The organism is Kitasatospora gansuensis, assembly GCF_014203705.1.
GTDB classification, from domain to species: Bacteria; Actinomycetota; Actinomycetes; order Streptomycetales; family Streptomycetaceae; genus Kitasatospora; species Kitasatospora gansuensis.
Genome location: NZ_JACHJR010000001.1, coordinates 737,223 through 1,648,386 on the forward strand (window position 1 = coordinate 737,223; position 911,164 = coordinate 1,648,386).

Annotated in this window: 805 protein-coding genes, 9 tRNA genes, 12 pseudogenes and 2 riboswitches (1 of these 828 running past the window's edge); of the genes and pseudogenes, 334 read left to right on the forward strand and 492 right to left on the reverse strand. The window is 72.2% G+C overall.

All coding sequences use genetic code 11. The features are described from left to right. The 6 genes from F4556_RS03430 to F4556_RS03455 form a co-directional block, all read left to right on the forward strand. Positions 1 to 909, forward strand: the end of a protein-coding gene (locus tag F4556_RS03430; protein ID WP_184911500.1) for an ABC transporter permease. Its footprint begins 1,509 nt before the window's first position; the window shows 909 of its 2,418 coding nt (coding positions 1,510–2,418); its start codon lies beyond the left edge, outside the window; its stop codon occupies positions 907 to 909. A gap of 223 nt (positions 910 to 1,132) precedes the next feature. After that, positions 1,133 to 2,095 carry a hypothetical protein gene (locus F4556_RS03435; RefSeq protein ID WP_246510959.1) on the forward strand — a complete coding sequence of 321 codons (963 nt, stop codon included), beginning with the start codon at positions 1,133 to 1,135 and terminating at the stop codon, positions 2,093 to 2,095. Positions 2,096 to 2,143: 48 nt separating this feature from the next. Further along, positions 2,144 to 4,015 (forward strand): HSP90 family protein, encoded by a 1,872-nt coding sequence (locus F4556_RS03440; protein ID WP_184911501.1) that lies wholly within the window; start codon positions 2,144 to 2,146, stop codon positions 4,013 to 4,015. Next, positions 4,015 to 6,912, forward strand: coding sequence for a hypothetical protein (locus F4556_RS03445; RefSeq protein WP_184911503.1), 2,898 nt, complete (start codon positions 4,015 to 4,017; stop codon positions 6,910 to 6,912). Before F4556_RS03440 ends, F4556_RS03445 begins: the two co-directional genes overlap by 1 nt. A gap of 177 nt (positions 6,913 to 7,089) precedes the next feature. Continuing rightward, positions 7,090 to 7,674, forward strand: coding sequence for a hypothetical protein (locus F4556_RS03450; protein ID WP_184911504.1), 585 nt, complete (start codon positions 7,090 to 7,092; stop codon positions 7,672 to 7,674). Between the two features lie 38 nt (positions 7,675 to 7,712). After that, on the forward strand, positions 7,713 to 8,249 hold the full coding sequence (locus F4556_RS03455; protein ID WP_184911506.1) for a copper resistance CopC family protein: 537 nt from the start codon (positions 7,713 to 7,715) through the stop codon (positions 8,247 to 8,249). Positions 8,250 to 8,320: 71 nt separating this feature from the next. On the opposite strand, the gene F4556_RS03460 is transcribed toward F4556_RS03455, so the two are convergent. Both F4556_RS03460 and F4556_RS03465 read right to left on the reverse strand, forming a co-directional pair. Beyond that, positions 8,321 to 10,627 (reverse strand): FtsX-like permease family protein, encoded by a 2,307-nt coding sequence (locus F4556_RS03460; RefSeq protein ID WP_184911507.1) that lies wholly within the window; start codon positions 10,625 to 10,627, stop codon positions 8,321 to 8,323. Next, a complete protein-coding gene (locus tag F4556_RS03465; protein WP_184911509.1) occupies positions 10,624 to 11,334 on the reverse strand; it encodes an ABC transporter ATP-binding protein in 711 nt (236 codons plus the stop codon). Before F4556_RS03465 ends, F4556_RS03460 begins: the two co-directional genes overlap by 4 nt. A gap of 162 nt (positions 11,335 to 11,496) precedes the next feature. Here F4556_RS03465 and F4556_RS03470 point away from each other — a divergent pair, with 162 nt between their 5' ends. The 3 genes from F4556_RS03470 (at position 11,497) to F4556_RS37835 (ending at position 13,598) form a co-directional block, all read left to right on the forward strand. After that, the gene (locus tag F4556_RS03470; protein ID WP_184911510.1) at positions 11,497 to 12,288 is read left to right on the forward strand and encodes a sensor histidine kinase; all 792 of its coding nucleotides are present in this window, start codon (positions 11,497 to 11,499) and stop codon (positions 12,286 to 12,288) included. Then, entirely contained in the window at positions 12,285 to 12,971 is a 687-nt protein-coding gene (locus F4556_RS03475) for a response regulator (RefSeq protein ID WP_184911512.1), read from the forward strand. The genes F4556_RS03470 and F4556_RS03475 overlap by 4 nt, the downstream gene beginning before the upstream one ends. A gap of 132 nt (positions 12,972 to 13,103) precedes the next feature. Beyond that, positions 13,104 to 13,598 carry a hypothetical protein gene (locus F4556_RS37835; RefSeq protein ID WP_184925799.1) on the forward strand — a complete coding sequence of 165 codons (495 nt, stop codon included), beginning with the start codon at positions 13,104 to 13,106 and terminating at the stop codon, positions 13,596 to 13,598. Positions 13,599 to 13,636: 38 nt separating this feature from the next. On the opposite strand, the gene F4556_RS03485 is transcribed toward F4556_RS37835, so the two are convergent. From F4556_RS03485 to F4556_RS03495, 3 genes are read right to left on the reverse strand one after another with little or no spacing between them, the layout of a single operon-like run. Next, positions 13,637 to 14,530 carry an IS982 family transposase gene (locus F4556_RS03485; protein ID WP_184910699.1) on the reverse strand — a complete coding sequence of 298 codons (894 nt, stop codon included), beginning with the start codon at positions 14,528 to 14,530 and terminating at the stop codon, positions 13,637 to 13,639. Between the two features lie 49 nt (positions 14,531 to 14,579). Then, on the reverse strand, positions 14,580 to 14,939 hold the full coding sequence (locus F4556_RS03490; RefSeq protein ID WP_184911513.1) for a tail fiber domain-containing protein: 360 nt from the start codon (positions 14,937 to 14,939) through the stop codon (positions 14,580 to 14,582). 2 nt (positions 14,940 to 14,941) lie between these two features. Beyond that, positions 14,942 to 15,424: a hypothetical protein gene (locus F4556_RS03495; RefSeq protein ID WP_246510960.1), complete on the reverse strand. Its 483-nt coding sequence runs from the start codon at positions 15,422 to 15,424 to the stop codon at positions 14,942 to 14,944. Between the two features lie 405 nt (positions 15,425 to 15,829). Here F4556_RS03495 and F4556_RS03500 point away from each other — a divergent pair, with 405 nt between their 5' ends. After that, positions 15,830 to 16,417: a hypothetical protein gene (locus F4556_RS03500; protein WP_184911516.1), complete on the forward strand. Its 588-nt coding sequence runs from the start codon at positions 15,830 to 15,832 to the stop codon at positions 16,415 to 16,417. A 61-nt stretch (positions 16,418 to 16,478) separates the two neighbouring features. On the opposite strand, the gene F4556_RS03505 is transcribed toward F4556_RS03500, so the two are convergent. The 4 genes from F4556_RS03505 to F4556_RS03520 form a co-directional block, all read right to left on the reverse strand. Beyond that, positions 16,479 to 17,027 carry a hypothetical protein gene (locus F4556_RS03505; RefSeq protein WP_184911518.1) on the reverse strand — a complete coding sequence of 183 codons (549 nt, stop codon included), beginning with the start codon at positions 17,025 to 17,027 and terminating at the stop codon, positions 16,479 to 16,481. A gap of 168 nt (positions 17,028 to 17,195) precedes the next feature. Next, positions 17,196 to 18,131: an NADP-dependent oxidoreductase gene (locus F4556_RS03510; protein ID WP_184911519.1), complete on the reverse strand. Its 936-nt coding sequence runs from the start codon at positions 18,129 to 18,131 to the stop codon at positions 17,196 to 17,198. A gap of 25 nt (positions 18,132 to 18,156) precedes the next feature. After that, on the reverse strand, positions 18,157 to 18,876 hold the full coding sequence (locus tag F4556_RS03515; protein WP_313068130.1) for an MIP/aquaporin family protein: 720 nt from the start codon (positions 18,874 to 18,876) through the stop codon (positions 18,157 to 18,159). 74 nt (positions 18,877 to 18,950) lie between these two features. Further along, positions 18,951 to 19,760 carry an MBL fold metallo-hydrolase gene (locus tag F4556_RS03520; RefSeq protein WP_184911521.1) on the reverse strand — a complete coding sequence of 270 codons (810 nt, stop codon included), beginning with the start codon at positions 19,758 to 19,760 and terminating at the stop codon, positions 18,951 to 18,953. Between the two features lie 256 nt (positions 19,761 to 20,016). On the opposite strand from F4556_RS03520, the gene F4556_RS03525 reads away from it, so the two are divergent. Then, complete coding sequence (locus F4556_RS03525) at positions 20,017 to 20,901, forward strand: S1 family peptidase (protein WP_184911522.1); 885 nt, start codon at positions 20,017 to 20,019, stop codon at positions 20,899 to 20,901. Positions 20,902 to 21,021: 120 nt separating this feature from the next. Further along, positions 21,022 to 21,912 (forward strand): trypsin-like serine protease, encoded by an 891-nt coding sequence (locus F4556_RS03530; protein WP_184911523.1) that lies wholly within the window; start codon positions 21,022 to 21,024, stop codon positions 21,910 to 21,912. A gap of 97 nt (positions 21,913 to 22,009) precedes the next feature. On the opposite strand, the gene F4556_RS03535 is transcribed toward F4556_RS03530, so the two are convergent. Together F4556_RS03535 and F4556_RS03540 are read right to left on the reverse strand one after the other, a co-directional pair. Then, entirely contained in the window at positions 22,010 to 22,471 is a 462-nt protein-coding gene (locus F4556_RS03535) for a BP74-related protein (RefSeq protein ID WP_184911525.1), read from the reverse strand. A 385-nt stretch (positions 22,472 to 22,856) separates the two neighbouring features. Then, complete coding sequence (locus F4556_RS03540; protein WP_313068131.1) at positions 22,857 to 23,246, reverse strand: winged helix-turn-helix transcriptional regulator; 390 nt, start codon at positions 23,244 to 23,246, stop codon at positions 22,857 to 22,859. 116 nt (positions 23,247 to 23,362) lie between these two features. Between F4556_RS03540 and F4556_RS03545 the strand changes: the two genes are divergently transcribed. Together F4556_RS03545 and F4556_RS03550 are read left to right on the forward strand one after the other, a co-directional pair. Continuing rightward, on the forward strand, positions 23,363 to 23,989 hold the full coding sequence (locus F4556_RS03545) for an NAD(P)-dependent oxidoreductase (RefSeq protein ID WP_184911526.1): 627 nt from the start codon (positions 23,363 to 23,365) through the stop codon (positions 23,987 to 23,989). Positions 23,990 to 24,077: 88 nt separating this feature from the next. Beyond that, positions 24,078 to 24,911: a sulfurtransferase gene (locus tag F4556_RS03550; RefSeq protein WP_184911528.1), complete on the forward strand. Its 834-nt coding sequence runs from the start codon at positions 24,078 to 24,080 to the stop codon at positions 24,909 to 24,911. 19 nt (positions 24,912 to 24,930) lie between these two features. Here F4556_RS03550 and F4556_RS03555 read toward each other — a convergent pair whose 3' ends face one another. Beyond that, a complete protein-coding gene (locus F4556_RS03555) occupies positions 24,931 to 25,797 on the reverse strand; it encodes a GNAT family N-acetyltransferase (protein WP_184911529.1) in 867 nt (288 codons plus the stop codon). Between the two features lie 260 nt (positions 25,798 to 26,057). On the opposite strand from F4556_RS03555, the gene F4556_RS03560 reads away from it, so the two are divergent. Further along, positions 26,058 to 28,076, forward strand: a complete 2,019-nt coding sequence (locus F4556_RS03560) for a glycosyl hydrolase family 28-related protein (RefSeq protein ID WP_184911531.1) — start codon at positions 26,058 to 26,060, stop codon at positions 28,074 to 28,076. 56 nt (positions 28,077 to 28,132) lie between these two features. Here F4556_RS03560 and F4556_RS03565 read toward each other — a convergent pair whose 3' ends face one another. Further along, positions 28,133 to 28,783 carry a response regulator gene (locus F4556_RS03565; RefSeq protein WP_184911532.1) on the reverse strand — a complete coding sequence of 217 codons (651 nt, stop codon included), beginning with the start codon at positions 28,781 to 28,783 and terminating at the stop codon, positions 28,133 to 28,135. Continuing rightward, entirely contained in the window at positions 28,780 to 29,940 is a 1,161-nt protein-coding gene (locus F4556_RS03570) for a sensor histidine kinase (protein ID WP_184911533.1), read from the reverse strand. The genes F4556_RS03565 and F4556_RS03570 overlap by 4 nt, the downstream gene beginning before the upstream one ends. Positions 29,941 to 30,063: 123 nt before the next feature. Here F4556_RS03570 and F4556_RS03575 point away from each other — a divergent pair, with 123 nt between their 5' ends. Genes F4556_RS03575 through F4556_RS03585 form a run of 3 tightly spaced genes read left to right on the forward strand, consistent with a single transcriptional unit; the run spans position 30,064 to position 32,562 of the window. Next, positions 30,064 to 30,789, forward strand: coding sequence for a class I SAM-dependent methyltransferase (locus F4556_RS03575; RefSeq protein WP_184911535.1), 726 nt, complete (start codon positions 30,064 to 30,066; stop codon positions 30,787 to 30,789). Next, positions 30,786 to 31,592: a DedA family protein gene (locus tag F4556_RS03580; RefSeq protein ID WP_184911536.1), complete on the forward strand. Its 807-nt coding sequence runs from the start codon at positions 30,786 to 30,788 to the stop codon at positions 31,590 to 31,592. Before F4556_RS03575 ends, F4556_RS03580 begins: the two co-directional genes overlap by 4 nt. After that, entirely contained in the window at positions 31,561 to 32,562 is a 1,002-nt protein-coding gene (locus tag F4556_RS03585; RefSeq protein ID WP_184911537.1) for a phosphotransferase family protein, read from the forward strand. The genes F4556_RS03580 and F4556_RS03585 overlap by 32 nt, the downstream gene beginning before the upstream one ends. Before the next feature lie 482 nt (positions 32,563 to 33,044). On the opposite strand, the gene F4556_RS39340 is transcribed toward F4556_RS03585, so the two are convergent. Then, positions 33,045 to 35,099, reverse strand: coding sequence for an InlB B-repeat-containing protein (locus F4556_RS39340; RefSeq protein ID WP_184911539.1), 2,055 nt, complete (start codon positions 35,097 to 35,099; stop codon positions 33,045 to 33,047). Positions 35,100 to 35,471: 372 nt separating this feature from the next. On the opposite strand from F4556_RS39340, the gene F4556_RS03595 reads away from it, so the two are divergent. Together F4556_RS03595 and F4556_RS03600 are read left to right on the forward strand one after the other, a co-directional pair. Next, entirely contained in the window at positions 35,472 to 36,278 is an 807-nt protein-coding gene (locus tag F4556_RS03595; RefSeq protein ID WP_184911540.1) for a hypothetical protein, read from the forward strand. Positions 36,279 to 36,324: 46 nt separating this feature from the next. After that, the gene (locus F4556_RS03600) at positions 36,325 to 37,158 is read left to right on the forward strand and encodes a hypothetical protein (protein ID WP_184911542.1); all 834 of its coding nucleotides are present in this window, start codon (positions 36,325 to 36,327) and stop codon (positions 37,156 to 37,158) included. Positions 37,159 to 37,168: 10 nt separating this feature from the next. Here the strand turns inward: F4556_RS03600 and F4556_RS03605 are convergent, their stop codons facing one another. The 3 genes from F4556_RS03605 to F4556_RS03615 form a co-directional block, all read right to left on the reverse strand. Beyond that, positions 37,169 to 38,230 carry an S-adenosylmethionine:tRNA ribosyltransferase-isomerase gene (locus tag F4556_RS03605; protein WP_184911543.1) on the reverse strand — a complete coding sequence of 354 codons (1,062 nt, stop codon included), beginning with the start codon at positions 38,228 to 38,230 and terminating at the stop codon, positions 37,169 to 37,171. Position 38,231: 1 nt separating this feature from the next. Next, positions 38,232 to 38,972 carry an SDR family NAD(P)-dependent oxidoreductase gene (locus F4556_RS03610; RefSeq protein ID WP_184911545.1) on the reverse strand — a complete coding sequence of 247 codons (741 nt, stop codon included), beginning with the start codon at positions 38,970 to 38,972 and terminating at the stop codon, positions 38,232 to 38,234. Positions 38,973 to 39,085: 113 nt separating this feature from the next. Continuing rightward, positions 39,086 to 40,444 (reverse strand): tannase/feruloyl esterase family alpha/beta hydrolase, encoded by a 1,359-nt coding sequence (locus F4556_RS03615; protein WP_184911546.1) that lies wholly within the window; start codon positions 40,442 to 40,444, stop codon positions 39,086 to 39,088. 196 nt (positions 40,445 to 40,640) lie between these two features. Between F4556_RS03615 and F4556_RS03620 the strand changes: the two genes are divergently transcribed. From F4556_RS03620 to F4556_RS03635, 4 genes are all read left to right on the forward strand, one after another. Continuing rightward, positions 40,641 to 41,831, forward strand: a complete 1,191-nt coding sequence (locus tag F4556_RS03620) for a sensor histidine kinase (protein WP_184911548.1) — start codon at positions 40,641 to 40,643, stop codon at positions 41,829 to 41,831. Then, positions 41,828 to 42,487: a response regulator transcription factor gene (locus tag F4556_RS03625; protein ID WP_184911550.1), complete on the forward strand. Its 660-nt coding sequence runs from the start codon at positions 41,828 to 41,830 to the stop codon at positions 42,485 to 42,487. The genes F4556_RS03620 and F4556_RS03625 overlap by 4 nt, the downstream gene beginning before the upstream one ends. Positions 42,488 to 42,527: 40 nt before the next feature. Then, the gene (locus tag F4556_RS03630) at positions 42,528 to 43,259 is read left to right on the forward strand and encodes a DUF7873 family protein (RefSeq protein ID WP_184911551.1); all 732 of its coding nucleotides are present in this window, start codon (positions 42,528 to 42,530) and stop codon (positions 43,257 to 43,259) included. A 575-nt stretch (positions 43,260 to 43,834) separates the two neighbouring features. Next, positions 43,835 to 44,281, forward strand: coding sequence for a DoxX family protein (locus tag F4556_RS03635; RefSeq protein ID WP_184911553.1), 447 nt, complete (start codon positions 43,835 to 43,837; stop codon positions 44,279 to 44,281). A gap of 145 nt (positions 44,282 to 44,426) precedes the next feature. Here F4556_RS03635 and F4556_RS03640 read toward each other — a convergent pair whose 3' ends face one another. Both F4556_RS03640 and F4556_RS03645 read right to left on the reverse strand, forming a co-directional pair. Further along, positions 44,427 to 45,413: an XRE family transcriptional regulator gene (locus F4556_RS03640; protein WP_184911554.1), complete on the reverse strand. Its 987-nt coding sequence runs from the start codon at positions 45,411 to 45,413 to the stop codon at positions 44,427 to 44,429. A gap of 256 nt (positions 45,414 to 45,669) precedes the next feature. Further along, positions 45,670 to 48,087 (reverse strand): protease pro-enzyme activation domain-containing protein, encoded by a 2,418-nt coding sequence (locus tag F4556_RS03645; protein ID WP_221503520.1) that lies wholly within the window; start codon positions 48,085 to 48,087, stop codon positions 45,670 to 45,672. A gap of 439 nt (positions 48,088 to 48,526) precedes the next feature. Between F4556_RS03645 and F4556_RS03650 the strand changes: the two genes are divergently transcribed. Continuing rightward, the gene (locus tag F4556_RS03650) at positions 48,527 to 49,225 is read left to right on the forward strand and encodes a DUF5995 family protein (protein ID WP_184911556.1); all 699 of its coding nucleotides are present in this window, start codon (positions 48,527 to 48,529) and stop codon (positions 49,223 to 49,225) included. A gap of 56 nt (positions 49,226 to 49,281) precedes the next feature. Here the strand turns inward: F4556_RS03650 and F4556_RS03655 are convergent, their stop codons facing one another. The 6 genes from F4556_RS03655 to F4556_RS03680 form a co-directional block, all read right to left on the reverse strand. Beyond that, positions 49,282 to 50,721 (reverse strand): GuaB1 family IMP dehydrogenase-related protein, encoded by a 1,440-nt coding sequence (locus tag F4556_RS03655; RefSeq protein WP_184911558.1) that lies wholly within the window; start codon positions 50,719 to 50,721, stop codon positions 49,282 to 49,284. 204 nt (positions 50,722 to 50,925) lie between these two features. Beyond that, entirely contained in the window at positions 50,926 to 51,546 is a 621-nt protein-coding gene (locus F4556_RS03660; RefSeq protein ID WP_184911560.1) for a transglycosylase SLT domain-containing protein, read from the reverse strand. 229 nt (positions 51,547 to 51,775) lie between these two features. Beyond that, positions 51,776 to 52,879 (reverse strand): terpene synthase family protein, encoded by a 1,104-nt coding sequence (locus F4556_RS03665; protein WP_184911562.1) that lies wholly within the window; start codon positions 52,877 to 52,879, stop codon positions 51,776 to 51,778. A gap of 302 nt (positions 52,880 to 53,181) precedes the next feature. Beyond that, on the reverse strand, positions 53,182 to 54,930 hold the full coding sequence (locus F4556_RS03670; RefSeq protein WP_184911563.1) for a glycosyl hydrolase family 18 protein: 1,749 nt from the start codon (positions 54,928 to 54,930) through the stop codon (positions 53,182 to 53,184). Between the two features lie 362 nt (positions 54,931 to 55,292). Then, positions 55,293 to 61,028, reverse strand: a complete 5,736-nt coding sequence (locus tag F4556_RS39345) for a DUF5979 domain-containing protein (RefSeq protein ID WP_184911565.1) — start codon at positions 61,026 to 61,028, stop codon at positions 55,293 to 55,295. 109 nt (positions 61,029 to 61,137) lie between these two features. Continuing rightward, positions 61,138 to 61,881 carry a class I SAM-dependent methyltransferase gene (locus F4556_RS03680; RefSeq protein ID WP_184911567.1) on the reverse strand — a complete coding sequence of 248 codons (744 nt, stop codon included), beginning with the start codon at positions 61,879 to 61,881 and terminating at the stop codon, positions 61,138 to 61,140. A 179-nt stretch (positions 61,882 to 62,060) separates the two neighbouring features. On the opposite strand from F4556_RS03680, the gene F4556_RS03685 reads away from it, so the two are divergent. Both F4556_RS03685 and F4556_RS03690 read left to right on the forward strand, forming a co-directional pair. After that, positions 62,061 to 63,542: an SDR family NAD(P)-dependent oxidoreductase gene (locus tag F4556_RS03685; protein ID WP_184911569.1), complete on the forward strand. Its 1,482-nt coding sequence runs from the start codon at positions 62,061 to 62,063 to the stop codon at positions 63,540 to 63,542. A gap of 22 nt (positions 63,543 to 63,564) precedes the next feature. Continuing rightward, positions 63,565 to 63,996, forward strand: a complete 432-nt coding sequence (locus F4556_RS03690) for a nucleotide triphosphate diphosphatase NUDT15 (protein ID WP_184911571.1) — start codon at positions 63,565 to 63,567, stop codon at positions 63,994 to 63,996. On the opposite strand, the gene F4556_RS03695 is transcribed toward F4556_RS03690, so the two are convergent. The 5 genes from F4556_RS03695 to F4556_RS03715 form a co-directional block, all read right to left on the reverse strand. Continuing rightward, entirely contained in the window at positions 63,981 to 65,000 is a 1,020-nt protein-coding gene (locus tag F4556_RS03695) for a serine hydrolase domain-containing protein (RefSeq protein WP_184911572.1), read from the reverse strand. The genes F4556_RS03690 and F4556_RS03695 overlap by 16 nt on opposite strands. Positions 65,001 to 65,010: 10 nt before the next feature. Further along, positions 65,011 to 65,946 (reverse strand): acyl-CoA desaturase, encoded by a 936-nt coding sequence (locus tag F4556_RS03700; RefSeq protein ID WP_184911574.1) that lies wholly within the window; start codon positions 65,944 to 65,946, stop codon positions 65,011 to 65,013. 11 nt (positions 65,947 to 65,957) lie between these two features. Beyond that, complete coding sequence (locus tag F4556_RS03705) at positions 65,958 to 67,184, reverse strand: beta-ketoacyl-[acyl-carrier-protein] synthase family protein (RefSeq protein ID WP_246510961.1); 1,227 nt, start codon at positions 67,182 to 67,184, stop codon at positions 65,958 to 65,960. A gap of 176 nt (positions 67,185 to 67,360) precedes the next feature. Then, on the reverse strand, positions 67,361 to 67,624 hold the full coding sequence (locus F4556_RS03710) for a hypothetical protein (protein ID WP_184911577.1): 264 nt from the start codon (positions 67,622 to 67,624) through the stop codon (positions 67,361 to 67,363). A gap of 22 nt (positions 67,625 to 67,646) precedes the next feature. After that, the gene (locus tag F4556_RS03715; protein ID WP_184911578.1) at positions 67,647 to 69,836 is read right to left on the reverse strand and encodes an acetoacetate decarboxylase family protein; all 2,190 of its coding nucleotides are present in this window, start codon (positions 69,834 to 69,836) and stop codon (positions 67,647 to 67,649) included. Between the two features lie 174 nt (positions 69,837 to 70,010). Between F4556_RS03715 and F4556_RS39350 the strand changes: the two genes are divergently transcribed. The 3 genes from F4556_RS39350 to F4556_RS03730 are packed head-to-tail and all read left to right on the forward strand — an operon-like array spanning position 70,011 to position 73,225. Next, entirely contained in the window at positions 70,011 to 71,294 is a 1,284-nt protein-coding gene (locus tag F4556_RS39350; protein ID WP_184911580.1) for a cytochrome P450, read from the forward strand. Between the two features lie 5 nt (positions 71,295 to 71,299). After that, a complete protein-coding gene (locus F4556_RS03725; RefSeq protein WP_184911581.1) occupies positions 71,300 to 72,928 on the forward strand; it encodes a peroxidase family protein in 1,629 nt (542 codons plus the stop codon). A gap of 33 nt (positions 72,929 to 72,961) precedes the next feature. Further along, the gene (locus F4556_RS03730) at positions 72,962 to 73,225 is read left to right on the forward strand and encodes a hypothetical protein (RefSeq protein WP_184911583.1); all 264 of its coding nucleotides are present in this window, start codon (positions 72,962 to 72,964) and stop codon (positions 73,223 to 73,225) included. Between the two features lie 63 nt (positions 73,226 to 73,288). On the opposite strand, the gene F4556_RS03735 is transcribed toward F4556_RS03730, so the two are convergent. Continuing rightward, a complete protein-coding gene (locus F4556_RS03735) occupies positions 73,289 to 76,474 on the reverse strand; it encodes a M28 family peptidase (protein ID WP_184911584.1) in 3,186 nt (1,061 codons plus the stop codon). A gap of 312 nt (positions 76,475 to 76,786) precedes the next feature. On the opposite strand from F4556_RS03735, the gene F4556_RS03740 reads away from it, so the two are divergent. Beyond that, positions 76,787 to 78,229, forward strand: a complete 1,443-nt coding sequence (locus tag F4556_RS03740; protein WP_313068134.1) for an NsdA family TPR-like regulatory protein — start codon at positions 76,787 to 76,789, stop codon at positions 78,227 to 78,229. 9 nt (positions 78,230 to 78,238) lie between these two features. Here the strand turns inward: F4556_RS03740 and F4556_RS03745 are convergent, their stop codons facing one another. The 8 genes from F4556_RS03745 to F4556_RS03780 form a co-directional block, all read right to left on the reverse strand. Further along, positions 78,239 to 78,490 (reverse strand): hypothetical protein, encoded by a 252-nt coding sequence (locus tag F4556_RS03745; RefSeq protein WP_184911587.1) that lies wholly within the window; start codon positions 78,488 to 78,490, stop codon positions 78,239 to 78,241. 60 nt (positions 78,491 to 78,550) lie between these two features. Then, on the reverse strand, positions 78,551 to 79,840 hold the full coding sequence (locus tag F4556_RS03750) for a DUF3533 domain-containing protein (RefSeq protein WP_184911588.1): 1,290 nt from the start codon (positions 79,838 to 79,840) through the stop codon (positions 78,551 to 78,553). 119 nt (positions 79,841 to 79,959) lie between these two features. Next, complete coding sequence (locus tag F4556_RS03755; RefSeq protein ID WP_184911590.1) at positions 79,960 to 80,784, reverse strand: SGNH/GDSL hydrolase family protein; 825 nt, start codon at positions 80,782 to 80,784, stop codon at positions 79,960 to 79,962. Between the two features lie 34 nt (positions 80,785 to 80,818). Beyond that, the gene (locus F4556_RS03760) at positions 80,819 to 82,042 is read right to left on the reverse strand and encodes a beta-ketoacyl-[acyl-carrier-protein] synthase family protein (RefSeq protein ID WP_184911592.1); all 1,224 of its coding nucleotides are present in this window, start codon (positions 82,040 to 82,042) and stop codon (positions 80,819 to 80,821) included. Further along, entirely contained in the window at positions 82,039 to 82,278 is a 240-nt protein-coding gene (locus F4556_RS03765) for an acyl carrier protein (protein ID WP_184911593.1), read from the reverse strand. The genes F4556_RS03760 and F4556_RS03765 overlap by 4 nt, the downstream gene beginning before the upstream one ends. Positions 82,279 to 82,289: 11 nt before the next feature. Next, a complete protein-coding gene (locus tag F4556_RS03770; protein ID WP_313068135.1) occupies positions 82,290 to 83,723 on the reverse strand; it encodes an MFS transporter in 1,434 nt (477 codons plus the stop codon). Positions 83,724 to 83,751: 28 nt separating this feature from the next. After that, a complete protein-coding gene (locus F4556_RS03775; RefSeq protein WP_184911597.1) occupies positions 83,752 to 84,660 on the reverse strand; it encodes a class I SAM-dependent methyltransferase in 909 nt (302 codons plus the stop codon). Continuing rightward, positions 84,657 to 85,631, reverse strand: a complete 975-nt coding sequence (locus F4556_RS03780; protein ID WP_313068136.1) for an acyl-ACP desaturase — start codon at positions 85,629 to 85,631, stop codon at positions 84,657 to 84,659. The genes F4556_RS03775 and F4556_RS03780 overlap by 4 nt, the downstream gene beginning before the upstream one ends. Before the next feature lie 163 nt (positions 85,632 to 85,794). Between F4556_RS03780 and F4556_RS03785 the strand changes: the two genes are divergently transcribed. Together F4556_RS03785 and F4556_RS03790 are read left to right on the forward strand one after the other, a co-directional pair. Further along, positions 85,795 to 86,181 (forward strand): hypothetical protein, encoded by a 387-nt coding sequence (locus tag F4556_RS03785; protein ID WP_184911599.1) that lies wholly within the window; start codon positions 85,795 to 85,797, stop codon positions 86,179 to 86,181. Between the two features lies 1 nt (position 86,182). Next, positions 86,183 to 87,163, forward strand: a complete 981-nt coding sequence (locus F4556_RS03790; protein ID WP_184924248.1) for a tyrosinase family protein — start codon at positions 86,183 to 86,185, stop codon at positions 87,161 to 87,163. 7 nt (positions 87,164 to 87,170) lie between these two features. Here F4556_RS03790 and F4556_RS03795 read toward each other — a convergent pair whose 3' ends face one another. The 6 genes from F4556_RS03795 to pqqA form a co-directional block, all read right to left on the reverse strand. Then, positions 87,171 to 87,803 carry a dihydrofolate reductase family protein gene (locus F4556_RS03795; protein WP_184911600.1) on the reverse strand — a complete coding sequence of 211 codons (633 nt, stop codon included), beginning with the start codon at positions 87,801 to 87,803 and terminating at the stop codon, positions 87,171 to 87,173. A gap of 124 nt (positions 87,804 to 87,927) precedes the next feature. Further along, the gene (pqqE, locus tag F4556_RS03800; protein ID WP_184911602.1) at positions 87,928 to 89,019 is read right to left on the reverse strand and encodes a pyrroloquinoline quinone biosynthesis protein PqqE; all 1,092 of its coding nucleotides are present in this window, start codon (positions 89,017 to 89,019) and stop codon (positions 87,928 to 87,930) included. After that, the gene (gene pqqD, locus F4556_RS37855; RefSeq protein WP_313068137.1) at positions 89,016 to 89,270 is read right to left on the reverse strand and encodes a pyrroloquinoline quinone biosynthesis peptide chaperone PqqD; all 255 of its coding nucleotides are present in this window, start codon (positions 89,268 to 89,270) and stop codon (positions 89,016 to 89,018) included. Before pqqD ends, pqqE begins: the two co-directional genes overlap by 4 nt. Beyond that, complete coding sequence (gene pqqC / locus F4556_RS03810; RefSeq protein WP_184911605.1) at positions 89,267 to 89,953, reverse strand: pyrroloquinoline-quinone synthase PqqC; 687 nt, start codon at positions 89,951 to 89,953, stop codon at positions 89,267 to 89,269. Before pqqC ends, pqqD begins: the two co-directional genes overlap by 4 nt. Beyond that, positions 89,950 to 90,849 carry a pyrroloquinoline quinone biosynthesis protein PqqB gene (gene pqqB, locus F4556_RS03815; RefSeq protein ID WP_184911607.1) on the reverse strand — a complete coding sequence of 300 codons (900 nt, stop codon included), beginning with the start codon at positions 90,847 to 90,849 and terminating at the stop codon, positions 89,950 to 89,952. Before pqqB ends, pqqC begins: the two co-directional genes overlap by 4 nt. Before the next feature lie 10 nt (positions 90,850 to 90,859). Next, entirely contained in the window at positions 90,860 to 90,985 is a 126-nt protein-coding gene (pqqA, locus tag F4556_RS03820; RefSeq protein WP_184911608.1) for a pyrroloquinoline quinone precursor peptide PqqA, read from the reverse strand. Positions 90,986 to 91,256: 271 nt separating this feature from the next. Between pqqA and F4556_RS03825 the strand changes: the two genes are divergently transcribed. After that, a complete protein-coding gene (locus F4556_RS03825) occupies positions 91,257 to 92,648 on the forward strand; it encodes an APC family permease (protein WP_184924249.1) in 1,392 nt (463 codons plus the stop codon). On the opposite strand, the gene F4556_RS03830 is transcribed toward F4556_RS03825, so the two are convergent. Both F4556_RS03830 and F4556_RS03835 read right to left on the reverse strand, forming a co-directional pair. Beyond that, positions 92,627 to 93,787, reverse strand: coding sequence for a PP2C family protein-serine/threonine phosphatase (locus tag F4556_RS03830; RefSeq protein ID WP_184911610.1), 1,161 nt, complete (start codon positions 93,785 to 93,787; stop codon positions 92,627 to 92,629). The two genes, F4556_RS03825 and F4556_RS03830, sit on opposite strands and share 22 nt — an antisense overlap. An 86-nt stretch (positions 93,788 to 93,873) precedes the next feature. Beyond that, positions 93,874 to 94,677 (reverse strand): YhjD/YihY/BrkB family envelope integrity protein, encoded by an 804-nt coding sequence (locus tag F4556_RS03835; RefSeq protein ID WP_313068138.1) that lies wholly within the window; start codon positions 94,675 to 94,677, stop codon positions 93,874 to 93,876. A gap of 324 nt (positions 94,678 to 95,001) precedes the next feature. Between F4556_RS03835 and F4556_RS03840 the strand changes: the two genes are divergently transcribed. The 4 genes from F4556_RS03840 (at position 95,002) to F4556_RS03855 (ending at position 103,434) form a co-directional block, all read left to right on the forward strand. Continuing rightward, positions 95,002 to 96,591 carry a M4 family metallopeptidase gene (locus F4556_RS03840; protein ID WP_184911611.1) on the forward strand — a complete coding sequence of 530 codons (1,590 nt, stop codon included), beginning with the start codon at positions 95,002 to 95,004 and terminating at the stop codon, positions 96,589 to 96,591. Between the two features lie 317 nt (positions 96,592 to 96,908). Beyond that, the gene (locus F4556_RS03845; protein ID WP_184911613.1) at positions 96,909 to 98,891 is read left to right on the forward strand and encodes an FG-GAP-like repeat-containing protein; all 1,983 of its coding nucleotides are present in this window, start codon (positions 96,909 to 96,911) and stop codon (positions 98,889 to 98,891) included. 179 nt (positions 98,892 to 99,070) lie between these two features. Continuing rightward, positions 99,071 to 103,168 carry a glycohydrolase toxin TNT-related protein gene (locus F4556_RS38930; protein WP_184911615.1) on the forward strand — a complete coding sequence of 1,366 codons (4,098 nt, stop codon included), beginning with the start codon at positions 99,071 to 99,073 and terminating at the stop codon, positions 103,166 to 103,168. Then, the gene (locus F4556_RS03855) at positions 103,150 to 103,434 is read left to right on the forward strand and encodes a hypothetical protein (protein WP_184911617.1); all 285 of its coding nucleotides are present in this window, start codon (positions 103,150 to 103,152) and stop codon (positions 103,432 to 103,434) included. The genes F4556_RS38930 and F4556_RS03855 overlap by 19 nt, the downstream gene beginning before the upstream one ends. A 76-nt stretch (positions 103,435 to 103,510) precedes the next feature. Here the strand turns inward: F4556_RS03855 and F4556_RS03860 are convergent, their stop codons facing one another. From F4556_RS03860 to F4556_RS38935, 3 genes are all read right to left on the reverse strand, one after another. Further along, positions 103,511 to 104,230, reverse strand: coding sequence for a peptidoglycan-binding domain-containing protein (locus F4556_RS03860; RefSeq protein ID WP_184911618.1), 720 nt, complete (start codon positions 104,228 to 104,230; stop codon positions 103,511 to 103,513). A 38-nt stretch (positions 104,231 to 104,268) separates the two neighbouring features. Continuing rightward, positions 104,269 to 105,165: a CAP domain-containing protein gene (locus tag F4556_RS03865; RefSeq protein WP_184911620.1), complete on the reverse strand. Its 897-nt coding sequence runs from the start codon at positions 105,163 to 105,165 to the stop codon at positions 104,269 to 104,271. Positions 105,166 to 105,342: 177 nt separating this feature from the next. Next, positions 105,343 to 105,468 carry a hypothetical protein gene (locus F4556_RS38935; RefSeq protein WP_281403630.1) on the reverse strand — a complete coding sequence of 42 codons (126 nt, stop codon included), beginning with the start codon at positions 105,466 to 105,468 and terminating at the stop codon, positions 105,343 to 105,345. Between the two features lie 149 nt (positions 105,469 to 105,617). On the opposite strand from F4556_RS38935, the gene F4556_RS03870 reads away from it, so the two are divergent. The 7 genes from F4556_RS03870 (at position 105,618) to F4556_RS03900 (ending at position 112,988) form a co-directional block, all read left to right on the forward strand. Continuing rightward, positions 105,618 to 108,578 carry an AfsR/SARP family transcriptional regulator gene (locus F4556_RS03870; RefSeq protein ID WP_184911621.1) on the forward strand — a complete coding sequence of 987 codons (2,961 nt, stop codon included), beginning with the start codon at positions 105,618 to 105,620 and terminating at the stop codon, positions 108,576 to 108,578. 31 nt (positions 108,579 to 108,609) lie between these two features. Next, the gene (locus F4556_RS03875) at positions 108,610 to 109,140 is read left to right on the forward strand and encodes a SigE family RNA polymerase sigma factor (RefSeq protein WP_184911623.1); all 531 of its coding nucleotides are present in this window, start codon (positions 108,610 to 108,612) and stop codon (positions 109,138 to 109,140) included. A gap of 41 nt (positions 109,141 to 109,181) precedes the next feature. Next, entirely contained in the window at positions 109,182 to 110,372 is a 1,191-nt protein-coding gene (locus tag F4556_RS03880) for a hypothetical protein (protein WP_184911624.1), read from the forward strand. Between the two features lie 106 nt (positions 110,373 to 110,478). Beyond that, positions 110,479 to 110,925 (forward strand): SRPBCC domain-containing protein, encoded by a 447-nt coding sequence (locus tag F4556_RS03885; protein ID WP_184911626.1) that lies wholly within the window; start codon positions 110,479 to 110,481, stop codon positions 110,923 to 110,925. Beyond that, the gene (locus tag F4556_RS03890) at positions 110,922 to 111,275 is read left to right on the forward strand and encodes an ArsR/SmtB family transcription factor (RefSeq protein ID WP_313068139.1); all 354 of its coding nucleotides are present in this window, start codon (positions 110,922 to 110,924) and stop codon (positions 111,273 to 111,275) included. The genes F4556_RS03885 and F4556_RS03890 overlap by 4 nt, the downstream gene beginning before the upstream one ends. An 82-nt stretch (positions 111,276 to 111,357) precedes the next feature. Next, complete coding sequence (locus tag F4556_RS03895) at positions 111,358 to 111,699, forward strand: VOC family protein (protein WP_184911627.1); 342 nt, start codon at positions 111,358 to 111,360, stop codon at positions 111,697 to 111,699. A 56-nt stretch (positions 111,700 to 111,755) separates the two neighbouring features. After that, on the forward strand, positions 111,756 to 112,988 hold the full coding sequence (locus tag F4556_RS03900; protein WP_221503523.1) for an MFS transporter: 1,233 nt from the start codon (positions 111,756 to 111,758) through the stop codon (positions 112,986 to 112,988). A gap of 117 nt (positions 112,989 to 113,105) precedes the next feature. Here F4556_RS03900 and F4556_RS03905 read toward each other — a convergent pair whose 3' ends face one another. Next, positions 113,106 to 114,020 (reverse strand): ROK family protein, encoded by a 915-nt coding sequence (locus F4556_RS03905; protein WP_184911630.1) that lies wholly within the window; start codon positions 114,018 to 114,020, stop codon positions 113,106 to 113,108. A gap of 185 nt (positions 114,021 to 114,205) precedes the next feature. Here F4556_RS03905 and glpX point away from each other — a divergent pair, with 185 nt between their 5' ends. Then, entirely contained in the window at positions 114,206 to 115,216 is a 1,011-nt protein-coding gene (glpX, locus tag F4556_RS03910; RefSeq protein WP_184911632.1) for a class II fructose-bisphosphatase, read from the forward strand. 120 nt (positions 115,217 to 115,336) lie between these two features. Here the strand turns inward: glpX and F4556_RS03915 are convergent, their stop codons facing one another. Together F4556_RS03915 and rpe are read right to left on the reverse strand one after the other, a co-directional pair. Then, positions 115,337 to 116,296, reverse strand: a complete 960-nt coding sequence (locus F4556_RS03915) for a pirin family protein (protein WP_184911634.1) — start codon at positions 116,294 to 116,296, stop codon at positions 115,337 to 115,339. A gap of 129 nt (positions 116,297 to 116,425) precedes the next feature. After that, positions 116,426 to 117,109, reverse strand: a complete 684-nt coding sequence (rpe, locus tag F4556_RS03920) for a ribulose-phosphate 3-epimerase (protein ID WP_184911635.1) — start codon at positions 117,107 to 117,109, stop codon at positions 116,426 to 116,428. 168 nt (positions 117,110 to 117,277) lie between these two features. On the opposite strand from rpe, the gene F4556_RS03925 reads away from it, so the two are divergent. Further along, positions 117,278 to 118,132: an SCO6745 family protein gene (locus tag F4556_RS03925; protein WP_184911637.1), complete on the forward strand. Its 855-nt coding sequence runs from the start codon at positions 117,278 to 117,280 to the stop codon at positions 118,130 to 118,132. 310 nt (positions 118,133 to 118,442) lie between these two features. After that, a complete protein-coding gene (locus F4556_RS03930) occupies positions 118,443 to 119,600 on the forward strand; it encodes an alpha/beta hydrolase (protein WP_184911638.1) in 1,158 nt (385 codons plus the stop codon). 2 nt (positions 119,601 to 119,602) lie between these two features. Here F4556_RS03930 and F4556_RS03935 read toward each other — a convergent pair whose 3' ends face one another. After that, on the reverse strand, positions 119,603 to 121,129 hold the full coding sequence (locus tag F4556_RS03935; protein ID WP_184911640.1) for an ATP-dependent DNA ligase: 1,527 nt from the start codon (positions 121,127 to 121,129) through the stop codon (positions 119,603 to 119,605). A gap of 170 nt (positions 121,130 to 121,299) precedes the next feature. Between F4556_RS03935 and F4556_RS03940 the strand changes: the two genes are divergently transcribed. Further along, a complete protein-coding gene (locus tag F4556_RS03940; RefSeq protein WP_246510962.1) occupies positions 121,300 to 121,812 on the forward strand; it encodes a GNAT family N-acetyltransferase in 513 nt (170 codons plus the stop codon). 10 nt (positions 121,813 to 121,822) lie between these two features. Here F4556_RS03940 and F4556_RS03945 read toward each other — a convergent pair whose 3' ends face one another. Then, positions 121,823 to 122,296 carry a cupredoxin domain-containing protein gene (locus F4556_RS03945; RefSeq protein ID WP_184911643.1) on the reverse strand — a complete coding sequence of 158 codons (474 nt, stop codon included), beginning with the start codon at positions 122,294 to 122,296 and terminating at the stop codon, positions 121,823 to 121,825. A gap of 214 nt (positions 122,297 to 122,510) precedes the next feature. Here F4556_RS03945 and F4556_RS03950 point away from each other — a divergent pair, with 214 nt between their 5' ends. Then, the gene (locus F4556_RS03950; RefSeq protein ID WP_184911645.1) at positions 122,511 to 124,046 is read left to right on the forward strand and encodes a high frequency lysogenization protein HflD; all 1,536 of its coding nucleotides are present in this window, start codon (positions 122,511 to 122,513) and stop codon (positions 124,044 to 124,046) included. A 3-nt stretch (positions 124,047 to 124,049) separates the two neighbouring features. Here F4556_RS03950 and F4556_RS03955 read toward each other — a convergent pair whose 3' ends face one another. Then, the gene (locus F4556_RS03955) at positions 124,050 to 124,679 is read right to left on the reverse strand and encodes a C39 family peptidase (RefSeq protein WP_184911646.1); all 630 of its coding nucleotides are present in this window, start codon (positions 124,677 to 124,679) and stop codon (positions 124,050 to 124,052) included. A 215-nt stretch (positions 124,680 to 124,894) separates the two neighbouring features. Here F4556_RS03955 and F4556_RS03960 point away from each other — a divergent pair, with 215 nt between their 5' ends. Next, positions 124,895 to 126,928, forward strand: a complete 2,034-nt coding sequence (locus tag F4556_RS03960) for a sensor histidine kinase (protein ID WP_184911648.1) — start codon at positions 124,895 to 124,897, stop codon at positions 126,926 to 126,928. Between the two features lie 352 nt (positions 126,929 to 127,280). Here the strand turns inward: F4556_RS03960 and F4556_RS03965 are convergent, their stop codons facing one another. The 4 genes from F4556_RS03965 to def all read right to left on the reverse strand — a co-directional run bounded on the left by F4556_RS03965 (position 127,281) and on the right by def (position 131,357). Beyond that, positions 127,281 to 128,252 (reverse strand): aldo/keto reductase, encoded by a 972-nt coding sequence (locus F4556_RS03965; RefSeq protein WP_184911650.1) that lies wholly within the window; start codon positions 128,250 to 128,252, stop codon positions 127,281 to 127,283. Between the two features lie 64 nt (positions 128,253 to 128,316). Continuing rightward, positions 128,317 to 129,765 (reverse strand): RsmB/NOP family class I SAM-dependent RNA methyltransferase, encoded by a 1,449-nt coding sequence (locus F4556_RS03970; protein WP_184911651.1) that lies wholly within the window; start codon positions 129,763 to 129,765, stop codon positions 128,317 to 128,319. Positions 129,766 to 129,838: 73 nt separating this feature from the next. Further along, positions 129,839 to 130,777, reverse strand: a complete 939-nt coding sequence (gene fmt, locus F4556_RS03975) for a methionyl-tRNA formyltransferase (protein WP_184911652.1) — start codon at positions 130,775 to 130,777, stop codon at positions 129,839 to 129,841. 40 nt (positions 130,778 to 130,817) lie between these two features. Beyond that, the gene (gene def, locus F4556_RS03980) at positions 130,818 to 131,357 is read right to left on the reverse strand and encodes a peptide deformylase (protein ID WP_184911654.1); all 540 of its coding nucleotides are present in this window, start codon (positions 131,355 to 131,357) and stop codon (positions 130,818 to 130,820) included. A gap of 202 nt (positions 131,358 to 131,559) precedes the next feature. Here def and F4556_RS03985 point away from each other — a divergent pair, with 202 nt between their 5' ends. Continuing rightward, positions 131,560 to 132,039, forward strand: a complete 480-nt coding sequence (locus F4556_RS03985; RefSeq protein WP_184911655.1) for a hypothetical protein — start codon at positions 131,560 to 131,562, stop codon at positions 132,037 to 132,039. Positions 132,040 to 132,235: 196 nt separating this feature from the next. On the opposite strand, the gene F4556_RS03990 is transcribed toward F4556_RS03985, so the two are convergent. The 15 genes from F4556_RS03990 to pyrR form a co-directional block, all read right to left on the reverse strand. After that, positions 132,236 to 134,299, reverse strand: coding sequence for a primosomal protein N' (locus F4556_RS03990; protein WP_184911656.1), 2,064 nt, complete (start codon positions 134,297 to 134,299; stop codon positions 132,236 to 132,238). Between the two features lie 86 nt (positions 134,300 to 134,385). Further along, positions 134,386 to 135,594 (reverse strand): methionine adenosyltransferase, encoded by a 1,209-nt coding sequence (metK, locus tag F4556_RS03995; RefSeq protein WP_184911657.1) that lies wholly within the window; start codon positions 135,592 to 135,594, stop codon positions 134,386 to 134,388. A gap of 132 nt (positions 135,595 to 135,726) precedes the next feature. After that, positions 135,727 to 136,944 (reverse strand): bifunctional phosphopantothenoylcysteine decarboxylase/phosphopantothenate--cysteine ligase CoaBC, encoded by a 1,218-nt coding sequence (coaBC, locus tag F4556_RS04000; protein ID WP_184911658.1) that lies wholly within the window; start codon positions 136,942 to 136,944, stop codon positions 135,727 to 135,729. A 136-nt stretch (positions 136,945 to 137,080) separates the two neighbouring features. Then, positions 137,081 to 137,347: a DNA-directed RNA polymerase subunit omega gene (gene rpoZ, locus F4556_RS04005; RefSeq protein ID WP_057228106.1), complete on the reverse strand. Its 267-nt coding sequence runs from the start codon at positions 137,345 to 137,347 to the stop codon at positions 137,081 to 137,083. A 59-nt stretch (positions 137,348 to 137,406) separates the two neighbouring features. After that, positions 137,407 to 137,964: a guanylate kinase gene (gmk, locus tag F4556_RS04010; protein WP_184911659.1), complete on the reverse strand. Its 558-nt coding sequence runs from the start codon at positions 137,962 to 137,964 to the stop codon at positions 137,407 to 137,409. 72 nt (positions 137,965 to 138,036) lie between these two features. Next, positions 138,037 to 138,363, reverse strand: a complete 327-nt coding sequence (gene mihF, locus F4556_RS04015; protein WP_184911660.1) for an integration host factor, actinobacterial type — start codon at positions 138,361 to 138,363, stop codon at positions 138,037 to 138,039. Positions 138,364 to 138,646: 283 nt separating this feature from the next. Beyond that, positions 138,647 to 139,480, reverse strand: a complete 834-nt coding sequence (pyrF, locus tag F4556_RS04020) for an orotidine-5'-phosphate decarboxylase (RefSeq protein ID WP_184911661.1) — start codon at positions 139,478 to 139,480, stop codon at positions 138,647 to 138,649. Between the two features lie 10 nt (positions 139,481 to 139,490). Further along, the gene (locus tag F4556_RS04025; protein ID WP_184911663.1) at positions 139,491 to 140,447 is read right to left on the reverse strand and encodes a dihydroorotate dehydrogenase; all 957 of its coding nucleotides are present in this window, start codon (positions 140,445 to 140,447) and stop codon (positions 139,491 to 139,493) included. Continuing rightward, positions 140,447 to 141,301: a dihydroorotate dehydrogenase electron transfer subunit gene (locus tag F4556_RS04030; protein ID WP_184911664.1), complete on the reverse strand. Its 855-nt coding sequence runs from the start codon at positions 141,299 to 141,301 to the stop codon at positions 140,447 to 140,449. Before F4556_RS04030 ends, F4556_RS04025 begins: the two co-directional genes overlap by 1 nt. Before the next feature lie 188 nt (positions 141,302 to 141,489). Continuing rightward, on the reverse strand, positions 141,490 to 142,587 hold the full coding sequence (locus F4556_RS04035) for a quinone-dependent dihydroorotate dehydrogenase (protein WP_184911665.1): 1,098 nt from the start codon (positions 142,585 to 142,587) through the stop codon (positions 141,490 to 141,492). A 69-nt stretch (positions 142,588 to 142,656) separates the two neighbouring features. Next, on the reverse strand, positions 142,657 to 145,965 hold the full coding sequence (carB, locus tag F4556_RS04040) for a carbamoyl-phosphate synthase large subunit (protein WP_184911667.1): 3,309 nt from the start codon (positions 145,963 to 145,965) through the stop codon (positions 142,657 to 142,659). Between the two features lie 2 nt (positions 145,966 to 145,967). Then, the gene (gene carA, locus F4556_RS04045; RefSeq protein ID WP_184911669.1) at positions 145,968 to 147,170 is read right to left on the reverse strand and encodes a glutamine-hydrolyzing carbamoyl-phosphate synthase small subunit; all 1,203 of its coding nucleotides are present in this window, start codon (positions 147,168 to 147,170) and stop codon (positions 145,968 to 145,970) included. Continuing rightward, positions 147,167 to 147,673 (reverse strand): PH-like domain-containing protein, encoded by a 507-nt coding sequence (locus tag F4556_RS04050; protein WP_221503899.1) that lies wholly within the window; start codon positions 147,671 to 147,673, stop codon positions 147,167 to 147,169. Before F4556_RS04050 ends, carA begins: the two co-directional genes overlap by 4 nt. A gap of 50 nt (positions 147,674 to 147,723) precedes the next feature. Further along, positions 147,724 to 149,028, reverse strand: coding sequence for a dihydroorotase (locus tag F4556_RS04055; protein ID WP_184911672.1), 1,305 nt, complete (start codon positions 149,026 to 149,028; stop codon positions 147,724 to 147,726). A 70-nt stretch (positions 149,029 to 149,098) separates the two neighbouring features. After that, positions 149,099 to 149,707, reverse strand: a complete 609-nt coding sequence (pyrR, locus tag F4556_RS04060; RefSeq protein ID WP_184911674.1) for a bifunctional pyr operon transcriptional regulator/uracil phosphoribosyltransferase PyrR — start codon at positions 149,705 to 149,707, stop codon at positions 149,099 to 149,101. Between the two features lie 307 nt (positions 149,708 to 150,014). Between pyrR and bldD the strand changes: the two genes are divergently transcribed. Beyond that, positions 150,015 to 150,518 (forward strand): transcriptional regulator BldD, encoded by a 504-nt coding sequence (gene bldD, locus F4556_RS04065; protein ID WP_057228131.1) that lies wholly within the window; start codon positions 150,015 to 150,017, stop codon positions 150,516 to 150,518. A gap of 75 nt (positions 150,519 to 150,593) precedes the next feature. On the opposite strand, the gene F4556_RS04070 is transcribed toward bldD, so the two are convergent. Beyond that, the gene (locus F4556_RS04070) at positions 150,594 to 151,460 is read right to left on the reverse strand and encodes a DUF8829 domain-containing protein (RefSeq protein WP_184911675.1); all 867 of its coding nucleotides are present in this window, start codon (positions 151,458 to 151,460) and stop codon (positions 150,594 to 150,596) included. Positions 151,461 to 151,682: 222 nt separating this feature from the next. Between F4556_RS04070 and F4556_RS04075 the strand changes: the two genes are divergently transcribed. Next, positions 151,683 to 152,537: a hypothetical protein gene (locus tag F4556_RS04075; protein WP_184911677.1), complete on the forward strand. Its 855-nt coding sequence runs from the start codon at positions 151,683 to 151,685 to the stop codon at positions 152,535 to 152,537. A 3-nt stretch (positions 152,538 to 152,540) separates the two neighbouring features. On the opposite strand, the gene F4556_RS04080 is transcribed toward F4556_RS04075, so the two are convergent. From F4556_RS04080 to F4556_RS04105, 6 genes are all read right to left on the reverse strand, one after another. Continuing rightward, on the reverse strand, positions 152,541 to 153,359 hold the full coding sequence (locus F4556_RS04080) for a thioesterase family protein (protein ID WP_184911678.1): 819 nt from the start codon (positions 153,357 to 153,359) through the stop codon (positions 152,541 to 152,543). Between the two features lie 129 nt (positions 153,360 to 153,488). Next, a complete protein-coding gene (nusB, locus tag F4556_RS04085) occupies positions 153,489 to 153,929 on the reverse strand; it encodes a transcription antitermination factor NusB (RefSeq protein WP_057228136.1) in 441 nt (146 codons plus the stop codon). A gap of 2 nt (positions 153,930 to 153,931) precedes the next feature. Continuing rightward, positions 153,932 to 154,495 carry an elongation factor P gene (efp, locus tag F4556_RS04090; protein WP_184911680.1) on the reverse strand — a complete coding sequence of 188 codons (564 nt, stop codon included), beginning with the start codon at positions 154,493 to 154,495 and terminating at the stop codon, positions 153,932 to 153,934. A gap of 73 nt (positions 154,496 to 154,568) precedes the next feature. Further along, entirely contained in the window at positions 154,569 to 155,681 is a 1,113-nt protein-coding gene (locus tag F4556_RS04095; RefSeq protein ID WP_184911682.1) for a M24 family metallopeptidase, read from the reverse strand. A gap of 116 nt (positions 155,682 to 155,797) precedes the next feature. Beyond that, complete coding sequence (locus tag F4556_RS04100) at positions 155,798 to 158,032, reverse strand: phosphatidylinositol-specific phospholipase C domain-containing protein (RefSeq protein WP_184911684.1); 2,235 nt, start codon at positions 158,030 to 158,032, stop codon at positions 155,798 to 155,800. Between the two features lie 115 nt (positions 158,033 to 158,147). Continuing rightward, positions 158,148 to 159,020 carry a winged helix-turn-helix transcriptional regulator gene (locus F4556_RS04105; protein WP_184911686.1) on the reverse strand — a complete coding sequence of 291 codons (873 nt, stop codon included), beginning with the start codon at positions 159,018 to 159,020 and terminating at the stop codon, positions 158,148 to 158,150. Positions 159,021 to 159,156: 136 nt separating this feature from the next. Between F4556_RS04105 and F4556_RS04110 the strand changes: the two are divergent. Then, positions 159,157 to 160,266 (forward strand): annotated as a pseudogene (locus F4556_RS04110) (MFS transporter); the annotation flags it as partial. On the opposite strand, the gene rpmF reads toward F4556_RS04110, so the two are convergent. From rpmF to rpmB, 5 genes are all read right to left on the reverse strand, one after another. Next, a complete protein-coding gene (gene rpmF / locus F4556_RS04115; RefSeq protein WP_184924255.1) occupies positions 160,261 to 160,425 on the reverse strand; it encodes a 50S ribosomal protein L32 in 165 nt (54 codons plus the stop codon). The pseudogene F4556_RS04110 and the gene rpmF sit on opposite strands and share 6 nt — an antisense overlap. 62 nt (positions 160,426 to 160,487) lie before the next feature. Then, on the reverse strand, positions 160,488 to 160,712 hold the full coding sequence (rpsR, locus tag F4556_RS04120) for a 30S ribosomal protein S18 (RefSeq protein WP_246510963.1): 225 nt from the start codon (positions 160,710 to 160,712) through the stop codon (positions 160,488 to 160,490). A gap of 8 nt (positions 160,713 to 160,720) precedes the next feature. Then, positions 160,721 to 161,863 carry a CobW family GTP-binding protein gene (locus tag F4556_RS04125; RefSeq protein WP_184911689.1) on the reverse strand — a complete coding sequence of 381 codons (1,143 nt, stop codon included), beginning with the start codon at positions 161,861 to 161,863 and terminating at the stop codon, positions 160,721 to 160,723. A 5-nt stretch (positions 161,864 to 161,868) separates the two neighbouring features. Continuing rightward, on the reverse strand, positions 161,869 to 162,174 hold the full coding sequence (gene rpsN, locus F4556_RS04130) for a 30S ribosomal protein S14 (RefSeq protein ID WP_184911691.1): 306 nt from the start codon (positions 162,172 to 162,174) through the stop codon (positions 161,869 to 161,871). Next, positions 162,174 to 162,410, reverse strand: a complete 237-nt coding sequence (gene rpmB / locus F4556_RS04135) for a 50S ribosomal protein L28 (RefSeq protein ID WP_184911693.1) — start codon at positions 162,408 to 162,410, stop codon at positions 162,174 to 162,176. The genes rpsN and rpmB overlap by 1 nt, the downstream gene beginning before the upstream one ends. Before the next feature lie 111 nt (positions 162,411 to 162,521). Here rpmB and rpmG point away from each other — a divergent pair, with 111 nt between their 5' ends. Together rpmG and F4556_RS04145 are read left to right on the forward strand one after the other, a co-directional pair. Further along, a complete protein-coding gene (rpmG, locus tag F4556_RS04140) occupies positions 162,522 to 162,686 on the forward strand; it encodes a 50S ribosomal protein L33 (RefSeq protein ID WP_184911694.1) in 165 nt (54 codons plus the stop codon). A 139-nt stretch (positions 162,687 to 162,825) separates the two neighbouring features. Continuing rightward, on the forward strand, positions 162,826 to 163,839 hold the full coding sequence (locus tag F4556_RS04145; protein WP_184911696.1) for a helix-turn-helix domain-containing protein: 1,014 nt from the start codon (positions 162,826 to 162,828) through the stop codon (positions 163,837 to 163,839). Between the two features lie 9 nt (positions 163,840 to 163,848). Here the strand turns inward: F4556_RS04145 and F4556_RS04150 are convergent, their stop codons facing one another. After that, on the reverse strand, positions 163,849 to 165,492 hold the full coding sequence (locus tag F4556_RS04150; protein WP_184911697.1) for a peptide-N4-asparagine amidase: 1,644 nt from the start codon (positions 165,490 to 165,492) through the stop codon (positions 163,849 to 163,851). 179 nt (positions 165,493 to 165,671) lie between these two features. On the opposite strand from F4556_RS04150, the gene F4556_RS04155 reads away from it, so the two are divergent. Beyond that, on the forward strand, positions 165,672 to 166,790 hold the full coding sequence (locus tag F4556_RS04155) for an NADH:flavin oxidoreductase (RefSeq protein WP_184911699.1): 1,119 nt from the start codon (positions 165,672 to 165,674) through the stop codon (positions 166,788 to 166,790). Positions 166,791 to 166,797: 7 nt separating this feature from the next. Here F4556_RS04155 and F4556_RS04160 read toward each other — a convergent pair whose 3' ends face one another. The 14 genes from F4556_RS04160 to F4556_RS04225 form a co-directional block, all read right to left on the reverse strand. Continuing rightward, the gene (locus F4556_RS04160; RefSeq protein WP_184911701.1) at positions 166,798 to 167,607 is read right to left on the reverse strand and encodes an Fpg/Nei family DNA glycosylase; all 810 of its coding nucleotides are present in this window, start codon (positions 167,605 to 167,607) and stop codon (positions 166,798 to 166,800) included. 71 nt (positions 167,608 to 167,678) lie between these two features. Continuing rightward, a complete protein-coding gene (locus tag F4556_RS04165) occupies positions 167,679 to 168,050 on the reverse strand; it encodes a hypothetical protein (protein WP_184911702.1) in 372 nt (123 codons plus the stop codon). Between the two features lie 56 nt (positions 168,051 to 168,106). Then, positions 168,107 to 168,844: an AAA family ATPase gene (locus tag F4556_RS04170; RefSeq protein WP_376775652.1), complete on the reverse strand. Its 738-nt coding sequence runs from the start codon at positions 168,842 to 168,844 to the stop codon at positions 168,107 to 168,109. A 41-nt stretch (positions 168,845 to 168,885) separates the two neighbouring features. Continuing rightward, on the reverse strand, positions 168,886 to 169,326 hold the full coding sequence (gene aroQ, locus F4556_RS04175) for a type II 3-dehydroquinate dehydratase (RefSeq protein WP_184911705.1): 441 nt from the start codon (positions 169,324 to 169,326) through the stop codon (positions 168,886 to 168,888). Beyond that, positions 169,323 to 170,411, reverse strand: coding sequence for a 3-dehydroquinate synthase (gene aroB, locus F4556_RS04180; protein WP_184911707.1), 1,089 nt, complete (start codon positions 170,409 to 170,411; stop codon positions 169,323 to 169,325). Before aroB ends, aroQ begins: the two co-directional genes overlap by 4 nt. After that, the gene (locus tag F4556_RS04185) at positions 170,408 to 170,923 is read right to left on the reverse strand and encodes a shikimate kinase (protein WP_184911708.1); all 516 of its coding nucleotides are present in this window, start codon (positions 170,921 to 170,923) and stop codon (positions 170,408 to 170,410) included. Before F4556_RS04185 ends, aroB begins: the two co-directional genes overlap by 4 nt. After that, positions 170,920 to 172,104 carry a chorismate synthase gene (aroC, locus tag F4556_RS04190; protein WP_184911710.1) on the reverse strand — a complete coding sequence of 395 codons (1,185 nt, stop codon included), beginning with the start codon at positions 172,102 to 172,104 and terminating at the stop codon, positions 170,920 to 170,922. The genes F4556_RS04185 and aroC overlap by 4 nt, the downstream gene beginning before the upstream one ends. Before the next feature lie 117 nt (positions 172,105 to 172,221). After that, positions 172,222 to 173,061 carry a shikimate dehydrogenase gene (locus tag F4556_RS04195; protein ID WP_184911712.1) on the reverse strand — a complete coding sequence of 280 codons (840 nt, stop codon included), beginning with the start codon at positions 173,059 to 173,061 and terminating at the stop codon, positions 172,222 to 172,224. A gap of 23 nt (positions 173,062 to 173,084) precedes the next feature. Continuing rightward, positions 173,085 to 174,797: an endolytic transglycosylase MltG gene (mltG, locus tag F4556_RS04200; RefSeq protein WP_184911713.1), complete on the reverse strand. Its 1,713-nt coding sequence runs from the start codon at positions 174,795 to 174,797 to the stop codon at positions 173,085 to 173,087. A gap of 112 nt (positions 174,798 to 174,909) precedes the next feature. Next, positions 174,910 to 176,103: an endolytic transglycosylase MltG gene (gene mltG, locus F4556_RS04205; RefSeq protein WP_184911715.1), complete on the reverse strand. Its 1,194-nt coding sequence runs from the start codon at positions 176,101 to 176,103 to the stop codon at positions 174,910 to 174,912. Between the two features lie 80 nt (positions 176,104 to 176,183). Further along, positions 176,184 to 176,666: a Holliday junction resolvase RuvX gene (ruvX, locus tag F4556_RS04210; RefSeq protein WP_184911716.1), complete on the reverse strand. Its 483-nt coding sequence runs from the start codon at positions 176,664 to 176,666 to the stop codon at positions 176,184 to 176,186. Next, a complete protein-coding gene (gene alaS, locus F4556_RS04215; protein ID WP_184911717.1) occupies positions 176,666 to 179,335 on the reverse strand; it encodes an alanine--tRNA ligase in 2,670 nt (889 codons plus the stop codon). Before alaS ends, ruvX begins: the two co-directional genes overlap by 1 nt. Next, the gene (locus F4556_RS04220; protein ID WP_184911718.1) at positions 179,335 to 179,754 is read right to left on the reverse strand and encodes a DUF6167 family protein; all 420 of its coding nucleotides are present in this window, start codon (positions 179,752 to 179,754) and stop codon (positions 179,335 to 179,337) included. Before F4556_RS04220 ends, alaS begins: the two co-directional genes overlap by 1 nt. A 2-nt stretch (positions 179,755 to 179,756) precedes the next feature. Next, positions 179,757 to 180,236, reverse strand: a complete 480-nt coding sequence (locus tag F4556_RS04225) for a DUF948 domain-containing protein (RefSeq protein ID WP_057228183.1) — start codon at positions 180,234 to 180,236, stop codon at positions 179,757 to 179,759. Between the two features lie 288 nt (positions 180,237 to 180,524). On the opposite strand from F4556_RS04225, the gene F4556_RS04230 reads away from it, so the two are divergent. Further along, positions 180,525 to 182,675: an ATP-binding protein gene (locus F4556_RS04230; RefSeq protein ID WP_184911719.1), complete on the forward strand. Its 2,151-nt coding sequence runs from the start codon at positions 180,525 to 180,527 to the stop codon at positions 182,673 to 182,675. On the opposite strand, the gene rpsD is transcribed toward F4556_RS04230, so the two are convergent. From rpsD to ppk2, 3 genes are all read right to left on the reverse strand, one after another. Further along, positions 182,663 to 183,277 carry a 30S ribosomal protein S4 gene (gene rpsD, locus F4556_RS04235; protein WP_184911720.1) on the reverse strand — a complete coding sequence of 205 codons (615 nt, stop codon included), beginning with the start codon at positions 183,275 to 183,277 and terminating at the stop codon, positions 182,663 to 182,665. The two genes, F4556_RS04230 and rpsD, sit on opposite strands and share 13 nt — an antisense overlap. A gap of 311 nt (positions 183,278 to 183,588) precedes the next feature. Further along, positions 183,589 to 184,938, reverse strand: a complete 1,350-nt coding sequence (locus F4556_RS04240; protein ID WP_184911721.1) for a replication-associated recombination protein A — start codon at positions 184,936 to 184,938, stop codon at positions 183,589 to 183,591. A gap of 33 nt (positions 184,939 to 184,971) precedes the next feature. After that, the gene (gene ppk2, locus F4556_RS04245) at positions 184,972 to 185,781 is read right to left on the reverse strand and encodes a polyphosphate kinase 2 (RefSeq protein ID WP_184911723.1); all 810 of its coding nucleotides are present in this window, start codon (positions 185,779 to 185,781) and stop codon (positions 184,972 to 184,974) included. 189 nt (positions 185,782 to 185,970) lie between these two features. Here ppk2 and F4556_RS04250 point away from each other — a divergent pair, with 189 nt between their 5' ends. Further along, entirely contained in the window at positions 185,971 to 186,867 is an 897-nt protein-coding gene (locus F4556_RS04250; RefSeq protein WP_184911725.1) for a LysR family transcriptional regulator, read from the forward strand. A 132-nt stretch (positions 186,868 to 186,999) separates the two neighbouring features. Here the strand turns inward: F4556_RS04250 and F4556_RS04255 are convergent, their stop codons facing one another. The 4 genes from F4556_RS04255 to F4556_RS04270 all read right to left on the reverse strand — a co-directional run bounded on the left by F4556_RS04255 (position 187,000) and on the right by F4556_RS04270 (position 191,373). After that, positions 187,000 to 187,506, reverse strand: coding sequence for a GNAT family N-acetyltransferase (locus F4556_RS04255; protein WP_184911727.1), 507 nt, complete (start codon positions 187,504 to 187,506; stop codon positions 187,000 to 187,002). Positions 187,507 to 187,603: 97 nt separating this feature from the next. Then, complete coding sequence (gene aspS / locus F4556_RS04260; protein WP_184911728.1) at positions 187,604 to 189,394, reverse strand: aspartate--tRNA ligase; 1,791 nt, start codon at positions 189,392 to 189,394, stop codon at positions 187,604 to 187,606. Continuing rightward, on the reverse strand, positions 189,391 to 190,653 hold the full coding sequence (gene hisS, locus F4556_RS04265; RefSeq protein ID WP_184911730.1) for a histidine--tRNA ligase: 1,263 nt from the start codon (positions 190,651 to 190,653) through the stop codon (positions 189,391 to 189,393). The genes aspS and hisS overlap by 4 nt, the downstream gene beginning before the upstream one ends. A gap of 12 nt (positions 190,654 to 190,665) precedes the next feature. After that, positions 190,666 to 191,373, reverse strand: coding sequence for an MBL fold metallo-hydrolase (locus F4556_RS04270; protein ID WP_184911731.1), 708 nt, complete (start codon positions 191,371 to 191,373; stop codon positions 190,666 to 190,668). Between the two features lie 252 nt (positions 191,374 to 191,625). Here F4556_RS04270 and F4556_RS04275 point away from each other — a divergent pair, with 252 nt between their 5' ends. Beyond that, positions 191,626 to 192,423 (forward strand): peptidylprolyl isomerase, encoded by a 798-nt coding sequence (locus tag F4556_RS04275; protein WP_184911733.1) that lies wholly within the window; start codon positions 191,626 to 191,628, stop codon positions 192,421 to 192,423. A 251-nt stretch (positions 192,424 to 192,674) separates the two neighbouring features. Then, the gene (locus F4556_RS04280) at positions 192,675 to 193,904 is read left to right on the forward strand and encodes a DUF349 domain-containing protein (protein WP_184911734.1); all 1,230 of its coding nucleotides are present in this window, start codon (positions 192,675 to 192,677) and stop codon (positions 193,902 to 193,904) included. A gap of 60 nt (positions 193,905 to 193,964) precedes the next feature. Here F4556_RS04280 and F4556_RS04285 read toward each other — a convergent pair whose 3' ends face one another. The 16 genes from F4556_RS04285 to pgsA form a co-directional block, all read right to left on the reverse strand. Further along, complete coding sequence (locus tag F4556_RS04285) at positions 193,965 to 196,328, reverse strand: RelA/SpoT family protein (protein ID WP_184924257.1); 2,364 nt, start codon at positions 196,326 to 196,328, stop codon at positions 193,965 to 193,967. 187 nt (positions 196,329 to 196,515) lie between these two features. Further along, positions 196,516 to 197,067 carry an adenine phosphoribosyltransferase gene (locus F4556_RS04290; protein WP_184911735.1) on the reverse strand — a complete coding sequence of 184 codons (552 nt, stop codon included), beginning with the start codon at positions 197,065 to 197,067 and terminating at the stop codon, positions 196,516 to 196,518. Between the two features lie 22 nt (positions 197,068 to 197,089). Then, positions 197,090 to 198,205, reverse strand: coding sequence for a protein translocase subunit SecF (secF, locus tag F4556_RS04295; protein WP_184911737.1), 1,116 nt, complete (start codon positions 198,203 to 198,205; stop codon positions 197,090 to 197,092). 4 nt (positions 198,206 to 198,209) lie between these two features. Next, the gene (gene secD, locus F4556_RS04300; RefSeq protein ID WP_376775653.1) at positions 198,210 to 199,961 is read right to left on the reverse strand and encodes a protein translocase subunit SecD; all 1,752 of its coding nucleotides are present in this window, start codon (positions 199,959 to 199,961) and stop codon (positions 198,210 to 198,212) included. 144 nt (positions 199,962 to 200,105) lie between these two features. Beyond that, on the reverse strand, positions 200,106 to 200,501 hold the full coding sequence (gene yajC / locus F4556_RS04305) for a preprotein translocase subunit YajC (protein WP_313068143.1): 396 nt from the start codon (positions 200,499 to 200,501) through the stop codon (positions 200,106 to 200,108). Positions 200,502 to 200,711: 210 nt separating this feature from the next. Beyond that, complete coding sequence (ruvB, locus tag F4556_RS04310) at positions 200,712 to 201,803, reverse strand: Holliday junction branch migration DNA helicase RuvB (protein WP_184911740.1); 1,092 nt, start codon at positions 201,801 to 201,803, stop codon at positions 200,712 to 200,714. A gap of 22 nt (positions 201,804 to 201,825) precedes the next feature. Further along, positions 201,826 to 202,437, reverse strand: a complete 612-nt coding sequence (gene ruvA, locus F4556_RS04315) for a Holliday junction branch migration protein RuvA (protein ID WP_184911742.1) — start codon at positions 202,435 to 202,437, stop codon at positions 201,826 to 201,828. After that, on the reverse strand, positions 202,434 to 202,967 hold the full coding sequence (gene ruvC, locus F4556_RS04320) for a crossover junction endodeoxyribonuclease RuvC (RefSeq protein WP_184924263.1): 534 nt from the start codon (positions 202,965 to 202,967) through the stop codon (positions 202,434 to 202,436). Before ruvC ends, ruvA begins: the two co-directional genes overlap by 4 nt. A 117-nt stretch (positions 202,968 to 203,084) precedes the next feature. Next, a complete protein-coding gene (locus F4556_RS04325; protein WP_184911745.1) occupies positions 203,085 to 203,843 on the reverse strand; it encodes a YebC/PmpR family DNA-binding transcriptional regulator in 759 nt (252 codons plus the stop codon). A 66-nt stretch (positions 203,844 to 203,909) separates the two neighbouring features. Further along, positions 203,910 to 204,521 (reverse strand): pyridoxal 5'-phosphate synthase glutaminase subunit PdxT, encoded by a 612-nt coding sequence (gene pdxT, locus F4556_RS04330; protein WP_184911747.1) that lies wholly within the window; start codon positions 204,519 to 204,521, stop codon positions 203,910 to 203,912. Between the two features lie 84 nt (positions 204,522 to 204,605). Beyond that, positions 204,606 to 205,517, reverse strand: coding sequence for a pyridoxal 5'-phosphate synthase lyase subunit PdxS (pdxS, locus tag F4556_RS04335; protein WP_184911749.1), 912 nt, complete (start codon positions 205,515 to 205,517; stop codon positions 204,606 to 204,608). Between the two features lie 153 nt (positions 205,518 to 205,670). Next, entirely contained in the window at positions 205,671 to 206,216 is a 546-nt protein-coding gene (locus F4556_RS04340) for a hypothetical protein (RefSeq protein WP_184911752.1), read from the reverse strand. An 11-nt stretch (positions 206,217 to 206,227) separates the two neighbouring features. Next, on the reverse strand, positions 206,228 to 206,578 hold the full coding sequence (locus F4556_RS04345; protein WP_184911753.1) for a 5-carboxymethyl-2-hydroxymuconate Delta-isomerase: 351 nt from the start codon (positions 206,576 to 206,578) through the stop codon (positions 206,228 to 206,230). Between the two features lie 127 nt (positions 206,579 to 206,705). Further along, positions 206,706 to 207,887 (reverse strand): glycosyltransferase family 4 protein, encoded by a 1,182-nt coding sequence (locus F4556_RS04350; protein WP_184911756.1) that lies wholly within the window; start codon positions 207,885 to 207,887, stop codon positions 206,706 to 206,708. Further along, positions 207,884 to 208,768 (reverse strand): phosphatidylinositol mannoside acyltransferase, encoded by an 885-nt coding sequence (locus tag F4556_RS04355; RefSeq protein ID WP_184924265.1) that lies wholly within the window; start codon positions 208,766 to 208,768, stop codon positions 207,884 to 207,886. Before F4556_RS04355 ends, F4556_RS04350 begins: the two co-directional genes overlap by 4 nt. A gap of 8 nt (positions 208,769 to 208,776) precedes the next feature. Next, positions 208,777 to 209,415: a phosphatidylinositol phosphate synthase gene (gene pgsA, locus F4556_RS04360; RefSeq protein WP_184924267.1), complete on the reverse strand. Its 639-nt coding sequence runs from the start codon at positions 209,413 to 209,415 to the stop codon at positions 208,777 to 208,779. A gap of 203 nt (positions 209,416 to 209,618) precedes the next feature. Here pgsA and F4556_RS04365 point away from each other — a divergent pair, with 203 nt between their 5' ends. Further along, a complete protein-coding gene (locus F4556_RS04365; RefSeq protein ID WP_184911759.1) occupies positions 209,619 to 211,589 on the forward strand; it encodes an elongation factor G in 1,971 nt (656 codons plus the stop codon). A gap of 124 nt (positions 211,590 to 211,713) precedes the next feature. Here F4556_RS04365 and F4556_RS04370 read toward each other — a convergent pair whose 3' ends face one another. Further along, entirely contained in the window at positions 211,714 to 212,139 is a 426-nt protein-coding gene (locus F4556_RS04370) for a thiol-disulfide oxidoreductase DCC family protein (protein WP_184911761.1), read from the reverse strand. 194 nt (positions 212,140 to 212,333) lie between these two features. Between F4556_RS04370 and F4556_RS04375 the strand changes: the two genes are divergently transcribed. Continuing rightward, positions 212,334 to 213,977 carry an AbeC-like domain-containing protein gene (locus F4556_RS04375; RefSeq protein WP_184911763.1) on the forward strand — a complete coding sequence of 548 codons (1,644 nt, stop codon included), beginning with the start codon at positions 212,334 to 212,336 and terminating at the stop codon, positions 213,975 to 213,977. Between the two features lie 67 nt (positions 213,978 to 214,044). Here F4556_RS04375 and F4556_RS04380 read toward each other — a convergent pair whose 3' ends face one another. Together F4556_RS04380 and thrS are read right to left on the reverse strand one after the other, a co-directional pair. Continuing rightward, positions 214,045 to 214,605 (reverse strand): HIT family protein, encoded by a 561-nt coding sequence (locus tag F4556_RS04380; protein WP_184911764.1) that lies wholly within the window; start codon positions 214,603 to 214,605, stop codon positions 214,045 to 214,047. A gap of 73 nt (positions 214,606 to 214,678) precedes the next feature. Then, on the reverse strand, positions 214,679 to 216,658 hold the full coding sequence (gene thrS, locus F4556_RS04385; RefSeq protein ID WP_184911766.1) for a threonine--tRNA ligase: 1,980 nt from the start codon (positions 216,656 to 216,658) through the stop codon (positions 214,679 to 214,681). 234 nt (positions 216,659 to 216,892) lie between these two features. Between thrS and F4556_RS04390 the strand changes: the two genes are divergently transcribed. Beyond that, positions 216,893 to 217,666, forward strand: a complete 774-nt coding sequence (locus tag F4556_RS04390) for an exonuclease domain-containing protein (protein ID WP_184911768.1) — start codon at positions 216,893 to 216,895, stop codon at positions 217,664 to 217,666. A 61-nt stretch (positions 217,667 to 217,727) separates the two neighbouring features. Here the strand turns inward: F4556_RS04390 and F4556_RS04395 are convergent. The 3 genes from F4556_RS04395 to F4556_RS04405 all read right to left on the reverse strand — a co-directional run bounded on the left by F4556_RS04395 (position 217,728) and on the right by F4556_RS04405 (position 218,535). Continuing rightward, positions 217,728 to 217,799, reverse strand: a tRNA-Val gene (locus F4556_RS04395). Positions 217,800 to 217,973: 174 nt separating this feature from the next. After that, positions 217,974 to 218,045, reverse strand: a tRNA-Val gene (locus F4556_RS04400). A gap of 55 nt (positions 218,046 to 218,100) precedes the next feature. Further along, a complete protein-coding gene (locus tag F4556_RS04405; RefSeq protein ID WP_184911769.1) occupies positions 218,101 to 218,535 on the reverse strand; it encodes a TIGR02611 family protein in 435 nt (144 codons plus the stop codon). 195 nt (positions 218,536 to 218,730) lie between these two features. Between F4556_RS04405 and F4556_RS04410 the strand changes: the two genes are divergently transcribed. From F4556_RS04410 to F4556_RS04420, 3 genes are all read left to right on the forward strand, one after another. Next, positions 218,731 to 219,144 (forward strand): SsgA family sporulation/cell division regulator, encoded by a 414-nt coding sequence (locus tag F4556_RS04410; protein ID WP_030056266.1) that lies wholly within the window; start codon positions 218,731 to 218,733, stop codon positions 219,142 to 219,144. A gap of 253 nt (positions 219,145 to 219,397) precedes the next feature. Then, positions 219,398 to 219,964, forward strand: a complete 567-nt coding sequence (locus F4556_RS04415; protein WP_184911771.1) for a CGNR zinc finger domain-containing protein — start codon at positions 219,398 to 219,400, stop codon at positions 219,962 to 219,964. A gap of 50 nt (positions 219,965 to 220,014) precedes the next feature. Next, positions 220,015 to 220,518, forward strand: a complete 504-nt coding sequence (locus tag F4556_RS04420) for a DsbA family protein (protein ID WP_184911772.1) — start codon at positions 220,015 to 220,017, stop codon at positions 220,516 to 220,518. Between the two features lie 14 nt (positions 220,519 to 220,532). On the opposite strand, the gene F4556_RS04425 is transcribed toward F4556_RS04420, so the two are convergent. The 3 genes from F4556_RS04425 to F4556_RS04435 form a co-directional block, all read right to left on the reverse strand. Continuing rightward, on the reverse strand, positions 220,533 to 221,375 hold the full coding sequence (locus tag F4556_RS04425; RefSeq protein ID WP_184911773.1) for a GNAT family N-acetyltransferase: 843 nt from the start codon (positions 221,373 to 221,375) through the stop codon (positions 220,533 to 220,535). A 183-nt stretch (positions 221,376 to 221,558) separates the two neighbouring features. Further along, complete coding sequence (locus F4556_RS04430; RefSeq protein ID WP_376775654.1) at positions 221,559 to 222,374, reverse strand: aminotransferase class IV; 816 nt, start codon at positions 222,372 to 222,374, stop codon at positions 221,559 to 221,561. After that, the gene (locus tag F4556_RS04435) at positions 222,374 to 223,423 is read right to left on the reverse strand and encodes a chorismate-binding protein (protein ID WP_184924271.1); all 1,050 of its coding nucleotides are present in this window, start codon (positions 223,421 to 223,423) and stop codon (positions 222,374 to 222,376) included. The genes F4556_RS04430 and F4556_RS04435 overlap by 1 nt, the downstream gene beginning before the upstream one ends. 301 nt (positions 223,424 to 223,724) lie before the next feature. On the opposite strand from F4556_RS04435, the gene F4556_RS04440 reads away from it, so the two are divergent. The 5 genes from F4556_RS04440 to F4556_RS04460 all read left to right on the forward strand — a co-directional run bounded on the left by F4556_RS04440 (position 223,725) and on the right by F4556_RS04460 (position 224,249). After that, positions 223,725 to 223,797: transfer RNA gene (locus F4556_RS04440), tRNA-Gly, on the forward strand. A 43-nt stretch (positions 223,798 to 223,840) separates the two neighbouring features. Beyond that, positions 223,841 to 223,914: transfer RNA gene (locus F4556_RS04445), tRNA-Cys, on the forward strand. A gap of 33 nt (positions 223,915 to 223,947) precedes the next feature. Further along, positions 223,948 to 224,019: transfer RNA gene (locus F4556_RS04450), tRNA-Val, on the forward strand. Positions 224,020 to 224,062: 43 nt separating this feature from the next. Beyond that, positions 224,063 to 224,134 (forward strand) — tRNA-Val (locus tag F4556_RS04455). A gap of 43 nt (positions 224,135 to 224,177) precedes the next feature. Further along, positions 224,178 to 224,249, forward strand: a tRNA-Val gene (locus F4556_RS04460). A 213-nt stretch (positions 224,250 to 224,462) separates the two neighbouring features. On the opposite strand, the gene F4556_RS04465 is transcribed toward F4556_RS04460, so the two are convergent. Further along, positions 224,463 to 224,666 carry a hypothetical protein gene (locus F4556_RS04465; protein ID WP_246510964.1) on the reverse strand — a complete coding sequence of 68 codons (204 nt, stop codon included), beginning with the start codon at positions 224,664 to 224,666 and terminating at the stop codon, positions 224,463 to 224,465. Positions 224,667 to 225,097: 431 nt separating this feature from the next. Here F4556_RS04465 and F4556_RS04470 point away from each other — a divergent pair. Continuing rightward, positions 225,098 to 226,255 (forward strand): annotated as a pseudogene (locus F4556_RS04470) (serine/threonine-protein kinase); the annotation flags it as partial. Between the two features lie 624 nt (positions 226,256 to 226,879). On the opposite strand, the gene F4556_RS04475 reads toward F4556_RS04470, so the two are convergent. From F4556_RS04475 to argC, 21 genes are all read right to left on the reverse strand, one after another. Next, entirely contained in the window at positions 226,880 to 227,260 is a 381-nt protein-coding gene (locus tag F4556_RS04475; protein WP_184911775.1) for a VOC family protein, read from the reverse strand. Between the two features lie 147 nt (positions 227,261 to 227,407). Continuing rightward, positions 227,408 to 228,532: an FAD-dependent oxidoreductase gene (locus tag F4556_RS04480; protein ID WP_184911777.1), complete on the reverse strand. Its 1,125-nt coding sequence runs from the start codon at positions 228,530 to 228,532 to the stop codon at positions 227,408 to 227,410. Continuing rightward, positions 228,529 to 229,227 (reverse strand): TetR/AcrR family transcriptional regulator, encoded by a 699-nt coding sequence (locus F4556_RS04485; protein ID WP_184911778.1) that lies wholly within the window; start codon positions 229,225 to 229,227, stop codon positions 228,529 to 228,531. Before F4556_RS04485 ends, F4556_RS04480 begins: the two co-directional genes overlap by 4 nt. A 94-nt stretch (positions 229,228 to 229,321) precedes the next feature. Continuing rightward, entirely contained in the window at positions 229,322 to 230,128 is an 807-nt protein-coding gene (locus F4556_RS04490) for a TrmH family RNA methyltransferase (protein WP_184911779.1), read from the reverse strand. Positions 230,129 to 230,159: 31 nt separating this feature from the next. Beyond that, positions 230,160 to 230,987, reverse strand: coding sequence for an alpha/beta fold hydrolase (locus F4556_RS04495; RefSeq protein WP_184911788.1), 828 nt, complete (start codon positions 230,985 to 230,987; stop codon positions 230,160 to 230,162). A gap of 79 nt (positions 230,988 to 231,066) precedes the next feature. Next, on the reverse strand, positions 231,067 to 232,311 hold the full coding sequence (gene cobA / locus F4556_RS04500; RefSeq protein ID WP_184911789.1) for a uroporphyrinogen-III C-methyltransferase: 1,245 nt from the start codon (positions 232,309 to 232,311) through the stop codon (positions 231,067 to 231,069). A gap of 103 nt (positions 232,312 to 232,414) precedes the next feature. Continuing rightward, positions 232,415 to 235,648, reverse strand: coding sequence for a nicotinate-nucleotide--dimethylbenzimidazole phosphoribosyltransferase (cobT, locus tag F4556_RS04505; protein WP_184911791.1), 3,234 nt, complete (start codon positions 235,646 to 235,648; stop codon positions 232,415 to 232,417). 432 nt (positions 235,649 to 236,080) lie between these two features. Then, a complete protein-coding gene (cbiE, locus tag F4556_RS04510; RefSeq protein ID WP_184911793.1) occupies positions 236,081 to 237,340 on the reverse strand; it encodes a precorrin-6y C5,15-methyltransferase (decarboxylating) subunit CbiE in 1,260 nt (419 codons plus the stop codon). A gap of 225 nt (positions 237,341 to 237,565) precedes the next feature. Then, positions 237,566 to 238,168, reverse strand: a complete 603-nt coding sequence (locus F4556_RS04515; protein WP_184911794.1) for a GNAT family N-acetyltransferase — start codon at positions 238,166 to 238,168, stop codon at positions 237,566 to 237,568. A gap of 134 nt (positions 238,169 to 238,302) precedes the next feature. Beyond that, entirely contained in the window at positions 238,303 to 239,133 is an 831-nt protein-coding gene (locus F4556_RS04520; RefSeq protein ID WP_184911796.1) for a MetQ/NlpA family ABC transporter substrate-binding protein, read from the reverse strand. A 107-nt stretch (positions 239,134 to 239,240) separates the two neighbouring features. Beyond that, complete coding sequence (locus F4556_RS04525) at positions 239,241 to 239,978, reverse strand: methionine ABC transporter permease (RefSeq protein WP_184911798.1); 738 nt, start codon at positions 239,976 to 239,978, stop codon at positions 239,241 to 239,243. Next, positions 239,975 to 241,000 (reverse strand): methionine ABC transporter ATP-binding protein, encoded by a 1,026-nt coding sequence (locus F4556_RS04530; RefSeq protein WP_184911804.1) that lies wholly within the window; start codon positions 240,998 to 241,000, stop codon positions 239,975 to 239,977. Before F4556_RS04530 ends, F4556_RS04525 begins: the two co-directional genes overlap by 4 nt. A 387-nt stretch (positions 241,001 to 241,387) precedes the next feature. Beyond that, positions 241,388 to 241,882 (reverse strand): GNAT family N-acetyltransferase, encoded by a 495-nt coding sequence (locus F4556_RS04535; RefSeq protein ID WP_184911806.1) that lies wholly within the window; start codon positions 241,880 to 241,882, stop codon positions 241,388 to 241,390. Positions 241,883 to 242,135: 253 nt separating this feature from the next. Beyond that, the gene (locus tag F4556_RS04540) at positions 242,136 to 242,423 is read right to left on the reverse strand and encodes an RNA polymerase sigma factor (RefSeq protein ID WP_184911807.1); all 288 of its coding nucleotides are present in this window, start codon (positions 242,421 to 242,423) and stop codon (positions 242,136 to 242,138) included. 55 nt (positions 242,424 to 242,478) lie between these two features. After that, positions 242,479 to 243,903, reverse strand: coding sequence for an argininosuccinate lyase (gene argH / locus F4556_RS04545; protein ID WP_184911809.1), 1,425 nt, complete (start codon positions 243,901 to 243,903; stop codon positions 242,479 to 242,481). Positions 243,904 to 243,983: 80 nt separating this feature from the next. Then, entirely contained in the window at positions 243,984 to 245,177 is a 1,194-nt protein-coding gene (locus F4556_RS04550; protein WP_184911810.1) for an argininosuccinate synthase, read from the reverse strand. Between the two features lie 158 nt (positions 245,178 to 245,335). After that, positions 245,336 to 245,884 carry an arginine repressor gene (locus tag F4556_RS04555; protein ID WP_184911812.1) on the reverse strand — a complete coding sequence of 183 codons (549 nt, stop codon included), beginning with the start codon at positions 245,882 to 245,884 and terminating at the stop codon, positions 245,336 to 245,338. Positions 245,885 to 245,908: 24 nt separating this feature from the next. Beyond that, entirely contained in the window at positions 245,909 to 247,102 is a 1,194-nt protein-coding gene (locus F4556_RS04560; protein ID WP_184911814.1) for an acetylornithine transaminase, read from the reverse strand. Continuing rightward, a complete protein-coding gene (gene argB / locus F4556_RS04565) occupies positions 247,099 to 248,031 on the reverse strand; it encodes an acetylglutamate kinase (protein WP_184911816.1) in 933 nt (310 codons plus the stop codon). The genes F4556_RS04560 and argB overlap by 4 nt, the downstream gene beginning before the upstream one ends. A 13-nt stretch (positions 248,032 to 248,044) precedes the next feature. Next, entirely contained in the window at positions 248,045 to 249,196 is a 1,152-nt protein-coding gene (argJ, locus tag F4556_RS04570) for a bifunctional glutamate N-acetyltransferase/amino-acid acetyltransferase ArgJ (RefSeq protein WP_184924275.1), read from the reverse strand. 29 nt (positions 249,197 to 249,225) lie between these two features. Next, on the reverse strand, positions 249,226 to 250,254 hold the full coding sequence (gene argC / locus F4556_RS04575; protein ID WP_184911818.1) for an N-acetyl-gamma-glutamyl-phosphate reductase: 1,029 nt from the start codon (positions 250,252 to 250,254) through the stop codon (positions 249,226 to 249,228). 208 nt (positions 250,255 to 250,462) lie between these two features. Between argC and F4556_RS04580 the strand changes: the two genes are divergently transcribed. The 5 genes from F4556_RS04580 to F4556_RS04600 all read left to right on the forward strand — a co-directional run bounded on the left by F4556_RS04580 (position 250,463) and on the right by F4556_RS04600 (position 255,161). Then, positions 250,463 to 251,155, forward strand: coding sequence for a Clp protease N-terminal domain-containing protein (locus F4556_RS04580; protein ID WP_184911819.1), 693 nt, complete (start codon positions 250,463 to 250,465; stop codon positions 251,153 to 251,155). Between the two features lie 99 nt (positions 251,156 to 251,254). Beyond that, positions 251,255 to 253,114 (forward strand): M6 family metalloprotease domain-containing protein, encoded by a 1,860-nt coding sequence (locus F4556_RS38940; protein WP_184911821.1) that lies wholly within the window; start codon positions 251,255 to 251,257, stop codon positions 253,112 to 253,114. Beyond that, entirely contained in the window at positions 253,111 to 253,911 is an 801-nt protein-coding gene (locus tag F4556_RS04590) for a hypothetical protein (RefSeq protein ID WP_184911823.1), read from the forward strand. Before F4556_RS38940 ends, F4556_RS04590 begins: the two co-directional genes overlap by 4 nt. 28 nt (positions 253,912 to 253,939) lie before the next feature. Continuing rightward, complete coding sequence (locus tag F4556_RS04595; protein ID WP_184911824.1) at positions 253,940 to 254,851, forward strand: ATP-grasp domain-containing protein; 912 nt, start codon at positions 253,940 to 253,942, stop codon at positions 254,849 to 254,851. Between the two features lie 16 nt (positions 254,852 to 254,867). Further along, on the forward strand, positions 254,868 to 255,161 hold the full coding sequence (locus tag F4556_RS04600; RefSeq protein WP_313068146.1) for a hypothetical protein: 294 nt from the start codon (positions 254,868 to 254,870) through the stop codon (positions 255,159 to 255,161). Here F4556_RS04600 and F4556_RS04605 read toward each other — a convergent pair. Together F4556_RS04605 and F4556_RS04610 are read right to left on the reverse strand one after the other, a co-directional pair. Beyond that, a complete protein-coding gene (locus F4556_RS04605) occupies positions 255,158 to 256,315 on the reverse strand; it encodes a methyltransferase (RefSeq protein ID WP_184911827.1) in 1,158 nt (385 codons plus the stop codon). The two genes, F4556_RS04600 and F4556_RS04605, sit on opposite strands and share 4 nt — an antisense overlap. A gap of 12 nt (positions 256,316 to 256,327) precedes the next feature. Next, positions 256,328 to 257,245: an endonuclease/exonuclease/phosphatase family protein gene (locus tag F4556_RS04610; RefSeq protein ID WP_221503531.1), complete on the reverse strand. Its 918-nt coding sequence runs from the start codon at positions 257,243 to 257,245 to the stop codon at positions 256,328 to 256,330. A 73-nt stretch (positions 257,246 to 257,318) separates the two neighbouring features. Between F4556_RS04610 and F4556_RS04615 the strand changes: the two genes are divergently transcribed. Together F4556_RS04615 and F4556_RS04620 are read left to right on the forward strand one after the other, a co-directional pair. Continuing rightward, positions 257,319 to 257,831, forward strand: a complete 513-nt coding sequence (locus F4556_RS04615; protein WP_184911831.1) for a GNAT family N-acetyltransferase — start codon at positions 257,319 to 257,321, stop codon at positions 257,829 to 257,831. Positions 257,832 to 257,875: 44 nt separating this feature from the next. After that, positions 257,876 to 258,613, forward strand: a complete 738-nt coding sequence (locus F4556_RS04620) for a nucleotidyltransferase domain-containing protein (RefSeq protein ID WP_184911832.1) — start codon at positions 257,876 to 257,878, stop codon at positions 258,611 to 258,613. Here the strand turns inward: F4556_RS04620 and F4556_RS04625 are convergent. Continuing rightward, the gene (locus F4556_RS04625; protein WP_184911834.1) at positions 258,562 to 259,158 is read right to left on the reverse strand and encodes an HD domain-containing protein; all 597 of its coding nucleotides are present in this window, start codon (positions 259,156 to 259,158) and stop codon (positions 258,562 to 258,564) included. The genes F4556_RS04620 and F4556_RS04625 overlap by 52 nt on opposite strands. An 18-nt stretch (positions 259,159 to 259,176) precedes the next feature. Between F4556_RS04625 and F4556_RS04630 the strand changes: the two genes are divergently transcribed. After that, positions 259,177 to 260,058, forward strand: coding sequence for an arylamine N-acetyltransferase family protein (locus tag F4556_RS04630; protein ID WP_184911835.1), 882 nt, complete (start codon positions 259,177 to 259,179; stop codon positions 260,056 to 260,058). Here F4556_RS04630 and F4556_RS04635 read toward each other — a convergent pair. The 3 genes from F4556_RS04635 to F4556_RS04645 form a co-directional block, all read right to left on the reverse strand. Further along, positions 260,036 to 260,782, reverse strand: a complete 747-nt coding sequence (locus tag F4556_RS04635; RefSeq protein WP_184911837.1) for a nucleotidyltransferase domain-containing protein — start codon at positions 260,780 to 260,782, stop codon at positions 260,036 to 260,038. The genes F4556_RS04630 and F4556_RS04635 overlap by 23 nt on opposite strands. A gap of 17 nt (positions 260,783 to 260,799) precedes the next feature. Then, positions 260,800 to 261,165 (reverse strand): type II toxin-antitoxin system PemK/MazF family toxin, encoded by a 366-nt coding sequence (locus tag F4556_RS04640; protein ID WP_313068147.1) that lies wholly within the window; start codon positions 261,163 to 261,165, stop codon positions 260,800 to 260,802. A gap of 90 nt (positions 261,166 to 261,255) precedes the next feature. Further along, entirely contained in the window at positions 261,256 to 262,578 is a 1,323-nt protein-coding gene (locus F4556_RS04645) for a M64 family metallopeptidase (RefSeq protein WP_184911838.1), read from the reverse strand. Positions 262,579 to 262,716: 138 nt separating this feature from the next. Here F4556_RS04645 and F4556_RS04650 point away from each other — a divergent pair, with 138 nt between their 5' ends. Then, positions 262,717 to 264,072 (forward strand): helix-turn-helix domain-containing protein, encoded by a 1,356-nt coding sequence (locus tag F4556_RS04650; RefSeq protein WP_184911840.1) that lies wholly within the window; start codon positions 262,717 to 262,719, stop codon positions 264,070 to 264,072. 4 nt (positions 264,073 to 264,076) lie between these two features. On the opposite strand, the gene F4556_RS04655 is transcribed toward F4556_RS04650, so the two are convergent. From F4556_RS04655 to F4556_RS04665, 3 genes are all read right to left on the reverse strand, one after another. After that, positions 264,077 to 264,976: an NAD(+)/NADH kinase gene (locus F4556_RS04655; RefSeq protein WP_184911841.1), complete on the reverse strand. Its 900-nt coding sequence runs from the start codon at positions 264,974 to 264,976 to the stop codon at positions 264,077 to 264,079. Then, on the reverse strand, positions 264,973 to 266,016 hold the full coding sequence (locus F4556_RS04660; RefSeq protein ID WP_184911843.1) for an SPFH domain-containing protein: 1,044 nt from the start codon (positions 266,014 to 266,016) through the stop codon (positions 264,973 to 264,975). The genes F4556_RS04655 and F4556_RS04660 overlap by 4 nt, the downstream gene beginning before the upstream one ends. Positions 266,017 to 266,097: 81 nt before the next feature. Beyond that, a complete protein-coding gene (locus tag F4556_RS04665; protein ID WP_184911844.1) occupies positions 266,098 to 266,916 on the reverse strand; it encodes an SDR family NAD(P)-dependent oxidoreductase in 819 nt (272 codons plus the stop codon). 272 nt (positions 266,917 to 267,188) lie between these two features. On the opposite strand from F4556_RS04665, the gene F4556_RS04670 reads away from it, so the two are divergent. Then, a complete protein-coding gene (locus F4556_RS04670; RefSeq protein ID WP_184911845.1) occupies positions 267,189 to 268,055 on the forward strand; it encodes a 3-hydroxybutyryl-CoA dehydrogenase in 867 nt (288 codons plus the stop codon). A 61-nt stretch (positions 268,056 to 268,116) separates the two neighbouring features. Here F4556_RS04670 and F4556_RS04675 read toward each other — a convergent pair whose 3' ends face one another. Further along, the gene (locus F4556_RS04675; RefSeq protein ID WP_313068148.1) at positions 268,117 to 268,296 is read right to left on the reverse strand and encodes an antitoxin; all 180 of its coding nucleotides are present in this window, start codon (positions 268,294 to 268,296) and stop codon (positions 268,117 to 268,119) included. 210 nt (positions 268,297 to 268,506) lie between these two features. On the opposite strand from F4556_RS04675, the gene F4556_RS04680 reads away from it, so the two are divergent. After that, entirely contained in the window at positions 268,507 to 269,142 is a 636-nt protein-coding gene (locus F4556_RS04680; RefSeq protein WP_184911846.1) for an HNH endonuclease family protein, read from the forward strand. Positions 269,143 to 269,205: 63 nt separating this feature from the next. Here the strand turns inward: F4556_RS04680 and F4556_RS04685 are convergent, their stop codons facing one another. From F4556_RS04685 to infC, 9 genes are all read right to left on the reverse strand, one after another. Then, positions 269,206 to 269,418: a hypothetical protein gene (locus F4556_RS04685; RefSeq protein ID WP_184911847.1), complete on the reverse strand. Its 213-nt coding sequence runs from the start codon at positions 269,416 to 269,418 to the stop codon at positions 269,206 to 269,208. A 171-nt stretch (positions 269,419 to 269,589) separates the two neighbouring features. After that, positions 269,590 to 270,393, reverse strand: a complete 804-nt coding sequence (locus F4556_RS04690; RefSeq protein WP_184911848.1) for a chitosanase — start codon at positions 270,391 to 270,393, stop codon at positions 269,590 to 269,592. A 192-nt stretch (positions 270,394 to 270,585) separates the two neighbouring features. Continuing rightward, positions 270,586 to 273,099, reverse strand: coding sequence for a phenylalanine--tRNA ligase subunit beta (gene pheT / locus F4556_RS04695; protein ID WP_184911849.1), 2,514 nt, complete (start codon positions 273,097 to 273,099; stop codon positions 270,586 to 270,588). Further along, a complete protein-coding gene (pheS, locus tag F4556_RS04700; RefSeq protein WP_184911851.1) occupies positions 273,099 to 274,220 on the reverse strand; it encodes a phenylalanine--tRNA ligase subunit alpha in 1,122 nt (373 codons plus the stop codon). Before pheS ends, pheT begins: the two co-directional genes overlap by 1 nt. A 192-nt stretch (positions 274,221 to 274,412) precedes the next feature. Then, positions 274,413 to 275,498, reverse strand: a complete 1,086-nt coding sequence (locus F4556_RS04705) for a sensor histidine kinase (protein WP_184911853.1) — start codon at positions 275,496 to 275,498, stop codon at positions 274,413 to 274,415. A 58-nt stretch (positions 275,499 to 275,556) separates the two neighbouring features. Continuing rightward, on the reverse strand, positions 275,557 to 276,423 hold the full coding sequence (locus F4556_RS04710; RefSeq protein ID WP_184911854.1) for a TrmH family RNA methyltransferase: 867 nt from the start codon (positions 276,421 to 276,423) through the stop codon (positions 275,557 to 275,559). 128 nt (positions 276,424 to 276,551) lie between these two features. Next, entirely contained in the window at positions 276,552 to 276,938 is a 387-nt protein-coding gene (rplT, locus tag F4556_RS04715; RefSeq protein WP_184911856.1) for a 50S ribosomal protein L20, read from the reverse strand. Between the two features lie 105 nt (positions 276,939 to 277,043). Beyond that, positions 277,044 to 277,238: a 50S ribosomal protein L35 gene (gene rpmI, locus F4556_RS04720; RefSeq protein WP_184911858.1), complete on the reverse strand. Its 195-nt coding sequence runs from the start codon at positions 277,236 to 277,238 to the stop codon at positions 277,044 to 277,046. 113 nt (positions 277,239 to 277,351) lie between these two features. Next, on the reverse strand, positions 277,352 to 278,113 hold the full coding sequence (gene infC, locus F4556_RS04725) for a translation initiation factor IF-3 (protein WP_313069167.1): 762 nt from the start codon (positions 278,111 to 278,113) through the stop codon (positions 277,352 to 277,354). 493 nt (positions 278,114 to 278,606) lie between these two features. Here infC and F4556_RS04730 point away from each other — a divergent pair, with 493 nt between their 5' ends. Next, positions 278,607 to 278,966 carry a DUF1844 domain-containing protein gene (locus F4556_RS04730; RefSeq protein ID WP_184911859.1) on the forward strand — a complete coding sequence of 120 codons (360 nt, stop codon included), beginning with the start codon at positions 278,607 to 278,609 and terminating at the stop codon, positions 278,964 to 278,966. 190 nt (positions 278,967 to 279,156) lie between these two features. Here F4556_RS04730 and F4556_RS04735 read toward each other — a convergent pair whose 3' ends face one another. Further along, positions 279,157 to 279,858, reverse strand: a complete 702-nt coding sequence (locus F4556_RS04735; RefSeq protein ID WP_184911861.1) for an SseB family protein — start codon at positions 279,856 to 279,858, stop codon at positions 279,157 to 279,159. A gap of 94 nt (positions 279,859 to 279,952) precedes the next feature. On the opposite strand from F4556_RS04735, the gene F4556_RS04740 reads away from it, so the two are divergent. The 3 genes from F4556_RS04740 (at position 279,953) to F4556_RS04750 (ending at position 282,526) form a co-directional block, all read left to right on the forward strand. Beyond that, positions 279,953 to 280,855, forward strand: coding sequence for a serine hydrolase (locus F4556_RS04740; RefSeq protein ID WP_184911863.1), 903 nt, complete (start codon positions 279,953 to 279,955; stop codon positions 280,853 to 280,855). Positions 280,856 to 280,896: 41 nt separating this feature from the next. Beyond that, a complete protein-coding gene (locus F4556_RS04745; RefSeq protein ID WP_184911864.1) occupies positions 280,897 to 282,108 on the forward strand; it encodes an amino acid deaminase/aldolase in 1,212 nt (403 codons plus the stop codon). Positions 282,109 to 282,169: 61 nt separating this feature from the next. After that, entirely contained in the window at positions 282,170 to 282,526 is a 357-nt protein-coding gene (locus F4556_RS04750; RefSeq protein WP_184911866.1) for a hypothetical protein, read from the forward strand. Positions 282,527 to 282,577: 51 nt separating this feature from the next. Here F4556_RS04750 and F4556_RS04755 read toward each other — a convergent pair whose 3' ends face one another. Then, complete coding sequence (locus F4556_RS04755; RefSeq protein ID WP_184911868.1) at positions 282,578 to 283,537, reverse strand: DUF2510 domain-containing protein; 960 nt, start codon at positions 283,535 to 283,537, stop codon at positions 282,578 to 282,580. A gap of 189 nt (positions 283,538 to 283,726) precedes the next feature. Here F4556_RS04755 and F4556_RS04760 point away from each other — a divergent pair, with 189 nt between their 5' ends. Beyond that, positions 283,727 to 284,431 (forward strand): gamma-glutamyl-gamma-aminobutyrate hydrolase family protein, encoded by a 705-nt coding sequence (locus tag F4556_RS04760; RefSeq protein WP_184911870.1) that lies wholly within the window; start codon positions 283,727 to 283,729, stop codon positions 284,429 to 284,431. A gap of 143 nt (positions 284,432 to 284,574) precedes the next feature. Here F4556_RS04760 and chrA read toward each other — a convergent pair whose 3' ends face one another. Then, positions 284,575 to 285,693 (reverse strand): chromate efflux transporter, encoded by a 1,119-nt coding sequence (chrA, locus tag F4556_RS04765; protein WP_184911871.1) that lies wholly within the window; start codon positions 285,691 to 285,693, stop codon positions 284,575 to 284,577. Positions 285,694 to 285,903: 210 nt separating this feature from the next. Here chrA and F4556_RS04770 point away from each other — a divergent pair, with 210 nt between their 5' ends. Next, on the forward strand, positions 285,904 to 286,938 hold the full coding sequence (locus F4556_RS04770; RefSeq protein ID WP_184911873.1) for a cation diffusion facilitator family transporter: 1,035 nt from the start codon (positions 285,904 to 285,906) through the stop codon (positions 286,936 to 286,938). A gap of 69 nt (positions 286,939 to 287,007) precedes the next feature. Then, on the forward strand, positions 287,008 to 287,916 hold the full coding sequence (locus F4556_RS04775; protein WP_184924281.1) for a 5'-3' exonuclease: 909 nt from the start codon (positions 287,008 to 287,010) through the stop codon (positions 287,914 to 287,916). An 18-nt stretch (positions 287,917 to 287,934) separates the two neighbouring features. On the opposite strand, the gene F4556_RS04780 is transcribed toward F4556_RS04775, so the two are convergent. The 4 genes from F4556_RS04780 to F4556_RS04795 form a co-directional block, all read right to left on the reverse strand. Next, positions 287,935 to 289,194 (reverse strand): hypothetical protein, encoded by a 1,260-nt coding sequence (locus F4556_RS04780; protein WP_184911874.1) that lies wholly within the window; start codon positions 289,192 to 289,194, stop codon positions 287,935 to 287,937. 66 nt (positions 289,195 to 289,260) lie between these two features. After that, on the reverse strand, positions 289,261 to 290,259 hold the full coding sequence (locus tag F4556_RS04785) for an aminotransferase class I/II-fold pyridoxal phosphate-dependent enzyme (protein WP_184911876.1): 999 nt from the start codon (positions 290,257 to 290,259) through the stop codon (positions 289,261 to 289,263). Beyond that, positions 290,256 to 291,593 (reverse strand): radical SAM protein, encoded by a 1,338-nt coding sequence (locus tag F4556_RS04790; protein WP_246510967.1) that lies wholly within the window; start codon positions 291,591 to 291,593, stop codon positions 290,256 to 290,258. Before F4556_RS04790 ends, F4556_RS04785 begins: the two co-directional genes overlap by 4 nt. 95 nt (positions 291,594 to 291,688) lie before the next feature. Further along, the gene (locus F4556_RS04795; protein ID WP_184924283.1) at positions 291,689 to 294,571 is read right to left on the reverse strand and encodes a DEAD/DEAH box helicase; all 2,883 of its coding nucleotides are present in this window, start codon (positions 294,569 to 294,571) and stop codon (positions 291,689 to 291,691) included. Positions 294,572 to 295,093: 522 nt separating this feature from the next. Between F4556_RS04795 and F4556_RS04800 the strand changes: the two genes are divergently transcribed. After that, the gene (locus F4556_RS04800; protein ID WP_184911880.1) at positions 295,094 to 295,468 is read left to right on the forward strand and encodes a hypothetical protein; all 375 of its coding nucleotides are present in this window, start codon (positions 295,094 to 295,096) and stop codon (positions 295,466 to 295,468) included. 56 nt (positions 295,469 to 295,524) lie between these two features. Further along, positions 295,525 to 295,851 (forward strand): ArsR/SmtB family transcription factor, encoded by a 327-nt coding sequence (locus tag F4556_RS04805; RefSeq protein ID WP_313068149.1) that lies wholly within the window; start codon positions 295,525 to 295,527, stop codon positions 295,849 to 295,851. A 23-nt stretch (positions 295,852 to 295,874) separates the two neighbouring features. Here the strand turns inward: F4556_RS04805 and F4556_RS04810 are convergent, their stop codons facing one another. Then, entirely contained in the window at positions 295,875 to 297,044 is a 1,170-nt protein-coding gene (locus F4556_RS04810; RefSeq protein ID WP_184911882.1) for an aminotransferase class V-fold PLP-dependent enzyme, read from the reverse strand. A 95-nt stretch (positions 297,045 to 297,139) separates the two neighbouring features. On the opposite strand from F4556_RS04810, the gene F4556_RS04815 reads away from it, so the two are divergent. From F4556_RS04815 to F4556_RS04825, 3 genes are all read left to right on the forward strand, one after another. Continuing rightward, entirely contained in the window at positions 297,140 to 299,212 is a 2,073-nt protein-coding gene (locus F4556_RS04815; protein WP_184911884.1) for a S9 family peptidase, read from the forward strand. Between the two features lie 174 nt (positions 299,213 to 299,386). Continuing rightward, the gene (locus tag F4556_RS04820) at positions 299,387 to 301,768 is read left to right on the forward strand and encodes an immune inhibitor A domain-containing protein (protein ID WP_184911885.1); all 2,382 of its coding nucleotides are present in this window, start codon (positions 299,387 to 299,389) and stop codon (positions 301,766 to 301,768) included. Positions 301,769 to 301,899: 131 nt separating this feature from the next. Then, the gene (locus F4556_RS04825; protein ID WP_184911886.1) at positions 301,900 to 303,324 is read left to right on the forward strand and encodes a helix-turn-helix domain-containing protein; all 1,425 of its coding nucleotides are present in this window, start codon (positions 301,900 to 301,902) and stop codon (positions 303,322 to 303,324) included. A gap of 222 nt (positions 303,325 to 303,546) precedes the next feature. Here F4556_RS04825 and F4556_RS38945 read toward each other — a convergent pair whose 3' ends face one another. The 7 genes from F4556_RS38945 to F4556_RS04860 all read right to left on the reverse strand — a co-directional run bounded on the left by F4556_RS38945 (position 303,547) and on the right by F4556_RS04860 (position 313,687). Then, a complete protein-coding gene (locus tag F4556_RS38945) occupies positions 303,547 to 305,352 on the reverse strand; it encodes a glycoside hydrolase family 36 protein (RefSeq protein ID WP_184911887.1) in 1,806 nt (601 codons plus the stop codon). Positions 305,353 to 305,528: 176 nt separating this feature from the next. Beyond that, a complete protein-coding gene (locus F4556_RS04835) occupies positions 305,529 to 307,880 on the reverse strand; it encodes a collagenase (protein ID WP_184911888.1) in 2,352 nt (783 codons plus the stop codon). Between the two features lie 121 nt (positions 307,881 to 308,001). Next, positions 308,002 to 308,982: an ABC transporter ATP-binding protein gene (locus F4556_RS04840; protein WP_184911889.1), complete on the reverse strand. Its 981-nt coding sequence runs from the start codon at positions 308,980 to 308,982 to the stop codon at positions 308,002 to 308,004. Further along, positions 308,979 to 309,965 (reverse strand): ABC transporter ATP-binding protein, encoded by a 987-nt coding sequence (locus F4556_RS04845; protein ID WP_313068150.1) that lies wholly within the window; start codon positions 309,963 to 309,965, stop codon positions 308,979 to 308,981. Before F4556_RS04845 ends, F4556_RS04840 begins: the two co-directional genes overlap by 4 nt. Beyond that, complete coding sequence (locus tag F4556_RS04850; RefSeq protein WP_184911890.1) at positions 309,962 to 310,951, reverse strand: ABC transporter permease; 990 nt, start codon at positions 310,949 to 310,951, stop codon at positions 309,962 to 309,964. Before F4556_RS04850 ends, F4556_RS04845 begins: the two co-directional genes overlap by 4 nt. Next, the gene (locus F4556_RS04855) at positions 310,948 to 311,937 is read right to left on the reverse strand and encodes an ABC transporter permease (RefSeq protein ID WP_184911891.1); all 990 of its coding nucleotides are present in this window, start codon (positions 311,935 to 311,937) and stop codon (positions 310,948 to 310,950) included. Before F4556_RS04855 ends, F4556_RS04850 begins: the two co-directional genes overlap by 4 nt. Positions 311,938 to 311,950: 13 nt before the next feature. Further along, on the reverse strand, positions 311,951 to 313,687 hold the full coding sequence (locus F4556_RS04860; protein ID WP_184911893.1) for an ABC transporter substrate-binding protein: 1,737 nt from the start codon (positions 313,685 to 313,687) through the stop codon (positions 311,951 to 311,953). A gap of 258 nt (positions 313,688 to 313,945) precedes the next feature. Between F4556_RS04860 and F4556_RS04865 the strand changes: the two genes are divergently transcribed. Both F4556_RS04865 and F4556_RS04870 read left to right on the forward strand, forming a co-directional pair. After that, complete coding sequence (locus tag F4556_RS04865) at positions 313,946 to 315,385, forward strand: aminopeptidase P family protein (protein WP_313068151.1); 1,440 nt, start codon at positions 313,946 to 313,948, stop codon at positions 315,383 to 315,385. A gap of 59 nt (positions 315,386 to 315,444) precedes the next feature. Then, complete coding sequence (locus F4556_RS04870; protein ID WP_184911894.1) at positions 315,445 to 315,816, forward strand: MerR family transcriptional regulator; 372 nt, start codon at positions 315,445 to 315,447, stop codon at positions 315,814 to 315,816. On the opposite strand, the gene F4556_RS04875 is transcribed toward F4556_RS04870, so the two are convergent. The 4 genes from F4556_RS04875 to F4556_RS04890 all read right to left on the reverse strand — a co-directional run bounded on the left by F4556_RS04875 (position 315,795) and on the right by F4556_RS04890 (position 319,396). Further along, positions 315,795 to 316,808 carry a nitronate monooxygenase gene (locus tag F4556_RS04875; RefSeq protein ID WP_313068153.1) on the reverse strand — a complete coding sequence of 338 codons (1,014 nt, stop codon included), beginning with the start codon at positions 316,806 to 316,808 and terminating at the stop codon, positions 315,795 to 315,797. The two genes, F4556_RS04870 and F4556_RS04875, sit on opposite strands and share 22 nt — an antisense overlap. Continuing rightward, positions 316,805 to 317,488 carry a TetR/AcrR family transcriptional regulator gene (locus F4556_RS04880; protein WP_313068154.1) on the reverse strand — a complete coding sequence of 228 codons (684 nt, stop codon included), beginning with the start codon at positions 317,486 to 317,488 and terminating at the stop codon, positions 316,805 to 316,807. The genes F4556_RS04875 and F4556_RS04880 overlap by 4 nt, the downstream gene beginning before the upstream one ends. A 61-nt stretch (positions 317,489 to 317,549) precedes the next feature. Continuing rightward, positions 317,550 to 318,182 (reverse strand): response regulator, encoded by a 633-nt coding sequence (locus F4556_RS04885; protein ID WP_184911898.1) that lies wholly within the window; start codon positions 318,180 to 318,182, stop codon positions 317,550 to 317,552. Continuing rightward, entirely contained in the window at positions 318,179 to 319,396 is a 1,218-nt protein-coding gene (locus tag F4556_RS04890) for a sensor histidine kinase (protein WP_313068155.1), read from the reverse strand. The genes F4556_RS04885 and F4556_RS04890 overlap by 4 nt, the downstream gene beginning before the upstream one ends. 179 nt (positions 319,397 to 319,575) lie before the next feature. Between F4556_RS04890 and F4556_RS04895 the strand changes: the two genes are divergently transcribed. Both F4556_RS04895 and F4556_RS04900 read left to right on the forward strand, forming a co-directional pair. Then, the gene (locus F4556_RS04895) at positions 319,576 to 320,646 is read left to right on the forward strand and encodes an FtsX-like permease family protein (protein ID WP_184911899.1); all 1,071 of its coding nucleotides are present in this window, start codon (positions 319,576 to 319,578) and stop codon (positions 320,644 to 320,646) included. After that, a complete protein-coding gene (locus tag F4556_RS04900; RefSeq protein ID WP_184911900.1) occupies positions 320,643 to 321,341 on the forward strand; it encodes an ABC transporter ATP-binding protein in 699 nt (232 codons plus the stop codon). The genes F4556_RS04895 and F4556_RS04900 overlap by 4 nt, the downstream gene beginning before the upstream one ends. Here the strand turns inward: F4556_RS04900 and F4556_RS04905 are convergent. From F4556_RS04905 to arc, 26 genes are all read right to left on the reverse strand, one after another. Further along, entirely contained in the window at positions 321,338 to 321,985 is a 648-nt protein-coding gene (locus F4556_RS04905) for a Uma2 family endonuclease (protein WP_313068157.1), read from the reverse strand. The two genes, F4556_RS04900 and F4556_RS04905, sit on opposite strands and share 4 nt — an antisense overlap. A 48-nt stretch (positions 321,986 to 322,033) precedes the next feature. After that, a complete protein-coding gene (locus tag F4556_RS04910; protein WP_184911901.1) occupies positions 322,034 to 322,696 on the reverse strand; it encodes a hypothetical protein in 663 nt (220 codons plus the stop codon). Positions 322,697 to 322,787: 91 nt separating this feature from the next. Continuing rightward, complete coding sequence (locus F4556_RS04915; protein ID WP_184911902.1) at positions 322,788 to 323,498, reverse strand: GntR family transcriptional regulator; 711 nt, start codon at positions 323,496 to 323,498, stop codon at positions 322,788 to 322,790. Positions 323,499 to 323,567: 69 nt separating this feature from the next. After that, the gene (locus tag F4556_RS04920) at positions 323,568 to 324,467 is read right to left on the reverse strand and encodes an ornithine cyclodeaminase family protein (protein WP_184911903.1); all 900 of its coding nucleotides are present in this window, start codon (positions 324,465 to 324,467) and stop codon (positions 323,568 to 323,570) included. Next, the gene (locus F4556_RS04925) at positions 324,467 to 325,498 is read right to left on the reverse strand and encodes a proline racemase family protein (protein ID WP_184911904.1); all 1,032 of its coding nucleotides are present in this window, start codon (positions 325,496 to 325,498) and stop codon (positions 324,467 to 324,469) included. The genes F4556_RS04920 and F4556_RS04925 overlap by 1 nt, the downstream gene beginning before the upstream one ends. Continuing rightward, on the reverse strand, positions 325,495 to 326,868 hold the full coding sequence (locus tag F4556_RS04930) for an aldehyde dehydrogenase family protein (RefSeq protein ID WP_313068158.1): 1,374 nt from the start codon (positions 326,866 to 326,868) through the stop codon (positions 325,495 to 325,497). Before F4556_RS04930 ends, F4556_RS04925 begins: the two co-directional genes overlap by 4 nt. A 157-nt stretch (positions 326,869 to 327,025) precedes the next feature. Then, a complete protein-coding gene (locus F4556_RS04935; RefSeq protein ID WP_184911906.1) occupies positions 327,026 to 328,027 on the reverse strand; it encodes a proline racemase family protein in 1,002 nt (333 codons plus the stop codon). 75 nt (positions 328,028 to 328,102) lie between these two features. Further along, complete coding sequence (locus F4556_RS04940; RefSeq protein ID WP_376775776.1) at positions 328,103 to 328,966, reverse strand: dihydrodipicolinate synthase family protein; 864 nt, start codon at positions 328,964 to 328,966, stop codon at positions 328,103 to 328,105. Between the two features lie 134 nt (positions 328,967 to 329,100). Beyond that, positions 329,101 to 330,483, reverse strand: a complete 1,383-nt coding sequence (locus tag F4556_RS38950) for an FAD/NAD(P)-dependent oxidoreductase (protein WP_184911909.1) — start codon at positions 330,481 to 330,483, stop codon at positions 329,101 to 329,103. Beyond that, the gene (locus tag F4556_RS04950; RefSeq protein ID WP_184911910.1) at positions 330,464 to 330,778 is read right to left on the reverse strand and encodes a (2Fe-2S)-binding protein; all 315 of its coding nucleotides are present in this window, start codon (positions 330,776 to 330,778) and stop codon (positions 330,464 to 330,466) included. The genes F4556_RS38950 and F4556_RS04950 overlap by 20 nt, the downstream gene beginning before the upstream one ends. Positions 330,779 to 330,804: 26 nt before the next feature. Beyond that, positions 330,805 to 331,956, reverse strand: coding sequence for an NAD(P)/FAD-dependent oxidoreductase (locus F4556_RS04955; RefSeq protein WP_184911912.1), 1,152 nt, complete (start codon positions 331,954 to 331,956; stop codon positions 330,805 to 330,807). 113 nt (positions 331,957 to 332,069) lie between these two features. Then, positions 332,070 to 332,963 (reverse strand): twin-arginine translocase subunit TatC, encoded by an 894-nt coding sequence (gene tatC, locus F4556_RS04960; protein ID WP_184924297.1) that lies wholly within the window; start codon positions 332,961 to 332,963, stop codon positions 332,070 to 332,072. A 47-nt stretch (positions 332,964 to 333,010) separates the two neighbouring features. Beyond that, positions 333,011 to 333,250, reverse strand: coding sequence for a Sec-independent protein translocase subunit TatA (gene tatA / locus F4556_RS04965; protein ID WP_184911914.1), 240 nt, complete (start codon positions 333,248 to 333,250; stop codon positions 333,011 to 333,013). Between the two features lie 85 nt (positions 333,251 to 333,335). Beyond that, positions 333,336 to 333,500, reverse strand: coding sequence for a hypothetical protein (locus F4556_RS04970; protein ID WP_184911915.1), 165 nt, complete (start codon positions 333,498 to 333,500; stop codon positions 333,336 to 333,338). Positions 333,501 to 333,511: 11 nt separating this feature from the next. Further along, positions 333,512 to 333,742 carry a hypothetical protein gene (locus tag F4556_RS04975; protein WP_184911917.1) on the reverse strand — a complete coding sequence of 77 codons (231 nt, stop codon included), beginning with the start codon at positions 333,740 to 333,742 and terminating at the stop codon, positions 333,512 to 333,514. A 3-nt stretch (positions 333,743 to 333,745) separates the two neighbouring features. Further along, the gene (locus F4556_RS04980; protein WP_184924299.1) at positions 333,746 to 334,663 is read right to left on the reverse strand and encodes a helix-turn-helix transcriptional regulator; all 918 of its coding nucleotides are present in this window, start codon (positions 334,661 to 334,663) and stop codon (positions 333,746 to 333,748) included. Between the two features lie 26 nt (positions 334,664 to 334,689). After that, positions 334,690 to 335,667: a helix-turn-helix transcriptional regulator gene (locus tag F4556_RS04985; RefSeq protein ID WP_184911918.1), complete on the reverse strand. Its 978-nt coding sequence runs from the start codon at positions 335,665 to 335,667 to the stop codon at positions 334,690 to 334,692. Between the two features lie 126 nt (positions 335,668 to 335,793). After that, positions 335,794 to 336,165 (reverse strand): FKBP-type peptidyl-prolyl cis-trans isomerase, encoded by a 372-nt coding sequence (locus F4556_RS04990; protein ID WP_184911920.1) that lies wholly within the window; start codon positions 336,163 to 336,165, stop codon positions 335,794 to 335,796. Between the two features lie 58 nt (positions 336,166 to 336,223). Then, positions 336,224 to 337,522 (reverse strand): FKBP-type peptidyl-prolyl cis-trans isomerase, encoded by a 1,299-nt coding sequence (locus F4556_RS04995; RefSeq protein ID WP_184911922.1) that lies wholly within the window; start codon positions 337,520 to 337,522, stop codon positions 336,224 to 336,226. Between the two features lie 121 nt (positions 337,523 to 337,643). Beyond that, positions 337,644 to 338,630 (reverse strand): FKBP-type peptidyl-prolyl cis-trans isomerase, encoded by a 987-nt coding sequence (locus tag F4556_RS05000; protein ID WP_184911924.1) that lies wholly within the window; start codon positions 338,628 to 338,630, stop codon positions 337,644 to 337,646. Positions 338,631 to 338,716: 86 nt separating this feature from the next. Continuing rightward, complete coding sequence (gene pafA, locus F4556_RS05005; RefSeq protein ID WP_184911925.1) at positions 338,717 to 340,078, reverse strand: Pup--protein ligase; 1,362 nt, start codon at positions 340,076 to 340,078, stop codon at positions 338,717 to 338,719. A 110-nt stretch (positions 340,079 to 340,188) separates the two neighbouring features. After that, on the reverse strand, positions 340,189 to 340,929 hold the full coding sequence (gene prcA, locus F4556_RS05010; protein ID WP_184911927.1) for a proteasome subunit alpha: 741 nt from the start codon (positions 340,927 to 340,929) through the stop codon (positions 340,189 to 340,191). Positions 340,930 to 340,965: 36 nt separating this feature from the next. Then, positions 340,966 to 341,808 carry a proteasome subunit beta gene (gene prcB / locus F4556_RS05015; protein WP_184911928.1) on the reverse strand — a complete coding sequence of 281 codons (843 nt, stop codon included), beginning with the start codon at positions 341,806 to 341,808 and terminating at the stop codon, positions 340,966 to 340,968. A gap of 154 nt (positions 341,809 to 341,962) precedes the next feature. After that, positions 341,963 to 342,181, reverse strand: a complete 219-nt coding sequence (locus F4556_RS05020; RefSeq protein ID WP_184911930.1) for a ubiquitin-like protein Pup — start codon at positions 342,179 to 342,181, stop codon at positions 341,963 to 341,965. 135 nt (positions 342,182 to 342,316) lie between these two features. After that, the gene (gene dop / locus F4556_RS05025) at positions 342,317 to 343,828 is read right to left on the reverse strand and encodes a depupylase/deamidase Dop (RefSeq protein WP_184911932.1); all 1,512 of its coding nucleotides are present in this window, start codon (positions 343,826 to 343,828) and stop codon (positions 342,317 to 342,319) included. Positions 343,829 to 343,930: 102 nt separating this feature from the next. Continuing rightward, positions 343,931 to 345,697, reverse strand: coding sequence for a proteasome ATPase (gene arc, locus F4556_RS05030; RefSeq protein WP_184911934.1), 1,767 nt, complete (start codon positions 345,695 to 345,697; stop codon positions 343,931 to 343,933). 287 nt (positions 345,698 to 345,984) lie between these two features. Here arc and F4556_RS05035 point away from each other — a divergent pair, with 287 nt between their 5' ends. Further along, positions 345,985 to 346,287 carry a ferredoxin gene (locus F4556_RS05035; protein ID WP_184911935.1) on the forward strand — a complete coding sequence of 101 codons (303 nt, stop codon included), beginning with the start codon at positions 345,985 to 345,987 and terminating at the stop codon, positions 346,285 to 346,287. A 34-nt stretch (positions 346,288 to 346,321) separates the two neighbouring features. Here the strand turns inward: F4556_RS05035 and F4556_RS05040 are convergent, their stop codons facing one another. The 3 genes from F4556_RS05040 to F4556_RS38955 all read right to left on the reverse strand — a co-directional run bounded on the left by F4556_RS05040 (position 346,322) and on the right by F4556_RS38955 (position 349,243). Continuing rightward, the gene (locus tag F4556_RS05040) at positions 346,322 to 346,852 is read right to left on the reverse strand and encodes a hypothetical protein (protein WP_184911937.1); all 531 of its coding nucleotides are present in this window, start codon (positions 346,850 to 346,852) and stop codon (positions 346,322 to 346,324) included. Between the two features lie 197 nt (positions 346,853 to 347,049). Next, entirely contained in the window at positions 347,050 to 348,012 is a 963-nt protein-coding gene (locus F4556_RS05045; RefSeq protein ID WP_184911938.1) for a tRNA (adenine-N1)-methyltransferase, read from the reverse strand. A 70-nt stretch (positions 348,013 to 348,082) separates the two neighbouring features. Further along, positions 348,083 to 349,243 (reverse strand): site-2 protease family protein, encoded by a 1,161-nt coding sequence (locus F4556_RS38955; RefSeq protein ID WP_313068159.1) that lies wholly within the window; start codon positions 349,241 to 349,243, stop codon positions 348,083 to 348,085. Positions 349,244 to 349,444: 201 nt separating this feature from the next. On the opposite strand from F4556_RS38955, the gene F4556_RS05055 reads away from it, so the two are divergent. Both F4556_RS05055 and F4556_RS05060 read left to right on the forward strand, forming a co-directional pair. Beyond that, complete coding sequence (locus F4556_RS05055) at positions 349,445 to 350,410, forward strand: RecB family exonuclease (protein ID WP_184911940.1); 966 nt, start codon at positions 349,445 to 349,447, stop codon at positions 350,408 to 350,410. Then, complete coding sequence (locus F4556_RS05060) at positions 350,407 to 351,078, forward strand: response regulator (RefSeq protein WP_184911941.1); 672 nt, start codon at positions 350,407 to 350,409, stop codon at positions 351,076 to 351,078. The genes F4556_RS05055 and F4556_RS05060 overlap by 4 nt, the downstream gene beginning before the upstream one ends. A gap of 66 nt (positions 351,079 to 351,144) precedes the next feature. Here F4556_RS05060 and F4556_RS05065 read toward each other — a convergent pair whose 3' ends face one another. The 3 genes from F4556_RS05065 to metH form a co-directional block, all read right to left on the reverse strand. After that, positions 351,145 to 352,743 carry an ABC transporter substrate-binding protein gene (locus tag F4556_RS05065; RefSeq protein ID WP_184911943.1) on the reverse strand — a complete coding sequence of 533 codons (1,599 nt, stop codon included), beginning with the start codon at positions 352,741 to 352,743 and terminating at the stop codon, positions 351,145 to 351,147. Positions 352,744 to 353,126: 383 nt separating this feature from the next. Then, positions 353,127 to 353,834 carry an HAD family hydrolase gene (locus F4556_RS05070; RefSeq protein WP_184911944.1) on the reverse strand — a complete coding sequence of 236 codons (708 nt, stop codon included), beginning with the start codon at positions 353,832 to 353,834 and terminating at the stop codon, positions 353,127 to 353,129. 204 nt (positions 353,835 to 354,038) lie between these two features. Continuing rightward, a complete protein-coding gene (metH, locus tag F4556_RS05075; RefSeq protein ID WP_184911946.1) occupies positions 354,039 to 357,575 on the reverse strand; it encodes a methionine synthase in 3,537 nt (1,178 codons plus the stop codon). A gap of 141 nt (positions 357,576 to 357,716) precedes the next feature. Between metH and F4556_RS05080 the strand changes: the two genes are divergently transcribed. From F4556_RS05080 to F4556_RS05090, 3 genes are all read left to right on the forward strand, one after another. Next, a complete protein-coding gene (locus F4556_RS05080; protein WP_184911948.1) occupies positions 357,717 to 358,751 on the forward strand; it encodes a glycoside hydrolase family 18 protein in 1,035 nt (344 codons plus the stop codon). Positions 358,752 to 358,886: 135 nt separating this feature from the next. After that, positions 358,887 to 359,720, forward strand: a complete 834-nt coding sequence (locus F4556_RS05085) for a serine/threonine protein kinase (protein WP_184911949.1) — start codon at positions 358,887 to 358,889, stop codon at positions 359,718 to 359,720. Between the two features lie 12 nt (positions 359,721 to 359,732). After that, complete coding sequence (locus tag F4556_RS05090; RefSeq protein WP_184911951.1) at positions 359,733 to 361,205, forward strand: serine/threonine-protein kinase; 1,473 nt, start codon at positions 359,733 to 359,735, stop codon at positions 361,203 to 361,205. 52 nt (positions 361,206 to 361,257) lie between these two features. On the opposite strand, the gene F4556_RS05095 is transcribed toward F4556_RS05090, so the two are convergent. The 3 genes from F4556_RS05095 to F4556_RS05105 form a co-directional block, all read right to left on the reverse strand. Beyond that, on the reverse strand, positions 361,258 to 361,629 hold the full coding sequence (locus F4556_RS05095) for a hypothetical protein (RefSeq protein WP_184911952.1): 372 nt from the start codon (positions 361,627 to 361,629) through the stop codon (positions 361,258 to 361,260). A 108-nt stretch (positions 361,630 to 361,737) separates the two neighbouring features. Beyond that, entirely contained in the window at positions 361,738 to 362,307 is a 570-nt protein-coding gene (locus F4556_RS05100; RefSeq protein WP_184911954.1) for a TetR/AcrR family transcriptional regulator, read from the reverse strand. Beyond that, complete coding sequence (locus tag F4556_RS05105; RefSeq protein ID WP_184911956.1) at positions 362,304 to 362,666, reverse strand: DUF1304 domain-containing protein; 363 nt, start codon at positions 362,664 to 362,666, stop codon at positions 362,304 to 362,306. The genes F4556_RS05100 and F4556_RS05105 overlap by 4 nt, the downstream gene beginning before the upstream one ends. 227 nt (positions 362,667 to 362,893) lie before the next feature. Between F4556_RS05105 and F4556_RS05110 the strand changes: the two genes are divergently transcribed. Continuing rightward, entirely contained in the window at positions 362,894 to 363,859 is a 966-nt protein-coding gene (locus F4556_RS05110; RefSeq protein ID WP_313068160.1) for a PAC2 family protein, read from the forward strand. Positions 363,860 to 363,924: 65 nt separating this feature from the next. Here F4556_RS05110 and mshC read toward each other — a convergent pair whose 3' ends face one another. From mshC to F4556_RS05130, 4 genes are all read right to left on the reverse strand, one after another. Beyond that, positions 363,925 to 365,154: a cysteine--1-D-myo-inosityl 2-amino-2-deoxy-alpha-D-glucopyranoside ligase gene (gene mshC / locus F4556_RS05115; protein ID WP_184911957.1), complete on the reverse strand. Its 1,230-nt coding sequence runs from the start codon at positions 365,152 to 365,154 to the stop codon at positions 363,925 to 363,927. 105 nt (positions 365,155 to 365,259) lie between these two features. Beyond that, positions 365,260 to 366,084 carry an Rv2133c family protein gene (locus tag F4556_RS05120; protein WP_313068161.1) on the reverse strand — a complete coding sequence of 275 codons (825 nt, stop codon included), beginning with the start codon at positions 366,082 to 366,084 and terminating at the stop codon, positions 365,260 to 365,262. Between the two features lie 17 nt (positions 366,085 to 366,101). Next, on the reverse strand, positions 366,102 to 366,671 hold the full coding sequence (locus F4556_RS05125) for an Rv2134c family protein (RefSeq protein ID WP_184911959.1): 570 nt from the start codon (positions 366,669 to 366,671) through the stop codon (positions 366,102 to 366,104). 123 nt (positions 366,672 to 366,794) lie between these two features. Beyond that, on the reverse strand, positions 366,795 to 367,496 hold the full coding sequence (locus F4556_RS05130) for a histidine phosphatase family protein (RefSeq protein WP_184911960.1): 702 nt from the start codon (positions 367,494 to 367,496) through the stop codon (positions 366,795 to 366,797). 71 nt (positions 367,497 to 367,567) lie between these two features. Between F4556_RS05130 and F4556_RS05135 the strand changes: the two genes are divergently transcribed. Next, entirely contained in the window at positions 367,568 to 368,557 is a 990-nt protein-coding gene (locus F4556_RS05135; RefSeq protein WP_184911962.1) for a magnesium and cobalt transport protein CorA, read from the forward strand. A gap of 25 nt (positions 368,558 to 368,582) precedes the next feature. On the opposite strand, the gene F4556_RS05140 is transcribed toward F4556_RS05135, so the two are convergent. Continuing rightward, entirely contained in the window at positions 368,583 to 369,629 is a 1,047-nt protein-coding gene (locus tag F4556_RS05140) for an LLM class F420-dependent oxidoreductase (RefSeq protein ID WP_184911964.1), read from the reverse strand. Positions 369,630 to 369,897: 268 nt separating this feature from the next. Between F4556_RS05140 and F4556_RS05145 the strand changes: the two genes are divergently transcribed. After that, a complete protein-coding gene (locus tag F4556_RS05145; protein ID WP_184911965.1) occupies positions 369,898 to 370,878 on the forward strand; it encodes an aldo/keto reductase in 981 nt (326 codons plus the stop codon). A gap of 10 nt (positions 370,879 to 370,888) precedes the next feature. Beyond that, on the forward strand, positions 370,889 to 372,892 hold the full coding sequence (locus F4556_RS05150) for a helix-hairpin-helix domain-containing protein (protein ID WP_246510969.1): 2,004 nt from the start codon (positions 370,889 to 370,891) through the stop codon (positions 372,890 to 372,892). A gap of 67 nt (positions 372,893 to 372,959) precedes the next feature. Here the strand turns inward: F4556_RS05150 and F4556_RS05155 are convergent, their stop codons facing one another. After that, positions 372,960 to 373,577: a hypothetical protein gene (locus F4556_RS05155; protein WP_184911969.1), complete on the reverse strand. Its 618-nt coding sequence runs from the start codon at positions 373,575 to 373,577 to the stop codon at positions 372,960 to 372,962. A gap of 320 nt (positions 373,578 to 373,897) precedes the next feature. Between F4556_RS05155 and F4556_RS05160 the strand changes: the two genes are divergently transcribed. Beyond that, positions 373,898 to 374,107: a DUF5703 family protein gene (locus F4556_RS05160; RefSeq protein ID WP_376775655.1), complete on the forward strand. Its 210-nt coding sequence runs from the start codon at positions 373,898 to 373,900 to the stop codon at positions 374,105 to 374,107. Positions 374,108 to 374,149: 42 nt separating this feature from the next. Here the strand turns inward: F4556_RS05160 and F4556_RS05165 are convergent, their stop codons facing one another. From F4556_RS05165 to F4556_RS05175, 3 genes are all read right to left on the reverse strand, one after another. After that, the gene (locus tag F4556_RS05165; protein WP_184911971.1) at positions 374,150 to 374,941 is read right to left on the reverse strand and encodes a chaplin family protein; all 792 of its coding nucleotides are present in this window, start codon (positions 374,939 to 374,941) and stop codon (positions 374,150 to 374,152) included. Positions 374,942 to 375,171: 230 nt separating this feature from the next. Continuing rightward, positions 375,172 to 375,414: a chaplin gene (locus tag F4556_RS05170; protein WP_057234560.1), complete on the reverse strand. Its 243-nt coding sequence runs from the start codon at positions 375,412 to 375,414 to the stop codon at positions 375,172 to 375,174. Positions 375,415 to 375,693: 279 nt separating this feature from the next. Further along, positions 375,694 to 377,013, reverse strand: a complete 1,320-nt coding sequence (locus F4556_RS05175) for a M20/M25/M40 family metallo-hydrolase (protein ID WP_376775656.1) — start codon at positions 377,011 to 377,013, stop codon at positions 375,694 to 375,696. A gap of 230 nt (positions 377,014 to 377,243) precedes the next feature. Here F4556_RS05175 and F4556_RS05180 point away from each other — a divergent pair. The 8 genes from F4556_RS05180 to F4556_RS05215 all read left to right on the forward strand — a co-directional run bounded on the left by F4556_RS05180 (position 377,244) and on the right by F4556_RS05215 (position 386,067). Beyond that, positions 377,244 to 377,328 (forward strand) — tRNA-Leu (locus F4556_RS05180). A gap of 275 nt (positions 377,329 to 377,603) precedes the next feature. Next, entirely contained in the window at positions 377,604 to 378,623 is a 1,020-nt protein-coding gene (locus F4556_RS05185) for a LacI family DNA-binding transcriptional regulator (RefSeq protein ID WP_246511318.1), read from the forward strand. A 213-nt stretch (positions 378,624 to 378,836) separates the two neighbouring features. Next, positions 378,837 to 380,009 (forward strand): sugar ABC transporter substrate-binding protein, encoded by a 1,173-nt coding sequence (locus tag F4556_RS05190; RefSeq protein ID WP_246510970.1) that lies wholly within the window; start codon positions 378,837 to 378,839, stop codon positions 380,007 to 380,009. 63 nt (positions 380,010 to 380,072) lie between these two features. Next, entirely contained in the window at positions 380,073 to 381,059 is a 987-nt protein-coding gene (locus F4556_RS05195) for a carbohydrate ABC transporter permease (protein WP_184911978.1), read from the forward strand. Between the two features lie 21 nt (positions 381,060 to 381,080). Continuing rightward, on the forward strand, positions 381,081 to 381,974 hold the full coding sequence (locus tag F4556_RS05200) for a carbohydrate ABC transporter permease (RefSeq protein ID WP_313068162.1): 894 nt from the start codon (positions 381,081 to 381,083) through the stop codon (positions 381,972 to 381,974). Positions 381,975 to 382,060: 86 nt separating this feature from the next. Next, on the forward strand, positions 382,061 to 383,062 hold the full coding sequence (locus tag F4556_RS05205; protein ID WP_184911981.1) for a glycoside hydrolase family protein: 1,002 nt from the start codon (positions 382,061 to 382,063) through the stop codon (positions 383,060 to 383,062). Between the two features lie 46 nt (positions 383,063 to 383,108). Then, positions 383,109 to 385,100 (forward strand): glycoside hydrolase family 32 protein, encoded by a 1,992-nt coding sequence (locus F4556_RS05210; protein ID WP_184911983.1) that lies wholly within the window; start codon positions 383,109 to 383,111, stop codon positions 385,098 to 385,100. A 76-nt stretch (positions 385,101 to 385,176) separates the two neighbouring features. Further along, positions 385,177 to 386,067, forward strand: a complete 891-nt coding sequence (locus tag F4556_RS05215; RefSeq protein WP_184911985.1) for a carbohydrate kinase family protein — start codon at positions 385,177 to 385,179, stop codon at positions 386,065 to 386,067. Positions 386,068 to 386,100: 33 nt separating this feature from the next. Here the strand turns inward: F4556_RS05215 and F4556_RS05220 are convergent, their stop codons facing one another. Both F4556_RS05220 and F4556_RS05225 read right to left on the reverse strand, forming a co-directional pair. Beyond that, positions 386,101 to 387,543: a ricin-type beta-trefoil lectin domain protein gene (locus F4556_RS05220; protein WP_184911989.1), complete on the reverse strand. Its 1,443-nt coding sequence runs from the start codon at positions 387,541 to 387,543 to the stop codon at positions 386,101 to 386,103. 23 nt (positions 387,544 to 387,566) lie between these two features. Continuing rightward, on the reverse strand, positions 387,567 to 388,910 hold the full coding sequence (locus F4556_RS05225) for an ABC transporter substrate-binding protein (RefSeq protein ID WP_184911990.1): 1,344 nt from the start codon (positions 388,908 to 388,910) through the stop codon (positions 387,567 to 387,569). A gap of 214 nt (positions 388,911 to 389,124) precedes the next feature. Between F4556_RS05225 and F4556_RS05230 the strand changes: the two genes are divergently transcribed. The 4 genes from F4556_RS05230 to F4556_RS05245 all read left to right on the forward strand — a co-directional run bounded on the left by F4556_RS05230 (position 389,125) and on the right by F4556_RS05245 (position 394,310). Beyond that, positions 389,125 to 390,207, forward strand: coding sequence for a LacI family DNA-binding transcriptional regulator (locus tag F4556_RS05230; protein WP_376775657.1), 1,083 nt, complete (start codon positions 389,125 to 389,127; stop codon positions 390,205 to 390,207). A gap of 161 nt (positions 390,208 to 390,368) precedes the next feature. Continuing rightward, on the forward strand, positions 390,369 to 391,280 hold the full coding sequence (locus tag F4556_RS05235; RefSeq protein ID WP_184911991.1) for a carbohydrate ABC transporter permease: 912 nt from the start codon (positions 390,369 to 390,371) through the stop codon (positions 391,278 to 391,280). A 3-nt stretch (positions 391,281 to 391,283) separates the two neighbouring features. After that, positions 391,284 to 392,216, forward strand: a complete 933-nt coding sequence (locus tag F4556_RS05240) for a carbohydrate ABC transporter permease (RefSeq protein ID WP_184911992.1) — start codon at positions 391,284 to 391,286, stop codon at positions 392,214 to 392,216. A gap of 48 nt (positions 392,217 to 392,264) precedes the next feature. Then, the gene (locus tag F4556_RS05245; RefSeq protein ID WP_184911993.1) at positions 392,265 to 394,310 is read left to right on the forward strand and encodes a beta-galactosidase; all 2,046 of its coding nucleotides are present in this window, start codon (positions 392,265 to 392,267) and stop codon (positions 394,308 to 394,310) included. A gap of 35 nt (positions 394,311 to 394,345) precedes the next feature. Here the strand turns inward: F4556_RS05245 and F4556_RS05250 are convergent, their stop codons facing one another. The 3 genes from F4556_RS05250 to F4556_RS05260 all read right to left on the reverse strand — a co-directional run bounded on the left by F4556_RS05250 (position 394,346) and on the right by F4556_RS05260 (position 396,311). Then, positions 394,346 to 394,876, reverse strand: a complete 531-nt coding sequence (locus tag F4556_RS05250; RefSeq protein ID WP_184911994.1) for a GNAT family N-acetyltransferase — start codon at positions 394,874 to 394,876, stop codon at positions 394,346 to 394,348. 47 nt (positions 394,877 to 394,923) lie between these two features. Then, positions 394,924 to 395,481 carry a CchlQ gene (locus tag F4556_RS05255; RefSeq protein WP_184911995.1) on the reverse strand — a complete coding sequence of 186 codons (558 nt, stop codon included), beginning with the start codon at positions 395,479 to 395,481 and terminating at the stop codon, positions 394,924 to 394,926. 65 nt (positions 395,482 to 395,546) lie between these two features. Further along, positions 395,547 to 396,311, reverse strand: coding sequence for a bestrophin-like domain (locus F4556_RS05260; protein ID WP_184911996.1), 765 nt, complete (start codon positions 396,309 to 396,311; stop codon positions 395,547 to 395,549). A 293-nt stretch (positions 396,312 to 396,604) separates the two neighbouring features. Between F4556_RS05260 and F4556_RS05265 the strand changes: the two genes are divergently transcribed. Then, entirely contained in the window at positions 396,605 to 398,863 is a 2,259-nt protein-coding gene (locus F4556_RS05265) for a M9 family metallopeptidase (protein ID WP_313068164.1), read from the forward strand. A gap of 62 nt (positions 398,864 to 398,925) precedes the next feature. On the opposite strand, the gene F4556_RS05270 is transcribed toward F4556_RS05265, so the two are convergent. Next, positions 398,926 to 399,972 (reverse strand): helix-turn-helix transcriptional regulator, encoded by a 1,047-nt coding sequence (locus F4556_RS05270; RefSeq protein ID WP_221503535.1) that lies wholly within the window; start codon positions 399,970 to 399,972, stop codon positions 398,926 to 398,928. Between the two features lie 273 nt (positions 399,973 to 400,245). On the opposite strand from F4556_RS05270, the gene F4556_RS38960 reads away from it, so the two are divergent. From F4556_RS38960 to F4556_RS05355, 17 genes are all read left to right on the forward strand, one after another. Further along, positions 400,246 to 400,428 carry a hypothetical protein gene (locus F4556_RS38960; protein WP_184912000.1) on the forward strand — a complete coding sequence of 61 codons (183 nt, stop codon included), beginning with the start codon at positions 400,246 to 400,248 and terminating at the stop codon, positions 400,426 to 400,428. A 194-nt stretch (positions 400,429 to 400,622) separates the two neighbouring features. Next, on the forward strand, positions 400,623 to 401,789 hold the full coding sequence (locus F4556_RS05280; RefSeq protein WP_184912001.1) for an AAA family ATPase: 1,167 nt from the start codon (positions 400,623 to 400,625) through the stop codon (positions 401,787 to 401,789). A 203-nt stretch (positions 401,790 to 401,992) separates the two neighbouring features. Then, positions 401,993 to 402,481, forward strand: a complete 489-nt coding sequence (locus F4556_RS05285) for a cobalamin B12-binding domain-containing protein (RefSeq protein WP_184912003.1) — start codon at positions 401,993 to 401,995, stop codon at positions 402,479 to 402,481. Further along, the gene (locus tag F4556_RS05290; RefSeq protein WP_184912005.1) at positions 402,478 to 403,788 is read left to right on the forward strand and encodes a methylaspartate mutase; all 1,311 of its coding nucleotides are present in this window, start codon (positions 402,478 to 402,480) and stop codon (positions 403,786 to 403,788) included. The genes F4556_RS05285 and F4556_RS05290 overlap by 4 nt, the downstream gene beginning before the upstream one ends. Further along, positions 403,785 to 404,801, forward strand: a complete 1,017-nt coding sequence (locus F4556_RS05295; protein WP_184912007.1) for an asparagine synthetase A — start codon at positions 403,785 to 403,787, stop codon at positions 404,799 to 404,801. The genes F4556_RS05290 and F4556_RS05295 overlap by 4 nt, the downstream gene beginning before the upstream one ends. Then, entirely contained in the window at positions 404,798 to 406,084 is a 1,287-nt protein-coding gene (locus tag F4556_RS05300) for a glutamate synthase-related protein (RefSeq protein ID WP_184912009.1), read from the forward strand. The genes F4556_RS05295 and F4556_RS05300 overlap by 4 nt, the downstream gene beginning before the upstream one ends. Continuing rightward, entirely contained in the window at positions 406,077 to 407,336 is a 1,260-nt protein-coding gene (locus F4556_RS05305) for an MFS transporter (RefSeq protein WP_184912011.1), read from the forward strand. Before F4556_RS05300 ends, F4556_RS05305 begins: the two co-directional genes overlap by 8 nt. Next, the gene (locus tag F4556_RS05310) at positions 407,329 to 408,762 is read left to right on the forward strand and encodes an amidase family protein (RefSeq protein ID WP_246510971.1); all 1,434 of its coding nucleotides are present in this window, start codon (positions 407,329 to 407,331) and stop codon (positions 408,760 to 408,762) included. The genes F4556_RS05305 and F4556_RS05310 overlap by 8 nt, the downstream gene beginning before the upstream one ends. A 139-nt stretch (positions 408,763 to 408,901) precedes the next feature. Next, positions 408,902 to 409,123, forward strand: a complete 222-nt coding sequence (locus tag F4556_RS05315) for an MbtH family protein (RefSeq protein ID WP_184912013.1) — start codon at positions 408,902 to 408,904, stop codon at positions 409,121 to 409,123. A 64-nt stretch (positions 409,124 to 409,187) separates the two neighbouring features. Beyond that, positions 409,188 to 418,649 carry a non-ribosomal peptide synthetase gene (locus tag F4556_RS05320; RefSeq protein ID WP_184912014.1) on the forward strand — a complete coding sequence of 3,154 codons (9,462 nt, stop codon included), beginning with the start codon at positions 409,188 to 409,190 and terminating at the stop codon, positions 418,647 to 418,649. Further along, on the forward strand, positions 418,646 to 428,857 hold the full coding sequence (locus F4556_RS05325; RefSeq protein WP_184912016.1) for a non-ribosomal peptide synthetase: 10,212 nt from the start codon (positions 418,646 to 418,648) through the stop codon (positions 428,855 to 428,857). The genes F4556_RS05320 and F4556_RS05325 overlap by 4 nt, the downstream gene beginning before the upstream one ends. Beyond that, positions 428,854 to 429,237: a nuclear transport factor 2 family protein gene (locus tag F4556_RS05330; protein WP_057239954.1), complete on the forward strand. Its 384-nt coding sequence runs from the start codon at positions 428,854 to 428,856 to the stop codon at positions 429,235 to 429,237. The genes F4556_RS05325 and F4556_RS05330 overlap by 4 nt, the downstream gene beginning before the upstream one ends. A 32-nt stretch (positions 429,238 to 429,269) precedes the next feature. Next, positions 429,270 to 430,331, forward strand: coding sequence for a branched-chain amino acid aminotransferase (locus F4556_RS05335; RefSeq protein ID WP_184912017.1), 1,062 nt, complete (start codon positions 429,270 to 429,272; stop codon positions 430,329 to 430,331). A 293-nt stretch (positions 430,332 to 430,624) separates the two neighbouring features. Further along, positions 430,625 to 432,037, forward strand: a complete 1,413-nt coding sequence (locus F4556_RS05340) for a family 2B encapsulin nanocompartment shell protein (RefSeq protein ID WP_184912019.1) — start codon at positions 430,625 to 430,627, stop codon at positions 432,035 to 432,037. A 92-nt stretch (positions 432,038 to 432,129) separates the two neighbouring features. After that, positions 432,130 to 434,373: a terpene synthase family protein gene (locus F4556_RS05345; RefSeq protein WP_184912021.1), complete on the forward strand. Its 2,244-nt coding sequence runs from the start codon at positions 432,130 to 432,132 to the stop codon at positions 434,371 to 434,373. A 404-nt stretch (positions 434,374 to 434,777) separates the two neighbouring features. Beyond that, a complete protein-coding gene (locus F4556_RS05350; protein WP_184912023.1) occupies positions 434,778 to 435,257 on the forward strand; it encodes a hypothetical protein in 480 nt (159 codons plus the stop codon). Positions 435,258 to 435,299: 42 nt separating this feature from the next. Next, complete coding sequence (locus tag F4556_RS05355) at positions 435,300 to 436,061, forward strand: bestrophin-like domain (RefSeq protein WP_184912025.1); 762 nt, start codon at positions 435,300 to 435,302, stop codon at positions 436,059 to 436,061. Between the two features lie 52 nt (positions 436,062 to 436,113). Here the strand turns inward: F4556_RS05355 and F4556_RS05360 are convergent, their stop codons facing one another. Further along, entirely contained in the window at positions 436,114 to 436,536 is a 423-nt protein-coding gene (locus F4556_RS05360) for a hypothetical protein (RefSeq protein WP_184912026.1), read from the reverse strand. A gap of 102 nt (positions 436,537 to 436,638) precedes the next feature. Here F4556_RS05360 and F4556_RS05365 point away from each other — a divergent pair, with 102 nt between their 5' ends. After that, positions 436,639 to 436,980 (forward strand): DUF5713 family protein, encoded by a 342-nt coding sequence (locus F4556_RS05365; protein WP_184912028.1) that lies wholly within the window; start codon positions 436,639 to 436,641, stop codon positions 436,978 to 436,980. Positions 436,981 to 437,107: 127 nt separating this feature from the next. Here F4556_RS05365 and F4556_RS05370 read toward each other — a convergent pair whose 3' ends face one another. Continuing rightward, entirely contained in the window at positions 437,108 to 438,328 is a 1,221-nt protein-coding gene (locus F4556_RS05370) for an RNA-guided endonuclease InsQ/TnpB family protein (protein ID WP_184912030.1), read from the reverse strand. Between the two features lie 159 nt (positions 438,329 to 438,487). Between F4556_RS05370 and F4556_RS05375 the strand changes: the two genes are divergently transcribed. The 3 genes from F4556_RS05375 (at position 438,488) to cobM (ending at position 441,210) form a co-directional block, all read left to right on the forward strand. Further along, positions 438,488 to 439,099 carry an SAM-dependent methyltransferase gene (locus tag F4556_RS05375; RefSeq protein WP_184912032.1) on the forward strand — a complete coding sequence of 204 codons (612 nt, stop codon included), beginning with the start codon at positions 438,488 to 438,490 and terminating at the stop codon, positions 439,097 to 439,099. 105 nt (positions 439,100 to 439,204) lie between these two features. Continuing rightward, positions 439,205 to 440,458, forward strand: coding sequence for a precorrin-6y C5,15-methyltransferase (decarboxylating) subunit CbiE (gene cbiE / locus F4556_RS05380; protein ID WP_184912034.1), 1,254 nt, complete (start codon positions 439,205 to 439,207; stop codon positions 440,456 to 440,458). Continuing rightward, the gene (gene cobM / locus F4556_RS05385; RefSeq protein ID WP_184912036.1) at positions 440,455 to 441,210 is read left to right on the forward strand and encodes a precorrin-4 C(11)-methyltransferase; all 756 of its coding nucleotides are present in this window, start codon (positions 440,455 to 440,457) and stop codon (positions 441,208 to 441,210) included. The genes cbiE (F4556_RS05380) and cobM overlap by 4 nt, the downstream gene beginning before the upstream one ends. A gap of 173 nt (positions 441,211 to 441,383) precedes the next feature. Here cobM and F4556_RS05390 read toward each other — a convergent pair whose 3' ends face one another. Beyond that, the gene (locus tag F4556_RS05390; RefSeq protein ID WP_246510972.1) at positions 441,384 to 441,980 is read right to left on the reverse strand and encodes a cytochrome b/b6 domain-containing protein; all 597 of its coding nucleotides are present in this window, start codon (positions 441,978 to 441,980) and stop codon (positions 441,384 to 441,386) included. Continuing rightward, entirely contained in the window at positions 441,964 to 442,710 is a 747-nt protein-coding gene (locus F4556_RS05395) for a molybdopterin-dependent oxidoreductase (protein ID WP_376775777.1), read from the reverse strand. Before F4556_RS05395 ends, F4556_RS05390 begins: the two co-directional genes overlap by 17 nt. 166 nt (positions 442,711 to 442,876) lie before the next feature. Here F4556_RS05395 and F4556_RS05400 point away from each other — a divergent pair, with 166 nt between their 5' ends. Then, complete coding sequence (locus tag F4556_RS05400; RefSeq protein WP_184924316.1) at positions 442,877 to 444,163, forward strand: cytochrome P450; 1,287 nt, start codon at positions 442,877 to 442,879, stop codon at positions 444,161 to 444,163. Here the strand turns inward: F4556_RS05400 and F4556_RS05405 are convergent. Beyond that, complete coding sequence (locus F4556_RS05405) at positions 444,144 to 444,563, reverse strand: VOC family protein (RefSeq protein ID WP_184912040.1); 420 nt, start codon at positions 444,561 to 444,563, stop codon at positions 444,144 to 444,146. The two genes, F4556_RS05400 and F4556_RS05405, sit on opposite strands and share 20 nt — an antisense overlap. A gap of 24 nt (positions 444,564 to 444,587) precedes the next feature. Further along, positions 444,588 to 445,724 carry a cobalt-precorrin-5B (C(1))-methyltransferase gene (locus F4556_RS05410; RefSeq protein WP_184912042.1) on the reverse strand — a complete coding sequence of 379 codons (1,137 nt, stop codon included), beginning with the start codon at positions 445,722 to 445,724 and terminating at the stop codon, positions 444,588 to 444,590. 20 nt (positions 445,725 to 445,744) lie between these two features. Here F4556_RS05410 and F4556_RS05415 point away from each other — a divergent pair, with 20 nt between their 5' ends. Beyond that, entirely contained in the window at positions 445,745 to 446,494 is a 750-nt protein-coding gene (locus tag F4556_RS05415) for a cobalt-precorrin-6A reductase (RefSeq protein WP_184912044.1), read from the forward strand. On the opposite strand, the gene F4556_RS05420 is transcribed toward F4556_RS05415, so the two are convergent. The 4 genes from F4556_RS05420 to F4556_RS05435 form a co-directional block, all read right to left on the reverse strand. After that, positions 446,465 to 447,361 (reverse strand): S41 family peptidase, encoded by an 897-nt coding sequence (locus F4556_RS05420; protein ID WP_184912045.1) that lies wholly within the window; start codon positions 447,359 to 447,361, stop codon positions 446,465 to 446,467. The genes F4556_RS05415 and F4556_RS05420 overlap by 30 nt on opposite strands. Before the next feature lie 111 nt (positions 447,362 to 447,472). After that, the gene (locus F4556_RS05425) at positions 447,473 to 448,981 is read right to left on the reverse strand and encodes a precorrin-2 C(20)-methyltransferase (protein ID WP_184912047.1); all 1,509 of its coding nucleotides are present in this window, start codon (positions 448,979 to 448,981) and stop codon (positions 447,473 to 447,475) included. After that, positions 448,978 to 449,604, reverse strand: a complete 627-nt coding sequence (locus F4556_RS05430) for a precorrin-8X methylmutase (protein ID WP_184912048.1) — start codon at positions 449,602 to 449,604, stop codon at positions 448,978 to 448,980. Before F4556_RS05430 ends, F4556_RS05425 begins: the two co-directional genes overlap by 4 nt. Then, positions 449,601 to 450,803 (reverse strand): ferredoxin-like domain-containing protein, encoded by a 1,203-nt coding sequence (locus F4556_RS05435; protein ID WP_246510973.1) that lies wholly within the window; start codon positions 450,801 to 450,803, stop codon positions 449,601 to 449,603. The genes F4556_RS05430 and F4556_RS05435 overlap by 4 nt, the downstream gene beginning before the upstream one ends. Before the next feature lie 300 nt (positions 450,804 to 451,103). Then, positions 451,104 to 451,174, forward strand: a riboswitch (cobalamin riboswitch). 114 nt (positions 451,175 to 451,288) lie between these two features. Between F4556_RS05435 and cobN the strand changes: the two genes are divergently transcribed. Beyond that, positions 451,289 to 454,900 (forward strand): cobaltochelatase subunit CobN, encoded by a 3,612-nt coding sequence (gene cobN, locus F4556_RS05440; protein WP_184912051.1) that lies wholly within the window; start codon positions 451,289 to 451,291, stop codon positions 454,898 to 454,900. A 251-nt stretch (positions 454,901 to 455,151) separates the two neighbouring features. Then, positions 455,152 to 457,344, forward strand: coding sequence for a hypothetical protein (locus F4556_RS05445; protein WP_184912053.1), 2,193 nt, complete (start codon positions 455,152 to 455,154; stop codon positions 457,342 to 457,344). Between the two features lie 70 nt (positions 457,345 to 457,414). Here F4556_RS05445 and F4556_RS05450 read toward each other — a convergent pair whose 3' ends face one another. Further along, positions 457,415 to 458,749: a glycoside hydrolase family 18 protein gene (locus F4556_RS05450; protein ID WP_184912055.1), complete on the reverse strand. Its 1,335-nt coding sequence runs from the start codon at positions 458,747 to 458,749 to the stop codon at positions 457,415 to 457,417. A 210-nt stretch (positions 458,750 to 458,959) separates the two neighbouring features. On the opposite strand from F4556_RS05450, the gene lnt reads away from it, so the two are divergent. Next, on the forward strand, positions 458,960 to 460,501 hold the full coding sequence (gene lnt / locus F4556_RS05455) for an apolipoprotein N-acyltransferase (protein ID WP_184912057.1): 1,542 nt from the start codon (positions 458,960 to 458,962) through the stop codon (positions 460,499 to 460,501). On the opposite strand, the gene F4556_RS05460 is transcribed toward lnt, so the two are convergent. Together F4556_RS05460 and F4556_RS05465 are read right to left on the reverse strand one after the other, a co-directional pair. Continuing rightward, entirely contained in the window at positions 460,477 to 461,241 is a 765-nt protein-coding gene (locus tag F4556_RS05460) for a VOC family protein (protein ID WP_184912059.1), read from the reverse strand. The two genes, lnt and F4556_RS05460, sit on opposite strands and share 25 nt — an antisense overlap. A 13-nt stretch (positions 461,242 to 461,254) precedes the next feature. Continuing rightward, entirely contained in the window at positions 461,255 to 462,163 is a 909-nt protein-coding gene (locus F4556_RS05465) for an NADP-dependent oxidoreductase (protein WP_184912061.1), read from the reverse strand. A 159-nt stretch (positions 462,164 to 462,322) separates the two neighbouring features. Between F4556_RS05465 and F4556_RS05470 the strand changes: the two genes are divergently transcribed. Next, positions 462,323 to 462,952 (forward strand): GTP cyclohydrolase II, encoded by a 630-nt coding sequence (locus F4556_RS05470; protein WP_184912062.1) that lies wholly within the window; start codon positions 462,323 to 462,325, stop codon positions 462,950 to 462,952. On the opposite strand, the gene F4556_RS05475 is transcribed toward F4556_RS05470, so the two are convergent. Beyond that, on the reverse strand, positions 462,949 to 464,163 hold the full coding sequence (locus F4556_RS05475; protein ID WP_184912064.1) for a carboxylate--amine ligase: 1,215 nt from the start codon (positions 464,161 to 464,163) through the stop codon (positions 462,949 to 462,951). The genes F4556_RS05470 and F4556_RS05475 overlap by 4 nt on opposite strands. Before the next feature lie 247 nt (positions 464,164 to 464,410). Here F4556_RS05475 and F4556_RS05480 point away from each other — a divergent pair, with 247 nt between their 5' ends. The 3 genes from F4556_RS05480 to F4556_RS05490 are packed head-to-tail and all read left to right on the forward strand — an operon-like array spanning position 464,411 to position 468,651. Continuing rightward, positions 464,411 to 465,628, forward strand: a complete 1,218-nt coding sequence (locus tag F4556_RS05480) for an NAD(P)-binding domain-containing protein (protein WP_313068169.1) — start codon at positions 464,411 to 464,413, stop codon at positions 465,626 to 465,628. Positions 465,629 to 465,653: 25 nt separating this feature from the next. Then, entirely contained in the window at positions 465,654 to 467,447 is a 1,794-nt protein-coding gene (locus F4556_RS05485; RefSeq protein ID WP_184912066.1) for a glycosyltransferase, read from the forward strand. A gap of 13 nt (positions 467,448 to 467,460) precedes the next feature. Continuing rightward, on the forward strand, positions 467,461 to 468,651 hold the full coding sequence (locus F4556_RS05490; RefSeq protein ID WP_184912068.1) for a glycoside hydrolase family 16 protein: 1,191 nt from the start codon (positions 467,461 to 467,463) through the stop codon (positions 468,649 to 468,651). A gap of 22 nt (positions 468,652 to 468,673) precedes the next feature. Here the strand turns inward: F4556_RS05490 and F4556_RS05495 are convergent, their stop codons facing one another. The 7 genes from F4556_RS05495 to F4556_RS05525 form a co-directional block, all read right to left on the reverse strand. Next, on the reverse strand, positions 468,674 to 469,486 hold the full coding sequence (locus F4556_RS05495; protein WP_184912070.1) for a polysaccharide deacetylase family protein: 813 nt from the start codon (positions 469,484 to 469,486) through the stop codon (positions 468,674 to 468,676). Beyond that, on the reverse strand, positions 469,483 to 470,505 hold the full coding sequence (locus F4556_RS05500; RefSeq protein ID WP_184912072.1) for a glycosyltransferase family 2 protein: 1,023 nt from the start codon (positions 470,503 to 470,505) through the stop codon (positions 469,483 to 469,485). Before F4556_RS05500 ends, F4556_RS05495 begins: the two co-directional genes overlap by 4 nt. Continuing rightward, on the reverse strand, positions 470,505 to 471,908 hold the full coding sequence (locus tag F4556_RS05505; protein WP_184912074.1) for a lipopolysaccharide biosynthesis protein: 1,404 nt from the start codon (positions 471,906 to 471,908) through the stop codon (positions 470,505 to 470,507). The genes F4556_RS05500 and F4556_RS05505 overlap by 1 nt, the downstream gene beginning before the upstream one ends. Before the next feature lie 5 nt (positions 471,909 to 471,913). Further along, a complete protein-coding gene (locus F4556_RS05510) occupies positions 471,914 to 473,212 on the reverse strand; it encodes a glycosyltransferase family 2 protein (protein ID WP_184912076.1) in 1,299 nt (432 codons plus the stop codon). After that, a complete protein-coding gene (locus F4556_RS05515) occupies positions 473,212 to 474,045 on the reverse strand; it encodes a glycosyltransferase family 2 protein (protein WP_184912078.1) in 834 nt (277 codons plus the stop codon). The genes F4556_RS05510 and F4556_RS05515 overlap by 1 nt, the downstream gene beginning before the upstream one ends. Positions 474,046 to 474,346: 301 nt before the next feature. Beyond that, positions 474,347 to 476,464, reverse strand: coding sequence for a putative bifunctional diguanylate cyclase/phosphodiesterase (locus tag F4556_RS05520; RefSeq protein ID WP_313068170.1), 2,118 nt, complete (start codon positions 476,462 to 476,464; stop codon positions 474,347 to 474,349). After that, positions 476,461 to 477,267: an SAM-dependent methyltransferase gene (locus tag F4556_RS05525; RefSeq protein ID WP_184912080.1), complete on the reverse strand. Its 807-nt coding sequence runs from the start codon at positions 477,265 to 477,267 to the stop codon at positions 476,461 to 476,463. Before F4556_RS05525 ends, F4556_RS05520 begins: the two co-directional genes overlap by 4 nt. 162 nt (positions 477,268 to 477,429) lie before the next feature. Here F4556_RS05525 and F4556_RS05530 point away from each other — a divergent pair, with 162 nt between their 5' ends. Further along, a complete protein-coding gene (locus F4556_RS05530) occupies positions 477,430 to 479,238 on the forward strand; it encodes a glycoside hydrolase family 15 protein (RefSeq protein ID WP_184912081.1) in 1,809 nt (602 codons plus the stop codon). Positions 479,239 to 479,245: 7 nt separating this feature from the next. Here F4556_RS05530 and F4556_RS05535 read toward each other — a convergent pair whose 3' ends face one another. Further along, positions 479,246 to 481,456 carry a glycoside hydrolase family 6 protein gene (locus tag F4556_RS05535; RefSeq protein WP_281403709.1) on the reverse strand — a complete coding sequence of 737 codons (2,211 nt, stop codon included), beginning with the start codon at positions 481,454 to 481,456 and terminating at the stop codon, positions 479,246 to 479,248. A 378-nt stretch (positions 481,457 to 481,834) separates the two neighbouring features. Between F4556_RS05535 and F4556_RS05540 the strand changes: the two genes are divergently transcribed. The 4 genes and pseudogenes from F4556_RS05540 (at position 481,835) to F4556_RS37920 (ending at position 484,626) form a co-directional block, all read left to right on the forward strand. Then, a complete protein-coding gene (locus tag F4556_RS05540) occupies positions 481,835 to 482,998 on the forward strand; it encodes a winged helix DNA-binding domain-containing protein (protein WP_184912085.1) in 1,164 nt (387 codons plus the stop codon). Between the two features lie 125 nt (positions 482,999 to 483,123). After that, positions 483,124 to 483,669, forward strand: coding sequence for a hypothetical protein (locus F4556_RS05545; RefSeq protein WP_184912087.1), 546 nt, complete (start codon positions 483,124 to 483,126; stop codon positions 483,667 to 483,669). 66 nt (positions 483,670 to 483,735) lie between these two features. After that, positions 483,736 to 484,089, forward strand: a pseudogene (locus tag F4556_RS37915) (GNAT family N-acetyltransferase); the annotation flags it as partial. Between the two features lie 27 nt (positions 484,090 to 484,116). After that, complete coding sequence (locus F4556_RS37920; RefSeq protein ID WP_512699293.1) at positions 484,117 to 484,626, forward strand: GNAT family N-acetyltransferase; 510 nt, start codon at positions 484,117 to 484,119, stop codon at positions 484,624 to 484,626. Between the two features lie 4 nt (positions 484,627 to 484,630). On the opposite strand, the gene F4556_RS05555 is transcribed toward F4556_RS37920, so the two are convergent. Continuing rightward, positions 484,631 to 485,188: an antibiotic biosynthesis monooxygenase gene (locus F4556_RS05555; RefSeq protein WP_184912091.1), complete on the reverse strand. Its 558-nt coding sequence runs from the start codon at positions 485,186 to 485,188 to the stop codon at positions 484,631 to 484,633. 346 nt (positions 485,189 to 485,534) lie between these two features. On the opposite strand from F4556_RS05555, the gene egtA reads away from it, so the two are divergent. The 10 genes from egtA (at position 485,535) to F4556_RS05605 (ending at position 496,860) form a co-directional block, all read left to right on the forward strand. Next, entirely contained in the window at positions 485,535 to 486,767 is a 1,233-nt protein-coding gene (gene egtA / locus F4556_RS05560) for an ergothioneine biosynthesis glutamate--cysteine ligase EgtA (RefSeq protein WP_376775779.1), read from the forward strand. Next, the gene (gene egtB, locus F4556_RS05565; RefSeq protein WP_184912095.1) at positions 486,761 to 488,146 is read left to right on the forward strand and encodes an ergothioneine biosynthesis protein EgtB; all 1,386 of its coding nucleotides are present in this window, start codon (positions 486,761 to 486,763) and stop codon (positions 488,144 to 488,146) included. Before egtA ends, egtB begins: the two co-directional genes overlap by 7 nt. Continuing rightward, the gene (gene egtC, locus F4556_RS05570) at positions 488,146 to 488,883 is read left to right on the forward strand and encodes an ergothioneine biosynthesis protein EgtC (protein WP_184912096.1); all 738 of its coding nucleotides are present in this window, start codon (positions 488,146 to 488,148) and stop codon (positions 488,881 to 488,883) included. The genes egtB and egtC overlap by 1 nt, the downstream gene beginning before the upstream one ends. 24 nt (positions 488,884 to 488,907) lie before the next feature. Beyond that, on the forward strand, positions 488,908 to 489,876 hold the full coding sequence (gene egtD / locus F4556_RS05575; RefSeq protein ID WP_184912098.1) for an L-histidine N(alpha)-methyltransferase: 969 nt from the start codon (positions 488,908 to 488,910) through the stop codon (positions 489,874 to 489,876). Between the two features lie 291 nt (positions 489,877 to 490,167). Continuing rightward, positions 490,168 to 491,256 (forward strand): nitric oxide synthase oxygenase, encoded by a 1,089-nt coding sequence (locus tag F4556_RS05580; RefSeq protein ID WP_246511327.1) that lies wholly within the window; start codon positions 490,168 to 490,170, stop codon positions 491,254 to 491,256. Positions 491,257 to 491,324: 68 nt separating this feature from the next. Continuing rightward, positions 491,325 to 492,131, forward strand: coding sequence for an alpha/beta fold hydrolase (locus F4556_RS05585; protein ID WP_184912100.1), 807 nt, complete (start codon positions 491,325 to 491,327; stop codon positions 492,129 to 492,131). A 123-nt stretch (positions 492,132 to 492,254) separates the two neighbouring features. Beyond that, a complete protein-coding gene (locus F4556_RS05590; protein ID WP_184912101.1) occupies positions 492,255 to 493,352 on the forward strand; it encodes a sugar ABC transporter substrate-binding protein in 1,098 nt (365 codons plus the stop codon). Between the two features lie 60 nt (positions 493,353 to 493,412). After that, a complete protein-coding gene (locus F4556_RS05595) occupies positions 493,413 to 494,192 on the forward strand; it encodes an ATP-binding cassette domain-containing protein (RefSeq protein WP_376775659.1) in 780 nt (259 codons plus the stop codon). A 68-nt stretch (positions 494,193 to 494,260) separates the two neighbouring features. Next, positions 494,261 to 495,529: a sugar ABC transporter permease gene (locus F4556_RS05600; protein WP_184924324.1), complete on the forward strand. Its 1,269-nt coding sequence runs from the start codon at positions 494,261 to 494,263 to the stop codon at positions 495,527 to 495,529. 38 nt (positions 495,530 to 495,567) lie between these two features. Further along, positions 495,568 to 496,860, forward strand: coding sequence for a DUF2254 domain-containing protein (locus F4556_RS05605; RefSeq protein WP_184912105.1), 1,293 nt, complete (start codon positions 495,568 to 495,570; stop codon positions 496,858 to 496,860). A 121-nt stretch (positions 496,861 to 496,981) separates the two neighbouring features. Here F4556_RS05605 and F4556_RS05610 read toward each other — a convergent pair whose 3' ends face one another. After that, positions 496,982 to 497,350 carry a DUF4259 domain-containing protein gene (locus tag F4556_RS05610; protein WP_184912107.1) on the reverse strand — a complete coding sequence of 123 codons (369 nt, stop codon included), beginning with the start codon at positions 497,348 to 497,350 and terminating at the stop codon, positions 496,982 to 496,984. A 71-nt stretch (positions 497,351 to 497,421) separates the two neighbouring features. Next, a complete protein-coding gene (locus F4556_RS05615) occupies positions 497,422 to 498,327 on the reverse strand; it encodes a DMT family transporter (protein WP_184912109.1) in 906 nt (301 codons plus the stop codon). Positions 498,328 to 498,619: 292 nt separating this feature from the next. Here F4556_RS05615 and F4556_RS05620 point away from each other — a divergent pair, with 292 nt between their 5' ends. Together F4556_RS05620 and F4556_RS05625 are read left to right on the forward strand one after the other, a co-directional pair. Further along, the gene (locus tag F4556_RS05620) at positions 498,620 to 499,687 is read left to right on the forward strand and encodes an RNA ligase (ATP) (protein ID WP_184912110.1); all 1,068 of its coding nucleotides are present in this window, start codon (positions 498,620 to 498,622) and stop codon (positions 499,685 to 499,687) included. Between the two features lie 47 nt (positions 499,688 to 499,734). After that, positions 499,735 to 500,892, forward strand: coding sequence for a phosphotransferase (locus F4556_RS05625; protein WP_313068171.1), 1,158 nt, complete (start codon positions 499,735 to 499,737; stop codon positions 500,890 to 500,892). 5 nt (positions 500,893 to 500,897) lie between these two features. Here the strand turns inward: F4556_RS05625 and F4556_RS05630 are convergent, their stop codons facing one another. Beyond that, on the reverse strand, positions 500,898 to 501,167 hold the full coding sequence (locus F4556_RS05630; RefSeq protein ID WP_184912112.1) for a glutaredoxin domain-containing protein: 270 nt from the start codon (positions 501,165 to 501,167) through the stop codon (positions 500,898 to 500,900). Continuing rightward, complete coding sequence (locus F4556_RS05635) at positions 501,164 to 501,817, reverse strand: TetR/AcrR family transcriptional regulator (protein WP_184912114.1); 654 nt, start codon at positions 501,815 to 501,817, stop codon at positions 501,164 to 501,166. The genes F4556_RS05630 and F4556_RS05635 overlap by 4 nt, the downstream gene beginning before the upstream one ends. A 120-nt stretch (positions 501,818 to 501,937) precedes the next feature. On the opposite strand from F4556_RS05635, the gene F4556_RS05640 reads away from it, so the two are divergent. The 4 genes from F4556_RS05640 to F4556_RS05655 are packed head-to-tail and all read left to right on the forward strand — an operon-like array spanning position 501,938 to position 505,839. Beyond that, positions 501,938 to 503,086 carry an acyl-CoA dehydrogenase family protein gene (locus tag F4556_RS05640; RefSeq protein ID WP_184912116.1) on the forward strand — a complete coding sequence of 383 codons (1,149 nt, stop codon included), beginning with the start codon at positions 501,938 to 501,940 and terminating at the stop codon, positions 503,084 to 503,086. Between the two features lie 28 nt (positions 503,087 to 503,114). Further along, positions 503,115 to 504,302, forward strand: coding sequence for a thiolase family protein (locus F4556_RS05645; protein ID WP_184912118.1), 1,188 nt, complete (start codon positions 503,115 to 503,117; stop codon positions 504,300 to 504,302). A gap of 11 nt (positions 504,303 to 504,313) precedes the next feature. Then, positions 504,314 to 505,072, forward strand: a complete 759-nt coding sequence (fabG, locus tag F4556_RS05650; RefSeq protein ID WP_184912120.1) for a 3-oxoacyl-ACP reductase FabG — start codon at positions 504,314 to 504,316, stop codon at positions 505,070 to 505,072. Positions 505,073 to 505,107: 35 nt separating this feature from the next. Beyond that, positions 505,108 to 505,839, forward strand: coding sequence for a hypothetical protein (locus F4556_RS05655; RefSeq protein WP_184912122.1), 732 nt, complete (start codon positions 505,108 to 505,110; stop codon positions 505,837 to 505,839). Here F4556_RS05655 and F4556_RS05660 read toward each other — a convergent pair. The 4 genes and pseudogenes from F4556_RS05660 to F4556_RS05675 all read right to left on the reverse strand — a co-directional run bounded on the left by F4556_RS05660 (position 505,830) and on the right by F4556_RS05675 (position 509,119). Then, the gene (locus F4556_RS05660; protein WP_184912124.1) at positions 505,830 to 507,419 is read right to left on the reverse strand and encodes a hypothetical protein; all 1,590 of its coding nucleotides are present in this window, start codon (positions 507,417 to 507,419) and stop codon (positions 505,830 to 505,832) included. The genes F4556_RS05655 and F4556_RS05660 overlap by 10 nt on opposite strands. Positions 507,420 to 507,552: 133 nt before the next feature. Beyond that, positions 507,553 to 507,720 (reverse strand): annotated as a pseudogene (locus F4556_RS05665) (LD-carboxypeptidase); the annotation flags it as partial. Between the two features lie 75 nt (positions 507,721 to 507,795). Further along, a complete protein-coding gene (locus tag F4556_RS05670; RefSeq protein WP_184912127.1) occupies positions 507,796 to 508,584 on the reverse strand; it encodes an MBL fold metallo-hydrolase in 789 nt (262 codons plus the stop codon). Positions 508,585 to 508,588: 4 nt separating this feature from the next. Then, complete coding sequence (locus F4556_RS05675) at positions 508,589 to 509,119, reverse strand: GNAT family N-acetyltransferase (RefSeq protein ID WP_184912129.1); 531 nt, start codon at positions 509,117 to 509,119, stop codon at positions 508,589 to 508,591. Positions 509,120 to 509,207: 88 nt separating this feature from the next. Between F4556_RS05675 and F4556_RS05680 the strand changes: the two genes are divergently transcribed. The 4 genes from F4556_RS05680 to F4556_RS05695 all read left to right on the forward strand — a co-directional run bounded on the left by F4556_RS05680 (position 509,208) and on the right by F4556_RS05695 (position 511,914). After that, the gene (locus tag F4556_RS05680; RefSeq protein ID WP_184912130.1) at positions 509,208 to 509,900 is read left to right on the forward strand and encodes an aspartate/glutamate racemase family protein; all 693 of its coding nucleotides are present in this window, start codon (positions 509,208 to 509,210) and stop codon (positions 509,898 to 509,900) included. An 81-nt stretch (positions 509,901 to 509,981) separates the two neighbouring features. Continuing rightward, positions 509,982 to 510,476 carry a MarR family winged helix-turn-helix transcriptional regulator gene (locus tag F4556_RS05685; RefSeq protein WP_184912132.1) on the forward strand — a complete coding sequence of 165 codons (495 nt, stop codon included), beginning with the start codon at positions 509,982 to 509,984 and terminating at the stop codon, positions 510,474 to 510,476. A 209-nt stretch (positions 510,477 to 510,685) separates the two neighbouring features. Continuing rightward, complete coding sequence (locus F4556_RS05690; RefSeq protein ID WP_184912134.1) at positions 510,686 to 511,492, forward strand: MBL fold metallo-hydrolase; 807 nt, start codon at positions 510,686 to 510,688, stop codon at positions 511,490 to 511,492. After that, positions 511,483 to 511,914 (forward strand): nuclear transport factor 2 family protein, encoded by a 432-nt coding sequence (locus F4556_RS05695; protein ID WP_376775660.1) that lies wholly within the window; start codon positions 511,483 to 511,485, stop codon positions 511,912 to 511,914. The genes F4556_RS05690 and F4556_RS05695 overlap by 10 nt, the downstream gene beginning before the upstream one ends. 30 nt (positions 511,915 to 511,944) lie before the next feature. On the opposite strand, the gene F4556_RS05700 is transcribed toward F4556_RS05695, so the two are convergent. The 13 genes from F4556_RS05700 to F4556_RS05760 form a co-directional block, all read right to left on the reverse strand. Further along, positions 511,945 to 515,535, reverse strand: coding sequence for a LysM peptidoglycan-binding domain-containing protein (locus tag F4556_RS05700; protein WP_184912138.1), 3,591 nt, complete (start codon positions 515,533 to 515,535; stop codon positions 511,945 to 511,947). Between the two features lie 83 nt (positions 515,536 to 515,618). After that, positions 515,619 to 516,059, reverse strand: coding sequence for a hypothetical protein (locus F4556_RS05705; RefSeq protein ID WP_184912140.1), 441 nt, complete (start codon positions 516,057 to 516,059; stop codon positions 515,619 to 515,621). Beyond that, positions 516,056 to 516,511: a TadE/TadG family type IV pilus assembly protein gene (locus F4556_RS05710; RefSeq protein ID WP_184912142.1), complete on the reverse strand. Its 456-nt coding sequence runs from the start codon at positions 516,509 to 516,511 to the stop codon at positions 516,056 to 516,058. Before F4556_RS05710 ends, F4556_RS05705 begins: the two co-directional genes overlap by 4 nt. Then, positions 516,508 to 516,942 (reverse strand): TadE/TadG family type IV pilus assembly protein, encoded by a 435-nt coding sequence (locus tag F4556_RS05715; protein ID WP_184912143.1) that lies wholly within the window; start codon positions 516,940 to 516,942, stop codon positions 516,508 to 516,510. The genes F4556_RS05710 and F4556_RS05715 overlap by 4 nt, the downstream gene beginning before the upstream one ends. Then, complete coding sequence (locus F4556_RS05720) at positions 516,939 to 517,190, reverse strand: hypothetical protein (RefSeq protein ID WP_184912145.1); 252 nt, start codon at positions 517,188 to 517,190, stop codon at positions 516,939 to 516,941. Before F4556_RS05720 ends, F4556_RS05715 begins: the two co-directional genes overlap by 4 nt. 49 nt (positions 517,191 to 517,239) lie before the next feature. Continuing rightward, positions 517,240 to 518,124 (reverse strand): type II secretion system F family protein, encoded by an 885-nt coding sequence (locus F4556_RS05725; protein WP_184912147.1) that lies wholly within the window; start codon positions 518,122 to 518,124, stop codon positions 517,240 to 517,242. Beyond that, entirely contained in the window at positions 518,121 to 519,110 is a 990-nt protein-coding gene (locus F4556_RS05730) for a type II secretion system F family protein (protein ID WP_221503540.1), read from the reverse strand. Before F4556_RS05730 ends, F4556_RS05725 begins: the two co-directional genes overlap by 4 nt. Continuing rightward, a complete protein-coding gene (locus F4556_RS05735) occupies positions 519,110 to 520,681 on the reverse strand; it encodes a TadA family conjugal transfer-associated ATPase (protein ID WP_313068172.1) in 1,572 nt (523 codons plus the stop codon). Before F4556_RS05735 ends, F4556_RS05730 begins: the two co-directional genes overlap by 1 nt. Further along, positions 520,671 to 521,747, reverse strand: coding sequence for a CpaE-like family protein (locus F4556_RS05740; RefSeq protein ID WP_184912148.1), 1,077 nt, complete (start codon positions 521,745 to 521,747; stop codon positions 520,671 to 520,673). The genes F4556_RS05735 and F4556_RS05740 overlap by 11 nt, the downstream gene beginning before the upstream one ends. Then, a complete protein-coding gene (locus F4556_RS05745) occupies positions 521,747 to 522,499 on the reverse strand; it encodes an SAF domain-containing protein (RefSeq protein WP_313068174.1) in 753 nt (250 codons plus the stop codon). The genes F4556_RS05740 and F4556_RS05745 overlap by 1 nt, the downstream gene beginning before the upstream one ends. A gap of 53 nt (positions 522,500 to 522,552) precedes the next feature. After that, entirely contained in the window at positions 522,553 to 523,434 is an 882-nt protein-coding gene (locus F4556_RS05750) for a hypothetical protein (RefSeq protein WP_184912150.1), read from the reverse strand. Between the two features lie 35 nt (positions 523,435 to 523,469). Then, on the reverse strand, positions 523,470 to 524,084 hold the full coding sequence (locus F4556_RS05755; RefSeq protein WP_184912152.1) for a hypothetical protein: 615 nt from the start codon (positions 524,082 to 524,084) through the stop codon (positions 523,470 to 523,472). Between the two features lie 136 nt (positions 524,085 to 524,220). After that, the gene (locus F4556_RS05760; protein WP_184912154.1) at positions 524,221 to 525,063 is read right to left on the reverse strand and encodes a hypothetical protein; all 843 of its coding nucleotides are present in this window, start codon (positions 525,061 to 525,063) and stop codon (positions 524,221 to 524,223) included. Positions 525,064 to 525,212: 149 nt separating this feature from the next. Here F4556_RS05760 and F4556_RS05765 point away from each other — a divergent pair, with 149 nt between their 5' ends. The 3 genes from F4556_RS05765 (at position 525,213) to F4556_RS05775 (ending at position 527,590) form a co-directional block, all read left to right on the forward strand. Next, a complete protein-coding gene (locus F4556_RS05765) occupies positions 525,213 to 525,647 on the forward strand; it encodes a pyridoxamine 5'-phosphate oxidase family protein (protein WP_184912156.1) in 435 nt (144 codons plus the stop codon). A gap of 86 nt (positions 525,648 to 525,733) precedes the next feature. After that, entirely contained in the window at positions 525,734 to 526,189 is a 456-nt protein-coding gene (locus tag F4556_RS05770) for a MaoC family dehydratase (RefSeq protein ID WP_184912158.1), read from the forward strand. A gap of 189 nt (positions 526,190 to 526,378) precedes the next feature. Beyond that, entirely contained in the window at positions 526,379 to 527,590 is a 1,212-nt protein-coding gene (locus tag F4556_RS05775; protein WP_313069170.1) for an MBL fold metallo-hydrolase, read from the forward strand. Positions 527,591 to 527,666: 76 nt separating this feature from the next. Here F4556_RS05775 and F4556_RS05780 read toward each other — a convergent pair whose 3' ends face one another. Both F4556_RS05780 and F4556_RS05785 read right to left on the reverse strand, forming a co-directional pair. After that, the gene (locus F4556_RS05780; RefSeq protein WP_184912162.1) at positions 527,667 to 527,849 is read right to left on the reverse strand and encodes a hypothetical protein; all 183 of its coding nucleotides are present in this window, start codon (positions 527,847 to 527,849) and stop codon (positions 527,667 to 527,669) included. Positions 527,850 to 528,004: 155 nt separating this feature from the next. Continuing rightward, positions 528,005 to 529,657 carry a BCCT family transporter gene (locus F4556_RS05785; RefSeq protein WP_184912164.1) on the reverse strand — a complete coding sequence of 551 codons (1,653 nt, stop codon included), beginning with the start codon at positions 529,655 to 529,657 and terminating at the stop codon, positions 528,005 to 528,007. A gap of 284 nt (positions 529,658 to 529,941) precedes the next feature. Here F4556_RS05785 and F4556_RS05790 point away from each other — a divergent pair, with 284 nt between their 5' ends. Beyond that, the gene (locus tag F4556_RS05790) at positions 529,942 to 531,210 is read left to right on the forward strand and encodes a sulfite oxidase (protein ID WP_184912165.1); all 1,269 of its coding nucleotides are present in this window, start codon (positions 529,942 to 529,944) and stop codon (positions 531,208 to 531,210) included. Here the strand turns inward: F4556_RS05790 and F4556_RS05795 are convergent. From F4556_RS05795 to F4556_RS05815, 5 genes and pseudogenes are all read right to left on the reverse strand, one after another. Next, a complete protein-coding gene (locus F4556_RS05795) occupies positions 531,195 to 531,812 on the reverse strand; it encodes a TetR/AcrR family transcriptional regulator (protein ID WP_184912167.1) in 618 nt (205 codons plus the stop codon). The genes F4556_RS05790 and F4556_RS05795 overlap by 16 nt on opposite strands. 124 nt (positions 531,813 to 531,936) lie before the next feature. Next, positions 531,937 to 533,005: pseudogene (locus F4556_RS05800) on the reverse strand (RNA-guided endonuclease InsQ/TnpB family protein). Positions 533,006 to 533,063: 58 nt separating this feature from the next. Next, entirely contained in the window at positions 533,064 to 533,960 is an 897-nt protein-coding gene (locus tag F4556_RS05805; protein WP_184912168.1) for an acyl-CoA thioesterase, read from the reverse strand. 87 nt (positions 533,961 to 534,047) lie between these two features. After that, positions 534,048 to 534,623 (reverse strand): DUF3558 family protein, encoded by a 576-nt coding sequence (locus F4556_RS05810; protein ID WP_221503541.1) that lies wholly within the window; start codon positions 534,621 to 534,623, stop codon positions 534,048 to 534,050. A gap of 183 nt (positions 534,624 to 534,806) precedes the next feature. Next, complete coding sequence (locus tag F4556_RS05815; RefSeq protein WP_184912172.1) at positions 534,807 to 536,240, reverse strand: DUF2398 family protein; 1,434 nt, start codon at positions 536,238 to 536,240, stop codon at positions 534,807 to 534,809. A 139-nt stretch (positions 536,241 to 536,379) separates the two neighbouring features. Between F4556_RS05815 and F4556_RS05820 the strand changes: the two genes are divergently transcribed. Together F4556_RS05820 and F4556_RS05825 are read left to right on the forward strand one after the other, a co-directional pair. Next, a complete protein-coding gene (locus F4556_RS05820) occupies positions 536,380 to 537,240 on the forward strand; it encodes a sterol desaturase family protein (protein WP_184912174.1) in 861 nt (286 codons plus the stop codon). Further along, positions 537,237 to 537,929 (forward strand): lysoplasmalogenase, encoded by a 693-nt coding sequence (locus F4556_RS05825; protein ID WP_184912176.1) that lies wholly within the window; start codon positions 537,237 to 537,239, stop codon positions 537,927 to 537,929. The genes F4556_RS05820 and F4556_RS05825 overlap by 4 nt, the downstream gene beginning before the upstream one ends. Before the next feature lie 7 nt (positions 537,930 to 537,936). Here the strand turns inward: F4556_RS05825 and F4556_RS05830 are convergent, their stop codons facing one another. From F4556_RS05830 to ggt, 3 genes are all read right to left on the reverse strand, one after another. Next, entirely contained in the window at positions 537,937 to 538,464 is a 528-nt protein-coding gene (locus F4556_RS05830; protein ID WP_184912178.1) for a hypothetical protein, read from the reverse strand. 135 nt (positions 538,465 to 538,599) lie between these two features. Beyond that, positions 538,600 to 539,403, reverse strand: coding sequence for an exodeoxyribonuclease III (locus F4556_RS05835; protein WP_184912181.1), 804 nt, complete (start codon positions 539,401 to 539,403; stop codon positions 538,600 to 538,602). A gap of 91 nt (positions 539,404 to 539,494) precedes the next feature. Further along, positions 539,495 to 541,279 carry a gamma-glutamyltransferase gene (gene ggt, locus F4556_RS05840; protein ID WP_184912183.1) on the reverse strand — a complete coding sequence of 595 codons (1,785 nt, stop codon included), beginning with the start codon at positions 541,277 to 541,279 and terminating at the stop codon, positions 539,495 to 539,497. 198 nt (positions 541,280 to 541,477) lie between these two features. Here ggt and F4556_RS05845 point away from each other — a divergent pair, with 198 nt between their 5' ends. After that, the gene (locus F4556_RS05845) at positions 541,478 to 543,106 is read left to right on the forward strand and encodes a CocE/NonD family hydrolase (RefSeq protein WP_184912184.1); all 1,629 of its coding nucleotides are present in this window, start codon (positions 541,478 to 541,480) and stop codon (positions 543,104 to 543,106) included. Between the two features lie 4 nt (positions 543,107 to 543,110). Here F4556_RS05845 and F4556_RS05850 read toward each other — a convergent pair whose 3' ends face one another. Next, positions 543,111 to 543,521, reverse strand: a complete 411-nt coding sequence (locus tag F4556_RS05850; protein ID WP_184912186.1) for a YybH family protein — start codon at positions 543,519 to 543,521, stop codon at positions 543,111 to 543,113. Positions 543,522 to 543,545: 24 nt separating this feature from the next. On the opposite strand from F4556_RS05850, the gene F4556_RS05855 reads away from it, so the two are divergent. After that, on the forward strand, positions 543,546 to 543,926 hold the full coding sequence (locus F4556_RS05855) for a winged helix-turn-helix transcriptional regulator (RefSeq protein WP_313068175.1): 381 nt from the start codon (positions 543,546 to 543,548) through the stop codon (positions 543,924 to 543,926). A 7-nt stretch (positions 543,927 to 543,933) separates the two neighbouring features. Here the strand turns inward: F4556_RS05855 and F4556_RS05860 are convergent, their stop codons facing one another. Genes F4556_RS05860 through F4556_RS05880 form a run of 5 tightly spaced genes read right to left on the reverse strand, consistent with a single transcriptional unit; the run spans position 543,934 to position 548,372 of the window. Continuing rightward, a complete protein-coding gene (locus F4556_RS05860) occupies positions 543,934 to 544,356 on the reverse strand; it encodes a hypothetical protein (RefSeq protein WP_184912190.1) in 423 nt (140 codons plus the stop codon). A gap of 53 nt (positions 544,357 to 544,409) precedes the next feature. After that, a complete protein-coding gene (locus tag F4556_RS05865) occupies positions 544,410 to 545,558 on the reverse strand; it encodes an ROK family glucokinase (protein WP_184912192.1) in 1,149 nt (382 codons plus the stop codon). 14 nt (positions 545,559 to 545,572) lie between these two features. Beyond that, positions 545,573 to 546,379: an ATP-binding cassette domain-containing protein gene (locus F4556_RS05870; RefSeq protein WP_184924331.1), complete on the reverse strand. Its 807-nt coding sequence runs from the start codon at positions 546,377 to 546,379 to the stop codon at positions 545,573 to 545,575. Beyond that, a complete protein-coding gene (locus F4556_RS05875; protein WP_184912194.1) occupies positions 546,346 to 547,365 on the reverse strand; it encodes an ABC transporter permease in 1,020 nt (339 codons plus the stop codon). The genes F4556_RS05870 and F4556_RS05875 overlap by 34 nt, the downstream gene beginning before the upstream one ends. After that, entirely contained in the window at positions 547,362 to 548,372 is a 1,011-nt protein-coding gene (locus F4556_RS05880; RefSeq protein ID WP_446684970.1) for a substrate-binding domain-containing protein, read from the reverse strand. The genes F4556_RS05875 and F4556_RS05880 overlap by 4 nt, the downstream gene beginning before the upstream one ends. Positions 548,373 to 548,677: 305 nt before the next feature. Between F4556_RS05880 and F4556_RS05885 the strand changes: the two genes are divergently transcribed. Continuing rightward, complete coding sequence (locus F4556_RS05885; protein ID WP_313068178.1) at positions 548,678 to 549,757, forward strand: alpha/beta hydrolase; 1,080 nt, start codon at positions 548,678 to 548,680, stop codon at positions 549,755 to 549,757. 63 nt (positions 549,758 to 549,820) lie between these two features. Here the strand turns inward: F4556_RS05885 and F4556_RS05890 are convergent, their stop codons facing one another. Further along, on the reverse strand, positions 549,821 to 550,573 hold the full coding sequence (locus F4556_RS05890; protein ID WP_184912200.1) for a hypothetical protein: 753 nt from the start codon (positions 550,571 to 550,573) through the stop codon (positions 549,821 to 549,823). 180 nt (positions 550,574 to 550,753) lie between these two features. Further along, complete coding sequence (locus F4556_RS05895) at positions 550,754 to 552,346, reverse strand: PucR family transcriptional regulator (protein ID WP_184912201.1); 1,593 nt, start codon at positions 552,344 to 552,346, stop codon at positions 550,754 to 550,756. 400 nt (positions 552,347 to 552,746) lie between these two features. On the opposite strand from F4556_RS05895, the gene F4556_RS05900 reads away from it, so the two are divergent. The 6 genes from F4556_RS05900 to F4556_RS05925 all read left to right on the forward strand — a co-directional run bounded on the left by F4556_RS05900 (position 552,747) and on the right by F4556_RS05925 (position 559,881). Continuing rightward, entirely contained in the window at positions 552,747 to 553,634 is an 888-nt protein-coding gene (locus F4556_RS05900; RefSeq protein WP_184912203.1) for an FAD binding domain-containing protein, read from the forward strand. Beyond that, complete coding sequence (locus F4556_RS05905) at positions 553,631 to 554,116, forward strand: (2Fe-2S)-binding protein (protein WP_184912204.1); 486 nt, start codon at positions 553,631 to 553,633, stop codon at positions 554,114 to 554,116. The genes F4556_RS05900 and F4556_RS05905 overlap by 4 nt, the downstream gene beginning before the upstream one ends. Beyond that, positions 554,113 to 556,473 carry a xanthine dehydrogenase subunit D gene (gene pucD, locus F4556_RS05910; RefSeq protein WP_184912206.1) on the forward strand — a complete coding sequence of 787 codons (2,361 nt, stop codon included), beginning with the start codon at positions 554,113 to 554,115 and terminating at the stop codon, positions 556,471 to 556,473. The genes F4556_RS05905 and pucD overlap by 4 nt, the downstream gene beginning before the upstream one ends. 251 nt (positions 556,474 to 556,724) lie before the next feature. Further along, positions 556,725 to 558,209, forward strand: coding sequence for an NCS2 family permease (locus F4556_RS05915; protein ID WP_184912208.1), 1,485 nt, complete (start codon positions 556,725 to 556,727; stop codon positions 558,207 to 558,209). Between the two features lie 86 nt (positions 558,210 to 558,295). Then, complete coding sequence (locus F4556_RS05920) at positions 558,296 to 559,492, forward strand: XdhC family protein (protein WP_184912210.1); 1,197 nt, start codon at positions 558,296 to 558,298, stop codon at positions 559,490 to 559,492. Positions 559,493 to 559,587: 95 nt separating this feature from the next. After that, a complete protein-coding gene (locus F4556_RS05925) occupies positions 559,588 to 559,881 on the forward strand; it encodes a hypothetical protein (RefSeq protein ID WP_184912211.1) in 294 nt (97 codons plus the stop codon). A gap of 26 nt (positions 559,882 to 559,907) precedes the next feature. Here the strand turns inward: F4556_RS05925 and ptsP are convergent, their stop codons facing one another. Next, entirely contained in the window at positions 559,908 to 561,578 is a 1,671-nt protein-coding gene (gene ptsP / locus F4556_RS05930; protein ID WP_184912213.1) for a phosphoenolpyruvate--protein phosphotransferase, read from the reverse strand. Next, complete coding sequence (locus F4556_RS05935; protein ID WP_184912214.1) at positions 561,575 to 561,853, reverse strand: HPr family phosphocarrier protein; 279 nt, start codon at positions 561,851 to 561,853, stop codon at positions 561,575 to 561,577. Before F4556_RS05935 ends, ptsP begins: the two co-directional genes overlap by 4 nt. Positions 561,854 to 562,064: 211 nt before the next feature. Here F4556_RS05935 and F4556_RS05940 point away from each other — a divergent pair, with 211 nt between their 5' ends. From F4556_RS05940 to F4556_RS05950, 3 genes are read left to right on the forward strand one after another with little or no spacing between them, the layout of a single operon-like run. Further along, entirely contained in the window at positions 562,065 to 562,826 is a 762-nt protein-coding gene (locus tag F4556_RS05940) for a DeoR/GlpR family DNA-binding transcription regulator (RefSeq protein WP_184912216.1), read from the forward strand. Beyond that, entirely contained in the window at positions 562,823 to 563,764 is a 942-nt protein-coding gene (gene pfkB, locus F4556_RS05945) for a 1-phosphofructokinase (protein WP_184912218.1), read from the forward strand. The genes F4556_RS05940 and pfkB overlap by 4 nt, the downstream gene beginning before the upstream one ends. Positions 563,765 to 563,800: 36 nt before the next feature. Then, on the forward strand, positions 563,801 to 565,729 hold the full coding sequence (locus F4556_RS05950) for a PTS fructose transporter subunit IIABC (protein WP_184912220.1): 1,929 nt from the start codon (positions 563,801 to 563,803) through the stop codon (positions 565,727 to 565,729). Positions 565,730 to 565,812: 83 nt separating this feature from the next. Here the strand turns inward: F4556_RS05950 and F4556_RS05955 are convergent, their stop codons facing one another. Together F4556_RS05955 and F4556_RS05960 are read right to left on the reverse strand one after the other, a co-directional pair. After that, a complete protein-coding gene (locus F4556_RS05955; protein ID WP_184912221.1) occupies positions 565,813 to 566,268 on the reverse strand; it encodes a winged helix DNA-binding protein in 456 nt (151 codons plus the stop codon). Continuing rightward, a complete protein-coding gene (locus F4556_RS05960) occupies positions 566,265 to 566,756 on the reverse strand; it encodes a MarR family winged helix-turn-helix transcriptional regulator (protein ID WP_184912223.1) in 492 nt (163 codons plus the stop codon). The genes F4556_RS05955 and F4556_RS05960 overlap by 4 nt, the downstream gene beginning before the upstream one ends. Before the next feature lie 64 nt (positions 566,757 to 566,820). On the opposite strand from F4556_RS05960, the gene F4556_RS05965 reads away from it, so the two are divergent. Continuing rightward, on the forward strand, positions 566,821 to 567,270 hold the full coding sequence (locus tag F4556_RS05965) for a protein-tyrosine phosphatase family protein (RefSeq protein ID WP_184912225.1): 450 nt from the start codon (positions 566,821 to 566,823) through the stop codon (positions 567,268 to 567,270). 147 nt (positions 567,271 to 567,417) lie between these two features. Here the strand turns inward: F4556_RS05965 and F4556_RS05970 are convergent, their stop codons facing one another. The 15 genes from F4556_RS05970 to F4556_RS06040 all read right to left on the reverse strand — a co-directional run bounded on the left by F4556_RS05970 (position 567,418) and on the right by F4556_RS06040 (position 583,110). Continuing rightward, positions 567,418 to 568,164: a GNAT family N-acetyltransferase gene (locus tag F4556_RS05970; protein ID WP_184912226.1), complete on the reverse strand. Its 747-nt coding sequence runs from the start codon at positions 568,162 to 568,164 to the stop codon at positions 567,418 to 567,420. Positions 568,165 to 568,220: 56 nt separating this feature from the next. Next, positions 568,221 to 568,694, reverse strand: coding sequence for a DUF1203 domain-containing protein (locus F4556_RS05975; protein ID WP_184912228.1), 474 nt, complete (start codon positions 568,692 to 568,694; stop codon positions 568,221 to 568,223). 70 nt (positions 568,695 to 568,764) lie between these two features. Beyond that, entirely contained in the window at positions 568,765 to 569,403 is a 639-nt protein-coding gene (locus F4556_RS05980; protein ID WP_184912230.1) for a LysE family translocator, read from the reverse strand. A 6-nt stretch (positions 569,404 to 569,409) separates the two neighbouring features. Next, the gene (locus F4556_RS05985; protein WP_184912231.1) at positions 569,410 to 569,619 is read right to left on the reverse strand and encodes a cold-shock protein; all 210 of its coding nucleotides are present in this window, start codon (positions 569,617 to 569,619) and stop codon (positions 569,410 to 569,412) included. An 81-nt stretch (positions 569,620 to 569,700) separates the two neighbouring features. Continuing rightward, the gene (locus tag F4556_RS05990) at positions 569,701 to 571,410 is read right to left on the reverse strand and encodes an SDR family oxidoreductase (RefSeq protein ID WP_184912233.1); all 1,710 of its coding nucleotides are present in this window, start codon (positions 571,408 to 571,410) and stop codon (positions 569,701 to 569,703) included. Then, positions 571,407 to 572,240 carry a M24 family metallopeptidase gene (locus tag F4556_RS05995; RefSeq protein ID WP_184912235.1) on the reverse strand — a complete coding sequence of 278 codons (834 nt, stop codon included), beginning with the start codon at positions 572,238 to 572,240 and terminating at the stop codon, positions 571,407 to 571,409. The genes F4556_RS05990 and F4556_RS05995 overlap by 4 nt, the downstream gene beginning before the upstream one ends. Before the next feature lie 3 nt (positions 572,241 to 572,243). Then, on the reverse strand, positions 572,244 to 573,317 hold the full coding sequence (locus F4556_RS06000) for a PDR/VanB family oxidoreductase (protein WP_184912237.1): 1,074 nt from the start codon (positions 573,315 to 573,317) through the stop codon (positions 572,244 to 572,246). A gap of 165 nt (positions 573,318 to 573,482) precedes the next feature. Next, positions 573,483 to 574,379, reverse strand: a complete 897-nt coding sequence (locus F4556_RS06005; RefSeq protein WP_184912238.1) for a metal-dependent hydrolase — start codon at positions 574,377 to 574,379, stop codon at positions 573,483 to 573,485. Positions 574,380 to 574,500: 121 nt separating this feature from the next. Beyond that, the gene (locus F4556_RS06010) at positions 574,501 to 575,265 is read right to left on the reverse strand and encodes an IclR family transcriptional regulator (protein ID WP_184912240.1); all 765 of its coding nucleotides are present in this window, start codon (positions 575,263 to 575,265) and stop codon (positions 574,501 to 574,503) included. A gap of 193 nt (positions 575,266 to 575,458) precedes the next feature. Then, complete coding sequence (locus F4556_RS06015) at positions 575,459 to 576,919, reverse strand: catalase (protein ID WP_184912241.1); 1,461 nt, start codon at positions 576,917 to 576,919, stop codon at positions 575,459 to 575,461. 192 nt (positions 576,920 to 577,111) lie between these two features. Then, positions 577,112 to 578,377: an allantoicase gene (gene alc / locus F4556_RS06020; RefSeq protein ID WP_313068179.1), complete on the reverse strand. Its 1,266-nt coding sequence runs from the start codon at positions 578,375 to 578,377 to the stop codon at positions 577,112 to 577,114. Positions 578,378 to 578,388: 11 nt separating this feature from the next. Continuing rightward, entirely contained in the window at positions 578,389 to 579,753 is a 1,365-nt protein-coding gene (gene allB, locus F4556_RS06025) for an allantoinase AllB (RefSeq protein WP_184912243.1), read from the reverse strand. Between the two features lie 124 nt (positions 579,754 to 579,877). After that, positions 579,878 to 581,020 (reverse strand): glycerate kinase, encoded by a 1,143-nt coding sequence (locus F4556_RS06030; RefSeq protein WP_184912245.1) that lies wholly within the window; start codon positions 581,018 to 581,020, stop codon positions 579,878 to 579,880. Between the two features lie 300 nt (positions 581,021 to 581,320). Next, positions 581,321 to 582,214, reverse strand: coding sequence for a 2-hydroxy-3-oxopropionate reductase (locus F4556_RS06035; RefSeq protein ID WP_184912247.1), 894 nt, complete (start codon positions 582,212 to 582,214; stop codon positions 581,321 to 581,323). Positions 582,215 to 582,267: 53 nt separating this feature from the next. Further along, positions 582,268 to 583,110, reverse strand: a complete 843-nt coding sequence (locus tag F4556_RS06040) for a TIM barrel protein (protein ID WP_184912248.1) — start codon at positions 583,108 to 583,110, stop codon at positions 582,268 to 582,270. A 171-nt stretch (positions 583,111 to 583,281) separates the two neighbouring features. On the opposite strand from F4556_RS06040, the gene F4556_RS06045 reads away from it, so the two are divergent. The 8 genes from F4556_RS06045 to F4556_RS39355 all read left to right on the forward strand — a co-directional run bounded on the left by F4556_RS06045 (position 583,282) and on the right by F4556_RS39355 (position 591,612). Further along, complete coding sequence (locus F4556_RS06045) at positions 583,282 to 583,551, forward strand: thiamine-binding protein (RefSeq protein WP_184912250.1); 270 nt, start codon at positions 583,282 to 583,284, stop codon at positions 583,549 to 583,551. Then, positions 583,548 to 583,928, forward strand: a complete 381-nt coding sequence (locus F4556_RS06050) for a helix-turn-helix domain-containing protein (protein ID WP_184912252.1) — start codon at positions 583,548 to 583,550, stop codon at positions 583,926 to 583,928. The genes F4556_RS06045 and F4556_RS06050 overlap by 4 nt, the downstream gene beginning before the upstream one ends. A 172-nt stretch (positions 583,929 to 584,100) precedes the next feature. Next, positions 584,101 to 584,604, forward strand: a complete 504-nt coding sequence (gene uraD, locus F4556_RS06055; protein ID WP_184912254.1) for a 2-oxo-4-hydroxy-4-carboxy-5-ureidoimidazoline decarboxylase — start codon at positions 584,101 to 584,103, stop codon at positions 584,602 to 584,604. A gap of 48 nt (positions 584,605 to 584,652) precedes the next feature. Then, entirely contained in the window at positions 584,653 to 584,988 is a 336-nt protein-coding gene (uraH, locus tag F4556_RS06060) for a hydroxyisourate hydrolase (RefSeq protein WP_184912256.1), read from the forward strand. A 30-nt stretch (positions 584,989 to 585,018) separates the two neighbouring features. Then, the gene (gene pucL / locus F4556_RS06065; protein ID WP_184912258.1) at positions 585,019 to 585,939 is read left to right on the forward strand and encodes a factor-independent urate hydroxylase; all 921 of its coding nucleotides are present in this window, start codon (positions 585,019 to 585,021) and stop codon (positions 585,937 to 585,939) included. A 251-nt stretch (positions 585,940 to 586,190) separates the two neighbouring features. Next, a complete protein-coding gene (locus tag F4556_RS06070) occupies positions 586,191 to 587,654 on the forward strand; it encodes a nucleobase:cation symporter-2 family protein (RefSeq protein WP_184912259.1) in 1,464 nt (487 codons plus the stop codon). 62 nt (positions 587,655 to 587,716) lie between these two features. Continuing rightward, entirely contained in the window at positions 587,717 to 589,099 is a 1,383-nt protein-coding gene (locus F4556_RS06075) for an 8-oxoguanine deaminase (protein WP_184912261.1), read from the forward strand. A 194-nt stretch (positions 589,100 to 589,293) separates the two neighbouring features. Beyond that, entirely contained in the window at positions 589,294 to 591,612 is a 2,319-nt protein-coding gene (locus tag F4556_RS39355) for a PE-PPE domain-containing protein (RefSeq protein WP_184912262.1), read from the forward strand. A gap of 61 nt (positions 591,613 to 591,673) precedes the next feature. Here F4556_RS39355 and F4556_RS06085 read toward each other — a convergent pair whose 3' ends face one another. Then, positions 591,674 to 592,060, reverse strand: a complete 387-nt coding sequence (locus F4556_RS06085) for an allophanate hydrolase-related protein (RefSeq protein WP_184912264.1) — start codon at positions 592,058 to 592,060, stop codon at positions 591,674 to 591,676. A 127-nt stretch (positions 592,061 to 592,187) separates the two neighbouring features. Then, positions 592,188 to 593,840 carry a malate synthase A gene (gene aceB / locus F4556_RS06090; RefSeq protein WP_184912266.1) on the reverse strand — a complete coding sequence of 551 codons (1,653 nt, stop codon included), beginning with the start codon at positions 593,838 to 593,840 and terminating at the stop codon, positions 592,188 to 592,190. Between the two features lie 188 nt (positions 593,841 to 594,028). On the opposite strand from aceB, the gene F4556_RS06095 reads away from it, so the two are divergent. Further along, on the forward strand, positions 594,029 to 594,823 hold the full coding sequence (locus F4556_RS06095) for an IclR family transcriptional regulator (RefSeq protein WP_184912268.1): 795 nt from the start codon (positions 594,029 to 594,031) through the stop codon (positions 594,821 to 594,823). A 33-nt stretch (positions 594,824 to 594,856) separates the two neighbouring features. Here the strand turns inward: F4556_RS06095 and F4556_RS06100 are convergent, their stop codons facing one another. Beyond that, positions 594,857 to 595,168, reverse strand: coding sequence for an antibiotic biosynthesis monooxygenase (locus F4556_RS06100; protein WP_184912270.1), 312 nt, complete (start codon positions 595,166 to 595,168; stop codon positions 594,857 to 594,859). An 81-nt stretch (positions 595,169 to 595,249) separates the two neighbouring features. On the opposite strand from F4556_RS06100, the gene F4556_RS06105 reads away from it, so the two are divergent. Next, entirely contained in the window at positions 595,250 to 595,708 is a 459-nt protein-coding gene (locus F4556_RS06105) for a hypothetical protein (RefSeq protein WP_184912271.1), read from the forward strand. A gap of 9 nt (positions 595,709 to 595,717) precedes the next feature. Here F4556_RS06105 and F4556_RS06110 read toward each other — a convergent pair whose 3' ends face one another. Continuing rightward, the gene (locus F4556_RS06110) at positions 595,718 to 596,899 is read right to left on the reverse strand and encodes a glycoside hydrolase family 16 protein (protein ID WP_184912273.1); all 1,182 of its coding nucleotides are present in this window, start codon (positions 596,897 to 596,899) and stop codon (positions 595,718 to 595,720) included. 2 nt (positions 596,900 to 596,901) lie between these two features. After that, positions 596,902 to 597,066: riboswitch (cyclic di-AMP (ydaO/yuaA leader) on the reverse strand. A 125-nt stretch (positions 597,067 to 597,191) separates the two neighbouring features. Then, positions 597,192 to 598,430, reverse strand: a complete 1,239-nt coding sequence (locus F4556_RS06115; protein WP_184912275.1) for an esterase/lipase family protein — start codon at positions 598,428 to 598,430, stop codon at positions 597,192 to 597,194. A 203-nt stretch (positions 598,431 to 598,633) separates the two neighbouring features. On the opposite strand from F4556_RS06115, the gene F4556_RS06120 reads away from it, so the two are divergent. Beyond that, positions 598,634 to 599,029 (forward strand): guanyl-specific ribonuclease, encoded by a 396-nt coding sequence (locus tag F4556_RS06120; RefSeq protein ID WP_184912276.1) that lies wholly within the window; start codon positions 598,634 to 598,636, stop codon positions 599,027 to 599,029. A gap of 54 nt (positions 599,030 to 599,083) precedes the next feature. Here F4556_RS06120 and F4556_RS06125 read toward each other — a convergent pair whose 3' ends face one another. Both F4556_RS06125 and F4556_RS39360 read right to left on the reverse strand, forming a co-directional pair. Next, positions 599,084 to 599,734, reverse strand: coding sequence for a response regulator (locus F4556_RS06125; protein WP_184912278.1), 651 nt, complete (start codon positions 599,732 to 599,734; stop codon positions 599,084 to 599,086). Continuing rightward, positions 599,731 to 600,945 (reverse strand): sensor histidine kinase, encoded by a 1,215-nt coding sequence (locus tag F4556_RS39360; protein ID WP_184912280.1) that lies wholly within the window; start codon positions 600,943 to 600,945, stop codon positions 599,731 to 599,733. Before F4556_RS39360 ends, F4556_RS06125 begins: the two co-directional genes overlap by 4 nt. 183 nt (positions 600,946 to 601,128) lie before the next feature. Here F4556_RS39360 and F4556_RS06135 point away from each other — a divergent pair, with 183 nt between their 5' ends. From F4556_RS06135 to F4556_RS06145, 3 genes are all read left to right on the forward strand, one after another. Next, a complete protein-coding gene (locus F4556_RS06135; protein WP_184912282.1) occupies positions 601,129 to 603,264 on the forward strand; it encodes an MMPL family transporter in 2,136 nt (711 codons plus the stop codon). A 184-nt stretch (positions 603,265 to 603,448) separates the two neighbouring features. Further along, positions 603,449 to 606,748: a carbohydrate binding domain-containing protein gene (locus F4556_RS06140; protein ID WP_313068180.1), complete on the forward strand. Its 3,300-nt coding sequence runs from the start codon at positions 603,449 to 603,451 to the stop codon at positions 606,746 to 606,748. Positions 606,749 to 606,835: 87 nt separating this feature from the next. After that, positions 606,836 to 607,165 (forward strand): phenolic acid decarboxylase, encoded by a 330-nt coding sequence (locus F4556_RS06145; RefSeq protein WP_184912284.1) that lies wholly within the window; start codon positions 606,836 to 606,838, stop codon positions 607,163 to 607,165. Positions 607,166 to 607,190: 25 nt separating this feature from the next. Here the strand turns inward: F4556_RS06145 and F4556_RS06150 are convergent, their stop codons facing one another. From F4556_RS06150 to F4556_RS06170, 6 genes are read right to left on the reverse strand one after another with little or no spacing between them, the layout of a single operon-like run. Beyond that, the gene (locus F4556_RS06150) at positions 607,191 to 609,509 is read right to left on the reverse strand and encodes an arylsulfatase (RefSeq protein WP_184912286.1); all 2,319 of its coding nucleotides are present in this window, start codon (positions 609,507 to 609,509) and stop codon (positions 607,191 to 607,193) included. After that, positions 609,506 to 611,128: an ABC transporter ATP-binding protein gene (locus tag F4556_RS06155; protein ID WP_184912288.1), complete on the reverse strand. Its 1,623-nt coding sequence runs from the start codon at positions 611,126 to 611,128 to the stop codon at positions 609,506 to 609,508. Before F4556_RS06155 ends, F4556_RS06150 begins: the two co-directional genes overlap by 4 nt. Then, entirely contained in the window at positions 611,125 to 611,247 is a 123-nt protein-coding gene (locus F4556_RS38965; protein WP_281403633.1) for a hypothetical protein, read from the reverse strand. The genes F4556_RS06155 and F4556_RS38965 overlap by 4 nt, the downstream gene beginning before the upstream one ends. After that, on the reverse strand, positions 611,244 to 612,083 hold the full coding sequence (locus F4556_RS06160; RefSeq protein ID WP_184912290.1) for an ABC transporter permease: 840 nt from the start codon (positions 612,081 to 612,083) through the stop codon (positions 611,244 to 611,246). The genes F4556_RS38965 and F4556_RS06160 overlap by 4 nt, the downstream gene beginning before the upstream one ends. A 2-nt stretch (positions 612,084 to 612,085) precedes the next feature. Continuing rightward, positions 612,086 to 613,030 (reverse strand): ABC transporter permease, encoded by a 945-nt coding sequence (locus F4556_RS06165; RefSeq protein WP_184912292.1) that lies wholly within the window; start codon positions 613,028 to 613,030, stop codon positions 612,086 to 612,088. Positions 613,031 to 613,033: 3 nt separating this feature from the next. Beyond that, positions 613,034 to 614,593, reverse strand: coding sequence for an ABC transporter substrate-binding protein (locus F4556_RS06170; RefSeq protein ID WP_184912294.1), 1,560 nt, complete (start codon positions 614,591 to 614,593; stop codon positions 613,034 to 613,036). A 394-nt stretch (positions 614,594 to 614,987) separates the two neighbouring features. Between F4556_RS06170 and F4556_RS06175 the strand changes: the two genes are divergently transcribed. The 4 genes from F4556_RS06175 to F4556_RS39365 are packed head-to-tail and all read left to right on the forward strand — an operon-like array spanning position 614,988 to position 620,193. Next, positions 614,988 to 616,190 carry an ROK family protein gene (locus F4556_RS06175; RefSeq protein WP_184912296.1) on the forward strand — a complete coding sequence of 401 codons (1,203 nt, stop codon included), beginning with the start codon at positions 614,988 to 614,990 and terminating at the stop codon, positions 616,188 to 616,190. Continuing rightward, positions 616,187 to 617,260, forward strand: a complete 1,074-nt coding sequence (locus F4556_RS06180; protein WP_184912297.1) for an enolase C-terminal domain-like protein — start codon at positions 616,187 to 616,189, stop codon at positions 617,258 to 617,260. Before F4556_RS06175 ends, F4556_RS06180 begins: the two co-directional genes overlap by 4 nt. A gap of 19 nt (positions 617,261 to 617,279) precedes the next feature. Next, the gene (locus F4556_RS06185) at positions 617,280 to 618,029 is read left to right on the forward strand and encodes an SDR family NAD(P)-dependent oxidoreductase (protein WP_184912299.1); all 750 of its coding nucleotides are present in this window, start codon (positions 617,280 to 617,282) and stop codon (positions 618,027 to 618,029) included. A gap of 52 nt (positions 618,030 to 618,081) precedes the next feature. Further along, the gene (locus tag F4556_RS39365; RefSeq protein WP_184912301.1) at positions 618,082 to 620,193 is read left to right on the forward strand and encodes a right-handed parallel beta-helix repeat-containing protein; all 2,112 of its coding nucleotides are present in this window, start codon (positions 618,082 to 618,084) and stop codon (positions 620,191 to 620,193) included. Between the two features lie 31 nt (positions 620,194 to 620,224). Here F4556_RS39365 and F4556_RS06195 read toward each other — a convergent pair whose 3' ends face one another. From F4556_RS06195 to F4556_RS06220, 6 genes are all read right to left on the reverse strand, one after another. Next, positions 620,225 to 621,415, reverse strand: coding sequence for an alpha/beta hydrolase (locus F4556_RS06195; protein WP_184912303.1), 1,191 nt, complete (start codon positions 621,413 to 621,415; stop codon positions 620,225 to 620,227). A gap of 116 nt (positions 621,416 to 621,531) precedes the next feature. Then, complete coding sequence (locus F4556_RS06200) at positions 621,532 to 622,656, reverse strand: baeRF3 domain-containing protein (RefSeq protein WP_184912306.1); 1,125 nt, start codon at positions 622,654 to 622,656, stop codon at positions 621,532 to 621,534. A gap of 177 nt (positions 622,657 to 622,833) precedes the next feature. Next, positions 622,834 to 623,442, reverse strand: coding sequence for a hypothetical protein (locus F4556_RS06205; RefSeq protein ID WP_184912307.1), 609 nt, complete (start codon positions 623,440 to 623,442; stop codon positions 622,834 to 622,836). Positions 623,443 to 623,558: 116 nt separating this feature from the next. After that, positions 623,559 to 625,226, reverse strand: a complete 1,668-nt coding sequence (locus F4556_RS06210) for an alpha/beta hydrolase (RefSeq protein ID WP_221503542.1) — start codon at positions 625,224 to 625,226, stop codon at positions 623,559 to 623,561. 58 nt (positions 625,227 to 625,284) lie between these two features. Continuing rightward, entirely contained in the window at positions 625,285 to 625,908 is a 624-nt protein-coding gene (locus F4556_RS06215) for a Pr6Pr family membrane protein (RefSeq protein WP_221503543.1), read from the reverse strand. 87 nt (positions 625,909 to 625,995) lie between these two features. Then, entirely contained in the window at positions 625,996 to 626,799 is an 804-nt protein-coding gene (locus F4556_RS06220) for an SDR family NAD(P)-dependent oxidoreductase (protein ID WP_184912309.1), read from the reverse strand. 106 nt (positions 626,800 to 626,905) lie between these two features. Here F4556_RS06220 and F4556_RS06225 point away from each other — a divergent pair, with 106 nt between their 5' ends. Continuing rightward, positions 626,906 to 627,523: a TetR family transcriptional regulator gene (locus tag F4556_RS06225; protein ID WP_184912311.1), complete on the forward strand. Its 618-nt coding sequence runs from the start codon at positions 626,906 to 626,908 to the stop codon at positions 627,521 to 627,523. A 7-nt stretch (positions 627,524 to 627,530) separates the two neighbouring features. On the opposite strand, the gene F4556_RS06230 is transcribed toward F4556_RS06225, so the two are convergent. From F4556_RS06230 to F4556_RS06260, 7 genes are all read right to left on the reverse strand, one after another. Then, positions 627,531 to 628,409: a universal stress protein gene (locus F4556_RS06230; RefSeq protein WP_184912313.1), complete on the reverse strand. Its 879-nt coding sequence runs from the start codon at positions 628,407 to 628,409 to the stop codon at positions 627,531 to 627,533. A gap of 89 nt (positions 628,410 to 628,498) precedes the next feature. After that, positions 628,499 to 630,148, reverse strand: coding sequence for a bifunctional aspartate transaminase/aspartate 4-decarboxylase (locus F4556_RS06235; RefSeq protein ID WP_184912315.1), 1,650 nt, complete (start codon positions 630,146 to 630,148; stop codon positions 628,499 to 628,501). A 20-nt stretch (positions 630,149 to 630,168) separates the two neighbouring features. After that, positions 630,169 to 631,869, reverse strand: a complete 1,701-nt coding sequence (aspT, locus tag F4556_RS06240; protein WP_184912317.1) for an aspartate-alanine antiporter — start codon at positions 631,867 to 631,869, stop codon at positions 630,169 to 630,171. A gap of 148 nt (positions 631,870 to 632,017) precedes the next feature. Further along, positions 632,018 to 634,141 (reverse strand): MMPL family transporter, encoded by a 2,124-nt coding sequence (locus tag F4556_RS06245; protein WP_184912319.1) that lies wholly within the window; start codon positions 634,139 to 634,141, stop codon positions 632,018 to 632,020. A gap of 282 nt (positions 634,142 to 634,423) precedes the next feature. Continuing rightward, positions 634,424 to 637,750: an ATP-binding protein gene (locus F4556_RS06250; RefSeq protein WP_313068182.1), complete on the reverse strand. Its 3,327-nt coding sequence runs from the start codon at positions 637,748 to 637,750 to the stop codon at positions 634,424 to 634,426. Between the two features lie 98 nt (positions 637,751 to 637,848). After that, positions 637,849 to 639,015 (reverse strand): serine hydrolase domain-containing protein, encoded by a 1,167-nt coding sequence (locus F4556_RS06255; RefSeq protein ID WP_376775661.1) that lies wholly within the window; start codon positions 639,013 to 639,015, stop codon positions 637,849 to 637,851. A gap of 122 nt (positions 639,016 to 639,137) precedes the next feature. Beyond that, positions 639,138 to 639,569 carry a group III truncated hemoglobin gene (locus tag F4556_RS06260; protein WP_184912321.1) on the reverse strand — a complete coding sequence of 144 codons (432 nt, stop codon included), beginning with the start codon at positions 639,567 to 639,569 and terminating at the stop codon, positions 639,138 to 639,140. 93 nt (positions 639,570 to 639,662) lie between these two features. Here F4556_RS06260 and F4556_RS06265 point away from each other — a divergent pair, with 93 nt between their 5' ends. Then, the gene (locus tag F4556_RS06265) at positions 639,663 to 640,652 is read left to right on the forward strand and encodes an aldo/keto reductase (RefSeq protein WP_184912323.1); all 990 of its coding nucleotides are present in this window, start codon (positions 639,663 to 639,665) and stop codon (positions 640,650 to 640,652) included. A 160-nt stretch (positions 640,653 to 640,812) separates the two neighbouring features. Here the strand turns inward: F4556_RS06265 and F4556_RS06270 are convergent, their stop codons facing one another. The 6 genes from F4556_RS06270 to F4556_RS06290 form a co-directional block, all read right to left on the reverse strand. After that, a complete protein-coding gene (locus F4556_RS06270) occupies positions 640,813 to 641,460 on the reverse strand; it encodes a winged helix-turn-helix domain-containing protein (protein WP_184912325.1) in 648 nt (215 codons plus the stop codon). A gap of 235 nt (positions 641,461 to 641,695) precedes the next feature. Next, entirely contained in the window at positions 641,696 to 641,818 is a 123-nt protein-coding gene (locus F4556_RS38970) for a hypothetical protein (protein WP_281403635.1), read from the reverse strand. A gap of 114 nt (positions 641,819 to 641,932) precedes the next feature. After that, positions 641,933 to 642,532 (reverse strand): GTP-binding protein, encoded by a 600-nt coding sequence (locus F4556_RS06275; protein ID WP_184912327.1) that lies wholly within the window; start codon positions 642,530 to 642,532, stop codon positions 641,933 to 641,935. Next, positions 642,513 to 642,962, reverse strand: coding sequence for a DUF742 domain-containing protein (locus F4556_RS06280; protein WP_184912329.1), 450 nt, complete (start codon positions 642,960 to 642,962; stop codon positions 642,513 to 642,515). The genes F4556_RS06275 and F4556_RS06280 overlap by 20 nt, the downstream gene beginning before the upstream one ends. Before the next feature lie 7 nt (positions 642,963 to 642,969). Continuing rightward, on the reverse strand, positions 642,970 to 643,389 hold the full coding sequence (locus tag F4556_RS06285) for a roadblock/LC7 domain-containing protein (protein ID WP_057239636.1): 420 nt from the start codon (positions 643,387 to 643,389) through the stop codon (positions 642,970 to 642,972). Then, positions 643,386 to 646,106, reverse strand: coding sequence for a sensor histidine kinase (locus F4556_RS06290; protein WP_184912331.1), 2,721 nt, complete (start codon positions 646,104 to 646,106; stop codon positions 643,386 to 643,388). The genes F4556_RS06285 and F4556_RS06290 overlap by 4 nt, the downstream gene beginning before the upstream one ends. Before the next feature lie 302 nt (positions 646,107 to 646,408). Between F4556_RS06290 and F4556_RS06295 the strand changes: the two genes are divergently transcribed. Together F4556_RS06295 and F4556_RS06300 are read left to right on the forward strand one after the other, a co-directional pair. Then, positions 646,409 to 648,220: an AMP-dependent synthetase/ligase gene (locus F4556_RS06295; RefSeq protein ID WP_184912333.1), complete on the forward strand. Its 1,812-nt coding sequence runs from the start codon at positions 646,409 to 646,411 to the stop codon at positions 648,218 to 648,220. 177 nt (positions 648,221 to 648,397) lie between these two features. Continuing rightward, positions 648,398 to 649,507 carry a polysaccharide deacetylase family protein gene (locus F4556_RS06300; protein ID WP_184912334.1) on the forward strand — a complete coding sequence of 370 codons (1,110 nt, stop codon included), beginning with the start codon at positions 648,398 to 648,400 and terminating at the stop codon, positions 649,505 to 649,507. 68 nt (positions 649,508 to 649,575) lie between these two features. Here the strand turns inward: F4556_RS06300 and F4556_RS06305 are convergent, their stop codons facing one another. The 3 genes from F4556_RS06305 to F4556_RS06315 all read right to left on the reverse strand — a co-directional run bounded on the left by F4556_RS06305 (position 649,576) and on the right by F4556_RS06315 (position 652,243). Further along, a complete protein-coding gene (locus F4556_RS06305) occupies positions 649,576 to 650,373 on the reverse strand; it encodes an SGNH/GDSL hydrolase family protein (protein ID WP_313068183.1) in 798 nt (265 codons plus the stop codon). Between the two features lie 225 nt (positions 650,374 to 650,598). Next, positions 650,599 to 651,195 (reverse strand): NUDIX hydrolase, encoded by a 597-nt coding sequence (locus F4556_RS06310; protein ID WP_184912338.1) that lies wholly within the window; start codon positions 651,193 to 651,195, stop codon positions 650,599 to 650,601. Positions 651,196 to 651,367: 172 nt separating this feature from the next. Continuing rightward, positions 651,368 to 652,243 carry a DUF8829 domain-containing protein gene (locus tag F4556_RS06315; RefSeq protein WP_184912340.1) on the reverse strand — a complete coding sequence of 292 codons (876 nt, stop codon included), beginning with the start codon at positions 652,241 to 652,243 and terminating at the stop codon, positions 651,368 to 651,370. A 173-nt stretch (positions 652,244 to 652,416) separates the two neighbouring features. Here F4556_RS06315 and F4556_RS06320 point away from each other — a divergent pair, with 173 nt between their 5' ends. Continuing rightward, positions 652,417 to 653,586 carry an exonuclease SbcCD subunit D gene (locus F4556_RS06320; RefSeq protein WP_184924338.1) on the forward strand — a complete coding sequence of 390 codons (1,170 nt, stop codon included), beginning with the start codon at positions 652,417 to 652,419 and terminating at the stop codon, positions 653,584 to 653,586. Next, positions 653,583 to 656,588 carry an AAA family ATPase gene (locus F4556_RS06325; RefSeq protein ID WP_184912342.1) on the forward strand — a complete coding sequence of 1,002 codons (3,006 nt, stop codon included), beginning with the start codon at positions 653,583 to 653,585 and terminating at the stop codon, positions 656,586 to 656,588. The genes F4556_RS06320 and F4556_RS06325 overlap by 4 nt, the downstream gene beginning before the upstream one ends. Before the next feature lie 23 nt (positions 656,589 to 656,611). Here the strand turns inward: F4556_RS06325 and F4556_RS06330 are convergent, their stop codons facing one another. The 3 genes from F4556_RS06330 to F4556_RS06340 form a co-directional block, all read right to left on the reverse strand. After that, entirely contained in the window at positions 656,612 to 656,812 is a 201-nt protein-coding gene (locus tag F4556_RS06330) for a hypothetical protein (RefSeq protein WP_184925804.1), read from the reverse strand. A 35-nt stretch (positions 656,813 to 656,847) separates the two neighbouring features. Continuing rightward, the gene (locus F4556_RS06335; RefSeq protein ID WP_184912344.1) at positions 656,848 to 657,273 is read right to left on the reverse strand and encodes a YjbQ family protein; all 426 of its coding nucleotides are present in this window, start codon (positions 657,271 to 657,273) and stop codon (positions 656,848 to 656,850) included. An 82-nt stretch (positions 657,274 to 657,355) separates the two neighbouring features. Then, positions 657,356 to 657,622, reverse strand: a complete 267-nt coding sequence (locus F4556_RS06340; protein WP_184912346.1) for a hypothetical protein — start codon at positions 657,620 to 657,622, stop codon at positions 657,356 to 657,358. Positions 657,623 to 658,275: 653 nt separating this feature from the next. Between F4556_RS06340 and F4556_RS06345 the strand changes: the two genes are divergently transcribed. Both F4556_RS06345 and F4556_RS38975 read left to right on the forward strand, forming a co-directional pair. Further along, positions 658,276 to 660,450, forward strand: a complete 2,175-nt coding sequence (locus tag F4556_RS06345) for a bifunctional glycosyltransferase/CDP-glycerol:glycerophosphate glycerophosphotransferase (protein WP_184912347.1) — start codon at positions 658,276 to 658,278, stop codon at positions 660,448 to 660,450. A 170-nt stretch (positions 660,451 to 660,620) separates the two neighbouring features. Next, complete coding sequence (locus F4556_RS38975; protein WP_184912349.1) at positions 660,621 to 661,289, forward strand: lysophospholipid acyltransferase family protein; 669 nt, start codon at positions 660,621 to 660,623, stop codon at positions 661,287 to 661,289. Here the strand turns inward: F4556_RS38975 and F4556_RS06355 are convergent. Then, the gene (locus F4556_RS06355) at positions 661,262 to 663,097 is read right to left on the reverse strand and encodes an ABC transporter ATP-binding protein (RefSeq protein WP_313068184.1); all 1,836 of its coding nucleotides are present in this window, start codon (positions 663,095 to 663,097) and stop codon (positions 661,262 to 661,264) included. The two genes, F4556_RS38975 and F4556_RS06355, sit on opposite strands and share 28 nt — an antisense overlap. Before the next feature lie 104 nt (positions 663,098 to 663,201). After that, on the reverse strand, positions 663,202 to 663,969 hold the full coding sequence (locus F4556_RS06360) for an SDR family NAD(P)-dependent oxidoreductase (protein WP_184912353.1): 768 nt from the start codon (positions 663,967 to 663,969) through the stop codon (positions 663,202 to 663,204). A gap of 161 nt (positions 663,970 to 664,130) precedes the next feature. Between F4556_RS06360 and F4556_RS06365 the strand changes: the two genes are divergently transcribed. The 5 genes from F4556_RS06365 to F4556_RS06385 all read left to right on the forward strand — a co-directional run bounded on the left by F4556_RS06365 (position 664,131) and on the right by F4556_RS06385 (position 669,273). Next, entirely contained in the window at positions 664,131 to 664,316 is a 186-nt protein-coding gene (locus F4556_RS06365; protein ID WP_184912355.1) for a hypothetical protein, read from the forward strand. Between the two features lie 139 nt (positions 664,317 to 664,455). Beyond that, the gene (locus tag F4556_RS06370) at positions 664,456 to 665,127 is read left to right on the forward strand and encodes a hypothetical protein (protein WP_184912357.1); all 672 of its coding nucleotides are present in this window, start codon (positions 664,456 to 664,458) and stop codon (positions 665,125 to 665,127) included. Further along, on the forward strand, positions 665,124 to 666,059 hold the full coding sequence (locus F4556_RS06375; protein WP_184912359.1) for a DUF6895 family protein: 936 nt from the start codon (positions 665,124 to 665,126) through the stop codon (positions 666,057 to 666,059). Before F4556_RS06370 ends, F4556_RS06375 begins: the two co-directional genes overlap by 4 nt. Next, positions 666,056 to 667,018 (forward strand): serine hydrolase domain-containing protein, encoded by a 963-nt coding sequence (locus F4556_RS06380; protein ID WP_184912361.1) that lies wholly within the window; start codon positions 666,056 to 666,058, stop codon positions 667,016 to 667,018. Before F4556_RS06375 ends, F4556_RS06380 begins: the two co-directional genes overlap by 4 nt. Before the next feature lie 35 nt (positions 667,019 to 667,053). Continuing rightward, positions 667,054 to 669,273, forward strand: coding sequence for an NADP-dependent isocitrate dehydrogenase (locus F4556_RS06385; RefSeq protein WP_184912363.1), 2,220 nt, complete (start codon positions 667,054 to 667,056; stop codon positions 669,271 to 669,273). A 76-nt stretch (positions 669,274 to 669,349) separates the two neighbouring features. On the opposite strand, the gene F4556_RS06390 is transcribed toward F4556_RS06385, so the two are convergent. From F4556_RS06390 to F4556_RS06400, 3 genes are read right to left on the reverse strand one after another with little or no spacing between them, the layout of a single operon-like run. Then, on the reverse strand, positions 669,350 to 670,234 hold the full coding sequence (locus F4556_RS06390) for an SDR family oxidoreductase (RefSeq protein WP_184912365.1): 885 nt from the start codon (positions 670,232 to 670,234) through the stop codon (positions 669,350 to 669,352). Further along, positions 670,231 to 671,160, reverse strand: coding sequence for an alpha/beta fold hydrolase (locus F4556_RS06395; RefSeq protein ID WP_184912367.1), 930 nt, complete (start codon positions 671,158 to 671,160; stop codon positions 670,231 to 670,233). Before F4556_RS06395 ends, F4556_RS06390 begins: the two co-directional genes overlap by 4 nt. Further along, on the reverse strand, positions 671,157 to 672,689 hold the full coding sequence (locus F4556_RS06400; RefSeq protein WP_184912369.1) for a flavin-containing monooxygenase: 1,533 nt from the start codon (positions 672,687 to 672,689) through the stop codon (positions 671,157 to 671,159). The genes F4556_RS06395 and F4556_RS06400 overlap by 4 nt, the downstream gene beginning before the upstream one ends. A 144-nt stretch (positions 672,690 to 672,833) precedes the next feature. On the opposite strand from F4556_RS06400, the gene F4556_RS06405 reads away from it, so the two are divergent. Both F4556_RS06405 and F4556_RS06410 read left to right on the forward strand, forming a co-directional pair. Beyond that, entirely contained in the window at positions 672,834 to 673,574 is a 741-nt protein-coding gene (locus F4556_RS06405) for a MerR family transcriptional regulator (RefSeq protein WP_313068185.1), read from the forward strand. A gap of 297 nt (positions 673,575 to 673,871) precedes the next feature. Further along, entirely contained in the window at positions 673,872 to 675,089 is a 1,218-nt protein-coding gene (locus F4556_RS06410) for an MFS transporter (RefSeq protein WP_184912372.1), read from the forward strand. A 7-nt stretch (positions 675,090 to 675,096) separates the two neighbouring features. On the opposite strand, the gene F4556_RS06415 is transcribed toward F4556_RS06410, so the two are convergent. Continuing rightward, a complete protein-coding gene (locus tag F4556_RS06415) occupies positions 675,097 to 675,867 on the reverse strand; it encodes a (2Fe-2S)-binding protein (protein ID WP_184912374.1) in 771 nt (256 codons plus the stop codon). A gap of 139 nt (positions 675,868 to 676,006) precedes the next feature. Here F4556_RS06415 and F4556_RS06420 point away from each other — a divergent pair, with 139 nt between their 5' ends. The 10 genes from F4556_RS06420 (at position 676,007) to F4556_RS06465 (ending at position 687,949) form a co-directional block, all read left to right on the forward strand. Beyond that, positions 676,007 to 677,026, forward strand: a complete 1,020-nt coding sequence (locus tag F4556_RS06420) for a FecCD family ABC transporter permease (protein ID WP_221503964.1) — start codon at positions 676,007 to 676,009, stop codon at positions 677,024 to 677,026. Next, positions 677,023 to 678,078 carry a FecCD family ABC transporter permease gene (locus F4556_RS06425; protein ID WP_313068186.1) on the forward strand — a complete coding sequence of 352 codons (1,056 nt, stop codon included), beginning with the start codon at positions 677,023 to 677,025 and terminating at the stop codon, positions 678,076 to 678,078. Before F4556_RS06420 ends, F4556_RS06425 begins: the two co-directional genes overlap by 4 nt. Next, positions 678,075 to 678,911, forward strand: a complete 837-nt coding sequence (locus F4556_RS06430) for an ABC transporter ATP-binding protein (protein ID WP_376775663.1) — start codon at positions 678,075 to 678,077, stop codon at positions 678,909 to 678,911. Before F4556_RS06425 ends, F4556_RS06430 begins: the two co-directional genes overlap by 4 nt. A gap of 113 nt (positions 678,912 to 679,024) precedes the next feature. Beyond that, entirely contained in the window at positions 679,025 to 680,026 is a 1,002-nt protein-coding gene (locus tag F4556_RS06435; protein ID WP_184912376.1) for an ABC transporter substrate-binding protein, read from the forward strand. Positions 680,027 to 680,098: 72 nt separating this feature from the next. Next, positions 680,099 to 681,295 (forward strand): ATP-grasp domain-containing protein, encoded by a 1,197-nt coding sequence (locus F4556_RS06440; protein ID WP_184912378.1) that lies wholly within the window; start codon positions 680,099 to 680,101, stop codon positions 681,293 to 681,295. Next, entirely contained in the window at positions 681,292 to 682,980 is a 1,689-nt protein-coding gene (locus tag F4556_RS06445) for an IucA/IucC family protein (protein ID WP_184912380.1), read from the forward strand. The genes F4556_RS06440 and F4556_RS06445 overlap by 4 nt, the downstream gene beginning before the upstream one ends. After that, positions 682,980 to 684,170, forward strand: coding sequence for an MFS transporter (locus F4556_RS06450; RefSeq protein WP_184912382.1), 1,191 nt, complete (start codon positions 682,980 to 682,982; stop codon positions 684,168 to 684,170). Before F4556_RS06445 ends, F4556_RS06450 begins: the two co-directional genes overlap by 1 nt. Continuing rightward, a complete protein-coding gene (locus F4556_RS06455; protein ID WP_184912384.1) occupies positions 684,170 to 685,882 on the forward strand; it encodes an IucA/IucC family protein in 1,713 nt (570 codons plus the stop codon). The genes F4556_RS06450 and F4556_RS06455 overlap by 1 nt, the downstream gene beginning before the upstream one ends. After that, a complete protein-coding gene (locus F4556_RS06460) occupies positions 685,882 to 687,063 on the forward strand; it encodes a type III PLP-dependent enzyme (RefSeq protein WP_184912386.1) in 1,182 nt (393 codons plus the stop codon). The genes F4556_RS06455 and F4556_RS06460 overlap by 1 nt, the downstream gene beginning before the upstream one ends. Before the next feature lie 91 nt (positions 687,064 to 687,154). Continuing rightward, positions 687,155 to 687,949: an inositol monophosphatase family protein gene (locus tag F4556_RS06465; RefSeq protein WP_184924346.1), complete on the forward strand. Its 795-nt coding sequence runs from the start codon at positions 687,155 to 687,157 to the stop codon at positions 687,947 to 687,949. A gap of 15 nt (positions 687,950 to 687,964) precedes the next feature. On the opposite strand, the gene F4556_RS06470 is transcribed toward F4556_RS06465, so the two are convergent. The 6 genes from F4556_RS06470 to F4556_RS06495 all read right to left on the reverse strand — a co-directional run bounded on the left by F4556_RS06470 (position 687,965) and on the right by F4556_RS06495 (position 696,645). Next, positions 687,965 to 689,161 carry a cytochrome P450 gene (locus F4556_RS06470; protein ID WP_184912388.1) on the reverse strand — a complete coding sequence of 399 codons (1,197 nt, stop codon included), beginning with the start codon at positions 689,159 to 689,161 and terminating at the stop codon, positions 687,965 to 687,967. 31 nt (positions 689,162 to 689,192) lie between these two features. After that, a complete protein-coding gene (locus tag F4556_RS06475) occupies positions 689,193 to 689,924 on the reverse strand; it encodes a tRNA-dependent cyclodipeptide synthase (RefSeq protein ID WP_184912390.1) in 732 nt (243 codons plus the stop codon). A gap of 405 nt (positions 689,925 to 690,329) precedes the next feature. Beyond that, the gene (locus F4556_RS06480; protein WP_184912392.1) at positions 690,330 to 690,788 is read right to left on the reverse strand and encodes a peptidylprolyl isomerase; all 459 of its coding nucleotides are present in this window, start codon (positions 690,786 to 690,788) and stop codon (positions 690,330 to 690,332) included. 50 nt (positions 690,789 to 690,838) lie between these two features. Next, positions 690,839 to 692,305, reverse strand: a complete 1,467-nt coding sequence (locus tag F4556_RS06485) for a pyridoxal-dependent decarboxylase (protein WP_313068187.1) — start codon at positions 692,303 to 692,305, stop codon at positions 690,839 to 690,841. Beyond that, a complete protein-coding gene (locus tag F4556_RS06490) occupies positions 692,302 to 693,645 on the reverse strand; it encodes a diaminobutyrate--2-oxoglutarate transaminase family protein (protein ID WP_184912393.1) in 1,344 nt (447 codons plus the stop codon). The genes F4556_RS06485 and F4556_RS06490 overlap by 4 nt, the downstream gene beginning before the upstream one ends. A gap of 168 nt (positions 693,646 to 693,813) precedes the next feature. Then, positions 693,814 to 696,645 (reverse strand): hypothetical protein, encoded by a 2,832-nt coding sequence (locus F4556_RS06495; protein ID WP_184912395.1) that lies wholly within the window; start codon positions 696,643 to 696,645, stop codon positions 693,814 to 693,816. Between the two features lie 147 nt (positions 696,646 to 696,792). Here F4556_RS06495 and F4556_RS06500 point away from each other — a divergent pair, with 147 nt between their 5' ends. Genes F4556_RS06500 through F4556_RS06510 form a run of 3 tightly spaced genes read left to right on the forward strand, consistent with a single transcriptional unit; the run spans position 696,793 to position 698,104 of the window. Further along, positions 696,793 to 697,392, forward strand: coding sequence for a class I SAM-dependent methyltransferase (locus F4556_RS06500; protein WP_184912397.1), 600 nt, complete (start codon positions 696,793 to 696,795; stop codon positions 697,390 to 697,392). A gap of 32 nt (positions 697,393 to 697,424) precedes the next feature. After that, entirely contained in the window at positions 697,425 to 697,712 is a 288-nt protein-coding gene (locus F4556_RS06505; RefSeq protein ID WP_184912399.1) for a hypothetical protein, read from the forward strand. A 14-nt stretch (positions 697,713 to 697,726) separates the two neighbouring features. Beyond that, positions 697,727 to 698,104, forward strand: coding sequence for a DNA-binding protein (locus tag F4556_RS06510; protein WP_313068188.1), 378 nt, complete (start codon positions 697,727 to 697,729; stop codon positions 698,102 to 698,104). A 3-nt stretch (positions 698,105 to 698,107) separates the two neighbouring features. On the opposite strand, the gene F4556_RS06515 is transcribed toward F4556_RS06510, so the two are convergent. Together F4556_RS06515 and F4556_RS06520 are read right to left on the reverse strand one after the other, a co-directional pair. After that, complete coding sequence (locus F4556_RS06515; protein WP_184912401.1) at positions 698,108 to 698,803, reverse strand: response regulator; 696 nt, start codon at positions 698,801 to 698,803, stop codon at positions 698,108 to 698,110. Then, positions 698,800 to 700,431, reverse strand: a complete 1,632-nt coding sequence (locus tag F4556_RS06520) for a sensor histidine kinase (protein WP_184912403.1) — start codon at positions 700,429 to 700,431, stop codon at positions 698,800 to 698,802. The genes F4556_RS06515 and F4556_RS06520 overlap by 4 nt, the downstream gene beginning before the upstream one ends. A gap of 173 nt (positions 700,432 to 700,604) precedes the next feature. On the opposite strand from F4556_RS06520, the gene F4556_RS06525 reads away from it, so the two are divergent. Next, positions 700,605 to 701,963: a cation:dicarboxylate symporter family transporter gene (locus F4556_RS06525; protein WP_184912405.1), complete on the forward strand. Its 1,359-nt coding sequence runs from the start codon at positions 700,605 to 700,607 to the stop codon at positions 701,961 to 701,963. A 60-nt stretch (positions 701,964 to 702,023) separates the two neighbouring features. Here F4556_RS06525 and F4556_RS06530 read toward each other — a convergent pair whose 3' ends face one another. The 8 genes from F4556_RS06530 to F4556_RS06565 form a co-directional block, all read right to left on the reverse strand. Next, positions 702,024 to 702,941, reverse strand: a complete 918-nt coding sequence (locus tag F4556_RS06530; RefSeq protein ID WP_184912407.1) for a DUF3592 domain-containing protein — start codon at positions 702,939 to 702,941, stop codon at positions 702,024 to 702,026. Between the two features lie 51 nt (positions 702,942 to 702,992). Continuing rightward, positions 702,993 to 703,946, reverse strand: coding sequence for a DUF6183 family protein (locus F4556_RS06535; RefSeq protein ID WP_184912408.1), 954 nt, complete (start codon positions 703,944 to 703,946; stop codon positions 702,993 to 702,995). Positions 703,947 to 704,033: 87 nt separating this feature from the next. Next, a complete protein-coding gene (locus F4556_RS06540) occupies positions 704,034 to 704,648 on the reverse strand; it encodes a GTP-binding protein (protein ID WP_184912410.1) in 615 nt (204 codons plus the stop codon). Then, complete coding sequence (locus F4556_RS06545; protein ID WP_376775781.1) at positions 704,629 to 705,033, reverse strand: DUF742 domain-containing protein; 405 nt, start codon at positions 705,031 to 705,033, stop codon at positions 704,629 to 704,631. The genes F4556_RS06540 and F4556_RS06545 overlap by 20 nt, the downstream gene beginning before the upstream one ends. A 29-nt stretch (positions 705,034 to 705,062) precedes the next feature. After that, positions 705,063 to 705,473: a roadblock/LC7 domain-containing protein gene (locus F4556_RS06550; protein WP_184912412.1), complete on the reverse strand. Its 411-nt coding sequence runs from the start codon at positions 705,471 to 705,473 to the stop codon at positions 705,063 to 705,065. Further along, positions 705,470 to 707,839 (reverse strand): sensor histidine kinase, encoded by a 2,370-nt coding sequence (locus F4556_RS06555; protein WP_184912414.1) that lies wholly within the window; start codon positions 707,837 to 707,839, stop codon positions 705,470 to 705,472. Before F4556_RS06555 ends, F4556_RS06550 begins: the two co-directional genes overlap by 4 nt. Before the next feature lie 40 nt (positions 707,840 to 707,879). Further along, entirely contained in the window at positions 707,880 to 708,662 is a 783-nt protein-coding gene (locus F4556_RS06560; RefSeq protein ID WP_184924353.1) for an MHYT domain-containing protein, read from the reverse strand. Between the two features lie 236 nt (positions 708,663 to 708,898). Continuing rightward, a complete protein-coding gene (locus F4556_RS06565; protein ID WP_281403636.1) occupies positions 708,899 to 710,254 on the reverse strand; it encodes a cytochrome P450 in 1,356 nt (451 codons plus the stop codon). A 211-nt stretch (positions 710,255 to 710,465) separates the two neighbouring features. On the opposite strand from F4556_RS06565, the gene modA reads away from it, so the two are divergent. From modA to F4556_RS06580, 3 genes are all read left to right on the forward strand, one after another. Then, entirely contained in the window at positions 710,466 to 711,263 is a 798-nt protein-coding gene (gene modA / locus F4556_RS06570) for a molybdate ABC transporter substrate-binding protein (RefSeq protein WP_184912417.1), read from the forward strand. Next, on the forward strand, positions 711,260 to 712,060 hold the full coding sequence (locus F4556_RS06575; RefSeq protein WP_184912419.1) for an ABC transporter permease: 801 nt from the start codon (positions 711,260 to 711,262) through the stop codon (positions 712,058 to 712,060). The genes modA and F4556_RS06575 overlap by 4 nt, the downstream gene beginning before the upstream one ends. A 67-nt stretch (positions 712,061 to 712,127) precedes the next feature. Beyond that, positions 712,128 to 713,207, forward strand: a complete 1,080-nt coding sequence (locus F4556_RS06580) for an ABC transporter ATP-binding protein (RefSeq protein WP_184912421.1) — start codon at positions 712,128 to 712,130, stop codon at positions 713,205 to 713,207. A gap of 7 nt (positions 713,208 to 713,214) precedes the next feature. Here F4556_RS06580 and F4556_RS06585 read toward each other — a convergent pair whose 3' ends face one another. Genes F4556_RS06585 through F4556_RS06595 form a run of 3 tightly spaced genes read right to left on the reverse strand, consistent with a single transcriptional unit; the run spans position 713,215 to position 716,171 of the window. Next, positions 713,215 to 714,270: a hypothetical protein gene (locus F4556_RS06585; protein ID WP_184912423.1), complete on the reverse strand. Its 1,056-nt coding sequence runs from the start codon at positions 714,268 to 714,270 to the stop codon at positions 713,215 to 713,217. A gap of 51 nt (positions 714,271 to 714,321) precedes the next feature. Then, the gene (locus tag F4556_RS06590) at positions 714,322 to 714,966 is read right to left on the reverse strand and encodes a response regulator (RefSeq protein WP_184912425.1); all 645 of its coding nucleotides are present in this window, start codon (positions 714,964 to 714,966) and stop codon (positions 714,322 to 714,324) included. Then, positions 714,963 to 716,171, reverse strand: coding sequence for a sensor histidine kinase (locus tag F4556_RS06595; RefSeq protein WP_184912427.1), 1,209 nt, complete (start codon positions 716,169 to 716,171; stop codon positions 714,963 to 714,965). The genes F4556_RS06590 and F4556_RS06595 overlap by 4 nt, the downstream gene beginning before the upstream one ends. Positions 716,172 to 716,304: 133 nt before the next feature. Between F4556_RS06595 and F4556_RS06600 the strand changes: the two genes are divergently transcribed. Beyond that, positions 716,305 to 717,213 (forward strand): ABC transporter ATP-binding protein, encoded by a 909-nt coding sequence (locus F4556_RS06600; RefSeq protein ID WP_184912429.1) that lies wholly within the window; start codon positions 716,305 to 716,307, stop codon positions 717,211 to 717,213. Beyond that, positions 717,210 to 717,944: an ABC-2 transporter permease family protein gene (locus F4556_RS06605; protein WP_184912431.1), complete on the forward strand. Its 735-nt coding sequence runs from the start codon at positions 717,210 to 717,212 to the stop codon at positions 717,942 to 717,944. The genes F4556_RS06600 and F4556_RS06605 overlap by 4 nt, the downstream gene beginning before the upstream one ends. A gap of 8 nt (positions 717,945 to 717,952) precedes the next feature. Here F4556_RS06605 and F4556_RS06610 read toward each other — a convergent pair whose 3' ends face one another. Continuing rightward, positions 717,953 to 719,092, reverse strand: coding sequence for a PucR family transcriptional regulator (locus F4556_RS06610; protein WP_184912433.1), 1,140 nt, complete (start codon positions 719,090 to 719,092; stop codon positions 717,953 to 717,955). A gap of 87 nt (positions 719,093 to 719,179) precedes the next feature. Here F4556_RS06610 and F4556_RS06615 point away from each other — a divergent pair, with 87 nt between their 5' ends. Both F4556_RS06615 and F4556_RS06620 read left to right on the forward strand, forming a co-directional pair. After that, complete coding sequence (locus F4556_RS06615; protein WP_184912435.1) at positions 719,180 to 720,235, forward strand: ferredoxin reductase; 1,056 nt, start codon at positions 719,180 to 719,182, stop codon at positions 720,233 to 720,235. 8 nt (positions 720,236 to 720,243) lie between these two features. Continuing rightward, a complete protein-coding gene (locus F4556_RS06620) occupies positions 720,244 to 721,362 on the forward strand; it encodes a fatty acid desaturase family protein (RefSeq protein ID WP_184912437.1) in 1,119 nt (372 codons plus the stop codon). Positions 721,363 to 721,367: 5 nt separating this feature from the next. Here F4556_RS06620 and F4556_RS06625 read toward each other — a convergent pair whose 3' ends face one another. After that, on the reverse strand, positions 721,368 to 722,081 hold the full coding sequence (locus F4556_RS06625; RefSeq protein WP_184912439.1) for an aminoacyl-tRNA hydrolase: 714 nt from the start codon (positions 722,079 to 722,081) through the stop codon (positions 721,368 to 721,370). 42 nt (positions 722,082 to 722,123) lie between these two features. Further along, positions 722,124 to 723,062 carry a hypothetical protein gene (locus F4556_RS06630; protein WP_184912440.1) on the reverse strand — a complete coding sequence of 313 codons (939 nt, stop codon included), beginning with the start codon at positions 723,060 to 723,062 and terminating at the stop codon, positions 722,124 to 722,126. A gap of 72 nt (positions 723,063 to 723,134) precedes the next feature. Here F4556_RS06630 and F4556_RS06635 point away from each other — a divergent pair, with 72 nt between their 5' ends. Both F4556_RS06635 and F4556_RS06640 read left to right on the forward strand, forming a co-directional pair. After that, the gene (locus F4556_RS06635; protein WP_184912442.1) at positions 723,135 to 723,506 is read left to right on the forward strand and encodes a YbjQ family protein; all 372 of its coding nucleotides are present in this window, start codon (positions 723,135 to 723,137) and stop codon (positions 723,504 to 723,506) included. Between the two features lie 61 nt (positions 723,507 to 723,567). Then, positions 723,568 to 724,656, forward strand: a complete 1,089-nt coding sequence (locus F4556_RS06640; protein ID WP_313068189.1) for an FAD-dependent oxidoreductase — start codon at positions 723,568 to 723,570, stop codon at positions 724,654 to 724,656. On the opposite strand, the gene paaE is transcribed toward F4556_RS06640, so the two are convergent. The 6 genes from paaE to F4556_RS06670 form a co-directional block, all read right to left on the reverse strand. Beyond that, a complete protein-coding gene (gene paaE, locus F4556_RS06645) occupies positions 724,608 to 725,678 on the reverse strand; it encodes a 1,2-phenylacetyl-CoA epoxidase subunit PaaE (protein WP_184912446.1) in 1,071 nt (356 codons plus the stop codon). The two genes, F4556_RS06640 and paaE, sit on opposite strands and share 49 nt — an antisense overlap. Beyond that, on the reverse strand, positions 725,678 to 726,160 hold the full coding sequence (gene paaD, locus F4556_RS06650; RefSeq protein ID WP_184912448.1) for a 1,2-phenylacetyl-CoA epoxidase subunit PaaD: 483 nt from the start codon (positions 726,158 to 726,160) through the stop codon (positions 725,678 to 725,680). Before paaD ends, paaE begins: the two co-directional genes overlap by 1 nt. Next, complete coding sequence (gene paaC, locus F4556_RS06655) at positions 726,154 to 727,035, reverse strand: 1,2-phenylacetyl-CoA epoxidase subunit PaaC (RefSeq protein WP_184912450.1); 882 nt, start codon at positions 727,033 to 727,035, stop codon at positions 726,154 to 726,156. Before paaC ends, paaD begins: the two co-directional genes overlap by 7 nt. Positions 727,036 to 727,051: 16 nt before the next feature. Continuing rightward, entirely contained in the window at positions 727,052 to 727,339 is a 288-nt protein-coding gene (gene paaB / locus F4556_RS06660) for a 1,2-phenylacetyl-CoA epoxidase subunit PaaB (RefSeq protein WP_057239508.1), read from the reverse strand. Next, entirely contained in the window at positions 727,336 to 728,283 is a 948-nt protein-coding gene (gene paaA, locus F4556_RS06665) for a 1,2-phenylacetyl-CoA epoxidase subunit PaaA (RefSeq protein ID WP_184912452.1), read from the reverse strand. The genes paaB and paaA overlap by 4 nt, the downstream gene beginning before the upstream one ends. A gap of 101 nt (positions 728,284 to 728,384) precedes the next feature. Continuing rightward, positions 728,385 to 728,879 carry an SRPBCC family protein gene (locus tag F4556_RS06670; RefSeq protein ID WP_184912454.1) on the reverse strand — a complete coding sequence of 165 codons (495 nt, stop codon included), beginning with the start codon at positions 728,877 to 728,879 and terminating at the stop codon, positions 728,385 to 728,387. A 71-nt stretch (positions 728,880 to 728,950) separates the two neighbouring features. Between F4556_RS06670 and F4556_RS06675 the strand changes: the two genes are divergently transcribed. Then, positions 728,951 to 729,538: a TetR/AcrR family transcriptional regulator gene (locus F4556_RS06675; protein ID WP_184912455.1), complete on the forward strand. Its 588-nt coding sequence runs from the start codon at positions 728,951 to 728,953 to the stop codon at positions 729,536 to 729,538. Between the two features lie 53 nt (positions 729,539 to 729,591). Here F4556_RS06675 and F4556_RS06680 read toward each other — a convergent pair whose 3' ends face one another. Then, positions 729,592 to 730,914: a M20 family metallopeptidase gene (locus F4556_RS06680; RefSeq protein ID WP_221503546.1), complete on the reverse strand. Its 1,323-nt coding sequence runs from the start codon at positions 730,912 to 730,914 to the stop codon at positions 729,592 to 729,594. A gap of 606 nt (positions 730,915 to 731,520) precedes the next feature. On the opposite strand from F4556_RS06680, the gene F4556_RS06685 reads away from it, so the two are divergent. From F4556_RS06685 to F4556_RS06700, 4 genes are all read left to right on the forward strand, one after another. Continuing rightward, the gene (locus tag F4556_RS06685; RefSeq protein WP_184912457.1) at positions 731,521 to 731,844 is read left to right on the forward strand and encodes a GNAT family N-acetyltransferase; all 324 of its coding nucleotides are present in this window, start codon (positions 731,521 to 731,523) and stop codon (positions 731,842 to 731,844) included. A 97-nt stretch (positions 731,845 to 731,941) separates the two neighbouring features. Then, a complete protein-coding gene (locus F4556_RS06690; protein WP_184912459.1) occupies positions 731,942 to 732,949 on the forward strand; it encodes an aldo/keto reductase in 1,008 nt (335 codons plus the stop codon). Between the two features lie 31 nt (positions 732,950 to 732,980). Continuing rightward, positions 732,981 to 733,574 (forward strand): TetR/AcrR family transcriptional regulator, encoded by a 594-nt coding sequence (locus F4556_RS06695; protein ID WP_184912461.1) that lies wholly within the window; start codon positions 732,981 to 732,983, stop codon positions 733,572 to 733,574. A 74-nt stretch (positions 733,575 to 733,648) separates the two neighbouring features. Continuing rightward, positions 733,649 to 734,560, forward strand: a complete 912-nt coding sequence (locus F4556_RS06700) for an ADP-ribosylglycohydrolase family protein (RefSeq protein ID WP_184912463.1) — start codon at positions 733,649 to 733,651, stop codon at positions 734,558 to 734,560. Here F4556_RS06700 and F4556_RS06705 read toward each other — a convergent pair. Further along, positions 734,527 to 734,793 (reverse strand): GlsB/YeaQ/YmgE family stress response membrane protein, encoded by a 267-nt coding sequence (locus F4556_RS06705; RefSeq protein WP_184912465.1) that lies wholly within the window; start codon positions 734,791 to 734,793, stop codon positions 734,527 to 734,529. The two genes, F4556_RS06700 and F4556_RS06705, sit on opposite strands and share 34 nt — an antisense overlap. A gap of 392 nt (positions 734,794 to 735,185) precedes the next feature. On the opposite strand from F4556_RS06705, the gene F4556_RS06710 reads away from it, so the two are divergent. The 7 genes from F4556_RS06710 (at position 735,186) to F4556_RS06740 (ending at position 741,348) form a co-directional block, all read left to right on the forward strand. Then, positions 735,186 to 735,671: a cysteine dioxygenase gene (locus F4556_RS06710; protein ID WP_313068190.1), complete on the forward strand. Its 486-nt coding sequence runs from the start codon at positions 735,186 to 735,188 to the stop codon at positions 735,669 to 735,671. After that, the gene (locus tag F4556_RS06715) at positions 735,662 to 736,117 is read left to right on the forward strand and encodes a rhodanese-like domain-containing protein (RefSeq protein ID WP_184912469.1); all 456 of its coding nucleotides are present in this window, start codon (positions 735,662 to 735,664) and stop codon (positions 736,115 to 736,117) included. Before F4556_RS06710 ends, F4556_RS06715 begins: the two co-directional genes overlap by 10 nt. A gap of 129 nt (positions 736,118 to 736,246) precedes the next feature. Beyond that, positions 736,247 to 737,305 (forward strand): ABC transporter ATP-binding protein, encoded by a 1,059-nt coding sequence (locus F4556_RS06720; RefSeq protein ID WP_184912470.1) that lies wholly within the window; start codon positions 736,247 to 736,249, stop codon positions 737,303 to 737,305. Continuing rightward, a complete protein-coding gene (locus tag F4556_RS06725; RefSeq protein WP_184912473.1) occupies positions 737,298 to 737,969 on the forward strand; it encodes an ABC transporter permease in 672 nt (223 codons plus the stop codon). Before F4556_RS06720 ends, F4556_RS06725 begins: the two co-directional genes overlap by 8 nt. Beyond that, on the forward strand, positions 737,966 to 738,643 hold the full coding sequence (locus F4556_RS06730) for an ABC transporter permease (protein ID WP_184912474.1): 678 nt from the start codon (positions 737,966 to 737,968) through the stop codon (positions 738,641 to 738,643). The genes F4556_RS06725 and F4556_RS06730 overlap by 4 nt, the downstream gene beginning before the upstream one ends. Positions 738,644 to 738,791: 148 nt before the next feature. Then, the gene (locus tag F4556_RS06735; RefSeq protein ID WP_184912476.1) at positions 738,792 to 739,706 is read left to right on the forward strand and encodes an ABC transporter substrate-binding protein; all 915 of its coding nucleotides are present in this window, start codon (positions 738,792 to 738,794) and stop codon (positions 739,704 to 739,706) included. A gap of 151 nt (positions 739,707 to 739,857) precedes the next feature. Further along, positions 739,858 to 741,348: a peptide ABC transporter substrate-binding protein gene (locus tag F4556_RS06740; protein WP_184912478.1), complete on the forward strand. Its 1,491-nt coding sequence runs from the start codon at positions 739,858 to 739,860 to the stop codon at positions 741,346 to 741,348. A 78-nt stretch (positions 741,349 to 741,426) separates the two neighbouring features. Here F4556_RS06740 and F4556_RS06745 read toward each other — a convergent pair whose 3' ends face one another. Then, positions 741,427 to 742,041, reverse strand: coding sequence for an aggregation-promoting factor C-terminal-like domain-containing protein (locus F4556_RS06745; protein ID WP_184912480.1), 615 nt, complete (start codon positions 742,039 to 742,041; stop codon positions 741,427 to 741,429). 419 nt (positions 742,042 to 742,460) lie between these two features. Between F4556_RS06745 and F4556_RS06750 the strand changes: the two genes are divergently transcribed. Together F4556_RS06750 and yidD are read left to right on the forward strand one after the other, a co-directional pair. Further along, entirely contained in the window at positions 742,461 to 743,405 is a 945-nt protein-coding gene (locus F4556_RS06750) for a hypothetical protein (protein WP_184912482.1), read from the forward strand. Positions 743,406 to 743,489: 84 nt separating this feature from the next. Then, positions 743,490 to 744,014 carry a membrane protein insertion efficiency factor YidD gene (yidD, locus tag F4556_RS06755; protein ID WP_184912484.1) on the forward strand — a complete coding sequence of 175 codons (525 nt, stop codon included), beginning with the start codon at positions 743,490 to 743,492 and terminating at the stop codon, positions 744,012 to 744,014. On the opposite strand, the gene F4556_RS06760 is transcribed toward yidD, so the two are convergent. The 4 genes from F4556_RS06760 to F4556_RS39370 form a co-directional block, all read right to left on the reverse strand. Beyond that, positions 744,011 to 745,261, reverse strand: a complete 1,251-nt coding sequence (locus F4556_RS06760) for a multidrug effflux MFS transporter (RefSeq protein WP_184912486.1) — start codon at positions 745,259 to 745,261, stop codon at positions 744,011 to 744,013. The genes yidD and F4556_RS06760 overlap by 4 nt on opposite strands. A gap of 74 nt (positions 745,262 to 745,335) precedes the next feature. Further along, a complete protein-coding gene (locus F4556_RS06765; RefSeq protein WP_313068191.1) occupies positions 745,336 to 745,800 on the reverse strand; it encodes a hypothetical protein in 465 nt (154 codons plus the stop codon). A 117-nt stretch (positions 745,801 to 745,917) separates the two neighbouring features. After that, positions 745,918 to 746,274, reverse strand: coding sequence for a hypothetical protein (locus F4556_RS06770; protein ID WP_376775664.1), 357 nt, complete (start codon positions 746,272 to 746,274; stop codon positions 745,918 to 745,920). A 180-nt stretch (positions 746,275 to 746,454) separates the two neighbouring features. Beyond that, positions 746,455 to 751,254: a LamG-like jellyroll fold domain-containing protein gene (locus tag F4556_RS39370; protein WP_184912490.1), complete on the reverse strand. Its 4,800-nt coding sequence runs from the start codon at positions 751,252 to 751,254 to the stop codon at positions 746,455 to 746,457. A 581-nt stretch (positions 751,255 to 751,835) separates the two neighbouring features. Between F4556_RS39370 and F4556_RS06780 the strand changes: the two genes are divergently transcribed. Further along, the gene (locus F4556_RS06780; protein WP_184912492.1) at positions 751,836 to 758,678 is read left to right on the forward strand and encodes an RHS repeat-associated core domain-containing protein; all 6,843 of its coding nucleotides are present in this window, start codon (positions 751,836 to 751,838) and stop codon (positions 758,676 to 758,678) included. Positions 758,679 to 759,435: 757 nt separating this feature from the next. On the opposite strand, the gene F4556_RS06785 is transcribed toward F4556_RS06780, so the two are convergent. Next, positions 759,436 to 760,611: an acyl-CoA dehydrogenase family protein gene (locus F4556_RS06785; RefSeq protein ID WP_184912494.1), complete on the reverse strand. Its 1,176-nt coding sequence runs from the start codon at positions 760,609 to 760,611 to the stop codon at positions 759,436 to 759,438. 123 nt (positions 760,612 to 760,734) lie between these two features. Here F4556_RS06785 and F4556_RS06790 point away from each other — a divergent pair, with 123 nt between their 5' ends. From F4556_RS06790 to F4556_RS06815, 6 genes are all read left to right on the forward strand, one after another. Next, a complete protein-coding gene (locus F4556_RS06790; RefSeq protein ID WP_313068192.1) occupies positions 760,735 to 761,268 on the forward strand; it encodes a GNAT family N-acetyltransferase in 534 nt (177 codons plus the stop codon). A gap of 65 nt (positions 761,269 to 761,333) precedes the next feature. After that, a complete protein-coding gene (locus tag F4556_RS06795; RefSeq protein ID WP_184912496.1) occupies positions 761,334 to 761,687 on the forward strand; it encodes a DUF2809 domain-containing protein in 354 nt (117 codons plus the stop codon). Between the two features lie 130 nt (positions 761,688 to 761,817). Further along, positions 761,818 to 762,681: a hypothetical protein gene (locus tag F4556_RS06800; RefSeq protein WP_184912498.1), complete on the forward strand. Its 864-nt coding sequence runs from the start codon at positions 761,818 to 761,820 to the stop codon at positions 762,679 to 762,681. Between the two features lie 73 nt (positions 762,682 to 762,754). After that, positions 762,755 to 763,255: a SigE family RNA polymerase sigma factor gene (locus F4556_RS06805; RefSeq protein WP_184912500.1), complete on the forward strand. Its 501-nt coding sequence runs from the start codon at positions 762,755 to 762,757 to the stop codon at positions 763,253 to 763,255. A 51-nt stretch (positions 763,256 to 763,306) separates the two neighbouring features. After that, the gene (locus F4556_RS06810) at positions 763,307 to 763,495 is read left to right on the forward strand and encodes a hypothetical protein (RefSeq protein ID WP_184912502.1); all 189 of its coding nucleotides are present in this window, start codon (positions 763,307 to 763,309) and stop codon (positions 763,493 to 763,495) included. 54 nt (positions 763,496 to 763,549) lie between these two features. Continuing rightward, positions 763,550 to 764,935, forward strand: coding sequence for a class II fumarate hydratase (locus F4556_RS06815; RefSeq protein ID WP_184912503.1), 1,386 nt, complete (start codon positions 763,550 to 763,552; stop codon positions 764,933 to 764,935). Between the two features lie 75 nt (positions 764,936 to 765,010). Here F4556_RS06815 and F4556_RS06820 read toward each other — a convergent pair whose 3' ends face one another. Both F4556_RS06820 and F4556_RS06825 read right to left on the reverse strand, forming a co-directional pair. Continuing rightward, entirely contained in the window at positions 765,011 to 765,484 is a 474-nt protein-coding gene (locus F4556_RS06820) for an SPW repeat protein (RefSeq protein ID WP_313068193.1), read from the reverse strand. Positions 765,485 to 765,580: 96 nt separating this feature from the next. Next, positions 765,581 to 766,570 carry a winged helix DNA-binding domain-containing protein gene (locus tag F4556_RS06825; RefSeq protein ID WP_184912505.1) on the reverse strand — a complete coding sequence of 330 codons (990 nt, stop codon included), beginning with the start codon at positions 766,568 to 766,570 and terminating at the stop codon, positions 765,581 to 765,583. Positions 766,571 to 766,617: 47 nt separating this feature from the next. Here F4556_RS06825 and F4556_RS06830 point away from each other — a divergent pair, with 47 nt between their 5' ends. From F4556_RS06830 to F4556_RS06845, 4 genes are all read left to right on the forward strand, one after another. Beyond that, positions 766,618 to 767,877 (forward strand): outer membrane protein assembly factor BamB family protein, encoded by a 1,260-nt coding sequence (locus F4556_RS06830; protein ID WP_184912507.1) that lies wholly within the window; start codon positions 766,618 to 766,620, stop codon positions 767,875 to 767,877. A 114-nt stretch (positions 767,878 to 767,991) separates the two neighbouring features. After that, positions 767,992 to 769,293, forward strand: coding sequence for an outer membrane protein assembly factor BamB family protein (locus F4556_RS06835; RefSeq protein WP_184912509.1), 1,302 nt, complete (start codon positions 767,992 to 767,994; stop codon positions 769,291 to 769,293). A 64-nt stretch (positions 769,294 to 769,357) separates the two neighbouring features. Further along, on the forward strand, positions 769,358 to 769,900 hold the full coding sequence (locus F4556_RS06840) for a PadR family transcriptional regulator (protein ID WP_184912511.1): 543 nt from the start codon (positions 769,358 to 769,360) through the stop codon (positions 769,898 to 769,900). A gap of 25 nt (positions 769,901 to 769,925) precedes the next feature. Next, entirely contained in the window at positions 769,926 to 771,626 is a 1,701-nt protein-coding gene (locus F4556_RS06845) for an acyl-CoA dehydrogenase family protein (RefSeq protein WP_184912513.1), read from the forward strand. A gap of 63 nt (positions 771,627 to 771,689) precedes the next feature. Here the strand turns inward: F4556_RS06845 and F4556_RS06850 are convergent, their stop codons facing one another. Further along, entirely contained in the window at positions 771,690 to 772,991 is a 1,302-nt protein-coding gene (locus F4556_RS06850; protein ID WP_246511367.1) for a M28 family metallopeptidase, read from the reverse strand. A 317-nt stretch (positions 772,992 to 773,308) separates the two neighbouring features. Between F4556_RS06850 and F4556_RS06855 the strand changes: the two genes are divergently transcribed. After that, positions 773,309 to 775,087 (forward strand): multicopper oxidase family protein, encoded by a 1,779-nt coding sequence (locus F4556_RS06855; protein WP_313068194.1) that lies wholly within the window; start codon positions 773,309 to 773,311, stop codon positions 775,085 to 775,087. Positions 775,088 to 775,152: 65 nt separating this feature from the next. Here F4556_RS06855 and F4556_RS06860 read toward each other — a convergent pair whose 3' ends face one another. The 10 genes from F4556_RS06860 to F4556_RS06905 all read right to left on the reverse strand — a co-directional run bounded on the left by F4556_RS06860 (position 775,153) and on the right by F4556_RS06905 (position 783,018). Beyond that, the gene (locus tag F4556_RS06860) at positions 775,153 to 775,290 is read right to left on the reverse strand and encodes a hypothetical protein (protein WP_184912516.1); all 138 of its coding nucleotides are present in this window, start codon (positions 775,288 to 775,290) and stop codon (positions 775,153 to 775,155) included. Positions 775,291 to 775,402: 112 nt separating this feature from the next. Further along, positions 775,403 to 777,418: a sensor histidine kinase gene (locus F4556_RS06865; RefSeq protein ID WP_184912518.1), complete on the reverse strand. Its 2,016-nt coding sequence runs from the start codon at positions 777,416 to 777,418 to the stop codon at positions 775,403 to 775,405. 105 nt (positions 777,419 to 777,523) lie between these two features. Next, entirely contained in the window at positions 777,524 to 778,195 is a 672-nt protein-coding gene (locus F4556_RS06870; RefSeq protein WP_313068195.1) for a response regulator, read from the reverse strand. 64 nt (positions 778,196 to 778,259) lie between these two features. Continuing rightward, positions 778,260 to 779,372, reverse strand: a complete 1,113-nt coding sequence (locus F4556_RS06875; protein ID WP_184912519.1) for an NAD(P)-dependent alcohol dehydrogenase — start codon at positions 779,370 to 779,372, stop codon at positions 778,260 to 778,262. Between the two features lie 5 nt (positions 779,373 to 779,377). Further along, complete coding sequence (locus F4556_RS06880; RefSeq protein ID WP_184912521.1) at positions 779,378 to 779,914, reverse strand: VOC family protein; 537 nt, start codon at positions 779,912 to 779,914, stop codon at positions 779,378 to 779,380. Positions 779,915 to 779,924: 10 nt separating this feature from the next. Further along, a complete protein-coding gene (locus F4556_RS06885; RefSeq protein ID WP_184912523.1) occupies positions 779,925 to 780,317 on the reverse strand; it encodes a hypothetical protein in 393 nt (130 codons plus the stop codon). Continuing rightward, a complete protein-coding gene (locus tag F4556_RS06890; RefSeq protein WP_184912525.1) occupies positions 780,314 to 780,634 on the reverse strand; it encodes a hypothetical protein in 321 nt (106 codons plus the stop codon). The genes F4556_RS06885 and F4556_RS06890 overlap by 4 nt, the downstream gene beginning before the upstream one ends. A 79-nt stretch (positions 780,635 to 780,713) precedes the next feature. Then, positions 780,714 to 781,157: a pirin family protein gene (locus tag F4556_RS06895; protein WP_184912526.1), complete on the reverse strand. Its 444-nt coding sequence runs from the start codon at positions 781,155 to 781,157 to the stop codon at positions 780,714 to 780,716. Continuing rightward, positions 781,154 to 781,867 (reverse strand): cupin domain-containing protein, encoded by a 714-nt coding sequence (locus tag F4556_RS06900; protein WP_184912527.1) that lies wholly within the window; start codon positions 781,865 to 781,867, stop codon positions 781,154 to 781,156. The genes F4556_RS06895 and F4556_RS06900 overlap by 4 nt, the downstream gene beginning before the upstream one ends. Then, positions 781,852 to 783,018 (reverse strand): sedoheptulose 7-phosphate cyclase, encoded by a 1,167-nt coding sequence (locus F4556_RS06905; protein WP_184912528.1) that lies wholly within the window; start codon positions 783,016 to 783,018, stop codon positions 781,852 to 781,854. The genes F4556_RS06900 and F4556_RS06905 overlap by 16 nt, the downstream gene beginning before the upstream one ends. Positions 783,019 to 783,173: 155 nt before the next feature. On the opposite strand from F4556_RS06905, the pseudogene F4556_RS06910 reads away from it, so the two are divergent. From F4556_RS06910 to fahA, 5 genes and pseudogenes are all read left to right on the forward strand, one after another. Beyond that, positions 783,174 to 783,785, forward strand: a pseudogene (locus F4556_RS06910) (phosphoribosyltransferase); the annotation flags it as partial. Between the two features lie 247 nt (positions 783,786 to 784,032). Beyond that, positions 784,033 to 785,169: a 4-hydroxyphenylpyruvate dioxygenase gene (hppD, locus tag F4556_RS06915; RefSeq protein WP_376775782.1), complete on the forward strand. Its 1,137-nt coding sequence runs from the start codon at positions 784,033 to 784,035 to the stop codon at positions 785,167 to 785,169. Between the two features lie 24 nt (positions 785,170 to 785,193). Then, positions 785,194 to 786,387 (forward strand): homogentisate 1,2-dioxygenase, encoded by a 1,194-nt coding sequence (locus F4556_RS06920; protein ID WP_184912531.1) that lies wholly within the window; start codon positions 785,194 to 785,196, stop codon positions 786,385 to 786,387. Continuing rightward, complete coding sequence (locus F4556_RS06925) at positions 786,384 to 787,145, forward strand: hypothetical protein (RefSeq protein WP_184912532.1); 762 nt, start codon at positions 786,384 to 786,386, stop codon at positions 787,143 to 787,145. Before F4556_RS06920 ends, F4556_RS06925 begins: the two co-directional genes overlap by 4 nt. Further along, positions 787,142 to 788,356 carry a fumarylacetoacetase gene (gene fahA, locus F4556_RS06930; protein ID WP_184912534.1) on the forward strand — a complete coding sequence of 405 codons (1,215 nt, stop codon included), beginning with the start codon at positions 787,142 to 787,144 and terminating at the stop codon, positions 788,354 to 788,356. The genes F4556_RS06925 and fahA overlap by 4 nt, the downstream gene beginning before the upstream one ends. A 67-nt stretch (positions 788,357 to 788,423) precedes the next feature. Here fahA and F4556_RS06935 read toward each other — a convergent pair whose 3' ends face one another. Then, the gene (locus tag F4556_RS06935) at positions 788,424 to 790,160 is read right to left on the reverse strand and encodes a P-loop NTPase fold protein (RefSeq protein WP_184912536.1); all 1,737 of its coding nucleotides are present in this window, start codon (positions 790,158 to 790,160) and stop codon (positions 788,424 to 788,426) included. Between the two features lie 109 nt (positions 790,161 to 790,269). On the opposite strand from F4556_RS06935, the gene F4556_RS06940 reads away from it, so the two are divergent. Continuing rightward, positions 790,270 to 791,307, forward strand: a complete 1,038-nt coding sequence (locus F4556_RS06940) for an enoyl-CoA hydratase/isomerase family protein (RefSeq protein WP_184912538.1) — start codon at positions 790,270 to 790,272, stop codon at positions 791,305 to 791,307. 7 nt (positions 791,308 to 791,314) lie between these two features. Here F4556_RS06940 and F4556_RS06945 read toward each other — a convergent pair whose 3' ends face one another. Next, positions 791,315 to 791,806, reverse strand: a complete 492-nt coding sequence (locus tag F4556_RS06945; protein ID WP_184912540.1) for an FBP domain-containing protein — start codon at positions 791,804 to 791,806, stop codon at positions 791,315 to 791,317. Positions 791,807 to 791,877: 71 nt separating this feature from the next. Here F4556_RS06945 and F4556_RS06950 point away from each other — a divergent pair, with 71 nt between their 5' ends. From F4556_RS06950 to F4556_RS06960, 3 genes are all read left to right on the forward strand, one after another. After that, on the forward strand, positions 791,878 to 792,447 hold the full coding sequence (locus tag F4556_RS06950; RefSeq protein WP_184912541.1) for a TetR/AcrR family transcriptional regulator: 570 nt from the start codon (positions 791,878 to 791,880) through the stop codon (positions 792,445 to 792,447). Between the two features lie 77 nt (positions 792,448 to 792,524). Continuing rightward, positions 792,525 to 793,364, forward strand: a complete 840-nt coding sequence (locus F4556_RS06955) for a hypothetical protein (protein ID WP_184912543.1) — start codon at positions 792,525 to 792,527, stop codon at positions 793,362 to 793,364. Between the two features lie 94 nt (positions 793,365 to 793,458). Beyond that, a complete protein-coding gene (locus F4556_RS06960; protein WP_184912545.1) occupies positions 793,459 to 794,235 on the forward strand; it encodes an enoyl-CoA hydratase in 777 nt (258 codons plus the stop codon). Positions 794,236 to 794,259: 24 nt separating this feature from the next. On the opposite strand, the gene F4556_RS06965 is transcribed toward F4556_RS06960, so the two are convergent. Next, positions 794,260 to 794,616 (reverse strand): winged helix-turn-helix transcriptional regulator, encoded by a 357-nt coding sequence (locus tag F4556_RS06965; RefSeq protein WP_184912547.1) that lies wholly within the window; start codon positions 794,614 to 794,616, stop codon positions 794,260 to 794,262. Positions 794,617 to 794,714: 98 nt separating this feature from the next. On the opposite strand from F4556_RS06965, the gene F4556_RS06970 reads away from it, so the two are divergent. Further along, positions 794,715 to 795,608 carry an NAD(P)-dependent oxidoreductase gene (locus tag F4556_RS06970; protein ID WP_184912549.1) on the forward strand — a complete coding sequence of 298 codons (894 nt, stop codon included), beginning with the start codon at positions 794,715 to 794,717 and terminating at the stop codon, positions 795,606 to 795,608. Between the two features lie 12 nt (positions 795,609 to 795,620). Here the strand turns inward: F4556_RS06970 and F4556_RS06975 are convergent, their stop codons facing one another. Together F4556_RS06975 and F4556_RS39375 are read right to left on the reverse strand one after the other, a co-directional pair. Next, positions 795,621 to 797,030, reverse strand: coding sequence for an amidase (locus tag F4556_RS06975; RefSeq protein WP_184912550.1), 1,410 nt, complete (start codon positions 797,028 to 797,030; stop codon positions 795,621 to 795,623). A 70-nt stretch (positions 797,031 to 797,100) separates the two neighbouring features. Continuing rightward, positions 797,101 to 798,837 (reverse strand): NAD-binding protein, encoded by a 1,737-nt coding sequence (locus tag F4556_RS39375; RefSeq protein WP_184912552.1) that lies wholly within the window; start codon positions 798,835 to 798,837, stop codon positions 797,101 to 797,103. A 159-nt stretch (positions 798,838 to 798,996) separates the two neighbouring features. Between F4556_RS39375 and F4556_RS06985 the strand changes: the two genes are divergently transcribed. Then, positions 798,997 to 799,644 carry an HdeD family acid-resistance protein gene (locus tag F4556_RS06985; protein ID WP_184912554.1) on the forward strand — a complete coding sequence of 216 codons (648 nt, stop codon included), beginning with the start codon at positions 798,997 to 798,999 and terminating at the stop codon, positions 799,642 to 799,644. Positions 799,645 to 799,649: 5 nt separating this feature from the next. Here F4556_RS06985 and F4556_RS06990 read toward each other — a convergent pair whose 3' ends face one another. Next, positions 799,650 to 800,615, reverse strand: a complete 966-nt coding sequence (locus F4556_RS06990) for a hypothetical protein (RefSeq protein WP_184912556.1) — start codon at positions 800,613 to 800,615, stop codon at positions 799,650 to 799,652. A 130-nt stretch (positions 800,616 to 800,745) separates the two neighbouring features. Further along, positions 800,746 to 801,369, reverse strand: a complete 624-nt coding sequence (locus F4556_RS06995) for a LysE family translocator (RefSeq protein ID WP_184912558.1) — start codon at positions 801,367 to 801,369, stop codon at positions 800,746 to 800,748. Between the two features lie 119 nt (positions 801,370 to 801,488). On the opposite strand from F4556_RS06995, the gene F4556_RS07000 reads away from it, so the two are divergent. After that, positions 801,489 to 801,959, forward strand: coding sequence for an Lrp/AsnC family transcriptional regulator (locus F4556_RS07000; protein WP_184912559.1), 471 nt, complete (start codon positions 801,489 to 801,491; stop codon positions 801,957 to 801,959). On the opposite strand, the gene F4556_RS07005 is transcribed toward F4556_RS07000, so the two are convergent. Then, positions 801,923 to 802,258, reverse strand: coding sequence for an antibiotic biosynthesis monooxygenase family protein (locus tag F4556_RS07005; protein ID WP_184912561.1), 336 nt, complete (start codon positions 802,256 to 802,258; stop codon positions 801,923 to 801,925). The genes F4556_RS07000 and F4556_RS07005 overlap by 37 nt on opposite strands. 137 nt (positions 802,259 to 802,395) lie before the next feature. On the opposite strand from F4556_RS07005, the gene F4556_RS07010 reads away from it, so the two are divergent. Continuing rightward, on the forward strand, positions 802,396 to 802,674 hold the full coding sequence (locus F4556_RS07010) for a metallothionein (protein WP_184912563.1): 279 nt from the start codon (positions 802,396 to 802,398) through the stop codon (positions 802,672 to 802,674). On the opposite strand, the gene F4556_RS07015 is transcribed toward F4556_RS07010, so the two are convergent. The 4 genes from F4556_RS07015 to F4556_RS07030 form a co-directional block, all read right to left on the reverse strand. Beyond that, positions 802,652 to 803,917, reverse strand: a complete 1,266-nt coding sequence (locus F4556_RS07015; RefSeq protein ID WP_184912565.1) for an ATP-binding protein — start codon at positions 803,915 to 803,917, stop codon at positions 802,652 to 802,654. The two genes, F4556_RS07010 and F4556_RS07015, sit on opposite strands and share 23 nt — an antisense overlap. Before the next feature lie 96 nt (positions 803,918 to 804,013). Continuing rightward, positions 804,014 to 804,478 carry a GNAT family N-acetyltransferase gene (locus F4556_RS07020; protein ID WP_184912567.1) on the reverse strand — a complete coding sequence of 155 codons (465 nt, stop codon included), beginning with the start codon at positions 804,476 to 804,478 and terminating at the stop codon, positions 804,014 to 804,016. Positions 804,479 to 804,501: 23 nt separating this feature from the next. Next, a complete protein-coding gene (locus F4556_RS07025) occupies positions 804,502 to 805,773 on the reverse strand; it encodes a cytochrome P450 (RefSeq protein WP_184912569.1) in 1,272 nt (423 codons plus the stop codon). Between the two features lie 62 nt (positions 805,774 to 805,835). Then, positions 805,836 to 806,615 (reverse strand): EI24 domain-containing protein, encoded by a 780-nt coding sequence (locus F4556_RS07030; protein WP_184912571.1) that lies wholly within the window; start codon positions 806,613 to 806,615, stop codon positions 805,836 to 805,838. 60 nt (positions 806,616 to 806,675) lie between these two features. Between F4556_RS07030 and F4556_RS07035 the strand changes: the two genes are divergently transcribed. Continuing rightward, positions 806,676 to 807,392 (forward strand): maleylpyruvate isomerase family mycothiol-dependent enzyme, encoded by a 717-nt coding sequence (locus F4556_RS07035; protein WP_184912573.1) that lies wholly within the window; start codon positions 806,676 to 806,678, stop codon positions 807,390 to 807,392. A 17-nt stretch (positions 807,393 to 807,409) separates the two neighbouring features. Here the strand turns inward: F4556_RS07035 and F4556_RS07040 are convergent, their stop codons facing one another. The 3 genes from F4556_RS07040 to F4556_RS07050 form a co-directional block, all read right to left on the reverse strand. Further along, on the reverse strand, positions 807,410 to 807,922 hold the full coding sequence (locus tag F4556_RS07040) for a hypothetical protein (protein ID WP_184912575.1): 513 nt from the start codon (positions 807,920 to 807,922) through the stop codon (positions 807,410 to 807,412). Positions 807,923 to 808,000: 78 nt separating this feature from the next. Further along, complete coding sequence (locus tag F4556_RS07045; protein WP_184912577.1) at positions 808,001 to 809,533, reverse strand: alkaline phosphatase; 1,533 nt, start codon at positions 809,531 to 809,533, stop codon at positions 808,001 to 808,003. Positions 809,534 to 809,686: 153 nt separating this feature from the next. Further along, positions 809,687 to 810,088 carry a PPOX class F420-dependent oxidoreductase gene (locus F4556_RS07050; protein WP_184912579.1) on the reverse strand — a complete coding sequence of 134 codons (402 nt, stop codon included), beginning with the start codon at positions 810,086 to 810,088 and terminating at the stop codon, positions 809,687 to 809,689. A 137-nt stretch (positions 810,089 to 810,225) separates the two neighbouring features. Here F4556_RS07050 and F4556_RS07055 point away from each other — a divergent pair, with 137 nt between their 5' ends. Then, on the forward strand, positions 810,226 to 810,714 hold the full coding sequence (locus tag F4556_RS07055; RefSeq protein WP_184912581.1) for a cupin domain-containing protein: 489 nt from the start codon (positions 810,226 to 810,228) through the stop codon (positions 810,712 to 810,714). 68 nt (positions 810,715 to 810,782) lie between these two features. Here F4556_RS07055 and F4556_RS07060 read toward each other — a convergent pair whose 3' ends face one another. Then, complete coding sequence (locus tag F4556_RS07060) at positions 810,783 to 812,330, reverse strand: serine/threonine-protein kinase (protein WP_184912583.1); 1,548 nt, start codon at positions 812,328 to 812,330, stop codon at positions 810,783 to 810,785. 170 nt (positions 812,331 to 812,500) lie between these two features. Next, entirely contained in the window at positions 812,501 to 813,928 is a 1,428-nt protein-coding gene (locus F4556_RS07065) for a lipase maturation factor family protein (protein ID WP_184912585.1), read from the reverse strand. 202 nt (positions 813,929 to 814,130) lie between these two features. On the opposite strand from F4556_RS07065, the gene F4556_RS07070 reads away from it, so the two are divergent. Both F4556_RS07070 and F4556_RS07075 read left to right on the forward strand, forming a co-directional pair. Beyond that, complete coding sequence (locus F4556_RS07070) at positions 814,131 to 815,093, forward strand: EamA family transporter (protein ID WP_184912588.1); 963 nt, start codon at positions 814,131 to 814,133, stop codon at positions 815,091 to 815,093. Positions 815,094 to 815,301: 208 nt separating this feature from the next. Next, positions 815,302 to 816,384: a sugar ABC transporter substrate-binding protein gene (locus F4556_RS07075; RefSeq protein ID WP_184912589.1), complete on the forward strand. Its 1,083-nt coding sequence runs from the start codon at positions 815,302 to 815,304 to the stop codon at positions 816,382 to 816,384. Between the two features lie 10 nt (positions 816,385 to 816,394). On the opposite strand, the gene F4556_RS07080 is transcribed toward F4556_RS07075, so the two are convergent. Further along, positions 816,395 to 817,291, reverse strand: a complete 897-nt coding sequence (locus F4556_RS07080; protein WP_184912594.1) for a DMT family transporter — start codon at positions 817,289 to 817,291, stop codon at positions 816,395 to 816,397. Between F4556_RS07080 and F4556_RS07085 the strand changes: the two genes are divergently transcribed. Together F4556_RS07085 and F4556_RS07090 are read left to right on the forward strand one after the other, a co-directional pair. Beyond that, positions 817,290 to 818,723, forward strand: coding sequence for an aminotransferase-like domain-containing protein (locus F4556_RS07085; protein WP_184912596.1), 1,434 nt, complete (start codon positions 817,290 to 817,292; stop codon positions 818,721 to 818,723). The genes F4556_RS07080 and F4556_RS07085 overlap by 2 nt on opposite strands. 159 nt (positions 818,724 to 818,882) lie before the next feature. Continuing rightward, the gene (locus F4556_RS07090; RefSeq protein WP_184912598.1) at positions 818,883 to 819,752 is read left to right on the forward strand and encodes an Fpg/Nei family DNA glycosylase; all 870 of its coding nucleotides are present in this window, start codon (positions 818,883 to 818,885) and stop codon (positions 819,750 to 819,752) included. On the opposite strand, the gene F4556_RS07095 is transcribed toward F4556_RS07090, so the two are convergent. Both F4556_RS07095 and F4556_RS07100 read right to left on the reverse strand, forming a co-directional pair. Next, positions 819,745 to 820,014, reverse strand: a complete 270-nt coding sequence (locus F4556_RS07095) for a putative quinol monooxygenase (protein ID WP_313068196.1) — start codon at positions 820,012 to 820,014, stop codon at positions 819,745 to 819,747. The two genes, F4556_RS07090 and F4556_RS07095, sit on opposite strands and share 8 nt — an antisense overlap. A gap of 10 nt (positions 820,015 to 820,024) precedes the next feature. Next, on the reverse strand, positions 820,025 to 821,062 hold the full coding sequence (locus F4556_RS07100; protein WP_313069175.1) for an NAD(P)-dependent alcohol dehydrogenase: 1,038 nt from the start codon (positions 821,060 to 821,062) through the stop codon (positions 820,025 to 820,027). Between the two features lie 137 nt (positions 821,063 to 821,199). On the opposite strand from F4556_RS07100, the gene F4556_RS07105 reads away from it, so the two are divergent. Continuing rightward, complete coding sequence (locus tag F4556_RS07105; protein ID WP_184912601.1) at positions 821,200 to 822,036, forward strand: helix-turn-helix transcriptional regulator; 837 nt, start codon at positions 821,200 to 821,202, stop codon at positions 822,034 to 822,036. Between the two features lie 47 nt (positions 822,037 to 822,083). Here F4556_RS07105 and F4556_RS07110 read toward each other — a convergent pair whose 3' ends face one another. Beyond that, a complete protein-coding gene (locus F4556_RS07110) occupies positions 822,084 to 823,424 on the reverse strand; it encodes a M14 family metallopeptidase (RefSeq protein ID WP_184912603.1) in 1,341 nt (446 codons plus the stop codon). 207 nt (positions 823,425 to 823,631) lie between these two features. Here F4556_RS07110 and F4556_RS07115 point away from each other — a divergent pair, with 207 nt between their 5' ends. Further along, positions 823,632 to 824,672 carry a phosphatidylinositol-specific phospholipase C domain-containing protein gene (locus F4556_RS07115; protein WP_246510978.1) on the forward strand — a complete coding sequence of 347 codons (1,041 nt, stop codon included), beginning with the start codon at positions 823,632 to 823,634 and terminating at the stop codon, positions 824,670 to 824,672. A gap of 29 nt (positions 824,673 to 824,701) precedes the next feature. Here F4556_RS07115 and F4556_RS07120 read toward each other — a convergent pair whose 3' ends face one another. Then, positions 824,702 to 824,929, reverse strand: coding sequence for a hypothetical protein (locus F4556_RS07120; protein WP_184912607.1), 228 nt, complete (start codon positions 824,927 to 824,929; stop codon positions 824,702 to 824,704). Between the two features lie 156 nt (positions 824,930 to 825,085). Between F4556_RS07120 and F4556_RS07125 the strand changes: the two genes are divergently transcribed. From F4556_RS07125 to F4556_RS07140, 4 genes are all read left to right on the forward strand, one after another. Then, positions 825,086 to 827,461, forward strand: coding sequence for a helix-turn-helix domain-containing protein (locus F4556_RS07125; protein ID WP_184912608.1), 2,376 nt, complete (start codon positions 825,086 to 825,088; stop codon positions 827,459 to 827,461). 120 nt (positions 827,462 to 827,581) lie between these two features. Further along, positions 827,582 to 828,679, forward strand: a complete 1,098-nt coding sequence (locus F4556_RS07130) for an alpha/beta hydrolase (RefSeq protein ID WP_184912610.1) — start codon at positions 827,582 to 827,584, stop codon at positions 828,677 to 828,679. A 42-nt stretch (positions 828,680 to 828,721) separates the two neighbouring features. Next, positions 828,722 to 829,855 carry a serine hydrolase domain-containing protein gene (locus F4556_RS07135; RefSeq protein ID WP_184912612.1) on the forward strand — a complete coding sequence of 378 codons (1,134 nt, stop codon included), beginning with the start codon at positions 828,722 to 828,724 and terminating at the stop codon, positions 829,853 to 829,855. Between the two features lie 76 nt (positions 829,856 to 829,931). Next, the gene (locus F4556_RS07140; protein WP_184912614.1) at positions 829,932 to 831,122 is read left to right on the forward strand and encodes an aminotransferase-like domain-containing protein; all 1,191 of its coding nucleotides are present in this window, start codon (positions 829,932 to 829,934) and stop codon (positions 831,120 to 831,122) included. 54 nt (positions 831,123 to 831,176) lie between these two features. Here the strand turns inward: F4556_RS07140 and F4556_RS07145 are convergent, their stop codons facing one another. Beyond that, entirely contained in the window at positions 831,177 to 831,761 is a 585-nt protein-coding gene (locus F4556_RS07145) for an RICIN domain-containing protein (protein WP_184912616.1), read from the reverse strand. A 202-nt stretch (positions 831,762 to 831,963) separates the two neighbouring features. Further along, positions 831,964 to 834,516: a collagenase gene (locus F4556_RS07150; protein WP_184912618.1), complete on the reverse strand. Its 2,553-nt coding sequence runs from the start codon at positions 834,514 to 834,516 to the stop codon at positions 831,964 to 831,966. Between the two features lie 314 nt (positions 834,517 to 834,830). Here F4556_RS07150 and F4556_RS07155 point away from each other — a divergent pair, with 314 nt between their 5' ends. Continuing rightward, complete coding sequence (locus F4556_RS07155; RefSeq protein ID WP_184912620.1) at positions 834,831 to 835,304, forward strand: hypothetical protein; 474 nt, start codon at positions 834,831 to 834,833, stop codon at positions 835,302 to 835,304. A 7-nt stretch (positions 835,305 to 835,311) separates the two neighbouring features. On the opposite strand, the gene F4556_RS07160 is transcribed toward F4556_RS07155, so the two are convergent. Further along, entirely contained in the window at positions 835,312 to 836,055 is a 744-nt protein-coding gene (locus F4556_RS07160; protein WP_184912622.1) for a metallophosphoesterase, read from the reverse strand. A gap of 181 nt (positions 836,056 to 836,236) precedes the next feature. Here F4556_RS07160 and F4556_RS07165 point away from each other — a divergent pair, with 181 nt between their 5' ends. Beyond that, positions 836,237 to 837,721 (forward strand): M1 family metallopeptidase, encoded by a 1,485-nt coding sequence (locus F4556_RS07165; protein ID WP_184912624.1) that lies wholly within the window; start codon positions 836,237 to 836,239, stop codon positions 837,719 to 837,721. Positions 837,722 to 837,771: 50 nt separating this feature from the next. Here the strand turns inward: F4556_RS07165 and F4556_RS07170 are convergent, their stop codons facing one another. The 3 genes from F4556_RS07170 to F4556_RS07180 form a co-directional block, all read right to left on the reverse strand. Next, positions 837,772 to 839,268 (reverse strand): alkaline phosphatase family protein, encoded by a 1,497-nt coding sequence (locus F4556_RS07170; RefSeq protein WP_313068197.1) that lies wholly within the window; start codon positions 839,266 to 839,268, stop codon positions 837,772 to 837,774. Positions 839,269 to 839,436: 168 nt separating this feature from the next. Beyond that, on the reverse strand, positions 839,437 to 840,834 hold the full coding sequence (locus F4556_RS07175; protein ID WP_184912626.1) for a hypothetical protein: 1,398 nt from the start codon (positions 840,832 to 840,834) through the stop codon (positions 839,437 to 839,439). Positions 840,835 to 840,853: 19 nt separating this feature from the next. Further along, complete coding sequence (locus tag F4556_RS07180; protein WP_184912628.1) at positions 840,854 to 841,606, reverse strand: GntR family transcriptional regulator; 753 nt, start codon at positions 841,604 to 841,606, stop codon at positions 840,854 to 840,856. 121 nt (positions 841,607 to 841,727) lie between these two features. Between F4556_RS07180 and F4556_RS07185 the strand changes: the two genes are divergently transcribed. After that, positions 841,728 to 842,222 (forward strand): anthrone oxygenase family protein, encoded by a 495-nt coding sequence (locus F4556_RS07185; RefSeq protein WP_184912630.1) that lies wholly within the window; start codon positions 841,728 to 841,730, stop codon positions 842,220 to 842,222. Here F4556_RS07185 and F4556_RS07190 read toward each other — a convergent pair. The 4 genes from F4556_RS07190 to efeO form a co-directional block, all read right to left on the reverse strand. After that, entirely contained in the window at positions 842,189 to 843,349 is a 1,161-nt protein-coding gene (locus tag F4556_RS07190) for a magnesium and cobalt transport protein CorA (protein WP_184912632.1), read from the reverse strand. The genes F4556_RS07185 and F4556_RS07190 overlap by 34 nt on opposite strands. Before the next feature lie 78 nt (positions 843,350 to 843,427). Beyond that, positions 843,428 to 844,261: an iron uptake transporter permease EfeU gene (gene efeU, locus F4556_RS07195; RefSeq protein ID WP_184912634.1), complete on the reverse strand. Its 834-nt coding sequence runs from the start codon at positions 844,259 to 844,261 to the stop codon at positions 843,428 to 843,430. A 36-nt stretch (positions 844,262 to 844,297) separates the two neighbouring features. After that, positions 844,298 to 845,593, reverse strand: a complete 1,296-nt coding sequence (efeB, locus tag F4556_RS07200; RefSeq protein ID WP_184912636.1) for an iron uptake transporter deferrochelatase/peroxidase subunit — start codon at positions 845,591 to 845,593, stop codon at positions 844,298 to 844,300. A 16-nt stretch (positions 845,594 to 845,609) separates the two neighbouring features. After that, the gene (gene efeO, locus F4556_RS07205) at positions 845,610 to 846,746 is read right to left on the reverse strand and encodes an iron uptake system protein EfeO (protein WP_184912638.1); all 1,137 of its coding nucleotides are present in this window, start codon (positions 846,744 to 846,746) and stop codon (positions 845,610 to 845,612) included. Positions 846,747 to 847,005: 259 nt separating this feature from the next. On the opposite strand from efeO, the gene F4556_RS07210 reads away from it, so the two are divergent. Beyond that, positions 847,006 to 847,611 carry a hypothetical protein gene (locus F4556_RS07210; protein ID WP_184912640.1) on the forward strand — a complete coding sequence of 202 codons (606 nt, stop codon included), beginning with the start codon at positions 847,006 to 847,008 and terminating at the stop codon, positions 847,609 to 847,611. A gap of 161 nt (positions 847,612 to 847,772) precedes the next feature. Then, positions 847,773 to 849,128 carry a PepSY-associated TM helix domain-containing protein gene (locus F4556_RS07215; protein ID WP_184912642.1) on the forward strand — a complete coding sequence of 452 codons (1,356 nt, stop codon included), beginning with the start codon at positions 847,773 to 847,775 and terminating at the stop codon, positions 849,126 to 849,128. Between the two features lie 129 nt (positions 849,129 to 849,257). Here the strand turns inward: F4556_RS07215 and F4556_RS07220 are convergent, their stop codons facing one another. Together F4556_RS07220 and F4556_RS07225 are read right to left on the reverse strand one after the other, a co-directional pair. Further along, positions 849,258 to 850,067 carry a CbtA family protein gene (locus F4556_RS07220; protein ID WP_184912643.1) on the reverse strand — a complete coding sequence of 270 codons (810 nt, stop codon included), beginning with the start codon at positions 850,065 to 850,067 and terminating at the stop codon, positions 849,258 to 849,260. A 14-nt stretch (positions 850,068 to 850,081) separates the two neighbouring features. Then, positions 850,082 to 850,294 (reverse strand): CbtB domain-containing protein, encoded by a 213-nt coding sequence (locus F4556_RS07225; protein ID WP_184912645.1) that lies wholly within the window; start codon positions 850,292 to 850,294, stop codon positions 850,082 to 850,084. A gap of 296 nt (positions 850,295 to 850,590) precedes the next feature. Between F4556_RS07225 and F4556_RS07230 the strand changes: the two genes are divergently transcribed. Next, on the forward strand, positions 850,591 to 851,151 hold the full coding sequence (locus tag F4556_RS07230; RefSeq protein ID WP_184912647.1) for a histidine phosphatase family protein: 561 nt from the start codon (positions 850,591 to 850,593) through the stop codon (positions 851,149 to 851,151). A 19-nt stretch (positions 851,152 to 851,170) separates the two neighbouring features. Here the strand turns inward: F4556_RS07230 and F4556_RS07235 are convergent, their stop codons facing one another. From F4556_RS07235 to F4556_RS07260, 6 genes are all read right to left on the reverse strand, one after another. Next, positions 851,171 to 851,788 (reverse strand): DUF305 domain-containing protein, encoded by a 618-nt coding sequence (locus F4556_RS07235; protein ID WP_184912649.1) that lies wholly within the window; start codon positions 851,786 to 851,788, stop codon positions 851,171 to 851,173. A gap of 55 nt (positions 851,789 to 851,843) precedes the next feature. Continuing rightward, a complete protein-coding gene (locus tag F4556_RS07240) occupies positions 851,844 to 852,212 on the reverse strand; it encodes a DUF6153 family protein (protein WP_184912651.1) in 369 nt (122 codons plus the stop codon). A gap of 28 nt (positions 852,213 to 852,240) precedes the next feature. Next, a complete protein-coding gene (locus F4556_RS07245) occupies positions 852,241 to 852,741 on the reverse strand; it encodes a DUF4396 domain-containing protein (protein WP_184912653.1) in 501 nt (166 codons plus the stop codon). A 63-nt stretch (positions 852,742 to 852,804) separates the two neighbouring features. After that, positions 852,805 to 853,521 (reverse strand): hypothetical protein, encoded by a 717-nt coding sequence (locus F4556_RS07250; RefSeq protein ID WP_184912655.1) that lies wholly within the window; start codon positions 853,519 to 853,521, stop codon positions 852,805 to 852,807. Between the two features lie 112 nt (positions 853,522 to 853,633). Then, positions 853,634 to 854,071: a hypothetical protein gene (locus F4556_RS07255; RefSeq protein ID WP_184912657.1), complete on the reverse strand. Its 438-nt coding sequence runs from the start codon at positions 854,069 to 854,071 to the stop codon at positions 853,634 to 853,636. 39 nt (positions 854,072 to 854,110) lie between these two features. After that, positions 854,111 to 857,245, reverse strand: a complete 3,135-nt coding sequence (locus F4556_RS07260) for an EAL domain-containing protein (protein WP_184912658.1) — start codon at positions 857,243 to 857,245, stop codon at positions 854,111 to 854,113. A 138-nt stretch (positions 857,246 to 857,383) separates the two neighbouring features. Between F4556_RS07260 and F4556_RS07265 the strand changes: the two genes are divergently transcribed. Together F4556_RS07265 and F4556_RS07270 are read left to right on the forward strand one after the other, a co-directional pair. Continuing rightward, the gene (locus F4556_RS07265; protein WP_376775783.1) at positions 857,384 to 860,548 is read left to right on the forward strand and encodes an amino acid adenylation domain-containing protein; all 3,165 of its coding nucleotides are present in this window, start codon (positions 857,384 to 857,386) and stop codon (positions 860,546 to 860,548) included. Between the two features lie 22 nt (positions 860,549 to 860,570). Further along, entirely contained in the window at positions 860,571 to 861,230 is a 660-nt protein-coding gene (locus F4556_RS07270; RefSeq protein WP_184912662.1) for a leucyl/phenylalanyl-tRNA--protein transferase, read from the forward strand. Here the strand turns inward: F4556_RS07270 and F4556_RS07275 are convergent. Genes F4556_RS07275 through F4556_RS07320 form a run of 10 tightly spaced genes read right to left on the reverse strand, consistent with a single transcriptional unit; the run spans position 861,185 to position 871,990 of the window. Then, the gene (locus F4556_RS07275; protein ID WP_184912664.1) at positions 861,185 to 862,540 is read right to left on the reverse strand and encodes an ABC transporter ATP-binding protein; all 1,356 of its coding nucleotides are present in this window, start codon (positions 862,538 to 862,540) and stop codon (positions 861,185 to 861,187) included. The genes F4556_RS07270 and F4556_RS07275 overlap by 46 nt on opposite strands. Beyond that, on the reverse strand, positions 862,537 to 863,337 hold the full coding sequence (locus F4556_RS07280; RefSeq protein ID WP_184912666.1) for an ABC transporter permease subunit: 801 nt from the start codon (positions 863,335 to 863,337) through the stop codon (positions 862,537 to 862,539). Before F4556_RS07280 ends, F4556_RS07275 begins: the two co-directional genes overlap by 4 nt. After that, positions 863,334 to 864,272: an ABC transporter permease gene (locus tag F4556_RS07285; protein WP_184912668.1), complete on the reverse strand. Its 939-nt coding sequence runs from the start codon at positions 864,270 to 864,272 to the stop codon at positions 863,334 to 863,336. The genes F4556_RS07280 and F4556_RS07285 overlap by 4 nt, the downstream gene beginning before the upstream one ends. After that, positions 864,269 to 865,795, reverse strand: a complete 1,527-nt coding sequence (locus F4556_RS07290) for an ABC transporter substrate-binding protein (protein ID WP_184912670.1) — start codon at positions 865,793 to 865,795, stop codon at positions 864,269 to 864,271. Before F4556_RS07290 ends, F4556_RS07285 begins: the two co-directional genes overlap by 4 nt. Next, positions 865,792 to 866,604 (reverse strand): class I SAM-dependent methyltransferase, encoded by an 813-nt coding sequence (locus tag F4556_RS07295; protein WP_184912672.1) that lies wholly within the window; start codon positions 866,602 to 866,604, stop codon positions 865,792 to 865,794. The genes F4556_RS07290 and F4556_RS07295 overlap by 4 nt, the downstream gene beginning before the upstream one ends. After that, a complete protein-coding gene (locus F4556_RS07300; RefSeq protein ID WP_184912674.1) occupies positions 866,601 to 867,803 on the reverse strand; it encodes an MFS transporter in 1,203 nt (400 codons plus the stop codon). The genes F4556_RS07295 and F4556_RS07300 overlap by 4 nt, the downstream gene beginning before the upstream one ends. Further along, positions 867,800 to 868,843 carry a mandelate racemase/muconate lactonizing enzyme family protein gene (locus F4556_RS07305; protein WP_184912676.1) on the reverse strand — a complete coding sequence of 348 codons (1,044 nt, stop codon included), beginning with the start codon at positions 868,841 to 868,843 and terminating at the stop codon, positions 867,800 to 867,802. Before F4556_RS07305 ends, F4556_RS07300 begins: the two co-directional genes overlap by 4 nt. Next, on the reverse strand, positions 868,840 to 869,919 hold the full coding sequence (locus tag F4556_RS07310) for a PLP-dependent cysteine synthase family protein (RefSeq protein ID WP_184912677.1): 1,080 nt from the start codon (positions 869,917 to 869,919) through the stop codon (positions 868,840 to 868,842). Before F4556_RS07310 ends, F4556_RS07305 begins: the two co-directional genes overlap by 4 nt. Next, the gene (locus F4556_RS07315) at positions 869,916 to 870,725 is read right to left on the reverse strand and encodes a Rossmann-like domain-containing protein (RefSeq protein WP_184912678.1); all 810 of its coding nucleotides are present in this window, start codon (positions 870,723 to 870,725) and stop codon (positions 869,916 to 869,918) included. Before F4556_RS07315 ends, F4556_RS07310 begins: the two co-directional genes overlap by 4 nt. Further along, the gene (locus tag F4556_RS07320) at positions 870,722 to 871,990 is read right to left on the reverse strand and encodes an ATP-grasp domain-containing protein (RefSeq protein WP_184912679.1); all 1,269 of its coding nucleotides are present in this window, start codon (positions 871,988 to 871,990) and stop codon (positions 870,722 to 870,724) included. The genes F4556_RS07315 and F4556_RS07320 overlap by 4 nt, the downstream gene beginning before the upstream one ends. 146 nt (positions 871,991 to 872,136) lie before the next feature. Between F4556_RS07320 and F4556_RS07325 the strand changes: the two genes are divergently transcribed. The 3 genes from F4556_RS07325 to F4556_RS07335 all read left to right on the forward strand — a co-directional run bounded on the left by F4556_RS07325 (position 872,137) and on the right by F4556_RS07335 (position 874,654). Beyond that, positions 872,137 to 872,733: a GNAT family N-acetyltransferase gene (locus F4556_RS07325; protein WP_184912680.1), complete on the forward strand. Its 597-nt coding sequence runs from the start codon at positions 872,137 to 872,139 to the stop codon at positions 872,731 to 872,733. Positions 872,734 to 872,843: 110 nt separating this feature from the next. Then, complete coding sequence (locus tag F4556_RS07330) at positions 872,844 to 873,857, forward strand: permease (RefSeq protein ID WP_184912681.1); 1,014 nt, start codon at positions 872,844 to 872,846, stop codon at positions 873,855 to 873,857. After that, the gene (locus F4556_RS07335) at positions 873,854 to 874,654 is read left to right on the forward strand and encodes a TIGR03943 family putative permease subunit (protein WP_184912682.1); all 801 of its coding nucleotides are present in this window, start codon (positions 873,854 to 873,856) and stop codon (positions 874,652 to 874,654) included. Before F4556_RS07330 ends, F4556_RS07335 begins: the two co-directional genes overlap by 4 nt. Before the next feature lie 9 nt (positions 874,655 to 874,663). Here the strand turns inward: F4556_RS07335 and F4556_RS07340 are convergent, their stop codons facing one another. The 3 genes from F4556_RS07340 to F4556_RS07350 are packed head-to-tail and all read right to left on the reverse strand — an operon-like array spanning position 874,664 to position 876,572. After that, positions 874,664 to 875,380 (reverse strand): zf-HC2 domain-containing protein, encoded by a 717-nt coding sequence (locus F4556_RS07340; protein ID WP_184912683.1) that lies wholly within the window; start codon positions 875,378 to 875,380, stop codon positions 874,664 to 874,666. Continuing rightward, complete coding sequence (locus F4556_RS07345) at positions 875,377 to 875,955, reverse strand: sigma-70 family RNA polymerase sigma factor (protein WP_184912685.1); 579 nt, start codon at positions 875,953 to 875,955, stop codon at positions 875,377 to 875,379. Before F4556_RS07345 ends, F4556_RS07340 begins: the two co-directional genes overlap by 4 nt. A 41-nt stretch (positions 875,956 to 875,996) precedes the next feature. Continuing rightward, positions 875,997 to 876,572 carry a hypothetical protein gene (locus F4556_RS07350; protein ID WP_184912687.1) on the reverse strand — a complete coding sequence of 192 codons (576 nt, stop codon included), beginning with the start codon at positions 876,570 to 876,572 and terminating at the stop codon, positions 875,997 to 875,999. A 256-nt stretch (positions 876,573 to 876,828) separates the two neighbouring features. Here F4556_RS07350 and F4556_RS39380 point away from each other — a divergent pair, with 256 nt between their 5' ends. Continuing rightward, on the forward strand, positions 876,829 to 876,963 hold the full coding sequence (locus F4556_RS39380; protein ID WP_313068198.1) for a hypothetical protein: 135 nt from the start codon (positions 876,829 to 876,831) through the stop codon (positions 876,961 to 876,963). 7 nt (positions 876,964 to 876,970) lie between these two features. On the opposite strand, the gene F4556_RS07360 is transcribed toward F4556_RS39380, so the two are convergent. Together F4556_RS07360 and F4556_RS07365 are read right to left on the reverse strand one after the other, a co-directional pair. Then, positions 876,971 to 877,498 (reverse strand): GNAT family N-acetyltransferase, encoded by a 528-nt coding sequence (locus F4556_RS07360; RefSeq protein WP_184912688.1) that lies wholly within the window; start codon positions 877,496 to 877,498, stop codon positions 876,971 to 876,973. 25 nt (positions 877,499 to 877,523) lie between these two features. Beyond that, a pseudogene (locus F4556_RS07365) lies at positions 877,524 to 878,078 on the reverse strand (YbaK/EbsC family protein); the annotation flags it as partial. Between the two features lie 78 nt (positions 878,079 to 878,156). Between F4556_RS07365 and F4556_RS07370 the strand changes: the two are divergent. After that, entirely contained in the window at positions 878,157 to 879,680 is a 1,524-nt protein-coding gene (locus tag F4556_RS07370; protein ID WP_184912692.1) for a hypothetical protein, read from the forward strand. A 7-nt stretch (positions 879,681 to 879,687) separates the two neighbouring features. Here the strand turns inward: F4556_RS07370 and kilB are convergent, their stop codons facing one another. Together kilB and F4556_RS07380 are read right to left on the reverse strand one after the other, a co-directional pair. Then, positions 879,688 to 880,158 (reverse strand): plasmid transfer protein KilB, encoded by a 471-nt coding sequence (gene kilB / locus F4556_RS07375; RefSeq protein ID WP_184912694.1) that lies wholly within the window; start codon positions 880,156 to 880,158, stop codon positions 879,688 to 879,690. A gap of 33 nt (positions 880,159 to 880,191) precedes the next feature. Beyond that, entirely contained in the window at positions 880,192 to 880,782 is a 591-nt protein-coding gene (locus F4556_RS07380) for a DinB family protein (RefSeq protein WP_184912695.1), read from the reverse strand. Positions 880,783 to 880,926: 144 nt separating this feature from the next. Here F4556_RS07380 and pip point away from each other — a divergent pair, with 144 nt between their 5' ends. From pip to F4556_RS38990, 4 genes are all read left to right on the forward strand, one after another. Then, entirely contained in the window at positions 880,927 to 881,886 is a 960-nt protein-coding gene (gene pip, locus F4556_RS07385) for a prolyl aminopeptidase (protein ID WP_184912697.1), read from the forward strand. A 56-nt stretch (positions 881,887 to 881,942) separates the two neighbouring features. Further along, positions 881,943 to 882,563, forward strand: coding sequence for an alpha-ketoglutarate-dependent dioxygenase AlkB (locus F4556_RS07390; RefSeq protein ID WP_184912699.1), 621 nt, complete (start codon positions 881,943 to 881,945; stop codon positions 882,561 to 882,563). A gap of 263 nt (positions 882,564 to 882,826) precedes the next feature. After that, positions 882,827 to 884,557 carry an ABC transporter permease gene (locus tag F4556_RS07395; RefSeq protein WP_313068199.1) on the forward strand — a complete coding sequence of 577 codons (1,731 nt, stop codon included), beginning with the start codon at positions 882,827 to 882,829 and terminating at the stop codon, positions 884,555 to 884,557. An 18-nt stretch (positions 884,558 to 884,575) separates the two neighbouring features. Then, positions 884,576 to 885,985 (forward strand): ABC transporter ATP-binding protein, encoded by a 1,410-nt coding sequence (locus F4556_RS38990; protein ID WP_184912701.1) that lies wholly within the window; start codon positions 884,576 to 884,578, stop codon positions 885,983 to 885,985. Between the two features lie 24 nt (positions 885,986 to 886,009). Here the strand turns inward: F4556_RS38990 and F4556_RS07405 are convergent, their stop codons facing one another. Next, entirely contained in the window at positions 886,010 to 886,429 is a 420-nt protein-coding gene (locus F4556_RS07405; protein WP_184912703.1) for an ArsR/SmtB family transcription factor, read from the reverse strand. An 80-nt stretch (positions 886,430 to 886,509) separates the two neighbouring features. On the opposite strand from F4556_RS07405, the gene F4556_RS07410 reads away from it, so the two are divergent. The 5 genes from F4556_RS07410 to F4556_RS07430 all read left to right on the forward strand — a co-directional run bounded on the left by F4556_RS07410 (position 886,510) and on the right by F4556_RS07430 (position 890,309). Then, positions 886,510 to 886,857 carry a hypothetical protein gene (locus F4556_RS07410; RefSeq protein ID WP_184912705.1) on the forward strand — a complete coding sequence of 116 codons (348 nt, stop codon included), beginning with the start codon at positions 886,510 to 886,512 and terminating at the stop codon, positions 886,855 to 886,857. 150 nt (positions 886,858 to 887,007) lie between these two features. Then, positions 887,008 to 887,877, forward strand: coding sequence for an acyl-CoA thioesterase (locus F4556_RS07415; protein ID WP_184912707.1), 870 nt, complete (start codon positions 887,008 to 887,010; stop codon positions 887,875 to 887,877). A 28-nt stretch (positions 887,878 to 887,905) separates the two neighbouring features. Next, a complete protein-coding gene (locus tag F4556_RS07420; RefSeq protein WP_184912709.1) occupies positions 887,906 to 888,691 on the forward strand; it encodes a DUF1684 domain-containing protein in 786 nt (261 codons plus the stop codon). A gap of 60 nt (positions 888,692 to 888,751) precedes the next feature. Then, positions 888,752 to 890,101 carry an MFS transporter gene (locus F4556_RS07425; protein ID WP_184912711.1) on the forward strand — a complete coding sequence of 450 codons (1,350 nt, stop codon included), beginning with the start codon at positions 888,752 to 888,754 and terminating at the stop codon, positions 890,099 to 890,101. 134 nt (positions 890,102 to 890,235) lie between these two features. Continuing rightward, positions 890,236 to 890,309, forward strand: a tRNA-Pro gene (locus tag F4556_RS07430). A 124-nt stretch (positions 890,310 to 890,433) separates the two neighbouring features. Here F4556_RS07430 and F4556_RS39855 read toward each other — a convergent pair. The 3 pseudogenes from F4556_RS39855 to F4556_RS37985 form a co-directional block, all read right to left on the reverse strand. After that, positions 890,434 to 890,964, reverse strand: a pseudogene (locus F4556_RS39855) (transposase); the annotation flags it as partial. A gap of 66 nt (positions 890,965 to 891,030) precedes the next feature. Then, positions 891,031 to 891,333 (reverse strand): annotated as a pseudogene (locus F4556_RS07440) (MMPL family transporter); the annotation flags it as partial. A 285-nt stretch (positions 891,334 to 891,618) separates the two neighbouring features. Then, positions 891,619 to 891,801 (reverse strand): annotated as a pseudogene (locus F4556_RS37985) (LacI family DNA-binding transcriptional regulator); the annotation flags it as partial. Between the two features lie 300 nt (positions 891,802 to 892,101). Between F4556_RS37985 and F4556_RS07450 the strand changes: the two are divergent. Then, positions 892,102 to 893,904: an RICIN domain-containing protein gene (locus tag F4556_RS07450; RefSeq protein WP_184912714.1), complete on the forward strand. Its 1,803-nt coding sequence runs from the start codon at positions 892,102 to 892,104 to the stop codon at positions 893,902 to 893,904. Between the two features lie 203 nt (positions 893,905 to 894,107). Here the strand turns inward: F4556_RS07450 and F4556_RS07455 are convergent, their stop codons facing one another. Further along, a complete protein-coding gene (locus F4556_RS07455; protein ID WP_184912716.1) occupies positions 894,108 to 894,425 on the reverse strand; it encodes a hypothetical protein in 318 nt (105 codons plus the stop codon). Between the two features lie 230 nt (positions 894,426 to 894,655). On the opposite strand from F4556_RS07455, the pseudogene F4556_RS39385 reads away from it, so the two are divergent. Then, positions 894,656 to 896,201, forward strand: a pseudogene (locus F4556_RS39385) (ISL3 family transposase). 81 nt (positions 896,202 to 896,282) lie between these two features. Here the strand turns inward: F4556_RS39385 and F4556_RS07465 are convergent. The 5 genes from F4556_RS07465 to F4556_RS07485 all read right to left on the reverse strand — a co-directional run bounded on the left by F4556_RS07465 (position 896,283) and on the right by F4556_RS07485 (position 902,457). Then, positions 896,283 to 898,001 carry an amylo-alpha-1,6-glucosidase gene (locus F4556_RS07465; RefSeq protein ID WP_184912718.1) on the reverse strand — a complete coding sequence of 573 codons (1,719 nt, stop codon included), beginning with the start codon at positions 897,999 to 898,001 and terminating at the stop codon, positions 896,283 to 896,285. Between the two features lie 75 nt (positions 898,002 to 898,076). Then, a complete protein-coding gene (locus F4556_RS07470; protein WP_184912720.1) occupies positions 898,077 to 898,895 on the reverse strand; it encodes a carbohydrate ABC transporter permease in 819 nt (272 codons plus the stop codon). Further along, a complete protein-coding gene (locus tag F4556_RS07475) occupies positions 898,895 to 899,875 on the reverse strand; it encodes a carbohydrate ABC transporter permease (protein WP_376775667.1) in 981 nt (326 codons plus the stop codon). Before F4556_RS07475 ends, F4556_RS07470 begins: the two co-directional genes overlap by 1 nt. Before the next feature lie 21 nt (positions 899,876 to 899,896). Beyond that, positions 899,897 to 901,150 (reverse strand): sugar ABC transporter substrate-binding protein, encoded by a 1,254-nt coding sequence (locus tag F4556_RS07480; RefSeq protein ID WP_184912723.1) that lies wholly within the window; start codon positions 901,148 to 901,150, stop codon positions 899,897 to 899,899. A gap of 281 nt (positions 901,151 to 901,431) precedes the next feature. Further along, positions 901,432 to 902,457 (reverse strand): LacI family DNA-binding transcriptional regulator, encoded by a 1,026-nt coding sequence (locus tag F4556_RS07485; RefSeq protein WP_313068200.1) that lies wholly within the window; start codon positions 902,455 to 902,457, stop codon positions 901,432 to 901,434. Between the two features lie 311 nt (positions 902,458 to 902,768). Between F4556_RS07485 and F4556_RS07495 the strand changes: the two are divergent. Both F4556_RS07495 and F4556_RS38995 read left to right on the forward strand, forming a co-directional pair. Beyond that, positions 902,769 to 903,565: pseudogene (locus tag F4556_RS07495) on the forward strand (IS630 family transposase); the annotation flags it as partial. A gap of 191 nt (positions 903,566 to 903,756) precedes the next feature. Then, positions 903,757 to 903,888 (forward strand): hypothetical protein, encoded by a 132-nt coding sequence (locus F4556_RS38995; RefSeq protein ID WP_281403639.1) that lies wholly within the window; start codon positions 903,757 to 903,759, stop codon positions 903,886 to 903,888. A gap of 327 nt (positions 903,889 to 904,215) precedes the next feature. Here F4556_RS38995 and F4556_RS07505 read toward each other — a convergent pair whose 3' ends face one another. Beyond that, complete coding sequence (locus tag F4556_RS07505; protein WP_184912726.1) at positions 904,216 to 905,829, reverse strand: peptide chain release factor 3; 1,614 nt, start codon at positions 905,827 to 905,829, stop codon at positions 904,216 to 904,218. A gap of 277 nt (positions 905,830 to 906,106) precedes the next feature. On the opposite strand from F4556_RS07505, the gene F4556_RS07510 reads away from it, so the two are divergent. Together F4556_RS07510 and F4556_RS07515 are read left to right on the forward strand one after the other, a co-directional pair. Beyond that, complete coding sequence (locus F4556_RS07510; protein WP_184912728.1) at positions 906,107 to 906,703, forward strand: hypothetical protein; 597 nt, start codon at positions 906,107 to 906,109, stop codon at positions 906,701 to 906,703. Between the two features lie 142 nt (positions 906,704 to 906,845). Next, positions 906,846 to 907,127 carry a hypothetical protein gene (locus tag F4556_RS07515; protein WP_184912730.1) on the forward strand — a complete coding sequence of 94 codons (282 nt, stop codon included), beginning with the start codon at positions 906,846 to 906,848 and terminating at the stop codon, positions 907,125 to 907,127. 475 nt (positions 907,128 to 907,602) lie between these two features. Here the strand turns inward: F4556_RS07515 and F4556_RS07520 are convergent, their stop codons facing one another. From F4556_RS07520 to F4556_RS07540, 5 genes are all read right to left on the reverse strand, one after another. Beyond that, on the reverse strand, positions 907,603 to 907,935 hold the full coding sequence (locus F4556_RS07520; protein WP_184912732.1) for a hypothetical protein: 333 nt from the start codon (positions 907,933 to 907,935) through the stop codon (positions 907,603 to 907,605). A gap of 73 nt (positions 907,936 to 908,008) precedes the next feature. Then, positions 908,009 to 908,878 (reverse strand): IS5 family transposase, encoded by an 870-nt coding sequence (locus F4556_RS07525; protein WP_184912734.1) that lies wholly within the window; start codon positions 908,876 to 908,878, stop codon positions 908,009 to 908,011. Positions 908,879 to 908,922: 44 nt separating this feature from the next. Further along, positions 908,923 to 909,294: a hypothetical protein gene (locus F4556_RS07530; RefSeq protein WP_184912735.1), complete on the reverse strand. Its 372-nt coding sequence runs from the start codon at positions 909,292 to 909,294 to the stop codon at positions 908,923 to 908,925. A 175-nt stretch (positions 909,295 to 909,469) separates the two neighbouring features. Then, positions 909,470 to 909,991 (reverse strand): SCO4225 family membrane protein, encoded by a 522-nt coding sequence (locus F4556_RS07535; RefSeq protein WP_184912737.1) that lies wholly within the window; start codon positions 909,989 to 909,991, stop codon positions 909,470 to 909,472. A 310-nt stretch (positions 909,992 to 910,301) separates the two neighbouring features. Continuing rightward, on the reverse strand, positions 910,302 to 911,117 hold the full coding sequence (locus F4556_RS07540; RefSeq protein WP_184912739.1) for a CHAP domain-containing protein: 816 nt from the start codon (positions 911,115 to 911,117) through the stop codon (positions 910,302 to 910,304). Positions 911,118 to 911,164: the final 47 nt, after the last annotated feature.

The following is a 911,164-nucleotide window of genomic DNA, read 5'->3' on the forward strand; positions in this document are numbered from 1 at the left end:
GACCAGGTGCTGGTCTCGGACGGACCCGGCATCCCGCACCGGGCGTACCAGGCCGCCCAACAGACGGTCGGTCAGGCCCCGGTGACGGCGGTGAAGCGGACCACCGTGGTCAAGGTGGTGGGCAGTCAGCTCCAGTCGCTGGCCGCCCAGGGCATCGAGGGCAGCACCGCGACCCTCGACCCCGACGTGACGTCGGGTTCACTGGCCGGGCTGGCGCGGCCGAACACCGTCGCGCTCGGCGCCGACGTCGCGGGCGGTACCGAGGTCGGCACGACCACCTCGCTCCGGCTCGGCGACGGCACCGAGATCCACCCCGAGGTGGTCGCGGTCTACGGCAGCAGCCTGGGCTTCGGCAGCGTGCTGCTGCCCCGCGCCGAGGTCGCCGCGCACAGCACCGACGCCGCCCTGGACGACTACCTGCTGGTCGGCGGCCACGCCGACCTCAAGGCGGTCACCGACACCTTCCGGGGCGTGCACACCACCTCCGCCCCGGCGTACGGCGAGGCGCTGACCGAACGGGCCAGGCAGAGCGGGCTGGTCGGGCTGCTCGCCTCGGCCGCGATCGCCGGGTTCATCATGATCGGCGTGGTCACCACGCTGGCCGTCTCCACCGCCTCCCGGCGCCGCGAGCTCTCGCTGCTCCGGCTGGTCGGGGCGACCCGCCGTCAACTGCTGCGGATGCTCCGGATGGAGACCGCCGTGGTGGTCGGCACCGGCACCGTGGTGGGCGCGCTGGTCGCGGCGGCCACCCTGCTGACCTTCGGCGGCGCGGTCACCGGGCTGGCCACCCTGGCGATCAGCCCGGCGCTCTGCGCGGGCATCGTGGGCGCGGTGGCGGTCGCGGGTGCGGCGGCCGTCCTGCTGCCGGCCCGGGGGCTGCTGCGCGGGGGGTCGCCGAAGATCGACTGAGGTCCCGTCACCCGTGGGCACCGTGCCGGTACGTCCGATCCCCGGACGTACCGGCACCAATCGTTCCACTTGCGCCCGGCGGCCCGGCTCCCGCAGGACGGGCCGTCAGTTCGACCAGTGATAATCCGTTGAACACACAGCACTCGGGGCGATAGGCACTCCCTTCGGGACGGTCATCGGGCTGCCCGGCGGAGTCCGCGAACACAGGTGAGAGGGCCGTACCATGACGTTTTTCCGGTGGAGATCGCGCGACCGGAGCGTGCCGCCCGCGGTCGATCCCGCCTACGGCAACGAGACCCTGGCCCTGATGCTCCGCCAGGCCGAGGCAGGCGACTGGCTCGCCCTGCGCGCGAGCCTCACCGCGATCCAGGACCCGGCCGAGTTCACCTGGATGGTGGCAGGGGTGTCGGAGGTCGGCGGGATCGAGGAGTGGATCCCCGAGGCGGCGAGCGGTGAGCCCGACTCGGCGCTGCCGCTGCTGCTCTCCGGCGCCCGGCAGGTGGCCTGGGCCTGGGAGGCCAGGACCAGGGCATCCTCGCAGCACGTCTCCGAGGACCAGTGGAAGGTGTTCCGGCAGCGCCTGGAACTCGCCGAGCAGCAGCTGTTCGAGGTGGCCGAGCGGGAGCCGGAGTGGCTCGCCCCCTGGTACTTCCTGCAGATCAGCGGCCGGGGCGCATCGGTGGACAAGGAGGCCGGCCGGATCCGCTTCGAGGCTGCCGTCCGCCGGTGCCCCGGGCACCTGGGCTCACACCGGGAGCGGCTCCAGCAGCTGTGCGCCAAGTGGGGCGGATCGCACCAGGAGATGCACGCGTTCGCCCGCAGCTCGATGCTGGCGGCGCCGCCCGGCAGCCCGCTCGGTGAGCTGGTCGCGCTCGGTCATCTGGAGCACTGGCTCGACCTGCCCTCCGGCGCCGACCGCTCCTACCTGACCAGCCACGACGTGCTCTCGGACCTGCGCGAAGCGCTCCGCCGCTCGATCCTGCACCCCGACTACGTCCGCCCGGTCGGCTGGCAGTCCGCGTACAACACCTTCGCCATGGCATTCGCCCTGGCGGGCGAGACCTGGACCGCCCGGCAGCTCTTCGAGGCCGTCGGCAGTACCGTCACCAGCTCCCCCTGGCGGTACCTGAACGGCGACGACCCCGCCAAGGCGTTCACCGCACTCCGGGACCACTGCGCGAAGTAGGTCCGTCCCACCCTGATCCGCCCGCACCGACCGAAAGAGCCAGCACCGGTGTCCCCTTCCGAAAGCCCCACGGCCGCCCACACCTTCCAGGTGGACCTGCGCGGCCTGGTGGACCTGCTCTCGCACCACCTCTACTCCAGCCCGCGGGTCTACCTGCGTGAGCTCCTGCAGAACGCGGTGGACGCGATCTCCGCCCGCCAGGCGCTCGACCCGGCCTCGCCCGCCACCATCACCGTGGTGGCCGACGGCCGGCTGTCGGTCACCGACACCGGGGTCGGCCTGACCGAGGCTGACGTGCACACCTTCCTGGCCACCATCGGCCGCAGCTCCAAGCGGGACGCCGACGGGCGGCTGGACGGGGCCGGACTGGCCTCCGCGCGCGGGGACTTCATCGGTCAGTTCGGCATCGGCCTGCTGGCCTGCTTCGTGGTGGCCGACGAGATCACCGTGGTCACCCGCTCCGCCGCCGCCCCGGACGCCCCGGTGATCGAGTGGCGCGGCAGCTCGGACGGCCGGTACACCATCACCACCCTGCCGTCCGCCGCCAAGCCCGAGCCCGGCACCACGGTCACCCTGGTCCCGCGCGCGGACGCCGCCGAGTGGACCGCGGCCGGCCAGGTGGTCGAACTCGCCCGCCACTACGGCAGTCTGCTGCGCCGTCAGGTCACCGTGGTCGACGGCCGCGGCACCGCCACCACGGTCAACGTCACCGCACCCTGGGCCGCACACCACGGCTCTCCGCTGGCCCGCCGGGACGCGCTGACCGCGTACTGCCGCTCGACCTTCGACTTCACCCCGCTGGACAGCATCGAGCTCGACCTGCCGCTGGTCGGCCTGCGCGGGGTGGCGTACGTGCTGCCCGACGCCGTGCCGCCGTCCCGCCGGGCCGGGCACCGGGTGCACCTCAAGGGCATGCTGGTCTCCGACCAGGCGGACGAACTGCTGCCGGACTGGGCCTTCTTCGTCCGCTGCGTGGTGGACGCCGACAGCCTGCGGCCGACCGCCTCCCGCGAGGGGCTGTACGCGGACGAGACGCTGGCCGCCGTCCGGGACGCGCTCGGCGCCCGGATCAGGGACTGGCTGACCGGCCTGTCCGCCAGCGACCCGGCGCTGCTGCACCGCTTCATCAGCGTGCACCACCTGGCCGTCAAGTCCCTTGCCAGGCACGACGACGAGCTGCTGAAGATGCTGTTGCCGTGGCTCCCATTCGAGACCACCGACGGCAATGTCACGCTGGACGAGTTCGCCCGCTCGCACCCGGTGATCCTAGTGGCCCGTACCGTCGAGGAGTTCCGTCAGGTCGCCCCGATCGCGGGTGCGGCCGGGCTCGGCGTGGTCAACGGCGGGTACACCTACGACCGCGACCTGGTGCACCGGCTGCCGGAGATCCGGCCCGGCAGCTCGGTGGCCGACCTCGACCCGGGCACGGTGACCGCGCACCTGGACACCGTCGCCCCGGAGGCCGAGCTCGCCGCGGCCGGCTTCCTGGCGATCGCCCGCGAGGTGGTCGGCCGGTTCGACTGCGACGTCGCGCTGCGCTCCTTCCACCCGGCCAGCGCCCCGGCCCTGCTGCTGGACAACCGGGAGGCCAGGCACGAGCGCACCCGGGCCCAACTGGCGGACGACGCCGACGGGTTGTGGGCCGACATCCTCGGCTCGCTGCGGGCCGAGGTGCCGCGCGCCCAGCTGGTGCTGAACCACCTCAACCCGCTGGTCCGCCGGGCTGCCTCGATTGGCCACCGGGAACTGGTGGTGACGGCCGTCGAGGCGCTGTACGGGCAGGCCGTGCTGCTGACCCGCCGTCCGCTGCGGGCCAGCGAGAGCGCGCTGCTCAACCGCTCGTTCATCAGCCTGCTCGACCACGCCATGCTCGGCCACGAGGCGATCGCGCCGCAGATCACGCCGCAGGAGGAGTCGTAATGCTGGACACCCAGGACGCCGTACTGGAGGCCCTGCGGGCCAACGACGGCCTGCCGTACGGGCGGCCCCGCACGGTCACCGCCGAGGAACTCGTCGCGGCGGCCGAGCAGTTCGACGACCCCGCGCTGCTGGTCGCCGCGCTGCTCGACCTGATGGAGGCGTACGAGTACGACGGCGAGCAGCGCAAGTCCCCGGTGGTCTTCGCCCGGGTCCTGCAGCTCTGGGACAAGAACCCGGAGGACTTCGACGAGTGGGCCGCGCGGCAGGTGTTCTGGCGCTTCAAGTGGGTGGCCTCCGCCCTGCTGAGCGTTCCTGACGTGCCGTTGACCGCCGTGCGGCGCTGGCACACCGAGATGCGCGACCGCTACCTGGCCGCCGGGCACGGGCTCCAGCCGTACTACGCCCAGCGGTTCCACCTCGCCGCGCACCTCGGGGACGACCGCCCCGAGACCTTCGAGCTGTGGGCCGGACGGGGCCGGACCGAGTACAGCGACTGCTTCGCCTGCGAGATCCGGGCCCAGGCGATCCACCACGCGCGCGGCGGGGACGACGCCCGGGCACTGGAGGTGTGGCAGCCGGTCTTCGACGGGCACCGCACCTGCGCCGAGGAGCCGTACACCAGCCACGCGCACGCGCTGCTGCCACTGCTGCGGCAGGGCCGGACCGAGGAGGCGGTCTCCAGCCACCTGGTCGGCTACCGGTTCGCCCGGGGCAAGTCCAGCACCGCCGAACAGATCGGCCTGCACCTGGAGTTCTGCGCGCTCTCCGGCAACGAGGCGCGCGGTCTTGAGATCCTGGCGGAGAACCGCGACCTGTTCGGCGGGCACGGCGACCCGCTGGCCCGGCTGGAGTTCCTGGTCGGGGTCGAGCTGCTGTGCGCCGGGCTGGCCGAGCGCGGGCACCGGGAGCTGACGGTCAGTGGGCCGCCCGGGACGAACTGGACGGTGGACACGCTGCTGGCCCAGGTCCGTTCCGAGGCAAAGGAGTTGGCGGACCGGTTCGACGTCCGCAACGGCACCGGCGCGGTCGGCGCCCGGCGCCGGCAGCGGCTGGCCCAGCGCCCGCTGCTGACCGAGCCGCTCGCCCTCGGCGTGCGGGCCGCGGCCGTACAGGCGTCGGCACCGACCGCCCCGGCCGACCGCCCGCCGGTCGAGCCGGTCCCCGAGGACCTGCGGGGTCTGGTGCTGCGGGCCCGCACGCTGCGCACCACCGGGCACCCCGACAGCGATCTGCTCTGGCACCGGGTCGGCGAGCTGATCGGCGCCGACGACTACGTCCACCCCGAGGACCCCGAGCTCGGCACCCTGGACCGGCTGGCGGCCGAGGTCGCCATGCAGCGGGCCTTCGACGCCGCGGAGGTGGACGACCTGGAGCTGTCCCGGGCCGAACTCACCGCCGCGCAGGCCGGGTTCGAGGCCGCCGGACTGCCCGCCCAGGTGCTGGCGGTGCGCTCCAGGCTGCTGGTCCTCGGCCTGGACCAGGACGGCTGGGCCGCCGACTGGGCGGCGCTGGAGGGCGTGCTCACCGAGAGCGAAGCGCTGTACGCCACCGACCCGGCCGGACCGGCCGACGGTCATCTGACCGTCCTCCAGTGCCACGCGCTGGCGGCGCACCGGGAGTTGATCGCCGCACTGCCGGAGCCGCCCCAGGAGCAGGCCGAGCGGTTCGACACCGTCGTGGCCCGCTACCGGCGGGAGAGCGAGGCGCACGGCAACAGCCGCCGGGTGGCCACCTCGCACCAGTACGTCGCCGACGCGCACGCCCGGCAGGGGCTGACCGACTCCGCCGAGGCCGAGCTGCGGCAGGCCAGGGAGCTGCTCGAACAGGCCGAACTCCCGTGGCTGGAGCCCCGGGTGCTGGTCCAGCTGGCCCAGCTCGGCTTCCTGCGCGGCGAGCCGGGCGATGGCGTCCCGCTGCTGCACCGGGCGCTGTCCGAGGCGGCCCGCTGGGGCGAGACCTCCTTCCCCTTCGGGCCGACGTACGCGCTGCTCGGGCACGCCTGCAAGCACCTCGGGGACACCGGCGGCGCGATCCGGGCGCTCTCCGAGGCCGCGGCCAGGTTCGACCGGGCCGGTGACGGCGCCGAGGCCGCCCAGGTCCGGCTGCAGCTCGCGGAGGCGCTGCGGGAGAGCGGCCGGCTGCCCGACGCGGTCGCCGTCCTGGAGTCGGTGCTGCTCGCGCCGGACGCCGCCGAGCTGGACGAGCGGCTGCGGGCGCAGGTCCGACTCGACCTGGCCCGTGGGCTGTTCACGCTGGGCGAGCACCGCGCGGCGGCCGAGGAGTACCTCGGCCTGGCCGACGCGGTGGCCGGCTGGGAGGACCAGGACACCCACACCATGGTGGCCGGCGAGGCGACCGTCGCGCTGGCCGAGGCCGGTCTCTGGGAGGCCGCCGGCACCGCCCTGGAGCGGACCCTCGCCTCGCACCGGACGGCGCCCAGGACCGAGCAGGTGCTCGCGGTCCTGCGCGAGTTCGCCCGGCTCACGGTGGCGGCCCAGGGCCCGGACGGGCTGCCCGTCGCGCTGGAGCGGCTGGCCGAGGCCGAGCGGGTGCGCGAGCAGGCCGGGCAGGACGGCGAGGAGCTGCCCTTCTGGCAGCTGGACGCCGCGCTGCACTACGAGCGAGCCCGGGTGAACGCGATGGCCGACCAGGGCGAACCGGCACTGGCGGCCGCCGAGTTGGCGATTGCCGGCTACCAGGCGGGCGGACCTGACGGTGAGCCACCCCGGGCCGAGGCGGTCCGGCTGGCCGCCCTGGTCGAGGGGCGCACGCTCGGGCGCACGGATGCGGCCCGGGCGCGCCTGGCGGCCGGCATCCAGCGCTGCCAACAGGCCGGACTGACCGAGGAGGCCCGCGAGTTGACGGCCGTTCGGGACCGGATGGCCGAGAACAGCTGATCCTCTGTCTGCGCAGCACCGAAGGTCCGTGCCCCTCCGGGCACGGACCTTCGGGCTGTCAAGACCCGGGCCGGGTGGACGTTTGCGCACTCTGGAAGAAGTTTCGGGCGGTCCGACCTGGGCAGTCTGGTGCCCCCGACGCGAGTGCAACCCTCGCATCGCTCCCCCGGAGGTCCCATGACCGAGCTGCTCAAGCCAGCCACCACCGCACAACCCAGAGGACTTCTGGACCAGTTGAACGGGCCACATCACCGGGCCGCCCTCAACGTCTTTCTGTTCATCGTCATCGCCCACTGGGCCGAACACCTCACCCAGGCGTACCAGATCTGGGTGCTCGACTGGCCGCTGCCCAAGTCCAAGGGCATGCTCGGCCTGGCCTACCCCTGGCTGGTCACCTCCGAGTGGATGCACTACGGCTACGCGCTGATCATGCTGATCGGCCTGTTCACGCTGCGCCGGGGCTTCGTCGGCCGGAACCGGGCCTGGTGGACAGCAGCGTTGGTGATCCAGTTCTGGCACCACATCGAGCACCTGCTGCTCTTCGTCCAGGCGCAGAGCGGGCACTTCCTGTTCGGCAAGCCGGTGGCCACCAGCCTGCTCCAACTGGTGTTCCCCCGGGTCGAGTTGCACCTGTTCTACAACACCGTGGTGTTCCTGCCGATGGTGATCGCGATGTACCTGCACCTGCGGCCGAACGCCGCCGAGCTGGCCGAGTCCAGCTGCAGCTGCCATCCCGCCGAGCGCCAACTGGCCGACGCGTGACGGTCGTTCCGGAAGGCCCGCACCGGTCCGGTGGACCGGTGCGGGCCTTCCGCTTCCAGATGGCGGCCGGGCTCGGCCTGCTGGTCGTCCTGCTGCTCTCGCTGGCCTGGGTGAGCTCGGCGGAGCCCGTCCGGCTGTCCGCCGCCGCCCCCGCCGACGGCAGCGCGGTCCAGACGGCGCCCGGCGAGGTCGTGCTGACCTTCGGCGGCGACCAGGGCATCGAGGCGGTCTTCCTGCGGGTGGCCGCCGAGGGCGGCCAGGAGGTCAACCGGGGCCCGGCCCGGGTGGACGGCCGCCGGGTGCTGGCGCCGGTCAGGATCACCGGCCCCGGCACCTATCTGACCACCTACCGCCTCACCCTGACCGGCGGCGGCGAGGTGTCCGGCGTGACCGCCTTCAGCGTCGGGCCGCCCGGCAGTGCCCCGGCCGCCGCCCAGGAGGAGTCGTCGCCGGGCCACGAGCACGGCTTCGAGGGTCCGATGAACGTGGCGCTGCTCGCCCTGGACGCCGTCCTCGTGGTCGGCTCCCTGCTGCTGGTGCTCCGCCGGCCCCGCCGCCGGACCCCCGGACGCTGAGCGCACAGCGCCCCGGCGGGGCGCGCGATATGCCGTGCGCGCCCCGCCGAGACCCCACCGAGACCCCGGTGCTACTCCGTGTGCAGCACCCTCGCGATGGTCAGCCGCGCCGCCGACCGGGCCGGGACGTACGCGCCGAGCACCGCGATCACCACCCCCGCCAGGGCCAGCAGCAGGAGCTCCGGCAGGTGCCAGACGTCCTTCATCGCGGCCGGGAAGTCCACCGACCCGACGTTGTCCACCAGCACCCGGTGCGCGACCATCCCGAGCGGAATGCCGACCAGCCCGGCCAGCAGGCCCAGCACGGCCATCGAGGTCACGAACATCACCGTGACCTGACGCGGCGTCATCCCGATCGACTTCAGCATGCCCAGGTCGCGACGGCGTTCCCTGGTGTTCAGCAGCACGGTGTTGAAGACACCGAGCGCGGCCACCACGGTGAGCAGCACGGTGAAGACCGAGGAGAAGCTCACCACGGTGTCGGCGGCCAGGTTCCCGTCGTCCACCACCCCGGGGTAGAGGCCGGGTTCGGCCGCCCGGACCGCGTCGAGGTACGCCTGCACATCCGTCCCGGGCTTCAGCCGGACGTCGTAGAAGGCCGCGTGGGCCGCCGGATCGAGCTCCTGCAGGGTGGCCCAGGTCGAGGACAGGAAGCGGGGGTCGCCGTCGATGGTCTTCCCGACCACGGTCGCGGACGTCTGCCGCCCGTCCAGCCCCAGGGTGACCCGGTCGCCGACCGCGAGACCGCGCTGGCTCAGGAAGGACGGCGAGGCCGCCAGCTCCCCCGCCCCGGTGGCCGGCCGGCCCTCGGCGATCTGCCGGACGGCACCCGGGTCCTGGTCGCCCCGGACGAAGAACCCGGCACTCGGCTGCTGGTACCCGGCCAGCGTGACCTGGCTGATCGCCTGCGCGTCCACCCGCTCCGCGCCGGGCAACGAGCGCAGCAGCGCCTCCATCTGAGTATCAGTCAGCTTCGGTTCGGTCTGCTCGAACGCGGCCCGCCCCACCCGGATGTCCAGCCGGACCCCGCCGTCGCTCCGGCCGGCCTCCGCGTACTGCACCATGGTGCTGGTCAGCCCCGTGGTCAGGGTCACCGTGGTGACGCCGAGCAGGATCGCCGCCACCGTGAGCGCGGTCCTGGCGGGCCGGGCGAACGGCTGGCCGAGCCCCAGGCTGACCGCTCGCGGCAGCCGGGTGCCGCCGAGCGCCCGCTGCACCCGCAGCCCGCGGCCGGAGCGCGGCGCGCTCCCCGCGCTGATCGCCTGCGCCGCCGAGAGCCGGTGCGCCCGCAGCGCCGGGAGCAGCGCGGCCACCGCCACCAGCGCGGGCAGGCCGAGCAGGCAGACCAGGTACACCCAGGGGCTGACCTCGATCACCGCCGTCCCGCGCATCACCCCCTGGAACGCCACCCGCAGCACCGGCTGCGCCAGCGCCGCGCCGAGCAGCGTCCCCAGCACCGCGCCGATCACCGCGGGCAGCGAGACCATCGCCAGGTACACCGCCACCACCTGGTTCGGGGTGAACCCGAGCGCCTTGAGCACCCCGATGTGCCGGAAGCCGGAGACCACCGCCCCGCTCACCACGTTGGCCACGATCAGCGCCGAGACCAGCAGGCCGAGCACCCCGAACAGCGCCATGAACGGCAGGTACGCCTTGGCCGTACCGGAGAACGCCTCCTCCAGCGAGGCCGAGGACCGCGCCGCCGTCCTGGCCTCGGCGGGCAGCCCGGCCGTGGCACTCGCCAGGCCGCCGGCCAACTGATCCGCCGACCCGGCCGCGTCGAAGCGGTAGAGCATCTGACGGGAGGTCGGGTGCAGCGCGGCCATCTGCTCGGGGGTCACCCAGGCGTCGGCGGAGCTGCTCATGCTCGAGTAGACGCCGACCACGGTCAGTTCCGGGCCGTCCACCAGCTGGACCTTCGACCCCATCAGCTCGGGGTGGACCAGGTCGCCGTCCGTGTTCAGCACGATCTCGCCGGGCGCGGTCGCCCAGCGGCCGTCCCGCAGCTCCGGCCGGTCCACCGGACCGCCCGGGTCGGCCCGGCCCACCACCCGGAACGCGCCACCGCCCACGCCGGGCAGGGTCTTCACCAGCCGGGTCGTGACCTGGTCGAACGGGCCCGCCGCCGCCTCGACCCCGGGTCGGCCCGCGGTCTCGGCGAGCTGACCGGCCGTCACCTTGCCGGCGTCGAAGAGCACCGCCTGATGGGCACCGTGCTGTTTCTCGAACGCCCGGTCGAAGGGGTTGGAGACCGCGTCCAGCAGCCCGAGGGCCAGCAGCACGGTCGCGGTGGAGCAGAACACCACCAGTCCGATCACCAGCGTCTGCAGCCGGCGCCGCTGCACCGCCGCCCGCGCGGCCCGCCACACCGCGCTCATGCCTGCCGCCCCAGCGCGCGCTCGCGGGCCACCCGGCCGTCGGCGAACTCCACCAGCCGGCTCGCGCAGCGGTCCGCCAGCTTCGGGTCGTGGGTGACGATCAGCAGGGTCTGGCCGATCTGGTTGAGGTCGATCAGCAGGTCCATCACCTGCTCGCCGGAGCGGCTGTCCAGCGCGCCGGTCGGCTCGTCGGCCAGCAGCAGCGCCGGACGGTTCATCAGCGCCCGGGCCACCGCGACCCGCTGGCGCTCGCCGCCGCTGAGCGCGGCCGGGTAGGTGTTGCGGCGGTCGGCGATGCCGAGCTCGTCGAGCAGTTCGAGGGCGCGGTGCCTGGCCTGCTTGGCCGAGGTGCCGGTGAGCTGGGCGGCCAGCGCGACGTTGTCCAGCGCCGGCAGGTCGTCCAGCAGGTTGAAGAACTGGAAGATCATCCCGATCTGCCGCCGCCGGAACAGCGCCAGGCCGGTCTCGTTCAGCCCGCCCAGGTCGTGGCCGTTCACCCGCACCGTGCCCGCGCTCGGCCGGTCCAGGCCCGCCACCATGTTGAGCAGGGTGGACTTGCCGCAGCCCGAGGGCCCCATCACCGCGACCGCCTCGCCCGCCCGGATCTCCAGCGACACCCCGTCCAGGGCCTTCAGGTCGCCGTACTCCTTGTGCACGCCGTCGAGGTGCACGACGACCTGCCGGTCGCTGTCGTGATCAGTAGTCATGACCGGAAACCTACGAGCCGCAGCGGGGCGGGAGCGTCCCTCCCCGGGTGTAATCCCGACGGCCCGTCATCCCACGGATGTACGGCGCTGCACCGGCCGGTTGATGCCGATCATGACCGGACCTGCGAGGATGCTCGGGTGTGGGGACCGGGAACTGCTTGGTTGACGGCCGCGCTGGTGGCCACGGGGGGCACCGCCGGCTGGCTCGGCCTTGCCCTGGTACGGGCCCGTCGACGGTACCGGACGGCGCTGGAGCAGCGCGGCTGGCTGCTGGAGCGCGAGCGGGCCAGCGCGGCCGACGCCGCCGTGGACGCGGAACGGACCCGGATCGCCGGGGAGCTGCACGACATCGTCAGCCACAACGTGAGCCTGATGGTGGTTCAGGCCGGGGCCGCCCGCGAGGTGCTGGCCACCCTGCCGGACCAGGCCGCCACCGCGATGGCCGCCGTGGAGGCGGCCGGGCGGGACACCATGACCGAACTGCGCCACCTGCTGGGCCTGCTGGCCCCCGCCGCCGACGGCTCGGACTCCGCTCCGGCGGGCCCGCTCACCCCGCAGCCCGGCCTGGCCGGACTGAACCGGCTGGTGGACCGGATCGCCTTCGCGGGCCTGCCGGTCGAGGTCCGGATCTCCGGCGAGCCCCGGCCGCTGCCCGCCGGGATCGACGTGACGGCCTACCGGATCGTCCAGGAGGCCCTGACCAATGCGCTCAAACACGGGGACGGAGTGAAAGCCGAGGTGACGGTGCGTTATGCCGACCACAGTCTGCGGGTCGAGGTGCTGAGCACCGGGTCCGGAACGCCCGCCACCACCCGCGCCTCGGCCGACGGGGCCGGGCGCGGGCTGCTCGGCCTGCGCGAGCGGGTCGCCGTCTACGGCGGTGACCTGGACGCCCGCCGCCGCCTCGGCGGTGGCTTCCGGGTCCGCGCCCGGATACCGCTGGACCGGCCGTGACCGGGCCCCTCGCCGGCCCCCGGGTGGTGATCGCGGACGACCAGGAACTGGTCCGCACCGGCTTCCGGATGATCCTCACCGCCCGCGGCATCGACGTGGTCGGCGAGGCCGCCGACGGTGCCGAGGCGGTCGCGGCGGTGCGGCAACTGCGGCCGGACGTCGTCCTGCTGGACATCCGGATGCCGGTGATGGACGGTCTGGAGGCGGCCCGCCGGATCCTCGCCGACGCCCCCGACTGCCGGGTGATCATGCTGACCACCTTCGACCTGGACCACTACGTCTACACGGCGCTGGCCCTGGGCGCGAGCGGCTTCCTGCTCAAGGACGTCACCTCCGAACACCTCGCCAACGCCGTCCGCCTGGTCGGCACCGGCGACGCCCTGCTCGCCCCCTCCATCACCCGCCGCCTGGTGGAACGCTTCGCCGCCGCGACCCCCGCCCCGGCCACCCCGGCCGTCCACCGCGACCTGGCCCAGCTGACGGCCCGTGAGCTCGAGGTGCTCACCCTGATGGGCGGCGGCCTCTCCAACGCCGAACTGGCCAGGACCCTGACCCTGAGCGAGGCCACCGTGAAGACCCACGTGGCCCGGATCTTCGCCAAGCTCTCACTCCGCGACCGCGCCCAGGCCGTGGTCGTCGCGTACGAGACCGGCCTGGTCGCCCCGGGCGGCAACGACCTCTAGACGAGTAGATCCGATGTGACGGTGGCCGAAGTCTCATGATCGCGCGGTTGAAGGGCCGGCCAGACCGATCAGGCCAATCACCTCGCGGTTATGGTTTGGTGGGTCCACCGAGGTCATGAAATGGAGGGGCTCATGACGGTCGAGCAACAGTGGCTGCTGGACGAGACTCCCTGGCCAGAGCAGGCCACCCTGGCTTACGGCGAGTTGGTGGAACTGACGACGCCGCATCCGCCAGTTCCGAGTCTGGGTTGGCTCGGGCCGGAGATCGTGGGCAGCCGTGGTGTGGTCGTTGGGTGTGTCATCAAGCAGGACGAGCGCGACGGCCACGTCGGGCCGATCTACTCGGTGGAGACCGAGGACGGCAGTCCCTGGGGGCTACGGCCGGAGTTCCTGATCCCCAGGGGACGACTCCATCCCGACATGCCGCCCCGCTATCGCAGCGACCTGCCCGACGGAACCCGCGTCCGAATCCGCACTGAGTCGGACTCACCGAGCGAGACGACGGAAGCTGTCGGGGAGGTCGCCGGGGTCTGGTGGACGACGTCCTTGGAGCCACCGAAGGGCTACATCGTGCAGGTTGGCGACCACGAATACTGCGTGACCCCAGAGCAGGCCGAGGTCCTCTGACTCGGCGAGAGCCTGCCTGCGGTCACTGCCGGATGCCGTCAGTGGTCGAACGCGATCAGCGAGCGCGTGACGGGTGCGCCGGTCCGGTTGTTGTGCCAGATGGCGGTGGCCATCGCCAGGACTCGCTGGGCCACCCGGATCGCGACGCCCTCGAAGGTCCGCCCGCCGTGTTGTTCCAGGTCGAGCTGCCCTTTGAGGGTGTCGTTGACCGACTCGATCAGCTGGCGGACCTTCTTGAGCATCGGCTCGCCGAACCGCTTCTTCTCGCGTTTGAACGAGGGCCGCAGCAACTCGACGCCGAGCTCGGCGAGTTCACGCTCGAATGTCTTCGAGGCGAAGCCCTTGTCCGAGATGAGCACCATGCCCTCGCGGCGGGCGACCAGCTCCGCATCGACTTCGAGCATCGCGGCCAGCACCTCCCGCTCATCCAGCTTCGGGTTCGCCAGCGCCCACAGGATTGGCATGCCGGCCGGCGTGCACACGAGATACAGACGAAGGCCCCAGAAAAAGCGGGAGTGAGAGGCGCAGTAGCCGTAGCCGGCCCAGCCCGCCATGTTCGAACGCTGGACGGTCGGGCGCGACATGCCGCACGGCACCGGCGTGGAGTCGGTGATCCACACCGTGTCCGTCCAGAAGTCGCTATCCCGGGCCAGTTCCCGGATCACGCGCTTTACCAGCGGCAGTGCCGAACGGAGTCGCTTGTTGTAGCCCGCGCGCTGGGGAAGGTACGGGAACATGCCGGACAGGCGCTTGTGCGCGTAGCGCAGCCAGCGGGCCTCGGAGTGGTACCCGAGCAGGGCCTGGGCCACCGCGAGGCAGACGAGTTCAGAGTCGCTGAGCAGGGGCGGGCGGCCCAGCCATCGCGTTCCTCCGATCTCGTCGTCGATCTTCACGTAAAGTGCGGTCAAGAGGGTGTTCAGGTCGGTCGTCACAAACTGATCTTGGACGCCCTCGACCCTTTGGCGGGACCGAACTTCGGATCTACTCGTCTAGGTCCCGCGGCGAACCTTCGACGCTCTCACGGAGGCGGCTGACTTCGGCGGTCAGTTCGTCCACGCGGCGGTTGAGGGCCTGAATGCAGACCAGGGATACGCCGAGACCGTCGACGACGGGGATGGTGGTGTCGTCCCGGTTGAGGCCGAAGGCGGCGTGCCAGTCCTGGGCCATCGGCCCGAGGTGGCGCACGTCTTCGGGTTCCCACAGGTAGCGCCAGGTGCTGACGGGCAGCGCGGCCACGGTCTCCAGGACCGCATATCCGTTGACCGCGCTGCCCGGGGCCGCAACGCCACGCTCCCGGGCGCTGCGGTCAGCCGTCCGGGAGCGGCGGCGGAAGACGCGCACCGCTACCGGCTCCAGTCGACCGGGACGACGTCCTTCTTGAGCCCACGGTCGCTGAAGAGAAGGCTGCCGTCGTCCCCGACGGTGATCGCCCCGTGCGCGCTGGCCGGCGTGTGGACGCCGTCACCGAGCAGCACGGCGTCGTAGCCGGCCAGCAACTCCTGGGCGGTGCCGGGGCCGAGGTTCTCCGGCGCGGAGATCGCGGCGATCCCGCTGTAGTTCGTGTAGGCCGCCCCCAGCAGTCGACCTCCGGTGGTGTGGAACTGAACCTGCACGCCCCGGATCGGCTCCCCGGAGACGGCGTCGACGACGGTCGCGCTGATGTTCTCCAGCTGCATCTGCGTGAGGTTCAACGACCCCTGGCTGGCCGAAATGTTGACCGGCTGCAGGCGGTGGCACTCCGCACTGCTACAAGGCGAGTCCGCCGGGGTCACCGCCGACGCGAGGGCGCCGCTCCCAACGCCCAGCGACACCAGCGTCGCTGCCATCACGGTGACGGTCTTACGAGCCAAAGAGGCCATGTCCACTCCAAGTTGAATAATTCCACGCGTTCCCACAGCGCACCGCGGCCTGGATGAGCGGGGCACGCGTGCGGCACGCGACGAGGGCCGCCCTCGCTCGGGCGACGCAAAAAAGCGTATGAGCAGCGGCCCGATCCAGCCGTACACCAACCAGGAGTTCCCACAATCTGATGAGCAGTCAACAATGCGGTGACGAATCTGACACAGTGCCAGCCATCCACGCCGAGGGATGGACCTGATGCTGAGCCCACCGTACGTTTGAACATGTTCAAACTAGGAGGCATTATGAGCTCACCTGCTCAGAGCGAGCCAACCGTCAGCCCATCCGCGTCCCTGACCAGCCTGACCAGGCGCGTGACCACAAACCGGACCTTGCTGAACGTCGCCACGACGATCGCCGCCGCACCGCCCGTGCTCATCACCATGGCGTTCCTCGTCTCCGCCCCCGACTACGTCCACGAGATGAGTACCGCCCTTCAGGGGGCCGGCGTCGCGGTGCTGGTACTCCTCGTCGCCCGCGGCGCGAATCCCCGCCGCGCGGCCGCCTTCAGGATGGAAATGCGCTGGCTCGCACGGGCGGCAACGCGCTACCTCGCCATGTGTGCGACACCGCTGCTACTGCTGCTGTCCGCAGCGCTCCTTGTTCCCGGCTCTCCAGACCAGATGGGCTTCGTGGAGCTCACCGCCATCACCACGCTCTGGACCGCCGGCCCCGCGCTCATCGTCCTCCTCTGGATCTCCCGCCGAGCAGCCAGCGGCAAACACGCACGCACGACCGTGGCCGTACTGATCAACGCCCTCCCAGCGCTGCTCCTGCTCGCCGGATTCCTGCCGATCATTCTCTTCGTCACCCTCCAAGCGGTCTACGCCGTGCTCTGTATGCCAGGCGCTGACGCTTCCGGGCATCGCCTTGAACCTGTCCCCGGATTCGGCAACGACACGGGCGCCGCGCCGCAATAGACCGTCCACCACGCCAGCCCCAGGGCAACGGCCGTGCCGGACGCTCGTGAGCTGCTGGTGCCTATGCTCTCCGTGGCTTGCGCCGCTTGCCTCGGCTGCCGTTGGGCCTGTTCCGGTCCTGCTCCAGCATCACCGCGTCGAACTGGGCCTTGCTGGTCACGGCGCGTACCTCAGGTACGAGCGTGGTGGCGGTCGAGCGCCACGGGACGGCCGAGGCCCAGCCGACCAGGGGCAAGGTCTCGTTGTAGTGCGGAGCGAACTGCGCGACGGTGATGGTGGGCATCCGGTAGTCCAGGCTGCGGACGTGTGCGGTGAACGCCTCGGGCAGCGACACGTGGTGGGTTTCCAGGTAGTGCGGGAAGTCCTGGCGCCACAGCCATGCCCCGTCGGTCACCAGGGAGGAGCATCCCGGGGAGTTCCGGTGGACAGCGCCGGTGATGACATCGCGCCCGGCTTCCGTGACGTCGATCAGGACGTGGCCGGCATCCAGGTAGGCCACCAGGCCCGCCTCATCCGGCTCACCGGCGGGCCGCACGGCATAGCGTATCGATCCGTTCGGCTGGCCGGGGCGGCTGTCCAGTTCGTCGTAGAAGCCCAGCAAGCCCAGCACTGCTTCTCCTCCGAGCTTTTCCATCCCTGCCAACACGGGCCACCGCTGATCATCAGCGAGTGAAGACAAACGATCATGCGGTGGCCGCAGAGCACAGCGTAGACGCTGCCCGTTGGCAGGAAACGTTCGAGGGCCTGATGCAAAGCTTCGCGAGCAGCTTCGCCCGGGTCAGAGCGTCAGGACCAACCGGCCGGGCAGGCCGCCGGCTTCGGCTCGACGGTGGGCATCCACGGCCTGTTCCAAGGGCAGGACACCCGCGACGCGGGTGGTGAGTTCGCCGGTGGCCAGTCGCTTCAGGATCTCCTTCAGCTGGGCGCCGTCGGGTGTGCCGTGGACGGCCGATACCTGGATGCCGCGGGCCGGGGCTGGGACGCGGGCCTGGGTGGCGGAGACGAAGCTGCCGTTGTCCCGCAGGGCGGGCAGCAGTGGGTCGCCGAGCAGCGCGGTGTCGAGGATGCCGTCGACACCGCCCGGGGCCAGGCGCAGGACGTGGGCGGTGATGCCGTCCGGGGCGCCGCGTGGGACGGTGTGTCCGGCACCGAGTTCGCGCAGGTCGTGCTCCTCCGCGGTGCCGGTGAGGGCGATGACGTGCAGGCCGCGGGCGGCGGCGTGCTGGACGGCGAAGCGGCCCACGACTCCGCCCGCGCCTGTGACGAACACCGTTGAATTGTCCGGGAGTTGGAGCAGGTCGAGGGCTTGTTGGGCGGTCTGCGCACTCAGCGGTACCGACGCGGCTCGGACCAGGTCGACGCCCTCGGGCACGGGGGCGAGCCAGTTGGGGTCGACGCGCACGATCTCCGCGTAGGTGCCCTGGCCGGTACCGAGCTCGAACCAGGGCAGGAAGCCCGCGACCACCGTGCCCGCGGGCAGGTGGGGTGCGTCGTCGATGAGGGTGCCGGCGAAGTCGAAGCCGAGCACGAAGGGCGGGGCCAGCTCACCGAGCCGGCCGGCGGCGGCCCCGGAGCGGATCTTCAGGTCGGCCTGGTTGACGGTGGTCGCGGCCACCCGCACCCGCACGAGACCGGCCTGCGGCTGCGGGGTCGGTCGCTCGGAAAGCCGTAGGACTTCCGGGCCACCGTAGGCGGGGACTTCGACGACACGCATGGGGACTTCCTCTCCGACGTGCTGGTCAGCTGGGTGCGGGGCGGCCGCTGAGGCAGTAGGTCTGCGGGGGTGCGCACTTGGGGATCAGGTAGTGGTGGGCGAGGGCGCCGAGTGCGGCGCCCAGCAGCGGCGCGGTGAGGTACGCCCACAGCGCCACCGTGTTCCCGGAGACCAGGGCCGGTGCGAACTGGCGGGCCGGGTTGGCCGCCCCACCGCTGACCGGGCCGAGCAGCGCGATGATCACGCCGACCGCTCCTGCCACCGCGTACGGCATCGGCCGGACGAACTCGGGATGGACCAGGAAGAACCCGGTCAGCAGGGTCATCGCGGCGAAGCTCACCGCTTCCAGGGCGAAGACCGCCAGAGGGGCCAGACCCGGGGAAGGCTGGGCCAATCCGTCGCTGAGGGCTGCGGCATCCAGCACCGGCCCCCAGGCCAGCCGGGCCAGCACGGTACCGGCGAGCGCGCCGAGCAGCTGCGCCACGGCGTACGGGAGCACGGCGCGGCCCGGGAAGGCGCGCATCAGCCACAGCGCGACGCTGACCGCCGGATTGAGATGGGCACCCGACCGTCGGCCCGGCGGGCTGAGGATCAACCCGAGCAGGAGAACGGCGACCACAGCCCCGATCACGGCCAGCGCCAGGTTCAGGTCGGCAACGTACGCCGGGGAGGCCGGGTCGAGCAGCCAGCGCACCGCCGTCACCACGACGAACATCAGGACCGCCGTCAGCGCGAACTCCACCACGGCGTACCGCCACGGCGACCCCGCCGGCCCCGGCACCCGACCTGGGCGCCGGTGGACTGCAGCCGATGGCTGGTTCAGCCCCACGTCATCTCGCCGGTGGCGACCTGGCTGCCGAGCTCCAGCGCGACCCCCAGTCCCAGGCCCCGATAGCGCCGCCGCATCGCCTCCTGCAACGCCGCCGCGTCGGCGGCGCCGGCCAGCTCCTCCTCGAACGCCGCCAGGTAGGCGCGGGTGGCGGAGACGACCGAGGCATCGGTGGGAGCACCCGGCGCCGCATGGCCGGCGACCACCAGGCGCGGCCCGAGCGCCTCCACCTGCGCCAGGACCTCGTCCCACGCCGCCCGCTCCCCGGCCGTGGGCGAGTCCGCGGTCCACGCGTGCAACCCCGCCCACAGCAGCGCGCCGCCCAGAACCGCCCGCTCCTGGCCCTGCCACACGTACTCGGTGCGCCACACCAGGTCCCGATGGCCGCCGCGGACCTCGAAGACGTGCCCCTCCAACTCGAAGCGGTCCGACCCCAGCAGCTCGGGGATCACCACCTCCGTCGCCAGGTTCGCCCCCAGGAGGGCCCAGGTCTCGAGCTTCGCCTTCCAGGTCGCCTCGATCTTGGCCAGCGTGGCGGGGGTGCACACCACCCGCACATCCGGGAACGCCTGCCGGATGACCTGCAGTCCGAAGTAGTAGTCCGGGTCGGCCGCGCTGACGAACACCGTTGTCAACCGCTTCCCCGAGTCGATGACATCGGCCAGCACCCGATGCTGCTCGGCAAGCGTGAACTGACCGTCGATCAGAAGAGCCTCACGCTCCCCGGTCACCAGCACCGACGTCTTGTACATCCCCGGCTCCCCGGCGGTATGCACGCTGTAGACCAGCTCGGACGGCATCCAGGCCCTCATCTCCACACCGACCCACACACGGCGAACACCGCGCAATGACCCCAAATCATCCCATCTGTCCATGCGCCGGACCCGCCCGCCGCGCTGACACCCGGCGCCCGCGACAAAAGTCTTGTGCCGCCCCGCCGGGGTGCCCAATACTCCCTGTCAGCGCGCCTGTCAGGGGCAGATCACCCCAAACTGCCGCCTTTCTGACTGCGCCTCACGGCCCCACCCCGACATGGGCACTCCCAGGAGGAGATCAGTGAGGATCAAGCGCACCACCCCCATCAGAAAGACCGCGAGGCACACCCGAGTCCTCGCCGCCACCATCGGCCTGCTGTCCGCCACCGCGGTCGCCGCGCCGAGCGCCATCGCCGCTCCGGCCCCGTCCTTCAGCCCGGATCGGCTCGCCGCGGTGAGCGAGACCGTGCTGGGCGCGGACGTCGGCGGCACCGCGTGGTACGTGGACCACCGCTCCGGTCGCGTCGTCGTGACCGCCGACAGCACCGTCTCCCCCGCCGCACTCGCCAAGATCAAGAAGGCGGCCGGGGCGGACGCCGGGGCACTCAGGATCCAGCGGGCTCCCGGTACGTTCGCCCCGCTGCTGGCCGCCGGCAGCGCCATCTACGGTGGTGGCTACCGCTGTTCGCTCGGCTTCAACGTGGTCAGCGGGAGCACCTACTACTTCGTCACCGCCGGGCACTGCGGCAACGTCGCCGGCGCCTGGTACACGACGTCCGGCCAGAGCACGCCGATCGGTGCGACCGTCAACTCCAGCTTCCCGGGCAACGACTACGCGCTGGTCCGGTACGACAACGCCTCACTGAGCCACACCGGCGGCTTCTCCTCCGCGCCCGACGCGTACGTCGGCGAGTCGGTCAAGCGCACCGGGTCGACCACCGGCACCCACGGCGGCACCGTGACGGGCCTCAACGCCACCGTCCACTACTCCGGCGGCGGCACCGTCAAGGGCATGATCCAGACCAACGTCTGCGCCGAGCCCGGCGATTCCGGCGGCCCGCTCTACGACGGCACCAAGGCGCTTGGCATCACCTCGGGCGGCAGCGGCGACTGCCGTACGGGCGGCACGACCTTCTTCCAGCCCGTCAACGAGGCGCTCGCCAAGTACAACGTGAGCGTCTTCTGACCCACCGGGGCCCGGCCGTACCCGCGCGCACGGCGGGTACGGCCGGGCCCCGGCACTCGTCGACGGACCACATCAGGTGAGGCTGCCGGGGACCCGGCGGCCCGGAAGGAGATCCGAATCATGCCCAACACGACACTGAGACGGTTCGGCCTCGCCGTCGGTACGGCCACGGCCGGCGCGGGCCTGCTCGCCGCGCTGGCGGGGCCCGCCGCCGCGATCAACTCGTACAACTCCCAGCCCGCGCCGGAGCGCACCGAGGTCGGGGCGCTGGTGGTGCAGTGGGACGACGACGGGAGCCCCGCCACTCCGGACCGGGTGGACTGGATGTGCTCCGGCACCATGGTGGACCGCGACACCTTCCTCACCGCCGCGCACTGCACCAGCGACTGGCCGGCCGGTGCCCGCTACTACGTCTCCCTCGGGCAGGACGTGCAGTCCGCGCTCGACGCCGCCGCGGCCGCGCACCCCGGTGACCCGGCCGCCGTCGCCTCGGCGGTCGCCGTCGAGGGGGTCGCGCACCAGGACCCCGCGTACCCGGGCCCGGCTGCCGACCCGCACGACATCGCGGTGATCCAGCTGCCGGCGCGGGCGGTCGCCGCGCGCTGGACGTTCACTCCGGCCGCCCTGCCCACGGCGGGCCAGCTGGACGGGCTCGGTCCACAGGGCCTGAACGTGACGTCCTTCCAGGTGGTCGGCTACGGCACCCAGGAGGCGCAGCGTGGACCCGGCGGGCAGACCCACCCGGGCGGCGGCGTCCGACTCAAGGCCCCCGTGACGTTCAACGCGCTGAACGCACCGTGGGTGCGGCTGGCGATGACCGCACCGCAGGGCAACGGCGGCGCCTGCTACGGGGATTCCGGCGGGCCGAACTTCGCCGAGATCGGCGGGCGGTCCCTGCTGGTCGCGACGACCATCACCGGGGACGGGCCCTGCTACGCGACCAACGTGTCGTACCGGCTCGACTCTCCGGCCGCACGGGCGTTCCTCGCACCGTTCGTCGCGCTCCCCTGACGGGGGTTCACCAAGCTCATGAGGACAGCTCCGACCGCCGGAGAATCCGGTGGCCGGAGCTGTCCCCGCACCCGTTCGGCGCCCTGGAGCGGGAGCCTTACGGCGCGGTGACCTCGCGCGTCAGCTTCGACTGCCACGGACACCAGGTCGAGCCGGGGAGCAGCGCGCCGCCGACCTCGTTGAGGTGGGTGTCGACGTAGGAGATGCTCGCGTCGCAGACCTCCATCGCCATGCCGAAGAAGGACACCGAGTTCGGGGCGATCTGGTACTTCCAGGGGCTGTTGTACCAGGCCGGGGTCTTGACGACCTTCCCCATGACGCCGACGTTCTCGGTCTCCACGCCGCTCAGGATGTTCCGGGCCTGCTGGATCTTCGCCGAGTCGGTGAGCTTGAACACGAAGGTGTCCGTGCCGTCGGTGAACTCGAAGAAGGCCGAGGACGAGGCCGCCGTCGTACCCGTCGCACCCGCGGCCTGCACCGCCTGGGCGGGCTGCGCCAACGCCAGGGCGAACATCGAAACCGCCGCGAGACTACCGAACTTGGTGATGGTACGTCGCATTACTGAGACCTCCGGTATCGGTCGGGCCGTGATCACGACCCGTCTGCACCGAACCGTAAGCAGCAGTTGCCCGAAAATTGCCGGATGTCTCCGAGGAGTGCCCGGGAGGACACTTCGTGGCCGCCCCATCGGGAAGATACCGGTTCGTCCGACGGTCCGTCAGATGAGCCTCCGACCTGGCCATATCCGTGGACCGGCGGTCGAGTTGGCGACCTTCAGGATTGCCCGCAAGGGCACCCGGGGGCCTTCGAATGCTGCCTGATCGGGCCGATTCCCGCTGGACGGCACGGCACCCGACGGATGGTCAGGAAGATGTTCCAGGAGGCCAGCACACCGAACACTCCGCCGACGAACTTCAAACGTGTCGTTCGTGACCCGACGGGTCTCAACCTGCCTCGGAGAGCTGCCCGGTGGCCCCGACAGCCGCCTCGCGAGCGTCGAGCAACTCGTCCCAGTGCACCCGGGTCCACTCACAGGCGACGTCCATCGGGCCCAGCAGACTGCGCCCGACCTGGGTCAACTCGTACTCCACCCAGCGAAGTTGCCCGGGACGCTCGGTCCGGACGATCAGCCCGTCGCGCTCCAGCACGCGCAGCGAACTGGTCAGCACCTTGGCGGTGATCCCGCGCAGCGGCACCCGCAGCTCGGAGAACCGCCGCGGGCCGTCCTCCAGACAACGGATGATCATCCCGCCCCACTTGTCACCGAACCGGATCGGCGACAGGTCGGACGGGCAGACCGGGTCGAACATCTCGGGGTCCAGTGGTTCTCGCACCGGCCCAGCCTAGACCGGGCGCTCACCCCGGCTGGTATCCCGGAGGTAACCAGGCCCGGGGCTAGCTTTCCTGACGGGTCGCCGACCGGGCGGCCCACCGACGGAAGGACTCCCCCATGAGCAGCATCATCGTCTTCGGCGCGGCCGGCCGGGCCGGGCGCGCGATCACCGCCGAGGCCCGCCTGCGCGGCCACCGGGTCACCGCCGTGGTCCGCGACCCCGGCGCCCACCCGGAGTTGGCCGCCGAGGGCGGCCTGACCGCCGGTGACGTGACCGACCCGGCCGTGGTGGCGCGGCTGGCCGCCGGTCACGACGTGGCGGTGGTCGCGGCGTACGCCCCGGTGCCCGACTTCTTCGCCACCGCTTCGGCCGCCCTGGTCGAGGGGCTGACCACGGCCCGGGTGCCCCGGCTGCTCTCGGTCGGCCTGGCCTCCGTGCTGCCCACCGCCTCGGGCGGCCTGCTGATGGACACCCCGGGCTACCCACAGGAGTACCGCGACTTCTACCTCTCGCACGCCGCCGGCACGGAGGTGCTGCGCACCGCCCCCGACACCCTCGACTGGCTGGTGGTCAGCCCCTCCGGCGACTTCGACCACCAGGGCACCCGCACGGGCGGCTACGCCCTGGCCCCGGCCGACGCCGAGGACCGGATCTCCTACCCCGACCTGGCGGTGGCACTGCTGGACGAGATCGACCGGCCGACCCACCACCGCACCCACCTCGGCGTCCGGAGCGAAGGCTGACTCCGGCTCCCCGTCGGGCGTGATCCAATCGGAGGAGCGGGGCATCCACCGACCGACCGACGCCCCGCCGACTCCGAAGGAGTACGAAATGAGCCCGCTGGCCCTGCCCGGCCCCCTCGTCGACGTCCACTGGCTGGCCGAACACCTCGACCACCCGGACCTGCTGGTGCTGGACGCCGGGGTGGGCGACCACCGGGGCGAGCCGCTGCCGATCAGCGGGGCCCGGGTCTTCGACCTCGACGGCGCGCTCTCCGACCACGCCGACCCCCGCCCGCACACCATGCCGAACGCTGCGCAGTTCACCGCGGAGGTGCGTGCGCTCGGTGTCAACGACCGAAGCACCGTGGTGGTCTACGACGGCGCGGGCGTCTACTCCAGCGCCCGGGCCTTGTGGATGTTCCGGGCCATGGGCTTCGACCGGGTCGCCGTGCTGAACGGCGGGCTCCCCGCCTGGGCGGCCGCCGGACTGCCCCGGGCCGCCGTCACTTCGGTCCCGGTGGCGGTCGGCGACTTCACCGCCGCACCCCGCCCGGGGCTGTTCGTGGACAGCGCCACCGTGCTGGCCGCGCTCGCTGACGACTCCTCAGCGGTACTCGACGCCCGGACCCGGGAACGCTTCGCGGGCACCGCCCCGGAACCCCGGGCAGGGCTGCGCGGTGGCCACATGCCCGGTGCGTTCAACCTGCCCTTCGGCGAGCTCCAGTCCGCCGGGCACATGCTGCCGCCCACCGAACTGCGCGCTCGCATCCACGAGTTGACGGGCGAGCGAGAGCGACTGCTGTTCAGCTGCGGCTCCGGCGTCACCGCCTGCATCCTGACCCTCGGCGCCGAACTCGCGGGCTACCGCGACCTCGCGGTGTACGACGGCTCGTGGAGCGAGTGGGGTCTGCCGTCCGAGCTGCCCGTGGTCACGGGTTCCTAGACGCCGGCTCTGAACAGCGTCAGGCCTTGCGGATCCGGTCGCCGATCTCCGGCCTCGCCTCGAACCCGGCCGCCCTGTACGTGGCGACACCACCGACGTTGGAGCTCGGTGTGCACACGCGAACGCTCGACGAGCCCAGCTCCCGCAGCGCGGCCGCCCCGGCGACGGTGATCGCCCGGCCGTATCCACGACCGCGGTGGTCCGCGTGGACGCCCATCGGCTCGACCAGTCCCGGCTTCCCCGGGCCGGCCGACCAGACCGTCACCACCGCCGCCGGGTTGCCTTGGTCGTCGTAGGCGCCCAGGCAGCGGGCGTCGGCATGGAACGGCCCCGCCGACATCGCGTGCCAGTACGCGCGCGTGGGCCGCGAGGTGTCGAACGCCGACCGCAGGACGTCGGCGAAGTCCTGCGCCTGCTCCGGACCGATCGCCTCGATCCGTACGCCGGGGTCCTCCACCTCGTCCGCGAGGTCGCGGAAGAGCGGCGTCCACGGCTCGTCGACGCCCCAGTCGTCCTTGGTCAGCAGGTCGTGAAGCAGCAGTCCCAGCGGCGCCTCGACGGACACCGCTCCGGCCGGCAGCACGCCGCGCTCAGGCAGCGAAAGGTCCTCGACGAGCCGCCGCGCCAACTCCTCGTCCCGGAAGGCGTCGGGAGCGACCGTCATCCGCAACACCGTCGGCGAGTCCTGCATCCCGACGGCGAGGATCCGTCCGCCCCGGCTCCAGGTCCGAACCACCGCGGCCGTCTCAGCCGTTCCGAACCGGTAGTTCCAGCCGATGTCCCCCGGATGCAGCTGCATCGGCGCTCCGTCGTACTGCCACTCCCGCAGCGCGCCCATCGCCTCGCGTACCCCGCCTGCGGTCGGCGTTCCCAGCACAATCGTCATAGCCGGGATCTGACACCCCCGTCCCGGAAACCTGCAACCCATTAACCGGCTCACAGACAGCTCTCCCGGTGCGGCCCAACCGATCCCCGCCGGCTGCGGGGCGTCGGCCTCCCTCCACTGCGGCAGCGGTCCGCAAATCTCTGACTTGGCTGCGCATATTTCCATCATTGCATAGCAAGAACCTTGCTATCGGCGGCGCGAGAGCTCTACTGTCGCCTCACCCTCCCGACGCGCAACCTCCCACCAGAGACGGGCACCTGATGTCACGGAACATCACCAGAGCAGTCGCCGCACTGACCGCCACCGTCATCGGCCTGAGCCCCGTGCTCGGCGGCACCGCCTTCGCCGCCGAGCCACACGCCCCCGCGCCCGTGCTGACCCGCGCCGGCCTCGACCCGGCGCTGGTCGCGGGCCGGGGAGCCAGGGTCGACTTCGCCGAGCAGGAGGCGGAGCGTGCCCTCACCGACGGCACCGTCCTCGGCCCCGACCGGACCGCGTACACCCTGCCCGCCGAGGCGTCCGGACGGCAGGCGGTCAGGCTGACGCCGGGTCAGTACGTGGAGTTCGTCCTGCCGAGCGCGGCGAACGCGATCACCGTCCGCTACAGCATCCCGGACGCGCCGAGCGGCGGCGGCCTCACCGCGCCGCTCGACGTGACGGTGAACAGCCGTGACCGCAGCACCATGACGCTGACCTCGCAGTACTCCTGGCTCTACAACCAGTACCCGTTCTCCAACGACCCCAACTCCGGTCTGCTGCACCCGGACTGGTGGATCACCGAGTGCTCCTGCGTGCCCGCCGCCACCACCCCCGCCCCGGTGATCGGCACACCCTTCCGCCCGAACCACTTCTACGACGAGCAGCGCCTGCTGCTCGGCAGGAAGTACCGCGCCGGCGACCGAATCCGGCTGACCGTACCGGCCGGGAGCACCGCCGCGTGGACGGTGATCGACCTGCTCGACTCCCAGCTGGTCGCCGCACCCAAGGTCGAACTCGCCGCCGCCAACGTGCTGTTGTTCGGTGCCGACCCGACCGGCCGCCGGGACTCCGCCGACGCGATCGACCGGGCGATCGCCTTCGCCCGCCGTACCGGCCTCAAGGTCTATCTCCCGCCGGGCAGTTACCAGGTGAACCGGCACATCCTGGTCGACGACGTGACGATCGTCGGCGCGGGCAGCTGGTACACTGTGGTGAAGGGCCGTCAGGTCGACCTGGCCACGCCCGCGCCGGACGGCTCGGTGCACACCGGGGTCGGCTTCTACGGCAAGGACGCCTCGGCCGGCGGCAGCCGCAACGTCCACCTCGCCGACTTCGCGATCGAGGGCGACGTCCGCGAGCGGGTCGACACCGACCAGGTGAACGCGATCGGCGGGGCGATGAGCGACTCCACGATCTCCGGGCTGTACCTGCACCACACCAAGGTCGGCCTCTGGTTCGACGGCCCGATGACCAACCTCAGGGTCACCGGCAACGTGATCACCGACCAGATCGCCGACGGCCTCAACTTCCATACCGGCGTGACCGGTTCGGTGGTGTCCGACAACTTCGTCCGGAACACCGGCGACGACGGCCTGGCCATGTGGTCGGAGCGGGTCGGCAACGCGGGCAACACCTTCGACCACAACACCGTGCAGTCCCCCGTGCTGGCCAACGGCATCGCGCTGTACGGCGGCACCGACAACACGGTCTCGAACAACCTGATCGCCGACCCGGTCCGGGAGGGCAGCGCGATCCAGGTCGGCTCCCGGTTCGGCGCCGAGCCGTTCACCGGACAGCTCCGGATCAGCGACAACACCACGGTACGGTCCGGGACTTACGAGCTGAACTGGAAGATCGGCCTCGGTGCGCTCTGGTTCTACGCCCTGGAGCGCGACATCGCCGCCGACACCCGGGTCACCGGCAACGCCTTCCTCGACAACACCTACAACGCCGTCATGCTGGTCGCCGACTGGCCGGTGAAGGACCGTTACTCGATCACCAACCTGCACTTCAAGGACCTCCGGATCGACGGCACCGGCACCTCCGTCCTCAGCGCCCGGGCGGCGGGCTCGGCGACCTTCGAGAACGTGGACGCCCGCAACGTCGGCGCGGTCGGGGTGAACAACTGCGGCACCTTCCACTTCACCCCCGCCGGCTCCGAGTTCGCCCTCACCGACCTGGGCGGCAACGACGGCGGCGGCACCACCGGCGCCTGGCTGGCGCCCTGGGAACTCCCCAACACGATCACCTGCGACGACCGGCCACCCGTGGTCGCACCCCCTGCGCCGTCCCCCTGGTGAACGGGCAGCGCACGGCGCCCCTGTGGAGGCCGTCGTGCTGGACGGTCTCCGGTTGGTCAGGAGTTGAGTCCGGCGTCTCGGGCCAGGAGAGCGGCTTGGACGCGGTTGGTGACTTCGAGGGTGGTGAGGATGCGGCTGACGTGGGCTTTGACGGTGCTTTCGCGCATGGTGAGGCGGGTGGCGATGTCGGCGTTGGTGGCGCCTTCGGCGAGGAGGACGAGGACGTCGCGTTCGCGGGGGGTGAGCTTGTCGAGGCGGGCTTGGGCTGCGGTGGCGTGGGGCTGGTTGGTGGCGTGGTAACGGTCGATCAGGCGCCGGGCCGCGCTCGGATGGAGCATGGCCGACCCGGCAGCGACCAGGTGGACGGCGCGCAGGATCTCGGCGGGGTCGGTGTCCTTGAGGAGGAAGCCGTCGGCGCCCGCGGCGAGGGCGTTGTAGACGTACTCGTCGAGGTCGAAGGTGGTCAGGGTGATCACCCTCGGCGGGTGGGGCAGGGCGCGCAGGCGGGCGGTGGCGGTGATGCCGTCCATCCGGGGCATGCGGACGTCGACGAGGGCGACGTCGACCCGGTGGGCGCCGGCCAGTTCGATAGCCTGGAGGCCGTCGGCTGCCTGGGCGACCACGTCGATGTCCGGGTCGGTTTCGAGGAGGTCGGCCAAGCCGAGGCGGACCAGGGCGTCGTCGTCGACGATCATGGCGCGGATCATGTGGTGGTGCCGTTCTGTGCGGTGCTGCCGGTGGGGTGGGGAACGCGCGCGGTCAGCCGCCAGGCACCTGCTCCGGCGGGGCCCGCGGCGAGCCGGCCGCCGAGGGCGGTGATCCGTTCGCGCAGGCCGACCAGGCCGTATCCGGAGGCGGGGGTGTCCGGGCTGGGGGCGCCGGGGGTGTTGGTGACCTCGACGAAGGTGGCGGGCGGGCGGTAGTCGATCCGCACCGTCACCCGGGACCCGGCAGCGTGCTTTCGGGCGTTGGTCAGTGCCTCCTGCACGACCCGGTAGACGGCCAGCCGGTGGGTGGTGGGCGCCTGCTCGGGGGCGCCGTCGCAGGCCAGCTCGACGTCCTGGCCGGCAGCCCGGGCCTCGTCGACGAGCTCGCGCACCTCGCGCAGGGCCGGTGCGAGCGAGGAGTTGTCCCTGGCTGCCGCAGGGTCGTGCAGCGCGCCCAGGACATCGCGCAGGTCGGCCAGAGCCTCGACGGAAGCGGTGCGCAGGAGGGTGAGCCGTTCGGCGACGGGCGCGGGCAGGGTGTCGCTCTTGGTGGCCAGGACGCCGGTGTGCAGGGCGATCAGGCTGAGGCGGTGGGCAAGGACGTCGTGCATCTCGGTGGCGATCCGGGAGCGTTCAGCGGCCTGGGCGGCCTCCTCGCGCAACTGGGCCTCGACGCGCAGGTGCTCGACGTCCGCCGACAGCGCCGCGACCAGGCGTCGGCGGTTGCCCAGCCACAGGCCGGTGGCCACCGCCAGCGGCTGCAGCAGCAGGACGGAGGTGTAGCTCTGCGCCGACCACAGGGAGGTGGCCCGGACCCCGAGCAGATTGGCACCCAGCGCGCCGACCGCACACCCCAGAGCCACCCTGGCCCGGGCGTCGACGGCGAGGTCGAAGAGGGCGAGCAGCATCAGCGGCAGTATCGGCCAGCCCCACCAGGCGGTCGCCACCGTCACCACCACGGGCGCGACGGGCCACCGGAGCCGGGGCACGAGCAGAGCCGCCGCACACACCAGCGCCGCGATGGCGACCGGAACCAGGTAGCGGTCACGGTCGATCGAGACGGCGTTCAGCACTGCTGCCAGCGCGCACACGGCCACCAGAACCGTCCGCCCGACAACCGCCCACCTGCGCCTTCCACTGCTGCTCACCCTGGCCATGCTAGGCAGACCGGTCAGCCGTTACTGCCGACGATCCGCCATGGCCATCCCCTACTTTCGTCGGTGAACGACGTCGCACAACGACTGGTCCGAAGCCTGGCGCCGCTTCCTAGCGTCGAATGCATGAACAACTGGACGCACCTCAGTGACCGAGCCCCGGCCGAGCGCCACGCCGGGACGTGGACGTTCCTCCTCGAAGCGGCCCGCGACCTGCGCACCACCGGCGCTGTCGCCCCCAGCGGCAGAGCCCTCGCCCGGGCCCTGGCAGAACCGGTACGGGCGCAGGCGCCCCGGCCGCTGGCCGTCCTTGAGGCGGGCGCCGGGACCGGTGCCGTCACCCGCGCCCTGATCCCCCAGCTGACCCGCGGCAGCCGGCTGGACATCGTCGAGGCCAACCCCCGCTTCACCGACAGGTTGCGCCACCTCGTCGCCTCGCACCCAGCTCTGGTGACCCGGCCCGCGCGAGTGGACGTCCACCAGACGCTCGTCGAGGACCTGGACACCGACGTGCGCTACGACGTGATCGTCTCCGGGCTGCCGCTGACCAACTTCGCCCCCGAGCAGGTCGAACGCATCATGGCCCGCTACCTGGAACTGCTGCACCCCGGCGGCACCCTCACCTACTTCGCCTACCTCGGCACCCGCCGGGCCCGCGCTCTGACCGCCTCCCGGACCGAAGCCCGCCGCCACGCCGCCGTCGACGAGGTCATGGCCGGCTACCGGCGCACGCTCGCGACCGGACGGTGGAGCGTGTGGGCCAACCTCCCGCCCGCCCACGTCTGGCAGCTGCGCAAGCCCTCCGTCACCGCCGACGACGTACCGGATCTCGCTGTCGGGGCGCGGCGGTGAACCTGCTGTCCGGCCTCTTCGGCCATCTCTCCCCGGCGGTCGCGTACACGGTGGTGGCCGGGGTCGTCCTGGCCGAGTCCGTCCTGCTGACCGCGGTATTCGTCCCCACCCTCACCCTGCTGTTGACCGCCGGCGCACTGGCTCGCACCGGCCAGCTGAGTCTGCCCCTGGTCGTCGCCTCCGCGGCCGGCGCCGCAATCGCCGGTGACTTCCTCGCTCACCGCACCGGATGGCACCTCGGCAAGCGCCTCAGAACCGCCAGGATGGCCCGGCGTATCCCGGCGGCTGCGTGGCAGCGGGCTGAGACGCTGATGACCCGTCATGGCGGACGGGCCGTCTTCCTGGCCCGTCTGCTGCCGATGGTCCGCACTCTCGCCCCGCACTTCGCCGGCGCCACCCGCCTGCCCTACCGCCGCATCGCCCCCTACAGCGTCACCGCCGCCTGCCTGTGGGCCACGCTCGAAGCCGGCATCGGCTACAGCGCCGCGACCTCCCTCCAGCGGATTCTCACCGTGGGCGGCCCCGCCCTGGCCGTGGTCGTCCTGACCGCTCTCGCCACCACGCTCTGGTGGCGGCGCTCCCGGCACTCCGCACGACGTGCCGACGCCTCCCGACACGGTCACTCCGGCCGCCGGGGACGAGGCCCCGGTGCGCTGACCACGCCTGCCGGGAGTCCCACATTCGGCGGCGGGAAGACCGGTCGGTCTAGGATCGGCCGCTCATGCGGTGGCGCTCCATGGCTGCGCCGCCGATACACGGGGGAGGCAGGTCGTGGACGTGGCACGCAGGATTGTCGGACGTGATCATCTGGCAGGCGTCGCGCGAGCGGCGCTGGGAGCCGAGCACCGCCTCGTCGGCGTGTCACGGCTCCGAGGCGGCAGCAAGAAGGGCGTCTACCGCCTCACCTTCGACGACGACTCCACCGCGATCGTCTACATCTGGGACGACGCCGAGAACTACTGGCCGACGACGAACGCCCCCGACGCCGAGGACCATGCCGACCCGTTTTCGCACGCCTCCGGGATCGAGCTGTTCCAGGCCGCTCACCAGCACCTGACCACCCTGGGCATCCGTACGCCCCGGATCCATCTGGCCGACCGGAGCAGGACCCACTACCCGGCGGACATCGCGGTGGTCGAGGACGTCTCCGGAGAAAACCTGGAGACACTGCTCGAACAGAACCCGCGCAGCGTGGAGACCACCCTGTCGCGACTCGCCGAGGCACTCGACCTGATGCGGCGGCACACCGCACCGGGCTTCGGCAAAGTCGCCCTGATCGACAACGGCGGCGTCTCCCACGGCCGCTCCTGCGAGCAGGTGGCCCTCGACCGCGCGCTCGGAGACCTGGCCGAAGCCTCCTCGCGCGACCTGCGGATCGCGAGTGTCCGTGACCACGTCGAGTACGCGTTGCGCAGCCTGGCCGACCCGGTGCGTCCGCGCTCGGAGTACGGACTCATCCACGGAGAGCTCGGACCGGACCACGTACTGGTGGACCGGCACGGGCAGCCGGTTCTCATCGACATCGAGGGCCTGATGTTCTTCGACGTCGAGTGGGAGCACGCCTTCCTGCGCATCCGCTTCGGCGAGCACTACCAGCGGCTGAACAGGGGCGGACTCGACGAGCAGCGCCTGGCCTTCTACACACTGGCGATGCGCCTGTCACTCGTCGCCGGACCGCTACGACTTCTCGACGGCGACTTCCCCGACCGCGACTTCATGACGGGGATCGTCGAGTACAACCTCCAGCAGGTGCTTGCCACTCTGTCCGGCTGACGGGTCGCGCCAATCTCCACGAGCTCATCTCCTACCGGATCGCCAAGCACCTGGGCCACCAACTGGCGCTCTCCGAAACGGGGTTGATCGCCCACGGCGGAGCCGACCTCGAGGGCCCGGCGTCAGGAGTCAAGCGACGCCCCGACGTGATGATCTTCCCCGAGGGCCCCCGGTACAGCACCCGCCGCGAGTTCCGCTTCGGCGAGACCGTCCAGCTCAGCACGTACGAGATCGAGAACCGATGGCGCGACACGTCCGGCCAAAGCGAAACACCCTCAGCACACGTGCGCTCTACGGCAACGAGAAGCTCCGTCCGCCCTTCCCTCCGGCCGCACCCTGACTAGCGACGCCGCGCGAACGACGGGGCACCGACGTCCGCACCCCACCCTCGGGTGGCCCCGGAATGTGCAGCCTCGCGCCGACTACGCCTGAGCCTCCGTCACCGACCACGCGCCGACCCGGGTTCGCGAAGCCCGGCGAGCCTAGGCACGTCCCTTGCGGCGCAGGCGGGCCAGGAGGATGCCGCCGACCGTCATGGCCAGGCCCGCGGTCAGGGCGATCCCGACGAGGGGGACGGGCGTGCCGGTGGACGCCAGCTCAGGTTTCGTGCTCGGAAGTGCGGACTTCAGGGCCGCGGGCTGAGGCGGGGCCGGCTGATCCGGGGTCGGCGGTGCGGGCGGGTTCGGAACGGGCGGGTTCGGGACGGGCGGGTTCGGGACGGGCGGGTTCGGGACGGGCGGTGCGGGCGGGACGACGGAGGTCCGCGTGAAGGTCGCGGACATCGTCGTGTCCCGGTCGAGCGTGAACTGGTGCACCGGCGTCGTCGCGACGACGTCGCGCGTCGTGGGGCTGTTCCCGCTGTTCCAGCCCGCGAACTGCCAGCCCGGGGCCGGGGTGGCCGTCAGGGTCACGGTGGAGCCGCACCGGTACGGCGCCGAGCGGTCAACCGTGACCTTCCCTCCGTCGGTCGGCTGCGCCTGCAGGGTCAGTGCGCAGTCGATCTGTGCGTACCGGGCTTCCAGAGTGGAGTCGGCGTCGACGGTGACGCTCACCGAGGTGTCCGTGTCCGCGAGCGGAGTGCCGTTGAGTGACCAGCCGACCAGCCGGAAGTTCGGGTTCGCGGTGGCGCTGGCATGGACCAGGGAGCCCTTGGTGAACGGGCCGGGCACGTCCACCGTCGCGCTGCCGCCGGCGTCCGGCGTGGACTTCGCGGTCAGGCGGCAGTAGACGGCCGGGGTCTTCTCCGGCTGCATCGCTGCCACGACCGCCGCGTTCTTGCGGATCATCCGCACCGCGTCGGAGGGCTGCGGCGCGGAGTCCGGTGCGCCCAGGGGCTCGCCTTCGTAGCTCGCTTCAGCGTCGGAGTAGTGGTTGATCCGCTCGCAGCCGGCGCAGCCGCCGGGGTACGCCATGATGGTGCGCCACTTCTTGCTCGGCGGGATCCAGCCGTGGGCGTACGGGTACTTCCCCGGCTCGGGCTCGGTCACCCAGTCGTGGTCCAGGCCGAGGTTGTGGCCCAGTTCATGACCGAGCGTGAGGTTGGGGACGTAGGAGATGTTCATCAACAGGATCATGCGCTTGGCGCTGGACGGCTTCGGGTCCTGGACGAAGGATCCGACGCCCGTCCCGATGCTCTGGAACACTGCGACGTCGTCCGCCGCGTACTTCGTCCACAGGTCGTTGTCCGACGCCCACTGCCGGTACACCCCGAGGTCGTCCTGCTCGGCCGGCAGCCCTGGCTCGTCGGCAGCCGGGCCGGCGTACACCAGACGGGCGCGCACTGGCAGCTTGCTGTTGACGAAGCCCCGGTTGGTCAGGTCCACGCCGAGCTTGGCCTGCGCCTTGACCTTGTCCTCGCCACCGGCCTTGTCCGCGGCCTCCTTGGTGTAGAAGACGGCCATGTCGATGGTGTTCACGTCCTTGGCGCCCTGGCAGTCGGCCGACGCGTCGTCGCGTACGGACGGGCTTGCCGTGGTGCCCTCGGGTCGGGGCGCCGCGACGGCTGGATCGTCCGGCGGCTCCACCGCGTCGTCCGGTCGGCCGGAAGTGCCCTCGCTCGCTGCCGGGTTGAGTTCCTGCACGCGCACGGTGCCGGGCGACGTCGAGGCCAGTGCGTAGGTGTGGCCGCCGGTGGAGATCTGCGCGGCCACCTGGGCCGAGGACCCGTCCGGGCCCGAGCACAGGGTGTCGAAGTGGAAGTCGGCTGACCCGTCCGGGTCCCCCTTGACCTGCGCGGCCCAGTCGACCTCGCCCGTACGCCCCCGTCGCACCTGACCGCCCGTCACCTCGACCGTCACGTCGGGGAACAGCCTCAGCGTGGTCTCCGGGTCGTGCTCTGCGGTCTGTGCCGGGCCGCAGAGCAGAGCGCGGACCTCGGCGAAATTCCAGGAGATGTCCGCCGACCGCAGCGTCAGGCCCGGTCCGTCGGCATGGCGGCCCGCCGGAGCCCCGGCCGACGCCTTCGGGGAGGCCATCGACGGCGCGGTGGCAGTCGCCAGGGCCATGACCGCCAGAGCCAGCAGGCCGGGCACTGCCACCGGTCGCCTCACACCACCACGTGATCGCATGTCACGAAGCTCTAACACACAGTCAGGACCACGCTGGTCATTGATGTCACCGATTCCTCACACTGGCCTACTCCCGACACCCGGCCGGATGCCGACGGGCCGAGTCGCTCTCCCGAGGGAGCGCTCGGAAGTGCCCGCAGAAATACTTCGAACCCACCTGCAACCTGCGGCTGCCCTACGCGTCTGTAGGGATGAGAGCACAAGAGCGGAACGCGGCCGGGGGCCGGGGCTCGGTGCATGCTCGCCAACTCGCCGACCGTTTCAGCTCCTTGGGGGAGTCACGCCATGCGTGCGTCCGTTAACACTCGTTTTGCGAAGTTTGCTGCACTTTCCGCGACCGCCGTGCTGACCGCCGGCCTCTCCGTCCTGCCCGCCGACTCGGCCTGGGCCTGCGGTGACGAGACGTCCGCCCCGCCGATCGCCGACTCCCTCGATGCCCGGCACGCGACGGACCCGACCCTCACCTTCCTGGCGCCGCTTCCCACCACCATCACCCGGGGCGGCCCTCCCGTCGAGATCGACATCGAGCTGTACAACGGCACCGGCTCCGCGTACCGGCATTTCGCCCCCAGCTTCGCGCTCTTCAACCGGTACGCCGGCGAGTTCAACCCGGAGGCGAACCTGCGGCCCGAGTACCTCGTGGTCGAGGTCATGGACAAGGGGCAGTGGCGGAACCTGACCCTCGCGCGGGGCTGCGACCCGACCGTCTGGGCCAACACCGCCGTCGTGGGCGCTCCCTTCGGCGACAGCCTGAAGCGACGTATGCAGTTCCGAGTGACTCTGAAGGCCGATGCCTCCAAGTACCTGGAGCAACTGCAGGTCTTCTCCGTCGAGAAGCTGCACTACCTGAAGGTGATCCACCCGGACGCGCCGGTCACGTCCACCCCGGGCGCCACCGCCTCGCCTTCGCCCTCCCCCAGCACCGCCCCGGCCGCGCTGAAGCAGGGCACACCCACCGCCACACCCAGCCCGGTGGCCACCCCGACCCCTGCCGCCGTCACCGTCACCGAACGGCCCACCGCCGCCGTCACCGAACTCGCCGAGACCGGCAGCAGCACCCCGAACACCTTCCTGCTCGTCTCCGCAGCCGGCTTCGTCGCCTTCGGCACCATCGTGCTCCTCGCCGTCCGCCGCAGCTCGCGCCGCTGAACTCGCCTACCGTCCACCGTCATTCGTCTTCTCGGGGAACCCCATCATGCGCATCACCCGCTCCGCCGCCACCGTCCTCGCCGCCCTCACCCTCGCCGTCGGAGTACCGGTCGCCTCCGGCGGTAACACCGCCTGGGCCGTCTGCGGCCTCGACCTGAAGAGCCCCTGGCCGGGCCAGCCGCGCCCGCCCAAGCACCAGGGCGAACTGCAGGTCACCGAACTCAAGACGTCGCCCACCCAGATCACGGCCGGCGGGCCCGCTGTGGAGATCCCGGTGCGAATCACCAACCGCACGGACGCGGCGTACCAGGAGGTGGAGCCCTCGATCGGGCTCGGCCACTTCTATGACAACAGCATCGACCTGAAGCTCGAGGACGTCCGGGTCTCCTGGAAGAACGGCACCGGCGGCTGGCACAACCTGGAGCTCCAGCCGGGCTGCACCCGAGGGATCGTCAACGAGGACGAGGCGCTGCCAATGCTCGCCCTCGACAAGGGTCAGTCGGCCGACCTGACCTTCCGGATCGCCCTGGTGTCCGGCGTCCCGAAGGCCCTCGACACCCTCAACTACTCCATCGGCGCTGCCACCCAGGACCGCAACGACGGCGGAATCGGCGGCAAGCTGACCGTCAACTTCCCGAAGCCCACCCCCGCTCCGCCCACCGCCGCTCCGACCACTCCGCCGGTGGCCCCCGCAGCCGCCCCGGCCACTCCCACCGCCGCAGCCACCCCCACGCCCACATCCACATCCACCACACTCGCCGAGACCGGCAGCCGGACCCCCAACACCCTGCTGATCACCGCCGGCATCGCACTGATCGCGATCGGCACCGCCGCCCTCCTGCTGATCCGGCTCACCCGCCGCACCCGAACCCGGGGCTGAGCCAACACACCTACGGCAGAAGGAGGTTGACGTCCCCGAACTCGTGCCACAAGTACCGCCCCCGGACTGCCTCCGCGTAACACCGCTCCAACAGCGCCCGCCCCGCCACCGCCTCCAGCAGGTGCAGGTGCGAGGCACGGGGTTCGTGCCAGCCGGTGAGCAGGCCGTCGACCGTCCGGACGCCGCGGGACGGGGTGATCACCAGGTCGGTCCAGCCCTCGGCCGGGCCCAGCCGGCCGTCGGCACGGACCGCCGACTCGAGGGCCCGAACAGCCGTGGTGCCGACGGCGATCACCCGGCCGCCGCTGCCGCGAACATGGTTCACCAGGGCGGCAGTTGGGCCTGGCACGCGGAACCACTCCGGGTACGGCGCCTCGTGCGCCTCCGGCGAGGCGACGCCGGTGTGCAGGGTGATCGGGGCCAGCAGGACTCCCCCGGCCACCAGCCGGGCCACCACCTCGGGGGTGAACGGCCGGGCGGCGCTGGGCATTTCGCTGCTGCCCGGCTGGTCGGCGAAGACCGTCTGGTACGCGGCGATCGGCCACTCGCGGTCCACGTAGCCGTACCGGATCGGCTTGCCGTACGAGGCGAGGTACTCGGCCGGCGGGGTGGGCAGGGCAAGCCGGGCGTACCACAGGCGCGGCGTGTGCGGTGCTGTCAACTCGGCTCTCCCACCTGCCGGGAGGGTGATCGGCAGCCCGGCCCGGGCGGGTGAGAGTTCGAGCGGGAAGTACTCGGCCGCGCCCGTGGTCGGGCGGCGCAGCTCGACCAGGTGGTGGCCGCGCCGGTCCGGTCGGGCGGAGGAGAGGTGGAGGATGACCGGGGTGCCGTCGGGGAGGCGGCCCGGCAGGGCGGCGGGCAGGGTGGCCGAGTTGTTGACCACCAGGAGGTCGCCCGGTTCGAGGGCGGTCGGCAGGTCGGTGAAGAGCCGGTGCTCGGTGGTGAGCGCGCTCCGGCGGCCGACCAGCATCCGGACGCCGTCGCGGACCAGGCCGCGGGCCTCCGCCGGTGCCCGGGCGGAGAGTTCGGCCGGGACGGTGAAGTCGAATCCGCTCTCCAGCGCGGTGGCCATCTCAGTGACTCCCCGTCAGGGTCTCGGCCAGGTAGCGCCCCGAGGCGGGGTGCCGGGCGATCAGGGCCAGGATGCCGGGCACGGCGGTGTCGGCGGGCAGCGGACGGTCGGAGATGTCCTCGCCGGGGAACGCCTCCTGGTACATGTCGGTCCGCATGTCGCCGGGCTCGACCACCCAGACCCGCACCTCGGGCTCCTCCAGGGCCAGTACGGCGGAGGCGTGGTCGAGTGCGGCCTTGCTGGCGCCGTAGCCGCTCCAGCCGACATACGCCTCGCGGGCCGCGTCCGAGCTCAGGTTGACGATCGAGCCGCCGTGGTGCCGCAGTTGGGGCAGCAGCAGCTGGGTGAGCGCGATCGGCCCGAGCACGTTCACCTCGAAGGTCTCCAGCAGGCCCGGCAGCGGGAAGTCCGCCAGCGCGGGCATCGGCGCCCCCGCGAGGTCGTACCCGGTCAGCGTGCCCGCGTTGTTCACCAGCAGCGCGGCGCCGCCGAGCTTCTCGGCGGCCGCGGCGAGCCGCTCCCGGTGGTCGTCGTCGACCACCGATCCCGCCAGTGCGGCGACCTCCGTGACGGCCGCCAACTCGGCTTCGACTACGGCCAGATCGGCAGCGCTACGGGCAGTGATGACCAGCCGCCAGCCGTCCCGGGCGAGTGCCCTGGCCAGCTCGAGACCGAGCCCCCGGGAGGCTCCGGTGATCACGGCGACGGGAGCGGAAGCGGTTCCTGCGGTGGTGATGTCCATGCCTTCACTCTCCGCCCGCCCCGCCCCCGCCGAATCGGCCGTCGGCCGGTCCCGCACCCGGCCGTTCGACCTAGTGCGCCGGTCCTAGCCCTCAGCTACAACGCCGGGTCGGCCTACTGCCCGGCCGAGCAGCTCTCCCCGACCGGCTCCGGCGAGGTGTGGCTCGGGGCCGGGGCCACGCCGTTCCTGGTCCAGCTCACCAGGGCGTCGAAGGCCGTCACGAAGCAGGACTGCATCGGGCGGAGCCGGTACGTGTCGGCGGCGACCAGGGCGTCGACGTGGGTGCCACCGGTGATCCGGTAGTAGCGGTGCAGGTCGGCCCGGCCCGCCTCACCGACCATCCGGTCGTAGACGTCGCCGCTCTTGGTGATCGGCAGCAGAGCGTCGAGGGTGCCCTGGATGGAGATCAGCGGCTTCCCGATCCGGCCGCTCAGCGAGACCCGGCCGACCGCGTCGTGCACCTGCTGCGGACGGGCGGCGTAGTCGTAGTCGGTGTCGCAGCCGGCGCCCGTGCCCTCCGGGCAGAACGGGGTGCCGGCCTCGGTCGCGCCGTCGTACTCCGGGTCCAGCTCCTCCCGGATCACCCGCTGCAGGGAGTCCCACTGGGTCTGGTAGTTGATGGGCCACAGCTTCTCGGAGCCCTCCGGGTACCCGGCGGCGTACATCGCCTCCAGCGCGCCGGGCTCCTTCCGGTCCAGCCGGGGGTAGGCCCGCAGCGCGGGCGGCAGGTTGCTCAGCAGGTTGGGCTCCTCCTTGTTGATCATCAGCCCGTTCCAGTCCACGCCGCCGGAGTAGAGCTGCGGGAAGTGCTCGATCTGCCAGCGCACCAGGTACCCGGCCGCCGAGAGACCGGCGGCGTAGGTGTGGCTGGGCGCCCGCCCGTAGTGCCTGGCCGCCGCCAGCTTGGCCGCGACGGTCAGTTGAGCCACCCTCAGGTGCCACTCCATGATCGCGTCGCCCGGCCGGTCGCCGTCCCGGTAGAGCTGCGGCCCGGTGTTGCCCTTGTCGGTGGCGGCGTAGGCGAAGCCCTTCGCCAGCACCTGGTCGCTGATGATCTGGTCGTTGGCGTACTGCCGCCGGATGCCGGGCGGCCCGGCGACCACCAGGCCGCCGTTCCAGTGCTCGGGCAGCCGGATCACGAACTGGCTGTCGTGGTTCCAGCCGTGGTTGGTGTTGGTGGTCGAGGTGTCCGGGAAGTAGCCGTCGAGCTGGACGCCCGGGACGCCCGAGGGGTTGGCCACGCCGGCCGCCTGGAGGCCCTTGTAGTCCCTCGGGTCGGTGTGACCGCTGAGCTCGGTACCGGCCGTGGTCAGGTCGGCCAGGCAACTGGCCACCAGGCGCTCGGCGCCGGGCACCCACGGCCGGTCGGTCTGGCAGCCGCGGCCGACGGCACCCGCGTGGACGGCCGGCACCAGGGCCACCGTCAGCAGGGCAGGTACGAGGGCGACGAGACTGCGCCAACGTCGGGACATCGAGAGCTCCTTGGAGTCGTGCTGCTGGGGATGCCCCTGACGCTAGGCGGCGGGCCCGGGCACCGAGGAGTGCCGAACGGCCACAGCTCGGGACGGAGGGCACATGACCTCCGGCCAACATCCCGGCCGGTCCGCCCTCTCCGTCCACCAGGTCGCATAGGGTGCCGGTCGGACCACCACAGTGAGGGGCACTCAGATGACAACCGACAGCACCGCCCGCCCCGTGCCGTGGATCCCACCCGTGCTGTACGCGGCCGTGCTGGCCGGTGGGCTCTACCACGCCGCCGTCGCCGAGGAGGCGGCCCACCCGGGCCGGGTCGCGGGCTTCGTGGCCGGACTGGCCCTGCTGCTCACACTGGAACTGCTGGAACGAGGTCGCCAACTCGCCTCAGCAGCCGTACTTCTGACGGTCCGCCTGCTCCTGTTCTCGGCCGTGGCCGCACTCGACGGCTCGGGCGTCTCCCGGGCCCTGTTCGTGCTGGTGCCGTTCAGCGCGTACTTCGCCTTCGGCCGCCGGGTCGCACTGCTCACCGGCGCGGGCTGTGTCGCACTGCTGCTCACCGGGTACGGGCTCTGGGTGCCGCACTGGTGGCTGCGGTCGGCGTACGTCTCCGACCTGCTGATGTTCGCGCTGGCGCTGGCCCTCGCACTGTCGATGGCCGCCGTCGCGGTCGGCGAACAGCAGGGCCGGGCCCGGCTGGAGCGAGCGCTGGCCGAGCTGGAGCGGTACGCGGCGCAGGTGGCCGAGCTGTCGACGGCGGAGGAACGCAACCGGGTGGCCCGGGAGATCCACGACAGCCTGGGGCACCATCTCACCGCCGTGGCCGTCCAGTTGGAGAAGGCCGAGGTGTTCCGCGAGCTCGACCCGGCGGCCGCCGCCCGGGCGGTCTCGGACGCCCGCTGGTCGGCCGGGCGGGCGCTCACCGAGGTACGGGAGTCGGTCAGCGCGCTGCGCGAGGTCCGGCCGTTCTCGCTCTCCCGCGCTCTCACCGACCTGGTCCGCCATCTCGGGGACGACCGGCTGACCGTCTCGCTCGACCTCACCGGCGACGAACTCACCTATGAATCGCGGACGTTGACCGCGCTCTACCGGGCCGCACAGGAGGCGCTCACCAACGCCAGGCGGCACGGCCGGGCCACCCGGGTCCAGGTCGCGGCGGAGTACGGCGAGAACTCCGCCCGGCTGGTGGTCACCGACAACGGGGCGGGCTTCACCGTCGCCTCGGCCGACCCGGGCTCCGGGTCGGGGCTGCGCGGCATGCGGGAACGGGTGGCGGCGCTCGGCGGCCTGGTCGAGGTCCGCGACCGCCCCGCCGACGGGCCCACCGGCGTGGTGGTCACGGTGACCGTGCCGCGCGTGCGCCGCGCGGCGGAGCTGGTCCGATGAGCGCCGACCCGCAGGTCCGGGTCCTGGTGGTGGACGACCAGGACCTGGTCCGGGAGGGGATCGCCTCGCTGCTGGACATCCAGCCGGGCATCAGCGTGGTCGGCACCGCCGCCGACGGCCACCAGGCCGTCGACGCCGCGGTGGCCCACCGGCCGGACGTCGCGCTGGTGGACATCCGGATGCCGGGCCTGGACGGTATCGGGACCGTCGAGGCGATCACCGCGAGAGTGCCCGGCTGCCGGGTGGTCATGCTCACCACCTTCGACGACCAGGAGTACGTCGCCCGGGCGCTCCGGGCGGGCGCGGTCGGCTACCTGCTGAAGAACCTGCCCTCGGCCGAACTCGCCCGCGCGGTGGGCCTGGTGCACGCCGGGGTGGCCCAGTTCGACGCCTCGGTGATCAGCCGGCTGGCCACTGCTCTGGCCGCTCCGCCACCGCCGGCACCAATGCCGCCGGCGCAACAGGCACTGACCGCACGAGAGTTGGAGGTGCTCCGGCTGATCGCCACCGGCGCCGCCAACCGCGAGATCGCCACCCGCCTCTACGTCAGCGAAGGCACCGTCAAGAACCACATCTCCCGCATCCTCGGCCGTCTCAACCTCCGCGACCGCACCCAGGCCGCCCTCTACGCCCGCGACCACGGCCTGCTCGAATAATGGACGGCGCATCCGGAGCATCGCTGATAGCTTCCGTCATGTGCCGAAGCTGAATCAGATCATCGCCGTCGAAAAAGGCGTCAAGTCCAAGTCCTTCCAGGAGCTGACCCAGGCTCACCAGGACCTCCAGAAGCCCGCGCTGCTGGCCGGGATCGCCCGGACCTACCAGCCGAAGGACGAGGAGGGCGAGCAGCTGCCGCCCGAGTCCACCCGGGTGCAGGTGAAGGCCGAGGACGTCCTGCGCAGCACGGCCGCGACGCTGACCCGGCTGTTCGACGTGACCGCCACCAAGGACCGGGCGAACCGGACGGCCGCCGCGGACGTGGTGGTGGACGGCGCCGTCCTGCTGGCCGATGTCCCGGTGCCCTACCTGCTCTTCCTGGAGAAGCAGCTCACCGACCTCTACACCTTCGTCCGGAAGCTGCCGGTGCTGGACGCCGCCGAGTCGTGGAACCTCGACCCGTCGACGGACTCCTGGAAGACCGACGCGGTGCGCACCATCCGCACCAAGAAGGTGCCGCGCAACCACGTGAAGGCCGAGGCCACCGAGAAGCACCCGGCGCAGGTCGAGGTGTACTACGAGGACATCCCGGTCGGCTACTGGACGACCGTGAAGTTCTCCGGTGCGCTGCCGGCCCGGCGGGTCAACGAGCTGACGGAGCGTCTGGAGAAGCTCCAGCAGGCCGTCAAGTTCGCCCGCGAGGAGGCCAACAACACCGAGGTCACCGACGAGCGGGTCGGCGACGCGGTGTTCGGCTACCTGTTCAGGTAGCCCCATGATCGCCCCCCGTTCGAGCGGGGGGTGCGCTGAAGAGCGCAAGCTGAAACTGATGTTGAAGCTGACCACGGGATGACAGTGGGGGTTCGAATCCCTCCCCCGGCACCACAACGGGCCGGGGTAGCCCAAGCGGCAGAGGCAGTCCCATGAATCTCAGACTCTCGCTCCAGTCTCAGTATTCGCCGCCGATCACCGGATCGACCGGGCGCGGACGATCATCGACGGATGCGGGTTCAAGTCCCGCCTGTGCCTCTGACCGTGGCACGGTAGTTCAACGGGAGAACACGTCGATCTCAGAATGATCCGCACCCTTCAACGTGCCGGTGTGTGCAATTGGGTGGCATCTCAGGGGCCCGGGGGCTGGATACGTCCCCGGGTCCCGTCACGTCCGGGGCCGATGTTAACGCTCACAATCGTACGTAAGGAAACCATAAGCAAACGGTCACGGACTGGTGAAGGCTCGATGAATAACGCTGCGACTTGACCTGTACAAGGCGAGCCTTGCCTTGCCCGCCACCGTTGTGGTCCCCGCCACAGCGGTTCCCCCGTTGCCCCCATGGAGTCCGTCGATGTCCGTCATCCCCAGCAGCACAGTCGACTCTGCCCGGCCCTACCTGGTGGGCCTGTCCCGGATCGCGATCGGCCTGCTCTTCTCCTGCCACGGCGCCGCTTCCCTGTTCGGCGTCCTCGGCGGCACCAAGGGCGGCGGCACCGTGGAGGCGCTGTCCTGGCCCGGCTGGTACGCGGCCGTGATCCAACTGGTCGGCGGCGTCCTGGTGTTGGTCGGCCTGGGCACCCGGACGGCTGCGATCGTCTGCTCCGGCTCCATGGCGTACGCGTACTTCAGCGTGCACCAGGAGGTCGCCCTGTGGCCGATCCAGAACGGCGGCGTCGCCTCGGCGGTGTACAGCTGGTCCTTCCTGCTGATCGCCGCCACCGGCCCGGGCGCCCTGGCCCTTGACGGCCTGCTGGCCCGCCGCTCGGCCGTCGTCAGCACCGAGTCGGTCACCGCCTGATCTGCCCTGCCCGCCGGTCCGTTCGACCGGGCACGACGGTGCGCTGCGAGCCGGTGGTCATGCCCCGGCTCCAGCCGCCGCACCGAAGAAAGCCGCCGCACCGAAAGCCGCCGCACCGATCCCGCCGGGCACATCGCAGTCGGTGCTACTCCCACTCCCAGCGGATGCCGACCTGGCCGGGCTGCTGGTCGGGCGAGAGTACGTGGGCGCTGGCCGAGGCGCCGATCCAGAGCTGTTCCCGCCGCCGGTCGATGTCCTCGCCGGGCGCGCGGTCGTAGCGTTCGCAGTGTGCGGGCACGGCCGCCGGGTCGAAGTGCACCTGGAGCACGTACTCGCGTACCGGCACGGCGAAGCGCCGCCCGTAGACGGTGGTCGGGCCACCCGGCGGGATCTCGACCTCGTACTCGAAGACCGTGCTGTCGCCCAGGCCCAGCGGGCGGTCGAGCATCAGCTCGGCCACGACCAGGCCGATCTCCGGGCGGCGGCGGATCCGGCCGAGCCGGGCGTGCCGGACGGCGGTGATCTCCGGGCAGCCCGTCGCTCCGTCGTCCGCCTTGTGCACGACCAGGCACCGGGCGACGCCGCTGACGGTGGCCCGGACGACCTGACGCATCCTCAGCAGGTTGCCGCGCCGCCGGGCGTCCACGTAGTAGGCGTCATGGATGCTGAGCCGTTCCAGCTCGCCGATCGGCGGCGCGTCCAACTCGCTGAAGACGTCCGAGATCTGCTGTTCACCGGGCCAGACGTCCTCCAGCTGCAGGTTGCCGACGGCCGGGGCGGCGGCCCAGCGGCCGCGCGGGCGGGGTGGGCCGAGCAGGGTGGAGAGGCCGGTGTGCGGCAGGCCGAGCAGTTCCTCCAGCAGGTGGACGGCGTGCAGCGAGGTGGCCCGTTCGGGTTGGCTGCGGCCGCGCCGCCAGTAGCTGAGTGTGGTGACGCTGACCCGAACACCACCGATGGCGAGGGCGGCCCGGATCCGGTCGAGGCTGAGGCCGCTCGCCTCGACGGCAGCGTTCAGGGCCTCGGCGAAGCTGCCGGCCGAACCGGTCCTGGCCGGCGGCACGGCGCCCGGGAGGGTTGCCCGCTGCTCGACCAGGCGGAGCCTGCCGGCCTTCTGGGGGTGTTCTGAGCCCATCCGGATACCTTCCCCACCAAGCGAGTTCGGCGGGACCGGCCCGCCGCCGGCATGCGCTGGGAGTTGCGTGACCGAGCTGGGGGAACCCCACCCACGACGTGAGGCTACGTCATCGATCGCGGGCATGACAGTGACCGCGACAAAAGTGGTCAAAGCTTGTAGATCTTGAAACACTGCGGAAACATCGCCGCCGGGGCGGGCCTGTAAGGCCCGCCCCGGCGGTGCTGCCGCGTCAGGCGCGCGAGAGCGAGGGGAGTCAGGAGGTGGCGACGGAGGCGTCGTCGATGACGAAGCTGGTCCGCAGCGAGGAGTCCTCCACGCCGGTGAACTTCAGGGTCACCGTCTGCCCGGCGAAGGACGAGAGGTCGAAGGACTTCTGCACGTAGCCGGACGCCGCGTTGGCGTTGGAGTAGGTGGCCAGGGTGGTGGAGCCCGCCTGGACGGTCAGCTTGTCGAAGGCGGTGGTGCCGGTCTCGGCGGTGTCGATGTGGACCCAGAAGGAGAAGGTCGCCTTGCAGCCGGCCGGGATGGTGACGGCCTGCGAAAGGCTGTCGGTGTGGGCGGAGCCGTAGCCGTCCAGCCAGGCCTTCCACGAGCCGGAGTGGGCGGCCTGGGAGGTGCCGTTGTCGACGATGCCGGTGGAGGCGGTCCACGGCGTGGCGGTGCCGGTCTCGAAGCCGGCGTTCCCGAGCAGCTGGGCCGGGGTGCAGGTGCTGCTGCCGACCGTCCAGGTGAAGGAGGCGGAGCCGGTGGCGTTGGTGGTGTCCTTCGCCGTCACGGTGACGTCGAAGCTGCCGGCGGTCGTCGCGGTGCCGGTGATCAGGCCGGTCGAGCTGACCGACAGGCCGGTAGGCAGGCCGGTAGCGCTGTAGGTCAGGGTCTGGCCGCCGGCGCTGTCCGAGGCGCTGATCTGAAGGCTGACGGCGCCGCCGGTGGCGGTGGTCCGGTTGCCCGGGTTGGTCACCGTCACGACGTTGCCGGTCGAGGTGCCGCCGAGCAGCGCGGTGCTCAGCGTGTCGGCTATCGGGCTGCCCCAGCCGGTCACCTGGTCGTAGCCGGTCTTGGTGGAGAAGTCCTGGTTCTTGCCGGTGACGGTGTCGTGGAAGGTGGTGCCGTAGCTCGCGCTGTTGGCCACCGTGTACAGCTTGGGGCTGGCCTCGCCGAGCACCGGCTTGCCGGCCGCCTTGGCCTTCTGGTTGACCAGTGCGGCGTAGCCGGACCACAGCGGCGCGGCGGCGCTGGTGCCGCCGTAGACCTGCCAGCCACCGGTGGTGAAGATCGCGAATCCGCTGGCCGGGTCGGCGTTGGACGCCACGTCGGGGACGGTGCGCATGGTTCCGGTGACGCCGGTGCCGGTCTGCCAGGACGGCTTGGCGAAGACCGTGGAGACGCCGCCGCCGGCGGTGCTCCAGGCGCTCTCGGAGGAGTAACTGGTGCCGGAGACCTTGAGGTTGGTGCCGCCGACGCCGGTCTGGTGCGGGCTGGACGCCGGGAAGTCGACGGCCTTCACGGTGGAGCCGCTGGTGGAGCGGGTGCAGTCACGCGAGCCGTCGTCGCCTGAGGCCGAGAAGATCGAGATGCCCTGCGCGGCGGCCTGCTTGAAGGAGTTGTCGACCGCGGTCATCGAGGAGGCGGTGGTGTCCGGCTCGCAGGAGCCCCAGGAGATCGAGATGACCGAGACCCGGTTGTCCGCGACGATCTTGGCGGCCATGTCGATCTCGCCCTGGTCGCTGTTCGGGGCCTCGTAGACCAGCTGGGTCGCCTTGGGGGCGACGCCGCGCACGATCTCGCTGTCCAGCTCGACCTCACCCTGGCCGCCGCCGGGCGCCGAGTCGTAGTTGGCCCCGTCAACCGAGACGGTGGAGACCGCCGGCCCGGAGAGGCCGTACTGGGTGTCGTAGGTCGTGAGGTTGGCCGACTTGTAGCCGTCGAACTCCCAGAGGGCGACGGTCGTTCCGGTACCGTCCGCCCCCATGCCGTTGAGCTTGTAGGCGCCGTCGTACTGGCTCGGGCCGAAGCCGCTGGGCGTGGCGTTCGGCGTCGCGTTCGGCGCCGTCTGCGACTGGGGCCGCGCCAGGCGGGTGGTGCGCACGGTGTGGTTGTTCAGGCCGGAGACGCCCTGGACGACATCGGCGAGGTCGGCCGGCACCGAGGCGGCCGCGTCGTTCGCGAAGAACGTCCGCTGTTGCTGCGGGTCGACGTAGGCGCTCTCGTGGGTGCCGAAGGCCTTGGCGATCTGCTCGGCGGTGCCCTGGGCGTTCACCACCTGGCGGTTGTCGCTGACGTTCGCGACGGTCAGGCCCTGGCCCTTCAGGAAGGTCTTCACCTGCTCGACGGCGGCCTGGGTCGGGCCGTACAGCGCGGTGAACTGAGTCGGCGTCAGGTACTTGCCGTACTCGGCCGTGCCCGGCGTTGCCACGGCCGCGAGGAAGCGGTCCAGCTCGGCGGTGTTGCGCAGCTTGAGACTGACGGCCACCGAGAGCTGCTGGTCGGCGGGCACGTCGCCCTTCTTCTCGGAACGGGCGACCGCCGGGGTGACGGTGTTCGGCAGCGCGACTCGGGGGGTGGCTGCGTTCGGGGTGGGAGCGGCCTGGGCGGCGGTGACTCCGAGCGAGATCGCGGTCAGCGGCAGGACGGCAAAGGCTGCCGCCAGGGCGAGCGGGCGGGGGCGCACGGGATCCTCCTCTGGCCGGCATGTGGGGGCCGGCAGGGACTACACGTTCCGGGATCGAAAACGCTTGCTAGAACATCCCAGAACCCGTGCGCCGATTGACCAATGGTCAAGCAATTCATTACTAAAGAACAGTCAAGTGTGGACGGGGAATTCAGAAACAGAATGGATGCCGATTCATACAGTTAAAGGCTTCCTTCACGCCGTTCCCACAGGTGGCGGGGTTGATGGGATGCGCCCTGGGCCCAGCACGCCGGCCACCCCGACAGCCCACCGAATTCCCGCCCTGAGCCCGGGAAAACCCGCCCGCCCGGCAAGCCCGCCGCGCGGAGCTGCTGCCGGAAATGCACCCCGGGCGGCCGCGCGCCCCCTCGGCAACTCCACCGCGCCGGGCTACCATCGGACGATCCGACCGGCTCGCCCGCGAGAGGCTGCACCCGCCATGACGATCAGTGAGACTGTGACGGTCGACCAGGTGATCGATCGGATGCGGCAGTTGCAGGCCTCCCTACCGCCCGGTGACGGTGTGGCGGTCTTCAACGGCATGTACCTCACCGTCACCGAGCTGGTCCAACAGCGCCTGGGGGCGTCCTACTTCGACGATCCGGCGGCGATGGCCCGACTGGACGCGGTGTTCGCCGGGCGCTGGCTGGCGGCGGTGGACGCGGTCGCCCGGGGTGCCCGACCGACGGCCTGCTGGCGGCCACTGTTCGAACTGCGCGGCCACCGGGGCATCCACCCGCTGCAGTTCGCCCTGGCCGGGATGAACGCGCACATCGAGCACGACCTGCCGCTGTCGGTGGTCGACCTGTGCCGGGAGCTCGGCCGCGAACCGGCCGAGGTCGAGGCGGACTACCTGCGGATCAACGCGCTGCTGGCCCAGGTGGAGGACCAGGTCAGGGACGAGCTGCTGCCCGGGCCCGAACAGCTCGACCTGGCCGACCCGCTGCTGCACGTGATCGGGGTCTGGAGCATCGACCGGGCCAGGGACGCGGCCTGGGCCAGTGCCCTGGCGCTCTGGGAGCTGCGCGAACTGCCGTTCGTCGGACCGGCGTTCAGGACCGCACTGGACGGCTCGGTCGGCATGGTCAGCCGGGCGCTGCTCACCCCGCTGAACGGCCGTGGCCGGCTCCCCGCCTGAGCGGTGAGCCGGCCACAGCCGGACGGGACCCGGACGGGACCCGGACGGGACGGGGATCAGGCCCAGCTGGAGTGCAGCGGCTTGCCCTCGGCGTACCCCGCGGCGCTCTGCACGCCGACGATCGCCTTCTCGTGGAACTCCTCCAGGCTGCGCGCACCCGCGTAGGTGCAGGAGCTGCGGACGCCCGCGATGATCGAGTCGATCAGGTCCTCGACGCCCGGACGGGCCGGGTCGATGAACATCCGCGAGGTGGAGATGCCCTCCTCGAACAGCGCCTTGCGGGCGCGGTCGTAGGCCGACTCCTCGGAGGTCCGGTTGCGCACGGCGCGAGCCGAGGCCATGCCGAAGCTCTCCTTGTACTGGCGGCCGTTCGCGTCGGTGTGCAGGTCACCGGGCGACTCGTAGGTGCCGGCGAACCAGGAACCGATCATCACGTTCGAGGCACCGGCGGCCAGCGCCATCGCGACGTCGCGCGGGTGGCGGACGCCACCGTCCGCCCAGACGTGCTTGCCGAGCCGGCGGGCCTCGGCGGCGCACTCCAGCACGGCGGAGAACTGCGGGCGGCCGACGCCGGTCATCATCCGGGTGGTGCACATCGCGCCGGGGCCGACACCGACCTTGAGGATGTCCGCACCGGCCTCGACCAGGTCGCGGACGCCGACGGCGGAGACCACGTTGCCCGCCACGATCGGGATCTGCGGGTCGAGCCCGCGGACCGCGCGCAGCGCGCTGATCATCGACTCCTGGTGGCCGTGCGCGGTGTCCACCACGAGCACGTCCGCACCGGCCTCGATCAGCGCCTTGGCCTTGCCGGCCACGTCGCCGTTGATGCCGACGGTGGCTGCGATCCGGAGCTTGCCGGCCGCATCGGTGGCCGGGGTGTAGAGGGTGGCGCGCAGCGCGTTCTTGCGGGTCAGCAGGCCGACCAGCTTGCCCTCGGCGTCGACCACGGGGGCAAGCTTGCGGTGCGCCTCGTTGAGCTTCTCGAACGCCGCGTGCGGGTCGATGCCCTCCTCCAGCAGCACCAGGTCGCGCGACATCACCTCGGAGAGGCTGGTGAACCGGTCCACGCCCTGGCAGTCGGACTCGGTGACCACGCCGACCGGCTTGCCGCCCTCGACCACCACGACCGCGTTGTGCGCGCGCTTGGGGAGCAGCGACAGGGCGTCCGCGACGGTGTCGCCGGGAGCCAGCGTGACGGCGGTGTCGTGCACCAGGTGGCGCTGCTTGACCCAGCCGATGACGTCGGAGATGACCTCGGTGGGGATGTCCTGCGGGATGGCCACCAGGCCGCCGCGACGGGCCACGGTCTCGGCCATCCGTCGGCCGGCGATGGCGGTCATGTTCGCCACCACGAGCGGGATGGTGGTGCCGCTGCCGTCGTTCGAGGAGAGGTCGACGCCCTGCCGGGAGCCCACGGCGGAGCGGCTGGGGACCATGAAGACGTCGTCGTACGTAAGGTCGTAGGCGGGCGACATGTCGTTCAGGAAGCGCATGAAAAGGGCTCTCTGGCTGGGAGAAGGTAGACCTCGGGTGCGGTTGCGGTCTGACCGCCGGGCGCACTCGGGCGCCCCGCACCCAACCGTCAATACTCATCGATACCCCGGTCGAAAGCCAGTTCACGCGGAATCCTTGATGATCCGCACAAGCTCGCCCGGGTGGCGTAGTCGTCTTGCTGTAGGAACCTACAGACGGAGGGCCTAGTAGCCCTTCCAGTGCGAGCCGTAGCCACGGGCCGAGGCCATCTTGTCCATGCCGCCGTAGACCGCGTCGCAGTAGCGCGAGCTGGCGATCAGGTTGTCGACCGGGTTCCGGATGTCGGTGTGACCGGACAGCGCGTACGTCTTGAAGGTCGGCTGGATCATCTGGGTCAGCCCGATCGAGGGGGTGCCGGCCTTGGCGTTGGAGTCCCAGCCGTTGACGGCGTTCGGGTTGCCGGTGGACTCGGACATCGCGGTCGCGCGCATCGCCTTCGCGGACGGGACGGGCTTCCCGGCGGCACCGAGCACGTCGCGGGCCTGCTGGATCCAGCCGTCCAGGTTGTCGGCGTAGACGGGGGCCGCGGGCGCGGCCGGGGCGGGCGCGGCGGCCGGTGCGGCAGCCGGTTCGGCGGCCGGGGCAGCGGCGGCGGGCGCGGCCACCGGCTCGGTGGCGGGGGCGGCGACCGGGGTGACCGGCTGCGCGGCGGCGGGCTCGGCCATGGCCTGGCTGATCGGGAGGATCGCGGTGACCGCGATCGCCCCGGCGACGCCGATGCCGAGCACCTGGTTGGGCAGCCGGTCGTACCGTATTCGGACCTTCGAGATGGTGAACGCACGCATGCCGCAGTACCTCCGTGGTGGGGGGAAAGTGGGCGCCGCACTCGGGGCGCGCTTTCGAGACTGCGGGACGGAACGGGACCGGGCAAGCACCGGCAGCGGCATGACGCACGCCACATTTGACAGCAACTCGCGCTGGCAGCAGCCGAACTGACGGTCCGTCGGCAGTGGTGACGGCCCCACGGTGAAGAAGGTCACGTCCGCCGACGGTCCCCACTCCTGGTGCCGAAGGTCACTTGCCGGAGCCGCTGTCGGTCGGTGTTCCGTGGTAGCGGCCGCTGCTGCGGTGCCACTCGCGGTTGCCGGCCAGCCAGGCCTCAAGCCCGGTCAGGAACAGCCCCAGCTGCGGCGTCGCGAACCTCGTCAGGTCACGGCACTGGGCGTCGAACCCGGCCATCAGCTCGTTGTGCAGGTTCACTCCCCGTACATGCGCCTCCTCGAACGAGCAGCCCTCCTCCGCGGCGATCGCCTCGCGTACCCCGAACTGGAAGACCCCCGCGCCGGACTCCTTGCGCGCCGAGTGCAGGTCGTTGACCAGGACCGTGATCAGCCCGGCCAGCTTCACCGCGCGGCGCACCGGCGGGTGGGAGTAGAGGTCGTGGGAGAGTTCGTAGCCGTCGACGATGTCGATGAGGGTGGTGCACGGGGTGAAGCTGTTGGCCTGGCGCGATCCGAGGTACTCCCAGACCGGCGCGACCTCCTTGCGCATGTGCCAGTTGGACTCCTGGGCCATCGCGACGAACAGCGCCAGGTCCTCGTGCCGGACCCGGGCGACCTGCTGGGGTGTCGCGTACCGCGCGGTGTGGTCGATGTAGTCGCGCAGCGCGACCAGGACCGGGTCGGCCTTCATCGCCTGCTCGGTGTGCCGGTCGTAACGGTCCGTCAGGAACGGCCGGTCCACCGCCGACATGGCCACGGACAGCCGCCGGGCGACCTGGTCGAGGGTGGCGCCGGCCCGGACGTCGTCCACGTAGTAGTCGTCGAGCGCGAACAGCGCCGCCATCGACTTGCCGGCCAGGAACAGCCGGTCGCGGTCGTCGGTGTTCGGGTGCGTCAGCATGGCGTACCGGCCGAAGTCGCACTGCTCCAGGTAGTCGAGGTGGCCTTCGTACAGGCCGATCCGCTCGGCCCAGGCCAGCAGCATCGCGTTGATCTCCCGGCCCAGCGGCTCGTCGACGCGGAACGGGGCGCAGCCGTCCAGCCCGTCGCCGTCGCGCGTCACCGCTCGGCGCGGGCCGACCAGCCGCGCGGCGGCGGTCCCGAGACCCGACGGCCCCGGCAGGCCCGTCCCCCGCCACCAGCCGGCCCGCACGTCGCCCCGCAGGTCCACGCCCATCAGCTGCCCCCTCGAAAAATAGTTCGCCGCGGCGACACGGTCAGCCGGCGGGCCGCCCGGCTTCGGCAAGTCCGGACAGCAAGACCGTACGGATACACACCACTTCGTACTCGTCACCCTCCGGCAAACCCCCCGTACGAGCGGAACCGAAGCTCTCCGGCACGACCCGCGCGCCCACGGGCGCAGTCCGGCGGCATCGGCCGAGGGCCGCACCTGACGCAGCGTGGGCCCGGCCGTCGGCGCGGTGCCGACGGTCGGGCCCAGCTGTGGTCACCGGCGGACGAGACCCGCCGGAGGGCCGGTCAGGCGATCGAGAAGTCGTCGCCGTAGACGCTGCCCTGGCCGTACCAGCCGTGCAGGTAGACGGTGACGGTGCCCGAGGCGCCGGTGGTGAACGGGACGGTGAGCTTGGTCCACGTGGTGGCGTTCGGCGTCCAGGTGCTGGCCGTCGCACCGCCGCTCACGCCGACGTAGGCGTAGCTGCCCTGGACCCAGGCGGTCAGCGTGTAGCTGGTGTTGGGCGCCAGCGTGACGCTCTGCCCGCACTGGCCGGTCTGCGAGCCGGTCACCGCCGCCTGCAGCGACTTGGTGCCGCTGTGCGCCGGGGTGGAGACCACCGCGCCGCCGGGCTGGCAGGTCCACGGGGCCGGACTGCCGGTCTCCAGGCCGCCGTTGACCAGGCCGGTCGGGTTGCCGGTGCCGGTCACCGTCAGGGTGTAGGTGGCGGTGTGACTGCCGGAGGCGCCGGTGGCCTTGACCGTCAGCGGGTAGCTGCCTGGCACGGTCGCCGCCGTGGTCGAGACCGACAGCGTCGCCCCCGAACCCGCCGTCACCGTACCGGGGTTGACCGAAGCCGTGACACCGGCCGGAGCACCGGTGACGGTCAGCGCCAGGCTCTGCGCCGCACCCGAAGTGACGGCGGTCGAGATGGCGGCCGTGGCGGAGGAGCCCGCGACCACCGAACCGGCGGTCGGCGCGGCGGTCACCGAGAAGTCGTTGGCCGGGGTGGTGGTCCCGCTGGTGTAAGGCGCGAAGATCCGGGAGAAGTCCCAGGTGCCCTGGCTGATGCCGGAGCAGTTGTCGGAGCCCTTCGTGCCGACGCAGCCGCCGTTGTCGCGTTGGAGCGCCCAGAACGAGAGCGTGTTGACGCCCTTGGAGAGCGCCCAGTTGTAGACCGTGGTGGCGTTCGCCAGAGTGAAGGTCTCGGCCGGACCGAAGTCGTCGATGCCGATCATCTCGATGATGCCGATCGAGCCCCACAGCTGCGCCGGGGTCCGGCTCGGGTAGAGCTGCGCCAGCTGGTTGTACAGGCCGGTGGTGGCAGTCTGGGTGTCGGTCGCCATGTTGTGCGCGGCGTTGTCGTAGTAGTCGAACGTCATCTGGTTGACGACGTCGATCCGCGCGTTGTTGGCGATCGCGTTCCGCAGTACGGCGAGCCCGTTGTCGGCCAGCCCCTGGGTGGTGGTCGGCAGGGTGTAGGAGAACTGGATCGACCGGCCGTTGGCCGCCGCCCAGTCCTGCACCAGCTTGATCGCCTTGTTCCGGCGGTCGATGCCGCCGCTGTTGGTCAGCGAGTTGTCCTCGATGTCCAGGTCGATCCGGCTGATCTCGTACGTCGTGATGACCTTCTCGAAGGCCGCCGCGATCTGGTTCACGTCGGTGCAGCTGTCGGCGAGTTCGGTGCCGGTGTTGTCCGCCGTGTAGCCGCCGAAGGACGGGATGACGTCCCCGCCGTTGGCCCGGATGGTGGCGATGTCGGCGCCGAATATCGACGAGGAGACCGGCATCGCGGTGTCGCCGTTCCAGAGCGGCGTGCAGGAGCCCTTGGTGGCGGTCTGCAGGAAGGCCATGGTGAGGTTCTTGGCGCCGGACTGGGCGGCCAGCGCGGCCGGGCTCTCGCCGGTCCAGGCTTCGAAGTACGGGGCGAAGATCCGGGTCGGCAGCGGGGTCGCGGCCTGGGCGGCGGCGGTGCCCGCCGTCAGCAGGCCGGCCGAGGCGGCCACGGTGGCAAAGGCGGCCACCACGGCCCGGACAGATCTACGGAGGCGCATGGGTTCTCCAACGGGCGTGTCGGTGTTGGTGGTTGGTGACACTTGAGCAGCCCGGCCGAAGCCGTGGCGAAGTGCCCGCGCCAGAGTGGTACCGGGGCGGGAACGGCGGTGCAGGGGGCACGGTCGCCGTACGGGACGGGGGTGGTCGGGAGTTGGGCAGGGCAAGCCCCGCCGGCCGGATTCACACCCCCACAGCGCATCCCGGTCGGATGGACAACGCTTATCGTTGGACTAGACCACCTGTCTGTCAAGAGTCCTAATAGTTCGTCACCAAAGCCTTTACCGGCGCTTGCCCTGCCCACTACCTTCGGGCAGCGAACGGCCGACGGACCGTCAGAAACGGTCCGTCGGCCGCGTCCTGCTCAGCGTCGGCGGCTCACCACCCGGGCCCCGAGGCCGAGCAGCAGCAGAGCGAGCGAGCCGAGGGCCCAGCGCCGGGGGTCACTGCCGGTCACCGGCAGTGGCGGCACGGGCGGCACCGGCGGCTGCGGCGGCTTGCCGAAGGTATTGGTGACGGTGATCCGGTCCTCGGCGCTGCCGCCGAGCAGCAGGGCGTGGGCCGGGTCCCCGTGGTCGACGGTGACGGATTCGGCGCCCGCGCCGTCGGGTTCGGCCAGCCAGCACGCGGCGCCGGCCGGCAGCGGCTCGGGCAGGTCGTCCACCGTCCTGGCCTGACCGGGCCGGAGCCGGTACGGCCGACGGTCCACCAGCACGATCGGGTCGGCCCCGGGGCCGGTGACCAGTCGGCAGCTGAGCTCGACCGCGAACTCCCGGTCCGCGACCAGCCCGGCACCGGGCCCGGCGGCCTGCTTGAGCAGGACCAGCGAGGCCGGACGGTACTCGTTGACCGCCGTGACGGTGAGGTCGACGGCTTCGGCGGTGACCTCGGCGGCGTGCTGCTCGTCCGGGTGCGAGACCGTCACCGAGCTTGCCCCGCTGGCCAGTTCACCGGCCCAGCAGCGGGTGCCGGTGAGCAGCAGCTCGGGCAGCACGACGGTGCGTCCGGACTGGACGGTCACGGTGCGGTTAAGCGTGTCCTTGCCATCCCGGCGGCAGATCACGTGGAGCTGGAAGGCGGCGTCCCGCAGGTACCCGGTCTCGGCCAGCGGACCGGTCAGCTTCTTGGCCAGGGTGATCCGCCCGGCGTGGAAGGTGTTGACCAGTTCGGCGGTGGCCAGGTCGGTCGTCCCCTCCTTGATCACCACGCTGCGGACCGGTTCGGCCGGCACGTCGGCGCCGCCGTTCGCGGTCTCGGTGACCGTGCAGAGCGCGCCCACCGGCAGGCCGTCCAGCTGCCCGGACAGCCGGTCGGGACCGGTGAGTTCGAGCTCCCGGGTGACCACGGCGGTCCGCCCGTTGAAGTCGCAGGAGACCGCGAACCTGAACGGCCCGTGCGCCAGTGCGGCGCCCGCGCCGGTGACCTTCTTGCCGACGACCAGGGAGCCGACCGCGAACTCGTTGGTGATGATGACGGTGGCCGTCCCGCCGCTCGGCGCGGGGCTCAACTGCACGGCCGCGCCGACCGGGACCTCCGGGTCGACCCGGTCGGACCGGGTGAGTTCGTAGCGGACCCGGGTGGCCCCGCCGGTACCGGTCTCGTCGACATCGCACCGGCTGCCCTGCGGCAGCCCGCTGACGGCCTGGGAGCCGTCGCCGGTGAAGATCAGCTCCTGCGGGAAGCCGGGCAGCCTGGTCCCGTTGAAGCCGCAGTCCACGGTCACCTTGAACGGCCCCTGACCGACCGTCACCGCCGCCTCGCCGGTGACCCGCTTGGCGACCAGCAGGTCCTTGCGCGGGTACTGGTTGCCGATCTCCTCCTGCTGCCAGACGGTGGCGTCGGCGGCCCGGGTGACGGTGACCACGACGGCGTTGGCCTCGCCCTGGTGGTCGCTCTGCGCGCCGGCCGAGTCGGTCTCCCAGAACCGGCAGACCGCACCGACCGGGACACCGCCCAGCTCGAACGGCTTGTCCGGGCTGAACTTCACGCTGCCGGCCCGGACTTCGACGTTCTCCCCAGCAGCGGTGGTGAGCAGGCAGGAGTACGCCAGACCGAACGGCCCGATGGCGACCCCGGCCGGCGGGTCGAGCACTCGCTTCAGGAGCCGGACGTTGCCGAAGACCAGCCCGATCCCGGCCTTCGGCGGCTCGGTCACCGGCAGCACGGTGGTGGTCCCGCCCACCTTGACGGTCTCGGTGTGGGCGAAGGAGTTCCAGGCGACCGAGGGGAAGCCGGGCACGGTCAGGTCGGCGGGAGCCCGGAACGGCACCGTGAAGGTGACCGCGGCCCCCGGCGCCAGCCCGGACGGGAACGCGACGTCGGTCTCGAAGGCGGTGGCCCGGTTGGTGTCGGTACCCCAGGAGGCGTCCTTGCAGGCGCGCTTGGGGGTACCGACCTTCCGCCCGCACGGGTTTCCGGTGCGGGTGTACGTGAGGTCGGCCGAGCCCGGGCCGGTGAACACCACCGGCCCCGCCAGAGTCGGGACGCTGTCCCACTCGGTGCCCCGGGGCTCGTCGCCGAGCAGGACGCCGGTGTCCTTGGGCGCCGGGAAGACGTCCAGCAGTTGCAGCGAACGGGCCGGTTCGGTACCGGTGTTCTCGACCCGGATCAGAAAGGAGAAGTTCTGGCCGGGCCGGGTCAGCGCCACGCACGGGTAGCGGGTGAACACCGTTCCGCTGACGGTGAGTTCGGGGCAGCGCGGGTCGCCGGCCGGGACCGGGGCACCGGTGTTGGCGTCCTGGTAGCCGAGCGAACGGTCCCCGGTGACCCACTTGGCGGCGTCGAAGGAGACACCGGAGCGCGAGGTGACCTGGGCCGAGGAGGTGCAGAAGGTGCCGGTGCCGTAGCGCGGGTCGTCCACCACGGTCCCCAGCCGGGGCGAGCTCGGGTCGCAGTTCACCTTGGGCACGGTGTCCGAGCCCGCGCCGAAGACGTTGGTGATGGTGGTCCCGGCCGCCACACCGCCGTTCAGCTTGACCTGGTAGCCGACGGTGACCTTGCTGTTGGGGAAGAGTGTCCAACCGGGGAACCGCCAGACCAGTTTGACGATCCGTCCGTCCGCGTCCCGGACCGGTTCGAAGGTCACCTTGGCCGGCTGGGACGCGCCCGGCCGCTGGACGTACCGCAGGGTGTACGGAAGCCCGTTGTCGCCCTGGAAGGTGTCGTCGAAGCGCAGCCCGGCCGGGATCTCGTCGACCACCACCGGGTCCGGCACGGGTGCGGTACCGGTGTTCTCGACGTGCAGGTTGAACGGCGCGACCGAGCCCGGGCTGAGCACCGTACTGGCCGGCTCCTTCTCCACCCGGATCCGGTTGGTGCCCTCCTGCACGGCCAGCGAGGCCGTGCTGTCCGGGATCGGGAAGGTTCCGCCCGGCGGCTGCAGGGTGCTCTCCCCGGCCGCGCTCGCGGTGTTCGCCAGCACGTCCGGGATCGGGGTCCCCGGGGCGGAGCGCAGCCCGCTGCGCGGCTTGACCACCAGACAGACGCTGCTGCCCGGGCAGTCGCCCCAGGTCGGCGGTGCGGTGGCGGGCAGGATGCCGTACCCGCCGGCCGAGTTGGTGAAGGTGACCCGGACGCCCTGGATGTCGGCCGGGTCCACCCCGGCCGGGAAGCCGGGCTTGGTGTCGCCGGTCGGGGTGCCGTTGACGAAGACCGGTGGGTTGGCCCGGCAGCCGGTGGTGCAGACGTCCACCTGCACCCGGTCGGCGCCGTTGGGGAAGGTGATCCCGGCGAGTGCGGTCACCGTGACCGCGTCGAAGAAGTCCGGGTCCGTGTCGGTGACGATCAGTCGCTTCAGGCCGACGTTCCCGCTGTTGAGGGTGGTCAGCCGGAGCGTGACGTCCTGCGGGGTGATGCCGGTGACCGGGCGCAGCACGGTGCCGGGGGCCAGCGTCTTCTGCAGCGAGGCGGCGGCCTTGGCCGGCTTCACCTCGACGGCGGGCGAGCAGCTCGGGCTGCCCGTGGCCGCCCCGTTGACGGTGACGGCGGCGCAGTTGGTCAGCGTGCCGGAGGTGACGCCGGGCCGGAGCCGGACGGTGACGGTGGCCCGCATGAAGCCGCCCGGCGGGATGCCGTCCGGCTCGGTCAGCCGCACGCCCTTCGCCCGGGCGAGCAGGGCGCTGTCCGGCGGCACGTACGCCACCCACGCCTTGACGCTCGGGTCGTAGAGCTCCAGGCCGAGGTGCAGGGTGCGCGGGTTGCCGTCGGTGGAGACCGCGACGATCTCCAGCTGGTCGAACGGGTTGCCGGCGGCGAGTGGATCGGCCGGGTCGGTGACCCGGACGTTCGGCTGGGTGACGTTGCCGGTGTTGCTGTAGCCGAGGCTGAAGGTGAGGTCCTGGCCGGGCGGGATCTCGGTCCAGGACGAGGACTTGAAGCCGTTGCCCTCCGGGTTGCGCTCCTGCACCTTGAGCGCGGCACAGTCGGTCACGGCGGCCGAACCCGAGCCGTTCGACGGGTTGGCGGCGGAGGCGTCCGCGCAGTCCAGCACGCCGTCGGTGGCGTCCTGGGCGGTGACCTTGTCGTTGAGGGTGCCGTGCACCGAGAGCCTGCCGACCGCTCCGGGCTGGATGCTGCCGGCGCCGCCCTGCTCACCCCGGTAGGTGACCGAGATCCGCTTCGGCGGACTGCCGGCCGGGCAGCCGGTGGCCGAAAGGGTCTGCGAGGCGGGCGGGTTGACGAGGTTCACCGGGGCCGGGGTGGAGCCGTCCCGGCAGGTGACGGTGAGTTGGGCGGTGGTGGCACCGGGCGGGAAGTCGACCTTCAGCTTGTCGGCGTCGAACTTGTCGAACTCGGTGGCGGCCGAGTCGGACGGTTCGGTGACGGTCAGCGAGGAGACCGGGAACGGCGAGCTGTTCTTCGCGTTCAACTGCGCGGTGGCGCCGGACTTCTCGCCCCGGACCACGGTCCCGTTCTGGGTGAAGTCCCCCCGGTTGTCCGGGAAGAACAGCTTGTCCAGGTCGACGGTGGCGAGGTTGGGCAGGATGTCGTGGTCGGTGCAGGCGGGGATGCCGACGATGGTGTACTTGCTGGCCGCGTCCTTGACCGCCGAGTCGGCGCAGTTGCGCACCGTCTTGCGGGTGGCCGGGCTGATCTGGGCCCCGCTGGTGCGCTCGGTGCGGCGCAGCTTCACCTGCATCGGCACGGTGCCGCCGACGGGGTCGTACGGCAGGGTGCTGCCGGTGGAGTTGGTGAACTCGAAGCGTACGCCGGTGACCTGACCGGCCGTCACCCCGGCGGGCAGCGTGAGGCCGGGGCCGGCGGTCGCGGTGCCGCGCACCCACTCGCTCTCCGCGCACTTGCTGCCGGGCGGCTTGGTGCACACCAGCACGGTGACCCGGTCCGCCCCTTCGGGCATCCGGGAGACCGGGCCGAGCGAGACCAGGTCGAAGTTCTCGTACAGGGCGGCGGTCTCGTCCTGCACGTCCAGCCTGCTCACGCCGTCGACGGTGGCCGAGGTGTTGGCGGCGCCGAGGGTGATGGTGGAGACGCCGTCGCTCTGCGCCACGTCCGAGCCCGGCTGCCAGCTCTTGGTGGCCTTGGCGTCCAGCAGCTTCGGGACGGTGACGGTCTGGGTGACGGTGCCGATCACCTGACTGGCGTTGTCGGCGCCGGCCGTCGCGGTGTTGGTGACCGAGTCGCCGTCCTCCAGCGGCCCGGTGGCGGGGACCCGCATGCCGATCGAGACGTCCGCCGTGGTCCCGGCGGGCAGGCCGACCGATCCGGCCGGGTTGGGCGGGGAGGCCAGCGGGCTGCGGAACTCGATCCGCAGCTTGCGGGTGGCCGGGTCGTAGGTCACCAGCTGGGTCGGCGTGGACGGCGGCAGCGAGGTCATCTCGAACTCGGGCGGCAGCACGTCCTCGATGTGGGCGTTCACGCAGGAGACGCTGAGCGAGGAGCAGGACAGGGTCAGCTTGTACGAGAAGGCCGACCCGGGCACCAGGGGGTTCGGTGCCCCCTCCACCGCCTTGCCCAGCGACATCACCGGCCCGGCGGCCACCGCGGGCGGCACCCCGAGCAGGGTGGCCGCCAGGCTCAGGACGGCCGCGACCGCCACCGCCCACGGCAGCCGACGACGTCCCGTACCGGTGAGAGACCCCACGACCGCTCCGTTGTTCGACCGACCCGACACTCAGTCACACTAAGTGGAGATACGATCACTCTCGGCCAGGCGCCGCCGAATGCCGCTCCGACGGAGCAGTGACAGCCCGTCAGCGCACCGCGGCCACCAGGGAGTCGCTGACGGAGCGCCAGGCGACCCCGGCCTCGCGGAACCCGGCGTCGAGCAGGCGGGCGGTGTGCCAGTCGGCCGGGTGCACCGCGCCGTCCTTGTGGTCGCGGTAGACGGCCGAGCGGGCGGCCACCGGCTCGGCGAGCAGCGGGTCGGCGGCCGCGGCAGCCCACCAGCCCTGCCAGTCCTGGACGCCCTCGGCCAGCTCACGCTCGCGGCGGCGCTGCTGGAACGCCTCGTCGGCGGCGCGCAGCAGCGGGATGTCGGTCTCGGGGGTGTGGTCGGCGTTCAGGAACAGGCCGCCGGGGCGGACCAGCCCGGCCAGGTCGCCGTACAGCCGGAGCAGGTCGGGGGTGTCCAGCCAGTGCAGGGCGGTGGCGGTCAGCACGGCGTCGTACGGGCCCTCGGGCAGCGCGGCCGCCCACTGCGGGTCGCGCAGGTCGGCGGTGACCAGCGTGATCCTGCTCTCCTCGGCGAAGTGGCCGTGCGCGATGGTCAGCAGCGCCGGGTCCAGGTCCACCCCGACACTGACCGCCGCGGGGAGCCGGGTGAACAGCCGCTCGCTGATGCTGCCGGTGCCGCAGGCCAGGTCCAGCACCCGGGGCGCGGGCCCTGCGACCGCCTCGACCAGGTCGAGCATCGCCCGGAACCGCTCCTCGCGGTCGGGCATGTACCACTCCTGCTGGCGGTCCCAGCTGCGCTGCCAGGCGTTCCAGTCGTTCATGTCCGCTCCCTCGGTAATGACTGCACTGGCTCTTCGTCCGTTACTCAGCTTAGGGAGCGTCGGGTAACCGGCGCAAGCACCTTCAGGCCATTACTTTTCGGCCGAGGTTTGGCCGCCCGCTCCGCACTCCGTAGAGTTCGACCGTTAACCAGGTAGGTCGGCAAGGAAGCAGTGCGGTAATGGCGGGCGAGACCCAAGGCACCGAAGAGCAGATCGAGTACGGCCCGGGCATCGATCCCGAGCGGCTGGAGCTCTGCCTCAGCGTGCTCGCCGAACTGGACGAGCTGGACGTCGACCACCCGGACGCGATCACCGTCCGGCAGGCCGTCGGCGGGGTGTTCCGCACCCTCAAGCAGCGCCGCCGCCAGGAGACCCGGGCCCGGAAGACCGCGCACGACCGCGCCGTGACGGCCGCCACCGCGACCGGCGCGCCGGGCCGGATCGACGACGAGACGGCCGGGGCCTTCGGCCTCACCACCGTCACCACGACCGAGATCGCCGGAATACTCGAGCGCCCGCGCTCCTGCTACACCTGCAAGCAGCGCTACAGCGAGGTGGACGCGTTCTACCACCAGCTCTGCCCGTCCTGCGCGAAGACCAACCGGGCCCGCCGGGACGCCCACGCCGACCTGACGGGCCGTCGGGCACTGCTCACCGGCGGCCGGGCCAAGATCGGGATGTACATCGCGCTGCGGCTGCTCCGGGACGGCGCGCACACCACGATCACCACCCGGTTCCCCAACGACGCGATCCGCCGCTTCAAGGCGATGCCGGACAGCGCCGACTGGCTGCACCGGCTGAAGATCGTCGGCATCGACCTGCGCGACCCTGCCCAGGTGGTCGCGCTCGCCGACGAGGTGGCCGCCGACGGGCCGCTGGACATCCTGATCAACAACGCCGCGCAGACCGTACGCCGCTCCCCCGCCGCCTACCGCGAGCTGGTGCTGGCCGAGAACGCCCCGCTGCCCGCCGGTGAGCTGCCCAGCTCCACCGTGATCGGCAGCTTCGGCAGCGGCAGCGTGGACCGCCCCGCGCTGCCCGGCCAGGGTGGCCACCGCGAGCTGATCAGCGCCGAGGACGTCACCGCGCTGGCCCTGGTCAGCGGCTCCGCCTCGGTCGAGCGGATCGCGGCCGGCACCGCGATCGACGCGGGCGGCCTGGTGCCCGACCTGCACGACTCCAACAGCTGGGTGCAGACCGTCAGCGAGGTCGACCCGATCGAGCTGCTGGAAGTCCAGCTCTGCAACTCCACCGCCCCGTTCATCCTGGTCAGCAAGCTCCGCCCGGCGATGGCGGCGGCCAAGGCGCGGCGCAAGTACGTGGTGAACGTCTCCGCCATGGAGGGCCAGTTCAGCCGCGGCTACAAGGGCGCGGGCCACCCGCACACCAACATGGCCAAGGCCGCGCTCAACATGCTGACCCGCACCAGCGCCAAGGAGATGCTGGAGACCGACGGCATCCTGATGACCGCCGTGGACACCGGCTGGATCACCGACGAGCGCCCGCACCCGGACAAGATGCGACTGGCCGAGGAGGGCTTCCACGCCCCGCTCGACCTGGTCGACGGCGCGGCCCGGGTCTACGACCCGATCGTCCGCGGCGAGCTGGGCGAGGACCTGTACGGCTGCTTCCTCAAGGACTACGCCCCCTCCCCCTGGTAGGAGTTGACGCATCGTGGGCCCCATGCTGGGAGCGGGCGTGATCGTGCCGAGCACCGACGGCCGGGTGCTGATCGGCCGTCGGATCACGCCCGGCGAGTCGCCCACCTGGAGCCTGCCCGGCGGCAAGGTGGACCACCCGGGCGAGTCCTTCGAGCAGGCCGCCGCCCGGGAGTTGGCCGAGGAGACCGGCCTCGTACTGCCGGCCGAGCAGATGCGGGTGCTGGCCGTGCTGCTCGACCACGGGCTCGGCCGGCCCCGGCTGACCGCCGCCGTGCTGGCCCCGCCGTGCGACCTGCCCGCGCTGGTCACCGAGCCGCACGCCTGCGCGGGCTGGGAGCGGGTGCCGGTGGACGCGCTGCCGGAGCCGATGTTCTACCCCTCGGCCCAGGTACTGGCCAGCTGGCTGCCCGACTACCAGGCCCCGCCCGGCACTTGGGCCTACCGGACGGCCTGATCCGACACCGCGGTCGCGAGGTCCGTCAGCAGCGCCCCGCCCGAACCGTCCACCGAGCGCTGGGTGTTGGTGAGCACCGCCACCCCGACGCCGGCACCCGGGTCGAAGCCGACGAAGGACGAGAAGCCCCCGGTGGCGCCGTTGTGCCAGAGCTGGAGGTGCCCGCCCTGACGCGGGTGCAGCCGCTGGCCCATCCACCCGAGATGGATCCAGGAGAACGGGTTCAGCCGGTGCTCCGGGGTCCGGCTGAGCGCGATCGCCTCGGCCAATGGTCCCTGCTCCGGGGCCAGTTGGGCCCGCAGGAAGGTGACCAGATCGGCCGCCGTACCGCGCAGCCCGCCCGCGCCCGCCAGCGCCGCGAGGTCCCAGCCCGGCACCGGACGGGCCCGGCGGTCGTGCCCCTGCGCCAGTTGGCCCGGATCGGCCGGAGTGACGGCGGTGTCGGTCAGACCGAGCGGTGCGCTGATCCGGCCGGCGATCAGCCCCTCGTAGTCGGTACCCGCCCGACGGGCCAGCGCCAGGCCGAGCAGCCCGGCCCCGAGGTTCGAGTAGCGGAACCGGCTGCCCGGCACGGCGCCCAGCTTGGTCCGCCGCAGGGTGCCGAGCAGCACCGGCTCGGCGAGCTTCGCGTACGGGTCGGGGCGGCCGGGGTTGAGCAGGGCGGGGAGCAGCATGCCGTGCGGCAGCCGGGGCAGTCCCGAGGTGTGCTGGGCGAGTTGACGCAGCGTCACCGGTACGCCGCGCCGCTGCAGACCGGCGGCCTCGGGGAGCAGTTCGGCGAGCGGCTGGTCCAGTTCGACCAGGCCCTCGGTGACCAGGGCGGCCAGCGCCAGCGAGGTGAACACCTTGCTGACCGAGCCCAGTTCGAAGACGGTGTCGGCCGTCACCGCACCCGCCGCGCGGACCTCGGCCTCGCCGTCGGCCAGCGCGGCCACCACCACCCCGGCCCGCCCCTCGGCCAGTTGGTCCGCCGTCCGCTGCGCTGCCCCGCCCAGATCCACCATGGGGACCAGGCTAACGCCGCTGCGCACCGCCACCGCGCCGGTCCGGCCACCGCACGTCGTACACCCAGCCCAGCCGCTCCCACCAGGCGATCAGCCGGGCGGTCGGGTCGGGCTGGCCCGCCAGCGCGCCGTGCCGGGCGCTGACCGGGTCGGCGTGGTGCAGGTTGTGCCAGCCCTCGCCGAAGGTGATCAGGGCGACCCAGCGGATGTCCCTGGACTGGTCCCTGGTTTGGTAGTTGCGGTCGCCGAAGGCGTGCGCGACCGAGTTCACCGACCAGGTCACGTGGTGCACCACGGCGTATCGGACCAGCCCTGCCCAGAAGAAGGTGGCAGCGGTCGCGGACCAGTCCCGGGTCCAGGCCAGCGTGACCAGCGCGGGCAGCAGCAGCGAGAGCGCCATGGTGGCCGGGTACCAGCGGTCCAGCCGCCGGACGTCCGGGTCGGCGAGCAGATCCGGCGCGTAGCGCGGGCAGTTGGAGCGGACCGGCGAGGAGGCGAACCAGCCGACCTGGGCGTGCCACATGCCCTTCAGCAGCGCGCGCCGGTCCGTCCCGTACCGCCACGGCGAGTGCGGGTCGCCGGGCTGGTCGGAGTGCTGGTGGTGGCGCCGGTGCTCGGCCACCCACATGGTGACCGGGCCCTCCATCGCCAGCCCGCCCGCGATGCCGAGCGCGATCCGCAGCGGGCGGCCGGTCTTGAACGAGAGGTGGGTGAAGTGCCGGTGGTAGCCCGCGGTGATGCCCATGATGGAGACCACGTACATCACCGCCCCGAGCAGTACGTCCCGCCAGTGCAGGCCCCAGCCCCAGGCGGCCGGGACCGCGACGGCCAGCACCAGCAGCGGCAGCAGGACCAGGGTGACCAGGTAGCCGGCCCGCAGCGGGGTGCTCACGGGCACGGTGTCCGGGAGCGGTTCACGGCGCAGCGGCCCGATGGTCGACGTCATGTCAGCTCTCCTCAGGGACAGCGGGTGAAGGCGAGCACCGCGTTCTGCCCGCCGAAACCGAACGAGTTGCTGACGGCGGCCGTCATCCGGTGCGGGCGCGGCACCTTGGTGACCACGTCCAGGTCGCAGGCCGGGTCGGGGGTGTCCAGGTTCGCGGTGGGCGGGATCAGCTGGTGCTCCAGGGCCAGTACGGTGCAGACCGCCTCGATCGCCCCGGCCCCGCCGATCGCGTGGCCGATCGCGCCCTTGAGCGCGGTGACCGGGGGCGGGCTGCCGAAGACGGTGTGCAGCGCCCGGGCCTCGGCCGCGTCGCCGTGCGGGGTGCCCGTGCCGTGCGCGTTGACGTGGCCGATGTCGGCCGGGTCGAGACCGGCGTCGGCGAGCGCGCCGCGCAGCGCTCGGGCCGCGCCGTCGCCCTCCGGGTGCGGGGCGGTGACATGGTGTCCGTCGCAGGAGGAGCCGAAGCCCGCCAGCTGGGCGCGGATCCGGGCTCCCCGGGCCCGGGCGTGCTGCTGACGCTCCAGCACCAGGACGGCCGCTCCCTCGCCGAGCACGAAACCGTCCCGGTCCCGGTCGAACGGCCGGGAGGCGCCCGCCGGATCGGCCGACCGGCGGGAGAGCGCCCGCATCTGGGCGAAGCAGGCCGAGGTCATCGGCATCCGGGCCGACTCGGCGCCGCCCGCCAGCACCAGGTCGCAGGTACCGGCGAGCAGCAGTTCACGGGCCACCCCGATCGCGCTGCTGCCGGAGGCGCAGGCGGTGCTGACCACCAGGTTGGGGCCGAGGGCGCCGAGGTCGAGGGCGATCTCGGCGGCCGCCATGTTCGGCAGGCTGCGGGACAGGGCCAGCGGCGAGACCTTCTCCGGCGCACCCGCCGCCAGCCGGTCGAACTCGGGCTGCCAGCTCTGCATGCTGCCGATCCCCACCCCCATCACCACGCCGACCCGGGCGCCGTCCCAACTCCCGCTGTCCAGACCGGCGTTCGCGGTCGCCTCACGGGCGGCCAGCAGGGCCAGCACGGTGAACAGGTCGAGCCGCCGGGCCAGTCGGTACCCCAACAGCTCCTTGGCGTCCAGCTCGGGGACCCGGCAGGAGAAGTCCACCGGCAGCCCGGCCAGCTCCGGATCGGCGGCCGCGAACGACGTCCCGGCGCAGAGGCCGTCCCAGGCCGCCTGTACCCCGACGCCGCTGGGTGCGAGCAGCCCGAGCCCGGTGACCGCGACCGCCTCCCGCCTCAACAGAGGGCTCCACCCGGGGAGGTGACGGACCGACAGGACAGAACAGCCACAAAGAAGCACATGAAACGTCATTATTGGTCACATTCGGACGCATCCGAACGGAGCACACCCCGCGCCGCTCCGAGCTACACCCATCCGGGTGCACCGCTCAGCCGAGCCCGGGGCAGCATCCCGGGTCACCCCGCCACGACGGCCACGGCGGCGGCGTGCCGGGCCAGCGCCGCGGCGGCGACCCGCAAGGACGCCGCCGCGGCCGCGCAGTTCCCGGCCTGCTGGTCGAGCGCCGCGGTGCAGGAGGGCGGGGCACCGGGCAGTACGGCCAGTGCCGCGGCCTGCACCGTCAGCTCCTTCCCTCGGGTCTCGAGCCGCTCGGCGTCGGCCTCCAGGGTGGCGATCAGCCCCTGCAGGCGGTCGCTCTCGGTTCCGAGGACAGTACTCATGCCAGGTTCTCCTGATCGGTGGTCAGCGGGGCAGGATCGTCCCGCCGCTGCGGCGGGCCAGGTAGCTGGGGGCGGTCATCACGAACAGCGGCCGGGCGCCCTGCAGCCTGAGCTCGCGCAGGTGCCGGGTGAGCGGGTGGTCGGCCTCGCCGACCCGCAGCCTGGCCCGGGGCGCCGGGTGCAGCCGCATGCCGCGCTGGACCCGGACCATGGTGCGGACGGTGTTGTCGTCCGGCCGCCCGTACAGCACCGAGTCCACCTGCGGCACCCGGCCGGACGGGCCGATCGCCCCGGTCAGCTCGACCAGCGGCCCGCCGTGTTCGGGGTCGCGTGCCAGCACCTGGATCCGGCGGTCCGCCACCGTCACCTCGACCTGCGCGGCCACTCCCGGCTGACCCCAGATCTCCCGGCCGACCGCCAGCGCCTCGGGCGTGGTGACCAGCAGGTCCACCACGTGCCGCCCGGTCCGGCGGACGTCGGCGCGGCGCAGCAGGTCGCGCAGCACGTCGTACGGACGGGGCCGCCAGAGGTCGTTGACCAGCACCGCCAGGCTCAGTTCGGAGTACGGCCCGAGGCTCACCACGCGGTGCTCGTACCCGGTGAGCGCGACCAGTGCCTTGTGCCCGGCCCGGGTCGGCCGGAGCCAGGAGAGCTCGGGCAGCACCCGGGCGGCGGCCTCGGCGTCCACCGCGAAGATGGCCACGGCGACGCTGGAGTCGTAGTAGCGGACCGGGAGTTCGGCCGGCCCGGCCGAGGTGACCACCGGCGTGGTCGGCACCGTCATGAAGGGGTAGCCCTGCGGCGGGTGGGCCCGGTCCTTCAGCTGGTACGCCTGCGAGCGGACCACCGGGTGGCGGTAGTCGGCCAGTTGACGGTCGATGTGCTCCCTGGCCTCCGGCAGGTCCTGCTCCAGGTTGGCGATGTACCGGGCGATGGTGTGGCACTCCGGGAAGCCGTGCGAGGCGTCGGTGTAGTCCACCTCGTACCACTCCGGATGCGGGTTGAACACCGAGCCGGTGCCCCGGCCGTCCAGGATCGGCACCAGGTCGTGCTGGTTGGTCACGGTGGCGACCCAGGTGTCCGGGTCGGCCGGGGTCTTGTTGTCGATCGGGGAGCCGACGCAGACGATGTGGGTGACCTGGTAGCGGGTGCTGAACTCGACGTCCTGGGCGAGGTTGATCAGGCAGATGCCGCCCTCGCTGTGGCCGATCAGCGCCAGCTCCGCGCCGTCCGGGATGCCGTGCCGCTCCATCGCCTGCCGGAAGCCCCTGGTGTACGGCGACTCGGTGCTGAACAGGTTGTTCCAGGCGCCGACGAAGTCCTGCGGGGAGTCGTTGCGCGGCTGGCCCGGGGCCATCCCAGGGGCGTGCAGCACGTACCGCACGGTGCCGTCGGGGGCTCGGACGTCCTGGATCAGGATCCGGCCGTCGTTGACCAGCACCGCGATGTTGCGCAGGAAGCCCATCAGGGTGCCCGACTTGGCGATCTGCGGCTCCTCCAGCGGCGAGAGCTCGACCGGGTCGGCCGCGCCCTCGCCGACGTCCAGCGCCGAGAGGTGCCGGACGTCGATGCCCTTGAGCGGGTCGGTGGCCAGATCCCGGCCGGTGGCCAGCGCCCAGCCGGCCGCGTCGTTGCCCGGGTCCTCGTCCAACAGGGCCCGGATCGCGAAGAGTTCGGGCATGATCGGGGTGAGCGAGGAGAGCGCCTGCTGACTCCCCCGGTCCTTGACCAGCGCCCGCAGGGCGCGCAGCGAGGCCAGGTCGCGGTCGGCCACCACCGCCTCGGTCAGCCGCCGCATCCCCGGGTCGGCCAGCAGCTCCGGGTGCTCCAGGGTGGTGGCCGCGATCCGCAGCCGCAGCGAGGAGACCGCGATCAGCGCCGCCAGGCTCTCCTGGCCGAACACCTCACCCGCCTGGCCGATCCTGCGCATCACCCCGTCGGGGGCCTTGACCGCGAAACCCAGACCCTGACGGCTGGTCAGCGCCCGCACCAGCGCCCACTGGACCGGCAGGCCGGTCCCCGGATGGCGCAGCGCGGTGGAGGTCAGCGCGGGATGGGCGAGCGCGGCGGTGGTCCTGGCCGAGATCTCCAGCACCTCCTCCGCCGCCCGGACGATCTCGCGGGCCCGGTCGCGCAGCTCCAGTTGCGCCGCGCGTATGGAGTCGGGCTGCGGTCCGTGGTCCGGGTGTCCGTGAGCCAGGTGCTCGTGCATCGGGGAAGTCCTCACCGTCGGGGCCTGTGGTGAGTCTCTGTCAGCTCCGGTGCGGCCGCACCCCGGCCGGGCACGCTGCGTGACCGCCCGTTTCCCCCGGATGCGCCACGCCCGGGACCGCACTCGAATGTGTCGAGTGTCCCCTCGCCCCTCGATCACCAGGCGGTCCCTCCCGTGAGTTTCCTCGCCGTGTACGACGCGGTCCCGCCCACCGAACCGGCCCGGCAGCTCGCCGTGTTGCGGCAGCAGCTGGCCACCGACCGGCCCGGGCTGTTCCGTGAACTGCGTTCCGAGCGGCCGGTGTTCAGCACCCCGGCCGGGGTCTTCGTGACCCGCTATCCGGATGTGATGGAGGTGCTCTCGGTGCCGGAGGTGTTCACCGTCGGCGCCTACGGGCCGACCCTGGAGGCCGTGCTCGGCGCCCCGCACATCCTGTCCAGGGAGGGCGCGGACGTGCACTGGCTCGAACGCGGATACGCCCAGGTGGTGCTGGCCGCCGAGGACGCGCCCCGGGTGCGCGAGCTCACCGCCCGGATCACCGGCGAGGTGCTGGACCGGGCGCAGGCCGGGGCCGAGGAGCGCGGCGACAAGACCTTCGACCTGATCCAGGACTGCACCGCCCTGGTGGCCGCCCGGCTGGCGGTCGAGTACCTGGGGTTCACCGGGATCGACCCGCGCGAGCTGCACGACCTCTCCCGCCAAGCCCAGTGGGCCGCCTTCGCCAACCCGTTCCAGGATCCGGAGGTGCACGCGGCCGGTGTTGCGGCGGGCCGTGCACTGCACGACCTGGTGGCGGGCGTGATCGAGCGCCGCCGGGCCGCGCCCGAGGGCCCGGACGACGTGCTCGGCCGGATGCTGCGGACCGCCCCGGCCGAGCTCGGCTACGACGACGAGCGGATCAACGCCAACCTGGTCGGCTTCCTGATCGGCTATCAGCAGAACACCGCCCAGTGCGGGGCCACCGCGCTCAAGGAGCTGGCGCTGCGCCCGGAGGTGCTGGCCGCCGCCGAGCGGGCCGCCGCCGATCCCGACCCGGCCGCCTTCGACGAGTACGTCTGGGAGGCGCTGCGGTTCCACCCGTTCGTCCCGTACACCCCCCGGCTGACCGTCCGCGAGCACGTACTGGCGGCGGGCACCCCGCGCGAGACGGTGCTGCCGGCCGGCAGCGTGGTGCACGCCTGCCTGGCCTCGGCGATGTTCGACGAGGAGGTGGTCCCGGAGCCTGACACCTTCCGCCCCGGCCGCCCGGCCCAGCACAACCTGGTGCTCGGCCGGGGCGCGCACGACTGCGTGGGCAAGTACGCCGCCCGGGTGATCCTGCCCGAGCTGGTCCGGCAGGTGCTGCTGCGGCCCGAGGTCCGGCCGCTGCCCGGCGAGGAGAACGCGCTCGACTACGCCGGGACGCCCTACCCCCAGCACTACCGGGTGACGGTCGGTCAGACCGTCGGAAAGGACTGACCGCCGTGACCACCACGCACCCCGCCTCCCGCCCCGAGGCCCCCGCCACCGCCCACCCGTCGGCCCCTGGGCAGCCGGGCCCGCGCGACCGGTCCAGGGACGGGCTGCGCAACCGCTTCGAGGGCCATCTGCTCTCGCACTACGGCCCGCTCTGGCGCCGGGTCGAACGGCACCACCGGCTGCACCGGGTGCTCAACGCGGCCCTCACCGACCAGGCCGTGCTGAAGGCGCCGACCCGGCCCAACCCGCTCAGCACCCGCTCCCCGTACACCTCCTGGGTCTCGCTGACCGACCGCTCGTACGTCGGCCGCCAGCTGCCCCCGGTCCAGCCGCGGCTGGACCGGCCGGGCCCGGAGCAGGCCGCCGAGCTGTTCCGCCGGACCGGGCCGACCCGGCCCTGCGAGCGCTCCAGCGCGCTGCTGCCCGCTTTCGCCCAGTGGTTCACCGACGGGTTCCTGCGCGGCCACGGCGCCACCGGCGACCCGCGCCGGACGGACTCGCCGCACACCCTGGACATGGCCCAGCTGTACGGCGCGAACGAGGAGATGACGGCCTGTCTGCGCAGTTTCGAGGGCGGGCGGCTGAAGTCCCGGCTGATCGGCGGCGCCGAGTTCCCGCCCGCGCTCTGCTCGGGCGGGAAGATCAAGGAGGAGTTCGGCGCGCTCCGGCCGGTCCGGTTCCAGGAGGTGCCGCCCGAACGCCGGGACAGCCTGTTCGCCTGCGGCGGGGACCGGGTGCACGCCCACATCGGGCCGATGGCGATGAACGTGCTCTTCCTCCGCGAGCACAACCGGGTGGCCGACGTGATCGCCAAGGAGCATGCGGGCGAGCTCGGTTGGGACGACGAGCGGATCTTCCAGACCACCCGGAACATCCTGGTGGTGATGATGATCCGGCTGATGCTGGAGGAGTACGTCAACCACCTCACGCCGTACCGGTTCAGGTTCATCCTCGACCCGGTCCGCACCGACCGGGGCGTCTGGCACCGGGAGAACTGGGCCACCATCGAGTTCAGCCTGGTCTACCGCTGGCACAGCCTGATCCCGTCCGGCTACACCATCGGCGGCCGCGAGGTCCCGCTGATGGACACCATCGCCGACGGGCAACTGGTCGTGGACCGGGGCCTCGGCCCGCTGCTGGACGACCTCTCCACCCAGCCCGCCGGCCGCTCGGGCCTGTTCAACACGGACCCGCTGCTGCTGCCGATCGAGGCCGCCAGCATCCGGGTCGGCCGCGAGCTCCAGCTCGCCTCCTACAACGAGTACCGGGGTTTCTACGGCTTCCCCCCGGTCACCGACGTCCGCCAGATCTCCGGCGAACCCGAGGTCCAGCAGGCCCTGCGGGACACCTACCGCAGCATCGACGACCTCGACCTCTACGTCGGCCTGTTCGCCGAACAGCCGGGCCCCGGAGCCCTGTTCGGCCGCCTGCTGGAGCGGATCATCTCGGTCGACGCCTTCTCCGAGGCCCTCAACAACCCCCTGCTCGCCCCCCGCCTCTTCACCCCCGCCACCTTCACCACCACCGGCCTGCGGATCATCGGCGGCACCCGCTCCTTCTCCCAGCTGGTCCACCGCAACCTCCCGGAGACCGAGGGGCAGCACTACACCGTCTCCCTGGGACGCAAGGCCTGAGGACTGTCAGTGGTGGGCGGGAAACTGGAACACATGGACGACGAACTGCTCCGGGGCCGGGTCTACGGCAGCGACCACGAGGATGCCGGGCCGCGGGTCGGCCGGGTCTACCGCGAGCTGGTGGCCGGGCCGTTGGACGGGCTGCTGCTCGATGTGACCGGGTGGAGCGGCGAGCAGCTGGCGGTGGGGGCCGCGCTGCCGACCGAGATCGGTGCGTACGGGGCGGGCGGCCGGGCCCGCTACCGCCCCCGCCCGGGTGACCCGCTGCGGTGGGACTGGGGCGGGGACACCCGCTGACCCGGGCACGGCGGTGCCGCGGCTCGTCCCCCTCGACGAGCCGCGGCACGTTCTAAGGGGCCGTCACAGGCGCTGCCAGAGGGCCGGCACGATGGGCGGCTCCCAGCCGGTCTGGGCCGTGTGACCCTGGATGCAGCGGTAGCTGACGCCGTTGTAGGTCACGACGTCACCCGCCTGGTAGGTGGTGCCGGCCGCCCAGGTCCCGGTGCCGGGACCGCTGCCGACCACCAGCGAGTAGGTGGTGCTGTGGGTGGCCGAGCCGGTGCCGGTCAGCGTGATGCTGTAGGTACCGGCGGCCGTGGAGGCGCCCACCTGGAAGGTCGCCGTCGAGGACGAACCTGCCTGCACCGAGGACGGGTTGAAGGTGACGGTGACCCCGGCGGGCACACCGGAGGCGGTCAGGCCGACCGTCTGCGCGCTGCCCGAGGTGACGCCGGTGGACACGGTCGCGCTGACCGAGTTGCCCGGAGTCGCGTTGCCGGTGGCCGGGTTGACCGCGATGGAGAAGTCGTTGGTCGGGACGGTGCCGCCGACCGAGGTCTTCCACAGGGTGTACGCGACGCCGTCCGCACTGCGGTTCAGCACGGTGGCACTGACGTTGGAGGTGGTGTCGCAGGACTGGTGGTAGCAGGAGTCGTACGCCCGGCCGGAGGTACCGCCCCACTTGGCGGCCTGGTTCGCGGTCTTGGTGGCGCTGGCGCCGGCTGCGTAGCCGGAGGTCGGGATGCCGGCCTGCTGGAAGGAGTAGTCGTCCGACCGGCCCTGGCCCTCGACGTTCTCCTCGGGCTGGAGGCTCAGCGAGTCCCAGTACGCCTTCATCGGCGCCGAGGTCGTGGAGTTGAGGTTGTTGATGAAGTAGCCGGCGTTGGGCGAGCCGACCATGTCGAAGTTGTAGTAGCCCTTGATCGCGCTGCGCTGGGCGGAGCTCAGCTGGCCGACGTAGTGGGCGGAGCCCTGCAGGCCCTGCTCCTCGCCGGTCCACCAGGCGAACCGGACGTGCCGGGTCAGGGTCGGGTTGGCCTGGGCGAGCGCCAGCGCGTTCTCCAGCAGCACCGCCGAGCCGGAGCCGTTGTCGTTGATGCCGGGCCCGGCCGCCACGCTGTCCAGGTGGGCGCCGAACATGGTCACCTGGTCGGTCGGGCCGCCCGGCCAGTCGGCGATCAGGTTGTTGGAGACGTAGCTGCAGGAGGTGCAGCTCTGCTCGGAGACGGTGTAACCGGCCGCCTGCAGCTTGGCCTTGACGTACGCGACGGACTGCGAGTGCCCGGCCGAGCCGGCCCGCCGGTTGCCGCCGTTCTGCGAGGCGATGGTGTTCAGCTGGGTCAGATGCGCCTGCACCTGGGCCACGTCGATGTCCGGCGCGTTGCCGCCGGGGTTGCCGCCACCGCCCACCGTCAGGGTGTACTGCGCGGTGTGGGTGACCGTACCGGTGCCGGTCACCGTGATGGTGTAGCTGCCCGCCACCGCCGTGGCGGCGGCCGCGAAGGTCACCGTCGAGGCCGAACCGGCCTGCACCGACGAGGGGTTGAAGGACACCGTGACACCGGCCGGCGCACCGGAGGCGGTCAGGTTGACCGTCTGCGCGCTGCCCGAGGTGACCGAGGTGTTGACCGTCGCGGTGGTGGAGGCGCCGGGCTGGACCGAACCCGCGGTCTGATTGAGCGTCAGCCCGAAGTCGTTGTTGCCGGTGGGCGTGCAGGTCGGGTCACCGGCCTGGGCCGGCACGCTGACCGCGTCCCAGGCCGCCTTGGCCCGGGTGAAGTAGCCGCAGCTGGGGTCGAGGTTCTTGGCCGCGGTCAGGGTCGCGGTCCGGTACTTCTTGTAGGTCATCCCGCTGGTCTTCAGCAGCATGCCGCCGTAGAAGATCTTCCCGGCGTTCTGGATGCCCAGACCGGTCACCGAACTGCTGTTGCAGGTCGGGCTGGTGGGCTTGCCGCCACCCGGGTTGGAGCCCTCGGCGAGCAGGTAGAACCAGTGGTTCAGCGGGCCCGCCGCGGCGTGCTCCTCGGTGTTCGGGATCGAGGAGGAGTAGCAGTTCGGGTTCCCGCCGACCTGCGAGGGGTTGTACATCACCCGGATCGGGCCGTTGCCCACCAGGTTGATCATCTCGCCGACGGTGTAGTCCGGCGCGTCGTACGGGGCGCTCTCGTTGGCGTACGCCTCGGTCAGCGCGCCCATGATGTCACCGGTCGCCTCGCCCAGCCCGGCCTCGTTGCTGGCCGCCCCGCCCGGGGTGTACTGGTCGATACCGTGGCCGAACTCGTGGCCCACCACGTCGATCGCGGCGATCCACTCGTTGGCGTTGTTGTGGCCGATGGATATCGAGGAGCCGTCCCAGTACGCGTTCACGTCGTTCAGACCGACCTTGACCGGCCAGCTGCCGCCGTTGCCGTTGTGGCCGTTGCGGCCCAGCCAGTCGCGGAGCATGTCCCACTCCTTCTGCGCCGCGAACATCACGTCGGCGCAGCCGGTCTCCTTGCTGGTCGCGCTCCCGTTGCCCCAGCTGTCGCTGGACTTGGAGAACACCGAGCCGCTGGAGTAGTCGGCACAGCTCAGCCCGGGACGGCCGGGGTCGCGCAGCGAGTAAGTGCTGCCGGACGCAGTGGTGTTGATGGTCTGCGTGCCGTTCCACTTGCTGTTGATGGTGCCGGCATGGACGTCGTCGTAGCTGTCCAGCACCTCGCCCGAGCGGGCGTCCACGAAGACGTGCAGGGTGCTGGGCGCGCTGGCGGTCCGGCCGGTCAGCACGGTCTCCCAGGCCAGCTTGGAGCGGCCGCCCTTCACCCGGACCACCAGGCGGGCGGCCTGCACCCCGTCCACGGTGGGGAGTTGGGCCCGGGCGGTCTGCTCGGCGGCGGCAGCGGTCACCTTCGGCGTGGTCGGCACGCCGACCGCCCCGGTGGACGCCGACTGCACGCTGCGGATCCGGCCCTGCCCGTCGGCGAGCACCACGGCGTCACCACCGACCACCGGGAGCCCCCGGTAGGTCCGCTCGTACGCGACGGAGTAGAGCCCGCCCAGCCACGGGGTCACCGCGTGCCGCTCGTAGCTCTCGCCCGGGCCCTTGGCCAGGGCGTCCAGGCCCGCCGCGGCCGCCTGGTCGGCGGCGGAGACGGCGGCGGCCAGCGCGCTCGGCGGAGCGACGGTGGTCGGGGCCGGGTTGGGCGCGGCCCGCGCGGCCGTGGTGGCGGCGAGCAGGCCGGCCAGGACGGTCAGGGTGGTTCCTGCCGTCAGGATTTTTCGTCTCATTGCGAGGCTCCTCGGACGTGGGGGTCCTCGAACGCGGACGGCATGCCGACGGCACGCTCCACGGGCCGCAGCGGGGGGCGGCTGAGCGGTTGTCAGCGTTCGGGTGCCGGAACCCTCACACGCCGTCATGCCACGGTCAACGGGTCCCGTCGGCCGTCCGTGCAGTTGGCAAGTTCTGTCAAGCTGCGGTTTTCGCAAAGAGGTTGAGACCACGTCATGTACGGACGGGGCCCTCGTCGAGTACCGTCCAGATACGCGGAGGGATCGCGGAGAGATCACGGAGAGCGCGCGAAGGACCCGGGGAGGCTGACCGTGCACCGGACCGACACCGGCGCCACCCTGGTCGAGGACGCCCCCGCCGCGGGTACGCCGGCCGCCGACTCCTGGCGGGCGTTCGGCGAGCGCCTGCGGCACTGGCGGCGGCGGGCGGGGTTCACCCAGGCGCAGCTCGCCACCGAGATCGGCTACGACCACACCGCGGTCAGCCGGCTCGAACACGGCACCCGCCGGGCCACCTCCCGGGTCGCCGACCACCTCGACCGGCTGCTGGCCGCCGGCGGCGATCTGAGCGCCGCCTGCCGCCGGGCGGAGCAGGGGGAACGGAGCGGACCGCCCGTCCCGGCCGAGCTCACCCGCCCGCCGCTGCCCGGCGCCGCCGCCGACCAACCCCCGCTCCCGCTACCGCTGTTGGTCGGCCGGCCACCGACCCGGCTGCCCGACTACGGGATGCTCTGCCCACTGCACGGCGCGGTCGGCTGCGAGGTGCCCGCGCCCGCCGACCTGGCCGCGCTGCACCTGGCGTTCTGCGCCGCCGACCCGCTGACCGCACCGCCGCTGGACACCGACACCGCGCACGCGCTGGCCGGGCTGCTCGCCGCCCACCTGCGGGCCGGCGAGGCGCGCTCCCACCCGGACACCGCCGTCGCCGTCGAACGCACCCTGCGGGCCGTCCTGGCCCGGCTGCCCGGCACCCCCGCCGGGCGGCGGCGCCCGCTGGTCCGGCTGGCCGCCGAGTACGCCCACGCGGCGGGCGTGCTGCGGATGCAGCAGGGCCGCAACGCGACCGCGATGGCCTGCTTCGACCGCGCCCTCAGCTGGTCCGAACTGGCCGACGACCCCGCCACCCAGGTGGCCGCGCTCAGCGACATGAGCACGCTGGCCCGGCTGGACGGCGACCCGGCCTCCGCGCTCGGCTACGCCCGCGAGATCGGCCGGGCCGCCCCGGGGCGGCACTGGGCCGCCGCGATGTCCCAGGTCGGCCAGGCGCGGGCGCACGCGCTGGCGGGCGACGTCCGGCAGACCCTCCGGCACATCGGCCGGGCCCGGCTGCACCTGGACCACATCGGCGCCCGGGACGAGTCCGACGCGCCGTGGCTCTCGATCGCCTCGATGCAGCTACGGGTCGAGTCCGGCGCCGCCGCCGCACTGCGCGACGCCGCGGCCGCCGTGGACAACCCCCGGCTCGCGCTGCGCGCGGTGAGCGCCGCCCGGACCGCGCTGCACCTGCTCGGGCCACACCAACTTCCGTCCGCCCGGCTGCTGTTCACCGTCCGGATCGCCGACTGCCACGTCTGCGCGCACGACCCGGGCACCGCACTCTCGCTGCTCGGCCCCGCCCTGGAGCACACCGCCCCCGGGCTGCCCGCGCTGGTCGGCCACGAACTGCGCGGCCTGCGCGACCGGTTGGCCGCACACCCCGGGCGACGCCCCGAACTCACGGACACCGCCCGGCGGTTGACCGAACTGGCGCCCTGACACTCGCCGTCAGCCGGCCGCGGGCTGGGCCATCGCCTGCCGGACGGAGGTCATGCAGGGCCCGCAGAAGCTCTCCGCCTGCACCAGGTCGCTGCCGGACACCGACGGTGCCCCCAGCAGCCGGCCGCACAGGGACTTCGCGTTGTCGTCCTTGGTGATGACGTGCCACAGCAGCGAGGGCTGCTCGACAGCCGGGTCGTGTTCGGCCCACATCTGGTACATGGTGGCTCCCGGATCGTCGGGGACTCGGTCACTCTCCATGCAACTGCCGATACCGCGCCGGGGCCACCACGCCAGGGCCGACCGGGTGGCCCCGGCCGCTCAGCTCACCTCCGGGTGCACCCGGTGCAGCCCCCGCCGGTCGTAGTAGGTCGTCATCCCGAAGCCGAACAGCAGCGCGGCGACCGTGGCGATCGCGATCATCACCCAGGCCCGGGTCAGCCCGGCGCCGGCCTGCGCGTCGAAGTACAGGATCGACCTGACCCCGTCGCCGAGCTGGCGCATCGGCTCGAACACCGCCAGCGCCCGGTAGAAGTCGGGCAGCGCCTGCAGCGGGACGGTCGCCCCCGAGGACGGCAGCGAGAGCGCGATGAAGATGAACATGCTGATCAGCTGGCCGATCCCGCCGAACGCCGCGACCAGCGCCTGCACCCCGAGCCCGACCGCCGCGCTGGCGCAGACCGAGAACACCCAGAGCAGCGGGAGGTGCGAGGCGTCCATGTCCAGGATCACCACCGTGGCCAGCATCACCAGACTGGACGTCAGCACCGCCAGCACCACCGACATCACGCTGGTGACGGCCAGCGTCCGGGTACGGCTGATCTGCACCAGCGGCAGCTGGGTCCGCAGCGGCCCCAGCTCGCTGGCCGCGTAGCCGAGCGAGACGTCGACCCCGTTGCTGATGATGTTGGCGCCCAGGAAGCCGCAGAGCACCAGCAGTAGCGAGTAGTAGAAGGCCGTCAGCCCCAGCCCGCTGTGCGTGCCGATCGGGTGGCCGACCTCGACCGCCACCGCCAGCGGGTCGGCCAGCAGCAGGCGGGCCGCGTTGCTCGCCGCCCCGCCCTGGGCCGCCGGGAGCGCGGTGAGCGTGCCGCCGAGCTGGCGGGAGGCCTGGTGGGCGGCCGCCTGGGAGATGGAGGAGGCGAGCGAGGAGGCCAGACTGCCCACCCCGGGGTTGGTGAGCACCAGCATGGTCGGCCGCGCCGGGTCCGCCTGGGCGCTCGCGCCGAGCGCGGCGACGGCCGAGGTCAGACCGGCGGGTGCCTCCAGCACCCCGTACAGCTTGCCGGAGGACAGCTCCTTCATCGCGTCGGCCCGGCTCAGCACCCGCCAGGAGACCTCCTCGGCCGGGTCGGGCGCGGCGGCGATCCCGGCGGTGATCCGCTGGCCGAGGTTCTCCGGCTTACCGCCGAGCTCGGCGCCCGTGTCGGAGTTGACCAGGCCGATCGGCAGGCGGTGCAGGTCGCCCCGCGGGTTGATGATGCCGCCCAGGTAGAGCAGCGACAGCAGCAGCGCCACCGATCCGACGATCACCGTCGGGAAGGCCCAGACCTTCGGGTTGCGCAGCACCTGACGGGCGGTCACCTGTGGCGGGGGCTGGTCCGTGGTCATGACACTCCGTCAACGTCGGTCGGTCGGCCCCCACTGCACGCTAACCGCGAGCGGCCCGAACGCGGCGGAGCCCCGCCCGGCCGGGCCGCGCCCTGACCCGTCCGGCGGTGCGGCGAGGGTCACCCGGCGGGGACGTACGCGGGGGTGAGCCGCCCGGCCACGGTCAGCAGGCTCGGCAGCATCCGCTCGGCGTGCTCCGCGTAGCCGCGCGGCGAGGGGTGGACGCCGTCGGGGCCGAGCAGCTCGGCGGCCCGGTCCCGGAACTCGACGCCCGAGGACGGCGCGAGCACGGCCCCCACCCGTTCGGCGGTACGGATCTGCAGCCGGGCCAGCCGCTGCGAGCGCCGACCCGCCACCCACCGCACCGGCGCCCGCATGCCGGGGGCGTACCCGGGGTTGGGGCACGGCACGACGACCGTCTGCCAGCCGGCCTCGTGCAGGCCCCGCACCAGTTGGGCGAAGCAACGGGCCGAACGGCCGAGCGGCACCGGGAGCAGCGCGTCGTTGCCGCCGACGATCAGCACCGCGACGCCGGGACGCAGCTTCCCGGCCCGCAGCGCCTGGAGCTGGACGCCCCGGGTGGTGGCACCGACCCGGGCGAACACCCGGAGGTCCACCGGCAGTTCGAGGGTGTCGGCCAGCGCCTGGGACAGCCTGGCGCCCAGGGTCTCCTCCCGACGGCCGGCCCCGAGGCTCTGCGCGAGCGAGTCACCGAGCATCAGCAGGCTGACCGGCTGCGCCGGGCCTGCGAGCTCGGGTCCGTACCGGCCGTCAGCCGGCGGGACGGACCAGTCGGTGGGCGGACGGTGCATCAGCAGGTGGCTGTAGCACCGGGCGACGGCGAGCCTGGCCCGCCCGAACGGGCCGGCGCTCCGCCGGCCGGTCCGCGCGGGCCGGGGCCCGAGCGACGAGGCAGGCGCGGCCGGGACAGGGGTGGCGGGCATGGCGGGGCTCCGATTCGCGCGTACGGGATGGGGGTCAGGCGGCGGTGAGGACCACGGCCGCGTTCTGGCCGCCGAAGCCGCTCGACACCGAGACGGCGGCGGTGACGGCCACCCGGCGCGGCACCTTGGTGACCACGTCCAGGTCGATCGCCTCGTCCGGCCGGTCCAGGTTGGCGGTGGGCGGGATCAGCTGGTGTTGGAGCGTCAGGACGGTGAGCGCCGCCTCGATCGCCCCGGCCGCGCCCATGCTGTGGCCGATGATGCTCTTGTTGGCGGTCACCGGCGGCGGGCGGTGGAAGACCCGGTGCAAGGCCGCCGCCTCCGCCGAGTCGTTCAGCACGGTGCCGGTGCCGTGCGCGTTGACGTGCCCGATCTCGTGCGGCGCCAGCCCCGCGTCGTCCAGGGCCGCCAGGACGGCCCGGGCCAGGCCCTCGCCGTCCGGGCAGGGCTTGGTGAAGTGGTACGCGTCGCAGGAGGAGCCGCGCCCGGCCAGGTAGGCGCGTGGGCGGACGCCGCGCGCCCGGGCGTGTTCGACGCGTTCCAGCACCAGCACGCCCGCGCCCTCGCCGAGCACGAAGCCGTCCCGGTCGGCGTCGAACGGCCGGGAGGCGCCGGCCGGGTCGTGGCGGCGCCGGGAGAGCGCGCGCAGCTGGTCGAAGGCGGTGGCCACCATGGTGGCCCTGGCACTGTCCGTGCCTCCGGCCAGCACCAGGTCGCAGGCGTCGGCCCGGAGCAGGTCGCAGGCGAGGCCGAGCGCGGTCGTGCCGGAGGCGCAGGCGGTGCTGGTGACCAGGCTCGGCCCCCGGGCGCCGAGGTCCAGACTCACCTCGCCGGCCGCCATGTTGGGGATGCTGCGCGGGAGCATCATCGGCGAGACCCGGTCGGGGCGGCCCTCGTTCAGCCGGGCGTACTCCACCGGGTGGGTGGCCGCACTGGTGGCGCTGACACCGAGCACCACGCCGACCCGGGTGCCGTCCCAGCGCGCCGGATCGAGCCGGGCGTCCGCGACCGCCTCGCGGGCCGCCAGGACGGCCAGTTGGGAGAACCGGTCGAGCCGGCGGCTGAGCCGTCCGCCGAGCAGGCCGACGGCGTCGAACTCCTCGACCCGGCAGGAGAAGTCCACCGGCAGGCCCGCCAGCCCGGGGTCGGTCCTGGCGGTCGGCGTGCCGTGGCAGAACCGCTCCCAGCTCGCCGCCGCGCCGAACCCGGCCGGGGTGATCATCCCGAGCCCGGTCACGGCCACCGCGCGGGTGTTCACCTGGCGGCGCCGACGACGGCGGCGTCGGCGAACGCGGCCAGCTCGCCGAGGGTGCACTCGGGCCTGATGTCGGTGACGGTGACGCCGAGCCGCTCCTCCACCATCAGGGAGAGCTCGACCAGCGCCAGGCTGTCGAGCGCGAGGGAAGCCAACGCGGCGTCGGGGCGGACGAGTTCGGGCGAAACCTCGAACTCGCTGACCAGGCAGTCGCGGATGATGCCGTAGGACTCGGACATGCGGGGGCCTTTCACTTGACGGAGGGTCGAACAGCGAGCGAGGGACGGTCGGCCGGGGAGCGGGCATCGGCCGGACCCCGTCCGGGCAGCCGGTACCAGGCGAGTGCGGCGGCGAGCAGGGCGACCGTGCCGCCCACCACGGCGGCGTCGGCGAGCCCGGCCACGAACGCGGTGCGCGGGTCGGGCCCTTCGGCCACGGCGGTGGCCAGCACCGAACCGAGCACCGCCACCCCCAGCGTCGAACCCACCTGCCGCGTCGCGTCGTTGAGCGCCGAGCCGACGCCCGCCGAGCCGGCCGGGACCGCACTCATCACCAGTTCGGTGGCCACCGGCGCCAGCAGGCCCGCGCCGAGCCCGGAGACGGCCTCGAAGAGCAGCACCGGCGGGTCCCCCGAATCGGCGCCGAGACCGGCCAGTTGGACGAATCCGGCGGTGATCAGCAGCAGGCCGTCGGCCACCGGCACCCGGGCGCCCAGCCGACGGGCCAGCACCGGCCCGAGCACCGCGCCGATCGCCAGCCCGAGCGACAGCGGGACCATCCGCAGTCCGGCCGACCACGCCGACAGCCCGCGCACCTGCTGGAGATACAGCGTCAGCAGGAACATCGCACCGAACATCGCGAAGGACATCAGCGCGAGCACCAGCGTGGCCGGCCAGACCGGGTCCCGGCGCAGCAGGCCCACCGGCAGCATCGGCGCCGCGCAGCGGATCTGCCGGACGGCGAAGCCGGTGATCAGCAGCGCCGCCGCGCCGAACGCGCCGAGCACCTGAGCGCTCGTCCAGCCCCGGCCGGGCGCCTCGATCACGGCCCAGACCAGCGCCAGCAGCCCGGTGCTGGAGAGCAGCGCACCCGGCCAGTCCAGCGGTTCCCGGTGCGGTGCCCGCGACTCCGGTACGGCCGGCAGGGCGGCCAGCAGCACGACCGCGGCCACCGGAACGTTCATCCAGAACGCGGCCCGCCAGTCGTAGTGGTGCACCAGCCAGCCGCCGACCACCGGGCCGAACAGCGCGCCGACGCCCGCCACCGCGGCCCAGATCCCGATCGCCCGGCGGCGGTCCACCGGGTCGGGCAGCACGTACACGATGGTGGAGAGCGTGGCGGGCATGAATAGCGCCGCGCCCACGCCCATCCCGCAACGGGCGGCGACCAGTTGGGCCGGGCTGTCGCCGGTGCAGCCCAGCACCGAGGCGAGCGCGCAGACGGCCAGCCCGGTGACGAACGCCCGCCGTCTGCCGTAGCGGTCGCCGAGCGCACCGGCGGCCAGCACGCAGCCGCCGAGCGCCAGCGCGTAGCCGTCCACGATCCACTGGGTCTCGGCCAGGGTCGGCCCGAGATCGGCCCGCAGGTCGGGGATCGCCACGTTGAGGACGGTGAAGTCCAGGCCGATCAGGAACAGGGCGGCGCAGACGACGGCGACCGCCGCCCAGGCCCGACGCCGGGTCACCGGCGCGTCTCCGTAGGGCACGCGGGCCTCAGACCGACAGCTTCAGCGGCTGGTCGCGCCGCTCGAAGCCGATCCGGTAGAGCGTCGTGGCGCCGCGCAGGAACGTCACCTCTGAGGCGCGCAGATAACGCCGGTAGCGCCGGTAGCCGTCCTCACCGATCAGCCGGACCGCCTCCTCGCGGGCCCGCAGCAGCCGACCGGACCAGGAGGCGAGCGTACGGGCGTAGTCCTCGGCCGAGGCGCTGAGCACGGTGAGCGAGAAGTACGGGTCACAGGCGGCGGCGATCTCGGCGAGCCGGGGCAGCTGAGCCCCCGGGAAGATGTCCGTGCCGACGAACTCGCCCACCGGACCGCTGCCGTCGGCGACCCCGTCGTACGCGATGGTCTGCAACGACATCCGCCCGCCGGGGCGCAGCCAGCCGTGGCAGCGCTCGAAGTAGTGGGCGTAGACGGCGAGCCGCTCGGCCCGGCTCATCCCGGCGGTGGCGAAGTGCTCGAAAGCGCCCACGCTGACGATCGCGTCGTACGGCCGCTCGGTGCGGTACTCCTCCCAGCTCTCCAGCCGGCCCTCGACGCCGGGCAGGCCGAGCCGCCCGAGGTAGTCGTGCTGGGCGCGCGAGATGGTCAGGCCGACGGCCTCGGCCGCCCGGCCGGTGGCGACGGCGCGGACCAGCAGGGACCCCCAGCCGCAGCCGACGTCGAGCAGCCGCGCGCCGCCGCCCGGCTCGGCTCCGACCAGGTCCAAGTGGTGGTCCAGTTTGGCCAGTTGGGCCCGGTGCAGGGCGGTGGCGTCGGGCTCGCCGGGGGCGATGCCGTCCCAGCGCGCCGCCGTGTAGGCGAGCGTCTGGTCGAGCCAGAGCGCGTAGAAGTCGTTGCCGAGGTCGTAGTGGAACTCGATGTCGGTGGCGCTGGTACCGACGGTGGCGACGGTGGTCATGCCTCTCCCGTTCGACAGGTGGGGGTTGCGGTCGGAGTGCGCCGGGCCCGGACGGCGAGCGCCTGGGCGCGCCGTTCGACGAAGCGGGCGGCACGGGTGTCGGTCCGTCCGAGGTGTTCGGCGAGCCGGTCGCGGGCCTGCTCGCCGGCCGGTCCGAGACCGGTCAGGTCGAAGATCCGCAGCGAGCGGAGCAGCGGTACCAGCACCTCGTCGTGATGCACCCTCAGGTCGTAGACGCCCGCGACGGCGACCTCGGCGGCCATCCGGTCGAAGCCCGGCATGCCCTGGCCGGGCATGGCGAACTCGTGCACGGTGCGGTCCAGGACCGCCAGCACCGGGTCGGGGTCGATCTCCAGTGCGGCCCGCAGCAGTTCGCGGTAGAAGACCATGTGCAGGTTCTCGTCCTGGGCGATCCGGGCGAGCAGCCGCTCGCAGACCGGATCACCGCTTAGCCGCCCGGTGTTGCGGTGGCTGACCCGGGTGGCCAGCTCCTGGACGGCCGCGTAGGCGACCACCCCCAGCACACCGGCCGGCTCCGGCAGGCTCCCGGCGCCGACCTGGGCCATCCGGGCCCGCTCCAGGGCGATCGGGTCGACGGCGCGGGCGGCGTGCAGATAAGCCCGGATGGCGGCGGCGTGCCGGTCCTCCTCGGCGGTCCACTGATGCAGCCAGGCGCCCCAGACACCGTCCCGGCCGGTCTGCGCCCCGATGATCCAGTGGTAGCCGGGCAGGTTGTCCTCGGTCAGCAGGTTGACCACCAGCGCGGAGCGGACGGCCGGAGCCAGCGCCGACTGCTCCGGCCGCCACGGTTCACCGCCGAGCGGGCCGTCGAAGTCGCGCCCCTGCCCCCACGGGATGTACTGATGCGGAAACCACTCCCGGGCCGAACCGAGGTGACGATTCATCAACTCTTCGGCGACGGTCTCCAGTTCGACGAGCCAGGGGACCTCCGGCTCCGCAGTGATCTTCACGGGCAGTGATCGTCTCCGAACTCACCGCGATCACGCAAACCGACGTCACCCGTTCGGGGTCGGCCGCCGGTACCGAATCCGCTCCGCGCGCGCGAGCCGGAGGGGCGGCGGGACACTGGAATTCCCGTCCCACCTCGCTCGACACCGTCGCCCTGGAGGTCCCATGGACCCGCAAGCGCTGACCACGGCCGCCGAACCGGCCGCCCTCGCCGGCTACCTCGCCGGGCTGCCGCAGCCGGCATCGGCCCACGAGCACGGGCCCGCCCGGAGCGTCCGGGAGGACGAGTACCAGGGGCACCGGATCGTCATCACGACCAGCTACGAGATCACCGTGGACGGCCGGCCGCTGACCGCGCACATCGGTGTGTCGAACGACGGCGAGGTGCACTGCCACGCGCTCCCCGCGTACCAGGTGCTGTCGGCCGTCGACATCGTCCGGGCCCTGATCGACAACTTCCCCGACGACTTCCCCGCGGCCGGCGGCGGGGGCGGGGACGACCACGGGAGCCACGGCGGCCATCCCGGTCACGGAGAGCACGGGGGTGGCTGAGATGGCCGTCGTCCGCACCAACATCGTCACCGACACCGCCGCCCGCGACGCCTACGTCCACGGCGTGAACCTCCTCAAACGGGAACGGACCACGCTGAGCACCACCGCGTTCGGCATCCCGGGCGGGCCCGCGCCGGTCCGCACCTACGACCTGTTCGTCATCTGGCACCACCTGGCGATGACCTCGCCGGTCCCGCCCGGCGGCGACTGGATGGTGCGCAACGGCGCCCACCGGGGCCCGGTGTTCCTGCCGTGGCACCGCGTCATGCTCGGGCTCCTCGAGGCCAACCTCCAACGCGTGCTGGCGGAGCCCGACTTCGGACTCCCGTACTGGGACTGGTCGGCCGACGGCTCGCTCGCGGCCCCGCAGTCCGCGCCGATCTGGAAGCCGGCCTGGATGGGCGGCCAGGGGCAGCCGGTCACCACCGGTCCGTTCGTCTTCGACGCCGCCGATCCGGACAGCTTCCGGGTCCGAATCGAGACCACCCCGAACGTCACGCTGCGGCAGGTCGAACGGGGCCTGCGCCGGGCGTTCGGACGGCCCACCGGCTCGCCCACCCTGCCCACCGCCGCCGACCTGGGCCGCGCCTTCGACACCAGGCAGCCCCCGGCCGGCGACCCGGATCTCGCGACCTATGACTTCACGCCCTGGAACGCCGGTTCACGCGGCTTCCGCAACCAGCTCGAAGGCTTCCGGGGACCGGGCCTGCACAACCAGGTGCACCGCTGGGTGGGCGGCGACATGGGCCCGGCCTCCTCCCCCAACGACCCGGTGTTCTTCCTGCACCACTGCAACGTGGACCGGATCTGGGAGGGCTGGATGCACCGCCACGGCCGCAGCTACCTCCCCGGCATGAACGCCTCCCCCACCCTCAGGGGCCACCGGATCGACGATCCGATCGTCTCCCCGCTCGGCCCGGCCGCCACCCCCCGCAGCACGCTGGACCCGACCGCCGTCTACAGCTACGACGTCCTCCCCTGACCGGTCGTCACTCCTCGTCGTCCAGCAGGAAGGTGCCGTACTCGGGCTTGCCGGCCCGCTGGTAGACGCCGTACTGCACGCCCACGCCGGTGCTGCGGGATTCCGTGAGCGTCCAGGCGGTGGGGGCGGCGCCCTCGGCGAAGAGCCGCTTTCCGGTGCCGAGGATCACGGGGTTGACGAGCAGCCGGTACTCGTCGACCAGGTCGTGCCGTTGCAGGGTGTGGATGAGGTCACTGCTGCCCTGCGTCATGATCACGCCGTCCAGTCGCTCCTTCAGCCGGGCGACGGCCTCGGCGGCCTCGCCCTCCAGCAGGTGGGAGTTCTGCCACTCCAGGGGGCTGCGCAGGGTGCGCGAGGCGACGTACTTCGGCATCGTGTTGAGCTTCACGCCGATCGGGTTGTCCGGGTCGGTCACGCGGGGCCAGTAGCCGGCGAAGATGTCGTAGGTCTTCCGGCCGAGCAGCAGGTGGTCGGCGGTCCGCTCGAAGATGTCCGTCATGAGGGTCATGAACTCCTCGTCGACGTACGGGACTTGCCAGCCGCCGTGCTCGAAGCCATGGTCGTCGTCCTCGCCCGGGCCGCCGGGGGCCTGGATGACCCCGTCCATGGTGACGAACACGGTGACGATCAGTCTGGCCATGATGGGCTGCCTCTCCGGTGCGGACTGCGTGGTCGGTGACCCATCTCCCGCTGCCCGCCGCCTTCAAACGTGTCCGGACGAAGGCCGACCGGTTCGGCCCAACCGGCCCGACGTGAGAGCCCGCCTACCCGTCTCCGCCCGGTCTGCGGGGGACGAACGGGACCGGATCCACCGTCCGGCCCCGCGCGGTGAGTTCGCGCACCAGGCCGTGGTCGGGCGAGAGCCCGCAGGCCGGGTCGGTCCTGGCCGCGTCACCCGTGAGGGCGTACGCCTGACAGCGGCAGCCGCCGAAGTCCTCGTCCCGGCGTACGCAGCTGCGGCAGGGCTCGCCCATCCAGTCGGTGCCCCGGTAGCGGTTGAACGCCTTGGACTGCTCCCAGATCCAGCGCAGCGGGTGGTCGCGGATGCTGGGCGGATCGAGGTCCGGAAGCGTGGCGGCAGCCGGGCAGGGCAGGACCGTCCCGTCCGGCGTCACGGTGAGCGAGACCGCTCCCCAACCGCCCATGCAGGGCTTGGCGTTGCCGTCGAAGTGGTCGGGCACCACCCACACCAGCTCGGGACCGCCGGCCGGTCCCGACCGTCGGCGCTGCACCGTCTCGGCGGCCCGGGCCAGCTGGCCCGGTGTGGGCAACAGGGCCTCGCGGTTGCGCAGCGCCCAGCCGTAGTACTGGGTGTTGGCGAGTTCGATCCGTTCGGCTCCCCAGGCGGTCCCGAGGTCGATCAGGGCGTCGACCGAGTCCAGGTTGGCGCGGTGGAGCACGACGTTGAGCCCGAGCGGCAGGCCGGCGTCACGGACGAGTGCGGCGGCCCGTTCCTTGTCGGCGAAGGAGCGCCGGCCCGCGATCCGGTCCGAGGCGGCCGGCTCGGCGTGCTGCACGGAGAGTTGGACGCTGCGCAGCCCGGCGTCGGCCAGCTCGGCCAGCCTGGCCCGGTCGAGGCCGCTGCCGCTGGTGACCAGCTGGGTGTAGATCCCGGCGGCCGTGGCGGCGGCGGTGATCTCGGCCAGATCCGGCCGGAGCAGCGGTTCACCGCCGGAGAGGTGGGTCTGCACCACGCCGAGGTCGGCGGCTTGCGCCATCACCTCGCACCATTGACCGGTCGTCAACTCCCTCGATCTACTTGCCAGTTCGATCGGATTGGAACAGTAGGGGCAGTGCAGCGGACAGGCGTGGGTCAGCTCGGCGAGCATCGCCCACGGGGGTTCGGCGAAGGTCACCGTAACCACCCACGCTCTCTCAACTCCTCCAGAAACGCGGGCACTTCGGCAGCGACCGGCGCGCCCGGGAAGGCGTTCGCCAGCGCGTCGACGATCTCCGGCACCGCCCGGCTGCCGTCGCACAGACGCAGCACGCGCCCGGCGGACCCGCGCAGCACGACCACCCGCTCCGGCAACAGCAGCAGGTCGGTCCCGCGCACCCGGTCGTGGCGCAGCACGGCGGAGCCGGGGAGCGCGGGGCGCCAGGTCACCGGGTGCCACCCGGGCCGGCGTGCTGCACGGCGTCGAGCAGCGCCCACAGGACGTCGCACTTGAAGGCGAGCGCGGCGACTGCCCGGTCCTGGTCCTCCTCGGAGCGCGCCCAAGCCAGGACCAGCCCGAGGGCCTCCTGCCCGTCGTCGGCACCCTGGGTGACCCGGGTGCGGAAGTAGTCGAGCCCGTCGGCCTCGATCCACGGGTAGTGGCGCTCGAAGGCGTCGATCCTGGTGAGCATGAGGTCGGGGGCGGACAGTTCGGTGAGCGAGGCGGCGACGGCCTCCAGCGGGGAGCCCAGGCGGCAGAAGTTGACGTAGCCGTCGACGGCCAGCCGGACGCCGGGCAGCACCTCGCGGCCGGAGGTCAGGGTGGCCCGGTCGAGACCGGCGGCCTCGCCGAGGCGGAGCCACTTCTCCAGGCCGCCCTCGCCCTCCCGGACGCCGTCGTGGTCCTGGATCCGGCGCAGCCACGACCTGCGCAGCGCCGGGTGGTCGAACTTGGCGGTGATCAGGGCGTCCTTGACGGGGATGTTCCGCTGGTAGTGGAAGCGGTTGGCGATCCAGCGGCGCAGCTCGTCCGGGGTCAGCGTGCCCTCGTGCATCCGCCGGTTGAAGGGGTGGCGGTCGTGGTAGCGGTCGCGCGACACGGCCCGCAGCCGGTCTTCGAGTGTGCCCGTCACAGTTCGATCACCATCCCGTCGGTGGCCACCTCGATGCCCTGGTCGGCGAGCAGTCGGTGCTGCGGTGCCGCCGGGTCGACGAGGGGGTTGGTGTTGTTGAGGTGGGTGTAGAGCCGACGGGCCGTCAGCGGGGCCAGCCGCTCGGCCGTCCCGCCGGGCCCGGCGATCGGCAGGTGGCCCATGCCGGTCGAGCCGCGCGCGGAGATGCCAGCCCGGATCGGTTCCCGGTCGTCCCAGAAGGTGCCGTCGACGATGACCAGGTCGGCCTGTTCGACGGCCCGCTGCAGGGCGTCGGGCCAGGCCGCGAGCGCCGGTGCGTAGACGGCGCGGGTGCCGTTCGAGCGGTCCTCGATCAGCAGGGCGGTGACCCAGCCGTCGGTGTCCGGGCCGGTGCCCGCGGCGTAGCGCGGGCGTTTGGCGGACACCGGGAGGGCGGTGATCCACAGGTCCTCGGAGCCGGGGTCGAGCGGCGCCGGGTCCGGCCCCAACTCCCGCCACTCCACCGAGGTGTACGGCTCCAGTACGGCGCCGAGGCGCAGCCCGTCGAGCAGCGCCCCGCGCACCGGGGCGGTGGCGAGCACCCGCAGGGAGCGGGCTTCGCGGAGCCGGGCGAGTCCCAGGGTGTGGTCGAGTTCGGCGTCGGTGAGGACGACTCCGGCGATCGGCGTCCGCCGGACGGCGGGGCCGGGGTGCAGCTGGGGGACGGCTTCGATCTGCTCACCGAGGTCGGGCGTGGCGTTGACCAGGTACCAGCGGCCCTCCGCCGCCCGGACGGCGAGTGCGGCGTGCCGACGGCGGCGCTCCGGGTGGGCGCGGGCCCCGGCGCAGCCAGGGCACGCGCAGTTCCACTGGGGAGTCCCGCCGCCCGCCGCCGTGCCCAGCACGTGCAGCAGCATCGCGGCGGGGCTAGCGGGTGCTCAGCGCGTACGCGGTGACCTCGAGGGCCGTCTCGACGACGCTGAACTCGGGGGTCCGCCAGACCGTCTCCTCGGTGTCGAGGGTGGACTCCTGGCGTTCGGCCGTCTCGTTCATGGGCGCTATCTTGCCTTCCTGCGGGGGGAGTTCAGGTAACGAGAAGGATCGAGGCCCCGGGGACGCACGGTCAATACATACGTTAGGAAAGTTTCCGAATGATTGCTCTCATCTCGACCCGCACTGCTCCGCCGCACGAACCATGGGTCTTGACGAAGATAGTAAAACTCCCTAACTTGAACCCCCGCATCCCCCACGCCGCGCTCGGAGGCTCCCGGTGTCCCCAGGTCTCACCCGCAGAATCGGCCTGTTCCAGGCCACCGCCATCAACATGAGTCAGATGTGCGGCATCGGCCCGTTCGTCACCATCCCGCTGATGGTCGCCGCCTTCGGCGGGCCGCAGGCCATCATCGGCTTCATCGGCGGAGCCGTCCTCGCCCTGGCCGACGGCCTGGTCTGGGCCGAGCTCGGCGCCGCACTGCCCGGCGCGGGCGGCAGCTACGTGTACCTGCGGGAGTCGTTCCAGTACCGCACCGGCAAGTTGATGCCGTTCCTCTTCGTCTGGACGGCGATGCTGTTCATCCCGCTGATCATGTCCACCGGCGTGGTCGGCTTCGTCCAGTACCTCGGCTACCTCTGGCCCGACATGACCAAGGGTCAGGGCGATCTGGTGGGCGTCGCGTTCTGCGCCCTGGTCGTCCTGCTGCTGTGGCGCAGGGTGGAGAACATCGCCAAGCTCACCACCGTGATGTGGGGCGTCATGATCACCTCGGTGGTCGTGGTGATCCTCGCCTGCTTCACCCACTTCAGCCCTGCCCGCGCCTTCAGCTGGCCCGCCCACGCCGTCGAGTTGACGCACGGTCAGTTCTGGATCGGCTTCGCCGCCGGACTCACCATCGGCATCTACGACTACCTCGGCTACAACACCGCCGCCTATCTCGGCGGCGAGATCAAGCAGCCCGGGCGGGTGCTGCCGCGCGCCATCGTCCTCTCGATCGTCGGCATCATGGGCATCTACCTGCTGCTCCAGATCGGCGTGCTGGGCGCGATGGACTGGCGCGAGATGCTCGACCCCGACTCGATCGCCTCCAAGTCGGTCGCCTCCGCCGTGCTGGAACGGACCTGGGGCGAGGGTGCGGCCGACGTGGTCACCGTGCTGATCCTGATCACCGCCTTCGCCTCGGTCCTCGCCGGACTGCTCGGCGGCTCCCGGGTGCCGTACGACGCCGCCCGCGACGGCGTGTTCTTCCGGTCCTTCGGCAAGCTGCACCCCAAGCACCGGTTCCCGGTCCTCGGACTCGTCAGCATGGGCATCGTCACCGCGGCCGGCTTCCTGCTCAGCCGGCACATCGGCACCACCGCGGCGCACCCGCCGCTGAGCATCCTGATCAACCTGCTCACCACCGTGATGGTCATCGTCCAGGCGCTCGCCCAGATCGTCGCGGTCTCGGTGCTGCGCCGCCGTCAGCCGAACCTCGCGCGGCCGTACCGGATGTGGCTCTACCCCGCGCCCAGCGTCGTCGCCGCCGTCGGGTGGCTCGTCATCTACGGGTACGCCGACCGCAACGCTCCCGGCTTCCACCCCATCGAGTGGTCGCTGGCCTGGGTCGCGGCAGGCTGCGCCGCGTTCGTGCTCTGGGCCCGGAAGGAAGGCACCTGGCCCTTCGGGCCGCGCGAGATCCGCGAGGAGTTCCTGACCGATCAGGAGCGGGTCGCGGCCTGACGCTCCGGCTCCGCCGGAAGACGCTCGACGGCCACCATCGCCGCGTCGTCGCCCAGCCGCCCGCCGGCGTGGGCGACGAGGTCGCCGCACAGGCGCCGCAGCAGGGTCTGCGGGTCGGAGGGCGGCCAGGAGGCGATCCGCTCCGCCAGCGGATAGAACGCCCCCGACCGGTCCCGGGCCTCGATCACCCCGTCCGTGTAGAGCAGTGCGATGTCGCCCGGCTCGAAGGCGAAGGTCTCGACCACGGGATCGGCGCCGAGCAGTCCGCTGAGCCCGAGCGGCGGGGCGGGCTGGCCGACGTCGAGGGAGAGGACGCGGCCGGCCCGCAGCACCAGCGGCGGCGGATGCCCGCAGTCGACCAGCTGGATCGTCGGCTCGCGGTCGGGGATGTCGAGCAGGACCGCCGTGATGAACGACTCCCGCGTCTCCTCCTCCGACGGGTCGTCCTCCGCCGACGGGGCGCCGGGATCCTGGCCGTCCCGGAACACCGCCTCCTCCAGGTGGGTGACCAACGCGGGCAGGTCGGGCTGCCGGTAGGCCGCCGCCCGGAAGGCTCCGAGCAGCAGGGAGGCGTCACTGATCGCGGCAAGTCCCTTGCCCCGTACGTCACCGACCAGGAAACGGGTGCCCTTGGCGGTGCGCACGGCCGCGTACAGGTCGCCGCCGATCTGCGCCTCGGCCTCCGCCGCGAGGTAGACGGAGGCGATCCGCAGCGGGCCCATCCGGTGCGGCAGCGGGCGCAGAACCACCGTCTGCGCGGCCTCGGCCACCGAGCGCAGCTGGGTCATCTTCTTCTCGTGCTGCTCCCTGAGGTGGGCGCCCAGGGTCACCAGCGCGGAGATCACCGCCAGCGAGGCGATCTGGACCGAGTGGTTGAGGTCCAGCAGGGTGGTCCGGGTGGCCGCGACGATGCTCTGGGCCAGGACGGCGAGCGCTCCGACGGCGGCGGTCGTCCTCGGTCCTGCGAACGAGGCCGTGATCGCGGGGGCGGCGACCAGCAGCGGCCCGAGGTGGACCTCGGACGGCGCCAGCACGTCCACGACGGAGATCACGACGATCAGCGCGAGCGGGATGACCACCAGCGCGCGGCTCTGCTGCCGAGGCCACCGGAGCTCCGCGAGGCGTCGCCGAACGTCCATGACTCCTGCATACTCCCAGCCGGACCCGGGCGCCCCCGGGCCACGCCGTCATCGCGGTCACCCGGCCCGGATCAGCCCGGTACGGATCAGTGCGGCCCGTTCCGGTGCCGCAGTGGGTGCGCGTGCTGCAGTGCCTCACCGGTGAGTGCGCCCGCGTAGACGCAGTACCCGACGCCGATCAGCCAGGACTGCACCACGAAGACGGTGCCGATCACGCCGTAGGTGATGGCGTTGGAGGCGATCAGCGGCGCGAAGACCAGCCGGGAGAAGACCCGCAGGCCGCCCAGCGCGGCGACCGTGGCGACCGCACCGGGCAGCAGCGTGCGCCACCCGACCCGGGACCCGAGCAGCAGCCACTGCAGCCACCAGAAGAACAGCACACCGCCGATCAGGGTGGCCGTGGCCCGCAGCGCGGGCTGGGCGGCGGTGCCGTCCCAGGGCACTCCGCTCCAGGCGGCGACGAGCACGTAGCCGATCAGGCCCGCCAGCGCGAGCACCTGCCGCCACACCGCGTGCCAGGCGGCCGACTCCACCCGCCAGATCCGCTCGTACGCGTTCTGGACGGCGGTCATCAGCGAGATCCCGAAGACCGAGAGCGAGGCGAGGCCGAAGGCGGTGGTGGTGCTCAGGACGTCCCGCCGAGAGGAGAACAGCTCGTCCACGGCCTGCGCCGAGCGGCCGGACAGGCCCAGGCCGTCGATGATCCAGTCGGCGATGCCGATGCCCCGGGTCGGCGAGGCCGCCGCGATCACGATCAGCAGCGGGACCAGGGTGACGAAGCACAGCGCGGCGAAGGCCATCGAGCGGTGCAGCAGCTCGATCTCCCGGCCGCGGTGCCACACCGCCTTGGCGACGTGCTCGACGCGCTGCCGGACCGATGTCAGCGTCACGACCTCCGACCTCCTGCCCACGTTCCTGACTGAATGATCGCAGGTCAGCGCGGCCGCCCGCGCGGCCTGGGACGCGGCCCGGCCGCGCGTGTCCGGACCGGCGCCGAGCGCCGCTTTCTGAAAGCCCCTCAGCCCGCGCACAAGGTGGTACCCGCACGGTCGGTGACTGCCAAGACCCCTGCCAGGTCGGTGACTTGGCCACTTTTGATCACCTTTGGACACAGATTCATCAAGATCCGACCCGATGTATGGCTTTCTTGACGGCTCACCATCAAGCTCTGCCGGAGCAATTCAGCTGCAGTTACCCCTCGAACTGGAGTCAGAGTGAGCCCCATCTCCTCTCCCCGCCGTCACCTCGCGGCCGGAGCAATAGCGGTCACCGCCGCCCTCGTTGCCGTCACTGTCCAGACCGGCTCGGCCACCGCCGTCCCCGGCCGCGACGCGGCGATCGCCCAGGCCAAGGCCAACGTCGCCCGCTACGCCGGGACCTTCGGCTTCGGCGCGGGCCAGGACCTGCAGGTCAAGGACGTCATCCTCGACGCCGACGGCACCCAGCACGTCCGCTTCGACCGCACCTACCAGGGCCTGCCGGTCGTCGGTGGCGACCTGGTGGTGCATCAGGACGCCCACGGCCGGCTCAAGGACTCGTCCCACGGCAAGGCCCACGACCCCAAGGTGAAGTCCACCGTCCCGGCCGTCCCCGCCCAGGCCAGCGCGAGCAGCGCCCTGCGCGACGCCGAGGGCATCAGCTCCGCGACCAGCACCCCCGAGCTGATCGTCTGGGCCGCCGACGGCACCCCCCGCCTCGCCTGGCGGACCACCGTCGCCGGGCTCGGTGACCACGGCCAGCCGGCCGGCAAGGTCGTCGTCACCGACGCCTCCACCGGCGAGCAGATCGAGGCGTACGACGCCGAGCACCAGGCCGTCGGCACCGGCCACTCGGAGTACACCGGCGACGTCGCCATCGACACCACCCCGCAGAACGGTGGTTATGCCCTGATCGACCCCACCCGGGGCCACATCACCAAGGACGCGAACAACGTCTCGTCCAGCTCTCTCAACGCGAGCTCCGGCACCCTGTTCACCGACGCGGACAACGTCTGGGGCGACGGCAAGAAGTTCACCGGCGTCCGCGCCACCGCCGCCGTCGACGCCCACGCCAACACGGCCTGGACGTACGACTACTACAAGAACACCTTCGGCCGCAGCGGCATCAAGAACGACGGCAAGGGCGCCACCGTCTTCGTGCACGTCGGCACCAAGTGGGACAACGCCCAGTGGTCCGACACCTGCTTCTGCATGATGACCGGTGACGGCGACGGCGTGACCGACCCCGAGCAGGTCGACCTCGACACCATGGGCCACGAGATGACCCACGGCGTCACCAGCGCCACCGCCAACCTGCGCTACAGCGGCGAGTCGGGCGGTCTCAACGAGGCCACCAGCGACATCTTCGGGACCATGGTCGAGTGGTACGCCAACAACGGCGTCGACACCCCCGACTACCTGTTCAGCGACCAGTCCACCCCGCCGTGGCTGCGCCGGATGGACAAGCCGTCGCTGGACGGCCGGTCCGCCGACTGCTGGACCCGCAAGGTCGGCCAGCTCGACGTCCACAACTCCTCGGGCGTGGGCAACCACTGGTTCTACCTCGCCAGCGAGGGCAGCGGCACCAAGACCATCAACGGTGTCACCTACAACAGCCCCACCTGCAACAGCTCGACCGTGACCGGCATCGGCAACCAGAAGGCCGCCAAGATCTGGTACCGCGCGCTGACCGTCTACATGACGTCCACCACGGACTACAAGGGCGCCCGCGCCGCGTCCCTGAAGGCCGCCACGGACCTCTACGGCAGCACCAGCGCCGAGTACAAGGCCGTCGCCGCCGCGTGGAGCGCCGTCAGCGTCAACTGACTCGCACAGTGAGCTCGTTGCCGTCCGGAGCCCCGGACGGCAACGGGCTCGCCATTCCACCCGATCCGAACAGGCCGACCCAAGGCCGGAACAGACGGGGAATCAGAAATCCTCCGTGGCGGGCGAGGTGATTATGTATCGCTTTTCTGCCCCGCGATTCCGCTCCGTTCGCACTGCTCCGCTGCTGGTCAGAGACTTGACGAGCAGTTTTTTTGTTTTTGACGCGTCAGATCGCAGCCGATAGCGTCCGCCTTGTCTTTTCTGCCGGCCTGGGGGGTGCAGAGGTCTCTCAGGCATGTCTTTTTCTGGGAGAGCTTGTGCGTACGGTTCGAAGACTGGCGTGGCCGCTCGGCGCGGTGCTGGCGATACCCGTGATGGCCGGGTCGGTGCCGGCCGCGGCCGCGGAGACCGCGCCGCCGTCCGCGGTGGAGGATTTCGCGTACCCCGGGGCCGCGCAGATCCTGGCGGAGAGTCACGTCGCCCTGAAGTACGGCGACGGGAACATCCGCCTCGCGGACTGCACCTCGACCGACAACCTGATCGAGGTGTTCAGCCGGACCTTCGACACCGGCTCCGTCAAGGTCTGCTTCAAGGTCACCGGGCCCACCGGCTTCCTGGCCCTGGAGCTCCCGAAGGTCTACAGCGTCAAGGGCGACGACCACGCCGTCAAGGCCACGCTGAACACCGGCGGTTCGGTCAGCAGCGTCGACATCAAGAAGAACCTCTACACCCCCGTCGGCGAGGGCACCTCCACCGACGGCACCACCCTGCTCGAGCTCAACGCCACCGACGGACCCGCCGCACCGGCCGGGACCGCGAGCGCGTACCCGGCGATCGGTGCCGTCCAGGTCGGGCAGCCCGGCCACGAGGGCTCCCGCTCCTGCAGCGCCACGCTGGTCGCCCCGCAGTGGGTGCTCACCGCCGCCAACTGCTTCGCCACCGGGACGACCCCGGCCGCCGACGGCGCCCCCAAGGCCAAGACCACGGTCACCCTCGGGCGTGCCGACCTCGCGGCCAACGGCGGCTTCGTCACCGAGGGCGTCGAGCTGGTCTCCCGGACCGACCGTGACCTGGTCATGGTCCGGCTCGCCCAGCCCGCCACCGGCATCACCCCGATGCCGATCGCGACCAGCGCCCCCGCCGCCGGCCAGGACCTCACGGTCACCGGTTTCGGCCGCACCAAGGCCGACTGGCTGCCGGGCAAGCTCCACACCGCCACCTTCACCGTCGGCGCCGTCGCCGCCACCGGCCTCGACCTCGCGGCCAAGGCCGCGGCCGACACGTTCTGCAAGGGCGACGCCGGTGGCCCGGCGATCCGCCAGACCGCCGGCGGCTTCGAGCTGGCCGCGGTCAACAGCCGTTCCTGGCAGGGCGGTTGCTTCGGCACCGCGGCCACCGAGACCCGTACCGGCGCGTACGACACCCGCACCGACGACCTCGCCGGGTGGATCCAGGGCGTCGGCAGCCGGATCTCCGCGGCGGCGAACGAGGCCGGCGGCAGCGGGCGGGTCCGCTGGGCCGACTTCGACGGCGACCGCAAGCCCGACTACATCGTGGTCGCGGACAACGGCGAGGTGTTCGTCTACCTCAACCGGGGCGGCGACCCGGCCGGCGCGAACGGCTGGCAGGGCATCGGCCGGGTTGCCACCGGTGTCACCAACGACCGCAGCCGGGTCCGGTTCGCCGACTTCGACGGTGACCTCAAGGCCGACTACATCGTGGTCAACCCGGACGGCAAGGTCGACGTGTACCTCAACCGGGGTGGCGACGTCGGCAACGGCTGGCAGAAGATCACCGTCGCGACCGGGGTGACCACCAACCAGAACCAGGTCCGCTTCACCGACTTCGACGGCGACGGCCGGACCGACTACATGGTCATCGCCGACAGCGGCGAGATCAACGTCTGGCTGAACCGCGGCGGCGACCCGGCGGGCGGCGCCGGCTGGCAGGGCATCGGCCGGGTGGCCACCGGCCTCACCAACGACCGCAGCCGGGTCCGCTTCGCGGACCTCGACGGTGACGGCAAGGCCGACTACTACCTGATCAACCCGGACGGCAAGGTCGTCGTCTACCTCAACAAGGGCGGCGACGTCGGCGGCGGCTGGACCAGCCTCGGCCAGATCGCCACCGGTCTGACCACCGACCAGAACCGCGTCCAGTTCGTCGACTTCAACGGCGACAAGCACGCCGACTACGTCCTCGGCGGCGCCTCCGACAGCAGCGCGACCGTGTTCGCCTGGAACGGCGGCGACAGCGGCAACGGCTGGAACAACCTCGGCAAGGTCGCCAGCGGCGCCTGACGAACGACCGGCCGGACGGCCTGCCGCCTCACCTGTACGGGCGAAGCGGCAGGCCCGTCCGGCGAGACCGGGCTCCCGCCGCCGATGCTCTTCCGGAGCCGCCGGGCGGATGCCAGTGAACATGACGGTGCGTCAGAACGCCCGTCAGCGACGATGTTTGCGAGTCGATAAGGGTGAAAGTGACATCAACAAGGATACGGTCGCGGGTCGCCGCCGCCGGAATCGTGGTCGGCAGCCTGGTGACCGGGCTGCTGGCAGTACCGGCGGCCGCCGACACCGCGCCGCCGGTGGGCCCGGTCGCCGACCGGGTGAAGGCAGTGGCGGCCTGGCAGGCCGGCGGACCGGCCGTACGCCGGGCCGCGGAGATCGCGCTCGCGGGCTCGGACACGGATGTGACGGCGTTCGTGACCTCCGGGCGGCAGGCCGCGGCCGACCAGGACCTGCGGACCAAGGTCGAGGAACTGGTCGCGACCTCGGGCCCGGGCGTCCGGGAGGCGGCGACCGCCGCCCTCACCGCGGGGACCCCGGCCGTGTGGCAGAACTTCCTCGACAAGGGCTACAAGAGCCCGTACGAGCATGACCAGCGGGTGCTGCTCTCGCAGATCCAGTACGCCGGCGGCCCCGGTGTGCAGGAAGCCGCCAACAAGGCGATGGCCGGCACGCTGGCCGACGTCACCGCCTTCCTCAACGTCGGCCAGTACACGCCGCGGGAGCACGACGACCGGGTCAAGCTGACCCAGTTGATGTCCTCGGGCGGCCCGGAGGTCAAGAAGGCCGCCAACGTCGCGATGGCCGGCACGGTCGAGGACGTCCGCGACTTCCTCCGGTACGGCTACCAGACGGCGGCCGCGCACGACCAGGAAACCCTGACGGTCGCTCAGCTCGCCGACCTGACCCGCAACGCCTCCGCGCAGGCCGGTGAGCAGGCCACCGTCGCCAGGGACGCGGCCGCCAAGGCGATCGAGGCGACCGCGCTGGCCAAGCAGGCCTCCGAGCGTGCCGCCAACGAGACCAAGCTCGCCCAGGGCGAGGCCTCGAAGGCCTCCAACGCGGCCGGGCGTGCGGCGGATGCCGCAGGACGGGCGGCCAAGGCCGCGCAGACCGCCTCCAACGCGGCCGCCACCGCCAACGAGGCGGCCCGGCAGGCCGCGAACGCCGCCGCCGACGCCGCAGCCGCCGCCACCCTCGCGGGTGAGGCGGCGGGCAAGGCACGCGCCGCCGCAGCCGCAGCGGCCGGTGACGCGAGCAAGGCCGCCGGTGCGCGGGACGCGGCCGTGGCCGCCCGCAAGGCCGCAGCCGATGCCCGCGGCGCGGGTGAATCCGCCGCCTGGGCGGGCCGGGCCGCGACCCAGGCCGGCTACGCCGCGCAGGCGGCGAAGTCCGCCGGTGACAACGCCGACGCCGCCGCCACCGCCGCACTTGAGGCCGCCAACCAGTCCGGTGTGGCCGGCGACGCCGCCGACCGCGCCCGGGTGGAAGCCGCCCGCGCCAGGTCCGCCGCAGCCGAGGCCCGCCGCGCGGCCGCCGCCACGGTGAAGATCGCCAACGACGCGGCCGCAGCCGCGGCCGAGGCCCAGCGCGCCGCCAACGCGGCCGCCGCCCACGCCGAAGCCGCCGCCGCAGCCGCCGACACGGCCGCCCAGTACGCCGGCCAGGCCGCGAGTGCGGCAAGCACCGCCCAGGTCGCCGCCACCGAAGCACAGGCCACCGCCGACTCGGCGGCGAACTCCGCCACCCAGGCCCACAAGATCACCGAGATCGCCCGGGCCTCCGACCAGGAGCGCCTGGACGCCCAGCTGGCCGCGCAGTTCGCCGCCGCCCAGCAGGCCGCCCGGGACGAGGACCGCAAGGCCAAGCGGGCCGAGTGGGAGGCCGGGAAGGGCGCCGCGCTGGCGGCCGACACCGAGCGTCTGCTCACCGAGGCCACCGCCGCCGGGGTTGATCCGAAGGTCGCGGTCACCAAGGGCCGCCAGGCCGCAGCCCGACTGCTGGACGCGGGTGGCCCGTGGGCCAAGGCCGCCGCCCAGAGCGCGCTGGAGGGCACCGAGGCCGACGTCCGCGCCTTCCTCGGCACCGCACTGCCGCAGGCCCGCGAGCGGGACGACCGGGTCAGCGTGACGGCCATCGCGAAGGGGTCCACCAACCCCGAGCAGCGTCTGGCCGCCGAGACCGCCTCGGTCGGCACCGTCGCGCAGGTCCGTGAGTTCCTGGTCAACGGCGCCTACCCCGGCCAGGAGCACGACGACCGGGTACTGCTCTCGCAGATCCAGTCCGCCGGCGGCCCCGGCGTCCAGGAAGCCGCGAACAAGGCGATGGGCGGCACCCACGCCGACGTCCGCGCCTTCCTGACGACCGGTCAGTACACCGCCCGCGTCCACGACAACCTCGTCCTGGTCAACCAGGCCCTGGCGGCCGGCGGACCCGAGGTCCAGGCCGCCGCCCAGGCAGCCCTCGCCGGACCCACCTCCGGCCTGGTGCCGTTCCTGCAGACCGGCCTGCCCAAGGCCCAGCAGCGCGACACCTTCACCGCCGCCCACAAGGCGACGATCGACTCCTACCTCGCCACCATCGACGGCAACGTCGCCCAAGCGCGCAAGTACGCCGCCGACGCCGCCCAGTCCTACGCCACCGCCCGCGGCGCCGCCAACGAGGCCGCCACCTACGCCAACCAGGCGCAGACCTCCGCCGAGCAGGCCATCGTCTGGGCCAACAAGGCGCAGGCCTCCGCCGACCAGGCCCAGGCCTCCGCCAACCAGGCGGCCGCCTACGCCAAGCAGGCCCGTACCGCGGCCGCCTCCGCCGACGCCGCAGCCCGCAGCGCCGACGCCTCGGCCAATGCGGCCGCGGACTACGCGAAGCAGGCCAAGCAGTCCGCCGCGGACGCGAAGACCGCGTCCGAGCAGGCGTACGCCTCAAAGATCGCCGCCAACAAGAGCTCCGAGGAGGCCGCCAAGGCCGCCGAGGAGGCCAAGGCGGAAGCGTTCAAGAAGCAGCAGGCCAACGCCGTCGACGACTCCTACATCAAGGACACCGTCTACATCGACGAGGCCGGCAACGTCTCCGCCGTCTTCGCCCACCCGCAGGGTGAGCTGAAGCAGGAGCTGGTCAAGCAGGACCTGTCGAAGTGCATGGCCGACGACCCCGGCCAGCCGTTCGCCTGGCTCACCGGCACCGGTGCCTGGTACAAGAACGCGAACGGCGACCTGGTCTGTGACGTCCCGGTCACGGTCAAGGTCTCCGGCACCATCGACTACGAGATCCGGTCCTGCCCGCAGGCGAACACCACGCTCGCCAACTGCGAGGGCAAGTACGGCTCCGGCGACGCCCTGACGATCACCAGCACGACGCTGAACGGCGAGCCGTACAGCACCGTCATGCAGCTGACCTACACCGAGTTCGCCAAGCACTACAAGGTCACCTGCACCGAGGGCTTCTGCAGCACCCCGGACAGCTCCCGGCTGCTCCTGCACATGCTGACGGACGACATCGTCAAGTGCTGGAACCACCCGGGTATCAACGCGGCCTGCGGCTGGGCCGTCGCCACCGTGGTGCCCGGCAGCACCCTGATCAAGGGCGCGAAGGCGGTCGCCGCCGTCAAGATCGCGATGGTCACCGGCATCGCCATCGACGACGCCCTGCTCGCGCTGAAGACCTCCGGCGTCGTGACCAAGACGGTCGCGATGGCGAAGATCGAGGCCCAGGTCGCCGACTGGAGCCTCTTCTGGAAGCTCTACCGGCAGGACAAGTTCGGGCCGAACCTGGCCAGCCTGCCGGAGGCCGTGCGGAAGCTCACGACCGGCTACAGCCCGTACGGCAACCTCGGCCGCATCGAGTTCATGAAGAAGTTCTGGAGCGAAACGGCATGGACCGACAAGGTGACCGGCGAGGTCCATGCCGGGTGGATCTACCCCGGGGAGGAGTATTTCATCCCGGGCACCAAGGAGATGCTGGCCGACGGCAAGGTCACGGCCGGCACGATCTGGGACCGGTTCGGCGACAACGGCGGCAAGTGGCTCTCACCCGCCGCCGAGAACGCTGACTTCGCCTCCCGGGCGCTGCCGCCCACCAACCTCAACAACAACCAGTACCGGCGCTTCAAGTGGATCAAGGACTACGACGTCGCCGGCGCAGGTACGATCGAGGAGAGCAAGGTGGCGGCGTGGTTCGGGCAGCGCGGAGGCGCGACCCAGTTCAAGACCGAGAAGTCGGTCGAGGAGCTCTGCATCGCGGGGTACCTGGTCTACGAGGACGGAACGTCATGCAAGCCGAAGCCATGAACCGGCACCAACTCCTGGCGGCGCTGCGTGAGTTCGGGGTGAGTGACACCGTCTACGGCATCAACACCCGGGATCTGAAGTCCTTCGTCTACGTGCCGGAGGCGGCGCCCGTCCTCGCTGAAGGACTCGACGGCCGCTGGTACATCAGCGTGTACGAGAGAGGTGAGCAGTGGATCGAAGCGAGCTTCGACACCGAGGCGGAAGCCTGCGCCTATCTGTACGAGACGGTGACCCGTCGATGGGCCAACCGCCCGTCGCAGGGGTAGCGGTCGAGCCTCAGCACTGAGGCACTGAGGCACGGGTGCGGCCTGGCGGGAACGCCAGGCCGCACCTTTTTGTGCGTCAGACCATCAGCCGTCCCCAGGTGACCGGGCCGACGATGCCGTCCGCCTCAAGCTCGCGGTCCTGCTGGAAGGTCAGCACCGCGTCCTCGGTGGCGTCACCGAAGTCCCCGTCGGCACCCCAGGGTTCGAGCCGGTCGCCGTACTCGTGCCGGATCAGCGCCTGCTGGACGGCGGTCACCGGCCCGCCCTGCGAGCCGTGCCGGATCAGCTGCCCGGGGTAGCCGTCGGAAGAGGCCGGGGCGGCGGACGGGCCCGATCCGTACGCGGGGCGGCCGAAGCCGAGCACGCTGCCCCGTGGGCGGCTGCGGCGGTAGCAGCCGTCCCCGTTGCTCTGCGAACCCCCGTCGCCGGGGCTGGTGTTGCCCTCGATGGTGGCGAGGTGGTCGCCGGGTGCACTGTCCTCGACCACCAGTCCGACGTGGTCGGCCACGCCGTCCTCGTCCCAGTCGTAGAAGACGATGTCACCGCGCCGGGCCCCGTCCTCGGCGTCCACCCAGTGGCCGCGGTCGCGGAAGAACTCCACGTGGTCCGGGCAGTAGGCGAACCGGCCGACGGCCTCGGCGTTGCCGCTCCGGTCGGCCCAGTACGACACCGCCATGTCGCACCAGGGGTTGTGGTTGAGGCCGTACCAGGCCCCGTGCTTGCTGTCGTTGCCCGAGCCTTCCTGGTAGCCCAGGTCGGCGGCGGCCGCCTCGATCATCGCGCCGGCGGTACCCATGGTTGCTCCGTTCCTGAAGAAGAGTTGCTGACGGCAGGTCACATCGGGCGGGCGAAGACCATCGACCAGTACGGGGTGCCGTCGCCCGCGTAGGCCCGGGCCGCGCCGGCGGCGCGGAAGTCGCCACGCAGGATCTCGTCGTGGGGCGGGTGGTCGATCCAGGCCTGGACCATCTCCGGCGGGTTCTTCCAGATCGGCGCGCCACCGGCCACCTCACCGAATCCGCCCCACCGGTAGCCGGCCCGGCTGAATTCGTCACCGATCGCCACCCAGTGACCCTGCTCGTGCCGCCGGGCCTGCTCCCGGCTGCTGGCCGTCGCGGCGGGGGTGAGCCGGCCGTCGTACTGCAGCTGGGCGAGACCCCGGCGCTGCCGGTAGGCGTTCACCAGCGCGATCACCTGGCCCTCGATGTCACCGCCGCCCGAGGGCTGCGGCTGCGGCTGGGGCTGCGGCTGGGGTCGCTGCCCGCCGCCGGAGTTGCCGGTGCCGCCGGCGACCGGGAGCAGCTTCCAGCGCTGCCCGCTGCCGTTCGGGTCAAGCTGCCAGACGCCGAGCGCGCTGCCGACCCGATCCGCCGTCAGGTAGCCGTCGCCCCGGGCGGTCTTCAGCCGGACCCAGCCGTCCCCGGCGTCCTCGACGTACCAGCGCTGGTTGTCGTTGCCGTGCTCCTGGAAGAGGTGGGTGTTGAAGGCGTTGTAGTTGAAGTCCATCACCATGGCCTGGCCCGGGCCGTGGGTGCCCTTGGTGAGGCCGGTCTCCAGCAGCCAGGTGCCGTTCTCCTTCGCCCAGAAGACCCAGGTCTGGGCCTTGCTGCCGTTGGGCTGCCAGGCCTGGATCCGGTTGCAGGACGCGGTGCTGGAGGAACTGACGTCCGCCACCGTGCCGCTCTGGGACTGCAAGGTGTACACCTGGCCGTTCTGCGGGAACTCCGTCATGGTTCGTGCCTTTCGTGCGGGCTTTCCTGCTGACAGGACAGAGCCTCGCCCGGGCCGATCTACGCGCGTTCTCCACGGCATACACAAGTCATTGACGCCGGTTCGGCCGCTTGGGAGGGCATGAAAAAGGACCGGCCGCGCACAGGGCGCGGCCGGTCCGGGACAGCTGAGGAGGGATCAGCGCTCCGGGCGCTTCTCCTCCTCCGGGACGAGGGTGTGCAGCGGCCGGACCCCGGAGTGGAACTGCTGCTGCTCCTCGTCCTGCTCGGCGGGCTTCGGCTGGTGCTGCGGGTGCGCGTTCATGGTGGATTCCCTGGTCTGATCTTGGACGGACACGTCATTGTGCGGGCCGCGAATCAACAAACGATGAACGCCGAATGCTGGGGTACCTTGTGTGCCGCCGCCCGGATATCGGGGACCGGACGCGGCACAGCGAACACGGGGGAACCACCATGACCATGACCACCGGCACCGGCATGCCCGGACACCGGCTCGACTTCCGACTGCTCGGCCCGCTGCACGGCCGGCTCGACGGCCGCGAACTCGACCTGGGCTCACCGCAGCAGCGGGCGATGCTCGCCGTCCTGCTGCTCCGGCCCGGCCGCCCGGTCGGCACCGACGAACTGACCGAGGCGCTCTGGGGCGAGGCCGCACCGGACCGCGCGGTCGCCATGCTCCGGCAGTACGCCTGGCGGCTGCGCACCGCACTGGAACCGGACCGGCCGGCCCGCGGCACCGCCACCGTCCTGGTCTCGGTCGCCGACGGGTACGCCCTGCGGGTCGCACCCGAGACGGTGGACGCGCACCGCTTCGCCCGGGACCTGGCGGACGCGGCCCGGGCGGCGGCCACCGGCGAACCCGCCGAGGCCGAGGCCCGGCTGACCGCCGCGCTCGCCCACTGGACCGGCAGCGCGCTGGCCGGTCTGCCCGGCCCGTACGCCGAACGGCAGCGCGACCGGCTGACCGAACTGCGGCTCGGCGCCCAGGAGGACCTGCTCGACTGCCTGCTCGCCACCGGGCGCCCGGGCCAGGCGGTGGCCGAGCTCCAGTCCCTCACCGCCCGGCACCCGCTGCGCGAACGGCCGCGCGCCCAGCTGATGCTGGCGCTCTACCGCACGGGCCGGCAGGCCGAGGCGCTGGGCCTCTACGCCGACACCCGGCGGCTGCTCAGCGCGGAGCTCGGCGTCGAACCCGGCGCCGAGCTGGCCGAGTTGCAGTCCCGCATCCTGGCGGCCGACCCCGGCCTCGACGGGCCGGTGCCGGACCGCCCGGCACCGCTCCGACCGGCCGCGGTCCCGGTCCCGGTCCCGGCTGACCGTACGCCGCGTCAACTCACCGCCGACGTAGCCGACTTCACCGGCCGGACGGCGATCGTCCGGCAGCTGGCCGACGGGCTCAGGTCCGGCCCGGGCCGGGCGCTGGCGATCTGCACCGTCTCCGGCCCCGGCGGGGTGGGCAAGACCGCGCTGGCCACGCATGTCGCCCACCTGGTCAGGGACGGCTTCCCCGACGGGCAGCTCTACGTCGACCTGCGCGGCGCGGGCCGGGCCCCGGCCGACACCGGCACCGTACTGGCCCGCTTCCTGCAGACCCTCGGCGTGCGGGAGAGCGCAGTGCCCGAGGACCTGGAGCAGCGCGCCGCGCACTACCGCTCGCTGCTGGCCGAACGGCGCGTACTGGTGGTGCTCGACAACGCCCACGACACCGCCCAGATCCGCCCGTTGCTGCCCGGGGGCGGCGGCTGCGCCGTGCTGGTCACCAGCCGGGCCCGGACCATCCTGCTGCCCGGCGCCCGGCAGTTCGAGCTGGACGTGCTCACCGAGGCGGAGGCGGTCGACCTGCTCGCTGCGGCCGCCGGCCGGGAACGGGTGGCCGCCGAACCGCAGGCCGCCCGCGAACTGGCCGCCCTCTGCGGCCGGTTGCCGCTCGCGGTGCGGATCGCCGGTGCCCGGCTGGCGGCCCGGCCGGGACGGCCGCTGGCGGATCTGCTCACCCGGCTGCGCGACCAGCGCCGCCGGCTGGACGAGCTGCGGATCGGCGACCTCGCCGTCGAGGCCACCCTGGAGCTCGGCTACTGCGCCCTGCCGCCCGAACCGGCCCGCGCCTTCCGCCTGCTGGCCTTCGGCGATCTGCCCGACCTGCCGCTGGACGCGGCTTCCGCCCTGCTCGGCACCGACCCGGCCGCAGCCGAGACACTCGCCGAAACCCTGGTGGACGCGGGCCTGTTGGAGCCGCACGGCCCCGACCGCTACCGGTACCACGACCTGCTCCGGCTGTACGCGCAGCACCGGCACGAACGCACCGACCCGGTGACGGACCGTCAGGCCGCGCTCCGGCGGCTCCTCGACCACCTGCTCGCCAGCACCGCCAACGCCTCCCGGCTGATCGAGCCCGACCACGCACTGCACCAGAGCCTGCACCCGGTCGAGGCCCCGGGCCTGGCACCGGCCGACGAGAGCACCGCCCGGGAGTGGCTGCGCGACCGGCACGCCCTGCTCGCCACCACCGTCGAGCGCGCCCTGCGGGACCTGCCCGGGGCGGCCCGGCCCGCCGTCGACCTGCTGCTGCTCTGGTTCGGCCTGGTCGAAGGCCCGGCCCACCGCCGGGAGTTCCAGCAGCTGATCGAGCTGGCCACCGACACCGCCCGGGCACAGGACGACCCGAGCGCGACGGCCCGCGCGCACTACCTGGCCGGGGTGCTGCACTACCAGACCAACGCCTACGGCTCGGCCGAGCAGCGGCTCACGGACAGCCTCGAACTCGCCGAACAGGCCCGGGACTCCGTCTTCCGGCACCTGGCGGCCAGTGCCCTCGGCGTCCTGCACTTCGCCACCGGACGCCCCGAAAAGGCTCTCGAACTCTTCGACCTGGCACGGGAGTTGTCGGACCTCTTCGGCGACCGCGCGAGCACCGCCCGGGTGCTGTCCGCGCTCTCCCGGGTGCACCTGGCACTCGGCTCCCCGGAGCAGGCGGTCGGGGCGGCCGAGCAGGCCGTCCAGGCCGCCCGGGCGGTGGCCAACAGCTCGGGCGTCGCCCGGGTGCTCTACCAGTACGGCTGCGTGCTGCGCCGGACCGGGCGGGCCGGGTCGGGCGCCGATGCGCTCACCGAGGCGCTGGAGCACTTCAGGGCCCACCGGCACCGCGACTGGGAGGGCCTGACGCTGGTCCGGCTCGCCGAGTGCCTGCTCGACCAGGGCCGCTGCCCGGACGCCGCCCGGCTGGCCGGACAGGCCCTGCTGATCGCCGAGGATCTCGACAAGTCCTACGCCCAGGCCCTCTGCCACACCGTCCTCGGCCAGGCCCTGCCCTCCCCGCACCATCTGCGCACCGCCCTGGCCCTGTTCGAGCGGCTCGGCGCCCCCGAGGCGGCGGCGGTGCGCGAACTGCTCGCCGCTACTGCCCAGGGCCTGTGACATGACCGCTCCCCCATCGCGTTGGAAGGACATGAGGCACACGACGGAGCACGATCCGGGCCCCGACCGGCCCACGGACTTCCTGGAGTTCGCCGCCGGGCGCGGGCCGCACCTGGTGCGGACGGCATTCCTGCTCACCGGCGGCGACGGCCATCTGGCGGAGGACCTGGCCCAGGAGACGCTGGGCCGGATGTTCGTCAAGTGGCGCACCGTCTCGCGGATGACGAACCCGGCGGGCTACGCGCAGGCCACCCTGGTCAACACCTTCCTGACGTACAAGCGGCGTCGGAGCAGCGGTGAGCACGTCACCGACACCTTCTCCGAGACGCCGGTCAGCGACACCGACCCGGCCCTGCGGCTCACCCTGCTCCGCGCGCTCGCCCAACTCCCGCCGCAGGACCGGGCGGTGCTGGTGCTCCGGTTCTGGGAGGACCGCAGCGTGGAGGAGACGGCGGCGGTCCTGAAGCTGCGGCCGGGCGCGACCCGCACCCGCTGCGGGCGGGCGCTGGAGCGCCTGCGGTCCGTGCTCGGCACCGAACTCGCAGAACTGGCCACGAAGTGACGCCGCATCCGTCCGGACCCGAGCCCGAGGAGAGCCACCCCATGCCGTACGAGGACGACCTCACCGACGCCCTGCGCGGAGCGGCCGAACTGGCCCCGCAGCTGCAGCTGTCCGCGTTCGCCGCCGGCGCCGCCGCCCGCGGCCGGGCGATCCGCCGCCGCCGGCGCACCACCGGGCTGGCCGTGACCACGGCGGTGGCGCTGCTCTCGCTGACCGCCGTCGCGGTGCTCCCGGGTGACGGGGACACCCTCGTCCCGGTCGCCGAGCAGCCGGTCTCCGGTGCCTTCATGGAGCGGACCGTCCGCACCCTGCTGCCGCCCGGGACGGTCTCCAAGGTGCAGACCACCGGCCTGGCCGAGGCCCGGCCGCCGGGGACCGGCCCCGGGCTCGCCCTCACCTTCGACGACGGCCACGGCCCCACCAGGATCCAGCTGAGCACCGAGCGGATGGCCCTGCCGATCGACGGGAACACCCAGGGCACCGAATGCGTGATCGGGGATCAGCCGGGCACCTGCGAGCGCCTGGTCCTCGCCGACCGGACGATCGTCCTGACCAGGCAGCTGACCGAGCGTCAGGGTCCGGTGACCGGTGGCCGGACCGTCCTGGCCACCGGACCGGACGGGCGCCAGGTCCGGCTGGACGCCTTCGACGACGGCCCCGGACAGCCGGACACCGGTGCGGAAGGCTCCCTCAGCGTGCCGCAGCTGGTCGGCATCGCCATCAGCGAGGCGTGGGACCCGGTGTTCCGGGCGCTGGACACCCCGAGGTATCCCAAGGACGCCTTCAGCGGGCTCCCGGCCGCCCGGATCGCCGCGATCGCCGTCCCGCTGCTGCCCGCGGGCACGACCGCCAAGATCCCCGAGGGCCGGTTCGCCGACGGCCGGTCGGAGCTGACCCTGACCGGCCAGGGCCGTCAGGTCGTCCTCGACATCTCCGCGCAGCACGTCGGCGTCATCACCCGTGAGGCGTTCGAGGCCGGCGCCGCCCCGGGCACGGTGACCCACACCGCCGACGGCACCTCGGTGGTCCGCCGCGAGGTGCAGCCGGATTCGGACCTGAACGGCCCGGTGGTCTCCTGGGCCGTCGAGGCACTGCACCCGGACGGCACCCGGGTGAGCGCCGTCCAGAGCGTCCCCGGAACTTGGCCGGACGTCCCGCCGCTGCCCGGACGTGAGGTGCTGACCATGGATCAGCTGGTGGCCCTGGTGGCCGCGCCGGTCTGGCGGGGGTGATCCCTCGGTAGTACCGACCTGTCGTGCAACGTTTCGGTTGCACGACGGTCGACGGACGTGCAACACTTTGGTTGCACTCAATGCTGGCACTTCAAGGAGTTTCCTCATGAGCGACGACATGATCGAGCGCGACACCCTGATCGACGCCTCGGTGGAGCGGGTCTGGTCGCTGGTTTCCGCTCCCGGCTTCTGGGTGGCCGACCCGGAGAGCATCAAGGGCACCACCGCCGTCGAGGGTGAGTCCACGGTGGCCAAGCACCCCGAGCACGGGGAGTTCCCGGTGACCGTGGTGAAGGTCGAGCCGACGAACTACGTCGCTTACCGCTGGGCTCCCGCCAATCCCGGTCAGGAACTGACCGAGAGCAACAGCACCCTGGTGGAGTTCACGCTCTCCGCCGAGGGTGACAAGACCCGCCTCACCGTGGTCGAGAGCGGTTTCGCCGCGCTGGCCGTGTCCGAGGAGGTGCGCGCCAACACGATCCACAACCTCACCGCCGGTTGGCCGCAGGTCCTCGACATGGCGAAGAAGCGCGTCGAAGAGTCGACTGTGTGAGGGCGGACCCCGACGGTTCGGTGGAGGAGGTCGGCACCGTTCTCGGCGCACTCGCCGACCCCACCCGCCGTCAACTGCTCGACCTCCTCGCCCCGATGGGCGCGGCCACCGCGACGACCCTGGCCGAGCGGCTCCCCGTCTCCCGGCAGGCGATCGTCAAGCACCTCGCCGTCCTGGACGCCGCCGGACTCGTCGTCTGCAGCCGGGTCGGACGTGAGGTGAGGTACTCGCTGCGGCCCGCCGGCCTGGACGCCACCACCCGGTGGATGGCCTCGCTCGCGGCCGACTGGGACCGCCGACTGGCGGCCGTCAAGTTCGCCGCCGAATCGGCGGAACGCGATTCCACGTAGGCCGGTCGGCCTGTGCACCGGTACGCCCGGCGCGGCTCCCGCCGTCGCCGCGACCTGAGATCACCAGACAAGGGGCATTGACATGACCACGCTGACTCCTGGCAGCATCCTGCTCGGTACGACCCGTCCCGCCGAGATGCGGGCCTGGTACATCAAGGTGCTGGCACCGGACTTCACCGGTGAGGGCGCGATCGACCTGGGCGGCTTCCTGCTGGCCATCGACGGCCGCGACGACATCGAGGCGAAGAACAACCAGCCCGGCCGCAACATCCTCAACTTCCACGTGGACGACTTCGACGCCGTCGAGGCCCGGCTGAGCGCGGCCGGCGTGGAGTGGTTCTCGGTCAACGACAACGAGAAGGGCAAGTTCGGCACCTTCGCCGACCCCGACGGGAACTTCCTCCAGATCATCCAGTGGAAGTAGGGCCCAGCTGAGACCGGCCGTCCCCGGTAACCCCAAACAAGAAGGAAGTGTGCCCCATGAGTACCCAGCAGACGGCGTTGAGCCCAGGCCGGGCGAACCTGGCCCTCGCCACGCTCTTCTTAGGAATGTTCGTACTGGGCAGCGGTGAACTGCTCGTGGTCGGCGTGCTCGACCGGATCGCCGCCGACCTCCACGTGACCATCCCCGAGGCCGGCACCCTGGTCACCGTGTACGCGCTGGGCCTCGCCATCGGCGGTCCGATCCTGACCGCACTGACGATCAAGCTCGAGAAGAAGAGCGTCCTGATCGGCTCGGTGGCACTCTTCATCGCGTGCAACCTGGTCGCCGTGCTGACCTCCAACTACGGGCTGTTCCTGGTGCTGCGCTTCCTCATCGGAGCGTCGCAGGGCCTGTTCATCGCGGGTGCGTTCATGGCCGCCATGGTGGTCGTCCCGCCGGAGCGCATCGGCCAGGCCATCGGGATCGTCATCTCCGGTGTCGCGATGTCCGGGGCGCTCGGTGTACCGCTGGGCACGCTGGTGGGTCAGACCCTCGGCTGGCGCGGCTCGTTCACCGCGATCGTGGTGGGCGCCGTGATCACCCTGATCGGTACGGCGACGCTGATCCCGACCGTGCCGCCGGCCGGGGCCGGGGCCGCCCACCAGGCCAAGTACGCGTTCGCCCCCAGGGTGCTCGCCGTACTGTTCCTGAACTTCATCGTGTTCTCGACCGTGTTCGCGACGCTGACCTACCTGGTGCCGTTCCTGCAGCGCGTCACCGGCATCTCCGGCGGTCTGCTGAGCGTGTTCCTGCTGGCCTACGGCGCGGCCACGGCGATCGGTTCGTTCGGCGGCGGCAAGTTCGCCGACCGCAACGCCAGCCTCACCCTGATCATCGGGTCCGTCGGCATCGCGGTCTCCCTGCTGGTGCTCTACTTCGTCGGCTCGATCGCCTGGCTCGTGGTGCTCGCACTGCTCGCCTGGGGCCTCTCCTTCTACAGCATCGTGCCCTCGCTGCAGGTCCGGGTGATCAGCCTGGCCGGCCCCGGCGGCCAGCTCGCGCAGTCACTCCCGGTCTCCGCGGCCAACATCGGCATCGCACTCGGCGCCTTCGCCGGCGGCGTCGCGATCGACAACTACAGCGCCTCCGCCCCCGTGATCATGGGTCTGATCTTCTCCGTGGTCACCATCGCGGTCGCCTGGGGCAGCAGCTACCTCAAGCCGCCGGTGGTCGACGAGGAGTCGTCACCGGCCGCCGCCGCCCCGGCCGCCCTGGCCGAGCCCGCGTAACAACCCGTCAGACCACTCCACGGTGGTCAGGCACCTCGCCGCCCCCGCGAGGTGCCTGACCACCGTTTTGCGTGTCGGCGGACCTCGGGATTGCGGTGTTGAGGGTGACGGTGAGGATCATCGGCAGTCCAACAGGTCCTGGGCCAGCAGGGCCGCACCCAGGCTTCCCGCGCGGTGGCCCAGTCCGGCCGGGACCACCTGGGGAACCCCACGGAAGGTGAGACGCTCGGCAAGGGCGGTCCGCAGCGGACGGAGGAAGGGCTCACCGGCTCCGGCCAGGCCGCCGCCGATCACGATGCGCTCGAAGTCGAGCATCACCGTCAGTGCCACCAGGCCATCGGCCAGGGCGTCCACCGCGTCGGTCCAGATCCGGACCGCCTGGTGGTCACCGGCGTCCGCCCGCTGCTGGACGCCCTTGGCGCTGACGCCCGTCTCACCGCTTGCCTCCGCGTAGCGACGGGTGATGGCGGAGGCGGAGGCCAGCGTCTCCAGGCAGCCCCGGTTGCCGCAGGCACACGGGTCACCGCCGGGGCGGACCACCAGGTGGCCGAACTCACCGGCGAAGCCGTGGTCGCCGCCGAACGGACGCCCGTCGATCATCAGCGCGGCGGCAATGCCCGTCCCGACCGGGACGAAGGCGAAGTTGGGACAGCCGCGGCCCGCCCCGAGGCGGCCCTCGGCGATCCCGCCGGCTCGCACGTCGTGGCCGAACGCCACCGGGAGATCCAGGTGTTCGGCGACCCAGCGCTGGACCGGGGTGCCGCGCCAGCCGAGGTTGGCGGCGAGGACGGCGGTGCCCGCCCGCTCGTCCACCAGCCCGGGCACCACGATCCCGGCAGCGGCGGCCGGTCGGCCGCCGTACCGGACGGCGCGAGCCACGAGTTCGTCGGCGCAGCCGAGGACGGTCTCGACGAGGGCGTCGGAACCGCGCTCGGAGCGTGTGTGCCACCGCTCGGAGTCGAGAAGCCTGCCGTTCTCGACGATCGCTCCCTTGATGTGGGTGCCGCCGACGTCCAGCGCGATGACGCTCATCGGGCCACAGCCCGGTGGTAGCTCTGCTGGGCGGGGCACACGGACCCCGATGCCCTGCGCAGAATTGAGCGATGATACTCAAACATGCTTGGTTTATAGCTTCTTCTTCCACAAACGTGCAAGCATGAGCAGAATTGAGCAGCCGGCCTTTGCTCAACGCGAGGTCCGTCCAATCGAGGAGAGCCATGACCACCGACGCGCGCCACGCCTCCTCCCCGCCCGGCACGGCACCCGCGCCCCACCCCGACCGGAACCTCGCCCTCGAGCTCGTCCGGGTCACCGAGGCCGCCGCCATGGCGGCCGGCCGATGGGTCGGCCGGGGCGACAAGAACGGCGCCGACGGCGCGGCCGTCAAGGCCATGCGCACCCTCGTCTCCACCGTGTCGATGAACGGCGTGGTCGTCATCGGTGAGGGCGAGAAGGACGAAGCCCCGATGCTCTACAACGGCGAACGCGTCGGCGACGGCACCGGCGCCGAGTGCGACGTCGCGGTCGACCCCGTGGACGGCACCACCCTCACCGCCAAGGGCATGGCCAACGCCGTCGCCGTCCTCGCCGTCGCCGACCGCGGCACCATGTTCGACCCCAGCGCCGTCTTCTACATGGACAAGCTGGTCTGCGGCCCCGAAGCCGCCGACTACGTCGACATCACCGCCCCCGCCGCCGTCAACATCCGCCGCGTCGCCAAGGCCAAGGGCAGCTCCGTCGAGGACGTCACCGTCATGGTGCTCGACCGCCCCCGCCACGAGGGCCTGGTCAAGGAGATCCGCGAGGCCGGCGCCCGGATCAAGTTCATCACCGACGGCGACGTCGCCGGCGCCATCATGACCGCCCGCGCCGGCACCGGCGTCGACCTGCTCATGGGCATCGGCGGCACCCCCGAAGGCATCATCGCGGCCTGCGCCATGAAGTGCATGGGCGGCGTGATCCAGGGCCGCCTGTGGCCCAAGGACGACGCCGAACGCCAGAAGGCACTGGACGCCGGCCACGACCTCGACCGCGTCCTCACCACCGACGACCTCGTCAGCGGCGAAAACGTCTTCTTCGTCGCCACCGGCATCACCGACGGCGAACTCCTCCGCGGCGTCCACTACCGCCAGGCCACCGCCACCACCAGCTCCCTGGTCATGCGCTCCAAGAGCGGCACCATCCGGGAGATCCACTCCGTCTACCGCCACCCCTCCCTCGCCCAATGAGGCGCACGCCGTCCGGCGGAGGAACAGTCCCGCCGTCAACCAGCCGCTCAGCGCTCCAAGTTGGGCTGGTGGATCAGGACGGCGGCGGAGTGGTGCGCCAAGCGATCAAGCGGTCTCAGGTCAGCGCACTCGCCCGCGCGGCTTCAGCGGGGTGGCAGGCAGCGTGGGAGCGGCCAGCCGGGCGCCGTCGTAGCCGTGTACCTCGCCGAATCGGGTGCCGGCGGCCCAGTCCGCCCTGGCCTGGGCGATCTCCTCGCCGGAGCGGCCGATGAAGTTCCACCACATCACCAGGTGCTCCTCGAACGGCACCCCGCCGATCAGCAGCACGGAGCTGTCCGTCCGGGCCAGCAACGGGAGTTCGCGGCGCCCGCAGCCCAGGTAGAGCAGCGAGCCCGGCTCGACCCGGACGCCGTCCACGTCGACGCTGCCGGTCATCGCGAGGACGGCGTACTCGAAGCCGGGCTCCAGCGGCAGCCGGTGTGCGGCGCCCTCACGGAGCGTCAGGTCGGCGCCGACCAGCGGGGTGTACGTGGTGCCCGGGGAGGTGGCGCCGTCCAGGGTGCCGAGGATGACGGTGGCATGCAGGCCGGGGGCGTCCACGGTGGGCAGGGTGGCGTGGTGTTCGAAGGCCGGGGCGGTGTGCCGGTGGCTGTCGGGGAGGGCTACCCAGAGCTGGGCGCCGTGCAGCAGCCGGGCGTGGTCGCGCGGGGACTCCTCGGAGTGCGAGATGGCCCGGCCGGAGGTCATCAGGCCGAGTTCGCGGGGCCGGACGGTCTGCAGGCTGCCCAGGCTGTCGCGGTGCAGGACCGAGCCCTCGTGCAACCAGCTGACCGTCTGCAGGCCCATGTGCGGGTGCGGCGGGACCTGCATGCCGGGCTCGTCGGCGATGTCGTCGGGCCCGTAGTGGTCGACGAAGCACCAGGCGCCGACCATCCGGCGGCCGAGGCTGGGCAGCAGCCGGCGGACCTCGGTGGATTCGCCCAGCTGGACCTGACGGCCGGTCAGCAGCTCCTTGACCGGGCCGGAGTCGGCCTCCCCGCCGCAGGTGGTGGGGGTGGGCTTGAGGTCGAGGTTGCTCATGGCTGACGCGCTCCGTCCGGACGACACCGCTGACGCCTCCGATCATGCGTCAGTTCGGTCGCGTCGCAAAGCCTGGCGCAGACCCGGTCGCACAGCGGGGGCGGGACCACCGCCCCCGCCGACAGACCGTCAGTGCGCGCAGGCCCACGGCGCGCCCGCCGTGGCCGCCTCCGCCCGGGCCCGCAGCGAGCGGACCGCCTCCGCCGGGTCGGCCGCGCCGTACACCGCGGAGCCCGCCACGAAGACGTCCGCGCCCGCCTCGGCGCAGCGCTCGATGGTGTCGGCCGAGACGCCGCCGTCCACCTGGAGCCAGAGGTCGAGGCCGTGCTTGGAGATCAGCTCCCGGGTGCGGCGGATCTTGGGAAGCATGATGTCCAGGAAGGCCTGCCCGCCGAAGCCGGGCTCGACCGTCATGATCAGGATCATGTCGAGCTCGGGCAGCAGGTCCTCGTACTGCTCGATCGGGGTGGCCGGGCGCAGCGCCATCGAAGCGCGCGCGCCCTTGGCCCGGATCTCCCGGGCGAGCCGGACCGGGGCGGCGGCGGCCTCGGCGTGGAAGGTCACCGAACCGGCGCCCGCCTCGACGTACTGCGGGGCCCAGCGGTCCGGCTGCTCGATCATCAGGTGGCAGTCCAGCGGCGTGCCGGTGGCCCGGGCCAGCGACTCGACCACCGGGATGCCGAGCGTGAGGTTGGGGACGAAGTGGTTGTCCATCACATCCACGTGCAGCCAGTCCGCGCCTCGGACGGCCTCCGCCTCGTCGGCCAGGCGGGCGAAGTCCGCCGACAGGATGCTGGGGTTGATCTGCGCCATTTGAGGGAACCTTCACACTCGGTGCGGGCGGCTGGAGCTGCCGCTCGGCTCCATCATCTCTCCTGCCCGTGGCGGGAAGTGAGTGCTGAGATCTGCTCGTGACCCGCGTCACAGCCGTTGCGCGCTAGGGTCGCGAGCGCTGTTCGCCCGTGACCGGAAAGGTTCCAGATGGCCGAGATGGTGCATCCCGCCCGTGCGTTGTGGTGGCTCTTCGAGCCGGTGCACGCGCTCACCTACTTCGCGCCGGAGGGCCGGGCCGCGTATGAGGCGGCCGGGCTGCGCGGGAGCTGGCGGGGGTACTTCGCCGGTCGGTCGGCCCCGCTCGGGCCGGTGGACGCCGCGCCGGTGATCGCCGCGTTCTTCAACTTCGCGCCGCAGATGGTCGAACGGGCACTGCCGGACGTCTGGTCCAGGGCCACCCCGGAGGCCGCACTCGAAGCCCGCCTGGCCGGCGCGGTGAGCACCCTGGAACGCGTACTGGAGACCGTCAAGCCCGATCTGATCGACCGTTCGGTGACGCTGCTGGAGCGCGCCGTGGACGGACTCGACTGTTGCGGGCGGGTGCTGGCCGCCGCGAACCTCGCGCTGCCCCGCCCCGAGGGTGCGCTGGCCCGGCTCTGGCACGCCACCACCGTGCTGCGCGAGCACCGGGGCGACGGGCATGTCGCGGCGCTGGTCGCCGAGGACCTGGACGGCTGCGAGGCCCTGGTGCTGCGCTGCGCCCTGGACACCCGGCGCGAGCAGCTCCAGCCGTTCCGCGGCTGGACCGACCAGGAGTGGGAGGCCGCGGCCGACCGCCTCACCACCCGGGGCTGGCTCACGAAGACCGGCACCATCTCCGCCGACGGCCGACACCGCCACCAGGCCCTGGAGGCCGCCACCGACCTGGCCGCCGCCCGGGTCTGGTCCGGCTTCCGCCGTACCGAGCTGGACGAGCTGGCCGCCGCCCTGACCCCGATCGCCACCGCCTGCCGGGCCGAACTCCCGCAGCTCAACCCGATCGGCCTGCCGGTCAGCAGCTGATCCACCGTCACCGGGCCGCTCCCCGTCAGAGGAAGCCACCGCCGATCAGCGTCACCAATCCGATCGCCGCGCACACCAGGGTGACCAGTACCTGCCTGAAGAAGACCATGCCCCAACCCTGGCCCGCGCCTGACCCTCTGTCATCGGGGGCACACCCCGACCCGTCCCTGACCGCACCCCGAGCCACACCCGCCCCGGCGGACTCCCAGCTTTCTCCCAGGAACGGGCAACCGAACTGACGTTTTGGACAGTCCCTCATCTCGCACGGGCACTCCGCCCGAACGGCACAGGAGCTGGGTACCAGAACGCGATGAACCTGACAGACACGCCCGTCCTCATCCTCACGATCGTCCTGTTCGTGGCCTCCCTCGCGCTGGCGATGGCGCAGTGGGGCGGCAGAGGAATCCTCCGCGGACGGGTCAGAACCGCCGAACAGCGACGCGGCCCGCTGCGGGCCCTGTCGTACCTCGGTACCGTCCTGCTCTGCCAGGTCACCGCCGTGGCGATGGTCTTCGTGGTGGTCAACAACGAGAACCTGATCTACGACAGCTGGGGCGACCTGCTCGGCACCTCCAATCACGTCCGGGCCGTCCCCGTGCCCCCGAAGGACGGCGGTCTCAGCGGGGACCAGGCCGCCGCCTCGGGCAGCCCGGTGCCCAAGGTGGTCCAGTCCTTCCACGCCCCCGACTCGGACGCGGTGCCCCGGAGCGTGAAGCAGACCGATCTCAAGGGCCGGCTCTCCGGCGTCGACGGCGAGGTGCTGGTCTGGACGCCCCCGCAGTACGACGACCCCGCCCACAAGGACCGGACCTTCCCGGTCGTCGAACTGCTCGCGGGCTACCCCGGCGCGTCCAGCACCTGGTTCGGCACCATGGACGTGATCGCCCAGCTCGAACCGCTGATGAAGTCCGGTCAGGTCGCGCCCTTCATCCTGGTCTCGCCCCGGGTCACCCTGCTCGGCGGCACCGACACCGGCTGCGCCGACATCCCCGGCAAGGTCAACGCCGAGACCTGGCTGTCGCGCGACGTGCCGCAGATGATCCTGGACAACTTCCGGGCCGACCGCACCGCCGACCGCTGGGCCCTGGCCGGCTACTCGGCGGGCGCGCACTGCGCCACCCGCCTCGCGCTCGCCCACCCCGACCGCTACCGCGCCGCGATCAGCATGTCCGGCTACAACGACCCGATCGGCGAGCCGAGTTCGCTGACCGCCAAGGACCCCAAGCTCCGCGAGACCTCCAACCCCCTCTACCTGCTCACCCACGCCGCCACCCCGCCGAACGTCGCGCTCTACCAGACCGGCAAGAAGGGTGACGGCCTGGAGGACGCGACCGCCCTCCAGCGGGCGGCGAAGAGCCCGACCACCGTCACCCCGGTGGAGACCACCGGGGCGCACCTGACCTCGACCTGGAAGCCGCTGGTCGGCCCGTCCTTCAAGTGGCTGACCGGGATCATTCCTGCCCGGTAGCCCTAGCGGCCCGCCAGCGCCCGGACGGTGGCGATGGTGTCCGCCTCCCCGGCAGGCTTGTCCTCGCGGTAGCGCAGCACCCGGGCGAACCGCAGGGCCAGGCCGGCCGGGTAGCGCGGGCTGCGCTGGAGGCCGTCGAAGGCGATCTCCACCACCAACTCGGGCCGCACATGGACCGTGTACGCGTCGCGGTGGGTCTCCCGGGCCAGCAGCTGTTCGGTCTGCCAGGCCAGCAGCTGGTCGGTCAGCCCCTTGAAGGTCTTGCCCAGCATCACCCAGGCGTCGAGCCCGGGCTCCCCCGGGTTCCGGGCGGCCAGGTGCAGGTTGCTCAGGTAGCCCCGGCGGCGGCCGCTGCCCCACTCGGCGGCGGTGACCACCAGGTCCAGGGTGTGCCGGGGTTTGACCTTGATCCAGCCCGCGCCCCGGCGCCCGGCCGCGTACGGGGCGTCCGGGTCCTTGACCACCACCCCCTCGTGGCCGTGGGCGAGCGCGTCCGCGAAGAACCGCTCCGCCTCGGGCAGCTGACCGGTGGTCAGCCGGGGCACCCGGAGCTCCTCCGGCGCCAGCTCGGTCAGCGCGGCCCAGCGCTCGGCGGCCGGACGGTCGATCAGGTCGGTGCCGTCCCGGTGCAGCAGGTCGAAGAAGAACACGCTCAGCGGGGTCTCCGCCCGCAACCGCTCCGGGTCCTGCCGGGAGGCGGTCCGCGCGGCGGTGACCTGGAACGGGCGCGGCCGCCCGTCCGGGCCGAGCGCGATCGCCTCGCCGTCCAGCACCGCCCGCTCGACCGGCAGCGCCCGGGCCGCCGCCACCACTTCGGGCACCCGGGCGGTGATCTCGTCCAGGCTGCGGGTGAAGACCGAGACCCGCTCGCCGTCCCGGTGCACCTGGACCCGGATGCCGTCGAGCTTCCACTCCAGCGCGGCCGGGCTCACCTTCTCCAGCGCGGCCGCCACCTCCGGCGCCGAGGCCGCCAGCATCGGCCGTACGGGGCGGCCCAGTTCCAGCCCGAACGCGCGCAGCGCCGGCGCCCCGCCGGTCAGCGCCGCCTCCGCCACCCCCCGGGCCGAGCCCCGCAGCATCAGCGCCCGCCGCACCACCGTCACCGGTACGCCCGCCGCCTTCGCGACCGCGTCACCCATCAGCGCGTCCAGCGCCCCCTGGCGCAACTCGCCCACCAGGACCGCCCGCAGGAACTCCTGCTCCGCCGCCGTGGCCCGCCCGAACAGCTCGCCCAGCCGCCGCTTCCGCTCCGCCTGCGCGCCCTTGCCGTGCACCTCGCCCAGCCGGGTCAGCAGCTCCTCCGTCTCGGCCACCCCGAGCGTCGCGGTCCCGGCCGGCTCCGGCAGCTCCCGTACCCCGGCCCAGCCGACCCCGGCCCGGCGGCCCTCGCCCGAGAGCAGCGCGACGGCCGCCGGGATCTCGGCCGGGCCGAGCTCGGTGAGGCACTCCGCGATCAGGGCCACCTTGGCGTTCCTGGCCGGCTCGGCCGCCACCGCCCCGGAGGTCCTGGCCAGACGTTCCAGCAGCACGGGCGGGCTCCTTCCGGGGGTACGGATCCTCCATCATGCGGCGGCCTGAGGCTCCGTCAGCTCCGACGCGCGGGCCGCGTCCCGGGCTCGGTTCCGTACCGACTCGGGCGCGCACCCCCGTGCTAGCGTCGCAATCGTTCGTACCTGAACCCGACCGTGAGGTGCCGCCGTTGTCCACGCTCCGCTGGGCCACCCGCCCCGAGACCGCCGCCGACGTCCCGGCGATCCGCGCGGTCGTGCTGGCCGCCTTCGAGACCGCGCTGGAAGCCGACCTGGTCGAGGCCCTGCGCGCCGACCGCAGCTGGCTCCCCGGTCTCTCCGTGGTCGCCGAGACGCCGGACGGCACCGTGGTGGGCCACGCCCTGCTGACCCGCTGTCACATCGACGACACCCCGGCGCTCTGCCTGGCCCCGGTCGCGGTCCGGCCCGACCACCAGCGGACCGGCGCGGGCGCCGCCGCCGTCCGGGCCGCGCTGGCCGCCGCCCGGGCGCAGGGCGAACACACCGTCACGGTGCTGGGCCACCCGGAGTACTACCCCCGGTTCGGCTTCCGGCGCGCCTCGCTGCACGGCATCAAGACCACCTTCGACGTCCCGGACGAGGCGCTGATGGCCCTCGACCTCGACTCGGACAGCCCGCTGCCCGGCGGCATCCTGCGCTACGCCACTCCGTTCGGCGTCTGACCGATGACCGTCAGGCGACCGTGAGGGTCCCCTTCATGAACTGGTGCAGGGAGCAGATGAAGGGGTAACTGCCTGGCGCGGTCGGGGCGGTGAAGGTCGCGGTCTTGCCCCCGCCGATCGTGCCGCTGTCGAAGCCGCCCTTGCCGGTGGCGGTCAGGGTGTGCGCGGTGGAGTCCTCGTTCACGACGGTGACCTTCGCGCCCGGGCTCACTGTGAACTTGTCCGGGCCGAAGGTGAACTCCTTGATGGTGACCTGCACCGCGGCCGCCGGTGAGCTGACGGCGGCGGACGGCGAGGCCGACGACGAGACCGCCGAGGGGGATGGGCTCGCGGCGGACGGACTCACGGCGGCGGACGAGCTCACCGCGGGCGTCGGCGTACTGGAGGCCGACCCGCCGCCGGAGCCACTGGAGCAGGCGGTGGCGGCCAGGAGCAGCAGCAGGCCGAGGGCCGGGCGAAGACGGGAAGTGTTCACAGGCCACATTTGATCCGCCACCGGACGGCCGTCACCCCGCCGCCGAGCGGATCGGTCACCCGCACGGTCGATCGGGCTCACCCGTCCGGCCCAGGCGGCGGCCCTCCGAGGACGGATCCGGCCGGAGGGGTGCGGCAGAGTACCGGTGCGGCCCCGACGGAGCGTCAAGTCGCTTGAGCGGAACGCCCGTCGCCCCACCCTCTCCCGCCCTCGGAGGCAGTGCGTGACACCTTCCCGATTCCTCGCACGGGCCGGCGGCACCCTCGGCGCCGCGCTCTGGCTGCTGGCGGGGACGGCTCCGGCCGCCGCCGCCCATCCGCTGGGCAACTTCTCGGTCAACCACTACCTCGGCCTCACCGTCCACCCGGACCGGATCGAGGTGCTGGCGGTCACCGACCAGGCCGAGATCCCCACCCTCCAGGAGCAGGCCCGGGTGGACCGGAACGCCGACGGCACGGTGGACGACGCCGAACGCGGCGACTGGGCCGCCGGGCAGTGCACCGCGACCGCCACCCGGCTCCAGGTCCGCGCCGGTCCGGCCGACACAGCGCTGAACTGGCGGGTCCGCTCGGCGAGTTACGCCTACGCCGACGGTGCCGCCGGTCTGCGCACCGCCCGGCTGGAGTGCACGCTCGACGCCCCGCTCACCGTGGCCGCCGACGGTACGGTGCTCCGGGTGCGCAGCGGTGCCGACCGGGCCCGGGTGGGGTGGAACGAGATCACCGCCCGCGGGGTCGGCGTCCGGCTGGACCCGACGGACGTGCCCGAGGTCTCCGCCTCACACGAACTCCGGGACTACCCACAGGAGTTGCTCGACGCACCCAGCGGCGTCTTCGACGCCCGGTTCACCGCGACCCCCGGCGGCGGCTCGGCCGCGGCCGATCTGCTGGACACCGCCCCCACCGGCGGCCCGGCCGGGTGGCTGGCCCAACTCGACCGCAGGCTGGCCGAACTGGGCGCGGCACACCGCCTCACCGTCACGGTCGGCCTGCTGGCCGTCCTGCTGGCCACCGTCCTCGGCGCGGGCCACGCGCTGCTCCCCGGGCACGGCAAGGCGGCGATGGGCGTCTACCTCGCCGGCCGGCGCAGTCGGGTCAGGGACGCCGTCACGGTCGGGGCCACCGTCACCGTCACCCACACGGCGGGCGTGCTCGTGCTCGGACTGCTGCTGACCGGGTTCTCCGCGCTGGCGGGCGAGGTGCTGCTCGGGCGGCTCGGCGTGCTCAGCGGCCTGCTGGTGACGGCGGTCGGGGTCCTGCTGCTGCGCGACGTACGCCGCCGGACCAGACCCGCCGCCCCGGTGACGCACGATCACCCGCACCACCACGCTCACCCCCACCCGCACCCGCACGACGGCACCGTCGCCGTACTGGAGGCTCCCGTCCATCACCACCACGGCCTGTTCGGCCATCACCACCACGGCGAGCCGCTCGGCCGGACCGGCCTGATCGGCCTGGGTGTCGCCGGCGGCCTGGTGCCGAGCCCGTCCGCGCTGGTGGTGCTACTGGGCGCCGTAGCGCTTGGCCGGACGATGTTCGGGGTCGCCCTCGTGCTGGCCTACGGTCTGGGCATGGCCGCGACCCTGACGGCGGCGGGCCTGCTCTTCCTCCGGGTCGGCAAGCGGATCGCCGCAGCGGCGGACGGCACCCTGCCGGCCCTGCTCCGCCGCCTCGCGCCGTGGAGCGGACTGCTCACCGCCCTGCTGGTGCTCACCGTCGGACTCGGCATGGTCCTCCGCAGTCTCCCCGCCGCCCTCTGACGCTCAGGACCCACTCGGCCCGCCGAGCACGATCCCCCGGTCCGCGTAGTAGCGCGGCAGCGCGGCCCACGGCACCGGGGCGAAGCTCTGCGAACCACCCGGGAAACCGGAGGGATTGTGGATCAGCAGCTCGCCGTCGGTCGCGCCGACCGCCAGCACCAGGTGCCCGCCCGGGCGCGGCGGGTCGGGGTCCAGGGTGCGGATGGACGGGTGGACGGAGAGCATCACCAGCCGCCCGTCCGCCAGCTCGGCCCTGATCCGCTCGGTCGGCAGCGGGGAGACCGCCTCGGCGGACAGCCCCCAGCGGCGTTCCACGTAGGCGGCGAACGGTGCGTGGATCAGACCGTCCAGGCGGCCGTCCGGGTGACGGACGTACGCGCCCGCCTCCAGGCACTCCTCGGCCAGCCGGACGGCGGGCGGGCTGACGCCCCACCAGTAGTCCAGCGCCATCCGCAGGCAGGCCACCCCGCACAGCCGCCAGGACCAGTACTCGTACTCCTCCTGGTCCGCCGCACCGGACAGCGCCCAGAGCGGGTCGTCCACCGCCAGCGCCGTCCCGGCCAGGATCCCGGGCACCAGCTCGGGCGACTCCCACTGCGCGTGGTAGGGGACCTGATGCGTGATCGGCTTCATCCGATCATCCTCACTCACTCCCGCCGCCCGCGCCGCCCATCGGAAGACCGGATACCGGCCTGACGCCGCGCCAGCCTGCCTTCCGCCCACGAAGCACCACCCACGCTAGCGTGACCGGAACGGCCGGGACCGGCCAGGGGCCGGTGCCCCTTTCCATCGGGACAACGGGACCGGAAGCATGGGGCGTCATCGCCGTCCGGGGGCAGGAGGTCCGCATGACCGCACGTGAGCCCGCCCCCGTCGGCCGCCGCAGCCTGCTGCCCGCCTACACGGTGTGCGCGCTCACCCTGGCCGCCGCGCTCGCCTGGGTCATGGTGGTGCTCGCCAGCGAGAACGAGGAACTCCGCACCTTCGCCGCCACCTTCGGCGGCGTCTACGTCCTGGCCGGTACCGGCCTGGTGCTCGCCGGGGCGCTGTTCGCCACCCAGCACCCCGGCAGCGGGCCGGCCCGGCTGCTGCTGGCGGGCGGCTGCGGAGCGGTGCTGGGCCAGGCGCTGCCCGCCACCGCCTCCGGGCTGGGCGCCGCGCCGGGACCGTTCGCGGTCGCGGGGTGGATCGCGCTGGCCGGCAGCGGCGTGTTCCAACTGGCGCTCTACGCCCTGCCGCTCTTCCTCCCGACCGGCTCGCTCCCCCGCTACTGGGGCCGGGTCTACTTCGTCCTGCTGGCCGTCCTGAGCCTGGATCAGGCCGCCGTCAACGCCTCCGCCTACGACCCCTGGTACGGCAGCCCCCAGCCGTTCCCGGTCGACCTGCTGGACCGGGCGTACGAGCAGGGTCCGTTCGCGCTGCCGGACCACCTCTGGCTGCCGTTCGCGGTGACCGCGCTCAACCTGCTGATCATGGCGGCCCGCTGGTACCGCACCCCGGGCCCGCAGCACCTGTCCCGGGTGGCGATCCTGGTGCCGTACCTGCTCTGGTCGGTGGTCAGCACGCTCAGCGACCTGGCGCAGCTGTCCACCACGGTCAACCACCTGCTCTGGTACCTGGGCGCGGCGGGCTGGCCCGCCGGCACGGCGTACGCCTGCATCCGTGACCGCTCGACCCACCTGGACCGCTCCGCCCTGCGCGCCCTCACCGGGCTGCTGCTGGCCACCGGGCTGATCGGGGCCTACAGCGCGGCGGCGCTGCTGTTCTACGGCCTGCTCCCGGCCGACTCGCCCGGCGCGGGGCTGGCGCTCGCCGCGCTCACCCTGGTGATCGGCGTGCTGCTGCGCCCCACCGCCCGCTGGGCGGTCCGGGCGGTGGACCGGTACTACTACGGCGAGCGGGCCGAGCCGTACCAGGTGGTCCGCACCCTCACCGAGCAGCTCGGACGCGCCGTCACCCCGGGCGAGACGCCCCGGCTGCTCTGCGCCACCGTGGTCGACACCCTCCGGCTGCCCGGCGCCCGGGTGGTCACCCACACCAGGGAGGGGCTGCTGGAGCTGGCGGCGCTCGGGGCGAGCGGGGCGGACGTCGCCTTCCCGATGACCTATCAGAACGAGGTGATCGGACACCTGCTGGTACCGCCGCGCGCCGGCGGGAGCACGCTCGACCAGCAGGACCTGGACATCCTCGGCACGCTGGCCGAGCACGCCGCCCCGGCGATCGCCTCACTGCGCCTGTACGAGGAGCTGCAGGCCAGCCGGGAGCGGATCGTGCTGGCCCGGGAGGAGGCCCGCCGCCGGCTGCGGCACGACCTGCACGACGGGCTCGGCCCGGTGCTCTCCGGCCTGCGGCTGCGGGTCGACTCGATCCGGGCGGTGGACGCGGCGGGCGGTCCGGCCGAACAGCCGCTGGCCGAGGTCTCGACCGGGATCGGACAGGCCATCACCGAGCTCCGCCACATCACCGACGGGCTGGCCCCGGCGGCCCTCGACCAGTGCGGGCTTTCGCACGCGCTGCTCAACCTGGTCCGTCAGCTGACCGGCCCGCCCCGGGTCAGCGCGGTGCTCAGCCCTGACCCGCTGCCCCCGCTGCCCGCCGCCGTCGAGGTGGCCGCCTACCGGATCTGCGCGGAGTCGCTGAACAACGCCGTCCGACACGCCCGGGCCGGGCAGGTACGGCTGGCCGTCACGGTGAGCGACGGCCGGGTGGTGGCCGAGGTCAGCGACGACGGGCGCGGCTTCACCCGGCGCCTGGGCGCCGACGGCATCGGGCTGCGGTCGATGACCGAGCGGGCGGAGGAGCTCGGCGGCCGGTTCTCGCTGGCCAGCGGCCCCGGCGGCACGGTGGCCAGAGCGGTCCTGCCGCTGCCGAACACCGCGTGACGGTCCCGGATCGGACCGGGACCCATTTGGGGTCACTGCCCCATGTGCCGGTCGCCGACAGCGCGTAGCGTGAAGATCACGCCGCGCTCCCCAGCGGCGTACCAGCGGAAGGACCCGATCATGAATCCCACCGTGTCCCAGCCGTCCGAGAACAGTCGGACCCCCGACGACACGGCGTCCGACCCGGATGCCCGCCCGAAGCCCCCGGACGCGGGGGCCCGCTGCAAGAGGGAGAACCAGGACCACATCAACCGGGGGTGGAGCTGCACCATCGGCGGGCCCTGCCCGCACGACAGGTGACCGCTCCCCCGTGGCAGGGCCGGGCCTCCGTGGCCCGGCCCTTCGTCGCGTGCTACCAGGCGTAGTCCTCCGGGGCGGTCCGGTGGCCCGGGAAGATCTCGTCCAGCCGGTCCAGGGTCTTCTGATCCAGCGTCACGTCCAGCGCCCGGACCGCCGCGTGCAGCTGGTCCAGGGTGCGCGGGCCGACGATCGGGGCGGTCACCGCCGGGCGGGAGAGCAGCCAGGCGAGCGCGATGTCGCCCGGCTCCTGGCCGAGTTCGGCCGCCAGGTCCTCGTACGCCTGGATCTGCTCGCGCTTGGCCGCCACCGCCTCGGCGGCCCGGCCCTCCAGCCGGCGCAGGCCCTCGCGCTCCTTGCGCAGCACGCCGCCGAGGAGGCCACCGTGCAGCGGGGACCACGGGATCAGGCCGAGGCCGTAGTGCTGCGCGGCCGGGGCGACCTCCAGCTCGACGGTGCGCTCCAGCAGGTTGTAGATCGACTGCTCGCTGACCAGACCGAGGAAGTTCCGTGCCCTGGCGCTCTCCTGAGCCTGCGCCAGGTGCCAGCCGGCGAAGTTGCTGGACCCGACGTAGATGATCTTGCCCTGGGCGACCAGCACCTCCATCGCCTGCCAGATCTCCTCCCACGGCGTCGCCCGGTCGACGTGGTGCATCTGGTACAGGTCGATGTAGTCGGTGTTCAGCCGCTTGAGGCTGGCCTCCACCGCCCGGCGGATGTTGAGCGCGGAGAGCTTGCCCTCGTTGGGCCACTCCCCCATGTCGCCGTACAGCTTGGTGGCCAGCACGGTCTTCTCCCGGCGGCCACCGCCCTGGGCGAACCAGCTGCCGAGGATCTCCTCGGTCCGGCCCTTGTTCTCACCCCAGCCGTAGACGTTGGCGGTGTCGAAGAAGTTGACGCCCACCTCATGGGCGGCGTCCATGATCACGTGGGCGTCCGGCTCCGTGGTGTGCGGGCCGAAGTTCATGGTGCCGAGGCAGAGGCGGGACACGGACAGGCCGGTGCGGCCGAGGTGGGTGAACTCCATACGGATCACCCTCACCCGGCCGCCGCCGGTCTGTCCAGCGATTCCCGACGGAACGTCAGGTCGCTCAGGCGGTACGGCGGAACAGCGCCAGGTACATCGCGTCGGTGCCGTGCAGGTGCGGCCAGAGCTGGACGTCCGGGCCCTCGCCGAGACCGGGCAGGCCGGGCAGCAGCGGGCGAGCGTCGATCCACTCCAGGCCGGGGGTGTCGCGCAGCACGTCGTCCACCACCGCGCGGGTCTCGGCCAGGTGCGGCGAGCAGGTCGCGTAGCCGACCACGCCGCCGATCCGGGTGGCCCGGACCGCACCGCGCAGCAGGTCGCGCTGGAGCGGGCCGAAGCCGGCCAGGTCGTCGGGACGGCGGCGCCAGCGGGCCTCCGGGCGGCGGCGCAGCGCACCGAGACCGGAGCAGGGCACGTCCACCAGGGTCCGGTCGAAGGTGCCGTCGGCCCAGGCCGGCTTGGTGCCGTCGGCGGCGATCACCGTGTACGGACCTGGGTTGCCGTCCAGCGCGCGGGCCACCAGGCGGGCCCGGTGCGGCTGCTTCTCCGAGGCGACCAGCGCGGCGCCCCGCTCGGCGGCCAGCGCGGCCAGCAGCGCAGCCTTGCCGCCGGGCCCGGCGCAGCCGTCCAGCCAGAGCCGGTCCCGGCCCTCGACCTTTGCTGCGGCCAGCGCGAGCGCGACCAGCTGGCTGCCCTCGTCCTGCACGCCGGCCCGGTTCTCCTTGACCGCCTCGATCCCGCCGGGCTCGCCGCCCTCGGCGAGCCGGACGGCGTACGGAGACCACCGGCCGGGCTCCGACTCCGGCCTGGCGTCCAGCAGTTCGGCCGCCGTCGAGCGGCCGGGACGGGCCACCAGGGTGACCTCGGGGCGCTCGTTGTCGGCCCGCAGCAGGTCCTCCAGCGCGGCCCGCCCGGAGGCGTCCGGCTGCCAGCGGCCGAGCGAGTCCCAGAGCGCGGAGACCACCCAGCGCGGGTGCGAGTGCACCACCGCGAGGTGGTCCTCGGCGTCCTGCTCGTACGGCGGCGCGACCTGGGCCAGCCAGGTGTCCAGGTCCTGCGCGCTGATCTTGCGCAGCACCGCGTTGACGAACTTCGCCCGGCCGTCGCCGAGCACCACCCGGGCCAGCTCCACCGTGGCGGAGACCGCCGCGTGGCTCGGGATCCGGGTGGTCAGCAGCTGGTGCGCGCCGAGCGCGAGCACGTCCAGCACCGGCGGGTCCACCTCGCGCAGCGGCCGGTCGATGCAGGCCTCGATGATCGCGTCGTAGCTGCCCTGGAGCCGGAGCGTGCCGTACACCAGCTCGGTGGCCAGCGCCGCGTCCCGGCGGTCCATCCCCTTCTGCTCCGCCTCCCGCAGCAGCGAGGGCAGGATCAGGTTGGCGTACGCGTCGCGCTCGTCGACGGCCCGCAGCGCGCGGAACGCGACGATCCGGGCCGGGTCCTTCTTCGGGCGGCGGTGCGGACGCGGGGCGCGCTTGCTGTCGGACGCGGGCTTGCTGCCGGGAGTGCTCATGCGGTGCCTCTGGTGCCTCGGAATGTGCTGCGGAGTCAGACCGTCAGTGTAGGACCGGTCGGGCCGGCCCCGGTCACCGGCCGAGCAGCTCGCCGGGCTCGATCCGGACGCCCCGGGCCCAGTCTGCCGCCCGCATCGGCTTCTTGCCCTGCGGCTGCACCTCGCCCAGCTCGATCTCGTGGCTGCCGGTGCCGACCCGGACGCTGTTCTTGCCGACCACGGCCAGCTCGCCCGGCGGCAGCTCGGCACTGTCGGTCAGCAGCTTGACCGGGCCCGACAGCTTGAGCCGCTCACCCCGGAAGGTGGTCCAGGCACCCGGCGCGGGCGCGCAGCCGCGCACCAGCCGGTCGATCCGCAGCGCCGGGTGGGCCCACTCGACCCGGGCGTCCTCGACGTTGATCTTCGGCGCCAGGGTGATGCCGTCGGTGGGCTGCGGGACGGCCTGCAGCGCGCCGTCCTCGATCCCGTCCATGGTCGCCACCAGCAGCCGCGAACCCGCCTGCGCGAGCCGCCCGAGCAGCTCGCCGCTGGTGTCGGTCGGCCGGATCTCCTCGGTCAGGATGCCGAACACCGGCCCTGAGTCCAGGCCCTGCTCGATCCGGAACGTCGAGGCACCCGTCACCTCGTCCCCGGCCAGCACCGCGTGCTGCACCGGCGCCGCACCGCGCCAGGCGGGCAGCAGCGAGAAGTGCAGGTTCACCCAGCCGTGCTTCGGGATCTCCAGCGCGCCCGGGCGGATCAGCGCGCCGTACGCCACCACCGGGCAGCAGTCCGGGGCGAGTTCGGTCAGCCGCGCCATGAAGTCCGGGTCGCTCGGCTTGACCGGCTTGAGCACCTCGATGCCGGCCGCCTCGGCGCGCTGCGCGACCGGGCTGGCCACCAGCTTCCGGCCCCGGCCGGAGATCGCGTCGGGGCGGGTGACCACCGCCACCACCTCGTGCCGGTCCGAGGCGAGCAGGGCGTCCAGGGCGGGAACGGCGACCTCGGGGGTGCCGGCGAAGACGAGGCGCATGGGGGCCTTTCGAGGATCTGAACGGGTGTCAGGGGTGGGGTCAGCGGGCGGAGCCGAAGGTGGAGTGCGGGGAGAGCCTCACCACCGGCGGCTCGCCCCACTCCGCCTCCCGGATCGCCTTCAGCGCGGCCTTGCGCTGCTCGCGGTCCAGTCGGTCGATGAAGATGATGCCGTCCAGGTGGTCGGTCTCGTGCTGGATGCAGCGGGCCAGCAGCTGGGTGCCCTCGACGGTCACCGGCTCCCCGTACATGTCGAACCCCTTGGCCACCACGCCGAACGCCCGCTTGGTGTCGTACCGCAGCCCGGGGAGCGAGAGGCAGCCCTCGGGGCCGTCCTGCTCCTCCTCGCTGAGCGACAGGTCCGGGTTGATCAGATGACCGACCACCCCGTCCACGTGGTACGTGAACACCCGGAGCGAGACGCCGAGTTGAGGCGCCGCCAGGCCCGCGCCGGGCGCGTCCAGCATGGTCTCGGTGAGGTCCTTCACCAGGCGCCGCAGCTCCTTGTCGAAGGTGGTCACCGGCCGGGCCGTGGCCCGCAGCACCGGGTCACCGAATATCCGGATCGGCTGGATCGCCATACCGCGGGTCTCCTGAGGGTCGATCGACAACGGCCGGACCCAGTCTATGCAATCCCACCTGCCCGTTCGGCCGTGGTTCTGGCATATCCCGTCTGCTCCTTGCGCGTGACCACCCGCTCGTTCGGGCGTTGGTCAAGTGGGATTGACCGGGCCGTACGAAGGCCCGGGCCGGAAAGACGTAGGGAAAGGTGGCACCACGGCCATGGCCGAGCAGATCAACCACGACGCCCGGGCGCGGGCCAGCCTGCACCTGCTGGTGCGGGACATCGAACGGGTGCGGCGCCAGGTCGACGCCCTCCGCACCCTCACCGCCCAACTGGGCAACGTCTACCGCCCACGACGGCCCAGCACCTCGGCCGGCTTCGTGGTCTACGGCCGGGCCCCCGCCCCCACCGTCCGGCTCGCCCAGGAACTCCGGGAGAGCGTCGAGACCCTGGTCGCGGCGGCCGTCGAGTTCGACCGCGCCCTCGGCTTCTCCTGGGACTCGGTCGGCTCCGCCCTCGGCGTCACCAAGCAGGCCGTCCACCGCCGCTACGGCATGCGCCGCCCCAGCGGCGAACTCCTCACCACCACCCTCCCCGCCCAACCCCGCCCCGAACCCGAGGACGAACTCCCACCCCTCACCCGCGCCATCCCCCCAGCACGCCAACCCGAACGCCCCAGCCTCCCCCTCCGGGGCTGAGGCACACAGGCTGGCGGCAGCCGCTAGGGGCTCGGGGAACTGCGACGCCGGCCTCAGGAGCGTGATCGCCGCGTAAAAGGTCAGGCACTTTCGCCTGAACGTCAGCCACGCCCGGGGTCTGCCACTCCCGCACTTTGACCCCGCCCCGTGGCCGGCGTCGCAGTTCCCCGAGCCCCTGCCTTCCGAACCACGTGCCTCAGCCGATGTCCGGCGGGTCGATCCGGATCCGGACCTGGTCCGGCGACCGCAGGGCGACCCGGGCGATCTGAGCCGCCTTCAGGGCAGCGGCCAGCACGGCCCCCTGACCGGGCGCCACCCGCAGCAGCGCCCGCTCCCACTCCTGCCCCCGCCCACCGGGGGCGGGTACCGGACCGAGCACGTCCGCCCCCTCGGGCAGCCGGATCAGCGACAGCAGATCCTCCACCGCCTGCGGAGCACCCGTCACCGAGGCCATCCGCGACACCGGCGGGAAGTGCAGCTGCGCCCGCTCCTCCAGCTCGACCGCCGCATGCCCGGCCGGATCCCACCGCACCAGCGCCTGCACCGGCCGTGCGGTGGGCTCCGCGACCACCACCACCGTCCCGCCCTCAGCAGCCGGCCGGACCAGGCCCGCAGCCGTCATCCACAGCCGCAGCGCCTCCTCGCCGGCCCGCAGGTCGGGCCGGCCGAGCAGCGCCCAGCCGTCCAGCAGCAGTGCGGCCGCGTACCCGCCTTCGGCCACCGGCTCGGCCCCGGGCGTCGAGATCACCAGCGCGGGCTCCCCCGACACCTCCGAGAGCACCGAGTCCCGCCCGGAGGTCCGGACCGGTACCCGGGGGAAGGCCTTGCCCAGCTCCTCCGCCGTCCGCTTGGCACCCACCACCTGCGCCCGCAGCCGGAACGACCCGCACTCCACGCAGTGCCACTCCGGCTCCGCCGTCCCGCACCACGCGCACTCCAGCACCGCCCCGGCGGCACCCGCCGCCAACGGCCCCTCGCAGTGCCGGCACCGCGCGGGAGTCCGGCACTGCGCGCAGGCCAGCCGGGGCGCGTACCCGCGCCGGGGCACCTGGATCAGCACCGGCCCCCGGGTGAGCGCGTCCCGCGCCGCCTCCCAGGCCGGCCGGGGCAGCCGGGCGTACTGGGCCGCGGCGTCCCGCCCCTGGTCCAGGTCGGTCACCGTACGCACCCTGGGGGCCACGGCCCGGACCGTCTCCCGGGCAGCGGCCAGCGGCCGCGCCCAGCCGGTACGCAGCAGCTGTGCGCCCTCCACCGTCACCGACAGCCCGCCGAGCAGGACGCCCGCGCCCTCCTCGGCCGCGCGCAGCAGCGCCACCTCGCGGACGTGCGGGTGCGGCGCTCGCTGGTCGCTGTGGCTGCCGTCGCCGTCGTTCCAGACCACCACCAGGCCCAGGTCCCGCACCGGCGCGAACATCGCGGCCCGGGTGCCGATCGCGGCCCGGACCGAGCCCCGGCTGACGGACAGCCAGCGGCGGTAGCGCTCCTTGGGCCCGAGGTCGGCCGCCAGCGCCGCGTGCCGCCCCTCGCCCAGCAGCTCGGTCAGCGCCGCGTCCACCCGCGCCACCGAGCGGCCCTCGGGCAGCACCACCAGCGCGCCCCGGCCACCGGCCAGGGTGGCGGCCACCGCGCGGGCGATCTCCTCGGGCCAGGTCGGCCCGGGCAGCGCGGTCCAGACCGCACGGGGCGCGCGGCCGTCCGCGAGCGCCGTCAAGTACTCCGCTCCGTCGACGTAGCGGTCCCAGCTGCCCACCGCCGGAAACCCGGGCGGCGGCAGCGGCTCGGGCGAGGGCTCGGCCTCCGCCTTGGCGTGCCTGGGCGGCACCGCCAGCTGCAGCACGTCGGCCAGCGACCCGGCATACCGGTCGGCGACCGTCCGGCAGAGCGTCAGCAGAGCGGGCGTCAGCACCCGCTCCGGGGACAGCACCTGGGCCAGCGGGGCCAGCACCCCGGGAAAGTCCGACGTGGCCAGCCGGGCGACCACGAAGCCGTCGTACAGCTCCCCGCCCTCGCGCCGCCCGCCGGCCCCGACCCGGGCGCCGAACCTGACCCGGACCCGGACGCCCGGCTGGGCCTCCTCGGCGAGGTTGGCGGGCACGGCGTAGTCGAAGAACTTGTCCAGGCTGAGCAGCCCCTTGTCGACCACCACCCTGGCCACCGGCAGCTCGTCGGCCAGCAGCGCGCCACGCCACGTCCGGGGCTTGGCCCGGCGGACCGTGTCCCGGATGAAGGCCAACTGCTCATCGGCGTCGTCTGTGCTCATCGCTCCAACATCTACCAAACCCGACCGACAGAGACGCGAAAGGCGGCGGCCACCCCGTACCGGGATGACCGCCGCCTCACGGTGGATCAGGCGTTGACGGCCTTCTTCAGCTGCTCGACGCGGTCGGTGCGCTCCCAGGTGAAGTCGGCGTCCTCCCGGCCGAAGTGGCCGTACGCGGCGGTCTTCGCGTAGATCGGCCGCAGCAGGTCCAGGTCACGGATGATCGCGGCCGGACGCAGGTCGAAGACCTCGGAGACGGCGGCCTGGATCTTCAGGACCGGAACGGTCTCGGTGCCGAAGGTCTCGACGAACAGACCCACCGGCTCGGCCTTGCCGATCGCGTACGCGACCTGGACCTCGGCCCGCGAGGCCAGACCCGCGGCGACGATGTTCTTCGCCACCCAGCGCATCGCGTACGCGGCCGAGCGGTCCACCTTGGACGGGTCCTTGCCCGAGAACGCGCCACCACCGTGACGGGCCATGCCGCCGTACGTGTCAATGATGATCTTGCGGCCGGTCAGACCCGCGTCACCCATCGGGCCGCCGATCTCGAAACGACCGGTCGGGTTCACCAGCAGCCGGTACCCCTCGGTCACCAGCTTGATGCCGTCGTCCGCCAGCCGCTTCAGCTCCGGCTCCACCACGAACTCACGGATGTCCGGCGTCAGCAGCGACTCCAGGTCGATGTCACTCGCGTGCTGCGAGGACACGACCACCGTGTCGAGGCGGACGGCCTTGTCACCGTCGTACTCGATGGTGACCTGGGTCTTGCCGTCGGGACGCAGGTACGGGATCTGCCCGTTCTTGCGCACCTCCGACAGCCGCTTGGAGAGCCGGTGCGCCAGCGTGATCGGCAGCGGCATCAGCTCCGGCGTCTCATCGCTCGCGTAGCCGAACATCAGGCCCTGGTCGCCCGCGCCCTGCTTGTCCAGGTCGTCCTCATCGCCCTCCACCCGGGCCTCGTGCGAAGTGTCGACACCCTGCGCGATGTCGGGCGACTGCGCACCGATGGACACCGACACGCCGCACGAGGCACCGTCGAAGCCCTTCTTCGACGAGTCGTAACCGATCTCCAGGATCTTGTCCCGGACGAGCTGCGCGATCGGCGCGTACGCCTTGGTGGTGACCTCACCGGCGATGTGCACCTGACCGGTGGTGATCAGCGTCTCCACGGCGACCCGAGACTTCGGGTCCTCCCGCAGAAGGGCGTCCAGGATGGTGTCGCTGATCTGGTCAGCGATCTTGTCGGGGTGTCCCTCGGTGACGGACTCCGAGGTGAACAGGCGGCGAGACACAGCGCTCCCTGGGGTTGCAGCGGCTGCTGACTGAATGCCCAGCTTGGTCCGGGCATCCGGAAAGACTTTGATTCCTGGAGTCTAACGGTCGGCAATCGGCCCAAGGCAATCCCCCTCAACAAGTGAGATGCATCAGACCCTTTTGTCGAACCGGGCCACCACGGCGTCCCAGACCGCGTCGGCCAGTGATTCCTTGGGCCCGTCGGCGATCTCGGCCTCCGCGCCGTCCGCGCTGAGCAGAACTGCGGAGTTGGTATCCCGCCCGAAGGCCTTACCCCCGCCCACTTCGTTGACGACCAGCAGATCGCAGCCCTTCCGGGCCAGCTTGGCCCGGCCGTTGGCCAGCACGTCGTCGGTCTCGGCCGCGAATCCGACCACCAGTTGGCCGGAACGGGCGCGGTGCGCGGAGAGCTCGGCCAGGATGTCGGGATTGCGGACCAGCGCGACCGGCGCGGGCTCCACGCCGTCCTTCTTCTTGATCTTGCCGGTGGCGTACTCGGCCGGCCGGAAGTCGGCCACCGCCGCGGCCATCACCACCGCGTCAGCGTCGGCCACCGCCTTCAGCGCCGCCTCGCGCAGCTCGAGGGCGGTGGAGACGTGCACCACGTCCACCCCGGCCGGGTCGGGCAGCGTCGCGTTGGCGGAGAGCAGGGTGACCCTGGCGCCCCGGGCGGCGGCCGTGACGGCCAGCGCGTAGCCCTGCTTGCCGGAGGACAGGTTGCCCAGGTAGCGGACCGGGTCGAGCGGCTCCCGGGTGCCGCCGGCCGAGACCACCACATGACGGCCGGTCAGGTCGGCGGTCAGCTCGCCGCGGGCCAGCACCCGGCGACAGGACTCGAAGATCGCGGCGGGCTCGGGCAGCCGGCCCTTGCCGGTGTCGACGCCGGTGAGCCGGCCGACGGCGGGCTCCAGCACGATCACGCCCCGGCGGCGCAGCGTGGCGACGTTCTCCTGGGTGGCGGGGTGCTCCCACATCTCGGTGTGCATGGCGGGGGCCAACACCACCGGACAGCGCGCGGTCAGCAGCGTGTTGGTGAGCAGGTCGTCGGCCAGCCCGTGGGCGGCCTTGGCCATCAGGTCGGCGGTGGCCGGGGCCACCACCACCAGATCGGCCTGCTGGCCGATCCGCACGTGCGGGACCTCGTGCACCCGCTCCCAGGTCTCGGTGGCCGCCGGACGGCCGGACAGCGCCGCCCAGGTGGCCTCGCCGACGAAGTGCAGCGCGGCGGCGGTCGGCACCACGGTGACCTGGTGCCCCGACTCGGTGAACCGGCGCAGCAGCTCGCAGGCCTTGTACGCGGCGATGCCGCCGCTCACGCCGAGGACGACCTTGGGCGGGCTGGCATTCATCGCGGGCTCTCTCTGCCGAAGGGCGGGACGTGGCCAACCCTACGGCGCATCAGATCCGCGCCGCACCATGGCCCTGGACACACGGAAGGGCCCGCCGGAGCGAACTCCGGCGGGCCCTTCCACTGAGCGACGTGGCTCAGGCGGCGTCGATGGCCTCAGCGGTGAGCATGCCCGCGTTGATCTCGCGCAGCGCGATCGACAGCGGCTTCTCGTGCACGTGGGTGTCCACCAGCGGGCCGACGTACTCGAGGAGACCCTCACCCAGCTGGGAGTAGTACGCGTTGATCTGACGGGCGCGCTTGGCGGCGTAGATCACCAGGCTGTACTTCGAGTCCGTGGCCTCGAGCAGCTCGTCGATCGGCGGGTTGATGATGCCCTCGGGCGCGGTCATGGAAGAGGACACGCGAAAACCTTCCGCAAAGAATGAGAAAGACAGAATGCTGATCAGATCACAAGATCCGATCAGGCCACACCGAGCAAGGCTAGCAGTTCGGTCGCTACCTGCTCGACCGACCTGTTGACAAGGGTCGTGTCGAACTCGCTCTCGGCGGCCAGCTCCACCTTCGCGGCCTCGAGCCGACGGTCGATCACGTCCTGCGGCTCGGTGCCCCGGCCGGTGAGCCGGCGGACCAGCTCGTCCCAGCTCGGCGGGCCCAGGAAGACCAGGCGCGCCTCGGGCATCGACTCGCGGACCTGCCGGGCCCCCTGGAGGTCGATCTCCAGCAGCACCGGGACGCCGTTCTCCAGCTTCTCCAGCACCGCCGCACGCGGGGTGCCGTACCGGTTCCCGGCGAAGACGGCCCACTCCAGCAGCTCGCCGTTGGCGATCAGCTTCTCGAACTCGTCGTTGTCGACGAAGTAGTAGTGGACCCCGTTCTTCTCGCCGGGCCTCGGGTGCCGGGTGGTCACCGACACCGAGAGCCAGAGCTCGGGGTGCTGCTTCCTCAGATGAGCGACGACCGTGCTCTTGCCGACCCCCGAAGGGCCGGAGAGCACGGTCAGCCGCGGACGTTCACTCATGCACCGATTATCCCGGATCGCGGACGGTCCGGGGACCACCGGGTCGCGACCCGGTGTCGGCGCAGGAGGCGATCAGGAGGCGGTGCTGCCGAACTCCCGCTCCAGGGAGGCGATCTGGTTCGTCCCGAGGCCGCGGACCCGACGGCTCTCGGAGATACCCAGACGCTCCATGATCTGCTTGGCGCGGACCTTGCCGACGCCCGGCATGCTCTCCAGGAGAGCGGAGACCTTCATCTTGCCGATGACCTCGTCATCGGCCTTGCCCGCCTTGATCACGTCGTGCAGCGAAGCGCCGGCGTGCTTCAGCTTGTTCTTCACATCGGCGCGCTTCCGACGGGCTTCGGCAGCCTTGGCGAGCGCAGCGGTGCGCTGTTCAGGGGTAAGGGGCGGAAGAGCCACGCCGTTCACCTCAGGGTGTGGAAGGAAGGGATGAGCTATGACTGGTTGGTGCCTGAAGTACACCGATCGCAGGGTGAACCCAAGGGCTCTGACCTGCAAAAGCGACGATTCCCGCCGCCCCTCGGTGACCTCCCGCCGGACACTACCCAACTTGAGGCCGCACGTCAGGAGAAGAACACGAAAAGTCCTGGTCAGCCGAGGTCGACCAGGACTTTTCCGGGCAAATCAACCGGCCTGACGGCCCGTCCGACCGGCCAGTGTGACGCTCCTCACGTGGGGCCGGCTACTTCACCGCCGCCGCGATCTCCTCGACGAAGCGCGCCGAGGCCGCCCGCAGGGCCGCCACCGAGGGGCCGTGCTTGAGGATGTCGCGGCTCACGCTGGGCACCACGTTGCGCACCGAGTCGCCGAACACCCGGGGCAGGTCGGCCGCGGTGGCCCCCTGGGCGCCGACGCCCGGAGCCAGCAGCGGGCCGTTGATGGCGAGGTCCGCACCGGCCTCGGCGAGGGTCGCGCCGACCACCGCGCCGAACGACCCGAGCGGCTCGGCGCCCTTGTTCTCCGCCGCCAGCCGGTTCAGCACGCCCTGCGCCACGCTCACGCCGTCGGCGCCGACCGCGCGCTGCACCTCGTGCCCCTCCGGGTTGGAGGTGAGCGCCAGCGCGAACAGGCCGCAGCCGTTCGCCCGGGCCAGGTCGACGGCCGGCTGCAGCGAGCCGAAGCCCAGGTACGGACTGACCGTCAGGGCGTCCGAGAACAGCGCGCGGTCCGGAGAGAGGAAGGTCTCCGCGTACGCGGCCATGGTGGAGCCGATGTCGCCGCGCTTGGCGTCCATCAGCACCAGCGCCCCGGCCTCCCTGGCCTCGGTGACCGAGCGCTCCAGCACCGCGATGCCCCGGGAGCCGAACCGCTCGAAGAACGCGGCCTGCGGCTTGAGCACCGCGACCTCCCCGGCCAGCGCCTCCACCACGGTGCGGCTGAACGTCTCCAGACCGGCGAGGTCGTCGTTCAGGCCCCAGGCGGTGAGCAGCGAGGCGTGCGGGTCGATGCCGACGCAGAGCCGGCCGCGGGTCTCCAGGGCGGCGTGCAGACGGGCACCGAAGGGAGCGAGGGTCATGGATGGCCTTTCAGCTGACGGGTCGGTGGGCGTACCCCACCGCATCGGTGAAACTCGTGAAGTCCCGGGCCGCCAGCTCGGTGCGCAGCTCGTCGAGGATGCGCAGCGGGGCGGCCGGGTCGTTGAACAGGGTGGTGCCGACGGCGACGCCGGAGGCCCCGGCGAGGGCGAACTCCAGCGCGTCCAGGCCGGTGCGCAGGCCGCCCATCGCGAGGATCGGGACCCGCGGGATGCGTCCGGCCAGCATCTCGGCGTGCACCTGGTGGACGCAGCGGACCGCGATCGGCCGGATCGCCGGGCCCGACACGCCGCCGGTGGTCCCGGCCAGGGCCGGGCGCATGGTGACCGGGTCGATCGCCATGCCGAGGGTGGTGTTGATCATCGAGAGCCCGTCCGCCCCGGCCTGGACGCAGGCGGCGGCGATCTCGGTGATCGAGGTGACGTCGGGCGAGAGCTTGGCGTAGACCGGCAGCTCGGCGTCGGCCACCCGGCGCACCGCCCGCACCACGTCGTAGGAGGTGGCCGGATTGCAGGCGAAGACCAGGCCCCGGTCGGCGACGTTCGGACAGGAGATGTTGAGCTCAAGGCCGATCACCCCGGGCTGCCCGTTGAGCTGCTCGGCGACCTCGGCGAACTCCTCCAGCCGCTCCCCCGCGATCGACACCAGCACCCGGGCGCCGCGCTCGGCCAGCCAGGGCAGTTCGTGCTTGACGAAGTGGGCGATCCCGGCGCCCTGCAGGCCGATCGAGTTGAGCATCCCGGACGGCGTCTCGGCCATCCGGGGCGTGGCCCGGCCCGACCGGGCGTACGGCATGATCGTCTTGGTGGTGACCGAGCCCAGTGCGTCCAGCGGGACGAACTTGGCCAGCTCCCGGCCGTACCCGGCGCAGCCGGAGGCGGTGGTCAGCGGGTTGGGCAGGGTACGGCCGCCGAAGGGCGCGGTCAGGTCGACCTGCTGAGGCTCCATCAGCCCCGCACCCCCATCGCGGCGGCGCCTTCCAGGTCGGCGGGGACGGTCCCGAGGTCCGCCCAGCGCACCTTGGCGCCGTCGAAGACCGGGCCGTCGGTGCAGGAGCGGACGAACCGGCTCACCCCGTCCTCGCCGACCACCGGCAGCACGCAGGTCATGCAGATGCCGACGCCGCAGGCCATCGACTCCTCCACGGCGGTCCAGCAGCGGGTGCCGAGCTCCTCGGCGATGCCGGTCACCGCGCGCAGCATCGGCATCGGGCCGCAGGCGTGTACGACGGTGGCGTCGATCGCCTTGATCGCCTGCGCCAGCGGTTCGGTGACCAGACCGGTCAGCCCGGCCGAGCCGTCCTCGGTGACCACCAGCACGTCCTGGGTGAGGGCCCGGGCGGCCTCCACCCCGAACAGCCGCGCCTCGGTGGCCGCGCCGAGGATGAAGCCGACCTGGCCGCCGCGCCGCTTGATCTCCTCGGCGAGTGGGAAGAGCGGTGCGCTGCCGTAGCCGCCGGCCACCAGCAGCGCGCTGACCGGGCCCTCGGGCAGCGGGAAGGGGGTGCCCAGCGGGGCGATCAGGCTCAGCCGGTCGCCGACCCGGCTGCGCACCAACTCCCGTGTCCCCGGCCCGTGTTCGGCGACCACCAGTTCGATGGTGCCCGCCTCGACATCGGCCCGGTGGATCGAGAAGGCCCGCCGCAGCAGCATCGAGGAGGTGCCACCGCCGACCGCCAGGGTGGCGAAGTGCCCGGGCCTGACCCGGCGAGCCGCCTCGGGCGCCCGCAGCACCAGCCGCCGGTACGCCCCGGCCGGGGCGGACTCGACCACCTCGGCCTCGGTCTGAACTGGATGGGCCATCAGAACTCACCTTTCCGGCAGACTCGCGCTGCACTCTGCCAAACCGGACGGCCCCCTGTCACTTCCTCCGGCACACCCGTCCGGCCTGTCGGTACGACTCCTACGGTCGGACCCACCAGGGGCGCGAGGAACTGCGCGAATCGGAAGACCTCTCCCCGCAGCCAAGCGCCTCCAGCCAGTTGCACGCGCTACGCCTTGGCGCTGCCGACCGCCTCGCTGATCGACGCGAAGCCGCTCGCCCGAAGCCGGGCCGACAGGCCCTTGTGCATCCGCCGCATCCAGAACGGCCCCTCGTAGACGAACGCGCTGTACCCCTGCACCAGGTCGGCCCCGTGCGTGATCCGCTCCCAGGCGTCGTCCGCCGTCTCGATGCCGCCCACGGCGACCAGCACCAGCCGGCCCTCGGTCCGCGCCCGCAGCCGCTGCAGCACCTCCAGCGAGCGGGCCTTGAGCGGGGCGCCCGAAAGACCGCCCATGCCGATCTCCTCGATCCGCGCGGCGGACTCCTTCAGCCCGTCCCGCCCGATCGTGGTGTTGGTGGCGATGATGCCGTCCAGGCCGATCTGGAGCGCCATGTCGGCGATCTCGTCGATGTCCTCGTCGGCCAGGTCGGGGGCGATCTTCACCAGCAGCGGCACGTGGTGCGGGGTGGCCCGGTCGGCTGCCCGGCGGACGTCCACCAGCAACGGTCCGAGCGTGGAGACGGTCTGCAGGTTGCGCAGGCCGGGGGTGTTCGGCGAGCTGACGTTGACCACCAGGTAGTCGGCGTACTCGGCCAGCCGCTCGGTGCTCTTCACGTAGTCCTCGGTGGCGTCGACCTCCTCGACCACCTTGGTCTTGCCGATGTTGACGCCGATCACCGGGGTGGAGCTGGTGTGCGGACGGGCCTTGAGCCGGGCCGCGACCCGGGCCGAGCCCTGGTTGTTGAAGCCCATCCGGTTGATCAGCGCCCGGTCCTCGACCAGCCGGAACAGCCGCGGCGCCGGGTTGCCCGGCTGCGGCTCACCGGTGACGGTGCCGATCTCGACGAAGTCGAAGCCGAGCATCGACAGGCCGTCGATGCCGATCCCGTTCTTGTCGAAGCCCGCGCCGAGGCCGAACGGGCCCGGCAGGTCGAGCCCGAGCGCGGCGGTGCGCAGCGCCGGGTCCCGGGGGGCCAGCACCGCCTTCACCAGCTGGCGCAGACCGGGCACCGAGGCGGCCAGCCTGATCCAGAAGAAAGCGAGGTGGTGGGCCTTCTCCGGGTCCATCTTCTTGAAGACCAGGTCGAACAGGAGCTTGTACAAGGCTGAGCCTTCCTCAACTGGCATGGAAGTGGGGGGCACCGGCCTGCGGTGCCCCCCACCAGAGTCCTGCTACTTACGACCCGCGTTGATCAGCGCCGCGTGCTCCTGGAGCGACATCACCCCGATGTCGCCGCGCACCAGCGCCGCGCTGCCCTGGACGGCCGCACCCATCGCCTGAACGGTCGTCAGGCACGGCACGCCGCGCGACACCGCCGCGGTACGGATCTCGTAGCCGTCGAGCCGGCCACCCGTCCCGTACGGGGTGTTGATGATCAGGTCGACCTCGCCGTCGTGGATCAGCTGCACGATGGTCCGCTCGCCGTCCGGGCCCGGACCCTCGCTGTGCTTGCGCACCACGGTGGACGGGATGCCGCCGCGCTGCAGCACCTCGGCGGTGCCGGAGGTGGCGAGCACCTCGAAGCCCATCTCGACGAACGCCCGGGCCGGGAAGACCAGGTTGCGCTTGTCGCGGTTGGCGACCGAGACGAAGACCTTGCCGGAGGTCGGCAGCGCGCCGTACGCGCCGGCCTGCGCCTTGGCGTACGCGGTGCCGAACACCTTGTCGATGCCCATCACCTCGCCGGTGGAGCGCATCTCCGGGCCGAGCACGGTGTCCACGCCCCGGCCGTGGATGTCGCGGAAGCGGCTCCACGGCATCACGGCCTCCTTGACCGAGATCGGGCAGTCGGCGGGCAGTGTGCCGCCGTCGCCCTCGGCCGGGAGCAGGCCCTCCTTGCGCAGCTCGGCGATGGTGGCGCCGAGCGAGATCCGGGCGGCGGCCTTGGCCAGCGGCACGGCGGTCGCCTTGGAGGTGAACGGCACGGTGCGCGAGGCACGCGGGTTGGCCTCCAGCACGTAGAGGATGTCGCCGGCCAGCGCGAACTGGATGTTGATCAGGCCGCGCACCCCGACGCCCTTGGCGATCGCCTCGGTGGAGACCCGCAGCCGCTTGATGTCGTAGCCGCCGAGGGTGATCGGGGGCAGCGCACAGGCCGAGTCGCCGGAGTGGATGCCGGCCTCCTCGATGTGCTCCATCACGCCGCCGAGGTAGAGCTCCTCGCCGTCGTAGAGCGCGTCCACGTCGATCTCGACCGCGTCGTCCAGGAAGCGGTCGATCAGCACCGGGTGCTCGGAGATCAGACCCGCGTGCCGCTCCAGGTAGGAGGCGAGTGACGGCTCGTCATAGACGATCTCCATGCCACGGCCGCCGAGCACGTACGACGGGCGGGCCAGCACCGGGTAGCCGATCTCGTCCGCGATCGCCTTGGCGTCCTCGAACGAGAAGGCGGTGCCGTGCTTGGGCGCGGGCAGGCCCGCGTCGCGCAGCACCCGGCCGAACGCGCCGCGCTCCTCGGCCAGGTCGATCGCCTCGGGCTGGGTGCCGACGATCGGCACGCCGTTGTCCTTGAGCGCCTGGGCCAGGCCGAGCGGGGTCTGGCCGCCGAGCTGGACGATGACACCGGCCAGCGGACCGGCCAGCGTCTCCGCGTGCACGATCTCCAGCACGTCCTCCAGGGTGAGCGGCTCGAAGTAGAGCCGGTCGGAGGTGTCGTAGTCGGTGGAGACCGTCTCCGGGTTGCAGTTGACCATCACGGTCTCGTACCCGGCCTCGCTGAGCGCGAAGGAGGCGTGCACGCAGGAGTAGTCGAACTCGATGCCCTGGCCGATCCGGTTCGGGCCGGAGCCCAGGATGATCACGGCGGGCTTGGTGCGGGAGGCGACCTCGCTCTCCTCGTCGTAGGACGAGTAGAAGTACGGGGTCTTGGCGGCGAACTCGGCGGCGCAGGTGTCCACGGTCTTGAAGACCGGACGGATGCCCAGCGCGTGCCGCACCTCGCGGACCACGTCGGCCTTCAGGCCGCGGATCTCACCGATCTGCTGGTCGGAGAAACCGTGCCGCTTGGCGTGCCGCAGCAGCTCCGGGTCGAGGCGCTCGGCCTCGGCCAGCTCGACGGCGATCTCGTCGATCAGGAACAGCTGGTCGACGAACCACGGGTCGATCTTCGTGGCGTCGAAGACCTCCTGCTGGGTGGCACCGGCCCGGATCGCGTCCATCACGGTGTTGATCCGGCCGTCGGTCGGGACCTGAGCCTTGGTCAGCAGCTCGTCCTTGTCGCCGAGCTCGCCGATCCAGGAGAACTGCGAGCCCTTCTTCTCCAGCGAGCGCAGCGCCTTGTTCAGCGCCTCGGGGAAGTTCCGGCCCATCGCCATCGCCTCGCCGACCGACTTCATGGTGGTCGTGAGGGTGGCGTCCGCCGAAGGGAACTTCTCGAACGCGAACCGGGGCACCTTGACCACGACGTAGTCGAGCGAGGGCTCGAACGAGGCCGGGGTCTTCTCGGTGATGTCGTTCGGGATCTCGTCCAGCGTGTAGCCGACCGCCAGCTTGGCCGCGATCTTGGCGATCGGGAAGCCGGTGGCCTTGGAGGCCAGCGCGGAGGAGCGGGAGACCCGGGGGTTCATCTCGATCACGATGATCCGGCCGTCCACCGGGTTGATCGCGAACTGGATGTTGCAGCCGCCGGTGTCGACGCCGACCTCGCGGATGATCGCGATGCCGATGTCACGGAGCGTCTGGTACTCACGGTCCGTCAGGGTCATCGCCGGGGCGACGGTGATCGAGTCACCGGTGTGCACGCCCATCGGGTCGAAGTTCTCGATCGAGCAGACCACCACGACGTTGTCGTTCTTGTCGCGCATCAGCTCGAGCTCGTACTCCTTCCAGCCGAGGATGGACTCCTCCAGGAGCACCTCGGTGGTCGGCGACAGGGCCAGGCCCTGGCCGGCGATCCGGCGCAGCTCGCCCTCGTCGTGCGCGAAGCCGGAACCGGCGCCGCCCATGGTGAAGGAGGGGCGGACCACGACCGGGTAGCCGCCGAGCGTCTCCACGCCGTTGATGATGTCGTCCATCGAGTGGCAGATCACCGAACGGGCCGACTCGCCGTGGCCGATCTTGGCGTTGACCGCCTCGACCACGCCCTTGAACAGCTGGCGGTCCTCGCCCTTGTGGATCGCCTCGACGTTGGCGCCGATCAGCTCGACGCCGTACTTGGCGAGCACGCCGTTCTCGTGCAGCGAGATCGCGGTGTTCAGCGCGGTCTGCCCACCGAGGGTCGGCAGGAGCACGTCGGGGCGCTCCTTGGCGATGATCTTCTCGACGAACTCGGGGGTGATCGGCTCGACGTAGGTCGCGTCGGCGATCTCCGGGTCGGTCATGATGGTGGCCGGGTTGGAGTTCACCAGCACGACCCGCAGGCCCTCGGCCCGCAGAACGCGGCAGGCCTGGGTGCCGGAGTAGTCGAACTCCGCCGCCTGGCCGATGACGATCGGGCCGGAGCCGATCACCAGGACGGACTTGATGTCAGTGCGCTTCGGCACGGTCAGCTCCCTGCGGTGGTGCGGGCCGGGGCGCCGGCCATCAGGTCGACAAAGCGATCGAACAGGTAGGCGGCGTCGTGCGGACCGGCCGCCGCCTCCGGGTGGTACTGGACCGAGAACGCGGGGGTGTCCAGGCACTGCAGGCCCTCGACCACGTCGTCGTTCAGGCAGACGTGGGAGACCTCGGCGCGGCCGAACGGGGTGTCACTCACCTTGTCCAGCGGCGCCTCCACGGCGAAGCCGTGGTTGTGCGCGGTGACCTCGACCTTGCCGGTGGTGCGGTCCTGCACCGGCTGGTTGATGCCGCGGTGGCCGTACTTGAGCTTGTAGGTGCCGAAGCCCAGCGCGCGGCCGAGGATCTGGTTGCCGAAGCAGATGCCGAAGAACGGCGTCTTCTTCGCCAGCACCTCACGGGCGACCGACACCTGGTGGTCGGCGGTGGCCGGGTCACCGGGACCGTTCGAGAAGAACACCCCGTCCGGGTTCACCGAGTAGAGCTCCTCGACCGTGGAGTTGGCCGGGAAGACGTGCACCTCGATGCCGCGCTCAGCCATCCGGTGCGGGGTCATGCCCTTGATGCCCAGGTCCAGCGCGGCGACGGTGTACTTCGCAGTACCGATGGGCAGGGCTTCGCCGCCAGGGCCGATCGCCGGGACGACGTAGGTCTCCTTGGTGGCGACCTCGGCGCACAGGTCGGCGCCCTTCATCTCGGGCGCCTGGTTGACCCGGGCCAGCAGCTCGGCCTCGTCCGCCAGCGCGGGGCCGGAGAAGATGCCGACCCGCATCGCCCCGCGCTCGCGCAGGTGCCGGGTGAGCGCCCGGGTGTCGATGCCGCTGATGCCGACGACGCCCTGGTTGACCAGCTCCTCGTCCAGCGAGCGCTCCGAGCGCCAGTTCGACGCCACCCGGGCGGGGTCGCGCACGACGTACCCGGCCACCCAGATCTGCTTCGACTCGTCGTCCTCGTCGTTCCAGCCCGTGTTGCCGATCTGAGGCGCCGTCATGACGACCACCTGACGGTGGTACGAGGGGTCGGTCAGGGTCTCCTGGTAGCCGGACATGCCGGTGTTGAAGACCGCCTCGCCGAAGGTCTCGCCGACCGCGCCGTAGGCCTGCCCACGGAAGGTGCGGCCGTCCTCCAGGACGAGCACGGCGGGCACTCGCTCCCGCCTGTGGCGCTTGGTGGTGGGGGCAGGTGCGGTCATGAGATGGCCTCTTCCGTCTTCTTCGTCTTCGTCGTACGTCGTGTCACCAGAGCTTCGACCGCCTCGACCCAGGCGGTGTGCTGCTCGGCGTGGTCGGCCCGGAAGCCGGAGTCCAGCGCGGTGCCTTCGTTCGTCCAGGTGATGACCAGCAGCCCGCCGGGGACGACCTTGCCCGCGATCCCGGAGTCGGTCCGGGCCGCCGTCAGGCTCCCGGCCGGGATCCAGAAGTCCACGTCACCGGGGCGACGGACCAGCAGGCCCCGCTCGGTCAGGGTCAGTTCGGCCAGGCTGCGGGTCCCCAGGCCGTGCGCGACGACCCGGTCCAGCCAGTTCCCGGCGGTGGTGGAGCCGTGGTAGCGCCCGGTGGTCTCCAGCAGCGCGGCGCCCGGGTCTGCGGGCAGCTCCGGCAGCGGCGGCAGGTCGGACTGCAGGGTGCGGCGCCAGTTCCAGCCCTGCCGCATCAGCCAGTAGACGAGCCCGACCAGGATGGCCAGCCCGACCATCCACCCGATGTAGCTGGACCAGTCGGTGACCTGGGCCTTCTCCTGCGCGATCACTTCGCCCCGCCCAGCTCGGCGAGCTCGCCCGCCAGCACGGTGGCCTCGCCGCGCAGGAAGGTGGCGTGCACCCTCCCGGGCAGCTCGAGGCCCTTGAACGGGGTGTTACGGCTACGGGTGGCGAAGGTGTCGGCAGTCACGGTCCCACGGTAGCCGGGATCGAAGAGCACCAGGTTGGCAGGCTCGCCGACCGAGACGGGACGCCCCTGGCCGGTCAGCCGGCCGATCCGGGCCGGGCGGTGCGACATCCGGTCCGCGACGCCCTCCCAGTTCAGCAGGCCGGTCTCGACCATGCTCTGCTGCACCACCGAGAGCGCGGTCTCCAGACCGACCATGCCCATCGCGGCGACCGCCCAGGCGCAGTCCTTGTCGGCGTCCGGGTGCGGCGCGTGGTCGGTGGCCACCGCGTCGATGGTGCCGTCGGCCAGCGCGGCGCGCAGCGCGTGCACGTCGGCCTCGGTGCGCAGCGGCGGGTTGACCTTGAAGACGGCGTCCTCGGTGCGCACCAGCTCGTCGGTGAGCAGCAGGTGGTGCGGCGTCACCTCGGCGGTGACGTCCCAGCCCTGGGCCTTGGCCCAGCGGACGATCTCCACCGAGCCCTTGGTCGACAGGTGGCAGACGTGCAGCCGGGCCCCGAGGTGCGAGGCGAGCAGCACGTCCCGGGCGATGATCGCCTCCTCCGCCACCGCGGGCCAGCCGGGCAGGCCGAGCTCGGCGGAGACGGTGCCCTCGTTCATCTGGGCGCCCTCGGTCAGCCGGGGCTCCTGGGCGTGCTGGGCCACCACGCCGTCGACGGTCTTCACGTACTCCAGCGCGGCGCGCATCAGCGCCGCGTCGTCCACGCACTTGCCGTCGTCCGAGAAGACCTTCACGCCGGCCGCCGAGCGGTGCATGCCGTCCAGCTCGGCCAGCTCCTTGCCCTCCAGGCCGACCGTGACGGCACCGACCGGGTGCACGTCGCAGTAGCCGGAGTCCTTGCCGAGCTGGTGGACCAGCTCGACCACGGCGGGGTTGTCGGCGGTCGGGGTGGTGTTGGCCATCGCGTGCACGGCGGTGTAGCCGCCCTTGGCGGCGGCCTGAGTGCCCGTCAGGACGGTCTCGGCGTCCTCCTTGCCGGGCTGGCGCAGGTGGGTGTGCAGGTCCACCAGGCCGGGCAGCACGATCAGGCCGCGGGCGTCGATGTCGACGTCGGCCTCGACGGTCAGGCCGGTGCCGATGTCGGCGATCACGCCGTCGGCGAGGTACAGGTCCTGCGGGGTGCCGCCGAGGATCTGGGCGTTGCGGATCAGATAGCTGGTCACAGCTGTACTCCGGGGGTCGGTGCGAGGGTACGGGGCAGCACGGACGGGCGCTCGGTGGCGCCGACGCCCGCTACTCCCCGGAGCGCTGGGTGGCGAGGGCCTGCGAGGACCGGGCCGCGTAGTCGCGGTCCCCGACCAGGACGGCGTCCCGGCCGTCCACGTCGGAGAGCTGCACCTGGACCGCCTCGCGCAGCGAGGTCGGCAGGTTCTTGCCCACGTAGTCGGCCCGGATCGGCAGTTCGCGGTGGCCGCGGTCGACCAGCACGGCCAGCTGCACGGCGCGCGGGCGGCCGATGTCGCTGAGCGCGTCGAGCGCGGCCCGGATGGTGCGGCCGGAGAACAGCACGTCGTCGACCAGGATCACCAGCTTGCCCTCGATCCCGCCGGGCGGGATCTCGGTGTGTTCGGCCGCGCGGGCCGGCTTCAGCTGGAGGTCGTCCCGGTACATCGTGATGTCCAGGGTGCCGAGGGGTATGTCGCGACCGGTGATCTGCGCCAGCTTGGCGTGCAGACGGCGGGCGAGGTGCACTCCACGGGTGTGGATGCCGAGCAGCACGACGTCCTCCGCGCCCTTGGCGCGCTCGACGATCTCGTGTGCGATCCGGGTGATCACCCGGGCCACGTCGGTGGCGTCCAGCACCTGGTGCGGTGGACGCGCGGTATCGATGCGTGTGGTCATGCCGAAGCCGACCTCCTTCCCCGCCTCACTGGACGGGCTTTAAAGGATGTCTGTGGACGGCGCCCGGTCGCGCCGGAAGCCACCGTCATCCTAACAGCGCGATCACCGCCGCTCGCCGCCCCGACCTGCGGGTGTCGTTCGCACGACTGCCCCATTCGGCTTGACGCAACTACTCACTCTACGTAACCTCACAGTGAGTTACGAGACGGCCGCCGAACCCATCGGTAACGCGGGCGGAAACCGCGGCTGAACCACTCGCTGCTCGTGACGCACACTCAACGCGAAGCAATCTCGTCCGGGGAGACCAATGTCCAGCGACTACGCGAAGCAGCTCGGGGCCAAGCTCCGGGCGATCCGCACTCAGCAGGGGCTCTCCCTGCACGGCGTCGAGGAGAAGTCCCAGGGGCGCTGGAAGGCCGTGGTGGTCGGCTCGTACGAGCGTGGGGACCGCGCGGTCACGGTGCAGCGCCTCGCCGAGCTGGCCGAGTTCTACGGCGTGCCGGTGCAGGAGCTGCTGCCCGGCGGTACGCCCGGTGGTGCGGCCGAGCCGCCGCCGCGCCTGGTGCTCGACCTGGAGAGACTGACCCAGGTGCCGTCCGAGAAGGCCGGTCCGCTCCAGCGTTACGCCGCCACCATCCAGAGCCAGCGCGGGGACTACAACGGCAAGGTGCTGTCGATCCGTCAGGACGACCTGCGCACCCTGGCCGTGATCTACGACCAGTCCCCCTCGATCCTCACCGAGCAGCTGATCAGCTGGGGCGTGCTGAACCCGGACGCGCGCCGCGCGGTGCGGGACGAGGACGCCGGCTGACCTGACGCCGGATGCAGAAACGTCACGGCGGGGCGGGAGACCGAGGTCACCCACCCCGCCGTCGGCCGTTCCCCATCAGCAGACCGAGCCGAGGCTGAACCCCGGCTCCGCCCGAACCCCCTCCAGCTGCGCCGTGGCCGGCCGGTACCCCGTCCCGCCGCTCTGCCACGCCCAGGACACCTGCCGGTACTCGCCGCAGGCCCCCGCCGAACCCTGCGTCCCGTGCAGCAGTGCCGCCCCCGGCAGCTCGCGGTAGAGCCCGGCACAGAGCACCGCGACCACCAGGTCCAGGTCCTCGTCGTTGATCCGCACCACCCCGTCCTCCCAGTGCAGGATCCTGGCCTCGGCGGTCAGCCTGCCCCCGGGGCCCTCCACCGCACAGCGGAACTGGTACGTCCCCGCCCCGGCCCCCACCAGCATCCGCCGGAACAGCTCCGCCGCCGACTGGTACGCCCGCTTCACCGCCGGATCGGTCTCCTCGTCCGGCTCGAACAGCCCGCCGTCCACCAGCAGATCCGCGTGGCGCAGCGTCAGACCGCTCTCCCTGGCCCGGATCAGACGCGGAATGAAGTCACCCGTCAGCTCCTCCCCCTGGTACGGCAGCAGCTGGGTCTGCAACGGCGGGTTGACCAGGTACCGGTCCCGCGACCCCGGCTCCGCCGGGTCGAGCCCGTGCAGCAGGCAGAAGTCCGCGAAGTCCTCCGGGTGGAACATCCGCGCCTGCACCAGCCCGAAGGTCCGCCGCGCCTCGTCCAGCAGCACCGCGGTGTCCAACAGGTAGCTGTCGTAGTCGGCCGCCTCCGCCAACTGCCACTCCCGCGCCCGCTCGAAGTCGGCCCGACTGGTCAGGATGCCCGTCACGAACGCCTGCCCCTCCAGCCGGGCCGGACGCCCGGCGGCGGTGCAGCGGGAGGAACGGGGGGTGCGACCGTTGCGGCTCATCGGAGGCTCCTGGGGGTGGAGGGGGTGCTTGCCCCTCTACCTCCCCGCCCACCGGGGTCGCACACGCACCAGGTGTCACAGCTCTGTAACTGACGGTGAGATTCGGGCAACGGTGCCATCACCGTTCTGACTCGATCCGCCGACGGACCGGTCCCGGATCCGCACCGCAGCCGCACGATGAGGACAACGGCTCACGGGGGTGGCGGGATGGAACTACGGACCATGATCCGGAGGGTGACCGCCGGGGTCGCCGTGGTGGGCGCGCCGGCCGTCGGGCTGTTCTGGTGGGCGCTGCTGTCCCTCCCCGGGGACGCCGACCCACCGGACGTCACGGCGATGGCGAACGCACCGGCGACCCGCGCCGCCGACCGGTCGGCCACGGAGCTGACGGACAGCCAACTCGGCCTCCTGCACGCACGGACGCCCTGGGCCGAGCAGCTCGGCACCTCCGCCGCCGACGTGTGCTTCTCCCGATCCCGGTCGGGGTCGTTCGGCAGCGGCGGGGCACGCTGGGACCCGGTGTCCTGCCGCCGGGCCGGCACCACCTACCTCGCCTTCGACGGTGAGATCCGGCAGCGCCTGGACGAACTCGACCGCACGGTGGCGGCCCTGGGCTGGTTACCCGACGGCGGCACGTGGTTGACCGATGCGGACCGGCACCTGCAAGCACCGGACAGCCCGGTCCACCCGACCGCCACGGAGTCGGCCCACCCCCGGCAGGTACCGGTCCGGCTCCACCTGTCCTACACCCGTCAGCACGTCGGCCCCCTCACCCTGAGCATCGACGTCCTGGAGGTTCCGGCCGTCCCGGCAGCCGCAGGCAGTTGGGGCAGCTGGGTCGACGCCCGCTCCCCGGGCGGCATGCCGTACCGGAACGACACTTCCGCCCGGGCCGTCTACTTCACCTGGCGGCCCGTCGACTCGACCGCCCTGCTCGGGTCGACGGCGCACCGCTACGTCGCCGCCTTCAGCTTCGACGCCGAGTACTACGTCGAGCCGTCTGCCCACTCCTCCGCACCTTCGGCTCCACCGGCAGGTGCACCGGCGTGCCGCAGCGGGAGCGGGCGCTGCAACTAGCCCCTATCCGCGCGGCGCCCGGGCCAGCTGCCGCGACTGGGCGACCAGGCGCCCGGTGGAGTCCCACACCTCGGCGTCCTCCTCGAAGTAGCCGCCGGCCAGGTTCCGGGTGGCGTGCCTGACCCGGAGCCAGCCCGCCGCGGGGCGGGCCCGCAGGTGGACCGTCAGTTCGATGGTCGGCGCCCATCCCGGCAGGCCGAGGTCGAAGGTCACCGGCGGCAGCGCGTCCGCGACCAGCAGCAGCTGCAACGGGTCGGGCTCCCGCCCATCCGCCAGCCGGAACCAGCCCTGGATGCACCCGTTCCCGGACGGTGCGCCGACCGCCCAGCCGACCGTCGCCGGGTCCAGCCGCAGGTCGAACCGCTCCAGCAGCGCGGCCTGCTCGATCAGCTGCTTCGGCGCGTGCTCGACGCCGATGCACTCCTCCGGCGGCGGCATCTCGAACGGCACGGCGCTGGTCCGCACCTCCCCCGCCTGCGCGTCCAGGTCTCCGTACGTGGCGAGCACCCGCAGCCGCTCCTCGCCGTCCTGATGGAGCGAAGCAGTCCCGGTCGACAGCGAACGCCCGCGCCGCACCGTCTCGGTCCGCACCTCCACCGGCCCTGGCACCGAGGCCGAGAGGTAGTAGCCGCTGATCGAGACCGGGTCCGGGTGCTCGGGGTGCTCCAGTGACAGGGCGTGGCCCGCGACCGCGAGCAGCAGGCCGCCGTTGACCCCGCCGCCGATCTGCCAGCCCTCGCCGAGCTCTCCGGCGTACCGGCCCGGCCCGGCGGGGCTGAGGGCGATGCCCTGGTCGAACTCGCTGCGTGTCGCGGTGGTCATGGGTGGAGCCGCCCTCTCGCCAAAAAGAGTTACCCGTCGGTAGCCAAACATACGTCAGCTCCCCCATCCGGCGGAACACGAAAATGCCGCCGCCCCCACGAAGGGGGCGGCGGCATCTGCGACGGAGCGTCAGTCGCGACGGATGGTCGGCTTGAGCTCCAGGAAGCGGGCGAGCAGACCGTTCACGAAGGCCGGGGAGTCGTCCGTGGAGTACTCCTTGGCGATCTCGACGGCCTCGTCCAGGACGACCGCGTCCGGGACGCCGTCCTCCCAGATCAGCTCGTAGGTGCCGAGGCGCAGGACGTTGCGGTCCGCGATCGGCATCCGGTCCAGGGTCCAGCCCACCGCGTAGGTGGAGATCAGGTCGTCGATCTTCCTGGCGTGCTGGACGTATCCCTCGATCAACTGCATGGTGTACTCGGCCACCTGCGGGATGCCCTCGTCCGGCTTGGGCTCGCGCGAGCGCGCGATCCAGTCGGCGAGCACCCGCTGCGGGTCGACACCACGGTGGTCGGCCTCGAAGAGGATCTGGAAGGCCCGCGTACGGGCCTTGGTGCGCGCAGCTGACACTTTTACTTGACCCGGCCCAGGTAGCTGCCGTCACGGGTGTCGACCTTGATCTTCTCGCCGGTGACGATGAAGAGCGGGACGGCGATCTCGGCGCCGGTCTCCAGGGTGGCCGGCTTGGAGCCACCGGTGGAGCGGTCGCCCTGCACGCCGGGCTCGGTGTGCGAGATGACCAGCTCGACCGAGGCCGGGAGCTCGATGTAGATGGCGGCGCCCTCGTACATCGCGACCAGGGCCTCGAAGCCCTCCAGCAGGTAGTTGGCGGCGTCGCCGACGACCTTCGGGTCGACCATGATCTGGTCGTAGGTGTCCGTGTCCATGAACACGAACTGCTCGCCGTCCTTGTACGAGAACTGCATGCCGCGCTTGTCGACGCTGGCGGTCTCGACCTTGGTGCCGGCGTTGAAGGTCTTGTCGACGACCTTGCCGGTCAGGACCTCCTTGAGCTTCGTGCGCACGAAGGCCGGGCCCTTACCGGGCTTGACGTGCTGGAACTCGACGACGGACCACAGCTTGCCGCCGTCCAGCTTGAGAACCATGCCGTTCTTGAGATCGTTCGTGGAAGCCACGGGCGCACTTACTCCTGGATATAGCTGTCAAGGAACCAAGGGATTGCGCAGAACCGCAACCACCCGGGGGCGGCTACAGCGCGAGGAGCTCCTTGGTAGTGATGGTGAGCAGCTCGGGACCACCCTCTTCGAGGGGACGGACCACGAGCGTGTCCTCGATCCGGACCCCACCCTTACCCGGGATGTGTACCCCGGGACCGACGGTGACCGGCACGCGATTGTCCAGTTTACCCATGTCCGCGGGCCCGAGACGCGGCGCCTCCCGGATCTCCAGGCCGATGCCGTGACCGAGCGGGTGCAGAGAGCTCTCCGCGTACCCCCCGGACTGGAGGATCTCGCGGGCCGCCTGGTCCGGTGCGTGCTGCGGAACGCCCGGGCCGAGCGCCTCCCGGGCGGCCCGTTGGGCCCGGAACACCAGCCGGTGCAGCTCCACCTGCCAGGGCGCCGGGGCCGCCCCGATCACGAAGGTCCTGGCGGTGGAGACGCCGTAGCCCCGGTACTGGGCGCCGAGCACCACGGTCAGGAAGTCGCCCTCCTCCACCCGGCGGTCGGTGGGCAGGTGGAACTCCAGGCCGGAGTGGCTGCCGGTGCCGACCGAGACCGGGAAGGCCGCCTGGTCCGCGCCGTGGTCGATCATGCGGCGCTCCAGCTCCATCGCGAGATGGCGCTCGGTGCGGCCGACCAGGATCGACTCGAGCAGCTCGCCGAGCGCCTGGTCGGCGATCTCGGCGGCGATCCGCAGGTCGGCGATCTCGTGCTCGTCCTTGACGACGCGCAGCTGTTCGACCGCCCGGGCCAGGTCGGTCAGCTCGACGCCCTCGGCCAGCCCGGCGATCCTGCGGTGCCGGCTGACCGTCAGGTCGTGCTCCTCGACCGCGAGGTCCCGGACCCGCAGCCGGGCCGCCGCCTCGGCGGCGGCCAGCGCGGTGTCGGTGCCCTCGGGCACCGGCAGCCGGGCCACCTCGGGGTCGTCCGGCAGCCGGTGTTCGCCGGTGTCGTCCGGCGGCAGGTCCTCGGGGAGCGCCAGGACGGCGCGCTCCCTGGTGAGCAACAGGGTGGCCCCGCAGGGGGCGCAGCCGGTGAGGTAGCGGACGTTCGCAGCTCGGGTGATCAGCGCGGCGTCGGCCCCGGAGGCACTGCAGTGTGCCCTCAGCCGCTCGCGCCGTGCCGCGTATGCCTCAACCATGCCCTGAGCCTAAGAACCCGCCGCCGAAGCCGCCTCCCGAGCGCACCCGATCGGAAGCCAACCCCCAGGCCCTCTCTTTCGGATCACGCCGGGCGACGTGACCCGAACGAGAGGGCCTAGAGGACGAACGGGTTCCCGCCCTGCGCGGCGATCAGGTACCACGCGGTGGCGCCGGTGTGCAGGGCCGCGTAGTAGATGTCGCCCTCCCCGGTGTTCAGGCCGTCGCTGGAGGCGGCGACGATGCCGCGGCCGTCGTTGTTGGGGGCGTTGGTCTGGGCCGCCGCGATGGTGGCCAGCAGGGTGGTCGCCTTGTCGGCGTCGCCCGGGGCGTTGCGGGCCCGGTAGGCGGCGGCCAGGTGCGCGGTGCCCTCGAACCAGACCTTGCTGGTGTCCGCCCCGCTGAAGCTGACGCCGGAGAAGCCGCCGTCGGTGGCGGCCATCCGCCCCGCCGTCCAGTCGATGGCGGGCGCGTACGCCGGGTCCTTGGTGGCCAGGTAGCTCCAGGTCTGGACGTCCTCGGGCTCGACGTCCTCGTTGATCGTGACGCCGTCCAGGCCGGTGCCCGTCCACAGGTGGCCGTTGGCGGCCTGCATGGTACGGACGAAGGCGAAGGCGTTGTCGGAGCGGCTCTGCCAGACGCCGTCCCCGGTGACCTGGGCGAGCATCCGGAAGAACGCGCCGGTGTCGATGTTGTGTTCGGTGGCCTTCCAGCGGAGCGGGATCATCTCCGCCCCGGTCTCGTCATCGTTGCGCAGGCCCCCGGTGTAGCCGCCCGCGCCCCGGCTGTCCGCCGCGTTGGCCTGGATCCAGTTGGCGGCCTTCAACGCGCCGTCCAGGAACCGCTGTTGGCCGGTGACGTGGTAGAGCCTGGTGAAGGTCAGGCCGGCCCAGGCCATGTTGCCGGTGTAGACCGAGAAGCCGCCGACGTACGGTGCGCCGGAGGCGGTGACGAAGGGGTTGGGCTCGTACGAGGCGCGCAGCCGGCCGTCGGGCACGATGTCGTGGGCCTGGGCGTAGAGCAGGCTGTCGCCGAGGGCCGTGGCGCGGCCGATGTCCTCGGAGTTGCCGCGCTGCAAGAAGGCCGCGACCACCAGCGCGTTGTCGTAGGTGAAGCTGGCCTGGAAGCCGTCCGGGCCGAAGCGGGGGTCGTCGAAGTAGCCGCCCCGGTAGCTCTGCGGGACCCGCAGGGCACTGCCGCTGCCGTACCGGTCGAGGTCACCGGCCAGGTAGGAGTACGCGTTCTCCAGCGAGTACCGGGACGGCGGTGTGGCGTGGAAGACCGGCTTGTTCGGGCCCGCGAGGGAGAGGTTGCGGCTGATCAGCGGGTCGATGACGCTCCCGGTGGGGAAGTCCATCATGACGACGCCGAGGTGCTTGGTGACGTCCGGGCTGCCGAGGTAGCCGCTCAGCTTGCTGTTGACGCCCTCGATCTTCACGCGCTCGCGCGGGCCGATCATGCGGGACTCGCCGTTGGCGAAGCCGTCCGGCGTGTGCGCGACCGTGGAAGCGGAGGTGTAGGTGACGTACATGCCACTGTTCGACAGCGCGGCCTCGTCCAGATGGGTCCGGACGGCGTCCCACTTCTGCTCGATGCTCGCGGGCTGGTCCAGGTCGCCGAGGTGGCTCTTGTAGTCCTTGATCCCGTAGCCGTAGTCGCCCCCGCCGGGCCCTTCGAAGTTGGTGAGCACGATCTTGCCGCGCACCTCGGAGAGCTTGGGGATCTCCGCCTGGTGGTAGTAGTAGAGACCGCCCTCGGCCGGGGTGGGCTTGACGACCGACTTGTCGTAGAAGAGGTCCTTGTTCTGCTCGACGTACCGGTCGAGGATCGCCATCCGCTCGGCCTGGGTCGCCTTCCACGGCTGGTCCACGCAGCTGGTCGGCGAGGCCAGGGTGTCGCCCCCGCACTCCGCGTGGAGGCGCAGCAGGATCGTCTCGCTGCTGTGGGCCGCCAGGAAGTTCCGCGCCTGGCCGAGCACGTCGTCGAAGACCGCGTTCTGGTAGTACGCGCCGTGGTGGATGGTGAACCCGCCGTCGACCACCCGGACCCGGATGTCGATGGCCCGGATGCCGCTGTCCAGCTGGTGCCCGAGGGTCGCCCCGCTGTCGCCGTAGTCGTACTGGGTCTGGACGAACATGCCGCCGTGGATCGCCATCGTCTCGTGCGTGCCCGGGACGGTCATGGCGCTGAGCGGGGTCTCGCCCCCGACGCCGGACATCCAGTTCTGCGGGTTCACCGCGGTCGGGACGGTGTCCGCCGAGGCGGGGTGCGTCACGGCCACGGGTGCCGCCAGGACGGCGAGGACCAGGGCGGCGCGGGCCGCCCGGGGAGAGCGGGACTTCGGTGGAGCCACGGCGGGGCGTCCTTTTCGGTGGGAGGCTGGTCCACCGATCCAATCCGGGCCGCTCCGGGCCGGTCAACGGCCGTCGGGGCAGCGAATCAGGGCCGCGCGTACCTCCGCGATTCTGCTACCGCGTGAGCTCACGGGCCGTCAGCAGGGCGTCGTCGACGCTCTCCAGGATGTCCGGGATCGGGTAGCGCACCGAGCGGATCACCCGGTCGGGGCCGATCACCAGGGTGAGGCGCTTGAGCCGGGTGGTGCCGCCGGCCCGGATGGTGGGCAGGCGCAGGGCGGCGGTGAGTTCCAGGCCGGCGTCGGAGAGCAGCGGGAAGTCCAGGCCCTCCGCCTCGGCGAAGGCGCGCTGCTCGTCGGTGCGCTGGGTGGAGACCCCGTGCACGGTGGCGCCCACGGCGGCGAACTCGGCCAGCCGCGCCTGGTAGGTCCGGGACTCCAGCGTGCAGCCCGCCGCGCCGGGCACGGCGCCCCAGCCGGGCGGGTAGGACTCCGGGCGGACGAAGGCGCCGGGGAAGCAGTAGAGGACGGTGGGGCCGGCGACCGGGTCGCGCGGCTGCCCGGTGGTGTCGGTGAGCAGCAGCTCGGGCACCCGGGTGCCGGTCAGGGCGTGCACCCGCTCGGCCTCCCGGGAGGTCTCGGCGGTGGTGGCGGTCACCTCGCCGGGGCCGAGCAGCCAGGTGTCGCCCCAGTCCTGCAGGGCGACCAGCACCGGCAGCAGGGCCCGGCCGCGCGGGGTGAGCCGGTACTCGTACCGGGGCGGCCGGTCCTGGTAGGGCTCGCGGGCCAGTACCTCGGCGTCCACCAGCAGGTGCAGACGCTCCGTCAGGACCTTGCGGGACAGGCCGAGTTCGTGTTGCAGCTGGTCGAAGCGGTGCAGTCCGCGCGCCACGTCGCGCAGCACCAGCAGCGTCCAGGCGTCGCCGACCACGTCCAAGGACTGGGCGATCGCGCAGTTGTCGTCGCCCGGGCCACCCCGTCTGGGCATCCGTCCTCCCACTCTCGCATTGACCCTCAGCCTCCCATGCTGACATAGTCAGTTCCCCAAAGGAACTTACTAGGGGGCAAGCGTGCGTCAGGTACCGAGAACCGTCTGGCTGCTGTCGGCGGGGATCTTCGCCAACATGGTGGTGTCCTTCACGTTCGTCTACCTGTTCGTCTATCTGACCGGCGAACGCGGCCTGAGCGTCGCCTCGGCCGGTCTGATCGCCGGCGTCGGCGGGGTCGGGCTGATCGCCGGGAACTTCACCGGCGGCTGGTTCGGCGACCACTTCGGCCACCGCCGCACCCTGCTGGCCGCCTCGGTGGTGTCCGGCCTCGGGCTGCTCACCCTGACCGCTCTGCCGACGCCCGCCCTGTTGGTGGTCCTGCCGCTCTGCCAGTACGCCGCCGGGGCGGTCCGGGCCGCCAACTCCACCCTGGTCGCGGCCGCCGTCCCGCCCGGGGCGCGCCGGCAGGGCATCGCGGTGATGCGCTTCGCCGGGAACGCCGGCTTCACCGTCGGGCCGCCGCTCGGCGCGCTGATCGCCACTCAGTTCTCGTACGGCTGGCTCTTCGTGGCCGACGGCGTCGGCACCCTGCTGTTCGCGGCGTACGCGGCCAAGGTGCTCAAGGCCGACCCGAGCCCGGCCAAGCGGGCCGCGGCGGCGGCCGGCGGGCCCGGTGTGTGGCAGTCGCTGCGGGCCAGGCCCGCGCTGCTGGTGCTGCTGCCCGCCATCGTGGTGATCGACACCGTCTACCGGCAGCAGTACTCCACCCTGCCGGTCTTCCTCGGCGACCACGGCATCGGCACCGGCGTGTACGGCGCGCTGATGGCGATCAACGGCGGCGTGATCCTCTGCCTGGAACTGCCCGCCGCCGTGGCCCTGCGCAACCAGGCCCCGCTGCGGATCATCGGCGCCGGGCTGGTGCTGGTCGGCCTCGGGTACGCGGCCCTGCTGCCGGGCGCCTTCGTCTGGGCGGCCGTGGCGATGATGGTGCTGCTCACGGCGGGCGAGATCCTCTACAAGACCCCCGCCACCGCGTACGTGGCGGACTGCGCGCCGGAGCACCTGCAGGGCCGGTTCCAGAGCCTGTACGCGGGGGCCTCGGTCAGCGGCACCGTGCTCGCCCCGGCCGTGGGCGGTGCGGTGTACCAGGCCGCGCCGGGGCTGCTCTGGCCGCTCTGCGCCGGGCTCGGCCTGCTCGCGGGTGCGGCCGTCCTGCTGGCGGCCGCACCCGGGCGGGTGTCACGGGGTCAGCAGTCCCCGCTGGTAGGCGCGGACCAGGTGGCGCGGGACCAGCAGCTCGCGCCCGTCGACGGTGACCGGGGTCAGCTGCGGGGCGACGGCCTTCCAGTTGGCCCGGCGGTGGCGGGTGTTGCTGCGGGAGAGCTTGCGCTTGGGGACGGCCATGTCTGAGGTGCTCCTCGGTGGTCGGCGGGTACCGGTCGGTGGCTGGCGGGGGTCGGACGTACCTACCGGCCGCCGGAGGCGTACGGCAGCAGCGCCATCTCACGGGCGTTCTTGATCGCGCGGGCCATCGCGCGCTGCTGCTGGACCGTCAGCCGGGTCACCCGGCGACTGCGGATTTTGCCCCGGTCGGAGATGAACTTCCGGAGCAGATCGGTGTCCTTGTAGTCGATGTAGCTGATCTTCGCCGCGAACAGCGGGTTCGGGCGGGGCTTGGCGGGCGTTCGCATCGGTTTCCTCATGAGACGGGGTCCAGCAGGTCCTCGAAGGCATCGGGCAGGGCCTTCCAGCCCGCCTCGCCTGCGGCGAGCTCGGTGTCGGTGAGCAGGCAGGCGTCGAGCAGCTCGACGATCCCGTCGGCATCCAACCCCTCGGCGGTGAAGCTGAGTTGCTGGACCCGGTCGCCGTGCACGGGATGCCAGTCGAGTGCGGCGGCGGCCCGTCGGGTGGGCGGGTAGAGCTCCCAGGCGGCGTCCGGCAGTGCGGTCAGCCAGGGTCCGCACTCCTCCACCGCGAGGTTGGCTCCGGCGGCGTCCCAGGCGAGCATCAGCTCGGGGCGGTTGGCCAGCCAGAACCGGCCCCGGCTGCGCTGCGCGGCCGGTACCAGCTGCTCCAGCGCCTCGTGCAGCCGGGCGGGGTGCAGCGGCCGACGGCGCTCCCAGACCAGGGTGGCCACCCCCGCCTCATCGTGCTCCTGTGGCAGCAGCGCGATCGCGGGGTTGACCCGGTCCCGGGCGGCCGGCACGTCGAAGCCGCCGAGCGCGGCCCGGGTCAGCTCACCGGTCCCGAGCGTCACCAGCCTTGCCGTCGGGTGCAGTTGGCGGAGCATCGCGACTCCGGCGCCATCGCTCCCCCGGGGTACGGCCAGCGTGCCGGCGTACTCGATCTGGTGCGCCAGCGCCTCGGCCCTGGTCCGGCCGTCCTGGGCCGCGGTGTGCTCGCCGTGGTCGACCAGGTCGTCGGAGACCGAGAGGTCGCCGACCAGCTCCTCCGGGTCCACCGCCGTGACCACACCGGCGAGTTCGATGCCCTCGGCCCCGGCGATCACCTCCACCGCCGGGTGCGGGTCGCTGCCGCCCCACAGCTCCACGATCGCCAGCCCGTACTGCCCGGCCTCGGCGATCCGGACCAGCTCGGGCACCAGGTCCTCGCGCAGCGCGCAGCACGGGCAGTCGTTGGTGAGCGGCACCTCGGCCCGGCGGTGACTGCCGTGGGCGTCCCGCAGTTCGCGGTGGACGATCCCGAAGGAGGCGTCCCGCAGGTCGTGGCGGAGCACCACGGCGTCGATCCCGGCGGCCGTCAACTCCTGGACCGCACACCATCGTTCGGCCCGGTGCAGGCCCGCGACGACCACCACCGGGAGCTTGATCTGATCGGACATCGTTCCTACCAGCTCGACTTGCGGACGCCGGGCAGGTGGCCGGCATGGGCATGCTTGCGCAGGTTGATCCGGGACAGGCCGAAGGCCCGCAGGTAGCCGCGCGGGCGGCCGTCGATGCCGTCCCGGTTGCGCAGCCGGGTGGCGCTGGCGTCCCGTGGCTGGCGGGCCAGCTCCTGCTGGGCGGCGGCCCGTTCGACCGGGTCGGTGCCGGGCCGGGCGATCAGGCGCTTGAGTTCGGCGCGGCGCTCGGCGTACCTGGCGACCACCTCGCGGCGGTGCAGGTCCCTGGCGATCTTGCTCTGCTTGGCCATCAGACCTTCTCCCCCCGAGCGCGGATGCGGGCCACGGCGGCCTCGATGCCGATGCTGTCGACGGTCTTGATCCCGGCCGCGCTGAGCGTCAGCCGGACGTTGCGCCCCTCACTGGGAAGCCAGTAGCGCTTGCGCTGGATGTTCGGGTCGAAGCGTCGTTTGGTGCGGCGGTGCGAGTGCGAGATGGCGTTGCCGAAGCCGGGCTTGCGGCCGGTCAGCTGGCAGTGCGCGGACATGGATGTGCTCCGAGGGGTCTGCGGAATGGGCAGGACCCGGCTGACGTTACACCACTTGAAAATGGTTTCCATTTCGCTATAGTCGGCCCGAGCCCACCAGAAGGAGCCCCCATGGCCCGCAACGAACTCCGCCCGATCGTCAAGCTGCGGTCGACCGCCGGCACCGGCCACACGTACGTGACCAGGAAGAACCGCCGCAACGACCCCGACCGGCTGACCCTGCGCAAGTACGACCCGGTCGCCCGGCAGCACGTGCCGTTCCGCGAAGAGCGCTGACCCAACGCATCTCTCCCCTGCCGCCGGTGCCGTACTCGACCTGGTGCGGTCCGGCGGCTCACCCGACGCGGGCCTCGCAACGGCCGGGCCGCCGCTGCCGGCGGCGGGCTGACCTGCCCGGTGTCCCTATAGTTGCGGGATGGCACGCACCGTACGCACCGTATCCAAGACCACCTCGTTCGACCTGACCGCCGCCGAGCGCTCCGCCCTGGAGGGGCTGGCGCAGCGGCCCACCGCGATGGGGATGCGGGCCAAGATCGTGCTCGCCTCCGCCGGGCAGGGCAAGGCGGCGAAGCCGGTACCGGTGGACACCGTGCTCGCCGAGCTGAACGCCTCGCGGGATTCCGTGAACAAGTGGCGCAAGCGCTTCCTGACCGAGCGCCTGGCCGGGCTCTCCGAGGAGCTCAGGGCCGGCGGCCCGCGCACCGTGACGGACGAGCAGATCGCCAAGGTGATCGCCGAGACGCTCGGCCGCAAGCCCCGGCTCGGCACCCAGTGGTCGGCCCGTGAGCTGGCCGAGCGGGCCGGGGTCTCGCAGCAGACCGTCAGCAAGGTCTGGCGCGCCTTCGACCTGGCCCCGCAGCGCACCGAGGCCGTCACGCTGGCCACCGACCCGCTCGCCATGGACCGGGCCCACGACGTGGTCGGCCTCTACCTCGCCCCGCCGGAGCGGGCCCTGGTGGTCTGCGTGGACGAGAACCGGCACAGCGCCACCGGCTACGCGGGCAACCCCGACCGGGGCCTGGCCGAAGCCCTGGAGACCACCAACGGCCAGGTGGTCGGCTCGCTGCACCGGCGGCACCGGGCGGTGGAGTTCCGCAAGTTCCTGGAGGGGCTGGAGGCCACCGTGCCGGCCGGCCTCCAGGTCCACCTGATCTGCGACAGCTACGCCACCCACAAGGCGCCGACGGTGAAGAACTGGCTGCTCGCCCACCCGCGCTTCCAGCTGCACTTCACCGGCACCGGCCCGGCCTGGACGGAGCTGGCGGCCCGCTGGCTCGCCGCGCTGCGCACCACCGACACGGCGCTGGCGCAGCAGGTCCGGGACTGGACCGGCACGCTCGGCGCGACGGAGACGGAAACGGAGGAGGAGCCGGCATCCTTCGCCTGGACCAAGGACACCGCGGCGATCCAGCAGGCTCTGGGCGGCTGAGGTCGTCCACTACACCGGCCAGCCGTCCCGGGTGGTGATGGTGCGCGCGTACGGGCCGTCCGGGCCGGTGCTGCGGTAGGTCTCGACCGAGCTGCCGGTGCGGACGGTCGCGTCGCCGTTGTGCCGGTGGGCGGTCGGGGCGTAGGTGTGGTCGACCGTGCTGCGCAGGCCGTCCTCGGTCGCGGTGCGGTGGTGGCCGAGCACCATCTCGGTGCGCTGGTCGGTGCTGCCCGCGGCGTCGGCCGTGTACCGGTAGCGGACGTCCAGCGGTGCGCTCTCCTGGACGGTGCTGCCGGCCGGCGGGCCGCCGCCCCGGCGGGTGCTGGTCGTGGTCTGGTCGGTGCGGTTGTGCAGCGTCAGGTCGTTGCCGCCGTCGCGGAGTTGCTGGCCGGAGCGGAAGGTCCGGTCGGTCCTGACCTCGGTGGTGACCCGGCCGTGCGAGGTCTGCACCCAGCCCTGGGCGGAGTCGTGGCGGGCCGCGGTGACCGTCCAGTCGCCGCTGCCCTCGCCGAGGTCGGTGAGCTCCGTGCGGACGGTGGCCTCGGACGCGACCTGGTGCCGGGTCAGCGCGCCGGAGGTCCGGGCGCTGCCGTGGTCGACGGTGGCGAACAGGTTGAGCTGACCGGTCCAGGCGTCGTTGCTCTGCTTCTCGGCCTGGTTGACGGTGAGTGAGACGGAGTGCGGGCGGCCGTCGAGCAGCAGGCCGACGTACGGGGTCAGATCCACCTGGTAGGCGGGCAGGTCGAAGGCGAAGATGCCCGGGGTGGGCCGCCAGAGCAGCGGGTCCCAGCCGCCGGTGTAGATCACCGGGTAGGGCCAGACCGCACCGGCCGTCCGGCCGTCCACGGCGAGCCGCAGCTCCCGGAACGGGCCCTGGCCGCAGTACCCCCGCCCGGGGTTGGCCCGGACGAACTCCTCCGGCGCGGAGGCGTACGCGAACTCCTCGCAGGCGCCACCGCCGCGCGCGTACACCTCGGCGGTCAGCCGCTCCAGGTTCCGCGGGAAGGTGAACTCCCTGGTGCTGCCCGGGTGCGCCTGGTCGAGCGTGAACCCGCCGCCGGTGAGCACCCGGTCGGCGGTGCGGGCGGCGGGCCAGGCAGCCGAGGCGGTGTAGAAGGTGAAGGTGGCGGAGATCACGAAGACGCCGGTGTAGGTGGCGTCGGTGACGTTGGGCAGGTCGAACTCGAAGGGCTGAGTGCCCGTCAGCACCGGCGCGTACCGGGTGACATCGCGCTCGACCCGCCACTCGATGCCGTCCTGCGAGGGCTCGGGCGTGGAGGACATCAGCACCTCGACCCCGCCCACCCGGACGGTGAACAGCCGGTCGAACTGCCGCCCCGCGACGCTGCCGTGCAGGTCGAGGACCACCTTGGACCAGGGCCCGGCGCAGTCGGCGGGCGGGGTCAGCGAGCCGTTGTACGGGGTGTCGGCCGGGCTGCCGTAGCCGTTCTTGAAGGCCCGCTCGTGCATCACCTCGACCGTGCAGGACCGGGTGTCCGGCCTGGTCAGCGGCTGTACGGCGGAGATCGGGTCGTGGTAGTCGGAGCCGAAGTCGGCGTACGCGGTGCCGCCTTGGGTCAGGACGGCTGCGAGGGCCAGGACGGCGGCGCCGAAGGCGCGGGCCGCTCGGCGCAGTACGGGACGAGCGGGCAACGCGGCCTCCGGGGCTGGGGTTGCGGCAGGGGTACCCGTATCTTTCCGACGGTGACCAGGACCTGTCAATGAACCGGCGATAGTTGGGAATCGATCGATCGGGTACTGAGTTGTCGCCAGGTGGCCGCCTGCCACCGGGACTTGGTCCCCCGCACCACAAGCGCCGAAAGTGGAGTCACATGCTCAGCACCACAACGTCCCGTGCCACCGAAGTCCTCGACCGCCCGTTCACCCTGGGTAGCCTGACCCTGCGGAACCGGATCGTGATGGCCCCGATGACCCGGGAACACTCCCCCGGTGGTGTGCCGGGCCCCGACGTCGCGGAGTACTACGCCCGCCGGGCGGCCGGCGGGGTCGGCCTGATCATCACCGAGGGCACCTACGTGGACCACCCCTCGGCGGGCACCAGGCCCGCCGTCCCGCAGTTCCACGGCGAGCGGGCGCTGGCCGGCTGGGCCGACGTGGCGGCGGCGGTGCACCACGCGGGCGGGAAGATCGTGCCGCAGCTCTGGCACGTCGGGATGGCCCGGGTGGCCGGTGCGCCGCCCGTCCCGCAGGCTCCCCGGATCGGCCCGTCCGGCATCCCACTGGAGGGCCATGAGCCCGGGCACCCGATGACCCGACAGGACCTGGACGACGTGATCGCGGCGTTCGCCGCCGGGGCCGCCGCCGCCGAGGCCCGCGGCTTCGACGGCATCGAGATCCACGGCGCCCACGGCTACCTGGTCGACCAGTTCCTCTGGGAGCACACCAACCGGCGCACCGACGGCTACGGCGGCGACCCGGCCTCCCGGACCCGCTTCGCCGCCGAGCTGGTGGCGGCCTGCCGCGCGGTGGTGGCGCCCGACTTCCCGATCCTGTTCCGGATGTCCCAGTGGAAGGTCGGCAACTACGACGCCCGGCTCGGCAGCACGCCGCAGGAGCTCGAAGCGGTGCTCGCCCCGCTCGTCGAGGCGGGCGTGGACGCCTTCCACGCCTCCACCCGCCGCTACTGGCAGCCCGAGTTCGACGGCTCGGAGCTCAACCTCGCGGGCTGGGTGAAGAAGCTCTCGGGCCGGCCCGCCGTCAGCGTCGGCTCGGTCGGCCTGGACACCGAGTTCACCAAGGCGTTCGTCGGCCAGGGCAGCGGCCTCGCCGACATCAACGGGCTGCTGGACCGGCTGGAGCGGGACGAGTTCGACCTGATCGCGGTCGGCCGGGCGCTGCTCGCCGACCCCCGGTGGGCCGAGAAGGTCCTCGACGGCCGGACCGAGGAGCTGACCGCCTTCTCCGTGCGGGCGCTCAAGACGCTGTCCTGACGACTCGTCAGCGCTGCTGGCAGCTCGGGCACCAGAACAGGTTGCGGGCCGCGTGGCTCTCGGTCCGGACCTCGGTGCCGCAGACCAGGCAGGGCATCGCGGCCCGCCGGTAGACGTAGACCTCACCCCCGTGGTCGTCCACCCGGGGCGGCCGGCCCATCGCCTCGGGCGTGTGCTCGGGGCGGACGGTGTCGATCCGGCCGATGCCCGCGCCGTCGTGCATCAGCTCCACCAGGTCGGCCCAGATCGCGTCCCACTCGGCCCGGGTGACGTCCCGGCCGGGGCGGTGCGGGTCGATGCCGAGCCGGAACAGCACCTCGGCCCGGTAGACGTTGCCGACGCCCGCCAGCACCTTCTGGTCCATCAGCAGGGCGGCGACCGTGGTCCGGCTCCGGGAGATCCGCTCCCAGGCCGGGCCCGGGTCGCTGCCGGGGCGCAGCGGGTCGGGCCCGAGCCGGGCGTGGATCGCCGACTTCTCGGCGCCGGTGAGCAGTTCACAGGTGTTCGGGCCGCGCAGGTCGGCGTACGACTCCGTGCTCTCCAGCCGGAGCCGGATCAGGCCGACCGGCGCGGGAGCCGGGCCCGCGCCGAAGGTGAAACCGCCGTACAGGCCGAGGTGGATGTGCAGCCAGGCACCGGCCTCGAAGCCGAGGAACAGGTGCTTGCCGTGCGCCTCCGCCTCGCTGAGCCGCTGACCGTCGATCAGCGCGGCGCCCTCCGCGAACCGGCCCTGCGGGCTGGAGACCCGGAGCGGGCGGTGCGCGAACGCCTTGGCGTTCTCGGTCGCGAGACGGTGGATGATGTGGCCCTCGGGCACGGGCGCTCCCCTTCGGACGGGTGTGTGACGACCATCCGATTCTCGCAGGCGGGGCCGACAGTCCCGGCTGGTCAGTACGGCCGGGGCGGGGTGCCGGGCTGCGCGGGCGGGTAGCCGACCGGAGCCGCGGGGGCAGCCGGGTAGGGAGCCGGGGCGGCCGGGAAGGAGACCGGGACCGCCGGGCGCGGGGCCCGGTCGGTGCGCCGGGCACCGACCGCGACGGAGACGCCGGCGATCTCCAGCGCGATACCGGCCATGCCGAGGATGATCGGGGTCTGGACGCCGTCCTCGGTGTCGCAGACCTGGGTCTGCTGCTGGCGGATCTCCATCACCTGGCACTTCCAGCCGGTGGCGTCGTCCATGTCCCAGAGGGCGGCGTAGCCGATGGCGGCGAAACCGGCGGCCATCAGGACGAGTTGCAGGATGCGGGCGATGGGAGACATGGCCCGCACCTTATCGCTCGGACGTACGACCGCGCAGCAGCTGCCCTGATACGGCGTCAGCGACCGGCCAGCCGGGCCGCTATCACCTGGTCCAGGGCGGCCGCGGTGGCCGCGACGTCGAGGTGCGAGTTGTCGATGATCGGCAGTCCGGAGTTGTACCAGCCGGCCATCCGCCCGTGGATCCGGGCCACCTCCTCGTCGCTGAGCCGGCGGGTGCCGGCCCGGCGGGCGTTCCTGGCCAGCACCGAGTCGAGGCCGGGCAGCAGCACCACGGGGATCATGCCGGGGCCGATGTGGCGCTTCCAGCCGCCCAGGCCGACGGCGGGCAGGTCGGGGAAGACCGCGTCGTCGATGATGCAGGAGATGCCGTTGGCCAGGTAGTTCCGGCAGGCGAAGCCGCAGGTGCGCCGGGCCAGCCGGTACTGCGCCTCGGAGGCGTTGTTCCAGCCGGACTGCGGGTTGGCGAACCCGGCCTGCACCCACTCCCGGACGTCGTCCAGGCTGATGTGCGCGGTCGCGGTCGGGCGGCGCTCGGCCCAGTGCCTGGCCACCGTGGTCTTGCCCGCCCCGGCGGGGCCGATCAGCAGCACCGCGAGGGTGAGCGCGGGCGCCTGCGGCGGCGGCAACTGGACCGGTGCGCCGGTCGGCAGGGCGAAATGCCCGGTGGCGGCCTGCGGCGGGTACGGCGGCCGGATTGGCTGGGCCGGGTAGCCCGGCGGCACCTGACCTCCCCCTGCGTGCGTCACTGAGCACCTCCCGACGGGGACACTACACGTCGGTCCGGTGGCGGGCACAGCCCGCCACCGGCCAATGATCAATAACGGCTGATCATGCGTCAGCGCGTGGTGAGCTGCTCGGCCAGCGCACGAAGCGCCAGCTCATAGCTACCGATGCCGAATCCGGCGATGGTGCCGGAGGCGACCGCGGCGATCACCGAGTTGTGCCGGAAGGTCTCCCGCGCGTACGGGTTGGAGATGTGCACCTCGATCAGCGGAGCGGTCCGCTGCGCGGCGGCGTCCCGCATCCCGTACGAGTAGTGCGTGAAGGCACCCGGGTTGATCACCACGGGGGTCTTCTCGTCGGCGGCCCAGTGCAGCCACTCGATCATCTGCTGCTCGGAGTTGGTCTCCTTGACCTCCACCTCGAAGCCGAGCTCCTTGCCGAGCGCGGTGCAGCGCTCGACCAGCCCGGCGTACGAGGTGGCGCCGTAGACGTCCGGCTCCCGGCTGCCCAGCCGGCCCAGGTTGGGGCCGTTGAGCACCAGCACCCGGCTCACGCCGAGACCTCCGCGTAGGCCGCCACCAGCACCTGCGGGTCGGGGCCCTCCAGGACGGAGGTCTTGGCCAGACCGTCCAGCACCACGAAGCGCAGCAGGTCGCCGCGCGACTTCTTGTCGATCTTCATGGCGTCCAGCAGCTTCGGCCAGGCGTCCGCCCGGTAGGTCAGCGGCAGGCCGACCGAGCCGAGCACCGAGCGGTGCCGGTCGGCCGTCTCGTCGTCCAACCGCCCGGCCAGGCGGCCGAGTTCGGCGGCGAAGACCATGCCGATGGAGATCGCGGCGCCGTGCCGCCACTTGTACCGCTCGTTGCGCTCGATCGCGTGGCCGAGGGTGTGGCCGTAGTTCAGGATCTCCCGGAGACCGGTCTCCTTGAGGTCGCCCGAGACCACGTCGGCCTTGACCTGGATCGCCCGGCGGATCAGCTCCACCGTGTGCGGCCCGGCCGGCGTCTTGGCGCCCTCCGGGTCGGCCTCGATCAGGTCGAGGATCACCGGGTCGGCGATGAAGCCGCACTTGATCACCTCGGCCAGACCGGAGACGTAGTCGTGCTTGGGCACGGTCTCCAGGGTGGCCAGGTCGGCCAGCACGCCCACCGGCGGGTGGAAGGCGCCGACCATGTTCTTGCCCTCGGCGATGTTGATGCCGGTCTTGCCGCCGACCGCCGCGTCCACCATGCCGAGCAGCGTGGTGGGCATCGACACCCAGCGCACCCCGCGCAGCCAGGTGGCCGCCACGAAGCCGGCCAGGTCGGTGGTCGCGCCGCCGCCCAGGCCGACGATCACGTCGCTGCGGGTGAAGCCGGTCTGCCCGAGCACCGACCAGCAGTACGCGGCCACCTCGGCGCTCTTCGCCTCCTCGGCGTTCGGCACCTGCAGCAGGATCGCGTCGTAGCCCTCGGCGGCCAGGTCCTCGCGGATCGCCTCGCCGGTGGCCTCCAGCGCCTCGGGGTGGATGATCGCCACCCGCTTGGCCCGGGTGCCGATCAGCCGGCCGAGCTCGCCGAGCAGCTGACGGCCGATCAGCACGTCGTACGGGTCGTGTCCGGCACTGCCGCCGACGTGGATGGTGACGGTGTCACTCATGGGGTCTTCAACTCCAGTGCTTCCAGTACTGCGTCCGCGACCTGCTCCGGCGAACGGCCCTCGGTGTCGACCACCGCGGTGGCCACCTCCAGGTACAGCGGGCGGCGGGCTTCCATCAGCTCGCGCCAGGCCGCCCGCGGGTTCACCGCGAGCAGCGGGCGCGGGGCGTCCAGGCCGACCCGCTTGACCGCGTCGCCGAGCGCCACCTCCAGGTACACCACCGGGAGGTCGCGCAACAGCTCACGGGTCCGCTCGGCCATCACCGCGCCACCGCCGAGCGCGAGCACACCGTCGTACGCGGTGGTGGCCGCCTCGACGGCACGCCCCTCCAGCGCCCGGAAGTGCGGCTCGCCCTCGTCGATGAAGATCTCCGGGATCGGCTTGCCCGCGAGCTGCTCGATGTCCTGGTCGGTGTCCCGGAAGGTGACGTCGAGCCGCTCGGCGAGCAGCCTGCCGACCGTGCTCTTGCCGGCCCCGGGCGGGCCGACCAGCACGACGACCGGTGCGGTCATCGGACGATCAGGTTGTCGAGGTAGCCCTGCACGTTGCGGCGGGTCTCGGAGACGTTGTCGCCACCGAACTTCTCCGCCACCGCGTCGGCCAGCACCAGGGCCACCATCGCCTCGGCGACGATGCCCGCGGCCGGCACGGCGCAGACGTCCGAGCGCTGGTGGTGCGCCTTGGCGACCTCACCGGTACGGACGTCCACGGTCTGCAGCGCGCGCGGCACGGTCGCGATCGGCTTCATCGCGGCGCGCACCCGGAGCAGCTCACCGGTGGACAGGCCGCCCTCGGTGCCGCCGGAGCGACCGGAGGTCCGCTTGATGCCGTCGGCGCTCGGCACGATCTCGTCGTGCGCCTGCGATCCCGGCACCCGGGCCAGCTCGAAGCCGTCGCCGACCTCGACGCCCTTGATCGCCTGAATGCCCATCAGGGCGGCGGCGAGGCGGGCGTCCAGCCGGCGGTCCCAGTGCACGTGCGAGCCGAGGCCCACCGGCACGCCGTACGCCAGCACCTCGACCACGCCGCCGAGGGTGTCGCCGTCCTTGTGGGCCTGGTCGATCTCGGCGACCATCGCCTTCGACGCGTCCGGGTCCAGGCAGCGCACCGGGTCCTCGTCGAGGCGGGCCTCGTCCGAGGGCAGCGGCAGCACGCCGGCCGGGGCCTTGGCGGCGGCCAGCTCGACCACGTGCGAGACGATCTCGATGCCGCAGGTCGCCTTGAGGTAGGAGCGGGCCACCGCGCCGAGCGCGACCCGGGCCGCGGTCTCCCGGGCGGAGGCGCGCTCCAGGATCGGGCGGGCCTCGTCGATCGAGTACTTCTGCATGCCGGCCAGGTCGGCGTGGCCGGGGCGCGGGCGGGTCAGCGCCTCGTTGCGGGCCAGGCCCGCGAGGATCTCCGGGTCGACCGGGTCGGCCGACATGACCTGCTCCCACTTGGGCCACTCGGTGTTGCCGACCATCACGGCGACCGGGGAACCCATGGTCTCGCCGTGCCGGACGCCGCCGAGGAAGGTGACCTCGTCCTGCTCGAACTTCATCCGGGCGCCGCGGCCGTAACCGAGCCGCCGTCGGGCCAGCGCGTCGGCGACCAGCTCGGTGGTCACCGGCACTCCGGCCGGCAGGCCCTCCAGCGTCGCGACCAGTGCGGGGCCGTGCGACTCCCCCGCCGTCAGCCAGCGCAACGTACCCAACGGGAGCTCCTTCGTCAGCGGCCGGACGGCCGGGCCTTCGTTCCCCACGATCCTTTCACGTCCCGGGAGCCATCGGGCGCATGGTCCGCGTTGCGGACATGATCGGTCCGAACCTTGTCAGCTTGCCCCGGCCAGCGCGGCCTCGCCCGCCGCCCGCATCGCGGCCAGCGGGCCCTCGGGCACACCGGTGAAGTACTCGAACTGGAGCACCGCCTGATGCACCAGCAGATCGAGGCCGCCCAGCACGGTGCCGCCCTGCCCTTCGACGGCCGCCACCAGCGCGGTCGGCCACGGGTGGTAGAGCACGTCGAACAGCGCGCCGGGCGCGCCGGGGATCGCCGGGGCGAACGCGTCGGTGGCCCCGGCCGGGGTGGTGGAGATGGTCAGCGGGGCGGCCAGCGCCGCGGCTCCGTCCGCCCAGTCGGCCGTCCTGAGCTTCAGGCCGAGCCGCTCGCCCAGCTCGCGCATCTCGGCGGCCCGCTCGGCACTGCGGACGTAGACGGTGACCTCGCCGGTGCAGACCTGTGCCAGCGCGGCCAGCGCCGAGGAGGCGGTCGCCCCCGCGCCGAGCACCGAGGCCGTCTCGACCGTGTCGATGCCGCGCTCGCGCAGCGCGTTCACCAGCCCGGGGACGTCGGTGTTGTCCCCGCGCCGTCGGCCGTCCGGGCCGAACACCACCGTGTTCACCGCGTCCACGCTCAGCGCGGTCGGGCTGACCTCGTCCAGCAGCGGGATGATCGCCCGCTTCAGCGGCATGGTCAGCGACAGCCCGGCCCACTCCGCCGCGTCGAGCCCGGCCACGAAGCCGGACAGCCCGGCCTCGTCCACCTCGTGCCGCCCGTACTGCCACTCCGTCAGCCCGAGCGCGGCGTACCCCGCCCGGTGCAGCACCGGCGAGAGCGAGTGCGCGATCGGCGAGCCGAGCACGGCCGCCCGGTGGCGCCTGGTCACAGTCATGCCGTTCTCCCTGTCGGCCCGGACTACTTGCAGTGCCCGCGGCCCTTGTCGAAGCCCTGGCCGTGCGCGGTGCAGTTCTCCTCGACGCTCTTCAGGTGCTCCGCGTAGGAGTCCGAGAAGCGGGTCTCCGTCGGCGACATCGCGATGAAGTACGCCCAGTTGCCCGGGGTCGGGTTGAGCATCGCCTTGAGCGCGTCCTCACCCGGGTTGGAGATCGGGGTGGGCGGCAGGCCCGTGTTCACGTAGGTGTTGAACTTGGTCGACCCGTCGTCGATCTCCTTCGACGTCAGCTTGGTGCGACCCAGGAAGTACTGCAGCGTGGTGTCCATGCCCAGCTTGTGCTGGGTGGTGTCGGTGTTCAGCCGGTTGCTGATGACCCGGGCCATCTTGCCGAAGTCCGTCGAGTTGTTGCCCTCGGCCTGCAGGATGCTGGCCGCGATCAGCACGTCGTAGCCGCTCTTCACACCGGCCTTCTGCGCCCCCGCGTCCAGGTTGAGCGCCTGGAAGTGCTGGGTGGCGGTGGCGACCATCTGCTTGAGCAGGTCCTCCGGCTTCATGCCCTGGCTGATCGAGTACTTGGTCGGGTACAGGAAACCCTCGATGTTGCCGCCGGCGTACGGCGGCAGGCCGAGGGTGGCGACCTGGGCCTTCGCCACACCGGCGGTGGTGCCCTTGGCGAGTTTGAGCTTGTCGTCGATCATCCCGTAGGTGACCGCGGCGGTCTTGCCCTCGGGCACGATCAGCGCGTCGCCGCCGGCCGAGTCGACCAGCAGCTTCACGGCCTCGTCGCCGGACATCTGGTGGTGCATGGTGAAGTAGCCCGGCTGGATCGTGCCGGCCTTGGGGTTCCTGGTGAAGGCCGAGGTGAAGGCTTCGACGCTCTTCACCACGCCGGCCGCCAGCAGCGTCCGGCCCATCTGCTCGCCGGGGCCCGGCTTGATCTCGACCTGCACCGTGCCCGTACCCGCGCCCGAGAAGTCCGGCGGCGGGCCGAAGTGCTCCTGGTAGAAGCCGTAACCCCACCAGCCGGCCCCGGCCACGCCGCCGAGCAGCACCAGCGCGACCACCAGGCAGGCGCCGCGGTTCTTGCGGCCGGACTTCTTGCCCTTCTCCTTGCGGTTGCGCTCGGCCGAGCGGGAGTCGTCCTGCTCTCCGAAGAAGGACTCCTGCTCCGGCTCGTGGAGCGCCTCGACCTCGTCGTCCGCCCACCGCTCGGGCTCGGGCTCGACGACCACCGGCCGGGCCTGCGGCGCGTCCAGCGCGGCGGCCTCGGCCTCCCAGTCGATGCCGTCCGGGCCCGGACCCGCGGGCTGCGGCGCGGCCGGCTGCGGGGGCTGCTGCTGGTAGCCCTGCTGCTGGGGCGGCATCGGGCGGCGCGGCTGCTGGGGCTGCTGCTGCTGCGGCTGCTGCACGTACTGCGGCTGCTGCTGCGGCTGGCCGTACTGCGGCTGCTGGGGCTGCTGCGGGTAGCCCTGCTGCTGCGGCTGCCCGTAACCGTACTGGTCCTGCTGCGGGTAGCCCTGCTGGGGCTGCGGCTGGCCGCCGTACGGGCCCGGCTGCTGCGGCCACGACTGCTGCGGCTGCTGCTGCGGGTAGCCCTGCTGGCCGCCGCCGTACTGGTCCTGGGCGTACTGCGGCTGCTGCCACTGGTTGCCCGGAGCTCCGCCCGGCCCGGGATCGCCCGGGTGCCAAGGCTGCGTGCCCTGGGGCTGGTAGCCCCCGCCCAGATCAGTCATCGATCCCCTTAAGCCGATCCGGCAAGACATCTCGAACCGGCGTGCTAGCGCAACGCCTGGAGGGAGACGTTACCGTACCGCGGCATTCACCCCGGCGGCCCCGGACGGACAGTCAGCGGCTGCCCGCGCTCGGTGAGGACGACCGCGCGGCCTGCCGGGCGTTGAACTCGGCCACGTTCCGCTGGTGCTGCTCGTAGCTGTCGGTGAAGCGCGTGTCGCCGGGGCCGACGGTGACGAAGTACAGCCAGTCCCCCTCCGCCGGGTGCGCCGCCGCCTGGATCGCATCCCGCCCCGGGTTGGTGATCGGGGTCGGCGGCAGGCCCGGGTGCAGATAGGTGTTGTACGGCGAGTCGAGCTTGGTGTCCCCGGCGGTGGTGGTCAGGGTCGACCGGTTGAGCGCGTAGTTGATGGTCGAGTCGAACTGCAGCGGCATCGACTTCTCCAGCCGGTTGTAGACCACCCTGGCCACCTTGGTCATGTCCTCGGGGTTGTCCGCCTCGCCCTGCACCAGGCTGGCCAGCGTGAGGATCTCGTACGGGCTCCGGGCGTACGCCTCGGCCGCCTCCGTCACGCCGTCCGCGCCCTGCCGCTTGGCCGCCTGAGCCACCATCAGCTGCAACAGCGTCAGCGGGGTGGTCTCCCCGGTGACCGGGTAGGTGGAGGGGAAGAGGTACCCCTCCGGGTTTCCCCGCGCCGCGTCCGGCAGGCCCAGGGCCGCGGCCTGCTGCCCGGCCACCCCCTTGGTGGTGCCCTCCGCCAGCCTGAGCTTCTGGTCGACGGCCGCGTAGATCTGCTCGGCCCGGCGGCCCTCGGGGATGGTGAGCGCGTTCGCGTTGGCCGGGTCCAGCAGGACGTTCAGCGCGGAGCCGGCCGCCATCCTCAGGCGCAGCGTGTACGTGCCCGGCTGGATCCGGGTGCCCGCCGGGCTCTTGGCCGCCGCCTCGGTGAAGGCCCGGACGCTGGCCACCACGCCCTCCTTCTCCAGCGCCTGGCCGATCTGGGTGAGCGTCGCGCCCTGGACCACCGAGACCTGCGCGGTGCCGGCGCCGGAACCGGCGAAGTCCGCGGCCTTCTCCTGGCCGGACGGCCAGAGCAGCAGGGTCGCCAGCACGGCCAGACCGACCACGCCCGCCAGCGCCAGCACGCTCAGGCAGCAGGCCAGCCCGGTACGCAGCCGGCGCGGGTCGGGCGGCTCGATCCCCGGCGCGCGCCCCGGCGGCAGCCCCTCGGGCTCGGCCACCGGCGCGCCGAGGTGACCGGGCGTCAGACCGGATGCCAGGCCGGGTGCGGTGTACGGATCGGTCATGGCCTCGTCCCCTCCGAATGCGGAACGGGGCACCCGCGGAGTTCCGCAGGTGCCCCGTTCGGGACGCTAGACCAGAATGATCAGCTGACCGGCTCGACGCTCTCGCCGGGGGCGCGACCACTCACCCGTTCGGTCTCAAGGGCGCTCTGCAGGATCACCACGGCGGCAGCCTGGTCGATCACCGAACGGCCCTTCTTCGAGTTCCGGCCGGAGGCCCGCATGGCCTGGGCGGCGGTGACCGTGGTCATCCGCTCGTCCACCAGACGGACCGTCACCGGGTAGAGCAGCATGGCCAGCCGGCCCGCGTACTCGCGGACCTTGGCGGCGGCCGGACCCTCCTTGCCGCTCAGCGAGCGCGGGAGGCCGACCACCACCTCGATGGCGTCGTACTCCTCGACGATCGCCTTGATCCTGGCCTGCGAGCGGCCGCCCGCCGGGACCGTCTCCACCGGGGTGGCGATCAGCCCGTCGGGGTCGCAGGAGGCGACCCCGATCCGGGCGTCGCCCACGTCCACGGCGATCCGGCGGCCCCGGCGGAAGACCTTCTCCTCCTGAGCCTCCATCAGTTGGCGCGCTCCGCGACCAGGCCGCGGACGGCGGCGATCGCCTCGTCCACGGCGGCCGGGTTGGTGCCACCGCCCTGGGCGACGTCGTCCTTGCCACCGCCGCCGCCGCCGAGGGTCTTGGCGGCGACCTTGACCAGCTCACCGGCCTTGACGCCGCGGGCGCGGGCGTCCTCGTTGGTGGCGATCACGGTCACCGGGCGGTCGTTGGCCACCGTGAAGACGGCGACCACGGACGGGCGCGAGCCCAGCCGGGCCCGGACGTCCAGGACCAGCTTGCGCAGGTCGTCGGCGCCGGTGCCGTCGGCCACCCGGGCGGCCACCACCGAGACGCCGCTGACGTCCTCGGCGCTCTCGGTGAGACCGGCGGCGAGCGCGAGCACCTTCTCGGCGCGGAAGCGCTCGATCTCCTTCTCGGCGTCCTTGAGCTTGGCGAGCATGCCCGAGATCTTCTCCGGCAGCTCCTCCGGACGGCCCTTGACCAGCTCGGTGAGCTGGGCCACGACCGTGTGCTCCTTGGCCAGGAACTTGTACGCGTCGGCGCCGACCAGCGCCTCGACCCGGCGCACACCGGCACCGATCGACGCCTCGCCGAGCAGCTTCACCAGGCCCAGCTGGGCGGTGTTGCCGACGTGGGTGCCACCGCAGAGCTCCTTGGAGAAGTCGCCGATGGTCACCACCCGGACGGCGTCGCCGTACTTCTCGCCGAACATCGCGATGGCGCCGGCCTTGCGGGCCTGATCCATCGTCATGACCTCGGCGGTGACCTCCAGCTCACGGGTCAGCACGTCGTTGATCTTCTGCTCGACGTCCACCAGCACCGAACCCGGCACCGCGGCGGGCGAGCCGAAGTCGAACCGGAACCGGCCCGGGGCGTTCTCGGACCCGGCCTGGGCGGCGGTGGGGCCGAGCGCGTCCCGCAGCGCCTGGTGGGTCAGGTGGGTGGCGGAGTGCGCGCGGGCGATCGCCCGGCGGCGGTCCAGGTCGATCTGGGCGTACGCGTGCGCGCCCAGCACGACCTCACCGACCACCACGCGGCCCTTGTGCACGACCACGCCGGGCACCGGCGCCTGCACGTCGCGGACCTCGACCACGGCGCCGGAGTCCAGCCGGATCCGGCCCTGGTCGGCGAGCTGGCCGCCGCCCTCGGCGTAGAACGGGGTGCGGTCGAGCACCAGCTCGATGTCGTCGCCCTCGTGCGCGGCCGGGGCCGACACACCGTCGACCAGCAGGCCGACCACGGTGGCCTCGCCGTGCGACTCGGTGTAGCCGGTGAAGACCGTGGCACCCGAACGGTCCGCCACCTCGCGGTAGGCGGAGACGTCGGCGTGGCCGTGCTTCTTGGCCTTGGCGTCGGCCTTGGCCCGGTCCCGCTGCTCCTTCATCAGGGTGCGGAAGCCGTCCTCGTCCACGCTCAGGCCCTGCTCGGCGGCCATCTCGAGGGTGAGGTCGATCGGGAAGCCGTAGGTGTCGTGCAGCTGGAACGCCTTGGCACCGGCGATCACGGCCGAACCGGAGGACTTGGTCTCGGCGACGGCCGAGTCCAGCAGCAGGGTGCCGCTGCGCAGCGTCTCGAGGAAGGAGGCCTCCTCGCCGACGATGACGGCCTCGATCCGGTTCTTCTCGGCGAACAGCTCCGGGTACTGCGGACCCATCGCGTCGATGGTGATGTCCGAGAGCACCTTGGCGACCGGCTCGGTGGCACCCAGCAGGCGCATGTTGCGGATCGCGCGGCGCAGGATGCGGCGCAGCACGTAGCCGCGGCCCTCGTTGCCGGGGGTCACGCCGTCGGAGACCAGCATCACCGAGGTGCGGATGTGGTCGGCGACCACCCGCAGCGAGACGTCGGACTTCACGTCCGCGCCGTAGGTGTGGCCGGTCAGCTTGGCCGCCCGGTCCAGGATCATCCGGCTGGTGTCGATCTCGAAGAGGTTGTCGACGCCCTGCAGGATGGTGGCCAGGCGCTCCAGGCCGAGGCCCGTGTCGATGTTCTGGTTCGGCAGGTCGCCCAGGATCGGGAAGTCGTCCTTGCCGGAGCCGGCGCCACGCTCGTACTGCATGAAGACCAGGTTCCAGATCTCCATGTAGCGCTCGCCGTTGACGGCCGGGCCGCCCTCCTCGCCGTACTCGGGGCCGCGGTCGTAGTTGATCTCCGAGCACGGACCGCACGGACCGGGGACGCCCATCGACCAGAAGTTGTCGGCCTTGCCCAGGCGCTGGATGCGCTCGGCCGGGACGCCGATCTTGTCGCGCCAGATGGCCTCGGCCTCGTCGTCGTCCTGGTAGACGGTGATCCAGAGCTTCTCGGGCTCCAGGCCGTAGCCGCCCTCCGCGACGGGGGTGGTCAGCAGCTCCCACGCATAGCTGATCGCCCCCTCCTTGAAGTAGTCGCCGAAGGAGAAGTTGCCGCACATCTGGAAGAAGGTGCCGTGCCGGGTGGTCTTCCCGACCTCCTCGATGTCCGGGGTCCGGACACACTTCTGCACGCTGGTCGCGCGGCTGAAGGGCGGCTTGACCTCGCTGAGGAAGTACGGCTTGAAGGGCACCATGCCGGCCGGGACCAGCAGCAGGGTGGGGTCGTCGGCGACCAGGGACGCCGACGGAACAACGGTGTGGCCGCGCTCCTCGAAGAAGCGCAGCCAACGGCGGCGGATCTCTGCCGACTCCATCATTGGTCCTTCCGGTTGGTGGTTCCGCCGGGCAGCTCGTCGAGCTGACGCGGCGTCGAATCAATGGCTTGGGGGGTCTTGCTCGTACGAAGGCTGGGGCGCAGGGCGGCAGCGGGGGAACCCGGTGCCGCCGAGATAGCTCGGTACTGGGGCTCACGACGCAGCGCTCGCCGGCTCGGCTCGACCACGGCGGTGCCGTCCAGCCCGAGGTCGCCGCGCAGCTGCTCCTCGCGCTCGGCCATCCCGGCCCGGACGTCGGCGGCGAACTGCTTGGCCGCGTCGCCCAGGTGCAGGGCGCCGCGCGCGGCGGTACCTGACAGGCTGTCGGGCGTGAGCCGGTGCACGGCCTCGTTGGCCTTGTTCATGGCCCAGACGGTGGCTCCGGCACCGACCGCCATCCAGAAGATGCGTCGCACCATGGTCAGCCCCTCACCGCTCGCCGTACCCGGCCCAGCAGACCGCCGCCGCGCGGGGCGGTGGCCGCCCGGACCTCGGCCCGGATCAGCCGCGCCAGTTCCTCGCGCTCGCCCGCCTGCTGGGGCACCGTCAGACCGGCCTGCTGGCGGCTGACCGCCTTGCGGACGCCGTAGCTGAAGGCGGCCACCTTCACCAGCGGGCCGCCGATGGTGGCGGCGACGGTGGAGGAGAGCGCGTTGGCGTTGGCGGCGGCGTCCTGCACGTTGGCGGTGATCTCGTCGACCCGCTCCAGCTGCTCGTTCGCGCTCCGGACGGCGGCGCCCGCGTCGGTCAGCAGCGGCACGGCCTGCTCGGTCACGGCGGCGACCAGCACGGTGGCCTCACGCAACACCTTCGACAGCCGCACCAGCACCACGGCGAGCAGAGTGACCAGGACCGCCCAGAACACGGCCACCAACAGGCCGGCCAGCTCTCCCACGGACACCTTGCGCGCTCCCTACTTGCCACGTAGCTCAGGTTTGAACCCTATCGCGCCCAGCAGCCGTCTACGGTCCAGGGGCTCGGGGAACTGCGACGCCGACCGCCGGAGCGTTGCACCTGCGTAGATGGTCAGGCACTTTGCGTTTTGACCCGCACGCCAGATCTCCTCGCCGTTCCCCGAGCCCCTGGACAGTGCAACTTCCGCAGTCAGTAACCTACCGGCCGGTCACGTCGTTGGGCGGAATGGCTCGCAGGTCGCGGGCCCTGGGTCCCAGCCACGGGGGCGACCGAAGTGTTCAGTGCGACAGACCGGCTGCCCGCCGAGTTGACCAGCTTCGTCGGCCGCGAAGCCGAACTCGCCGGCTTGGCCGGGCTGTTGCGGGCCGGACGGCTGGTCACCGTGACCGGCCCGGGCGGCGTCGGCAAGACCCGCCTCGCGCTGCGCGCGGCCGCCGCCGCAGCGCACCGCTTCGCGGACGGCGTCCGGCTGGTCGAGGTGGGCGCCGTCCAGGACCCGCTGCTGCTGGGGCACGCCGTGCTGGAGGCGCTCCGGCTGACCGACTCGACCGCCCGGCCGCCCGAGGACGTGCTGGTCGAGCAGCTGGCCGACCGCGAGCTGCTGATCGTGCTGGACAGCTGCGAGCACCTGGTCGCGCCGTGTGCCGAGCTGGTGGCGACGCTGCTGCGGGCTGCCCCCGGCCTGCGGGTGCTGGCCACCAGCCGGGAGACCCTGCGGGTGCCGGGCGAGCACCGGATGCCGGTCTCCCCGCTGCCGGTGAGCACCCCGGACGGGGCTCCGGCCGAGGCGGTCCGGCTGTTCGCCGACCGGGCCGCCGCCGTCCTGCCGGGCTTCGAGCTGACCGACCGCAACCTGGCCGAGGTCACCCAGCTCTGCCGTCGGCTGGACGGCATCCCGCTGGCCGTCGAGCTGGCCGCCGGACGTCTGCGGGCGCTCTCGGTGGAGCAGATCGCCCTCCGGCTGAACGACCGCTTCCGGCTGCTCACCGGCGGCGACCGGAGCACCCCCGAACGGCACCAGACCCTGCGCACCACGATCGGCTGGAGTCACGAGCTCTGCACACCGCAGGAACGTTTAACCTGGGCCCGCCTCTCGGTCTTCTCCGGCAGCTTCGACCTGGAGTCCGCCGAGTACGTCTGCGTCGGCGACGGCCTGGCCGCCGAGGAACTCCTCGATCTGATCGGCGAGTTGATCGGCAAGTCGGTGCTGCTCCGGGAGGAGGGCGAGCTCGGCGTCCGGTACCGGCTGCTGGACACCCTGCGCGAGTACGGCGCCCAGTGGCTGCGCGCCACCGGCGAGGAGTACCGGCTGCGCTGCCGGCACCGCGACTGGTACCTCGGGATGGCCGGCTGGGGCGAGGTCGAGTGGTTCGGCCCGCGCCAGCAGGAGACCGCCGAACGGACCAGGCTGGCCCACCCCAACCTGCGCACCGCGCTGGAGTTCTGCCTGGCCGAGCCCGGCGAGGAGCAGCTCGCGCTGCTGCTGGCCGGCACGCTCTGGTTCTACTGGGTCGGCTCCGGCCACCTGGGCGAGGGCCGGCACTGGCTGGACCGGGCGCTGGCGCTGGCCCCCGAGCCGACCGAGGCCCGGGCCAAGGCGCTCTGGGTCACCGGGTACATGGCCACCCTGCAGGGCGACCTGGTCCGGGCCAGGCCCGCGCTGGCGGAGTGTCACCGGCAGGCGCTGGAGACCGGCGACGACCGGGCGCTGGCCTACGCCGTGCACCGGCAGGGCTGCGCCGCCCTGATCGGGGACGAACTCGGCCGCGCCACCGAGCTGTTCGAGGACGCGCTGTGGCACTACGACGCGATCGGCGAGCTGAACAGCAACGTGCTGATGGCGATGTTCGAACTGGGCGTCGCCTACCTGTTCCAGGGCGAGACCGAGAGCGGTCTGCACTGGTTGGAGAGGGTCCGGGAGACCTGCGAGGAGCACGGCGAGCAGTGGGCGTACGCCTACGGGCTCTACGCGATGGCGTACTCGAACTGGACGGCGGGCGAGCTGCGCACGGCCCGGGCGCACGCCCGCGAGTGCGTACGGCTGAACCACCTGTTCCGGGACCTGCTCGGGGTGGTGCTGGCGCTGGACATGCTGGCGGTGCTGGAGACCGAGGGCCCCGCGCCCGACCTGTACGAGGCCCGGGTGCTGCAGGGCGCGGCGCACCGGATCTGGCGGGCCGTCGGGAAGCCGTTCTTCGGATCCAGCTCGTTCACCGGTCCGTACCGGACCTGTGAGGAGCGGACCCGCGAGGGCCTGACCGAGCAGGAGTTCGGCGAGGCGTTCGGGCTGGGCGCGGCGCTGGACCTGGACCAGGTGGCCGCCCGGGTGCTCGGCCGGGAGCCGGTGGAGCCCCCCAGAAACGGGCCGAGCCCCGCAGCCGAAAGGCTGCGGGGCTCGGTACCGACCGCGGGTCAGCGCGAGTAGTACTCGACGACCAGCTGCTCGTCGCAGATCACGGGGACCTCACGACGCTGCGGGGCACGGTCCAGGCGGAACGCCAGGGCGCGGAGGTTGACCTCGAGGTACTTCGGGGTCTGACCCTCGCCCGCGTAGCCACCCTCACGGGCGACCTGGAACGGGACCTTCTCCTTGCTACGCTCACGCACGGTGACGACGTAGCCCGGCTTCAGCTGGAACGACGGCTTGTTGACCTTGCCACCGTTGACCTCGATGTGGCCGTGAACGACCATCTGGCGGGCCTGGTAGATGGTGCGGGCGATGCCCGAACGCAGCACCAGCGAGTCGAGGCGGACCTCGAGCTCGGCGATCAGCGCGTCACCGGTCTTGCCCTCGGCCTTCTTCGCGCGGTCGAACGCGCGGGCCATCTGCTTCTCGCTGAGGTCGTACTGCGCGCGCAGACGCTGCTTCTCGGTCAGACGGACCTTGTAGTCAGAGTTCTGCTTGCGGCCACGGCCGTGCTGGCCGGGCGGGTACGGGCGGGCCTCGAAGTACTTGACGGACTTCGGGGTCAGCGGAATGCCCAGGGCACGGGCAATCTTGACCTTGGGGCGCTTCTGGTTCGCCATGAACCAAACCTTCCTTGCGAATGAATACGGCTGCACCAGGTGTTGATGGAGGTCGCTCCTCGCGACCAGGAGAAAAACCACCCCAAGGGGTGATCAGCCGCTCTCCGGGCCGGGCACATCTGTGCTTGCACACGTGCGGCCCATCGCCGGGAAGGTGATGGGCTGCCCGCGACACCGAAAACGGTGCGCAACGCTCCAGGAGACTCCCTGCGAGAGGGAGGCTCGGGCCACTGCCCCGCTGGTGCGGACGGTCGATGGGCTCTCGCTCACCGCCGTACCCGGGACAAGGCACTTCGAGACAGCATACAGGTTTACTGATCTCCCCTGAGCCGGGCCCTGGTCCACTCCACGGTGTCCGCGTACCGGGCCTCGCCGCCGCGCCTGGTCGGCCGGTAGTACTCCTTGCCGTGCACCGCGTCCGGCGCGTACTGCTGGCCGGCGATGCCCTCCGGCAGGTCGTGCGGGTACTGGTAGCCCTGGGCGTGACCGAGCTTGGCCGCGCCCTTGTAGTGCCCGTCCCGCAGGTGCGGCGGCACCGCCCCGGCCAGGCCCTGCCGGACGTCGGCCAGCGCCGCGTCGATCGCCAGGTAGGCCGCGTTCGACTTGGGGGCCAGGGCCAGCGCGATGGCGGCCTGGGACAGGATGATCCGGGCCTCCGGGAAGCCGATCAGGGCCACCGCCTGGGCGGCCGCGACGGCCGTCTGCAGCGCGGTCGGATCGGCCAGGCCGACGTCCTCGCTGGCTGAGATCATCAGCCGCCGGGCGATGAAGCGCGGGTCCTCCCCCGCCTCGATCATCCGGGCCAGGTAGTGCAGCGTGGCGTCCACGTCGCTGCCCCGGATCGACTTGATCAGGGCGCTGGCCACGTCGTAGTGCTGGTCACCGTCCTTGTCGTAACGGACCGCCGCCTGGTTCACCGCCGTCTCGGTGGTGGCCAGCGAGATGGACTCCTCGCCCTTCTCCAGCGCAGCCCCGGCCGCCGCCTCCAGCGTGGTGAGCGAGCGCCGGGCGTCGCCGCCGGCCAGCCGGACCAGGTGGTCCTCCGCCTCCTGGCTGAGCGTCAACTGCCCGCCGAGCCCCCGCTCGTCGGTCACCGCGCGGCGCAGCAGCAGCCGGATGTCCTCGTCGGTCAGGGACTCCAGCGTGAGCAGCAGCGAGCGGGACAGCAGCGGGGAGATCACCGAGAAGTACGGGTTCTCCGTGGTGGCGGCGATCAGGGTGACCCAGCGGTTCTCCACGGCGGGCAGCAGCGAATCCTGCTGGGCCTTGGAGAAGCGGTGGATCTCGTCCAGGAACAGCACCGTCTCGCGGCCCGACATGCCGACCGCGCGCCGGGCGCCCTCGATCACCGCCCGGACCTCCTTGACCCCCGCCGTGATCGCGGACAGCTCCACGAACCGGCCCTCGACGGCCTGGCTGATCACGTGCGCCAGCGTGGTCTTGCCCGTCCCGGGTGGCCCCCAGAGGATCACCGAGCTGGTCGCGGCCGGGCCCCGGGTACTGGCCACCAGCCGCCGCAGCGGCGAACCGTCCTTCAACAGCTGCCGCTGCCCGGCCACCTCGTCCAGGGTGCGCGGGCGCATCCGTACGGCCAGCGGGGCCCGCCCGGGCTCCTGGCTCTGGCGTTCCTCGGCGGCTGCGGTGAAGAGGTCCGGTTCCACGCCTTGAAGGGTATGCCAGCGCGCCGACAGCCCTTACTTCTTCAGCTTCGCCGCATGGTCCGGTACGTACTTCTGCAGATCGCGCGGCGGCCGCTGGTAGCCCCTGGCCTTCGGCCGGGGCGGCAGCTCCACCGGGGGCATGGTGACCTCGTGGTACGGCAGCGTGGAGAGCAGGTGGGCGATCATGTTGATCCTGGCCCGCCGCTTGTCGTCGCTCTCCACCACGTGCCAGGGCGACCCCGGGACGTCGGTGTAGACGAACATCTCGTCCTTGGCCCGGGAGTACTCCTCCCAGCGCGAGATCGACTCGGTGTCCATCGGCGAGAGCTTCCAGCGCCGCATCGGGTCCTCCAGCCGGTCCTGGAACCGCCGCTCCTGCTCAGTGTCGCTGACCGAGAACCAGTACTTGCGCAGCTCGATGCCCGCCTCGATCAGCATCCGCTCGAAGGTCGGAGCCTGGTGCAGGAACTGCCAGTACTCCTCCGGGGTGCAGAACCCCATCACCTTCTCGACCCCGGCCCGGTTGTACCAGCTCCGGTCGAACAGCACGATCTCCCCGGCGGCGGGCAGCTGCTCCACGTACCGCTGGAAGTACCACTGGCCGCGCTGACGCTCCGTCGGGACGGGCAGGGCGGCGATCCGGGCGACCCGGGGGTTGAGGTACTCGGTCACCCGTTTGATGGCGCCGCCCTTGCCGGCCGCGTCCCGGCCCTCGAAGAGCACCACCAGGCGGACGCCCTCGGCCCTGACCCACTCCTGGACCTTCACCAACTCGCTCTGCAGGCGGAGCAGTTCCTTCTCGTACAGCTTCTTCGGAAGCCGCTTCCCGCCGTCCGCCGCCATCGGGCCCTCCGCTCACGGGTGCTGATGAGCACTCACGTTACGGCCGATCAACGACGCCCGCAGGTCGGCTCGGGGCGGCCCGGTACCGGAAGACCCCTGTACTGCCGGTACCGGAACCCGCCGGCGAGGGCCCAACCCTGCCGCAGACCCGACCCACCGGTCCAATTCCCCGTTCCATAACCTGTGGGCATGGATATCGACACCCGGTTGCTGCGCTCCTTCGCCGTGGTCTGCGAGGAGGGTCAGCTCACCGCGGCGGCGGCCCGGTTGTCCCTCTCCCAGCCCACCCTGACCAAGCAGATCCGGCAGCTGGAGACCCAGCTCGGGGTCCAGCTCTTCGAACGCACCCGGGCCGGCGTCACCCCCACCCCGGCCGCCGAGGCGCTGTCCGGCCACACGGCGGCCGTCCTGGACGGCTGGGACGGCGCGGTCCGGGCCACCCGGCAGGCCGCCACCGAGGCCGAGCACCTGCTCCGGGTCGGCTTCGAGGGCAGCACCATCAACCTGGTCGGCCTGGCCACCATGGCGGAGTTCGGTAGACGGATGCCGGGCTGGCAGGTCCGGATGCGGCAGAACAACTGGTTCGACGTCACCTCCGGCCTCGGCACCGGCGAGATCGACCTCGCCCTCTGGCACGCCCCCGCCGACCTCGGCCCCGAGTACGCGGCCGCCCGCCTCGCCGTCGTCGACCGGATCGCCGTGCTCTCCTCCGAACACCCGCTGGCCGCCCAGGAGGTCCTCGACGTCCGGGACGTGCTGGCCGAACCCTTCGTCGCCATCCCCGCCGAGGCCGGCTTCTGGCGCGACTACTGGCTCGGCGCCGCCGAACGCGAGGGCCGCCCGGCCCGGATCGGCGCGGTCGCCCACAACGCCGACGAATGGCTCGCGGCAGTCGCCTGCGGCCAGGGCATCGGCTTCGCCCCCGAAGCCATGCGCCGCCTCGCCTCCCGCCCCGACGTCGCCTACCGCGACGTCACCGGCCTGAGCCCCAGCCACGTCGGCCTCTACTGGCTCCGCGAACGCCCGATGACCCCGGCCATGACCGCCTTCATCGACGCCTGCCGCGCCACGGTGAAACTCACCTGAAGTGGCACACGCCAGGGGCTCGGGGAACTGCGACGGTTCGTGGCTGGCGGGTCAAAATGCGAAAGTGCCTGACCACATATGTACGTTGAACGCTCCTGAGGTCGGCGTCGCAGTTCCCCGAGCCCCTGGTGCTTAAGCTGCGTTGAAAGGCTCCGGGTAACAGCAGTGCCCCTTCGGGCTTCCGTCGTACGCCGGGAGCGTGAGCGCCTGGAAGTACTCCCCCGGCACGTCGAACGGCCCGGTCACCTCGTGCTCCGCCGCCGGCCCGAAGCCGAAGCGGCCGTAGTAGTCGGGGTCCCCCAGGACCACCACGAGCTTCTCCCCCGCCTCAGCGGCAGCGTGCAGCGCTGCGCGCACCAGCAGCACCCCCACCCCCTTGCGCTGCCACTCCGGCGCGACCGCCACCGGCGCGAGCGCCAGCCCGGTCGCCTCGCCGACCTCCAGGCGGGTCAACAGGACGTGTCCGACGATGAGTTCGCGTTCGTCCACGGCGACCAGCGAAAGCGCCGGCAGCCAACTGCCGTCCCGGCGAAGGGCGTCCACCAGGTCGGCCTCGTCCGGTCCGGGAAAGGCGGCCATGTGCACCCGACGGGTCGCCGGAGCATCCGAGGGGTGCTCAACTCTGGTGCTGACGTTCATGGTTGATCCTTCCACGCCTTTGTGGACGAGATGATACGAGAGCCCCGGCCGGTGCGAACCGCACACCGACCGGGGCCCTGATCGTACAGATCCTGCGTCAGGCCTCGTTGGCCGTCTCGGACTTCGCCTCGTCGCGCTGCTTCGGCTTGGCGTCGACACCGGCCTCCCGGCGCTGCGCCGGGGTGATCGGGGTCGGTGCACCGGTCAGCGGGTCACCACCGGTGGAGGTCTTCGGGAACGCGATGACGTCCCGGATGGTGTCGTACCCGCCGAGCAGGGTGACGATGCGGTCCAGGCCGAACGCGACCCCGCCGTGCGGCGGCGGGCCGTAGTTGAAGGCGTCGAGCAGGAAGCCGAACTGCGACTGCGCCTCCTCCTCCGACAGGCCGATCGCGTCGAACGCCCGCTTCTGCACGTCGCGCTGGTGGATACGGATCGAACCGCCGCCCAGCTCCGAGCCGTTCAGCACCAGGTCGTACGCGTTCGAGAGCGCGCTGCCCGGGTCGGTGTCGAAGGTCGCGAGCGACTCGGCGGTGGGCGCGGTGAACGGGTGGTGCACCGCGTGCCAGCCCTGGAACTCGCCCTTGTCGTCCTCGATCGGCTCGAACATCGGGAAGTCGACCACCCAGAGGAAGGCCCACTGCGACTCGTCGATCAGGTTGCAGCGACGGCCGATCTCCAGCCGGGCCGCGCCGAGCAGCTCCTGCGAGGCGGTCTTCTTGCCGGCCGCGAAGAACACCGCGTCGCCCGGCTTGGCACCGGCGGCGGCCGCGAGACCGGCCAGGTGCTCCTCGGAGAGGTTCTTGGCGACCGGGCCGCGCAGCTCGCCGGTCTCGGCGTCCACCAGCACGTACGCCAGACCGCGGGCGCCGCGCGCCTTGGCCCAGTCCTGCCAGGCGTCCAGCTGCTTGCGCGGCTGGGAGGCGCCACCGGGCATCACCACGGCGCCGACGTACGGGGCCTGGAAGACCCGGAACTCGGTGCCCTTGAAGTACTCGGTGAGGTCGGTGAGTTCCTGGCCGAAGCGGACGTCCGGCTTGTCGGAGCCGTAGCGGTTCATCGCGTCCGCGTAGGTCATCCGGGGCAGCGGGCTCGGGAGCTCGTAGCCGTGCACCTCGGACCAGATCCGGGAGACGACCTTCTCGCCGAGCGCCAGGATGTCCTCCTGGTCGACGAACGAGGCCTCGATGTCGAGCTGGGTGAACTCCGGCTGCCGGTCGGCGCGGAAGTCCTCGTCCCGGAAGCAGCGGGCGATCTGGTAGTACCGCTCCATACCGGCCACCATCAGCAGCTGCTTGAACAGCTGCGGCGACTGCGGCAGGGCGTACCAGTGACCCGGCTGGAGCCGGACCGGCACCAGGAAGTCGCGGGCGCCCTCGGGGGTGGAGCGGGTGAGGTACGGCGTCTCGATGTCGAGGTAGTCGTTCTCCTCCATCACCGTACGGATGATGTGGTTCACCTTGGAGCGCAGGCGCAGCGCGCGGGCCGGGCCCTCGCGGCGGAGGTCCAGGTAGCGGTAGCGGAGCCGGACCTCCTCGTTGACCGTGCCGGGCTCGTACTCGGCGACCTGGAACGGCAGCGCGGCGGACTCGGAGAGCACCTCCAGGGCGCCGACCACGACCTCGACCTTGCCGGTCGGGATCTCCGGGTTCTCGTTGCCCTCCGGGCGGACCCGGACCTCGCCGACGACCTTGACGCAGTACTCGGAGCGCAGGTCCCCGATCGCCTCCAGGTCGCGGGCCACGATCTGCACGGTGCCGGAGGCGTCGCGCAGGTCGATGAAGGCCACCCCGCCGTGGTCGCGGCGGCGGGCGACCCAGCCGGCCAGGGTGACGGTCGTTCCGGCGTGCTCCGCGCGGAGCGTGCCCGCGTCGTGCGTGCGGATCACAGCTGCTTCTCCTTCAGGGTGGTGACGAGTGCTTCGAGTTCGACGGGGATCTGCTCGCCGGTGGTCATGTCCTTGAGCTGGACCACACCGGCGGCGAGATCTCGGTCCCCGGCGACCAGGGCGAAGCGGGCGCCGGAACGGTCGGCGGACTTCATGGCGTTCTTGATGGTCTTCACACCGAAGGCGAGGTCGGTGGCGATCCCGGCCCGGCGCAGCTCGGTGACCTTGCCGAACAGCACGTTCTTGGCCTCCTCGCCGAGCGCCACGGCGTACACCGAGGTGGTGGCGGGCAGGTCGAGGACGATGCCCTCGGCCTCCATCGCGAGGAAGGTGCGGTCCACGCCGAGGCCCCAGCCGACGGACGGCAGCGCGGGGCCGCCGAGCATCTCGGAGAGACCGTCGTAGCGGCCGCCACCGCCGATCGCGGACTGGGCGCCGAGACCGCCGTGCACGAACTCGAAGGTGGTGCGGGTGTAGTAGTCCAGGCCGCGGACCAGCTTCGGGTCGTCGACGAAGGCCACCCCGGCGGCGGTCAGCAGCGCGCGGACCTGCTCGTCGTAGGCCTTGCACTCCTCGCACAGGAAGTCGCGCAGCATCGGCGCGTCCACCAGCTGGTCCTGCACCGACTGCCGCTTGTCGTCGAGCACCCGGAGCGGGTTGATCTCGGCCCGGCGGCGGGTGTCCTCGTCCAGGTCGAGACCGGCCAGGAAGTCGACCAGCGCGGTGCGGTAGACCGGGCGGCACTGCTTGTCGCCCAGGCTGTTGAGCAGCAGCTGATAGTTGCTCAGCCCGAGCGAGCGGAACGCGTCGTCGGCCAGGATGATCACCTCGGCGTCCAGCGCCGGGTCCTCGGCCCCGATCGCCTCGGCCCCGATCTGGGCGAACTGGCGGTAACGGCCCTTCTGCGCCCGCTCGTAGCGGTAGAAGGAGCCCGAGTACCAGAGCTTGACCGGCAGGTTGCCGAGCTTGTGCAGGTTGGCCTGCAGGGTGGCGCGGACCACCGAGGCGGTGCCCTCGGGGCGCAGCCCGAGCTCGTCGCCGCCCTTGGTGGTCAGGCTGTACATCTCCTTGGAGACGATGTCGGTGGACTCACCGACGCCCCGGGAGAAGAGCTTGATGTCCTCGAAGACGGGTGTCTCGATGTAGCCGTAGCCGGACCGGCGCAGCGGGGCACTCAGCCGCTCGCGGATCGCCAGGAAGGTGGCGGAGCTCGGCGGCAGCAGGTCGTAGGTGCCCTTGGGGGCGGTGAAGGTGCTCAACTTCTCTATCCGTCACATTCCTCGTCGCGGGAAGGCCGGGGCGCCGAGCGCTCCCGCCGCCTGCTGGAGGTAGGGGTTGGTGGCGCGCTCACGGCCGATGGTGGTCTGGCCGCCGTGACCGGAGAGGACCACGGTGGCGTCGTCGAGGGGCAGGCAGACCCGGGCCAGCGAGCGCATGATCGCCTCGCTGTCTCCCCCCGGGAGGTCCGTACGCCCTACCGAGCCGGCGAACAGCAGGTCGCCCGAGAACAACACCGGTGGGATGTCGTCCTGCGAAGGCGTCCGGAAGGTCACCGACCCCTTGGTATGGCCCGGCGCATGATCGACCGTCAGATTCAGCCCGGCCAGCTCCAGCACGGCACCGTCGGTCAGCTCCCGTACGTCGTCCGGCTCGCCGACCGTGATCGAGCCCATGATCTGCTGCCCGAGCGCACGGCCCAGGCCACGGGCCGGGTCGGCCATCATGTAGCGGTCCTCGGGGTGGATCCAGGCCGGGACGCCGCGCGCGCCGCAGACCGGCACCACCGAGGCGATGTGGTCGATGTGCCCGTGCGTCAGCAGGACGGCGACCGGCTTGAGCCGGTGCTCCCTGATCAGGTCCTCGACACCCTGCGTCGCCTCGTGCCCGGGGTCGACGATCACGCACTCCTCACCGGCTGCCGGCGCGACCAGGTAGCAGTTGGTGCCCCAGGCCCCGGCGGGAAATCCGGCGACGAACAACGTGATTCCTCTCAATCGGGTATCGATCAGCTGCGAAAGCTCTATGACTTCCGCCAGCCTACCGGCGGCGGGGCACCGGTTCCTAACCGATTGGCAGCGAGCCCACTCCGCCTCCACCGGCCCAATCGTGATCTCGGACCTGCACAGTTGATCTCGTACTTACACACGAGGTCCCTACACTTGGCCGCCTGCGGATGCGATGATCCGCATCAGCATCCCCAAGAACTCCCCATCTTTCAGGAGACACGGCCGGTGGTCACCAGCGAACAGCGTCGACGTCAGCTCGCCCGCGAGAAGTACGAGCGGCAGATGGAGCGTCGGGTCGAGGCCCAGAAGAAGGCCAAGCGGCGCAACGTGATCGTCGGCGGCGCCCTCGCCGTCGTGCTGGTCTCGGTGGGCAGCGCCTTCGCCACCGGGGCCTTCGACTCCGACCCCAAGACCAAGGACACCGCGCAGGCCACCCCGACGCCGCCCGCCGCCGTCACGCCGGTCAAGGGCTGCGAGACCCCGGCCGCCGGTGCGCCGAACGGCAAGCAGTGGAAGACCGAGCCCGCACTGACGGTCGACACCAAGGCCACCTACACCGCGAAGCTGGCCACCAGCTGCGGCGAGGTGACCCTCACGCTGGACGCCGCCAAGGCGCCGCACACGGTGAACTCCTTCACCTACCTGGCCGGTGAGCAGTACTTCGATCACGTGAAGTGCCACCGCCTCACCACCCAGGGCATCTACGTGCTCCAGTGCGGTGACCCGACCGGCACCGGTTCGGGCGGCCCCGGCTACCAGTTCGCCGACGAGAACCTGACCGGCGCGACCTACCCGGCGGGCACCGTGGCGATGGCCAACGCCGGCCCCGGCACCAACGGCAGCCAGTTCTTCCTGGTCTACAAGGACACCCAGCTGCCGCCGAACTACACCCCGTTCGGGAAGATCACCGGTGGGCTCGACGTGCTCACCAACATCGCCGGTGGCGGCGTCAAGGGCGGTGGCGGCGACGGTGCCCCGAACGCCGATGTGGTCCTCAACTCGGTGACCGCAACCAAGAGTTGACCGGTCACGTGGCCGGGCCCCGGGCGACCGGGGCCCGGCCACGCCGGAACCCGACCGGGCCGGATACGGACAACGCCGGTGCTGGTCGCCTATCTTGCTTGTTGTATAGGGTGCCCTGACCGTCGGCCGTCACCCTCGGCGCACGACAACTCGACGGCTCGGACGGCGGACTCCATCGGTCCGCCGCACATCAACTGTGGACGACGTACGTGCCCCGTGCGGGCCGTGACGTCATGTGGAGGAGGCGCGCTGTGAGCAGCGAACCGTGGGGCCGTGTCGACGAGCAGGGGACCGTCTACGTCAGGACCGCCGACGGCGAGCGCGTCGTCGGCTCCTGGCAGGCGGGCTCCCCCGAGGAGGCCCTCGCCTACTTCGAGCGGAAGTACCAGGGCCTGGCGGCCGAGATCGCCCTGCTGGAGCACCGGGTCCGGAAGACCGACCTGGCCACCAAGGACGCCCAGACCGCCCTCGACCACCTGCGCGCGCAGGTCGTCGAGGCCCACGCCGTCGGCGACCTGGAGTCGCTGGCCAAGCGCCTGGACACCCTGACCGGCGAGATCGAGACCCGGCAGAACGAGCGCAAGATCGCCAAGGCCAAGGCCCAGGACGAGACCCGGGCGGCCAAGGACAAGCTGGTCGCCGAGGCCGAGCAGCTCGCCGAGTCCACCCAGTGGCGGGAGGCCGGGGACCGGCTGCGCGCGCTGGTGGACATCTGGAAGGGTCTGCCCCGGCTGGACCGGAAGAGCGACGACGAGCTGTGGCACCGCTTCTCGCACGCCCGCTCGGTCTTCTCCAAGCACCGCAAGGCGCACTTCGCCACCCTGGACTCCGAGCGCGAGCAGGCCCGGGCGGTCAAGGAGAAGCTGGTCGCCCAGGCCGAGGCGCTCTCCAGCTCCACCGAGTGGGGTGACACCGCCGCCGCCTACCGGGATCTGATGACCAGTTGGAAGGCCGCGGGCCGCGCCCAGCGGGACGCGGAGGAGGAGCTGTGGGCCCGGTTCCGGGGCGCGCAGGACGTCTTCTTCCAGGCCAGGTCGGCCACCTTCAGCGAGCGGGACGCCGAGCAGGGCGAGAACCAGAAGCTCAAGGAGGCCCTGCTGGTCGAGGCCGAGGCGATCCTCCCGATCACCGACCTGAAGGCCGCCAAGGCCGCGCTGCGCGGCGTCAGCGAGCGCTGGGAGGCCATCGGCCACGTCCCGCGCGACGCCAAGCCGAAGCTGGACGCCCGGCTCAACACGGTCGAGCGGGCGATCCGCGAGGCCGAGGAGGCCGAGTGGCAGCGCTCCAACCCGGAGGCCCGGGCCCGTGCCACCGGCATGACCAGCCTGCTGCAGTCCGCCGTGGACAAGCTCCAGGGCGAGCTGGACAAGGCCAGGGCGGCCGGCAACGCGAGCAAGGTCGCCAAGCTGGAGAACGAGCTGGCGGGCCGTCAGCTCCTGCTCGACCAGGCCCTGAAGAGCCTGGAGGAGTTCAGCGGCTGATCCGCTGACAGCACGCGAAAGGGCCCCCACCGAGGTGGGGGCCCTTTCGCGTGGCCGGGGTTACTTCCGGGCCGAGGTGACCCGGTAGACGTCGTACACGCCCTCGACGCCGCGGACCGCCTTGAGCACGTGCCCGAGGTGCTTCGGGTCGCCCATCTCGAAGGTGAAGCGGCTCATCGCCACCCGGTCCCGGGAGGTCTGCACCGCCGCCGACAGGATGTTGACGTGCTGGTCGGAGAGCACCCGGGTGACGTCCGAGAGCAGTCGGGACCGGTCCAGCGCCTCGACCTGGATCGCCACCAGGAAGACCGAGGACTGGGTGGCGGCCCACTCGACCTCGATCATCCGCTCCGGCTGCTGGGTCAGCGCCTCGACGTTGACGCAGTCCGAGCGGTGCACCGAGACGCCGTTGCCGCGGGTCACGAAGCCGACGATCGGGTCGCCCGGCACCGGGGTGCAGCAGCGGGAGAGCTTGACCCAGACGTCGTCCACGCCCTTGACGATGATGCCCGGGTCGCCCTTGGCCCGGCGCCTGGTGGCCCGGTTCTGATGGGTCGTCGGGGTCGCCGTCTCGGCCAGGTCGTCGGTCGCGCCGTCCTCGCCGCCGAGCGCCTGGACCAGCTTCTGGACGATGTTCTGCGCCGCGACGTGGCCCTCGCCGATCGCCGCGTACAGGGACGAGATGTCCGGGTAGCGCATCTCGTGCGCGAGGGTGACCAGCGAGTCGCCGGTGAGGATGCGCTGGATCGGCAGACCCTGCTTGCGCATCGCCCGGGCGATCGCCTCCTTGCCCTGCTCGATCGCCTCCTCGCGGCGCTCCTTGGAGAACCAGGCCTTGATCTTGTTCCGGGCCCGGGGCGACTTGACGAAGCCCAGCCAGTCCCGGGACGGACCGGCGTTCTCCGCCTTGGAGGTGAAGACCTCCACCGCGTCGCCGTTCTCCAGCGTCGACTCCAGCGGCACCAGCCGGCCGTTGACCCGTGCTCCTATGCACCGGTACCCGACCTCGGTGTGCACCGCGAAGGCGAAGTCCACCGGGGTGGCCCCGGCCGGCAGCGCTATCACGTCACCCTTGGGGGTGAAGACGAAGACCTCGTTGTTGGAGAGGTCGAAGCGCAGCGACTCCAGGAACTCGCTCGGGTCCTCGGTCTCCTTCTGCCAGTCCAGCAGCTGCCGCAGCCAGGCCATCTCGTTGACCGCGCCGGCCTTGTCGTCCTTGCGCACCTGGGACGGCGTGTCGGTACGGACCTTGGAGGCGCCCGCCACCGCGCGCTGCTTGTACTTCCAGTGCGCGGCGATGCCGTACTCCGCGCGGCGGTGCATGTCGAAGGTGCGGATCTGCAGCTCGACCGGCTTGCCGCCGGGACCGATCACCGTGGTGTGCAGCGACTGGTACATGTTGAACTTGGGCATCGCGATGTAGTCCTTGAACCGCCCCGGCACCGGGTTCCACCGCGCGTGGATGGTGCCCAGCGCCGCGTAGCAGTCGCGGACGGTGTCGACCAGCACCCGGATGCCCACCAGGTCGTAGATCTCGGCGAAGTCGCGGCCTCGCACGATCATCTTCTGGTAGACCGAGTAGTAGTGCTTCGGCCGGCCGGTCACCGAGGCGGTGATCCGGGCGCCCCGCAGGTCGCCCTGGACCTGGTCGATCACGGTGGCCAGGTACTCGTCCCGCTTGGGCGCCCGCTCGGCCACCAGACGCACGATCTCGTCGTACATCTTGGGGTAGAGGATCGCGAAGGCGAGGTCCTCCAGCTCCCACTTGATGGTGTTCATGCCCAGCCGGTGCGCCAGCGGGGCGTAGATCTCCAGCGTCTCGCGGGCCTTCTGCTCCTGCTTCTCCCGCTTGAGGTACCGCATGGTGCGCATGTTGTGCAGCCGGTCGGCCAGCTTGATCACCAGGACCCGCGGGTCCTTGGCCATCGCGACGACCATCTTGCGCACCGTCTCGGCCTGCGCGGCCTCGCCGAACTTGACCTTGTCCAGCTTGGTGACGCCGTCGACCAGCAGGGCCACCGCGTCGCCGAAGTCCTTGCGCAGGGTCTCCAGGCCGTACTCGGTGTCCTCGACGGTGTCGTGCAGCAGACCGGCCATCAGGGTCGCGGCGTCCATGCCGAGTTCGGCCAGGATGGTCGCGACCGCCAGCGGGTGCGTGATGTACGGGTCGCCGCTCTTGCGCTTCTGGCCCCGGTGCCACCGCTCGGCCACCTCGTAGGCCCGCTCGATGTCGCGCAGCAGGGCCGGGTCGGCCTTCGGGTCCTGGGCCCTGATGGTCCGGAACAGCGGTTCGAGCACCGGGTTGAGCACGGTGCTGCGCTGGCCGCCGAGGCGGGCCAGCCGGGCCCGCATGCTGCCGCTGGCGGAGGGCCGGGGCGCCGAGGGGGGCGGTGTCGGCCGTACCGGGGTGGCCCCCGAGGGCATGGGCCGACTGTCGGGGGCGGCGGCCTTGGCCGTGGGCACAACCTCGTCGGGCAAGGACACTCCTCGTGGCGCGGTGCCTTCCCCTCGCACGAGAAGGGGAACGGATGATTCTTCATGGTACCGAGCCCGGGTAAACGCCGAGGCACGGGCATCCTCAGGATGCCCGTGCCTCATGCGTCACGCAGGTTCAGACCGTGATCAGGGTCTCCAGCGGCGCGTCGCCCAGGTGCGGGGCGAGCCGCTCGCGGCCGTCCAGGAAGCCGAGCTCCATCAGCACGACCACCCCGGCCAGCTCGGCGCCGGCCCGGCGGACCAGGTCCAGCGAGGCCCCGATGGTGCCGCCGGTGGCCAGCACGTCGTCGACCACCAGCACCCGCTCACCCGGGGTGAAGGCGTCGCACTGCACCTCGAGGGTGGCCGAGCCGTACTCCAGGTCGTAGGACTGCTCGTGCACCTCGCCGGGCAGCTTGCCCTGCTTGCGAATCGGCACGAAGCCGAGCCCGGCCGCGAAGGCCGCCGGGGCGGCCAGCACGAACCCCCGTGCCTCCAGACCGACCACCTTGGTCGCACCGAGTGCCCTGGCCCGGTCGGCCAGCGCCCGGGTGAGGGCCGCGAAGGCCTCGGCGTCGGCGAGCAGCGGCGCGATGTCCTTGAACAGCACGCCCGGCTTCGGGTAGTCCGGTACGTCCCTGATCCGGCTGTTGAGCAGCTCGGCCAGGACGGGGTCGGGAGAGGTCACGGGGGTCCTTCGGTCAGTCCGGTCAGTGCTTGCCGGACGGACGGCCCTTGGTACGGGACCGACTGACCGGCTGGTTGCGGGTACCGACGATACCCGTCTCGTCGTCGTCGGCCTCCTCGCCCTCGGCCGGCTCCGCCTCGCCCGAGGCGGCGCGCTCGGCCTCGGCCTTGGCGTCCGCCGCCCGGCGGGCCGCGACCTTCTTGGCCAGCGTCTTCATCTCCGGCTGCATCTCCTTGAGCTGCGCGTACAGCGGGGTGGCCACGCAGATCGAGGAGTACGCACCGGCCGCGAGGCCGATGAACAGGGCGAGCGAGATGTCGTTCAGGGTGCCCGCGCCGAGCAGACCGCCACCGATGAAGAGCAGGGCGGCGACCGGCAGCAGCGCCACCACGGTGGTGTTGATCGAGCGCACCAGGGTCTGGTTGAGGCCCGCGTTCGCGGCCTCGCTGAAGGTGCGCTTGTTCTGCCGGGTGATGCCCTTGGCGTTCTCCTTCACGGTGTCGAAGACGACCACCGTGTCGTAGAGCGAGTAGCCGAGGATGGTCAGGAAGCCGATCACGGTACCCGGGGTGACCTCGAAGCCGACCAGGGCGTAGACGCCGATGGTGATCAGGAGGTCGTGGATCAGCGCCACCAGGGCGGCGATCGCCATCCGCCACTCGAAGGCGATGGCCAGGTAGATGGTGACCAGCACCATGAAGATCACCAGGCCGAGCAGCGCCTTCTTGGAGATCTCCTCACCCCAGCTGGGGCCGACCACCTGGGCGTTGATCTCGTTCGCCGTGACGTTCAGGTCCTTGGAGAGCTCGGCGATGAAGGTGGCCGCCGGGAGCTGCTCCTCGGCGCTCACCTGGATCTTGATCGCGCCCTTGTCGGTGGACTGCACCAGCGCGCTGGTGTCCTTGAGGATGGTGTCCGCCGCGCCCTTGGCCTGGGAGACCGTCAGGCCGGGCTTGTTGATGGTGTAGACCGAGCCGCCCTCGAACTCGATACCGAGCTTGAGGCCGAGCGCCAGACCGAGCGCGGCGACCAGCACGATGACGGCGGAGAGGCTGTACCAGAGCTTGCGCCGGCCGACGAAGTCGAAGCTGACCTCGCCCTGGTAGAGACGGTGGCCGAGGTTGCTGAAGCGTGACATCGCGTCAGACCTCCTTCGCGGCGGAGGCGGAGGTGCGGCGACGACCGCGCACCGGAGGACGGGCACCGAGGCGCTTCGGGTCCAGGCCGGACCACTTGTGGCCGTCGGCGAAGAACTTCGTGCGCGCCAGCAGGGTGATCAGCGGCTTGGTGAAGAGGAAGATCACCACGACGTCGAGCGCGGTGGTCAGGCCGAGGGTGAAGGCGAAGCCCTGCACCTTGCCGACCGAGACCAGGTAGAGCACGGCGGCGCAGAGGAACGAGACGAAGTCCGAGACCAGGATGGTGCGCCGGGCCCGGGGCCAGGCGCGCTGGACGGCCGGGCGCAGCGGGGCGCCCTCGCGGACTTCGTCGCGGATCCGCTCGAAGTACACGATGAAGGAGTCCGCGGTGATACCGATCGCGACGATCGCACCGCAGACGGCCGGCAGGTTCAGCGCGAAGCCGATGCCGGCGCCGAGCAGCGACATGATCGCGTAGGTCAGCGCGGCGGAGACCACCAGACCCGCGATCGACACCAGGCCGAGGCCGCGGTAGTAGACCAGCGAGTAGAGCACCACCAGGATCATGCCGATCCCACCGGCCACCAGGCCGGCCTTCAGCTGGTCGCCACCGAGCTGCGGGGAGACCGTGGTGACGTCGCTCATCTCGAAGGTGAGCGGCAGCGCGCCGAAGCTCAGCACGTTGGCCAGGGCCTTGGCCTCGGTCTGGGTGAAGCTGCCGGAGATGACCGCGTTGCCACCGGTGATCGACTGGCTGACGTACGGGTGGGAGACCACCTTGCCGTCGAGCACGATGGCGAACTGGTTGGCCGGGCTGGCCTGGGTGGCGAGCTGACCGGTGGTGGCGGCGAACGCCTTGGAGCCGGTGTCGTCGAACTTCAGCTGGACCTGCCAGCCGGCACCCTGCTGGGTGTCGAACGAGGCGATCGCCTTGTCGATGTCCTTGCCCTCTACGGCGACCGGGCCGAGCGCGAACTTGTACCAGACCTTCTGGTCGGCGTCGAAGCTGCAGGCGACCGTGTTCTTGGCCGGGTCGGTCTGGTAGTCGAGCCGCTGCGCCTGGACCGAGCAGTCCAGCTTGGCGAAGTCCGCCTGCAGCTCCGGCGGCACGGTGCCCTGGGTGAGCGCGGCCGACATGTCGGCGGCGCTCGGGGCGGACGGCGCGGTGGAGGGGGTGGCGGCCGCGCTGGGCGAGGCGGTCGGGTCCGCCTTCAGCCCGTCGGTGACGGCCCGGCCGGCCTTGGTCGCGCTGGGCGAGCTGCTCGGCGGGACCGGAGCGGCCGAGGAACCGGCGCTCGGGCTGGCCGAGGGGGTCGCGCCGGCGCTCGGCGAGGCCGTCGGCGCGGTGGGCAGGGCACCGGTGGGCGCGAGCGCCAGCACCGGGCGGAAGTAGAGCTTCGCGGTCTGACCGATGTCCTTGATCGCCTGCTCATTGTCGCCATCCTTGTTGGGGATGTTGACGATGATGGTGTTGGACCCCTGCGTCTGGACCTCGGCCTCGGAGACGCCGAACGCGTTCACTCGCTTGGTCAGGATGTTGACCGCGGTGTCCATGTTGGTCTTGTTGATCGCGGAGGGGTTGTCCGACTTGGCGGTCAGCGTGATGCTGGTGCCGCCCGCGAGGTCGATCCCGAGACGCGGCGTCTTGTGGCCCGTCCCGAACATGAGGGCGACCAGACCGACGGTGATCACCAGGATGAAGGCCAGTGCCCGCCCCGGGTAACCGTCGCGCGGGCGCGACTTGGGTGATGCCACCTTGCTCGTTTCTCCCTGTCCATGGCGCCGGTCACCGGACCCCTGTCCGGTAGGTGGCGGATAGGGGGAAGGTGGCCTGACGGCCCGTGAGGTCCTTTGAACGCGCGGACGGTTGCCGCGCGGCCGAGGGTGTGCCCGACCGTACTACTTGCTCTTCGGAGCCTCGTCGTCGGTACCGTCGATGTCCGACTCGTCCTTCTTGTCGAGGCTGAGCGGCTTCTCGTCGGCCTCGTCGACGCTCTCCGTCGGCTCGTCCTCGATCGGACGGCCGTTGATGATCGCGTCGTACTCCTCCCGCTCCAGCACCGCGGCGATCGCACCCTTGGTGAAGTGCACGACGGTGCCCGGGGCCACCTCCAGCTCGACGGTCTCCTCGTTCACCGACTTCACCAGGGCGTACATGCCGCCGATGGTGCGGACGCCCGCACCGGGCTCGAGCGCGGAGCGCATCTCCTTGGCCTGGTCCTGACGCTTCTTGTTGGACCGGAACATCATGAAGAGCAGGAGCAGCGGCACCAGAAGGATGATGAGGTTAGACACAGCAGCCAGAGTCCTTACGGGCCACCGAACGGGCGGCCTGTGGTAAACGGTCGGCCCCATCAGGTCGAGAGGGGCGGTCCGGCGGAGTCTAAGCGACCCGCTCTGATCGGACAACGCCAAGCATGTCATCCTGCCGCCGTTGGTGGCGACCTTCGGGCCTGCACAGTTTTCTCACCACCCGTGGCCGAAACCGGTCCGGCCGACGGAGAGTCAGCTGCTCGCGCCGCCGAACAGATCCGGCTGGCCGGGCACCGCGCCCCGCGGCGACTGCGGCGGCGGCACCATCCCGAGGTGCTGCCAGGCGGCCGCGGTCGCGATCCGGCCGCGCGGCGTCCGGGCCAGCAGACCCTCCCGGACCAGGAAGGGCTCGGCCACCTCCTCCACCGTCTCGGCCTCCTCGCCCACCGCCACGGCCAGCGTGGACAGGCCGACCGGGCCGCCGCCGAACAGCCGGAGCAGCGCGTCCAGCACCGCCCGGTCGAGGCGGTCCAGACCACGGGCGTCCACCTCGTAGACGGCCAGCGCCTGGGCGGCGATCTCCCGGTCCACCACGCCGTCGTGCCTGACCTGGGCGTAGTCCCTGACCCGGCGCAGCAGCCGGTTGGCGATCCGGGGCGTGCCGCGCGAGCGACCGGCGATCTCGGCGGCGCCGGCCGGGTCGATCTGGACGTCCAGCAGAGCGGCCGAGCGGTGCACCACCCGCTCCAGCTCGCTGGGCGCGTAGAACTCCATGTGGCCGGTGAAGCCGAAGCGGTCACGCAGCGGGGGCGGCAGCAGCCCGGCCCTGGTGGTCGCGCCGACCAGGGTGAACGGGGGCAGCTCGAGCGGGATCGCGGTGGCGCCGGGTCCCTTGCCGACGATCACGTCGACCCGGAAGTCCTCCATCGCCAGGTAGAGCATCTCCTCGGCCGGGCGGGACATCCGGTGGATCTCGTCCAGGAACAGCACCTCGCCCTCGGTCAGCGAGGAGAGGATCGCCGCCAGGTCACCGGCGTGCTGGATCGCCGGGCCCGAGGTGATCCGGAGCGGGGCGCCCAGCTCGGCCGCGATGATCATCGACAGGGTGGTCTTGCCCAACCCGGGCGGGCCGCTGAGCAGCACGTGGTCCGGGGTGGCGCCGCGCTTGCGGGCGGCCTGCAGCACCAGCGAGAGCTGCTCGCGGACCCGCTCCTGCCCGATGAACTCGTCCAGCAGCTTGGGCCGCAGGGCCGCCTCGACCGCCTGGTCCTCGCCGTCGGCCGCCGCAGCCAGCACCTGATCGGCACGCAGGCGGTCGGCGGGGTCGGAGTCGTACGGGCTCATCGGGCGGGCTCCTGAAAGTCCATCAGCGGGTGCGGTTGAGGGTGCGCAGCGCGGCCTTCAGAAGGGCGCCGACGTCGGTGCGGCTCTGCGCCTCGGCCTCGGGCGTGACGGCGGTGACCGCCTCGTCGGCCTCGCGCGGAGCGTAGCCGAGACCGACCAGGGCGGCGTGCAGCTGCTCGCTCCAGGGGGCCGGACCTGCGGCGATCGGCTTCTGGGCGGGGACGCTGCCGTGCGGGGCGCCGAGCTTGTCCTTGTACTCGAGCAGCAGCTTCTGCGCGAGCTTGGGGCCGATCCGGGGGACGGCGGTGAGCGACTTGGCGTCGCCCTGGGCGACGATCCGGCGCAGCTCGTCGGGGGTGAAGGTGGCCAGCATGCCGAGCGCCATGGTGGCGGCCACCCCGCTGGCGGTGAGCAGCACGTCGAAGGTGGCCCGCTCGTCCTCGTCGGCGAAGCCGTACAGGGTGAGCGAATCCTCCTTGACGATCAGCGCGGTGGTGAGGCGGGTGGGCTCGCCGATCCGCAGTGCAGCCAGCGTGCGCGGGGTGCACTTCACCAGCATGCCGACGCCGCCGACCTCGACCACGGCACTGCCGGGGGTGATGGCGGCGACCGGGCCCTGGACGAAGGCGATCATCGGCGGTACTCCCTGGTCCGTGGATTGCTCGCGACGGCGGCGGCGATCCGGTTGTGCGCCGCGCCGCGCCAGATGTGACAGATCGCCAGCGCCAGCGCGTCGGCGGCGTCGGCGGGCTTGGGCGGCTCGGCCAGCCGCAGCAGCCTGGTCACCATCGCGGTGACCTGGGCCTTGTCGGCCCGGCCTGAGCCGGTGACGGCGGCCTTGACCTCGCTCGGGGTGTGCAGGGTGACCGGGATGCCGCGCCGGGTGGCGCAGAGCATCGCGACCGCGCTGGCCTGCGCGGTGCCCATCACGGTGCTGACGTTGTGCTGGGCGAACACCCGCTCCACCGCGACGAGTTCGGGCCGGTGGGTGTCGAGCCACTGCTCCAGGCCCTGCTCGATCAGCAGCAGCCGCTGCCCGATCTCCGCCTCGGCCGGCGTCCGGATCACGCCGACCCCGAGCATGGTGAGCGGCCGGCCGGGCGAACCCTCCACCACGCCGACACCGCACCTGGTCAGCCCAGGGTCAACTCCCAGCACCCGCACCTGTGAACCCATCTCTGTCGTCCGACCTGCGAAGGCTACCGCCCGGGTCGGACAACCGGACGAACGACACCGGCCCGGCGGTCCGCGGAGGACCACCGGGCCGGGGAGGCACCGGACTTACTCGGCGTCGAGCTGCGCACCGACCTCGTCGCTGATGTCGAAGTTGGCGAAGACGTTCTGCACGTCGTCGCTGTCCTCCAGCGCGTCGATCAGCTTGAAGATCTTGCGGGCGCCGTCGACGTCCAGCGGGACCTGCAGGTCCGCCACGAAGTTGGCGTCGGCCGAGTCGTAGTCGATCCCGGCGTCCACCAGCGCGGTGCGGACGGCGACCATGTCGGTGGCCGCGCTGATCACCTCGAAGGAGTCACCGAGGTCGTTGACCTCCTCGGCGCCGACCTCCAGGACGACCTCGAAGACCTTGTCCTCGTCGACCCCGTCCGCCTTCGGGACGATGATGACGCCCTTCCGGTTGAAGAGGTACGAGACCGAACCCGGGTCGGCCATGTTGCCGCCGTTGCGGGTCATCGCGACCCGGACGTCGGAGGCCGCGCGGTTGCGGTTGTCGGTGAGGCACTCGATCAGGACCGCCACGCCGTTGGGGCCGTAGCCCTCGTACATGATGGTCGAGTAGTCGGCCCCGCCCGCCTCGGCACCGTCGCCGCGCTTGACGGCGCGGTTGATGTTGTCGATCGGCACCGAGCTCTTCTTCGCCTTCTGGATGGCGTCGTAGAGCGTCGGGTTGCCGGCCGGGTCGGAGCCGCCGGTGCGGGCCGCCACCTCGATGTTCTTGATCATCTTGGCGAAGAGCTTGCCGCGCTTGGCGTCGATCGCGGCCTTCTTGTGCTTGGTGGTAGCCCATTTAGAGTGGCCGGACATCACCAGCTCCTTTTCGTCGCCAAAGGGAAATGAACAGAAGGGATCTTACCGGTGCCGTGGGCCGCCTCAGCGACCGGCACTCTCGACCATGCGTACGAAGTACTCGTGCACCCGGTGGTCACCGGTCAGCTCGGGGTGGAACGAGGTGGCCAGCAGGTTGCCCTGACGGACCGCCACGATCCGGCTGTCCGGGCCGTCGGCCGCGGGCAGCTCGGCCAGCACCTGGACACCGGCGCCGACCTCCTCGACCCAGGGGGCCCGGATGAAGACGCCGTGCACCGGCTCCTCGCCGAGGCCGTCGAAGGCGATGCCGGACTCGAAGGACTCGTTCTGCCGGCCGAACGCGTTCCGACGGACCGTCATGTCGATGCCGCCGACCGTCTCCTGGTCGTCCCGGCCGTCCAGGATCTTGTCCGCCAACATGATCATGCCCGCGCAGGTGCCGTAGACCGGCATACCGGCCCTGACCCGCGCACGGATCGGGTCCATCAGGCCGAACAGCAGCGCCAGCTTCGACATCGTGGTGGACTCCCCGCCGGGGATCACCAGCGCGTCGACGTCGGCCAGCTCCTCGGGCCGCCGCACCTCGCGGGCGATCGCGTCGGCCGCGGCCAGCGCGATCAGGTGCTCACGGACGTCGCCCTGCAGGGCCAGGACGCCGATGACGGGGGTGCTCACGGTCACTACCTCTTCACGTTGTTACGTCGGACGTGCGGCGGCCCGCCGCGCGATCAAGGCTGCGCGGCGGGCCGACCGGAAGAACTACCAGCCGCGGTTGGCGTACCGCTCGCTCTCGGGGAGGGTGTCGCAGTTGATGCCGACCATGGCCTCGCCCAGGTTGCGGGACGCGTCCGCGATGATCTTCGGGTCGTCGTAGAAGGTGGTGGCCTTCACGATGGCGGCGGCGCGCTTGGCCGGGTCGCCCGACTTGAAGATGCCGGAGCCGACGAAGACACCCTCGGCACCGAGCTGACGCATCAGCGCGGCGTCGGCCGGGGTGGCCACACCACCGGCGGAGAACAGCACCACCGGGAGCTTGCCGAGCTCGGCGACCTCCTTGACCAGCTCGTACGGAGCGCGCAGCTCCTTCGCCGCCGCGTACAGCTCGTTGTTGTCGTAGCCGCGCAGGCGGGCGATCTCGTTCTTGATCTGGCGCAGGTGGCGGACGGCCTCGACCACGTTGCCGGTGCCGGCCTCGCCCTTGGAGCGGATCATGGCCGCACCCTCGGCGATCCGGCGCAGCGCCTCACCGAGGTTGGTGGCGCCGCAGACGAACGGGGTGGTGAAGGCGAACTTGTCCGAGTGGTTGACCTCGTCGGCCGGGGTCAGCACCTCGGACTCGTCGATGTAGTCGACGCCGAGCGACTGCAGGACCTGGGCCTCGACGAAGTGGCCGATCCGGGACTTGGCCATGACCGGGATGGAGACCGCGGCGATGATCTCCTCGATCATGTTCGGGTCGGACATCCGGGCCACGCCGCCGTCCTTGCGGATGTCGGCGGGCACCCGCTCCAGGGCCATGACGGCCACGGCACCGGCGTCCTCGGCGATCTTCGCCTGCTCGGCGTTGACCACGTCCATGATCACACCGCCCTTGAGCTGCTCGGCCATTCCGCGCTTCACGCGGGCGGTGCCGATCTGCGGCTGGTCAGCGGTGATGGGGGTGGTGGACACGTGAGACCTCACTCGAAGATGAACCAGTGCTATCGCCCTATCGTAGGCCCGAACCCGACGCGGACCACGCACCATCCGGGCCAGAAGGGCCTGCGGGTTACGACAAAGAGGCTGAACAACCACCGATTTCACTCGAAATGGGGTTTCGCCCCCTCAGGCGGGAGAACCCTGCGGGGTGAGCGCGAGCGGCGGCTCGTCGTCCATCTCGAACGCCAGCGGGAACGGCGCCCGCCCGGCCAGCCGGAAGTACCGCACCAGCCGGTGCTCCCGCACCGCCCGGGCCGCCCGCACCGCGTCGTTGTGGAACCGCCGCGCCATCGGCACCCGCCGGACCGCGGCGGTCAGCTCCTTCAGCATCTCCTCGCCGCCCGGCACCGCGGCCAGCGCCGCCACCTGCTCCGGCGGCGCGAACACCGCGCGCAGCGCCAGGCTCAGCTCGCTCTCCGCCACCTCCCGGTGGTCGTCCTCCGCCTCACGGGCGGCATGTGACGCCTCGTAGAGCAGGATCGAGGTGGCCGGGTCCAGCTGCGAGGAGGTGGCCAGCTCCAGCGCCACGGCCGAGCGCCGCACCAACTGCGCGTCCAGCGACGCCTTCGCCGCGTCGATCCGGGCGTGCAGCCGGTCGAGCCGTCCCGCCGTCCAGCTGAGGTACACGGCGAACAGCGCGACCGCTGCCGCGGCCCAGATCCAGGTAGTCACGGAGCGGTACGCTACCGCGCCGCGAGGTGCCCGAAGCGATACGTGGCCCGGTCCAGCTCGGTGACCTCGACCCCGTACGCCAGCGGCACCGTCACATACCGCTCCAGCAGCGCCAGCGTCCGCCGGGTCAGCTCGGCCCGCTGCTCGGGGCTCCGCCCCGCCAGGATCTTGATCTCCACCAGCACGAACACCTCACCCGACGCCCCGTCACCGAGCACGTACTCCCCGGCCGGCCGGAACACCGACTTGCAGGCCGCCACCTCGGTGTCGATCACCTCGGCGATCACCGGATGCAGCTCCTTGGCGAAGCCCTCCCGATCGAAGTCGAGCTCAGCCGAATAGTCGACAAGTATCTGCGGCATGCCATCCTCCAGTAAGCAACTACGGACCCAGGGGCTCGGGGCTCTGCTGATGTGCGGCTCCGCCGCGTGGGCGACGCCGACCTCCTGCAAGGTGATCCGTGCGTAGGTGGTCAGGCACTTTGCATTTCTAGTCCCGGGCGAGACCGAGCCGCTCCCGCCAGCCGCCCCGGACGTCCTCGGCGACCGGCGGCATGCCGTCCGTCACCGTCTCGTACACCGACAGGATCTCCGCCCCCACGGTGGACCAGTCGAACCTGCGGACGTGCCGCGACGCGGCCTCCCGCAGCTCGGTCAGCCGCTTGGGGTCGGCCAGCAGCCGGACCGCCGCCTCGGCCAGCGCCCCGGCGTCCTCGACCGGGAACAGTTCCCCCGCGTCGCCGCCGTCCAGCACCTGCTTGAACGCGTCCAGGTCGCTGGCCAGCACCGGTGCGCCCGCCGACATCGCCTCGACCAGGATGATGCCGAAGCTCTCGCCGCCGGTGTTCGGCGCCACGTACAGGTCGACGCTGCGCAGCAGCCGGGCCTTCTCCTGGTCGGTCACCATGCCGAGGAACTCGATCTGCGCCCGCACCTCGGGAGCGAGGTCGGCCACCGCCTCCTCCTCGTCGCCCTTGCCCGCGACCAGCAGCCGCACACCGGGCCGGGCGGCCAGGATCTTGGGCAGCGCCGCGAGCAGCGTGGGCAGCCCCTTGCGCGGCTCGTTGATCCGGCCGATGAAGCCGATCGTGCCGGGCCCGCCGTCGGCCGCGCCGCCCTGCCAGCGCTCGTCCGGCTCGGCGTCCGCGAAGAACCGGACGTCCACCCCGTTCGGGATCACCACCGCGTCGCCGCCCAGGTGCTCGACCAGGGTGCGGCGGGCGTACTCGCTGACCGCGATCCGGGCGCTTATCTTCTCCAGGCCCGGCTGCAGGATCGGCGAGGCCGCGATCATCGCCCGCGAGCGCGGGTTGGAGGTGTGGAAGGTGGCGACCATCGGCCCGGAGGCCGACCAGGCGGCCAGTATCGACAGGCTCGGCGAGGACGGCTCGTGCACGTGCAGGATGTCGAACTGACCGTCACTCAGCCAGCGCCTGACCCGGGCCGCCGACAGGATGCCGAAGCTCAGCCGGGCCACCGAGCCGTTGTACGGCACGGCCACCGCGCGCCCCGCCGAGACCACGTACGGCGGCAGCGCCGACTCGTCCTCGGCCGGGGCCAGCACCGAGACCTGGTGCCCGAGGGCGATCAGGTGCTCGGCCAGGTCGCGGATGTGGAACTGCACCCCACCGGGCACGTCCCAGTCGTACGGGCAGACGATGCCGATCTTCATCGGGTCCCCTCCAGGTCGGCCAGCCAGAACCGCTGCAGCATGTGCCAGTCCTCGGGGTGCTCGCGAATGCCCTCGGCCCAGATGTCGGCCATCGCCTGGGTCATCGCGGAGGTCTGTTCCTTCTGGTCGCCCTCGGCCGGCGGCAGCACCTCGGGGTGGATCAGCGCGCGCATCACCGGGCCGTCGTACCAGAGGGTGACCGGGAGCAGCGCGGCCCCGGTGCGCAGCGCGAGCGCGGCCGGACCGGCCGGCATCCTGGTCCGCTCGCCGAAGAAGTCCACCGGCAGACCGGCCTCGGAGAGGTCGCGGTCCCCCACCAGGCAGACCAGCCCGCCCGCCCGCAGCCGGCGGGCCAGCGTGCCGATCACCGACCCCTGCCCCCCCGTCAGCGGCAGCACCTCCATGCCCAGGCTCTCCCGGTACGCCACGAACCGGTCGAACAGCGACTCCGGCTTCAGCCGCTCGGCGACCGTGGTGAACCGGTGCCCCTTCGCCCCGGCCACCCAGGCCCCGGCCAGGTCCCAGTTGCCCATGTGCGGCAGCGCTATGACGACGCCCCGGCCGTTGCCGAGCGCCTCCTCCAGCGGCTCGATGCCCTTGACCTGGCACTGCTCGGCCAGCTGGGCGGTGCTCAGGGTCTGCAGCCGGAAGGACTCCTTCCAGTACCGCAGGTAGGACCGCATCCCGGCCCTGGACAGCTCGCGCAGCCCGGCCTCGTCCAGCTCGGGGCGGACCCGGCGCAGATTGGCCTCCAGCCGGAGCACGCCCTTGCCCCGACGGCGCCAGGTGTGGTCCGCGAGCTGGTTGAACAGGCCGCGCGCCACCGGCTCGGGCAGGTGCTTGAGCGCCGCCCAGCCCAGCGCGTACGCGCCGTCGATCATCCGGTCCTTCACGCCGCCGCCTCGGCTTCCCGGGACTCCCGGCGCACCGTCAGCATCCGCTGCCCGACCGTCACCAGACTCCCCACCGCGACCAGCCAGAGCGCCACCGGCAGCAGCCACTCCACGTACGGCACCCCGAACCCGTGCAGCCCGGCCACCCCGGCCGCGACCAGCGTCAGCACCAGCCGCTCGGCCCGCTCGACCAGCCCGGAGACGTCCACCGGGAAGCCCAGGCTCTCGCCCCGCGCCTTGGTGTACGAGACCACCTGGCCGCTGGCCAGGCAGCAGATCGCCACCGCGCAGAGCAGCTCGTTGTCGCCCTGACCCGCGTACCAGAGCGCCAGGCCACCGAAGATCGCCGCGTCGGCGACCCGGTCCAGCGTCGAGTCCAGGAAGGCACCCCACCGGCTGGACGTACCGGCCTGGCGGGCCATGTTGCCGTCCACCAGGTCGGAGAAGATGAACAGGGTGATCGTGATGGTGCCCCAGAAGAACTCCCCGCGGGGGAAGAACACCAGCGCACCCGCGACCGACCCGGCCGTCCCGATCAGCGTCACCGCGTCCGGACTCACACCCCAGCGAAGGAGCAGCGCGGCGAACGGCGTCAGGACACGTGTGAAGAAGGCACGTGCGTACTTGTTGAGCATGGCCTTCCGGACCGCCCCGATCTCACGGAACCCGCCCCCACCCAGCGGGCGGCGGGCGGCCGAGCGGATCGGCCCGCCCGGCTGGACAATGGTATCCACGCCGCTCGCACGCTCCGCCGCCCCACGCCCGCGAGCCGGATTCCGGCCCAACGGGCCACTACCCAGGGCAGTTGAGGGCACACCCACCGTCACGGAGGTGCGCCATGTCGGACCGGACCACCCCACCCCCGCCGCCCTTCGCGGAGCCCGGACGGCTCCGCAACGTGGTCCTGATCGGCGCCGCGGGCTCCGGCAAGACCACGCTGGCCGAGGCCCTCGCCCACGCCGCCGGGGCGATCAGCCGGGCCGGCACCGTCCCGGACGGCAGCACCGTCTCCGACCACGAGGCGATCGAGCACCAGCAGCAGCGCTCCGTCCAGCTCGCGCTGCTCCCGTTGGCCTGGCGCGACTGCAAGATCAACCTGCTGGACACCCCCGGCTACGCCGACTTCGCGGGCGAACGCCGGGCCGGCATGCGCGCCGCCGAGGCCGCCGTCCTGGTCGTCTCCGCCGCCGAACCGGTCGGCCCCACCGTGCTCGCCCTCTGGCGCGAGTGCCGCGCGGCCGGCCTGCCCACCGCCATCGCCCTCACCCACGTGCACAGCGCCGAAGCCGTGACGGCCTGTCAGGAAGCCTTCGGCGAGGGCCACCCCGACACCGTCCTGCCGCTCTGCCTGCCCGCCTTCCGGGACGGCCACCTCACCGGCTCCCTCGAACTGCTCACCGGCCGCAGCTACGGCGACGCCCCGGCCCCCGACCCCGCCGCCCGCGGCGCCCTGGTGGAGGCCATCGCGGGCGAGGACGACACCCTGCTGGAACGCTGGGTGGCCGGCGAGGACCTCGACCCGGCCTCGCTGACCGCCGCCCTCCGCCGCGAACTCGGGCAGAACACCGTCCACCCGCTGATCTGCACCGCCGCCCCGCTCGGCGCCGCCGAACTCCTCGACCTGATCGTGGACGCCTTCCCCAGCCCGCTGGAGCGCACCGACGAACTCCCGCCCTGCGACCCCGACGGCCCCGTGGTCGCCCAGGTCGTGCACACCGCCGAGGACCAGTACGTCGGACGGCTCAGCCTGGTCCGGGTCTTCTCCGGCACCCTCCGGCCCGACACCGTCCTCGGCGAGGAACGGGTCACCGCGATCACCAGCCCGTTCGGACACCACCAGCGCCCCGTCCCGGCCGCCACGGCGGGCGACCTGGCCTGCCTGGCCAAACTCGCCCACGCCCGCACCGGCGACACCATCGCCGCCGACGGCGTCGAACTCGACCGCTGGCCGCAGCCCGAACCCCTGCTGCCCACCGCCGTCGAAGCCCACAGCAAGGCCGACGAGGACCGGCTCGCCCAGAGCCTGGCCCGGCTCACCGCCCAGGACCCGGCCCTGCGGGTCGAACAGAACCCCGACACCCACCAGCTGGTCCTCTGGAGCACCGGCGAGGCCCACCAGGCGGTCGTCCTGGACCGGCTGCGCACCCGCTACGGCGTGCACGTGGACACCGTCCCGTACCGGGTCGCCCTGCGCGAGACCTTCGCCGGCACCGGGAGCGGGCACGGCCGGCACGTCAAACAGTCGGGCGGGCACGGCCAGTTCGCGATCTGCGACCTGACGGTCGAGCCGCTGCCCGGCGGCGGCTTCGAGTTCGTCGACAAGGTGGTGGGCGGCGCGGTGCCCCGGAACTTCGTCCCGTCCGTCGAGAAGGGCGTCCGCAGCCAGCTCGCCAAGGGCGTCCTGGCCGGCTACCCCGTGGTCGACGTCCGGGTCACCCTCACCGACGGCAAGGCCCACTCCGTCGACTCCTCGGACGCCGCCTTCCAGACCGCCGCCGCACTCGCCCTGCGGGAAGCCGCCGCCGACGGCACCGTCCGGCTGCTGGAGCCGGTCGACGAAGTCCAGGTGCTGCTGCCCGACGAGTACCAGGGCGCCGTACTCAACGACCTGTCCGCCCGCCGCGGCCACGTCCTCGGCACCGAACCCGGCGGCCCCGGCCTCAGCCTGCTCCGTGCCGAAGTCCCCGAACTGGAACTGGCCCACTACCCGGTCGACCTACGCTCCCTCTCCCACGGCACGGGCACCTTCTCGCGCAGCTACGTACGCCACGCACCGATGCCACCCGCTCTGGCCGCGCAGTACCAGTAGGCACACGCTGCGGCAGCCAGGGGCTCGGGGAACTGCGACGCCGACCTCGAAAAAGGTGATCCGTGCGTAGGCGGTCAGGCACTTTCGCAGTGACCCGCAGTGCAACCGAGCGCCCTGCAGAAAACTAACGCCGCGGCAGCGAGCAGGCCGGCGTGCCGCCGGGCAGGCGGTGGCGGTTTCGGGCGACCCAGTCGTACACGAGGGCCGCGAGTGGGCGGACCGGTGCGAGGGTCAGCAGGGCGCCGAGGTAGGCCCAGGCGCCGCCGCTCCGCATCAGGAGCCGGGCCGCCGCCTGCGCCCCGCCGTAGACGTCCCCACGGGGCGTCAGCCAGAGCACCTCCTGCTCGGCCCGCTCCCAGGTGATCAGCCCGACGCCGCCCGCGCGGGCGTCCAGCTCCGCCAGGTCGGCGAACTGGAACGGCACCGCCTCCCAGTTCGCCGAGGAGAGGCTCGCCCGCAGGTAGCGCTCGGAGAACTGCACGCAGCTGCTGCAGAACGCGCAGTCCCCGTCGAAGATCAGCACCGGATCGATCGATCGTTCCTCGCTCATACCCCGATCCTGCACCATCGGCGCCGCCGGTACCGGCACGGCCCCACCGACAGGATCGAAGCCGTCCGAAACTGGGCACGATCCCTCCGGGACCATCGCGTACCGGAAGTGACGGCTGTTCAGACGATCATCCGCGCGGCATACCGGTCGCACGATAACCTGCCGCTGACACAAGGGGAGGAGGGGACGCCGCCGTGACCAAGCTCGACATGACCCCGGGCGCGCAGATACCCCGTACGGACGTCGGGCCGCAGACCGCGGTCACGCAGTTGCTCTCCTCGGCGGCCTACCGGGACACCGAGGTCGAGGCGATCGCCGCGCTCGAGGGCGTCAAGCTCAAAGAGGGCAAGTTCTTCAAGCTGTTCCGGCCCAGCACCGGTGAGGCGTTCACCCGTGCCGTGCTGGACCGCACCCTCGGCAAGGGCCGCCTCCCGCTGGTGCCCTCGTTCGGCACCGACACCCGGATGGTGGTCGAGCACTGCCTCGCCGCCCAGGAGCTGCGGGACGCCCGCGACCGCGAGCTGATGGTGGTCACCATGCTCACCGGCGTGCTCTTCCTGCCCGGCACGCTGATCTGGCTCGCGGTGTTCTACGGCCGCGCCTACTTCAAGAAGACCTCCCCCGGCCGGGAGGGCTTCTACAGCACCGCGCTGGTGCTGCTCGCGGTCGGGCTGGCAGCTCTGCTCGCGCTCCGGCCGCCGGTGGCCGGGCCGTTCGGGCTGTACTTCCGGGTGATGACGCTGGCGCCGGTGATCGGCTGGTTCGTCGCCAAGCGGATCTGCCTGCGCTTCACGATCGAGCTGCGCGAGCGCTGGGGCGGCCTGGTGGCCGGCAGCGCGATGGCGGCCACCGTGCCCAAGGCGGTGCCCCGGGACGACCTGGACAAGAAGGCGGCCGAGCTGCGCGCCTCGCTGGAGCGGCTGACGGTCGAGCAGGAGACCAACGTCCAGCACTACGCGGGCGCAAAGGGTCTGCTCGGTGCGGGGCTGCGCTGGGGTGACTGGCAGGTGGTGGAGGAGCTGCGGCCGGCCGAGGGCCAGGTGGACTTCCGGGCCTTCCACCCGTGGGACCTGGCCCGCTCCATCACCACCAGGCTGGGCACGCTCAGCCAGAGCGAGGTGGCGGGCGGCGGGATGCCGCACGTCTCGGTCCAGCAGTGGCTGGTGGTGGACATCCCGGAGGGCGCGGACGAGATCGGCCGGCCGTCCGGGCCGGACATGGACAACTACCGGATGCGTGACTTCGCGCTCCAGGCGATCGCCAACCGGCAGACCCTGGGCACCGACAGCCGGCACCGGACGTCCGCTCAACTGGTGCTCCACAAGGGCCAGTTGGTGTCCACCGTGCTGATCGGCGTGACCGTGATGAACAACACCCTGCGGGTCTCGGTCTCCGGCCACGCGCTCGGTCCGCTGCACGGGCTGTTCGGCGCCAAGCCGAAGCCCAAGGAGCTCAAGGTCCCGAAGACCGGCAAGTTCTGGGAGGAGCGCACCGTCATCCTCCCGCTGGTGAACAACGACGACGTGGTCCGGCAGGCCCTCCGCGCGCCGTTCCACAAGTTCCCCACCCTGCTCAGCTGGCTGGGCGGCGGGGTCTCGCTGCCGGAGCCGTTCTCGCTCCGCGGCGCCTGGGCCGACCGCACCTGGACCAGCCGGTTCAAGTCGGACGACGTGCTGTTCAGCGCCACCCCGGTGGTCAACGCCGTGATGGCCGCCACGGTGGAGTTCCTGGCCGAGCACGACGTCAACGTCGACCGGTTCAACAGCCGGATCGGCATCCTCAGGTCCGAGATGCAGGGCAGCCGCCCGTTCAAGGCCGACAACTACGACGCGGGCTGACCGGTACGACAGTGGGGCCGCACCGGTCGGTGCGGCCCCACTGTCATGTCGTCAGCCGGTCGAACCGTCAGCTCTGCGGCCACGCCTCGGCGAGCATCTTCCGGGTGTCGGCCAGCAGTTGGGGCAGCACCTTGGTGTGGCCCACCACCGGCATGAAGTTGGTGTCCCCGCCCCAGCGCGGCACCACGTGCTGGTGCAGGTGCGCGGCGATCCCGGCCCCGGCGGCGGCGCCCTGGTTCATCCCGATGTTGAACCCGTGCGCACCGGAAGCGGCCCGCAGCGCCGTCATGGCCCGCTTGGTGTAGTCGCCGAGCTCGGCGGTCTCGGCCGCGTCCAGCTCGGTGTAGTCCGCCACGTGCCGGTACGGGACCACCATCAAGTGCCCACCGTTGTACGGGTAGAGGTTGAGCACCGCGAAGACCGAACCGCCCCGGGCGACGATCAGCCCGTCCTCGTCGCTGAGCGCGGGGATCGAGCAGAACGGGCAACCATCGTCCGGTGCGGGCCCGGTGGGCTTGTTCTCGCCCTGGATGTACGCCATCCGATGAGGCGTCCACAGGCGCCGGAAGCCATCCGGCTCCCCCACGCCCCGCTGCAGTTCCGGCTCACTCGTCATGCTGATCAGCATATTCGCCGGACCGGCTCTGCATAGCAGTGCGGGGCAGACTCGTTGAAGAGCCTGCCCCGCACCAGCCGTTGGATCAGACCTGGACCCGGCGCTGGACCGCGTCGACGATCTCCGCAACCGCCTCGGCGAGCGGCACGCCGTTCTTCTGCTCGCCGTTGCGGTAGCGGAAGGACACCGCACCCGCCTCGACGTCGTCGTTGCCGGCGATCAGCATGAACGGGATCTTCGACTTCTGTGCGGTCCGAATCTTCTTCTGCATCCGGTCGTCCGAGGAGTCGACCTCGATCCGCACGCCCTGCTTCTTCAGCTCGGCCGCGACCTCCTGGAGGTACGGGATGTGCTCGTCGGTGATCGGGATGCCGACCACCGTGACCGGGGCGAGCCACGGCGGCATGGCGCCGGCGTAGTGCTCGAGGAGCACCGCGAAGAACCGCTCGATCGAGCCGAACAGGGCCCGGTGGATCATGACCGGACGCTGCCGGTTGCCGTCCGAGCCCTGGAACTCCAGCTCGAAGCGCTGCGGCAGCTGGAAGTCGACCTGGATGGTCGACATCTGCCAGGTACGGCCGATCGCGTCCCGCGCCTGCACCGAGATCTTCGGACCGTAGAACGCGGCACCGGCCGGGTCGAGGACCAGCTCGAGCCCCTGCTTCTCGGCCGCGGCCCGCAGGGTCTCGGTGGCTTCCTCCCACTCGTCCAGGTCGCCGATGAACTTCTCCGGGTCCCGGGTCGAGAGCTCCAGGTAGAAGTCGTTCAGCCCGTAGTCGCGCAGCAGGTCCAGCACGAAGGTGAGCAGCGAGTCGAGCTCGTCCGCCATCTGCTCACGGGTGCAGTAGATGTGCGCGTCGTCCTGGGTGAAGCCGCGGGCCCGGGTCAGGCCGTGCACCACGCCGGACTTCTCGTACCGGTACACGGTGCCGAACTCGAAGAGCCGGAGCGGCAGTTCGCGGTACGAGCGGCCGCGCGAGCGGTAGATCAGGTTGTGCATCGGGCAGTTCATCGGCTTGAGGTAGTAGTCGATGTCGCCGTCGAGCTTCATGGGCGGGTACATGCCGTCGGCGTACCAGTCCAGGTGGCCGGAGAGCTCGAACAGGCTGCCCTTGGTGGCGTGCGGGGTGTAGACGAACTCGTAGCCCGACTCCTCGTGCCGCTTGCGCGAGTAGTCCTCCATCACCCGGCGCATGATGCCGCCCTTGGGGTGGAACACCGCCAGGCCGGAGCCGATCTCCTCCGGGATGGAGAACAGGTCGAGCTCGGAGCCCAGCTTGCGGTGGTCGCGCTTGGCGGCCTCCTCCAGGAACTCCAGGTGCGCCTTGAGCTCGTCCTTGGTCGGCCACGCGGTGCCGTAGATGCGCTGCAGCATCGGGTTCTTCTCGCTGCCGCGCCAGTAGGCGGCCGCGTTACGCATCAGCTTGAACGCCGGGATGTGCCGGGTCGACGGCAGGTGCGGGCCGCGGCAGAGGTCGCCCCAGCAGTGCTCGCCGGACTTGGCGTCCAGGTTGTCGTAGATGGTCAGCTCGGCGCCGCCCACCTCGACGTCGGCACCCTCGCCGGCGGTGGCGGCGGAGCCCTTGAGGCCGATCAGTTCGAGCTTGTACGGCTCGGCGGCCAGCTCGGCGGTGGCGGCCTCGTCGGTGACCACCCGGCGGGAGAACTTCTGGCCGCGCTTGATGATCTCCTGCATCTTCTTCTCGATGGCCTTGAGGTCATCGGGGTGGAACGGCTTCTCGACGTCGAAGTCGTAGTAGAAGCCGTCCTTGACCGGCGGGCCGATGCCGAGCTTGGCCTCCGGGAAGAGCTGCTGCACGGCCTGCGCCATCACGTGCGCGGTCGAGTGCCGCAGGATGTCCAGGCCGTCCTTGCTGGAGATCACGACGGGCTCGACCTCGTCGCCGTCCTGCACCTGGTACGCCAGGTCCTTCAGCGCGCCCGCGACCCGGGCGGCGATGATCGAGCGGTCGTCGGCGAAGAGCTCGGCGGCGGTAGTGCCCGTGGTCACCACGCGCTCTTCCCGATCGGGTTCGCGGTTGATGATGATCCGGACGTCGGTCACCGGTCTCTCCTGACATCTGTGCGCCACAGCACCATGCTGCGCGTGTCCGATGGTACCGAGAGCGGAGGCCGGACCGCGCACCCATATACCCCCGGCGGCCCCGATGCCCGCTCGAACGGGATTGAGGGGGCGTCAACTGCGGTATCACCAAGGCAGAACGCCGCTGTGCCCGGCGCGCCACTGGTCCTCGGTGGCGCGCCGGGCACCGCCAGGTGGTGATCGGGGGCCGCAGCCGTGCCGCACACTCAGCCCTGGTACCAGGGTCCACTCGCCTCTTTCGACACCGAGACCACCGGCGTGGACGTCGAGACCGACCGGATCGTCTCGGCCGCGCTGGTGGTGCAGGCCACACCCACCGCACCCGCCCGTACCCTCAGCTGGCTGGCCGATCCCGGGGTGCCGATCCCCGACGCCGCCCGCGAGGTGCACGGCATCACCGACCAGCGGGCCAGGGACTTCGGCCGGCCGCCCCGGGTGGTGGTCGCCGAGATCGCCCGCGCGCTGGCCGAACAGGCCCTCGCGCACGTGCCGTTGGTGGTGATGAACGCCCCGTTCGACCTCACCCTGCTGGACCGCGAGCTGCGCCGGCACCGCGGCCTCTCGCTCGCCGACAGCCTGGGCCGGGCCGAACTGCTGGTGCTGGACCCCCGGGTGATGGACAAGTACGTCGACCGCTACCGCAAGGGCCGGCGCACCCTGACCGACCTGTGCGCGCACTACGGCGTGACACTGGACGGCGCGCACGACGCCACCGCCGACGCGACCGCCACCCTGCACCTGGTCCGCGCCCTGGGCCGCCGGTACGCGGGCCCGCTCGGCGCGCTGACCCCGGCCGAACTGCACCTGCGTCAGGCGGTCTGGCACGCCGCCCAGGCCCGGGGGTTGCAGAACTGGTTCGACCGCGAGGGCACCCGGGAACAGGTGGACTTCGCCTGGCCGCTTCGCCCGGCCCGCTGCGCCTGCGGTCGGCGGCTCGCACTGGACCACCGCTGCGAGGCGGCGGCCTGAGGACGAGAACGACTCAGGCCCCGACCGAACTTCCGGTCAGGGCCTGAATGTTGACTCCGGGTGGGCGATACTGGGATCGAACCAGTGACCCCTTCGGTGTGAACGAAGTGCTCTCCCGCTGAGCTAATCGCCCGGGCAACGAGAAGAAGACTAGCACCACTTGGGGGTGACTCCGCAAACCGGATCCCCAGCTCCCGTACCGGCCGCGGAGACTGAGGGGGAATCAGCCCGGCTCGCGGAACGGAACACGGAAACACCAGAAGACCCCGGCCAATTGAATTGGCCGGGGTCTTCTGTGCATTCCGGGTGGGCGATACTGGGATCGAACCAGTGACCCCTTCGGTGTGAACGAAGTGCTCTCCCGCTGAGCTAATCGCCCGGGTGCAGGGAAAACATTACCGCATGCCGTGGGGTGCTCCGAACACCCCCGGCGGTCAGCGCAGCTTCCAGGGCATGGTGAGCCCGTACTTCCACAGGTACCAGCCGCCCAGGCCCGCGATGATCACCACGCCGATGCCGGTGATGATGATGTTGCGGCGGCGCACCTTGGGGTCGAGCGCCCGCTGTGCCGCCTCCGTCACCTTGCGCTTGGTCCACCGCAGCACCAGCTGGGCCCAGACGAACTCGGTCGCCCAGATGCCCATGCCCAGGAAGATGACCACCCAGCCGGGCCCCGGCAGCGGCAGCATCACCACGCCGAGCGCGACCACCGCGAGGCCGACCAGGAAGATCGCCACCTGCCAGCTGAGGTGCAGCGGCCGGGACCGTCGGATGAAGTGCGGAGCCTTGGATCCGAGGCCGGCGTCCGGGGTCTCGGCCGGCGCCTGGTCCGAGCCCTCGGGCTCGGGATTGTCGTTTCGTACAGCCATACGGCGAAAACTACCGGAGTCCCCAGTCCTGGTGCGGCCGTTCCGGCTGCCGTAGCGATTCTGCAATGCGCCGGAAGGGGTACGACTCGCACCTGAATCGGGACAGACGGGTTTACACCGGGCTTTCAGGTGGGATGGTCCGTTCGCCGACGTGCGATTCCCCGAGCGCACACTGAGCGAAAGGCCCTGGCGCTTATGAACACCACGGTCAGCTGCGAGCTGCACCTGCGCCTCATCGTGTCCAGCGAGTCGTCACTGCCCGTCCCCGCGGGCCTGCGCTACGACACTGCCGACCCCTATGCCGTGCACGCCACCTTCCATACGGGTGCCGACGAGACCGTCGAGTGGGTGTTCGCCCGCGACCTCCTCGCGGAGGGGCTGCACCGACCCACCGGTACCGGCGACGTCCGGGTGTGGCCCTCGCGCAGCCACGGTCAGGGGGTGGTCTGCATCGCCCTGAGTTCTCCGGAAGGAGAAGCCCTGCTGGAAGCCCCGGCTCGCGCGCTCGAGTCTTTCCTCAAGCGCACCGATGCCGCCGTGCCACCCGGCACCGAACACCGTCACTTCGACCTCGACCGGGAACTGTCCCACATCCTCGCCGAGAGCTGACCGCCTCGACGTCCGGGTCCTCCCGCCACCGCGTCCGTCCTACTCGGGGGCACGGTCGCACTCACAGCCGCCCAGCAAGCGGCCTCGGGGCCAGGCCCCGGTTCGCCCCCACCAAGGGCGAGCCGGGGCCTTCGCCCGTTTCCGCTCCCCGCCCGTCGGGGCCGGCAAGCCGCGCCGGCCCCGGGTCTCCCGGTAGAGTCCACCGAGACGATTGACGCGGGGCCGTGGGCCCCCGCCGCGCGAGGAGCCCCACGTGCTGATCACCCATGACACCGAGTGCGCGCTGGGCATTCTGGTCGAGCTGCTCAACACCTCGCCCGATGCCTGTGGCAGCGAGCGGTTCCCGGACCTGCCCGCGCTCGGCGCCTTCGTCGCCCGGCACGAGATCAGCGAGGTCGACTCGCTCACCGCGGCCGACCTGGCGGCCGTCCACCGGCTCCGGGCCCGGCTGCGCGAGGTGTTCTCGGCGGCCTCCACCGAGGAGGCGGCCGAACTGGTCAACGCGGTGGTCGCGGCGGCTGGCACCACGCCCCGGCTGACCAACCACGACCACCACGACTGGCACATCCACTACTTCGCCCCGCACGCCGCCCTGGGCGACCACCTGGCGGCCGAACTGGGCATGGCGCTGGCCTTCATCGTGATGGCCGGCGAACGCGAGCGGCTGCGCCGCTGTGAGGCGCCGGACTGCGCCCGGGTCTTCGTCGACCTCTCCCGCAACCGCTCCCGCCGCTACTGCGACAGCCGGACCTGTGGCAACCGCCTGCACGTCGCCGCGTACCGGGCCCGCCAGCGCGCGGAGACCGTCGCCACCGGCTGACCCCGGCAGCCTGCGGCGGACGGCGGGCCGGCGGATGGAAGACTGGGGGCATGACCGACGCCCCCCTCCCCCGCCTCGAGTTCTGGTGCGACCTCCAGTGCCCGGACTGCCGCACCGCCCTGGACGACGTACGGGCGCTGCGCGCGCAGTACGGCGACGCCCTGACGATCGAGCTGCGGCACTTCCCGCTCGAGAAGAACAAGCACGCCTACGCCGCCGCCGAAGCCGCCGAGGAGGCCTTCGCCCAGGGGCAGGGCTGGGCGTACGCCGAGGCCCTGCTGGCCCGCTGCGACGAGCTGGCCAGGACCGGGCAGCCGGTGCTCACCGCGCTGGCCGGCGAGCTCGGGCTGGACGCCGAGGAGGTCGAGGTGGCCCTGATCGACGGGCGGCACATGCTGGTGGTCGACGCCGACCAGGCCGAGGGCAAGGCGATCGGCATCACCGGCACCCCGACGTACGTCATCGCCGGGCAGCGGCTGGACGGTGGCAAGAGCCAGGACGGGCTGCGCGAGCGGATCGTCGCGATCATCGAGGCGGCCCGCGCGGGGCAGTGATTCAGGCGAGTCCGTCAGGCGAGTGACTTGCCCATGACCCGCCGGGTGGGCCGGTAGCCGAGCGACTCGTACAGCCGGACCGCCACGGTGTTGCTGCTGAAGACGTTCAGGCCGAGCCTGCGTACTCCGGCCGCCAGGCACTCGCGTTCGGCCAGCAGCATCAGGGTGCGGCCGTGGCCGTGGCCCCGGTGCTCCGGTTCGACCGCGACGCTCATCACCCAGGCCAGCGGTTCTCCGTCGGGCTGGATCTCCTGACGGAGCGTCAGCCACAGGGTGCCGAGCAACGTGCCCTGCGCGTCCGTGAGTTCGCGCAGGGCCGTGCCCGGGGTGGCATGACCCTCGCGCAGCAGTCGCCTGTGGTCCGCGTCCGCCTTGGCCCTGGCGGCCTGCTCGCCGAGACCGGAGCCGACCAACTCCCGTTGGTAGCCCGCCTTGACCTGCTCCAGCCAGCCGCCGTACTGCTCGGGGCCGATCGGACGGACCGTCACTTCCGTTGGCAGCGTGGGGAGTTGGGAGAGGTCCTTGGCCAGGTTCAGCATCCGCTCGGTGTAGCCGAGGGTCACGGCGAGGCCGAGCGCGGCGTCGTTCCCCGCCGGGACGGTGACGTCCACCCGGCTGCATCCCCAGCCCCGGAGCACCTCCTCGGCCGCCAGCGCCCCGACGGTGCCCCGGCCCCGGCGGCGCCCCCCGGTGACCTCCAGCTCGGAGATCTCGCCCCAGCTCTGCTCCCCGTACGGCCGCGACGTGGTCCGCAACCCGCCCACCGGACGGCCGTTGACACAGATCAGCCACCGCCGGGTCCGGCCCTCACCGGGCAGCGGCTCCTCGGGACTCTCCGGACGCAGCGTGGTGGTCATGCGGGGACCTTTCCCCGAACAGCACTGAGCAACCACCTCAGGGGCTCGGGGAACGGCGACGGTTCGTGGCTGGCGGGTCAAAAAAGCGAAAGTGCCTGACCATCTACGCAGGTGCAACGTTTCCGAGGTCGGCGTCGCAGTTCCCCGAGCCCCTGACCGTAGAACCGGAGCACCTGCACAGGATCAGGGGTCGAGGTCGTCCGCGGCGCGCTCGGTGAACTGGGCCATCGCCTTGAGGGTGACCGGCCCCGGGGCGGGGAGCTCGCGGGCGTCGATCCGGGCGATCGCCTGGACGTCGCGCAGGGTGGAGGTGAGGAACGCCTCCTCCGCCTCGGCGAGTGCCTCGAACGGGAGGTCGGTCTCCTCCGCGCCGGTCCACTCGATCACCAGCTGCCGGGTGATGCCGGCCAGGCAGCCGGAGGCGAGGGTCGGGGTGAGCAGTCGGCCGCCGAGCACCACGAAGATGTTGGAGCCGGTCCCCTCGCAGAGCTGCCCGGCGGTGTTGGCGAAGATCGCCTCCGAGGCGCCGGCCCGGTGGGCGGCGGCCAGGGCGACCACGTTCTCCGCGTACGAGGTGGTCTTCAGGCCGGCCACCGCGCTGTGCTCGTTGCGGCGCCAGGGCACGGTGTGGACGGCCGTGGTGTCCGGCCGACGGGCGGCACTGCCGAGCGCGATCACCAGGGTGGTCGGGTCGGTGCCGCGCTCGGAGCCGAGCGGGGAGATGCCGCCGGTGCAGGTGATCCGGAGCCGGCCGAGCGGCATCGGGTTGGCGGCCAGCACCTGGGCCACGCCCTCACGGACCAGCTCGTGGTCGGGGGCGGTCAGGCCGAGGCCATGGGCGGAGCGGCTGAGCCGGTCCAGGTGGCGGGTGAGCGCGAAGGGCTGCCCGTCCACCGCCTTCACGGTCTCGAAGACGCCGTCGCCGACGGTGAGTCCGTGGTCGAGTACGGAGACGGCGGCGCTGCCGTCGTCGACCAGGGAGTCGTTGACCCAGATCATCAGTTGTTGCTCCTCGGGTGCTGCCTGCCGGGCACGGCACTGTCGCCCGACGCTATCGCGACCAGGCGGGCGGCCTTGAGTTCGGTCTCGTCCCACTCGCGTTCGGGGTCCGAGCCCCAGGTGATGCCGGCGCCGGTGCCGAACCGCAGTACGGGGGCTTCGGCCGAGGTCCGGTCGATCCAGAACGTCCGGATGCCGACCGCGAGTTCGGCCTCGCCCCGGTCGGCGTCGACCCAGCCGATCGCGCCGCAGTAGGGGCCGCGCGGGGCGGTCTCCAGGGCGTCGATGATCCGCAGTGCGCTGGACTTCGGGGCGCCGGTGACCGAGCCGGGCGGGAAGGTGGCGTCGAACAGCGCGCCCCAGCCCGCGCCGCCGTGCAGCCGGCCCGCGACGGTGGAGACCAGGTGGACCAGGCCGGGGTGCTTCTCCACCACGCAGAGGTCGGGGACGGTGACGCTGCCGGTCTCGCAGACCCGGCCGAGGTCGTTGCGGACCAGGTCCACGATCATCACGTTCTCGGCGTGGTCCTTCTCCAGCAGGTCGTGCTCGGTCCGGCCGGTGCCCTTGATCGGGCCGGAGGAGATGGTGCGGCCATCCTGGCGCAGATAGAGCTCGGGCGAGGCGGTGGCGATCTCGACCCCGTGGTCGGGCAGCCGGATGGTGCCCGCGTACGGCGCGGGGTTGCCGTGCGCGAGCAGGCCGGTGAGCGCGTCGATGTCGGTGCGGTCCGGGTCGGGCAGCGGCGCGGAGAGCACCCGGCAGAGGTTGGCCTGGTAGACCTCGCCCGCCGCGATGTGTTCGCGGATCCGGCGCACGCCCGCCGTGTAGGCGTCCCGGTCGAGCGAGCTGTGCCAGCTGTCGGAGTGCGGGCCGAGCCAGCCGTCGGTCCGCGGCGGGGCCGGGTCGGGCCGGACCTCGTCGAAGCGGGCGCAGGTCAGCCGGCCCTCGAAGTCGTACGCGACGGCCCAGAAGCCGGAGCCGTCCAGCACCTCCGGGTCCGAGCTGACCTCCCGCAGGCCGGTCGCCAGGCGCCCGCCGAAGCGGGCCATCGGGGCGGCGGTGGCGTGGGGTGCGGTGCGGCCGGACACGGTTCTCCTGCGCGGTTTCGGTGCTGCTCGGCCCGGTGCGGGGCGCGGAGCGGGGAGGGACTGCGGTGGCTTGAAGTGTAGGTCGGAGGGGCTGTCCGGCGTCGGCGCCGGAGCCTCCGGGGAGCTGACGGGGTGCCACTTCGGGGGCACCCCGGCGGCACGCTGCGGGAACGGAATTTGAGCTGGCCCAGGAATCCGCTAAAGTTCAACACGTCGCCGGGAAACGGAGCCGCAAACAAGCGGTGAAGTGACCGGGAGACAGGCGGACGTGGCTCAGTTGGTAGAGCATCACCTTGCCAAGGTGAGGGTCGCGAGTTCGAATCTCGTCGTCCGCTCGACGGAGAACAGTGTAAGATCGTTCTTCTGTGTGTGTTGCCTGGTGGAGTGGCCGAGAGGCGAGGCAACGGCCTGCAAAGCCGTGTACACGGGTTCAAATCCCGTCTCCACCTCCAAGAGGTGTCCCTGGTTCGCCAGGGCCCCTCCCCGCGCGATTAGCTCAGCGGGAGAGCACTTCCCTGACACGGAAGGGGTCACTGGTTCAATCCCAGTATCGCGCACTCGGACCTCTCGGGGCCCGACCGCAGTACCGCACCACCACCCGCGCGATTAGCTCAGCGGGAGAGCACTTCCCTGACACGGAAGGGGTCACTGGTTCAATCCCAGTATCGCGCACTCGGTCCCCTCGGGGCCCGACCGCAGTACCGCACCACCACCCGCGCGATTAGCTCAGCGGGAGAGCACTTCCCTGACACGGAAGGGGTCACTGGTTCAATCCCAGTATCGCGCACCGCAGTTCGAGGGCCGTGATCCGACATCGGATCATGGCCCTTGCTGCGTCCAGGAGTCGGGGGCACAGCAGCAGGGGCCGGGTAGGGACCGCCCTCACCGACGGTCCCTACCCGACCCCTGCTCTTGCTGCCGGAGTGCCGTGCACCCTCACGCCCGTCCGCGTTGTCCCTGACGGTGCACGCCCGGCCGGCGCCGACCTCTCCCCAGAGGATCAGCGCCCGATCAGATCGGCGACGGCCCTGGTCTGGGTCGCCAGGTGCTCCCAGCCGCCGAAGAACATCAGCAGGGCGACGGCGAAGGGGAGCACCATGGCCACGGCCACCGCGGGGTGCCGGGTGCCCTGCTCGCCGGAGCGGGCGGGCGCCTGGCGGATACCGATGCGGCGTCGGCCGGCTTCGGTGAGCTGGGTGGCCATGGTCGGTGCTCCTGCCTTCTCTGTCTTGAGCCCTGAGCTGGTGTCGGTCGATGCGGTGGGCGGTTCACCTCGGGGGACGAGTAGGCCGCCCACCGCTATGAACAAAGGTATGCGGGGCCACCGACGGGGTCGTCATGCCCGCGTACCGTTCGGTGGGCATCCCCGAGGATGACGCCGGGGCATCCTGCCTACTACCGGAGGGGGAGACCGGGTGGCGGCGATCCCCGAGGCAACCCTGAGAGCTACCCCGAGGGGGTGCTCCGGCGCTGGTCAGTGCGGCCGTCCGGGCAGATCCGACAATCCGACCGGCCCGGCGGGTGTTGCGTATCAGCACACCGCAGCACGGAGTCCGTAAGCTGTGCCGGAACAGGATTCTGACGGTGGCCCAACCGACGGGGTCTCACCCTTCAGGCTGACAGGAAGAACTGACTATGGCGATGATGCGGCTGAGGCGTGAGGACCCCCGCATCGTCGGCCCCTACCGGCTGCACCGTCGGCTCGGCGCCGGCGGGATGGGCGTGGTCTACCTCGGCTCGGACCGCAAGGGGCAGCGGGTCGCGCTCAAGCTGATCCGGGCCGAACTGGCCGAGGACGCCGAGTTCCGCACCCGGTTCGCCCGCGAGATCGCAGCCGCCTCGAAGATCCGGGGCGGCTGTACCGCGCGGGTGGTCGCCTCCGACATCGAGACCGAGCGGCCCTGGCTGGCCACCGCGTACGTCCCCGGGCCCTCGCTGTACAAGCGGGTCGGCGAGGAGGGCCCGCTGCCCTGGCCGGAGGCGGCCCGGATCGGCGCCGCGCTGGCCGACGGGCTGGTCAAGGTGCACGAGGCCGGGGTGGTGCACCGCGACCTCAAGCCGTCCAACATCCTGCTCTCCCCCAAGGGCCCGCGGATCATCGACTTCGGCATCGCCTGGTCGCGCGGCGCCAGCACGCTCACCCACGTCGGCACCGCCGTCGGCTCCCCCGGCTTCCTGGCGCCCGAGCAGGTCAGGGGGGCGGCCGTGACGCCCGCCACCGACGTGTTCGCCTTCGGCGCCACCCTGGCGTACGCGCTCACCGGGGACTCGCCGTTCGGCTCCGGCGCCTCCTCCGAGGTGATGCTGTACCGGGTGGTGCACGAGGAGCCCGATCTCGCCGCCGTGCCGCCCTCGCTGGCGCCGCTGGTCCGGGCCTGCCTGGCCAAGGAGCCCGCCGAGCGGCCCGGGGCGGCGGCGCTGCACGAGCGGCTGACCGAACTCGCCTCCCGGGGCGCCCTGCTGACTCCGGCCGCCCGCCGGGCCGCACCGCCACCCACCGTCGCCGCCAGGCCACAGCCGGCCCGCCGCCCGGCCGGTCCGGGACGGCAGTCCGCCACCGCACCGATGCCGCAGGCACTGGCCGCCGAACCGGTGAGGGAGCGTCAGGACGGCCGTCCCGTACCGCCGCCACCGCGCCAGGGCGGCTCCCCACGGGAGCGTCAGCACACCCTGCCCGGCCGCCCCGCCGAGGCCAGGCGCCGGCTGCTCCGGCAACGGCTGGTGGTCTTCGTGACCGTCACCGTCGGGGTGGCGCTGGCCATCGCGGCGGCCCAGGGCTGCGAGAGCCGCAGCAACCAGGGCATGCACCCGGCGCCGAGGGCGAGCGCGACCGGCTCGCCGGTCTCGGTCTCGATCGACGGCGCCCAGCCGCCCGCCGCGCCGTTCGCGGCGGTGGCCAAGGGCTCCGCCGACGCCGGGCTCGGCCCCGCCGTCGGGGTCACCCTGCCGGCCGTGGACTGGCCCAACCGCAGCTACGCCGACCTGTCCGGCGGCCCGGCGATCCGGCTGCGGGACGGGCGTTCGGCGGTGGAGGGCGTGCAGGTCGGCCTCTCCACCGTGCTGCCCGCCCGCTACCACGGCGCCCCGGCGGCGCTGGTGGTGCTGCGCCGGGCCGAGGGTTCGGCGCCGGTGGACCTGGTGCAGCTGTACGGCTTCAGTGCCGACACCCCCGTCCTGCTGGCCTCCCGCTCCTCGGTGGCCGATCCGCAGGCCACCGCGGCCTGGCGGATCGAGAGCGGCGCGCTGGTCAGGGAGGAGCGGGTCTCGCACACCGGTGCCGGTTCGACGACGCGTTACACCGTGCGCGGGGACGGGCAGTTGGAGGAGTCCTGGCCGGGCGCCGGGGTCTCCGGCGGGACGGGCGGCAACGGCGGGACGGGCGGCAGCTGAGCCACCGCCCGCCCCTGGTGGTGTCGGTCAGCCGCCGTACGGGCGGGTGATGATCTCCATGCCGTGGCCCGCCGGGTCCAGGAAGTAGACCCCGCGCCCGCCGTCGTTGTGGTTGATCTCGCCCGGCTGCTTGAAGTGCGGGTCCGCGTAGTAGCTGATCCCCGCCTGCTCGATGCGCTCGAAGGCGGCGGTGAACTCCTCCTCCGAGACCAGGAACGCGTAGTGCTGCATCACGATCGACTCGGCCGGGATGGCCGCGAAGTCGAGGGTGACGCCGTTCGCGGTGTCGACCGGGACGAACGGGCCCCAGGGGGTGCCGATCTCCAACCCGAGGATGCGCGCGAGGAATTCGGCGGACTCCCGGGCGTCCCGGGCGTGGATGATGGTGTGGTTGAGCTGGACTGCCATGGGTGGAATGCCTCCGTTGGGCACTCACGACACCTCCATGCCTCACCCGGTCGGTGACCGGCACGCGATGTCGTCTGTGGACGATCCTAGATCGCCGCCCGCCTGAGGTCGAGCCTGACCGTCAATTCCACGGCCCGGTCGGCGAGTTCAGCCACCGAACAGCTTCAGCAAGCCCAGCGGCGCATCGTCCTGGAAGCACACCACCAGGCTCTCGGCCGACGCCGCGGCCGCTGCCTCGGCGCGCGGGAACATCGCCTGCTCGTACGCCGCGAGGGCCGCCTCGTGGTCCTCCGGCCGGGCCGCCAGCGCGAGGCCGAGCTCGGCGCCGTCGAGCATCGCGAGGTTGGCCCCCTCCCCCGCGAACGGGGACATCAGGTGGGCCGCGTCCCCGAGCAGGGTGACACCGGGGACCCGGTCCCAGTGGTGGCCGACCGGCAGGGCGTGGATGGCCCGGGGCGTCAGCGCGCCGTCCGCGTCGGTGATCAGCGCGCGCAGGCTCTCGTCCCAGTCGGCGAACTCCGCCAGGACCGCCGCCTTGGCCGCGTCGGTGTCGGCGAAGTCGACGGCGTCCGGCCAGGTCACCGGGGCCTTGAGGCTCGCGTAGACGTGCAGGCTGCCGTCGGCCTCCCGGTGGGCCAGGAAGCCCCGGCCCGCGCCGAGCGCGAACAGCATGCCGCCACCGACCACGGCGGCGGCCGCCGGGTGCCGGGCGTCCGCGTCCAGCAGGTCGAGCTCGACCATCGTGACGCCGGTGTACGCGGGGCGGGCAGCGGAGAGCAGCGGGCGGACCTTCGACCACGCGCCGTCGGCGCCGATCAGCAGGTCGGTGGTGAAGCCGCTCCCGTCGGCGAGGGTCACCTCGTGCCGGCCGTCGCCCGCGCGGACCTCGGTGACCTTGGCGCCCCAGCGCACGGTGCCCTCGGGCAGCGAGCCGAGCAGCAGGTCGCGCAGTTGGCCGCGGTCCACCTCGGGGCGGCCGTGGGTGCCGTCGTCCTGCTCGGCCAGGTGGACCACGGCCTGACGGTCCAGCACTCGCATCGCCTCACCGCCGGGCAGCACCAGCGCGCGGAACTCCTCGTGCAGTCCGGCAGCGCGCAGCGCGGCCTGGCCGGACTCCTCGTGGATGTCCAGCATGCCGCCCTGGCCCCGGGCCGCCGGGGAGGACTCCAGGTCGTGGACCGCGGCGGGGATGCCGTGCACGTGCAGGACGCGGGCCAGGGTCAGGCCGCCGAGGCCGGCTCCGACGATCGCGATCGGGTGATGGGTGGTCATGAGGTCGCTCCTTCGGTGGATTGGGGCGCCGGGGTGTGCAGCACCCCGGCGATCTGGACCCGGAGGCCCCAGGAGAGCCGCTGCTGTGGCGTGCCGGAGAGCAGCTCGGCGGCGAGGGCGGCGGTCCGCGGGTGGGTCCGTTCCTCGGCGCCGTGCAGGGCGCGGGTCAGCGCGTCCCACTCGTCCCGAGTGTCGGCCGTCTCGCCCCGGGTGGCGTGCTCGGCCGCCGTGGCGGTGGCGTACTGGAGCAGCACGTCCACGCCCCAGGCGGCCTGACGGTCCGGCACCCCGCCCTGCGCCAGCAGGGTCAGCAGGGTCTCGATCAGCCCCAGGTAGTGCGGGCCGCTCGGGCGGGCCACCAGCGCCGAACGGGCCAGCGCCGGGTGGGCGAACAGCACGGTGGTGTACTCGGTGAGCAGCGCTTCGAGGCGCTCGTGCCAGCCGCCCTCGGCCGGGGCGGCGAGGGTGCCGAGCAGTTCGTCCAGGATGGCCGCGTGCAGCTCGGCGGTGTTGGCGACGTAGACGTAGAGCGAGGCCGGGCCGGTGTCGAGTTCCTGGGCGAGGCGGCGCATGGTGACCTTGGGCAGGCCCTCGGCCCGCATGATCTCCATGGCGGCGGCCAGGATGCCGGCCCGGCTGAGGGCCGGCTTGGCGGGGCGCTCCCGGCGGCTGCGGGGTTCGGTGTGCGGGGTCATGCCTCCACGGTAACGAACATGTTCGCTCCGAACAAGGACGTGACGAACATGTTCGTCGATGAGTGCACGGAACGCCGGGCGCCCGGCGTTCCGGTCAGACCCCGGCGTTCACGGCGTAGAAGGTGACGGCAGCGGCCGCGCCGACGTTCAGCGAGTCGATCCCGTGCGCCATCGGGATCCGGACCCGGCGGTCGGCGGCGGCGAGGGCCTTGTCGGTCAGGCCGTCGCCCTCGGCGCCGAGCATGACGGCGGCCTTCGGGATCAGGTGCGGGGCGGCGGCGGGCAGGTCGTCGGCGCCGGAGGGGGTGAGCGCGAGCAGCTCGAAGCCCGCCTCGCGGACGGTCCCCAGTGCGGCGGGCCACAGGTCGAGCCGGGCGTACGGGACCGCGAAGACCGCGCCCATCGAGACCTTGACGGCCCGTCGGTACAGCGGGTCGGCGCAGTCCGGGGAGAGCAGTACCGCGTCCATCCCGAGGGCAGCGGCGCTGCGGAAGATCGCCCCGAGGTTGGTGTGGTCGACCAGGCCCTCCAGGATCGCCACCCGGCGGGCGGTGGCGAGGAGTTCGGGGGCGGTCGGCAGCGGCTTGCGCTCCATCGAGGCGAGCGCGCCCCGGTGCACGTGGTAGCCGGTGACGGCCTCGGCCAGGCCCGGTTCGACCACGTGGACGGGGGCCGGGGTGTCGGTGATCACGTCGGCCATCACGTCGAGCCACTTCGGGGTGAGCAGCATCGAACGCATCCGGAACCCGGCCGCCACCGCCCGGCGGATCACCTTCTCCCCCTCGGCGATGAACAGCCCCTCGGCCGGCTCGCGGCGTCGCCGCAGCTCGACGTCGGTCAGCCCGGTGTAGTCGGCGAGCCGGGGGTCGGCGGGATCGGTGATGGTTTCTGGTTCGGCCACGACGTCGATCTTGGCACATCGGCCGGGCGGCTCACCGCGCGGCGAACGCGCGCAGGTCATCGGTGAGCCGGGCCGCGTGGGTGGCGAACAGGCCGTGAGCGGCGTCCTGGTAGACCGTCAGGGTGCTGTCGGGGATCAGCTCGGCCGAGCGCCGGCCGGTCAGCTCGACCGGGTTCCAGACGTCGTGGGTGCCGTGCACGACCAGGACCGGGACGTCGATCTTCGGCAGCTCGGCGGTCAGGTCCAGGGTGACCAACAGGTCGGAGACCTCCCGGACGGCCTTCGGGGTCGCGGTCAGGGCCGCGCCGATCAGGTACTCCATGTGCTCGGGCGAGATCTCCACGCCGGGCAGGCCGACCCCGAAGAACGGGTCCCTGATGGCGTGGAAGAACTTCGCCCGGTCGGCGCTCATGGTCGCGTTGGCGGCCTCGATCACGGCCGGGTCCATCCCCTCCGGGAGGTCCGCCGACCGCACGATGCCCGGCACCGGGCCGGCCACCAGGACGGCCCCGGCCACCCGGTCACTGCCGTACCTGGTCAGGCAGCGGACGACCTCGGCAGTGCCGACCGAGTGGCCCACCAGGGTGACCTCGGTCAGGTCCAGGTGGTCCAGCAGTGCGGCCAGGTCCTCGGCCAGGGTGTCCAGGTCGTAGCCGGTCCAGCAGTTCTCCGACCGGCCGTGGCCGCGCCGTTCCAGGGCCACGCAGCGGAAGCCCTCGGTGGCCAGCGGGAGCATCTGGTGCTCCCACATCTCGGCGCCGAAGTAGGCGCCGCTGGTGAACACCAGGGTCCGGCCGTCGGCCGGGCCCCAGTCGGCGAAGTGCAGGCGGGTTCCGTCGGCGGTCTCGAAGTACGGCATGGTGGGTGCCCTCCCTGCTGGGGTGTCCTGCGGTGTGATCACCATGCTGGCGGACGGCACCCACCCGGTCGATTACCCGTCAGGTCATGCTCTGGCCGAGGACGTTGACCACGTCGCCGATCACGATCACGGCCGGGGGCTTGATCTGTTCGACCGTCACCACCTCGCCGACCGTGGCGAGGGTGGCGTCCACCCGGCGCTGGGCGGCGGTGGTGCCCTCCTGGACCACGGCGACGGGGGTGTCGGCGGAGCGGCCGGCCTCGATCAGGCGGGCGGCGATGGCGCCGATCTTGTCGACCGCCATCAGCAGCACCAGGGTGCCGGTCATCCGGGCGGCGGCGTCCCAGTTGGTCAGCGAGCGCTCGTCCGGGCCGACGTGGCCGGAGATCACGGTGAACTCGTGCGTCATGCCCCGGTGGGTGACCGGGATGCCGACCGCCGCCGGGACGCTGATCGAGCTGGAGATGCCGGGCACCACGGTGACCGGGATGCCCGCCTCGACGCAGGCCAGCAGTTCCTCGCCGCCCCGGCCGAAGACGTACGGGTCGCCGCCCTTGAGGCGGACCACGAAGCGACCGGCCTTGGCGTGGTCGATCAGGGTCTGGTTGATCGCCTCCTGGGCCATGTAGCGGCCGTACGGGATCTTGGAGGCGTCGATCACCTCGACGTGCGGCGGGAGCTCGGCGAGCAGCTCGCGCGGGGCGAGCCGGTCGGCGACCACCACGTCCGCGTCGGCCAGCAGCCGGCGGCCGCGCACGGTGATCAGGTCGGGGTCGCCGGGGCCGCCGCCGACCAGGGCGACGCCCGCCGGGTGGGCGCGGAACTGACGGGCCGCCAGCGAGCCGTCGCGCAGGCCCTCGACGATGGAGTTGCGCAGCGCGGCCGAGTGCCGGGGGTCGCCGGTGAGCACCGAGACGGTGGCGCCGCCGTCCCGGCCGGAGGCGGGGGTCCAAGCGGTGGCGGCGGAGGCGTCGTCGCTGCGGGCGCAGAACACCCGCAGGCGCTCGGCCTCGGCGGAGACGGCGGCGTTGACGGCCGGGTCGTCGGTGGCGACCAGCGCGTACCAGGTGTCGGCGAGGTCACCCTCGGCGTAGCCCCGCCGGTGCCAGGTGAGCTCGCCCGCGTCGGCCATCGCCTGCACGGCGGGGGTGGTGGCGGGCGATATCAGCTGGATGTCCGCACCGGCCGCGATCAGGGCGGGCAGCCGGCGCTGGGCGACCTGGCCGCCGCCGACCACGACGACCCGGCGGCCGGTGAGCAGCAGGCCGACGGGGTAGGGGGTGCGGCCCTCGGTGCTGGGGTGGGGGTTGGGCGCGGTGGTCATCGGCGGTGCTCCTGGGGGCGGGGAGGAGAGGGTTTTACGGTGATACGGCGGCACGACCCCGCACCGGCGCGCCCTCGGGCCGGTACGGGGTACTGCTGGAGTGTCAGTTCTTCTCGGTGACGCCGGCGGAGTCGAAGGTGGCTACATCGTGCATCGCCCGGGCCGCACTCTGCACCAGCGGGAGGGCCAGCAGTGCGCCGGTGCCCTCGCCGAGCCGCAGGTCCAGCTCGATCAGCGGGCGCAGGCCGAGCTTGGCCAGCGCGGCCTGGTGGCCGGGCTCGGCCGAGCGGTGCCCGGCGATGCAGGCGGCCAGCACCTCGGGGGCGATGGCCTTGGCGACCAGTGCGGCCGAACCGGCGATCACGCCGTCCAGGATCACCGGGGTGCGCAGCGAGGCGGCGCCGAGCAGGAAGCCCGCGATCGCCGCGTGCTCCAGACCGCCGACCGCGGCCAGTACGCCGATCGGGTCGGACGGGTCCGGCTGGTGCAGCGTCAGGGCGCGGCGGATGACCTCGATCTTCCGGGCGTGCGTCTCGTCGTCGATACCGGTGCCGCGACCGGTCACCTCGGCCGGGTCCACGCCCGCGAAGACCGCGATCAGGGCGGAGGAGGCGGTGGTGTTGGCGATGCCCATGTCGCCGGTGATCAGCACCTTGTTGCCGGCCGCGACCAGGTCGCGGGCGGTCTCGATGCCGACCTCGATCGCCTTCAGCGCCTCGTCCCGGCTCATCGCCGGACCCTGCGTCATGTCGTCGGTGCCGGGCTTGACCTTGCGCGGCAGCAGGCCGGTGGTCCGGCCCTGCTGGATCGGCTCGGGCAGCTCGGCGGCGACGCCGACGTCGACCACGCAGACCTCGGCGCCGACCTGGGCGGCGAAGGCGTTGACCACCGCTCCCCCGGCCAGGAAGTTCGCCACCATCTGGGCGGTGACCTCCTGCGGCCACGGGGTGACGCCCTGGGCGTGCACGCCGTGGTCACCCGCGAAGATCGCCACGCAGCCGGGCTCCGGGATCGGCGGCGGGCACTTCCGGGACAGGCCGCTCAGCTGGGCGGCGATGATCTCCAGCATGCCGAGCGAACCGGCCGGCTTGGTCATCCGCTTCAGCCGGTCCCACGCCTCGCCGAGCGCCTTGGCGTCCAACGGGCGGATCCCGCGCAGGGTGTCGGCGAGCAGGCTGGACGGCTCCTCGCCGGGCAGCGCGCGGTTGCCGTACTGCTCCTCGTGCACCACCCAGGACAGCGGCCGCTTCTTGGCCCAGCCCTGCTGCTGGAGCTCGGGCTCCTCGGGGAACGAGTCCACGTACCCGACGCAGAGGTACGCGACCACGTCCAGGTGGTCGGGCAGGCCCAGCTCGCGGACCATCTCCTCCTCGTCGAAGAAGCTCACCCAGCCGACGCCCAGGCCCTCGGCGCGGGCGGCCAGCCAGAGGTTCTCGACCGCCAGGGCGGCCGAGTACGGGGCCATCTGCGGCTGGGTGTGGCGGCCCAGGGTGTGCCGGCCGCCCCGGGTGCGGTCGGCGGTGACCACGATGTTCACCGGGGTGTCGAGGATGGCCTCGATCTTGATTTCCTTGAACTGCTTGGCCCGCGCCTTGGGCAGCGAGTCGGCGTACGCCTCGCGCTGACGCTCCGCCAGTTCGTGCATCCTGCGGCGGGTCTTGGCCGAGCGGATCACCACGAAGTCCCACGGCTGCGAGTAGCCGACGCTGGGCGCGGTGTGGGCGGCCTCCAGGACCCGGATCAGCACCTCGTGCGGGATCGGGTCGGAGCGGAAGCCGTTGCGGATGTCGCGGCGCTCGCGGATCACCTGGTGGACGGCGTCGCGGCCGGCCTCGTCGTAGCCGGGGGCGGCGGGCGGGCGCTCGGTGTCGATCTCGGGCTCGCTCTCGGCTTCGGGCTCGGCTTCGACCTGTGCCACGACCGGTTCGGGCTCGGGCTGTGCCTCGGGGGCGACCGGCTCGGGCTGGAGATCGGGCTGGGGCTGGGGGTCGGGCTGCGGTGCGGGGGTCTCGGCCACCGGCTCGGGCTGAACGGCCGTCAGCTCGGGCAGCTCGGGCTCGGGCTGCTCCTGGAGCTGGACCGGGAAGGAAGCGGGCGTCAGTTCGCCGCTGACGGTCTCGGCGGACGGGACGGCCTCCGGCCGGGGCTCGGCCTCGACGGTCGGCAGACCGTGCGGGGCCGGGGCGGCCAGGAACGCGGAGATCCGGCCGGGCTGGCGCACGGGCGCGGCGGCCTGGGCGGGGATCGCGACGGGCTCGGCCGGGACCTCCACCGCCACGGGCTCGACGGCGATCGGCTCGGCGGCGATGAGCTCGACCGCGATGGGCTCGGTGACCACGGGCTCGACGGCGATGGCTTCGACCACGGCGGGCTCGGCCGGGACCTCGACGGCGATCGGCTCGACGACCGGCAGCTCGGCGGGCACCTCGACGGCCAACGGCTCGACCGCGATCGGCTCGGCGACCGGGGCCTCGACGACCACGGGCTCGGCCGGGATCTCGACGGCGACCGGCTCCGCGATCACGGGCTCGATCACCACCGGTTCGACGGGCTGCTCGACCGGGACCTCGACGGCGACCGGCTCGACCGCGACCGGCTCGACGACCGGGACCTCGACCGCGATCGGCTCCGCGACCACGGGCTCGACGGCCACGACCGGCTCGGGCTGGACCGGAGCCGCCACCGGAGCGGGCACGGGCATCGGCGGGACCATCACCGGCGCGGGCACGATCGGCACGCCGTACGCGGGAGTGCTCCCCGAGGGGCCCCGGTCGGCGAGCGAGCGGACCGGCACGTGGCCGGTCATCAGCGAGGGGTCCGGGATCGGCGGGCCGGCGTGCAGCGGGCGGCGCGGCGGCTGAGGGGCCGTCACCTGCGCCTGCGCGGCGGGCTGGGCCACGGGCTGGCCGAGCGGCTGGCCGAGGGTTTCGGGAGCGGGCTGAGCAACCGGTTCTGCAACCGTCGCGGGCACGCCCACGGCGGGCGGGGTGAGCGGCGGCCAGGAGGGCTCGACCGGCTGGCCGACCGGGGCGGCCGGGGGCTCCTCGATCGTGCGCAGGGTCATGGTGTCGCCCAGCGGGGAGGCGGCGGCGGGCTCGTTCACCACGACCGTCTCGACCGCACCGTGGACGGCCGCGTCGCCCCAGGACACCTGCGGGCCCGGCATCAGCAGGACGTCCTCGTCCTCGTCCAGCCCGTCGGGCTGGTCCAGGAAGGTGTAGGCGGGGTGGGGTTCGGCACCCGGCGTCGGGACGCCCTCCGGGCGGCCGAGCGGGTCGGCGCCGCCGAGCAGGTGCTCGGGCAGGCCCTCGCTGAGGACGTGGCCGCCATCGGTCATCTCAAAGCTCCTTCCGGGCGCTGCCGCACCCTTGGCGCGGTGATCGCCGACCGCCGCGCCCAATTCTCCGCTCGGGGCGGGCCGTGCTCCCGCCCGTTCATCCGTCCGTCCTCAGGACCGGCGTCCGCCGTGCCGTGCTCCGGACCGGTGCGCTGCCCGTGGGAGGGGTGGCGCACCATCAGAAACAACGACAGCCCGGGACAACCGGCACGACCGCACCGGACCCGATGGCATTCTTCCGGGCCGACCTGCTCCACGTCGAATGTCCGGGACCGCTCCGGCCTGTGGGTTCCGCCACGTCAGAAAGGTGGCAGACAGGACGAACTGGACACGAACCGCCGATCGCATGCGCGCTCGAACGGCTCACCCTACCGGCCATCCCCGATCGACTCCCGAACCGGTGTCCGATTCGGGTCGATTGTCGAAGGCCCGTCAGGAGCCCTGCTCGCCCCAGAGGACCAGGCTCTGCTCCCCCGGCCCGAGCCCCAGCCCGGCCGCGCTGCCGTGCCCGGGACCGAGCGGCGCGGACTGCAGCAGCGCGCCGTCCACCCGGTACCCCGCGCCCGCGATGGCGGCCCGGATCTCCTCGGCGTCGCCCAGCGAGTGCGCGACCGCGACCAGCCGCTCCGGTCTGCGGTCCAGCACCGCCCGGACGACCTCGGCGCCGCCGGACTCGACCACCACCGCGTCCGGTTCGGGCAGCCCGCCGAGCACCTCGGGACCGATCCCGTGCACCACCTCGACCTCGACGCCGTACCGGCGGGCGTTCACGGTGATCTGCGCGCAGGCCGACCGGGACGCCTCGACCGCGACCACCGCCGCGCCGAAACGTCCGATCTCCACCGCCAGCGCGCCGCTGCCCGCGCCGACCGCCCAGAGCAGCTCGCCGGGCACCGGACCGAGTCGGGCCAACGCCAGCGCGCGGACGTGCGGGGGCAGCGCGGAGCCGATGCCGCCCGCCGCTCCCGTACTCCGCTCCGCACCCGCGTACGCCTCGGCGTCCAACGCCCAGCCCCGGTCGGGCCCCGGGAAGCCGAGCGGGCGTCCGGCCAGCCAGCCGGAGGTCTCGGTGGGCGCGTGGTTGGGGCCCGCGCCGCCGATCACCAGCACCACCGCCGGGTCGCGCCAGTCGTGGTCGGGCACCCGGTCCGAGGTGAGCACCGTGACGTCCTCGTCGGCGGTGCCGAGCGCCTCGCACACCACGAAGGTGCGGTGCACCCCACGGAGCATCAGCGCGAGTTCGCTCGGCCCGGCGCCGGCCGTGGTGAGCACCGCGACCTTCGGGTACGCCCGGCAGACGTTGGCCGCCCGGCGCAGCCGTCCGCCGTGCGCGCTGACCACCTGGGCGTCCTCCCACGGCATGCCCGCCCGGGCGAAGGCGGCGGCCACCGAGGAGACGCCAGGCAGCACTTCGAGTTCGAGGCCGTACTCGGGACGGCGCAGCTCGCGGACCACCCCGAAGTACCCCGGATCGCCCTCGGCCACCACCACGGCGGCGCCCCGGTGTTCGGTGATCCGGCGGGCGGCCTGCTGCACGCTCCCGAGCGTCAGCCGCTCGGCGCCGGCCGGGACCGGCAGCGCGGCCAGTTGGTAGGGCGCCCCCGCGACCAGGGTCGCGCCCGCGAGCGCCGAGGCGGCCGCCTCGGTCAGTGGTGTGCCGTCCCACCCGATGACCGTGATCCGGTCCGCCATCTGCCGGTGCTCCCTCGGTACCCTGACGGCCGGTCGGCCCCCGATCCCGAGGCTACCCGCTCGCACTGCCGTACGGCCGCAGGGCGCAAGGTTGCACCACCAGGGGCTCGAGGAACGGCGACGCCGACCTCAGGAGCGTTCAACGTACGTATCTGGTCAGGCACTTTCGCAGTGACCCAGGCGCCAGATCTCCTCGCAGTTCCCCGAGCCCCTGGATAGTGCAACTCAGCGGCCGGCTGCGAAGTGCGGCTCGCGGGGTGCCACCGGCTCCAGGTCTTCCGGGAGGAGGCTCCACAGGATCAGGTCGCTGCGGCTCTCCTCGCCGTCCCGCACTATCCAGGCGCTGCGCAGCACCCCTTCGCTGATGCAGCCGAGCTTCTGGGCGACCTGCTGGCCGGCGGTGTTGCCTGCGGCGGTGCGGAGTTCGAGCCGGAGGAAGTCGCGGTCCTCGAACAGCCACTGTGCGACGCCGTTCACGGCCTCGGGGGCGTAGCCCTCGCCGCGGGCCCAGGCGGCGGTCACGTACGTCGCCTCGGTGGAGCGCAACCGCCAGTCGGTGCAGCGCAGTTCGACCACGCCGACCACGCGCTGGGTCAGGTGTTCGGTGACGGCGAAAACGATTCCTCGCCCGTCCGCCCGGCGGGCGGGGGCCAACTCCCGGATCCACTCCAGGGCGTGGCCGTCGGTGAAGGGCTGCGGGATGGCGGTCCAGGCGTGCACCTGCTCGTCGGCCATCATGGCCACCAGGCTGGGCGCGTCCGTCTCCGCGAGGGGGCGCAGCAGCAGCCGCTCGGTGCTGATCGCGGTCTCGGGGAAGCTCGCTGCCATCCGTCTCTCTCCTCGCCGGGTCGTGGACTTACGGTACGCCCCGCCCTGTCCGGGCCGTGACACGGTACCCGCAAACAGCGTGACGGCACCCCCTCGCCAGGAAGGGATGCCGTCACGGACCGTCAGAAGGCCGCTCAGAAGGCCGGGATGACCGAGCCGTTGAAGGTGGTGTTGATGTAGTCCTTGACCTTGTCGGAGTGCAGCAGCTCGGCGAGCTTCTTCACCCGGGGGTCGTTCTCCTTGCCCTTCTTGACGGCCAGGATGTTGGCGTACGGGTTGCCCGCGGCCTTCTCCAGCAGGATCGCGTCGGCGGCGGGCTTGAGGTTGGCCTCGAGCGCGTAGTTGCCGTTGATCACGGCGGCGTCCAGGTCGGGCAGCGACCGCGGGAGCTGGGCGGCCTCCAGCTCCTTCCACTTCAGGTTCTTCGGGTTGCTGACCACGTCGGCCGGGGTGGCGGCGGTGCCCACGCCGTCCTTGAGCTTGATCACGTTGTTGTCGGCGAGCAGCTTGAGCGCCCGGCCCTCGTTGGTGACGTCGTTGGGCAGGCCGACCGTGGCGCCGTTGGGCAGCTCGGCGGCCGACTTCACCTTCTTGGAGTAGAGGCCGAGGGGCTCCAGGTGCACCGGCTCGACCGAGACGATGCTGGTGCCCTGCTTCTTGTTGAAGTCCTCGAGGTACGGCACGTGCTGGAAGTAGTTGGCGTCGGCCGAGCCGTCCTGGACGGCGGTGTTCGGGGTCACGTAGTCGGTGACCACCTTGACCTCGAGCTTGAGCCCGGCCGCGTCGGCCAGGTTCTTCTTGACGAAGTCCAGGATCTGCGCGTGCGGGGTCGGGCTCGCGACCACCGTGAGCGCCGCGTCCGGGCTGGAGCCGGACGAGGAGGAGCTGTCGCTGCTGCAGGCGGTGAGCGACAGGGCGAGCCCGGCGGTGGCGAGGACGCTGGTGAACTTCAGGACGTTACGCACGAAAAGTGCCTTTCTCCATGGAACGGTGGAACGGACGGCCGGTCGGACGGTTTCTGACGGTCCGGCGGCCAGGTCTCGCGGCGGGCCCGGGTCGGGCCGCCACGTGGTCAGTGCGGAAGGACGAGTTCCTCGTCCTTCTCGGACGGGGTGTCGCGCGAGCGCAGCAGGCGGACGGTTCCGCCGGACCCGCCGCGGTTGGTGAGCCGACGGACGATCAGGTCGCCGGCCAGCTGAATGACCGTCACGATGACGGCGAGCTCGGCGACGATCACCCACATGAAGCCGGTCTCGAAGCGCAGGTAGCCGTAGTTGATGGCGAGGAAGCCCAGGCCGCCGCCGCCGACCGTGCCGGCCATCGCGGAGAACCCGATCAGCGCGATGATCGTGGTGACCACGGAGGAGACCAGCGAGGGCAGCGACTCGGGGAGCAGCACCTTTCGGACGGTGGTCCAGGTCCCGCCGCCCATCGCGTGGACGGCCTCCACCAGGCCCCCGTCGACCTCGCGGACCGAGGTCTCCACCAGCCGGGCGAAGAACGGGATGGCACCGACCGTCAGCGGCACCGTGGCCGCCTCCCAGCCGATGGTGGTGCCCGCCACGGCTCGGGTGAAGGTCTGCAGCGCGACCATGATGATGATGAACGGCATCGAGCGGCCGAGGTTGACGACGGCTCCGATCACCCGGTTCACCGGGGCGTTCTGCAGCGCGCCACCCTTGTCGGTGAGCACCAGCAGCAGGCCGAGCGGCAGCCCGAGCAGCACGGTGACCACGGTGGCGACGCCGACCATCTGGAAGGTCTCCCAGGTGGCGGGCCACATCAGGTCCTGCATCTGGTCCCAGGTCATGCCGCGGCCCCGTCCGTCTCGTTCAGCACGTCCACCTGCAGGCCCTGCTCGCGCAGGAAGCCGATCGGCACCACGTTGTCCCGGTGCCCGCCGGGCAGTTCGACCCGCATCCGGCCGACCATCCGGCCGGCGATGGTCTCGACGGCGGCGCCGAGGATGTTGATGTCGATCTGGTAGGTGCGGGCCAGCTGGGAGACGAACGGCCGGGCCGAGGTGTCGCCCTGGAAGGTGATCTCCAGCACCGTGTTGGCGGGGTGGCCGTGGCCGAACTCGCCGAGCGGGAAGAGCTCGCGGGCCAGTTCGGAGTTCTCGGTGGCGAGCAGCTCGGTCAGCTTCCCGGCCTCGACCACCCTGCCGCCGCGCATCAGGGCGGCGGAGTCGCAGACGGACTTGATGACGTCCATCTCATGGGTGATCAGCAGCACGGTCAGGCCGAGCTGTTGGTTGAGGTCGCGCAGCAGGGCCAGGATCGACCGGGTGGTCTCCGGGTCGAGCGCCGAGGTGGCCTCGTCGGAGAGCAGCACCTTGGGGTCGCCGGCCAGCGCCCGGGCGATGCCGACCCGCTGCTTCTGGCCGCCGGAGAGCTGGCCGGGGTAGGCGCGGGCCTTGTCGGCCAGGCCGACCAGTTCGAGCAGTTCACCGGCCTTGCGGCGGCGTTGGGTGCGGTCCAGGCCGATGATCTCCAGCGGGAGTTCGACGTTCTGCTGCACGGTGCGGGAGGCGAGCAGGTTGAAGTGCTGGAAGACCATGCCGATCCGGCGGCGGGCGGCCCGCAGGTCGGCGCCCGCGCGCTGCTCGGTGCCGGGCAGCGCGGTGAGCTCGACGCCGTCCACGGTGACCGTGCCGGAGCTGGGGCGCTCCAGCATGTTGACGCAGCGGATCAGGGTGGACTTGCCGGCGCCGCTGGTGCCGACGACTCCGTAGACCTCACCCTCGCGCACGTGCAGGTCCACCCCGGCCAGGGCGGTGACCTCGCGGCCTCGGGTTCGGTAGACCTTGGTCAGGTCCTTGGTGGTGATCACGGCTGCTTCCGTTGTTCGGGGGCGGACGACGGCATGCGGAGGCACACCTCTGAAGGAGGATCAGGTCCGGCCATGCTTCGATCGTGGCCGCTGGGCGGCGGGGGCGCGCGTGGGCGTGACCCTTACGAGTCACGGCACGGGGTGCGCGGAAAGAGGGGCGGAAGCCCTCAGAAGCGACACATTCGACAACAACACATGCCGCGCTCTCCGGCCGGCGTGCTGCCGGTGGGGGTGCAGGTCGTCGTCGTGGTCATGGGTCAAAGTAAATCAGACATATGGACACGGTCTCAATTATCAGGAACACCGGTCCGAAATGCGGACACGACACAGGTATGACAACGCAAAGAGCACCCGACCGGTCATCAGGTCGGGTGCTCTTCGAAGGCCCTAGGCCGCGGCCGCGACCGCCACCCGCTTCGTCAGGGTGACGATGCTCAGGCTCCGGCTGATCTCGCGGACCTCGGTCTGCCGGTAGCCGTGCCGGGCGTACAGCCGCAGGTTGCCCAGGCTGCGGTGGCCGGTGAACAGCTCGAAGGAGCTGACCGGGGCCTCCGCGCTCAGCTGCCGCTCCACCGCGTCCAGCAGCCGGCCGCCGAGGCCGTGCCGCTGCATCCGGGGGTGCACCACCAGGCGGTGGACGTGCGCGGTGCCGTCCTGGTCCACCGAACCGCGGACGGTGCCGACGATCTCCTCGCCGAGCCGGGCCACCAGGACGTGGCGCTCGGTCAGCTCGGTGCGCAGGTTCTCCAGGGTCTGGGTCAGGGGCTCGATCGCCCAGTCGCCGTACAGTTCGGCCTCGGACTGGTAGCCGAGGTACTGGAGCTTGAGGATCTGCTCCGCGTCCTCTTCGTTCGCCACCGAGATGTTCACGCTCATGCCCATGTGCTGGGGCCTCCCCATCGTTAGTTCCCGGTGCGCTAGGTGAGGGTGGCGCACCGGTTGCCCTGCGAAGGATTCCCGGCCGGGGATCGGCCCTGACCGGGGGTGGCGCAGTCGTGCCCTGGTTGTCTCCGGGGTCGGATCTGCGCGCCTGCCCAGTATCCGGCCGCCCGAGAGACCGTCAAGGGCCCGTTCGCCACCGCTCTACCCACCGTCCGGCCTCCGGCAACCTTCCGGCCGCCGGACGTGGCGAGCGTCACTCCGGCCGTTCGTTGTGCAGGAGGGCGCGCAGGCAGGCGAGGCAGCGTGAGCGGGTGGGTCCGATACTGCCGCGCGGGAGGCCCAGCCGCTCGGCGAGTTGGCGGTACGTCAGTTCGGGGGCCTCGGCGAGGGCGGTCATCAGTTCGGGGCAGCGGCCGGGCAGGCGGGCCAGCGCGCGGCGCACCGCGCGCTCCCGCGCGGCGGTCAGCACCTGCTCCTCGGCGGACGGGACCACCCACTCCGTTCGGGTGAGGACGGGGCGCAGTTCGGCGTAACGGATCACGTACCGGCAAACGACGAGGGGACGCCCGGAGGCGTCCCCTCGTTCAGGCGAACCTTCAGCCCTGGGCCCACTCCTGCTGGACCGCCAGGTCGGCCTTGAGCTCGGCCAGCTGGGCGGCGACGGCGGACGGGGCAGTGCCGCCCCGGCCGTTCCGGGAGGCGATCGAGCCGTGCACGGTGAGCACCGAGCGGACCTCGGGGGTCAGGTGCGCGGAGATCTCGGCGAACTGCTGGTCGGTCAGATCGGAGAGCTCGATGCCCAGGCCCTCGCAGACCTTGACGCAGGCGCCCGCCACCTCGTGCGCGACCCGGAACGGGACGTTCTGCCTGACCAGCCACTCGGCGATGTCGGTGGCCAGCGAGAAGCCGGCCGGGGCCAGCTCCTCCAGCCGCTCCCGATGGACCGTCAGGGTGGCCATCATGCCGGTGAAGGCGGGCAGCAGGACCTCGAGCGTGTCGCAGGAGTCGAAGACCGGCTCCTTGTCCTCCTGGAGGTCCCGGTTGTAGGCCAGCGGGAGCGCCTTGAGGGTGGCCAGCAGACCCGTCAGGTTGCCGATCAGGCGGCCGGACTTGCCCCGGGCCAGCTCGGCGATGTCCGGGTTCTTCTTCTGCGGCATGATCGAGGATCCGGTGGAGAACGCGTCGTGCAGCGTGATGAAGCCGAACTCCTTGGTGTTCCAGATGATCACCTCCTCGGCGATCCGGGACAGGTTGATCCCGATCATCGAGGTGACGAAGGCGAACTCGGCCACGAAGTCCCGCGAGGCGGTGCCGTCGATCGAGTTGCCCACCGAGCCGCGCTCGAAGCCCAGCTCGGCGGCGACCGCCTCCGGGTCCAGGCCGAGCGAGGAGCCGGCCAGCGCGCCGGAGCCGTACGGGGAGACGGCCGTCCGGGTGTCCCACTGGCGCAGCCGCTCGGCGTCCCGGCCGAGGGCCTGGACGTGGGCGAGGACGTGGTGGGCGAACAGCACCGGCTGGGCGTGCTGGAGGTGGGTGCGGCCCGGCATCGCGGTGTCGGGGTGCGCCTCGGCCAGGCCGACCAGCGCGTGCTGGAGGTCCAGCAGCAGGCCGCCGATGATCTTCGCGTGGTCCCGCAGGTACATCCGGAACAGGGTGGCGATCTGGTCGTTCCGCGACCGGCCGGCCCGCAGCTTGCCGCCCAGGTCCGGGCCGAGCCGCTCCAGCAGGCCGCGCTCCAGCGCGGTGTGCACGTCCTCGTCGGCGACCGTGCCGGTGAAGGCACCTGACGCCACGTCGGCCAGCAGCGCGTCCAGCCCGCCGAGCATCCCGGTCAGCTCGTCCGCGCTGAGCAGCCCGGCCTTGTGCAGCACCCGGGCGTGCGCCTTGGAGCCCGCGATGTCGTACGGGGCCAGCCGCCAGTCGAAGTGCACCGAGGCGGAGAGCTTGGCCAGCGCCTCGGAGGGGCCGTCGGCGAAGCGCGCGCCCCAGAGGCGGACGTCGGCGTTCTGATCGGCGGTCATCGCGTGGGCTCCTTCATACGGGTTCGGGTAGTACGGTGCCCCGGCCGCCCAGGGCGGCCGGGGCTCGTTCACAGCGTGGCTCAGGCCAGGTCGCGGCGGGCGGCGATCTTCGACGACATGCCGAAGATCTCGATGAAGCCCTTGGACATCGACTGGTCGAAGGTGTCGCCGGTGTCGTAGGTGGCGAGGTTGAAGTCGTACAGCGACTGGTCCGACTTGCGGCCGTTCACCACGGCGCGACCGCCGTGCAGGACCATCCGGATCTCGCCGGAGACGACCTGGTTGGCCTCGTTCAGGAAGCCGTCCAGCGCGCGCTTGAGCGGGGAGAACCACAGGCCGTCGTAGACCAGCTCGGCCCAGCGCTGCTCGACCTGCCGCTTGTAGCGGGCCAGCTCGCGCTCGACGGTGACGTTCTCCAGCGCCTGGTGCGCGGTGATCAGCGCGATCGCGCCGGGGGCCTCGTAGATCTCCCGGGACTTGATGCCGACCAGGCGGTCCTCGACCATGTCGAGCCGGCCGACGCCCTGGGCGCCCGCGCGCTTGTTGAGCTCCTCGATCGCCTGAAGCACCGTCACCTTGCGGCCGTCGATGGCCACCGGGACACCGGCCTCGAAGGTGATGACGACCTCGTCCGCCTCGCGCGGGGTGGCCGGGTTCTGGGTGTACTCGTAGACGTCCTCGATCGGGGCGTTCCAGATGTCCTCGAGGAAGCCGGTCTCGACGGCCCGACCGAAGACGTTCTGGTCGATCGAGTACGGGTTCTTCTTGGTGGTGACGATCGGGAGGTTCTTCGCCTCGGCGAAAGCGATCGCCTTGTCCCGGGTCATCGCGTAGTCGCGGACCGGGGCGATGCACTTCAGCTCGGGGGCCAGCGACTGGATGCCGACCTCGAACCGGACCTGGTCGTTGCCCTTGCCGGTGCAGCCGTGGGCGACCGTGGTGGCGCCGTGCTTCTTGGCGGCGGCGACCAGGTGCTTGACGATGGCCGGCCGGGACAGCGCCGAGACCAGCGGGTACTGGCCCTGGTAGAGGGCGTTGGCCTTGAGGGCCGGCAGGCAGTACTCGTTGGCGAACTCGTCACGGGCGTCGGCGACCTCGGCCGCGACGGCGCCGCAGTCCAGCGCGCGCTGACGGATCGCGTCCAGGTCCTCGCCGCCCTGGCCGACGTCGACGGCGACGGCGATGACCTCGGCGCCCGTCTCCTCGGCGATCCAGCCGATGCAGACGGACGTGTCCAGACCGCCCGAGTAGGCGAGTACGACGCGCTCGGTCACGGCTTTCTCCTTCACAACAGTGCGAACAGGGTTACGACGACAGGCATAAGTATGCACTACGCCGTATGAAACTCAAAACAGGGGGTCGCCTGCGGCGGGCCTCGGGAGGCTTGGGGGCCGGAGTGGGGTGGCCTGTGGCGGGCTTTCGAGGGTTAGGGCTACTGCGCCTTGGCCTGGGCCAGCTGCATCAGATGGTCGGCCAGGGCCTGACCGCCGAAGGGGTCGCGGCTGATCAGCAGGACGGTGTCGTCGCCGGCGATGGTGCCGATGATCTCGAAGACCTCGGCCTGGTCGATCGCCGAGGCGAGGAACTGCGCCGCGCCCGGCGGCGTGCGGAGCACCACCAGGTTGCCGGAGGCGGTGGCGGACACCATCAGCTCGCCCGCCAGCCGGGCCATCCGGCCCTCGGTGGCGGACTCCCCCATCGGGGCGCGCGGGGTGCGGTCCCCGCCCTCGGCCGGGACGGCGTAGATGAGCGCGCCGTCCCGGTTCCGGATCTTCACCGCACCCAGTTCGTCCAGGTCCCGGGAGAGGGTGGCCTGGGTGACCACGAGTCCGTCGTCGGCGAGCAGCTTGGCCAGCTGGCTCTGTGAGCGGACGGGCTGACGGGTCAACAGGTCCACGATCCGCCGGTGCCGTGCGGTGCGGGTCTGCGGGACCTGCGAGGTCGGCCCGGCGGCGGGCTGGTCGGGGTTGGGTACGGTCATGACGAGGATTCTCCCGGAGTTCGCTCAGACGTTCGCGTCGGGGGCGACGCTGCTCAGGATCTCCGGCAGAGCGGCCAGGAAGCGGTCCGCCTCCTGCTCGGTCAGGACCAGCGGGGGGATCAGCCGGACGGCGTCCGGCACGGCGGCGTTGACCAGGAATCCGGCCTGCTGGGCGGCCGCCTGCACCTTCCCCGCGACCGGTGCGGTGAGCACGATGCCCAGCAGCAGGCCCGCGCCCCGGACATGGTCGACCAGCGGGGAGCCGATCGCCTCGATACCGGTGCGCAGCTGCTCGCCGACCTTCTGCACGTGCGCCAGCAGCCCGTCGGCGACGATCGTGTCGAGCACCGCCAGACCCGCCGCAGCGACCACCGGGTTGCCGCCGAAGGTGGTGCCGTGGTGACCCGCGTGGAACAGCTCGGCGGCCTCCCCGAACGCCACCGTGGCGCCGATCGGCAGACCGCCGCCGAGGCCCTTGGCCAGCGTGATGATGTCCGGCTCGACGCCCTCGTACGCCTGGTGGGCGAACCAGTGGCCGGTCCGGCCGATGCCGGTCTGCACCTCGTCCAGCACCAGCAGGGTGCCGGTGGCCCGGGTGATCTCCCGAGCCGCCGTCAGATAGCCCTCGGGCAGCGGGACCGCGCCGTTCTCGCCCTGGATCGGCTCCAGGAAGACGGCGGCGGTCTCGGTGGTGACGGCCGCCCGGAGCGCCTCGATGTCGCCGAACGGGACGTACGTGACGTCACCGGGCAGCGGTACGAACGGGGTCTGCTTGGCGGGCTGGGCGGTGAGCGACAGGGCGCCCATGGTCCGGCCGTGGAAGCTGCCCTCGAGGGAGACCAGGTGCGTCCGGCCGGTCAGCCGGCTGATCTTGAAGGCGGCCTCGTTGGCCTCGGCGCCGGAGTTGCAGAAGAACACCCGGCCGCCCGCGCGGCCGAACAGCTCCAGCAGCCGCTCGGCCAGCCGGACGGTCGGCTCGGCGATGAACAGGTTGGAGACGTGGCCGAGTTGGCCGATCTGCGCGGTGACCGCCTCGACGACGGCCGGGTGGGCGGTGCCGAGCGAGTTCACCGCGATCCCGCCGACCAGGTCCAGGTACTCGTTGCCGTCCGCGTCCCAGAAGGTCGAGCCCGCGCCCCGCACCAGCGGGATCCGGGGGGTGCCGTAGTTGTCCATCAGCGAGTGCTGCCACCGCTGGGTGAGCTGAGTGTTCGTCATGCCAGGCCCCCCAGGACCGTCGTATCGTCGTCCGGCACGACCATGGTGCCGATGCCCTCGTCGGTGAAGATCTCCAGCAGCAGGCTGTGCTGCACCCGGCCGTCCAGCACGCGCGCGGTGCCGACCCCGGAGCGGACCGCGTTCAGACAGCCCTCCATCTTCGGCAGCATGCCGCTGGCCAGGGTCGGCAGCAGCTCCTCCAGCTCGGTGGTGCCGAGCTGGCTGATCACGTCGTCGGAGTTCGGCCAGTCCGCGTACAGGCCCTCGACGTCGGTGAGCACCACCAGCATCTCGGCGCCCAGCGCGACCGCCAGGGCGGAGGCGGCGGTGTCCGCGTTGATGTTGTAGACGTGGCCGTCGGTGCCGCGCGCGATCGAGGAGATGACCGGGATCCGGCCGTCGCCGATCAGCGCCTTCACCGCGCCCGCCTCGATGTTGACGATGTCTCCGACCAGGCCGATGTCGACCTGCTCGCCGTCCACCACGGCGTACCGCTTGACCGCGGTCATGGTGTGCGCGTCCTCGCCGGTCATGCCGACCGCGAACGGGCCGTGCTCGTTCAGCAGCCCGACCAGCTCGCGCTGGACCTGGCCGGCCAGCACCATCCGGACCACGTCCATGGTCTCGGGGGTGGTGACCCGCAGGCCGTTGGTGAAGGAGGACTCCAGACCGAGCTTGCCCAGCTGGGTGTTGATCTGCGGGCCGCCGCCGTGCACCACCACGGGGTGCAGACCGGCGTAGCGGAGGAAGACCACGTCCTGGGCGAAGGCCGCCTTGAGCGACTCGTCGACCATGGCGTTGCCACCGAACTTGATCACCACGGTCTTGCCGTGGAAGCGCTCCAGCCAGGGCAGCGCCTCGATCAGGGTCAGTGCCTTGGGCAACGCGGTGTTGTTACGGGCCTGTTCGCCCTTGGGTGCGATCTTCACGGGGTCCCCCGGCTCAGGTGGAGTAGGCGCTGTTCTCGTGCACGTAGTCGGCGGTGAGGTCGTTGGTCCACACCGTGGCCGCCGACTCACCGGCCCGCAGGTCGGCGGTGATGACGATCTCGCGGCCGGTCATGTCGACCAGGTCGCGGGACTCACCGACGCTGCCGTCCTGGCAGACCCAGACGCCGTTGATCGCCACGTTCAGCTGGTCCGGGTCGAAGGCGGCGTCGGTGGTGCCGATCGCGGCCAGCACCCGGCCCCAGTTCGGGTCCTCGCCGTGCAGGGCGCACTTGAGCAGGTTGTTCCGGGAGATCACCCGGGCGACCTGGACGGCCTCCTGCTCGGTGGCGGCGCCGGTCACGTCGATCCGGATGTCCTTGCTGGCACCCTCGGCGTCGCCGATCAGCTGGCGGGCCAGGTCGGCGCAGACGGTGGCCACGGCGGCGGCGAACTCGTCCTGCTGCGGCACGACTTCGGACGCGCCCGAGGCCAGCAGCAGCACCGTGTCGTTGGTGGACATGCAGCCGTCCGAGTCGATCCGGTCGAAGGTGGTGTTCGTCGCGCCGCGCAGCGCGGCGTCCAGGCCCTCGGCGGTGACGTCGGCGTCGGTGGTCAGCACCACCAGCATGGTGGCCAGACCGGGTGCGAGCATGCCCGCGCCCTTGGCCATCCCGCCAACCGTCCAGCCGTTCTTCGTCACCTGGGCGGTCTTGTGCACGGTGTCGGTGGTCTTGATGGCGATCGCGGCGGCCTCACCGCCGTCGGCGGCGAGTGCCTTGGCGGCCTGCTCGACGCCGGGCAGCAGGATGTCCATCGGCAGCCGGACACCGATCAGGCCGGTGGAGGCGACCGCCACCTCGCCCGCGTTCAGCGCCAGCTCGGCGGCCACCTTCTCGGCGGTGGCGTGGGTGTCCTGGAAGCCCAGCGGGCCGGTACAGGCGTTGGCGCCACCGGAGTTGAGGACGACGGCGGAGATCCGGCCGCCCTTCACCACCTGCTCGGACCAGAGCACGGGGGCGGCCTTGACCCGGTTGGAGGTGAAGACACCGGCCGCGGCGTTGGACGGGCCTTCGTTGACCACCAGAGCCAGGTCGGGGGTGCCGCTGGCCTTGATGCCCGCGGTGACGCCGGCGGCGCGGAAGCCCTTCGCCGCCGTCACGCCAATGCCTTCGATGTTCACAGCCTGATTGTTCGTCACGGTGCGACTCCGTTCAGCGGGAGGCCCAGCTCTTCCGGCAGGCCGAGGGCGATGTTCATGCTCTGCACCGCGCCACCGGCGGTGCCCTTCACCAGGTTGTCGATCGCGCTGATCGCGATGATCCGGCCCGCGTGCTCGTCCAGCGCGACCTGGATCAGCGCGGCGTTCGAACCGTAGACCGAACTGGTCTGCGGCCACTGACCCTCCGGCAGCAGCCGGACGAACGGCTCGCCCGCGAAGGCCCGCTCGTACGCGGCGCGCAGGCTCGCGGCGGTCACGCCCGGCTTCGCCTTGGCGCTGCAGGTGGCCAGGATGCCGCGCGGCATCGGCGCCAGGGTGGGGGTGAACGAGACGGTGATCTCCTCGCCCGCGACCGGGCCGAGGTTCTGCGCCATCTCGGGCGTGTGGCGGTGCCCGCCACCGACGCCGTACGGGCTCATCGAACCCATCACCTCGCTGCCGAGCAGGTGCGCCTTGACCGCCTTGCCCGCACCGGAGGTGCCGGACGCGGCCACGATCACGGCCTCCGGCTCGGCCAGCTTCGCGGCGTACGCCGGGAACAGCGCGAGCGAGACGGCGGTCGGGTAGCAGCCGGGGACGGCGATCCGCTTGGTCCCCTTGAGCGCGGCCCGGTGGCCGGGCAGCTCGGGCAGGCCGTACGGCCAGGTGCCGGCGTGCGGGGAGCCGTAGAACTTCTCCCAGACCGCCGCGTCCTTGAGCCGGAAGTCCGCCCCACAGTCCACCACCAGCACGTCGTCGCCGAGTGCCTCGGCGACGGCGGCCGACTGCCCGTGCGGCAGCCCGAGGAAGACGATGTCGTGCCCGGCCAGCACCTCGGGAGTGGTCGGCTCCAGCACCCGGTCGGCCAACGGCAGCAGGTGCGGCTGGAGTTCGCCGAATCTCGTCCCGGCATTCGACCCGCCGGTCAGCGCCCCGATCTCGATCTCCGGGTGCCCGAGCAACAGACGCAGCACCTCCCCGCCCGCATACCCACTGGCGCCGGCGACGGCGACTCGCAATGCCATGATGATCCCTCCTAGGACTCGGCATGAATATACGCATCACGGAACATTCATGCAAGGAGTCCCCGCGGCCCGCCCCTCGCGGCGGATCCGGTCGGCAGCGTGACACGGCCCACCGTCCGACACCCCACAAGTGCACGCGTCTCCGTCAGGTCGGACGAGTGTCAACCGATGGTTGACATCAGGGCGTACGTCAACCCATAGTTGACACATGACGATTCCCGTACGGCTCGACGACCTGATCGACGCCATCAAGAAGGTGCACCCCGACGCCCTGGACCAGCTCTCCGGTGCCGTCATCGCCGCCGACCACCTCGGCGACCTCGCCGACCACCTGATCGGCCACTTCGTGGACCAGGCCCGGCGCTCCGGCGCCTCCTGGACCGACATCGGCAAGAGCATGGGCGTGACCCGGCAGGCCGCCCAGAAGCGCTTCGTCACCAAGGATCCGGGCGAGCCCGGCGACCTCGACCCGAGCCAGGGTTTCGGCCGCTTCACCGACCGGGCCCGCCAGGCGGTGATGGCCTCGCAGGAGGAGGCCCGCGCCGCCGGGAACCACGAGATCCGCACCGAGCACCTGGCCCTCGGCCTGCTCGCCACCCCCGAGTCGACCGGCACCCGGGCGCTGACCGCCCAGGGCGTCACGCCCGAGGCGCTCCGGGCGGCCGTCGGCGCCGTGCTGCCCGCCCCGGTGGCGGACGTGCCCGGGCTGATCCCGTACGACGCCGGCGGCAAGAAGGCGCTGGAGCTGACGTTCCGTGAGGCGCTCCGGCTCGGCCACAACCACGTGGGCACCGAGCACATCCTGCTCGCCCTGCTGGAGCAGGAGGGGGCCGACGGCGTGCTCGGCCGACTCGGCGTCAGCAAGGCGGCCACCGAGAGCTTCGTCATCGAACAGAGCTGACCCACCACGGCATCTCCCTCGAACGGCCGTATCCAACGCGCAGTCCCGTGACTACCATGTGTAGTCACGAGATCGCAGTCCGCTGCCGAGGGAGTTGCCATGCCCGAAACCCGCGCTGTCTGGTCCGACTTCTGCGCGGTCGCCCCCAGTCCGGAGCTGCGCCAACGCCTGCAGGAGGAGCTGGCCCGGGTCCGTTCCGGCCCCGACGAACTCACCGGCCAGCTGGCCGTCGGGCGCACCCCCAAGCGGCTCGGCTTCGACGACGGCGCCATCTTCCCGCCCGACGAGTTCCCGCTCGGCACGCCGTACGACACCATCCAGTCCGCCGCCGCGGACCGCGCCCCGCTGCGCGGTGCGGTCCGGGTCGCGGTGGTGCTGGCCGACTTCTCCGACAAGGCGATGACGGCCTCCGAGGCCCACTTCGAGCAGCTGTTCTTCTCGCTCGGCGAGCTCCCGCACGGCAGCGTGCGGGAGTACTACCGCGAGGTGACGCACGGTCTGATCGACATCGTGGGCGAGGTGGTCGGCCCGATCCGGCTGCCGCAGACGCTGGCCTGGTACGCCAACGGCAACTTCGGCATCGGTCGCCCCAGCGGCGAGCCGCGCGCCCACCTGATGGCCCGTGACACCGCGCTGGCCGCCGACCCGCTGATCGACTTCGCCCCGTACGACAACGACGGCAACGGCTTCGTGGACGCGTTCATCGTGGTGCACGCCGGTTCCGGCGGCGAGGCCAGCGGCCGGCCCGGCGACATCTGGTCGCACAAGTGGACGCTGCCCGCCGCGCTGAACGCCGACGGCACGAAGATCTTCGCCTACCTGACCATCCCGGAGGACGCCAAGATCGGGGTCTGCGCCCACGAGCTCGGCCACCTGCTGTTCGGCTTCCCCGACCTGTACGACACCGACGGCAGCTCCGAGGGCGTCGGCAACTGGTGCCTGATGGGCGGCGGTTCCTGGGGCGGCGGTGGCGACATCCCGGTGCACCCCTCCGCCTGGTGCAAGGTCAACCAGGGCTGGGCCAGTGCCACCGTGGTCACCACCGGCGGCCCCGTCGCGTTCGAGGACGTGAAGTCCAGCCACACCGTGCACCGGCTCTGGAAGGACGGCGCGGGCGGCAGCGAGTACTTCCTCGCGGAGAACCGCCAGCAGAGCGGCTACGACGTCTCGCTGCCCGGCGAGGGCCTGCTGGTCTGGCACATCGACGAGAACAAGCCCGGCAACACCGACGAGAACCACTACAAGGTCGGCCTGCTCCAGGCCGACAACCAGCGCGACCTCGAGCTCGCCCACAACCGTGGCGACGCCGGCGACCCGTTCCCGGGCAGCGCCGGCAACGCCACCCTCAACGGCTCCACCTCGCCGAGCACCAAGTCCTACGCGGGCGCGGACACCTGTGTGTCCATCAGCTCGATCCCGGCCCCCGCCGTCACCATGACCGCCACCGTCTCGGTCTCCTGCGGGAAGCCGCTGACCAAGGAGCTCAAGGACGGCGGCAAGGAGCTGAAGGACGGCCGCAAGGAGCTCAAGGACGGGCTGAAGGACCTCAAGGAGCCGCTCAAGGACCGCAAGGACGGGCGAAAGGAACTGAAGGAGCCGTTCAAGGAGCTCCGCAAGGAGGTCAAGGAGCCCTTCAAGGAGCGCAAGGACATCAAGGACCGGGTGGAGAAGGGCCAGTTCGAGCGGCCCGACCGGCCCGGCGACCCGCTCGGCGCCGACCAGGGCGGTGACCCGGTGCTGGCCGCCGTCCTCGACCTGCAGAGCCGGCTGGAGGCGGTCGAGCAGGCCCTCGGTACCGGCTCCCAGGATCAGGCCGCCGAGCCGTTCATCGGCTCCGCGCTCCGGCCCGACCTGCAGGGCGGCCCGGTCTACGGCACCGAGGCCGACACCCTGCGGCAGGCGATGTCCGACGGCGACCCGCAGGCCAAGCGGGCCTTCGACACCCTCCCGCCGCAGTGACGGCAGCGGTCGTCGTGCTGGCCGCCCGGGCCGACCTCGGCGCGGCCGCGGTGGCCCGCGCGCTGGCCGGCCGACTGGGCGGCGACCGCGTCCTCCCGCTCTCCCCCACCGAGCTGGCCCGGGCCCGGTGGAGCCACCGGGTCAGCGCGGCCGGGCTCACCACCACCCGGCTGACGCTCCCCGACGGCCGGGTGCTCACCGACACCGACACGGCCGCGGTACTGCACCGCCTGCCGCCACTGCCGGTGCTCGGCCTGGGCCGGGCCAGCGCGAAGGACCTCGACTACGCCCGGGCCGAGCTGCACGCGCTGGTCGCCAGCTGGCTGCTCGGCCTCGGCCCCCGGGTGCTCGGCCAGGTCAGCTCGTACGGGACGGCGCACGGTCCGTTCTCCCCCACCGCCGCCCTGGTGCACGCCGAGCGCTGCGGCCTGCCGGTCGCCCGCAGCGGCGGGGCCACCAGGGGCGGACTGCTCCCCGCCGCCGTCGGCGGGGAGCTCCGGCTGCCCCGGCTGGCCTGGCCCGGCGGGGCGGGCGCCCCCGTCCCGGTCGAGATCCGGCCCGAGCCGGGGGCCGAGCGGCTGCTGTTCTGCGGCACCCGCCCGGTCGGCCGGCTGGCGGAGCGGTACGGGGAGCGGCTGCACCGGCTCGCGGGGCTGCTCGGCACCAGGCTGTTCGAGCTGCGCCTCCGGCCCGACGGGGCGGTCACCGACGTGGACCCGTGCCCGCCGCTGGCCACCGCGGAGCAGCGGGCCGCGGTCACCGACGAGCTGGTCGCACTGACCCGGAGCGGCTCTTGATCCACCACCGTCCGGAACGGAGCCGCGCATGATCGTCCTCTACGGCTGCCCCGACGACCCGCCGCTCACCCTGGCCGCCGACGCCGCCCGGGCGGCGGGCCTGCCCCATCTGGTGGTCGATCAGACCCGGCTGGCCCGTTACGACTTCGTCGGCGGCGCCGGGCTGTCCGGCCTGCTGCTGGCCGAGGGCCACCGGCTCGCGCTGGACGACATCACCGCCGTCTACGCCCGCCCGCTCGAACCCCCGGTCACCGGGGGTGACGCCGCCGCCCGGGCCAGGACGGCCGCGTTCCACCAGTGGTTCACCGACTGGCTGGACGTGGCACGGGCGTTCGTGGTGAACCGCCCCCGGGCGATGGAGTCCAACGGGTCCAAGCCGTACCAGGCCCAGCTGATCGCCCGGGCCGGTTTCCCGGTGCCGGAGACCCTGGTCACCGACGACCCGGCGGAGGTGCGCGCGTTCCGCGCCGAGCACGGCCGGGTGGTCTACAAGTCGGTCAGCGGCATCCGGTCGATCGTCCGCGAGCTCACCGCTGACGACGAGTCACGGCTGCACCTGGTGCGCGGCCTGCCCACCCAGTTCCAGGCGTACGTGCCGGGCCGCGACGTCCGGGTGCACGTGGTCGGCGAGCGGGCCTTCGCCGCCGCCGTGGACTGCCCCGCGGTCGACTACCGCTACGCCGAGCGGGACGGGCAGCGCGCAGAGCTGACCGCGTACGGGCTGCCCGCGGAGGTCGAGCGGCGCTCGGTCGCGTTGGCCGCCGGGCTCGGGCTGCCGCTGGCCGGGATCGACCTGCGCGAGCGGCCGGACGGCGCCTGGGTCTGCTTCGAGGTGAACCCGATGCCCGCGTACAGCTACTACGAATCGCACACCGGTCTGCCGATCGCTGCGGCTATCGTCGACCTGTTGGCCGGTGCCCCGGCCGCCCTGGAGGTCTGAACGAATGGTCGCCCCGGTGGAGAACCTCACCACCCTGCGGGTCCGCCTGCTCGCGGTCGCCCCGCACCCCCGGCTGACCGGGTGGGTGTCGGCGACCGTGGAGGTGCTGTCGGCCACCCCCGTCGAGGGCCGGGCCGACCTGCTGTCGCAGCGGGTCGGCGAGTCCCTCGACCTGGCGGTCCGTCAGGAGCAGCTGGCGGGAGTGCTGGTCGGTTCGGTGCTCCGGCTCCGGGCCCGGCTGGCCGTCGGCGAGGTACTGGCCGAACAGGCCCCGGCCCCGGCCGACTTCGGTGTCGAACCCAACCTCTAGTTCTTGACGGCCCGGAGCAGGACGAACTTGGGGTCGCTGCTGACCACCTGTGAGTTGCCGAACAGGCGGCGCAGCTTGACGTGGTAGCCGAGGTGCCGGTTGCCGATCACCCAGAGCTCGCCGCCGGGGCGCAGCGCGTCCTTCGCGGTGGTGAACATCCGCCAGGCGGTGGCGTCGGTGGTGGCCTGGTGGGTGTGGAACGGCGGGTTGTTGAGCACCAGATCGAGCGATCCGAGCTCGGCGCCGTCCAGCGCGTCGCCGACCGCGAACTCGGCCTTGGCGGCCGGGCCGAGCGCGGCCCGGAAGGTGGCCTCGGCGGAGGCCACCGCCTGGTGCGACTCGTCCACGAAGAGCAGTTCGGCCTCCGGGTTCGCCAGCGCGGCAGCGGTGCCGACCACGCCGTTGCCGCAGCCGAGGTCGGCGATCCGCTTCGGCCCGGTGGTGGCCGGGAGGTGGGTGAGCAGGAAGCGGGTGCCGATGTCGAGGCGTTCGGCGCAGAAGATGCCCGCGTGGTTGGTGACGGTCCGTCCGGAGACCGGGCCGATGCCGTCGGGGAGGGTGTAGCTGATCGGCCAGGGGCTGACGGTCCTGGGCAGCGCCGGGTCGGGCGTGCAGTGGATCAGCCGGGCCTTCCTGACGGCCAGTGAGGTCTTGGTCGGGCCGAGGATCCGCTCGAACAGGTGCAGGGTGGAGGTGTGGATCTCGGCCACCATGCCGGCCCCGATCACCACCGTGCCCGCGTGCACGGCGGGAGCCAGCCGGTGCAGCTGGTCCTCCAGCAGCGCCAGGCTCTTCGGCACCCGGACCAGCAGCACGTCGATCCGCTCCGGCGGCGGGTCCTGGGTGGTGAGCAGCTCGACCGTGCCCGGCTCGACACCGTTGCGCGCCAGGTTCTCGGCGGTGGCCCGGCCGCCGAGCCAGGAGTCGGAGATCTGGGTCGGCCGGTGCGCGGCGAGCGCCGTGACCAGCGCACCCCAGCGGTCGCCGAGCACCACCACCCGCCCGCTCAGGTCCACCGGCGGAGCCCCGTCGATCCCGTGCACCTGCCGGAGCAGGTACTCGTCGGCGGCGTCCCAGGCCCGGAGGCGGTCGCGCGGGTCCTCGGGGAAGCGGCTCAGCTCGAACTCGCCCCACGGCGTCGTGAAACTTTCCATCGTTCGCCCAGGCTATCCGAGCCGGGCCAGGTCTATCCGCGCCGCCACCGGCAGATGGTCGCTGGGTGTGGGCGGCAGGGTCCAGCCGGCGGTGACGGTCGCGTCCCGGGTCAGGACGTGGTCGATCCGGGCCAGCGGGAAGGTCCGGGGCCAGCTGAACTCCCGGCGGCCCCCTTCCCCGAGCAGGCCGGTGAGCGGGGCCAGGCCCCGGTCGTCCAGGGTCCCGTTGAGGTCGCCGAGCAGGATCACCCGGGGCAGCGGTTCGGCCGCGAGCGCGGTGGCCAGCAGCCGGGCGCTCTCGTCCCGGCGGTCGGTGCCGTAGCCGCTCGGGCCGAGCCGGACCGAGGGCAGGTGGACCACGTAGACCGCCGTCTCACCCTCCCCGGTGTGCAGGGTCGCGCGCAGGGCCCGGCGCCAGTCGGCGGCGAGGCCACGGGGCTTGAGGTCGACCGGCCGGACGTCGGTGAGCGGGTACCTGGACCAGAGACCGACGCTGCCTTCGACCGCGCGGTACGGGCGGTCCGCGCCGAGGACGGCCTGGTAGTCGGCCAGCCGCTCCGGGAGCAGCTCCTCCAGCCCGATCAGGTCCGCGCCGCTGTCGGCCAGGGTCCGGGCGGTGGCGGCCGGGTCGGGGTTGGCGTCGTCCACGTTGTGCTGAACCACGGTCAGCCCGCCGCCCCCATCGGCGCCGGACGGGAGGAACAGGGCCGTCCAGACCAGCGCCGCGACCGTGACCGTCACGCCCGCCGCGGCGGACCGGCGGAGCAGCGCGAGCAGCAGCAGGACGGGCAGGGCGAGGCCGAGCCAGGGCAGGAAGGTCTCCAGCAGGCTGCCCAGCCGCCCCACCCGATTGGGTATCAGCGCGGGCCGCACCAGCAGCACCGTCACCAGGACGGCCGCCCCGGCCACCAGCTGTCCTCGTCGCCACATCCCCGTGTTCACAGCTGACAGGAGGTCAGGAACGGGCGGGCCGGTTCCGGCCGGGGCGGGTAACGTCCGGTTCATGTCGACCACGCTGTACGGCACCGCCGTCACGCTGCGCCCCGCCACCGCCGAGGACGTCGCCCCGCTGGCGGCGATCCGGGCCACCCCGGAGGTGTTCGCCCGCTGGCGAGGGGCGGACGACCTGCCCGCCGAGGTGGCCGATGACCTGGCCGACCCGGGGACCGAGGTGTTCGCGATCGTGCACGCGGGCCGGGTGGTCGGCGCCGTCCAGTGGTACGCGGAGAGCGACCCGGACTACCGGCACGCGGGCATCGACATCTTCCTCGACCCCGCCGTCCACGGCCAGGGCCTCGGCACCGACGCCGTCCGCGTGCTGGCGAGGCACCTCACCACGACGCTCGGCTTCCACCGCCTGGTGATCGACCCGGCCGCCGACAACGCCGCCGCGATCCGCTGCTACGCCAAGGTCGGCTTCCGTCCGGTCGGCGTGATGCGGGCCTACGAGCGCGGCGCGGACGGCAGCTGGCACGACAGCCTGCTGATGGACCTGCTGGCGGCCGAGCTGACCTGAATCGGAGGTGCGGGCGGCCGGGGCCATGGGTGATCATCGTCGGCATGAGTGATCCGATCGTGGCGGCGCGGCAGGTGGTCCAGGACCGGTTTCCCGAGGCGGTGGCGGCCTTCCTCGGCGGTTCGACCGCGCGCGGCGAGGGCACGGCCACCTCGGACCTGGACATCGTGGTGATCCGGCCGGAGCCGGGCGAGGTGTACCGGGAGACCGTCCGGCACGCTGGGTGGCCGGTCGAGTTCTTCGTCCAGACCCCCGCCTCGCTCCGCACCATGTTGGCCTGGGACCGGGCCAACGGCGTCCCGACCATCGCGTCGATGTGCGCCCACGGCCTCACCCTGCTGGACCGCGACGGCACCGCCGGGCAGTTCCGCGCCCTGGCCGAGCAGACCCTCGCGGCCGGGCCCGCGCCGGTCGCCGCCGACACCCTGGAGACCCGGCGGTACCTGGTCACCGACCTCCACGACGACCTGCTCGGCGCCGCCGACCAGGACGAACTGCTGGTCATCGCCGCCCTGTTGCTCGACCGCACCGCCGAACTCCTGCTGTCCACCGGCGGCCACTGGCAGGGCGTCGGCAAGTGGCTCCCCCGCCGACTCCGCGCCGCCCACCCCGACCTCGCCGACCAACTCCTCACCGGCCACCGCACGTTGGCCCGCGGCGGCTCCCGCACCCCCTTCGCCGAAGCGGTCACCGCCGCCCTCGCCCACTGCGGCGGCCCTCTCCAGGCGGGCTACCGCCGCGCCGCCTCCCCCGAGTTGCTGGCGGGGCCGACCACCGGGTGAGCCGCCTGGTAAGCGAGCCGTTCGTCGGCCGCCGCGCCGAGCGCGCCGAGCAGGTCGTCCAACTGCAGGAAGACCTCCCACGGCGCCCGGCCGGTGGCTTCGGCGATCCGGACGCCGACCAGGTCCTCCAGCCCGGCGATCCGGCTGTTCTTCCAGACCTTGTCGGCCAGACTGACCATCAGCTCCTCGGTGCTGATGCCGGGGCGGTCCCAGGAGCCGTGCGAGCCCGCGAACCGGGCCGACTCCGGCGGGAAACCCAGCTCCGTCAACAGCCGCTCCCCGGCGGCTTCGTGCAGCGAGCCGGGCCGGCTGAGCTCCTCCGGGTGACGGACCTTGCCCAGGTCGTGGCTGGCCGCGCCGAACCGCACGGCCCCGGCGTCCACCGTCAGCTCCGGCCAGGCCTCGGCGAAGCCGGCGAGCAGCCGGACCGCGACGTCGTGCACCAGCCGGAGGTGGGCCACCAGCCGGGGCGGGGCGGCCAGTTCGACGTACAGGTCCTCCAGGCCGGCCGGGAGCTCGTGCAGCGTGGCTCGACTGATCGTCATACCGGCTAGTGTGCCTGCATGCTGACGGACGCGGTGGTCGACCAGTACCTGCGGCGGCTCGGGGTGGCCCGGCCGGGGCGGCCCACGGTGGAGGGGCTGTTCGCGCTGCACCGGGCGCAGGTCGAGCGGGTCCCGTACGAGACGCTGGAGATCCAGCTGGGCCGGCCGACCTCGATCGATCCGGCCGACTCGGTGCGGCGGATCCTGGCCGGGCGGGGCGGGTACTGCTTCCACCTCAACGGGGCGTTCGCCGCGCTGCTGACGGCGCTCGGTTACCGGGTGACGTGGCACGTCGGCGGGGTCCAGGCCGACCCGTCCGTCCCGGCCGGGGCGAACGCCAACCACCTGGCGCTGACGGTGGAGTGCGAGGGGCGGCGCTGGTTCGCGGACACCGGGCTCGGCGACGCGCTGCACGAGCCGCTGCCGCTGGATCAGGGGACGTACCGTCAGGGGCCGTTCACCTTCGGCCTGGCGCCCTCGGCGGCCGAACCGGGCGGCTGGCGCTTCAGCCACGACCCGCAGGGTTCGTTCCCCGGTATGGACTTCCGCGCCGAACCCGCCGGCCAGGCCGACTTCCTGGCTCGGCACGAGTGGCTCTCGACCTCGCCCGACTCCCCGTTCGCGGGCCCGTCCTGCGTGCTGCGCCGGGACGCCGAGGGGACGGACGCGCTGCGCGGCGTGGTGCTGGTCCGTACCGACACCACCGGCCGTACCGAGTCCGAACTCCTGGAGCCCACCGACTGGTTCACCGCTCTCGCGGACGTCTTCGGCCTCACCCTCGCCGACCTCGGCCGGGCCGACCGCGACCGCCTCTGGCGCAAGGTGCACACGGCTCACCTGAGCTGGGTCGCGGCCCGGAGCCGCGAAGCTGCGCAGGTCACTGCGCCAGAGCGCGCCTGATCCCGCGGCGCACGAAGGCGCGGGCACGCATCGCTCGGCGGACACGTCGCAGACGGCCGATCGGCTCGGGATCTGCATAGCGGCGGTCGCGGATGTCACGGACCACGTCCGCGGGCGCACCGAGTTCCAGCAGTTCCGCCAGGGCCTCGCCCTTCGTGATCAGCCGCCCGTCGCGCAGCGTGACGGTGGCGCGGGCCAGGACCAGCAGGCCCAGGTCCACCCAGATGTCCCGCATCCAGAGCCAGGGTTTGCCCGTGGCCGGAAGCCAGAACTCCGCCAAGTCGCGCCGGATGAACTCCTCCAGCTGCCCGCGGGCGAGCGGCGGAAGCAGTTCCGTCGGCGTCGGACCGTGAAGGGTGAGCCCACCGTCGAGCAGCTCCCGGCGGGTGACCGGTGTCACCGGGCGTTCCATGAGCATGCCTTGAGCCCAGGTGAAATGACGGGTCTCTGCCTCGGAGAGCGCTGTTCCGACCATGTATGAGCAGTGCAGCTTGGCCGCGGCGGGCTCTTCGTCCTGCAGTCGCCGGTGAATGCCCGTCAGCCGATCCTGCTGCCCGCCGTCCAACGGGCTTTCGACGATCGCGATGAGGTCAAGATCGCTGCGCCCGGGCTGGAAGTCGCCCAGCGCGAGTGAACCGTGTGCCCACACTGCCGCCGTCGGCACCGCAAGCCGTATCTCGGAGACGAACCGCTTGAGCACGAGATCCGTTTCAGTCGCCGCCACGCCCGCTCCTTCTCCGTCTACCCGAGTCCGCCGAGACGGAGAGCCTCCTCGATCTCGCTGAGCTTCGTGGCGGACAGGGCCCCCGCCCGCTCGATCAGGTCGTCTCCGGACACGGTGGTCAGCCAGGTACAAGGGGTGAAACCCGGACGCGGGAACGCGAACCGCAGCACACCTTCGAAGGGCAGCCCTGCCACGACGCCAACCGCCACTTCGACACCCAGAGCGCTGATGTCGACGCCGGCCGGAGCGACCACCTGCATCGCCTGGAACCCGGAGGCGTCGTCTCCTGAGAGCAGGACGACCGGCCGCCGCTCGTCGAACTCGGTCCACCAGACTTCGCCGCGTTGCACATGTCCTCCTGGCACGTGGTGGCCGCCGGTCACAGCGTAGACCCTGCCCACCGACAGGAGACGTGAAGCGCCGACACCGGCCGTGCGCACACGCGCAGCACGCACGGCCGGCTTCCCCACGGCTCAGCGCGGGGAGGAGGTCAACTCCCAGCTGAGCGAGTCGGTGAGGCCGGCCCGCAGTTCGGGGTCGCGGACGGCGGTGGTCGGGTCGGTGGCCACGGCGGTGAGGCGGTGCGAGCGGTCCTTCGGACCGGTCAGCTTCAGCTCGGTGAGGGCGAGCTCGGTGCGGTCGCGCAGCGCGGTCAGCTCGCGGCCGTCCAGGTACCAGCGCAACCGGGTACCGGGCGCCGGGAGTTCGACGCTCAGCCGGTCGGCCGGGGTGAGCTTGGCCGTGGTGGGGGTGGCGCTGGCCAGCGTGCTCGCGTAGCGGTAGAACCCGGCGATCATCGCCTCCCGGCCGGGGAGGTTGAACTCCCGGCCGAGCGACCGCATGATCGAGTTGTCGGTCGGCCGGTACAGCCCCTGCGGGTAGTAGCCGCCGCCCAGGTAGGCGCCGACGGTGCCACCGTCCGGCGAGGTCTGGCCGAGCCAGCGGTACCACTTGGTGTGACTGCGGCGCAGCTGAGCCGCCGTCTGCTTGGTGATGTTGGCCTCGCCGGGCTCCTTGCCCTGGTACGTCCCCTGGCCTGCGTAGAAGTACTCGTCGGCGAGCAGGCCGAGCGAGTGCCCGGTCTCGTGCACGGCTATCTGTCCGGACAGCGCGTTGCCGCCCGCCACGGTGGCGATGCCCGAGTAACCGAGCGAGGAGACCACGTCGTTGTAGCCCGCGCCGCCGTACTTGGTGCTGTTGGCGACCACGACCACCAGGTCGGCCTGCGGGGCCTTGGCGGCGTACCGCTCCACCGCGTCGGTATCCACGCAGAGCAGCCGCTCGACGCCGTCGCACCAGAAGTACGAGCCGAGCGCGGTCTGCCGCACGGTGGCCTGGTCCGGGTCGCCGGTCACCCCGGACTGGGCCGAAACGGCCTCGACGGCCCAGACGTTGAACAGGCCGCGGTACGTCTTGTACGGCTCGACGGCCGAGATCTCCTGCCACTTGGCGGTGGCGTCGGCGCGGAACTTCGCCTGCTGGTCGGCGGTGTAGCCGTCGCCGATCATCACGATGTCGAGCTTGGCGGCGGTGGCACCGCTCTGCACGATCGGGGTCACCGTGCCGTCCCCCGCCACGCCCGCCACGCCCGCCGCTGCCGAGAGCGCGGGCGCGGTGGCGAACGGGGAGTTCGCCGGGGCCTCGGCGCGGGAGATGGTGCCGTCCTCGGCGAAGCTCTCCACCTGGTGCCCGGGGCGGGTCACCGGGGCGGGGGCCGCCGAGGCGGGGGTGCTGCCGAGCGCGGCCAGGGCGAGCGCGCCGGCCAGGGCGAGGGTGCTGATTCTGCTGCGGTGCACGAGGGTCCTCCCGGGGAGGTAAGTTGACGATTAATCAGACTTAAGTGGTGAGTTAATGTAGGCCACCCGCCGGTGCCCCGACAATGGGGCGGACGCCACTGGCAGACGGCACGGCGGGCGACCTGGGAGGACGTGGGCATGACGGTGCGGACCGACGCCGCCGCGATCGGGCAGCGACTGCAACAGCTGCGCCGGGAACGCGGGTTGACCCAGCGGGCGCTGGCCGGCGACGGGTACACCGCCGCCTACGTCTCCACCCTGGAGGCCGGCCGGGTCCGCCCCTCCGAGACCGCCCTGCGCTACCTGGCCGAGCGGCTCGGCGTCACCCAGGACGAGCTGGCCACCGGCCGTCCCGCCCAGCTGGCCACCGAGCTGCGGCTCGCCCTGACCGAGGCCCAGGCCCTGCTCGCGGCCGGACGGCCGGGGCCGGCGGGCGACGGCTTCGCCGCCGTGCTGGAGCGGGCCGAACGCGAGGAGGTGGCGGCCGTCCGCCCCGCCGCCCTGCTCGGGCTCGGCGAGTGCGCACTGGAGAGCGGGCGGCTGGAGCAGGCCAGGGAGCACTTCGAGGCGGCCGAGCAGCTGCTCGCCGACCAGCCGCTGCCGCAGCGCGCGGCCGCCGTCCGGGGCCGCGCGGTGGCGTACCTTCTCTCCGGCGAACTCCGGTACTCCTGCTACCTGCTGGAGACCGCGATCGACCAGCTGAACGCCGCCGGACTGCCCGACCCGGACGCCCTGCTGCTGCTCTACGCCGCCGTGATCGGCCCGTACATGGACATGGGCGCGCACACCCGCGCCGCCCAGGCCGCCGAACTGGCCCTCGCGCTGGCCCCCACCGCCACCGACCCGGCGCTGGTCGCCGGGCTGCACCGCAGCGTCGCCCGCACCCTGATCGCCGCCGGGCGGATCGCCGAGGCGGACGCCTCACTGGCCCGCGCCCAGCAGCTCTACCAGCGGCTACGGCTGAGCTCCGACCTGGCCAAGTGCCACTGGATGCGCGGCTACGTGCACTCCCAGGCCGGACAGTTGGCGGAGGCCGAGCGCGAACTGCGCACCGCCCGCGAGATGCTGGCCGTCCAGCAGGCCGAACTCTTCACCCACCAGGTGGACGTGGAGCTCGCCGACGTGCTCCGCCGCCGGGGCCGGCACCAGGAGGCCGGCCGGCTGCTGCACGCCCTGCTCGACCGGCTCGGCCCGCACCGGGGCGCCGTGCACGCCGCCGGGGCGCACCGCCTGCTCGGCCTGATCGCCGACGAGCAGGGCGCCCCCGAGGACGCCGAGGAACACTACGTCCGCGCCCTCTCCCTGCTCGAACAGACCGGCGCGGCAGGCGACTTGGCCGACCTCTGCCGCCTGCTCGGCGACCTGTACCGCCGCACCGGCCGGACCGACCTCGCCCTCGACGTCTACCGCACCGGCCTCGGCCACCGCGCCGCCCCCGGCACCACCACCCTCGGCCCCGGCCCGGCCCAGCCCCCGGGCGGCCTCACCGACTAGACGCTCAGGCGAACAGCCGCAGGCGCTGCGCCGCCACCCCCACCCGGACGGTCTGACCCCAGCTCAGCTGGAGCGCGTCCGACTCGACGCCGTCCCCGAAGGCGATCAGCCGGTCCGACTCGACGGTCAGGGTCAGCCCTTCGCCGTCGCCCAGTACGCCCTCGACCTGCGAAGTGCCGGTGGCGGGCGAGGGCCAGGCCTCCCGGACGAACCAGGCCACCGCGGCGGCGGTCGGCCCGGGCAGCGGCAGCGCGCTGCGCCGCTCCAGTGCGGCCGAGCGGCACCAGCCGGTCGCCCCCGTCCCGGTGCCGACCAGGACGCCCGAGGAGGCCTGCGCCTCCTCCGGTCCGTCCCCGGCGGCCAGCCGGTAGCGGGAGGTCTGGTGGCCGCTCTGGCCGAGGTAGATCTCGTTCAGGGCGAGCAGCCGCTGGGTGTCGTCGGCGACCGCCTCCACCATGGTGCGGTCCTCCAACTGCCCTTCCCCGCCCGGGCCGACGGCGGCCCGCAGCAGCCGCCCGGCCTGCTCGGCCCGGTGCCGGACCAGCACGCCGGGGTTGCGGCCCGGCTCGGTGTCGATGCCGATCACCGGCTGACCGGAGAGGTACTTGGCGGCGTTGGCCACCAGCCCGTCCTGGCCGACCACGACCACCAGGTCCTCGGGAGAGAAGAGGAAGCGGTCCAGGTCGGCCCGCTCGACCCGGCTGCGCCGCCAGTCCAGCGGCACCGCGGCCGTCACCTCGGCGAGCGCGGCCAGCGCACGGTGGTGGCGTTCCTCCACCTCCGCGAGCGAGCGGCCGCGCGAGCCGGTGAAGAAGGACGCCTGCCCGCGCGAGCCGTGCCGGGCGAGCAGTTCCTCGTACTCGGTGCGGCGGTGCACCAGCACCACCCGGGGTGCCAGGCTCACCGCTCGGCGCCCAGCCTGGTCAGCAGGCCGGTCAGCAGGCCGGTCAGCACGTCGGGGGTGAGCGTGATGCTGTCGATGTTCGGCAGGTGCTCGGCCAGCCTGATCAGCGCGAGCGCCCGCAGCACCTCGGGACCGGCCTGCTGATGCGCCGTCAGCCAGGCGGCCTCGGCCTCGGCCTTCGCCGCGCCGAGGTCCCGGTCGGAGTCGGCCTGGGCACTGGCCAGGATCCGGGCGGCCTCCGCCTCGGCGGCGGCGAGCCGGGTGCGGCGGACCGCCTCGGCCTCGGCCCTGATGCCATCGGCGGCCGCGTTCTGCTCGGCCAGCCGGCGGGCGTTCGCGCCCTGCTGCTCGACCAACTGCTCCTCGCGGCGGGCGAGCTCGATCTGACTGGCGAGCTCGTTCTCGGCGATCGCGCGCTCCCGCTCGACCGCCACGGCCCGCCGCTCGTAGGTGGCCCGGTCGGCGTCCTGCTGGACCTGCTCGCGGGTCGGGGTGCGCAGCGCCCGCTCCATCTCCGCCTCGGGCCGCAGCGCGGTGATCCGCACCGCGACCACCGCGAGCCCGGTCTCGGAGAGCCGCTGCTCGTCGGCCAGGCCCTCGGAGATCCGGTGCCGCAGCGCGGTGATGCCGTCGGCCAGCGCCTCGGCGAGCGAGGTGCGGGCGATCAGCTCCAGAGCGTACTGCTGGGCGATGTCGGTCAGCAGCGTGCCGAGCTGGTCCAGCGGTTCGGCCCGCCAGCGTCCGGTGTCGGGGTCGATGCCGAAGTCCACCCGGGTCGCGGCCACCGCGGCGTCCACGATCCGGTAGGTCACGGCGGCCTGGACGGTGAGGTCCTGGAAGTCGGCCGTGCTGGCGTGGAACAGCATCGCCAACTCGCGGTCGTCGGCGGGCACTTCGGAGATCGCGGCGGTGCGCGGCCGGAACCAGAACGCCAGCCCGGTGCCGTCGTGCACGAGCTTCCCCCCGCTCAGGTGCCGCACGTGCGAGGTCGGCGCGGCCCGCAGATGCCGGAAGCCGAAACGCCTGGTGATGTCGGCCATGGAGTCCCCCTCTGGACAGCTTTAATCGTCCCCATGACGATAACGGCTCGAGCCATTTATCGTCAATAGGACGAAAACGGCTCAGCCCATCGGATCGTCCTCGCCGTAGGCCCGCAGCCGCAGCGTCCTGGCATCGGACTCCCGGATCGCCTCGGCCCGGGCCACCAGCTGCTCCAGATTGTCCCGGCCCGCGTGGATGAACCGGCCGTGCAGCGCGTCGAACCGGCCCCGGGCCGCGTCCACGGTGACCGCCACCATGTACGGGATGCTGCCCCAGGCCTTCATGTCCTTGAACATCGGCATACCGGCCGTCATGTCGGTCTGCACCGCCCCCGGGCTGATGTCGAGCACCACCACGTGGTGCGCGGCCAGCGAGTCGGCAATGTTGTCGGAGAGCTGGAGCAGCGCCCCCTTGGAGGTGGCGTACGCGGTGTAGTGGCCGTCCGGCCGCAGCGCGAACCCGGAGTTGAGGTTCACCACCCGCCCCCGGCCCCGCTCCACCATCCCCGGCAGCACGCTGCGCAGCAGGTTGTACGGGCCGCGCAGGTTGGTCTCCACCACCTGCCACCACTGGGCCGGGTCGGTCTCCCAGAGCGGCACCTCGTCCCGGTCCACCTGACCGGCGTTGTTGACCAGGAAGTCGACCGGCCCGAGATCGCGCTCGACCGCTCGGACCGCCTCCCGCACCGCGCCCGGCCTGGTCACGTCGGCGGTCACCGCGACCCCGCGCGCGCCGTGCCGCACGCACTGTCTGAGGGTCTCCACCAGCACCCCGTGATTGCGGCCGACCAGCCCCACCGCCATCCCCTCGGCGGCCAGCCCGATGGCGATCTCCCGCCCGATCCCGCGGCCCGCCCCGGTGACCAGCGCGACCTGCCCTGCGAGTGATCCCGTAGGCATGCGTACGTGCTCCCTCCTCGACTGCTCCGTATTCTTCGGGCCGTCCGGCCGTCCGAGTTGGATCACCAGGGCCGACCGGGCCGCTTGTCATCCGATCGGCTCAGCATTCGTACCCGCACCGTCCGACGAAGATCACATCCCGGACCGGAGATGAACTCGCCGGTAGCCGGGTAGTACCGTCGTCCGGGCGGCACGTACGGCCACGACACCGGCGCGCCCCCGCCGTAACGCATGCTGGGCACCCCCAGCTCCACCGTGAAGAGGGCAACTGAGTGAGTGACATCGCGCGCGTCGGAGTAGTCGGCTGCGGCCTCATGGGGTCGGGCATCGCTGAGGTCTTCGCCCGCTCGGGCCTGGACGTGCTGGTCTCGGAGGCCAGCGGGGAGGCCCTGGAGCTCGGCCGGACCCGGCTCGGCAACTCGCTCGCCACCGCCGTCCAGCGCGGAAAGCTGACGGACGAGCAGCGCGCCGAGACCCTGTCCCGAATCGCCTTCACCACCGACCTGGGCGACTTCGCCGACCGCGACCTGGTGGTCGAGGCGGTGGCGGAGCAGGAGGAGATCAAGAACAAGATCTTCCAGACCCTGGACCAGGTGATCGAGCGCCGGGACGCCATCCTGGCCTCCAACACCTCCTCGATCCCGATCGTGAAGCTGGCCGCCGCCACCTCCCGCCCGGAGCAGGTGATCGGCCTGCACTTCTTCAACCCGGCCCCGGTCCAGCGCCTGGTCGAGGTCATCCCGACCCTCACCACCTCCGCCGAGACCACCGCCAGGACCGAGAACTTCGCCGTCCAGGTGCTCGGCAAGGAGCCGATCCGGGCCCGCGACCGGGCCGGCTTCGTGGTCAACGCCCTGCTCGTCCCGTACCTGCTCTCGGCGGTCCGGATGTTCGAGTCGGGCGTCGCCACCGCCGCCGACATCGACAAGGGCATGGAGGCCGGCTGCGCCCACCCGATGGGCCCGCTCCGCCTCTGCGACCTGATCGGCCTGGACACCATCCTGTCGATCGCCGACAGCATGTACGACGAGTACAAGGAGCAGCTGTACGCCGCTCCCCCGCTGCTCTCCCGGATGGTCGACGCCCGCCTGCTCGGCCGCAAGTCCGGCCGCGGCTTCTACGACTACACCGCGAGCTGACCCAGGCAGCGCACGACAGGGCCCCGTACCGCGATCGGTACGGGGCCCTGTCGTGTGCGCGTTACTGCGGCGCGGGCGGCTCCTGGGTGCCGAGCTGTTCGTTGAGCTTCTGCTGGGCGGTGTCGACCTGGCCGCTGTACTTGCCGCCGGTCTTGTCGTCGACCATGTCCCCCGCCTTGTCGACGCCCGTCCGCACGGTGTCCTCGTGGCCCTTGATCATGCTCTTCAGCTTGTCGAACACGGCTCGGTCCTTCCTGTGCAGCGATCGGATCCTCCAAGGATCACCGCTGCTCCTCCCGGCCGCATCCGCAGGCGGTTCCGGTGAAGACCCACCGTCAGAAATTTACCTCCCGGGTCTACCCGCGTAAACCAGTGGCCCTCCATGATGGCGGAGCGCATCCACCCGAGCGCTCGGGTGCCCCAACTCCCCCGTCGAGTACTGGAGTTCGCCATGTCCCGAGTTCGTCGCGCCGCCGCCGCGGCCGGTGCCGCCGTCCTGGCCTCGGCCGCCCTGATCGGCCTCGCCGCTCCCGCTCAGGCCGCCCTGCCGACGCCGGTGTCGGCCGCCACCGCCCGGACCTACCTGGCCGCGCTGACCGTCGCCGCCGACTCGCACGCCTCGACCTACGACCGCGCCCTCTTCCCGCACTGGAGCACCGTCTCCGGCACCTGCAACACCCGCGAGACGGTGCTCAAGCGGGACGGCGTCAACGTGGTGGTCAACTCCTCCTGTGCCGCCACCTCGGGCTCCTGGTACAGCCCGTACGACGACATCACCGAGACCGCCTCCAGCGACATCGACATCGACCACATGGTCCCGCTCGCCGAGGCCTGGCGCTCCGGCGCCTGGGCCTGGACCACCGCCCAGCGGCAGGCCTTCGCCAACGACCTGACCCGGCCTCAGCTGATCGCGGTCACCGACAACAGCAACCAGACCAAGAGCGACCAGGACCCCTCCACCTGGCTGCCGCGCGCCGCCTACCAGTGCACCTACGTGCGGGCCTGGGTGCAGGTGAAGTACTACTACAACCTCACCGTGGACACCGCCGAGAAGTCCGCCCTCACCTCGGTCCTGAACGGCTGCTGACAGACGTCGGGCGGGGTGCGGGCCCCCACAAGCCCACACCCCGCCCCTCGGACCGGCCCAGCGTCAGCCCTGCGGTGCCCCCACCGGCACCGCCCACACCTGGGCCGCCCTGCTCTCCTGCAGCGCGCTGATCCGTTCCACCACCTGGACCGCCAGCAACGCGGCCACCAGGCCCAGCACGTCCGCCGCCACCATCCAGTCGCCTGCGGCGTTCAACTCGGATGCACTGTCGGCAAGTTCGTAGCGGGCATCGGCGATCCCGCCGAGTACCAGCATCCGGCGCACCGCCCGCGCAATCCGCGCAGCGGCCGTTCTGACCGACAGCAGGACTCGTCCCGCAGGATGTGCACACGTCGGCCATGACGGCCCCTCGTTCGCAAGTGAAACGTCCCCCGTGGGACGCACCGCGACATTATGGCGGCGGCAGCCCTTACCAAGCCATCGGCGTCAGCTGTTGATGCTGAAGCTGTCGCCGTAGACCTTCCACTTGAGCGGCGGGTTGAGGTCGAAGTTCTTCGCCTTCAGGAAGACCCGCTGCGCGGTGTCCACCCGGCTGGTGTCACTGTGCGCCTCCTCCTGCTGCATGGCCCACTTCCGGGCGTCCAGGAAGGCGTTCAGGTAGGTGGTCTCGTCGCCGCCCTGGGCGGGGGTCTTGGCCTTGGCGAGGGCGCGCTTGCGGATCGAGCCGAAGCTGGTGGGGTCGCCGCCGTTGCCGTGCATCACGATGGCGTCGTAGTACGCGAACTGGCCCAGCGCGCGCAGGCCGTCGGCCTTGCCCTGGCTGACCGCCGGGTTGAAGTAGACCCGGTCGCGCTCGTGGTTCTGGGCCTGCTGGAAGGTCGAGTCCTTGGCGGCGGTGGCCCAGTCGCGCTCGAAGGCGGAGCCGAGGCCGGTGTGCGAGTCGGTGCCGTCCACCTTGCGCAGTGCGGGCAGGTACTTGGCCAGGATGTTGCCGGGCTTGACCTGGGTGTAGTACTCGACCAGGTCGAGCATGTCGCCGGTGCCGGAACAGAAGCCGATGATGCCGGCGGTGTAGCCGCGGCCGTCGCCGATGTCCTCGATGTACTTGTACTGGGCCTTCCAGTCCAGCGAGGAGTTCTCCGCGCTGGAGACCAGCTTCATCGCGATCTCCTTCTTCGCGGGGTCGTCCAGCCCGACGGCGGCGGCCTGCGAGGTGCCGCCGAGCAGGGTGACGGAGAGGGTGGCGGCCAGCAGGCCGGTGATGGCGGTACGACGGTTCAGCGCGTGCATGGGGGGCGCTCCGTAAGGCCAGGGGATTAGGAAACTTTCCTAACTGGACAGGATTGAAGCGCGCCCACCACCCGTACCGCAAGAGCCCGGCCACAACTTGCACCAAAAATCCGGCAGTTGAGCCCAAAACAAAACAGGGCCCCGCCCCCGGCGAACCGGGGACGGGGCCCTGCTGACCTGCGAGGACGGGCGTCAGGCGCCGCGCAGCACCGCGCCCGTACGGGCGGCGGCGGTCGCCACCGCCGACTCGCGGGCGGCCGTGGCCTCCTCCGCGGTCAGCGTCCGGTCGACGGCGCGGAACCGCAGCGTGTACGCCAGCGACTTCTTGCCCTCGCCCGCCTGCTCGCCGGTGAAGACGTCGAACAGCCGCAGCGACTCCAGCAGTTCGCCCGCCCCGTCGCGCAGCGCGGTCTCCACCTCGGCGGCGGGGACGGCGGTGTCGACGATCAGCGCCACGTCCTGGGTGGCCACCGGGTAGCCGGAGACCGGCGGTCCTGAGACCCGGCCGGACAGGTCGGCGCCCAGCAGGTCCAGGTCGAGCTCCATCGCGCAGGTGCGCTCCGGCAGGTGCAGCGCCTTGATGACCCGCGGGTGCAGCTCACCGGCGTGGCCGACCACGGTGCCGGCCACCGAGAGCTCGGCGCACCGGCCCGGGTGCCACGGCGCGTACTGCGCCTGGCGGACCGTCAGCTCGACCCCGGCGGCGCGGGCCACCGTACGGGCCGCCTCGACGGCGTCCGCCCAGGAGGCCCCGGCGCCCTTGCCCCACCAGCCGGACGGCAGCCGCTCGCCGGCCAGCGCGACGGCGACCCGGCGCGGCTGGTGCGGCAGGGCCGCGTCCAGCTCGGCCAGCTGCTCGGCGCTCGGGCGGCGGTCGACGGGCAGTCGCGGCGCCACCTTGAGCTCCGGCTTGGGCAGGAAGACCGTACCCATCTCGAAGATCGCCAGATCGGTGTTGCCGCGGCCGATGTTCCGCCGCAGCGCGCCGAGCAGGCCCGGCAGCAGCGAGGTGCGGAGCGAGGGCTCCTCGTCGTTCAGCGGGTTGACCAGCTTGACGGTCCGTCGGCGGGCGTCGCCCGCGTCCAGGCCGAGCGCGTCCAGCGCGGCCTCGCCGATGAACGGGTAGTTGTTCACCTCGACGAAGCCCGCCCCGGCCAGCGCCACGCCGGTCCGGCGGTGGAAGCGCTGGGCCTCGGTCAGACCGCGGCCCGGCGGCACCATCGGCATCCGGGCGGGGACGTTGTCGTAGCCCTCCAGCCGGATGACCTCCTCCGCGAGGTCGTACGGGTCGGTCAGGTCGGGCCGCCAGCTCGGCGGGGTGACCTCCAGGATGTCGGCGCCCGCGACGGTGGCACCGATCTCCTGCAGGCGCCGGGTGACGGTCTCGCGGCCGTACTCGGTGCCCGCGACCCGGTCCGGCAGGTCCGCGTCGATCGCGATGGTGCGCACCGGGTGCGGCGCGGCGATGTCGGTGACGCCCGCCTCGGCGGTGCCGCCAGCGATCAGCACCAGCAGGTCCACCGCGCGCTGCGCGGCGGCCCGGGCGGCCTCCGGGTCGACGCCGCGCTCGAAGCGCTTGGACGCCTCGGAGGGCAGCTTGTGCCGCTTCGCCGAACGGGCGATGGAGACCGGCTCGAAGTGCGCCGCCTCGATGATGATCTCGGTCGAGCCGGTGGTGACACCGGTCTCCGGGTCGGTCACCGGGTCGACGATCTCGGTCGAGGCGCCGCCCATCACACCCGCGAGCCCGATCGGGCCCGAGTTGTCACAGATCAGCAGGTCCTCGGTGGACAGCTTCCGCTCGGTGCCGTCCAGCGTGGTGAGGGTCTCGCCCTCGGCCGCGCGGCGGACCTGGATCGGGCCGTCCACCCGGTCGCGGTCGTAGGCGTGCAGCGGCTGACCGACCTCGAGCATCACGTAGTTGGTGATGTCGACGGTCAGCGAGATCGGGCGGATGCCCGACTTCTGCAGCCGGCGCTGGAGCCAGATCGGCGACTGCGCGGCCGGGTCCACGCCGGTGACGGTGCGGGCCACGAAGCGGTCGCAGCCGACCGGGTCGGCCACCTTGACCAGGTAGCCGTAGGAGTTGGCCGGCGGCACGTCGAGCAGCGCCGGGTCGGCCAGCGGCAGCCCGTACGCGGCGGCGGCCTCACGGGCCACACCCCGCATCGAGAGGCAGTAGCCGCGGTCGGGGGTGACCGCGATGTCCAGCACCTCGTCGACCAGCTGGAGCAGCTCGATCGCGTCGGTGCCGGGCTCGTACTCCGGCGGGAGCACGATGATGCCGTTGTGGTCGTCGCCCATGCCCAGCTCGCGGGCCGAGCAGATCATGCCGGCCGAGGTGTGGCCGTAGGTCTGCCGGGCGGCGATCGGGAACGGGCCGGGCAGCACGGCGCCCGGGAGCACCACGACCACCTTGTCGCCGACGGCGAAGTTGGTCGCGCCGCAGACGATCTCCTGCGGCTCGCCGGTGCCGTTGGCGTCGCCGACGTTCACGAAACAGTGCCGGATCGGCTTCTTGAAACCGGCCAGCTCCTCGATCGAGAGCACCTGACCGACCACCAGCGGGCCCTTGAGGTCGGCGCCGAGCTGCTCGACGGTCTCCACCTCGAGACCGGCGCGGACCAGTCGGGCGGCGACGTCGCGGCCGGTCTCACCCGCCGGAATTTCGACGTACTCGCGCAGCCAGGAAAGCGGGACGCGCATCAGATCTCCATCCCGAACGGGAGGGTGAAGCGGACGTCACCCTCGACCATGTCGCGCATGTCGGCGACGTTGTGGCGGTTCATCAGAATGCGCTCCAGGCCCAGGCCGAACGCGAAGCCGCTGTAGCGCTGCGGGTCCACCCCGCAGGCGACCAGCACGCGCGGGTTGACCACGCCGCAGCCGCCGAGCTCGATCCAGCCCTCGGAGGAGCAGGTCCGGCAGGGGCGGTCCGGGTTGCCGACGCTCTCGCCCCGGCAGACGAAGCACTGCAGGTCGATCTCGGCGCTCGGCTCGGTGAACGGGAAGTACGAGGGCCGCCAGCGCAGCTCCAGGCCGCCGCCGATCAGCTTCTCGACCAGCAGCTCGATGGTGCCCTTGAGGTCGGCGAAGGTGATGCCCTCGTCCACCGCGATGGCCTCGACCTGGCGGAACACCGGGGTGTGGGTGGCGTCCAGCTCGTCCGTCCGGTACACCCGGCCGGGGCTCACCGCGTACAGCGGCGGCTCGCGGTCGAGCATGGTGCGGATCTGCACCGGCGAGGTCTGGGTGCGCAGCACCACACCGGAGTCGGCGGAGCCGTCCGGGGCCTGCACGAAGAAGGTGTCCTGCATCGACCGGGCCGGGTGGTCCTCGTGCAGGTTGAGCGCGTCGAAGTTGAGCCACTCGGCCTCGACCTCGGGGCCCGAGGCGACCTCGTAGCCCATGGCCACGAAGGTGTCCTCGATCCGCTCGGCCAGCGTGGTGAGCGGGTGCCGGGCGCCGCGCGGGGTGCGGTCGTACGGCAGCGTGACGTCCACCGCCTCCTCGACCAGCACGCGGGCGTCCCGCTCCGCCTCCAGCTCGACCTGACGCTTCGCCAGCGCCTGGTTGACCGCGCCGCGGGCCTGGCCGATCAGCTTGCCGGCCGCCGCCTTGGCCTGCGGGGGCAGCGCGCCGATCTCGCGGTTGGCGAGCGACAGGGCCGAGCGGTCGCCGGTGTGCGCGACCTTGGCCTGCTTGAGCTCCTCGAGGGTGCCGGCCGCGGCGAAGGCCGCGAGGGCCTCGTCCCGGGCGCGCTCGACCTCTTCGGGCTTGAGTGCCTCGACCTCTACCGGGTCGTAAGACTTATTGGGTGCCGACATCTCTATCTTTCCCGTGCTCCTGCTCGTGAAGGGGTGCCTCGCCCTTGCGCTACGCACTGCGTGGCCGGGGCACGGGCAGCCGCTCCCGTATCGCTCAGGAAGGGTGTCCGCGGCACAGCCGCGCAGGGCGTCACACAACGCAAAGGTCGAGTGTAGTCGCAGCCTGCGAACCGCCCGCCGGGCCGGACTTCCTCAGAGCATGAAGTCGGGCACTCCGGCGGGCAGGATAAATCGGAAGCAGGCGCCGCCGGAGGGCGCCCGGCTGATCCGGATGGTGCCGCCGTGGGCCTCCACGATGCCCTTGACGATGTAGAGGCCGAGGCCGGTGCCGCCGCGCTTGGAGCCGCGCCAGAAGCGGGTGAAGACGCGCGGCATGGACTCCTCCGGAATCCCGCTGCCCTCGTCGCTCACCGTCACCGCCGTCCCTTCCAGGACCCGTTCCCGACCGGCGCTCTCCACCACTTCCTTGGCGGGCGCCACCTCGATCGTGACAGTTCCCTCACCGTGCCGCACGGCATTTTCGAGCAGGTTGGCCAGCACCTGGTCGAGTTTGTCCGGGTCGGCCCAGAGCTGGGTGAGCGGCTGCTCGATCCGGATGTCGAAGCGGTCGGGCGCGATGCCCGCCGCGAGCTTGCCCTCGACGTGCCGGCGGACCGCGGCCGGCAGGTCGACCACCTGCTTGTACAGCTCCAGCCGCCCGGCGTCGATCCGGGAGATGTCCAGCAGCTCGGCAATCAGGCGGGTGACCCGGTCGGCGTCCGCGTCCACGGTCTCCAGCATCACCCGCTTCTGGCCGTCGGTGAAGCGCTCCCACTTGGCCAGCAGCGTCTTGGTGAAGCCCTTCACACTGGTCAGCGGGGAGCGCAGCTCGTGCGCGACGGTGGCGATCAGCTCGGCGTGGCTGCGCTCCGTCCGGCGGCGCGCCTCGGTGCCGCGCAGCGCCACCACCACCTGCCGGACCGGCCCGCGCGGCCCCTCCCGGACGTACCGGGCGGAGACCAGCACCTCCCGGCTGCCGGGCAGTAACAGGTTCCGCTCGGGCTGCCCGGTCCGGATCGGCAGCCCGCCGTACGGATCGGTCAGCGGCCACCAGCGGCGGCCGTCCAGATCCTCCAGCGGCAGCGCCTGCTCCAGCGGCACGCCGAGCACCGCCTCCGGCCGGACGCCGGTCAGCCGGGCGGCGGCCCGGTTGAAACGGACCACCGCACCGGACGCGTCGGCGACCACAAGGCCGTCCGGCAGGTCGTCCAAGTCCAGTTCGGTGCCGCTACCGGCCATGGGTGCCCTCCCCGCTTACCCACCGTGTCTGTGCCCCCACCGTCCGACCCTAGCGCTCCTACCCCTTCGCGCGACACCCTCCGGGCGACCGCTGGGCGCGCGCGGAGGCGTACAGGCACACGGCGGCGGCCGTGGCGAGATTCAGGCTCTCGGCGTGTCCGTGGATGGGTACGCGCACCACCTCGTCCGCGAGTGCGCGGGTCTCCTCCGGCAGACCCCAGGCCTCGTTGCCGAAGACCCAGGCCCCGGGCGCGCCGAGGGTGCCCTCGTCCAGCTCCTGGTCGAGGTCCCGGTCCCCCGCCCCGTCGGCGGCCAGCACCCGGACGCCGGCCTCGCGCAGCCGGGCGACCGCCTGCTCGACCGGCACCCCGACTGCGAACGGCAGGTGGAACAGGCTGCCCACCGAGGCCCGGACCGCCTTCGGGTTGTACGGGTCCACCGAGGCGTCGGTGAGGATCACCGCGTCCGCCCCGGCCGCGTCGGCGGTGCGCAGCACGGTGCCCGCGTTGCCGGGGTCGCGCACGTGCGCCAGCACGGCGACCAGCTGCGGCTCCATCGCGAGCACCTGCTCGAAGGGGGTGTCCAGGAACCGGCAGAGCGCCACGATGCCCTGCGGGGTGACGGTGTCACAGATCTCACCGATCACCTCGTCGGTCGCGGTGAGCACCGGCAGGCCCTCGGCCAGCGCCGCGTCCACGATCTCGGCGTGCCGCTCGGCCGCCTCCAGCGTGAGGTAGATCTCCACCACCGCGTGCTCCCCCGAGCCCGCCAGCCGCCCGTACGCGACCGCCTCGCGCACCGCCTGCGGGCCCTCGGCCAGGAAGCGCCGCTCCTTGCTCCGCTGGTTGCGCTTGGCCAGCTTGCGGGCGGCGATCACGCGGGGCGAACGCAGGGAGGTGAGCAGGGGAGGTTCGGTGCTCTGCATGGTCTCGTCTCTGGGTGACGCGGTGACGGTGTGACGGTGTGTCAGCGGGCCGGAAGCACACAGACCCGCAGGCGAACCTGCGGGTCTGGGTGGGTCAGCTGTGCTGCCGATCCTCGGAAGGATCAGATTCAGGCGGCGACGCGCGGGGCGTTGACGTCCTCGGGCAGCGCCTTCTGGGCGACCTCGACGAGCGTGGCGAACGCGCCCGGGTCGTTGACGGCCAGCTCGGCCAGCATCTTGCGGTCGATCTCGACGTTCGCGATCTTCAGACCCTGCACGAAGCGGTTGTACGTGATGCCGTTGGCACGGGCCGCAGCGTTGATGCGCTGGATCCAGAGCTGACGGAAGTCACCCTTGCGCTTCTTGCGGTCGTTGTAGTTGTAAACGAGCGAGTGGGTGACCTGCTCCTTGGCCTTGCGGTACAGGCGCGACCGCTGGCCGCGGTAACCGCTGGCCCGCTCGAGGATGACCCGGCGCTTCTTGTGGGCGTTTACTGCCCGCTTGACGCGTGCCACTTCATTACTCCTTGGGTTGGACCACGGACTACTTCACGCGGTCCGTAAACGAATGGGTCGGAAAGGATCAGCCGGGGTCCTGCGGCCATCGGCCGCAGGAGGCGATCACTTGCCGAGAAGCTTCTTGATCTTCTTCGCGTCGGCGGGGGAAACCACGACGGTGCCGGCCAGCTTGCGGGTCAGCGTCGACGGCTTGTGCTCGAGCAGGTGGCGACGGCCGGCACGCTCGCGCAGCACCTTGCCGGAGCCGCTGATCTTGAAGCGCTTGCTGGCGCCGCTGTGGGTCTTTTGCTTCGGCATGTCGCCGTATCTCCTCGTCGGTCCGCCCCCGCCCGCGCGTTGCCGCCCGGGCGGGGACTGGATGGATCTGGTGGGTGGGGCGGGACGCCCCACTACCTCGTTGACCGAACCGCTCAGGCGTCCTGAGTGGTCTCGGCCGGCTTCTCGACCTCGGCGGTCTCGGTCTCGACCTCGGCGGTCTCGTCGACGTCCACCTCATCGGTGTCGTCGTCCTCGTCCGCCTCCGCCTCGAGCGCCGCGTTCTCGGCCTCGAGAGCGGCGTCGTCGGCCTCGTCCAGAGCGTCGTCCGGGCTACCGGTGCGACCCTGACGCTCCGCCTTGCGGGCGTCGGCGATCGCACGGGCCTCGGCCATCGCCTCGGTCTTCTTCTTGTGCGGGCCAAGAACCATGATCATGTTTCGGCCGTCCTGCTTGGCCGAGGACTCCACGAAGCCCAGGTCCTGGACGTCGTTCGCCAGCCGCTGCAGCAGTCGGAAGCCCAGCTCGGGGCGGGACTGCTCACGACCGCGGAACATGATCGTGATCTTGACCTTGTCACCCTGCTTGAGGAACCGGACGACGTGACCCTTCTTGGTGTCATAGTCGTGCGGGTCAATCTTCGGCCGGAGCTTCATCTCCTTGATGACCGTGTGCGCCTGGTTCTTGCGCGCCTCACGGGCCTTCATGGCCGACTCGTACTTGAACTTGCCGTAGTCCATGAGCTTGCACACCGGCGGCCGGGCGGTCGCCGCGACCTCGACCAGGTCGAGGTCGTACTCCTGCGCGAGCTCCAGCGCCTTGGCAAGCGGCACAATGCCGACCTGCTCGCCGCTGGGACCGACGAGTCGCACCTCGGGGACGCGAATCCGGTCGTTGATGCGGGGCTCGGTGCTGATGGGGCCTCCTTGGTTGCACCTTCTGCGCTGCGACCGTCGGACGGCGGTCGCACGTAGTGGACTCGACCACTGGGCGGGGCTTCATTCGTGCTGCGCTGCCCACTGGCGTACGCACCGCGACACGAAAAAAGCCCCGCTCGGTACACAAGCGGGGCTCCACACAACCGGGGGCGGCTCCTTCTTTCGAAGGGCGCTGCTCGGCGACTCGCTGGAACCTTGCGGCTCAGGTGTCGCGGACCGGACCCGTCGACCGCGAGGACGATGCGGGTGGGAGACTTTCGCGGTTGCCCTCTCGGGCCTCCTGTGAGTGGAGCCTCCACTTGCTGGCCGGGTCACCTTGCGGTGTCCTGGCCGGTCAGTCTCGAAGCATACAGCGTTTCCGCCGAGGGTGGTATTCCGGGCCCCGGGCGGGCCCCCGGGCCGGTGGCCGGACGGCGGGCCGCTCCTCTGTACGCTCCCAGGTGTACCCGTTTCCACTGAGAAGTGAGCCCCCGTGAGCGACAGCACCCCCAACGACGAGATCGGCTTCGACGACCTCACCCGCGACATCGCCGAGGTCCCCGCGGTCGAGGTGATCACCACCGTAGCGGTGCACCTGATGAGCGCGGCCGCCGTCAAGTGCGGGCTCGCCGAGGGCGGCGAGAAGGACAAGGACCTCGACGAGGCCCGCAAGCTGATCACCGCCCTGGCCGGCCTGGTCACCGCCGGAGCCCCCGAGATCAGCAACTTCCACGCCGCCCCGCTCCGCGACGGCCTCCGCTCCCTGCAGCTCGCCTTCCGCGAGGCCTCCCTCATCCCGGACACCCCGGGCACCGGCCCGGGCGAGAAGTTCACGGGGCCCGTCTACAGCTGAGGCACACGCCAGGGGCTCGGGCACTGCGATCAGCCAGAGCAGACCAGGGGCTCGGGGAACTGCGACGCCGACCTCGTACAAGGTGATCCGTGCGTAGCTGGTCAGGCACTTTCGCAGTGACCCACACGCCAGATCTCCTCGCAGTTCCCCGAGCCCCTGGGTAGTCAACCGCTGAGCATCTGCAAAAAGCTCAGCCCTGCGGAAGCAGAGCCAGGTCCAACCCCCGGTTGAGCCGCACCCGGAGGACCGGGTCGGCCGCGAGGGCCGAGGCCAGCCGCTGGGCGAGCTCCTGGACCGGGGTGCCGTCAGCGAGGGCGATGGCGAGGACGGCGTCGGTCTCGGTGCCGGGCCGGAGCTCGGAGCGGAGCACGGCCGGTTCGGCCGCCAGCAGCGCCGCGACCGCCGCCCGGACCTCCGGGTCCTCGACCGGCGGCAGGTAGGGCCGGTTCTCGGCGAGCGCCCGCAGCCGTGCGCCGGCCACCGGGTACGACACCGGCCCGGCCGGGTCGATCAGCAGGGTGTCGGCCCGCTCGGAGTAGGCCACCATCGCGGCCTGCGGCCCGGCCACCGGCGCCGGCCGGGCGTCGGCGCGCCAGCGGATCAGGCTCTCCAGTGAGGTGAAGGCGGGCAGCGCCCGGCGCCCGTCGGCGGCCTCGATCAGCGGGACGGCCATGTCGCTGGTCTTCTCGTGCTTGAGCCCGTTGGCATCGGTCTCCACCTCGCCGAGCAGGGCCACGATCGGGACCATCAGCCGACTGGCCGTCAGCGCGGCCAGCAGCTCCGGCTCCCCGCTGCGGTCGGCCGCCCAGGCGGTGAGCGCCGCGCTCAGGCGGGGGTCGGCGGTGCCGTCGTCGTCGGCGAATCCGGGGTTCGGGATGTTCTTCTGGTCCACCCGGTGAGCGTATGCCAACCGGTCCCGCGGATTCTCAGCCGGCACTCACCCCCGGCTCAGCCGGGACCCATCGGCGGCGCCGAACCTCGACCGCATGGCAGGTACTCACCGGAAGCAACGTCCCCTCCGCACCCTGGCGGCAGCCCTGGTGCTGGCCCTGGCCGCAGTGGCGCTCTACCTGCTCCAGGCCCCGCCGAGCCGGTCGACCCCAGTGGCGAACGTCCAGCCCGTGACCGCCTCCGCCTCTCCCACTCCCACCGACCCCGACCCCACCCCCGCCGTCCAGGCCGCCGCCGCGGCGGTGGCCGCGCAGGGTGCGGTGTCCGTCGCGGTGCTGGACACCGAGAGCGGGGTGAGCGCCTCGTACGGGACCGGGTCGTTCGTCACCGCGAGCATCGCCAAGGCGGACATCCTGGCCGCGCTGCTCTGGCAACGGCAGCAGGCGGGGCGGGAGTTGACGGCTGCCGAGCGGGCGGCCGCGACGCTGATGATCGAGCAGAGCGACAACACCGCCGCCGACACGCTCTACACGGCGGTCGGTGAGGCGGCCGGGCTCGATGCCGCGAACCGGGCCTTCGGGCTGACCGCCACCACGGCCGGGGCGGACGGCCACTGGGGGCTGACCGAGACCACCGCCGCCGATCAACTGCGGCTGCTCCAGGTGGTGTTCGGCACCGAGTCGCCGCTGACGGCCGACCGGCAGGCGTACCTGCAGGGCCTGATGGGCCAGGTCGCCACCGATCAGGACTGGGGCGTCTCGGCCGCCGACCAGGACGGCGCGTACACCCTGAAGAACGGCTGGCTGCCCAGAACGGCCACCGGGCTCTGGGTGGTGAACAGCATCGGCCGGGTCACCCACGACGGGCGGGAACTCCTGGTGGCGGTGCTCAGTGAGGGCTCGGCGGACCAGCAGCGCGGGATCGACACCGTGGAGTCGCTGGCCGAGGCGGCCACCGGGGCGCTGACGGCCCAGCTGACGACCGAGCTGACGGGCTGATACCCCTACCCATCAGTACAGGCGTGTGGCAGTCTGCGGCCATGGTCAACCACGCCGTTCCCGGCCTCGCCGCCGACCGAGCCCGCTATGACCGGGCCACCGCGCACCTCGACGCGCCACTGGCGGTCGTGGACCTGGACGCCTTCGACGCCAATGCCGCCGATCTGGCCCGCCGGGCGAACGGCAAGCCGGTCCGGGTGGCCAGCAAGTCGGTGCGCTGCCGGGCGCTGCTGGAGCGGGTGTTGGCGACGGACGGGTTCGCCGGGGTGATGAGCTTCACGCTGGCCGAGTCGATCTGGCTGGCCCGGGAGGGCTTCGAGGACATCCTGCTCGCCTACCCGTCGGCCGATCGGTCCGGCTTCGCCGAGCTGACCGGTGACCCCAAGCTGGCCGCCACCGTCACGGTGCTGCTGGACGACCCCGCGCAGCTCGACCTGATCGACGCGGCCCGCACCGGCAGCGAGGAGGTCCGGGTCTGCCTGGAGCTGGACACCTCGCTCCAGCTGCTCGGCGGCAAGCTCCGGGTCGGGGCCCGCCGGGCGCCGCTGCGGACGCCCGAGGCGCTCGGCGCGTTCGCCGAACTGGTGCAGCGGCGCCCGGGGTTCCGGGTGGTCGGCCTGATGGCGTACGAGGGGCACATCGCGGGCGTCGGCGACCTGATCGCGGGCCGGCCGGTGCGCTCCCGGGTGATCCAGGCGATGCAGGCCAAGGCCCGGCGGGAGCTGGCCGTACGGCGGGCCGCCGTGGTGCGGCGGCTGCGCGAGGTGGCCGAGCTGGAGTTCGTGAACGGTGGCGGCACCGGCAGCGTGGAGAGCACGGTGGCCGAGCGCGCGGTGACCGAGGTGGCCGCCGGGTCCGGTCTGTACGTGCCCCGGCTGTTCGACAACTACCGTTCGTTCCAAGGACGTCCGGCCGCGCTGTTCGCCCAGCCGGTGGTCCGCCGGCCCGGGCTCGGTGTGGTCACCGTGCTCGGCGGCGGCTACCCCGCCTCGGGCGCGGCCGGGCCCGACCGCTCGCCGGTGCCCTACCTGCCGCCGGGTCTGAAGTACGACCCCCAGGAAGGCGCGGGCGAGGTGCAGACCCCGCTGCTCGGCTCGGCGGCGGACGACCTGCGGATCGGTGACCGGGTCTGGTTCCGGCACGCCAAGGCGGGTGAGCTGTGCGAGCGCTTCGCGGAGCTGCACCTGATCCAGGGCGACCGGGTGGTGGACACCGTGCCGACGTACCGGGGTGAGGGGCGGACGTTCCTCTGACGGTCGTCCGCGCGCTGCCCTACGCTGACAGTGACTCAAATACCGTTAGGGGGCAGGGTTCATGGATGCTGAGCTGGTGACGGCGGCGACCACGTCGCTGGTCGGGGCGATGACGACGAGCGCCTGGCAGACGCTGCGGGGCCGGGTGGCCGCGCTGTTCGGGCGGGACCGGGAAGCGGACGTGACGGCCGAGCTGGAGACCATCCGCGAGGAGGTCGAGGCGGACGGCGACGACGCGGCGGCCAGGGTCTGGGTGCGGCGGGCGCTGCGCGAGAACCCGGAGCTCGAGGCCATGCTGCGGCAGCTGCTCACCGAGGGGCAGCCGCAGCAGATCAACGTGAGGATCAACACCATCTCGGGCGGGCAGCACGGCACTACCATCATGGCCGGCACGATCAACGGAAACATCACGAAGTGACGGCACATGTGGCCCCCACCTGAGGGTGGGGGCCACATCGCTGACGGTGCGTCAGGCTCGGGTGCCGCCGCCCTCGCCGAGCTGGCCGGTGAAGGCCTTGATGCTCTCCACGATCTTGTCCATCTGGGTCAGCTTGGGCGCCTTGTCGTCGATGTCGAAGCCCAGGTGCACCGAGGCCAGCGCCTTGCCGTCGGCGGTCGGGAAGACCACCGTCTGCACGTAGCCGTCGTTGCCCTCGGGCGCGTCCACCTTCCAGCGGATCAGGTAGCCGTCCCGGCCGTCGATCGCAATCGGCTCGGACTTCAGCTGCTCGTGCGACTTGATCTTGCCGTACGACTCCTCGGCCGCCGTGGTGATGTCCTGCTCGGCGGCCTGCTTGACGTCGGTCCCCTTGAGCTGACCGGTCGACACACCACCCAGCGAGCACTCGCCGCTGCCGGAGGCGCAGGTGTACGAGCCGATGCTCAGCCCGGCGTACCCGGCCTTGGTGGTGCCGCCGGTCCAGCCGGTCGGGATCGACAGGCTGATCCGGTTGACCGCGTCGACCGCGAGGCCGGAGTTCCGGCCCTTGCCGCCGGGGGCCTCGGGCGCCTTCGAGGCACCACCGCCGCCGCCTTCGGCGCTGTCACCGCCGGGTCGTGCCTCCGGACGGACCTTCTGCACCGTGTGCCGGTCGGACCGGCCGTCCATCGCCAGGTAGGTGACGCCGGAACCGACCAGCAGGCCCGCCAGCGCGGCCACGGCAGCGGCCGCCAGCACCGGCTTGGGGAGCTTCCGGCGGACGGGCGCGGCGTCGGCCGGCGGCGCGAGCGGGGGCGGCTCCGGGTAGCGGACCGTCGGCCCGCTCTCCAGCACCTCGCCCTCCAGCACCTTCGGCCCCTCGGGGCTGTCCGCCGGGGCAGGCCGGGTGCTGGCCGTCCAGCCCTGGCCGTCCCACCAGCGCTGCGGCCGGGGGTCGGTCGTGGTGTCCTGCGGGTCCGGGTACCACCCGGCGGGAATCTGCTCGCTCACGTCACCGAATCTAAGCGCCCGAAGATAAACGCGGTATCAGTTCGACCCCTGTTCCGGCCGTTTCCCGATGAGATTCCGGTAAGAAACCTGCCGGACCCGCTCGGACGACCTGACGGAACCTCGGGCGACCGGGCGACCTGACGGCGAATCGGCCACGGCCACCGGTTCCGACGGTGCAGAATCCGGGCCATGACCAACAGACCCTTGATCGGAGTCAGCACCTACGTCAACGACGCGACGTGGGGGCCCTGGGACGCCCAACGGGCCGTGCTGCTCCCCGAGCGGTACCCACAACTGGTGCAGCGCGCCGGTGGCACCGCCGTCCTGCTGCCGCCGGACTCCCCCGAGACCGCGCCCGGCCTGCTGGCCCGGCTGGACGGCCTGGTGATCTCCGGCGGCCCCGACGTGAACCCCGCCCTGTACGGCGCCCGGCCGCACCCTAAGACCCGGGCCACCGCACCCGAGCGGGACCTCTGGGAGGCCGCGCTGCTCCGGGCCGCCCTGGCCTCCGGCCTGCCGCTGCTCGGCATCTGCCGAGGGATGCAGCTGCTCAACGTGGTCTGCGGGGGCACCCTCGTCCAGCACCTGGAGGGTGGCGAGTGCCACCTGCCCGCCGCCAACCGCTACGGCTCCCACCCGGTCCGGCCACTGGCCGGCACCAGGCTCGCGGAGCTGCTCCCCGAGCTGGAGATCGAGGTTCCGACCGCGCACCACCAGGCGGTCGACCGGCTCGGCGAGGGGCTGGTGGTCAGCGCCCTGGCCGAGGACGGCACCGTCGAGGCGGTCGAGGGTGCCGGCTTCGTCCTGGGCGTCCAGTGGCACCCGGAGCAGGGGGCGGACCTTCGGGTGATGCAGGCTCTGGTCGAGGCCGCGCGGGTGCCGGCTGTCGTCTGAGCTGAGCCATCTACGGTCAGGGGCTCGGGGAACTGCGAGGAGATCCGGCGTGCGGGTCACTGCGAAAGTGCCTGGCCATTTACGCACGGATCACCTTTTCCGAGGTCGGCGTCGCAGTTCCCCGAGCCCCTGCCTTCCGAAGGTCACATGAATGCTCCGGCCACTGCGGCGAGCAGCAGGCAGGTGACCACGGAGCGGCGGGCGGCCAGCAGCCAGAGCAGGGCGAGGGCCAGCAGCACGTACTGCCAAGGGAGTTGCAGGCCGAGCGCGAGGGGTACGGCCGAGCCGGCGATGGCTCCGGTGACGGCCGGGCCTGCGCCGGTCAGGAAGTCCTGGACGCGGCGGTCGGCCCGCAGGCGGTCGAAGTGGGAGGCGCCGAAGAGCACGAACAGGAACGACGGCGCGAAGGCCACCAGCGCCGCCAGCAGACCGCCCGTCAGTCCGGCGGCCGCGTAGCCGACCACCGCGATGGTCTGGACGACCGGTCCGGGGGTGATCTGGCCGAGGGCGACGGCGTTCAGGAACTGACCGTCCGTCATCCAGTGGTAGCGCTCGACCGCGTCGTACCGCATCAGCGGGATGATCACGAAGCCACCGCCGTACGAGAGCGCCCCCACCTTGAGGGCGACCCAGGCCAGGGCGCCGAGGCCGCCGGTGGCGGGCAGTGCGCCGAGCAGCAGGGGCAGCGTCAACCGGCGGCCCCGGACGGTGACTTCGGTCAGACCGGCGGCCAGCAGGACCAGGACCAGCCAGGGGCCGGTGAGCATCGCGGCGGCCGCGCCGCAAAGTGCGTACCCGGCCCAGCGGGCCCGGCCCGCGCGGGTGGTACCGGCCCGGGCCAGGCTGCCGGGTACCAGGGCGGCGGCGGCCTGGACCGCCACGGCGGGCACCGCCGCGCCCGCTCCGGCGGCCGCGCCGAGCACCCAGGACGGTGGGTCGCCCGCCAGGAAGAGGGCGGCCAGCGCCAGGATCAGGGCGAGGCCGGGGAGGATGAAGCAGGCGCCGCCGACCAGGGCCCCGGGGGTGCCGCGCAGCCGCCAGGCGGTGAAGATCGCCAGCTGGGTGGAGGCCGGGCCCGGCAGCAGGTTGGTGGCGGCGATGCCGTCCTCGAACTCGTCCGGGCGCAGCCAGCCGCGTCGCTCCACGCAGAGCCGGCGGAGCAGCAGGATGTGGGCGGGCGGGCCGCCGAAGCCGGTGCAGCCGATCCGGCCCCACTCCTTGGCAATGGTGAGCAGCGGTACCCGCTCCTGATGATCCGACACGTCCGCTCCCCTGTTTCACCCGGTGGCGGGCGTGACCCTAGCGGAGGCGGCCGACCGGTTGATGAACGCCCGGGGAGGCGTAGCGGAGGGTGTCCGACGGGAACGACAACGGTCACCAGTGCAGCCTTTGGATCTTCTTCCGATCTGCGGTTCACTTCCGGTGCGGGGCGGCTGCGCCCTGGTTCCTGCGCGTTCGGGGAGAGGATCTCGATGTCGAACCACGAGCACGACCACGACCACGGCGGATCAGGCGGCCACGCCGGCCACTCGCACAGCATCTCCGCCGACGCGGACCGCAAGTGGCTGCTCAGCGCGCTGACCCTGATCGTGGTCTTCATGGCCGGCGAGGTGGTGGTCGGTTTCGCCGCCGAGTCGCTCGCGCTGATCTCGGACGCCGCGCACATGCTGACCGACGCGGCCTCGATCGTGCTGGCGCTGATCGCGATGCGGCTCTCCCGGCGTCCGGCGCGCGGCGGTTACACGTACGGGCTGAAGCGGGCCGAGATCCTCTCCGCGCAGGCGAACGGGATCACCCTGCTGCTGCTCGCCGCCTGGCTCGGGTACGAGGCGGTCACCCGGCTGTTCGACCCGCCGGAGGTGACCGGTTCGCTGGTGCTGGTGACCGCGCTGGTCGGGGTCGTGGTGAACATCGGGGCGGCCTGGTGCATGTCGAAGGCCAACCGCAGTTCGCTGAACGTCGAAGGTGCCTTCCAGCACGTGCTGACCGACCTGTACGCGTTCATCGCCACCGCGGTGGCCGGTCTGATCATCGTGACCACCGGTTTCGGCCGGGCGGACGCGATCGCCTCGCTGATCGTGGTCGCGCTGATGCTGAAGGCGGGGACCGGGCTGGTCCGGGACTCCGGGCGGATCTTCCTGGAGGCCGCGCCGGCCGGGATCGACCCGGACTCGGTGGCCGACCGGCTGATCGACTCCTCCGAGGTCGAGGAGATCCACGACCTGCACATCTGGGAGATCACCTCCGGTCAGCCCGCGCTCTCCGCGCACATCCTGGTGGCCCCCGGCGGCGACTGCCACGCCGTCAGGCGCAACCTCCAGCGCACCCTGCGGGACGAGTACCGGATCACCCACGCCACCCTCCAGGTCGACCACGTCGGCGAGGAGCTCGGGCAGGAGCTGCTGGCGATAGGGCGTTCGGCGGTGGAGGCGGGCGAGGCGAGCGGGGCGGAGCACTGCGGCGACTCGCACGGCCCGGTGCACCGGAGCGGCCCGCACCCGCACTGAACCTGCCGTGCCGCTGAGGATCCGTCAGCCGGGTGCGGCATGATCGGGGTCATGACCGCACCCAGGCTGATGCTGCTCGACTCGGCGAGCCTCTACTTCCGTGCCTACTTCGGCGTGCCGGATTCGTTGAAGTCCCCCGACGGGCAGCCGGTGAACGCCGTGCGCGGCCTGCTGGACTTCATCACCCGGCTGGTCCAGGACCACCGCCCCGACCAGCTGGTCGCCTGCATGGACGCCGACTGGCGCCCGCAGTGGCGGGTGGACCTGATCCCCACCTACAAGACCCACCGGCTGGCCGCGGAGCCCTCGTTCGAGGGCGAGGAGGAGATCCCGGACACGCTGTCGCCGCAGGTGCCGGTGATCGAGCAGGTGCTGGACGCACTCGGCCTGGCCCGGATCGGCTCGCCCGGCTACGAGGCGGACGACGTGATCGGCACCCTGACCACCCGGGCCACCGGCCCGGTGCAGATCGTCACCGGGGACCGGGACCTGTTCCAACTGGTCGACGACGCCCGGCGGATCACCGTGCTCTACCCGGTCAAGGGCGTCGGCCAGGCCCAGGTCATCGACGAGGCCGCCCTGCGCGAGAAGTACGGCGTCACCGGCTCCCAGTACGCCGACATGGCCGCCCTCCGCGGCGACCCGAGCGACGGCCTGCCCGGCGTCAAGGGCATCGGCGAGAAGACCGCCGCCCAGCTCATCCACGAGTACGGCGACCTGGCCGGCATCCGCGCCGCGGCCGCCGACCCGCTCTCCAAGCTCACCCCGGCCCGCCGCAAGAACCTCCTCGAAGGCGCCGCCTACCTCGACGTCGCCCCCACCGTGGTCCGGGTCGCCACCGACGTCCCGGTCCCCGAGCTCGACCTGACGCTGCCCCGCGAACCCCTCGACCCCATGACGCTCGAAGCGCTGTCGGAACGCTGGGGCCTCGGCACCTCCCTCACCCGCCTCCTCGACACCCTCGCCGCAGCCCACTGAGAGCGCAGCCTCATGGCGTCAACGCCACTCGAGGACGACGTCGCCGTAGCCGAGTGCGGTGGCGGCGTCCTGACCGCTGATCTGCTCGGGCTGGGCCCCGGGGGTGAGGGTGGTGACGTACGGCTGCTCGACCTTGGCCTGGACGGATCGGAAGAGCAGGCGCTTGCCGTCCGGTGAGACGGCGAGGGGGAGGTTCACCCGGTCGGTCACCGGGAGCAGGTCGGGGCCCGCGCCGTCCGTGGTCTTGCGCGAGCTGTCGGAGCGCAGCCGGTCGATGTCGACGGTCCAGAAGTTGTTGAGGTGCCGGGGAGGCGGGCCGGCCTGGCTGTACGCGCAGAGCAGGGTGTGGTTGTCGACCCAGCCGGACGGCCGGCATTCGGAGTCGGGGATGGGGAGGGCGCCCGTGGTCGCCAACGGCCCGCTCGCGGTGACGGGCGTGACGCTGTCGCCGTGCCCGTGGACGAAGCCGGCGACCCGCTTGCCGTCGGGGCTGAACCGCGGATTCGGGCCGACCAGGCCGCGCAGCGGCGAGCCGCCGAGCACCAGGATGTTGTCGAGGGTGGCGGGCGGCTCGCCGGCCCACTGCTCGGTGATCTCGTGGCTGCCGGAGGTCGAGCGGCTGGCGATGTGCTGCTGGCGGGCGGCGTCGAGGTGGGTGAACCAGACGCTCCCGCCGTCGGGGGCGAACAGGGCGTCCTGTTCCTTCGGGGTGGTGGCGAAGCCGTTGCCGTCCCCGGTGAGGTCGGTGAACTTGCCCGCGCGGTCGACGTATCCGACGTGGCGCGCGCCGGTCCGGTCGTCGGCGGTGACGACCGCGAGCTTGGTGAAGTCGCGGTCGAAGAGTTGCCGGACCCGCGGGCCGAACGCCGCGTCCGAGGTGGCGGTTCCGCCGGCCGGTTCCTCGTGCGGCAGGTCGTTCGCGCACAGCGAGTAGAGGGCGCTCAGCTCCTCGTGGTCCCGCTTGTCGATCACCACCTGCGCGGGCAGGGTGAACTCCACCGAGGCCACCTTCTTCCAGGTGGACGGGTCGAACCCCTGGATCCACACCGTGGCGGGCCGGGAGGCGGGCACGGTGCAGCCGGCGCTGATCACCAGGTCCTTGCCACGGAACGTCGAGTCGCCGGTGCTCACGTCGGCCGCGTTCCGGCCCACCGGTGTCCCGCTGCTCGGCGGCACGGCCCCGGCCGTCCCGGCTGTGTCGCCGCCGGCGCAGCCCGCCAGCAGCGGCAGCGCGAGCACTGCCGCTGCGAAGGCCGACGCCCGATGCGTGAACTGCATGACAATCCCCCGTCAGATGCTTCGTCAGAAGATCGTGATTGTAATGCTGTTCGACGATGGCCTTGCTCAGGTGCCGAAAGCCTCGGCAAGGCTGGTCAGGACGGAGCCGGACCAGTTGCTCTCCCCGAACACGCCCGCCGGTATGGCGAGTACGCCGTACTCGCATCGGAGCGTCTCCGCCGGGATGTCCACCGGGAAGAAGTAGTTGCCGGGGCAGGTCCGGCTCGCCGTCGGAACTGCCCCGAGCACCTCGTCCGACAACCGTTCGAACAACTGCTCAGCCCGGGCGGCCAGTTGGTCGGCGACCTGCCGGGGCAGGTCAGCATGCTCGGTCAGCAGGCGGTCGGCGAGCCTCAGTTGGGCCTGCGTCGGCGGATCCGCGCGGAACGCTTCGGCCAGGTCGGCCTGCGCCGGGCCCAGCAGGACCACGCCGAACGTGCGTGGCCACAGCCAGCCCTTGGTGACCGAGTGCAGCAGGACCGCGCGCCCGGTGTCCAGCAGTCGCCGGGTGCCGGCGGCGAACGGGGCTCCCAGGTCGTAGACGCAGTCGATCAGCAGGTGACGGTGCGGTGATTCCTGCAGCCACGCGATCAGCGCGGCGCACTCGGCATCGGAGAGGTATCGGCCGAGCGGCTTGCTGGGGTTGGCCAGCAGCAGGTACTCGGGCCGGTCGTCCGCCGGTGAGCTCGGCAGGGCCGGCGTCGGCAGCGTCGGGTAGGACGCGGGCGCCAGGCCGGCCGCGCGGGCCAGGTCGAAGTAGACCGGGTACACGTCGCTGGGCAGCCACAACCGCGCCTGCACGGAGTGCAGCCAGTGGAACACCACCCCGAGCCCGTGCCGGACCCCTCGGCTGACCATGGCCCGGCGGGACCACTCCTCCGGCAGCTCGAACCGCCGCAGCCAGGCACGCGCGAGATCGCACCGGTACACCGTGCCCGTGTCGGCCGGCTGCTCCGGCCGCAGCGGGGCGAGCGCCCGGTACACGTTGGTCTCGGCAGCATCCAGAAGGGACGGGGAAGTACTGAGTTGCCGCTGCCGGAATTCCTGGAACTCGTCGAACCTCATACCGCTGCACCTGCCGGCACGATCTCGCTGGCCCGGTCTTCCAGGGAGGCGTAGCAGCGTCCGTCGGCCAGGACGTTCCAGCTGCGGGCGATCCCGTTGGTGCGTTCCCAGAGCAGGCTGGGCTCGGTGTAGGCGGCGATCCGGATCGGGCGGCCGTTCCAGCTGCCGTGGTAGACCGGCGCGCCCCAGGGCAGGCGGCTCGCCAGTTCGAAGCCGTGCTGCTCGGCGAACCGGGTGACGACGGACAGCGAGACCTGGTGGTCCCGGCTCCACACGTTGGCGGCGCGGTCGAAGTAGAGCGACTCGGTGCTGGTGGAGACGTAGAGCTCCTTGAAGCAGACTTCCTCGACGCCGAGAGCGGCGGCCCATGACAGGTAGTCGGCGACGCCGGCCGCGTCGGCCACACCGCCGTGCTGGAGTACGCAGATCAGCCTCATCCGCAGCTCCGGCCAGCGGTCACGTTCCACGCGCCAGGTGTCGATCACGGAGCTCACCGGCGTGCGCAGCATCATCAGCCGCTCGCTGGCGTCGTCGTCCTGGTGGTGCCGGGAGACTGCCAGCACGCTCAGGCCGGCGGCGCTCAGAGCGGCCAGTCGGTCGGCCCGGTCGGCGTGCTGACCCTTCGCCAGGGTGTGCCCGTTGGTGATCAGGACGACCTTCGGGAAGGCCGCCGAGCAGGCGGACACCAGGCGCAGCTGCTGGTCGAACGGTATGAGCGTGGGCTCCCCGCCACCGGTGATCACCGCCCGCTCGGCACCCGCCGTACGGGCGCGCTCCAGCCAGTGGGCGACCGTGTCCCACGGGACCCGGGCCGGCGCCTGGTCGGTGGAGATCGAAGCCGCGGAGAAGCAGAACGAACACCGGGCCTGGCAGGCGGAGGCGACCGGCAGGATCGAAACCGAGCGCGGCCGGATGTCGGCGTAGCGCTGTGCCGATCCGTGCAGGTGCAGGGAGGCGGCCATCGCGTCCTCGACGGTGGTCGGGCGCAGCGTGAACTCGTCGCCTGCCTGGTCGAGTTCGTGGACGGCTGCCAGCCGGATGCGCGCCTCGTGCAGTTCCGTGCCGAGGCCGGTCGACAGGTTGGGCACCAGCTTGTCGAGGTCCACCGTGGTTTCCAGGACCAGCAGTCGATCGCCCGGAACGGCCAGCCGCTCCAGCAGCCGTCGCGCCTTGCCGACGCCGATGCCCAACTCCTGACGGGTCAGCAGGTGGAACCGGTCGGGAAAGGTGCTCTCCGGAATCCCCGCCTTGCCGTAGGCGAAGGCGTACTTGTCGAACCCCTTCGCGAAGTTCGACAGCACGATGACGTGGAAGCGCTGGTCGGTACCGTTCATCCCGTCATCATGCATGAACGGGCTTCCGGCCGATCGTGATTATCCAGGGGCTCGGGACGGCAGAGCCCCGAGCCCCTGGTGGTGCACCGGCTGCCTCAGCCGACCGAGCTGTACGCGATGATGCCGCGCCGGAGCGAGTCCACGGCCTTCCGGGCGGTGGACCGGAGCTTGGCGTCCTCGCCCGCCGCGTCCTGGATCTGGCCGAGCACGTCGATCAGCTGCTTGGTCCAGCGGACGAAGTCGCCGGCCGGGAGGTCGGCGTCGCGGAGCACCTGGTCGAGGTTGTGGCCGAGGGCCCAGCGGTAGGCGACCCAGGCGAAGCCGAGGTCGGGCTCGCGCTGGCCGACGCCCTCGGCGGTGTTGATCTTGTGCTGCTCCTCCAGGGCGTCCAGGTGGCCCCAGATCCGGATCATCCGGCCGAACGCCTCCTTGCTCGCGCCCTCCGGCACCCGGGGGGCGGCCGCGTCGTCGGACTGCCGCGACTCGTAGACCAACGCCGAGGCACAGGCGGCGAGTTCGGGCGGGCTGAGCTCGGCCCAGACGCCCTCGCGGATGCACTCCGAGGCCAGCAGGTCGAGCTCGCCGTACAGCCGGCCGAGGCGCTTGCCGTCCTCGGTAACGGTGTCGCCGCTGAGGTAGCCGAGGTCGGTGAGCAGGCCGCAGACCCGGTCGAAGGTGCGGGCGATGGTGTGGGTGCGGGAGCGCATCCGGCGCTCCAGCAGCTCGGTGTCCCGGTGCAGGCGGTGGTAGCGCTCGGACCAGCGGGCGTGGTCCTCGCGCTCGTCGCAACCGTGGCAGGGGTGCTGGCGCAGCTCGGCGCGCAGCCGGGCGATCTCCGGGTCGTCGGCGGCGGCCGCCCGGCCCTTGCGGAACCGCTCGGGCTCCAGGTGGCCCGCCTTGGTGCGCAGGGCTGACGCCAGGTCACGGCGGGACTGCGGGCTGCGCGGGTTGAAGGACTTGGGGATCTTCATCCGGTCGACCGCCGTCACCGGGTACGGGAAGTCGATCATCGCGAGCCGCTTGACCTGCCGCTCGGAGGTGAGCACCACCGGGCGCGGGCCGTCCTGGTAGTCGGGGTGACGGACTGTCCGGGGCGAGCGGCTGACCGGCGGCAGGCCGGGGTCGAGCACCAGCGCGAGCCCGGCGAACTTGCCGGTCGGCACGTGGATCACGTCGCCCGGCTTGAGCGCCTCGATCGCCTCGATCGCGGCGGCCCGGCGCTGGCCGGTGCCTTCGCGGGCGAGCTCGTTCTCCCGGTCCTTGAGCGTCCGACGGAGGTTCATGTACTCGTCGAAGTCGCCGAGGTGACAGGTCATCGACTCGCGGTAGCCCTCGAGGCCGTCCTCGTTCTTCTGGACCTGACGGGCGATGCCGACCACCGCGCGGTCCGCCTGGAACTGGGCGAACGAGGTCTCCAGCAGCTCGCGCGAGCGGTGCCGCCCGAACTGGCCGACCAGGTTGACCGCCATGTTGTACGAGGGGCGGAACGAGGAGCGCAGCGGGTACGTCCGGGTGCCGGCCAGGCCGGCCAGCGCCTCCGGGTCGATGCCGCGCTGCCAGAGCACCACGGCGTGGCCCTCGATGTCGATGCCGCGGCGGCCGGCCCGGCCGGTGAGCTGGGTGTACTCGCCGGGGGTGATGTCGGCGTGGGTCTCGCCGTTCCACTTGACCAGCTTCTCCATCACCACCGAGCGGGCGGGCATGTTGATGCCGAGCGCCAGGGTCTCGGTCGCGAAGACGGCCTTGACCAGCCCCTTCACGAAGAGCTCCTCGACCACCTCCTTGAACCGGGGCAGCATCCCGGCGTGGTGGGCGGCGATGCCGCGCTCGAGGCCGTCCAGCCACTCGAAGTAGCCGAGGACGTGCAGGTCCTCGTCGGGGATGTCGGCGCAGCGCTCCTCGACGATCGCGCGGACCGTCGCCCGGTCGCTGTCGCGGTTCAGCCGCAGCCCGGAGCTGAGGCACTGCTGGACGGCGGCCTCGCAGCCGGCCCGGCTGAAGATGAACGTGATCGCGGGCAGCAGGCCCTCGGCGTCGAGGCGTTCGATCACGTCGACCCGGCCGGGCGTCCAGACCCGGTTCGGGCGGCCGGTCGGCATCGAACGGCCCCGGCCGCGGCCGAACCGGTCGTCGCGCGAGCCGCGGTCGCCCTCGGAGCGGGCGAGCCGGACCAGTTCGGGGTTGACCGCCTTGGCCGGGTTGCGCGGGGCGTTCTTGGGACGGCCGTCCACGTCCGGGTTGGCGAACAGGTCGTACATCCGGTTGCCCGCCATCACGTGCTGCCAGAGCGGCACGGGGCGGTGCTCGGAGACGATCACCTTGGTGCCGCCGCGCACGGTGTCCAGCCAGTCGCCGAACTCCTCGGCGTTGGAGACGGTGGCCGACAGCGAGGCCAGCACCACCGACTCCGGCAGGTGGATGATCACCTCTTCCCAGACCGCGCCGCGGAACCGGTCGGCCAGGTAGTGCACCTCGTCCATCACCACGTAGCCGAGGCCGTTCAGCGCGGAGGAGCCCGCGTAGAGCATGTTGCGCAGCACCTCGGTGGTCATCACGACCACCGGGGCGTCGCCGTTGACGCTGTTGTCCCCGGTGAGCAGGCCGACCTTGTCGGCGCCGTAGCGCTTCACCAGGTCGCCGAACTTCTGGTTGGAGAGCGCCTTGATCGGCGTGGTGTAGAAGCACTTGCGGCCGGACTGCAGGGCCAGGTGGACGGCGAACTCGCCGACGATGGTCTTGCCGGAGCCGGTCGGGGCGGCGACCAGCACACCCTCGCCGTCCTCCAGGGCGCGGCAGGCCTCCAGCTGGAACTCGTCCAGCTCGAAGTCGTACAGCTGCTGGAAGCCGTAGAGGATGGTGGCCTGCTCCTTGGCCCGGCGGCGGAACGCCGCGTAGGCCTCGGAGGGGCTGAGCTCCTCGGCGCCGGAGGGGCCGGAGGAGGGGCCGGGGGTGCCGGGGGTCTCCGGGTGTTCGGGCATGGCGCTGTTCATCGGCGTCACCTCTTCTTCCCGTGGGACTGCTGGCTGCCGTGCCGGGGACCGGCCGGGCGGGACGGGGGCGCAGACGGCGACGCCTGCGGCTGCGGGGCCCGGGCGGCGGTGGCCGTCCCAGGGGCGCAGCGGCTGTGGTTGGTGTGGTGATCGAGCATCTCAGCCAGACATTACCCGTCTGGACCGACATCAACAGCACCGTTTTCGCCCCGATTGCGGGCCGGGCGGGTCGCCCGGTTGTCGACCTGTCGCCATGACGATCCGTCGACCTCGGGCCCGGGGGTCGCGGCGACGACCCGACGCGCCCGGGCCAGTGTGGGGAGTAATCGAGGAGTGGCGTTTCGGGTCAGATCCTCAGTTGCAGAAGTCTTCATTTCGCTGACGGACGGTCACTTCCCGCCCCGCTTCGATCGATTCCGGGCAGATCGCCTGCGGGCACCGCCGTGCTTCCTACAGTCGTCCCCACCGAGCCCGCCCTCCGACGCGGGCCTCGTCGACTGGAGGATCCCGATGGCCAATCTGGAGAGCTCGCTCAAGGAAGCCATGACCATCGACGGCGCGATCGGCGTCGCCCTGGTCGACTACGACAGCGGAATGGCGCTCGGCACCCTCGGCGACAACGCCGAGCTCGACCTCAACGTGGCGGCGGCGGGCAACACGGACCTGGTGCGGGCCAAGATGCGCACCATGCAGATGCTCAACCTGCACGACAACGAGATCGAGGACATGCTGATCACCCTCACCACCCAGTACCACCTGATCCGGCCGCTCACCATGCCGAACGGGCGCGGGCTCTTCCTCTACCTCGCGCTCAACCGGGCCCGGGCCAACATGGCGATGGCCCGCCACCAGCTCCGCCGACTGGAGGCGACCCTTGAGCTCTGACCGGCGGTCGGCCGCCGGCGGAGGATCACGGGCATCCGGAAGAGGGGAGGGCCGCGGTGCCCCAGCTGTACCAGGCCAAGGCGGAGCTGTTCCGGATGCTCGGGCACCCGGTGCGGATCCGGGTGCTGGAGCTGCTCCAGGCCGGGCCCACGCCGGTCCGTGACCTGGTGGTCGCGCTGGACATCGAGCCGTCCAGCCTGTCCCAGCAGCTCGCCCAGCTCCGCCGGGCCGGTCTGGTCACCGCCTCCCGGGAGGGCTCGACCGTGGTCTACGCCCTGGCCGGCGGAGACGTGGCCGACCTGATGCGGGCCGCCCGGCGGATCCTCACCGAGCTGATCGCCGACCGGGGCGAGCTGCTCGCCGAGCTGCGCGCCGCCGACTGACGGTCCGTCCGCCCGACGCCCCGTCAGCGCCCTTCCAGCAGCTCACCGATCCCGGCGGCCAGCGCCCGGTACTCCTCCGGCCGGTTGTAGATCTGCGCGCTGATCCGCAGCACCCCGCCGCCGGACCACGGCCGGATCGCCACCCGGGTGGCCAGCCGCCGCCGGATGCCCACCATCAGGGCCTTCGCGGTGTGCTCGCTCTCCGCGCACCCCGGCGGCAGCCGGACCGCCCGCATCGCCAGCCCCGGCATCGCAGGCAGCGCCCGCAGCCCGGCCCGCTCCACCAACTGCTGCTGCCCGTACGCCGCCAGGGTCTCGTTGTGCGCCCTGACCCGCTCGACCCCGAGCTGCTCCAGCAGCCCGAACCCGGCCGGGGCCGCCAGCCAGGGCGTGTAGTCGCAGGTGCCGCGCCACTCGACCCGGCCGGGGAAGCCCCGGTCGTGCTCCCAGGAGAACATCAGCGGCCGGATCCGGGAGCGCCAGGCACTGTCCACCGCGAGCACCGCCGTGGCCCTCGGCGCGAAGGCCCACTTGTGCAGGTTGCCGATCCAGAAGTCGGCGCCGCCGGCCTGCTCGGCCAGGTCCACCGGCAGCATGCCGGGGGCGTGCGCGGCGTCCACCACGGTGGTCACGCCGCGCTCGGCCAGCGCGGCCAGCAGCACCGGGTCGGCGATCTGCCGGGCGGTCGGCGAGCTGACCAGGTCGAGCACGGCGACCTTGGTCCGCTCGTCCACCGCCGCCAGGATCCGGGCCCGGACCGCCTCCTGATCGGGCGTGTGCACCGAGAGCCGGACGGTCCGCACCCGGGCGCCGCACTCCGCCGCCCGCCGCTCGGCCGCCCTGGTCACCACGCCGTAGCCGTGGTCGGTCACCAGGATCTCCTCGCCCGCCGCGAGCGGCAGCGAGTCCAGCACCACCGCGATCCCCTCGGTGACGTTGGTGACCAGGGCGAGCCGGTCCGGCCGGGCACCGAGGGCGGTGGCCACCCTGGCCCTGGCCCGGGCGATCCGGTCCGGCAGCTCCAGGAAGAAGCCGTCCGGGTCCTGTTCCTGCTCGGCCCGCAGCCGGGCCTGGACGCGCTGGACCGGCAGCGGCACCGCGCCGTAGCTGCCGTGGTTGAGGTGCGTCACGGCCGGATCCAGCGTGAACAGGGCACCCGCACCCGGCAGTTGGCGTGGTGGTTCGATGCTCATGCAGATCTCCCGCTCCCCGGCAAAGCAAATGGTGTGTGACATTTCACACTGCATACTTCTAGCCGAAATCCCCTGCTCACGGCAACCATCGGCCCGTGACCCACACCGACCCCTTCCTCGCCCTGAGTGCCCGGACCGGCCGCTTCAGCTACGGCGCGCCGCGCGCCGTGACGCTCGCCGCCGACGGTTCCCGGCTGCTCTTCCTGCGCTCCACCGGTTCCGAGGACCCGGTCGAGCGGCTCTGGCTGCTCGACCTGACCACCCGGCAGGAGCACCTGGTCGCCGACCCCGCCGTGCTGGCACCGCACCGCACCGGCGACCCCGCCGACCTGCCCACCCTGGAGCGCCGCCTGCGCGAGCGGCTCCGGCTCTGGGCCCCCGGCATCGGCTCCTTCGCCGCCACCGCCGACCTCGCGGTCGCCGTCTTCGCACTCGACGGCCGGCTGTTCCGGACCACCGTGGCCACCGGCTCCAGCACCGAACTCCCGGTCGCCGGACCGGCCTTCGACCCCCGGCCGAACGCCGACGGCAGCCTGGTCGCGTACGTCACCGGCGGCGCGCTGCACCTGACCGACCGGGCCGAGCCGCTCAGCCCGGCCGACGGCGCGGTCTGGGGTGTCGCCGAGTTCGCCGCCGCCGAGGAGCTCGGCCGCACCCGGGGCCACTGGTGGTCCCCGGACGGCCGGGCGCTGCTGGCCGCCCGGATCGACGAATCCGCCCTGCCGCTGCGCTACTTCGCCGACCCGGCCCGCCCCGAACTGGCCGCCGAGAGCTTCGCCTACCCGCAGGCGGGCGGCCCCAACGTGGACCTCCAGCTCTGGGTGCTCGGCCTGGACGGCAGCCGGGTCCGGCTGGCCTGGGACACCGCCGCGTTCCCGTACGTCTGCGCGGCCGGCTGGGAGGGCGACGGCGAGCTGCTGCTCACCGTCGCCGACCGGCTCCAGCAGACCGTCCTGCTGCTCAGCGCCGACCCGGCCACCGGCCGGACCCGCGAACTCTCCCGCACCGTGGACGAGTTCTGGGTGGACGACCTGCCCGGCACGCCGGCCCGGCTGGACGACGGCCGGCTGCTCACCGCCGCCGACACGCCGGGCGGCGACGCCCGGGGAGTCGCGCTGGACGGCAAGATCCTCACCGACGAGCGGACCCAGGTCCGCCGGGTGGTCGGCCGGCTGCGCGGCCGGCTGCTGATCGAGGCGGGCCAGGACGACCCGGCCGACCAGCACGTCTTCCTGCTCGACCCGGACAGCGGCGCGCTCACCCGGCTCAGCGAGGGCCCCGGCGTGCACTCCGCGGTGGCGGCCGGCGAGACCCTGCTGCTCACCTCGGCCACTCCGGCCGGCATCGAGCGCCGACTGCACTTCCAGGGCGCCGAGTTCGCCCTGCCGGACCACGCGGCCGCGCTCCCCCACCAGGTCACTCCGCAGCTCGCCCGGGTCACCGAACTGGGCCTGCCGACCGCCGTGGTCTACCCGCGCGGCCACGTCACGGGCCGTCAGCTCCCGGTGCTCCTGGACGTCTACGGCGGCCCCGGCTACCAGGCCGTCGCCAACGAGCCGCGCCGCTGGCAGGCCCGCCAGTGGTGGGCCGACCAGGGCTTCGCCGTGGTCACCACCGACAACCGGGGCACCCCGTTCGTCTCGCCGTCCTTCAGCCGGGCGATCTTCCGCCGGTTCTCCACCGTCGCGCTGGACGACCAGATCGCCGCCCTGCACGCGCTGGCCGACACCCACCCCGACCTCGACCTGACCCGGGTCGGCGTCCGGGGCTGGTCCTACGGCGGCTACTTCGCCGCCCTCGCGGTGCTCCGCCGCCCGGACGTCTTCCACGCCGCCTGCGCGGGCGCCCCGCCCACCGACTTCCGGCTCTACGACACCGCGTACACCGAGCGCTACCTCGGCCTCCCGCAGGACAACCCGGAGGGCTACGCCGCCGACTGCCTGATCCCCGACGCACCGTCACTGACCCGGCCGCTGCTGCTCATCCACGGGCTGGCCGACGACAACGTGCACCCCTCGCACACCCTGCTGCTCTCCCAGGCCCTCACCAGGGCGGGCCGCCCGCACTCGGTGCTCCCGCTGCCCGCGGTCAGCCACATGACCCCGAACGGCGTCAACGAGCTGGTCACCGAGGCCGAACTCGCCTTCCTGCGCGGCTCGCTGGGCTGACCTTCGAGATACCCCACGGCCCGGTGTCCGCCCCCGACGCCGGGCCGTGGTCGTTCGGCTGCCCGGCGTCGGACGGGTGGGATCCGGTTGTCCGCAGGTCTTCCATGTGATGGATGACATGTGAAATATTACCCTCGCTCACCCGACCACCCCCGTCCGGAAAGGACCGGTCAGTTGCGCAGACTGTCCGCAGCCGTCACGGCTGCGCTGACCACCAGTGCGATAGCCGCCACCCTGCTGAGCGGCAACGCTTACGCCGCCCCCACGCCGTCGCCGGCCCTCCAGTCCCAGGACGCCCCGGCCGAGGCCCTGGTGGGCCCGGAGGGCAAGGAGGCCCCCGAGGGTCCGCTGGCGCCGCAGGAGAAGACCCGGCAGGCGCTCCGCACCAAGGCGCTGGAGCAGCTCAACCAGGGTGCCCTGGCCAAGACTTCGGCCGGCACCGCGCCGAAGAAGGTCAAGATCGGCAACGAGTACGTCCAGCTCGCCCAGGAGCGCAAGGACAAGGTCTTCGTGATCCTGGCGCAGTTCGGCGACCAGGTCGACAACTCGACGCTGCACAACGGCGTTCCGCGCTACGCGGGCACGCCGGGGCCGAAGCACAACCTGATACCGCAGCCCGACGGCAGCGACACGCACACCTTCTGGAAGAACGACTTCAGTCGTGCCTACTACCAGCAGATGTTCTTCGACGACCGGGCCGGCGCCAACTCGATGCGGAACTTCTACCGCACCCAGTCCTCCGGCCGGTACGACCTCGACGGCACCGTCACCGACTGGGTGACCCTGCCGTACAACGAGGCGCGCTACGGCAGCAACAAGGGCCCGCAGGGCAACGGTGCCTGGACCCAGGCGCAGGAGTTCATCCGGGACGCCACCAAGGCCTGGTACGACGGCGAGCTGGCCAAGGGCCGGACCGCCGCCGAGGTCAAGGCGGAGATCCAGCAGTACGACGTGCACGACCGCTACGACTACGACAAGGACGGGAACTTCGACGAGCCGGACGGCTACATCGACAACCTGGTCGTGGTGCACGCGGGCGTCGACGAGACCTGGGGCGGCGGCGCCCAGGGCGCCGACGCGCTGTGGGCGCACCGGAGTTGGGCCCTCCCGGACCCGACCGGCCAGGTCGGTCCGCAGGGCAACAAGATCGGCGGTGCGCCGCTCGGCGACACCGGCGTCTTCGCCTACGACTACGTGCAGGGCGGCGAGAACAGCGGCGTCGGCCTGTTCTCCCACGAGTTCGGGCACAACCTCGGGCTGCCGGACCTCTACCCGACCTCGGGCGGCGACAACAGCGTCAGCTTCTGGTCGCTGATGTCCTCCGCCTCGTACCTGGGCCGGGGCAAGAACACCACCGGTGAGTACCCGGGCGACCTGGACGCCTGGAGCAAGCTGCAGTTCGGCTGGCTCAACTACGACGAGGCGCAGGCCGCGACCCGGTCCAGCCACGCGCTCGGCGTCAGCGGCTACAACACCGACCAGGCCCAGGCCGTGCTGGTGCACCTGCCGCCGACCAAGAAGACCACCACGCTCGCCGACCCCTTCGAGGGCGGCTCGCAGTGGTACAGCGGCACCGGTGACTCCATCGACAACTCGCTGACCCGGACGGTGGACCTGACCGGTCGCACCTCCTCGGCGGCGATCTCGGCGGCCACCTGGTACGACATCGAGCAGGACTACGACTTCCTCTCGGTCGAGGCCAGCACCGACAATGGCAAGACCTGGAAGTCGCTGGGCGGCACGGTGGACGGTGCGCCGATCGGCAACACCACCGCCAACACCCCCGGTCTGAGCGGCACTTCGAACGCCTGGCGGCAGCTGAACATCCCGCTGGACGCCTACCTCGGCAAGAGCGTGCAGCTGCGCTTCCACGTCACCTCGGACAACAACACGCACGGCAAGGGCGTGCTGGTCGACGCCGTCAAGGTCACCGCCGACGGCGCCACCCTGCTCGAGGACGGCGCGGAGAACGGCGACCAGGGCTGGGTGCTGAACGGCTTCGCCCCGCTCAAGGGCAAGGACTCGGTCAAGGAGCACCCGCGGGCGTACCTGGTGGAGAACCGCCGCTACGTCGGCTACGGCGCGTACCTGAAGACCGGCCCGTACAACTTCGGCTACAGCGGTGTCGAGGGCAAGGCCGGCGTGATCGACAACTACCCGTACCAGGAGGGTGTGTTGATCTGGCTCTGGGACACCAGCTTCCTGGACAACAACACCAAGGACCACCTGGGCGGCGGCATGATCCTGCCGATCGACTCCCGTCCGCAGGCGATGAAGTTCAAGGGCGGCGTGCTGGTCAACGGCCGCGCGCAGAGCCACGACGCGACCTTCTCGCTCAGCCCCACCTCCGCCTTCACCCTGCACAGCGCGGGTGTGGCGACCAAGTACCCGGCGAAGCCCGGCATCCCGGTCTTCAACGACCGCACCGGGGTCTACTCGGACCCGGCCATCCCGCAGCTGGGCGTGGCCGTCCCGAACACCAACACCAAGATCGAGGTCGTTCGGGAGACCCAGGGCGGCAAGCTGACCACCATCAAGGTCGGCCCCGCCTCCTGATCCACCGTCATGATCCGGAGCCCCGGCCCGCGCACCCCTGCGGGCCGGGGCTCCGGCGTTCCCCGTACGATCGACGCAGGTCAGCGAGGGAGGTCAGGGTCTTGCTCACGGCGCAGGAGGTCACTCGGCTGTTGAGCCACCTGAGGGATTCCGGGCCACCGGACCGGCGGCTGGAACGGCTGCTGAAGTGGCTGGCGGGCGAGGTCGGCGGGACGGCGCAGCTGACCGGCACACCGGCCGGGGAAGCCGACCGACTGCCGCCGGAGGCCGCGGAGGTGGCCGGCCGGCTCGCGGCCGGGCGACTGCGTTCGGCCGCGCTGCAGGACGGCCCGCTGCACCTGCGGCTGACCGCGATCGGGGCCGAACTCCCGTACCCCGTACTGACCGTGGCCCGGGCGGAGCCGTTCGACGGGCGGGCCGGCGCGCTGGTCGCCGCCGCGGCGGAGCTGATCGCGCCGCTGGTCGAGCTCCGGGTGGCCGCCGCCGACCGGGAGCGGCTGCGGACGGTGGCGGCGGCGCTGCGGGTCGCGGTCTTCCAGCTGCTGATGGGCGGTGAGGTGACGCTGGCCCAGCGCACCGCCGAGGGCCTGGCGGCCGGGCTGCTGGACGCCGAGCACCAGCGGGTCTACGTCCTGGAGGGCCCGGCGGCCGAGCGGGACGCGCTGGCGCTGCGGTGCACCGAGGCCACCGGGGGCCGGGCCCTGGTGGTGCGCTGCCCGGCGTACGACCAGCACCTGATCGTGGTCGCGCCGCTGCGCGGCCCGGTGACCGAGGACGGCTGGGACGGCGTGGGTCTGACGCTGCGTGACCTGCTGGCCGACCGGCCCGACCGGTACCTCGGCGGCAGCGGCCGGCTGCCGCTCGCGCAGACCGCGGGCTGCTACGGGGACGCCACCAGGGCGCTGGCCGTGGCCCGGCTCCAGCCCGGCCGGGCCGCCCTGTACGCGGCGGAGAGCCGCCTCGGCGAGGTGCTCGACCCGCGGGCGGCGGCGGCCTGGGCGGACGCCCTGCTCCGGCCGTTGCACACGCTGCCGCTGAGCGGCCGCGACCAGTTGCTCGGCACCCTGCACCTCGGTCTGGAGTTCCCGGCCACCAGCGCCGCGAAGATCATCGGCATCAGCCGCAACACCGTCCGGGCCAGACTGGACCGCGCGGGCGAGCTGCTCGGCCTGGACCTGACCGAGGTACGCGGGCGGGCCCTGCTGCACCTGGCGCTGCGGATGGCCGGTCAGGCCGACGCCGCCGCCCCGGTCCGGCTGGCCGAGGTGCTGGCCGCACCGCCCGCGGTCGAGTGGGCCGGGACCCTGCTCGACCGGCTGGCGGCGGACGGCCGGGAGCTCCGGCGGACCCTGCTCGGCTGGCTCCGGGCGAACTGCGGCGTCGACCGCACCGCCGCCGCCCTGGAGCTGCACCCGCAGACCGTCCGCGACCACCTGCGCGCGGCCGAGCGCCTGTTGCAGCGTCAGCTGCTCTCTGGCGGCGGTGGCGTGTACGAGGTCGCCCTCGCCTTCGCCGCCCTCGGCGCACTGCCGCTGGAGCAGCCCGTGCACGGTTGAGCCCGGGCAGCGTGGCGTCCTGTGCACCGTTGAGCCCCGGGCGGCCCCGGACCGTGCAGTCGTGCGGTACCGCGCACCGGTGGGTGCTGCCTAGAGTCGGGACCGAGCTCACCGGGCGGGGCCCGCTGCTACGGATCACTCCGTCGGCCCCGCCCGGTGGACAGGGTGCTCACCGGGCGGGGATCCCCCATGCACGCCCCGCCCGGTGAGCGACGGGGCCGGTCAGCGACGCAGCGTCAGCAGGCCGCCGAACGGGACGTGCAGGCCGAGTTCGAGCCCGTCGACCGTCAGGTTCACCTCGGCCACCGTGCCCCCCATCGCGTCCTGGACCAGGACCGCCACCGGGCCCGGGGCCCGGTCGAAGACCAGCCGGACCAGGGTGTCCGGGTCGCCGTTGCCGAGCAGCAGCAGCTCCCACTCCCCCGGCACCGCCACCGGCAGCGGGGCGTAGCGGCCGAACGCCCGGCCGCCGCCCCGGCGGGACTCGATCAGCGGGTAGCCGAGCTCGGGCCGGTGCGGGCGGAACTCGGAGCGCTGCAGCAGGTCCCGGTGCTCGGCCATGACGGACAGCCAGAACCGCAGCGCGGCCAGCTGGCCCGGGCCCTGGGCGGCCAGGTCGACCGAGACCTGCGGGGTGGCGAACAGCACCGAGAGCAGCAGCACCGCGATCTGCTCGGGCGCCTCCCCGGGGTGCCAGGTGAGCGGGTCGGCGTGCACGGCCAGCGGGCCCGCGGTGAGCCGCAGGTCGGCGGTCCGGGTGCGGTTCTCGGTGGCGTTGTGCGGGCAGTCGGTGGCCCGGACCATCGTCGCGTACGGCCAGAGGCCCGGGCCCATGTACTGCTGCCGGTGCTCGATCAGCACCTCGGGCCGCACCGCCCGCAGCCGGGCGTCGAGTTCGGCCAGCAGCCGGCGGACGCCCTCGGCCACCTCGGTGCAGTCCGGGTCCGGCGAGGCGGTGGTGGGCTCGCGCAGGAAGGTGTCGATGAAGTCGATCTTCAGGCCGTCGACCCCGTACCGCTCCACCGCCGCCGCGAGCCGCTCGACCTGGTGCGCCCGGACCACCGGGCTGCGCGGGTCGAGGACGTACGTCTCCAGGGTCGGCAGGTGGGCGAGCGCGTGCTCGGCGAGGGTGCCGATCGCCGCGCTGCGGTCGCCCGCGAACGGGAGGGCGTGCCAGAGCAGGTAGTTGAGGCCCAGCGCGCGGACCCGGGCGACGTGCCCGGCGAAGTCGGGGAAGCCGACCGGGGCGGGCTGCCAGTCGCCGGTGGTGGCGTAGGAGCGGCCGTTCTCGTCGGTCTGCCAGCCGTCGTCGACGATCAGCGCGCCGAAGCCCAGTGGGGCGGCCAGCGCGGCCAGCTTCTCCACGTCGGCCGAGGTCATCGCCAGGTGCAGGGCGTACCAGGTGCAGAAGACCGGCTCGAAGGCGGCGTCCGGCACCACGGCGGCCGGCAGCGAGGCGCCCCACCAGGCGGCCGCGCCCCGGACGGTGTCGGCGAAGTGACGCCCGCTCAGGTCGAGCAGCAGCCGCAGCGTGCCGCCCTCGTGCTCGACCCACCAGCTGAACTCGCCGGTCTCCTCGACCGCGCCCTCGCCGATCGAGACCGGCAGCACCGTCTCGCCGACCGCGAAGGTGCAGAGCGCGGCGTCGCCGGTGCCCACCAGGCTGCCGACCGGCGCGCCCTTGGGCAGCGCGGCGATCCGGGGCAGCGCCCAGGACGGCGGGAGCCAGCGGGTGCCGGTGCCCGGCGTCCAGTAGCCGGTGGCGCCGGTGCACGGCAGCCGCCACTCCACCCGGGCCCGGACCGGCTCTGCGTCGGTCGGCCGCGCGGCGGTGACCTCGATCAGCAGCACCCCGGGAACGCTCTGCGGGGTGACCCGCACCGCGAGCTCCGCGGCGCCGACGGCGGTGGCTCTGACCCGCAGGCCCGGGAGGTCGAGGCCGGTCTCCACCGGGCAGGCGGTCTCGGTCCGGCCGGACGGGTGGGCACTGCCGTCCCAGCTGAGCGGGGGTGGTGTCTGCGTGGTCACGAGGGTGTGGCCTTTCACGTGAAAGTGCCCGGCCGCGGGGAGGCGGCCGGGTAGTGGTCCCCGTGCGGGACAGCCGCGGAAGCGGTTGGGACGGCTGCCCCGCACGGGAGTTGTGGAGCCTGGTCGGGCGCGGCCCGCCGTTACGGTTCCCCGCCGCGCCCGACCAGGGGTTCGGGTCACCTGCGGAGCGGGCCCTCGCAGGTGTAGTCGGCGGTGCCGGCCTTGCCGCCGGGCCAGACGTTGACCGCACCGAAGTAGCAGTTCATGTCGTCCAGGTTGTTGGCGACGCCCTTGGTCCGGGTCAGCAGGAAGTAGTCGACCGTGTAGGACATGTCGTTGAAGACCCGGTCGGGGTTGTTCGCGTCCGCCAGGTTGGCGGTGATCGCGCCGGTGCAGACGAAGCGCATCGGCTTGTTCGTCCAGTCCCCGTTGTCCTTGCAGGACGGGGTGATCCCGGTGGCGCCGGCGATCGCGGACTGCACCTCGGAGGCGTAGGCGTACTTCAGCCAACCGTTGGGCGTGTACGAGGTGTTGGGCACGTACAGGCTGGGCGCGATGGCGATCTGGGCGTCCAGGAAGGCGTCGTACTCGGCCTGCAGGCCCTGGTCGGCGCCGGTCCGGGTGCGCCAGGCGTCGAAGCCGGCCGGGTCGTCGGCGCGCAGGTAGCCGTACATCTCGCGGAGCTTGGCGGGGTGCTTGGCCCAGAGGAACTCGTAGAACGTCCCGGCGTAGTTGTAGAAGTGGAAGGCCGGGGTGTCGTCGTAGCTCGCGTGCAGCAGCTTCGCGACGGTGAGCCGCGGGACGCCCGCCGCCTCGTCGGAGGCCAGCTTGGCCACCAGCGACTTGCGGACCTTGACGCCCTGGTCCCGGGTCGAGCCGTCGAAGAACTCGGCGGTGCCCTCGTCCATCGCGGTGGTCAGGTCCTTGGCGTACCAGCGCGCCTCGCCGAAGTAACCCGGGGTCGCCCAACGGCCGTTGAGGTAGTGGGTGTACTCGTGCCGGAACAGCTCCTCCAGCGTCAGGTACGACTCCGCCGTGGTGCGCTGGTAGGTGTAGAAGGTGGCGCCGCGCTCGATGTAGATGCCGCCGTTGTTGGTCGCCATCCCGGTCAGCAGCGGGTGGTACAGCTCGTAGTCCGAACGCGTCGCGTACAGCTGGATGTTGAGGGTGGAGTTCGGGTCACCGGCGAGCGGGACGTCGGTGCCGAGCACCCGGAAGAACTGGGTCTTCACCTGCTTGCTGGCGTAGTACATCTGGTCCACGGTGGCCCGGTCCAGCGCGGTGCGGACGGAGACCGCGCCGTTGTCGTACGTGTAGGTGTACGGGAACAACTTCGCCGCGACCGTGCTGACGCAGACCCCGAACTCGGCGCAGTTCCCATAGGTGTTGGCCCAGCCGGCCACCTTCACCCAAGGGTCGGACCACTCGCCGAAGGCGGCCTTGGTGGCGGCCAGCAGACTGCCGATCTCGGCGGTGATCCCGGCCTTCAGCGCGGTGATCTGGCCGAACCGGCCGTACTCGCCGACCCCGTCCCGGGCCAGCCAGGCGTTCTGCGTGCCCTTGAGGTGGCCGTACCCGGCGAAGACCCGGAAGGCGGCCCGGTAGGAGGCGTCGGCGGCGACCACCGGCAGGAAGGCCGGGTCCTGGTTGGAGATGCCGAGCCAGTTCAGGTTGAGCGCGGCCAGCCCGGCGGTGCCCCAGGCCCAGCTGTCGGCGACCTTGGTGCCGGGGGCGAACTTCGCCAGCACCTTCTTCGCCAGGCCGAGGTTGTTCTGACGCACCCCCACCGATCCGGCGGTGGTGGTCATCTCCCGGACCGTCATACCGGCCAGCTCGGTGTCGTCGAAGGCGTGCGCGCTGTTCCCGTACGCCGTGACCGCCTGCTGGATCGCGGCCAGCGTGGTGGCGTCGGTGACGTCGATGCCGTCGTGGTTGAAGTCGTAGTAAACGGTGGCGTGCAGGAAGGTCCACAGCTCGTACAGGTGGGCCTTGCCGGTGCCGTCGTCGGTGGCGGCGAGCTTGGTGATCCGCTGGGCGACGGCCTGGACGTGGGCGTCGTCCATGGTGGTGTTGTACCTGGCGTCCCAGGTCCACAGGAAGCTCTTCAGGCAGCCGTCCACGGTGACGGCCGGGTCGGTCAGGAAGTCCGCGAGCCCGCTCGGGCTCAGCCCGGTCATCCCGTCCACGGTGCACGGCACGCCGGCCGCGGTGGTCGCGGCGCTGCCGCTGGCGGCGAGTTCGCCGGCGGTCGGGGCCGGGGCGCCGACCCGGTCCGGCAGCATGCCGGGGACCGCGCCGGTGCCGAGCGAGCCGCCGCCGGGGGCGGGCGCGGCGGTGCCGGTCCTGGCGGTGGCGTCGCCGAGCCGGTCGACCTCGTCGTAGCCGGTGGGCGCTGGGGTGGTGGCGGTCGCCGAGGCGGCGGCCGGGGTCTGCGCGAGCGCCTGGCCGGTCTGGATCGCGGGCAGCGCCAGGGTGGCGGTCAGCACGGCGGCGAGCAGAACTCGGCGCTTGGTGAAGGAAGTTGCCATGGTTCAGCTCCAAGTGGGGTGGAGACGTGGGGGCGCACCGAGTGGGGGTGGTGCGTGGAGCTCGCGCCGCCGCCGCGGAAGAGGGTGTGCGGCGGCGACGCGGTGGAGGACCGACGGAGCGTCAGGCCTCGGGGAAGTGGCAGGCGGCCTGGCGGCTGCCACCCACCGGGGTGATCTGGAGCAGCGGCCGCTCGGTGCGGCAGATCGGCTGCGCCTTCGGGCAGCGCGGGTGGAAGGTGCAGCCGCTCGGCGGGTTGGCCGGGCTCGGCGGGTCGCCGAGCAGCACGATCCGCTCCCGGGCGCGTTCGGCGGCCGGGTCGGGCAGCGGGACGGCCGAGAGCAGCGCCTTGGTGTACGGGTGCGCCGGGTTGGCGTACACCTCGTGCTTGTCGCCGATCTCGACGATCCGACCCAGGTACATCACCGCGACCCGGTGGCTGATGTGCTTCACCACGGCCAGGTCGTGGGCGATGAAGACGTAGGCCACGCCGAGTTCGCGCTGCAGCCGCTCCATCAGGCCGACGATCTGGGCCTGGATGGAGACGTCGAGGGCGGAGACCGGTTCGTCCGCGACCACCAGTTCGGGGCGGGTGGCCAGCGCGCGGGCGATGCCGATCCGCTGGGCCTGGCCGCCGGAGAACTGGTGCGGGTAGCGGTCCAGGTGCTCCGGCGCGAGGCCGACCAGCCGGACCAGGTCGCGGACCTCGCGGTTGATCTCGGCGGCGGGGGTGTCCTGGGCGCGCAGCGGGGCGGCGATGATCTGCTGGACCGTCTGCCGCGGGTTCAGCGAGGCGAACGGGTCCTGGAAGATCATCTGGAACTTGCGGCGGAGCGGCCGCAGTTCACGCTGCGTGGTCCGGGTGATGTCCTTGCCCTGAAAGGCGACCTGACCGGCCGTCGGGTCGAGCAGCCGGACCAGCATCCGCCCGGTGGTGGACTTGCCGCAGCCGGACTCGCCGACCAGCCCGAGGGTCTCCCCCGGGCGGACCTCGAAGCTGACGCCGTCCACCGCCTTGATCCCGGCCCGGCGGCCGAGGCCGGCCCGCGGACCGGGGAAGGTCATCCCCAAGTCCTCGACGGTGAGCAGCGGTTCGGTGGTCATGACGTCGCTCCGTCGGGGTCGAGTGCGCAGGCGTTGCGGTGCCCCTCCGCCACCAGGCGGAGCAACGGGCGCTCCCCGGTGCAGAGTTCACTGGGCTTCGCGGCGTAGACCGGGCAGCGCGGGTGGAAGGCGCAGCCGGCCGGCGGGGCGAGCAGCGAGGGCGGGCTGCCGGGGATCGAGCGCAGGCTCTCCCCCTCGACGGCGTCCACCCGGGGCAGCGAGTCCAGCAGCCCCTGGGTGTACGGGTGCCTGGGGGTGGTGAACAGCGCGTCGGCGGAGGCCTGTTCGGCGGCGGCGCCGCCGTACATCACCAGCACCTCGTCGGCCACCCGGGCGATCACCCCGAGGTCATGGGTGATCATCACGATGCCGAGGCCACGGTCCTGCTGAAGCTTCATCAGCAGCTCCAGCACCTGGGCCTGGACGGTGACGTCCAGCGCGGTGGTGGGCTCGTCCGCGATGATCAGATCCGGCTCGCAGGAGAGGGCCAGCGCGATCATCGCCCGCTGGCGCATACCGCCGGAGAACTGGTGCGGGTGCTCCCCCGCCCGGCGGGCGGGCTCGGGGATGCCGACGTCGCCGAGCACCTCGACCGCCCGCGCCAGCGCGGCCTTGCGGGTGCCGCCGTGGTGCTCCCGGTACGCCTCGGCGATCTGGTCGCCGATGGTGAAGTACGGGTGCAGCGAGGTCAGCGCGTCCTGGAAGACCATCGCCATCCGGCGCCCGCGCAGCTTGCGGACGGTCTCGTCCGGAGCACCGAGCAGCTCGGTGCCGTCGAACTTGACCGACCCGGTCACCTTGGCACCCCGGTGCAGGCCCATCACGGCCAGCGAGGTGACGGACTTCCCGGAGCCGGACTCGCCGACGATGCCCAGCGTCCGGCCGCGCTCGACGCTGAAGTCGACGCCCTTGACGGCCTTGACGACGCCTTCGGCGGTGTTGAACTCGACCTGGAGATCGGAGACTTCAAGCAGCGTACTCACGACAGCCTCGCCCTCGGGTCGATCCAGGCGTAGACCAGGTCCACCACCAGGTTGGAGGTCACGATGAAGAAGGAGGCCAGCAGCGTGACGCCCATGATCACCGGTTGGTCGGACTTGTTCAGCGAGTCCGCGAAGAGCTTGCCGACGCCCGGCAGGCTGAACAGCGACTCGGTGATCAGCGCGCCCGCGAGCAGCCCGCCGAGGTCCATCCCGAGCATGGTGGCGACCGGGGTGAGCGCGGGCCGCAGCCCGTGCTTGGCGACCACCCGGCGCTCGCGCAGGCCCTTGGCCCTGGCGGTCCGGACGAACGGCTCCTCCATGGTCTCGATCACCGAGTTGCGGGTCATCCGGGCGTACAGCGCGGCGAACAGCAGCGACAGCGTGATCCACGGCAGGATCAGGTTGCGCACCCAGCCGACCGGGTCCTCGCCGAAGGCGATGTACCGGGGCAGCGGCATCAGGCCGAGCACCGTGACCACCAGGTAGAGCAGGATCATCGCGGTGAAGTAGACCGGCAGCGCGGCGATCCCGATGGTGCCGATCATCACGGTGCGGTCCACCCAGGTGTTCCGCTTCAGCGCGGAGACCACGCCGGCCGAGAGGCCGAGGGCCAGCCAGCAGACCGCCGCGCCGAGCGCGAGCGAGGCACTGACCGGGAACCGGTCCATCATCAGGTCCCAGACCGGCTGGGCGCTCTGGAACGAGTAGCCGAAGCAGGGGAAGCCGCACTCGACCGCGTACTGGCCGCTGCCGAGCGTCTGGCCGGCGAAGATGCCGACCAGATAGCGGCCGAACTGGACCACGATCGAGTCGTCCAGGCCGAGCTGCTGACGGACCATCTCGATCCGCTCGGTCGAGCAGTCCTTGCCGCAGAACTGGGCCGCCGGGTCGGCGGGGAAGAGGTAGAACACCGCGAAGGTCAGCGCGCAGACCACCACCAGGGTGGCCGCGATGCCGAGCAGACGGCGGATCAGGAATCCGATCACGACCTGCCGCCCTTCGGGTCCAGGGCGTCGCGCAGCGCGTCACCGAGCAGGGTGAACCCCAGCACCACCAGGAACAGGCAGGCGCTCGGCAGGATGAAGAACATCGGATCGACCTTGTAGTAGAGCACCGAGTCGGCGATCATCTGGCCCCAGGACGGCGTCGGGGGCCGGACGCCCACGCCCAGGAAGGTCAGCGCGGCCTCGGTGCCGATCAGGCCCGGGATCGCCAGCGTGATGTAGACGATGATCGTGCCGGACAGGTTGGGCAGGATCTCGGTGAGCAGGATGCGGCTGCTCCGGGTGCCGCTGGCGCGGGCCGCCTCGACGTACTCGCGGTGTTTGAGCGAGAGCGTCTGGGCCCGGATCACCCGGGCGATGTACGGCCAGCTGAAGACGCCCATCACGACGATCAGCAGCAGCACGCGGTTGACGTCCCGGGCCACCGAGAGCAGCGCGATCATGAAGATCAGGCTGGGGAAGGACATCATGACATCCATGAACCGGGAGATCGCGGCGTCGATCCGGCCGCCGAAGTAGCCGGCCAGGACGCCCAGGGTCACCCCGATCAGAGTGATCATGATCGCGGAGGCGAAGGCGACCAGCAGACTGATCTGGGCGCCGTAGAGCAGCCGGGCGAAGATGTCCCGGCCGAGCATCGGCTCGACGCCGAGCCAGTGCTCGGGGCTCATCCCGCCGAAGCTGCCCTTGGGCAGGCCGCCGAGGTAGGAGTTGATGGCCTTCTTGTCGGTGTCCGCCGGGCCCTTGCCGCTGATCGCGGTGAGCACCGGGGCCAGCAGGGCGGCCAGGACGAAGAAGACGATGATGCCGAGGCCGGTGAGTGCGGCCTTCTGGCGGCGCAGCCGGTGCCAGGCCAACCGCCAAGGGGAGGCGGGCTGTTGCGGGCGGTCGGCGGTGGAGGCGGGGGCAGCGGGACTGGCCGCCGCCCCCGCTCCCCCGGCCTCGGCCGGAGAGAGCGGGGCGGTCATGGGGAACTCCCGACTACTTCGCGGTCTTCAGGCCGATGACGGCGAAGTCGAGCTGACCGGCCCACACCGGGTGGGCGAAGGCGCCGGCGATGTTGGAACCGACCAGCAGCGGCTTCTTGGCCCAGGCCAGCGGCACGGCCGGGGACTTGTCCATGATCTTGGCGTCCAGCTCCAGCCACGCCTTGTTGGCCTGCTGGACATCGCTCATCGCGGCGATCCGGTCCAGGTCGGCGATGGTCTCCGGGTCGTTGAACCGGGTGACGTTGCCCTGGTTGCCCTTGTCCTTGATGGTGCGGCCGTCGAAGATCATCGGCAGGAAGGTGGCGGCCGACGGGTAGTCGGGGCACCAGCCACCGATCGAGAGACCGGGCTGCTTGGCCTTGTCACCGGTGATCGAGCTGACCGCGGTCGGGTCGACCGTGGTGATGGTGATCTCGACGCCGACCTTCTTCAGCGCGGCCTGGATGGCCTCCGCCTGCTGCTTGCCACCGGTGGAGGTGACCAGCTCGGTGGCGAAGCCGTTCGCGAAACCGGCCTCGGCCAGCAGCGCCTTGGCCTTCGTCGGGTCGCCGCCCGGCTTGATCAGGAAGTGGTCGACCGGCGCGCCCTGGGTGAGCACCGGCGGCAGGTAGGTGGTGGCCACGTCGGTGAACGCCGGGCCGCCCTGCGCGGCCGCGAAGGCCTCCTTGTCCACCGCGTACTGCATCGCGAGGCGGACCTTGGCGTTGTCGAACGGCGCCTTGGTGTTGTTCATGTCGAGCTTGGTGGTGCAGCCCGCGTTCTCGGAGATCAGCCGCTTCTTGACCTCCGGGTTGGTGAGCACCTCGCTGATCTTGGAGGGCACCAGGTCGACGTAGGAGATCGCGCTCTGGTCGTCGCCCTGGTCGGTGATCAGCCGCTCGGCCACACCGGTGCCCTTGAGGGTCTGGTCCACCACGATCTTGTCCGGGTACGCCTTCCGGACCGTGTCGCTCTTCGGGTCCCAGTTGGTGTTGCGGACCAGCACCATGCGCTTGCCGCGGTCGTACGACTCGATCTTGTACGGGCCGGAGGAGACCGGGTGGTTGCTGTAGTTGGCACCGGCCTCCTTCGCCTTCGGCACCGGCGAGAAGGTCGGCAGCGTGACGGTGTAGCCGAACTCCGCGACCGGGCGCTGGAGGTGGAAGACGATGGTCTTCTCGTCCGGGGTCTCGATCGACTCCTTGCCCAGGCGCTGACCGCCCAGCGGGCCCTTGTAGTCGGCCGGGGCGACCAGGTAGGTCCGGGCGTAGTCCGGGCCACCGGGCAGCTCGGGCGAGTAGGACCGCTCGACGTTGTACTTGATGTCGTCGGCGACGATCGGCGTGCCGTCCTCGTACTTCAGACCGTCCTTCAACTTGAAGGTCCAGGTCTTGCCGCCGTCGCTCGACTGGCCGAGGTCGGTGGCCAGGTCGGGCTCGATCTTCAGACCCTCGGCACCCGGGGCCGCCTTGAAGGTGGTCAGGGTGCGGTAGAGGGTGCGGACACCGAAGTCCATCACCGGCATGGTCCAGTTACGGGTCGGGTCCAGCTGGTCGAAGTCGACGTTCGACAGGATGTTCAGGGTGCCGCCCTTGACGGGCGTCCCGCCGATGATGCCGTTGCCCTCGGTGGTGACACCGCCCTGGTTGGCGTCGTCCTTGCTTCCGCCGGTGCTGGTACAGGCCCCGAGGCCGAGGGTGAGTGCTGCCGCGATCGCCGCCGCGAGGGCGGCATGAGTACGCCTGGTCATAGTGCAACTCCGCAGTGGGAGGCCACAGTTGCGGCCTTGGTTCGCCCCGGGGCTGATCCGGGGCCACCGAGAGGGCGACCGCTGGGGTCTAGCCGCTCCAAGGTGTGACCCGTAACATAGTAATGTGAAATTGCACTGGCAAGGGATCGGGCGGCCCGTTACCGAGCTGTGTCCGGTAGCACCCTCAACTCCCGCCCCACGCAACGACATCAACACCACTGAACCCGGACAGACCGCCCCGCCGAAGGAGTCGCAGCCGTGACCACCCCCCGCCCGCTCAACACCGGCAGCCACGACCTGCCCGTCTCCGCCGCCCTGGACGCCTTCATGGGCACCGGCTGGGCCCCCACCCAGCTGCCGGCCGAGGACCGGGTGCCCGGCTACGCCGCGATGCCCTCCCGCCGGGCCCGGCTCGCCGCCGCCTACCCCGGCGAGCGGCTGATCGTCCCGGCCGGGCAGCTGAAGGTGCGCAGCTACGACTGCGACTACCGGTTCCGCCCGCACAGCGCGTACGCCTGGCTCACCGGCCTGACCGGCGAGGAGCAGGTCGGCCACGTGCTGGTGATCGAGCCGAACGGCGAGCCGGTGCTCTACCTGCGCCCGCGCTCCCCGCGCGGTGGCGGCAGCCCGTACGGGTCCGAGTTCTACCGGGACCGCCGCTACGGCGAGTTCTGGGTCGGCCGCCGCCCCGACCTGGCCGAGGCCGAGCAGCTCACCGGCATCCGCACCGCCCACCTGGACGACCTGGAGAAGCTGCTGACGGGTGCTCAGCCCGTCACCCGGCTGCTCGGCGGGGCCGACCCGGTGCTGGAGGCGCTGCTGCCCACCGCCGTCGACACCGCGCTCGCCGGCACCCTCTCCGAGCTGCGGCTGGTCAAGGACGCCTGGGAGGTCGAGCAGCTCCAGCTCTCCGTCGACGCCACCACGGCCGGCTTCGAGGACGTGATCCGCGCCCTGCCGGCCGCCTTCCGGCACGGCCGGGGCGAGCGCTGGCTGGAGGGCACCTTCAACCTGCGGGCCCGCGCCGAGGGCAACGGCACCGGCTACGAGACCATCGTCGCCTCCGGCGCGCACGCCTGCGTGCTGCACTGGATCCGCAACGACGGCGCCCTCGACCCCTCGAAGCTGCTGCTGCTGGACGCGGGCGTGGAGGTCGACTCGCTCTACACCGCCGACATCACCCGCACCATCCCACTCAGCGGCACCTTCTCCCCCGTCCAGCGCCAGGTCTACGAACTCGTGCTGGCCGCCCAGGAGGCGGGCATCGCCACCCTGCGCCCCGGCGCCAGCTTCCGGGACTTCCACCGGGCCGGCATGCGGGTGATCGCCGAGGGCCTGGCCGACTGGGGCGTGCTGAAGATCTCCGCCGAGGAGGCGCTCCAGGAGGACAGCGGCCTGTTCCGCCGCTACACCCTCTGCTCCAGCGGCCACATGCTCGGCCTGGACGTGCACGACTGCGCCAAGGCCCGCGCCGAGACCTACCTGGACGGCGTCCTGGAGGAGGGCCAGGTGCTCACCGTCGAGCCCGGCCTCTACCTCCAGCCCGACGACGAGACCCTCCCCGCCGAACTCCGCGGCATCGGCGCCCGGGTCGAGGACGACCTGGTCATCACCGCCGACGGCGCCCGCCTGATGTCCGGCGCCCTCCCCCGCACGGTCGCGGGCATCGAGGAGTGGATGGGCACCCTGCTCGGCTGACCGCCCGTCAGGCGGGACGGGTCTGTCCGGCCCGTCCCGCCCCGGGTGATGATGACGCCATGACCACAGCGACATTTCTGACGCCCGCTCAGGCGGTCGAGGAGTCCGGCTTCAGCCTGGACACCCTGCGGTACTACGAGAAGATCGGGCTGCTGGGGGACGTCCAGCGGTCGGCCAGCGGGCACCGGCGGTTCAGCGCGGAGGACCTGGCCTGGCTCGGGGTGCTGCGGTGTCTGCGGGACACCGGGATGCCGATCTCGGAGATGCTGCACTTCGCCGAGCTGGTGCGGTCCGGGGACGGCACCTTCGCCGACCGGCTGGCGCTGCTGGCCGCGCACGACGGCCAGGTGGAGGAGCAGATCGCCACCCTGCGGAAGCGGCAGCAGGTGATCCGGGACAAGATCGCGTACTACCGCGCGGCGCTGGCCTGAGCGAGCAGCTCGGCGGTCAGGTCGGCGGCCGGACCGATCCTGGCCCGCAGGTGGCCGGTGCCCGCCCAGAGGTGCATCGCCGTCAGGTCGCCCTGGCGGGTGGCGGCGGCCCGCAGCGGCCGGGTCAGGTGGTGCACCTCGGGGTAGCCGACCGGGGCGTACGGCCCGTACCGGTCGATGAAGGCGTTGCGCAGCCCCCGGGCCGGGCGGCCGGTGAAGGCCCGGGTCACGACGGTGCCGCCCCGGTGGGTGACCAGCGCGGCCTGGTGGTTCGGGTCGGCCCCGGACTCGTCGGTGCGCAGGTACGCGGTGCCGAGCTGGACCGCGCTCGCGCCCGCGCCCAGCGCGGCGGCGATCCCGGCACCGTCCGTCAGCCCGCCGGCCGCGATCAGCGGCAGCGCGGTCACCGCCCGTACGGCGGCGAGCAGTTCGGGCAGCGGCCGCCCGTCGGGCACCGCCGCCTGCCGGTGGGTGCCCCGGTGGCCGCCCGCCTCCGGGCCCTGCACGCAGAGCGCGTCCAGCCCGAGCAGCGTGGCGGCCACGGCCTCCGCCGGGGTGGTGACGGTGCCGACCTGGTAGCTGCCCACCGCGCGCAGGGCGGCGGCCTCGGCGGCCGAGGGCAGCCCGAAGGTGTACGAGAGGACCGGCACCGGGTCGGCGAGCAGCAGCTCCAGCTTGGCCTCCCAGTCGTCCCGGTCCGGGCCGATCCGCTCGGGCAGTTCGACCCCGTACCGGGCCGCCTCGGGCCGCAGCCGCTCCCGGTAGGCGGCGACCGCCGCCGGATCGGCGGGCGCGTCCGGGACGAACAGGTTCACCCCGAACGGACGGTCCGTCAGCTCCCTGGTCGCGCCGATCCCGGCGGCCAGCGCGGCCGCGTCCAGGTAGCCCGCGGGCAGGAAGCCGAGCCCGCCGCCCTCGTTCACCGCCGCGACCAGCGCGGGCGTCGAGCCGCCGCCGGCCATCGGCGCGGCCATGATCAGCGGCAGCTTCACCGGGACGCTCCGGCGAGGTCGGCGGTACGGGCCAGGGCGATCCGCCCGGCGCCGCAGCCCGCCAGCCGCAGGGCCGCGTCGGCCACCGCGGGGGCCACCTCGGCGCCGGTGCGGGCCGGATCCTCCCGGGCCGCGGCCACCCCGCCCTCGACCAGGCCGAGCAGCAGGTCGGTCCGCAGCTCCAGGTCCGACGCCGGGTCAGGTGCCGGTGCCAGCCGGCCCAGCAGCTCGCCGTAGACGCCCCGCAGCTCCGCCCTGGTCCGGCGGAAGTCGGTGAACCGCTCGCCCCGCACCTCCGGCAGCTGGTAGAGCGCGCCGAGGTTGTACAGCCCGCCGAACAGCAGCTCCGCGTCGTACCTGGCCAGCAGCCACAGCGCGGCGGCCGGGTCGAGCCCGGGGTCGGCGAGCAGCCGCCGGCCGAACGCCAGCGAAGGTGCGACGGTGCCCTCCAGCAGGGTGGCGAGCAGGTCCTCCTTGTGGGCGAAGTAGTGGTACATCGACGCCTGCCGCAGCCCCGCCAGCTCGGCCACCGCCCGGGTGGTGGTCGCGGCGTACCCGTTCCGGGTGAACAGCGCGGCGGCGGCCGCCAACAGCTGCTCCCGGGCCGACAGTTCGCTGCTCGACGGCCCGGCGGCACGCGGCCGCCCCACCCGGGGCCTCGGGAACGCGGTACCTGACACCTCGTGATGATCGCACAGCGCGGCCCCGCCGGGGCCGTCCTTGGTCGAACCGCCCATCAGGTCAGGCCGGCCGGATCAGACCGCTCGTCAGGCCCGAGGCGATCGCGGCCGTCCGGCTGTCCACGCCGAGCTTGTCGTAGATGTGCACCAGGTGGGTCTTGACCGTCGCTTCGCTGATGAACAGCCGCTTGGAGATCTGCTTGTTGGCCAGCCCGAGCGCCAGCAGCTGGAGGATCTCCGCCTCGCGCGGCGACAGCGTCGGCCGCCCGGCCCGCACCCGCCCCAGCAGCCGGGCCGCGACCGGCGGCGCCAGCACCGTCTCGCCCCGCGCGGCGGCCCGGACCGCCGCCGCCACCTCCTCCGCCGGGGCGTCCTTGAGCAGGTAGCCCGTCGCGCCCGCCTCGACCGCCGCCAGGATGTCGGCGTCGGTGCTGTAGGTGGTCAGGATCAGCACGGCGGGCGGGTCGGGCAGCGCGGTGATCCGGCGGGTGGCCTCGACCCCGTGCATCCCGGCGCCCATCTGAAGGTCCATCAGCACCACGTCGGGACGCTGCTCAAGACCCTCCAGCACCCGCAGCGCCTCGGCCCCGTCGGCCGCCTCGCCCACCGCCGTCAGCTCCGGCAGGTCGTCCACCATCGCCCGCAGCCCCCGTCGCACCACCGGATGGTCGTCCACCAACAGCACCCGGATCACTGCGCACCAGCCTCCGTCAGCACGGCCTCGGCCGTCTCGATCGTCCGCAGCGGCAGCGAGACCGCCACCACCGTCCCCTCGCCCGGCGCCGACTCCACCGTCAGCCGGCCGCCCAGCGCCGCGATCCGCTCCCGCATCCCGTGCAGGCCGAACCGCCGTCCCGCACCCGAGGGCAGCGCGAGCGGGTCGAAGCCCACCCCGTCGTCGAAGACGTCCAGGGTCACCTCGTCGTCCAGATAGGTCAGCGTCACAGCCACCGCCTGCGCCTCCGCGTGCCGGGCCGCGTTGGCCAGCGCCTCCTGGGTCAGCCTCAGCAGCGCGACCTCCGCCTCCACCGGCAGCGGGTACGGCTCGCCGTCCAGGTGGAACGCCACGCCCTGCCCGTCCGCCAGCCGCCGCAGCGCCTCGGTCAGGGTCACCCCGTCCAGCGCGGGCGGCGTGAGCGCCTGGACGAACCGGCGGGCCTCCGCCAGGTTGGCCGAGGCCGTCCGCCCCACCTCGGCGATCCGCTCCCGGGCCGCACCAGGGTCGGCCGGCAGCGCGGACTCCGCCGAGCGGGCCAGCAGCACGATGCTGGACAGCCCCTGCGCCAGGGTGTCGTGGATCTCCCGGGCCAGCCGCTGACGCTCCGCCAGCCGGCCCGCCTCGCGCTGGGTCGCGGCCAGCTCGTCCCTGGCCCGGACCAGGTCGTCGATCAGCCGCTGCCGCTCCCGGCTCTCCCGGTACAGCGCGGCGTACCCGTACGCGGTGAGCAGCGCGACCACCGCGCCCGCCACCGGACCGAGCACCTTCGCGGTGGTCAGCCCGCCCTCGGTGCCCGCCTGCGCGGCCACCACCACCGCGGTCAGCGCGCCCACCGCCGGGACGGCCCAGCGCACCGGCATCAGGTGCAGGCAGACGAAGTACAGCGGGAAGGCGAGATAGCAGAACTCGGGGTGCAGCAGCGTCAGGCCGATCCACAGCGAGAGCACCGCGCCGAGCCAGAGCCCGGCCCACAGCCGGGTGGTGCGCACCGGCGCGAAGGCGCCGCCGCTCAGGTAGACCGCCGCGAGCAGTATCGCGGTCAGCAGCGCGCCGGGCCCGAGCCCGCCGTCGGCCACGCCCCGGGCGACCAGCACCGCCAGCAGCGCCAGGAACAGCCCGTGCAGGGCGAGGTTCATCAGCCGCAGCGCTGGCGTGTTCCCGGCGTGGCCGGGCGGTTCGGTACTGGTCACGCCTTCCGAGAGTACGGGGTGCGGGGCCCGCCGCCGTCCGGCACGGCATCAACCGTTCGATGGATTCCGAGCTGCATCGCCCGCACGAGTGGTGTCCCCCTCCTCTCCCTGATGGCACGGGGCCGCCGCGCCGACAGGGTGGAGGAGTCGTCAGAAACTCTTTCACCGGGAAGGCCACCGTGTTCGTCGCACTCCGTGACATCCGCTTCGCCAAGGGGCGGTTCGCCCTGATGGGGGCGGTGGTCACCTTGATAACCACACTGGTCGTCTTCCTCTACGGCCTGACCGGCGGGCTGGCCTCGGCCGCCTCCTCCACCATCGCCGAGCTGCCCGCCGACCACATCGTCTTCGGCGCCCCCGCCGGGGCCACCCCGACCGTCTCGTTCAGCAGCAGTACGGTCTCGCCCGCCCAGGCCGCCGCGATCAAAGCTGCACCGGGCGTCTCCGCCGTGCAGCCGCTGGGCATCTCGATGACCCGGCTGACCGCCAGCGACTCGGCCGCCTCGGTCAGCGTGGTCGGGGCCCCGGCCGGGCTGCTGCCCCCGCTGGAGTCCGGCGCCGCCCCGACGGACGGTCAGATCGCGGTCGGTGCCGACACCGCCGCCGAGTACCACCTGACGGTGGGTGAGCAGGTCAAGGTCGGCCCGCGCACGGTCACCGTCTCCGGCCTGACCGCCGAGCGTTCGTACGGCCACGCCCCGACGGTGTGGACCACGGTCGCCACCTGGGAGCAGGTCAGCAGCCAGAGCCAGCCGACCGCGCTCGCTCTCACCACCTCCGGGGCCGACCTGTCCGCCCTCGACGCGGCACAGGGCACCGAGACCGTCTCGCTCGGCGACTCGCTGGCCGGCATCAACGGGTACTCCGCCGAGCAGGGCAGCCTGCAGATGATCCAGGGCTTCCTGTTCGCGGTCAGCGCGCTGGTGGTCGGGGCCTTCTTCACGGTCTGGACGGTCCAGCGCAAGCCCGACATCGCGGTGCTCAAGGCGGTCGGCGCGAGCAGCGGCTACCTGGTGCGGGACGCGCTGGCGCAGGCCGCCGCCGTGCTGCTCGGCGGGGCACTGCTGGGCGGCACGATCGGCGGGGTGGGCGGGCTGCTGGCCGCCGCCACCGTCCCGTTCGACGTCAGCCCGGCGAGTGTGGGCGTCCCGGTCGCGGTGATGGTCCTGCTCGGCCTGCTGGGCGCCGCGCTCGCCGTCCGCCGCATCACCTCCGTCGACCCGCTGGCCGCGCTTGGAGCCAACCGATGACCACCACCACCGTCCAGTGCACCCGGACCGGCCTCGCCCTGCGCGACGTCACCCTCACCTACCCCGACGGCGAGGCCCGGCTGACCGCCCTCGACCGGGTCTCCCTCACCGTCGCGCCCGGCGAGTTCACCGCCGTGGCCGGGCCCTCCGGCTCCGGCAAGTCCTCCCTGCTGGCAGTGGCCGCCACCCTGCTCCGACCGGACAGCGGCTCGGTGCTGATCGACGGTCAGGAGGTCGGCGCGCTCAGCGAGAAGGCCCGCTCGGCCCTGCGCCGGGAGCGGCTCGGCATCGTCTTCCAGCAGTCCAACCTGCTCGCCTCGCTGACAGCGGTGGAGCAGCTCCTGGTGCTCGAGTCCGTCCGCGGCGGCAAGCCCCGCGCCGCCCGCGAGCGGGCCGAGGCCCTGCTCGCCTCAGTCGGCCTGGACGCCTCCAAGCAACGCCGCCGCCCCCACCAGCTCTCCGGCGGCGAACGCCAGCGGGTCAACATCGCCCGCGCTCTCTTCGGCGAACCGTCCGTCCTCCTGGTCGACGAACCCACCTCGGCCCTGGACCACGAACGCGGCGCCCAGATCGTCGACCTCCTCGCCACCATCACCCGCGACCACGGCACCGCCACCGTCATGGTCACCCACGACCGCGACCTCCTGGACCGCGTCGACCGGGTCCTGGCGATGCACGACGGCCGGCTGGTCTAGTCCTTCTCCCCGAGCACGCCGTCCACCGACAGCGTCACGGCTGCCCCGATCGACTCGGGCAACGTGAAGCTCTGGCCCCGGTGGTGGACGGCGTGCACGCGGTACTCCCCGTCGGACGGGTCGGTGAGCACCATGACCTTCTCGTTCTTGCGGTCGACGATGACGTAGACGGGGATGCCCGCCCCGGCGTAGGCGGCGGGCTTCTTCTTCAGGTCGTCGCTGAGGTTGCTGGAGGTCACCTCGAGCACCATGCGGAAGATCGCGGGGTCGTAACAGCCGAACGCGACGTAGTCGTCCTCGTCGTCACCGGGACCGACGTCAAGGACCGCGAGATCGGGGATGGCGTAGTCCGACGGCCCCTCCGGCAGCCATACGCCGACAGCCTGCAGCACTTCGGTCTGATCACTTTGCAGCCCGGCCGCCACCATTGCGTCGTTCATCCTGGCGAGCACTCGACTGTGCGGCCTGTTGGCAGGTGGCGTCACGGTGATCTGGCCCCCGATGATCTCGACCCGGTGACCGATCAGCTGGTCGGACATCCTGTCGGCGACCTCGAGCAACGTCGGATGGTGCTGCTCAACCGCTGCTGCGGACATGGTTTCCTCCGGCTGGCCGGTGTCGAGAGCATCATCGTAGAACGCCATCGCCCGGCGCGACCCTGCGCCGGGCGATTCACCCGAACGGGAAACGCCTCAGGACACCGGGTGCTGGGCGGCGAGTTCGCCGTAGCCGCCGGCCTGCCAGATGCGGCGGCGGAAGTCCTGGAGGGTGAGGGCCTGCGCGGGTTCGTCCGGGGTGGCCGGGAAGTGGGCCGTGCCGCAGCGGGCGCAGTACCAGGCCCGGGTCCAGAGCTCCTCGGCAGCGGGGCGGCCGGCCAGCCGGTTGCGGAAGGCCGCCTTCTGGCGCCAGGCCAGACCCAGCAGCACCACCGCCGCGAGCAGGGCGAACCCGGAGATCCAGCCGAGGAAGGCCAGGTCGGAGTCGGGCGTCGGAGCCGACTGGTTGGTGTAGCCGAAGCCGGTGGCCGGGGTGGGGTCGTCGGAGAACCAGTGCCCGCCGGCGGCTCCGCCGATGAACGTACCGATGGCCACCAGCAGGGCCAGCGCACCGAGGCAGCCGGGCCCGGTGGCCTTCGGCTCCGGGGTCTCCGGCGCGGGTGCCAGCGCATCCGACACGGCCGTGGTGACCGTCCGGGTCACCGTGGTCGAGCGGCCCTCGCTGTCCCGGGACGGGACCAGGATGCGGTCGCGTCCGGCCAGGTACACGGCCGGGACGCCCTTGACCTCGTCCGTCAGGCCGCAGCTCGGGCAGGGCACCAGGGTGTGCCCGGGTCTGCCGTCCTGGATCTCGCTCATGTGTCCCCCCGAAGGTCCGGCCGGGGAATCCGGCCGGTGATCACCTGCGCAGACGCTACAGGGGGGTGGCCGGTTGCGGCCCGACGGTCCGTCAGCGGGCGCCGAGGCGCAGGGCCGGCTGCTCGGCCGCCGCGGCCTCCGCGCCGGCCGCCCAGAGCGAGCGGACGTGGCCGAGGTGTTCGGCCATGCAGGTCTCGGCGGCTTCGGCGTCGCCCGCGATCATCAGGTCGAGCAGGGTGAGGTGTTCCTCGGCGGAGGAGACCAGCTCGCCGCGCTGGTCCAGCCGGTTGAGGCCGTAGAGGCGGGAGCGCTTGCGGAGGTCGCCGACCACCTCGACCAGCCGGGCGTTGCCGGCCAGGCCGAGCAGCGAGAGGTGGAACTGACGGTCCGCCTCCAGGTAGCCGATCAGGTCGTGCTTGCGGGCGGCCGCGACGATGGCGTGCGCCTCGGGGCGGAGCGCCTCGAGCTGGTCCCGGTCGGCGGTGCGGGTGACCCGGCCGACGGTGGGGACCTCGATCAGGGCGCGGATCTCGGTGTAGTCGTCGAGGTCGCGCTCGGTCAGCTCGGTGACCCGGAAACCCTTGTTGCGGACCGCCTCGACCAGACCCTCCCGGGCCAGGTCGAGCATCGCCTCCCGGACCGGGGTGGCGGAGACGCCGAAGTCAGCGGCCAGCGCGGGCGCCGAGTAGACGACGCCGGGGCGGAGCTCGCCGGAGATCAGGGCGGCCCGCAGGGCGTGGGCGACCTGGTCGCGCAGGCGCTCCTGGACGGAGATGAGGGCGCGGGGCTTGAGGTCCGCCATGGTGTTCCTCCGGGTGGCTTAGCAGGACACCATTGTACAATGTCACGTTACGTTGATTTGTAAAACAATTCAGGCAGATGTGTCCGACTCGTACTGTGCCGCCGCCACCGCGAGGTCCTGCCAGGCCATCCCGACGCTCTTGAAGAAGCGCGGGCGATCCGTGGGCACAACTGCCTTGCCGTTGACCAGTTCTGACAGGTTAGCAAGCCTGGATCCAGCCACACCAGGAATCAGCAGGTCGCCCGCCTCCCGAAGCGCGACCGAACGCGCCTCCACATACAGTGCCGCCCGGTCCACCAGCAGCGTGTCGACCTCGCGGGCGGTCGGCTCGTGCGAGCCCACCGCCGCCACCGCCGCGTGGTCCGGCACCAGTGCGCCGTCGAACAACGGCTCCCGCGCCGTGGTGCAGCAGACCACCAGATCGGCCTCGGCCACCGCCCCGGCGTCACCCGCCACCGCGTCGAGGCCGAGCCCCTGGGCGTACGTCACCAGGGCGACCACCGGCTCGGCCGACCGGCCGACCACGGTGACCCGGGTCAGCGGCCGGATCGCCAGCAGCGCGTCCAGGTGCGCGTACGCCTGCGGCCCGGAGCCGAACAGCACCAGGTGCGAAGCGTCCGGCGCGGCCAGCTGGCGCAGCGCCAGCGCGGTGACCGCCGGGGTGCGCAGCGAGGTGAGCGCGATGCCGTCGAGCAGCGCGAGCGGCTGCAGGGTGGGACCGTCCAGCAGCAGGTAGCTGCCGGTGATCCGGGGCAGGCCGCGGGCCGCGTTGGCCGGGACCACGCCCGCGATCTTCACCCCCGCGTAGGCGCTGTCGGCGGCCGGCATCAGCAGCAGCTCGCCCGCCGGGACCGGGATGTTGCTGCGGGCCGGGCACTCCTCCGGGTCGAGACCCTTGAGCAGCACGGCGGCCAGCGCGTCGACGGCCTGGCCGGGGGTGAGGGTGAGCGGCAGCTGAGTGATCGTCATCAGAGCAGGAACCCCGTCCCGAGAGAGTCATCCGGGTCGAGCAGGAAACGGTGCTCGCCCGTGCGGTGGGCGGTGCCGGTGACCTCGGTGATCCAGCCGTCGCGGTGCTGCCCGGCGAGCCGTCCGGTGAACACGCTACCGATGATCGACTCGTGCCGCAGTTCCTCACCCGCCGTCAGGCGGCCGTCGGCGGCCAGCAGGGCCAGCCGGGCGGAGCTGCCGGAGCCGCACGGGGAGCGGTCGATCTGGCCGTCGGCGAAGACGGTGACGTTGCGCTGGCTGGGGCCTGACGGGGTGTCCGGCAGCTCCTCGTACAGGATCACGCCGTAGACGCCGGAGAGCAGCGGGTCCGAGGGGTGCCGGGTGGCGGGCTCGTCGGCCAGTGCGGCCCTGATCTCCCGGCCCAGGGCGGTGAGTTCGGGCAGCGCGGCGGTGTCGACGGTGAGCCCTAGGTCGGCGGCCCGGACGGAGGCGTAGCAGGCGCCGGAGTGCGCCAGGTCGACCGCGACCGTGCCGCGCGAGGTCGGCACGGCGAGCTTGCGGGCGGTGACGGCGGTGGGCACGTTCCGGAAGGTGACGGCGGTGGTCCGGCCGCCGCTGCGGTGCACGGCGGCGCTCACCCGGCCTGACGGTACGTCGATCCGGACCCGGGCGGTGCCGTCGGCCGGGGCGGCCACCAGGCCGGAGTCGACCGCCCAGGCGCCGAGCGCGATGGTGCCGTGGCCGCAGGCGGTGGAGTAGCCGTCCTTGTGCCAGAACAGCACCCCGAAGTGCGCCTCGCTGTCGTCGGCCGGGACCACGAAGCCGCCGTACATCCCGGCATGGCCGCGCGGCTCGCGGGTGAGCAGCCGGCGGATGTCGTCCAGCGCGCTGGGGCGCGGGTCGGTCGCGGTGCCGCCCGCGCCGAGCGCGATGGCGCGGCGCTCGGCGACGGTGTCGCCGGGGATCGGCGGCAGCCCGGCGGTGACGATCCGGAACGGCTCACCGGCGGTGTGGTAGTCGACCGTGTGGACCGGCGTCAGCGCGCTCATCGCGGCGACCCGGCGGGCAGCAGGGTGACGGTGCGCTCGGCGGTGTAGAAGTCGAGCACGGCCTGCCCCTGCTCGCGCGGCCCGTAGCCGGCGCCCTTGGCGCCGCTGAACGGGACGTGGAAGTCCACGCCGCTGGACGGCGCGTTGACCCGGACCATGCCCGCGTCGAGGCGGTCGGCGGCGGCCAGCGCGGTGTCCAGGTCCCGGGTGTGCACCGAGGTGGAGAGGCTGTGCGGGGTGTCGTTGGCGACCGCGATCGCCTCGTCCAGGTCGGCGGCCCGCAGCAGCACGGCCACCGGGCCGAAGAACTCCTCGGTGCGCAGCGGGTGTTCGGCCGGGACCTGCTCCAGCAGGGTCGGCTCGATGAACCAGCCGTCCCGCTCGATCCGGTGGCCGCCCGCGAGGGCGTTGGCCCCGGCGGCCACGGCGCTGTCCACGGCTCCGGTCAGGCGCTCCAGCGCGGCCTGGTTGATCACCGGGCCGCAGACCCCGGTCAGCGCGGTCGGCTCGGCGATCGAGGTCAGCGCCTTGGCGAGCGCCTCGGCCAGCGGCTCGTACGCGTCGCCGACGGCGATCACCCGGCTGGTGGCGGTGCACTTCTGCCCCGCGTACCCGGCGATCGCGGCGGCCAGGTGGCCGGCGGCCTGGGCGATGTCGGCGTCCGGCAGCACGATCGCGGCGTTCAGCCCGCCCATCTCGGCCTGCACCGGGATGCCGCGCTCGGTGGTCGCGGCGACCACGGCCCGGCCGACGGCGGTGGAGCCGGTGAACGAGACCACGTCGGAGGCCGCGACCAGCGCCGCCCCCTCCTCGGCGCCGCCCGGCACGACGGTCAGCACGCCCTCGGGCAGGCCCGCGAGTTCGGCCAGCCGCAGGGCGCAGGCGGTGCCCTCGGGGGCGGGCTTGAGGACGACCGTGTTGCCCACCGCGAGGGCCGGGGCGGCCTTCCAGGTCGGGATGGCCAGCGGGAAGTTCCACGGGGTGATCAGCCCGGCCACGCCGTACGGGCGACGGCGGGTCAGCAGCAGGCCCTCACCGGCGGCGGGCTCGTGCACGGCACCTGACGGGGCGTAGGGCGCCTGCGCGTAGTAGCGCCAGATCGCCACCGTACGGGCCACCTCACCGCGGGCCTCCGCGTGCGGCTTGCCGACCTCGCGGACGATCAGCGCGGCGAGCTCGTCGGCGTTCGCCTCGACGGCGTCGGCGGCGCGGCCCAGGGCGGCGGAGCGCCCGCCCGCACCGAGGGCCAGCCAGGCGGTCTGGGCGGCGCGGGCGTCGGCGACGGCCTGGGTCGTGCCCGGGCCTCCGGCGGCTGCGACCTCGATCACGAGGTCGCTCGGGTCGGCGGGGTTGTACGAGCTGACGCTCACTTGACAGCCTTTCATGCAGTTGCACCACCAGGGGCCCGGGGAACGGCGGCGCCGACCTCAGGAGCGTTCAACGTGCGTACAAGGTCAGGCACTTTCGCAGTGACCCGAACGCCAGATCTCGTCGCCGTTCCCCGAGCCCCTGGATAGTGCAACTAACTCAGAGCAGGAAGCCTGCGGGGAACGGGTCGGTCGGGTCGAGGAAGTACTGGGCCGTGCCGGTGATCCAGGCGCGGCCGGTGACGGTGGGGACGACCGCCGGGTGGCCCGCGACGGTGGTCTCCTCGACCAGGCGGCCGGTGAACGAGGTGCCGATGAAGGAGTCGTTCAGGAAGTCCTGGTGGAGCGGGAGTTCGCCCCGGGCGTGCAGCTGGGCCATCCGCGCGGAGGTGCCGGTGCCGCACGGGGAGCGGTCGAACCAGCCGGGGTGGATGGCCATCGCGTGCCGGGAGTGGGCGGCGGTCGAGCCGGGGGCGAGCAGCTGCACGTGGTGGCAGCTGTGGATGGACGGGTTCTCCGGGTGGACCGGGCGGTCGGCCGCGTTGATGGCGTCCATCAGGGCAAGCCCGGCGTCCAGGATCTCCTGCTTGCGCTCCCGCTCGAACGGGATCCCGAACTCGGCCAGCGGCAGGATCGCGTAGAAGTTGCCGCCGTACGCCAGGTCGTAGCTCACCGTGCCGAAGCCCGGCACCTCGATCTTCTGGTCCAGCGCCACCGAGTAGGAGGGCACGTTGCGGATCGTCACGGCCTTGGCCGCGCCGTCCTGGACGTGCACGTCCGCGATCACCAGACCGGCGGGGGTGTCGAGCCGGACCGTGGTGACCGGCTCCACCACGTCGACCATGCCGGTCTCCACCAGCACGGTGGCGACCCCGATGGTGCCGTGGCCGCACATCGGCAGCAGGCCGGAGACCTCGATGTAGAGCACGCCGAAGTCGGCGTCGGGACGGGTGGGCGGCTGGAGGATCGCGCCGCTCATCGCCGCGTGGCCGCGCGGCTCGTACATCAGCAGGGTGCGGAAGTGGTCCAGGTGCTCCTGGAAGTGCACCCGGCGCTCGGCCATGGTGGCACCGGGGATGACACCGAACCCGCCGGTGATCACCCGGGTCGGCATGCCCTCGGTGTGCGAGTCGACGGCGTGGAAGACGTGACGGCTGCGCATGGATTCGGTCCCCTCGGTGGGAGGGCCGGCTGCCCCCGCAGCCGGCCACTGGCAATTCCTCGGTGTGACGGACGGTCAGACCAGACCGTCGGCGAGGGCCTTCTCGGTCGCGGCGCGGACGGCCGCCTCGATCTCCGGGGTGAGCGGGAAGCGCGGCGGACGGACCGGACCGCCGGGGCGGCCGGCGATGTCCATCGAGAGCTTGATGGCCTGGACGAACTCGGTCTTGGAGTCCCAGCGCAGCAGCGAGTGCAGCGAGCGGTACAGCGGCACCGCGGTCTCCAGGTCACCGGCCACGGCGGCCCGGAACAGCTTGGCGCTGGCCTGCGGCAGCGCGTTCGGGTACCCGGCGATCCAGCCCACCGCGCCACCGACGGCCAGCTCGAGCAGCACGTCATCGGCGCCGATCAGCAGGTCGAGGTCGGGAGCCAGCTCGGCGATCTGGTAGGCCCGGCGGACGTCGCCGCTGAACTCCTTGACGGCCACGATCGAGCCGTCGGCGTGCAGCTGCGCGAGCAGCTCGGGGACCAGGTCGACCTTGGTGTCGATCGGGTTGTTGTAGGCGACGATCGGCAGACCGGCCTGGGCGACGTCCGCGTAGTGCGCGCGGACGGCGGCGTGGTCGGCGCGGTAGGCGTTCGGCGGGAGCAGCAGGACGGAGCCGGCCCCGGCCTCGGCGGCCTGCTCGGCCCAGCGGCGGGACTCGGCGCTGCCGTAGGCGGCGACACCGGGCATCACCCGGGAACCGTCACCGGCGGCCTCGACCGCGGTGGTGACGACCCGGGCCCGCTCCTCGGCGGTGAGGGTCTGATACTCGCCGAGCGAGCCGTTCGGGACGACGCCGTCGCAGCCGTTGGCGATCAGCCACTGGACGTGCTCGCCGTACGCGTCGTAGTCGACGGAGAGGTCGGCACGCAGGGGGAGCGTGGTGGCGACCATGATGCCGCGCCAGGGACGGGTGGGCTCGTGCGTTGCGGACACGTGGACTACTCCTTGGAAGGTGAGGTGTGACATTTTATTAGATGGGATGAGCGGACACAAGGGGGCACAGCGGACGGGCTGTCCCCCTTGTGTCAGGAACCGTCGGCCAGGTGGGCCAGCGGCACGGGGCAGGAGAGCGGGCGGGAGTCCGGACGCAGTTCGGTGCTGCCGGAGAGACAGGCTACGGCGGGGCCGCACATCCGGCCCTGGCACCAGCCCATCCCGGCTCGGGTGAGGAGTTTGACGGTCCGTGGGTCGGTCGCGCCGAGCTCCTCGACGGCCTCCCGGACGGCGGCGACCGGGACCTCCTCGCAGCGGCAGACGTCGGTGTCGGGGCGGAGCCAGTCCGTCCAACCGGGGCCCGGGCGGTGCGCGGCTGCCATCAGCGCGGCGAAGGCCCGGCGGCGGTCCCGGCGGCGGCGCAGCGCGGCCGGCACCGGGGCGCCGGCGATCACCCGGGCCGCCAGCTCGCCCTCGGCGATCGCCAGGTCGGCCCCGCCGACACCGCAGGTCTCCCCCGCCGCCCAGAGCCCGGACAGGCTGGTGCGCAGCCCCTCGTCGACCTTGAGCGCGACGGTCTGATCCGCCGTCAGCACGGTCTCCGCGCCCAGCTCGGTGGCCAGCTCGATCTGCGGCAGCAGGCCGTGGCCGACCGCCACCGCGTCGCAGTCGATCCGCCGCTCGGTGCCGGGCACCGGGCGCCACTCGGCGTCCAGCCGGGCCACCGTCACCCCGGTCACCCGGTCGGTGCCGTGCGCCTCCACCACCGCGCTGGAACGCCGCAGCCGGACCTTGCCGCGCAGCAGCGTGGCACCGTGCCCGACGCCCTCGACCAGCTTGGCGGGGTTGGCCGCGAGCGTACCGAGCCCCCGGGCGTAGCCGAGGTAGTTGCCCGCCTCGACCACCGCCGGGACGCTCGCCCCGGCGGAGACCAGCGAGGAGGCGGCGGCCAGCAGCAGCGGGCCCGAGCCCGCGACCACGATCCGGCGGCCGGGCAGCACCAGGCCCGCCTTGAGCATCGCCTGCGCGCCACCCGCGGTGACCACCCCGGGCAGCGTCCAGCCGGGGAAGGGCAGCTGGCGCTCGTACGCGCCGGTGGCCAGCAGCACGGCCTTCGCCTCGACCACCGCGCTGCCGGTGGCCCCGGCCCCGACGGTGGCGTGCAGACGCCAGACCTCACCGCGCTCGGCGGTCCAGACGTGGTGCTCCGTCAGGTGGGTGACCGTACTGGCGGCCAGCCGGCCGGTCAGGCCGGTGAAGGCGGACCAGCCGTGGTGCAGCCGCTCCGGGTGGGCGGCGCCCAGACCGGGCGCGGGGTGGCGGTAGTACTGGCCGCCGGGGCGCGGGCCCGCGTCCAGCAGGACGCAGCGCAGGCCGAGTTCGGCGGCGGTGACGGCGGCGGCCAGACCGGCGGGACCGGCCCCGATCACGGCCAGGTCGTACGGGGCAGAGGTGTCAGACGGCGAGGTCGGCACGGCCGTGGCCCTCCTGGGTGGTGACGGTGGTGCCGGGCTCGGCGGGCAGCAGGCAGGTGCGCTGACTGGCGATCCCGTTGACGGTGGCCAGGCAGTCGTAGCAGGCGCCGATCCCGCAGAAGGCGCCGCGCGGGCGGCCGTTCACCCGGGTGGTGCGCCAGGCCAGGATGCCCTCCGCCCACAGCGCGGCGGCGATGCTCTGGCCCGGCAGGGCGGGGACCGGACGGCCGTCGAAGTCGATGGTGTGCCCGGGCTCGGGCCGTGCGCCGACCAGTTCGGCGGGGGTTCGGCGCATGGTGCGTCCTCTCCGGGGTTCGGCGTTCACGCGGCGGCGCCGTCGAAGCGGTCGGCGCGGAACGGGGTGAGGTCGAGCTCGGGCCGTTCGCCGGTGAGCTGACGGGCGATCAGCAGGCCGGTGGCGGGGGCCAGGCCGATGCCCGCGCCCTCGTGGCCGCAGGCGTGGAACAGGCCGGGCACCCGAGGGTCGGCGCCGATCGCGGGCAGGTGGTCCGGCAGGTAGGGGCGGAAGCCCCGGTAGGCGCGCTGGACCGCGACGGTGCGCAGCACCGGGAAGAGCGCGGCGGCGTTGGCGGCCAGCCGCTGGAGCACCTCGACCGAGAGGGTCCGGTCGAAGCCGACCCGCTCCCGGCTGGCGCCGATCAGCACCGGCCCGGCGGGGGTGCCCTCGACCACGGCGGAGGTCTGCAGGGCGGCCGAGCCGCTGGCCACGTCGGCCACGTAGTCGGCGGCGTAGACCTTGTGCCGGACGATCCTCGGCAGCGGTTCGGTGACCAGCACGAAGCCCCGGCGGGGCAGCACCGGCAGGGTCACCCCGGCCAGCGCGGCGAGTTCACCGCCCCAGGTGCCGGCCGCGTTGATCACGGCGGGGGCGTCGATCCGGCCCCGGTCGGTGGTGACACCGAGCACCTCACCGGACGGACCGGTGCGGATCGCGGTGACGGTCTCACCGAGCCGGATCGACGCTCCGGAGGCCCGCAGCAGGTGAGCGGCTGCCAGTGCGGGCTGAACCTGGGCGTCCTGGGGATAGTGGAAGCCGCCGGCCAGGCCGGGTGCCAGGTGCGGCTCCAGCTCGGCCAGCCGGTCGCCGGGGATCTCGGCGGAGACCACCCCGGCCTTGGTCTGCTCGGCCGCGAAGGCCCGCAGCGCGGTCATCCCGGCCTCGGCGGCGGCGACCACCAGGCCGCCCTTGGGCTCGTACTCGACCCGCTCGCCCAGCTGCTCGGCGATGGTCCGCCAGAGGCCGGTGGAGAACAGCGCGAGGTCGAGCTCGGGCCCCGGCTCCTTGTCGGAGACCAGCAGGTTCCCCTCCCCCGCACCGGTGGTGCCGCCGGCCACCGGGCCGCGGTCGACCACGGTGACGGCCAGGCCGGCCTGGGCGGCGTAGTAGGCGCAGGCGGCGCCGACCACACCGGCGCCGACCACCACGACATCATGCGGGGATCTCTTGGACACGTCAGTAATATGTCACATGGCGTTGGTGTTGCCAAGGCCGTGGACACGACAGAGAGGCCCCGGCCCGCTGGAAGACCAGCAGGCCGGGGCCTCAATGATTACTTGACGGAGCGTCAGGTGATGTCGTCCAGCTGCTCACGGCGCGCCGCCGGGACGGCCGTCGGCAGCTCGGGGGCGGCGGAGGCCTCGATGCCCTCGGCCGCGTCGACGGCGCCCACCGAGAGGTCCAGGTGCGAGGCTTCGTCCTCGTCCAGCCCGGCGTCCGGGTTGCGCCGGGCCCGGCGGCGGTCGTTCAGCAGCGCCACGCCGACCGCGACGAAGTACAGCAGGATGATCGGCGCGGCCAGGCCCAGCATCGAGAGCGGGTCCGCGCTCGGGGTGGCGAAGGCGGCGAAGACGGTGATCGCCATGATCATCCCGCGCCACCAGCCGAGCAGCCGCTTGCCGCTGACCACCCCGACCAGGTTGAGCATCACCAGCAGCAGCGGGAACTCGAAGCCGAAACCGAAGACCAGCACCATCCTGGTGATGATGTCGAGGTAGTTCTCCACCGGCAGGATCGAGGTGACCCCGCTGGCGGTCAGTGAGATCAGCATCTGCGCCGTCACCGGCATGATCACGTACGCCAGCGCGGCGCCCGCCAGGAACAGCGGGGTGCCAAGGCCGAGGAACGAGAGCGTGTAGCGGCGCTCGTTCTGGTGCAGGCCCGGCGCGACGAACTTCCACAGCTGGTAGAGCCAGATCGGGGTGGAGAGCACCACACCGGTCGTCAGGGCGACCTTGAGCAGCACCGTGAAGGGGCTCAGCAGACCGATGTTGGACACCAGCGCGCAGTTGACGTCGCCCGGCAGCGGCTTACCGTCCGGACCGCAGACCGGCAGCGGCGCGATCAGGAAGTCGGTGATCTGCCGGTGGTAGAAGAACGCGACGATCGTGATCGCGATGATCGCCAGCAGCGACTTGACCAGCCGGTTGCGCAGTTCGCGCAGGTGCTCGGCGAGCGCCATCCGGCCTTCGGGGTCCTTGGCCGACTTCACGGCCTTCTCGGACTTGCTCAACCTCGGTCCTCAACTCGTGCGGTCTGGCCGGGGGCGTTCTTGATGACCCGCGGGGCCTCGATCGGTTCGGTGGCCCCCTCCTTGGCGGCGGCCACCGTCTCGTCCTTCAGCGCCTTGGTCTCGGCCTTGAGAATGCGCGCCGACTTCCCGAGCGAACGGGCCAGGTCGGGCAGTCGCTTCGCGCCGAACAGCAGCAGGGCCAGGACGACGATGATCAGAATCGTTCCGATCCTCATGTGCGACCACCTTTTCTCCCAGGGGCAGCACTCCCCCACTTCGGGCGATGGTAGCCCCTGCGGGTGACCGAACGGGAACGAGGGCCTAGGAAGGTTTGAGCTGGCCCGCGGCCTCGGCCAGCGCGCGGGAGGCAGCGTCCACCTCGCGGGCCAGCGATCTGACGTCCAGCCAGAGCCGGCCGGCCAGCGCGCCGAGGACCAGCAGCCCGGCGGTGGCCAGCAGGACGGCGGCGGTCATGGTCCACGGCACGGTGCCCTCCCCTATCCCTCGACCGGCAGCAGGCGCATGGTGCTGACCCCGGCCCTGGTCAACGCCGCCACGATGTTCTCACCCGCGGGCTTGCGCACCGAGGCGCCGCACTCCGGGCAGGTGAAGCTGTAGAAGGTCCGCTCCCGGGTGGCGCCGAGCGCCAGCCGGAAGCCGTCCGCCGCCAGCTCCACCTTCGCCCGGCAGTCCGAGCAGTAGACCTTGAATCTGGTGCCCTCGGCCACGGATCAGTCCCGGTACCCCTCGAGCGCGGCCAGGGCGGCGGCCCGGGCCGAATCGGCCAGCTCGGCCGGCGAGACGATCCGGCCGTCCCGGCCCAGCCGCAGGGCCAGCGGGCGCAGCCCGGCCGGGTCGGCGCTGCGCAGGGTGATCCGCAGCCCGCCGTCCGGGAGTTCCTCGGCCGCGTCGTGGGTGTAGTACTCGGCCACCCAGCGACCGCCGGCGCCGACCTCGACCACCACCTCGGGGTCGTCGGCGGCCGGCGAGACCAGCCCGGCGGACAGGTCGCGCGGCTCCAGCCGCGGCGGGGCCGCGGGCTCGTCCAGCACCTTGATCTCGGCCACCCGGTCCAGCCGGAAGACCCGCCGGTCCTCGGAGGTCCGGCACCAGCCCTCGAGGTAGGTGTGCCCCTCGGTGACCAGGCGGATCGGGTCCACCAGACGCTCCGTCATACCGCCTCGCCCGTGCGACCAGTAGCGCAGCCAGATCAGCCGGCCCTCGCTCAGCGCGCGGTCGATGTCGGCGAAGACCTGGCCCTCGGCCTCGAAGGTCACCCCGACCCGGGCGCTGGACTCGGCGCTCTCGCCGGCCGCGTCCTCGATCTTGGCGACCGCCCGGGTGAGCGCCTGCCGGTCCCGCTCACGCAGGCCGGGCAGCCCGGCCACCGCACGGGCGGCCACCAGCAGCGCGGTCGCCTCGTCGGCGGCCAGCCGCAGCGGCTGGGCCACGTCGTCGACGTTGTGCCACCAGATCCGCTCGCCGTCGGTGTCGATGTCCAGCAGGTCGCCGCCGCGGAAGCTGGTGCCGCACATCGGCAGCACGTTCAGGTCGTTGATCAGCTCCCGCTCGGTGATCCCGAACGCCCGGGCCACCTCGGCCACCTCGGCCCCCGGGCGCTCGCGCAGGTAGGTGACCAGCGAGAGCATCCGCCGGGTCTGGTCGATCGCGTTGCTCACAGCTGCCCCTCCGGTGCGAGACCGGCCACCGCGCGCAGCCGGTCGATGACGTCTGCCCGCAGCTCCTCGGGCCCCAGCACCACCAGGTCCGGGCCGAACTCGGCCAGGTCGGCGGCCAGGCCGTTGCCGTACGGGATCTCCAGCTCGTCCCAGCCGCCGGTCAGCTCGGTGACCTTGAGCGCCTTGGTACGGAGCGGGAAGCCCGCGCCCTGGCGCAGCCGGACGGTGGCGCTGGCGGTCGCGCCCTCACCGGCGAACCTGGCCACCACCGCGCGCACGTCCACGTGCTCGGGGACGGCGCCGGTGAACTGCCCGGCCCGGGAGCGCACCTTGCCGGTGATCCGGCTGAGCCGGAACACCCGGGCGGCCTCCCGGTCGCGGTCCCAGCCGGCCAGGTACCAGTGGCCGCGCCAGCACTCCAGCGCCCACGGCTCCACCGCGCGCTGCTCGGCGGCGGACGCCCCGGCCTTGCGGTACTCGAAGGTGACGGGCCGTCGGTCCCGGGCGGCGGTCAGCAGCGGCTCGAAGGCCGCCTCGCGGGCCGGGATGCGCGGCTCCAGCGCGCTGTTCGCGCTCTCCTCGGTGATCGGCATCCCGCCGGCCCGCAGCTTCTGCAGCGCGCCGCTGGCGGCGCCGGACATCTTGGCCTGCTGCCAGACCCGGGCGGCCAGCGTCAGCGCGGCGGCCTCCTCGGCGTCCAGCGCGATCTCCGGCAGCCGGTTGCGGTCCCGGCGGGCCAGGTAGCCGACCTCGCCGTCCAGCGCGTTCTCGTCGACGTCGATGACCAGGCCGAGTTCGCGCAGGTCGTCCTTGTCGCGCTCGAACATCCGGTTGAAGGCCTCTTCGCTGCCCTGCTGCCAGGCCTCGCGGTAGGCCTCGACGGACTCCCGGAGCTCCTTCTTGGAGAGCGGACGTCTGGTGTTCATCAGGCACAGGGCGAGGTTCATCAGCCGCTCTGCCTTGGCGATCGCCATCGCGGACCTTTCCGGTAACTGGGGGTACATCTTGATCCGCCGATGACCGTACCGGTAGCGACCCGGCCGGGGAAAGCCGAGGGCCGCACCCCGCGAGTGCGGGGTACGGCCCAGGGTGACAATCCGTCAGACGCCGAGCAGGTCGACCACGAAGATCAGGGTCGAACCGGCCGGGATCAGCGGGCTCGGCGACTGGTTCCCGTACGCCAGGTGCGGCGGGATGACCAGCTCGCGGCGGCCGCCGACCTTCATGCCCTGGACACCCTGGTCCCAGCCCTTGATGACCCGGCCGCCGCCCAGCGGGAAGCTGAAGGTCTGGCCGCGGTTCCAGGAGGCGTCGAACTCCTCGCCGGTGGCGAACGTCACGCCCACGTAGTGGACCTGGACGTTGGCGCCGGCCTTGGCCTCGGCACCGTCACCGACGACGATGTCACGGATCTGCAGCTCGGTCGGCGCGTCGCCGACCGGGAAGTCGATCTCCGGCTTGGTAAGGCTCACAACAAAGCTCTTCTCGTTCGGTGATGTAACAGGAACACGTTACGCGACGGGGCCGGTACTAGTCGGCCGCGCCGACACCCGCGTCCAGAATGTCGATCACGAAGACCAGCGTCGAGTTGGCCGGGATCTTCTCCGAGGCCTTGTCGCCGTAGCCGAGGGCGGGCGGGATGACGACCTCGATCCGGCTGCCGACGGTCTGGCCGGTGACCGCCTTGTCCCAGCCCTCGATGACGCCGCCACCGCCGGTGGCGAAGCTGAACGCCTGGCCGCGCTCCAGCGAGGAGTCGAACTGCTTTCCGTCGGCGTACAGCGCGCCGGTGTACTGGACGACGACCTTCTCGCCGGACTCGATCTTGCGGCCCTTGCCCGCGATCAGCACCGAGGTCTTCAGCTCGGTCGGCGCCGCGACACCCGGCACGGGGGTGATGGTGGCCGGCTTCTTGCCGTTGTCCTTCACCTTGGGCATGCCCTCGGCGGGCTCGGCCACGTCACCGCTGACGGTGGCGTCCGGCGCGGTGGCCTGCTTGATGTCGATCACGAAGACCAGGTTGTCCTTGGCCCCGACACCCATCTGCGGGTTGCCCTGGTCGCCGAAGGCGGCGGCCGGCGGAGCGATCACCAGCACCCGGCTGCCGGCCGCGTGACCGGTCACCGCGTCGTCCAGGGCGGGGATCAGCTTGCCGCCGCCGGCCTGGAACAGCTGCGGCTTCTTCTGGTCGAAGGAGCTGGCCAGGTCCTTGCCGGTGGTCCAGTCCTTGCTGGTGAAGTCGGCGGTGACCCAGTTGCCCTTGCCGACCTTCGGCCCGGTGCCCTCGATCAGCGTCTTGACCACGAAGTTGCCGTCGGCCGCCTCCGCGGGCAGCTCGATGACGGCCTTCGTGCCCAGCTCACCGGTGACCTTCGGCAGCACCTTGGCGTCCGTCTTGATCGGCGGCACCGGGGCCTGGCTCGGGGCGGCCGGGGAGGCCGGGCTGCTCGGGGCCGCGTCGGCGGCCGGCTTCTTGCTGTCCGACTTGTTCGCCACGATCAGCGTCACGCCGCTGCCGACCAGCAGCACCGCGAGCACGGTGCCGAGGATCACGCCGAGCCGGCCCACCGAGCCGGGGTTCTCGTCGTAGCCGGCCTCCGAGAGGTCCTTCTTGCGCACGTTGGACGCGAAGACCTGCGGGGTCTCGTCCTTCTCGCCGGCGCTCTCGGCCCGCCTGGCCTCGGCCTGACCCCAGCCGGCCTGCTGCTTCAGAATGGCGGGCGGGACGACGATCGACTCGCCGTCGCCGGGCAGTGGCCCACCGGGCCGTGCGGCCGCCGGGTCGGCCACTGCTCCGTCGTTCGCGCCACCGGCACTCTTGTCAGTCATGACTCCCCATCCATCTCGCCGCGCCGCGCCCTCACCGGGTCCTGACGGACACCTGCCACAGTGCGCGACAGTATGTCAGGTGTAGGTGAGAGCGCGGTAAGAGGCAGGACGCCGGAATACCTCAGACGGCCTCGAGGATGTCGATCACGAAGACCAGGGTCGAGTTCGCCGGGACGGAGGACTGCGCCTTGTCCCCGTAGCCGAGCGTCGGCGGCACCACCAGCTCCACCCGGCTGCCCACGGTCTGACCGACCAGGCCCTGGTCCCAGCCCTTGATCAGGCTGCCGGTGCCGACCTGCAGCGCCTGCGCCCCGCCGTGGCTCCAGGAGGAGTCGAACTGCTTCCCGTCGGCCCACAGCACGCCGGTGTACTGGACCACCAGGGTCTGCCCCGACTGCACCGGCTTGCCGTCGCCCTTCACCAGCACGAAGGTCTTCAGGTCGGCCGGCGGCGCGGGCGGGCCGGCCGGGATGGTGATGGTCGGCGCGGCCTTGCCGTTGTCCTTGACCTGCGGCATGTCGGCCGGCGGCTGGGTGATCGCGCCGCCGATGGTGGAGTCCGGCGGCAGGCTCTCCATGACGTCCAGTACGAAGACCACGGTGTCGCCCGCCCCGACCCCGAGGTCGGCCTTGCCCTGAGTACCGAAGGCGGCGGCCGGCGGGGCCACCACCAGCAGCCGGCTGCCGACCTTCTTCCCGAGCACGCTCTGGTCGAAGGCGGGCACCAGCTGCCCGCTGGCCGCCTGGTAGAGCTGCGGCTTGCTGCCGGAGTCGTAGGAGCTGGTGACGTCCTTGCCGGTGGTCCAGTCCTTGGCGGTGTAGTTGACGGTCACCCAGTCGTTCTTGGCGACCGTGGCGCCGTCCCCCTCGCTCACCGTGTTCACCACGAACTGGCCGCTCGGCTGCCCGGCCGGGATGGTGATGGTGGCCTTGCTGCCGAAGTTCCCCGCCACGGTGGGCATCGGCGAGGCCGAGGCCACCGGGCTCGGCACCGCGGTGGCGGAGGCCGTGGACGTCGCGGACGCCCCCGAGGAGGGAGACCCGTCACTGCTGCACGCGGTGAGCAGGACGAGCGGCAGGACGGCGAGCAGACCGGCGATACGACGCACGGTGTTCCTAACTGTCGGTCAAGTACGAGGCGCTACAACGCCCGACAGCGTACGGCCCGATCCACTCGCCACCTCGGAGGCACCACTCACATACCCGCGATCAGCTTCTCCACCCGCTCGTCCACCGAACGGAACGGGTCCTTGCACAGCACGGTGCGCTGCGCCTGGTCGTTCAGCTTGAGGTGCACCCAGTCGACGGTGAAGTCCCGGCGCTGCTCCTGCGCCCGCCGGATGAAGTCGCCGCGCAGCCGGGCCCGAGTGGTCTGCGGGGGCACCGACTTGGCCTCGAAGGTCTTCAGGTCGGTGGTCACCCGCTCCGCCTGGCCCTTGTTCTGCAGCAGGTAGAACAGCCCGCGCCGGCGGTGGATGTCGTGGTACGCCAGGTCGATCTGGGCCACCCGGGGGTTGGACATGCTCATCTGGTGCTTCTCGCGGTACCGCTCGATCAGCTGGTGCTTCATGATCCAGTCGATCTCGGTGGCGACCGAGCCGAAGTTCTCGGTGCGGACCGCCTCCAGGGTGCGGCCCCAGAGGTCCAGCACCCGGGCGATGGTGCCGGTGTTGATGCCCTTGCGGTCGGCGAACTCCAGCGCCTTGGAGTAGTACTCCTCCTGGATGTCCAGCGCGCTGGCCTCCCGCCCGTTGGCGAGCCGGACCTGGTGGGTGCCGGTGAGGTCGTGGCTGACCTCGCGGATCGCCCGGATCGGGTTCTCCAGCGTCAGGTCGCGCAGCACCACCCCGGCCTCGATCAGCCGCAGCACCAGGTCGGTCGCGCCGACCTTGAGCAGGGTGGTGGTCTCCGACATGTTGGAGTCGCCGACGATCACGTGCAGCCGGCGGTACCGCTCGGCGTCCGCGTGCGGCTCGTCCCTGGTGTTGATGATCGGACGGGACCGGGTGGTCGCCGAGCTGACGCCCTCCCAGATGTGCTCGGCCCGCTGGCTGACGCAGTAGACCGCGCCGCGCGGGGTCTGCAGCACCTTGCCCGCGCCGCAGATCAGCTGACGGGTCACCAGGAACGGGATCAGCACGTCGGCCAGCCGGGAGAACTCGCCGTGCCGGGCCACCAGGTAGTTCTCGTGGCAGCCGTACGAGTTGCCGGCCGAGTCGGTGTTGTTCTTGAACAGGTAGACGTCGCCCGCGATGCCCTCCTCGTGCAGCCGCCGCTCGGCGTCCACCAGCAGCCCCTCGAGGATCCGCTCGCCCGCCTTGTCGTGCGTCACCAGCTCGGTGACGTCGTCGCACTCGGGGGTGGCGTACTCGGGGTGCGAGCCCACGTCCAGGTACAGCCGGGCCCCGTTGCGCAGGAAGACGTTGCTGCTGCGGCCCCAGGAGACCACGCGGCGGAAGAGGTACCTGGCCACCTCGTCCGGGGACAGCCGACGCTGCCCGCGGAACGTACAGGTGACGCCGTACTCGTTCTCGATCCCGAAAATTCGGCGGTCCATAGGGCTCCTCTTCTCTGCGCGAGGCCTTGCGAAACCCTTGGTGAGCCCGACGGTGCAGCAGCTCACCGCGGTCGGAGCGGGAGCCCGGCCCGGGCTCCCGCTGCTACCGGTTACTCGGAGGCGTCCGGCTCCTCCGCGGCGGCGGAGTCGTCGCCGCTCAGCAGGCGGCCGAGCTGGCCGCCCAGGATGCGCTTGAACTTCCGCTGCTGGAAGCGGGTGCGGTCGAGCACCGCGACCTCCAGCTGATCCGGCGTCATGGTCCGCGGGGAGCCGCCGTTCGGGTCCCTGGCGAGGCCGTCCACGGCGAGCTTCAGTGCCCCGGCCAGGGTCAGGCCGGCGCGGTGCTTCTCGCCCAGGTAGTTGCCGATCGAGTCGGCGTTGCCGCCGACCACGACCGCGTTCTTCTCGTCCACCACCGAGCCGTCGGGGGTGAGCCGGTAGATCTGGTCGTCCGCGGTGGTGGCGCCGACCTCGGCCACGATCAGCTCCACCTCGTACGGCTTCTCGCCGACCGAGGAGAAGATCGTGCCGAGGGTCTGGGCGTACACGTTGGCCAGCCCACGGGCCGTCACATCGGCCCGGTCGTAGGAGTACCCGCGCAGGTCGGCGTAGCGCACGCCGCCGATCCGCAGGTTCTCGAACTCGTTGTAGCGGCCGACCGCGGCGAAGGCGATCTGGTCGTAGATCTCGGACACCTTGTGCAGCGCCCGGGAGGTGTTCTCGGCGACGAAGAGGATGCCGTCGTCGTAGGTGAGCACGACCACGCTGCGGCCGCGCGCGATGCCCTTGCGGGCGTACTCCGCGCGGTCCGCCATGGCCTGCTGGGGCGAGACGTAGAACGGTGTGGACACCGGCGATCGTCCCCTTCCTGGTTGGGAGCCGGCGGGCTAGAGGAGTGGGGCCTGCGGGCCGTTGGGGTGTTCGAGGCGCCCGTCGGTGATCGAGTGCGCGATCGTGGAGACCTCGTCGTCGGTGAGCCGGCGGAAGCCGTCCTCGGTGATCAGCGAGACGATCGGGAAGATCTTCCGGGCCATGTCGGGGCCACCGGTGGCGGAGTCGTCGTCGGCGGCGTCGTACAGCGCCTGCACCACCACGGTGGCGGCCTGATCGGCCGTCAGGTCGGCGCGGTAGAGCTTCTTCAGCGAGCCCCGGGCGAACACCGAGCCGGAGCCGGTGGCCGCGAAGCCGCGCTCCTCGGACCGGCCGCCGGTGACGTCGTAGGTGAAGATCCGGCCGCGGCCGAGCCGGAGGTCGTACCCGGCGAACATCGGCACCACGGCGAGGCCCTGCATGGCCATCCCGAGGTTGCCCCGGATCATCGTGGTCAGCCGGTTGGCCTTGCCCTCCAGCGAGAGCACGGCGCCCTCGATCTTCTCGTAGTGCTCCAGCTCCAGCTGGAACAGCCGGACCATCTCGACCGCCAGGCCGGCCGTGCCGGCGATGCCGACGGCGCTGTACTCGTCCGCCGGGAACACCTTCTCGATGTCCCGCTGGGCGATCACGTTCCCCATCGTGGCGCGGCGGTCGCCGGCGATCACCACGCCGCCGCCGAAGACCGCGGCGACGATGGTGGTGCCGTGCGGCGCCTCGATCGTCAGACCCTCGGGCAGCTTGCGGCCGCCGGGCAGCAGCTCCGGCGAGTGCTGGCCGAGGAAGTCGTAGAACGACGAGGACCCCGGAGTCAGGAAGGCAGCCGGTAGACGCCCGGTGCCACCAGTGTTGGCTTCCACACGATTCCTTCCAGGTAGATCAACTAGACGCTTGCCCCGGACCCTACCCGTTTGCGGGCCGTGATCCACCTGACAGGTCGTCCGAAGTTTGCGCGCGGCAACCCCGTGCATTTCTGACGGGATTGCCGCGCGCGACGGAAGAACTGGCGAGCGGCTACTGGCCGCCCTTCTGGACGAACTGCCGGACGAAATCCTCCGCATTCGACTCGAGCACGTCGTCGATTTCGTCCAGGACCGCGTCCACGTCGTCGTTGAGCTTTTCCTGGCGCTCCTTGAGGTCGTCCGAGGCCTGTGCCTCCGCGGCCTGCTCCTCGACCTCCTCGGAGGAACGGTTCGCCCGCTGCTGACCACCGCCGGTGTCCTTGCTGGCCATTTCCCTCACCCCGCTCGCTCGGTTGGTCCGACCCTATCGACCGGCTACGACATCCGCTTCCGGTTCCTGTACAACGTTCGTCGTTCGTCTGGATGATTCCCCGCCACGGGATGTTCACCCGTGGTGATCGAAAAGTTACCCACCGGAGAGTACGCGGACCAGGTCCTCGGCCGTCCGGCAGCGGTCCAGCAACGCCTCGACGTGCTCCCTGGTGCCGCGCAGCGGCTCCAGGGTCGGCACCCGCTGGAGCGAGTCCCGCCCCGGCAGGTCGAAGATGACGGAGTCCCAGGAGGCCGCCGCCACGTGCTCGGCGTACTGCTCCAGACAGCGGCCCCGGAAGTACGCCCTGGTGTCCTCCGGGGGCTTGGAGACCGCCCGGGAGACCTCGTCCTCGGTGAGCAGCCGCTCGAACCGGCCGCGCGCCACCAGGCGGTTGTAGAGGCCCTTGTCGGGGCGGACGTCGCTGTACTGGAGGTCGACCAGCTGGAGCCGGGAGCTGTCCCAGTCCAGGCCGTCACGCTGCCGGTAGCCCTCCAGGATCTCCTTCTTGGCGATCCAGTCCAGTTGCCTGGACAGGCTCATCGGGTCGTTCTCCAGCCGGTTCAGCACGTCCTCCCAGCGCAGCAGCACGTCGACGGTCTGCTCGTCGGCGTCCTGGCCGTACCGGTCCTCGACGTACTTGCGGGCCAGCTCGAAGTACTCCAGCTGGAGCTGGACAGCGGTCAGCCGGCGGCCGTTGCGCAGCTGCAGCTGGTACTTCAGCGAGGGGTCGTGGGAGACCCGGTGCAAGGTCCTGACCGGCTGGTCGACGGCCAGGTCGGCGGTGATGAAGCCGTCCTCGATCATCGTCAGGACCAGCGCGGTGGTGCCCAGCTTGAGGTAGGTGGAGATCTCCGAGAGGTTGGCGTCCCCGATGATCACGTGCAGCCGGCGGTACTTCTCGGCGTCGGCGTGCGGTTCGTCCCGGGTGTTGATGATGGGCCGTTTGAGGGTGGTCTCGAGCCCGACCTCGACCTCGAAGTAGTCGGCCCGCTGGCTGATCTGGAAGCCGTCCGCGTTGCCCTCCTGGCCGAGACCGACCCGGCCCGCGCCGGTGATCACCTGCCGGGAGACGAAGAACGGGGTGAGGTGGCGGACGATGTCGGCGAACGGGGTGGCCCGCTGCATCAGGTAGTTCTCGTGGGTGCCGTAGGAAGCGCCCTTGTTGTCGGTGTTGTTCTTGTAGAGGTTGATCCGCTGCCCGTTCGGCAGCTCCAGGGCGCGGGCGGCCGCGGCGGCCATGATCCGCTCCCCCGCCTTGTCCCAGAGCACCGCGTCGCGCGGGTTGGTGACCTCCGGCGAGCTGTACTCCGGGTGCGCGTGGTCGACGTAGAACCGGGCGCCGTTGGTGAGGATGATGTTGGCCAGGCCGATGTCCTCGTCGGTCAGCTGGCTGGAGTCGGCCACGTCGCGCGCCAGGTCGAAGCCGCGCGCGTCCCGCAGCGGGTTCTCCTCCTCGAAGTCCCAGCGAGCCCGCCGCGCCCGGTGCATCGCGGCCGCGTAGGCGTTGACGATCTGGGACGAGGTGAGCATGGCGTTGGCGTTCGGGTGGCCCGGCACGGAGATCCCGTACTCGGTCTCGATCCCCATCACGCGCCGTACGGTCATGCGGCCCTCCTCTGGAATATCCCGAGACGCGCCGTCCGGCTGCGGGGCGGGTGGGCGCCGCAGCCGGACGGTGAGTTGAGCGGTCCTTCAGGTGGAGCGGTGTTACAGGTACTGCCCCGTGTTCGCCACGGTGTCGATCGACCGGCCGGACTCGGCGCCCTGCTTGCCGGTGACCAGGGTGCGGATGAAGACGATCCGCTCGCCCTTCTTGCCCGAGATCCGGGCCCAGTCGTCCGGGTTGGTGGTGTTCGGCAGGTCCTCGTTCTCCTTGAACTCGTCCACGCAGGCGGCGAGCAGGTGGGCCACCCGCAGACCGTGCTGGCCGGTGTCGAGGAAGGCCTTGATGGCCATCTTCTTCGCCCGGTCGACGATGTTCTGGATCATCGCGCCGGAGTTGAAGTCCTTGAAGTACAGGACCTCCTTGTCACCGTTGGCGTAGGTGACCTCCAGGAAGCGGTTCTCCTCGGTCTCGGTGTACATCCGCTCAACCACGGCCTGGATCATCCCGAGCACGGTCGCCTCGACCGAGCCCTCGTGCTCCTTGAGGTCGTCCGGGTGGAACGGCAGCGAGTCCTTGAGGTACTTGGAGAAGATGTCCTTCGCGGCCTCGGCGTCGGGGCGCTCGATCTTGATCTTGACGTCCAGGCGGCCGGGCCGCAGGATCGCCGGGTCGATCATGTCCTCGCGGTTCGAGGCGCCGATCACGATGACGTTCTCCAGGCCCTCCACACCGTCGATCTCGGCGAGCAGCTGGGGGACGATGGTGTTCTCCACGTCCGAGCTGACGCCCGACCCACGGGTGCGGAACAGCGACTCCATCTCGTCGAAGAAGACGATGACCGGAGTACCCTCGCTGGCCTTCTCCCTGGCCCGCTGGAAGACCAGGCGGATCTGCCGCTCGGTCTCGCCGACGTACTTGTTCAGCAGCTCCGGGCCCTTGATGTTCAGGAAGTAGCTCTTGCCCTGCGGGCGCCCGGTCACCTCGGCGACCTTCTTGGCCAGCGAGTTCGCCACCGCCTTGGCGATGAGCGTCTTGCCGCAGCCGGGCGGGCCGTAGAGCAGCACGCCCTTGGGCGGGCGCAGCTCGTACTCCTTGAACAGGTCGGCGTGCAGGTACGGGAGTTCGACCGCGTCGCGGATCTGCTCGATCTGGTTGCCCAGACCGCCGATCTGCCGGTAGTCGATGTCCGGCACCTCCTCGAGGACCAGGTCCTCGACCTCCGACTTGGGGACGACTTCGTAGACGTAGCCGGAGCGGGGCTCCAGCAGGAGGGCGTCACCGGAGCGCAGCGTGACGCCGTGCAGCGGCTCGGCGAGCCGGACCACCCGCTCCTCGTCGGTGTGACCGGTGACCAGGGCGCGTTCGCCGTCCTCCAGCACCTCCTTGAGGGTCACGATGTCGCCGATGCTCTCGAAGGCCATCGCTTCCACGACGTTGAGCGCCTCGTTGAGCATCACCTCCTGACCACGGCGGAGTTCGTCGAGGTCGATGCTCGGGCTGACGTTCACCCGCAGCTTGCGGCCACCGGTGAAGATGTCGGCGGTACCGTCCTCGTTCTGCGTGAGGAAGGTGCCGAATCCGGCCGGGGGCTGGGCGAGCCGGTCGACTTCCTCCTTGAGGGCCACGATCTGGTCGCGGGCCTCGCGGAGCGTGGAGGCGAGCCGTTCGTTCTGGGCGGTGACACCGGCCAGGTTGGTCTGGAGCTCGACGATGCGGTCCTCGAGAATCCGAGAACTGCGCGGTGAGTCGGCGAGCTTGCGGCGCAGGGCGGCGACCTCCTGCTCAAGGTACGAGACCTGAGCAGCCTCGTCGGAACCCCGAACGGGCCGGCCGGCGCTGCGGTTGTAGTCGTCATCGTGGGATGCCACGGTCCTCACCTCCTCCTGGGGGAGCTGGACGACCCAAACCTACCTGGGACCAGGGGGGTGTAAACCCCTAGATCAGAAAGTTGGAACGGGCGTGTCCGATCTTCGCCCTCGGATGCTTCCCCTCTGCAGAGGAGATACCCACCGCGCACCGGTCAAAGCAGACCAGATGTATCGTCGGTCGGGTCAATATCCGATCGTGACCCGGGGGAGCCGGTCGGATCAGTGTACGAATGGCAGGAATGCCCCAGGACGGGATAGACCGGACCGGGCAGGAAACGGCAGGGGACATGTCGGTGACCGGCGAAGCCACCACGGGCGAAGCGCTTGAGGTCTGGATCGACCAGGACCTCTGCACGGGGGACGGCATCTGTGTGCAGTACGCCCCCGAGGTCTTCGAGTTGGACATCGATGGCCTGGCCTACGTCAAGGGCGACGACGACGAGCTGCGCCAGCAGCCCGGCGACTCCGCGCCGGTGCCGCTGACGCTGCTTCAGGACGTGGTGGATTCGGCCAAGGAGTGCCCCGGGGACTGCATCCACGTCCGCCGGGTGAGCGACCGGGTCGAGGTGTACGGCCCGGACGCCGACTGACCCGGCGTCGACTGACCCGGCGTCACACCCGGGCTCACACCTTGGTGGCCGGCTCCGTGGTCCTGCTGCGGAGCCAGCCGCCGCCGGCCTGGTGGTGCCAGGACAGCAGCACCGTCAGATCCGGGGCGTAGCGCGGGATCTCGTCACTGGAGTAGCCGCGGGCCCGGGCCGTGATGGTCCCGTCGCTGCGCAGCTTGAGCTCGGTGACGGTCAGGCCCTCGGTCGGCTTCACCAGCGTCGCGGAGATCTGCGGGCGGCCGTCCTGACCGGGGGTCAGCAGGTACACGCCGTCCGGCGGGGTGCCGTTCTCGGCCGCGCAGTGCGCCGCCACCACCGTGCTCGGCCGGCCGTCCAGCACCGCGCCGAAGCTCAGCGCCACGGCGGTGGGGAACGGGCCGCAGTCGAGCGGCAGCGTGGCCTTGGCGGGGTCGGGGGCCGCGGCGCTCGGCAGGGCGCTCGGCGCGGCCGGCCTGCTCGCTCTGACGGTGCCCTGCGCCGGGTTCACCGCCAGCGCGCCGGCGATCACCGCGGCGGTCGCCGCCGCCACCAGCACCCAGTGCCGCACTCTCGTCCTCGCCCTGCCTACCGGGGGCCCGACCTGCTGCTCTGTCATCTGCACCGTCTCGACCGCGAGTTCCACCAGGCAGTCCCCTCCCAGGGTGGGGTGGCAATGAGCTGCATCATTTCACGCCCGGCTCCCGGGAGAGCACACAGGGGCGCGGAACTTTGCAGCTCCGCGCCCCTGTTGTGCAGTCGGTGGTGTTACTCGGCTTCCTTGGCGGCCGTGTGCGCAGCCGCGGCGGCCCGCTCGGCCGCGCGCTCGGCGAGCGACTTCTCCGCCGCGCCGGGGCCGCTCTCGTAGTCCTCGCCGTACGAGCCCTTGGCCGGGCGGCGACGGCGCAGCGGCGGCTCGACCCCGTCGGCCAGCCGACGGCTGGTCAGCAGGAAGCCGGTGTGGCCGATCATGCGGTGGTCCGGGCGGACGGCGAGACCCTCGACGTGCCAGGTGCGGACCATGGTCTCCCAGGACGCCGGCTCGGTGAAGGTGCCGTGCTCGCGGAGCGCCTCGACGGTGCGCGAGAGCTGCGTGGTGGTGGCCACGTAGCAGCAGAGCAGACCGCCGGGGACGAGCGCCTTGGACGCCACGTCCAGGCACTCCCAGGGGGCCAGCATGTCGAGGATCATCCGGTCGACCTCGGTCTCCACCAGGTTGTCCTGGAGGTCACCGACCGTCAGCTTCCAAGCCGGGTGCGGGCTGCCGAAGTAACGCTCGACGTTGGCCTTGGCGATGTCGGCGAAGTCCTGGCGGCGCTCGTACGAGGCGAGCAGGCCGGTGTCACCGACGGCGCGCAGCAGGTACGTGGAGAGCGCGCCGGAGCCGACACCCGCCTCGACCACGCGGGCGCCCGCGAAGATGTCGGCCATCGCCAGGATCTGCCCCGCGTCCTTGGGGTAGATCACGGCGGCGCCGCGGGGCATGGACAGGACGTAGTCGGGGAGCAGGGGGCGCAGCGCGAGATACGGGACGTTCCCCGTGGTGCGCACGACAGTGCCCTCGGGGGCGCCGATCAGCTCGTCATGGGGGAACGCACCCTTGTGGGTGTGGAACTGGTTCCCGGCCTGGAGCGTGAACGTGTAGTGGCGGCCCTTGGGGTCGGTCAGCTGGACCTGGTCCCCGACCTGGAAGGGCCCGCGTCGGCGGGTGGCACCGGTCGGTTCGGACATGCGGACAATCCTAAGGGAAGCGGAACGCTCCGCCGACCAAGTGATCGTTCGGTGCCGGCTCAGCCCGCTTTCAGCGCCTGCGGACCGCCGCGTTCAGCCGCCGCTCCAGGTCGGACAGGGTCAGCACGCCGTACACCGTGCCGTCCGGCCGGAGCACCAGGTACTCGGTCGCCGGGGTGCCGCGCATCGCGGTCAGCAGCTGCTCCCCGGTCAGCTCGACGCCGAGCCGCAGGCCCGGCTCCAGGTCCCGGGCCAGGCCGCCGACCGCGACCCAGGGGCGGCGCTGCTCCGGGACGGCGTTCACCGCCGCCTCCTTCACCAGGCCGGTCGGCTCGCCGTTCCCGTCCACCACGACGACAGCGCCGGCCTGGGCCTCCCGGGCCCGCCGGAGCGCCTCGCCGAGGGGGGTGTCGGCGGTCACCGAGACGCTGCGCCTGGCCAGTTCGGCCAGCCGCAGGGCGGGCAGCGCCTCCTTGAGCCGGGCGTTGCGCAGGGCGCCGCCGGCCCCGTTCCAGATGATCACGGCAAGCACGGCGGCCAGCACGCTGTCGATCAGGCCGTCCGTGGTGGAGCGCTCCAGGCCGCTGCGCGAGGCGGTGTACAGCGGCAGGCCGATCAGCACCACCAGGGCCAGCGCCCGGCCGGTCCAGACGGCGGCCACGGTGCCCGTCATCGGGCGCCCGGTGACGCCCCAGACCAGCGCGCGCAGGATCCGGCCGCCGTCCAGCGGCAGGCCGGGCAGCAGGTTGAAGGCGGCCACCACCAGGTTGCTGACGAAGAGTCCGGCCAGCAGCACCCCGGGCACACTGGCCGAGTGCACGCCCTGGAAGGCCAGGTAGAAGACACCGCCGAGGACCAGCGAGAGCAGCGGGCCGACGAAGGCCAGCCAGAACTCCCGGGCCGGGGTGTCGGCCTCCTTCTCGATCTCGGAGACGCCGCCGAAGAACTGCAGCTGGATCCGGCGCGGGTTGAGCTTGAGCCGGAGCGCCACCACGGTGTGCGCCAGCTCGTGCACCAGCACCGAGGCGTAGAACGCCACCGCGAAGGAGAACGAGACCAGGTAGCGGGTGCCGCCGAGCTCGGGCAGCACCTCGGCGAGCTGGCCGCCGAAGACGTAGGTGATCAGCGCCGCGATGACGAACCAGGACGGCGTGACGTAGACGGGCACGCCGAACGGACGCCCCATCAGGATCCCGCCGGGCCGTTCCCGCTGCCCGCTGGTCTCACTCACCGTGGCCCCTTGTCTGTTGCCGCACGTCCGCTGTAGCCGGTCCCGCCACGCTACGTGATCTCCCGGTGGATCGGCCGACCGCCCCGTCCATGTGTTCTCTACCCGTCCAACGCACGGCCGAGCACCGTCGTTGCACAGCTGTGTCTGGCGTGACAGTGACCTGACCGCGAGATGACCGCCGGGGGCAATAAGGTCGGAGGCATGCACCAGACCGACAGCGCCCCCGCCGAGGCGGCCCCTGCCTCGGCGGAGATCCCCGCCCCCAGAACGCCGCGGCCGCCGACCGGGCTGTCACCGAGCCGGGCGGGCGACTTCATGACCTGCCCGCTGCTCTACCGCCTGCGGGTGATCGACCGGCTGCCGGAGCCGCCCAGCGCGGCCGCCACCCGGGGCACCGTGGTGCACGCGGTCCTGGAGCGGCTGTTCGACAGCCCGGCCGCCGAGCGCACCCCGGAGCAGGCCCTCGGGCTGCTCCGGCCGCAGTGGGAGCGGCTGCTCGGCGAGCGGCCCGAGCTCTCCGGGCTGTTCCCCGACGACCCGGACGGCGCGGCGCTGACCCGCTGGCTGGGCGACGCGGAGAAGCTGATCGACCGTTGGTTCCGGCTGGAGGACCCGACCAGGCTGCACCCGGTGGAGCGCGAGCTCTACGTGGAGACGGTGCTCGGCTCGGGCCTGCTGCTGCGCGGCTACATCGACCGGGTCGACGTCGCGCCGAGCGGTGAGGTCCGGCTGGTCGACTACAAGACCGGCCGGGCGCCCTCGCGCGACTTCGAGGGCAAGGCGATGTTCCAGATGAAGTTCTACGCCCTGGTGGTCTGGCGGTGGAAGGGCGTGCTGCCCAAGCGCCTCCAGCTGGTCTACCTGGGCGGCGGCGGGGACGTGGTCACGTACGACCCGGACGAGGCCGACCTGCTCGCGGTGGAGCGGAAGCTGACCGCCCTCTGGGAGGCCATCGGCCAGGCGGTCGCCACCGGCGACTTCCCGGCCACCCGCAACCGGCTGTGCGACTGGTGCGACCATCAGAACAGCTGCCCGGAGTTCGGGGGAACTCCCCCGCCGTACCCGCTGCCGGTGCGGCGGCACGACGACGGGCAGGAAGACGAGCGCGGCGACGTACGCGCAGACGACGGTCCCGTGACGGGACAGACGGGCAAGGAGTCCGAGTGACGATCCGAGTGCTGCTGGTCGACGACCAGCCGCTGCTGCGTACCGGTTTCCGGATGATCCTGGAGGCCGAGGCCGACCTGGTGGTGGTGGGCGAGGCCGGGGACGGGCAGCAGGCGCTTGAGCAGGTCCGGGCGCTCCAGCCGGACGTGGTGCTGATGGACATCCGGATGCCCCGGATGGACGGCGTCGAGGCCACCCGGCGGATCGCCGGCCCCGGCCGGGACGGCCCGGCCAAGGTGCTGGTGCTCACCACCTTCGACCTGGACGAGTACGTGGTCGAGGCGCTCCGGGCGGGGGCCAGCGGCTTCCTGCTCAAGGACGTGCCGGCCGAGGAACTGGTGCAGGCGATCCGGGTGGTCGCGGACGGCGCGGCGATGCTGGCCCCGTCCATCACCCGCCGGCTGCTGGACATGTACGCCACCAAGCTGCCCTCCGGCGACGAGGCGCCGCCGCAGGCGCTCACCGCGCTGACGGAGCGTGAGCTCGAGGTGCTCAAGCTGGTGGCCCGGGGGCTCTCCAACGCGGAGATCGCCGGCGAACTGTACGTCAGCGAGACGACGGTGAAGACGCACGTCGGGCACGTGCTGACCAAGCTCCAGCTGCGGGACCGGGTGCAGGCCGCGGTCTACGCGTACGAGAGCGGCCTGGTCCGGCCGGGCGCGCAGTAGGGCCATGCGGTGCGCAGAGGGCCCCACTCCCGGACGGGAGTGGGGCCCTCTGTTGCTGACGGAACGTTACTTCTTGGCGGCGCGGCCGATCTCCCAGAACCGGAACACGCCGGTGGTGTCCACCGTGCCGTCCACGCCGGTGATGTCGGTGCCCGAGGCGTAGAACGCCTTGTTCTGGAACAGCGGCACCAGCGGCGCGGCCTCGGCCACCATGTTCTGCATCTGCGCGTACGCGCCACCGGCGGTGCGGTCGGTCTGCTTGATGCTCTCGGGCACCAGCTTCTGGCTGATCCGCGGGTCGTCCCAGCCGTTGTGGAAGGCGCCGCCCTCCACCACCAGCGGGGTGACGAAGTTGTCGGCGTCCGCGTAGTCCGGCGTCCAGGCGACCACGTACGCCTGGTACTTGCCCTCGCTCCAGTTCTTGATGTACGTCTTCCAGTCCGGCTCCTGCTGGACCGTCACCTGGAACAGGCCGCTGGCGTCCAGCTGCTTCTTCAGCTCGTTGGCCTCCGCCTCGCCGGCCCGGGCCCGGGACCAGGTCAGGCTGAGCTTGACCGGGGTGGCCACCTTGCCGGCGGCGAGCAGCTTCTTGGCCTTGGCCACGTCCGGCTCGCCGTAGCGGTCGAAGTACGCGGTGGTGTGCCCGTTGATCCCGGCCGGGACGATCGAGTAGAGCGGCTGCACGGAGCGCTCGTACACGTCGCGGGCCAGCGCCTTGCGGTCCACCAGCTGCGCCACGGCCTGCCGGACGGCCGGGTTGCCGGTCAGCGCGTCCTTGGTGTTGAAGACCATGAAGCGGGCCTCCGCACTCTCGCCCTCGGCCACCTTGAGCTTGCCGGTGCCGGCCAGCTGGTCTTCCTTGAGCTTGGCGGCGGTGGCCGGGTCCAGGCCGTTGTCGGCCAGGTCGATGTCGCCCTGCTCCAGCGCGTTCTTGAGGCCGGCCGGGTCCTCGAAGTAGCGCAGCACGAACTTGTTGTTCTGCAGCTTGGCCTCGCCGTGGTACTCGCTGTTGGCGGAGAGCGAGATCTTCTGGGGCGCACCCTTGGCGTTCGCCTCGATCGAGTCGAACTTGTACGGGCCCGAGCCGACCAGCTTGTCGTTGGCGAGCAGCTTGTCGGCCGGGAAGACCTGGTGGTCCACGATCGAGCCCGCCGCCGAGGCGAGCTTGGCCGGGAGCACCGCGTCCGGGGTGTTCAGCTGGACGGTCACCTCGCTGCCGTTGGCCTCGACCGACTTGATGGTCGACAGCAGGCCGGCCGGACCGTTCTCGTCGTTGATCTTCTGCATCCGCTGGATCGAGAAGACCACGTCCTCGGCGGTCAGCGGGTGCCCGTTGGAGAACTTCAGGCCACCGCGCATCACGCACTTGTAGACCAGCGCGTCAGCCCCGGTGAAGGCACAGGACTCGGCGGCGTCGGGCAGCGGGCTGGTGGCCCCGGCGGGGAACTTCAGCAGCGACTGGAAGGTGTTGTTGAGCACCAGCCAGGAACCGGCGTCGTACGCGCCGGCCGGATCCAGCACCGAGGTGCCGCTGGACGTCCCCATCGTGATGGCGCCCTTGTCGTCACCGCCGGTGACGACCTTCTTGGCCGAGGCGCAGCCCGCGGCCGTGGTGGCGACCAGGGTGGCGCATGCCAGCACGGCCAGTCGGTTGGCTGAAGTCATGCGCAACGCAAACACGTTCCTTCTGCGGGCTGACCGGCTGGTGGGCCGGTGGCTGCCGTCGGGCGCCCGCGCGGGTGTGGCGGGCGTCTGTGGTCGGATCTGATCGGATGTAGCGTGCCATATCGATCACGCACGGATATCACCCGTCGAGACGACCGGAGCCGTGATGACGGAGCGTCAGCTGCCCCGTCGATGACGAGTTGTCAGCCAATGCCCGATTTCTCCCGAACCGACCGCTGCCCGCCGTCTCCGACCGGTGACGGCGGGCAGCGACCGCGCGAGCAATTTCACACCCGAATCGTGACCTGCGACCTCAGGCCCGAACCGGCTCTCATCCAGGCTCTGACATGCACAGATCCAGTAAGCCCCGGGCCCCGGTGTCCTCAGACCCGGGCGGCCACCACCGCGCGCAGCAGCTCCAGATCCAGCTGCTCCAGCGAGCGCAGCACGGTGCGGCCGGGGCCGGGCTCGATCGGCGCCACCGAGGGCACCGCGATCACCGGGCAGCCGGCCGCCAGACCGGCCTGCACGCCGGTCGGGGCGTCCTCGACCACCACGCAGCGGCCGGGCTCGGCGCCGAACCGGGCGACGGCGGCCAGGTACGGGTCGGGATGCGGCTTGGTGCGGGCCACCTCGTCCCCCGCGACCGAGAAGGCGAAGTGGTGCCGGCCCAGGCTGTCCAGCACGATGTCGATGATGTGCCGGTGCGAGGCGGACACCAGGGCGGCCGGGATGCCGTGCGCGGCAAGGGTGTTGAGCAGTCGCTCGGCCCCGGGCATCAGCGGGACGCCACCGGCCAGCAGGTCGACGAAGCGCTGGTTGATCAGCACCGTCAGCTCGGCCTGGCCGAGCCCGACGCCGGTGGTCGCGATCAGGTAGTCCAGCACCCGGCTCATCGGGCCGCCGACCACGTGCGCCCGGTCCGCCTCGTTCAGCTCGTAGCCCAGCTCGGCGAAGAGCGAGACCTCCGACTGCCACCAGAAGTCCTCGGTGTCGACCAGGGTGCCGTCCATGTCCAGCAGCACGGCCTGGAGGCCGTCGCCGTCCCCGTGGTCGAGCCTCTGGGTGGTGGCGGTGGAGATGGTGGTCATGGTGGGCGTCCTTCCGTCCGGCCGTCCCCGGGGATGGCACAGGCCGGCCCGCTTTTGAGCGGACCGGCCCGTTCAGGGTGATCCAGGATACGCCTCGTCCCTCGGTTGGGAGCGAACGGAGCGCGGCCAGTCGGTTACCCGGTGCTGAAGTGGCGTGGCCGGCGGCGCCGATGTCGGCGCCGCCGAGCCAGGCGGGCTGTCGGACTAGCGGGCGTTGAAGTACTTCGCCTCCGGGTGGTGGATCACGATGGCGTCGGTGGACTGCTCCGGGTGCAGCTGGAACTCCTCCGACAGCACCACGCCGATCCGCTCCGGCTGCAGCAGCTCGGCGATCTTTGCCCGGTCCTCCAGCTCGGGGCAGGCCCCGTAGCCGAGCGAGAAGCGGGCGCCGCGGTACTTCAGCGCGAACATGTCCTTGACGTCCTGCGGGTCCTCGTCGCCGAAGCCCAGCTCGAACCGGACCCGGGCGTGCCAGAACTCGGCCAGCGCCTCGGCGAGTTGGACCGAGAGGCCGTGCAGCTCGAGGTAGTCCCGGTACGCGTCGGCGGCGAACAGCTCGTTGGCCGCCTCCGAGATCCGGTTGCCCATGGTGACCACCTGCAGGCCCAGCACGTCCTTCTGACCGCTCTCCTCGGGGCGGAAGAAGTCGGCCAGGCAGAGCCGGCGGCCACGCCGCTGACGCGGGAACGTGAAGCGCGTGCGCTCGCTGCCGTCCTCGTTGAAGACCAGCAGGTCGTCGCCCTTGGACGCGGCCGGGTAGTAGCCGTAGACCACGGCGGCCTCCAGCCAGCCCTCGGTCTGCAGGCGGTCCAGCCACATCCGCAGCCGGGGACGGCCCTCGGTCTCCACCAGCTCCTCGTACGACGGGCCACCGGCGCGCGCCGCCTTCAGGCCCCACTGGCCCTTGAACAGCGCGTCCTCGTCCAGCCAGGAGGAGTAGTCGGCGAACGGGATGCCCTTGACGATCCGGTCGCCCCAGAACGGCGGGGCGGGCACCCGGTTGTCCACCGAGACGTCGGAGCGGATCTGACCGAGGTTGACCTCCTCGACCTCCTCCACCTCGACCTTGGCGTGCCGACGCTTCTTCAGCTCCGGCAGCGTCGCACCGGGCACCCCGCGCTTGACCGCGATCAGGGCGTCCATGAGGCGGAGGCCCTCGAAGGCGTCGCGGGCGTAGCGGACTTCGCCTTCGTAGATTTCGTGGAGGTCTTGTTCGACGTAGGCGCGGGTGAGGGCGGCGCCGCCGAGGATGACGGGGAAGTCGGCGGCGAGCTGACGCTGGTTCAGCTCCTGCAGGTTCTCCTTCATGATGACGGTGGACTTGACGAGGAGGCCGGACATGCCGATGACGTCGGCGCGGTGTTCCTGGGCGGCGTCGAGGATGGCGGAGACGGGCTGCTTGATGCCGAGGTTGACCACCGTGTAGCCGTTGTTGGAGAGGATGATGTCGACGAGGTTCTTGCCGATGTCGTGGACGTCGCCCTTGACGGTGGCCAGCACGATGGTGCCCTTGCCCTCGTCGTCGGACTTCTCCATGTGCGGTTCGAGGTGGGCGACGGCGGTCTTCATCACCTCGGCGGACTGCAGGACGAACGGCAGCTGCATCTGGCCTGAGCCGAACAGTTCACCGACGACCTTCATCCCGGCCAGGAGTGTGCCGTTGACGATCTCCAGTGCGGGGCGCTCGGTGAGGGCCTCGTCCAGGTCGGCTTCCAGGCCCTTGCGCTCACCGTCGATGATGCGGCGCTGCAGGCGCTCCTCCAGCGGCAGAGCAGCCAGCTCCTCCGCCTTCGACGCCGCCGAGCTGGCCATGCTGACGCCCTCGAACAGCTGCAGCAGCCGCTGCAGCGGGTCATAGCCCTCTTCGGTGTCGGTGGCCTCGCGGCGGCGGTCGTACACCAGGTCGAGAGCGACCTCGCGCTGCTCCTCCGGGATCCGGGCGATCGGGAGGATCTTGGAGGCGTGCACGATCGCCGAATCCAGACCGGCCTCGACGCACTCGTGCAGGAACACGGAGTTGATGACCTGACGGGCCGCCGGGCTCAGCCCGAACGAGATGTTGGAAAGACCGAGCGTGGTCTGCACGTCGGGGTGACGCCGCTTGAGCTCGCGGATCGCTTCGATCGTCTCGATGCCGTCACGCCTCGACTCCTCCTGACCCGTGCCCAGGGTGAAGGCCAGGCAGTCCACCAGGATCGAACCCTCGTCGACGCCGTACTCATCTGTGAGCTGCGTGATCAGGCGCTCGGCGATCGCCACCTTCGCGTCCGCGGTGCGGGCCTGGCCCTCCTCGTCGATGGTCAGCGCGATCAGCCCCGCGCCGTGCTCACGCGCCAGGGACGCGATCCGCCCGAACCTCGTGTCCGGGCCGTCCCCGTCCTCGTAGTTCACCGAGTTCAGCACCGCCCGCCCACCCAGGGCCTCCAGGCCGGCCCGCAGCACGTCCGGTTCGGTGGAGTCCAGGACGATCGGCAGGGTGGAGGCGGTGGCCAGGCGGCCGGCGATCTCCTTCATGTCGGCGACACCGTCACGGCCGACGTAGTCGACGCACAGGTCCAGCAGGTGCGAGCCGTCACGGATCTGGTCGCGGGCGATCTCCACACACGCCTGCCAGTCACCGGCCAGCATCGAGTCGCGGAACTTCTTCGACCCGTTGGCGTTGGTCCGCTCGCCGATCGCCAGGTACGAGGTGTCCTGACGGAACGGCACCGGCTGATACAGCGAGGCGGCCGCCGGCTCGGGTCGCGGGTCGCGGGCGGCGACCGGGCGGCCCTGGACCTTCTCGACCACGGCGCGCAGGTGCTCGGGGGTGGTGCCGCAGCAGCCGCCGACCAGCGACAGGCCGTACTCGCGGGTGAAGGTGTCATGCGCCTCGGCCAGCTCCGCCGGGCTGAGCGGGTAGTGCGCGCCGTCCTTGCCCAGCACCGGCAGACCCGCGTTCGGCATGCAGGACAGGCCGATCCTGGCGTTCTTCGCCAGATACCGCAGATGCTCGCTCATCTCGGCGGGGCCGGTGGCGCAGTTCAGCCCGATGTAGTCCACCCCGAGTGGCTCCAGCGCGGTCAGCGCCGCGCCGATCTCCGAGCCCAGCAACATCGTGCCGGTGGTCTCCACCGTCACCTGCACCAACACCGGCAGATCCAGCCCCGCCTCCGCCAGCGCCCGCTTGGAGCCGAGGATGGCCGCCTTGGTCTGCAGCAGATCCTGACTCGTCTCCACCAGCAGCGCATCCGCACCACCCGCGATCAGACCGGCGGCGTTCTTCTGGAAGCCGTCCCGGAGCAGCTCGTACGGGGCATGGCCCAGCGTGGGGAGCTTGGTGCCGGGGCCGATCGAGCCAAGCACCCAGCGGGGGCGGCCGTCCTGAGCGGTGAAGGTGTCGGCGGCCTCGCGGGCGACCCGGGCACCGGCCTCGGACAGCTCGAACACCCGCTCCGGGATGTCGTACTCCGCCAGCGCCGCGTGGTTGGCACCGAAGGTGTTCGTCTCCACACAGTCCACACCCACACCGAAGTACGCGTCGTGCACCGAGCGCACGATGTCGGGGCGGGTCAGGTTCAGGACCTCGTTGCAGCCCTCAAGCTGCTGGAAATCCTCCATCGAAGGATCCTGCGCCTGCAGCATGGTGCCCATCGCACCATCGGCCACCACCACCCGAGTGGCAAGCGCTTCACGCAACGCATCCGCACGATGCTGCGCAGCGGAGGCGGTCGGTGCGGACGAGGGGACGGCTGTGGCCATGGGGCTACTCCCTGGGTGCGACGGCTGTCGGCTATGCGGCCTGTCCGTGTACGGGACGCACGCGGTCAGGGTATCGGGCCGCGGGCTCGGGGCGAGAACCTGTTTCGCATCCTGAGCGTCTTCCTCCCACAAGGAGGACGGATGATCAAGAAGATCGGGCGGCGTTGGCGGGGCTGGTCGCGGTGGCGGCGGACCGGGGTGAGTGGCCTGCTGGCCCTGGCGCTGCTGCTCCTTCCGGCGGCCGGGGCGGCGGCCGCGCTGCGCTGGCAGTACGCCGGCGACCCGTCCGACCAGGCCAGAACCCGGGGCCGGGACGCGCTCTGGCTGGGGCACGCGTGGGTGGACGGACGGAAGGGGGAAGCGGACGTCGCCGCATTGACGCGGCTGCTGGCCGGGACGGGCATGCGCGACCTGTACGTGCACACCGGGCCGCTGGAGCACGACGGCTCGCTGCGTGCGGACCGCTACCCGAGGGCCCGTCAGTTCCTCGCCGAGGTGCACCGGGAGCTGCCCGGGCTGCGGGTGCAGTCCTGGCTGGGCGATGTGGTGCGGCCGGAGAAGGACGGCCTGGAGCTGACCGACCCCGCCGTCCGCGACCGGATCACCGCCGCGAGCGGGCAGGTGCTGGACCTCGACTTCGACGGGGTGCACTACGACCTGGAACCGATCCGCTCCGGCTCGGCCGGCTTCCTGGCACTGCTCGACCAGGCACACGCGCTGACCGCCGCCCGGGGTGTGCCGCTCTCGGTGGCGACCCCGCAGATCGATCCGCTGCCGGGCCTGCACGCGCTCTCCACCACCGTCTTCGACCACGGCAAGTGGTGGTCGCAGGCGTACTTCGCCGAGGTGGCCCGGCGGGTCGAGCAGGTCGCGGTGATGTCGTACGACACCGGGATGCCCGTGCAGTCCCTGTACGGCGGCTACGTGGCCCAGCAGACCACGCTGGCCCTCGAGGTGACGCCTTCTCAGGTGGACCTGCTGATGGGGCTGCCCGCCTACCAGGACGACACCTTCGGCCACCGGGGCTCGGCCGAGACGGTGGCCGCCGCCGTCCGGGGCGCCCGGCTCTCGCTCGGCCGGACGGCGCCGGGACGGCAGGGCTTCGGCCTGGCGCTGTACGTCGACTTCACCGCCACCTCGGCGGACTGGGCCGCGTACCGGGCCGGCTGGAGCTGAGGGCGGGACGGCTCCGGTGAGCGGCGGCCCGGCCTGATTGGCCCGAACGGCCGCCACCCGTACGGATGGTGACTGCCCGACAGCGGAGCGTCTAGCATGGTTCGCGCACGACCGCCGCCGGCAGGAGGAGCCTCGATGGACACCGTCATCGTCCAACTCCCGCCGCGCCGGGGTGAGGTGCCCTCGGACCGGCCCCGGCTGCTGCGGATGGGGCCCGGTGAGCAGGCGGACTTCGGGCGGGGTGCGCCGGACTGTCCGGTCGCCATCGAGCTGGCCGACCAGGGGGTCTCCCGGCGGGCGGGCGAGGTGACGGCGGCCGAGGACTACTGGCGGCTGTCCAACTTCAGCTCCACCGCGACGTACGTGGTGGAGAACCTGGAGGGCGCGGGCGAGCACGTCAAGGTGGCGCCCGGGCGGCTGGGCGCACCGGTGCCGTTCGAGTTCGCCCGGGTGGTGCTGCCGTCGGTCGACGGGCCGAGCGACTTCAAGGTCTTCGCTCCGCAGCACGCCTACCTGGACGGGCAGCCGGACCGCAAGGGCGGCGACCTCACCGTCAGCCCGTTCGCCCTGGACCCGACCGCCAAGTACTTCCTCGTCCTGCTGGCGCTCTGCGAACCGCGGCTGCGCGAGCCCTCCGCGGCAGCCGTCCCCGGGGTGAACGACGTGCTGCAACGGCTGCACCAGCACCCGGACTGCCGCACGCTGACCCGATCCGCCGTCAACTACCACATCGACTATCTGGCCGACACCAAGCTCCGGCTCCGGGAGTGCGAGGACGGCGGGCGGACGGGCCGCAAGCGGGAGGAGCTGGTGTCGCTGGCACTGCGCTTCGACCTGGTCCGCGAGGAGCACCTCGCGCTGCTGACCGCACCGAGGGCGGCGGCAGTGGTGAGCCAGGCAGTGATGGGCCAGGCAGCGGTGGGCCAGGCGGCGGGCGCTGGGCCCGTCGCCGCCCGGCGCGGCTGCTGAGACCCGGCGCCGATGGAGCCGACCGACGTCCCGACCGGCTACCTGGTGGCCGGGTACCGGATCACCGGCCCGATCGGGGCCGGGGCCTGGGGCCGGGTGTACGCGGGACGCAGCGAGGCCGACGGGAGCCCGGTGGCGGTGAAGTTCCTGCCGCCGGGGCGCCTCGCGCCCGGGCAGCGGCGGACGCTGGCGGAGCTGACCCGGCGTGAGATCCGGTTCAGCCGTCGGGCCGACCACCCGCAGCTGATCCGGACCCTGGCGGTGGTCACCGTGCGGGACCCGGACCGGCAGGCGCTGGACGGCGCCGTCGCGCTGGTGATGGAGCGGGCCGAGCGCAGCCTCCAGCAGCTGCTCCAGGACGCGGAGCCCGGCCGCCCGCTCCCCGGGGCCGGGCCGCTGCTGACCGAACTGTGCACCGGGCTGGCCCATATGCACGGCAAGGGCTGGGTGCACGGTGACCTGAAACCGGGCAACGTGCTGCTGATGGCGGACGGCAGTGTCCGCCTCGCGGACTTCGGGCTGACCACCGAGCTGGAGGGCACGCACGCCTACATCCCTCCGCTGGGCTCGCTGGATCACGTGCCACCGGAGTGGTGGTCGCAGCGCTCGGGGCCCCGGGGCGTCCAACTCCGGCCCGGGGCCGACGTCTGGGCCTTCGGGGTGCTGGCCCATCAGGTGCTCACCGGTGGGCTGCACCCCTTCCTCGGCGCGACCGCACGGGCCCGGGGCCTGGCCGCGCAGGCGTACGCCCGGGGCGTGACACCACTGCGGCTGGACGAACGGCTGCCGGCCGGGTGGCGGGCGCTGATCGCCGACTGCCTGGCGGTGGACCAGGCCGTCCGGCCGGACGCCCGCCGGCTGACGGCTCGACTGCGGGCTCTGCACACTCCACCCCCTCGACGACGGAACCGGATCGGCCGGCTGACGGTCCTGGCGGCGGCCCTACTGGCAGCCGTCCCGGCGGCCGGCTGGGCGCGCCTCCCCGGGCAGGCGCCCCTGCCCCCTCCTCCCCCGGCGGCCGGTGCCGGTGCCCTGCCGGCGGACGCCGACGTACCGGCTGCTCTGCGCGAGCCGATCGAGCGGGCCGCCCGGGCCTGCCCCGAGCCGGAGATCAGCCCGGCCCTGATCGCCGCCATGCTCAAGGCGGAGAGCGGCTTCGACCCGGCCGCCGCCCGCCCGGCGACCCAGGAGTACGGCATCGCGATGTGGACGCCCTCGGTCTTCAAGGCCTGGGCACAGGACGGCGACGGTGACGGCCGGAAGGACTACATGTCGGCCCCGGACGCCATCATCACCATGGGCAACTACGTCTGCTGGCTGGACCAGCAGCTCAAGCGCCGGGGCACCGGCGGCGACCTGCGTGAGCTGGTCGCCGCCGGGTACCGGACCAGTGACAAGACGGTGGCCGATGCCGGGGGCGTCCCGGAGCGCGTCCGCTCCCATGTCGACCTGGTGCTGCGCTACCTGGCGCAGTACGGCGGTTGACGGGACGTCACCGGACGGAGCCTCAACAGACGGGGCCTCAACAGACGGGGCCTCAGCAGGTGGGCAGGCCGGGCACGGGCTCGTCGTTGCCGCCGCCGGAGAGGTAGATGACGTTGACCCAGACGCCCTTGTTGCCGCTGTCGTCGTCGGTCTTGGCGTACCACTTGTTGTAGTACTGACCGTCGGACATCCGGGTGCCGACCGCCTGGCAGTAGAAGTAGTTGGTGCCGGCATGCAGGGTGCCGACCCGGACGTTGCCCTCCCGGAAGGACGGGGCGTCCTTCCAGACGTGGCAGTTGTACTTGCCGCCGCCGATCCCGTAGCAACCGCTCGCCGCATCCGCACTGACGGCGGTAGCCCCGAGGGAGGCGACACCGAGCGCGATCGCGGCACCGGCCATGGCCAGCCTGCGCACACCGAACATGAGGGTTCTCCTTGCTGGTCTCGGCGCGGACTCTCCCGCGCCGAGACCCAGCGAACCACCGGGCCGAACCCACCGGTACCTGACACCTGTCAGGGTCACCCGTACCGCTCAGCCCAGGTCAAGTGGCGTGCGGTGCAGGGCGATCAGCAGCCGCCAGCTCCGGGCGGCCAGCTCCTCCGGGGTCCCGGTGAAGCCGCCGTGCAACCAGTCCGCGAGCAGTGCGGTGAAGGTCGCGGCCACCGCCGTGGCCACCAGCGCGGCGTGCGGCGCACCGGCCAGCTCGCGTTCCCGTCGGCTGTACTCGCGCAACTCACGGTGCATCAGCTCGCCCAGCGGACCACCGCCTTCGGGGGTGAGCAGCGCCCGGTAGAGCGCACCGTGCCTGCCGAGCACGGTCAGGAACTCGGCCAGCGCGGGCGGCGGCACGGCCGGGTCGGGCACCCCGCGCCAGGCGTGCAGCGCCGTCACGCCGTCCCGGACCACCTCGGCGCAGGCGTCCACCGCGAGCGCCTGCAGGTCGGGGTAGTGCACGTAGAAGGTGGCCCGGCCGACCTCGGCCCGCCGGGTCAGGGCCGCTACCCCGAGCTCGGCCAGCGGCCGTTCGGCGCACTCGGCCAGCAGTGCGGCGCGCAGCCGTGCCCTGGTCCGCTCGGCCCTCGGGTCCTGGTCCGGACTCATCCGGCCACCAGCACCGCGGCCAGCGCCAGCGCCCCGGGCAGCGCCTGGGCGAACAGGATCCGCCGGTTGGCGGTGGCCGCCCCGTACAGCCCGGCGACCACCACGCAGCTCAGGAAGAACACCTGGACCCGGTACCCGGTCGGGTCACCCGCGATCAGGCCCCAGACCAGACCGGCGGCCAGGAAGCCGTTGTACAGGCCCTGGTTGGCCGCGAGCGGGGCGGTCGCCTTGGCCATCGCGGAGTCGAAGCCGGAGAGCTTGCGCCCCGGCGCGCGCTCCCAGAGGAACATCTCCAGCACCAGGATCCAGGCGTGCAACGCGGCCACCAGGCCGACCAGGACGTTCGCGACGATCTGCATGGTCTCTCCACTCTCCCAAGCCCCGACAACTTCCTGGACAAGTGTCCATTATTCATGGACACCTGTCCAGCAGTGCCGATAACCGGCTGTGATCCGACCCCTGCGCCGGGATAGGCTCGACGCTTCCCGACCCTCCCCGGCCGAGGCATCAAAGCTCGTAGGCTGGGCAGGTAGGGACCATGGAACGGACCGTTCCATGCGGAGTCAGGTCCGGAGGGAGACGCTGGGTGATCGAGCTGGAAGATGTTCCCGAGTTGATCGACCCGGTGATGGTCTGCGCGTTCGAGGGCTGGAACGACGCGGGGGACGCCGCCTCGGCGGCTGTGGGGCATCTGGACGAGACCTGGGGCGGCAAGGTGTTCGCCGCCCTCGACGCCGAGGACTACTACGACTTCCAGGTCAACCGGCCCACGGTCTGGCTGGACGGCGGGGTGCGCCGGATCACCTGGCCGACCACCCGGCTGTCGGTGGTCCGGGTGACCGAGCCGAAGCCGCGTGACCTGGTGCTGGTCCGGGGCATCGAGCCGAGCATGCGCTGGCGCTCGTACTGCAACGAACTGCTCGGCTTCGCCCATGAGTTGGGCGTCGAGCTGGTGGTCATCCTGGGCGCCCTGCTGGGCGACGCCCCGCACAGCAGGCCGGTGCCGGTCAGCGGGGTCACCTCGGACGCCGACCTGGCCAGAACGCTCGACCTGGAGGAGAGCCGGTACGAGGGCCCGACCGGGATCGTCGGGGTGCTCCAGGAGGCGTGCGCGCACGCCGGGGTGCCGGCCGTGACGCTCTGGGCGGCCGTGCCGCATTACGTGGCCCAGCCGCCGAACCCGAAGGCCTCACTGGCGCTGATCAACAAGCTGGAGGACCTGCTCGACCTGCGCATCCCGCCGGGCGAGCTGACCGAGGACGCCCGGGCCTGGCAGATCGGGGTGGACCAGCTGGCCGCCGAGGACAGCGAGGTCGCCGAGTACGTCCAGCAGCTGGAGGAGGCGCAGGACACCGCCGAGCTGCCGGAGGCGTCCGGCGACGCGATCGCCCGCGAGTTCGAGCGCTACCTCCGCCGTCGGGACAACCTGGGGCCGACGGGCGAGAAGCCGGTCTCCGGCCACGCCACCGCCGAACGGCCCGCCGACACCGCCGAACGGCCGGCCGACCCGGAACCGCGGACCGACAACCCGCCGGACGAACCGGAGAGCTAGCAGGGGCACGAAAGGGTGAAGGGGCGTCAGCGAGTGCTGACGCCCCTTCACCCTTTCGCAGCTGCTTACAGCGCGACACCCAGCAGGGCGTCGACCGTGCGCGAGACCAGGCCGGGCGCACCGATGTCGGTGCCGCCCTCGGCCGCCTGCCGCTCGGCCCAGCGGTCCACCGCGGCGAGCGCGGCGGGGGCGTCCAGGTCGTTCGCCAGCGCGGCCCGGACCTCGGTCAGCACGGCGTCCGCCGACGGACCGTCAGGGCGGGAGACGGCCGCGCGCCAGCGGTCCAGCCGCTCCAGCGCCCGGTCCAGGTCGACCTTGGTCCACTCCCAGTCGCTGCGGTAGTGGTGGTCGAGCAGGGCCAGCCGGATCGCGGCCGGGTCCACGCCGTCCCGGCGCAGCGCCGAGACGAAGACCAGGTTGCCGCGCGACTTGGACATCTTCTGACCGTCCAGCGCGACCATCCCGGCGTGCACGTAGGTCCGTGCGTACGGGTGGCTGCCGCTGGCCACCTGGGCGTGCGCGGCGCCCATCTCGTGGTGCGGGAAGGACAGGTCGCTGCCGCCGCCCTGGATGTCGAACTCCATGCCCAGGTACTCCAGCGCGATCGCCACGCACTCGATGTGCCAGCCGGGCCGGCCATGGCCGAGCTCGGTGTCCCAGGCGGGCTCGTTCGGGCGGGCGGAGAGCCAGAGCAGGGCGTCCAGCGGGTGCTTCTTGCCGGGCCGGTCGGGGTCGCCGCCGCGCTCGCCGAAGACCGGCAGCATCTCCTCCCGGGTCAGCCCGGAGACCTCGCCGAAGTGCGGGTCGGACTCGACCGAGAAGTAGATGTCGCCATCCAGCTCGTAGGCGGCACCGCTGGCCAGCAGCTTCTTCACCAGCGGGACGATCCACGGGATCGACTCGACGGCGCCGATGTAGTGCGCCGGGGGCAGCATCCGCAGCGCGGTCATGTCCTCCCGGAACAGCGCGGTCTCGCGCTCGGCCAGCACCGTCCAGTCCTGACCGGTGGCCACCGCGCGCTCGAGCAGCGGGTCGTCCACGTCGGTCACGTTCTGCACGTACAGGACGTCGTGACCGGCGTCCTTCCAGACCCGCTGCACCAGGTCGAAGGCGTTGTAGGTGGCGGCGTGACCCAGGTGGGTGGCGTCGTAGGGGGTGATCCCGCAGACGTACAGGCGGGCGGTCGGGCCCTGCGGCACGACCTCCCGGACGCTGCCCGTGGCGGTGTCGTGGATTCGGAGGGGAAGCCCCTGACCAGGCAGGGCGGGTACCTCGGAGGCGGGCCAGGAATGCATGGCTCCGACTCTAACCTTGCGATCATTTGAAAGGCTAACCAGTAGCCGAGATCGGCTGGAATGAGTTTCCGACCACTCCCGATCACATCGGCCCCGGACCGATGCTCAGACCGGTGGCCAGGGAATCGACGGCCAGTCAGGAGCGGGCAGCGGGTGCCGGCCCGTCCGGTGGAGCTCGCCGACCCGGGCCCGGACGGCGGCCAGCTCGGCGGGGGTGAGATGGGGGCGCAGGGTCTCCCCCAGCACGCCCCCGAGGTCCTCGGCCAGTGCGGCGAGCACTTCGAGTGCCTCGGCCGGCAGCGGTTCACCGGCCCAACCCCAGAGCAGCGTACGGAGCTTGGCGGGCTCCGCGAAGGTGACGCCGTGGTCGATCCCGTAGAGCCGGCCGTCCGCGGCGGCGATCCAGTGGCCGCCCTTGCGGTCCGAGTTGTTCAGCACCGCGTCGAGTACCGCCAGCCGGCGCAGCCGGTCGTCGTCCCGGTGCACCAGCAGCGCGGTGCGGCCACCGCCGACGTCGGCTTGGACGATCGGCAGCCAGCCCGGCTCGGGACCGGCCGGGTCCTGCAGGTCGATCAGGGCCTCGGCGCCCTCGTCCGGCTCCACCCAGAGCTGCACCATGCCGGGGCCGTGCGGGCCGTCCCGGAGCACGGTGGGCGGGATCAGCGCCCAGCCGGTGGCGGCCGACACCAGGTACGAGGCGACCTCGCGGCCGGCCAGCGTGCCGTCGGGGTAGTCCCAGAGCGGGCGCTCGCCGGCCACCGGCTTGTAGACGCACGGCGCCGTCCGGCCGTCCAGCGTGACGGTGCAGTAGAGCACGCCGTTGGAGGCGGTGGTGATCCGGCCGTGCACGGCCAGTTCGCCGCCGCGCAGCAGCTCCAGCGCGGTCGCCGGATCGGCGGCCAGCGCGGCGCTCGCCGCCGGGTCCGCCACCGGTACGGTCTCCGCGTTCAGCGCCGGTACCCGTTCGCGCGGGGGCAGAGGTGGCCCTCCGGGTCGAGCGGCAGGTTGCAGAACGGGCAGGGCTTGCGGCCGGCCGCGACCAGGTCGAGGGCCCGCTTGGCGAAGACCCGGGCCATCGCGCCGCTGAGCCGTACCCGGAGCAGGTCGGGCCCGTTCTCGTCGTCCTCGAAGGCGGCGGTGTCCTCCTCGCCCTCCTCCTCGGCCTCGGTCACCGCCTGGGCCTCGACCACCAGGCACTCGTCGGTGCCGTCCCAGGCCAGGGCCATCGTGCCGACCCGGAACTCCTCCTCCAGCGGGAGGTCGAGAGGCGCGGTGTCGATCAGCTCGGCCGGCGCCACGGCCGGGATGTCCGCCTCGCCGTCGCTGCGCCGGATCGCCTCGTCCAGCACCTGTTCGACCCGCTCGGCGAGGGCCGCCACCTGGGCCTTCTCCAGCAGTACCGAGGTGATCCGGCCACGCGCGCTGGCCTGCAGGAAGAACGCCCGGGCACCGGGCTGGCCGACGGTGCCGGCGACGAACCGCTCGGGCTGGTCATAGAAGTGGACCTGACGGGGCACTCTCTCGCTCCGGGTTCTGATCGATCGTGGTCTCACCGGCCACCCTACGGCCTGTGCGGCCCAGTTGGGGCATGGTCCTGGTGCTCGGGCAACCACCGAGAAGGCGGCTGCTGCCCGTGGCCGTCAGTGGGCGCCGGTGTCGCCGCCGACCACCGCGTCGCCCTCGGCCGTCGCCGTCGCCGGGGACGGCCGGGGCGCCAGCGAGGCCAGGCTGCCGGTGTCGCCGACCCGCAGCACGAACGGCCGGTGCGGGGTGTAGCGGATCGCGGTCACCGAGCAGGGCTCGACCGAGATCCGCTGGAAGTGGTCCAGGTGCAGGCCGAGCGCGTCGGCCACCACCGCCTTGATCACGTCTCCGTGCGAGCAGGCCACCCAGACCGCGTCCGAGCCGTGCTCGACGGCGATCTTCTCGTTCCACTCCCGGACGGCGGTGACCGTCCGGTGGCTCAGCTCCCGCAGCGACTCGCCGCCCGGGAAGGCGGCGGCCGCAGCGTGGTCCTGCACGGTCCGCCAGAGCGGCTCGGTGGCCAGCTCGGCCAGCGGCCGGCCGGTCCAGTCCCCGTAGTGGCACTCGCCGAGCCGCTCGTCGCTCGCCGCCGGACCGAGCTCCGGCCGGGCCGCCAGCAGCGGCGCCAGCGTCTCGGCGCAGCGCTCCAGCGGGCTGCTCACCGCCTGCACCAGCGGGATGCCCGCCAGCCGTTCGGCCAGACCGGCCGCCTGGGCCCGGCCGGTGTCGTCGAGGTGGACGTCCGGTGTCCAACCGGCGAGCACCCCGGCCGTGTTGGCGGTGGAACGGCCATGGCGGACGAGCAACAGGGTCGGCATGGGGCCAGCGTACGACCTTCACCCGATCCAGCCGCCCGATATGGTGCCCTTTCAGGTCGTCGAGCAGCAGAATGGACCGCATGATCGTCGACAGCGCCATATACCGCGGCGGCCATCGCACCGAGGGCCCCGAGGACTACTCGGACGCCCTGGCGGTTGCCCGCCAGGAGGGCGACGCCTTCGTCTGGCTCGGTGCGGTCGAGCCGACCACCGCGGAACTCAACCTGGTCAGCGAGGAGTTCGGGCTGCACCCGCTGGCCGTCGAGGGTGCCGTGTCGGCGCACCAGCGGCCCAAGGTGGAGCGCTACCCCGACTCGCTGTTCGTGGTGCTCAAGACCCTCGACTACCGGGCCGATGGGCACGTGGTCAGCACCGGCGAGCTGATGCTGTTCCTCGGCGATAGCTACGTGATGACGGTCCGGCACGGTACCGAGCGCCCGCTGGCCGGGCTGCGGGCCTCCATGGAGAAGCAGCCGGAACTGCTCGCCCAGGGCCCGGCCGCGGTGCTGTACGCGGTCGCCGACCTGGTGGTGGACCAGTACCTGGAGGTGGCCGCGGCGCTCCAGGCCGACCTGGACGACCTGGAGGCGGAGGTGTTCGCCCCGGGGCGCCCGGCGCGCGGACTGGCGGAGCGGATCTACGCCTTCAAGCGCCAGGTGACGGCGGTCCGCAAGTGCACCGGGCCGCTGCAGGAACCGCTGTTCCGGATGGCCACCAGCTCCGTCCCGGAGCTGCCGGAGAAGCTCCGCCCCTACCTGCGTGACGTGGCCGACCACCTGACCCGGGTGAACGAGCAGGTGGAGGCGCTGGACCGGCTGCTCTCGGACATCCTGAACGCCAACCTCGCCCAGGTGAGCGTGCAGCAGAACAACGACATGCGGAAGATCTCGGCCTGGGCGGCGCTGGCCGCCGTACCGACGATGATCGCGGGCGTGTACGGGATGAACTTCGAGGACATGCCGGAGCTGCGCCAGCCCTGGGGCTATCCGGCGGCGGTCGGCCTGATGGTGACGCTCTGTCTGATCCTGCACCGGGTCTTCAAGCGCAGCGGCTGGCTCTGACCCACCTGCCGCTGCACCCGAGAACTTAGGCCAGCCCGGCCCGCTCCAGCGCCGCGACGCCGGTGCGCAGCGCGGTGATCCGCTCGTCCAGGGTGAAGCCGGCCGGGGCGAGCGTCAGCGTGGTGACGCCCGCGTCGGCGTAGGCCTGCATCCGGTCGGCGATCCGCTCGGTGGTGCCGAGCAGCGCGGTGGAGTCGATCAGGTCGTGCGGGACGGCGGCGGCGGCGCCCGCGTAGTCCCTGGCGAGGTACTTCTCCTGGATCTCGTCGGCGGCCTGCTCGTAGCCCATCCGGCGGGCGAGCTGGTTGTAGAAGTTCTTGTCCTTGCTGCCCATCCCGCCGATGTACAGCGCGGCGTACGACCGCTGGGTGTCGGCGGCGGCCTTGACGTCCTCGCCGACCGAGATGGTGACGGTCGGGCAGAGGTCGAAGCCGTCCAGGGTCTGCCCGGTCTTGGCCCGGCCGGCCCGGAGCGGGTCGATGGAGAGCGCGGCGTGCTCGGGCGCGAAGAAGATGCCGAGCCAGCCGTCGGCGATCTCGCCGGTCTGCTCCAGGTTCTTCGGGCCGATCGCGGCGATGTAGAGCGGGATGTGCTCACGGACCGGATGCACCGTCAGCTTGATCGGCTTGCCCGGGCCGCCCGGCAGCGGCAGCGTCCAGTGCGCGCCCTCGTGCACCAGGCGCTCGCGGGACATCGCCTTGCGGATGATCTCCACGTACTCGCGGGTGCGGGCCAGCGGCTTGTCGAACTTGACGCCGTACCAGCCCTCGGAGACCTGCGGCCCGGAGACGCCGAGGCCGAGCCGGAACCGGCCGCCGGAGAGGGTGTCCAGGGTGGCGGCGGTCATCGCGGTCATCGCCGGGGTGCGGGCCGGGATCTGGAAGATGGCCGAACCGACGTCGATCCGCTCGGTCTTGGCGGCGACGTACGCGAGCACGGTCGCGGCGTCGGAGCCGTACGCCTCGGCTGCCCAGCAGACCGAGTAGCCGAGCCGGTCGGCCTCCTGCGCGACGGCGACGTTGTCGGCGTCCATGCCGAGTCCCCAGTAGCCGAGGTTGATGCCGAGTCGCATGTGAAGCCTTCCGGGTCGTGGTCACCGTACGGGTGGTCCCCGCACGGGGGTCACCGCACGCATGGTCGCCGCTCGTTCGGGAGCGTATCGGTGGCTGCGCGGCCATGCTACCGGCCGGTAGGTGTGTGCCGCGTCACACCCTCGGGGCGGCCCGGGCGAGCGCCCTGCGGGTCGGCGTGGCGCGCCGGGCCCGGGCCGCTACGCTCTGCCGACAAGGGGAGGGACCTCCCTCACCTGCGTGTCTGCCGGCCGACGGAGGTTCTGCCCGATGGAGAAGCGTCACCTGGGACGGACCGGGCTGCGGGTCTCCAGACTCGGCCTCGGCACCATGACCTGGGGACGGGACACCGACGAGCACGACGCCGCCGAACAGCTCAAGACCTTCGTCGACGCGGGCGGCACCCTGCTGGACACCGCCGACGTCTACGCCGACGGTGGCGCGGAGTACCTGATCTCCCGGCTGACGGACAGTCTGATCCCCCGCTCCGAACTGGTCATCGCCACCAAGGCGGGCAGCGTCCCGGACTCCGACCGCCGCTTCGACACCTCGCGTGGCAGCCTGCTCTCCGCCCTGGACGCCTCGCTGCGTCGGCTCGGCACCGACTACGTGGACCTCTGGCAGGTGCACGCCTTCGACCCGGCCACCCCCGACGAGGAGACCCTGTACGCGCTCGACCTGGCGGTGGCCAGCGGCCGGGCCCGGTACGTCGGCGTCTCCAACTACTCGGGCTGGCAGCTCGCCAAGGCCGCCGCCTGGCAGCGCGCCCACCCCGGGCGGGTGCCGCTGGCCGGGACGCAGATGGAGTACTCGCTGCTCCAGCGCGGCATCGAACGCGAGGTGGTGCCCGCCGCCCTCGACGCCGGGGTCGGCCTGATCGCCTCCTCGCCGCTCGGCCGGGGCGTGCTCACCGGCAAGTACCGGCACGCCGTACCGCCCGAGTCGCGCGGCGCCTCGCCGTACCTCTCCGGCTTCGTGCAGCCGTACCTCGGCGACCGGTCCCGGCGGATCGTGGACGCCCTCGCCACCGCCGCCGACGGACTGGCCAGCAGCCCGCTCGCGGTCGCGCTGTCCTGGGTACGGGACCGGCCCGGGGTGGCGAGCGCGCTGATCGGGGCCCGGACGGCCGGTCAGCTGCGGTCGGCGCTGTCGGTGGAGACGCTTACGCTTCCGGATGAGATCCGCGGTGCGCTGGACGACGTTTCGGCCCCGGTGCACCGCTACCCGGACCAAGGCTGGACGGAGCTGTAGGAGCGAAGTGATGGGCGACGTGGAGGAAGTACAGAACGTGGCCGAGGGCGCTCCGGAGGTCGTGACTCCGGCTCAGGACGCGGCGGAGCAGGCCCCCGAGGTCGTGACTCCGACTCAACAGCCGGACGCGGTGGCCGCGTTGGCCGAGGCGATCCGTACGGCCGGTGCCGCCGCCCCCGCCGCGGCCGCCGTGGACGGGCAGCGCGAGCAGGCGCTGCGCGACACCGCCGAGGTGCTCACCGCCGGTGGTGCGCCGGCCGAGTTCGCCGGTGCCGCGGTGGCCCTGCTCGGTGACGGCGCCGCCGCCGCCCTCCGCGAGGACCCGTGGGCCGTGCTGGCGCTGCCCGGTGTCCGGCCCGACCAGGCGGACGGCTTCGCCCGGGGCCTGCTCGGCGCCGAGGCCGGGCCCGGCGACCCGCGGCGGGCGCAGGCCCTGGTGCCGTGGGTGCTGGAGCAGGCCGCGCTGCGCGGGCACTCCGCGATGGAGATCGGCGAGGTGGCGGCCGGGCTGGAGAAGCTCGGGCTGCCGGACGCCGCCGCCGCGCTCCAGGAGGTCGTGGTGGACGGCCGGGTGATGGCCTTTCAGGAGGAGCTCCCCGGCCACCGCCCCTCGGACGACGAGGAGGACGAGCCCCCGATGCGGACGCTGCTCGCCCTCGAACGGCTGGCGCTGGCGGAGGAGAGCCTCGCCGACGGCCTGGTCCGGGTGATGTCCACCTTCGTCCCGGGCACGGACGACGAGGCCGAGACCTCAGAGGCTGAGGCTTCTGAAGGCGAGGCTTCCGAGGCTGGGGCTTCCGAAAGCGACGAGAGCGGCCACCCCGCCCAGCCCGGCCCGGCCGCCTGGGAGGCGGCCGCCGTCGCTGCGCCGTCCTCCTCCGCGACCGCGCTGGTCCGGGCGGTGGCCGAGAGTGCCGTGGTGCTGCACACCGGCGGCGAGGCCGCCCGCGCGGAGCCCGCCGCGCTGCTCAGCGCCGCCCGGGGGCTCGGGCTGCGCGCCTGGGCCGTGACCTGGACGGCGGAGGGCCGGGACAGCCTCCGGGCCGCCACCGACGCCTCCGAAGTGGCCGTCCTGGCCGAGCTGTTGGCCGGTGCGGCCGGTCCAGGCCGGGCCCCCGACGGCTCGCTCGCGCTCGACCTGCTGATCGTGCTGGACGCCCCGCTGCTCGACGTCGAGCTCGCCGCCACCCTGCTGGAGGCGCTCGCCGACGGCACCCGGCTGGTGCTCAGCGGCGACCCGGGGCAGCTCTGGTCCGCCGGGGCGGGCCGGTTCTTCGCCGACCTGCTGGCGGCCAAGGTCTGCCCCGCCGTGGCGTCCCGGACGCCCGACTTCGGCCCGATCGGCGAGCTGGTCTCCGGCATCGGGGTCGGCGAGCTGCAGCCGGTCGAGGCGCCGGACAAGGAGGTGGTGATCCTCACCGCCAAGGACGGCGCCGAGGCGGTGCACCGCGCGGTGCAGCTGCTCACCGACTCCATCCCGCGCGCGCTCGGCATCCCCGCCGAGCAGGTGGTCCTGCTGACGCCCGGGCACGGCGGTGGTGCGGGCACCAGGGCGCTGAACGCGGCGGCCAAGGCCCGGCTCAACCCCGGCCCCGGCCGGTTCGGCGGCTTCGACCCGGGCGACCGGGTGGTGCACTCCCCCGCCCCCGGCGTGGTCCGGCTCGGCCGGGTGCTGGACGGCGACGCCGCCGGGCTGCACCTGGAGCTGACCGACGGCTCCCGGCTCACCCTCTCCCCCGCCCAGGCCGCCGGGCTGCGGCACGGCTGGGCGCTGACCGGCCATCAGGCGGTCGGCCGGCGCTGGCCCGGCGTGGTCGCCGTGCTGCCGGAGGACGCGGCCGCCGGGCTGACCAGGCAGTGGGTGTACACCGCCTTCGGCCGGGCCGAGCGTCACCTGTCGGTGGTGCACGCGGCAGGTCAGGCGCTGCCGCAGGCGGTCGCCGAGCGCACCGCACAGCCGCGCACCACCCGACTCCGGGCCATCCTGGCGGAGCAGGCCGAGCAGGCGTACTGACCGCTCGACCCGGACGACAGCGAGAGGGGCGGGGCCGCGACGGCCCCGCCCCTCTCTGCCGTACCGGCTACTCCTCGTCGAGCGCGTCCAGGTCGTCGTCGTAGACCTCACTGACGTCGAACCGGCAGATCAGCAGCTGCGGGTCGGCCCCGTCGAACGGCTCCGGCAGCCACTCCCCCGGGTCGGACGGCTCGGTGGCGGCCACCCAGATCGTCGAGTCGCCCTCCTCCAGGCCGAACTCCTCGCAGCGGGCCGCGATCTCGTCCGGCTCGTACTCGCCGAACAGCACGCCGATCGCGGCGTTCACCGCGCCGCCCGCCGGATCGCCGCCCGGGGTCAGCGAGCCGTCCACCCGCTCGGCCTGCTCGCGCAGCCGCTTCGGGTCCGCCACCAGGTAGTCGCGGCGGATCAGCACGCTGATCGCCTCGGGCTGGTCCGGGCCCGAGTAGCCACCCGAGCCCTCGTCGCCGGGCACCTCGAACGGGGTGACCTCGTCGTAGACCTCGTACAGGATCTGGTCGTAGGCGATGGCCGCCGCAGCGAGCTCCTCGTAGGCGCCGGCCACGGCGGGATCGTCCGCTGTGGTGGGGCCGGAGACCGCTGCCAGGTGGCGGTCGATGGCGGACTTGACCGCCTCGGCGGCGGCCCGTACGTCGATGATGGAGTGCTGCGCGGCATCAGACATGGTGCTGACGCTATCTCCCCCCGGGCACAACACGCACAGGGGTTGTCGTCTACGTCCGGGAATTCACCGCAACTTCCGCCCGGATGTCCGGTCCGGACGGATCTGTACCGCGCCCGGACCGCTCCGTCCGCCTCCCCGACCGGGCGCGTCGCGACCGCCGAGCCGGGGTATCTCGTCAGTGGTACGAAAACTGATTGACTGTCAGCCGCGCTCGGCCCAGGCTCGGCGGACGCGGCAGGCGGCCCCGGTGGGCCGAGCCGGCCCTGGTTGTCGCAGGCAGGTCGTACCCTTGCCTGCAAGCGTCCCGCAGGAGGAAAGTCTTGACCCCACCCAAGCTGGTTCGGCAGCCGGAGTACGAGTACCAGTCGCTCAGCATCCCGCGCGGCACCAGCCGCAACGCGGCCCGGCAGCTGCTCACCGAGCACGCCGAGTACGGGCACTGGGAGCTGGACAGGCTCAAGCTCTTCCCGGACGGCCGTCGGACGGTCCTGCTGCGCCGCCGCATCATCCGGCAGGTCCGCAGCTGGTGACCCGTGGGGGTGGGCCCGGCCGGGCCCACCCCTCGCCGAGTCTCAGACGCCGACCCGGGAGCGGCGGTACAGCACGCCGCCGCCGATCAGCAGGGCCGCGCCGGCCGCGGTGATCAGCTGCAGCCCCTCCGAGCCGGTCTGCGCCAGCTGGGCCCGGCTCGCCGCGGCGGGTGCCACCGGGGCCGGGGCGGGCGGCGGGGTCTCGGTGTACGAGGCGGGGGCCACGGCCGCCGCCGGGGTGCCGATCTCGTCCGCACCGGGCAGGCCGCCTCGGCCCGCGCCGTGACCGGAGCCGGTGCCCTCGCTCGCCGGCGGGGTGGTGCCGGGCGGCTGGGTGCTCGCGGGCGGCGGCGGGTTGTGCGTGCCGGGGTGGCAGTCCTCGTCCTGGGCGGGCGGCGGCGGGGTGGCGACGTTGCCGCAGTCGTTCCCGAAGGCGGGGTTGCCGACGCCGACCACGTTGACCGAGTTGCCGCAGGCGTTGATCGGCACCGAGACCGGGGCGTGGATGTTGTTGCCGGACGCCACGCCCGGCGAGTTGCCGGCACTGCCGTGGGCCTCGGCACCCCGGGTCTCGGCGCCCTTCCCCGGGCCCGAACTGTTGGCGCAGTCGTTGCCCATCGCGGGGTTGAGCAGGCCGACCACACTCACCGTGTTGCCGCAGGCGTTGACGGGGATGTCCACCGGCGCCTGGATGTTGTTGCCGGACCCGACGCCGGGCGAGTTGGCGACCGCACCCTGCGCGTCCGAGCTCGCGTAGGCGTAGCCCGACGCCGAGGCCAGCACGCTGCCGGTGGCGACTGCGGTGAGGATGCCCCTCTTTGCGACCTGACGCATGTACTCCCCTGATGATGAGTTGTGATTGTCGGAATTCCTGACGCGGTCTTCCCCGGTACACCGAACAACGAGTCCGGGCGTTCTACGGTTGAGCCGAACGAGCGCTTTCACCCCATCGAGTGACGGGCGCCACTCCCCGGAAAGACCGATGGACCCCTGCGCGTTTTTGCCAGGGGTCCATCGGTCTCACTCTCTCAGCGGTCAGCCCGGCCCGAACGGCCGGTGACTGCTCAGAAGTTGGCGCAGTTGTTGCCGAACGCCGGGTTCAGCAGGCCGATCACGCTGACGGTGTTGCCGCAGAGGTTCACCGGCACGTGCACCGGAACCTGCACGTTGTTACCGGACAGCACGCCGGGCGAGTTGGTCGCGAAACCGTTCGCGGCCGCGCCACCGTGGGCGGCCGCGGCACCCGCACCCGCGAGCACCAGACCACCGGTGGCGGCGGCGACAGCGACGATCTTCTTGACCTTCATGGGTATTCCTCCTGGTCGATTCCTGTGTCCCACAGGCCGTTGTTCCGGCCTGCATATGGGTGAACGACGCTGGGCCGAACGGGGTACGGAGTGGATCACCCATTCACTCTCAGCGGTGACAACTCGTACACACAGTCGGCCAGTTGACTACGGGAGGAATCCTTTCTGCACTCGGCGTTTCACCGTTCCGCTCGTCATTAGCTCCGACAAGCGGACGGCCCACCTCCGGGGAACCCCGGGGTGGGCCGTCCTCCTGACTGCGGATCAGCAGGCGTCGACTCAGCAGGCGTCGATGAACCGGTCCAGCACGCGCACGCCGAACTTCAGGCCGTCCACCGGCACCCGCTCGTCCACGCCGTGGAACATCCCGGCGAAGTCCAGCTCCGGCGGGAGCTGCAGCGGCGCGAAGCCGAAGCACCGGATGCCCAGGTCCTGGAAGGACTTCGCGTCCGTGCCGCCGGACAGGCAGTACGGCACCGCCCGGGCGATCGGGTCCTCGGCCTGCAGGGCCGACTGCATCGCCTCCACCAGCGCACCGTCGAAGTCGGTCTCCAGCGCCTTGTCGTAGTGCAGGCTCTCCCGCTTCACCCGGGGCCCGAGCACACTGTCCAGCTCGGCCAGGAACTCCTCCTCGTGGCCGGGCAGGAAGCGGCCGTCCACGTGCGCGGTGGCCTGGCCGGGGATCACGTTCACCTTGTAGCCGGCGCCGAGCATGGTCGGCTGGGCGGTGTTGCGCAGCGTGGTGCCGATCATCTTGGCGATGCCGCCGAGCACCCGGAGCGTCTCGTCCATGTCGTTCGGGTCGAGCTTCACGCCCAGCGCGTCCGACAGCTCATTCAGGAACGCCTGCACCGTCTTGGTGATCCGGAGCGGGAAGGTGTGCTTCCCCAGCCGGGCCACCGCCTCGCACAGCTCGGTGATCGCGTTGTCGTCGTTCGCCATCGAGCCGTGGCCGGCCCGGCCCTCGACGGTGAGCCGCATCCAGTGCATGCCCTTCTGTGCCGTCTCCACCAGGTACAGCCGCACCTGGTCGTTGACGGTGAAGGAGAAGCCGCCGACCTCGCCGATCCCCTCGGTGACGCCCTCGAACAGCTCCGGGTGCTTGTCCACCAGGTAGCGGGCACCGTACGTGCCGCCCGCCTCCTCGTCCGCGACGAAGGCCAGCACCAGGTCACGCGGGGGCTTCCGCCCGGTCCGCAGCCGGTCGCGGACGACGGCCAGCGTCATCGCGTCCATGTCCTTCATGTCCACCGCGCCGCGGCCCCAGACACAACCGTCCGCGATCTCGCCGCCGAACGGGTCGTACGTCCAGTCCGCCGCGTTGGCCGGCACCACATCGGTGTGGCCGTGGATCAGCAGCCCGGGCCGCGAACGGTCCTCGCCCTCGATCCGCACCACGGTCGAGGCCCGGCCCTTGGCCGACTCGTAGATCTTCGGCTCCAGCCCGAACTCCGCCAGCTGCTCCGCGACGTACTCCGCCGCCTTGCGCTCCCCCGGACCCGACCCGTCACCGTAGTTACTGGTGTCGATCCGGATCAGGTCCCGACAGATCTCGGCGACCTCCGACTCAGCCGTCACCTTCGCCTCGCTCACGGTCACTCCTCGTCGTCTCGCCCACCCGGCGCACCTCCACGCCACCCCGGCACCCAACGGCCGGAGCCCTGCGGGCACGGTCCCGCCATCCTCCCCCAGGACCCGCCCCACCCCAAGGGCATTCCCCCGGATCCAAGCCGCACGGCCCCCGCCAGGGACGGTTTTGGGTCCTGGTGCCGTTCCTTGCTACAGTTACACATGTCGACGCGGGCAACAGACCGCGAAGACAACACCCGGTCCGGGTGGCGGAATGGCAGACGCGCTAGCTTGAGGTGCTAGTGCCCTTTATCGGGCGTGGGGGTTCAAGTCCCCCCTCGGACACATTGTTTGTACAGGCTTCCGGTTCGCCGGGAAGCTTGAATCGTCGCCCGCATCAGACTTCGGTCTGGTGCGGGCGTTCGGCGTTTCCGGGCCCGTTCGCATCGTTGGGGCCCGGTGCGGCGTCGGCACGCTCCGGTCACACCCGGGTTGCAGCGGGGTTACGGCGCATCCGTTGTCTTGACGGCCCAACCGAGGGAACTGCATACTCACATCCCGATGGGTTAAACGATTAAACACAGCGGAAACGAGGTCGACTCACCATGGCCCGGGTGCGTATGTCCGATGTCGCGGCCGCCGCCGGCGTCTCGACCGCCACCGTCTCCATGGTGCTCAGCGGTGCGGGCAGCGACCGCATCTCGCCGCAGACGCAGGCCCGGGTCCGCGAGGCGGCCAAGGCGGCCGGGTACGCGCCGAACTCCGTGGCGCGCAGCCTGCGGACTCAGCGGACCCGGACGATCGGGCTGATCTCCGACACCATCGCCACCACCCCCTTCGCCGGGCGGATGCTGGCGGGCGCCAACGACGTCGCCCGGGATCACGGGCACCTGGTCATCCTGGTGAACACCGACGACGACGCGGAGCAGGAGCGGAAGGCGATCCTCGCCCTGGTCGGCCAGCAGGTCGACGCCATGCTCTATGCCCGGATGTGGCACCGCGCGGTGGACGCGCCGGCCGGCCTCCCGGCGGGCACCGTCTTCCTGGACTGCCGTCCGACGGAAGGCGGTTGGCCGGCGGTGGTACCGGACGACCGGCAAGGCGGGGCGTCGGCGACACGTGAGCTGGTGGCCGCGGGTCACCGCCGGATCGCCTACGTCGATGCTCCCAACCCTGACGAGGTCGTCGCCTCGGAGCTTCGCCACCAGGGCTATCTGGAGGTGCTCGCCGAGTCGGGCATCACCCCCGATCCGGCCCTGCACGTGCGCGCGGCAACCGACGCCGCGGGCGGGCGCGCGGCCGTCGAGGAACTGCTGGACCTGCCGACGTCGCGGCGTCCGACCGCGATCTTCTGCTTCAACGACCGTATGGCGATGGGCGCTTACACCGCTGCCCACCGTCGCGGCCTGGCGATCCCCGACGACCTGTCGATCGTCGGCTACGACGACCAGCAGCTGATCGCCTCGGAACTGGATCCGCCGCTCACCACGGTCGCACTACCCCACTACGAGATGGGCCGCTGGGCCATGGAGGTCGCCCTGGGGCTGCGGGAGTCCGACCGGGACAACCCGCTTCTCATGAACTGCCCGATCATCCGTCGGGACTCCGTGGGACCGCCGCCGATCACAGCCGGAAACTGAGAACGGCGGCGGACTCACCGAAATCACATGGCAGTTGACGCTGCCATCACACTCGGGGCCGACCTGGCAGTCGACCCCTTGAAGGGATCACCTGTGCGCAAACCCCTCGCAATCGTAACAGCGGCGGGCCTTCTGGGAACGGTCGTGCTGAGCGGCTGTGCCAAGGCGAGCCACGACGGCACGCCGTCCGGAAACGGTCCTACGCCGATCACCATGTGGACGCACTCCGCGGGAAACCCCGGGGAGCTGGCCGTCTACAAGAAGATCATTGACGATTTCAACGCCTCGCAGCCGAAGTACCGGGTCGTCCAGCAGAACTTCCCGCAGGGCTCGTACAACGACGCGATCACCGCAGCGGCGGCGGCCCGCAACCTGCCGTGCCTCCTGGACATGGACGGCCCGGTCATGCCCAACTGGGCCTGGGCCGGCTACCTGCAGCCACTGGAGCTGCCGACCACGCTGACCGATTCGCTCCTGCCCACCGCGGTCGGCCGCTACCAGGGCAAGGTCTACTCCGCGGGCTACTGGGACGCCGCCCTGTCGATCTTCGCCCGCAAGTCGGTGCTGGAGAAGAACGGCATCCGCATCCCGACCGTGGACAAGCCCTGGACCCTGGCGGAGTTCGACGCCGTCGCGGCCAAGCTCAAGGACTCCGGCTACGCGACCCCGCTCGACCTCGGCGCGGCCGACAAGGGTGAGTGGTGGCCGTACGCGTACTCCCCGATGCTGCAGAGCGCGGGTGGCGACCTGTTCGACCGGACCGCCATGAAGTCCGCCGACGGTGTCCTCAACGGCCCCGACTCCGTCAAGTTCTTCACCTGGTTCCAGAAGGTGTTCAAGAGCGGCTGGGCGAACAACAGCGGCCCGGTGGGGAACCAGAAGTTCATCGACGACAAGGTGGCGCTGAGCTACACCGGCGTGTGGAACGCCCAGGACGCGCTGCAGAAGGTCGGTGCCGACCTGCTGATCCTGCCGCCCGTCGACTTCGGCAAGGGCCCCAGGATCGGCGGCGGCTCCTGGCAGTGGGGCATCTCCGCGGGCTGCGGCAGCGCCCAGAGCGAAGGCGCCCGCGAGTACCTGAAGTTCAGCTACCAGGACAAGTACCTCACCGACTTCGCCGACAGCCAGGTCGTCATCCCGGCCACCCAGGCCGCGGCCAGCGCCTCGAAGTACTTCAGCGCGGACGGCCCGCTGCACCAATTCGCCGTCCTGTCACAGAAGTTCGCCCTGGCCCGCCCCGCCACACCCGGCTACCCGGTGATCTCCACCACCTTCGAGAAGGCCGCGAAGGACATCATGAACGGCGCCGACGTCAAGTCCGCCCTCGACGCCGCCGTGAAGGCGATCGACAGCGACATCAAGTCGAACAACAACTACGGCAACTGACGAGGCGGCAAGCGCAGGCGGGGCGGCTGCCATACCGCCCGGCCTGCGGAAAGGCGTGACACCATGACAGCGACCTTCCGTCTCGACTCCCCGGCCGACCCGGCCACCCCCGAACCCGCCCGAACACCCACCGCCCCCGCGGCGGACGGGAAGAGGCGGCGCGCGAAGAACGCGGCCCGCCGCGGCGAAGCCCGCGCGGGGCTCGCCATGGCCTCACCCGCGATCGTCCTGCTGCTGACCTTCCTGATCGTGCCGGTGCTGCTCGGCTTCGCCCTGTCCTTCACCAACGCGCGGCTCATCTCCCCCGAACCGTTGCGCTTCGTCGGCTTCGACAACTTCGTCCGGGCGTTCACCATCGACCCGACGTTCTTCCGCTCGGCCCTCAACACCTTCGCCTTCGCGGCCGTGGTCGTCCCCGTCCAGGCCGGCTTCGGACTGTTCCTCGCCCTGATGGTCAATCAGAAGATCCGCGGCGTGACCGCGTTCCGGGTCATCTTCTTCATCCCGGTCGTGACCTCGATCGTCGTGGTCTCGATCCTGTGGAAGTTCATGTACCAGCCGGACGGGCTGGTCAACTCCTTCATCAACTCGATCACCTTCGGCGCCTGGCAGGGCACCGCCTGGCTCGACAACCCCAGCACCGCCCTGTTCGCGATCATCGTGCTGTCCGTCTGGCAGGCCGTCGGATTCCACATGCTGATCTGGCTGTCGGGTCTGCAGACCATCCCCGAGGAGCTCTACGAGGCGGCTCGCATCGACGGCGCCGGGACCTGGCGCCAGTTCAGGGACGTCACTTGGCCGTGCCTGCGCCCGACCAGGATCTTCGTCCTCATCACCATCACCATCGCGGCACTCGGCCTGTTCGTGCAGATCGACGTGATGACCCAGGGCGGCCCGATCGACTCGACCTCGACCCTGGTCTACCACGCGGTGCTCACCGGCTACCGCCAGCAGCAGATCGGGTACGGCTCCGCGCTGTCCCTGGTGTTCTTCGTGATCGTGCTCGTCATCGCGCTGATCCAGCGCCACCTCACCCGCGACAAGGACTGACCCATGGCCGCAACTCCGCGCGTGCGAGGCACGCGTCCCGAGGCGAGCGAACAGCGCCGACGCGTCTGGTCGTACCTGGTCCTGGTCGGCCTCGCCGTGTTCTTCCTCTTCCCGCTGGTCTTCATGTTCGTCTCCAGCCTGAAGCCGGACAGCCAGATCCTCTCCGACATCAGCGGCTGGCGCGCGTTCCTGCCGGTCGGCGACGTCAACCTGGACAACTACGGCGCGGTCTTCGACCGGGTGCCGGTCGGACGCTTCCTGCTCAACTCGCTGCTGGTCACCGTGGCGATCGTCGGCCTCGGACTGGTCGTCAACTCCATGGCGGGCTTCGCCCTTTCACGCCTGCGCTGGCGTGGCCGCGGGCTGGTCCTCGGCGTTGTCATCGCCACCCTCATCGTCCCCTTCGAGACGATCGCCGTGCCGCTGGTCTACTGGGTCGCCCACCTGCCGACCCTGCTCTTCCAGGACGGCGCCCTGGTCTACGACATCGGCTGGCTCAACAGCTACCAGGTGCAGATCATCCCGTTCGTCGCGAACGCCTTCTCCGTCTTCCTGTTCAGCCAGTACTTCTCCACCATCCCCACCTCGCTCGACGAGGCCGCCCGCATCGACGGCGCCGGCTGGTTCACCATCTACCGCCGCATCGTGGTCCCGCTGTCAGGACCGGCTTTCGCGACCGTCGCGATCCTCACCTTCCTGCCCGCCTGGAACCAGTACCTGTGGCCGACGATGGTCGTCCAGGACGAGACGCTGCGCCCCGTCATGGTCGGCATGCAGTACTTCTTCCAGGACAACCCCGCCTGGGGCGAGATCATGGCCTACACCTCCATGATCACGCTGCCCGTGCTGGTCGTGTTCCTCGCCTTCCAGCGGGCCTTCGTCAGCAGTGTCGCCGCCAGCGGCGTCAAGGGCTGACCAGCACCACCGCGCACTCCCCACCCGCCGCCGCGCCCGGCGGCCCGAGGCCGCCGGGTTCCCCACGCCTGCCCTGAAAGGCCCTCATGTTCACGCTGCCCGACTCCTGGGTCTGGGACTTCTGGTTCGCCGACGACGGCGAGCAGCACCACCTGTTCTTCCTGTACGCCTCCCGCGCCCTGCACGACCCCGAGGCCCGCCACTACCGGGCCGCCATCGGCCACGCCGTCTCCGCCGACCTGCGCAACTGGACCCGGGTCCCCGACGCCCTGGTCCGCGCCGACGCGCCCGCCTTCGACGACCTCGCCACCTGGACCGGCTCGGTCGCCCGCCACCCGGACGGCACCTGGTTCCTCTTCTACACCGGCTCCACCCGTGCCCCCGGGGGCAAGAACATCCAGCGCATCGGCTACGCCACCTCCACCGACCTGACCACCTGGCACAAGGCCGGCGCCAACCCCGTACTCAGCGCCGACCCCACCTGGTACGAGACCCTCGACTCCGGCCGGTGGCACGACGAGGCGTTCCGCGACCCCTGGGTCTTCCCCGACCCCGACGGCGACGGCTGGCACATGCTGATCACCGCCCGGGCCACCGAAGGACCGGCCTTCGAACGCGGAGTCGTCGGCCACGCCGTCTCCGCCGACCTGCGCGAGTGGCACCTGCGGCCGCCGCTGACCGCTCCCGCCGTACGCGGCTTCGGGCAGCTCGAGGTCATCCAGACCGAGATCGTCGACGGCCGGCCGGTACTGATCTTCTCCTGCCTCGCCGAGCACGCCTCCGAGCTGCGCCGAGCCGGCGGCACCCGTGGCGGCATCTGGGCCGCCCCCGCCGAGAGCCTGCTCGGACCGTTCGACATCGACGCGGCCGAGCAGGTGACCGACGACCGCTACTACAGCGGCAAGCTCGTGCGCCGCCGGGACGGCCGCTGGGTGCTCATGGGCTTCCACCACACCGGCCCCGACGGCACCTTCACCGGCGGAGTCAGCGACCCCGTGCCGATCCGCTGGGACGGCCGCCGGATGACGTTCGAGGCGGAACCGGCCGGTACCGGCGCCGGGTCCGCGCAGGTCCCCCTGCCTCGCTGACGGTACGACAGCTCCTCCCCCACCCACAGAAGTCCAGGAGCCGACCATGACCTCCCGACTGCGATTCTCCCTCACCATCCTGCTCGGTCTCGCGCTGACTGCGCTCGGCGTCGCCGCCCCCGGCCCGGCCGGCCCCCAGCCGGCCCGGGCGGCGGACAGCTACCGCAGCGTGTACCACTTCACCGTGCCCGACCACTGGAAGAACGACCCGCAGCGGCCGGTCTACGTCGACGGCGCCTTCCACTACTACTACCTCTACAACGCCGACTACGACCAGGCCGTCGGCACCGCCTGGCGCCTCGCCACCACCACCGACAACGTCGCCTTCCACGACCAGGGTGTCGCCGCCCCGAAGAAGAGCAACGCCAACTACGACCTGTGGTCCGGCTCCGCGGTCGTCGACACGGACAACACCGCCGGGTTCGGCGCCGGCGCGATCGTCGTCCTGACCACCCAGATGGACCACCCCACCCCCGCCCAGATCGTCGACGCGTCCGGCCCGCAGGCGCAGTTCCTGTGGTACTCCACCGACGGCGGCCGCAACTTCCGCCCCTACGGCGACACCCCGGTGATGGCCAACGGCGGCCGCAAGGACTTCCGCGACCCCAAGGTGGTTTGGGACGCACCCCGCAACCGCTGGGTCGCGCTGCTCGCCGAGGGCGACCGCATCGGGTTCTACACCTCTCCCGATCTCAAGAACTGGACCTGGGCCTCCAGTTACGTCAACAGCACGCTGGGCACCCTCGAGTGCCCCGACCTGTTCCAGCTCAAGGCCGACGACGGAACCACCCGCTGGGTCATGGGTGCCAGCGCCAACGGTTACCTCACCGGCGCCCCCAACACCTACGCCTACTGGGTCGGCACCTTCGACGGCACCGCCTTCACGCCCGACACCACGATCCCGCAGTGGCTCGACCACGGCCTCGACTGGTACGGCGGCGTCACCTGGGAGGACCCCACCGCTCCGCTCGACCGCCGCTACGCCATCGCCTGGATGAACAACTGGTCCTACCCGTACACCACCCCCACCTGGGCTGCCGACGGTTTCAACGGCACCGACTCCATCACCCGTCAGATCACCCTCAAGCACCACGCCGACGGCTACGCCCTGGCGTCCCGGCCCGTACCCGCGCTCGACAACCACGCCACCGGGGTCACCTCGCTCGGCACGATCCAGGTCAACGGCCGGGTCCCGCTCGACTACCACGGCACCGCCTACCAGCTGGAAGCCGACGTCAGCTGGAGCACTCTCGACAACCTCGGCATCCAACTGCGGGTCTCCGCCGACGGCACCCGCCACGTCGACGCCGGAATCAACCACGACTACAGCTACCTGAACCGGCGTCAGACCGGGAACCCCGACCCGTCCGGGCAGCGTGAGGAGACCCACGCACCGTACGATCCGGCGAAGACCCAGGCGCACCTGCGGATCCTCGTCGACCGCAGCACCGTCGAGTACTTCCTCGACGACGGCCGCTACGTCCACTCCAGCCTGGCGTTCCCCGACCCCGCCGACAACGGCATCAGCCTGTTCACCAGCGGCGGCAGCGCCACCTTCGCCAACGTCACCGTCACCGAGTTCGCCAACCTCGCCCAGCGCCCGGCCAGGACCCTCGCCGACTTCGAAGGCACCACGTACGGAAGCGGCTGGACCACCACCGGCGGCCTCACCGGCACCGCACCGACCCCGGCGAGCCTCCCCGGCCAGGTGGGTGCCGCCGTCCTCGACACCTACGCCGGCACCGACTCCGCCACCGGCACCATCACCTCACCCGCCTTCACCATCGACCGCGACACCCTGCACCTCCTCGTCGCGGGCGGCCGCCATCCGCTCGGTCAACCCGGCGCCACCGCCGTCAACCTCCTCGTCGACGGGCTGCCCGTCCGCACCGCCACCGGTGACGACACCGGCACCCTGAAGCCCGTCACCTGGGACCTCAGCCAGTGGCAGGGCCGGAGCGCGCAGCTGCAGATCCTCGACGACGCGACCGGCGGCTGGGGCCACCTGATGCTCGATCAGGTGACCCTGAGCGACTGACGCCCGATGGCGGCACGCAGGCCCGAACAAGCCTGACGGACAGACGAGTTCACGATGTAAGGAGCAGCCCGGCACCATGACAGAACCCGAATTCCTCGTGATCGGCGAGTGCGTCGCGGATGTGGTCCGTTCCCCCGGCCGACCCGACCGCGCCCACCCGGGCGGCAGCCCCGCCAACGTCGCCTACGGCCTGGCCAGGCTGGGGCACCGGACCACGCTCCTCACCCAGCTCGGGCAGGATCCGCTGGGCGACCTGATCCGGGCTCACCTCGGTTCGGCAGGCGTGTCGGTCCTGACGGACGACCAGCAGCCACCCACCCCGACCGCGATCGTCTCCCTGGACGAACGGGGCAGCGCCGCCTACGAGTTCGCCATCGGCTGGAGCCTCCGAACGACCGCCGTCCCCTCGGCACGGTACGTTCACCTGGGCTCGATCGCCTCGGTACTGGAGCCGGGCGCCGGCACCGCCCGCCGCCTGCTGCGCTCGCTGCGCGGCTCGGGGGCCACGGTCTCGTACGACCCCAACATCCGGCCGGCGCTGTTCGGCGAACGGGCGCGCGGCATCGCCGCGGTGGAGGAGTGCGTGGCGCTCAGCCACGTCGTCAAGGCCAGCGACGAGGACCTGGAGTGGCTGTACCCCGGGGTTCCGGTCCGCGAGAGCGCCCGCCGCTGGCTGGCCCTCGGCCCGCGCGCGGTGTTCGTCACCTGCGGCGGCCGGGGCGCCTTCGCGCTCACTCCCGACGGCGAATTCCGCACGGCGGCCGCACCGGCCGAGGTCGTCGACACGGTGGGCGCCGGCGACTCGTTCATGTCCGCCCTGCTGTCCGCCCTGGTGGGACGCGAACCTGACGCCCGAGCGGTACCCGCCGCCCTGCGGGCCGCGGCAGCCGCAGCGGCCGTCACCGTCTCCCGCGCCGGCGCCAGCCCTCCGACGGCCGCCGAACTGGCCGCCGCCCTCCGCTCCTGAGGCCCGAACTCCCCTGCAGGAAGCGCTACTTCGCTAGACGGTCTGCCACTTCTGGTTGGTGCCGGTGTGGCAGGTGTAGAGGATCACCTTGGACGTGGTCAGGTCGAGGTCCAGGCACTTGCCGGACTGGATGCCTCGGATCGTGCCGTCGGAGTAGAAGGCCCACTTCTGGTTGCTGCCGGTGTTGCAGTCGTAGATGTCGACCACGGTGCCGTCGGCGGTTCCCTGGCCGACGGCGTCCAGGCACTTCGCCCCGTTGTAGGCGGTGATCTGCCCGGTGGCGGTCCGGGTCCACTGCTGGTTGGCGCCGGTGTGGCAGGTGTAGCCCTCCACCTGGGTGAGGTTGGCGTGGGTGGCGCCGGGGATGTCGAGGCAGCGCTGGGCGCCGGTGTTCCTGAGGGTGCTGGTGGGCGAGCCGGCGCCGAGGCCCCAGGCGTACCTGAGGCGGTCGGTCATGGTGGTGTTGCGGGTCCGCAGCAGCAGGTTGGTGCCGCTGCCCTCCAGGTGGAAGAGGGAGTAGTAGTCGTAGGTGGGCCGCTCCTGGTGCTTGCCACCGATGGCGGGCCAGTAGACCGAGCCCAGGCCGAGGTTGTGGATGCTGTCGGTCATCGCGCGGACGTACCGGACGAAGTCGTTGGTGCTGTTGGCGTCGTGGTAGTTGAGGCCGTCGTCCTGCGGGGCGCCCCATTCGTCCAGGATGGTGCGGGTGGCGCAGCTGCCGATTCGGCCCGTCAGTTCGTCGATCCACCCCTGGTAGTCGTGGTCGAGACTGCCGAAGGCGTACAGATGGGCCGAGAGGTAGGTGCCGTCGAAGCGGCTGTCGGTGCACAGCGGCGCGGTGTAGTCGTTGTAGCCGACGCCGCTCACGACGATCCGCTCGCGCGGGACGGACGGGCGTTCGGCGATCCAGCCGGCGGCGAAGTTGGCCCAGTCGGTGGCGTTGTACCCGATGGGCTCGTTCATGATCTCGTAGTGGACGTTGCCGTTGGACGCGTACTTGGCGGTGTAGGCGTTCCACATCGTGTCGAAGGCGGCCTTGTTGGTGACCCTTCCGCCGCTGGTGGCCGCGCCGTCCTCCCAGAAGGAGAGGATCACCTTGAGTCCCTTGGCGGTGGCGGAGTCGACGACTCCGGCGTAGGCGTTGCCCCAGGAGGTGCCGGGGTAGGTGAAGGTGTTGATCGGCAGCCGCACGGTGTTGGGGCCGACGGCGTTGCGCAGCTGGTCGAAGACGACGTCCGCCTTGGCCTTGACGGTCGCGTAGCCGTCGGTCGCGGTCAGGCCCTCGGGGACGACCGGGCCGTTGACGAAGTTGTCGCCCGGGCGGGCCCAGTTGACGCCCTTGAACTGGGCTGCGTTCAGCTGGGAGTTGTCGGCGGCCTCGGCCGGTGCCGCGGCGGTGAGTACGGCCAGCGGTAAGGCCAGCACCGCCGCCGACAGGCAGGCCGGCAGGCTACGGCGGGCGGGGGTTCGGGTCACTGCTTCTCCTCTGTCGGACCTGGCTACTTGGTGCTGAACCCCTGCTCCCGGCCGTACTTGAGGGAGGCTTCCTGCCAGGCCTTCAGCCCGTCCTGGAGCGTGGTGCCGCTGACGTAGGCCTGGCCGACGGTGTCCTTGTAGATGCTGTTGGCGTAAGCCTGGTAGGGCAGGTAGGACCAGCCGTTCACGACCTCGGTGGCCGACGCGGCGAGCACCTCGTTGATCTTCTGGCCGCCGAAGTAGGGGAACTCGCGGTTCTTGAACTCCGGGGAGTTGAGGTGCTTGGTGGTGGCCGGGAACGCGCCGCCGTCGATCCGGATCTGCGCGCCCTCGTCGACCGCCGCGTACTTGAGGAAGGCGTAGGCCAGGGTCTTGTTGGCGCTGGCCTTGGTGATGGCCATCGAGCTGCCGCCGTTCTCGGAGGTCCTGGGGACCCCGCCGTTCTCCCACTGCGGCATGGGCGCCACCCGCCACTTGCCCGCGGCGGCCTTGACCCCCGACTCGAGGTTGGAGGGCATCCAGGCGCCGATCACCAGGGTGGCGATGGTGCCGTCACCGAGGCCCTTGTACCACTCGTCGCTCCACGAGGTGACCGGCGCGAGGAGCTTGTCGCTGATCAGCGGCTGCCAGGTGGAGGCGAACCTCTTGCTGCCCGGCTCGGCGAAGTCCACGCCCACCTTGGTGCCGTCGACCGTGTAGGGCTTGCCGCCGGCCTGCCAGATCATGCTGGTGGTGAAGCCCGCGTCGCCGGTGTCGTTGGCGATGTACGCCTTCGGGTCGGCCGCGTGCAGCTTCCTGGCCGCTGCGGCGTACTCCTCCCAGGTGGTCGGCACCTTGATCTGGTGCTGGTCGAAGACGTCCTTGTTGTAGAACAGGGCCATCGGTCCGGAGTCCAGCGGCATGCCGAACACCTTGTCCGTACCGGCCTTCACGGCGTTCGCGGGCCCGGGGGTGAAACTGCCGTCCAGCTTGTCCACGCCCAGCTCGCGCAGGTCGGTGAGGGACTTGCCGAGGGCGAACTGCGGCAGTGCGTAGTACTCGAGCTGGGCGACGTCCGGGACGCCCTTCCCCGCCTTGACCGCGTTCTGCAGCGCGGTGTACTCCTCGTTGTTGGTCCCCGCGTTGACGACGTTGACCTTGACCTTGGGGTACTTGGCCTCGAAGCCGGCGGCGGCCTTCTTCACCAGCCCGTCCCAGGACCAGACGGTGATGCTGCCGCCGGCGTTCAGGGCGGCCTCGAGGTCGGCCTCGGACAGGACCTTGGCGTCGCCGGAGTCGGCCGTGCCGGAGGACCCGCAGGCGCCGACGGTGAGCGACAGCGACAGGGCGACGCCGCAGAGGAGGGCTTGACGCCGGGATATCGCCATGGAGGGTTCCCTTTCTCGGGGATGGTTACGTGAACATCGGGCCGAGCAGTCGGGGTACGGAGGCTGGGCCGAGGCCCCCAGAGTGGTTTCGTCCCCGTGATGTTTACGTAAACTTACGTTGCGATACCGTGGCACCCGCTCCGGCGGCCAGTCAAGGCGTCCGGCGCGGAAACTTCCGCGCCGCGGAGTTGCGAAGTGGGACCGAAGGGTGGTGATGGGGTTGAGCGACCAGGGGGTTCCGCCCGTCGGAGGCGCGCAGCGGGGCGGCTCGGGGATACCGGGCGGCCGCCGTAAGCAGCGCGTCTCGATGGCCGACGTGGCCAAGCTGGCCGGGGTGTCCTCCCAGACGGTCTCCAGGGTGGCCAACGGCCACTCCGGCGTGATCGGCAGTACCCGCGAACAGGTGCTCGCGGCCATGGACGAGCTGGGCTACCGCCCGAACAGCGCCGCGCGCGCCCTGCGTTACGGGCGGTTCAACACCATCGGCGTCATCCTGCTCACGCTGAACACCGTCGGCCACAGTGCGACGGTCGACGCGATCGCCACCCAGGCCGCCACCGAGGGGTACGCGGTCACGGTGATGCCGATCGACGTCCCGACCCAGGACAACGTGCTCGGCGCCTTCACCAGGATGGGCGAGCTCGCCGTGGACGCGGTGATCGTCTTCATAGAGGTCCACCTGCTCGACGCGGGCACCGTCACGCTGCCGCGCGGCGTCCCCGTCGTGGTGGTGGACTCCGACGCCGGCGATCGCTACCAGGTGGTGGACAACGACCAGGCCGGTGGCGCCCGGCTGGCCGTGCGCCACCTGCTCGACCTCGGCCACCAGACCGTATGGCACCTGGCCGGCCCTGACCGGTCGTACGCCAGCCAGAGCCGGGCCCGGTCCTGGCGGGCCACGCTGGAGGAGTCCGGGCGGCCGGTGCCGGAGCCGCTCCGGGGCGACTGGTCGGCCACCTCGGGGTACCAGGCGGGCCTGGTGCTCGCCGAACAGCCGGGCTGCACCGCCGTGTTCGCGGCCAACGACCAGATGGCGCTGGGCCTGTTGCACGCCTTCCACGACCGGGGCAGGTCCGTGCCCGGCGACATCAGCGTGGTCGGCTTCGACGGCGTACCGGAGGCCGCGCACTTCCAGCCGCCGCTGACCACCGTGTACCAGGACTTCCGCGAGGTGGGCCGCCGGAGCGTCCTGGAAGCCCTGCGGCAGATCCGCGAGGGCGCGGCCGCACAGCCCGGAACCGATCTGGTGCCCACCGAGCTGGTGGTCCGCGGCAGTACCGCGCCACCCCCGCGCTGACCGGATCGCTCCCGGCTCTTGACCGGATTCGCCACGCGGGGGTAAACATCTCGCACACCGTGTTTACGTAAACATCCGAGGCGCCGCGACCAGCCGGGACGGCCGCGTCACGATCTCCACCCGAGAGCCGCCCGCGAGACGGGCACGAGCGAGGGAACGCCATGGCAGCACAGCAATCGACGGCCTCGGGCCCGGCACCGGTCCGACGGGCCCGGCGTTCCTGGGCGGGCTGGGGGTTCATCGGCCCGTTCGCCCTGGTCTTCGCCCTGGTCTTCCTCGCCCCGATCGGCTACTCGATCCAGCTGAGCCTCTTTCAGGACCGGCTGATCGGCGGCACCACCTTCGTGGGCCTGGACAACTACCAACGGGCGCTCCAGGACCCGCAGTTCTGGGAGGGCCTGGGACGGGTGACACTCTTCCTGGCCGTCCAGGTCCCGGTCATGCTGGGCATCGCGCTCCTGGTCGCCCTGGCTCTGGACAGCGGCCGGCTGTACGGCACGAGCTTCCTGCGGGTGTCGGTCTTCCTGCCCTACGCCGTGCCCGCCGTGGTCGCCGCCCTGATGTGGGGCTTCCTGTACGGCACCCGATTCGGCCTGGTCGGCGACGTCAACGAGGCCCTGGGCGTCACGCTGCCCGACCCGCTCTCACCGCAGCTCGTGCTGGCCGCCATCGGCAACGTGGTGACCTGGGAGTTCGTCGGCTACAACATGCTCATCTTCTACTCGGCGCTGCGGGTGATCCCGCACTCGCTGTACGAGGCCGCCGAGATCGACGGTGCAGGGCAGTGGCGGATCGTCGCCGCCATCAAGCTCCCGGCGATCCGGGGCGCCCTGGTCATCGCCACCATCTTCTCGATCATCGGCAGCTTCCAGCTCTTCAACGAGCCGAGCATCCTGCAGGGGCTGGCGCCCAACGCGATCACCACCTCGTACACCCCCAACCTCTACACGTACTCGCTGTCGTTCGCCGGGCAGCAGCACGACTACGCCGCGACCGTCGCCATCGTCATGGGACTGATCACCATGGTGATCGCCTACGTCGTCCAGCTGCGCGGCATGCGAAAGGCAGCGTGACGCATGAGCAGCCCCACGACCGCCCCGGCCCGGAACCGACGGACCACCTCGCCCGCCGGCCTGCGCCCGCCCCGGCGGCGGCACAGCCCGGCCCGGCCCCGCCGCAGTGTCCTGCTGACCGTGCTCACCTGGCTGGTGGTGCTGTACGCGCTGCTGCCGTTGCTCTGGCTGGCCATCAGCGCCACCAAGACCCAGGAGGGGCTGGCCGGTTCGTTCGGCCTCTGGTTCGGTGACGACTTCGCGCTCTGGGACAACATCGTCCAGACCTTCAGCTACGACGACGGGGTCTTCGGCCGCTGGCTGCTGAACACCCTGCTGTACGTCGTGCTCGGCGCGGGCGGCGCCACCCTGCTCGCCGTCCTCGGCGGTTACGCCCTGGCGAAGTTCGACTTCCCCGGCCGGCGCGCGGTCTTCGCCGTCGTCATCGGCGCGGTCGCCGTGCCCGGCACCGCCCTCGCGGTCCCGACCTTCCTGATGTTCAGTTCGATGGGACTGACCGACACCCCCTGGGCCGTGATCATCCCCTCGCTGGTCTCACCCTTCGGCCTGTACCTGATGTGGGTCTTCGCCACCGAGGCCATCCCCGCCGAGCTGATGGAGGCCGCCCGCGTCGACGGTGCCGGTGAGCTGCGCACCTTCGTCCAGGTCTGCCTGCCGCTGCTGGCCCCCGGCATGGTGACCGTCCTGCTGTTCACGGTGGTGCAGACCTGGAACAACTACTTCCTGCCGCTCATCATGATCAAGAACGCCGACTGGTACCCGCTGACCCTGGGCCTCAACCACTGGAACGCCCAGGCCCGCACGGCCGGCGGCGAGCCCGTCTTCCACCTGGTGGTCACCGGCTCGCTGCTCACCGTCGTGCCGCTGGTCGCCGCGTTCCTGCTGCTCCAGAAGCACTGGCAGTCCGGCCTGGCGGCGGGCAGCGTCAAGGAGTAGCCGCGCACCCGTTCGTGACCTCACGCTCCCACCGAGACAAGGTAGTTGATGACCCGCACGCCCCTGTTCCAGCTGCCCACGACGGCCGACGGCGCGCTCCCCCGGCTCGGCTTCGGCGCCGACTACAACCCCGAGCAGTGGCCCAGAGAGGTCTGGGCGGAGGACGTCCGCCTGATGCGGCTCGCGGGGGTCAACCTCGTCTCGCTCGCGATCTTCTCCTGGGCCCGCATCCAACCCGGGCCCGAGACCTGGGACTTCGGCTGGCTCGACGAGGTCATGGACCTGCTGCACGCCCATGGGATCGCCGTCGACCTCGCCACCGCCACCGCCTCGCCGCCACCGTGGCTCACCACCGCGCATCCGGAGATCCTGCCGGTCACCGCCTCGGGGGAGACCGTGTGGCCGGGGGCCAGGCAGCACTGGCGGCCCACCTCGCCGGTCTTCCGCGAGCACGCCCTACGGCTGGTGGCCGCACTGGCCGAGCGGTACGCGAGCCACCCCGCCCTGGTGGCCTGGCACGTCAGCAACGAACTGGGCTGCCACAACATCTACGACTACTCCGACGACGCCGCGCGCGCCTTCCGGAACTGGCTGCGTACCCGCTACGGCGACCTGGACACGCTCAACCACGCCTGGGGCACGGCCTTCTGGTCCCAGCGCTACGGCGACTGGGAGCAGATCCTGCCGCCCCGGCTGGCCGCCTCCCACCCGAACCCCACCCAGCAGCTGGACTTCAAGCGGTTCTCCTCCGACGCGCTCAAGGAGCACCTGCGGGCGGAGCGGGCGATCCTGCGCGCGGCCACCCCGGACGTGCCCGTCACCACCAACTTCATGGTGATGGGCGGCACCAAGGGCATGAACTACGCCGACTGGGCGGCGGAGGTCGACTTCGTCTCCAACGACCACTACGTCCTCCCCGGACCGCAGAGCCGCGACGAGCTCTCCTTCTCGGCCAACCTCACCGGCAACCTCGCCGGCGGCCGGCCCTGGTACCTGATGGAACACTCCACCAGCGCCGTCAACTGGCAGCCGGTCAACCTGGCCAAGCGCCAGGGCGAACTGGCCCGCGACTCACTGCTGCACGTCGCCCACGGCGCCGACGCGGTCTGCTTCTTCCAGTGGCGCCAGTCGGTGGCCGGAGCCGAGAAGTACCACTCGGCGATGGTCCCGCATGCCGGCGCCGACAGCGAGACCTTCCGGGCCGTCGCCGAACTCGGCCGGGTCCTGGGAGAGTTGGCACCCCTGGCCGGCACCCGTCGGGAGCCCGCGCAGGTGGCGATCCTCTTCGACTGGGAGTCCTGGTGGGCGAGCGAGCTGGACTCCCACCCCACCTCACTGCTGGACTACCGCCGCGAAGCCCTCGACTGGTACTCCGCCCTCCTCGCCCTCGGCATCCGCGCCGACGTCGTCACCCAGCACGGCGACCTGGAGCGCTACCGGCTGCTGATCGCACCCGTCCTGCACGTCGTGCCGGCGGAGCTGGCCACCCGCCTGACCCGGTACGCCCATCAGGGGGGCCACCTGATCACCACCTACTTCTCCGGCATCGTGGACCAGCACGACCACATCTGGCTGGGCGGCTACCCCGGCGCGCTGCGCGACCTGCTCGGCATCCGGATCGAGGAGTTCGGACCGCTGCTCGAGGAGGACAGCGTGCTCCTGGACGACGGACTGACCGGCACCCTGTGGACCGACCGGATCACCGTGACCGACCCCGCCACCGAGATCCTGGCCCGCTACCGCTCCGGCGAGTACACCGGCCGGGCGGCCCTCACCCGCCGGGCGGCCGGTGCGGGATCGGCCGCCTACGTCTCCACCCGGCTCGGGCCCGACGGGCTCGCCCGGGTGCTGCCCGGCCTGCTCGACCACGCCGACGTACGCAGCGAGCTCCCCGAACCCGCGCGCGGCCGCGTCGAGTTGGCCGTCCGGACCGACGGCGGACAGCGCTACCTGTTCCTGGTCAACCGCACCGACCAGGCGGTGCCCGTCCCCGGACTCACCGGCGACCCGCTCATCGGCGGCGCCCTCCTCGGCGCGGACGGGCTGCTGCTCGGTCCACGCGACGTGGCCGTGCTGCGGGCGCCGTCGGGCTGAGCCGGCCCGCGGCCCGGCCCCGCCGTGCCTACCCGTCAGACGTACTGGGTCAGGTCGATCGCGTGGATGCTCAGCCGGTGGCCGGTGGCCGGGTCGGTGGTCTCGTGGTCGAGTTCCATGCCGAGCTTGCGCATGACGTTCTCGGAGGCTTCGTTGCCGACCCGGGCGATGCTGATCACGCGGTCGAGGGCGCGGTCCTCGTGGGCGAACTCCAGGGCGGCGTGGGCAGCTTCGGAGGCGTAGCCCTGGCCCCAGAACTGGCGGCCGAGGCGCCAGCCGATCTCGACGGCGGGCAGGACCTCGGGGAGGAACCACGGGACCGAGAGGCCGGCGAAGCCCGCCAGTTCGCCCGAGCCGAGCAGCTCGACGGCGAACAGGCCGAAGCCCTCGTCGTCCCAGCCGTCCTCCCAGCGCTCGATCGCCTCGGCGGTCTGCTCCAGGTCGAGCACGGAGCCGTCGCCGATCCACTCCATGACCACCGGGTCGGCGTTGATCTCGGCCATCGGGGCGAGGTCGTACTCGGTCCAGCGGCGGAGCAGGAGTCGGGGCGTGCGAATCTCGGTCATGCCCCCATCCTTGTCGAACCCGGGGCCGATGCGGTAATCGGTGGTGGTCAGCCGGCCGGCGCGGGGACGGTGCGGCAGACCGGGCAGCGTTCGCGGCCGTCCCAGGCTGCCCAGCCGAAGACCGCCGGGGTGAGCGACCGGCCCTCCAACTCGGCGCGGACCGCGACTCGGTAGGCCCAGACCGCCTCGATGTAGGGGTGGTACGCCTCGTGGAAGGCGGTCGAGGACTGCGGCGCGCCGGAGCCCACCACCCGGCGCAGCTCGCGCAGAAGCTCGAACATCCGCTGGCCCGCACCGGCGACCGGTTCGCTGGCGTCGATGTAGAGCCGCTCGCGGACGTCGTAGAGCCCGGAGTCCACCAGCGCGGCCCGGCTGGCCGGATCGGCCTCGTCGGCCCGGGCGGGGTCGGCCGAGGTCTGGGCGATCTTGACCAGCTGGGTGTGGGTGGTGCCCGCGGCGGCGATGAAGGCGGTGTACACCTCCCGGCGGCGGGCGCCGAGACCGCGGTCGTCCTCGTGCCGGTTGCGCAGCCGGTCGGCCAGCACCGTGCCGGATATCGCGATCACGGCGCCGCCCAGCGTCGCGACCAACGTCCCCCACTCCACCCGTACTCCCCCTGCCTGCCGACGGTGCTGGCACCGTAGCAGGCAGGGCGGACGGCATCGAACGGTCAGTAGCCGGCCCGGTCGATCAGGTGGATCCGGTCCAGGGCCTCGTGGAAGGCGTCCGGTGCGACCCGGATGCCGGCGCCGTACGGGTGGTTGATCTGGAGCACCAGCCAGATGGAGAAGGCGAGCAGTCCGCCGACCACGGCGATGGTGACGATGCCCCGCCGTCCCTTGGGCCAGCCGAGCAGCAGCAGGAAGAGCACCGACAGGACGGCCGCCCCGATCAGGGTGGCCAGCAGGAAGTTCGGCGCACCGTCACCGGCCGCGGTGGTGCGGATCCGGCGCTGGGTCATCAGCGCGGCGATGGCCTGCCGGGCGTCCCGGACCGTGGTGGCGGGGGTGGTGGTGGGCAGGTCCAGGACGGTCCGGCGGAGTTGGTAGGTGGTGCGGAAGCTGGTCAGGTCGAGGTGGCCGGTCGCCATCTGCGGCCACTCGACACCGATGACCTCGTTCAGGTAGGACTCGCTCCGGCTCCGGATCTCGCGCCTGGCCGGGTCGGGGAGCTTCTCGGCGGCGAGGTAGAGGTCGACCACCGCCCCGGCCTCGGCGTAGTTGTTCTGCCGCGCGACGGACAGCGCTCCGGTCGAATTGACCAGCAGGAACGCCATGGTGACGACGAAGAAGGAGAGCACCGCCCCGGCGGCGGTGCCGAGCGCGGGACCGGTGTCGGGCAGCCGGGTGCGGTAGGCCGTCCGATGGCTCAGCCAGGCGAGGGCCGCGGACAAGGCCGCCGCGGAGAGGACGACCAGCAGGGCTGACAGTGCCATGTGTACGGGGGTCTCCCCTGCTCCGGCCGGATGAACGAGCTGCGGTGAGTCTGGGTACCACCGTGGGTGCCCGGGTAGCGGCGCGGGTGTGCGGATTGACCCGATCGATGACACCGTCCGCGTCCGAACCACTCGGACTGACGGGCCGTCACCCCGTCTTCGTCCGGCCGATGCACAGTTGATACCGCACGGACTCTTTCGTAGTCAGTGTGATGTGTGCCATTTTACATGTCACACATCAAGCGGTCGCGCCCCCAAGCACGCGGCCACTACCCGGCCCGGAGGCCCCCACCGTGCGACCCTCCCGGATACCGATGGCCCAGTTGGGCCGTCTGCTCACCCTCGCGTTCGCGTTCATCCTCACGCTCGGCTTCTTCGCCCCGCAGAGCCGCGCCGCGAGCACCGCCCCGGCCGCCCCCACCGGCCAGCCCTCGACCCGGGCCATTCCGGTGCCCAAGTCCGCCGAGGTGCCGAAGGACGGCCGCCCGACCCCGGGCACCGCGACCGAGGCCGCCGACGCGCCCAAGGCGGCCGCCCAACTGCCCGCCGCCGCACCGCAGTCCAAGCAACTGCGGTCCGCCCCGGCGGCCACTCAAGCCGCCTGCGCGTTCGGCAACAGCACCGGCAGCGCGCTGGTCCAGCAGGTCAAGGCCGCGAGCCTGGACTGCGTGAACTCGCTGTTCAACCTCACCGGGACCGAGGCCCAGGCCACCTTCCGCGAAGCCCAGATGGTGACCGTCGCCAACGCCCTTCGGGACAGCGCGACTTCGTACAACGGCACGAACTCCGGCTCGGCCGGTCAGCTGGTGCTCTTCCTGCGCGCGGGCTACTACGTGCAGTGGAAGTACCCGGACGTCGTCGGCACGTACAACTCCCCGCTGCAGAGCGCGATCCGGGGCGGGCTGGACGCGTTCTTCGCGGCCCCGCACGCCAAGGACGTCACCCAGGCCAACGGCGAGACCCTGGCCGAGGCCGTCACCCTGATCGACAGCGCCCAGGAGAACGCCCGCTACACCGGCGTGGTCAAGGGCCTGCTGAACAGCTTCGACAGCAGCTGGACCGGCGCCATGCGGGACGCGGTGGCCAACACCAAGACGGTGATCGAGCGCGGCACCGAGCTGCCCGCCTTCGTCGCCGCCCTGCAGGCCGACGCCGGCTTCGCCGGTGCGATGGCCGGCCTGGTCACCCGCAACAGCTCGATGATCAACGGCGGCGACCTGGCCACCGACATCGGCATCCAGCTCGGCGGTCTGCTCGCCGTCCCCGAACTCAAGGCGCAGGCCCGGCCACTGGTCAAGGACCTGGTCAACCGCTACCCGCTGGTCGGCGCGACCGGGCCGCTCACCATGAACCTGGCCTGGTTCGCCGAGAAGCGCGACACCGGCAACTGCTCGTACTACGGCCTCTGCGACCTGCCCACCCGGCTGGTCCCGCTGGTCCTGACGGTCAACCACACCTGCAGCCCGAGCCTGCGGATCCGCGCGCAGCAGATGACCGCCGCCGAGCTGGCCGCCACCTGCACCAGCCTGGCCAACCAGGACGCGTTCTTCCACCAGCTGGTCAAGGACGGCGGCCCGGTCGCGGGTGACCTGAACACCGCCCTCGAGGTGGTGGTCTTCGACGCCTACTACGACTACAGCCTCTACGCCTGGTCGATGTACGACATCGAGGTCGACAACGGCGGCATGTACCTGGAGGGCGACCCGTCCAAGGCCGGCAACCAGGCCCGCTTCATCGCCCACGAGGCCAGCTGGCTGCGCCCGGCGTTCTCGATCTGGAACCTCAACCACGAGTACACCCACTACCTCGACGGCCGCTACAACATGCTCGGCGACTTCGAGGCGGGCGTCTCCACCCCGACCATCATGTGGGTCGAGGGCGTCGCCGAGTACGTCTCCTACAGCTACCGCAACGTCCGCTACGACGACGCGATCGCCCAGGCCGCCAAGGGCACGTACAAGCTGAGCGAGCTGTTCAACACCACGTACGAGAACGCGGACTCCACCCGGATCTACAACTGGGGCTACCTGGCGGTCCGGTACATGCTCCAGTCGCACCCGCAGGACGTGGCCACGCTGCTCGGCCACTACCGCGCCGGCAACTGGGCGGCCGCCCGGACGCTGCTCACCTCCACCATCGGCACCCGCTACGACACGGACTTCGCCACCTGGCTGACCGCCTGCGGCGCCGGCAACTGCGGCACCCTGCCGCCGGTCCAGGCCCCGCTGTGCACCGCCGCCGACGCCCGTCAGTTCGACAAGAACTGCCGCCGCGACAACGCGAGCGCCACCACCGGGAACTACAGCTACAGCTTCCTGTACCTGCCCGCCGGCGTGCAGAGCCTGACCATCACCACCGCGGGTGGCACCGGCAACGCCGACCTCTACTACAACGGCGGCAGCTGGGCCACCACCGGCTCGTACCTGCAGAAGTCCACGAACAGCGGCAACGGCGAGACGCTGACCATCAGCAACCCGCCGGCCGGCTGGGTCTACTTCAGCCTCCACGCCCAGCAGGGCTTCTCCGGCACCACGGTCACCACGCAGTACTGAGCGGAGCGGTTCAACAGCGGAGCCCCGCAGGCCGGTCACCGGCCTGCGGGGCTCCCTGCGTGCTACTCCCCGGCCCGGGCGGCCGCCGGGCCGCCCAGGGTGCCGGTGGGGTTCAGGTCGACGCCCAACTCGCTGATCAGGAAGCCCGCGTGGAGCCGGCTGCGGGCGCCGAGCTTGTCCATGATGTCGGAGACGTGGCGCTGGCAGGTGCGCAGCGACATGCCCATCCGGCGGGCGATCGCCCGGTCCTCCAGGCCCTGGACCAGCAGCCGGACGATGGACAGCTTCATGTCCTCGGAGATCGCCAGCACCCGCTCCTGGCTGTAGTTCTCCGGGAAGGGCGTGGCGCTGGTCCAGGCGCGCTCGAAGGCGCCGATGGCGAAGTCCACCAGGCTCGGGTCGCGGAGCAGCAGGCAGCCGGTGTCGCTGTCGCGCATCGCGATCACGGCGGCCGACTGGTCGAAGGCCAGCATCCGCATGAACCCGTCGCCGAGGGTGCGGATCTCGGCGCCGATCCGGGAGACGTGGTCGACGTACTCCACCGTCACCGTGCTGAACTGGGCGGTGTGCTGGTACAGGGTGCGCATCCGCACCCCGCGTCTCAGCACCCGCTCGGTCTTCTCCAGCGACTCCTTGAGCACGTCGTCCCGACGGGCGCCGCCCGGCTGGGAGGTGAGGATCTCGTGCTCGGCCCGGTCGGCCAGCTCGGTGATGATCGAGCGGACGCTGTCCAGGTCGGTCAGCCGCTGCACGCCGCCGGAGTCGCCGGGGGTGAACCTGGCCTGCTCGTAGATGTTCTGAAAGACCGTCAGCCGTTCCCTGGTCGCCTCGACCTCACGGCGGCGCTCCTCGATCTCCTGCAGGGCCGGGGCCAGCAGCTCGCTCGCCGCCGCCGCCGGCACCCCGGCCACCAGCATCCCGGGGCGGGTGGCCGAGCGTTTGAGCAGCCTGAGCTCCAGCAGCCGGTCGACCCGCGCGGAGCCGGCCGGGCCGGCCCGCAGCTCGTCGCCGTCCACCTGTTGCCGCTCGACCACGTGCTGGAACAACTCCAGCTCCTCCTGGCCGAGTTGGCCCAATAACGAGGAGATGCCAGGTGCTACGGAGCCCAAGATCACAGTCCCATCCCGGTCGAATGTGCATGCGAGGGAAGCGTTCGCAATCGTAACGTGCGCCGGGCATGCCAGCACCTGATCCACCCTCAGATCCTTCACTGCGCAAGCACATCGGGCCCACTCTGTCCGACTATGTCAGGTATGGGCCCCTCGCATCTGCGTCATGGCGTACTCACGACCCCTTGAGGGGCCTTACCGCCCTTTCCCCGGCGCGGCAGACTCAGCGTGTCGGGAAAACCCGGAGAGCACCCGGATTCTGGAGGGGAAACCATGGACCGCAAGATTCTCACCACCGCCGCCGTATTCGTCGCCGCGACCGTCACCGCCCTCGCCGCCACCCTGTCGGTGGGCTCGGCCGCCGCCGGTTCGGTGGCCGACGGCGGCACCCAGACGCCCGCCGTCACCTCCCAGCCCTCGCCCAGCCCGACCGCCGCTGACCTGGGCTGGGGCTGATCCGTCCGGCCGGAGTCGGACCACACCGGACGGCCACCCCACCCGGGCGGCACCGGCGGCGGAGGACGGCTCGGGACACCCACCCGAGCGGCGGTAGGGGTACACCCCTGGAACCCCACTATTACCGCCGGACCCGCAGGACACAATCAATCCGGAACAGAGAGACGTGGTGAACGGAAACCGTGGACGAAGCGATGATTTCCGTCCGATTCTCCGGGCTGCTCCGGGAATTCCGCAGGAACTCGGGACTGACCCAGCAGGAACTGGCCGACCTCTCCGCGCTGAGCGTGCGAGCGGTACGGGACCTGGAGTCCGGCCGGGTGCACCGGCCGCGCCGGGAGACCGTCCGGCTGCTGGTCACCACCCTGCGCCTGGAGGGCGCCCGCCGAGCCGCCTTCGAGGAGGCCGCCGCGGCCGAGCCCGCCGAACCGGCCCCTCCCAACAGTCCGTTCACCATGCTCGGCCGGGCCGACGAGGTCCGCGCACTGCTGGAACTGCTGCGCTCCGGCGGGCAGCGGCTGATCTCGCTCACCGGACTTCCCGGCGTCGGCAAGACCCGGCTCGCCACCGAGGTGGCCGAACGGCTCCGGGCGAGCGGCTGGCAGATCTGCTGGCACCCGGGCGGCCGGCCCCCCGTCGGCGACACCCTGCTGGTGCTCGACGGCGCACCGCCGAGCGACCCTGGCATCGCTGAACTCCTGCGCAGGCACCCCGGTTTGCGGGTGCTGGCGACCGCCACCGGACCGCTCCGACTGCCGGGCGAACGGGTGATGCCGCTGGCCCCGCTGGCCGCTCCCCGGCCCGCCCCCGGCGCCGACCCGGCCGCACTGCTCCGGCAGGACGCCGTACAGCTCTTCCTCTCCCACGTCCGCCGGGTCCGGCCCGGCTACCAGTTCGCCGCGGGCGAGGTGGCCGTGGTGGCCGAGCTCTGCCGACGGCTGGACGGGCTGCCGGCCGCGATCGAGCACGCCGCCGACTGGTGCCTGATCCACCCGCCGCACCGGCTGCTGGCCTGGGCCAGGGAGGACCCGCTGGCGGTGGCCTGCTCCCCGGTCGCCGACGGCACCGGGCCCGACCTGCGCACCGCCGTCCGTACGGCGGCCGAGGAACTCGGCTCGGGCCCCGGCCAGTTGCTCCGCCTGCTGGCGGTCAGCGGCCGGCCCAGGACCTTCGAGGAGATCGTCGGCTACGTCGGCCGGCCGGCCGCCGAGGTGGCCAGGGGCGTGCACGCGCTGCTGCTGCGCGGGCTGATCCGCAGTGCTCCGGGCAGTGGCGTCGAGTGCTTCGCCGTACCCGGCCTGGTCCGCCGCGCGCTCGCCGAACTCCCGCTGCCGGGCGTCCGGCTGCTCGCCGCGGTCTGACCCAGCGTCACACCTCGTATGCGGCAGAGTCCGAACCGCCGCACTGCTGCCGGTCCCAACTGCCTGGCCCGCCCCGCCCCGCTGCCTAGCGTCTGCTGCTGGCGCCACCACCGGAGCGCCTCCGCCGACCGGCCGGTGCCCCGCATCCCGGAACCGCACCCCGCGCCTCGGCGAGCCCACCATCACCCCTGTGAGAGTCGATCATGGAGCTGGACAATCACCCCTGCCCGCCCGCCCTCGGGCCGGGCACCCACGGCCTGGACGTCGTGGTCACCAGTGTGGCCTCCGACGCGCACACCTGGAACCTGATCTACCTTCAGCTGCTGCTTGAGGAGCTCGGCCACCGGGTGACCAACCTCGGCTCCTGTGTGCCGGACCAGCTGATGGTCGACGAGTGCCGGACCCGCCGCCCCGACCTGATCGTCCTCTCCACCGTGAACGGCCACGGCCTGAACGACGGCCGCCGGGTGATCGGACAGCTGCGGGACTGCGCCGAGCTGCGCACCACCCCGATCGTGATCGGCGGCAAGCTCGGCATCTCCGGTGCCGAACAGGGCTCGCACGTCGGCGAGTTGGTGGACGCCGGGTTCGACGCGGTGTTCGAGGACAGCGCGGGCATCGTCGGCTTCCACGACTTCGTCCGGGCCCTGCCGGCCGGCCGCCGGGCGCTGCCGACCGGGGGTGTCCGATGACCCCGCCCGTGCTGCCGGCCGGCTCGTTCGGCGGCTTCGTGCAGGCCGCCCGCCGCTCCGGCCACCTGGTGGTGCAGCCCCGGATGGGGATGAGCGACCCGTACCTGATGCGCGAGGGCCTGCTGGCCACCCGGCGGGCCGACGCGAGCACCGTCGGCACCATCACGCTGGACAGCTACACCCGGGTCGGCGACCACGAGGCGGCCCGCCGCGCGCTGGCCGACGGCGTGCCGCTGAACGGCTACCCGATCGTGGCGTACAGCACCGCCACCACCCGGGCCGTCACCGACGGGATCGCCGGCACCGGCTTCCCGGTGCAGGTCCGGCACGGTTCGGCCGCTCCGCAGGACATCCTGGAAGCGGTGGTGGCGGCCGGTCTGACGGCCAGTGAGGGCGGGCCGATCTCCTACTGCCTGCCGTACAGCCGGACCCCGATCGAGCAGTCGGTGGCCAACTGGGAGGCCAGCTGCGCCATCCTGGCCCGGCTGCGCGAACACGGGGCCGAGCCGCACCTGGAGACCTTCGGCGGCTGCATGATGGGCCAACTCGCCCCGCCCGGGCTGCTGGTGGCGATCAGTGTGTTGGAGGCGTTGTTCTTCCGTCAGCACGGCCTGCGCAGCGTCTCGCTGAGCTACGCCCAGCAGACCCACCCCGAGCAGGACGAGGAGGCGGTCACCGCGCTCGGCCGGATCGCCGCCTCGCTGCTCGGCGACCTGGACTGGCACATCGTCATCTACGCCTACATGGGCGTCTACCCGCGCACCCCCGGCGGCGCCCGGCTGCTGCTGGAGGAGGCGGCCAGGCTCGCGGTGCGCACCGGCGCGGCCCGGCTGATCGTGAAGACCTCCGCCGAGGCGCACCGGATCCCCACCATCGCCGAGAACGTCACCGCCCTGGAGGCCGCCGCCCGCGCCTCCGAACAGGTCAGGCCGACCGCCAGCGTCCAGGACACCGGCATCCACCAGGAGGCCCTGGGCCTGGTGCAGGCGGTGCTTGACCTGGACCCGGACCTCGGCCGGGCGCTCACCAAGGCGTTCGCGCTCGGGGTGCTGGACGTCCCGTACTGCCTGCACCCCGACAACGCCGGCCGGGCCCGCAGCTACCTCGACTCGGCCGGGCGGCTGCACTGGTCCGACACCGGCGCGATGCCGGTACGCGGCACCGGCCGCGGCGTCGGCCGGATGACCTCGGCCGGGCTGCTCGGCTCGCTCTCCTACGTCCAGCAGCGGTTCGACCGGCTCGCGGTCGAGACCGCCGGACTCCGTCAACTCACCACCCCCGCCCCGCAGAAGGAGTACGCCCGATGACCACCACCGCCGACGCCCCGACCACCCGGGGGCTGCTGCTCCCGCCGGCCGACCCCCGGCAGCACCTCACCTCACCCACCACCCGTACGGTGCTCCGGCTCCAGCAGCACATGCTGGCGGCGGCCCGCGAGTACCTGACCGGCGCCGGGTTCGCCGAGATGATGCCGCCGATCATCGGCCCGGTCACCGACCCCGGCGGGCGCGGCTCCAAGCAGGTGGACGTCGACTTCTACGGCCACAAGTACAAGCTGATGACCAGTGCGATCCTCTACAAGCAGGCTTCGCTGCTGGCCTTCCCGAAGATCTTCTGCATCGCGCCGAACGTCCGGCTCGAGCCGCTGGAGACCGCCAACACCAGCCGCCACCTGGCCGAGTTCCACCAGATCGACGTCGAGATGGCCGGGGCCTCCCGGGACCAGATCACCGCCGTGCTGGAGGAGTTGGTCCGGCACATCGTCTCCCGGGTGGTCACCGACCTGCCCGCCGAGTTCGCGGAGCTGGGCCGGGACACCTCGGTCTTCACCGCCCTGCTGAACCAGGCCTTCGGCCGCCGCACCCACGCCGAGGCGGTGTCCGAGCTCATCGGGCTCGGCCACCCGCAGAACCCGGACGCCGAGATCGACTGGGAGGGCGAGGCACTGCTCTCCAGCCGCTCCGCCCAGCCCTTCTTCGTCACCGACTACCCGAAGGGCTCGCGCGGCTTCTACGACCGGGAGAGCGCCCAGGACCCGGGCGTGCTGCGGAACTTCGACCTGCTGGCGCCCGAGGGCTACGGCGAGCTGTGCAGCGGCAGCGAGCGGGAGTACGACTACGCCCGGATCGTCACCCGGATGCGGGAGACCGGCGAGAACCCGGCCAAGTACGGCTGGTACCTCAAGCTGGTCCGCGAGGGCATCCCGGCCAGTGCGGGCTTCGGCATCGGGGTCGAGCGGTTCACCCGCTACCTGGCCGGTCTGGACGGTGCCTGGCAGGCCAACGCCTTCCCCAAGCTGCCCGGCGTGGTGTCGCCGTGACCGGCCTGCGCACCCGGGGCTTCCCGGAGCGGGCGGTCCGCGAGCGGGCCAGGCTCGGGGCGGCCGCCGCCTTCCCGGCCGACGCCCACTACGGCCACACGCTGTTCGGCGCGGAGGCCACCGCGGACGCCGATCAGCTGGACCAACTGCGGATCACCCCACCGGTGTTCATGCCGCAGCGGCTGGAGAAGCTGATCGAGCTGGGCCGCGAGCCGCTGCACACCGACGTGGCGCTGGGCACCGTGATCGGCGGCCTGCGCTCCGCCCTCCCGCTGTACCTCTCCGCCTTCGGCTCCACCCGGGCGGCCGGCACCGACCAGGTGCTGGCCGCCAGCCGGCAGGCCGGACGGCTGGGCATCCCGATGGTGATCGGCGAGAACATCGTGCCGATGAGCGGCTACGGCCGCGGCGGCGAGCAGACCAGGCGCACCGCGCTCGGCCGGATCGCCGCCTACCTGACCGAACTCCCGGACGGGCTGGGCGGGGTGGCGGTGCAGCAGAGCACCGAGGACGCCGACGCCGAGGTGTGGAACCTGGTCTACAGCGACCCCGCCGCCCAGCCGCTGCTGGAGAGCGGCCGGCTGGCCTTCGAGCTGAAGGTCGGTCAGGGCGCCAAGCCGGGCCTGGGCGGGATGACCGTGCTGGACCGGACCGCCGCCGCCCGGGTGGACGAACAGTTCGCGCTGGACGAGGTGTTCGGCCCGGACGCCGACCGGGTGCTGCGGTGCAGCAGCCCCGGCACCTTCACGGAGGAGATCCTGCGTCAGCAGATCCGGCTGATGCGCAACAACTACCCCAGGGTCAAGGTCTGGGTGAAGCTGCACCCCGGCCGCGACGTGGCGCTGGCCGCCGACATCGCCTGGACCGCCGGGGCCGACGCGGTCACCGTGGACGGCGCCGAGGGCGGCACCGGCTGGGCGCCGGTCGCCACCCTCGCGCACTCCGGACTGCCGCTCGGCGAGTGCCTGGCCCGGATCGGCCCCCGGGCCGACTGCCTGCTCACCTCGGGACGGTTCTGGGAGGGCAGCCGGGTGGTGAAGAGCCTGGCGCTGGGCGCCACCGCGGCCGGTCTCGGCCGGGCCGCCCTGCTGGCCACCGACGAGGACCCGGAGGCCGGTCTGACCAGGCTGGTGGAGTGCCTGGCCCTCGAACTGCGGCTGCTGATCAGCTCGCTCGGCAAGTACACCCCCGCCGCCCTCGGCCCCGAGGACGTCTGGCCGACGCCCGCACCGTCGGCCGCTGCCCCGGCCCACCGCATCCCGGAGGTACTCCACCATGGCTGACACCCTGCCCCGAACCGAGAACGAACCGGTGCCCAAGCGCGCCGACGGGCCGCTCGGCCTGAACTACCTGTCCTTCACCGGCGCCATGAGCCTGTCCCAACTCGGCGACTCCGCCTGGTACGTGGCGCTGACCTGGACCCTGATCCGGGACGTCAGCCCGGCGATGACCGGCACCGTACTGATGCTGGCCAGTCTGCCCCGGCTGATCGGACTGCTCGGCGGCGGCGTGATCGCCGACCGCAGCGGACCACGTCGGGTGATGGTGATCACCGACCTGCTGCGCGGCGTGGTGATGCTGGCCGCCGCACTGGCGGTCGGACTGAGCACCCCGTCGGTGCCGATCCTGCTCGGCGCGGCGCTGCTGCTGGCCTTCATCAGCGCCTTCTTCATCCCCGCCTCGGGCTCGGTGAAGCCGCTCATCCTGGCCGACAAGGACCTGGTCCGGGGCAACGCGCTGTTCGTCTTCGGCATCCGGGGCGGACAGGCGGCCGGCGGCCCGATCGGCGCCTGGCTGATCGCTCTCGGCGGCGTCCCGCTGGTGGCGGTCGCCAACGCGGCCAGCTTCCTGCTCTCCGCCTTCGCCTCCGCCCGGGTGCGGTACACCCGGGAGCCGGTCGCACCGCCCGCCCCCGTCGGCGAGAAGCCGCCGTTCAAGGAGATGCTGCTGGACGGGCTGCGCTACCTGGGCAAGGAGCGCCGGATCCGGCTGGTGATCCTGGTGATCGCGCTGACCGAACTCGCCTGCGCCCCGCCGGTCAACATCGGCCTGGTACTGCTCTCCAACCGGCTCGACGCGGGCGCCACCGGCGCCGGCCTGCTGCTCACCGGCTACACGATCGGCGCGGTGGCCAGCTCGGTGGTCACCATGGCCTGGCCGCCCGGCCGGCGCGGCGGGCTGGTGCTCTGCCTCGGGGTCACCGCCTCGGCGGTCTGCCTGACCGCGATGGCCTTCATCGACTCGCTCCCGCTGGGCATGCTGCTGTACGGCGTACTCGGCCTGGTGACCGGTCAGTTCGGCCTGGTGCTGGTGTCGATGGCGCAGCGCTGGACCGAGCCCGCGATGCGCGGCCGGGTGATGTCGGTGCTCTCGCTGGCCATCTTCGCCTGCGCCCCGCTGGCCAACGTGGCGGTCGGCACCATGGTGACGCTGCTCGGCTTCACCACCGCGATGACGGTGTTCGCCGCCTTCGCGGTCGTCGCCGCCCTGATCACGGTCGGCACCCCGAGCCTGCGAGGTGTCCGCCTTGACTGACACCTCGCACACCGGCACCGAGCACCTGGACCGCAGCACCTCGACCTTCCCCGAACTCCCGGAACTCCACCGGCAGTTGCGCGAGGGACAACTGACCAGCGTGTCGCTCACCCGGCGCTGCCTGGACCGGATCGAGCTGGTCGACCCCCTGGTCCGGGCGGTGCTCGCGGTGGACGACAGTGCGCTGGAGCAGGCCGCCCAGGCCGACCGCAGGTACGCCGCCGGAGCCGAGCGCGGTCCGCTGGACGGCATCCCGGTCCTGGTCAAGGACAACATCGACACCGCCGGACTGGCCGGCACCGCGGGCTCCCGGCTGCTGGCCGGGAACCCGCCCCGCCGGGACGCCGGGATCGTCAACCGGCTGCGGGCGGCGGGCGCGGTGGTGCTGGGCAAGACCAACCTCTCCGAGTGGTCCAACTTCCGCTCCACCCAGGCCACCGAGGGCTGGTCGGGAGCGGGCGGCCAGACCCGCAACCCGTACCGGCTGGACCGCAGCCCCGGCGGCTCCTCGGCCGGCTCGGCGGTGGCGGTCGCCACCGGAATGGCGCCGCTGGCGCTCGGCACCGAGACCGACGGGTCGATCGTCGGCCCGGCCGGGCTGTGCGGGGTGGTCGGGGTGAAACCCGAGACCGGGCTGCTGCCGCTGGACGGTATCGTGCCGATCTCCCCGGTCCAGGACACCGTCGGGGTGCTGGCCGCCCGGCTCGGCGACGCCGCCCTCGCGATGGCGGCGCTGACCGGGCGGCCCCCCGCCGACCCCGACCCGGCGATGCTGCGGGTCGGCCTCTGGCGGGTGCCCCGGATGCCCGGCGCGGTCGACGCGGTGCTCGACTCCGCGGTGCAGGCGCTGCGTTCGGCCGGGGTCGCGGTGGTGCCGATCGACCTGACCCTGGACCGGCAGACCGTCGAGGACGGGCTGCTGGCGATGTACGCGGAGTTCCGCCCCGGCCTGGAGACGTACCTGCGCGGCCGCCCCGGCGGGCCGCAGACCCTGGCCGAGCTGATCGAGGGCAACCGGGCCGACCCGGTGGAGCTGTCGCTCTTCGACCAGGACCTGTTCGAGCAGGCCCAGTTGATCGGCGAGGCGGAGCGGGCGAAGGCCGGGCTGGCCCGGCAGAGTTCGCGCGAACAGGCCCGCAAACTGCTCGACCGCACCATGCGCAGGTACGGCGTCCAGGCCGTGCTGGCGGCCACCAACGAACCCGCGCCCGTCATCGACTACGAGCTCGGCGACCCCGGGACTCCGGGCAGCTCCACGCCCGCCGCGCTGGCCGGCTACCCGAACATCTCGCTGCCGGTCGGCCACTTCCGCGAACTCCCGGTCGGACTCTCGGTCTTCGGGCCGCCCACGCTGGACCGGCTGCTGCCGGTGGCGCTCCGGCTGGCCGAGGCCTGCGCCGTCCGGCGCATCCCCGCGCTGCGCTGACACCCACGCCGCCCGGAAAACAGGGGCAGTGGAACTGCCGGTCAACTGCCCCGGATTACTTCCCCGAACGACCCGGAAACGCCAATAGCGTTTTCCCGTAAGCGAATTCGAAAGCCCCGACAAGTCCCAGGAGGACGAGATGAGCAACCCCTTCGAGAACGAGGACGGGCAGTTCCTGGTCCTGGTCAACCACGAGAACCAGCACTCACTCTGGCCCGCGACCATCGAGGTCCCGGCCGGCTGGAACACCGTGCAGGACGCTGCTCCCCGGGCCGCCTGCCTGGCTTACATCGAGGAGCACTGGACCGACCTGCGGCCCGCCAGCCTGATCGCCGGCAGCCCGTACGCCAAGAGTTCCTGACCGTCATTCATCCGCACGAGGGCGGGACCGCGTGAGGTCGAATGCCCTGGCTCCGGGAGGCCCGATGATTCCGCTGTCCTTTGCCCAGGCCCGCCTCTGGTTCCTCAACCAGGTCGAGGGGCCGAGCCCGACCTACAACGTCCCGCTCACCGTCCGACTGCGCGGCCCGCTCGACCGGGAGGCGCTGCGGGCCGCGGTCACCGACCTGACCGACCGGCACGAGGCGCTGCGCACCGTGTACGTGGAGCGGGACGGCAGCCCCTGGCAGCAGGTGCTCGACGGACCTTCGGTGGTCTGGTCGGTCGCCGAGTACACCCCGGAGGCGGTCCGCACCGCCGCCGGGCACGGGTTCGATCTGGCGGCCGAACTGCCGCTCCGGGCCCACCTGTTCGAGGCCGGTCCGACCGACCACACCCTGCTGCTGGTGCTGCACCACATCGCGGCCGACGGCTGGTCGCTGGACCCACTGGTACGGGATCTGGCGACCGCCTACCGCGCCCGCACCGCCGGCGGGGCGGCACCGGAGTGGGAGCCGCTGCCGGTGCAGTACTCCGACTACACGCTCTGGCAGCAGGAGCTGCTCGGCGCGGCCGACGACCCGGAGAGCCTGCTCGCCCAGCAACTCACCTACTGGCGCTCCGCGCTGGCCGAGCTGCCGGAGGAGCTGACCGTCCCGGCCGACCGGGCCCGTCCGGCCTCGCCGTCGTACCACGGCGAGGTGCTGGCCACCCGGATCGGCCCCGAACTGCACGGCCGGCTCAGCGAGTTCGCCCGTGGCAGCGAGGCAACGCTCTTCATGGTGGTGCAGGCCGCGCTGGCCGCCCTGCTGTCCCGGCTGACCGGGAGCACGGACGTACCGCTCGGCACGCCGGTGGCGGGGCGGACGGACCGCGAACTGGAGGACCTGGTCGGGTTCTTCGTCAACACCTTGGTGCTGCGCACCGACCTGTCGGGAGCGCCCAGCTTCCGGGAGCTGGTGGCCCGGGTCCGGGAGTCCGACCTGGAGGCCTTCGCCCACCAGGACCTGCCGTTCGAGCGGCTGGTGGAGGATCTCAACCCGACCCGCAGCCTGGCCAGGCACCCGCTGTTCCAGGTGATGCTGGTGCTCCAGAACAGCCCCGAGACGGCGGCCGACTTCCCCGGTCTGACGGTCGAGACCGAGGTCATCGACCTGGACGTGGCCAAGTTCGACCTGATCGTGGAGCTGGCCGAGGGCGCGGCGGGCGACGGCATCAGCCTGCTGATGAAGTACGCCACCGACCTGCTCGACCGGGAGTCGGTGGTCGCGCTGACCGACCGGCTGCTCCGGCTGATCGAGGCGGCCCTGACCGAACCCGACCTGCCGGTAGGGAAGTTGGACCTGCTGTCGGCGGCGGAGCGGCGGACGCTGGCGCTGGACTGGGCCGGTGCGCCCTCGCGGGTCTCGCCGGAGCGGACGGTGCACGAGCTGTTCGCCGAGCAGGCCGCGCTGGCGCCGGATGCGACCGCGCTCATCTTCGGCGACGAGCGGGTCAGCTACCGGGAGTTGGACGAACGGTCCACCCGGCTCGCGCACCACCTGGTCGCCGAAGGACTGCGGCGTGGCGACGTCGCGGGGATCTACCTGGAGCGTTCCGTCGAGCTGGTCACCGCCGTCCTCGCCGTCCTCAAAGCCGGCGGCACCTACACCATGCTCGACCCCGAGTTCCCGGTCGAACGCATCAACTCCCTGCTGACGAACACCCGCCTGGTGGTCACCCGTGCCGCGCTGGCCGGTCGCCTGGCCGCCGACGAGATCCTGATCGAGCCCGCCGCTCTGCAGTCCGCCACCCCCCTGCCGCCGATCGCCGGGCCGCTGGACGCGGCCTGCCTGATGTTCACCTCGGGCTCCACCGGCACCCCGAAAGGAGTCCTCTCCCCGCACCGGGCCGTCGTCGGCACCCTGCTCGGCCAGGACTTCGCCGCCCTCGACCCTCGGCAGACCTGGCTCCAGTGCTCCCCGGTCTCCTGGGACGCCTTCGCCCTCGAACTCTTCAGTCCCCTGCTCTCCGGCGGCACCTGCGTCCTGCAGCCCGGCCAGCGCCCCGAACCGGCGGCCGTCGCGGAGCTGGTGACCCGTCACCAGGTCACCTCGCTGCACGTGTCCGCCAGCCTGCTCAACTTCCTGCTCGACGAGTACCCCCAGACCTTCGCCGGCCTCCAGCAGGTGATGACCGGCGGCGAAGCGGCCTCCGTCCCGCACGTCATGCGCCTGGTGACCGAGTTCCCGCAGATCCGCCTGGTCAACGGCTACTCACCCGCCGAATCCATGATCTTCACCGTCGCCCACCACATCACCCCCGCCGACGCTTACCGCACCAGCATCCCGGTCGGCCGCGCCCTGCACGGCAAGCAACTCTGGGTCCTGGACGACCGGTTGGCCCTGCTCCCGCCCGGGGTAACCGGCGAGCTGTACATGTCCGGCCTCGGCCTCGCCCACGGCTACACCGCCCAACCCGCCCTCACCGCCGAACGCTTCGTCGCCAACCCGCACGCCACCAACCCCGGCGAGCGGATGTACCGCACCGGCGACCTGGTCCGCTGGCTCCCCGACGGCACCCTCGAATTCCTCGGCCGCGCCGACGACCAGGTCAAGATCCGCGGCTTCCGCGTCGAACCCGGCGAGGTACAGGCCGCGTTGACCGCCCACCAGGGCGTCCGGCAGGCCGCCGCCGTGGTCCGCGAGGACACCCCGGGCGACAAGCGCCTGGTCGCCTACGTGGTCACCGACCACCCCGTCGACCCGACCGCGCTGCGCGCCTTCGTCGCCGCCCGGCTCCCCGAGCACCTGGTGCCGTCCGCCGTGGTCACCCTGGACGCCCTCCCGCTCACCCCGACCGGCAAGCTCGACCGCCGGGCCCTGCCCGCCCCCGACCACACACCGCGCGAGACCGGGCGCCCGCCCCGGACTCCGCAGGAGGCCCAGCTCTGCGACCTGTTCGCCGAGATCCTGGGCTTCGACCGGGCCGGGATCGAGGACGACTTCTTCGAACTCGGCGGCCACTCCCTGCTGGCCGCTCGCCTGATCGCCCGAATCCGCTCCGCCGCAGGCGTCGAGCTGACTGTCCGAGACCTGTTCGAGGCGCCCACCGTGTCGCGCCTCGCCGAGCGAATCCGTGGCGCCCACAGGGCGCGAAAGGGGTCCTACGTCATGGAGCGTCCCGAAGAGATCCCGCTGTCTTACGCACAGCGCAGGCTCTGGTTCCTCAACAAGCTGGAGGGGCCGAACAGTACGTACAACGTGGCGCACACCATCCGGCTGCGCGGCCTGCTCGACGTGGACGCGCTGCACAGCGCCGTCTCCGACGTGGTGGGGCGGCACGAGGCGCTGCGCACCGTCTTCCTCGAGGTGGACGGCGAGCCGTACCAGCGGGTGGTGGCGCCCGGGGTGGCCCGGCCGATGGTGACGGTGCTGGACACCGACCCGGACGAGCTGCCGCTCGAACTCGACATGGCCTCCCGGCACTCCTTCGACCTGATGGTCGAACTCCCCATCCGCGCCCACATCTTCGCGGTCGGCCCGGAGGAGCACGTCCTGCTGCTGGTGATGCACCACATCGCCAGCGACGGCTGGTCGCTCGGCCCGGTGATGCGCGACCTGGCCACCGCGTACGGCGCGCGCTGCGACGGCGCCGCCCCGTACTGGGAGCCGCTGCCGGTCCAGTACGTCGACTACACCCTCTGGCAGCAGGACCTGCTCGGCTCGGCCGACGACCCGGACAGTTTGCTCTCCCAGCAACTCGCCTTCTGGCGCCAGGCGTTGGCCGACCTGCCGGAGGAGATCGCGCTCCCCGCCGACCGCAGCCGCCCCGCGCTGCCGACCAACCAGGGCCAGGTGACCACCGCCCGGCTCGGCGAAGGGCTGCACCGCCGACTGCTGGCCTTCGCCCGGGAGAACAACGCCACCCTCTTCATGGTGATGCAGGCGGCTCTGGCCGGGCTGCTGACCCGGCTCGGCGCGGGCACCGACATCCCGCTCGGCACCCCGACGGCCGGCCGCACCGACGACGCGCTGGAGGAGCTGGTCGGCTTCTTCGTCAACACCCTGGTGCTGCGCACCGACCTCTCCGGCGACCCGACCTTCCGTCAACTGGTCGCCAGGGTCAAGGAGACCGACCTGGACGCCTACGCCCACCAGGACGTGCCGTTCGAGCGCCTGGTGGAGGAGCTCAACCCGGTCCGCACGCTCTCCCGGCACCCGCTGTTCCAGGTGATGCTGGTGGTGCAGAACAACGCCGAGGCGAAGCTCCGGCTGCCCGGTCTGGACACCGAGATCGCGCCGGTCACCACCGACACCGCCAAGTTCGACCTGACCCTCGGCTTCACCGAGACCTTCGGCCCGGACCGCGAGCCGGCCGGTATCCGGGCGATGGCGGAGTACGCCACCGACCTGTTCGACCGCGCCTCGGTGGAGGTGATCCTGGACCGGCTGGTCCGGCTGCTGGAGGGTCAGCTCGCCGAACCGGACGTCCCGGTGGGCCGGCTGGAGATCCTCTCCGGCGACGAGCGGCAGGCCCTGCTGGTGGACTGGAACGACACCACCGTCGAGTTCCCGGCCGACCGCAGCGTGCACGAGCTGTTCCAGCAGCAGGCCGCCAGGCAGCCGGACGCCACCGCGCTGATCTTCGGCGAACAGCGGGTCAGCTACCGCGAGTTGGACGAGCGCTCGACCCAGCTGGCACACCACCTGATCGCCGGCGGCTTCCAGCGCGGCGACGTGGCCGGGGTCTACCTGGAGCGCGGGGTCGAGCTGGTGGTCGCGGTGCTGGCGGTGCTCAAGGCCGCCGGTACGTACACCATGCTGGACCCGGAGTTCCCGGTCGAGCGGATCGCCACCGTGCTGACCCACACCGACGCCCGACTGCTGCTCACCGTCGAGGAGTTGGCCGGCCGACTGACCGGCCCGCACCGCGAACTGGCCCTGGACACCGAGGCCGAGCTGATCGCCCGGCACCCCGTCACCGGCCTGCACGGCCTGGCCGACCCGGGCGACGCCGCCTGCGTGATGTTCACCTCGGGCTCCACCGGCGTGCCCAAGGGCGTGGTCTCCCCGCACCGCGCGATCGTCGGCACCCTGGTCGGCCAGGGCTTCGTGGACTTCGACCGGGCCCAGGTCTGGCTGCAGTGCGCCCCGGTCTCCTGGGACGCCTTCGCGCTGGAGCTGTTCGGCCCGCTGATGTCCGGCGGGATCTGCGTCCTGCAGCCCGGCCAGCGCCCCGAGCCGGCCGTCATCGCCGCGCTGGTGACCCGCCATCAGGTCACCTCACTGCACGTCTCCGCCAGCCTGCTCAACTTCCTGCTCGACGAGTACCCCCAGACCTTCGCCGGCCTCCAGCAGGTGATGACCGGCGGCGAAGCCGCCTCCATCCCGCACGTGATGCGCCTGGTGCACGGCTTCCCGCAGATCCGTCTGGTGAACGGCTACTCCCCCGCCGAGTCGATGATCTTCACGGTCTCGCACGAGATCACCCCGGCCGACGGCACCCGCCCGTCCATCCCGGTCGGCCGCCCGCTCGGCAACAAGCGGCTGTACGTCCTGGACGAGGGCCTCGGCCTGGTCGCCCCCGGTGTCACCGGCGAGCTCTACATGTCCGGCGTCGGCCTGGCGCACGGCTACGCGGGCCAGGCGGCACTGACCGCCGAACGCTTCGTGGCCTGCCCGTACGGCGACCCGGGCGAGCGGATGTACCGCACCGGCGACCTGGTGCGCTGGCGCGGCGACGGCATCCTGGAGTTCCTCGGCCGGGCCGACGACCAGGTGAAGATCCGCGGCTTCCGGGTCGAGCCGGGCGAGGTGCGGGCCACCCTGGCCGCCTTCCCCGGGGTCGGCCAGGCCGCCGTGCTGGTCCGCGAGGACCGGCCGGGCGACAAGCGCCTGGTCGCCTACGTGGTCACCGACGGCTCGCCCGAGGCCCTGGCGGTCGACGCGGCCGCCCTGCGCGGCCACGTGGCCGGCCTGCTGCCCGAGTACATGGTGCCCTCCGCGGTGGTCTTCCTGGACGCGCTGCCGATCACTCCGACCGGCAAGCTGGACCGCCGCGCCCTGCCCGCCCCCGACCACTCGCACCGGCCGCAGGGCCGCGAACCCCGGAACGCCCAGGAGGAGTTGCTCTGCGGCCTGTTCGCCGAGATCCTCGGCCTGGAGTCGGTGGGCATCGACGACGACTTCTTCGACCTCGGCGGCCACTCCCTGCTGGTCACCCGCCTGGTCAGCCGGCTCCGCTCGGTGCTCGGCGTCGAGATCGGCATCCGCGACCTGTTCCAGGCCCCGACCGTGGCCCGGCTCGGCAAGCGGGTGGACCGCGCCCAGCACGCCCGCCCGGCGCTCCGCGCGGTGGCCAGGCCGGAGCGGCTCCCGCTCTCCTTCGCCCAGCAACGGCTGTGGTTCCTCGGCCAGTTGGAGGAGCAGGGCTCGGCGTACAACGTCCCGGTCACCATCCGACTGCGCGGCGCGCTGGACACCCGGGCGCTGCGGGACGCCGTCTCGGACGTGGTGGCCCGGCACGAGGTGCTGCGTACCGTCTTCCAGGAGTGGGCGGGCGAGCCGTACCAGCGGGTGCTGGCCCCGGAGCAGGCCGAGATCCCGTGGCGCGAGCTGGCCACCGACGAGGCCGGGCTCTCCGGGCTGATCGCCGGGGCCGCCAACCAGGGCTTCGACCTGTCGGCCCAACCCCCGCTCCGGGTCCACCTGTTCCAGATCGACCCGGAGGAGCACGTGCTGCTGCTGGTGATGCACCACATCGCCAGCGACGGCTGGTCGATGGGCCCGCTGGTCCGCGACCTGGGCGCGGCGTACGCGGCCCGGAGCACCACCGGCGAGGCCCCCGACTGGCAGCCGCTGCCGGTGCAGTACGCCGACTACACCATCTGGCAGCAGGAGCTGCTCGGTGCGGCCGACGACCCGGGCAGCCTGATCTCCCAGCAACTCACCTTCTGGCGCTCGGCGCTGGCCGAGCTGCCGGAGGAGCTGACCGTCCCGCTGGACCGCCCCCGGCCGGCCGCGCCGACCAACCTGGGCGACGCGGTCAACGTCACCGTCGGCGCCGAGCTGCACGGACGGCTGCTCAGCTTCGCCCGGGAGAACCAGGCCACGCTGTTCATGGTGCTCCAGGCCGGTCTTGCCGCCCTGCTCTCCCGGCTCGGCGGCGGCACCGACATCCCGCTCGGCACCCCGGTCGCGGGCCGGGTGGACGAGGCCGCCGACGACCTGGTGGGCTTCTTCGTCAACACCCTGCTGCTGCGCACCGACGTCTCCGGTGACCCCGGCTTCCGCGAACTGGTGGCCCGGGTCCGGGAATCCGACCTGGACGCGTACGCCAACCAGGACGTGCCGTTCGAGCGGCTGGTCGAGGAGCTCAACCCGGTCCGTACGCTGGCCAGGCACCCGCTGTTCCAGATCATGCTGGTGGTGCAGAACAACAGCGCCGCCGAGCTGGTGATCCCCGGCCTGGCCGCCGAGATCGTCCCGGCCGGCGTGGACACGGTGAAGTTCGACCTCACGGTGGCCGTCACCGAACGCCGCGAGGAGGGTGTCCCGGCCGGGCTGCGGATCAACGTGGACTACGCCTCCGACCTCTACGACCGGGACACGGTCGAGGAGTTGGCGGCCCGCCTGGTCCGCCTGCTGGAAGGGGCGCTGGCCGCTCCGGAGCTGCCGGTCGGCCTGGTCGACGTGCTGTCGGCGGCGGAGCGGCGGACGCTGGCGCTGGACTGGGCCGGGGCACCCTCGCGGGTCTCGCCGGAGCGGACGGTGCACGAGCTGTTCGCCGAGCAGGCCGAGCGGGCACCGGGGGCGACGGCGCTCATCTTCGGTGACGAGCGGGTCAGCTACCGCGAGTTGGACGAACGCTCCACCCGCCTCGCGCACCACCTGGTCGCCGAAGGACTGCACCGCGGCGACGTCGCGGGCATCTATCTGGAGCGCGGCACCGAGCTGGTCACCGCAGTCCTCGCCGTCCTCAAGGCCGGCGGTACCTACACCATGCTCGACCCCGAGTTCCCGGTCGACCGCATCAACGCGGTGCTGGCCCACACCGGCGCCCGACTGGTCGTCACCCGCTCCACCCTGGCCGGGAAGCTCGACGCACCCGAGGTGCTGACGGACCGTCTGCCCGACCTCCCCACCACTCCCCTGCCCTCGATCGCGGGCCCGCTGGACGCCGCCTGCCTGATGTTCACCTCCGGCTCCACCGGCACCCCCAAGGGCGTGGTCTCCCCGCACCGGGCGATCGTCGGCACCCTGCTCGGGCAGGACTTCGCCGCCCTCGACCCCGGTCAGGTCTGGCTGCAGTGCTCCCCGATCTCCTGGGACGCCTTCGCCCTGGAGCTGTTCAGCCCGCTGCTCTCCGGCGGCACCTGCGTCCTGCAGCCCGGCCAGCGGCCGGAGCCGACCGTGATCGCCGCCCTGGTCCGCGAACACACCGTCACCACCCTGCACGTGTCCGCCAGCCTGCTCAACTTCCTGCTCGACGAGTACCCGCAGGTCTTCACCGACCTGCGCCAGGTGATGACCGGCGGTGAAGCCGCCTCCATCCCGCACGTGATGCGTCTGGTGACCGAGTTCCCGCAGATCCGCCTGGTCAACGGCTACTCACCCGCCGAATCCATGATCTTCACCGTCGCCCACCACATCACCCCCGCCGACGCCTACCGCACCAGCATCCCGGTCGGCCGCGCCCTCCACGGCAAGCAACTCTGGGTCCTGGACGCCCACCTGGGCCTGGTCGCCCCCGGCGTGACCGGCGAGCTGTACATGTCCGGTCTCGGCCTCGCCCACGGCTACACCGCCCAACCCGCCCTCACCGCCGAACGCTTCGTCGCCAACCCGCACGCCGGCCCCGGCGAGCGGATGTACCGCACCGGCGACCTGGTCCGCTGGCTCCCCGACGGCACCCTCGAATTCCTCGGCCGCGCCGACGACCAGGTCAAGATCCGCGGCTTCCGCGTCGAACCCGGCGAAGTCCGCACCGCCATCGGCAGGTTCCCCGGCATCAGCCAGTCGGCGGTGGTGGTCCGCGAGGACCAGCCCGGTGACAAGCGCCTGGTCGCGTACGTGGTCACGGACCGCCCGGTCGACCCGGCCGCCGTCCGCGCCTTCGTCGCCGAGCGGCTGCCGGAGTACATGGTCCCCTCGGCCGTCGTCCTGCTGGACGCGCTGCCGATGACCCCGACCGGCAAGCTGGACCGCCGCGCCCTGCCCGCCCCGGACCACACCGGACGAGCCGTCGGCCGGGGCCCCCGGGACGAGCGGGAGGAGAAGCTCTGCGGTCTGTTCGCGGAGATCCTCTGCCTGGAGACCGTCGGCATCGACGACAACTTCTTCGACCTCGGCGGCCACTCGCTGCTGGTCACCCGCCTGATCAGCCGGGTCCGCTCGGTGATGAGCGCCGAACTCACCATCAAGGCCGTCTTCGAGGCGCCCACCGTCGCCGACCTGGTCGGCCGTCTAACCACCGCCACCCGGGCCCGGCCGGCCCTGCGGGCCCGCACCAAGGAGGTCTCCTCGTGATCCCGCTCTCCTACGCGCAGACCCGGCTCTGGTTCTACGAGCAGATCGCGGGCACCAGCTCGGCCTACAACCTGCCCTACGCGCTGCGCCTGACCGGCGAGTTGGACACCGAGGCGCTCCGCCTCGCACTGACCGACGTGCTCGACCGGCACGAGGCCCTGCGCACCACCTACGGCGAGGCCGACGGTCAGCCGTTCCAGCGGGTGCTGCCCATCGAGGACGTCACCCCGGTCTGGACGGTCACCCCCTGCACCGAGCAGAGCCTCGGCGCCGAGCTCGCCGGGGCCTGCAACCTGGCCTTCGACCTCACCTCCGAGCTGCCGATCCGGCCGCACCTGCTCCAACTCGACGACCACGACCATGTGTTGCTGCTGGTGATGCACCACATCGCCACCGACGGCTGGTCGCTCGGGCCGCTGGTCCGCGATCTGGCCGCCGCCTACCGGGCCCGCCGCCGGGGCACCGCACCCGACTGGGAGCCCCTGCCGGTCCAGTACGCCGACTACACCCTCTGGCAGCACGAACTGCTCGGCACCGACGAGGACCCGGACAGCCTGCTCAGCCAGCAACTCACCCACTGGCGCGAGGCGTTGGCCGGACTCCCGGACGAGGTCGCGCTGCCGCTGGACCGCCCCCGCCCGGCCGTCCCCTCGCACAAGGGCACCGCCGTCTCGGCCGTCAGCACGCCGGAGCTGCACACCCGCCTGCTGGCCTTCGCCCGGGAGCGGAACGCCACCGTCTTCATGGTGGTGCAGGCCGCGCTCGCCACCCTGATGTCCCGGCTCGGCGCCGGCACCGACATCCCGCTCGGCTCGGCCACGGCGGGCCGCACCGACGAAGCCCTCGACGACCTGGTCGGCTTCTTCGTCAACACCCTCGTGCTGCGCACCGACCTCTCCGGCGACCCGGACTTCCGCGAACTGGTGGACCGGGTACGGGAGTCCGACCTCGCCGCCTTCGCCAACCAGGACGTCCCGTTCGAGCGCCTGGTGGAAGAGCTCAACCCGACCCGCAGCCTGGCCCGCCACCCGCTGTTCCAGATCATGCTGCTCGCCCAGCAGGCGGGCGAGGGCACCGGCGGCGGCCCGGACTTCGCCGAACTCACCGCCGCTCCCCTTCCGGTGGGCACCGACGCGGTGAAGTTCGACCTCACCCTGGCGATCGGCGAGTCCCATCGCGGCATCAGCCCGGCCGGGCTGCGGCTGAACGCCGACTACGCCACCGAGGTGCTGGACGGCGACTCGGTCCGGCGGCTGCTGGCCCAGCTGCTCCGGCTGCTGGACTCCGCGCTCGCCGCACCCGAACTGCCGGTCAGCCGACTCGACCTGCTCTCCGAGGCCGAGCGGCACACCGTCCTGGTGGAGTGGAACGACACCACCGTCCCGCTCCCGGACGGCCGGCCGCTGCCCGAGCTGATCGCCGAACACGCCCGCCGCACCCCGGCCGCGATCGCCGTCGAGCACGGACCTCAGCAGCTCACGTACGCCGAACTCGACACCCGGGCCAACCGCCTGGCTCACCACCTGATCGCCCGGGGCGCCGCCCCGGGGGTCCTGGTCGGGCTCTGCCTGGAGCGCGGCATCGACCGGATCGTCACCCTGCTGGCGATCCTGAAGACCGGCGCCGCGTACGTCACGCTGGACGCCTCCTACCCCGCCGACCGCCTCGCCTTCATCGCCGAGGACGCCGCGCTCTCCCTGCTGGTCACCGAACCCGGTCTGCTCGACCGGCTGCCCGCCACCTCCGCCGCCCTGGTGCTGCTCTCCGACCTGTCCGACGGTCAGGAGACCGCCCCCGTTGTCACCGTGCACCCCCGGGACGCCGCGTACGTCATCTACACCTCCGGCTCCACCGGCCGCCCCAAGGGCGTGGTCTGCGAACACGCCGGGCTGAGCGACCTGTGCGCCTGGAAGGTCCGGGAGTTCGGGATCGGCGCCGCCGACCGGGCCAGCCAGCTGTCCACCCCGGGGTTCGACTCCTCGGTGGTCGAGCTCTGGCCGGTACTCTCCGCCGGTGGCACCGCCGTCCTGCCCGACAGCCGCCTGCTGGAGGACGCCGAGGCCCTCACCCAGTGGATCGCCGACTCCGGCACCACGGTCTGCTTCATGCCGACTCCCCGGCTGGAGGCCGCACTTGACGATCTGACGGCCGAGCCGGGTGCCCTGCGCCTGATCTACGTCGGCGGCGACACGCTCCGCCGTTGGCCCGCGCCGGGCTCGCAGTTCCGCCTCTCCAACCAGTACGGGCCGACCGAGTTCACCGTCGCGGCCACCGCCGCCGACCTCGGCCCCGAACCCACCCCCGGCGCCCTGCCCCCGATCGGCGGCCCGGTCCACAACACCCACGCCTACGTCCTCGACCAACACCTCGCCCCCGTCCCGGTCGGCGCCACCGGCGAGCTCTACCTCGCCGGCGCCGGCCTCACCCGCGGCTACCTCAACCGCCCAGGACTCACCGCCGAACGCTTCACCGCCAATCCCTACGGCACACCCGGCGAACGGATGTACCGCACCGGCGACCTGGTCCGCCGCCGACCCGACGGACAGCTCGCCTTCGCCGGCCGAGCCGACCAACAGGTCAAAATCCGCGGCCTGCGCATCGAACTCGGCGAGATCGAAGCCCTGCTCACCCGCCACCCCGACGTCACCCAGGCCGCCCTCGACCTCTACCAGGGCCCCGGCGACCGCAAGGAGCTGGTCGCCTACCTGACCGGCAGTCAGCCGCTCGACCCGGCCGAGCTGCGCCGGCACGCGGCCCAGTGGCTGCCCGACTACATGGTCCCGACCGTGTTCGTACAGCTCGACGCCCTGCCGCTGACCCCGAACGGCAAGCTCGACCGCCGCGCCCTGCCCACCCCCGAACTCCCCGCCCGCCAGGCCGGACGATCCCCCCGGAACGCGCGGGAGGAGCTGCTCTGCGGCATCTTCGCGGACCTGCTCGGCCTGGAGACGGTCTCCGTCGACGAGAACTTCTTCGACCTGGGCGGCCACTCGCTGCTGGTCACCCGCCTGATCAGCCGGGTCCGCTCGGTGATGGGCGCCGAACTCACCATCAAGGCCGTCTTCGAGGCACCGACCATTTCCGAACTGGTCCACCAGCTGGTCACCGAAGGCGATCGGCGCCCCGGCCTGCGTCGCACCGACCGGGACTCGGCCATCCCGCTGTCCCCCGCGCAGGCCAGGCTCTGGTTCTACGAACAGGCCCAGGGAGCCGGCAGTACGGCATACAACTTCCCGTACGCGATCCGACTCCAGGGTGAACTGGACAGCGCCGCCCTCCAGTTGGCCCTGGACGACGTGATCGCCCGGCACGAGACGCTGCGCACCACCTACCAGGAGATCGACGGCGAGCCCCGGCAGCGGATCGTACCGGCCGAGGCGGCCCACCCCGGCTGGACCTTCGGCCGCTGCGCCGAACCGGACCTGAGCGCCGAGCTGGCCCGGGCCTGCAACGTCCCCTTCGACCTCGCCACCGACCTGCCGATCCGGCCGTACCTGCTCCAACTGGCCCAGCAGGAAAAGGCACAGCAGCAGCACGTCCTGCTGCTGGTACTGCACCACATCGCCACCGACGGCTGGTCGCTCGGCCCGTTCACCCGGGACCTGGCCACCGCCTACCGGGCCCGCCGGGACGGGGCCGCACCCGACTGGCAGCCACTGCCGGTCCAGTACGCCGACTACACCCGCTGGCAGCACGAACTGCTCGGCACCGACGAGGACCCCGAGACCCTGCTCTCCCGTCAACTCGCCCACTGGCGTGAGGCCCTGGCCGGACTCCCGGACGAGGTCACGCTCCCGCTCGACCGCCCCCGCCCCGCCAAGCCGACCCACCAGGGCGCGGCGGTCACCCTGACCAGCTCACCCGAGCTGCACGCCCGGCTGCTGGCCTTCACCCGTGAGCAGCACGCCACCCTCTACATGGTCGCCCAGGCGGCGCTGGCCGCGCTGCTCTCCCGGCTCGGCGCCGGCACCGACATCCCGCTCGGGTCCGCCACGGCCGGCCGCACCGACGAAGCCCTGGACGACCTGGTCGGCTTCTTCGTCAACACCCTGGTCCTGCGCACCGACGTCTCCGGCGACCCGGGCTTCGGCGAACTGGTGGACCGGGTACGGGAGTCCGACCTCGCCGCCTTCGCCAATCAGGACGTCCCGTTCGAGCGCCTGGTGGAGGAGCTCAACCCGGCCCGCAGCCTGGCCCGCCACCCGCTGTTCCAGATCATGCTGCTCGCCCAGCCGACCGGCAGCGGCGGTCAGGGGCCGGAGTTCACCGGCCTGGCCACCGAGCCCGTGCCGGTGGGCACCGACGCGGTCAAGTTCGACCTCACGCTCGCGGTGACCGAGACCCAGCAGGACGGCGCCCCGGCCGGGTTGCGGCTGAACGCCGACTACGCCACCGAGCTGCTCGACCAGGACACCGTGACCCGCCTGCTCGGCCAGTTCCTCCGCCTGCTGGAGGCCGCGCTCGACGACCCCGCCCTGCCGGTCAGCGGCCTCGACCTGCTCTCCGCGGCAGAGCGGCAGACCGTGCTGGTGGACTGGAACGACACCGCCGTGGCCTTCCCGACCGACCGCCGGGTGCACGAGGTGATCGCCCGGCACGCCCGGCTGACCCCGACCGCGACCGCCCTGGAGTGCGGCCCGGACCGGCTCAGCTATGCCGAACTCGACGCCCGAGCCAACCAGTTGGCACACCACCTGATCGGCCGGGGCGTCACCCCGGGCGCCCTGGTCGGGGTCTGCCTGGAGCGCGGCACCGCCCAGGTGGTCACCCTGCTGGCGATCCTCAAGGCCGGTGCCGCGTACGTCCCGCTGGACGCCTCCTACCCCGCCGAGCGGCTGGCCTTCATCGTCGAGGACGCCGCGCTGACCCTGGTGGTCACCCAGGCCGAACTGGCCGACCGGCTGCCCACCACCCCGGCCGTCCTGTTCGGCGCCCAGACCGGCCCGGACACCGCACCGCCGGTGACCGTGCACCCCCGGGACGCCGCGTACGTCATCTACACCTCCGGCTCCACCGGCCGCCCCAAGGGCGTGGTCTGCGAGCACGCCGGCCTGAGCAACCTGGCCGACTGGATGATCCACGAGTACGGGCTGACCGCCGCCGACCGCTCCAGCCAGCTCGCCACCCCGGGGTTCGACTCCTCGGTGATGGAGCTCTGGTCGATCCTCTGCGCGGGCGGTACGGCCTGCCTGCCGACCCCCCATCTGCTGGACGACGCCGAGGCGTTGACCCAGTGGGTGGCCGACAGCGGGATCACCGCCTGCTACATGCCGACCCCCCGGATGGAGGCCGCCCTCGACGATCTGACCGCCAACCCCGGTGCGCTGCGGCTGATCTACCTTGGCGGGGACACGCTGCGCCGCTGGCCCGCGCCGGGCGTCCCGTTCCGGATGTCGAACCAGTACGGGCCGACCGAGTTCACCGTCACCACCACCGCGGCCGACCTCGGCCCGGAGCCGAGCCCGGGCGCCCTGCCGCCGATCGGCCGGCCCGCCGCCAACACCCGGGTGTACGTCCTGGACGGGCACCTCAACCCCGTGCCGGTCGGCGCGGTCGGCGAGCTCTACCTCGCCGGGGCCGGTCTGACCCGGGGTTACCTCAACCGGCCGGGACTGACCGCCGAACGCTTCGTCGCCTGCCCGTACGGCGCGCCGGGCGAGCGGATGTACCGCACCGGCGACCTGGTCCGGCTCCGGCCCGACGGACAGCTCGCCTTCGGCGGGCGGGCCGACCAGCAGGTCAAGATCCGCGGTCTGCGGATCGAACTCGGCGAGATCGAGGCCCTGTTGACCCGCCACCCGGAGATCACCCAGGTCGCCCTGCTGGTCCGCGAGGACCGCCCCGGCGACAAGCGCCTGGTCGCCTACCTGACGGCCGGTCAGCAGCTCGACCCGACCGAGCTGGCCCGGTACGCCGCCCAGTGGCTGCCGCAGTACATGGTGCCGTCCGCCTTCGTGCAGCTCGACCGGCTGCCGCTGACCCCGAACGGCAAGCTCGACCGCCGCGCCCTGCCCGCCCCCGAACTCCCCACCGGCGAGGGCGGACGCGAGCCCCGGGACGAACGGGAGCGGGTGCTCTGCGCGATCTTCGCGGAGGTGCTCGGGCAGCCGGCCGTCTCCATCGACGACAGCTTCTTCGACCTCGGCGGCCACTCCCTGCTGGTCACCCGGCTGATCAGCCGGGTCCGCACCGCGCTGGGTGCCGAACTCACCATCCAGGCCGTGTTCGAGGCACCCACCATCGCCGACCTGGCCGGCCGGCTGACCGGCGAGACCCGCCCGGCACTCCGCCCGGTCGAGCGCGACGCGGCCGTCCCGCTGTCGCACGCGCAGCACCGGCTCTGGTTCCACGAGCAGATCCAGGGTCCCGGCCCCGCCTACAACCTGCCCTACGCACTGCGCCTGACCGGCGAGTTGAACACCGAGGCGCTCCGGCTCGCACTGACCGACGTGCTCGACCGACACGAGGCCCTGCGCACCACCTACGGCGAGCTCGACGGCGTACCCCGGCAGCGGGTGCTCCCGGCCGGCGCCACTCCGCACTGGACCTTCGCGGACTGCGCCGAACCGGACCTGGACGCCGTCCTGGCCGAGGCCTGCGGCCATGTCTTCGATCTGACCTCCGACCTGCCGATCCGGCCTTTCCTGTACCGACTCAGCAACCACGACCACGTGTTGCTGCTGGTGATGCACCACATCGCCACCGACGGCTGGTCCCTCGGCCCGCTGCTCCGCGACCTCGCCACCGCCTACCGGGCCCGCCGCACCGCCACCGCACCCGACTGGCAGCCGCTCCCGGTCCAGTACGCCGACTACACCCTCTGGCAGCACGAACTGCTCGGCACCGACGAGGATCCCGAGAGCCTGCTCAGCCGCCAACTCGCCCACTGGCGAGCGGCCCTGGCCGGACTCCCGGACGAGGTGCCGCTGCCGCTGGACCGCCCCCGCCCGGCCAAGCCGTCCTTCCGGGGCGCGGCCGCCACCGTCACCAGCAGCCCCGAACTGCACGCCCGGCTGCTCGCCTTCACCCGCGAGCAGCACGCCACCCTCTACATGGTCGCGCAGGCCGCCCTCGGCGCCCTGCTGGCCCGGCTCGGGGTGGGCACCGACATCCCGGTCGGCTCGGCCACGGCGGGGCGGACCGACGAAGCGCTGGACGACCTGGTCGGCTTCTTCGTCAACACGCTCGTACTGCGCACCGACGTCTCCGGCGACCCGACGTTCCGTGAACTGGTCGGCCGGGTACGGGAGTCCGACCTCGCCGGGTACGCCAACCAGGACGTCCCGTTCGAACGGATCGTCGAGGAGCTCAACCCGACCCGCAGCCTGGCCCGCCACCCGCTGTTCCAGATCATGCTGCTCGCCCAGCCCCCCGGCGAGGGCCACGGCGCCGCCTTCCACGGGCTGACCACCAGCCCCGTCGCGATCGGTACCGGCGCCGCCAAGTTCGACCTCACGCTGGCCGTCGCCGAGACCCGCCAGGACGGCGCCCCGGCCGGCCTGCGGCTGAACGCCGACTACGCCACCGACCTGCTCGACCACGAGACGGTGACCCGCCTGCTCGGCCAGTTCCTCCGCCTGCTGGAGACCGCGCTCGCCGACCCGGAGCTGCCGGTCAGCCGCCTCGACCTGCTCTCCGAGGCCGAGCGGCACACCGCCCTGGTGGACTGGAACGACACCGCCGTCCCGGCCGCCACCGACCGGCCGGTGCCCGAGCTGATCGCCGAACACGCCCGCCGCACCCCGGACGCGATCGCCCTGGAGCACCAGGACCGACGCCTGACCTACGCCGAACTCGATGCCCGGGCCAACCGCTTGGCGCACCATCTGATCGACCGCGGCGTCACCCCCGGCGCCCTGGTCGGGGTCTGCCTGGACCGCGGCACCGAGCTGATCACCACCCTGCTCGCGGTCCTGAAGACCGGTGCCGCGTACGTCCCGCTGGACGCCTCCTACCCCACCGAGCGGCTCGCCTTCCTGGTCGAGGACGCCGCCCTGACCCTGGTGGTCACCCACCCCGAGCTGGCCGACCGCCTGCCGGACGTACCGCTCGTCCTGCCGGGCCACCCGGAAGGGCCCGACACCGCACCCCTGGTCGCGATCCACCCCCGGGACGCCGCGTACGTCATCTACACCTCCGGCTCCACCGGCCGCCCCAAGGGCGTGGTCTGCGAACACGCCGGCCTGAGCGACCTGTGCGCCTGGATCACCGGCGAGTACGGCGTCACCGCCGCCGACCGCGCGAGCCAGCTCGCCACCCCGGGCTTCGACGCCTCGGTGATGGAGCTCTGGCCGGTGCTGACCGCCGGTGGCACCGCCGTCCTTCCGGACACTCAACTACTCGACGACGCCGAGGCGTTGACCCGCTGGGTGGCCGAGGCCGGGATCACCGCCTGCTTCATGCCGACCCCTCGCCTGGAGGCCTCGCTCGACGACCTGACCGCCGACCCCGGCGCGCTGCGCCTGCTCTACCTGGGCGGTGACACGCTGCGCCGCTGGCCCGCGCCGGGCGTCCCGTTCCGGATGGTCAACATGTACGGGCCGACCGAGTTCACCGTCGCGGCCACCGCCGCCGACCTCGGCCCCGAACCCACCCCCGGCGCCCTGCCGCCAATCGGCGGCCCGGTCCACAACACCCACGCCTACGTCCTCGACCAACACCTCGCCCCCGTCCCGGTCGGCGCCACCGGCGAGCTCTACCTCGCCGGCGCCGGCCTCACCCGCGGCTACCTCAACCGCCCAGGACTCACCGCCGAACGCTTCACCGCCAACCCCTACGGCACACCCGGCGAACGGATGTACCGCACCGGCGACCTCGTCCGCCGCCGACCCGACGGACGGCTCGCCTTCGCCGGCCGAGCCGACCAACAGGTCAAGATCCGCGGCCTGCGCATCGAACTCGGCGAGATCGAAGCCCAGTTGGCCCGCCACCCCGACGTCACCCAGGCCGCCCTGGACGTCCGGGAGGACCGGCCCGGCAGCCGGCGTCTGGTCGCCTACTTGACCGGCAGTCAGCCGCTCGACCCGGCCGAGCTGCGCGCCTTCGCCGCCGAGCAGCTGCCCGACTACATGGTCCCGGCCGCCTTCGTGCAGCTCGACGCGCTGCCGCTGACGCCGAACGGCAAGCTCGACCGCCGCGCCCTGCCCACCCCCGACCTCCCCACCCGGCAGGCGAGCCGGGTGGCCCGGAGCGCTCAAGAGGAACTGCTCTGCGGGATCTTCGCCCAGGTGCTCGGGCAGCCGGAGGTGGGCATCGACGACAACTTCTTCGACCTCGGCGGCCACTCCCTGCTGGCCACCCGCCTGGTCAGCCGGATCCGCTCCGCACTCGGCGCCCGGCTCAGCCTGCGGGCCCTGTTCGAGGCGCCGACCGTGGCCGAACTGGCCGAACGTCTGGACTCCGGCGAGGAGTCGGACTCGCTGGCCGTCCTGCTGCCGCTCCGGCCGCGCGGCTCGCGGACCCCGCTGTTCTGCGTCCACCCGGCCGCCGGCGTGAGCTGGGTGTTCTCCGGGCTGATCGGCACGCTCGACCCCGAGCAGCCCGTGTACGGGCTCCAGTCCCGGGCGTTCGCCGACCCGGAGGCGGCGCCCGCGAGCATCGAGGAGATGGCCAAGGACTACCTGGAGCAGATCCGCCAGGTCCAGCCCACCGGCCCGTACCAGCTGCTCGGCTGGTCGTACGGCGGCGCGGTCGCCCACTCGATGGCGGTCCAGCTCCGGGCGGCGGGCGAACAGGTCGCGCTGCTGGCGATGCTGGACGGCTACCCGCCGATCCCGGCCCAGCTCCGGGACTGGTCCCCGGAGGACGGCGAGACGCTGGCCGCCCTGCTCAACACCCTCGGCTACCCGCTGGACGGCTACCGGGACGGCCGGCCGACCCCGGCCGAGTACCGGGAGGCGGTGCACCGCGCCGACGGCCCGCTGGCCGGGCTCGAGGCGGAGCTGCTGGCCGCCCTGCCCCGGGTGTTCGCGGGCAACCTCAACCTGCTCGCCGACCACCAACCCGGCTACTTCGACGGCGAGTTGCTGTTCTACCTGGCCACCGCCGACCGCCCGGCCGACGCCCCGGACCCCGCCGTCTGGCAGCCGTATGTCGGTGGCGGGCTCACCGTGCACCCGATCGACTGCGCCCACGCCTGGATGACCGGCCCCGCGCCGCTCGCCGCCATCCGCCCCACCCTCACCGCCGCCCTTGGAGACCCCCGATGACCACTGCCCCGCCCGCCACCGAGAGCGCCTTCGCCGTCCAGGTGGTCCGCCGCTTCTACGAGTTGGTCGACCGCGGCGACGCCCCCGGCCTGGCCGCGCTGTTCGCGCCGGACGCCGAGTACCGCCGCCCCGGCTACGGGCTGATGACCGGACCCGAGGGCCTGCTCGGCTTCTACGGGCGGGACCGCACCATCCGCGCGGGCAACCACACCCTGACCACCGTGCTCGCGGACGGCCCGACGGTCGGCGTCTTCGGCGAGTTCCACGGCGTGCTGCACTCCGGCGAGCCGGTCGACCTGCGCTTCGCCGACAGCTTCACCGTCCGCCCCGACGGGCTGTTCGCCACCCGCGACACCTACTTCTTCGCTCCGCTCGTCTGATCCCCCCTCAACTCTCGACAAGGAGTCCCATCATGACCACCACCCTCGAGCCCACCACCCAGGTCGTCGCCAACCCCGGCCACGGCGAGTCCTTCACCGAGCACATGATCAGCATGGAGTGGAACGAGCAGGACGGCTGGTCCACCCCCGAGCTGACCCCCCTGCAGAACCTCTCCATCCACCCCGGCATGATCGGCCTGCACTACGGCCAGGTCGCCTTCGAGGGCCTCAAGGCGCACCGCCGGGCCGACGGCTCGATGGGCGTCTGGCGCTCCGCCGACCACGCGCTGCGGTTCCAGCGCTCCTGCGCCCGGCTGGCCATGCCGGAGCTCCCGGCGGACGTCTTCGTCTCGGTGATCGACCAGCTGATCAACGCCGACCAGGGCAGCCTGTCCGACGACCCGTCACACAGCATCTACATCCGGCCGATGATGTTCGGCACCGACACCTCGCTGATGCTGCGGCCGTCCCGGACCTACCGCTTCCTGCTGATGGCCTTCGTCGCGGGCGGCTTCTTCGGCGAGAACACCGAGTCGGTCTCGGTCTTCGTCAGCCACGACTACGTCCGGGCCTTCCCCGGCGGCACCGGCAATGTGAAGATCGCGGGCAACTACGCCCCGTCCTTCCTGGCCCAGCGCGAGGCGGAGGCGGCCGGCTGCCAGCAGGTGGTCTGGCTGGACGCGGTGGAGCGGCGCTACCTGGAGGAGATGGGCGGGATGAACATGTTCCTGGTCCGCGGCCAGGGCGCCGACGCCCAGGTGATCACCCCTCAGCTCACCGGCACCCTGCTGCCCGGCGTCACCCGCAACACCATCCTGACCCTGGCCGAGCGGCTCGGGCACCGGGTCGGCGAGGAGCGGATCACCCTGGAGCAGTGGCGCCGCGAGTGCGCCGACGGCACCATCTCCGAGGTCTTCGCCTGCGGCACCGCCGCCGTGGTCACCCCCGTCGGCAAGGTCCGCGACCGGGACGGCGACTGGACCATCGGCACCGGCACCCCCGGCCCGGTCACCCGCGCCCTGCGCACCGCCCTGACCGACCTGCACCACGGCCTCGCCGCCGACCCCGCGGGCTGGCTGCACGCCACCCGCTGACGGCACGAGAAGAGGCGGGTCCGGGCACTCCCGGACCCGCCTCTTTTCGTTCGGACACGTTCTTGAGCAGAAAATTCCACTGATAAGCACATGATGGCCATTCTTCACCTGATCAGGCGAGCGGACGGGCGGTCTCGGGCTTCCGGCCGCGCTGACGATCTAGTGTCGTGGATGACCGGGGAGCAGGGTCGGCACCGTTGCTGACACCGCCAACCCCGGTTTATCTACGCATATTTGACGACCTGTCAGGACGACAGGCGGTCCGCCGTGACCACATGAAGGAGACCCGGCAGATGTCCGTGGACGCAAGCCTGGAGACCACTCAGGCGCAGGAGAAGCAGCTGAGCCTCGGCACAGCCGCCGCGCGCAACCTCGCCACCACGACCAAGTCCGCCCCGCAGATGCAGGAGATCACCTCCCGCTGGCTGCTCAAGGTGCTTCCCTGGGTGCAGACCGCCGGTGGCGCCTACCGGGTCAACCGCCGCCTGACGTACACGGTCGGGGACGGCCGGATCGACTTCATCAAGACCGGTTCCGAGGTCCGGGTGATCCCGGCCGAGCTGGGTGAGCTGGCGCTGCTGCGCGGGTTCGACGACCCGGACGTGCTGGTCGCGCTGGCCGGGCGCTGCGTGCAGCGCGAGTTCCGGGCCGGCGAGGTGCTGGCCGAGCTCGGCGAGCCGATCGACCAGCTGCACCTGCTGGCGCACGGCAAGGTCAGCCGGGCCGGCCTGGACGCGTACGACGCGCCCACCCAGCTCGGCGTGCTGGCCGACGGCGACCGGTTCGGCGAGCAGAGCCTGACCGACGACACCGCGCTGTGGGACTACACGGTCAAGGCCGTCACCAACGGCACCGTGCTCTCGCTCTCCCGAGCCGACTTCCAGACCATCCTGGACGCCTCGCCGTCGCTCCAGGCGCACGTGCAGGAGTTCCTGACCCTCCCTCAGCAGCGGCAGAACGAGCTGGGCGAGGCGGAGATCGCCCTCTCGGCCGGCCACTGGGGCGAGGTCCAGCTGCCCGGTACCTTCGTCGACTACGACGCCACCCCGCGCGAGTACGAGCTGAGCGTCGCGCAGACCGTGCTCCGGGTGCACACCCGGGTCGCCGACCTGTACAACCAGCCGATGAACCAGACGGAGCACCAGCTCCGGCTGACCGTCGAGGCGCTCCGCGAGCGCCAGGAGCACGAGCTCATCAACAACCCCGAGTTCGGCCTGCTGAACAACACCGACTTCAAGCAGCGCCTGCAGACCCACTCCGGCCCGCCCACCCCGGACGACCTGGACGAGCTGCTCAGCCGCCGCCGGGACACGGACTTCCTGCTGGCCCACCCGCGCACCATCGCCGCCATCGGCCGGGAGTTCAACTCCCGCGGCCTGTACCCGGACCACGTGGACCTGCACGGCTCCAAGGTGCCGTCCTGGCGCGGCGTGCCGATCCTGCCCTGCAACAAGATCCCGGTCAGCAAGGACCGCACCAGCTCCATCATCGCGATGCGGACCGGTGAGGAGAACCAGGGCGTGATCGGTCTGCACCAGACCGGCATCCCGGACGAGTACCAGCCGAGCCTGTCGGTCCGCTTCATGGGCATCGACGAGAAGGCGATCATCTCCTACCTGGTCACCGCCTACTACTCCGCCGCCGTCCTGGTGCCGGACGCGCTGGGTGTGCTGGAGAACGTCCAGATCGCCAACGGACGCGACTAGTCCACCGGTTGAGCTGGTCGTCGGGCGGTCCGGCCGTGGCCGGGCCGCCCGACGCCATGTCAGGGGAGACCCACGAAAGGCTTGGCACACCGATGGCGCCGCAACCCTTCCAACTGCCGGACTTCTACATGCCGTACCCGGCCCGGCTGAACCCCCACCTGGAGAGCGCCCGCGAGCACTCCAAGGCCTGGGCCCGGGAGATGGTGATGATCGAGGGCTCCGGGATCTGGGACGAGGACGACTTCGACCGGCACGACTACGCGCTGCTCTGCTCCTACACCCACCCGGACTGTGACGCAGCCGAGTTGGCGCTGATCACCGACTGGTACGTCTGGGTTTTCTTCTTCGACGACCACTTCCTGGACATCTTCAAGCGCAGCGGCGACCTGGTCGGCGGCAAGGCGTACCTGGACCGGCTGCCCGCCTACATGCCCCTGGACGACAGCCGGGGCTACCCGGAGCCGACCAACGCGGTCGAGGCCGGGCTGGCCGACCTGTGGGCCCGGTCCGTGCCGGCCATGTCGATGGACTGGCGGAAACGTTTCGCGGTGGCCACCAAGGCACTGCTGGACGAGTCGATGTGGGAACTCGCCAACATCAACGAGGGTCGGATCTCCAACCCGATCGAGTACCTCGCGATGCGCCGCAAGGTCGGCGGCGCACCGTGGTCGGCCGGTCTGGTGGAGCACGCGGCGGGCGCCGAGGTACCGGCCGTGATCGCCGCCAGCCGTCCGATGGAGGTGCTGCGGGACTCCTTCTCGGACGGGGTGCACCTGCGCAACGACCTGTTCTCGTACCAGCGCGAGGTCGAGGTCGAGGGCGAACTCTCCAACGGCATCCTGGTGTTGGAGAAGTTCCTGAACTGCTCGACCCAGGAGGCCGCCGAGCGGGTGAACGACCTGCTGACCTCCCGGCTCCAGCAGTTCGAGCACACCGCGCTGACCGAGGTGCCGATGCTGCTGGCCGAGCACGGGCTGGACGCCAGGGCGGCCGCCGACGTGTTCGCGTACGTCAAGGGGCTGCAGGACTGGCAGTCCGGCGGCCACGAGTGGCACCTGCGCTCCAGCCGGTACATGAACGAGTCGGCCGGCGCCGGCGCCCCGCTGCCCGGCTTCCTGAGCGGCCCGTCCGGGCTCGGCACCTCGGCTGCCCGGCTGTTCGGCTCGGTCGCCCGGACCATGCCCGCCCGGCTGCGCAGCTTCACCAGGACCCCGTTCGAGCAGGTCGGCCCGACCGAACTGCCGGACTTCTACATGCCGTTCAGCAACGCCCTGAGCCCGCACCTGGACCGTTCCAGGGAGCACGTGGTCGAGTGGGCGCACCGGATGGGCCTGCTGGACCTGGTCCCGGGGGTGCCGGGCTCCGGCCTGTGGACCGAGGAGAAACTGCGCGCGTACGACTTCGCGCTCTGCTCGGCCGGCATCCACCCGGACGCCACCCTGGAGCAACTGGACCTCACCACCGCCTGGCTGACCTGGGGCACCTGGGGCGACGACCTCTACCCACTGGTCTACGGCCGCACCGGGGACATCCTCGGCGCCAAGCACCTGCACAACCGGATGCTGGACCTGATGCCGGTCGAGGGGGCCTCCGCGATCACTCCGCTGCACCCGATCGAGGTCTCGCTGGACGACCTGTGGCGGCGTACGGCGGGCCCGATGCCGGTCGAGTCCCGCCGTAGCTTCCGGGACGCGGTCGAACAGATGCTGGAGAGCTGGCTCTGGGAGCTGGCGAACCAGATCCAGAACCACATCCCGGACCCGGTGGACTACATCGAGATGCGCCGGAAGACCTTCGGCTCGGACCTCACCAGGGCGCTGGCCCGGCTGTCCCGGGGCCACAGCATCCCGGCGGAGGTGTTCGCCTCCACCCCGATCGTCGAACTGGAGGCGGCGGCGGCCGACTACTCCACGATGATGAACGACGTCTTCTCCTACCAGAAGGAGATCCAGTTCGAGGGCGAGCTGCACAACGCGATCCTGGTGGTGCAGAACTTCCTCGACTGCGACCGGCACCAGGCACTGGACATCGTCAGCGACCTGATGACCAGTCGGATGAAGCAGTTCGAGCACCTCACCGAGATCGAACTCCCGGCACTCCTCGACGAGTTCGGACTCGACGGGCAGGCCAGGCGGGAGCTGGAGGGCTACGTCCAGGAGATCCGGCACTGGATGTACGGAATCCTGGTCTGGCACGCCGAGTGCGACCGCTACAACGAGGCCGCGCTGCTGCGGCACTTCGCCCCGACCACCACTCCGATCCGGCAGCCGCTCGGCGGCCCGACCGGGCTGGGCACGTCGGCCGCCCGAGTGCTGGAGCTGATCGGCGGCAGCTGATCATGAACCGGGGGTCCGGGTGTACGCACCCGGGCCCTTTCGGCACACCGTCCCCTTCGCACATTCATCACACTGGCTGACGATCGGTTAGCCCTTTCGAGGTATTCAGTGTCCAACTGGAGAACCTATCCACCCGGTCGCTCGGTGATCTTCCACGTGAGCGACAACTCCCCTTCGACAGCGCGCCGATGGCTCTGGCGAGCTGTCACGGTCGCGGGTGCGACCGCGCTCTGCTCCGTCCTGGCCGGGGCCGCTCCCAGCGCACCCCAGGACCACGGGCACCCGCCCGGCAACGGCTACGGGTGGTGCGCACACGTCGAGTTGGGCCTCGCACCGGTCTCGGTCGAGGTCACCGCCGAGTTCGACCTCGGCCAGGGGCATGGTCACGACCACTGCCCCTGCCCGTGGCCCTGGCCCTGGCCGCCGCACCACTCGTGCCCGCCGAAGCCGACACCAACGCCGACCCCCACTCCCACCCCGAAGCCCTCGCCCAAGCCGACCCCGCCGCCGTCACCGACCCCGCCGCCTCCTCCGCCGCCCGCCTCCCCCAAACCGCCGACGCCGCCGCGTCCGACGCCGACCCCGACGCCGCCCCGCGCGGTCGTACCGCCCCCGGTGGCCAAGCCGACACCAACGCCGACGCCCACACCGACGCCGACCGTGACACCGCCACGCCCCCTGCCCGCACCTGCCGTAACGTTCCGCCGCCCGGCCCCCGTCGCGGCCGTCGATCCGCCCAAGCGGACCTCCATGCCGCCGACCAGGACCGTCCTGCTGGTGACCGTCCCGGCCGTCCTCGCCGCCGGGGCCCTGCGGCCCCGCGGACGCTCGTCCGGCGGTGGCCGTGGCCGCTCCTGAACTCCCGTTCCCGGCACGTCCCCTGAACGAACCCCACCATCCCCGGAACACCGAATTGGAGCTCTCTCATGTCTGAGTGGGTGGCACTCCTCATCGCCATGGCCGCGGTCTGCGCCGTGGTGCTGGCGGTCGTCGTACTGCGACAACGTCGAGTCGGTGAGGACGACGACCCGTCGGAGACGCCGGACGTCATCGAGTACATGACCATGATGATCGGCGTGGTCTACGCGATCGTCCTCGGCCTCGCCATCGCCGGCGTCTGGGAGGCGATGGGATCGGCCCAGGCCGACACCCTGCGCGAGGCCCAGTCCCTGCACGAGGTGAGCGCCCGCGCCGAGGTGCTCCCGCCCGACTTCCGCGACAAGGTCCGCAGCCAGGTCGACGCCTACGTCTCGTACGTGGTCAACACCGAGTGGGACTACATGGAGCAGCACGAGGAAATCTCCTCCGAGGGCACCGAGTTGCTCGCCCAGCTGCGCCGCACGGTGACCGAACGGGCCCCGGAGAACGAGCTCGAGAACCAGGCCTACCAGCCCATGGTCGAACGCATCGCCACCGCCGACGAGGCCCGCAACTCCCGCGGCCAGAGCGTCGGTCCGACCATGCCGGGCGTGGTCTGGTTCGGCCTGGTGACCGGCGCCGCGGTCACCGTCGGCATGCTCTTCGCCCTCCAGATCCGCCGCTCCGCCCGCGAGTTGCTGCTCGCCGCCGCCTTCTCCGCCCTGATCGGCTTCCTGCTCTTCCTGATCTGGGACTTCGACAACCCCTTCGGCCGAGGCATCTCGGTCACCGCCCAGCCCTTCATCGACCTCTTCCCCGGCCTCAGTTGACCGGTACGAGGTCAGGGCCCCGGCGGGACGTCCCGCCGGGGCCCTGCTGCGTTCACAGGAAGCGCCACCAGTCGTCCTGCCCGCGCGCCCAGGGGTCCGGGCGCACCCGGTCCAGGTAGATCCGGTCCACCGCGCCCACCCCGGACCGGAGTTCACGGGCGGCCCGCAGGGGCATCGCACGGATGGCCTGCTCGATCAGCGTCCGGTCGGCGAGGTCGTCCTCCTCGCAGCACGGGCAGCGCAACTGCTCCCGGCGGTCGAACGGCTCGTGCTCGCGGCGTCCCCGGACGAAGCGTTCCCAGCCCTCGACCGCGGCCGCGATGCCACCGGGACGGTCACGCGCGAGCTCGAACGCGGCGACCGCCCGCTGGGCGGCCCCCGACAGGCCGGGCACCACCCGGCGCGGATTGCGGTCGTAGGGGCGAGGCCCCCGGGGGAGGCCCGCGCGGACGCGGGCGGGCGGCTTACGCGCCATGGGCCTTTCGTCGGCTGTTCATGTCGGCATTCTGCCCGCCGATCCCGCCCGCAGGCCACCGAATTGCCGGGCGGTGTCGGTGCGGTGGTGCAGGATGCCGCCATGACGATCACCAACCAGCAGGTGGCTGAAATCCCGTTCCTGCGCGGGCTCTACAAGGACGACTACTACCCGGACCACGTCGTCGACCAGGGGAAGGCGATCCTGCTGCGGCTGTGCGAGCGGATCGAGGCCGAGCAGCCGGCGGACCTGCCGGCGCTGTACCTGCTCACCGCGGCCGCGACCGAGGAGTTCAACGCGCTGGAGGCCGTGTTCGAGGCCGCAGGCAGCGAGATCGAGACGGTGGCCCGAGAGGAGATCGCCGAGGGCTTCTGGTTCGTGGCCAAAGCCTACGGGTTCACCGACGCGGACGTGGAGAAGCTGATCTCCGGCCGGGACTGGTGACGCGTTGCCGATCCGGCAACGATCTTTGGCCCGGGGCGGCCGTCGGGCGGAGCATCGTCGGGTAGGCACCCGACGGACGGAGAGCACCTGTTGACTTCCTCCTCCTCGTAAACGAGGGGGATTCCCCTCAGCCTCGCGACTGAGCCGCTGCGCGTGTGCGCTGCGGTGGGACTACTTCCTGCTTCACCGACGACTGCCCGCCCGGAGTGCTCCGTTGAGGTCTTACACCGTCTCCACAGGCTGTCACCGCCAGTCCGGCGGCCAGAATGTTGCGGGCTGCATTCACGTCCCGGTCGTGGGTCGTTCCGCAGCTGCACGTCCACTCACGGACGTTGAGCGGCATCTTTGCCCGGATGGTGCCGCAGGTCGAGCACAGCTTGGACGAGGGGAACCAGCGGTCGACAACAACCAGCTCCCGTTCGTACCAACCGGCCTTGTACTCCAGCATGGACCGCATCTCGGTCCAGGACGCGTCCGAGATTGCTCGGGACAGCTTCCTACTCTTGAGCATGTTGCGGACGGCCAGGTCCTCGATCACGAGCGTTTGGTTTTCGCGCACGAGTCGAGTGGTGAGCTTGTGCAGGAAGTCCCTGCGCCGGTCGGCTATCCGGGCATGGATCTTCGCAGCCTTGATGCGGGCCTTCGCCTGGTTACTGCTGCTCTTGGCCTTGCGGGACAGTTCCCGCTGCGCCTTGGCCAGGCGCTCGCGGTCCTTGCGCTCATGCCTCGGGTTGGTGATCTTCTCCCCAGTGGAGAGCGTCACCAGGCTGGTGATTCCCGCGTCGATCCCCACGGCCTTGTTGGGCGCCTCGGGCATGGTCGGCCGGTCGTCACACAGCATGGAGACGAACCAGCGACCGGCCGCATCCTGCGACACGGTCACCGTGGACGGCCGAGTGTCATCGGGCAGCGATCGGGACCACACGATGGCCAGCGGCTCCGCCATCTTCGCCAAAGTCAGCTGTCCATTGCGGAACCTGAACGCCGAGCTGGTGTACTCGGCGGACTTCCGAGACCTCTTCCGGGACTTGAACGTGGGGTACTTCGCCCGCTTCTGCCAGAAGTTGGTGAATGCCCCCTGCAAGTGCCGCAGCGTCTGCTGCAACGGAACTGACGACACCTCGGACAGGTACGCAAGCTCCTCGGTCTTCTTCCACACCGTCAACATCGCGCTGGTGGCGTTGTAGTTGACCCTCTCCTGACGCAGCGTCCACGCCTCCGTACGGGCCTGCAACGCCATGTTGTAGACCTTCCGCACACACCCGAACGTGCGCGACAGCTCAGCCGCCTGCGCATCACTCGGATAGAAGCGGTACTTGAACGCCCGCCTCACATGGGTGGTCACCATGGGTCACAAGCTAACACCTATTTGTGACAACTCGATGGTCAGTCACCCACCGAGATGCGCTGGATCGCCCTGACTGCGATCCAGTTCTCCCCGACCCGCTACGCGGGAATTTCGTTTCCCCACCCGGCTGACGCCGGGGGTATCCACGAAAGGATCCAGATGACCACCGAACAGTTCTGGGACGAGCGCTACGGTCAGAGCGACCGGATCTGGAGCGGCGACCCCAACGCCGCCCTGATCCGCGAGACCGCCGGCCTCACCCCCGGCACCGTGCTGGAGCTGGGCTGCGGCGAGGGCGCCGACGCGATCTGGCTGGCCGCCCAGGGCTGGCGGGTCACCGCCTCCGACGTCTCCCGGGTCGCCCTGGCCCGGGCCGCCGAACACGCCGCGGCCGAGGGCGTCGGCGACCGGATCGACTGGCAGCGGCACGACCTCGCCGCCACCTTCCCGGCCGGCCACTACGACCTGGTCACCGCCAGCTTCCTCTACTCCCCCGACCTCCCCCGGACCGAGATCCTCCGCACCGCCGCCGCAGCCGTCACCCCCGGCGGCACCCTCCTGATCATCGGCCACGGCCCCTGGCCCGACTGGCACCAGGGCCCGCACCCCGACATCGAACTCCCCACCCCCCAGCAGGTCCTCACCGACCTGGACCTCCCCACCTGGACCGTCCTCACCTGCGAGGAGTACGAACGCACCCAGACCGGCCCCGCCGGCCAACCCGCCGTCCGGATCGACAACACCCTCAAACTCCACCGCCCCACCGACTGAGACACCGGCTGAGACACCGGAGGCACCGGCGGGTGCCTCCACCGGGCCCGGGTAGGCTGCCGGGTGCCCCGTCCGACCTGCGTGTTCCCTGCCGAGGTGTCCGTGTTGAGCAGTGCCCCGCCCGTTCTGCCGCCCGGGCCGCCGATCGTGGTGGCCGGGATCGGTGCCGACGGCTGGGCCGGGCTCGGCGAGGGGGCCAGGGCGGCGCTGCGGGCGGCCGGAGTGGTGCTGGGCGGGCCGCGCCAACTCGAGCTGCTGCCCGCCGAGGTGACGGCGGTCCGGATCGCCTGGCCCACACCGCTGCGGCCCGCCGTCCCCGGGCTGCTGGCCGAGTACGCGGGGCGCGGCCTGGCGGTGCTGGCCAGCGGTGACCCGATGTTCTTCGGGATCGGCCGGGCCCTCGCCGAGGTCGCGGGGCCCGAGCGGCTGAACGTCCTGCCGCACCCCTCCTCCCTCTCGTACGCCTGCGCCCGGCTGGGCTGGCCGCTGGAGTCCACCGAGGTGGTCAGTCTGGTCGGCCGCCCGCTGGAGACGCTGAACCTCGCGCTGCACCCCGGCCGTCGCGTCCTGGTGCTGAGCGCGGACGCCAGCACCCCCGCCGCCGTCGCCGAACTGCTGACCCGTCAGGGCTGGGGCGCGACCCGGCTCCGGGTGCTCGAACAGCTCGGCGGCCCGGACGAGCACCAGCTGGCCGGCACCGCCGCCGACTGGCCGCACCCGCCCGGCGACCCGCTCAACGTGATCGCCCTCGACTGCGCGGCGGACGGCCCGCGCGGCTCGGTGGTGCCCGGCCTGCCCGACGACGCGTACGAGTCGGACGGTCAGCTGACCAAGCGTCACGTCCGGGCCGCCACCCTGGCCACCCTCGCCCCGGCCCCCGGCGAACTGCTCTGGGACATCGGCGGCGGCTCCGGCTCGATCGCGATCGAGTGGCTGCGCGCGCACCGGGACTGCCAGGCCGTCAGCGTCGAACGCTCCCCCGTCCGGGCCGAGCGGATCGCCCGCAACGCGGCCACCCTCGGCGTCCCCCGGCTGCGGGTGGTGACCGGCCCGGCGCCCGCCGCCCTGGCCGGCCTGCCGACCCCCGACGCGATCTTCGTCGGCGGCGGCCTCACCGCCCCCGGCCTGCTGGACGCCTGCTGGGCGGCACTCCCGCCCGGCGGACGGCTGGTCGCCAACACCGTGACGCTGGAGTCCGAGGCGCTGCTCACCGAGTGGTACCGGCGACACGGCGGCGACCTGCTCCGGCTGGCGGTGGCACACGCCGTCCCGGTCGGCGGCTTCACCGGCTGGCGCCAGGCAATGCCGGTCACCCAGTGGTCGGTGGTCAAGGAAACCGAGAGGACCAACACGGCATGACCGTCTACTTCATCGGCGCGGGCCCCGGCGCCGCCGACCTGATCACCCTGCGCGGCCAGCGCCGGATCGCCGCCAGCCCGGTCTGCCTGTACGCGGGCAGCCTGGTCCCGCGCGAGCTGCTCGCCGAGTGCCCGCCCGGCGCCCGCCTGATCGACACCGCCGACCTGAACCTCGATCAGATCGTCGCCGAACTGGTCCGCGCCCACCAGGCCGGCCAGGACGTGGCCCGGCTGCACTCCGGCGACCCGTCCGTGTTCAGCGCGGTCGCCGAGCAGATGCGACGCCTCGACGCGGCGGGCGTCCCGTACGAGGTGATCCCCGGCGTACCCGCCTTCGCCGCCGCCGCGGCCGCGCTCAAGCGCGAGCTGACCGTCCCGACGGTGGGTCAGACCGTCATCCTCACCCGGGTCTCCCGCCAGGCCACCCCGATGCCCGAGGGCGAGGACCTGGCCACCCTCGGCCGCAGCGGCGCCCTGCTGGTACTGCACCTGGCGACCCGCTACGTGGAGAGCGTGGTCGAGGAGCTGCTCCCGCACTACGGCGCCGACTGCCCCGCCGCCGTCGTCGCGATGGCCAGCCGCCCCGACGAACTGGTCCTGCGCGGCACCCTCGGCGACATCGCCGCCCAGGTCAAGGAGGCGGGCGTCCTGCGCACCGCCGTCATCCTGGTCGGCCGTACCCTGGGCGCCTCCCAGTTCCGCGACAGCCACCTCTACTCGGCCGACCGCAACCGCGACCACACCTGCGACTGAGCAGACGGTCCGGAAGACAGGGGCTCGGGGAACTGCGACGCCAGCCTCGTAAAAGGTGATCCGTGCGTAGGTGGGCAGGCACTTTCGCAGTGACCCGCACGCCAGATCTCCTCGCAGTTCCCCGAGCCCCTGGATAGTGCAACCGAGCACCCTGCAAAAGGCACAGCCCGAGATCAGTGCCAGTCCGGGTGCTCCCGCGTCGCCCAGTCCCGGTCCACGCTCCCGGTACGCATACCCCGCCGCGCCTCCGGATCCTTGACCGCCAGCCAGACGTGCCCGGCGACCGCGATCGCCACGCCCACCGCGAGCCAGTCGTGGACGAAGGTGGCGCCGGTCCGCCAGAGCAGCGGGGCGAGGTGGGTGAACCACATCAGCAGCCCGGTGCCGAGCATCACCAGCACGGCGCCCGCCGTCCAGGCGGCGTACAGCTTCTGGCCCGCGTTGAACTTGCCCGCCGGGCGGCGGTACGAGCGTCGCCGGACCGCCCGCAGCCAGTCCCGGTCGACTGCCGAGAAGCGGTTCAACCGCCGAAGGTCGGCGCGCAGCGCCCGGGAGGCCAGCCCGAGCAGCAGCGGCACCGGCAGCAGCAGTCCCGACCACTCGTGCACCAGCACCACCAGCCTTCGGCGGCCGACCAGTTGGGACAGCGGCGGGTAGTACAGGAAGGCCGCCGTCACCAGACAGCTCAGCATCAGCGCGGCGGTCACCCGGTGCACCCACCGCTCGGCGGGACTGAACCGCGGGACCCGGGTCTCAGACGGTGGGGGCATCGTCACGTCCGTTCGACTTCCCCACCCAGGCATCGACGTCATATCCCAGGTGCTCCCAGTAGCCGGGCTCCACCGCGGAGGTCACGGTGATCCCCGACAGCCACTTCGCGGACTTGTAGAAGTACATCGGCGCCACATACAGCCGCACCGGGCCCCCGTGCTCGTGGCTGACCGGGGCGTCCTGCATCCGCAGCGCCACCAGCACGTCGTCCCGGCGGGCCTGATCGAGCGTCAGGCTCTCGCTGTACGCCCCGTCGAAGCAGCTGAACCGGACCGCCGTAGCACCGGGCCGGACCCCGGCGGCGTCCAGCAGATCCGCCAGCCTGACCCCCTCGAACGGGGTAGCGGGCACCCGCCAGCCGGTCACGCACTGCACGTCGCGGACGATCCGGCGCTGCGGCAGCGCCTGCAGCTCGGGCAGCCGGTAGCTCGCCGGACGGTCCACCAGGCCGTCCACGGTCAGGGTGTAGTCGGCGGCCGTCCTGGGCGTCACCGAGCTGACCACCGAGTAGTACCGGAAGCCGCCGCCCCCGGGCAGCAGGCCGGCCAGCCCGGTCGGGTCCTTGCTGGTCACGGCCTCCACCCCGCGCTGCAGGTACGGCCCGGCCGCGACCCCGGCCACGCCGAGCCCGAGCATGGCGAGCACCACCCGCCGCCCGACCGGCGCACCCGATGTCCCACCGTCATCCGTCACACCCCGATTCGACCAGTTCCGGAGCCCCCTGGCCAGAGCCGACCGCCGAACGTCAGACTCTCGTCATCTCTCACCCAACCACCGCGACCGTCCCGACCGGGGCGGACTGTCACCGAACACACCCGCTCGCGTACAGTCCGTGCTGCCGAAGATCCCTCAGCGAGCAACCGGGAGGCGCACCGTGGCCATCGACACCACTTCCATGCCGGTCCCCGAGCTGGACGCAACCGTGGTCGAGCAGTGGCACGCCGAGGGCGCCGACCTGATCGACCTGCTGGCCCAGGCCCGGGCGCGGCTCGGCGGCGTGGCAGCCGTACGGCTCGCCCCAGGGGCCACCGGGTCGCCCACCGTACTGGTCACCGATCCGGGAGCCGTCCAGCACGTCCTGGCCCAGCACCCGGACCGGTACGTCAAGCGCTCGCACCGCGCCCGGGTACTGGTCGGCGACGGCGTCCTGTCCGCCACCGGTGAGGCGTGGAAGCGCCAACGGCGGCTGCTGCAGTCCCAGTTCACCGGCACCGGGATGCGCCGCTACGAGCAGCGGATCACGGCGGCGGCCCGCACCATCGCCGAGCGCTGGGCCGAATACGCCCGCACCGGTGAGCGCTTCGACCTGGGTGAGGAGATGCGCCGCTTCGCCCTGGACACCATCTGGCGCTCGCTCACCGGACACCCCGTCGACGCCACCACCGAGCGCGAACTGGCCGCCGTCGCCCGGGTGGTGGCCGCGCTCCCGACCCTGCCGGCCGGGGCGGTGGCCGCCCAGCAAGCGGTGGCGGCCGACTCGGCGGTGATCGACGCCGTCGCCCGGCACGCCATCGAGGCCGCGCGACAGGGCCCGGCCGGGCCCGAGGGGCCGGGGTTGCTGCACGTCCTGCTCGACGCCGCCGCCGAACGGCCGGAGTACACCGACCGGTTGATCCGCGACGAGCTGGTCACCCAGTTGGTGGCCGGGCACGAGACCACCGCCTCCACGCTGACCTGGCTCCACCTGCTCCTCGACCGCCACCCCACCGCCCGGGAACAGGCGCTGGCCGCCGGCCCCGAGGGCTCCCCCGAACGCCGGGACGCCGTCCGGGCGTTGGTGCACGAGACGCTCCGGCTCTACCCGTCCGCCTGGATCCTGCCCCGGCACGCGCTCCAGGAGGACACCCTGGCCGGCTACCGGATCGAGGCGGGCACCGACCTCCTGGTCTGCCCCTACCTCACCCACCGGGATCCCGAACTCTGGCCGGAGCCCGAGCAGTTCGACCCGACCAGGTTCACCACCCCGGGCCGCCGTCCCAGCCACCTCGGCGCCTACCTGCCCTTCGGCCTCGGCCCCCGGGCCTGCCTCGGCACGCAGTTCGCCCTCCGCGAGTCGACCACCCTGCTGGAGCACCTGCTGCCCGCGCACACCCCGCTCTTCCACTCGCTCCCCACCGGGGCCGCGTACAGCATCACCGTCCGCCCGGACGGCCCGACCCCGGTCACCCTGGCCCGCGGCTAGCGCCAGCCTGCTCACGCAGCGCCAGCCACTCCTGAAGTTCGATCAGATTCCCCTCCGGGTCCGCCAGGTGGGCGACCCGGAGCCGGTCACCCATCGGGCCCGGGCCCCGGACGAACGCCGCTCCCCGCGAGCTGAGTTCGGTGTGAGCGGCGTCCAGGTCGTCCACCCGCAGCACCACCAGCGCGCGGTGTCCCACCGGTTCCCCCGCCAACCGCTCCAGCACGTCGGCCATTTGCGCCCGGTCCTGCAGCGCGATCGAGGCGTGTCCGGTGTCGGGGCTGAGCTTGGCGTACGGGCCGTTCTCGGCCTCGAACTGCGGCCTGAGCCCGAGCACGTCCCGGTAGAAGCGGTAGACGGTGGGGAAGTCGGACACCAACAGGCGGATCTGGGTGAGTTCCATACCGCCTTTCTAGCCCAGTCGCGCTCAGGCCCGCCCGACGATCGCCCCGGCCCGGTCGATGCAGATCACGTCCACCGCGACCGGCGCGCCGCGCAGCACGTCGAGCGCGGTGGCCCGAGCGCCCGCCGCGACCAGGTCACCGAGCGGCACACCAGCCGCCGAGCAGAGCTGGATCGCCTCCAGCGCGGTGTTCGCCGCCGCCACGGCCGCCGTGAGCTCCACGGACGCGCCGCCCTGCCGGGCCAGCGAGGCGAGGTAGCCCTTGTCGACCTGGGAGCGGGCCGAGTGCAGGTCGAGGTGACCGGCGGCGAGCTTGGAGAGCTTGGCGAAGCCGCCCGCGATGGTGAGCCGGTCGACCGGGTGGCGCTTGACGTACTTGAGCACGGCGCCCGCGAAGTCGCCCATGTCGAGCAGGGCGTCCTCCGGCAGGCCGTGCACCGCGACGGCGACCTTCTCCGAGGTGGAGCCGGTGCACCCGGCGACGTGGGTACGACCGGCCGCCCGGGCCACGTCCACGCCGCGCCGGATGCTGTCGATCCAGGCCGAGCAGGAGTAAGGCACCACGATGCCGGTGGTCCCGAGGATGGAGAGGCCGCCGAGGATGCCGAGCCGGGGGTTCCAGGTGGAGCGGGCGATCTCCTCACCGTGGTCGACCGAGATCTCCACCACCACATCACCGGCGCCGCCGTGCCGGCCGGCCACCTCGGCGATGTGATCGCGCATCAGCTGACGGGGCACCGGGTTGATCGCGGGCTCGCCGACCGGGATCGGCAGCCCGGCCTTGGTGACCGTACCGACGCCGGGGCCGGCCCGGAAGACCACGCCGCTGCCGGGCGGGCCGAGCCGTACGGTGGAGCGGATCAGGGCCCCATGCGTGACGTCCGGATCGTCCCCGGCATCCTTGACCACACCGGCCATCGCCCGGCCGTCGGCGAGCAGCTCGGCGGCCAGCGCGAAGGCGGGCTGCTGGCCCTTGGGCAGGGTGATGGTCACCGGGTCGGGGAACTCGCCGGTCAGCAGGGCGGTGTAGGCCGCCGTGGTGGCGGCGGTCGCGCAGGCACCGGTCGTCCAGCCGTGCCGCAGGCCGCTGCTCTTCAGCTGCCCGGCCCGGCCTCCCGGCGTCCCGCCGGCCACCTGACCTCCCGTAGTCTCACCAGCCACGTACGTCCCCTGGAGTTCCGTTGCACATCCTGATCCTCGGCGGCACCACCGAAGCCCGCGAACTGGCCGCCGCGCTGGCTGCTGCCACACTGGCCGAACGTACCGGGCCGCGCGTGACCAGCTCGCTCGCCGGGCGGGTGGCGCAGCCCCGGCTGCCGGCCGGGGAGGTGCGGGTGGGCGGCTTCGGCGGACCGGCCGGACTGGCGGCGTGGCTGCGGGCCGAGGGGGTGGACGCGGTCATCGATGCCACTCATCCCTTCGCCGGCACCATCAGTCGGAACGCGGCCGAGGCGGCCGCCGAGGTCCATGTTCCCCTGTTGGCCCTGCGTCGTCCCAGTTGGGTGCCGGTTCCCGGGGATCGCTGGCACCCGGTCGGCTCCCTGGACGAGGCGGCCGCGCTGCTTCCGACGCTCGGCAGCCGGATCTTCCTGACCACCGGACGCCAGGGGCTGGCCGCCTTCGCCGCCCTCGACGGCCTGTTCTTCCTGGCCCGCTCGGTGGACGCGCCCGAGCCGCCGATGCCCGCGCACACCGAGGTGCTGCTCGACCGGGGCCCGTTCACCCTGGACGGCGAGCGGGCGGTGCTGCGCGAGCACCGGATCGACGTCCTGGTCACCAAGGACAGCGGCGGCGCGGCCACCGCCCCCAAGCTCACCGCCGCCCGCGAACTGGGCCTGCCGGTCGTGGTGGTCCGCCGCCCGGAACCGCCGGCGGGCGTGCCGACGGTTCCGGACGTTCCGTCAGCCCTGGGCTGGCTCGCGCAGCTGTGAGAGCGCCGTCTCCAGCGCCTGCTCGGCCGGCACCGCGATCTCCGGGACGACGCCGACGCCCTCCCAGTTGGTCTTGGTGATCGGGTTGATCGAGCGGGCGGTCGGTACGGTCACCGTGATGTGCGGGGTGAGCGCGAACCGGTCGGTCGGGTGGGCGCCGCCCCGGGTGGTCTCGCCGATCAGCGTGGCGCGCTTCAGCGCCTGCAGGTTGTAGGCCAGCTCCTCGCCGCCGGAGAAGGTGAAGGCGGCGGTCAGCACGGTCACCGGGCGCCCCAGGTAGCGCGGCGCGGGCAGGTGCGGGTAGGTCCAGAACTGCCGGGTGGAGTCGGTCTCCCGGTCGTAGATGTCGTTCAGGTGCACCTCGTCGTCGGCGAAGAAGAAGCTGCACCAAAGCGCGACGCCGTTCGGCGAGCCGCCCCGGCAGGTCCGCAGGTCGATCACCAGGCCGTCGGTGTGCGTGACCAGCTGCATGGCGGCGCCGATCGCCTGGTACCCGGCGTCGGCGTCCGGGATGAACCGCAGGTCGAGGTAGCCGATGTTGCCGTCGAGGTGCTCGACCTTGTGGATCCCGAAGTTGCCCTTGCGGTAGTGCTCCGCCCAGCGCTCCTTCTCCTCCTCCGGCGAGTCCTCCTCCTCGACCGGCACCGCCTCGTCGCTCCACATCAGCCGCAGGTGCTTGTCCGGGCAGACCTCCTGCAGATGCTCCGACACGGCCGCACACAGCTCGGGCCCGGCCAACCCGTCGTACTCACCCTTCGCTGCCCGCCCGCGCAGCGCCTCCTCGATCCCGGCGGTCAGCTCGGGAAAGACGTACCGGTCGTGGATCTTGGTCAGGGCGGCGTCGAGAATCTCGTTGTTTGAAGTCACGGGCGCGAATCGTACGGACTGCCATCTCGCCTGACGAACCATTAACCGTCACAGTCGCACTCCCCCGGTAGCCCGGGGCCGCGCCCGCACGGCGCGGCCCCGGACTCCGCGTCAGGCCTCCGGGTAGCGCCTCGGCGTCCAGACCACCTCGGTGCCGTTGTCCCGCTGCACCGCCTGGGTCTGCGAGGAGCCGATCAGCAGGATGGTCCGCATGTCGACCTCGGCCGGGTCCAGCTCGCCGAGCCGGACGGTGCGGACCCGCTCGGTCGGGCCGCCGACGTCGCGGGCCAGCACCACCGGGGTGTCGGCGGCGCGGTGCTCCAGCAGCAGGTCACGGGCCAGTCCGACCTGGGTGGTGCGGGACTGCGAGCCGGGGTTGTAGAGGGCGAGCACCAGGTCCGCGACAGCCGCCGCGCGCAGTCGGGCCGCCACCACCTCCCAGGGCTTGAGCCGGTCGGAGAGCGAGACCACCGCGTAGTCGTGGCCGAGCGGGGCGCCGGCCCGGGAGGCGGCGGCGTGCGCGGCCGTCATGCCGGGGATGATCCGCACCGGCACCGAGCGGTACGGGTCGGCGCAGGCCGCCTCCAGCACCGCGGTGGCCATCGCGAAGACGCCCGGGTCGCCGGAGGAGACCACCGCGACCTTTCGGCCCCGCCGGGCCAGGTCGAGGGCGAACTCGGCGCGCTCGGCCTCCACCTTGTTGTCCGAGCCGTGCCGCTGCTGCCCAGCCCGGACCGGCACCCGGTCGATGTACGTGGTGTAGCCCACCAGGTCGGTGGCGGCGGCGAGTTCACCGCGTGCCTCGGGGGTGAGCCAGAGCGGTCCGGCCGGACCGGTACCGATCACCACCACCTCACCGGGGCCGTCGTAGACCGGCGCCGAGGCACCGGCCGCGACCCGGCTGGGCAGCACGGCCACCGAGAAGTACGGCACGCTCGAAGGGTCCACCTCCGCCAGCGGCGCGGTGCGCTCGCCCGGCATGGTGGCCCGCTCGACGTACTGCGCCTCCGCCAGCCGGCCCGAACGCTCCAGCGCCCGCCGCACGGTGGGGAAGGTCCGGCCGAGCTTCATCACCACGGCCGAGTCGGCCGAGGCCAGACGGGCCGTCAGCTCCTCCTCCGGCAGCGTGCCGGGCAGGATGGTGAGCACCTCCTCGGCCTCCACCAGCGCCTTGCCGAGCCGGGCGGCGGCGGCGCTGACCGAGGTCACGCCGGGCACCACCTCGGTCGGGTAACGGTGCGCCAGCCGCTTGTGCATGTGCTGGTACGAGCCGTAGAACAGCGGATCGCCCTCGGCCAGCACCACCACGGTGCGGCCCGCGTCCAGGTGCGCGGCCAGCCGCTCGGCGGCCTGCTCGTAGAACTCGTCCAGCGCGCCCCGGTAACCGCCGGGGTGGTCGGTGGTCTCAACCGTGATCGGGTAGACCAGCTTCTCCTCGATCACGCCCTCACGGAAGTACGGCGCCGCGATCGAGCGGGCGATCGACCGGCCGTGCCGGGCGCTGTGGTACGCCACCACGTCGGCCTCGCCGATCAGCCGCGCGCTCTTGACGGTCACCAGCTCCGGGTCGCCGGGGCCGAGCCCGACGCCGTACAGCAGACCGGTCGTACGCTCCGTCATTCTTCCTCGCTCGCAATCGCGTTGATCGCCGCGGCCGCTATCGCGCTGCCGCCACGACGGCCCCGCACCACCAGGTGCTCCAGGCCGGACGGGTGCGCGGCCAGCGCCTCCTTGGACTCGGCCGCGCCGATGAAGCCGACCGGGACACCGATCACGGCGGCCGGGCGGGGGGCGCCCGCCTCGATCATCTCCAGCAGCCGGAACAGCGAGGTCGGCGCGTTGCCGACGGCCACCACCGCGCCCTCCAGGTGCGGCAGCCAGAGCTCCATCGCGGCGGCGCTGCGGGTGTTGCCCATCTCCTTGGCCAGCCCGGGCACCGAGGGGTCGGAGAGCGTGCAGATCACCTGGTTGTCGGCGGGCAGCCGCTTGCGGGTGACCCCGCTGGCGACCATCGACACGTCGCACAGGATCGGCGCCCCGGCCCGCAGCGCGGCCCGCGCGTCGGCGACCACCTGCGGCGAGTACAGCACGTCCCGCACCAGGTCGGTCATGCCGCAGGCGTGGATCATCCGCACCACGACCTGCGAGACGTCGGCCGGCAGGTGGGCCAGCTCGGCCTCGGCCCGAATGGTGGCAAAGGACTCGCGGTAGATGGCCGCGCCGTCCTTCTCGTACTCGATCACGTGGTCCTCCGGGCCTCGGCTACCGCCTCGGCCATCTGCTCCGTTGTCAGGTCCTGCGAAGTCTGTCCGTCACGGCGCTGTCCGTCACTGTGGTGCACCGTCACCCGGTAGCCCTGCCCGGTGGCCAGCACGTCCACCCACTCGCCCGCCGGGTGCCCGCAGCGCCGTTCACAGCCGGACCAGTGCACCGGCAGGCCGGGTACGCCGCGCGTCAGCGCCCGCGCCGCGTCCGCCCGTACGTCGGCGAGCGACTTGGCGCAGCCCGGCGCCCCGGTGCAGGCGGTGGCCCGCTCCCAGGCGGTGCCCGGCGTGGTCAGCAGCCCGTCCGGGGCGGGGCCTGTGGCGCCGGGGAGCACCACGCTGCGCCAGGGGGTGATCCGCAGCTCGGGTGCGGCGGCGGCCAGTTGCCGCCACTGAGCGGCCGTCACCCGGCCGAACCGGGTGCCGACCACAAGGCCGCCGGGGAAGGCCCCGAGCGGAGGCGGAGTGCCGGGGGCCGCGGGCAGCGTTTCGGCACCGGGATCGAGCAGCTCGGGGGCGTCCCGGACGAACCAGGCCTTGGTTCCGCCGAGCACGGCGAGGAACTCCTCGGCGGCGGCGAGCGCGGCCGACGCCTCGTCACCCGGCGCCACCCGACGGGCGGTGGTGGCCCGGCCGAGCCGCAGCAGGGCGCCGCCGCCGGGCGTTGCGATCAATGTCACATCGGCGTCCAGCGCAGCGACGTCACCACGTCCGTCGTCCAGCGCGAACAGGAAAAGTCCGGCCAATCCGGCCGCGAGCGGGCTCGCACACAGCAGCTCGTCCAGCTCCCGCACCCAGGCCCCGACGTCGGCGTGCCCGGCACCGTCCAGCCCGCTGAGCGGGGAGGCGACGATGTTGCGGACCCGCTCGTGGCTCTCCGACGGCAGCAGCCCGGCGGCCCGCAGCGCGGAGCCCAGCTCGGCGCCCGAATCGGCGGGCAGGCCGCGCAGTTGGACGTTGCCGCGCGAGGTCAGCTCCAGCGCGCCGTCGCCCAGCCGCTCGGCCAGTTCGGCCAGCACCGTCGCCTGACGGTCCGTCAGCAACCCGCCGGGCAGCCGGACCCGGGCCAGGGCGCCGTCGTCGGCCGTATGCAGACGGAGCGCCCCCGGGCAGGCGTCACCGCGCGCCCGGTCGGACGGACCGGGGCGTGGTTCGGCAGCGGCAGGCGTGGGTGGCATGGCGGCGAGCATACCGACGATCAGGCGGTTTGCCGGTGTCCGGTGCATCACGTGGTCCTGGTCCCTTCCGCTTCGGCACCCCGTACGATGCTCACCGGACGGGCCTCACGGCCCGGCCATGCCAGCGACGGCATAAGGGGGGCCGCGCGGGTCAGGCTGGATAAGCCTGCGGCGTTGGGGTGCGTGCCTCGGCGGTGCGGAGGAGGGAGTCCATGCGGAGCATCGGCGACCGACGACAAACCGGCGAGGTGCGTGCCCCGGCGTCGCAGGCCCAGCCTGACCCGTGCGGCCCCCCGCCAGGAGGAAACCGGTGCGAACCCGGTGCGGTCCCGCCACTGTGACCACGGCTCAGCCGTGGGAGCCAGGAACTCCTGCCGTCCTCACACTGCCCGGGGCGCGGACCTCGAGGAAGGCTTCACCATGCGCTGTTCCTCGCGGTTCCTGCCTCCGTCCCGGGGCGTCGTCACGGCCGGGAGGGCCTCCGCATGATCCTGCTCCTCTCCACCTCCGACACCGACCTGCTGAGCGCTCGCGCCGCGGCCGGTCCGGTCCCGTACCGGCTGGGCAACCCGGCCCGGCTCGGCGTCGAGGACCTGCCCGAACTGCTGGACGGCACCGACCTGGTGGTGGTCCGCCTGCTCGGCGGCCGCCGGGCCTGGCAGGAGGGCCTGGACGCGCTGCTCGCCGGGCCGCGCCCGGTCATCGTGCTGACGGGTGAACAGGCCCCGGACGCCCAGCTGATGGAGCTCTCCACCGTCCCGGCCGGCCTGGCCGCCGAGGCGCACGCCTACCTCGCGCACGGCGGCCCGGCCAACCTGGCCGAGCTCGGCGCCTTCCTCTCCGACACCGTGCTGCTCACCGGCCACGGCTTCGAGCCGCCCGCCTCCGCCCCCGCCTGGGGTCCGCTGGAGCGTCAGGCCGCCGAGAACGACGGCCCGCTGGTCACGGTGCTCTACTACCGCGCCCACCACATGAGCGGGAACACCGCCTTCGTCGAGACGCTCTGCCGGGCGATCGAGGACCAGGGCGCCCGCGCCCGGGCCTTCTACTGCGCCTCGCTGCGCGGCGCCGAGCCGGAGCTGCTGGCCGAGCTGGGCCAGGCCGACGCGCTGGTCACCACCGTGCTGGCCGCGGGCGGCACCCGCCCGGCCGACGCGCAGGCCGGTGGCGACGAGGAGGCCTGGGACGCCGGCGCGCTGGCCGCGCTGGACCGCCCGATCCTGCAGGCGCTCTGCCTGACCTGGTCCCGCGCCCAGTGGGAGGCCAGCGACGACGGCCTGTCCCCGCTGGACACCGCCACCCAGATCGCGGTGCCGGAGTTCGACGGCCGGCTGATCACCGTCCCGTTCTCCTTCAAGGAGCTGGACGCGGACGGCCTGACCGTCTACGCCGCCGACCCCGAGCGCTCCGCCCGGGTCGCGGGCATCGCGGTCAAGCACGCCCGGCTGCGCCATGTCCCGGCCGCCGAGCGGCGGTTGGCGCTGGTGCTGTCCGCGTACCCGACCAAGCACGCCCGGGTCGGCAACGCGGTCGGCCTGGACACCCCCGCGAGCGCGATGCGCCTGCTGGCCCGGCTGCGGGCCGAGGGCATGGACATCGGCACCGCCGTCCCCGGCCTGGACCTCGACACCGAGGACGGCCACGAGGGCGACGCGCTGATCCACGCCCTGATCGCGGCCGGCGGCTACGACCAGGACTGGCTGACGGAGGACCAGCTCGCCCGCAACCCGGTCCGGATCCCGGCCGCCGACTACCGCCGCTGGTACGCCGACCTCCCCGAGGGCCTCCGCAGCAAGGTCGAGGAGCACTGGGGCCCGGCCCCCGGCGAGCTGTACGTGGACCGCTCGCAGAACCCGGACGGCGACATCGTGCTGGCCGGTATCCGCTCCGGCAACCTGCTCGTCCTGATCCAGCCGCCGCGCGGCTTCGGCGAGAACCCGGTCGCGATCTACCACGACCCGGACCTCCCGCCGAGCCACCACTACCTGGCCGCCTACCGCTGGATCGAGGCCGCGCAGGCCGACGGCGGCTTCGGCGCCCACGCCGTGGTCCACCTCGGCAAGCACGGCAACCTGGAGTGGCTGCCCGGCAAGACCGCCGCGCTGTCCGCCGAGTGCGGCCCGGACGCGGTCCTCGGTGACCTCCCGCTGGTCTACCCGTTCCTGGTGAACGACCCGGGCGAGGGCACCCAGGCCAAGCGCCGCGCGCACGCCACCCTGGTCGACCACCTGGTGCCGCCGATGGCCCGGGCCGACAGCTACGGCGACATCGCCCGGCTCGAGCAGCTGCTCGACGAGCACTCCAACATCGCCGCGATGGACCCGGCCAAGCTGCCCGCGATCCGGGCGCAGATCTGGACCCTGATCCAGGCCGCCAAGCTGGACCACGACCTCGGTCTGGAGGAGCGCCCCGAGGACGACGGCTTCGACGACTTCCTGCTGCACGTCGACGGCTGGCTGTGCGAGATCAAGGACGCCCAGATCCGGGACGGCCTGCACGTGCTCGGCCAGGCCCCGGCCGGGGTGGACCGGGTCAACATCGTGCTGGCCATCCTGCGGGCCCGGCAGATCTGGGGCGGCGTCAGCGCGCTGCCCGGCCTGCGCGAGGCGCTCGGCCTGGACGAGGCCGCGCTCACCCTGGGCGCCACCGACGCGGCCGAGGCGCAGGCCCGGGCGCTGGTCGAGGCGATGGAGGCCGAGGACTGGGCCCCGTCCGCCGTCGAGAAGGTCGCGGCCGGGCACCCGGACGCGGTCCGCGAGGTGCTCGACTTCGCCGCCCGCGAGGTGGTCCCCCGGCTCTCCGCCACCACCGACGAGCTGGACGCCGTGCTGCACGCGCTGGGCGGCGGCTTCGTCCCGGCCGGTCCGTCGGGTTCGCCGCTGCGCGGTCTGGTGAACGTGCTGCCGACCGGCCGCAACTTCTACTCGGTCGACCCCAAGGCCGTCCCCTCCAAGCTCGCCTGGGAGACCGGTCAGGCCCTCGCGCAGTCCCTCGTGGACCGCTACCAGGCCGACAACGACGGCCAGTTCCCGCCCTCGGTCGGTCTCTCGCTCTGGGGCACCAGCGCGATGCGGACCGCCGGTGACGACATCGCCGAGGCCTTCGCCCTGCTCGGCGTCCGCCCGGTCTGGGACGACGCCTCCCGCCGGGTCACCGGCCTGGAGGCCATCCCGCTCGCCGAGCTGGGCCGCCCCCGGATCGACGTCACCCTCCGGATCTCCGGCTTCTTCCGGGACGCCTTCCCGCACGTGGTCGCGCTGCTCGACGACGCCGTCCGGCTGGCGGCCCGTCAGGAGGAGACCGAGTCGGACAACTTCGTCCGCGCCCACGTCCAGGCCGACCTGGCCGAGCACGGCGACGAGCGCCGGGCCACCACCCGGATCTTCGGCTCCCGCCCGGGCACCTACGGCGCGGGCCTGCTCCAGCTGATCGACAGCCGGGACTGGCGCACCGACGCCGACCTGGCCGAGGTCTACACGGTCTGGGGCGGCTACGCCTACGGCCGCGAGCTGAACGGCCGCCCGGCCCGGGAGGAGATGGAGACCGCGTACAAGCGGATCACCGTCGCCGCCAAGAACACCGACACCCGCGAGCACGACATCGCCGACTCGGACGACTACTTCCAGTACCACGGCGGCATGGTGGCCACCGTCCGCGCTCTCACCGGCAAGGCCCCGACCGCCTACATCGGCGACTCGACCCGCCCCGAGACGGTCCGCACCCGCACCCTCACCGAGGAGGCGGCCCGGGTCTTCCGCGCCCGGGTGGTCAACCCGCGCTGGATGGAGGCGATGCGCCGCCACGGCTACAAGGGCGCCTTCGAGATGGCCGCCACCGTCGACTACCTGTTCGGCTACGACGCCACCACCGGCGTGGTCGCCGACTGGATGTACGAGAAGCTCACCCAGGAGTACGTGCTCGACCCGACCAACCGCGAGTTCCTCAGCGGCGCCAACCCCTGGGCCCTGCACGGCATCAGCGAGCGCCTGCTCGAAGCCGCCGACCGCGGCCTCTGGGCCGAGCCCGACCCGGCCCTGATCGACGCCCTCCGCACCGCCTTCCTGGAGACCGAGGGCGACCTCGAAGGCGACAGCTGACCCACACCGCACGACCCGACGCCCGTCCCGCACCCCTGCGGGGCGGGCGTCCGTCGTATTTCCCTCGGCAATCCCCCCACCCCGGACAATGGGGAAACGGAATTCCGTTCCCCCACCCGGGAACTGACAGGGTTTCATACGAAGGATCAACAGGTGCACGTCAGCCGGTGCCACGATCGCCGAGCCGCCGGACCCCGGTGGCCCGGCCCGGCCTCCCGGCCCGCCGGTCTCCAGCGAAAACGGGGAACGTCATGCGCCTGCGTCGCACCGTCCTGACCGTCTTTTCCGCCCTGGCACTGCTGACCGCCGCCACGGGCACCGTCCCATCGGCAGCGGCGGCTCCCACCACCACTGTGACCGCGTCCACCGCCGCATCGGCCGAGACCGGTGGCGGGTACACCGCGACCAGGGTCCGCCTGCTGAGCGACGTCGAGGTGGAACCGGGTGCCGCGCTCTCGGTGCAGGTCTCCGGCGCCTCCGGACTGCCCGCCGGCCTCTCCACGGTGACGGTGAACGTGGCGGCCAAGGGCGGCGCCGACCTCGGCCGGGTGGTGGTCCACCCCTCCGGTGAGGTCGAGCCGGACACCGGTGCCGTCAGCTACGACAAGACGCACTACGCCGCCACCGCGCTGATCACCAAGGTCGGCACGGACGGGAAGATCAAGCTGATCAACCAGGGCACCGGCAAGGCCCGGATCTTCCTGGACGTGCACGGCTACACCCTCCAGCAGGGCGCGGGCCAGGGCCTGTCGTACGTCCCGCTGGCCCCGCAGCGGATCCTCACCCCGACCACCGTCGGCGCGGGCGGCAACCTCGAACTCAAGCCGCTCGGCCTCGGCGGTGTGCCCGCCACCGGCGTGCAGGCCGTGGCCCTCACGCTCACCGTGAAGAGCGCCGGCACCGGCACCATCCGGGTCTACCCCGCCGGTGAGGGCTGGCCCGCCGACGCGACCCTCGACTACGCCAAGGACGCCGTCCAGCAGAACTTCACCATCGCCAAGATCGGCACCAACGGCACGGTGAACATCCACAACCTCGCCTGGAACGGCGTCGAGGTCGCGGTGGACGTGGCCGGCTACTTCACCGACTCCACGGCCACCGCCCAGCGCTCCGGCCTCCACCCGGTCAACCCGGTCCGGATCGCGGAGAAGCTGGTCATCCCGGCCAACGGCGTGAAGACCGTCGACCCCCGGGGCGTCTCCGGCGTCCCGGTCCTGAACAGCACCGCCGTGGGCGCGAGCGTCACCGCCTTCGGCGCCGACGCCGCGGGCGCCGTCCAGGTCTACCCCTCCGGCGGAACGGCCCCGGCCGGAAGCACCGTCAACTACCTCCCGGGCATCGAGAACACCGGCTTCGCGCTGGCCAAGCTCGGCACCGACGGCAGGATCAGCCTGCGCAACACCGGCACCACCCCGGTCACCGTCTGGGTGGACGTGCACTCCTACGCCGAGCTGGTGGAGCGGGTCTTCCCCACGCCCGCCACGCCCGGCGAGGCGATCGAGAACATCACCGGCACCGCCGACCTGAGCACCGAGACCACCTCGGACGCGCAGTACATCGCCGTCACCTCGAAGACCGACGACTCCGGCACCACCACCGTCCAGATCCCCCGCGACCCGCAGCAGGGTGTCACCCTGACCACCGCCACCGGCGCCACCGCCACCTTCGGCCTCCCCGCCACCGGCACGGCCTCCCGCACCGCCGCGGGCACCGTCCTGTACAGCGGCACCAGCAGCAGCTACTCGGTCGGCGTCCAGCCCACCGCCGACGGCGGCTTCCGCACCTTCGCCCACCTCAACAGCTCTGCCGCGCCAACCAGTTACGCCTTCCCGGTCACCCTGCCCGCCGACACCCACCTGGCCGTGGACGAGCTCGACGGCAGCGCGCTGATCGTCCGGGAGCACGTCGGCGACACCGACCCGACCGTGCTGCTGGAGGAGATCGGCCGGATCCAGAAGCCCTGGGCCCGGGACGCGGCCGGCCGCACCTGGCCCACCAGTTACACCGTGCAGGACAACATCCTCACCCTGAACATCGACCTCACCCCGGTCACCGTCTCCGGCGCCACCGTCGCCCCGAGCTTCCCGGTGGTCGCCGACCCGGCCGTGCACCGCAACTGCGGGATCATCACCTGCTCCTGGTACTTCACCAAGGCCAGCACCCGCTGGATCAAGGACCAGTTCGACCGGAACGGCTGGACCGTCGCCACGGCCAGCGGCCTCATCTGCTCCCGGCTCGTGCACCCGGTCGCCATCGGCGCCTGCGGCATCGCGATCGCCTTCTACTACAACACCGCGATGAACAACACCCGGGACGCCTATAACCGGGGCGGCTGCCTGGTCGTCCGGGTGAACATCTTCTGGGGTGCCATCCCGGCCACCGCCTGGCGCACCGTCCGCTTCGACAACGTGCCGCTCAGCAACCGCTACTGCTACGCGAGCTGACCCGGCCGAACCGCGTGGGGGCGCCTGCCGGCCGGCAGGCGCCCCCACGGGGGTTTCAACTCACCGGCAGTCAGCGCCGGTTGAGCCCCTGATCGATGGCGGCGAACAGCTCGCCGTCCGCGGTGTCCCCGTCCAGTGCCCAGACCATCGCGCCGCCGAGGCCCTGGTAGCGGACGTAGGCGGCCTTGGTGCGCAGCACCGTCGGGTCGTCGTACGTCCACAGCGTGCTGCCGTCGAACAGCCAGGCGCTGCCGAAGTTGCGGTAGATCTTGTAGCTGCCGGAGTCGGCGAGCTTCTTCAGCGCCTTGTAGTCCTCGGTGCCCGCCACCCAGGTGGCCGGGGCCGGTCCGGTGGCCGGCTGGCCGAGGCCGTCGCCACCACCGGTGACGCCGGTCCAGCCCTGGCCGTAGAACGGCATGCCGACCACCAGCTTCCGCGCCGGGGCACCGCGGTGCAGCCAGGCGTTGACGGTCTGGTCGACGCTGAAGTCGTCGCGCTTGGCGAACAGCGCGGACTGCTGGGCGGTGGTCTTTTCACCGGAGACGTGGAAGTCGTAGCCCTGCAGGTTGACGAAGTCGAAGTCCTTGGTGATCTTGCTGACCTCGAATCCCGCGTCGATCTTCGCCGGGTTGGTGGGCGCGTAGGCGCTCAGGTCGAAGTGCTTCCACTGCGGCAGCGACTTGCCGTAGGCGTCCAGCTGGGTGCGGAACTCGTGCACCAGCTTGGTGAAGTTCTGCTTGTCCTCGGGGCGGATGCCGTTGCCGGGCGCACCCTCGGAGCCGGGCCACTCCCAGTCCAGGTCCACGCCGTCGAAGACCCCGGCGGCCGCGCCGGCCCCGCCCCGGGCGCCGTCCACCGGCAGGTTGCCCTTGAGGTAGACGTCGATGCAGGAGGCGACCAGCGCCTGGCGGGAGGCGGCGGTGCGCACCGAGTCGGAGAAGTGCGCCGATCCGCTCCAACCGCCCAGCGAGATCATGACCTTGAGGCCGGGGTTGGCGGCCTTCAGCTCACGCAGCTGGTTGAAGTTGCCCGCCAGCCGCTGCTCGGCGGTGTCGGCGACGCCGTCCACCGAGTTGGCCGCGTCGACCGGACGCACGTAGTCGGCCCACGGGTCGGCCCCGGGCACGTTGCCCACCAGGCACTTGCCGTCCGAACCGATCGCGCCGAACGCGTAGTTGATGTGGCTGAGCCTGGCCGCCGTGCCGCTCGTCGCCAGGTCCTTGACCTGGAAGTTCCGGCCGTAGATACCCCACTGGGTGAAGTAGCCGATCCGCTTGTAGGCGTGCGAACCGGCGTGCCCGCCCTCAGCCGGGGCCGCGACGGCGGCGGGCGCGAGCGAGACGAGCAGACCGAGGGCCGCGACGGCCGCGCCGACGGTCAGCTTGGTCGTGGATCTGTGAGGCATGGGTTCTCGTTCCTGTGTGAGAACTGCGCGGAGCTCCGCTGCCCTGGAAAATATTGGTCTGAACCAGTGGCGTCAACAGGTCGTCCACTCTGCAAAACACTCGTCCGCGGCACAGCCGTTGACGAATCGTCAGAAACCACCGCCCGGGACCCGCCCCGACCTGCGGCCCGTCGACCTGGCAGTCCACCGGCCGAGCGCTAGCGTTGGGTCATGAAGCTGCCCGCGTCGCTCCGCCGACCCGCCCGGTACGCCTCGTCGGCGGCCGGGGCCCTGCCCGTACTGACCTTCCCGGCAGCCGGGTTGGGGTGGCTGGCGTGGGTGGCGCTGGTGCCAGGGCTGGAGTTGATGCGGCGGGCCGCGACCGCCCGGGAGGCCACCGTCCGGGGGTGGTGGTTCGGGGCCGGGTTCATCCTGACCGCGATGTACTGGCTGGTGCCGTCGATCGGGCCCGGGCTGCTCGCGCTCGCGGTGGTCTTCGGGGCGCTGCAGGGGGCGGTCGGCCTGGCCGTGCACCGGCTGCTGCACCCGCCGGTCACCCCGGGCCGGGCGGCGCTCGCCCTGCTGGTGGTGCCGTCGGTCTGGGTGAGCACCGAGTTCGTCCGGTCCTGGCACGCGCTGGGCGGGCCGTGGGCGCTGCTCGGGGCGAGCCAGTGGGAGCACCCGGCGGTGCTCGGGCTGGCCTCGGTGGGCGGAGCCTGGCTGGTGAGCGCCGCGGTGGTGGCCGCCAACGTGGGGGTGCTGATCCTGCTGACGGGCCGTCGGCTCCCGGTCCGGGCGCTCGCCGCGGCGGCGGTGACCGCGGCCCTGCTGACCGGGCCGCTGCTGTTCGCCACCCAGCGGGCCCCGGGCCCGAGCGACACCGCGACCGTCGCACTGGTTCAGCCCGGCCAGACCCCTGGGCCCGAGGAGCGGCTGGCCGAAGGCGAGCGGATCACCGCCGCGCTGGCCGGGCGGCCGCTCGACCTGGTGGTCTGGGGCGAGAGCAGCACCACCGCTGACCTGGACCGCGACCCCGTCACACTGGCCGGCCTGCGGCGGCTGGCCACCGCCACCGGCGCCCCGCTGCTGGTCGGCGAGGACGCCCGCAAGGCGGACGGGAAGATCTCCAAGGACGCCGTGCTGGTCACCCCGGCCGGGATCACCGAGCGCTACCGCAAGATCCGGCTGGTCCCGTTCGGCGAGTACGTCCCGCTCCGCCCGGTGCTCGGCTGGCTCACCGGCGTCAGCAAGGCGGCGGGCGAGAACCGGGCGCCCGGCGCCGGCTTCCATCTTCTGCACAGCACCGACCGCGCGGGCCGGCCGCTTCCCTTCGGCGCCCTGATCTGCTTCGAGTCGACCTTCCCCGACCTGTCCAGGGTGGCGGCGGCCGACGGCGCCCGGATGATCGTCTTCCAGTCCGCCACCTCGACCTTCCAGTCCTCCTGGGCGCCGCAGCAGCACGCCTCGCTGGGCGCGCTGCGGGCCGCCGAGACCGGCCGCCCGGTGGTCCAGGCGGCGCTGACCGGCGAGTCGGTGGCGTACGACCGGCAGGGCCGGCGGCTGGCCTCCCTCGGCACCGGCGGCAGCGGGGCGCTGACCGTCACGCTGCCGCTGGCCGAGCCGGGCGCCGAGACCTGGTACCTGCGGCTCGGCGACTGGGTCCCGTACACGGCGGCGGCCGTCACGCTGGCCGCCGCCGCAGGGGAGCTGCGCCGCCGCCGGGCGCCCGGAGCAGAGCTGACCGAACGTCAGCCCGAGGCGTCGGCCAGGTAGATCCCGAACACCGCACCGAGCGGGTCCCGGAGCACCGCGAGCCTGGGCCCGTCCGGCACGTCGGTCGGCGGCAGCACCGCCTCGGCGCCCAGCCCCACCGCGCGGGCCGCCGACAGGTCCACGTCGGCGACCGCGAAGTACGGCATCCAGTACGGCGGCAGGTCGGCCGGGAACTGCTCGCCCATGTCCAGCACGCCGCCGAAGTCCCGGCCGTCCAGACCCCACTGGGTGTACGACTCGCCGGGGCTGACGCTCCAGCCGAACAGCCGGGGGTAGAACTCCAGCGCGCCCGGCACGTCCCGGGTGGCCAGCTCGATCCAGCCCAGCGAGCCCGGGTCGCCGATCAGCGCGGCGCCCCGGAAGGCCCCGGGCTGCCAGACCGAGAAGGCCGCGCCCGCCGGATCGGCCAGCAGCGCGAAGCGGCCCTCGTCGAAGACGTCGACGGGCGCCGTCAACGTCGCTCCCCCGGCGGCCTTCGCCGTCGCCGCCGTGGCGTCGGCGTCGGCGGTGGCCAGCACCACCGTCCAGGCCGTCGGCCGCTCGGGTGCGGCCAGCGGGGAGACCGCGGCCACCGGGTCCTCCCCCAGCACCATCACGGTGTAGCCGCCCGCCTCCGCGCGCGGATCGGGCTCGGGCCGCCAGCCGAACAGCTCGCCGTAGAACGCCTGCGCCGCCCGCGGATCAGCGCTGCCGTGCTCGGCCCAGCAAGGGGCGCCGGGGGTGCTCTCGGTGATCCTCATCCCGGGTCCCCGCTCAGCGGATCTCGATGACGCACTTGCCGCGCGCGTGGCCGGACTCGACCGCGAGCATCGCCTCGGCGGCGTGGTCCAGCGTGAAGGTCTCGGAGATCCGCGGATCCAGGCCGCCGTTGGCGACCAGCGCCGCCAGCGCGGTCAGCACCTCCCCGCTGTACCGGCGCTTCACGTACTCGCCGCCCAGTCCCACGACGGTGACCCGGTCGGCGGTGGAGACCAGCCGGCCACCGGCACGCAGCGTGGTCGAGGCCACCCGGGCGTCCTCGCCGCCGACCAGGTCGAGGATGCCGTCCACACCGTCCGGCGCGGCCGCCTTCACCCGCCCGGCCACGCCCTCGCCGTACGCGATCTGGGTCGCGCCGAGGCTCGCCACGTACTCCCTGGCCTGGTCGCTCGCGGTGCCGAGCACCTTGATGCCCCGGGCCGCCGCGATCTGCGCGGCCGCGCTGCCGACCCCGCCCGCGACGCCGAGCACCAGCAGCACCTGACCGGGCGTCAGGGCCAGCTGCTCGACGGCGTCGTACGCGGTGGCGGTGGCCACCGACAGAGTGGCGGCCTGGGTGAAGGACACGTCGTCGGGCACCTTGGCGGCGTTGGCCGCCTCGAGCAGCGTGTGCTCGGCGAACGCCCCGCCCCGGGTCGGCCCGAACACCGGGTCACCGATCACCAGGCCGACCACCCCCTCCCCCAGCACCTGGACCACCCCGGCCGCCTCCAGCCCGAGCACCCGGGGAGTCGGCTCCGCGGTGCCGAACAGGCCCTGCCTGACCTTCCAGTCCGCCGGGTTGACCCCGGCCGCGTGCACGGCGATCAGCACCTGGCCCGGCCCTGGGACGGGTACGGGCCGGTCCAGGAACTCCTGGGTCTCCGGCCCGCCGTACGCCACGAATCCGAATGCCTTGGACATGTTCTTCCTTCGCTCGGGGCCCGCCTGGCTCCACCAGCTTGCGGGCGGCGGGCCCGGGGCGGCTGGGGATGCTGCGCCGAACGGGGCTCCCCGGAAGCATGTTGTTCAAATTGGAACAACGGTGTACGGTCGAGCGAAACAGCCCGAAGGAGGTCCGGCATGACGGATCAGCTGAGCCCGGCGACGGTACGGTCGAACGTCCAGATCCCGCTGGTATTCCCGGACGGCTACCAGGTCCTCGCCCAGGTCTTCACCTTCCACGGCCTCACCGACGGCGCCGAACACCTGGCCCTCCGCCTCGGCGAGCCCGGCCCCGGAGCGCCCCTGGTGCGCCTGCACTCCGAGTGCCTCACCGGCGACGTGTTCGGCTCGGCCCGCTGCGACTGCGGCCCGCAGCTGCGCGAGGCCGTCGAGCGGATCGCCGAGACCGGCGGCTACCTCCTCTACCTCCGCCAGGAGGGCCGCGGCATCGGCCTCTACAACAAGCTCGACGCCTACCAGCTCCAGGACCAGGGCCTCGACACCTACGCCGCCAACACCGCCCTCGGTCTCCCCGAGGACGGCCGCGACTACACCGCCGCCGCCCAGATGCTCCGCACCCTCGGCGCCACCGGCATCCGGCTGCTCAGCAACAACCCCGACAAGGCCGCCCAGCTGGCCGCCCTCGACATCGAGGTGACCGAGCGGGTCCCGACCGGCGTGCACGTCTCCGCCAGCAACGTCCGCTACCTGCGCGCCAAGGTCGAGCACACCAACCACGCCATCGCCCTCACCGAGCTGGTCGGCTAGGACACCGCTCTGCGCAGCCGCTCCGCCACCGTGCCGGTGAACCGGACGGTCTCACCGAGCGCGGGCAACGGATCGTCCCGGCAGAGCCAGCCCCGCTCGGTGCCGGCCCGGGGCAGGACGTCCTGCGGCAGCCGGCGCTCCCGCCAGGAGGTGACCACGGCGGACGGCAGGTCCAGCTGACCGACCCCGAAGCTGCGGACCAGCTGGGGGCCCGCCGGGATCGGACGACCGGTCAGGCCCAGGTGCAGGGCCCGCACCACGTCCACCCCGTCGGCGCTCTGGAACAGCCGGAACTGCGCCCCGGTGCGCGGGTTGAAGTCGACCAGCTTGTACCGCCCGTCCCGCCGGTCCAGCCGCCAGTCCAGGTCGGCCACCCCGTGGTAGCCGATCCGGCCGCAGAACTCGGCTGCCAGCGCCGCGAGTTCGCGATTGGGCAGCGACTGCGCCCGGGTGGTGACCCCGGCGCCCGGCGGCCAGGAGCGGAGTTTGCGGCCGGTGAAGACCACCGGCCCGGCGCCGTCGAGTCCGCAGTACAGGTGGGTGATCCAGTCCTCGGCCTGCTCCGGCGGCAGGTACTCCTGCACCAGCACCGAGGGCACCGGACCCGGCGGGCAGGCGGCCCGCAGCTCGGCCTCGTCGTGCACCACCGTGGTGTGCCGGACCGCCGGAGCCCGCAGCCTGGTCCACGCCTCCAGGTTCTTCAGCACCAGCGGGTAGCCGTGTTCACGACCCACCGCCAACAGCTCCGGGTACCCCTGCGGCACCCAGGCCGCCGGACTCGGCACACCGTACCGGCGGCAGATCTCGAACAGCCCGGCCTTGCTGGCCAGCCGCCGGGGCAGCCCGGACGGCACCGGCGGGAGCAGGAAGTACCGGGAGAGCGCCTCGGCGTGCTCGGCGAGCAGCAGGGCCGCCTCGTCGTCGGTGGCCACCGGCACGCTCGGACGGCCGATCGCGGCGCCGATCTCCAGCAGCCCGGCCAGCAGGTCGGCCGGCGCCTCCGAACCGTCGGTGCGGCGGACGAAGGCACCGGTCAGGTAGCGGGAGAGCGCGGCGGGGGTCCAGCGGTCCTCGACCATGGCGTAGACCGGGACACCCAGTCGGCCGAGGGTGCGGATCACCCCGACGCCACCGTGGTGCTGCGGGTAGTGCCCGATCTTCACCAGCAGGGCGGGGGTCGCACGGTCCGGCTCGATCCGGGCTTGCGGCATGTCAGACCCTCCGGCAGTTGGTGGGCGGGACAATTCTCCGCCCCCGAAAGCCGATCGGGCCACCGCAGCCGGGGACGAGCACGCAGCGGGCACCGACGGTGACCCGAATGGGGGGTGTCCGGGTCGGCCGCACGGGTGCACCCTTGGTTGAGGGGTGCTCCGTTCGAGGAGGGCGCCGGATGTTGACCAGCCGGATGTTGACCGACCGTCTGTTGGCGGTCTGCCGAACCGGATCGGCGGGGTCGCCGTGAGTGCCGCAGGCACGATCCCGGTCGCCGTGATCGGGGCGGGCCCGTACGGCCTGGCCACCGCCGCCCATCTGCGGGACTGCCAGGTGCCGTTGCGGGTGTTCGGCCGGCCGATGGAGAGCTGGCGGGACCGGATGCCGACCGGGATGTACCTCAAGTCCACGCCCTCCGCCTCGTCCATCGCGGACCCCACCGCGCAGCACCGGCTGGACGACTTCCGGCTCTTCGACGGCCGGATCACCGGCGGCGACCTCTACCCCGTCCCGATCGGGGAGTTCATCCGGTACGGCCTCTGGTTCCAGGAGCGCTGCGTGCCCGCGCTGGAGCAGACCACGGTGCGGCGGATCGACACCGTACGGGCCGGCTTCCGGGTCACGCTGGCCGACGGCGAGGAGTTCACCAGCCGTCAGGTGGTGCTGGCCACCGGCCTGGGCGCGTTCCCGCACCTGCCCCGGGAGTTGACGTCGCTCGCCGAGGCGGGTCTGGCCTCGCACTCCTCCGAGCACCGGGACCTGGCCCGGTTCGCCGGGCAGCGGGTGGCGGTGCTGGGCGCCGGGCAGTCCGCGCTGGAGAGCGCGGCCCTGCTGCACGAGGCCGGGGCCGAACCGACCGTGGTGGCCCGGGCCGACACGCTGCTGTTCGGCACCCCACCGGAGAGCGACCGCAGCACCGACCGGGCGCTGACCGTCCGGCTGACCAAACCGGGTTCACCGCTCGGGCCCGGCTGGTCGCTGTTCGCGTTCAGCCGCGCGCCCGTCGTCTTCCGGCACCTGCCGGACCGGACCAGGCTGCACCTGGTCCGCACCGTGCTGGGGCCGTCCGGCGCCTGGTGGCTGCGGGACCGGGTGGAGGGCCGGTTCCGGCTGCTCACCGGCCACCGGCTGGGCTCCGTCCAGGAGTCCGCCGGGCAGGTCAGGCTGGCCCTGCAGCGGCCCGGCGGCGGCACCGAGCTGCTGGACGCCGACCACGTGCTGGCCGCCACCGGCTACCGGGTGGACCTCGACCGGCTGGGCCTGCTCGGGCCCGACCTGCGGCGCGGGCTGCGCCGGATCGAGGGCGCGCCCAGGCTGGACGACAGCTTCCAGTCCTCGGTGCCCGGCCTGTACTTCACCGGGCTGGCCTCGGCCGCCACCTTCGGCCCGCTGATGCGGTTCGTCTGCGGCACCGGCTTCGCCGCCCGCCGGATCAGCGCCGCCGTCGCCGAGGCCGGCCGGTGATCCGGCCGCGGCCCCAGGAGCCCCCGTGCTAGCCACCGCGGCCGGCCCCGGCACCGGGGAGGACGCCGACGGCCGGCCGGCCGGCCGCCGACGGGCCGGGACGCTCGCGCCGTACCTGCTGCTACCGGTGGCCCTGCTGTGCTGGCTGCTCTCGCTACGGTCGGTCGACCTGGCCGCGATGAACGACCTGGGGCTGCTCCAGGTGCTGCCGCCGCTGTACTGGGCCGCCGTGGTGCTGCTGACCGCCGGCTTCTGGCTGGCACTGCGTGACCACCGGGTCCGTACCGGCTGGCTGACGGCGTATCTGCTCGGGCTGATCGGGATGATCCACGCCACCCCGAGCCTGCTCTACCCGACCCTGCGGTACTCGTGGGCCTGGAAGCACATCGCCGTCCTGGACGCGATGATCCGCAACGACGGCCCGGTGCCGCACCCCGGTGGCTTCGACATCTACAACCAGTGGCCCGGCTTCTTCGTGCTGAACGGGCTGTACCTGCGGGTCACCGGCACCGAGTCGGCGCTCGGCTACGCCGCCTGGGCCCCGGCCGCCACCAACGCGCTGCTGCTGGCGCCGCTGCTGCTGCTCTACCGGACCTTCACCACCGACCGGCGGCTGGTCTGGGGCGCGCTCTGGATCTACTACTGCTGCGCCTGGGTCGGCCAGGACTACTTCGCGCCGCAGGCCTTCGCCTTCCTGCTGTTCATCACGGTGCTGGCGCTGGTGGCCGGTCAGCTCCCGAACGGCGGCACCGGTCCGCGCGGCGGCGCCCGGCCCTCGCTGACCCCGGCCCGGGCCGCGCCGAGCTTCGGCCGGCTGCTGGCGATCCTGCTGCTGGAGGCCGCGATCGTGGTCTCGCACCAGCTCACCCCACTGATGCTGCTGTGCGCGCTGACCGCCCTGGCGCTGCCCCGCCGCAACCGGCGGGCGGTGCTGCCCGCGCTGGCCGGGCTGCTGGTGCTCACCGGTGTCTGGTACGCCACCGTGGCCCGGCCCTTCCTCTCCGCGAACCTGTCCGACTTCGTGGCCGGGCTGACCTCCCCGGAGGGCAACATCGTCTCCGGGCTGGCCGGTCTGGGCGCCGCCGCGCCCGGCCAGGTGGTGGTGGCCTGGGTGGACCGGGGGCTGTCCGCGACGGTGATCCTGCTCGCGGCGGCGGCGGTCTGGCGGCAGCCCTGGGTCCGCCGGACCGGCCTGCCGCTGCTGGCGGTGGCGCCGATGCCGCTGCTGGTCGCGAACAGCTACGGCGGCGAGATGATCTTCCGGGTCTACCTGTTCGCGCTGCCCGCCTGCGCCTTCCTGATCGCCGCCCTGCTGCGCGCGGGGCGGCTGCCCGGACTGCGCTCGGTGACCTCGGTGGCGGTGGCGCTGGCCCTGCTGGGCGGCCTGTTCTTCGGCTACTACAGCAAGGAGAACATGAACTACTTCACCCCCGGCGAGGTCACCGCCGCCCGGCGGATGATCGCGCTCGCCCCGGCCGGTGCGGTGATCGTCTCGGTCACCGGCAACGTGCCGGGCGGCGTGGACCGGTACGACCTGCACCCGCGCGTCCAGCTCACCCAGGAGAGCCGGGAGACCCAGCGGCTGCTGCTCGCCGACCCGATCGCCGGGCTGGTGCTGGCCACCTCGTTCGCCGAGGCCGGCACGCCCGCGTACCTGATCCTGAACCGGGGTCAGGCCGCCGAGTGCTACCTGACCGGCGTGCTGCCCGCCGACACGGTGGCCCGGCTCGGCAGCGCGCTGGACGGGGCGCCCCGGTTCACCGTGGTCTTCCGCAACGACGACGCGGTGGTCTACCGCTTCGTCCCGCACGCGGCCTGAGGAGGTGTCACCGATGGCACCGAAGTTCTTCTCCCCGAAGCTGACCGTCCCGCTGCTGCTCGCCGCCTCCGGCTGGGCCGCGCTCGGTGCGCTGGCCCTGCCGACGCCGGTCCGGCTGCCCGTCACCTTGGCCTACCTGCTGGTCGGCCCCGGCCTGGCGCTGACCGGCCCGCCCCGGGCGGGTCGCGGCTTCCTCGCCACGGCGGTCCGGGCGGTGGCGCTCGGCCTCGCCGTCGAGACGCTGCTCGCGGTGGCGCTCTTCGTGGGCGGCTGGTTCACCCCCGCCCGGGCGGTGCTGCTGCTCGCCGTGCTGACCACGCTGGCCGTCCTGGCCAGGCCGCCGTTCGGCCGCCCGGCGCTGGCCGCGCTGATGCTGGTGACCGCCTGCAACGCGGGCAGCGGCACCGGCCAGGAGGTGTGGAACACTCCCGGCGTACCGTCCCAGGCCAGCGGTCCGGCCGACGGCGGCTCACCGGCCGCGCCCGGGCCCTGGCAGCTGGTCTTCCAGGACGAGTTCGACGGCGCCCGGCTGGACCGCGGCCACTGGGCCACCTGCTACGACTGGAACGACCGGGGCTGCACCAACCGGGGCAACCGGGAGCTGGAGTGGTACCTGCCGTCCCAGGCCGCGGTCGCGGGCGGCCTGCTGACCCTGACCGCCGAGCGGCGTGCCACCGACGGCAGCGACGACCGGCACTACCCGTGGACCTCGGGCATGGTCAGCACCGGCCGGGACAGCTGGAACGCCCAGCCCCGGGCCACCTTCACCCGGGGCTACTTCGCCGCCTCGATCCGGATCCCGGCGGAGGCGGGCATGTTCCCGGCCTTCTGGCTGATGCCCGCCACCCGCACCACCCCGCCCGAACTGGACGTGGTCGAGTTCCTCGGCCCCACCAACGCCAACACCGCCCAGCTCACCGTGCACTGGCGGGGCCAGGACGGCTCCGACCAGCACCAGTCGGAGTACGTCGGCCCGGCCGACTACCCGGCCGGCTTCCACGTCTTCGGGCTGGCCTGGGAACGCGACTCGCTCACCTGGTACATCGACGGGGTGGCCCGCCACCGGGAGACCGACCCGGGCAGGATCCCGGACCAGCCGATGGAGGTGCTGCTCAACCTGGCGGTCGGCTACCCCAAGGCTCCGCCGGACGGTGTGGACACCGCCCGGCTGCAGGTGGACTGGGTACGGGTCTGGCAGCACTGAGGCCGAGAAAGCCGAGTCCGCGTCAGATCTCCGGCGGCCCGCCGACCGGGCTGCCGACGGCCGCCCTGGCCCGGCGGTAGAGCCGCCAGCCCTTGGTCCGCAGGTGCTCCGGCAGCGGCGCCACCGGGGCGCCCTCCCCCCGGGTCCAGCTCCGGAACTTCTCGGCCGTGGTGTCGGCCCGCACCATCAGCCGGGCGATCCGCAGCGGCTCGTCGTTGCCCGAGCTGAAGGCGTTCACCACCGCGCAGGCGGAGCTGAACCCGGCCTGGGCGACCTGGCGCCGGACGGTGGCGCTGGAGTAGCCGTGCGGGTAGGCGAAGGAGGTCACCGGGTGGCCGATCACGTCCTCCAGCTCCTGCCGGCAGCCGACGAGCTCGCTGGCCAGCCAGCGGCTCGGCAGGGTGTCCAGCTGCGGGTGGGTCCGGGTGTGCGCACCGATCTCCACGCCACAGGCGTCCAGCGTGACCACCTGACGCCAGCTCAGCATCGGGGCCGGGGGCAGCAGGCTGCCGGCCGCCACTCCGCCCGGCGGGTGGATCGCCCCCGTGGTGACGAACAGCGTGGCGGGCAGGCCGCGTTCGGTCAGCAGCTGGGCCACCGTCCAGTAGAAGTCGGCGAAACCGTCGTCGAAGGTGAGCACCGCCGAGGAGGCGGGCAGCGCCGGGCCGCCGCGGATCGCCGCCACCAGGCGGTGCAGCGGGACGATGGTGCGACCGGCGTCGGCGATCCGGTCCAGCTGCTCGGCGAAGGCGCGCGGGGTGACGGCGAACGGCGCGATCCAGGGCGGCGGGTCGTCCGACACCGAGTGGTAGAGGAACACCGGGACGGCTGTCATGGCGCACCCCCGGGATCCCTGGCCCGGCGGACCGGGCCGACCAGCCGCCCCGGTCCGCCGGGCCCGCGGAGCCGTCCGGTGGCGTAGCCGGTCAGCGTGGCGGCCACGCCCAGGGCGAGGGCGGCGAGTTCGAGCGGGCCGCCGCCACCGGGGCGGATCGCCCTGACCATCCCGCGCGGCACCGTGCTGCGCAGGTAGCGGCGTTCGCTGGCCAGCGCGGGGCCGCGCCCGGTGTGCCGGGCGACCGCCGCCTTGGACAGCCCCTCGGCATAGCAACGGGCCCGGAAGTACGCCCAGTTGGCACGTCCTTCGGGGACCCGGTGGCTGACGCCGGCCGCCGGTTCGTAGCGCAGTTCGGCCTCCGGCCGGCCGGCGGCCAGCCGGATGCACAGCTCGGTCTCCTCGCAGCCGAGCGGCCGGTTGCCGATCCGGCCGAGGTCGGGGCGGAAGCCGCCGGCCGCGATGAGTTCGGCCCGCCGGAAGGACATGTTGGCGCCGATGAAGTTCCTTACCCGGGCGGGCTGTTCGGGCATGCCCCGGTAGGAGCAGCCGACCACCCAGTCGAACTCGGGCGGGAACCAGCCGGGTCGGCCGCTCTCCCAGCGCGGCCGAACCAGGCCGCCGACGCCGAGCACCCGGGGGTCCTGGTACCCGGCCAGCAGCCGTTCGGTCCAGTCCCGGTCGGCGATGGCGTCGTCGTCCAGGAAGGCCACCACCTCGCCGCGGGCCAGCCCCACCCCGGTGTTCCGGGCGCCGGACAGTCCGGCCTGCTCCCGGTTCACCACCACCCGGATGCCGGCCAGCACCCCGGCCGCGCGGACGGCCAGTTCGGGGCAGTGGTCGACCACCAGCAGCACTTCGTCGGCGGGGCTGTGCTGGCGCTGCAGCGAGCGGACGGCGGCGACCAGATCGGTCCAGCGGGCCATCGTGTACGAGCAGACCACCACGCTCAGCGTGGGCCGATGCCCCGTCAGTTGTGCACTGGCCTCCGGGCGGGCCGGGTCGAGTCGGTCGGTCATCACACTCGCCTTCCCTTCGTCACCGGGGCGACCGGCTGCCGGGGTACGACACCGCCCGGGACGGCCCGCCGGGGCAGCCAGCGCGGCAGGGTGAGCAGCAGCGGCAGTGCCAGCACGCTCTCCCCGATCAGCCAGGCCAGCCCGACCCCGGTCAGGCCGAACAGCGGGATCCACCAGACGGTGAGCGCCAGCACCACCACCAGCAGCGCGGCCTGCAGTCCCATCACCCACCCCATCGCCCGCCGGGCCCGGCAGACGTCGATGGCGACGCCGAGCACCAGGTTGGGCAGGGCGGAGAGGGCCAGCAGCCGCAGCAGGGTGGTGCCGTGCTCGGCGTACTCCGGGCCGAAGGCGGCCAGCACCCAGGGGGCGGTGACCACCAGCAGCAGGACGCCGGTGCCGACCAGCAGCGCGGCGTGCCGGAGCACCCGGCGCCCGTGCTCGGCCAGCCGTTCGGGGGTGTGGGCGGCCTCGACGATCAGCGAGCTGCCCATGTTGAGGGTGGCCAGGTAGCAGGTGTAGGCGATCACCCAGGCCAGCGAGAAGTAGGCGTTCTGGTCGGCGCCCAGCTGTCCGAGCACCAGCAGCGGCATCAGGCTGTAGGCGGCGGTCCTGAGCAGCGCGCCGACGTAGTCCGCGGCGGCGTACCGCACCAGCCGGGCCGGCGGCACGCCGTCCCGGTCGGCCCTGGCGTGCGCGGGGACGGCCCGCGCGAACAGGTAGCCGTTGGTGACCACCAGCGAGAGCAGCAGCGCGGCGCTCCAGGCCAGCAGGATGCCGGAGTCGAGCGCCAGGACGGCGAAGCCGACCAGCAGCACGGCCTTGGCGACCGCGAACAGGGTGTTCTCGCCGAGCACCCAGCCGGGCCTGCGCAGCCCGGTGAGCGCGCCGTCCTGGAGCACGAACAGGGTGTACCCGGCGCTGGCGGCGACGAAGGCGACGGCCACCGCCGGGTCCCGCAGGAAGTCCAGACCGGGCGCGAGCACCGGGACCAGCAGCAGGAAGGCCACCGCGGCGAGCACGCTGGCCACCGAACTGACGGCGTAACAGCCCAGCAGCATCCGCCGGGTGTGCCGCCCGGCGGTGGGGACGAAGCGCATCAGCACGTCGCCGAGGTTGAACTGGCCGATCCCGGAGAGCAGCGCGGCGGCGGACAGCGCAGCGTAGCTGCGGCCGACCGTCTCGGGGCTGTACCAGGCGGTGGCGAGCAGCCAGAAGAACGCGCCGAGGCCGGCCGTCAGCAGTGAACTGGCGGTCAGCACATGGCCGTTGTGCAGCAGCGGTTCGGCCGCGAGGGCGGCCCTGAGCCTGGCCCTGAGCAACGTCGGGTACGAACACTGGCAGGGCAGCGGCAGCGGGCAGCCGCAGCCGATCGTGTCGGTCTTGGTGACGACGCCGGCCATCGCACTCACCCCGTCCGGCTCTGGTGCAGCGAGCGGAGGTAGCCGAGCGGCCCGTACAGCATCCCGCGCAGCTCCAGCGCGGCCAGCCGGGCGGAGCGTCGGCCGGTCGAGGTGGTGCGTCCGCGCGCCTGCGCGGCGGCGTGCCGCAGGCCGCCGGGTACCCGGCGCAGCAGCGTGGGCAGCAGCCGGGGTTCGGCGGCGACGGCGGCGGTCAGGTAGGCGCCGAGGCCGGCGCCGTAGCCGTAGAGCTGGGCGGGCACCGCGTCGGGGCTCCGGCGGTGCCGGTGCCAGACGATCGCGTCCGGCTGGTAGCTGAGCACGTGTCCGCCGGTGACGATCCGGAAGAAGGCCAGCAGGTCGTCGCCGCCGTGCGCGGGGGTGCCGACGCCGATGGCGGGGTCGAAGCCGCCCAGCGCGCGCAGCAGTCCGGTCCGGAAGGCCATGTTGGCCCCGGAGCCGAACTTCCCTGCGGTGAACGGGAACAGCGGGTCGCCGGGCGGCACGGCGAGCGACCAGCGGCGGGCGACGAAGCCCTTGTCGTAGCCGCCGAGCCGGTGCAGCGCGGCCTGGGCGGCGGTCTGCAGCTCGGCGGGCAGGATCAGGCCGGTCACGCAGCCGGTGCCCGGGTCGTCGGCGAAGGCCGTGGCCAGGGCGGCCAGCCAGTGCCGGTCGACCAGCGTGTCGTCGTCGGTGAAGGCGATCAACTCGCCCCGGGCGGCGGCCAGTCCGACGTTGTGGGCCCGGGCCAGGCCCGCCACCGGCTCACGCAGGTAGCGGACCCGGTCGGCGTACCGCTCACGGATCAGGGTCTTCGCGTCATCCCCGGCCGGAGCGCTGTCGACGACCAGCACCTCGTACTGCGGGCTGTCGATCCGCAGGACGGAGTCCAGGCACTGGCGGAGCAGCTCGGGCCGGTTGTGGGTGGCGATCACGACGCTGATGTGGGGCGGTTCCGCTGACGACCGGGCGCCGCCGACCCGACTGAGGGGCGCCCTGATCGTCGCGGTGGTCAACTGGTGTGCGGTGATGCGGATTTCGGTGAAGGCGGCCTCGACCAGCGCCCGGCGCAGACCGACTGGGTCGTCGGCGCTGCCGGTGGCTGTGACCAGTCCGAGCGGGTGTCCGTGCAGCCGCACCAACGCCAACACGCAGCCGTCCGGAGTGGCCGGCCCGGTGCCGCCGGGCGAGCGCAGCTCACCGGGTTCGGCCAGGTCCAGTTCGACCACGTGGACGGGGGTGCAGAGCGAGTCTCGGGCGGCGGGGCAGGGGCAGGCCGTTGCGGCGCGCCGGTCGGTGCCATTCATCACCGCTCCCCCGTGGCGTGACGGGCCGTTCCGCTGCCGCCAGGACGTTCGGCGAGCAGCGTCCGTAGCACCCTGCGGCCGTCCGAGACGGCGTGCAGATGTGAACGGCCGCTACGGCGGGGAAGTTCGAGGCTCGGCACCTCGGCGATCCTCAGGCCGGACCGCAGCGCGTGCGCGATCATCTCGGCCTCGATCTCGAACCCGGCCGAGCGCAGGTCGAGTTGGTCCAGGAAGCTGCGGCGGAAGGCGCAGAAGCCGTAGCAGAGGTCGGTCAGCTTGGTCCGGTACAGCCGGTTCACCACCGCCAGCAGCGCCTGGTTGCCGGCCGACCTGATCCGGGTGAGATCCAGCGAACCGCCGCCGGCCATGCACCGCGAACCCTTCACGAAGTCGTAGCCGTGGTCCAGGAAGTGCAGGTAGTGCGGGATCTCGCCGGGCCACATCGAGCCGTCGGCGTCCAGCATCACCACGTAGTCGCCGGTGGCGGCGGCGAAGCCGGTACGGAGGGCGTTGCCCTTGCCGGGGCCGGTCTGCCGGACGGTGCGGACCGCGGGCAGGCACTCCTCGGCGATCGCCACGGTGGCGTCGGTGGAGTAGCCGTCGACCAGGATGACCTCGTCGACGCAGTTCGGGATCTGTCCGAACACCCAGGGGATGTTCCGAGCCTCGTTCCGGGCCGGCACCACCATGCTGACCGAGTGCCTGGTCCTGGTCCCGTCACCGATCCGGCGCTGTGGCCGCTCGGCCGGCAAGCGGTCGGAGACCCGGCGCGTCGGCTGGTCTTCGGTACGGGCGGGGTAGCGGAGGACGTTGGGGGGCAGAGGAGTGCTCATCGCGAACGGCCTTCTCCGGAGAGCTGCGGGCACGCGGGTTCCCCACGGCGTGACCCGAGGACGCGGGGCGGACCACCGCGCCGACGGGCGCGGGGCGGACCCCGGCTGGAATGAGAGCGAACTGCGGCGCGGCGGGCTGGTACGACTCCCCCGGAGCCCCTCCGGAATGCGCCGATCGGTCTCGGTCGGCTGAGCGCCGACTGTTCGGGCAACTGGCGAATGTACTGGTGCCAGGGCCTCATCGTCCGCCCGAAGGAGGCCCTCCGTCAACCCTTTTGCCCGATTTGCTCGGACTTGCGGCCTACTCCGACGTGCGGCGCGCCTCCGCGATCCGCCGGGAGATCTCGTCCGGGCGGACCGGGCGGCCGAAGTGCCAACCCTGCGCCCAGTCGCAGCCCATCTGCCGCAGCCGCTCGGCGTCCGCGCCGCTCTCCACCCCTTCGGCGGTCACGGTCAGGCCGAGCGTGTGCGCGAGCGAGACCAGCCCGCTGACGATCCGCCAGCCGGTGTGCGCGTCCTTGGTCGGGTCATGCAGGTCGCCGACGAAGGAGCCGGCGATCTTCAGGCAGGAGACCGGCAGGTCCCGCAGGTAGGCCAGGTTGGACCAGCCGGTGCCGAAGTCGTCCACCGCCAGCGAGACGCCCAGGTCGCGCACCCCGTGCAGGGCCTTCAGCGCCTCGTCCTCCGGGCCGACCACGGTCGACTCGGTGATCTCCAGCTGGAGCTTGCCCGGCGGCAGTCCGGTCTTCCGCAGGATCCGCTCGACGTCGGTGACCAGACCGGCGTTCCGGGCCTGCCGGACCGCCAGATTGACGTTGATCTGCGGCGCGTCCTGGCCGAACTCCCGTACCCAGTCGGTGGCCTGGCGGCAGGCCTGCTCCAGCACCCAGCGGCCGAGCGGCATGATCAGGCCGGTCTCCTCGGCCACCCCGATGAACTCGTCCGGGCCGAGCACCCCGAGCTGCGGGTGCCGCCAGCGCACCAGGGCCTCGACCGCGACCAGCGAGCCGTCGGCCAGCGAGCAGAGCGGCTGGTAGTCGATGAAGAACTCGCCCCGGTCCAGCGCGGCGGGCATCCGCACCGAGACCGCGTACCGGCTGACCGCGCGGGCGTTCTCCTTCGGGTCGAACAGCGTCCAGCGGCCGCGGCCGGCCTCCTTGGCCCGGTAGAGCGTGAGGTCGGCGGCCCGGACCGCCGCGCCCGGCGTGGTGGTGGCCACCCGGCGCTCCAGCACGCCGACGCTGGCGCCGACCGCCAGCGAGTGGTCGCCGACCTGCACCGGTCTGGCCAGCGCGGCCAGCACCGTCTTGGCGGCCGCCACCGCCTCCTGCTCGCCCCGGCAGTCCTCCAGCAGCACCACGAACTCGTCGCCGCCGAGCCGGGCCACCAGATGGCCGAGCGGGGTCAGCGCGGTCTCCAGCCGCTGCGCCACGGCGGCCAGCAGCTGGTCGCCGGTGTCGTGGCCGAGGCTGTCGTTGACCACCTTGAAGCCGTCCAGGTCCACGTAGCAGAGGCCGAACCTGGCCCCCGGCTCCGGCTCCTCGAACAGCTTCTCCAGCCGCTCGAAGAAGGCCACCCGGTTCGGCAGCCCGGTCAGCGGGTCGTGGGTGGCCTGGTGCCGCAGCCGCTCCTGCAGCCGGTACCGGTCGGTGATGTCCTCCAGCATGGCCACCTGGTAGAGCGGCACGCCCTCGTCGTCCCGGATCAGCGAGACCGTCAGGTGGGTCCAGACCACCTCGCCGTCCTGCCGGTAGTACGGCTTGTCGAACTGGAAGTACTCCCGGCGCCCGGCGATCAGGTCCTCGTACGCCTCCCAGACCCCCGGGGTGTCCTCGGGGTGCACCAGCTCGTCCACCCGACGGCCCGTCATGTCCATCGAGCCGGTGCCGAAGATCTCCCCGAGCGCCCGGTTGACCGAGATGATGTTGCCGTCGGTGTCGCCGATGCCGATGCCGATCGCGGCGCTCTCGAACAGCGCGCGGAACTTGTTCTCGGACTCCCGCAGCGCCTTCTCCACCTCCCGCCGGGCGGTGTCGGCGGCCAGCCGGATCGCCTCCTGCTCGCGCAGGGTCCGCTCCCGCAGGGCCTCCGCCCAGCCCGCCGCGAAGGCGCCGGACAGCGCCGGCCCCCGGCCGTCGCTGACCGGACCGAGCTGGAGCAGCTCGACCGCCCGGGCCAGCACGGCCGGGTCGGTGAAGTGCGCGTCCACCAGCTGGGCGCCGGCCTGCCCGGCCAGCTCGGGCCGGAACGGCTCCTCGTGCTGGGCCCGGTGCAGCAGGACGGCCGTCCGGGACACCAGGCGGCTCAGGATGCCCGGGTGCACGGCCATGCCGTGGCCACCGCGGAGCAGCCGCTCCCACTCCTGGTGGAACCAGGTGGCAGCGTCCACCCGGCCCGCCCCGTCCGACCCTGCGGTCACGGCAGCAGCCCGACGCCTGACAGCCCGGTCATCCGCTCCGGGTGCGGGCCGACCGACCCCGGGTCCTCGGGCCGCCACTCGGGCAGGAAGACCAGGCCCGGCTCGATCAGCTCGAAGCCCTCGAAGAAGGGGGTGATCGCCTCGCGGTTGCGCATCGTGATCGGGGTCGGGGTGCGCTTGTACAGGTCCTGGTGCGCACCCGCCTGGTCCGGCCGGCCCTCCAGCGAGGCGTGGCAGACCACCAGCGCACTGCCCGGCGGCAGCGCGTCCCGCAGCCGGCGGACCAGGGCGTACGGGTCATCCTCGTCGGAGATGAAGTGCAGCACCGAGACCATCAGCAGAGCGACCGGCTCACCGTCCGCGATCAGCGCGGCCACCTCGGGGCGGGAGAGCAGGTCGTCGACCTTGCGCAGGTCCGCCTCGACCACCAGGCTCTGCGGGTCGTCCTTGAGCAGCAGCCGGCTGTGCGCGACCGCGATCGGGTCGTGGTCCACGTAGACCACCCGGCTGTCCGGCCGGATCGCCCGGGCGATCTCGTGCACCGGGCCGAAGGTCGGTATGCCGGAGCCGATGTCCAGGAAGCGGGTGACACCCTGCTCCGCGAGGTACTGCACGGCCCGGCGCAGGAAGGCCCGGTTGGCCCGCATGATCTCGGGCAGCTCGGGCCAGAACTCCATCGCCTTGCGGGCCATCGCCCGGTCGACCTCGAAGTTGTGCGAGCCGCCGAGGTAGTAGTCGTAGACCCGGGCCGCGTTCGGCTTCTCGGTGTCGGTGCCGGCGGGGACCCAGTTCGCTTGCTGCATGACGGCATCCCTACCGGAAGTGGAGTGGACTACAAAACATGAGGATCTTCCTATCATCGCCTCTCCCCTGCAAGCAGTGAAACCGGTGAGACGGAAGTGACGGGCGGGGCTCGCGACGGACGGGGCGCCGTTCCGGACCGACCGGGTGAGAATGGGACCGTCATGGCCGGACCCATTGAGGACTACGCGCTCCTCGGAGACCTGCAGACCGCCGCCCTGGTCGGCCGGGACGGATCGGTCGACTGGCTCTGCCTGCCCCGGTTCGACTCCCCCAGCTGCTTCGCCGGACTGCTCGGCACCGACCGGCACGGCGCCTGGCAGCTCGCCCCCGCCAGCGGCGGCCCGTGCACCGAACGCCGCTACCTTCCGGCCAGCCTGGTGCTGGAGTCCCTCTGGCAGACCCCCACCGGCACCGTCCGGGTCACCGACTTCATGCCCCGGCGGGACCGGCTGCCCCGGCTGGTCCGGATCGTCGAGGGCATCGAAGGCACCGTCCGGATGCGCGGCGAGCTGCGGCTGCGGTTCAACCACGGCCGGATCGAGCCCTGGGTGCGCCGCACCGACCACCACCGGATCGCGGTGGCCGGGCCCGACTCCGCCTGGCTCCGCGTCCCCGCGGGCGTGCACACCTGGGGCGAGGACGGCGCCACCGTCTCCGAGTTCACCGTCGCTCCCGGTGAGCAGGTCCCGTTCGTCCTCACCTGGCAGCCCTCGCACCGCTCCGACACCCCCCGGGTGGACCCGGCCGCGCTGCTCCGGAGCACCCTGACCGGCTGGCAGTCCTGGGCCGACGGCCTGCGCTACCAGGGCCCGTACCGCGAGCAGGTGCTGCGCTCGCTGATCACCCTCAAGGCGCTCACCTACGACCCGACCGGCGGCATCGTGGCCGCCCCGACCGCCTCACTGCCCGAACTCCCGGGCGGCGAACGCAACTGGGACTACCGGTTCTGCTGGCTGCGGGACTCCAGCATGACGCTGGCCGCCCTGCTCCGCGGCGGCTTCCGGGACGAGGCGGCGGCCTGGCGCAAGTGGCTGCTGCGGGCGATCGCGGGCGACCCGGGCGACCTGCAGGCGGTGTACGGGGTGGCCGGCGAGCGCACCCTGCCGGAGACCTCGGCGGACTGGCTGCCCGGCTACCACGGCTCCACCCCGGTCCGGTTCGGCAACGCGGCCGTCCGGCAGCTCCAACTCGACGTCTACGGCGAGGTGCTGGACACCCTCGAACTCGCCTACCGGGCGGGCATCCCGATGGAGCGCAAGGTCTGGGGGCTGCTCCGCAGCCTGATGGACTTCCTGGCCCTGCACTGGCGCGAACCGGACGAGGGGCTGTGGGAAGTCCGGGGCAACCGACGGCAGTTCGTGCACTCCAAGGTGATGGTCTGGGTGGCCGCCGACCGCGCCGTCCGGCTCGCCGAGGCCACCGGGCTGCCCGCACCGGTGCAGGAGTGGCGCGCCCTGCGCGACACCGTGCACGCCGAGGTCTGCGAGTACGGCTACCACGCCGGCCGCGGCGTCTTCGTCCAGTCGTACGGCGCCGAGGAGTTGGACGCCGCCACGCTGTTCATCGCCAAGTCCGGCTTCCTGCCGCCGGACGACCCACGGGTGGTGCGCACCGTGGACGCCGTCCGGAGCGAGCTGGACCAGGGCGGGTTCGTCCGCCGCTACCGGGCCGCCCCCGACCTCGACGGGCTGCCCGGCTCCGAAGGGGCCTTCCTGGCCTGCTCGTTCTGGCTGGCCGACGCCCTCGCCCTGACCGGGCGGCGCGGCGAGGCCAGGGAGCTGTTCGAACGCTCGCTGGCGGTGGCCAACGACCTGGGCCTGCTGGCCGAGGAGTACGACCCGGTGTCGGGACGCCAACTCGGCAACGCCCCCCAGGCGTTCACCCACGTGGCACTGGTGAACACCGCGTTCGGACTGGCCGACGGCGAAACGGCCGACCCCACCGCTGTGGGGTCGGCCGCCGCTCACTGAACCGCCGTCAGCTGGTGGCGGTGCAGCTCAGGGTCGGGGCGGTGTTGCCGCCCGAGTAGTTGGCGCCGAAGCCGAAGCTGGTGTTACCACCGGCCGCGACGGTGCCGTTGTAGCCGAGGTTGGTGACCGCGACCGCCGTACCACTCTGGGCGAGGCTGCCGTTCCAGAGGTTGGTGATCTGCTGGTTGCCGCCCCAGGTCCAGGTGACCTTCCAGGACTTGATGGGCGCGGTGCCGGTGTTGGTCACCGTGACGTCGGCGTTGAACCCGGCGCCCCAGTCACTGCTCACCTTGTAGGTCGCGGCGCAGCCCGCGTTGCCGCCGCCACCACCGGTCTGGGTGGTGACGCTCAGCGCGGCGGAGGCCGCCGAGACGTTGCCGGCCGCGTCGCGGGCCTTGACCGTGTAGCTGTACGCGGTCGCGGCGGTCAGACCGCTGTCGGCGTACGAGGTGGTGGTCGAGGTGCCGACCTGCACACCGTTGCGGAAGATCTGGTACCCCGTCACACCGACGTTGTCGGTCGAAGCGGTCCAGCCCAGGGTCAGACCCGTGGTGGTGACGTTGCTCGCGACCAGCCCGGTCGGGACGGACGGAGCGGTGGTGTCGCCGGCACCGGCCGAGGTGGTGACGCTCAGCGCGGCGGAGGCCGCCGAGACGTTGCCGGCCGCGTCGCGGGCCTTGACCGTGTAGCTGTACGCCGTCGAGGCGGTCAGACCGCTGTCGGCGTACGAGGTGGTGGCCGAGGTACCGACCTGCACACCGTTGCGGAAGATCTGGTACCCCGTCACACCGACGTTGTCGGTCGAGGCGGTCCAGCCCAGGGTCGCAGCGGAGGCGGTGACGCCGCTCGCGGCGAGCGCGGTCGGGGCGGTCGGGGCGACGGTGTCGCTGGTGCCACCGCCGACCGGCGGGTAGGCGTTGGCGAGCAGCTGGCGGAACTGGGCGGAGAACCAGGTGCCGGCCAGCGGCGAGTCCGGCAGTGCGCCGGACATGTTGTTGTTGTTGCGCGGGTTGCCGGTGTACGTCGGGTCGCACATCCGGTCGAAGCCCTTGCCCTGGTCGTTCGCGATCTCCTTGCTGGCGCCGTCCGACTCACCCGGAGGCTTCACCCAGACGTAGGCGTCGATGCCCGGCTCGGGCGCGGCGGTCGGGCGCTCGCCGAGGCCCGCACCGGCCTGGTTGCACCAGTTGCCGGTCTGGAACCGGCGGTCGAGGCGGCCGCCGTCCACGTACGCGTCACCGCTGGTCTGCGGGCCGGGACCGGTCGGACGGTTGGGGCCGCCCCAGCCGTTGCGGGAGGTGTCGATCAGCATGCCGACGTTCGACGGGAAGCCGACCTCGACCGCCTTGGCGCGGAACGCCTGGGCGTACGACAGCTCGTCGACGTAGCGGTTCCAGTCCACCCACTTGGAGGTGCCCCGGATCGACTGGCCGCCGACGGTGTCGTTGATGGTGAAGTACGGCTCCTTCAACGTCGAGTAGTTGGCGGTGTTCACGACGAAGCCGTGCACGTTCGCCGGGGTGGAGCCGGAGGCGTTGGCGGCCTGCAGGAGCAGGCTCGCGGTGGGGCCGAAGTTGGAGTCCCAGCCCAGCCAGCCGTGGTGCCCGGCGTCGATGTAGTTGTAGACGTTGGAGATCGCGCCCAGCTTGTTCAGCGCGTAGCCGACGCCGGCCACGTAGTTGCCGTTGGCCTTCATCACGTCACAGGTCGGCGTGGCGGTGGCGGTGCCGCCCGCGTTGGTGACCAGGTTCGGCAGCGAGTCGAGCTCGATCGTGGTGACGATCCGCAGGTTCGCGTAGGCCGGGTCGGCCAGGATCGCGGCGATCGGGTCGATGAACTCGGTCTTGTAGCGGCCGATCTCGGTCGGGCCGAGCTCGCCGTTGGAGGACAGCGCGGCGCAGTCGCGGCCGGGCAGGTCGTAGATGACCACCTGGAAGACGAACGGCTTGCCCGCGGCCGTGGCCTGGTTGACGGCGGAGTTCAGGTGCGCCCGCAGGCCCATCGAACTGCTCGAGCCGTTGATCGCGGCGATCCGGTCCAGCCAGACGTAGGTCGGCTGGTTGGAGACGGCCGAACCGCCGGGCTCGGCCGCGGCGTTGGCGGACCACTCGGGGTTCACGTAGACGCCGGCGCCGACATAGGGGTTGTCGACCTTGGCTGCGGCGTGGGCGCCGGTGGCCATCGGGAGCAAAGTCGCCGCGCCGAGCGCGGCCGCCATGGCGGCCGTTCGGAGGCGGCGGAGGAGCTGTCCTGACACGTGCGGATTCCTTTCGGGTGGGGGGAGATCCGGTGGGGCGGACTGCGCGGGAGCTGGGAAGACTGGTGGGAGCGCTCCCATAATTGGTGAGTCGGTCGGCGCCACAGGGGGACGGGATGGGGTGTGGTGGCGCATGACCAGCTCGGCGGGTGAATGACTCCCCGCATCTCAGGGCGGCCCCTGAGCTCACGGCATATCAACCCATGAAGGTGCGGAGGCGTCAAGCGTTCTGACCGACTTCAGTAACTGAACACGGCGCTTCCCATGGGAGCGCTCCCGAAACGGAGTTGACGGTGTCTCGTGAGAACCTCGGGGTCCCACCACCTCGGAGGCCGCCCGATGACCGCCCGCCCCAGGATCGACGACCGGCAGCGCCGCACCCGCCTGACGATCCGTCACCTTCTGGACCCCGCCCACCGGGCCGACTCCCCCGAGCAGGTCGCCGAGGCACTGGTGGCCCTGCACGCCACCGACCCCGCCACCGTCTTCCTGTCCACCTCCGCCCGGCTGTCCCGGCCCGAACCGGCCGACCTGGAACGGGCGTTGTACCAGGACCGGACGCTGCTGCGGATGCACGGCATGCGGCACACCCTGTTCGTCGTCCCGGCCGACCTCGCTCCGGTGGTGTACGCCTCCACCACCCGCAAGGTGGCCGAGAAGGAGCGGCGCGGGCTGCTCGCCTTCGCCGCCGAGGGCGGCTTCGACACCGGCTGGCTGGCCGAGGTGCAGCGCCGCACGCTGGCCGCCCTGGCCACGGCGGGCCAGGCCACCGGCAGTCAACTGGGCGAGCTCGTCCCCGAGTTGCGCGAGTCGATCACGGTGGCCGTGGGCAAGCCGTACGAGGCGAAGCAGACCATCGGGATGCGGCTGCTCCGGGTGCTCGGGATGGAGAACGAGATCGTCCGGGGCCGCCCGGTCGGCGGTTGGACCAGCGGGCAGCACCGCTGGGCGATCCAGGGCGCCCTGCCCGAGCTCCCGCCGGCCGAGGCCCAGGTGGAGCTGACCCGCCGTTGGCTGACCGCCTTCGGCCCCGCCACCACCGAGGACGTCCGCTGGTGGACGGGCTGGGGCGTCCGCGAGGTCAGGGCCGCCCTCGCCGCCTGCGGCGCGGTGGCCGTCGACCTGGAGTGCGGCGAGGGGCACGCCCTCCCCGACGACCTCGACCCGCTGCCCGAGCCCGAACCGTGGGCCGCGCTGCTCCCCGCGCTCGACCCCACCCCGATGGGCTGGCAGCAGCGCGACTGGTACCTGCCCGCCGCCCACCGCACCCACCTGGTCGACCGCTCCGGCAACATCGGCCCGACCGTCTGGTGGGACGGCCGGGTGGTCGGCGGCTGGGCCCAGCACGCCGACGGCCGGCTCCGCTGGGAGGCCCTGGAGCCGCTCCCCCGCGAGGCCACCGCCGCCATCGACGCCGAGGCCGACCTTCTCACCCGCCGCCTCGGCGAGGTCCGGGTCACCCCGCGCTTCCGTACCCCGCTGGAGCGCCGCCTGACAGGCTGACCCGGTCGTCGAGGCGGTTCCCGGCGCGCATGGGTGATTTCAGGTGACGGCAGTGCGGCCCCGGCGCTCGGGACCGGCACTCTGGTCACTGGACGCCCGCACCCCCACGGAGGAGAGGACGACGGATGGCCGACCGCGCACGCGATCACGCCGACCAGCTGAACGAGGCACTCGCGGTGCTCGGCATCGACTGGCACCCGGACCAGGTGGCCAGTGACGAGGTGCGCGCCGTGATGCTGGCCACCGCACTGCTGGGCGCGGCCGAGGCCCACCTGGTGGGTGCGGAGATGGCGGCCGGGCAGGCCGGTGGTGACCTGGACGCGCTCCGGCAGGCGTACGGCCCGGTGCGGGAGGAGGTGGTCGCGGCCGCGGCACCGGACGTCCCCGACCATCAGCGGCTGGTGCTGATGCTGCGCACCGGCATGCTGGTCGGCGACCTCGCCCGGGCCGCGGGCCCCGACCAGGAGCACCCGGACATCGAGACGCTGGCCGCCGCCCGGGACGCGGCCGCCTGCGCCTCCGCCCTGATCGGGTACCACTTCGCCCCGACCTTCGAACGTCAGGAGGGTCTGCCGGAGCGCGGGGAGTTCCTCGGCGTCGCCGCGGGTCTGGTGCGCAGCATCGCCGACCGCCTCGTGCGGATCGCCCGGTCGGGCCGCGCTCCCGGCTGAGCGCACCGAGCGCTCGGCCCGGAAACCGGTGGTCAGCGCCGGTGACCGGCGGGCAGCATGGGGCCCATGGTGACAGTGGGAACAGTGACGGACCAGGACTGGCAGACCCTGCGGACGGTGCGCCTGCGCGCGCTGGAGCAGAACCCGGAGGCGTTCGGCTCCACGCTCGAACGCGAGCGGGACCGGCCGGAGGAGTACTGGCGCGGCCGGATCGCGACCGGAGCCTGGTTCATCGCCCGGGACGGCTCGCACCCGGTCGGCCTGGCCGCCACCGTCGCCTCCCCGACCGGTCAGCTGCTCGTCTCGATGTGGGTCGACCCGACCCGGCGCGGGCGCGGTGTCGGCGACGCCCTGGTGGCCGCCGTGCTCGCCCGGGCCCGGGCCGAGGGGGCCGGTACGGTCTCGCTGACCGTCGGCGAGGACAACGCCGCGGCCCGGGCTCTCTACCTGCGCGCCGGCTTCCGGCCGACCGGCGAACGCGAGCCGCACCCCCGCGACCCCGGCCGGTGGCACGAGCACCTGCGGGCCCGGCTGCTGCCGGACGGCATCGAGATCTCCACCGACCCGGCCCGGCTGGACGCCGCACTGGTCCACCGCTGGCTCTCCGAGGACGCCTACTGGGCGCTCGGCCGCTCCCGCGAGAAGCAGGACCGGGCGATCGCCGGATCGCTCAACTTCGGGGCGTACGACGCCGCCAGCGGCGCCCAGCTCGGCTACGCCCGGGTGGTCACCGACCTGGCCACCTTCGCCTGGCTCTGCGACGTCTACGTCGCCCGCACCGCCCGCGGCCGGGGCCTGGGCACCGCCCTGGCCACCGCCGTCCGGGACCACCTCGCGCCGTACGAGCTGCGCCGCGTGCTGCTCTCCACCGGCGACGCCCACCAGGTCTACGCCCGGGTCGGCTTCGAGCCGCTGGCCGAGCCGGGGAAGTGGATGATGCTCGACGGCACCCGCTGAGGCGTCAGCCCGGGAACAGCCAGCGGCGCAGCACCCGGGTGGCGGCCGGGAGGGCGAGGTAGGTCATCAGGCCGCTGATCAACGGGGCCAGGATCAGCGAGCGGGCCAGCACCGGGAGGGTGGCCAGGTGCGGGGTGAGGTAGAAGTTCGCGGTGGTGGTGAGCGGGGCGATCGCCAGGGTGGAGGCGATCGCCATCTTCCAGCGCGGGGCCGGGGTGCGCCGGGCGCCGGCCGCGGTGGTGGCGAACCAGCCCTCCATGCCGAGCAGCTCGCGCCGGGCCACCTCGACGTGGTGACCGTCGGCCTCGGCGAAGCAAGCCGCCCGGGCCGGTGAGTTCTGCCAGGCGCGGAAGGCGTCGGCGTCCTGGAACGACAGCAGCAGGTGCCACGGGTCGTCCGGGCCCGCCGGGCGCAGCAGGCCGGTGCCCAGGTTGCCGGGGTGGTCGGCGGCGGCCCGCAGGATCGATTTGGCCCAGGCCTCGAACTGCCCCTCGTGCCCCGGATCGACCCGTCGGGCCACGAAGAGGGTGACCTCTTCACCGTTCCGTGCGTCCGTGCTCATGGTTCTCCGCCCCTTGCTCGGCTCGCAGCCTATGCCGAGGTGACGTCGGGGTGAACCCCCTGACGGGCGAAGATCGACTGACGGCTATTGACCGGTTCACGACTCGATTTGGCGGGTTCTGCCCGGCGCCGAGGTTTGTTCCATTGCAGACTGAGCAGGAACCTCCGGGCCTCGAATCACTAACCAAGGAATGGTGAGTCCGGTGATACCCCTACGCCCCACCGCGCCCGCGCAGTCCGCACCGCAGCAGCAAGCGGTGGAGACGCCGCTCCCACTGACCGAATCGGCTGCGCTCAGCCATCTGGCCGGAATCTGCTTCAAGATCGGACCTCCCCGGTTGATCGGGGTGGAAGCCGAGTGGTTCGTCCACGACGGCGACTGTCCGGAGGCACCGGTAGACCCGCGTCGCCTGGCCGACGCACTCTCCGCACTTCCCACCCACCAGAATCCGGGTGACCCCGCCCCGCTGCTTCCCTCGGGCACCGGGCTCACCTACGAACCGGGCGGACAGGTAGAGCTCAGCTCCCCGCCCGCCGCCGGACCCGAAGAGTGTGCCGACACCATGCTGCGGGACCAGGCCACCCTCCGCACCGCCCTCGCCGCCCACCGTCTGCGGCTCACCGGCAGCGGCACCGACCCACTCGGCCGCGAGCGTCGGATGCAGCTCGACCACCCCCGCTACCAGGCGATGGAGCAGCACTTCGACCGGGTCGGCCCGTGGGGCCGGGTGATGATGACCGGCACCGCCTCCGCCCAGGTCTGCGTGGACGCGGGCACCGGGAGCGGGACGCACGGCTTCGTCCGGCGCTGGCAGCTGGCCCACCGGCTCGGCCCGGTGCTGGTCGCCGCCTTCGCCAACTCCCCGTTACTGGACGGCCGGCCGACCGGCTACCGGTCCACCCGCCAGCTGGTCTGGTCCCGGATGGACCCGAGCCGCACCCTGGCCCCCCAGTTCGCCGGTGACCCGCGCGAGCGCTGGGCCGAGTACGTACTCGACGCCGAGGTGCTCTGCGTCCGCCGCCCGGACGGGCTGCCGTGGACCGCGCCGGCCGGGCTGACCTTCCGCGGCTGGCTGCGCGGGGCCGGCGAGCGGCCGCCGACCCTGGCCGATCTGGAGTACCACCGCACCACCCTCTTCCCGCCCGTACGGCCGCGCGGGCACCTGGAACTGCGCATGATCGACGCCCAGCCGGGCGAGGGCTGGCAGGTGCCGCTGGCCCTGGTCGGCGCGCTGCTGGACGACCCGGTGGCCGCCGAGGCCGCCGAGGAGGCGCTCGAACCGCTGGGTGCCCCGGCGTACCGGGACCGGCACCCCCCGCGTACCGAGCTGTGGCACCGGGCGGCCACCCTGGCGCTGGCCGATCCGCAGCTCCGCCGGGCCGCGCTGGCCTGCTTCGGCGCCGCCGACCAGGCGCTCGGCCGCCGGGAGCAGGCGCGCGGCGGCCCGTCCCGGCTGCGGGCACTGCTGGCCGACTTCGCCGAGCGCTACCCGGCCCGCGGGCGATGTCCCGCCGACGACCAGCTGGACGCCCTGCGCACCGGCGCCCTTCCCCATGCCCTGGAGGCCGCAGCATGCTGAACGCCGACCCCAAGCCCGGCACCGCCATACCCGGGACCGCCGTGCAAGGAACCGCCGCGCCCGGCAGCGACAACCGCGAGGCCGAGGCCGTCCGCGAGCGGATCGCCGGCGAGCTGCTCGCCGCCCGTGAGCGCACCGCCGGGCTCACCGCGCTGGACGACCACGACCTGACCGCCCAGCACTCCCCGCTGATGTCCCCGCTGGTCTGGGACCTCGCACACATCGGCAACCAGGAGGAGCTCTGGCTGCTGCGCAACATCGGCGGCCGGGCGCCGATGCGGCCCGAGATCGACCCGCTGTACGACGCCTTCGAGCACCCGCGCGCCGAGCGGCCCAAGCTGCCGCTGCTGCCGCCGGACGAGGCGCGCGCGTACGCCCACGAGGTGCGCGGCCGGGTGCTCGACCTGCTCGCCGCCACCCCAATGGACGACGAACTCCCGCTGCTCCGGGACGGTTTCGCCTTCGGCATGATCGTCCAGCACGAGCAGCAGCACGACGAGACCATGCTGATCACCCATCAGCTCCGCAAGGGCCCCGGCGTGCTGGCCGCCCCGCCGCCGCCGGTCACCGCGACCGGGCCGCTGCCCGCCGAAGTCCTGATCCCCGGCGGCCCGTTCACCATGGGCACCGACACCGAGCCGTGGTCGCTGGACAACGAACGCCCGGCCCACCAGGTCGAGGTGGCCGCGTTCCATCTGGACACCACCCCGGTGAGCAACGGCGCGTACCAGCGGTTCATCGCCGACGGCGGCTACGACAACCCGCGCTGGTGGACGGCCGAGGGCTGGGCGCACCGGCAGCAGGCGGGGCTGTCCGCGCCGCTGTTCTGGAGCCGGGACGGCGGGCAGTGGCTGCGCCGCCGGTTCGGTGCGGTGGAGCCGGTCCCGGCGGACGAGCCGGTGCTGCACGTGAGTTGGTACGAGGCGGACGCGTACGCCCGCTGGGCCGGGCGACGGCTGCCGACCGAGGCCGAGTGGGAGAAGGCGGCCCGGCACGACCCGGCGACCGGCCGCTCCCGCCGCTACCCCTGGGGCGACCAGGAGCCCACCGCCGAGCTGGCCAACCTGGGTCAGCGGCACCTCAGGCCCGCGCCGGTCGGCAGCTACCCCGAGGGCGAGTCGGCGTACGGTGTACGGCAGTTGATGGGCGACGTGTGGGAGTGGACGGCGAGCGACTTCACCCCCTACCCGGGCTTCCGGGCCTGGCCGTACAAGGAGTACTCGGAGGTCTTCTTCGGCCCCGAGTACAAGGTGCTGCGGGGTGGCTGTTTCGCCGCCGCGCCGGTCGCCAGCCGGGGCACCTTCCGGAACTGGGACTACCCGATCCGGCGGCAGATCTTCGCGGGCTTCCGGACCGCGCGCGACGGTGAGGTCGGCTGATGTGCCGTCATCTCGCCTATCTGGGTGCCCCGTTGACGCTGAACGAGCTGCTGGTGGCACCGCCGTCCGGGCTGTACCGGCAGTCCTGGGCGCCGCGGCTGCAGCAGTACGGCACGGTCAACGTGGACGGCTTCGGCGTCGGCTGGTACGCCGAGGGTGATCCCGTCCCGGCCCGGTACCGCAGGGCTGGGCCGATCTGGGCCGACGAGGGCTTCACCGACCTGGCCAGGGTGGTGCGTTCGGGCGCCGTGCTGGCGGCCGTCCGCTCCGCCACCGCCGGGTGCGCGGCGGGCGAGGCGGCCGCCGCGCCGTTCGCGGCCGACCAGTGGCTGTTCAGCCACAACGGCGCGCTGCCCGGCTGGCCGGACGGGCTGGCCGAGCTGGCCGCCCTGCTGCCGCCCGCCGAGCTGCTGCGGCTCACCGCGCGCACCGACTCCGCCCTGCTCTGGGCGCTGGCCCTGCACCACCTGCGGGACGGCGCCGGGCTGGACGAGGCGCTGACCGCGACCGTGCACGAGGCCGCCAAGCACACCGAGGGGCGGATCAACCTGCTGCTCACCGACGGCACTTCGATCGCCGCCACCAGCTGGGGCGACACCCTCTGCTACCGCACCGGACCCGATTCGGTGCTGGTCGCCTCGGAGCCCTCCGACGACCTGCCGGGCTGGCACCACCTGCCGGACCGTTCGCTGCTGCTCGCCGATCCCCGCGGCGTGACCGTCTCCTCCCTCAACTGACCGACCGAGCAAGGGAACACTGCTGTGAAGACCTACGAGCTGACCCGCCTGCTGGCCGCCGACCACTTCAGCCACGCGCTACGGCACGACGTACGGAACGGCCTGACCGCGAATCCGAAGTCGCTGCCGCCGAAGTGGTTCTACGACGCCCGGGGCAGCGAGCTGTTCGAGGAGATCACCCGGCTGCCGGAGTACTACCCGACCCGGGCCGAGCGGGAGATCCTGACCGACCGGGCCGCCGGGATCGCGGCCGCCACCGGCGCCCGCACCCTGGTCGAACTCGGCTCGGGCTCCTCGGAGAAGACCCGGCTGCTGCTGGACGCGCTGCGCGACCACGGCACGCTGCGCACGTACGTCCCGGTGGACGTCAGCGAGAGCGCGCTGGCGGCGGCCGCCGAGGCGCTCACCGTCGACTACCCGGAGCTGACCACGCACGCGGTGGTCTCCGACTTCACCCAGCGGCTCGGCCTGCCGCCGGGCGACGGCCCGCGCCTGGTGGTCTTCCTGGGCGGCACGCTGGGCAACCTGCTGCCGGCCGAACGGGCGGTCTTCCTGCGCGACTTGTACGAGGCGATGGAGCCGGGCGACACCCTGCTGCTCGGCACCGACCTGGTGAAGGACCCGGACACCCTGGTCGCCGCGTACGACGACGCGGCCGGGGTGACCGCGGCCTTCAACAAGAACGTGCTCAGCGTGCTGAACCGGGAGCTGGCCGGCGACTTCGACCCTGAGCTCTTCGACCACGTCGCCCTCTGGGACGCGGAGCAGGAGTGGATCGAGATGCGGCTGCGCTCGCGGGTCGCCCAGACCGTCAAGATCCACGGGCTGGACCTGGCGGTGCACTTCGAGCGCGGCGAGGAGCTGCGGACCGAGGTCTCGGCGAAGTTCCGCCGCGAGCGAGTGGCGGCGGAGCTGGGCGCGGCCGGGCTGGAACTGTCGGCCTGGTGGACGGACCGGGCGGGCCGGTTCGGGCTCTCGCTCTCGACCCGCTGAGTTCGACTGTCTGCGGTACCGGGCCCCACGCTCCGGCGTGGGGCCCTTTTCTGCGCGCACCTTAGCGGCTGATCACACCGGAGTGGGCGGAATTCGCTCACTCCGCGCGCCTGAAACGTCACGTCCGGTACCCATGTCGGTGGGAGGGATGTGTCCTTGATCTTCAGCCGGCTCCGCACCCGCAAGTCCGCCCCACTCGTCACCGCCACCGTCGTCACCCCGACCGCCGTGGCCTCGACCGCCGTGGTCGCCCCGGGGTGCCCGTACGCCGGCGCCCCGGCGGCACCCGGGCTGCCCGAGCTGCCCGAGCCCGCTGACGCCTCGTTGGTCGGGCAGGCCGTCGCCTTCGTCCGGCAGTTCCACCAGGAGCGGCCCGGGTCGGGCGATCCGGCGCCGAGGGTCCGTCAGGTGCTCGCCGAGATCGAGCGCACCGGCACGTACGAACACACCGTCGAGGAGCTGGCGTTCGGCGCCCGGGTGGCCTGGCGGAACTCGGCCCGCTGCATCGGCCGCCTCTACTGGCGCAGCCTGGTGGTCCGCGACCGGCGCCACGTCGACTCCCCCGACGGGATCGCCGAGCAGTGCTTCGAGCACCTGCGCACCGCCACCAACGGCGGCCGGATCCGCCCGGTGATCACCGTCTTCGCCCCCGACCGGCCCGACCGGCCGGCCCCCCGGATCGTCAACCAGCAGCTGGTCCGCTACGCGGGCCACCCGTCCGGGGAGGGCGACCCGGCCGGGGCCGTACTGGCCGCCCAGGCCCGGGAGTTGGGCTGGAAGGGAAGCGAGGAGCGGTTCGAGGTGCTGCCGCTGATGGTCCGTCGGCGGGACGGGGACGAGCCGCAGTGGTACGAGCTGCCCGAGGACGCGGTGCTGGAGGTTCCGCTCCGGCACCCGGAGCACGCCTGGTTCGCCGAGCTCGGGCTGCGCTGGTACGCGGTGCCCGCGATCAGTGACATGGCGCTCGAGATCGGCGGCATCCGGTACCCGTCCGCCCCGTTCAACGGCTGGTACATGGGCACCGAGATCGGCGCCCGGAACCTGGCCGACGCCGACCGCTACGACCAACTCCCGGTGGTGGCCGAGCGCCTGGGCCTGGACACCTCCTCGGACCGCACCCTCTGGCGCGACCGCGCCCTGGTCGAGCTGAACATCGCCGTCCTGCACTCCTTCCAGGAGGCGGGCGTCACGATGGCCGACCACCACACCGAATCCGAACGCTTCCTCAAGCACATCGCCCAGGAGGAACGGCTCGGCCGACGCACCCCCACCGACTGGAGCTGGATCGTCCCGCCCGTCTCCGGCGGCCTCACCCCGGTCTACCACCGCTACTACGACCCGGTGGAACCCGACCTCCGCCCGGCCTTCCTCCCCCGCTGAACCCCGCTGAACCCCCCTGCCCCGGGCTCCGCTGGCTAGGCTGGAGGAGACGGTCGGGAGGAGGCGCGATGTCCCGGATCGCCGTGAGGACCGCGCGCCTGACCGAGGCGCTCGCCCTCCCGTACGCCGAGGTGGGCGAGCCGGGCGGTACGCCGCTGGTGTTCGTGCACGGGTGGGCGGACAGCTGGTGGACCTTCGAACCGCTGCTGCGGCGCCTGCCCGCCGGGCTGCACGCGTACGCCTTCACCCAGCGCGGCCATGGTGACGCCGACCGGCCGACCGACGGCTACACCCCCGCCGACCTGGCCGAGGACCTGCTCGCCTTCCTGGACACCGTCGGCATCGGCCGGGCGGTCCTGATCGGCGGCTCCAGCGGCGGAGTGCAGGCCCGGATCGTGGCGGGCCGGCACCCTGACCGGGTCGCCGGCCTGGTCTTCCTGGGGGTGCCCGCCACGCTCGCCGACAAGCCGGTGGCCCGCGAGGTCCGGGCGCTGGTGCGCGAGCTGCGCGATCCGGTCGGGCGTGAGTTCGCCGAGGCGTTCAGCACCGGCCTGACCGACGGCAGCGTGGACCCGGACTTCCTGGAGACCGTGATCACGGAGAGCCTGAAGGCCCCGGCCCGGGTCTGGCGGGACACCATGCTCGGTCTCCTCGACACTGACCTGCGGGCCACCCTCGACGGGATCTCGGCGCCGACGCTGGTCGTCTGGGGCGATCGCGACGACCTGCTGCCCCGTTCCGACCAGCAGGTGATCCTGGACGCGATCCCCGGCGCGAGGCTGGTCGTCCACGAGGGCGCGGGGCACGTCGTGTACTGGGAACGCCCCGCGGACGTCGTGCGCGACATCGCCGAGTTCGCCGCTCTGGTCGGGTAACCACCCCGCGCAGTAGGTCGAACGGGGTACACCGCCGCACGTACGGCGCAGCCCCGTTCGCGGTGGCGGGCGCGGCTTTCCAGACTCGGAGCGGGGGTGAGCTCGAACTGAGAGGCATTTCCTATGAAGCTCGGCCTTCGTCGCATCGCGGTCACGGCCGCTGCAGTGTCCATCGGCCTCGGCATGGCCGCCTGCGGCAGCGCGAAACAGTCCACCGGCACCTCGACGGGGGCGGCAGCCGGACCGGTCAAGATCGGTCTGCTGCTGCCGGAGACCAAGACCACCCGGTACGAGCAGTTCGACCGGCCGCTGATCGAGGCGAAGATCAAGGCGCTGGCGCCGGACGCCCAGATCGACTACTACAACGCGAACGAGAACGCGACGACCCAGCAGACCCAGGTGGACACCGCGCTCACCAAGGGCGACAAGGTGCTGATCCTGGACGCGGTGGACTCCAAGTCCATCCAGTCCTCGGTCCAGAAGGCGCACGACGCCGGCGTCAAGGTGATCGCCTACGACCGGCTCGCCCAGGGGCCGGTCGACGCGTACGTGTCGTTCGACAACAAGAAGGTCGGCCAGCTGCAGGGTGAGGCGCTGGTCGCGGCGGTGGGCCCGAAGGCGTCCAGCGGGAAGATCATCATGATCAACGGCTCGCCGACCGACCCGAACGCCGCCCAGTTCAAGGCGGGCGCGCACAGCGCCATCGACGGGAAGCTGACCATCGGCAAGGAGTACGACACGCCGAACTGGGACCCGAACAACGCCAACCAGGAGGCTGCGGCAGCGATCACCGCGCTCGGCGCGCCGAACGTGGTCGGCGTCTACTCCGCCAACGACGGCATGGCCGCCGGTATCGCCACCGCCCTCAAGGCGGCCAGCCTGAGCGTTCCGCTCACCGGGCAGGACGCCCAACTGGACGCCGTGCAGCGGATCCTGGCCGGCACCCAGACCATGTCGATCTACAAGCCCTTCAAGCCGGAGACCGACGCGGCCGCCACGATGGCCGTGCAGTTCGCCCAGGGCAAGAGCCTGGAGCCGTCGCTCACCCCGACCACGTCGACCAACGGCAGCGGCAACTCGGTGGCGTCGAACCTGATCACGCCGGTCGTGCTGACCAAGGCCAACATCAAGACCACCGTGGTGGCCGACGGCCTCTACACCGTCGCCCAGATCTGCACGCCCGACTACGCCGCCGCGTGCACCGCGGCCGGACTCCAGTAGCCACCTCGGTCTGCGGTCACGTCAGGTCGGATCCGGTACGGGGAAAGGAAGTTGATTGCTGTGACAGGTTCGCCCGTACTGGCGCTGCGCGGGATCTCCAAGCGGTTCGGTGCCGTCCAGGCGCTCACCGACATCGAGTTGGAGGTCAACGCCGGCGAGGTGGTCGCGCTGGTCGGTGACAACGGCGCCGGCAAGTCGACCCTGGTCAAGGCGGTGGCCGGGGTCAACCAGCCGGACGAGGGCGTCATCGAGTGGGAGGGCAGGCCGGTGGTCGTCCACCGGCCGCAGGACGCCCAGCAGTTGGGCGTCGCCACGGTGTACCAGGACCTCGCGCTGTGCGACAACCTGGACGTGGTCGGCAACCTCTTCCTCGGCCGCGAGCTCAAGCGGTTCGGCGTGCTGGACGAGGTCCGGATGGAGCAGCGGTCCCGGACGCTCCTGGACACCCTGTCCATCCGGATCCCCAGCGTGCGGATCCCGATCGCCTCGCTCTCCGGTGGCCAGCGTCAGGTGGTCGCGATCGCCCGCTCGCTGATCGGCTCGCCCAAGATCGTCATCCTGGACGAGCCCACCGCCGCCCTGGGCGTGGAACAGACCGCCCAGGTCCTCGACCTGGTCGAGCGGCTCCGCGACCAGGGCCTGGGCGTCATCCTGATCAGCCACAACATGGCGGACGTGATGGCGGTGGCGGACCGGATCGCGGTGCTCCGGCTGGGGCGGAACAACGGGTTCTTCGACCGCCGGAGCACCAACAAGGAAGAAATCATCTCGGCCATCACCGGCGCCACGGACAACGCTGTGACCCGCCGTCAGGCCCGTGGCACGGAGGGCGAGCAGTGAGCGACGACGGCAACAACACCCCGGAGCCGGGGAACGGTTCGCATCGGAAACCCCTCCCCGAGGACTCGATGCCCAAGGGCGGGGTCAACGCTCCCGTCCCGGTGGCGGCCGAGGTGATCCCCGCGGTCGACCCGCGCCTGATCGTCCGTCAGGAGGGGGTGAAGGGCTACCTCGGCGAGTTCCGGCGCAGGATCAGCAGCGGCGAGCTGGGCTCGCTGCCGGTGGTCCTGGCGCTGGTCGTCATCTGGGCCGTCTTCGGCAGCCTGAACAGCAGCTTCCTCTCGGCGCAGAACCTCTCCAACCTCTCGCAGCAGATCGTCGGCACCGGCATGATCGCGATCGGCGTGGTCTTCGTGCTGCTGCTCGGCGAGATCGACCTGTCGGTCGGTTCGGTCAGCGGCCTGTGCGCCGCGATCTTCGCCGTGCTGAACGTGACGCACGGCGTCAACGAGTGGGCGGCGCTGCTGGCCGCGATTGCCGGCGGCGCGCTCGTCGGGCTCGTCCACGGCTTCTTCTTCGCCAAGATCGGCGTGCCCGCCTTCGTCGTCACGCTGGCCGGCAACCTGGCCTGGAACGGCCTGATGCTGCAGGTCCTCGGCGCCAACGGCACCGTCAACCTCTCCGGCCACGACATCGTCTCCCGGCTCTACACCACCATCTACGGTCAGACCATCGCGGCGTACGGCCTCGCGGCCTTCGCCGTCCTGTTCTTCCTCGGCGCCGCCCTGATCGACACCAGGCGGCGCCGCGAGGCCGGGGTGCCGTACCGGCCGGTCAGTGACATCGCGCTGCGTACCGCCGTGCTCGCCGTGCTGGCCTTCCTGGCGGCGTACACGCTGAACCAGTACAAGGGCCTGCCGCTGGCCCTGCTGATCTTCCTGATCTTCATCGTGGTGCTCGACTTCGTACTCCGCCGCACCGGCTACGGACGGCAGATCTTCGCCCTCGGCGGGAACATCGAGGGCGCCCGCCGGGCCGGTATCAACATCTCCTGGATCCGGATCTCGGTCTTCATGATCTGCTCGACCATGGCGGCGGTCGGCGGTCTGTTCCTGGCGGCCCAGATCCAGTCCGCCAGCCAGACCTCCGGCGGCGGCAACCTGCTGATGAACGCGATCGCGGCCGCCGTCATCGGCGGCACCAGCCTCTTCGGCGGACGCGGCAGCACCTGGTCGGCGCTGCTCGGTGCGCTGGTGATCGGGTCGATCCAGTCCGGGATGAACATCCAGGGCCTGAGCAACGCCATCCAGTTCATGATCACCGGTGCGGTCCTGCTGGCCGCGGTGGTCATCGACTCGCTGTCCCGCCGCACCCAGCGGGCGGCCGGCCGCGCCTGAGGTTTCTGATGAGGCCGTTGCACACCAGAGTCGAGTCGTTGCGGGAGTATCTGGGCGGTGCGCTGTGGGTGCTGCCCGGGGTGGCGGTGGTGCTGGCGCTGGTCGCCGGCAGCGTGCTCTCCCAGATCGACATCCCGCCGGACTCGCCGCTCGACCCGCTGGCCTTCGCCGGCACGGCGGACGACGCCCGGAACGTGCTCACCGCGATCGCCGCGACCATGGTCACGGTGATCGCGCTGGTGCTCGGCCTGACCATCGTGGCGCTGCAGGTGGCCTCCACCCAGTTCTCGCCGCGGCTGCTGCGCAACTTCCTCCGCGACCGCCCGAACCAGCTCGTGCTGGCGTCCTTCTGCGCCACCTTCGCCTACAGCACCGCCGGGCTGTACACGGTCGGGATCTCGGGCGGCATGGACGTCGAGGAGTTCCCCCGGCTCGCCGTCACCGGGGCGATCGCCCTGGTCTTCGTCAGCCTGGTGATGCTGGTGTACTTCGTGCACCACGTCGCGCACTCGATCCAGATCGACAGTGTGATGACCTCGGTCGCCGCCATCACCGCGCGGGGTGCGCAGACCCGCACCCCGCCCGGTCCCGGCACCGACCTGGCCGCCCCTCCCCCGCCACCGCACGCCGTACCGCTCACCGCGCCGCGCTCCGGCTACCTGCAGACCGTCCACCCCGACCGCCTGCTGGCGGTGGCCGTCGAACTGGACCTGGTGATCACCGTCGCGGCCCGGGTCGGCGACCACCTGGTCGCCGGGGCCGAACCGCTCGGGTACGCCTGGCGGCCGGACGGCGCACCACCCGGCGACACCGACCGGGTGACCCACGCGCTGTGGCACGCGGTGCAGATCGGCCCCGAACGCACCCTGCAGCAGGACATCCTGTTCGGCATCCGGCAGCTGGAGGACATGGCGCTCCGCGCGCTCTCCCCCGCCATCAACGACCCCTACACCGCCGTCCAGGCCCTCGACCGCCTCGCCGCCCTGCTCGCCCTGCTGGCACCCCGCACCCTCGGCGACACCCTCCACACCGACCCGGCCGGAGTGACCCGGGTGATCGCCCGCGGCCCGGCCTTCGCCGACTACCTCGACCTCGCCTGCGGCCAGGTCCGCCGCTACGGCACCGCCGAACCGGCCGTCTGCCTCGCCCTGCTCCGCCTGCTCACCGCCCTCACCACCGTGACCGACGACCCCACCCGCCGGCAGGCGATCACCACCCAGGCGGCCCTGGTGCTCGCCGACGCGGAGCACCGGATCGCCCAGCCGGCCGACCTGGTCCTGGTACGGGAGCTGGCGGCGGAACTGACCGGGAGTCAGCACGGCGGCAGCTGACGGGCATCCGGCGGGCCTGTCCGGGCAGCCGTACCTGGCACGAGTACACCGGTGGCGTACCGTCCGCGCGGAACCGCAGTCGCCACCAGTACAGCTGCCAGTAGGGCTTCTTCACGGAGGGTCAGCTCTGCCGGGCGGCGTCGGCCAGCTGATCGAACGTACGGTGCAGCACCGACCGCCGTTCCTCCTTGAACGTCGGCGAGGGCTGCAGGTTGTCGATGGTCCGTTCCCAGACGGCCATGAAGGTCTTCTTCCACTCCTCGACCACCCCGGGCTCCGGCAGGTCGTCGTCGGCGTAACCGGCCTGGGCGAGGACGTGCAGCAACTCCAGGTGGCACGGCACGGCGACACCCCAGTACTCGTCGGGTTCGAGGGCGACGGGATCGCCGGCCATCGCCTCGGCGACCTCGGTGACGAGCCGGTCGACGACGATCGACAGGTGGTCCAACGCCGCGTCGCTCTCGAAGTTGCCACTGCCCCACGTGCCCACAAGGTCTCCTCTGCATGGTGGTGCCGCTTCCTGGGGGCCCATCGAACCAGGCCGGGGTGACAGCACCTCCGCTACCCGTTCGTCTCCTCCTTCGTCAGCAGCAGGACCGAGCACAGCAGCACGGCCGTGCCCGTGGCCGCGCCGGGGGTGAGCCGTTCGCCGAGCAGGGTGGTGCCCAGGGCGAGGGCGGCGACCGGTTCGAGCATCATCACCACGGAGACGGTGGTGGCCCGGACCGCCCGCAGGGCCGAGAAGAACAGGGCGTAGGCAAGGGCGGTCGGGATCGCGCCCAGGTAGCCGAGCAGCACGACGGAGCCGGCCAGTTCCGTCGGTGCGGGCAGCAGCGGGCCGGTGGGTGCCGCCACCAGCAGCAGGCAGATCGCGCCGACGGCGAAGCCCGCCAGCGCGCGGTCGTAGGGGTGTCCGGAGCGGCCGCGGCGTGCCTCGGCCTGGGTGAGCAGGTTGATCGCGGCGGAGCCGGCGGCCGAGCCGAGCGCGCAGACGAATCCCCACGCCGGTGCGCTGCCTCCTGAGCCGTCGTCAGCACCGAAGGCCAGCAGGGTGAGTCCGAGTACGGCGAGCAGGATGGTGAGCGCGCCGCGGCGACTCACCCGCTCGCCGAAGACCACCCGGGCGCCCAGCGCGGTGAAGACCGGCCCGGCGCCCAGCGCGACGGCGGTGCCGACGGCCAGGCCGGCCAGCGCGACCGCGGCCAGGTAGCAGGTCTGGAAGACCGCCATCAGGATGCCGGTCGCCACCAGGGCGAGCGGCCGGGCGCGTTGCTCGCCGACGGTTCGCCTGATGAACGCGCGCCCGGCGAGCAGCAGCGCGGCGCCCACGGCGAAGCGCCAGCAGGAGACCGCGACCGGGCCGAGGCCGCTGGTGCGGTGGAGCAGCGCGGCGGCGGCTCCGGCGCTGCCCCAGGAGGCGGCGGAGAGGGAGATGTAGAGCAGGGGACGTACGGGTGCAGCCCGCATGGAGGACTCCGGTCGGTGGTCGCTGACGGCGCGTGGACTCGGCACGCGGGCAGCGGACACCGCTCCGGCGGCTCCCGTGAGGAGCGCCCGGAGAGGAGGAGATCCGGTGTGGGGCCGCCCGCTAGCGGGCGGGCGGAGGCAGGACTGCGAGGGAGTACGGCTTCATGGTCAGGACCCTAGTACGCCGGGCCGCGAAGATCACGGGCATTTGGCGGCGCAACGAAAACCGCTCGCGGCCGGGAGCGTCCACCGGCCAGAGTGATCCCCGTTCACCATCCGGGGAGGAATCGCCATGTCGACACTGCGGGTCACGGCCGAGCGGCTGACCATACTGACGCACCCGAACGCCGACGCACTGGAGCTGGCCCAGATCGGCCTCTACCGTGCGGTGGTCGCCAAGGGCGCCTACCGGACCGGTGAGCTGGCCGTCTACATCCCGGAGCAGGCGGTGCTGCCGCCCGCGCTGATCGAGGAGTTGGGCCTGACCGGGAAGCTCGCGGGCAGCGCCCGGGACCGGGTCAAGGCGGTCCGGCTGCGCGGCGAGCTCTCCCAAGGCATCGTCTGCCGCCCCGCCGCACTGGCCGGCACCGACCTGGCCGAGGCCGCCGCCGAGGGTGCGGACTTCGCCGAGCGGCTCGGCATCACCAAGTGGGTCCCGCCGATCCCGGTCGGCATGAGCGGCGACGTCGAGTCGGCGCCGGAGCTGCTGCCCTGGGTGGACATCGAGAACCTCAAGCGCTTCCCGGACGTCTTCGAGCCGGGCGAGCCGGTGGTCGTCTCCGAGAAGCTGCACGGCAGTTGCTGCCTCGTCACGTTCCACGCCGACTCCGGCACCGTCCAGGTCTCCTCGAAGGGCATCGGCGCCCAGGGGCTGGCGCTGCGCGAGGACGCCGGCAACCTGTACTGGCGGACGGTCCGTGCACACGGCATCCCGGCGGTGGCCGCCGAGTTGGCGGCGCTGTTCGGCGCCGACCGGGTCGGCATCTTCGGCGAGGTCTTCGGCGCCGGGGTCCAGGACCTGACGTACGGGGAGTCGGGCCGCACCGAGCTGCCCGGCTACGCGGCCTTCGACGTCTCGGCCGTCATCGACGGACAGCTGTGCTGGCTGGACGCGGCCGAACTGCTGGCCGGGAAGCTGCCGTTGGTGCCGCAGCTGTGGAGCGGACCGTTCGACCCGGAGACCGTGCTGGCGCTGGCCGACGGCCGGGAGACCTTCTCCGGGCGGGAGTTGCACATCCGCGAGGGTGTCGTGGTGCGGCCGGTGGTGGAGCGGTACAGCCCGGTGACCGGTGGCCGGGCGATCGCGAAGGTGGTCAGCGGTGCGTACCTGACCCGCAAGGGCGGCACCGAGTACGAGTGAGGCGTTAATCGGTTGCCGAGGGAGGCAACGGGCCGGAAACTGCGCAGGTGACAGAGCGAAGCGTGACGGTGTTGGTGACGTATCAGGGCGAGCGACTCGGCGAGATCGGGCCGTTCCCGGTGGCGACGCCGCGCTGGCACGACATCGGGCCGGTGGCCGAGGAGTTGACGCTCAGACTGGGTGTTCCGGTGCATGTGCTGCGCCTGCTGGCGCACGACAGCGCCGACACCGGTTTCGGCGGCTCGGTCGCGTACCACGCGGAGGCGCTGCGGTTCCCCGAGGTCGAACTCGCCGACTCCGTCCTCTCGGTGGGCGAGGACCCGCTGCGGGCGCCGTGGGCCACCCCGGCCGGGCTGCGGTCCGCGCTGGCGTGGGCCGCCGGTACGGTGCGGGCGGTCGGCCCGGCCGAGCAGGTGAAGAGCTGGAACCTCTCCGGCCTGTACCGGCTGCCGACCGCCGACGGGCCGGTCTGGCTGAAGACCACGCCCGCGTTCGCGGTGCCCGAGGCCGAGGTGATCGCCCGACTGGCCGCCGTCGACCCGGAGTTGGTGCCGCCGGTGCTGGCCGCCACTGAGGGCCGGGTGCTGCTCGGCCACCTGCCCGGGGTGGACTGCTGGGGGCTGCCCGAGGACGCCATGCTGGACGCGGTCCCCCGGCTGGTCGCCGCCCAGGCCGCGCTGGCCGGGCACGGCGCCGGGCTGCCGGACCGTACGCCCGGCACCCTGCCCGAGCAGTTCGCGGCCCTGCTCCCCCGGGTCACCCTGACCGCCGAGGAACGGGCCGCCGCCGAACGGCTGCTCGCCGATCTCCCCGCGCTGATCGAGGAGTTGGCGGCCTGCGGCCTGCCCGAGACGCTGGTGCACGGTGACTTCCACCCGGGCAACTGGCGCTTCGACGGCACCCGCAACGTGATCGTCGACTTCTCCGACAGCTACTACGGGCACCCGGCCGTCGACGGCCTGCGGCCGCAGGACTTCCTCTCCGACGACCGCTGGGCGACGGTCCGTCAGCTCTGGATCGACGCCTGGACCACCCACGCCCCTGGCTCCGATCCGGCCAAGGCACTGGAGCTGGCGGAGCCGCTGATGCACCTCGGCTACGCCGTCCGCTACCAGGAGTTCCTGGACGGCATCGAGGCGACCGAGCGGGTCTACCACCAGGGCGACCCGGAGTCCGAGATCCGCGCCGCCCTGGCCTGCCGCTGAGGGAGTCAGACCAGCAGGTGCGGGGCGTGCTCCCGGACCGCCGCCAGCAGTTCCTTGCGCGAGGGGTTGACCATCGCGTGGCCGGCGACGGTGACCGTGGGGACGGTCTCGTTGCCGTCGGCCACCGAGCGGACGAAGGCGGCGGCCTCGGGGTCACGCCAGATGTTGACCTTGCGGTAGGGCAGGTCGGTGAACCGCAGCTGGGTGAGCAGCTTCATGCAGAAGGTGCACATCGGCCGCCAGTAGACGACCACGCCGTCCTGGTCATCGGTCACTTTTCGGTCCCCCGGGTCGAGTTGACGGTACGTGCGTAGCGTAGTTCCAGGCCGTCGAGCAGGGCCTCCAGGCCGGTCTCGAACGCGCCTTCGTCGATCCGCCGCCGGTGCTCGGCGAGCTTGTGGGCCTCACCGAGGTGCGGGTACTCCTCGGCGTACAGGGCGGCGTCCTCGGGGAAACCGGCCGCGAACGAGCCGAGGGCCGAGCCGGTGACGAAGTACCGCATCAGGGCGCCGATCCGGGTGGCCTGGCCGCGTGGCCAGCCCGCCGCGACCAGGCAGCCGAAGACCGCGTCGGCCAGCCGCAGCGCGTTCGGCCGGCGGCCGGGGCCCTGGGCCAGCACCGGGACGATCGCGGGGTGGGCGGCCAGCGCGGCCCGGTAGGAGCGGGCCCAGTCGCGCAGCGCGGTGCGCCAGGGCGCGGGCGGCTCGAACATCGACAGGTCGACTTCCCCCATCACGCTGTCCACCACCGCGTCGAGCAGCTCGTCCTTGGTGGCGAAGTGGTTGTACAGCGAGGGGCCGCTGACCGAGAGTTCGGTGGCCAGCCGGCGAGTGGAGAGCGCGGCCAGCCCCTCGGCGTCCACCAGGGCGAGGGCGGCCGCGACGATCCGCTCGCGGCTGAGCAGCGGGGTGCGCGGGCGGGCCATGGCGCTTCCTCCGGTCGGGTGGGGTTTCCCGGCATTCTCGCAGGCCGGTCTTCACAGCCGTTCGACGGCGGGCTACAGTCGGGGCAAAACTTGCACTGCTAGTTTAACCGAGAGGCCGCGATGAACCTGGAGCTCTCCGAGGAACAGGCCGCCGTCCGCGAGCTCGCCGCCGACTTCACCGACCGCGAGATCGTGCCGTTCGCCGCCGACTGGGACCGCGCCGAGTCGGTGGACCGGGCGATCATCGGCAAGCTCGGCAAGGTGGGCTTCCTCGGCCTGACCATCCCGGAGGAGTACGGCGGCAGCGGCGGCGACCACCTGGCGTACTGCCTGGTGCTGGAGGAGCTCGGGCGGGGCGACTCCTCGGTGCGCGGCATCGTCTCGGTCTCGCTCGGCCTGGTGGCCAAGTCGGTCAACAGCTACGGCAGCGAGCAGCAGAAGCGGCACTGGCTGCCCCGGCTGACCTCCGGCGAGGCGCTCGGCTGCTTCGCGCTGACCGAGCCCGGCACCGGCTCGGACGCCGCCAACCTGACCACCAGGGCGGTCCGGGATGGCGACGACTGGCTGATCACCGGCGCCAAGATGTTCATCACCAACGGCACTTGGGCCGAGGTCGCCCTGGTCTTCGCCCGCACCGGCGAGGCCGGGCACAAGGGCGTCACCGCCTTCCTGGTGCCCACCGCCACCCCCGGCCTCGAACGCCGGGAGATCCACGGCAAGTTGGGCCTGCGCGGCCAGGCCACCGCCGAGCTGACCTTCGACGCCGTCCGGGTGCCGGACAGCGCGCGGCTCGGCGCCGAGGGCAAGGGCTTCTCGGTCGCGATGGCCGCCCTGGCCAAGGGCCGGATGTCGGTCGCGGCCGGCTGCGTCGGCATCGCCCAGGCCTGCCTGGACGCCGCGGTGGGCTACGCCAAGGAGCGCGAGCAGTTCGGAAAGCCGATCGCCTCCTACCAGTTGGTGCAGGAGCTGATCTCCGACATCTCGGTCGACCTGGACGCCGCCCGGCTGCTCACCTGGCGGGTGGCCGACCACATCGACCGCGGCCTGCCGTTCGCCACCGAGTCCTCGGTGGCGAAGCTGTACGCCAGCGAGGCCGCAGTCCGGGCCGCCAACAACGCGCTCCAGGTCTTCGGCGGGTACGGCTTCATCGACGAGTACCCGGTCGGCAAGTACCTGCGCGACGCGCGGGTGATGACCCTGTACGAAGGCACCAGCCAGATCCACAAGTTGCTCATCGGGCGTTCGCTGACCGGCGTCAACGCCTTCTGACCCCTTAGTAGTTGAGGAGCCCAACGACGTGCGTCCCGTCTACTTCGCCGCCGCTCGCCGCACCCCGATCGGTCGGCTGCGCGGCGCCCTCTCGTCCGTCCGGCCGGACGACCTGTCGGCCGCCGTGCTGCGTGGACTGCTCGACTCCGTACCGCAGTTGGACCCGGCCCGGATCGACGACGTCTACTGGGGCGCCGCCAACCAGGCCGGGGAGGACAACCGGAACGCGGCCCGGATGGCCGTGCTGCTGGCCGGTCTGCCGGACAGCGTGCCCGGCGCCACCGTGAACCGGCTCTGCGCCTCCGGCCTGGAGGCCGTCACCACCGCCGCCCGGGCGATCGGCTCCGGCGAGGCCGAGGTCGTGGTCGCGGGCGGCTGCGAGTCGATGAGCCGCGCCCCGTTCGTGCTGCCGCGCCCCGACGAGGCGCTGCCGCACAAGCTGGAGACCTTCGACACCCGGCTCGGCTGGCGGATCACCACCCCCCGGATGCGCGAGCTGCACGGCGTGCTGAGCATGGGCGAGACCGCCGAGGAAGTGGCCGCCCGGTACGGCGTCAGCCGCTCGGACCAGGACGAGTTCGCGCTGCGCAGCCACCAACGCGCCGCCGCCGCAAGGAAGAACGGGCACTTCGACGCCGAACTGCTGCCGGTGCTGCGGGCCGACGGGGTGACCGTCGACCAGGACGAGAGCATCCGGGAGGACAGCTCGCTGGAGCGGCTGGCCGCCCTCAAGCCGGTCTTCCGGGCCGGTGGCACCGTGACGGCGGGCAACGCCTCGCCGATGAACGACGGCGCGGCCGGACTGCTGCTGGTCAGCGAGGAGGCCCTGAACGACCTGGGCCTGGAGCCGCTCGGCCGGTACGTGGCCGGGGCCTCCGCCGGGGTGCACCCCGACGTGATGGGCATCGGCCCGGTGCCCGCCACCCGCAAGGTGCTGGCCCGCACCGGCTGGGCGGTCGGGGACGTCGAGGAGGCCGAGTTCAACGAGGCGTTCGCGGCCCAGGCGCTGGCCTGCGTACGGGAGTTGGGCTTCGACCCGGAGCTGGTCAACCCGTCCGGGGGCGCGATCGCCCTCGGCCACCCGCTGGGCGGCTCGGGCGCCCGGATCCTCACCACCCTGCTGCACCGGATGCACCGGACCGGCGCCCGGCGCGGGCTGGCCACCATGTGCGTCGGTGTCGGGCAGGGCACCGCCGTACTCGTCGAGAACGTCTAGGGAGAGCTGTTGTGACTCGTTTCGCAGGCAAGGTCGCCGTCGTCACCGGTGCGGCACAGGGCATCGGCGCAGCCACCGCGCTGCGGCTCGCCGAGGAGGGCGCCACCGTCGCGGTGGTCGACCTCTCGGCCGAGCGCGCGCAGGGCACCGTGGACGCGATCACCGCCAAGGGCGGCAGCGCGCGGGCGTACGGCTGCGACGTGGCCGACTACGACGCGGTGGAGGCCGTGTTCGCCGCCGTGGTCGAGGAGTTGGGAGCACTCCACATCCTGGTGAACAACGCCGGGATCACCCGGGACAACCTGTTCTTCAAGATGCCCAAGAGCGACTGGGACGCCGTCCTGACGGTCAATCTGACCAGCGCCTACAACTGCAGCCACGTGGCGCAGAAGTACCTGGTCAAGCAGAAGTACGGCAAGATCGTCTCGCTCAGCTCGCGCTCCGCCCTCGGCAACCGGGGCCAGGCCAACTACGCCGCCGCCAAGGCCGGCATCCAGGGCCTGACCGCCACCCTGGCGATCGAGCTCGGCCCCTACAACATCAACGTCAACGCGGTCGCCCCCGGCTACATCGCCACCTCGATGACCGCCGCCACCGCCGAACGCGTCGGCGCCACCGCCGAGGACCACCAGGCCCAGGTCGCCGAGCGCACCCCGCTCCGCCGGGTCGGCCAGCCGGAGGAGGTCGCCTCGGTGGTGGCCTTCCTGGTCAGCGACGACTCCTCGTACGTCAGCGGCCAGACCCTCTACGTCAACGGCGGCGCCCGCTGACCGTCCGTCGGACCGACACCGGGCAGGATGGGGCCATGTGCCGCATCCTGCCCGGTTTTTCGCTGACCGCCCGTCACCCCGCCGCCCGCCCGACGGTCGGCACGCCGATGGGCGAGCTGTCCTTCGGCGCGGTGGTCGGCCCCTGGGCCGTACCCGAGGTCCCCGAGGAGCTCTTCGAGCTGCCCTCCGGCGCCCGGGTCGCGCGCTGGAGCCACCCGCTGGCCGAACTCGAGCTGCTGATCGGCCGGTTCGACCCGGAGCTCGACCCGGAGGTCTGGGAGCCGCTCACCGACTGCTGGGCCGGCGTCTGGCGGATCGACGCCCGGGCGCCGCTGGCCGGTGTCACCTTCTCGGCGAGCCTGCCGCCCGTGCTGCCCCCGGGGGCGGAGACCGGATACGACGGCGGCCAGGGCCAGGCGAGCATCACCGTCGAGTACGACGGCACCAAACTGACCCTCGGCGGCCCCGACGAGGAGCAGCTCTGCCACGAAGCCCAGCAGACCGGCGAGGTCCCGAAGCGCTGGGCCGAGCTGCTGGACGAGGTGTACGCGAAGTGGCCGCACCTCGACTGGGGTGTGGACTACGGCGATTACCACGGCCTCCGCTGGACGCTGCCCGCACTGGAGCCCGGTGAGCACTGCGTGCTGGCCGTCACCGCCGCCTGGAGTCCCGACGACAACGCGGACGACGCGAACACCTTCTTCGCGGTGGGCGGCTCGGCGGCCTGGGTCCTGGGGCGGCTCGCCCGGACGGAGGGTCAGTCCTGAGCGGAGCCCGCGGCCGCGAGTTGCTTCAAGTGGCGTTCGGCGGCGCGGAGTTTGCGGCCGTCGGGGCCGGGGAGGTGGGCGCGGAGTTCGATGATCTCGGGGGCCATCCGGATCGCCTCGGTGCGGTCCTGGACGGCGCGCCAGCAGGCTTCGGCGTTGGTGGCGGCCTGCTGGGTCTCGGGGTCGTCGGCGCCGCGGGAGCGGAGCAGGGTGAGGGCGACCTCGCGGTAGACCTCGGCGGCCTGGGCCGGGCGGCCGGCCAGCCGGGCGATGTGGGCGCGGACCTGGCGGACCTGGAGCACCTCGGCGGCCACCGGGCCGTGCGCGGCGACGGCGGACTCCTCCAGGGCCAGGGCGAGTTCGGCGGCGGTGTCGTGCTCGCCCGCCTCGGCGCTGCGGACGATCCGGCCGATCGCCTCCCGGTAGTCGACCGGCCTCGGGTCGGGCGTCGGGTCGGGGATCGGCTTGTCGAAGGAGACCGCGGTCGGCCGCTTGTCGAGGCTGACCACGGAGCTGCCGGGAGCCGCCGGGAGCACCTTCAGCAGCGAGACCGGCGGACCGACCCGCCGGGGCGTGGGCGGCACACCGGGCTTGAGCAGCGAGACCCCGGCCGAGGCTACGGCAGGCTTGCCGAGCTGGACCGCGGGGATACCGGGGCGGGGCTTCGGCGTACGGGCCTGCCCCTTCGGCGGCACCAGGACGGCGGCGGGACGCGGCCCGGCCGCGGCGCCCGGCAGCGCCTCGTTGATCTGCCGCGAGGTGTTGCGGAAGAACGGCCGTTCGGTGGGGTGCGAGTGCAGGATGATCGAGTCGTTCCGCACCACCGAGTGCACCTGGTCGCGGAGCAGTTCGGGCGGCAGCAGGGCCGGGCCGCCGGGGCGGCCTCGGTGCAGCACCTCGATCAGCGCGCGGGAGAAGGTGCCGATCTGTTCGGGGTCGGGGCTGACCACGGCCCACAGCGGGATGCCGTCCGCGAGCGGGGAGATCGCGCTCTGCACCAGCGGCCAGGCGGCCTGATCGGCACTCAGGTCGGCGATCACCAGCGTGGGCAGCTCGCCCCGGTGCTGGAGCTCGGCGGCCAGCGCCTGCCAGGGCAGACCGTCCTGCCGGACGGTGGCGGGCTTGGAGTCACGCAGCGTCAGATAGAGGTGTTCGCCGCGCCGGTCGGTGACCAGGTGGCCGCCGAGGTGGATCAGCAGCGGGCCCGGGTGCAGGGCGGCGGCGCGCAGGTGGGCCAGCACGCTCTGCGGATCGGTGGCGCCCGGGAGGTGCACGGCGTCGACCGATTCGGCGGCCAGCAGCGTCCCCGGTGAGACGCCCGCGAGCATCGCGGAGAGCACCTGGGCCTGCGAGCCCGCGCCGCGCCCCCAGTGCCGCCGGCCGCCCGCCCCGTAGCCGCCCTCGATCACCAGGATGCGGCCCCTGGCCCCGTCGCCGACCGTCTGCGGCGCGGCGGGTTTGGGCAGTTGGACGGCGGGGATGGTGCCGGTCCAGCCGGTCGAGACCTCGCGCGGGGCGCCCGGGTCGGCCCGGTCCGGCATCGCGCCCGGCCAGATGCCGCCCGCCGTCACGTCAGCCACCGCAGGTCACCGCCCCACCCCGCCGCCAACGCGACGTCCGCCGCGGTGCCCGCCACCACGATTTCGCCACTTTACGACGCGCCCAGGTGGCGGAGCCAGAGCGGGTGGTGATCACCGAGCACCCGTTACCCGCTCAGTACGTGACGGTGACCCTCCGGGCGGGGCCGTCCACCCGGATCCGGCCGCCGTAGGGGATGACCAGTTGGGGGTCGGTGTGGCCGAGATCGACGTCGAAGACCACCAGCATGTCGGGGGCGTACTCGGCCGGCGCGCGGAGCACCGCCGCACGCTGGCCGGCGCAGAACGCGGCACGGGCCTCGGCCAGGCCGAGGTTGCGCAGGGCAGTGCGCGGCGTCGTGCTCGGACGAACGGGTTTTCACAGCTGCGTGAACGGTTCGGCGAAGTGCGCCGTGGCCAGGATGCCGTGCCGCGCCGTGAGCTCCGCCAGCAGGCGCTGCCGGGTCAGGGTCGCGGTCGGCTGCGCGTCGTCGTAGACGTAGCCGGCCGTCGGGTCGGCGAGCTGGACGGGGTGCAGCACCACGTCTCCCGCGACCACGAGTTGGTGGTCGCCGATCGCCACGCTCTGGTGGCCCGGGGTGTGGCCGGGGGTGGCGAAGACCTTGATCTCGGGGGCGAGCGTCACCTCGCCCGCCCGGGCGTCCAGGCAGCCCGCCGCGCGCAGCGGCCGCACCACGGCGTCCAGCAGCGGCGAACCGCTCGCCTCCAGCCAGTCCAGCTCGGTTCGCTGGACCAGGTAGCGGGCGTTCGGGAACGCCGGGGTGCTGCCGTCGGCTGCCAGGCTGCCGCTCGCGTGGTCGCTGTGCAGATGGGTCAGCACCACGGTGTCCACCTGCTCGGGCCGTACGCCGGCCGCCGCCAGCTCGGTGGCCAGCCGCCCCGGCACCGGGGCCCAGCCGGCGGCGGGCGAGTCGGGCCCGCCGAGGCCGGTGTCCACCAGGACGGTGCGGCCGTCCGGGGTGCGGAGCAGGTAGCAGTGGAAGTGCAGCACCCAGGGCGCGGCGGGGTCGACCCTGGCCCAGACCGGGTGGTCCGGGCCGCCGAACATCTGGGGCAGCGGCAGGGCGATCTGATCCCCCATCGGCCCGACCGCGTCGCACAGCGGGGTCACCTCGACGCCCGCCCTCACCATCCCCGGGTGCGGCATCCCGCTACTTCTCCTTCGCCCAGTCCTCGGCCAGCAGCCCGAGGATCACCTCGTCCAGCCACTCGCCGTACACCCAGGCGTTCCGCCGCAGCAGCCCCTCCCGGACGAACCCGGCGCTCTCGGCGGCCCGGATCATCGGCGCGTTGTCCGCCAGCGTCTCCAGCTGGGCCCGCTGGAAGCCGCGCACCGTGAAGATGTAGTGGCACATCAGCCGCACCGACTCGGCCCCGTAGCCGCGGCCCCGGAAGGCGGGCCGCAGGGCCAGCCCGAGGTGGGCCAGGCGGTTGTGGCTGTCGATCCCCCAGACGATCGCCTCCCCGACCACCTCATTGGTCGTCAGCTCGACCACGGTGAACTCCGCGTGACCGTCCTTCGGTTCGTTCACCGCGTACGGCGAGAAGCCGACCGGGGTCGGCTGCCAGGGCCGGGTGTCGGCCCGCGAGCGGCCCAGCACGTCGTCGTACAACTCCTCGTGCAGTACCGGTACATCCGACTCCACGCGGGCCCGCAGGCCGATTCGCTCTCCACGCAACATGGGACGGGTCTAACGGAACGGCGAGGGCCGCGGCAACTGCATTACGGTTCCGGGGCAGTGCGATGATGCGCGGGTGGGAGGTGGGGCGATGAAGGTCATCGGACTGATCGGCGGGATGAGCTGGGAATCCAGCGCCGAGTACTACCGGCTGCTGAACGAGCTGACCCGGGAGCGGCTGGGTGGGCTGCACTCGGCCCGGTGCGTGCTCTGGTCGGTGGACTTCGCCGAGATCGAACGGCTGCAGGTGGCCGGCGAGTGGGACAAGGCCGGGGCCGTACTGGCGGACGCCGCAAGGGCGTTGGAGGCGGCCGGGGCCGAGCTGCTGCTGATCTGCACCAACACCATGCACAAGGTCGCCGACCAGGTGGCGGCCGCCGTCGACGTCCCGCTGCTGCACCTGGCCGACGCCACCGCGCTGGCGGTCCGGTCGGCGGGCCTGGCCCGGGTCGGCCTGCTGGGCACCGCCTTCACCATGGAGCAGTCGTTCTACCGGGACCGGCTGGCCTCGCACGGCCTCGACGTCCTGGTCCCGGACGCACCGGGCCGGGCGCTGGTGCACCGGGTCATCTACGAGGAGCTCTGCCTGGGCGTCATCCGTGAGGAGTCGCGCGCCGCCTACCGGTCCGTCATCGCGGACCTGGTCGCGCGGGGCGCCGAGGGGATCGTGCTCGGCTGCACCGAGATCGAGCTGCTGATCTCCCCCGCCGACAGCCCCGTCCCGGTCTTCGCCACCACCCGCCTGCACGCCGAGGCGGCGGTCGCGGCCGCGCTGGCGGACTGACGGCGCGCTCCGTCGGCTGCGCCGCCCGTCCGCCGCTCGGCTACCGTGCTGACGACGGCCAGGTGTGAGGGAGGTGCTGGGGTGGGCGAGGAGCCGGTGATCGCGTCGGCAAAGGATGCGGCCGACGACGGGCGGGTGCTCGCGTTCGGCCATCTGCTGGGGTCGGCGGGTCGACTGGAGCACATCCTCGGGCGGGCGATCGAGGAGGAGTGCGGGATCAGCCACCTGATGTTCGAGGTGCTGCTGATCCTCGGCCGGGCGGGCGGCCCGGGGCTGCCGATGCGCGTGATCGGCCGCGAGCAGGTGCTCACCACCGGCGGGGTCACCCGACTGGTGGACCGGATGGAGGCGGCCGGGCTGGTGGAGCGGGCGGCGGATCCCGAAGACCGTCGGGGCAGGCTGGTCCGACTGACCGCGCTCGGCGAGCGGACGGCCGTACGGGCGGCGCGGGTACACGTGGACAACGTCCAGCGCTACTTCCTGGACCCGCTGCCCGAAGCGGACCGGGAGCGCTTCGTACGGGATCTGCGACTGCTGAGCCTTGCGGCCCGCGACGCGCTGCCCCGACTCCCGTGAAGCCATGAAGCCATGAGGACGTGACCCCCGTGGGCCGGGCCCCCGGACGGCGCAGGTGCGGTAGCGGTGGTCTGCCGGATCGGCCAGTGTCGGTAGCGGCCACCGGCAGGCGGTTTCCCGGGCGGGAATACCTGACTGCGCAGTTACTGTTGGCACAGGTACATCCCGCCCGCATCGGGCGGATACCGCACCGTCCGAGAGGAACCCCCGTGAGCACCCTCGACTTCACCATCCTCGACCTGGACTTCCCCGTCGAGAGCAGGAACAAGACCGCCACCCTGGTCACCGGCGACCGCGAGGCGCTGCTGGTCGACGCCGGCTTCACCCGCGCCGACGGCCACCGGCTGGTGGCTGCCGTACTGGACTCCGGCAAGGAGCTGACCACGGTCTTCGTCAGCCACGCCGACCCCGACTTCTACTTCGGTGCCGAGGTGGTCGCCGACGCGTTCCCGAACGCCAGGTTCGTGGCCACCCCGATCGTGATCGAGCACATCCAGCACACCTACCAGGGCAAGCTCAAGGCCTGGGAGTCGCTCGGCGCGAACCTCCCCACCCGCCTGGTCGAGCTGACGCCGCTGACGGGCGACCTCGACGTCGAGGGCCACCGCTTCCAGCTCAAGGGCGGCCCGGCCGGCCTTCCGGACCGCCACTACCTGTGGCAGGCCGAGCAGCGTGCGGTCCTCGGCGGGGTGCTGCTGTTCCAGCAGGAGCACGTCTGGGTCGCCGACACCGCCACCCTCGAGCACCGCTCCGCCTGGATCGCCCTGCTCGACGAGATGGCCGCGCTAGACCCGCGCCTGGTCGTGCCCGGCCACCGCCTGCCCGGCACCCCGGCCGACGCCACCGCGATCAGCAACACCCGCGAGTACCTCACCACCTTCGAGCAGGAGCTCGCGAACGCCGCCGACGGTGCCGCGCTGACCGACGTCCTGATCAAGCGCTACCCCGACCACGGCATGCTGATCGCCGCCCAGATCGGCGCCAAGGTCGCGAAGGGCGAGATGAAGTGGGGCTGACCATGACCGCCGAGAGGGCCGACTTCGCCACCTCCACCGCGCCGGCCGACGTGGTCCGCCGTCAGTACCTCGCCTCCGCCGCCGGTGATCTCGAAGCCCTGCGCACCACCCTCGCCCCGGACGTGGAGTGGACCGAGATGGCCGGCTTCCCCCTCGCCGGCACCTACCGGACCCCCGACGGGGTCACCGCCAACGTCATGGAACGCCTCGGCCAGGACTGGTCGGACTGGACCGCCCACGACGACACCTACGTCGTCGACGGCGAGAACGTCGTCGTCCTGGCCCGCTACACCGCCGTCAACAAGGCCACCGGCAAGCCGATCGACGTCCGGGTGGCCCATGCCTTCGTCGTGCGCGGCGGCCGTATCGTCCGCTTCGAGCAGTTCGTCGACACCGCGAAGGTGCGCGACGCGATGGGCTGAGCACCTCGGCTCCGGCGTGTCCCTGCTCGGTCAGCCTCCCGAGAGGAGGTCGCGGAGCAGGGCCACGGTGTCCGGGTCGAGGTCGCGGCCGGTGCGGCGGCTGAGGGCGTCCAGGCGGTTGACGGCGCGGACGAGTTGGTCGCGGGCACCCGCCGAGGCGTAGGCGTAGAACAGGTCGCGGTGCAGGAGTTCGATGTCGGGGGCGACGGCGAGGCCACGGAAGATGGCGGCTTCGGCGGTCCGGTGGTCGCCGTACTGGAGGCGGCGGGCGGCCAGTTCGTGGGCGGTGTCGACGATGGTGGCGATCATGTCCTGGCGTTCGGGCTCGGCCCAGCCGTACGCGGAGCCGGGGGCCTCGGCGAACGGGGCGCCGCGGACCAGGGCGAGGGCGTGGGCCAGGGCGGCGTCGGCGGTGCTGCTGGTGCTGCGCATGCCCCGCCGGTAGAGGCTGCGGAACTCGTCCCAGTCGCAGCTGACGGTCGGCGCGAAGCTGTGACCGTCGGTGCTGCCGTCGAGCGGGAGGAAGGGCCGGCCCTCGGTGGACTCGCCCAGCCAGGCGGCCAGTTCGGCCAGTCGGGTGGGCATCGGGGTGACGGTGTGTTCGGTGGTGGTCGGGTGCGGGTCGAGGTGGGCGGCGCCGGGGTGCAGGGCACGGTCCAGGGTGGACTGGTCGGCACCCGGCCGGAGGGCGAGCAGCGCGGCCAGCTCGGTCAGCCGGGGCTGACCCTCGGGGGTGACCGGGCCGGTGGTGCCGAGCACGTCCGGCGGGCCGAGCAGGCGGATCCGGGGCGCGGTGCGGAGCGAGTGCGCCTCCGGCGAGCGGAGGATCGCCAGCAGATCGTCACTGTCGGTGCGGGGTACGGGAGTTGAGGCTGCGGCAGGCGACTGGACGGGCCGGGCCGGGGTGGTGTCGGCCACCGGGGCGGCGGGCTCGTGGGTCGGGACCGGCTCCGGGTCGGGCACCGGCACCACCGGGGCCGGGACCACGGGGGCCGGGACGGCCACGACCGGGGGCACGGCGGCGGGCGGGACGGCGGCCACCGGGGTCACCGGAGTCACCGGGTCGGCGGACTTCACGTGCAGGCCGACCGAGTTGGCCGTGTGCCGGGGCGTGGCGGCCGGGCTGATGCCCGCGAACGGACTGCTGCCGGTGCCGATCGCCCGGGCCACCGCCTCGATCGCGGCCGCCTCGGCGGCACTCGGGGCCCCGACCGTCGCCAGCACCGGTACCGGCAGCGGGAGTTCGGACGGTTCGAGCTCCTCGCCGTCCAGCGTCCAGTCGGGCGCGGGCAGTTGGGTGGTGTCGGCCGAGGACCGGAGCAGGTCGCCGAGCCGGGCGTACTGGTCCTGGCTGAGCCGCTGGAGCTGGACCGTGAGGTGCAGCCCCGGGATGGTGGCGTTGCCGGTGCTGGGCAGGGTCCAGCGGGCAACCGGGCCGCTGCCGCGTTCCGGGGCCCGGGTGATGACGGCCAGGCAGGTCCGCGGGGTGCCGTCGAGCAGTCGGCCGAGCTCGGTGGGCAGGGTGCCGCTGGGCGGCTGGGCGGAGAGCACGATCTCCGGCACCCAGGACTCGTCGTCCTGGCCTCGGCTGCGGGCGTCCCGGGGGCTGGCCGCCTCGGCGGCCACCAGGGTGGCCCGGGCCCGGGCGGTGCGCGGACCGAGCGCGGCGAGCGCCGCCTCCAGCGAGTCGTGCCGGTGCACCCGCTCCAGCGCGCGGCCGGAGATCGGCAGGTCCTCGGCCAGCCCGACCAGGTGCAGGTTCAGCCGGTCGGCGAGCGGGCTGTGCGCCAACTCGACGGCCAGGGTGCGCAGTACGTCCTGCGAGTCGTCCGGGTGCCCGGACAGGTGCATCAGCCGGACGGTCTCCAGGTCGGCCAGCACCACCGAACCGTCCGGTGCGCTGCCGAGGGTGACCAGCGCCGGGTACGGGGCGTTGTTCTTGGCCGCCTGGGAGGCGCCGAGCAGCTCGGACGAGTCGTCCGGGCACCACCAGACGTTCGGGGCGTGCGCGGCCCGGAACGGCGCGATCGGCGCGGCCGGGGCGGCGAGGTGCAGTTCGACCGTACGGCCGGGGGTGATCCGGGCCGCGACCAGGGTGGGCAGGCGCTTGCCGCCCCGGACGGTGTTCCGGGCCAGCGTGCGCAACGCCCGGTCCAGCAGGGCCAGTCCGGCGTCGTCCTGACGGACCTTCAGCTCGGACTCGAAGGCGAGTGCCGCCGGGGCGGGCAACGCGATCCGGTGCCGGGGCTTGCGGGACCGCTGCTGGTCGCCGCGCCGCCGGGCCACCGTGCCGACTAGAACGGCGGCCAGCAGCACCCCGACGGTCGAGGCGGCCAGCGCCACGGAGTAGTCGTCGCTCGGGGCGTCCGCCTTGGCGGCCGGGGTGTGGGCGGCGGCGGTCGGCGCCTGGGACGGGACCACCGGACCCTGGGTGGCCGGGGCGGGCGTAGCGGGCGCGGGTGTAGCGGGCGCGGGCGTGACGGGTACGGAGGCCTCGGGCGCAGGCGCAGGAGCGGGATCCGGCGCAGGAGCGGGCGCGGGCACCGGGGCCGGGGCGGGAGCGGGCGCCGGGGCGCCGGGGATGGCGAGCACCATGCCCGGCACCACCACGTCCGGATCGGTCAGCCGCTCACCGTCCGGCGCGGCCACCCCCTTGTTGGCCTCGAAGAGCTTCGGCCACCCCTCCGCGTCCCCCAACTCCCGTTCCGCGATGGCCGACAGGGTGTCCCCCGTCTGGACCGTCACCGAGGCGTGCCGGGGCTGCGTCACGGCGACCGGGACGGCGGGCGCGGCAGCCGGGGCCGGCGCCGGGGCGGTCTGGGCCTTGGCGTCGCCGGGCATCAGGAGCTGCCAGCCCGGGTGGATCGGCCGGTCCGCGTCGAAGGTCCGGCCCGAATCGTCCATCACCCGGCCGTCGTTGAGCTTGGCGATCTCCACCCACCGCTCGCCCGAACCCAGTTGGCGTTCGGCGATCGACCAGAGACTGTCCGCCGGGCGGCTGTCCCGCACGGTGTAGCCGGGCGCCGGGTCGGCCGCCGGGGTGAGCGCGGGCGCCGCCGGGGCGGCGGGCAGCGCGGCGTACTGCGGAGCTGCCGTCACCTGGGCCGGGGCCACCGCGACCGGGCGGTCCGGCACCGCGGCGAAGGCCGAACCGGCCACCGGCAACAGGGCCAGCACCGAACCGACCAGTCCGGCCGCGATCCGCTGGCTCCAGCCGAAGGCGGGCAGCCGACGGGCCACCCGGCCGCGCAGCTGGGCCGGGATCTCCAGCAGCACCGAGAAGGCGAAGCAGAGCCAGGCCACCCAGCCGATCGCGACCAGCGCCCAGAGGAAGATCCGCCCGTCGTCCGGGGTGGTCAGCAGTTCGACCAGACCGTCGGTGCTCTGGCCGCCCATCCCGGCCACGGCGGTCGTCCCGTACACCAGCAGTGCGGGCATGCCGACCAGCAGGAGCGCCAGCAGCACCAGCGCACCGAGTGCGCTGAACACCGAACCGGCCGTCCGGCGACCGCGGTTGGGCCGCAGCGGCACCGGTCGCCGTCCGGCCTGGCCGCTCGCGCCGTTGTGCGCGCCGCCGCTCGTCCCGGTCCGGTCCTGTTCCTTGGCTCGTCGCCCGGCCATCAGTCCTTCTCCGCTTCCGTGACACCGTGCGCCGCTGCGGCCTCGCCGCGTCGGCGCCCATCAAGAGTCCTGCCCGCACCCATTCAGGCAGTCTCCGCTTCCTTGACGCCGTGCACCAGAGTGGCCGAGCCACGCCCGTGCACCTCCAGCGACCGCACCGAGATCGCGCCCAGCAGCGTGGTCCGGTACTCGGCCCGGATGTCGACCACCACCGTGCGGCCGCCCACGAACGTCACCTCGGCGTGCAACCCGGAGGGCGCGAGATAGGCGTCGGCCGCACTTCGGGCCGCGACCACGTCCCGGGCCAGCAGGTAGCCGTCGCCGCGCAACAGAGCGGTCTCGTCCAGCTGTTGACCGATCACCCGGGCCGCCTCCTGGGCCTGGGCGTCGGCGGTCTCGATCGCCCGCAACCGCCCGCCCGCCTCCAGCACCACGCCGATCATCAGCACCAGCCCGGCGGCGCAGATCGCCACGAACACGCCGATGGAGCCGCCGTCCGCACCACCCGCCCGCCGTACCCTCACTGGTTCCTCGCCTTCTTGCCCGGTTCGGTGCCCCGGTAGTGGTCGAGCACCGAGGTGAAACTGGCGGTCATGGTCTTGCTGCCCGGTACGACGTCGATCAGCAGATCGCTCAGCCGGACGGTGCAACTCACCTGCACCGTCACGGTGTCGAGCCGACCGGTCGGCGTGTCCAGGGTGCCGTACTCGATCGGCGGCCTCTCGGCCCCTTCGCACCGCGCCCCCTGCCCCCCGAGCACCTCCTGCACCGCTTCGGCCGCCGCCTGCTGCGCCCCCTCCGGCGTACGGGCCAGCGAGGCCGCCCGGGCGCCGGAACGGGCTGCCGCATCAACTACCCCACCGGTGCTCTGAATACGCCCTGCCGCGACCGCGATCAGCACGAAGGCGACCAGCACCGGCGCGATGATGGCGGCTTCCAGCGCGGCGCTGCCCCGATCCCCCTCGCGGCGCCTCACGGCTGACCGACCTGGGGCACGAACTTCTCCCGGGGGGCGGTGACTTCGCGGGTGACGGTGAACCGGTCGAAGCCGGGGAGCACCGCCAGCGGTCGGACCTCGACCGTGATCCGGAACGTGCCCGGCGCGTCGTGCGGGATCACCGAGACCGGATCGGCGAGGTCCCCGACCCGGGCCAGGAACGCCCTGGCCCTGGCCTCCCCCGCCGCCTCGGTGCCACCCCGGACCCGGCCCGCGTCGGCCCCCTCACGGGCAGCCGTCTGCGCGGCCTGGCCCGCGTACCAGTACAGCGCGGCCTGGACCACGAGGAAGACCAGCCCGAGCACCACCGGGAAGACCAGAGCGAGGCTGATGGTCAGCGCGCCCCGGTCCCCCGGGCGGTGCCGCCGGTCTCCCGGTCGGTGACGGTGTGGCGACGTACGACGGTTCACTTGGGCGAGACGACCGCATCGCTCGGCACCCGGGAGGTGACGTTCTTCGCCAGGGTCGCCAGCACGGCGAGCACCGCGACCGCGACACCCACCAACACGATGATGGCGAGCGCGAGTTCGATGCTGATCGCGCCCCGGTCCCCGGCGGCGCGGGCCGCCCGGACCCGGCCGACCCGGTAGTGGAACACGAACAGGCAGAGTTTCACGGGCAGGAGCAGGGCGGTGAGGAGGTTACGCAGAGCGGCCATGGTGTGGTCTCCAGGTCGACAGCGGGAAACGGACGGGACAGGCGGTCGGTCAGATCACGGTGAACATCTGGTACAGCGCGGGGAAGACGATGAGCACCGTCATGAGCAGGGTGAGCGCCGCGCCCGGCGCCACCATCCGCTCGCTGTCGGTGTTGGCCCTGGCCAGGTCCTCGGCGAGCAGTTCGTCGCGGAGGCTCTTGGACCGGGCCCGCAGGGTGTCGTACACGGCGGCGCCGTCGCTGCCGGACAGCCGCATGATGTCGGCGACGTCCTGAAGCGGCGTCAGGCCGAGCTCGGTGGCGAGCGCGTCCAGCCCGTCCCAGGGCGGCAGCCGGTCGGTGGCGGCCCGCTCCAGCGCGTCCCTGATCCGGCGGAACACGGTGGACCGGCCGACCGCCGCCGCCCGGCGCAGCGCCTCGGCGGGCCCGCAGTCGGCGGCCCGCTCCAGCGCGACCAGTTCGAGGTAGGCGGCGATCCCGTGCAGGTACTCCGTCCGGGCCTCCTTGGCCTCGCCGGCCACGATGCCGTCCGGCAGCAGCCAGCCCAGCAGGGCCAGCGCCGGACCCGCCAACAGCGGGACCACCCAGGGAAGTTCGAAGCCGACCAGGACCGAGATCAGCACCAGGTAGCCGGGCGCCATCAGCCCGATCAGCGCGAACAGCAGCTTGTGTGCCATGAACCGCGCCGGGGTCCGGCCGATCAGCGACAGCTGCCGCCGGGGAATCCGGGCGCCCGGCAGCCGGAGCGAGCTCTGGCCGATCCGGTCGACCCAGCTGACGTCGGGGTCGGTCAGCTCGGCGTGGTCGGCCGGGGTGCGGTGCAGCCGGTCCAGCGCCTGCCCCAGGTCCGGTGGTGCGGGCCGCAGTTCGGCGGCGATCGCGGCCACGCCGCCGAGCAGCAGGGCGCCGGCCAGTACGGCCCAGATCGAGATCACGCGCCCTCCCTTCCGAACTTACCGAACTGACCGAACTGACCGAGCGGACCGACCGGCGCCGCGTCCTGACCGGCACTCACCGAACCGTCCTCCGCCGACGCCGACGCCGACGCCGAAGCGGCCCGCACCGGGCGGGCCTTGCTCCGCCGGTCCGGCTCCAGCAGGCGCGGCAGCGGACGCTGGGTGGCCAGCTTGCGCATCCAGGCGATCACCAGCACGAACAGCACCAGCACCACCCCGAGCACCAGCTGACCCAGCAGGGTGGAGTACGGCTGGGAGTACCGGGGGTTGAAGAAGCCGGCCACCAGCACCAGCATGATGATCACCAGCAGCCAGCGGATGGTGGTGCGGTGCTTGGCCCGGTCTGCCTCGATGGTGCGGCGCTGCCTGACCTCCTCGCGGACCGAGGTGGCCAGGTCGGCCAGCGTCCTGGCCAGGCCGGGGCCGCTGTCGCCCGCGCGCAGCACCAGCGCGGCCAGCACCTTGTCTGCGGTGGCGTCGCCCAGCGTGTCGGCGAAGGCCCGCAGCGCCTCCTCCGGGCGCCAGCGGGACTGCAGCCGGGCGCTCAGCTCGGCGATCTCGGCCTCCAGCGCGGGCGGCGCGGTCCGCCGGCTGGTGACGATCGCCTGGTTCAGCCCGACCCCCAACAGCAGGACGTCGCCGAGCCGTTGGGTCCACTCGGCGAGCGCCTCCAGCCGGTCGATCCGGTGCATGTCGGCGCGGGTGGCGCCGAACACCCAGGGCAGACCGAAGACCAGCAGTGCGAGCAGCCCGATGGCGACCGGTGGCCGGCCGCTCAGGATCAGCCAGACGCTGCCGAGCACCAGCACCGCCGCCTGGACCGACAGCCGGCGCCGGGCCGTCGGAGCGAGCCGGGCCGACCAGGCCCCGGCCGCCGGCTCGGCCGGCTCCCGCCCGTATACCCCGGCCACCAGCGCGACCAGGCCGCCGGCCACCAGCAGCCCGCACATGACGAAGAGCAGCATCAGCGCGCCCCTCCGATCCGCAGGTTCAGCGGGGCAGCCCAACTCCCGTACGCGGACTGCAGCAGCCCCGCGTCGAAGCCCGCCCGGCGCAGGTCGTCCAGGCAGCTCGGCGGGGTGTGCGGCACGGCCCGGGGCTCGCCCAGGTCGGGGCGCGGGCCGAAGACGGTGTTGGTGGCCGGGCGGCCGCTCTCACCGAGGCCGGTCACCTCCAGCACGTGCGAGACGAAGCGGTGCCGGGAGCCGCCGACGGCGGTCTCGTCCACCATCGCCACGTGCACGATCAGGTCGATCGCGTTGGCCGTCAGCCGGTACGCCAGGCTGTCGGTCATGTGCGAGCCGTACTCCAGGCAGAGTTCGGCGATCCGGTCGACCACCATGTGCGGGCCGCGCGCGTGCAGGGTGCACATCGAGCCGCCCTCGCCGTTGGTCATCACCCGCAGCATCGGGACCACCTCGCCGGAGCGGACCTCGCCGACGATGATCCGGGACAGCGTCATCCGCAGTGCGGCGGGGATCAGTTCACCGATCGTCAGCTCACCGGCGAGCCGTCCGTCCACCCGCTCGCCGTTGCCCTCCCTGGCCTCCATCGGGACCACCTGGCGCAGGTGGCCGAGGGTGTGCAGCCAGAGTTCGAACTCCGACTCCAGGGTGCCGACCCGCTCGTCCGGCGGGATCTCGGCGGCCATCGCGCGCAGCAGGCTGGTCTTGCCGACACCCTGGGTGCCGGTGATCATCACGTTCTTCCTGGCCCGGATGGCCGAGGCCAGGAAGGCGGCCAGGGTGGCGTCCACGGTGCCGAGTTGGACCAGGTCGGCGAGGGTGGCCGAGGCCACCCGGTGCCGGCGGATCGCCACGTACGGACGGGGCGTCACCTCGGTGAGCGCCTGCAGGCGCATCCCACCCTCCAGCCGCAGCGCCAGGGTCGGGCTGGCGGTGGACAGGCTCCGCTCGCCGCCGCCGTGCTGCCTGGCCAGGTCCTGGAGCAGCTCGACCAGTTCCGCGTCGCTCTCGGCCACCGGCGGGACCTGGCGCAGCGGTTGGTGCACCTTGGAGATCCACACGTCGTCGCAGCCGTTGATCAGGATGTTCTCGATCTCCGGGTCGTCCAGGTAGGGCTGCAGCCGCCCGGCCCGGAACAGCAGGTCGTAGACGGTCTCGGCGAGCGCCCGGTCCTGCTCCCGGGTGGGCGGGATGCCGTGGGTCTGCGCGTACGCGTCGGACCAGCGGGCCACCGCCTCCTCGATCAGCGCCCGGCCGCGCTGCCGCCGGGTGGCCCCGTCCGCCTCCACACCGGAGGCGTCCGCCAACCGGGTGAGCTGCTGGTGCAGTTCGGCCGCGACCTGTCGCTTGAGCTCCCGGGCCACCTGCTGGTCGACCACCGGCTTGACCGCGACCGGCTGGATCACCGGGGCCGAACCAGCCGCCCCCGCACCGGAGTTGACCGGCCCGGTGGTGAACTGCCCGACCGGGCTCGCGCTCGGTATCACCGGCGGGGCGGCCGTCCAGGGCAGCCCGGCCGGGTCGGCGCTCGCGGGCTTGTGCAACGGGTCGTACAGCGGGCTACCGCGCACGGAGCACCTGCCCGTAGACCGGCCGCTGCGGCTCCGACTGGCCGGGGAACGGCGCGGGCGCGGCGGGCTGCGGCACCGGCGGGGCCGGGTACGGCTGCTGCGGCGCCGGCGGCACCGGGTAGGCGTGCTGGGGGTAGGGCTGTTGCGGGTACGACGGCTCGGCGTACGGCTGCCCGGGGTACGGCTGCTGCGGGTAGGCCAACGGGTGCGACTCCGGGGCGGGTTGGGCCGCCACCGGCGGCGGTGCGGCGACGGGCGCGGTACCCGGCGCGACGGCGGGCGCCAGCCGCTGGCGGCGGCGCCGGATCAGCAGCTGGATCTGGTCGGCGGTGGTCCTGGCGGTCCGCATCAGCTCCGAGCGGATGAACCGCCGGTCGGCGGTGTCCCCGCCGTCGGAGAGCAGCCGGGCGGTGCGCGGCACGTGCGGCAGCACCCCGAGCACCGGCACCCCGAACTGCCGGGAGACCTCGGCCGCCGGGTACGGACCCTCGGCGACCAGCAGCAGGCCGAGCCCGTCCGCGCCGGTGCCCGCGTGCTCCAGGTCCTCGCGCAGCGCGGCCAGCCGGGGCCGGGTCGCGCTCAGCCCGCGCAGCGTGCTGCGCAGCACCACCGCCACCACGTCGGCCCGCCGGGCCAGCACCGCGCCGGGCCCCTGCGCGCCGGAGCGGCCGAGGTCGAGGATCACGTCGTAGCCCTGCGGTTCCAGCGCGTGCAGCGCCTCCAGCAGCGGCTCCCAGGTGTACGCCAGGCCGGGTGCCTGGGCCGGGTCGGTCAGGCCGGGCAGCAGCAGGCGGTCGCCGGTGCCGCCCGGGGAGAGGTCGATCAGCTGCTCCCACAGGGTCTGGGCGAGCAGCCCGCGACGGTCCGCGACGGCCAGGTTGCGCAGCCCGAAGACCGCCTCGACCCGTCCCTCCAGCGCACCGGCCAGCACCGCGCCGCCGTCCGGGTCGCACTCCACCAGCAGGATCCGGCGGCCGGGCTGCAGCGGCCAGGCCAGCAGCAGGGCGAGCGCGCCGGTGGTGGCGCCGGGGGCGCCGGGGCCGCCGACCACCGCGACCACGGCCATCAGGCCGCGCTCCCGCTCGGGGCCGGGGCCGGAGCCGCTGCCGGGGTGCCCGCGCGCGGCGCCATGATGATCTGCAGCTTGCCGGTGGCCACCCAGGCGGCCAGCCGGCCGCCGTCCGCGGGCGCCACCGCCACGTCCACCACCACGCTGCCGTCGGTGTCGGCCTTGCCGACCGCCACCACCCGGACCGCGAGGGTCTCCGGCGTGCGCACGGTGGAGCCGTTCTGACCCGAGTCCGGGGTGGAGACCACCAGCACCCGGTCGCCGGGTTGCAGCCGGGTGGCCGGGAGTTGGGTCCGCTTGGTGGCAACCCCGACCACGATCTGGCCGGCCTCGACCAGCGGGTCGTCGGTCAGGTCGGCCTTGACCAGCAGCGCTCCCCGGCGCAGGTCGCCGGCGGCCCGCAGCCCGACCGCCTTGGTCCGCTCCTGGGCGCCGAGCGGCTTGAGCGCGGGGTCGGAGGCGATCCGGGCCACCACCAGGTCCTCGGCGCTGATCGCCTGACCCTTCGGTACGTCACGGGCCAGCGCCAGCACGGCGATCCGCTGCCCGGTGCTGTTGTAGAGCACCGCCCCGCCGAGGCCGCCGGCCGCCACCATGGCCACCGCCATGGCCAGCACCGCCGGACGCCGCCGCCGGGCCCGCAGCGTGCGCGGCGGGGTCCGGGGCGCGGTCCGGCCCGGCTCGGGGGCGGGCGTGGAACTGACGGACGCGGCGCCGGGGCTCGGCGAGGGGAAGGTTCGTTGCTCCACCGGGCTTCGGCCTTTCGTACGGGTGTCGTGCGGTGCGTGCGGTGCGGGTGCGGTCAGTTGAGCAGCTGGACCTCGGCCACCCGGAGCGGCATCGGAGTGGCGGCCGGGACGGGGAAGTCGAAGGTGACCGAGGCCTTGGGGTCGTCGCTCCGGGTGGCGGTGATCCGCCAGATCACGGTGGCCACCAGGTGGAGCGTCCCGTCGGCGCGGTGCGCCGAGCTGCTCCGGTAGACGTACTTGCAGTCCGGCGACTCGGTCCGGCCCAGGTCGGCCCGGTACGGCGTACCGGGGCCGGGGCAGCTGACGGAGTGTCCGTCGTCCATGTCCCAGACGACCTCGCGCACCTCGGCGCTGGCCGTCACGGTGATCACCTTGCCCACGGCCTGCTCAGACCGTGAGTCGGCGCTTTCTCGGCTCCGTTCGTACCAGAGCCAGACCGGCGCCCCGACCACGGCGCCGCCCGGTGGAGCGGCATGCATGACCGGCGGGGCCAGCTTCAGCTTCGCCAGTGCCTCCCGGCGCAGGGTCACCACGTTGTCGGTCGGCGGCGGTCCGGCCGGTGCGGCGGCGAAGAACTGGTCACCCTGCACCGTGCTCGACCCGTCCCGGCAACTGACCGTGTAGATCTCGCCGCCGGCGGGGTCGCGGCCGCCCCAACGCTGGTCGTCGGCAGCGGGCTTGGGGCTCACCAGCAGGTACCAGCAGCTGGTCGCGTTGCTGTACCAGCCCAGTTCGTCGTCCCAGCAGGGGATTTCCTTGCCCTGCCAGATGCACTTCGCGGCAACCGTCTCGCCCTTGCCGCCCGGCTTTCCACTGGTGGTGCTGCCTGGTTCGTGCACGCTGATGCAGATATCCCGGGTGGCGCACGGAGTCACCGTGCCGCCGGGCTCCTCGGCGGCGGCCGGAGTGATCGTCGCCGCCAGCATTCCGATCATCAGCAGGACACGAACCAAGATTCCTGGTGAAGTTCTCAACACGACCGGGTCTCCTCGCGTTTGAAGTCCACGATCAGCCAGCGCGAGTCCGTTTTCCGGAGCGTGGCTGTGGCGACGTACCGGGTCAGGCGCTGCGCCGGATCACGCAGCGCCTTGGTGGTGGCGTCGGCCTGGTGCCAGTCGGTCACGTCGACACAGTCCTCGACGGTCGCGGACGGCGGATTGTCGGTGAGCCGAATCGACTTCACCAAAGGCGAGTTGCGCGGAGTTCCGACCATCACCAGCTTCGCTTCGCGGAGTTGCTGACGGGAGACCAGGGTGTCGCTCAGCGCCTGGTCGGTGGCGTAGCCGCGGACGGCCGCCGGATCGTCCTCCGGTTGGCCGAAAGCCGCGATCCGGGCGTCCCACCAGCCCTGATAGGCCCTCAGAATCACTCTTCCGACCGCGCCGTCGGCCCCCTCGGTGGGAGCGTTCTGAACCGCCGCGGAACCACCGGGTGTGACGGCGGGGACAGTTGGGGCTGACGTGACGTCCGGCAGCCGGTCGGTGGAACTCCCGTTGTCGGCGGCGCCACAGGAAGTGAGCAGCAGCAGTGTCAGCCCTCCGGCCCCAACCGCCCCAGGGCGCACTGTAATTACGCGCTGCCGCATTCGCCCCACCTCATCACGGCCGACTCCGAACGGAGCGCCGGCCGCAGCAGATATCCGCCGTCCCGAACCACTGCTCACGAGGCATTGATTCTTCGCCAACTCGCCTCGCCCCGGCAACACCTCGGGCCCCCTGACCTTACGCGGAAGGTGGATCGGTTGGGGCACTTTCGCGCCACAGAACTGCCAACAGTTCCTCAGAAAGCGACAATCCGGCCAATGCGCCCCGCACGGCGGCCCGATTGCGCAACAGCAGCCGACCCTGCTCACCCGGCGTCAGCAACCGCACCGGGCCCGCCCCGTACGCCGACTCCGCCCAGGCCAGCTCCTGCTCCAGCGCGGGCTGGAGATCCATCGGGGCGACCGCCGCCGGGGCGCCGGGCAGACCGTGCTCCAGCACCCGGTCAACCGCCCAGCTGAACGAACCCTCGCCGCCCGGCAGTACGGACTCCTTGCCCCGGCGCGGGCCGGCGTACCGGGCCACCCGGCCCCAGAGCGGCACCCGGGAGTGGCTGAGCAGCTCGCCCGCGCCCTCCTCGCCCCGCTCCAGCGCGGCCCAGGCGTCCCGGTCGGCGACCGCGTCCACCAGCAGCAGGGTCTCCTCCTGGTCGCCGTGCACCATGGTGCTCACCACCCAGTCCCAGGCCAGCCCGCGCCGGTACGCGTTGTCCGGGGTGGCACCGGCCGTGACCAGTGCCAGCCGGCGGCCGCGCGGATCGACCGCGAGCTGGCCGAGCAGGCAGACCACCAGCCAGCGGGCCGGGCGCTGGGCGGCCGCCCGCAGCGCGGTGAGCATCGCGTTGGCGTCCGCCTCCGGCGGCACCAGGGTGACCCGGCTCCCCCGGGCGCCCGCGTCGAAGCAGCGCCCGGGCAGTCCGGCAGCCAGCAGCTGTGCCCCGGCCGCCGCCCGGGCCGATCCCGCGTGGGCCCGCTCCGGCCCGCCGTCCGCGCCGATCACCACCAGTTCGATGCCGCCGCCCACCGGTACCCACCCCTCACTCGCCCGCTCCCGCCGACAAGGTATCGGTCCGTTTCGGGCACCGCGGCCTTTCCTCCGGATTGACGCAGGTCAGGGACGTTCAGGGACCATGGGCCCTAGTGACGCCGGTGCCGGAGCGGCACCATCGAGGTATGGACCGAGACGACCGCGTGGAGACCCTGAGCGAGGCCGAGTGCCTGCACCTGCTCCGCACCGTGCCCATCGGGCGCGTGGTGTACACCGAGCACGCGCTCCCGGCCGTCCTGCCCGTGGCCTTCGAGGTCGCCCCGGACGACCGGCTGATCCTCGGCCTGCGCGCGGGCAGCTCGCTGAGCCGCGCCCTGGACGGGACGGTGGCGGCCTTCCAGGCCGACCTGCTCGACCCGGTCTCCCGGAGCGGCTGGAGCGTCCTGGTGCACGGCCGCGCCGAGGTGGTCCGGGACGAGGCCGAGTACCGGCGGCTGCTGCGCAGCGGCCCGCAGCCGTGGATCGGCGGCGGGCAGCAGCGGATGTTCGTCCGGATCACTCCCGAGCTGGTCAGCGGCCGCCGGCTGCTGACGGCCGGGCAGACCCTGCACCGCGCGTAGCTCCCACGGGCTGCCGCCCGCTGACAAGTGACCTGCGAGTAGGCATACTCTCCGGTGCCCCGTCAGCACCCCCACCAGGAGCAGCCGTGACGACGTACGCCTCCCTCGCCGACCTGACCGCCGCGGTCGGCACCGAGCTCGGCACCAGCGAGTGGCACACCATCGACCAGGCCAGGGTGGACCTGTTCGCCGAGGCGACCGGTGACCACCAGTGGATCCACGTCGACCCGGTCCGGGCCAAGGAGAGCCCCTTCGGCGGCACCATCGCGCACGGCTACCTGACGCTGTCGCTGATCCCGGTGCTGGCCAAGGAGTGCTACGCGGTGGAGGGGATCAGGATGGCCCTCAACTACGGCTCCGAGAAGGTCCGTTTCCCCGCCCCCGTGCCGGTCGGCACCGCGATCCGGGCCACCGCCGAGCTGGTCTCCGCCGAGCAGGTCTCCGGTGGCGTGCAGGCCGTGGTCCGCTACACGATCACCAGCGAGGGCAGCCCGAAGCCGCACTGCGTGGCCGAGACGATCACCCGGTTCTACCCGGTCTGACGACCCTTCAGCGGGCGGTTACGCCGAACGGATCGCCTGTCCCCCTCTCGCCGGGTCGGTGCGGCATATCGCCGGTAATGTCCGATGGGACGGACCAATCCCGCTCATGGAGGCGCCGTGCCCAGCTCCGCTGCCTGGACGTCCCGGGTCGCCGCTCTCACCGCACTGCTCGCCACCGGCGGCCCGCCGATCGGCGAACTGCCCCGGGCCGCCTGGCGCCAGGTCCGTACCGAGTCCTTCGGGACCGAACCGACCGGCGCCCGGCTGGCCCGGATCCTGAACTCCCCGCACTTCGCGGACGGCAGCTTCCAGAACCCGGTGCCGACCCGGCGGCTGGCGCCGGGGCAGTCCCGGCTGGAGCTGACCCGCCGCCAGTTCGCCGCCAACCGGCACCGCAGGCAGCCCGCCGCCGCCGTCCCGCTGCACCGGCTGCTGCCGATCGAGCTGGCCGCACCGCCCGCCGACGGCCTCCGGCTGACCTGGCTCGGGCACGCCACCGTACTGGCCGAACTGGACGGCCGCCGGGTGCTGTTCGACCCGGTCTGGGGTGAGCGCTGCTCCCCGTTCGGCTGGACCGGGCCCAAGCGGCTGCACCCGATGCCGATCCCGCTGGCCGAACTCGGCCCGGTGGACGTGGTGGTGATCTCGCACGACCACTACGACCACCTGGACCTGCCCACCGTCCGCGCGCTGGCCGCCTCCGGCGCCGCCTTCGCGGTCCCGCTCGGGATCGGCGCGCACCTGGAGCACTGGGGCATCCCCGCCGAGCGGATCACCGAGCTGGACTGGTGGGAGTCGGCCGAGGTGGCCGGGCTGACCCTGACCGCCACCCCCGCCCGCCACTACTGCAACCGCGGCCCCCGGGCCAACCCGCTGGTGCTCTGGGCCTCCTGGGTGGTGGCGAGCGACTCCCACCGCCTCTTCCACAGCGGCGACACCGGCTACTTCCCCGGCTTCGCCGAGATCGGCCGCCGGTTCGGCCCGTTCGACGTGACGATGATGCAGATCGGGGCGTACAGCGACCTCTGGCCCGAGGTGCACATGACCCCCGAGGAGGGCGTCCGGGCCCATCTCGACCTCGGCGGCGAACTGCTGCTGCCGATCCACTGGTGCACCTTCAACCTGGCCCCGCACCCCTGGGAGGAGCCGGCCGAACGCACCGTCGCCGCAGCCCGCGCCCTCGACGCCCGGCTGGTCGCCCCACGGCCCGGCAAACCCTTCGAACCGGCCGACCCACCCGCGCTCAAGCTCTGGTGGCGGGCGGTCGCGGCGATGCCCCGCGGTGCCGAACTTCTCGTCCCCGAGGGCTTCACTCTCGACGGCGCTCAGCCAGGCAGCTCCCAGGGGCTCGGGGAACGGCGAGGAGATCTGGCGCCGGGGTCAAAATACGAAAGTGCCTGACCATCTACGCACGTTGAACGCTCCTGAGGTCGGCGTCGCAGTTCCCCGAGCCCCCGGTGGCTGATGCCCGGAGGGACTAGCGGCTCGCGGTGGCGACCGTCCCCTGCTGGACGGTCTCCACCGTGGCGGCGACGCCGAGGCTGCCGAGGGCGATCGAGGCGGCCACGGCGGCGCAGGCGATGAAGCGGCGGTGCCGCTTGGGGAGCGGGAAGCGCGGTACTTCCAGGGCCAGGGCGGCCGGGACGGGTTGAGCGTTCATGATGGTCAGCATTCCAGGGCGGTGTTAAACGGTGACGACGCCAGAGTGAAGTCTGGACGGGGGCTGGGCGTCCGGATATCGGTACCGGCACGGCAGCCCAGGATGACACCGGCCGCCCGCTCCGACCGCGAACGATCAGCCCCGGGCGGCCCAGTTCACTCGGACGGGGGACGTTTCTCCCCTCGTACCCCGGTCCCCGCCCCGGCCCGGTGGTCGGCCATCGCCTCGCCGACCGCGACCCGGACCGCGTCCCGCAGCCCGTGCGCCGCGTGCAGCCGGGACGGCCCGGCCGCCGGGTCCTCCCGGAGCTCGCGTACCAGGGCGAAACAGAGCAGCAGCATCACCACCACGAACGGCAACGCGACCAGGATGGTGGCGTTCTGCAGCGCCGTCAGCCCGCCGGCCAGCAGCAGCGCGGCGGCCACCCCGCCCATCAGCACGCCCCAGACCACCACCAGCCAGGTCTTCGGGTGCAGCGAGCCCCGGCTGGAGAGCGAGCCGAGCACCAGCGAGGCGGAGTCGGCGCTGGTGATGAAGAAGGTCATCACCAGCAGCACCGCGATGACGCTGGTGACGCCGCCCAGCGGCAGCGACTTGAGCATCTCGAACAGCGAGGCCTCGGCCCCCTGCGGGATGGTGGCGACCAGGTCGGCGGCGCCGGTGGAGTCGAGCCGGATCGCGGTGCCGCCCATCACGCAGAACCAGATCACGGTGGCCCCGCTGGGCACCAGCAGCACGCCGAGCAGGAACTGACGGATCGTCCGGCCGCGCGAGATCCGCGCGATGAAGGTGCCCACGAACGGGGCCCAGGAGAGCCACCAGGCCCAGTAGAAGATGGTCCAGGACCCGAGCCAGCTCTCGTCGGTGAAGGCGCCGGTCTGGGTGGCCATGCCGGTCAGGTCGGCGAGGTAGCCGCCGACGGTGGAGGGGATCGCGTCCAGCACGTAGACCGAGGGGCCGAAGACGAAGACGAAGAGCATGATCAGACAGGCCAGCACCACGTTGGCGGTGGAGAGCCACTTGACGCCCTTGTGCACGCCGGAGAAGGCGGAGAGCACGAACGCGGCGGTCAGCGAGCCGATGATGATCAGCTGGACGTTCTCGCTGGACTTCACCGAGGTGATGTAGCCGAGCCCGTCGGCCACCTGGAGCGCGCCGAGGCCGAGGCTGGTGGCGGAGCCGAAGACGGTGGCGAAGACCGCCAGCAGGTCGATCGCCCGGCCGGGCCAGCCGTCCGCGCCCTTGGTGCCGATCAGCGGCACGAACGCGGCGCTGATCCGGTTGCCCCGGCCCTTGCGGAAGGTGGTGTACGCCAGCGCCAGGCCGCCGACCGCGTAGATCGCCCACGGGTGCAGGGTCCAGTGGAAGAGCGAGAACTCCAGCGCCGACTGCGCGGCGGCCGGGGTCCGCGGCTCGATCCCGGAGCCGGGCTGGGGCGCCGCGTAGAGCTGGAGCGGCTCGCCGACGCCGTAGAACATCAGGCCGATGCCCATGCCCGCGCTGAACATCATCGCGATCCAGGCCAGCGTGTTGAACTCCGGCTCCTCGTCGTCCCGGCCGAGCCTGATCCGGCCGAACCGGCTGAAGGCCAGCAGCACCGTGAGCACCAGGAAGACGTCGGCGGCCACCACGAACAGCCAGCCGAAGTTGTGCAGCACCCAGCCGAGCGCACTGCTGGAGGTCCGGCCGAGCGAGTCCGCCGCGAACACGCCCCAGGCGACCACCCCGAGCACCGCGACGGCACTCACCCCGAACACCACCTTGTCGGTGGGCAGGGTGGCTCTGGGTTCCTCGGGCTGACTGCTCATCAACTGACTCCGGCGGGGCGGTATCTGACAAAAAGTACTTCTCGTACTATCTACGACACCCACTCCCCTACCGGTCGGGACGCGCCGAACGGCCACCCCCGGGGCCGCCCGGCCGCTACGATCCGTTACATGACCGCGCAGCCGTGCCTCCCGTGCAGAGCACCGCTGCGGCGTTGTCCGATCCGCTGCTGCTGACCCCTCCGCCGTGCGCCCCGCGCCGCCCCGGGGCACGCGGGCCGTTCGGACTGCGGTGTCCCGCCCTGCGTGGTGCTCCTCCCGAATGGATGCTCCCGATGGACGAGTTCGAGTACGACCGTGTACGCCGCCACCAGTGGCTGGCGGGCCAAGCCCGGGCCGACGGGGTGGACCGCCGCACCCTGCTCCGGATGACGGTGGCGGCCGGCGCACTGGCGGCCCCGTTCGCGACGATGACCACAGCGTCCGCCGCACCGTCAGCCGGGCCCGGGATCGTGAAGCCGCTGCCCGCCGAGTGGTTCGTCCCGCGCGGCACCAACGCCGAGATGCGCTGGGACGCCGTGGCGGGCACCGGTCACCACACCCCGACCGAGCGGTTCTTCGTCCGCAACCACACCAGGACCCCGCTGATCGACCCGGACGGCTGGCGGCTGCGCCTGACGGGCAGTGGACTCCGCCGGGGCGAGGTCGAGTTCGGCCTCGACGACCTGCGGCGGCTGCCGAGCACCCGGCTGAACGCGCTGATCGAGTGCGCGGGCAACGGCCGGAGCTACTACACCAGCCGGCAGCAGCAGCCCGTCCCCGGCACCCCCTGGACGCTGGGCGGCGTCGGCTCGGCCCGCTGGCGCGGCGTCCGGCTGGCGGATCTGCTGCACCGGGCGGGCCTGCGCCGGGACGCGGTCGACGTGCTGCCGACCGGCCTGGACGACGAGTACCTGACCGCGAGCGGCGCCAACCTCGGCCGGGTCCGCCGCCCGCTGCCGGTCGGCAAGGCGCTGGACGACGTACTGGTGGCGTACGAGATGAACGGCGAGCCGCTCACCCCCGACCACGGCGCGCCCGTCCGGCTGGTGGTGCCGGGGTGGGTCGGGATCGCCTCGATCAAGTGGCTGGGGTCGGTCGAGGTCGCCACCGAACCGCTGTACTCACCGTGGAACACCCAGTACTACCGGCTGTTCGGCCCCGCCCACCCGGCCGGCGGCAGCGCGCCGCTCACCCGCCAGGTGGTGAAGAGCGCCTTCGAGCTGGCCCCCGACGCGGTGCTGCCGGCGGGCCGACGGCACCGGCTGACCGGACGCTCCTGGTCCGGCGCGGCCGCGATCCGGCAGGTCGAGGTCAGCACCGACGGCGGCACCCGCTGGCAGCCCGCCCGGCTGCTGGACGAGCCCCGCCCGAACGGCTGGGTCCGCTGGAGCCACGACTGGCGGCCCGAGCGGCCGGGCCCGTACGAGCTCCGCGCCCGGGCCACCGACCGGCGGGGCAACACCCAGCCGGACGTCGCGGTGTTCAACACCGAGGGGTACCTCTTCGACGCCGTGGTCGCCCACCCGGTGACGGTGGCTCAGGCCGCCTCGTAGGGCGTCAGGACCAGCCGGACGACGTCCTCCAGCCGGCGGCGGGCGTCGTCCAGCGTGGTCCGGCCGGTCACCCAGGCGGTCAGCTCGCCCTGCCAGGAGTGGCCGACGATGTGCCGCACCAGCTCCCCGGCGGCCGGGGGCAACCGGGGGCCGACCGCGTCCAGCGCCGCCCGGTCGGCCCGGGCCAGCGACTGCAGCGCCTCGCTGGCGAACGGGTCGGTGGAAGCGGCCACCGCGACCCGGAGCCGGGCCAGTTGGGGCTGTCGCTGGTAGGCGCGCATGCCGTTGCGGACGAACCGCACCACCCGGTCGGTCTCGGCCGGCCCGTGCCGGGAGCCGCGCTGCTCGGCGACCAGGTCGGCGAGCAGCAGGCGGTGCCAGTCCGCGATGGCGGCGGCGAGCAGGTGGTCCTTGGAGGAGAAGTACCGGTAGGCGGTGCCGAGGGCCACTCCGGAGCGCTCGCAGACGTGCTTCATCTGGAGTCTCTCCACGCCGGCCTCGTTCACCAGTGCGAGGGCGGCCGAGATCAGGCTGTTTCGGCGTTCGAGCTGACGGGGCGACATCGCCTCCACCGGCCTTGGTGACAGGTCAACCTTGGTCACCCGCACCATGATACGGGCCGGGATCGCTCGGGCGAACGGCGCGTCAACTTGACCCAACCATGAAGGGCCGGGCTTGTGGGTAGGGCGCGGCTGGCTGCCGCGTGGCCTCCCACGTCTGAGCCACCTACGTGCTGGTGGCTGGGACGCGTGACTCACGCCCCACTATCCACGCGGCCTCGCCTTTGCGGGCGATGTTGCGGGAAGCGTTGTGGTCCGCGTGCATGACGCTTCCGCAGGCGCGGCACGCGAACTCGGCTTGTGACCGGCGGCTGAGCCGGTCGATGTGGCGACACTCGGAGCATTCCTGGCTGGTGTACGCCGGGTCGACATACACCAGCGGCACCCCGGCGCGCTTCGCCTTGTACTCCACGAAGGCAGCGAGCTGGCGGAAGCTCCACGAGTGCAGGGTGGTCCGCTGGTCCTTGCGGAGCCGTACCCGGCTGCGGATGCCCGTGAGGTCTTCCAGGGCGATACCCGAGCCGGTGCGTTCAGCGGTGGTGACGATGGTCTTGGAGACGATGTGGTTCACGTTGGCGGCATGCCGGGCTTCCTTGCGGCAGCGCTTCTTGAGCAGACGTCTGGCGGACTTGGTGCCCTTGGCCTGGAGCTTCCTTCGGAGGTCGAGTTGCCGCCTGCGGTGCCGGTTCAGCCCACGCCCGGCAGCCCGGTACCCGGTCGAGGTGGTAAACACCATCGCGTTCGGTCAGATCCGACTCGCCCTTGCGGTGGTCGCGGAGCAGCTTGAGCGCGTCGGCGGAGCACACGAAGCGGACGTTCTTCAATCGGCCGCCGGTAGTCCAGATGGAGACGGTCTGCTGATCCAACTGCCAGGACAGGCACCGGTCGTCATACGGCTGCGCGGCCACGGGGCGGAAGACGACCGGCTTGGACTCCGCCTTGATCCAGCGTTTGGAACCGGGCTTGCCGAGGTTCCCGACTCGGATGTTCACCTTCAACGTGGTGTAGGCGTCGCGCGTCTTCTTGATGACGTGCTGGGCGGCCTGCGCCCCAAGTCCGCGCGCCTTCAACTCGGCGTAGGTGTGCTTGCGCAGCTCGTACTCACGCGGAACACCACGCTGGAACGCCACCACGGACACCCAGTTTGCACACTCGTTGACCGCGCGCAGGGTCGCCCGCAGCGCGTCGGCCTGGCCGGCCTCCGGCAACAGCTTCACCCACGCCACGACCTTCATGCCGCCGAACCTACGGTGCGGGTCTGACAACGCAGTTCTGCGGAACAGGCGCGAGTTCCTAAGGTCGCCGCTCGCGGACCAGTGCCTCCTGGACGGCGGAGGCCACCAGGTTCCCCTGCTGGTCGTAGAACTCGCCGTGCGCCAGCCCCCGGCCGTCCGAGGCGGACGGGCTGCGCTGGGCGAACAGCAGCCACTCGTCGGCGCGGAACGGGCGGTGGAACCACATCGCGTGGTCCAGCGAGGCCAGCATGATCCGGGCCGGCGTGGTGCGCTGGATCCGGTGCGGCTGCACGGTCAGCGCGGTGGTGGAGGCCAGCGTCAGGTCGGACAGGTAGGTCAGCGCGCAGACCTGCAGCAGCGGGTCGTCGCCGGGCAGCGGGCTGCCGGTCCGCAGCCAGACGAACTGCTGTGGGGAGCCCGGCAGTTCGGGCGGCAAGCCGGGGCTGTCGGCCGGTACGAAGCGCAGGTCCAGGGTGCGGAAGGCGCTCTCCCGGTAGTCCCTCGGCGCGGCCTCGGCCCAGGCCAGGAACGGGTCGGGCAGCTCCTCGGGCCCCGGTACCAGGGGCATCGCGGACTGCCTGGCCCCCGGGGTCGGCTCCGGGTACTTGAACGAGGCGGAGAGCGTGAAGATCACCTCGTCGTGCTGAACCGCCGTCACCCGGCGGGTGGCGTACGAGAAGCCGTCCCTGGCCCGGTCCACCTGGTAGTCGATCGGGTGCCGCGGGTCCCCGGGGCGGAGGAAGTAGCCGTGCAGCGAGTGCACCTGCCGCCCGGCGTCCACCGTCCGCCCGGCGGCGGTGAGCGCCTGCGCGGCGACCTGGCCACCGAACGCACGCATCGGCGCCCCGGCGTGGCAGCTGCCACGGAACAGGTTCTCGTCCAGCTGCTCGATCCGGAGCAGGTCGACGAAGGAGCTGACCGTCTCTCCGGTCTCGGGCACTCTGCTGGCGTCCATCACGCCGCACAGCGTACGCCATGTGTACTGGAACAGGTTTCAGAAATGATCGTTGGCCCTGGTCGAACGGGCCCTCGGCAAGCAGGTCTAGCGCTGGTACTTGGTGAGCAGCTTCTCCAGCAGCTTGGTGGAGACCTGGACGCCCCGGGCCTCGTCGGCGGAGCCGTTCTTGTCGACGAAGAAGAAGTCGGCCGTCAGGTAGCCGGTCTTCTCGGGGTCGGTGGAGAGCGCCACGGTGATCTGGTTCGAGCCCATGCCGTGCGAGAGCCAGCCGGGGCGGCCGCCGACAGTGAGCTCGGTGCCCGGCGTGAGCAGCTTCTTGGTCGTGTTGAGGCCGAGCAGCGTGTTGCCGGTGAGTTCGATCTTCTCGTAGCCGGGCGAGCCGTTCTGACCGATGGCGAAGCGGCAGCCCTTCTCGGGCGCGAGCGCCGGGCCCGAGGTGACCGCCGCACCGAAGGCGGCCTCCGCCACCGACTGGGGCAGGTCCGTGCAGAAGTCCGCCCCCAGGGACGCCGGGGCCGGAGCCGGGGCCGCCGAGGTGGTGGGCTCAGCCTTGGCGTCGGTCGGCGCCACTGGAGCCGTGGCCGCGGCAGGCTTGGGATCGTCGGCCCCACAGGCCGAGACGACCAGCAGGCCGGGCACGAGCAGCGCCGTGAGCAGCACGCTGCGAAGCGGACGTATCAACCTGTCCTCCAAGGACGGTGAGCCGATCAGAGGAGGGCAACGTAGCAAGGGGCGGCCTCCGCCAGAAGCGGATCCGCAGCAAACTCCCGCACAAATATTTGCCTTGCTGGCGGAATGTCAACTTCCGTTCACCGCACCACTGTTGGCGAAAACCCCGCGCCGTCAGCCCACCACCAGCGGCCGCGAGTGCCGCCCCGAACCCGGCGGCTGCGGGAGCTCCGCCTCCGGGGCGTAGCGGGCGGCCGGCGCCCGGAGCAGCCAGGCCCGCCCGGCCGGGGCGATCAGCTGCATCCGGTGCAGCAGGTCCAGCGCGTCCCGCCGAAAGGCCGTCAGATCGGCCAGGTAGTCCCGGCGCCAGCCGGACCGCAGGCCGTACTCGTCGGTGACGTCGCCGAGCGCGCCGTCTATCAGGGCGTCCGGGATCAGCACCGCCGGGGGCGCGGCCTCGCCGGACAGCGGGCGCAGCTCCTCCACCAGCCGGGCGGCCAGCAGCAGCGCGGCCTGGGCCAGCGTGCCGGTGCCGGGCAGTGCCAGGTCGGTCAGCTCGTCGGCCGGGTCGAGCAGCGCGACTCCTTCGGCCCGGATCTCCGCCTCCAGGCCGAGGAACTCGGCGAACAGCTCGGCCTCCGGCTCCAGCCGCCCCTGCAGCCAGCGCCGCTGCTCCGGCGTCAGCTCGTCCAGCAGCACCACCGGCGTCTCGGCCAGCCGCCGCCGGACCGCCAGCGCCGGGCCCACCGGGGCCGGTGCGGGCAGCGGGGCGAGCGCCCGGGCCAGCTCGGCGTCCGGCACCCCGTCGGCCGTCAGCACCTGCCACTCGGTCAGCTGCTGACGAACCCCCGGCGCGTCCAGCGCGGCCGGCCGCCGCTCGGCCAGCGCGGCCAGCGCGAGCACCAGGGCGGCGTACGAGCCCGGGGTCCAGGCGGTGTCGGCGACCGGCGCCAGGGCGCGGCCGGGCAGCGGCGCCTTGTGCAGGCGGGCGTACCGGGCGCCGACGGTCAGCGGGTAGCCGAGCACGGTGGCGAAGCGCTCGGTCAGCCAGTCGGCGTGACGGACGATCAGCGGGAAGCCCGCGCCGTGCGGCCCGTCGGCGGTGACCAGCGGCTGGGCGGCGAGCAGCCGGGCGGCGGTGCGGCGCTCGACCGCGATCTCCTGCGGGGTGCTGCCCGGGGAGTGCTCGGGCTTGCGGTGCCGGCCGCGTCGGCCGCCGACCTCGGGTGCGCCGCGCCGGGCCAGTACCCCGCTGCGGCGGCCGCCCTCCCGGGGCCGCAGGCCCGCCGGGTGATGGACCGTCGGGCCGTGCCACCAGCTCAGCTCGGCCCCGGCGCGCGGCCCGTCGGGCAGGGCGCCGCCCAGGTGCCTGGCGCCGTAGAGCCCGAACGCGGCGGTGAACAGCTCGTCGGCGGCCTCCGGTTCGGCGGCGGCCAGCCGATCCGCCAGCAGCTCGGCCACACCCCGAGGCACAGCCTGCGTGGGCGCAGCCTGCGCGGGCACTCCGGCGATCGCGTCGACGATGAGCAGCCCCGCCCCCGCCACGCGTCCACCCGTCACCGCCGCCGGTGCCTCCCCGGCCCCGGCCGCGTCCTCGTACCGCTCCATGTCGCCCACCAGAGTAGACGGTGGTCGACCCGCTCCGTGGCACCCGACCGGCGATCCGGCCGATTACCGTCGCACTCTTGCCTACGCGTCGGTAACAACCCCTTCCGCAGGCCGCCCGCTGTCACCTATCGTCCTGGGCATGCCGAACCTGCCCAACGTCGTGCTGTGGTCGATACCCGCCTTCGTGCTGCTCACCGTCCTGGAGGTGGTCTCCTACCGCTTCCATCCGGACGAGGAGGAGCAGGGGTACACCGCCAAGGACACCGCGACCAGCCTCACCATGGGCCTGGGCAGCCTGGCCTTCGACGCCGCCTGGAAGATCCCGATCCTGGCGATCTACTCCGCGCTGTACGAGCTGACGCCGTTCCGGGTGCCAGTGCTGTGGTGGACCGTGCCGCTGATGCTGCTGGCCCAGGACTTCTTCTACTACTGGTCGCACCGGGGCCACCACGTGATCCGGATCCTCTGGGCCTGCCACGTGGTGCACCACTCCAGCAAGCACTACAACCTCTCCACCGCGCTGCGGCAGCCCTGGACCAGCGCGACCACCTGGGTGTTCTACGTCCCGATGATCCTGGCCGGGGTGCACCCCGCCGCGCTGGCGTTCTGCTCCTCGGCCAATCTGGTCTACCAGTTCTGGATCCACACCGAGCGGATCGACCGGCTGCCCCGCCCGCTGGAGTTCGTCTTCAACACGCCCTCGCACCACCGGGTGCACCACGCCTCGCAGGGCGGCTACCTGGATCGGAACTTCGGCGGCATCCTGATCCTCTTCGACCGCCTGTTCGGCTCGTTCACCCCCGAGACCACCAAGCCGGTCTACGGGCTGACCAAGAACCTGAGCACCCACAACCCGCTGCGGGTGGCCACCCACGAGTACGCCTCGATCGCCCGCGACCTGGCCGCCGCCACCACCTGGCGGGACCGGATCCGTCACCTCGTCAACGGCCCCGGCTGGCAGCCGGGCCCCACCGACCGCCCGGAGGGCACCACCGCATGACCATCACCGGCCGACTCCGCACCGCCCGTGGCCTGCTCTCCGCCTTCGCGGTGACCTCCGCCGCCCACCTGGGGGCGATCGCCACCGGCGCCAGCGCGGTCCAGCACGCCACCAAGCCCGCGCTGATGCCGCTGCTGGCGGGGTGGGTGGCGGCCCGGGCGGAGCACGCGCCGAAGTTGCTGGTCCCCGCGCTGGGGTTCAGCACCGGTGGGGACGTGCTGCTCCAGGTCGGCGGGGAGGCCGCGTTCCTGGCCGGGATGGGCTCGTTCGCGGCGGCGCACATCTGCTACGTGACCATGTTCGTGAAGCTCGGGGCGCTGGGCGACCGGCGGCGCACGGTGCTCACCGCGCTGGCGTACGCGGCGGCCTGGGGCGTGATGATCAGTCAGCTCTGGCCCGGGCTCGGCGACCTGAAGATCCCGGTCGCGATCTACAGCCTGCTGCTCTCCTCGACCGCGGTCAGCTCGGCCGGCCTCGGCTGGCGGACCGGCCTGGGCGGGGCGCTGTTCCTGCTCTCGGACACCCTGATCGCCACCGAGATCGCCGAGTGGAAGGCACTGCCCGGCCACGGCTTCTGGATCATGGCGACCTACATCACGGCGCAGTACCTGCTGGCCGAGGGCACCATCCGGGCCACCCGGCCCGAGGACGTACCGCTCAGCGCCCCGCTGGCGGCAGCGGGGCGCTGACGGCGGGTCAGAGGGCGGTCCGGCGCCGGAGCAGCCAGAAGCCGCCGACCCCGGCGCTGACCAGGGCCCCGCCGGCCACCAGGTCGGCCGGGTCGGTCCGGACCGACCCGCCCAGGCCGGTCTTCACCGGGCCGGTCGGCAGCTTGCCTCCGCCTGCGTGCGAGGCGGCCTGGACCTCGACCGCGCCGGTGAAGGTGTCCCCGTTCGGGCAGCTGCCGTCGATGCCCCAACTGGAGCTCCGGCCCGCCTTGGAGGCGAACTCCTCCTTCGAGGCGAGCAGCGCCTTGCCGCTGTACTTGCCGTCCGGACCGACCGTCAGGGTCGCGCTGCCGGTGGAGAAAGCCTGCGAGTTGGCGGTGATGGTCTTCACCGAGCTGGTCTCACAGGTGACGCTCACCGTCACGCTCTGGCCGGGCCCGGTCTCGGCGGGGTGCACCCAGGCGGGCTCGACGCTCTTGGCCGAGGCCGACCCGGCCGCGATCCCGAGCAGGGCGGCGGCGCCCAGCAGCGTGGTGGCCGTACGCGAAGCGCGCATGCCGTACCTCCAGGTTCTCGGGCGCAGCACGGGGACTCCGTCGTCCGCGTATTCGAACAGCTACACCCTGTCACCTGTGACGCTAGGCAGCCCCGCCCCGGACGGCCACCCATCGGGCCCATCCGGGGGGCGCACTCAGAGGTCCAGGTCCACGACCACCGGCGCGTGGTCGGAGGTGCCCTTGCCCTTCCGGGCCTCGCGGTCCACGTAACTGTCCGTCACCGCGTCGGCGAACGGCTTGTTCGCGTACGTGAGGTCGATCCGGATGCCGAGGTTCTTCGGGAAGCCGAGCGCCCGGTAGTCCCAGAAGGTGTACGGGCGGTCGTACTTGAGGGCGCGCGGCATGACGTCCTGCAGCCCGGCCTCGCGCAGTGCGGCCAGCGCGGCCCGCTCGACGGGGGTGACGTGGGTCTGCCCGGCGAACACGGCGGGGTCGTAGACGTCCTCGTCGGTGGGCGCCACGTTGAAGTCGCCGAGCACCGCGAACGGGCGCTCGCCCGCCGCGTCCTCGAGCACCGCCTTGCGCAGGGCCTCCAGCCACTCCAGCTTGTAGTGGAAGTGCGCGTGGTCGACCTCGCGGCCGTTCGGCACGTACACCGACCAGACCCGGACCGGACCGCAGGTGGCGGCGATCGCCCGGGGCTCGGTGTCGGGGATCAGCGCACCCTCGGCCAGGAAGCCGGGCTGCTCGGGCAGGTCACGGACGACGTCCTCGAGGCCGATCCTGGAGAGGATCGCCACGCCGTTCCACCGGCCGCTGCCGTAGGCGGCGGTGTCGTAGCCGAGCTCCTTGACCGCCTCGTACGGGAAGGCGTCCGAGGCGCACTTGAGCTCCTGGAGGCAGAGCACGTCGGGCTTGGCCGACTCCAGCCACTCCAGCAGCTTGGGCAGCCGCGCGGTGACGGAGTTGATGTTCCAGGTGGCGATGCGGACGGTCACGGCGGGCGGCCTTCCCGATGGGTGCTTCGGACGAGGGTGGGCACCCGCGGGGGTGCCCACCTCCGAACATACCGCCCGACACCGACAGCAATCAGCGGGTCGGGTGCACCACCGCCGCCGAGCCGCCGCCCCGGCGGGTCGGCTCGGCCGCCGCGATCCAGCGGCCGTCCGGCAGCCGCTCGACGCCGGTGGCGGCGCCGATCTCCGGGTTGAGCACGAAGCTGTGGCCGAGCGCCTCCAGGCCGGCCCGCTCGGGGCCGGCCAGGAAGGCCGGTTCGGCCTGGCTGGCGGCGGTGTTGCGCTGGCTGGCCCGGGGCGCGGCGATCGCCTGTTCCAGCGTCAGGCCCCGGTCCAGGCGGCCGAGCAGCACCTGCAGCACGGTGGTGATGATGGTCGAACCGCCGGGCGTGCCGACCGCGACCACCGGCTTGCCGCCCTTGAGCACCATGGTCGGCGAGATCGAGGAGCGCGGCCGCTTGCCCGGCCCCGGCAGGTTGGGGTCGGGCACCCCGGCGGTGGCGGGGGCGAAGGAGAAGTCGGTCAGCTCGTTGTTGAGCAGGAAGCCCCGGCCCGGCACGGTGATGCCGCTGCCGCCGGTCTGCTCCAGGGTCAGGGTGTACGCGACCACGTTGCCCCAGCGGTCGGCCACCGTCAGGTGGGTGGTGCTCGGGCCCTCGTGGGTCTCCGGCACCGCCTGGCCGCCGGTGGCGCAGGCCACCGGGTGGTACGGGTCACCGGGGGCGAGCGGGCTGGTCAGCGCCTTGACCGGGTCGATCAGGCAGGCCCGGGCGGCGGTGAACTCGTCGCTCAGCAGCTGACGGGTCGGCACCTGGGAGAACGCCGGGTCACCCACCCAGCGGCCCCGGTCGGCGAACGCGATCCGGCTGGAGTCCAGGTACCGGTGCAGGTACTGGGTGGCGCTCACCGCGCCGAGGTCACTGTGCTCCAGGATGCCGAGGGCCTCGCCGACCGTGGTCCCGCCGGAGGAGGACGGCGCCATCCCGTAGACGTCGTAGCCCCGGTAGTCGACGTGGGTCGGCTGACGCTGGATCACCCGGTAGTCGGCCAGGTCCTTGCCGTCCACCTTGCCGGGCCGGGCGTTCCAGCCGGAGGCCGGGTCGACCGGCGGGTGCTGGAGGGTGCGGACCACATCGGCGGCCAGCTCGCCCCGGTAGAAGGTCTGGATGCCCTTGCGGCCCAGTTCCCGGTAGGTGGCGGCGAGTTCGGGGTTGCGGAAGGTCGAGCCGAGCACCGGGAGCTTGCCGCCCGGCAGGAACAGCTTCCCGGTGTCCGGGAAGGCCCGGAACCTGGTCTCGTTCAGCGCGGTCTGGTCGACGAAGGTCTGGTCGACGGTGAAGCCACGGTCCGCCAACTTGGCGGCGGGCTTCAGGACTTCGTCCAGATCCCGGCTCCCCCACAGCTCCAGCGCCTTCGCCCAGGTGGCCGGTGCGCCGGGCACCCCGACGCTCAGCCCGCTGGTCACCGCGTCCGCGAAGGCCAGCGGCTTGCCGTTCTCCTGGAACAGCGTCTCGCCCGCCGTCCGCCCGGCCACCTCGCGGCCGTCCAGCGTCTCCACCCGCCCGGTGCGGGCGTCGTAGTGGACGAAGTAGCCGCCCCCGCCGATGCCGGCCGAGTACGGCTCGGTCACCCCGAGCGCGGCGGCGGTGGCCACGGCCGCGTCCACCGCGTTGCCCCCGCGCCGCAGCACCTCGAGGCCGACGGCGGTGGCGTCGGCGTCCACGCTGGCCACCGCACCGCCCCAGCCGACCGCCTCGGGCACCTTGGGCGGCGGGCCCGGCCGGGCCTGCGCGGGGGTGGCCAGGGTGCAGATCAACGCCCCGGCGAGGGTGAGCTGGGCGAGCCTGGTCAGTCGCATGAGTCCTCCTGGGACGGCGTCAACTCCTCGTTCTTTCACAGCCGGTGGCGACGGCACAACGCGTCTTCGCGCCACTACCCGCCGGTAGTTTCGTTATCGGTCCGGTACCTGCCAACGAGTTACTGACAGTGCGTCTGATTGGTTACCGTCCAGTCACAAGGTCCTGCACCCCCACCCCCGCAGCGCCAGGAGTCCCCCATGCCCGCACGCACCCGCCTGCCCGTACGCAACCGCGCCGCCGCGCTCGCGCTGGCCACCGCCCTGCTCGCCACCGCCCCGCTCGCCCTGGCGCCCGCCGCCCAGGCGTCGACGGTCACCCAGTCGGCCCAGTCCGGGCTGCGCTTCACCGACATCCCCGGCTCGGAGGGCGTGGTCCTCAAGGGCAACGTGTACGAGCCCGCCGACGGCGCCGCCCGGCACCCACTGGTGGTGCTGCCCTCCTCCTGGGGCGTCAACGACCTGGAGTACCTCGCGCAGGCCAAGCAACTCGCCGACGCCGGTTACGTGGTGGTCAGCTACACCCCGCGCGGCTTCTGGGGCTCGGGCGGGAGGATCGAGGTGGCCGGGCCGCCCGACATCGCCGACCTGTCCAAGGTGATCGACTGGTCCCTGGCCAACACCAGCGCCGACCCGGCCCGGATCGGCGCCGCCGGGATCTCCTACGGCGCCGGGATCAGCCTGCTCGGCTCCGCCTTCGACCCCCGGATCAAGGTCGTCGCCGCCCTCAGCGGCTGGGCCGACCTGGCCGACTCGCTGTTCAGCGACGAGACCCAACACCTGCAGTCCGCCGGGGTGCTGGCGATCGCGGGTTACCTCACCGGGCGGCCCGGCAGCGAGCTCCAGGAGCAGCTGACCGCCTTCTTCGGCAGTGACTTCGAGAACGAGGCCAAGCTGCGGGCCTGGGCAGCCAAGCGCTCCGCCGCGACCTACCTGGACCGGATCAACGCCAACGGCACCGCTGTGCTGCTCGCCAACGCCTGGGGCGACTCGATCTTCCCGCCCAACCAACTGACGGGCTTCTACGAGAAGTTGACCGGCCCCAAGCGGCTGGAACTGCGCCCCGGCGACCACGCCACCGCCGAGGCCACCGGCCTGGCCGGGCTGCCCAACGACGTCTGGTCCACCACCCACGCCTGGCTCGACCACTACCTCAAGGGCACCGACAACGGCATCGACCGGGCCAAGCCGGTCCGGCTCAAGCCCCAACTCCAGGACGGCTACGAGGAGTACGCCAGCTGGGCCGCCGTCACCGGCTCCACCCGGAGGCTCGGCCTCGGCGAGCGCGACTGGCTGAACACCGGCTCCCTGGCGGCCGGCACCGACACCGGCTGGCGCACCCCGATCGCCACCGGCCTGGACTCCGGCGCCGACGGCGGGGTGGTCTTCCTCAGCAACCTCGCCGAGCAGTTCCTCAAGCTCCCGCCGCTGGTCTCCGTCCCGCTGCTGCCCCGGCCGGTGGCCGCCGTCTGGCAGTCCGAGCCGTACGCCACCCGCCAGCAACTGCGCGGCACCGTCCGGGTCCACCTCGGCGTCACCCCCTCCGCCGCACGCGGCAGCCTGGTCGCCTACCTCTACGACGTGGACGGGCTCGGCGTCGGCAAGCTGATCACCCACGCCCCGTACACCTTCCTCGACCACGCCGCCCCGTTCACCGCCGACTTCCCGCTCCAGGCCACCGCCTACGACGTCCCGGCCGACCACCGCCTCGCCCTGGTGGTCGACACCGTCGACCCGCTGTACATCACGCACAACCCGGCCTGGTCCTCGCTCACCTTCACCTCACCGGCGGCCGACCCGTCCTGGGTCTCGATCCCGCTGCGCGGCTAGGCCCTCACGGGGTCCCGGCGGTGCCGAAGGGGTTGTCGATGAGGTAGCGCCAGTAACCGTCGGGGCCCCGGCGGGCGACGTCGGTCGCGGTGCCGGTGAGGTGGACCGGGCTGCCGTCGGGACCGGTGCCGGTGATGGTCCAGTCGACCACCAGGAGAGCGATCTCGTCGGCGGTGTAGGCGTGCCGGACCTGGACGGTGATGGGGAGACCGAGTGCGAGGAACCCGGTGATGGCGGCGTGGATGCCGGGGCCGGTGACCGGCCGGCCCGGCTCGGGGACGAACACGGCGCCCGGCTCGTAGACCTGCTGGACCAGGTCGGGGTCCCCGGAGTTGAAGGCGGCGGCGAAGACGGCCGGGTGTTGCCGGGGGTCGGTGGTCAGGGCGAGAGTGTGGGCATGCGCAGAAGTGGTCATGACGGCAGTGAACTCGGCGGCGGCGTGACTCACCAAAGGGAAACCCACGCGGAGCACGGCTGGGACGCCGAGTTGGTACCGGACGAACGCGGGCGCACCGGCCGCCCGGAGGACAGCTGCCCGGTGGAGCGGGCGCTCGCGGCGGTGTCGGGTCGATGGACGACGCTGGTGCTGCGGGAGTTGATGCACGGACCGCACGGCTTCGGCGAACTGCGGGAGCGGCTGCCGGAGATCAGCCCGAAGATCCTGACGGAGCGCCTGCGGGTGCTGGAGGAACGGCAGTTGGTGGTGCGTCAGCGGCTGCGCGGGTTCCCGGTCCGCACCCGGTACGAGCTGACGGCCACGGGCCGGGCGCTGAGACCGCTGCTGGTGGAGCTGTACCGGACGGGCACGGCACTCGGCTGACGCCCGGTCAGACGGCGGCCGGGTAGGCGTCGAGCAGGTCCTCGCGGTCGGCGGCGGAGAGCGGTTCGGCCGGACCGGGGCGGTGGCCGCGACGGCCGGCGGCGGCCGACAGCAGGGTCAGCAGGACGGCCGTGCCCAGGGCCGCGTACGCGACGGGGCCGCCGGTCGCGAGCGCCAGGCCGAGCAGGCCGCAGGCCAGCAGGCCGAGGAGCACGGGGGCCACCGGCAGGGTGGACTTCGCCGAGGTGCCGACCGCGATCAGCAGCGCCACCGGCAGCAGGAGCAGCAGCAGGCCGAGCCCGCCGATCACCGACCGGCTGCCGATCACCAGGCCGTCCACCAGTGCGGAGGCGGCGCAGATCAGCAGACCTGCCCACCGCCCGGCGCTCACCCGGGGAATGCCGTGCCGGAGCTTCGCTGTCGCTGCCACAGGCGGATGCTAGCCCGGCTTTCTCCCGCGCAATAGGTTTATAAACATATTTGTTAGGAAGCGGTACCGACCGCCCGCTCCACCCGGTGCCGCTTGATGGTCCGGAACCGCCGCGCCACCTGCCTGGCCAGGTCGGCCGCGCCGACCAGACCGGCGTCGTTGCCCAGGGCCGCGTGCACGATCTCCGCCTCCGGACGGAAGCCGCGGCCGGTCAGCGTGCGCTTGAAGGCGTTCCTGGCCGGTTCGAGCAGCAGCTCCCCCGACTCCGAGACCCCGCCGCCGATGACGAACCGTCCGGGATCCAGCGCCGCCGCCAGGTTGGCGATGCCGACGCCCAGCCAGGTGCCCACCTCGTACAGCAGCTCGGTCGCCACCGGGTCGCCGCCCCGGGCCGCCTCGGTGATCAGCGGGCCGGTCAGCCCGGCGGCCGTGCCGCCCGCCAGCGCGAGCAGCGGCTGCACCACCGGCGACTCCTCGGCCACCAGCTCCCGGGCGTCCCTGACCAGCGCGTTGCCGGAGGAGTACTGCTCCCAGCAGCCCCGGTTGCCGCACGGGCAGCGGTGACCGCCGGGCACCACCTGCATGTGCCCGAACTCCCCCGCCAGCCCGTACCGGCCCCGGTCCACGTACCCGTCCCTGACCTGGGCGCCGCCGATGCCGGTGCCCAGGGTGAGCATCACCATGTGCTCCTCGCCCCGCCCCGCGCCGAACCGCCACTCGGCCCAGGCCGCCGCGTTGGCGTCGTTCTCCACCACCACCGGGAACCGCAGCCGGGCGCTCAGCGCGTCCCGCAGCGGTTCGTTCCGCCAGTTCAGGTGCGGGGCGAACAGCACCCGGGAGCGGTCCGCGTCCACCCAGCCGGCCGCGCCGACGCCGACCGCGTGCACGTCGTGACGGTCCGCCAGCTGGAGCACCAGGTCGACGATCACGTCCTCGACCACCCGCGGGCTCTTGCTCTTGTCGGGCGTGTCAGTGCGCAGCCGCTCCAGCACCCTGCCCTCGCCGTCCACCACCCCGGCCACCACCTTGGTGCCGCCGATGTCCACCCCGACCGTCGGCAGCCGCAGGATGCTCGCGGGCAGCGACCGGCGCCGGCGCTCGGCCCGGGGGCCGATGCCGCCGAGCAGGGTGGGGAAGACGGCGGGGCGCTGCGGGTTGCTCAAAGGTGCTCCTTCAGCGGGGACTGAATCGTACGGGCCCATCCTCCCGCGCCGGGTCAGCTGTCCGCCTCCGGGCCCGGGCGGCCGAGTTCGTGCGAGAGCTCGGCCAGTTCGGAGCCGCCCGCCATCTCGGTGGTGAGCTGCTCCAGGGTGATCTCGGCGCGCGGGTGGCTGCCCGCCATCCGACCCCGCTTGAGCAGGGTGAAGTGGTCGCCCACCAGGTACGCGTGGTGCGGGTTGTGGGTGATCAGCACCACGCCCAGGCCCTCCGCGCGGGCGGCGGCCACGTACTTGAGCACCACCCCGGACTGCTTGACCCCGAGCGCGGCGGTCGGCTCGTCCAGCACCAGCGCGCGGGCGCCGAAGTGCACCGCCCGGGCGATCGCCACGCACTGCCGCTGGCCGCCGGAGAGGGTGCCGATCGGCTGGTCCACGTCGTCCAGCTCGATGCCCATCCTGGCCAGCGCCTCCTGGGTGACCACCCGCATCCGGGCGCTGTCCAGCCGGAACCGGCCGCCCAGCTCGGCGCCGAGGAAGAAGTTCCGCCAGACCGGCATCAGCGGGACCACCGCGAGGTCCTGGTAGACCGTGGCGATGCCCCGGTCGATCGCCTGCCGGGGCGAGCTCAGCCGGACCTCCTGATCCCCGATCAGATAGCGGCCCTCGTCGTGCCGGTGCAGCCCCGCGATGATCTTGATCAGGGTGGACTTGCCCGCGCCGTTGTCGCCCAGCACGCAGCAGATCTCCCCCTGGCGCACCGTCAGCGAGACCCCCTCCAGGGCCCGGACGCTGCCGTAGGTCTTGCCCACGTCCTCCAGTGTCAGCAGGTTCACCGGCCGCGCTCCGCCCGTCGCTTGACCCAGGAGTTGAGCAGCGCGGCCAGCAGCAGCATCGCGCCCAGGAAGAACTTGAACCAGTCCGGGTTCCACTGCGCGTACACGATGCCCTTGCTCACCATGCCGAAGATCAGCGCGCCCAGCGCCCCACCGACCACCGAGCCGTACCCACCGGTGATCAGGCAGCCGCCGATCACCGCCGCCACGATGTAGATCAGCTCGTTGCCGACCCCCTCGCCGGACTGCACGGTGTCGAAGGAGAACAGCAGGTGCTGGCCGAGCACCCAGGCGCAGAAGCCGACCCCCAGGTAGAGGCCGACCTTGGTCCGGCCGACCGGAACGCCGACCGCGCGGGCCGCCGCCGCGTCGCCGCCGACCGCGAACACCCAGTTGCCGTACCGGGTGCGCAGCAGCACCCAGGAGGCCACCGCCACCAGGCCGAACCACCACCAGACGGTGGCCTTCACCGTCAGCCCACCCACCGTCAGCTCCGAGGCGAACAGCCAGCGGCAGGAGCCGAAGCCCTGCATGTCGCCGATCGGCTTGGTGGTGACGGTGCCCGAGATCAGTTTGGTGAGGCCCAGGTTGGCGCCGGTCAGCATCAGGAAGGTGCCGAGCGTGACGATGAAGCTGGGCAGCCGGGTGCGGCCGAGCATCCAGCCGTTGAAGCCGCTGACCGCGAGCGCCACCAGCAGCGAGACCAGCACGCCGACCCAGGTCACGGCGGTCAGCTGGTAGCTGACCATCGAGGAGGTGAGCGCGGCGCTGGTCACCAGCACCCCGGCCGAGAGGTCGAACTCGCCGCCGATCATCAGCAGCGAGACCGGCACCGCCATGATGCCGATGGTCGAGGCGGCGTACAGTACGGTGCCGATCGAGGAGGCCCGCAGGAAGCTGTCGGCCACCACCGAGAAGAACAACAGCACGGCCACCGCCGCCAGCGCCGCGCCCAGCTCGGGGCGGGCCCGCCGGTGTTTACCGCGCGGCCGGGAGACCAGCAGGTCGGAGCTCATCGGGTCCCCCGGGCGACGTACGTGGCCAGCGCGGCCGCGTCCTCCTTGGTGAGGATCTGCGGGCCGGTCAGCACCGGGCCGCCGCCGCCCAGCACGTCCAGGTTGTAGCGGTAGAGCCAGAGCAGGTCCACGCCCTGGTACCCCTGCAGGTACGGCTGCTGGTCCACCGCGAAGCCGACCGTGCCCGCCTGCAGCCCGGTCACCACCTGGGTGCCGAGGTCGAAGGTGTCCAGCTCGACCGGCCGCCGGGCGTCCTGGACGGCCTGCAGGCCGGTCGCGGCCAGCGGGGCGCTGAGCGTGAGCACGGTGTCCAGCGCCGGGTCGGCCTGCAGCTTGGCGGCGATCGCGGCCCGGGCGTCGGGCAGGTTGACCCCGTCCACGTACAGGGTCTGCAGGGTGCCGTTGAAGGCGCCCTTGGCGCCGCCGCAGCGCTGCTCCTGGCCGACGTTGCCCTGCTCGTGGATCACGCAGAGCACCGACTTGCGCCCCCGCTTGCCCAGCTCCGTCCCGGCCGCCCGGCCCGCCGTGCTCTCGTCCTGGCCGATGTGGGTGAGCGCGCCGAACCGGGCCGAGAACTCCTGACCCGAGTTGATGCTGATCAGCGGGATGCCGGCCGCCTTCGCCTTGGCCAGCACACCGGTCAGCGCCTCGCCCTTGGCCAGCGAGACCAGCAGCCCGTCCACTCGCTGGTCGATCGCGGCCTGGATCAGCTGCACCTGGTTCTGGGTCTGCGCGTCGTTGGAGTACAGGAAGGTGATGTTGTCCTTCGCCGCGGCCTGCTCGGCGCCCTTGCGGACGGTGTCCCAGAACGCGTCGCCCGCGCCCGCGTGGGTCACCATGGCGACCGTCCAGCGCGGCGTGTCGACCGCGCCGCCGGCGGTCGCGGCCCGGCTGCGGGCCTGTTCGGCACGGCGTCCGCCGGTGCTGCTGCACCCGGACAGCACGGTGGTCACCAGCAGCAGCGCCGCGAGCGGCAGGAGGACGGGGCGGTACCGGCGGTCTGACACTCCGACAGTTTCCCGGACGGGGCTGTTCGAACCGGCAGACTCGCTGACAGTGGGCCGTACCCGTTCGACGGATAGGGCCATGTGAGTGGCACACTGGTCCAGGTCGTTCAGGCAATTTTCACCGAACACGTGATGTTCCTCTCAGCTTTCTCCAAGGTTCGAGAGCAACTGATCCACCGTTCGAAATCGTCTGATCCCATCGAAGTGCTTCCGGGGCGATGTGGGTCCGGGGCGGCGGACGATCCGGATACGAGAACTTGATGCAACTCACTGGCACCCCATTCCTCATCTGCACGATCATCCTCGTGCCGGCCTCCATCGCGGCCGCACTGCTGCTCTGGGGGCGGGTGCGCGGACCGCAACCGGTCCAGGTGCTGGCGAGACTGGTGATGATCCTGGCCTGTCAGGTGACGGCCGTGGTGATGGTCTTCGTGATGGTGAACAACGCCAACCTGATCTACGGCAGCTGGTCCGACCTGCTCGGCACCGGCAACCACGTCCGGGCCGTCCCGCAGGTCTCCTCCGACGATCCGGCGGGCGACGGCAAGTCCGGCAAGTCCCCCGAGCCGAAGGTGATCCAGTCCTTCAAGAACGTGGACGACCCGAAGGTGCCCGGTGACGTCAAGCGCACCGACCTCAAGGGCCGGCTCTCCGGGGTGGACGGCGAGGTCCTGGTCTGGACCCCGCCGCAGTACGACAAACCCGAGTTCAAGGACAAGAAGTTCCCGGTGGTCGAGCTGCTCCCCGGCTACCCCGGCTCCTCCTCCACCTGGTACGGCACCCTGAAGGTGTCCGAGCAGCTCAAGCCGTTGATGGAGAGCGGCCAGGTGGCCCCGTTCATCCTGGTCTCGCCGCGCACCCTGCTGCTCGGCAAGGGCCAGGACACCGGCTGCGCCGACGTCCCCGGCAAGGTCAACGCCGACACCTGGCTCTCCCGGGACGTCCCGCAGATGGTGCTGGACAACTTCCGCGCCGACCCCTCCCCCGACCGCTGGGCGGTCGCCGGGTACTCGGCCGGCGCCCACTGCGCCACCAAGCTCGGCGCCGAGCACCCCAACCGCTACCGCGCCAGCATCAGCCTCTCCGGCTACAACGACCCGTCCCTGGAGCCCGACTCGCTCACCGCGAAGGACCCGGCCCTGCGGGAGAAGTCCAACCCGCTCAACATCCTGAAGACCGCCCCGCAGCCCCCCAAGGTCGCCTTCTACCTCAGCGGCGACAAGGGCGACGGCTACGAGGCCGCGCTCGCCCTCAAGGCGGCCGCCAAGGCCCCGACCACCGTCACCGCGGTGGAGAGCAGCGGCGCCCACTCCAGCGACGTCTGGAAGCCGATGGTCCCCGACGTCTTCAAGTGGCTCACCACGATCATCCCGGCCAACCACTGACCCACCGTCAGCCCGAAGGGCCCGCCGGTTCCCCCGGCGGGCCCTTCGGCGTCCCCGCCCCGCTCAACTCCCGCCCGCGGCGAGCTCCGCCGCCACGGCGGCCAGCTGGGCGGGCGTGAGCGGGCGGCCGGTGACGGCCACGGTCCACTGCCACCGCCCGTCCCGCCACCGGTGCAGGTACGTACCGGGGTCGGCGGCCCAGCCGCCGGTGTACCCCGGTTCTGTGAGCGGCTGCCGGATCAGCTGCGCCCCGGTGGGCAGGTCCACCGAGGGCCGCACGTCGAGGTCCAGCACCAGGAACCCGGTGGCCGGGTCACCGTCGATCGGCGCCGGCCGGCCGAGCGCTCCCGGCCACGCCGTGGGGACCGGGAGCGTACGCCCCAGACAGTGAGCACGGATCCGCTCGTAGCGGCGCAGCTCGGCCCGGTCCGAACCGTCGTCCCCCGGGTCGGTGAACAGCCCGTCCGGGAGCGCCGGGTGGACGCGCAGACCGGTGATCTCCTCCAGGTATCCGGTGGCAGGCGAATGAGCCCGCAGAACGATGCCCAGTTCGTCGTCGACGGTCACCCGCAAAGGCGTCCGGTCCGGCCCCGAGAGCTCCAGCACCCCGGCCGGACGGCCCTCCGGGCTGACCGTCGACCGGTCGGGACGACGCTCCAGCACCGGAACCACGAGCCGGGCCGGCGAAGGGGTGAAGTCCCACCCCCAGTCACCGGCCGGAAAGGCCAGCCCGGCTCGGGTCACCTCGGTGACGGTCACCCGCCCGGCCCGCTCCAGCTGCCATGCCGACGGGGGTCGGAACGCGAAGTCGATCACTGTACGGACCGGCTCGGCGGGCGGATGACCGGCACCGTTCCCGACGCGCGGCCGGACGGCCCGATAACACCCCGTCAGGGCCTGCTGCGGAACAGCCACCTTCCCATTCATCACCCACCGAAGCTTTCTGCATAACAGAGAGTCACTCCATGTGACGACGCCCGGACGGGTGACGCCGGATCAGGCGAGTTCGAGTGCCAGGTAGAAGTCCACCCGGTCCTCCAGGCGGGAGAGGTCACGGCCCGTCAACTCCTCGATGCGGCCGATCCGGTAGCGCAGGGTGTTGACGTGCACGTGCAGCTGGGCGGCGCAGCGGGTCCAGGAGCCGTCGGAGCGGAGGAAGGCCTCCAGGGTGCGGACCAGGTCGGCCTGGTGCTCGATGTCGTAGGCGATCACCTTGTCCAGCAGGCGGCTGCGGAAGGCGCGGCGGACCTCGTCCGGCACCGCCGCCAGCAGCAGCACGTGCGAGGCGAGCTCCTCCGGGCCTGCCACGCAGATCCGGCCGACCCGGGCGGCGGCGATCCGGCGGGCGTGCCGGGCCTCCTCCAGGGCGCCGCGCAGGCCGCCCGCCTCGGCGGCGGGGGCGGAGACGCCGAGGGTGATCCGGCCCTCCGAGCCGAGGCCGGCCTCCAGCGGGGCGAGCAGCTCGCGCAGCGCGTCGGCGGGCACGGCGGTGTCGGGAGCGGGCAGCACCACGACGGCGCCGGTGCCCGCGCCCGCGACCAGGGCGCGGTCGGAGGCGTCGGTGAGAGCTTCCTCCAGGATTGAACGGACCGCACCATCCGGCAGTCCCGTCCCTTCCGCACTCAGCACCAACCAGGACCCCTCCGCCACCGAGGGCCCCACGGCCGCACCCTCGTACCGGGCCGCCATCGCCGAGGAGGCGTACAGCGTGCGGCTGATCTCGGCCGGGTCGGCGTCCCGCTGAAGGAGCGTCAGCACCTCGTCGGCGAGCCGGCGGCGCAGTCGGCGGCCCTCGTCCCTGCGGGTGCGTTCGGCGGCGGCCAGCCGGGCCAGGTTGTCGGCGAGCTGCTGGCGCTTGCCGGTCCACTCGGTGACGTCCCCGGCGACCGCGAGCACCCAGTCGGCCAGCGAGGCGTCCGCCTCGGTGGAGGCCGGGGCGGGGATCAGCGAGTACGAGCCGCTGGCCAGCCGGGCCCGGTGCGGGGGTCGGCGGCGCTGGCGCTGGGCGGCCAGGTGGGCCCGGACCAGCTGGTCGCGGTCCTCGGCGGAGAGCCGCTCGGCGGGCCCGGCGATCACCCGGCCGGTGGGCGCGAGCACCCAGCAGTCCAGGTCGATGTCGCCGCCGAGCAGCTCCAGCACGGCGTCCAGTCCGCCACCGCCGGCGGCGGAGACCAGCAGCCGGTGCCGGTCGACCAGCGCGGCCAGGTCGGCGGCCCGGTCGGCCGAGACCTGTCTGCCGATGAACTCGGTGACGGTGCCGAAGGCGATGTCGTCGGGGACGGCGAGCAGCGGCATCCGGTGCCGGCGGCAGGCGTCCACCAGGTCCTCGGGCACCGGGCCGACCTCGGCCTCGCCGGCCGCCAGGGCGACCGCGCCGCCGACCACGATGGTGCGCACGAAGCGCTCGGAGTCCTCCGGCCCGGTCCGCCAGAGCATGCCGGTGAGCACCAGCTCACCGCCGTGCAGGTACCGGCCGGGGTCGTGCAGGTCGGTCGTCATCACGCCGCTGACCTGCCGGTCGAGCTCGTCCTCGGCGGCGAGCAGCCGCAGCCGTGGGGCCCCGGGGGCGAGCAGGTCTCGGACGCGCATCCGCAGACTCCTTCGTCTGATGGTGTGGTTCGGGGGGACAGTGTGCCCGATGGACGGGTGATCGGTGTTACGTATCAACCGGTCCCGGGTCACGGGGCCGTAGCTTCCGAATCACGGCCGGATTACGGTCGTAGGTAGTGGCGCGCGCAGCGCTGTACAGGGCAATTGTCCGCCTTAGAGGAACGTACAGGATGCCGGGCGACACCGAGGCAAGGGCTTCATGCCATCGGTGACTGCCTCCGGGTGAGCGGTCGGCGGTTCACTGGCAACACGCCGCCGGACACACCCCGGTGACCAGGACTCAACGCCGAGGCAACGAGGCGGTAGCAAGGTCCGATACACCGAATACCGGGCACTGTGCCCAACTGTCCGGCTGGCGACGACTTGAGGAGAGACCCGCATGGAGTTCCTTCGGCCCGGTACCTGGGACGAGGCGCTCGCGGCGAAGGCTGAGTACCCGACCGCGCTGCCGATTTCCGGCGGCACGGACGTCATGGTCGAGATGAACTTCGACGTGCACCGGCCATCCGCGATTCTCGACCTGAACCGCATCACCGAGCTGACCGAGTGGTCGAACGACGGCGACGTCGTCAGGCTCGGCGCCTCGGTCCCCTACACCCGGATCATCGACGAGCTGTCCGGGCCCCTCCCCGGTCTCGCGCTCGCCGCGCACACCGTGGGTTCGCCGCAGATCCGCAACCGCGGTGGCGTCGGCGGCAACCTCGGCGGCGCCTCGCCCGCCGGTGACGCGCACCCCGCGCTGCTCGCCGCCGGACGTGACGTCTTCGTCGAGGCGGCCTCGGTGCGCGGCACCCGGATGATCCCGATCGACGAGTTCTACGTCGGCGTGAAGCGCAACAGCCTGGAGCAGGACGAGCTGATCCGCGCCGTCCACATCCCGGTGGCGGACGGCCCGCAGCAGTTCTCGAAGATCGGCACCCGGAACGCGATGGTCATCGCGGTCTGTGCCTTCGGCTTCGCGCTGCACCCGAAGAACGGCACGGTCGGTACCGGGATCGGTTCGGCTGCCCCCACGCCGCGCCGCGCCGTGGAGGCCGAGGAGTACCTGCAGGGCGTGCTCGCCGAGCGCGGTCTGTGGGAGTCGGGCGACCTGCTGGGCGCCGAGGTGATCCAGCGGTTCGGTGAGCTGGTGAAGGCCGCCGCCTCGCCGATCGACGACGTCCGGGGCACCGCCGACTACCGGCGGCACTCGCTGGCCGTGATGGCCCGCCGCACGCTGACCTGGACCTGGAACGACTACAGCAAGCAGATCAGGAGCGCGGCATGAGGGTCACATTCACCGCCAACGGCAAGCCGGTCGAGGCGGACGACGTCTGGGAGGGCGAGAGCCTCCTCTACGTGCTGCGCGAGCGGGTGGGCCTGCCGGGCTCCAAGAACGCCTGCGAGCAGGGCGAGTGCGGTTCCTGCACGGTCTACCTGGACGGCGTCCCGGTCTGTTCCTGTCTGGTCGCGGCCGGCCAGGTCCAGGACCGCGAGGTCCGCACCGTCGAGGGTCTGGCCGAGGAGAGCGGCGAGCTGGGCCTGGTCCAGCAGGCGTTCATCGACGCCGGCGCCGTCCAGTGCGGCTTCTGCACCCCCGGCCTGCTGGTGCAGACCGACGCGCTGCTCGACAACGAGCCGCAGCCGAGCGACAACGACATCCGCGAGGCGCTGTCGGGCAACCTGTGCCGCTGCACCGGTTACGAGAAGATCATGGACGCGGTGCGGCTGGCTTCCGCCCGCAAGTGCGCGAAGGCGGCCTCCGAATGAGCACTCGTACCATCCAGGGCCAGAAGAACCTGCAGGACATCCGGACCTCGAGCCCCGACGGCATCGGCGGCTCGCCGCTGCGCCCGGACGGCAACCTGAAGGTCCGCGGCGAGTTCGCGTACTCCTCCGACATGTGGCACGAGGACATGCTCTGGGGCATGGCGCTGCGCTCGCCGCACCCGCGGGCCAACCTGATCAGCGTGGACATCTCCGAGGCGCTCAAGGTGCCCGGCGTGTACGCGGTGCTGACCCACAAGGACATCCCGGGCTCGAAGTTCTACGGCCTGGAGATCCAGGACCAGCCGGCCCTGGCGATCGACAAGGTCCGATACCACGGTGAGGCGATCGCGCTGGTCGCGGCCGACCACCCGGAGACGGCCCGCCGCGCGGTGAAGAAGATCAAGGTCGAGTACGAGGTGCTCACCCCGATCGTCACCGAGGAGCAGTGCCTCGACCCGCAGACCCACGGCTATGTGCACGAGCCGCACGAGTACAAGTCGCACGGGTACGACAACATCTGCCACGAGCAGAAGCTGGTCTCCGGCCTCGGCGTGACCGACGAGGTCCGCGCGCTGGCCGACGTGGTGGTCTCCGGCCACTACGAGGTCGGCATGCAGGACCAGGCCTTCCTCGGCCCGGAGTCCGGCCTCGCGGTGCCCGCCGAGGACGGCGGCATCGACCTCTACGTGGCCACCCAGTGGCTGCACGTGGACCGCGAGCAGATGGCCCCCGTACTGGCCCTGCCGGAGGAGAAGGTCCGGCTCACCCTGGCGGGTGTCGGCGGCGCCTTCGGCGGCCGCGAGGACCTCTCGATGCAGATCCACGCCTCGCTGCTGGCCCTGCACACCGGCAAGCCGGTCAAGATCGTCTACGCCCGCGACGAGTCCTTCTTCGGCCACGTGCACCGCCACCCGGCCAAGATGTACTACGAGCACGGCGCCACCCGCGACGGCAAGCTGGTCTACGCCGACGCCCGGATCGTGCTGGACGGCGGCGCGTACGCCTCCGCCTCCCCCGCGGTGGTCGGCAACGCCGCCTCGCTGGGCCACGGCCCGTACGTGATCCCGAACGTGCGGATGCACGCGATCGCGCTCTACAGCAACAACCCGTCCTGCGGCGCGATGCGCGGCTTCGGCGCGGTCCAGGCGGCCTTCGGCTACGAGTCGCAGATGGACAAGCTGGCGGCCGAACTGGGCATCGACCCGGTCGAGTTGCGGCAGCTGAACGCGATGGCCGAGGGCGACTACATGCCCACCGGACAGAAGATCGACTCGCCGGCCCCGGTCGCCGAGCTGCTGCAGCGGGTCAAGGACATGCCGCTGCCGCCGCCGCTCGACCTGGACAACCTGGACATCCGTCAGGTCCCGGGCGCGCTGTCCAACACCTCGCACGGCGAGGGCATCGTGCGCGGCATCGGCTACTCGGTCGGCATCAAGAACGTCGGCTTCTCCGAGGGCTTCGACGACTACTCCACCGCCCGGGTCCGCCTGGAGGTCATCGGCGGCGAGCCGGTCGCCATGGTGCACACCGCGATGGCCGAGGTCGGCCAGGGCGGCGTCACCGTGCACGCCCAGATCGCCCGTACCGAGCTCGGGGTCGAGCAGGTCACCATCCACCCGGCCAACACCGAGGTGGGGTCGGCCGGTTCGACCTCCGCGTCGCGGCAGACCTACATGACCGGTGGTGCGGTGAAGCTGGCCGCCGAGGCGGTCAAGCAGGCGCTGATCACCAAGGGCCGCCGCCGCTACGGCTGGGACCAGAACGACATCGACCTGGTCGGCGGCAAGGTGGTCTCCGAGAGCGCCGGCGTGCTGGTCTCGATGGTGGACCTGCTCGGCGAGGAGGCCATCGACCTCACCCGCGAGCACCACCACCGCCCGACCGTCCCGTTCGACAAGGAGACCGGGCAGGGCTTCGGCCACGTCCAGTACACCTTCTGCGCCAACCGCGCGGTGGTCGACGTGGACGTCGACCTGGGCCTGGTCAAGGTGGTCGAGCTGACCGCCGTCCAGGACGTCGGCAAGGCGCTGAACCCGCTCTCGGTGGTCGGCCAGATCCAGGGCGGCGTCACCCAGGCGCTCGGCCTGGCCGTGATGGAGGAGATCGTGGTCAAGGACGGGAAGGTGCGCAACGCGTCCTTCACCGACTACCTGATCCCCACCATCCTGGACACCCCGCCGATCCCGGTGGAGATCCTCGAACTCCCCGACCCGAACGCCCCGTACGGACTGCGCGGCGTCGGCGAGGCCCCCACCGTCTCCGCCACGCCCTCGATCGTCGCCGCGATCCGGGCCGCCACGGGGATCGCCCTGAACCGGATCCCGGTCCGGCCGGAGCACCTCACCGGGACGCTCTAGCCACAAGCCTCCCCGGGGCGGCGACCGTCTTCCCCGCCGCCCCGGGGCGCACCAAAAAAGCAGAACAGTCGACGCATCATCAAGCACCATCGCTGCCGCCTCTCCCACGCCGGGGTTCTGCAGCAGTGCGTACCACCCCGCACCGGCTTGAGTGCGTACCTCGTGAGTCGAACAGTCCCCCTGTGCCTCCTCCAACCGGCAAATCAGGTCGACTCGCCCACCCCAACCCCCTTTGAACCTTGGGAGTGGACATGACCCGGATCTCCACGGAGCCCGGCACCACTGACGACAGACCCGCCACGGACGACTCCCTCACGCCGTCCGAGGCAAACCCGCCGAAGAACGCGCTGGACGCCTACTTCAAGATATCGGCGCGCGGCTCGACCTTCGGCAATGAGCTCCGCGGTGGCCTCACCACCTTCATGGCGATGGCCTACATCCTGCTGCTCAACCCGATCCTGCTCGGCGGCGCCGACAAGAACGGGGTGCACCTGGACCACGCGCAGCTCACCACGGCCACCGCGCTCGCCGCCGCCGTCACCACGATCCTGCTCGGCGTGGTCGGCAACGTGCCGCTGGCCGCCGCGGCCGGACTCTCGGTCTCCGGCGCGATCTCCGCGATCGTCGTCCCGCACACCACGTGGGAGCAGGCCTTCGGCCTCTGCGTGATCTACGGTCTGGCCATCGTGCTGCTGGTCGTCTCCGGCCTGCGCGAGAAGATCATGAACGGCATCCCACTGCCGATCAAGCACGCGATCACCATCGGCATCGGTCTGTTCATCGCCCTGATCGGTCTGAACAAGGCGGGCTTCGTCTTCCAGGGCAAGGGCCCGCTGCTCTCGCTCGGCCCCACCGGTGAGCTGTCCGGATGGCCCGTGCTGATCTTCTGCATCACCCTGCTGACCATCTTCGTGCTGCTGGTCCGCAACACCCGGGGCGCGATCCTGATCGGCCTCGCGGCCGGCACCGTGATCGCCTTCGTCGTGAACGCGGCCGCCGGTCTGGACGACAAGGTCTGGGGCCTGCAGGTGCCCAAGTGGCCCGGCGACGGCCCGGTGGCCGCCCCCGACTTCGGCCTGTTCGGTCACGTCGACCTGTTCGGCGCCTTCGGCAGCCAGGGCATGGGCGCCATCTCCGCCTCGGTCGCCGTCTTCACCCTGGTGCTGGCCGGCTTCTTCGACGCGATGGCCACCATCATCGGCGTCGGCACCGAGGCCGGTCTGGCCGACAAGCAGGGCCGGATGCCCGGCCTGAGCAAGGCGCTCTTCGTGGACGGTGCCGGCGGCGCCATCGGCGGCCTGTCGGGTGCCTCCGGGCAGACCGTCTTCGTCGAGTCCGCGACCGGCGTCGGCGAGGGTGCCCGGACCGGGCTGGCCTCCGTGGTCACCGGTGGTGTCTTCACCCTGATGCTCTTCTTCACCCCGCTCGCCGGCATCGTGCCGGTCCAGGTGGCCTCGGCCGCCCTGGTGGTGATCGGCTCCATGATGATGAGTCAGGCCCGGCACATCGACTGGTCCGACCGCGAGGTCGCCATCCCGGCCTTCCTCACCTGCGTCCTGATGCCGTTCACCTACAGCATCACCGCCGGTGTCGCGGCCGGTGTGATCACCTACTGCGTGATCAAGGCGGGCCGCGGCAAGTGGCGCGAGCCCGGTCCGCTGATGTGGATCCTCACCGGTGTCTTCCTGATCTACTTCGCCTTGACCCCGATCAAGGCCTGGCTGGGAGTTCACTAGTAGCAGAGCCGCTGTGCGGGGGTCCCGGCCCTCGCACAGCGGCTGCCCCCGTTCCACCCCCTCTTCTTCCGTTGGGAGCCCCCGAAATGCAGGACATCGCCGAGCAGCTGCTGGCCTGGCACTCCTCCGGGCGCTCCTTCGCCGTGGCCACCGTGGTCGGCGTCTCCGGCAGCGCGCCGCGCGACCCCGGCGCCGCGCTCGCGGTGGACGCGGACGGCGAGGCGATCGGCTCGGTCTCCGGCGGCTGCGTCGAGGGCGCGGTGTACGAGCTCTGCCAGGAGGCGATCGCCACCGGCACCCCGGTCCTGGAGCGGTTCGGCTACAGCGACGAGGACGCCTTCGCGGTCGGCCTCACCTGCGGCGGCATCCTGGACGTCTTCGTCCAGCCGGTGGTCCCCGGCGCCGACCCCGCGCTCGACGCGGGCATCACCTACATCGCCTCCGGCACCCCGGTCGCGCTGGCCCGGATCGTGGCCGGCCCGGCCGCCCTGCTCGGCGCCACCGTCGCGGTCACCGCCGACACCCACCACGGCTCGCTCACCCCGGCCCCCTCCACGACCGTCGCGCTGGAGCGCGCCGCCGTCGCCGAGGCGCGGGCCATGCTGGACGCGGGCCGCACCGGGCAGTTGGTGCTCGGCCTGGACGGGCGCCCGTGTACACCTCTTGATTTCTCAACAACGGGCGCGTCACAGGGCACCGTCACCTTCTTCATCGAGTCGTACGTGCCCGCGCCCCGGATGCTGGTCTTCGGCGCGATCGACTTCGCGGCGGCGGTGGTGCGGATCGGCAAGTTCCTCGGCTACCGGGTCACCGTCTGCGACGCCCGCCCGGTCTTCGCCACCGCGCGGCGCTTCCCGGAGGCCGACGAGGTGGTGGTCGACTGGCCGCACCGCTACCTGGAGTCCCAGCTCTCCGCGATCGACGGCCGGACCGTGCTGTGCGTGCTGACCCACGACGCCAAGTTCGACATCCCGCTGCTGGAGCGCGCGCTCCGGCTGCCGGTCGCCTTCGTCGGCGCGATGGGCTCCCGCAAGACCCACCGCGACCGCAACGCCCGGCTCCGCGAGGTCGGCCTGACCGACGCCGAGATCGGCCGGCTGCGCTCCCCGATCGGCCTCGACCTCGGTGCCCGCACCCCCGAGGAGACCGCCGTCTCGGTCGCCGCCGAGATCGTCGCGCACCGCCGCGGCGGCTCCTGCCTGCCGCTCTCGGCCGGCGACGGACCGATCCACCACGACCTGGCCCGCGCCGCCGAGGAGACCGTCCCCTCCGCCGCCGCCTGACTCACCCGGATGGCGGCCGCCGATGGCGCGCGAGACGCTGGTATGCAGGGCGGACCGATCACCGCGTCCGCACCGGTGACGAAAGGTCCCGAGCCATGCGTACTCTCATCCAGGTCGAGTTCGACACCGAGACCGCCAACCGGCTGATCGCCGACGGCAGCATGCCCAAGGCCCTGCAGGGCATCATCTCCACCCTCAAGCCCGAGGCGGTGTACTTCGCCCCCACGGCCGGCCGCCGCTGCGCCTACCTGTTCGTCGACCTCCCGGCCGAGTACTCGATGGTCCCGATGCTGGAACCGCTCTGGGAGCTCAACGCCGAAATCAGCATCACCCCCTGCATGAACCTCGACGACCTCACCAAGGGCCTGGGCATCATCTCCGGCAGCTGAGACCCTCCGGCCATTGGGGGGCGGCGTCAGGCGTTCCGCAGCTCGGCGTTCATCGACCGCCGGACCAGCGTCCTGGCGGTCTCCGCGTCGGCCGCCGTCCGGGCCAGTTCGGCCAGCTCCCGGCAGTCGCCGAGGGTGTGCGCGGCCAGCGCCGCGCGGACGGCGGGCAGGCAGGACGGCGCCATCGAGAGGCTGTTGACGCCCAGTCCGACCAGCACCAGCGCCAGCTCCGGATCGGCGGCCGCCTCGCCGCACACCCCGACCGGGCGGCCGAGTGCGGCCCCGGCCCCGGCCGTCGCCGCCACCAGGTCGAGCAGCGCGGGCTGCCAGGGGTCGAGCAGTGCGGCCAGCGGAGCGAGCAGGCGGTCGGCCGCGAAGGTGTACTGGGACAGGTCGTTGGTGCCGATGCTGAGGAAGTCGCAGACCTCCGCCAGCCGCCCGGCCCGCAGGGCAGCCGCCGGGACCTCGACCATCGCCCCGGCCAGCGGCAACCCGTGCGCGCGTACCCGGGCGGCGAACTCCGCGGCTTCCCGCGGCACCGAGACCATCGGCGCCATCACCCACACCTCGGCCGCGCTACCCCGGGCCGCCGCCGCGACGGCGGCCAACTGGGTTTCAAGGAGCTCCGGGTCGCGGGTGGCGGTGCGCAGGCCCCGGACGCCGAGCGCGGGGTTCTCCTCGTCGGCGGCGGTGGCGAACGGCAGCGGCTTGTCCGCGCCCGCGTCCAGCGTGCGGACCACCACCTTGCGCCCCGTGAACGCCTCGAACACCCGCCGGTACGCCGCCGTCTGCTCGGCCTGACCGGGGGCTTCGGCGCGGTCCAGGAAGAGGAACTCGGTGCGGAACAGGCCCACGCCCTCGGCGTCGGCCGCGGCCGCCCCGTCCAGTTCGGCGAGCGCGCCGAGGTTGACCAGCAGGCCGACGGGGTGCCCGTCCGCCGTCCGGCCGGGGCCGCTGACGCCGCGCTCCCGTTCCCGGCGGCGCTGCTCCCGTTCCGCCGCCCGCCGCACCGCACCCGGCTCGGGGTCGACCTCGACGGTGCCCTCGGCGGCGTGCAGCAGCACCAGTTGACCGTCGGTCAGCCCGGCCGCCCCGGCGCAGCCGACCACGGCGGGCAGGCCGAGCGCCTTGGCCAGGATCGCGGTGTGGCTGGTCGGGCCGCCGCGGACGGTGACCAGGCCGAGCACCACGGCCGGGTCGAGCAACGCGGTGTCGGCGGGCGCCAGGTCCTCGGCGACCAGCACGTACGGGTGACCCGGGTCGGGCAGGCCGGGGGTGGGCAGGCCGAGCAGCCGGGCCACCGTACGGTCCCTCAGGTCGTCCAGATCGGCGGCTCGTTCGGCCAGGTAGCCGCCGGCGGCGGTGAGCAGCGCGCGGAACTCCGCGTAGGCGGCGGTGACGGCGTGCGGGCCGTCGGTGCCCTCGGCGATCAGGGCGGCCACCCGGTCCAGCAGGGTGGGGTCGGCGGCCATCAGCGCCTGCGCCTCCAGCACCTCCCCGGCCACTCCCCCGGCCCGCTCGGCCCGGTCGGCGAGTTCGGCGGCCACCTCGCCGACGGACCGTCGGACGGCCGCCGTCTCGGCGGCGGGGTCGGCGACCGGGCGGGGTGCGGGCAGTGCGGGCGGCGGTGCCATCCGGGCCACCGGCCCGGCCGCGCTGCCGGTGCCGACACCGATCCCGTCGAGCAGCCGGCTCACCGGGCGGCCGGGGCGTCGTGGTCCTCGGTGATCAGCGCGGCCAGCTCGGCCAGGGCCTGGTCCGCGTCCTCACCCACGGCGGTCAGCTCCAGCTCCTCGCCCTGCTTGGCGGCCAGTGCCAGCACCGAGAGCAGGCTGCGGGTGTCCACGGCGGTCTGTCCGGGGCGGGCCAGGGTGACCCTGGCGGTCTGCCGGGCGGCGGCCTGGACGAGCAGCGAGGCCGGGCGGGCGTGCAGGCCGCTGGCGGAGCCGACGGTGACCTGGAGCTGAGGCATGAGGGTCCCCTAGATGTGGTTTCGGGCCCGTTACGGGTGGATTGCTGTTGGTTCTACGCCCGGTTCCGGGCGGATGTCAACACAACCGGGCAGAAGTCTCGATCTGTGAGCATGTCCGATTGGGTGTCCGAAAATCTTTGCTTTCCGGCGGCCCGCGCGTATCGTCCTGGTTGACCAGACGGAAACGGACACGAAACGGATCTGATCCCACATGTACGCTCCGGAGCGCCAGCAACAGATCCTGCTCCTCGCCCAGGAACACGGCCGGGTCGACGTCCCCTCGCTCGCCGAGGAGTTCGGCGTCACCCAGGAGACCGTCCGGCGGGACCTGAGCGCGCTCGACAAGGCCGGCCTGCTCCGCCGGGTGCACGGCGGCGCGCTCCCGGCCGGCGGCCTCCACCTGGAGCCCGGCCTCGCCGAACGCGACTCCACGGCCGCCCCGGAGAAGGAGCGGATCGCCCGCGCCGCCCTGGAGCTGCTGCCCACCGAGGGCAGCCTGCTGCTGGACGCGGGCACCACGATCTCCCGGCTGGCCGCACTGCTCCCCCTGGACAGCACGCTGACCGTGGTCACCAACGCCCTCCCGGTCGCCGCCCGGCTGGCCGACCACCCGGATCTGACGCTCCATCTGGTCGGCGGGCGGCTCCGGCACCGTACCCAGGCCGCCGTGGACGCCTGGGCGCTGCGCGACCTGGCCGACGTGCACGCCGACCTCGCGGTGGTCGCCACCAACGGCTTCGGCCCGGAGAGCGGCCTGACCACGCCCGACCTGGCCGAGGCCGCCGTCAAGCGCGCCATGCTCGCCGGGGCGGGGCGGGTGGTGCTGCTCGCCGACTCCTCCAAGTACGGCAGCCGGCAGTTCGCCCGCTTCGGCACGCTCCGCGAGGTGGACGTGCTGATCACCGACACCGGCCTGACGGACCAGCAGGCCGCAGAGATCGAGAACCTCGGACCGGAAGTGATCCGCGCATGATCGTCACCATCACCCCCAACCCCAGCCTGGACCGCACCTACGAACTACCGGACCTGGCCCGGGGCGAGGTCAACCGCGCCACCACCGACCGGGTCGACCCCGGCGGCAAGGGCGTCAACGTGGCCCGCGCGCTCACCGCCGCCGGACACCGGGCCGCGGCCGTGCTCCCGCTCGGCGGCTTCTCCGGACTGCTGCTCTCCGACCTACTGCTCCGTCAGGGCATCGAGGTGGCCAGCGTCCCGGTCCGCGGCGAGACCCGGATCAACGTCTCGATCGTCGAGGGCGACCACACCCTCACCAAGATCAACGCACCAGGACCGGAGCTCAGCGCCGAGGAGTCGGCGGCCCTGCTCGCCACCGTCCGCCGCGACTACACCGGCCCGGACGTGGACTGGCTGGCCTGCTGCGGCAGCCTGCCGCGCGGGCTGGACCCCGACTGGTACGCCGACCTGGTCGCCCAGGTGCACTCCGGCGGCGCCCGGATCGCCCTCGACACCTCAGGCCCCGCGCTGCTCGCCGCCCTCCGGGCCAGGCCCGACGTGGTCAAGCCCAACCGCGAGGAGCTCGCCGAGGCGGTGGGGCGTCAACTCACCACCGTGGGCGAGGCGGTGGCCGCCGCCGAGGAGTTGCGCGAGCGCGGCGCCCAGCAGGTGCTCGCCAGTCTCGGCGCCGACGGCATGCTGCTCGTCTCCGCCGAGGGCACCTGGTACGGCACCGCCCCCGTCGCCACCGTCCGCAGCGACGTGGGTGCGGGCGACGCCTCGCTGGCCGGCTTCCTCGGCACCGGCGGCACCGGCCCCAAGGCCCTCGCCGCCGCCCTCGCCCACGGCGCCGCCGCCGTCCAGCTCCCCGGCAGCGCCATGCCCACCCCCGCCGACCTCGCCCCCGACGCGGTCACCGTCACCACCGACATCCCCCACACCCGGCCCCTTGCGTAACGCTCCCTTCGGCGTTCCCACCCCCAAGGACTCCCCATGAGCGACCCCGGCAGACTGATCACCCCCGCCCTCGTCGACCTGTACCTGGCCCCCGCCGACAAGGACGACGCCCTCCGCTCGCTGGCCCAGCGTCTCGTCGCCGAGGGCCGCGTCACCGACCTCGACGGCTTCCTGGCCGACATCGCCGCCCGCGAGGCCCAGGCCCCCACCGGCCTCGGCGACGGCATCGGCATCCCGCACTGCCGCTCGGCCCACGTCACCACCCCGAGCCTGGCCTTCGGCCGCAGCGCGCGGGGCATCGACTTCGACGCCCCGGACGGCACCCCCGCCGACCTGATCTTCATGATCGCGGCCCCGGACGGCGCCGACGACGCCCACCTGCAGATCCTCGCCTCGCTGGCCCGCCGCCTGATGGACCCTCGGTTCACCGGCGCCCTGCGCGCGGCCACCGACCCGACCGAGGTCGCCGCCCTGGTCAACGACGAGCAGCCGGAGGAGGCCGCGCAGCAGCAGGAGGGCCCGCTGCTGGTCGCCGTCACCTCCTGCCCCACCGGCATCGCGCACACCTACATGGCCGCCAAGGCGCTCGAACTGGCCGCCGCCAAGGCCGGTGCCCGGATCCAGGTGGAGACCCAGGGTTCCGCCGGGTCGACCCCACTCGACCCGGCGGTCATCGCCGCCGCGCACGCGGTGATCTTCGCGCACGACGTCGAGGTCCGCGACAAGTCCCGCTTCGCGGGCAAGCCGACCGTCGACGTCGGCGTCAAGGCCGGGGTCAACCGCGCCGACCAACTCGTCGCCGAAGCACTCCAGTTGGCCGCTGCCGAGCCCGGCACGGCCGGGCCCGTGGCTGCCCCCGCGCCCAAGCGTGACGAGCACTGGGCCAACCGCCTGCGCGGCTGGCTGATGACCGGCGTCAGCTACATGATCCCGTTCGTCGCGGCCGGCGGTCTGCTGATCGCGCTCGGCTTCGCCATCGGCGGGTACGAGATCTCCGCCGCCCCGTCCGTGGTCGGCCACTTCGACTGGACCTCGCAGCACAGCTGGGCGGCGATGCTGTTCCAGGCGGGCGCGGCGGCCTTCGGCTTCCTGGTCCCCGTGCTGTCCGGCTACATCGCCTACGCGATCGCCGACCGGGCCGCCCTCGCGGCGGGCATCGTCGGCGGCGCGATCTCGGTCACCGTCGGCGCGGGCTTCCTCGGCGGTATCGCCTCGGGTCTGATCGCGGGTCTGCTGGTGCGCTGGATGGTCCGCTGGAAGGTGCCCTCCTCGATCGCCGGCATCATGCCGGTGGTGGTGATCCCGCTGATCTCGGTGGCGGTGGTCGGGTTCCTGATGTTCGTGCTGCTCGGCTCGCCGATCGCCTCGGTGATGTCCGCGCTGACCGACTGGCTGAACAGCCTCTCCGGCGCCAACGCCGTCCTGCTCGGTCTGCTGCTCGGCGCGATGATGGCCTTCGACATGGGCGGCCCGCTCAACAAGGTGGCGTACACCTTCGCAGCCGGTGCCCTGACCACCGCCGGATCCGTCCCGGACGCGGGCAGCCTCAAGGTGATGGCTGCCGTGATGGCCGCCGGCATGACCCCGCCGCTCGGCCTGGCCCTCGCCACCACCGTCCGGGGTCGCCTGTTCACCCGCGAGGAGCGGGAGAACGGCAAGGCCGCCTGGGTCCTCGGCGCCTCCTTCATCACCGAGGGCGCCATCCCCTTCGCAGCCGCCGACCCGCTCCGGGTCATCCCGTCCGCGATCGCCGGCTCGATGGCCACCGGCGGCCTGGTGATGGCCTTCGGCTCCACCCTCCGCGCCCCGCACGGCGGCATCTGGGTACTCCCGCTGATCGGCAAGCCCCTCCTCTATGTCCTCGCCATCGCGGTCGGCACGGTGATCACCGCCACCCTGGTCGTCCTGCTCAAGGGCCTCCGCAAGCAGCCCGCCCCCGAGCCCGAACTGCTCACCGCGGCCTGACCCACCGTCAGCCCTCCCGGCCGGGCACCGCCACCCCCTCCGCCCCAAGGAGCGGGGTGCCGGTGCCCGGCAGGCGTTCATGGTCAGGCGGTCAGCGCCGCGAGCTCCGCGTTGGCGCGCTCGGTGACCAGGGCGAGGACGCGGCCGGCGGCGGCCAGGTCTTCGGCGGGGATGTCGCCCCAGACGCGGGCGGTGATGGGAGCGGTCTCCGCGGCGAGGATGGCGAGCAGGTCGCGGCCGGCGTCGGTGGGGTGGAGGTGGGTGCCGCCCGCGACGAGCAGGTGCTTGGCCAGCAGTTCGTCGAGGGTGGTGCGGATGTCGGCCGGGTCGGCCTTGAGGGCGCCCTGGACCTGGCTGGCGAGTTCGTCCCGTGTCAGCGGGGTGACGGCGGTGACGGCGGCGCGCAGGGTGACCTGCTGCTGGAACGTGCTGCCGTGCCGGGCCAGGACCTGCTCCAGGAGGCCGCGGGCGGCGTAATGGGCCAGGCCGAGGGCGCGGGAGTCGGCGACGGGTGCGGTGATGGCTGCGGTGCTGGTCATGGTGTTGTCCCCTGGGTGCTCTCGTTCGGTACGGATGGCGTGAGAGGTACGTCGAGCAGGGCCGTCAGCTCCTCGGTGAACGCGTGCGTCCGAGCGGCGTCGAGGCCGCCGAGCGGCTCCAGCAGCTGCTGGAGGAGCTCCTGGACCACCGCGACGGCCTGCCGCGTGACGGCCTGGCCCTGCTCGGTGAGGGCGAGCTGTACGGCGCGCGGGTCGCGGGGGTCGCGGGTGCGCTCGATCAGACCGGCCGACTCCAGGGCGCGCGCCAGCTTCGAGACGTACAGCGCCTCCAGGCCGGTGTGGTCGGCGAGTTGGCGCTGACTGGGCCGCTCACCGGCGCGCTGCATGCCGTGCAGCGACGCGACCAGCGAGTACTGCGCGTGGGTGAGGCCCAGTGGGGCCACCGCGCGATCGACCGCGACGCGCCACTTGTTGGCGAGCCGCCACACCAGAAAGCCGGGGGTGGGACCCGGTGCACCCTTGCTCATAAGAAATAGAGTACATGGCTACTATGTCCATGGCTAGGATAATCCGGCCTACTACGGTGGGCGGGTGACCGAGACCTGGAACCCTGCCGACCCCGGTGTCCTGCTGCTCCCCTCCGGACGCCTCGTCCGCGGCCGCGCGCTCAGCCGCCCTCTCCCGCCCGGCCCGACCCCCGGATACGCGCTGTACCTGCTGGGCCGTCAGCCGCCCGAAACCCCTTGGGAGGCCGGGTGGTTGCGCTGGCCGGACTTCCGGCTGCCCAGCGATCGCGGGCAGGCCCGGACGCTGCTGGCCGACGCCTTGGCCCGGGCTGGGACGGAGCGCGTCGAGCTCGCCTGCGCCGGCGGGCGCGGCCGGACCGGCACCGCCCTGGCCTGCCTCGCCGTCCTGGACGGCGTACCGGCCGACCGGGCCGTGGAGTTCGTCCGCCGCAACTACCACCCCCAGGCCGTCGAAACACCCTGGCAGAAGCACTACGTCCGCCACTTCGCCGACCCCGCGCCTGACGGTCCGTGACACGCCGGGAGGGCCGGGGCGTTGCCGGTGAGGCCGGTGACGGAGACCCGGGACTCGACGGTGGTGTTGTCGTTGACGGCGTAGCCAGCGGTGGCGTTCCAGTTGTCCGGGGTTTTCTGGGTGCTCCCGGCACTTCCGGGCCCGTTGCTAGAGCCCGTGCCGCACCCAGACGGTCGGCTCGACGTAGACGGCGTAGCCGCCCGCCAGGTCGCAGCGCACCGGAGCGAGCGCGCCCGGCACCAGCACCTCCCCGGTCGCGTCGAACGGGAGTCCGGTCCACTCCCGCCACTGCGCCGGTGACCCGGAGATCGTCATCGACGCGGGGGCCACCTTCTCGATCGTCGCCCCGGCCCGGACGTGGACCCGCAGCCAGGGGTCGTACGGCAGCCCGCCCTGCTCGCGGACCCGGAAGGCGTACTCCTGCATCGACGCCTCCGGCTCGAGGTGCTTGCCACTCGGCCGGACCGGCGCGACGACCTCCGCGAACCCCCGCTCCCGGGCGGCGTCCCGCATCGCGCCGAGCATCAGACCGGAGAGCCCGCGCCCCTGGAGCTCGGGGTGCACCGCGATCTCGATCGCGCTGACCGTGTCGGGCGTCTCCCCGTACCGTCGGTCGGTGACGGCCCAGAGCAGCACCTCGTCCCAGCCCCGGTCGGGCAGCCGCCCCTGCCGCTTGGCAAAGCTGAACGGGACGCTGTGCCCACGCGCCACGAGTACACCGTCGGCGTCCGTGGCCACCACCACGTGCTCCGGGAACTCCTCGGCGATCAGTCCCACCAGGGCGTTGGCCACCAGGTCGTGGTCCATGAACGCGGGCCAGCTGTGCGGCATCTCCCACAGGGCCGACCGCAGCTCGGGCCGCTCGGCGAGGGTGGTCACGGTCAGGTTCTCCATACCGCGCACCCTAGGGCTCCGACCTGCGAAGATCATCTGATTTTCAGCGCCTGTCCCTACCCGCGGCGGACCTCGTGCATGAAGCAGCCGTACTCGACCGCCCGGACGTGCAGGACGGCCACCTCGGGGTCGGCGAGCAGCTCGGCCGCGCCGGCGGCGGCCTCGGCGGGCTGGACCAGGCGGCCGCCCAGGATGCGCCCACCGGAGTCGTACGCGCGCAGCACCCGGGGGCCGGTGTGCATGGTGCCGGGCCAGCCTTCGGCCGGGCCGACGCAGGGGGTGGCGTGGATGAAGACCGGGCCGCGCTCGTCGTACGGGCCGGGGTCGGCCCCGGTCTCGGCGGCCCAGCGGGCGAGCGGGGCGTACGAGACCAGGGCGATCCGGTCGCCGGGGCAGGCCCGGGTGAGGCAGCAGCGCAGCGGGGCGCCGCCGGTGGTGTCGACCGACTCGACCGGTGGGCGGCCCGCGTCGTCCAGCTCGCGGAGGCGGGCGCAGGTGGCGGGGTCGATGGGGTTGATCTGCAGGTTCATGGCTGCCAGCCTGCCGCCGCCGGACCGGGATGACCGGCGGATTCGCGACGTCGCGTTCAGTCGGTCGCGTTCAGTCCGTGGTGGCCAGCCGCAGACCGAAGCCGACCACCACGACACCGGTCAGACGGTCCATCAGTTTCCGGGCGGCCGGACGGCGCAGCCAGCCGCGGATGGCGCGGGCGAAGGCGACCAGGACGGCCGACCAGACCAGGCCCTCGGCGACGTGCACGCTGGTGAGCAGCACGCCCATCGGCAGGTGCGGCACCCCGGCCGGGATGAACTGCGGCAGGACGGCGACGTAGAAGACGCCGACCTTGGGGTTGAGCAGGTTGGTCAGCGCACCCCGCCGCCAGCCGGCCCCGAAGCCGCCGGTGCCGGTGTCCGGCTCCGGGTCCGGCCCGGGGGTGCCGCTGCCGCGCAGCATCTGGCCGCACAACATCTGGAGGCCAATCCAGAGCAGGTACGCCACCCCGGCCCAGCGCAGCGTCTCGTACGCCAGGCGGGAGGCGGTGAGCAGGGCGCTGATGCCCAGTGAGCTGGCGGCGCCCCAGATCATCGTGCCGGTGTTGATGCCCAGCACCACGCCCCAGGCCCTGGCCCGTTCACCGAGCGCGGCGGTCCGCAGGATCAGCGCGGTGTCGAGCCCGGGCGTCAGCGTGAGCAGCCCGACCACCAGGGCGAAGGACCAGAGAGCCGTGGTTATCCCCATGCCCGGTCACCCTAGCGGTCGGACCTTCTCCGCCACCGGCCGGTCCTCCTGGACGGTCGCCTCGTACTCGACCTTCTGCCCGTCGGGCAGCGCCCGGTCCACGCCCTCGATCAGGATCGAGTCGTAGTAGAAGGTCAGTTCGGGCCCGCCGCCGTCGGGGGCGATCGTCCCGTACCCGTGATCGGCGTGGAAGGTCTGCACGGTACCGGTGGCCATCTGACGACTCCTCGGAGCGGGGTGTTCGGTCCTCACCAGGAGTACCAAACGCCCCGCGCTCCGGAGTGTTCTGACACGCCCTCAGGTGACGTTCAGCCGGGCGGCCAGCCGGAGCAGGCCAGGGGCGAACCTGCTGAGGAAGTAGGCGCCCTTGGCCTCCGCCGTCACCGGGACCACGGCCTTGCCGGTGCGGACGGCCTTCAGGATCTCGGTGGCGACCTTCTCCGGCGGGAAGTTCCGCCGGGCGTAGAGCTTCGCGGCCCGCGCCTGCTTGGCGGCCTGCTCGTCGGCGGTGGTGGCGGAGAAGGTCGAGGTGCGGGTGATGTTGGTGTTGATCAGGCCGGGGCAGATCGCCGAGACGCCGACGCCCGAGGAGGCCAGCTCGGCGCGCAGGCAGTCGGAGAGCATCCGGACGGCGGCCTTGCTCGTGGCGTACGCCGCGAGCGCCTTGGAGGGCAGGTAGGCGGCGGCCGAGGCGAGGTTGACGATGTGTCCGCCGTGGCCGCGCTCGGCCATCAGGGTGCCGAAGGCGCGGCAGCCGTGGATGACGCCCCAGAGGTTGACGTCCAGGACCCGCTGCCACTCCTTCTCGGTGGTCTGCAGGAAGGTGCCGGAGTGGCCGATGCCCGCGTTGTTGACCAGCACGTCGGGGACGCCGTGCTCGGCGGCGATCTGCTGGGCGAAGGCGTCGAAGGCGGCGCCGTCGCTGACGTCCAGCTGGTACGCGTACCCGGTGCCACCGCTCAGCGAGCACAACTCGGCGGTGCGGACGGCGGATTCGAGGTCCAGGTCGCAGACCACCACCCGGGCGCCCTCGGCGGCGAAGGCCAGCGCGGTGGCCCGGCCGATGCCGCTGCCGGCGCCGGTGATCACCACCAGCTCGCCGGTCGCCTCGGGCTCGGAGCCGGCGGCGACCGAGCCGATGAAGGACCGGACGTGCGCGGCGACCACCGGGCCGTGCTCCAGCAGCGCCGACCAGTGGGTGCCGTTGACGGTGCGTCGGGTCAGCCGGGGCGCCCAGTGCTCCAGGCCCTCGGAGAGGAACTCGTTGACGTAGTGGTCCCGGCTCAGCGTGAGCAGCTGGACGGGGACCTCGGTGTACCGCTCGCGCGGGCTGCGGATGGTCGGCCGCATGTTGGCCCGGTACAGCTCGATCCCCCGTACGGCGTCCTGCTTCAGGGTGGCCTGCGGGTGCCCGGGGCGGGGGTTGACCGCCTCCAGGTCGCGCAGCACCCGGGGCCAGGACTTGGCCAGCCAGAGCTTCCAGGTGGCCGGGGCGAGCAGCGGCAGGTGGAAGGCGGTGATGTACCAGGAGTGCGCGCCCTGCACCAGCAGCTGCCGCAGGTGACGGGGCGTCGGACGGCGGAACCGCTTGCGCATCCAGAAGCCCAGGTGGTCCAGGCAGGGCCCGGACATCGTGGTGTACGAGGCGAGCCGCTGCTCGGCGCCCGGCTCGGTGACGGCCTCCCAGGACTGCACCGAGCCCCAGTCGTGCGCGACCACGTGCACGGGCGCGTCGGGGCTGACCGCGTCGGCGACCGCGAACAGGTCCGCGCCGAGCCGCTCCAGCCGGTAGCCGTCCCGGTTCGCCGGGACGCCGGACTCCCCCGCGCCGCGCACGTCGTAGCGGACCACGTGGTGGTCGACGGCCAGGTCCTCGGCGATGTCGTCCCAGACCACGTGGGTGTCGGGGTACCCGTGCACCAGGATCACCGTCGGGTGGGCGGGGTCGCCCTGCTCGAAGACGGCGAGCGGCAGGCCGGCGGAGTCGACGGTACGGCGGCGGATCATCGGGCAGCTCCCTCGGTGGTGGTCCAGCGGCGGACGTGCGGCAGGTCGTCGTCGAGCCAGTAGGCGTCGTCGTCCGTCACGACCAGCAGCTCCTCGAACTTGATGCCGACCTCGCGGAAGCCGATGTGCGGCTCGACCGCCCAGATCCCCGGCGTCGGCGCGTGCCGGGAGGAGCGGCCGTCGGCCCAGAGCGGCGACCGGCCGTGCAGCCGCTCGCTGATCAGCTCCCGGCCGAGCGTCTGGAGTGTACGCACCCCGAAGCCGAACAGGTTCACCCCGGCGGGGCCGCGCGCGGTCATCCGGGTCACCTGGTGGCCGATCACCCGGCCCGGGTAGACCTTGTGCCGGTTGTCGTAGCCGTGCGCGGCGATCTGGGCGTCCACGGCGGCGTAGACCTCGTTCAGCGGCTTGCGGGCCCGCACCTCACTCAGGATCAGCTCCCGGTAGACCTTCAGGTCCCCGGCCAGCTTGTCCCAGACCGGGTTGTCGCCGACCTTGCCGCCGTAGCCGATGTCGGCGGTGTAGCCGTCCACCACGGGGGCGCAGTCCAGCACGTACGGCATGCCCTCCTCGAGCTTCCGGCTGCCCGCGAAGAACTGCAGCGGGGTGTGGAAGTGCCGGAACGCCGTCCGGTCGCCGAACCAGGCGAACGGCACGTGGAAGAAGTCCTGCACACCCGCCGCGACCAGGCACTGCCGCAGCTTGCCGGTGGCCTGCCGCTCCGTCACCCCCGGCTCGATCCAGGCCGCCACCTGCTCGGCGCAGTGGTACGCGAGCTGCTGGGTCTCCCGGAACCGGTTCAGGTCGTGTTCGGTGAAGGGGAACGTCATCGGTCAGACCTCCAGTACCAGGTGCTCGCCCTCGGCGGCCCGGGAGACGCAGGGCAGGAACGCCCCGGCGGCCCGGTCCTCCTCGGTGAGCCGGCGGTCGCGGTGAACGGGTGTGCCGCTGCTCAGCTTGACCTTGCAGGTGCCGCAGAAGCCCTGATGGCAGGAGTACGGCAGCTCGGGGCGGACCTCGCGCAGCACGTCCAGCGCGGAGCGGTCGGCGGGGACGGTCAACTGCTGCCCGTCCTCGCCCAGTTGGACGGTGAACTGCTGCCCGTCCAGGATCGGCGCGGCACCGAAGCGCTCGAAGTGCAGAGCGCGGACGGCGGCCGGGTCGTACGCCTGCTGGACGGCGGCCAGCATCGGGGCCGGGCCGCAGCAGTACACCGCCGCACCGCGCGGGGCCCGGGCCAACAGCTCGGCGGCGGAGGTGAGTTCGGTCAGGAACTCGACCCGGGACGGATCCAGCGCGCGCAGCTCCTCGGTGAACGGCATCGACGCGGCACTGCGGCCGACGTGCACCAACCGCCAGTCCAGACCCAGGTGTTGGGCCTGCCGGGCCATCGGCAGCAGCGGGGTGATGCCGATCCCGCCCGCCAGCAGCAGCACGGCCGGCTCGGCGCAGAACGCGAAGCCGTTCCGCGGGCGGCGGGCGGTCAGCCGGACCCCCGGGTGCAGCCGGTCGTGGATCTCGGCCGAGCCGCCTCCGCCGTCCGGCAGGTGCCGGACCGCGATCCGGTAGCTGTTCCGGTCGGCCGGGTCGCCGCACAACGAGTAGTGCCGCACCTTGCCGGACGGCAACGTCAGCTCGATCCGCGCACCCGGCTGCCAGCCCGGCAGCGGGCCACCGCCCGGGTCGCCGAGCCGCAGCTCGACCACGTCCTCGGCGACCAACCGGTGCACGGTGACCACCAGCTGCAACGGCGCCACCGGCCGGGGGCCGGGCCGACGCGGACTCCGGCGCAGCCCCGGCCGGCCCAGCATCGGGTCGTACCAGTCGCTGAACGCGGTCATCCGCCGCAAGAAGCCGTCCGGCTGGGGGCGGCCGTACAGATCCGGCGGCAACGCTTCGAGGTCCATCGGGGCGACTCCAATAGGCACAAGATTCGGAAGGTAGGGGCTCGGGGAACTGCGACGCCAGCCTCAGGAGCGTTCAACGTACGTGCAAGGTCAGGCACTTTCGCAGTGACCCGAACGCCAGATCTCCTCGCAGTTCCCCGAGCCCCTGGTCTCACATGGCTGAGCTCAGCGGCTGGCTGCGGCCCGGGCCGCAGGGGAGCCCGCGAGGTAGCTGAGGGCCTGGCTGGAGGAGCCCTCCTGGGTGGGGTGGTAGCCCGGGCGGAAGTAGCGGAGCGCCGAGCGGACCATCCGCGAGGGCTCCGGGAGCAGCCCGCGGCGGGCGATCCGCTGGGCCTCGCGCCAGGTGGGCCGGACCGAGCCGTTCAGGCTGGGGTCGGCGGCGAGCAGGAAGCGGACGCCCCGGATCCAGAGGTGGAACAGGGTGGGACCGGAGACCAGCATGCCGCGCAGCCGCCGCAGGTAGCCGGGGTCCAGATGGACCATCAGGTCGAAGGCGACGCTGCGGTGCTCGACCTCCTCCGCGCCGTGCCAGCGCAGCAGGTCGAGCATGGTGGGGTCGGCCTTGGCCCGGTCCAGGCCGGGCGAGTTGAGCGCCCAGTTGCCCAGGAAGGCGGTGAAGTGCTCGATCGCGGCCACGAAGGCGACCCGTTCGATCAGGTTCTCCCGCTGCTGAGCGGCCGTCAGGCCGGGCCGCTTGCCGAGCACCCGGCGGAACAGCCAGGTGACCTGCCGGACGTACGGGCGGGGGTCGAGGCCCTGGCCGAGCAGGTGGTCCAGCACCTCCTGGTGCGCCTCGGCGTGGATCGCCTCCTGGCCGATGAAGCCGAGCACCTCCTCGCGGAGCTGGTCGTCGGTGATCAGCGGCAGCGCGTCCTTGAAGACCTCGACGAACCAGCGCTCGCCCTCGGGCAGCAGCAGGTGCAGGACGTTGACGGTGTGGGTGGCCATCGGCTCGTCCGGGATCCAGTGCAACGGCAGCCGCGACCAGTCGAAGCGGACGTCGCGGGGCTCCAGCACCAGGCTGTCGTGGACGGCGGGGGGCACAACGGGGCGGGGCGGCATGGCGGACCTCCTGGCCGAGGGGTGGGCGGCTCGACTCCAGGCAACCTACTCGCGGGTACGACCGCCCACAAGGGGTTCGGCCATTCTTATCGACAGTCCGTCTAATAACTCCGCCGGGGCCTCAGACCGCCATCGCCAGCATCAACGGCGCCGCCCGCTCGGCCAGCAGCTCGGCGGCCGCCCGCAGCCGGTGCACCTGGCCGACCGGCAGCGAGGTGGCCAGGCAGCCCACCGTGCTGCCGGCCGAGACCGGGACCGCCGCGCAGACGGTGCCGAGCGCGTACTCCTGGATGTCCAGCACCGGCACCGTGGCGGGCTGGCACTCAAGACGGTGCATCAGCTGCTGCTGGTCGGTGATGGTGCGGGCGGTCAGCCGGGCCACCGGGTGCCGGGCGAGGTGGTCCCGCCGGCCGTCGTGGTCGAGCTGGCTGAGCAGGCACTTGCCGATCGCGGTGGCGTGCGCGGTGACCCGGAAGTCGACCCACTCGCGGACCGCCGGGGCGTGCTCGGCGGCCGAGACCGCCTCGACCGTCAACTCGCCGTCGTGGTACCGGGTGAAGTAGACCGCCGCGCCCAGCTCGTCCCGCAGCTCGGCCAGCCGGTGCTCCATCCGGGACCGCACCAGCTGCTCCCGGTTCTGCTGGCCGAGCACCGAGAACGCCCCGCCGAGCACCCAGAGCCCGTCCTCCAGCGCGAGGTAGCCCTCCAGCTCCAGCGCCTCGGCCAGCTCCCGGACCACCACCGCGGGCAGCCCGAGCTCCCGGGCCAGCACCGCCTCCGGCACCCCGCCTGGGTGCCGGTCCACCGTCTCCAGCACCCGCAGGGCCCGCCGCATCACCCCGAACGGCCCGGCCGAGACCGAAGCCCCCTGTCCCCGTACCGACATGGCGTCCCCTTCCCCGTCCCTGTCAATCACATCCAGCGTAGCCACCCGGACGCCCGCGCACGGGCCCGCGTCGACACCTGGTCAGTTGGCATATGCCAGGGAACGCCGGAACGGGCCCCTCCCCCACTGCCCTGGGGGGAGAGGCCCGTCGGTCGGCCGACCGGGTGCGGGCCCGGTCACCGATGAGGGTGGGTCAGTTGTCGTTGCCGGCGCGCAGCTTGGCGACGGCCGCCGCCAGGCGTGCGCCGTACTCCTCGTCGGCGGCGTGGAAGTGGGCGAGGTTCTTCTCGACGATGTCGTCGCGGGTGACCTGGGCCAGGAAGCCCGCGATGTTGTCGATCAGGCGGGACTTCTCGCCGTCCGACATCAGGCGGTAGAGCTCACCGGCCTGGAAGAAGTCGTCGTCCTTGGTGTGCGCCGGGGTGGTGTACGTCCCGGTGTAGCCGTCCAGCCGGACCGGGGCGGCCAGCGGGGCGTCGGTCTGCGCCGGGCCGTCGTACGAGTTGGGCTCGTAGTTCTTGCCGCGGCCGGCCGCGTTGACCGCCGACAGGCCGTCCCGGCCGTAGTTGGCGGCCACGGTCGCCTTCGGGGCGTTCACCGCGAGCAGGGTGTGGTTGACCCCGAGGCGGTAGCGCTGGGCGTCGGCGTACGCGAACAGGCGGCCCTGGAGCATCTTGTCCGGGGAGGGGCCGATGCCGGGGACGAAGTTGTTCGGCGAGAAGGCCGACTGCTCCACGTCCGCGAAGACGTTCTCCGGGTTCTTGTTCAGCACCAGGCGGCCGACCTTGACCAGCGGGTAGTCGGCGTGCGGCCAGACCTTGGTCAGGTCGAACGGGTTGAAGCGGTACTCCGCCGCCTCGGCGACCGGCATCAGCTGCACGTACAGGGTCCAGGACGGGAACACGCCCCGCTCGATCGCCTGGTGCAGGTCACGCTGGTGGCTGTCGGCGTCGGCGCCGAGCACCTCGGCCGACTGGTCGCCGTCCAGCGAGCGGATGCCCTGGTTGGTCTTGAAGTGGTACTTGACCCAGAACGCCTCGCCCTGGGCGTTGACCCACTGGTAGGTGTGCGAGCCGTAGCCGTTCATGTGGCGGTACGAGGCCGGGATGCCGCGGTCGCCGAACAGCCAGGTGATCTGGTGGGTGGAGGCCGGCGAGTGGGCCCAGAAGTCCCAGACGTTGTCGGCTTCCTGGACGCCCGTGAAGGGGTCGCGCTTCTGCGAGTGGATGAAGTCGGGGAACTTGATCGGGTCCTTGATGAAGAACACCGGGGTGTTGTTGCCGACCAGGTCGTAGTTGCCCTGGGCGGTGTAGAACTTCAGCGCGAAGCCGCGCGGGTCGCGGACCGCGTCGCTGGAGCCGAGGTTGCCCGCCACCGTGGAGAACCGCAGGAAGACCTCGGTGCGCTTGCCGACCTCGGCGAGGAAGTCCGCGTGGGTGTACTGCGAGACCTCGTCGGTCACCTCGAAGTAGCCGTAGGCGCCGGAGCCGCGGGCGTGCACGACGCGCTCCGGGATGCGCTCGCGGTTGAAGCGGGCCAGCTTCTCCAGCAGCTGCTGGTCCTGGATCAGCAGCGGGCCGTACTCGCCGGCCGAGGCGGAGTTCTGGTTGTCGGCGATCGGGGCGCCGGACTCGGTGGTCAGGGTCTTCGACATGACGGTCCTTCAGTAGGTGCAGGAGGGTCAGAGGCCGGCTGGCTGTCCGGGCCGGATCAGCCTGCGGCGTCTGGTGCGTGCGATTGCAAGGCGCCGGAGCGCCCTCGTAGCGGAGCTACTTGGGCGTTTCGGCAACGCGGCAAGCGTGCGTGCCAGGCGGCGGAGGCCCGGCCCGGACAGCCAGCCGGCCTCTCAGACGCCGAGCAGGCGCCAGATGGCCGAACGGCGGCGGGAGGACTGCTCGCCGTCGGGGCCGTCGGTCGGCTGCAGGGCAGCGACGGCGGCGGTGGTCGCGGCGGCGTCCGCGAGCGGGCGGGCGGCGGTCAGCTCGGTGGCCTCCGCCGGGGTGAGGCCGGCCTCGGTCAGCGCGGTGGCCGCCTCGCCGGCCGGGACGGCGTTGAACCAGCGCAGCGCGAGGGCGGCACGGCCGGCCTCGGTGAGCTTGCCGGTCAGCCGGAGCCGGGCCAGGCCGCCGTCCGGGTAGACGTTGATCCGCACGTGGGTGACGGTCCGTCCGGCGGTGAGCCGGAACCGGTGCCGGGTGTCGGGCTGCAGCCGGGTGCGCGGCAGCAGCTCGAACCAGCCGTCAGGGTCCTCCGCGGGGTTGCCACCGGAGGAGGCGTCGTAGCCGACCAGGTCGGCCCAGCCAGGGGCGTTGGCGACGAAGTAGGACGTGTCCACCTCGGCGGCCAGGACCTCGCCGCCCCCGGCCAGGGCGATCTGTACCCAGTCGTTGGCCTTGTCGCGCCGACGCCGGGTCTCCCAGCCGTCGCCCATGACGGAGGCGCGGCCCGGAGCGTTCAGGTTGTGCGGGGAGGAGAAGTAGCGGTCCGAGGCGGCCTCGGCCACGCCGCCGAACTCCTGGGCGGCCAGGTCGAAGGAGAGGCCGTCCAGCTCGCGCGGGTCGGCCACCACCTCGCCGTGCACCCGGAGCCGGGCCACGCCGCCGTCCGGCCAGATGTTCAGCCGCACGTGGGTGAAGCGGGTCGGGTCGGTGACCTCGAACTCGTGGGCGGTGTTGCCCTGCAGCGCGGTGCGCGGCACCAGGTCGACCCACTCCGCGTCGGCCAGCTCCTCCGGCGAGGGGTGGCCGGGCACCGAGGCGCCCTGGACCGAACCGGTCTCCGGGTAGTTGCCGGTGAAGAACGCGGTGTCCACGATCACGCCCCGGATCACGCCGGGTACGCCGAGCCGGACGATCGCCCAGTCGTGGTCCTCGTCGGTCGGGTGCGGCTGCTCGGCCGAGACGCCGCGGCGGCGCTTGGACTCCCAGCCGTCCATGATCTGGCCCTTGTGGCCGAAGGTGTGCGGGCGGAACTCGGCGGGCTTGGCGACCAGCAGGTTCTCCGCGTCGGCGAAGGTGTCCTCGTTGGTGGCGACCACACCGGCGCCCAGCAGGCGGGAGGCCAGGTTGACCAGCTCGGTGAAGGGAGCGCTCGGGGTCTGACTGGTACTCACTTGAGTCTCCTTTAGTTTCGAGTGATCTGACGGCCGAACGGTGCGGCGTCGACGTCCACGACCTGCCCACGGAGCCAGGTGGTGCGGACGGAGCCGGTGAGGGTCTTCCCCGCGTACGGCGTGACGGGGTTGCGGTGGTGCAGGTTCTCGGCGTGCACGGCGAACTCGGCGTCCGGGTCGAAGGCCACCAGGTCGGCGTCGCAGCCGACCGCGATGGCGCCCTTGGTACCGGTCAGGCCGACCAGCGAGGCCGGGCCGCTGCTCATCCAGCACACCACGTCGCTCAGCGAGTGGCCGCGCCTGCGGGCCTCGGTCCAGATGGCCGGCAGGCCGAGCTGGAGGGAGGCGATGCCGCCCCAGGCGGCCGCGAAGTCGCCGCTGCCGCCGTACTTCTGAAGCAGCTTCAGGTCCGGGGTGGACGGCGAGTGGTCGGAGACCACCGCGATGAACTCGCCGTTCGCGAGCGCGGCCCAGAGCTGGTCGCGGTTGGACTCGTCGCGGATCGGCGGGCAGCACTTGAACGCGGTGTCGCCGTCCGGCACCTCCTCCGCCGCCAGGGTGAGGTAGTGCGGGCAGGTCTCGGCGGTCACCTGGACACCGTCCGCGCGGGCCTGCCGGAGCAGCGGCAGCACGGCGGCCGAGGAGACGTGCAGGATGTGCACCCGGGCGCCGGTCCGGCGGGCGGTGTCGAGCAGGCGGGCCACCGCCGCCGCCTCGGCGTCGTCGGGGCGGGAGGCCAGGAAGTCGCGGTAGTGCACGCCCGGCTGCTGCGGGGCGGCCTCCAGGACGGCCGGGTCCTCGGCGTGGATGATGGCCAGCGCGCCGATCCTGGCCTGCTCGGCCAGCGCCAGCTCCAGGTCGGCCTGCTCGACGTGCGGGAACTCGTCCACCCCGGACGGGGCGAGGAAGCTCTTGAAGCCGAACACGCCCTCGCGGTGCAGCGGTTCGAGGTCCTGGACGTTGCCGGGGATCGCCCCGCCCCAGAAGCCGAGGTCGACCCAGGTCTGCCCCTCGGCGATCTTCCGCTTGGCCGCCAGGCCGTCCACCGTGGTGGTGGGCGGGATGGAGTTCAGCGGCATGTCGATGATCGTGGTGACCCCGCCGGCGGCGGCCGCCCGGGTGGCGGTGGCGAAGCCCTCCCACTCGGTCCGGCCGGGCTCGTTCACGTGCACGTGGGTGTCGACCAGGCCGGGCAGCAGCACGGTGTCGCCGAGGTCGGTCAAGTGCCGGTCCCCCGCGAGCAGCGAGCCGTGCTCGGCGATCTGCTCGATCCTGCCGTCCCGGATCAGCACGTCAGCGGGACGCTCGCCGTCCGGCAGGACCACCCGGCGGGAACGGATCACCGCCGTGGTCGCGGGCGTCTCACTGAGGGGCATCTGGGACCTCCGAACCGAGAGTACGAGTGGGGGTATACCGAAGGCACGCCGGGCAGTTGGGGCCCGTGAACCGGGAGCCTAGGCCCGCCTTCAACAAAACGTCAATGTAGGAAAGTACGATGAGTCAGGGCTTGAGCAGCTCGGCCGCGAGACGCTCGCCGGCCACCTCGGCCAGCTCGCCCGCCTTGGTCATGCTGTCGCCCGGCCGCTCGGCCAGGTCGGTCAGCGCGTACGCCGCCACGAAGCCCGCCGCCCGCCACTGGTCCTCCGAGAGTTCCAGTCGTCCGGCGACGGCGGCCACCCGAACCCCCGCCCGAGTGGCCGCCGCAGCGACGCCGGCGGGGGCCTTGCCGTGGAGCGTCTGCGCGTCCAGGCAACCCTCGCCGGTAACGACGAGGCGTGCCCCACGCACGGCCTCGTCGAAGCCCAGCAGCTCGAGCAGGAGCTCGATGCCGGGCCGCATGGTGGCGCCGAGCAGTGCGAGGGCGGCGAAGCCCACCCCGCCTGCGGCCCCGGCGCCGGGGGCGTTCCGGAAGTCCCGGCCCGTGCTGTCGCGGACGACGTCCGCCCAACGGGTCAGGCCCTCTTCGAGAATCAGCAGGTCGTCGCCGTCCGCACCCTTCTGCGGGCCGTAGACGGCGGTCGCGCCACGGGCGCCGAGCAGCGGGTTGTCGACGTCGCAGGCGACCACCACCTCGACCCCGGTGAGGGAGTCGGCGAGCGACCCGGGGTCGATCCTGGCCAGCTTGCGCAGCGCGGCGCCGCCGGGCGCCAGCTCACCGCCGTCGGCGTCGTACAGGCCGACGCCGAGCGCCTGGACCATGCCCGCACCGCCGTCGGTGCAGGCGCTGCCGCCCAGACCGAGCACGATCCGCTTGGCACCGAGGCCGAAGGCGCGTCCGATCAGCTGGCCGACGCCGTAGGAGCCGGCCGCGAGCGGGGCCGTCCGGCCGCCGGGGAGCCGGGCCAGTCCGGAGGACTGGGCCAGCTCGACCACGGCGGTGTCGCCCCGGAGTGCGATCGCGGCGTCCACCGGCAGGCCGGTGGGACCGGCCACCTTCACGGCGACCCGCTTGAAGCCTGCCGCCAGGGCGGCGGCCAAGGTGCCCTCGCCGCCGTCGGCGACCGGAAGCTCACGGATCTCCACGCCCGGGGCGACCCGGCGGATGCCGGCCGCGATCCGGGCGGCGACCTCGGCGCCCTCCAGCGTGCCCTTGAACTTGTCGGGGGCGACGACGACATGACCCTGAGTGGGGGTGGCGGGCATGCGTGGGCCTCTTTCCGTATCGCTGGTGTTCAAAGCTTCTGCCCAGAAGTGGGGGTGCGCCCCCTCCCCGCCGTTCCTCTCGTCCCGCTTCCGACGTACGAGAGGCTCCCCTCGGCGAGGGAGGGGGCCGGGTGACGCACGCGAGCACGACCGAAGTGCACCCGGGAGGGTAGTGCGTGTGTCACCGGTTTGGGACGGTCGGCAGGGGGCGGTATGAGCCCCAGCCCTCCTGCCGACCGAACTTGGCCTCCTGGTGGCGCGGGCACGACCGGACAGGTACACGCCACCAGGAGGAGCTTGTTACTTGACCTCGCGGCCCGAGAGGCGCTCGACGCCCCGCAGCAGGGCCGAGTGGTCCAGCGAACCGTCGCCGTTGGCGCGGGCGGAGGCGACCAGCTGGGCCACCACCGCGCCGACCGGGAGAGCGGCACCGACGGCGCGGGCGGCGTCGGTGACGATGCCCATGTCCTTGTGGTGCAGGTCGATCCGGAAGCCCGGGGCGAACTGACGGTCGATCATGTTGGCCTTCTTGCGGTTCAGCACGGTCGAACCGGCCAGACCGCCGCCGAGCACGTCGAGCGCGGCGGGGAGGTCCACGCCCGCGTTCTCCAGGAACACCACGGCCTCGGCCAGCACCTGGATGTTGACGGCCACGATGAGCTGGTTGGCGGCCTTCACGGTCTGGCCGGCACCGGCCGGGCCGACGTGGATGACCGTGGTGCCGAGCGCGTCCAGGATCGGCTTCGCCTCGGCGAAGTCGGCCGCGTCGCCACCGACCATGATGGAGAGCACGGCCTCGATCGCACCGGCCTCGCCACCGGAGACCGGGGCGTCCAGGGTGCGGATGCCCTTCGGCTTGGCGGCGGCCTCGACCTTGATCGAGGTCTGCGGGGTGATGCTCGACATGTCGATGACCAGGGTGCCCTCGGCCACGTTGGCCAGCACGCCGTCCTCACCGAGGATGACCTGCTCGACCTGCGGGTCGGCCGGGACCATGGTGATGACGATCTCGGCGTCCTTCACCGCGTCCGCGATGGAGTTCGCGCCCTTGCCACCGGCCGCCACCAGGGCGTCGATCGCGGGCTGCTGGAGGTTGAAGCCGGTGACGGTGTGTCCGGCCTTCACCAGGTTGGCGGCCATCGGGCTGCCCATGATGCCGAGGCCGATGAAGGCGATCTTGCGGGAGGCGCTCATGCGTCGCGTTCCTTCGTACTTGGAGGGTGGGAGAGGGCTCTGAACCGAACGGCTCAGCCGGCGCGGTACTCGCGCGGGAGCCACTCGAAGCTGTCGGCGCTGACGCCGTTCGCCGGGCGGTACTCGAGGCCGATCCGGCCGGTGTAGCCGGCCGCGACCAGGCGGGCGAAGAGGTCCTCGAAGTCCAGCTCGCCGGTGCCGGGCTCGTTGCGGGCCGGGGTGTCGGCGATCTGCACGTGGCCGATCTTGTCGGCGTGGGCGGCGATCACGGCCGCCAGGTCCTCGCCGTTGCGGGCCAGGTGGTACAGGTCGCAGAGGAACTTCGCGTTGCCCAGGCCGGTGGCCTCGTTCACCTTGTCGACGACCGCGATCGCGGCCTCGGCGGTGACCAGCGCGTAGTCCGGGGACTCGGCCTTGTTGAGGGTCTCGATCAGCAGCACGGCGCCGATCGAGTGCGCGGCCCGCGCGGCGAGCGTGAGGTTCTCCAGCGCGAGCTCGTCCTGCTCGGCGGCGCTGACGCCCTCCACCCGGTTGCCGTAGAGCGCGTTGAGCGCCCTGGTGCCGAGCGACTCGGCGAGCGCCACGGTGACCGGGATGTTCTCCCGGAACCGCTCGCTCTCGGCCGGTACGGAGAGGGTGCCGCGGGCGCCCTTGGTCAGGTCGTCCAGGAAGTTCAGGCCGGTGAGCTGGACGCCCGCGTCGGTGAAGGCCTTGCGGAGCGCGTCCTGCTCGGCGTCCGAGGGGGTGTGGTTCTCCCCGAACGGCCACCACAGCTCGGCGGCGGTGAAGCCGGCGGCCGCGGCGGCGGCGGGGCGCTCCAGGAGCGGGAGCTCGCTGAACAGGATCGACAGGTTGACCGTGTAGCTGAGCTTGGAAGCGGCAGTCACGTCAATCACCTTTCACTCTTCCGAAACATCCTACTTCCACGATCCGGAAGAGGGATTCTGCTTGGTGGAAGCATGCCCCGCGATCCGAGAGACCGTCAAGACCGCCGCAACAATTTGTTGAAGCTCGCTTGCCTCGGGCCGACCCCTTCCCCCTCCACCCCTGATCGCTACAGTGAGCAGGTGCGATTGAAGGTGGAGTTCACAACAGAGCCGTTCGAGCTGGACACGTTCCCGGACCACGCGGTGGCCGCCCGGCAGGCGGTGGACGAGGCCGGCCTGGCCGTCACCGTCGGGCCGTTCGGCACCGAGGCCGAGGGCCAGGGCGACCAGGTGCTCGCGGCCGTGACCAGGCTGCTGCGGCAGAGCCTGGACGCCGGAGCGACCCAGATCTCCCTGCAGGTCACCCTGCTGGACAACGACAAGACCCCGGAAGGAGTGGGTACCCCATGAGCGACGCCCTGGAGCACCCGCTCGCTGCGGCGATAAAGCCGCTGCTTGAGGCCGTCGGCGCGACCCAGGTCGCGGTCGGCGAGGCCCGCCCCGACGACGTGGTGCTGGAGTGGGACGGCCAGGCCGCGGTCGCCGTCCGGCTCCCGCACCTGAGCAGTGCCCTGGACCGCCTGCTGGCCGAGATGACCCGTCAGTTCGACGGCCGCCCGCTGACCGAGCTGGACCGCTGGGAGAAGCAGCGCGTGGTCGCCCTCCTGGAGGAGCGCGGCGCGTTCACCGTGCGGCACGGCGTGGAGACGGTGGCCTCCGCACTCGGCGTCAGCCGGTTCACGGTGTACAACTACCTGAACCGGCAGGACGGCACGAAGACCGGCTGAGGCCAGTCTGTCCGACCCGACGGGCCGGGCACACTTGGCTGATCGCACACCAAAAGGGCTGGTCACAGGCCCTGACTCAAAACGTAACCACCAACAGTTCAACAAAGTGTTGACGCCCGGGGGTGGCGGATCTAGCTTTTGCGGGTGGCACCACTCTTCAGGAGGTCCACCCGTGACCAACCTTCCCACCACTCCTGACGCTCTCTCGGCGATCCCCGCCGGCGAGCTGACGGAGACACTGCTGGAGATCTGCTCCAGCCCCAGCTGGGCCGCCGCTGTCGCGGAGACCCGGCCCTGGTCCGACCGGGCCGAGCTGTTGGCCGCCAACGAGGCGGCGATGGCGAAGCTGACGGTCGAGGACCTCGCCGACGCGATGGCCGGCCACGCCCGGATCGGCAAGCCCAAGGCGGGCGACGCCACCTCCGAGCGCGAGCAGGCCGGCATCCAGGGAGTCGACTCCGCACTCCTGGACGAGCTGCACGAGGCGAACGCCGCCTACGAGGCGAAGTTCGGCCACGTGTTCCTGATCTGCGCCACCGGCCGCACGGCCGGCACCATGCTCGCCGCGCTGCGCGAGCGCTTCCCCAATGACGCCGCCACCGAGGCGGAAATCGTCCGGGGCGAGCTGCGCAAGATCAACGACATCCGTATCAACCGACTGTTCGACGCGGCCTGACCCGCTGTCGATCCGTCAATTCCTGCCATCAGTAAGGTCATTCAACCCATGACTGGCATCTCCACGCACGTGCTCGACACCAGCCTCGGCCGCCCGGCCGAGGGCGTCCCGGTCGAGCTCGCACTGCACACCGAGGGTGGCTGGCAGGTGCTCGGCACCTCCGCCACGGACTCCGACGGCCGGGCCAAGGACCTGCCGGCCGTGGAGGCGGGCTCGGTCGTCCGGCTGCTCTTCGACACCGCGGCGTACTACGCCGCCAAGTCCGAGGAGCCGCCGTTCTTCCCCGAGGTCTCGATCGTCTTCACGGTCGCGCCCGCGCAGCACCACTACCACGTGCCGTTGCTGCTCAACCCGTTCGGATACTCGGTCTACCGCGGAAGCTAGTAGACCGCTGGAACCCTTAGGAGCCATGTCATGGCCCACGTGCTCGGTCAGAACCAGTACGGCAAGGCGGAGAACCGCATCGTCCGGGTCTACCGCGACTCGACCCGCCACGAGATCAAGGACCTGAACGTCTCGGTCGCCCTGCAGGGCGAGTTCGACGACGTCCACCTCACCGGCTCGAACGCCAACTGCCTGCCCACCGACACCACCAAGAACACCGTGTACGCCTTCGCCAAGGAGTACGGCATCGAGTCGGCGGAGGCCTTCGGCATCACGCTGGCCCGCCACTTCGTGGACAACACCGAGCGCGGTGTCGTGCACAGCGCCCGGATCCGGATCGAGGAGTACACCTGGGACCGGATCAAGACGCCGGACAGCTCGGCGCGCTTCATCGGTTCCGAGGAGGTCGGCCACTCCTTCGTCCGCAACGGCGGCGAGGTACGGACCAGCGAGATCGTCTATGACGGCACCACCGTCTCGGTGATCTCCGGTCTCAAGGACCTGACCGTGCTGAACTCCACCAACTCGGAGTTCTGGGGCTACATCAAGGACCAGTACACCACCCTGCAGGAGGCGTACGACCGCATCCTGGCCACCCAGGTGACGGCCCGTTGGAAGTACTCCTACAGCGGCGCCGAGGGCGAGGCCCAGCCGAACTGGAATCGCTCGTACCAGCACATCCGGCGGCACATGCTGGAGGCGTTCGCCGAGACCTACTCGTACTCGCTGCAGCAGACCCTGCACTCGATGGGGACCCGGGTGCTGAACAACCGGGCCGAGGTGGACGAGGTCCGGCTCGAACTCCCCAACAAGCACCACTTCCTGGTCGACCTGTCGCCCTTCGGTCTCAAGAACGAGAACGAGGTCTACTACGCCGCCGACCGGATGTACGGGCTGATCGAGGGCACCGTGCACCGCGAGGGCGTCGTCCCGGTCATCCCGGTCGCCTGACCCACCCCATGAACACCGTCCAGCACCGCTGCACCCACCGGCCTCGCCAGGCCGGACGGTGCCGGACGGGTCGCAACACCTGCCTTACCTGTTTCTCCACCCCCAACATCCGGAGATCGCGCTCGCCTCACGGCGGCCGGCCCGGGGAGCTGGAGGAACATCCCGGAGGACCCTTGCACCGCCGTCCCGCCTCCGGGACATCTCCAGCGCCACGGGCGCGCCGGGAGCCACGAGCGCAAGAGGGGCTCGACATGGCAACCAGCTCAACCCGAACCACAGACGGCGGTTCCACCCCAGACGGGCCGAGACGGCCGGACGGTGTGTCAATCAACCTCCCCGACACGCCGGACGGCCGTCCGGTCCACCCCGTGGACGAGCTGCTCCCGACGGTGAAACTCTTCACCACCGGACTCCAGCACGTCGCCGCGATGTACGCGGGCGTGGTCGCGCCCCCGCTCATCGTCGGTGCCGGTGTGGGTCTCTCCCCCACCGAGCTCGCCCTGCTCATCTCGGCCAGCCTGTTCACCGCGGGCCTGGCCACCCTGCTCCAGACCCTGGGGGTCTGGAAAGTCGGCGCCCGGCTGCCGTTCGTGAACGGCGTCTCGTTCGCCGGAGTCGCACCGATGCTGGCGATCGCCAAAGAGCACGGGCCCGACCAGGCCCTGCCGGTGATCTTCGGCGCGGTGATCGTCGCGGGGGCCCTGTGCTTCCTCGCGGCACCGTACTTCTGCAAGCTGATCAGGTTCTTCCCGCCGGTCGTCCAGGGCACCGTGATCACCCTCATCGGGGTGTCCCTGCTGCCGGTCGCGGTCAACTGGGCGCGTGGCGGTTCACCCGCCGCCCCCGGTTACGGCTCCGTCAAGGCCATCGGCCTCGCCGCGTTCACCCTCACCGCGGTGGTGCTGTGCAACAAACTGCTCCGGGGCTTCTGGCAGCAGCTCTCGCTGCTCATCGGTCTCGGCATCGGCACCGCGGTGGCCTTCCCGCTCGGACTCGCCGACTTCGGTGCGGTCAGCCAGGCGGAGGTCTTCGCCCTGCCGTCCCCGTTCCACTTCGGGGCCCCGGTCTTCGAGATCACCGCCATCGTGTCGATCTGCATCGTGATGGTGGTCTCGATGACCGAGTCCACCGCGGACATGCTGGCGCTCGGCCGGATCGTCGACCGCGAGGCCGACGAGAAGACGCTCGCCGCCGGTCTGCGGGCGGACGGCCTGGCCACCGCGATCAGCCCGGTCTTCAACGGCTTCGCGGCCAGCGCCTTCGCCCAGAACATCGGGCTGGTGGCACTGACCAACATCCGCAGCCGGTTCGTGGTCGCGGCCGGTGGCGGCATCCTGATCCTGCTCGGGCTCTTCCCGGTGCTCGGCTCGCTGGTCTCGCTGGTGCCCTCGCCCGTCCTGGGCGGCGCCGGGATCGTGCTCTTCGGCACGGTCGCGGCGAGCGGCATCAGGACCCTGGCCGAGGCGGGGATGAACTCCAGCGCCAACACCATCCTGGTCTCGGTCGCCCTCGGGGTCGGCATCATCCCGATCGCGGCCCCGACCTTCTACGACGCCTTCCCGGAGGCCGTCCGCACGCTGATGCACTCCGGTATCTCAGCCGGCTCCGTACTGGCCGTCCTGCTCAACCTGCTCTTCCACCACGTCGGTGCCGACCGCCAAGCCTCATCCGGCGGTGCCACCGGTGCGGCGGTGTCAACGGCGACACCGTCCTGACCGGTGAGGGGCGCGCACCGCTCACCGCGCGCCCCTCACCCTCCCCCCATAGGAGAAACACCATGGCAGTCCAGCCCCCGCGCCCCGACCAGCGGATCGTGATCGAGAACGTCGCCATCGCGACGGTCGACGCCAACGACACCGAGTACGCCCGCGGCCACGTCGTCGTCCTCGGCAACAAGATCGAGTCGGTCGGCAACGGACCCGCCCCGTCCTGGCTGGACAACGTGGTGCGCCGGATCAACGGCGAAGGCCACCTGGTCACCCCGGGCCTGGTCAACACCCACCACCACTTCTACCAGTGGATCACCCGCGGCCTGGCCCAGGACAACATCCTGTTCGACTGGCTGGTCGCGCTCTACCCGACCTGGGCCCGGATCGACGACCGCCTGGTGCACGCCGCCGCCCAGGGCTCGGCCGCCGCGCTGCTCAAGTCCGGCTGTACCACCGCCTCGGACCACCACTACGTGTTCCCGAAGGACGGCGGCGACATCCTCGGCGCCGAGATCGAGGCCGTCCAGGAGCTCGGCATGCGCTTCACCGCGCTGCGCGGCTCGATGGACCGCAGCAAGAAGGACGGCGGCCTGCCGCCGGACCACGCGGTGGAGAAGACCGAGGACATCCTGATCGCCTCCGAGGCCGCCGTGGACAAGTACCACGACGCCTCCTTCGACTCGATGCTGCAGATCGCCATCGCGCCCTGCTCGCCGTTCTCGGTCTCCACCGAACTCATGCGCGAGGCCGCCGTGCTGGCCCGCCGCAAGGGCGTCCGGCTGCACACCCACGGTTCCGAGACCGCCGAGGAAGAGGCGTTCTGCAAGGAGCTGTTCGGGATGGGCCCGACCGACTACTTCGAGTCGACCGGCTGGCTGGGCGAGGACGTCTGGATGGCGCACTGCGTCCACATGAACGACTCGGACATCGCCAAGTTCGCCGAGACCGGCACCGGTGTCGCGCACTGCCCGTCCTCCAACGCCCGCCTGGCGGCCGGCATCGCCCGGGTCCCGGACATGCTCAAGGCCGGCGTGCCGGTCGGCCTCGGCGTGGACGGCACCGCCTCCAACGAGTCCGGCGAGCTGGGCACCGAGCTGCGCAACGCGCTGCTGATCAACCGTCTGCACGGCTCCCCGACCGCGCTCACCGGCCGCAGCGCGCTGCGCCTGGGCACCATGGGCGGCGCCCGGGTGCTCGGCCGGCAGAACGAGATCGGCTCGATCGAGGTCGGCAAGCTCGCCGACCTGGCGCTCTGGAAGATCGACGGCATCATGCACTCCTCGATCGCCGACCCGATCGCCGCGCTCACCCTCGGCGCCCTCCCGCCGCTGGCCCTGCTGCTGGTCAACGGCAACCCCGTGGTGGAGAAGGGCAACCTGACCACCGTCAACGAGGACAAGATCGCCCAGGACTGCGCCCGCGCCGCCAAGGAGCTGGCCGCCCGCCTCTGATCACCCATCGACTCCGGTCACCGCACCCGGGACGGTGCGGCGACCGGACTCCACCCCCTCGGGGGCCGGAGAGCAGCCCCGGACTCACGGCGAGAGTCCGGGGCTGTCACCTGTCCTGACTGCCAAAGCCGTTGACAACTCCCTTGCGCTGGCCGAAGGTTCGATCACCGGCGGGCGTCAGGGGGCGGTTTTCGGTGACGGTGCATCAGGCGGGTCAGGACCACGCGGGCGACTACGACTACCCGACCGACGTGGACGGCAGCGGCGTCACCGAACTGGTGGTGCACGGCTGGGGCGGTTCGGGTCCGGCCGAGGTGCTGGACGATCCCGAGGTGCGGCAGGTGGCGGGCAGCAAACTGGCCGGGATCTGGCGGGGCCGGGACGCCCGGCCGTCCGGGCGGCACCGGGAGGCGTACTTCTGGGGCGGGCTGACCTCGCGGTCGTGGGCGACCGCGCTGTGGTTCCTGCTGCTGCCGTTCGCGTTCGTCAACATGGCGGGCTGGATGGCCCTGGGCACCCGGAGCCAGGTGCGGTTCCAGCAGGCCATGGTGCGGGTGATGGCGTTCTGCGTGACCGCGACCTACCTGCTCTTCCTCACCCAGGTGTTCGTGGACCAGGCCGCCTGGCAGTGCCTGGCCGTCACCAACTGCCGGGCCCAGCCGTTCTGGCACGCGCTGCGGATGCAGGACCGGCCGTACCTGGCCGCCGCGCTGGCCGCGCTCGTCCCGGCCCTGATCGTGCTGCTGCTGCACCTGGGCACCAGCCCGAACCGCCGCTGGGAGGCGGCCGTCGGGGGCCGGCGCGGTTCCTACGACCTCTCCCAGGCCAAGCTGGTCGACGCCGACTTCTGGCAGGACGGCTCCGGGTACGCCACCCAGGACCGGGCGCTGCACACCGCCGGTGCCTGGACGCTGCTCGCGCTGGTCCTGCTGCGCGCCGCCACCACCGGCGGCCGGGCGTCAACCGTCGTGCTCTGTACGGAAGTTCTCCTGACGGCCGGTCTGGCGGTGCTCGCCTGCGCCGGGCTGGTGGACCGACTGCGGGCCGCCCTGGCCGGCAGCCGGCTGGCCCGCCGGCTCCTCTGCGGCGGCTCGGGCACGCTGCTGGTGCTGGCCGGGGTGCTGTGCGCCGTCCAGCCGAGCTCCCGGCGGAGCGGCGCGGTCGGGGTGAGCCGGGTCGGGATCGGCATGCCGGACCTGCTGGACACCTTCAACCTGCTGCTGGGCGTGCTGTATTCGGCCGGCGTGCTGATGCTGCTGGTCGCCTGGTGGGCCAAGCGCGACACCCGCCAGCACGGCCTGCCGCGGCTGCCGCCCGCCTTCTCCACCGTGACGGTGGGCAGCGGGCTGCTGTTCGCGATCTGGTCGGGGGTGGCGCTCTCCGCCGCGCACTGGCTGAGCCCGCCCGCCAAGGACGCGCCGACCGGCGAGGTGACGCAGGTGCAGATCCTGCCCGGCTCCGAGGCGCTGGCCCGGTTCAGCATCGACGGCATGCTGGTGCTGCTGCTCTGGTTCGGCGCGGTCTGGCTCTGGCACCGCAGCGACTGGCGGGACGACCTCGACCGCGAGCTGACCCGCTGGCGGCAGCAGGCCGCGGCGGCCGGGCGGTCCGCGGACCTGGACCTGGACCTCACCGATCCGGAGCCCCACCCGGACAGTCCGGCCGGGGTCTGGCTGGCCATGGTGCGACGGCGCCGGATGATCGGCTCGCTGCTGCTGCGCTGGCTGGAGGGCGGGCTCTCCGGGGCGGCGGTGCTGCTGGCCGGTGCCGCGATCGGGTTCAGCTGCTCGTACCTGCTGGAGTGGATCAAGGGCCCCAAGCCGGACGTGAACCAGATCTGGTCCGCCGTCCCCGCTCCCAGCGCCACGGTGGCCGGGACCATCCTGCTGCTCGGCCCGCTGGCTCTGCTGCTGCTGGTGCGCAACGCACTGGCCGACCCGAGCACCCGTCGGCTGACCGCGATCGTCTGGGACATCGCCACCTTCTGGCCGCGCTCGTTCCACCCCTACGCGCCGCCCAGCTACGCCGAGCAGGCGGTGCCCCAACTCGCCGAGCGGGTACGGAACCTGACCGACCGGGGCGGCGCGGTGATCCTGCTCGGGCACAGCCAGGGCGCGGTGATCGTCACCGCCACCGTCGCCCAACTGGCCGCCACCGCACCGCAGTCGGCCCCGCTGCTGTCGGTGGTCACGTACGGGAACCCGGTGCCCCCGCTGTACCGCCGGTGGTTCCCGACCTACCTGCACGCCCCGCTGCCCGAGGGCTGCCCCACCGTCGCCTGGGTCAACTTCCACCGCACCACCGACCCCTTCGGCGGCCAGGAACTGGGCGAGGAGACCGTCACCGACCGCTGGCTGGCCGACCCGCCCACCGCCCTGCGCCAGCCCGGCAGCGAGCGCCCGGTGATCCGCGGCCACCACCACCGGGGCTACGTCCGCCAGTCGGAGTTCGCCACCCACCTGGAGAACGAGACGGTCCGACTGGCCGGGCCGAATCCGCCTGCCGCCCCCTGAACTCCGCCTGCCTCTCCAGGCTGCTCAGCCGCGGCGACCTCGGCGGCCGGCTGACGCCAGGTCAGGCGGTCCGCCCCAGGGTGGCCAGGTAGGCGCGCCAGCCGCCGTACTCGGTGATCTCCTGGTGTACGCCGCGCTCCAGTTCGCCCCGGCTGAGCAGCATGGAGAGGCAGGCGGAGCCGTCGGCGAGTTCGATCACGCCGAGTTCGAGTTCGCGCGGCTCGCCGGGGAGGATGACGTCGCGCAGGTGGGCCAGGTCGACGTCGTAGAGCTCGCCCTCGATGGCGGTGTCCACGGCCGGGTCCGGGTGCAGGCCGGGGCAGACGTCGCCGATGGAGAAGAAGCGGTAGCCGGGGGCGGTGGTGACCGGGCCGATCAGGGCGTCGGCGACCGAGGGGTGGTAGGGGCCGCCCACCATGGCCTGGCCGTTGAAGAAGATGCGTGCCATCGAATACTCCTCGGGAAGCCGTACGGCCACCCCTCGGAGGGGGTGGCCGTACGGTTCGTAGAAATCGGCGCAGCCAGTACTACAGCGCGGCAGGCGGCAGACCGGTTGCGGCTGGCTAGATTGGTGGTCAGTCGAGCAGCGAGAGCGCGGGCAGGGTGAGGAAGTCGACGAACTCCTCGGCCAGCGAGACCTGCTCGAAGAGCTTGGCGGCCTCGTTCCAGCGCCCACCGGCGTACGCGGCGTCGCCCAACTCGGCCCGCAGCGCGGCGAGTTCCTCGGTCACGAGCCGGCGGACCAGCTCGGCGGTGGCCTTCTCGCCGGTGTCGGCCAGCACCACGTCGTTGTTGATCCACTGCCAGATCTGCGAGCGGGAGATCTCGGCGGTGGCCGCGTCCTCCATCATGTTGAAGATGCCGACCGCACCGAGGCCGCGCAGCCAGGCCTCGATGTAGCGGACGCCGACCTGGACGGCGTTGTGCAGACCTGCCTCGGTGCAACTGCCGCCCGCGCCCGCGATGTCCAGCAGCTGGGCGGGCGTCACCGGCTCGGCGGAGCCGGGGTTGTCCTTCTGGTTCGGCCGGTCGCCGAGCACCGCGTCGAAGCAGGCACGGGCGACCGGGACCAGGTCGGGGTGGGCGACCCAGGAGCCGTCGAAGCCGTTGCCGGCCTCGCGCTCCTTGTCCGCCTTGACCTTCTCCAGCGCGGCGGCGTTGACCTCGGGGTCGCGGCGGGACGGGATGAAGGCGGCCATGCCGCCGATCGCGTGCGCGCCGCGCTTGTGGCAGGTCTGCACCAGCAGCCGGGCGTAGGCCGCCATGAAGGGCGAGGTCATCCCGACCGTGTTGCGGTCCGGGAGGATGTAGTGCTCGCCGGCATCCCGGAAGTTCTTCACGATCGAGAACAGGTAGTCCCAGCGGCCCGCGTTGAGACCCGCGGCGTGGTCGCGCAGCTCGTAGAGGATCTCGTCCATCTCGAACGCGGCGGTGATGGTCTCGATCAGCACGGTGGCCCGGACGGTGCCGTGCGGGATGCCCAACTTCGCCTGGGCATGGGTGAAGACGTCGTTCCAGAGCCGGGCTTCCAGGTGGCTCTCGGTCTTCGGCAGGTAGAAGTACGGGCCCGAGTTCGGGTCCTCCGCGCCGCGCGCGATCAGCCGGGCGGCGTTGTGGAAGAAGTACAGGCCGAAGTCGAACAGGCCGCCGGAGACCGGGTTGCCGTCGACCAGCAGGTGGCTCTCGTCCAGGTGCCAGCCGCGCGGGCGGACCACCACGGTGGCCAGCTCGGCGGCGGGCTTGAGGGTGTAGGACTTGCCCGCGTCGGTGGCGAAGTCGATCCGGCCCTCGAAGGCGTCGATCAGGTTGACCTGGCCGCTGACCACGTTCTCCCAGGTGGGGGCGGTGGCGTCCTCGAAGTCGGCCAGCCAGATCTTCGCGCCGGAGTTGAGCGCGTTGATCACCATCTTGCGGTCGGTCGGCCCGGTGATCTCGACCCGGCGGTCCTGCAGCGCGCGCGGCGCCTCGGCCACCTTCCAGTCCCCGGCCCGCACGGCGGCGGTCTCCGGGAGGAAGTCGAGGGTGCCGGCGGCCGCGATCTCGGCGCGCCGGGTCTTCCGTCGGGCCAGGAGCTCCTGCCGGCGGCCTTCGAACGCGCGGTGGAGACCGACCACGAAGGCGACCGCCTCCGGAGTGAGCACCTCCTCGCTGCGGGGGACGCGCGGACCGGCGACAGTGACGACCGGAGCGGCGGGGGCGGCGCCGACGGGTCCCTGGTCTGCAGCCATGGCAGAACACTCCTTGGACAGTTGAGCCAACAGGGAAATTCCGGTGGGAACTTCCTCGATACCGACCCGCCTACTGGCGGGTTCGGTTCTGTAAGGTGGAGACTAGTTTCCGCGATACAGAATTTCAACGCTTTGTTGAGGTAGATCGCTGGGACTCTACTCCTCCTCCGACAGCGAAGGGAACGCCGGTGGCCAGCACCTCCGCCGCAGCACCCACAGGGGCCGACCGTGCCACCGGCGGCGTGCAGTCCGTCGAGCGCGCCTTCCAACTCCTCGAAGCCCTGGCCGACTCCGGCGGGGTGGCCACCCTGAGCGAGCTCTCCGCCACCTCCGGGCTGCCGATGCCGACCATCCACCGGCTGATTCGTACCCTCGTGGCGCAGGGCTATGTCCGCCAGGACACCGCCCGTCGCTACACCCTGGGCCCCCGGCTGATCCGGCTCGGCGAGACCGCGGGCCGCCTGCTCGGCAGCTGGGCCCGCCCGTACCTGGCCGAGCTGATGGAGGCCACCGGCGAGACCGCCAACCTGGCCGTGCTGGAGGGCGGCGAGGTGGTGTACGTCGGGCAGGTCCAGTCGCGCCGCTCGATGCGGATGTTCACCGAGGTCGGCCGCCGGGTGCAGCCGCACTGCACCGGAGTCGGCAAGGCGCTGCTGGCCCAGCTGGACGAGGCCGAGGCGCGCGGCGTGCTCGGCACCCAGCCGCTCCAGTCGCACACCCCGTACACCGTCACCGACCAGGGCGAGCTGTTCGCCCAGCTGGCCGTGGCCCGCGAGCGCGGCTACGTGGTGGACGACCAGGAGCAGGAGATCGGCGTCCGCTGCATCGCGGTCGCCGTCCCGGGCGCGCCGACCCCGACCGCGCTCTCGGTCTCCGGCCCCGAGGCCCGGATCCGCGCGCTGGAGGCGCAGGCGGGCAACACCGCGTTGGTCCCCGTGATGCGGCAGATCGCGAGCAGGCTCGGCCAGGTACTGGCCCCCTGACACACTCTGACGTTCCGACGGCCTGACGCCGGGTCAGTCCAGCATCAGCAGGCCGGCCTGGGACGCCGTCAGCTGAAAGACCGTGAGCTCCGGCTCGGCACCCACCTGGGTGAAGAGCCGGGGCGCGGCGGCCAGCTTCGGGTTGGACCTGACCGCCTCCAGCGCGGCCCGGTCCCGCCACAGGCTCTGCACCCGCCAGCGCCCGCCGGGGCCGCGCAGCAGCTCCGTCCTGATCAGCCCGTCCGGCAACGGGCCGGCCACCAGCTCGCGGTACGACGTCACCAACTCGGCCTCGCGGTCCGGCCCCACCACCGCGCTGACCTCACTCAAAACCTGTCCGGACACCGTCCTCACCTCCGTACGAATCCACGCTACGCCGATACAGTGCGTACCGGTGCGACTACGTTCGGCAGACAGGTGATGACGGTGACCAGATGGGTGATGGCGGGCCTGGCCGCTTCCGCGGCGCTGATGCTCGGCGCCACGACGGCGAGTGCGGTGCCCTCGAACTCCGACCTCGAGGTGGTCCGGCTGGACCCGGATCCGGCCCCGCCGGGCGGGACCACCACCGTGCACGGCTTCGTGGCCAACCTCGGCCCGCAGCGCACGGGCTCCTCGTTCACCGTGCTGATCGACCTGCCGGCCGGGTTCACCGCCGTGGGGCCGTACTTCCCGGCGAACTGCCGCTCCCTGTTCGGCCAGGTGGTGAGCTGTACCTTCCCCGCCGGTCTTGGCGCCCTGGAGACCGCGACCGCCCTGGTGCCGGTCCGGGTGAACGCCAACGTGCCCCACGGCACGGTGGCCGAGGGGCACGTCAGGGTGGTGAGCGTGGACGATCACAACGCCGCGAACGACCGTACGCCGTTCACGCTGACCGTCAGCTGAGGGTCCGGGTCAGCGGTACACGCGGACGTAGTCCGCGGCGAAGCTGATCGGCGCGGTGCCGGACGGTGCCGGGTGGTACTGCCCGGCACCCACCGAGAGGTTGAGGATCAGGTAGGCCGACCAGTCGGCGCCGACACCGGTGCCGTCGGAGAAGACCTTGGTCCCGTTCACGTACCAGTCGACGGAGTTGGCGCCGTAGTAGGTGCCGATGGTGACCCACTTGTCGTGGCCGACCGCGTTCGCGTCGGTGTAGTACTTCAGGCCGGACTTGACGTGGTTGGTCAGCTCCAGCAGCCCCGCGTTGTCCGGGTGGTACTCGAAGGAGTCGATCTCCCCGTTGCCGTTCTTCCAGGTCCACAGCGCGGGCCAGGCCCCGGAGCCGGCGGGCAGCTTGACCCGGGTCTCGGCGTAGTCGCCGGTCTTCACCTGGAAGCCCTGCGAGGAGTACTCGGTGGTGATCAGCCCGGTGTCCCAGGCCTGCTTGCCGCTCTCCAGGGTGTGGCTGGACGGCTTGGCGGTGAAGGTGGCCACGCCGCCGGAGACCGAGACGCCGCTGGTGTTCAGCCAGTCGAGCTTGTTGTCGTCCGGGTTGTGGTTGCCGTAGCGGTACGCGCTGCTGCGGTCGCCGACCCACTTGGAGCCCCAGGCGATCGGGCTGTCGAACTCGTCCGAGAAGGTGAGCGACTTGCCGGGGATCGGCGAGGTGCTCGGCGTGGGAGCCGGGGTCGGGGTCGGGGTGGGCGTCGGCGTCGGCGTCGGGACCGGCGTGGGCGTCGGCGTGACCGTGCCGCCGACGGTCAGCTTCTGCGACGGCAGGTTGTGCCAGCCACCGGAGTAGTCCTGCCAGAAGCCGAACTGGGTGTACGTCCCGGCGGGCAGCGTGCGGGCCGCACTGGTGAAGGTCACGCCGCTCGGGCAGATCTGCACGTTGCTCGCGTTGCCGGGGAAGTCGAGGTTCCGGCCGGCCGCGTCGCGGACGCCGACGCCGAGCGTCTTCGCGGTGAAGCAGGCGCTGGAGTGCACGGTCAGGCCCGCCTTGGCCGCGGTGTTCGCGGCCAGCGTGGTGGGGGTCAGCCGGTCCTGCGTGACGGTGGTGGCGGCCTGGGCCTGGCCGGCCAGACCGGTGGCGAACAGCGGTACGGCGACCAGGGCGGCCACACCGAGACGTGCGGGGGTAAGGGCGATACGCATGGGCAGGTCCTCGGCGACGCCTACGAGGTGAGCTGTCGGGTTCGGGCTGGAGGACTGCCCGGCCGCTGTGGGAGCGGCTTCACCCCGAGCGGGCCCGTACCGGAGCAGGGGGGACCGCAGACTGACCTGGTTCCCCCGCTCCTGCCCATGTTCGGTGATCGAGTACCCGACGCCGGGTGGGCAGGACTCGGCGTCCCGGCGGCGGGGCCCGCTCAGATGCGGACAACTCCATGCAGGCTAGGCAGGTCGTCCGTCCATCGACAACGAGACCTGTCTCACACGGCCTTCACGATCAGGCCAGCCAGGTCGTGATCTGAGTGGCGGCGGCCGGGGACCAGCCGAGTTCGAGGTGGTTGAGGCCGGTGAGCAGCTTGGTGGCGGCGACGGTGCCGATGCCGGTGGTGTCGAGGGCGCTGGCGGTGAGGACCAGGCCGTCGCTGGGGCCGCGGTTCTCGTTCAGCAGGCCGGGGAGGTCGGCGGAGCCGCCGGCCAGCAGGTAGGTGGGGACGCTCGCCGGGATGCCGGCCTGTTGCAGCGGCTTGATCAGCGAGCCCGCGTCGATGGCGGCCTGGATGCCCTGGCCGGAGGTGTAGTAGCCCTGGCCGCCGTAGTAGGTGGTCCACCAGTCCTGGGTGAGCTGGTCGACGCCGTACAACCCGTCCCAGCGGGCCAGGAGTTGGCGTTGGCCGGGGAAGCAGTCGTAGCCGCCGGTGGGCAGCACGCCGAGGCAGGGCTGCGCGGTGTAGGTGCCGTAGCAGGTCATGTAGAGGTGCGGGGAGGGCGCGTTGGCGGTGCCGCCGCAGGCGGGCCAGGTGGCCAGCGAGAAGCTCCAGCCGTGGGCGTAGACGTAGTCGAGACCGCCGTGCGGACCGCCGAGGGTGATCAGGCGGCGGACGTCACCGGCGTAGCCGCGTCCCCAGGACGGGCGGACCGAGGAGACGTAACTGCGGGCCGCCACCTCGCCCTTGCTCCAGGCGACCACGTCCGCCTGCGCCACGCCGAGCCGGTCCCGGATCAACGCCAGGGCGTCGCCGACCACTTGGGCCTGCATCAGGTTGTCGCCGTGCTTGTGGGCGAAGTTGACCGCGAAGACCCGGTGCCCGGCGGCGGCCAGCTGCTGTGCCAGGCCGGTCGAAGGACAGCCGGACGCCCCGCAGTTGCCGCTCTCGGCGGGGTTGGCCCAGGCCCGGTCGGCGTTGTCGTTGGCGCCGTGCACCAGCAGGACGGCGGAGCCCGTACCGGTGCTCCAGCCGGCGGCGGAGTAGAGCAGGAAGCGGGCCGAGGAGGGGCGCTTGACGCCGCCGAAGTACGTCAGCCGGGCGCCGTCCTGGTCGCCCCGGCCGTCGGCCGGGTACTGCTCGGTGCGGAAGCCCGGGGTGCTGTCGTAGTAGCGCTCGACCTTGGCCCAGCCGTTGCCCGGCGAGCCGAAGGTGGCCTCCAGGCTCAGGTACCCGGGTGGTGCGGCGGCGGCCGGGCCGAGCCCGAGGGCCAGCGCGGCGACGGTCAGCAGCAGGACGAACAGACGTCTCATGGTGGGCTCCGTGGGGGTGCGGCACAGGGGTCAGCACACCGTAGGAGCAGGGGCACCGTTCACCCATGTGACGAACACACATCCGGCACTTCGGTCGCATGGCGGTACGCCACAAGTCACCCGAGTTCCACGGCAGTTACGCGCGGGTGAAGTGTTGCCGCAGCACTTCCGCAGCGGTCTGACATGCCCTCACAATGACAGCCATGCGAATCACTCTACGCGCGTTGAAGACCCGCGCCGCCTCCGTCGCCGTCGTCGGCCTGGTCACCCTCGCCCCCACCGCCGTGTTCGCCACCGACGCCTCCGCCACGGTCAGCGGCAGCATCTGTCTGACGGCACTCCCGAGCCAGGGCCGGGACACCATCAGGCTGATCGACGCGGGCGGCCCGTTCCCCTACAGCCAGGACGGCATCGTCTTCCAGAACCGGGAGAGCGTGCTGCCCTCCCAGTCACTGGGCTACTACCACGAGTACACCGTCAAGACGCCGAACGTCTCCACCCGCGGCGCCCGACGGATCGTCACCGGCAAGGTCTTCCACGAGGACTACTACACCGCCGACCACTACGCGACCTTCCGCAAGGTCAACTTCGGCTGCTGACCCGCCCATCCGCCGTGTCCCGCTCCACCGGACCTTCCCGGTGGAGCGGGCCGGTCAGCGCGCGGTCAGCCCCTGCTGGATCGCCAGCACCGCCAGCCGCACTCGGTTCGGGCTGCCGGTCTTGGTCATCAGGTTCGACACGTGCGTCTTCACCGTGGTGATCCCGATGTGCATCCGTTCGCCGATCTCGGTGTTGGACAGCCCCTCCGCGACCAGCCGGAGCACCTCCCGCTCGCGGTCCGTGAAGTGCGGCGCCTCGCGTCGCCGGTCGTCCTCGGTGTCCCAGGCCGTGGCGGCCCGGGACACCACCCGCCGCAGCACGCTGGAGCTGTACGGGCTCTCCCCCTGGACCGCCCGGCGGATCGCGTCCAGCACCGACTCCGGGGACACGTCCTTGGCCAGGAAACCGCAGGCCCCCGCGCTGAGCGCCGGGTAGAGCCGGTCGTCGTCGTCGAAGGTGGTCAGCACCACCACCCGGGTGGCGGGCCGCACCCGGAGAATCTGACGGGTCGCCATGATGCCGTCCATCCCGGGCATGTGCAGGTCCATCAGGACCACGTCCGGCTGCAGCCGCTCGGTCAGCCGCAGCGCCTCCGCGCCGTTCACCGCCTCACCGGCCACCGTGATGTCCGCCGTGGACTCGCAGAGCATCCGCACACCCGCCCGCACCAGCTGCTGGTCGTCGGCGATCAGCACACTGATCACAGCCGGCTCCGAACCGGTGCCGCCGAGGCGGGCAGGCTGGCGGTGAGCCGCCAACCGCCGGGCACCTTCCCGACGTCGATGGTGCCGCCGACCAGCGCGACCCGTTCGCGCATGCCGAGCAACCCGTAGCCGGGGCCGTCCTGGTGCGGCAGGTCCAGCCCGGCCGGCCCGTTCCGGCGCGGCAGATCGTTCTCCAGGTCCAGCTGCAAAGTCCCCTCCTCCATCCCCACCCGGAGCCGCACGGCGGCGTCCGGCCCGGCGTGCTTGGTCACGTTCGCCAGCCCCTCCTGGACCAGCCGCAGCACGGTCAGGCTCCGGATCGCGTCCAACTCCGAGATCCGCGGGCCGATTTCGGCCTCGATCTTCAGCCCGGCCTGCCGGGACCGTTCGACCACTCCCTGCACGGCGGCCGGCAGGCCGGTGGCCTCCGCGAGCAGCGGCTCCAGGTGCTGGGGCGGCAGGTCGTGGCCGACCGGCTCGCGCAGGGCGGCGAGCAGTCGCCGCAGGTCGGTGAGCGCGGTGGTGGCACTCGCGTGCACGTCGTCCAGCACCTCGGCGAGCCGCTGGTCGGTCCGGGGCAGGACGTGCCGCGCCACGCCCACCCGGAGCACCGTGGAGGCCAGATGGTGCGCCACCATGTCGTGCAACTCCCGGGCGATCGCCGCCCGTTCACCCATCCTGGCACCCCATTCGGCGATGTCCCGGCTGTGCTCGGCCTCCCGGGCGCGCTCCTGGGCGGTGCGGGTCGCCAACTCCGCCGAGCGGATGTAGCCGGCCAGCAGCACCGGGACGCTGACGATCACCGCCGCCCGGTAGAGGGCGGATCCGATGCCGTCGGCGGTATGACCGGCGGAGACCAGCTGAGCGGCCATCAGCGCCACCGCGGCCACCGTCGTGGATCGGCCCCACCGGCGCACCGCCAGTTCGAACAGCGCGGCGCTGGCGCCGACCTTGACCTCGACCAGCACCACCGGTGCGGACAGCTCGGCCAGCGCCAGCATCCCGGCCTGGCCGAGCGCCACCGGCAGCAGACGGAAGCCGCCGAGCGAGGCCAGCACCAGCACAGCCAGGCCGACGAACCAGTCCATCGCCCCCAGTTCGGCGGGCGTCCGCAGGAGCAGCAGATAGCCCAGGCCGAAGGCCACCAGTGCCAGCCGCATCGGCCCGAACCGGCGGTTCTTGAAGAGACGTCCGATCAACTCACGCGCCACAGCTGAGACTTTACGGCGGCGGCCGCCTTTCATGATCCTCCCCCAGGGGGAGGGCAGTCTCCTCCTTCAGGCCACCCGGCCGGCCCTTCGGGCCGCCCGTTCCGACCGGTCGCCCGAGGCACCCGCGCCCCTCCCGCCGGAAGTCTGGACACGTCCACACTCCACCTCTGAAGGAGCGCCCAAGTGATCGCGTCAATCGGGAGATTCGCCGCCGCGAACCGGCGGTGGGTCATCACAGCTGCGGTCCTGTTCACCCTGCTGGCCGGCGGCTGGGGCACCGGTGTGTTCGGTGCCATCACGGGCGGGGCCGGGTTCGACGACCCGGCCAGCCCGTCGGTCAAGGCGGACCAGGTGCTCGCCGGACCGCTCGGCCGGCAGGCCGACGACGTCGTGGTGATGTACCGCAGCGCCGACCGTCCGGTCACCGACCCGTCCCTCGCCGGACCGATCCAGGCGGCCGTGGCCGCCGTGCCCCGCACCGACCTGGAGCGGGTGGACACCTACTGGTCCACCGGCGGCGACCCGGACTTCCTCAGCAAGGACGGCCACGCCACCTATGTGGCCCTGCAGTTCAGGTCCTCGGACGACCAGGAGCGGGTCAAGGCCCTGCAGGCCGTCCGGGACAGCTTCGAAGTCCCGGGCACCGACGTCCGGTTCGGCGGCGTCACCGCGATGACGGAGCAGGTCAACGGGCTGACGGGGAAGGGCATCGGGCGGGCCGAGCTGCTCTCGGTGCCGCTGTTGCTGGTGCTGCTGGTCCTCATCTTCCGCAGTGCCGTCGCCGCCTCCATCCCGCTGGCCGTCGGCGCGGTGGTGGCCCTCGGGTCCTTCGCGGTGCTCCGCGTGCTCACCCTCGTGGTCCCCGTCTCGAGCAGCGTGATCAACGTGATCACCATCCTCGGGCTCGGACTCGCCATCGACTACGCGCTGTTCATGGTCAACCGGTTCCGGGAGGAACTCGCCGCGGGAGCGTCGGTGGACGCCGCCGTCGAGCGCACCAGCGCCACCGCGGGCCGCACGGTGGCCTTCTCCGGCCTGGCGGTCGCCATCTCCTTCACGGGCCTGACGCTCTTCCCGTCCCGCTTCCTGAGCTCGATGGGCTACGCGGGCGTCTCCGTGGTCGCCTTCGCGGTGATCGCCTCGCTGACCCTGCTCCCCGCGCTGCTCCGCGTCGCCGGCCACCGGATCAACTCCTGGCGGGTACCGATGCCGTGGGACCGGCGGGGCGCAGCGCTCCGGCCGGAGAGCCACGGCCGGTGGTACCACGCGGCCAAGGTCGTGATGCGCCGTCCGCTGCTCACCACGCTCGCGGCGGTCGCCCTGCTGGTCGGCCTGGGGGCGCCGTTCCTGGGCGTCAACTGGGCGCGCCCGGGCGACTGGGTGCTGCCCAGCAGCGCCGACGCCCGGGTCGTCACCCAGCAGTTCGGTACGGACTTCCGGCAGGACCCGACCAGGACCGTCACCGCCGTCGTCACGCTCCCGAGCCCCGCGAGCGGCCAGACCGGCCCGCTCGGCGAGTACGCCGCCCGGTTGAACTCGGTGCCCGGTGTGCGGGACGCCACGGTGACCAACACCCACGAGAACCTGGCCCGGATCACCGCGTACTACTCGATGGACCCGATGTCCAGGGAAGCCCGCACCATGGTGGACGGCCTGCGGGCCCAGACACCGCCGCCGGCTGCCACCACCCGGTTCACCGGCATGCCCGCCTCCCGGGTGGACATCGTCGACATGATCGGCTCCCGGGCACCGTGGATGGCCCTGTTCGTCGCGGTGGTCTCCTCACTGGTGCTCTTCCTGGCCTTCGGCTCGGTGACCATCCCGCTCAAGTCGGTGCTGCTGAACCTGCTGTCACTGTCGGCAGCCTTCGGCGCGATCAAGCTGATCTTCCAGGACGGATATCTGCACGACCTGCTCGGCTTCACCCCGATCGGCGCGATCGACGCCAACTTCCCGGTGCTGATCGTGGCGATCGCCTTCGGCCTGGCGATGGACTACGAGGTCCTCCTGCTCTCCCGGATCAAGGAGAGCTACGACCGCACCGGCGATCCGGACGAGTCCATCGCGCTCGGCCTGCAGCGGACCGGAAAGCTCATCACAAGTGCCGCTCTGCTGCTGGTGGTTGTCGTCTGCGGTTTCCTGGCCTCGTCCGTCGCCTTCCTGCAGATGATCGGCGTCGGCCTGGTGATCGCCATCGTGGTGGACGCGACCCTGGTCCGGGCCGTGCTCGTCCCGGCGACGATGAAACTGCTGGGGCACCGGGCCTGGTGGGCACCGGCTCCGCTGACGCGGATCCGGCGGCGTCGTGGTTCCCGGTGACCTGACGTCGGCTCTTTACGGGTGATTTACAGCCGGGTACGCTCCCTGAAACATCTTGCGGCAACTTGCGCAAGACGGAGCGTCAACTCCCGGTCGGTGGCGTGCGCCGCGGTGCCCTCCCCAGGCACTGTGCTGTCGCCGGGTGCTCCTCTCCCCCACCCACCAGGCACCGAGGAGTCCATCCGTGGACCGTAAAGCCGCACGCCGCCACCCACATCAGCGAAATCCGCTGCTCGCCGTCCTGGCGATCGTCGCCGGACTGGTCGCCACCCTGCTGCCCGCGATTACCGCGCAGGCCGCCGGGACCGCCACCGTGTACTACAAGCCCACCGCCTCCTGGGCCTCCGTCAACCTGCACTGGGCTCCGGCCGGCGGCAGTTGGACCACCTCGCCCGGCACCGCCATGGACGCGAGCTGCTCGGGCTGGTTCAAGAAGACCGTCGAGCTGGGCTCCGCCGCCACGCTGACCGCCGCCTTCAACAACGGCTCCGGCAGCTGGGACAACAACGGCGGCGCCAACTACCGGCTGAGCAGCGGGATCAGCGCCGTCACCGGCGGCCAGGTCAGCACCACCGACCCGTGCGCGGCCGCCACCCCCACCTCGGCCACGGTCTTCTACTGGACCGCGAGCAAGAACTGGTCGGCGTACTACCTGCACTGGGCCGCCACCGGCGGCAGCTGGACCACCTCGCCCGGTACCCGGCTCGCCGCGGCCTGCACCAACTGGGTCAAGCTGACCGTCGACCTGGGCACCGCCGCCACCTGGCAGGCGACCTTCAACAACGGCTCCGGTACCTGGGACAACAACGGCGGCGCCAACTACCAGTTGGGCACCGGCGCGATCACCGTCAAGGACGGCGTGGTGGCCCACAGCGACCCATGCGGCAGCACCACCCCGGACCCGACGCCGACGCCCACGCCGTCCCCCACGGCCTCCGCCACCGTCTGGTACGCCACGAGTACGGTCGGCTGGTCCACCGTCAACCTGCACTGGGCGCCCACCGGCGGCAGCTGGACCACCAGCCCCGGCGTCGGTATGACGGCCGCCTGCACCGGCTGGGTGAAGAAGACCGTCAGCCTGGGCACCGCCACCGGCTGGCAGGCGACCTTCAACAACGGCAACGGCGTCTGGGACAACAACAACGGCGTCAACTACCAACTGGGCAGCGGCAACAGCACCGTCAAGGACCGGACCGTGACGGCCGCCGCCACCGACCCGTGCGCCGCCGTGGTGCCGGACACCACCGCGCCGACCGCCCCCACCGGCGTGAGCGCCGTCGCCTCCGGCACGGGCACCGTGCTGACCTGGAACCCCGCCACCGACAACACCGGGGTGACGGGCTATCAGATCACCCGCACCGGCGGCAGCAAGGGCAGCTCGGTGGTCGACACCGGCTCGACGGTGTACTCGCAGAGCGGGCTGGAGCCCACCACCGCGTACTGCTGGACCGTCAGGGCCCGCGACGCGGCAGGCAACCTCTCCGCCGCCTCGGCCGAGTCCTGCGCCACCACCGGTACGGCCGAGCCCGCCCCGGCCGGCGGCACGCCGCTGGGTGGCGACCCGCGCAAGGACCCGATCTACTTCGTGCTGACCGCCCGGTTCAACGATGGTGACAGCGCCAACAACCGGGGCGGCAGCCAGGACGTGAAGTCCGGCAACGCGGCCAACAACGACCCGATGTTCCGGGGCGACTTCAAGGGCCTGGTGCAGAAGCTCGACTACGTCAAGGGCCTCGGCTTCTCGGCGATCTGGATCACGCCGGTGGTGCTGAACCGCTCGGACTACGACTTCCACGGCTACCACGGGTACGACTTCTACAAGGTGGACCCACGGCTGGAGTCGGCCGGCGCCTCGTACCAGGACCTGATCAACGCGGCGCACGCCAAGGGCATCAAGATCTACCAGGACGTGGTCTACAACCACAGCTCGCGCTGGGGCGCCAAGGGCCTGTTCACCCCGACCGTCTACGGGGTCAGGGACAGCCAGTGGAGCTGGTACTACGACGCCCCGAACGCGGGCTTCGAGTACGACGGCCTCACCGTCGACCCGGTCTCCGGCAAGTCGTACTACAACGGCGACCTCTGGTCGACCGCCGAGCCGAGCGGCAACACCTGCCTCAACTGGGGGAAGCCGACCGGCGCGAAGAGCCCCGAGGGCTACACCATCTACAGCTGCCAGTGGCCCGGTGCCACCACCGGCATGTTCCCCAAGGCGCTCTACCACCAGTGCTGGATCGGCAACTGGGAGGGCGAGGACTCCCGTTCCTGCTGGCTGCACGAGGACCTGGCGGACTTCAACACCGAGAGCCCGGTGGTGCAGCAGTACCTGATCGGCGCGTACAACAAGTACATCGACATGGGCGTGGACGGCTTCCGGATCGACACCGCCGTGCACATCCCCCGGGTGACCTGGAACCGCCGCTTCCTGCCCGCGATCTACGAGGAGGTCGGCCGGAAGTTCGGCGCCGCGAAGGCCGCGGACTTCTTCGTCTTCGGTGAGGTCGGCGCCTTCGTCAACGACCGGTGGAACCGAGGGTCCGTCAACCACTCCGCGCAGTTCTTCACCTGGAAGGAGCGCAAGGAGTACACCTCGGACGACGTGCAGGCGGCGCTCGACCAGTTCAGCTACGAGAACACCATGGGCACCGGCAACCAGCCCGTCTCCGACAACGCCTTCCTGGCCGGGAACGCCTACCACGCGCCGGACAAGAGCCGGTTCAGCGGCATGAACATCATCGACATGCGCATGCACATGAACTTCGGTGACGCCTCGAACGCCTTCAACAACGGCAAGGACTCCGACGACTCCACCAACGACCCGACGTACAACGTGGTCTACGTGGACAGCCACGACTTCGGCCCGAACAAGTCCAGCACCCGGTACGCCGGGGGCACCGACGCCTGGGCCGAGAACATGGCGCTGATGTGGACCTTCCGCGGCATCCCGACGCTCTACTACGGCTCCGAGATCGAGTTCCAGGCCGGGAAGCAGATCGACTGCGGCCCGACCTGCCCGCTGGCCACCACCGGCCGGGCGTACTACGGCGACAAGGTGGCCGGAGAGGTGACGGCCGGTGACTTCTCGGTGGTCTCCTCGGCCTCGGGGGCGGTGGCGACCACGCTCCAGCAGCCGCTGGTCAAGCAGCTGCAGCGGCTGAACCAGATCCGCCGCGCCGTCCCTGCCCTCCAGCAGGGCCAGTACTCCACCCAGGGCGTGACCGGCGACATGGCCTTCAAGCGCCGCTACACCTCGGGCGGCGTGGACAGCTTCGCGCTGGTCGCGGTCACCAACGCGGCCACCTACACCGGGATCCCGAACGGCACCTACAAGGACGCCGTCACCGGCGACGTCAAGGTGGTCTCGAACGGCACCCTCTCGGTGGCCGCCGCCGGCAAGGGCAACCTGCGGGTGTACGTGCTCGACCTCGGCGGCAGCAACGCGGCCCCGGGCAAGGTCGGCACGGACGGGCCGTACCTGAGGTAAACCGGTGAACGGACCGATGGTCCGATAGGTTGGTGGGTGCGGTCACGGCGACCGCACCCACCTGCCGCTTCACCCAGACGAGGACTCATGACCGCGCCCCTGCCCGCGTTCGCCGGCCACACCTACCTGTTCCAGGTCGACAACGGCGCCGCCTTCCGCAACACCTACTCGGCGGACGGCCTCCGGCTGCGCTGGGACGGCCTCGGCGAGTCGGCCGGCCAGTGGGAGGACGTCGAGCTGCACGTCGCCCAGGTCGCCCAGGACATCTACTTCGTCAGCTGGACGGAGAAGAGCGGAATCACCGTCAGCCACGTGATGGACCTGGCCGCGATGACCGTCCGCGCCTTCTGGACGTACGAGGGCGAGGGCGGCCGGGTCGGCGAGCTGCACACCGGGACCCTGAAGGCGGAGGCCTGATCCACCCTCAGGGCACCGGCCGGCGTCACTCGAAGGCGGCGGCCGCCTCCCGCAGGGCCGTCGCCACCGTCTCCGGGTCGTACGGGGCGGGCTCGCCCGGCAGGTAGGTCACCGCGCGCAGGCCGCCCGTGTAGCGGAAGCTGCGGTGCCGCTCGTACACCGGCCAGGAGACCGGGGACTTGCGGTCCACGCCGACGCTGATGCCCTGGAACGGTGCCATGCCGATGAGCTGGTGCACCGGGCCGAGCCGCCCGGTCACCGCGCCGTCGACCAGCAGCTCGAACTCCCACTTCAGGTCGGCCACCGCCGTGGCGCGCAGGCCGACCGCCCGGGCGCCCGGTGCCAGTGGGCCGCCGTCCGCCTCGAACAGTTCGCCGTACTGGTTGTAGGCGAACCGGAGCCGTCCGTCCTCGACGTAGAGGCTGTAGCCGCCGCCCTGGTCGCCGTGCGAGACCAGCACACCCTGGTCCGCCGCGCCGTGTTCGGTGAGGTCCACCAGGATGTCGAAGGACCGGAACGAGATCAGCCGGGACGAGCGGTAGCGCTCCAGCTCGGGCGTCCCGGCGAGCAGGGTGAGCGGCTCGCGCAGCCGGGCGTCCTCGGGGTGGCGCAGGGCGAGCGCGCCGGACCGGTCGGCCAGCGGGAAGACCCCGTTCCGCCAGGCGGCGTCCTCCCAGGCCTCGGCCAACTCCTTGACCACCTCCGGGTATTCGGCCGCGACGTCGTCGATCTCGGTCGGGTCGGTGCGCAGGTCGTACAGCGCCCACTCGCCGTCGTCGTACGGGGTGCCGGGGCGGTGCAGGGTGACCAGCTTCCAGCCGTTGCGGTAGTAGCTGCGGTTGCCGGTCATCTCGCAGTACTGCTCGGCGTGCGTGGACTCGGCCTCGGGCCCGCGCAGCACCGGGGCGAAGCTGATGCCGTCCAGTTCCTGGACCGGCTGCCGGGCGCGCTCCACCGGCCTTTCCAGGCCCGCCAGTTCGAGCAGGGTGGGCAGGATGTCGGTGACGTACTGGTACTGCCCACGCACCCCCGGGTCGCCCTCGGCGCGCGGCAGTCCGGCCGGCCAGGAGAGCACGAACGGGACCCGCACGCCGCCCGCGTGGGTCTGGCCCTTGTAGAGCCGGAACGGGGTGTTGGAGGCCATGCCCCAGCCGCGCGGGTAGTGCACCAGGCTCTGCGGGCCGCCGATCAGGTCGATCTCGCGCTCGACGTCCGGGTTCCAGTCGGCGGGGAGCGCCGGGTGGTGGACGAAGCGGCTGAAGTAGCTGCGGGTGCCCTCCGCACCGCCCTCGCCGGTGCCGCCGTTGTCGGAGGTGAACAGGATGATGGTGTTGTCGAGCTCGCCGAGCGCGTCCAGGGTGTCGGTGAGCCGCCCGAGGTTCTGGTCGACGTTGTCGACCATCGCCGCGTAGACCTCCATGTAGCGGGCGTACAACTTCCGCTCCGGCTCGGAGAGTTCGCCCCAAGGGCGGACGTCGTACCCGGCCTCGCCGTTCCGCTCGGGCAGCCGGGTGCCGGGCGGGAAGTGCCCGGCGGCGAGCTGCCGGGCGAAGCGTTCGGCGCGCAGCTCGTCCCAGCCCCGGTCGTAGCGGCCCTTGTGCCGGGCCAGGTCGGCGGGCTTGGCCTGGAGCGGGCCGTGCACGGCGTTGTGGGCCAGGTAGAGGAAGAACGGCTTCTCCGCGTCGTGCGCGCGCAGCGACTTGACCATGGCGATCGCCTGGTCGGTGATGTCGTCGGTGTAGTAGTAGCCGTCGGGCAGCTCGTCGATGTCCAACGGGCTGTTGTCCCGGACCAGTTGGTGCGGGTGGAACAGGCTGGTCAGGCCCTCCAGCACGCCGTAGTACTGGTCGAAGCCCTTCTGCAGCGGCCAGTTGGCCCGGCTGTCGGCGGCGTTCGAGGTGGAGTCCCGGGTCAGGTGCCACTTGCCGACGGCGTAGGTGGCGTAGCCGCTGTCGTGCAGCAGCTCGGCCAGGGTCGGGATGTCCCCGGCCACCTCCATGCCGTAGCCGGGGAAGCCGGGATCGGCGTTGGCCACGAAGGAGTAGCCCACCCGGTGCGGATTGAGGCCGGTGAGCAGCGCGGCCCGGGCCGGCGAGCAGAGCGGCATGGTGTGGTAGTTGGAGAGCCGAACGCCGTTGTCGGCCAGCCGGTCCAGGGTGGGGGTGGGGATCTCCGAGCCGAACGGGCCGATGTCGCTGTAGCCCATGTCGTCGATCAGCACCACCACGATGTTGGGCGCGCCGGTCCTGGCCCGGTTCCGGGTGGGCCAGGCGGGCGTCGAGTCGCCGAAGGTGCGGCCGACGGTGCCGGGGAAGCCGGCGTAGGGGTCACGGCGGGTGGTCATACGGGGCTCCGGTGGTTCAGTTGCGGTACGGCGGCGAGCAGTTCGGCCGTGTAGGGGTCCTGCGGGTCGGTGACGACCCGGTCGGCGGCGCCGGTCTCGACCAGGCGGCCCCGGTGCATGACGGCGATCCGGTGGCTGACCTGCCGCACCACGGCCAGGTCGTGGGCGATGAACAGGATCGCCAGACCGAGTTCGCGCTGCAGGCCGGAGAGCAGCTCGAGCACCTGGGCCTGAACCGAGACGTCCAGCGCGGAGACCGGTTCGTCGCAGATCAGCACGCTCGGCCTGGGCGCCAACGCCCTGGCGATGCCGATCCGTTGGCGCTGGCCGCCGGAGAAGGCGCGTGGGTGCCGGGCGGCGGCGTCCGGTTCCAGGCCGACCTGGGTGAGCAGTTCGGCCACCCGCTCGGCCCGCTCGGCGGCGTCGCCGAGGCGGTGCGCGATGAGCGGTTCGGCCAGGATCCGACCGACCGTCATCCGGGGGTTGAGCGAGGAGTACGGGTCCTGGAAGACCAGCTGGATCTCCCGGCGGGCAGCCCGGGATCGGGTCAACTGCTCGCCCCGGTACCGGATCTCGCCCGCCGAGGGGGCGTGTGCCTGGACCAGCGCCCGGGCCAGCGTGGACTTCCCCGAGCCGGATTCGCCGACCAGCCCGAGCGTCTCGCCGGGGTGCAGCACCAGGTCGACCCCGGCCAGTGCGGTGACCGGGCGGCGGCGCGGGCCGTAGCTCTTGGCCAGGCCGGTGACGGTGAGCAGCGGCTCCGGGCCCGGGGTGGAGTTGGCGGCCGCCGTGGAGGGTGCGTCCAGCCGGGGGACGGCGGCCAACAGGCGCTTGGTGTAGGGATGTTCGGGCCGGTCGAGGACGTCCTCGGTGCGGCCGTGCTCGACCACCTTGCCCTGGTGCATCACCAGCACCCGGCGGCAGGTCCGGGCGATCACGCCGAGGTCGTGGCTGATCAGCACCAGGGCGGTGCCGCGCTCGCGGTTGATCCGCTCCAGCAGCCGGAGGATCTGCCGCTGGACGGTCGGGTCGAGCGCGGTGGTGGGCTCGTCGGCGACCAGCACCTCCGGGTCCCCGGCCAGTGCCAGGGCGATCATGACGCGCTGGCGCTGGCCGCCGGAGAACTGGTGCGGGTGGTCGCGTAGCCGCCGCGCGGCGTCGGGGATGCCCACCAGGTCGAGCAACTCGACCGCGCGGGCGGCCCGTTCGGCCTTCGGGGCCGCGCCGTGCGCGCGCAGCGCCTCGTCCAGCTGGCGCCCGATGGTGAGCACCGGGTTGAGCGAGGACATCGGGTCCTGGAAGATCATCGCGATCCGCCGCCCGCGCACTGCCCGGAGCTCGGGCTCGGCCAGCGCGGCCAGGTCCCGGCCGGCCAGCTCGACCGAACCGCCGGAGATCCGGCCGCCTGCGGGCAGCATCCGCAGCAGCGCGAGCGCGGTGGTGGACTTGCCGGAGCCGGACTCGCCGACGATCCCCAGCGTCTCCCCCGCGGCCAACTCGAAGCCGACCCCGGAGACCGCCTCGACCCCGTCGAACTCGACCTTCAGATCACGGACTCGCAGGACGGCAGCTGACGACTCGGCACCTGACGGCTCGACACTCTGCAGCACGGCACTCATCGGCGGATCCCTTCGTTCAGCGCCTCGGCGATCACGGCGCAGCCGCCGCCGGAGGCGGGCGAGGTGGTCGGCGGAGCCCCCGCGTAGCGGCCGCTGCCGCGCCGGACGGCGGTGCTCATCGGCGGATCCCTTCGTTCAGCGCCTCGGCGATCAGCGTCAGGCCGAGCACCAGGGCGGTCACCACCAGCAACGGGGCGGCGGCGTAGCCGGGATGGGTGGAGAGGTAGGCCATCGACTGGCTGAGGATGCCGCCGAGCGAGGGCTCCGGCGGCCGGACGCCGACCCCGAGGAAGCTCATCGCCCCCTCGATGAAGACGGCCAGCGAGAAGGCGATCGCGCCCTGCACGATCAGCGGGTCGACCGCGTTCGGGAGCACGTGCCGGAGCAGCACCCGGGCCCGGGAGGCGCCGCCGACCCGGGCGGCGAGGGCGTACTCGCGCTCGCGCTGGACCAGGATGCCGGCCCGCAGCTGCCGCCCGAAGCCGGGGATCTCGGCCAGCGCGATGACGATCACCACCGGCCAGCGGCCGGGGCCGAGCACCGCCGTGACGGCGAGCGCGAGGATCAGCCCGGGGAAGGCCAGCAGCAGGTCGAAGACCCGTTGGACGGCCACGTCGGCCCCGCGCGAGGTGGCGGCCAGCAGGGCCAGCGCGCAGCCCAGCACCGCGCCGACCGGCACCGCGGTGATGCTGATCAGCAGGTCGGTGCGGATGCCGTGCAGGACCCGGCTGAACAGGTCCCGGCCGAGGTCGTCGGTGCCGAACGGGTGGGCACCGCTCGGCCCGGCCAGCGCCAGCCCGCTCTGGGCCAGCGGGTCGGCGTCGGTGAGCAGCGGGGCGAGCAGCCCGGCCAGCACCACCGCGCCCACCAGCAGGACCCCGGTGGTGCCCCGGAGGGTGTGCAGACCGGCCGGGAGGAGACGGCGTCGGCGCGGGCCGACAGCGAGGGTGGTCATGGTCACTCCCACCTGATCCGGGGGTCCAGCCAGGTGTACACCAGGTCGGTGACCAGCTGGACCGCGACGTAGACGGCGACGAGCAGCAGCAACAGGTCCTGCACCACCGGGTAGTCCCGGCGCAGCACGCCCTGCTCGGCCAGCTGGCCGAGGCCCGGCCAGGCGAAGATGGCCTCCACCAGCACGGCCCCGCCGAGGAGTTGGCCGACCTGGAGGCCGAGCACGGTGACCGCGGGCGGCAGCGCGTTGGGCAGCGCGTGCCGCCGGACGATCCGGCCCCGGGAGATGCCGAGCGCGGTCGCGGTGCGGACGTAGTCCTCGGCCAGCGCGCGTTCCAGGCCGTCCTTGAGGTAGCGGCCGAGGATCGCGGCGCTGGGCAGGGCCAGGCAGAGGGCGGGCAGCAGCAGGTACTGCACGCCCAGGTCCGGCTGGTCGAGGATCGACTGGTGTCCGCCGGCGGGCAGCACGCCGAGGGTCACCGCGAAGACCAGCACCAGCACCACGCCGGTGACGAACGGCGGCACCGCGAGCACCGTGGTGGTCAGCGCCCGGACCGCGACGGCCACCGGGCCGCGCCGTACGGTGGCGCCGAGCACGCCGAGCGGCAGTCCCAGCAGGATCACCAACAGCAGGGCGCCGAGGGTGAGTTCGACGGTGGCGCCGAGGCTGTCGCCGATCAGCTCGGCCACCTCGCCACCGATCGCGTAGCTCGGCCCGAGCTGCCCGGCGGCCAGGTCGCCGAGCCAGCCGAGGTACTGGCCGAGCAGCGGCCGGTCCAGCCCGAGCCGGGCCCGGATCGCCGCGACCGCCTCGGGCCCGGCGTCCGGACCGGCCAGGCTGGTGGCCGGGTCGCCCGGGATCAGCCGGAGGATCAGGAAGATCAGGAAGGAGGCGGCCAGCAGCACCAGCAGCCCGGAGGGCAGCCGCCTGAACAGGAAGGTACGCATCCGTCAGGCCGTCAGGTAGGCGTCGTCGAGATTGAGGTAGTTGAACTTGTTGAGGGTCGCGCCGTGCACCTTGGACCCGGCCACCTCGATCTGGCCGCCGATCGCGAGGTCGATCACGAACTCCTCGTCCAGCAGGGTGTCGGTGACCTGCTGGTAGAGCGCCCTGGCCTCGGCGCTGTCGCTGTCCGGGCGCTTCCAGGCGCGCTGGACGATGTCGGTGTAGGCCGGCGAGGAGAAGTGCGAGCTGTTCTTCGCCTCGTTGAACGGGTAGGCGCTGACCGCCAGGGTGGCCGGGTGCAGCTGGGCGAAGCCGTGGCTGAGCGTCCAGAGCGCGGGCATGGTCTGCGAGATCAGCTGCTTCTGCATGGTCGGCGAGTCGGTCGGCTGCAGCTCGGTCTCGATCCCGACCTGCTTCAGGTCGTGCTGGAGGATCTGCGCGATCGCGGTGCCGTCCGGGGTGTTGGAGTGCGCGAACGGCAGGGTGATGCCGGAGACCCCGGCCTCCTTGAGCAACTCCCGTGCCTTGGCCGGGTCGTGGCGGTAGCGGGTGGCGTTGGCGTCGGTGTACGCGGGCGAGGACTTCGGCCACGGCGCGGCGGACGGCAGACCGTACCCGCCGAGCGCCTGCTGCACCAGCCGCTCCCGGTCGACCGCCCAGGAGATCGCCTGCCGGACCCGCTTGTCCTGGACGTGCTCGGCGGTGACGTTGACGCCGATGTAGTAGGCGCCGGAGCCGGTGTCGTACGGGCGGAGCTGGAACTGCCCGCTGCCCTTCAGCCCGGCCAGGTCCTTGCCGGGCACGTGGTAGGAGAGGTGGCTCTGACCGGTCTTCAGCGAGGAGACCAGCGAGTCGGCCTGCGGGATGACCCGGATCTCCACGCCGTCCAGGTAGGGGCGGCCCGGGTTCCAGTACTTCTCGTTGCGGGCGAAGGTGATCGAGGAGCCCGGGGTGCGCTTGCCGTAGCGGAACGGTCCGGTGCCGATCAGCTGCTTGCCCGCGACGGCGTCCTCGACGGTGGCCGAGTCGGTGATGATCATGAACTCGAAGAGGTCGAACAGGTTGCTGACCGGGTGCGCCAGCTGCAGCGTCAGCTCGTGGTCACCGTTCTTCCGGAACTCCGTGACGGTGGCCGCGGTGGACCTCAACTGGGCTGATCTGACCGGGTTCTGGAGGTTCTTCACGGCGAAGATCACGTCGTCTGCGGTGAACTTCCGGCCGTCGTGGAACAGCACGTCGTCCCGGAGCTTGAAGGTGATGCTGAGACCGTCGGCGGCGAGCTGCCAGGAGGTGGCCAGCTCCGGCTGCGGGCGGAGCTGGTCGTCGTACCTGGTCAGGGTATTGAAGACCAGGCGCTGCACCAGCGTGTTGGCGCTCTGCGCGAACAGCAGGCTCGGGGTGAAGTCGATGGTGGTGGCCAGGCTGAGCGTGCCGCCCCGGCGCGGGCTCGCCGAGGCAGCAGCTCCGTCGCCGCTCTCGGCCGCCGAACGGCAGGCGGCCAGACCGAACAGGCCGGCCGCGGCGACGGAGCCGCGCAGGAGGGAGCGGCGGGAGAGCGAGGTCATGGTGCTTCCTTCGGAGGGGAGTTGCCCGGTTTGTTTCGGGGCGAAAGTAATGAGCGCAGTGAAACCGCCCGGCCGTGAGCCGGTGAGAGCGGAGAGCGGACGACGGAGCGTCAGGAGGAGCGACGGCGGCAGCGACAGGAGGAGGCTGCGGCACAACACATGGCGGTCATCGCCCCTCCTTCGAATCGTCAGCTGCGGGTGGGTCCGGGGCCCATCGTGGTGAACCCGGCCCGCCCTGTCAAACACCATCTCGCCTGCCGGGAACGGGCGTTGCGGAAGTGTTGCGCCGTGTTGCGGCGGATGGCGATCCACTGCTCAGGGGTTGCCCACCCGCCCGACCGGCACTAACTTTCACCGTGAAATTAACCGCGCCGCCCGATCGGAGCGCCACCCGATGACGCCCTCGTCCACCCGCGCGGTGCCCGCGGAGGCCGCCCACCGCAACGCCGCGACCGTGCTGCGGACCGTCCTCGCGCACGGCCCGCTCCCCCGGCTCCGGATCGCCGAACTCACCGGCATCTCGGCCGGCACCGTCTCCCGCCTGACCGCCCGGCTCGCCGCCGCCGGGCAGCTGGTCGAACTGCCCGCCGTACCGGGCCCCACCGAGACCGGCCGCCCCCGGGTCCCGCTCGACCTGCCGCTCACCGGCACCGCCGTGGCCGGGGTGCACATCGGCCTGCTGCGCACCACCCTCGGCCTGGTCGACCTGCGCGGCGGGGTGCTGGCGCAGCTGGTAATCCCGCGCGGCTCGACCGATCCCGGCCTGGTCGTCACCGAACTCGCCGATACCCTGGGCGACTTGACGACAAGTCACCCCACCCGCCGACTGCTCGGCGTCGGCGTCAGCACCGGCGGCTGGGTGGACACCGAGGCGGGCACCGTGGTCGAGCACGGCCCGCTCGGCTGGCGGGACGTACCGCTGTACGCGGAGCTGACCGCCCGGCTCGACCACCCGGTCCGGCTCGACGGCCTGGTCCGCGCCCTCGCCCTGGCCGAGGGCTGGTACGGGGCCGGGCAACGGGCCGACAGCCTGCTCGAGTTGTTCGTCGGCAACGTGGTCGGCGCCGCCTTCACGGTGGCCCGGCAGATCCACCACGGTCCGCGCTCGGCCGCCGGCGGCATCGCCCACCTGCGGCTGCCCGGGGTCACCGGCGCGCCCTGCGAGTGCGGCCACGACGACTGCCTGCAGGCCGCGCTGGCGGACCACTCGATCCTCCGACTCGCCGTGGCGGCGGGACTGGTGGGCCCCGACGAGCCGTACGAGGAGCTGGTCCGGCGAGCCCAGGACGGCGCCACGGAGGCGGCCGGTCTGCTGCGTACCCGGGCCCGCTGGATCGGGCGGGCGGCGGCCACCCTGCTGGACCTGGTCAACCCCGAGCTGGTGGTGCTGGCGGGCGGGCCGCTGCTCACCCCCGAGTACCTGCCCGACACCCGGGCCGAGCTGGTCCGGCACAGCGCCCTCGGCCCGGCCGCCGCCGCCCGGCTGGTCCCGTCCGGGCTGGGCGGGCACTCCCTGGTGCTCTCGTCCGCCGCCGTCTTCCTGGACGCCTGGTTCTCGGACCCGCTCGCCCACGCCGGGGCCGGTGGTGACCGATGATCACGGTCGAGTTGGCGAGCACCCGGGTCTCCCGGCGGACCCGGTGGGACGTGGTGCGGCTGCGGGATCGCGATGGGGCCATCGGCCTCGGCGAGTACTCCGACGCCGGGGACGGGGCGGCCCGGATCTGGCCGGGCGTGGCGGCGCGACTGGCGGACGGGATGGAACTCGACGCCGTACTGGCCGAGTTGGAGCACGAGATGGTGGACCGCTTCACCGCGCTGACCGTCCGGGGCGGCCTCGAACAGGCCGCCACCGACCTGGCCGCGCGCCGGGCCGGGCAGCCGCTCTGGCGATGGCTGGGCGGCCCGGCGGCCCGGCCGGTGCACCGGTACGCCAACCTCAACCGGGCGCTGCGGCACCGGACGCCCGAGGAGTTCGGCGAGGTCGCGGCGGCCGCCTGGGCCGCCGGGTACACCGCGCTCAAGTGCGCGCCGTTCGACGGTCTGCCGCCCTGGGAGCGGCTGCGCGGCGGCCTGGACCGGGCCCGGGCGGTCCGACTGGCGGCTCCCCGGGCGGAGTTGATGGTGGACGTGCACGGTCTGCTGACGGTGCACCAGGTGCTCGCCGCCACCGACGAGCTGACCGCCCTCGGGCTGCGCTGGCTGGAGGACGCCGTGGCGCTGGACGACCAGGCCGGGCTGGCGGCCGTGCACGCGGCGGGGATCGCCCCGCTGGCGGGCGGGGAGTTCGCCACCGAGCCCGGGCAGGTACGGCCCGCCCTGCGCGGCGGCCGGCTCGCCTGGCTGCTCCCGGACGTCAAGCACGCCGGGGGCCTGGCCGCCGCCCGCCGCCTCGCCGAGGAGGCCCTCGCGGCGGGCGCCGGGGTGTCGCTGCACAGCCCCTCGGGGCCGGTCGCCACCGCCGCCGGGCTGCACCTGGCCGCGGCTCTCGGCCCGTCGGTGGAGACCGAGTTCGCCTTCGGCGAGGCCGACTGGCGCCCGTCCTCGGTGCGCCCCGCCGAGAGCCCGGACGGCCCGTGGATCACGCCCCCCGACGGGCCCGGTCTCGGCCTGGACCTCGACCCCGCTCGCTGGACCGTCACCTCACCGTTCCTCAGCCACGCCTGACCACCCTTCAGGAGCACCCATGCCCGCCCTCTCCCTCGCCGACCGGGTCGCGATCGTCACCGGCGCCGCCCAGGGCATCGGCGCCGCCATCGCCGCCGAGCTGACCGCCCGGGGCGCCCAGGTGGTCGCGGTCGACCTGGCGCCCGTCGAGCCGGCGGCCGGGATCACCCCGGTACGCGGCGACGTCGCCGACCCGGCCACCGTACGGGCCGCGCTGGCCGCCGCCGAAGGGCTCGGCGGGCCGGCCACCGTCCTGGTCCAGGCGGCGTTCGCCGGAACGCCCGCCCCGCTGGACGAACTGTCGGACGCGGCCTGGGACTCCATGCTCGGCACCGTCCTGACCGCCGCCCGCCGCTTCGACACCGCCTTCGTCCGCGCCCTGCCGCCCGGCACGCCCGCCTCGATCGTGCACCTCGCCTCGCCGCATGCCGCCGGCGCGGTCCCCGGCTTCGCCGCGTACGCCGCCGCCAAGGCGGGACTGCTCGCGCTGACCCGGGCGGCGGCGGTCGAGTGGGGGCCGCGCGGGGTCCGGTGCAACGCCGTGGCGCCCGGCTTCGTGCCGGTCGAACGCAACCGCCGGGTCTGGACCGACCCGGAGCTGAGCGCGGCACTGCTGCGGGCCGCGCCGCTCGGCCGGTTCGGCACCGCCGCCGAAGTCGCTCGCGCGGTGGCCTTCCTGGCGGGTGACGAGGCGTCGTTCGTCAACGGCGCCTGCCTCGCCGTGGACGGCGGTATGACCGCGATGCTTCCCGAAGCGCTGCTGCGCTGAGGGTTCTTCCCACCGAAGGAGAGAGATCCATGTCCGGTACCCAGGAGGGCGAGTGTCCGTGCCCCGCACCCTGCGGCTGCTCACCGTCGCACTCGCCGCCGCGCTCCCGATCGCCCTGGCCACCCCGGTGGCCGCAGCACCCGTCACCGCCTATGTCGACTGCTCGGCCCCGACCAACGGCAGCGGCACCCAGGCCGCCCCGTACAACACCCTCGCCGCCGTCAACTCCCTTGCCCTGGAGCCCGGTAGCGCGATCCGCCTGAAGCGCGGCAGCACCTGCCTGGGCACCCTGGCCCCGGTCGGCTCCGGCAGCGCCGCCGCGCCGATCACCATCGACGCCTACGGCACCGGCGCGCTCCCGGCGGTGAACGCCAACGGCGCCGCCCAGGCCGTGCTGCTCGCCGACCAGGCGTACGTCGAACTCCGCAACCTCGACCTCAGCGCCCCGGGCGACAACACCACCAGCCGGCGCGGCGTGTACGTCCGGGCCACCGACGCCGGCACCCTGCCGGGCATCGTGCTCCAGGGGCTGGACATCCACGACGTGCGTGGCAAACTGCCCGCCGTCACTGGGGCGGGCGCCGGCACCGGCAAGTACGCCGACGCCTCCGGCGGCATCGTGATCGAGGCCCAGGGGGCCGGCACGCCAACCGCCTTCGCCGGGCTGCGAGTTCTGGACAACCGGATCCACGCCGTCGACCGGCAGGGCATCTACACCTGGTCCAACTGGTGCCGCAACACCCGCCTGGCCGCCTTCTGGAACAGCCTCTGCTCCGCCGCCTGGGCCCCCTCCACCGACCTGGTGATCCGGGGCAACCGGCTGTGGGACATCGGCGGGGACGGCATCGCCCCGATGACGGGTCAGCACACCCTGGTCGAGCGGAACGTGCTCCAGGGCTTCAACGTCCGCTCCGGTTCGCCCAACGCCGGTATGTGGACGGCGAATTCGGTCGGCGTCACGTTCCAGTACAACGACACCTCGGGCGGCCGCACCACCAGTGACGGCATGGCCTACGACGTGGACCACTCCACCGACGGCGTGCTGTTCCAGTACAACTACTCGCACGACAACGAGGGCGGCTTCTTCCTGCTCTGCCCGTACAACACCCCGACCAGCAACTTCACCATCCGGTACAACGTCTCGGTGAACGACAGGGCGCGCGGCTTCCAGATCTGCCCGGGCGCGCTGAAGAACGGTCAGATCCACAACAACACCATCTACCTGGCCGACGGCATCAGCCAGCAGATCGTCACCGAGGGGACCACGGCCGCACTGGACGTCCGGTTCAGCAACAACATCGTGGCCAAGCACGGCAGTTCGGGCACCGTCGGCTGGACGCTCAGCGACCCGGCCTTCAAGATCGACCGCAACGTGTTCTACGCCGTCCCGACCCCGGCGGGCGCGACCAACACCGTCACCGGTGCCCCGCTGCTCTCCGGCCGGGAGCTGGCCGACCCGTGGGGCTACCGCCTCGCGGCCGGGTCCTCCGCGCTCGGCACCGGCACGGCGGTCACCGGCAACGGCGGGCTCGACTGGTTCGGCAACGCCGTCCCGGCCACCGGAGCCGTCAACATCGGTGCCTACCAAGGTCCGGCGGTCACCGCCCCGAGCCTGGCCGACACCTTCAACACCGCCCCGGCCGGTGCCGCACCCGCCGCCTGGACCGTCACCGGACCGGCCGCCGGGGCGGTGGTCGGCGCCGATCCGTCCGGCGGCTACGGCTCGGCCCTGCTGCTGACCCGGCAGAGCTCGACCGAGGTCACCGCCGTCCGCTCCTTCGCCGCCGCCACCGGGGAGACCCGGGTGGACCTCCGGCTGCGCGCCGGGCAGACCACCGCACCGCTCGGCGTGCACCTGCTGGACGCGGCCGGGGCGCCGGTGGCGCAGTTCAGCCTCGCCGCCGACGGCAACGCCGCCTATACGGACAACGGCAGTTGGGCCGACGCACCGTTCGCCTACCCGCCGGGCAGCTGGCTCCGGGTCGCCCTGCTCCTGCACCCGGCCACCGGGACGTACGACGTCCTGGTGGACGACGTGCAGCTGGCCACCGCGCGGCTCACCTCCGGTGCGGGCGCGGCGAGTCAGCTCCGGCTCCGGGTCCAACCCGGCACCCCGGCGGCCGGCTTCGCCGTCGACGACCCACTGGTCCAGCCGCTCGGCTGACCGCCCCTGAGCCCTCCCGGCGCGGGAGGGCTCAGGGCACCAAGTGCTGGGACAGGAACTCCAGCGCGGGCGGCAGCAGCCTGCTCCAGGTCTGGAAGTTGTGGCCGCCGGTGGGCACCGAGGCGGTGGCGACCGTCATCGGCGGGCGGACGGCCGCCTCGAAGGCGTCGGTGTCGCGCTGGTAGTCGCCGTCCCCCTCCCGGCTCCCCGCCAGCATCACCGCGACCGGCGGCCCGGGGAGCGACCTCAGCCGCCACATCAGGTCGGCCTCGTTCCGGCGCTGCTCGCTGCCCTTGAACAGGTCGCCGGTGGAGACGTCCTCGGCAGCCCGGTAGTAGCCCGAGACGGAGACCCCCGCCGGGAAGACCTCGGGGTGACGCATGGTCAGCTTGAGCGCGCAGTACCCGCCGGTCGAGTTGCCGATCATGCCCCAGGCCTTCGGCCCGGTGGAGATCCGGTAGGAGGCGGCGAGCACCCGGGGGACGTCCTTGGCGAAGTACGTCTCCGACCGCACGCCGCCCGGGATGTCCTCGCACTCGCTGTCGGCGGGCAGCGCCGGGGACGGCCGCATCAGCACCAGGACGGTCGGCTGCATCCGCCCACTGGCGATCAACCCCAGGGCCGCGCCGGGGTAGTTGAGCCGGGTGATCAGGTTCTTGGCGTCCCCGGGGAAGCCGGTCAGCACGATCAGCGCGGGGAACTTCCGGTCGGCGTACTCGGCCTGGAAGTACTGCGGCGGCAGGTAGACGTAGCCGTCGGTGCTCAGCCCGGTGGACGGGCCGGGGATCCGGATCTCCTGGATCTCACCGACCCGGCTCGGCTCGCGGCCCCGGCCGCCGCTGTCCACCTCGGCCCGGCCGAGCCGCTGCACCGGCTGCACCGGCTGCACCGGCGGCTCCGCGACCGAAGCGGCCGCCGAAGCCGACGCCGGCGCCGACCCACCGGGACTCGGCACGCCCTGCTGCCCGGCCACGCTCACCGGGCCGCTCTCCCCCGTCCCCAGCAGGTCGTCCCAACTGCTGTAGAAGGCGAAGTAGTTGTTGGCCAGCAGGCCGAGCAAGCAGAGCACCGAGAGCTGGGTGGCGAGCAGCGCGCCGATCCGGCCGAGCACCGCCCGCCAGGTCGGCGCGGCGAACCGGGGCCAGAACCAGACCGTGCCGACCGCGAGCAGCAGCGCCGTGACCACCGCCAGGAGCAGCAGCGCGTGGCTTGTCAGCCCCATGTCCGATGACTCCCGTGGGTTCGGCGCGGCCGGGGTACCAGTATGCCGCCGGGTCATGGTCCGGCCCCGGTCACCACGCGGTGACCGGGGCCGGACGGGTGGTCGGTAGCGGGTGGTCAGTAGCGCAGCACCGCCGCGATCCGGTCGTGGTCGGTCAGCGTCCCGTCGGGCAGGAAGACCACTTCGGCGCCCTGGTCCAGCGCGGCTTCGACCAGCTCGTCGACGATGTCCTCGCGCACTCCGCGCTCCCAGCTGCCCGGCTCGGCCACCGCCTCGGCACCCACCGCCGCGAGGTGACCCTCGGTCAGCCGGACGGTCTGCTGGTAGTGCTCCTCGACCGCGACCAGGCTCACCCTGCTCTCCCGGGCCGCCTCCCAGACCTCGTCCAGACCGGCCGCGAAGGTCTTCCGGCCGCGCGCCTCGTCCAGCAGCCCGGCCACCCGGTCGGCCTCCTGCTCGGCGTACGCGGCGCGGGCCGGGCGCAGCTCCTCGCGCAGCAGCCGGTCGGGCCCGTTCACCAGCCCGCCGCTGAGCACCCGGCCGGCTGCGCCCTTGGTGGCCGAGCCGACCTCCTCCAGCAGGCCGACCGCCTGCGGCAGGCCGACCAGGTAGAGCGGCCGGGGGTCGGCGCCGAGCAGGTCCCCGAGGGCGGTGTCGACCGTACGCAGGAAGCGCTTGGTCTCCTCGTCCCGGAAGGTGCTGGGCTGGTCGCCGACCCGTTCCTCGCGCTGGACGTCCCACTCCAGCGCCTCGGGTTCGGCCGGGAAGCCGTCGGTCACGTGCTCGGTGAGCGACTCGCCCACCCCGCTCCAGAGCGTGGCGCGGTCGCCCGCGACCACCAGCACCCAGTACGGCCGGAACTGCGCCTTGGCCGCGACCAGGTTGCGGGTCAGGAAGGTGTCGCTGAGCACGACCCGCTCCGGCACCTCGCGGGGCAGCGTCCAGATCTGGTGCTCGGCGGTGGTCGCGAACAGCACCAGCCCCTCCTCCGCGTGCCGCAGGTCGACCTCCGCCGCGGCCTTCGCCAGCCGGGCCTTGAGGTCGATCCTGGCCTGCCGCGCGATGTCCGGGTCGGCGTCGATCCGGTGCTCGGCCTCGGCCAGCACGTTGCGCAGCCGGACCGGGTCCTGCGCGTTGTCGGGCTCCCGACGGTGGGTCGGCAGGGTGAGCGACAGTGCCGGGTAGGCACGCGGTGCCCGCAGTTCGCGCAGGGCCTCGGCTGTCAGGTCGTCGGCTTCCATCGTCCTCTTCTCCTAGGGCTGCGGGCACTGCGGGCAGGGGTCCAGGCGTGCCCGGACCGAGGCACCGTCAGGCAATGGCACGTGTGCCCACCGTCGCACGAGAACCGCCGCCCGGCGTGGACAAACCGGGGTGTTTCGGTCACCTGTCGACGGCCGCCGTGCCGATCGCGGGACGGCTCAGTACCGCTGCGCCTTGACCACCACCGGCGTCAGCTGGTCGGACGCGGGCCGCCGGCTGAACGAGACCGGGCTGGCCGGCTGCCCGGCGCCGACGTTCTCCGCGCCGACCACGGTGCTCACCACGGCCTGCCCCGCGGCGTCCCGCCAGTCCACCTGGACGGCGTACGAGGCGGGCGCCCGGGTGCTGTTGACGATGTTCACCACAGCCGCCTGGAGGCCACCGGAGGTGGCCAGCGGCACCCCGGTCAGCGTCACGTCGGAGACCGCGTTGCCGCTGCCCTCGACCCCCTTGAGCGCGGCCACCGCCCGCTCCTGGTGCTGCGCCGCGTAGGCCGAGACCGAGGCTTCGAAGGAGGCGGCAGCCGCCGAGCCGGAGGCGGCCGCCGCCGAGATCGAGGCCGCCGCGGAGGCGAAGGCGGACGGCGGCGAGCCGGAGAACGAGGACGGGTTGGGCGCCACCGAGAGGCTGGTGCCGGCGGACGGCGAGCTCGAGGACGAGTCGCTGCCGCACGCCGCCAGCAGCCCGGCCGCCGCGCCCGCCGCGACCAGCGCGGCGATCCCGCGCCGCCCCCGGCCCGATCCGTATCCGTCTGCTGCCCTGGTCACGACTGCCTCCTGGTTACCGGTGATCACCCCTCATGCTTCGGGGGGTCGGCGACCACGGCGACCAGGGTGTGCCATCCGAGTGACGGTCAAGTACGGGCGTGTCGACCGGAGTTCACTCAGGAACCGGCCCGCAGCCGGGCGTCCAGCCGGGCGCTGTCCGCGTCCGTCCAGCCGGGTGGCGGCGCGATCCTGGCCCAGGCGTACACCGGCAGGGTGCCGAACCGGTGGCCGTAGCCGGCCGGGACGTCGTTGGACACCGCCAGGTCGCAGGTGACCTGCCAGAAGGTGACCAGCGGGTACCAGCGCATGGTCGGTGACACGTCGGCGGCCCTGGGCTGCTCCAGCCACTGCGGGCGGCGCCAGATCAGCGAGGGCTCCCACCAGGTGACCGGGTCGCTGCCGTTCTGCAGGTAGACGACGCGCGGCCGGTCCCACGGTCCGCCGGGCAGGTCGAGGTCGGCCGGGGTCTGGGCGAACCGCACCGTCCGGCCGTCCTGGTAGAGCGGCCGCCAGACCGGACTGCCCCGGTCCCGGCCGTCGGTGACGTCGCGTCGGATCGGGTTGTCCGGGGTCGGCCCGACCAGCAGCGCGCCGTCCGTACGGCTCGCCAGCCCGGCGATCCCGTCCGGGTAGGCCCGTTCGGTGGCGTACGAGCCCAGGCTCTCGCCCGCCACCAGCAGCTTGGGCCGGTGGTCGGCCGGCAGGGTGGACCAGTGGGCGTGCACGGCGTCGATCAGTGCCGCGCCCGCGTCCGAGGCCTCACCCTCCGTCAGGAAGGAGATCCAGCTCGGCAGATAGGAGTACTGCATCGCCACCAGGGCACTGTCGCCGCCGTACAGGTACTCCGGCGGGGTGGCGATCTGCTCGTTCACCCAGCCGCTGCCGGTGGTGCTGACGATCACCAGCACCTGGCGGGTGAAGCCGCCGGTGCGGTCCAGCTCGGCGACGGCCAGCGCGGCGCGGTGCGCCAGGGTGTCGGCGGAGCGCAGGCCCACGTAGACCCGGACCGGGTCCTTGGCGGGCTGCCCGGAGAAGGCGGTGATCTGACCCGCGGTGGTGGCCTGGCCGATGAAGTCCCGGCCCTTGGCGCCGAGGCTGTCCCAGTCCTCCAGCGAGGCCGGGCTGCCCGACAGGGTGGCCAGCGTGGGCCGGACGATCCCGGGCGAGGTGGACCGGTCGGTCAGGCTCGCCGCGCTCTCCGCGACGTTGAGCAGGCCGCGCAGCAGGAAGCCCTGTACCAGCCCGACCACCAGCACCGCGGCCACCAGCACCGCGCCGGTGGCCGCGGCCCAGGGCGGGATCACCCGGCCGAACTGACGGGCGATCATCCGGGTGCCCAGCCGGACCAGCCGGGCGATCAGCACCAGCAGCGCGGCCAGCAGCAGGGCCACCGGCAGCACCAGCGCCCACTGCCACCAGCTGACCCGCGGGTCCAGGCCGACCGCGCGCCGCAGGTCGCCCTGCCAGCGCACGCTCCAGGCGGTCACGAAGACGACCGCCGCCGCGCCCACCGCGGTCAGCACGAGCCAGGCCCAACGGCGCACCCGGCCCCGGACCCTGACGCCGCAACGCCACAGCAGCCACTGCAGGAAGGCGCCGATCCCGTAGCCGAACACGGCCGTGATCGCCCCGGCCGCGGCCTGCAGCCACCAGGCCCGCGGGATCAGCGAGGGCGTGAAGGACAGGCAGTAGCAGATCACCGCGCCGGTCAGCGCCCCCCAGGAGGGCACCCGGCGGACCACCCGCACGGGGCGGGACTGCCGGGCTTCCGGTTCTTCGGCCACCTCGGGAGCGTATCAACCATTTGTCAGATATGTCTGAATCCACTGAGCCGACGGAGCGTCAACTGCCCAATGTCGCCTGCGCCCCACCGAGCCGGTTGCCCACCCACCGCAGGGCGGCGCCGATCCCCACGAACGCCAGCGTGACCAGCGTGCACGCCACCGCGACCCGGCCGTAGCCGCCGGGGTGCCGGGGGTCGAGGAAGGGGTACGGGTACCAGTCCGTCACCGCGCCCCGGATCAGCGTGTACGACAGGTAGAGCAGTGGGAACAGCAGCCAGCGCAGGGCGCGCTGACGGCTGATCGGGCGACGGGGCGGGTCGATCAGCCAGTCGCCCAGCAGCACCAGCGGCATCAGCCGGTGCAGCACGCCGTTGACCCAGGGCAGCAGCGGACCGAGGTCGTAGTCGGACAGCGCGACCAGGTAGACCAGCCCGGTGACGGCCAGGTAGAGCGCCACCGCGCCCCGCACCAGGTCGGGCACCCGGCCCCGGCCGAGCAGCCCGAGCGTGCCGGCGGTCAGCAGCACCACCACCCCGGCCATGTTGCTCAGGTTGGTGAAGTAACTGAAGAAGTTGACCATCGACAGGTCGAGGGTCGCGCTCCGGTGCGCCTGGATCCCGAGCGCGACGGCGGCCAGCAGACCGAAGCCGAGTCGCAGCACGTTGAGCACCCGGTCCTGCACCGGCCACCGCCTTCACCTCGTCCGACCGTTGCGATCATCATGACGGCGAAGGGGTGGACCGGCTCTGTTCCCACCCGGCGTGTCGGGTCAGGCGTGCGTGCCGCCGTCGATCCGGATCTCGGTGCCGGTGACGAACGCCCCGTCGTCCGAGGCGAGCATCGCGACCACGCCCGCCACCGCCTCAGGACCGGCGAAGCCGTACCCGTTGCCGGACCGCAGGGCCGGGCTGAGCTTGGCGAACAGCGACATGTCGGCGTCGGCCGGGATGCCGGGGCCGCGGTTCTGGCCGCTGCTGCCGGAGGCGTCGGTCATGCCGCTGCTGATCGAGCCGGGCGCGACCGAGACCGCGCGCAGGCCCTGCTGGGCGTACTCGACCGCCAGGCTGTGCGTGAAGGACTGCACGCCGCCCTTGCTGGCCGCGTACGCCGCCATGTACGGGTGGGCGAAACTCGCCGAGGTGGAGCTGAAGTTGACCACCACGCCGCGCCCGGAGGCGAGCAGCTCGGGCAGCGCCTCACGGGTCATCAGGAACGTCCCCGTCAGGTTGACCCGCAGGATGGTGTTCCACAGGTCCAGGCTGGTGCGGTCGGTGTGCTCCGAGCGCAGGATGCCGGCCGCGTTGACCAGGGCGTCGAGGCCGCCCAGCGTGCCGACCGCCTGGGCCACCCCGGCCAGCACCGAGGCCTCGTCGCCGATGTCGACGGTCAGCGTGGTGAGCCGCCCGTCGGTGCCGTCGGCGGCGGCCAGCTCGCGGGTGGCGGCCAGGCCGGTCTCGGCCACGTCGGCGCCGACCACCAGGCCGCCCTCGGCCAGGATGCGGCGGACGGTGGCCTGGCCGATGCCGGAGCCCGCGCCGGTGATCAGTACGCGGCGGCCCTCGAAGCGGTTCATGGTGCTCTCCTGCTGGACGATCCGGTGATTCGCCCTTCACGTTACGCCTTGGTGGCACGTTGTGCCACCAACGCACTCCGTGCCCTCCCGGCACTAGACTCGTCCCGTGTCAGACCAACGCCCCTCCCTCACCGAGCGCCGCAAGGCCACCACCCAGCAGGAGATCGCGCTCGCCGCCGCCCGGCTGTTCGCCGAGCACGGCGCGGCCGGCTGCACCGCCGAGGCGATCGCCCGCTCGGCCGGGGTCTCGCTGCGCACCTTCTACCGGTACTTCCGCACCAAGGAGGACGCGGTCGCGCCGCTGTTCTCCGGCGGGGTCAGGCACTGGGTCACCGAGCTGGCCCTCAGCCCGCCCGAACTCTCCGTCCCCGAGGCGCTGGAGCACTCCGCCCGGATCGCCCTCACCCCCTCCGCCGAGTACCCGGCCACCACCTTCGAGTGGGTCCGCGGCCTGCTCCGGATCACCCCCACCGAGCCCGACCTGCTCGCGGTCTGGCACCGGGTGCACCACGAGTCCGAGCTCGCCCTCGCCCCCGTGCTCGGCACCCTGGCCGGACCCGGCGCCGACCCGCTGGAGCTGCGGCTCGCCGCGGCGGCCGCCAACACCGCGATGCGGGTCGCGCTCGAGACCTGGGCCGGGACCGAGCAGCCGCCGGACCGGATCGCCGAGCTCGGCGCCCGGTGCATCCGGGAACTGACGGCGGGACTGCGCCTCTGGGCCTGACGCTCCCTCAGGCGCTGGGCGTGAAGAGCGGGACCACCGCCACGGGGCAGTGCGCGTGGTGCAGCACCGCGTGCACGGCGGTGCCCAGCCGCAGGCCGAAGTGCGGGGCGGGCTCGTGCCGGGCGATCACCAGCAGGGCCGCCTCCTTGGAGGCCTCGACCAGGGTGGCGGCGGTCGGGCCGCTGTAGTCCTCGGCCTCGATCGCCACCTCCGGGAACTCCTCCCGGACCGGGTCGACGGTGCGGCTCAGCAGCTGCGCGTGCAGCTTGGCCTCCTCCCCCAACTCGTCCAGCATCGGGGCGGCATGGGTGACGTCCGCGACCACCGGCGACCAGGTGTGCAGGGCCCGCAGCGGCAGCCCGGCCAGCTCGGCCTGCCGCGCCCCGAACCTCAGCGCGACGGCGTCCCGCTCCTCCCGGATCGCCACCAGGACGTGCTTGCCCTGCTCCGGGGCGACCCGGACCACCACCACCGGGCAGATCGCGTGCGCGCAGACCCGCAGGCTGACCGAGCCGAGCAGCAGCGAGGCGAAACCACCGTGGCCCCGGGTGCCGACCACGGCCAGTTCGGCGTGCTCCGCGGCGGTCAGCACGGCGGCGGCGGCGTCCCGCGGCACCACGTCACCGGTCGGGCGCAGGGTCGGGTGGGCGGCGCCGACCAGGGCGAGCGCCTCGTCCAGGACGGCCTGCGCGTTCTTCAGGATCAGGTCGGTCACGGCGGCGCCGGAGCGGGGCGAGAGGGTGATCGTCCCGGTGTTCACGGCGTACACCAGGTGCAGACCGCAGCCGCGCCGTTCGGCCTCCTGAGCGGCCCAGTCGGCCGCCAGCGTGGCGTGGGCGGAACCGTCCACGCCGACCACCACACCTGCGGGGGATCGGATGTCCATGATCGTCTCCGAAGCGTCGATGCCTCTCTCCAGCATGCGCCTCGGGACAGCCGAAAGGGGCCCCGGCGTGGGGCCCCTTCAGGTGCGGATCAGGCCTTGGACTGCTCCCATTCCGTGCGGTAGTCCTGGAAGATCTCCCGCAGGTGGTGGCCGATCTTCAGGTAGTCCAGGTCGTCCAGGTTGGCCAGCGAGACCCGGACCGACCACTCGGGGCCGTCGAAACCGCCGCCGTTCAGCAGCACCACCCCGGTCTGCTCGGCCAGCCGGAACAGCGGCTCGGTCGGCTCGTAGGTCTTCTGCAGGTACTCGGCGAACTCCGGGCCCACCGTCCGCTCGGCCTCCGCCAGCAGGTCCAACTCGATGTAGTACCCGGCCCGTTGCGGATCGTCGGAGATCTTCATCTCGGAGCCCTCGAGCAGCAGCGCCAGCCGCTGGTGCACGATCTCCTGCACCTTGGCCTTGTACGCCTTGCCCTCCGGCAGCAGCGCGAACAGCGAGAACAGCGTCATCTGCACCTGCTGCGGCAGGCTCAGCCCGGCGGTGTGGTTGAGCGCCACCTGCCGGGAGTCGGCCACCAGCCGGTCGATGAAGCGGATCTTCTCCGGCTCCAGGGTGAGGGTGCCGTACCGCTTGTTCAGCCGGGTCTTCTCCTCGGCCGGGAGCTTCGCGATCATCTCGTCGATCACGTTGTCCTTGTGCAGGCCGATCACGCCCAGACGGTGGCCGGTGGCGCCGTAGTGCTTGGAGTACGAGTACACCAGCAGGCTGTTGCGCGGCAGGTCGGCGGCGATGGTGCGGAAGCCGTTCACGAAGGTGCCGTACACGTCGTCGGTGACCACGATCAGGTTCGGGTTCTTGGTCGCCACGATCTGCTTGATCTGGTCGGCGACCCGCTGGGAGAGCGCCAGCGACGGCGGGTTGGAGGGGTTGACCAGGCAGACCAGCTTGACCGCCGGGTCCTCCAGCTTGGCCACCTCCTCGGTCGGGTAGCGCCAGCCGCGCACCCCGGTCTCGGTGAAGGTGGACGCCTCGACGTTGACCACCTCGAAGTCGAAGGTGTCCAGCTCGGCGATCTCGATGTACGGGGTGAAGACCGGCACCATCAGCGCGATCTTGTCGCCCTTGTGCAGGATGCCGTTCTTCATCAGCGAGTCGAAGATGTAGCACATCGCGGCCGTGCCGCCCTCGGTGGCGAACAGGTCGAGCTGGTCGGCCGGCGGCTTGCCGTCCATCAGCTCCTCCTGCAGGTAGCCCCGCACCAGCTGCTCGGCATGCGTCAACATCCGGTCCGGGACCGGGTAGTTGTCACCGATGGTGGAGTCGGCCAGCTCGTGGATCCAGGCGTCCCGGTCGAAGCCGAACCGGTCCACGGCCAGGTTGATCGAGGCGGTCAGCAGCTCGATACCGGGCAGCTCGGGGTGCGCGCGGGTGAACTTCTCGTAGCGCTCGGCGATGCCCTGCTGCTCCGGCATGCCGCCCAGGTTGTCGGCGGTCCACACCCGACGGCTCTCGGAGAGCGAGAAGTGACCGAGCGCCAGGAACGCCTCGCGCGGGCCGGTGGCGATCCAGTTCGGGTTGCCACGCCCGGCGTTCAGCATGTGCGAGGTGGACTTGCCCTTCTGCCCGGGCTGGTCGGCCTGGTACGCCTCGGCCAACTCCATGAATCTGCCCTTGAGTTCGAACGGGCTCAGCTGGGCCAGTCGGCGGATCTCGTCACGGCTGATCGAAGGCTTGCTCATGCGGTTGTCTCTCCTAGGCCCTAGCCGAGCAGGGCGACGATGATGGCGCCCCAGATGGTCAGCAGGACGTTGCCTGCCGCGTACGGGATGGTGTAACCGAGCGTCGGGATCTGGCTCCTGGCCTCTTCGTTGATCGCGCCGATCGCGGCGGTGGTGGTCTGCGACCCGGCCACCACGCCCATCAGGATCGGCGTCCTGATCTTGAAGACGAAGTGCCCGACCAGCAGACCGACGATCAGCGGGATCACGGTGGCCACCGCACCCCACACCAGCAGGCCCCAACCCGCCTGGGAGAGACCGCTGCTGAAGCTCGGCCCGGCGTTGATGCCGACGATGCCGACGAAGGCGCACAGCCCGAAGGTGTCCATGAACCACTGCGCGCCGGGCGGCACGTTGCCGTAGGTCGGGTACTTGCCGCGGATCCAGCCGAAGACCAGACCCATGATCAGCGCGCCGCCGGAGGTGGAGAGCGAGATCGGCACCCCGCCCGCGGTCAGCGACGGGATGCCGATGCAGCCGCCGAGGAAGATGCCCAGGCCGACCCAGATCATGTCGGTGGCGAAGCTGGTCGGCACCGACTTGCCGAGCGCCTGGGTGGCCGGGTCGACCAGCCGCTTGGGGCCGGTCAGCACCAGGGTGTCGCCGCGCTCCAGCTCGGTGGAGAGCCGGTACGGGAACTCCGCGCCGGAGCGGTAGACCTTGTCGATGAAGACGCCCACCATGAACGGCTCGCGGCGGATCTGCGCCACCGTCTTGCCCAGGTGCTCCTTGTGGGAGACCACCACGTGCAGGTTCTCGGTCTGGTAGCTGAGCAGCCCCGCGTCGTCCGACTCCGGGCCGATCTGCCGGACCGGGTCGAAGTCCACCAGGTCATGCCGCAGTGCGCTGACCGCGACCACGTCGCCCTGCTGGATCACGGTCTGCTGGGTGTGGTCCAGGATCTGGCCGGCCCGGCGGACCCGGGTCAGGTAGATCCGGCGGCCCTGCTCGCGCTGCTGTGACTCGATGTCGTCGATGGTCCGGCCGACCAGGCCGTTGCCCGCGACGGTGAAGGCGCGCAGCACCACCTCGTAGTAGCCCTCGGCCAGGTCCGGGTTGCCCTCCGGGGCGTCCAGCTCGATGGCCAGCGCCCTGGAATCCTCCGCCAGATTGCTCTTCAGCAGCCGGGGCGCGATGTTGGCCAGCAGCACCGCGCACAGGATGGTGCCGAGCGGGTAGGTGACGGCGTACGCGACCGGCACCAGGTTCTGCTGTTCGGTGATCTGATCCGGGCTCAGGCCCTGGATGTTGCCGATCGCGTCCTGCGCGACACCGATCACCGCGGACTGGGTCAGCGCGCCGCCCAGCAGGCCGGCGCCGAGGCCGGGGCCGTAGCCGAGCATCTCGGCGAACCCCCAGCAGACCAGCAGGCCGGTAACACAGACCACCACGGCGACGGTGACCTGCGGCAGACCGTCCTTCTTGAGACCCCGGAAGAACTGGGGACCGACCTTGTAGCCGAGTGCGAACAGGAACATGATGAAGAAGACCGACTTCACCGTGCCGTTGACGCTCACGTCGGTGACCCAGCCGGTGAACAGCCCGGCGACCAGACAGCCCGTCACCGCGCCGAGGCCGATGGCCTTGTAGCGGATCTTGCCGACCAGGAAGCCGATCGCGATGGTCAGGAAGATCAGTAGTTCCGGATAGGGCTTGAAGACATGATCGGTGATCCAATCCATGCCTGCGATTACATCGCATTTATAAGGTTATGTCCCTTTTGGACACTCCGCTGCCGTAGCTCGTCTTCGATCGTGAGGGTCCGTCAGTGCTCGTGCCGACAGCCCGGCCGCCCTGGGTGGGCTGCCGGGCCGTCAGGCTGTGGGATCGTCAGGCCGGGACGAGCTCCTTGGCGGGGGCGGTCTCCTCGGGCTCGATCCGCAGCTCGGGGAGGATCCGGTCCAGCCAGGCCGGCAGCCACCAGTTGGCCCGGCCGAGCAGCGTCATGGTGGCCGGGACCAGCAGCAGCCGGACCACGGTGGCGTCCACCAGGACGGCGGCGGCCATCCCGACGCCCATCATCTTCACCGTGATGTCCGGGTCCAGCGCGAAGCCGATGAAGACCGCGACCATGATGGCCGCCGCGCTGCTGATCACCCGTCCGGTCGCCGACAGGCCGCGCACCACGCTGCCCTTGGCGTCCCCGGTGGCCAGCCAGTCCTCCCGGACCCGGGCCAGCAGGAAGACCTCGTAGTCCATCGACAGCCCGAACAGCACCGTGAACATCAGGATCGGCACCCAGCTGGAGACCGGCACCGAGTGCGGCAGCCCGAGCAGCTTCGCCCCCGTCTCGGACTGGAACACCGCCGTGGTCACCCCGTACGCGGCCGCCACCGAGAGCAGGTTCATCGCCGCTGCCTTGACCGCCAGCACCGGCGCCCGGAACAGCACGGTGAGCAGGATCAGCGAGAGCGCCACCACGAACGGGACCACGATCCAGAGCCGCTCACTCAGCCGGTCCGAGATGTCCGCGAACACCGCGACCACCCCGGTCGCCTCCGCACCGGCCGGCAGCACTCCCCCACGCAGCCGGTCCAGCAGCTCGGTGGTCCGCTCGTCCTGCGGCCCGGTGCTCGGGGTGACCGAGACCACCGCCGCGTCACCCGCCCGGTTCTGCACCGCCGGGGCGACCCTCGCCACACCCGGGTCCGCCTTCAACCGCTCGACCAGGCCGGGAAGTTCGGCGGCAGGCAGGGTGCGCAGGTCGACCGCTATCAGCAGCGGACCGTTCGCCCCCGGGCCGTACGCCTCGGCCACCAGGTCGTACGCCCGGCGGGTGGTGTTGTCCGCCGACTGGCTGCCCGCGTCCTGCGGCCAGGTCCGCATGCCCAGCATCGGCGCGGCCAGCGCGAGCAGCACCACCAGCGAGGCCAGCCCGGCGGCCAGCGGACGCCGGGCGATCAGCTGGGCCCAACGCTCCGTCCGGGTCGGCCCGTCGGTCACCTTCACGGTCGGGTCGGCGCGCTCGGCGCGGCGCAGCAGGCGCGGCCCGGCCAGCGAGCACAGGGCGGGGACCATGGTCAGCGAAGCCAGCATCACCGCGCCGACCACGACGAAGGTCGCGTAGCCGAACGAGGAGTAGGTGGGCAGGCCCGCGAGCCGCAGCCCGAGCAGCGACACCAGCACCGTGGCCCCCGCGACCACCACCGAGGACCCGGCCGTCGCGGTCGCCTCGGCGGCGGCCTGCTGCTTGGTCAGCCCCTTGCGCAGCCCCTCGACATGACGGCTCACCAGCAGCAGCGCGTAGTCGATGCCCACCCCCAGGCCCACCATGGTGGCCACCGTCGGGGCGGTCCGGCTGATGTCGGTGACGGCCGCCAGCAGAGTGGTCAGCGCCGTCCCCAGCCCGAGTCCGGCCAGGGCCACCAGCAGCGGCAGACCCGCCGAGACCAGCGTGCCGAGCGCGATCACCAGGATCACCAACGCGGCGATCACGCCGACCATCTCGGCCGTGCCGTCCGGGGCGGAGAAGTTCTCCGGCAGCTGACCGCCGAACTCCACCTGCAGGCCGGTCGCCTCGGTCGGCTTCCCCGCCGCCCGCAGGGCGTCCAGCCCCTCGGAGCCCTCGAACTCGGTGACCGGCACCCGGTACCCGACCTGGAACAACGCGGTGTCACCCCGCCCGGAGAGCACCGGCTCCCCCACCGTGGCGACCTTCGGCAGCTCGGTCAGCCGCTGCCGCAGCTCGGCCAACGCCGCATCCGGCAGACGGTCGCCCTCCCGGTCGTGCACGAGCACCCGGGCACCGGCCCCGGACATCTCCGGGAAGCGCCCGGCCAGCAGGTCGCCACCGGCGGTCGAACGGGTGCCGGACACACGGTAGTTGTCGTGCGGCTCACCACCGACGGCGGCGGCCAGGCCGAAGGCCACCACCAGGATCAGGAGCCAGGCGAGCAGGGTACGCCACGGTCTGGCAGCGGCAGCGCCGCCCAGACGGCCGAGGAACGAGGACATGCGGGAGCCTTCCGGCGAATTCCGTTGTGACTCCCTCAGCGTGCACGGCCCCACTTGGAACCCACTTGGCAGATGCCAGGGGCTCGGGGCTCTGCTGATGTGCGGCTCCGCCGCGTGGGCGACGCCGGTTGGTGCTGGCACATGCTGCGGCAGCAGGGGCTCGGGGAACTGCGACGCCGGCCCCGGGGCGGGGGCAAAGTGCGGGTGTGGTCAACCCCGGGCGCGGCTCACGTCTGCCTGGCGTGCGGGTTCAAGCGAAATTGCCTGACCGATCACGTGCCTTCAACGCCCCTGAGGTTGGCGTCGCTGTTCCCCGAGCCCCTGGCGGCTCACGCCGGACAGAGCCTCGGCCTCCCAGTGGGGTGCGTTCCAGCGGCGGGCCAAGGTAGCGGCTCGGTGGTAGTGGTCGGCGGCGTCCGGGTGGCCGAGGTAGTGGGACAGGTCGCCGAGGGTCAGGGCGACCGGGCGGAGGGCGATCGAGGTGCTGGCCACTCCGGCGATCATGTGGCGCAGGGGGAGCAGCTCGGTGAACAGGTCCTCCGCTTCGGCCCGTTCGTCCAGCGCGATGACGGCCATCGCCCGGATCGCCAGGAAGAACGACCGGTAGTAGTCCGGCGGAATGACCCGCTTGGTCACCCGGGCGGCCCGGGCCTCGCCCGGCCGGCCCAGCTCGATCAGGGCCAGCGCGCGGACGTCCTCGGTGATCGCCCCGTACGCCGCACCGGCCTGCTCGATCAGGGCCAACTCGGATCCCAGCGTGCCGCGTTGGATCGCGATGGTGATCCGGTGCAGCGCCGCGAAGCCCGCCGCGTGCAGCGACTCCCGGGCGAACAGGCCGTCGAGCGCCTGCTGGTAGTGGGCGTCCGCCTCGGCCGGCCGGTTCTCGATCAGGGCCAGCATGCCGAGCTGGCAGCGGCCGACGTCGACCAGCTCCGACAAGTGGTACGTCTCGGCGATCCGCAGCCCGGCCCTGATGTGCTCGCGCAGTGCCACCGGGTCGCCCCGGACGGCGGCGGCCGTGCTGAACAGGTGCTCGGCCTGCCAGCGGTAGGCCGGCAGGTCGTGCTCGGTGGCCACGGCGGCGAGTTCGGCGGCGATCTCGACCCGCAGCTCGATCTCCAACTCGTAGTCGTGCACCCGTGCCTGGGCCGCGAGCGCGTGGGCGAGCAGCACCGGGTCCCGCTCCGCGCGGGCGATGGCCACCGCCTCCTCGGCCGCCGCCCAGCCCTCCGGGCTGCCGGAGCAGTCGAGTTCGTAGGTGAGCGCGTCGAGCAGGTGGCAGCGGGTGGCGGGCGTCAGGTCGGGCAGTTCGAGCAGGCCCGTCAGGGTGGCCACCGCGCTGTGGTCGATCGTTCCGTAGGCGTGTGCCACCCAGGGGGTGGGCACCGTCCAGGACGTCCAGGCCGCGATCGCCAGGTCGCTCCGGCCGGTCTCCTTGGCCAGCGCGACGGCGGTGCTCCGGGTCGCCAGGGCCGCGGTGATGGCCCCGGCCCGGACCTGGGCCCGGAGCAGGGCGCCGAGCAGTTCGATCCGGCGGGCCGGACGGTCGTCGTCGCCCGCCGGGACCAGTTCGAGATTGGCCAGCGCCTGCTGGAACAGCGCCGCGCAGGTCTCGTGGGCGTAGCGCCGCTCGGCCGCCTCGGCGGCGCGGACGCAGTGCTCCACCGCCGCCTGGGCGGTGGCGGCGGACGCCGCCCGGGTGAAGTGGTGGGCCAGGGCCGAGAGTTGACCAGGTCTCAGCTCCGCCAGCGCGGCGCCGACCCGGCCGTGCAGCCGGGCCCGGCGCAGCCCGCTGAGGTCGCTGTACAGGGTGTCCCGGACCAGTGCGTGGGTGAACCGGACCACGCCGGGGCCCGGTTCGGTCAGCAGTCCACCGTTCAGCGCCGTCTCCAGCGCGGCCAGCACCTGGTCCTCGGTCCGGTCGGCGGCCGCCAGCAGCAGGTCGACCTCGGCCTCCCGGCCGACCACGGCGGCCAGCCTGAGCACCTCGACGGCGTCGGCCGGCAGCACGCCGAACCGGCGCCGCAGTACGTCGCCGACCCCCTGCGGGACTTCGGTGACCGCGACCAGGGCACCTTCACCGGCCAGCAGCCGGGCGCTCTCCCGGAGGTAGAACGGGTTGCCGCCGGTCCGTTCGGCCAGCGCGGCGACCGTCGCGCGGTCCACCCCGGTCGGGCAGACGGCCGCGATCAGCCGGCCCGCCTCGGCCTCGGCCAGGCCGGACAGTGGCAGCCGCCGGGGCGAGAGCCGGGCCAACTGGGCCAGCGTGTCGGTGAGATCGCCCTCGCCAGGGCGGTGCGCCACGATCAGCAGCAGGCCGGGTACGACCGGCCCGGTGCTCAGCTCGGCGAGCAGCGCCCGGGTCTCCTGGTCGGCGGCGTGCAGGTCGTCGAGCACCACGGCCACCGGCCGGTCGGCGGCCGCCCGGCGGAGCCAGTCGGCCACCGCCCGGTGCAGCCGGAACCGGCCCGCCAGCGGGTCGCTCCCCCGCCGCGCGGCGTACTCCTCGGCCTCCAGCAGCGGGGCCAGCACCTCGGCCTCGGCCGGCCCGGGGCCGACCTGCCCGGCCAGCTCGCGCAGTGCCTCGGTCCACGCCCAGGCGGGTGGCGCGCCCTCGGTCTCCGGGCACCTGCCGGAGGCCACCAACCAGCCGGCGGCGGCCAGTTCGGACCGCAGCCGCTGGAGCAGGGTGCTCTTCCCGGCCCCGGCCTCGCCGCTGATCAGCACCACCGCCCGGGCCCCGCCGACCGCCTCGGCGGCCGCCTCCCGCACCACCCGCAGCTCGTCCGCCCGGCCGACGAACAGCTCCGGCTGCGGCAGCGGGACGGCCTGCGGCGCGGGCGCGCCGATCAGCTCGGTGCGCTGGTTGAGGATCGCCGACTCCAACTCGGCCAGCGCGGGCCCGAGATCGAGGCCGAGGTCGGTGGCCAGCAGGGTACGGGCCCGGCGCAGCGCGTCCAGCGCCTCGGCCTGCCGGTTCGCCGACCACAGCGCCAGCGCCAGCAGCCGCCACCCCTCCTCGCGGAACGGGTGCTCCTCGGTGAGTGCCAGCGCCTCGGGCACGGCAGCGCCGAAATCGCCCTGATCGACCGTCAGGACGACGGCCAACTCCCGTGCACCGAGCCTCAGTTCGTTCAGCCGGGCCACCTCACGGAGCGCCCACGGCTGGTCCGCGAACTCCGCGTACGCCTCGCCGTCCCAGAGCTCCAGCGCCTCCCGCACCGGGCCAGGACGCCGCAGTTTCCTGGCCCGGGCCACCAGCCGTTCGAAGTCCCGGGCGTCCAGCGCCCCGGTCGCGGGCAGCCGCAGCGCGTACCCGGGTGCCTCGCTGACCAGGACCCTGGCGGGCTCCCTGGGGCCCCGCTCCGGCTCCAACACCCGGCGCAGATTGGAGATGTACGCCTGCAGCGAGGCTGCCGCCTTGGCCGGCGGGCGACCGCCCCAGAGCCCGTCGACCAACCGGTCCGCGGCCACCACCGCGCCATCGGCCACCAGCAGTTGCCCGAGCACCCCGCGCTGCCGCGGCCCGCCGAGGCTCACCCGCACCCCGTTCACCTCGGCCGCCAGCGCCCCGAGCACCCTGATCCGGACCGTGCCCACTCCCTGCACCAGCCCTCCCCCACACGTCCGCACTGGCCACCGAGCCTATGCGATGGGCTCGCGCCGGCTCCAAGGGGACTCCAAGTGCGTGGGCATCCTGGCGCGGCTCAGCGGCACAGGGCCGTGTCCACCACCTTCTCGAGGTGATCGGTGGCGGTCCCGTCGGTCGGGACGGCGGTCACCGCGACGTTGACGGCGCGGCCGTCGTCGGTGACCCCGCCCCGGGTCTCGAAGCCCGCGATGTCACCGCCGTGGCCCCAGTAGACACCGCCGCACGACAGCGGCCTGCTGATGATCCCCAGCCCGTAGCCGGCGCCGCTGTCGCCGATCGGAACGACGGTGCGCATCTGCGCGAGCTGGGCCGGCTGGAGGAGATCACCCGCCAACAGGGCGGTGAAGAACTGGTTGACCTCGGAGTTGGTGGAGATCATCTGGCCCGCCGCCCAGCCCGCGGAGGGGTCCAGCTCCGTGAAGTCGTGCAGCGGCCCACCGGCCGAGGCCCTGCCGTAGCCCCGGGGGTGGGCCTCCCGGATGGTCCGGTCACCCTGGGCGGGGAAGTAGGTGTGGCGCAGCCCGATGCGCTTGACGACGCGCCGGTCGATCTCCTCGGCGAGGGGGCGGCCGGTGACCTTCTGAACGATCAGGCCGGCCAGCACGTAGTTCGAACTGCTGTACTTGAACCGCTCTCCCGGAGCGAAGTCGGCCTTCTGCTGGAGCGCCAGATCCAGCAGGTCGCGGGGGTCGAAGTACCGGTACTCGAGGGTGGAGTCCGGAATGAGGCCCTCGTAGTCGGGAATTCCGCTGGTGTGCTGCAGGAGCTGACGGACCGTGATCTTGCTGCCGTCGATCCCGTCCCCACGGACCAGGCCCTTCAGGTGGGTGTCGACCAGGTCGTCGAGGCCGATCTTCCCCTCACCGACCAGCTGCAGGACGACCACCGCGGTGAACGTCTTGGTGTTGCTGCCGATCCGCACCTGCCCGTCCCTGGGCACCTTCGAACCCGTCGCCAGGTCGCCCACTCCCGCGGTGTGGGTACGGGTGCGACCCTGCCGGTCCCGGACGCTCGCCAGCGCGGCGGGCAGGCCGTCGGAGCGCACCAGCGCGTCCAGCCCCTGCTGGACGGTGTCCGGCCGGGCGGCGAACGCCTCGGTCGGCGCCGGGGCGACGCCCATGGTCAGCACGCCGACCGCCAACACGACCGCAGCCGGCCCGACTCCGCGCCGACCGCCCCGCTGCCGACCGGGAAGAAACCGCTGCCACATCTGCTCGCGCACGAGTCAACTCCACTGGAATTACCGGGAGACCAGGCACTTCCTGGTCACGATGCGGCCAGTATTGCCAGGCGGCTCGGCGGTGACCTCCCCCGACCGGGGGAGCGATTTCTCCCGCCTGCGGGTCAGCCGGTGCGCAGCAGGACGGCCGAGAGCGGGACGAAGCCACCGGTGCCGCCGCCGGTCTCGCCGTCGGTCAGCCGGCGGAGCAGGCTCAGCGAGATCCGCTCGCCCTGGCTCTTGGCCCGCTCGGCCACCGGGCCGCTGTGCAGGCCGTCCACGGTGGCCGTCCAGAGCTGCAGCCAGCGGCCGAAGTGGCGCGCGGTGAGCGGCTGTTGGGCGTGCAGCGCGGCGTGCGGGGCGAACAGGTCCCGGCGGTACTCGGCGGACCGCAGCAGCGCCCGCTCCCAGAAGTCCGCGATGTGCGGGAGATGCCGCTCCAGCTCGGTGCCGACGAAGAACGGCCCGATCACCGGGTCGGCGAAGGCCGCACCGTAGAACCGGCGCAGCAGCAGCTCCAGGTCGGCCCGGTCGGCGAGGTCGGGGCGGACGGACATCCGAGCTGCTCCTCTCCCGGGCCACGACGACCGGTCTGCGGACGACACGGCCGAGTCTACCGGCGCAGCGCCGCGAGCTGGCAGGATGCTGCCATGACGTACCTCGCCGCCGATGACCGTTACTCCTCGATGACCTACCGCAGGGCCGGCCGCAGCGGAGTGCTGCTGCCCGCGATCTCGCTCGGCCTCTGGCACAACTTCGGTGACACCCAGCCGCTGGAGGTGCAGCGCGCGGTGCTGCGCCGGGCCTTCGACCGCGGCGTCACCCACTTCGACCTGGCCAACAACTACGGCCCGCCGTACGGCAGCGCGGAGAAGAACTTCGGCACGCTGTACGCGCAGGACTTCCGCCCGTACCGGGACGAGCTGTTCATCGCCTCCAAGGCCGGGTACGACATGTGGCCGGGCCCGTACGGGGACGGCGGCAGCCGAAAGTACCTGCTGGCCAGCCTGGACCAGTCGCTCAGCCGGATGGGCCTGGACTACGTCGACGTCTTCTACTCGCACCGCTACGACCCCAGCACCCCGCTGGAGGAGACCATGGGGGCGCTCGACACCGCCGTCCGGTCGGGCCGGGCGCTGTACGCGGCGATCTCCAACTACCCGGCCGAGCAGCACCGCGAGGCGGTGGCGATCCTGCGCGAGCTGGGGACGCCGGTGCTGCTGAACCAGTCGCGCTACTCGATCCTGGACCGGGGCGTGGAGGACGCCGTGCTGGACGCGGTCGGCGAGACCCAGACCAGCCTGATCGCGTACTCCCCGCTGGCCCAGGGCCTGCTGACCGACCGTTACCTCGCGGGCGACGTCCCGGTGGGCTCCCGGATGTCGGTCGGCCACTTCCTCAAGGAGGAGGCGCTGACCGGGGCCAAGCTGGACCAGCTGCGCGCCCTCGCCAAGGTCGCCGAGCGACGCGGCCAGAGCCTGGCCCAGCTGGCCCTGAGCTGGGTGCTCCGCGACGACCGGGTGGTCTCGGTCATCATCGGCGCCAGCAGCGTGGCCCAGCTGGACCAGAACCTCGACGCCCTCGCGGCGGGGCCGCTCACGGCCGAGGAGCTCGCGGAGATCGACGCCCTCAGCCGCTAGGTCTCTGCGAGGCCCAGCCGTCTACGGTCCAGGGGCTCGGGGAACTGCGAGGAGGTCTGGCGCTTGGGTTAACAGCGAAAGTGCCTGACCATCCACGCAGGTGCAACGCTCCAGAGGTTGGCGTCGCAGTTCCCCGAGCCCCTGGTGGTGCACCGTGTGCCTAGAGGCTGACCGGGGTGTACTTGTAGCCGACGCGGCGGACCGTGACGATGCTGTCACGGTAGGCCGCGCCGAGCTTGCGGCGGAGGCGGGCGACGTGGACGTCGACCGTGCGGCCGTCGCCGACGTGGCCGTAGCCCCAGACGGCGGAGACCAGGTGGTCGCGGGTGTGGACGCGCTGGGGGTGCTCGGTGAGGTGGGCGAGCAGTTCGAACTCGAGGTAGGTGAGGTCGAGCAGCTTGCCGTCGACGTGGGCGCTGCGGCGCTCGGTGTCGACGCTGATGCCGCGGCCCGACGGCTTGACCGCCGCCCGGACCGGCGCAGCGGCAGCGGGTGCGAGGGCGGCCGGGGCCTCGGCCGCCGGGACCAGCACCAGGTAGCCGACCAGCGGCCCGCCGCTCGCGTCGGTCGTGCCGAACTGGGCGCCGTACTGCGCCAACAGGCCCTGCGGGATGGCGGACTGGGGCAGTGCGGCGACCACCGTGGCGCCCTCGGGCAGCGCGCCGAACAGCGCCTGCGGCGCAGGGGCGGGGGCGGGGGCAGCAGCGGCGAGGTGTCGGCGGTCGGCGGGGGCGGTGACGGAGCGGACCGCCCGCAGGTGCGGGGTGGCGGAGGGGAAGGACAGGGTGGCGGTGGAGGAGGAAGACATGATGCCGCTCTTTCGCGCGTGACGGATGGTGGGTGTCGTCTGCGCGTCGACCTGGGCGGAGCACCGCTCCTGACGGGTGGTCAGACGGTGGGCCGGGACGCGCCGGGCGGGCCGGGGCACGGCTGCTGGGGCCGGCGCGGCGTCCGGTGGTTCGTTGCCCGGCGAAAGAAAGTGGCCGGAAGCAAAGGAAACGGAGGCGGCACCGAGGAAGCAGGAGTGCGGGTCGGACCCGGGGTCAGCGACAGCAGGCGCTGGAGCAGAGCGCCTGGTCGATGTACCGGCGCATGGTCAGAACCGGTGTCACCGGGGCGGACTGGGCCGTCGGACGGAGCCTCGGACGGACTGCTGCTGCGGTCATGCTGTGGTACCTCCCCCCGGGCGCTGCGGTGAACTGTCGGCATGAGCGTTCCATGACCGGGGCCCCGGCGGCAAGCCGGATGCACCAAAACCGTCCGCAGGGCGAGACGGTGTCTCAGACTGCGAGACCCCGCCGTTCCATCGCGTGTTCGGCAAGCCTGATCAGCAGTTCCTTGCCGTCCTCCCGGCGGCGGGCGTCGCAGAGCAGCACCGGCACCCCGGGGTCCAGGTCGAGCGCGTCACGGACGTCGCCGGGGGCGTACACCTCGGTGCCCTCGAAGCAGTTCACCGCGACCACGAACGGGATGCCGCGCCGCTCGAAGAAGTCCACCGAGGGGAAGCAGTCGGCGAGTCGGCGGGTGTCGGCGAGCACCACCGCGCCGAGCGCGCCGGCCGCCAGCTCGTCCCAGGCGAACCAGAACCGGTCCTGCCCCGGGGTGCCGAACAGGTAGAGCGCGAGGCCGGGGCGCAGGTCGATCCGGCCGAAGTCCATCGCCACCGTGGTGGTCCGCTTGGCCTCCACGCCGGAGGTGTCGTCCACCTCCTGCCCCGCCGTGGTGAGTTGCTCCTCGGTGCGCAGCGGACGGATCTCGCTGACCGCGCCCACCAGGGTGGTCTTGCCCGCGCCGAAGCCGCCGGCGACCAGGATCTTGAGGGCCACCGCGCTCCAGGGCGAAGCCTGGCCGGGCTGGACGTCAGAGTGCGCGAAGGCCATTGATCACGTCTCGCAGCAGGCGCTCGTCCGGTAGTTGGGCGAGCGGAACGGGTCGGGTGACGGCTATCAGTTCCGCGTGCAGCAGGTCGCCGAGCAGCACCCGCACCACGCTCACCGGCAGATCGGTGTACGAGCCCAACTCGGCGACGCTGAGCGGTTCGTGACGACAGAGCCCGAGGATGGCCCGCTGCTCGGGGTCGAGGTCGGGCTCCTCGGTCTCGTCCGGGTGCACGGCGGTGACCAGCGAGATGAGGTCGAACATCCCCTCCTCGACCGGCCTGGTCCGGCCCTTGGTCATCGAGAACAGCCGCACCATCGGCCCCGCCTCGTCGTCGAACCACTGGTCCTCGACGGGCGGGCGGGCGGGCGGGGCCGGCTGGGGCGGCCCGGCTGTCCTGCTCGGCTCCGGTGCGGCGTCCTCGACGGTCATCGGTCGGTCATCTCCCCGGCGGAACGGACTCGGTGCGCGGATCGGCGGACAGGTGCTCGCCGACCCGCTTGACCAGCAGGGCCATCTCGTACGCGATCTGGCCGACGTCGGACTCGGCCTCGCTCAGCACCGCCAGGCAACTGCCGTCGCCCGCCGCGGTGATGAAGAGGAACGCCTCGTCCAGCTCGACCATGGTCTGCCGGACACCGCCGACCTGGAAGTGCCGCCCGGCCCCCTTGGCCAGGCTGTGGAAGCCCGCCGCGACGGCGGCCAGGTGCTCGGCGTCCTCGCGCTCCAGGCCCTGGGAGGCACCGGTGGCCAGACCGTCACTGGAGAGGATGACCGCGTGGCGCAGCGCCGCGACCCGTCCCACCAGATCGTCCAGCAGCCAGTTGAGGTCTCCTGACGGCTGTGCCGTTGCGGTCATGATTCGGTTCCTTCCGTTGGTGCAGGCTGAGCAGGTGTCACGGGCTGAGCAGGTGTCACCGATCGGGCCGGTCCTGCCGACAGGGCCTGGGGCCGGGGCGCCGCCGGGAGTGCGGCCGGGCGCCTGGGCCCCGGCCGGGCGGGGCCGGGTACGGCAGGTCGGGCAGGCGGGGCGGGTGCGGCGGGTTCCGGCTGGTCCGGGACGACGGTGAGCGAGGCGGGCTGGATCCGGTCGCCCCGGCCGCGCTGGAAGCCGCGCTGGAAGGAGGAGAAGGCCGACCGGGCCTCCTCCGGTGAACGGTCCCGGCTGCTCTGCTCGGATCCCGAGCCGGAGGTGTCCGCGTTCTTCAACTGCGGTGCCAGGTTGGCCTGTCGGACCCGGCGGGGCAGCAGCCCGCCGGCCGGAGCGGTGACCGGGACCGGGACCGGCCCCTCCTCCGGCGGACTGTCCGCCCGCCGGTGCCGCCCGGTGCCGCTGTTCCCCGCCGGCACCAGGGTCGGCCCGCCGGTGGCGGACCGGCGGCGCGGCAGGCCGCCCGGCGTACGGGCGGGTTCGGCGGCCGAGGGGCGCGGCCCGCCCACCGGGCGACCGACCGCGCGCACCGGCTCGTCGGCGCCCACCGGTGCGCCATCGCTGCGCCGGTGCCCACCGTGACCGCCGTCCTTGCCATCCCCACCGCCCTTGCCGAGCGCGGGCACCGCGACCAGGTCCGGACGTCCGGTCCCGGCGGGCGGGACGGCGGCCGGCCGGGGTGCTGACGGGCCGTCGGCCAGCAGGTCGGGGGCCTCGGCCAGCAGCTCGCGCGGGATCAGCACGATCGCCGCCGTCCCGCCGTACGGCGAGGGCCGCAGGTGGACCCGGATGCCGTGCCGACGGGCCAGCCGGCTGACCACGAACAGGCCCAGCCGGTCGGTGTCCGCGAGGTCGAACTCCTGCTCCACGGCGAGGCGTTGGTTGATGTCGGCGAGCGCCTGCTCGCTCAGCCCGAGGCCGCGGTCGTCGATCTCCAGCGAGAAGCCGTGCGCGACCACCTCGCCCTGCACGGTGACCTGGGCCTGCGGCGGCGAGTACACCGCCGCGTTCTCGACCAGCTCGGCTATCAGGTGGGTGACGTCGGCGACCGCACTGCCGAGCAGCCCGGTGCCGGGGAACGGCCGGACTATCACCCGGGCGTAGTCCTCCACCTCACCGACGGCGGCGCGCACCACGTCGACCATCCGGACCGGCTTGCGCCAGGCCCGGCCCGGCGAACCTCCGGACAGGATGATCAGGCCCTCGGCGTGCCGGCGCATACGGGTCGTCAGGTGGTCGAGCTTGAACAGGTCCTCCAGCTCGGCCGGGTCCTCGGTGCGCCGCTCCATGGTGTCCAGCAGGGTGAGCTGACGGTGCAGCAGCACCTGGCTGCGCCGGGCCAGGTTGACGAAGACCGCCGAGACGCCGCGGCGCAGCTCGGCCTGCTCGACCGCCGCCTCGACCGCCACCCGCTGCACCTGGTTGAAGGCCCGGCCGACCTCGCCGATCTCGGCGGGGCCGAACTCCAGCTCGGGCGACTCGGCCGCGATGTCCACCGGTTCGCCGCGGCGCAGCCGCAGCATCACGGCGGGCAGCCGGGTGCCGGAGAGGTCCAGTGCCGCGTTCCGCAGGCCGATCAGTTCGCGGGCCAGGCCGCGTCCGATCCGGTAGGAGATCATCACCGAGGCGACCAGTGCGATCAGGCCGACCAGGCCCGCGATGCCGCCGCGCACCAGCTGGTTGACCGCATAGGACTTCGCCAGCGTGCCGATCTGGCCGGCCAGCCGGGTGTTCAGGGTGGAGAGCTCGCCCAGCGTCTGGTCGGCGCCGTTGCTCCAGCCGGCCAGCGGCACCCGGAGCAGCGCCGGCTCCCGGTCGGTCGGGCTCTGGAAGCTGTCGAACTGCACCTCGGCCCAGGCCAGCGTCGCCATGCTGTCGCTGGTCATGGCCGCCCGGTAGTCGGCCTGGTCCTGGGCCTCCAGCTCCGCGATGTAGACCTTGAACAGGGTCTGCTGGCTGTGCAGCGCGTCCAAGGCGGTCTGGTACATCGCGTTGTCCGGCTTGGCGCTCCGGGAGCCGGGGCGGTTGGCCACGTCGATGGTCAGTCGCAGGCCGCGGAGCGCCGCGTCCTCCTGCGACAGGTACTCCCGGGCGCGGACCAGCTCGGTCAGCACCATCCCCTGCCGGGGCAGCTGGCCGCTCTGCCGGCTGACGAAGGCGGTCCGGAACGCGAACACCGGCTGCACCAGGTCGGCGTAACGGTCGATCACCTTGTCCCAGTTCCGGGCCCGCCGGTCCACCTCGGTCCGGATCGCGCCGACCCCGTCCGCCGCCGCCAGCACGTCCTGCAGCCGGAGCCGCTGGGTGCCGTCCAGCTTGCTCCCCTCGGAGGAGTCCGCCTGGTAGCGCAGCAGTTGCAGCGACCGGTCGGTGACCGCCTTGCTCTGCTGGTACTTCTCCTGGGCGTCCTTGTCGTCCGGATCGGCCAGCCGGACGACGGCGGCCCGGCGTTCGTTCTGCACGTCGCGGGCGTACTGGTCGACCGGCGCGCCGAAGGTCCGGTAGGCGGTGCTGACGTCCAGTTGGGTCCACACGTCGCCGGTGGTCACCAGCGTCGCGTACACCCACAGCCCGGTGAGCGCGATGATGGGCACCATGAGCAGCGCGATCATCTTCGCGCGGATCGAGCTGCTGCGCAGACGCATGGGGTCCTCGGTGCGGGGGAGGGCACGGACACAGGGGTGCGACGGGTGTTTTCGGACACATCTCTGCGAGATCTGCGTGAGCTTACTACTCCATGACCACTCGTTCGAAGGGTCGAAAGCACAGTCAGAAAGAAGCGGTCACGATCCTCCCGGTATTGCCCGGAAAGGGAGTTCTGTCCGCCCGGCGCTTTTGAGCGGCACATGCCGATCCAGCGATCCGGCGCACCACCCCTGGGCAGCACTGCTGCGATCCGGTAGCTTCGCTGACATCCGCTCGGGCAGACGGGAACGGGGGGCCACGGGTGCGGCAGTACAGCGGTCCTGCCGCGCCGGACCCGGCCGTCGGCGGGCTCGCCGACTCGGTGTACGACACGGCCGAACGATCCCCGGCCCTGGTCCAGTTGGACCGGTGGCAGGAGGACGGCTGGCGGCACGTCACGGCGCTCCGGTTCCGGGACGAGGTGCTCGGTCTCGCCAAGGGGCTGCTCAGCCACGGCATCCGGTACGGCGACCGGGTCGCGGTGATGTCCGGCACCCGGTACGAGTGGACCCTGTTCGACTACGCGCTCTGGTCGATCGGCGCCATCCCGGTCCCGGTCTACCCGACCTCGGCGGCCGAGCAGGTGCGTTGGATCCTGGCCGAGACCCAGGCGGTGGCCTGCGTGGTCGAACACGAGGACCACGCCATGACGGTCGGCGCGGTCTGCGACGCGCTCACCGAGCTGACCTCGATCTGGCAGCTGGACCAGGACTGCGTGAGCACCCTGACCGAGGACGGCCGGGGCCTGCCGGATTCGCTGGTGCACCGTCAGCGGCTAGGCGTCTCCCCCGACTCGGTGGCCACCGTCATCTACACCTCGGGCACCACCGGCCGCCCCAAGGGCTGTCTGCTCACCCACGGCAACCTGGCCGCCGAGGCGGACGCGCTGCTGTCCGGCTGGGAGCAGGTGGTCCGGGACACCGGCGGCGGACAGCCCGCCACCCTGGTCCTGCTGCCGCTGGCGCACGTGTACGGCCGGGTGGTGCAGATCTCGGCGATCCGCGGCGGCGTCCGGCTCGGCCACCACGGCGAGCTGACCACCGACTCACTGCTGCCCGCACTCGCCTCGTTCCGGCCGACCTTCCTGCACCTGGTGCCGTACGTGCTGGAGAAGGTGTACCAACGCGCCCGGGAGGCCGCCGAGGAGAGCGGAAAGGCCGAACTCTTCGGCCAGGCCGCCGAGGTGGCGGTCGAGTGGGCGGCCGCCCGGGAACAGCGCGCCTTCGGGCGCGGCCCCGGCCCGAGCCCCGCGCTGCGGCTGCGGCACGCGGCGTACGACCGGCTGGTGTACCAGCGGCTGCGCGGGGTGCTCGGCGGGCGGACCAGGTCGGTGATGTGCGGCGGCTCGACGCTCGGCCGGGAGCTCAGCCTGTTCTTCACCGGCGCCGGCCTGGCGGTGTACGAGGGGTACGGACTGACCGAGACCTCGGCCGCCGTCACCGCCAACCCACCCGGCCGCGCCAAGGCCGGCACGGTCGGCCGACCGCTGCCCGGCGCCGAGGTGGCGATCGGCGAGGACGGCGAGGTCTGGGCCCGCGGCCCCGCGGTCTTCGCGGGCTACCTGAACCACTCCCAGGACATGTTCTACGAGGGCTGGTTGGCCACCGGCGACCTCGGCGAGCTGGACCAGGACGGCTACCTCACCATCACCGGCCGGAAGAAGGAGCTGATCGTCACCAGCAGCGGCAAGAACCTCGCCCCCTCCGTGCTGGAGGAGCGGGTCCGGGCCCACCCGCTGGTCTCCCAGTGCCTGGTGGTCGGCGACAACCGCCCCTACGTGGCCGCCCTGATCACCCTCGATCCGCAGGCCCTGGCGCACTGGCTGAAGGCCAACGGCCGGGCCCAGCTGGACCCTTGGGCCGCCCTGGCGGACGAGGCCCTGCACGCCGAGATCCAGCGTGGCATCGCCGCCGCCAACACCACCGTCTCGCGCGCCGAGTCGATCCGCGCCTTCCGCCTGCTGCCCCGCGAGTTCGGCCCGGAGCAGGGCCTGCTGACCCCGTCGCTGAAGCTCCGTCGCAGCGCGATCGTCCGGCACTACGCGGACGACATCGAGGAGCTGTACGGCAACTGACACGGCAGCCGGCCTGCCGAAGTGTCAAGGACTCTTGACGGGCCGTCTGGTCCAGTCCAATGTATGGCCCGGCCCGGAACGCGACAACCAGCGCCCGGGACCCGGCATGTGTGCGACAGGCCGATTCGTCCCCGCCCTCAGGGGAGTGCAGCGTTCTTCCCCCACAGGAGATCACTCGTGTCCACCACTCTGCGCCGTCTCGCCGCCTGCGCGGCCGGCACGGCACTCACGGTCCTGAGCGCCGCGGTTCCCGCCGCGCACGCCGAGACCGCTCCGGCCGTCAACCTCGCCACCAACCCCGGCTTCGAGATCCCCACCCTGCCGCTGGCGGACTGGGGCTCGATCCCCGGCTGGCAGTGCGGCACCGGCGAGGCCGTGCTCAACAGCGCCGCGCACAGCGGCGGTTCGGCCCTCACGGTGACCCCGGCCGGCGACCACAGCACCGGCGAGTGCGCCCAGACCCTCGCGGTCCGGCCCGGCACCACGTACACCTACTCGGCCTGGGTGCGCGGCGACTACGTCTTCCTCGGCGCCACCGGCACCGGCAACGACGTGGCCCCGTCCTGGGTGCAGTCCACCCACGGGAACTGGCAGAAGCTCACCACCAGCTTCACCACCGGTCCGACCAACACCTCCGTCCGGCTCTACCTGCACGGCTGGTACGAGCAGGGCGCCTTCTCCGCCGACGACGTCGAGCTGAGCGGCCCGGCCCCCGCTCCGGCCTGGGCGACCTGGAACATGCCGACCCAGGACAAGGTGGTCTTCTTCACCATCGACGACGGCTGGCAGCGCACCGCCGACGCCGCACAGTTCATCGAGACCAACAAGCTGCCGGTGACGGCCTTCCCGCTGCCGATGCCCTCGGGCTTCGAGCCGGACTACTTCAAGCGGATCACCGCCGTGCCCGGTTCCTCGGTCGAGGCGCACAGCGTCTCGCACCGCGACCTCACCACGCTCTCCGCCGCCGAGCAGCAGGCCGAGATCTGCGACGCCAGGGACGCGGCGGCCAAGCGGTACGGCACCGTGCCGACCATCTTCCGTCCGCCGTACTTCGCGTTCAACGCCGACACCCTGCAGGCGGCCGCCAACTGCGGGCTGCGCACCGTGCTGACCGCGACCGCGGACTACAGCTGGGGCGCGTCCAACAGCTACCGGGGCGGTCTGCAGGCCGGTGACGTGGTGATCTTCCACTTCGCCGACTCGCTGGCCGGCGACCTCCAGCGGGCCCTGACCGACGCCACCGCGCGCGGGCTGACCGTGGCCGGGCTGCGCAACTACACGAGCTGAAAGGCAAGTTGTGCCCTCTGCCGCCCGCGATGGGCAGAGGGCACAACCGTTTTTCGGATCCCGGTGGATCAGACCCCGGCGGTGAAGGCCGGCAGGTAGCCGCCCGACTGGCCGGCCGCCTTGGGGTGGTAGCTCTCGTCCACCGGCAGCACGGTGCTGTTCAGCCAGATCGTGCCGCTGGCGCAGATCTCGTGGCCGGTGAACCGGCCTCTGACGTCCTGGTAGGTGAAGCCGGCGTTGGCCACCCGCTTGGCGATGACGTCGTCCAGCACGTCCGCCGCGCTGTTGATGGCGGCCCGCTTGGTGTCGCCGATCCCGAAGATGCAGCTCCCGCCGACCTTGTAGAGGTGCGGGTAACCCATCACCACCACATGGGCGTTGGGCGCCTTCGTGTGGATCTGCGTGTAGAGGTTGTCGAGCAGGCCGGGCAAGGTGTTGGTCGCGTACGCCTTGGCGTTGGCGACCGCCGTCAGACACGCGCTCTCGCTGTTCAGTACACAGGTCTGCATGGTGCTGGCGAATCCCGCGTCGTTGCCGCCGACGGTGAGGCTGACCAGCGTGGTCGAGCCGTCCAGCGGGCCCATCTGACTGTTCAGCACGTCGCCCGTCCGCGCGCCCGAACAGGCGGTGAACGCGAAGGAGGCGGGCGCGTTGGCGTTCTTCCACAGGTACGGATAGGCGTTGGTGCTGCGCTTGCAGTTGCCGCTCTCGCTGGTGTAGCTGCCCGCCCCCACTCCGGCGGAGTAGGAGTCGCCCAGCGCGACGTAGCGGGCCGAGGCGGCGCTGGCCGAGGGGGCCACGAAGAGGGTGGTCAGGGTGAGCAGGATCGCCGTGGTGGCGACGGACACGGCACGGGCAGGGCGCACGGATACCTCCACTGGAGTGACGCGGGTCACATTTTGTGTACCAGGGAGTAGCTTCGCGCGACAGTGGCCATGCCAAAACTGTTGCGAGCATTCGCTCATGTGGCACCGTCAGCTCGACGGGGTGTCAGCTCACGGTCATTCAAGGGGGCGGCCCGGAGCAGTCGAAGGCCCGTCCGGTGGGGTGGTCAGGGGGCAAGTCAGGGGTCGGCGACCGGGCCCCAGGGGTCAGCCGAAGGCCAGCCCGGCGGCCGGCAGCTCCTCGATGGTCTCCTCGGCGGCAGACGGCACGCCGAGCCGGCGGGCCGCCAGATCCACCGCCACCCGGGCCTGCCGCAGACCGGGCTCGCCCCAGCCGAGCAGCTCGACCGCGAGGCCGGGCGCCACCAGCAGCCGGCGGTAGTGCCGCCCGGAGGCCGGGTCGGGGGCGGTCGGGCCGACCGCCCGCAGCGCGGCGGCCATCCGGACCCGGGCGCACTCGTGGCCGCCGTTGGCCGAGCCGACCCGGTCGTAGAGGTAACCGAGGTAGTGCGCCGCGCCGATCAGCGCCTGCGCCTCCTCCCCCGCCTCCCGGGCCAGCGCCGCTCCCGGATCACCCGCGTCCTCCGGCTCCAGCGAGCCACCGGGCAGGCTGACCACGCCGTCCTTGGGGTTCACCAGGGTCAGCACCCGGCCGTCCGGCACGAACAGCCAGCCCCAGGACTGCTTGACCGGCAGCCCCTCCGGCACCTGCTCGCCCGGGCGCCACGGCCACCCCGCCGTCGGACGGCGCCGGACCCGGCCGAGCAGCTCGGCGATCTCCGCGCTGTACTCGATCCGGCTCATGCGTCCCCCTTCGGTCTCGGGCGCCGGTAGGCGTGCGGTGCGTGCTGTGCTCCTGGTGGTGCGCGCGGGCGCGCCGTCCCATGACAGCACGCCCCGACTGTTGATCTTCCCCGAACATCCGGTCGATGAACAGTCCTGGCCGCCGCCCGGGGCATGGCCCGCCGCGCTCCGTTCAGCCGCTCGTCACCTCCGGCGGCGGGAGCGGGAAGCCCCCGCGGCCGACCGGGCCGGGCGGGCCCGCCCCCTCCGCGCCCAGCACCGCCTGGGTCTCCAGCGCGGACATCGGCCGCAGCCAGCCGTCCACCAGCACCCAGCCGGACACCTCGCCGCCGGCCCGGTACAGCAGCAGCTCGCCCGATCCGTACCCGGCCACCGCCGCCGCCAGGGTGACGCAGAACGCCTCCGCCTCCCGGCCCAGCTCGGCCGGCCGCCCGGCCGCCACCAGCAGCTCGGCCGCCGCCGTCAGCTCCTCCCCGTCCAGCAGCCCGAGCGAACGGAGCGTCAGCCGGTGCCGCCCGTCCCCCGCGCCCGCCGCCAGCGCGAGGCAGACCTCGGAGACGTACTGGAGCACCGCCGTGACCCGCTCCTGCGGCTGCCGCTCACAGCCGACCGCCGCCAGCAGCGCCGCGCACCCGATCGAGATCCGCACCCGGGCCAGGTGATCCTCCGTCAGCGCGGGCAGCAGCTCGGCCAGCCGCTGCCCGGTGTAGGCGAACGGCTCACCGGCCAGCTCCGGGTCGGCCGCGTACGCCACCTCGGCCACCGGATCGGCCGGGTCGAGCAGGTGCTCGGCGCAGAAGTCCTCGAAGTCGACCGGCTCCAGCACCCGCAGGTGCACCGCCAGCCCGTGCCCGTGCAGCGCCCGCAGCCGCTGCTCGGTGCAGCGCAGGTACGCCCCGTAGTCCGCCGCGCCGAACAGGCCGCAGCCGCGCAGCCTGGCGTACGCCGCCTCGTCGGCGGCCACCGCCAGCGCCACCGTCTGCCGCACCCGGCCCCGCTCCCCGCACCCGGCCCGCCGCCTGTTGCCGTTCTTGTTCTTGCTGGTCATGCACCCTCCCGAGGTGGAATCCGGCGGCCGGGCAGGACCAGGCCCCCGATGCCGGGAAACGTACACAGCGTCACTGACAAGCACGCTCCGCTACCGTCTTCGGGGTTTGTCGGCCCGAGCTGTGATACTCGGGGACGGTCCTGGTGAGTACGAAACGTGTGGGGGTTGGGTACGTGCGGCTGCTGCACACCTCGGACTGGCACCTGGGCCGGTCGTTCCACCGGGAGAACCTGATCGCCGCGCAGCGCGCCTTCCTCGACCACCTGGTCGCGGTGGTCCGCGAGCAGGGCGTCGAGGCGGTGCTGGTCGCCGGTGACGTCTACGACCGCGCGCTCCCCGGGCTCGACGCGGTCGAGCTCTTCGACGACGTGCTGCACCGGCTCGCCGAGCTCGGCGTGCCCACCGTCTTCATCAGCGGCAACCACGACTCGGCCCGCCGCCTCGGCGTCGCGGCCGGTCTGATCGGCCGGTCCGGCATCCACCTGCGGACGGATCCCGGCGCCGTCGCCGCCCCGGTGCTGCTCGCGGACGAGCACGGTCCGGTCGCCGTCTACGGCCTGCCCTACCTGGAGCCCGCGCTGACCCGGGAGCGGTTCGGCCTGGCCAAGGGCGGCCACGAGCAGGTGCTCGGCGCGGCGATGGACCAGGTCAGGGCCGATCTGACGACCCGTCCGGCGGGCACCAGGGCGGTCGTGCTGGCGCACGCCTTCGTGACCGGCGGCGAGGTCAGCGACAGCGAGCGGGACCTCACCGTCGGCGGGGTGGCGAGCGTGCCGTCCGCCGTCTTCGACGGGGTGCACTACGCCGCCCTGGGCCACCTGCACGGCAGCCAGACGATCGCCCCGCACCTGCGCTACAGCGGCTCCCCGATCGCCTACTCGTTCTCCGAGGCGGACCACCGCAAGACCATGTGGCTGGTCGACCTGGCCGCCGACGGCTCGGTCGCGGCGGAGCGGATCGACTGCCCGGTGCCCCGGCCGCTGGCCCGCCTGCGCGGCCGGCTGGACGAGCTGCTGACCGAGGAGAGGTACGCCCGGCACGAGGCCGCCTGGGTGCAGGCCACCCTGACCGACCCGGCCCGGCCCGCCAACCCGATGGAGCAGCTCCGCAAACGCTTCCCGCACACCCTCCAGCTGCTCTTCGAGCCCGACCTCGTCCCCGGCGACCGGCAGGAGTCGTACGCCGCCCGGGTCAGCGGCCGGACGGACCTGGAGGTCGCCGAGGGCTTCGTCCGGCACGTCCGCCCGGGGACGGAGCCGGACGAGACCGAGCGGGCCTGGCTGCGGACGGCGTTCGAGACCGTCCGCGAGCAGGGCGACCGGAAGGCGGAGCTGCCGCGATGAGGCTCCATCAGCTGACCGTCACCGCGTTCGGCCCGTTCGCGGGCACCGAGCGGGTCGACTTCGACGACCTGGCCGCCGCCGGTCTCTTCCTGCTCCGGGGCGCCACCGGCGCGGGCAAGAGCAGCGTGCTGGACGCCGTCTGCTTCGCGCTCTACGGCGAGGTGCCGGGCGCCCGCAAGGGCAACCCGCTGCGCAGCGACCACGCCCCGGCCACCGTGCCCACCGCCGTCGAGCTGGAGCTCACCCTCGGCGGGCAGCGGCTGCGGATCGTCCGCAGCCCCGAGCAGCTCCGGCCCAAGCTGCGCGGCACCGGGCTGACCACCATGAAGCCGGAGACCCTGCTCAGTGAGTGGGTCACCGACACCGGGGAGGGCGATCCTGGCTGGCGGGCGCTCAGCCGCTCGCACCAGGAGGCGGGCGAGCAGATCCACCGGCTGGTCGGGATGAGCCGGGAGCAGTTCTGCCAGGTGGTGCTGCTGCCGCAGGGCGACTTCGCGCGCTTCCTGCGGGCCGACACCACCGAGCGCGCCAAGCTGCTCCGGCAGCTCTTCGACACCGGCCGGTTCGACCAGGTGGAGCGCTGGCTGACCGATCAGCGCATCAAGCACGAGGCCACCGTCAAGGAGGGCAGGCAGCGACTGCACTCGCTCGCCACCCGGGCCGAGGAGGCGGCCGGGGCGGCCGCCGTCCCGCTGGCCGAGCAGGTGCCGGAGGGCGCCGGGGCCGAGGAGTTCCTCGGCTGGGCCGCGATCCTGCGCACCGACGCGGCCGAGCGGGCCACCGTCACCGCCCTCGCCCTGGCCGCCGCCGAGCGGGGCCACGGCGCGGCCCAGCTGGCCCTGCAGCGGGCCACCGAGCTGGCGGGGCGTCAGCAGCGGCACCGTCAGGCGGTGCTGGCCGCAGGCGAGTTGGCCGGCTCTGCCGACCGCTACCGGCAGGACCTGGAGCGCCTCGGCACCGCCCGGCAGGCCGCCACCGTCGAGCCGGTGCTGCGCCACCACGCCACCGCCGACGGCGCCCACGCGGCGGCCGTCCGGGCCGAGCAGCGCAGCCGGGCCGCGCTCACCGGGCTCGTCGCCGAGGCCGACGCCTCGCGGCTGGCGGAGTACGAACGTGAACTGCGCGCCGAGTTCGGCCGGCTGGACGCCGCCCGGGCCGACGAACGGCGGCTCGCCGAAGCACTCCGGGAGCGCGAGCAGCTGGGGCACGAGCTGCTCCGGGCCGAGGAGTTGGCGGAGGAGGCGGCGGACTGGCTGGTCGACTTCGACGGCCGGTTCAAGCAGCTCCAGGAGCGGCAGGCCGAGGCCCGCACCGCCGAGGCCAGGGTCGAGCAGCTGGATGCCCGGCGCATCGAACTCCGCGACCGGCTCACCGCCGCCGCCGAGCGGGACCGCCTCCGCGCCGGGATCACCACCGCCGAACGGGAGTTGGACACCCTCCGGGCCGCCGCCAACGACGCCCGCGAGCGCAGCCTCGACCTGCGCGAACGCCGCCTGACCGGGATGGCCGCCGAGCTGGCCGGTCAGCTCACCGCCGGTGACCCCTGCCGGGTCTGCGGCTCGGCCGAACACCCGGCCCCGGCCCGGCCGGCCGACGGTCTGGTCCGGGCCGAGGACGAGCAGCGGGCCACCGCCGCCCAGCAGCAGGCCGAGCGCCACCGGGACAGCGCCGAGCAGGCCCTGCTCACGCTTCGGGTGGCCGAGGCGAAAGCCGTCGGCGCGGCCGGTGATCAGTCCGCGGACCAGCTGCGCACGGCGCTCGCGGAGGCCGACCGGCAGCACCGCGAGGCGCTCGGCAGCGCCGACTCCCTCGGACAACTCGGTCGACAAATCGACCAGTTGACCGAGGAGCAGACCACCCGGCGGACGCGTCAGCAGGAGGCCAGGGTCCGCGCCGCCGAACTGACCACCCGGCTCGGCTCGCTGGCCACCGAGCAGCAGGAGCTGACCGCCCGGATCGGCGCCGTACTCGGCGACGCCCCGTCGGTCGCCGCCCGGTCGGCCGCCCTCACCGCCCTGGCCGACACGGTCGCCGCCGCCTTGGCGGCCGTCCGCACCTGCGCCGAGACCGAGGCCCGACTCGCCGAGGCCGAGCGGGAGTTGGCCGAGGTCAGTGCCCGGGCCGGGTTCGCCTCCCCGGCCGAGGCGGCGGCCGCCCTGCTGCCCGCCGCCGAGTACCGGGCCCTGCAGGACCGGCTGGAGCGCGACCGGGCCGAGCGCGAGGAGGTCGAACGCCGGCTGGCCGAACCGGAGCTGGTCGAAGCCGCCGCCCTGCCCCCCGTCGATCCGGCGGCCGCCCAGCTGACGTACCAGCAGGCCACCGCCCGGCTCCGGGAGGCGTCCGCCGCCGACAGCGCGGCCCGCCAGCGGACGGCCGCGCTCGCCCGGCTGGGCGGGCAGCTCGCCGAGCTGGCCGTCGCACTGGGCCCCGCGCTGGAGCAGTACGAGCGGATCAAGCGGCTGGCCGAGCTGGCCGCCGGGACGTCCGGTGAGAACGCGCTCCGGATGCGCCTGGAGTCGTACGTGCTGGCGGCCCGGCTGGAGCAAGTCGCGGCGGCGGCCAGCGGCCGGCTGGTCCGGATGTCCAGCGGCCGCTACACCCTGGTGCACAGCGACGGCCGGGCGGCGGGCAACCGGCGCTCCGGCCTGGCCCTGCGGGTGGTCGACGCCTGGACGGGGCTGGACCGCGACACCGCCACCCTCTCCGGCGGCGAGAGCTTCTTCGCCTCGCTCGCCCTGGCCCTGGGCCTGGCGGACGTGGTCACCGACGAGTCGGGCGGGATGCCGCTGGACACCCTCTTCATCGACGAGGGCTTCGGCAGCCTGGACGAGCAGGCGCTCGAAGAGGTGCTCGACGTGTTGGACGGCCTGCGGGAGCGGGACCGCGCGGTCGGCATCGTCAGCCACGTCGCCGACCTGCGTTCCCGCATCCCGGCCCAGCTGCTGGTGCACAAGGGCCGCCACGGCTCCACCCTGCGGGTGGCCGACCGCGAGGAGCACTGAGCGGCGGCTCAGCCCGGTCGCTCTCAGCCGGAGCAGGCGATCCGCTGCGCCTCCTGCCAGGCGCAGACCGGGCAGAGCGTCACGCCCGGCTGGTCGGCCGGCAGCTCGGTGGGCTCGCCGCACAGCACGCAGTCCGCCCGGGGGCCGTCCCCGACCGCCGGGGTCAGCGCCGCCACGGCGTCGACGGCGGGCGCCACGTCACACTGCTGGGTCTCGTCGCTCATGCCCCAACCCTACGGCGCCCGGTCCGGCCCCGGGCTCAGCCCAGGAAGGACAGCCGGACGGTGCGCCGGGGGTTGTCGCCGTTGGTGTCCACCAGGACCACGGACTGCCAGACCCCGAGGGCCAGTTGGCCGCCGATCACCGGCAGCGTGGCGTGCGGGGCGACCAGCCCGGGGAGCACGTGGTCGCGGCCGTGGCCCGGACTGCCGTGCCGGTGGCGCCAGCGGCCGTCGGCCGGGAGCAGCTCGCGCAGGGTGGCCAGCAGGTCGTCGTCACTGCCCGCACCGACCTCGATCACCGCGATCCCGGCGGTGGCGTGCGGGACGAAGACGTTCAGCAGTCCGTCCCGGCCGGGGGCCACGTTCTCCAGGAAGGCCGTGCAGTGCTGGGTGATGTCCAGGGCCACCTCACCGCTGCCGGTGGTGAGGTCGATGGTGTGGGAGTGGAAGGAGGTGTCCGCCATGCGCCCATCCTCGCACCCGGGGGCGGGTACGCGGAAAACCCGATGGACCGTCAGGTCCATCGGGTCGCCCGGAGGCGGGGTGTCAGCCCCGACTGCCGAACAGGCTGCGCTTGAGCCGCCGGAGCGGCGCCAGCAGCATCACCCGGGTCGTCCGGCGCGGAGCGGCCAGGGTGCTCACCCCACGGGGTGTCAGTTCCCTTATCAGGCCGAGCGCTTCGGCGGTGTCGACCGCCGAGATGGCCGGCGCACCGAGCACCGAGAGATGGCGATCGAGCCGGCGGCCGGTCGAGCCGACGCCGCACTGGATCGCCGGCACTCGAGGCCGGGACCGCACTTGCATGTGTTCCATCAGTTTCCCACCCCTACGAGGCGCCAGGGCCGTGAGGCGAAGACTATCCGTGAGTGGTGGGCTTCGCGCAACCGTCCTGGTGTTCTGCCACCGTATCGTGCGAAGTGAACTGACGCTCCACCAGATCTCGGCGACCCCGGTCACGACTGCGCATCGGCCGGGTCCGTGGAATGGACCGCCTCGCAGTCGGCAGTCGGTCTGGAAAATTCAGAAAGTGAACACATCCAGGGGATTGACGAGGCCGAAACCTACAAGCAATATCTGTAGTAACGCCGAAAGGCGCCCCGGAGTCCGTCGAATACGTTCGACAGATGAAGGAACAACTGCTTCCGACACCAGGTGAGCCACTGTCCGGCCGTCTCGACGCTGCGGCGGCCCGGCTTCGAACTGGTGGACGGACCGGCGGTCGACCGCTGAGGGTCGGTCGGATCGCCAAAACCGGACTGCCGGTGCTCGCGCTCGCACGGCGCGGCACCGGCGGTCGCTTTTTCCGGCCTGCCCGGACCGGCTCGGCCCACCGGACCCGCCCCGGACCCGCCCCGGACCCCGCCCTGGCCGACCTGGACCGCAGCCCGCCGCGCCGGGCCCAGTAGAGTGGCGCCAGAACCGGGCGGCTGCCCCTCGCCCCGGCATCCCCAGCGGAGTGAACCAGCGTGAGCCCCCTCCTCAGCATCGTGCTGCCGGTCCACGGCGTTGAGCGTTACCTGCCGCGCTGCCTCGACTCGCTGGCCGGACCGCCCGACGGCAGCGTCGAGCTGATCGCGGTGGACGACCTCTCCCCCGACGGCTGCGGCGCGATCCTCGACGAGCAGGCCACCCGCGACCCGCGCCTGCGGGTGCTGCACCTGACGGAGAACCAGGGCCTCGGCGGCGCCCGCGAGGTCGGCCTGGCCCAGGCCACCGGCACGTACGTCTGGTTCGTCGACAGCGACGACTGGCTGCCCGAGGGCACCCTCGACGCCCTGCTGGCCGAGCTCCGCGCCGAGCAGGCCACCGAGCCGCCGGTGGACGTGCTGCTCACCGACTTCACCCACATCTACCCCGACGGCAGCACCGAGCCCAACCCCTGGCGGCACCTGCTGCGCGACTCCCCGCTGGTGGCCGGCTGCACCGCCGCCGACCACCCGGCGCTGTTCCAGAGCGTGATGTCGGTGTGGAACAAGGTCTTCCGCCGGCAGTTCCTGCTCGACCTCGACGTGGCCTTCGGCCGCGGCTACTACGAGGACATCTCGGTCACCTACCCCGCCCTGCTCACCGGGCGGCTGCGCTACCTCGACCGCTCCTGCTACAACTACCGCCGCGGGCGCCCCGGCGCGATCACCGCCACCGCCTCGCCCAAGCACGCGGACGCCTTCGCCCAGTACGACGCCATCTTCCGGGTGCTCGACCGCCCCTCGGCCGACCCGGGCCCGGCCCTGCGCCGCCTGGTCTTCGACCGGACGGTCCGTCAGGCGCTCACCGTGTACGACACCCCCGGCCTGGTGCCGGCCGACCTGCGGGCGGACTTCTTCGCCCGGATCGCCGACCACTTCGCCCGGCACCGCCCCGCCGACTACACCTTCCCCGGCGGCCTGCGCGGCGTCCAGTACCGGCTGGTCGCCCGGGGCGCCCGGATCGCGTACGGCGAGCTGCGCCGGGGCGGGCAGCTGCCGCGCGCGCTCAAGCGCCAGGCCGGGGCGGTCGCACCGGCGCTGCGCAAGGGCGTCCGCAGCGGGGCCCGGTTCACCGCGTACAACACCTTCCGGCGGCTACCGCTGGACGAGCACCTCGCGGTCTACGCGGCGTACTGGTACCGCGGCTTCGCCTGCAACCCGGCGGCGATCTACCGGAAGGCGCTCGAGCTGGCGCCCCAGGTGCGCGGGGTCTGGGTGGTGGAGACCAAGGCGCAGGCCGCCACGCTGCCCGCCGGGGTGCCGTACGTGCTGGTGAACACCCCGGCCTATCTGCGGCTGATGGCCACCGCCAAATATTTCGTCAACAATGTCAACTTCCCGCACACCATGGCCAAGCGGCCCGGCACCGTGCACGTGCAGACCCAGCACGGCACCCCGGTGAAGGCGATGGGCATGGACCTGAAGGACCATCCGGCCGCCGCCGACGGCATGGACTTCGACCGGCTGCTCGAGGCGGTCGGCCGCTGGGACTACCTGGTCTCCCCCAATCCGCACACCAGCGAGCACTTCACCCGGGCCTTCCCCGGCCGCTACGAGCTGCTGGAGACCGGCTACCCACGCAACGACCGGCTCGCCCTGGCCACCCCCGCCGAGGTGGCCGACGTCCGGTCCCGGCTCGGGCTGCCGGCCGGGCGGCGCACGGTGCTCTACGCGCCGACCCACCGGGAGGGGCAGGGCGGCTACGACCCGCTGCTCGACCTGCGCGAACTGGCCGAGAAGCTCGGCCCCGGCTACACGCTGCTGGTCCGCGCCCACTACTTCCACAGCGGCGGGGCGGGCGAACTGACGGCGGGTCCGCATGCGGCGGAGGTGGTCGACGTCTCCGCCCACCCCGTGGTCGAGGACCTCTACCTGGCGGCGGACGTGCTGGTCACGGACTACTCCTCGATGATGTTCGACTACGCGGTGCTGGACCGGCCGGTCGTCGTCTACGCCCCCGACTGGGAGCAGTACCGCCGGGTCCGCGGCGTCTACTTCGACCTGCTCGCCTTCCCGCCCGGCGCGGTCGCCACCGAACCCGGCGCACTCGTCGAGGCGCTGCTCGCCGGCGACCCGGCGCCGGACGCGCGGGCCGCCTTCCGGGAGCGGTTCTGCCCCTGGGACGACGGTGGGGCCGCGGAGCGCGTGGTCCGGCGGATCTTCCCGACGGAGTAGGCCGCCACGGTCAAGGGCTCGGGCACTGCCGGTGGCTGACGCCGCGTGACGAGGATCGCAGCCGTTCGCTGAGCGGAGTGGTGGACGGCGGGCGGGGGTGATGACGTAACCTGCGGTCTGGCCTTGCGCCGGTCTTCCGGCGCGGGGGTAGTGGCGGCCAGGGAGACTAGATGATCAACCTCATCACCAAGCTCGTGCTCAAGCCCGTGGCGAAGGCGATCTACCGCCCCGTCATCGAGGGGCTGGAGAACGTGCCGCGTGATGGCGGAGTGATCCTGGCGAGCAATCACCTGTCGTTCATCGACAGCGTGGTGATCCCGCTGACCGCGCCGCGCCGGGTGTTCTTCCTCGCCAAGGCCGAGTACTTCACCGGCACCGGCCTCAAGGGTGCGCTGTCCAGGGCGCTCTTCCAGGCGCTCAACGCCGTCCCGGTGGAGCGCGGCGAGATCAAGGCCGCCCAGGCGGCGCTGGACTCGGCGCTGGAGATCCTGCGCGAGGGCAAGGCGTTCGGCATCTACCCGGAGGGCACCCGTTCGCTGGACGGGCGGCTGTACCGGGGCAAGACCGGGGTGGCCTGGCTGGCGCTGACCGCCGGGGTGCCGGTGGTGCCGGTGGCGCTGGAGGGGCCGGCGGACATCCTGCCGGTCGGCAAGCGGATCCCCCGGCTGCGCAAGGTGACCGTCCGGTTCGGCGAGCCGCTGCACTTCGACGAGCTGCACGGCCAGGCCCGTTCGGCCCGGGCCCGGCGCGAGGTCACCGACCAGGTGATGGCGGCGATCCACGAGCTCTCCGGCCAGGAGCTGGCCGAGGTCTACAACGAGCGCCCGATGGCGGCCTGACCCTCACCTGGAGCTGACGGCAGCTCACGGCGCAGCAGCGCCGCGTACCGCCCGTTCCTGGCGAGCAGTTCCTCGTGGGTGCCGAGCTCGGCGATCTCGCCCGCGTCCAGCACGGCGATCTGGTCGGCCCGCCGGACGGTGGAGAGCCGGTGCGCGATGGTGATCGTGGTGCGGCCCGCCGAGAGGGCGTCGATGGCCTGCTGGACCGCTTGTTCGGTCTGGTTGTCGAGCGCGCTGGTGGCCTCGTCCAGGATCAGGATCGGCGGGTTGCGCAGCACCGTCCTGGCGATCGCGAGCCGCTGCTTCTCGCCGCCGGAGAACCGGTAGCCGCGCTCGCCGACCACGGTGTCGTAGCCCTCCGGGAGACCGGCGATCAGTTCGTGGATCTGGGCGGCCTTGGCGGCCCGGACCAGCTCCTCGTCGCTCGCGTCGGGCTTGGCGAAGCGCAGGTTGTCGGCGACCGAGGCGTGGAACAGGTAGGTCTCCTGGGAGACCACGCCGATCGCGTCGGCCAGGGTGTCGAAGCCGAGTTCGCGGACGTCGGTGCCGTCGATGGCGACCCGGCCGCCGGTCACGTCGTAGAGCCGGGGCACCAGGTAGCTGAGGGTGGTCTTGCCCGAGCCGGTCTCGCCGACCACGGCGAGCGAGCCGCCGGCCGGGAGCTTGAGGTCGATCCCGGTGAGGGTGGGGCGGTCCTGGTCGGCGTTGTAGCGGAACTCGACGTTCTCGAAGGTGACGTCCCCGCGGATCTTGGTCAGGCGGACCGGTGCGGCCGGTTCGGCGATCTCGACCGGGAGGTCGAGGTACTCGAAGATCCGCTGGAACAGCGCGAGCGAGGTCTGCACCTGGACGCCGGTGGAGAGCAGGCTGACGGTGGGTCGGAACAGGCCCTGCTGGAGCGAGACGAAGGCGACCAGGGTGCCGACCGAGACGATCGGGGCGCCGCCCGACATCGCCAGACCGGCGGCCCAGTAGATGACGGCGGGCATCGCGGCCATCACGATCCCGATGGTGGCCATCCGCCAGCGCCCGGCCATGCTGGCGCGGACCTCCAGCTCGGCCAGGTCGTCCGACTGCCGGTCGAACTCGTGCGAGAGCGAGCCCGAGCGGCCCATCGTGCGGCCGAGCAGGATGCCGCTGACGGACAGTGACTCCTGGACGGCGGAGCTCATCGCGGCGAGCTGCTTCTGCCGCTGGGTGGTGATCTTCTTGCGCTCGTTGCCGACCCGGCGGCTGATCCAGACGAACAGCGGGAGCAGCAGCAGCGAGACCACGGTGAGCCGCCAGTCCAGCGCGATCATGGCGACCACGGTGGCGATCACGCCGGTCAGGTTGGAGACCAGCGAGGTGGCGGTGGAGGTGACGGTGGACTGCATGCCGCCGATGTCGTTGGCGATCCTGGACTGCACCTCACCGGTGCGGGTCCGGGTGAAGAAGGCCAGCGACATCCGCTGCAGGTGCCGGTAGACCGAGGTGCGCAGGTCGTGCATGACGCGCTGGCCGACGGTGGTGGAGATCAGGGTCTGCAGCACGCCGAAGATGCTGTTCACCACGGCGGCCGCGATCATGCCGAGCGCGAGCAGGCTGAGCAGCCCGGTGCGGCCCTGCGGGATCGCGGTGTCCAGCACGGCGCGGAGCAGGAACGGGGTGATCACGCCGACCACGGCGGACGCCCCGACCAGCAGGCCGACCACGGCGAGCCGGGCCCGGTAGGGGCGGAACAGGGCGAGGATGCGGCGCCACTCGGCCGGTGGGCGCGGTTCGCCCTTGACCCGTGGTGGCGGTGTCCAGTTGATCTCGTCGCGCACAGGCGACCTCCCCGTGATGTCGGCACGCGGGCAGGAGTACCCCGCCCGCGTACCGAGCATAGCTCATAGTTAGACGGGCTAATAATGAGCTGAGGTCTCGAACCTTACTCGTACGTCCGCGCCGCCTTGGCGGAGACACCACCCAGCTTGCCGGACGGCAGCAGCCTGGCAACCGCCACGACGGCCTTGTAGCGCTTGCCGGGGATCGAGAGCGAGCGGCCCTTGGCCAGGTCGCGGAGCGCCTCGTCCACCACCCGCTCCGCCGACAGCCAGCCCCAGGCGGGCACGTTGGAGGTCCCCATCCCGGCCCGCTGGTGGAACTCCGTCCGGGTGAAGCCCGGCGCCAGCGCCATCAGGCGCACCCCCGTGCCACCCAGGTCGCGGGCCACCCCCTGGGTGAAGCTCACCACCCAGGCCTTGCTGGCGCCGTACGTGCCGCGCGGCAGGAAGGCCGCCACCGAGGCGACGTTCACGACGCCGCCGAAGCCGCGCTCGCGCATGCCCGGCAGGGCGGCCGTGGTGGTCCGCAGGATCGCCTCGACGTGCACCTTGAGCATGTCGAGCTCCTGGTCCAGCGGGACGGTCAGGAAGGAGCCCTTGTTGCCGAAGCCGGCGTTGTTGATCAGGATGTCGACCGGCCGGGCGCCGTCCCGCAGCCGCTCCTCGACGGCGCCGATCCCCGCGTCGGTGGCCAGGTCGGCGGGCAGCACCTCGACCTCGACGCCGTACTTCTTCGTCAGTTCGGCCGCCGTGTCGGCCAGCCGGTCGGCGTCGCGGGCGACCAGGACGAGGTCCCGGCCGTCCTTGGCGAGACGGCGGGCGAAGGCGGCGCCGATGCCGGCGGTCGCGCCGGTGATGAGAGCAGTCGTCATGGACCGACCGTACTCGTAGGTAATCACCCGTGCACCGGCGCGTCGCGGGCGATCTGACAGTTCGTTCGGCGAGCCCTCGACCTTTCGGACGATTCGTGCTCGTAGCTTTGGCCGTGCGGCGTCAACGCCGACGTCGCACCTGGACGACAAGGAGGTATCTGATGCCCACTCAGATCCACGCCCCGGTACGGCCGCAGGCCACTCCGGCCGAACGAGCCGTACTGGCCGGGCTGCTGACCGAGGGCGAGGCGGCGGTCAGCGCGGCACCGGTCCATCAGCCGGAAGCCATCGGACTGCTGCTGCTGCTCCTGCTGCTCTCGCCCAAGCCGCCGAAGGACCGGAGCTGACCGGAGGCGGCTCGATGTCCACGTCCCCCGACATCGTCCGCTAGCTCACGTCCGTCTCTCGTCCGGACCGGGTTGCCCGGCCCGGTCCGGACGAGCGGCGTCCGTCCAACGGCCCGCCAGCACAGGAGACTTCACCGCCATGCCGGTCACCGACAGCTCGCTGCGCGACGAGTACGCCGCCGCGGTCGAGCGGGTGGCGGGCCGCGCCCTCGACGCCCTCACCGGCGGCGGGCGCGCGGTCGCGCTCACCGACCCCACCAGCACCGCCGAGCTCGCCGCGCTCCGGGTGCTCGGACCCGACCTGTTCGCCGCCCAACTCCTCACCGGGGCACCGCTGGAGAGCGTCACCACCGCCTCGCTGGCCGCCGCCCTGCTGGCCTTCCCGCCCGACCCGGCCGAGCCGGTCGGACAGGACGCGCTGGTGGTGGCCTGGCTGGACCACGTGTCCGGCTTCCTGGCCGGCCGGGCCGCACCGCAGCCCGCGCAGCCCCCCGACCCGGAGCACTGGCAGCGCTGGTCGGTACGGATGGCCCAACTCGCCCCGCTGGCCCTGCCCGGACTCGACGGACCGGTCCACCGCGCCGTCCGCCACCGGCCACTGGCGCTCGCCCGGGGCGCCACCCGGGCGATGCTCCGCCGGGACCACCGGACGGCGCTGCGGCTGACCCGCTGGCTGGCCTGGCTCGGCACGCCCGTCCCACTGGAACTTCCGCCGCTGCTCGATCGACTCCGCCTGGTCGGCGACGGATCCCGCCGGACGGAACTCGAACTCGCCATCACCGGGCTCCTGTTGACGGAGGGCCTGCGATGACGCCCGACACCCGCCTGCTCGGCACCGCCCAGCGGCTCGGCTCGAACGCGCTGCACTGGCTGCACCGCGCCCACCAGGCCGGCCACGGCAGCCTGCCGCCGGACACCACCATCGACCTCTCCGACCCGGACACCGCCTACAAGCCGCTCGGCGAATCCGCGCTGGCCGCCTCGCTGGTCCTGCGGGACGGCGTGGCGGGTGCCCGCGACCTGGCGGCGGCGGGCGAGCTGATCGAGTTCTGCTGGCACCAGCTGCAGAGCGGGAACCTGCTCTACGAACGGCAGTTGCGCTTCCCCAACCTGACCGACCCGCTGGAGACGTACGCCTCCTTCGCCCGGTCCGGCTACCGGCACCGGCAGCTGGACGAGCTGCTCGGCTCGCTCACCCGGCTCCGGGCCACCCACGCCGCCGAGCTGGTGCCCAACCGACGGCTGGCCGTCGCCAACGCCCGCCGGGTGATCGGCCTGGACCACCGGCCGGACTGGGCCGCGCTGGCCGCCGCGACCTGGCTCGGCGCCACCCCCGAGCCCTGGGCGATCGACTGGAGCACCGGCTACGACCTCACCCACACCGTCTTCCACCTCACCGACTGGGGCGCCAGGCCGGACGGCCTGCCGGCCCCGCTCCGTTCCTACCTGCGGGACTGGCTGCCGGTCTGGGCCGACATCTGGCTGGAGGTCGGCCAGTGGGACCTGGTCGGCGAGCTGCTGATCGTCGACTCCTGCACCGGCGAGCCGGTCTGCGGCCTCGACCCCTGGGAACGGCTGGCCAGCGCCCAGCACCCCGACGGACTGACCCCCCGGGACACCGAGCCGGTCGACCAGGACCCGGCGCGGGCCTTCAAGGACCACGAGCACACGGCGGTGGTCGCGGCGATCGCCGGGACGGTCACCCTGGCCCGGGCCCTCGGCGCCCCGCCGGTGGCTGCGTGACGCTCAGCGGCGGCGGTGCGGCGCTCGCCGCACTGGTCGCCGCCGTGCCGGGCGCGACCGCCGTCACACTGGTCACCGTCTCCGGCGAGGGCAGTGAAGTGCGGTGCCACGGACGGGAGTTCGCGGGCGGCCCGGAGACCACCGCGGACACCGGCTACGAACTCGGCTCGGTCACCAAGACCTTCACCGCGCTGCTGCTCGCCGAACTGGCCGATCGGGGCGCGGTCACCCTGGACGATCCGCTCTCCGCCCACCTGCCCGGCACCGCCGACTGCACCCTGCACCAACTGGCCACCCACACCGCCGGGTTGCCCCGACTGCCACCCGGCCTGCTCCGCTCGGCCCTCCCGCAGTGGTACCGCAACCCGTACGCCGCCTTCGACGACGACCGGCTGCTGGCCGCCCCGGTCAGGCCCCGGTCGCCCGGCCGGGTCCGCTACTCCAACTTCGGGGTGGCCCTGCTCGGCCGCGCACTGGCCGAGCGCACCGGGACGCCGTACCCGGAGCTGCTCGCCGAGCTGGTCTGCGCACCGCTCGGGCTGACCGCGACCGACTGCGCCGAGCAGGCCCCGGGCCGGGCGCTCGGCCACCGGCGGGGCCGCCCGCTGCCGCCCTGGCGGATCCCCGGCCTGCCCGCGGCCGGCGCGCTCCGCTCCACCGGCCGGGACCTGCTCCGCTACCTGACCGCCCACCTCGACCCGGCCACCCCGGCCCTGCGGACGGTCCGCCTCCCGCTGGCCTGGAGCCTGCGCCGCACCACCTACTTCCACTCCGGCGGCACCCGGGGCTGCACCGCCTTCGTCGGCTTCGACCCCGAACGCGGCACCGCACTGGCCGCCCTCGCCAACACCGGACCGTTCCTCGGCAGCCGCTTCGTCCAGACGGCGTACGACACCCTGCCGGCCCTCACTCCGAGGAGGGGGTTGGTGTCGAGCAGGGGCGAAGACGAGATATCTTGATATCAAGACGTTAGTAGACATGGAGCGGAGCACCGGTGACTGACTCGACCATCATCTATACGCACACCGACGAGGCCCCGGCACTGGCGACGTATTCGCTCCTGCCGGTGATCCAGGCCTACGCCTCGACTGCGGGCGTCAGTGTGGAGACGCGCGACATCTCCCTGGCCGGGCGCATCATCGCGAGCTTCCCCGAGTTCCTCGAGGAGGGTCAGCGGATCGCCGACGCCCTCGCCGAGCTCGGTGAGCTCGCCAAGACCCCGGGCGCCAACATCATCAAGCTGCCGAACGTCTCGGCCTCGATCCCGCAGCTGAAGGCTGCCGTGGCCGAGCTGCAGGCGCAGGGCTACGCGCTGCCGGACTACCCGGACGACCCGAAGACGGACCAGGACCGCGACGTCCGCGCCCGGTACGACAAGATCAAGGGCAGTGCCGTCAACCCGGTGCTCCGCGAGGGCAACTCCGACCGCCGCGCCCCCGCCTCGGTGAAGAACTACGCCAAGACCCACCCGCACCGGATGGGTGCCTGGTCGGCCGACTCCAGGACCAACGTCGCCACCATGGGCGCGAACGACTTCCGCTCCACCGAGAAGTCCGCCGTGGTCACCGAGGCCGGTGCGCTCCGGATCGAGCACGTCGCCGCCGACGGCACCACCACCGTGCTGCGCGAGTCGGTGCCGGTGCTCGCGGGCGAGGTCGTGGACGCCTCGGTCATGCGCGCCGCCGCGCTGAACGAGTTCCTGGCCGCCCAGGTCGCCAAGGCCAAGGCCGAGGGCGTGCTGTTCTCGGTGCACCTCAAGGCCACCATGATGAAGGTCTCCGACCCGATCATCTTCGGCCACGTGGTCCGCGCTTTCTTCCCGAAGACCTTCGCCGCCTACGGCGAGGTGCTGGCCGCCGCCGGTCTGAGCCCGAACAACGGCCTCGGCGGCATCCTCGACGGCCTGGCCGCGCTCCCCCAGGGAGCGGAGATCAAGGCCTCGTTCGACGCCGAGCTGGCCGACGGCCCGGCGCTCGCGATGGTCGACTCGGACAAGGGCATCACCAACCTGCACGTGCCGAGCGACGTGATCGTCGACGCCTCGATGCCGGCCATGATCCGCACCTCCGGCCACATGTGGGGCCCGGACGGCGCCGAGGCCGACACCCTGGCCGTGCTGCCGGACAGCAGCTACTCCGGTGTCTACCAGGCCGTCCTCGACGACTGCCGCGCCCACGGCGCCTTCGACCCGTCGACCATGGGCTCGGTCCCGAACGTCGGTCTGATGGCGCAGGCGGCCGAGGAGTACGGCAGCCACGACAAGACCTTCGAGATCGCCGCCGCCGGCACCGTCCGCCTGGTCGACGCCAGTGGCGAGGTCGTGCTGGAGCAGGCCGTGGAGGCCGGGGACATCTTCCGTTCCTGCCAGACCAAGGACCTGCCGATCCAGGACTGGGTCAAGCTGGCCGTCACCCGGGCCCGCGCCACCGGCAACCCGGCCGTGTTCTGGCTGGACGCCACCCGCGCCCACGACGCGGTGCTGATCGAGAAGGTCAAGCAGTACCTGCCGGAGCACGACACCGAGGGTCTGCAGATCGAGATCCTCGCCCCGGTCGAGGCCACGGCGTTCTCGCTGGAGCGGATCCGCCGCGGCGAGGACACCATCTCGGTGACCGGCAACGTGCTGCGCGACTACCTGACCGACCTGTTCCCGATCCTGGAGCTGGGCACCAGCGCCAAGATGCTCTCGGTCGTGCCGCTGATGAACGGTGGCGGTCTGTTCGAGACCGGCGCGGGCGGCTCCGCCCCGAAGCACGTCCAGCAGCTGGTCAAGGAGAACTACCTGCGCTGGGACAGCCTGGGCGAGTTCTTCGCGCTGGCCGCGAGCTTCGAGCACCTGGCCCAGACCACCGGCAACGCGAGCGCCCAGGTGCTCGCCGACACCCTGGACCGGGCCACCGGCACCTTCCTCAACGAGGACAAGTCGCCGAGCCGCCGCCTCGGTGGCATCGACAACCGTGGCAGCCACTTCTACCTGGCCCTGTACTGGGCCCAGGAGCTGGCCGCCCAGACCGTCGACGCCGAGCTGGCCGGGGCGTTCGCGGGCCTGGCCAAGACCCTGGCCGAGCAGGAGCAGACCATCGTGGCCGAGCTGATCGCCGTGCAGGGTTCGCCCGCCGACATCGGTGGCTACTACCAGCCCGACGCCGCCAAGGCCGCCGCCATCATGCGGCCGTCGGCGACCCTCAACGAGGCGCTGGCGACCCTCGCCTGACGGTTCCTCAGCTCCGACTCCGAAGCCCCGGCGGGTGGTTCACCCGCCGGGGCTTCGGTGCGTCAACCGTCAGCCGTCAGGACGTGGCGCGAGCCGTCGTGTCGGCCTCGCCGCCCGCGCCGACCGGGCGCAGCCGGGAGCCCGCGGTGGCCTTCAACTGCGGTGCCAGCTTGGCCACGTCGCGCGCTCCGACGGTCGCGATCAGGCTCGGCAGCAGCCAGCGGACCGGCTGCATGCCGCGCAGCCAGGGCTGGGCGTAGACGTGGGCGGACCGGCGGGCGATGCCCGCGACCAGCCGGTCGACGGCGGGCGGCAGCGGGTAGGTCTTGTTCGCGGGCCAGGGCAGCCGGGCCCGCATCTGCCGCAGCACGGCGTCCTGGTCGGCGCCGCGCACCATGTCGGTGTCGGTCCAACTCAGGTACCCCACCCCGACCTTGACCCCCTGGTGGGCCACCTCGGCGCGGAGCGAGTGGGCGAAGGCCTCGACCCCGGCCTTGCTCGCGCAGTACGCGGCCATCAGCGGGGCGGGGGTGAGCGCGGCCAGCGAGGCGATCTGCAGCAGGTAGCCCCGGCTCTCGGTGAGCGCGGGCAGGAAGGCCCGGGCGGTGGCGACGCTGCCGAGCAGGTTGACCTGGATCACCCGGTCGAAGGCGTCCGGGTCGCTGTCCAGCAGCGGCCCGCCGAGGGCGATCCCGGCGTTGGCGATCACGGTGTCGATCCTGCCGTACCGGTCCTGGATCGCCCGCGCGACGACGCGCAGCGCCGCCAGGTCGGTGACGTCGGCCTCCCAGGACGTGGCCTCCGGACCGCACTGGGCGGCGACCTCCTTCAGTTCGGCCGGCTCCAGGCCGACCAGCGCGACCCGGGCGCCGCGCTGGGCGAGCTTACGGGCCGTCAGGGCGCCGACGCCCCGGGCGGCTCCGGTGACGACGACGACCTGACCGGCCAGCTGCGGGCTCATTCGGCCACCTTCCGAGTCGTGAGCAGGTACGAGTCGACGAGTCGGCGGATCTCGCCCGCCACCTCGGCGGGGCGCTCGACCGGGGACATGTGGCCGACGCCGGGCAGTTCGAGCAGGCCCTCGGGTGCGGGCAGTGCGGCGAGCATCCGGTGCGAGTGCACCGGCGGGGTCAGCCGGTCGTGGGTGCCGACCACCACGGCGGTGGGGGCGGCCAGCTTGGCCAGCCGGTCGTACAGGTCGAGGGTGCCGAGCACCCGGGACCACCCGTACCGCACCCCGGCGGGGCAGGCGTGCACGATCCGGACGTTGGCCTCCACCCGGTCGGCGGGGGTGGCCGGGCCCATGGTGGCGTACTTGAGGGCGGCCCGGGTGACCGGGGTGACCGGGCCGAGCGGCAGCCTGGACTGGAGCAACTGCCGCCCGAGGAACCGGCGCAGGCCACCGCGGACGGCGGCGGGCAGCACGTTCAGCTCGGCCAGCAGGTCGCCGGGTCCGGTGCTGACCAGGACCGTGGCGGCGGTCCGGTCGGCCACCTCGGCCCGGTCGGCGGCGGCCATGATGGTCATACCGCCCATGCTGTGCCCGGCCAGCACGGCCCGGGCGCCGGCCGGGACGACGTGGCCGAGCACCGCCTCCAGGTCGTCGGCCAGCTTCACCGTGGAGTACCCGGCCGGGGTGGCCGGTATGTCGCTGCGGCCGTGGCCGCGCTGATCGTACGCCACCACCCGGTGGTCGGGCAGGAGTTGGTGGATGACGGGGGCCCAGAACCGGGTGGAGCAGGTCCAGCCGTGGGCGAGCACCACCAGCGGCGCGCCCTCGGGGCCGTACGCGGCGGCGTGGATCCAGTGGCCGTCGGCCGAGCGGATCCGGTACTCCTGCTCGGCGGCGGGCAGGACACAGTCGGCGGGCAGGGTGGCCGTGCTCATACCAGCGCCTCCTCGGCGACGGGGGCGGTCTGGCGGATGACCTCGTACTCGGCCAGGTCGAGCTTGCGGGTGGCGCGGCGGAAGCTGCTGGTGGAGGCGGGCCAGAGCACGGTGTTCTTGCCACCCTCGTCCTGGTACCAGCTCCGGCAGCCGCCGGTGGACCAGACGGTGCGGCTCATCTTGTGCTGGAGTTCGAGATTCCACTGCCGCTGGGCCCGGGCGGTGGGCTGCAGGGCGGCCCCGCCGAGCGCCGACAGGGTGGTCAACGCGTCGATCAGGTAGTTCAGTTGGGACTCGATCATCAGGATCATCGAGCTGTTGCCGAGCCCGGTGTTCGGGCCGATCACGAAGAACAGGTTCGGGAAGCCGCGCACGGTGGAGCCGCGCAGCGCCTCCATGCCGTCCTTCCACTCCTCGGCCAGGCTGACCCCGTCGATGCCGAACACCCGGTGCGCGATCGGCATGTCGGTGACGTGGAAGCCGGTGCCGAAGACGATCGCGTCCACCTCGTGCTCGCTGCCGTCGGCGGCCACCAGGGTGGAGCCGCGCAGCTCGGCCAGTCCGGCGGAGACCACCTCGGCGTTGGCGGCGGCCAGCGCCGGGTAGTAGGTGTTGCTGAGCAGGATGCGCTTGCAGCCGATCCGGTAGTCCGGGGTCAGCCGGGCCCGCAACTCCGGGTCGGCGACGCCCTTGTGGATGTTGTGGACGGCCAGCTGCTCGACCAGCTTGAGGGTGCCGGGGCGCCGGACGAAGGCGTCCACCTGCACCTCGCGGAGCGCGAACAGGGCGGCCCGGCGGAGCGCGCCGGTGGGCGGCAGCTTGGCGTGCAGCCACTTCTCGGCGGCCGAGATCTCCCGGTCGCGGCGCGGCAGCACCCAGGCGGGGGTGCGCTGGAAGACCGTCAGCTTGCCGACCTTCGGCTGGATCTGCGGGATGATCTGGGCCGCCGAGGCGCCGGTGCCGACCACCGCGACCCGCTTGCCGGTCAGGTCGTAGTCGTGGTCCCAGCGCGAGGAGTGGAAGACCTTGCCGGGGAACTCGGCCAGTCCGGGCAGCTCGGGGATCTGCGGGTCGGCCAGCGGCCCGGAGGCGGAGACGACGGCGTCGGCGGTCCAGGTGCCGGCGGCGGTGGTGATCCGCCAGCGGGTCTGCTCCTGCTCCCAGCGCAGCTCGGTGACCTCGGCGTTGAACCGCAGGTGCGGCCGGAGCCCGAAGGTGTCGGTGACCCGCTCCAGGTAGGCCCGGATGTCCGGCTGGCCGGAGAAGCTGCGCGGCCAGTCCGGGTTGGGCGCGAAGGAGAAGGAGTAGAGGTGCGAGGGGACGTCGCAGGCGCAGCCCGGGTAGCTGTTGTCCCGCCAGGTCCCGCCGACCGAGTCGGCCCGCTCCAGGATCACGAAGTCGGTGATCCCGGCCCGGCGCAGCCGGACCCCGGCGCCGAGGCCGCCGAATCCGGATCCGACCACGGCGACCCGGACGTGCGGGGTCTGCTCGGTCGGGCGCTGCTTGGTGCGCTTGGGGCTGGCTGCCATGCGTCGGCCTCCTGGGGCTGGTCCCTGTCCATTAGAACCGCGCCAGTGATTGCTGGCACGATTGGCAGGGTAGCTCCTACTGACACCGAGTGGAAGAAGCCCGACCGAGCCGGTTCTTCGGCCCTCCGCCCTATGCTGGGCGCCGTGGAGATCGAGGAGCACCGGGAGTACCGGGTCGAGGAGCTGGCCGAGGCGGCCGGGATCAGTACCCGGACGCTGCGCTTCTACCGCGAGCGCAAGCTGCTCCAGCCGCCCCGCCGGGAGGGCCGGATCGCCTGGTACGGGGAGCGGCACCTGACCCGGCTGCGGATGATCGGCGAGCTGCTGGAGCGCGGGCACACCCTGGGCGGCATCACCGAGCTGATCGGCGCCGGCGAGAACGGGCAGGACGTGGCCGGGCTGATCGGCCTGAAGGCCGCCATCACCGCCCCCTGGTCGGACGAGACCCCGGTGCACCTGAGCTGGGCCGAACTGGAGACCGCCTTCGGCGACCAGCTCACCGACCGCAACACCGCCGAGTCGATCGACCAGGGCTACATCACGGTCGAGGAGGACGGCATCACCCACGTCAGCCGCCGGCTGATGGACGCCACCACCGCCCTGGTGGCCGAGGGCATCCCGCTCGGCGCGGTGCTGTCCGCCAGCCGCAAGGCGCAGGAGTACGCGGACTCGGTCGCCGAGGTCTTCACCTCGCTGATCCGCGATCAGCTGCTCGGCGCGCTGGAGCGGGCCGAGGAACTGACGCCGAGTGAGGCCGCCCGGCTGACCGAGCAGGTGCACCGACTCAGGCCGCTGGCCCGGACGGTGGCCGACGCACAGTTCACGCTGGCGATGGACCGGCGGGTGGCCGCCGAGTACCGGGCCGTCCTGGAACAGCACCTCTGATCCCTTGCACTCCCTCAGATGTCAGGTTAGCCTTACCTAAGTCGAAGCGTGAGGGGTCTCGTCTCGGCACCGCACCACCCGCCGCGCCCTCCTGATGACGGTCCATCAGGAGGGCGCGGCGCATTGGGCGGTCCTACAGGTGTCGCACCGTGACCGCGCCGCCACCCTGGGCGAAGCCACCCTTCCGGCGGGCGCCGCGCACACCGTACGGTCATGATTCACCCGCGGGATGATCACCTGTCAGGGCCGGTGGACGGGAGGCGGGCGCCCCGAGCCCGGCCCGTACGGGAGACCGCCATGGCCGTGTTCGCCGCCTTCGGGACCGCCGCCCGACTGACCGGCGGCCGGGTGCTGCTCTGGTCCGCGCTCGGGCGGCTGCCCAACGCGATGTGCCCGATCGGGGCACTGCTGCTGGTCACCCACAACTCCGGCAGCGTCTGGCGCGGTTCGGCCGCCACCGGGCTGCTGGCGATCGGTCAGGCGGTCGGCGGCCCACTGGTCGGACGGCTCGCCGACCGGCACGGGCAGCGGCGGATCGGCCTGCTGACCGCCGCCGTCAACACGGTGGCCATCCTGGCCCTGGTGGCCGCCTCGGAGGCCGGGCGTCCGCTGCCCGAGCAGCTGGCTGCGGCCGGCCTGATCGGCCTGTCCGTCCCGCTGGTCGGGCCGCTCTCCCGCAGCCGGTGGGTCCGACTCGCGGGCGGCGACGCCGAGTTGACCTCCGCCACGCTCTCGCTGGACGGCACCGTCGACGAGATCTCGTTCACCGCGGGCCCGGCCGTGATCGGCCTGCTGGCCGCCCTGGTGGACCCGGCCGCCGGGCTGCTGCTGGGCGCCGGGCTGGTCGCGGTCTGCGCCACGCTGTTCGCACTGCACCCGACCGCCGCCCCGGGCAATCCCGTCCAACAGCGCGGTGCTGGAAGGCTGTTGACCACCCCGTACCTGTTGCTGCTGGCCGGGATGGCGCTGCTCGGCACCTGCTTCGGCTCGGTCCAGGTCGGGGTGACCGCGACCACCGAGGCGCTCGGGCAGCCGGGCGCGGCGGGGCTGATCTACGGACTGATGGGCGGCACCAGCGCGCTGGCCGGGCTGGCCACCGTCGCGCTGCCGGCCCGCTGGGACCTACCGCTGCGGCTGCGGGTGGGCACCGGGCTGCTGCTAGCGGTCTCGCTGCCGCTGCTCGCGGTCGGCAGCGTCGGCGGCCTGGCGCTGGCCATCGGCGGCCTCGGGCTGGCGGTCGCACCGCAGATGATCACGATGTTCGGACTGGTCGAACGGACCGTCCCGGCCGCCCGGTTGGGCGAGGCGATGGCCGCCCTGGTCTCCAGCATCACGCTGGCCCAAGCGGGCGGCACCCTGCTGGCGGGCCTGCTGGCCGAGCGGCACGGCACCACCGCGCCGTTCTGGATCACCTGCACGGCCGCACTGGCCGCGCTCACCCTGGCCGGGACCACCGCCACCTCCCGACGCTACCGGCGGACGGCCGGGGTGCTCGAGTCGGCGCCCGCGAGCTGACCGGCCGTCAGGCCTCCAGCTTGCGGACCCGGTCGGCGTCGCAAGTGCGCGGGCAGGTGACGCAGGCCTCCGGCGGCTTGACCGCGTAGTACAGGCAGCAGCCGAGCCTGGTCCTGGTCAGATGGCTGCGGCCCTCGGTGCCGGCCAGCCGGCGGAAGTCGGCGGCGCCGGGGAACGGGGCGGTGTCACCCGGAAGGACGGCTTCGGCCACCCGGACGGCGTACTCCTCCTCGCCGCGCATCCGGCCGAGATACCAGATCCCGGAGACCAGATCGTCCGTCACCATGCCCCAGAGCGCCCGGGGTCCGCGCTTCACGATTGGCTGAAACGCACTCAGCACCGGCTCGACGTGGGCCGCCACGGCCGCCCGCAGTCCGGCCTCGTCGGCCGGGGCCGAGCCGCCGGGGCGGACCAGTAGATCGCCGGTGGCGGTCTCGATCCAGATGTCCTCGGGCCCGAGCACCGGCAGCTCGCCGGTCAGGTACCAGGGGCCGCCGAACAGCAGCCCCGCCGACCACAGATAGTGGTGCAGCAGCCGGGAGGCCGCCACGTGGGTGCGCGGCGCGGCGCCGTGCTCGGCCTCGATCCTGGCGGCCTCGGCGGCCACCAGCGCGTCCACACCCGAGGTCAGTTCGGTGAGCCGCAGCCAGCCCTGACCGGGCGTCGGCCCGCTCTGCGACGGGCTCAGCAGGGAGACGCGGAGCGTGCCGCAGGTGCTGATCACCGACCGATACGTTTCGGCCAACCGCTCGTCCGGCGAGACCATGACGGCCGTCATCCGGGACACCCCGCATCTCTAGATCGATTAAGGTGAGGCTCACCTTATAGCCAGCTGGGAAATTTTCGCTCGCCATGGAGCGCGACTTGAGAACTTAGGGAAACCTAACCTAAACTCCAGCCTCGTGCTTACCACCGAACTGCCGGAGTCCACAGCCCCGGCGCGGCGGACCACGGCGACGCTCAGACAGCCCTTGCTGCTGCTCGCCGGGCTCGCGGCGCTCGCGCTGTGCGTCGCGCTCAGCCTGGCGCTGGGAACGCGGCCGATTCCGTTGGCCACCGTTCTTGACGCCCTCTCAGGGCGGCTGACCGGCGGGGACGCCGATGTCGTGACGGGCCTTCGGGTCCCGCGCACGATCATCGGGGTGACCGTCGGCGCCGCCCTCGGGGTGGCCGGAGCGGTCGCCCAGGGCGTGACCCGCAACCCGCTCGCCGCGCCCACCACGCTGGGCATCAACGCCGGCGCCAGCCTCGCGGTGGTGGTGGCTATCTTCACCTTCGGTCTCACCCACCCGCTGCAGTACGTCTGGTTCGCCGTGGCGGGCGCCGCGGCCGCCGCCGTCTTGGCGTACGCGATGGCCCGCCGTTCGGGCGACCTCGACCCGGTCCGGCTCGCGCTCGGCGGCACCGTACTGACCGCCGTGCTGACCTCCTGGACCTCCGCGGTGATGCTGGCCAGCCACCGCACGCTGGACGAGGTCCGGTTCTGGCTGGCCGGCTCGATCGGCACCCGCAGCCTCGAAGTCCTCACCCCCGTCCTGCCGTTGATCCTGGTCGGCCTGCTGATCGCGCTGCTGGTCTCCCCCGCGCTGAACGCGCTGGCGCTCGGCGACGAGACCGCCCAGGCGCTCGGCGTGCCGGTGGCCCGGATCCGGCTGGTCGGCGGGCTCGCGGTGGTGCTGCTGGCCGCCGGTGCGGTCGCGGTGGCCGGGCCGATCGCCTTCGTCGGGCTGGCCGCCCCGCACCTGGTCCGCCCGCTGCTCGGCAACGACCACCGCTGGCTGATCCCGGGCTGCCTGCTCGGCGGCGCGGTGCTGCTGCTGGCCGCCGACGTGCTCGGGCGGCTGGTGGTCCGGCCTTCCGAGATCGAGGTCGGCATCGTCACCGCCTTCCTCGGCGCCCCGATGCTCGCCCTGCTGGCCCGGAAGGCCGCCCGGTGACCGCCGTCCTGCCGGTCACCGGCCTCCGTCCCAGGGCCGGTGCGATCGCCCGGCAGCGCCGCCGTTCGCTGCTGCTCGGCCTCGGTCTGACCCTCGCTCTGGTGCTGCTCACCGGACTCGCCCTGAGCACCGGTCAGCTCAAACTGCCGCTGCTGGACGCGCTGCGCGCGCTGGTCGGCCTCGGCGATCCGGGCAACGTCCTGGTGGTGCAGGAGTTCCGCGCGCCCCGGGTGGTCTCGGCGCTGATCGCCGGGGCCGGGCTCGCGGTGGCCGGCACCCTGCTCCAGCGGCTGTTCCGCAACCCGCTGGCCTCCCCCGACGTGGTCGGGGTGACCGGCGGCGCCTCGTTCGGCGCGGTGCTGATGCTGGCGCTCGGCGCGAGCCAGGCGTTCATCCCGCTGGCCGCGCTCGGCGGCGGGACGCTGGCCGCGGTGCTGCTGGGCGCCTTCGCCTGGCGCTCCCGGATGGCCGTCAACCGGCTGGTGCTGGTCGGCCTGGCCGTGCAGTCCGGACTGGCGGCGGCGGTCAACCTGATGATCGTCCGGTTCCCGGCCGAACTCGCCGCCTCCGCGCTCCAGTGGACCACCGGCTCGCTCTACGGCCGGAGTTGGGACGAGGTCAGGATCGGCGGCACCGCCATCCTGCTGACCTCGCTGCTGGTCTTCCTGCTGTACCGCCGGGTCGCGGTGCTGGACCTCGGCGACGACTCGGCGGGTGGTCTCGGCCTCGACCCGAACCGCTCCAGGCTCGGCCTGCTGCTGCTCGCCGTGGTACTGGCCTCGATGGCCGCCGCGCTGTGCGGCCCGGTCGCCTTCGTCGCGCTGGCCGTACCGCACCTGGTCCGGCTGCTGGCCGGACCGCCCACCCCGGCCACCCTCGCGCTGACCGCGCTCACCGGCGCCCTGCTGCTGCTCGGCTCCGACTACGCCGTACTGAACCTGCTGCCGATCCACGGCCTGCCGGTGGGCGCCGTCACCGCCACCCTGGGCGCGCCCTGGCTGCTCGTGCTGATGATCCGCCAGGGGCGGCCGCCCCAGAGGAGAGAGTCGTGACCATCACCGATCACCCCACCACCGGGCAGCTGACCGGCAATCAGCTCACCGCCACCGGCCTGGACCTGCGCTACGGCGACCGCACCATCGTGGCCGGCCTCGACCTGACCCTGCCGGGCGGCTCGGTGACCGCGATCGTCGGCCCGAACGCCTGCGGCAAGTCCACCCTGCTGCGCGGCCTGACCCGGCTGCTCGCCCCGGCCGCCGGCACCGTCACCCTGGACGGCTCCGACATCCACCGGATGTCCGCCCGGGCGCTGGCCAAGCGGCTCGGCCTGCTGCCGCAGCAGCCGGTCACGCCGGAGGCGATCACCGTCGAGTCGCTGGTCCGGCTCGGCCGCTACCCGCACCAGCGGATGCTCAGCCCCTGGTCGGCCGCCGACCAGGCCGCCGTGGAGGAGGCGCTGACCCGCACCGGCACCGCCGAACTGCGCGACCGGCCGGTCGACCAGCTCTCCGGCGGCCAGCGCCAACGCGCCTGGATAGCCCTGGCGCTGGCGCAGGACACCGAGCTGCTGCTGCTGGACGAGCCGACCACCTTCCTCGACCTGCGGCACCAGCTGGAGGTGCTCGACCTGGTCGCGGACCTGCACGACCAGGCCGGGCGCACCGTGGTGATGGTGCTGCACGACCTGGGCCAGGCCGCCCGGTACGCGGACCACCTGGTGGTGCTCGACGGCGGAAAGCTGGCCGCCGCCGGGCCGCCCGCCGAGGTGCTCACCGCCGAACTGGTGGAGGCCGTCTTCCAGGTCCCCTGTCAGGTGGTCCCCGACCCCGAGACCGGCACGCCGCTGGTCGTCCCCCGGGCCAGGAGCCGCCGGGCCCGCGCCTGACCTTCCCTCCCTCCCTCCCTCCCTCCCTCCCTCACGATCTTCCGGCCCGGGCGCCCGTCCCGCCGCCGGTCGCCCCAACCTGCCTGCACACACCACACAGCAAGGACCTGACCATGTCTCAGCCCACCACCCTCCGTAGACTGCCCGCCGTCCTGCTGGCCTCCGCCCTGGCCGTCTCGCTGGCCGCCTGCGGCAGCAGCGGCAGCTCCTCCGACGCCAAGCCGGCCGAGGGCTCGAAGGCCGCCGACGCCGCGGTCTTCCCGCGCAGCGTCAAGCACGCGATGGGCACCGCGGAGATCAAGGCCCAGCCCAAGAAGGTCGTGGTGCTGGACAGCGGCGAGCTGGACGACGTCACCCTGCTGGGCATCACCCCGGTCGGCGCGGTGGCCCCGCACCTGAAGACCGAGGGCGGCTTCCCGGCCTACCTCAAGGGCAAGGTGGACGGCACCAAGGACGTCGGCCCGAGCGCCGAGCCCAACCTCGAGCTGATCGCCTCGCTCAAGCCCGACCTGATCCTCACCTCGAAGGTCCGGCACGAGAAGGTCTACGACAAGCTCAACGCGATCGCGCCGACCGTGATGACCGAGACCACGGGCTTCCCGTGGAAGGAGAACCTGGCCATCCACGCCCAGGCGCTGGGCAAGGAGGCCGAGGCCGCCAAGGCGCTGAAGGCGTACGAGACCAAGGCCGCCCAGCTCGGCAAGACCATCACCGAGAAGAACGCGGGCAAGGTGCCGACCGTCTCGGTGGTCCGCTTCGTGGCCGGTCCGACCCGGCTGTACGCCAAGGCCTCGTTCAGCGGCGTGGTCCTGAAGGACACCGGGCTGGCCCGGCCGGTCCCGCAGGACGTCGACAAGGCGATGCTCGAGGTCGGCCCCGAGCTGATCAACCAGGCCGACGCCGACCTGGTGTTCGTCACGGTCGCCACCGACCCGACCAAGACCAAGCAGGCCGAGGTCCAGGCCACCCCGGTCTGGCAGGGCCTGACCGCGGTCAAGAACAGCAAGGTCTTCAACGTGCCGGACGAGACCTGGATGTCCGGGATCGGCGTCCAGGCCGCCGAGCAGATGCTCGGCGACATCGCCAAGGCCGCCGGCGTCGACGCGCCCAAGTAGTCCCCGGGGCCGGGGGCGCACGGCGTCCCCGGCCCGCTCGAACCTCCTGCATCACACAGAGGACACCTCGCCATGCGGATGTACCTGCTCGCGCTCAACCCCACCGACTCCGTCACCGACGGCTTCCTGCCCGCCGCCGCGCGGCTCGGCCTGTCGGTGACCGTGCTCACCGACTCCCCCGAGGCGCACCGGAAAGCCTACGCCGACGGGGAGTTCGTGCCCGAGGTGGTGGAGTGCGCGGTGCACGACCACCGCGAGGTGATCGGCCTGATCTCGCAACTCCAGGCGCCGGACGCGGTGTTCAGCAACAGCGATCACCTGCAGACCCAGACCGCGCTGGCCGCCGAGTACTTCGGGCTGCCCGGCAAGGACTGGAAGGCGACCCTGCGGGCCAAGAACAAGGCCCAGTTCCGCCGCCACCTGGCCGCCGCCGGCCTGGACGCGGTCTGGTCCGGCGAGCTGGTGCCGGGGCAGGACCCGGCCGAGCTCGACCCGCCGTTCCCCTGCGTGGTCAAGCCGCGCGAGGGCGTGGCCAGCGAGGACGTCGCGCTGGTGGCCGACGCCGCCGAACTCGCCGAGCGGGTGGCCGCGATCCGGGCCCGCCGGTCCGATGTGGCGCTGGTGGTCGAGGAGTTCCTGGCCGGTGAGCTGCAGACCCTGGAGACGCTTGGCGACGGCACCGTCCGCCATGTGCTCGGCGGCTTCCGGACCCGGCTCTCGCCGCCGCCGAACTTCATCGAGGAGGTGCTGGAGTTCGTCCCGGCGCACCCGCAGGCGGTGACCGAGCAGGTGCTCGCCCAGCTGGACGCCGTCGGCGTCGGGCTCGGCGCCTGCCACACCGAGTTCGTGGTGCAGGCCGACGGCCGGGCCCGGATCATCGAGATCAACTACCGGGCCATCGGCGACCAGTGCGACCTGATGCTGGCCCAGCTGCTGGAGATCCCGTTCTTCGAGCACGTGCTGCGCGCCCACCTCGGCGTGCCGCTGCCCGCCGACCTCGGCGCCCGTACCGACGGCCGGGCCCGCAACGAGGCGGTCTGCGCCGACCGGGCCGGGGTGCTCACCGCCGCCCCCGAGGCCTTCGACCAGGACCGGGACGGCGTCAAGCTGTCCTACCGTCCGTTCCGCTCGGTCGGCGAGCGGCACGACCACTACGGCACCAACCGCGACTACCTGGGCGTGATCTGGGCGGTCGGCACCGACCAGACGGCGGTGGACCGCGCGGTCGCCGGGTTCATCGCGGCCAACCGCTGGGAGATCTCCGCATGAGCGTCGGCTCCCGCTCCGCCCAGGCCGACCAGCTGACCCTGCGGGTGCTCGGCGCGCTGCTCCGCGAGAACGTGCTCGGCCTGCGCACCCAGAGCACCGTGGAGGACCGGGCGGACGGCCGCTGGCTGCGCGCCGGGACGCTCGCGCTGCCGGTCAGGACCGAGGGGTTCCAGAGCGAACTGACCGCCCGGCTCCCGCTGTTGACCGTCTCCGACCAGCCGGTCGACGGACTCCCGGAGATCCTGGCCCACCTCGCCGAGCTGGCCGACCCGCAGGACCGGGACGGCTTCCGCGCCTTCGCCGAGGAGTGCCGGCAGACCCTGGCCACCATGGAGCTGCACGCCGGCGTCCAGGGCCAGGTGCACGACCTGCTCGCACTCCGGCACGGCGAGCACCCCGCCGACTGGACCGGCCTGGCGGGCTCGCTCGGCTTCGACACCCTGGCCGCCTTCCTGGACCACCCGGTGTACCCGACCGCGCGCGGCCGCTCCGGCCTGAGCGAGGACGAACTGCGCTGCTACGCACCGGAGTTCCACCCGAGCTTCGAACTGAACTGGCTGGCCGTACCGGCCGGGGCGCTGGCCGTGGACACCATCGGGCCGCGGCCCGACTGGTGGCCGAGCCTGGCCCAGCTGGGCCTGGGTGAGCTGACGGACAGTCATCTTGCCGTTCCGGTCCACCCGTTGAGTGCCCGCGAGGCGCTGGCCGCCGTACCGGGCGCGGTGCTCGCCGAGGGCGGTCACCTGGAGGTGGTGCCGACCCTGTCGATGCGCACCGTCGCGCTGGCCGAGCACCCCGAGTGGCACCTCAAGCTGCCGCTGACCACCGCCACCCTGGGCCTGCGCAACCGGCGCACCATCAAGCCGGGCACCCTGGAGGACGGCGCGGCCGGCCAGCGGCTGTTCGAAGCCGTGCTGGCCCGCGAACCGCGCCTGGCCGAGCGGATCCTGCACGCCGACGAGCAGGGCTACGCGCACACCGGCCACGAGCTGCTGGCAGTACTCGTCCGGCGCTACCCGGCCGGCCTGGAGCGGGCCCTGACGGTGCCGCTGGCCGCACTGCTCGCCCCGGCGCCCGGCGGGCTGGTCGTCGACCTGCTGGCCGAGCGGTTCTACGACGGCTCGGTGACCGCCTTCTACCGGGAGCTGCTGGCGCTGCTGCTGGACTGGCAGACCACCCTGTTCGGGTACGGCATCGCCCTGGAGTCGCACCAGCAGAACACCTCGCTGGTGCTCGACCGGGTGGACGGCGCGACCCGGCTGCGGCTGCTCTACAAGGACAACGACGGCCCCCGGGTGAACACCGACCGGATCGGTGAACTCGACTCCTTCGTCGGCGAGTTCGACGACGCCCGGGTCTTCTCCCGGAGCGACCGTGCGCTCACCGACCTGTTCACCACGATCACCGGCCACCTGTGCACCGCCTCGCTCGCCTTCGGACTGGCCGCGCACGGCCGGGCCCCGCTGGCCGAGCTGCTCGGCCTGCTGCGGGCCGAGCTGGAGCGCTCGATCGGGCGGCTCGGCCCGGCCGGCGACTCGCTGCGGGCCGCCCTGCTGGACGCCGAGCGGCTGCCGGTGAAGGCGATGGTCACCGCCGGATCGCTGCTCAGCAAGGAGCGCTCCGGCGCCGCCGACATCAACAAGCACTACACCAGCGGCCCGAACTACCTTCGCCTGGAGGTCTGATGAGCACCGCAGCAGCCGAGCGCACGGTGACCGTCCCAGCGCCGGCCGGGTTGGACCGCCGCCAGGTGCACGCGATCGCCGCCTGCTACTTCGTCGCCTCCTTCGCGGCGCTCGGCCTGCCGCCGTTCCTGACCCAGATCCTGCCCGGACTCGGTGACGCGGACGGCAGCTGGGCCGGGGTGCTCTACATCGTGCCGACCGTCTTCAGCGGCCTCGGCGCCCCGCTCTGGGGCCGGCTGGCCGACCGGTTCGGCCGCAAGCGGCTGCTGCTGCGGGCCCAACTCGGGCTCACCGTCTCGTTCCTGATCGCCGGCTGGGCCGACAGCCTGCCCGCCTTCACCGTCGCGCTGGTGCTGCAGGGCTTCCTCGGCGGGACCTTCGCCGCCACCAACGGCTATCTGGCCGCCGCCCTGGAGGGTCCCGGGCTCTCCAAGGCGCTCACCCTGATGCAGGGCAGCGCCCGGGCCTCGCTGGTGGCCGCGCCGATCCTGGTGGGCGCCCTCTCGCCCTGGATATCCCCGCACCGGCAGTATCTGGTGATGGCCGTCCTCCCGCTGCTCGCCGCCGGGCTGCTCGCCCTGCTGCCCGAGCCGTCCCGGCCGGTCCGGCCGAGCACGGCGGGCCAGCAGCCCGCCACCGTGGTGCCCGGCTCGCTGAAGCTGCTCTACACGGTCGAGTTCGCCTTCGTGTTCTCCACCATCATCTCCTTCCCGTACCTGGTCGCGCTGGTGGAGCAGAAGCTGCCCGGCGTGTCCGGCACGGTCACCGGCCTGCTCTTCGCGCTGCCGCACCTGTGTTACCTGGCCGCCGCCGGACGGGTGCACGCCCGCTTCCTGGAACGGCCGCGCACCGGCCTGGCGATCGGCTTCGCCTTCGTCGCGCTCGGTCTGGCCGCGCACGGCCCGGCCTCCTCCCTGCTCACCTTCACCCTCGCCCGGCTGCTGCTGGGCATCGGCCTGACGCTCGGTCTGGTCTGCCTCTCGGTGCTCGCCGCCGAGGCATGCCGCGGGCGGGCCCCGGGCCGGATGTTCGGCTCACTCGAATTCGTCTCCAAGGGCGGCGCGGTCGCCGCCGGGGTGGTCGCCGCGCTGGTCAACAGCGCCTTCGGTCCGACCGCCCCCGTGCTGGCCGGCACCGCCACCGCGCTGGTCGCCGCCGCCCTCGTCCTCCTCTCCCGCAGGAGCAACTGATGCCCTCTTCGCTCGACATCGCCCGGCACACCAACGCCGCGCCCGCCGAACTCCCCACGGCCGACCACGCCGTGACCCACACCCTGCTCAACTGCGTGCTCCGCGAGGTGTCAGGACCCGAGCACCAGACCGCCATCGTCGACGGCGATCTGCACCTGCGGCTGCCCCGGCAGGGCGTGACGCTCCGGATCGCCCTCCGGCGCACCTCGCTGACCGGCGCGCACCGTTTCACCGGGCCGGTGTTCCAGGAGGGCCCCGACGGCTCCCGGGAGCTGGGCTGGCAGGAGCTGGCCGAGCACGTGCAGTCCGAACTCACGCTGCGCACCGGGGTACAGAACGAGGAGTTCCTCACCCAGCTGGCCTCCAGCCGCGCCGGAGTGGCCCACGGACTGGACCGCCGCCCCGCCCCCGGCCAGGACCGCTACCTGGAGTCCGAACAGGCCCTGCTGTTCGGCCACCGCTTCCACCCGGCCCCCAAGTCCCGCTACGCGGAGCGCGGTTCCTGGGACGACTACGCCCCCGAGGCCCGGGCCGCGTTCCGGCTGCGCCATCTCGCGGTGCGCTCCGAGTACATCGCCCAGGACGCCACCGACCCGGGCGCGCTGGCCCTGCTGGACTCGCTGGGCGAGGTGCCGGCCGGCTACACCCTGCTGCCCTCCCACCCCTGGCAGTACGAACTGCTCTGCGACCACCCGGGGTTGACTGCGGCGATCGAGCGCGGCGACGTGATCGACCTGGGCGAGCGTGGCGAGGACTTCGCCGCCACCGCCTCGGTGCGCACCCTGCACGGCGCGGGCGCCTTCCTGAAGTTCAGCCTGAACGTGCGGATCACCAACTGCCTGCGCAAGAACGCCGCGTACGAGCTGACCGGCGCGGTCACCCTGACCAGGCTGCTGGCCGAGCCGTTCGCCAAGCTGGCCGAGCAGTTCCCGGACGCCGGGATGCTGCGTGAGCCCGCGTTCCGCACGCTGGCCCTGCCGGGCCCGGACGGCACGGTGGACAACTCGCTGTTCGAGGGCTTCGGCCTGATCGTCCGGGAAGGTCTGGCGGACAAGCTGCGGCCCGGCGTCACCGCTCTGCTGGCGGCCGCGGTGGCCGACGAGTACCCGACCAGCTCGGCCCAACTGGCCGAACTGCTGGGCGAGTCGGGCCCGGCCGGGGCGCTCGACTGGTGGGGCGCGTACCTGCGGCTCGTGGTGCCGCCGGTACTGGCCGCCTACTTCGAGCACGGCGTGGTGCTGGAGCCGCACCTGCAGAACGTGGTGCTCGGCGTGGACGACCGGGGCCGCCCGGCCCAGGTGCTGTTCCGCGACCTGGAGGGCACCAAGCTGCTGCCGGAGCGCAACGCCGAACTGCTGGCCACGCTGCCGCCCGAGGTGGCCGGACCGATGGCCTACGACGCCCAGCGCGGCTGGGACCGGGTGGTGTACTGCCTGGTGGTCAACCACCTGTCCGAGCTGGTCTCCGCACTGGCCGACCAGCACCCGACCCTGGAGGCCGCGTTCTGGGGCGAACTGCGCACCGTGCTCGGCCAGTTCGGTGACACCCACGGCTGCCCGCCCCGACTGGCCGCGCTGCTCGCGGGGGTGCCGCTGCCCGCCAAGGCCAACCTGCTCACCCGCTGGGAGCGCAAGGCCGACCGGGAGGCGGGGTACGTCCCACTGCCCTCGCCGCTCGGCGAATCCGTGCTGGCCCTGAGCTGGAGCGCCTGATGCCCCTTCACGATCTGATCTCCGGACTGACGCCCGATCAGTTCCCGGTCTACGTCTACGACCTGGCCGCGCTGCGCGAGCACGCCGCCGCCGTCCGGGCCGCGCTGCCCGAGCGGGTCGAGCTGTACTACGCCGCCAAGGCCAACCCCGAGCCGGCGATCCTGGCCGCGCTCGGCTCCGCCGTGGACGGCTACGAGGTCTCCTCCGGTGGCGAGTTGGCCCATGTCCGGGCGGCCGTGCCGGATCACCCGCTGGCCTTCGGCGGCCCGGGCAAGACTCCGGCCGAGATCGAGTCCGCGCTGCGGCTCGGGGTGCGGCGCTGGCACGTGGAGAGCGAGCACGAGCTGCGACTGCTGGCCGCGCTCGCCTCCGCTGCCGACGGCCCGGTGGACGTGCTGCTGCGGGCCAACCTGCCGGTGGCCGACGGCTCGCTCGACTCGGTGAAGCTCGCGATGGGCGGCCGGCCGACCTCGTTCGGCCTCGACCCGGCGCTGGTCTCGCGCTGCGTGCGGCTGCTGGCGGAGCCCGGCTTCGAGCGGCTGCGGCTGGTCGGTGTGCACGCGCACCTGGCCAGCGGCCTGGCGGCCGAGGCTCAACTCGCGGTCGCCGAGCAGGTGGTGGAGTGGTCGCTCGCGATGGCCGAGCGGCACGGGATCACCCTCGAGGAGGTCAACGTCGGCGGCGGGATGGCCGTGGACTACGCCGACCCGGCGGCCCGCTTCGACTGGACGGCCTTCGGCACCGGCCTGGCGAAGCTGCTGGACCGGCACCCCGGGCTGACCCTGCGGATCGAGCCCGGCCGGGCGCTCACCTCGTACTGCGGCTACTACGCGACCGAGGTGCTGGACGTGAAGCAGAGTCACGGCGAGGACTTCGCGATCGTCCGCGGCGGCACCCACCACCTGCGCACCCCCGCCACCCGGGGCCACGACCAGCCGTTCACCGTGCTCCCGGTGGCCGACTGGCCGCACCCCTGGGAGCGGCCCGCCGTGACCACCGGACGGGTGACCGTGGCCGGGCAGCTCTGCACGCCCAAGGACGTGCTGGCGGCGGGCATCCCGGTGGCGGAGCTGCGGGCCGGTGACCGGGTGGTGTTCGCGATGGCCGGGGCGTACGCCTGGAACATCTCGCACCACGAGTTCCTGATGCACCCTCGGCCGGGCTTCCACTTCCTCGGCTAGCGACCGGCCGCCCCGGCCGGTGGGGCGCCGCAGGTCGGGGCCGGGCGGACGTGCGAGAGTGGTACCCAGCGAAGGGAGCGCGCACGTGCTGATGGAGAAGGTGGCCGAGATCCTCGCCGAGACGTCGGCCGAGGTGGTCGAGCCGCGCTTCCGGGCACTGGCCGCCGGCGAGGTGATCGAGAAGGCCCCCGGGGAGATCGTCACGGTCGCCGACCGGGAGGCCGAGGTGATCATCGCCCGCCGGCTCCGCGAGCTGCTGCCCGTCCCGGTGGTCGGCGAGGAGGCGGTGGCCGCCGACCCGGCGCTGGCCGAGGCGCTCCGGTCGGAGCCGGCCGTCTGGCTGGTGGACCCGGTGGACGGCACCTCCAACTTCGTCGCGGGCCGCCCCGACTTCGCCGTGATGGCCTCGCTGGTCCGGGCCGGACAGACCGTCGCCGCCTGGATCTGGCAGCCCGTCAACGGCGTGGCGTACGCCGCCGAGCTGGGCGCCGGCGCCTGGCGGGACGGGCACCGGCTGACCCGGCCCGCCGTCACCGACGCGCCCGAGAAGTGGCGCGGCTCGGTGAAGAGCCGCTTCCTCGACCCGGCCGAGCACCACCGGATGCAGACCGCCATCCGGGTCTTCGGGAAGACCGGCGACGGCCTGCGCTCGGCGGGCATGGAGTACCCGCAGATCGCCGACGGCGACAGCGAGTTCATCCTCTACTGGCGCACCCTGCCCTGGGACCACTCCCCCGGCTCGCTGCTGGTCACCGAGGCGGGCGGGGTCGCCGCCCGCCTGGACGGCAGCGGCTACCGGCCGGAGCCGCCCGGCGGTCCGGACGGCCTGCTGATTGCCGCCGACCCGGCGGTCTGGGAGCAGGTCAGATCGGTGCTGTTCGGCTGATCCCTGCTTTGGGGTTCACCAGACCACCGGCAGCCGCTCCGGCAGGCGCTTGATGAAGCCGGGCCGCCAGGCCAGCTGCTCGGCCGGGATGGCCAGCCGCAGCCCCGGCAGCCGCTCCACCAGCACCTGCAGCGCGATCTCGGCGTGCGTCCGGCCGAGCGCGGAGGCCGGGCAGAAGTGCCGCCCCGCGCCGAAGGCCAGGTGCGGGTTCTCCGCCCGGTCGAAGTCGATCCGCTCCGGGTCCGGGAAGACCGCCGGGTCGTAGTTGGCGCCCTCGATCAGCACCAGCACCAGCTCACCCTGACGGACCAGCACCTCGCCGACCTGGACGTCGGCCAGCGCGATCCGGGGCAGCGCGTCCCCGATCGACAGGTTGTAGCGGAGCAGCTCGTCCACCGCCCGGCCGATCAGCTCGGGCTCCTTGCGCAGCCGCTCGGCCAGCTCGGGCCGCTGCGCCAGCGCGATGATCGCGTGCAGCAGGAAGGAGGAGGTGGAGACCGCCCCGGCGCCGAACAGCGAGAGGGCGACGGTGGCCAGCAGCTCGTCGTCCTCCAGGTCCGCCCGCTCGGCGCGCAGCCTGGTGAACCGGCCGAGCAGGCCCTCGGTGGGGGCCGGGTCGGCGTTCAGCTTGCCCAGCATGTAGCCGAGGTCCTTGTACCAGTTGGGAGTCGACCCCTCGAACGGGACCGGGCTGGTCAGGAAGGCCACGTCGATGCCCGCCATCAACTGCCGCCAGTCGTCGGCCGGGATGCCCAGCAGCCGGCAGTGCAGCGCGGCCGAGTACGGCTCGGTGAAGCCGTCCCGCAGTTCGGCGGGCTGCCCCTGCCGCTCCAGCTCGTCGATCAGCCGGTGCGCCTCGGCCTCCAGCCAGCCGCCCAACTCCTTGTCGGCGCGCGGGGAGAGGGTCTTCATCACGGCGTCCCGCAGCCCGGCGCTGTTGATGTTGCCCATGTTGTTGACCACCTCGGGCGGGATGGTCAGCGCGTACTGCCGCGGCACGCCCGGGTTGGCGGTGTCCTTGAGACTGAACCGCTCGTCCTCCAGCACCTGCTTGGCCAGCTGGTAGCTGCTCACCAGCCAGGCCGGGTCACCGGTCAGGGTGGTCACCTTGGCGACCGGCTGCTGTTCGCGCAGCAGGGTGGCCTCCTCGGGCAGCACGTCGCCGCGCCGGGACAGGGGGAAGGTGAATTCGCGCTGTGCACTCGTGGTCATCGGGGTTGCTCCTCTTGAGGGTCGGTACAGGTCAGGCGGCGGTGGCGACCTGGGGCAGCTGCGGTACGGCCCGCGGCCGGACCACCGCGTAGCCCTGCCCCGGCGCCGCCCGCAGGCCCCGGTCGCGGCCGAACAGGACCGGGGTGAGCGGCAGTTCGACGTGGTAGCAGGAGACCGAGGACGGCACGTCCAGCAGGCTCGGGGTGTCCAGGAAGAACGGCAGCTCGGCGGCTATGTAGGCCACCCCGGCGGCGAGTTGGTCCGCCGAGGGGGCCTGGCCCTCCGGCAGCCTGGCGGCCAGGAAGCCGGCCGCCATCCCCTCGGTGGCCAGCCGGAAGTCCTCGTCCTCGGCCAGCGCGCCGGCCACTTCACCGGCCAGCCGCCGGTACGCCGGGGTGTCCGCGAACTCGGACAGCGCGTGCACCCCGACCCGGGACCGGCCGGCCAGTTCGACCCCGCGCTCGATCCGCCGCCGGGTGGTCTTGGTCTCCTTGGCCGCCCGGCGCCGGGCCTGGTCGGCCGGGTAGCCGAACGCGGCGAACTGGGTGTCCACGTGCAGGTCGGCGTGGACGACGTCCACCGAGTCGAAGAACTGGCGCCCCCAGCGCACGAGTTGGGCGATCCGGAGATGGCTGAAGTAGCTGTTGCCCGGACTGACCCCGATCAGCAGATGGTCGCCGCGCTGCCAGACCCGGTGGCAGCGGTCGGAGAACGGCAGTGCCTGGAAGGTACTGAAAGTGGTGCTCAGGAGTGTTTCGGTCATGCCGCAGCCTCCGCGTCGCAGGACTGAGTACAGGGAAGTGGTGTCGATACCAAGGGAGTTCGTGAGAGCTCATGCCTGAAGAGGCGAAAGGAGAGGCCACGCCGGATGACGGCGGGTTCACTACTCCCTCGCGCCGCGAGTCCCGAGGAGCCGTGTGCTCCTGGTGTGGCGGCGGCTACTAGAAGTTACCGCCGCGCTTCGGCGAATCCGCAACCATGACCGGGTGGTTGGCGAAATCGGGCTGCACAGCGGCTGAAAACAACTGGACAGCATGGCGACGGTATGTCCACGGAGACTTCCCGGAACGGCCCCGGAAATACCCACGGGGCGTGCTGCGGTCGCGCTTTCCTACGAATTCTGACAGCCGGACCGGTAATCCGGCTGTCAGATCCGCCAAATGCTTTCTCAGTCCTGGAACTTGGCGCTGGTCACCTGGTCGCCGGCCCTGAGCTGCTGCACCACGTCCAGGCCGTCGGTGACCCGGCCGAAGACGGCGTAGTTCATGTCGAGGAAGGCCGCCGGGCCGAGCGTGATGTAGAACTGGCTGGAGGCGCTGTTCGGATTCTGACTGCGGGCCATCGAGAGCGCGCCCGCCTCGCCGTGCTTGAGTTCCGGCGTGACCTCCAGCTTGATGGTCCGCTCCCGGCCGGTCGCCGGGTCGATGAATCCGCCGGTGCCGTTGCCCAGCGGGTCACCGCCCTGGATCACGAAACCCGGCTCGTAGCGGTGGAACTTCAGCCCGTCGTAGAAGCCCCGCTCGACCAGGTCGGCGAAGTTCCCCGCCGTGATCGGAGCCTTGTCCTCGTACAGCTCGGCCGTGATCGTGCCCTTGCTGGTCTCGATCACCACGGTTCGGTTTGCCACTGTTGACCGCCTGTCCTGACTGGAGGGTTGTCCTGATTTTTCACCCTACGTCACCCTTGTTCTCCGCCCGGGCCCCTGACGCGCTGTCCGGCCGCCCGCACCGCGGCCAACAGCGCCCCGGTGTCCGCCGGGGTGGCGTACGGGTTGAGCAGGGTGAGCTTGAGCCGGACCCGGCCCGGGCCGGTGCCCGGCAGTTCGGTCCGGCCGACCACCGCCCGGCCGGCGCGGAGCAGCTCACGGCGCAGCTCGGCGTTCAGCCGGTCCAGCTCGGCCGGTCCGGCCCCGGCCGGGCGGTAGCGGAACACCACCGTGCTGAGCACCGGCGCGCAGTGCAGCTCCAGCTCCCCGGCGGCCACCACCGCGCCGGCGGTGGTCAGCGCCAGGTCGTGGCAGGCGTCGACCAGCGCGCCCAGGCCCTTGCGGCCGAGCGTGCGCAGGGTGACCAGGAGTTTGAAGGCGTCGGCCCGGCGGGTGGTGCGCAGTGAGCGGCCGAGCAGGCTCGGGTACCCGGCCTGCTCGTCGTCGGCCGGGTTGAGGTACGCCGCCCGGCGGGCCAGCGACCCGTACGACTCGGCCCGGCGGGCCAGGAAGACCCCGGCGGCGGCCGGCTGCCAGCCGAACTTGTGCCAGTCCAGCGAGACCGAGTCGGCCCGGGCGATGCCGTCCAGCAGCGGGGCCAGCCGGTCGCTGAGCAGCGCCCCGCCGCCGTACGCGGCGTCCACGTGCAGCCAGGCGCCGTGTTCGGCGGCCAGCTCGGCGGCCGGGTGCAGCGGGTCGACGGCGCCGGTGTCGGTGGTGCCCGCGGTGGCCACCACGGCGATCGGCCGCTGCCCGGCCCGGACGGCGGCGCGCAGCTCCCCGGCCAGCGCGGCCGGGTCCATCCGCAGCTCGCGGTCGACCCGGACGGTACGGACCGCCCGCTCGCCGAGGCCGAGCAGCGCGGCGGCGCGCTGGACCGAGAAGTGCGCCGCCTCGGAGGCCAGGATCACCGGGCGGACGCCGGGCGGCAGGCCGTCCAGGGCGACCTCGCCGCCCAGCACCTGATCCCGTGCCAGCAGCAGGCCCATCAGGTTGGACTCGGTGCCGCCGGTGGTCAGCACCCCGGCGGCCGCCGCCGGGTCGAAGCCGACCAGCTCGGCCAGCTCGGCGATCAGGGCGGTCTCCATGCCGGTGGCCGCCGGGGCCTGGTCCCAGGAGTCGAGCGAGGGGTTGAGGGCGCTGACCGCGAGGTCGGCGGCGACCGCGAGGGCGAGCGGCGGGCAGTGCAGGTGGGCCGCGCAGGCCGGGTCGGCGGGGTCGGCGGTGCCGAAGGCGAGGAACTCGGTGAGCCGGAGCAGGGCGTCCTGGTCGTGCTGGATCGAGAGCGCCAGCCGGGTCTGACCAGCGATCAGCTCGGGGCCGCCGGGCGGCAGCGGGCCGCCCCGGTGCTGGGCGCCGGCCTCCAGGGCGGTGAGCACCAGGTCGAGCAGCGGCCGCAGCGCCGCGGGGCGGGCCAGCCCTGCCGTCTCGGCGCTCACCGGGACGCGGCCTCGATCGCCTCGGCGAGCCGCTCCAGCACCGCCTCGACCTGTTCGTCGGTGACGGTGAGCGGGGGCAGCAGCCGGAGTACGGCGTCGTGGCGGCCGCCGAGCTCGACGATCAGGCCACGCTGCAGGCACTCGGCCCGGACCCGGCGGGCCAGTTCGGGGTCGGCCGGGTGCGCGCCGCAGCGGTCGGGTTCGCCGCTCGGGTCGACCAGCTCGACGCCGATCATCAGGCCCCGGCCCCGGACGTCACCGATCACCGGGAGCCGTCCCTTGAGCGCGTCCAGACGGCCCGTCAGCCGGGCCCCGAGCAGGTCGGCCCGCTCGACCAGCCCGTGCTCGGCGACGTACCGCAGGGTGGCCGCGCCCGCCGCCATCGCCAGCGTGTTGCCCCGGAAGGTGCCGGTGTGCGCGCCGGGCAGCCAGCCGTCGTACTCCTCCCGGTAGACCACCACCGCGAGCGGCAGGCTGCCGCCGATCGCCTTGGACAGCACCATGGCGTCCGGCACGATCCCGCTGTGCTCGACCGCCCACATCGCGCCGGTCCGGCCGACGCCGGTCTGCACCTCGTCCACGATCAGCGGGATGCCGCGCTCGGTGGTGATCCGGCGCATCTCGCGCAGCCAGCCGTCCGGCGCGGGCACCACGCCGCCCTCGCCCTGGACCACCTCCAGGATCATCGCGGCCGGCGGCAGCACACCCCCTGACGGGTCGTCGAGCAGCCGCTCCACGTACGTCGCCGACAGCTCCGCCCCGCGCGCGCCCTCGCCGAACGGGCAGCGGTACGCGTACGGGTAGGGCAGCCTGGTCACCTCTCCCCCGCTGGGCAGCGGCGACTTGACCTCGACGGCGCCCGTGACGGCCAGCGCGCCGGCGGTCATGCCGTGGTACGCGCCGGTGAAGGCGAGCGCGCCCCGGCGGCCGGTGGCGGTCTGCATCAGCTTGAGCGCCGCCTCCACCGCGTCGGTGCCGGCCGGTCCACAGAAGTGCACCCGGGAGCGGTCGCCGAAGCCGGGCGGCAGGCTGTCGAACAGCGCGGTGGTGAAGTCGTCCTTCTCGGCGGTGGCCAGGTCGAGCAGGTGCAGCGGGGCGCCGCTGTCCAGGGTGCGGCGGATCGCGGTCAGCACCGTCGGGTGGTTGTGGCCGAGCGCCAGCGTCCCGGCGCCGGACAGACAGTCCAGATAGCGGCGGCCGTCCGCGCCCTCCACCGTCATCCCGTGCGCCCGGACCGGCACGATCGGGAAGGAGCGGGCGTAGGTGCGGGCAGCCGACTCGCGGACGCGCTGACGGCGCAGGATCGCGTCGCCGGCCGAGGGGGCGGCGGTGAGGGCCAAGGCAGACTCCCTTTGGTTAGGTAAGCCTAACTTTACTCTCCGGGAATCCGATACCTCGTCAGGGGGCCGCTTTCCACCCGTCCGAGTGAACCCGACACTCCATCAACGAGCGAGGCCCGCAACGGACACGGGCCTCGCTCTGCCGAACGGTCCGTCAGGACCTGCGGGTCAGCCCTCGGTGACCGTGAAGACCAGCGGGCCGCCGGGGACGGCGGGCTTGCCCGGCATGCCCCAGTAGCTGGTCAGCCCGGCCGAGTTGGAGACCGAGAAGCCGACCGTGTAGGTGCCGACAGCCAGGCCGTAGGGCACCGGGAAGCCGACCGAGACCTTGCCGTCCGGGCCTTCGGAGGTGCCGCCGAAGGACTGGTAGATCTCCTTGCCGGTGCTGTCGTAGAGGTACGCGCTGTCGCCGGTGACCGGCGCCACCCCGGGCTCGACCTGAACGTACGTCACATAGGACCAGTTGCCGAGCTGGCTCTTCGGCATGGTGGTCTTGCTCAGCGCGGCCGACTTCACCACCGGGGCGGCGGTGACCTTGGTGCTGCTGACCTTGAGATCCAGCTCGGGCGCGAAGAAGGCGCTGCCGTAGACCGAGACGTGCCCCGCACCGTCCTTGACGACCAGTCCGTTGACCTGGCAGGTGTAACCGCCGTTGCCGTAGGTCCGGTACATCGTCGCCGGCACCGAGTAGGAACCGTCCGGCTGCTGGCTCGGCGTGGTGGAGTTCTGGACGCAGGAACCGCCCATGTTCGAGAACAGCACCCGGATCGAGGAGACGCCGTTCTGCGCGCCCGCGACCTTGGTCAGCACCTTGAAGGGCGCGTCCTGCCGCCAGTTGTCGACCTCGGTGGCGGAGGCGGCGAGGCCGGCGACGGTGACGGTCTGGTTCCCGGTCACCGTGATCGGCAGGTCCTGCAGGCCGGAGTAGGTCTTGGTCTGGCCCGCGTTGTTGGTCAGGGTGACCTTGCTGACCTTCCACACCCCGGCCGGCGCGGTGTCGGGCAGCGGGATGTAGACGTCGCAGGTCGCGTAGTGGATGTCGTGCTGGCAGGGCGAGTACTGCTGACCCTGGTAGCTCATCTCCTCGAACGAGCCGCGCAGCGTCCGGCCGCCGGGGCCGGTGGCCTCCACGGTGCCCTGCCAGACCCCGGACTGCTGGTCCTGGGCGTCGACCCGGTAGTGCAGCAGGCTGGTGCTGCCGTTGTACACGTAGCGGACGTCGTCGACGGTGTTGAGGAAGTTGCTCACGCCGGAGTAGCCCGGCAGCGCGCTCGGCACCTGGGTGTTCGCGGTCACCGACCGGCCGGAGGGGTCCAGTGCGGAGCCGGCCAGCACCTGGCGCTGGCCCTCGCTGTCGAACAGCGAGACCAGCGAGACCACCCACTTGGCGCTGGTGGAACCCGCGTAGCGCGGCACGTAGAAGTGGTACGAGTAGCTGGAGGAAGCCGGGTCGCCCGAGACGTAGGTGGCGCCGTTCCAGAGGCTCTGCCCGTGCAGGAAGTCGATCGTGTAGGCCTGGCCGACGTAGCTGTCCGCCGTCGCGCCCTGCTGCCGGATCACCACCGAGCCGCCGGTCTGGGCGGCGGCGGCGTCGGAGTCGGTGACCGTCCAGCCGAGGTCCACGCCGGCCACGTCCGCCGAGGCGTCCACGGTGGCGGCGGAGAACTTCAGGTCGGCGAGCCCGAGGTGATCACCGGCCACGTAGTAGCCGAAGGCGTCGGCGATCACGTCGGTGTTGCCCGCCGCGTTGAAGAAGTCCACCTTGCCGTCCGCCCCGACCGGGACGGTGACCAGGTTCGGAATCGTCTGATCCTTGACGAAGTTCAGGTTCGACGCCGTCGGCCGCGCCTGACCCGTCGGATACACCGTCAGGAACCCACCGTTGGTCGGCCCCGTCACCGTCACGTTCAGCGTCACAGCCTTCGCGTTCGCCGGAATACCCGACGCACCGCCCACCTTCAGGCTGACCGCCTTGCCCGGACCGACCGGCGCCTTGACGCCGCCCGTCCCCGTACCCTCCCGGGTGTCCAACAACCGGGTCGGGCTGCTCAGGGTCTGCAGCACGCCGCCGGTCTTCGGGGCGTCGTCGAGGTAGTAGCCCGCCAGGTCGGCGATCACGTCGGTGTTGCCCGCCGCGTTGAAGAAGTCCACCTTGCCGTCCGCCCCGACCGGGACGGTGACCAGGTTCGGAATCGTCTGATCCTTGACGAAGTTCAGGTTCGACGCCGTCGGCCGCGCCTGACCCGTCGGATACACCGTCAGGAACCCACCGTTGGTCGGCCCCGTCACCGTCACGTTCAGCGTCACAGCCTTCGCGTTCGCCGGAATACCCGACGCACCGCCCACCTTCAGGCTGACCGCCTTGCCCGCACCGACCGGCGCCTTCACGCCGCCCGTCCCCGTACCCTCCCGGGTGTCCAACAACCGGGTCGGGCCGTTGGCCACGTACGTGGCGGCGGGCCGGTCGGTGGTGTAGTACCCGGCCAGATCGGCGATCACGTGGCTGCGGCCGCCCGCGTTGTACAGCGCCACCTTGCCGTCGGTGCCGACCGGCACGGTCACCAGGTTCGGGATCGTCTCCCCGGCCCGGAAGTTGAGGTTCGACGTGCCGGGGCGGCTGCCGCCCCAGGGGTACACCGTGAGGTAGCCGCCCGAAGTGGGCTCGGTCACCGTCACGTTGAGCACCACGGCGGTGGGCTTCACCGACGGGTTGCCGCTGACCCCGGACACGTCCAGCACCAACGGGCTCTGCCCGATCGGACCCGATACCCCCTCGGTGCCGACCCCCTCCCGGGTGTCCAGCAGCCGGGTCGGCGTGGTCGGGACGAACCCGCCCGCCAGCTCCGGCTGCTGCGGCAGTGCCAGCCGGGGCTTCACCTCACCCGCGGCCGGACGGTCCGCCGCACCCGCGGCCGACCCACCGGCCACCATGGCCGCCAACACGGCCCCCGCCACCACGGCCCGGGCTCGCCTGCGCGACCCGTCGCCAACTATCGGCATCTCTCGTCCCCCTGTGGTCACCGCCCCGCCCGATGGCGCTCCGACGGGGCGCTCTCCCCGGCAGGGCCGGGTCATTCAAGCAGACCGGACCGACGACCCTCACCCCGGTTTCCGGCCTGCGGCCCGGTCGGCGATTAGGCTGCCCGCATGTCGTACGAAGCCGAACTGGCCGCCACCCGTGAGTTCTTCGCCACCCGCGCCGCCACCTGGGACTCCAAGTACCCGGACGACAGCCCTCGCTACGCCGCGGCGATCGCCGAACTCGGCCTGGCCGAAGGCGCGTTCGTGCTCGACGCGGGCTGCGGCACCGGGCGGGCGCTGCCGCTGCTGCGGGCCGCGGTCGGCCCGACCGGGACGGTGCTCGGGGTGGACGTGACGCCCGAGATGGTGGACCGGGCCGCCGCCCACTCCGACGTGGCCGCCGTCGCGCTCGCCGACTGCGCGCACCTCCCGCTGCCCGACGGGACCGTCGACCTGGTCTTCGCGGCCGGCCTGGTCAACCACCTCCCCGACCCCGCCCTCGGCCTGCGCGAACTCGCCCGGGTCAGCCGCCCGACCGGCCGGCTCGCCCTTTTCCACCCGATCGGCCGCGCGGTGCTGGCCGCCCGCCACGGCCGCGAACTCACCCCCGACGACCGCCGCGCCGAGCCCAACCTCCGCCCCCTGCTGGCCGCCAACGGCTGGCGGCTGGTGAGCTACACGGACACCGACGACCGCTACCTCGCGGTGGCAGAGTGGTCACTTTGAGCGACTGCTACCCACGGTGGTAGCCTGACGGCATGCCTGAGTCGCCCTTCAAGAAGTACAGCGTCTCGATGCCGGAGGCCGTTGCGGAGGACGTCCGCACCCGCGTCGGCAAAGGGGCGTTCAGCGCCTACGTGACCGCTGCAGTCCAGGAACGGATAGAGCGCGAGCGACTGGCCGAACTGGTAGAGGAGCACATTCGCCACCACGGCGAGATCCCCGAAGCGGCCCGAGCCCAAGCCGCAGCGGAGGCCGAGGAAGCGGAGCGGAGGTACGCCCAGTGGCTCGCCGAACAGCCGCAGGACGACGCCCTGGCGAGCTGACCCCTGGAGCTCTCGTGCTCGACTGCCAGGGTCTGGCCTTGGCGGTCGCCAGCGACCCGCTGGTCATGGCCCGGCTTGAGCACGCCCAGACACACGGCGCCCGCATCGTGGTCAGCACCCTCACCCTGATCGAGGCTATGAATCCCCAACACTCCCAGCCTCGATGGGACTTCGTGATCTCTCGGCTCAACGTCGAGGAGGTCACCCACCAACACACACAGCACGCCATGGCCCTTCTCAAGACAGCGGGGTTGCACGGTCATAGGTACGCGATCGACGCCGTCGTAGCTGCGACGGCCATGGCACAGCCGGGACCGGTCCGACTTCTCACCAGTGACGTCGACGACATGGCGAAGCTCTGCGACAAGCGGGTGCTGCTGGTCGCCGTCTGACCCCTACCGACCGGTGCGCCAGCGGTAGTTGAGCTCCGGGCGGCCGACCTGGCCGTACTGGGGTTCGCGGTCGGCGAGGCCGGTGGTGACGAGGTGTTCGAGGTAGCGGCGGGCGGTGATCCGGGAGACGCCGGTGGCGGTGGCGGCCGCGGTGGCGGACAGGCCGTCAGGAGCGGTGCGCAGGACGGTGGCCAGGGTGTCGAGGGTGGCGGCGCTGAGGCCCTTGGGGAGAGCGGTGCGGTCGGGGGTGCGCAGGGCGGCGAAGGCCTGGTCGACCTCGTCCTGGCCGGTGGCGTCGCCGGTCCGGCCGAGGGTGGAGCGGTAGCGGGCGTAGCGGTCCAGCCGGTCGTGCAGGGCGGCGGCGCCGAAGGGCTTCAGCAGGTACTGGACCACCCCGGCCGAGACGGCCTGCCGGACGGTGGCCAGTTCGCGGGCCGAGGTGACGGCGATGATGTCGGCGGCGTGCCCGGCGGCGCGCAGGGTGCGGCAGAGCTGGAGGCCGTGGCCGTCGGGGAGGTGGAGGTCGAGCAGGATCAGCTCGACGGGCCGGCCGGCCGCGCGGGCGCGGTCCAGCAGGCGGAGCGCCTCGGCGCAGCTGTGCGCGGTGCCGGCCGCCTCGAAGCCGGGGGTGCGGCCGACGTAGAGGGTGTGGGCGGCGGCGGCCACCGGGTCGTCCTCCACCACCAGGACGGAGATCATCGCGCGGCCTCCCGCTGCAGTGGGAGCCTCACCGTGAGCACGGCACCGGCCGCCGGCACCGCGCCGTCGGAGCGCCCGACCTGCACCGTGCCCCCGTTGCGCCGGGCGGTCTGCTGGACCAGCGCGAGGCCGAGCCCCCGGCCGCCGTCGGCCGCCTTGGTGGTCCAGCCCCGGCCGAACACCTCGGCGGCGGCGTCCGGTTCGATGCCGGGGCCCGAGTCGGCAACCCGGAGCAGCAGTTCGGTCCCGTCCACCCGGGCGGTGACGGTGACTTCGGGGGCCCGGGCGGCGGCGTTCTCGATCGCGGCGTCCACCGCGTTGTCGACCAGGTTGCCGAGCACGGTGACCAGGTCGCGCGGGGTGAGGCCGGGCGGCAGCACGCCGTCGTCGATCCGGCTGTCCTCGGTCAGGGTCAACTCGACGCCGCGCTCGGCGGCCTGGGCGGTCTTGCCGAGCAGCAGGGCGGCCAGCACCGGTTCGGCGACCGCCGCGACCACCCGGTCGGTGAGTTGCTGGGCGAGTTCGAGTTCGGCGGTGGCGAAGTCCACCGCCTCGCGGTGGCGGCCGAGTTCGATCAGCGAGACCACCGTGTGCAGCCGGTTGGCGGCCTCGTGCGCCTGCGCGCCGAGCGCTTCGGCGAAGCCCCGTACCGAGTCCAACTCGCCGACCAGGCCCTGGAGTTCGGTGTGGTCCCGGAGGGTCACCACGGTGCCGAGGCCGGGCCCGACGGCCGAGGTGTTCAGCACCACCACCCGCTCCGCGGTCAGGTGCAGCTCGTCCCGGACCGGCTCGGCCGAGCCGAGGGCCCGGACCAGCGAGGGCGGCAGGCCGAGCGAGCGGACCGGTACGCCGTCCAAGTCGCCGGACAGGCCCAGCAGTTCGCGGGCCGCGTCGTTGCAGAGCACCACCCGCCCGGCGCCGTCCAGCAGCACCAGCCCCTCCCGGACCGAGTGCAGGGTGGCCTGGTGGTAGTCGTACAGGTGGCTCAGCTCGGCGGCGCCCATGCCGTGGGTGTGCCGTCGCAGCCGGGCGTTGGCCAGGTAGGTGGCCGCCCCGCCGAGCAGCAGCGCGCCGAACGCGACCCCGCCGAGCGCGATCAGCGGACCGCGTAGCTGGGTGCTGATGGACTGCACCGTGATGCCCGCGCTGACCAGGCCGACCACCCGGCTGCCGTCCAGCACCGGGGCCACCACCCGGACCGAGGGGCCGAGCGTGCCGGTGTACGTCTCGGTGAACACTTGGCCGGCCAGTGCCTGTTCGGTGTGGCCGAGGAACGGGCGGCCGATCTGGGCCGGGTCGCGGTGGGCCCAGCGGATGCCGTCGGGGGCCATCACGGTGACGAAGTCGACCCCGGTGTCCTGGCGGACCCGCTCGGCGTACGGCTGGAGCACGGCGGACGGGTCGGGGCCGAGCGCGGCGTCCCGGACGCTGGGCGCGGCGGCCACCGAGCGGGCCACCGCGGTGACCTGGCGGCGGGCGGCGGCCTCGGCCCGGCCGGTGGTGAACAGGTAGGCGAGCACCGCGCCGCCGGCCACCACGGCGGCCACGATGACCACCTGGAGTACGAAGAGCTGGCCCGCCAGGCTGCGGGCGCGGCGGCGCGGCCTGGGGTCGGGGTGCGCGTCCATGCCAGCCAGTGTGCCCTGCCGCCGCGCGGGCCGAGCCGGGTGGGCGGCGAGAAGCCGGCTACAGCAGGCATGAACTCTATGAACTCAAACGTGACCCTGGTCACTCCGGAGCCCATAGTCGGATCGACCCGACCACCCCGGGCCGCAGCACCCGCAGGCGAAGGAGCCGCACCATGACGACCAGCACAGCAGCTCGGAGACGGGACCGGACGCACTACCTCTACCTCGCGGTGATCCTCGCGGTCCTGGCCGGTATCGCGGTCGGCCTGGTGGCACCGGACTTCGCGGTGGAGCTGAAGCCGATCGGCACCGGCTTCGTGAACCTGATCAAGATGATGATCAGTCCGGTGATCTTCTGCACCATCGTGCTCGGCATCGGCTCGGTCACCAAAGCCGCCAAGGTCGGCAAGGTCGGCGGCCTCGCGCTCGGCTACTTCCTGCTGATGTCCACCGTCGCGCTCGGCATCGGCCTGCTGGTCGGCAACCTGCTGGAGCCCGGCTCCGGTCTGCACCTCACCCAGGCCCTCGCCAAGTCCGGCCACGCCCAGGCCACCGCCGGGCACGCCCAGAACACCACGGACTTCCTGCTCGGCATCATCCCGACCACGGTCTTCTCCGCGCTCACCGAGGGCAAGGTGCTGCAGACCCTGCTGGTCGCGCTGCTCGCGGGCTTCGCCCTGCAGGCCATGGGCGCGACCGGTGCGCCGGTGCTGCGTGGCATCGAGCACCTGCAGCGGCTGGTCTTCCGGGTGATGTCGATGATCATGTGGCTGGCGCCGGTCGGCGCCTTCGGTGCGATCGCCGCCGTGGTCGGCGCCACCGGCACCGCCGCGCTCAAGAGCCTCGCCGTCATCATGATCGGGTTCTACGTCACCTGTTTCCTGTTCGTGGTGCTGGTGCTCGGCGGGCTGCTCCGGCTCGCCGCCGGGGTCAACATCTTCGCCCTGCTGCGCTACCTCGGCCGGGAGTTCCTGCTGATCCTCTCCACCTCCTCCTCGGAGAGCGCCCTCCCCCGCCTGATCGCCAAGATGGAGCACCTCGGCGTCAGCCGCCCGGTCGTCGGCATCACCGTCCCGACCGGCTACAGCTTCAACCTCGACGGCACCGCGATCTACCTGACGATGGCCTCGATCTTCATCTCCGAGGCGCTCGACAAGCCGATGTCGCTGGGCCAGCAGTTCGGTCTGCTGATCTTCATGATCATCGCCAGCAAGGGCGCCGCCGGAGTCACCGGCGCCGGCCTCGCCACCCTGGCCGGCGGCCTCCAGTCGCACCGGCCCGAACTGGTCGACGGCGTCGGCCTGATCGTCGGCATCGACCGCTTCATGTCCGAGGCCCGCGCCCTCACCAACTTCGCGGGCAACGCCGTCGCCACCGTGCTGATCGGCCACTGGACCAAGGAGCTCGACCACGACCGCCTCACCGAGGTCCTCGGCGGCCGGCTCCCGTTCGACGAGACCACCCTGGTGGACAGTCACACCGCCGCCGTCCCGGCCCAGCCGGACGCCCCCGTGCTGGAGAAGACGGGCTGACGCCTCCTCAGACCGCAGGCCCCCGCCCGGAACCCCCCGGCCGGACGGGGGCCTGCTTCCTCATTCGGCGAACCGGTACGCGATCACCATCGCCCCGACGCTCATGGCGAGCCCGACCAGGACCATCGGCAGCAGGATCAGCACGATGCCTGCCACCGACCAGTACACCCGGGCCCCGAAGTTCGCCGCCCGGCGGATCACGGCCGGGTCCGCCGGGTCGTAGCAGATCTCGCCCCGGCCGCCGCTGACCAACCCCTCCTGGTCCCGGGCGGTATGAGTCCGGGTCACCCCGTCCGCGTCGACGAACTCGTAGATCGCGTAGTACCGGTTGCTCGGCGCCTCGTCGCCGACCTGGTCAACCTCGCGCTCGTGACCGGTGACGGTGGCGACGACGGTGATCCCGCGCCGGTGCAGCGCCCAGGGCTTGGGGAGGGACCGCACGGCGCCGACGACGCCCAGCACAGCGAGGCCGAGACAGGGCGGGCCGAAGACCCAGAGCAGCAGGGACCCCGCCATCCGGTGCCCGGGCGTTGAGAACGCCGGCCCGAACCCGGCCAGGTAGAGCCAGCCGAACACCTTCAGCGGGGAGTTCACCGGCCGCAACAGCCGCCCGGGTCCCCCGGAGCTCTTCGCGAGGACGGCCGACTCCACCAACGCCCCGCCGTCACCGGCCCGTTCCGCCGCGTCCAGGACCGGCAGCGCCTTGGTCACCACCCGGACGAACGCCTCCCCCGACCCCCGGTGCCGGATCCGGTGGATCCGCGCCGGACCGCTCGCGGCCCGCAGCACCACCTCCACCCGACCGGACCCGGCCACCACCCGGTCGATCGCCGCGACGGGTATCCGATGGACCACGTCCCGCTGCTCGATCACCACCCACCCGTCCACGAACCGCGCACTGCGCCCCCGGCTGCCCCGCAGCACGATCTCCGCCGTCGCCCCGTTGCCGCCATCCTTGGGCGGCTTCTCCTCAGACATGCCCGGAGTCTCCCAGCACCCACGACCGGGCCGGCGAACCGGGGCAGCGGCTCAGCCCTCCCGCACCGCGCCGCTCAGGGCCCAGGAGAGGCCGGTGGCCGGGTCCTCCAGGGCGAGGTGGACGAAGCGGAGTTCGTCCGTCGGCTCGTGCCAGGTGAAGCAGCGCAGGCGGGACACCAGGGTGTTCACCTCGGCCGGGCCCGGCTCGCCGGTCATCGCGGAGAGGAGTCGCCAGACCGCGATCCGGCCCTGGGCGCTGCCCCGGGCCGGGCCGTCGGAGGCGGCCTGCAGGAGGGCGGGGTAGACCGCGCCGAACGGGAGGTAGCCGCCGGTGACCTGACGGTCCGGGGCCAGCCGGGCGGCGGCGGCCGGGCCGGGGCCGCGGACGCAGCGCGCGGTCGCCCAGGGCACCGCGGCGGCCAGCAGTCTGGTCGCCGCCAGCTCGCGGACCAGGGTGCCGGGCTCCGGCAGTTCGACCGGCCCGAGCCCCTCCCGGTTGGCCGGCAGGGTGAGCAGCGCGCGCCGGGCCCCGCCGGTCCGCAGGTACTCGCGGACCCGGGCGGCCGGCTCCCAGCCCGCCAGCTCCCACGGCTCCAGGGTGAGCGGGACGCCGTCCCGGTCCGGTTCGGCGCCGTGGCCGAGCTCCTCGCCGAGCAGGACCCGGGTGTGCTGGACCAGCCGCCGGACCCGCGCGGGCCCCAGCAACGGGGCCAGCCGTCGCCAGGAGTGACGGGTCGCCAGCACCTCCCAGAGCGGCCCGGCGTCGTGGTCGGCCACCGTCGCGGCGGCGCCGGGCCCGCCGTCCGGGTCGAACAGCCGGGCCGCCAGTTCCGGCGGCGCCCCGTACGCGATCAGGTGGCCGAGCGGTCCGGTCTCGGCCGCGCCCTGGGCCTCGCCGCGCAGCGCGGCGCCGACCGCGCGGGACTCGCGGTAGAGCCCGAGCAGCTCGGGCCAGCGTTCCTCGTCGGCCAGGCTGCGCAGCCTGCGGCACTCGTAGGTGATCACATTTTTCAGCGTACGACTCGTGACGCTCCGTCAGCGGAACGCCACGAGCGGGCTCTCGGCGGTCCTCGGTCGCCGAGGCCACCGACCTCAGCCGCCGACCTCGGCGAGCAGCCGGGCCGCGTGCACCCGCCCCGCGTGCTCGACCAGGTTGATCAGCACCTCCTTGCCGGACTCCTTCCGCCGGGCGTCGCAGATCACCACGGGCGTGTCGGTCTCCAGGTCGAGCGCCCGGGACACCTCCTCGGGGCGGAAGTCCCGGGTGCCCGCGAAGCGGTTCACCGCGACCACGAACGGGATGCCCCGGTGCTCGAAGAAGTCGACGGCCGGGAAGCAGTCGGTCAGCCGCCGGGTGTCGGCCAGCACCACCGCGCCCAGCGCGCCGGTGGCCAGCTCGTCCCAGAGGAACCAGAACCGGTCCTGCCCGGGGGTGCCGAACAGGTAGACCGAGAGCCCCTCCCGGATGGTGATCCGGCCGAAGTCCATCGCCACCGTGGTGGTGGTCTTCTGCTCCACCCCGCCGAGGTCGTCCACCCCGGCCCCGGCCAGGCTGAGCTGCTCCTCGGTACGCAGCGGCCGGATCTCGCTGACCGAGCCGACCATGGTGGTCTTGCCGACCCCGAAGCCCCCGGCGATCAGGATCTTCAGCGTCAACACCTGGCTGTCATCCAGGCGTTCGGAGTGTTCAGAGCGCGCGGAGTCCATTGATGACCTCACGGAGGATGTGCTCGTCGGGGAGCATGGCGGGCGGTACGGGGCGGCTGACCCGGATGAACTCGGCGTCCAGCAGGTCGCCGAGCAGCACCCGGACCACCCCGAGCGGCAGGTCGGTCTCGGCGGCGATCTCGGCCACCGAGAGCGCGTTGTCCCGGCACAGGTCGAGGATCGCGCCGTGCTCGGGGCCGATCGGCAGCTCCGGGCTGTCCGGGACGTCGCTGACCACCAGGGCGATCAGGTCGAACTCCCGTCCGGTGGGCCTGGTCCGGCCCTTGGTGAGCGCGTACGGGCGGACCATCGGCCCGGCCGCGCCGTCGTACCAGCGGGTGTGCTGCTCGGCCGGGGCCGGGAAGCCGAACGGCGACTCGGGCAGGTGGTGGCGTTGCGGGTACGGCACTGCACTCACCCCCCGACTGCGCTGCGCGGTGGCGTGTACAGGTGCTCGCCGACCCGGCGGACCAGGCGGGCCATCTCGTACGCGATCAGGCCGAGGTCGGCGTCGGAGTGCGCGAAGACCGCCAGGCAGCTGCCCTCGCCGGCCGCCGCGACGAACAGGAAGCCGTGCTCCAACTCGACCATGGTCTGCCGGACTTCACCCGCCTCGAAGTGCCGCCCGGCCCCCTTGGCCAGGCTGTGGAAGCCGGAGGCGACGGCGGCCAGGTGCTCGCCGTCCTCCCGGCCGATCCCGGCCGAGGTGCCGATCGCCAGGCCGTCGGCGGAGAGCATCACGGCGAATCTGATCTGGGCGACCCGGGAGACCAGCTCGTCGAGCAGCCAGTTGAACTCTCCCGAGCGCGGTGCGGGGACGATCATCGGGTCTCTCCCTCGGTGGTGTTGACGGTCCGTTGGCCCTTGCCCCGGGCCCAGCCGCGCTGGTAGGCGGACATCGCGGCGCGGGCCTCCTCCGGGTTGCGGCCGATCCGGGGCGGGCCGTCCGGCCGGGGCCGGGTCTGCGGGCGCTCCGGGGCCTCCCGCAGCTGGGGCGCCAGGCTGGCCTGCCGGACCCGGCGCGGCAGGTCGTCCGACTCCGGGTCCAGCGGCTCGGCCAGGGACGGCGGCAGGCGCGGGGGCGGCGGCGGTACGGGTGCCGGAGCGGTCGGCGCGACGGCCAGCCGGGGCGCCGGGAACGGGGTCGGCCGGAGCAGGCCGGAACCGAACGCGTCCGGGGCCGGCGCGGGAAGCTCCGGCCCGGGGGCCGCGCGCTCCGAACGGGGGTTCTCCAGCAGCGCGTTGGGCAGCAGCACGACCGCCGTGGTGCCGCCGTACGCGGAGGTCCGGAGCGAGACCCGGACGTCCTGGCGGCGGGCCAGCCGGCTGACCACGAACAGGCCGAGCCGGTCGCTGTCGAACAGGTCCACCTGCTGGGCCGCCTCGATCCGCCGGTTGGCGTCGGCCAGCGCCTCCGGGCCCATCCCCAGGCCCCGGTCCTCGATCTCCAGCGCGTAGCCGTTGCCGACCTGCTCGCCCCGGACGTGCACCTTGGTGTGCGGGGGCGAGAACCCGGTGGCGTTCTCCACCAGTTCGGCCACCAGGTGGGTCAGGTCGGCGACCGCCTGCCCCGCGACGGCGGCGAACGGCAGCCGGTGCACCTCGACCCGGGCGTAGTCCTCGACCTCGGAGACCGCCGCCCTGACCACGTCCATCAGCGGCACCGGGTTGCGCCAACCCCGGCCCGGGGCCGCCCCGGAGAGGATGATCAGGCCCTCGGCGTGCCGCCGCATCCGGGTCGTCAGGTGGTCCAGCCGGAACAGGTCCTCCAGCTCCTCCGGGTCCTCGGTACGCCGCTCCATGGTGTCCAGCAGGGTGAGCTGACGGTGCACCAGGACCTGGCTGCGCCGGGCCAGGTTCACGAAGACCCCGGAGACGCCGGAGAGCACCTCGGCCCGCTCGACCGCCGCCGTCACAGCCGCCCGCTGGACCGAGCCGAGCGCGCCGTGCACCTGCCCGATCTCGTCCTCGCCGTGCGGCCGCAGCGGCGCCTCGGTCTCCACGTCGATCTCCTCACCGGCGCGCAACCGCCGCATGGTGCCCGGGAGTTTGCGTCCGGCCAGCTCCAGCGCGGAGTTCCGCAGCGCGATCAGCTCGGTGACCAGGCCGCGGCCGATCTGCACCGAGATCAGCAGCGAGGCGACCACCGCGAGCAGGCCGAGCAGGACGGCGGCACCGGAGGTGCTGAACAGTCCGAGCGCGTACGGGCGGGCCTGCGCGGCGGCGGCCGCACCGGCGTTGGTCTCCACCGTGCGCAGGGTGCGGGCCACGTTGTCGGCGGCCACCGACCACTGCTCGGCGCTCACCGCCTCCACCGCGCCCCGGCCGTCCGCTGCGGCGCGGACGGCGTCCTCGTACCGGAGCAGGGCGCGGTGGTCGGTGCCGTTGAACACCGCGAGCAGCGCGGCCCGGTCCACCGGGCGCAGGTCGAGACCGGCGGTCTGCTCGAACAGCCGGCGGGCGTAGACGGCGGCGGCGAACTCGGCGCGCTGGCTGTCCAGCAGGGAGCCCGAGCGCTGGCCGGTGCGCAGCAACGCGTCCTCCCTGGCCAGGAGTTCGCGGGAACGGGCGAACTCCAGCAGCACCCGGCCGTCCGAGGCCACCCGGTGGTCCTGCAGCCCGGTGGTCGCGCCGGTCACCTCGAAGGCGCGGTCGATCGCGGCGGTGTAGGCGGCATAGGTCTCGGCCCAGCTGACGGAACGTTCCGTCACCCGGCGGCGCAGCTCGGCCAGTCCGCCGACGGCCGCGCCCAGCGCGTCCACCCGGCCGGCCGCCTCGGCGCCGAGGCCCCGGGCGTCGGCCCGGTTGTAGCCGGTGCCGATCCCGAGCGGGGCGACCGCCCGGTCGGTGGCCTCGGCGGCCTCCCGGAGCACCGCCTCCCGGCCGGCTCCCGGCGCGGCCAACTGCTGTCCGGCCGCCACCCGTTCGGCCTGCAGGCCGGTCACGGTGGCGGCCACCGGGTCGAGCAGTTCGCTGTGCACCTCCTGGAGCCGCAGCAGATCCCAGATCTGCTGCGCGGTGGTGACGGTGGCGAAGGACCAGAGGGCCATCACGGAGACCACCGGGACCATCAGCAGAGCGACGATCCTGGCGCGTACGGTACGGGGGCGCAGCCGCCGCAGCAGCGCGTGCGCGGCGGGTCGGCGGGCGGCGGTGGCCTCCCGGGCGGGCGGGCCCGCGTGGGTTCCCATGTGGTCAGGGCCCTTTCTCTGGAAGGTGGTTGACGGCGACTCAGGCCGCCCGGTCGAGCTCCTCGATCGCCAGCTGCCCGGCCTCGCGGTACGCGGCGCGCTCCTGGGCGGTCGGGGAGAGCGCGACGAACGCCGAGGTGAGGAACAGGAAGGAGCCGAGCCCGACCGCCAGCGGGAAGATGAACTGCATCGGCGTCGCCCCGCCCAACTCGACCCGGGACGGGTGCAGTTCGACCTGGACGGCGGCCATGCCGGTGTAGTGCATACAGCTCACCGCGATGCCCATCACCAGCGAGGCGGCCGCGGCGGCGTACACGTTGCGGATGGTGACGGCGGCCCAGAGCGCGGCGGTCGCCGCGCCGACCGCGATCAGCACCGAGAGCGCCACCGTGCCGAAGTCGTAGTCGATCACGCCGTGCAGCCGGACGGCCGCCATGCCGAGGTAGTGCATGGCCGCCACCCCGACCCCGGTGATCAGCCCGCCGAGCAGCAGCGAGCGGCCCCGGTGCCGCCCGTACGCCACGGCGAACACGCCGAGGCCGACCACCAGGACGGCGACCAGCAGGCTCAGGATGGTGAGCGGCACGTTGTAGCGCAGCTCGGTGCCGTCCACGGTGAAGCCGAACATCGCGACGAAGTGCATGGTCCAGATGCCCGAGCCGATCGCGGCGGCGGCGGTGACCAGCCAGTTCCGCCGGGAGGCGCCGGTGGCGGAGAGCGCGCGCAGGGTGCAGCGCAGGCCGAGCGCGGCGCCGACGCAGGCCATCACGTACGAGATGGCGGGAGTCGGCCAGCCGAAACTGAAGTGGTCCAGGTGTCCCATCGGGCCTCCGAACGACTCGGGCAGCTGCCGCTCGGACATATGCCGGTCGCCTGTGCGATTTCGGATTCGGATGAGCTGGACGCTATCGAGTGACCACAAGCAGTCACCTGAAGATGTGAAAAGCAGCCCACGCGGGGGCTCGAATGTGCTGCACTGGAGCGGGAGTTGTGCGCCCGGCGCACAGTGGGCTGCGCCGATGGTGAGGCCACCCGCGGGCGGCCCCACCACCTCATCGGCTAACGGCGGGTCAGCCGGATCCGGACCGGGCCTGCGGCCTCCAGGGTGATGCCGTGGGTCAGCGGCACCTCGCGGGCGTCCAGCGCCTCCACCTCGAAGGCCCGCAGCACACCGGCCAGGCCGAGCACCGACTCCAGCATCGAGAAGTGCTGGCCGATGCAGGCCCGCGGCCCGCCGCCGAACGGGAACCAGGCGTACCGGTGCCGGGCGGCCTCCGCCTCCGGGGCGAACCGCTCGGGGTCGAAGCTCTCCGGGTCCTTCCAGTGCCCGGCGTGCCGGTGCACCACGTACGGGGCGACCATCACGTTGGCCCCGGCCGGGATCACCACGTCGCCGATCACGCTCTCCGCGACCGCGAGGCGGCCGATCGCCGGGGCGGCCGGGTAGAGCCGCATCGCCTCCTTGAGCACCATGGTCAGGTACGGCAGCGCGTTGTAGTCGGCGGCGGTCGGCCGGTGCCCGTCGGCGAACACCGTGTCCAGCTCCTCGCGGACCCGGCGCTGCACCTCCGGGTAGTGGCCGAGCAGGTGCAGGGCGAAGGTCAGCGACGTGGCGGTGGTCTCGTGGCCGGCCAGCAGGAAGATCAGCACCTGCTCGCGCAGCTCGGTCGGGTCCAGCTGCGCGCCGTCCTCGTCCCGGGCGGCGGCCAGCAGGCCGAGCAGGTCCTCGGCCTGGGCGGCGGCCGTGCCGCGCTCGGCGATGATGGTGTCGCAGACCGCGAACAGGGCCCGCTCGGCGGCGGCCGCCTGCTTGTTGGTCGGCGTCGGCCAGCTGCGCGGGATGCGCTTGGGCTGGAAGCCCCGGGCGGTCACGTAGTGGTTGATCACCGGGAAGTTCACCCGGACCGAGTCCAGCGCGGCGTCCAGGTCGGCGCCGAACAGGATCCGGGCCACCGCCCGCAGCGCGTACCGGGACATCTCGTCCACCGCGTCCACCGTGCCGCCCGGCGCGGCGGCCCAGCGCTCGACCATCAGCTCGGTCTCCGCCGTGATCGCCTCGGCGTAGCCGTCCACCCGGCGACGGGTGAAGAGCGGCTGGATCAGCCGGCGCTGGCGCTGGTAGTCGGCGTCCTGCGAGGTCAGCAGACCGTTGCCGAAGCTCTGCCGGATCTCCTCGTAGAAGGTGTTCTCCTTGCGGAAGTTGGCCGCCTGGGTGGCCAGCACCTGCTGCGCCCCCTCCGGCGAGTAGACACCGTAGAACTCCGCCCGCAGCCCGGGCGGCCCGGCGGTGAACCGCACCACGTCGCCGTACTCCCGCTGGGCGCTCAGGTAGGTGCCCAGCGGGTCGCGCTTCAGGTCGAACATCGAGCCCAGCAGCGGTACCCCGGTCGGGCCCGGTATCTGAGTGGTCGGCAAGAGAACCCCCTGGTCAGTGAACAGTTGTACGCGTCCCACCAAGCTAGCTGACCCTTCGTCAGCAAAGAAGGGGCGGAAGATCCCGCTAGTTGCTTCGCACATGCTGGCCAGTTCCGACCTTCCCCCTTGCCCGTGCGATGAGACAGGGGATTTTCTGTGTGTACCTGCGGCACTATGATCGCCTCACCGGAAGTAAGAGGGGACCATCCGCATGTCCATCACCGTCCGTCGCACCGCGCTGGCCGTCACCGCGCTCGCCCTGGTCACCGGGCTGACCGCGTGCGGCAGCTCGGGCTCGCCGTCCGCGACGCCGTCCGCCTCCGGTGGCCCCAAGCTCTCCGGCACGGTCAACGTCTTCGCCGCCGCCTCGCTGAAGGAGAGCTTCACCGAGCTGGGCAAGAAGTTCGAGGCCGCCTACCCGGGCGTCACCGTGAAGTTCAACTTCGGCGGCAGCTCCGCGCTGGCCCAGAGCATCGTCTCGGGCGCCCCCGCCGACGTGTTCGCGGCGGCCAGCCCGGCCACCATGAAGACCGTCACGGACGCCAAGGCGGCCGCCGACTCCAAGGTCTTCGTCCGCAACTCGCTCACCATCGCGGTCCCCAAGGGCAACCCCAAGCACATCGCCGCGCTCAAGGACCTGGCGGGCGGCGGGCTCAAGGTCGCGCTCTGCGCGAAGGAGGTGCCGTGCGGCGCCGCCGCCGTGACCGCGCTCAAGGCGGGCGAGGTCAACCTCACCCCGGTCACCCTGGAGCAGGACGTCAAGGGCGCGCTGACCAAGGTCGAGCTCGGTGAGGTGGACGCCTCGCTCGTGTACAAGACCGATGTGATCGCCGATGCTGCGAAGATCGACGGCGTGGACTTCCCCGAGGCCGCCAAGGCCGTCAACGACTACCCGATCGCCGCGCTGACCAAGGCCCCCAACGCCGACGGCGCCGCCGCGTTCGCCGCCTACATCCAGTCGGCCGACGCCCGCCGGGTGCTCACCGCAGCGGGCTTCCAGACCCCGTGAGTTCCGCCCGTCCCGCGTACCGGCGGGCACCGTTCGCGCTCCTGCTGCCCGCGCTGCTCGGCCTCGCCTTCCTGGTGCTGCCGCTGGTCGGGCTGCTGATCCGGGCCCCGTGGAGTGACCTGCCCGCGCAGCTCACCAGCCCCGAGGTCTGGGAGGCGCTGCGGCTCTCGCTGGTCTGCGCGACGGCGGCCACCGCGCTGTCGCTGCTGCTCGGGGTACCGCTGGCCTGGCTGCTGGCCAGGACGGAGTTCCCCGGGCGGCGGTTCGTCCGGGCGCTGGTCACCCTGCCGCTGGTGCTGCCGCCGGTGGTCGGCGGGGTGGCCCTGCTGCTGGTGCTCGGCCGCAACGGCATCGCCGGACGCTGGCTGGACTCGGCCTTCGGGATCACCCTGCCGTTCCACACCTCCGGGGTGGTGCTGGCCGAGGCGTTCGTCGCGATGCCGTTCCTGGTGATCAGCGTCGAGGGCGCGCTGCGGGCCGCCGATCCCCGGTACGAGGAGGCCGCCGCCACCCTGGGCGCCTCCCGGCTGACCGCGTTCCTCCGGGTCACCCTGCCGCTGATCGCCCCGGGCATCGCGGCCGGCGCGGTACTCGCCTGGGCCCGCGCGCTCGGCGAGTTCGGCGCCACCATCACGTTCGCCGGCAACTTCCCCGGCCAGACCCAGACCATGCCGCTGGCGGTCTACCTGGCGATGGAGTCCGACCCGGAGGCGGCGATCGCGCTCAGCCTGGTGCTGCTCGCGGTCTCCATCACCGTGCTGGCCGGCCTGCGCGGCCGGTGGATGTCCAGCACATGATCAGGGTGGGCAGGAGTCCACGAGGGGGGAACTCCTGCCCACCTTCCGTCCCGATCCGGAGAACCCGATGAGCACCTCACTCGACGCCCGCCTGGTGGTCGAACGCGTTGGCGGGCCCACCCGCTCGGGCTTCCGGCTCGACCTCGAACTGCGGGCCGCCCCCGGCGAGGTGATCGCCCTGCTCGGTCCGAACGGCGCGGGCAAGTCCACCGCGCTCCGGGCGCTGGCCGGGCTGCTGCCACTGACGGACGGTCACCTCAAGCTCGACGGCAGCACCCTCGAGGACCCCGGTACGGGCGTCCACACGCCCGCCGAGCGGCGGCCGGTCGGCGTGGTGTTCCAGGACTACCTGCTCTTCCCACACCTCTCCGCCCTGGACAACGTCGCCTTCGGGCCGCGCTGCCGGGGCCTGGGCCGCCGCGCCTCACGGGAGGCCGCGCTGCCCTGGCTGGAGCGGATGGGCCTGGCCGAACACGCCCAGGCCCGGCCCGGCGCGCTCTCCGGCGGCCAGGCCCAACGGGTCGCGCTGGCCCGGGCGCTCGCCGTGCACCCCAGGCTGCTGCTGCTGGACGAACCGCTCGCCGCCCTGGACGCCCGCACCCGGCTGGACGTCCGCTCCCAACTGCGGCGCCACCTCCGCGAGTTCGAGGCGGTCGCCGTACTGGTCACCCACGACCCACTGGACGCCATGGTGCTCGCCGACCGGCTGGTGGTGATCGAGGACGGCCGCGAGGTCCAGTCCGGCACCCCGGCCGAGATCGCCCGGCACCCGCGCACCGACTACATCGCCCGGCTGGTCGGCCTCAACCTCTACCAGGGCACCGCCGCCGGACACATCGTCACCCTCCCGGACGGCGGCCCCGTGCTCACCACCACCGAGGACCTGACCGGCCCCGCCTTCGTCGCCTTCCCGCCCGCCGCCGTGACCCTGCACCGCACCCGGCCCGACTCCAGCGCGCGCAACGTCTGGCAGCTCGAGGTGGCCGGGCTCGACCTGCACGGCGACCAGGTCCGGGTCGACCTGACCGGCCGGCTCCCGCTGGCCGCCGACCTCACCCCGGCCGCCGCCGCCGAACTCGACCTCGCACCGGGCAGCCTGGTCTGGGCCGCCGTCAAGGCCACCCAGACCCACGCCTACCCGGCCTGACCTCCCGTCAGCGCCGCAGCCGACGCCCAGCCAGCACCAGCGCGGCACCCACCCCGGCCAGCAGCACACTGGCCACCAACGGACCCGAACCCCGGCCACCGGTCTCGGGCAGCGCACCACCGCCAGCGCCACCGTCGGGCGGCGGGACCGGGCCGGGCGACGTACGGCTGGGGGACGGGCTCGGCGCGGTGCTCTCCGTCGGACTCACGGTCGGACTCGGCGTCGGCGTGGGTGTCGGAGTAGGCGTAGGCGTCGGGGTGGGCGTAGGAGTTGGTGTCGGCGTCGGGGTGGGTGTCGGCGTAGGCGTAGGCGGCGCCGCGTCGCAGCGCGCGTGCACCTCCCCCAGCCGCACCGCCGAGATCTCGCCCTGGTACACCTGGCTCCCGCCGGTGTCGTTGAGCGTCCCGGAGACCTGGATGTCGAGCCACGCCTCCGCCGTCCCCTGCCGGCTCTGGGCCGCCGGGTCCTGATGCGGCGTCACCACCACGGTGAGCGTGCTGGCCCCGATGGTCGGCACGTCCAGGTCGGCCCCGGTGATCGCCAGCGTCGTGGTGCCGACCGGCACCGCCCGTCCGAGCACGGTGATCTGGGCGCCGTTGGTCCGGTTGTACGCCAGCGCGTACGGGCCGATCGGCGGCGGCACGCACTCCGCGTACGAGTCGAGCGCGGCCACCCCGCTGCCGCCGGTCGCCTTGATCTCGAGCAGCTGCTTGGTCCGGAAGTGCACCACCAGATCGGTCAGTTGGGCCTGTCCGTAGTACTTGGACGCCGCCGCGTCGGTACGGGCCACCTGGGTCGCGATGGTGACCAGGTTGAGCACCCCGTCGGGGTCGCTGAAGTCGCCGTTGTCGGTGTCGCCGATCGCGGTGCTGTCGGCCTCGCCGTAGCTCCCGGTGAAGGCGTCGAGACCGATCGCGGGCACCGACCGGTTCCGCAGCTGCACCAGCTGCGAGCTGGCCAGCGCACCCGGCGCCACCACGGCCGGCGGCCCGGTCAGCGCGAGCGAACCGAGACCGGCCGACAGCACGGCCGCACAGCTCAGCACTACGGAATGACGTCTCATACGAACAAGAACTAACAGCTGATCAGCCGAAAACCCGGCAGCCCGCGCCCGTCAGCGCGGCACGAACCCCGACTCGTACGCCACGATCACCGCCTGCGTCCGGTCCCGGGCGCCGAGCTTCCCGAGCACGCTGCTGACGTGGGTCTTCACGGTCTGCACGCCGAGGAAGAGCTGCTCGGCGATCTCACCGTTGGAGAGCCCCTGGGCCACCAGCCGCAGCACCTCCGCCTCACGTTCCGTCAGCCCGGCCCGGGCCATCGCCTGTTCGGCGGGCCGGTTGGCCCGCTCGGCGGCCAGCCGGCGGATCGCGGCCGGGAACAGCAGCGACTCGCCCGCCGCGACCAGCCGCACCGCGTGCGCGATCTCGGCCGGGCGGGAGCGCTTGAGCAGGAAGCCGTCGGCACCCGCCCGCAGCGCCTCGTAGACGTAGTCGTCGTTCTCGAAGGTGGTGACCACCAGGATCTTCGGCGGGTCGGCACTGGCGGCCAGGATCGCCTTGGTCGCGGTCAGACCGTCCACCTCGGGCATCCGGACGTCCATCAGCACCACGTCCGGCTTCAGCGCGCGGGCGAGCGTCATCGCCTCCGCGCCGTCCGCTGCCTCGCCCACCACCCGCAGGTCGCCCTGCGCCTCCAGCACGGCCCGCAGCCCGGCCCGGACCAGCTCCTCGTCGTCCACCAGCAGGATGTCGATCATGAGCCCAACCGTAGTGGCAGCCGGACCGTCAGCACCCAGTCCTCCCCTTCCCACCCCGCAGCGGCCTCGCCGCCCAGCAGGGTGGCCCGTTCCCGGATGCCACGCACCCCCTTGCCGCCACCCCTGGGCGAACTCCCGGCCGAGGAGCGGCCGTTGGCGCAGCGCAGCTCCAACTGCCCGTCCCGGACCGCGATCCGGGCCACCACGGCCGCACCCGGCGCGTGCTTGAGCGCGTTGGTCACCGCCTCCTGGACGATCCGGTACGCCTCCCGGGACAGCACTCCGGGCAGCACGCCGGCCGGGATCTCCACCGTGGCCTGGACCGGGTGCCCCGCCGCCCGGGCGGTCTCGAACAGCGCCGGCAGCTGCTCCACGCCCGGCTGCTCCACGGCGGACCCCTCGGGGGTGTCCCGGAGCAGCACCAAGGTCCGTTCCAGGTCGTCCATCGCCCGCCGCCCGGTCTCCTCGATCACCTCCAACGCCTTGGCCACGAAGGCCGGATCGGCCACCTCCCGGGCCGCCCCGGCCTGCAGTACGGTCACCGTCAGCGCGTGGCCGATCGAGTCGTGCAGCTCCCGCGCCAGCCGGTTGCGCTCCAGCAGCCGTTCGGCCCGCAACTCCGCCTCGGCCAGCCGCTCGCCCAGTGAGGCTCCCAACAGCCGTACTGCCATGGCAAGTTGCAGACGCCCGGCGATCACCACGAACCAGCCCAACAGGAACACCAGTACCGGAGCGAGCAGCGGGTACAGCAACAGCGGCCCGCCCGAAGGAAGTTGCCACCCGAACACGCCGGGTGGCCGGCCCCGGAACGGCTGGGTGGACAGCGACCAGACCGCGGTCAGCCCGTGCACCGTCCCGAAGCCGACCACCGTGCCCAGCGCGACCCGGCCGATCAGCCAACCCGCCGTCCGCCGACGATCGTTCCAGCCGACCGAGGAGCTGACACCGATCAGCTCCTCCCGCACCGGCATCAGCAGCAGCCTGGCCTGGACGCCCTCGGCCCGCCGGGTGGCGGGCACCAGGGCGACCAGCGTGAGCAGTGTGCCGTCCAGCAGCACACTGGCCGTCAGGACCCGCCCCAGGCCGACCCCTTCGGTTCCCGGGTAGATCAGCAGCACCACCCCGACGAAGACCACACCGATCATCAGGTGCAGCCACCTGGCGTAGGTGGCGGCGGCGAACAACGGCTGGAGGATCTTCGGCATCCCGACATCGTGCCAGCTCACCGCCACCCTCCGGCTCCCTCCCGAGAGGGAGGCGGTCCCCTCCCCGGCGGGATCCGCCCGTCCACCCGCTCCGCTGGAATGGATCACGTCAGCAACGACCAGGGAGGAAGCCGTGATCCGAGTACAGGACCTCAGCAAGAGCTACGGGGAGACCCGGGCGGTGGACGGGCTCTCCTTCGAGGTGCGCCCCGGCAGCGTGACCGGCTTCCTCGGCCCGAACGGGGCAGGCAAGACCACCACCATGCGGATGATCCTCGGTCTCGACCGGCCGACCGCCGGGCAGGCCCTGGTCAACGGCACGCCGTACGCCGAACTGGCCGACCCGCTGCGGCAGGTGGGCGCGCTGCTGGACGCCCACGCCGTGCACGGCGGCCGGACCGCCCGGGGGCACCTGCTCTGCCTGGCCCGCAGCAACGGCATCCCGGACCGCCGGGTGGCGGAGGTGCTGGCCCAGGTCGGCCTGGCCGAGGTGGCCCGCAAGCGGGTGAAGGGCTTCTCGCTCGGGATGCGGCAACGGCTCGGGGTGGCGGCGGCGCTGCTCGGCGACCCGCCGGTGCTGCTGCTGGACGAGCCGGTGAACGGCCTCGACCCGGAGGGCATCCGGTGGATCAGGACCCTGCTGCGCGGCCTGGCCGCCGAGGGCCGGGCGGTGCTGGTCTCCTCGCACCTGATGTCGGAGATGGCCCTGACGGCGGATCACCTGGTGGTGATCGGCCGGGGCCGGCTGCTGGCCGACGCGAGCACCGCGGACTTCATCGCCGAGCACGGCCGCCCACGCCTGCGGGTCCGCGCGGTGGACCCGGAGAAGCTCACCCGGCTGCTGAGCGGTTCGGAGCTGACCGCCGAACCGGTGGCCGACGGGGCCTGGGAGGTCACCGGGGTGACCGGCGAGGAGTTCGCCCGGTTCGCGGCCGACCACCGGGTGGTGCTGTACGAGATCGCGGCCCAACAGGACTCTCTCGAGGAGGCTTTCATGCGGATGACAGCGGACAGCGTCGAGTACCGGGCGGTGGCGGCATGACCACCACGACCGTGCTCCGCTCCGAGTGGACCAAGCTCACCACCCTGCGCTCGCAGTGGTTCACCCCGCTGCTGGCCGTGCTGATCAGCGTCGGCATCACGCTGGCGGTCAACCTGGCCTACGCCCAGGACACCTCACTGACCGAGGACCCGAGCGTCGGCCTGTTCTACGGCTTCAACTTCGGTCAGGTCGCGCTCGCCTGCTTCGGCATCCTGCTGATGGGCCAGGAGTACAACTCCGGCACCGTCCGCGGTTCGCTCACCGCCGTCCCGCGGCGCGGGCTGCTCTACGGCGGCAAGCTGCTGGTCGGATCCGGGGTCGGCCTGCTGGCCGGACTGCTGATCACCGGGGGCAGCCTGCTCGCGGTGGACCGGGCGCTCGGCGTGGACCTGACCGCACCCGGCACGGTCCGCAGCCTCACCGCAGGCGTGCTCTACTGCCCGCTGCTGGTGCTGATCTGCCTGGGCGTCACCTCGATGCTGCGGAACCTGACGGCCGCCATGGGCCTGCTCACCCCGACCGTCTTCCTGGGCACCATCATGCTCAGCGCGATCCCGGGGGTCCGCGACGTCGCCCAGTTCCTGCCGGACCGGGCCGGGCAGTACGCCTTCCGCCAGCAGCCCGACCCGAACATCTGGTACGGCCACTGGACCGGCCTGCTGATCATGGCGGCCTGGGCGGCCCTGGCGGTCTGGGGCGGCTGGCGGTCCCTCAGCCGCAAGGACGTCTAGAGTCCGCGTCAGCTGCCCCGAAGACCCACCGCCAGGGTCAGTTCGAGGACCCGGTGCGGCGAGGCCAGATCCGGAAACAGCTCCCGCAGCTGCGCCATCCGGTACCGGACCGTCTGAGGATGGACGAACAGCGCCGCCGCCACCTCGTCCCGCCTGCCCTGGTGCAGCAGCCATTCCCGCAAGGTCTCCTCCAGCCGCCGTGCCGTCGCGACGGGCAGGGTCCGCAACGGCGCGAGAGCCCGGGCACGCAGGTCCGCGAACGCGTCCGCGTCGGCGCTCAGCACCAGCTCGGGCAGGTGGTCCTCGGTGTCGCGGATCTCGGAGGAGAGGGAGCGCGCCCGTACGGCCCGGGCGTACGAGGCGGACGCACGGGTCCACGGCCGGGCCGGACCGACCACGGCGGCGCGGTCGGTCAGCTGCCGCAGGAGGTGTGGTCGGTCGGCATCGGGGACGAGCAGCACACCGGTGGCGTCCGGCAGATCGTCGAGGACGAGCGTGCTTGGGTCGAGCTCCCGGTAGGCGGGCCGGGCCTGGGCGGCGGGCAGCAGGACCGCGGTCAGTGAAACCGGGGGCTGCCACCCGGCCCGTTGCACAGCGGCCAGCAGCACGTCCGGGCTCGCGCCGGCCAGGAGGTCGCGGGCCAGGTGTTCCAGGTTGCGCTCGTGGGCCCTGCCCCGGGCGGCCAGTTCGTCGGCATGGCCCGCGGCGCTCGCGGCGGAGAGCTCGTCGATGTAGGCGAAGGTCAGCTCGGCGAACTTGGCGACCCCGGCGGCGGGCAGACCCGCGGGTACGGCACCCGCCGCCAGGCACCGCCAGGCCACCCGGGCGCCGACCCGGTAGGCGCTGAGCAGGGCGTCCATCGAACGGCCGTCGCGCACTTCGCCGCGGCCCAGCTCGTAGGCCGCGTCACCGGCGTCGCCGCCCGTGGCGTTCCCGCTCGCGAGGTCCAGGTAGTGCCCCAGGGCGGTGCGGACGGCTCGGCGGATGGTGCCGCCCATGCGGCCCGAAAGGGCGTTGGCGTAGGGCGGGACCTCGGCGATGACCGCTTCGACGACCTCGTCGGCGGTGGCCGTCAGCGCGGCCCGGAGCACGGTGACCGTCGTCTCGTCCAGGACCAGCTCACCGGTCCTCCGGATTGCATGACTCACGTTCTTGTTCCCTGCGAACAATTCAGCCGACCAGATTTACGTCTTATGGTCAGGACTTTACGCCCTGCGGCGCAGCAAGCTGGAGTCATGACGAGTACAGCCCTCCGCAGCAGGGCGTGGAAACTGCTGGAGATGGTCACGACGCCGCTGCTGCCGTCGGACTACCTCGACCTGGTCAGCCCGCTGCGTGCGGGCGCCGACCTGCGGGGGCGCATCGAGGCCGTGCACCCCGAGACGGGTGACGCCGCGACCGTCGTGATCAGGCCGGGACGGGGCTGGCGCGGCCACACGGCCGGGCAGTACGTGCGGGTCGGGGTCGACGTCGACGGCAGGCGCCTGTGGCGCGCCTACTCCATCACCTCACCGACGGACCGTCAGGACGGCCGCATCACGATCACCGTGAAGGCGATCCCGGACGGCAAGGTCAGCAACCACCTCGTCCACCGGACGACACCGGGCACGCTGGTCCAACTCGACCAGCCGGCCGGTGACTTCGTACTGCCGCCGGCCAAGCCCGCCAAGGTGCTCTACCTGACGGCCGGCAGCGGCGTCACACCCGTGATGGGCATGCTGCGCGACACCGGGTTCGACGACGTCGTCATGGTCCACTGCGCGCCGCGGCCGCAGGACGTGATCTTCCGCAACGAACTGCACGGCCTGGTCGCGGACGAGAAACTGCGCCTCACCGAGGTGCACACCGCCACGGACGGCAGGCTCGACATCGCCCGTCTCGGCGAGCTCGTGCCCGACTGGGCCGAGCGCGAGACCTGGGCCTGCGGGCCCGAGGGCCTGCTCGACGCCGCGGAGCGGCACTGGGCCGGGCACGGCGTCCAGGAGCGGCTGCACACCGAACGGTTCCGCCCCCGCGTCGTCGTCACCGGCGACGGCGGCGAGGTCACCTTCAGCGCCACCGGCAGGACCGTCGACGCGGACGGCGCCACGCCGTTGCTGGACGTCGGCGAGGAGGCCGGCGTGCTCATGCCCTCCGGGTGCCGCATGGGCATCTGCTTCGGGTGCGTCACGCCGCTCAAGGCGGGCGCCGTCCGCGACCTGCGCACCGGCGAGATCACCGAGGCCGAGCCGGGCGTCCTCATCCAGACCTGCGTGTCCGCCGCGGCGGGCCCCTGCGACATCGAACGGTAGAGGCAACCTTGACCGCCATCGACCCCACCGCCCACCTGACCGCAGAGCAGATCGAGGAGCTCGGCCGCGAGCTGGACGCGATCCGCGACGAGGTGATCGCCGACCGCGGCGAGAAGGACGCCGCCTACATCCGCAAGGTCATCTCGGTGCAGCGCAAGCTCGAGCTGGCCAGCCGGGGTGTGCTGCTGTTCTCGATCTTCCCGCCCGCGTGGCTGATCGGCACCGCCGGCCTGTCCGTGGCGAAGATCATGGACAACATGGAGATCGGCCACAACGTCCTGCACGGCCAGTGGGACTGGATGCGGGACCCGAAGATCCACTCCACCACCTGGGAGTGGGACCACGTCTCGCCGGCCGAGCAGTGGAAGCACTCGCACAACGAGCTGCACCACACGTACACCAACGTGATCGGCAAGGACAACGACCTCGGCTACGGCATCATGCGCGTCGACGAGGACCAGCGGTGGCACCCGTTCCACCTCGGCCAGCCGCTGTGGAACTTCCTCAACGCCTGCTTCTTCGAGTACGGCATCGCGGCGTACGACCTCGAACTCGGCAAGAACCTGCAGAAGCGCCGCCGCCGGAGCCCGGAGTTCCGCGCGCGGGCCAGGGCCGTGGGCCGCAAGATCCGCAAGCAGGTGCTCAAGGACTACGTGATCCACCCGCTGCTGTCGGGCCCGTCGTTCCTCACAACGCTCGCCGCCACGTTCACCGCGAACCTGGTCCGCAACATCTGGACCCACTCGGTGATCATGTGCGGGCACTTCCCCGAGGGCGTCCAGGTCTTCGAGCGCCGGTCGGTCAAGGGCGAGACGCGCGGCCAGTGGTACCTGCGCCAGATGATGGGCTCGGCGAACATCAGCGGCAGCCGGGCCATGCACTTCATGACGGGCAACCTGTCCCACCAGATCGAGCATCACCTGTTCCCGGACCTGCCGAGCAACCGGTACGCCGAGGTCGCGGTGAAGGTGCGCGCGCTGTTCGAGAAGTACGAGCTGGAGTACGTCACCGGGCCGCTGCCCAAGCAGGTGTTCTCCGCGTGGCACAAGGTCTTCCGGCTCTCACTGCCGAACCGGAAGCCCAAGGTCAAGACGCCGGACCACAGGCAGGAACTCGTCGCGGCCTGATTCGCTCAGTGCAGCGCCGGGTGGTCGGCCACCACGGTGCAGCTGCCGGGGGCGATCTCGGTGAAGCCCGCGTCGCGGACCACCGGCAGGTGACCGTCCGTCAACTCGGCCCAGGCCTCCTTCGACGCCGTCCGGACGGCCAGCGGGAAGCCGGCCTCCGCCCACTCCTTGCGCTGCGCGTCGTCCAGCCGCCACCAGGCGAGCTGGGCGGCGTGGCCGGTCTGCGCCATGGTCTTGCCGGCGCTCATCTCGAGCTCCGGGTTGAGCCAGAGCACCGGCACCCCGTCCTCGACCGGGCCCGGCTCCTGAGGGTCGTCCAGGTCGGTGCCGGAGACCTGGAGCTTGGCCAGTTCCTTCGGCCACCCGTCCAGCGGGATCGGCGGGTACACCCGCACCTCGGCCTGACGCCCCGTCACGGTGATCCCCGGCAGCTCGTTCGCCTTGCGCCACTCGCCGCCCCGGGCCCGCCGGACCACCTTGCGGATCCGGGCGTCCTCCCAGGCGGCCACCCGCTCCGCCCACTCCCCCTCGACCTCGGTCACCCGGGCGTCGGCGAGCAGGGTGAGCACCGCCCGAGCCGAGGTCTCCAGCGCGTCGGTACGGGCCGGGGGTTCGGCCTTCTCCAGCCGGACCACCAGCGGCAGCACGTACTGCGGCTGGTCGTCACGCGGGTCGGAGGCGGCCGGGGTGCTGGGAGCGGTGAAGGGAGACGTGGTCACCCCACCAGCATGCCAGCCGCCCGGCCGCGTCCTCCGCGCAGGTCAGCGCCGGTAGCCCCGGCCCGCCTCGCGCTCCTCGGCGTCCTCGTAGGTGAGGAACCAGCCCTCCGGGTGGGTGGCGGCCAGCAGTTGGTCGGTCCGGTCGGCGGCGTCCAGGTCGGGATCGCCCTGCTCCTCCGGGCCGTACACCCCGAACAGCTCGTCCGCGCAGCCGTCCCAGTCGTAGTCGTACAGGTCGACCGGCAGCTCGCCCATCATGTCGGCGACCGCCTGCGGCTGGGCCCCGAGCAGCTCCCGGGCGTCCACCAGGGCCAGCCGGAGCGCGAGTTCCTCGGCCAGGCAGCGCGGCAGCGGCCACTCGCCGAGCGCCAGGTCGTCGGCCAGGTCGTCGAAGGTACGGGCCATCGAGCGGCGCCAGCCCCGGTGCAGGTTCCAGGTCCGGCGGGGCAGCCGGGCCAGGACGGCCCAGTCCGCCTCCTCCTCGTCGGTGACCGGGTCGCCCTCGTGCTCGTCCAGGTCGTCGTAGGCGGCGTCCGCCAGCGTGATCAGCTGGGTGTGCAGGAGGCAGGCGGTGCGCGGCGTCAGGGTCCAGTCCCCGGTGCCGCCGCCCTCCTCCTCGTCCAGGTCGAGCGGGAACAGCTCGGCGAAGTCCGGCGCGAAGTCGTCGGTCAGCGCGATCTCCAGCGTGCCGCCCAGTGCCTCCACCCCGGGAATCGCGGCCACCAGCCGGTCCGGGTGCAGCAGCGCACCGAGCGCCGCGTTCGGATCCTCGGAGACCTCCCGCAGCAGCGCCTCCCGCTGCCCCGCCGGGTCGACCCCGGCGAAGTCCAGCTCCGCAACGGCCGCGCGGGCGGCGGCCCGCAACGCGTCCCAGTCGGTGATCCGGATGCCGAGCACCACCGTCGCCTCGATCTCCTGCGCGCCGGAGTCACCGGAATCCGCCGCCGCGCCCGGCCCCTGATGATCGCTTCGCTCGCCCATGGGTCAAGGTTTACAGACTGTTCGCGAGCGAGTCCACCGGCTTGGCAAGCCTTCCAACGGCAGGATGAGGGCATGAGCAACCTTGACGAGTACGGCGGCGGGCAGGGCCCGAGTGCCGATGTGCTGGTGGTCACGACCAACGACGTGCCCGGGTATCGGGTGGACCGGGTGATCGGCGAGGTCTTCGGCCTCACCGTGCGCAGCCGTCACCTGGGCACCCAGATCGGCGCCTCCTTCAAGTCGATGCTGGGCGGCGAGCTCAAGGGGCTCACCAAGACCCTGGTCGAATCCCGTAATCAAGCCATGGAGCGGCTGGTCGAGCAGACCAAGGCGCGGGGCGGCAACGCGGTGCTGATGATGCGCTTCGACGTGACCGAGGCGGCGGACCTGGGCACCGAGATCTGCGCGTACGGCACGGCCGCGGTGATCTCGCCCGCGCAGTAGGGAACACGGCCGTCAAGGCCGATGTTTCACAGGCGTGACTGTTTACGATGCAACGACCGACGTGGATGTCGTGGTGATAGGCGCCGGGCAGGCGGGCTTGTCCGCCGCCTATCACCTGCGGCGGCGCGGTCTCGCGCCGTACGCGGACTTCGTGGTGCTGGACGCCGACGACGCCCCGGGCGGGGCCTGGGCGCACCGCTCGCCCTCGCTCCGGATGGCCACCGTGCACGGCTTCCACGACCTGCCCGACTTCGAACTCCCGCCGCCCGACCCGGCCGCCCCGGCCCGCGAGGTGGTCCCGGGCTACTTCGCCGCGTACGAGGCGAAGCACGCGCTGCCGGTGGTCCGCCCGGTCCGGGTACGGTCCGTCAGTTCGCGCCCGGACGGGCGGCTGCTGATCGCCACCGACGCCGGCGACTGGACGGCCAAGGCCCTGATCAACGCGACCGGCACCTGGAGCAGGCCGTTCCTGCCGTACTACCCGGGGCACTTCACGGGCCGTCAGCTGCACTACGCCGACTACCGGGGCCCGGCCGAGTTCGCCGGGCAGCGAGTGCTGGTGGTCGGCGGCGGCGCCTCGGCGATCCAGGTGCTCTCCGAGGTCGCCGAAGTCGCCGAGACGGTCTGGGTGACCCGGCGCGAACCCGTGTACCGGGACGGCCCGTTCACCGAGGAGTCCGGCCGCGCGGCGGTCGCCCTGGTCGAGCAGCGGGTCCGGCAGGGGCTGCCGGTGCGTAGCGTGGTGAGCGTCACCGGGCTCGGCCCCTCGGTCGCGTACCGTCGCGCCGAGCAGCTCGGCGCGCTGCACCGCCGCCCGATGTTCGACCGCCTGACGGAGCACGGAGTCGCCTGGGGCGACCAGGAGTTGGCGGTGGACGCGATCGTCTGGGCCACCGGCTTCCGCCCCGAGGTCGGCCACCTGGCCCCGCTCGGCCTGCGCTCCAGCGGCGGCGGCATCCGGATCGACGGCACCCGGGCCGTCGACGACCCGCGCATCCACCTGGTCGGCTACGGCCCGTCCGCCTCCACCATCGGCGCCAACCGAGCGGGTCGCGCCGCCGTCAACGAGATCGTCAGACTCCTCGGCGCCCCGACAGGGGCCTACCGGTCGAAGTCGACGGTCACCTTGTCGGAGACCGGGCGGGCCTGACAGGTCAGCACATAACCCGCCGCCAGCTCCTTCTCCTCCAGCGCGAAGTTGCGCCGCATGACGACCTCGCCCTCGGTGACCAGCGCCCGGCAGGTGCCGCAGACGCCGCCCTTGCAGGCGAACGGCAGGTCGGGGCGGGAGCGTTGGGCGCCGTCCAGGATGGAGCGGTCGCGCGGCAGGGCGAGCGTGCCGGAGCGGCCGTCCAGCACCACGGTCACCTCGGAGCGCTCGCCGTCCGGCTGCTCGGGCGCGCGCTCGGCGACCGGCTCGTCCTCGGCGTGGAACAGCTCCTGGTGCACCCGGTCGGCGGGCACCCCCAGCTCGGCCAGCAGCTCCTTGGCCCCGAGCACCATGCCGTACGGGCCGCACAGCCACCAGTGGTCCACCTCGGGCACGTCCAGCAGCGCGCCGAACAGTGCCCGGACCCGGTCCTGGTCCAGCCGGCCGCTGAGCAGCTCGGCGTCCCTGGTCTCCCGGGAGAGCACGTGCAGCAGCTGGAAGCGCTCCAGGTGAGTGTCCTTCAGATCGGCCAGCTCGTCGGCGAACATCACCGTGTCGCTGCTCCGGTTCCCGTACACCAGCACCACCTCGGACTCGCCGTCGGCCAGCACCGAGGCGGCGATCGAGAGCATCGGGGTGACCCCGGAACCGGCCGCCAGCAGCACGTGCGTGCCGGGCACCGTCAGGTCGGGGGTGAACAGACCGACCGGCGGCATCACCTCCATGGTGTCGCCGACCCGGGCCTCCCGGACCAGCCGGCGGGAGAACAGCCCGCCCGGCACCTCCCGGACCGCGATCCGCAGCGGCCCGCCGGCCGGCGCGCAGATCGAGTACGAGCGCCGCTCGTCCACGCCGTCCACGATCCGACGCAGCGTCAGGGTCTGGCCGGGCCGGAAGGCGTACGCCTCGGCCAGCTCGGCCGGCACCTCGAAGGTGACCGCGACGGCGTCCTCGCAGAGCGGCTCCAGCGCCGCGATCCGCAGCTCCTGGAAGGTGAGCCGACGGGAGGTCGTGGTGGTCACTAGATCTCCTTGATCCGTTCGAAGGGCTCCCGGCAGTCGCGGCAGCGCCAGAGCGCCTTGCAGGAGGTGGAACCGAAGCGCGACAGCTCCTCGGTGTCCTGGCTGCCGCACTGCGGGCAGGGCACCGCGTGCCTGGTCCGGCCGAGCTGCAGCAGGCCGGTGTGGACCGGCGGGGCGATGCCCGCCTCGGCCAGTTTGCGCTTGCCCGCCTCGGTGATCAGGTCGGTGCTCCACGGCGGGTCCAGCCGGAGCCGGATCTCCACCCGGTCCCAGCCCGCCGCCCGCAGCCGGCCCGCCACGTCGGCGGCCATCTCGGCCACCGCCGGGCAGCCGGAGTAGGTCGGGGTGAGCCAGGCGGTGACGGCCGGGCCGTCCTCCGCCACCTCGGCCAGCACGCCGAGTTCGGCCAGCGTGAGCATCGGCAGCTCGGGGTCGGGGACGGCGGCCGCCACCTCCCAGGCCGACGGCGCGGTGGTCACCATGTCGCCCCCGGGTGCGCCCGGGCCACCACCTGGAGCTCGGCCAGCAGCAGGCCGAGCGCCTCGGTGTGCACGCCGTCCCGGCCCGCCCGCCCGCCGACCCGGGCCATCGGGGCCGCCTCCGGCACCGTCAGCCCGGCCCCGGTGATCACCTCGGCCAGCTCGGCCAGCACCGGACCGCGCAGCTCGCCCGGGTCGACGCCGAGCCGCGACTCGACCGGATCGGCCGTGAACAGCTCCTCCAGCAGCGGCCAGACCGCCGCGAGACCGGCCTGCATCCGCTCGGCGGAGTACGCCGTGCCGTCGCCGAGCCGCAGCGTCCAGGCGGCGGCGTACTCGCGGTGGTACGCCAGCTCCTTGACGCCCCGCGCCGCGACCGCCGCCAGCACCGGGTCGACGTGCGCGCTCAGCCGCTCGTACAGCGCGTGCCGGGCGGTGGCGAACAGCAGCAACCGGGCCACCGTGTGCCCGAAGTCGCCGTTCGGTACCTCCACCAGGCGGACGTTGCGGAACTCGTGCGCCTCGCGCCAGTACGCCAGGTCGTCCTCGGTGCGCTCGGTGCCGTCCAGCTGGCCGGCCCGGGTGAGCAGCTGCCGGGCCTGGCCGAGCAGGTCGAGGCCGAGGTTGGCGAGCGCCACCTCCTCCTCCAGCTCGGGGGCACGGGTGCACCACTCGATCAGCCGCTGGGCCAGGATCAGCGCGTCGTCGCCGAGCATCAGGCAGTACGCCGCCAGGTCGGCCGCGTCCACACCGGCCGGGGCCGCCCGGTCCACGCCGAGCAGCGGGTCGGCGAAGCCGGTGCCGTACGCCCAGCGGGCCTCACCCTCCGGGCCGTGGTCGGCCTCGGCGAGGCTCAGATACACGTGGTCGTCGCTCATGGCAGGTGCTCCCCCGTCAGATGTGCGGGACATCCTCGGGGATGTCGTAGAAGGTCGGGTGCCGGTAGACCTTGTCCCCGCTGGGGGCGAAGAACGGGTCCTGCTCGTCGGGGGTGGAGGCGGTGATCGCGGTGGACGGGACCACCCAGAGGCTGACGCCTTCGTTCCGCCGGGTGTAGAGGTCGCGGGCGGCGAGCAGCGCCATCCGGTCGTCGGCGGCGTGCAGCGAGCCCACGTGCACGTGGTTCAGCCCGCGCCGGGGGCGGACGAAGACCTCGTACAGCGGCCAGTCGGCCTTGCTCATCGGTTGCGCTCCTTCTGCTTCTCCGCGTGCGCCAGGGCCGCCTCGCGCACCCAGGCACCGTCCTCGTGCGCGGCCCGGCGGCGTTCGATCCGCTGCGCGTTGCACGGGCCCTGACCCTTGATCACCTGCTTGAGCTCGGACCAGTCCGGCTCGCCGAACGTCCAGCTGCCGCGCTCCTCGTCCCAAACCAGCTCCGGGTCGGGGAGCGTGACGCCGAGGTGCTGCGCCTGCGGGACCGTCATGTCGACAAATCGCTGCCGCAGTTCGTCGTTGGTGTGCCGCTTGATCCGCCAGGCCATCGACTGCGCCGTGTTCGGCGAGTCGCCGTCCGGCGGGCCGAACATCATCAGCGAGGGCCACCACCAGCGGTCCACCGCGTCCTGCACCATCGCCCGCTGGGCCTCGGTGCCGCGCATCATCGTCATCAGCAGCTCGAAACCCTGCCGCTGGTGGAACGACTCCTCCTTGCAGACCCGCACCATCGCGCGGGCGTACGGACCGTACGAGCAGCGGCACAGCGGCACCTGGTTGCAGATCGCCGCGCCGTCCACCAGCCAGCCGATCACGCCGACGTCGGCGAAGCTCAGCGTCGGGTAGTTGAAGATCGAGGAGTACTTCTGCCGCCCCGAGATCAGCTTCTCGGTCAGCTCGGCCCGGTCCACCCCGAGGGTCTCGGCCGCCGCGTAGAGGTAGAGCCCGTGGCCCGCCTCGTCCTGCGCCTTGGCCAGCAGGATCGCCTTCCGCCGCAGCGAGGGCGCCCTGGTCAGCCAGGCCCCCTCCGGCTGCATGCCGATGATCTCGGAGTGCGCGTGCTGCGCGATCTGCCGCACCAGCGTGGCCCGGTACGCCTCGGGCATCCAGTCCCGCGGCTCCACCCGCTGCTCGGCCGCCACCACCGCGTCGAACCGACCCTCCAGGGCCTCCACCGCTTCGGACACCGTCACCGCACTCGCCTCCCGACTGACCGTTCGGTCGGTACCATTGTGTAGCCGGGACCTCACCCCTGACAAGAGCGGACTCGGTCCCGACCACCGAACGGTCGGTCTCAGCCCTCGGCGGGCCTCGGGACGAAGAACTTGCGGAGCAGGCGGACCGCCGGCGACCAGCGGGCCGGGTGGGGCAGGCGGCCGGTGGCCTCGCGCTCGAAGTTGTCCAGGGCGTCCTGCAGCAGGGCCCCGTGCAGCCAGCGGATCACCAGCGGCCAGAACAGGAGCATCCGCCCCTCGGCCCGGCCGACCGCCTCGTGCACCACCTCGCAGCGGTCCGGCCCGAGCGGGACCACCCGGAACTCGTGGTAGCCGACCAGGCCGAGCCCCGGCGCGAACACACACCGCACCCGCCGGCCGGGCTCGAACTCGCTGACCCCGTACAGGATCCTGCCGTGCCCGCCCTTCGAGCCGACCGTGAGCCCGGCGTCGAAGCGCAGCGGCGCCCAAGCCGGCGTGGGCCAGATGCGGTCCCCTGGGCTGCCCAGCCCGTCGAGCAGGGCACCCACCCGGTCGGCGGGCGCCTCGATGATCCGGCGCTGGATGTTCTTCACAGCAGCTCTCCCCCTTGCCGTCCGACCTCCGTACGGAGGCGTATGGGAGGACCGTACGCTACCGTACGGGCATGGAGAAAGAGCGTCGTCGACTGGGCCCGGACGACTGGGCGGAGGCCGCGTTGACGGCGCTGGGCGAGGGCGGTCTCGCCGCCGTGGCGGTCGAGCCGGTCGCCGCCCGGCTCGGTGCCACCAAGGGCAGCTTCTACTGGCACTTCACCAACCGGGACGCCCTGATCGGGGCCGCGCTCGCGCTCTGGGAGGAGCGCTTCACCGAGGCGACGATCGCGCCGCTGGCGGCCGAACCCGACCCGAGGACGCGGCTGCGCAGGCTCTTCGCCACCGTGAGCGCGAAGGCCGGGCAGAACGCGGTGACCGCCCACGTGGTCGCCGCGGCCGACCACCCGGCCGTCGGGCCCGTGGTGCGCCGCGTGCTGCAACGGCGGATCGACTACGTCGCGGGCCTGTTCGAGGAGATCGGCTTCCCACCGGCCGTCGCGCTCCAGCGCTCGGTGCTGGCGTACACCGTGTACGTGGGGCACGACCAGCTCGCCGCGCGGCTGCCCGGCCTGCTGCCGCTGGGCGAGGGGGAGCAACTGGCCGACCACCTCGACGCGTTCCTCGCCCTGCTGCTGACGGACGCGCCGGACCGGCCCTGAACGCACCGGGCCGGGGCCGCCGGTGATCGGCGGCCCCGGCCCTCGGGGTACTACTAGGCGCGCTCGCGCAGCCTGGGCAGCGGGACGGCCAGCAGGGCGGCCAACAGTGCTATCCGCGGGGCGAGTTGATCGGTGCGGATGTGTTCGTGACGGGCGTGCGGGCCGGCTCCGACCGCGCCGAGGCCGTCGAGGGTGGGAAGCCCCCGGGCACCGGCGATGTTGGTGTCGCCCGCGCCGCCCGCCGGGGCACCGTCGAGGTTCTGGCCGAGTGCCGCGGCCAGTGAACGGACGTGCCGGAGCAGCGGGTTGGCGGGCCGCACCGGCCAGGTGGGACGACTGGAGAGCACCTCGGCACGGACCTTGGCACCGGGCCGCAGGGCGGTCAGGTGGGCCAGGTTGTCGAGGGTGCGACGCTGCGCCTCGGGGGTGGCGAACCGGAGGCCGAGCTCGGCCTCGGCCCGGCCCGCGACCACGTTGGCCCGGGTGCCGCCGGTGATCCGGCCGGCGTTCAGCTCGGTGCCCGGCTGGTTCACCAGCCCGCGTACCAGCACGAGTTGGTCGACCAGTTCGTCCACCGCCGAGATGCCCAGCGCGGCGTCGTTGCCCGCGTGGGCCTCGCGTCCGGTGACGGTGAGCCGGACCCGGCTGCTGCCCCGGCGGGCGGTCTTCAGGCTGCCGTCGGGGTGCGGCGGCTCCAGGCCGAGCACGGCGGCCGCCCCGGCCAGCTGACGTTCCACCAGCTTGCGGCCGTCGGGGCTGCCCAGCTCCTCGTCCGCGACCACCACGAGCCGGACCGGCCGGTGCGGTCGCTGCCCGAGGTCGGCGAGCAGTGCGAACGCCCCCTCCACCAGGGCCAGCCCGGCCTTCATGTCCAGCACGCCGGGGCCGGTCAGCGCGCCGTCGCGTTCCTCCACCGGCCAGTCCGCCAGGGTGCCGACCGGCCAGACCGTGTCGTGGTGGCCGACCACCAGCAGCGGCGCCAGGCTCTCGTCCCGGCCCGGCCAGTCCATCACCAGGTGGTCCCCGGCCTCGTTCGGCACCCGGCGGACCTGGGCGCCGGTGGCGGCGTAACCCGCGCCCAACTCCTCGGCCAGCGCGTTGAGTCGGGCACTGTCACCGGTCGGCGACTCGATCCTGGCCAGGTCGGCGCAGCGGCTGCGGACGGCGCCGCGCAGGGTGCGGGCCTTGGAGTGCAGGGTGGCCGGCAGTCCGGGGAGCGCGTCGGTGTCCGCGAACGCGACCCCGACGGCGGGCGGGCGGGCGGGCGTCCTGCCGACGGCCTCGGTGCGGCCCGCGGTCTCGGTACGGCGGTCGGCCTCGGTTCGGCCGACGGCCTCGGTATGGCCGGCGGGTGCGGCGGCCGATTGGGGGCTCATCGGGCGCCTCCCCGGCCGCCGCCGGTATTCAGCGCGGTCCGCGCGAACGGGGCGAGCGGCCCGGCCGGCCACTGCGGCGACGGTCCGGCGGACTCGGCGCGACGGCGGCGTACCTCGTCGGGCAACGGCTGGTGGAGCGACCTCGGGCTGGGCAACACTGCGTCCTCCTCGCTCGGTCCGGTGACCCCGGCTCGGCCCGGGGCACCTGGGACGGCGGCTCCCGCGCGCCGGTGCGGACGGGCACCGGCACGGGGGAAGCCGCGAGGTGAGCCTAGAAGATTCGTTCGTTCCCCTGCGAGGTGGCCCGGTGATCCACGCATCGGTGACCGGCGGGAGGCAGCCGCCGCTCTGGGCGCTCCCGGCTCGGGTCTCCCGGACCGCGCTCACCTCCACGATGGACCTCGGAACGTCCCCGTGCGCTCCGAATCGCGCGTCAGGGCCCGGAAGCACGCCTGATGGGTGACGGCCGGTCAGCCTTTGGTACCAGTCCGACGACTGACGCCCCCTTGACCGCGACGCCGGACGTACGGTTGATTCGTCCAGGTTTGTCCGTCACGGATTCGTCCGGAACTTCGTCCGGAACCAGCCCGAACCAAGGAGCCGACAATGTCAGGAACGGTCGCCGCCGAGCCCGTCGAAGTCGAGGACGTCGAGGCCGAGAGCAGGTTCGAGGCCCGGATCGACGGTGCCCTGGCGGGCTTCGCCGAGTACATCCGCAGCGCAAAACTGGTGGTCTACCCGCACACGGTGGTGGACCCGGCCTTCGAGGGCCGCGGCATCGGCGGCACGCTCGCCAGGGCCGCCCTGGACGACGCCCGGCGGCGGGGGCTGCCGGTGCTGGCCACCTGCCCGTTCATCAAGGCCTGGATGCTCCGACACCCGGAGTACGCGGACCTGGCGTACGAGAACCAGAGCCGGGTCACCGACTGATGGCCGGCCCAGGGAGTACTGGACTGACAGATATTGAAATCTGTCATCGCTCATGCCATAGTTGAGGCACCGGCCCACCCCTCCCTGGAGCTTCCTGATGAACACCACCCCCGCCCGCACCCGCCTCGGCAGCACGGGCCCGGAGACTTCCGCGCTCGGCCTCGGCCTGATGGGCATGTCCGACCTGTACGGCCCGGCCGACGAGGCCGAGTCGATCGCCACCGTCCACGCGGCCCTCGACGCCGGCGTGACCCTGATGGACACCGGCGACTTCTACGGCATGGGCCACAACGAGCTGCTGCTGCACGACGCCCTGCGCGGCCGCGACCGCGAGTCGGTGCAGATCAGCGTCAAGTTCGGCGCCCAGCGCGGCCCGGACCGCAGCTGGCTCGGCTACGCTGCGGACCCGGCCGCCACCAAGACCGCGCTCGCCTACACGCTGCGCCGCCTGCGCACCGACTACATCGACGTCTACCGCCCGGCCCGGCTCGACCCGAACGTGCCGATCGAGGAGACCGTCGGCGCGATCGCCGAGCTGGTGAAGGCCGGGTACGTCCGGCACATCGGCCTCTCCGAGGTCGGCGCCGACACCCTGCGGCGGGCCGCCGCCGTGCACCCGATCAGCGACCTGCAGATCGAGTACTCGCTGATCTCCCGCGGCATCGAGGCCGAAATCCTGCCCACCGCCCGCGAGTTGGGCATCGGCGTGACCGCGTACGGAGTGCTCTCGCGCGGCCTGCTCAGTGGCCACTGGCAGAGCGACCGGGAGATCGCGGCCACCGACTTCCGCGGCTTCAGCCCGCGTTTCCAGGGCGAGAACCTGACCCACAACCTGAGCCTGGTCGAGGCCCTGCGGGCGATCGCCGAGGCCAAGGGCGCCAGCGTCGCCCAGATCGCCATCGCCTGGGTCGCCTCGCGCGGCTCGGACATCGTGCCGCTGGTCGGCGCCCGCCGCCGGGACCGGCTGGCCGAGGCGCTCGGGTCGCTGGACGTGCAGCTCACCGAGGGCGAGCTGGCGGCCATCGAGGCGGCCGTCCCGGCCGGGTCCGCCGCCGGGGACAGGTACGCTGCGGCACAGATGGCCCACCTCGACAGCGAGCACTGACCCCGCCGTCGGCCCGAACCAGAGGAAGACCGTGACCAGCGACAGTGCCCTGACCTCCGAGCAGATCCTCAGCGCCGCCGAGGACGTGCTGCGGCGGTTCGGGCCCGCCAAGGCCACGGTGGTGGACATCGCCCGCGCGCTCGGGGTCAGCCACGGCAGCGTCTACCGGCACTTCCCCAGCAAGGCGGCGCTCCGCGAGGCCGTCACCCAGCGCTGGCTGGACCAGGCGCACCAGGCCCTGTCCGCGATCAGCACCCAGCCGGGCCCGGCCCCCGAGCGGCTGCACAACTGGCTGGCCACCCTGTTCGCGGCCAAGCGCCGCAAGGCCCTGGAGGACCCCGAGATGTTCGCCACCTACCTCACCCTGGTCGGCGAACTCTCCAACACCGTCGAGGCCCACATCGACACCCTGGTCTCCCAGATCGCCGCCATCCTCGAAGACGGCATCCGCCAGGGCGAGTTCCGCCCCACCGACCCCGCCACCACCGCCCGCGCGGTCTTCCAGGCCACCGCCCACTTCCACGACCCGGCCCACGCCACCGAGTGGTCCGACCCGCGCAGCGAGACCGACTTCGAGGCCCTCTGGTCCCTCCTCCTGACCGGCCTGAGCAGCAGCACGGCCTGAGCGAAACCCGGTCGCGCCCGGACGGACTCAACGGCGAGGATGGCGGCTCCCGTTGAGACCCGAGGAGAACGATCATGCGCCCCGCCCACGACAGCCTGCACGGCCTCGCCCTCGGCGACGCCTTCGGTGACCGCTGGTTCCAGCTCACCCCGGGCGAGGCGGACGTGGAGCTGACGGGCCGCCGGGTACGGCCCGCGCCGTGGCACTGGACCGACGACACCGCGATGGCGCTGGTGCTGTTCCGGCACCTGACAGCGCACGGCGAGGTCCGGCCCGACCTGCTGGCGGCCGAGTTCGCGCTCGAGTACACGGTGGACCCGGGTCGCAAGTACGGGCCCTCGATGCACCAGGTGCTCCGGCAGATCGACGCGGGCGCCGACTGGCGCGCCGTCACCTCGGAGATGTTCGGCGGGCAGGGCTCGTACGGGAACGGGGCCGCGATGCGGGTGGCGCCGCTCGGGGCGTGGTTCGCGGACGACCTCGGCCGGGTGGTGGAGCAGGCTCGACTGTCGACCCTGGTCACGCACTTCAACCCGGAGGCGGTGGCCGGTGCGGTCGCCGTCGCGGTGGCGGCGGCGCTGGCCGTCCGCGGCCGGGGCGGGGCGGCGCCGGAGCGCGCGGACTTCCTCGCCGAGGTGGCGGGGTGGCTGCCGGAGAGCGAGGTCAGGTCCGGGCTGCGGATCGCGGCCCGGTTCCCGGCCGGGACCTCGGTGCGGCACGCCTCGGTAGTGCTCGGCTCGGGGCTGCGGATCTCGGCGCCGGACACCGTGCCGTTCGCGCTCTGGTGCGCGGCGGGTGAGTTGGACGACCTGCCGGAGGCAATCTGGTGCACGCTCGGCGGGTGGGGGGACATGGACACCACCTGCGCGATCGCCGCCGGCGTGGTGGCGGCCAGGACCGGGCTCGGCCAGGTCCCGGCCGGCTGGTGGCGGGCCGTCGAGGAACTGCCGGGTCAGTCCCGGGAGTTGCCGAACACGATCCGGTAGCCGACCAGCAGGACGAAGGCGCCGGCGATGGCGGCGATCCAGGTGGCCGGGTCGTAGAAGCTGGCGGTCACCGGGCGGTTCAGCAGGGACGAGGACAGCCAGCCTCCGACGAACGAGCCCGCGATCCCGATCAGGGTGGTGACGATCAGGCCGCCCGGGTCGCGGCCGGGCAGGATGAACTTGGCGATGCCCCCGGCGATCAGGCCGAGGATGATCCAGCTGAGGATTCCCATAGTGCTGTTCCTGCCCTTCCCCTCACCCGCCCATGCGTGTGCGGTGTCGGAGTGCAGGACGCAGGTGGCCGCCCACCCGGTTGCGCCGGGCGGGCGACCACCTGCTGGTACACGCTTGACGCGGCCGCCCCGCACCGTCAGGATCACCCCATGGACACCGGCACCACCCTCGTCTGCCGCCTGCACGTCGATCTGCGACGCCAGGCGAGCGACATGTGTGCGTGCTGACGGTTCCACCTCGTTCCCTGTGACGTCTGCCAGGGCCTGAGCCGCCGCGTCGGCTCTGCTTCACCCGCCTGCTCTCTCACCCGACCGTCACCGTGCCGCCGCACGCGTGCCGGTCCGCTTCGGCTACCCCGAGGACCGTCATGAGCCTTGATCTCGACACTCCCGTGTCCACCGCAACCGCGCCCACACCCGCCCCGCTCTCCCCCGCCGCACTGCGGGAGATCGTCCAGACGGCGGCCGACCGACCCGGCGACTGGCTGCCCCGGGTCCGGCTCTCCGCCGAGGAACGCTGGTACGAGCGGCTGAGCCTGACCGAGGATCACGAGGTCTGGCTGATCAGCTGGCTGCCCGGCCAGTCGACCGGCTTCCACGACCACGGGGACTCCCGGGGCGCGTTCACGGTGGCACTCGGAGAGCTGGAGGAACTCTCCCTCGGCGGACCCGAACAGGGCCTGCTGGTGCGGCGGTTGGCGCCGGGCGCGGTACGTTCCTTCGGGCCCGATTACCTGCACGACGTACGGAACACCACCACAGGCCCGGCAGTCACCATCCACGCGTACTCGCCACCCCTGAGCGAGATGGCCAGGTATGAACTGCGGGCCGGCGGTCTGATCCAGACCGCCTCGGAGCGAGCGGAGCAGTGGTCTTGAGCGGCATCGACGATCTGGTGGAACGGGCCCGCGAGGGCGTGCACCGGCCCGGCCCGGCGGAGGCGTACCGGGCGGCGGCGGAGGGTGCGCTGCTGGTGGACATCCGGCCGGTCGGGCAGCGGGCCAGGGAGGGTGAGATTCCCGGGGCGCTGCTGATCGAGCGCAACGTCCTGGAGTGGCGGCTGGATCCGACGGGAAGTCACCGCATCCCGCAGGCGACCGGGCCCGACCTGGCGGTGATCGTGGTCTGCTCCGGTGGCTACGCCTCCAGCCTGGCGGCGGCCGCACTGCGCGAGATCGGGCTGCCCCGGTCCACCGACCTGGACGGCGGCTTCGTGGCCTGGGCGGCAGCCGGTCTGCCGACCCAGCCGGGTGGGCAACCCTCGTACGACGAAGTCGAGCTGACGCGTGGTGACAGCACTGGTGAAGATCCGACGGATCACTGAGGTTTGCGGTCATCCTGGTCCGGGCAAGCCATAACGTCTTCAAGATCCGTACCGACCGACCTGTTTGACGCAGCGGCACCGGACGCCACCGGCGCCCCGGCGCCGGACGACCCGACCGAGGACCCTGACGTGATCAGATTCGACGGCGCAGCCAAGCGCCACCCCGACGGCACGGTTGCCGTCGAAGGGCTGGACCTGGATGTGCCCGCCGGCCGGATAACCGTGCTGGTCGGCCCGTCCGGGTGCGGCAAGACCACCCTGCTGCGGATGGTCAACCGGATGGTCGAGCCGACCGGCGGCCGGGTGCTGCTGGACGGCACCGACGTCGCGGAGCTGGACGCGGCCAAGCTCCGCCGGGGCATCGGCTACGTGATCCAGCAGGCCGGACTCTTCCCGCACCGCAGGGTGATCGACAACATCGCCACCGTGCCGTACCTGCTCGGCTGGGACAAGAAGCGGGCCCGGGCCAGGGCCGCCGAACTGCTCGACCTGGTCGGCCTCGCGCCGGAGACCGCCAAGCGCTACCCGTTCCAGCTGTCCGGCGGTCAGCAGCAGCGGGTCGGGGTGGCCCGGGCGCTGGCGGCGGACCCGCCGGTGCTGCTGATGGACGAGCCGTTCAGTGCGGTCGACCCGGTGGTCAGGGCCGGTCTCCAGGAGGAACTGCTCAGGCTGCAGGGCGAGTTGAACAAGACGGTGCTCTTCGTCACGCACGACATCGAGGAGGCGGTCCGGCTCGGCGATCAGGTGGTGGTGCTCCGCGAGCACGGCCGGATCGCCCAACAGGCCGACCCGCACACCCTGTTGACCTCGCCGGCCGACGAGGGCGTGGCCGGTTTCCTGGGCCGGGACCGCGGCCTGCGTGGCCTGGGTCTGCGGCCCGCCGACGGCATTGCGGTCCGGCCACTGGCCGAGGGCACCGGGTACGCCGGCTGGCAGCTGGCCCTGGACTCGGCCGGCCGTCCGCTCGAATGGCGGCACCCGGACCAACTCTCCTCCCCCGCACCGGGGTTCAGGCCGGGGACGGACACCCTGCGGACCGCACTGGACGCCGCCGTGCTCTCCCCGGCGGGCGCGGCCGTGGTGCTGGACGCCCAGGGCCTGGCCGCCGGCACCGCCGACCGAGCCGCCGTCCTGGCCGCGCTCACCCAGCCCCAGACCGACCAGTCCCGGGTGGCCGGCCGTGCCTGACGACGAACCTCTGGTCCGCTGGGACTGGATCGGCGACCACCTCGGCTACCTGGGCGGGCTCACCCTGGACCATGCGGTGATGTCGCTGGTCCCGGTGCTGATCGGCCTGCTGCTGGCCCTGCCGCTCGGGCTGGTCTGCGCCCGCTTCCCGCGCCTCTACCAGCCGCTCGCGGTGGTCTTCAACACGCTGTACGCGCTGCCCGCGCTGGCGGTGTTCATGCTGCTGCTGCCCTACACCGGGCCGGGCAACCTGAGCACCGTGATGATCCCGCTGACCTTCTACGCGCTGGCGCTGCTGCTGCCCACCACCGTGGAGGGCATCCGGTCCACCCCGGAGTCGGTCCGGCAGGCCGCCGTCGCGCTCGGCTACGGCCCCTGGCGCCGGCTGGCCGCCGTCGAACTCCCGTCCTCGGTCCCGTACTTGGTGGCCGGGCTGCGGGTCGCCGCGGTCTCCAGCATCTCGATGGCGGCGATCGGCGCCCTGATCGGCCGGGGCGCGCTGGGCTACCTGTTCATCGACGGGTTCCAACGCACCTTCACCACCCCGATCCTGGCCGGCATCGTGCTGGTCGTGGCGCTCGCCCTGCTGGTCGACCTGGTGCTGGTGCTGGCCCGACGGGTGCTCGCGCCGTGGGCGATCCGGGAGCAGGGGGCGGCGCTGTGAACTGGATCGACTGGCTGCACACCTTCTTCACCGCCCCCGCCCGGCAGAGCGGGCCCGACTCGATCGTGCACCGGCTCGCCGAGCACCTCGCCTTCACCGGCGAATCCCTGCTGTACGCGGGCCTGTTGGCGATCCCGGCCGGACTGCTGCTCGGCTACACCGGCCGCGGCGCCGTCCTGGTGACCGCGCTGACCGGTGTCACCCGGGCGCTGCCCACGCTCGGCCTGGTCACCCTGGTGGTGCTGCTGGCGGGGGTCGGCGAGAGCGCCGTCCTGATCCCGCTGGTGGTGCTGGCCGTCCCGCCGCTGCTGGTGGGCGCGGTGGAGGGGGTCCGGGGCACCGATCCCGACCTGCGGGACGCCGCCCGGGGCATCGGCCTGACCCATCCTCAAGTGCTGTTCCGGGTCTGCCTGCCCGCCGCGCTGCCCGCCCTGCTGGCCGGGCTGCGCAGCGCCACCATCCAGGTGATCGCCACCGCCACGGTGGCCGCGTACGTCGGCCTGGGCGGTCTCGGCCGCTACGTGATCGACGGCCTGGCACTGCGCGACTACCCCGCCGTGGCCGGCGGGGCGGTGCTCGTGGTGCTGCTCGCGCTGCTCACCCAGCTGCTGTTCGCCGGGCTGCTCCGGTACGCCCTGCCACCCGGCATCCGGCCCCGGCGCACCGTCAACTGACCACTCATGACCGGCCGTCGGCCCTTGCTCATACCGACCTGACACTGTCATGCGTGGAGATCGTCATAGTGCCCGAAGCACGGCGATCACCAGGAGAGCATGGGACTGCGGCCACTCCACAGCCCATCCGAGTCACGAAGGAATCGCCATGACCACCCGTCTGCTCCGAACCGCCACGGCCGCCGCCCTCCTGCTGGGTGCCGCGGCGTGCAGCTCCTCCGGCGGCGACCCGCTGGCGTCCTCCACCACGTCGGGTGCCGCAGGCTCCGGCAAGACCGTGGTGATCGGCTCCGCCAACTTCCCCGAGAACGAACTGCTCGCCTCGATCTACGCGCAGGCCCTCAAGGCCAAGGGCGTCAAGGTCGAGGAGAAGTTCAACATCGGCAGCCGCGAGGTGCTCTACGGGCAGCTCAAGAGTGGTGCCCTGACCGTGCTGCCGGAGTACAACGGCGCACTGCTGACCTACCTGGACGCCAAGAACCCGGCCCTGACCGGCGGCACCGAGGCGGTCAACGGAGCGCTGGCCACCAAGCTGCCGGCCGAACTGACGCTGCTGGACTCCTCCGCCGCCCAGGACAACGACTCGCTGACGGTCTCGGCCGAGAGCGCCGCCAAGTACAACCTGAAGAGCATCGCCGACCTGGCGGGCAAGTCCGCCGAGTTCGTGATCGGCGGCCCGCCGGAGTTCAAGAACCGCAGCGAGCAGCTGCTGAAGGACACCTACGGCCTCACCTTCAAGGAGTGGAAGCCGACCGGCGAGACCACCGCCAACGCGATCAAGGACGGCACGATCCAGGTCGGCAACGTCTTCACCACCGACCCGAAGATCGTCACGCTCAAGCTGGTCTCGCTGGCCGACCCGAAGAACGCCTTCAGCACCCAGAACATCACCCCACTGGTGAACAAGGCGGGCGTGGACGCCACCGCGACCGCCGCCCTGAACAAGATCTCCGCCAAGTTGGACACGGCCGGCCTGGCCGAGCTGATGAAGAAGGTGGCGGTCGACAAGGCCGACCCGTCGACGGTCGCCAAGGACTGGCTCAAGGCCAACGGCCTGATCTGACCTGACGCACCGTCCGCCCACAGCACGGCTGGCCCGGGCCGCCTGCCGCCCTGCGCCGCTCACCGAGCGGCTCCGCGGGGCGCGCAGGCGGCCCCGACTTCGGCGAGGTCGAAGCCCATTTCGCACACCTGAACCGAGGGGACCCACGCCCATGAGCACCATCAGCTGGAACGGCACCGAACCGGAGAACCCGCTGGTACCGGGCGACGCGACCGAGCGCGACAGCGTGAAGATCGTGAACGCCCTGTTCACCGGCCTGGTCGAGTACGACCCGAACACGGCCGCCCCCCGTACCGCCGTGGCGAAGACGATCGACTCGCCCGACTCCCGTGTCTACCGGATCGTGCTGAACCCGGGGTGGACCTTCCACGACGGCACCCCGGTGACCGCCGCGAGCTTCGTGGACGCCTGGAACCACACCGCCTACGGCCCGAACAAGCTGCAGGGCGCCGAGTACCTCTCCCACATCGAGGGCTACGAGGCCACCCAGAGCGGCGCGGCGGACGAGCTGTCAGGTCTGAAGGTGATCGACGACAGCATCTTCGAGGTGACGCTGTCCGCACCGTTCTCGGCCTTCGTGACCCAGCTCGGCTACACGGCCTTCTTCCCGCTGCCGCGCAGCTTCTTCGCCGACCGCGAGGCCTTCGTGGCCCACCCGGTCGGCAACGGCCCGTTCAGCTTCGAGTCGCACACCCCCGGCGTGAACATCGTGCTCAGGCGCTACGACGCGTACGCCGGGGCCCGCAAGCCGAAGGTGGACGGCGTGGAGTTCCGGTTCTACCGAATGCTCGAGGACGCCTACGCGGACGTGGTGGCGAACAAGCTCGACTACCTCGACTTCGTCCCGGCGGACGCGCTCGACGGCGGCCGCTACAAGCAGGAGCTGGCCGGGCGCTACGTCGCCAAGCCGTACATGGGCGTGCAGTCGATCTCGTTCCCGATGTGGGACCCGCGCTTCGCCGACCCGCGCCTGCGGCAGGCGCTCTCGATGGCCATCGACCGGCAGTACGTGATCGACACCGCCTTCGACGGCGACAAGATGCTGCCCGACGGCCTGGTGCCGCCGATCGTGCCCGGCTACGGCGGCAACGCCAGCGGTGACCTGTGCACGTACCAGCCGGAGAAGGCCAAGGCGCTGTTCGAGACCACCGGTTTCGAGGGCCCGATCGAGCTGACCTCCAACGACGACTCGGCCAACCAGGTGTGGATCGACGCGGCCTGTCGCACCATCACCGCCGCCCTGGGCGTCGAGGCCAGGTACGCGCCGGTGCCGACCTTCGGTGAGTTCCGGAAGCTGATCAACGAGCAGAAGGTCACCACGATCTTCCGCTCCGGCTGGGTCGCCGACTACCCGTCGATCGAGAACTTCCTCAACCCGATCTTCCGCACCGGTGCGGCGGTCAACGGGTCCGGCTACTCCAACCCGGCGGTGGACGCGCTGCTCGCCGAGGCGGACGCGGCCCCCTCGGAGCAGGAGGGCTGGGAGCTCTACCGGCAGGCCGAGAAGATGATCCTGCAGGACATGCCCGCGATCCCGCTCTGGTACCAGAAGGTGGAGTCGGGCTGGTCCACCCGGACCGGGAACGTCACCGTCACGCCGCTGCTCCAGCTGGACCTGTTCGACGTGACGATCGAGGACTGACGAGGACTGAGACGCCGTCACGGCCGCGGCCCGCACCCGGAGTTCCGGGTGCGGGCCGCGGCCGTGCGTGCGTGCTGCTCAGTACCAGTGGTGGGTCAGCCAGAACGCCCAGGCGGCGTTCGGGCTGCCGTAACGGTCGTTCATGTAGCCGAGCGCCCACTTGATCTGGGTGGCCGGGTTGGTGCGCCAGTCCGAGCCGGCCGAGGCCATCTTGGAGCCGGGCAGCGCCTGGGCCAGCCCGTACGCGCCGGAGGCGGCGTTGGTGGCCTTGATGTTCCAGCCGCTCTCGTGGCTGATGATGTTGCTGAACGCGGCGTACTGGGCGGCCGGGACGATGCTCCGGGCCAGCTCCTTGACCGCGCCCGGGCTGGTGCCGACGGTGGCGGCGGACAGCTCGGAGCGCTGCTCGGAGCGGGAGGCGGCGGCCGGGTTCTCCTGCGGCTTCGGCTGCTCGGCCTGCGGGGTTGCGGCCGGTGCCTGAGCGGCCTGCGGCTGCACGGCGGGCTGCTCGACGGCCGGCTGCTCAACGGCCGGCGCCGGGTTGCTCGCGGCGACCGCGACCGGGGCGGCGACGGCGTTCTCCTCGGGCAGCGCCACCGCGACCGCCGAGGCGGCACAGGCGGTCGCCAGACCGGCGGAGGCCACCATCAGGGTGGTGCGGCGGCGCATGACGGCAAGGAGGGAGCTACGCATGAAGGGGAGGACCTCAATCGTGTGGACCGGCCCGGGGCGCACCGCTGCCCGGTCGGCCGAGGGCCGTTACCAGGGGCAGCCGCACCACCGGCCGTGAGCGCCCCGTACTGCTCCGGGCGCCTGGCGGCGCGCTCCCCCGGACCGGTCCGACCGAGTGGTGGCCGGTGCGACAGGCGGGAGCGCCTTGCGACTCCACCAGTGTTAACGCGGTCCCTACCGGCCCACAAGGGCGCCCGCTACGACGCCGCGTCGTAGTCGCACCTTCGCCTTCGACGCTCAGCCGCCTGGCCACCGACGAACCCGGCCACGTACCCGCTCCGCACCTTCGAAAGCACTGTGGCCCGCCTCACTGCGGGCAGCACGCTCCGCCACCGGACCGGCACTCGGCGGTCATCGGCGAGGCACTAGGATCCGAACCCATGAGCGACGGGGCGCAGGGGTCGAACGGATGGGCGCGGCCGGACGGCGGGGAGCCGGACTGGGCGGCACTGGCCGAGCAGCACGAGCAGCAGTACCGGCGGCGGAAGAAGCTGCGGATGATCGGGGCGGTGGCCGGTTCGGCCGTCCTGGTCGGGGTGATCACGGTGACGGCGGTGGCCCTGAGTGGCCCGGCCAAGGACACCAAGGCGAACCAGGCCCCGACTCAGGCCCCGACGAACGCCCCGACCGCCGACCAGGCCGGGACGACGTCCACCGAGCCGCCCGGCTCCTCCCCCTTCCCCACCACCTCGGCTTCGGCGTCCCCCTCCCCTTCGGCGTCCGGCTCCGTCAAGCCGTCGGCCGCCGGCACCTCCCGTACTCCGTCGGCCTCCGGCGCCCCGGCCACCCCGGTACCCGGCAGCACCGCACCGCTCGACCCGCTGACCGTCATCTCCGCCGCGGCCACCGACACCGCCCCGCTCGACCCGGGCTCGCTGTTCCCCGCGACCACCCTGTCGATCGACGGCAAGACCTGGACCAGGCTCACCACCGGCGCCAACCCGACCTGCTGGCAGACCACCACGGGCGGGCTCGGTGACGTGATCACCGCGCAGGGCTGCCGGACCGTGCTGCGGGCCACCTACACCTCCGGCAGCAGCGCCGTCACCATCGGGGTCGCGGTGTTCGACGCCCGGGCCAACGCCGATGCGTCGAACCAGGCCCACAAGGGACAGGTCCAGGGGCTGGTGGCGGCCGGCCAGACCTCGTTCTGCACCTCGGCCGGCTGCGTCAACACCCATGGCGCGGTGGGCCGTTACACCTATTACACGGTCTCGGGCACGGTGAAGCCCGGCGGCAACACCGCCGATCCGGTGGCCACCGCCGCCGGCCCCGACTTCGCCGCCCACGCCCGCGCCCAGCTGCTCGCCCGGGGGTCTCGCTGACCACCTCCCGGTGACCCGCTCCCGGTGACCGCGTACGCTGTCGCCGCCGGTACCCGGGCCGGCTGCCTTCGGGGGGAGACATCGATGCAACCGCACCTCAGCAGTCCCTTGGACCCACCGCCGCCGCGCGAGCGTCGCCGCTCCTGGTGGTGGCTGCCCGAGCAGGAGCGGCGGGCCCGGCGGGAGCGCCGCCGGGCGTACAGCCGCTGGAAGGCCCGGCAGAAGAAGAACGACGACTGCGACCCCTGCGACGGCTGCGACTGCGCGGGCGACGGCTGCGGCGACCCCTGCCTGATCGCGCTGATCCCGGTGGTGCTGACCTCGGCCGTCCGGTTCGCCGTCCTCGGGCAGCGGGCCGCCGCCGACCCGGCCGCGCCGGTGCCGTCCGGGCCTACGGCAGCCGCGCTGTACGGCGCCGTCCACCACTACCGCACCCGGATCAGCCCGAACCGGCGGGCCTGCTGCCCGTACACCCCGAGCTGCTCCACCTACGCCGTACAGGCCCTGCACCGCCACGGCGCCCTGCGCGGCGCCCGGCTCACCGCAGGCCGGCTGCTGCGCTGCCGCCCGGGCACCCGGGGCGGCCAGGACCCGGTGCCGGGGAGCTAGTTCTTCGTCCAGGGGCGGCAGAGCAGGACGAAGGCGATCAGCGCGGCCGCCCCGCACCCGGCGACCACTATGCCGAGCAGCAGCACCGACGGCCGGCCGCCGAGGCTGCTGAGCGGGGCGACCAGCGCGCCGCAGGTGAAGGTGCTGACGCCGATCAGCGCCGAGGCCGAACCGGCCGCGTGCGGGGCCATGGTGAGCGCCTGGGCCGAGGAGTTCGGCAGCACCATGCCCATGCCCGCCATCAGCAGGAAGAGCGCGGGCCACACCCCGGCCAGGCCGGGGTCCCAGACCGTGGTGAACAGGATCAGCGCCAGGCCCGCCAGCAGCGGCGCGGCCAGCCCGATCGGCAGCAGCCGGTTCATCGGCAGCCGCTGCACCAGCACTCGCCCGTTCAGCTGGCTGAAGCCCACCACGCCAAGGGAGTTGACCGCGAAGATCAGGCTGTAGGTCTGCGGCGAGATCTGGTACTCGCTCTGCAGCACCACCGAGGACCCGCCCACGTACGCGAACAGCGCCCCGAAGCTGAACGCGCTGGTCAGCACGTAGCCGGTGAAGCGCCGGTCCCGCAGCAGCCCGCCGATCGCCCGCAGCGTGGTGCCGAGGCCGCCGCCGTGCCGCCGCTCCGGCGGCAGCGACTCGCCCAGGGTCAGCAGCACCCAGGCGGTGAGCACCGCGCCGAACAGCACCAGCGCCAGGAACGAGCCCCGCCAGTCGGTGACCCGGAGCAGCTGGGCGCCGACCGCCGGGGCGAAGATCGGGGCCAGCCCGCTGATCAGTCCGAGCGAGGCCATGAAGCGGATCATCGCCACGCCCTCGAACCGGTCCCGGGCGATCGCCCGCGCGATCACCAGACCGGCCGCACCGGAGAGCCCCTGCAGGAACCGCCCGCCCACCAGCACCGCCACCGACCCGGCGAACGCACAGAGCAGCGTGGACAGCGTGTAGAGCACCATCCCCGCCAGCAACGGCCGACGCCGCCCGAGCCGGTCGCTCATCGGACCGAACAGCAGCTGACCGATCGCCAGCCCCAACAGCGAACCGGTCAGCGTCAGTTGGACGGCGGGCGCGGTCGACCCCAGGTCACCGGTCAGCTCCGGGATGGCCGGCAGATAGAGGTCCGTGGTGAGCGGCCCGAGCGCCACCAGACTGCCGAGCACCACCACCGTGGCCCGCCCCGGCCCGGCCCCGCCGGCTGTGGTCCGCTCGTCGGCTGTCGATCCGGTGGTCTCGGTGGTCGGGCCTGTCATGGGGCTCCTCGGCTCCTGGTCGGTGCCCCAAGTCCTACCGCAGCCGCCCCCACCGCCGGAACCCGCCCCCTGCCTCACTCCGTGGTCGTACCGGCCTTGCGGGCGGCGATCACCACGACGTCGTCCTGCCACCCGTAGAGCCGGTCCCCGATCACCGCCACGTTGTACAGCCCGCACCGGGCGTCCGCCCTGGCCACCGCATCGTTCGGGAACCAGGCCGCGCTGAGCCGCACCGTCCCCTCCGGCTTGCCCTTCTGACACCCCGCCGGCAGCTTGCCACCGTCCGGCAGGGTGGCGCTGATCAGCCGGTCCCCACCGGTGGTCGACCTCAGGTACGTGACCTTGGTCGCCCCGTCCGGCAGCCAGCGCGGCACCGAGGCGTGGTCCTGCTTGGCGGCCGCCCCGGAGGCGTAGTGCGACTTCTGCTGGTGCCGGTCGTCGAACCAGTCGTGCGCCTTCGGCACCACCACCAGCGCCCCGGCCGCCAGCACCGCCGCCCCCGTCAGCGCACCGACCGCCACCTTCCCCGCGACCCCCACGGCCACCCTCCTCGTCCTCGACTCCCGACTACACCGACCATCCTTCCGGACGCCGCCGCAGCCGTAGTCGGCACGAAGTACCGCTTCGATCTACCCCTTTGGTCTGACCCGGCCCCCCTAAGGACGGAACTCCCGGACCATCTCGATCAGGCCGACGATGTGCTCGTTGAACTCGGCCAGCTCCTCGGCCGGCACCCAGAGCTCCAGAATGGTGCGGCCGCCGGCCTGCTGGACGGGGTAGCGCGCCAGGAAGTCGGTCTCCACCTCGAACCGGGTCACGTAGCCGACACCGGAGGCGGGCACGTTCCAGTCCCGGGCGATCCGGACGGCGTAGTCCTCGTTCATCACCGGATAGAAGATCGGCTGATCCGGCAACCGCGGCGGCCAGGCCCGCCAGCCGGACGCCTCGACCAGCGCCAACTCCTCGGGGCCGGTGGGTCGCCAGAGGGTGGTGGTCGCGGTCATCTTCCTCATCCTTCGCTCTCGGTCAGCGCTCCACGCTACGCGGCCGGGCCACGGGCCGACCAGCCGTTTTGCTCGGGTCGGCGGGTAGACGGACTCGTCGGTGAGGGGGTGTCAGCGACCGAAATGGGCGGTGCCCCGTCGTACGGGACGACGGGGCACCGGTGTTGCGTGGTGGGGTGGTCGGTCTGTTCAGCTCAGCTGGACCGGGGTGGGCTGGGTTCCTGCCTTGAGGGCAGCGACGGTTGCGGCGGGGAATGCGGTGTTCCAGGTCTGGACGTCGCTGATTTTGCCGGGGAAGGGGTTCTCGACCTTGGCATTGCCGATGGTGAGGGGACCGCCGGCCGGCCAGGTGGAGATGTTGCTCGCGGTGCTGACGAGTGTGCCGTTGACGTAGAGGCTGATGGTCTGGTTGGTGGCGTCGTAGACGCCGACGAGGTGGGTCCAGGTGTTCAGTGCGGGGAGTGTGGGGTCGTAAGCGGCGGCGTAGGTGGCGAGGTTGGCGTCGTCAACGCTGGGTGTGGTGAAGGTCCAGCTCTTGAAGGCCGCTGAGTACTGGAGGAAGAAGGCACTGGTGCTGTTGCCGGACTGGCCGACGACGGTGGCGAAGCCGTTGGTGTTGGTGAGGTACGCCCAGGCGGAGACGGTGTAGCTCTGTGTGGTGTTGATGACCGGGCCTGCCGTGCTGGCGCGGGCACCGGGCGTTCCGTCGAGGCCCAGGACGAGGCCGCGGGTCGCGTCGTTCGGCCAGCCCGAGTGACCGGCGAGGGTGAGGTCGTTGGGGCGGATGCTGTCCGTCTTGTCGGCGAGCTTCCACCGGTCAGCCGGCTGTGTCAGCAGGTAGCCGAGCGTGGTGGCGGGGCTGAACTGGGCGATGTTGGACATGGCCGTGACGACGGTGACGTCGGTCAGGGCGGTGGGGTAGGTCTGGACGTCGCTGACAGAGCCGGCGAGGTAGTCGCCGTAGGAGTTCGTGCCGAGGAGGCGTCGGCCGATCTGAATCGGGCCGGTGGCGTTCCAGGTGGTGCCGGCGTACGTGGCGGTTCCTGCTTTGGTGCCGTTGACATAGAGGGTGAGCTGCTTGCTGGCGGCGTCGTAGACGCCGGTCAGGTGGTACCAGGTGCCCATCGTGGGAGCGGCGTTGCCGGTGGTGGGGCCGTAGGCGGCGGTTTGGTTTCCGGTGGTGTCGTCCGCCCATGGGTGGCCGAAGGCGAAGGCGTGCTTCCAGCTGGAGTAGTAGAGCTGGAGGCCGTTCGCGCTGGTACCGGACTGGGAGACGAAGGTCGAGTTGTTGTCCAGGCTGGACAGCTTGGTCCAGGCCGACACGGTGAAGCTCTTGCCGGTGTCGACGCTGGGGTTGACGCTGGCGGCGTAGGCGGTGGCGCCGTTGCCAGTGAGGACATTGCCGCGGGTGGCGTCAGCGGTGACGGTGGCTCCGCCGTTGGGGGTGAGGGTGTTGGCGGCCCTGGCCGCGTTGGTGTTGTCGGTCAGCTTCCAGCGGTCGGCCGGGCCCGCTCCGGGGTTGCTGACGATCTGGCCGTTGGCCGCGATGGCGTAGATCTCGGGGTTGCCATCACCGTTGACGTCGCCGGGAGTTGAGATCGCGGGGTACGTCGTGCTGTTGAGGCCAAGAGGGAGAACCGACTGAGGCGCGGGCAGCGCGCCGCCGGACGTGCCGGCCCAGTTCTGGTTGCCGCTGCCACTGCAGTCGTAGATGACCAGTTTGGTCCCCGGAGCCGGGTTGGAGCCGGGATCGTCCACGCAGCGCCCGGACTGCAGGTTCTTCAGGGTTCCGGGTTGCGGTCCGGGTATCCACTGCTGGGAGCTGGAGTTGTTGCAGTCCCAGAGCTGGACGGGGGCGTCGTTGCCGGTTCCGCGAGCCTCCAGGCACTTGCCGAGGACGTGGACGGTGTTGTCCGTGCCGAGGGTGAACCGCTGGGCGTCGGTGCTGTTGCAGTTCCAGATCTGGGCGGGTGTGCCGTTGGTGGTTGCGGAGCCGGCGATGTCGAGGCACAGACTCTGGCCGGAGGTGCCCGTGATGCCGGACACCAAGGAAGCCTGGGTGGGGGCGGTGATGACGCTGGTCGGGTTGCCGTCGTTGTCGAAGGTGAGGGGGTAACTGCTGATCGCCCCGGTGACGTTGTTGCGGACCCACAGGGTCGGGGTGCCGCCGGTCGTGGTGGCGGTGGGGGCGGTGCCGGTCACGGTCGCGCCGACGTTGCCGACGCCGACCAGGGTGGTGTTGGTCCAGTCGCCGCTGCCGATGGGGCGCACGTCACGGAAGTAGGTATTCGGGTCATCACCGCCGATGTAGTACCAGAGCTTGCCGCTCTCCACTGTGATCATGTCCGGTGCCAAGGCGCGCTTCGCTGGGTGCGTGGCGTTGTACAAGGAGGCGGATATTGTTCCGGGAGCGACCAATTGGGTGAGTTGAGACCAGTCGGACGGCTGCCCGGAGCAGGTGAGCGGTCCGTTGCTGGTCTGGCAAGCTCGATGCTCCAGTGGGCCTTGGACGTTCTCAGTGAGGCTGAAATGCCCCGCAGCCCCTGCAGGTACGGCAGCCGCGTCGTTGTTGTAGATGTACATCAGACGCAACGCCTTGTTGTAGGCGAAGAGGTCGTCGATGCCCTGCTGACTGAGGCCACCACGGTGAGCGATGAGATAGTTGTTCCAGCCATCCCTCCGTGGGCTCCGCGCGCTGGTGGAGGCGGTGACTGGCGTGCTGCTGGGGTCGGAGTTTCCGCCTATCAGGGTGAGGTTGCCGTCGGTTGTCGTGGCGAGCATGTCCGGAATGCCATCGCCTGTGAGGTCACCTGCGGTGACCTTGGCGTTGGGGTTCCAGGGTGCGTAGAAGCTGTAGGTGGCGGCGGTGGCCTGGGTGTTGCCGGCGTTGTCGATCGCCCGGACGTAGAGGGTGTGGGTGCCCCACTGGTTGTTCGGGACGGTGATCGGGATGGTGGCGGTGGGCTTGCCGTTGACGAGTGTGGCGTTCACGGTGCTGGCGCCGGAGACGGGGATGTTGGTGTCCAGCGCGTACTGGAATGCCTGGACGCCGCTGCTGATGCAGGGGTTGGGGGCGCAACTGCCCGGCACCGGGTCGGTGGAGCTGACGCTCACGGCTGCGGCCTCGCCTGCGTGGGCTGTGGTCGGGGTACCGCTGCCCAGGGGTGGGAAGGTTGCTGACGCTGTGAAAGCTGCCAAGGTCGGTGGGCTGAGGTCGACGTTGAAGTAGCAGTACGCCGAGCTCGGCCCGCTGAGGGTGCCGTCCGTGGCCCAGACGTTCCAGCCGTACTGGTGACCGTCACGCACCTGGGCACCGATGTTGGTCCTGACAAGCGTCCCCGTAGCGGCATCACCGGGGCTCACCGGCCAGGAGACGTCGGCGGGAGAGCCGGCACCGTTGCTGGTCATGTTGTCCCAGACGTGGTAGCCCGCCTTGAGGCTGACGCCCTGCATCTCGGTGGTGAGCGTAGCGTCCAAAGTAATGTTGGAGGTGTTGCCGTTCAGACTGGTCATACCGATCCAGCCCGGCGTACCCGCACCGCAGGCCGCTTCGGCGGGGTTCTGCGTAGCGGGGGTGGTGTTCATACCGGACGGTGCCTTGGGCGCGATGTCGTACGTGGTCTTGATGTACGGGTTGGTGCCGAAGCGCATGAACCCGTAGTTGGTGTCGTACTTGCTCTCGTTGCCGAACAGACCGAACGTCAGGGCGTCGTTGTCGAGGTAGTTCCTGATGGTACTGGTGACGTCGAAAAGCACCGGAACGGGGTCACAACGACCTGCGAAGGCAGCGCTTTTGACGGTCTGGGTGCGGATAGTGGAGACCTCGCGCGGGCCTGGCCAGACGGTGTCCTTGTTGATGGGGTCCATGAGTTTGAGGGTGACGGGCCAGGTGTTGCTGCAGCCGTTGTCGGCGCCGTAGGTCTCGGTGAAGTACAGGGTCGAGTTCGAGACAACCATGCGGCTGTCAAGGTATTTGGTGTCGATTTCGTAGAAGGAGCGGTAGAGGCCGAAGCACTCGTCGTAGTGCTGATAGCCAATGCCCTGGCCGTTGGTCTGGGGCTGGTCGTAGAGCTTGTCGCCCGGGCAGCCCTCCTTGACCTCGGTGTAGTGGTTGGTGCTGCCGGTGGCGGGGCTGACGTAGGGGTCGATGTACACGGGCCAGGTGGTGGTCGGGCTGGTGAGCTGGCCGGCGTCGGGGGTGAGGGTCAGACCTGCGCTGTCTGCGCTGACAGCGACCGAAGAGACGCGCGCGTCGCGGCCGGGACCTTTCTCGGAGGAGACAGCCGTGTCGGACGCGTCGATCGTGATACCGACGGAGTCGGCCGCCCGCGCGGCGGGAGCCACTGGTGCTGGTGCGCTCAACGACTTGGCAACGCCGGCGGTCGGCGCCGTGGCGACGGTGGAGTCCCACATCACGGGGGTGGGTGTGGTGAAAGCGGCCGTGCCGTCGGATGCCTTGGCGGTGATGTTGCCGGCTTGATCGGCTGTGACGGTCAGCCCGTTGGTGGTCGTCGCCAGGCGCAGGCTCTTCAGGACCGGGTTGGCGGCCGCTGTGGCATCGCGGACGACCAAGACCTCACGGAAGGCGCCCTGGTCGGTGACGGTGGCCTTCAGGTCCACACCAGGCAGCACGCTCTCATAACTGGCATTGTCGCCGGACACCGTGGGTGCGGGCAGCCTGAACGGGAACGTAAGAGCGAGGCTGCGGCCCTGAGAGTCCGTGAAGGTGGCGAGCGGGCCAGTCCCTCCACCGGAGAGCACCACACCGGACGGGGTGGCCTTCGGCGCGTAGGTGCCGTCGGGGTTCTTGGCAAGGGTGGCGTCGACCGGGGTCCAGGTGCCGTTCTTCTTGACCCGGGCGGGCTGCTGATGGTCAGTGCGGGTCAGCGTCCCATCGGGGTTGGCGACGGTGAGGCTGATCGGAGTGGTCAGCTCATCGACCGTCACCGACTTCCCGGTGCTCTTCGCCTTCGCCCTGGCGACCTGCACCGGCCCGCCCCCCGCCGATGCGAGCTCCGTGGCGGTACTGGCCGGGGGTGTCGTGTTGCCAGGCGGGACCGCCCATGGGCGGTCGTCCGCGAACGCCTGCCCTCCGAGTCCAGTGAGAGTGGCGGTCACTGCTGCTATGAGTGCGACAGCACGATGGCGCGACCGCCGCGAGGGCGGCCGATAGTCTTTGTGATACATCGTCAGATTCCTTAATATTGCAAAACTTTGGCCAAACATGGCGCGACCGCTAGCGCTGGCGTAACTGCCTGCCCCCGAGATTCGCCCCATTTCGTCCATCGTGATCGACTCCGCCTCATTTAGCAGTGACACTCCGTCATCAATGAGGCCCAGTAGTCATTTCTGATGACCGAGGAAGGCTATTGCGCCCCCTTGTGTGCTGGCAATAGCGTTCCGCAGCCAGGCATCTTCCCTGGTCAGGGACATAACGGACCATCAGTAGGCTCCGTAAATTGATTGACGGGAGAACGCGCGTCGTGCACGCACGCTCGATAGGTTTGAGGGGCGCGCGTGGTCGCGCCAGATTCAGAGGGGGAACCCTCTTCACAGCGGTCCTGACAGCGATGTCTCTGATGGTGCCGATAGCGAGCGCCGAGACCCTCGTGGGGCCGTATAAGTACACGGACAAGTTGTGGGCGGCGGATCCGCTGCCGGACTTGCCGAAGGTCCAGGGCCACAACGCCGATGGCAGCGGCAAGGCACTCGACTCATCGGTTCCGGTGGGTGCCCGTGAGCTCCGCTCCCACAAGGTCGAAGCAGCCAAGTGGCCTGCTGCCTCGACACGTACCGTCAAACCCGGTGTCGCGCAGGCGTCTTCGGGCCCGGTAACCGTTGCCCCGGCTACTGCTGACGCGCGGACGAAGGCTGCGGCCGGTGGATCGCCCCAGGGCGACCCGTCCTCGGTAAAGGTCGAGACGGTCGATCACGCGAAAGCTCAGGCCGCGAACGTGGACGGTCTGTTGGTCGGGCTGACGCAGCAGGACGGCCAAGACCCGGGTGCTGTAGCGGTGTCCATCGACTACGGCTCGTTTGCGCAGGCTTACGGCGGCGGGTGGGCCTCCCGCCTGCACCTGGTGCAGATGCCGGCGTGCGCGCTGACGACGCCCGAGGTCGCGTCGTGCCGCACCCGGCAGCCGCTGGAGACGGTCAACGACCCGGTGACGCACAAGCTCAGTGCCACGGTTCAGCTGCCCTCGCGGACTGGACTGAGCACTGGTGACGCTGAGGCGTCGTCGATGTGGCTGGATGCGGTGGCATCCTCCGGCACGGCCGTTGCGGCTGTGTCCGGAACCGGCGGCTCACAAGGCAGTTACACCGCCACGTCACTGTCGGGGTCGGGTTCGTGGGGCTCCAGCCAGGGCGCCTTCACGTACGGCTACCCGATCAGCGTCCCGCCCGCTCTTGGTGGAAGCGCACCGTCGGTGGGCCTGTCGTACAACTCGCAGTCGGTGGACGGCAAGACCTCGGCACGCAACTCGCAGGCGTCATGGATCGGTGACGGCTGGGACTACTCGCCCGGCTTTGTCGAGCGGACCTACAAGTCCTGTGCCAACAGCGGCATCGCCAACTCGGGCGACGAGTGCTGGGCCGGCTGGAACGCCACGCTCTCGCTCGGCTCCGCATCCGGACAGCTCGTTCGCGACGCAAACGGCGTCTACCACCTGCAGAACGACAACGGCACCAAGGTCGAGTTGCTGACCGGTGCCGCGAACGGCATGTGGAACGGCGAGTACTTCAAGGTCACCACGACTGATGGCACAGCCTATTATCTCGGCCTCAACCACGCGCCGGGCACCGCCTCCGACGCTGCCACCAACAGCGCCTGGGCCGTGCCGGTCTATCACCCCAACCCCGGCGACCCGTGCTACAGCTCCGCCACGGGCAAGAACTCCCAGTGCGCCGCGCAGCCCGGCTACCGGTTCAACCTCGACTTCGTCGTGGACCCGAACGGCAACGTCCAGCGCTATGACTGGGCAAACGAGACCAACTACTACAACCTCGGCTACGGCCAGGTCGCCCAGTCCGGTGGTGGTGGCACGCTGACGCCGTACACCCGCGGTGGGTATCTCACCCAGATCTCCTACGGTTACAAGCTCGCAGATGCGAAGGCCAGCCGGGAACCGTCGGCGCAGGTCGTCTTCACCCCAGGTCAGCGGTGCACCACCTCCGATACCGTCTGCCAGTACCCCAACCTGTCAGCCTCGACGGCGACGAACTGGCCCGACGCCCCCTATAACCTCAACTGCTCCTCCGGCATGGCCACTTCCGGCACCGGAAGCAACGTCTGCCAGGTCGGGTCGCCGACGTTCTGGTCCACCTACCGGCTGAAGTCCATCACCACGAAGGTGAAGGTGGGCAGCGCCTGGCAGGACGTGGACTTGTATGCGCTGACGCACCTGTTCTCGGACGCCGGCGGCACGATGGACCCGGTCACCGGCAAGACGGTCGACCCCGCCAATGCCGGGATGCTCCAGTCGGTGATGTGGCTGTCCAAGATCCAGCACACCGGCCTGGACACCAGCGCCGGCGGCGGTACGGCCCCGCCGCTGGACCCGGTGACCTTTACCGGCATCGAGATGAACAACCGCGTCGACGGCCTCACCCCGGCAGCCCCGCCGCTGTACCGTCCTCGGATCTCCAGCATCCAAACGGAGACTGGCGAGTCCATCGTGGTCAAGTACCGCGACCCGGAATGCTCCAGGGTGAACGGCATCATGCCCGCCTCGGCCGACAGCAACACCAAGGCGTGCTATCCCGTCTACTGGACCACTCCTGGGGCAGCAGCCCCGATCGCCGACTGGTTCCACAAGACCCTCGTCGAGCAGGTCACGGACAACGACCTCACCAAGGCCGCCTCTCCCGCGAAGGTCACCAAGTACATCTACTTCGACGGCGCGGCCTGGCACCGGGACGACTCCGAGTTCACCGACGACAAGTACCGTACCTGGAACGACTTCCGCGGGTTCCGCACCATCACCACCGTCACAGGTGCCGCACCCGACCCGATCACCAAGACCGTCACTTCCTACTTGCAGGGTATGGACGGCGACTACAAGGCCGACAAGACCCAACGCAGCGTCAGCCGTGCCAACTCCCTTGGTGAGCAGACAGTCGACAGCAACTGGCTGGCCGGCATGACCCAGGAATCCGACGCCTACACGCAGGCCGGCGGCACCATTACCGGCAAGGCTCTCGCCTCGGCACCAGTTGTCACCGACGCCGGCACCGGCGCCGTTAGCCAGGCACGCACGGCTTGGACATCACAGACACCGGCTCCGGCGCCGGACACGCTGTCGACACTCCCGCCGCTGACGGCTCGTCGCGTCGTCTCCGCATCCCAGCGCTCTCTAGGCCTGCTCGCAAGCGGAGCGTGGCGCACCACCCGGACCGACACCAGCTACGACAGTCTGGGGCGGCCCGAGAAGGTCGATGACAAGGGTGACATCGACGTTGCCGCGCAGGAGAACTGCACCACAATCTCCTACGTCAACGCGCCCGCAGCGAACCCGATGATGCTGACTCTCCCCAAGGAGAGTGTCACCGTCACCGGGCCCTGCACCACCGCGCCGGGCAACACCACGACCATCGCCCACAAGCGGTTCTTCTACGACGGCGACGGAACCGTCACCAACCCCGGCACCTTGGGAACCCTCGGAGCCAACACCACCAGCCTCGGCCTGCCGACCGCCGCCCAAACCGTCACCTCGTACGACGGCTCGGGCAGCCCGGTCTTCCAGACCACCGGCGCTATCACCTACGACTCCTATGGTCGCGTGACCAAGTCCCGCGACGCCGCCGGATCTGCCACCACAGCCACATACACACCCGCGACCACGACCCTGCCAACCCAGGTCGCCACCACCAATCCGCTCGGCTGGAATGCCAGCAGCACCATCGCCCCGGCACGCAGCCTGGTCACCCGCGCTGTCGACGCCAACGGCAAGATCACCGACTCCACCTACGACAGCCTCGGTCGACGCACCCAGATCTGGCTTCCCGGCCGCGACAGGGCCGCCTACCCTCTGAGCCCGGACCGCAAGTTCACGTACGCGATCCACGGTGCCGGCACCAACCCCGATCCGTCCGCCGTCATCAGCCAGACCCTGCGCGAGGACCAGTCCTACAGCACCGCCGTCGACATCTACGACGGATTCCTGGCCAAGCGCCAGAGTCAGACGACCACGGCCAACAACTCGGCCGGGCGTCTGATCTCCTCCGCCCGCTACGACTCGCACGGCTGGGCCGTCTCATCGACCGCACCGTACGTGGACACCACCACCGAGCCGGGCAGCACCCTGTTCGTCGAGGTCGAGAACACCCTGCCCTCGCAGACCCTCACCACCTACGACGGCCAGGGCCGACCCACCGTCAGCACGCTTGCCAGCAAGGCCAGCACGCTCTGGCAGTCCTCCACCGCCTACCCCGGTGTCGACCGCACCGACAGCACGCCACCCTCCGGTGGCATCCCCGCCACCGCCTACCGCGACGGGCGCGGCCGGACCACCTCGACGATCGCGCACGGCGGCACCGGCATCGGTGACGTCACCACCACCTACACCTACAACCTCGCCGGACAGGTCGCCACAGTCGCCGACACCGTCGGCAACACCTGGATTTACACCTACGACCTGCTCGGCCGCAAGAGCTCCCAGACCGACCCCGACACCGGCAACTCCACCATCACCTATGACAGCCTCGGCCGGGTCGCCACCGCCACTGATGCTCGCACCCGCACCATCTCCAACTCTTACGACATCCTCAGCCGCCGCATCGCCACCTTTGAGGGCGCCGACACCACCGACGTCACCAAGCAACTGACCAGCTACACCTACGACACCCTGCAAAAGGGCTACCCCACCTCCAGCACCCGCTACGCCGGGGGCTCCGGCGCAGGTAGCAGCGCCTATGTGCAGGAGGTCACCGGCTACAACACTGCTTACCAGGCCACCGGCACCAAGGTCACCATCCCTGCTAAGGAAACCAAGCTCGCCGGCACCTACACCCTTGGAGCTGTCTACAGCACCAACATCGGCCGGCTCGCCCAGAGCATCTACAACGCCGACGGCGGACTAGCCGCAGAGACGGTCGGCTATGGCTACAACCTGCAGAACGGTCTCGTCAGTTCCGGATCGAACCTGTCGCGTTACCTGGCCATCGCCAGCTACAGCCCGCTCGGTCAGATCCTGCAGTCCACCTACGGCAATGCAGGCACCCAGTTCCGCACCGCACAGACCTACGACGACGCGACCGGCCGCCTGAACACCAACCGCGTCAGTCTCCAGACCACTGCCAACTTCCCCGTATCAGACAGCACTTACGGTTACGACCCGGCGGGCAACCTCACCACCGCCAGTGACACCCAGTCCGCAGGCGGCGTCAGCCTCGCTACCGACACCCAGTGCTTCGGCTACGACGGCCTCGACCGCCTGACCACTGCCTGGACCGACACCAAGGGCATCACCGCTCCCACCGCCGGCCAACTCGCCAAGTGCACCAGCACCACGCCTGCACCCGCCACCATCGGTGGACCCGCCCCCTACTGGCAAACCTGGCAGTACAACCTCCTCGGCGATCGCACCCAGCACGTCAAGCGCGACGTCACCGGCAACACCGCCAAGGACATCACCCAGACCAGCACCTACCCAGGTGCCGGAACCACCAGGGCCAATCAGCCCAACACCGCAACCGCCATCACGACCACCAGCCCTGCTGGCACCACCACACTCACCCCCCACTACGACCCGGCCGGCAATACCAAGGACCGCGCCAACACCGGCGCCACCGTCACTAACCAGACCTTCACCTACAACGCCGAAGGCCGCACCGAAGCCGTCACTACCAAGACCGGCACCGGCGCTGACCAGAACACCAGCTACCTCTACGACGCCAGCGGCGCTCTGCTCGTCCAAGACGGACCGGCCGCCAAGGTGCTCTACCTCTTCGGCGGAGCCGAACAACTCACCCTCAACAAGTCCACCGACACCATCAGCGGCCTGCGTTACTACCAAAGCCCGGACGGCACCACCATCGTCCGCTCCAGCAACGGCACCGTCACCTATCAACCCACCAATCCCCAGCACACCGCCCAACTCCAAGTCGACGCCACCAGCCTCACCGTCACCCGGCGCGCCTACGACCCCTACGGCAGCCCCCGCGGCACCACACCGTCCGCCTGGGCCGACAACCGCGGCTATCTCGGCCAACCCACCGACACCACCACCGGCCTCAACCTCCTCGGCGCCCGCAACTACGACCCAGCAATCGGCCGCTTCCTCACAGCCGACCCCCTCTTCCAGCCCAGCGACCCCAACCAAATGGGTGGCTACACCTACGCCTCCAACAACCCCACCACCAGCAGCGACTCCACCGGACTCAAAACCGCAGCCCCCTACGCCGACGGCGGTAGCGCCCCAAATCCTTCTCCCGGACTCACCCCGACCCCAACGATCGGAACCCAATCCGCTTCCACCGCAACCCCGACATGGAGCACAGGAGAATCTCCCTGCAAGCCCGAAGATTTTGGCACTTCTAATTGCGGGAAATATCCGATTGATCACTACGCTATCGCCAAGTCGGCACTGGTGGCCGCATCCATAGGAGGTGGTCTAGCATGCATCGTATATTGCACCGCAGCTGGCATCGCTGCTACCGCTGCCGACGTCGCACTAGGAGTAGCAGACGTTGATGCCGGAGGCAGCTTGCTCCTCGGTGTTCGATATGTGATCGGCTCGGTCGCAGCAGCTGGAAAGTTTATTGAATCCCTCATTGCCAATGCCCCCAAGGGCGCAGAAGCAGCAGACGGGGTCGCCGCAGGGGTGGCGAAATCTGCAGAGGGGGCTGCGGCAGGCAAGGCCGCAGATGGAGCCGCCGCAGGGGTAGCGAAACCTGCCGAACCAGCAACAACCCCCGCAACACCAGCCGCCCCTGCCGTTCCAATAGCAGAAGCTTTCGAAGGGCGGCCATGGATTCCAGGAAGCACTGCGAATACTCTTCGGGGCGATCCGTATATCATGGCAGAGACGAGAGAGCTGAGCAGGGCAGTTAATCCAGAGGGAGGAAAGCGCAATTGCGGACTCTGTGCCATCGCTACCGATGCCAGGTTGTCCGGAAGTCCCTCATCCGTTCCGGGAGCCCCGGCTCCCTTGACCAGGGATCAAATAGAAGCCCTAACTGGTCATACATTCATACGGCCAGGGAGTAGCGGCAGGCTGTCAGACCTCGTGCAAGAGGTCATCAGCTGGGGGCCCGGCGGGCAGGGCCTAGTTGGGGGCTGGCCAACCAGGGGAGTTGGGCATATGTTCAACGTAGTAAACATTGATGGAGTGGCGGTTTTTATTGACGGACAAAAGGGACTCTCTACCCATGTACCATCTTGGAGAGAATACTGGGTCGCAAGGACAAGGTAGCTATGACTCTAGATAGATCTTCAGCTCTCCAACTGGGCGCTGAATTCCTCGCGGAAGATGTCAAAACATGGACTCACCCGTCCGAAGTGAGAATAATTCCGGAAGCGTCATTCGGCGATGCAAACCTGCTCATCATCCCGTACGACACAACAGAGTTCCTGGATCGCGGAATTAGTAGCGCAAGTCTGATGGGAAATTTGCCGATATCGGTAAATCTAGAGACGGGAGAGTGTGACTTCATCGACATGCTAGAAGTTCTCGAATATATTAATCGTGGACTTATGTGATCAGCCATCCAAAATAGCAGGGTCTCGATCCTCAAAGGGATACCCCTTGCTAGCCCATAGCCTTACCCAGCAGAGGCCCCGCCGAAATGTCCCGGCGGGGCCTCTGTAACTCCCCGGGACGGGTCTGTAAATTTGCTCTGCCCCTTAATCGGTGGTGACGAACGGTGGCGGCCTTCATTTAGCATTGCATGCGAAAGGTCAACGGGCTTGTGGGCGTGGCGCTTCCGGGATTGCCGTCGCTGGTCATCGAGGACGTGGTGAGTGAGGGCGAGGCCATCGGGTTTGACGATCTCGACCTTGAACTCCGGCGCGAACGAGCAGCGAGGGCGCGAGTCCAGCGTCAGCTGTCCAGGGAGAGGCCCGTGCTGTCCAGGAAGCCGGGGTGCGCGAGGCGGCGTTCTGAGCTGGTCGATCTGGTCAGCAGGTGACCGGTCCGCCTATGCAGATGCATCGGAAGATGCGACACACGGTCAGCGGTAGGCCGACTCGCCGGTGATGGTTTCGCCGAGGACGAGGGTGTGGATCTCGGAGGTGCCCTCGTAGGTGAGGACGGACTCGAGGTTGTTGGCGTGCCGGAGGACCGGGTACTCGACGGTGATGCCGTTGGCGCCCAGGATGGTGCGGGCGGTTCGGGCCACCTCGATGGCGGTGCGGACGTTGTTGAGCTTGCCGAAGCTGATGTGGGCGGGGCCGCACTGGCCGGCGTCCTTGAGGCGGCCGATGCGGTGGGCCACCAGGTAGGACTTCTCCACTTCGAGCATCATCTCGACCAGCTTCTGCTGCGTCAGCTGGAAGGCGGCGATGGGGCGTTCGAACTGGATCCGGGTCTTCGCGTAGTCCAACGCGGTGGTGTAGCAGTCCCGGGCCGCGCCGACGGTGCCCCAGAGGATGCCGTACCTGGCCTCGCCGAGGGAGGAGAGCGGGCCACGCAGGCCCCGCACACCCGGGAGCACCGCGTCGGCGGGCAGGACGACCTCGTCCATCACCAGCTCGCTGGTGACCGAGGCGCGCAGCGAGAGCTTGCCGTGCACGTCGGTGGCGGAGAAGCCGGGGGTGCCGCGTTCGACCAGGAAGCCGCGGACGCCGTCCTCGGTCTGGGCCCAGATCACCGCGACGTCCGAGATCGAGCCGTTGGTGATCCACATCTTGGTGCCGGAGAGCACCCAGTCGGCGCCCTTGCGGCGGGCCCTGGTGCGCATGTTGGCGGGGTCGGAGCCGAAGTCCGGCTCGGTCAGGCCGAAGCAGCCGATCGCCCGGCCGGCCGCCAGCTCCGGGAGCCAGCGCTGCTTCTGCTCCTCCGAGCCGAAGGCGTGGATCGACCGCATGGCGAGCGAACCCTGCACCGAGACGAAGCTGCGCAGCCCGGAGTCGGCCGCCTCCAGCTCCATGCAGGCGACGCCGTACTCGACGGCGGTGGAACCGGCGCAGCCGTAGCCGTCCAGGTGCATGCCCAGCACGCCGAGCTCCCCCAGTTCGGGCGCCAGCTCCTTGGCCGGGAAGACCCCCCGGTCGAACCAGTCCCCCACGTACGGCCGGATCTTCTCGTCCGCGAACTTCCGTACGGTGTCCCGGATCAGGCGCTCCTCGTCGGTGAGCAGCTCGCCCACCGCGAGCAGGTCGGCCGGGTCGGGGCTGGTACGTGCCATGTCGGGCTCCTCGGGGCGGGGTGAGGGTGCGAGGGGAGTGGCACGAGTATCGCGTAACACCAGAGCAACAGGGACGTGGCAAGGTGCGAGACACCCACCACATTCGAACGGAGCAGCACCGCCGTGACCACCTTCACCCGACTGACCGTCACCGATCTCCTCGACCACGCCGCCGGGCTGGGCGAGCTGCTGGCCGACGCGGTGGCCGGCGGCGCGTCGGTCGGCTTCCTGGACGGCTTCACCCCGCAGCAGGGCGAGCGGTGGTGGCGGGGCCTGGTCGAGCCGGTGAAGGGGGGTCAGCTGCTGCTCTGGGCCGCCCTGGACGGCCCCCGGGTGCTCGGCACCGTGCAGCTCCGGCTGACCTCCTACCCGAACGGCCGGCACCGCGCGGACCTGGCGAAGCTGCTGGTGCACCGGGACGCCCGGGGCCGGGGTCTGGGGCGTCGGCTCCTGGAACTCGCCGAGCAGGGGGCCGCCGAGCACGGCGTCACCCTGCTGCTGCTGGACACCCAGACCGACAGCCCGGCCGAGCAGCTCTACCGGGCGGCGGGCTGGACGGCCTTCGGCACCGTCCCGGAGCACGCGGCGGACCCGGCCGGGGTGCTGCGGCCGACCACCTTCTTCCACAAGGCCCTGCGCACCGAAGCGACGAAGTGACGGCAGATCAGCCTTGATAGGCTTTTGAACGCGCTCAGAAACTCTGGCCGCACGGGGGTGGGGCTGTGCGTTTCCGGATTCTGCTGCTCATCGCGGGCACCGTCGCCGCCGGGCTCGGCCTGCTCGCCGTGGTCGACGGCGCGGTGGCCGACGTCTTCCGGGACGCGCTCTACACCACGGTGCTGTACCTGCTCGTACTGCTCGCCGCTCCCCGGGCCAGGCCGACCGCCGCGGCCGGGATCGCGCTCGGGCTGAGCTTCGCGGTCGAGTTCCTCCAGCTCACCCGGATCCCCCCGGCGCTGCGGCTCGTGCTCGGTTCCACCTTCAACCCGCCCGACCTGCTCTGGTACGCCGTCGGGGCGGCGGCCTGCCTGCTGATCCACCGTCGGCTCCGGCGGCCGGGAACCGGGTCGGGGTGAGGCGGCGTCAATTGCTCGCCGGAGGCTGCGACCAAAACCCGGGGCCGACCCGTCTGGTGGGTTAGAGCCCGCGCAGAGCGGGCCCGCATGGCCGGCGTGCGGTTGGCACCAACAAGGGACAGCAACCGAAATGAACGAAGAAGACGGGTTCCGACCCAACGAGTTCCACCACACGCTCGACACCGAACTGGCCGCCCTCACCACCCCGGCGCTGGGTGACCTGGTCGGACAGGCCGCCAAGGGCGGCCGTCGGAAGCGGCGCCTGCGCGCCGCCGGTGCGGCCGTCGGGTCGGTGACCGCCGTGGCCGCGCTGGCGGTGCTGGTGGGGTCGCTGGGCACCGGCTCGGCGCAGTCGACCGTGGCGGGCCCGGCCACCGGTATCGGGCCCGCCGCCGCGCCGGCTGCGGTCAGCGCATCGCCGTCCGCCTCCGCCTCCGCCTCGGCGACCCCGACGGCGCAGGCCGACCCCCTGGTCCCGGTCACGGCTTCGAGCCTGCTCGACGCCGTGGTGAAGTCACTGCCGGCCGGGCTGACCGCCGACACCTTCCGGGCCAATCAGGCGACGGTCCCGATCGTCGACCGCCGCGGCTTCCCCTCGGTCTTCGCCTTTGTGCACACGCCGGCCGGCACCGGCCGGATCGGCGTCGGTGCCTACCAGACCGATCCCGAGCAGCAGCGCTTCTGCTGGGACGGCACCGGGGGCGGCACCACGACCGTCTGCTCCACGTCACCCGCAGGTGACGTGGTCGAGGTCGAGACCAACCCGACCAACTGCATCCAGGCCACCCGGGTCACGGTGTACCGCCCGCAGAACCTGGCCGTCGCGATCGACATCTCCAGCTGCCTGGGCAAGACGACCGAGCCCGCGGTCCCGGCCCTGACGAAGGAGCAGGCCGTCGCGCTGGCCAGCAACCCGCTGATCGGCACGACCATGCCGTCCGCCTTCGTCGCGGCCGCCAACGCGAAGTACCCGGCACTGCCCGAAGCGCAGTAACACACCTCCGGCCGCCGCGGCCCCGTTTCCGGGGCCGCGGCTCTCCCCTTGACCCCACGAGATCCGGAGCCCGATGGTGCGCACCGAAGCCGAGTTCATAGCCTTTGCCGAGGCCAACGTCACCCGCCTGCGGCAGACCGCCTACCTGATGTGCCGGGACTGGCACCTCGCCCAGGACCTGACCCAGGGCACCCTCACCAAGATGTACGTGGTCTGGAACCGGCTCGCCCGCCAGAGCGCCGACCCGTTCAGCTACGCCCGCAAGGTGCTGCTGAACACCCTGCTCGACCACAAGCGGCTGCGCAGCAGCGGCGAACTGACGGTGGACCAGCTGCCGGACCGGCCGGACCCGAGCGACCCGACGGCCGAGCGGCTCACCCTGCTGAACGCGCTGGCGCTGCTGCCCAAGCGCGATCGGGCGATCGTGCTGCTGCGCTACTGGGAGGACCAGAGCGTGGAGCAGACCGCCGAGATCCTCGGGGTGAGCACCGCCGTGGTGAAGTCCCAGAGCATGCGCGCGCTGGCCGTGCTGCGCACGCACCTGGGCGCGGACCGCGAGGCGCTGTTCGGCTGAGCCGGGGCAGCCGACCGTAACCCCCGGCCCCCTGCGGCGGTTGGGCCGGTCATGCGTACCGTGCTCCGAATCGCCGCCACCGCCGCCCTGCTGGTCATGGCCGCCGCCGTACCCGCCCAGGCTCAGGCCGTCCCGTCCGCCGACGGGCACAGCATCCCCGTGGGCGCCATCAGCGACCTGGGCAGCGTGTTGACCCTCGCGGACGTGGGCTACGACTTCGCCACGCTGCTGGGCCAGTAACCCGGAAATACCTGGGACGTCCGCGCGGCTGGCAGAGGCAGGAGGTGCAAGGTCATGCAGGAGTACCGGATCGAGCACGACTCGATGGGCGAGGTGCGGGTGCCCGCGTCCGCCAAGTGGCAGGCGCAGACCCAGCGGGCGGTGGAGAACTTCCCGGTGTCGGGCCAGCGGCTGGAGCGGGCGCACATCGCGGCGCTGGCCCGGATCAAGGCGGCGGCGGCCCGGGTGAACGCCGAGCTGGGCGTACTGGACGCGGAGACCGCCGAGGCGATCGTGGCGGCCGCCGAGGAGGTGGCCGAGGGGCGGTGGGACGACCAGTTCCCGGTGGACGTGTTCCAGACCGGTTCTGGCACCTCGTCCAACATGAACGCCAACGAGGTGATCGCCACCCTGGCGACCGAGCGGCTGGGCCGCCCGGTGCACCCGAACGACCAGGTGAACGCGAGCCAGTCCTCGAACGACGTCTTCCCGTCCTCGATCCACATCGCGGCCACCGCCGCCGTCACCGGTGAGCTGATCCCGGCGCTGGAGCACCTGGCGGCGGCCCTGGAGCGCAAGGCCGAGAGCTTCGCCGAGGTGGTGAAGTCGGGGCGGACGCACCTGATGGACGCCACCCCGGTCACCCTCGGCCAGGAGTTCGGCGGCTACGCGGCCCAGGTCAGGTACGGCGTCGAGCGGCTGCGCGCCACGCTGCCCCGGGTGGCCGAACTGCCGCTCGGCGGCACGGCGGTGGGCACCGGCATCAACACCCCGCCCGGCTTCTCGGCCGCCGTGATCGCCGCGGTGGCCAGGAGCACCGGGCTGCCGCTGACCGAGGCCCGGGACCACTTCGAGGCGCAGGGGGCCAGGGACGGCCTGGTCGAGCTGAGCGGGCAGCTGCGTACCGTGGCGGTCGGCTTCACCAAGATCGCGAACGATCTGCGCTGGATGGGCTCGGGCCCGCGCACCGGCCTGGGCGAGCTCAACCTGCCGGACCTGCAGCCCGGTTCCTCGATCATGCCCGGCAAGGTCAACCCGGTGCTGCCCGAGGTGGTGCTGATGGTGGCCGCCCAGGTGATCGGCAACGACGGCACCGTCACGGTGGCCGGCGCCAGTGGCAACTTCGAGCTGAACGTGATGCTGCCGGTGATCGCCCGCAACGTGCTGGAGTCGGTCCGGCTGCTCGCCAACAGCGCCCGCCTGCTGGCCGACCGGACGGTGGACGGCCTGACCGCCAACGTCGAACGGGCCCGCGAGTACGCCGAGTCCTCCCCCTCGGTGGTCACCCCGCTGAACCGCTACCTCGGGTACGAGGAGGCCGCCAAGGTCGCCAAGCAGGCGGTCGCCGAGCGGAAGACGATCCGTCAGGTGGTCGAGGAGCGCGGCTACGTCGGGGCCGGGAAACTGACGGAGGCACAGCTCGACCAGGCGCTGGACGTGCTGCGGATGACCCACCCCTGAAACGCACTGGATGACCCGCCCCTGAAACGCACCGATGGCGCGGACCTCCCGGTCCGCGCCACCCGCGCAGATACTTCACCCTCCGGCGGCCGTACCTCCGGATCCGCTCCGGCGCATGCCCCGCCCGGTCAGACCTGCCGCCATCCCGACGGCCGCCATCCCGAGGCAGAACATGAGCCCGCCGGTGATCACATTGGTGAGAATGGTCCGCCGGACCGCGTCCGGACCGGAAACCAACCAGGGCGCCATGATCGTCCAGGCACCGATCAGGGTGGCGGCCCAGGCACGCGCGTGAGTGCGCTCGTACGCCGAACCGTAGCCCGCCATCAGTACCGTGAAGGCCAGCCCGAGGATCAGGTTGTTGACCGTCAGCCCGGAGGTGCCGGAGAACCCGATCACCCAGGGCGACACCGCCAGGAACAGACCCGCCAGCATGGCCAGTGCCTCGACCGCTTGCGCCCGGGGAGTCGACACCACCCGCTCGTACTGCTCACGCATCTCCAGGATGTCCGGATGGTGCTCCATGCTCATCGGAAGCTGGGTTGACACCAGGACCACCTCCTCAGTCGGCACTTGGCACGCGCATGCTCACTACCCAGTCTGCGGCAGAAATAACAGTTTGTCCGGATTTGCCCAAGGGCGGGTTCACCCCCAGAAGGACTCCACCGCGGCCGCCTCCGCCGCCCACAGTCCCTCGGGCACCGCCCCGAACGGCTCGACCACCACCCGGCCGCCGTCCCGGCGCCAGCTGCCGAGCACCCGCCCGTCCACCAGCAGCGCGGGCCGGACCACCCCGCCGCCCGCGTTGATCCGCTTCGCGTACCGCTGATCCAGCATCAGACCCCGGTCGCGGTAGCCGAGCAGGAAGTTGTCGTACGCGCCGAGCAGCCGGACCAGCGGCTCCCCCTCCTCCGGCGGCTCCCCGAGTGCGAACAGCCCGCCCCCGACCTCGGGCAGCCCGGCGAAGGCCCGGCGGGCGACCGTCAGGGTCAGCCCGGACCAGGCCGCGAAGTCCGCCGGTCCGGCCGGGCCGAACGCCGTGACGTACCGGGCGGCCAGCTCCGCCGCCACCTCGGCCGGGTCGGCCTCCTCCCCCGCCGGCAGCAGCCGGTACCCGGGCTCGCGCGGCGCCACCTCCGCACCCCGGCAGAGCAGTCCGAGCCCCGCCGCGTACGCCGTCAGGTGCGCCGGAGCCTGGCCGGTCGGCTCGACCCCGACCCCGCGCTCGTTCAGCCGGGCCACCAGCTCGGCCCGGGACAGCGGCTGGGTCAGCACCTCGGGCAGGGCGGCGAGCGCCCGCCCCAGCAGCGCCTCCGTCAGCCCGAGCTCCCGCCGCCTGCGGGCGCCCGCCGCGACGTTGCGCGCTCCGAACAGGGCCAGCAGCGGGCGGAGTTGATCCGTCGGCACCAGGTGCAGGGTGCCGCGCATCAGCCAGCTGCTCACCACCTCGCCGGCCTGGTACACCCGTTGCACCGCCGCCGCCTCGGCCAGCCCGCGCGCCCGCAGGCCGAGCCGGGCGGCGGCCGCGTCCTGCGCCTGGATGCCGGGGGCGCGGGCGGCGATCGCCGCCACCGTGCCTGCCCCGGAGGGGAACTGACTGTGCATCCGCCACCGCAGCAGCTGGTCCTCGTTCACCCCCGTATTCTGCTCCGGACGACCGCTGTCGGACCGGAGGGGGAGCCGTGTTCGCGGATGCCGCACAAGTGAACGTGCTGCGGGACAACGGGCGGTGGACGCTGACCGCGCCGCGCCGCACGCTGTCCCGGCCCGCCGTCTGGGGCGACCGGGTGTACGTGCTGGTCGACGGCCACGCGGCCGCGCTCGACCGGGCCGACGGCTCGGTGCTCTGGCGGAGCCCGCACCGGGTCGGCGGCGAACTCGAGTCCCGGCAGATGGAGTTCACCGCAACCGGGGGCCACCTCGTGGTGCCGAGTGACCGACTGACCGGGACGGCCGAGAAGGCCGGGCTGAGCGTGCTGGACGCCGGGTCCGGCGCCCTGTGCTGGCAGTCCGACGCCGGCCCGCTCGCCGCGTACCACACCGACCGGCGCACCCTGGTGACCGTGCACCGCACCGGGATCCGACCGTGCCGAATCACCGCCCTCGACCTCGCCACCGGCACCCGGCTGTGGCAGCGCGAGGTCCGTTCGCTGGGCACTGCCGTGCTGGCGGCCGGGCGGCTGATCACCTTCGGCGAGGACGAGCAGGGCTATGGAACCGTCGCCCTCGACCTCCGGTCCGGCGCCGAGCGCTGGCGTGACACGCACTTCACCACCATGCTTGCGGTGCCCCCGGCCGGCGGAGCACCCCACCCTCCGCAGCTGCTGGCCTGGAACTGGATCGAAGGCCACATGCGCTGGCTGTCCCTCAAGACCGGCCGTGAGACGGGAGCGTTCGAGGTCACCCGCCAGATCTACCGAGCCCAGATGACCAACGGCAGCCGGAACATCTGGGTCAGGGACAAGAGCCGCCGCGTGCACCGCTACGACACCGCCGCCCCGGCGGACGGACCGTCACACACCTTCCACCCGTTGCGGCGCGGGCTCATGCAGTACCGGGAGCTGGCCGCCCCCGGGGACGGCTGGCTCTACGCGATCGACCGCGCCCGCCACCTGCTCGCCGCCCCAATCGGCCCCGGTGGCCGACACTTACTGCCCCGGCTCCGCTGGCCGGCATCCGTCCCCCGGCGTACCCGCCGGATGGGCTACAGCGGCGTCCTGACCGCAGGCCCCGGCCAGGTCTACGTGGTGCCCCAGGCCAGCGTGGCGGATCACCGCGTGGTGGCCCTGCGCGACGGTGGTGTGCTGTGGCGGTTGCCGCACGACTACTCCGACCTCCGGCCCGTCCCCACCGGCGACGGGGTCCTGCTGACCGGCCACGGCCCGGAGCGCGACCGCCTCCGGCTGGTCGACGCCGACACCGGAGCCGCCGCGGACGCGTGATCCGTGTCTCCACCCGGTGCGCCGGCGTTGCCCGTGAAACTCGTTGCCCAGCAGGATGGCCGGCAGGCGCGGGGGCACGCGGTTCCCGCTCGGCTGCCAGATGAGGAGGAACCCGTGGTCGCGGATGCCATACCGGTACGGGTACAGCGACAGGGCGGCCTGTGGACGCTCGTCGCGCCGCCCGACACGCTGTCCCGGCCGGTGGTCCGGGGGAACCGGGTGTTCGTCCTGGTGGACGGGCGTCCGATCGCCCTCGACCGGGCCGACGGCACGGTGGTCTGGCAGAGCCCGCACCGGGTCATCGGCGAGCAGGAGTGCTGGGCGGCCGGGCTGACGGCGACCGGCGGCCATCTGGTGGCGCCGACCGCGCAGACCGACCGGTTCGGCTCCGAGCCGGCCAAGCTGAGCGTACTGGAGGCCGAATCCGGTTCGCTGCTCTGGGAGTTCGACGCAGGCGAGCTGGCCGAGTACCGCACCGACCGGGAGACGCTGGTGGTCTGGCACGGCCGGGCGGGCGGCTCACCCAGGCGGCTGACCGGCTTCGACCTCACCACCGGCGACCGGCTCTGGGAGCACGCCTTCGAGTCGGTCGGGACCCTGCAGCTGGTGGCCGGCCGGGCGATCGCCTCGGTCCGGGACGACCGGGGCCACGCCGTCACGGCCTTCGACGCCCGTACCGGGGCCGAGCTATGGCGCCGGACCGAGCCCAGCGGCATCCTCTGCGTGCCGAACAACGGCACCCCAGCCGGACCGCCGCTGGTCTTCGTCTGGGGCTGGACCGACGCCCGGCTGATCTCGCTGTCCGTGGCCGACGGCAGCACGGTCGGCGACTTCTCGGTCCGCCACAAGGACCAGCAGTACAACCCGCTGATCATCGACGGCGGCCGCACCGTCTGGGTGGCCGCCGGGTCCCGGGTCGGCGCCGTGCACAGCTTCCGTCCTGGCACCCCGGCCAAGGAGCCGTCGCACACCTTCCACGCGGTGCGGCACCCGCTGTCGTTCGCCGACATCCCGATCGCTCCGGCGGACGGCTGGCTCTACGCGATCGACGACGGTGACCGCCTGCTCGCCACCCCGATCGGCCCCGGCGGCAGGCACCTGATGACCCCGCTCCACTGGCCGGAGTCCGTGCCCCGGCACGACCGCCGGATGGACTCCCTCGACGGGCTCACCGCCGGACGGCACCACGTGTACGCCCTGACCCGGGTCACCCGCGAGGCGCAGGAGTCCGCCGGATTCCTGCTGGACGACCAGCTGATCGCCCTCCGGCACGGCACCGTGCTCTGGCGGCGGCCCCGGGCGACCGTGATCCGCCCGGTGCCGACCGGCGACCAGGTGCTGCTGGTCGAGGGCGACGCCGAACAGGACCGGCTGCTGCTGGTCGACGGCGACACCGGAGCCGCCGCGGAGGGGTGATCCGCGTCTCAACCCGGCGAGGCGCCGTTGCCTATGAAACTCGTTGCATAGGAGGATGGCGGACATGGCACTGGAGCACGCGATCCTCGTCTCACTTCTGGAGCAGCCCGGCTCCGGGTACGAGCTGGCGCGGCGGTTCGACCGTTCGATCGGACGGTTCTGGACCGCCACCCACCAGCAGATCTACCGGGTGCTGCGGCGGATGGAGGCGGACGGCTGGATCGCCGCCGAGGAGGTCGTCCAGGACGGCCGGCCGGACAAGAAGGTGTACGCGGTGGCTCGGGACGGGCGCTCCGTGCTCTCCGACTGGCTGCGCGAACCGGTCGAGCCGGAGACCGTCCGGCACGAACTGGCCGTCAAGATCCGGGCCGCCGCCTTCGACGACCCCGCCGCCCTGATCTCCGAGGTGACCCGCCACCGGGAGAGCCACGCCGCCCTGCTGGAGCGCTACCGCACCGGCGAGCAACGCGACTTCCCGCCCGGCGCCGCGCTCGACCCGCAGCAGCAGCTCCAGCACGTGGTGCTGCGCGGCGGCATCGAGTACGAGCGGATGACCATCGCCTGGCTCGACGACGTGCTCACCACCCTGCACCGCCTCTCCGACTGACCCTCACCACCCCCAGGGAAACCACATGCTCTTCAACCCGAGCACCTATGACCCGAAGCAGTTCGACGACACCACCCGCCGGCTGCTCCGCGCCACCGTGGACTGGTTCGAGTCGCGCGGCAAGAAGGCGCTGATCGACACCTACATCGACCGCGCCTGGTACGGGGACTTCCTCGAATTCGCCGCCAAGGAGGGCCTGTTCGCGGAGTTCCTGACGCCGTCCGCCGCCGACGGCGACAAGCGCTGGGACACCGCGCGGATCGCCGAGCTGAACGAGATCCTGGGCTTCTACGGCCTCGGCTACTGGTACACCTGGCAGGTCACCATCCTGGGCCTCGGCCCGGTCTGGCAGAGCGAGAACGAGGCCGTCCGGGCCCGGGCCGCGAAGCTGCTGAGCGAGGGTCACGTGATGGCCTTCGGGCTGTCCGAGCGCAGCCACGGCGCGGACATCTACTCCACCGACATGATCCTCACCCCCACCGCCGACGGCGGCTTCACCGCGACCGGCCCGAAGTACTACATCGGCAACGGCAACGTGGCCGGTCTGGTCTCGGTCTTCGGCCGCCGCTCGGACGTCGAGGGCCCGGAGGGCTACGTCTTCTTCGCGGTGGACAGCCGCCACGAGGCGTACCACCTGGTCAAGAACGTGGTGAACGCGCAGATGTACGTCAGCGAGTTCCGGCTCGAGGAGTACCCCGTCCGGGCCGAGGACGTGCTGCACACCGGCAAGGCCGCCTTCGACGCCGCGCTGAACACCGTGAACGTCGGCAAGTTCAACCTCTGCACGGCATCCATTGGTATCTGCGAGCACGCGATGTACGAGGCCGTCACGCACGCCCACAACCGGGTGCTGTACGGCCGCAAGGTGACCGACTTCCCGCACGTGCGGCGGGAGTTGACCGACGCGTACACCCGCCTGGTGGCGATGAAGCTGTTCAGCGACCGAGCCGTGGACTACTTCCGCAGCGCCTCCCCGGAGGACCGCCGCTACCTGCTCTTCAACCCGATGACCAAGATGAAGGTCACCACCGAGGGCGAGAAGGTCATCGACCTGATGTGGGACGTCATCGCGGCCAAGGGCTTCGAGGCGGACACCTACTTCGACAAGGCCGCCAAGGACATCCGGGGCCTGCCGAAGCTGGAGGGCACGGTGCACGTCAACCTGGCCCTGATCCTCAAGTTCATGGCCAACTACCTGTTCGCGCCCACCGATTACCCGCCGGTGCCGACCCGGCTCGACCCGGCGGACGACGAGTTCCTGTTCCGGCAGGGCCCGGCCCGGGGCCTCGGCGCGATCCGCTTCCACGACTGGCGGACCGCGTACGACGCGCACGCGCACCTGCCGAACGTGGCCCGGTTCCGCGAGCAGGCCGACGGCCTGTGCGCGCTGCTGCTGGAGCACGCGCCGACCGCCGAGCAGCAGCAGGACCTGGACTTCCTGCTGGAGATCGGCCAGCTGTTCGCGCTGGTGGTCTACGGCCACCTGGTGCTGGAGCAGGCCGAGTTGACCGGCACCGAGCCGGATCTGCTGGACGGCATCTTCGACTTCCTGGTCCGGGACTTCTCCGCGCACGCCACCGAGCTGCACGGCAAGACCTCCACCAGCGAGCCGCAGGCCGCCTGGGCGCTCTCCCAGGTCCGCCGCCCGGTGGCGGACGCCGAGCGCACCGCGAAGCTGTGGGCCCGGGTCGAGGCGCTGTCCGGCGCGTACGAGATGCGGCCGTAAGTCCGTCCGCATGACAGTGCCGGGCCCCTGGGCAGCAGGAGCCCGGCACTGACGTTCCGTCGGCTAGAAGGTGAGCTTCCAGCTGTTGATGTAGCCGGTGTCCTGGGCCGCGATGTCCTGCACCTTGAGCTTCCAGACGCCGTTGGCGACCTCGCTGGAGGCGTTCACGGTGTAGGTGGTGACCACGTTGTCGGCCGAGTCGCTGGTGCTGGAGTTCTTCAGCCGGTAGGTGCTGCCGTCCGGGGCGACCAGGTCGATCACCAGGTCACCGCGGTAGGTGTGCTTGATGTCCACGCCGACCTGGAGGGCGGCCGGGGCGTTGCCGGTGACGCCGCTGACGGTGACCGAGGAGGTGACCGCCGCGCCGTTGTCCGGGATCTGCACGTCGGCGGTGTTCTCGAAGACCGTGCCGGGCAGCGGCGGGGCCTCGGTGCCCAGGGTCCAGATCGCGTACGCGATGGAGTCGCTGCCCCGGTCCAGCGCGGTGTCGCTGATGTTCGCGCTGGTGTCGCAGGAGGCGTGGTAGCAGGCGTCGAAGTCCTGGCCCGCGGTGCCGCCCCACTTGGTGGCCTGGGCGGCCGTCTTGATCTCGTCGCCGCCGGTGTACAGACCGCCGACCTTGATGCCGACGTTCTTGAACGGGGCGTGGTCGGAGCGGCCGTCGCCGTTGGTCTCGATCTCGGTCGGGACGCCGACGCCGGCGAAGTAGTTCTTCAGCACGCCCTCGAGCTTGGGGTCGTCGTCGTAGACGAAGTAGCCCGGGTTCGGCGAGCCGATCATGTCGAAGTTCAGGTACCCGTCGATCTTGGCCCGCTCGGCGGTGGGCAGGTTGTTGACGTAGTACTTGGAGCCGATCATGCCCAGCTCCTCCGCCCCCCACCAGCCGAACCGCAGGTGCTTGGTGGGCTGCAGACCGGCCCGCGAGACGGCCAGCGCGGTCTCCAGGATGCCGGCCGAGCCGGAGCCGTTGTCGTTGATGCCGGGGCCCGCGGTCACCGAGTCCAGGTGCGCGCCCGCCATGATCACGTGGCTCGCGTCGCCGCCCGGCCAGTCCGCGATCAGGTTGTAGCCGGTGGCACCGCTGGTGGTGAAGGTCTGCAGCGTGGTGGTGAACCCGGCGCCGTCCAGCTTGGCCTTCACGTAGTCGACCGAGGCCTTGTAACCGGCCCGGCCGTGCGCCCGGGTGCCGCCGTTGGCATTGGCTATCGACTGGAACTGGGCCAGGTGCGCCTTGACGTTGGCGACCGGGATGTCCGGGACGGCCTGCACCGTGACGGCGGCCGGCCGGGCCTGGGTCACCTGGGCGGAGGCGGTGGTGGCGAGGAAGCCGGCGGCCAGGGTGGTGGCGAGGAAGCCGGCGGCCAGGGTGGCGGCGGCACCGGTTGCGACGGCGGAGCGGAGCACGCGGGATCGCCGCGAGGCACGCTGAGACAAGGGGAGCTCCAGATTCTGGTGGGGCAGAACGGAACGTGCGGAAGCTGCCGGTCCCGGTGGCCGGTCGGCGGGTAACTCTTGACGCGCCCATGATGATTGGGTGAATACCGAGATCCCGTCAAGGGGTCCGACCACTGCTCCGGACGGCCGAATCGACATCCCCGCAGGACATACCGGGACCACTGCCTCATGAAAACGGGACAACGGATGGCTCACCGTGGAGCCAAACCGACCACCCGGAGGCCACCGTGCCCGACCCCACCGAGCTCACCAAGTTCGCGGACCCGCTGCGAATCCCCCAGGTGCTGCGCCCCGAAGCCGAGCTGACGATCCGCCAGCTCTCGGCCGAGGTGCAGCTGCACTCCGAGCTGCCCCCGACCCCGATGTGGACGTACGAGGGCACCTTCCCCGGCCCGACCATCGAGGTCCGGCGCGGGCAGCGGCTGCGGATCGACTGGCAGAACCGGATCAGCACCCCGTACCCCGCCCAGATCGGCCACCTCCCGGACATCACCATGCCGCCGGCCGAGAACTCCCCTGGCATCGACCCCGCCCTGATCGACCCCAGGGGCCCCGCCCTGCCGCCCTGGCTGGTGGTGCACCTGCACGGCGCGGTCACCAACGGGGGCAACGACGGCTGGACCGACAACGCGGTGCACACCGGCCACTCCCAGCTCTCCGAGTACCCGAACGACCAGGCCGCGATGCCGCTCTGGTACCACGACCACGCGATGGGCGTCACCCGGCTCAACGTGCTGGCCGGGCTGGTCGGGACGTACCTGGTCCGGGACGAGGAGGAGGACCGGCTGCACCTGCCTGCCGGGGAGTTCGAGGTCCCGCTGGTGCTCTGCGACCGGAACCTGGCCACCGGCCCGGACGGCGCGCTGACCGGGCAGCTGCTGCACAAGACGGTCGGCCCGCTGCCGTACTGCGGGCGCTACACGCTGGTGAACGGCGTGATCTGGCCGCACCACGAGGTCAGGCCGCGCTGGTACCGGTTCCGGGTGCTGAACGCCTCCAACTCCCGTCCGTACCGGCTGCACCTGGTCGACCAGGACGGGCAGCGGGTGCACGGCGTGGCCTGGCAGATCGGCAGCGACGCCGGTCTGTTCGGCACCCCGATCCCGCTGCCGGGGCGCGGCCTCAGCCTGGCCCCGGCCGAGCGGGCCGACCTGCTGATCGACTTCACCGCGCTGGCCGGCCGCACCCTGCGGCTGGTCAACTCCGCCCCGGCACCCGCCGAGGGCGCCCCGATCGGCGAGGACGACGCGGTCGGCATCGCCGACCCGGCGAACCGGCTGCCCGACCCGGAGGTCATGGAGTTCCGGGTCTCGGCCGCCGCCGAGCCGGAGCCGTTCGCGCTGCCCGCCGTGCTGTCACCGAGCTTCCGACGGCTGACCCACGACGACATCCCGCACCACAACCACCGGGTCCTGATGATCACTCAGGACACCAGCGCGATGTTCCACTTCTGGGAGATGGAGGAGGTGCCCGAGGCGGAGGTCCCGCCCATCGGCACCACCGTGGACGGGATCGTCCAGGTCCAGGCGGCCGGCCAGGCCGTGCACACCTACCGGCGGGTCTCCGCCGACTTCAACGACCGCCTCAACTGGCGGATCGACGAGGACGCCTGGGAGCAGTGGACCATCATCAACCTGGCGCAGCTGGCCCTGCACCCGGTGCACATCCACCTGATCCAGTTCCAGATCCTCACCCGGGCCACCGTCGACGTCACCGGCTTCGACCCGGTGAGCGGCGGCACCCCGATCGGCAAACCGGTCGGCTGGGACGCCCAGAACCCGATCGACCCCGCCGACCAGGGCTGGAAGGACACCGTCACCGTCTCGCCGCGCGAACTCGTCCGGGTGGCGGGCCAGTTCACCGGGGCGACCGGCAAGTTCATGTACCACTGCCACATCCTCGACCACGAGGACGACGGCATGATGCGGCCCTTCACCGTCTCCCCGGCCGCCGTGATGGCGCTCGACCCGGGCATGGGCCACGGCGGCATGCACCACGAACACTGACCCGTACAGTCCGAAGCCCGGCCAGGGAATCCCTGGCCGGGCGGAAATTCGACTTCCAGAAGGTCTCAGTGGCGCGGCGCCGCTGGTTCCTCCTCGTCGTCGGGCTCGTCGTCGGACTTCTTCTTCGGGCACGGCGGCTGACCCGGGCCTCCGCAGGGGCTGCCGCCCTTGCCGGCCTGCCGGGGTTCGATGTTCGCTGCCATCTGGTGTCTCGCTTCCGCTCTGCGGGGCTTTTCCACCACTGTCCCCCCGGCCGGGTCCCGCCCACATGAGCTCCTGGTCCCCACTGCGCCCAGGACATTCGCCCCGGAACGGTCAGCCGTGCACCCGGGGGAAGACCGCCCGGACCACCGCACCGTCCGCGTCGTTCGCCGCGGTGAACGACCCGCCCAACTCCTCGGCCCGCTCCGCCATCGACCGCAGCCCCACCCCGGCTCCCCCGTTGTGCGCCGGGAACCCCGCCCCGTCGTCGGTCGCCTCGACCGTCACCTCGTCGGCCCCCACCCGCAGCACCAGCCGGGCGGCCGCCGCCCCCGAGTGCCGCACCACGTTGTTGAGCGCCTCGCCGCTGATCCGGTAGATCGCCACCTCCACCGCGGCCGGCAGGGTCGGCAGCGGGTCGGGGTCCAGGTCCAGGGTCACCCGGAGGGAGCGGTTGCCCATCCCGTCCGCCAGCCGGCGCAGCGCTCCGGCCAGCCCCTCGCTGCCGAGCGCGGCGGGGGCCAACCCGTCGGTGATCCGGCGCAGTTCGGTGATCGCCTGCCCGATCCCGGCCGAGGCCGCGGTCAGCGAGGCGGCCACCTCCGACTCGGCGGCCAGGCCGGTCCTGGCCGCGTCGAGCTGCAGCCGCAGCCCGGACAGGGCGGGGCCGAGCCCGTCGTGCAGGTCGTGCCGCAGCCGCCGCCGCTCCTCCTCGCGGGCCAGCACGATCTTCTTCCGGCTGGCCTGCAGGTCCTCGTACAGCCGGAGCGAGGCGATCGCGGGCGAGGCCTGGTCGGCGAGCAGCCGGAGCACCTCGCGGTCCTGCCGGTCCAGCTCGCGCTGCCCGGAGCGCGGCGGCACGGACAGCTCGCCGATCACGGCGCCCTCGTAGCTGAGCGGGAAGCTCTCGGCGGGCAGTTCGGCCTCGCCGAGCCGGGCCAGCTCGCGCGGCCCGCTCCGGGTCCGGACCCGGACGCTCGCGGCGGGCAGGCCGAGCGCGATCACCACGGTCTGGCAGAGCAGCGGCGGCGCCTCGGCGGGCCCGACGGCCTGGCTCATCCGCTCGGCGAGCCGGCGCACCACCTGGTACGGGTGCGCCCGCTCGCCGTAGTAGTACCGGTCCACGGCCCGCACCACGAACCGGGCGGCGGGCCGCAGCAGCGCACCGAGCACCGCCGCCACCAGCACCAGCCACCAGCGCAGGCCCGGCTCGGTGCCGGGAATCAGACGATGGCTCAGGTAGGTGGTGGCCAGCATGCCGATGAACAGCAGGGTGCAGAACGCGTAGCCGGCCAGGTAGCGCCGGGCGGCCCGGTCCAGCGAGAGCGAGCGGTCCCGGCGGAAGGTCGCGATCGGAACCAGCATCCAGGCGGCCTCGCCCGCGACCACCACCGCGTACGGCAGCCAGTCCGGGTAGTCACCGAGGTAGTGCGGGACGGTGACCAGCACGGCCCAGACCAGGTAGGCCGCGACCAGCACGGTCAGGTGCGGGTGCGGCCCGGGCGAGCGCCACCAGCGGATCAGCGCGACGGTGAGGGTCAGGGCCAGGCTGGCGGTGAAGATGTCGAAGGAGTACGGGGAGAGCCAGCCGTCCAGCCACTTGTAGAGCGCGGTGCCGTTGAGTGGGTTCGACAGGGTGTACCACTCGGTGACCCGGGCGGTGTTGGCGAACGCCAGGACCGTGCTCCACGCCGCGACCAGCACGGTGATGCACCGCCAGATCCCGCCGGGCAGCCGGACGTCGGGGAGCCAGAGCGGGAAGCCGATCACCATGAAGGCGTTGGCGATGTCGGCGGCCAGCACCAGCACCACGATCAGCTTCATCGCGCCGGGCCCCGCCCCGGCCAGCGCCGCGGCCAGCAGCACCACCATCCGGAGCGACTGGAGCACGCCGGTGACCAGTAGCAGGACGCCCAGCCCCGACCCGCTCCGGTTGATCACCAGGACCAGGCCGGAGAGGGTGAAGGTCAGGCCGAGCGCGACCCAGACCCCGTCGAAGAAGTAGTAGTCGCTGATGCCTTCGAGCCCCCGGTTGGCGAGAGCGAGTACCACCCAGACCAGGGTGCAGAGCAGTGCCAGGGCGGCAGCCGCGAACGCCCTGGCCGTGGTGGTGCTCTCGTTCTCGCTCATCTGCGCACTCCCTCGACCCTGGCTGACTGGGCGGTCCATGCTCGTCGGCCCGCTGTCCCGACCGCGACGGGCCACGGTCCCGACCCGGTCCCCGGTCCCGGTTCGTCAGTCGCCGCCGAGGCCCATGTCCCTGGCCCGGGCGACCGCCTCGGCGCGGGTGGCGACGTGCAGCTTCTCGAAGATGTGGGTGACGTGGTTGCGGACCGTCTTCTCGGCCACCACCAGCTCGCGGGCGATCCGGCGGTTGTCCAGCCCCCGGGCCACCAGGTTGAGCACCTCGGCCTCCCTGGCGGTGAGCGAGGGGAACAGCTGGCCCGCCTCGCGCAGCTTGGTGCCGGCCAGCAGGGTGGTGATCCGGGCCGCGATCTCGGAGCCGAAGACCGCGCCGCCGGCCGCCACGGTGCGCACCGCGTGCAGCACCTCGTCCCGCCCGGCGCCCTTGACCAGGTAGCCCCGGGCGCCGGCCTGCAGGGCGGCCAGCAGGCTGCCGTCGTCGTCGGCCATGGTGAGCATCAGCACGGGTGCGGTCGGGGTCTGCTCGGCCAGCCTGCGGGCCGCCTCCAGGCCGGAGCCGTCGGGCAGCGAGAGGTCGAGCACCACCACGTCCGGCAGGCACGCGGCCACCGCGTCCGGCACGGCCGCGACGGTCTCCGCCTCGCCGACCACCTCGATCCCGTCGGCGCTCTGCAGGGCGGCCTTCAGCCCCTCCCGGAAGAGCGGGTGGTCATCGACGATCAGTACACGCACCGAACCGGTGTCACTCTGCAGCTCATCCACCTGGCCGACACTACCAGTGAAGGTTATGTGACTTAGTGTGACATGCTGATGGGTCGTCCGGGCTTCAGGGCATGACCAGGACGGGCTTGACCACCTCACCGGCCGCCGCGGCCGCCGCGGCCCGTTCCACGGCGGCGAACGGGAAGGTCCGCACCAGCCGGTCGACCGGCAGCCGGCCCGCCAGGTACAGGTCCACCAGCGCGGGCAGGAATCGCCCGGGCCGGCTGGCGCCCTGGTTGACGCCGACGATCCGGGGCACCCGGTCGAGCAGGGCCGGGACGTCCAGGGCGAGCTGACTACCCGCCGGCGGCGCCCCGACCACCGCGCAGGTGCCGCCGATCGCCAGCGCCCGGACCGCCGCCCCGAGCGCGCCGAGCTGCCCGCTGGTCTCCAGGGTGTGCTCGGCGCCCCGACCCTTCGTCAGCTCCCGGACCGCCTCGACCGGGTCCTCGGCGCCGGCGTCCACCACGTCGGTGGCGCCCAGCTCGTGAGCCAGCATCAGCCGGTCGGGCCGGACGTCCACCGCCACCAGCCGGGCGGCCGGGGTGAGCCGGGCCGCCAGCAGGGCCGACAGGCCGACCGCCCCGGCGCCGAACACCACCACCGTGTCGCCCGGTTCGGGTCGCAGCACGTTCAGCACCGCCCCCGCGCCGGTCTGCACACCGCAGCCGAACGGGGCCAGCAGCTCGGGCGGCACGCCGTCCGGCACCGCGATCGCGTTGCGCTCGGTGGCCAGCGCCAGGGTGGCGAACGAGGACTGGCCGAAGAAGTGCCCGTGCAGCGGCGAGCCGTCGGCGCCGCGGAGCGTGGCACTGCCGTCCGCCCGGCTGCCGCCGAACAGGTTCAGCCGGGGCCAGTGCGCGCACCGGATCGGCTCCCCGGTCCGGCAGTCGCGGCACTCGCCACAGGAGGCGAAGGTGAGCAGCACGGTCTGACCGACCGTCAGCCGGGTCACCGCGCCGCCGACCGCCTCGACCGTCCCGACGCCCTCGTGGCCGAGCACGGCGGGCAGCGGGCCCGGGGTGTGCCCGGCCCGGACGCTCAGGTCGGTGTGACAGATCCCGGCGGCGGCGATCCGGACCAGCACCTCGTCGGGGCGCGGGTCGTCCAGTCGGACCGGCTCCAGGGTGAACGGCTCCCCCTGGCCCCGGACCACGGCGGCGGTGGCGGTCGGCATGGCTCTCAACTCCAGTTCTGCGTCGGCCGGTAGAGCCGGGCCTCGGTCTGCCGCTCGTACGGCAGCCCGGGCGGCAGGTCGATCAGCTCCAGCTGCAGGCCCCACGGGGCCCGGAAGTACACCCAGCGGTCGCCGTCGATCGGGCCGCCGTCGGCCACCGTCTCCGGCCGGCCGAGCACCTGCACGCCGGGCTGGGCCCGCAGGTACGCGGCGGCGGCGTCCACGTCGGTGACCGCGATGGCCAGGTGGTGACCGCCCCAGTCGCTGTTCCTGGGCAGCTCGCGGCGCTGGTCCGGCGAGCTGTACTCGAACAGCTCCAGGTTGGTCACCGGACCCAGCCGGAGCATCGCCACGTACGCGGCGGCCCGGTGGTGGACGCCGAGCTGACGGGTCATCCAGTCCCCGTCCGGATCGTTCACCGGACCGGACCGGTAGAGCAGTTGGGCCCCGATCACCTCGGTGAAGAAGGTGACCGCCTGGTCGAGGTCGGGCACGGTGTACGCGACGTGGTGCACGGCGAGGGCACCGGGGATGGCGCTCATGATTCGATCCTCACGGGCGGGTGCGGCGGCGGGGCAGCGGACGGCGGCGCGGGGCGGGCCGGGCGCCGAGGGTCAGGCAGAGCAGTTCGGCGCCGAGCGGGCCGGCCTGCAGGTCCAGGTCCTGGCCCGCCGGGACCAGCAGCAGGTCACCGGCGTCGGCCAGGTGCTGGGCCCGGTCGGGCCGCTGCTCGGCGACCACCGGGCCGCGCAGCACGTACCAGGCGGCCTCGGTCTCCGGGCGGCCCGCGCGGTGGTGGGTGCCGCCGGGGCTGAGCCGGAGGTGTTCGAAGGACTCGCAGTCGGCGGCGACCAGGTCCCGGCGGGCCAGGCAGCTCACGCGGGTGCGCTCGCTGCCCGGGCCGACCACGGTCATGGCGGACGCGGAGGCGGTGGTGACGATCATCGGGGGCCTTCTCCCGGTACGGCCAGGACGGCGTGGAAGTACTCCAGGCCCGATTCCCCGGCGGTGAGGACGAGTTCGGCGCCCAGCGGCAGCGTGACGGCGGTGCCTTCGGCGAGCGGCACGTCGGCTTCGTCGGTGCTCGCCCGGCCGGCGCCGGCGGTGACGTAGAGCGTGTGCTCGACGCCGTCGGCGGTCAGCTCGATGCTCTGCTGCGGGTCCAGCCAGCTGAGGCCGACACCGCGCAGCGGACCGGTGAGCACCTGGCCGGGGTCGACGGCGCGGCCCCGGCGGAGGGCGGTGATCGCGGTGCTGGTCATCTCGGACGCTCCTTGTTGAGACCTGTTGCTTCGAAGGTGTCCCGCCCGGTGTCCCGGGCGGGAGGGGACGGGGTCCCGATCAGGGCTCACTCCCCGCCGGGACGGCTGCGCCACGGCGGTCCAGGACCGACCTGCCCGGCTCCAACTCCGGCTTGCGTGCCGGGAGTTCACGGCTGACCGCGTCGGGCAGCACGGTCAGGCAGAGCAGCTCGGCGCCGAGCGGGCCGCCGTGCAGGTGCACCCGGCCGCCCTCGGGGGCGAGCAGCAGATCGCCCTCGGCCAGCAGGTGCTGCGGCTGCTCGGGGCAGTCCAGCAGCGCGACCGGTCCGCGCAGCACGTACCAGGCCGCCTCGGTGCCCGCCCGGCCGGCGAGGTCGTAGCAGGCGCCGGGGCTGAGCCGGACGTGGTCGACGGCCTCGGTCTCGCTGTGCAGCATGCCCCGGCGGGCCAGGCAGCGGGTGCGGACCCGCTGGGTGCCCGGGCCGAGGTGCACGGCCGCGTGGGCCGTGTCGGAGACGATCATCGGGACTCCCCGGGTCGTTCGGACGGCGGCACGGTGAGCACCGCGTGGACGTACTCCAGCCCGTCGTTCCCGGCGGTGAAGGCCGCCGAGCTGCCGAGCGGGAGGGTGACGGACCGGCCGGGCTCCAGTGGCACCCGGACGTCCGCGGCGGCGGCCCGGCCGCTGCCGGCCGTCACGAAGACGGTGTGCTCGGTCGCGTCGGCGGCCAGCTCGGTCCGCTCGCCGGGCCGCAGTCGGACCAACTCGAGGTGACGCAGCGGCCCGGTGAGCACCACGCCGGGGTCGATCGGGCCGACCCGGCGCAGGTTGGTCACCACGGCGTGCCGCAGGATCGGGGTGCGTGGTCGGGGTAGTGGGGCGGGCATTTCGATCACCAGCCAGTCCAGCGCCTCGGTGCCCGCGTTGCGGAGACCGTGGGTGGTGCCGAGGCCGGTGAGTACGACATCACCGGCCTCGACGGGGTGGGGCCGGCCGTCGAGGATGATCTCCCCCCGGCCGGTGAGGAGGATGTAGGCCTCCTCGGTGCGGGTGTGCAGGTGCTCCCCGCTGACGCCGCCGGGCGGGAGGCTGGCCCACTCGACCGCCTCCCAGCCGCCCAGCAGTCCCGGCCTGCGGGCCAGGCAGGCCCAGTGGGTCAGGCCGTGGGCCCCATGCACGCCGTGCACGTCCGCGGGGCCGCGGGTGTCGGCGACGATCACGGTGCTACGCATGCCAGTTCCTCCAGTTCGGTGGCCGCCCGGCCGATCTCGGCGGCGGTCAGGTCATCGGCGAAGCAGCCGTCGCCGATCCCGACCGGCAGCGGGAAGCGCTGCCGGCCGTCCCGGTGCCGGATGGTGTCGGTGAGCGCATCGGCCAGCGTCTCCGGCTCCAGCAGCGGGTGCCGGACCGGGAGTTGCAACCGGCGCATCAGGCCGAGGATCCGGTCCCGTTCGGCGGTCTCGACCAGTCCCCTCCGCTGGGCGAGCACCGTGGTCAGCGCCATGTCGAGGCAGACCGCCTCGCCGTGCAGGAGTTCGGGCAGCGCCCGCATCTCCACGGTCGGGCTGAACGAGTGGCCGTAGTCCATCGAGCGCTCCAACCGGTGCTCCCAGAGGTTGGGTTGGAGCTCCTGGAGCATCCCGTGCACCGCCCGGACCAGCACCTCGCCGCCGGGGGTCGGGCCCTGGAAGCGCTGGTCGATCAGCGCCTCGCCGGTCCGGTCCAGCAGCTCGAACAGCTTCCGGTCCTTGATCAGGGCGACCTTGAGGATCTCGGCCAGGCCGTTGCTCAGGTGCCGCTGGTCCAGGGTGGCCAGGAAGGCCGGGTCCAGCAGGGTGGCCACCGCCGGGTGGTAGGTGCCGAGCCGGTTCTTGTGCCGGCCGAAGTTCACCCCGGTCTTGGCCCCGACGCCCGCGTCCACCAGGCCGATCAGCGTGGTGGGCACCCGGACGAACGGGGTCGAGCGGCGGTACAGGCTGCAGGCCAGGCCGACCACGTCCATCAGGACGCCGCCGCCCATCGCGATCACCGGCTCGGCGCGCCGGGAGACCCCGAAGTGGTCCATCCACTCGGCGACCCGGAACACCGACTCCATCGTCTTGACCTCCTCGTGCGCCGCCAGCACGCCGAGCTCGACCGCCAGGCCCCGGGTCCCGAAGTAGGCCCGGATCTTGTCGCCGTAGAGCGCGTGCACGGTCTCCTCCACCACCACCAGCCGCCGCCCCGGGGTGGCACCGGCGCTCGCCAGCGCCGGGTTGCCCGGGTTGAGCAGCTGCGGGGTGAAGGCCACCTGGTAGGTGACGGGGAGGGCGGTACTGACCGTCCAGGCACTCACCGGCTCGCCGGTGGTGAACAGCCCGTGGTTGTTGGTCTTGCCGGCCACGGTGGGCCTCCTTCGTCGTCCTCGGTTCGGAGCTCCACCGTCGCGAGCCCGACGTCCCGGACGCACGGGGGCTCCGCCCGCACCCGGTCCCGGTCGGCCGAACGGGACATCCGGGGTCACGGACCGGGACGTACGGTGGGATGGGAGGCAGTGCGATGTACTTCACCGACCGGAAGGACGCGGGGCGGCAGCTGGCCGCCCGGCTCGGGACGATCCCCGACGCGGTGGTGGTGGGCCTGCCGCGCGGCGGCGTACCGGTGGCCGCCGAAGTGGCCAAGGTGCTCGGGGCACCGCTCGACATCTGCGTGGTGCGCAAGCTCGGGGTGCCGCGCCAGCCCGAGCTCGGCATGGGGGCGATCGGCGAGGGCGGCGCCCGGGTGGTGAACGAATACGTCCGCCAGGCCGCCCATGTGACGAACGCTCAGCTCGCCGCGGTGGAACGCGCCGAACAGGCCGAGCTGGCCCGCCGGGCCGAGCGCTACCGGGGCGGCCGGCCGCCGGTCGAGCTGCGCGGGCGGACCGTCGTGGTGGTGGACGACGGGATCGCCACCGGCTTCACCGCCAAGGCCGCCTGCCGGATCGTCCGGCAGCGCGGCGCCGCCCGGGTGGTGCTGGCCGTCCCGGTCGCGCCGGCCGAGTGGCGGGACGGGCTGCGCGGCGAGGCCGACCGGCTGGTCTGCGTGCACGAGCCCCGGGGGTTCCTGGCGATCGGCGCGTTCTACGCCGACTTCGACCAGACCACGGACGCGGAGGTGCTCGACGCTCTACTCGGCTGACCGGACGCGGCACAAGAGTCACGATCGGCACTGGACAATCTGACCAGCCCTGGCGGGTCCCGGCTGCTCAGCTTGTACACATTGAGCAGCCGATCATCGTCCTGTTGCCCGATCAATCCGGCGGGAGCAAGCTCAGCGCACCGCAAGCCTCAACGTGGAGGAACCCATGACCGCCAACGCCGTTGAACTGACCCCCGAGGAGCTGGAGGCCGGGCTCGACGCGGAGCAGCTGCGCCGCCTGGTGGGCCTGGTCGAGCACGACGCCGCCGGTGACCCGTTCCCGGTCATCGCCCAGGACGCCATCGTCTTCGTGGTGGGCAACGCCACCCAGGCGGCCCAGTTCTACCAGGCCGTCTTCGGCATGGAGCTGGTCGCCTACTCCGGTCCCGAGACCGGCCGCCGGGACCGCAAGGCCTTCGTGCTGCGCTCCGGTTCCTGCCGCTTCGTGATCAAGGGCGGGGTCTCCCCTGACAGCGCGCTGCTGGACCACCACCGCCGCCACGGCGACGGTGTGGTGGACCTCGCGCTCGAGGTGCCGGACGTGGACAAGTGCATCGCGCACGCCCGGGCCACCGGCGCCACCGTGCTGGAGGAGCCGAACGACGTCACCGACGAGCACGGCACCGTGCGGCGCGCCGCGATCGCCACCTACGGCGAGACCCGGCACACCCTGGTCGACCGCTCCCGCTACCACGGCCCGTACCTGCCCGGCTTCGTCGCCGCGCAGACCCGGGTGCAGCGCCCGGAGGGCCACCCCAAGCGCCTGTTCCAGGCCCTGGACCACGCGGTCGGCAACGTCGAGCTCGGCAAGATGGACGAGTGGGTCGGCTTCTACAACCGGGTCATGGGCTTCGAGAACATGGCCGAGTTCGTCGGCGACGACATCGCCACCGAGTACTCGGCGCTGATGAGCAAGGTGGTCGCCAGCGGCAACCACCGGGTGAAGTTCCCGCTGAACGAGCCCGCGATCGCCAAGAAGAAGTCGCAGATCGACGAGTACCTGGAGTTCTACGGCGGCCCCGGCTGCCAGCACCTGGCGCTGGCCACCAACGACATCCTGACCACGGTGGACATCCTGCGCGCCAACGGCGTGGAGTTCCTGAACACCCCCGACTCGTACTACGACGACCCGAAGCTGCGCGAGCGGATCGGCAAGGTCCGGGTCCCGGTCGAGGAGCTCAAGAAGCGCGGCATCCTGGTCGATCGTGATGAGGACGGCTACCTGCTGCAGATCTTCACCAAGCCGCAGGGCGACCGGCCGACGGTGTTCTTCGAGTTCATCGAGCGGCACGGTTCGCTGGGCTTCGGAAAGGGCAACTTCAAGGCCCTGTTCGAGTCCCTGGAGCGCGAGCAGGACAAGCGCGGCAACCTCTGAGACCGGCTCGGGAGGATCACGAAGATGGCGCACTACCGGCAGCTGGGCAGCATCCCGCCCAAGCGGCACACCCAGCACCGCACGCCCGAAGGCGGGCTGTACTACGAGGAGTTGATGGGCGAGGAGGGCTTCACCTCGGACTCCTCGCTGCTCTACCACCGGGGCATCCCGTCGGCCATCACGGCCGCCGTGCCGTGGGAGCTGCCCGACCAGCGCACCACCCCCAACCACCCGCTGATCCCCCGTCACCTGAAGCTGCACGAGCTGTTCCAGGGCGAGGAGTGGAAGGACACCGACGTGGTGGCCGGGCGGCGGCTGCTGCTCGGCAACGGTGACGTCCGGATCTCCTACGTGGTGGCCGGGGCGCCGAGCGAGCTGTACCGCAACGGGCTCGGCGACGAGTGCGTGTACATCGAGTCGGGCAGCGGCGTGCTGGAGACGGTGTTCGGCTCGCTGGAGGTCGGCGAGGGCGACTACGTGATCATCCCCCGGGCCACCACGCACCGCTGGGTGCCGGGCCCGGACGCGCCGCTGCGCGCGTACTGCATCGAGGCGAACAGCCACATCACCCCGCCCAAGCGCTACCTCTCCCGGTTCGGCCAGCTGCTGGAGCACGCGCCGTACTGCGAGCGGGACCTGCGCGGGCCGGTCGGGCCGCTGGTGGTCGAGGGCGGCGAGGTCGACGTGCTGGTGAAGCACCGGGGCCCGAACGGCGTGGCCGGCACCAGGTACACGGTGCCGCACCACCCGTTCGACGTGGTCGGCTGGGACGGCTGCCTCTACCCGTACGCGTTCAACATCGCCGACTTCGAGCCGCTCACCGGGCGGATCCACCAGCCGCCGCCGGCCCACCAGGTCTTCGAGGGCAACAACTTCGTGATCTGCAACTTCGTGCCGCGCAAGGTGGACTACCACCCGCTCTCCATCCCGGTGCCGTACTACCACGCCAACGTGGACAGCGACGAGGTGATGTTCTACTGCGGCGGCAACTACGAGGCGCGGAAGGGATCCGGCATCGGCCAGGGCTCGATCTCGCTGCACCCGGGCGGCCACACCCACGGCCCGCAGCCGGGCGCGTACGAGCGCTCGATCGGCGCCGAGTTCTTCGACGAACTCGCCGTCATGGTGGACACCTTCCGCCCGCTGGAGCTGGGCGAGGGTGCCGCCGCGAGCGAGGACGGCAACTACGCCTGGACCTGGTCGGGCGGTCGGCGATGAGCCTGCCCGCGCTGTTCCGAGGACTTTTCGACGACGCGTCGGTCTTTCCGCCGGGAGACCTGCCGCTGGGTGAGGCGGTGCCCGCACACACCGGGCACCGCCTGGCCTGGTACGCCGAGTCGGTCGGCCCGTTCCTCTGCGGAGCGGGCCGGGCCGGTGAACTGTCCGCGCTGCGGCCGGAGTTCCCGGTCGCCCTGGTGCTGGCGCCGGGGAGCTCGACGTACCGGCCGGTGCCGGGGCTGGACGTGGTGGGCGTGGAGGTGGCCGCCTCCGCACTGCCCGAACTGCCCGACGGTGTCCTCGGCGCGCTCGAACTCCCGTACGGCGAGGGCCTGTTCAAGCAGCTCGACCAGCTGGCCGGCACCCCGCACCGGGCCAAGTTCCGCACCGGCGGGCTGACCGCCGGGGCCTTCCCGACGGTGGCCGAGCTGGCCGCCGCGCTGACCGCCTGCGCGGAGCTCGGGGTGCCGTACAAGTGCACCGCGGGTCTGCACAACGCCATCCGGCACACCGACCCGGTGACCGGCTTCGAGCACCACGGCTTCCTCAACGTGCTGCTCGCCGCCGCCGATCCGGCCCGGGCGGCCGAGGCGCTGGCCGAGCGCTCCGGTGCCGTACTCGCCGCCGCCGCACGGGAGTTGACGGAGCCTCAGGTCGCCGTCGCCCGCCGCTCGTTCACCGCCTTCGGCACCTGCTCGATCGCCGAACCGCTCGCCGACCTGGCCGAACTCGGCCTGCTCACCCGGGAGAACCGTTGACCACCAGCTGGCTCGAGTCCGCGCAGGACTCCCCGTTCGGCCTGCACAACCTGCCCTACGGCGTCTTCAGCACCGCCGACCAGCCCGGGCGGCGCCGGATCGGCGTCGCGGTCGGCGACTTCGTGCTGGACGCGGGGGCGGCCGCCCGCGCGGTCGGTGAGCCCTCCGTGCTGCTGGACGCCGACACCCTCAACCCGCTGCTGGCGGCGGGCCGTCCGACCTGGACCGCCGTCCGGGCCGCGCTCACCGCGTGGCTCGGCGACTCCTCGTACCGGGCCGCCGTCTCCCCGCACCTGCACCCGGTCGGCGAGGTCACCCTGCACCTGCCGTTCGAGGTGGCCGACTACGTCGACTTCTACGCCTCCGAGCACCACGCCACCAACCTGGGCAAGATCTTCCGCCCCGGCACCGAGCCGCTCACCCCCAACTGGAAGCACCTGCCGATCGGTTACCACGGCCGGGCCGGGACGATCGTGGTGTCCGGCACGGACGTGGTCCGCCCGAACGGCCAGCGCAAGGCGCCGAGCGAGCCACTGCCCTCGTACGGCCCGAGCCGTCGGCTCGACATCGAGGCCGAGGTGGCCTTCGTGGTCGGCGCGGGCAGCGAGCTCGGCAAGCCGGTCGCGCTGGCCGACTTCCGGGAGCACGTCTTCGGCGTCTGCCTGCTCAACGACTGGTCCGCCCGCGACATCCAGGCCTGGGAGTACGTGCCGCTCGGCCCGTTCCTCGGCAAATCCTTCGCCAGCTCGCTGTCGCCCTGGGTGGTCCCGCTGGACGCGCTGGAGCACGCCCGGGTCAGCCCGCCGCCGCGCGAGTTCGAGCTGCTGCCCTACCTGGACGACCGGGACGGCGAGCCCTGGGGCCTGGACCTCACCCTGACGGTCCGGCTGAATGGCCACGTGATCTCCCGGCCGCCGTTCGCCTCGATGTACTGGACGGCCGCGCAGCAGCTCGCCCACCTCACCGCCAACGGCGCCTCGCTGCGCCCCGGCGACCTGTACGCCTCCGGCACCATCAGCGGCCCCGAGGTGGAGAGCCGGGGAGCGCTGATCGAGCTGACCTGGAACGGCGAGAACCCGGTCAAGCTCCCGGACGGCACCAGCCGCAGCTACCTGGAGGACGGCGACACCGTCACCATCACGGCCACCGCGCCGGGCCCGGACGGGGCGCTGATCTCCTTCGGCGAGGTCACCGGGCGGATCGTGCCCTGACGCTCCGCCACCTGACGCTCCGCCAGCCGCCGCCCCGCTCCCGTCCGAGCGGGGCGGCGGTCCGGGTTCAGCGGGGCGCCGCCTCGATCAGATCCACCAGCATGGTCGCCGACCGGGCCACCAGTGCTCCGGCGTTCTCGGCGTCGATCAACAGCTGCACGTCCCGGGTCTGCGCGTAGACGATCACCCGGCCGGCGAACCCCCGGGCCTTGACGGCCGTGATGCCGTCGATCCCCGCCCGCTTCTCGCTGCCCCGCTTCATATCGGTGATCACCACGTGCGGCTGCCAGGCCAGTTCGGTCAGCGCCTCGGCCGTGCTCTTGACCTGGCGCACCTCGGCCCCGGACCGCCGCAGCTGCTCCGCCAGTCGGTCGTTGTTGGTCGGCACGTCGTCCACCCAGAGCACCCGCGCCCCGCTCAGATTCAGCGCCGGGGCGCCGACCGACTGTGGCGGGGTGCCCCCGTAGACCGACGCCTGCGGCCGGGCCTCCAGCGGCACCGGCAGCGGTACGGTCCGCCGCAGCCAGCCCAACAGGGCTGCGGCGTTCGGCAGTTGTTCCAAGTCCAGGATCAGCCGGACGAACCCCCGGTCGGCCGCCAGCACCGGGTACTCCGGCGGCAGCGCCCGTTCCAGCCGCTCCAGGACGACCGGCCAGGTGTCCGGCAGAGGCAGGTCCAGCCGCTCCGCCAGCGCCGTCAGCCCGGCCGCCTGCGCCGGGTCGAGCTCCTCGCCGCCCCGGCGGACCAGGCCGCGCAGCTCGTAGTAGGCGACGAACTCGGCCACCAGGTCCGGGCTACCCGGCTCGACCAGCGCCCGGTGGAAGTCCGGGTAGAGGTGCTGGAGCAGCACCGACCGGAGCAGCCCCTCCGCGCCGAACTGCTGCCACCCGGCGTCGAGGTGATACTCCATCACGAAACTGTTGATCAGCCGCTTGATCCGCCGGGGGTTGCGGCCCATCCGCTCGGCCAGCAGCGCGGCCAGCGGCGGCGTCAGCAGTCCGGCCGTCCCGGACCGCTGGGCGTAGCTCTCCACCAGCCGCCTGGCCTGCAGCGGATCGATCGGCGGCATCCGGTAGTTGACCTGCACGATCTTCTGCAGGTAGTCCGCGCTGAGGGCCCGCCCGGTGGCCTCCGCGACATCCGCGATCCGGCGCTGGTCGCAGCCCAGCACGAAGGCCAGCCCCGGTACGTCCAGGTAGACCTTGATCGCCTCGCAGACCGCCAGGATGGTCGCGTCCGAGCAGCGGTCCAGGTCGTCCACGAAGACCACCAGCAGCCGCCGCCGGTCCCAACTTCCGGGCGCGGCGGCCCACTCGGTGGCCGACTTGGAGATCAGCTCGCGGATCTGGTTGCGGGCCGCCGCGTCGGCGGCCATCCGCTCCCAGAGCTCGTCCACCATCCGGTCCACCCGGAACACCCCGGCCAGCAGGGTGACCCCGAGCCGCAGCGCCGCGAGCAGCGGGCCGCGGCGGCCGGTGCGGTACCAGACCCGGCGCAGCAGGTTGCGGTCGAAGCGCTGGAGCACCGACTTGATGACGCCTTCCAGGGCGTCGGTGCCGTCCGCCGTCCAGGCGTTGAACCAGACGCACTCGACGGTGCGGTCCACCCCGAGCTCCGCCTCGATCCGGTGCATCAGGCTGCTCTTGCCCATCCCCCAGTCCGCGTCGATCGCGATGGTGAACGGCGTCGCCTCCCGCGAGGCCTGGATCAGCCGCGCCAGCTCCCGGGCCGCCCGGAACGTCCCGAGCACGTCCTCGCCCCCGATGTCGTGCACCGGTTCGTCGTTGAGCAGCGAGAAGTTCAACGCGCACACCCCCCATGGTGATCAGCGGCCTCATCCTAGAGCGGCCGGTCCGCCGGGTACGGTGGCGGGGTTCTCCTGACAGACGGCAAGCGAACGGAGCGGGGCCCCGATGACGACGGATGTGGTGCTGGAGCAGGTCGGCCGCCTTGGCCGGATCACGCTGGACCGGCCCCGGGCGCTGAACTCGCTCACCCACGGGATGCTGCTGGCGATCGAGGAGCGGCTGACCGACTGGGCGTCCGACGACGGCGTCGAGGCCGTGCTGCTGACCGGTGCCGGGGAGCGCGGGCTGTGCGCCGGGGCGGACATCCGGGCGTTGCACGACGACGCCAAGCTGGGCGGTGCGGGCGCCCGGCAGTTCTTCCGGGACGAGTACCGGCTGAACCTGCTGATCTCCCGTTACCCGAAGCCGTACGTCGCGCTGATGGACGGGATCACCATGGGCGGCGGGGTCGGTCTCTCGGCGCACGGCAGCGTCCGGGTGGTCACCGAGCGCTCCACGGTGGCGATGCCGGAGACCCGGATCGGCCTGGTGCCGGACGTCGGCGGCAGCCGGCTGCTCGCGCACGCCCCGGGCGAGCTCGGCACGCATCTCGCGCTCACCGCCGCGTCGATGGGCCCGGGTGACGCGCTGCTCTGCGGCTTCGCCGACCACTTCGTCCCGGTGGCCGCGCTGCCGGGCTTCACCGCCGCGCTGGCCGAGGTGGCCCCGGCCGAGGCGCTGGAGCGGTACGCCGCCGAGGCACCGGAGGCCGTGCTCTCCGGGCAGCGGGAGTGGATCGACGCCTGCTACGCGGCCGACACCGTCGAGGAGATCCTGACCCGGCTGGACGCCGTTGGGATCGCCGAGGCCAAGGAGGCCGCCGAACAGATCAGGGCCAAGTCGCCGACCTCGCTCAAGGTCACCCTGGCCGCGCTGCGCCGGGCCCGGGCGCAGCGCACGCTGGCCGAGACGCTGGACCAGGAGTTCCGGATCTCCTGCGCCGCGCTGGACGCCCCCGACCTGGTCGAGGGCATCCGCGCGCAGGTGGTCGACAAGGACCGCGACCCGCACTGGTCCCCCGCCACCCTGGCCGAGGTGACGGAGCACCAGGTGGCCGGCTTCTTCGCCGACCTGGGCGAGCGGGAACTCGGCCTGTCCCGCTGAGCGGGGATCAGACCGTCACCTTCGCGACGAAGGCCGCGAGGTTGGTCAGGGTCCGCTCGATCTTCTCCTCCAGCGTGATCGACTCGTGCAGGCGCGCACCGGGGCCGGCCTCGCGCTTGCCCCGGACGTACAGCGAGCAGGCCAGGTCGCTGCACATGTAGGCACCCACCGAGTTGCCCTGCTGCCCGGCCTTGCCGGCCCGCGGCGCCACCATCAGCGAGACGCCCCCGCTGTGCGTGGTGACGCACAGCGAGCACATGCTGCGGCGGGCCTGGCCGACCCCGCCGGTCGACAGACGCAGCGCGACCCCGGCCAGGCGGCCGTCCAACTCGGCCACCAGGTAGGCCCGTTCGGGGGCCTGGGGGTCGCGCCAGCCGAGGAAGTCCAGCTCCTCCCAGGGCAGCTCGGGCAGCCCGCGCGGCACGTTCAGGCGCTTGGCCTCACCCTTGGTGCAGTTCACGAAGGAGGCCCGGATCTCTTGCTCAGTCAACGGCTTCATGGGAAGCACGCTAAAGTACCTAGGAGTCCTAGGCAAATGATTAATCAACCAAGCCAAATGGAGGTATACCCATGGCGAGAGTCGGGCTGACCAAGGAACGTCTGACCCAGGCCGGAGCCGAGCTCGCGGACGAGGTCGGCTTCGACAAGGTGACCGTCTCGGCGCTCGCCCGCCGGTTCGGGGTCAAGGACGCCAGCCTGTACTCGCACGTCAGGAACTCCCAGGACCTGAAGACCCGGATCGCCCTGCTCGCCCTGGCCGAGCTCGCCGACCGGGTCGCCGCCGCGCTGGCCGGCCGGTCCGGCAAGGACGCGCTGGCCGCGTTCGCCGACGCCTACCGCGACTACGCCCGGGAGCACCCCGGCCGGTACGCCGCCGCCCAGCTCGAACTCGACCCCGAGACCGCGCTCGCCAGCGCGGCCGGCAAGCACTCCGCGATGACCCGGGCCATCCTGCGCGGCTACCAGCTGGCCGAGCCGGACCAGACGGACGCGGTCCGGCTGCTCGGCAGCACCTTCCACGGCTACGTCACCCTGGAGCAGGCCGGTGCCTTCGGCCACACCGCCCGCGACTCGCAGGCCAGCTGGACCCGGATCCTGGACGCCCTCGACGCCCTGCTGCGCAACTGGCCGGCCGCCTGACCAGCCGTTGCCCGGCACGCCCCGGAGCGTTTGACTGGGAGGTGTCGGCACCGGCTTCGCACGGAGGAGCGCGCACCATGACCAGCGGCCACTCCGTCCCGGGCAAGGCCAGCTTCGCCGAGGCTTACGAGCAGCCCGACCCGCGCGGCTACTTCCGCGCCCTGGGCCCGTACGAGTACGTCACGCCGCACCACGCCCAGCGGGTGTTCCGTCTGCTCACCGCCGCCCGGGAGCCGCGCACGGTGGTCGACCTGTGCTGCTCGTACGGGATCAACGCGGCGCTGCTCAACCACCAGCTGACCCTGACGGAGCTCTACCACCGCTACACCGATCCGGCTCTGGACGACCTCTCCACCCCCGAACTCTCGCTCCGCGACCGGCAGTTCTACGCCGCCCGGCGCCGCCCCGAGGCGGTCCCGGTGATCGGCATCGACGTGGCGAGCGGCCCGGTCGAGTACGCCCGCCGGGCCGGGCTGCTGACCGCCGCGTTCGCCGAGAACCTGGAGCGCGCCGCCCCCTCCCCCGCGCTCCGGGCCACCGTGGCCGACGCCGGTCTGGTCACCGTCACCGGCGGCGTCGGGTACGTCTCCGCCCGGAGCTTCGACCGCCTGCTGGCCTGCGTCGACTCCCCGCCCTGGGTGGCCGCCTTCGTCCTGCGGGCCGTGCCGTACGGGCCGATCGCCGAGGTGCTGGCCGAGTACGGCCTGGTCACCGAGCGGCTCGCCCGGACCTTCCGGCAGCGCCGCTTCACCGGCATCGAGGAGCGGGCCGGCACCCTGCGGGCGGTGCTCGACGCGGGCCTCGACCCGGCCGGTCTGGAGAGCGAGGGGTGGTTCCACGCCGAGCTGTACGTGTCCCGGCCCGCCCCTCAGGTCCGGGCCAGGCCGCTGGCCACCCTGCTGCGCGCCGACACGTGATCACCGTCTCGCATCGCGAGACTGGCGCCCGGGCGGGTCGGTCGGGGATGGTGTCCTCGGCACCGATACCCAAGTACCGAGGGAGTCAACGGCGATGACCGAGTACCAGACGATCCTGGTGGAGCAGAAGGGCCGGGTCGGGCTGATCACGCTCAACCGGCCGGAGGCGCTGAACGCGCTGAACAACCAGCTGATGCGCGAGGTGGTGGCGGCGGCGACCGGCTTCGACCGCGATCCCTCGATCGGCGCGCTGGTGATCACCGGCTCGGAGAAGGCGTTCGCGGCCGGGGCCGACATCAAGGAGATGCAGGGCAACGCGTTCCCCCAGGTCTACCTGGACGACTGGCTCGGCCCCTGGGACGAGCTGGGCCGGCTGCGCAAGCCGGTCGTCGCCGCGGTGGCGGGCTTCGCGCTGGGCGGCGGCTGCGAGTTGGCGATGCTCTGCGACATCCTGATCGCTGCCGACACCGCGAAGTTCGGCCAGCCGGAGATCAAGCTCGGGGTGATCCCCGGCATCGGCGGCTCGCAGCGGCTGACCCGGGCGGTCGGCAAGGCCAAGGCGATGGACCTCTGCCTGACCGGGCGGATGATGGGCGCCGAGGAGGCCGAGCGGGCCGGCCTGGTCTCCCGGATCGTCCCCGCCGCCGACCTCCTCACCGAGGCGCTGGCGACCGCCGAGACGGTGGCCGCGATGTCCGCCCCGGCGGCCGTGATGATGAAGGAGAGCGTCAACCGGGTGTTCGAGACCACGCTCGCCGAGGGCGTCCGGTTCGAACGACGGCTGTTCCACGCGCTGTTCGCCACCGCCGACCAGAAGGAAGGCATGGCCGCCTTCGCCGAGAAGCGCAAGCCGTCCTTCGAGAACCGCTGACCCACCGTCGGACGCGCCCTGGTACTACCGGGGCGCGTCCGGGTGCGGGACGCCGCCGAGGACGTGCTCCCGGCCCCAGGCCCCCAGCGGGGCCAGCGCCGCGTTGAGCCGCGCCCCCGTCGGCGTCAGCGAGTACTCCACCCGCGGTGGCACCTCCTGGTACGACTCGCGGTGCACCACGCCGTCCGCCTCCAGCTCGCGCAGGTGGGCGGCGAGCACCTTCTCGGTGATGCCCGGCACCAGCCGGCGCAGCTCACCGAAGCGGCAGCTCCCGCGCTCGTCCAGCGCCCAGAGGATCAGCACCTTCCACTTGCCGCCGATCACGTCCATCGCGGCGTCGATCCCGCACACGTACGGTCCTGGCCTCGGCACCGTCGCCATACCCCCACCTCTCCGACCTGGATGCTGACCCCAGGGTAACCACCCACTTCCGAGTGCGTACTTGATCACCCGTCGGGTCGGCGGCGAGGCTGATCCACATGGCACAGAACATCATTCAGAAGACCACCCCCACCTCCCTCACCCTGCTCGGCACCGGCGCGATGGGCGCCGCGTTCGCCCGGACCTGGCTCGCCGCCGGGCACCCGGTCACCGTCTGGAACCGCACCCCCGCCCGGGCCGAACCGCTCGCCGCCCTGGGCGCCACCGTCGCCGCCACCGCCGCCGAGGCGGTCGCCGCCAGCCGGCTGGTGGTCGTCTGCCTGCTCGACGACGCCTCCGTGGAGAAGGCGCTGTCCGGCCTGGACCTGTCCGGCAAGGATCTCGTCAACCTGGTCACCAGCACCCCCGGTGAGGCCCGCGCCCGCGCGGCCTGGGCCCGCGAGCGCGGTGCCCGCTACCTGGACGCCGGGATCATGGCCGTCCCGCCGATGATCGGCGTCCCGGCGGCCGGCGGGTACGTCTTCTACAGCGGCTCGGCGGAGCTCTTCGAGGAGCACCGGGAGACCCTCGCGGTGCCGGTCGGCACCGCCTACGTCGGCGCGGACGCGGGCTTCGCCGCGCTGCACGACGTCGCGCTGCTGAGCGCGATGTACGGCATGTTCGCCGGGCTCACGCACGCCTTCGCGCTGCTGCGCGCGGAGTCCGTGCCGCCGACCGCGGCCGCCCCGCTGCTGAGCGGCTGGCTCACCGCGATGACGCAGTCGGTGCGGACCACCGCCGAGCAGCTGGAGGGCGGCGACTACACCAAGGACGTCGTCTCCAACCTCGCCATGCAGGTCGCGGGCACCCCCACCTTCCTGCGCACCGCCGAGGAGCAGGGCGTCAGCCCCGAACTCCTCACGCCCTTCTTCGACCTGATGGGCCGTCGGCTCGCGGAGGGCGGCGGCGCGGAGGACCTGACCGGCCTCGTCGACCTGCTCCGCTCCGCCTGACCCTCTGCGGGATCAGTCCTGGATCCGCCGCCAGGGCCGGTCCTGCTCCAGTTCGAACGCCAGCTCCAGCAGCCGCCGTTCCTCGCCGTGCGGGGCCAGCAGGTGCACCCCGATCGGCCGGCCGTCGGCGGTCTCGCCGGTGGGCAGCGAGATGGCGGGCGCACCGGTCACGTTGTTCACGGGGGTGAAGGCGACGTACCGGCGCAGCCGCCCGATCAGCTCCTCGAACGGCACGTTCGGGCTCAAGTGGCCGATCGGCGGCGCGACATGGGCGAGCACCGGACAGAGGATCAGGTCGTACTCGGCGAACATCCCGGCGTACGCCTGCTCCGCCTGCCGCAGGCGGCGCACCACCCCCGGGGTCTTCAGGAACTCGCGCCGGAAGCTGCGCCGCAGCCCCTGGGTGAGGCCGTCCAGCCGGCGGGCCTGGAAGCCCCGGTCGAGCACCAGCTTGCCGGTGGCGGCGATCAGGAACGCGATGTAGCCCCAGTACAGGGTGAAGTCCTGGGCGAACTGCTCGCCGAACGGCAGCACGGCCGGCTCGACCCGATGCCCGAGGGCCTCCAGCCGGGCCGCCGTCCGCTCGACCGCCTGCCGGGTCTGCTGGTCGGTGACCGCGGCCTCGAGCGGCGAGTCCAGCACCAGGCCGATCCGCAGCCGCCGTTCGCCCGATCCCGCCACCAGGCCCAGCGGCGGCAGAGCCGGGTTGCGGTACTGCTGCTCGGCGGCCGCGAAGAAGGCGGCGGTGTCCCGGACCGTCCGGGTCAGCACACCGTCGGTGATCAGGTCGATCGGCAGCCGACGGCCCTGGTCGTTGAGCACCAGCCGGCCCCGGGTCGGCTTCAGGCCGACCAGCCCGCAGCAGGCCGCCGGGATCCGGATCGAGCCGCCGCCGTCGTTGGCGTGCGCGATCGGCACCACCCCGGCGGCCACCAGCGCGGCCGCGCCGCCGGAGGAGGCGCCCGGCGAGTGCGAGGGCTGCCAGGGGTTGCGCACCGGCTCGGCGGCGGCGTACTCGGTGGAGGCGTTCAGGCCGAACTCGGGCAGCCGGGTCTTGCCCAGCACGGTCAGCCCGGTGCCGAGCAGCTGCTCCGCGAAGCCGGCCGTCCGGCGCGCGGGGCGGGCCCGGAAGGCGGCGCTGCCCTGCCCGGTCGGCATGCCCCGCAGGTCGACGTTGTCCTTCAGGAAGGTCGGCACCCCGGCCAGCGCGGCCGCCGGGCCCGACCGCCCGACCCGCGGGGTCAGGTACGCCTCGAACGCGACCGGGGCCAGTCGCCCGTCCACCTGCTCGGCCCGCGCCACGGCGGCCTCCGCCAGTTCCTCGGCGCTGACCTCCCCGGCCCGTACCGCCGCCGCCAGCGCCACCGCGTCGTGCTCGCCCAACGCGTCGTCCCCGAACGCGTGCACCCGCTCGCCCGTCATCCGAACTCCCCTGTCCTACCGGCCAGTAGTCTCGCGAGCTCAGCAGCATAGGGCTTGTCGGACGCCCGCGTCAGACCGCCGTCTGACCGGTGTTCAGCCGGGCCAGGCCGCTGCGGGTGGCGGCCACCAGGATGTGGTCGCCCTCGCCCAGCGGGCGGGCCCGGTCGGGGTAGTTCCACTGGTACTCGTCGGGGAGCCGGGCCAGCCGGACGGCCACCACCCGGACACCGCCGGGCTCCTCCAGGTCGTGCACGCTGCGCCCGGCCAGGCCGGAGCCGGTCTCCGCCGTCAGCTCGGCGATCAGCAGCACCCGGCGGTACACCGAGAGCGTCCCGAGCACCTCACGGCCCATCAGGGCGGCGGCGAACCCCGGTGCGGAGAGGTACGACATCGAGCGCGAGACCACGTTGCCGAGCGTCGCGTACACCTGGTGCGCGAAGTCGTCGTCGAACAGCCGCAGGATCATCCGCACCCCGGGCTGCAGGGCCCTGGCCTCCAGCGCCACCTCCAGGTTGGCCGCGTCGTCCCGGGTCACCGAGACCACCGCGCGGGCGTACTGCGCCCTGGCCCGGAGCAGCTGCCCGGCCAACGGGGCGTCACCGACCAGCACCGGTACGCCCAGCGCCCGCATCGCCGCGATCCCCCGGGACTGCGGGTCGCGCTCGATGCAGACCACCGGCACCCCGGACTCCCGGACCATGCCGGCCACCCGGGTGCCGAGGTGGTTCAGCCCGACCACCACCACGTGGTCCCTGGTGCCCGCGCCGGGCGCCCTGGGCAGGCCGCGCCGGCCGCTGGCCAGCGCCTCCACCGCGATCGCGGTGGCCACCGGCACGAAGGTGATGCCGCAGAAGGTGATCACCACCTGGGCGATCCGCTGCCAGCCGCCGCCCGGCATGGTCTCCCCCGGCTGGTCCGGGCTGGCCGCGCCCGCCATGTCCAGCAGGGTGTAGTAGAGCGCCCAGCCCAGGTGCCCGGTGGAGTACCAGATCACCGCGCCGCTGAGCAGCACCGCCACCACCGCGATGGTGAGCAGCAGCCGCAGCCGGGCGCTGGTGAAGAACCGCAGGGTGTCCAGCAGCCACCAGCGCACCCTGGCCCACCAGGGGATCCGCATCGGCGGCTCCCCGGTCAGCGCCTGCAGGGCGGCGATCCCGCCGCGCTGCTCGTGCTCCTCCCGCGACCGCGGCCCGTACTCCCCCTCGTCCCCGAACCGGCGGGCCAGCGCGATGAACTCGGCCGCCCGCCCGGCGGTCTGCGGCAGCAGCCGCATCCGGCCCAGGTCCTGCGGGTCGATCCGGTCGGCGACCACGCAGAGCTGGTTGTCCTGGATCTCGCCGTCGTACGCGACGTACAGGTACCGGCTGCCCACCCGGACCGAGTTGGGCCGGTCCAGCGCGCCGTTGGCGAAGGCGGGCGCGGCGGTGGCCGAGCCGGAGAGCGCCGCGCAGTTCGGCAGCAGCCGCTCCAGGTGCTCGCCGAGGCGGTGGTTGAACATCCGCAGCACGATCCGGATGCCGGGGTTGCGGTTCTGGGCGGCCAGCGCGGCGTGGATGTTCCCCTCGTCGCTGCCGTCCACCAGCGCGATGCCACCCGCCGTCTCGATCCCGCAGGCGCGCAGCGCCTCGGCCGAGACGGTGGCGTACTCGTGCACGGCGGACAGCCCGGGCAGCTGGCTGATCTGCGGTCCGTGATCCTGCGTCAGGTCCGGCACCAGGGCGACCACCGGGACCTCGTACTGCTCGATCAGCTCCCGGATCAGCCGGTGGGCGAGCGCGTTGCCACCGCACACGACGTAGTGACTCACCGGCCCCCCGACCCTTGCTGCTCCGCAGTCCTCTGACCCCGATCATATCGAGCGGGGTGTCCGCCGGATGTCGGGACGGCGGCTGAGGGGCCATCAGTTCGTGTCCCCCGAACGGCCGCGCTCACCCGGCGGGGCCCGGCGCGCGCCGGAAGAGTGGGGATGATCAACACCACTGCCCGTCAGGAGACCGCCATGGCCAACCCGCACGATCCCAACGCGCTCCCTCCGCTGGAAGGCCAGGTGCTGGAGGGCCCGGTGCAGCGGCTGGCACACGCCGCCTGGCAGGCGCTGCTCGCGGCGGGCATCGCCTCGCTGATCCTCGGCGTGATCGTCTTCGTCTGGCCGAAGCAGACCCTGTGGGTGGTCGGCGTGCTGTTCGGCCTCTACCTGCTGATCATCGGCGTCGTGCAGCTGGTCGCCGCGTTCGGCACCCACGCCTCCACCGCGATGCGGGTGCTGGCCTTCATCAGCGGCGCGATCTGCGTGCTGCTGGGGCTGCTCTGCTTCCGCAGCGCCGTGCAGTCGGTGCTGCTGCTGGCGATCTGGATCGGCATCGGCTGGCTGTTCCGCGGCATCACCCAGCTCGCGGCGGCCGCCTCCGACCCGGCGATGCCCGCCCGTGGCTGGCAGTTCTTCGGCGGCGCGGTCAACACCCTGGCCGGGATCCTGCTGATGGTCTGGCCGGCCCACTCGGTCACCGCGCTCACCGTCCTGGCCGGCTGCGGCCTGCTGGTGCTCGGCATCGTCGAGATCGCCACCGCCCTCCAGGTCCGCAGCCGCGCGAAGGAGCTCCCCTCGGGCGTCTGACCTCGCTACCCGGCCGGGAACACCTTCCGCCAGCCGCCGGCCGCCGCCACCGAGTCGGCGTAGCCGAGCGCGCCGACCCGGGCGGCCGCCCCCTGGTAGTCGACCTGGACCCGGACCTTCGGGAAGTCCGCGACGAAGGCCGCGATCGCGGTCCGCCCCGCCGAGGTCGGCCCCTGCTCGCAGTCCAGCACCAGGTCGCCCGAGCCGACGTTGCGGATGAACTGCGGGAAGGTCCGCTCGTTGAACTGCTGCCCGGGGGCGATGGTGTCCCAGACCGCCTTCGCCACCACGTCGAGCGCGGCGGTCACCTCGTCCGGGTTGCCCTGCTGCCGGGCCGCCGGGTAGCGGTACGAGGTGTACGGCTGTCCGGCGACGGCCGTGGCGGCGGCGGCCACCCGCGGGCCGCCCGTGAACTGCGCCCGCAGGGTCGCGGTGGCGGCCGGGACCGGGATGCCCGGGTAGGTCTTGCGCCAGTCCTTGTTGGGCAGCTCCTCCGCGTCGCCGATGCCGTACACGCCGCTGAGCCCGCCGCCCGCCTCCATCAGGCGGGCCGTGCCGCCGCCCCGGACGGCGTTCCGGTAGGTGATCTCGAAGGTGACGGCCGGGAAGTCCTGGCGCAGCCGCCGGAACACGTCCCGGCAGGAGTGGCAGGGACCGAAGGTGGAGAACAGCGTCACCAGGCCGCGGCGGACCCGGCCGATCCGGGCGCGGTACTCGTCGTCGCTGGTGCAGCCGAGCTGGGCGTAGATCCGGTTGGCGAGGATGTTCATCGCCTGCTTCTCGGCGTCCTGGTCGTGCCGGTTGCCGCCGAGCGTGGTGCCGGCCGGCTCGGGCAGCCCGTGGTAGTAGGTGTTGACCAGTTTCTGGTGGGACTCGGTGTCGATCCGGCCGGTGAGTGCGGCCGCCCCGATGAAGGTCAGGTCGTACTCGAGCCGGCAGCTGTTGGCGGTTCCGGAACTGGCTGTGCTCATCAGGCCCCCTGGTACCGGTGGTGTGCGGGACGCGGCCGGGCTCCCCCCTGGCCGTCTCCGAGCGTCCCAGCGCGGTGACGGACCGTCAACGGTCGTACAGGAGCACTCCGGCCGGCCCACGCGCCCCCGGTCAGGCCGTCGCGGTCGCCCCGGCCACCAGCAGCAGCAGGACGGCGGAGACCGCCGTCAACCGCCGCGCCGCGACCGGGGTGCCCGCCAGCGAGCCGCCGAGCCGGGCGGCGGTCACGGCGACCGCGCCGTACACCGCCGCGCAGCAGAGCACGTTCAGGCTGCCGAGCGCGAGCACCTGGCCGCCGACCGGCACCGCGCTGTCCGGCTCGACGAACTGCGGCACCAGCGACAGGTAGAGCAGCAGCCCCTTCGGGTTGAGCAGCGCGGTCAGCATGCTCTGCCGCAGCACCGTGCCGGTGGACTGGGCGGGGGCGGGCGGCAGCTGACCGCCCGTCCGGCGCAGGCCGAGCAGCATGGTGACGGCCAGCACCGCGAGGTACGCCGCCCCGGCCCAGCGCAGCGCGGGCAGCGCGGCGGGCACCGCCCGCAGGGCGGCGGCCAGGCCGGCCGAGGAGAGCGCGGTGTGCACCGCGTACCCGGCGCAGACCCCGGCCACCGCGAGCAGCGCCGCCCGGCGGCCCTGGCCGAGGCCGCGCGCGGCGATGTAGAGCCAGTCGGGCCCTGGGGTGAGGACGAGCAGCAGGTCCACGCCGAGGAAGAGCAGCAGGGTGTGCGGTGCCATGGTGCGGTGGGGCTCCTCGGTCGGATCGCGGTGTCGATCTCCGAAGGTAGGCGGAACGCCCCGGCAGCCGATGGCCACTTCGTGCTCGTCCGGGCGGCGGAATGGCACAATATTGCGCCATGGACCGAATCGACCGCAGAATCCTGCACGAGCTCCAGCGGGACGGCCGGCTCACCAACGCCGAGCTCGCCGCCCGGGTGGACCTGACCCCCTCCCCGTGCCTGCGCCGGGTCCGGCAGCTGGAGCAGGACGGGGTGATCCTCGGCTACCGCGCCCTGCTCGACGGGGCGGCCCTGGACCGGGGCTTCCAGCCCTTCGTGACCATCGTGATGCGGCACGAGGACAAGGCGACGGTGGCCGACTTCGAGCGCCAGGTCGCCGCGCTGCCCGAAGTGGTCGAGGCGCACCGCCTGTTCGGCGACCCGGACTACCTGCTGCGGATCGCGGTGGCGGACATCGCGGCGTACGAGCGGTTCATCACCGACGTGCTGTCCGGGCTGCCCGGGATCGCCCAGGTGAACTCACATCTGACGATGAAACGGGTGAAGGCCGATCAGGGACTGCCGACGGGCGCCGACCGGTCCCGCTGAAGCAGCGTCGGCCGGAAGTGCGAGACGGTCGGCGGGTGCTCCAGGTAGCCGAACTCGCCCTCCGCCCAGACCGGCCTGATCCGCCACATCGGCCCGGCGTACGCCCGCACCGCCGCCTCGTCCCGCCAGCGGGTCAGCAGCAGCACCCGGTGGTCCAGCTCGGTCACCGACCGCAGCAGCTCGGCGCCCTCGAACCCGTCGGTGTCCCGCAGCGCGGGGAGCACCTCGTCGCACAGCCTGGTGCAGAACTCGTCCACCCGTCGGGGCGCCACCTGCGCCTCCCAGATCCGGACGATCATCTCGACCACCTCCGAGCCACTGCCTCCAGTATCCGTTCGGCCGCGTGCCGATTGCCGGGCCGGGCCGCCGCCCGGAGATTGGAGACAGCGCGGCCGAGCCCGGCCGGGCACACCCCGCCGAGAGACGGAGCTCCCCCATGGCGGTCTGCGCGACCTGCGGCAACGACTACTGGCTGGCCTTCGAGATCAAGACCATCACCGGCGACAGCTACACCTTCGACAGCTTCGAGTGCGCGATGGAGAAGCTGGCGCCGCGCTGCGAGTACTGCGAGGTGCGGATCGTCGGCCACGGCGTCGAGGTCTCCGGCAAGTTCTTCTGCTGCGCCAACTGCGCCCGCCGCGACGGCGGCCTGGGCGAGCAGATCCGCGACGCGGTGGGCACTCACCCCGGGGTCACACCCGGGCGTGCGAAGTGATGTCGGCGGTGAAGTCCTCGATCATCGCGGGCGTGACGGTCGGGCGGCACTGGCCGATCGCCGTCAGGTAGTCGCCGGTGGTGGCGCCTGCCGGACCGTCACCCGCCAGGTCCCGTTCGAAGGCGGCCTGGGCCGCGCTGCGGGCGGCGTGCTCGATGTCGGCCGGGGTGAACAGCTCGCTGTGCTCGACCAGCCGGTCCAGCTCCACTCCGGCCCGGCCCTCGGCGTACCGGGCCCAGATCGCCTCCCTGGCCACCGGGTCGGGCGTACCGATCGGGATCAGGTAGTCGAACCGGCCGTGCCGGAGGAAAGCCGGGTCGAGCGAGCGGATCGAGTTGGTCGCACAGACCAGCAGCCGCTCCTCGCCCTCCCGGAAGCCCGGGATCAGCTTGAGCAGTTCGTTGGTCACCCCGTGCAGCCCGGACTGCACCCCTTCGCCGCGGACCGGCGCGATCTCCTCCACCTCGTCGATGAAGACCAGCACCCGCTCCAGCTCGGCGATCCGCCCGAAGGCCGTCCGCAGCGCCGCCGCGAGGTTGCCCTCGTCGGCCAGCCGGGACGGCAGCAGCTCGACGAACGGCCAGCCCAGCCGGGAGGCCATCGCCCGGGCGAAGGTGGTCTTGCCGGTGCCGGGCGGCCCGAACAGCGCGATTGCCCGGGGCGGCCGCACCCCGTGCCGGGCGGCCCGCTCCGGCTCGGCCAGCGGCTGCACCACCCGACGCTCGATCAGGTCCTTCTCCGCCGCCATCCCGGCCACCTTGCCCCACAGGTCGCCCGGCAGCAGCCGGCCGCCCAGCTCCTCCAGCGCGTTGCCGCCCGGGCCGGTCGGCTCGGCCTTCTCGAAGTACGCGACGGCCGGCCGCCGGGTGTACCCGGCGTTCCGCAGTCCCTCGCCGAGCAGCTCCTCCTCCGGCAGCACGTACGCGATCCGGCGCACCCGTCGCTCCAGCAGGCGCCGCTCCAACTCCCGGAGCAGGGCGCTGGCCAGCCCCCGGCCGCGCCAGGCCGGGGCGATCGCGATCCGCATCACCCAGGCCCGGTCGCCCGCCAGGTGCGCCAGCGCCGCGCCGATCGGCACGCCCCGGCTGACGGCCACCACGGCGGGCTGACGGGAGGTCAGCGCGGTGATGCACTCGGCCAGCGAGTACACCGACTCCTGGCCCAGCTCGGCCGTAGTGTCGATCAGGTGCACCACCGCGGCCAGGTCGTCCTCGCGGTAGTCGTGAATCAGCCACTCGTTCATGCCCCGGAACGCTAGGGCCCCGCCCCCTCGACGGCTCCCCGCCGGAACGGACAAGCCGCGCCGCGAAACCGTACGCGACGCCGCTTGCTCCCGCTGCTACAGCTCCAGGTCGGCGACGGTCTGGCCGCCGCTCTGCTCGCCGGTGGGGCGGAAGCCGAGGCCGAGGTAGAAGCCCTCCGGGCCGTGCTCGCCCGGGTGCCAGGTGACGGTCAGCCGGGTGCCGCCCCGGCGGCGGATCTCCTCGGCCACCGCGTGCACCGCGAACTTCCCGTAGCCGTGGCCCTGTTCGGCGGCGGCGATGTTGAGCCGCCAGAGGCCGGAGCGGATGTCGGTGCCCCCGTCCCCGCGCCAGTCGATGTCCAGGAAGGCCATCACGAAGCCGACCACCCGCTCGCCGTCCACGATCGCCCGCGGCCAGGCCACCCCGGGGTGCACGTACGCCTCGGCCAGCGACTTGACCACCGGGGAGACCGCGACCTCCTGCTCCGGGTGCACCTGCACGGCCAGCACGGCGTCCAGGTTGTCGGCGGTGACCGGTACGAGGCGGGGTGAAGTCGTCATGCCGGGCACCGTAATCGAACTGATCAGCTGGACGAAAGCCGATATCCGAAGCGCAGGGCCCTCACCCGGTTGTCGAAGTTGGAGTGGATCAGCTCGGGCTCGCCGACCGAGTGGATGTCGGGGAGGCGGGTGAGGAGCTCCCGGAAGAGCACCTTCATCTCCTGGCGGGCCAGGTAGGCGCCGAGGCAGAAGTGCGGGCCACCGCCGCCGAAGCCGAGGTGCGGGTTGGGCGAGCGGGTGATGTCGAAGGCGTCCGGGTCGGTGAAGACCGCCTCGTCCCGGTTGGCGGAGCCGAAGAACAGCACCACCTTCTCGCCCTTCGCGAGGTGGGTGCCGTTCAGCTGGTGGTCGGCCGCGACGGTGCGGCGGAACTGGATGATCGGGGTCGAGTGCCGGACCATCTCCTCGACCGCGCCGCCCAGGTGGGTGTCCAGGTCGGCGAGCAACAGCTCGCGCTGCTCGGGGTGTTCGGTCAGCAGGTGCAGGCCGTGGGCGAGCGCGTTGCGGGTGGTCTCCACCCCGGCGACCAGCAGCAGGGAGAAGAAGGCGCCCAGCTCACGGGAGTTGAGCCGACGGCCGTCCACGTCGGCGGTGACCAGTGCGGAGATCAGGTCGTCGGTGGGGCGGCGGCGGCGCTCCCGGCCGAGGGCGGCGATCGAGCCCTGCATCCGGGCCAGCGCGCGCAGGCCCTTGCCGGGGATGCGAATTCGGCTGCGGGCCACGCCGGTGTTCTCCGAGGCGTGGTTGATCTGGGCCAGGATGCGGTTCCGCTGCGGCTCGGGGATGCCCATCATGTTGCAGATCACCCGATAGGGCAGTTCGGCGGCCACCGCGCTGACGAAGTCGGTGGGGCGGCGGGCGATCACCTCGTCCACCAACTCCCGGGCCACCGAGCGGATGTCGTCCTCGACCTTGGCGATCAGACGCGGGGTGAAGGCCCGGGAGACGATCCGGCGCAGGTCGGCGTGCCGAGGGTCGTCCAGGTTCACCATCGAGTCGCCGAACAACGTCCGTACCCAGCGCGCCGGTTCGGGCGTGGTGACGCCCGGACCGCTGATGAACACCTCCGGGGTACGACTGGCGGCGACCACGTCGGCGTGCCGGACCAGCGCGTGGAAGCCCTTCCCGGTGCGCAGATCGGTGAAGTACACCGGCCCGCCGAGCGCGCGCAGCCGGGCGAAGGCGGCGGCCCGCTCCGGCAGCGGGCGCCGCCAGAACTCCGGGTCCGCCAAATCGATGCCGGTGGGAATTCCGAGGTCTGTCCGCCGCGAACCGATATCCGCCGTTGCGCTCATGTGGGCAGTTATCGTGCAGCTTCGGACGGAAAGTCAAATTCCCACCGGTATCTCATATTTACTTACTGGTGGGGCAATTCCTCTTCCACTTCGTCGGGCAGTTCCTCGACCGGCGCCAGGTCCCGCGCCAGCAGGGTGGCGCCCGCCACCGCGCCGGGCATCGCCAGCACGGTCACGAAGGGCACCAGCATCAGCAGCATCAGCGGCATCCCGAACCCGAGCGCCAGCCCGAGCCGCCCGCGCAGCAGCCGCAGCCGCTCCCGCTGCGGGACGCCGCGCCGCTGGAGGGCGACGGCGGTCAGCTCGGCCGCCATGAAGTAGCCGGACACCGCGAGCGCGACCACCGGCACCACGGTCTGGCCGACCACCGGGATGAACCCGCAGAGGAACAGCACGATCCCGAACGCCAGCACCCGCACCAGCACGTACAGGCTGTCCCGGGCCGAGATCAGCAGCTCCCCCCAGAGCGGGATGTCCGGCTTGGCCGGGGCGCCGCCCTCGGTCTCGTCCACCTGCTCGCAGAGCGACTCGTAGAACGGCTGCCCGATCAGCAGTGTCACCGCCGTGAAGGTCACCAGCGAGAGCCCCACCGCGGCGCCGAACAGCGCCACCAGCACCGCTCCCCGGACCAGCCCCTGCCAGGGCGAACCCCAGCCGTCGGCGAACGGGGTGGCCCAATCGACCACGTCCCCCGACCAGACCGTCAGCGCGGCCAGCGCCGCCACGTACCCGACCAGGGCGATCAGCGCCGGGATCATCCCGAAGCCCCACCAGCGCCCGTGCCGCGCCACCCACTTCTGACCCTTGAGCAGGTAGCCGAGCCCCGCCACAAAATCTCGCATGCGGGGAAGCCTACGATCCGTCACCCACCCCCCACCCGCCGGAGGGTCTAGGGTCACCGTGTGGACCGAACTGACTACGCCTCAGCCCTCCGTCGCGACGGGGCCCGGATGGCCGAAGCCGCCGTCGATCTCACCGCGCGGGTGGCCGGCTGCCCCGAGTGGGACGTCGCCGAGCTGCTCAGGCACACCGGGCAGGTGCACCGGTTCTGGACCAGGATCGCCGACGGCTCCGTCACCGACCCGTCCGACAACGTCGCGACCGCCTCGCCCGCCGACGCCGAACTGGCCGGCTGGCTCGCCAAGGGGGTCGAGCGGTGCGCCGCCACCCTGGAGCGGCTGGACCCGGAACTCCCGCGCTGGACCTGGTCCGTACAGCAGAACGCCGGCTTCATCCAGCGCCGGATGGCCCAGGAGACCGCCGTCCACTGCTGGGACGCCCTGTACGCCGTCGGCCGGGACGAGCCGATCGAGCGCGCGCTCGCGGCCGACGGCATCGACGAGTTCCTGCACCTGTTCATCTCCGGCGCTCCGACCGCCGACTTCCCCGCCGACGGCCTGCACCTGCACGCCACCGACGGCCCGGGCGAGTGGCTGCTGCGCGCCGTCGACGGCGGCTGGCAGGTCGGCACCGAGCACGCGAAGGGCGCGGTCGCGGTCCGGGGCTCCGCCTCCGACCTGCTGCTCCTGCTCTGGCAGCGGCGCTCCGCCGACCAGCTGGAGGTCTTCGGCACGGCCGAGGACCTGGCCGCCGTCCTGGCCCCGTTCGTCCGCAACTGACCGCTGCGGCGGTCCGGTTACTCGTTGACCAGGACCGGCACCGAGAGCACCGCGCTGGCCGGGGTCCCGGTGAGGCCGGTGGCGGGTACGGCGAAGTCGATGCCCTCGCCCTCGGCCCGGCGCTCGCCGTGGCTCACGCCGGCCGTCTCCTCCTCCTGGTAGTGGAAGCTGCCGGAGCCCAGCAGCCGGCCGCTCGCGTCGTAGAAGGCGGCCCGCACTTCCAGGGCGAGCAGGTCGCTGACGTCCGAGGTGATGGCGAGGTGGCCGGTGACGGCCGTGGCCTTCGGGTCCAGGCGCAGGCCGGTGAAGGTGAGCCGATCGGTGAACGGGCCCTGCTCCAGCCGGACTTCACCGGCGGCGGCCGGGCTGCCGAGGACGGCGGCCGGGGCGGGCGCCTCGCGCGGGGCGGGCAGCGCGAGGGCCGACACCGGGGCGGTCGGCACCGGCTCGTCCTCCGACGGCCCCGAGCAGCCGACCGCGAGGGTCAGCGCGAGGGCGGCGAGCGCGGCGGCGCGGGTGAGGGAATGCATCGGCCAACTCCTGAAGGCGGGTGCGGGGCCGGGAGGACGTCCTCCCGGCCCCGGTACGTACGACAACTGCCCAGCGGGTCAGTGCTGGTGGGGCGCCTTCCGGAACAGCGCGCGGTACATCTTGGTGTAGAGCTCGGTGTTGTCCTGGCTGGCCGCGAAGGCCTGGCCGCCCGGGCCGTACGCGAAGATCGGCACGTCGGCACCGGTGTGGTTGCCGGACAGGTAGGTCAGCCACAGGCTGGCCTGGGCGCTGCCGTCGACCACGCCGGCCGGGTCGTCCGGGGTGCGGAAGGTGGCCGGGGCGAAGTTCTTCGGGTCCTTGGCGCCGGCCCCGTTGACGATGCCGCTGGAGCGGGCCGGGTCCTTGACGTTGGCGCCGGCCGAGCGAGCCGGGGAGCTGTTGTTCGCGGTGTTGCCCGCGTCGCTGTTGGCCGGCGGCGCGGCGGCCTCGGCGTTGGTGAAGCTGCCCTTCTCGATGATGTTGAAGCCGGCGCACTCGTGGTCGGCGGTCACGATCACCAGGGTGTGGCCGTCCTTCTGCGCGAAGTCGACCGCGGCGGCCACGGCGTCGTCGAAGGCCTTGACCTCGCCGAGCGTCTGGTCCGCGTCGTTGGCGTGCGAGCGCTTGTCGATCTGCGCGCCCTCGACCTGGAGCACGAAGCCCTTCGAGTCCCGGCGGCCGTTCAGCAGCGAGATCGACTTGCGGGTCAGCTCCGCGAGGGTCGGCTCCAGCTTCTGCGGCGCACCGGCGGGCAGCGCGGCCTTCGCCTGCTCGACCGTCAGATTGCCCCGGTTGAACAGGCCGACGACCTTCTTGCCCTTGGCCGCGTCCAGGTCCGCCTTGGTGGCGACCTTCTGGCTGGCGGCGGTCTGCGCGGGCAGCGCCGGGTCGCCGAAGCTGCCCAGCACCTGGTAGCCCTGCGCCTGCAGCGCCTTCTGGTCGTCCGGCTCGAAGCGGGCCAGGCCGCCACCGAGGATGACGTCCGCCGTGCCGTTGCGCGCGATCTGCTCGGCGATCGGCGTGATCAGCGTGCTGTCGGCGGGCTTGGCCTCGAAGCTGCCGTCGGCGTTCTTCGGCAGGCAGGCGGCGTCCGAGTAGACCGGGCCCTGGCAGCCGCGCAGCAGCGCGTGGCTGAACTGCCCGGCCGGGGTGGCGTCGGTGATCTCGGCAGTCGAGACGTTGCCCGTGGCGAAGCCGGCCGCGTGGGCCTGCTCCATCAGGGTCGCGACCCGCTTCTCGTTGCTGTCCACGCCGAGCGCGGCGTTGTACGTCTTCACACCGGACGACCAGGCGGTCGCCGAGCTGGCCGAGTCGGTGACCAGCGCGGGCTGCTGACTGCCCTTCTCCACCGCGTAGGTGGACACGGCACCGGTGTACGGCAGCCGCTCCATGGCCAGCTTCCCGGCCGCACCGTAGTAGCGCTCCCGGCCGGCGGTGACGTGGGTACGCCCCATGCCGTCGCCGAGCAGGTAGATCACGTTGCGGATCTTGTCCTGGTCCCGGTGGTTGCTGCTCTCATACGTCTCGGAGCTTGCGGTGGCGGCAGTGCCGCCCACCAGGGCACCGACCGCGACAAGTACCGCGGAGGTCTGCCAAAGGCTGCGTCGCATGAAGCGATGTCTCCTCGAAGCGTCATGGCGCGCACGGCCCTTCACGGCCTGCGCGGGCCCGGTTCACCCGGGCGTCGCCAAGCTAGGGGTGGCACATGAACGCGCCGCCATGCCGGGGAGACCCCTGGTCGAACACTTCGACGGACGGGCGCTTCAGTCCTTCAGCGTGATCCGGATGCCGATGGTGCCCCGGTCGCCGCGGCGGAGCTTGCTGCCGAGCAGGGTGACCACGCCGAGCATGCCGTACTTGCGGCGCAGCAAGGTCCGGTAGGCGGCGGTCTGTTCGGGGGCGAGGAGTTCGGCGGTGGCGGGGACGGAGTCGCCGGTGGGGTTGCCGCGCAGGTCGCAGGGGCCGACCAGGACGTCGGCGCGGTTGCGGATCCGCTTGACCTTCCAGGAGTCGGTGACCGTCCAGATGCCGAGGGCGTTGCCGTCGCGCACCACCCAGACCGGGGTGGGGACGGGGGTGCCGTCCTTCTTGTACGTGGTCACCAGCAGGTAGCTCCCGGCGGCCAGGCTGCGGATACGTTCGAGCTGCTCGGGCGTCGCGTCCATGGCCGGAAGTGTACGGGGCTCCGGCCGGGCCGGAATTGGCCCAAGGAACTGATGATCGAATGCACCGAACTGATGGGCCGTTGGCTGGATAGATTTGGGGTTGTCAAGACAAGCACGCAGTTCGAGGGGAACCCACCATGTCCAACGCTCACGATGTCGTCCTGGTCCGCGCCGCCGATGCCGAGGTCCTGGCGGACGCACCGGGCAGCCTGATCACCCTGCTCGCGGACTCCGCGCAGACCGGCGGCAAGGTCACCAGCAACCGGGCGACGTTCGAGAAGGGCGCGGTCGGCGCTCCCCCGCACTTCCACACCCGGGCCACCGAGTTCTTCTTCGGCCTGGACGGGCAGTTGGACGTCCTGATCGGCGACCGGATCGAGACCCTGGGCCGCGGTGACTTCCTCGCGGTGCCGCCCGGCACCCCGCACGCGTTCGCCCCGGCCGCCGACTCGACCGCCGACGTGCTGGTGGTGTTCACCCCCGGCATGGACCGGTTCGACTACTACCGTCTGCTGGACCGGGTGAACAAGGGCGAGGCGAGCGTGCAGGAGATCAGGGAGTCCGGGCCGCACTTCGACAACCACTACGCCGAGAGCCCGGTCTGGGCGGCGCGCGCGGGTCGCTGACCTCTGCTCGAACGCCGAGGTGCCCCGGACCGGTGGTCGGTCCGGGGCACCTCGGGTGTGACGGTGACTCAGGCGCGGGCCTCGGCGACCGCCGGGGCGAGCGCCTCCTTGAGACGGGGGCCGACCCGGGAGAAGCCGAGCTCCTTGACGGCGGCCCGGAGCAGCTCGTCCTCGCTGCGCTCGGTGCCGTCGCTGTCGATCCAGCGGACCAGGGCGGTCAGCTCGGCGGGCTCGTACGCGGTCACGGCGCGGCCGGCGGTGATGGCCGGCTTCTTCGGACGGCGGGCGGGCTTCGACTCCTCGACGACCGGCTCCTCGGCCACGGGCTCGGGGGCGACCTCGGGCTCGGGCTCCACCAACTCGGGCTCGGCGACGGCGATTTCGGCCACGGGCTCGGGCTCGGGCTCGACGACCGGCTCCTGGACCTCGGGCTCGGGGGTCACCTCGGCGACGACCTCGACCTCGGGCTCGACAACGGGCTCGGGCTCGGCGACGACCTCGGGCTCAGGCTCGACAGCGGCCTCGACCTCAGCGATCTCGGCCTCGACCTCGACCTCGACCTCAGGCTCCACCTCGACAGCGGCCTCGACCTCGGCGACCTCGGGCTCGGGCTCGACGACGACCTCGGGCTCAGGCTCGACCTCGACGACGGCCTCGACGACGGCCTCGGCCTCGGGCTCCGCCTCCGGCTCGCGCGGACCCGCCGCCAGCGCCTGGATGGCCGCCGCCTCGGTGGCGGTGCCGTTCAGGCGGTCGTACGCCGCGAGCGCGGCGTCCCGGTCGGCCTGACGCTCCGTCAGCTCGGTCAGCAGCTCGCCGAGCCCGCCGTCCGTCAGGGCGGTGTGCAGCGCGCGGAGCGAGGGCAGCCGGTAGAGGGTGCCCTCGTCGGCGGCCAGGCGGTCGACCAGGTCGGCGAGTTCGGCCAGCGGCAGGGTGTCCAGGGACTGGCCGGGCAGCAGGGCGGAGAGCGTCCGGACGGCCTGGCCGAGCTCCTCGACGGCCTGCGCGACGGCGGTCAGGCCGGCCGCGTCGGCCACCACGGGGCGGGTCGCGGCACCGGCGGCCGCGGTCCAGTCGGACTGGGTCGCGGCGGCGGCGCGGACCGCGTCGAGCAGGTCGGCCCGGCGGGCCCGGCCGTCGAGCGCGAAGCTCTTGGCCTGGGCGCGCAGCGCACGCCTGCGCCCCCAGGGCAGCTTCACGCCCTGCTCGCGCCGCCAGCGCGCCGGGGCGAGGGCGGCGGTCAGCGCGTCCAGGTCGGCGTCGTAGACCTCGCGGCGCAGCGCGGTCGAGGTGCCGTGGGCGCGCTGCAGGACGGCGGTGAGCCGGGTGAGTTCGGTCAGCGTGCCGGGCGTGGCCGCGTCGCCGAGCAGGGCGGTGAGGCTGTCCCGGGTGGCGATCAGGTCGTGGCTGCGGAGTTCGGCCAGGGCGGTGGAGGCGGCGCGGGCGTCCTCGGGGGTGGCCGCGGCCTGCGCCGCGTACCAGGGGTTGGCCTCGGCGGTCAGGGTGAAACCGCCCAGTTCGGCGTAGCGGCCGAGATCCTCGCGCGGGTCACCCACCGAGGAGGGAGCTGCGTCCACCGCCGGGTTGTCGGCGTCGTTCAGATAGTTCACGGTCATGTGTGAAGTCCGGTTCGTGGCTGGGCGGACGGGGGGCGGTGGCGGCGGTGTGGTCCGCCGGCACGGGCGGGACTGACGGAGCGCCCGGTGCGGACGCCCAGGATACGGGTGGGCGTTCGAGCGGTGCACGCACCCGGTCGGGTTCGGGCACGGCGCGCCGGGTGCACCGTTCAGCGGGGATCACCTCGGACAACGGGACGGAAGTCGGACAGGCGCACCGGCGGCAGGTACTCACGCACCAGCGTGCGTTCCCACCACGCGCCGGTCGTGCGCAGGGTGCGCCAGTCCGTGAAGCGATAACGGTAGAGCAGCGCGCGGACGTACTCGGGCGGCGCGTCCGGGAAGGGGTTGTGCCGGAGCAGTCGCAGGGTGTCCCGGTCCCCGGCGAGCAGGCGGTGGACGAACGGTCTGAACCAGGGCCGCGCGTACGCCGGGGAGATCCCGGCGAACCACATCAGCCAGTCCAGCCGCAGGTGGTAGGGAGCGAACTGACGTGGCATCCGGTGCGGGTCGCCGGGCTTGCCGTGGAAACCGTACTCCTGCCAGACCGACCGCCCGGTCACCCGCCGGTCGGCGGTGCCCTGCACCACCACCTCCAGCCGGAGCCGGTTGACCGCCCCGAACGCGCCGTACGCGTTGACCAGGTGCAGCCGGTCGAACGAACGGTTCATCACCTGACGGTGCGAGAACAGGTTGCGGGCGGGCCGGTAACTCAGCACCAGGACCAGCAGGGTGAAGGCCAGCACCACACCGACGTACCACGGCGGCCCGGCCGCCGAGGTGCCGCCGGACAGCGGCAGGACCGTGCAGGCCAGCGCGATGGTGAGCCAGTTCAGCCAGGCGAAGTTGCCGGACAGCACCAGCCAGAGCTGGGTGACCACGATCAGCACCGCGCACACCCCGGCCACCGGCTGGGGCAGGAACAGGCCGACCGGGACCACCAGTTGGACCACGTGGTTGGCCGCCGTCTCGACCTTGTGCAGCGGGGCGGGCAGGTGGTGGAAGAACCAGCTGAGCGGCCCGGGCATCGGCTGGGTCTCGTGGTGGTAGCGCAGGCAGGTCAGTTCGCGCCAGCAGCGGTCGCCGCGGATTTTGATCATCCCGGCGCCGAACTCGACCCGGAACAGCAGCCAGCGGAGCAGCCAGAGCACCGGGGCCGCCGGGGCCACCTCGCCGTTGCCGAGGAAGGCGGCCAGCAGGCCCGCCTCGAGCAGCAGGGATTCCCAGCCGAAGGCGTACCAGGTCTGGCCGACGTTGACGATCGAGAGGTAGAGCAGCCAGAGCAGGCCCCAGCCGAGCATCGCGGCCCAGAGCGGGACGAGTTCACCCGCACCGGCGAGCAGGGCGGCGGCCAGCAGCGCGCCGGACCAGGCGGTGCCCGCGAACGCCCGGTCCGAGTAGTGGAACCGGAACAGGCTGGGCGCCTGCCGCCGGCTGGTCCGGGCGAGGAACCGGGGCACCGGCAGCATGCCGTGCTCGCCCAGCAGTGCCCGGAACTGCCGGGCGGCAGCAAGAAAGCCGAGCAAGTAGACGGCGGCGACCAGCCGTTGGAACACCAGTCGGCCCCACCAGTACTCGGGTGCCGCGAACCACTCCACGCCGGACGCTCCTCCCACCGGACCGTCCCATGACTACCACCGGCGACACCGGCAGCACCGGCAACCGGGCGACACCACCGGCGGGGTCAGCCACTCGGCCGACCTTGGCAGCAAGTCGACCGTGCTTGGCAGCAAACTCGCTCGCGCGTTCCGTCCCGGTGTGGTGGCATTCGCCTGACAGCACCAAACCATGGAGACACACATGACCGCGTCTCAGCAGTCCCCCCGGCCGAACACCCTCCCCCCTCGCGACGCCGTCCCCACCGGCGCCGCCGCCTCCCCCGCCAGAATCTCGGCCGCCGTCTGGGGCGCGCTCGCCATCGTCTACGTGGTCTGGGGCTCGACCTACCTGGCCATCCGGATCGCGGTCGAGACCATGCCGCCGTTCCTCTCCGCCGCCACCCGCTTCATCACCGCCGGGCTGCTGCTGGCCGGCCTGGTGGCCTGGCGCCAGGGGCCGGCCGCACTGAAGGTGACCCCGCGTCAGCTCGGCTCGGCCGGGCTGGTCGGGCTGATGCTGCTGCTCGGCGGGAACGGCATGGTGGTGCTGGCCGAGCGGGACGTGCCGTCCGGGCTGGCCGCCCTGCTGATCGCCGTGGTGCCGCTCTGGCTGGTGCTGCTGCGGCGGAGCTCCGGGCAGCGCACCTCGCGGACCGCGCTGGCCGGGGTGCTGCTCGGGCTGGTCGGCCTCGGCGTGCTGACCGTGCCGGGGCTTAGCGGTGAGGTGAAGCTGACCGGTGTGCTGCTGGTGATGGTGGGGACGCTCTCCTGGGCGGGCGGCTCCTACCTCACCTCCAAGCTGCCGATGCCGAAGAACGTCTTCGCCACCAGCGCCTACGAGATGATCGTCGGCGGCCTCGGCTGCCTGGCCGTCGCGGCGCTCCGGGGCGAGCCGCAGGCGCTGGACCTGGCCACCGTCTCCACCCGCTCCTGGCTCGCGCTGGCCGCGCTGATCGTGTTCGGCTCGCTGGTCGCCTTCACCGCGTACGCCTGGCTGCTGCAGAACGCGCCGCTGCCGCTGGTCGCCACCTACGCCTACGTGAACCCGGTGGTGGCCGTGCTGCTCGGCTGGCTGATCCTGTCCGAGCCGCTCAGTTGGCCGATCGTGCTGGGCGGCGCGATCGTGGTGGCCGCCGTCTGCCTGGTGGTGCGCACCGAACGGTGAGCGATCGTCAGCCGAGCAGGGCCCGCCATCTTCTGAAGGCGGGCCCTTGGCATATACCTACCAATAGGACGACTCAATTCGAGAAAGTAACGATTGGCATACCTCTGGCATCCGCATGGTTAAATTCTTGACGTTACATCGGACATACAGCTTGACTCCCTCCGCTGCCGCAAAGCTGCGGCACGCAGTCAGGGAGGCACCACCCACCATGAACGCAACGCGCCGCACCCTCCTCGCCGCGGTCGCCGTGTCGATGACCCTGTCCCTGGCCGCCTGCGGCCAGGACGGCACGCCGGACCCGAACTCGACCGGCAGCAAGACCGTCGGCCTGCTGCTGCCCGAGCGGAGTTCGTCCACCCGGTACGAGAGCTTCGACAAGCCGATGATCGAGTCGGCGATCACCGCCCTGTGCACCAAGTGCGCGGTGGACTACGCCAACGCCGACGGCGACGAGGCCCTGCAGCGGAAGCAGTTCGACCAGCTGCTGGCCAAGGGCGTCAAGGTGATCCTGCTCGACCCGGTGAACTCCAAGGTGACCGCGGACTGGGTGGACCAGGCCAACAAGCAGGGCGCGAAGGTCATCGCGTACGACCGCCTGGCGGCCGGCAAGGTGACCGCGTACGTCTCCTTCGACAACCAGCGCACCGGCGAGCTCCAGGGCGAGGCGCTGCTGCAGGCGCTCGGCCCGAAGGCCGCCCAGGCCACCGTGGTGATGATCAACGGCGCGGAGTCCGACCCGAACGCCGCGATGTTCAAGGTCGGCGCGCACAAGGTGCTGGAGGGCAAGGTCAAGCGGATCGGCTACGAGCAGTCCGGTGACTGGAAGCCCGAGACGGCGGCCCAGAAGACCACCGAGGCGATCCAGAGCCTCGGCAAGGACGGCATCCAGGCGGTCTACTCGGCCAACGACGGGATGGCCACCTCGATCATCGCCACCCTGAAGGCCGCCGGGATGAAGAACGTCCCGGTCGGCGGCCAGGACGCCTCGATCGACGCCGTCCGCCGCCTGCTGACCGGCGATCAGGCGTACACCATCTACAAGCCGTACCGCCCGGAGGCCGACGCGGCCGCCAGCATCGCGGTCTACCTGCTGAAGGGCCTGGGCATCACCGCGGTGGCCACCTCGGTGACCGAGAGCGGCAGCGAGCAGATCCCCTCGATGCTGCTCAGCCCGGTCGTGGTGACCAAGGCCAAGGTCGCCGAGACCATCGTGGCCGGCGGCCTGTACAAGGCCGAGGAGATCTGCGACGCCGCGCACGCCGCGGCCTGCGCGGACGCCGGGATCAAGTAGCAGGACCGGCTCAGCCGCGGGCCCGCTGGGTGACGGCGATGCAGGCGAGCACCCCGATCGCGGCCAGCGGGGCGGCCGGGGTCGGGGTCTCGCCGAGCAGCAGGACCGCCCAGCCGAGGGTCAGCAGCGGCTGGGCGAGCTGCAGCTGACTGGCCTTCGGAATGCCGATCTCGGCCATGCCCCGGTACCAGAGCACGAAGCCGCCGAACTGCGAGACCGCCGCGATGTACGCCAGCCCGGTCAGCGAACGGACCGTCAGGTGCACCGGCTCGAAGGTCACCGCGACGGCCGCCGTCACCGCCATCACCGGCGCGGCCGCCAGCACGCCCCAGGCGATCACCTGCCAGCCGGGCAGCTCCCTGGCCAGCCGCCCGCCCTCGGCGTACCCCGCCGCACAGACAGCCAGGGCGCCGAGCAGGTAGAGGTCGGCCAGGCTCAGCGCCCCGCCGCTCTGCTGCAGGGTGAAGCCGAGCACCACCGCCGCCCCGGCCAGCGCGGCGTACCAGAACGTCCGGGACGGGCGGACGCCCGAGCGGAGCGCCGCGAACGTGGCGGTGGCCAGCGGCAGCAGCCCGACCACCACGGCGGTGTGCGCGGTGGACGAGATCCCCAGCGCGAGCGTGGTGAGCAGCGGGAAGCCGACCACGCAGCCGCCCGCCACCATCAGCAGCCCGGGCCAGTGCCGGCGGGCGGGCAGCGGGGCCCGGGCGGCCGCCAGACCGACGGCGGCGACCACGGCGGCGAGCAGGCCGCGCAGGCCGGTCGAGGACCAGGGGCCGAAGCCGCTCAGCGCCCAGACGGTGGCCGGGAAGCTCAGCGAGAAGGAGACCACACCCAGGGCCGCCAGGGCCGTCCCGCCCCCGACCGCTATCGTGCTGGGCCGGATAGCGCTATCGTTTGCTGTCATGACCGAGCGTAGCAGTGTGGCCGAGCTGGCCGCCATCCTCCGGGCCGAGCTGAACCGCTACTCTCCGAATGAGAAGCTGCCGTCCAGTCGGGCCCTGGTGGAGCGTCACCAGGTGAGCCCGGTGACGGTCTCCCGGGCGATCGGCACCCTGGTGGCGGAGGGCCTGGTGGTGTCCCGCCCGGGCGCGGGGGTGTTCCGGGCCGAACGGCGGGCCGCCCCGGCGCAGCCCGGCGACGTCTCCTGGCAGGAGCTCGCCCTGAGCGCCGAGACCTTCGGCGGGCAGGACCGGCGCACCGACGCCACCGGCGTACTCGGCGCGCTCGCGATGCAGCCCGCCGACGTGCTGGACCTGAACAGCGGCTATCTGCACCCCTCGCTCCAGCCCGAACGGGCGCTGGCCGCCGCACTGGCCAGGGCCGGACGGCGGGCGGGCGCCTGGGGCCGGCCGCCGGTGGAGGGCCTGGCCGAGCTGCGGGCCTGGTTCGCCCGGGAGATCGGCGGCCCTGACGGTACGTTGAGCGCCTCGGACGTGCTGATCACGGCGGGCGGGCAGGGCGCGCTGAGCACGGCGCTGCGCTCGCTGGTCGCTCCCGGCGCGCCGGTGCTGGTGGAGTCGCCGAGCTACCCCGGCACCCTGGCGGTGACCCGGGCGGCCGGGCTGCGGCCGGTCCCGGTGCCGGTGGACCAGGACGGCGTACGGACCGACCTGCTGGCCGAGGCGTTCGCCGCGACCCGGGCCCGCGCCTTCGTCTGCCAGCCGCTGTTCCACAACCCGACCGGCGCGGTGCTCTCCGCCGAGCGGCGGCGCGAGGTGCTGCGGGTCGCCCGGGCGGCCGGGGCCTTCGTGGTGGAGGACGACTTCGCCCGGCTGCTGGTGCACGCCGACGCCCCGTCACCGGCCCCCGCGCTCGCGGCGGACGACCCGGACGGGGTGGTGGTGCACGTCCGCTCGCTGACCAAGGCCACCTCGCCGAGCCTGCGGGTCGGCGGGCTGACCGCACGCGGGCCGGCCTTCGAGCGGCTGCGGGCGGTGCAGGCGGTGGACAGCTTCTTCGTCCCCCGGCCGCTCCAGGAGACCGCCCTCGAACTGGTCGGCTCGCCCGCCTGGGCCCGCCAACTCCGGGACATCTCGACCGCCCTGGCGGAGCGTCGGCGGGCGGCGGTGGACACCCTGGCCCGGCTGCGGCCCGAGCTGCTCGGCGAGCGGATCCCGCTGGGCGGCTACCACCTCTGGCTGCGGCTTGCCGACGGCACCGACGACCGCGAACTGGCCGCCGCCGCCTGCCGCAACGGGGTGGCGGTCACCCCCGGCCGGCCGTACTTCGCCGCCGAGCCGCCCGCGCCGCACCTGCGGATCAGCTACGCCGCCTGCCGCAACCTGGCCGACCTCACCGAGGGCATCACCCGGCTGGCCCGCACCATCGACAGCTGACACAAGGTTGCACCATCCAGGGGCTCGGGGAACGGCGACGGTTCGTGGCTGGCGGGCATCACTGCGAAAGTGCCTGACCGCCTACGTACGGATCACCTTTTTCGAGGTCGGCGTCGCAGTTCCCCGAGCCCCTGTCTGCCGAAGCGTAGGCTGGCTGGTATGCCCGAATTGCCGGAAGTGCAGGCGCTGGCCGAGCGGATCGCCGAGGCGTCGGAGGGGCGGACCGTCCAGCGGGTGGACGTGCTGTCGATCCAGGTGCTGAAGACCTTCGATCCGCCGGTGACCGCCTTGCACGGACTGCCCGTCAGTTCGGTGACCCGGCACGGGAAGTTCCTCGACCTGTTGGCCGGGGAGGGACCGCATCTGGTACTGCACCTGGCCAGGGCCGGGTGGATCCGGCACCGCGACTCGTTCCCCGACCGCCCGGGCGGGGCCCGGCCCGGCCGGGGGCCGCAGGCGTTGCGGCTGGTGCTGGACGACGGCTCCGGCTTCGACGTCACCGAGCAGGGCACCACCAAGCGGCTGGCCGCCTACGTGGTGACCGACCCTCAGCTGGTGCCCGGCATCGCCCGGCTGGGCCTGGACCCGCTCGGTCCGGAGTTCACCGAGCAGCGGCTGGCCGAGCTGGCGGCCGCCGAGCGGCACCGGCTGAAGACCTTCCTGACCGACCAGACCGGGCTGGCCGGGATCGGCAACGCGTACTCGGACGAGATCCTGCACGAGGCCAGGCTCTCCCCGTACGCGCTGGCGCCGTCGCTGGACCGGGAGCAGCTGGGCCGGCTGTACGCCGCCACCCGGCAGGTGCTCGGCTCGGCGGTCGAGCGGGCCCGCGCCACCACCGCCGACGCGCTCAAGGCGGAGAAGAAGGCGGGCCTGGCGGTGCACGGCCGGGCCGGGGAGCGCTGCCCGCGCTGCGGGGACACCGTCCGCTCGGTGAACTTCGCCGAGTCCTCGCTGCAGTACTGCCCGAGCTGTCAGACCGGCGGCCGGGTGCTGGCCGACCGCCGGCTCTCCAGACTGCTCAAGTAGCGCCCAGGCAACGGATGGTGGCGGGGCGGGCGAGCAGCTCCGCGAGCCGCCCGACCCGCTGCCCGTAGTGCGCCCGCCAGCCGGCCGGACTGGTCCACTGCTCGACCAGCAGCATCCGCTCCGGGCAGTTCGGGTCGAGGTAGAGCTCGAAGGCCAGACAGCCGGGCAGCTCTGCTGCCGGTTCCAGCATCGCCTCCAACTCGGTCCGGAGCAGGTCCTGTCGGCCAGGACCTGCCTCGTACCCGACCAGTACGGTCAGCACCCCGGCACCGTCAGAACGTGCTGGTGTCGATGACGAAGCGGTACCGCACGTCGCTGGCCAGCACCCGCTCGTACGCCTCGTTGATCTGGTCCACCGCGATGGTCTCGATCTCCGCGCCGAGGCCGTGCCGGGCGCAGAAGTCCAGCATCTCCTGGGTCTCCCGGATGCCGCCGATCATCGAACCGGCCAGCTGCTTGCGGCCGCCGATCAGCGAGAACATGTTCACCGGGGTGGGGTCGGCCGGGGCGCCGACGTTGACCAGGGTGCCGCCGGTGCGCAGCAGGGCGAGGTAGTCGTCCAGCGGCAGGTTGGCCGAGACGGTGTTGACGATCAGGTCGAAGGTGCCGGCCAGCTCGGTGAAGGTGGCCGGGTCGGCGGTGGCGTGGAAGTGGTCGGCGCCCAGCCGCAGGCCGTCCTCCTGCTTGCGCAGCGACTGGCTGAGCACGGTGACCTCGGCGCCCATCGCGTGGGCGATCTTGACGCCCATGTGGCCGAGGCCGCCCAGGCCGACGACGGCGACCTTCTTGCCCGGGCCCGCCTGCCAGTGGCTGAGCGGCGAGTAGAGGGTGATCCCGGCGCAGAGCAGCGGGGCGGCCTCGGCCAGGCCGATGCCCTCCGGGATGCCCAGCACGTAGTTCTCGTCGACCACGATGTGGGTGCTGTAACCGCCGTAGGTGGGCTGGCCGTCGGGACCCGCCGGGTAGGTGAAGGTCAGTCCCCCGGTGCAGTACTGCTCGTTCCCGGCCAGGCAGTTGTCGCACTCCCGGCAGGAGTCGACGAAGCAGCCGACCCCGACCCGGTCGCCGACCGCGTACCGGGTGACGCCCGGGCCGACCTCGGCCACCAGGCCGGCGATCTCGTGGCCCGGCACCATCGGGAACGGGGCCTGGCCCCAGTCCTCGTTGACCTGGTGGATGTCGGAGTGGCAGATCCCGGCGAACTTGATGTCGATCAGGACGTCGTGCTCGCCGACCGGCCGGCGCGACACGGTGGTGCGCTCCAGCGGTGCCTTGGGCGCGGGTGCGGCGTAGGCGGCGACGGTGGTGATGCTCATGGGTGGTGCCCTTCGGTCCGGCGTGCTGTCAGAACTGAATCCTGCCGAGGTCCGGGCCGGTTACCCAGCACCCCACGCCACCTGGGAACCGGCAAACCTGGGTCTGTCGGAACCACCCTTAGGATCGGGGTATGGGCAACAAGGCTGAACTCGGCACCTTCCTACGGTCACGACGGGCCCGGCTGCAGCCGGCCGACGCCGGGCTGCGGCAGTACGGCGAGCGCCGCCGGGTGCCGGGGCTGCGCCGGGAGGAGCTGGCCCAGCTGGCCGGCGTGAGCGTGGACTACTACGTGCGGTTCGAGCAGGGCCGGGCGGAGAACGTCTCGGACACCGTGATCGACGCGGTGGCCACCGCCCTGCGGCTCGACCAGGCCGAGCGGCAGCACCTGCTGCACCTGGTCCGCCCGGACGTCACCGGCGCCCGGCCCGCGCAACGGGTCCGCCCGGGGCTGCGGCGGCTGCTGGACTCGCTGCCGGACACCCCCGCCCTGGTGGTCGGCCGCCGGACGGACATCCTGGCCTGGAACGAGCCGTTCACCGCCCTGCTGCTGGTGGACCTGGCGGCGCTGGCGCCGGAGCGGCGGAACCTCACCTGGCTGCACTTCTGCGACGAGCGGCTGCGCGGCCGGTACGTGGACTGGGAGTGCAAGGCCCGCGACCTGGTGGCGATCCTGCGGATGGACCTCGGCCGGCACCAGTGCGACCCCGAGTACACCGACCTGGTGGCCCAACTGACTGAGCGGAGCCCCGAGTTCGCCCGGCTCTGGGAGGACCAGGAGGTCCGCGAGAAGACCCACGGCGAGTACGAGATCTGGCACCCCGCGGCCGGCACCTTCACCCTCGCCTACGAGACCCTGCGGCTGCCGGACGACCCGGACCAGGCCCTGGTCGTCTACACCGCCGAAGCGGGTTCACCCGCCGAACCGGCCCTGCGCGCGGTGGTCGAGGGGGCCAGGCCCCTGGTCTGACGCTCCGTCGGCCGGGACCCGGGCAGGCCCGGCCGACGGAGCGCGCTTCAGGACGCGATCCCGCAGTACTGCTGCTGCTTTCCGATCGCGCGGTACATGCAGTCGGCGTTCTCCACCAGCCGCAGCACGGCGTCGCGGTTCCGGCTGGTCTCCCGGCCGATCACCTCGTCGGGCGGGTAGAAGCCGCCGCCACCGCTGGCCGGGTACATCTCGAAGGTGTACGCGAAGATCCGCTGCGCGCCCCACAGCCAGTCGTCGATCGTCCCGTCGGTGATGTACAGGTCGCTGGACTGCTCGGGGGTGTAGCCGTTGCTGGCCGCCATGGTCTTCCCGAAGGTGGCGAAGGTGTTGTACTCGTCCGCCGACATCCCCGGCACGACGCCGTCGTACGTCCAGCCGAACGGCCAGAGCACCAGCTCGCTGTAGGTGTGGAAGTCGATCGCGGCGGTGATCTGCTGCTTGCCACCGACGATCCGGCTGCGGACGAAGTCGGCCACCACCTTGACCTCCTTGGCGGACTCCGCGGCGGTGCCCCGGTAGGTCTCGCTGGAGGTGGAGCCCGAAGAGCCGCCGCAGCAGCCGAACTTGTAGTTCCAGTTCCGGTTCTGGTCGGTACCGACGTTGCTGGAGCCGGAGTTGGGCTGCCGGTTCTTCCGCCAGCTGCGGTAGCTGCCGGTGGCGATGTCGTACTCGCCGCCGTCCGGGTTGACGTCCGGCACGATCCAGATCTCCCGGCTGTTCACCGCGTTGGCGATCCGGCTGTCGGTGGCGTACTTGTCGCCGAACTCGTGCAGCAGGTAGAGCGCCATCTCGACGGTGAGGTGCTCCCGGGCGTGCTGGTGGGCGGTGAACAGCACCTCCGGCTCGGCCTCGTCGGTGCCGACGTTGTCGCTGATCTTGATGGCGAACAGGTCCCGGCCCTCGTAGGACTTGCCGATCACCTGCTTGCTCATGATGCTCGGGTGAGCCGCCACCACGGCGTTCAGGTCGGCGGTGGCCTCGGCGTAGTTGTGGTACATCGAGTCCTTGGACGGGAAGTCGTTGATGCTGATGCCCAGTCCGGTCTCGGGCTCCGGGCCGGGCAGCGCGGTCAACTTCCAGCCCTGGGCCCGGAGTCGGCGGGCCTCGGCGGCGGTGGCGGAGACCACCACGGACTGGGCGTCCACCTCGTCGATCGAGACACCGACGGCGGCGATCGCGCTCCGCTCGCCGACGGTGCGGGGGCCGTCGATGGCGTACTGGGTGATCGCCTCGTCCAGGGCGGCCGACGAACTCTCGTTCACCGGTGCGGGTTTGGCGCTGGCCTCGGAGGCGAGCGGCATCGCCAGGGCGATCGCGAGCAGGGCGGCAACGGCCGCAGCGGGCTTTCCGCGACTGAGCAGTCGCATGACTGTCCTCCTGTGGGGGTTGTCCGGTAGGACGGATGGAGGGAGGAGCTGCGGCGCGCGCCAAGCACGATGGTGGCGCCACTGTCATGCGTGGGTCAATACCGCCCGTGGCGAAGTCTTCTGCCAGATGTACTTGTCATGTCACCTGACGTCCGCTCAACTGTCGGATGCTGGCCTCTTCCCCAACCCTCCGACCAGGAGAGACCGTTGAGCCTTCGCCGGATCGCCACCGCCCTGCTCGCCACCGCCGCCGCGACCCTGCTGCCGACCGCACCGGCACACGCCGGCACCGCCGGTACCGCCGACCTGCCGTTCGCCGGGGCCACCACGGTCGGGCTGCACAACACCTACGACCCGGGCGCCTTCAGCCAGTTGGCCCGCGCGCTGGACACCGGCACCGGCATGATCGAGCTGGACGTCTGGACCGACACCGTCACCAAGGAGTGGAAGGTCAGCCACTCCAACCCGCTCGGCAACAGCAACAACTGCGTCGCGGCCACCGACGCCTCCCAGCTCTACGGCGGCGGTACCAACAAGAACCTGGAGCACTGCCTGGACGACGTCCGGCTCTGGCTCGGCGCGCACCCCCAGTCCGGGCCGCTGGTGGTCAAGTTGGAGCTGAAGGGCGGCTTCGCCGGCAACCGCGGCATGGGCCCGGCCCAGCTCGACGCGCTGATCGCGGCCCACCTGGGCAGCACCGTCTTCCGCCCGGCCGACCTGCTGGGCTCGTACGCCACCCTGGACGAGGCCGCCCGGGCCGGCAACTGGCCGAGCCGCGCGGCGCTGGCCGGGCGGGTGCTGGTCGACATCATCCCCGGCACCGCCGAGGAGCAGAACCCGTTCGACACCCTGCACACCGACGTGGAGTACGGCCGCTACCTGCGCGACCTCGCGGCAGCCGGGCGGGTCGGCCAGGCGCAGGTCTTCCCGGCCGTGCACGGCGCGGCGGCGGGCGACCCCCGCGGCAAGTACGGCGAGACCAACCTCCGTCCGTGGTTCGTGCTCTTCGACGGCGACGCCGCCGCCTACGTGAGCGGGAGCATCGACACCTCCTGGTACCGGACCCGGCACTACCTGCTGGTCATGACGGACGCCCACAACGTCGCCCCGGCCATCTCCGGCACCGCGCCCACCGCCGACCAGGCCCGCGCCCGGGTCACCCAGCTGGCCGCCGCCAACGCCAGCATCGCCACCAGCGACTGGCGTGCGCTGCCGGAGATCCAGTCCCTGGTGCTGCCGCGCGGCTGACGCCCGGTCAGGCCGGGACCCGCAGGCGCTCAGTGGCGGCAGGCGGCCACCACGGCGAGCAGGACGAGTGCGACGGCCGCCAGCCGCAGGCACCCGTACCGCTCGCCGGCGCCCCGTCTGCGGGTCTCGACCTGGCCCCCGGGAGCGACACCGGGATGCGCGGCGGCGTAGTGCTCGACCTGTCGGCGCAGCCCCTCGGACTCCCCGTGCCAGGACGTCTTGAAGCTGCACTCGCCGCACCAGTAGCGGTTGGCCACGTCGACTCCCTGCCTCCGGTTCACTGCACGCTCGGGACACGCCCCCGACGGTGACCTCCGTCATGTTGACTGTCCAGGTCAGGGAACCGGCCATCTGTGACCGGTGGCCACCGGTAGGCTCGCCGCCGTTCGTACTGGTGGGTAGGGGAGACGCTCGTGGCAGACGACCTCGGCACGTTGTTACGCAAGCTGCGCGATCAGGCGGACCTGACGCAGGAACAGGTGGCCGAGCGGTCCGGAATCAGCGTGCGCACCATTCGCCGGCTGGAGAGCGGCGGATCCGCCAACCACCGGATGGGGACGGTGAATCTGCTCGCGGACGCGCTCGACCTCGGTGACGAGGACCGCCGACGCCTGGCCGCCACCCTCACCGGAGCGCCCGCCGCCCCGGCCCCACGAACGGCGCCCGGGACCGGAACCCCCACCCCGACGCCCGTCGACAGCGGACTCGCCGAAGCCGCCCGGGAGTTGGCGACCGAGGTCCGGCGCCGCTGGCGCCACGAGGAGGCGCAGCGCCGGGTCCACGACCCGTTCCCACTGCCCGTCCGGTGGCAGCCCGCGCCCACCGCTCTGACCGACCACGCGGAGAACGTCCAGCGTCTCGGCCCGGGTGAGACACCGCGCGAGGTGGATCTCGACGGCGACCTGCGCACCGTGACCGACGTCTACCGCAGGATCCCCTCCGGACGGCTGGCGATCCTCGGCCGGGCGGGTTCGGGCAAGTCCGTCCTCACCATCAGGTTCACCCTGGACCTGCTGGACGCCCCGGTCCCGCACGGCCGGGTGCCGGTCATCTTCAGCATCGGCTCCTGGGACCCGTCCACCACCGCGCTGCGGGACTGGCTGATCGGCCGCCTGCTGCGCGACCACCCCCATCTGGCCCGCCGCAGCTCCCGCGGCGCGACGCTGGCCGCCGCGCTGATCGACGCCGACCTGGTCCTCCCGGTCCTGGACGGCTTCGACGAGATCGCCGAAGGTCTGCGGCGCGAGGCCCTGGACGCGCTCAACGCGACCTCCTCCCCGCTCGTCCTCACCAGCCGGCGCGACGAGTACGCCGAGGCGGTCCGGGCCGCGCACGCTCCGCTGGTCTGGGCAGGTGGCATCGAGCTCACCGACCTCACCCTCGACGACCTGGCCGGCTACCTGCCCCGCACCGCCCGGACCCTCCCGGCCGAGGGAAGCGGGACCAGGACGGCCTGGGACGCGGTCCTCGAACGGCTCCCTGAGCGGGAGGGCGCGGACCTCGCGACGGTGCTGACCACCCCGCTCATGGTCATCCTCGCCCGCACCCTCTACAGCGAGACACCCGGCCGCGATCCCGCCGAACTCCTCGACGCCACCCGCTTCCCCACCGCCCGGAGCCTGGAGGAACACCTGCTGGCGGGATTCGTGCCCGCCGTCTACCGGCGTCGCACCCCGGAACGGGACGCCGCCGGCCGGCAGCCCCGGACGCCGTACGCGGACCCCGCCCGGGCCGAGCGCTGGCTCGGCCACCTCGCCCACCACCTGGTCCGTTTCGACCGCGACCGGCAGGACCTCGCGTGGTGGCAGCTCGGCGACTCGCTGTCGCGCTCGACCCGGACCCTGGCCGTCGTGCTGGCCACCGACCTGAGCGTCACGCTGGCCGACTGGCTGGTCTGCCTGCTGCTGACCCCGCTCGCCATCGCCGAACTCCTGCTGCAGGGCGCCCTCCTGGGCCTCGCCGCCGGACTCGCCTTCGGGTCCGTCTACGCGATGGCGGACCGGTCCGGGGGTGGGTCGGCCGTCGAACCGGCCAGCGTCCGGCTGACGCTGCGCGCCACCCACCGCGGTCTCGGCCGCCGCCCGCTGCGCACCTTCGCCGTCCGCTTCGGCCAGGGCCTGTTCGGCGGGGCCGTGATGGGGATCGGCTGTGCCTGCGCGTTCGCCTTCGAACGCGCGCTGGGCACCGAGACCTCGCTCACCGACCCTGCCGTGTTCAAAGGCATCCTGATCAACATGCTGGTCTTCGCGCTGATCTTCGGCCTGGCCGCCGGTCTGGTCTTCGGGCTGACGGCCGCACTCGAAGCACCCGTCGACGTCACCGCGGCGGCCACCCCGGTCAGCCTGCTGTCCTCGAACCGTACGACGGTGGGGCGGCAGTTCCTGGTGCTGGCCCCGACGCTCACCCTGGCCATCGCCTTCGGCGGTCACCTGGTCGTCCGGCTGCTCCAGGACTCGATGGGCCGGCTCAACTGGGACCTCCGGGACGGCCTGCTGATCGGCACGGTCGGCGGCCTCGGCGGCGCGGCCTCCTACCTGCTCGCCTTCACCGCCTGGGGCCAGTGGCTGCTGCTCTCCCGGCTCTGGCTGCCGCTGACCGGCCGGCTCCCCTGGGACCCGGTCGCCTTCCTGGACGACGCCTACCGCCGCGGGGTGCTGCGGCAGACCGGCGCCGTCTACCAGTTCCGCCACGTCCGGCTGCAGCACCACCTCGGGAGCACGTACCGGCGACAGCACCCGGACTTCGCGCCGATCGCCTTCCCCGTGACCGGCCGCCCCGGGACGCCCTGACGGCCGGTCACCAATGGCCGGTGGCTTGGCCTGTCCACCGGGCAGTACACGCACCAGCATCGGGACGTCCGGTTCGCGGCGCTCCACCCCACCGCGAACCTCCTCGACGAAGGGTTCCCGATGACGTCCCTGCGCATCACCGCACTCGGCGCGGCACTCGCGCTCGCCGCCCTGACCGGCACCGGCCCGGCGCATGCCGAAGCACCGACCGCGGCGACCGCACCGACCGCCACCGCCGTTCCGGCTTTCAGCGACGGCCAGGGTCTGACCCTGGTGCCCGGAGCCACCGAGGTGCACAGCCCCACCGACTTCACCCTCACCGTCACCACCGGGCAGCTCTCCGGGAAGCACCGGATCCGCATCCTGCTGCCCGCCGGGTACGACGCCGACCCCGGTCGGCGCTGGCCGGTCACCTACTTCCTGCACGGCGGTGGCGGCGGGGTGGACGACGTCGCGGCCGCGCCCGCGCTGCACGCGGACTCGATGATCACCGTGGTGCCGGACGGCGGCCTGAAGGGCTGGTACGCCGACTGGAGGATGCAGAACACCGCCGAGGGCGCCGCGAACTGGGAGACCTTCCACCTCACCCAGGTCGTCCCGTTCATCGACGCCAATCTCCGCACCCTCCCCGACCGGGCCCACCGGGCCGTCGTCGGGCTGTCCATGGGCGGCTACGGCTCGCTCCACTACGCCCAGGCCAGGCCGGACCTGTTCGGCCAGGTCGCCGCGCTGTCGGGCGGCATCGACTTCGGTATGTGGACCATCCGCGCGACCGTCCTGGCCACCGAGCTCAACCTCACCGGCGCCTGGTGCGCGGCGAGCAGCTCCTCCAGCTCCTCCGGCTCCGGTGACTGCACCGGCTACGGCCCCTACGTGGACAGCGACGCGATCTTCGGCTCGCCGTACCCGGTCTTCAACGCCGACCGGGTGTGGAAGGCGGTCGACCCGGCCACTCCGGTCAACCTCGCCAAGCTCTCCGGCACCGGCATCACGCTCTACACCGGCAACAACGACGTCATCGACGCCAACACCGAGGCGGCGTCCAAGACCGTCAAGGCCCGGCTGGACCAGCTGGGCATCCCCAGCCGCTTCGTCGACTACGGCAACGGTTCGGCACTGGCCCCGAGCTGCAACGGCGGCCACAACTACGGCTGTTGGGCCCCGGCGTTCGCCGACTACGTCCCGCGCCTGGCCGCCGCCTTCGCCGCCGCCGGCTGACCATCCGTCAGAGCACCGTCCCCAGAACCCAGGAGAACAGGCATGAAGCACACCAGGAAGCGGCTCTCCGCCCTCATCGGCGCGGCGGCCGCGACCGTCGTCATGCTGACGACGACCACCGCCCACGCCACCCCGGCCGCCGACCACCCCGCCACGCTCGCGGCGCTGAAGACCTTCCAGGCCGCCGCGGGCCCCGGCGCCGGGGTGTACGCGGGTAACGCCACCGGCTCCTGGTCGCTGTCGGCCGGCACCGGCACGATCAACACCACCAAGCCGATCCAGTCCAACGAGTACTTCCGGGCGGGCAGCCAGACCAAGACCTTCACCGCGGCGACCGTCCTGCAACTGGTCGACGAGGGAAAGGTCTCCCTGGACACGGGCATCGAGACCTACCTCCCGGGCGTGGTCACCGGCAACGGCTACGACGGCACCCGGATCACCGTGCGGCACCTGCTCCGGCAGACCACTGGAATCCCGCAGTACGACCCCTTGGGCTCCCTCAACGTGGCCGAGCCGGACGGTACCTTCAAGCTGGCCACCCTGGTGCGGGAGGGCCTGAAGCGGGCGCCGGGCTCCGCGCCGGGCACCGCCTTCGCGTACTCCAACACCAACTACCTGATCCTCGGCATGCTCATCGAGAAGGTGACGGGCCTGCCGGCCCACGAGGCCGTCACGGGCCGGATCCTCCAGCCCCTCGGCCTGACCCGCACCGTCTTCCCCGCTCCCGGCAACCGCGCCCTGCCCACCCCGGCCGTGCCCGGCTACAACGGCGCCCGGCTCGGCCCGTTCTTCTTCTGGACCTCGGTCTTCACCTACGACCCGTCCGTCTTCAGTACCGCCGGGGCGATCATCTCCACGGAGGAGGACCTCAGCACCTTCTACCAGGGCCTGCTGGCCGGCCGGGTGGTCTCCCCGGCGATGGTGGCGGAGCTGGAGCAGACGGGCGACATCGGCGCCGGTATCGGCTACGGCTTCGGGATCTTCCGGATGAACCTGTCCTGCGGCGGCGAGGCCTGGGGTCACAACGGCGGGGTCCCCGGCTACTACACCCAGACCATGGTCACCAAGGACGGCCGGCACGCCTCCGCGATGACCAACGCCTACTTCACCAACAACACGCCGCAGCAGCAGCTGTTCACGCTGATCGACACGGCCCTGTGCGAGAGCCGGTCGTAGGGCGAGCCACCCTGACGCTTGATCACATAGTGGAAAGGGCTCGATCGGGCGGGCCGGCTGCTCGTACGCTCCGGGGATGACCCGAGCCGAACTGCCGCCGCCAGCCGCCCGTGCCTCCGCCGTCGGGCCGTCCGCCGTACGGGAGATCCTCGCGCTGACCGCGCGGCCCGAGGTGATCTCGTTCGCGGGCGGCCTGCCCGCTCCCGAACTCTTCGACGTGGCCGGGCTGCGGGCGGCCTACGACCGGGCGTTCACCGAAGTCCCGGACCGGGCCCTGCAGTACTCCACCACCGAGGGCGACCCGGAGCTGCGCACCGCGATAGCCGAGCGGCTGACGGATCGTGGACTGGCCACCATCCCGGACGAGTTGCTCGTCACCACCGGCTCGCAGCAGGCCCTGACCCTGCTCACCGCCGCGCTGCTGGAGCCCGGCGACGTGGTGCTGGTGGAGGACCCGGGTTACCTGGCCGCGCTGCAGTGCTTCGCCTTCGCGGGCGCCCGGGTGGTGCCGGTGCCGACCGACGACGGCGGTCTGATCCCGGACGCGCTGGCCGAGTTGGTGGCCCGGGAGCGGCCGAAGCTGCTCTACCTGGTGCCCACCTTCCAGAACCCGACCGGCCGGACCCTGGACACCGCGCGCCGCCGGGCGGTGGCCGAACTCGCCGAGCGGCACGGCTTCTGGATCGCCGAGGACGACCCGTACGGCGAGCTCCGCTACGACGGGGAGGCCGAGCCGTGGATCGCCGGACTCTCGGCGGCCGCCGACCGCACCGTCCTGCTGGGCTCGTTCTCCAAGATCCTCGCCCCCGGTCTGCGGCTGGGCTTCCTGCGCGCGCCCGCCGCCCTGCGCCGCGCCTGCGTGATCGTCAAGCAGTCGGCCGACCTGCACACCTCGACCATCGACCAGGCCGCCGCCGCCCGCTACCTGCGCGACGCCGACCTGGACGCGCACATCGGCCGGATCAGGGCCGCCTACCGCGAGCGGCGCGACGCGCTGCTCGCCGGTCTGTCCAAGGCCCTGCCGGCGGGCAGCAGTTGGAACCACCCGGACGGTGGCATGTTCCTCTGGGTCCGGCTGCCGGCCGGCCACGACGCGACCGCCCTGCTGCGGACCGCCGTCCGGCACGACGTGGCGTACGTGCCCGGCGCGCCGTTCTACGCCACCACTCCGGACCCGCGCACGCTGCGGATGTCCTTCACCACCCACAACCCCGAGGAGATCGGCGAGGGCCTGCGCCGGCTGGCGGACGCCTTCGCCGAGGGCTGACGGCGGTGCCCTGCCCCACCCTCGGACGGGTGGGGCAGGGTTGTTGACGGTGGGTCAGTTGAAGATCCACCGCTGGTTGTCCCAGCCGTTGCGGTCCCAGAGCTGGACCCTGGTGCCGTCGCGGGGGATGGTGTTGGCGTCCGCGTCCAGGACCCGGTTGTTCTTCAGGGTCTGCAGGGTGGTGCCGTTCCAGATCCAGATCTGGTTGTCCCAGCCGTTGCAGTCCCAGAGCTGGACCTTGGTGCCGTTGCCGTTGATGGTGCCCAGGTCCGCGTCCAGGCAGCGGTAGTTCTTCTCCGTCTGGATCTTGTAGTAGCCGACCGGCTGCCCCGGCGCCGGCGTCCAGATCCAGGTCTGGTTGCTCCAACCGTTGCAGCCCCAGAGCTGCACCCTGGTGCCGTTGCCGCCGATGGTGCCCAGGTCCGCGTCCAGACACTGGCCACCGTTGCCGTTGGTGAAGCGGGTGGTGCGGTAGCTGGCGGCGAGGGACGGTGCGGCGGTGCTGCCGACGGCCGGCGGGGCGGCCCTGACCGCCTCGACCGGCGGGGCCACCGCCCCGGCGGTGGTGCCGGCCGAGAGGGCCAGCGAAAGGACGCTCATACCGGTCGCGACGCTGAGACCGATTCGGAACCTGCTCATCTGTGCCTCACTTCATCTGCACTGGAACATCGTACAAATACCGTGCACTTATCGGCCCGGCTGCCAACCGGGCACACCATTACGGTAGTTCGCATCCGGAGCAGATATCAGCGGCGCACAGTGGTGCAATGACCAGCGCATCCGGAAAGCCGAAACCGCCCCACCCCTGACGGGGTGGGGCGGCACGGTTCCTGATGGTGGGTCAGAACTGGGTGGTGATGCTGACCTTGTCGAAGCTCGCCGCGGCGAACAGGCTCAGGTAGACGTAGCCCGTCGGGGGCCGGTTGATGGTCAGGGCCTCGCTGTTGCCCGCCTTCACCGAACGCTGGGTGAAGTTGGTGGTGGTGGCCCAGCCGGTCGGGCTGTAGTACAGGTCGGCGTTGCCGGTGCCACCGGTGACGGTGACCTTGACCGAGGTGGTGCCGGCCGGGACGTACAGGTAGAAGTAGCTGTAGTTGCCCACCGTGTTGGACACGTTGGTGCGGCGGCAGTTCTTGCCGAGCACCCGGGTGTCGTCGGCCGGGGAGCACTCCGGCAGGCCGGGGACGGCCACCGTGACCGGCTTGCTGATGGTCGCGGTGGCGCCCTTGTCGTCGGTCACCGTGAGCTTGACGGTGTAGGTGCCGGCCGCGGCGTAAGCCTTGGCCGGGTTGGCGGCGGTCGAGGTGGTGCCGTCACCGAAGTTCCAGGCGCGGGAGGCGATGGTGCCGTCCGCGTCGGTGGAGGCGTCGGTGAAGTTCACCGTCAGGCCGTTCACCAGCGCCGTGAACCCGGCGGCCGGCGCCTGGTTGACCGGCGGGGTGGTGGTGCAGCTGCCGGCCGCGCAGGCCGCCAGCCAGGTGGCGAAGTCCGCGTCGTAGCGGGTGCCGATGGTGGAGGTCAGCAGGGTGCGGGCGGCCGCCCAGTTGCCGGTGCGGTAGTGGCCGAGCAGCGTGGTCACGTCCTGCGGGTGCTGCTGGAGCATGTACCGGACCGCGAGGTAACCCCACTGGTAGACCCGGGTGGAGTCGGAGTTGTCGTAGGTGGTGTCGAACAGCGTGCTGAGCTTGTAGGTGTTCTTCGCCGCCTCGGTCATCGCCCGGTCGTAGTTGACGTTCCGGTACGAGTAGGAGATGTACTCGGCGAAGCCCTCGACCCACATCACGGTCGGGGTGGTCATGCCGGCGTTGAAGTCGCCGAACATGTCGAACCGGCCGTCGAGGTAGTGGGTGTACTCGTGGTTCAGGTTCCAGATCTGGAAGTCCGGGCGCGCCCACTCGGCCTCGTAGGCGATGAAGCGCGGCTGGTTCCCGACGGTGGCCGGGTTGCCCTCCAGGTACATGCCGCCGTTGTTGGTGCTGATCCCGAAGATCGCGCCGGCGTAGGTCTGGTAGTCGGCGCTGGAGTCGAAGGCGTTGACCTCGATGGTGGTGTTGTTGTCGTTCGCCACCGCCCCGCTGTCCTTGACCACGCTGTGGAAGTAGGCGTCCTGGTTGTTCAGGCTGGTGCAGGTGGCGGCGAGGTCGGCCGCGGTCATCTGCTGGGCGAGGATCCTGATGCTCGGGCTGCAGGTGTGGCTGACCGTCAGCACGGCGGCGCGCAGCCGGTTCGAGAGGTCACAGGTGCCGTAGTACGAGCAGTTGGCCGCGTCGTACTCGGTGGTCATCTCGGCCATCGCGACCCAGATCGAGGAGGTCCGGCCGGTCATCGCGGTACGGTCGAGCAGCTGCTTGAGCAGCGGGCGGACCGCCGACTGCAGCTCCGGGTGCACCAGGAAACGGCCCAGCTCGCGGCCCGAGTTGGCGGCCAGGTAGGACTTGGAGGTGCCGAGCAGGTCGTCATGGGCGACGGCGAAGTCGCGCAGCACGGTCAGGATGCTCGGGTCGGCCTGCACGGCGGGCAGGAAGTCCGGCGTCTGGTGGCCGCGGAACAGGATGGTGTAGGCGTTGTTGACCGCCACGACCATGTAGTACGAGCTGTCGTACGAGCTGTTGTAGCCGGTCAGCATGCGCTTGACCAGGCCCAGGTAGTGCGCGTTCTCCTGGGCGCTGTCGGCCAGGATGACCGCCTCGGCCAGGGTGGCGCCGTTGGCGTCGTTCACGTCCGCGGCGCGCGGGGCGGCGAAGAAGCTGTCCAGGGCGCCCACGATCGAGCTCTTCAGCGCCGGACCGTAGGAGCCGACGTCGTCCGAGTGGTACCACTGCACGAAGTAGCCGGCGCGCAGGAACAGCACCAGCTGGCCGGTCGAAGTGCTGTTGTCACCGGGGTAGTTGGCGGCGTTCGCGCGCAGCGCGTCGGCCACCGTGACCATCTGCGCCTCGCGGAAGACGGCCTGCGCGTTCGAGCCGGTGAGCTGGAACAGCGTGTTCACGCAGTCCAGGCCCGAGGCCTTGATCTGCTGGACCAGCGCGGCCCCGCTCTTCGAGGTGAAGTCGGAGACGTTGCAGACGGCCGTGACGCCGGCCGCACCCGGTGCCGACTGCGGCTTGGCGAGGCTCTGTTCGCGCTGCGACTTGTCCTTGACCGCCCGCAGCGGGGCGCGCTCGGAGATCGGGACGGGCCTGCCCTCCTCGGCGGCCAGGTCGGCGGCGGCCGTGAGGGTGGCCGACTGCGGGGCGGCGCCGGACTTCGGCGCGGGGGCCGGGGTCGGCTGCGGCCCCTTGCCGCCGATGGCGGCGGCCTGGCCGGCGGGCGCGAGCAGGGTCAGCCCGAGACAGCAGATCAGGGCGGCTATCAGCAGCCTGACGACGTCTTTCGTCGTGGGGGAACTACGCATGAGGGTGGCCTCCGGGCCGGTCTGCGGCCGTGTTGGGGACACGGCAGTGGGGGTTGCGGACCGTGGCAGCGCCGGGAGTCGAGCTGGGACCCGGTTCTGACGTGAACACGGTGGGGAGTGTGACATGTACCATTGCATACATCACATGGCTGGGGAAGAGACCGGGGGCGAATTTCCGTCAACTGACGGTCCGTCAGTCCGCATCGCCCGTGCAGTGATTGGCTGGTTCGTGCCCGCCGGGCCGTCCGGCGGCCCCGAGCCGTGATCGGGCGGCGCAAGCCCGCCGCAAGGCGACGGTGCCACGCTGACCCACTGTGAAGACCTGGCAGCTCCGCACCGTCCGCGTCGCCGTCCCGTCCACCCTCTGCGTGGTGCTCACCGCCACCGCCCACTGCGCCCTCGAAGGCACCGAACTCCGGCTCCCCGCACTGGCCCTGGCCCTGGCCGGCACTGCCCTCTGCAACTGGCTGCTGGCCCGGGGCACCCCGGGCCTGGGCCTGACCGGCGCCTGGATGACCGCCACCCAGATCGCGCTCTACGTCCTCTTCGACCGCACCTCGGCCGCGCCCGTCCCTCGGCCGAGCCACCTGCTGGTGCCGGCCGACCCGGCCCTGCCGGTGCACGGCCCCTCGGCCGCGCTGGCCCTGGCCCACCTGCTCGCCGCCGTGCTCTGCACCCTGCTGCTCTGCCCGGGCAAGACGACCCGGGTACGCCGCCTCCTCCCCCGCCCCCGCCCGGCGGCCCGACTGGTCGCGGGCGCCGGACGGCCGGTCGGCGGCGGGCACTGAGGGGCGGTCAGCAGCTCCGGATGTGGGTGGTCAGCCTGCCCTCGTCGTCGAGGACGTGGAAGGCGAGGGCCGGCGGCAGGTCGTGGTGGACGTGGGCGTCGGGGTTCGGCCGCGACTCCCAGGGCAGCCGGGCGGTGGAGACCACGCCCGGGGCGACCGTCAGCGGGCGCCCGGCGAAGGTGGTGACGGCGGCGAGGTGGGCATGGCCGCAGAGGAAGCCGGCGACATGCGGGTGACGCTCGGTCAGCTCGGCCAGCCGCTCGCCACCGAACTGCCGCAGGCCATCCAGGTACGGGATCCCGAGCAGCACCGGCGGGTGGTGGAAGGCGACCAGGGTGGGCACCTCGACCGAGCCGAGCGCCTTGTCCAGCCAGGCCAGCGTGGCGTCGTCCAGGTGGCCGTCGTCCCGCCCGGGGATGGTGGAGTCGCAGAGCGCGACGGCGAACCCGGGGGTCACGTGCAGCCGGTTGACCGGTTCGGCCGACGGCTCCTCCCCCAGCAGGCCGGCCCGGAACGCCGCGCGGTCGTCGTGGTTGCCCGGCAGCACCAGCAACGGGTGCCTGGTGCCCAGCAGTTCGCGGGCCAGCGCGTACTCGGCGGGCCGGCCGTGGTCGGCGATGTCGCCGGTGACCAGCACGGCGTCGAGGTCGTACGGCAGGCCGTTCAGGTGGTCCAGCACCGCCTTGGTGCGGTCGGTGGCGCGCTGCGAACCATCGAGGTGGGTGTCGCTCAGGTGGGCGATCACGATCATGGGGCCGTGGTCCTTCCGTCCGGGGTGACTGCTGGTGAAGCTAGCCGCTCCGGCACCACGGGCACCACACGTTTCTTAGCGTGAACATTTCATAACGGCTGCACCGGACCTCCTCCCACGAGCCGCCACCCGCCTTACGGTCGGTCAGTACGCCCACCAATTCCGGCACTTCGGAGGACCCGTGCGCAAAAGGCTGACCATCTCCGCGGCCCTGGCCGCCGCCCTGCTGCTGACCAACCCCGCCGGTGCCGCCACCGGAGCCGTCGGCGCGTCCGGTGCCGGGGACGCCTACTACCCCCAGTACGGCAACGGCGGCTACGACGTCTCGCACTACGACCTGCGGCTGAAGTACCAGCCCGCGACCGACCAACTCGAGGGCACCGCAACGATCCTGGCCACCACCACGGCCGCGCTGTCCCGCTTCAACCTGGACTTCGCGCTCACCGTCCAGGAGGTGCACGTCAACGGCCGCAAGGCGCGGTTCGCGGCGACCGGCGAACACGAGCTGGAGATCACCCCGGCCGCACCGCTCGGCAAGGGCGAGCGCGCCACCGTGGTGGTCCGCTACTCCGGCGTGCCGTCCACCGTCAGCGCGTACGGCTTCACCGCCTGGCAGCGCACCCCGGACGGCGGGGTGGCGGCCGGTGAGCCGGAGTCCGCCTGGTGGTGGTTCCCGAGCAACGACCACCCCTCCGACAAGGCCACCTTCGACGTCTCCGTGCTGGTCCCCGACGGCACCCAGGCGATCAGCAACGGCGCACTGGTGTCGCAGAGTTCGCGCCTCGGCTGGACCAGGTACAACTGGCGGCAGACCAAGCCGCAGGCCACCTACCTGGCCACCCTCGCGGTGGGCAGGTTCGAGCTCAACACCTCGGTCAGCGACGGTGGCATACCCGTCATCACCGCCTACAGCCGCGACCTCGGCGACAACGCCGGCGCGGCCCGGGCCAGCCTGGAGCGGACCGGCGAGATCACCGACTGGCTCAGCACCCAGCTCGGCCCGTACCCCTTCGCCACCGTCGGCGGCTACGTGCCCAACACCAAGCCCGGCTACGCCCTGGAGACCCAGAGCCAGGTCTACTACAGCCCGCGGATCTTCGGCGCGGGCTCCAACACCTCGGTCGTCGTCCACGAGTTGGCCCACCAGTGGTACGGCGACAGCGTCTCGCTCGACCGGTGGAGCGACATCTGGCTGAACGAGGGCTTCGCCCGGTACGCCCAGTGGCTCTGGTCCGAGCACGAGAACGAGGGCACCGCCCAGGAGTTGGCCGACTGGGTGTACTCCAGCAGGCCCGCCGATGACCCGTTCTGGACCGTGCTGCCCGGCGACCCGGGCCCCGACAACCAGTTCCACCCCGCCGTGTACGACCGGGGCGCGCTCGCCGTCCAGGCGATCCGCAACGCGGTCGGCGACGAGGCGTTCTTCGCCGTGCTGCGCGGCTGGCCCGCCGAGCACAAGTACGGCAACGCCACCGTCGAGGACTTCCGGCGCTACGCCGAGCGGGTCTCCGGCAAGCCGCTCGGCGACCTGCTGCACACCTGGCTCTACACCGGCGGCAAGCCCGCCGCCGGCACCTCGCCGTCCCTGAAGGCCCTTACGGCGCTTACGGAGCCGAGGTCCTGGCAGAAGATCAAGGCCACCGACACCCTGCACGACGCCCACTGACCACCGGTGCGGTGGCGGCCGACCCGCCGCCACCGCACCGGAGTTCGGGATCAGACGCCGTACACCCGGACGTTGTCGACCACCCAGTACCAGTTGTTGCTGCCCGTGTAGCGGAACCGCAGCTGCAGGTTGGTAGCACCCGCCGGCACCGTCAGGGTGTGGGTCTGACGGCCGTTCACCAGGCTGCTGAACGAGGCCAGCTGGACCGGCGCGCCGCCGTTCCAGGAGGCCAGCACCTTGGCGGTCTGGGCGCCGTCCTGCTGGTAGTAGCAGGTGTACTCGACCTTGACGGTGGCCAGGCCCGAGACCGGGTAGGCCGGGCTGACCAGCGTGGTGTCGTAGTTGCCCGAGAAGGACTTGTCGGCCCACTCGTCGGAGTCGGCGACCGCGAAGACGTTCCGGGACCGGACGTTCAGCTCGCGGTACTGGTCGCGCTGGGTCTTGGTCCAGAACTCGTCCGTGGTGAACGACCAGCCACGCCACTCGGTGACACCGCCGGTGCCCATCGCCGAGTTGTCCACCGACCAGCCGCTCGGCGGCGTGTGGGTGAAGCCGAGCACGCCGGCCGCGATGCCGGTCTCGTCCACCCGGCCGGTCAGCTGCGGGCGCAGCGCGTCGAAGACGTCCGGCGTGAGGCTGCCGATCGGGGCGCCGTCCAGGTTCCAGGCCGGGTCGATCGCGATCCCCAGGTGGGCCAGCGCGGTCGGCGCGATGTCCACCATCCTGACGTCGTACCGGACCGAACCCGCCGCCAGGCCACCGCCGTTGGCGATCACGAAGGTCTGCCGCTCCTCCCAGGTCGACCCGCCGTGGCCACCGGTCGGGGTGTGCCCGTGGTCGGCGGTGACCATGATCAGCCAGTCCTCCTGGGCGTACGTGGCGCGCCCCCGGACCGCGGCCACGATCTGGCCGACCTGACCGTCCACGCCCTGGATCGCGTCCAGGTACCCCTGACTGGCCGAGCCGCTCGCGTGGCCCGCGTGGTCGACGTTGTCGAGCTGGACGAAGACCGCGTCCGGGTTGGTGTCCCGGATCCTGGCCACCGCGCGGGAGGTGGTGCCGACGTCGTACTCGGCGCTCGGGGTGGCCACCCGGGTGTCGACCGTGGCCGAGTAGATGGTGTCGGGGATCGGCGCCCAGGAGGCCACCACGTAGGTGGACAGCGCCGCGTTGGCCCGCTCCACCCGGGTCAGCCAGTCCGGGTAGGTGGCGAAGTCGGGCGCGGTGAAGTTGTTGTCCTTGACGTTGTGCTTGTCCGGCCAGACGCCGGTGGCGATGGTGGTCCAGCCGGGGCCGGAGGAGGTGGCGGCCATCGGGTTGGCGTACAGGCTGCTGGCGGCGGTCAGCCCGCCGGCCATCAGAGCGTCCAGGTTCGGCGCGTCGGCGTCCTTGATCCGGTTGAGCATCGTGCCGTCCAGACCGATCACCAGCACCTTGGGGGTCCGGGCGGTGGTGGCGGCGAACGCGGTGCGGGTGAGCGGGCCGGCCGCGAGTGCGGCCGCGGCGGTGCCGAGGAGCAGGCTGCGCCTGGGGAGTCCTGCGGTCACGTCGTCCTCCTGAGGAAGCGTCAGAGCTGGAGCGGGGCGCGGACCACACTCGGGCCGTCCGGTGGCGCGGTCTCCCCCGGCTGCGGTACCCGATGTGAACAGCGCCCGAACTTCGGTCCAGACCCGTTACCTTTCCGTAATCGCGGAGCGGCCACTCGGCCGTTCCGGTCAGCCCAGCGCCGGGTCGCCGCTCCGCTCCACCAGCCAGCCCGGATCGCGGTCGGCCACCCGCACCCGACGACGCGTCAGCACCACCAGGGCGGCCACCAGCGACCCTGCCGACAGCGCGCACAGCGCCATCGAAAGCAGCCAGGTGGACGCTGTGAGCAGCACCGGCAGCGCGAGCAGCCAGGCCGCCGCGAGCAGCGCCAGCCACGGGCCGTGCGCACCGCGCAGCGCCGGCGACGGCGGCCCGAGCAGCCGCACCCGACGGGACGCCGCCGGGGTCACCTCGGCCCGGTCCCCCAACGCCGACTCGAACGCGGCCCGGTCGAGCCGCCCCCACAGCACCAACCCACCGTCGGTGCAGAGCGCCACCGGCTGGTCGCCGGAGATCAGCCGCCACCGCCGCGCACCGCACAACCAGCCCCACTCGCCCGCCAGTCGGCCCGCGAGGTCGGGCAGCCGGAGCCGCTCCACCTCCTCCAGCCAGTCGTCCAGGCGCAGTTCGGTGCCGTCCTCGCACTCGACCCGCAGCCACCGGGTGGTCCGCACGTCCGGCACGCCCGGGGTACTGCCGACCGTGACGTACTCCTCCCGGACCGCCCCGACCACCCTGGCCCGTACGGCGGGCAGCCCGCCGTCCCGGGCGTCGGCGCGCAACACCCGGATCCGCGTCTCGGGGCGGACCGAGATCAGCAGCACGTACAGCACGAAGAACCCACCCCCCAGCGGCACCATCCCCAGCCCGACGGCGGCGGTGGACGGGCCCGCCCAGAAGCCGCCGGTCGCGTACTTGGCCACGTCGTCGCTCTGGTCGACGTAGGCGCCGAGGACCGGATTCCCCGGTGCGTACAGCACGGTGAGCCGGCCGCCCGCGGTCCGGATGGTGCCCAGGTGTGCACCGGGGGCGCTGAGTTCGAGCGGGGCGCCGTCCGGGCCCGGCACTCGGACCACGGCGTCACCGCTGTAGTGGTTGTGCTTGTTGACCCGTCCGTCCTTGGTCAGATGCTCCACCGCGACCAGCGTGCCCGCTGCCGCCCGGGGCCCGGCGTCCTGGATCGCCGATATCCGCCGGGCGTCGGCACCGTCGGGACGCAGCGCCAGGTCGGCGTAGACCGCCGGGACGAAAGCGATCAGCCAGCCGAGCAGCAACCGCCTGGCGATCACCCCGTACCGCACCGGCAGCCGCGCGGGCGGCGCCTGCTGCTCCGGGACGGCGCCGGGCTTCGGGCACGCGGCACTCCCGTACCGGACCCAGCCGAGCAGGCCCAGCAGCGCCCCGGCGCCGAGCAGCACCACGTCCCACCTCGGCAGGCCCGCTCCGCCGCCCAGCAGCGAGCGCAGCACCAATCCCACGGTCAGCACCAGTGCGGCCCAGCCGGACACCCTGCCTGTCGATCTCATGACGGGACCCTACCCAGGCTCAGGAGCCGGGCTCCAGGCGGGTGGTGAAGCTGAAGCGGTCACCCCGGTAGAGCGAGCGGACCCGCTCCAGCGGGGCCCCGGCGGCGTCCCGGGTGAGGCGGTGCAGCAGGAGCATCGGGAGGGCGAGCGGGGTGCCGATCAGCAGCGCCTCGCGCGGGGTGGCCAGCACGGTCTCGATCCGTTCGTCGGCCGCGCCGAACTCGATGCCGAGCTTCTCGGTCAGGAACGCGTAGAGCGACGCCCCGGGGTCGAACTCCTGCTCCAGAGACGGGATCCGGGCCACCGCGAGATAGGTGCTCTCCAGACCGACCCGCTCGCCGTCGGCGAGCAGCACCCGCTCCAGGTGCCAGACCGGCGCCCCGGCCGGCAGCCGCAGCTGCGCCGCCAACTGCCCCTCCGCGCCGATCTGTTCGAGCCCGATCAGGGTCCGGCCCGGCACCCGCCCCTGCCGGCGGACGCCCTCGGTGTAGCTGGCCAGCGAGAGCGGCTGCTCCAGCTTGGGCCCGGCCGCCACCGTGCTGCGCCCCCGGCGCCGCACCCGGCCCTGGATCAGCAGATCGCGCAGCGCCTGCCGCAGCGTCTCCCGGGACACCTCGTACCGGGCCGCCAGCTCGCGTTCGGTGGGCAGCGCACCACCCTCACCGAGCTCGTCCAGCAGCGCTTCCAGCTCCGCCTTCACCGCGTAGTACTTGGGCACCCGCCCGTGCTCGGGGATGCCGGACCGGATCGGGGAACCAGGAAGGTCGTTCACCCCGCCATCCTGCCAGGGCGGCTGACGGACCCTCCGGACGGCCCGGCCTCACACTCCGCGGGCCTACATCGTCGGACTGTCGACCCGGTCCCACCGCAGCCACGTACTGGAGCCACCGACCATGCGCACTCGACTCCTCCTGGGGCTCGCCCTGCTCGCCACCGGCCTGCTGGCCGGCGCGTTCGGCTACGGCGCCGCCAACCTCGTCCCCACCTTCAATGCCGTGCCGCTCGAGATGCGGCTGTCCTTCCACGCGGAGCTGATGAAGATGAACGGCATCACCATGCAGACGGCGATGGCGGTGTCGATGCTGAGCTCCCTCGCGCTCGCGGTCCTGACCCGGGGTCAGGCCCGGCTGCTCGCGGGGGCGGCGGCCGCGCTGACCCTCGGGTCCTTCCTGACCACCCGGTTCGGCAACATACCGATCAACGGCCGGATCAAGGAGTGGGCCGTCACCTCGGCCCCGGCCGACCACGCGGAGATCCTGCGGCGCTGGGAGCTGTTCAACGACCTGCGCACGCTCACCGCCGTCGTCGCGTTCGTGCTGCTGATCGTCCTCGCCCTGTCGGCGGGAACGGCCGCTCAGAGCCAGTCCCGGCGTTTGAAGACCAGGTAGAGCCCGAGACAGACCAGCGCCATCAGCCCGACCGCAAACGGGTAGCCGAACACCCAGCCCAGCTCGGGCATGTTCTCGAAGTTCATCCCGTAGACGGTGCCGATCAGGGTCGGCGCGAACAGGATGGCCGCCCAGGAGGAGATCTTCTTGATCTCGTTGTTCTGGGCGTGCCCGGCCTCGGCGAGTTGCTTCATCTCCTCGTTCTGCGCCTGCGAGACCAGGGTGGCGTTGACGGTGAGGATGTTCTGCAGCATCTGCCGGAAGCCGTCCACCCGTTCGGCGGCGGTGGTGGCGTGGTCGGCCACGTCGCGCAGGTTGCGCTGGAGCTCCTCGTCGGTGCCGTACTTGCCGAAGCCGGCCTCCAGGCTGGCCATGATCTGCAGCAGCGGGCGGGTCGAGCGCTGGAACTCGATCACCTCGCGGGAGAGCTCGTAGATCCGTCGGGAGACCTTGGGATCGCCGCTGAAGACCTCGGTCTCGATCTCGTCGATGTCGTGCTGGAGCCCGGCGATCACCGGGGCGTAGCCGTCCACCACCGCGTCCAGTACGGCGTACAGCACCGCCTCGGGCCCGAGCGCGAGCAGCTCGGGGTCGTCCTCGAGCCGGCGGCGGACCACCGAGAGGTCGGGGGACTGCGAGTGGCGCACCGTCAGGACGAACTGCGGGCCGACGAAGAGGTGGATCTCGCCGAAGTCGACCTGTTCGCTCTCGTCCAGGTAGCGGGCCGCCCGGAGCACCACGAAGAGGGTGGCGCCGTAGCGTTCCAGTTTGGGCCGCTGGTGGGCGACGATGGCGTCCTCGACCGCGAGCTCGTGCAGGCCGAACCGCTCGGCGGCCTCCAGCATCTGTTCCTCGGCCGGGCGGTAGAGGCCGATCCAGGCCATCGTGCCGGGCTCGCCGGGCACCTGCCGGTAGACCTCGGCCAGGCTGCCGCCGCCGCCGATCCGGTGGCCGTCCCGGTACACGGCGGCGTCCACCACCGAGCGTTCCAGGTGCACCCCGTCGTCGTCCCGGTGTTCGGAGCGGGGGTCCATCGAGTGCTCGGGGGCGGGCTCGGGCTGCTGCCCCATCGGGCGGGCGAACGGACGCTTGCTCGCGCGGGCCGCGCGGGAACGCCAGTCGGACATGGGCGGGCACCTCCGCCGCCCAGTCTCCTGCCGAGTGACCCGCCGCGCACCCGAAGACACGCGGCGGGTGGCGGACCGTCAGCTCGCGTCGGCCTTGGCCTTCGCGGGGGCGGTCGCGGCGGGCTTGCGCAGGAACAGGTACAGCGTGGGCACCACGTACAGCGCCCAGGCCCAGACCTGAAGCTTCGTCGGGTCGGGCTGGAAGTTGAACACGCCCTTGAGCAGGGTGCCGTACCAGCTGTCCCGGGGGATGGTCGAGCTGATGTCGAAGGCCCGGCTGGCCAGGCCAGGCAGGATGTCGGCCTCCTGCAGGTCGTGCAGGCCGTAGGCCAGCACCCCGGCCGCCACCACGACCAGCATCGCGCCGGTCCAGGTGAAGAACTTGGCCAGGTTGATCTTCAGCGCGCCCCGGTAGAACAGCCAGCCGAGGAAGACCGCGGTGAGCAGCCCCAGGCAGGCGCCGATCAACGGCCGGACGCCGTCGCTGGTGGCCTCCACCGCCGCCCAGATGAACAGCGCGGTCTCCAGGCCCTCCCGGCCGACCGCCAGGAAGGCGGTGAACACCAGCGCGCCGGTGCCCATCGCGACCGCGGCGTCCAGCTTGCCGTGCAGCTCCGTCTTGAGGTGACGGGCCGTCCGGCGCATCCAGAACACCATCCAGGTGACCAGCCCGACCGCGATGATCGACAGCGTGCCGCCGAGCGTCTCGGCCGCCTCGAAGGTGAGCTGGCTGGAGCCGTAGGTCAGCAGGGCGCCGAACGCCATGCTGAGGCCGACGGCCACCCCGATGCCGGTCCAGACCGGGGCCAGCGCCTGCCGGCGCCCGGTCTTGACCAGGTAGGCGATCAGGATGCAGACCACCAGGCTGGCTTCCAGCCCCTCGCGCAGGCCGATCAGGTAGTTCCCGAACACGCGGGTGTCCTCCAGAAGTCGTGATGAGTGGGCAGGTCAGCCGAAGAGCGACTGACCCCACCACTCGCCGGGCTTGCGGACCCCCGGCGGGCAGGCGAAGTGCGCCGAACCGACATGCTGGATGTACTCGTTGAGGGCGTCGGTGGCGGCCAGCTTGCGCTGCACCGGCACGAACGCCTTCCGGGTGTCGCGCTGGTACGCCAGGAAGAACAGACCGGCCTCCAGGCGGCCGAGGCCGTCCGAGCCGTCGGTGAAGGAGAAGCCCCGGCGGAGCAGCTTGGCGCCGCTGTTGCTGTCCGGGTGGGCCAGCCGGACGTGCGCGTCCTTCGGCATCGCCGCCAGGTCGGGAGCGTCGTGCTCCTTCTGCTTGCCGAACGGGGCACCCTCGCGCTTGGTCCGGCCGAAGATGTCCTCCTGCTCGGAGAGCGGGGTGCGGTCCCAGGTCTCGATGTGCATCCGGATCCGCCGGGCCACCAGGTACGAGCCGCCGGTCATCCACTCCGGGCCGTCGCCGGGCGCGGCCCAGATGTGCTCGTCCAGGGTCGGGGTGTCCTTGCCCGAGACGTTGTGGGTGCCGTCCTTGAAGCCCATCAGGTTGCGCGGGGTCTGCGCCTCCGGCGTGGTGGAGGAGGTCTTGCCGAAGCCGAGCTGGGACCAGCGCACGGTCACCACGCCCATCCCGATCCGGGCCAGGTTGCGGATCGCGTGCACCGCGACCTGCGGGTCGTCGGCGCAGGCCTGCACGCACAGGTCGCCGCCGCTGCGGGCCGGGTCCAGGTTGTCGTGCGGGAACGGCGGCAGGTCGATCAGACCCTCGGGGCGCTTGGCCTTGAGGCCGAACCGGTCCTTGCCGTCCTTCTCGAACAGGGTCGGGCCGAAGCCGATGGTCAGGGTCAGCCGGGAGGCGGGCAGGCCCAGCGCCTCACCGGTGTCGTCCGGCGGCGCCTCGGCCAGGCCGGTCGCCCCGGTGCCGACCTCGCGGCCACCGGTCATCACGGCCGCCGCCTTGGTCCACTCCTTGAGCACCCGGATCAGGGCGTCCCGGCTGGTGGTCGAGACGTCGAAGGCGGCGAAGTGCAGCCGGTCCTGGACCGGGGTGGCGATGCCCGCCTGGTGCTCGCCGTAGAACTCGATGTCCGGGACCGCCTTGAGGGCGGCCTCGGCCTCCTCGTCGGAGCTGCGGGTGGCCGCGGCCACCGTGCCGACCGCGGCGGCGCCGAGCGCCACCCCGGCCCCGGCCCAGCCGATGACGGCGCGTCGGCTGACCGAGCCCTTCGGCTCCTGGCCCTGCTCCACCGTGGGATCCTGGGATTCCTGCGTCTGCTCGCTCATGACTCTCCCTCAGGCCTTACTTGACCACGACGGCGGCGGCGAGCTTGGACAGCGGCTCGGCGAGCGCGTTGACCGCGTCCGAGAAGGTCTTCCGCTCGGCCTCGGTCACCTTGTCGTACGAGGTGTAGCTGTCGCCCTGCTTGTACTTGGCGAGCAGCGCCTGCAGCGCGGCGAACTCCTGGTCCAGGGTCTTGGCCAGCTCCGGGTCCTTCTCGGCGGCGACCGGCTTGATCAGCTCGTACGCCTTCAGCGCGCCCTCGACGTTGCCCGCGAAGTCGGACAGGTCGGTGTGGCTGTAGCGGTCCTCCTCACCGGTGACCTTGCCGGTGGCGACCTCGTCGAGCAGCTCCTTGGCACCGTTGGCCATGCTGGTGGCGGTGATCTCGGCGGTGCCGACCACCTTCTGCCACTCCTTCAGGTCGGTGACCAGCTGGTCGGCGAGCTTCTTGTCGGCGTCGGTGATCGCGCCGGCCTCCCAGAGCGACTTCTCCAGCTTGTGCCAGCCGGTCCACTCCTGGTTCGGCTCCAGGCCGTCCTCGCGGACGTCGGTCTTCGGGTCGATGTCACCGAAGCTCTCGGCCACCGGCTCGGTCCGCTCCCAGCCGACCCGGGACGGCGCGAACGCCGCCTTGGCGGCCGCCAGGTCGCCGGCCTTGATCGCGTCGGCGAACTTCTGCACCAGCGGGATGGTGGCGTCGGCCTGCTCCTGGACGTACTTGCGGTAGTCGGCGACCGCCTTGTCCAGGCGCGGGTCGCCCTTGGCCGGGGCGCCGTCACCGGTCACGGTGATCTTCTGCCGGATGCCGTCGCCGACCATGCCCGGCTTGCAGGCGACCTGGTACTCGCCGGCCTTGATCTCGGAGGTGATGGTCGCCTTCGTGCCGGGCCCGATGTTCTCCCGCTCGGCCACGATCTTGTCGCCCGCGGCGTAGACGTAGACCTCGGTGACCTTGGAACCCTTGTTCTGCACGGTGAAGTTGACCGCGCCGGCCGGGAAGCTGGTCTTCGAGAGCTCGCACGCGCTGTCGGAGGCGTTCACCTGGATCGAGCCGTCCGAGGAGGAGTCCTTCTTCTGCTCGGTGCAGGCGGTCAGCGCGGCTCCGGCCACGGCAAGGGAGAGCAGCGCGGCGAGGTGCGGGCGACGGACGGGCATCAGGACTCCACGGACGGGGACGGCTTGAGGGACGGACGAAGGCTAGTTAGGACACCCTCACCCACCAGTAAGCTAAGCCATGCCTAAGCACTTGCCCACACCGGGGGTGGTCACAGATCGGCAAAGACCGGGGCGGACTGTCCTGACGGCCCGTCACCCCAGGGACCCACGGACGTCCGAAGCTCGCTGCGGTGACCGGACCTGACGGACCGGTCACCCCCTCTGCCGGGCGGGGCGGGGGGTCTGGCATCCTTCCCCAGTGCACACCGGCCAGCCCCTGTTCCGCGCGTTCCGCGCCATCGCCTTCGCGGCGGTGTGCGCGGCCGCGTCGCTCGGGGTGCACCGGCTGGCGGGCGGGGCCCCGGTCCAGCCCGGCACGCTCGCGCTCGCGGTCGGCCTGACGGCCGGTGGCGGCTACCTGCTGGCCGGACACCGCCGGGGGCTCGGCGCGCTGCTGGGGGCGTGCTTCGCCACCCAGTACGGGCTGCACCACCTGTTCGGGATGGGCGCGGTGCCGGAGCGTCAGGCGATGCCGATGCACCATCACGGCATGGCGCACGAGATGCCGGTCTCCACTGCCGAGCACGTGTCGATGGAGCCGGAGATGCTCCTGGTGCACGCCGTGCTCGCCCTGGTCTGCGCCTGGTGGCTGGCCCAGGGGGAACACGCCCTGGGCGGGCTGCTGCTCGGCGCCGCCGTCGCGGTCGGCCACTGGCTGATCCGGCTGGTCACCGCCGCACCCACCGTCCCCGCCCTCCCCCGGCCGCGCGGCCTGACCTTCCGGTACAGCCCGGCGCCGGCGCTGCTGTTGCTGCTCTCCGCCGCCGTCTCGCGGCGCGGGCCGCCCGCTCCCTCCTGCTCCTGAAGCCGGGCCGCCTCGGGCGCCCGGTGGTACGGCCGTGCCCGTTTCCTGGCACCGCCGGTCCGCTCCGCCGTGCCTTCTTCCGCACCTGCGGCCGGACCCTCACCTTCACGTGACGCACCGTCGAGTGCGCGCGTCCTCCTGAGCCGGAGAGAGCTGCTTCCATGCTGTCCGAAACCGAACGACCGCCCACCTCGGCGACCCCTGCACCGGCTTCCGCCTGGGCCGGGCTCCGTCCGCTGCTGCTCCGCCTGCACTTCTACGCGGGCGTCCTGATCGCCCCCTTCCTGCTGGTCGCCGCCGTCAGCGGCCTGCTGTACGCGGGCTCGTACCAGATCGAACGCTTCGTCTACTCGGACCAGCTGACGGTCTCCCAGGTCGGCACCGCCGCCCTGCCGCTGTCCCGGCAGATCGCGGCCGCCACCGCCGCCCACCCCGAGGGCAAGCTCGCCCTGGTCCGCACCTCCGACGACCCGGAGGCCACCACCCAGGTGCTGCTGAACGTGCCGGCCCTCGAGGAGGGCCGAAAGCTCGCGGTCTTCGTCGACCCGTACACCGCCGAGGTGCGCGGCGCGCTGAAGAGCTACGGCAGCTCCGGCGCACTCCCCTTCCGGGCCTGGCTGTCCGAGCTGCACGCCAACCTCCAGCTCGGTGAACCCGGCCGGATCTACAGCGAACTCGCCGCCAGCTGGCTCTGGGTGGTGGTGCTCGGCGGGCTCGCGCTCTGGTTCGGCCGCCGCCGCAAGCGGTACGTCCGGCCCGAGGGCGGGCTGACGGGCCGTCGGCGCTCGCTCTCCTGGCACGGCGTGATCGGCCTCTGGGCCGCCGTCGGCCTGCTCGGCCTCTCCGCCACCGGCCTCACCTGGTCCACCTACGCCGGCGAGCACATCGAGCAGCTCCGCACCTCGCTGAGCTGGACCACCCCCGCACTGGCCACCGCCACCGGCGGCGGCGACCACTCCGCCCACGAGGAGCACTCCGGCTCCGGCGGCACCCCGGTCGGCGTCGACCAGGTGATGGCCGCCGCGGCGGCCGCCGGGATCGACGGCCCGGTGGAAATCGTCCCGCCGAAGGGCCCCGGCAAGGCCTACGCGGTCAAGGAGATCGACAAGCAGTGGCCGGTCCGGCTCGACCAGGTCGCCGTCGACCCCACCGACGCCACCGTCAGCTCCGAACTCCGCTTCGCGGACTACCCCCTCGGCGCCAAGCTCACCCGCTTCGGCATCGACCTGCACATGGGCGTCGCCTTCGGCCTGGCCAACGAACTCGCCCTGATCGCCCTGGCCGCCGGCCTGATCGCGATGACCCTGCTCGGCTACCGGATGTGGTGGCACCGCCGCCCCGGCCCCCGCGCCTTCGGCCGCCCCTACCCCGCCGGCGCCTGGCGCCAGTCCCCCAGGGCCGCCGCCGCCCTGGCCCTGGCCGCGATCGCCGTCGGCTGGTTCCTGCCCCTGCTCGGCATCTCGCTGGCCGCCTTCCTGGCGGTCGACCTCCTGCTGGGCCTGCGCAGGACCAAGTGACACAGCCGTGCCCGGCCCTCGTACGGTGAGGGCCGGGCACGGCGCACGGTCGACGGCTGTCCCGGGAAACGCCTCGGGGCCCGCCGACGGTCGCGCGTGCGGCGGGCCCCGAGAGGTGGTGACGGTGGGTCAGGCGGCCGGGACCGCCGTGGCCGCCGGGGTGGCCGAGGCCGGGCGGGGGGCCAGCAGGCGCTCCGCGAAGTGGCCGAAGACCAGGGCGAAGGCCGTCCACAGGACGGCCTGGATGCCCAGGGTGGCCAGTCGGAAGTTCCACAGCAGGGCGGCCGGGAAGGTCTCCTTGACGGCGTCCTCGTTGCCCGGCAGCAGGACGAAGGCCAGGGTGACGGCGACCGCGAAGGCGAGGCCGGCCAGCACCGAGGCGTTCCAGTTGCCCAGGCGCGGGGCGAGGCGGCGGCCGAGGATGACGGCCGCGACCGCGAGCAGCACGCTGAGCAGGATCATCAGGAAGAACAGCGTGGTGCGCTTGCCGATGGTGTCCGGGTTGCCCACCGCGGGCGGGGTCGCCGGGTACTTGAGGAACGGCACCAGGTAGACGGTGGTGAACGCGGCGGCCGCGACCAGGGCGGCGGTCGCCCTGGGCGAGAAGCGGCCGATCCGGCCGAGCGCGAAGCAGTACACCAGGGCGGCGATGCCACCGAGCGCGACACCGTAGACCAGGACACCGGTGGCCAGCCCGAAGGTGGACTGCATGGACCGGCTGACCAGTTCCTCTTCCTCCTCGGCGGCCGGAGCCGCCGGGGCGGCGGCCGCGTCCCCGCCGTGGACGTGCTGCGGCGCCGCCGCGACGCTCTCCAGGGCGATCGAGTCGTCGACCGACGGCTCACCCACCAGGAAGGCGAAGGCAAACGCCAGCACGCCGGCCAGCAGGCCCGCGAGCATGCCACGGACCAGCAGGTTTCTGACTGTTGACGAAGGCATGTGCGTGTTCTCCGTCAGTGGCAGGGGAAGCCGAGCAGGTGGCGGCCGTCGTGGACCCACTCGTGCACGGAGGCGCCGGAGAAGACGGAGGTGGCGCCCTGTTCGGCACCGACGAAGTAGAGCAGCACCAGCATCAGGGTGCCGAGGAAGACCGCCCAGGGCAGCAGGGCCCGGACGGGAAGGGCCTCGATGCCCTCGGTGGCGGGGGAGACGATGGCCTGAGCCATGGCAGGACCTCCTTGGGGAACGCGCGTCCCAGTCGTTGGAGCTCGGACGACGGCCCTCGGGTCTGACTCACCGGCAGTTCCCGCCCTGGGGCGGGGTCCTGCTCGGCATACAGTGGCGCGACCGTGCCGGGTTCTCACCGGCTTCCGTCCTGCCGTCGTCATGTCGCTGCGAACCGTACCGCCATTCGGGGGAGGCAGCCAAGGGAGTGCGTACCGGAGTGCGCTCCGCCCGAGTGCGCCGGGCGGCAGCCGATCCGGTGTCGGTGACCGGCAGTTGAGCAGAGGGAGAGAGCTGGATGACGGTACGGGTGATGTTCATCTCACCGGCGATCGGGGCCGCGCTGCGCGGCGCCCGGTTCGAGGACGGCGAGCCGCTGGACGCCGTCGGGCGGAGCCGGGCCGAGGCGGCCGCCGGGAGCGTACGGGCCGACGGGGCGGTGCTGGTCTCCCCCACCGCGCGCTGCCGGGAGACCGCCGAGGCGCTCGGCCTGACCGCCACCGGGGCGCCAGGACCGGCCGGCTGGTCGATGGGCCGCTGGCGGGGCCGACCCCTGGACGAGGTGGCCGGCGCCGAACCGGAGGCCGTCGGGCAGTGGCTCGCCGACCCGGACGCCGCGCCGCACGGCGGGGAGTCGCTGACCGCGCTCTGCGCCCGGATGGCCGACTGGCTGACCGCGCTGCCGGACGGACCGGTACTGGCGGTGGCCGAAACGGAGTTGATCCGGGCGGCCGTGGTGCACGCGCTCGCCGTACCGGCCCAGGCGTTCTGGCGGATCGACGTACCGCCGCTCACCGCCACCGAACTGACCGGCCGCTCCGGCCGGTGGAACCTGCGCTGCGGCCACCCCCTGGGGTGACCGCAGCGCGGGCCGCCGGTCAGCGGAGCAGCTTGTTCATCTGCTCGATCTCGGCGCTCTGACCGCTGATCACCGCGCCCGCCAGCTCCTTCGCCGGGGCGTAACCGCCCTTGCCCTGCTCGGCCTTGGCCATCTCGACGGCCCCGGTGTGGTGAGCCACCATCAGCTTCAGGAAGGCGGTGTCGAAGGCCGCGCCGGTGGCGTCCTTCAGCGAGGCCAGCTCGGCCTCGGTCATCATGCCCGCCACCCCGCCGTGACCGGCGTGCGCACCGGCCGCGCCGGGCTGCGGGACCTGCTCGCCCCAGCCGGTCAGCCAGCCGGACATGGTGGCGATCTCCGGGTCCTGGGCCGCCCGGATCGCCGCGGCGAGCTGCTTGACCTCGGGCGAGGCGGCCCGGGTGGTGGCCAACTCGGCCATCTCCAGGGCCTGTCGGTGGTGCGGGATCATGCCCTGGGCGAAGGCCACGTCGGCGGCGTTGTACGCCTTGCCGCTGACGGCGGGCGTGGCCGCGGTCGCCGCCGGGGCGGCGTTGTGCGCGTCGTGGCCACCGCCGCTGCCGCAGGCGGTGAGCAGCAGGGCACCCGCGAGCAGGGCGGCTGCGGCGAGCGGGACACGGCGGTTCGGCTTGATGTTCATGGTGTGGATCTCCTGCGTACGAAGGTGAGTTGAGCGGTCCCGGAGCGGACCCGCCCTATCTGCGCAGGAGTTGCAGCTCGGCCAGACTGGGCGGGGCCCGGCCGCCGTCCGGTTCGCCGGAGGTCGCGCCGACCGGGCCGGGCGCGGGCACCCCGCACCCGTACGGCGCGGCGGGGCCGGGCGGGGCCGGGGCGAACGGGACGGCCACCGCGCCGGAGAGGCACATCGGCCCCGCGTGGCTGTCGTGCCCGCCGTCACTGTCCCCGTCGCCGGAGTCGTGGTGCTGGTGCTCGGCGCTCATCGCGGCCGCAGTCGCGGTCACCGGGACGGCGCCGAGGCCGTGCATGGCCAGCACCCCGAGCAGCGTGGCCAGCACGAGCAGCACCCGCAGGTGGGCTCGGTGGCGGCGGCGTTCGGGGTGCATGGCGGCGGATCCTTTGTCTGAGGGTCGGTCAGTGGTGGTGGGCGTGGACCACGGCGTGGCCACGGCCCTTGGAGATCAGCCAACGGTTCACCGGGACGGTCAGCACGAAGGCGACCACCAGCGAGAAGGCCAGCGAGCCCCAGAACAAGAGGCTGTCCAGCCCGGCGTCCATCGCTCCTGGCACCCCGACCATGACGCTGTTGTCCACCAGCTCCATCACCACGATCGACACGGTGTCAGCCGCCAGCGCGACCTTCAACGCGCCACGCAGGTCCAGGCCCGCCCGCAGGACGCCGCGCATGGTGAGCGCGTAGCCGAAGACGAAGGCCAGCAGGACGGAGAGCACGACGGTCGCGCCGTTGTGCAGCCCGAGAGCGGTCCCGATCACCAGGCCGAGGATCTCGCCGATGGCGCAGCCGGTGAGGCAGTGCAGGGTCGCCTGCGCGGCGTTCCGCCAGCTGCCGCCCTGGGCGTGGTGCTGGTGCTGGGCGTGGTGGTCGTGCTCGTGGTGCTCGTGCTCGTGGTTCATCGGATCTCCCCGTGCTCGTCGTCCCTTCGGACACCGGAACCATATACCCCCAGGGGGTATTCCTCAATGCTGGTGCCCGTCGGCGAAGTGGCCGGTCCTGCTCGGCGACGGAGCGGCCGACGGGACCGCCGACGGCACGACGGGCGGCGCGACGACGGCAGGCGTGACCGGCCCGGACGGCGTGGCCGGCGCCGGGGGCGGGTCGGCCTCCACGCCGTGGCTGTGACTGTGCCCGTCGGCGGGCTGCCCGATCCCGGCCGCGAGCTGGCGCAGCCCGCCGAAGGCGAGCACCGTCGCCACCAGCACCACCACACCGGGCAGCCCGAGGATCCGCCGGGCCGGGCGGTCCGCCTCCTTGACGGTGTAGGCCAGGAAGGAGAGCAGCAGACCGGCCGGGATCAGCACCGCCGCCCGGGCGGGGAAGTCCTCGAAGTGCTGCAGGCCACCGCTCAGCATCCCGATGCCGAAGGAGAGCGCGAGCGAACTGCCGAGCACCAGCAGCAGCCGGCCCGCCGACGGACGCCCGGGGCCCCCGAGCTCGGCGGCGATCGCCGCGACCAGGAAGAGGGCGGCCCCGGCCAGGCCGATCACGGTGTACCGGGCCGGGTCGAGCGGGTGATGGACGACGGCGCCGCTGATCAGCCCGGTCCCGACGAAGTACCCGACGTAGCCGAGGTAGCGGCTGAGCAGCGCGGGCTGCTTCGGTCGGGCCCGGTGCGAACGGCGCTGCGGTACGGGCGGGTTGACGGGGTGCGACAGGGTGGGGACGGAGCTGGGCATGGACCGGCCTTCGGGCGGGTGGCGGAGCCTGGCCCACGGCGGCGAAACGGCACGCGGGCATGGCGGAGCAGGGCGTGGCCCGCCCGGCCTTCCGGCCGGACGGGATGCCCCGCTAGATCCGCAGCCTGCCCGGTGAGGGAGTGTCGTCCGGTGGCGGCCTGGGCACCGGACGACCGCCGGGACCCGCCGCCGGGGAGCTGCCCGGCGTCGGCGGTTCGACCGCGAGCGCGGCCCCCGGGGCGGCCGGAGCGACGTCGTCGCCGAGCTGCCCGGCCAGGCAGGAGTGCGTACCGTGCCCGTCCTCCGGGTCCGAGTCCGGGTGGCCCGCGGCGCAAGGCGCAGCCGCGTCGTGGCCCGGCTCGGCGTGATCATGCCCCGCCGTCTCGTGCCCCTGCGCGGTGGCCGCCAGGCCGACCGCGTGGTGCCCGGACGGGCCTTCGGCGCCGAGGCCGTGCGAGAGGGCGACGGCCAGCAGCAGGAGCAGCGCGGCCCACCGGCCGAGCACCGCACGGCCGGGGCCGTGGCTCGGGACTCGGGTGACCGCTGGCATGGGCGCGATCCTAGCCGAACGCCCGTCCGGGCCCCGGCGTCAGGAGGCCGGCCCGGGCAGCTCCGCGTACGCCCGGCCGCTGCGGATCAGTGCCTCCGCCTTGTCCGGGTCCATCGGGCGGGCGAACAGGTAGCCCTGCCCGAGCGGGCAGCCCATCACGCCCAGCAGCTCGCGCTGCCTGGAGGTCTCGATCCCCTCCGCGATCACCCGGACGCCCAGCGTCTCGGCGATCCGGGTGATGCCCTCGACCAGGGCGTACTGCTGCGGGGACCGCTCCAGACCGTCGATGAAGGACTTGTCGATCTTCAGGATGGTGATCGGGAACTCCCGCAGGTAGCTGAGCGAGGAGTACCCGGTGCCGAAGTCGTCGATCGCCAGCCTGACCCCCAGCTCACTCAGCATCAGCAGGTCGGACCTGACCCGGTCGTCACGCTGCATCAGCACGCTCTCGGTCAGCTCCAGCACCAGCGACTCCGGCTGCATCGAGCACACGTCCAGGGCGTCCAGCACCACCTCGACGAAGCCCGGGTCGCGGAACTGCCGGGCCGAGACGTTGACGCTCACGTACAGCGGCCGCCCGGCGCCGACCGCCCGCTGCCAGCGGGCCGCCTCGGCGGTGGCGCGGCCGAGCACCCAGGCGCCGAGCGGGACGATCTGCCCGCTCTCCTCGGCCAGCGTGATGAACTGCTCGGGCGGCACCAGGCCGCGCTTGGCGTGCGGCCAGCGCACCAGTGCCTCGAAGCCCTCCAGGCCGCCGCTGCCGATCTCCACGATCGGCTGGTAGAGCAGGTGGAAGGCGGAGTCCGCGACAGCCCCGTGCAGGCTCTCCTGGAGCTCGTGGCGCTCGATCATGCCCTCCTGCAGGACCGGCTGGAACCGGCGCCACTGCCGCTTGCCGGAGCCCTTGGCCGCGTACAGCGCGAGGTCCGCGTGGGTGAGCAGCTCGGTGGAGTCGGCGCTGTCGTCGGTGGTCGCCACGCCCAGGCTGACCGAGACGTTGACCGCGCCGACGCTGAGCCGGAACGGCTCGTCGAAGGCCCGGATCACGTGCTCGGCGAAGCCCTCGGCGTCCGCCGGGCTGCGGGCGTCCTCGATCAGCACCGCGAACTCGTCACCGCCGAGCCGGGCCGCGGTGTCCGAGGCCCGCGCGATGGTGGACAGCCGCAGCGAGACCGCCACCAGCAGTTCGTCCCCGACGCTGTGGCCCATCGCGTCGTTGACCACCTTGAAGTCGTCGATGTCGATCAGGAGCACCCCGGCCGAGAGCCCGCCCCGGGTGCCGCGCCGGAAAGCCTGGGTGACCCGGTCGTGGAAGAGCACCCGGTTGGCCAGCCCGGTCAGCGAGTCGTGGAACGCCCGGTGGCTCAACTCGCGCTCCAGCTGGCGCTGTTCGGTGACGTCCCGGAGGGTCAGCACCAGCCCGGCCACCGTCGGGTCGGCCCGCAGGTCGCTGTGCCTGACCTCGACCTCGATCGTCACCTCGTCGTGCCGGAGCATCCGCCAGTGCTCGCGCCGCTCCCGGGTGCCGGGTCTGCGCATCTGGTCCAGCGCACCCACCACGCCGAGGGTCTCCTCGGGCGGCACCAGCGCCGCGATCGGGGTGCCCACCAGGCCGGGGTAGCCGAGCACCCGGTCGGCCGAGCTGGAGGCATACCTGACCCGGTCCTCCTCGTCCAGGATCAGGATGACGTCCGAGGCGTTCTGCACCAGGCTGCGGAAGTACGCCTCGCTGTTGCGGCGGTTGACCTCCTCGCTGAGCGTGATCCGTTCCAGCGCCAGCGCCGCCTGTGAGGCGAGCGAGCCGAGCGTGTCGGTGAGGGCCAGCAGCTCCTCCTCCTCGCCGCCGACGATCAGCACCCCGATCAGCGGGTCGCCGGCCGGCCGGTCCCGCAGGGCCAGCGGGCAGACCACGGCCTGGCCCGCGCCGTGCAGCGCCGTCGCCAGCTCGTCCCCCAGGTCCACCGCCCGGCACTGGTGGCTGCGCCCGGTGGCGGCCAGCAGGTGGACGGCCCGCGGCACCTGGAAGGCCGACCATTCACCCGGACGGCCGTACGGCGGCTGGAACCTGACCCCGCCGCCCTGGTCGCTCAGCCCGAGCAGCACCCGGCGGCGCGGATCGGGCGGCGGCAGCGCGGCACCGGCCGCCCGCAGCGCGCTGGTGATCTCGTCCACCCGGGTGGCGCCGGCCAGTGAGCTGACCGCCACCCTGAGCACCCGCTCGCGGGCCACGGTCTGCCGGTGCGTGCTCACCACCCCGGCCAGCCGGGCCAGCACCAGCAGGTAGAGCAGCGCGGAGAAGGCGGCCACCACCCCGACGTTGCTGGTGTCGCCGACGAAGGCGTCCAGCATCAGGATCGCCGGGGCGATCAGCGCGGCGAGGGCGAGCAGCCCGATCCGGCCCCGGGCCACCTCGGGCCGTCGGCGCGGGGCCGGGCGGGTCATGGTGACCATCGAGGGGTGCAGCGCGGCGATGCCCCAGGAGGTGTAGAAAGCGGCCCAGCCGAGGTCCACCGGGGTGCCGATCCGCCACATCCCGTGCAGCTGGATCAGCCCGAACATCACGTCCGAGACCAGCATCCCCAGAGTGCCCACGGTGAGCAGCCGCAGCGACCAGCTGCGCGGGCCCGGCGGCACCAACAGCCGTACCAGCATGGCCAGCACCAGGATGTCGCCCAGCGGGTAGGCGATCGAGAACGCCTTCTGAACCCACGTCAGTTCGGAGTTCTGCGCGGACGGCAGCACGATGTAGATCCAGACCAGCAGCGCCAGACCTGAGGTGAAGGTCAGCGCGTCCAGCAGGCTGCCCCGGTCCCGGCCCGCGCTCCGGCGGCGGATGAACAGCAACAGCCCGGCGGCGTACAGCGGGTAGGTCAGCAGGTAGAAGCCGTCCGCGATGGACGGGAACGGGTTGACCCGCTTGAGGATCTCGGTCTGCACCACCTCGGCGACCTCGCCCGCGGTGAAGCTGAGGTTCGCGGCGGCCAGCAGGAACCACGGCAGCGGGTGGGTCGGCCGGTTGCGGAAGGTGCCGTACACGATCGCGGCCACGCCGCTCAGGCCGATCCCGGTCCACCAGACGATCCGCTGATCGGGGTGGGTGTAGTACAGCGCCGTCAGCAGGACCATCCAGCCGAGGAAGACATACGCCGGGTAGGGCCACCGCCATCTGGTCATCGCAGCCTCTGGGGCAGGGAACCGAAATGGAATCCTGACCAGAATACCTGACGGCGTATATTCGAAGAACAGTTCACTGGGGGTCTGGAGCACACCGGGAGAGCACAGGTGGCGGACCGTGAATTGCATGTGACGGTGGTGAACTCGCGCGGCCAGTACTCGATCTGGCCGAGTCACCGCGAGCTGCCGCCGGGCTGGCAACAGGTGGGACGACCAGCGCTGTTGGCTGACTGTGCAGCAGTTGTCGACACGCTGTGGACGGATATCCGGCCGCATTCCACCGGCCCCCCGGCGATTTCCGTACCGGAGTTGGTGCGGGCCAGGGCCCGGCTGATTCCCGGTCACCCTGCGGTGATTTCGGAACACGGCGCACTCGACTACGGGGAGTTGGACAAGCAGGCGGACCAGTTGGCCCGCCGGCTGCGGGCCCGCGGTGTCGGAGCGCGGCACACCGTGGCGGTCTGTCACGACCGCAGCCCCGGCATGGTGGTCGCGCTGCTCGCCGTGCTCAGGGCCGGCGCCGCCTTCCTGCCGCTCGACCCCGCGCTGCCGCGGCGCCGGCTGGACCGGCTGATCGACGACGCCGGGGCGGCACCGGTGCTCACCGACCAGGCCCACAGCTGGCTCACCGACCGCACCATGGCGGTCGATCAGGACGACGCCGACGACCAGGACCCCGGCGGCCCGCTGCCCACCCCGGGCCCCGAGGACCCGGCGTACCTGATCTACACCTCCGGCTCCACCGGCGACCCCAAGGGCGTGATGGTCAGTCACCGCTCCTTCGCCACCGTGCTGACCGCGCTGGTCACGGCGTACGGGCTGAGCCCCGCGGACCGGGTGCTCCAGCTGGCCGCGCTCGGCTTCGACACCTCGCTGGAACAGGTCTTCACGCCGCTGATCGGCGGCGCCACGCTGGTGCTGGCCGACCGGCGGGGGTGCGCCCCGACCGAGCTGGCCGACCGGCTCGCCGCGCACCGGGTCACCGTGGCCGACCTGACCCCGGCGTACTGGCACCAGTTCCAGAACGCCACCGAGCGGGACCCGGCGCCACCGGGCGACCTGCGGCTGGTCATCGTCGGCGGGGACACCGTCCGGCCCGGGGACTGCCGTCGCTGGCTGCGGCAGCGGCCCGGGGTCCGGCTGATGAACGCCTACGGACTGACCGAGACCACCATCACCTCGACCCTGTGCGAGCTCAACCCCGGGCTGCTGGCCGGCCCGGTCGGGGCCCCGGCGCCGATCGGGCGGCCGGTGGGCGGGGCCACCGTGCACCTGCTGGACGAGCAGCTCCGGCCGGTCCAGGACGGGCGGCCCGGGGAGATCTTCATCGGCGGCCCCGGCGTGGCGCTCGGCTTCTGGCGGCAGCCGGGCCGGACGGCCGAGCTGTTCCGGCCCGACCCGTACGCGGCCGAGCCCGGCTCCCGGATGTGCCGGACCGGCGACCTCGGCCGGTGGCGGGCGGACGGCGAGCTGGAGTACCTGGGCCGGCTCGACCGGCAGCTGAAGATCCGCGGCTACCGGGTCGATCCGGCCGAGGTGGAGGCGGCCCTGGCCGACCACCCGGCGGTGGAGCAGGCCGCCGTGGTGCCCGAGGACGGGGCGCTGGCCGCGTTCTACACCACCGCCGGGCCTGTCCCCGCCGAGGAGGTCAACAGCTTCCTCAGCGAGCGGCTGGCCCGCTGGATGGTGCCGGCCAGGCTGACCGAGGTGGCCACCCTGCCGCTGGACCGCAACGGCAAGGTGGACCGCAAGGGGCTGCTGCTGACCACCGCTCCCCCGCCGGCGCCGCCGACCGGCAACGGCGAGCAACTCGACTCGATCGGCAGCGGGGTGGCCGAGCTCTGGGCCCGGATGCTGCACCTGGAGCAGGTGCAGCCGGGGGACGACTTCTTCAAGATCGGCGGCGACTCGCTGCTGGCCACCGAGATGCTGGCCCGGGCCCGGATCATGTTCGGCATCGGGGTCGGTCAACTCCGGGTGCTCACCCGGGCGTTGCTGGCCGAACCGACGCTTGCCGCGTTCGCCCGCAACACCCGGGCGGCCCGGGCCGGGACGCTGACCGCCGGCGACCTGCCCCCCGACTTCGCCGCCGAGGCCGAGCTCGGGGTGCCGATCAGATCGAACGGCGGCCCACCACCGAACTGGCGCCGTCCCGGCGCGATCCTGCTCACCGGCGCCACCGGCTACTGCGGCTCGCACTTGCTGGACACCCTGCTCCGGGAGACCGACGCCACCGTGCACTGCCTGGTCCGCGACACCGACCCCGGGCAGGCGCTGGACCGGCTGCGCGCGGCCGGACTGCGGCACCTGCTGCGGGACCCGCTGGACGGGGTGGCACCGGGGCGGGTGGTCCCGGAACACGGTGACCTCGGGGCGCCCCTGCTCGGCCTGACCGAGCAGCGGTTCGCCGAGCTGGCCGCCGGGCTCGACCTGATCCTGCACTGTGGCGCCCGGGTCAACTTCATCTACCCGTACCGGGAGTTGAGCGCCGTCAACGTCGGCGGCGTCCGCGAGCTGGTCCGGCTGGCCGGGCACTCCCGGGCCGTCCCGCTGCACCACCTGTCCAGCATGTCGGTGCTCGCCGGGTACGGGGCGGCCGGGGTCCGGCAGGTCACCGAACGCACCCCGCTCGGGTACCCCGGGTACCTCTCGGTCGGGTACGCGGAGACCAAGTGGGTCGCCGAGGAGCTGCTCCGGCAGGCCGCCCAGGCCGGTCTCCCGGTGACCGTGCACCGGCTGAACGACGTCACCGGGGACCGGCACACCGGCGCGATGAACAGCAGCACCGAGATGTGCGCGCTGATCCGGCTGATCGCCGACACCGGGTGCGCGCCCGACGTGGACCTGCCGCTGGACTTCCTGCCCGCGGACAGCTTCGCCCGCGCGCTCACCTACCTGGCCACCCACGTCGAGGCCACCGGGCAGGCGTACCACCTGACCAATCCCCGGCACCCGCTGCTCGGCGAACTCGCCGCCCGGCTGCGGGCGTTCGGCTACCCGGTGGCCGAGGTGCCCTACCAGGACTGGGTGCTCCGGTTCGCCCGGTACGCCGCCGAGCACCCCAAGCACCCGGCCACCCCGTTCCTGCCGCTGTTCGTCGACCGCTGCGCGGGCAGGCCCGAACTGACCGTCAGCGAGATGTACTTCCGCCGGACCTTCCCGCGCTTCGACCGCTCCGGGGTGGTCGCGGACCTGGCCGGGAGCGGGGTGGAGTTCCCGCCGGTGGACGGCCCGCTGCTGGACCGCTACCTGCGGCACCTGATCGGCTCCGGCTATCTCGACCCGCCGACCGTGGGCGGGTGAACGGCCCTTGTGGTGGGAGGAGTTGGACCTGACCGAGGCGCCCGCCGATGGTCCGGTGGCGTTCGGCGGGACGCTGGACGCCGCTACCCTGCTCGGCGCCTACCGGGCCGGGCTCTTCCCCTTCCCGGCGGCCGATCCGGTGCTGGCCGGCTTCAACGAGGCGCGCTGGGCGGAAAGTCCGGCCCCGCTGGTCGGCGGGGACGACCCGTACGCGCTGGCCTGGTGGTCGCCCGACCCGCGGCCGGTGCTGGCGGTGGACCGGCTGCGGGAGCGGCCGCGCTGGACCTGCACGGTGGGGCGGGCCTTCGACCGGGTGCTGGAGGAGTGCCGCCGCGACCGCCAGCCCCGTTGGCTGACCGATGAGTTGGCGGCCGCGCTGCGGGAGTTGCACCGGGACGGGCAGGCGGTCAGCGGGGAGGTCTGGGAGGGCGAGGAGCTGGTCGGCGGGGCGTACGGGATCCGGGTCGGGCCGGTGCTCAGCCTGGACTCGATGTTCCACCACCGCCCGGGTAGCGGCACGGCGGCGCTGGCCGGGCTGGCGGCCCGGTTCGCGGCGGTCGGCGGCCGACTGCTGGACGTGCAGTGGGACAGCCCCCACATCCGGTCACTGGGTGCCGAGTTGCTGCCGCGCGAGCGCTACCTGGCCGCGCTCGGGGAGCCGGATACGCAGCCACTGGGCTGAAGGTGCAGGGTGCGGTCGGCCAGGATGTCGGCCGCCGACCGGTCGTGGGTGATCAGCAGCAGCGCGAGACCCGTCCGGTCGCGCAACCCGGCCAGGTGGTCCAGGATCAGGCGGCGGCTCAGCGCGTCGAGGCCCGAGGTGATCTCGTCGCAGACCAGCACGCGCGGGTCGACCACCAAGGCCCGGGCCAGCGCGGCGCGTTGCAGCTCACCACCGGAGAGTTCGGCCGGGCGGCCGCCGACCGGGACGCCGAGCCCTTCGAGGGTGCGGGCGGCCTGGCGACGGGCCGCCGCCGGACCGAGACCGGCGAGCCGGACCGCCGCTCTGGCCACCTGGTCGACCACCGGGCGGCGCTCGTCGAAGGCGGACCTGGCGTCCTGGAAGACGTACTGGACGGCCGCGAGGTCGGCCCGGCTGCGCGAGCGCAGGCTGCGCGGCAACGGACGCCCATCCAGGGCCACCGTGCCCTGGTAGGTGTCGTGCAGTCCGGCCAGACAGCGGCCCAGGGTGGTCTTGCCACTGCCCGAGCGGCCGGTCAGGGCGAGGCACTCGCCCGCGCCGAGGGTGAGCGAGACCCCGGCCAGTGCCACCGCACCGCCTCGGTGACGGGCCGTCACCTGATGGGCCGCCAGGATCGGTGCGGCCGGTGCGGCGGACCGGCGGGGTCCGACCGTCGGGGCCTCCGCCCAGGCTCCCGGCTCGACCGGACGGCCGCCGCGCAGCATCACCACCTCGTCGGCCAACTCCCGTACCACGTCCAGGTCGTGGCTGAGCAGCACCAGCGCGAGGCCGTCCCGGACCAGTGCGGCCAGCTCGGCGACCAGGTGCCGTTTGGTCTCCGGGTCCTGCCCGGTGGTCGGCTCGTCGGCGACCAGCACCCGGGCGCCGAACAGCAGGGCCTGGGCGATCACCACCCGCTGCTGCTGCCCGCCGGAGAGCTGGTGCGGGAAGCGCCGCAGCACGGCGGCGGGGTCGTCCAGCCGGGCCCGGCGGAGCGCGTCCTCGACCGCCCGCCTGGGCCCCAACTCGCCCAGCAGGGCACCGATCCGGCGGGCGGGGTTGAGCACGGTGGCCGGGTGCTGGGGCACGTAGCCGACCGCTCCGGCCGGGGCCCGGACCAGGCCGGAGACCTTCGCGCCCGCGGGGTACTCGCTGAGCAGCGCCAGGCCGGTGGTGGTCTTCCCGCTGCCGGAGGCGCCGAGCAGCGCGGTCACCCGGCCCGGGTGGGCGCGCAGGTGCACGCCGTCCAGCAGCAGCCGTCCCCCGACCTCGACCCGCAGGTCCCGCACCTCGGCCAGTGCTGCCGTCATCGCTCAACTCCCTTTCCCGGGCGCGGTTGCAGCGCCGCGTCGAACAGCAGGTTGGCTCCCGTCGAGAGCCCGGCGATCAGCGCGGCAGGGATCACCACCGCCCAGGGCTGGAGGTCGAGCCCTGGGCGGTTGCGATCGACCATCACGGCCCAGTCGGCCGCGTCCGGGGCCACCCCGACGCCGAGGAAGGCGGCGGTACTCACCAGATAGAGCGCGCCGACCAGCCGGGTGCCCGCGTCGGCGGCCAGCGTGCGGCGCAGCTCGCGGGTGGTGTATCCGAGCGCGATCCCGGCCCAGGACTCCCGGTGCATCCGGAGCGCCTCGACCGCCGGGCGGGCGGCGATCTCCACGGCGGCGGCGTGCACCACCCGGGCGGCATCCGGCACCGCGACGAAGGCCACCAACACGGTCAGGCCGACCGGGCCCGGCTCCAGCGCGGCGGCCACCAGCAGGACCAGGATCAGCGAGGGCACCGCGAGCAGCACGTCCAGCGGCCGCAGCAGCAGTTCCTCCAGCCAGCCGAACCGGGTCAGCGCGGCGGCCAGCCCGAGCGGCAGGGCGACGGCGTACGCGAGCGCGGTGGCGGCCAGCGCCACCAGCACCACCGACCGCCCGCCGAGCAGGACTTGGCGCCAGACGTCGCGTCCGGTGAAGTCGGTTCCCAGCCAGTGCCCGCCGCCCTGGGTGAAGGACACCGACCGGGGTCCGGCCTCCCCCGCGAACAGCGGGCCGAACAGGGCCAGCAGCAGCGGCACCGTGATCAGCACCGCCCCGAGGACGTACCGCCGCCGGGTCACCGGGTCAGCTCCGTCCGTGGGGAGAACCGGCGGGCCACCAGGTCGGCGCCCAGGTTGAGCAGCACGGTCAGCAGCGCGAAGACCACGGCCAGGCCCTGCACCACCGGTACGTCCCGGGCGGCCACCGCGTCCAGCAGCACGCTGCCCAGACCGGGCAGCACGAACAGCGCCTCCACCACGACCACCCCGCAGAGCAGCCAGTCGCACGTCCTGGCCAGCTGCTGGGCCGCCGGGGCCAGCGCGTTGGGCAGCGCGTGCAGCCAGCGCACCCGCCACTCCGGCACGCCGTAGCGGCGGGCCTGGGCGACGTACGGCCGGGCCAGGGCCTCGAGCATCCCGGCCCGGACCAGTCGGCTGATCGAGCAGACCGGCCGGGCCAGCAGCACCAGCACCGGGAGCACCAGCACCGCCGGGTCGACCGCCACCCCGCCGACGGCGGTCGGCGGCAGCCAGCCGAGCCGCAGCGCCAGCACGGTGCTGAGCAGCACGCCGAGCGCGAACTCCGGTGCGGCGTACACCGCGAGAGTGGTCGAGCTGATCAGCCGGTCCAGCCCGGAGCCCTCCCGGCGGGCGGCCAGCATGCCGAGCCAGAGCGAGAGCGGGACGAGCAGGGAGAGGGTGAGCGCGGCCAGCAGCAGGGTGACGCCGAGGCCGTCGGCCAGGTAGCCGCTGACGGTCCGTCCGGTCACCAGGGAGCGGCCGAGGTCGCCGTGCAGCAGTTCGCCGAGCCAGCCGAGGAAGCGTTCGGCGGGCGGGCGGTCGAGCTGCATGGCCTGCCGGATCAGCGCGATCCGCTCGGGGTCGGGGCTGTCCCCCGCCAGGGCGACGGCCGCGTCGCCGGGCAGCGCCTCGGTGAGTACGAAGATCAGCACCAGCACGGCCGCCGACTGCGCCACCCCGAGCAGCAGTCGGCGGGCCAGCCAACTCCGGATCATGCCAGCCAGGTCCGGTCGAAGCGGGCCCAGTCCAGCGTGTTGGCCGGGGCGTCCTTGGCGACCCCGCGCACCGTGGGCGCGGTGGCCACGATCCAGTCCGCGAAGCCCCAGATCAGGAAGCCGCCCTCGTCGTACAGCCGGCGCTGCATCCGCTGGAAGAGCGCCGACCGGGCGGCCGGGTCGCGGGTGGACTGCGCCTGCAGGTAGAGCTCGTCGAAGTCGGGGTGCTTCCAGTGCGTGGCGTTGGTGGTGGAGTTGGAGAGCAGCCGCTGCGAGAGGTGTGACTCGATCGGCAGGGCGCCAGAGCGGTAGGAGGCGAACACGCCGCCGTCCAGGATGTCCTTCCAGTAGGTGTCCTTGTTGCCGACCCTGACCTCGACCGTGACGCCAGCCTTGGCCGCCTGCTCCTTGAAGATGCCCGCCGCCTCGACGAAGCCGGCGGCCACCGGTGAGGTGTCCAGGGTGACCTTCAAGCCCTCCTGGCCGGCCTCCTTGAGCAGCGCTCGGGCCTTCGCCAAGTCCTGGGCGCGCTGCGGGAGTTCGCTCGGGTAGTACTGGGCGCCCTTGCCGAACAGGTCGTTGCCGACCTCGCCCGCGCCGGAGAGCGCGCCGTCGATCAGCTCCTTGCGGTCGGCGATCAGGAAGAACGCCTGCCGGACCCGCTTGTCGTCGAACGGCGCCTTGTCGGTCTTCATCACGAAGCCCTGCATGGCGCTGTTCCGCAGCCGGATCACCTCCACCTTGCCCCGGCCCTCGTTGGCCCGGGCGGTGGCGGGGTTCAACTCGTGCGCGTAGTCGGCCTGTCCGCCGAGCAGCGCGCTGACCCGGGCCGACTCCTCGTTGGCGATCAGGATCTCCAGCTCGTCCAGGTGCGGGGCGCCCTCCCAGTAGTCGGGGTTGCGCTTGACCAGCAGCGAGCTGCCGGGCTTGAACGAGACGAAGCGGAACGGGCCCGAGCCGACCGGGGCAGTGAAGGTCTCGGTGTCCTTCGGCACGATGTACGCGCCGAACGCGGCCAGCACGTTGGGGAATTCGGCATACGGGCGCTTGAGCTTGAACTCCACGGTGCCCGGGTCGACCGCGCGGCTGGCGGCGAGGTCGATCGGCTCCAGCGAGGCCTTCGCCCGGAAGGCCCGCTTGGGGTCGGTGATCCGGCGGTAGCTGTACAGCACGTCCTCGGCGGTGACCGGGCGGCCGTCGTGGAAACTGGCGGGCCGCAGCCTGACGGTCCAGACGTCCAGAGTGGCGTTCGGCTCCCAGCCGGTGGCCAGCCGGGGCACGGCCGCCAGGTCGGAGCCGGAGTCGGCCAGCTTGTCGTAGAGCGCCTTGGCCCGGGCCGCGTCCACGAACAGGTTGCTCAGGTGCGGGTCGAGGGTCTCGTTGGTGCCGCCCCCGGCGAAGATCGCGCGCAGCCGGCCGCCGCTCTTCGGGGTCGCGCGGTCGGCGGACGGGGTCTCGGCGGTGGTGGCGCAGCCGGTGACTCCCAGGGCGGCTGCGGCTATCAGGACGGTACGGCGCTTCACGGTCTGCTCGTTTCGGTGGTGGGGTGGACAAGCCGGGCGACCAGGTGGATCCGGTCGGAGTCGGCGGTGTCGGCGGGTTCGGCGTCCTCGGTCCAGGCCGGTTCGGTGCGCGGCCCGGGGCGGTCGTGCAGGGTGAGCACCTCGAAGCCGTGCGCCGCCAGCAGGTGGCGCAGCTCCTGCGGGAAGAGCAGCCGCCAGGCGGAGCGCTGCTCGACCGGTGCGCTGCCGTCGTCGCTGCTCCACTCCCGGGAGCGGCGCAGCAGTTGGGCCGGGTGGTCGATCCAGAGCCTGGTGCGGGAGGTGTGCCGGACGCCCTGGTGCTCGACCGTGTCGGTGCGGACGGTGTCCAGCAGGTCGGTCCGGCCCAGGAAGTAGGCGCCGTTGCGCATCTCGGCCACCAACAGGCCGCCGGGGGCCAGGTGTTGGCGACAACGGTCGAGCAGGCGGTCGAGGTCCTGGTTGGTGTGGCAGTACAGCAGGGCGCTGTCCAGGCAGAGCACCGCGTCGAACCTGCGCTCCCCCAGGTCGAGTTCGCGCATGTCGCCGCAGTGGTAGTCGGGGCCGGGGTGGCGGGTGCGGGCGTGTTCGACCATCGCCGGGGAGCTGTCCAGGCCGAGCACGTACCGCCCGGCCTTGTGGTGCAGCCAGCCGGCGTCCCGGCCGGTGCCGCAGCCGAGGTCGAGGACGCGCGGCCCGGCGCCGTACCGGCGCAGGATGGCGTCGGCCCAGCGGGCGGCCAGGTGGTCGGGGTCGGGGAAGCGGAGCTCGTACAGCTCGGGTGTGTCGGTCAGCAGGTTGCCGCTGGTCATATCGGCTCTCCGATCAGGTGTCGGACGGTCGGGTCGGGCAGCCGGGCCCGTTGGCGGGCGACGGCGAGGGCGCAGGTCAGGCCGAGGGCGCAGCAGAGCAGCCAGGGGGCCCAGTCGGCGATGTCCATCGCCCAGCCGACTGCCGCGTTGCCGAGCGCGGCGGCCAGTCCGGAGACCAGGTAGAAGACGCCGTAGTAGGTGCCGGTCAGGCTGCTCCGACCGAAGGCGGGTATCAGCTCCTGGACGAAGGGCTGAGCGATCATCACGCCGGTGTGCAGCAGCAGGACGGTGAGCAGCAGGGGCGCCAACCCGCCTGCCAGCAGCGGCGGCAGGAAGCCGAGGCCGGCCACCAGCAGCCCCAGGGCGATCCACCGGCCCCGGGTGCCACGCTGCTGGAGCGAGCGGGTTATTCGCAGTTGCAGGGTGAGGTTGGCGACCGTGCTGGTCAGGAAGAGCAGGCTGACCGCGCCGTCCCAGCCGGTGACCTGGCGCGCCTGGTCCGCCAGCAGCAGGTAGAGCTGGCTCTCCAGCGCGTACAGGCCGACCAGGGCCAGCGCGAAGGCCAGGAACCGGCGGTCGCCGAGGACTTCGCGCCAGTCCCCGAGCACGCCGGTGCTCGGTGGCGGTACCGGCCGGGGCGGCAGCACGCAGGCCTGAGCCACCGTCAGCAGGGCGAAGATCCCGGCGGCGGTGAGCGCGGCGGCACGGAAGTCGACCAGCAGCAGGGCGGTGCCGAGCAGCGGGCCGAGCAGCGCGCCCGTGGTGGCGAAGACGTTGAACAGGGCGAACGCCTCGGCCTTCCGCTCCCCCGACTCGTGCGCCAGGTAGGTGCGCACGGCCGGGTTGAACAGCGCCCCGGCCAGTCCGCTGAGCACCGAGGCGGCCAGCAGGACGGCCAGCCCGTCGCCGAGCGCGAACAGGCCGAAGCCGAGGGTGCGCAGCGCACAGCCCGCGATGATCACCCCCCGGGCGCCCAGCCGGTCGGCGGCCGAGCCGCCCAGGATGAACAGGCCCTGCTGGCTGAGGTTGCGCACCCCGAGCACCAGGCCGACCGCCACCGCCGACAGGCCGAGGTCCTGCCCGAGGTGGGTGGCCAGGTACGGGATCAGCAGGTAGAAGCCGGTGTTGACGCCCAGTTGGTTGACCAGCAGGAGCCGTACGGGCAGCGGGAAGCTCCGTACGGCGCGCAGGGTCCTCACGCTGATACCTCGACGGGTCGGACCCCGAGCCCGGCCCGGTCGGCGGCCCGGACCACACCGTCGGTGCCGCCGATGCCGCGCCAGGGGTCGTGCCGGAGCAACAGGTGGCCGTCCAGGTCGACCCAGCGGGCCCGGTCGACCAGGTGCACGGCGGGGGCGATGCCGAGCGAACTGGCCGTCAGGCAGCCGAGCATCACCTCGGTGCCGCTGCCGTGCAGGGCGGCGCAGATCCGCAGCGCGGCCGAGACGCCGCCGCACTTGGCGAGCTTGATGTTGATCCCCTGCACCCGGCCGGCCAATCGGGTCGCGTCCTCCAGCGAGACCGCGTCCTCGTCGGCGATCACCGGCAGTTCGGAGCGCTCGGCCACCTCGGCCAGCCACTCCGGGTGGCCGGGAGCCGTGGGCTGCTCGACGGCGGTCACGCCGAGTTCGGCGAACTTCGGTATCAGCGCCAGCGACTGCGCCACCGTCCAGGCGCCATTCGGGTCGAGCAGCAACTCGGCCTCGGGGGCGCCTATCTGCACGGCCCTGACCCGGGCCAGGTCGTCCTCGGGGTCGGCCGAGCCCGCCTTGACCTTGAGCACCCGGAATCCGCTGACCGCCAGCCGGGCGGCCTGGGCGGCGGCCCGGACCGGGTCGATGATGGCGATGGTCCTGGCGGTGGCGGCGGCCGGGGTGCCGAGCAGGCCCAGCAGTTGGTGCACGGGGGCACCCGCCCGCTTGCCGACCAGGTCGAGCAGCGCGGCCTCCACGCCGGCCAGCACGCCGGGCGGCAGCTCCTTGAACGGGGCTTCCAGGCGCTGGAGTTCGATCAGCGCGGTCTCCGGGTCGGGGTAGCGGACCAGGTCGAGGGCCCGGCTGTGCCGGAGGATCCGCTCGGTGGGCAGGCCCAGGTAGGAGCTGGCGACCACCTCGCCGTAGCCGCTCAACCCGCCGTGCCGGACGGCGAGTTCGACGGAGTCGCGAGATGCCATGGTGGAGCGGGAGATCCGCAGCGGTTCGGTGAGGTGGAGCTCCACCACCCGCAGGTCGAGTTTCACGGTCGGGGCTCCATCGGGGGGTTCAGGGGATCGATGACGGTGCGGCAGCGGGCCCAGCCGGCCACCTCGACGGCGCCCGGGTGCGGGATCTCCACCGGCCGGGAGACCGGCGCGGGCAGGTGGTGGGCGCGGCACCAGTCCTCGTCGTAGACCGTGCCCAGGTAGCGGTGCGGGCCGTCCGGGAAGACGGTGGCGACCACCGCGCCGGGCTGCACCCTGGCAACCCAGGCGGAGACCAGGGCGACCGCGCCGGTGCTCCAGCCGCCGCTGACGAAGCTGCCCCTGGCCAGCCGGCGGCAGGCGTCCACCGCCTCGGCCGGGCCGACCCAGTGCACCTCGTCGAAGTGCCGGTAACCCACGTTGCGCGGGTGGATGCTGCTGCCGAGGCCGCGCATCAGCCGGGGCCTGGCGGGCTGCCCGAAGATCGCCGAGCCGACCGAGTCGACCCCGATCACCTGCAGTCGGGGCCAGCGGCGGCGCAGCGGCTCGACCAGTCCGGCACTGTGGCCGCCGGTCCCGACGCTGCACACCAGCACGTCCAGGTGCTCCAGACGGTCCGTCAGCTCACGGGCCATCGAGAGGTAACCGGCCGCGTTGTCAGGGTTGTTGTACTGGTCCGGCCAGTACGCGCCGGGCAGCCGGTCGAGCACCTCGTGCAGCCGCTCCAGCCGGGCGGCCTGCCAGCCGCCGCGCTCGGCGGGCCGGTCGACCAGCTCCAGGCGGGCCCCGTACGAGTGCAGCAACTGCCGCATGGAGGGCTCCAGTTCGGTGTCGCCGACCAGCACCACCGGGTGCCCGAGGGCCTGCCCGGCGAACGCCAGACCGATCCCCAGGGTGCCCGAGGTGGACTCCACCACCGGTGCGCCGCTGCGGAGTTCACCCCTGGCGTGGGCGCCGCGCAGCATCGCGACGGCCGACCTGGCCTTCATGCCGCCGGCGCCGAGGTACTCCAGCTTGGCCCAGAAGCCGGGGTGGGCCTGCGGCAGCGGTGCGCTGATCCGGGCCAGCGGGGTGTGGCCGAGCAGCGAGAGCAGCTCGGGGTTGGCGGCGACGGGCCGCAGCAGGGCGGTGATCATCGCGCACCGCCGTACAGGTGGATGGTGCCGGGGCCGCCGTCCAGCCAGAAGAACGGGTAGGGCTCGGCGCTGACCGCCGTGACCCCGTCCCCCAGCAGCCGAGGCAGCACCGCGCTGCCGGTCTGGGCGAACATCACCAGCGGTTTGCCGGTCTGCCTGGCGTGCTCGGCGAAGGTCTCGAAGCTGCCGTTGCCGAGCGTCATGCCGGAGACCAACAGGGCGTCGCAGTCGTCGAGTTCGGCCTCCGTCCGGACCGGCTCGCCCCACTCCGTCCGCCCGCCCTTGAGGTCGCACGGGAGGTACGCCGTACCGCGCTCGCGGAGCTGCTCCAACAGCGAGTTGACCACGCCGACCACCAGCACCCGCCGGGCCTCGGCCGGGACCAGCCCGACCACCGCGCGGGCCCGGGCCCGGGAGCGGTCCAGCGAACTCCCGGCCGGGATCGGCACCGGGCGGGCGCCGTGCGCGGGGGTGTGCGGACGGGCCAGCAGCAGGAAGGCGTCCAGCGCGGCGATCCGCACCGGCGGCAGCGGGTGCGCCAGCAGCTCGGCGACGCTCGCGCCGACGCAGTCGTCCAGCGCACCGGCCGGCAGCGCGCCGGGCTCGACCGCGCAGGAGCCCACGGCGGCCCCGAGCCGCAGGCTGAGCACCTCGTTGCGGTACCCGCCGGACCGGCCCCGGTGGCGGACGGCCTGGCTGGTGGTGAAGGCCACCGCGATCCGCTCCTCCGCCGGATCGAGGCCGTACGCACCGGAGTTGACCCGCTCGACCAGTCGGCCGACCCCGTCGGTCGTCGTGGTGGTCATACCCGCGCCGCCTCCTCCGCGTAACAGGGCACCAGCCGGGCGAGCAGCCGCTCGGCGGTGTCGAGCGCGGCGGCGCCCTCGGTGTCGGTGGCCAGCAGGTGGCCGAGGTACTCGTTGTTGCTGACCGCGCGGCGGACCTGGCGGCCCGGCTCGGCCAGGGTCAGTTCGACCACCGCGGGCTCCTGGCCGACCTGCTCCGCGCCGTCGATCCCGGCCAGCAGGCCGTCCCGCTCGGGCAGCAGGAAGGCGATCGCGGCGCTGGCCACACCGGTCGGACGGACCGTCAGGTCCGGGGTGGCGCCGAGCGCGACGTCCACGGCCGCCGCCGCCAGGTCGATCCCGGTGACCCGGCGGACCAGCTCGGTGATCCGGTTCCCGGCCGGTCGCGGGTTGACCTCGACCACCCGGGGGCCGCGCGGGGTCAGCTTGATCTCGGTGTGCGCGACCAGCTGGTCAAGGCCGAGCGCGGCCAGTGCCCGGACGGCGGTGTCGGCGGCGGCCGCCGCGTCCGCCGGGTCGAGCGCGGCCGGGAACATGTGCCCGGTCTCGATGAACGCGGGCGCCCCTCCGACGCTCTTGCTGGTGACCCCGACCACCTCGGTCCGGCCGCCGTACGAGACCGTCTCGACGCTCACCTCGGGCCCGCCGAGCAGTTCCTCCAGCAGCACCACGGGCTGCCGTCGCTGGCCTCGGGCGTTCACCGGGAACGCGTCCAACTCCCGGTACGCCGCGTACAGTTCGGCCTCGTTCGCGACCTTGCGGACCAGCATCCCGGCGCACAGGTCGACCGGCTTGACCACCAGCGGGTAGCCGATCCCGGCCGCCGCCGCGACCGCTTCGTCCCGGTCCCGGCAGAGCGCGTACCAGGGCCCGGGCACCCCCTCCTCGGCCAGCCGCTGCCGGGTCAGGTCCTTCCGGCAGGCCGCCGTGACGGCCTCCGCCGAGGGCCCGGGCAGCCCGAGCCGCTCCGCCACCCGCGCCACCGTGGGCAGGTAGTAGTCACAGGACGAGACCACCCCGTCGAAGCCCAGCACCCGGTGCAGCCGCTCGACGTACGGGAGCAGCGTCTCGGGGTCGTTGGTGTCGGCGGTCAGCACGTTGGCGGCCGCCAGCAGCGGGTGGCTGGTGTCGGCCGGCGCTGCCCGGAGGTAGTGGTGCAGATCCCGGGTCAGGAAGGTGAACCGGTGCCCGCCCTCCCCGATGGCCCTGGGCAGCAGTCTGCTCATGGACCCGACCCAGCTTTCGATCACCAACAGATGCGCCACGGATCTCCCTCTCGCTCCACCCGGCAGGACGGTGTAGAAGCAGAACCTAGCCGACACGCGTTTTCATTTTCAATACGTCTACATGGAAACCGTTTCCATGTAGAGTGTGATTCCGCCCACCGGCCGACGTCACCCAGGACGATCTGATGACCAGTCACCAGCCTTACCAGGTACGCCACACCCGCCCGGCGGACCTGCCCGGCGCCCGCGCCCTGATGCTCGACACCTTCTACCGCGAGTTCGGCTACGGCTACGTCCCCGCCTGGCACGAGGACGTGGTCGCCCTGGAGGCGACCTACCTCGACCACCCCCGGCACGCGCTGATCGTGGCCACCGGCCCCGGCGGCGAGGTGGTCGGCAGCACCGCCCTGCACTCGCGCGGCCCGGCCCACCCGCCGCACCCGAAGTGGCTGGCCGAGCGCTACCCGTCCGGGCTGACCGCGCAACTCGTCCGGGTGTACGTCCGGGACGGCCACCGGCGGCACGGGCTGGCCCGGCGGATGGTCGCGCTGGCGACCGAGTTCGCCGGCCGGGAGGGCGGCTACCAGCACCTCTACCTGCACACCAACGTGGACATCCCCGGCGCCGAGCCGTTCTGGCGCAGCCTGGCGGTCGAGGTCTGCGACGCCCGGACGACCGGCGAGCACGGGCCCGGCGTGGCCACCGTGCACTTCGAGATCCCGCTCGGACCGGCCCGGGCAGGCGTCCGGCTGCCCGGAGAACTGGCAGGCATCCAGGCGTAGATGAATATGGTTATCGTCGCTAGTCTTTGCTCCGCCGCCCGGCCGGACCGACCGGGCCGGTCACCGAGTGCTGCCACGAGCAGCTCGCGCAGCAGAGGCGGACCTGACGCATGGGGACGAAACAGGCAACGGCACCGAGGGAGCGCATCCCCGAGCCACTGACCGAACAGACCGGGCCGTCCGGCGGCACGCTCGCGGCCCTCGGCTGCGCGGTGGTGGTGCTGGCCGGCACCGGGCTGTTCGGCTGGTCGGACGCCGAAGTGGTGCACGCCTGGCGGACGTTGCTGGTCTCGATCGTGGTGCAGGGCGTGCCCTTCCTGGTGCTCGGCACGGTGGTCTCGGCCGCGATCGGCGCCTTCGTCCCGCCCGGCCTGTTCGCCCGGGTGCTGCCGAAGAACCCGGCGCTGGCCGTGCCGGTGGCCGGCGTCGCGGGCGTGGTGCTGCCCGGCTGCGAGTGCGCCTCGGTGCCGGTCGCGGGCAGCCTGATGCGACGCGGGGTCACCCCGGCCGCCGCGCTCGCCTTCCTGCTCTCGGCCCCCGCCGTCAACCCGGTGGTGCTGGTCTCCACCGCGATCGCCTTCCCCGGACAGCCCGGGATGGTGGCCGCCCGGCTGGCCGCCTCGCTGATCACCGCGATCACCATGGGCTGGCTCTGGGTCAGGTTCGGCAAGGAGGAGTGGCTGCGGCTGCCGAAGCGCCCCGACGCACATGACACCGGCGGCTCGCGCTGGGCGGAGTTCCGGCGCGGCATGCAGCACGACTTCCTGCACGCGGGCGGCTTCCTGGTGGTCGGCGCGATGGCGGCGGCGACCTTCAACGTCCTTGTCCCGCCCGGCCTGTTGGCGCTGTTCACCGACTCGCCCTGGCTCTCCGTCCCGCTGCTGGCGCTGCTCGCCGTACTGCTCTCGGTCTGCTCGGAGGCGGACGCCTTCGTCGCCGCCTCGCTCACCGGCTTCTCCCCCACCGCCCGGCTCGCCTTCATGGTGGTCGGCCCGATGGTCGACCTGAAGCTGATCGCCCTTCAGTCCGGCGCGTTCGGCCGCGCCTTCACCGTGCGCTTCGCCGGCACCACCTTCGTGGTCGCGGTGCTGGTCAGCGTGCTGATCGGAGCTGTGCTGCTGTGAGGAAGCTGACGTATCCGGCGCTGCTGGTGCTGCTCGGCGCGGCCCTGCTGCGGATCACGGTCGGGAGCGAGGTCTACCTGCGGTACGTGAAGGAGAGCCTGCACCCGTTGGTGGTGCTCTCCGGGGTGGTCCTGCTCGGGCTCGGACTGACCGGGCTGGTACGGGAGTTGCGCGCGCTGCTGCGCCAGCCGGTCCGGCACTACCGGCGGGACGAGCACGGCACGTACCGGGTCGAGGCGCACGCGGCGGAGCACGACCACGACGAGGACGAACACGGGCACGGCCACGGGGCCGGGCCGCGGATCGCCTGGCTGCTCGGGGCGCCCGCGCTGGCGCTGCTGTTCTTCGCACCGCCCGCGCTGGGCTCCTACACCGCGAACCGGGACGGGGCCGCCGCCACCGTCGAGCGGGCCGACTACCGGGAGTTGGCGAGCGGGCCGGTCACCCCGATGTCGATGTCCGAGTTCATCGGACGCAGCCTGCACGACAGCGCGAGCCTGACGGGACGGCAGGTGGTGCTCACCGGTTTCGTCACCAAGGGCGGCGCCGGGACGGACTGGCACCTGAACCGGCTGACCGTCAACTGCTGTGCCGCCGACGCCCGTCCGCTCCGGGTGGCCGTGCACGGCCAGGACGCCCCCGCCCTGGACAGCTGGGTCGAGGTCACCGGCCGGTGGCGGTTCGCCCAGCTCGACAGCCGCTCGCCCGTCCCGCACCTGGACGTCCTCCAGGTCCGCACCGTCCCGGCGCCGCGCAACCCGTACGCGGACCGGGCACCGGTGGTGGAGCGGTCCTGAGGACCGGCGTCAGACCGGGATCGCCACCAGTTCGGCGCCCTCGGTGGTGCGGACCTCGAAGTGGTCTATCTGGGTGGCCGGGAAGCCGATGCCGCCGTGGGTGACCAGGGCGTCCTGCTGGGCGGGGAGACCGTAGCCGGCCTCCGGGACGGCCCAGCTGGTGACGGTCTGGCTCCGGCCGTCCCGGGTCACGGCGATCAGCGAGCAGGACAGCGGGCCCTTGACGCCACCCAGCCGGAGGGCGACGTGGGTGCCCCACTTCTTGTCCTCCAGCGCGACCGTGGCGACCGCTCCGGTGGTCCGGTCGGTGGCCGTCCGGAGGGTGCCGTGGTCGATCAAGTCCTGGGCGGGGCTGGTGGAGTGGGCCACCGGGGTGCCGGATCCGCCGTCCCCGCTGAGGGACGCACCGACCAGCGGCCCGGCGATCAGCACCGCGACGGCGGCGGCGACCAGAAAGAGCCGGCGGGTCCGCGAGGTGCGGCGGACGGCGGTCACCTCGGCGACCATCCGCTCCAGCAGCTCGCCGCCAGGAGCGGCGTCCGCCGCGGGGCGGACCGCGTCCGCGTACTCCGCGAGCAGTGGTTCCAGTCCGGAGAGCTCCTCGGCCTCGGCCGTGCACCGGGCGCAGTCCGCCAGATGTGCGGCGAACTCCGCCATCTCCTCCGGTTCGAGCAGCCCGAGGACGTAGGCACCCACGTCGAGGTGCTGCTCCTGCGGGGACGTCACGATGTCACTCCTCGTTCCTCGAGTGCGATCTTGAGCGAGCGGAGCGCGTAGAAGACCCTGGAGCGTACGGTACCGGCGGGCACGCCGAGCACGGCGGCGGCCTCGTTCACCGTACGTCCCTTGAGGTAGGTCTCGACGATCACCTGCCGGTGCGGCTCGGTGAGGGCGTCCAGGGCGTCGGAGATGGTCATCAGGCGCAGCGCCTTCTCCAATTCGTCCTCCGCGGGCATGACTTCGAGCATGGCGTCACCCACCTCGCGGGGGCGCGACTGCCGGCTCCGGTGGCCGTCGATGACGATCCGCCGGGCGACGGTCACCAGCCAGGGGCGGAGCGAGGCGGCGGCCGGTTCGAGGCGGTGGATGTTCCGCCAGGCCCGGACCAGCGTCTCCTGCACCACGTCCTCGGCCTGGTGCCGGTCGCCGCCGACCAGCCGGAGCACGAAGCTGAGCAGCGCGGCGGCGTGCTGGTCGTGCAGGGCGCGGATCAGCTCCTCGCCCTGCACCGCCTCGCTCCGCACTGCCTCGCTCCGTGCTGCCTCGTCCCGTGCTCCGGTCACGGCCGAATCGTGCCGCATGCGCCTCTCCTCGTCGAGCAGCAGCGGGGTCACGGAAGCCATCAGTAGCCGTTGCCGCCCGTGCCGGTACCGGCCGCCGCCTTCTTGCCGTCCGGCGCGGCGATGAACCAAGTGCCGCCCACGCCTTGGCCGTTGGTCTCGCCCGGTGCCTTGTCGCCCGCGAAGCGGTACAGCGGCCAGCCGCCCAGGGTGAGCTGCTTGGTGCCGTCGGCCCGGGTGACGCTGCCGACCAGCTTGGCGTCGATCCCCTTGATCGTGCCCTGGGCGTTCACCGGCACCGGCGGCCACTTGGCGGCGCAGTCGCCGTTGCAGTTGGAGGCCGACGGGTTGGCGGTGTCCTTGTCGAAGCGGTACAGCGTGTAGTCCAGGCCGTCCAGCACGATCGCCCCGAACTTCGCGGTGTTCCCGGCGGCCAGCGAGCCCTTCAGCGCGGCCTTGTCCGTGGCGGCCTTGTCCGTGGCGGGCGCGGAGGCGGCAGGGGTGGAGGCGGCGGGCGCCGAGGCCGCCGGAGTAGCGGTGGCGGCGGGCTTGCCGTCCGAGCCGCAGGCGGTGAGCAGCAGCAGACCGGCCACGGCGGCCGGGACGGTCAGCAGGGCGGTGCGGCGAAGGTTGCGCATGAGTGGTCTCCCCCACGAGATCTGATGGACATTCGCATCCATCAGTACGGAGCCGGCCGGCGGAGCACTCAACGCCTCGGAAGATTTTTCTCGGCGATTTCCGGCGGGGCGGTCCCGGACGGGCGCTCCGCTGGCCCAGCATGGCGGGTGGCAGGGGTCGTTCTCACTGACCGTCACACCCGACGGCATCCGCGACCTCACCCTCGCCACCACCACCGTCACGCTGGCGCCCGCGACCGGTGCCGACATCCGCGAGGTGTTCTGCGACCGGGTCGGCTTCTACGCCACCCGGGCCCTGGCCGACCGCGCCGTGGCCGCCGATCTCGAATTGGCCGCCTGCGACGCCGCGGAGGCGTGGGCGGTCGGCAAGCGGCTCGCCGACCTGTTCTGACCCGCCGCTACTGCCACGAGGGGTCGGAGCGCAGCACGCTGTAGCCGACCTCGTCGTGCCACTGCCCGTTCCGGTACGCGATGCTGCGCAGCACGCCCTCCCGGCTGAACCCGGCCCGCTCCAGCACCCGTTGGGCGGCGACGTTCGCCACCTCGGTGGCCGCCTCGACCCGGACCAGCTGGGTGTGCGCGAACAGGTACCGGACCAGCTCGCGCATCGCCGGCGCACCGAGACCGCGTCCGCGGACCGCCGGCAGCAGCGAGATGCCGGTGTTCCAGCAGGACGTGCCGCGCCAGCACATCACCTTCCGCCAGGAGACGAACCCGGCCGCCTCACCGCCGTCGGCCACGATCAGCGTGCCACCGTCCTCGCTCAGCATCCCGTTCTCCAGCCACTGCCGACGCCACCGCCCCGGGTCCGACCAGCCCTGCCACTGGAACTCACCCGCCGCCTCGGGATCGGTGAGGAACGCTTCGAGGACCCGCAGGTCCTCCTCCCGTACGGGCCGCAGGGTGACGACGGTGTCTTCGCTCATCGGGCCACCCTAGGGCCTCACTCGCGAGCCCCTCCATCACCTGCGCGCCCGGCAGTTGGGCCAGCACCCACCCCGGCAGGATCAGCTTGCCCCGCCGCCGCCCACTCCCGACCAGCACGAACGGCGCCGCCACCACGGCCGCGTCGATCAGCAACGGCCAGCCGGCCGGAAGGCCGACCGGCGTGATGCCGCCGTACTCCATCCCGGTCTCCGCGACGGCCGTCTCCATCGGCGCGAACGACGCCTTGCGCGCGCCGAGGTGCTTGCGGACGGCCGTGTTGACGTCCACCCGGGTCCCGGCCAGCGCCAGGCAGGCGGCCAGGGTGGTCTCGCCACCACGCTTGGCCGCGATCACCACACAGTTCGCGGACACCTCGGGAGCGACGTCGTACGCCTCGCAGAACACCGCGGTGTCGGCCTTCGCCGGATCGGTGTCGACGTACAGCACCGACCGGGCGGCACCGGGCACGTCCCAGTTCTTCAACGCATCCGCCACCGGCCCGACCAGGGGCTCGTCCAACGTGAGGGCGGCGAACGCGGTCTCGAAGTTCCCGAACGGGGCGGGCAGACGGTCGGTCATGGCGGAGCAGCCTTTCGAGGTCGGAACGCCCGCGGAAATCCACGAGCCACAGGAGCACCCTCCTGACAGGATTCTGCCGTGGATCACCTCCTGTGCGGACTCGCCGCCAACCCGGCGCTGCCGACTGCCCTCCTCGACCGACTGATCGCCACCGCCGACGCCGACACCCTCGCGGAGCTCGCCGACCGTCCGGACCTGAGTCGCGCCCAGGCGGTCGCGCTCGCGGCGCGGGACGAGGACTCGGTGAGTCGGCTCGTGCTCTCCGGGCTGCTCACCGCCGCCGACGTCGATCCCGCCCGGCAGCCCTCGGCCGCGATCACCCTGCTCGACGAGCGCGCCGGAGACCCTTCCTGGGCACGGCTGTTGGCGACGGACCCGGCCGTCGACCGGCGGGAGAGGCTGGCCGCCTGCCCCGATCTGCCGCCCGAGGTGACGGCGCTGCTCGGCGCCGATCCCGTGATCCGGGTGGTCGCCGAGCTCGCGCTGTGGACGACGGCCGACTCGGCCGCCCGGCTCGCGGAGCACCCGCACGCCGACGTACGCCGCTCGGTGGCCGCCAACACGGCGACACCGCCGGCCGTACTCGCGATGCTGCTCACCGGCGACGGGCTGCCACCGGCCCGGTGGTGCTCGGTGTGCGACCACGACCCCGTCCCGTTCGAACACGACCCGCACTGCCCACGCCTCAACTGCGGGCTGCCGCCGGGTGCGGCCTGCGACGGCAGCCATCAGTCCACGGTGCACGCGATCCAGCAGGCGGCGCTGGCCAACCCGGCCACGCCCCCGGCAGCCTGTGCCGGCTTCACCGACCATCCGTCCGCTCTGCTGCGCCGCGAACTCGCCTGCCGGACCGATCTGTTGGCATCCACCTACACACGGCTCGCCGAGGACCCCATACCCTGGACGCGGTCCACCCTGGCGGCGAACCCGGCGATCGACGAGACACTGATGCGCCGCCTGGCCGACGACGAAGGACACGACGTCCGGCGCAGCCTCGTGCACCACCCACGACTGCCGCTCGACCTGCTGACCTTGCTGGTCGACAGCGTCCGGATCGGCCCGGTCCTGCTGCCACGGGTGGCGACCGCGTCCGCCCAGGAGGTCAACGAGCTCGTACGGTCGCCGAGTTCGACGGCGCGGATGCTGCTCGCCCAGCGGCGGGACCTGCCCGCCGAGGTCCGGGACACCCTGGCCGCCGACCCCGACGCGAAGGTGGTCGCCTCGGTCGCAGCGCACCCCGGCCTGTCCGAGGCGCAGCTCCGGGCCATGCTCGATCGGCACGGCGACCGGGTGGCCGCGATGCTGGCGGCCAATCCCGATGCTCCGTCAGCCCTGTTGACGGACCTCGCCCACCGCAACCCGCCGGCCCTGAAGGCACTCCGGGCGATCTCGCGGCACCCGAACGCGACTGCCTCGGCACTGCTGGTCTGCCTGACGGACCGTCGGGCGCGGCAGGCGGCCGCCGGGCATCCCGCCCTGCCGCCCTCGGTGCTGGCCGGGTTGCTCGGCGACGAGGACTGGCAGGTGGTGGAGGCGGCCGCCGCCAACCCGGTGCTGCCGCGTGCCGTCATCGAGCAGGCGGTTGTCCGCCCGGTGGCCTGAACTCCCGTCAGGTCACCAGCCGGTGGGCTTCCGCGATGAATGCCTCCACCGCGAGTTCGAAGGCCCGCTCCGCCCGCTTCAGCTCCTCCCGGCTGCCTGCGGGCTGGACGGTTCCGACCAGGTCGAAGACGGCGTGTGCGAGCGCGCCGAGCTGCTGGTCGTGGGTCATCAGCTGCATGCGGAACATCGCGGACTGGGCCGGCGCGCCACACCGGTCGGCCTCCTGGCGGGCGGTGCGGACGGCCTCGTCCTCGCGCGGCTCGTCGTGGCGGCGGAGCCAGACGTTCACGGACGCGCGCATCAGCTCGGTCAGGACCTCGGCGAACGCCAGGCAGGCACTCGCGCGTTCCTGCCGCAGGCGCTCCTCCCGGGCCGCGTTCGCGGTGCGGTCGGCGTCGCGGCGCTGGAGCAGCAGCGTCCCGAACGAGCCGGTCAGGGTGCCGAGTACGGCCACGGCGGCGGCCAACACAGTTTCCATGTCGACGAGTCGACCACATCACGCACTCGGCCGTCAGTCCCCGCAGCGGCCTGCCTCCCGTGCCACCCGCTCCAGCCGCTCGCGGTGCTCCGCCCACCAACTGCGGTCGCCCGGCGGCAGGTTGTCGTTCTCGCCGCGCTGGCCCACCGATCCGTCGATCAGTTCCCGGACGATGTCGGCGTGACCCGCGTGCCGGTGGGTCTCGCCGATCATGTGGACCAGGATCCGGTGCAGGGTCAGTTCGCTCCGCTTTCCCCAGGGCACCCGCCCGAGCGCGTCCAACGGCAGCGCCGCGATCGTCACGTCCGAGTGGGCGCACGCCTCCCGGTAGAGCCCGACGATCTGCTCGCGGCTCTCCTCCGCGGTCGCCCACAGGTCGGAGTTCGGCTCGGCGTCGGTCGCGATCCACAGCGGCGGGGTCTCGAAGGGCCGCCCGAAGGTCTCGCCGAAGTACGCCGCCTCGGCACCGGCCAGGTGCTTGACCAGCCCCAGCAGATTGGTCCCAGTCGGCGTCATCGGCCGCCGGAGGTCGTACTCCGACAGTCCGTCAAGTTTCAGCAGCAGCACGTCGCGTGCGTCCTGCAGGTACAGCTGGAGGTCGGCCTTGGGCCCCGGTTCGATCATGCGCGCCAGTCTGCCACCGGCCGTCGGGCCGCCTCCATCGACTTTCGGCCGCAGCCGTACACCCGGCTCAAAACCCGTGCCGGAGCGACGGATTGGCCAGGAATCCCGGAGTTCGCCCACGATCGCACCCTAGGATCGACGGTCATGACTGATCTCTATCCGCCGACCAGTCCCTACCACCACGGAATGCTCGACACCGGAGACGGCAACCACGTCTACTACGAGCAGCTCGGCAACCCCGAAGGCAAGCCCGCCCTGTACGTGCACGGCGGCCCGGGGTCGGGTGTTCCGCAGCGGCCGACCAGGGCGTGGGATCCCGAGCGCTACCGGGTCGTCCGCTTCGACCAGCGCAACTGCGGGCGCAGCACCCCGCACGCCAGCGACCCTGCCGCGGACATGAGCCTGAACACCACGCAGCACCTGATCGACGACATGGAGCTGCTGCGGGAGCACCTCGGCATCGAACGGTGGCTGCTGGACGGTGCCTCCTGGGGATCGACGCTCATCCTGGCCTATGCGCAGCAGCACCCCGAGCGGGTCAGCGAGATCGTCATCCAGGCGGTCACGACGACCCGCCGTTCCGAGGTCGACTGGCTGTACCAGGGTGCCGGGCGGTTCCGTCCCGAGGCGTGGGACCGGTTCCGCGACGGCGTTCCGGAGCACGAGCGGGACGGCGATCTGCTGGCGGCCTACGCGCGGCTGATGGAGAACCCCGACCGGGCGGTCCGGGAGCAGGCCGCCGCCGACTGGCTCGCCTGGGAGGACGCGGTCATCTCGGACGAGCCCAACGGCGTGCCCGGCATGTACAGCGCCCGGGAGGCCGACGCACGGATCGCGTTCGTCCGGATCTGCGCCCACTTCTTCAGCAACGGCGCGTGGCTGGAGGAGGACCAACTGCTGCGCAACGCCCACCGGCTGGCGGGGATCCCGGGGGTTCTGGTGCACGGCCGGCACGACATGGGCAGCCCGGTGCAGACGGCCTGGGAGCTGGCGAAGGCATGGCCGGACGCGCGGCTGCACATCTTCGAGGACTCGGGGCACGTCGGGAGCGAAGCGATGTCGAAGACCGTCCGGACGGCCCTCGAGGAGTTCAAGAACCGCTGACCCCATCCCGAAACCAGAATAGAACAGCTTTTCGATTCAGGGCGTACGCTGGAGCCATGCACTTCCAGGGATCACTGCTGAGCGCCGACCGCCCCCAGCTCGGGCCGCTCGACGGCCTGCGCCGGACCGAGCTGGGGCGCGGGGCCTGGGTGGACGTACTGCCCGGCTGGGTGCAGGGGGCGGACGCGCTGTTCGAGGAGCTGGCCGGCGGGGTCGAATGGCGGGCCGAGCAGCGGGAGATGTACGAGCGGGTGGTGTCGGTGCCCCGGCTGCTGGCGTACTTCGGGGAGCGGGACGAACTGCCCGATCCGGTGCTGACCGAGATGCGAACGGAACTGAGCGCGCACTACCGGGCCGAGCTGGGCGAGCCGTTCGCGACGGCCGGGCTCTGCCTGTACCGGGACGGCAACGACAGCGTGGCCTGGCACGGGGACCGGATCGGGCGGGGGCGGTCGGAGGACACCATGGTGGCGATCGTCTCGGTCGGCGAGCCGCGCGCGTTGGCGCTGCGGCCCGCCGGCGGGGGCGGGGAGTCGGTCCGGTACGCGCTCGGGCACGGCGACCTGCTGGTGATGGGCGGCTCCTGCCAGCGCACCTGGGAGCACGCCGTACCGAAGACGGCCCGCCCGGTCGGGCCGCGGATCAGCATCCAGTTCCGCCCGCGCGGCGTGAACTAGTAATCCGTACCTGTTTGCACATCCACGCAACAAGGGTGCAGACTCGGGGGGACGGAAACGAACCCCGGCGCTCTGCCGTGCCGCGAACCGATTGGAGGCAGCCATGGGTACCGAACCTCCCAGTCGTCCCTGCCTCCGCGTTGTTCGTTGAGCCTCTTTCCGTAACTCTCCGCACCGGCCGCCGCCGGTAGCCCGGCCGTCGGCGTGCCCGCCACGGACCGGGGGCCTCGGCGTGCGCACCGTGTGCACCGGAGGTCCCTCCCGTGCTGTCTTTCCGGACCCAACACACCCTTGCCCGCAGGTCGGGCCGCTTCTCCTGGGTCGACCTGGTGGTCGCCTCGGCCGTCCTGGTACTGCTCTACACCGCGCTGCGGGTGGGCCAGGGCACCACGGTCTCGTTCACCCCCGACCGGACCACCCTGGTCGACACCGACCCCTCGCAGCTGCCGTACGACGCGGCCCGCAGCCTGCTGCGGATGTTCGTGGCGCTGGCCGCGGCGGTGGTCTTCACCTTCGGCTACGCCTACGCCGCCGCCCGCAGCCGCCGGCTGGAGCGGGTGCTGATCCCGGCCCTGGACATCCTCCAGTCGGTCCCGGTGCTCGGCTTCCTGACCATCGCGGTGACCGGCTTCATCGCGCTCTTCCCGGGCTCGATGTTCGGCCTGGAGTGCGCGGCGGTCTTCGCCATCTTCACCTCGCAGGCCTGGAACATGACCTTCGGGTTCTACCAGTCGCTGACCTCGCTGCCACGTGAACTGGACGAGCTGTCAAGGTCGTTCGGCTTCACCAGGTGGATGCGGTTCTGGAAGGTCGAGCTGCCCGCCGGGGCGATCGGCCTGGTCTGGAACGGCATGATGAGCTTCGGCGGCGGCTGGTTCTTCCTGGTCGCCTCCGAGATGATCAGCGTCGGCAGCCAGGAGTACGCCCTGCCGGGCGTCGGCTCCTACGCCGGGGCGGCCATCGCCGACGGCGATCTGGGCAAGGTCGGCTGGGCCATCCTGACCATGGCGGTCATGGTGATCGGGGTCAACTTCCTGTTCTGGCGGCCGCTGACCGCCTGGACCGAGCGGTTCAAGAACGAGCAGTCGGGGGCCGGCGAGGTCCAGCGTTCGCTGGTGCTGGACTTCCTGCGGCGCTCCAACTGGCCGCGCCTGATCGGCCGTTGGCTCCGCCCGGTGGGTCTGGCCTGCTCCCGGGCCGGCCGGGTGTTCGGCGTCGACGACCGCCCGCTGGTGGTCGACCGCGCCCGGCGCCGTACCGGCGACCTGGTCTTCGCCGTGGTGGCGGGCGGCCTGATCCTCTGGGGTCTGGTCAGCCTCGGCCGCTACCTGGATGCCGGCACCGGGCTCGGCGTGTTCGGCGAACCGTTGCTGCTCGGACTGGCCACGCTGGCCCGGGTGTTGGTGCTGATCGTGGCCGCCACGGTGATCTGGGTGCCGGTCGGGGTCTGGATCGGCTTCTCGCCGAAGCTGACCCGGATCGCCCAGCCGGTGATCCAGGTGCTGGCCAGTTTTCCCGCCAACTTCCTGTTCCCGCTGGCGGTCTGGTTCTTCCTCAGGACCGGCCTGTCGATCGACATCGGCGGCATCCTGCTGATGGCGCTCGGCGCCCAGTGGTACATCCTCTTCAACACCATCGCGGGCGCCATGGCGATCCCGGCCGACCTGCGCGAGGCGATGGACGACCTCGGTGTCCGGGGTTGGCAGCGCTGGAAGCGGCTGATCATCCCCGGCGTCTTCCCCTCCTACGTCACCGGCGGGATCACCGCCTCGGGTGGCGCCTGGAACGCCTCGATCGTCTCCGAGGTGGTCACCTTCGGCGCCACCACCCTGACCGCGACCGGCCTCGGCGCGTACATCGCGCACGCCACCGCCGACGCCGACTTCCCGCGCCTGCTGGCCGGCGTGGCCGTGATGAGCCTCTACGTGGTCGCGCTCAACCGCCTGGTCTGGCGGCGGCTGCACCGGCTCGCCGAGACCCGCTACTCGCTCTGAACCCCCGGAGGTTCCACCATGAAGCTCACCACTCTGCTCCGCCGCCCCCTTGCCGCTTCCGCCCGCCCCGAGCGCGCCGTGGACGGCGAAGTCCTGCTGGAGACCGTCGGGTTGACCAAGTCGTACGCCGGCGCCGACGGCGAGCTGCCCGTCCTGGGCGGGATCGACCTGGAGATCCGGGCCGGTGAGGTGGTCGCCCTGCTCGGCCGGTCCGGCTCCGGCAAGTCCACCCTGCTGCGCTGCCTGGCGGGTCTGGTGCCGGCCAGCTCCGGCACCGTCTCCTACCGGGGCCGCGCCCTGAACGGCGCCAACCCCGGTACCGCGATGGTCTTCCAGAACTTCGCCCTGCTGCCCTGGCTGACGGTGCAGCAGAACGTCGAACTCGGCCTGGAGGCCCAGGGCTGGAACGCCCCCGACCGGGCCGAGGCCGCCCGGCAGGCGATCGATCTGGTCGGCCTGGACGGCTTCGAGTCCGCCTACCCCAAGGAGCTCTCCGGCGGTATGCGCCAACGGGTCGGCTTCGCACGGGCGTTGGTGGTCGAGCCGGACGTCCTGATGATGGACGAGCCGTTCTCTGCCCTCGACGTGCTGACCGCCGAGAACCTGCGCGGCGAACTGATGGAGCTCTGGGAGTCCGGCCGGTTCCCCACCCGGGCGATCGTGCTGGTCACCCACAACATCGAGGAGGCCGTCCTGATGGCCGACCGGATCGTGGTGCTCGGCTCCCGCCCGTACGGCACCGTGCAGGCCACCTTCGAGGTCGGCCAGGACCGCCCGCGCGACCGCAACAGCCCCGCCTTCGAGGAACTGATCGACCAGGTCTACCGGACCATGACCGGCCACCCCAAGGAGACCGCAACTCCCGGCCGTACCACGACTGTTGACCGCCGCACCCCCGCCAACACCCCGCTGCCCCCGGCCAGCGTCGACGGTCTCTCCGGCCTGGCCGAGCTGGTCGCCCACGCGGGCGGCCGCTGCGACCTGGCCGACCTGGCCGACGACCTGGGCCTGGCGGTCGACGACATCCTGCCCCTGGTGGACGCCCTCGACCTGCTCGGCCTGGCCACCGTCGGCGCCGACGACGCGCCCAGTGACGGCGCGGGCGGGGGCGACCTGGTGCTCACCGAGCGCGGCACCGCCTTCGCCCGGGCCGACGTGCAGACCTCGAAGACCATCTTCGCGATGGCCGCGATCAGCGTCCCCCTGGTCCAGTTGATCACCAGCAGCCTACGGCAGAACCCGTCCGGCACCCTGCGGGCCGGCTTCTTCCGCGACGTCCTGGCGCACCACTTCACCAGCGTGCAGGTGGACCGCCAGCTGGAGACCGCCACCGACTGGGGCCGGTACGCGGAGCTGTACACCTACGACGCCGAGCCGCAGGCGTACCGCCTGGACGAGAACGGCCTGCTCGGCCGCCAGGACGAGTGACACCCGGCGTCGGCCGGGGTCGGTTCAGGCGTGCTTCGGCCGGTGTTCCGGCACCCGCTTCGGCGCCAGCGCCCGCCCGACCCTGGCCTTCGCCGCCGCCAACTCCCCAGCCACAGCCGCCTCGTCGCCCTTCCCCGCGGCCGCCTGCCCGACCAGCAGCGCCGCCTCCAGCAGCCCACGTACGTCGGGGCCCTCGGCCGCCCGGTAGAAGATCCGCGTCCCCTCCCGACGGGAGTCCACCAGCCCGGCCGCCCGCAGCTTCGCCAGATGCTGCGAGGTGGCCGCCACGTGCGCCCCGAGCAACTCGGCCAGCGCACTCACCGGCAGCTCCGCCCCACTCAACGCCCACAGCAACCGGTACCGCGCCGGATCGGCCACCGCCTTGAGCACCGCGACCGCCCGCTCGGCCCCGGCGGCGTCCCACGGCTGTACTTGCGCTCCCATGCAACTATCCTACGGCGCAACCGTGGCGCCCTGCCGCCGCATCTTCCTGCGGTGACAGGCCCACCCAGGGGAGGACGGACATGACGGACCAACAGGTACCAGCTACCCCGGCCGAGCAGGCGGAGGTCCACCCGCGCACTCCCGGCAAGCTCCTGCTGGAGGGCGTCGCCGAGGTGGTGGGCTGCGTCGCCGTGGTGATCGCCTTCCTGGCGGTCTCCGACGCCGTCGAATCGACCTGGAGCAGCCACCGGGCGGCCACCGTGGTCGTCGTGCTCGCGTCGACCGCGTTCCTGCTCTACGGTGCCTGGGCGCTGCGGCGCCGCTCGCACGGGGAGGGACGTGGCCGGATCGCCCGACCGGCCGCCTTCTGCGCCACCGTCCTCGGCGTCCTGCTCACGCTCTGTCTCCCCTACGTCTGGCTGTTCTGACCCCCGGCGGCCGCCCGTCCCGTCCCCGGCGCGCCGGCCGTCGGGCGGGGGCGGCCGGGCGGGAATGCGGGCCGGGTGTGCAGACTTCTGGGTAGACGAACGCAGCGTCGGGCCCGGCACGTGGCCCGGCCGAGAGAGGACGACACGACTATGGGCACCCCCGTCGACCAGCTGGTGGACCTGCTCGACCTGGAGCAGATCGAGCTCAACATCTTCCGCGGGCGCAGCCCCGAGGAGGCGCTCCAGCGGACCTTCGGCGGGCAGGTGGCCGGGCAGGCGCTGGTGGCGGCGGGGCGGACGGTGGAGGGCGACCGGCCGGTGCACTCGCTGCACGCGTACTTCCTCCGGCCGGGCGTGCCCGGGGTGCCGATCGTGTACCAGGTGGACCGAATCAGGGACGGCCGGTCGTTCACCACCCGCCGGGTGCTCGGCATCCAGCAGGGGCGGAGCATCTTCGCACTGACCGCGGACTTCCACGTGCCCGAGGCGGGCGGCATCGAGCACCAGGACGCGATGCCGGACGTCCCCGGCCCGGAGGACCTGCCGAGTGCGCTGGACGAGGTGGGCGCCCGGCTCGGCGAGCTGCCGCCGTTCATCAGCCGCCGGCAGCCCTTCGACATCCGGTACGTGGACCGGCTGAAGTGGACCCAGGAGGAGCTGGTCGGGGTCGAGCCGCGCAGCGGGGTCTGGCTGAAGACCAACGGCGCGCTCCCCGACAACCCGCTGATCCACGTCTGCGCGCTCACCTACGCCAGCGACATGACGCTGCTGGACTCCGTCCGGGCCCCGGTCGAGCCGCTCTGGGGCACCCGGAACTTCGACATGGCCTCGCTCGACCACGCGATGTGGTTCCACCGCCCGTTCCGGGCCGACGAGTGGCTGCTGTACCAGCAGGAGTCCCCGATCGCGCACGGCGCACGCGGGCTGGCGCGGGGTCAGATCTACGACCGGAACGGCCGGCTGGTCGTCTCGGTGATGCAGGAGGGGCTGTTCCGGCCGCTCGGTGACCGACGGTCGTGACCGAGCACGTTCACTCAGGGAGGACCAGATGACCGACACCGCCGCCGAGGAGTGGAAGCACTGGACGGAGCGCCGCACGGCGTCCGTCGGCGCTCCGCACGGCGCACTCTCACTCACCGGCACGCACTGGCTGGAGCCGGAGCCCGCCGAGATCCCCGGCCTGCCCGGCCGGTGGTGGGCCGCCGACGGTGTGGTGCTGGTGCGGGCCGCGGCCGCCGACGGGCTGCGGGTGAAGGGCGCGGAGAACGCAGTGGACGGCACCGTCGAGCTGCGCCCCGACACCGATCCGGCGGCCGACCTGCTGACGCTCGGTGACATCCTGCTGGTGCCGATCGAGCGCGAGGGCGAGCCGGCCCTCCGGGTCTTCGACCCGGCCTCCGCCGGGCGCGCGGCGTTCGCCGGGATCTCGGTCTACCCGTACGCGCCGGAGTGGGCGGTGCCCGCCGTCTTCACCCCCTTCGAGGACGACCACGACGTGGTGGTGCCGAACGCCGACGGCCGGGAGCGGCCGCTCGCGGTCACCGGCCGGATCGCCTTCCACCTGGCCGGTGAGCCGCACACCCTCACCGTCAGCCGCGCGGGCGACCGGCTGAGCGGCGTGATCGCCGACGGCAGCAGCGGGCGGGAGACGTACCGGTTCCGCTTCGTCACGCTGCCCGCGCCGGACGCCGAAGGCCGTACCGTGCTCGACCTGAACCGGGCCTACCTGCCGCCGTGCGCGTTCGCCGACCACTTCGTCTGCCCGTTCCCGCCGCCGGGGAACCGGCTGTCGGTGGCGGTCGAGGCGGGCGAGAAGCAGGTCCTGACCAAGTAGCGGGCCGGGGCGGGGCGGCGGCCGGAAAGCGTTTCGGCCGCGGCGGGGCGGTGGGTGAGGATGAGGCCTGTGTCGACCACTCCCCCCGCTCCGTCCGAGCCCGCGCCCGCATCCGCATCCGCATCCGGCGGCATACCGCCCGAGCCCGGCGCGGGAGGGGGCGGGCGGTGGCGACGGCTGGGCCGAGGCGCGCTCGCCGACCTCAGCCCGCTGCGTGAGCACCCCGACTACCGGCGGCTCTGGACCGGCCAGGTGGTCTCCGCCGTCGGCCAGCAGATGACGGCGGTGGCGGTCGCCGTCCAGGTGTACGCCCTCACCGGCTCCAGCTTCGCCACCGGCCTGGTCGGCCTGTTCTCGCTCGTCCCCCTGGTCGGCCTCGGCCTCTACGGCGGCGCGATCGCCGACACCGTGGACCGCCGCCTGCTCGGCCTGGTCGGCTCCTCCGGACTCGCCCTCACCTCCGCCGTACTGGCCGTCCAGGCCCTGCTCGGCCTCGGCTCGGTGGGCCTGCTGTACGCGGCGGTCGCCCTCCAGTCCGGCTTCTTCGCGCTCAGCTCCCCCGCCCGGTCGGCGATGATCCCCCGCCTGGTGCCGCCCCACCAGCTGCCCGCCGCCAACGCGCTGGGCAGCATGAGCATGAGCCTCGGCACCACCGTCGGTCCGATGATCGGCGGCGTGCTGATCGCCGCCTTCGGGGTCCAGTCCGCCTACCTGGTCGACACCCTGGCGTTCAGCGGCACCCTGTACGCGATGTGGCGGCTGCCCGCCATGCGCCCCGGCGACGGCGCCGCCCGCAAGCGCGCCTCCGTCCTGGACGGCCTGCGCTTCCTCCGCAGCCGCCCCAACCTGCGCACCAGCTTCGTCGCCGACCTGATCGCAATGGTCTTCGCCTCCCCGCGCGCGCTCTTCCCCGCCATCGCCGTCACCGTCTACCACGGCGGCCCCGGCACGGTCGGCCTGCTGGTCGCCGCCCTCGCCGTCGGCGCGCTGACCGGCGCCCTCTTCTCCGGCTGGGTCTCCCGGATCCGGCGGCACGGCGCCGCCATCGTCGCCGGCGTCGCCGCCTGGGGCCTGGCCATCGCCGCCTTCGGCCTCTCCGCCCACCTCTGGCTCGGCCTGCTGATGCTCGCCGCCGCCGGCTGCGCGGACAGCATCAGCATGATCTTCCGCAACACCATGCTCCAGGTCGGCGCCCCTGACGACATGCGAGGCCGCCTCCAGGGCATCTTCATCGTGGTCGTGGCCGGCGGCCCCCGCCTCGGCGACTTCTTCGCCGGCACCGCCGCCTCCCTCACCTCCTCCACCACCGCCCTCCTCGCCGGCGGCCTGACCTGCGTGGCCGCCGTCCTCCTCCTCGCCGCCCGCCGCCCCGCCTTCCGCCACTACGACGCCCATCACCCCGCCCCCTGACCTGCACGGCACGCCCGCCCCACCCCGGAAACTGGCAACGAGCACCCCTCCCGGTGCTGTATTGTTTTCCACGTCGCCGAGAGATCGGAGACAAGGTCAGAAAGCCGAAGCCCCCGGGCCCGGCAGACAGACCACGGGACGTGGCGCAGCTTGGTAGCGCACTTGACTGGGGGTCAAGGGGTCGCAGGTTCAAATCCTGTCGTCCCGACTGTGAAGTCGGTTGTCAGAGCCGGTACTTGGGAAACCAGGTGCCGGCTCTTTCTGTTGCTGCGTCAGCCTGGTGGTCGCCTTGTGGTCGCCGGGCCACATCGGCCATGGCGTCGATGTTTCTTCTGTTCCCGGGCGCTGGTATGCGGGCAGTTGCCGGTGCGGGCGTGGGTGTTGGCGCCAGGGGCGCTGGGCGTGGCAGACGGGTCGGCCGAGGACGGCGCGGTGGTCACCGAGACGACGCCGTTGTCCGTCTTCCCGAGCCGGCCCAGCCACTGCCGCCCGACATGGGCGGTGGCCGTGCCGTCCTTGCGGTCCCCGGAATCGTCGATCACCAACACGCCCTAGCCGTGCGGCGCGGTGGCCGGATCGGCCAGCAAGAGCTCCAGCCGACGGGTGTTGACCTGCTCGTACTTCCAAGTCGACTCCGACAGGAAGAACTCCAGCCGCTGCACCGCCGGATGCTGGGCCCCGATCACCGGCTCGGCCCCGGCGAGCGTGGTCAGCGTCTTGTTCCGGTCCCTTGGAAGCAACAGGCCGGTCAGGTACTCGCGAAATCCCCGCCGCTGGGCCAGCGAGCTGAACAGGTCGTCGAACCTGGCCGCGTACCCCTCGAGGGGCCCGGGAGCCGGTGGACACGGAGCACGCGCCGTCATGGCAACACCCCGAAAGACTCTCCTCGCGAGTACTGCCGATCTGATCCCATGTCAACAAGCCACCGGTAGCAGGGACATGGCGGCCGGTACGAGAGTCATGCGGACGATGAACGCGTCGATGAACACTCCGACGGCCAGGGCGAACCCGATGGACTTGATGACCGGGTCGAGGGCGAGCATGAACCCGCCGAACACCGCGACCACGATTAGGGCGGCGTCGGTGACGACCCGGGCGTTGTGGCCGAGGCCGTTGACGGCAGCCTGGTGCGGGGTGACTCCGTGGACGTAGTCCTCACGCACCCGGGAGACGATGAACACCTCGTAGTCCATGGCGAGACCGAACAGGATACCGATGAGCAGCGGCAGAAACGGGCCGCGAGCCGCGGTAACTGCTGGTCAGTGACCTGTATTCGGTCGGCGGTTCCTTATGGGGTGCCGGTAGCAACGGCCGTGAATCCAACGATGTTGCTGCTGACCTGCGCAGACTCTCGACGAACATGGTCACGCGGCGGCAGGGCGCATTCTATTCGTACAGGTCAGGAGCAGGTGCGTGGGATTTTCGGCCATTGCTGCCGGGATCCCCTGATGGACGCCGTTACGCGCTGTTCCTGGGCTTGGGGAGGCTCGGAAGGGTGGTGGCCCTGTGTGGTTGCGCACGGAGCGGGTGCGCCCTTCCTTGAGGGCGCGGGCAGCGGCGTTCGGCCGGTAGCCCAGCTCGGAGATGACCTCTTGGATGCGCTTGCGGGTCGCCGCCGATACCGGACGCTTCCCGCTGAGCGCTTAGGAGACCGTGCTGCGGGACACCCCGGCACGTTGGGCGATCTGCCCGATGTTCATCGTTTTCCTCACGGCGGCGGGGCAGGGCGGCCCTGCGCGACGTCGAACCGATTCGCTCACCGTAGTCGGCGACGGGGCCCTCGACAACCCCGATCTCTTACTACAGGTCAGGAGGGAGGGATAGTCAATGAGTTGTTCCTCACCCTCTTGACGCCTGCCAAAGTGGGGATCTAGGTTCCAGTCGAACCGATTCGCGGAATCGATTCGATGTTCGCCGTAACCTGCGGAGGCGGTAGTTCGTCCTTCCAGGGCTCCACGAACTCGGGGACCCACCCCTCTCACCCTCGAAGGAGCAACCGGATGCGTTTGACCCGCATTCTGTTCACCGTCTCGGCACTCGTGCTGACGCTGATCCCCACCCAGGCCGCCCAGGCCGCCCAGGCCGCGGCCGTCGACACGGTGGCCGTGGACTTCTCCACCGCCAACGGAACCCCTCTGCACCGTGCCTCGGGCACGATCTACGGGTTCACCGAAGACGGCAGCCTCCCGCAGGACCACTTCTACACCGACATCGGCTGGCATTTCGAGCGGGCCGGCGGAGCCCAGCTCGACAGCCCGGGAGGCTGGGTGGCCGGCAAGTACGACCGCCGCTGGGCCTCCACCCTCGCCCAGTACAAGCGGACCGTCGCGCTCGGCGGCTCGTTCGTGATCCTCAACCACGACCTGTGGGGCGCCGACGGCGGTACCATCCCGTCCTTCCCCGGCGACAACGGGAACTGGACGAGCTACGACGCCTTCCTCAACCGGCTCATCTCCGACGTCCAGGCCAACGGCATGAACCCCCAATGGGACATCTGGAACGAGCCCGACGGCTCCAACTTCTGGGCCCCCCCGCAGAGCCAGTACCTGGCCATGTGGGCCCGCACCTACAACCGCATCAGGGCCACGTTCCCCAACGCTGTCATCTCCGGGCCCAGCACGGCATACCCGCCCAGCGTGAACACCGGCTGGTGGTCGGCCTACCTCGACTTCGTCAAAGCCAACAACGTCGTCCCCGACATCATCAGCTGGCACTCCCTGGAAGGCAACATGGTCCTGGGCGACCCCTACACGATGAAGTCCTACGTGAGCTCCCAGCTCACCGCCCGCGGTATCACGACCACCCGGCCGTTCCAGATCAACGAGTACGCCGCCCCGGACCAGCAGACCCCCGGCCGCTCCGGCTGGTACATCTCCCGGCTGGAACGCGGCGACATAGACGGCATGCGCGCCCACTGGGGAGCCGGCTCCAACCTCCACAACGACCTGGCCAACCTGCTCACCAGGATCGGCACCCAGTACGTGCCGCGCGGCGACTGGTTCCTCTACAAGTTCTACGGATCGATGAGCGGGACCCGTGTCGCTGTCACCGAAGGCACCGCAGTCGACGCCACGGCCTCCAGGACGACCGGCTCCGCCAAGATCCTGCTCGGCAACCGCGGCGTGACCGGTGACGTCAACGTCAACCTCAACGGGCTCAGCTCCACCGGCCTGGTCACCGGCGGGCAGATCCGCGCGATCGTCCAGCAGATCTCCAACGTCGACGGAGCGAAGGGCCCGAGCACGGTCTCCGACCAGACTCTGACCGTCACCGGGAACTCCGCCAGCGTGAACGTGCCGTGGACCGACTCCAACACCGGCTACACCGTGACGCTCCAGGCGCCCGGCCAGGCCTTCCAGGGCGTCGTCGTCGCCCAGCACAGCAACATGTGCCTGGACGACACCAACCTCAGCACCACCGACGGAACCCAATACCAGCAGTACCACTGCGAAGGCGGCAACCAACAGGTCTTCGACTTCCGCCCCAACGCCAACGGCACCTACACCATCGTCAACCAGCACAGCAACAAGTGCCTCGACGTCTCGGCCTTCTCCACCGCCGACGGCGCGGCCGTCCAGCAGTGGAGCTGTCTCGGAGGCGCCAACCAGCAGTTCACCCTCCGCCCGGTGACCGGCCTCGGCACCACCAAGGACTACCAGCTCGTCGCCGCCCACAGCGGCAAATGCGTGGACGTCAGCGAGATCAGCACCGCCGCCGGCCAGAAAATCCACCAGTGGACCTGCTCCACCACCACCCCGGTCCCGAGCAAGAACCAGGTCTGGCGCCTCTACGGCAAGGTCTGACACCCCCGAGAACTCCATGAGAGCTCTCACAGAACAGCCGTGCCGGGCCCACAGGTGCCCGGCACGGCTTTCGTTCGACAGCCGATCATCCCCGCTCAGGGCCGTAGCCGCGGATGACGAAGTATTCCAACGGATTTTCGAGCAGTTCAAGCAGGAGTGGTTCCGCAGTAAATACCGGATTTACCGGGAACGGCAGCTGCCGGTCAGCGAAGGAGCGGTCCGTGCTGGTCTTGCTGGATCTGCTGCGGGCGCTGCTGGACCGGCTGCTGCTGTCCGGTCAAACGCTGGTCCGGGGTCTGGGCCGCGCGCTGGTCGCCTGGCTCGACACGGCGGTTCAGCGCGGGCCGGGCGGTGCGGGTGGGCTGCCTGCCGCGCTGCTGGAGCTGGTCGCGGTGGGCCTGGCGCTCGGCCTCGCGTCCGGCTCGGCGGCGTTCGGCGAGGGTCGGCTGGCGGCGCTCCTCGACGTGCGGCTGCTCGGGACGGGTGGCCTCGGCCGTGAGCTGACGGCGCTCGGCGAGCACCGTGCTGACGGAGTCGGCGAGGTGCTGCTGGGCCAGCGCGGCGTCGTCCAGGCGCGGGCGGCCGGCGAGCCAGGACGCACCGGTTCGGGTGGCGACGGTGCGCAGGATCTCGGCCTGGTCGGCTTCGGGCAGGGCCCGGTAGAGGGAGTGTCAGCTTCTTGGCTCTTCCAAGATTTTCGTAGCCGGGTGCTTCAACGCGCCCGTGATGCCCCGGGGTTGTTCGTGCCAGCGTGGTGGCGTGTGTTGTCGCGGTGGAGGAGCTGCTGCCGCAGCTGGCGGCGGTGCGGGTGGAAGCGGGCGATGGCCCGTTGCGGATCGCGGCCCGGACCCTGGACGGTGCCCCGGTCGTTTGTCCGGGGTGCGGGCGAGCGTCGGGGCGGGTGCATTCGCGGTACGTACGGCGTGTCGCGGACGAGGCGGTGGGTGGACGCCCAATGGTGATCGACTTATCGGTGCGACGGCTGTACTGCGAGAACGCCGGCTGTTCCAGGGCCACCTTCGTGGAGCAGGTCGCCGGGCTGACCCGCCGCTACCAGCGCCGCACGCCGGCCCTGCAGAGGGTCGTGGAGGCCGTGGGTTCGGCGCTCGCGGGATCGGCCGGCGCGCGCCTGCTGGAGTTCCTGGGTCATGCCATCTCCTCGACCAGCGTGCTCAGTTGCCTCATGCGCATGGACCTGCCCGCCCGATCGGCCCCGCGGGTCGTGGGCGTGGACGAGTTCGCCCTGCGCAAGGGGCACCGGTACGCGACGATCCTGATCGACGCCGTGACCGGTGAGCGCATCGATGTCCTGCCCGACCGCAAGGTGGCCACCGTCGCCCGCTGGCTGCGCGAGCACTCAGACGTGCGCGTGGTCTGCCGCGACGGGGCCGGGACCTTCGCCCAAGCCGCCACCGAGGCCGACCCGACGCTCGTGCAGGTAGCCGACCGCTGGCACCTGTGGCACGGCCTGGCCGAAGCAGTCCCGAAGGAAGTCGCGGCGCACAGCAGTTGCTGGGCCAAGGCCGGCCCACCGCTTCGCGAGGGCAACGCGCCGCCAACACCCGCGAACGCTGGCAGCAGGTCCACCGGCTCCTGGACGCGGGCGTCGGCCTGCTCGAGTGCTCGCGCCGCCTGAATCTGGGCCTGAACACGGTCAAACGCTACGCACGCCACAGCGAGCCCGAGCGCCTGATCCAAGCGCCGGCCTACCGGCCCACCCTGGTCGACCCCTTCCGCGACCACCTGCGCAGGCGCCGGGCCGAGGACCCAGCCATTCCCTCCACCCGCCTGCTGCAAGAGATCAGGGAGCTGGGCTACACCGGCAGCGCCAACCTGCTGGCCCGCTACATCACCCAGGGCCGCGTCGAGGCCGATCACGCCACTGTGCCCCCCCCCCCCCCCCCCCCCCCCGCCGCGCAGCGCGCCTTCTCCTCACCCGCCCCGCGCACCTGCGAGAAAACCAGCAGCTCCTGCACGGCCAACTCGCCGGCTCCTGCCCGGAGATGACCGACCTGACCGCCTCGGTGCGTGACTTCGCCCCGTTGCTGACCCCGGACGAGACCAACACCCAGGCACTGACTTCCTGGATCGCCCGCGTCCGAGCGGCCGACCTGCCCTTCCTGCACTCCTACGCCACCGGCCTGGAGCGCGACCGCGCGGCCGTCGACGCCGCCTTGACCCTGCCCTGGCACAACGGGCGCACCGAAGGCGTCAACCACAAAATCAAACTGACCAAACGTCAGATGTACGGCCGGGCAGGCTTCCCACTCCTTCGCCACCGCATCCTGCTCAGCTGACCCACCAGTAGGAACGATCAACAGCTACGAAAATCTTGGAAGAGCCAACTTTCGTACAGTCCCGGCAGATGCGGCGGTTGTTCAACAGCGGCGCGCGTGGGCGGCTGCGAGTACGAGGTACACGCTGGCGGTCCACGTGTAGGCACGGTCTCGAAGTCCTTCGCCGGTCACGGCGTCGAAGTTCTCCGCGAACCCGTGGTTCTCGCAGAGCCCGCGGAAACGAAGGCTGACCTCGTCAGCAAGTTCGACGTGGCCGGCACGGCGCAGGCCGTCTTCGACGAGAAGGGTGGACGGCGCCCAGATGGGACCGCGCCAGTATCCGTCGGCCTGGTAGAGCGGCGACTTGGGGTCCTCGGTGGCGAGACCGAAGTCGGTCAGATGGGCCTGGATCTTCTGCGCCAGGTGGGTGCTGACGGCAACGGGCAGCTCTGCTCCGAGGACGATCGGCATGAGGTTCAGCAGGCTGCTGCTGCCCCAGGTGCGGCCGTCCTGGACGCTGCGGCTGACGAAGTGGTCGCCCTTCCAGAGGTTCTCGAGCAGGTTCTCGAGCAGCCGGTCGGCAGCGGAGGCGTGCCGCGCCGCGTCGTCGTGGCGGCCGAGTTCGGCGGCGGTCTCGGCGAGTTCGCGGATCTGGAGGACGAGGAACGCGGTCAGGTCGGCGCTCTCGATGACCCGTTCCCGGTCGAAGGAGGTGGAGTTGTCCCATCCGCTGTCATTGCCGTGCTGATAGTGCGGCAGATTGCTGCCGGGCGCGGTCCGGAACGTGGTCCAGAAGTTGGTCCAGCGCTCCAGCTGACGGTAGGCGGTCTCCAGCTCCGCTCGGCCGAGGGGCTCCTTGAGGGTGCCGCGCAGCATCCGCAGGGCCCAGCCGTGGATCGGGGGCTTGACGAAGTTGTAGAGGACCTCCGAGTGCGCCACCGAGTCGGGTAGTGCGCCGGCCTCGTCCTGGTGGTCGAACGGCAGCTGGTACTGGTCCCAGGCGAGGGCGGGCCGACCTTCGCCGAGGGCCAGGGCGTTGAAGCAGTGGTCCCAGCTCCACACCTTGTCCATCCAGTGCTTGGACATCAGGACCGACGGGCGGCGCAGGAAGCCGGCGGGGCCGACGGTGGCGGACCACATGACGTAGGCGGCGAGCGCGGCGGCGGGCGTCTCGCTGCTGCGCCACGGGGCGACGTCGTCCACGAAGGCGTCGTAACGCTGCCGGTCGAGGCGCGCGGTGTCGTCGAAGTGCGCCGCCGGGACGTACCGCGTGCGGCTGCTCTGATATTCCTCGACGGCCACCTCCCAGGGCAGGCCGTCCTCGCCGAAGGTGACACCGCGTTCGCCGGCGCCGAGCGCCTGACTGCCGTCGTGCTGCGTAGCCGTACCGACCAGGGGAGTGATGCGGTACCGGCGACCTGTCTCGTAGCTCGTGAAGACGAACGCCCCGGCGATCGGGTCGTAGAGGAAGTAGGTGCCGCTGAACGGTGTCAGCTGCGCGGCCGCCGCGCTGAGACGCAGGCCGAGCCCCCGGCCCCGCAGGCGTAGGGTGTCGGCCGCTTCGAAGGTGGCGTCCATCCGCCCGTCGCCGTGGTTCCAGGACAGGAGCCCGGGCCTGGCGGTGACGGTCGCCTTGACGGCTTCTCCGTCGTGGCGGGGGACCAGCCGCAGCACCGGGTGCATACCGGTCTGGTGGGAGACGAGGTGGATGTCCTCGGAGACGCTGTGCAGAGCGGTGACGGGCGAGAGGGCCAGCCACGATCCGAAGGTACTGAACGGGATGTCCTGCACGGAGAAGACCGGGCCATGGTCGGCGGTCATGAAAAGGGTGTTCCTTCTGCGTCGGCGGGGTGCGGCTGCTGACGGCAGCCCCGTCCCGGTGAAGATGAGAGGCCGTCAGTCCTTGACCGCGCCGGTGGTGACGCCGGCCGCGACGTATCGCTGTGCGACGACCAGGATCAGGGTGGCGGGGATCGACGCGACGACCGCGGTGGCCATGATGGCGTTCCACTGCTGGTTGTTGTTGCCGATGTAGTGGTAGATCCCCAGCGTGATCGGCTGCTGTGCTCCGCCGCCGTCGAGGGTGCTGGCCAGCACGAAGTCGGACCACGCCCACAGGAACGCGAAGAGTGAGACGGTGACGACGGAGTTCCGGCTGATCGGCAGGACGATCGACCAGAAGGTCCGGATCAGTCCCGCACCGTCGACGCGGGCGGCCTGCAGAAGCTCTTCGGGAATCCCCGACATGAAGGCCGAGAAGATCAGGACGGCAAAGGGGACGGCAAGCGTGGAGTCCGCGAGAATCAGTCCGGGAACGGACCCCAGGAGCCCCAGCCGGAGATAGATCGCGTAGAAACCCATGGCCAGGATGATCCCGGGGATCATCTGCGCGATGAGCAGCAGGAAGGAGATGAATACACCTGCGCGGGGGCGCAGTTTGGCCAGTGAGTAGCCGGCCGGGGCCGCGACCAGGACGGTGAGGAGCACCGTGCCGATTCCGACGATCAGGCTCGTCCCCAGATAGGGCAGCTGCTGGTCGATCACCGCCCGGTAGCCGTCGAGCGTGGGGTGCGTCGGGAACAGGCTCGGAGTGGCGCCCCGCATGTCCTCGTCGCGGGTGAAGGAGTTGTTCACCATCCAGTACACGGGGAACAGCATCACCGCGGTCAGGAGCACGCCCAGCGCGGTGCTCCACCAGGAGCGTCCGGTCGTCATCACGCCTCCCGCTGCTTGTTCTGGATACGGATGTAGATCAGGCCGAACGCCAGGGCGATGACGACGAGAAGGTTGCCGACCGCGGCTCCCGGGCCGAACGCCGGCAGCTGACTGCCGAAACCGAGCCGGTAGGACCAGGTCGCCAGGGTGGTGGACGAGTCGGCGGGGCCGCCCTTGGTCATGATCCAGATGATGTCGAAGACCTTGAGCGTGTAGACCAGGCCGAGCAGCAGGGTGATCGCCGAGACCGGGCGCAGCAGCGGGAAGGTGATGCGCCAGAAGCGCTGCCAGGCGTTGGCCCCGTCGATGGCCGCTGCTTCGTAGAGGGCGTCGGGAATGGACTGCAGGCCGCTGTAGAGCACCACCAGGTTGAACGGGATGCCGATCCAGATGTTCGCGATGATCACGGAGACCAGCGACCAGGTCGGGGAGGTGAGCCAGTGCACCGGACCGACACCGACCGAACCGAGCACCCAGTTGACCAGGCCCGAGTCGGAGTTGAGGAGCCAGCTCCAGGTTGAGGCGGAGACGATCAGCGGCAGCAGCCACGGCACCAGGAAGAGGGCTCGCAGGGTCGCCGAGAGCCTGAAGCGCTGCGTGAAGAAGACGGCGAGCGCGAGGCCGATCGAGAACTGGAACCCGAGCGAGACGACCGTGAAGACCACGGTGTGCGCCAGCGCGGGCAGGAAGGTGGCGTTGCCCAGGATCTCCTGGTAGTTCGTCAGACCGCTGAACGGGGCGCCGCCCTGGACGAACGAGCGGACCGTGTAGTGATGGACGCTCAGATCCAGGTTCCGGTAGAGCGGGTAGGCGTAGAACAACGCCAGGTAGCAGAGGACCGGGGCGAGGAATCCCCAGGCGGCCCACTGGGTGGACCGCGGCCGGACGCGCCCCCCGGGAGGGCCGCCGGCTTCGCGGCGCGCCGGCTCGGCGGGGGATGAGCCGGGGTGCCGCGCATGAGTTCGCGTCATGCTCTTCATCGTGCCGAGATGCCCGCTCTCCTACTTGATCTTGTTCTGGGCGGCGGAGAGCGCGGCCTGAGGGCTCTGGGCTCCGCTGAGGACGGACTGGACGGCGGTGCGGAGCTGCTCGGAGATGCCGGGGTACTTGGTGCCGAGGTTGTCGCTGGTGCGCCCCTTGGCGCTGTTGACGGCCTTCACCCAGACGTCGAGGTCGGGGTTGGCGGCGACCTGCTTGGCCTGGACCGCGGTGGTGGGAGCGATGTAGGAGAGGGTGGTGTCGGTGGCCAGGGAGTTATCGGCGTTGGTGAGGCAGTCGACGAGCTTGGCGGAGGTGGGGTACCGGGCGCTCTGCTTCTGCACGGGGACGGTGACGAACTCGCCGCCGGTGGGCGCGGGGGCCACACCGCCCGCCTTCGCCGGGACGGGGATGATGCCGAAGTCGAAGCCGGCCTTCTTGGCGCCGGCGAGCTGCCAGGTGCCGTTCTCGGCGAAGGCGTAGTCGCCGGAGGCGAACTCCTGCCAACTGGTGGTCTGGGTGTTGTTGATGACGGAGTTGGGGGCGTAGCCCTTGCCGAGCCAGTCCTTCCACAGCGAGACCGCGTCGACGGCGTTCTGGGAGTTGAGCTCGGTCAGCTTCGCGCCTGAGCCCCAGAACCACGGCAGGAACTGGAAGGTGCCCTCTTCGGTGCCGATGCCGGAGAAGGTGATGCCCTTCTTGCCGGAAGCGGTGACCTTGGCGAGGGCGGCGGTGAGGGAGGGCCAGTCGGTGACGGAGGCGACGTCGACGCCGGCGGCCTTGAGGACGTCCTTGTTGTAGTACAGCGCGAGGGTGTTCGCGCCGATGGGGACACCGAAGGTCTTGCCCTCGCCCTGGCCGGCGGCCAGCAGGTTCGGGGCGATCTGCGAGGTGTCGGCCTTCGTGTCCTCCGTACTGGTCAGCACACCAGCCTCGGCGAGCGTGGACACCACGGGGTTGTCGACGATCAGCACGTCGGGGGCACTGCCCTGCTGCGCGGCAAGGAGGGTCTTGTTGGTCAGGTCCGAGGTGTCGAAGGCGGTCCGCTTGATGGTGACACCGCTCTGCGAGCCGCAGCTCTCCAGCAGCTTCGCCCACTGCGAGGAGCCGTCGAACTGCGGGTACGGGTCCCAGACCGTGAACGACCCGCCCTGCCCGGCCGAATCCGAGCCGCCCGAGCCCGAGGAACAAGCGGTCGCGGCCGTCACCACGGCCAGGGCCACCGCCACTGCGCCGAGTACGTGGTGCCGTCTACGGGGGTGAAACGCGATCGTCATGGCGGGCTCTCTTTCGGTCTGTCGAACCGGTTCGGCGAATCGGTTCGATGAACATAGGCCGACTCCGGCATGGCGTCAACGGGTTGCGTAAGATCTCGGAAACATCAGATGTCGAACCGGTTCGATATCATGTCCGGGCGTGACGGGGCCACGCGTGTAAGCACGAGGCAGCCGTCCGAGGCTCGCCGTGGGGCGCGTCGCGCAGTGCCGCGCGCGCTGACGGCGCCGGACAGCTGAGAGGCCGGAGCCACCGATCGGGCGGGAGAAGGACGAACGAGGCGTCAGGTGCGGGCGGGGGGAGCCGGCGCGGTGCTCGAACGGAGGGAGATGGGCGGGGCGAGCAGAAGGTGTCGCGGCGGGGACTGCGGGGCCGCGATCCGTTCGATGAGGAGCTCGACCGCTCGGGTGGCCATCTCGGCGGCCGGAACATCGGCCGAGGTGAGCGCGGGCCGGAACTCCTCGGCCCAGCGGCGCGCGGCGACGCCGGCGACCGAGAAGTCCGCCGGTACGGATCGCCCGGCTTCGACCAGGGCATGCTGGATGCCGGGGAGCGCGGCCTCGTTCAGGGTCGCGATCGCGGTGACCTCCGGGTGCTCCGCCAGCAGCCGCTCGACCGTGGCCTGTCCGGCGCCCGCGTCGTCGGCACACGCCAGCTCGATGCCCGCGATGCCCCGCTCGGCCACGCTGTCGACGAAGCCCTGCCGCCCCCGGAGGCCGGGGCCGTAACCGGCCGCGATCAGCTCGGCGGAGCGGTTGATCAGGGCGATCTGACGGTGTCCCAGGTCGGCGAGGTGATGCACGCACCGAGCGATGAGCGCCGCATAGTCGACGTCCACCCAGCACATCGCCTCGGGATTGGCCGTGCGGCCGATCCCGACGAAAGGCACGTTGGTACGGCCGAGCCGGTCGACCCTGAGGTCATGGAGACGGATCTCCATGAGGATCAGCCCGTCGACGCGCCGGCCGCTGACCAGGCGCTCGAACGACCGCTCGTGGTTGCCGCCCGAGGAGGACAGCAGGACGTCCAGATCCGCCTGGGCGGCGGCTTCGACCACGCCGGCCACGAACTCCAGCTGGATGTGGGTGAGCGACGCGCCGGCTGGGGGGATCACCAGGCCGAGGGTGCGGGTGCGCCCCTCCTTCAGGGCCCGGGCTGCCGCGTTGGGGCGGTAGTCGGAGTCCTTGATGACCTTCTCGATGCGTTGCCTGGTCTCGTCCGAGACCGGCCGCTTACCGCTCAGCGCATACGAAACCGTGCTCCGTGACACGCCGGACAGCCGGGCGATCTCCCCGATGTTCATCGCCATCGCCTCTCCCCTCGTCGAGTGTCGAGCCCGCGCGAGGGTGCAGCAAAGGACATCGAACCGATTCCGGATCGTAACCCCCCACGCAGCTCCCGGTCAACGCGGGCGCCCGCCGGTGGGCGGAGCGGGATACGGCGGCCACGGGCCAGGCCCAACTTGCGTGGAATCGAATACCCCGAGCCCTTGCACAAGGTGTTGACGCCCTCAGGAGGCGCCTCTATGTTTCGTCGAACCGATTCCGCGAATCGGTTCGACTCCTTCGGGAAGCCGTCGCCGGCCTCCCGCGTCACGAGTGGCGACCATGTCACTTCCCACCGCTCGTCCATGGCTGGGAGGACCAGCGTTGGACGCTCGCTAGGGTGAAGACGCTGATCGGCCGGCTGTTCCACGTCGGCTACACGGTCGAGGGGACCTGGGCATTGCTCAAGCGCCCCGGCTGGTCGTGGCAGCAGCCGACCCGCAGGGCTGTCGAACGGGACGACCAGGCGGTCGAGTTGTGGAAGAAGGAGGTCTGGCCCCGGGTAAAAGCGCGGCGGCGGCTCGGGGAGCCGGGCTGGTCTTCGAGGACGAAGCCGGGCAGACCATGAGACCGCCGCGTGTCAGGACCTGGGGTCGCGTGGGGTGCACGCCGGTGGTCCGCGTCCGCGGCCGGGGCTCCGGGCGGGTCTCGATAGCCGGGATGGCCTGCTACAAGGCAGGCCAGCGCTCGCGCATGATCTACGGCTTCCGCGTCCATCGCGGTCGCACGGGCGAGCGCAAGGCGTTCACGTGGCAGGACTACCGCGACCTGGTCCTGCGGGCCCGCATCCAGCTCGGCGGGCCGATCGTGCTGCTCTGGGACAACCTCTCGACGCACCTGATGCCGCCGATGAGGGAGTTCATCGCCGCGAACCAGGACTGGCTGACCGTCTTCCAGCTGCCCTCCTATGCACCCGACCTCAACCCGCAGGAAGGCATCTGGGCCCTGGTCAAACGTGGAATCGGCAACCTCGCGGCAGCCAACGTCGATCACCTGGCCAAGGCTGTCCGGACCCGCCTCAAGAAGATTCAGTACCGCCCGCACCTGATCGACGGCTGCCTCGCCCAGGTCGGCCTGATCATGAACAGCTGACCCCAGACGACACCGACATCACGAATTCAAGTTCAGTAAGCCGATCTGGACAAAGTGGAACAATGTAACGAGTGAGCCTCCGTCAGGGGCCGGGCCACCTGGGAGCCCACCGATCAGGCCGAGCCCGTACCGGCCCCACCGGCTGTGACGGGGACCTGTGGCTGCGGGACCGGGGCACTGGCACCTGGACCATGCCCGAGTTCAACCCGAATGAGTTCCCGGCCCGCTGTGGCGAGGTTCTGACGTGGAACCAGCTTGCCTGCGAATACGGCCCGCTGACCGCACTGGCCGACGACCGCCGCATCGGCGGCGGCCGGCGCTGACCGCGCAGCCCTCTGGGATGACCGCGCCCCTGCAGCGCCCGTTGCGGGTAGCTGGGAGCTCCGGCTCACCGCTGAGCTTGACGATGGCGGCGGGCAGGTAAGTGTGGTGGTGTGCGAGGGCATCGAGCAGCGCGGTGCGGGCCTGGCGCCACCCGACGTCCTTGGTGCGGCCGACGTCGGCGGGCCCAGCCGGGTAGCGGTCGGCCTTCGGTTGCCGTGGTGAGCGCGCGGCCCAGCTCGCCGATCGACTGCTGCCAGTCGGCCAACTGCCCGAGCAGGCCGCGCAGCAGCTCGTCGACGGCGGCCGCCGGGCCGAGAGGTCGGCGATCAGTCCGCCGTGGCGATCAGCGGCTGGAGCAGGACGTCGGGTTGGGCGCGCTGGAAGGCGTTCAGCTGCCACTTGTCGGCGAACAAGGCCAGCAGCACGTCATCCGAGCGGCGGGTGAGCACCTCGCCGTTGATCAGGCGGGATTTGCCCAGGACGGCAGCGCCGTTGGCGTCAGTGATCCGGGCCAAGCGGTAGGAAAGCTGGTCGAGAGCGATGGGGGAAGAGAACTCGTGCTCCATCCGGTGCAGGATCACATCGAACTGCATCGGGCCGACCGCCGCCATGACCGGCGCCTGGTCGCCACGCCGGTCGGAGACCAGCACCTGGATCACGCCTTCCTCGTCGAGTTGGGCGATGCCCTTGCGGAACTGCTTGGACCGGCTGATGTCCTTGGGCCGTGCCACCGCGAAGTACTCGGGGGCGAAGGCGGGCAGCGCGGGATACTCGGCTTTCTTGCCGGTGAAGAGGGTGTCGCCGACCCGCAGCGCGCTCGCGTTGATCAGGCCGACCACATCGCCGGGGTACGCGGTGTCGACCACGGTGCGCTCGGCTCCGAAGACGGTGTGCGCGTACTTGGTGGCGAACGAGCGGCCGCTGGCCGCCCGGGTGACGTGCATGCCGCGCTCGAAGACGCCGGAGCAGACCCGGACGAAGGCGATCCGGTCGCGATGGGCCGGGTCCATGTTCGCCTGGATCTTGAACACCAGGCCGGAGAACTCCTCGCCGACCTCGCGGCTGCCGCCCTTGGCCAGCGGGCGGGGCCCGGGAGCCGGAGCGAGGTCGACCACGGCGTCCAGCAGGAGCTTCACACCGATGTTGGTCAGCGCGGAGCCGAAGAAGACCGGGCTGACCTTGCCGGCCTCGAAGGCCTCCTGGTCGTAGCCGGGGCCGGACGAGAGCACCAGCTCCAGCTCCTCCAGCGCGGTCGTCCAGGCTTCGCCCTCCTGCTCGGCGGCCTTCTCGGAGGTGAGCTGCTCCTCGAGGGCGGCGTGCGTGCCGGCCGGCACCTTGGTGAAGCGCAGCATCTGCTCGGTGTTCCCCGCTTCGACCAGGCCGCGCAGGTTGCCCGCGCTGCCCACCGGCCAGACGACCGGGACGGGGGTGATCCCGAGGTGCGTCTCGATGTCCTCGAGCAGGGTGAGTGCGTCCTGGCCGCGCCGGTCCCACTTGTTGATGAAGGTGATCACGGGGACGCCGCGATGGCGGCAGACCGCGAAAAGCTTCCGGGTCTGCTCCTCCAGGCCCTTGGCCGCGTCGACCAGCATGATCGCGCAGTCGACGGCGGCCAGCACCCGGTAGGTGTCCTCGGAGAAGTCGGCGTGGCCGGGGGTGTCGACCAGGTTCATCACGTGGCCGCGATAGCCGAACTGCAATGCGGCCGAGGTCACCGAGATACCGCGCTCGCGTTCCAGTTCCATCCAGTCGCTGGTCACACCGCGTCGGTCACCCTTGGCGTGCACCGCACCGGCAGAAGTGATCGCCCGCGCGTGCAGCGCCAGTGCCTCGGTGAGCGTGGACTTGCCCGCGTCCGGATGGCTGATCACAGCGAAGGTCCGTCGGCGACCGGCCTCATGAAGGACCTGCGGGACGGGGATTGACTGTACGGTGCTCACGTGTTTCCTCGGGTACGCCTCGGCAGCAGGCCGGGTGACGCGTCTCCGTACCTGGTGAGCCGGGATCAGGTCCGCAGGCCCAGGAAGCGATAATAGGCTGTCGGGCGGCGTAGCCCTGAAATTCCCGGTCGCGTAGCACGTCGACCCAGATGACGTTGGACCGGTCGTCGGCGTCCAGCGTCTCCATCACCGCCATGACTCTCCTCGACTCGCTCCCCGCAGCCACCTTCTGCTTCGGGGACCTTGACATCGCAGGACTGCGCACGCAGCAAACGCGATGGCCCGGACCAACATCGCCGCCACCAGGGCCGTCCTGCCCCACGTGCACGCCGAGGGGATCGACTGGCCTGCCGTACGCCTCGCCCTCACCGCCCCTACTCGCCGGCTTGCGGATGGCCAAACTCTGGGCGACATCTTCGGAGAAGGCTGGGAGCCGATCCGCGCACCCATCGACCGTCAGATCGACCTGTGGCAACAGGTAGACGAGGACCTCGGCCCGGAGGTCACCGTGCGCCTGCTCTCCATGCACGGCTCTCGCACGGAGTCGGTCGGCGAGTGGTGGGGATCCGGCTGGTTCGAGACCATAACCCGCCGCGCCGTCGCCCACGCTGCGGACGACGGCCCCCTCCCCGCCTCCGTCCCGGAGGTCTTCACAGACGCGGGGCACTTCACCGACGCCGCCGCCGGCCACCCCGACATGTTGGACGACGACACCTTCGCCTGGCTGACACAGGCCGTCTTCCAGGAGCGACTCCTCCTGCTCGACGTACACCTGCCCCGCACCACTGCACTCGCCCTTCCCGACTGGGCGGCACAGAGCCTTCTGCCCCTGATCGAACCGGACGCCGAGCCCACATCCACCGAGACACCATAAGCAGCGCAGATGCCCGCGGGCTCGGGCGCCGAGAGCCGGGTTGCGAAGCACCACCCGAATCGTGGGCCGAAGCGTCGCACAGACACTCCCCAGTGAGGGAGACTGGTCCCGGACCTGCCCGCACCAGAGCTCCGGAGGCATGGTGAGCGCCGCACCCTTGCACGGCCACCACCACGACGCCCAGCCGATCCCCCGCACCCAGGACGGCGTCGCCGTCGCGCTGCCCCCGGCGCAGCGGATGGAGTTCTACCGGGAGATGGGCGAGGCCACCGACGAGGAGATCGGCGGTGTCCTGCGCCGCTGGTGGCTACGCGCCGAGCTCTACCGGGACCCAGAGGGCGACCGCATCCACGCCGCCCTCCAAGCCGGCACCGCACCTGGCACCCCGGCGTCCGAGGTCCTGCGCCGGCGGGGAGACCGGTGAGCGACTCCGGATACGACGAGGACGACCCGAACACGACCACCAGCACGTCCTTCGCCCGCGCCGTCGGCACGTCGTTGCAGGTAGTGACTGCGGACGGCTCGCGATCCCTGGGACCACTTTGGGGCCACGCCGATGAGCGCGGAATCCGCACGGCTGAGCTGACCTCGGCAAACTGGGACGATCTAGCAGGTGAGCCTACGTCAGTCACAGGAGAAGCGAGACAGTATGAGATAACGCCAACTTAATTGCCAGAATGGATAGTTGACGCTGAAATGGCCTGCTCCGCCTCAACGGCAAGCGACTGCTCGTCTTCGTCGTCGTGTTCGGCGTTCTCGTAGTGGAGGAGCCGGCACCCATACCGGTGCTGAGGCCCAAGAGGTCGCGGGCGGGGACGGTTGGGGCGAGCGGTGTCCGCATCGAAGCCGTCTTCCCCAGCTTCGTCCGGGTACTCGGCGAGCAACTCCTAGGCCGTGTTTTAGAAGGCGTCGAAGGTGCCTCTGGTTGGCCGTCCGGGGAAGCTTCGGGCGGCCAGCCAGAGGATGAGGTCGCGCGCGATCGTGTGGATGCTGGTCTCGGTGACCACGTCGTGTTCGCGACGGCTCGCGTCACGGCGGACGATCTCGTATCCGCCCTTGTCGAGGACAGCGACCGAGAGGTACCAGATCGGGTCGTCCTCGTCGGGCTGGATGACGACGAACGTGTTGTCGGTGTCGTTGAGATCGTCGACCAGCATGAAGATGGCGTCTTCGGACGGGTCGTCGATGTGGTCGCCGTTCTCGCTGTCGGCGCAGTAGTAGTCAGCGGCCACCGGTCTCTCCCCTGTGCGACACCCCGCTCCGGGCTCGCGGCCAGCATGGCACGCGAGCCCGACACATCGGTTCTCACAGCCACTGGTTGATCGCGGCGACGAGGACGGCCGCCTCGAAGCGGACGGCGAGTTTGTCGAACCGGGTGGCCACCGCCCGGTGCTGCTTCAACCGGTTGATGCCGCACTCGACGGCATGGCGGCCCTTGTAGTCCTCTCGGTCGAAGTGGGGCGGACGTCCCCCGCTCGCGCCGCGCCGCTTGCGGTTACGGATCTGGTCGGCCGGCTCCGGGATGGTGCACAGGATGCCGCGTCTGCGCAGGTAGGCGCGATTGGCCTTGGACGAGTACGCCTTGTCGCCGCGCACTCGAAGCGGCAGGGTGCGGGGGCGGCCGGGCCCGGTCCGGGGCACGCGTATCGCGTCGAGCACCGCTTCGAACTGCGGTGAGTCCCCGCGCTGGCCGGCCGTGACGAGGAGGGACAGCGGCTTCTGCCGTTGCTCGCAGGCCAGGTGAATCTTGGTCGTGAAACCGCCTCGCGACCGGCCCAGTCCGTGGTCCGCGGGCTCCTTGCCCACGCCGCCTGGCGGCTCCTTCTGCGCGGCCCCGTCCCGCCGGGCGCCAGCGGCGTGTTGGTGGGCTCGGCAGATCGTGGAGTCGACGTTCACTTCCCAGACGATCAGCCCCGCCGCATCGGCCCGCGTCTGCAGGCCAGCCAGGATCTGCTGCCAGATGCCCTGACGCTGCCAGCGGCGGAACAGGCCATAGATCGTCTGCCAGGGTCCGTACTCCGGCGGAACGTCCCGCCACGGAGCTCCCGTCCGCACCCGCCACCGAATCCCGTTGACCAGCCTGCGGCGCGACCTCGCCGGACGACCCACCCCGGCCATCGGCAGCAACGGCTCCAGCACAGCCCACTGATCATCCGACAGATCCCCACGCCCCATCCACAGAGCCTGGCATCACGCCGGACGACCTTCCAAAACAGCCCCTAGCCGAGCGCTGCCAGGGTGAGGCGGGCGCCGGTGATGCCGCCGAGGACGACCGTCTGGACGGTGGGTTCGGTGTGGACTGCCAGCCAGGGGTTCTCGTCGGTGCCGGGGTGGAGGACGAACTCGGGGAAGTCACTGTCGGTGGGCGCGGTGACGGGGTCGGCGTCGAAGACCAGGACGTCATCGCGCTCCGACCAGTCCTGGAGTCGCGGGTTGGCCTGGGGGTAGGCGAAGGCGTTGGGCTCCGCCGAGGGGACCGGCTGCGGGGGGTCGTGGACCCAGCTCGCCGCCGTCGTTCCCTCGGGCTGCTCCGGGGTGAGCTGTCCGTGCCCGGCCGGGTCGGCGCCGGGGGCGAGGAAGAGGGTGAGCACCCGGGGCAGTTCGGCCGGATCGCCCAGGCGGGGCGGCCGGACAGTTCCTCGACGTCACGCCACTGCCAGGGCGCGCAGTTGTCGTACCAGCCGACGGTCTGCAGCACCGGGACCGCTCGGTGGTCGAAGGGATGGCCGGCGGGCCGGCGGCGCACCCGCACCTCCTGAGGGAAGGTCAGGACCCGGCCCGACCTCGGCCGCCGGCGAAGCGATCGCCACTGGCGACAAGCTCGTGACGGACCTGCGCGCTCCTCGCGTCGCGCCGCCGCACCACGTAGCGGAGCAGGGCCCAGATCGCCGTGGCGTTGACGAGGGCGCTCACCAGGACCGCGCCGTAGAAGCCGAATTCGGACCCCATGTCGAGCTTGGTGTCGATGGACGTGTCCGGTGCCACCCAGTCCGAGGGGCGCGGGGCGGACTCCGGCATGAACTCCGTGGGCAGCGGCTCGGGGGGCGGCTGCGAGCCTTCGTAGCCGGGCCCCGCGACCGGGGACGACTCGTCCAGGGCAGCCGCGGCGGGCCCGAAGGTGCTCAGCAGCAGGAAGCTGACCGGTGCGGTGGCGAGGATCGGCCACACTGCGAAGAGCCCGATGTCGCCCGTCCGGCTGCCGACCGCGACGTAGACCAGCATCGCGACCACCAGTGCCAAGTACCCACCGGGCACCCACATCTCGGGCTTCGACCAGCGCCGCACCATGGCATTCACCGTTCCGTTCCGCTTCGTTCGACCTGCGCCCAGTCTCGACGCTGCCGGGGACCGCCACCTGAGTACGCCTACTCATCCTGCTCGGCCCTGAGTACCTGGTCAGAGCCGTGCACGCCAAGAGCAGGTCGAAGCCCCGTCGGTAGGTGACCTTTCCAGGTCGCCTACGTTCGACGGGGCTTCGTTGTGTACCTCTGCGGATCCGGCGGGCGGGTCACACCGCCGTGGCCTGCTCACTCACAAGATCATCCCGGCTGTGGAACTGCCCTTGGTTCGGGTTTGCCGGTGTCCTGCTGGTGGTTGCTCAGAAGTGGAGCATGTACTGGAAGGAGGACTCCGCGCTGCTGACCCGGAGGTGGCTGCGGGTGCCGTAGCCGAGGGAGGTGTTCCAGTTGTACTCCTCGACGTCGAAGGAACCGTCGGAGTAGACCGCGTTGACGTAGGCGACGTGGCCGACGTTGTGGGTGTCGTTGACGGCGATGGCACCGACGGTGGGAGTGGTGTTGACGGTGACGCCGACGCGGCGGGCGGCGTCGTCCCAGGTGCCGGCGTTGCCCCAGGTGGTGCCGCCCCAGGAGTTGCTGAAGTTCGGGACGCCGAGACGGTCGGCGATGCGGAAGGCCGCGAAGGCGGTGCAGTTGTTGGCGGCGAAGCCGCGGGTGCCGTGGTCGAAGTCGTTGGTGGGGCTCTCGTTGCCGCCGCCGTCGCTGCCGAGGAGCTGGTGGGAGGCCTCGTTGTTCTTCAGCGTGGCGTTGAGGTTGCCCTTGGCACCGGAGGCGAAGTCCTGGCTGGCGCCGGCGTAGCCGCTGTTGAAGTAGACGCGGACGGTCTTCCCGGTGCGGTTCCACACCGATGCGGCGTTGTTCTTGACGCAGACGCCCTGGCCACTGCCGCCGCTCTTGAACTCGTAGCAGCTCGGCTGGGTGGCCCCGTAGTCGCTGATGGAGCCGGCGAAGTCGGAGACCGAACCGCCCTGGTCGCTGTTGTAGTAGAGGCAGAACTCCCCGGAGTCGCAGACGCCGTCGCGGGAGGCGGCGAAGGCGGGGGTGCTGGCGACCAGCGGGACGGCCATGGCCAGTGCGGTGCCGGCGATGGCGAGCGTGGTGCGTATGTTCTTCAAGGCTTGTCTCTATTCGTAACGTGTTATTGACGGGTTGTCAGGTCGTG

Bases quoted from the DNA above. Each gene is read 5' to 3' on its own strand.
- F4556_RS03435 (WP_246510959.1), top strand. From the start codon at position 1,133: ATGACGTTTTTCCGGTGGAGATCGCGCGACCGGAGCGTGCCGCCCGCG.
- F4556_RS03445 (WP_184911503.1), top strand. From the start codon at position 4,015: ATGCTGGACACCCAGGACGCCGTACTGGAGGCCCTGCGGGCCAACGAC.
- F4556_RS03450 (WP_184911504.1), top strand. From the start codon at position 7,090: ATGACCGAGCTGCTCAAGCCAGCCACCACCGCACAACCCAGAGGACTT.
- F4556_RS03460 (WP_184911507.1), bottom strand. From the start codon at position 10,627: ATGAGCGCGGTGTGGCGGGCCGCGCGGGCGGCGGTGCAGCGGCGCCGG.
- F4556_RS03465 (WP_184911509.1), bottom strand. From the start codon at position 11,334: ATGACTACTGATCACGACAGCGACCGGCAGGTCGTCGTGCACCTCGAC.
- F4556_RS37835 (WP_184925799.1), top strand. From the start codon at position 13,104: ATGACGGTCGAGCAACAGTGGCTGCTGGACGAGACTCCCTGGCCAGAG.
- F4556_RS03495 (WP_246510960.1), bottom strand. From the start codon at position 15,424: ATGGCAGCGACGCTGGTGTCGCTGGGCGTTGGGAGCGGCGCCCTCGCG.
- F4556_RS03510 (WP_184911519.1), bottom strand. From the start codon at position 18,131: ATGCGTGTCGTCGAAGTCCCCGCCTACGGTGGCCCGGAAGTCCTACGG.
- F4556_RS03520 (WP_184911521.1), bottom strand. From the start codon at position 19,760: ATGCCGTCCGAGCTGGTCTACAGCGTGCATACCGCCGGGGAGCCGGGG.
- F4556_RS03530 (WP_184911523.1), top strand. From the start codon at position 21,022: ATGCCCAACACGACACTGAGACGGTTCGGCCTCGCCGTCGGTACGGCC.
- F4556_RS03535 (WP_184911525.1), bottom strand. From the start codon at position 22,471: ATGCGACGTACCATCACCAAGTTCGGTAGTCTCGCGGCGGTTTCGATG.
- F4556_RS03545 (WP_184911526.1), top strand. From the start codon at position 23,363: ATGAGCAGCATCATCGTCTTCGGCGCGGCCGGCCGGGCCGGGCGCGCG.
- F4556_RS03550 (WP_184911528.1), top strand. From the start codon at position 24,078: ATGAGCCCGCTGGCCCTGCCCGGCCCCCTCGTCGACGTCCACTGGCTG.
- F4556_RS03555 (WP_184911529.1), bottom strand. From the start codon at position 25,797: ATGACGATTGTGCTGGGAACGCCGACCGCAGGCGGGGTACGCGAGGCG.
- F4556_RS03560 (WP_184911531.1), top strand. From the start codon at position 26,058: ATGTCACGGAACATCACCAGAGCAGTCGCCGCACTGACCGCCACCGTC.
- F4556_RS03565 (WP_184911532.1), bottom strand. From the start codon at position 28,783: ATGATCCGCGCCATGATCGTCGACGACGACGCCCTGGTCCGCCTCGGC.
- F4556_RS03570 (WP_184911533.1), bottom strand. From the start codon at position 29,940: ATGGCCAGGGTGAGCAGCAGTGGAAGGCGCAGGTGGGCGGTTGTCGGG.
- F4556_RS03575 (WP_184911535.1), top strand. From the start codon at position 30,064: ATGAACAACTGGACGCACCTCAGTGACCGAGCCCCGGCCGAGCGCCAC.
- F4556_RS03600 (WP_184911542.1), top strand. From the start codon at position 36,325: ATGCGCATCACCCGCTCCGCCGCCACCGTCCTCGCCGCCCTCACCCTC.
- F4556_RS03605 (WP_184911543.1), bottom strand. From the start codon at position 38,230: ATGGCCACCGCGCTGGAGAGCGGATTCGACTTCACCGTCCCGGCCGAA.
- F4556_RS03610 (WP_184911545.1), bottom strand. From the start codon at position 38,972: ATGGACATCACCACCGCAGGAACCGCTTCCGCTCCCGTCGCCGTGATC.
- F4556_RS03615 (WP_184911546.1), bottom strand. From the start codon at position 40,444: ATGTCCCGACGTTGGCGCAGTCTCGTCGCCCTCGTACCTGCCCTGCTG.
- F4556_RS03620 (WP_184911548.1), top strand. From the start codon at position 40,641: ATGACAACCGACAGCACCGCCCGCCCCGTGCCGTGGATCCCACCCGTG.
- F4556_RS03625 (WP_184911550.1), top strand. From the start codon at position 41,828: ATGAGCGCCGACCCGCAGGTCCGGGTCCTGGTGGTGGACGACCAGGAC.
- F4556_RS03635 (WP_184911553.1), top strand. From the start codon at position 43,835: ATGTCCGTCATCCCCAGCAGCACAGTCGACTCTGCCCGGCCCTACCTG.
- F4556_RS03640 (WP_184911554.1), bottom strand. From the start codon at position 45,413: ATGGGCTCAGAACACCCCCAGAAGGCCGGCAGGCTCCGCCTGGTCGAG.
- F4556_RS03650 (WP_184911556.1), top strand. From the start codon at position 48,527: ATGACGATCAGTGAGACTGTGACGGTCGACCAGGTGATCGATCGGATG.
- F4556_RS03655 (WP_184911558.1), bottom strand. From the start codon at position 50,721: ATGCGCTTCCTGAACGACATGTCGCCCGCCTACGACCTTACGTACGAC.
- F4556_RS03660 (WP_184911560.1), bottom strand. From the start codon at position 51,546: ATGCGTGCGTTCACCATCTCGAAGGTCCGAATACGGTACGACCGGCTG.
- F4556_RS03665 (WP_184911562.1), bottom strand. From the start codon at position 52,879: ATGGGCGTGGACCTGCGGGGCGACGTGCGGGCCGGCTGGTGGCGGGGG.
- F4556_RS03670 (WP_184911563.1), bottom strand. From the start codon at position 54,930: ATGCGCCTCCGTAGATCTGTCCGGGCCGTGGTGGCCGCCTTTGCCACC.
- F4556_RS03680 (WP_184911567.1), bottom strand. From the start codon at position 61,881: ATGAACGACTGGAACGCCTGGCAGCGCAGCTGGGACCGCCAGCAGGAG.
- F4556_RS03685 (WP_184911569.1), top strand. From the start codon at position 62,061: ATGGCGGGCGAGACCCAAGGCACCGAAGAGCAGATCGAGTACGGCCCG.
- F4556_RS03690 (WP_184911571.1), top strand. From the start codon at position 63,565: ATGCTGGGAGCGGGCGTGATCGTGCCGAGCACCGACGGCCGGGTGCTG.
- F4556_RS03695 (WP_184911572.1), bottom strand. From the start codon at position 65,000: ATGGTGGATCTGGGCGGGGCAGCGCAGCGGACGGCGGACCAACTGGCC.
- F4556_RS03700 (WP_184911574.1), bottom strand. From the start codon at position 65,946: ATGACGTCGACCATCGGGCCGCTGCGCCGTGAACCGCTCCCGGACACC.
- F4556_RS03710 (WP_184911577.1), bottom strand. From the start codon at position 67,624: ATGAGTACTGTCCTCGGAACCGAGAGCGACCGCCTGCAGGGGCTGATC.
- F4556_RS03715 (WP_184911578.1), bottom strand. From the start codon at position 69,836: ATGCACGAGCACCTGGCTCACGGACACCCGGACCACGGACCGCAGCCC.
- F4556_RS03730 (WP_184911583.1), top strand. From the start codon at position 72,962: ATGGACGACGAACTGCTCCGGGGCCGGGTCTACGGCAGCGACCACGAG.
- F4556_RS03735 (WP_184911584.1), bottom strand. From the start codon at position 76,474: ATGAGACGAAAAATCCTGACGGCAGGAACCACCCTGACCGTCCTGGCC.
- F4556_RS03745 (WP_184911587.1), bottom strand. From the start codon at position 78,490: ATGGAGAGTGACCGAGTCCCCGACGATCCGGGAGCCACCATGTACCAG.
- F4556_RS03750 (WP_184911588.1), bottom strand. From the start codon at position 79,840: ATGACCACGGACCAGCCCCCGCCACAGGTGACCGCCCGTCAGGTGCTG.
- F4556_RS03755 (WP_184911590.1), bottom strand. From the start codon at position 80,784: ATGCCCGCCACCCCTGTCCCGGCCGCGCCTGCCTCGTCGCTCGGGCCC.
- F4556_RS03765 (WP_184911593.1), bottom strand. From the start codon at position 82,278: ATGTCCGAGTCCTACGGCATCATCCGCGACTGCCTGGTCAGCGAGTTC.
- F4556_RS03775 (WP_184911597.1), bottom strand. From the start codon at position 84,660: ATGACCACCGTCGCCACCGTCGGTACCAGCGCCACCGACATCGAGTTC.
- F4556_RS03785 (WP_184911599.1), top strand. From the start codon at position 85,795: ATGGACCCGCAAGCGCTGACCACGGCCGCCGAACCGGCCGCCCTCGCC.
- F4556_RS03790 (WP_184924248.1), top strand. From the start codon at position 86,183: ATGGCCGTCGTCCGCACCAACATCGTCACCGACACCGCCGCCCGCGAC.
- F4556_RS03795 (WP_184911600.1), bottom strand. From the start codon at position 87,803: ATGGCCAGACTGATCGTCACCGTGTTCGTCACCATGGACGGGGTCATC.
- pqqB (WP_184911607.1), bottom strand. From the start codon at position 90,849: ATGCTGCTGCACGTGCTGGGCACGGCGGCGGGCGGCGGGACTCCCCAG.
- pqqA (WP_184911608.1), bottom strand. From the start codon at position 90,985: ATGAACGAGACGGCCGAACGCCAGGAGTCCACCCTCGACACCGAGGAG.
- F4556_RS03825 (WP_184924249.1), top strand. From the start codon at position 91,257: ATGAGTCAGATGTGCGGCATCGGCCCGTTCGTCACCATCCCGCTGATG.
- F4556_RS03830 (WP_184911610.1), bottom strand. From the start codon at position 93,787: ATGGACGTTCGGCGACGCCTCGCGGAGCTCCGGTGGCCTCGGCAGCAG.
- F4556_RS03855 (WP_184911617.1), top strand. From the start codon at position 103,150: ATGCAAGCCGAAGCCATGAACCGGCACCAACTCCTGGCGGCGCTGCGT.
- F4556_RS03860 (WP_184911618.1), bottom strand. From the start codon at position 104,230: ATGGGTACCGCCGGCGCGATGATCGAGGCGGCCGCCGCCGACCTGGGC.
- F4556_RS03865 (WP_184911620.1), bottom strand. From the start codon at position 105,165: ATGACGGAGTTCCCGCAGAACGGCCAGGTGTACACCTTGCAGTCCCAG.
- F4556_RS38935 (WP_281403630.1), bottom strand. From the start codon at position 105,468: ATGAACGCGCACCCGCAGCACCAGCCGAAGCCCGCCGAGCAGGACGAG.
- F4556_RS03870 (WP_184911621.1), top strand. From the start codon at position 105,618: ATGACCATGACCACCGGCACCGGCATGCCCGGACACCGGCTCGACTTC.
- F4556_RS03875 (WP_184911623.1), top strand. From the start codon at position 108,610: ATGAGGCACACGACGGAGCACGATCCGGGCCCCGACCGGCCCACGGAC.
- F4556_RS03880 (WP_184911624.1), top strand. From the start codon at position 109,182: ATGCCGTACGAGGACGACCTCACCGACGCCCTGCGCGGAGCGGCCGAA.
- F4556_RS03885 (WP_184911626.1), top strand. From the start codon at position 110,479: ATGAGCGACGACATGATCGAGCGCGACACCCTGATCGACGCCTCGGTG.
- F4556_RS03895 (WP_184911627.1), top strand. From the start codon at position 111,358: ATGACCACGCTGACTCCTGGCAGCATCCTGCTCGGTACGACCCGTCCC.
- F4556_RS03900 (WP_221503523.1), top strand. From the start codon at position 111,756: ATGAGTACCCAGCAGACGGCGTTGAGCCCAGGCCGGGCGAACCTGGCC.
- F4556_RS03905 (WP_184911630.1), bottom strand. From the start codon at position 114,020: ATGAGCGTCATCGCGCTGGACGTCGGCGGCACCCACATCAAGGGAGCG.
- glpX (WP_184911632.1), top strand. From the start codon at position 114,206: ATGACCACCGACGCGCGCCACGCCTCCTCCCCGCCCGGCACGGCACCC.
- F4556_RS03915 (WP_184911634.1), bottom strand. From the start codon at position 116,296: ATGAGCAACCTCGACCTCAAGCCCACCCCCACCACCTGCGGCGGGGAG.
- rpe (WP_184911635.1), bottom strand. From the start codon at position 117,109: ATGGCGCAGATCAACCCCAGCATCCTGTCGGCGGACTTCGCCCGCCTG.
- F4556_RS03925 (WP_184911637.1), top strand. From the start codon at position 117,278: ATGGCCGAGATGGTGCATCCCGCCCGTGCGTTGTGGTGGCTCTTCGAG.
- F4556_RS03930 (WP_184911638.1), top strand. From the start codon at position 118,443: ATGAACCTGACAGACACGCCCGTCCTCATCCTCACGATCGTCCTGTTC.
- F4556_RS03945 (WP_184911643.1), bottom strand. From the start codon at position 122,296: ATGTGGCCTGTGAACACTTCCCGTCTTCGCCCGGCCCTCGGCCTGCTG.
- F4556_RS03955 (WP_184911646.1), bottom strand. From the start codon at position 124,679: ATGAAGCCGATCACGCATCAGGTCCCCTACCACGCGCAGTGGGAGTCG.
- F4556_RS03960 (WP_184911648.1), top strand. From the start codon at position 124,895: ATGACCGCACGTGAGCCCGCCCCCGTCGGCCGCCGCAGCCTGCTGCCC.
- F4556_RS03965 (WP_184911650.1), bottom strand. From the start codon at position 128,252: ATGGAGTTCACCCACCTCGGCCGCACCGGCCTGTCCGTGTCCCGCCTC.
- F4556_RS03970 (WP_184911651.1), bottom strand. From the start codon at position 129,765: ATGAGCACTCCCGGCAGCAAGCCCGCGTCCGACAGCAAGCGCGCCCCG.
- fmt (WP_184911652.1), bottom strand. From the start codon at position 130,777: ATGCGCCTCGTCTTCGCCGGCACCCCCGAGGTCGCCGTTCCCGCCCTG.
- def (WP_184911654.1), bottom strand. From the start codon at position 131,357: ATGGCGATCCAGCCGATCCGGATATTCGGTGACCCGGTGCTGCGGGCC.
- F4556_RS03985 (WP_184911655.1), top strand. From the start codon at position 131,560: ATGGCCGAGCAGATCAACCACGACGCCCGGGCGCGGGCCAGCCTGCAC.
- F4556_RS03990 (WP_184911656.1), bottom strand. From the start codon at position 134,299: ATGAGCACAGACGACGCCGATGAGCAGTTGGCCTTCATCCGGGACACG.
- coaBC (WP_184911658.1), bottom strand. From the start codon at position 136,944: ATGAATGCCAGCCCGCCCAAGGTCGTCCTCGGCGTGAGCGGCGGCATC.
- gmk (WP_184911659.1), bottom strand. From the start codon at position 137,964: ATGAGTGAACGTCCGCGGCTGACCGTGCTCTCCGGCCCTTCGGGGGTC.
- pyrF (WP_184911661.1), bottom strand. From the start codon at position 139,480: ATGACCCTCGCTCCCTTCGGTGCCCGTCTGCACGCCGCCCTGGAGACC.
- F4556_RS04025 (WP_184911663.1), bottom strand. From the start codon at position 140,447: ATGGAGCCTCAGCAGGTCGACCTGACCGCGCCCTTCGGCGGCCGTACC.
- F4556_RS04030 (WP_184911664.1), bottom strand. From the start codon at position 141,301: ATGGCCCATCCAGTTCAGACCGAGGCCGAGGTGGTCGAGTCCGCCCCG.
- carA (WP_184911669.1), bottom strand. From the start codon at position 147,170: ATGACCGCACCTGCCCCCACCACCAAGCGCCACAGGCGGGAGCGAGTG.
- F4556_RS04050 (WP_221503899.1), bottom strand. From the start codon at position 147,673: ATGGTCGGGCTGGCCATCCTGGTCGGGCTCGTCTACTGGCTGATGCGG.
- pyrR (WP_184911674.1), bottom strand. From the start codon at position 149,707: ATGACCACACGCATCGATACCGCGCGTCCACCGCACCAGGTGCTGGAC.
- bldD (WP_057228131.1), top strand. From the start codon at position 150,015: ATGTCCAGCGACTACGCGAAGCAGCTCGGGGCCAAGCTCCGGGCGATC.
- F4556_RS04070 (WP_184911675.1), bottom strand. From the start codon at position 151,460: ATGAGCCGCAACGGTCGCACCCCCCGTTCCTCCCGCTGCACCGCCGCC.
- F4556_RS04075 (WP_184911677.1), top strand. From the start codon at position 151,683: ATGATCCGGAGGGTGACCGCCGGGGTCGCCGTGGTGGGCGCGCCGGCC.
- F4556_RS04080 (WP_184911678.1), bottom strand. From the start codon at position 153,359: ATGACCACCGCGACACGCAGCGAGTTCGACCAGGGCATCGCCCTCAGC.
- F4556_RS04095 (WP_184911682.1), bottom strand. From the start codon at position 155,681: ATGGTTGAGGCATACGCGGCACGGCGCGAGCGGCTGAGGGCACACTGC.
- F4556_RS04105 (WP_184911686.1), bottom strand. From the start codon at position 159,020: ATGCCCAGACGGGGTGGCCCGGGCGACGACAACTGCGCGATCGCCCAG.
- rpmF (WP_184924255.1), bottom strand. From the start codon at position 160,425: ATGGCCGTCCCCAAGCGCAAGCTCTCCCGCAGCAACACCCGCCACCGC.
- rpsR (WP_246510963.1), bottom strand. From the start codon at position 160,712: ATGCGAACGCCCGCCAAGCCCCGCCCGAACCCGCTGTTCGCGGCGAAG.
- F4556_RS04125 (WP_184911689.1), bottom strand. From the start codon at position 161,863: ATGTCCGATCAGATCAAGCTCCCGGTGGTGGTCGTCGCGGGCCTGCAC.
- rpsN (WP_184911691.1), bottom strand. From the start codon at position 162,174: ATGGCCAAGCAGAGCAAGATCGCCAGGGACCTGCACCGCCGCGAGGTG.
- rpmB (WP_184911693.1), bottom strand. From the start codon at position 162,410: ATGTCCGCGCACTGCCAGCTGACCGGCCGCAAGCCCGGCTTCGGCAAC.
- rpmG (WP_184911694.1), top strand. From the start codon at position 162,522: ATGGCCCGCAACGAACTCCGCCCGATCGTCAAGCTGCGGTCGACCGCC.
- F4556_RS04145 (WP_184911696.1), top strand. From the start codon at position 162,826: ATGGCACGCACCGTACGCACCGTATCCAAGACCACCTCGTTCGACCTG.
- F4556_RS04155 (WP_184911699.1), top strand. From the start codon at position 165,672: ATGCTCAGCACCACAACGTCCCGTGCCACCGAAGTCCTCGACCGCCCG.
- F4556_RS04165 (WP_184911702.1), bottom strand. From the start codon at position 168,050: ATGTCTCCCATCGCCCGCATCCTGCAACTCGTCCTGATGGCCGCCGGT.
- aroB (WP_184911707.1), bottom strand. From the start codon at position 170,411: ATGAGTGACACCGTCACCATCCACGTCGGCGGCAGTGCCGGACACGAC.
- F4556_RS04185 (WP_184911708.1), bottom strand. From the start codon at position 170,923: ATGACCGCACCGGTCGTCGTGCTGGTCGGCCCGCCCGGGGCCGGCAAG.
- F4556_RS04195 (WP_184911712.1), bottom strand. From the start codon at position 173,061: ATGACTGTGACCAGGCGCCACCGGGCGGCCGTGCTCGGCTCGCCGATC.
- mltG (WP_184911713.1), bottom strand. From the start codon at position 174,797: ATGACTGATCTGGGCGGGGGCTACCAGCCCCAGGGCACGCAGCCTTGG.
- mltG (WP_184911715.1), bottom strand. From the start codon at position 176,103: ATGACCGATCCGTACACCGCACCCGGCCTGGCATCCGGTCTGACGCCC.
- ruvX (WP_184911716.1), bottom strand. From the start codon at position 176,666: ATGGAGGCTCAGGAGGAGAAGGTCTTCCGCCGGGGCCGCCGGATCGCC.
- alaS (WP_184911717.1), bottom strand. From the start codon at position 179,335: ATGGAGTCGGCAGAGATCCGCCGCCGTTGGCTGCGCTTCTTCGAGGAG.
- F4556_RS04220 (WP_184911718.1), bottom strand. From the start codon at position 179,754: ATGGTGCGACGCATCTTCTGGATGGCGGTCGGTGCCGGAGCCACCGTC.
- rpsD (WP_184911720.1), bottom strand. From the start codon at position 183,277: ATGGCGAACCAGAAGCGCCCCAAGGTCAAGATTGCCCGTGCCCTGGGC.
- ppk2 (WP_184911723.1), bottom strand. From the start codon at position 185,781: ATGGCGGCGGACGGCGGGAAGCGGCTTCCGAAGAAGCTGTACGAGAAG.
- F4556_RS04250 (WP_184911725.1), top strand. From the start codon at position 185,971: ATGGATATCGACACCCGGTTGCTGCGCTCCTTCGCCGTGGTCTGCGAG.
- F4556_RS04255 (WP_184911727.1), bottom strand. From the start codon at position 187,506: ATGAACGTCAGCACCAGAGTTGAGCACCCCTCGGATGCTCCGGCGACC.
- F4556_RS04285 (WP_184924257.1), bottom strand. From the start codon at position 196,328: ATGCCCTCGGGGGCCACCCCGGTACGGCCGACACCGCCCCCCTCGGCG.
- secF (WP_184911737.1), bottom strand. From the start codon at position 198,205: ATGTCACGCTTCAGCAACCTCGGCCACCGTCTCTACCAGGGCGAGGTC.
- ruvB (WP_184911740.1), bottom strand. From the start codon at position 201,803: ATGAGCCCGTACGACTCCGACCCCGCCGACCGCCTGCGTGCCGATCAG.
- ruvA (WP_184911742.1), bottom strand. From the start codon at position 202,437: ATGATCGCCTTCGTCCAGGGCCCGGTCGCCGCCATCACCCCCGGCAGT.
- F4556_RS04325 (WP_184911745.1), bottom strand. From the start codon at position 203,843: ATGTCCGGCCACTCTAAATGGGCTACCACCAAGCACAAGAAGGCCGCG.
- F4556_RS04345 (WP_184911753.1), bottom strand. From the start codon at position 206,578: ATGCCGCAGATACTTGTCGACTATTCGGCTGAGCTCGACTTCGATCGG.
- F4556_RS04350 (WP_184911756.1), bottom strand. From the start codon at position 207,887: ATGAAGATCGGCATCGTCTGCCCGTACGACTGGGACGTGCCCGGTGGG.
- F4556_RS04355 (WP_184924265.1), bottom strand. From the start codon at position 208,768: ATGATCGACGGCGCGTACGCGCTGGGCTGGGCGGCGCTCAAGCACCTG.
- pgsA (WP_184924267.1), bottom strand. From the start codon at position 209,415: ATGCTCAACAAGTACGCACGTGCCTTCTTCACACGTGTCCTGACGCCG.
- F4556_RS04365 (WP_184911759.1), top strand. From the start codon at position 209,619: ATGTCGGACCGGACCACCCCACCCCCGCCGCCCTTCGCGGAGCCCGGA.
- F4556_RS04370 (WP_184911761.1), bottom strand. From the start codon at position 212,139: ATGAGCGAGGAACGATCGATCGATCCGGTGCTGATCTTCGACGGGGAC.
- F4556_RS04380 (WP_184911764.1), bottom strand. From the start codon at position 214,605: ATGCTGATCAGCATGACGAGTGAGCCGGAACTGCAGCGGGGCGTGGGG.
- F4556_RS04405 (WP_184911769.1), bottom strand. From the start codon at position 218,535: ATGGCTGTACGAAACGACAATCCCGAGCCCGAGGGCTCGGACCAGGCG.
- F4556_RS04410 (WP_030056266.1), top strand. From the start codon at position 218,731: ATGAACACCACGGTCAGCTGCGAGCTGCACCTGCGCCTCATCGTGTCC.
- F4556_RS04420 (WP_184911772.1), top strand. From the start codon at position 220,015: ATGACCGACGCCCCCCTCCCCCGCCTCGAGTTCTGGTGCGACCTCCAG.
- F4556_RS04425 (WP_184911773.1), bottom strand. From the start codon at position 221,375: ATGACCACCACGCTGCGTCCGGAGAGTCCCGAGGAGCCGCTGCCCGGT.
- F4556_RS04430 (WP_376775654.1), bottom strand. From the start codon at position 222,374: ATGATCTGGGTCAACGACTCCCTGGTCGACGACGGCAGCGCCGCCGTC.
- F4556_RS04435 (WP_184924271.1), bottom strand. From the start codon at position 223,423: ATGGCCCGCTTCGGCGGGCGCCTGGCGACCGGCCTGCGGGAGGTCAGC.
- F4556_RS04465 (WP_246510964.1), bottom strand. From the start codon at position 224,666: ATGGCCACCCAGCTCACCGAAGCCGGCCGACGCCGCATCGGTATCCGC.
- F4556_RS04475 (WP_184911775.1), bottom strand. From the start codon at position 227,260: ATGGCAGTCCAGCTCAACCACACCATCATCCACGCCCGGGACGCCCGG.
- F4556_RS04480 (WP_184911777.1), bottom strand. From the start codon at position 228,532: ATGACCACCCATCACCCGATCGCGATCGTCGGAGCCGGCCTCGGCGGC.
- F4556_RS04485 (WP_184911778.1), bottom strand. From the start codon at position 229,227: ATGACCCCGCACACCGAACCCCGCAGCCGCCGGGAGCGCCCCGCCAAG.
- F4556_RS04495 (WP_184911788.1), bottom strand. From the start codon at position 230,987: ATGCCGTACTTCGAGACCGCCGACGGAACCCGCCTGCACTTCGCCGAC.
- cobA (WP_184911789.1), bottom strand. From the start codon at position 232,311: ATGACCACCGCGCCCAACCCCCACCCCAGCACCGAGGGCCGCACCCCC.
- cobT (WP_184911791.1), bottom strand. From the start codon at position 235,648: ATGACCGATGGCGGCCACGTCCTCAGCGAGGGCCTGCCCGAGCACCTG.
- cbiE (WP_184911793.1), bottom strand. From the start codon at position 237,340: ATGGCGGACCGGATCACGGTCATCGGGTGGGACGGCACACCACTGACC.
- F4556_RS04515 (WP_184911794.1), bottom strand. From the start codon at position 238,168: ATGGCAGCGAGCTTCCCCGAGACCGCGATCAGCACCGAGCGGCTGCTG.
- F4556_RS04525 (WP_184911798.1), bottom strand. From the start codon at position 239,978: ATGACCTGGGACCAGATGCAGGACCTGATGTGGCCCGCCACCTGGGAG.
- F4556_RS04535 (WP_184911806.1), bottom strand. From the start codon at position 241,882: ATGGGCATGAGCGTGAACATCTCGGTGGCGAACGAAGAGGACGCGGAG.
- argH (WP_184911809.1), bottom strand. From the start codon at position 243,903: ATGACCGCCGATCAGAACGCCGACGTCCGCCTCTGGGGCGCGCGCTTC.
- F4556_RS04555 (WP_184911812.1), bottom strand. From the start codon at position 245,884: ATGACCGTACCCAACCCCGACCAGCCCGCCGCCGGGCCGACCTCGCAG.
- F4556_RS04560 (WP_184911814.1), bottom strand. From the start codon at position 247,102: ATGACGAACACTCAGCTCACCCAGCGGTGGCAGCACTCGCTGATGGAC.
- argC (WP_184911818.1), bottom strand. From the start codon at position 250,254: ATGGCATTGCGAGTCGCCGTCGCCGGCGCCAGTGGGTATGCGGGCGGG.
- F4556_RS04580 (WP_184911819.1), top strand. From the start codon at position 250,463: ATGACGATTCCCGTACGGCTCGACGACCTGATCGACGCCATCAAGAAG.
- F4556_RS38940 (WP_184911821.1), top strand. From the start codon at position 251,255: ATGCCCGAAACCCGCGCTGTCTGGTCCGACTTCTGCGCGGTCGCCCCC.
- F4556_RS04595 (WP_184911824.1), top strand. From the start codon at position 253,940: ATGATCGTCCTCTACGGCTGCCCCGACGACCCGCCGCTCACCCTGGCC.
- F4556_RS04605 (WP_184911827.1), bottom strand. From the start codon at position 256,315: ATGGAAAGTTTCACGACGCCGTGGGGCGAGTTCGAGCTGAGCCGCTTC.
- F4556_RS04610 (WP_221503531.1), bottom strand. From the start codon at position 257,245: ATGTGGCGACGAGGACAGCTGGTGGCCGGGGCGGCCGTCCTGGTGACG.
- F4556_RS04615 (WP_184911831.1), top strand. From the start codon at position 257,319: ATGTCGACCACGCTGTACGGCACCGCCGTCACGCTGCGCCCCGCCACC.
- F4556_RS04620 (WP_184911832.1), top strand. From the start codon at position 257,876: ATGAGTGATCCGATCGTGGCGGCGCGGCAGGTGGTCCAGGACCGGTTT.
- F4556_RS04625 (WP_184911834.1), bottom strand. From the start codon at position 259,158: ATGACGATCAGTCGAGCCACGCTGCACGAGCTCCCGGCCGGCCTGGAG.
- F4556_RS04630 (WP_184911835.1), top strand. From the start codon at position 259,177: ATGCTGACGGACGCGGTGGTCGACCAGTACCTGCGGCGGCTCGGGGTG.
- F4556_RS04650 (WP_184911840.1), top strand. From the start codon at position 262,717: ATGACGGTGCGGACCGACGCCGCCGCGATCGGGCAGCGACTGCAACAG.
- F4556_RS04660 (WP_184911843.1), bottom strand. From the start codon at position 266,016: ATGGCCGACATCACCAGGCGTTTCGGCTTCCGGCATCTGCGGGCCGCG.
- F4556_RS04665 (WP_184911844.1), bottom strand. From the start codon at position 266,916: ATGCCTACGGGATCACTCGCAGGGCAGGTCGCGCTGGTCACCGGGGCG.
- F4556_RS04680 (WP_184911846.1), top strand. From the start codon at position 268,507: ATGTCCCGAGTTCGTCGCGCCGCCGCCGCGGCCGGTGCCGCCGTCCTG.
- F4556_RS04685 (WP_184911847.1), bottom strand. From the start codon at position 269,418: ATGCTGGTACTCGGCGGGATCGCCGATGCCCGCTACGAACTTGCCGAC.
- F4556_RS04690 (WP_184911848.1), bottom strand. From the start codon at position 270,393: ATGCACGCGCTGAACCGTCGTACCGCCATCACCGGCCTGCTGGCCGCC.
- pheT (WP_184911849.1), bottom strand. From the start codon at position 273,099: ATGCGCGTCCCGCTTTCCTGGCTGCGCGAGTACGTCGAAATTCCGGCG.
- pheS (WP_184911851.1), bottom strand. From the start codon at position 274,220: ATGTCGGCACCCAATAAGTCTTACGACCCGGTAGAGGTCGAGGCACTC.
- F4556_RS04705 (WP_184911853.1), bottom strand. From the start codon at position 275,498: ATGGCCGGTAGCGGCACCGAACTGGACTTGGACGACCTGCCGGACGGC.
- F4556_RS04710 (WP_184911854.1), bottom strand. From the start codon at position 276,423: ATGCAGAGCACCGAACCTCCCCTGCTCACCTCCCTGCGTTCGCCCCGC.
- rpmI (WP_184911858.1), bottom strand. From the start codon at position 277,238: ATGCCGAAGCAAAAGACCCACAGCGGCGCCAGCAAGCGCTTCAAGATC.
- F4556_RS04740 (WP_184911863.1), top strand. From the start codon at position 279,953: ATGGCAGGTACTCACCGGAAGCAACGTCCCCTCCGCACCCTGGCGGCA.
- F4556_RS04745 (WP_184911864.1), top strand. From the start codon at position 280,897: ATGGTCAACCACGCCGTTCCCGGCCTCGCCGCCGACCGAGCCCGCTAT.
- F4556_RS04750 (WP_184911866.1), top strand. From the start codon at position 282,170: ATGGATGCTGAGCTGGTGACGGCGGCGACCACGTCGCTGGTCGGGGCG.
- F4556_RS04760 (WP_184911870.1), top strand. From the start codon at position 283,727: ATGACCAACAGACCCTTGATCGGAGTCAGCACCTACGTCAACGACGCG.
- F4556_RS04770 (WP_184911873.1), top strand. From the start codon at position 285,904: ATGTCGAACCACGAGCACGACCACGACCACGGCGGATCAGGCGGCCAC.
- F4556_RS04775 (WP_184924281.1), top strand. From the start codon at position 287,008: ATGCTGCTCGACTCGGCGAGCCTCTACTTCCGTGCCTACTTCGGCGTG.
- F4556_RS04780 (WP_184911874.1), bottom strand. From the start codon at position 289,194: ATGCAGTTCACGCATCGGGCGTCGGCCTTCGCAGCGGCAGTGCTCGCG.
- F4556_RS04785 (WP_184911876.1), bottom strand. From the start codon at position 290,259: ATGAGGTTCGACGAGTTCCAGGAATTCCGGCAGCGGCAACTCAGTACT.
- F4556_RS04790 (WP_246510967.1), bottom strand. From the start codon at position 291,593: ATGAACGGTACCGACCAGCGCTTCCACGTCATCGTGCTGTCGAACTTC.
- F4556_RS04795 (WP_184924283.1), bottom strand. From the start codon at position 294,571: ATGCCCGAACACCCGGAGACCCCCGGCACCCCCGGCCCCTCCTCCGGC.
- F4556_RS04800 (WP_184911880.1), top strand. From the start codon at position 295,094: ATGGCCAATCTGGAGAGCTCGCTCAAGGAAGCCATGACCATCGACGGC.
- F4556_RS04810 (WP_184911882.1), bottom strand. From the start codon at position 297,044: ATGAGCATCGAACCACCACGCCAACTGCCGGGTGCGGGTGCCCTGTTC.
- F4556_RS04835 (WP_184911888.1), bottom strand. From the start codon at position 307,880: ATGGCAACTTCCTTCACCAAGCGCCGAGTTCTGCTCGCCGCCGTGCTG.
- F4556_RS04840 (WP_184911889.1), bottom strand. From the start codon at position 308,982: ATGACCACCGAACCGCTGCTCACCGTCGAGGACTTGGGGATGACCTTC.
- F4556_RS04855 (WP_184911891.1), bottom strand. From the start codon at position 311,937: ATGACCGCCCCGCTCTCTCCGGCCGAGGCCGGGGGAGCGGGGGCGGCG.
- F4556_RS04860 (WP_184911893.1), bottom strand. From the start codon at position 313,687: ATGACCAGGCGTACTCATGCCGCCCTCGCGGCGGCGATCGCGGCAGCA.
- F4556_RS04870 (WP_184911894.1), top strand. From the start codon at position 315,445: ATGACCACAGCGACATTTCTGACGCCCGCTCAGGCGGTCGAGGAGTCC.
- F4556_RS04900 (WP_184911900.1), top strand. From the start codon at position 320,643: ATGACCACCACCACCGTCCAGTGCACCCGGACCGGCCTCGCCCTGCGC.
- F4556_RS04905 (WP_313068157.1), bottom strand. From the start codon at position 321,985: ATGGCGTTCTACGATGATGCTCTCGACACCGGCCAGCCGGAGGAAACC.
- F4556_RS04910 (WP_184911901.1), bottom strand. From the start codon at position 322,696: ATGAGCGAGATCCAGGACGGCAGACCCGGGCACACCCTGGTGCCCTGC.
- F4556_RS04915 (WP_184911902.1), bottom strand. From the start codon at position 323,498: ATGGCGGACCTCAAGCCCCGCGCCCTCATCTCCGTCCAGGAGCGCCTG.
- F4556_RS04920 (WP_184911903.1), bottom strand. From the start codon at position 324,467: ATGACGATCACTCAGCTGCCGCTCACCCTCACCCCCGGCCAGGCCGTC.
- F4556_RS04925 (WP_184911904.1), bottom strand. From the start codon at position 325,498: ATGAGCGCGCTGACGCCGGTCCACACGGTCGACTACCACACCGCCGGT.
- F4556_RS04935 (WP_184911906.1), bottom strand. From the start codon at position 328,027: ATGCGCAGCCGTCACGTCTTCCACGCCGTCGACTCGCACACCGAGGGC.
- F4556_RS04940 (WP_376775776.1), bottom strand. From the start codon at position 328,966: ATGGTCGCCACCACGCTCCCCCTGCGTGCCGACCTCTCCGTCGACTAC.
- F4556_RS04950 (WP_184911910.1), bottom strand. From the start codon at position 330,778: ATGCGCCGAACCCCCGCCGAACTGGTCGGCGCACGGCCCGAGCCCGGG.
- tatC (WP_184924297.1), bottom strand. From the start codon at position 332,963: ATGGCGCTCGCCGAGCACCTGCGCGAACTGCGCAACCGGCTGGTCAAG.
- tatA (WP_184911914.1), bottom strand. From the start codon at position 333,250: ATGAGGATCGGAACGATTCTGATCATCGTCGTCCTGGCCCTGCTGCTG.
- F4556_RS04980 (WP_184924299.1), bottom strand. From the start codon at position 334,663: ATGCTCTCGCTGGTCACCTACCTGCGCGAGCGCCCGGGGGCCGAGGTG.
- F4556_RS04985 (WP_184911918.1), bottom strand. From the start codon at position 335,667: ATGGCGATCGCCAAGGCAGAGCGGCTGATGAACCTCGCCCTGTGCCTG.
- F4556_RS04995 (WP_184911922.1), bottom strand. From the start codon at position 337,522: ATGACTGACAAGAGTGCCGGTGGCGCGAACGACGGAGCAGTGGCCGAC.
- pafA (WP_184911925.1), bottom strand. From the start codon at position 340,078: ATGGACCGCCGAATTTTCGGGATCGAGAACGAGTACGGCGTCACCTGT.
- F4556_RS05020 (WP_184911930.1), bottom strand. From the start codon at position 342,181: ATGGCCAGCAAGGACACCGGCGGTGGTCAGCAGCGGGCGAACCGTTCC.
- dop (WP_184911932.1), bottom strand. From the start codon at position 343,828: ATGACCGTACGGCGCGTGATGGGGATCGAGACCGAGTACGGGATCTCC.
- F4556_RS05035 (WP_184911935.1), top strand. From the start codon at position 345,985: ATGTCGGTGACCGGCGAAGCCACCACGGGCGAAGCGCTTGAGGTCTGG.
- F4556_RS05045 (WP_184911938.1), bottom strand. From the start codon at position 348,012: ATGTCCGAACCGACCGGTGCCACCCGCCGACGCGGGCCCTTCCAGGTC.
- F4556_RS05055 (WP_184911940.1), top strand. From the start codon at position 349,445: ATGCACCAGACCGACAGCGCCCCCGCCGAGGCGGCCCCTGCCTCGGCG.
- F4556_RS05065 (WP_184911943.1), bottom strand. From the start codon at position 352,743: ATGACTTCAGCCAACCGACTGGCCGTGCTGGCATGCGCCACCCTGGTC.
- F4556_RS05070 (WP_184911944.1), bottom strand. From the start codon at position 353,834: ATGACCACCATCTCCACCGCCACCACCCAGAGGCTCGACCACGGGGAC.
- metH (WP_184911946.1), bottom strand. From the start codon at position 357,575: ATGGCCACAGCCGTCCCCTCGTCCGCACCGACCGCCTCCGCTGCGCAG.
- F4556_RS05080 (WP_184911948.1), top strand. From the start codon at position 357,717: ATGATCAAGAAGATCGGGCGGCGTTGGCGGGGCTGGTCGCGGTGGCGG.
- F4556_RS05085 (WP_184911949.1), top strand. From the start codon at position 358,887: ATGGACACCGTCATCGTCCAACTCCCGCCGCGCCGGGGTGAGGTGCCC.
- F4556_RS05090 (WP_184911951.1), top strand. From the start codon at position 359,733: ATGGAGCCGACCGACGTCCCGACCGGCTACCTGGTGGCCGGGTACCGG.
- F4556_RS05095 (WP_184911952.1), bottom strand. From the start codon at position 361,629: ATGTTCGGTGTGCGCAGGCTGGCCATGGCCGGTGCCGCGATCGCGCTC.
- F4556_RS05100 (WP_184911954.1), bottom strand. From the start codon at position 362,307: ATGAGTCCGGACCAGGACCCGAGGGCCGAGCGGACCAGGGCACGGCTG.
- F4556_RS05105 (WP_184911956.1), bottom strand. From the start codon at position 362,666: ATGCAGATCGTCGCGAACGTCCTGGTCGGCCTGGTGGCCGCGTTGCAC.
- mshC (WP_184911957.1), bottom strand. From the start codon at position 365,154: ATGCATTCCTGGCCCGCCTCCGAGGTACCCGCCCTGCCTGGTCAGGGG.
- F4556_RS05130 (WP_184911960.1), bottom strand. From the start codon at position 367,496: ATGCCGACCCTGTTGCTCGTCCGCCATGGCCGTTCCACCGCCAACACG.
- F4556_RS05135 (WP_184911962.1), top strand. From the start codon at position 367,568: ATGGACCGCATGATCGTCGACAGCGCCATATACCGCGGCGGCCATCGC.
- F4556_RS05140 (WP_184911964.1), bottom strand. From the start codon at position 369,629: ATGCGACTCGGCATCAACCTCGGCTACTGGGGACTCGGCATGGACGCC.
- F4556_RS05145 (WP_184911965.1), top strand. From the start codon at position 369,898: ATGGAGAAGCGTCACCTGGGACGGACCGGGCTGCGGGTCTCCAGACTC.
- F4556_RS05150 (WP_246510969.1), top strand. From the start codon at position 370,889: ATGGGCGACGTGGAGGAAGTACAGAACGTGGCCGAGGGCGCTCCGGAG.
- F4556_RS05155 (WP_184911969.1), bottom strand. From the start codon at position 373,577: ATGTCTGATGCCGCGCAGCACTCCATCATCGACGTACGGGCCGCCGCC.
- F4556_RS05165 (WP_184911971.1), bottom strand. From the start codon at position 374,941: ATGCGTCAGGTCGCAAAGAGGGGCATCCTCACCGCAGTCGCCACCGGC.
- F4556_RS05170 (WP_057234560.1), bottom strand. From the start codon at position 375,414: ATGAAGGTCAAGAAGATCGTCGCTGTCGCCGCCGCCACCGGTGGTCTG.
- F4556_RS05185 (WP_246511318.1), top strand. From the start codon at position 377,604: ATGTCCGATGTCGCGGCCGCCGCCGGCGTCTCGACCGCCACCGTCTCC.
- F4556_RS05190 (WP_246510970.1), top strand. From the start codon at position 378,837: ATGTGGACGCACTCCGCGGGAAACCCCGGGGAGCTGGCCGTCTACAAG.
- F4556_RS05195 (WP_184911978.1), top strand. From the start codon at position 380,073: ATGACAGCGACCTTCCGTCTCGACTCCCCGGCCGACCCGGCCACCCCC.
- F4556_RS05205 (WP_184911981.1), top strand. From the start codon at position 382,061: ATGTTCACGCTGCCCGACTCCTGGGTCTGGGACTTCTGGTTCGCCGAC.
- F4556_RS05210 (WP_184911983.1), top strand. From the start codon at position 383,109: ATGACCTCCCGACTGCGATTCTCCCTCACCATCCTGCTCGGTCTCGCG.
- F4556_RS05215 (WP_184911985.1), top strand. From the start codon at position 385,177: ATGACAGAACCCGAATTCCTCGTGATCGGCGAGTGCGTCGCGGATGTG.
- F4556_RS05225 (WP_184911990.1), bottom strand. From the start codon at position 388,910: ATGGCGATATCCCGGCGTCAAGCCCTCCTCTGCGGCGTCGCCCTGTCG.
- F4556_RS05230 (WP_376775657.1), top strand. From the start codon at position 389,125: ATGGGGTTGAGCGACCAGGGGGTTCCGCCCGTCGGAGGCGCGCAGCGG.
- F4556_RS05235 (WP_184911991.1), top strand. From the start codon at position 390,369: ATGGCAGCACAGCAATCGACGGCCTCGGGCCCGGCACCGGTCCGACGG.
- F4556_RS05240 (WP_184911992.1), top strand. From the start codon at position 391,284: ATGAGCAGCCCCACGACCGCCCCGGCCCGGAACCGACGGACCACCTCG.
- F4556_RS05245 (WP_184911993.1), top strand. From the start codon at position 392,265: ATGACCCGCACGCCCCTGTTCCAGCTGCCCACGACGGCCGACGGCGCG.
- F4556_RS05250 (WP_184911994.1), bottom strand. From the start codon at position 394,876: ATGACCGAGATTCGCACGCCCCGACTCCTGCTCCGCCGCTGGACCGAG.
- F4556_RS05260 (WP_184911996.1), bottom strand. From the start codon at position 396,311: ATGGCACTGTCAGCCCTGCTGGTCGTCCTCTCCGCGGCGGCCTTGTCC.
- F4556_RS38960 (WP_184912000.1), top strand. From the start codon at position 400,246: ATGGACCGCAAGATTCTCACCACCGCCGCCGTATTCGTCGCCGCGACC.
- F4556_RS05280 (WP_184912001.1), top strand. From the start codon at position 400,623: ATGATTTCCGTCCGATTCTCCGGGCTGCTCCGGGAATTCCGCAGGAAC.
- F4556_RS05285 (WP_184912003.1), top strand. From the start codon at position 401,993: ATGGAGCTGGACAATCACCCCTGCCCGCCCGCCCTCGGGCCGGGCACC.
- F4556_RS05290 (WP_184912005.1), top strand. From the start codon at position 402,478: ATGACCCCGCCCGTGCTGCCGGCCGGCTCGTTCGGCGGCTTCGTGCAG.
- F4556_RS05295 (WP_184912007.1), top strand. From the start codon at position 403,785: ATGACCACCACCGCCGACGCCCCGACCACCCGGGGGCTGCTGCTCCCG.
- F4556_RS05305 (WP_184912011.1), top strand. From the start codon at position 406,077: ATGGCTGACACCCTGCCCCGAACCGAGAACGAACCGGTGCCCAAGCGC.
- F4556_RS05315 (WP_184912013.1), top strand. From the start codon at position 408,902: ATGAGCAACCCCTTCGAGAACGAGGACGGGCAGTTCCTGGTCCTGGTC.
- F4556_RS05320 (WP_184912014.1), top strand. From the start codon at position 409,188: ATGATTCCGCTGTCCTTTGCCCAGGCCCGCCTCTGGTTCCTCAACCAG.
- F4556_RS05330 (WP_057239954.1), top strand. From the start codon at position 428,854: ATGACCACTGCCCCGCCCGCCACCGAGAGCGCCTTCGCCGTCCAGGTG.
- F4556_RS05335 (WP_184912017.1), top strand. From the start codon at position 429,270: ATGACCACCACCCTCGAGCCCACCACCCAGGTCGTCGCCAACCCCGGC.
- F4556_RS05340 (WP_184912019.1), top strand. From the start codon at position 430,625: ATGTCCGTGGACGCAAGCCTGGAGACCACTCAGGCGCAGGAGAAGCAG.
- F4556_RS05345 (WP_184912021.1), top strand. From the start codon at position 432,130: ATGGCGCCGCAACCCTTCCAACTGCCGGACTTCTACATGCCGTACCCG.
- F4556_RS05355 (WP_184912025.1), top strand. From the start codon at position 435,300: ATGTCTGAGTGGGTGGCACTCCTCATCGCCATGGCCGCGGTCTGCGCC.
- F4556_RS05360 (WP_184912026.1), bottom strand. From the start codon at position 436,536: ATGGCGCGTAAGCCGCCCGCCCGCGTCCGCGCGGGCCTCCCCCGGGGG.
- F4556_RS05365 (WP_184912028.1), top strand. From the start codon at position 436,639: ATGACGATCACCAACCAGCAGGTGGCTGAAATCCCGTTCCTGCGCGGG.
- F4556_RS05370 (WP_184912030.1), bottom strand. From the start codon at position 438,328: ATGGTGACCACCCATGTGAGGCGGGCGTTCAAGTACCGCTTCTATCCG.
- F4556_RS05375 (WP_184912032.1), top strand. From the start codon at position 438,488: ATGACCACCGAACAGTTCTGGGACGAGCGCTACGGTCAGAGCGACCGG.
- cobM (WP_184912036.1), top strand. From the start codon at position 440,455: ATGACCGTCTACTTCATCGGCGCGGGCCCCGGCGCCGCCGACCTGATC.
- F4556_RS05390 (WP_246510972.1), bottom strand. From the start codon at position 441,980: ATGCCCCCACCGTCTGAGACCCGGGTCCCGCGGTTCAGTCCCGCCGAG.
- F4556_RS05400 (WP_184924316.1), top strand. From the start codon at position 442,877: ATGCCGGTCCCCGAGCTGGACGCAACCGTGGTCGAGCAGTGGCACGCC.
- F4556_RS05405 (WP_184912040.1), bottom strand. From the start codon at position 444,563: ATGGAACTCACCCAGATCCGCCTGTTGGTGTCCGACTTCCCCACCGTC.
- F4556_RS05425 (WP_184912047.1), bottom strand. From the start codon at position 448,981: ATGACGGAGCGTACGACCGGTCTGCTGTACGGCGTCGGGCTCGGCCCC.
- F4556_RS05435 (WP_246510973.1), bottom strand. From the start codon at position 450,803: ATGCCACCCACGCCTGCCGCTGCCGAACCACGCCCCGGTCCGTCCGAC.
- cobN (WP_184912051.1), top strand. From the start codon at position 451,289: ATGATCCTGCTCCTCTCCACCTCCGACACCGACCTGCTGAGCGCTCGC.
- F4556_RS05445 (WP_184912053.1), top strand. From the start codon at position 455,152: ATGCGCCTGCGTCGCACCGTCCTGACCGTCTTTTCCGCCCTGGCACTG.
- F4556_RS05450 (WP_184912055.1), bottom strand. From the start codon at position 458,749: ATGCCTCACAGATCCACGACCAAGCTGACCGTCGGCGCGGCCGTCGCG.
- lnt (WP_184912057.1), top strand. From the start codon at position 458,960: ATGAAGCTGCCCGCGTCGCTCCGCCGACCCGCCCGGTACGCCTCGTCG.
- F4556_RS05460 (WP_184912059.1), bottom strand. From the start codon at position 461,241: ATGAGGATCACCGAGAGCACCCCCGGCGCCCCTTGCTGGGCCGAGCAC.
- F4556_RS05465 (WP_184912061.1), bottom strand. From the start codon at position 462,163: ATGTCCAAGGCATTCGGATTCGTGGCGTACGGCGGGCCGGAGACCCAG.
- F4556_RS05470 (WP_184912062.1), top strand. From the start codon at position 462,323: ATGACGGATCAGCTGAGCCCGGCGACGGTACGGTCGAACGTCCAGATC.
- F4556_RS05475 (WP_184912064.1), bottom strand. From the start codon at position 464,163: ATGCCGCAAGCCCGGATCGAGCCGGACCGTGCGACCCCCGCCCTGCTG.
- F4556_RS05490 (WP_184912068.1), top strand. From the start codon at position 467,461: ATGGCACCGAAGTTCTTCTCCCCGAAGCTGACCGTCCCGCTGCTGCTC.
- F4556_RS05495 (WP_184912070.1), bottom strand. From the start codon at position 469,486: ATGACAGCCGTCCCGGTGTTCCTCTACCACTCGGTGTCGGACGACCCG.
- F4556_RS05500 (WP_184912072.1), bottom strand. From the start codon at position 470,505: ATGACCGACCGACTCGACCCGGCCCGCCCGGAGGCCAGTGCACAACTG.
- F4556_RS05505 (WP_184912074.1), bottom strand. From the start codon at position 471,908: ATGGCCGGCGTCGTCACCAAGACCGACACGATCGGCTGCGGCTGCCCG.
- F4556_RS05510 (WP_184912076.1), bottom strand. From the start codon at position 473,212: ATGAATGGCACCGACCGGCGCGCCGCAACGGCCTGCCCCTGCCCCGCC.
- F4556_RS05515 (WP_184912078.1), bottom strand. From the start codon at position 474,045: ATGAGCACTCCTCTGCCCCCCAACGTCCTCCGCTACCCCGCCCGTACC.
- F4556_RS05525 (WP_184912080.1), bottom strand. From the start codon at position 477,267: ATGCAGCAAGCGAACTGGGTCCCCGCCGGCACCGACACCGAGAAGCCG.
- F4556_RS05530 (WP_184912081.1), top strand. From the start codon at position 477,430: ATGGCCGGACCCATTGAGGACTACGCGCTCCTCGGAGACCTGCAGACC.
- F4556_RS05535 (WP_281403709.1), bottom strand. From the start codon at position 481,456: ATGGCGGCCGCGCTCGGCGCGGCGACTTTGCTCCCGATGGCCACCGGC.
- F4556_RS05540 (WP_184912085.1), top strand. From the start codon at position 481,835: ATGACCGCCCGCCCCAGGATCGACGACCGGCAGCGCCGCACCCGCCTG.
- F4556_RS05545 (WP_184912087.1), top strand. From the start codon at position 483,124: ATGGCCGACCGCGCACGCGATCACGCCGACCAGCTGAACGAGGCACTC.
- F4556_RS05555 (WP_184912091.1), bottom strand. From the start codon at position 485,188: ATGAGCACGGACGCACGGAACGGTGAAGAGGTCACCCTCTTCGTGGCC.
- egtB (WP_184912095.1), top strand. From the start codon at position 486,761: ATGCTGAACGCCGACCCCAAGCCCGGCACCGCCATACCCGGGACCGCC.
- egtC (WP_184912096.1), top strand. From the start codon at position 488,146: ATGTGCCGTCATCTCGCCTATCTGGGTGCCCCGTTGACGCTGAACGAG.
- F4556_RS05585 (WP_184912100.1), top strand. From the start codon at position 491,325: ATGTCCCGGATCGCCGTGAGGACCGCGCGCCTGACCGAGGCGCTCGCC.
- F4556_RS05590 (WP_184912101.1), top strand. From the start codon at position 492,255: ATGAAGCTCGGCCTTCGTCGCATCGCGGTCACGGCCGCTGCAGTGTCC.
- F4556_RS05600 (WP_184924324.1), top strand. From the start codon at position 494,261: ATGCCCAAGGGCGGGGTCAACGCTCCCGTCCCGGTGGCGGCCGAGGTG.
- F4556_RS05615 (WP_184912109.1), bottom strand. From the start codon at position 498,327: ATGCGGGCTGCACCCGTACGTCCCCTGCTCTACATCTCCCTCTCCGCC.
- F4556_RS05620 (WP_184912110.1), top strand. From the start codon at position 498,620: ATGTCGACACTGCGGGTCACGGCCGAGCGGCTGACCATACTGACGCAC.
- F4556_RS05635 (WP_184912114.1), bottom strand. From the start codon at position 501,817: ATGGCCCGCCCGCGCACCCCGCTGCTCAGCCGCGAGCGGATCGTCGCG.
- F4556_RS05640 (WP_184912116.1), top strand. From the start codon at position 501,938: ATGAACCTGGAGCTCTCCGAGGAACAGGCCGCCGTCCGCGAGCTCGCC.
- F4556_RS05655 (WP_184912122.1), top strand. From the start codon at position 505,108: ATGTGCCGCATCCTGCCCGGTTTTTCGCTGACCGCCCGTCACCCCGCC.
- F4556_RS05670 (WP_184912127.1), bottom strand. From the start codon at position 508,584: ATGCCGCACCCGGGGATGGTGAGGGCGGGCGTCGAGGTGACCCCGCTG.
- F4556_RS05675 (WP_184912129.1), bottom strand. From the start codon at position 509,119: ATGTTGCGTGGAGAGCGAATCGGCCTGCGGGCCCGCGTGGAGTCGGAT.
- F4556_RS05680 (WP_184912130.1), top strand. From the start codon at position 509,208: ATGAAGGTCATCGGACTGATCGGCGGGATGAGCTGGGAATCCAGCGCC.
- F4556_RS05700 (WP_184912138.1), bottom strand. From the start codon at position 515,535: ATGGCCGGGCGACGAGCCAAGGAACAGGACCGGACCGGGACGAGCGGC.
- F4556_RS05720 (WP_184912145.1), bottom strand. From the start codon at position 517,190: ATGGCCGCTCTGCGTAACCTCCTCACCGCCCTGCTCCTGCCCGTGAAA.
- F4556_RS05730 (WP_221503540.1), bottom strand. From the start codon at position 519,110: ATGCTGCTCTTCGTCATGTGCGGGCTGCTGGTGGCCGGCGGCCTGGTC.
- F4556_RS05740 (WP_184912148.1), bottom strand. From the start codon at position 521,747: ATGGCCGTGGTCGCGGTGGTCGGCGGCCCCGGCGCCCCCGGCGCCACC.
- F4556_RS05750 (WP_184912150.1), bottom strand. From the start codon at position 523,434: ATGATCGGAATGCTGGCGGCGACGATCACTCCGGCCGCCGCCGAGGAG.
- F4556_RS05755 (WP_184912152.1), bottom strand. From the start codon at position 524,084: ATGCGGCAGCGCGTAATTACAGTGCGCCCTGGGGCGGTTGGGGCCGGA.
- F4556_RS05765 (WP_184912156.1), top strand. From the start codon at position 525,213: ATGGACCGAGACGACCGCGTGGAGACCCTGAGCGAGGCCGAGTGCCTG.
- F4556_RS05780 (WP_184912162.1), bottom strand. From the start codon at position 527,849: ATGAACGCTCAACCCGTCCCGGCCGCCCTGGCCCTGGAAGTACCGCGC.
- F4556_RS05785 (WP_184912164.1), bottom strand. From the start codon at position 529,657: ATGAGCAGTCAGCCCGAGGAACCCAGAGCCACCCTGCCCACCGACAAG.
- F4556_RS05790 (WP_184912165.1), top strand. From the start codon at position 529,942: ATGCTCCCGATGGACGAGTTCGAGTACGACCGTGTACGCCGCCACCAG.
- F4556_RS05805 (WP_184912168.1), bottom strand. From the start codon at position 533,960: ATGGACGCCAGCAGAGTGCCCGAGACCGGAGAGACGGTCAGCTCCTTC.
- F4556_RS05815 (WP_184912172.1), bottom strand. From the start codon at position 536,240: ATGGAGCGGTACGAGGACGCGGCCGGGGCCGGGGAGGCACCGGCGGCG.
- F4556_RS05820 (WP_184912174.1), top strand. From the start codon at position 536,380: ATGCCGAACCTGCCCAACGTCGTGCTGTGGTCGATACCCGCCTTCGTG.
- F4556_RS05825 (WP_184912176.1), top strand. From the start codon at position 537,237: ATGACCATCACCGGCCGACTCCGCACCGCCCGTGGCCTGCTCTCCGCC.
- F4556_RS05830 (WP_184912178.1), bottom strand. From the start codon at position 538,464: ATGCGCGCTTCGCGTACGGCCACCACGCTGCTGGGCGCCGCCGCCCTG.
- ggt (WP_184912183.1), bottom strand. From the start codon at position 541,279: ATGCGACTGACCAGGCTCGCCCAGCTCACCCTCGCCGGGGCGTTGATC.
- F4556_RS05845 (WP_184912184.1), top strand. From the start codon at position 541,478: ATGCCCGCACGCACCCGCCTGCCCGTACGCAACCGCGCCGCCGCGCTC.
- F4556_RS05850 (WP_184912186.1), bottom strand. From the start codon at position 543,521: ATGACCACTTCTGCGCATGCCCACACTCTCGCCCTGACCACCGACCCC.
- F4556_RS05865 (WP_184912192.1), bottom strand. From the start codon at position 545,558: ATGGGCCCGTACGATTCAGTCCCCGCTGAAGGAGCACCTTTGAGCAAC.
- F4556_RS05875 (WP_184912194.1), bottom strand. From the start codon at position 547,365: ATGAGCTCCGACCTGCTGGTCTCCCGGCCGCGCGGTAAACACCGGCGG.
- F4556_RS05895 (WP_184912201.1), bottom strand. From the start codon at position 552,346: ATGCGCGTCCGAGACCTGCTCGCCCCCGGGGCCCCACGGCTGCGGCTG.
- F4556_RS05900 (WP_184912203.1), top strand. From the start codon at position 552,747: ATGGAGTTCCTTCGGCCCGGTACCTGGGACGAGGCGCTCGCGGCGAAG.
- F4556_RS05905 (WP_184912204.1), top strand. From the start codon at position 553,631: ATGAGGGTCACATTCACCGCCAACGGCAAGCCGGTCGAGGCGGACGAC.
- pucD (WP_184912206.1), top strand. From the start codon at position 554,113: ATGAGCACTCGTACCATCCAGGGCCAGAAGAACCTGCAGGACATCCGG.
- F4556_RS05915 (WP_184912208.1), top strand. From the start codon at position 556,725: ATGACCCGGATCTCCACGGAGCCCGGCACCACTGACGACAGACCCGCC.
- F4556_RS05920 (WP_184912210.1), top strand. From the start codon at position 558,296: ATGCAGGACATCGCCGAGCAGCTGCTGGCCTGGCACTCCTCCGGGCGC.
- F4556_RS05925 (WP_184912211.1), top strand. From the start codon at position 559,588: ATGCGTACTCTCATCCAGGTCGAGTTCGACACCGAGACCGCCAACCGG.
- F4556_RS05935 (WP_184912214.1), bottom strand. From the start codon at position 561,853: ATGCCTCAGCTCCAGGTCACCGTCGGCTCCGCCAGCGGCCTGCACGCC.
- F4556_RS05940 (WP_184912216.1), top strand. From the start codon at position 562,065: ATGTACGCTCCGGAGCGCCAGCAACAGATCCTGCTCCTCGCCCAGGAA.
- pfkB (WP_184912218.1), top strand. From the start codon at position 562,823: ATGATCGTCACCATCACCCCCAACCCCAGCCTGGACCGCACCTACGAA.
- F4556_RS05950 (WP_184912220.1), top strand. From the start codon at position 563,801: ATGAGCGACCCCGGCAGACTGATCACCCCCGCCCTCGTCGACCTGTAC.
- F4556_RS05955 (WP_184912221.1), bottom strand. From the start codon at position 566,268: ATGACCAGCACCGCAGCCATCACCGCACCCGTCGCCGACTCCCGCGCC.
- F4556_RS05960 (WP_184912223.1), bottom strand. From the start codon at position 566,756: ATGAGCAAGGGTGCACCGGGTCCCACCCCCGGCTTTCTGGTGTGGCGG.
- F4556_RS05970 (WP_184912226.1), bottom strand. From the start codon at position 568,164: ATGGAGAACCTGACCGTGACCACCCTCGCCGAGCGGCCCGAGCTGCGG.
- F4556_RS05975 (WP_184912228.1), bottom strand. From the start codon at position 568,694: ATGAACCTGCAGATCAACCCCATCGACCCCGCCACCTGCGCCCGCCTC.
- F4556_RS05980 (WP_184912230.1), bottom strand. From the start codon at position 569,403: ATGGGGATAACCACGGCTCTCTGGTCCTTCGCCCTGGTGGTCGGGCTG.
- F4556_RS05985 (WP_184912231.1), bottom strand. From the start codon at position 569,619: ATGGCCACCGGTACCGTGCAGACCTTCCACGCCGATCACGGGTACGGG.
- F4556_RS05990 (WP_184912233.1), bottom strand. From the start codon at position 571,410: ATGATCCGCCGCCGTACCGTCGACTCCGCCGGCCTGCCGCTCGCCGTC.
- F4556_RS05995 (WP_184912235.1), bottom strand. From the start codon at position 572,240: ATGACGTTCCCCTTCACCGAACACGACCTGAACCGGTTCCGGGAGACC.
- F4556_RS06000 (WP_184912237.1), bottom strand. From the start codon at position 573,317: ATGGACCTCGAAGCGTTGCCGCCGGATCTGTACGGCCGCCCCCAGCCG.
- F4556_RS06005 (WP_184912238.1), bottom strand. From the start codon at position 574,379: ATGCCGCCCCGCCCCGTTGTGCCCCCCGCCGTCCACGACAGCCTGGTG.
- F4556_RS06010 (WP_184912240.1), bottom strand. From the start codon at position 575,265: ATGTCGGTACGGGGACAGGGGGCTTCGGTCTCGGCCGGGCCGTTCGGG.
- F4556_RS06015 (WP_184912241.1), bottom strand. From the start codon at position 576,919: ATGTCGAAGACCCTGACCACCGAGTCCGGCGCCCCGATCGCCGACAAC.
- allB (WP_184912243.1), bottom strand. From the start codon at position 579,753: ATGCCCCTCAGTGAGACGCCCGCGACCACGGCGGTGATCCGTTCCCGC.
- F4556_RS06030 (WP_184912245.1), bottom strand. From the start codon at position 581,020: ATGCCCGCCACCCCCACTCAGGGTCATGTCGTCGTCGCCCCCGACAAG.
- F4556_RS06035 (WP_184912247.1), bottom strand. From the start codon at position 582,214: ATGAGCGCCTCCCGCAAGATCGCCTTCATCGGCCTCGGCATCATGGGC.
- F4556_RS06050 (WP_184912252.1), top strand. From the start codon at position 583,548: ATGAGCGACGCCCTGGAGCACCCGCTCGCTGCGGCGATAAAGCCGCTG.
- uraH (WP_184912256.1), top strand. From the start codon at position 584,653: ATGACTGGCATCTCCACGCACGTGCTCGACACCAGCCTCGGCCGCCCG.
- pucL (WP_184912258.1), top strand. From the start codon at position 585,019: ATGGCCCACGTGCTCGGTCAGAACCAGTACGGCAAGGCGGAGAACCGC.
- F4556_RS06070 (WP_184912259.1), top strand. From the start codon at position 586,191: ATGGCAACCAGCTCAACCCGAACCACAGACGGCGGTTCCACCCCAGAC.
- F4556_RS06075 (WP_184912261.1), top strand. From the start codon at position 587,717: ATGGCAGTCCAGCCCCCGCGCCCCGACCAGCGGATCGTGATCGAGAAC.
- F4556_RS06085 (WP_184912264.1), bottom strand. From the start codon at position 592,060: ATGGCACGCATCTTCTTCAACGGCCAGGCCATGGTGGGCGGCCCCTAC.
- aceB (WP_184912266.1), bottom strand. From the start codon at position 593,840: ATGGCTGCAGACCAGGGACCCGTCGGCGCCGCCCCCGCCGCTCCGGTC.
- F4556_RS06110 (WP_184912273.1), bottom strand. From the start codon at position 596,899: ATGCGTATCGCCCTTACCCCCGCACGTCTCGGTGTGGCCGCCCTGGTC.
- F4556_RS06115 (WP_184912275.1), bottom strand. From the start codon at position 598,430: ATGAGACGTCTGTTCGTCCTGCTGCTGACCGTCGCCGCGCTGGCCCTC.
- F4556_RS06120 (WP_184912276.1), top strand. From the start codon at position 598,634: ATGCGAATCACTCTACGCGCGTTGAAGACCCGCGCCGCCTCCGTCGCC.
- F4556_RS06145 (WP_184912284.1), top strand. From the start codon at position 606,836: ATGACCGCGCCCCTGCCCGCGTTCGCCGGCCACACCTACCTGTTCCAG.
- F4556_RS06150 (WP_184912286.1), bottom strand. From the start codon at position 609,509: ATGACCACCCGCCGTGACCCCTACGCCGGCTTCCCCGGCACCGTCGGC.
- F4556_RS06155 (WP_184912288.1), bottom strand. From the start codon at position 611,128: ATGAGTGCCGTGCTGCAGAGTGTCGAGCCGTCAGGTGCCGAGTCGTCA.
- F4556_RS38965 (WP_281403633.1), bottom strand. From the start codon at position 611,247: ATGAGCACCGCCGTCCGGCGCGGCAGCGGCCGCTACGCGGGGGCTCCG.
- F4556_RS06160 (WP_184912290.1), bottom strand. From the start codon at position 612,083: ATGACCACCCTCGCTGTCGGCCCGCGCCGACGCCGTCTCCTCCCGGCC.
- F4556_RS06165 (WP_184912292.1), bottom strand. From the start codon at position 613,030: ATGCGTACCTTCCTGTTCAGGCGGCTGCCCTCCGGGCTGCTGGTGCTG.
- F4556_RS06170 (WP_184912294.1), bottom strand. From the start codon at position 614,593: ATGACCTCGCTCTCCCGCCGCTCCCTCCTGCGCGGCTCCGTCGCCGCG.
- F4556_RS06175 (WP_184912296.1), top strand. From the start codon at position 614,988: ATGACGCCCTCGTCCACCCGCGCGGTGCCCGCGGAGGCCGCCCACCGC.
- F4556_RS06180 (WP_184912297.1), top strand. From the start codon at position 616,187: ATGATCACGGTCGAGTTGGCGAGCACCCGGGTCTCCCGGCGGACCCGG.
- F4556_RS06185 (WP_184912299.1), top strand. From the start codon at position 617,280: ATGCCCGCCCTCTCCCTCGCCGACCGGGTCGCGATCGTCACCGGCGCC.
- F4556_RS06195 (WP_184912303.1), bottom strand. From the start codon at position 621,415: ATGGGGCTGACAAGCCACGCGCTGCTGCTCCTGGCGGTGGTCACGGCG.
- F4556_RS06200 (WP_184912306.1), bottom strand. From the start codon at position 622,656: ATGGAAGCCGACGACCTGACAGCCGAGGCCCTGCGCGAACTGCGGGCA.
- F4556_RS06220 (WP_184912309.1), bottom strand. From the start codon at position 626,799: ATGAACCGCTTCGAGGGCCGCCGCGTACTGATCACCGGCGCGGGCTCC.
- F4556_RS06230 (WP_184912313.1), bottom strand. From the start codon at position 628,409: ATGGACATCCGATCCCCCGCAGGTGTGGTGGTCGGCGTGGACGGTTCC.
- F4556_RS06235 (WP_184912315.1), bottom strand. From the start codon at position 630,148: ATGAGCAAGCCTTCGATCAGCCGTGACGAGATCCGCCGACTGGCCCAG.
- aspT (WP_184912317.1), bottom strand. From the start codon at position 631,869: ATGGATTGGATCACCGATCATGTCTTCAAGCCCTATCCGGAACTACTG.
- F4556_RS06245 (WP_184912319.1), bottom strand. From the start codon at position 634,141: ATGTCCTCGTTCCTCGGCCGTCTGGGCGGCGCTGCCGCTGCCAGACCG.
- F4556_RS06260 (WP_184912321.1), bottom strand. From the start codon at position 639,569: ATGTCCGTCCGCCCCGACCTCGCCGACCGGGCCGACCTGGAGCTGCTG.
- F4556_RS06265 (WP_184912323.1), top strand. From the start codon at position 639,663: ATGACGTACCTCGCCGCCGATGACCGTTACTCCTCGATGACCTACCGC.
- F4556_RS06270 (WP_184912325.1), bottom strand. From the start codon at position 641,460: ATGTCTTCCTCCTCCACCGCCACCCTGTCCTTCCCCTCCGCCACCCCG.
- F4556_RS38970 (WP_281403635.1), bottom strand. From the start codon at position 641,818: ATGACCGCAGCAGCAGTCCGTCCGAGGCTCCGTCCGACGGCCCAGTCC.
- F4556_RS06275 (WP_184912327.1), bottom strand. From the start codon at position 642,532: ATGGCCTTCGCGCACTCTGACGTCCAGCCCGGCCAGGCTTCGCCCTGG.
- F4556_RS06280 (WP_184912329.1), bottom strand. From the start codon at position 642,962: ATGACCGTCGAGGACGCCGCACCGGAGCCGAGCAGGACAGCCGGGCCG.
- F4556_RS06285 (WP_057239636.1), bottom strand. From the start codon at position 643,389: ATGACCGCAACGGCACAGCCGTCAGGAGACCTCAACTGGCTGCTGGAC.
- F4556_RS06290 (WP_184912331.1), bottom strand. From the start codon at position 646,106: ATGCGTCTGCGCAGCAGCTCGATCCGCGCGAAGATGATCGCGCTGCTC.
- F4556_RS06310 (WP_184912338.1), bottom strand. From the start codon at position 651,195: ATGAGCCGGATCGAGTACAGCGCGGAGATCGCCGAGCTGCTCGGCCGG.
- F4556_RS06315 (WP_184912340.1), bottom strand. From the start codon at position 652,243: ATGACCAGCAAGAACAAGAACGGCAACAGGCGGCGGGCCGGGTGCGGG.
- F4556_RS06325 (WP_184912342.1), top strand. From the start codon at position 653,583: ATGAGGCTCCATCAGCTGACCGTCACCGCGTTCGGCCCGTTCGCGGGC.
- F4556_RS06330 (WP_184925804.1), bottom strand. From the start codon at position 656,812: ATGAGCGACGAGACCCAGCAGTGTGACGTGGCGCCCGCCGTCGACGCC.
- F4556_RS06335 (WP_184912344.1), bottom strand. From the start codon at position 657,273: ATGGCGGACACCTCCTTCCACTCCCACACCATCGACCTCACCACCGGC.
- F4556_RS06340 (WP_184912346.1), bottom strand. From the start codon at position 657,622: ATGGAACACATGCAAGTGCGGTCCCGGCCTCGAGTGCCGGCGATCCAG.
- F4556_RS38975 (WP_184912349.1), top strand. From the start codon at position 660,621: ATGATCAACCTCATCACCAAGCTCGTGCTCAAGCCCGTGGCGAAGGCG.
- F4556_RS06360 (WP_184912353.1), bottom strand. From the start codon at position 663,969: ATGACGACTGCTCTCATCACCGGCGCGACCGCCGGCATCGGCGCCGCC.
- F4556_RS06365 (WP_184912355.1), top strand. From the start codon at position 664,131: ATGCCCACTCAGATCCACGCCCCGGTACGGCCGCAGGCCACTCCGGCC.
- F4556_RS06370 (WP_184912357.1), top strand. From the start codon at position 664,456: ATGCCGGTCACCGACAGCTCGCTGCGCGACGAGTACGCCGCCGCGGTC.
- F4556_RS06375 (WP_184912359.1), top strand. From the start codon at position 665,124: ATGACGCCCGACACCCGCCTGCTCGGCACCGCCCAGCGGCTCGGCTCG.
- F4556_RS06390 (WP_184912365.1), bottom strand. From the start codon at position 670,234: ATGAGCCCGCAGCTGGCCGGTCAGGTCGTCGTCGTCACCGGAGCCGCC.
- F4556_RS06395 (WP_184912367.1), bottom strand. From the start codon at position 671,160: ATGAGCACGGCCACCCTGCCCGCCGACTGTGTCCTGCCCGCCGCCGAG.
- F4556_RS06400 (WP_184912369.1), bottom strand. From the start codon at position 672,689: ATGGCAGCCAGCCCCAAGCGCACCAAGCAGCGCCCGACCGAGCAGACC.
- F4556_RS06410 (WP_184912372.1), top strand. From the start codon at position 673,872: ATGGCCGTGTTCGCCGCCTTCGGGACCGCCGCCCGACTGACCGGCGGC.
- F4556_RS06415 (WP_184912374.1), bottom strand. From the start codon at position 675,867: ATGACGGCCGTCATGGTCTCGCCGGACGAGCGGTTGGCCGAAACGTAT.
- F4556_RS06435 (WP_184912376.1), top strand. From the start codon at position 679,025: ATGTCTCAGCCCACCACCCTCCGTAGACTGCCCGCCGTCCTGCTGGCC.
- F4556_RS06440 (WP_184912378.1), top strand. From the start codon at position 680,099: ATGCGGATGTACCTGCTCGCGCTCAACCCCACCGACTCCGTCACCGAC.
- F4556_RS06445 (WP_184912380.1), top strand. From the start codon at position 681,292: ATGAGCGTCGGCTCCCGCTCCGCCCAGGCCGACCAGCTGACCCTGCGG.
- F4556_RS06450 (WP_184912382.1), top strand. From the start codon at position 682,980: ATGAGCACCGCAGCAGCCGAGCGCACGGTGACCGTCCCAGCGCCGGCC.
- F4556_RS06455 (WP_184912384.1), top strand. From the start codon at position 684,170: ATGCCCTCTTCGCTCGACATCGCCCGGCACACCAACGCCGCGCCCGCC.
- F4556_RS06460 (WP_184912386.1), top strand. From the start codon at position 685,882: ATGCCCCTTCACGATCTGATCTCCGGACTGACGCCCGATCAGTTCCCG.
- F4556_RS06465 (WP_184924346.1), top strand. From the start codon at position 687,155: ATGGAGAAGGTGGCCGAGATCCTCGCCGAGACGTCGGCCGAGGTGGTC.
- F4556_RS06470 (WP_184912388.1), bottom strand. From the start codon at position 689,161: ATGACCACGAGTGCACAGCGCGAATTCACCTTCCCCCTGTCCCGGCGC.
- F4556_RS06475 (WP_184912390.1), bottom strand. From the start codon at position 689,924: ATGACCGAAACACTCCTGAGCACCACTTTCAGTACCTTCCAGGCACTG.
- F4556_RS06495 (WP_184912395.1), bottom strand. From the start codon at position 696,645: ATGCCGATAGTTGGCGACGGGTCGCGCAGGCGAGCCCGGGCCGTGGTG.
- F4556_RS06500 (WP_184912397.1), top strand. From the start codon at position 696,793: ATGTCGTACGAAGCCGAACTGGCCGCCACCCGTGAGTTCTTCGCCACC.
- F4556_RS06505 (WP_184912399.1), top strand. From the start codon at position 697,425: ATGCCTGAGTCGCCCTTCAAGAAGTACAGCGTCTCGATGCCGGAGGCC.
- F4556_RS06515 (WP_184912401.1), bottom strand. From the start codon at position 698,803: ATGATCTCCGTCCTGGTGGTGGAGGACGACCCGGTGGCCGCCGCCGCC.
- F4556_RS06520 (WP_184912403.1), bottom strand. From the start codon at position 700,431: ATGGACGCGCACCCCGACCCCAGGCCGCGCCGCCGCGCCCGCAGCCTG.
- F4556_RS06525 (WP_184912405.1), top strand. From the start codon at position 700,605: ATGACGACCAGCACAGCAGCTCGGAGACGGGACCGGACGCACTACCTC.
- F4556_RS06530 (WP_184912407.1), bottom strand. From the start codon at position 702,941: ATGTCTGAGGAGAAGCCGCCCAAGGATGGCGGCAACGGGGCGACGGCG.
- F4556_RS06540 (WP_184912410.1), bottom strand. From the start codon at position 704,648: ATGGACTCCGCGCGCTCTGAACACTCCGAACGCCTGGATGACAGCCAG.
- F4556_RS06550 (WP_184912412.1), bottom strand. From the start codon at position 705,473: ATGATCGTCCCCGCACCGCGCTCGGGAGAGTTCAACTGGCTGCTCGAC.
- F4556_RS06555 (WP_184912414.1), bottom strand. From the start codon at position 707,839: ATGGGAACCCACGCGGGCCCGCCCGCCCGGGAGGCCACCGCCGCCCGC.
- F4556_RS06560 (WP_184924353.1), bottom strand. From the start codon at position 708,662: ATGGGACACCTGGACCACTTCAGTTTCGGCTGGCCGACTCCCGCCATC.
- modA (WP_184912417.1), top strand. From the start codon at position 710,466: ATGTCCATCACCGTCCGTCGCACCGCGCTGGCCGTCACCGCGCTCGCC.
- F4556_RS06580 (WP_184912421.1), top strand. From the start codon at position 712,128: ATGAGCACCTCACTCGACGCCCGCCTGGTGGTCGAACGCGTTGGCGGG.
- F4556_RS06585 (WP_184912423.1), bottom strand. From the start codon at position 714,270: ATGAGACGTCATTCCGTAGTGCTGAGCTGTGCGGCCGTGCTGTCGGCC.
- F4556_RS06590 (WP_184912425.1), bottom strand. From the start codon at position 714,966: ATGATCGACATCCTGCTGGTGGACGACGAGGAGCTGGTCCGGGCCGGG.
- F4556_RS06595 (WP_184912427.1), bottom strand. From the start codon at position 716,171: ATGCCGAAGATCCTCCAGCCGTTGTTCGCCGCCGCCACCTACGCCAGG.
- F4556_RS06605 (WP_184912431.1), top strand. From the start codon at position 717,210: ATGACCACCACGACCGTGCTCCGCTCCGAGTGGACCAAGCTCACCACC.
- F4556_RS06615 (WP_184912435.1), top strand. From the start codon at position 719,180: ATGACGAGTACAGCCCTCCGCAGCAGGGCGTGGAAACTGCTGGAGATG.
- F4556_RS06630 (WP_184912440.1), bottom strand. From the start codon at position 723,062: ATGGGCGAGCGAAGCGATCATCAGGGGCCGGGCGCGGCGGCGGATTCC.
- F4556_RS06635 (WP_184912442.1), top strand. From the start codon at position 723,135: ATGAGCAACCTTGACGAGTACGGCGGCGGGCAGGGCCCGAGTGCCGAT.
- paaD (WP_184912448.1), bottom strand. From the start codon at position 726,160: ATGGTGACCACCGCGCCGTCGGCCTGGGAGGTGGCGGCCGCCGTCCCC.
- paaC (WP_184912450.1), bottom strand. From the start codon at position 727,035: ATGAGCGACGACCACGTGTATCTGAGCCTCGCCGAGGCCGACCACGGC.
- paaB (WP_057239508.1), bottom strand. From the start codon at position 727,339: ATGAGCAAGGCCGACTGGCCGCTGTACGAGGTCTTCGTCCGCCCCCGG.
- F4556_RS06675 (WP_184912455.1), top strand. From the start codon at position 728,951: ATGGAGAAAGAGCGTCGTCGACTGGGCCCGGACGACTGGGCGGAGGCC.
- F4556_RS06680 (WP_221503546.1), bottom strand. From the start codon at position 730,914: ATGAGCCCCCAATCGGCCGCCGCACCCGCCGGCCATACCGAGGCCGTC.
- F4556_RS06685 (WP_184912457.1), top strand. From the start codon at position 731,521: ATGTCAGGAACGGTCGCCGCCGAGCCCGTCGAAGTCGAGGACGTCGAG.
- F4556_RS06690 (WP_184912459.1), top strand. From the start codon at position 731,942: ATGAACACCACCCCCGCCCGCACCCGCCTCGGCAGCACGGGCCCGGAG.
- F4556_RS06700 (WP_184912463.1), top strand. From the start codon at position 733,649: ATGCGCCCCGCCCACGACAGCCTGCACGGCCTCGCCCTCGGCGACGCC.
- F4556_RS06705 (WP_184912465.1), bottom strand. From the start codon at position 734,793: ATGGGAATCCTCAGCTGGATCATCCTCGGCCTGATCGCCGGGGGCATC.
- F4556_RS06735 (WP_184912476.1), top strand. From the start codon at position 738,792: ATGACCACCCGTCTGCTCCGAACCGCCACGGCCGCCGCCCTCCTGCTG.
- F4556_RS06740 (WP_184912478.1), top strand. From the start codon at position 739,858: ATGAGCACCATCAGCTGGAACGGCACCGAACCGGAGAACCCGCTGGTA.
- F4556_RS06745 (WP_184912480.1), bottom strand. From the start codon at position 742,041: ATGCGTAGCTCCCTCCTTGCCGTCATGCGCCGCCGCACCACCCTGATG.
- F4556_RS06750 (WP_184912482.1), top strand. From the start codon at position 742,461: ATGAGCGACGGGGCGCAGGGGTCGAACGGATGGGCGCGGCCGGACGGC.
- yidD (WP_184912484.1), top strand. From the start codon at position 743,490: ATGCAACCGCACCTCAGCAGTCCCTTGGACCCACCGCCGCCGCGCGAG.
- F4556_RS06760 (WP_184912486.1), bottom strand. From the start codon at position 745,261: ATGACAGGCCCGACCACCGAGACCACCGGATCGACAGCCGACGAGCGG.
- F4556_RS06770 (WP_376775664.1), bottom strand. From the start codon at position 746,274: ATGAGGAAGATGACCGCGACCACCACCCTCTGGCGACCCACCGGCCCC.
- F4556_RS06780 (WP_184912492.1), top strand. From the start codon at position 751,836: ATGTCTCTGATGGTGCCGATAGCGAGCGCCGAGACCCTCGTGGGGCCG.
- F4556_RS06785 (WP_184912494.1), bottom strand. From the start codon at position 760,611: ATGGCACGTACCAGCCCCGACCCGGCCGACCTGCTCGCGGTGGGCGAG.
- F4556_RS06800 (WP_184912498.1), top strand. From the start codon at position 761,818: ATGAACGAAGAAGACGGGTTCCGACCCAACGAGTTCCACCACACGCTC.
- F4556_RS06805 (WP_184912500.1), top strand. From the start codon at position 762,755: ATGGTGCGCACCGAAGCCGAGTTCATAGCCTTTGCCGAGGCCAACGTC.
- F4556_RS06810 (WP_184912502.1), top strand. From the start codon at position 763,307: ATGCGTACCGTGCTCCGAATCGCCGCCACCGCCGCCCTGCTGGTCATG.
- F4556_RS06815 (WP_184912503.1), top strand. From the start codon at position 763,550: ATGCAGGAGTACCGGATCGAGCACGACTCGATGGGCGAGGTGCGGGTG.
- F4556_RS06840 (WP_184912511.1), top strand. From the start codon at position 769,358: ATGGCACTGGAGCACGCGATCCTCGTCTCACTTCTGGAGCAGCCCGGC.
- F4556_RS06845 (WP_184912513.1), top strand. From the start codon at position 769,926: ATGCTCTTCAACCCGAGCACCTATGACCCGAAGCAGTTCGACGACACC.
- F4556_RS06860 (WP_184912516.1), bottom strand. From the start codon at position 775,290: ATGGCAGCGAACATCGAACCCCGGCAGGCCGGCAAGGGCGGCAGCCCC.
- F4556_RS06865 (WP_184912518.1), bottom strand. From the start codon at position 777,418: ATGAGCGAGAACGAGAGCACCACCACGGCCAGGGCGTTCGCGGCTGCC.
- F4556_RS06875 (WP_184912519.1), bottom strand. From the start codon at position 779,372: ATGCCGACCGCCACCGCCGCCGTGGTCCGGGGCCAGGGGGAGCCGTTC.
- F4556_RS06880 (WP_184912521.1), bottom strand. From the start codon at position 779,914: ATGAGCGCCATCCCCGGTGCCCTCGCCGTGCACCACGTCGCGTACACC.
- F4556_RS06885 (WP_184912523.1), bottom strand. From the start codon at position 780,317: ATGATCGTCACCACCGCCTCCGCGTCCGCCATGACCGTGGTCGGCCCG.
- F4556_RS06890 (WP_184912525.1), bottom strand. From the start codon at position 780,634: ATGACCAGCACCGCGATCACCGCCCTCCGCCGGGGCCGCGCCGTCGAC.
- F4556_RS06895 (WP_184912526.1), bottom strand. From the start codon at position 781,157: ATGATCGTCTCCGACACGGCCCACGCGGCCGTGCACCTCGGCCCGGGC.
- F4556_RS06900 (WP_184912527.1), bottom strand. From the start codon at position 781,867: ATGCGTAGCACCGTGATCGTCGCCGACACCCGCGGCCCCGCGGACGTG.
- F4556_RS06920 (WP_184912531.1), top strand. From the start codon at position 785,194: ATGGCGCACTACCGGCAGCTGGGCAGCATCCCGCCCAAGCGGCACACC.
- F4556_RS06925 (WP_184912532.1), top strand. From the start codon at position 786,384: ATGAGCCTGCCCGCGCTGTTCCGAGGACTTTTCGACGACGCGTCGGTC.
- F4556_RS06940 (WP_184912538.1), top strand. From the start codon at position 790,270: ATGACGACGGATGTGGTGCTGGAGCAGGTCGGCCGCCTTGGCCGGATC.
- F4556_RS06945 (WP_184912540.1), bottom strand. From the start codon at position 791,806: ATGAAGCCGTTGACTGAGCAAGAGATCCGGGCCTCCTTCGTGAACTGC.
- F4556_RS06950 (WP_184912541.1), top strand. From the start codon at position 791,878: ATGGCGAGAGTCGGGCTGACCAAGGAACGTCTGACCCAGGCCGGAGCC.
- F4556_RS06955 (WP_184912543.1), top strand. From the start codon at position 792,525: ATGACCAGCGGCCACTCCGTCCCGGGCAAGGCCAGCTTCGCCGAGGCT.
- F4556_RS06960 (WP_184912545.1), top strand. From the start codon at position 793,459: ATGACCGAGTACCAGACGATCCTGGTGGAGCAGAAGGGCCGGGTCGGG.
- F4556_RS06965 (WP_184912547.1), bottom strand. From the start codon at position 794,616: ATGGCGACGGTGCCGAGGCCAGGACCGTACGTGTGCGGGATCGACGCC.
- F4556_RS06970 (WP_184912549.1), top strand. From the start codon at position 794,715: ATGGCACAGAACATCATTCAGAAGACCACCCCCACCTCCCTCACCCTG.
- F4556_RS06975 (WP_184912550.1), bottom strand. From the start codon at position 797,030: ATGACGGGCGAGCGGGTGCACGCGTTCGGGGACGACGCGTTGGGCGAG.
- F4556_RS06985 (WP_184912554.1), top strand. From the start codon at position 798,997: ATGATCAACACCACTGCCCGTCAGGAGACCGCCATGGCCAACCCGCAC.
- F4556_RS06990 (WP_184912556.1), bottom strand. From the start codon at position 800,615: ATGAGCACAGCCAGTTCCGGAACCGCCAACAGCTGCCGGCTCGAGTAC.
- F4556_RS06995 (WP_184912558.1), bottom strand. From the start codon at position 801,369: ATGGCACCGCACACCCTGCTGCTCTTCCTCGGCGTGGACCTGCTGCTC.
- F4556_RS07000 (WP_184912559.1), top strand. From the start codon at position 801,489: ATGGACCGAATCGACCGCAGAATCCTGCACGAGCTCCAGCGGGACGGC.
- F4556_RS07005 (WP_184912561.1), bottom strand. From the start codon at position 802,258: ATGATCGTCCGGATCTGGGAGGCGCAGGTGGCGCCCCGACGGGTGGAC.
- F4556_RS07010 (WP_184912563.1), top strand. From the start codon at position 802,396: ATGGCGGTCTGCGCGACCTGCGGCAACGACTACTGGCTGGCCTTCGAG.
- F4556_RS07015 (WP_184912565.1), bottom strand. From the start codon at position 803,917: ATGAACGAGTGGCTGATTCACGACTACCGCGAGGACGACCTGGCCGCG.
- F4556_RS07020 (WP_184912567.1), bottom strand. From the start codon at position 804,478: ATGACGACTTCACCCCGCCTCGTACCGGTCACCGCCGACAACCTGGAC.
- F4556_RS07025 (WP_184912569.1), bottom strand. From the start codon at position 805,773: ATGAGCGCAACGGCGGATATCGGTTCGCGGCGGACAGACCTCGGAATT.
- F4556_RS07030 (WP_184912571.1), bottom strand. From the start codon at position 806,615: ATGCGAGATTTTGTGGCGGGGCTCGGCTACCTGCTCAAGGGTCAGAAG.
- F4556_RS07040 (WP_184912575.1), bottom strand. From the start codon at position 807,922: ATGCATTCCCTCACCCGCGCCGCCGCGCTCGCCGCCCTCGCGCTGACC.
- F4556_RS07045 (WP_184912577.1), bottom strand. From the start codon at position 809,533: ATGCGACGCAGCCTTTGGCAGACCTCCGCGGTACTTGTCGCGGTCGGT.
- F4556_RS07050 (WP_184912579.1), bottom strand. From the start codon at position 810,088: ATGGACGCGACGCCCGAGCAGCTCGAACGTATCCGCAGCCTGGCCGCC.
- F4556_RS07055 (WP_184912581.1), top strand. From the start codon at position 810,226: ATGTCCAACGCTCACGATGTCGTCCTGGTCCGCGCCGCCGATGCCGAG.
- F4556_RS07060 (WP_184912583.1), bottom strand. From the start codon at position 812,330: ATGACCGTGAACTATCTGAACGACGCCGACAACCCGGCGGTGGACGCA.
- F4556_RS07070 (WP_184912588.1), top strand. From the start codon at position 814,131: ATGACCGCGTCTCAGCAGTCCCCCCGGCCGAACACCCTCCCCCCTCGC.
- F4556_RS07075 (WP_184912589.1), top strand. From the start codon at position 815,302: ATGAACGCAACGCGCCGCACCCTCCTCGCCGCGGTCGCCGTGTCGATG.
- F4556_RS07085 (WP_184912596.1), top strand. From the start codon at position 817,290: ATGACCGAGCGTAGCAGTGTGGCCGAGCTGGCCGCCATCCTCCGGGCC.
- F4556_RS07080 (WP_184912594.1), bottom strand. From the start codon at position 817,291: ATGACAGCAAACGATAGCGCTATCCGGCCCAGCACGATAGCGGTCGGG.
- F4556_RS07090 (WP_184912598.1), top strand. From the start codon at position 818,883: ATGCCCGAATTGCCGGAAGTGCAGGCGCTGGCCGAGCGGATCGCCGAG.
- F4556_RS07105 (WP_184912601.1), top strand. From the start codon at position 821,200: ATGGGCAACAAGGCTGAACTCGGCACCTTCCTACGGTCACGACGGGCC.
- F4556_RS07110 (WP_184912603.1), bottom strand. From the start codon at position 823,424: ATGCGACTGCTCAGTCGCGGAAAGCCCGCTGCGGCCGTTGCCGCCCTG.
- F4556_RS07130 (WP_184912610.1), top strand. From the start codon at position 827,582: ATGACGTCCCTGCGCATCACCGCACTCGGCGCGGCACTCGCGCTCGCC.
- F4556_RS07135 (WP_184912612.1), top strand. From the start codon at position 828,722: ATGAAGCACACCAGGAAGCGGCTCTCCGCCCTCATCGGCGCGGCGGCC.
- F4556_RS07140 (WP_184912614.1), top strand. From the start codon at position 829,932: ATGACCCGAGCCGAACTGCCGCCGCCAGCCGCCCGTGCCTCCGCCGTC.
- F4556_RS07145 (WP_184912616.1), bottom strand. From the start codon at position 831,761: ATGAGCAGGTTCCGAATCGGTCTCAGCGTCGCGACCGGTATGAGCGTC.
- F4556_RS07150 (WP_184912618.1), bottom strand. From the start codon at position 834,516: ATGCGTAGTTCCCCCACGACGAAAGACGTCGTCAGGCTGCTGATAGCC.
- F4556_RS07160 (WP_184912622.1), bottom strand. From the start codon at position 836,055: ATGATCGTGATCGCCCACCTGAGCGACACCCACCTCGATGGTTCGCAG.
- F4556_RS07175 (WP_184912626.1), bottom strand. From the start codon at position 840,834: ATGAGATCGACAGGCAGGGTGTCCGGCTGGGCCGCACTGGTGCTGACC.
- F4556_RS07185 (WP_184912630.1), top strand. From the start codon at position 841,728: ATGCGCACTCGACTCCTCCTGGGGCTCGCCCTGCTCGCCACCGGCCTG.
- F4556_RS07190 (WP_184912632.1), bottom strand. From the start codon at position 843,349: ATGTCCGACTGGCGTTCCCGCGCGGCCCGCGCGAGCAAGCGTCCGTTC.
- efeB (WP_184912636.1), bottom strand. From the start codon at position 845,593: ATGAGCGAGCAGACGCAGGAATCCCAGGATCCCACGGTGGAGCAGGGC.
- efeO (WP_184912638.1), bottom strand. From the start codon at position 846,746: ATGCCCGTCCGTCGCCCGCACCTCGCCGCGCTGCTCTCCCTTGCCGTG.
- F4556_RS07215 (WP_184912642.1), top strand. From the start codon at position 847,773: ATGCTGTCCGAAACCGAACGACCGCCCACCTCGGCGACCCCTGCACCG.
- F4556_RS07220 (WP_184912643.1), bottom strand. From the start codon at position 850,067: ATGCCTTCGTCAACAGTCAGAAACCTGCTGGTCCGTGGCATGCTCGCG.
- F4556_RS07225 (WP_184912645.1), bottom strand. From the start codon at position 850,294: ATGGCTCAGGCCATCGTCTCCCCCGCCACCGAGGGCATCGAGGCCCTT.
- F4556_RS07230 (WP_184912647.1), top strand. From the start codon at position 850,591: ATGACGGTACGGGTGATGTTCATCTCACCGGCGATCGGGGCCGCGCTG.
- F4556_RS07235 (WP_184912649.1), bottom strand. From the start codon at position 851,788: ATGAACATCAAGCCGAACCGCCGTGTCCCGCTCGCCGCAGCCGCCCTG.
- F4556_RS07240 (WP_184912651.1), bottom strand. From the start codon at position 852,212: ATGCACCCCGAACGCCGCCGCCACCGAGCCCACCTGCGGGTGCTGCTC.
- F4556_RS07245 (WP_184912653.1), bottom strand. From the start codon at position 852,741: ATGAACCACGAGCACGAGCACCACGAGCACGACCACCACGCCCAGCAC.
- F4556_RS07250 (WP_184912655.1), bottom strand. From the start codon at position 853,521: ATGCCCAGCTCCGTCCCCACCCTGTCGCACCCCGTCAACCCGCCCGTA.
- F4556_RS07255 (WP_184912657.1), bottom strand. From the start codon at position 854,071: ATGCCAGCGGTCACCCGAGTCCCGAGCCACGGCCCCGGCCGTGCGGTG.
- F4556_RS07260 (WP_184912658.1), bottom strand. From the start codon at position 857,245: ATGACCAGATGGCGGTGGCCCTACCCGGCGTATGTCTTCCTCGGCTGG.
- F4556_RS07275 (WP_184912664.1), bottom strand. From the start codon at position 862,540: ATGACGGCAGCACTGGCCGAGGTGCGGGACCTGCGGGTCGAGGTCGGG.
- F4556_RS07285 (WP_184912668.1), bottom strand. From the start codon at position 864,272: ATGATCCGGAGTTGGCTGGCCCGCCGACTGCTGCTCGGGGTGGCGCAG.
- F4556_RS07295 (WP_184912672.1), bottom strand. From the start codon at position 866,604: ATGACCAGCGGCAACCTGCTGACCGACACACCCGAGCTGTACGAGCTC.
- F4556_RS07310 (WP_184912677.1), bottom strand. From the start codon at position 869,919: ATGATCACCGCCCTGCTGCGGCCCGTCGCCGCCAACCCCGAGCTGCTC.
- F4556_RS07315 (WP_184912678.1), bottom strand. From the start codon at position 870,725: ATGACCACCACGACGACCGACGGGGTCGGCCGACTGGTCGAGCGGGTC.
- F4556_RS07325 (WP_184912680.1), top strand. From the start codon at position 872,137: ATGACCAGTCACCAGCCTTACCAGGTACGCCACACCCGCCCGGCGGAC.
- F4556_RS07330 (WP_184912681.1), top strand. From the start codon at position 872,844: ATGGGGACGAAACAGGCAACGGCACCGAGGGAGCGCATCCCCGAGCCA.
- F4556_RS07345 (WP_184912685.1), bottom strand. From the start codon at position 875,955: ATGCGGCACGATTCGGCCGTGACCGGAGCACGGGACGAGGCAGCACGG.
- F4556_RS07350 (WP_184912687.1), bottom strand. From the start codon at position 876,572: ATGCGCAACCTTCGCCGCACCGCCCTGCTGACCGTCCCGGCCGCCGTG.
- F4556_RS07360 (WP_184912688.1), bottom strand. From the start codon at position 877,498: ATGAGCGAAGACACCGTCGTCACCCTGCGGCCCGTACGGGAGGAGGAC.
- kilB (WP_184912694.1), bottom strand. From the start codon at position 880,158: ATGGAAACTGTGTTGGCCGCCGCCGTGGCCGTACTCGGCACCCTGACC.
- F4556_RS07380 (WP_184912695.1), bottom strand. From the start codon at position 880,782: ATGATCGAACCGGGGCCCAAGGCCGACCTCCAGCTGTACCTGCAGGAC.
- pip (WP_184912697.1), top strand. From the start codon at position 880,927: ATGACTGATCTCTATCCGCCGACCAGTCCCTACCACCACGGAATGCTC.
- F4556_RS07390 (WP_184912699.1), top strand. From the start codon at position 881,943: ATGCACTTCCAGGGATCACTGCTGAGCGCCGACCGCCCCCAGCTCGGG.
- F4556_RS38990 (WP_184912701.1), top strand. From the start codon at position 884,576: ATGAAGCTCACCACTCTGCTCCGCCGCCCCCTTGCCGCTTCCGCCCGC.
- F4556_RS07405 (WP_184912703.1), bottom strand. From the start codon at position 886,429: ATGGGAGCGCAAGTACAGCCGTGGGACGCCGCCGGGGCCGAGCGGGCG.
- F4556_RS07410 (WP_184912705.1), top strand. From the start codon at position 886,510: ATGACGGACCAACAGGTACCAGCTACCCCGGCCGAGCAGGCGGAGGTC.
- F4556_RS07415 (WP_184912707.1), top strand. From the start codon at position 887,008: ATGGGCACCCCCGTCGACCAGCTGGTGGACCTGCTCGACCTGGAGCAG.
- F4556_RS07420 (WP_184912709.1), top strand. From the start codon at position 887,906: ATGACCGACACCGCCGCCGAGGAGTGGAAGCACTGGACGGAGCGCCGC.
- F4556_RS07425 (WP_184912711.1), top strand. From the start codon at position 888,752: ATGAGGCCTGTGTCGACCACTCCCCCCGCTCCGTCCGAGCCCGCGCCC.
- F4556_RS07450 (WP_184912714.1), top strand. From the start codon at position 892,102: ATGCGTTTGACCCGCATTCTGTTCACCGTCTCGGCACTCGTGCTGACG.
- F4556_RS07465 (WP_184912718.1), bottom strand. From the start codon at position 898,001: ATGACCGCCGACCATGGCCCGGTCTTCTCCGTGCAGGACATCCCGTTC.
- F4556_RS07470 (WP_184912720.1), bottom strand. From the start codon at position 898,895: ATGACGACCGGACGCTCCTGGTGGAGCACCGCGCTGGGCGTGCTCCTG.
- F4556_RS07475 (WP_376775667.1), bottom strand. From the start codon at position 899,875: ATGAAGAGCATGACGCGAACTCATGCGCGGCACCCCGGCTCATCCCCC.
- F4556_RS07480 (WP_184912723.1), bottom strand. From the start codon at position 901,150: ATGACGATCGCGTTTCACCCCCGTAGACGGCACCACGTACTCGGCGCA.
- F4556_RS07485 (WP_313068200.1), bottom strand. From the start codon at position 902,457: ATGGCGATGAACATCGGGGAGATCGCCCGGCTGTCCGGCGTGTCACGG.
- F4556_RS38995 (WP_281403639.1), top strand. From the start codon at position 903,757: ATGCCCGAGTTCAACCCGAATGAGTTCCCGGCCCGCTGTGGCGAGGTT.
- F4556_RS07510 (WP_184912728.1), top strand. From the start codon at position 906,107: ATGGCCCGGACCAACATCGCCGCCACCAGGGCCGTCCTGCCCCACGTG.
- F4556_RS07525 (WP_184912734.1), bottom strand. From the start codon at position 908,878: ATGGGGCGTGGGGATCTGTCGGATGATCAGTGGGCTGTGCTGGAGCCG.
- F4556_RS07535 (WP_184912737.1), bottom strand. From the start codon at position 909,991: ATGGTGCGGCGCTGGTCGAAGCCCGAGATGTGGGTGCCCGGTGGGTAC.